This window comes from Kitasatospora sp. NBC_01250, from assembly GCF_036226465.1.
Taxonomy (GTDB): Bacteria; Actinomycetota; Actinomycetes; order Streptomycetales; family Streptomycetaceae; genus Kitasatospora.
This window is the reverse complement of sequence record NZ_CP108476.1, coordinates 7,604,492-8,527,237: the sequence shown is the minus strand read 5'-3', so window position 1 is coordinate 8,527,237 and position 922,746 is coordinate 7,604,492. Positions and strand designations below refer to the sequence as shown.

Annotated in this window: 719 protein-coding genes, 1 tRNA gene and 22 pseudogenes (1 of these 742 running past the window's edge); 356 read left to right on the top strand and 386 right to left on the bottom strand. The window is 73.4% G+C overall.

Annotated elements, in window-relative coordinates; translation table 11 throughout:
- Positions 1–159: 159 nt before the first annotated feature.
- The gene (locus tag OG500_RS35960) at positions 160–1,497 is read left to right on the top strand and encodes a chloride channel protein (RefSeq protein WP_329586595.1); all 1,338 of its coding nucleotides are present in this window, start codon (positions 160–162) and stop codon (positions 1,495–1,497) included.
- Positions 1,498–1,513: 16 nt separating this feature from the next.
- Here OG500_RS35960 and OG500_RS35955 read toward each other — a convergent pair whose 3' ends face one another.
- From OG500_RS35955 to OG500_RS35945, 3 genes are all read right to left on the bottom strand, one after another.
- A complete protein-coding gene (locus OG500_RS35955) occupies positions 1,514–1,867 on the bottom strand; it encodes a hypothetical protein (protein WP_327071045.1) in 354 nt (117 codons plus the stop codon).
- Between the two features lie 119 nt (positions 1,868–1,986).
- A complete protein-coding gene (locus OG500_RS35950) occupies positions 1,987–3,141 on the bottom strand; it encodes an inorganic phosphate transporter (protein ID WP_327071044.1) in 1,155 nt (384 codons plus the stop codon).
- 162 nt (positions 3,142–3,303) lie between these two features.
- Complete coding sequence (locus tag OG500_RS35945) at positions 3,304–4,137, bottom strand: PIG-L family deacetylase (protein ID WP_327071043.1); 834 nt, start codon at positions 4,135–4,137, stop codon at positions 3,304–3,306.
- A gap of 228 nt (positions 4,138–4,365) precedes the next feature.
- Here OG500_RS35945 and OG500_RS35940 point away from each other — a divergent pair, with 228 nt between their 5' ends.
- On the top strand, positions 4,366–4,647 hold the full coding sequence (locus OG500_RS35940; RefSeq protein WP_327071042.1) for a hypothetical protein: 282 nt from the start codon (positions 4,366–4,368) through the stop codon (positions 4,645–4,647).
- Positions 4,648–4,682: 35 nt separating this feature from the next.
- Here the strand turns inward: OG500_RS35940 and OG500_RS35935 are convergent, their stop codons facing one another.
- From OG500_RS35935 to OG500_RS35900, 8 genes are all read right to left on the bottom strand, one after another.
- Positions 4,683–5,054 carry a PRC-barrel domain containing protein gene (locus OG500_RS35935; protein WP_327071041.1) on the bottom strand — a complete coding sequence of 124 codons (372 nt, stop codon included), beginning with the start codon at positions 5,052–5,054 and terminating at the stop codon, positions 4,683–4,685.
- 97 nt (positions 5,055–5,151) lie between these two features.
- A complete protein-coding gene (locus OG500_RS35930) occupies positions 5,152–5,703 on the bottom strand; it encodes a hemerythrin domain-containing protein (protein WP_329586588.1) in 552 nt (183 codons plus the stop codon).
- Between the two features lie 56 nt (positions 5,704–5,759).
- Entirely contained in the window at positions 5,760–6,848 is a 1,089-nt protein-coding gene (locus OG500_RS35925; RefSeq protein ID WP_329586586.1) for a MerR family transcriptional regulator, read from the bottom strand.
- Positions 6,849–6,858: 10 nt separating this feature from the next.
- Complete coding sequence (gene sigK / locus OG500_RS35920) at positions 6,859–7,494, bottom strand: ECF RNA polymerase sigma factor SigK (RefSeq protein WP_329586583.1); 636 nt, start codon at positions 7,492–7,494, stop codon at positions 6,859–6,861.
- Positions 7,495–7,604: 110 nt separating this feature from the next.
- The gene (gene crcB, locus OG500_RS35915; RefSeq protein WP_329586580.1) at positions 7,605–7,973 is read right to left on the bottom strand and encodes a fluoride efflux transporter CrcB; all 369 of its coding nucleotides are present in this window, start codon (positions 7,971–7,973) and stop codon (positions 7,605–7,607) included.
- On the bottom strand, positions 7,973–8,335 hold the full coding sequence (locus OG500_RS35910; RefSeq protein ID WP_327071802.1) for a DUF190 domain-containing protein: 363 nt from the start codon (positions 8,333–8,335) through the stop codon (positions 7,973–7,975). Before OG500_RS35910 ends, crcB begins: the two co-directional genes overlap by 1 nt.
- 86 nt (positions 8,336–8,421) lie before the next feature.
- The gene (locus OG500_RS35905; RefSeq protein ID WP_329586577.1) at positions 8,422–9,168 is read right to left on the bottom strand and encodes a fluoride efflux transporter FluC; all 747 of its coding nucleotides are present in this window, start codon (positions 9,166–9,168) and stop codon (positions 8,422–8,424) included.
- A 171-nt stretch (positions 9,169–9,339) separates the two neighbouring features.
- On the bottom strand, positions 9,340–10,965 hold the full coding sequence (locus OG500_RS35900) for an ADP-ribosyltransferase domain-containing protein (RefSeq protein ID WP_329586572.1): 1,626 nt from the start codon (positions 10,963–10,965) through the stop codon (positions 9,340–9,342).
- 191 nt (positions 10,966–11,156) lie between these two features.
- Here OG500_RS35900 and OG500_RS35895 point away from each other — a divergent pair, with 191 nt between their 5' ends.
- A complete protein-coding gene (locus OG500_RS35895; RefSeq protein WP_329586569.1) occupies positions 11,157–11,819 on the top strand; it encodes a macro domain-containing protein in 663 nt (220 codons plus the stop codon).
- A 33-nt stretch (positions 11,820–11,852) separates the two neighbouring features.
- Here OG500_RS35895 and OG500_RS35890 read toward each other — a convergent pair whose 3' ends face one another.
- Complete coding sequence (locus OG500_RS35890; protein ID WP_327071034.1) at positions 11,853–13,121, bottom strand: geranylgeranyl reductase family protein; 1,269 nt, start codon at positions 13,119–13,121, stop codon at positions 11,853–11,855.
- A 134-nt stretch (positions 13,122–13,255) separates the two neighbouring features.
- On the bottom strand, positions 13,256–13,657 hold the full coding sequence (locus OG500_RS35885) for a DUF488 domain-containing protein (RefSeq protein WP_329586565.1): 402 nt from the start codon (positions 13,655–13,657) through the stop codon (positions 13,256–13,258).
- Positions 13,658–13,760: 103 nt separating this feature from the next.
- Between OG500_RS35885 and OG500_RS35880 the strand changes: the two genes are divergently transcribed.
- Entirely contained in the window at positions 13,761–14,564 is an 804-nt protein-coding gene (locus tag OG500_RS35880) for a uracil-DNA glycosylase (protein WP_329586562.1), read from the top strand.
- On the opposite strand, the gene OG500_RS35875 is transcribed toward OG500_RS35880, so the two are convergent.
- Positions 14,547–14,837 (bottom strand): hypothetical protein, encoded by a 291-nt coding sequence (locus OG500_RS35875; RefSeq protein WP_327071031.1) that lies wholly within the window; start codon positions 14,835–14,837, stop codon positions 14,547–14,549. The two genes, OG500_RS35880 and OG500_RS35875, sit on opposite strands and share 18 nt — an antisense overlap.
- A gap of 156 nt (positions 14,838–14,993) precedes the next feature.
- On the opposite strand from OG500_RS35875, the gene OG500_RS35870 reads away from it, so the two are divergent.
- Positions 14,994–15,167 (top strand): CsbD family protein, encoded by a 174-nt coding sequence (locus tag OG500_RS35870; RefSeq protein WP_327071030.1) that lies wholly within the window; start codon positions 14,994–14,996, stop codon positions 15,165–15,167.
- Between the two features lie 123 nt (positions 15,168–15,290).
- The gene (locus OG500_RS35865; RefSeq protein WP_327071029.1) at positions 15,291–16,091 is read left to right on the top strand and encodes an aminoglycoside 3'-phosphotransferase; all 801 of its coding nucleotides are present in this window, start codon (positions 15,291–15,293) and stop codon (positions 16,089–16,091) included.
- Here OG500_RS35865 and OG500_RS35860 read toward each other — a convergent pair.
- Positions 16,054–17,256: a hypothetical protein gene (locus tag OG500_RS35860; RefSeq protein WP_329586556.1), complete on the bottom strand. Its 1,203-nt coding sequence runs from the start codon at positions 17,254–17,256 to the stop codon at positions 16,054–16,056. The genes OG500_RS35865 and OG500_RS35860 overlap by 38 nt on opposite strands.
- A gap of 267 nt (positions 17,257–17,523) precedes the next feature.
- Here OG500_RS35860 and OG500_RS35855 point away from each other — a divergent pair, with 267 nt between their 5' ends.
- The 3 genes from OG500_RS35855 to OG500_RS35845 are packed head-to-tail and all read left to right on the top strand — an operon-like array spanning position 17,524 to position 19,888.
- Entirely contained in the window at positions 17,524–17,766 is a 243-nt protein-coding gene (locus OG500_RS35855; RefSeq protein WP_329586553.1) for an acyl carrier protein, read from the top strand.
- Entirely contained in the window at positions 17,763–18,998 is a 1,236-nt protein-coding gene (locus tag OG500_RS35850; protein WP_329586550.1) for a beta-ketoacyl-[acyl-carrier-protein] synthase family protein, read from the top strand. The genes OG500_RS35855 and OG500_RS35850 overlap by 4 nt, the downstream gene beginning before the upstream one ends.
- Positions 18,995–19,888: an ACP S-malonyltransferase gene (locus tag OG500_RS35845; RefSeq protein WP_329586547.1), complete on the top strand. Its 894-nt coding sequence runs from the start codon at positions 18,995–18,997 to the stop codon at positions 19,886–19,888. The genes OG500_RS35850 and OG500_RS35845 overlap by 4 nt, the downstream gene beginning before the upstream one ends.
- Before the next feature lie 33 nt (positions 19,889–19,921).
- Here the strand turns inward: OG500_RS35845 and OG500_RS35840 are convergent.
- From OG500_RS35840 to OG500_RS35820, 5 genes and pseudogenes are all read right to left on the bottom strand, one after another.
- Positions 19,922–20,092: pseudogene (locus OG500_RS35840) on the bottom strand (DUF5959 family protein); the annotation flags it as partial.
- 256 nt (positions 20,093–20,348) lie between these two features.
- Positions 20,349–21,206, bottom strand: a complete 858-nt coding sequence (locus tag OG500_RS35835) for an SDR family NAD(P)-dependent oxidoreductase (protein WP_329586544.1) — start codon at positions 21,204–21,206, stop codon at positions 20,349–20,351.
- The gene (locus tag OG500_RS35830) at positions 21,203–22,348 is read right to left on the bottom strand and encodes a 3-oxoacyl-ACP synthase III family protein (protein ID WP_329586541.1); all 1,146 of its coding nucleotides are present in this window, start codon (positions 22,346–22,348) and stop codon (positions 21,203–21,205) included. Before OG500_RS35830 ends, OG500_RS35835 begins: the two co-directional genes overlap by 4 nt.
- Positions 22,345–24,231: an acyl-CoA dehydrogenase family protein gene (locus OG500_RS35825; RefSeq protein WP_329586538.1), complete on the bottom strand. Its 1,887-nt coding sequence runs from the start codon at positions 24,229–24,231 to the stop codon at positions 22,345–22,347. The genes OG500_RS35830 and OG500_RS35825 overlap by 4 nt, the downstream gene beginning before the upstream one ends.
- Positions 24,228–25,211, bottom strand: a complete 984-nt coding sequence (locus OG500_RS35820) for an acyltransferase domain-containing protein (protein ID WP_329586535.1) — start codon at positions 25,209–25,211, stop codon at positions 24,228–24,230. The genes OG500_RS35825 and OG500_RS35820 overlap by 4 nt, the downstream gene beginning before the upstream one ends.
- 485 nt (positions 25,212–25,696) lie before the next feature.
- Here OG500_RS35820 and OG500_RS35815 point away from each other — a divergent pair, with 485 nt between their 5' ends.
- Entirely contained in the window at positions 25,697–27,106 is a 1,410-nt protein-coding gene (locus OG500_RS35815) for a hypothetical protein (protein WP_329586532.1), read from the top strand.
- Between the two features lie 31 nt (positions 27,107–27,137).
- On the opposite strand, the gene OG500_RS35810 is transcribed toward OG500_RS35815, so the two are convergent.
- The 4 genes from OG500_RS35810 to OG500_RS35795 form a co-directional block, all read right to left on the bottom strand.
- Positions 27,138–27,611 carry a carboxymuconolactone decarboxylase family protein gene (locus tag OG500_RS35810; protein WP_327071019.1) on the bottom strand — a complete coding sequence of 158 codons (474 nt, stop codon included), beginning with the start codon at positions 27,609–27,611 and terminating at the stop codon, positions 27,138–27,140.
- 126 nt (positions 27,612–27,737) lie between these two features.
- On the bottom strand, positions 27,738–28,133 hold the full coding sequence (locus OG500_RS35805) for a hypothetical protein (RefSeq protein ID WP_329586529.1): 396 nt from the start codon (positions 28,131–28,133) through the stop codon (positions 27,738–27,740).
- A 99-nt stretch (positions 28,134–28,232) separates the two neighbouring features.
- Positions 28,233–28,598 carry a VOC family protein gene (locus tag OG500_RS35800; RefSeq protein WP_327071801.1) on the bottom strand — a complete coding sequence of 122 codons (366 nt, stop codon included), beginning with the start codon at positions 28,596–28,598 and terminating at the stop codon, positions 28,233–28,235.
- A gap of 97 nt (positions 28,599–28,695) precedes the next feature.
- Entirely contained in the window at positions 28,696–28,857 is a 162-nt protein-coding gene (locus OG500_RS35795; protein WP_327071017.1) for a YqaE/Pmp3 family membrane protein, read from the bottom strand.
- 251 nt (positions 28,858–29,108) lie between these two features.
- Between OG500_RS35795 and OG500_RS35790 the strand changes: the two genes are divergently transcribed.
- The 5 genes from OG500_RS35790 (at position 29,109) to OG500_RS35770 (ending at position 33,815) form a co-directional block, all read left to right on the top strand.
- Positions 29,109–30,194, top strand: coding sequence for an AI-2E family transporter (locus OG500_RS35790; protein WP_329586527.1), 1,086 nt, complete (start codon positions 29,109–29,111; stop codon positions 30,192–30,194).
- A 219-nt stretch (positions 30,195–30,413) separates the two neighbouring features.
- On the top strand, positions 30,414–31,775 hold the full coding sequence (locus OG500_RS35785) for a S1C family serine protease (RefSeq protein ID WP_329586524.1): 1,362 nt from the start codon (positions 30,414–30,416) through the stop codon (positions 31,773–31,775).
- Positions 31,776–31,867: 92 nt separating this feature from the next.
- Positions 31,868–32,533 (top strand): class I SAM-dependent methyltransferase, encoded by a 666-nt coding sequence (locus OG500_RS35780; protein WP_329586521.1) that lies wholly within the window; start codon positions 31,868–31,870, stop codon positions 32,531–32,533.
- Between the two features lie 60 nt (positions 32,534–32,593).
- Positions 32,594–33,124 (top strand): DinB family protein, encoded by a 531-nt coding sequence (locus OG500_RS35775; RefSeq protein ID WP_327071013.1) that lies wholly within the window; start codon positions 32,594–32,596, stop codon positions 33,122–33,124.
- Between the two features lie 127 nt (positions 33,125–33,251).
- A complete protein-coding gene (locus OG500_RS35770; RefSeq protein WP_329586517.1) occupies positions 33,252–33,815 on the top strand; it encodes a hypothetical protein in 564 nt (187 codons plus the stop codon).
- On the opposite strand, the gene OG500_RS35765 is transcribed toward OG500_RS35770, so the two are convergent.
- Positions 33,794–35,374, bottom strand: coding sequence for an MFS transporter (locus OG500_RS35765; RefSeq protein ID WP_329586514.1), 1,581 nt, complete (start codon positions 35,372–35,374; stop codon positions 33,794–33,796). The two genes, OG500_RS35770 and OG500_RS35765, sit on opposite strands and share 22 nt — an antisense overlap.
- A 91-nt stretch (positions 35,375–35,465) precedes the next feature.
- Here OG500_RS35765 and OG500_RS35760 point away from each other — a divergent pair, with 91 nt between their 5' ends.
- The 3 genes from OG500_RS35760 to OG500_RS35750 all read left to right on the top strand — a co-directional run bounded on the left by OG500_RS35760 (position 35,466) and on the right by OG500_RS35750 (position 37,544).
- Positions 35,466–36,392 (top strand): LysR family transcriptional regulator, encoded by a 927-nt coding sequence (locus OG500_RS35760; protein WP_329586511.1) that lies wholly within the window; start codon positions 35,466–35,468, stop codon positions 36,390–36,392.
- A gap of 65 nt (positions 36,393–36,457) precedes the next feature.
- A complete protein-coding gene (locus OG500_RS35755) occupies positions 36,458–36,781 on the top strand; it encodes a putative quinol monooxygenase (RefSeq protein WP_327071009.1) in 324 nt (107 codons plus the stop codon).
- A gap of 232 nt (positions 36,782–37,013) precedes the next feature.
- A complete protein-coding gene (locus OG500_RS35750) occupies positions 37,014–37,544 on the top strand; it encodes a hypothetical protein (protein WP_329586507.1) in 531 nt (176 codons plus the stop codon).
- Positions 37,545–37,609: 65 nt separating this feature from the next.
- Here the strand turns inward: OG500_RS35750 and OG500_RS35745 are convergent, their stop codons facing one another.
- A complete protein-coding gene (locus tag OG500_RS35745) occupies positions 37,610–38,827 on the bottom strand; it encodes an MFS transporter (protein ID WP_329586504.1) in 1,218 nt (405 codons plus the stop codon).
- A 140-nt stretch (positions 38,828–38,967) separates the two neighbouring features.
- The gene (locus OG500_RS35740; protein WP_329586502.1) at positions 38,968–39,354 is read right to left on the bottom strand and encodes a hypothetical protein; all 387 of its coding nucleotides are present in this window, start codon (positions 39,352–39,354) and stop codon (positions 38,968–38,970) included.
- 150 nt (positions 39,355–39,504) lie between these two features.
- Between OG500_RS35740 and OG500_RS35735 the strand changes: the two genes are divergently transcribed.
- Positions 39,505–41,289, top strand: coding sequence for a serine/threonine-protein kinase (locus OG500_RS35735; protein WP_329586497.1), 1,785 nt, complete (start codon positions 39,505–39,507; stop codon positions 41,287–41,289).
- Between the two features lie 7 nt (positions 41,290–41,296).
- On the opposite strand, the gene OG500_RS35730 is transcribed toward OG500_RS35735, so the two are convergent.
- Positions 41,297–41,458 (bottom strand): hypothetical protein, encoded by a 162-nt coding sequence (locus tag OG500_RS35730; protein WP_327071004.1) that lies wholly within the window; start codon positions 41,456–41,458, stop codon positions 41,297–41,299.
- 128 nt (positions 41,459–41,586) lie between these two features.
- Here OG500_RS35730 and OG500_RS35725 point away from each other — a divergent pair, with 128 nt between their 5' ends.
- Complete coding sequence (locus OG500_RS35725) at positions 41,587–42,213, top strand: glyoxalase (RefSeq protein ID WP_329586492.1); 627 nt, start codon at positions 41,587–41,589, stop codon at positions 42,211–42,213.
- Positions 42,214–42,358: 145 nt separating this feature from the next.
- On the opposite strand, the gene OG500_RS35720 is transcribed toward OG500_RS35725, so the two are convergent.
- Positions 42,359–42,748, bottom strand: coding sequence for a lytic transglycosylase domain-containing protein (locus OG500_RS35720; RefSeq protein ID WP_327064448.1), 390 nt, complete (start codon positions 42,746–42,748; stop codon positions 42,359–42,361).
- Between the two features lie 755 nt (positions 42,749–43,503).
- Between OG500_RS35720 and OG500_RS35715 the strand changes: the two genes are divergently transcribed.
- Complete coding sequence (locus tag OG500_RS35715; RefSeq protein WP_327071002.1) at positions 43,504–44,826, top strand: ricin-type beta-trefoil lectin domain protein; 1,323 nt, start codon at positions 43,504–43,506, stop codon at positions 44,824–44,826.
- A 59-nt stretch (positions 44,827–44,885) separates the two neighbouring features.
- On the opposite strand, the gene OG500_RS35710 is transcribed toward OG500_RS35715, so the two are convergent.
- On the bottom strand, positions 44,886–45,752 hold the full coding sequence (locus tag OG500_RS35710) for a class I SAM-dependent methyltransferase (protein WP_329586489.1): 867 nt from the start codon (positions 45,750–45,752) through the stop codon (positions 44,886–44,888).
- Between the two features lie 341 nt (positions 45,753–46,093).
- On the opposite strand from OG500_RS35710, the pseudogene OG500_RS35705 reads away from it, so the two are divergent.
- Positions 46,094–46,444: pseudogene (locus OG500_RS35705) on the top strand (D-alanyl-D-alanine carboxypeptidase); the annotation flags it as partial.
- 11 nt (positions 46,445–46,455) lie between these two features.
- A complete protein-coding gene (locus OG500_RS35700) occupies positions 46,456–46,893 on the top strand; it encodes a sensor histidine kinase (protein WP_442907108.1) in 438 nt (145 codons plus the stop codon).
- Between the two features lie 30 nt (positions 46,894–46,923).
- Here the strand turns inward: OG500_RS35700 and OG500_RS35695 are convergent, their stop codons facing one another.
- The 5 genes from OG500_RS35695 to OG500_RS35675 all read right to left on the bottom strand — a co-directional run bounded on the left by OG500_RS35695 (position 46,924) and on the right by OG500_RS35675 (position 51,283).
- Positions 46,924–47,082 carry a hypothetical protein gene (locus OG500_RS35695; protein WP_329586486.1) on the bottom strand — a complete coding sequence of 53 codons (159 nt, stop codon included), beginning with the start codon at positions 47,080–47,082 and terminating at the stop codon, positions 46,924–46,926.
- A 171-nt stretch (positions 47,083–47,253) separates the two neighbouring features.
- On the bottom strand, positions 47,254–47,898 hold the full coding sequence (locus OG500_RS35690) for a dihydrofolate reductase family protein (RefSeq protein WP_327070999.1): 645 nt from the start codon (positions 47,896–47,898) through the stop codon (positions 47,254–47,256).
- An 85-nt stretch (positions 47,899–47,983) separates the two neighbouring features.
- Positions 47,984–48,982: a type I glyceraldehyde-3-phosphate dehydrogenase gene (gap, locus tag OG500_RS35685; RefSeq protein ID WP_327071800.1), complete on the bottom strand. Its 999-nt coding sequence runs from the start codon at positions 48,980–48,982 to the stop codon at positions 47,984–47,986.
- A 100-nt stretch (positions 48,983–49,082) separates the two neighbouring features.
- Positions 49,083–50,039: a GlxA family transcriptional regulator gene (locus tag OG500_RS35680; RefSeq protein WP_327070998.1), complete on the bottom strand. Its 957-nt coding sequence runs from the start codon at positions 50,037–50,039 to the stop codon at positions 49,083–49,085.
- Between the two features lie 44 nt (positions 50,040–50,083).
- Complete coding sequence (locus OG500_RS35675; protein ID WP_329586482.1) at positions 50,084–51,283, bottom strand: DUF418 domain-containing protein; 1,200 nt, start codon at positions 51,281–51,283, stop codon at positions 50,084–50,086.
- A gap of 115 nt (positions 51,284–51,398) precedes the next feature.
- Between OG500_RS35675 and OG500_RS35670 the strand changes: the two genes are divergently transcribed.
- A complete protein-coding gene (locus OG500_RS35670) occupies positions 51,399–52,226 on the top strand; it encodes a class I SAM-dependent methyltransferase (protein ID WP_327070996.1) in 828 nt (275 codons plus the stop codon).
- Positions 52,227–52,652: 426 nt separating this feature from the next.
- Complete coding sequence (locus OG500_RS35665) at positions 52,653–52,931, top strand: hypothetical protein (RefSeq protein WP_327070995.1); 279 nt, start codon at positions 52,653–52,655, stop codon at positions 52,929–52,931.
- A gap of 39 nt (positions 52,932–52,970) precedes the next feature.
- Here OG500_RS35665 and OG500_RS35660 read toward each other — a convergent pair whose 3' ends face one another.
- The 15 genes from OG500_RS35660 to OG500_RS35590 form a co-directional block, all read right to left on the bottom strand.
- Positions 52,971–53,618, bottom strand: coding sequence for a DUF998 domain-containing protein (locus OG500_RS35660; RefSeq protein WP_327070994.1), 648 nt, complete (start codon positions 53,616–53,618; stop codon positions 52,971–52,973).
- A gap of 146 nt (positions 53,619–53,764) precedes the next feature.
- A complete protein-coding gene (locus OG500_RS35655; RefSeq protein WP_327070993.1) occupies positions 53,765–55,435 on the bottom strand; it encodes a phospholipase in 1,671 nt (556 codons plus the stop codon).
- Positions 55,436–55,574: 139 nt separating this feature from the next.
- Positions 55,575–55,847 (bottom strand): hypothetical protein, encoded by a 273-nt coding sequence (locus OG500_RS35650; RefSeq protein WP_329586477.1) that lies wholly within the window; start codon positions 55,845–55,847, stop codon positions 55,575–55,577.
- Between the two features lie 50 nt (positions 55,848–55,897).
- Positions 55,898–56,905 (bottom strand): 3-oxoacyl-ACP synthase III family protein, encoded by a 1,008-nt coding sequence (locus OG500_RS35645; protein WP_329586474.1) that lies wholly within the window; start codon positions 56,903–56,905, stop codon positions 55,898–55,900.
- The gene (locus OG500_RS35640; protein ID WP_327070990.1) at positions 56,902–57,570 is read right to left on the bottom strand and encodes an SRPBCC family protein; all 669 of its coding nucleotides are present in this window, start codon (positions 57,568–57,570) and stop codon (positions 56,902–56,904) included. Before OG500_RS35640 ends, OG500_RS35645 begins: the two co-directional genes overlap by 4 nt.
- A complete protein-coding gene (locus tag OG500_RS35635; protein ID WP_329586471.1) occupies positions 57,542–59,287 on the bottom strand; it encodes a thiamine pyrophosphate-binding protein in 1,746 nt (581 codons plus the stop codon). Before OG500_RS35635 ends, OG500_RS35640 begins: the two co-directional genes overlap by 29 nt.
- On the bottom strand, positions 59,284–60,309 hold the full coding sequence (locus OG500_RS35630) for a GlxA family transcriptional regulator (RefSeq protein ID WP_327070988.1): 1,026 nt from the start codon (positions 60,307–60,309) through the stop codon (positions 59,284–59,286). The genes OG500_RS35635 and OG500_RS35630 overlap by 4 nt, the downstream gene beginning before the upstream one ends.
- Before the next feature lie 149 nt (positions 60,310–60,458).
- Complete coding sequence (locus OG500_RS35625) at positions 60,459–61,541, bottom strand: hypothetical protein (protein WP_329586468.1); 1,083 nt, start codon at positions 61,539–61,541, stop codon at positions 60,459–60,461.
- A 28-nt stretch (positions 61,542–61,569) separates the two neighbouring features.
- Entirely contained in the window at positions 61,570–62,457 is an 888-nt protein-coding gene (locus OG500_RS35620; RefSeq protein ID WP_329586466.1) for an ATP-grasp domain-containing protein, read from the bottom strand.
- A 73-nt stretch (positions 62,458–62,530) separates the two neighbouring features.
- Positions 62,531–63,277: an SDR family oxidoreductase gene (locus tag OG500_RS35615; protein ID WP_327070985.1), complete on the bottom strand. Its 747-nt coding sequence runs from the start codon at positions 63,275–63,277 to the stop codon at positions 62,531–62,533.
- An 89-nt stretch (positions 63,278–63,366) separates the two neighbouring features.
- The gene (gene metX / locus OG500_RS35610) at positions 63,367–64,545 is read right to left on the bottom strand and encodes a homoserine O-acetyltransferase MetX (protein ID WP_327070984.1); all 1,179 of its coding nucleotides are present in this window, start codon (positions 64,543–64,545) and stop codon (positions 63,367–63,369) included.
- A gap of 30 nt (positions 64,546–64,575) precedes the next feature.
- A complete protein-coding gene (cysK, locus tag OG500_RS35605) occupies positions 64,576–65,553 on the bottom strand; it encodes a cysteine synthase A (RefSeq protein ID WP_327070983.1) in 978 nt (325 codons plus the stop codon).
- Between the two features lie 56 nt (positions 65,554–65,609).
- The gene (locus OG500_RS35600) at positions 65,610–66,434 is read right to left on the bottom strand and encodes an arginase family protein (RefSeq protein ID WP_329586462.1); all 825 of its coding nucleotides are present in this window, start codon (positions 66,432–66,434) and stop codon (positions 65,610–65,612) included.
- A gap of 85 nt (positions 66,435–66,519) precedes the next feature.
- Positions 66,520–67,269: a YqcI/YcgG family protein gene (locus OG500_RS35595; RefSeq protein ID WP_327070981.1), complete on the bottom strand. Its 750-nt coding sequence runs from the start codon at positions 67,267–67,269 to the stop codon at positions 66,520–66,522.
- A 603-nt stretch (positions 67,270–67,872) separates the two neighbouring features.
- On the bottom strand, positions 67,873–69,309 hold the full coding sequence (locus tag OG500_RS35590) for an aminotransferase-like domain-containing protein (protein WP_329586459.1): 1,437 nt from the start codon (positions 69,307–69,309) through the stop codon (positions 67,873–67,875).
- Here OG500_RS35590 and OG500_RS35585 point away from each other — a divergent pair.
- The gene (locus tag OG500_RS35585) at positions 69,308–70,231 is read left to right on the top strand and encodes a DMT family transporter (protein ID WP_442907107.1); all 924 of its coding nucleotides are present in this window, start codon (positions 69,308–69,310) and stop codon (positions 70,229–70,231) included. The two genes, OG500_RS35590 and OG500_RS35585, sit on opposite strands and share 2 nt — an antisense overlap.
- 211 nt (positions 70,232–70,442) lie before the next feature.
- On the opposite strand, the gene OG500_RS35580 is transcribed toward OG500_RS35585, so the two are convergent.
- Positions 70,443–71,939: a sugar porter family MFS transporter gene (locus OG500_RS35580; protein ID WP_329586454.1), complete on the bottom strand. Its 1,497-nt coding sequence runs from the start codon at positions 71,937–71,939 to the stop codon at positions 70,443–70,445.
- A gap of 245 nt (positions 71,940–72,184) precedes the next feature.
- Complete coding sequence (locus OG500_RS35575) at positions 72,185–73,120, bottom strand: RICIN domain-containing protein (RefSeq protein ID WP_329586452.1); 936 nt, start codon at positions 73,118–73,120, stop codon at positions 72,185–72,187.
- A gap of 222 nt (positions 73,121–73,342) precedes the next feature.
- Here OG500_RS35575 and OG500_RS35570 point away from each other — a divergent pair, with 222 nt between their 5' ends.
- A complete protein-coding gene (locus OG500_RS35570; protein ID WP_329586449.1) occupies positions 73,343–74,041 on the top strand; it encodes a hypothetical protein in 699 nt (232 codons plus the stop codon).
- A gap of 39 nt (positions 74,042–74,080) precedes the next feature.
- Here the strand turns inward: OG500_RS35570 and OG500_RS35565 are convergent, their stop codons facing one another.
- The 4 genes from OG500_RS35565 to OG500_RS35550 all read right to left on the bottom strand — a co-directional run bounded on the left by OG500_RS35565 (position 74,081) and on the right by OG500_RS35550 (position 78,276).
- A complete protein-coding gene (locus OG500_RS35565) occupies positions 74,081–74,818 on the bottom strand; it encodes a DUF3592 domain-containing protein (RefSeq protein WP_329586447.1) in 738 nt (245 codons plus the stop codon).
- A gap of 68 nt (positions 74,819–74,886) precedes the next feature.
- Positions 74,887–75,450, bottom strand: a complete 564-nt coding sequence (locus OG500_RS35560; protein ID WP_329586445.1) for a GNAT family N-acetyltransferase — start codon at positions 75,448–75,450, stop codon at positions 74,887–74,889.
- A gap of 134 nt (positions 75,451–75,584) precedes the next feature.
- Positions 75,585–77,570: an acetate--CoA ligase gene (gene acs / locus OG500_RS35555; protein ID WP_329586442.1), complete on the bottom strand. Its 1,986-nt coding sequence runs from the start codon at positions 77,568–77,570 to the stop codon at positions 75,585–75,587.
- A 16-nt stretch (positions 77,571–77,586) separates the two neighbouring features.
- Positions 77,587–78,276 (bottom strand): acetate uptake transporter, encoded by a 690-nt coding sequence (locus tag OG500_RS35550; RefSeq protein ID WP_327070972.1) that lies wholly within the window; start codon positions 78,274–78,276, stop codon positions 77,587–77,589.
- Between the two features lie 677 nt (positions 78,277–78,953).
- Here OG500_RS35550 and OG500_RS35545 point away from each other — a divergent pair.
- On the top strand, positions 78,954–79,244 hold the full coding sequence (locus OG500_RS35545; RefSeq protein ID WP_327070971.1) for a YciI family protein: 291 nt from the start codon (positions 78,954–78,956) through the stop codon (positions 79,242–79,244).
- Between the two features lie 21 nt (positions 79,245–79,265).
- Here the strand turns inward: OG500_RS35545 and OG500_RS35540 are convergent, their stop codons facing one another.
- Positions 79,266–79,658 carry a PPOX class F420-dependent oxidoreductase gene (locus OG500_RS35540; RefSeq protein WP_327070970.1) on the bottom strand — a complete coding sequence of 131 codons (393 nt, stop codon included), beginning with the start codon at positions 79,656–79,658 and terminating at the stop codon, positions 79,266–79,268.
- Positions 79,659–79,907: 249 nt separating this feature from the next.
- On the opposite strand from OG500_RS35540, the gene OG500_RS35535 reads away from it, so the two are divergent.
- The 4 genes and pseudogenes from OG500_RS35535 (at position 79,908) to OG500_RS35520 (ending at position 83,008) form a co-directional block, all read left to right on the top strand.
- Entirely contained in the window at positions 79,908–80,327 is a 420-nt protein-coding gene (locus tag OG500_RS35535) for a GDSL-type esterase/lipase family protein (RefSeq protein WP_329586436.1), read from the top strand.
- A 286-nt stretch (positions 80,328–80,613) separates the two neighbouring features.
- Positions 80,614–80,838, top strand: a pseudogene (locus OG500_RS35530) (alpha-hydroxy-acid oxidizing protein); the annotation flags it as partial.
- Between the two features lie 171 nt (positions 80,839–81,009).
- Positions 81,010–81,741: a FadR/GntR family transcriptional regulator gene (locus OG500_RS35525; protein ID WP_329586433.1), complete on the top strand. Its 732-nt coding sequence runs from the start codon at positions 81,010–81,012 to the stop codon at positions 81,739–81,741.
- A complete protein-coding gene (locus OG500_RS35520; protein ID WP_329586430.1) occupies positions 81,734–83,008 on the top strand; it encodes a CynX/NimT family MFS transporter in 1,275 nt (424 codons plus the stop codon). Before OG500_RS35525 ends, OG500_RS35520 begins: the two co-directional genes overlap by 8 nt.
- A gap of 54 nt (positions 83,009–83,062) precedes the next feature.
- Here OG500_RS35520 and OG500_RS35515 read toward each other — a convergent pair whose 3' ends face one another.
- A complete protein-coding gene (locus tag OG500_RS35515; protein ID WP_329586427.1) occupies positions 83,063–84,409 on the bottom strand; it encodes a lanthionine synthetase LanC family protein in 1,347 nt (448 codons plus the stop codon).
- Positions 84,406–87,807 carry a lantibiotic dehydratase gene (locus tag OG500_RS35510; RefSeq protein WP_329586424.1) on the bottom strand — a complete coding sequence of 1,134 codons (3,402 nt, stop codon included), beginning with the start codon at positions 87,805–87,807 and terminating at the stop codon, positions 84,406–84,408. The genes OG500_RS35515 and OG500_RS35510 overlap by 4 nt, the downstream gene beginning before the upstream one ends.
- A gap of 262 nt (positions 87,808–88,069) precedes the next feature.
- Here OG500_RS35510 and OG500_RS35505 point away from each other — a divergent pair, with 262 nt between their 5' ends.
- Positions 88,070–88,201: a hypothetical protein gene (locus OG500_RS35505; RefSeq protein ID WP_327070964.1), complete on the top strand. Its 132-nt coding sequence runs from the start codon at positions 88,070–88,072 to the stop codon at positions 88,199–88,201.
- An 89-nt stretch (positions 88,202–88,290) separates the two neighbouring features.
- Here OG500_RS35505 and OG500_RS35500 read toward each other — a convergent pair whose 3' ends face one another.
- Positions 88,291–89,205, bottom strand: a complete 915-nt coding sequence (locus OG500_RS35500; protein ID WP_327070963.1) for a JmjC domain-containing protein — start codon at positions 89,203–89,205, stop codon at positions 88,291–88,293.
- Between the two features lie 218 nt (positions 89,206–89,423).
- Positions 89,424–90,170, bottom strand: coding sequence for an SOS response-associated peptidase (locus OG500_RS35495; RefSeq protein WP_329586420.1), 747 nt, complete (start codon positions 90,168–90,170; stop codon positions 89,424–89,426).
- Between the two features lie 275 nt (positions 90,171–90,445).
- On the opposite strand from OG500_RS35495, the gene OG500_RS35490 reads away from it, so the two are divergent.
- A complete protein-coding gene (locus tag OG500_RS35490; protein WP_327070961.1) occupies positions 90,446–91,015 on the top strand; it encodes a hypothetical protein in 570 nt (189 codons plus the stop codon).
- Positions 91,016–91,095: 80 nt separating this feature from the next.
- Here OG500_RS35490 and OG500_RS35485 read toward each other — a convergent pair whose 3' ends face one another.
- Positions 91,096–91,839: a DJ-1/PfpI family protein gene (locus OG500_RS35485; protein ID WP_329586417.1), complete on the bottom strand. Its 744-nt coding sequence runs from the start codon at positions 91,837–91,839 to the stop codon at positions 91,096–91,098.
- A gap of 411 nt (positions 91,840–92,250) precedes the next feature.
- Here OG500_RS35485 and OG500_RS35480 point away from each other — a divergent pair, with 411 nt between their 5' ends.
- Complete coding sequence (locus tag OG500_RS35480; protein ID WP_329586414.1) at positions 92,251–95,265, top strand: AfsR/SARP family transcriptional regulator; 3,015 nt, start codon at positions 92,251–92,253, stop codon at positions 95,263–95,265.
- A 70-nt stretch (positions 95,266–95,335) separates the two neighbouring features.
- Here OG500_RS35480 and OG500_RS35475 read toward each other — a convergent pair whose 3' ends face one another.
- The 20 genes from OG500_RS35475 to OG500_RS35380 form a co-directional block, all read right to left on the bottom strand.
- The gene (locus OG500_RS35475; RefSeq protein ID WP_327070958.1) at positions 95,336–96,565 is read right to left on the bottom strand and encodes an ATP-grasp domain-containing protein; all 1,230 of its coding nucleotides are present in this window, start codon (positions 96,563–96,565) and stop codon (positions 95,336–95,338) included.
- Positions 96,562–97,197, bottom strand: coding sequence for a pyridoxamine 5'-phosphate oxidase family protein (locus OG500_RS35470; RefSeq protein ID WP_327070957.1), 636 nt, complete (start codon positions 97,195–97,197; stop codon positions 96,562–96,564). Before OG500_RS35470 ends, OG500_RS35475 begins: the two co-directional genes overlap by 4 nt.
- Before the next feature lie 71 nt (positions 97,198–97,268).
- Positions 97,269–98,504 carry an ATP-grasp domain-containing protein gene (locus OG500_RS35465; RefSeq protein ID WP_327070956.1) on the bottom strand — a complete coding sequence of 412 codons (1,236 nt, stop codon included), beginning with the start codon at positions 98,502–98,504 and terminating at the stop codon, positions 97,269–97,271.
- A 2-nt stretch (positions 98,505–98,506) separates the two neighbouring features.
- Positions 98,507–99,007, bottom strand: a complete 501-nt coding sequence (locus OG500_RS35460) for a flavin reductase family protein (RefSeq protein ID WP_327070955.1) — start codon at positions 99,005–99,007, stop codon at positions 98,507–98,509.
- Positions 99,004–100,356 (bottom strand): LLM class flavin-dependent oxidoreductase, encoded by a 1,353-nt coding sequence (locus OG500_RS35455; RefSeq protein WP_327070954.1) that lies wholly within the window; start codon positions 100,354–100,356, stop codon positions 99,004–99,006. Before OG500_RS35455 ends, OG500_RS35460 begins: the two co-directional genes overlap by 4 nt.
- Before the next feature lie 42 nt (positions 100,357–100,398).
- Positions 100,399–101,355 carry a D-2-hydroxyacid dehydrogenase family protein gene (locus OG500_RS35450; RefSeq protein ID WP_327070953.1) on the bottom strand — a complete coding sequence of 319 codons (957 nt, stop codon included), beginning with the start codon at positions 101,353–101,355 and terminating at the stop codon, positions 100,399–100,401.
- A gap of 2 nt (positions 101,356–101,357) precedes the next feature.
- On the bottom strand, positions 101,358–102,386 hold the full coding sequence (locus tag OG500_RS35445) for a mandelate racemase/muconate lactonizing enzyme family protein (protein WP_327070952.1): 1,029 nt from the start codon (positions 102,384–102,386) through the stop codon (positions 101,358–101,360).
- Entirely contained in the window at positions 102,383–103,762 is a 1,380-nt protein-coding gene (locus OG500_RS35440; RefSeq protein WP_327070951.1) for a DUF6025 family protein, read from the bottom strand. Before OG500_RS35440 ends, OG500_RS35445 begins: the two co-directional genes overlap by 4 nt.
- Positions 103,759–106,302, bottom strand: coding sequence for an aconitate hydratase AcnA (gene acnA / locus OG500_RS35435; protein ID WP_327070950.1), 2,544 nt, complete (start codon positions 106,300–106,302; stop codon positions 103,759–103,761). The genes OG500_RS35440 and acnA overlap by 4 nt, the downstream gene beginning before the upstream one ends.
- The gene (locus tag OG500_RS35430) at positions 106,299–107,711 is read right to left on the bottom strand and encodes a citrate/2-methylcitrate synthase (protein ID WP_327070949.1); all 1,413 of its coding nucleotides are present in this window, start codon (positions 107,709–107,711) and stop codon (positions 106,299–106,301) included. Before OG500_RS35430 ends, acnA begins: the two co-directional genes overlap by 4 nt.
- The gene (locus OG500_RS35425; RefSeq protein ID WP_327070948.1) at positions 107,698–109,281 is read right to left on the bottom strand and encodes an amino acid adenylation domain-containing protein; all 1,584 of its coding nucleotides are present in this window, start codon (positions 109,279–109,281) and stop codon (positions 107,698–107,700) included. The genes OG500_RS35430 and OG500_RS35425 overlap by 14 nt, the downstream gene beginning before the upstream one ends.
- An 8-nt stretch (positions 109,282–109,289) precedes the next feature.
- Positions 109,290–110,606: an ATP-grasp domain-containing protein gene (locus OG500_RS35420; RefSeq protein WP_329586401.1), complete on the bottom strand. Its 1,317-nt coding sequence runs from the start codon at positions 110,604–110,606 to the stop codon at positions 109,290–109,292.
- A complete protein-coding gene (locus OG500_RS35415) occupies positions 110,603–111,475 on the bottom strand; it encodes an NAD(P)-dependent oxidoreductase (protein ID WP_327070946.1) in 873 nt (290 codons plus the stop codon). Before OG500_RS35415 ends, OG500_RS35420 begins: the two co-directional genes overlap by 4 nt.
- Before the next feature lie 26 nt (positions 111,476–111,501).
- Entirely contained in the window at positions 111,502–112,722 is a 1,221-nt protein-coding gene (locus tag OG500_RS35410; protein ID WP_329586397.1) for an MFS transporter, read from the bottom strand.
- A gap of 17 nt (positions 112,723–112,739) precedes the next feature.
- A complete protein-coding gene (locus OG500_RS35405) occupies positions 112,740–113,741 on the bottom strand; it encodes a diiron oxygenase (protein ID WP_327070944.1) in 1,002 nt (333 codons plus the stop codon).
- A complete protein-coding gene (gene ectB, locus OG500_RS35400; protein ID WP_327070943.1) occupies positions 113,738–115,021 on the bottom strand; it encodes a diaminobutyrate--2-oxoglutarate transaminase in 1,284 nt (427 codons plus the stop codon). Before ectB ends, OG500_RS35405 begins: the two co-directional genes overlap by 4 nt.
- Positions 115,018–115,983 carry a 3-methyl-2-oxobutanoate hydroxymethyltransferase gene (locus OG500_RS35395; RefSeq protein WP_327070942.1) on the bottom strand — a complete coding sequence of 322 codons (966 nt, stop codon included), beginning with the start codon at positions 115,981–115,983 and terminating at the stop codon, positions 115,018–115,020. The genes ectB and OG500_RS35395 overlap by 4 nt, the downstream gene beginning before the upstream one ends.
- Entirely contained in the window at positions 115,973–117,142 is a 1,170-nt protein-coding gene (locus tag OG500_RS35390; RefSeq protein WP_327070941.1) for a pyridoxal phosphate-dependent aminotransferase, read from the bottom strand. Before OG500_RS35390 ends, OG500_RS35395 begins: the two co-directional genes overlap by 11 nt.
- Positions 117,143–117,219: 77 nt before the next feature.
- Positions 117,220–118,593, bottom strand: coding sequence for an LLM class flavin-dependent oxidoreductase (locus tag OG500_RS35385; protein ID WP_329586392.1), 1,374 nt, complete (start codon positions 118,591–118,593; stop codon positions 117,220–117,222).
- Between the two features lie 164 nt (positions 118,594–118,757).
- Positions 118,758–119,234, bottom strand: coding sequence for a hypothetical protein (locus OG500_RS35380; protein WP_327070939.1), 477 nt, complete (start codon positions 119,232–119,234; stop codon positions 118,758–118,760).
- Positions 119,235–119,448: 214 nt separating this feature from the next.
- On the opposite strand from OG500_RS35380, the gene OG500_RS35375 reads away from it, so the two are divergent.
- The 4 genes from OG500_RS35375 to OG500_RS35360 all read left to right on the top strand — a co-directional run bounded on the left by OG500_RS35375 (position 119,449) and on the right by OG500_RS35360 (position 125,449).
- Positions 119,449–122,133: a WD40/YVTN/BNR-like repeat-containing protein gene (locus OG500_RS35375; RefSeq protein WP_327070938.1), complete on the top strand. Its 2,685-nt coding sequence runs from the start codon at positions 119,449–119,451 to the stop codon at positions 122,131–122,133.
- Positions 122,134–122,180: 47 nt separating this feature from the next.
- Complete coding sequence (locus OG500_RS35370; protein ID WP_327070937.1) at positions 122,181–122,795, top strand: RraA family protein; 615 nt, start codon at positions 122,181–122,183, stop codon at positions 122,793–122,795.
- A gap of 69 nt (positions 122,796–122,864) precedes the next feature.
- A complete protein-coding gene (locus OG500_RS35365; protein WP_327070936.1) occupies positions 122,865–124,127 on the top strand; it encodes an ATP-grasp domain-containing protein in 1,263 nt (420 codons plus the stop codon).
- A complete protein-coding gene (locus OG500_RS35360; protein ID WP_327070935.1) occupies positions 124,127–125,449 on the top strand; it encodes an MFS transporter in 1,323 nt (440 codons plus the stop codon). The genes OG500_RS35365 and OG500_RS35360 overlap by 1 nt, the downstream gene beginning before the upstream one ends.
- Before the next feature lie 176 nt (positions 125,450–125,625).
- On the opposite strand, the gene pepN is transcribed toward OG500_RS35360, so the two are convergent.
- Positions 125,626–128,115 carry an aminopeptidase N gene (gene pepN / locus OG500_RS35355; protein ID WP_327070934.1) on the bottom strand — a complete coding sequence of 830 codons (2,490 nt, stop codon included), beginning with the start codon at positions 128,113–128,115 and terminating at the stop codon, positions 125,626–125,628.
- Between the two features lie 366 nt (positions 128,116–128,481).
- Between pepN and OG500_RS35350 the strand changes: the two genes are divergently transcribed.
- Together OG500_RS35350 and OG500_RS35345 are read left to right on the top strand one after the other, a co-directional pair.
- Entirely contained in the window at positions 128,482–129,318 is an 837-nt protein-coding gene (locus OG500_RS35350) for a hypothetical protein (RefSeq protein WP_329586387.1), read from the top strand.
- On the top strand, positions 129,315–130,790 hold the full coding sequence (locus tag OG500_RS35345) for an NADH-ubiquinone oxidoreductase-F iron-sulfur binding region domain-containing protein (protein WP_329586385.1): 1,476 nt from the start codon (positions 129,315–129,317) through the stop codon (positions 130,788–130,790). Before OG500_RS35350 ends, OG500_RS35345 begins: the two co-directional genes overlap by 4 nt.
- A gap of 49 nt (positions 130,791–130,839) precedes the next feature.
- Here the strand turns inward: OG500_RS35345 and OG500_RS35340 are convergent, their stop codons facing one another.
- Entirely contained in the window at positions 130,840–131,553 is a 714-nt protein-coding gene (locus tag OG500_RS35340; protein ID WP_329586382.1) for an HAD family hydrolase, read from the bottom strand.
- Positions 131,554–131,555: 2 nt separating this feature from the next.
- Complete coding sequence (locus OG500_RS35335) at positions 131,556–132,998, bottom strand: helix-turn-helix domain-containing protein (protein ID WP_329586379.1); 1,443 nt, start codon at positions 132,996–132,998, stop codon at positions 131,556–131,558.
- 322 nt (positions 132,999–133,320) lie between these two features.
- On the opposite strand from OG500_RS35335, the gene OG500_RS35330 reads away from it, so the two are divergent.
- The gene (locus OG500_RS35330) at positions 133,321–133,779 is read left to right on the top strand and encodes an ATP-binding protein (protein WP_327070929.1); all 459 of its coding nucleotides are present in this window, start codon (positions 133,321–133,323) and stop codon (positions 133,777–133,779) included.
- A gap of 2 nt (positions 133,780–133,781) precedes the next feature.
- Here OG500_RS35330 and OG500_RS35325 read toward each other — a convergent pair whose 3' ends face one another.
- On the bottom strand, positions 133,782–134,111 hold the full coding sequence (locus tag OG500_RS35325; protein ID WP_327070928.1) for a hypothetical protein: 330 nt from the start codon (positions 134,109–134,111) through the stop codon (positions 133,782–133,784).
- On the opposite strand from OG500_RS35325, the gene OG500_RS38295 reads away from it, so the two are divergent.
- The 6 genes from OG500_RS38295 to OG500_RS35300 all read left to right on the top strand — a co-directional run bounded on the left by OG500_RS38295 (position 134,013) and on the right by OG500_RS35300 (position 142,210).
- The gene (locus tag OG500_RS38295; protein WP_442789387.1) at positions 134,013–134,273 is read left to right on the top strand and encodes a TauD/TfdA family dioxygenase; all 261 of its coding nucleotides are present in this window, start codon (positions 134,013–134,015) and stop codon (positions 134,271–134,273) included. The genes OG500_RS35325 and OG500_RS38295 overlap by 99 nt on opposite strands.
- A 109-nt stretch (positions 134,274–134,382) precedes the next feature.
- Entirely contained in the window at positions 134,383–134,541 is a 159-nt protein-coding gene (locus OG500_RS35320; RefSeq protein WP_327070927.1) for an FxLD family lanthipeptide, read from the top strand.
- Between the two features lie 123 nt (positions 134,542–134,664).
- Positions 134,665–137,721: a lantibiotic dehydratase gene (locus OG500_RS35315; RefSeq protein ID WP_329586374.1), complete on the top strand. Its 3,057-nt coding sequence runs from the start codon at positions 134,665–134,667 to the stop codon at positions 137,719–137,721.
- Positions 137,718–138,974 (top strand): lanthionine synthetase C family protein, encoded by a 1,257-nt coding sequence (locus OG500_RS35310; protein WP_327070925.1) that lies wholly within the window; start codon positions 137,718–137,720, stop codon positions 138,972–138,974. Before OG500_RS35315 ends, OG500_RS35310 begins: the two co-directional genes overlap by 4 nt.
- 30 nt (positions 138,975–139,004) lie before the next feature.
- Complete coding sequence (fxlM, locus tag OG500_RS35305; RefSeq protein ID WP_329586369.1) at positions 139,005–141,092, top strand: methyltransferase, FxLD system; 2,088 nt, start codon at positions 139,005–139,007, stop codon at positions 141,090–141,092.
- Positions 141,093–141,097: 5 nt separating this feature from the next.
- Positions 141,098–142,210: a hypothetical protein gene (locus OG500_RS35300; protein WP_327070923.1), complete on the top strand. Its 1,113-nt coding sequence runs from the start codon at positions 141,098–141,100 to the stop codon at positions 142,208–142,210.
- Positions 142,211–142,234: 24 nt separating this feature from the next.
- On the opposite strand, the gene OG500_RS35295 is transcribed toward OG500_RS35300, so the two are convergent.
- Positions 142,235–142,903, bottom strand: coding sequence for a Crp/Fnr family transcriptional regulator (locus OG500_RS35295; protein ID WP_329586365.1), 669 nt, complete (start codon positions 142,901–142,903; stop codon positions 142,235–142,237).
- Positions 142,904–143,054: 151 nt separating this feature from the next.
- On the opposite strand from OG500_RS35295, the gene OG500_RS35290 reads away from it, so the two are divergent.
- The 5 genes from OG500_RS35290 (at position 143,055) to OG500_RS35270 (ending at position 148,521) form a co-directional block, all read left to right on the top strand.
- On the top strand, positions 143,055–143,639 hold the full coding sequence (locus OG500_RS35290; protein WP_327070921.1) for a Pycsar system effector family protein: 585 nt from the start codon (positions 143,055–143,057) through the stop codon (positions 143,637–143,639).
- Between the two features lie 389 nt (positions 143,640–144,028).
- On the top strand, positions 144,029–144,613 hold the full coding sequence (locus tag OG500_RS35285) for a Crp/Fnr family transcriptional regulator (RefSeq protein WP_329586362.1): 585 nt from the start codon (positions 144,029–144,031) through the stop codon (positions 144,611–144,613).
- A gap of 113 nt (positions 144,614–144,726) precedes the next feature.
- Positions 144,727–145,518 carry a hypothetical protein gene (locus OG500_RS35280; protein WP_327070919.1) on the top strand — a complete coding sequence of 264 codons (792 nt, stop codon included), beginning with the start codon at positions 144,727–144,729 and terminating at the stop codon, positions 145,516–145,518.
- Between the two features lie 8 nt (positions 145,519–145,526).
- The gene (locus OG500_RS35275) at positions 145,527–147,809 is read left to right on the top strand and encodes a hypothetical protein (RefSeq protein ID WP_329586358.1); all 2,283 of its coding nucleotides are present in this window, start codon (positions 145,527–145,529) and stop codon (positions 147,807–147,809) included.
- Positions 147,787–148,521, top strand: coding sequence for a hypothetical protein (locus OG500_RS35270; protein ID WP_327070917.1), 735 nt, complete (start codon positions 147,787–147,789; stop codon positions 148,519–148,521). The genes OG500_RS35275 and OG500_RS35270 overlap by 23 nt, the downstream gene beginning before the upstream one ends.
- Positions 148,522–148,653: 132 nt before the next feature.
- Here OG500_RS35270 and OG500_RS35265 read toward each other — a convergent pair whose 3' ends face one another.
- Positions 148,654–149,556 (bottom strand): NAD(P)-dependent oxidoreductase, encoded by a 903-nt coding sequence (locus tag OG500_RS35265; RefSeq protein WP_327070916.1) that lies wholly within the window; start codon positions 149,554–149,556, stop codon positions 148,654–148,656.
- Positions 149,557–149,813: 257 nt separating this feature from the next.
- Between OG500_RS35265 and OG500_RS35260 the strand changes: the two genes are divergently transcribed.
- On the top strand, positions 149,814–150,134 hold the full coding sequence (locus OG500_RS35260) for a carboxymuconolactone decarboxylase family protein (protein WP_327070915.1): 321 nt from the start codon (positions 149,814–149,816) through the stop codon (positions 150,132–150,134).
- A gap of 45 nt (positions 150,135–150,179) precedes the next feature.
- Here OG500_RS35260 and OG500_RS35255 read toward each other — a convergent pair whose 3' ends face one another.
- On the bottom strand, positions 150,180–151,520 hold the full coding sequence (locus OG500_RS35255) for a DUF2252 domain-containing protein (protein WP_329586353.1): 1,341 nt from the start codon (positions 151,518–151,520) through the stop codon (positions 150,180–150,182).
- 212 nt (positions 151,521–151,732) lie between these two features.
- Between OG500_RS35255 and OG500_RS35250 the strand changes: the two genes are divergently transcribed.
- From OG500_RS35250 to OG500_RS35240, 3 genes are all read left to right on the top strand, one after another.
- Positions 151,733–153,349, top strand: coding sequence for an MFS transporter (locus OG500_RS35250; RefSeq protein ID WP_327070913.1), 1,617 nt, complete (start codon positions 151,733–151,735; stop codon positions 153,347–153,349).
- 176 nt (positions 153,350–153,525) lie between these two features.
- On the top strand, positions 153,526–153,957 hold the full coding sequence (locus OG500_RS35245) for a DUF7144 family membrane protein (protein WP_327070912.1): 432 nt from the start codon (positions 153,526–153,528) through the stop codon (positions 153,955–153,957).
- A 145-nt stretch (positions 153,958–154,102) separates the two neighbouring features.
- Complete coding sequence (locus OG500_RS35240) at positions 154,103–154,624, top strand: hypothetical protein (protein WP_329586350.1); 522 nt, start codon at positions 154,103–154,105, stop codon at positions 154,622–154,624.
- A 66-nt stretch (positions 154,625–154,690) separates the two neighbouring features.
- Here OG500_RS35240 and OG500_RS35235 read toward each other — a convergent pair whose 3' ends face one another.
- The 14 genes from OG500_RS35235 to OG500_RS35170 all read right to left on the bottom strand — a co-directional run bounded on the left by OG500_RS35235 (position 154,691) and on the right by OG500_RS35170 (position 168,702).
- Positions 154,691–155,992, bottom strand: coding sequence for a hypothetical protein (locus OG500_RS35235; RefSeq protein WP_329586347.1), 1,302 nt, complete (start codon positions 155,990–155,992; stop codon positions 154,691–154,693).
- A gap of 206 nt (positions 155,993–156,198) precedes the next feature.
- Positions 156,199–157,569 carry a hypothetical protein gene (locus OG500_RS35230; protein WP_329586343.1) on the bottom strand — a complete coding sequence of 457 codons (1,371 nt, stop codon included), beginning with the start codon at positions 157,567–157,569 and terminating at the stop codon, positions 156,199–156,201.
- A gap of 200 nt (positions 157,570–157,769) precedes the next feature.
- Positions 157,770–158,351 carry an MOSC domain-containing protein gene (locus OG500_RS35225; protein ID WP_327070908.1) on the bottom strand — a complete coding sequence of 194 codons (582 nt, stop codon included), beginning with the start codon at positions 158,349–158,351 and terminating at the stop codon, positions 157,770–157,772.
- A 7-nt stretch (positions 158,352–158,358) separates the two neighbouring features.
- The gene (locus OG500_RS35220) at positions 158,359–158,592 is read right to left on the bottom strand and encodes an acyl carrier protein (protein ID WP_327070907.1); all 234 of its coding nucleotides are present in this window, start codon (positions 158,590–158,592) and stop codon (positions 158,359–158,361) included.
- Positions 158,593–158,645: 53 nt separating this feature from the next.
- Positions 158,646–159,641, bottom strand: coding sequence for an NAD(P)H-dependent flavin oxidoreductase (locus OG500_RS35215; RefSeq protein ID WP_327070906.1), 996 nt, complete (start codon positions 159,639–159,641; stop codon positions 158,646–158,648).
- The gene (locus OG500_RS35210; RefSeq protein ID WP_327070905.1) at positions 159,638–160,504 is read right to left on the bottom strand and encodes a hypothetical protein; all 867 of its coding nucleotides are present in this window, start codon (positions 160,502–160,504) and stop codon (positions 159,638–159,640) included. The genes OG500_RS35215 and OG500_RS35210 overlap by 4 nt, the downstream gene beginning before the upstream one ends.
- A complete protein-coding gene (locus tag OG500_RS35205) occupies positions 160,491–161,441 on the bottom strand; it encodes a diiron oxygenase (RefSeq protein ID WP_329586337.1) in 951 nt (316 codons plus the stop codon). Before OG500_RS35205 ends, OG500_RS35210 begins: the two co-directional genes overlap by 14 nt.
- Positions 161,442–161,446: 5 nt before the next feature.
- Positions 161,447–162,403 carry an inositol monophosphatase family protein gene (locus tag OG500_RS35200; protein ID WP_329586334.1) on the bottom strand — a complete coding sequence of 319 codons (957 nt, stop codon included), beginning with the start codon at positions 162,401–162,403 and terminating at the stop codon, positions 161,447–161,449.
- Positions 162,400–163,758, bottom strand: coding sequence for an aspartate aminotransferase family protein (locus OG500_RS35195; protein ID WP_329586331.1), 1,359 nt, complete (start codon positions 163,756–163,758; stop codon positions 162,400–162,402). Before OG500_RS35195 ends, OG500_RS35200 begins: the two co-directional genes overlap by 4 nt.
- A 103-nt stretch (positions 163,759–163,861) precedes the next feature.
- Positions 163,862–164,389, bottom strand: a complete 528-nt coding sequence (locus OG500_RS35190; RefSeq protein ID WP_327070901.1) for a dioxygenase family protein — start codon at positions 164,387–164,389, stop codon at positions 163,862–163,864.
- Positions 164,390–164,655: 266 nt separating this feature from the next.
- Positions 164,656–165,657 (bottom strand): phosphotransferase family protein, encoded by a 1,002-nt coding sequence (locus OG500_RS35185; protein ID WP_329586326.1) that lies wholly within the window; start codon positions 165,655–165,657, stop codon positions 164,656–164,658.
- Positions 165,658–165,688: 31 nt separating this feature from the next.
- On the bottom strand, positions 165,689–166,642 hold the full coding sequence (locus OG500_RS35180) for an ROK family protein (RefSeq protein WP_329586323.1): 954 nt from the start codon (positions 166,640–166,642) through the stop codon (positions 165,689–165,691).
- A complete protein-coding gene (locus tag OG500_RS35175; RefSeq protein ID WP_329586321.1) occupies positions 166,639–167,859 on the bottom strand; it encodes a zinc-dependent alcohol dehydrogenase in 1,221 nt (406 codons plus the stop codon). Before OG500_RS35175 ends, OG500_RS35180 begins: the two co-directional genes overlap by 4 nt.
- Before the next feature lie 444 nt (positions 167,860–168,303).
- Positions 168,304–168,702 (bottom strand): NUDIX hydrolase, encoded by a 399-nt coding sequence (locus tag OG500_RS35170; RefSeq protein WP_329586318.1) that lies wholly within the window; start codon positions 168,700–168,702, stop codon positions 168,304–168,306.
- Between the two features lie 33 nt (positions 168,703–168,735).
- Between OG500_RS35170 and OG500_RS35165 the strand changes: the two genes are divergently transcribed.
- A complete protein-coding gene (locus OG500_RS35165) occupies positions 168,736–169,410 on the top strand; it encodes a Type 1 glutamine amidotransferase-like domain-containing protein (protein ID WP_329587911.1) in 675 nt (224 codons plus the stop codon).
- 265 nt (positions 169,411–169,675) lie between these two features.
- Here OG500_RS35165 and OG500_RS35160 read toward each other — a convergent pair.
- The 8 genes and pseudogenes from OG500_RS35160 to OG500_RS35125 form a co-directional block, all read right to left on the bottom strand.
- A pseudogene (locus OG500_RS35160) lies at positions 169,676–169,912 on the bottom strand (helix-turn-helix domain-containing protein); the annotation flags it as partial.
- A 13-nt stretch (positions 169,913–169,925) separates the two neighbouring features.
- A complete protein-coding gene (locus OG500_RS35155) occupies positions 169,926–170,240 on the bottom strand; it encodes a hypothetical protein (RefSeq protein ID WP_329586315.1) in 315 nt (104 codons plus the stop codon).
- 574 nt (positions 170,241–170,814) lie between these two features.
- A complete protein-coding gene (locus tag OG500_RS35150) occupies positions 170,815–172,452 on the bottom strand; it encodes a hypothetical protein (protein WP_329586312.1) in 1,638 nt (545 codons plus the stop codon).
- A gap of 13 nt (positions 172,453–172,465) precedes the next feature.
- Positions 172,466–174,502 carry a TOMM precursor leader peptide-binding protein gene (locus OG500_RS35145; RefSeq protein ID WP_329586309.1) on the bottom strand — a complete coding sequence of 679 codons (2,037 nt, stop codon included), beginning with the start codon at positions 174,500–174,502 and terminating at the stop codon, positions 172,466–172,468.
- Entirely contained in the window at positions 174,499–176,349 is a 1,851-nt protein-coding gene (locus OG500_RS35140; RefSeq protein WP_329586306.1) for a hypothetical protein, read from the bottom strand. Before OG500_RS35140 ends, OG500_RS35145 begins: the two co-directional genes overlap by 4 nt.
- Entirely contained in the window at positions 176,346–178,913 is a 2,568-nt protein-coding gene (locus OG500_RS35135; protein ID WP_329586303.1) for a hypothetical protein, read from the bottom strand. Before OG500_RS35135 ends, OG500_RS35140 begins: the two co-directional genes overlap by 4 nt.
- 221 nt (positions 178,914–179,134) lie before the next feature.
- The gene (locus tag OG500_RS35130) at positions 179,135–179,317 is read right to left on the bottom strand and encodes a hypothetical protein (RefSeq protein WP_329586300.1); all 183 of its coding nucleotides are present in this window, start codon (positions 179,315–179,317) and stop codon (positions 179,135–179,137) included.
- 538 nt (positions 179,318–179,855) lie between these two features.
- A pseudogene (locus OG500_RS35125) lies at positions 179,856–180,758 on the bottom strand (integrase core domain-containing protein).
- Between OG500_RS35125 and OG500_RS35120 the strand changes: the two are divergent.
- From OG500_RS35120 to OG500_RS35105, 4 genes are all read left to right on the top strand, one after another.
- Positions 180,684–180,977, top strand: coding sequence for a hypothetical protein (locus tag OG500_RS35120; protein ID WP_329586297.1), 294 nt, complete (start codon positions 180,684–180,686; stop codon positions 180,975–180,977). The pseudogene OG500_RS35125 and the gene OG500_RS35120 overlap by 75 nt on opposite strands.
- A gap of 221 nt (positions 180,978–181,198) precedes the next feature.
- Complete coding sequence (locus tag OG500_RS35115; protein WP_329586294.1) at positions 181,199–181,930, top strand: WXG100-like domain-containing protein; 732 nt, start codon at positions 181,199–181,201, stop codon at positions 181,928–181,930.
- On the top strand, positions 181,927–185,820 hold the full coding sequence (locus OG500_RS35110) for an RHS repeat-associated core domain-containing protein (protein WP_329586290.1): 3,894 nt from the start codon (positions 181,927–181,929) through the stop codon (positions 185,818–185,820). The genes OG500_RS35115 and OG500_RS35110 overlap by 4 nt, the downstream gene beginning before the upstream one ends.
- 5 nt (positions 185,821–185,825) lie before the next feature.
- Complete coding sequence (locus OG500_RS35105; RefSeq protein ID WP_327070888.1) at positions 185,826–186,305, top strand: hypothetical protein; 480 nt, start codon at positions 185,826–185,828, stop codon at positions 186,303–186,305.
- 710 nt (positions 186,306–187,015) lie between these two features.
- Here OG500_RS35105 and OG500_RS35100 read toward each other — a convergent pair.
- The 6 genes from OG500_RS35100 to OG500_RS35075 form a co-directional block, all read right to left on the bottom strand.
- Positions 187,016–187,156: a hypothetical protein gene (locus tag OG500_RS35100; protein ID WP_329586287.1), complete on the bottom strand. Its 141-nt coding sequence runs from the start codon at positions 187,154–187,156 to the stop codon at positions 187,016–187,018.
- A 78-nt stretch (positions 187,157–187,234) separates the two neighbouring features.
- Positions 187,235–187,648, bottom strand: coding sequence for a hypothetical protein (locus tag OG500_RS35095; protein WP_329586285.1), 414 nt, complete (start codon positions 187,646–187,648; stop codon positions 187,235–187,237).
- Between the two features lie 3 nt (positions 187,649–187,651).
- Positions 187,652–192,373, bottom strand: a complete 4,722-nt coding sequence (locus OG500_RS35090) for a putative T7SS-secreted protein (protein ID WP_329586282.1) — start codon at positions 192,371–192,373, stop codon at positions 187,652–187,654.
- Positions 192,373–192,942 (bottom strand): hypothetical protein, encoded by a 570-nt coding sequence (locus OG500_RS35085; RefSeq protein ID WP_329586278.1) that lies wholly within the window; start codon positions 192,940–192,942, stop codon positions 192,373–192,375. Before OG500_RS35085 ends, OG500_RS35090 begins: the two co-directional genes overlap by 1 nt.
- A complete protein-coding gene (locus tag OG500_RS35080; RefSeq protein WP_329586275.1) occupies positions 192,935–193,330 on the bottom strand; it encodes an SseB family protein in 396 nt (131 codons plus the stop codon). Before OG500_RS35080 ends, OG500_RS35085 begins: the two co-directional genes overlap by 8 nt.
- 328 nt (positions 193,331–193,658) lie before the next feature.
- Complete coding sequence (locus tag OG500_RS35075) at positions 193,659–194,516, bottom strand: carbon-nitrogen hydrolase family protein (protein ID WP_329586273.1); 858 nt, start codon at positions 194,514–194,516, stop codon at positions 193,659–193,661.
- Positions 194,517–194,715: 199 nt separating this feature from the next.
- Between OG500_RS35075 and OG500_RS35070 the strand changes: the two genes are divergently transcribed.
- Complete coding sequence (locus OG500_RS35070) at positions 194,716–196,452, top strand: FAD-dependent oxidoreductase (protein ID WP_329586271.1); 1,737 nt, start codon at positions 194,716–194,718, stop codon at positions 196,450–196,452.
- A gap of 84 nt (positions 196,453–196,536) precedes the next feature.
- On the opposite strand, the gene OG500_RS35065 is transcribed toward OG500_RS35070, so the two are convergent.
- Positions 196,537–197,586: a saccharopine dehydrogenase family protein gene (locus OG500_RS35065; RefSeq protein ID WP_329586269.1), complete on the bottom strand. Its 1,050-nt coding sequence runs from the start codon at positions 197,584–197,586 to the stop codon at positions 196,537–196,539.
- A 110-nt stretch (positions 197,587–197,696) separates the two neighbouring features.
- Here OG500_RS35065 and OG500_RS35060 point away from each other — a divergent pair, with 110 nt between their 5' ends.
- On the top strand, positions 197,697–198,662 hold the full coding sequence (locus tag OG500_RS35060) for a helix-turn-helix domain-containing protein (protein ID WP_327070878.1): 966 nt from the start codon (positions 197,697–197,699) through the stop codon (positions 198,660–198,662).
- Between the two features lie 12 nt (positions 198,663–198,674).
- Here OG500_RS35060 and OG500_RS35055 read toward each other — a convergent pair whose 3' ends face one another.
- On the bottom strand, positions 198,675–199,679 hold the full coding sequence (locus OG500_RS35055) for an alpha/beta hydrolase family protein (RefSeq protein ID WP_327070877.1): 1,005 nt from the start codon (positions 199,677–199,679) through the stop codon (positions 198,675–198,677).
- On the bottom strand, positions 199,676–200,596 hold the full coding sequence (locus OG500_RS35050) for a zinc-binding dehydrogenase (protein ID WP_329586266.1): 921 nt from the start codon (positions 200,594–200,596) through the stop codon (positions 199,676–199,678). The genes OG500_RS35055 and OG500_RS35050 overlap by 4 nt, the downstream gene beginning before the upstream one ends.
- An 89-nt stretch (positions 200,597–200,685) precedes the next feature.
- On the opposite strand from OG500_RS35050, the gene OG500_RS35045 reads away from it, so the two are divergent.
- Positions 200,686–201,609, top strand: a complete 924-nt coding sequence (locus OG500_RS35045) for a LysR family transcriptional regulator (protein ID WP_327070875.1) — start codon at positions 200,686–200,688, stop codon at positions 201,607–201,609.
- A 7-nt stretch (positions 201,610–201,616) separates the two neighbouring features.
- Here the strand turns inward: OG500_RS35045 and OG500_RS35040 are convergent, their stop codons facing one another.
- The 10 genes and pseudogenes from OG500_RS35040 to OG500_RS34995 form a co-directional block, all read right to left on the bottom strand.
- On the bottom strand, positions 201,617–202,630 hold the full coding sequence (locus OG500_RS35040) for a phosphotransferase family protein (RefSeq protein WP_329586263.1): 1,014 nt from the start codon (positions 202,628–202,630) through the stop codon (positions 201,617–201,619).
- Positions 202,627–203,262 carry a maleylpyruvate isomerase N-terminal domain-containing protein gene (locus OG500_RS35035; RefSeq protein WP_327070873.1) on the bottom strand — a complete coding sequence of 212 codons (636 nt, stop codon included), beginning with the start codon at positions 203,260–203,262 and terminating at the stop codon, positions 202,627–202,629. Before OG500_RS35035 ends, OG500_RS35040 begins: the two co-directional genes overlap by 4 nt.
- A gap of 295 nt (positions 203,263–203,557) precedes the next feature.
- A complete protein-coding gene (locus OG500_RS35030) occupies positions 203,558–204,358 on the bottom strand; it encodes an aldose epimerase family protein (RefSeq protein WP_327070872.1) in 801 nt (266 codons plus the stop codon).
- A 169-nt stretch (positions 204,359–204,527) separates the two neighbouring features.
- Positions 204,528–205,481 carry an SGNH/GDSL hydrolase family protein gene (locus OG500_RS35025; RefSeq protein WP_327070871.1) on the bottom strand — a complete coding sequence of 318 codons (954 nt, stop codon included), beginning with the start codon at positions 205,479–205,481 and terminating at the stop codon, positions 204,528–204,530.
- Between the two features lie 272 nt (positions 205,482–205,753).
- A pseudogene (locus OG500_RS35020) lies at positions 205,754–206,788 on the bottom strand (alanine racemase); the annotation flags it as partial.
- A 161-nt stretch (positions 206,789–206,949) separates the two neighbouring features.
- Entirely contained in the window at positions 206,950–208,062 is a 1,113-nt protein-coding gene (locus OG500_RS35015) for a lipid II:glycine glycyltransferase FemX (protein ID WP_329587908.1), read from the bottom strand.
- A gap of 83 nt (positions 208,063–208,145) precedes the next feature.
- The gene (locus tag OG500_RS35010; RefSeq protein WP_329586258.1) at positions 208,146–209,390 is read right to left on the bottom strand and encodes a L,D-transpeptidase; all 1,245 of its coding nucleotides are present in this window, start codon (positions 209,388–209,390) and stop codon (positions 208,146–208,148) included.
- Positions 209,391–209,703: 313 nt separating this feature from the next.
- Entirely contained in the window at positions 209,704–210,126 is a 423-nt protein-coding gene (locus OG500_RS35005) for a protease pro-enzyme activation domain-containing protein (protein WP_329586255.1), read from the bottom strand.
- 6 nt (positions 210,127–210,132) lie between these two features.
- Complete coding sequence (locus OG500_RS35000) at positions 210,133–211,356, bottom strand: MFS transporter (protein ID WP_329586253.1); 1,224 nt, start codon at positions 211,354–211,356, stop codon at positions 210,133–210,135.
- Positions 211,357–211,365: 9 nt separating this feature from the next.
- Positions 211,366–212,001, bottom strand: coding sequence for a helix-turn-helix domain-containing protein (locus OG500_RS34995; RefSeq protein ID WP_329586250.1), 636 nt, complete (start codon positions 211,999–212,001; stop codon positions 211,366–211,368).
- A gap of 121 nt (positions 212,002–212,122) precedes the next feature.
- Between OG500_RS34995 and OG500_RS34990 the strand changes: the two genes are divergently transcribed.
- The 3 genes from OG500_RS34990 to OG500_RS34980 all read left to right on the top strand — a co-directional run bounded on the left by OG500_RS34990 (position 212,123) and on the right by OG500_RS34980 (position 213,428).
- Positions 212,123–212,563, top strand: a complete 441-nt coding sequence (locus OG500_RS34990) for a helix-turn-helix transcriptional regulator (protein ID WP_327070865.1) — start codon at positions 212,123–212,125, stop codon at positions 212,561–212,563.
- Between the two features lie 82 nt (positions 212,564–212,645).
- Complete coding sequence (locus OG500_RS34985) at positions 212,646–213,065, top strand: VOC family protein (RefSeq protein WP_327070864.1); 420 nt, start codon at positions 212,646–212,648, stop codon at positions 213,063–213,065.
- A gap of 159 nt (positions 213,066–213,224) precedes the next feature.
- A complete protein-coding gene (locus OG500_RS34980; RefSeq protein ID WP_327070863.1) occupies positions 213,225–213,428 on the top strand; it encodes a cold-shock protein in 204 nt (67 codons plus the stop codon).
- A gap of 40 nt (positions 213,429–213,468) precedes the next feature.
- Here the strand turns inward: OG500_RS34980 and OG500_RS34975 are convergent, their stop codons facing one another.
- Positions 213,469–215,031, bottom strand: coding sequence for a PTS transporter subunit EIIC (locus tag OG500_RS34975; RefSeq protein WP_329586243.1), 1,563 nt, complete (start codon positions 215,029–215,031; stop codon positions 213,469–213,471).
- Positions 215,032–215,304: 273 nt separating this feature from the next.
- Entirely contained in the window at positions 215,305–216,129 is an 825-nt protein-coding gene (locus OG500_RS34970; RefSeq protein ID WP_327070861.1) for an SAM-dependent methyltransferase, read from the bottom strand.
- 248 nt (positions 216,130–216,377) lie between these two features.
- On the opposite strand from OG500_RS34970, the gene OG500_RS34965 reads away from it, so the two are divergent.
- Positions 216,378–217,841: a hypothetical protein gene (locus OG500_RS34965; protein WP_327070860.1), complete on the top strand. Its 1,464-nt coding sequence runs from the start codon at positions 216,378–216,380 to the stop codon at positions 217,839–217,841.
- An 80-nt stretch (positions 217,842–217,921) separates the two neighbouring features.
- Here the strand turns inward: OG500_RS34965 and OG500_RS34960 are convergent, their stop codons facing one another.
- Entirely contained in the window at positions 217,922–219,883 is a 1,962-nt protein-coding gene (locus OG500_RS34960) for an AMP-binding protein (protein WP_329586239.1), read from the bottom strand.
- A gap of 173 nt (positions 219,884–220,056) precedes the next feature.
- On the bottom strand, positions 220,057–220,563 hold the full coding sequence (locus OG500_RS34955) for a GNAT family N-acetyltransferase (protein ID WP_329586237.1): 507 nt from the start codon (positions 220,561–220,563) through the stop codon (positions 220,057–220,059).
- Between the two features lie 483 nt (positions 220,564–221,046).
- Between OG500_RS34955 and OG500_RS34950 the strand changes: the two genes are divergently transcribed.
- Positions 221,047–221,355 carry a DUF4193 domain-containing protein gene (locus tag OG500_RS34950; protein ID WP_327070857.1) on the top strand — a complete coding sequence of 103 codons (309 nt, stop codon included), beginning with the start codon at positions 221,047–221,049 and terminating at the stop codon, positions 221,353–221,355.
- Between the two features lie 197 nt (positions 221,356–221,552).
- On the opposite strand, the gene OG500_RS34945 is transcribed toward OG500_RS34950, so the two are convergent.
- On the bottom strand, positions 221,553–221,990 hold the full coding sequence (locus OG500_RS34945; RefSeq protein WP_327070856.1) for a VOC family protein: 438 nt from the start codon (positions 221,988–221,990) through the stop codon (positions 221,553–221,555).
- Between the two features lie 314 nt (positions 221,991–222,304).
- On the opposite strand from OG500_RS34945, the gene OG500_RS34940 reads away from it, so the two are divergent.
- Both OG500_RS34940 and OG500_RS34935 read left to right on the top strand, forming a co-directional pair.
- The gene (locus OG500_RS34940; protein ID WP_327070855.1) at positions 222,305–222,676 is read left to right on the top strand and encodes a YciI family protein; all 372 of its coding nucleotides are present in this window, start codon (positions 222,305–222,307) and stop codon (positions 222,674–222,676) included.
- Positions 222,673–223,884: an RNA polymerase sigma factor gene (locus OG500_RS34935; RefSeq protein ID WP_327070854.1), complete on the top strand. Its 1,212-nt coding sequence runs from the start codon at positions 222,673–222,675 to the stop codon at positions 223,882–223,884. The genes OG500_RS34940 and OG500_RS34935 overlap by 4 nt, the downstream gene beginning before the upstream one ends.
- Positions 223,885–223,992: 108 nt before the next feature.
- On the opposite strand, the gene OG500_RS34930 is transcribed toward OG500_RS34935, so the two are convergent.
- Both OG500_RS34930 and OG500_RS34925 read right to left on the bottom strand, forming a co-directional pair.
- The gene (locus OG500_RS34930) at positions 223,993–224,568 is read right to left on the bottom strand and encodes a hypothetical protein (RefSeq protein WP_327070853.1); all 576 of its coding nucleotides are present in this window, start codon (positions 224,566–224,568) and stop codon (positions 223,993–223,995) included.
- 288 nt (positions 224,569–224,856) lie between these two features.
- Positions 224,857–225,135: pseudogene (locus OG500_RS34925) on the bottom strand (hypothetical protein); the annotation flags it as partial.
- A gap of 272 nt (positions 225,136–225,407) precedes the next feature.
- On the opposite strand from OG500_RS34925, the gene OG500_RS34920 reads away from it, so the two are divergent.
- The gene (locus OG500_RS34920) at positions 225,408–229,547 is read left to right on the top strand and encodes a molybdopterin-dependent oxidoreductase (RefSeq protein WP_442907162.1); all 4,140 of its coding nucleotides are present in this window, start codon (positions 225,408–225,410) and stop codon (positions 229,545–229,547) included.
- A 31-nt stretch (positions 229,548–229,578) separates the two neighbouring features.
- Here the strand turns inward: OG500_RS34920 and OG500_RS34915 are convergent, their stop codons facing one another.
- A complete protein-coding gene (locus tag OG500_RS34915) occupies positions 229,579–230,364 on the bottom strand; it encodes an AraC family transcriptional regulator (RefSeq protein ID WP_327070850.1) in 786 nt (261 codons plus the stop codon).
- 106 nt (positions 230,365–230,470) lie between these two features.
- Here OG500_RS34915 and OG500_RS34910 point away from each other — a divergent pair, with 106 nt between their 5' ends.
- Positions 230,471–232,189: an MFS transporter gene (locus OG500_RS34910; protein WP_329586227.1), complete on the top strand. Its 1,719-nt coding sequence runs from the start codon at positions 230,471–230,473 to the stop codon at positions 232,187–232,189.
- A 40-nt stretch (positions 232,190–232,229) separates the two neighbouring features.
- On the opposite strand, the gene OG500_RS34905 is transcribed toward OG500_RS34910, so the two are convergent.
- Entirely contained in the window at positions 232,230–232,511 is a 282-nt protein-coding gene (locus OG500_RS34905; protein WP_329586224.1) for a hypothetical protein, read from the bottom strand.
- Between the two features lie 99 nt (positions 232,512–232,610).
- Positions 232,611–233,927 (bottom strand): helix-turn-helix transcriptional regulator, encoded by a 1,317-nt coding sequence (locus tag OG500_RS34900; protein ID WP_329586221.1) that lies wholly within the window; start codon positions 233,925–233,927, stop codon positions 232,611–232,613.
- A 155-nt stretch (positions 233,928–234,082) separates the two neighbouring features.
- On the opposite strand from OG500_RS34900, the gene OG500_RS34895 reads away from it, so the two are divergent.
- The 5 genes from OG500_RS34895 (at position 234,083) to OG500_RS34875 (ending at position 237,897) form a co-directional block, all read left to right on the top strand.
- A complete protein-coding gene (locus tag OG500_RS34895; RefSeq protein WP_329586217.1) occupies positions 234,083–235,075 on the top strand; it encodes a Gfo/Idh/MocA family protein in 993 nt (330 codons plus the stop codon).
- The gene (locus tag OG500_RS34890; protein ID WP_327070845.1) at positions 235,072–236,325 is read left to right on the top strand and encodes a DegT/DnrJ/EryC1/StrS family aminotransferase; all 1,254 of its coding nucleotides are present in this window, start codon (positions 235,072–235,074) and stop codon (positions 236,323–236,325) included. The genes OG500_RS34895 and OG500_RS34890 overlap by 4 nt, the downstream gene beginning before the upstream one ends.
- Positions 236,322–236,762: an NUDIX domain-containing protein gene (locus tag OG500_RS34885; protein ID WP_327070844.1), complete on the top strand. Its 441-nt coding sequence runs from the start codon at positions 236,322–236,324 to the stop codon at positions 236,760–236,762. Before OG500_RS34890 ends, OG500_RS34885 begins: the two co-directional genes overlap by 4 nt.
- 104 nt (positions 236,763–236,866) lie before the next feature.
- Entirely contained in the window at positions 236,867–237,337 is a 471-nt protein-coding gene (locus OG500_RS34880; protein ID WP_327070843.1) for an NUDIX domain-containing protein, read from the top strand.
- A gap of 74 nt (positions 237,338–237,411) precedes the next feature.
- On the top strand, positions 237,412–237,897 hold the full coding sequence (locus OG500_RS34875; RefSeq protein WP_327070842.1) for a glutathione peroxidase: 486 nt from the start codon (positions 237,412–237,414) through the stop codon (positions 237,895–237,897).
- A gap of 75 nt (positions 237,898–237,972) precedes the next feature.
- On the opposite strand, the gene OG500_RS34870 is transcribed toward OG500_RS34875, so the two are convergent.
- Positions 237,973–238,584 carry an RICIN domain-containing protein gene (locus tag OG500_RS34870; RefSeq protein WP_329586213.1) on the bottom strand — a complete coding sequence of 204 codons (612 nt, stop codon included), beginning with the start codon at positions 238,582–238,584 and terminating at the stop codon, positions 237,973–237,975.
- Positions 238,585–238,938: 354 nt separating this feature from the next.
- Between OG500_RS34870 and OG500_RS34865 the strand changes: the two genes are divergently transcribed.
- The 4 genes from OG500_RS34865 (at position 238,939) to OG500_RS34850 (ending at position 242,602) form a co-directional block, all read left to right on the top strand.
- The gene (locus OG500_RS34865; protein ID WP_327070839.1) at positions 238,939–239,667 is read left to right on the top strand and encodes an ABC transporter ATP-binding protein; all 729 of its coding nucleotides are present in this window, start codon (positions 238,939–238,941) and stop codon (positions 239,665–239,667) included.
- A gap of 17 nt (positions 239,668–239,684) precedes the next feature.
- A complete protein-coding gene (locus OG500_RS34860; protein WP_329586211.1) occupies positions 239,685–241,457 on the top strand; it encodes a hypothetical protein in 1,773 nt (590 codons plus the stop codon).
- 132 nt (positions 241,458–241,589) lie between these two features.
- Complete coding sequence (locus OG500_RS34855; protein WP_329586209.1) at positions 241,590–242,333, top strand: dienelactone hydrolase family protein; 744 nt, start codon at positions 241,590–241,592, stop codon at positions 242,331–242,333.
- A 2-nt stretch (positions 242,334–242,335) separates the two neighbouring features.
- The gene (locus OG500_RS34850) at positions 242,336–242,602 is read left to right on the top strand and encodes a DUF6295 family protein (protein WP_327070836.1); all 267 of its coding nucleotides are present in this window, start codon (positions 242,336–242,338) and stop codon (positions 242,600–242,602) included.
- A 66-nt stretch (positions 242,603–242,668) separates the two neighbouring features.
- Here the strand turns inward: OG500_RS34850 and OG500_RS34845 are convergent, their stop codons facing one another.
- The 6 genes from OG500_RS34845 to OG500_RS34820 all read right to left on the bottom strand — a co-directional run bounded on the left by OG500_RS34845 (position 242,669) and on the right by OG500_RS34820 (position 249,637).
- Positions 242,669–243,994 carry a S53 family peptidase gene (locus OG500_RS34845; RefSeq protein WP_327070835.1) on the bottom strand — a complete coding sequence of 442 codons (1,326 nt, stop codon included), beginning with the start codon at positions 243,992–243,994 and terminating at the stop codon, positions 242,669–242,671.
- Between the two features lie 429 nt (positions 243,995–244,423).
- Positions 244,424–244,816, bottom strand: coding sequence for a transglycosylase family protein (locus tag OG500_RS34840; protein WP_329586204.1), 393 nt, complete (start codon positions 244,814–244,816; stop codon positions 244,424–244,426).
- A 373-nt stretch (positions 244,817–245,189) separates the two neighbouring features.
- Entirely contained in the window at positions 245,190–246,362 is a 1,173-nt protein-coding gene (locus OG500_RS34835; RefSeq protein WP_329586201.1) for an FAD-dependent oxidoreductase, read from the bottom strand.
- The gene (locus OG500_RS34830) at positions 246,359–247,105 is read right to left on the bottom strand and encodes a TetR/AcrR family transcriptional regulator (protein WP_442907104.1); all 747 of its coding nucleotides are present in this window, start codon (positions 247,103–247,105) and stop codon (positions 246,359–246,361) included. The genes OG500_RS34835 and OG500_RS34830 overlap by 4 nt, the downstream gene beginning before the upstream one ends.
- Positions 247,106–247,202: 97 nt before the next feature.
- The gene (locus tag OG500_RS34825) at positions 247,203–247,925 is read right to left on the bottom strand and encodes a response regulator (RefSeq protein WP_329586195.1); all 723 of its coding nucleotides are present in this window, start codon (positions 247,923–247,925) and stop codon (positions 247,203–247,205) included.
- Positions 247,922–249,637: a sensor histidine kinase gene (locus OG500_RS34820; RefSeq protein ID WP_327070830.1), complete on the bottom strand. Its 1,716-nt coding sequence runs from the start codon at positions 249,635–249,637 to the stop codon at positions 247,922–247,924. The genes OG500_RS34825 and OG500_RS34820 overlap by 4 nt, the downstream gene beginning before the upstream one ends.
- A 208-nt stretch (positions 249,638–249,845) precedes the next feature.
- On the opposite strand from OG500_RS34820, the gene OG500_RS34815 reads away from it, so the two are divergent.
- Together OG500_RS34815 and OG500_RS34810 are read left to right on the top strand one after the other, a co-directional pair.
- Complete coding sequence (locus OG500_RS34815; protein WP_327070829.1) at positions 249,846–251,228, top strand: cation:dicarboxylate symporter family transporter; 1,383 nt, start codon at positions 249,846–249,848, stop codon at positions 251,226–251,228.
- A gap of 129 nt (positions 251,229–251,357) precedes the next feature.
- Complete coding sequence (locus OG500_RS34810) at positions 251,358–251,951, top strand: dihydrofolate reductase family protein (protein WP_329586189.1); 594 nt, start codon at positions 251,358–251,360, stop codon at positions 251,949–251,951.
- 114 nt (positions 251,952–252,065) lie between these two features.
- On the opposite strand, the gene OG500_RS34805 is transcribed toward OG500_RS34810, so the two are convergent.
- The gene (locus tag OG500_RS34805; RefSeq protein ID WP_329586186.1) at positions 252,066–254,066 is read right to left on the bottom strand and encodes a translation factor GTPase family protein; all 2,001 of its coding nucleotides are present in this window, start codon (positions 254,064–254,066) and stop codon (positions 252,066–252,068) included.
- Positions 254,067–254,250: 184 nt separating this feature from the next.
- Between OG500_RS34805 and OG500_RS34800 the strand changes: the two genes are divergently transcribed.
- The gene (locus tag OG500_RS34800) at positions 254,251–254,700 is read left to right on the top strand and encodes a hypothetical protein (protein ID WP_329586183.1); all 450 of its coding nucleotides are present in this window, start codon (positions 254,251–254,253) and stop codon (positions 254,698–254,700) included.
- A gap of 19 nt (positions 254,701–254,719) precedes the next feature.
- Here the strand turns inward: OG500_RS34800 and OG500_RS34795 are convergent, their stop codons facing one another.
- The gene (locus tag OG500_RS34795) at positions 254,720–255,679 is read right to left on the bottom strand and encodes a helix-turn-helix transcriptional regulator (protein WP_329586180.1); all 960 of its coding nucleotides are present in this window, start codon (positions 255,677–255,679) and stop codon (positions 254,720–254,722) included.
- Between the two features lie 103 nt (positions 255,680–255,782).
- Between OG500_RS34795 and OG500_RS34790 the strand changes: the two genes are divergently transcribed.
- Entirely contained in the window at positions 255,783–256,490 is a 708-nt protein-coding gene (locus tag OG500_RS34790) for an SDR family oxidoreductase (RefSeq protein WP_327070824.1), read from the top strand.
- Between the two features lie 12 nt (positions 256,491–256,502).
- Here OG500_RS34790 and OG500_RS34785 read toward each other — a convergent pair whose 3' ends face one another.
- Entirely contained in the window at positions 256,503–257,483 is a 981-nt protein-coding gene (locus OG500_RS34785) for an MBL fold metallo-hydrolase (protein WP_329586176.1), read from the bottom strand.
- A 222-nt stretch (positions 257,484–257,705) separates the two neighbouring features.
- Between OG500_RS34785 and OG500_RS34780 the strand changes: the two genes are divergently transcribed.
- Positions 257,706–258,209: an SHOCT domain-containing protein gene (locus OG500_RS34780; RefSeq protein ID WP_329586173.1), complete on the top strand. Its 504-nt coding sequence runs from the start codon at positions 257,706–257,708 to the stop codon at positions 258,207–258,209.
- A 49-nt stretch (positions 258,210–258,258) separates the two neighbouring features.
- On the opposite strand, the pseudogene OG500_RS34775 reads toward OG500_RS34780, so the two are convergent.
- Positions 258,259–258,663, bottom strand: a pseudogene (locus tag OG500_RS34775) (DUF4345 domain-containing protein).
- 76 nt (positions 258,664–258,739) lie between these two features.
- On the opposite strand from OG500_RS34775, the gene OG500_RS34770 reads away from it, so the two are divergent.
- A complete protein-coding gene (locus OG500_RS34770; RefSeq protein WP_329586170.1) occupies positions 258,740–259,354 on the top strand; it encodes a TetR/AcrR family transcriptional regulator in 615 nt (204 codons plus the stop codon).
- A gap of 30 nt (positions 259,355–259,384) precedes the next feature.
- On the opposite strand, the gene OG500_RS34765 is transcribed toward OG500_RS34770, so the two are convergent.
- The 7 genes from OG500_RS34765 to OG500_RS34735 all read right to left on the bottom strand — a co-directional run bounded on the left by OG500_RS34765 (position 259,385) and on the right by OG500_RS34735 (position 305,209).
- Entirely contained in the window at positions 259,385–261,148 is a 1,764-nt protein-coding gene (locus tag OG500_RS34765; RefSeq protein ID WP_329586166.1) for a cation:proton antiporter, read from the bottom strand.
- 276 nt (positions 261,149–261,424) lie between these two features.
- The gene (gene fabD / locus OG500_RS34760) at positions 261,425–264,685 is read right to left on the bottom strand and encodes an ACP S-malonyltransferase (protein ID WP_442907161.1); all 3,261 of its coding nucleotides are present in this window, start codon (positions 264,683–264,685) and stop codon (positions 261,425–261,427) included.
- Positions 264,686–264,786: 101 nt separating this feature from the next.
- Positions 264,787–282,837, bottom strand: a complete 18,051-nt coding sequence (locus tag OG500_RS34755) for a non-ribosomal peptide synthetase (protein ID WP_329586161.1) — start codon at positions 282,835–282,837, stop codon at positions 264,787–264,789.
- 145 nt (positions 282,838–282,982) lie between these two features.
- Entirely contained in the window at positions 282,983–285,607 is a 2,625-nt protein-coding gene (locus tag OG500_RS34750; protein ID WP_329586157.1) for a type I polyketide synthase, read from the bottom strand.
- A 20-nt stretch (positions 285,608–285,627) separates the two neighbouring features.
- On the bottom strand, positions 285,628–286,761 hold the full coding sequence (locus tag OG500_RS34745; RefSeq protein WP_327070810.1) for an OzmP: 1,134 nt from the start codon (positions 286,759–286,761) through the stop codon (positions 285,628–285,630).
- 77 nt (positions 286,762–286,838) lie between these two features.
- The gene (locus tag OG500_RS34740; protein ID WP_329586154.1) at positions 286,839–290,336 is read right to left on the bottom strand and encodes an amino acid adenylation domain-containing protein; all 3,498 of its coding nucleotides are present in this window, start codon (positions 290,334–290,336) and stop codon (positions 286,839–286,841) included.
- Entirely contained in the window at positions 290,333–305,209 is a 14,877-nt protein-coding gene (locus tag OG500_RS34735; protein ID WP_329586151.1) for an SDR family NAD(P)-dependent oxidoreductase, read from the bottom strand. The genes OG500_RS34740 and OG500_RS34735 overlap by 4 nt, the downstream gene beginning before the upstream one ends.
- Before the next feature lie 1,098 nt (positions 305,210–306,307).
- Between OG500_RS34735 and OG500_RS34730 the strand changes: the two genes are divergently transcribed.
- The 5 genes from OG500_RS34730 to OG500_RS34710 all read left to right on the top strand — a co-directional run bounded on the left by OG500_RS34730 (position 306,308) and on the right by OG500_RS34710 (position 311,371).
- The gene (locus OG500_RS34730) at positions 306,308–306,775 is read left to right on the top strand and encodes a VOC family protein (protein ID WP_329586148.1); all 468 of its coding nucleotides are present in this window, start codon (positions 306,308–306,310) and stop codon (positions 306,773–306,775) included.
- Complete coding sequence (locus OG500_RS34725) at positions 306,772–307,725, top strand: hypothetical protein (RefSeq protein WP_329586146.1); 954 nt, start codon at positions 306,772–306,774, stop codon at positions 307,723–307,725. Before OG500_RS34730 ends, OG500_RS34725 begins: the two co-directional genes overlap by 4 nt.
- A gap of 40 nt (positions 307,726–307,765) precedes the next feature.
- Positions 307,766–308,809, top strand: a complete 1,044-nt coding sequence (locus OG500_RS34720) for a zinc-dependent alcohol dehydrogenase family protein (protein ID WP_327070805.1) — start codon at positions 307,766–307,768, stop codon at positions 308,807–308,809.
- A gap of 80 nt (positions 308,810–308,889) precedes the next feature.
- Positions 308,890–310,452: an acetolactate synthase large subunit gene (locus OG500_RS34715; protein WP_329586140.1), complete on the top strand. Its 1,563-nt coding sequence runs from the start codon at positions 308,890–308,892 to the stop codon at positions 310,450–310,452.
- Positions 310,453–310,483: 31 nt separating this feature from the next.
- On the top strand, positions 310,484–311,371 hold the full coding sequence (locus OG500_RS34710) for an NAD(P)-dependent oxidoreductase (RefSeq protein ID WP_329586137.1): 888 nt from the start codon (positions 310,484–310,486) through the stop codon (positions 311,369–311,371).
- Between the two features lie 70 nt (positions 311,372–311,441).
- Here OG500_RS34710 and OG500_RS34705 read toward each other — a convergent pair whose 3' ends face one another.
- Entirely contained in the window at positions 311,442–312,674 is a 1,233-nt protein-coding gene (locus OG500_RS34705; protein WP_327070802.1) for a cytochrome P450 family protein, read from the bottom strand.
- Between the two features lie 543 nt (positions 312,675–313,217).
- Here OG500_RS34705 and OG500_RS34700 point away from each other — a divergent pair.
- From OG500_RS34700 to OG500_RS34690, 3 genes are all read left to right on the top strand, one after another.
- Complete coding sequence (locus tag OG500_RS34700; RefSeq protein ID WP_327070801.1) at positions 313,218–314,792, top strand: class I adenylate-forming enzyme family protein; 1,575 nt, start codon at positions 313,218–313,220, stop codon at positions 314,790–314,792.
- 72 nt (positions 314,793–314,864) lie between these two features.
- Entirely contained in the window at positions 314,865–316,091 is a 1,227-nt protein-coding gene (gene hemA, locus OG500_RS34695; RefSeq protein ID WP_329586134.1) for a 5-aminolevulinate synthase, read from the top strand.
- A gap of 55 nt (positions 316,092–316,146) precedes the next feature.
- The gene (locus tag OG500_RS34690; RefSeq protein WP_329586131.1) at positions 316,147–317,682 is read left to right on the top strand and encodes a long-chain-fatty-acid--CoA ligase; all 1,536 of its coding nucleotides are present in this window, start codon (positions 316,147–316,149) and stop codon (positions 317,680–317,682) included.
- A gap of 6 nt (positions 317,683–317,688) precedes the next feature.
- Here the strand turns inward: OG500_RS34690 and OG500_RS34685 are convergent, their stop codons facing one another.
- From OG500_RS34685 to OG500_RS34665, 5 genes are all read right to left on the bottom strand, one after another.
- Positions 317,689–318,366 carry a response regulator transcription factor gene (locus tag OG500_RS34685; protein WP_327070798.1) on the bottom strand — a complete coding sequence of 226 codons (678 nt, stop codon included), beginning with the start codon at positions 318,364–318,366 and terminating at the stop codon, positions 317,689–317,691.
- A gap of 164 nt (positions 318,367–318,530) precedes the next feature.
- Entirely contained in the window at positions 318,531–326,597 is an 8,067-nt protein-coding gene (locus OG500_RS34680; protein WP_329586125.1) for a non-ribosomal peptide synthetase, read from the bottom strand.
- A 15-nt stretch (positions 326,598–326,612) separates the two neighbouring features.
- Positions 326,613–335,507: an SDR family NAD(P)-dependent oxidoreductase gene (locus OG500_RS34675; protein WP_329586122.1), complete on the bottom strand. Its 8,895-nt coding sequence runs from the start codon at positions 335,505–335,507 to the stop codon at positions 326,613–326,615.
- A gap of 1,126 nt (positions 335,508–336,633) precedes the next feature.
- Positions 336,634–337,740, bottom strand: coding sequence for a DUF5954 family protein (locus OG500_RS34670; protein ID WP_329586119.1), 1,107 nt, complete (start codon positions 337,738–337,740; stop codon positions 336,634–336,636).
- 166 nt (positions 337,741–337,906) lie between these two features.
- Positions 337,907–338,353, bottom strand: coding sequence for a nuclear transport factor 2 family protein (locus tag OG500_RS34665; protein WP_329586117.1), 447 nt, complete (start codon positions 338,351–338,353; stop codon positions 337,907–337,909).
- A gap of 164 nt (positions 338,354–338,517) precedes the next feature.
- Between OG500_RS34665 and OG500_RS34660 the strand changes: the two genes are divergently transcribed.
- Positions 338,518–339,147 carry a TetR/AcrR family transcriptional regulator gene (locus OG500_RS34660; protein WP_329586114.1) on the top strand — a complete coding sequence of 210 codons (630 nt, stop codon included), beginning with the start codon at positions 338,518–338,520 and terminating at the stop codon, positions 339,145–339,147.
- 329 nt (positions 339,148–339,476) lie between these two features.
- Positions 339,477–339,956: a hypothetical protein gene (locus OG500_RS34655; RefSeq protein ID WP_329586111.1), complete on the top strand. Its 480-nt coding sequence runs from the start codon at positions 339,477–339,479 to the stop codon at positions 339,954–339,956.
- Positions 339,957–339,992: 36 nt separating this feature from the next.
- Here the strand turns inward: OG500_RS34655 and OG500_RS34650 are convergent, their stop codons facing one another.
- Positions 339,993–340,802, bottom strand: a complete 810-nt coding sequence (locus OG500_RS34650) for a LysR family substrate-binding domain-containing protein (RefSeq protein WP_329586108.1) — start codon at positions 340,800–340,802, stop codon at positions 339,993–339,995.
- 57 nt (positions 340,803–340,859) lie between these two features.
- Here OG500_RS34650 and OG500_RS34645 point away from each other — a divergent pair, with 57 nt between their 5' ends.
- On the top strand, positions 340,860–341,261 hold the full coding sequence (locus tag OG500_RS34645; protein ID WP_327070790.1) for a DUF5997 family protein: 402 nt from the start codon (positions 340,860–340,862) through the stop codon (positions 341,259–341,261).
- 156 nt (positions 341,262–341,417) lie between these two features.
- On the opposite strand, the gene OG500_RS34640 is transcribed toward OG500_RS34645, so the two are convergent.
- Positions 341,418–341,990: a TetR/AcrR family transcriptional regulator gene (locus tag OG500_RS34640; protein ID WP_329586105.1), complete on the bottom strand. Its 573-nt coding sequence runs from the start codon at positions 341,988–341,990 to the stop codon at positions 341,418–341,420.
- Positions 341,991–342,082: 92 nt separating this feature from the next.
- On the opposite strand from OG500_RS34640, the gene OG500_RS34635 reads away from it, so the two are divergent.
- The 5 genes and pseudogenes from OG500_RS34635 to OG500_RS34615 all read left to right on the top strand — a co-directional run.
- The gene (locus tag OG500_RS34635; RefSeq protein ID WP_329586102.1) at positions 342,083–342,961 is read left to right on the top strand and encodes an SDR family NAD(P)-dependent oxidoreductase; all 879 of its coding nucleotides are present in this window, start codon (positions 342,083–342,085) and stop codon (positions 342,959–342,961) included.
- A 190-nt stretch (positions 342,962–343,151) separates the two neighbouring features.
- A complete protein-coding gene (locus tag OG500_RS34630) occupies positions 343,152–343,589 on the top strand; it encodes a winged helix-turn-helix transcriptional regulator (protein WP_329586098.1) in 438 nt (145 codons plus the stop codon).
- Between the two features lie 196 nt (positions 343,590–343,785).
- Positions 343,786–344,472, top strand: a pseudogene (locus tag OG500_RS34625) (IS481 family transposase); the annotation flags it as partial.
- A gap of 55 nt (positions 344,473–344,527) precedes the next feature.
- Positions 344,528–345,765 (top strand): IS3 family transposase gene (locus tag OG500_RS34620; protein ID WP_327065281.1). Its coding sequence is split into 2 segments (ribosomal slippage): positions 344,528–344,801 and positions 344,801–345,765, totalling 1,239 coding nucleotides; the frame shifts between segments, so codons are not numbered across the junction.
- A gap of 47 nt (positions 345,766–345,812) precedes the next feature.
- A pseudogene (locus tag OG500_RS34615) lies at positions 345,813–346,061 on the top strand (integrase core domain-containing protein); the annotation flags it as partial.
- Here the strand turns inward: OG500_RS34615 and OG500_RS34610 are convergent.
- The 4 genes and pseudogenes from OG500_RS34610 to OG500_RS34595 all read right to left on the bottom strand — a co-directional run.
- On the bottom strand, positions 346,058–346,501 hold the full coding sequence (locus OG500_RS34610) for a GlcG/HbpS family heme-binding protein (protein ID WP_329586094.1): 444 nt from the start codon (positions 346,499–346,501) through the stop codon (positions 346,058–346,060). The pseudogene OG500_RS34615 and the gene OG500_RS34610 overlap by 4 nt on opposite strands.
- A 60-nt stretch (positions 346,502–346,561) precedes the next feature.
- Positions 346,562–346,882 (bottom strand): NIPSNAP family protein, encoded by a 321-nt coding sequence (locus OG500_RS34605; RefSeq protein ID WP_329586091.1) that lies wholly within the window; start codon positions 346,880–346,882, stop codon positions 346,562–346,564.
- Positions 346,883–346,932: 50 nt separating this feature from the next.
- Positions 346,933–347,898 carry an NADP-dependent oxidoreductase gene (locus tag OG500_RS34600; RefSeq protein WP_329586088.1) on the bottom strand — a complete coding sequence of 322 codons (966 nt, stop codon included), beginning with the start codon at positions 347,896–347,898 and terminating at the stop codon, positions 346,933–346,935.
- A gap of 261 nt (positions 347,899–348,159) precedes the next feature.
- Positions 348,160–348,936, bottom strand: a pseudogene (locus tag OG500_RS34595) (FAD-dependent monooxygenase); the annotation flags it as partial.
- Between OG500_RS34595 and OG500_RS34590 the strand changes: the two are divergent.
- Positions 348,933–349,244 (top strand): hypothetical protein, encoded by a 312-nt coding sequence (locus OG500_RS34590; protein ID WP_329587966.1) that lies wholly within the window; start codon positions 348,933–348,935, stop codon positions 349,242–349,244. The pseudogene OG500_RS34595 and the gene OG500_RS34590 sit on opposite strands and share 4 nt — an antisense overlap.
- Positions 349,245–349,333: 89 nt before the next feature.
- Here the strand turns inward: OG500_RS34590 and OG500_RS34585 are convergent, their stop codons facing one another.
- Entirely contained in the window at positions 349,334–350,227 is an 894-nt protein-coding gene (locus tag OG500_RS34585) for an oxygenase MpaB family protein (RefSeq protein ID WP_329586085.1), read from the bottom strand.
- 93 nt (positions 350,228–350,320) lie between these two features.
- On the opposite strand from OG500_RS34585, the pseudogene OG500_RS34580 reads away from it, so the two are divergent.
- Positions 350,321–351,318 (top strand): annotated as a pseudogene (locus tag OG500_RS34580) (IS5 family transposase).
- Positions 351,319–351,337: 19 nt separating this feature from the next.
- Here the strand turns inward: OG500_RS34580 and OG500_RS34575 are convergent.
- Both OG500_RS34575 and OG500_RS34570 read right to left on the bottom strand, forming a co-directional pair.
- Positions 351,338–354,271, bottom strand: a complete 2,934-nt coding sequence (locus OG500_RS34575) for a carbohydrate-binding protein (protein WP_329586082.1) — start codon at positions 354,269–354,271, stop codon at positions 351,338–351,340.
- A 259-nt stretch (positions 354,272–354,530) separates the two neighbouring features.
- The gene (locus OG500_RS34570) at positions 354,531–355,544 is read right to left on the bottom strand and encodes a LacI family DNA-binding transcriptional regulator (RefSeq protein WP_329586079.1); all 1,014 of its coding nucleotides are present in this window, start codon (positions 355,542–355,544) and stop codon (positions 354,531–354,533) included.
- A 292-nt stretch (positions 355,545–355,836) separates the two neighbouring features.
- Between OG500_RS34570 and OG500_RS34565 the strand changes: the two genes are divergently transcribed.
- Genes OG500_RS34565 through OG500_RS34550 form a run of 4 tightly spaced genes read left to right on the top strand, consistent with a single transcriptional unit; the run spans position 355,837 to position 360,749 of the window.
- Positions 355,837–357,219, top strand: coding sequence for an extracellular solute-binding protein (locus tag OG500_RS34565; RefSeq protein WP_329586076.1), 1,383 nt, complete (start codon positions 355,837–355,839; stop codon positions 357,217–357,219).
- 15 nt (positions 357,220–357,234) lie between these two features.
- Positions 357,235–358,185 carry a carbohydrate ABC transporter permease gene (locus tag OG500_RS34560; RefSeq protein ID WP_329586073.1) on the top strand — a complete coding sequence of 317 codons (951 nt, stop codon included), beginning with the start codon at positions 357,235–357,237 and terminating at the stop codon, positions 358,183–358,185.
- 5 nt (positions 358,186–358,190) lie between these two features.
- Entirely contained in the window at positions 358,191–359,084 is an 894-nt protein-coding gene (locus OG500_RS34555; protein WP_329586070.1) for a carbohydrate ABC transporter permease, read from the top strand.
- Between the two features lie 33 nt (positions 359,085–359,117).
- Positions 359,118–360,749, top strand: a complete 1,632-nt coding sequence (locus OG500_RS34550) for a glycoside hydrolase family 13 protein (RefSeq protein ID WP_329586067.1) — start codon at positions 359,118–359,120, stop codon at positions 360,747–360,749.
- A 300-nt stretch (positions 360,750–361,049) separates the two neighbouring features.
- Here OG500_RS34550 and OG500_RS34545 read toward each other — a convergent pair whose 3' ends face one another.
- Together OG500_RS34545 and OG500_RS34540 are read right to left on the bottom strand one after the other, a co-directional pair.
- A complete protein-coding gene (locus OG500_RS34545) occupies positions 361,050–362,015 on the bottom strand; it encodes an alpha/beta fold hydrolase (protein WP_329586064.1) in 966 nt (321 codons plus the stop codon).
- Between the two features lie 112 nt (positions 362,016–362,127).
- On the bottom strand, positions 362,128–363,009 hold the full coding sequence (locus OG500_RS34540; protein ID WP_329586062.1) for an SDR family oxidoreductase: 882 nt from the start codon (positions 363,007–363,009) through the stop codon (positions 362,128–362,130).
- 84 nt (positions 363,010–363,093) lie between these two features.
- Here OG500_RS34540 and OG500_RS34535 point away from each other — a divergent pair, with 84 nt between their 5' ends.
- Entirely contained in the window at positions 363,094–363,675 is a 582-nt protein-coding gene (locus OG500_RS34535) for a TetR/AcrR family transcriptional regulator (RefSeq protein WP_327070787.1), read from the top strand.
- 197 nt (positions 363,676–363,872) lie between these two features.
- Positions 363,873–365,093 carry an FAD-dependent oxidoreductase gene (locus tag OG500_RS34530; RefSeq protein ID WP_329586058.1) on the top strand — a complete coding sequence of 407 codons (1,221 nt, stop codon included), beginning with the start codon at positions 363,873–363,875 and terminating at the stop codon, positions 365,091–365,093.
- An 81-nt stretch (positions 365,094–365,174) separates the two neighbouring features.
- Here the strand turns inward: OG500_RS34530 and OG500_RS34525 are convergent, their stop codons facing one another.
- The 3 genes from OG500_RS34525 to OG500_RS34515 all read right to left on the bottom strand — a co-directional run bounded on the left by OG500_RS34525 (position 365,175) and on the right by OG500_RS34515 (position 366,800).
- Positions 365,175–365,360: an RICIN domain-containing protein gene (locus tag OG500_RS34525; protein WP_329587905.1), complete on the bottom strand. Its 186-nt coding sequence runs from the start codon at positions 365,358–365,360 to the stop codon at positions 365,175–365,177.
- 230 nt (positions 365,361–365,590) lie between these two features.
- Entirely contained in the window at positions 365,591–365,737 is a 147-nt protein-coding gene (locus tag OG500_RS34520) for a hypothetical protein (protein ID WP_329586056.1), read from the bottom strand.
- 97 nt (positions 365,738–365,834) lie between these two features.
- On the bottom strand, positions 365,835–366,800 hold the full coding sequence (locus OG500_RS34515) for an alpha/beta hydrolase (RefSeq protein ID WP_329586053.1): 966 nt from the start codon (positions 366,798–366,800) through the stop codon (positions 365,835–365,837).
- A gap of 125 nt (positions 366,801–366,925) precedes the next feature.
- On the opposite strand from OG500_RS34515, the gene OG500_RS34510 reads away from it, so the two are divergent.
- The gene (locus tag OG500_RS34510) at positions 366,926–367,429 is read left to right on the top strand and encodes a MarR family winged helix-turn-helix transcriptional regulator (RefSeq protein ID WP_442907160.1); all 504 of its coding nucleotides are present in this window, start codon (positions 366,926–366,928) and stop codon (positions 367,427–367,429) included.
- 160 nt (positions 367,430–367,589) lie between these two features.
- On the opposite strand, the gene OG500_RS34505 is transcribed toward OG500_RS34510, so the two are convergent.
- Positions 367,590–367,952 (bottom strand): hypothetical protein, encoded by a 363-nt coding sequence (locus tag OG500_RS34505; protein WP_329586049.1) that lies wholly within the window; start codon positions 367,950–367,952, stop codon positions 367,590–367,592.
- 225 nt (positions 367,953–368,177) lie between these two features.
- Entirely contained in the window at positions 368,178–369,026 is an 849-nt protein-coding gene (locus tag OG500_RS34500) for a patatin-like phospholipase family protein (RefSeq protein ID WP_329586046.1), read from the bottom strand.
- Between the two features lie 92 nt (positions 369,027–369,118).
- On the opposite strand from OG500_RS34500, the gene OG500_RS34495 reads away from it, so the two are divergent.
- Positions 369,119–369,679, top strand: coding sequence for a TetR/AcrR family transcriptional regulator (locus tag OG500_RS34495; protein WP_329586043.1), 561 nt, complete (start codon positions 369,119–369,121; stop codon positions 369,677–369,679).
- 94 nt (positions 369,680–369,773) lie between these two features.
- Here OG500_RS34495 and OG500_RS34490 read toward each other — a convergent pair whose 3' ends face one another.
- The 3 genes and pseudogenes from OG500_RS34490 to deoC form a co-directional block, all read right to left on the bottom strand.
- Complete coding sequence (locus OG500_RS34490) at positions 369,774–370,550, bottom strand: alpha/beta fold hydrolase (protein WP_329586040.1); 777 nt, start codon at positions 370,548–370,550, stop codon at positions 369,774–369,776.
- Positions 370,551–370,686: 136 nt separating this feature from the next.
- Positions 370,687–370,836: pseudogene (locus tag OG500_RS34485) on the bottom strand (transcriptional regulator); the annotation flags it as partial.
- A 525-nt stretch (positions 370,837–371,361) separates the two neighbouring features.
- The gene (gene deoC / locus OG500_RS34480) at positions 371,362–372,051 is read right to left on the bottom strand and encodes a deoxyribose-phosphate aldolase (protein WP_327070775.1); all 690 of its coding nucleotides are present in this window, start codon (positions 372,049–372,051) and stop codon (positions 371,362–371,364) included.
- A 313-nt stretch (positions 372,052–372,364) separates the two neighbouring features.
- Here deoC and OG500_RS38290 point away from each other — a divergent pair.
- The 6 genes and pseudogenes from OG500_RS38290 to OG500_RS34455 all read left to right on the top strand — a co-directional run.
- Positions 372,365–372,586, top strand: a pseudogene (locus OG500_RS38290) (GntR family transcriptional regulator); the annotation flags it as partial.
- Positions 372,587–372,670: 84 nt separating this feature from the next.
- Entirely contained in the window at positions 372,671–373,114 is a 444-nt protein-coding gene (locus tag OG500_RS34475) for a GntR family transcriptional regulator (RefSeq protein ID WP_327070774.1), read from the top strand.
- Between the two features lie 151 nt (positions 373,115–373,265).
- Positions 373,266–374,411, top strand: a complete 1,146-nt coding sequence (locus OG500_RS34470; protein ID WP_327070773.1) for a zinc-dependent alcohol dehydrogenase — start codon at positions 373,266–373,268, stop codon at positions 374,409–374,411.
- Positions 374,408–375,586, top strand: a complete 1,179-nt coding sequence (locus OG500_RS34465; RefSeq protein WP_327070772.1) for an MFS transporter — start codon at positions 374,408–374,410, stop codon at positions 375,584–375,586. The genes OG500_RS34470 and OG500_RS34465 overlap by 4 nt, the downstream gene beginning before the upstream one ends.
- A gap of 36 nt (positions 375,587–375,622) precedes the next feature.
- Positions 375,623–376,906 (top strand): MGH1-like glycoside hydrolase domain-containing protein, encoded by a 1,284-nt coding sequence (locus tag OG500_RS34460; RefSeq protein ID WP_327070771.1) that lies wholly within the window; start codon positions 375,623–375,625, stop codon positions 376,904–376,906.
- Between the two features lie 9 nt (positions 376,907–376,915).
- A complete protein-coding gene (locus tag OG500_RS34455) occupies positions 376,916–377,869 on the top strand; it encodes a Gfo/Idh/MocA family protein (protein ID WP_327070770.1) in 954 nt (317 codons plus the stop codon).
- A gap of 229 nt (positions 377,870–378,098) precedes the next feature.
- Here OG500_RS34455 and OG500_RS34450 read toward each other — a convergent pair whose 3' ends face one another.
- A complete protein-coding gene (locus OG500_RS34450; protein WP_329586033.1) occupies positions 378,099–378,947 on the bottom strand; it encodes a helix-turn-helix domain-containing protein in 849 nt (282 codons plus the stop codon).
- 312 nt (positions 378,948–379,259) lie between these two features.
- On the opposite strand from OG500_RS34450, the gene OG500_RS34445 reads away from it, so the two are divergent.
- The 3 genes from OG500_RS34445 (at position 379,260) to OG500_RS34435 (ending at position 381,633) form a co-directional block, all read left to right on the top strand.
- The gene (locus OG500_RS34445) at positions 379,260–380,705 is read left to right on the top strand and encodes an aldehyde dehydrogenase family protein (protein WP_329586030.1); all 1,446 of its coding nucleotides are present in this window, start codon (positions 379,260–379,262) and stop codon (positions 380,703–380,705) included.
- A gap of 39 nt (positions 380,706–380,744) precedes the next feature.
- Complete coding sequence (locus OG500_RS34440) at positions 380,745–381,101, top strand: nuclear transport factor 2 family protein (protein WP_329586027.1); 357 nt, start codon at positions 380,745–380,747, stop codon at positions 381,099–381,101.
- A gap of 73 nt (positions 381,102–381,174) precedes the next feature.
- Positions 381,175–381,633 carry a nuclear transport factor 2 family protein gene (locus OG500_RS34435; RefSeq protein ID WP_329586025.1) on the top strand — a complete coding sequence of 153 codons (459 nt, stop codon included), beginning with the start codon at positions 381,175–381,177 and terminating at the stop codon, positions 381,631–381,633.
- A 51-nt stretch (positions 381,634–381,684) separates the two neighbouring features.
- Here the strand turns inward: OG500_RS34435 and OG500_RS34430 are convergent, their stop codons facing one another.
- Positions 381,685–382,461, bottom strand: a complete 777-nt coding sequence (locus OG500_RS34430; RefSeq protein ID WP_329586022.1) for an SDR family NAD(P)-dependent oxidoreductase — start codon at positions 382,459–382,461, stop codon at positions 381,685–381,687.
- A 270-nt stretch (positions 382,462–382,731) separates the two neighbouring features.
- Between OG500_RS34430 and OG500_RS34425 the strand changes: the two genes are divergently transcribed.
- The 3 genes from OG500_RS34425 to OG500_RS34415 are packed head-to-tail and all read left to right on the top strand — an operon-like array spanning position 382,732 to position 386,014.
- On the top strand, positions 382,732–384,222 hold the full coding sequence (locus OG500_RS34425) for an FAD-dependent monooxygenase (protein ID WP_329586019.1): 1,491 nt from the start codon (positions 382,732–382,734) through the stop codon (positions 384,220–384,222).
- A gap of 26 nt (positions 384,223–384,248) precedes the next feature.
- Entirely contained in the window at positions 384,249–385,526 is a 1,278-nt protein-coding gene (locus tag OG500_RS34420) for an amidohydrolase family protein (RefSeq protein ID WP_329586016.1), read from the top strand.
- A 2-nt stretch (positions 385,527–385,528) separates the two neighbouring features.
- Positions 385,529–386,014 (top strand): VOC family protein, encoded by a 486-nt coding sequence (locus OG500_RS34415; protein WP_329586013.1) that lies wholly within the window; start codon positions 385,529–385,531, stop codon positions 386,012–386,014.
- A gap of 299 nt (positions 386,015–386,313) precedes the next feature.
- Here the strand turns inward: OG500_RS34415 and OG500_RS34410 are convergent, their stop codons facing one another.
- From OG500_RS34410 to OG500_RS34400, 3 genes are all read right to left on the bottom strand, one after another.
- The gene (locus OG500_RS34410; protein WP_327070761.1) at positions 386,314–386,940 is read right to left on the bottom strand and encodes a TetR/AcrR family transcriptional regulator; all 627 of its coding nucleotides are present in this window, start codon (positions 386,938–386,940) and stop codon (positions 386,314–386,316) included.
- A 339-nt stretch (positions 386,941–387,279) separates the two neighbouring features.
- Entirely contained in the window at positions 387,280–388,194 is a 915-nt protein-coding gene (locus OG500_RS34405; RefSeq protein ID WP_327070760.1) for a glutaminase, read from the bottom strand.
- Positions 388,195–388,516: 322 nt separating this feature from the next.
- Positions 388,517–389,029 (bottom strand): MarR family winged helix-turn-helix transcriptional regulator, encoded by a 513-nt coding sequence (locus OG500_RS34400; protein ID WP_327070759.1) that lies wholly within the window; start codon positions 389,027–389,029, stop codon positions 388,517–388,519.
- 274 nt (positions 389,030–389,303) lie between these two features.
- Here OG500_RS34400 and OG500_RS34395 point away from each other — a divergent pair, with 274 nt between their 5' ends.
- On the top strand, positions 389,304–391,010 hold the full coding sequence (locus tag OG500_RS34395; protein ID WP_329587900.1) for a chloride channel protein: 1,707 nt from the start codon (positions 389,304–389,306) through the stop codon (positions 391,008–391,010).
- Between the two features lie 171 nt (positions 391,011–391,181).
- On the opposite strand, the gene OG500_RS34390 is transcribed toward OG500_RS34395, so the two are convergent.
- Complete coding sequence (locus tag OG500_RS34390) at positions 391,182–393,047, bottom strand: PucR family transcriptional regulator (protein WP_329586009.1); 1,866 nt, start codon at positions 393,045–393,047, stop codon at positions 391,182–391,184.
- A 246-nt stretch (positions 393,048–393,293) separates the two neighbouring features.
- Between OG500_RS34390 and dnaK the strand changes: the two genes are divergently transcribed.
- The 8 genes from dnaK to OG500_RS34350 all read left to right on the top strand — a co-directional run bounded on the left by dnaK (position 393,294) and on the right by OG500_RS34350 (position 402,552).
- Complete coding sequence (gene dnaK, locus OG500_RS34385; RefSeq protein ID WP_329586005.1) at positions 393,294–395,192, top strand: molecular chaperone DnaK; 1,899 nt, start codon at positions 393,294–393,296, stop codon at positions 395,190–395,192.
- 10 nt (positions 395,193–395,202) lie between these two features.
- Positions 395,203–395,769 (top strand): nucleotide exchange factor GrpE, encoded by a 567-nt coding sequence (locus OG500_RS34380; protein ID WP_327070757.1) that lies wholly within the window; start codon positions 395,203–395,205, stop codon positions 395,767–395,769.
- A gap of 7 nt (positions 395,770–395,776) precedes the next feature.
- Positions 395,777–396,754, top strand: coding sequence for a J domain-containing protein (locus OG500_RS34375; protein ID WP_329586003.1), 978 nt, complete (start codon positions 395,777–395,779; stop codon positions 396,752–396,754).
- Complete coding sequence (locus OG500_RS34370; protein ID WP_327070755.1) at positions 396,751–397,140, top strand: chaperone modulator CbpM; 390 nt, start codon at positions 396,751–396,753, stop codon at positions 397,138–397,140. Before OG500_RS34375 ends, OG500_RS34370 begins: the two co-directional genes overlap by 4 nt.
- The gene (gene clpB / locus OG500_RS34365) at positions 397,131–399,755 is read left to right on the top strand and encodes an ATP-dependent chaperone ClpB (RefSeq protein ID WP_329586001.1); all 2,625 of its coding nucleotides are present in this window, start codon (positions 397,131–397,133) and stop codon (positions 399,753–399,755) included. The genes OG500_RS34370 and clpB overlap by 10 nt, the downstream gene beginning before the upstream one ends.
- Positions 399,755–400,285 (top strand): thioredoxin, encoded by a 531-nt coding sequence (trxA, locus tag OG500_RS34360; protein WP_327070753.1) that lies wholly within the window; start codon positions 399,755–399,757, stop codon positions 400,283–400,285. The genes clpB and trxA overlap by 1 nt, the downstream gene beginning before the upstream one ends.
- A gap of 109 nt (positions 400,286–400,394) precedes the next feature.
- On the top strand, positions 400,395–402,065 hold the full coding sequence (locus OG500_RS34355) for an FAD-dependent oxidoreductase (RefSeq protein ID WP_442907102.1): 1,671 nt from the start codon (positions 400,395–400,397) through the stop codon (positions 402,063–402,065).
- Between the two features lie 46 nt (positions 402,066–402,111).
- Positions 402,112–402,552: a DUF1931 family protein gene (locus OG500_RS34350; protein ID WP_327070752.1), complete on the top strand. Its 441-nt coding sequence runs from the start codon at positions 402,112–402,114 to the stop codon at positions 402,550–402,552.
- Positions 402,553–402,837: 285 nt separating this feature from the next.
- Here OG500_RS34350 and OG500_RS34345 read toward each other — a convergent pair whose 3' ends face one another.
- A complete protein-coding gene (locus OG500_RS34345; RefSeq protein ID WP_327070751.1) occupies positions 402,838–403,320 on the bottom strand; it encodes a DoxX family membrane protein in 483 nt (160 codons plus the stop codon).
- Between the two features lie 36 nt (positions 403,321–403,356).
- Entirely contained in the window at positions 403,357–404,019 is a 663-nt protein-coding gene (locus OG500_RS34340) for a hydrolase (RefSeq protein WP_329587897.1), read from the bottom strand.
- 351 nt (positions 404,020–404,370) lie between these two features.
- On the opposite strand from OG500_RS34340, the gene OG500_RS34335 reads away from it, so the two are divergent.
- From OG500_RS34335 to OG500_RS34310, 6 genes are all read left to right on the top strand, one after another.
- The gene (locus tag OG500_RS34335) at positions 404,371–405,204 is read left to right on the top strand and encodes an alpha/beta fold hydrolase (protein WP_327070750.1); all 834 of its coding nucleotides are present in this window, start codon (positions 404,371–404,373) and stop codon (positions 405,202–405,204) included.
- A 28-nt stretch (positions 405,205–405,232) separates the two neighbouring features.
- On the top strand, positions 405,233–407,122 hold the full coding sequence (locus tag OG500_RS34330) for an amidohydrolase (RefSeq protein WP_327070749.1): 1,890 nt from the start codon (positions 405,233–405,235) through the stop codon (positions 407,120–407,122).
- Between the two features lie 96 nt (positions 407,123–407,218).
- Positions 407,219–407,914: a YoaK family protein gene (locus OG500_RS34325; protein WP_442907101.1), complete on the top strand. Its 696-nt coding sequence runs from the start codon at positions 407,219–407,221 to the stop codon at positions 407,912–407,914.
- 165 nt (positions 407,915–408,079) lie between these two features.
- Positions 408,080–409,000 (top strand): glyoxalase, encoded by a 921-nt coding sequence (locus OG500_RS34320; RefSeq protein WP_327070748.1) that lies wholly within the window; start codon positions 408,080–408,082, stop codon positions 408,998–409,000.
- Positions 409,001–409,161: 161 nt separating this feature from the next.
- Positions 409,162–410,259: an LLM class flavin-dependent oxidoreductase gene (locus OG500_RS34315; RefSeq protein WP_327070747.1), complete on the top strand. Its 1,098-nt coding sequence runs from the start codon at positions 409,162–409,164 to the stop codon at positions 410,257–410,259.
- Positions 410,256–410,891 (top strand): FMN reductase, encoded by a 636-nt coding sequence (locus OG500_RS34310; RefSeq protein WP_329585996.1) that lies wholly within the window; start codon positions 410,256–410,258, stop codon positions 410,889–410,891. Before OG500_RS34315 ends, OG500_RS34310 begins: the two co-directional genes overlap by 4 nt.
- Before the next feature lie 376 nt (positions 410,892–411,267).
- Here OG500_RS34310 and OG500_RS34305 read toward each other — a convergent pair whose 3' ends face one another.
- On the bottom strand, positions 411,268–412,239 hold the full coding sequence (locus OG500_RS34305) for an alpha/beta hydrolase (protein ID WP_327070745.1): 972 nt from the start codon (positions 412,237–412,239) through the stop codon (positions 411,268–411,270).
- Between the two features lie 437 nt (positions 412,240–412,676).
- Between OG500_RS34305 and OG500_RS34300 the strand changes: the two genes are divergently transcribed.
- The 11 genes and pseudogenes from OG500_RS34300 to OG500_RS34250 form a co-directional block, all read left to right on the top strand.
- Complete coding sequence (locus OG500_RS34300) at positions 412,677–413,657, top strand: helix-turn-helix domain-containing protein (protein WP_329585992.1); 981 nt, start codon at positions 412,677–412,679, stop codon at positions 413,655–413,657.
- Positions 413,658–413,778: 121 nt separating this feature from the next.
- Complete coding sequence (locus OG500_RS34295; RefSeq protein ID WP_327070743.1) at positions 413,779–414,372, top strand: Dps family protein; 594 nt, start codon at positions 413,779–413,781, stop codon at positions 414,370–414,372.
- Between the two features lie 49 nt (positions 414,373–414,421).
- Positions 414,422–415,744, top strand: a complete 1,323-nt coding sequence (locus OG500_RS34290; RefSeq protein WP_327070742.1) for a cytochrome ubiquinol oxidase subunit I — start codon at positions 414,422–414,424, stop codon at positions 415,742–415,744.
- A complete protein-coding gene (locus tag OG500_RS34285) occupies positions 415,737–417,026 on the top strand; it encodes a cytochrome d ubiquinol oxidase subunit II (protein ID WP_329585989.1) in 1,290 nt (429 codons plus the stop codon). Before OG500_RS34290 ends, OG500_RS34285 begins: the two co-directional genes overlap by 8 nt.
- Positions 417,023–418,789 (top strand): ATP-binding cassette domain-containing protein, encoded by a 1,767-nt coding sequence (locus OG500_RS34280; protein ID WP_327070740.1) that lies wholly within the window; start codon positions 417,023–417,025, stop codon positions 418,787–418,789. Before OG500_RS34285 ends, OG500_RS34280 begins: the two co-directional genes overlap by 4 nt.
- On the top strand, positions 418,786–420,438 hold the full coding sequence (locus OG500_RS34275; protein ID WP_329585986.1) for an ATP-binding cassette domain-containing protein: 1,653 nt from the start codon (positions 418,786–418,788) through the stop codon (positions 420,436–420,438). Before OG500_RS34280 ends, OG500_RS34275 begins: the two co-directional genes overlap by 4 nt.
- A gap of 47 nt (positions 420,439–420,485) precedes the next feature.
- Positions 420,486–421,952 carry a dihydrolipoyl dehydrogenase family protein gene (locus OG500_RS34270; protein ID WP_329585983.1) on the top strand — a complete coding sequence of 489 codons (1,467 nt, stop codon included), beginning with the start codon at positions 420,486–420,488 and terminating at the stop codon, positions 421,950–421,952.
- 93 nt (positions 421,953–422,045) lie between these two features.
- A complete protein-coding gene (locus OG500_RS34265; RefSeq protein WP_329585981.1) occupies positions 422,046–424,268 on the top strand; it encodes a helix-turn-helix transcriptional regulator in 2,223 nt (740 codons plus the stop codon).
- 67 nt (positions 424,269–424,335) lie between these two features.
- Positions 424,336–427,143 (top strand): AfsR/SARP family transcriptional regulator, encoded by a 2,808-nt coding sequence (locus tag OG500_RS34260; RefSeq protein ID WP_329585978.1) that lies wholly within the window; start codon positions 424,336–424,338, stop codon positions 427,141–427,143.
- 122 nt (positions 427,144–427,265) lie between these two features.
- On the top strand, positions 427,266–429,986 hold the full coding sequence (locus tag OG500_RS34255; RefSeq protein WP_329585975.1) for a BREX system ATP-binding domain-containing protein: 2,721 nt from the start codon (positions 427,266–427,268) through the stop codon (positions 429,984–429,986).
- A 162-nt stretch (positions 429,987–430,148) separates the two neighbouring features.
- A pseudogene (locus OG500_RS34250) lies at positions 430,149–431,111 on the top strand (helix-turn-helix domain-containing protein); the annotation flags it as partial.
- An 86-nt stretch (positions 431,112–431,197) separates the two neighbouring features.
- Here the strand turns inward: OG500_RS34250 and OG500_RS34245 are convergent.
- From OG500_RS34245 to OG500_RS34235, 3 genes are all read right to left on the bottom strand, one after another.
- Positions 431,198–431,848 carry a flavin reductase family protein gene (locus tag OG500_RS34245; RefSeq protein WP_329585972.1) on the bottom strand — a complete coding sequence of 217 codons (651 nt, stop codon included), beginning with the start codon at positions 431,846–431,848 and terminating at the stop codon, positions 431,198–431,200.
- 173 nt (positions 431,849–432,021) lie between these two features.
- A complete protein-coding gene (locus OG500_RS34240; protein ID WP_329585967.1) occupies positions 432,022–432,960 on the bottom strand; it encodes a peptidase in 939 nt (312 codons plus the stop codon).
- Positions 432,961–432,962: 2 nt separating this feature from the next.
- Positions 432,963–434,324 carry a VWA domain-containing protein gene (locus OG500_RS34235; RefSeq protein WP_442907100.1) on the bottom strand — a complete coding sequence of 454 codons (1,362 nt, stop codon included), beginning with the start codon at positions 434,322–434,324 and terminating at the stop codon, positions 432,963–432,965.
- A 117-nt stretch (positions 434,325–434,441) separates the two neighbouring features.
- On the opposite strand from OG500_RS34235, the gene OG500_RS34230 reads away from it, so the two are divergent.
- On the top strand, positions 434,442–435,416 hold the full coding sequence (locus tag OG500_RS34230; protein WP_327070731.1) for a magnesium transporter CorA family protein: 975 nt from the start codon (positions 434,442–434,444) through the stop codon (positions 435,414–435,416).
- A 117-nt stretch (positions 435,417–435,533) separates the two neighbouring features.
- Here OG500_RS34230 and htpG read toward each other — a convergent pair whose 3' ends face one another.
- Positions 435,534–437,513 carry a molecular chaperone HtpG gene (gene htpG, locus OG500_RS34225; protein ID WP_329585959.1) on the bottom strand — a complete coding sequence of 660 codons (1,980 nt, stop codon included), beginning with the start codon at positions 437,511–437,513 and terminating at the stop codon, positions 435,534–435,536.
- Positions 437,514–437,682: 169 nt separating this feature from the next.
- Positions 437,683–439,647 carry a phosphocholine-specific phospholipase C gene (locus OG500_RS34220; protein WP_329585957.1) on the bottom strand — a complete coding sequence of 655 codons (1,965 nt, stop codon included), beginning with the start codon at positions 439,645–439,647 and terminating at the stop codon, positions 437,683–437,685.
- Positions 439,648–439,840: 193 nt separating this feature from the next.
- Here OG500_RS34220 and OG500_RS34215 point away from each other — a divergent pair, with 193 nt between their 5' ends.
- A complete protein-coding gene (locus OG500_RS34215) occupies positions 439,841–440,686 on the top strand; it encodes an SAM-dependent methyltransferase (RefSeq protein ID WP_329585952.1) in 846 nt (281 codons plus the stop codon).
- Positions 440,687–440,720: 34 nt separating this feature from the next.
- Here the strand turns inward: OG500_RS34215 and OG500_RS34210 are convergent, their stop codons facing one another.
- The 3 genes from OG500_RS34210 to OG500_RS34200 all read right to left on the bottom strand — a co-directional run bounded on the left by OG500_RS34210 (position 440,721) and on the right by OG500_RS34200 (position 443,867).
- On the bottom strand, positions 440,721–442,004 hold the full coding sequence (locus tag OG500_RS34210) for an FUSC family protein (protein ID WP_327070727.1): 1,284 nt from the start codon (positions 442,002–442,004) through the stop codon (positions 440,721–440,723).
- A 98-nt stretch (positions 442,005–442,102) separates the two neighbouring features.
- The gene (locus OG500_RS34205; RefSeq protein ID WP_329585947.1) at positions 442,103–443,350 is read right to left on the bottom strand and encodes a DUF6745 domain-containing protein; all 1,248 of its coding nucleotides are present in this window, start codon (positions 443,348–443,350) and stop codon (positions 442,103–442,105) included.
- 157 nt (positions 443,351–443,507) lie between these two features.
- Positions 443,508–443,867 carry a hypothetical protein gene (locus OG500_RS34200; protein WP_329585945.1) on the bottom strand — a complete coding sequence of 120 codons (360 nt, stop codon included), beginning with the start codon at positions 443,865–443,867 and terminating at the stop codon, positions 443,508–443,510.
- Positions 443,868–444,068: 201 nt separating this feature from the next.
- Here OG500_RS34200 and OG500_RS34195 point away from each other — a divergent pair, with 201 nt between their 5' ends.
- The 6 genes from OG500_RS34195 to OG500_RS34170 all read left to right on the top strand — a co-directional run bounded on the left by OG500_RS34195 (position 444,069) and on the right by OG500_RS34170 (position 450,382).
- Positions 444,069–445,055, top strand: a complete 987-nt coding sequence (locus tag OG500_RS34195; RefSeq protein ID WP_329585942.1) for an STM4015 family protein — start codon at positions 444,069–444,071, stop codon at positions 445,053–445,055.
- An 11-nt stretch (positions 445,056–445,066) separates the two neighbouring features.
- The gene (locus OG500_RS34190) at positions 445,067–446,164 is read left to right on the top strand and encodes an STM4014 family protein (RefSeq protein WP_329585939.1); all 1,098 of its coding nucleotides are present in this window, start codon (positions 445,067–445,069) and stop codon (positions 446,162–446,164) included.
- Positions 446,165–446,215: 51 nt separating this feature from the next.
- Positions 446,216–447,061: an STM4013/SEN3800 family hydrolase gene (locus OG500_RS34185; RefSeq protein WP_442789282.1), complete on the top strand. Its 846-nt coding sequence runs from the start codon at positions 446,216–446,218 to the stop codon at positions 447,059–447,061.
- Entirely contained in the window at positions 447,058–448,422 is a 1,365-nt protein-coding gene (locus OG500_RS34180; protein ID WP_329585936.1) for an STM4012 family radical SAM protein, read from the top strand. Before OG500_RS34185 ends, OG500_RS34180 begins: the two co-directional genes overlap by 4 nt.
- A 56-nt stretch (positions 448,423–448,478) precedes the next feature.
- Positions 448,479–449,342 carry an STM4011 family radical SAM protein gene (locus tag OG500_RS34175; protein WP_327071791.1) on the top strand — a complete coding sequence of 288 codons (864 nt, stop codon included), beginning with the start codon at positions 448,479–448,481 and terminating at the stop codon, positions 449,340–449,342.
- 80 nt (positions 449,343–449,422) lie between these two features.
- Positions 449,423–450,382 carry a quinone oxidoreductase family protein gene (locus OG500_RS34170; protein WP_329585934.1) on the top strand — a complete coding sequence of 320 codons (960 nt, stop codon included), beginning with the start codon at positions 449,423–449,425 and terminating at the stop codon, positions 450,380–450,382.
- A 47-nt stretch (positions 450,383–450,429) separates the two neighbouring features.
- Here OG500_RS34170 and OG500_RS34165 read toward each other — a convergent pair whose 3' ends face one another.
- Complete coding sequence (locus OG500_RS34165; RefSeq protein ID WP_329585931.1) at positions 450,430–451,434, bottom strand: helix-turn-helix transcriptional regulator; 1,005 nt, start codon at positions 451,432–451,434, stop codon at positions 450,430–450,432.
- 104 nt (positions 451,435–451,538) lie between these two features.
- On the opposite strand from OG500_RS34165, the gene OG500_RS34160 reads away from it, so the two are divergent.
- Positions 451,539–451,946, top strand: coding sequence for a VOC family protein (locus OG500_RS34160; RefSeq protein ID WP_329585928.1), 408 nt, complete (start codon positions 451,539–451,541; stop codon positions 451,944–451,946).
- Between the two features lie 17 nt (positions 451,947–451,963).
- Here OG500_RS34160 and OG500_RS34155 read toward each other — a convergent pair whose 3' ends face one another.
- Positions 451,964–452,572, bottom strand: a complete 609-nt coding sequence (locus tag OG500_RS34155) for a YceI family protein (RefSeq protein ID WP_329585925.1) — start codon at positions 452,570–452,572, stop codon at positions 451,964–451,966.
- A 193-nt stretch (positions 452,573–452,765) separates the two neighbouring features.
- On the opposite strand from OG500_RS34155, the gene OG500_RS34150 reads away from it, so the two are divergent.
- A complete protein-coding gene (locus OG500_RS34150) occupies positions 452,766–453,119 on the top strand; it encodes a UBP-type zinc finger domain-containing protein (RefSeq protein WP_327070717.1) in 354 nt (117 codons plus the stop codon).
- Between the two features lie 53 nt (positions 453,120–453,172).
- On the opposite strand, the gene OG500_RS34145 is transcribed toward OG500_RS34150, so the two are convergent.
- Entirely contained in the window at positions 453,173–454,759 is a 1,587-nt protein-coding gene (locus OG500_RS34145; RefSeq protein ID WP_329585921.1) for a glutamate synthase subunit beta, read from the bottom strand.
- Between the two features lie 407 nt (positions 454,760–455,166).
- The gene (locus OG500_RS34140; RefSeq protein ID WP_327070715.1) at positions 455,167–455,814 is read right to left on the bottom strand and encodes a phosphatase PAP2 family protein; all 648 of its coding nucleotides are present in this window, start codon (positions 455,812–455,814) and stop codon (positions 455,167–455,169) included.
- Positions 455,815–455,957: 143 nt separating this feature from the next.
- On the opposite strand from OG500_RS34140, the gene OG500_RS34135 reads away from it, so the two are divergent.
- The 3 genes from OG500_RS34135 to OG500_RS34125 all read left to right on the top strand — a co-directional run bounded on the left by OG500_RS34135 (position 455,958) and on the right by OG500_RS34125 (position 457,177).
- Positions 455,958–456,353, top strand: coding sequence for a BlaI/MecI/CopY family transcriptional regulator (locus tag OG500_RS34135; protein ID WP_327070714.1), 396 nt, complete (start codon positions 455,958–455,960; stop codon positions 456,351–456,353).
- A 144-nt stretch (positions 456,354–456,497) separates the two neighbouring features.
- A complete protein-coding gene (locus OG500_RS34130) occupies positions 456,498–456,806 on the top strand; it encodes a muconolactone Delta-isomerase family protein (protein ID WP_327070713.1) in 309 nt (102 codons plus the stop codon).
- Positions 456,803–457,177: a YybH family protein gene (locus tag OG500_RS34125; RefSeq protein WP_327070712.1), complete on the top strand. Its 375-nt coding sequence runs from the start codon at positions 456,803–456,805 to the stop codon at positions 457,175–457,177. Before OG500_RS34130 ends, OG500_RS34125 begins: the two co-directional genes overlap by 4 nt.
- Before the next feature lie 26 nt (positions 457,178–457,203).
- Here the strand turns inward: OG500_RS34125 and OG500_RS34120 are convergent, their stop codons facing one another.
- Entirely contained in the window at positions 457,204–458,025 is an 822-nt protein-coding gene (locus tag OG500_RS34120) for an alpha/beta hydrolase (RefSeq protein ID WP_329585916.1), read from the bottom strand.
- A gap of 80 nt (positions 458,026–458,105) precedes the next feature.
- Positions 458,106–458,528: a hypothetical protein gene (locus tag OG500_RS34115; RefSeq protein WP_327070710.1), complete on the bottom strand. Its 423-nt coding sequence runs from the start codon at positions 458,526–458,528 to the stop codon at positions 458,106–458,108.
- Between the two features lie 92 nt (positions 458,529–458,620).
- Between OG500_RS34115 and OG500_RS34110 the strand changes: the two genes are divergently transcribed.
- Complete coding sequence (locus OG500_RS34110; protein WP_329585913.1) at positions 458,621–460,672, top strand: glycoside hydrolase; 2,052 nt, start codon at positions 458,621–458,623, stop codon at positions 460,670–460,672.
- Between the two features lie 81 nt (positions 460,673–460,753).
- Here OG500_RS34110 and OG500_RS34105 read toward each other — a convergent pair whose 3' ends face one another.
- A complete protein-coding gene (locus tag OG500_RS34105; RefSeq protein ID WP_442907099.1) occupies positions 460,754–461,470 on the bottom strand; it encodes a response regulator transcription factor in 717 nt (238 codons plus the stop codon).
- A gap of 243 nt (positions 461,471–461,713) precedes the next feature.
- Between OG500_RS34105 and OG500_RS34100 the strand changes: the two genes are divergently transcribed.
- The 7 genes from OG500_RS34100 to sigJ all read left to right on the top strand — a co-directional run bounded on the left by OG500_RS34100 (position 461,714) and on the right by sigJ (position 470,123).
- Positions 461,714–463,861 (top strand): phosphocholine-specific phospholipase C, encoded by a 2,148-nt coding sequence (locus OG500_RS34100; RefSeq protein ID WP_329585910.1) that lies wholly within the window; start codon positions 461,714–461,716, stop codon positions 463,859–463,861.
- A 128-nt stretch (positions 463,862–463,989) separates the two neighbouring features.
- Positions 463,990–465,477 carry an MFS transporter gene (locus OG500_RS34095; RefSeq protein ID WP_327070707.1) on the top strand — a complete coding sequence of 496 codons (1,488 nt, stop codon included), beginning with the start codon at positions 463,990–463,992 and terminating at the stop codon, positions 465,475–465,477.
- On the top strand, positions 465,474–466,169 hold the full coding sequence (locus OG500_RS34090; RefSeq protein ID WP_327070706.1) for a TetR/AcrR family transcriptional regulator: 696 nt from the start codon (positions 465,474–465,476) through the stop codon (positions 466,167–466,169). Before OG500_RS34095 ends, OG500_RS34090 begins: the two co-directional genes overlap by 4 nt.
- A gap of 114 nt (positions 466,170–466,283) precedes the next feature.
- Positions 466,284–467,174, top strand: coding sequence for a hypothetical protein (locus OG500_RS34085; protein WP_327070705.1), 891 nt, complete (start codon positions 466,284–466,286; stop codon positions 467,172–467,174).
- 173 nt (positions 467,175–467,347) lie between these two features.
- The gene (locus tag OG500_RS34080) at positions 467,348–468,667 is read left to right on the top strand and encodes a TolB family protein (protein ID WP_329585904.1); all 1,320 of its coding nucleotides are present in this window, start codon (positions 467,348–467,350) and stop codon (positions 468,665–468,667) included.
- A 119-nt stretch (positions 468,668–468,786) separates the two neighbouring features.
- Positions 468,787–469,233 carry a carboxymuconolactone decarboxylase family protein gene (locus OG500_RS34075; RefSeq protein WP_329585901.1) on the top strand — a complete coding sequence of 149 codons (447 nt, stop codon included), beginning with the start codon at positions 468,787–468,789 and terminating at the stop codon, positions 469,231–469,233.
- Positions 469,182–470,123, top strand: a complete 942-nt coding sequence (gene sigJ / locus OG500_RS34070; RefSeq protein ID WP_329585898.1) for an RNA polymerase sigma factor SigJ — start codon at positions 469,182–469,184, stop codon at positions 470,121–470,123. The genes OG500_RS34075 and sigJ overlap by 52 nt, the downstream gene beginning before the upstream one ends.
- Before the next feature lie 33 nt (positions 470,124–470,156).
- On the opposite strand, the gene OG500_RS34065 is transcribed toward sigJ, so the two are convergent.
- The 3 genes from OG500_RS34065 to OG500_RS34055 form a co-directional block, all read right to left on the bottom strand.
- A complete protein-coding gene (locus OG500_RS34065) occupies positions 470,157–470,702 on the bottom strand; it encodes a hypothetical protein (protein WP_327070701.1) in 546 nt (181 codons plus the stop codon).
- Positions 470,699–471,829: a fatty acid desaturase family protein gene (locus tag OG500_RS34060; protein WP_329585894.1), complete on the bottom strand. Its 1,131-nt coding sequence runs from the start codon at positions 471,827–471,829 to the stop codon at positions 470,699–470,701. Before OG500_RS34060 ends, OG500_RS34065 begins: the two co-directional genes overlap by 4 nt.
- Before the next feature lie 266 nt (positions 471,830–472,095).
- Entirely contained in the window at positions 472,096–474,441 is a 2,346-nt protein-coding gene (locus OG500_RS34055) for an amino acid permease (protein ID WP_442789383.1), read from the bottom strand.
- Positions 474,442–474,742: 301 nt separating this feature from the next.
- On the opposite strand from OG500_RS34055, the gene OG500_RS34050 reads away from it, so the two are divergent.
- Complete coding sequence (locus OG500_RS34050) at positions 474,743–475,420, top strand: ArsR/SmtB family transcription factor (RefSeq protein WP_329585891.1); 678 nt, start codon at positions 474,743–474,745, stop codon at positions 475,418–475,420.
- Positions 475,421–475,562: 142 nt separating this feature from the next.
- Here OG500_RS34050 and OG500_RS34045 read toward each other — a convergent pair whose 3' ends face one another.
- Entirely contained in the window at positions 475,563–476,015 is a 453-nt protein-coding gene (locus OG500_RS34045; protein WP_329585888.1) for an SSI family serine proteinase inhibitor, read from the bottom strand.
- A gap of 418 nt (positions 476,016–476,433) precedes the next feature.
- On the opposite strand from OG500_RS34045, the gene OG500_RS34040 reads away from it, so the two are divergent.
- The 4 genes from OG500_RS34040 (at position 476,434) to OG500_RS34025 (ending at position 483,049) form a co-directional block, all read left to right on the top strand.
- Positions 476,434–477,369 carry a hypothetical protein gene (locus OG500_RS34040; RefSeq protein WP_329585885.1) on the top strand — a complete coding sequence of 312 codons (936 nt, stop codon included), beginning with the start codon at positions 476,434–476,436 and terminating at the stop codon, positions 477,367–477,369.
- Positions 477,370–477,718: 349 nt separating this feature from the next.
- Positions 477,719–480,709: an AfsR/SARP family transcriptional regulator gene (locus tag OG500_RS34035; protein ID WP_329585882.1), complete on the top strand. Its 2,991-nt coding sequence runs from the start codon at positions 477,719–477,721 to the stop codon at positions 480,707–480,709.
- Between the two features lie 112 nt (positions 480,710–480,821).
- Positions 480,822–481,271 (top strand): MarR family winged helix-turn-helix transcriptional regulator, encoded by a 450-nt coding sequence (locus OG500_RS34030; RefSeq protein WP_327070694.1) that lies wholly within the window; start codon positions 480,822–480,824, stop codon positions 481,269–481,271.
- 119 nt (positions 481,272–481,390) lie between these two features.
- The gene (locus OG500_RS34025; protein WP_327071789.1) at positions 481,391–483,049 is read left to right on the top strand and encodes an MFS transporter; all 1,659 of its coding nucleotides are present in this window, start codon (positions 481,391–481,393) and stop codon (positions 483,047–483,049) included.
- A 51-nt stretch (positions 483,050–483,100) separates the two neighbouring features.
- Here OG500_RS34025 and OG500_RS34020 read toward each other — a convergent pair whose 3' ends face one another.
- Positions 483,101–483,793: a TetR/AcrR family transcriptional regulator gene (locus tag OG500_RS34020; RefSeq protein WP_329585878.1), complete on the bottom strand. Its 693-nt coding sequence runs from the start codon at positions 483,791–483,793 to the stop codon at positions 483,101–483,103.
- Positions 483,794–483,911: 118 nt separating this feature from the next.
- Here OG500_RS34020 and OG500_RS34015 point away from each other — a divergent pair, with 118 nt between their 5' ends.
- The 3 genes from OG500_RS34015 to OG500_RS34005 all read left to right on the top strand — a co-directional run bounded on the left by OG500_RS34015 (position 483,912) and on the right by OG500_RS34005 (position 485,969).
- The gene (locus OG500_RS34015; RefSeq protein WP_329585875.1) at positions 483,912–484,640 is read left to right on the top strand and encodes an MBL fold metallo-hydrolase; all 729 of its coding nucleotides are present in this window, start codon (positions 483,912–483,914) and stop codon (positions 484,638–484,640) included.
- A gap of 104 nt (positions 484,641–484,744) precedes the next feature.
- The gene (gene pth / locus OG500_RS34010; RefSeq protein WP_327070691.1) at positions 484,745–485,329 is read left to right on the top strand and encodes an aminoacyl-tRNA hydrolase; all 585 of its coding nucleotides are present in this window, start codon (positions 484,745–484,747) and stop codon (positions 485,327–485,329) included.
- A 94-nt stretch (positions 485,330–485,423) separates the two neighbouring features.
- Positions 485,424–485,969 carry a gamma carbonic anhydrase family protein gene (locus OG500_RS34005; RefSeq protein WP_329585871.1) on the top strand — a complete coding sequence of 182 codons (546 nt, stop codon included), beginning with the start codon at positions 485,424–485,426 and terminating at the stop codon, positions 485,967–485,969.
- A gap of 33 nt (positions 485,970–486,002) precedes the next feature.
- On the opposite strand, the gene OG500_RS34000 is transcribed toward OG500_RS34005, so the two are convergent.
- Positions 486,003–486,359, bottom strand: coding sequence for a hypothetical protein (locus OG500_RS34000; protein ID WP_329585868.1), 357 nt, complete (start codon positions 486,357–486,359; stop codon positions 486,003–486,005).
- A 175-nt stretch (positions 486,360–486,534) separates the two neighbouring features.
- Here OG500_RS34000 and OG500_RS33995 point away from each other — a divergent pair, with 175 nt between their 5' ends.
- Positions 486,535–488,145, top strand: a complete 1,611-nt coding sequence (locus OG500_RS33995; RefSeq protein ID WP_329585865.1) for a sensor histidine kinase — start codon at positions 486,535–486,537, stop codon at positions 488,143–488,145.
- Here OG500_RS33995 and OG500_RS33990 read toward each other — a convergent pair.
- Positions 488,142–489,392: an MFS transporter gene (locus tag OG500_RS33990; protein WP_329585862.1), complete on the bottom strand. Its 1,251-nt coding sequence runs from the start codon at positions 489,390–489,392 to the stop codon at positions 488,142–488,144. The genes OG500_RS33995 and OG500_RS33990 overlap by 4 nt on opposite strands.
- Before the next feature lie 222 nt (positions 489,393–489,614).
- Between OG500_RS33990 and OG500_RS33985 the strand changes: the two genes are divergently transcribed.
- From OG500_RS33985 to OG500_RS33920, 14 genes are all read left to right on the top strand, one after another.
- The gene (locus OG500_RS33985; RefSeq protein WP_329585859.1) at positions 489,615–490,070 is read left to right on the top strand and encodes a MarR family winged helix-turn-helix transcriptional regulator; all 456 of its coding nucleotides are present in this window, start codon (positions 489,615–489,617) and stop codon (positions 490,068–490,070) included.
- A 17-nt stretch (positions 490,071–490,087) separates the two neighbouring features.
- The gene (locus OG500_RS33980) at positions 490,088–490,879 is read left to right on the top strand and encodes a phosphotransferase enzyme family protein (protein ID WP_329585856.1); all 792 of its coding nucleotides are present in this window, start codon (positions 490,088–490,090) and stop codon (positions 490,877–490,879) included.
- 154 nt (positions 490,880–491,033) lie between these two features.
- Positions 491,034–491,303, top strand: coding sequence for a GlsB/YeaQ/YmgE family stress response membrane protein (locus OG500_RS33975; RefSeq protein WP_327070684.1), 270 nt, complete (start codon positions 491,034–491,036; stop codon positions 491,301–491,303).
- 238 nt (positions 491,304–491,541) lie between these two features.
- Positions 491,542–492,315 (top strand): class I SAM-dependent methyltransferase, encoded by a 774-nt coding sequence (locus tag OG500_RS33970; protein ID WP_329585852.1) that lies wholly within the window; start codon positions 491,542–491,544, stop codon positions 492,313–492,315.
- A 186-nt stretch (positions 492,316–492,501) separates the two neighbouring features.
- Entirely contained in the window at positions 492,502–493,773 is a 1,272-nt protein-coding gene (locus OG500_RS33965) for an AfsR/SARP family transcriptional regulator (RefSeq protein WP_329585849.1), read from the top strand.
- 12 nt (positions 493,774–493,785) lie between these two features.
- Entirely contained in the window at positions 493,786–496,044 is a 2,259-nt protein-coding gene (locus OG500_RS33960) for a TOMM precursor leader peptide-binding protein (RefSeq protein ID WP_329585847.1), read from the top strand.
- A gap of 100 nt (positions 496,045–496,144) precedes the next feature.
- Positions 496,145–498,073 carry a TOMM precursor leader peptide-binding protein gene (locus tag OG500_RS33955; protein ID WP_442907159.1) on the top strand — a complete coding sequence of 643 codons (1,929 nt, stop codon included), beginning with the start codon at positions 496,145–496,147 and terminating at the stop codon, positions 498,071–498,073.
- Between the two features lie 91 nt (positions 498,074–498,164).
- Positions 498,165–499,811 (top strand): nitroreductase family protein, encoded by a 1,647-nt coding sequence (locus OG500_RS33950; RefSeq protein ID WP_329585844.1) that lies wholly within the window; start codon positions 498,165–498,167, stop codon positions 499,809–499,811.
- Between the two features lie 67 nt (positions 499,812–499,878).
- Positions 499,879–502,605 carry a lantibiotic dehydratase gene (locus OG500_RS33945; RefSeq protein WP_442907158.1) on the top strand — a complete coding sequence of 909 codons (2,727 nt, stop codon included), beginning with the start codon at positions 499,879–499,881 and terminating at the stop codon, positions 502,603–502,605.
- Positions 502,598–503,650 carry a lantibiotic dehydratase C-terminal domain-containing protein gene (locus tag OG500_RS33940; RefSeq protein ID WP_327070678.1) on the top strand — a complete coding sequence of 351 codons (1,053 nt, stop codon included), beginning with the start codon at positions 502,598–502,600 and terminating at the stop codon, positions 503,648–503,650. Before OG500_RS33945 ends, OG500_RS33940 begins: the two co-directional genes overlap by 8 nt.
- The gene (locus OG500_RS33935) at positions 503,647–504,876 is read left to right on the top strand and encodes a M50 family metallopeptidase (protein ID WP_327070677.1); all 1,230 of its coding nucleotides are present in this window, start codon (positions 503,647–503,649) and stop codon (positions 504,874–504,876) included. The genes OG500_RS33940 and OG500_RS33935 overlap by 4 nt, the downstream gene beginning before the upstream one ends.
- A gap of 101 nt (positions 504,877–504,977) precedes the next feature.
- Positions 504,978–505,901, top strand: a complete 924-nt coding sequence (locus OG500_RS33930) for an ABC transporter ATP-binding protein (RefSeq protein ID WP_327070676.1) — start codon at positions 504,978–504,980, stop codon at positions 505,899–505,901.
- Positions 505,898–506,647 carry an ABC transporter permease gene (locus OG500_RS33925; protein WP_327070675.1) on the top strand — a complete coding sequence of 250 codons (750 nt, stop codon included), beginning with the start codon at positions 505,898–505,900 and terminating at the stop codon, positions 506,645–506,647. The genes OG500_RS33930 and OG500_RS33925 overlap by 4 nt, the downstream gene beginning before the upstream one ends.
- Positions 506,644–508,584 (top strand): TOMM precursor leader peptide-binding protein, encoded by a 1,941-nt coding sequence (locus OG500_RS33920; protein ID WP_329585838.1) that lies wholly within the window; start codon positions 506,644–506,646, stop codon positions 508,582–508,584. Before OG500_RS33925 ends, OG500_RS33920 begins: the two co-directional genes overlap by 4 nt.
- Before the next feature lie 75 nt (positions 508,585–508,659).
- Here the strand turns inward: OG500_RS33920 and OG500_RS33915 are convergent, their stop codons facing one another.
- Complete coding sequence (locus OG500_RS33915; protein ID WP_329585835.1) at positions 508,660–508,842, bottom strand: thiazolylpeptide-type bacteriocin; 183 nt, start codon at positions 508,840–508,842, stop codon at positions 508,660–508,662.
- A gap of 177 nt (positions 508,843–509,019) precedes the next feature.
- Between OG500_RS33915 and OG500_RS33910 the strand changes: the two genes are divergently transcribed.
- Positions 509,020–510,285, top strand: a complete 1,266-nt coding sequence (locus OG500_RS33910; RefSeq protein WP_329585833.1) for an amidohydrolase — start codon at positions 509,020–509,022, stop codon at positions 510,283–510,285.
- 18 nt (positions 510,286–510,303) lie between these two features.
- Here OG500_RS33910 and OG500_RS33905 read toward each other — a convergent pair whose 3' ends face one another.
- Complete coding sequence (locus OG500_RS33905) at positions 510,304–510,933, bottom strand: DUF1707 SHOCT-like domain-containing protein (protein WP_327070671.1); 630 nt, start codon at positions 510,931–510,933, stop codon at positions 510,304–510,306.
- 154 nt (positions 510,934–511,087) lie between these two features.
- On the opposite strand from OG500_RS33905, the gene OG500_RS33900 reads away from it, so the two are divergent.
- Both OG500_RS33900 and OG500_RS33895 read left to right on the top strand, forming a co-directional pair.
- The gene (locus OG500_RS33900) at positions 511,088–513,433 is read left to right on the top strand and encodes a molybdopterin cofactor-binding domain-containing protein (protein WP_329585831.1); all 2,346 of its coding nucleotides are present in this window, start codon (positions 511,088–511,090) and stop codon (positions 513,431–513,433) included.
- Between the two features lie 42 nt (positions 513,434–513,475).
- Positions 513,476–513,952 (top strand): (2Fe-2S)-binding protein, encoded by a 477-nt coding sequence (locus tag OG500_RS33895; RefSeq protein WP_329585828.1) that lies wholly within the window; start codon positions 513,476–513,478, stop codon positions 513,950–513,952.
- Between the two features lie 107 nt (positions 513,953–514,059).
- On the opposite strand, the gene OG500_RS33890 is transcribed toward OG500_RS33895, so the two are convergent.
- Entirely contained in the window at positions 514,060–514,527 is a 468-nt protein-coding gene (locus tag OG500_RS33890) for a hypothetical protein (protein WP_329585826.1), read from the bottom strand.
- A gap of 244 nt (positions 514,528–514,771) precedes the next feature.
- Positions 514,772–515,230 carry a hypothetical protein gene (locus tag OG500_RS33885; protein ID WP_329585823.1) on the bottom strand — a complete coding sequence of 153 codons (459 nt, stop codon included), beginning with the start codon at positions 515,228–515,230 and terminating at the stop codon, positions 514,772–514,774.
- Positions 515,231–515,503: 273 nt separating this feature from the next.
- On the opposite strand from OG500_RS33885, the gene OG500_RS33880 reads away from it, so the two are divergent.
- A complete protein-coding gene (locus tag OG500_RS33880) occupies positions 515,504–517,117 on the top strand; it encodes a peptide chain release factor 3 (protein WP_327070666.1) in 1,614 nt (537 codons plus the stop codon).
- A gap of 129 nt (positions 517,118–517,246) precedes the next feature.
- Positions 517,247–518,029, top strand: a complete 783-nt coding sequence (locus tag OG500_RS33875; protein ID WP_327070665.1) for a COG4705 family protein — start codon at positions 517,247–517,249, stop codon at positions 518,027–518,029.
- Between the two features lie 71 nt (positions 518,030–518,100).
- On the opposite strand, the gene OG500_RS33870 is transcribed toward OG500_RS33875, so the two are convergent.
- Positions 518,101–520,164 carry a hypothetical protein gene (locus tag OG500_RS33870; protein ID WP_329585819.1) on the bottom strand — a complete coding sequence of 688 codons (2,064 nt, stop codon included), beginning with the start codon at positions 520,162–520,164 and terminating at the stop codon, positions 518,101–518,103.
- Between the two features lie 225 nt (positions 520,165–520,389).
- Here OG500_RS33870 and OG500_RS33865 point away from each other — a divergent pair, with 225 nt between their 5' ends.
- Positions 520,390–521,022 carry a GNAT family N-acetyltransferase gene (locus OG500_RS33865; protein WP_327070663.1) on the top strand — a complete coding sequence of 211 codons (633 nt, stop codon included), beginning with the start codon at positions 520,390–520,392 and terminating at the stop codon, positions 521,020–521,022.
- A 33-nt stretch (positions 521,023–521,055) separates the two neighbouring features.
- Here the strand turns inward: OG500_RS33865 and OG500_RS33860 are convergent, their stop codons facing one another.
- The gene (locus tag OG500_RS33860; RefSeq protein WP_327070662.1) at positions 521,056–521,640 is read right to left on the bottom strand and encodes a TetR/AcrR family transcriptional regulator; all 585 of its coding nucleotides are present in this window, start codon (positions 521,638–521,640) and stop codon (positions 521,056–521,058) included.
- 152 nt (positions 521,641–521,792) lie between these two features.
- Here OG500_RS33860 and OG500_RS33855 point away from each other — a divergent pair, with 152 nt between their 5' ends.
- The gene (locus tag OG500_RS33855; protein ID WP_329585813.1) at positions 521,793–522,632 is read left to right on the top strand and encodes a carboxymuconolactone decarboxylase family protein; all 840 of its coding nucleotides are present in this window, start codon (positions 521,793–521,795) and stop codon (positions 522,630–522,632) included.
- Between the two features lie 28 nt (positions 522,633–522,660).
- Here OG500_RS33855 and OG500_RS33850 read toward each other — a convergent pair whose 3' ends face one another.
- Together OG500_RS33850 and OG500_RS33845 are read right to left on the bottom strand one after the other, a co-directional pair.
- The gene (locus OG500_RS33850) at positions 522,661–523,377 is read right to left on the bottom strand and encodes a rhomboid-like protein (protein ID WP_329585811.1); all 717 of its coding nucleotides are present in this window, start codon (positions 523,375–523,377) and stop codon (positions 522,661–522,663) included.
- Complete coding sequence (locus OG500_RS33845) at positions 523,374–523,904, bottom strand: helix-turn-helix domain-containing protein (RefSeq protein WP_329585808.1); 531 nt, start codon at positions 523,902–523,904, stop codon at positions 523,374–523,376. The genes OG500_RS33850 and OG500_RS33845 overlap by 4 nt, the downstream gene beginning before the upstream one ends.
- A 73-nt stretch (positions 523,905–523,977) precedes the next feature.
- Here OG500_RS33845 and OG500_RS33840 point away from each other — a divergent pair, with 73 nt between their 5' ends.
- Positions 523,978–524,211 (top strand): hypothetical protein, encoded by a 234-nt coding sequence (locus OG500_RS33840; RefSeq protein WP_329585806.1) that lies wholly within the window; start codon positions 523,978–523,980, stop codon positions 524,209–524,211.
- A gap of 130 nt (positions 524,212–524,341) precedes the next feature.
- On the opposite strand, the gene OG500_RS33835 is transcribed toward OG500_RS33840, so the two are convergent.
- Both OG500_RS33835 and OG500_RS33830 read right to left on the bottom strand, forming a co-directional pair.
- The gene (locus tag OG500_RS33835) at positions 524,342–525,871 is read right to left on the bottom strand and encodes an SDR family oxidoreductase (RefSeq protein WP_329585804.1); all 1,530 of its coding nucleotides are present in this window, start codon (positions 525,869–525,871) and stop codon (positions 524,342–524,344) included.
- 217 nt (positions 525,872–526,088) lie between these two features.
- Complete coding sequence (locus OG500_RS33830) at positions 526,089–526,691, bottom strand: acetate uptake transporter (protein ID WP_327070656.1); 603 nt, start codon at positions 526,689–526,691, stop codon at positions 526,089–526,091.
- Positions 526,692–527,108: 417 nt separating this feature from the next.
- Here OG500_RS33830 and OG500_RS33825 point away from each other — a divergent pair, with 417 nt between their 5' ends.
- Both OG500_RS33825 and OG500_RS33820 read left to right on the top strand, forming a co-directional pair.
- Entirely contained in the window at positions 527,109–528,857 is a 1,749-nt protein-coding gene (locus OG500_RS33825) for a TIGR03767 family metallophosphoesterase (protein ID WP_329585800.1), read from the top strand.
- 70 nt (positions 528,858–528,927) lie between these two features.
- Positions 528,928–529,389, top strand: a complete 462-nt coding sequence (locus OG500_RS33820; protein ID WP_327070654.1) for an ASCH domain-containing protein — start codon at positions 528,928–528,930, stop codon at positions 529,387–529,389.
- On the opposite strand, the gene pdxR is transcribed toward OG500_RS33820, so the two are convergent.
- Entirely contained in the window at positions 529,364–530,827 is a 1,464-nt protein-coding gene (gene pdxR / locus OG500_RS33815) for a MocR-like pyridoxine biosynthesis transcription factor PdxR (RefSeq protein WP_329585796.1), read from the bottom strand. The genes OG500_RS33820 and pdxR overlap by 26 nt on opposite strands.
- Before the next feature lie 74 nt (positions 530,828–530,901).
- Here pdxR and OG500_RS33810 point away from each other — a divergent pair, with 74 nt between their 5' ends.
- Entirely contained in the window at positions 530,902–531,657 is a 756-nt protein-coding gene (locus tag OG500_RS33810) for a metallophosphoesterase (protein ID WP_329585793.1), read from the top strand.
- Positions 531,658–531,755: 98 nt separating this feature from the next.
- Positions 531,756–532,028 carry a DUF2087 domain-containing protein gene (locus tag OG500_RS33805; RefSeq protein WP_327070651.1) on the top strand — a complete coding sequence of 91 codons (273 nt, stop codon included), beginning with the start codon at positions 531,756–531,758 and terminating at the stop codon, positions 532,026–532,028.
- A gap of 69 nt (positions 532,029–532,097) precedes the next feature.
- Here the strand turns inward: OG500_RS33805 and OG500_RS33800 are convergent, their stop codons facing one another.
- The 3 genes from OG500_RS33800 to OG500_RS33790 all read right to left on the bottom strand — a co-directional run bounded on the left by OG500_RS33800 (position 532,098) and on the right by OG500_RS33790 (position 534,795).
- On the bottom strand, positions 532,098–533,294 hold the full coding sequence (locus OG500_RS33800; RefSeq protein WP_327070650.1) for an NAD(P)/FAD-dependent oxidoreductase: 1,197 nt from the start codon (positions 533,292–533,294) through the stop codon (positions 532,098–532,100).
- The gene (locus OG500_RS33795; RefSeq protein WP_327070649.1) at positions 533,291–533,488 is read right to left on the bottom strand and encodes a ferredoxin; all 198 of its coding nucleotides are present in this window, start codon (positions 533,486–533,488) and stop codon (positions 533,291–533,293) included. The genes OG500_RS33800 and OG500_RS33795 overlap by 4 nt, the downstream gene beginning before the upstream one ends.
- Before the next feature lie 107 nt (positions 533,489–533,595).
- On the bottom strand, positions 533,596–534,795 hold the full coding sequence (locus OG500_RS33790; protein ID WP_327070648.1) for a cytochrome P450: 1,200 nt from the start codon (positions 534,793–534,795) through the stop codon (positions 533,596–533,598).
- Between the two features lie 185 nt (positions 534,796–534,980).
- Between OG500_RS33790 and OG500_RS33785 the strand changes: the two genes are divergently transcribed.
- Complete coding sequence (locus tag OG500_RS33785) at positions 534,981–535,547, top strand: isochorismatase family protein (RefSeq protein WP_327070647.1); 567 nt, start codon at positions 534,981–534,983, stop codon at positions 535,545–535,547.
- Between the two features lie 68 nt (positions 535,548–535,615).
- Positions 535,616–536,134: a MarR family winged helix-turn-helix transcriptional regulator gene (locus OG500_RS33780; RefSeq protein WP_329585787.1), complete on the top strand. Its 519-nt coding sequence runs from the start codon at positions 535,616–535,618 to the stop codon at positions 536,132–536,134.
- A 65-nt stretch (positions 536,135–536,199) separates the two neighbouring features.
- Here OG500_RS33780 and OG500_RS33775 read toward each other — a convergent pair whose 3' ends face one another.
- The 3 genes from OG500_RS33775 to OG500_RS33765 all read right to left on the bottom strand — a co-directional run bounded on the left by OG500_RS33775 (position 536,200) and on the right by OG500_RS33765 (position 539,351).
- A complete protein-coding gene (locus tag OG500_RS33775; protein ID WP_329585784.1) occupies positions 536,200–537,642 on the bottom strand; it encodes an alkaline phosphatase family protein in 1,443 nt (480 codons plus the stop codon).
- Between the two features lie 325 nt (positions 537,643–537,967).
- Positions 537,968–538,207, bottom strand: a complete 240-nt coding sequence (locus tag OG500_RS33770) for a hypothetical protein (RefSeq protein WP_327070644.1) — start codon at positions 538,205–538,207, stop codon at positions 537,968–537,970.
- 232 nt (positions 538,208–538,439) lie between these two features.
- Positions 538,440–539,351 (bottom strand): sigma-70 family RNA polymerase sigma factor, encoded by a 912-nt coding sequence (locus tag OG500_RS33765; protein WP_329585780.1) that lies wholly within the window; start codon positions 539,349–539,351, stop codon positions 538,440–538,442.
- A 74-nt stretch (positions 539,352–539,425) separates the two neighbouring features.
- On the opposite strand from OG500_RS33765, the gene OG500_RS33760 reads away from it, so the two are divergent.
- Positions 539,426–540,151: an FMN-dependent NADH-azoreductase gene (locus OG500_RS33760; RefSeq protein WP_327070642.1), complete on the top strand. Its 726-nt coding sequence runs from the start codon at positions 539,426–539,428 to the stop codon at positions 540,149–540,151.
- Between the two features lie 110 nt (positions 540,152–540,261).
- On the opposite strand, the gene OG500_RS33755 is transcribed toward OG500_RS33760, so the two are convergent.
- Complete coding sequence (locus OG500_RS33755; protein WP_329585777.1) at positions 540,262–540,909, bottom strand: LysE family translocator; 648 nt, start codon at positions 540,907–540,909, stop codon at positions 540,262–540,264.
- Between the two features lie 339 nt (positions 540,910–541,248).
- On the opposite strand from OG500_RS33755, the gene OG500_RS33750 reads away from it, so the two are divergent.
- Positions 541,249–543,639, top strand: coding sequence for an alpha-N-acetylglucosaminidase (locus OG500_RS33750; RefSeq protein ID WP_329585774.1), 2,391 nt, complete (start codon positions 541,249–541,251; stop codon positions 543,637–543,639).
- Here OG500_RS33750 and OG500_RS33745 read toward each other — a convergent pair.
- A complete protein-coding gene (locus OG500_RS33745) occupies positions 543,560–544,435 on the bottom strand; it encodes a hypothetical protein (protein WP_327070639.1) in 876 nt (291 codons plus the stop codon). The genes OG500_RS33750 and OG500_RS33745 overlap by 80 nt on opposite strands.
- 152 nt (positions 544,436–544,587) lie before the next feature.
- Positions 544,588–545,304 carry a TetR/AcrR family transcriptional regulator gene (locus tag OG500_RS33740; protein ID WP_327070638.1) on the bottom strand — a complete coding sequence of 239 codons (717 nt, stop codon included), beginning with the start codon at positions 545,302–545,304 and terminating at the stop codon, positions 544,588–544,590.
- A 97-nt stretch (positions 545,305–545,401) separates the two neighbouring features.
- Here OG500_RS33740 and OG500_RS33735 point away from each other — a divergent pair, with 97 nt between their 5' ends.
- Positions 545,402–546,949 carry an MFS transporter gene (locus OG500_RS33735; protein WP_329585770.1) on the top strand — a complete coding sequence of 516 codons (1,548 nt, stop codon included), beginning with the start codon at positions 545,402–545,404 and terminating at the stop codon, positions 546,947–546,949.
- A gap of 88 nt (positions 546,950–547,037) precedes the next feature.
- Here the strand turns inward: OG500_RS33735 and OG500_RS33730 are convergent, their stop codons facing one another.
- The 3 genes from OG500_RS33730 to OG500_RS33720 all read right to left on the bottom strand — a co-directional run bounded on the left by OG500_RS33730 (position 547,038) and on the right by OG500_RS33720 (position 549,364).
- Positions 547,038–547,553, bottom strand: coding sequence for an NUDIX hydrolase (locus OG500_RS33730; protein ID WP_327070636.1), 516 nt, complete (start codon positions 547,551–547,553; stop codon positions 547,038–547,040).
- 147 nt (positions 547,554–547,700) lie between these two features.
- Entirely contained in the window at positions 547,701–548,354 is a 654-nt protein-coding gene (locus tag OG500_RS33725; protein ID WP_327070635.1) for a GNAT family N-acetyltransferase, read from the bottom strand.
- Between the two features lie 41 nt (positions 548,355–548,395).
- Positions 548,396–549,364 carry an MBL fold metallo-hydrolase gene (locus OG500_RS33720; RefSeq protein WP_329585767.1) on the bottom strand — a complete coding sequence of 323 codons (969 nt, stop codon included), beginning with the start codon at positions 549,362–549,364 and terminating at the stop codon, positions 548,396–548,398.
- 99 nt (positions 549,365–549,463) lie between these two features.
- On the opposite strand from OG500_RS33720, the gene OG500_RS33715 reads away from it, so the two are divergent.
- The 3 genes from OG500_RS33715 (at position 549,464) to OG500_RS33705 (ending at position 551,142) form a co-directional block, all read left to right on the top strand.
- A complete protein-coding gene (locus OG500_RS33715; RefSeq protein WP_329585764.1) occupies positions 549,464–550,141 on the top strand; it encodes a hypothetical protein in 678 nt (225 codons plus the stop codon).
- A complete protein-coding gene (locus OG500_RS33710; RefSeq protein WP_327070632.1) occupies positions 550,138–550,431 on the top strand; it encodes a transcriptional regulator in 294 nt (97 codons plus the stop codon). The genes OG500_RS33715 and OG500_RS33710 overlap by 4 nt, the downstream gene beginning before the upstream one ends.
- A gap of 81 nt (positions 550,432–550,512) precedes the next feature.
- Positions 550,513–551,142, top strand: coding sequence for a hypothetical protein (locus OG500_RS33705; RefSeq protein WP_329585761.1), 630 nt, complete (start codon positions 550,513–550,515; stop codon positions 551,140–551,142).
- Positions 551,143–551,263: 121 nt separating this feature from the next.
- On the opposite strand, the gene OG500_RS33700 is transcribed toward OG500_RS33705, so the two are convergent.
- Together OG500_RS33700 and OG500_RS33695 are read right to left on the bottom strand one after the other, a co-directional pair.
- Positions 551,264–551,710 (bottom strand): hypothetical protein, encoded by a 447-nt coding sequence (locus OG500_RS33700; RefSeq protein ID WP_327070630.1) that lies wholly within the window; start codon positions 551,708–551,710, stop codon positions 551,264–551,266.
- A 125-nt stretch (positions 551,711–551,835) separates the two neighbouring features.
- Positions 551,836–553,386 carry a CYTH and CHAD domain-containing protein gene (locus tag OG500_RS33695; protein WP_329585756.1) on the bottom strand — a complete coding sequence of 517 codons (1,551 nt, stop codon included), beginning with the start codon at positions 553,384–553,386 and terminating at the stop codon, positions 551,836–551,838.
- A 157-nt stretch (positions 553,387–553,543) separates the two neighbouring features.
- Here OG500_RS33695 and OG500_RS33690 point away from each other — a divergent pair, with 157 nt between their 5' ends.
- Positions 553,544–554,113 (top strand): chloramphenicol phosphotransferase CPT family protein, encoded by a 570-nt coding sequence (locus tag OG500_RS33690; protein ID WP_327070628.1) that lies wholly within the window; start codon positions 553,544–553,546, stop codon positions 554,111–554,113.
- A gap of 64 nt (positions 554,114–554,177) precedes the next feature.
- Positions 554,178–554,819, top strand: a complete 642-nt coding sequence (locus OG500_RS33685) for a nucleotidyltransferase domain-containing protein (protein ID WP_329585752.1) — start codon at positions 554,178–554,180, stop codon at positions 554,817–554,819.
- 18 nt (positions 554,820–554,837) lie between these two features.
- Here OG500_RS33685 and OG500_RS33680 read toward each other — a convergent pair whose 3' ends face one another.
- Positions 554,838–555,623, bottom strand: coding sequence for a phosphotransferase (locus tag OG500_RS33680; RefSeq protein ID WP_329585749.1), 786 nt, complete (start codon positions 555,621–555,623; stop codon positions 554,838–554,840).
- Positions 555,624–555,700: 77 nt separating this feature from the next.
- On the opposite strand from OG500_RS33680, the gene OG500_RS33675 reads away from it, so the two are divergent.
- Entirely contained in the window at positions 555,701–556,357 is a 657-nt protein-coding gene (locus OG500_RS33675; RefSeq protein WP_329585746.1) for an HAD family hydrolase, read from the top strand.
- Here OG500_RS33675 and OG500_RS33670 read toward each other — a convergent pair.
- From OG500_RS33670 to OG500_RS33655, 4 genes are all read right to left on the bottom strand, one after another.
- Positions 556,243–557,292, bottom strand: coding sequence for an alpha/beta fold hydrolase (locus tag OG500_RS33670; RefSeq protein WP_329585743.1), 1,050 nt, complete (start codon positions 557,290–557,292; stop codon positions 556,243–556,245). The genes OG500_RS33675 and OG500_RS33670 overlap by 115 nt on opposite strands.
- A 152-nt stretch (positions 557,293–557,444) precedes the next feature.
- On the bottom strand, positions 557,445–560,516 hold the full coding sequence (locus tag OG500_RS33665) for a helix-turn-helix transcriptional regulator (RefSeq protein ID WP_329585740.1): 3,072 nt from the start codon (positions 560,514–560,516) through the stop codon (positions 557,445–557,447).
- Positions 560,517–560,648: 132 nt separating this feature from the next.
- Positions 560,649–560,861, bottom strand: coding sequence for a hypothetical protein (locus OG500_RS33660; RefSeq protein WP_327070622.1), 213 nt, complete (start codon positions 560,859–560,861; stop codon positions 560,649–560,651).
- A 195-nt stretch (positions 560,862–561,056) separates the two neighbouring features.
- Positions 561,057–564,377 (bottom strand): type 2 lanthipeptide synthetase LanM family protein, encoded by a 3,321-nt coding sequence (locus OG500_RS33655; protein WP_329585737.1) that lies wholly within the window; start codon positions 564,375–564,377, stop codon positions 561,057–561,059.
- Positions 564,378–564,713: 336 nt separating this feature from the next.
- Between OG500_RS33655 and OG500_RS33650 the strand changes: the two genes are divergently transcribed.
- Complete coding sequence (locus tag OG500_RS33650) at positions 564,714–566,219, top strand: FAD/NAD(P)-binding protein (protein ID WP_327070620.1); 1,506 nt, start codon at positions 564,714–564,716, stop codon at positions 566,217–566,219.
- A 92-nt stretch (positions 566,220–566,311) separates the two neighbouring features.
- Here OG500_RS33650 and OG500_RS33645 read toward each other — a convergent pair whose 3' ends face one another.
- Both OG500_RS33645 and OG500_RS33640 read right to left on the bottom strand, forming a co-directional pair.
- Positions 566,312–566,989 (bottom strand): response regulator transcription factor, encoded by a 678-nt coding sequence (locus tag OG500_RS33645; protein ID WP_327070619.1) that lies wholly within the window; start codon positions 566,987–566,989, stop codon positions 566,312–566,314.
- 107 nt (positions 566,990–567,096) lie between these two features.
- Complete coding sequence (locus tag OG500_RS33640; protein ID WP_327070618.1) at positions 567,097–567,366, bottom strand: hypothetical protein; 270 nt, start codon at positions 567,364–567,366, stop codon at positions 567,097–567,099.
- Between the two features lie 212 nt (positions 567,367–567,578).
- On the opposite strand from OG500_RS33640, the gene OG500_RS33635 reads away from it, so the two are divergent.
- Both OG500_RS33635 and OG500_RS33630 read left to right on the top strand, forming a co-directional pair.
- A complete protein-coding gene (locus OG500_RS33635; RefSeq protein ID WP_329585731.1) occupies positions 567,579–568,160 on the top strand; it encodes a TetR/AcrR family transcriptional regulator in 582 nt (193 codons plus the stop codon).
- 102 nt (positions 568,161–568,262) lie between these two features.
- Positions 568,263–569,036 carry an SDR family NAD(P)-dependent oxidoreductase gene (locus tag OG500_RS33630; RefSeq protein ID WP_329585728.1) on the top strand — a complete coding sequence of 258 codons (774 nt, stop codon included), beginning with the start codon at positions 568,263–568,265 and terminating at the stop codon, positions 569,034–569,036.
- A 22-nt stretch (positions 569,037–569,058) separates the two neighbouring features.
- On the opposite strand, the gene OG500_RS33625 is transcribed toward OG500_RS33630, so the two are convergent.
- The 4 genes from OG500_RS33625 to OG500_RS33610 all read right to left on the bottom strand — a co-directional run bounded on the left by OG500_RS33625 (position 569,059) and on the right by OG500_RS33610 (position 573,357).
- Positions 569,059–569,955: a carbohydrate ABC transporter permease gene (locus tag OG500_RS33625; protein ID WP_327070615.1), complete on the bottom strand. Its 897-nt coding sequence runs from the start codon at positions 569,953–569,955 to the stop codon at positions 569,059–569,061.
- Positions 569,952–571,019, bottom strand: a complete 1,068-nt coding sequence (locus tag OG500_RS33620) for a carbohydrate ABC transporter permease (protein WP_327070614.1) — start codon at positions 571,017–571,019, stop codon at positions 569,952–569,954. Before OG500_RS33620 ends, OG500_RS33625 begins: the two co-directional genes overlap by 4 nt.
- Positions 571,016–572,263, bottom strand: coding sequence for a sugar ABC transporter substrate-binding protein (locus OG500_RS33615; RefSeq protein ID WP_329585724.1), 1,248 nt, complete (start codon positions 572,261–572,263; stop codon positions 571,016–571,018). Before OG500_RS33615 ends, OG500_RS33620 begins: the two co-directional genes overlap by 4 nt.
- A 74-nt stretch (positions 572,264–572,337) precedes the next feature.
- A complete protein-coding gene (locus OG500_RS33610) occupies positions 572,338–573,357 on the bottom strand; it encodes a LacI family DNA-binding transcriptional regulator (RefSeq protein ID WP_327070612.1) in 1,020 nt (339 codons plus the stop codon).
- Between the two features lie 218 nt (positions 573,358–573,575).
- On the opposite strand from OG500_RS33610, the gene OG500_RS33605 reads away from it, so the two are divergent.
- Entirely contained in the window at positions 573,576–575,756 is a 2,181-nt protein-coding gene (locus tag OG500_RS33605; protein ID WP_329585721.1) for an amylo-alpha-1,6-glucosidase, read from the top strand.
- Between the two features lie 48 nt (positions 575,757–575,804).
- On the opposite strand, the gene OG500_RS33600 is transcribed toward OG500_RS33605, so the two are convergent.
- Positions 575,805–576,740, bottom strand: coding sequence for a terpene synthase family protein (locus OG500_RS33600; RefSeq protein WP_329585718.1), 936 nt, complete (start codon positions 576,738–576,740; stop codon positions 575,805–575,807).
- Positions 576,737–576,916, bottom strand: coding sequence for a hypothetical protein (locus tag OG500_RS33595; RefSeq protein ID WP_327070609.1), 180 nt, complete (start codon positions 576,914–576,916; stop codon positions 576,737–576,739). Before OG500_RS33595 ends, OG500_RS33600 begins: the two co-directional genes overlap by 4 nt.
- 140 nt (positions 576,917–577,056) lie before the next feature.
- Here OG500_RS33595 and OG500_RS33590 point away from each other — a divergent pair, with 140 nt between their 5' ends.
- From OG500_RS33590 to OG500_RS33560, 7 genes are all read left to right on the top strand, one after another.
- Positions 577,057–578,226, top strand: coding sequence for a helix-turn-helix domain-containing protein (locus OG500_RS33590; protein ID WP_329585715.1), 1,170 nt, complete (start codon positions 577,057–577,059; stop codon positions 578,224–578,226).
- A gap of 10 nt (positions 578,227–578,236) precedes the next feature.
- Positions 578,237–578,722, top strand: a complete 486-nt coding sequence (locus OG500_RS33585) for a GNAT family N-acetyltransferase (RefSeq protein WP_327070607.1) — start codon at positions 578,237–578,239, stop codon at positions 578,720–578,722.
- 95 nt (positions 578,723–578,817) lie between these two features.
- On the top strand, positions 578,818–579,333 hold the full coding sequence (locus OG500_RS33580) for a hypothetical protein (RefSeq protein ID WP_329585712.1): 516 nt from the start codon (positions 578,818–578,820) through the stop codon (positions 579,331–579,333).
- Positions 579,334–579,544: 211 nt separating this feature from the next.
- Positions 579,545–581,239, top strand: a complete 1,695-nt coding sequence (locus OG500_RS33575; protein ID WP_329585709.1) for a sodium:solute symporter family protein — start codon at positions 579,545–579,547, stop codon at positions 581,237–581,239.
- A gap of 31 nt (positions 581,240–581,270) precedes the next feature.
- On the top strand, positions 581,271–581,618 hold the full coding sequence (locus tag OG500_RS33570; RefSeq protein ID WP_327070604.1) for a hypothetical protein: 348 nt from the start codon (positions 581,271–581,273) through the stop codon (positions 581,616–581,618).
- Positions 581,619–581,770: 152 nt separating this feature from the next.
- Positions 581,771–582,262 (top strand): MarR family winged helix-turn-helix transcriptional regulator, encoded by a 492-nt coding sequence (locus OG500_RS33565; protein ID WP_327071787.1) that lies wholly within the window; start codon positions 581,771–581,773, stop codon positions 582,260–582,262.
- An 88-nt stretch (positions 582,263–582,350) separates the two neighbouring features.
- Positions 582,351–583,073: a maleylpyruvate isomerase family mycothiol-dependent enzyme gene (locus OG500_RS33560; RefSeq protein ID WP_327070603.1), complete on the top strand. Its 723-nt coding sequence runs from the start codon at positions 582,351–582,353 to the stop codon at positions 583,071–583,073.
- Positions 583,074–583,181: 108 nt separating this feature from the next.
- Here OG500_RS33560 and mdlC read toward each other — a convergent pair whose 3' ends face one another.
- The 8 genes from mdlC to OG500_RS33520 all read right to left on the bottom strand — a co-directional run bounded on the left by mdlC (position 583,182) and on the right by OG500_RS33520 (position 590,905).
- Positions 583,182–584,825: a benzoylformate decarboxylase gene (gene mdlC, locus OG500_RS33555; RefSeq protein WP_327070602.1), complete on the bottom strand. Its 1,644-nt coding sequence runs from the start codon at positions 584,823–584,825 to the stop codon at positions 583,182–583,184.
- A gap of 51 nt (positions 584,826–584,876) precedes the next feature.
- Positions 584,877–585,173 (bottom strand): hypothetical protein, encoded by a 297-nt coding sequence (locus OG500_RS33550; RefSeq protein WP_327070601.1) that lies wholly within the window; start codon positions 585,171–585,173, stop codon positions 584,877–584,879.
- 92 nt (positions 585,174–585,265) lie between these two features.
- Positions 585,266–585,895, bottom strand: coding sequence for an NADPH-dependent F420 reductase (locus OG500_RS33545; RefSeq protein ID WP_327070600.1), 630 nt, complete (start codon positions 585,893–585,895; stop codon positions 585,266–585,268).
- 39 nt (positions 585,896–585,934) lie between these two features.
- On the bottom strand, positions 585,935–586,327 hold the full coding sequence (locus OG500_RS33540) for a cupin domain-containing protein (protein ID WP_327070599.1): 393 nt from the start codon (positions 586,325–586,327) through the stop codon (positions 585,935–585,937).
- A gap of 76 nt (positions 586,328–586,403) precedes the next feature.
- Positions 586,404–587,684 carry an MFS transporter gene (locus tag OG500_RS33535; RefSeq protein ID WP_329585703.1) on the bottom strand — a complete coding sequence of 427 codons (1,281 nt, stop codon included), beginning with the start codon at positions 587,682–587,684 and terminating at the stop codon, positions 586,404–586,406.
- A 297-nt stretch (positions 587,685–587,981) separates the two neighbouring features.
- Positions 587,982–589,259 (bottom strand): cytochrome P450, encoded by a 1,278-nt coding sequence (locus OG500_RS33530; protein WP_327070597.1) that lies wholly within the window; start codon positions 589,257–589,259, stop codon positions 587,982–587,984.
- A 119-nt stretch (positions 589,260–589,378) separates the two neighbouring features.
- On the bottom strand, positions 589,379–590,224 hold the full coding sequence (locus tag OG500_RS33525; RefSeq protein WP_329585699.1) for a lysozyme: 846 nt from the start codon (positions 590,222–590,224) through the stop codon (positions 589,379–589,381).
- 225 nt (positions 590,225–590,449) lie between these two features.
- Entirely contained in the window at positions 590,450–590,905 is a 456-nt protein-coding gene (locus OG500_RS33520; RefSeq protein ID WP_327070595.1) for a MarR family winged helix-turn-helix transcriptional regulator, read from the bottom strand.
- A gap of 118 nt (positions 590,906–591,023) precedes the next feature.
- Between OG500_RS33520 and OG500_RS33515 the strand changes: the two genes are divergently transcribed.
- Positions 591,024–591,695, top strand: a complete 672-nt coding sequence (locus OG500_RS33515) for a GTP cyclohydrolase II (RefSeq protein ID WP_329585696.1) — start codon at positions 591,024–591,026, stop codon at positions 591,693–591,695.
- 56 nt (positions 591,696–591,751) lie between these two features.
- Complete coding sequence (locus tag OG500_RS33510) at positions 591,752–592,249, top strand: VOC family protein (RefSeq protein ID WP_327070593.1); 498 nt, start codon at positions 591,752–591,754, stop codon at positions 592,247–592,249.
- A gap of 108 nt (positions 592,250–592,357) precedes the next feature.
- Here OG500_RS33510 and OG500_RS33505 read toward each other — a convergent pair whose 3' ends face one another.
- Positions 592,358–593,167 carry a DNA-formamidopyrimidine glycosylase family protein gene (locus tag OG500_RS33505; RefSeq protein ID WP_329587882.1) on the bottom strand — a complete coding sequence of 270 codons (810 nt, stop codon included), beginning with the start codon at positions 593,165–593,167 and terminating at the stop codon, positions 592,358–592,360.
- 166 nt (positions 593,168–593,333) lie between these two features.
- Here OG500_RS33505 and OG500_RS33500 point away from each other — a divergent pair, with 166 nt between their 5' ends.
- Positions 593,334–594,731: an NADP-dependent succinic semialdehyde dehydrogenase gene (locus OG500_RS33500; protein WP_327070592.1), complete on the top strand. Its 1,398-nt coding sequence runs from the start codon at positions 593,334–593,336 to the stop codon at positions 594,729–594,731.
- A gap of 34 nt (positions 594,732–594,765) precedes the next feature.
- Here OG500_RS33500 and OG500_RS33495 read toward each other — a convergent pair whose 3' ends face one another.
- Positions 594,766–594,909, bottom strand: coding sequence for a hypothetical protein (locus tag OG500_RS33495; protein ID WP_327070591.1), 144 nt, complete (start codon positions 594,907–594,909; stop codon positions 594,766–594,768).
- Positions 594,910–595,045: 136 nt separating this feature from the next.
- Here OG500_RS33495 and OG500_RS33490 point away from each other — a divergent pair, with 136 nt between their 5' ends.
- Entirely contained in the window at positions 595,046–595,252 is a 207-nt protein-coding gene (locus OG500_RS33490; protein WP_329585690.1) for a hypothetical protein, read from the top strand.
- A gap of 76 nt (positions 595,253–595,328) precedes the next feature.
- Here OG500_RS33490 and OG500_RS33485 read toward each other — a convergent pair whose 3' ends face one another.
- From OG500_RS33485 to OG500_RS33470, 4 genes are all read right to left on the bottom strand, one after another.
- Positions 595,329–596,135, bottom strand: coding sequence for a VOC family protein (locus tag OG500_RS33485; protein ID WP_327070589.1), 807 nt, complete (start codon positions 596,133–596,135; stop codon positions 595,329–595,331).
- 150 nt (positions 596,136–596,285) lie between these two features.
- Positions 596,286–597,731: a class II fumarate hydratase gene (locus OG500_RS33480; RefSeq protein ID WP_327070588.1), complete on the bottom strand. Its 1,446-nt coding sequence runs from the start codon at positions 597,729–597,731 to the stop codon at positions 596,286–596,288.
- A gap of 74 nt (positions 597,732–597,805) precedes the next feature.
- Positions 597,806–598,324 carry a VOC family protein gene (locus OG500_RS33475; RefSeq protein ID WP_329585686.1) on the bottom strand — a complete coding sequence of 173 codons (519 nt, stop codon included), beginning with the start codon at positions 598,322–598,324 and terminating at the stop codon, positions 597,806–597,808.
- 34 nt (positions 598,325–598,358) lie between these two features.
- Positions 598,359–599,333: an AraC family transcriptional regulator gene (locus tag OG500_RS33470; RefSeq protein WP_329585681.1), complete on the bottom strand. Its 975-nt coding sequence runs from the start codon at positions 599,331–599,333 to the stop codon at positions 598,359–598,361.
- Positions 599,334–599,853: 520 nt separating this feature from the next.
- On the opposite strand from OG500_RS33470, the gene OG500_RS33465 reads away from it, so the two are divergent.
- A complete protein-coding gene (locus tag OG500_RS33465; RefSeq protein ID WP_329585678.1) occupies positions 599,854–600,573 on the top strand; it encodes a hypothetical protein in 720 nt (239 codons plus the stop codon).
- 57 nt (positions 600,574–600,630) lie between these two features.
- A complete protein-coding gene (locus tag OG500_RS33460; RefSeq protein WP_329585674.1) occupies positions 600,631–601,311 on the top strand; it encodes a hypothetical protein in 681 nt (226 codons plus the stop codon).
- Positions 601,312–601,390: 79 nt separating this feature from the next.
- Here OG500_RS33460 and OG500_RS33455 read toward each other — a convergent pair whose 3' ends face one another.
- From OG500_RS33455 to OG500_RS33440, 4 genes are all read right to left on the bottom strand, one after another.
- Positions 601,391–602,281: a hypothetical protein gene (locus OG500_RS33455; protein WP_329585669.1), complete on the bottom strand. Its 891-nt coding sequence runs from the start codon at positions 602,279–602,281 to the stop codon at positions 601,391–601,393.
- A gap of 78 nt (positions 602,282–602,359) precedes the next feature.
- Positions 602,360–604,267, bottom strand: a complete 1,908-nt coding sequence (locus tag OG500_RS33450; protein WP_329585666.1) for a cholesterol oxidase substrate-binding domain-containing protein — start codon at positions 604,265–604,267, stop codon at positions 602,360–602,362.
- 144 nt (positions 604,268–604,411) lie between these two features.
- Positions 604,412–605,584: a sensor histidine kinase gene (locus OG500_RS33445; RefSeq protein WP_327070581.1), complete on the bottom strand. Its 1,173-nt coding sequence runs from the start codon at positions 605,582–605,584 to the stop codon at positions 604,412–604,414.
- Positions 605,581–606,336 carry a response regulator transcription factor gene (locus tag OG500_RS33440; RefSeq protein ID WP_329585662.1) on the bottom strand — a complete coding sequence of 252 codons (756 nt, stop codon included), beginning with the start codon at positions 606,334–606,336 and terminating at the stop codon, positions 605,581–605,583. The genes OG500_RS33445 and OG500_RS33440 overlap by 4 nt, the downstream gene beginning before the upstream one ends.
- Positions 606,337–606,520: 184 nt before the next feature.
- Between OG500_RS33440 and OG500_RS33435 the strand changes: the two genes are divergently transcribed.
- The gene (locus tag OG500_RS33435; RefSeq protein ID WP_327070579.1) at positions 606,521–606,739 is read left to right on the top strand and encodes a dodecin; all 219 of its coding nucleotides are present in this window, start codon (positions 606,521–606,523) and stop codon (positions 606,737–606,739) included.
- A 72-nt stretch (positions 606,740–606,811) separates the two neighbouring features.
- On the opposite strand, the gene OG500_RS33430 is transcribed toward OG500_RS33435, so the two are convergent.
- Positions 606,812–607,354, bottom strand: coding sequence for a DUF4383 domain-containing protein (locus OG500_RS33430; protein ID WP_327070578.1), 543 nt, complete (start codon positions 607,352–607,354; stop codon positions 606,812–606,814).
- Between the two features lie 352 nt (positions 607,355–607,706).
- Here OG500_RS33430 and asnB point away from each other — a divergent pair, with 352 nt between their 5' ends.
- Entirely contained in the window at positions 607,707–609,563 is a 1,857-nt protein-coding gene (gene asnB / locus OG500_RS33425; RefSeq protein WP_329585659.1) for an asparagine synthase (glutamine-hydrolyzing), read from the top strand.
- A gap of 16 nt (positions 609,564–609,579) precedes the next feature.
- On the opposite strand, the gene OG500_RS33420 is transcribed toward asnB, so the two are convergent.
- A complete protein-coding gene (locus tag OG500_RS33420; RefSeq protein ID WP_327070577.1) occupies positions 609,580–609,759 on the bottom strand; it encodes a hypothetical protein in 180 nt (59 codons plus the stop codon).
- Between the two features lie 460 nt (positions 609,760–610,219).
- On the opposite strand from OG500_RS33420, the gene OG500_RS33415 reads away from it, so the two are divergent.
- Positions 610,220–613,717 (top strand): AfsR/SARP family transcriptional regulator, encoded by a 3,498-nt coding sequence (locus OG500_RS33415; protein WP_327070576.1) that lies wholly within the window; start codon positions 610,220–610,222, stop codon positions 613,715–613,717.
- A 119-nt stretch (positions 613,718–613,836) separates the two neighbouring features.
- Entirely contained in the window at positions 613,837–614,232 is a 396-nt protein-coding gene (locus OG500_RS33410) for an RDD family protein (RefSeq protein ID WP_327070575.1), read from the top strand.
- A 21-nt stretch (positions 614,233–614,253) separates the two neighbouring features.
- On the opposite strand, the gene OG500_RS33405 is transcribed toward OG500_RS33410, so the two are convergent.
- Positions 614,254–614,415, bottom strand: a complete 162-nt coding sequence (locus OG500_RS33405; RefSeq protein ID WP_329585655.1) for a hypothetical protein — start codon at positions 614,413–614,415, stop codon at positions 614,254–614,256.
- 194 nt (positions 614,416–614,609) lie between these two features.
- Between OG500_RS33405 and OG500_RS33400 the strand changes: the two genes are divergently transcribed.
- A complete protein-coding gene (locus tag OG500_RS33400) occupies positions 614,610–615,503 on the top strand; it encodes an alkaline phosphatase family protein (RefSeq protein WP_327070573.1) in 894 nt (297 codons plus the stop codon).
- A gap of 9 nt (positions 615,504–615,512) precedes the next feature.
- Here the strand turns inward: OG500_RS33400 and OG500_RS33395 are convergent, their stop codons facing one another.
- On the bottom strand, positions 615,513–616,052 hold the full coding sequence (locus OG500_RS33395; protein WP_327070572.1) for a GNAT family N-acetyltransferase: 540 nt from the start codon (positions 616,050–616,052) through the stop codon (positions 615,513–615,515).
- Between the two features lie 141 nt (positions 616,053–616,193).
- On the opposite strand from OG500_RS33395, the gene OG500_RS33390 reads away from it, so the two are divergent.
- From OG500_RS33390 to OG500_RS33375, 4 genes are all read left to right on the top strand, one after another.
- A complete protein-coding gene (locus tag OG500_RS33390; protein ID WP_329585651.1) occupies positions 616,194–617,303 on the top strand; it encodes a hypothetical protein in 1,110 nt (369 codons plus the stop codon).
- A 67-nt stretch (positions 617,304–617,370) separates the two neighbouring features.
- The gene (locus OG500_RS33385; RefSeq protein ID WP_329585648.1) at positions 617,371–618,822 is read left to right on the top strand and encodes a pyridoxal phosphate-dependent decarboxylase family protein; all 1,452 of its coding nucleotides are present in this window, start codon (positions 617,371–617,373) and stop codon (positions 618,820–618,822) included.
- Between the two features lie 152 nt (positions 618,823–618,974).
- Entirely contained in the window at positions 618,975–620,399 is a 1,425-nt protein-coding gene (locus tag OG500_RS33380) for a GNAT family N-acetyltransferase (protein WP_329585645.1), read from the top strand.
- Positions 620,400–620,658: 259 nt separating this feature from the next.
- Positions 620,659–621,930 carry a MurT ligase domain-containing protein gene (locus OG500_RS33375; protein ID WP_327070568.1) on the top strand — a complete coding sequence of 424 codons (1,272 nt, stop codon included), beginning with the start codon at positions 620,659–620,661 and terminating at the stop codon, positions 621,928–621,930.
- On the opposite strand, the gene OG500_RS33370 is transcribed toward OG500_RS33375, so the two are convergent.
- Positions 621,885–622,403, bottom strand: a complete 519-nt coding sequence (locus OG500_RS33370; RefSeq protein WP_329585642.1) for a hypothetical protein — start codon at positions 622,401–622,403, stop codon at positions 621,885–621,887. The two genes, OG500_RS33375 and OG500_RS33370, sit on opposite strands and share 46 nt — an antisense overlap.
- Before the next feature lie 15 nt (positions 622,404–622,418).
- Here OG500_RS33370 and OG500_RS33365 point away from each other — a divergent pair, with 15 nt between their 5' ends.
- From OG500_RS33365 to OG500_RS33295, 15 genes and pseudogenes are all read left to right on the top strand, one after another.
- On the top strand, positions 622,419–623,147 hold the full coding sequence (locus tag OG500_RS33365) for a type 1 glutamine amidotransferase (RefSeq protein WP_327070566.1): 729 nt from the start codon (positions 622,419–622,421) through the stop codon (positions 623,145–623,147).
- A gap of 382 nt (positions 623,148–623,529) precedes the next feature.
- On the top strand, positions 623,530–624,555 hold the full coding sequence (locus OG500_RS33360) for a 6-phosphofructokinase (RefSeq protein WP_327070565.1): 1,026 nt from the start codon (positions 623,530–623,532) through the stop codon (positions 624,553–624,555).
- Positions 624,556–624,649: 94 nt separating this feature from the next.
- Positions 624,650–624,811, top strand: a pseudogene (locus OG500_RS33355) (2-hydroxyacid dehydrogenase); the annotation flags it as partial.
- 44 nt (positions 624,812–624,855) lie between these two features.
- The gene (locus OG500_RS33350) at positions 624,856–624,981 is read left to right on the top strand and encodes a hypothetical protein (RefSeq protein ID WP_442907097.1); all 126 of its coding nucleotides are present in this window, start codon (positions 624,856–624,858) and stop codon (positions 624,979–624,981) included.
- 67 nt (positions 624,982–625,048) lie between these two features.
- Positions 625,049–625,717 (top strand): TetR/AcrR family transcriptional regulator, encoded by a 669-nt coding sequence (locus tag OG500_RS33345; protein WP_329585638.1) that lies wholly within the window; start codon positions 625,049–625,051, stop codon positions 625,715–625,717.
- A gap of 142 nt (positions 625,718–625,859) precedes the next feature.
- Positions 625,860–626,825: a cytochrome c oxidase assembly protein gene (locus OG500_RS33340; RefSeq protein ID WP_442907157.1), complete on the top strand. Its 966-nt coding sequence runs from the start codon at positions 625,860–625,862 to the stop codon at positions 626,823–626,825.
- 124 nt (positions 626,826–626,949) lie between these two features.
- Positions 626,950–627,627, top strand: a complete 678-nt coding sequence (locus OG500_RS33335) for a phosphoribosyltransferase (protein ID WP_327070561.1) — start codon at positions 626,950–626,952, stop codon at positions 627,625–627,627.
- Between the two features lie 158 nt (positions 627,628–627,785).
- Positions 627,786–629,240, top strand: a complete 1,455-nt coding sequence (locus tag OG500_RS33330; protein WP_327070560.1) for a catalase — start codon at positions 627,786–627,788, stop codon at positions 629,238–629,240.
- A gap of 177 nt (positions 629,241–629,417) precedes the next feature.
- Complete coding sequence (locus tag OG500_RS33325; protein ID WP_327070559.1) at positions 629,418–630,002, top strand: sigma-70 family RNA polymerase sigma factor; 585 nt, start codon at positions 629,418–629,420, stop codon at positions 630,000–630,002.
- Positions 629,999–630,745, top strand: a complete 747-nt coding sequence (locus OG500_RS33320) for an anti-sigma factor (RefSeq protein WP_327070558.1) — start codon at positions 629,999–630,001, stop codon at positions 630,743–630,745. Before OG500_RS33325 ends, OG500_RS33320 begins: the two co-directional genes overlap by 4 nt.
- Positions 630,746–631,114: 369 nt before the next feature.
- Positions 631,115–632,443 carry an NAD(P)/FAD-dependent oxidoreductase gene (locus OG500_RS33315; RefSeq protein WP_327070557.1) on the top strand — a complete coding sequence of 443 codons (1,329 nt, stop codon included), beginning with the start codon at positions 631,115–631,117 and terminating at the stop codon, positions 632,441–632,443.
- Complete coding sequence (locus OG500_RS33310; protein WP_327070556.1) at positions 632,440–633,276, top strand: DUF1365 domain-containing protein; 837 nt, start codon at positions 632,440–632,442, stop codon at positions 633,274–633,276. The genes OG500_RS33315 and OG500_RS33310 overlap by 4 nt, the downstream gene beginning before the upstream one ends.
- Positions 633,277–633,302: 26 nt before the next feature.
- The gene (locus OG500_RS33305; protein ID WP_327071785.1) at positions 633,303–634,598 is read left to right on the top strand and encodes a cyclopropane-fatty-acyl-phospholipid synthase family protein; all 1,296 of its coding nucleotides are present in this window, start codon (positions 633,303–633,305) and stop codon (positions 634,596–634,598) included.
- Between the two features lie 97 nt (positions 634,599–634,695).
- Positions 634,696–635,430 (top strand): DUF1295 domain-containing protein, encoded by a 735-nt coding sequence (locus tag OG500_RS33300; protein WP_327071784.1) that lies wholly within the window; start codon positions 634,696–634,698, stop codon positions 635,428–635,430.
- A 209-nt stretch (positions 635,431–635,639) separates the two neighbouring features.
- Positions 635,640–636,056, top strand: a complete 417-nt coding sequence (locus OG500_RS33295) for a TetR-like C-terminal domain-containing protein (protein WP_327070555.1) — start codon at positions 635,640–635,642, stop codon at positions 636,054–636,056.
- A gap of 17 nt (positions 636,057–636,073) precedes the next feature.
- Here OG500_RS33295 and OG500_RS33290 read toward each other — a convergent pair whose 3' ends face one another.
- The 4 genes from OG500_RS33290 to OG500_RS33275 all read right to left on the bottom strand — a co-directional run bounded on the left by OG500_RS33290 (position 636,074) and on the right by OG500_RS33275 (position 639,254).
- Positions 636,074–636,724 (bottom strand): TMEM175 family protein, encoded by a 651-nt coding sequence (locus OG500_RS33290; RefSeq protein WP_327070554.1) that lies wholly within the window; start codon positions 636,722–636,724, stop codon positions 636,074–636,076.
- 118 nt (positions 636,725–636,842) lie between these two features.
- On the bottom strand, positions 636,843–637,274 hold the full coding sequence (locus OG500_RS33285; protein ID WP_327070553.1) for a hypothetical protein: 432 nt from the start codon (positions 637,272–637,274) through the stop codon (positions 636,843–636,845).
- An 80-nt stretch (positions 637,275–637,354) separates the two neighbouring features.
- Entirely contained in the window at positions 637,355–638,185 is an 831-nt protein-coding gene (locus OG500_RS33280) for a heavy metal-binding domain-containing protein (protein WP_327070552.1), read from the bottom strand.
- 109 nt (positions 638,186–638,294) lie between these two features.
- Positions 638,295–639,254: a heavy metal-binding domain-containing protein gene (locus OG500_RS33275; RefSeq protein ID WP_327070551.1), complete on the bottom strand. Its 960-nt coding sequence runs from the start codon at positions 639,252–639,254 to the stop codon at positions 638,295–638,297.
- A gap of 355 nt (positions 639,255–639,609) precedes the next feature.
- Here OG500_RS33275 and OG500_RS33270 point away from each other — a divergent pair, with 355 nt between their 5' ends.
- Positions 639,610–640,428, top strand: a complete 819-nt coding sequence (locus OG500_RS33270; protein ID WP_327070550.1) for an amidase domain-containing protein — start codon at positions 639,610–639,612, stop codon at positions 640,426–640,428.
- 93 nt (positions 640,429–640,521) lie between these two features.
- Here OG500_RS33270 and OG500_RS33265 read toward each other — a convergent pair whose 3' ends face one another.
- The 9 genes and pseudogenes from OG500_RS33265 to OG500_RS33225 all read right to left on the bottom strand — a co-directional run bounded on the left by OG500_RS33265 (position 640,522) and on the right by OG500_RS33225 (position 659,559).
- On the bottom strand, positions 640,522–641,631 hold the full coding sequence (locus OG500_RS33265) for a class I SAM-dependent methyltransferase (protein ID WP_442789279.1): 1,110 nt from the start codon (positions 641,629–641,631) through the stop codon (positions 640,522–640,524).
- 16 nt (positions 641,632–641,647) lie between these two features.
- Positions 641,648–642,946 carry a glycosyltransferase gene (locus OG500_RS33260; protein WP_327070549.1) on the bottom strand — a complete coding sequence of 433 codons (1,299 nt, stop codon included), beginning with the start codon at positions 642,944–642,946 and terminating at the stop codon, positions 641,648–641,650.
- The gene (locus tag OG500_RS33255) at positions 642,943–643,992 is read right to left on the bottom strand and encodes an alpha/beta fold hydrolase (RefSeq protein WP_327070548.1); all 1,050 of its coding nucleotides are present in this window, start codon (positions 643,990–643,992) and stop codon (positions 642,943–642,945) included. Before OG500_RS33255 ends, OG500_RS33260 begins: the two co-directional genes overlap by 4 nt.
- Position 643,993: 1 nt before the next feature.
- Positions 643,994–644,248 carry an acyl carrier protein gene (locus OG500_RS33250; protein WP_327071782.1) on the bottom strand — a complete coding sequence of 85 codons (255 nt, stop codon included), beginning with the start codon at positions 644,246–644,248 and terminating at the stop codon, positions 643,994–643,996.
- A 74-nt stretch (positions 644,249–644,322) separates the two neighbouring features.
- Positions 644,323–649,191, bottom strand: a complete 4,869-nt coding sequence (locus OG500_RS33245) for a polyketide synthase (protein WP_329587877.1) — start codon at positions 649,189–649,191, stop codon at positions 644,323–644,325.
- A 71-nt stretch (positions 649,192–649,262) separates the two neighbouring features.
- On the bottom strand, positions 649,263–656,276 hold the full coding sequence (locus tag OG500_RS33240) for an SDR family NAD(P)-dependent oxidoreductase (protein ID WP_329585623.1): 7,014 nt from the start codon (positions 656,274–656,276) through the stop codon (positions 649,263–649,265).
- Between the two features lie 327 nt (positions 656,277–656,603).
- Positions 656,604–657,140: pseudogene (locus OG500_RS33235) on the bottom strand (hypothetical protein).
- A 510-nt stretch (positions 657,141–657,650) separates the two neighbouring features.
- Entirely contained in the window at positions 657,651–659,042 is a 1,392-nt protein-coding gene (locus tag OG500_RS33230; RefSeq protein WP_329585620.1) for a C39 family peptidase, read from the bottom strand.
- A gap of 61 nt (positions 659,043–659,103) precedes the next feature.
- Positions 659,104–659,559 carry a MarR family winged helix-turn-helix transcriptional regulator gene (locus OG500_RS33225; RefSeq protein WP_327070544.1) on the bottom strand — a complete coding sequence of 152 codons (456 nt, stop codon included), beginning with the start codon at positions 659,557–659,559 and terminating at the stop codon, positions 659,104–659,106.
- Positions 659,560–659,710: 151 nt separating this feature from the next.
- On the opposite strand from OG500_RS33225, the gene OG500_RS33220 reads away from it, so the two are divergent.
- The 4 genes and pseudogenes from OG500_RS33220 (at position 659,711) to OG500_RS33205 (ending at position 664,303) form a co-directional block, all read left to right on the top strand.
- Positions 659,711–661,207 (top strand): MFS transporter, encoded by a 1,497-nt coding sequence (locus OG500_RS33220; RefSeq protein WP_329585616.1) that lies wholly within the window; start codon positions 659,711–659,713, stop codon positions 661,205–661,207.
- 62 nt (positions 661,208–661,269) lie between these two features.
- A pseudogene (locus OG500_RS33215) lies at positions 661,270–661,968 on the top strand (type 1 glutamine amidotransferase domain-containing protein); the annotation flags it as partial.
- A complete protein-coding gene (locus tag OG500_RS33210; RefSeq protein ID WP_329587874.1) occupies positions 661,963–663,282 on the top strand; it encodes an aldehyde dehydrogenase family protein in 1,320 nt (439 codons plus the stop codon). The pseudogene OG500_RS33215 and the gene OG500_RS33210, both read left to right, overlap by 6 nt.
- Positions 663,283–663,511: 229 nt before the next feature.
- On the top strand, positions 663,512–664,303 hold the full coding sequence (locus OG500_RS33205; RefSeq protein ID WP_329585613.1) for a maleylpyruvate isomerase family mycothiol-dependent enzyme: 792 nt from the start codon (positions 663,512–663,514) through the stop codon (positions 664,301–664,303).
- A 77-nt stretch (positions 664,304–664,380) separates the two neighbouring features.
- Here OG500_RS33205 and OG500_RS33200 read toward each other — a convergent pair whose 3' ends face one another.
- Together OG500_RS33200 and OG500_RS33195 are read right to left on the bottom strand one after the other, a co-directional pair.
- The gene (locus OG500_RS33200) at positions 664,381–665,175 is read right to left on the bottom strand and encodes a hypothetical protein (protein ID WP_329585610.1); all 795 of its coding nucleotides are present in this window, start codon (positions 665,173–665,175) and stop codon (positions 664,381–664,383) included.
- A gap of 97 nt (positions 665,176–665,272) precedes the next feature.
- Positions 665,273–666,517 (bottom strand): glycosyltransferase, encoded by a 1,245-nt coding sequence (locus OG500_RS33195; protein ID WP_329585607.1) that lies wholly within the window; start codon positions 666,515–666,517, stop codon positions 665,273–665,275.
- 224 nt (positions 666,518–666,741) lie between these two features.
- On the opposite strand from OG500_RS33195, the gene OG500_RS33190 reads away from it, so the two are divergent.
- Positions 666,742–669,165 carry an immune inhibitor A domain-containing protein gene (locus OG500_RS33190; protein ID WP_442907095.1) on the top strand — a complete coding sequence of 808 codons (2,424 nt, stop codon included), beginning with the start codon at positions 666,742–666,744 and terminating at the stop codon, positions 669,163–669,165.
- Positions 669,166–669,233: 68 nt separating this feature from the next.
- On the top strand, positions 669,234–670,322 hold the full coding sequence (locus OG500_RS33185) for an MsnO8 family LLM class oxidoreductase (protein ID WP_442907156.1): 1,089 nt from the start codon (positions 669,234–669,236) through the stop codon (positions 670,320–670,322).
- 12 nt (positions 670,323–670,334) lie between these two features.
- Here the strand turns inward: OG500_RS33185 and OG500_RS33180 are convergent, their stop codons facing one another.
- From OG500_RS33180 to OG500_RS33170, 3 genes are read right to left on the bottom strand one after another with little or no spacing between them, the layout of a single operon-like run.
- Positions 670,335–671,228 (bottom strand): fructosamine kinase family protein, encoded by an 894-nt coding sequence (locus OG500_RS33180; RefSeq protein WP_327070537.1) that lies wholly within the window; start codon positions 671,226–671,228, stop codon positions 670,335–670,337.
- The gene (locus OG500_RS33175; RefSeq protein WP_327070536.1) at positions 671,225–671,482 is read right to left on the bottom strand and encodes a phosphopantetheine-binding protein; all 258 of its coding nucleotides are present in this window, start codon (positions 671,480–671,482) and stop codon (positions 671,225–671,227) included. The genes OG500_RS33180 and OG500_RS33175 overlap by 4 nt, the downstream gene beginning before the upstream one ends.
- 56 nt (positions 671,483–671,538) lie before the next feature.
- Positions 671,539–672,654, bottom strand: a complete 1,116-nt coding sequence (locus tag OG500_RS33170; RefSeq protein WP_327070535.1) for an S-adenosylmethionine:tRNA ribosyltransferase-isomerase — start codon at positions 672,652–672,654, stop codon at positions 671,539–671,541.
- 202 nt (positions 672,655–672,856) lie between these two features.
- Between OG500_RS33170 and OG500_RS33165 the strand changes: the two genes are divergently transcribed.
- The 4 genes from OG500_RS33165 to OG500_RS33150 are packed head-to-tail and all read left to right on the top strand — an operon-like array spanning position 672,857 to position 680,418.
- Positions 672,857–674,857 (top strand): condensation domain-containing protein, encoded by a 2,001-nt coding sequence (locus OG500_RS33165; protein WP_327070534.1) that lies wholly within the window; start codon positions 672,857–672,859, stop codon positions 674,855–674,857.
- Positions 674,854–676,797, top strand: a complete 1,944-nt coding sequence (locus tag OG500_RS33160; protein ID WP_327070533.1) for an ABC transporter ATP-binding protein — start codon at positions 674,854–674,856, stop codon at positions 676,795–676,797. Before OG500_RS33165 ends, OG500_RS33160 begins: the two co-directional genes overlap by 4 nt.
- Positions 676,794–678,659, top strand: coding sequence for an ABC transporter ATP-binding protein (locus OG500_RS33155; RefSeq protein WP_327070532.1), 1,866 nt, complete (start codon positions 676,794–676,796; stop codon positions 678,657–678,659). Before OG500_RS33160 ends, OG500_RS33155 begins: the two co-directional genes overlap by 4 nt.
- The gene (locus tag OG500_RS33150) at positions 678,637–680,418 is read left to right on the top strand and encodes an amino acid adenylation domain-containing protein (RefSeq protein WP_327070531.1); all 1,782 of its coding nucleotides are present in this window, start codon (positions 678,637–678,639) and stop codon (positions 680,416–680,418) included. Before OG500_RS33155 ends, OG500_RS33150 begins: the two co-directional genes overlap by 23 nt.
- Here OG500_RS33150 and lepB read toward each other — a convergent pair.
- Positions 680,415–681,332 (bottom strand): signal peptidase I, encoded by a 918-nt coding sequence (gene lepB / locus OG500_RS33145; RefSeq protein WP_329585597.1) that lies wholly within the window; start codon positions 681,330–681,332, stop codon positions 680,415–680,417. The two genes, OG500_RS33150 and lepB, sit on opposite strands and share 4 nt — an antisense overlap.
- Positions 681,333–681,506: 174 nt before the next feature.
- Here lepB and OG500_RS33140 point away from each other — a divergent pair, with 174 nt between their 5' ends.
- Positions 681,507–681,908, top strand: coding sequence for a hypothetical protein (locus OG500_RS33140; RefSeq protein WP_327070529.1), 402 nt, complete (start codon positions 681,507–681,509; stop codon positions 681,906–681,908).
- A gap of 156 nt (positions 681,909–682,064) precedes the next feature.
- Complete coding sequence (locus OG500_RS33135; RefSeq protein WP_327070528.1) at positions 682,065–682,232, top strand: hypothetical protein; 168 nt, start codon at positions 682,065–682,067, stop codon at positions 682,230–682,232.
- 81 nt (positions 682,233–682,313) lie between these two features.
- Here OG500_RS33135 and OG500_RS33130 read toward each other — a convergent pair whose 3' ends face one another.
- Positions 682,314–685,376 carry an AfsR/SARP family transcriptional regulator gene (locus OG500_RS33130; RefSeq protein WP_329585592.1) on the bottom strand — a complete coding sequence of 1,021 codons (3,063 nt, stop codon included), beginning with the start codon at positions 685,374–685,376 and terminating at the stop codon, positions 682,314–682,316.
- A gap of 368 nt (positions 685,377–685,744) precedes the next feature.
- Between OG500_RS33130 and OG500_RS33125 the strand changes: the two genes are divergently transcribed.
- On the top strand, positions 685,745–687,349 hold the full coding sequence (locus OG500_RS33125; protein WP_329585589.1) for a helix-turn-helix domain-containing protein: 1,605 nt from the start codon (positions 685,745–685,747) through the stop codon (positions 687,347–687,349).
- Between the two features lie 108 nt (positions 687,350–687,457).
- Here OG500_RS33125 and ddaH read toward each other — a convergent pair whose 3' ends face one another.
- The 11 genes from ddaH to OG500_RS33070 all read right to left on the bottom strand — a co-directional run bounded on the left by ddaH (position 687,458) and on the right by OG500_RS33070 (position 709,003).
- On the bottom strand, positions 687,458–688,306 hold the full coding sequence (gene ddaH, locus OG500_RS33120) for a dimethylargininase (protein ID WP_329587870.1): 849 nt from the start codon (positions 688,304–688,306) through the stop codon (positions 687,458–687,460).
- Between the two features lie 41 nt (positions 688,307–688,347).
- Positions 688,348–689,730 (bottom strand): MFS transporter, encoded by a 1,383-nt coding sequence (locus OG500_RS33115; protein WP_329585586.1) that lies wholly within the window; start codon positions 689,728–689,730, stop codon positions 688,348–688,350.
- A complete protein-coding gene (locus OG500_RS33110; protein WP_329585582.1) occupies positions 689,724–691,388 on the bottom strand; it encodes an amino acid adenylation domain-containing protein in 1,665 nt (554 codons plus the stop codon). The genes OG500_RS33115 and OG500_RS33110 overlap by 7 nt, the downstream gene beginning before the upstream one ends.
- A complete protein-coding gene (locus OG500_RS33105; RefSeq protein WP_327070523.1) occupies positions 691,381–692,133 on the bottom strand; it encodes a thioesterase II family protein in 753 nt (250 codons plus the stop codon). Before OG500_RS33105 ends, OG500_RS33110 begins: the two co-directional genes overlap by 8 nt.
- Complete coding sequence (locus OG500_RS33100; protein ID WP_329585577.1) at positions 692,130–693,674, bottom strand: condensation domain-containing protein; 1,545 nt, start codon at positions 693,672–693,674, stop codon at positions 692,130–692,132. The genes OG500_RS33105 and OG500_RS33100 overlap by 4 nt, the downstream gene beginning before the upstream one ends.
- 44 nt (positions 693,675–693,718) lie before the next feature.
- Entirely contained in the window at positions 693,719–695,758 is a 2,040-nt protein-coding gene (locus tag OG500_RS33095; RefSeq protein ID WP_329585574.1) for a cytochrome P450, read from the bottom strand.
- Positions 695,755–697,374, bottom strand: coding sequence for a condensation domain-containing protein (locus OG500_RS33090; RefSeq protein WP_329585571.1), 1,620 nt, complete (start codon positions 697,372–697,374; stop codon positions 695,755–695,757). The genes OG500_RS33095 and OG500_RS33090 overlap by 4 nt, the downstream gene beginning before the upstream one ends.
- Positions 697,371–699,269, bottom strand: a complete 1,899-nt coding sequence (locus tag OG500_RS33085) for a non-ribosomal peptide synthetase (RefSeq protein WP_329585569.1) — start codon at positions 699,267–699,269, stop codon at positions 697,371–697,373. The genes OG500_RS33090 and OG500_RS33085 overlap by 4 nt, the downstream gene beginning before the upstream one ends.
- Entirely contained in the window at positions 699,266–699,484 is a 219-nt protein-coding gene (locus tag OG500_RS33080; protein WP_329585567.1) for an MbtH family protein, read from the bottom strand. Before OG500_RS33080 ends, OG500_RS33085 begins: the two co-directional genes overlap by 4 nt.
- Before the next feature lie 61 nt (positions 699,485–699,545).
- A complete protein-coding gene (locus OG500_RS33075) occupies positions 699,546–704,090 on the bottom strand; it encodes a non-ribosomal peptide synthetase (RefSeq protein WP_329585565.1) in 4,545 nt (1,514 codons plus the stop codon).
- Positions 704,091–704,116: 26 nt separating this feature from the next.
- The gene (locus tag OG500_RS33070) at positions 704,117–709,003 is read right to left on the bottom strand and encodes a non-ribosomal peptide synthetase (RefSeq protein WP_329585562.1); all 4,887 of its coding nucleotides are present in this window, start codon (positions 709,001–709,003) and stop codon (positions 704,117–704,119) included.
- A 205-nt stretch (positions 709,004–709,208) separates the two neighbouring features.
- On the opposite strand from OG500_RS33070, the gene OG500_RS33065 reads away from it, so the two are divergent.
- Positions 709,209–709,472 (top strand): CopG family transcriptional regulator, encoded by a 264-nt coding sequence (locus OG500_RS33065; protein WP_327070515.1) that lies wholly within the window; start codon positions 709,209–709,211, stop codon positions 709,470–709,472.
- The gene (locus OG500_RS33060; RefSeq protein ID WP_327070514.1) at positions 709,469–709,882 is read left to right on the top strand and encodes a DNA-binding protein; all 414 of its coding nucleotides are present in this window, start codon (positions 709,469–709,471) and stop codon (positions 709,880–709,882) included. Before OG500_RS33065 ends, OG500_RS33060 begins: the two co-directional genes overlap by 4 nt.
- A gap of 98 nt (positions 709,883–709,980) precedes the next feature.
- Here the strand turns inward: OG500_RS33060 and OG500_RS33055 are convergent, their stop codons facing one another.
- From OG500_RS33055 to OG500_RS33030, 6 genes are all read right to left on the bottom strand, one after another.
- Positions 709,981–711,315: a hypothetical protein gene (locus OG500_RS33055; RefSeq protein ID WP_329585559.1), complete on the bottom strand. Its 1,335-nt coding sequence runs from the start codon at positions 711,313–711,315 to the stop codon at positions 709,981–709,983.
- A gap of 208 nt (positions 711,316–711,523) precedes the next feature.
- Positions 711,524–712,483, bottom strand: coding sequence for an alpha/beta hydrolase (locus OG500_RS33050; RefSeq protein WP_329585557.1), 960 nt, complete (start codon positions 712,481–712,483; stop codon positions 711,524–711,526).
- Positions 712,476–712,880 carry a hypothetical protein gene (locus tag OG500_RS33045; protein ID WP_329585556.1) on the bottom strand — a complete coding sequence of 135 codons (405 nt, stop codon included), beginning with the start codon at positions 712,878–712,880 and terminating at the stop codon, positions 712,476–712,478. The genes OG500_RS33050 and OG500_RS33045 overlap by 8 nt, the downstream gene beginning before the upstream one ends.
- Before the next feature lie 10 nt (positions 712,881–712,890).
- Entirely contained in the window at positions 712,891–714,240 is a 1,350-nt protein-coding gene (locus OG500_RS33040; protein ID WP_329585554.1) for an amidase domain-containing protein, read from the bottom strand.
- Between the two features lies 1 nt (position 714,241).
- A complete protein-coding gene (locus OG500_RS33035; RefSeq protein ID WP_329585551.1) occupies positions 714,242–714,568 on the bottom strand; it encodes a WXG100 family type VII secretion target in 327 nt (108 codons plus the stop codon).
- Between the two features lie 59 nt (positions 714,569–714,627).
- Positions 714,628–716,487, bottom strand: a complete 1,860-nt coding sequence (locus tag OG500_RS33030; RefSeq protein ID WP_329585548.1) for a hydroxysqualene dehydroxylase — start codon at positions 716,485–716,487, stop codon at positions 714,628–714,630.
- Positions 716,488–716,838: 351 nt separating this feature from the next.
- Here OG500_RS33030 and OG500_RS33025 point away from each other — a divergent pair, with 351 nt between their 5' ends.
- The 4 genes from OG500_RS33025 to OG500_RS33010 all read left to right on the top strand — a co-directional run bounded on the left by OG500_RS33025 (position 716,839) and on the right by OG500_RS33010 (position 721,205).
- Positions 716,839–718,332 (top strand): purine-cytosine permease family protein, encoded by a 1,494-nt coding sequence (locus tag OG500_RS33025; protein WP_329585545.1) that lies wholly within the window; start codon positions 716,839–716,841, stop codon positions 718,330–718,332.
- Positions 718,333–718,486: 154 nt separating this feature from the next.
- Complete coding sequence (locus OG500_RS33020; protein ID WP_329585543.1) at positions 718,487–719,200, top strand: spermidine synthase; 714 nt, start codon at positions 718,487–718,489, stop codon at positions 719,198–719,200.
- A 53-nt stretch (positions 719,201–719,253) separates the two neighbouring features.
- Positions 719,254–720,663 (top strand): PLP-dependent cysteine synthase family protein, encoded by a 1,410-nt coding sequence (locus tag OG500_RS33015; RefSeq protein WP_329585540.1) that lies wholly within the window; start codon positions 719,254–719,256, stop codon positions 720,661–720,663.
- Positions 720,664–720,860: 197 nt separating this feature from the next.
- Entirely contained in the window at positions 720,861–721,205 is a 345-nt protein-coding gene (locus tag OG500_RS33010) for a hypothetical protein (protein ID WP_327070503.1), read from the top strand.
- A gap of 19 nt (positions 721,206–721,224) precedes the next feature.
- On the opposite strand, the gene OG500_RS33005 is transcribed toward OG500_RS33010, so the two are convergent.
- Positions 721,225–722,184, bottom strand: coding sequence for an aminodeoxychorismate lyase (locus OG500_RS33005; protein WP_329585538.1), 960 nt, complete (start codon positions 722,182–722,184; stop codon positions 721,225–721,227).
- 210 nt (positions 722,185–722,394) lie between these two features.
- Here OG500_RS33005 and OG500_RS33000 point away from each other — a divergent pair, with 210 nt between their 5' ends.
- From OG500_RS33000 to OG500_RS32965, 8 genes are all read left to right on the top strand, one after another.
- The gene (locus tag OG500_RS33000; protein WP_329585536.1) at positions 722,395–723,129 is read left to right on the top strand and encodes an alpha/beta fold hydrolase; all 735 of its coding nucleotides are present in this window, start codon (positions 722,395–722,397) and stop codon (positions 723,127–723,129) included.
- A gap of 248 nt (positions 723,130–723,377) precedes the next feature.
- Positions 723,378–724,439, top strand: a complete 1,062-nt coding sequence (locus OG500_RS32995) for a 3-oxoacyl-ACP synthase III family protein (protein ID WP_329585534.1) — start codon at positions 723,378–723,380, stop codon at positions 724,437–724,439.
- 5 nt (positions 724,440–724,444) lie between these two features.
- Positions 724,445–725,368: a hypothetical protein gene (locus OG500_RS32990; protein ID WP_329585531.1), complete on the top strand. Its 924-nt coding sequence runs from the start codon at positions 724,445–724,447 to the stop codon at positions 725,366–725,368.
- Positions 725,365–727,428 (top strand): fatty acid CoA ligase family protein, encoded by a 2,064-nt coding sequence (locus OG500_RS32985; RefSeq protein WP_329585527.1) that lies wholly within the window; start codon positions 725,365–725,367, stop codon positions 727,426–727,428. Before OG500_RS32990 ends, OG500_RS32985 begins: the two co-directional genes overlap by 4 nt.
- Positions 727,425–728,468, top strand: a complete 1,044-nt coding sequence (locus tag OG500_RS32980) for an NAD-dependent epimerase/dehydratase family protein (protein ID WP_329585524.1) — start codon at positions 727,425–727,427, stop codon at positions 728,466–728,468. The genes OG500_RS32985 and OG500_RS32980 overlap by 4 nt, the downstream gene beginning before the upstream one ends.
- Positions 728,469–728,569: 101 nt before the next feature.
- Positions 728,570–731,815: a non-ribosomal peptide synthetase gene (locus tag OG500_RS32975; protein WP_329585521.1), complete on the top strand. Its 3,246-nt coding sequence runs from the start codon at positions 728,570–728,572 to the stop codon at positions 731,813–731,815.
- Positions 731,812–732,498 (top strand): formyltransferase family protein, encoded by a 687-nt coding sequence (locus OG500_RS32970; protein ID WP_329585518.1) that lies wholly within the window; start codon positions 731,812–731,814, stop codon positions 732,496–732,498. The genes OG500_RS32975 and OG500_RS32970 overlap by 4 nt, the downstream gene beginning before the upstream one ends.
- A 138-nt stretch (positions 732,499–732,636) precedes the next feature.
- Positions 732,637–733,014 carry a nuclear transport factor 2 family protein gene (locus tag OG500_RS32965; protein WP_327070494.1) on the top strand — a complete coding sequence of 126 codons (378 nt, stop codon included), beginning with the start codon at positions 732,637–732,639 and terminating at the stop codon, positions 733,012–733,014.
- An 81-nt stretch (positions 733,015–733,095) separates the two neighbouring features.
- Here OG500_RS32965 and OG500_RS32960 read toward each other — a convergent pair whose 3' ends face one another.
- Positions 733,096–733,401 carry a hypothetical protein gene (locus OG500_RS32960; RefSeq protein WP_329585516.1) on the bottom strand — a complete coding sequence of 102 codons (306 nt, stop codon included), beginning with the start codon at positions 733,399–733,401 and terminating at the stop codon, positions 733,096–733,098.
- 97 nt (positions 733,402–733,498) lie between these two features.
- Here OG500_RS32960 and OG500_RS32955 point away from each other — a divergent pair, with 97 nt between their 5' ends.
- From OG500_RS32955 to OG500_RS32945, 3 genes are all read left to right on the top strand, one after another.
- Positions 733,499–733,897, top strand: coding sequence for a hypothetical protein (locus OG500_RS32955; protein ID WP_329585513.1), 399 nt, complete (start codon positions 733,499–733,501; stop codon positions 733,895–733,897).
- A gap of 95 nt (positions 733,898–733,992) precedes the next feature.
- Complete coding sequence (locus OG500_RS32950; protein WP_329585512.1) at positions 733,993–734,829, top strand: isocitrate lyase/PEP mutase family protein; 837 nt, start codon at positions 733,993–733,995, stop codon at positions 734,827–734,829.
- A 232-nt stretch (positions 734,830–735,061) separates the two neighbouring features.
- Positions 735,062–735,676, top strand: a complete 615-nt coding sequence (locus OG500_RS32945) for a helix-turn-helix domain-containing protein (RefSeq protein WP_329585510.1) — start codon at positions 735,062–735,064, stop codon at positions 735,674–735,676.
- Positions 735,677–735,855: 179 nt separating this feature from the next.
- Here OG500_RS32945 and OG500_RS32940 read toward each other — a convergent pair whose 3' ends face one another.
- The 6 genes from OG500_RS32940 to OG500_RS32915 form a co-directional block, all read right to left on the bottom strand.
- Positions 735,856–738,090 carry a tetratricopeptide repeat protein gene (locus OG500_RS32940; RefSeq protein ID WP_329585508.1) on the bottom strand — a complete coding sequence of 745 codons (2,235 nt, stop codon included), beginning with the start codon at positions 738,088–738,090 and terminating at the stop codon, positions 735,856–735,858.
- 17 nt (positions 738,091–738,107) lie between these two features.
- Entirely contained in the window at positions 738,108–739,367 is a 1,260-nt protein-coding gene (locus tag OG500_RS32935; protein WP_327070489.1) for a hypothetical protein, read from the bottom strand.
- Between the two features lie 423 nt (positions 739,368–739,790).
- Positions 739,791–739,898: a DUF397 domain-containing protein gene (locus OG500_RS32930; protein ID WP_329585504.1), complete on the bottom strand. Its 108-nt coding sequence runs from the start codon at positions 739,896–739,898 to the stop codon at positions 739,791–739,793.
- 218 nt (positions 739,899–740,116) lie between these two features.
- Positions 740,117–741,367 carry a tetratricopeptide repeat protein gene (locus OG500_RS32925; protein WP_329585502.1) on the bottom strand — a complete coding sequence of 417 codons (1,251 nt, stop codon included), beginning with the start codon at positions 741,365–741,367 and terminating at the stop codon, positions 740,117–740,119.
- A 36-nt stretch (positions 741,368–741,403) separates the two neighbouring features.
- The gene (locus tag OG500_RS32920) at positions 741,404–742,330 is read right to left on the bottom strand and encodes a hypothetical protein (protein WP_329585498.1); all 927 of its coding nucleotides are present in this window, start codon (positions 742,328–742,330) and stop codon (positions 741,404–741,406) included.
- Between the two features lie 115 nt (positions 742,331–742,445).
- A complete protein-coding gene (locus OG500_RS32915; protein WP_329585495.1) occupies positions 742,446–742,619 on the bottom strand; it encodes a hypothetical protein in 174 nt (57 codons plus the stop codon).
- Between the two features lie 366 nt (positions 742,620–742,985).
- Between OG500_RS32915 and OG500_RS32910 the strand changes: the two genes are divergently transcribed.
- Positions 742,986–744,098 (top strand): helix-turn-helix domain-containing protein, encoded by a 1,113-nt coding sequence (locus OG500_RS32910; RefSeq protein ID WP_329585492.1) that lies wholly within the window; start codon positions 742,986–742,988, stop codon positions 744,096–744,098.
- Positions 744,095–744,670: an HD domain-containing protein gene (locus OG500_RS32905; RefSeq protein WP_329585490.1), complete on the top strand. Its 576-nt coding sequence runs from the start codon at positions 744,095–744,097 to the stop codon at positions 744,668–744,670. The genes OG500_RS32910 and OG500_RS32905 overlap by 4 nt, the downstream gene beginning before the upstream one ends.
- A 374-nt stretch (positions 744,671–745,044) precedes the next feature.
- Here the strand turns inward: OG500_RS32905 and OG500_RS32900 are convergent, their stop codons facing one another.
- A complete protein-coding gene (locus tag OG500_RS32900; protein ID WP_329585487.1) occupies positions 745,045–745,257 on the bottom strand; it encodes a DUF397 domain-containing protein in 213 nt (70 codons plus the stop codon).
- Entirely contained in the window at positions 745,244–746,131 is an 888-nt protein-coding gene (locus OG500_RS32895) for a helix-turn-helix domain-containing protein (protein ID WP_327070486.1), read from the bottom strand. Before OG500_RS32895 ends, OG500_RS32900 begins: the two co-directional genes overlap by 14 nt.
- A 298-nt stretch (positions 746,132–746,429) precedes the next feature.
- Here OG500_RS32895 and OG500_RS32890 point away from each other — a divergent pair, with 298 nt between their 5' ends.
- The 4 genes and pseudogenes from OG500_RS32890 to OG500_RS32880 all read left to right on the top strand — a co-directional run bounded on the left by OG500_RS32890 (position 746,430) and on the right by OG500_RS32880 (position 748,558).
- Positions 746,430–746,849, top strand: coding sequence for an ATP-binding protein (locus OG500_RS32890; protein WP_329585484.1), 420 nt, complete (start codon positions 746,430–746,432; stop codon positions 746,847–746,849).
- A 9-nt stretch (positions 746,850–746,858) separates the two neighbouring features.
- Positions 746,859–747,288 (top strand): annotated as a pseudogene (locus tag OG500_RS38285) (transposase); the annotation flags it as partial.
- Positions 747,289–747,443: 155 nt separating this feature from the next.
- Positions 747,444–747,628: pseudogene (locus OG500_RS38280) on the top strand (transposase); the annotation flags it as partial.
- A gap of 351 nt (positions 747,629–747,979) precedes the next feature.
- The gene (locus OG500_RS32880) at positions 747,980–748,558 is read left to right on the top strand and encodes a hypothetical protein (protein WP_329585481.1); all 579 of its coding nucleotides are present in this window, start codon (positions 747,980–747,982) and stop codon (positions 748,556–748,558) included.
- 149 nt (positions 748,559–748,707) lie between these two features.
- Here the strand turns inward: OG500_RS32880 and OG500_RS32875 are convergent, their stop codons facing one another.
- On the bottom strand, positions 748,708–749,058 hold the full coding sequence (locus OG500_RS32875; protein WP_329585478.1) for a hypothetical protein: 351 nt from the start codon (positions 749,056–749,058) through the stop codon (positions 748,708–748,710).
- Positions 749,059–749,158: 100 nt separating this feature from the next.
- Positions 749,159–749,542 (bottom strand): bleomycin resistance protein, encoded by a 384-nt coding sequence (locus OG500_RS32870; protein ID WP_327070481.1) that lies wholly within the window; start codon positions 749,540–749,542, stop codon positions 749,159–749,161.
- A 146-nt stretch (positions 749,543–749,688) separates the two neighbouring features.
- On the opposite strand from OG500_RS32870, the gene OG500_RS32865 reads away from it, so the two are divergent.
- Positions 749,689–750,945, top strand: coding sequence for a GNAT family N-acetyltransferase (locus OG500_RS32865; RefSeq protein WP_329585475.1), 1,257 nt, complete (start codon positions 749,689–749,691; stop codon positions 750,943–750,945).
- 176 nt (positions 750,946–751,121) lie between these two features.
- Here the strand turns inward: OG500_RS32865 and OG500_RS32860 are convergent, their stop codons facing one another.
- A complete protein-coding gene (locus OG500_RS32860; RefSeq protein ID WP_329585472.1) occupies positions 751,122–752,123 on the bottom strand; it encodes an ArsR/SmtB family transcription factor in 1,002 nt (333 codons plus the stop codon).
- Between the two features lie 186 nt (positions 752,124–752,309).
- Between OG500_RS32860 and OG500_RS32855 the strand changes: the two genes are divergently transcribed.
- On the top strand, positions 752,310–753,233 hold the full coding sequence (locus OG500_RS32855) for an aldo/keto reductase (protein WP_329585469.1): 924 nt from the start codon (positions 752,310–752,312) through the stop codon (positions 753,231–753,233).
- Positions 753,234–753,254: 21 nt separating this feature from the next.
- On the opposite strand, the gene OG500_RS32850 is transcribed toward OG500_RS32855, so the two are convergent.
- The 3 genes from OG500_RS32850 to OG500_RS32840 form a co-directional block, all read right to left on the bottom strand.
- Entirely contained in the window at positions 753,255–753,896 is a 642-nt protein-coding gene (locus tag OG500_RS32850; RefSeq protein WP_327070476.1) for a DUF2461 domain-containing protein, read from the bottom strand.
- A 101-nt stretch (positions 753,897–753,997) separates the two neighbouring features.
- Positions 753,998–754,645: a hypothetical protein gene (locus OG500_RS32845; RefSeq protein WP_329585466.1), complete on the bottom strand. Its 648-nt coding sequence runs from the start codon at positions 754,643–754,645 to the stop codon at positions 753,998–754,000.
- A 130-nt stretch (positions 754,646–754,775) separates the two neighbouring features.
- Entirely contained in the window at positions 754,776–755,411 is a 636-nt protein-coding gene (locus OG500_RS32840; RefSeq protein WP_327070474.1) for a hypothetical protein, read from the bottom strand.
- Positions 755,412–755,731: 320 nt separating this feature from the next.
- On the opposite strand from OG500_RS32840, the gene OG500_RS32835 reads away from it, so the two are divergent.
- The 5 genes from OG500_RS32835 (at position 755,732) to OG500_RS32815 (ending at position 760,943) form a co-directional block, all read left to right on the top strand.
- Positions 755,732–757,612 carry a gamma-glutamyltransferase family protein gene (locus OG500_RS32835; RefSeq protein ID WP_329585463.1) on the top strand — a complete coding sequence of 627 codons (1,881 nt, stop codon included), beginning with the start codon at positions 755,732–755,734 and terminating at the stop codon, positions 757,610–757,612.
- Between the two features lie 176 nt (positions 757,613–757,788).
- Positions 757,789–758,631 carry a siderophore-interacting protein gene (locus tag OG500_RS32830; RefSeq protein WP_327070472.1) on the top strand — a complete coding sequence of 281 codons (843 nt, stop codon included), beginning with the start codon at positions 757,789–757,791 and terminating at the stop codon, positions 758,629–758,631.
- A gap of 191 nt (positions 758,632–758,822) precedes the next feature.
- The gene (locus OG500_RS32825; RefSeq protein ID WP_329585460.1) at positions 758,823–760,136 is read left to right on the top strand and encodes a DUF3533 domain-containing protein; all 1,314 of its coding nucleotides are present in this window, start codon (positions 758,823–758,825) and stop codon (positions 760,134–760,136) included.
- Between the two features lie 76 nt (positions 760,137–760,212).
- Entirely contained in the window at positions 760,213–760,353 is a 141-nt protein-coding gene (locus tag OG500_RS32820; RefSeq protein ID WP_327070470.1) for a hypothetical protein, read from the top strand.
- The gene (locus tag OG500_RS32815) at positions 760,350–760,943 is read left to right on the top strand and encodes a hypothetical protein (RefSeq protein WP_327070469.1); all 594 of its coding nucleotides are present in this window, start codon (positions 760,350–760,352) and stop codon (positions 760,941–760,943) included. The genes OG500_RS32820 and OG500_RS32815 overlap by 4 nt, the downstream gene beginning before the upstream one ends.
- Before the next feature lie 38 nt (positions 760,944–760,981).
- Here the strand turns inward: OG500_RS32815 and OG500_RS32810 are convergent, their stop codons facing one another.
- From OG500_RS32810 to OG500_RS32760, 11 genes and pseudogenes are all read right to left on the bottom strand, one after another.
- Positions 760,982–762,226, bottom strand: a complete 1,245-nt coding sequence (locus OG500_RS32810; protein ID WP_327070468.1) for an MFS transporter — start codon at positions 762,224–762,226, stop codon at positions 760,982–760,984.
- Between the two features lie 158 nt (positions 762,227–762,384).
- Positions 762,385–763,182, bottom strand: a complete 798-nt coding sequence (locus tag OG500_RS32805) for an HAD hydrolase family protein (RefSeq protein ID WP_327070467.1) — start codon at positions 763,180–763,182, stop codon at positions 762,385–762,387.
- 42 nt (positions 763,183–763,224) lie between these two features.
- Entirely contained in the window at positions 763,225–763,926 is a 702-nt protein-coding gene (locus OG500_RS32800; RefSeq protein WP_327071776.1) for a phosphoribosylaminoimidazolesuccinocarboxamide synthase, read from the bottom strand.
- 21 nt (positions 763,927–763,947) lie between these two features.
- Positions 763,948–765,054, bottom strand: a pseudogene (locus OG500_RS32795) (adenosine deaminase); the annotation flags it as partial.
- Positions 765,055–765,211: 157 nt separating this feature from the next.
- On the bottom strand, positions 765,212–765,649 hold the full coding sequence (locus OG500_RS32790; protein WP_327070466.1) for a hypothetical protein: 438 nt from the start codon (positions 765,647–765,649) through the stop codon (positions 765,212–765,214).
- Positions 765,643–766,161: an AAA family ATPase gene (locus tag OG500_RS32785; protein WP_327070465.1), complete on the bottom strand. Its 519-nt coding sequence runs from the start codon at positions 766,159–766,161 to the stop codon at positions 765,643–765,645. The genes OG500_RS32790 and OG500_RS32785 overlap by 7 nt, the downstream gene beginning before the upstream one ends.
- A 46-nt stretch (positions 766,162–766,207) precedes the next feature.
- Positions 766,208–766,906, bottom strand: a complete 699-nt coding sequence (locus OG500_RS32780) for an SDR family oxidoreductase (protein WP_327070464.1) — start codon at positions 766,904–766,906, stop codon at positions 766,208–766,210.
- Positions 766,903–767,409: a CYTH domain-containing protein gene (locus OG500_RS32775; RefSeq protein ID WP_327070463.1), complete on the bottom strand. Its 507-nt coding sequence runs from the start codon at positions 767,407–767,409 to the stop codon at positions 766,903–766,905. Before OG500_RS32775 ends, OG500_RS32780 begins: the two co-directional genes overlap by 4 nt.
- Before the next feature lies 1 nt (position 767,410).
- Positions 767,411–768,649 (bottom strand): MFS transporter, encoded by a 1,239-nt coding sequence (locus tag OG500_RS32770; protein WP_327070462.1) that lies wholly within the window; start codon positions 768,647–768,649, stop codon positions 767,411–767,413.
- 9 nt (positions 768,650–768,658) lie between these two features.
- On the bottom strand, positions 768,659–769,693 hold the full coding sequence (locus tag OG500_RS32765; RefSeq protein ID WP_327070461.1) for a hypothetical protein: 1,035 nt from the start codon (positions 769,691–769,693) through the stop codon (positions 768,659–768,661).
- Positions 769,694–770,037: 344 nt separating this feature from the next.
- Positions 770,038–770,958 (bottom strand): ParB/RepB/Spo0J family partition protein, encoded by a 921-nt coding sequence (locus OG500_RS32760; protein WP_327070460.1) that lies wholly within the window; start codon positions 770,956–770,958, stop codon positions 770,038–770,040.
- Positions 770,959–771,591: 633 nt separating this feature from the next.
- Here OG500_RS32760 and OG500_RS32755 point away from each other — a divergent pair.
- Both OG500_RS32755 and OG500_RS32750 read left to right on the top strand, forming a co-directional pair.
- Positions 771,592–772,356 (top strand): SAM-dependent methyltransferase, encoded by a 765-nt coding sequence (locus OG500_RS32755; protein ID WP_327070459.1) that lies wholly within the window; start codon positions 771,592–771,594, stop codon positions 772,354–772,356.
- Positions 772,357–772,670: 314 nt separating this feature from the next.
- On the top strand, positions 772,671–773,801 hold the full coding sequence (locus OG500_RS32750; RefSeq protein ID WP_327070458.1) for a serine hydrolase domain-containing protein: 1,131 nt from the start codon (positions 772,671–772,673) through the stop codon (positions 773,799–773,801).
- Between the two features lie 79 nt (positions 773,802–773,880).
- Here OG500_RS32750 and OG500_RS32745 read toward each other — a convergent pair whose 3' ends face one another.
- From OG500_RS32745 to OG500_RS32735, 3 genes are all read right to left on the bottom strand, one after another.
- Positions 773,881–774,495, bottom strand: coding sequence for a DJ-1/PfpI family protein (locus OG500_RS32745; protein ID WP_327070457.1), 615 nt, complete (start codon positions 774,493–774,495; stop codon positions 773,881–773,883).
- The gene (locus tag OG500_RS32740) at positions 774,492–775,535 is read right to left on the bottom strand and encodes a GlxA family transcriptional regulator (RefSeq protein ID WP_327070456.1); all 1,044 of its coding nucleotides are present in this window, start codon (positions 775,533–775,535) and stop codon (positions 774,492–774,494) included. The genes OG500_RS32745 and OG500_RS32740 overlap by 4 nt, the downstream gene beginning before the upstream one ends.
- Before the next feature lie 112 nt (positions 775,536–775,647).
- Complete coding sequence (locus tag OG500_RS32735; RefSeq protein WP_329585446.1) at positions 775,648–776,811, bottom strand: ADP-ribosylglycohydrolase family protein; 1,164 nt, start codon at positions 776,809–776,811, stop codon at positions 775,648–775,650.
- Positions 776,812–777,005: 194 nt separating this feature from the next.
- Here OG500_RS32735 and OG500_RS32730 point away from each other — a divergent pair, with 194 nt between their 5' ends.
- From OG500_RS32730 to OG500_RS32710, 5 genes are all read left to right on the top strand, one after another.
- Positions 777,006–777,926 carry a YhjD/YihY/BrkB family envelope integrity protein gene (locus tag OG500_RS32730; RefSeq protein ID WP_329585443.1) on the top strand — a complete coding sequence of 307 codons (921 nt, stop codon included), beginning with the start codon at positions 777,006–777,008 and terminating at the stop codon, positions 777,924–777,926.
- Between the two features lie 36 nt (positions 777,927–777,962).
- Positions 777,963–779,267 carry a hypothetical protein gene (locus OG500_RS32725; protein WP_329585440.1) on the top strand — a complete coding sequence of 435 codons (1,305 nt, stop codon included), beginning with the start codon at positions 777,963–777,965 and terminating at the stop codon, positions 779,265–779,267.
- A gap of 137 nt (positions 779,268–779,404) precedes the next feature.
- Positions 779,405–780,037, top strand: coding sequence for an FxLYD domain-containing protein (locus OG500_RS32720; protein WP_329585437.1), 633 nt, complete (start codon positions 779,405–779,407; stop codon positions 780,035–780,037).
- A 327-nt stretch (positions 780,038–780,364) separates the two neighbouring features.
- Positions 780,365–781,597 carry a sensor histidine kinase gene (locus OG500_RS32715; protein ID WP_329585434.1) on the top strand — a complete coding sequence of 411 codons (1,233 nt, stop codon included), beginning with the start codon at positions 780,365–780,367 and terminating at the stop codon, positions 781,595–781,597.
- Entirely contained in the window at positions 781,594–782,280 is a 687-nt protein-coding gene (locus OG500_RS32710) for a response regulator transcription factor (protein ID WP_329585432.1), read from the top strand. Before OG500_RS32715 ends, OG500_RS32710 begins: the two co-directional genes overlap by 4 nt.
- A gap of 10 nt (positions 782,281–782,290) precedes the next feature.
- On the opposite strand, the gene OG500_RS32705 is transcribed toward OG500_RS32710, so the two are convergent.
- A complete protein-coding gene (locus tag OG500_RS32705; RefSeq protein WP_329585429.1) occupies positions 782,291–782,932 on the bottom strand; it encodes a helix-turn-helix transcriptional regulator in 642 nt (213 codons plus the stop codon).
- 669 nt (positions 782,933–783,601) lie between these two features.
- On the opposite strand from OG500_RS32705, the gene OG500_RS32700 reads away from it, so the two are divergent.
- The 15 genes from OG500_RS32700 (at position 783,602) to OG500_RS32630 (ending at position 804,706) form a co-directional block, all read left to right on the top strand.
- Positions 783,602–783,925 carry a phosphopantetheine-binding protein gene (locus tag OG500_RS32700; protein ID WP_327070448.1) on the top strand — a complete coding sequence of 108 codons (324 nt, stop codon included), beginning with the start codon at positions 783,602–783,604 and terminating at the stop codon, positions 783,923–783,925.
- Positions 783,915–787,277 (top strand): non-ribosomal peptide synthetase, encoded by a 3,363-nt coding sequence (locus OG500_RS32695; protein ID WP_329585426.1) that lies wholly within the window; start codon positions 783,915–783,917, stop codon positions 787,275–787,277. The genes OG500_RS32700 and OG500_RS32695 overlap by 11 nt, the downstream gene beginning before the upstream one ends.
- Entirely contained in the window at positions 787,277–789,466 is a 2,190-nt protein-coding gene (locus OG500_RS32690) for a beta-ketoacyl synthase N-terminal-like domain-containing protein (RefSeq protein ID WP_329585423.1), read from the top strand. Before OG500_RS32695 ends, OG500_RS32690 begins: the two co-directional genes overlap by 1 nt.
- Positions 789,463–792,669 carry an amino acid adenylation domain-containing protein gene (locus tag OG500_RS32685; RefSeq protein WP_329585420.1) on the top strand — a complete coding sequence of 1,069 codons (3,207 nt, stop codon included), beginning with the start codon at positions 789,463–789,465 and terminating at the stop codon, positions 792,667–792,669. Before OG500_RS32690 ends, OG500_RS32685 begins: the two co-directional genes overlap by 4 nt.
- The gene (locus OG500_RS32680; RefSeq protein ID WP_329585418.1) at positions 792,666–793,412 is read left to right on the top strand and encodes a thioesterase II family protein; all 747 of its coding nucleotides are present in this window, start codon (positions 792,666–792,668) and stop codon (positions 793,410–793,412) included. Before OG500_RS32685 ends, OG500_RS32680 begins: the two co-directional genes overlap by 4 nt.
- 44 nt (positions 793,413–793,456) lie before the next feature.
- Complete coding sequence (locus tag OG500_RS32675) at positions 793,457–793,645, top strand: MbtH family protein (RefSeq protein WP_327070443.1); 189 nt, start codon at positions 793,457–793,459, stop codon at positions 793,643–793,645.
- A gap of 51 nt (positions 793,646–793,696) precedes the next feature.
- Entirely contained in the window at positions 793,697–795,286 is a 1,590-nt protein-coding gene (locus OG500_RS32670) for an amino acid adenylation domain-containing protein (protein WP_329585415.1), read from the top strand.
- 23 nt (positions 795,287–795,309) lie between these two features.
- Positions 795,310–798,471: a condensation domain-containing protein gene (locus tag OG500_RS32665; RefSeq protein WP_329585412.1), complete on the top strand. Its 3,162-nt coding sequence runs from the start codon at positions 795,310–795,312 to the stop codon at positions 798,469–798,471.
- 7 nt (positions 798,472–798,478) lie between these two features.
- The gene (locus tag OG500_RS32660; protein WP_327070440.1) at positions 798,479–799,366 is read left to right on the top strand and encodes a TIGR03621 family F420-dependent LLM class oxidoreductase; all 888 of its coding nucleotides are present in this window, start codon (positions 798,479–798,481) and stop codon (positions 799,364–799,366) included.
- 179 nt (positions 799,367–799,545) lie between these two features.
- Positions 799,546–800,019, top strand: coding sequence for a DUF5709 domain-containing protein (locus tag OG500_RS32655; protein WP_327070439.1), 474 nt, complete (start codon positions 799,546–799,548; stop codon positions 800,017–800,019).
- Between the two features lie 213 nt (positions 800,020–800,232).
- A complete protein-coding gene (locus OG500_RS32650; protein ID WP_329585407.1) occupies positions 800,233–800,967 on the top strand; it encodes a (Fe-S)-binding protein in 735 nt (244 codons plus the stop codon).
- Positions 800,964–802,418: a LutB/LldF family L-lactate oxidation iron-sulfur protein gene (locus OG500_RS32645; RefSeq protein WP_329585404.1), complete on the top strand. Its 1,455-nt coding sequence runs from the start codon at positions 800,964–800,966 to the stop codon at positions 802,416–802,418. The genes OG500_RS32650 and OG500_RS32645 overlap by 4 nt, the downstream gene beginning before the upstream one ends.
- Positions 802,415–803,053: a LutC/YkgG family protein gene (locus OG500_RS32640; RefSeq protein ID WP_329585400.1), complete on the top strand. Its 639-nt coding sequence runs from the start codon at positions 802,415–802,417 to the stop codon at positions 803,051–803,053. The genes OG500_RS32645 and OG500_RS32640 overlap by 4 nt, the downstream gene beginning before the upstream one ends.
- Positions 803,054–803,280: 227 nt before the next feature.
- Positions 803,281–804,054, top strand: a complete 774-nt coding sequence (locus OG500_RS32635; protein WP_329585398.1) for a GNAT family N-acetyltransferase — start codon at positions 803,281–803,283, stop codon at positions 804,052–804,054.
- 196 nt (positions 804,055–804,250) lie between these two features.
- A complete protein-coding gene (locus tag OG500_RS32630) occupies positions 804,251–804,706 on the top strand; it encodes a VOC family protein (protein ID WP_327070434.1) in 456 nt (151 codons plus the stop codon).
- Positions 804,707–804,746: 40 nt separating this feature from the next.
- Here OG500_RS32630 and OG500_RS32625 read toward each other — a convergent pair whose 3' ends face one another.
- Positions 804,747–805,325, bottom strand: a complete 579-nt coding sequence (locus OG500_RS32625; protein WP_329585393.1) for a 3'-5' exonuclease — start codon at positions 805,323–805,325, stop codon at positions 804,747–804,749.
- Between the two features lie 424 nt (positions 805,326–805,749).
- Between OG500_RS32625 and OG500_RS32620 the strand changes: the two genes are divergently transcribed.
- Complete coding sequence (locus OG500_RS32620) at positions 805,750–807,321, top strand: MOSC and FAD-binding oxidoreductase domain-containing protein (RefSeq protein WP_329587867.1); 1,572 nt, start codon at positions 805,750–805,752, stop codon at positions 807,319–807,321.
- A 33-nt stretch (positions 807,322–807,354) separates the two neighbouring features.
- Here OG500_RS32620 and OG500_RS32615 read toward each other — a convergent pair whose 3' ends face one another.
- Entirely contained in the window at positions 807,355–808,095 is a 741-nt protein-coding gene (locus OG500_RS32615; RefSeq protein WP_329585390.1) for a class I SAM-dependent methyltransferase, read from the bottom strand.
- Between the two features lie 626 nt (positions 808,096–808,721).
- On the opposite strand from OG500_RS32615, the gene OG500_RS32610 reads away from it, so the two are divergent.
- The 7 genes from OG500_RS32610 to OG500_RS32580 all read left to right on the top strand — a co-directional run bounded on the left by OG500_RS32610 (position 808,722) and on the right by OG500_RS32580 (position 823,439).
- Positions 808,722–811,007 (top strand): WD40 repeat domain-containing protein, encoded by a 2,286-nt coding sequence (locus OG500_RS32610; protein WP_329585387.1) that lies wholly within the window; start codon positions 808,722–808,724, stop codon positions 811,005–811,007.
- 102 nt (positions 811,008–811,109) lie between these two features.
- Positions 811,110–811,682: a hypothetical protein gene (locus tag OG500_RS32605; protein WP_327070429.1), complete on the top strand. Its 573-nt coding sequence runs from the start codon at positions 811,110–811,112 to the stop codon at positions 811,680–811,682.
- A gap of 133 nt (positions 811,683–811,815) precedes the next feature.
- Positions 811,816–814,173 (top strand): WXG100-like domain-containing protein, encoded by a 2,358-nt coding sequence (locus OG500_RS32600; protein ID WP_329585379.1) that lies wholly within the window; start codon positions 811,816–811,818, stop codon positions 814,171–814,173.
- A gap of 91 nt (positions 814,174–814,264) precedes the next feature.
- On the top strand, positions 814,265–815,407 hold the full coding sequence (locus OG500_RS32595; protein ID WP_329585376.1) for a hypothetical protein: 1,143 nt from the start codon (positions 814,265–814,267) through the stop codon (positions 815,405–815,407).
- Between the two features lie 5 nt (positions 815,408–815,412).
- The gene (locus OG500_RS32590; protein ID WP_329585373.1) at positions 815,413–822,084 is read left to right on the top strand and encodes a WXG100-like domain-containing protein; all 6,672 of its coding nucleotides are present in this window, start codon (positions 815,413–815,415) and stop codon (positions 822,082–822,084) included.
- 5 nt (positions 822,085–822,089) lie between these two features.
- Positions 822,090–822,662 (top strand): GNAT family N-acetyltransferase, encoded by a 573-nt coding sequence (locus OG500_RS32585; protein ID WP_327071774.1) that lies wholly within the window; start codon positions 822,090–822,092, stop codon positions 822,660–822,662.
- A gap of 300 nt (positions 822,663–822,962) precedes the next feature.
- Positions 822,963–823,439: a DoxX family protein gene (locus OG500_RS32580; protein WP_329585370.1), complete on the top strand. Its 477-nt coding sequence runs from the start codon at positions 822,963–822,965 to the stop codon at positions 823,437–823,439.
- A 145-nt stretch (positions 823,440–823,584) separates the two neighbouring features.
- Here OG500_RS32580 and OG500_RS32575 read toward each other — a convergent pair whose 3' ends face one another.
- The 6 genes from OG500_RS32575 to OG500_RS32550 form a co-directional block, all read right to left on the bottom strand.
- Positions 823,585–824,853, bottom strand: coding sequence for a S53 family peptidase (locus OG500_RS32575; RefSeq protein WP_327070424.1), 1,269 nt, complete (start codon positions 824,851–824,853; stop codon positions 823,585–823,587).
- A gap of 455 nt (positions 824,854–825,308) precedes the next feature.
- Positions 825,309–826,034: a class I SAM-dependent methyltransferase gene (locus tag OG500_RS32570; protein WP_329585366.1), complete on the bottom strand. Its 726-nt coding sequence runs from the start codon at positions 826,032–826,034 to the stop codon at positions 825,309–825,311.
- A gap of 115 nt (positions 826,035–826,149) precedes the next feature.
- Positions 826,150–826,935 (bottom strand): DUF7158 domain-containing protein, encoded by a 786-nt coding sequence (locus OG500_RS32565; RefSeq protein WP_329585363.1) that lies wholly within the window; start codon positions 826,933–826,935, stop codon positions 826,150–826,152.
- Positions 826,932–831,170, bottom strand: coding sequence for an NEW3 domain-containing protein (locus OG500_RS32560; protein WP_329585360.1), 4,239 nt, complete (start codon positions 831,168–831,170; stop codon positions 826,932–826,934). Before OG500_RS32560 ends, OG500_RS32565 begins: the two co-directional genes overlap by 4 nt.
- 76 nt (positions 831,171–831,246) lie before the next feature.
- Positions 831,247–832,203, bottom strand: a complete 957-nt coding sequence (locus tag OG500_RS32555) for a glycosyl hydrolase family 18 protein (protein WP_327070420.1) — start codon at positions 832,201–832,203, stop codon at positions 831,247–831,249.
- A gap of 220 nt (positions 832,204–832,423) precedes the next feature.
- Complete coding sequence (locus OG500_RS32550) at positions 832,424–833,443, bottom strand: LacI family DNA-binding transcriptional regulator (protein WP_327070419.1); 1,020 nt, start codon at positions 833,441–833,443, stop codon at positions 832,424–832,426.
- A gap of 163 nt (positions 833,444–833,606) precedes the next feature.
- Between OG500_RS32550 and OG500_RS32545 the strand changes: the two genes are divergently transcribed.
- The 9 genes from OG500_RS32545 to OG500_RS32505 all read left to right on the top strand — a co-directional run bounded on the left by OG500_RS32545 (position 833,607) and on the right by OG500_RS32505 (position 843,888).
- A complete protein-coding gene (locus OG500_RS32545; RefSeq protein WP_329585355.1) occupies positions 833,607–834,911 on the top strand; it encodes an ABC transporter substrate-binding protein in 1,305 nt (434 codons plus the stop codon).
- A 33-nt stretch (positions 834,912–834,944) separates the two neighbouring features.
- Positions 834,945–835,817 (top strand): carbohydrate ABC transporter permease, encoded by an 873-nt coding sequence (locus OG500_RS32540; protein ID WP_184933890.1) that lies wholly within the window; start codon positions 834,945–834,947, stop codon positions 835,815–835,817.
- Positions 835,817–836,740: a carbohydrate ABC transporter permease gene (locus OG500_RS32535; RefSeq protein ID WP_327070417.1), complete on the top strand. Its 924-nt coding sequence runs from the start codon at positions 835,817–835,819 to the stop codon at positions 836,738–836,740. Before OG500_RS32540 ends, OG500_RS32535 begins: the two co-directional genes overlap by 1 nt.
- A 37-nt stretch (positions 836,741–836,777) precedes the next feature.
- A complete protein-coding gene (locus OG500_RS32530; protein WP_327070416.1) occupies positions 836,778–838,037 on the top strand; it encodes a glycoside hydrolase 5 family protein in 1,260 nt (419 codons plus the stop codon).
- Between the two features lie 58 nt (positions 838,038–838,095).
- The gene (locus OG500_RS32525; protein WP_329585348.1) at positions 838,096–841,140 is read left to right on the top strand and encodes an alpha-mannosidase; all 3,045 of its coding nucleotides are present in this window, start codon (positions 838,096–838,098) and stop codon (positions 841,138–841,140) included.
- A 57-nt stretch (positions 841,141–841,197) separates the two neighbouring features.
- The gene (locus tag OG500_RS32520; RefSeq protein WP_327070414.1) at positions 841,198–842,235 is read left to right on the top strand and encodes an ROK family protein; all 1,038 of its coding nucleotides are present in this window, start codon (positions 841,198–841,200) and stop codon (positions 842,233–842,235) included.
- A 63-nt stretch (positions 842,236–842,298) separates the two neighbouring features.
- Positions 842,299–842,372, top strand: a tRNA-Met gene (locus tag OG500_RS32515).
- Between the two features lie 90 nt (positions 842,373–842,462).
- The gene (locus tag OG500_RS32510) at positions 842,463–842,765 is read left to right on the top strand and encodes a hypothetical protein (RefSeq protein ID WP_329585344.1); all 303 of its coding nucleotides are present in this window, start codon (positions 842,463–842,465) and stop codon (positions 842,763–842,765) included.
- A 106-nt stretch (positions 842,766–842,871) separates the two neighbouring features.
- Positions 842,872–843,888 carry an aldo/keto reductase family protein gene (locus tag OG500_RS32505; protein WP_329585341.1) on the top strand — a complete coding sequence of 339 codons (1,017 nt, stop codon included), beginning with the start codon at positions 842,872–842,874 and terminating at the stop codon, positions 843,886–843,888.
- A 62-nt stretch (positions 843,889–843,950) separates the two neighbouring features.
- On the opposite strand, the gene OG500_RS32500 is transcribed toward OG500_RS32505, so the two are convergent.
- From OG500_RS32500 to OG500_RS32490, 3 genes and pseudogenes are all read right to left on the bottom strand, one after another.
- Positions 843,951–845,189, bottom strand: a complete 1,239-nt coding sequence (locus OG500_RS32500; RefSeq protein ID WP_327070411.1) for a cytochrome P450 — start codon at positions 845,187–845,189, stop codon at positions 843,951–843,953.
- On the bottom strand, positions 845,186–845,416 hold the full coding sequence (locus OG500_RS32495) for an MbtH family protein (RefSeq protein WP_327070410.1): 231 nt from the start codon (positions 845,414–845,416) through the stop codon (positions 845,186–845,188). Before OG500_RS32495 ends, OG500_RS32500 begins: the two co-directional genes overlap by 4 nt.
- A gap of 86 nt (positions 845,417–845,502) precedes the next feature.
- Positions 845,503–852,954 (bottom strand): annotated as a pseudogene (locus OG500_RS32490) (amino acid adenylation domain-containing protein); the annotation flags it as partial.
- Between the two features lie 588 nt (positions 852,955–853,542).
- Here OG500_RS32490 and OG500_RS32485 point away from each other — a divergent pair.
- Positions 853,543–854,724, top strand: a complete 1,182-nt coding sequence (locus tag OG500_RS32485; protein WP_329585334.1) for a tryptophan dimethylallyltransferase family protein — start codon at positions 853,543–853,545, stop codon at positions 854,722–854,724.
- 47 nt (positions 854,725–854,771) lie between these two features.
- On the opposite strand, the gene OG500_RS32480 is transcribed toward OG500_RS32485, so the two are convergent.
- The 3 genes from OG500_RS32480 to cpt all read right to left on the bottom strand — a co-directional run bounded on the left by OG500_RS32480 (position 854,772) and on the right by cpt (position 856,624).
- Positions 854,772–855,401: a helix-turn-helix transcriptional regulator gene (locus OG500_RS32480; RefSeq protein ID WP_329585331.1), complete on the bottom strand. Its 630-nt coding sequence runs from the start codon at positions 855,399–855,401 to the stop codon at positions 854,772–854,774.
- A 152-nt stretch (positions 855,402–855,553) separates the two neighbouring features.
- The gene (locus OG500_RS32475; protein WP_329585328.1) at positions 855,554–855,994 is read right to left on the bottom strand and encodes a hypothetical protein; all 441 of its coding nucleotides are present in this window, start codon (positions 855,992–855,994) and stop codon (positions 855,554–855,556) included.
- 96 nt (positions 855,995–856,090) lie between these two features.
- Positions 856,091–856,624, bottom strand: coding sequence for a chloramphenicol phosphotransferase CPT (gene cpt, locus OG500_RS32470; RefSeq protein ID WP_329585325.1), 534 nt, complete (start codon positions 856,622–856,624; stop codon positions 856,091–856,093).
- Between the two features lie 104 nt (positions 856,625–856,728).
- On the opposite strand from cpt, the gene OG500_RS32465 reads away from it, so the two are divergent.
- The 3 genes from OG500_RS32465 to OG500_RS32455 are packed head-to-tail and all read left to right on the top strand — an operon-like array spanning position 856,729 to position 860,677.
- Positions 856,729–858,363, top strand: a complete 1,635-nt coding sequence (locus OG500_RS32465; protein WP_329585322.1) for an alpha/beta fold hydrolase — start codon at positions 856,729–856,731, stop codon at positions 858,361–858,363.
- Positions 858,360–859,241 (top strand): AAA family ATPase, encoded by an 882-nt coding sequence (locus OG500_RS32460; protein ID WP_329585320.1) that lies wholly within the window; start codon positions 858,360–858,362, stop codon positions 859,239–859,241. The genes OG500_RS32465 and OG500_RS32460 overlap by 4 nt, the downstream gene beginning before the upstream one ends.
- Positions 859,238–860,677 (top strand): vWA domain-containing protein, encoded by a 1,440-nt coding sequence (locus OG500_RS32455; RefSeq protein ID WP_327070402.1) that lies wholly within the window; start codon positions 859,238–859,240, stop codon positions 860,675–860,677. The genes OG500_RS32460 and OG500_RS32455 overlap by 4 nt, the downstream gene beginning before the upstream one ends.
- Here the strand turns inward: OG500_RS32455 and OG500_RS32450 are convergent.
- Positions 860,655–861,563: a LysR family transcriptional regulator gene (locus OG500_RS32450; RefSeq protein WP_329585317.1), complete on the bottom strand. Its 909-nt coding sequence runs from the start codon at positions 861,561–861,563 to the stop codon at positions 860,655–860,657. The two genes, OG500_RS32455 and OG500_RS32450, sit on opposite strands and share 23 nt — an antisense overlap.
- A gap of 116 nt (positions 861,564–861,679) precedes the next feature.
- On the opposite strand from OG500_RS32450, the gene OG500_RS32445 reads away from it, so the two are divergent.
- The gene (locus tag OG500_RS32445) at positions 861,680–862,087 is read left to right on the top strand and encodes a nuclear transport factor 2 family protein (protein WP_327070400.1); all 408 of its coding nucleotides are present in this window, start codon (positions 861,680–861,682) and stop codon (positions 862,085–862,087) included.
- Here the strand turns inward: OG500_RS32445 and OG500_RS32440 are convergent.
- Positions 862,045–862,587, bottom strand: a complete 543-nt coding sequence (locus OG500_RS32440; RefSeq protein WP_329585314.1) for a helix-turn-helix domain-containing protein — start codon at positions 862,585–862,587, stop codon at positions 862,045–862,047. The two genes, OG500_RS32445 and OG500_RS32440, sit on opposite strands and share 43 nt — an antisense overlap.
- Positions 862,588–862,842: 255 nt before the next feature.
- Here OG500_RS32440 and OG500_RS32435 point away from each other — a divergent pair, with 255 nt between their 5' ends.
- On the top strand, positions 862,843–865,257 hold the full coding sequence (locus tag OG500_RS32435) for an ATP-binding protein (protein WP_329585311.1): 2,415 nt from the start codon (positions 862,843–862,845) through the stop codon (positions 865,255–865,257).
- A gap of 23 nt (positions 865,258–865,280) precedes the next feature.
- Here OG500_RS32435 and OG500_RS32430 read toward each other — a convergent pair whose 3' ends face one another.
- The 12 genes from OG500_RS32430 to OG500_RS32375 form a co-directional block, all read right to left on the bottom strand.
- Positions 865,281–865,649: a hypothetical protein gene (locus OG500_RS32430; RefSeq protein ID WP_327070397.1), complete on the bottom strand. Its 369-nt coding sequence runs from the start codon at positions 865,647–865,649 to the stop codon at positions 865,281–865,283.
- Between the two features lie 182 nt (positions 865,650–865,831).
- Positions 865,832–867,148, bottom strand: coding sequence for an MFS transporter (locus OG500_RS32425; protein WP_327070396.1), 1,317 nt, complete (start codon positions 867,146–867,148; stop codon positions 865,832–865,834).
- Entirely contained in the window at positions 867,138–883,796 is a 16,659-nt protein-coding gene (locus OG500_RS32420) for a non-ribosomal peptide synthetase (RefSeq protein WP_329585306.1), read from the bottom strand. Before OG500_RS32420 ends, OG500_RS32425 begins: the two co-directional genes overlap by 11 nt.
- Positions 883,793–887,068 carry an amino acid adenylation domain-containing protein gene (locus OG500_RS32415; protein WP_329585304.1) on the bottom strand — a complete coding sequence of 1,092 codons (3,276 nt, stop codon included), beginning with the start codon at positions 887,066–887,068 and terminating at the stop codon, positions 883,793–883,795. The genes OG500_RS32420 and OG500_RS32415 overlap by 4 nt, the downstream gene beginning before the upstream one ends.
- Positions 887,065–891,819 (bottom strand): non-ribosomal peptide synthetase, encoded by a 4,755-nt coding sequence (locus tag OG500_RS32410; RefSeq protein ID WP_329585302.1) that lies wholly within the window; start codon positions 891,817–891,819, stop codon positions 887,065–887,067. The genes OG500_RS32415 and OG500_RS32410 overlap by 4 nt, the downstream gene beginning before the upstream one ends.
- A gap of 53 nt (positions 891,820–891,872) precedes the next feature.
- Complete coding sequence (locus tag OG500_RS32405; RefSeq protein ID WP_327070392.1) at positions 891,873–892,088, bottom strand: MbtH family protein; 216 nt, start codon at positions 892,086–892,088, stop codon at positions 891,873–891,875.
- 633 nt (positions 892,089–892,721) lie between these two features.
- Complete coding sequence (locus OG500_RS32400) at positions 892,722–893,990, bottom strand: sugar ABC transporter permease (RefSeq protein WP_329587864.1); 1,269 nt, start codon at positions 893,988–893,990, stop codon at positions 892,722–892,724.
- A 101-nt stretch (positions 893,991–894,091) separates the two neighbouring features.
- Entirely contained in the window at positions 894,092–894,877 is a 786-nt protein-coding gene (locus tag OG500_RS32395; RefSeq protein ID WP_327070391.1) for an ATP-binding cassette domain-containing protein, read from the bottom strand.
- Positions 894,878–894,974: 97 nt separating this feature from the next.
- Positions 894,975–896,075 (bottom strand): sugar ABC transporter substrate-binding protein, encoded by a 1,101-nt coding sequence (locus tag OG500_RS32390; RefSeq protein ID WP_327070390.1) that lies wholly within the window; start codon positions 896,073–896,075, stop codon positions 894,975–894,977.
- A gap of 195 nt (positions 896,076–896,270) precedes the next feature.
- Positions 896,271–896,897 carry a transglycosylase SLT domain-containing protein gene (locus tag OG500_RS32385; RefSeq protein ID WP_442789379.1) on the bottom strand — a complete coding sequence of 209 codons (627 nt, stop codon included), beginning with the start codon at positions 896,895–896,897 and terminating at the stop codon, positions 896,271–896,273.
- Between the two features lie 96 nt (positions 896,898–896,993).
- Positions 896,994–897,416 (bottom strand): ester cyclase, encoded by a 423-nt coding sequence (locus OG500_RS32380; RefSeq protein ID WP_329585297.1) that lies wholly within the window; start codon positions 897,414–897,416, stop codon positions 896,994–896,996.
- Between the two features lie 264 nt (positions 897,417–897,680).
- Positions 897,681–899,024, bottom strand: coding sequence for a serine hydrolase domain-containing protein (locus tag OG500_RS32375; protein WP_329585294.1), 1,344 nt, complete (start codon positions 899,022–899,024; stop codon positions 897,681–897,683).
- Positions 899,025–899,608: 584 nt separating this feature from the next.
- On the opposite strand from OG500_RS32375, the gene OG500_RS32370 reads away from it, so the two are divergent.
- Positions 899,609–900,163 (top strand): YceI family protein, encoded by a 555-nt coding sequence (locus tag OG500_RS32370; RefSeq protein WP_327070385.1) that lies wholly within the window; start codon positions 899,609–899,611, stop codon positions 900,161–900,163.
- Positions 900,164–900,309: 146 nt separating this feature from the next.
- Positions 900,310–900,867 (top strand): DUF3515 domain-containing protein, encoded by a 558-nt coding sequence (locus tag OG500_RS32365; RefSeq protein WP_327070384.1) that lies wholly within the window; start codon positions 900,310–900,312, stop codon positions 900,865–900,867.
- A gap of 43 nt (positions 900,868–900,910) precedes the next feature.
- Here the strand turns inward: OG500_RS32365 and OG500_RS32360 are convergent, their stop codons facing one another.
- Complete coding sequence (locus tag OG500_RS32360; protein ID WP_329585289.1) at positions 900,911–901,981, bottom strand: LacI family DNA-binding transcriptional regulator; 1,071 nt, start codon at positions 901,979–901,981, stop codon at positions 900,911–900,913.
- Positions 901,982–902,371: 390 nt separating this feature from the next.
- On the opposite strand from OG500_RS32360, the gene OG500_RS32355 reads away from it, so the two are divergent.
- Positions 902,372–903,835 carry a glycoside hydrolase family 1 protein gene (locus OG500_RS32355; RefSeq protein WP_329585286.1) on the top strand — a complete coding sequence of 488 codons (1,464 nt, stop codon included), beginning with the start codon at positions 902,372–902,374 and terminating at the stop codon, positions 903,833–903,835.
- Between the two features lie 241 nt (positions 903,836–904,076).
- On the opposite strand, the gene OG500_RS32350 is transcribed toward OG500_RS32355, so the two are convergent.
- From OG500_RS32350 to OG500_RS32340, 3 genes are all read right to left on the bottom strand, one after another.
- Complete coding sequence (locus OG500_RS32350; protein WP_327070381.1) at positions 904,077–905,015, bottom strand: SDR family oxidoreductase; 939 nt, start codon at positions 905,013–905,015, stop codon at positions 904,077–904,079.
- A 127-nt stretch (positions 905,016–905,142) separates the two neighbouring features.
- Positions 905,143–905,739, bottom strand: coding sequence for a TetR/AcrR family transcriptional regulator (locus tag OG500_RS32345; RefSeq protein WP_327070380.1), 597 nt, complete (start codon positions 905,737–905,739; stop codon positions 905,143–905,145).
- Between the two features lie 106 nt (positions 905,740–905,845).
- Complete coding sequence (locus OG500_RS32340) at positions 905,846–906,247, bottom strand: winged helix-turn-helix transcriptional regulator (protein WP_329585281.1); 402 nt, start codon at positions 906,245–906,247, stop codon at positions 905,846–905,848.
- A 90-nt stretch (positions 906,248–906,337) separates the two neighbouring features.
- On the opposite strand from OG500_RS32340, the gene OG500_RS32335 reads away from it, so the two are divergent.
- Positions 906,338–907,087, top strand: a complete 750-nt coding sequence (locus OG500_RS32335) for an SDR family oxidoreductase (RefSeq protein ID WP_329585278.1) — start codon at positions 906,338–906,340, stop codon at positions 907,085–907,087.
- Between the two features lie 71 nt (positions 907,088–907,158).
- Here OG500_RS32335 and OG500_RS32330 read toward each other — a convergent pair whose 3' ends face one another.
- From OG500_RS32330 to OG500_RS32320, 3 genes are all read right to left on the bottom strand, one after another.
- Positions 907,159–907,686 carry a PadR family transcriptional regulator gene (locus OG500_RS32330; protein WP_327070377.1) on the bottom strand — a complete coding sequence of 176 codons (528 nt, stop codon included), beginning with the start codon at positions 907,684–907,686 and terminating at the stop codon, positions 907,159–907,161.
- A gap of 135 nt (positions 907,687–907,821) precedes the next feature.
- On the bottom strand, positions 907,822–909,843 hold the full coding sequence (locus tag OG500_RS32325) for an NADPH-dependent 2,4-dienoyl-CoA reductase (RefSeq protein WP_329585274.1): 2,022 nt from the start codon (positions 909,841–909,843) through the stop codon (positions 907,822–907,824).
- Positions 909,844–909,935: 92 nt separating this feature from the next.
- Positions 909,936–910,364, bottom strand: coding sequence for a winged helix-turn-helix transcriptional regulator (locus OG500_RS32320; RefSeq protein WP_329585271.1), 429 nt, complete (start codon positions 910,362–910,364; stop codon positions 909,936–909,938).
- Positions 910,365–910,474: 110 nt separating this feature from the next.
- On the opposite strand from OG500_RS32320, the gene OG500_RS32315 reads away from it, so the two are divergent.
- Positions 910,475–911,065, top strand: coding sequence for a flavodoxin family protein (locus tag OG500_RS32315; RefSeq protein WP_329585268.1), 591 nt, complete (start codon positions 910,475–910,477; stop codon positions 911,063–911,065).
- Between the two features lie 112 nt (positions 911,066–911,177).
- Here the strand turns inward: OG500_RS32315 and OG500_RS32310 are convergent, their stop codons facing one another.
- From OG500_RS32310 to OG500_RS32275, 8 genes are all read right to left on the bottom strand, one after another.
- Positions 911,178–913,439, bottom strand: a complete 2,262-nt coding sequence (locus OG500_RS32310; protein ID WP_329585266.1) for a serine/threonine-protein kinase — start codon at positions 913,437–913,439, stop codon at positions 911,178–911,180.
- A gap of 212 nt (positions 913,440–913,651) precedes the next feature.
- Positions 913,652–914,731, bottom strand: coding sequence for a Zn-dependent alcohol dehydrogenase (locus OG500_RS32305; RefSeq protein WP_329585264.1), 1,080 nt, complete (start codon positions 914,729–914,731; stop codon positions 913,652–913,654).
- 104 nt (positions 914,732–914,835) lie between these two features.
- Positions 914,836–916,254, bottom strand: coding sequence for an aldehyde dehydrogenase family protein (locus OG500_RS32300; RefSeq protein WP_329585262.1), 1,419 nt, complete (start codon positions 916,252–916,254; stop codon positions 914,836–914,838).
- 156 nt (positions 916,255–916,410) lie between these two features.
- Positions 916,411–917,178 (bottom strand): 3-oxoacyl-ACP reductase, encoded by a 768-nt coding sequence (locus OG500_RS32295; RefSeq protein ID WP_327070370.1) that lies wholly within the window; start codon positions 917,176–917,178, stop codon positions 916,411–916,413.
- 4 nt (positions 917,179–917,182) lie between these two features.
- The gene (locus tag OG500_RS32290) at positions 917,183–918,490 is read right to left on the bottom strand and encodes an aldehyde dehydrogenase family protein (RefSeq protein ID WP_442789378.1); all 1,308 of its coding nucleotides are present in this window, start codon (positions 918,488–918,490) and stop codon (positions 917,183–917,185) included.
- Positions 918,491–918,561: 71 nt separating this feature from the next.
- Positions 918,562–919,320, bottom strand: coding sequence for a gamma-glutamyl-gamma-aminobutyrate hydrolase family protein (locus OG500_RS32285; RefSeq protein ID WP_329585257.1), 759 nt, complete (start codon positions 919,318–919,320; stop codon positions 918,562–918,564).
- Complete coding sequence (locus tag OG500_RS32280) at positions 919,317–920,678, bottom strand: glutamine synthetase family protein (protein ID WP_329585254.1); 1,362 nt, start codon at positions 920,676–920,678, stop codon at positions 919,317–919,319. The genes OG500_RS32285 and OG500_RS32280 overlap by 4 nt, the downstream gene beginning before the upstream one ends.
- Positions 920,675–922,324 (bottom strand): amino acid permease, encoded by a 1,650-nt coding sequence (locus OG500_RS32275; RefSeq protein WP_329585251.1) that lies wholly within the window; start codon positions 922,322–922,324, stop codon positions 920,675–920,677. Before OG500_RS32275 ends, OG500_RS32280 begins: the two co-directional genes overlap by 4 nt.
- Before the next feature lie 249 nt (positions 922,325–922,573).
- On the opposite strand from OG500_RS32275, the gene OG500_RS32270 reads away from it, so the two are divergent.
- On the top strand, positions 922,574–922,746 hold the start of the coding sequence (locus OG500_RS32270; RefSeq protein WP_442789377.1) for a FadR/GntR family transcriptional regulator. The gene runs 544 nt beyond the window's last position; only the first 173 of its 717 coding nucleotides appear in the window; its start codon is at positions 922,574–922,576; its stop codon lies off the right edge, out of view.

Sequence of the window (922,746 nt, the reverse complement as noted above, 5' to 3'; positions counted from 1 at the left end):
TACTGAGCGTGACCCGGCGACCGCGGGCGCGACGTGGCCCGGCCCGCGAACGTGACCGGCCGGCGGCCTGGCGCTCACCCGTCCGGCGGTCGGCGGCGGCCACCCGGCCGGGCGGCGGTCAGACTGGCAGGCACAGGCGGCTGCCAAGGAGGGTCCACGATGGCGCAGGCCCGGCCCAGCGCCGAGACGGAGCAGCTGCAGGCGCTGCTGCGTGGGCGGGACTTCCGCAGGCTGCTGCTCGTCTCCGCGCTGGTCGGCGTGCCCGTGTCGCTGGTCGCCTTCGGGTTCGTCAGCCTTGAGCACTGGCTGCAGCACGGGGTGTGGCAGTGGCTCCCGCAGCAGCTGGGCTGGTCCGGTCCGCCGTGGTGGTGGCCGCTGCCCGCGCTGCTGCTGGCCGGGATCCTGGTGGCGCTCGTGGTCACCTTCCTGCCCGGGAACGGCGGGCACGTCCCGGCCCACGGCCTGGGCATGACGGCGACCGCCCCCGCGGCGCTGCCCGGGATCTTCCTGGCCGCGATCGCGGGCCTGCCGCTGGGCGCGGTCCTCGGTCCGGAGGCGCCGCTGATGGCACTCGGCAGCGGGCTGGCCCTGCTGGGTGTCGAGCGGGTGCGCCCGGACCTTCCCCCGCAGGCACGGAACGTGCTCGGGGCCTCCGGTGCCGCGGCGGCGATCTCCGTCATCTTCGGCAATCCGCTGGTCGCGGGGGTGCTGCTGATCGAGGCCGCGGGCGTCGGCGGCCCGCAGCTGTCCCTGCTCCTGCTGCCCTGCCTGCTGGCCAGCGGCGTCGGCGCACTGGTCTTCACCGGCTTCGACCACTGGTCCGGCTTCGGGATCGGGGCGCTGAACCTGCCGACCGTGCCGCCGGACCACACGCCCAGCGCGGGCGACTTCCTGTGGGGCGTGCCGCTCGCCGTCCTGATCGCGTGCTGCATGGTGCCGTCCGTGCGACTGAGCGGGCGCCTGGCCGGGCTGGTCGAGCGGCGGACCGTCCTGCTGACCGTCGCCTGCGCGACGGCGGTCGGCGGCTGCGCCGCGGTGTACGCACTGGCCACCGGCCGGTCGTCGCAGGAGGCCGTGCTGTCCGGCCAGGCCACGCTCGCCCAGCTGGCCGCGACGCCGCACGCGTGGTCGGTCGCCGCACTGCTGGCGCTGGTGGTGCTCAAGGGAGTGGGATGGATCCTCTCCATGGGCAGCCTGCGGGGCGGCCCGATCTTCCCCTCGCTCTTCCTCGGCTCGGCCCTGGCCACCCTCCTGGTGGGGGTACCGGGCTTCGGGCCCGCCCCGGCGCTGGCGGTGGGCCTGGCGGCCGGGAGCGCGGCCGTGCTGCGGCTGCCGCTCACCGCCGTCGTGCTGGCCACCCTGCTGCTCGGCAAGGACGCCCCGGACGAGTTGCCGCTGGTGATCGTCTCTGCCGTGGTCTCCTTCGTCACCGGCGAGCTGCTGCGCGCGGCGCCCTCGGCGCGTGCGCTGCTGGCCCGGCGCTCCTCGCACCGGTAGGGCCTCCCCCAGCGGCTCAGCGCCGCCAGCGCCGCTGCTCCGCGATGCGGCGCCGGATGACGAACAGGTCGATCACCGCGATGACGGTGAACACCGCGCACAGCACGGCCAGCCCGGTGTAGAACGCGCGATCCGCGCTGGGCGCGGGCAGCGCGTTCGCCGCGAGCAGCGCGAAAACGACGGTACCGAGCAGGAAGAGCGGCGCGAAGATCCGGTTCAGCACCCGCCGGGCCGCCAGGTCGCTGCTCGCCGAGCGCGGCTCCTCGCCGGTACGCCGCCACCGCCGGGCGGCGGCGCGGGCGCGGCGGTCGGCCGCCACGGCCCGCCAGTACTCGCCGACGTGCTTGTGTTCGCGGTGCGGCTGGGACACCTGGTCCTTCGTTCTCGGTGCGGGGTGGTCGTCACCGGTCCCCTACCCCGTGGCCGCGGAGGAACGCGAGCGCCGGCGGATTCGTCGTCCGATCGATCCAGGAGTGTCGATCCAGGGGTTCACGGGGCCACCTCGTCCGTGGCGGCTGCCGGGACGACCGTGCCGGTCCAGGTCGCGTTGACGTTCTTCGCCGTCACGGCGGCGCGGCGGGAGGTGGCGTAGAAGGCGGTCGCGGCGAGGAGCAGCACCACGAAGATCACCACGACACCCGCGGTGCCGCCGATCCCGTGCGCGGCCCAGTAGGCCACCGCGCCGACCAGCGCCGCCGCCGGCAGGGTGAACAGCCAGGCGACCGCCATCCGGCGGGCGACGTGCCAGCGCACCACCGCGTCCTTCCTGGCGACCCCGGCGCCCAGGATCGAGCCGGTCGCCACGTGGGTGGTGGAGAGCGAGTAGCCGAAGTCGGTGGAGGAGAGGATCACCGCGGCGGAGGCCGACTCACTGGCCAGCCCCTGCTGGGGCTCGATCTCCACCAGCCCCTTGCCCAAGGTCCGGATGACCCGCCAGCCGCCGATGTAGGTGCCCAGCGCGATCGCCGCCGCGCAGGAGGCGATCACCCAGTCCGGGGCCTTGGCCCCGCTGCCCAGGGTTCCGTTGGCGATCAGTGCCAGGGTGATGACGCCCATCGTCTTCTGCGCGTCGTTGGTGCCGTGGGCGAGCGAGACCATCGAGGCCGAGCCGACCTGGCCGATCCGGAAGCCGTGCGCGCGCGGACGCTCGGCGACCTGCCGGGTCAGCCGGTAGACCAGCCAGGTGCCGAGGGCGGCGATCGCGCCCGCGATGAAGGGCGACAGCGCGGCGGGCACGATCACCTTGGAGACCAGGCCCTGCCACTTGACGGCTGAGCCGCCCGCCGCCGCCATCGTGGCCCCGATGACGCCGCCGATCAGCGCGTGCGAGGAACTGGAGGGGATCCCGAGGAACCAGGTGGCCAGGTTCCACAGGATGCTGCCGGTCAGACCGGCGAAGACCACGGTCAGTGTCACGTCGTGCGTGTCGACCAGGCCGTTGGCGATGGTCGCCGCCACGGCCGTCGACAGGAACGCGCCGACCAGGTTGAGCACGGCCGAGATGGCGACGGCGATGCGCGGGGGGAGGGCTCCGGTGACGATGGAGGTCGCCATGGCGTTGCCGGTGTCGTGGAATCCGTTGGTGAAGTCGAAGCCCAGCGCGGTGACGACCACCAGCGCCAGGACCGCGTCGTTGCCGGTCACGCAGACGAACCTAACCTGTCGCCCGGGCCGCCCGGGTCCGCGACACCCGCTCTTCGGGGGCGCCCTGCCCGGGCCCCGGCCGCACTCGCTCCCCGGCCCCGCAGCCGTGCGGCGGCACGACTGCGGGGCCGGGCACCGAGCGGAACGGGGCCTGCCGCGGGCTCAGCGCAGGCCGGCGAAGAGGTCGTTCTCGGGCAGCGCCGCGCCGGTGGTGTCCTGGACCCGTACGAAGGTCTCCACCCCCATCAGCTCGGTGAACCTCTCCTTGCCCATCCGCAGGAAGAAGATGTTCTCGCTCTGGCTGGCGTGGGCGAGCAGCGCGTCGAACTTCTGGCCGCCGAACGCGGTGGTGTCCACCCAGGTGGTGATCTCCTCGTCGGGCAGCCCGATCTCGGGCATCGCGGCGGCCTCCGCCGGGTCCGGCTCCTCCCAGTCGGCACCGAACTCGCGCATGACCTCCCCGAAGCGCGCCATCATCGAGCGCGGGGCCGTCGTCCAGTACACCTTCGACGCGAGGCCGGTGCGCTCCAGCGCGGCCATCGTGACCCGGTTCGCCTGGATGTGATCGGGGTGGCCGTAGAACCCGTTCTCGTCGTAGGTCACCACCACATCGGGCTGGTGGCGCAGCATCAACTCGCCCAGGCGGGCGGCGGCCTCCTCCACCGGCGTGCTCCAGAACGATCCGGGCGCGTCATTGGCCGGCCAGCCCATCATGCCCGAGTCGGCGTACCCGAGCAGCTCCAGGTGGGTGACCTTCAGGACGTCGCAGCTCGCTTCGAGTTCGGTGCGGCGCATCGCGGCGACGGCCGCCGGGTCGTGCCCGGGGTCGCCCGGCTTGGCTCCCCCCGGGCCGTCACCGCAGCCGCCGTCGGTACAGGTGACCAGGACCGTGCGAAAGCCCTCGGCCGCATAGCGCGCGAGAACTCCCCCCGTTCCGGTGGCCTCGTCGTCGGGGTGGGCGTGCACTGCCATCAGCGTCAAGGGCCGGTCGGCCATGAGAACCATCCTCCAGTAGGTCGGGTTACCGGGCCCCAGTCTGCGGCACCGCCGACGGTGCCCGCCCGCATATACCCGGAGGACGGGGTTTGCGGCGAGCGGGCCGAGCACTGATGAAGCGCCCCTCCCGTCCGGGCTCTGCGGGAAGCGGCTCACGTACCATGCGGGTCGGGATCCCACGAACCGTCAGGACCGGTTCGGGGTACGAAGGTACGAGCAGGGGGCGGGATGCGCGCGGGTCGGCCGAGTCGGCAGCAGTTGCGGACGAACTTCCACCAGGAGGTGGAGAACGCGCTGGCCGGTGCAGGACTGCGGTCCTGCACCGGGCTCGACGACGACACCGAGCAGGCGCTGTGGGAGATCGCCGCCGCCGAACCGGCCGACCGCGAGGGCCTGGCGGCGGCGGCCTACCGCGCCTTCGCCGGGCAGCTGGACGGCAGCAACGCGGCCCGCTGGCACGCGGACCTGCAGCGCCGGACCGCCGGAGCCGAGCCGCGGCCCGAGGAGTGACAACGGCGGTGCCCCGGCCGCGGAACCGAGGGCGGTCAGATGCCGAAGCCGCCGTAGAAGGGCCCGTAGTAGAGCAGGTAGGGATCGCGGAAGTCGGCGTCCTCCGGTTCGGTGGCTCCCGCGTCGATCCCGGGGCCGTTCTTGATCTCGTCCCTGGAGCGGTCGACATACACCTTGCGCTCCCCGATCTCGATGCGGGAGACCGTACCGGCGGGCAGCAGCACCCGCCTGCCGAAGATCCAGGGGCCGGTGTCCACCACCAGGTGCTGGCTGTCGACCTCTTCGGAGAGCTTGTCCACCTTGCCGATCGGGCCGTCGGTGGCCTCGACGTGAAAGTCGATGAGGTCGGTGCCGGCGCTGTGGCCGGAGGCGGTGCGGAACTCCCAGATGTTGACGTTCCCGGTCATGCCGTGTCCTCTCTCCGCCGTGTCAGGCCGCGCCCCTGCGGACCGGCCTGTGGTAAGGGCTCGGCTGCCCCGGCTCGCGGCGTTCATGCCCGGTTCCTCAGGACGGGCGGCCGCGGCCGGCGAGGAAGTCCCGCGCGCGGTCGACCAGGCTGGTGCCCGCGGCCAGGAGCTTCCAGTCGGGGGCACCGGGATGCGGACGGGTGGGCGCGAGCGCCTTCGCGGTGCGGACCAGGTCGCCGAGTTCGTCGAGCCGTTCGGCCGAGCAGGCGTCGACCAGGGCGGGCAGCAGGTTCCGCTCGGTGTCCTCGATGTGCGCCGTGAGCTCGGCGGCGAGCACACCGATCAGCTCCTCGAACCGGGCCTCGGCCGGGTCCGCCTCCTCCAGTTCCTTGAGCAGCTGCTCGATCCGCTCATGGTCGGCGACTCCCCGGTCCGCCAGCGCGTCGCCCCCTGACACGTGCTCGCGCAGCGCCGGGTAGAGGAACTGCTCCTCGGCCACCGAGTGGCGGACCAGCTCGATGGTGAACTCGTCCGCCGCCTCGCGCCGTCGCCCGTCACCGGGGTCCAGGCCCCGGAGCGTCTCGAACAGCTGGCGAGCCGCCAGGTGGTCGGCCGTCAGTTCCTCGACCACGTCGGCCTCGTGTTCCATGGGGACTCCTGTTTCCTCGGTCGGCCGGGTCGGTCGTCGTGTCGTCCGACCTCGTCTCACCGCTCCCGGGCTTTCCATGCCACGCCCAACTGGTCGAGGGCGCTCGGCAGATCACGGGGGCGCAGGGTGCCCGGGGGTCGGCGGGGGCCGCCCCAGCCCGGCCCGGCGACCAGCACGACGGGGCGGCCGCGGGCGCCGTGCAGGCCCCAGCTGGTCCGGGCGACGCGCTGCACCAGGGCGCGGTCCGCGGTTCGCGCCAGCTGGGACCAGAGCAGCACGGCCGGCGGCCCGGTGCGGCGCACCGCCGCCAGCAGGGCCTCGGGCGGCAGCGCGGGGCCGAACATCCGGTACGGCAGGCCGCGTTCGGCCAGCCCCGCCGCCAGCGCCTCCAGCGGCAGCGCGTGCAGTTCGGTGGGCATCCCGGCGAGCAGCAGGGCCGGGCCGGGCAGCGGTTCGCAGCGCGCGGTGCTGCGGTGCAGGGCCCGGGAGATGTGCCAGGAGAGCAGGTGTTCCACCTCGACGTACGGTTCGCCCTCGGTGACCCACGCGCGGCCGACCGCGCGCAGCGCGGGCACCATCAGCTGGGTCCAGGCCGCGACGAGGCCGAGCCGGTCGAGCCCGCGGTCCAGGATCCGGGCCACCTCGCAGGCGTCGAGCCGGGTGGCGGCGCGGGCCAGGCCCCGGCACTCGCGCCGGGCGGCGGCGGCCGGCACCGCCCGGTCGCCGCCCTGTCGCGGTACGGCGGCGGGTGCCCCGGGCTCGGACGGTTCCCGGCGGGCGGGCTGCTCGGGGGCGGCGACAGGATGCGGGGCACCGAGGTGTTCGGGTCCGGCCAGGCGTTCGGGTCCGGCCAGGCGTTCGGGCTGGGGCTCCGCGGCAGCCAGGCGGGCGGCCTCCGCCGGCATGACGCCCCGGGCGGTGAGGCGGCACATCGTCTCCAGCACCGCGACGTCCCGCGGGCTCCACCGGCGGTGGCGACCGGGGGTCCGCTGGGCCGGGCCGATGCCGTAACGGCGTTCCCACGACCGGATGGTGGCCGGGGAGACGCCGAGCGCCCGGGCGAGGTCACCGGTGGTCAGACCCGCCTGGGCGGACACCGGCCGGTCGGGTGCGGGCGCTTGCACAGGCGTGAGCGGTGTGGGCACAGAGGTGAGCCTACGGCGTGCGGCCCGTCCCGAGCCGCGGCCCGGCCGGTCCCGTGGCGGAGGAGTCGACGAGCAGGTCGCGCAGCCGCTGCAGGGCGTTGCGGACGCGGGTCTTGACGGTGCCCAGCGGCACGCCGAGGGCGGCGGCGGCCTGCGCGTGGGTACGGCCGCCGAAGTAGACCAGCAGCAGGCTCTCCCGCTGGACCTCGCTCAGTATGCCGAGCGCGCGGCGCACCCGGGCGCACTGCGACAGGCGTTCCAGCTCCCGCTCGACCTGGTCGGCGACCTCGTCGAAGGCCGGGGTGCGGTCCCGCCGGGCGGCGGCCCGGTCGCGGTCCGTGGCGGCCTGCTCGGAGCGGACCCGGTCCACGGCGCGCCGGTGGGCGATGGTGAGCATCCACGCCAGCACCTCGCCGCGCTCGCTCCGGTACCGCGGCGCCTCCCGCCACACCTGCAGAAACACTTCCTGGGTCACCTCCTCCGCGCGGGGGCGGTCGCGCAGCAGGCTCAGCACCAGGCCGTGCACACGGCCGGCGGTGGCGACGTACAGCTCCTCGAAGGCCCACTCGTCGCCACCGGCGACGCGGGCTGCCAGGGCACGTAACGCGGCCGGGCTCTCCGCCGGCCGCTCGATCGGTCTCTGCACCCCTCGACCCTTGTGGAGTCGTGCACCATCCGGCCAGTCGCAGCGTTCGCGCATCGTTTGACCGCGGTCGGGCGCGGTGCCCGACCGCGGTCGACGCCGCAGCGGTCCGGTCAGAGCCAGGTCAGCAGCGCGTAGCCGGCCGCCGCGGCGGGCAGGCCGACGGCCAGGCTGCCCACGACGTTGAGGCCGGCCTCGGCCAGCGAGCCCTCCTCCAGCAGCCGGACGGTCTCGAAGGTGAAGGTGCTGAACGTGGTGAGCGCCCCGCAGACGCCGGTGCCCAGCAGCAGCACGGCGTCACCGGGCAGGCCGTGGGCGTGGCCGGCGCCGGTGACGGCACCGAGCACGAAGGCGCCGGAGACGTTGATGAGGAAGGTCCCCCACGGAAAGACACTGTCGTGGCGGGACTGGACGGCCTTGTCGATGAGGTAGCGCAGCGGTGCGCCGAGGATGCCGCCGAGGAACACCATCAGCACGGCCATCAGTTCTCGCCTTCCTGGTCGATCGGGGTGACGCCGTCGGCCGCGTCGACCCGGTGGGTGACGACACGGTGGGTGACGACCTCGACGGGGTCGAGGGTGATCAGGCCCTGGGCGAGGACCTCCTCGGCCTGCGGCAGGAAGGCGCGGATGCGCCGTTCCTCGTCGATGATCACGACGGCGACGGGGAGGTCCTCGGCGAGGTCGAGCAGGCGGGTGGTGTGGATCAGCGAGGTACCGCCGAAGCCCTCGATGCCGCGGAACACGCTGGCGCCGGCCAGACCAGCGCGGTGGGCCCGGTGGACGATCTCGGTGTACACGGGGTGGTGCCGGTACTGGTCGCTCTCACCGAGGTAGACGGTCATCCGCAGCACCGGGCCGCTCAGCGGCGGGCGTGCCTCGCGGGCCGGAGCGGGTTCCGGCTGCGCGTGGTGGCGGTGGATCAACGGGCTCATCGCGGGCCTCCCTCGCTGCTGGCGGCCATCTCGCCCGCGCCGCCCGGACCGGTCTTCGGCTCGGGGCGGGCGGTCGCGGTGGCGGTGTGACCGGCCTGGGAGCGGCGGCGCGGACCGCGCCGCACCGGCAGCCGCCCGAGACGACGGGCGAGGGCGATCCCCGTCCACACCGCGGCCAGTCCCGCCACCAGGCTGGTGAGCGCGTAGGCGTCGGCGACGGCGAAGTGGCCGGTGGCGAGCAGGCCGCGCAGCTCGACGGTGTAGGTCGAGAAGGTGGTGTAGCCGCCGAGGATGCCGACGCCCAGGAACGGGCGGGCGAAGCGGTTGGGCGGCCAGATCTCCAGGACGAAGACCATCAGGACGCCGAGCAGCAGGCTGCCGGTGACGTTGATGGTGAAGGTGGCCCAGGGGAAGGTGCCCGCCGCGGTGGGCCAGGCCTGGGCGAGTTCGTAGCGGGCCACGCTGCCGAGCCCGCCGCCCAGGGCGATCACCGCGAGGACGTCCCACTGGCGGGGGCGCGGTGGGCGCTCCGGCCCGGCGGGCAGGGGGGCCGCGCTGTCCGGGTCGACGGGCAGGTCCTCGGCGGGCCGCGGCCCGCTCGTGCTGGGCGGGCGCTCGCCGCGCATGCCAACTCCTAGGAGTGTGTCGGGAAGGTGCCGGCCCGCACCGGCGCGCACCCGGGCGGCACCGCCGGCCGGTGGACGGCCGGGCGCACCGGGCGGGGTGGTGGTGTGTCGGGGCATGGCTCTCCTACCTGGGATGCGCCCGCGGGTCTCGCGGACATCAGGTAGGGACCGTTGGCGACCGGTACCGGTCGCGGTTGCGGCGAGCCCCTCCGCCGTCGTTCCGCTCCAGGATATCCCGTGTCCGGCGGGCCGCCGCCACCGGACCCGCTGCCCGCCGGGGGCCGGCCCTCAGGAGACCAGGGTCTGCTCGGGCAGTTCGGTGAGCGTCACGGTGGACAGCCCGCCGCGTTCGGCCCGCACGTCCGTCACCTCCAGCTGCGTGCCCGGCAGGAGGATGAACTCCTCCTCGCCGGTGAACGCGGAGAAGTCCTGGATGCCGGCGGCCCGCAGCGGATGCACCTCGAAGAGCGTGCGCTTGCCGCGGCTGCCGAGGAAGGAGCGCGCCACGGCGGGCTTGGAGGTGCACGAGGAGACGCCCCACCAGGTCACCGTCCGGCCCAGCGGGTACTGCGCCCGCAGGTCCAGCGGCACCCCGCGCCACAGCGGCCGGGTGCGGGCCGGGAGCTCGGCGACGGCCGCGAACAGCAGCCGCAGGTACGGCAGGTACGGCAGGTACGGCACGAGCCTGCCGCGGTCCGGGGAGCGCAGGATCGCGTTGATCTCCCGGTAGAACGCGGACTCGCAGGTGTAGAGGTACAGCGCCGCGATCGCGTCGGCGGACAGCCCGCCGGCCCCCTCGTCGGTGCGCCGTCTGCCGAACGCGTGCGACAGCTCGACGTACCGGTCCAGCCCGGACAGCAGCCCCGCGACCGGGGACACGGCGTCACGGAAGTCCATCAGCGGGGTGTCGAACACCCCGGTGACGGCGGGCAGGACGAGGCCCTCGTCCTTCACCCCGGCGAGGCGGTCGAGGTAGAGCTGGTGCAGCTCCATGGTGGAGGCGATGAAGGCGCCCATCCGCTGCGCGGTGTCGCCGCCGGTGCCGCCCGGCCCCGCCACGGCCGTGTTCCAGCCGCTGCTGGGCAGCCAGTCGATCTCCTCGGTACCCAGCGAGGCGAGGACGGTGTTCACCGTCGCGAAGTGGTCGCCGTCGCAGAAGATGTCGCCCTGCGCCGCGGGGTTGGGGTGGTCGATGTGCCGGACCTCGACCCCGGGGTACTTCTTCTGCATCCGCAGGACGACCCGCTTGAGGCTGCGGGCGTGCGCCCCCCACCAGGCGAAGACCACACCGCGGTCCTCCTCGGCGGCGTGCTGCTTGGCCCGGAGGATCTCCTCGACGATCCGTTCGGCGACCGGCCGCCAGAACGCGGTGTGCTGCTCCGGTCCCATCGCCCCGTCGCCGCTGGCGGTGAGCGCCGCGTTCAGCAGCAGCACGCCCTGCGTCAGCATCGCCTGGAACCACTCCGGCGGCTGGACGGTGTCCTGCTCCTTCAACAGCGCGCGTATGTCGGCGATCGGGGTCTTCTTCGGGATGCCGTGCTTCCACATCGCCGCCGCCTTGATGATGCAGCGGATGCTGACGACCCTGCCGAACTGGCTGTCCGTCCAGTCGTGGAAGGTGTTGTCGAACATGGCGATGCCCGTGGCGCTCTCCGGCCGCGGGTACGGGTTCTGACCGAAGACCACCACCCGCCACTTCTCCGGCGCGTGCGGCTTGAGCGCCTGGAAGGTCAGTTCGCGCACCGGGACGACCTCCGGGCCGCGCGCCGGACCGATGAAGGCCGCGGCGCCCGGCTGCGCCTCGATCACCGGCTTCAGCAGCGGGAGCCACGGTTCGCCGCCGCCCTGGAAGAGGTCCGCGAGCGCCAGCGGGTCGTTCGGTTCGGGCTGGGCGGGGGTGGCGGCATCGGTCATGGCGGTGGGACTCCGAATCGTCGCATTCGTGCTGATGGCGGGCTGATCGTCGGGCTTCCACAGTGGTAGCAACCGGGTGTGACAGCACCGGCGGACCGTCAGAACCGCTGTCAGTGGGGAGCCGTAGCGTCGTGAGTGCCAGGAGTTGGGCGAGTGCCTTCGATGGGAGCAGAGAATTGACCGTGAACCGCGTGCCGTCGCCGCTCAGGGTGGTCCTGACCGACATCAACGCCCCGGTGGTGGCGGCCTGGCGAGCGGCGTTCGCCGACACCCCGGGGGTCGAGATCCGCAGCGGATCGATCCTCGACGAGCAGGTCGACGCCTGGGTCAGCCCCACCAACTCCCGTGGCCGGATGGACGGTGGGGTCGACGCCGCCATCAAGCGGCACCTCGGCGCGGGCATCCAGCTGCGGGTGCAGCGCGCGATCCGCGACCACTTCGCGGGCCGGCTCCCGGTGGGCAGCGCGGTGTGCGTGCCGTCCGGAGCGAGCAACCCGAGGTTCCTGATCTCGGCGCCGACCATGGCGCAGTCCGCGCAGAACGTGAGCGAGACGCTGAACGTCGCACTCGCCTGCGCCGCCGCGTTCCAGGCGATCCACCTGCAGAACCAGAAGGCGCCCGGCAGCATCGGGTCGGTGGCCCTGGTCGGCATGGGCGCCCGGACGGGTGGGGTGCCGGCCCGGGTGTGCGCGAACCTCATGTGGACGGGCCACACGCTCTTCAACGACCACTGCTTCGAGGACTACGACGAGCTGCGCGGCACGATCACCGCGCAGCTCGACGACATCGAGCGGGCCCCCGCCACCGAGCGGGTCCGCATCACGCCGCCCACCGGCCGCACCGCACGCCGCTGACCGGTCGCGCGGGACGGGCTCGCCGGACAGGCTCTAGCGGCGCAGCTTCGGTACCAGGCGCAGCGCGGTGTTGAGCACCGAGTCGATGCCGTCCTGCGCCGGGGCGGTGGTGGCCTGGCTGAGCAGGCGGACGACCAGGCCGATCGCGGTGGGGCTGGTCATGATGCGGCGGCTGAGCAGGGGGCGGTAGCCGACCCGGCTGAAGACCTGGGCGGCGACGGCGTTGCCGAGCCGGTAGTAGCGGCCCCAGCGGTGGTCCACCTCGGCCGGGTAGTGCTGCAGCGCCTGTTCGCGGCGCAGGCCCGGCGGCCGGGTCAGGGCGAGGGCGACCGTGTCGGCCGCCACCTCGGCGGCCTCCATGGCCTGGGCGATGCCCTCACCGCTCCAGGGGCTGATCATGCCCGCGCTGTCGCCGAGCACCAGCAGACCCCGCCGGTACTGGGGGCGCCGGTTGAGGCCCATCGGCAGCGCGGCGCTGCGCGGCGGGTCCTCCGCGTGCTGCTCGTCCAGCTCCCAGTGGGCGGGCAGCTGGTCGACCCACTCGCGCAGGGTGGCCCGCAGGTCGGTGGCGCCGTGGCGGCGGTGCGGCAGGCCGCCGAGGCCGATGTTCACCCGGCCGTCGGCGAGCGGGAAGGCCCAGCCGTAGCCGGGCAGGTCGTGCCCGCTACCGGCGCAGCGCACGTCGGCCCAGAGCTGCAGATACTCGTCCTCCGCCAGGGCCCGGCTGCGGTAGTAGCGGCGAACGGCGGTCGCCATCGGGCTGCGCTGGTCGCGCTGCCAGCCCAGGGCGAGCGCGGTGCGGGCGGAGGCGCCGTCGGCGGCGATGACCAGCGGCGCGCGGAACTCGGCGGTGCCGCCCCCGGGGGTCACGGCGGTGACGCCCGTGAGGCGCCCGGCGGCGTCGGTGAGCGGGGCGGTGACCTTGGTCCCGGTGTGCAGCCGGGCACCGGCGCCCTGGGCGTGCTGGGCGAGCAGGTGGTCGAAGTCGTGGCGGGTCCGGGTGAGCCCGAAGTCGGGGTAGCCGCCGAGCGCCGGCCAGTCGACGTCGACGCGACGGCCCGAGCAGTGCAGGCGCATGCCGCGCGAGCGCCGCCAGCCCGGGGCGCCGACATCGATCCCCAGCCGCAGCAACTGGTGCACACCGCGCGGGGTCAGGCCGTCGCCGCAGACCTTGTCCCGGGGGAAGACGTCCTTCTCCAGCAGCAGGACGTCGACCCCCGCCCGGGCCAGGTGGGCCGCCGCGGCGGAGCCCGCGGGGCCGGCTCCGATCACGACGACCTGCGCGTCCTGTCGGTCGGCCATCGCCACTCCTCCCGGGGTTCGCCGGACATGTTCCCTACCGCCTACCCCGGCGCGCCGCGGACGACGCACGCGGCACCGGCTGTCCACCGGCTGGGCGAGGCGCGCACACCGCGGTGCGCCGTCCGTCGGCGCCGTCAGCGGGCGCCGTCCGTGGGCACCGTCCATGGAGGCCGTCGGCGGGAGAGCCGGTCGGCCAGCACGGCGGCCTGGCTGTGGTCGACGTCGCAGGTGGCGGTGAGCAGGGTGACCCGCCCGTGGCGGGCCAGCTCGCCGAGTTCGTGCAGCGCCTCCCGGTGGTCGCAGTCGCGCAGTTCCGCGAGGTAGCGCCGGCGGAACTCCTGGAAACGCTCCGGGTCATGGCCGTACCACTGCCGCAGCTCGGTCGACGGGGCGACGTCGCGCAGCCACGCGTCGAGGTGGGCGTCGTCCTTGCGCAGCCCGCGCGGCCAGAGCCGGTCCACCAGCACCCGGGTGCCGTCCTCGGGCGAGGTTTCCTCGTAGACGCGGTGACATCTGATGTCCTTGGTGCTGGCCATGGCTGCCCTCCGTGGCAGATCGTGGTGCGGATCGTGCCGTTCGTCCGCCGCGTCGCGGCCGACGGCCTCACCGGTGCGGCTACCCCGGAGGAGCTGGTGGACCATGTCCGAGGCCGACTTTCCCGTCCGCTCGGCCGCCCGGGCCCGCACGCTGGTCGAACTGGACGGGCAGGTGGTCCGTTGCCGGGCCTGCCCGCGCCTGGTGGCCTGGTGGGAGGAGGCCGCCCGTATCAAGCGTCCCGCATTCCGTGACTGGGAGTACTGGGGGCGCCCGGTGCCCGGGTTCGGGCCCGTGGACGCCGCCCTGGCGGTCATCGGCCTGGCGCCCGCGGCACACGGCGCGAACCGGACCGGCCGGATGTTCACCGGTGACCGGGCCGGTGACCTGCTGTACGCGACGCTGCACGGGCTCGGGCTGGCCTCCCAGCCGACCGCGACCCGGCAGGACGACGGCCTGGCACTGTCCGGCGTCCGGGTCACCGCCCCCGTGCGCTGCGCGCCGCCGCAGAACCGTCCCACGCCGGGCGAGCGGGACACCTGCCGCCCGTGGCTGGCCCGCGAGCTGGAGCTGCTGCGGCCGACCGTGCGCTGCGTCGTCGTGCTGGGCGCCTTCGGCTGGCAGGCCGTGCTGCCGGCCCTGGAGTCGGCCGGCTGGCAGGTGCCCCGGCCGCGACCGCGGTTCGGCCACGGGGTGCGGACGACCCTGGTGGCCGCCGACGACGGGGCGGGCGCACCGGTGACGCTGTTCGGCTGCTACCACGTGAGCCAGCGCAACGTCTTCACCGGCCGGCTCACCCCGGCGATGCTGCGCGAGGTGCTCGCCACGGCGGCGCACACGGCCGGCCTGGCGGTGGACCGACCCGGCGCGGTGGAGCCCCCGCCGCCCGGCTCAGCGGGACAGCCGTAGCCGCAGGTCGTCGAGGTAGCCGTCGTAGGCCGCGGCGACGTCCGCCAGATCGATCATCGGCGGGAGGTCGACCAAGGGCTGGTGGTCGAGCAGGAACGCGGCGCTCTCCCGGACGACGCGCTGCTCGGCCTCGTCACCGGCACCCAGTTCCGCCATCACGTCGGGGGTGGCGCGGAACCGGGACTCGGCCCTCTGTTCGCCGCCGACGACCGCGACGAGGTACTCGTGGTCACCCAGCGGCTCGACCCGCAACTCCACCGGCATATCAGACATACCCGGCACTGTACGCGGCCCGTGGCGGACCACGGTTCTGGCCACGCCGCCGGACCGGGAGCCCGGGGTCTGTCCGCATGAACCCGCCCGATCGGGGCAGGCGCCCGGCACGCAGCGCTGGACCGACCAGCCTTGGGCAGCATCGAGGAGGACGCCATGAGCGGCGAGGACAAGGCCAAGAACATCGCGGAGAAGGCGAAGGGGAAGGCGAAGGAGGCGGCCGGCAAGGCCGTCGGCAACGAGCGCCTGACCGCGGAGGGGAAGGCCGACCAGGTCAGCGGCGACGTCAAGCAGGCGGGCGAGAAGGTCAAGGACGCCTTCAAGGACTGACCGGTGGCACGCGCGCCGCAGGGCCGGGCGTAGGGCCTGTCCGGCGGATGTTGCCGGGCGCGCGGGGCCGGGCTTCCCGCAAACGGGTGGCCCGGCCCCGGTCGCCCGGGCCAGAATGGCCCGATGATTGCGATGGCGCCCCAGGGGCCGGTCGAGGTGCCGCAGATCGTCACCGAGTTCGCCGCCGGACGGCCCGTGCGGGCCGTGTGGCAGAACGGAGTTGGCGGCCTGACCTTCCAGGTCGGCCTGGCAGCACGGCAGTTCGTGAAATGGACGCCCGGCGCCGGCGGAATCGACCTCTCGGCCGAGGTGCTGCGCCTGCGGTGGGCGGCGAGGTTCACCGTGGTGCCCCGGGTGCTCGACGAGGGCGCGGACGAGGCGGGGTCCTGGATCGTCACCGACGGCCTGCCCGGACGCATGGCGGTCGACGACCACTGGAAGCGTGATCCGGGCACCGCGGTGCGCGCGATCGGTGCCGGGCTGCGTGCCCTGCACACCGCGCTGCCCGTCCCGGACTGCCCGTTCGACTGGTCGGCCGAACGGCGGCTGGCGGCGGTGCACGCGCGGGCGGCAGCAGGCCGGATCGACCCGGCGGACTGGCATGAGGACCTGCGGCACGTCGGCACCGCCGAGCGCGCGCTCGACCTGCTCGCCGACATCCCGCCGGTCGACGAGCTCGTCGTCTGCCACGGCGACGCCTGCGCCCCCAACACCCTGATCGGCGACGACGGCACGTGCACCGGGCACGTCGACCTCGGCGACCTCGGCGTCGCCGACCGGTGGGCCGACCTCGCCATCGCCACCTGGAGCACGCGGTGGAACTACGGTCCGGGCTGGGAGGAGACGCTGCTGGAGGCCTACGGGGTCGCGCCGGACGCCGAGCGGATCAGGTACTACCGGCTGCTGTGGGACCTGTCGGACTGAGCGCGGGCCCCCGTGTGGTGTGCGCGACGCCGCAGGTGGTCTCGCTGACCATCCGGCGCCGCACCACGCTGAGCGGGCCCAGTCCGGAGAGCGCCTCGATCACCACGGCCTGCCCCGGCGAGCTCGCCGGGTACCCGGAGGGTGGCAGCAGCGTCAGGGTCGCGGCCGGGGCCAGGAGTTCGGGAGCGAGGTCACCGAGTTCGCGCAGGTGCAGCCGCCGACCGGGCGGGTACCAGTCGCTGCCCGGGGACCAGTCGGACCTTGGGGACCGGTCGGACCCGCCGGGAGCGCCGGGCGGGAGCACCAGCGTCAGATCGCTCTCGGCCACGGCCGCGCGCACCGCGGCGCGGGTGTCGGTGACGGCGTAGCACCACTGGTCCGGGTGCTGGCCGCGCAGCCGCGGGAACCGGGCCCGCAGGACGGCCAGGATGGCGGCGACCTCCTCGGTCGCCGAGCAGGGCCACTGGACGAAGGAGAGCCGGTCCGGGTCGGGCACCGTGACGTGGTGGGCCGCCGCCGCGGTGCGCACGGCCAGCAGCAGGCCGGCCGCGCCGAGGGGCGGCGGCGGGCCGCTGTCCGTTCCGTCGGCGCCCGCCCCGAGCAGCAGGACGGTGTCGCCCCGGGCGAGGAACCCGTACACCGTCCGCCAGGTCGCGGCGGCGTGCGCGCAGCCGGGGCCGGGTTCAACGGCGCCCGGGCGTGCGGCGGTGGACTGCGTGGGCCATCCGGGGCTGGGGCGCTCGGCGCCGGGACCGCCGGTGCAGGCGCCACCGGACACCGGCACGAACAGGCGCCGGGTGCGCAGCGCCGCGGACCAGGCGCCCATGGCCGACGCCCCGAGCTCCAGCAGCCCCGGCGCGGCGTGCACGGCGATGCCCACAGCCCGCCCGGGCCGCCCGGCGTGGTCGCTCCCGTCGAGGTAGCTGAGGGTGAACACCCTTCCACAGTCGCCCGGTTGGCCCGCGGCGCCGGTGCTCCCGAGGTCCGGGGCGCGCCCGGTGAGCCGCACGCCCGAGGAGCGGCGCCGCAGCCAGGCGGCCAGCAGCGGCGCCGCGGGGCAGACCACCGGGCCGCGCCGGGGGTGCCGGAAAGCGGTGAGCACGGCGAGGCCGCCCGCCAGGGGTGGCCGCACCGCGAACTCCTCCGTCAGGCGGGTCTTGTTCATGGCGGCCAACCTAGGGCGGCATCCCGGGTCGGCGATGGCCGACGCGCGGTTGGGAACGATCATGATCAGCCGCCCGGCCGGTGCCGTTCGCCGCTGGGCCGCTGGGCCGACCGGACTGCTGTGCCGGGCTCTTCCGGGCAACGTCTTTGACGGTTCAACAGGTTCGAAGCCGGAACACGTTCCGCGGGCGGCCCCCGGTGCGGCGCAATGGAGCCGGGCCCGGCCGCGTCGGCGGCCCGGGAAACGACTCCCCCGGAGAGAACCGCCATGAGCAGCCACGTCCATCCCGACCTCGCCGAGATCCTGGTCACCGCCTTCCAGGTCCCCACCGAGGAGGTGCGGCCCACGGCGACCCTGGAGGAGCTGGGGCTGGACTCGCTGGCCGTCATCGAGCTGGCCGACATCCTCGCCGAACGGCTCGCCGTCCAGGTCACCGAGGGCGAGCTGGCGGCCGGCAGTTCGCTGGCCGCCGTGTCCGCGCTGCTCGGCGACCGGACCGGTGCGCGATGAGGTCCGGCAGCGGCACGGCGGGCGCGGCCGTCGCGGTCACCGGCGTGGGCGCGGTCAGCGCGGCCGGTCTGGGCGCGGAGGCCTGCTGGGCCCGGGTCTGCGCGGGGCACTCGACCGCCCGCGCCGATCCGCTCCTTGCGGGCTCGGGCGCCCGGGTCTCCTGCCGGGTGCCGGAGTTCGACGCGACCGCCCTGCTCGGCGCGGGTCTCGCGCGGCGCACCGGCCCGTTCATCCAGTACGCGCTGGTGGCGGCGGGCGAGGCTATCCGCCAGGCCGGGCTGGACCCGGCCGACTGGGACGGCGCGCGGGTCGCCGTCGTCACCGGCTCGGCCTTCGGCGGCGCCCCGTCCTGGGGCGAGCAGGCGCTGCGACTGGCGGCCGGCGGCCGGGTCGCCCCGCTGGCCGTGCCGCTGTTCATGACCAACATGGCCGCCGGCCAGCTCTCGCTGGCCCTGAACGCGCGTGGCCCGAGCCTCGCGGTCGGCACCGCCTGCGCCTCCGGTGCCAGTGCCATCGGGCTGGCCGCCGGCCTGCTGCGCGAGGGCAGCTGTGACCTGGCGCTGGCCGGCGGCAGCGAGGCCGCCGTCGACCGCCTCACCGCGGCCGCGTTCGCCCGGATCGACGCGCTGGCCGCCGGGACCGGCGACCCGGCCGCCAGCTGCCGCCCCTTCGACCGGGCGCGGGACGGCTTCGTCCTCGCCGAGGGCGCGGCGATGCTGGTGCTGGAGCGGGTCGCCGACGCCCGGGCCCGCGGCGCCCGGGTGCTGGCCGAACTCGCGGGCTACGCCGCCTCGGCGGACGCCCACCACCCCACCACGCCCGACCCCGCGGGCCGGGGCCTGGAGGCGGCACTGCGCGGGGCGCTGGCCGCTGCCGGGGCCGGGCCCGGGGAGGTGGACCACGTCAACGCGCACGCGACCGGGACGCGGCTCGGCGATCTGGCCGAGGCCCGCACGCTGCACCGGCTCTTCGGCCCGGACCTTCCGGTCACCGCCGCCAAGGGCGCGCTCGGTCACACCCTCGGTGCGGCGGGCGCGCTGGAGGCCGTGCTGACCGTGCTGTCGATCGATCGCGCGCTCGTGCCGCCCACCGCCAACCTGACCGAGCCGGACCCCGCCATCGGCCTCCGGGTGGTGCGCGAGGTGCCACTGCGGCACCCGATCACCCTGGCGCTGTCCACCTCGGCGGGCTTCGGCGGGCAGAACGCGGTGCTCGCCTTCGCCGCACCATGACCGGCGGCGAGCGCCGCAGGGTGCTGCTCTTCCCCGGGATCGGCGCGGTCGTCCCCGGCAGCCTGGGCGACTGCGCCGACCCGCGGGCGGCCCGTGCCCTGCTGGAACGGGCCGCCGCACCGCTGCCGCCCGCCACCGCCGACGCCTTGGCACAGCTGCTGCTGGCCGGTCGTGTCTCGCCCGCGCAGGACGGGCTGATCGACCAACTCGCCTGCTACGTCCAGGCACTGGCCTGGCACCAGGTCACCCCGTGCCCGCCGGGCACGCTGCTGCTGGGCCACAGCCTGGGCGAGCTGGCCGCCTTCGCCGCGGCCGGCGTGTTCGAGCCGGCCGACGGCGTGCGGCTGCTCCTCGCCTGCGACCGGGCGCGGCGGGAGACCGGCGTGGGGCAGGGCCGGCTGCTGGTGCTGCGGCTGGCGGCCGATCGGGCCGCCGGGCTGCTCGCCGCCAGCCGGCTGCCGGGGCTGGCCGTGGCCTGCGACAACGCGCCCGAGCAGACCGTGGTCAGCGGTCCGCCGGCGAGCATCGAGGCGCTGGGCGCACGAGCCGCCGCAGCCGGTGTGCGCGCGACCCGGCTGCCCACCCGTACGCTGTTCCACAACCCCGCGCTGCGGCCGGCCGCGCACCGGGTCGCGGAGCTGACCGCCCACCTCGCCTACCGTCCCGCCCGGCGGCCGGTGCTGTGCATGCTGACGGGCCGTCGCTACCGCTCGGCCGCCGGCTTCCGGGCCGGGGCGACCCACCACCTGACCGAGCCGGTGCCCTTCCGGCGCCGGATCGAACAGCTGCGGGCCGCGGGGGTGGTGGAGCTGACGGAGCTGGGCCCACGGACGCTGCTGAGCCGGGCCGCCGCGCTCACCGCGCTGACAGGTGGGCGTCCCAAGGAGTGAGTACCGTCTCCAGCAGCCGGCGGTGGGTCGCGATCAGTCGGCGGGCAGGTCGACGGGGACCCGGACGGTCGCCATCGAGACGAGACCGTCCTCGACCACCACCTCCGGGCAGTCCCGCTCGCCCGCGAGGTGGATGGACACGGACGGTCCGCGCTCGCCCCGCAGCCACGCGATGTCCTCGCCCGCCTGGAGCCGGTCCAGCGCCTGCGCCCAGGAGCCGGAGCCGGGAGTGCCACAGCGAGAGCGCCAACCGCCCGGTCACGAACGGCGTGTCGACGACGATCTCGGCTGCGAGCCCGCCAAGGACACCCTCCAGCGGGCCGAGCACGGTGATGCGGACGGGGTTCCCCCTCGTCGTCGCAGAAGAGGGCCAGGTCCGACTGCCCACCGGTCCGCATCGCGCCTCCCCGCCTCGTCCGGGCGAGCTTGGCGCATCCGGGTCCGGCCCGCCGGCGAACTCTCAGTCCTCCCCCACCGGTGGTTCGCCGAACGGGGGCGGTGGCTTGGGGATGCCCGCCAGGCCGCCGTCCGCGACGGACAGGCCGCCGTCGAGCAGCAGGGCGTGACCGGTGAGGTAGCCGGCGGCGGGCGAGAGCAGGAAGAGTGCCGCGGCGGCCACCTCGGCGGGCTCGGCCCAACGGCCGAGCGGCACATGGGCGAGCAGCCAGTCGTTGAGCGGGCCCTCGGCGTGCGCGAAGGAGGTCAGGTCGGTGCGGGTCCAGCCGGGGCAGAGCGCGTTGACCCGGATGCCCTGGCGGGCCCAGCCGGTGGCCATACTGCGGGCGAGCGAGATCTGCGCCGCCTTGGTCGCGGCGTAGGCCTCCAGCAGGGGTGCGCCGATCACCCCGGCGACCGAGGACATCAGCAGCAGGCTGCCGCCGCCGGCCGCCGACAGGTGGCGGTGCGCCTGCCGGCACACCGCGGCGGTGGCGTTCAGATTGACCGCGACCACCTCCTGCCAGGCCGCTTCGGGCAGCAGCTGCAGCGGGAGCAGCAGCGGTGTGCCGTCGGGCGCGGTGGGCAGGATGCCCGCGTTGTGCACCACGCCGTCCAGGCCGCCGAGCAGTGCCGCGGCCGTGTCGACCACCTCGGCGGCGCGTCCGGGCTCGGCCAGGTCGCCGGGGGCGAGCACGGGCGCGGGCCCGAGCCCGCCGATCCGGTCGGCGCTCTCCTTCAGGGCCTCGGCGGTGCGCGCGCCCAACGCGAGCCGTGCGCCGGCCTCGGCCAGCGCGAACGCGACCGCGCGGCCGATGCCCCGGGAGGCGCCGGTCACCAGGATCCGGGCGCCGTCGAGACGGAAGCTGTCGAGGGTCGTCATGTGCTGCTCCTCGGGTCGGGGTCGAACTGGACGTCGGGGTCGGGCCGGCGAGCGAGGTCGGACTGGCGGGCCAGGCCGGACTGGCGGGCGAAGTCGGGCCCGAGGGCCAGGGGATCGGGCCGGTCGGCGCGGGCCGGTGCGCCGGTCCAGGTGAGCAGCGAGCTGCCCCAGGTCAGGCCGGCGCCGAAGACGCAGAGCAGGACCAGCGAGCCGGTCCGCAGCCGGTGCTCGGCGGCGGCCGTGGCCAGGGCGAACGGCGCGCTGGCGGCACCGATGTTGCCGGTGCGGTCGCCGGTGACGATCAGCCGGTCGGGCGGGATGCCGATCTTCTCCCCCAGCCGCCGCAGCAGGACGGGGTTGGGCTGGTGGGCCACCACCGCGTCGATCCGGTCGATCGTCAGGTGGTGGCGGGTCAGCTCGTCCTCGACCAGTGCCGGGAAGACCGCGGTGATGAAGTCGCGCACCGCCCGCCCGTCCATGTGGATCCGGTGGCCGCCGTCGGCCAGGCTCGCGGCGTCGGCGGGGCGCCGGCTGCCGCCCGCCGGGATCAGCACGTGGTGCGCGCCGGTGCCGTCCGAGCCCAGCCGGAAGCCGTGGAAGCCGCCGCCCGGCGGCACCGGGCCGAGGATCGCCGCTGCGGCACCGTCGGCGAACAGGACGGCGGTGCCCCGGTCGGCCGGATCGACGAACTTCGAGTACGCCTCCACCCCCACCACGGCCGCGTACCTGCTGCCGGAGTCGCCGCGCAGCCAGTCGTGGGCCACCCTGGCGGCGAACAGCCAGCCCGAGCAGGCCGCACCGACATCCAGCGCGCAGGCACGGGCGGCGCCGATCCGGGCCTGCACCCGGCAGGCGGTGGCCGGACCGAGTTCGTCGGGGGTGGAACCGGCGCACACCAGCAGGTCCAGCTCGGCCGGGTCGATCCCGGCGGCGTCGCAGGCGGCGCGCACCGCCTCGGCGGCCAGGTCGGAGGCCGCCTGGTCGGCCGCGGCCGCGTGGCGTCGCAGCACTCCGGTGCGTTCCTGGATCCAGGCCGCGGTGACCCCGGCGGCCCGGGCCACCTGCTCGTTGGTGCGCACCCGTGGGGGCAGGTGGGTGCCCATGCCGAGGATGCCGACGGCCCGGTCGGCGCCCGCGGTCATCGCCGCTCCCCGGTGACGGGCCAGGTGAGCGCCGCGGCGAGCCCGGCGGCGTAGTCGGGATCGGCCAGCGGGCTGGCGGAGTTGGCGAGCTCCGGGTCCAGCTGCTCGACCAGGAGCGGCAGTTGGGGAGCGAGGACTTCGACGAGGTGGTCCTCGGCCGCGGCCAGGGCGCGGGCACGGCCGGGGTCGAGCAGCCCGACGGCGAGCAGGGCCTCGGCCGAGCGGCGGGCCAGGCGCACGCCGTACAGGGCGGCCACCGTGGCGTGCAGCGCCGGGTCGAGAGCGGGCGCCGACGTCGGTCCCACCTGGCCGACCGGTCCCGTAGAGCCGGCGACGGACCGGGCGGCCAGCTGCAGGGCGGCGGCCCAGCCCAGCGCCTGGGCCCGGTCCAGCAGCGGGTTCCACAGCGCGAGGTCGCGGCGGCCCGCCTCCCGGCCGGCCGCCAGGTCGCGCTGCAGGTGCTCGGCCAGGCGGTACCGCAGGGCGGCAACGGTGCCGGGCCACCAGGCGGGGTCGAGCGGATCGGCCGGCACGGCGGGCGGGGGTGCCTGCGGCGGCCCCTCGGCCAGCGCCCGGCCGGTGTCCAGCAGGATCAACGTGTTGTCGCCACCGGCGTGTTCGAAGGAGCGGGCCAGTCCGAGGTAGCCGGCCAGCAGATTGCGGTCCATGAACCCTGCGAGACCGCAACGATGTTGACAGTTCATCAGGATGTCTGCCGCACCTCGGGTCGCGAGCACCTTGTGCAGCGCGAGGGTCTGGTCGACGGCCGCCCAGGGCGCGAAGGCCGGGCCAGCGCCGTCGGCGGCAGCGGTGGCGGCGGTGGCGGTGGCGGTGGCAGCAGCGGTGGCGTGGCCGAGCGCCGGTGCGACCGCGCAGCGCAGGGCGAAGGCCTCAGCGAGGGCACCGGCCACCGCGCGCAGCTGGGGCCGGTGCCCGAGCACCGGCTGCCCGCCCGCGAATGCACCGTGCGAGCGGCGATGGGCGCTGAACTGCCAGGTAAGGGCGGCCGATCGGGTGGCGACGGCGGCCATCGCGGCCGGCAGGGTGGCCCACAGCAGCCGGCCCACTTCGAGGGTGCGGCGCAGCCGGGCACCCGGCGAGCCGAGCGGGTCGCGCAGCACGCCGTCCGGACCGATGACGGCGCCATCGGCCAGCCAGCGCGCCGCGTCCAGCCGCGGGCCGGTGAACCGCACCGCGGCGTACGGCAGTGGCAGCGCGCCGACCGCGAGCGGGCTGGAGACCAGGACCCCGGGAGCCGGGCGCCCCTGTGCGTCGGTGATGTCGACCAGGAACGAGAAGACCCCGCAGTCCCGGCCGCCGGCCATCAGCCGGGCACAGACGACCGCCTTCTGCGGCAGGCCGCCGGCGGCCACGCTGGAGAACTTGGCCGCCCGTTCGTCGGGGGTCTCCAGTCGGAAGGTCCCGGTCGCCGGGTCGTGAACGGCAGTGGTACGGATGTTCAAGTGGCTTCCGGCGTCGCCGAGTTCGGTGACCATGAAGGAGCCCTTGGCCCAGGCGTGGGCCAGCTCCCCCGCGGGATCGGCATCCGGCGTGCCCAGTCGGGCCACCGAACCGGCGCACAGGATGTAGTGCGACAGGAAGGTCTGGTACAGCGGGGGGTCGGCCAGCGCGGTCACCGCACTGACGGTGGCGAGCAGTTCGGGGTCGCGCGCGGCCTCCAGGGCCGGTGGGAGCACCGCGGCGAGCCGGCGCAGTCCCAGGTGGGCGGAGGTGTCGAGGGCCAGCGGGTCGGCGCCGGTCCCGGTGCCCGGCCCGGCGGGGCGGACGGCCGCGGCCAGCAGGCTCTCCCACCGTTCGGCGGGCAGGCGGACGGCTGTGACGGAACGGCGGCGGGTGTGTGCCGGGGTCGGCGGCTGGATCATCCGTGCTCCTCGTGGGGGCGGCCCGCAGGCACGGGCAGGTCGGGCCGGCGGGCAGCGTCGCCGACCGGGGTCAGGGCGCGGGCCGCCGGCTCGGTGCGCAGCACGGCCCGTGCCAACGCCTGTCCGGTGCCCATCTCCACCACCAGGTCGCCCGGCCGGACGGCGGCGCGCACCACGGGCGGCAGGACGGCAGGGCGCACCAGGCAGTCGGCCAGCCCACGCGGGAGTTCGGCCGCACCGCGGTAGGCCCGCCCGGCGACCGCCGAGTGGACCGGGAGCACCGGCGGCCGGTGCGGCAGGCTCATGGCGAACCGCTCGAAGGTGTCGGCCTGTCGCCACAGCGCGGGATGGTGCGCGATGAACGGCAGTTGGAGCCGGGCGGCCGGCAGACCGGCGGCTCGGGCCGCGGCCTCGAAGGCGGCGAGCGGGCCCGGTGGTGCGGAAACCACCGTCTCCTCGGCATGGTTGACACAGGCGACCACCACCTCTGGTGCCTGGCACAGCAGTTCGGCGAGCCTGTCGGCCGAGGCCGCGAGCATCGTCAGCCCGCCGGGCGCGGTGTGCAGCAGCATCCCGAGCCGGGCCGCCAACCGGGCGCCGTCGGGCAGCGAGAAGCCGCCGGCGGCGGTCAGTGCGGGGATCTCGCCGAAGCTGACGGCGAGCAGCAGCGCGGGCCGCACACCCCCGGCCAGCCGGGCCCGGTGCACGGCGAGGCTGATCCCGAACAGGGCCAGCTGGGCGGTGCCGGGGGCCTGGCCGGCCAGCCAGTGGGCGGGCGGCGGCTCGGCGCCGAGCAGCCTGGTGCGCAGCGGTGGCAGGCCCAGTTCGCGCGCCACCGGATCGACGCGGGTGAACACCTCCGCCAACGCGTCGCGCAGCCCGGGCAGCCGGTCGGCCGCCCGCCACGCCGCGGACAGTGACAGGTCGCCCTGTCCGCCGAAGGCGTGCACGATCCATGGGGGTGCGAGTGACTGGTTCACCGTGGGTGCCCTTTCCGTGCCGCGTGCTGCGGGCCGCCGGCCGACCGGTGCCTTCCATGGAACGCGGTCCGGCTCTCCGGCGGCAGCCGCCCGGGCATCGACTGTGTTGAGCACCGCGCGGCGTTGCACGGGCCGGCCGCACGCGGAACGGAGCGCCTGAGGTGACGTGGCGTCAGGTGCGGTGCTGGTGTGGCGGCTTGGCGCGGCGCACGGGTGGGCTCCGCTGCGACCCGCGCTCCGGCGCGCCCCTTCGCCACGCGGCTGAGCCGGGAGGAGGCGAGCCCGCGGGCCGTCCCGGCACCGCTACGATGCGCTCGCCGGATCAGGCCGCGCGCCCACCGGGCCCCGCCCCCACGACCGCAAGCAATCAGGCCCGTCGACGCCGCCCGCTGCGCACTGCGCACTGTTTTGCCCCCGCCCTCCAGCGCCTGCCACCTGCCACCTGCTGCCACCCATGTTCGCCGCCGCCGCGAGGAGGAAGAGACATGACCGCCACCGCACGCACCCCCAACCCGCACCTGCGGGCCCTGCTCCAGGAGGCCGGCTGGAGCGGCGAACGCCTGGCCCGGGCGGTCAACCGGGCCGGCCTGGTCGACGGCCATCGGTACACCTACGACCGCACGGCGGTGGCCCACTGGCTCCAAGGGTCACGCCCGGCGCCGCCCGTGCCCCAGCTCGTCGCCGAGGTGCTCTCCCGGGCACTCGGGCGCCCGGTCCCGGTCGAGCAGACCGGGCTCGGGCGGGACGGCGCACCACCTGCGCCGGCCGAGCCCGACGGACCGGGAGCGGCGGCGCTCGTCACGCTGGCCCGCTGCGAGACCGACCCCGCGGCCTTGGTCTACACCTTGACGTACCGTCAGTTCGTGCCGGCCGAGGAGCCTGCGGGGATCAGCGAGCCCGGGACCGGGGAGCCCCCTGCCGACGCGCCCGGCACGAGCGCCGCCGCGCCGGCCCGGATCGGCACCGCACACCTGCGCGCGGCCCAGGATCTGCTGCGATCCGCGCTGGCCGGCGAGCAGTCCGCCGGTGCGGCGTTCTACCGCCGCACCGTGGCCGGTTTCCTGGCCACCGCGATGGCCGACTGGCTGCGCGCCTCCTCCCCACCCGGCATTCGCCGCGAACTTCTCTGCTGTGCATCGGAGTTGTCCTACCTCACCGGCTTCGCCTACTTCGACGCCCAGCGCCAGGGCGCCGCCCAGGGCTACTACCGGGCCGCCGCCTCGCTCGCGGCGCAGGCCGCCGACCCGCGCCGGCACAGTCTGGCGCTGCGGGCCCTGAGCGTGCAGGCGCACTACCTGGGACACCGGCGCCACGCCCGCGACCTGGCCGAGGCAGCAGCCGCGCAGCTGGACCGGCTGCCCGACCGGCAGGCCGCCTTCGTCCTCGGCCAGCAGGCGCTCGGCGCCGCCGGCTGCCGGGACCGGGCCGCGGCCTTCGCCCTGCTGACCCGGGCGCACCGGCTGCTGGAGCACGCCGACGAGCCGGAGCCGGGCATCGGCGGCTACCACTGGGCCTCCTACGCGCACCAGGAGGCGGAGGCGCTCGCCGCCCTGGGCGACGGCGAGGGGGCACTGCGGGCGCTCGCGCTCTCGGCACGCGAGCGCCCGGCCGGGGAACACCTGGCCAGGGCGGTCACCACGGTGCGAGCGGCCCAACTCCATCTCGCCCACGGCCACCTGGAACGGGCCTGCGCCGTGCTCTCCCGACTCCTCGACCAGCAGCCGTTGGTGGCCTCGGAGCGACTGGCCGGCACGCTGGCCACCGTGTGCGCGGCGCTGCGCCGCCACACGGGCAGCACCGGGGTGCGGGCCCTGCTGGCCCGGCTCGACCCGCCGGCCACGGCGGGCCCCGCCCACCCCGGACGCACCGCCGTCCCGGCGCCGGCCTGGCGTTGACCCCGGGCCGGCGCCGCCCGTGGCGGGCCTGTCAGGCGAACTGGCCCGGCTGGTAGGCGCCGGCGGGCTGCTGGATCATGACGTTCCCGCGGTTGAAGGCGTTGATCAGGGTGATGGTGCACACCAGGGCCGCGAGCTGGTCCTCGTCGTAGTACTTGGCGGCGTTCGCCCAGGCCTCGTCCGTGACTCCGCCGGCCGCATCGGCGATCCGGGTGCCCTGCTCCGCGAGCTCCAGGGCGGCACGCTCGGCGTCGGTGAACACCGTCGCCTCCCGCCAGGCCGCGACCAGGCTCAGGCGCGTCCAGCTCTCCCCCGCGTGCGCGGCGTCCTTGGTGTGCATGTCGACGCAGAAGCCGCAGCCGTTGATCTGGCTGGCACGCAGCTTCACCAACTCCTGCGTCGCGGCCGGCAGCGTGGAATCGGCGAGCACCCTGCCCGCCGCCACGAGGTGCTTCCCGAACTTGACCGCGACCTGGTTCTCGAAGACGTTCAGCCGAGCATTCATCGTGCGCTCCCGTGTCGTTGTTGCTGATGCCCTCTGGGACAGAGCAGCGCGACCGACTGTGACACGCACGGATGTGACGCCCGCCTCACCGGGCGATCACCGAGGCCGCCGCAGGACGGGGCCTCCTCAGGACCCGGCGGGGGCGTCCTCGATGTCCGAGATGAGCTTGGTGCTCAGGTCGCTCTGCACCGCCAGCCGGGTCTTCCCGGCGTCCGGGCCGGTGCCCCAGGTGAGGGTGACCGTGGTGAACAGGTGGCCGGCGCCCGAGTCCTGGTAGCTCACCTCCCAGGCGGTGGGGACGTCCTGGGCGCGCAGGACACCGTCGGCGTGGTTGGCCTCCTCCCAGGCGGCCAGGCGCTGCCGGAGGTCCTGCGTGAGGTAGTGGGCGCGGAGCTGGTCCGACAGGTCGTCGGTGCCGTCGGAGACGGCGTCGATGTACGCACCGTAGAAGTCGGCCACCCGGTCGACCGCGGAGTCCGGGCTTCCGCTGCGGGTCACGGTGGTCGCCTGCGTGTCCGTCATGGCTCTCTCCTTCTGCCGGGATGATCACATGTCCACGGCCGGACGGAGCCGACCACGACGGTCAACGAGCCCGGGCCCTCCAGGTAACGGCCTCCGTGCTCAAGGCTCCTGACGCTGCACCAGACAGAACGGGTGCCCCGCCGGGTCGGTGAGGACCCGCCACCGCTCGCCGCCGGGCTGGTGCTCCGGCTTGCCCGCACCGAGCGCCATGAGGCGCGCCTCGGCCTCATCCAGGTCCGCGACCGCGAAGTCGAGGTGGGACTGCTGGGGAACGGACTGGTCGGGCCAGCGCGGCGCCCGGTAGTCGTCGATGCGTTGAAAACCGATGAAGAGCCCGTGCTCGCCGTTCACACCCGCGAAGTCGGCGTCGGACTTCGGGTGGGGCTCGAGGCCGGTGGCCTGCTGGTAGAATGCCATCAGCGCCAGCGGATCGGCGCAGTCGAGCGTGATCGCGGTCAACGTCATCGTCGGGGTCACGGCTTCTCCAGGCAGGCGCTGATCATTCGATCATGCTGCCTGGCCCACGTGGTGCCTTCAACCCCCGACCGCCCGGCGCCGGTGCTCAGTCCTTCACGACCTGGTAGATGCCGTAGACGACTCCCGGGATGTGGCCCAGCAGCTGGAGCAGGAAGGCCCAGAGCACCTTCAGGCTCGGGCCGTCCTTGATCAGCACCGCGAGCCACGGCAGGACGAAGCAGAGTAGGACGAGAAGGACTTTGATCATGATCGTCCTCGTTTCGAGGCGTTCCGGTCGTGACACCGCAGGGCTTCCTTCATCGTCCCACCGCAGGTCGCCGGGTTCATCCCCCATCTGGCGTATGGAGCCGCTCTTCCCTCGTGATCGGCCCTAGTGTGCGAGAGGTGGACAGGGAGGCGGACGGTCGGCACCACCGCGAGGGACCTCGCCGTCGCTCCCGGGCGCGCAGGGCAGGGCGTACACCGGCGCGTGCGCCGGGGCGGCCGGCCTCCCGCACCATGCGCCCGTCGCCCGGGGCGCGGCTCCGGTCGGCCGCGACGGTCCCGCGCGGCCTGGCCGTGGCGGCCGGGTACGCGTGGCGGGTGCTGCTGCTGGGGGCGCTGGGCTACGCCGTCTTCGTCGTCCTGCAGCGGGTCGAGTTCGTGGCGGCGGCGGTCTTCGTCGCGCTGGTCCTCACCGCCGTGCTGCGCCCGCTGACGAACCTGCTGGCCCGCGGACTGCCGCGGGTGCTGGCCCTGGTGCTGACGGTGGTGGCCGCGGCGGCCGTCCTCGCCGGGCTGCTCGCGCTGGCGGTCGCACTGGAGACGAGCCACTCGGCGGAGCTCGGCACCGAGTTCCACGGCGGCCTGAACCGCATCGAACGCTGGGCACAGGGTCCACCGCTGCACCTGCCCGCGCACACGGTCGCCGACCTGCCGAGCAAGGTCGGCAAGTTCCTCTCGGCCCACCGTTCGGCCCTGGTCAGCACGGCGCTGAGCAACGCGGGCCGGATCTTCGAGGTGGTCACCGGGACCGCCCTGGCACTGTTCTGCGCGATCTTCTTCATCTACTCCGGCGACCGGATGTGGGACTGGTTCGTGGCGCAGCTGCCCACGGGGGGACGTCCGCGCTGCGACCGGGTGGGCCGCGTCGCGTGGCGGACCTTCGCCGGCTACACCCGCGGCATCATGATCGTGTCCGCCAGCAACGCGCTGCTGGTCGCGGTCGCGCTGCTCGTGCTGCAGGTACCGCTGGTGCTGCCGTTGACCATGCTGGAGTTCCTGGCCAGTTTCGTCCCGCTGGTCGGCTCGCCGGTCGCCCTCGCGGTCGCCTCCACCGTCGCGCTGGCCACCCGGGGGCCGTGGACGGCGTTGCTGGTACTGGCCCTGATCGTGGTGATCGGCCAGATCGAGGGGCATGTGCTGCAGCCGCTGGTGATGAGCTGGGCGGCGCGGATCCACCCCGTCGCCGTCGCGCTCTCGGTCGCCGCGGGCGGCCTGGTGGTGGGCGTGGTGGGGGCGGTGGTGGCGGTGCCGGTGGTGTCGGTCGCCTGGGCGGTGTTCGGCGAACTGCGCAAGGGGTCAGGCGGCGGGGCCGAGCGGTGACGGTGGGGCCGGGCTACGCCCGCCGGGCGGAAGGCCGCCGGGCGGAAGGCCGCCGGGTGTGACGGTTTCAAGGCGTAGCTCATCAACCGTTTACGGTGCTCGTACCGTCCGCCTCGCATCATGGAGGAGAGGCAGGCCCCGCTCGGCATCCGGCAGACGGGCCGTCCAGAGGCCGCCGCCAGAGATGTCATCGGCACGGATGTCACAGGTGGGGCTGTCATGAACGAACAGCAGCAAGCAGGGGCACCGGACGGATTCGGCAACGCGCAGACCGGCGGCCACACCGGCCCGCCGCCCGGCGGCTGGGGCCCTCCGCCACGGCCCGACACCGCGGTCCCCGGGCCGCCCCCGCAGCACGCGGCGCCGCCGCCGCCGAACTACCCGCCGGGCCCGCTGCCGGGCTGGGGCTACTACCCGCCGCCACCGCCGCCCCGGCGGCGGCACCCGGGCCGCCGGGCGGTCGCCCTGGCAGCCGCCCTGGTGCTCGCGGTGGGCGCCGGTATCGGCATCGACCAGGCGCTGCGGTCCGGGAACAGCTCCAACGGCACGTCGTCCTCCACCTCGCAGGTGACGCCGACCGCGCTCACCCCGGCCGACGCGGTCAGCAAGGCCGAGGCCGGCCTGGTGATCATCAACACCACGGTCGGCTACCAGGACGCGAGGGCCGCCGGCACCGGCATCGTGCTCAGTGCGAACGGCGAGATCCTCACCAACAACCACGTGATCGACGGCGCCACCGCGATCCAGGCGACCGACGTCGGCAACGGCCGCACCTACACCGCGACCGTGACCGGCTACGAGCGCAACGGCGACCTCGCCGTCCTCCAGCTCAAGAGCGCCTCCGGCCTGACCACCGCCAAGCTGGGCGACTCCGCCAAGGTGGCGGTGGGCGACGCGGTGACCGCGATCGGCAATGCCGGCGGCACCGGCACCCCCTCCGCCGCCGTCGGTAACGTGACCGCGCTGGACCAGTCGCTCACCGCGAGCGACGAGGCGACCGGCTCCAGCGAGCAGCTCAGCGGCATGATCCAGGTCAACGCGGACGTCGAGCCCGGCGACTCCGGCGGCGCGCTGGTCGACTCCACCGGCGCGGTGGTCGGCATCGACACGGCCGGCTCCCAGTCGCAGGGCGGCGCACAGCAGGGCCCGCAGCAGGGCTTCGCGATCCCGATCGACACCGCGCTCCCGATCGCCCACCAGATCACCGCGAGCAAGTCGAGCACCGCGGTGCACATCGGCCCGACCGCCTTCCTCGGCCTGGAGGTCTCCTCCGGCTCGGCGAACGGCCGCGGCGGCGGGAACGGCGCTGGGAACAACGGCGGGAACGGCAGCGCGAACGGCTCGGACAACGGCGCCGTCATGGTCGCCGGGGTGATCGCGGGCTCGCCGGCGGCACAGGCCGGCATCACCCAGGGCGACGAGGTCACCGCGGTCGACGGCCACACCCTGTCCGGCCCGGACTCGCTCACCGACCTGATGGTCGGCCAGACCCCGGGCAAGCAGGTGAGCGTCCAGTGGCTCGACACCGACGGCACCCAGCACAGCACCACCCTCACCCTGGCCACCGGCCCGGCCGACTGACCGACCGCCTGAACGCCTGCCAGCTGACCGAAGCCGGCCCGCCCGCAACCCGCGGCCGGGCCGGCTTCGGCCGTGCACTACCGTGACCGCCCATGAGTACCGACGGCTGGCTGGCCGACACCCGGACGTCCTACGACACCGTCGCCGCCTGCTACACCGACCAGGTGCGCGACCTGCTCGACCGGACGCCTTACGAGCGCGCCGTCCTGACGCTCTTCGCCGAGTTGGTGGGGGCCACCGGCGGTGGGCCGGTCGCGGACGTGGGATGCGGGTCGGGGAGGATCACGGCGCATCTGCACGGGCTGGGCGTGGACGCGTTCGGGATCGACCTCTCGCCCGCGATGATCGAGCTGGCCCGCCGGGACCACCCGGGGCTGCGGTTCGAGGTCGGTTCCATGACGGATCTCGACCTGCCCGACGCCTCGGTGGCCGGCCTGGTCGCCTGGTACTCGCTGATCCACCTCCCCGACGAGGAGGTCGGCCCGGTCCTCGCCCACTTCCGGCGGGTGGTGCGCCCCGGCGGCCCCCTGCTGCTCGCCTTCCACGTCGGCGACGGATCACGACTGAAGACGCAGGGCTACGGCGGGCATCCGATGAAGGTCCACATCCATCTGCGCCGCCCCGGCCGGCTGGCCGAATGGCTCGAGGGTGCCGGTTTCGCGGTCGAGGCGCAGCTGACGCTCCGCTCGGCCGAGAGCGCGCTCGGCGGAATTCTCTTTGCCCGGTGTCCGACTGACGCCAATGAGGACAGGATCTGACCTCATTGGCCCCTAGCGTTGTCGTCAGCAAGGGAACGAGAACGACGGAAGGCTGGGACCATGAACGACGACACGTTGGCGACCACTGGCGAGCGGGCGGACCTGCTGGCGGTGCTGGCCAAGCACCGGCACTTCCTGCGGTTCACCACCCGTGACCTCACCGACGAGCAGGCGGGCCTGCGGACCACGGCCAGCGAGCTGTGTCTGGGTGGGCTGATCAAGCACGTCGCCTCGACCGAGCGGGGCTGGGCGGAGTTCATCGTGAAGGGCCCCTCGGCGATGGGCGACTTCAGTGCCATGACCGAGGAGGACTTCGCGAACTGGGGCGACGGCTTCCGGATGCTGCCGGGCGAGACGCTGGCCGGGGTGCTGGAGGAGTACGCCGAGGTGGCCCGCCGGACCGACGAGTTGGTGGCCTCGCTGCCCGACCTCGAGGTCACGCATCCGCTGCCGAAGGCTCCGTGGTTCGAGCCCGGCGCGCAGTGGTCGGCTCGGCGGGTGCTGCTGCACGTCATCGCCGAGACCGCGCAGCACGCCGGTCACGCGGACATCATCCGGGAGTCGCTGGACGGTGCCAAGAGCATGGGGTGACCGGTGCCGCCGGTTGCTCGGCGCGGGGGCGGTGGTCCGCCCCCGCGCCGAGCGACCGGGTGGGGCTGTGCTCGCGTCCGACGGGCTGTCATAGTCGGTCGGAACGAGGGGCAAGGGGGGCTCTGCGATGTCCAGGGGGAACGACGGGCGGACGGGGATCGGGACGGGTGTGCTGATCGTGGCCGCGTTGGCGGCGCTGATCGGGGTGCTGTTCCTGACCGACGACCACCCGGACGCGTCGGGCACCGGGCACGACCCGGTGGCGATCAACCTGCCGAAGACCGTCGAGCACCAGCGCGAACTGGGCTCGTCCAGCAACGTCCTGACCGATTCGGGCGACATGACGTCCGGGCTCACCTCCTCCGGTCTCTCCGCCTCCGGACTGACCGAGCTGAACCAGGGCGTCTACGGCGACTCCCCGGGCGCCGCCGGCAACTGGGCGGTGACGACGTCGCGCAACAGCGGCCAGGCGGGCCCCTGGCTCGCCGCCCATGCCCCGTCCGGCCAGGGCGTCGCCGTCACCCACCCGCGGCTGTCGATCGCCGGCGCCACGGCGTGCTACCAGCAGCGGGACGGCCGGAGCATGTGCACCTGGTACGACGAGAACTACTTCCTGATGGTCACCGGCCCCGCCGGCCCGCAGGCCCTCCAGCAGGTGCTGCTCCGGGTCTACGACGGCAGCGAGGTCTGAGCAGCCGTTGACGGCTCAGCCGGGGACGGCGCGAGCGGGGCCGCCGACCGTGTCCGGGCGCTGGTGCGGGTGCGGTAGCCCACGGCGACGACGAGGCTGCCGGCCAGCACGGTCACCGCGACGGCGCGCAGGCCCAGGTCCATGCCGGCGGTGAAGCGGGCGACCTCCTGCGGCGTGCCGGGGACCCCGGTGGAGCGGGAGGCGAGCAGCGAGCCGACCACCGCGACGCCCAGCGCCGCGCCGACCTCGCGCGCGGCGGTGTTCAGTCCCGCACCCAGACCCGCCTGGGCGGGCGGGAGTTCACCGACGACGGTGGCGGTGAGGGCGGGTGCGCACAGGCCCAGGCCGATCGACAGCAGGAGCAGCCAGGCGGCGTAGACCGGGTAGGCGGTGTGCGCGTCGCAGGTGGAGACCAGCAGCAGCCCGGCGCCGATGAGCGCCAGCCCACCGGCCGCCAGCGGACCCGGGCCGCGGTTCGGGGCGAAGCGCGCGACGAGCCTGGGGACGAGGATCATGCCCAGGGTGACGGGCGCCACGGCCACCCCGGTCAGTGCCGGCGAGTAGCCCTTGGCGTACTGCAGGAACTGCGCGTTGACGAAGAACAGCGCGAACAGCCCGAAGAAGCTCAGCCCGGTGCCCAGCACCGCCGCGCGCAGCCGGGCGGAGCGGAAGAGCCGGGGGTCGAACAGCGGCTGCGCCGCACGCCAGGCGTGGCCCGTGAAGCAGGCCGCCAGCAGGGCCGCGACCGCGAAGGCGCCCAGCACCCGCGGGGAGGTCCAGCCCTGGTGCGGTCCCTCGACGATCGCGTCGACCAGGACGAGCACGGCCGCGGTGAGCAGCACCGAACCCACCGGGTCCACCACGGCCTTCGGGTTGCGGGCCGTCTGCGGCACCCGGACGGTGACGAGACGGCCCAGCAGCACGGCGAGCACCGGCATGACCGCGAACAGCGCGCGCCAGCCGAGGAACTGGCAGGCCAGACCGCCCGCCAGGTTCCCCGCCAGGCCGCCGAGCCCGACCGACAGCGTCCAGGCGGCCAGTGCCCGGCCGCGCTCGGCCGGCCCGGACAGCTGCACGACCAGCGACAGCGTGGCGGGCATCAGCAGGGCCGCTCCGGCCCCGCAGACCGCCCGGCCGGCGATCAGCCAGTCCATGCCGGGCGCAGCCGCGCTCGCTCCGGTGCCCAGGCCGAAGAGCAGCAGCCCCGCCAGCAGCGCGCGCTTGCGCCCGTACCGGTCGCCGAGGGCGCCGGCGGGGATCAGCAGGCCGGCGAAGACGACCACGTACGCGTCGACCGCCCACAGGAGCTGGCCCGGCGTCGGATGCAGGGCGCCGGCGGCGAGTCGGGGGATCAGCAGGTTCACCGCCGCGACCATGCTCTGCGCCAGCGCCACGCAGGCGCAGAGCACCAGGAGCAGCGAGCGGGGCAGGGCCGGTGCGGCAGCGGCTGCTTGTGCGGGTACGGCAGCGGGTGCTTGTGCGGCTGCGGCAGGCGGGGTCGGCGGGGTCGGGCCGGGCGGAGCGGAGTGGACGGGGCGCGGCGGGGCAGGGCGAGGCACGGTGGCTCCCGGGAGCAGGGTGATGGTGGGGTCGGGAACACCGTAGAGTCGTCCGGGACCTGTCGACCAGTGCAACTTTTGCAAGGAGACATTGCGTGTGACGCAATCCAACCTGGACCTCAATCTGCTGCTCGCGCTGGACGTCCTGATCGAGGAGTCCAGCGTCCGCGGCGCCGCCGCCCGGCTGCACCTGTCCGAACCGGCCATGAGCCGCACGCTGGGCCGGATCCGCGCCGCGCTCGGCGACCCGGTCCTGGTGCGGGCCGGGCGCGGGATGGTCCCGACCCCGGGCGCTCTGGCCATCCACGCCGACGTGCGCGAACTGGTGGAACGCGCCCGCGCGCTGTTCCTGTCCACCGGGCACACCGACGTGCGCACCGCCCTGCGGACCTTCACCGCGATCGCCTACGACGGGCTGCCCGCGATGCTGCTCCCCGCGCTGCTCGCCCGGGTCCGCGCCGAGGCGCCCGGGGTGCGGCTGCGCTTCCTGACCGAGGGCCACCAGGACGACCCCGTGCTGCGCGAGGGGGTGGCGGACCTCGAAATCGGCGTCATCGACAACCAGTTGCCCGAGGTGCGGGTCGAACACCTCTACGACGAGCGGATGGTCGGCGTCGTCCGCGCCGGACACCCGCTGCTGGCGGCGGCCGTGACACCCGAGCGGTTCGCCGCCGCCGAGCACCTGATCGTCTCCCGCCGCGCCCGGATGCAGGGGCCCGTCGACCGGGCCCTGCGCGATCTCGGCCTCACCCGAACCGTGTGTGCGACGGTCGGATCGCTCAGCTCCTCGCTGTTCGTCCTGCGCGAGACCGATCTGGTGGGCCTGATCCCGGGCCAGAACCGGGCCCTGGCCCAGGCGCTGGACCTGACCACCTTCCCTCTGCCGCTGCCACTGCCGCCGCTGCCCTTCGGCATGGCCTGGCACCCCCGCCACGATGCCGACACCACCCACCGCTGGCTGCGCACCGCCGTCCGGGAGCTGCTGCTCGACCGGTTCGAGGACCCGGGGCCTGCCTGACAAGCCCGCGACCCTCCCCCGCGCTGATCCGACGCGATCCTCCGGACACGTCGTAAACTCGCTGAATGATCTTCATCGTCGTGAAATTCCCGGTCAAGCCGGAGTACACCGACTCCTGGCTCTCCCATGTCGAGGCCTTCACCCGGGCGACCCGCGCCGAGCCCGGCAACCTGTGGTTCGAGTGGTCGCGCAGCGCGGAGGAGCCCGACACCTACGTGCTGGTCGAGGCGTTCCAGGACGGCGCGGGCGAGGCCCACGTCAACTCGGACCACTTCCGGGCCGGGCTGGAGACCATGCGCCCGCTGGTCCAGCGGGCGCCGCAGATCGTCAGCACCGTCATCGAGGGTGCCACCGGCTGGAGCAGGATGGGCGAGCTCGGGATCGACTGAGGCACCGTCCGGAGCTCCTGCTGAATCGCTGGTTCCGCTCGGGACCGAAGGGTGGAGGCGAAGGGGCAGAAGCGCGGAGGATTCGGAATCGAAATCCGCCAATGATCCCCATCATTCCGTCGCATTCGCGCCAACCTCCCCGCCACAACCGCCGATCCGGGCCGGGGACCCCATGCTGGGGTCCCCGGCCAGCAGGCCGCCCCGGCCCGGCATCAAGGAGGCACCCGTGTCCGTGTCCCGCCCGAAAACCCACACCCTGCTGTCCCTGGCGGCCACCGCCGCCCTCGGCCTCGGCGGGATGATCGGCACCGCCGGCACCGCCACGGCCGCCGCCACCGCCGGCGGGACCAGCACGACGGTCACCCTCCCCGCCGGGGTCACCACGGCGCAGGTGTCGAGCGGCGCGGCGCACGCCACCATCACCAGGACGCCGCGGACCGCGCAGACCAACCTGACCTGCACGCTGACCTCCAGCATCCCCATCCACACCAGCAGCATCGTCTACGGCTCGGCGAGCATCTCCTGCACCGCCCCCGTGGCCCAGCTGACCATGACCGCCAGCCTCTACAAGAACGGCGCGCTGCTCATCACCGGCGACCTGATGGAGACCTGGTCGGCCAAGATGCTCTCGGCGAACGCCTACACCGCCTACGCCCCGGGGAAGTACCAGACCGGTTCCCAGGGAACGGTCACCTACCCCAGCGGCTACAACCCGCCCACCGGCGGTTGGGGCACCACCTACAGCCCCACGGCGACCCTGTGACCCGCTGAGCCGCCGAGCCGCTGCCGGCCCCGGTGCCACCGGGCGTGCGGCGGGTGGCACCGGGGTCACGCTGCGCCCCGGCCCTCCCGCGGCAGGCTCGCGAGGACGCCGAGGACCAGCACCGCCACCGCGCCGGCGAAGACCGCCCCGGCCGTGCGCAGCCCGGTGACCGTGATCAGCACGCCCACACCGATCGCGGGCAGCGCCAGCATCGCGTAGAGCACGGCGAAGAGCGCCGAGAACGCCTGGCCGCGGACCCGGGCGGCGACCTGGCCGGTGATCAGCGCGATGCCGTCGCCGAGTGCCAGGCCGGTGGCCAGGCCGACGGTCACCGCCGCGGCGATCAGCGGGGCCAGGGCCGCGGTCAGCATCGCGGTGGCGATCAGCGCCGCGGCGACCAGCAGGCCCAGGCAGGCGGCGGGCAGCACCGGCCGGGGCGTCAGCACCCGGGCCAGCAGCTGGCCGAGACCGGTGCAGACGAAGGCGATCGAGACGGTGGCCCCGGAGAGCACCGGGGTGCTCAGCTTCAGCACCTCGCCGAAGAAGAGGCCGGTGGTCGCGGTGAGGACGCCCAGGACCGCGAACCCCGCGCCCGCGCCCAGCGCGCAGCGCAGGAAGGGCCCGCGGACCTCGGCGGGAACCCTGGGCAGCGAGAGCGCCAGCAGGCGGCCGTCCGGGCGTCGGATCACGGTCTCCGGCACGCCCGCCAGCGACAGCAGGGCCACCAGGACGAGGACGGCGTCGACGATCCACACCAGCCGCAGCGGGTTGCCCGCCCACTGGGCCAGCGCCCCGGCGAGCAGCGGTCCGCCGGCCAGGCCGCCCATGTTCGCGGCCAGGGCGATCCGGCCGGCCCGCACCTGCCGCTCAGGGGGCGCGAGTTCGGTCAGATGGGCGGTCGCCGCCCCGGTCACCAGAGCGGCGGACAGGCCCGAGAGCACCCGTCCGAACAGGAGCAGCCCCAGACCGTCCGCGGCCAGGAAGACCCCCGCGGCGGCGCCGGCCAGCAGCAGCGCGGCGGCGGTCACCGGGCGGCGGCCCAGGCGGTCGGAGAGGGAGCCGAAGCAGAGCAGCCCGGCCACCACGCCCAGCGCGTAGACCGCGAAGGCGACCGTGACCATCAGTGAGGAGAAGTGGAAGGCCGCCTCGTAGCGCGGGTAGAGCGGGGTGGGGATGGTGGTGCCCATCATGGTGACCCAGAAGGCGGCGGCGACGATCGCGGTGGCCGGGCCGGACCGGGCGTGGCGGCTGCGAGCGGCGCTGGGGTCGTCGGTCGTGGTCATCGGTTCTCCGGCGGAGGGTGCCGAGCGGGGGCGAAGGGCCGTGGGCCGGCCCGCCTTCGCGGTGTCCGGGCCCGCCGACGGCACGCTCGGATCGAGCCTACCGGCGCCCGGCCCGCGCAGCCCCTCCAGCGGCGGACGGCTCACTGCGGGGGCGGGCTGTCCCAGGAGTAGGAGTCGGGCCGGTTGTGGGTACCGCCGGAGTTCTGGTTGTGGATGGTGGCGTCGGCGGTGTACGAGGTCCTGTCGTCGAAGACGACCAGGCAGCGCAGGTGCGCCGTCTCCTCGCGGGCGGTGTCGTGGACGTGCGGGGTGCACGACACCGAGGCGACCGGCCGGTGGTCCTGGGTGGTGATGTGGGACTTCATCGCGTTCTGCAGGGCCACGTAGGCGTCGGTGTTCGGCCCGCAGCCGGCCGCCGCGCACGCCACGGCGGCGGCCACCGCCAGGGCCCGCGCTCCCCGCAGCCGCAGCCGTATCCGCATCCGCATCCGGGCCCGGGAACGCCCGGGCAGCGGGTCTACTCGCACCGGCGAACTCCTGATCACTGGTCGAAAGGCCCCGATGCTAGCCGAAACGGCTGAAGCCGCCGGCCCGGCCCCAGGTCGCGGTGGGCTGCGGGCCGGTGGCGGGCGGCTGGCTATCATGACGGCCGGAGCGAGCAGGGACGGGGATTCGTGGTGGCATCGGTTCAGGGCGACGCGGCCGGCGCGGAGGCGCACGAGGGACTGCTCGTCGGCGGTCGGTACCGGTTGGTGCGCCGGCTGGGGGCGGGCGGCTTCGGCCGGGTGTGGCAGGCCACCGACGAGGCGCTCGGCGTCGAGGTCGCGGTCAAGGAGGTCTGGCTCGCACCGGCGATGACCCAGGCCGAGCGCGGCGAGCGCCTGGAGCGCGCGCAGCGCGAGGCCCGCAGCGCCGCCCGGCTGCGCGATCACCCCAACGTCGTCGCGGTCCACGACGTCCTGGTCGAGAACGGCGCGCCGTGGATCGTGATGCAGCTGATCCAGGGCCGGTCGCTGGCCGACCTGCTGCGCGAGGTCGAGTCGCTCCCGCCGGAGCAGGTCGCCCGGATCGGCCGGGCCATGCTCGCGGCGCTGGGCGCCGCCCACGCGGCGGGCGTGGTGCACCGCGACGTGAAGCCGGCCAACATCATGCTGACCGACGACGGCCGCGTCCTGCTCACCGACTTCGGCATCGCGCAGCAGGCCGAGGACACCGCGCTCACCGCGACCGGCGCCATCATCGGCTCCGTGGAGTACATGGCTCCCGAGCGGATCCAGGGTCAGGACAACGGTGCCGCCGGCGACCTGTTCTCCCTCGGCGTCGCGCTCTACCAGGCGGCCGAGGGCCTGTCGCCGTTCCGCCGGACCACTCCGACCGCCGGGCTGCTCGCGGTGATCTGCGACCCGGCCCCGCCACCGCGCCGCGCAGCGGGCCTCGCGCCGCTGATCGAGGGCCTGCTGGCGAAGGACCCGGCCCAGCGGCTCACCGTCACCGGGGCCACCGCGCTGCTCGACGCGGCCGACCAGGGCGCGGGCCAGGGCGCGAGTCCGAGCGCGGGTCCGAGCGCGAGTCCGGGCCAGGGCGCGAGTCCGGTGGCGGCACCCGCCCGGGAGCTCCCTGCACCGGCGGCGCAGGCTCCGACTCCCATACCCGCCATGCCGGTTGCACCACCGGCCGCACCGTTCGCGGCACCGGTCACCGTACCGGTCACTTCGCCGGTCAAGCGCCGCGCCTCGCGCGGGGCGATCGCGGCGGCCGTCGGTGCCGGGGTCCTGGTCTGCGGGGTGGTCACCGCCCTGGTCGTCCGGGGTGCCACCGGCGAGGTGCCCGGCGGCTCGGCCCTCGGCCTGGGCGGCTCGTCGCTGAAGTCGAAGCTGCTGCAGGCCGGTGACCTGCCGACCGGATTCCAGAGCGACTGGGGCGCCGGCGACATGGGCTATCTGCGTCCCGTCGGCGGCAGTTGGCCCTCGGCCTGCGACGCCAGGAACCAGGAGGCCCGCTGGGACCGCACCTCCGACAACACCGTCGAGTACACCGCCGTGGCCGGCGGCGCCTCCCCGGCGGCCTCCAGCGGCGGCTCGTACGGCGAGTCGGTGCAGAAGGTCTCCGCCGACCAGGCCGCCGAGTACGTCCAGGCCGCCAAGGAGGTGTCCGACTGCCCCGCCTACACCGTCGACCTGGCGGACTCCGGCGGCGCGAAGCAGCGGTGCACGGTGACCACGACGGCGCTGCAGGCGCCCACGATCGCCGGGGCCACCGGGGAGGTGGTCGCCCGCCGCGAGACCTACAGCTGCGCGGACGCCGCCGACGCCACCTCCTACGCACCGGTCGTCCTGGAGAAGCTCACCACCAGTCGGGACGACTACCTGGTCGAGTTCTTCCTGCAGCCCAGCGAGAACGGTGCGGACGGCGCGCTGGACCCGCAGCCGATGCTGGACAAGGCGCTGGCCAAGCTCTCCTGACGCCGGATCAGCCGATCACGGCGATCCCGACGAGCGCGAGGGCGAACGACACCACGCAGAGGCTCCGCTGCCGGCGGTCCCAACGCGCCCACCCGCCCCGGCCCCTGCTCGCCGCGGCGACCCCGGCCAGGCCGGCGGTGAAGATCGCGAACCCCACCACGAAGCGCACTGTGCTCCTCCTCCCCCGAGCAGCCGAGCGCTCCCCCTGAGCGCCGGTGTCCCGAATCGTAGCGGCGGCGCCGGACCGGTCAGGAATCGAGAAGCACCGGTCGTGGGCCCGCAACTAGCGTGAAGGACATGACTTCCATCGAATACCTCACCCTCGACGTGGCCGACACCGCGGCCGCGCACGACTTCTACACCGACGCCTTCGGACTGGCGGGCCAGGTGCGCCTGCGGGAGTCGCAGGAGGCCACGACGGGCTTCCGCGGGTTCACGCTCTCGCTCACGGCGGCCCAGCCCGCCGACGTCAACGCCCTCGTCGACGCCGCCCTCGCCGCCGGTGCCGCACCGCTGAAGCCCGTCACGAAGTCGCTCTGGGGCTACGGCGGCGTCGTCCGGGCCCCGGACGGGGCGATCTGGAAGGTCGCGACCTCGGCGAAGAAGGACACCGGCCCGGCCACCCGGCGGTTCGACCAGCTGGTGCTGCTGCTGGGGGTCGCGGACGTGGCCGCCAGCAAGCAGTTCTACGTGGCGCACGGGCTGACCGTGGCGAAGAGCTTCGGCCGGATGTACGTGGAGTTCGCGGGCGGGTCGAGCCCGGTGAAGCTGGGCCTGTACCGGCACCGTGCCCTGGCCAAGGATGCCGGTGTCTCCCCCGAGGGCACCGGCTCGCACCGGCTCGCGATCGGCGGCACGTCCGGCCCCTTCACCGACCCGGACGGCTTCGCCTGGCAGGCCGCCTCGCCTGTCCTCGCCTCGTGAGGCACCACGGGTGCGACAAGGCGCACGCCGAAGGGCCCCAGTGCGCGGCATCCCCCGCATCCCGCACGCCGAAGGGACCCGGTGCGCGGGATGCGCGCACCGGGTCCCTCGGGGGTGACCCGCTGGGGGTCGCTGATCGGGGTGATCAGTAGTTGTGGTGGACCTGCCAGTAGGCCCAGGCCTGGTTCGGGCTGCCGTAGCGGCTGTTCATGTAGTCGTACGTCCACTTGATCTGGGTGGACGCGTTGGTCTGCCAGTCGGCGCCGGCGGAGGCCATCTTGTTGCCCGGCAGGGCCTGGCCCAGGCCGTAGGCGCCCGAGGACGGGTTGGTCGCGGTGACGTTCCAGCCGCTCTCGTGGGAGACGATCTGGTCGAAGGAGGCCAGCTGGTCGGCGGGGACGATGCTCGCGGCGATCTGCTGCGGGGTGGCGGCAGAGGCGGCGGTGGGGGCCACGGCGGCGCCGATGGCGACGATGCCGGCGGCGGAGGCGAGCAGGGCGGCGGACTTGCGCATGCGGGTGGAGATCACGGGCATGTGGAGTTCGACCTCACATCAGTTGGGCGCCTTGCCCAGGAGGGTCCGCAGGCTCGACGACGCGGCCTTGCGGTCATGGGTTCGGCACCGGGGCGGTCTCGCTGTGGAGAGACCACCGTTCGGGAGCTGCGGCGGTGGACGGGCCTCCGCCGCATCTGGCGACTTCGCCATTGTTAGCGGGGCCGGGGGCGCGATCCAAGGGGTGCCGATACGACGGTGCGTCGTAGCCGGCGGTGGCCACGGATGCCGTCCGAGCCGCTCCGTTACCCCTGCCTCCAGGGCTCAAACCTCGTCCTCAACGGCCCGACGACCTGCGCGACCACCGCGCTGACCTGCACAGACTCCGATCGACTGGTCCGCGGCCGAAATCCGTCGCGCCGCCGGCCCGCGCGGCGGGGAGCGTCGTGCGCCGAAGCCGCGGACGCGCTACTAGGAAGGGTCGTAGTCCTCGGGGCCGCGTGAGGACCATCACGGGACGGCAGGCCCCACGAGCGCTTTTCGTCACCGATGGTGACCGCCGGTCCCAGGCCGCGTTCAGGTCCTGATGCCAGGGATTGACTACCCAGCGTCTTGACGCGTTGACAGGTACAGGAGTTGAATACGGCGCAGTTCAGTCCGTGTTGGTATGACTCCACTGCTCCGCATGCGCGGGACCGGGCCCCCACCTTGTCCGCCGTTCCCGCGCCCCTCCTGCCTGGGAGCCGCAGATGAGCCACGAACTGCCGCGTCGGCGCACCTTCCGACGCGTTCGCTTCTTGACCCGTTCCCGAAGCCACCGAACAGAGCGCACCAAGGGCCACGCCGGCCGCAGGCTGGCGGTGCTCGCCACCCTGAGCCTGCTGCTGGCGCTCGTCGCCCGGGCGCCCGAGGCCGGCGCGGTGCCGGTACCCGCCCCGCCGGCGGGGTGGACGACCGTGTTCAGCGACGACTTCTCCGGCGCGGCCGGCGCGCCGCCCTCCGCGGCGAACTGGACCTACGACACCGGACCGGGCTCGAACTTCGGCACCGGTGAGATCGAGACCATGACCGACTCGACCGCCAACGTCCACCTCGACGGCAACGGCCACCTCGACATCACCGCCCTGAACAACGGCGGCAGCTGGACCTCGGGCCGGATCCGCACGCCCGGCGCCGTCGTCGGCGCACCGGCCGGCGGCAAGCTGGAGGTCACGGCATCGATCATGCAGCCGAACCCGGGCAGCGGACTCGGGTACTGGCCCGCGTTCTGGATGCTGGGCCCCGGGCAGTGGCCCGAGAACGGCGAGATCGACATCATGGAGGACGTCAACGCCCTCTCGCAGGTCGCCGGCACCATCCACTGCGGCACCGCCCCGGGCGGGGTCTGCAACGAGAACAACGGCATCGGCAGCGGCCTGCGCGCCTGTCCGGGCTGCCAGAACGACTACCACACGTACGCGATGATCCTGGACCGCACCAACACGGCCGCGGAGTCGATCACCTGGTACCTCGACGGCACCGCCTACTTCAGCGTGTCCGAGAGCCAGGTCGGCACCGCCACCTGGCAGCAGGCCTTCGACCACAACCTGTCCATCATCTTCGACCTGGCGATGGGGGGCGGCTTCCCCAACGGCGTCTGCGGCTGCACCACGCCGACCGCCGCCACCACCTCCGGGGCGACGATGAGCATCGCCTCCGTCGCGGCCTACACCACCACCGGCGGTGGCGGGGGCGGCGGTTCGGCGATCACCGGCTACGGCGGCCTGTGCCTGGACGACCGCTCGGCGTCGACCGCCGACTACAACCCCGTACAGGTCTACACCTGCAACGGAACCGCCGCCCAGCAATGGACGGTCGTCCAGGCCGGCAGCACCCTGCACGTCCTGGGCAAGTGCCTGGACGTGGACGCCGCCGGCACCGCCAACGGCACCCTGGTCGACCTCTACGACTGCAACAACACCGGTTCGCAGGTGTGGATACCGCAGTCCGACGGCTCGCTGTACAACCCGCAGTCCAACAAGTGCCTGGACGACACCGGCTGGTCCACCACGCCGGGCACCCAGACCGAGATCTGGGACTGCACCGGCGGCGCCAACCAGAAGTGGAACCTGCCGAGCTGAGCGCGGTCCGCTCCCCCGGGGCAGGCCGGTCGGTGACCCCGACCGGCCTGCCCGTCGGCTCAGCCAGCCGGTGACGGCTGCGCCGGGTCCCGCCACCAGAGGTGCGCCTCGGTGCCGGGCTGCCGCTCGGAGAAGCGGCCCACGGCGGAGGCCTGCCGCAGCAGCGCGCGCAGGTCCGCCTCGAAGCCGTCGCGCTCGGCGCCGAACAGGTGCGGGGCCGAGGCCGACATCGAGAACACCCCCGCGACCACGTCGTCGCAGTCGCGCTCCAGCGGTTGCCCGCCGGGGACGACCAGGCGCCGCGGACCGGCGAACCCCGCGCGGGCGAACACCGCCGCCTCGCCCCCGGGCGTCCCGTGCGGCAGCACCCCTTGGCCGGCCCGCCGCTGCGGGCCCAGGTAGCGCCGGACCAGCTCGTCGATCGCCGCACGGGGCACCGCCGGGTGCGGCAGGCCCGCGACGTCCCGGACCTCCCCCTTGAGGTCCGAGACGTGCACCAGCGCCCCGCCCGACCGCAGCATGCTCCGCACGGCCGTCGCCACCCGGTCCTGGTCCATCCAGTGGAAGGACTGCCCGAAGACCGCGACGGAGAAGGTGCCGAGCGCCGGTCCGGCGGGCAGCTCCTCGGCCCGGGCCCGGACCCAGCGCGCCTTGCCCGCCAGCGCCTCCTCGGCGGCCACCCGCCCGGCCTCGGCGATCATCCCGCCGTCCGGGTCCACCCCGACGACCTCGTCGAACAGGTGCGCCAGCGCCAGGGCGAGGGTGCCCGGACCGCATCCCACGTCCAGCAGGCGCCCGCGCCCGTCGAGCCGCAGCGCACCGGCGAGCGCGTCCGCCAGCCCGGGGGCGTAGGGCAGCCTCCCCCGCCGGTAGTAGGCGGCCGAACCCGCGAACAGCGTCTCGTCCCACTCCCAGCCGCCGACCACGCCCTGTCCCCTCTGTCTGTTGGACCGCCGCTCTCCCCGGCCCCCACGCTACGCGGGCGGGCTGCTGCGGGTGGCTGATGCGCAATCGATACAGGCCCAAGCGGCAGCGGATGCACACCCATCGCGGAGCCGACACCTCCCGAAGCCACCGTGGTGGCGACACGCAGACCGGCGTGTCCAGCACCCGGAGGTGGCCGTTCATGAGCGCAGTCCGTACCCGAGGAGGCCGGCTGTGGCCGGTGGGCGGGGTCGCCCTCGCCGCCGGGGCCGTCCTCGCCTGCACCCTCGCCCCCGGCGCCGGGCACCGGGCCCCCGCCCCGGTCCAGGCACTGCCCGCCTGGACCGGCCTGCCCTGGCCGGTCCAGGGCCAGACGAGTGTGACGGTGGAGGGGGTGGGCCGGATCGGCTCGCGCGGGGAGCAGCGCCCCGTGCCGATCGCCAGCGTGACCAAGGCGATGACGGCCTACGTCGTCCTCCAGGACCACCCGCTCAAGGGCCCCGACAGCGAGGGTCCCACCATCACCGTCGACCAGCAGGCCGCCGACGAGTCCTACTCCAGGGACGAGTCCACCGCCCCGGTGCGGGCCGGCCAGCAGTTCACCGAGCGGCAGCTGCTGCAGCTGATGATGCTCCCCTCGGGCAACAACATCGCCCGGCTGCTGGCCCGTTGGGACGGACGCCTTCGTGACGCGGCCACGACGGCGTGATCGGGCTGAAGACCGGCTCCAGCACGGCCGAGCTGTTCCCCGTGCCGCTGCCCGACGTCGTCCGGGAGACCGTCGAACACACCGGCCTGGAAGCCGAAATGACGGTCCGTCAGGCGGCTATGGTGACCACCGACCCGCGCCGCCTGGACCGCATCCTGGCCAACCTGCTGACCAACGCCCATCGCCACGGCCACGCCCCGGTACGGATCACCCTGGACGGAAGCACCATCACCGTCCGCGACCACGGCCCCGGCTTCCCGCCCGAGCTGCTCACCCACGGCCCGCGCCGCTTCCACACCGGAGCCCCCGAACGCGGCCGGGGCCACGGCCTGGGCCTGACCATCGCCCTCGGCCAGGCCGCCGTCCTGGGCGCCCGGCTCGACCTCGCCAACGCCCCCGACGGCGGCGCCACGGCCACCCTGCACCTGGGCTAGAGCCTGGGGCCTGGTGGTCCGGGGGCAGGGTCAGGCCTGGGCCGAGCGGCGGCGGACCAGTTCGGCGGTGCAGCGGCCGGCCACGCTGCGGTCGGCGTCGATCTCGTGGGCGAGGGCGGCCCGGTCACGGAGGGCCTGGGCCCGCTCGTGGTGGCCCTGGCTCGCCAGGATGCGGGCGTGGTAGTCCATCGCGTAGGGGTCGCCGAGGTCCGCCGCGCGTTCGAAGGCCCCGATCGCCCGTTCCTCGTGGCCGTGGTCGCGGTAGGCGACACCGAGGGCGGTGATCGGGAGGGTGACGTCCTGGCCGGAGCGCCGAGTGCGCAGTTCAGGGGCCTGCCGGGCTGCCTGGGGGCGGCTCGGTCACGAGTCGCTTGCGGCACCTCGGTCCGGTGCGCCCATGTCGCCCGTCGCGGGGGTGCCCTCGGCGCGCGCGTAGCGCAGGTACACGGTGCCCTTCGAGCTGGCCACCGGGGGTGCGAGGAGCGTGACGTTGGTGGGCGCTGCGCCGTCGTCGAACACCTTCTTGCCGACGCCGAGCACGATCGGGTGCAGCCAGAGGTCGAGACGGTCGAAGAGCTTCTCGCGCAGGAGGGTCTGCACGAGGTTCAGGCTCCCGACGACCTTCACGTGCTCGTGCCGGTCACGGATCTCCCGCACCGCCCTGGCGAGGTCCGGGCCGAGCAGGGTGGACCCGGCCCACGGGAGGTCGGGCGTGCCGCGGGAGGCCACGTACTTGGGGATGCGGTTGAAGAGCGCGGCGAACGCGTTCTCCTCGCCGCCCTGCTGGTGGGGCCAGTAGGCGGCGAAGATGTCATACGTCCGCCGGCCGAGCAGCAGGGCGTCCGTGCCCTCGTAGGCGGCAAGGATCTGCGACCCGGCGACCTCGTCCACCAGGGGCGCCTGCCAACCGCCGAACGGGAACCCCTCCGGGTCCTCGTCGGGGCCGCCGGGCGCCTGCCCGACGAGGTCGAGGGTCGCGAACATCGCGATGTGGACGAGGCCCATGGCTCACTCCCGATGAGTCGGTTGCTTCCGCTTCACCCAGCCTGGCGGAACGAGCCCGGAACCGCATCGCCCGTGCGCGGTGAGGTCACCTGGTGGCGAGGAGTTCCAGCGTGTCGATCACGCGGTTCGAGAAGCCCCACTCGTTGTCGTACCAGGCGACCACCTTGACGTGGCGGCCATCGACACGGGTGAGGGCCGAGTCGAAGATCGCCGAGGCGGGATTGCCGGTGATGTCGGACGACACGAGCGGGTCGTCCGAGTACTCGAGCACGCCGGCGAGCGGTCCCTGCGCGGCAGCGCGGTAGGCCGCCAGCACGTCCTCACGCGTCACGTCGCGAGCGACGGTCGTGTTGAGTTCGACGATCGATCCCACCGGAACCGGCACCCGGATCGAGTCGCCCGACAGCTTGCCGTCGAGCTGCGGCAGCACCAGGCCGATCGCCTTGGCAGCGCCCGTCGTGGTCGGCACGATGTTGACGGCGGCGGCGCGGGCGCGGCGGGCGTCGCGGTGCGGCCCGTCCTGCAGGTTCTGCTCCTGCGTGTAGGCGTGCACCGTCGTCATGAAGCCGTGCTCGATGCCGGCGAGATCGTCGAGCACCTTGGCCAGCGGGGCGAGCGCGTTGGTCGTGCACGAGGCGTTCGAGACGATCGTGTGCACGTCCGGGTCGTAGGCGTCCGTGTTGACCCCGAACGCCAGCGTGACATCGGCACCGTCCGACGGCGCACTGACCAGCACCCGCTTCGCGCCGGCGTCGAGGTGGGCGCGAGCGTCCTTGGCCGACGTGAAGCGGCCGGTCGCCTCGAGCACGAGGTCCACGCGGAGTTCGGCCCACGGCAGCTGCGCCGGTTCGCGCTCGGCGAGCACCGCGATGCGACGGCCGTCGACGACCAGGGCGTCCCCGTCGACGGTCACCGGGCGGCCGAGCCGGCCGCCGGTGGTGTCGTAGGCGAGCAGCCGCGCGAGGGTGGCGGGCTCCGTGAGGTCGTTGACCGCGACGATCTCCAGGTCGCTGTCACGTTCCAGCAGTGCCCGCAGCACGTTGCGTCCGATGCGGCCGAATCCGTTGATGGCGATGCGCGTCATGAGTGGTGTCCCTTCGGTTCCCCACCAATGTCGCGCGCGGCATCCGCCGGTGACAGCGGCGCGATCGCCAAGGTTCAAAAGGATCGCGCCAGGCGGCGGGCTACTCGCCCTGGGTGAAGGTGCGCCGGTACTCGCTCGGTGTCGTGCCGAGGACCCGGTGGAAGTGCAACCGCAGATTGGCACCGGTGCCCAGACCGGTGTCGGCGGCGATCTGCTCGACGTGCCGCTGCGAACGCTCGAGCAGCTCACGGGCCAGGTCGATGCGGGCGCGCATGACCCACTCCATCGGCGTGTATCCCGTGTCCTCGACGAAGCGCCGCGAGAAGGTGCGCGGCGACACCGCGGCATGCCGGGCGAGCAGTTCGAGGGTGAGGGTCTCGCCCAGCCGGTGCAGCGCCCACTCGCGGGTGGCGGCGAACCGCTCGCCCAGTGGCTCGGGCACGCTGCGCGGCACGTACTGCGCCTGGCCACCGCTGCGGTAGGGGGCCGCGACCAGGCGCCGGGCCGCGTGGTTCGACGCGGCCACTCCGAGGTCGCCGCGCAGGATGTGCAGGCACAGGTCGATGCCCGATGCCGCGCCGGCCGACGTCAGCACGCTGCCCTCGTCGACGAACAGGACGTTCTCGTCGACCCGGACGAGCGGATGCTTGGCCGCGAGGGCCCGCGCGTAGTGCCAGTGCGTCGTGGCGCGCCTGCCGTCGAGCAGGCCCGTGGCGGCGAGTGCGAAGGCGCCCGTCGAGATGGCGGCGAGCCGCGCGCCCCGGTCGTGGGCGGCGATCAGCGCGTCGACGACGGCCTGCGGCGGGTCGTCGCGGCCCGGGAACCGGTAACCGGGGACGAAGACGATGTCGGCCCACGCGAGCGCGTCGAGCCCGTGGGCGACGTGGTACGACAGGCCGTCACCGCCGGTCACCAGACCCGGCGCCGCCCCGCACACCCGCACCTCGTACGGCATGCTCGCGCGGGTCGTGAACACCTGTGCGGGGATGCCGACATCGAGCGGCTTCGCACCTTCGAGCACGAGGACGGCAACGTGTTGCCGGGGTGAGGCTGGCATGGGGACGAGGGTACGCAGCGGAGCCGCGTGTCCGAGCGGCGCGGTCACGCGGCTTCGACCCGCCCGGGTCGCGGGATCCGGCGCACCACCGTGTGCAGCACCCATTCCAGCGGGCCCCGGCGGAGCGGGGAGTCGCGCCACAGGTGCTGCCAGGCCGCGGCACCGAGCACGGCGGCGGCGGTGAAGCCCGCGAGGAGGCTCCAACTGCCGCCCTGGTCCTCCAGGTCGAACGCCAGCGCGAGGACCAGGCCGTGCGCGACGTACAGGGTCAGGGCCATCGTCCCGACGTCGGCGAGCGGGCGCAGCAGCCGCGCCGCGGCGGGGAGGCGGGCGACGGCGACGGCCAGGGCGATCAGGGCGCAGCCGGTGCCGGCGTTGCCGAGGATCTCCAGCGGGGTCTGGCTGTAGGGCTCGGCGATGAGCAGCCAGTGCCAGGAGGTGGTGGGGATGGCGCCCTCCTGGGCCGCGAGGACGGTGTGGACGGGGTCGGGGGTGGGCAGGGCCCAGGGCTGGTGGACGGCGATCGAGGCCAGCAGCCGTTGCCGCCCGCCGCACCGCTCGATGGCCAGCCAGGCTCCCGCGTACCCGGCGGTCGCCGCCGCGATGCCCGCGCATGCCACCGGCAGCCAGTGCGCCGCCGGGCGCTGGGGGTGGGCGAGGCGGGCCAGCAGGAGGCCGACCAGCAGGTAGGGCAGGTAGGTGAGGGCGGGATAGCCACCGGTCAGCAGGAGTTGGTCGAGCGCGGTGCCCAGGCCGGTGGGGCTGGCGAGGTCGGCCAGGGTCGGGACTTCGCCGTGGGCCGCGGTGTCGAAGCCCACGACCGGACCGAGCAGGTAGGACAGGACGGGCCCGAGCACCACGCTCGCGGCGGCGACCGCGGCCAGCTGCGGGGTGCGCAGGCGCAGGAGGGGCTCGGCGGCGAGGAAGTAGACGGCGTAGAAGGACAGGATGACGAGGAAGCCCGGCCGCAGCGAGGCCAGGCCCAGCCCCAGGAGCAGCAGGCAGGCGCAGCGCAGCAGGGTGCGACGCCACAGGAGGGCCGGCGAAAGGGTGGTGCGGGCGCGGGAGAGCGCGAGCGAGAAGCCGGCGATGAGGACGAACAGGGCCGAGGAACGCGCCTCGGCCGCGACGAGGAGATAGCCCGCGCCGCTGCGGTAGGGGTCCGGGCCGACGTGCACGGCGAACATCCCCAGGACGGCCAGACCGCGCGCCGCGTCCAGCCCCAACAGCCTTTTGTCACCCATGCCCTGCTAACGCCCCGGGGATGCGATCGGAAATCGAACCGGCGTCACTTCCGGGACGTCCGTGGCGGGACTTCGGTGAGCCACGCCGGACACTTCCTGAGGCAGGATGGGCGGCATGACAGCTGACAACGCATATCTGCTGGACAACCGGCAGCGCGAGGCCGGGCGACGCTTCGAGGCGTTCGCCGAGCTCTTCGACCCGTGGACGCTCGCGCACCTGGAGCGGCTGGGGCCGATGACGGGCCTGCGCTGCTGGGAGGTCGGGGCCGGCGGTCCCTCGGTGCCGGCCGCACTGGCCGCCCGGCTCGGGCCGACCGGGCAGGTGCTGGTGACCGACCTCGACACCACCTGGCTGACGGAGCCGGCCGAGGGCGGGCCCGGCGACGCGCCGGTGCGTGTGCTGCGCCACGACGTGGTCAACGAGGAACCGCCCGGCGGGGACTTCGACCTGGTGCACGCCCGGCTGGTGCTCGTCCACCTGCCCGAGCGCGCCCGGGTGCTGCGCACCCTGGCGGCGGCGGTGCGGCCGGGCGGCTGGCTGGTCATCGAGGATGCCGATCCCTCGCTGCAGCCGCTGGCCTGTCCCGACGAACGCGGCCCGGCCGAGGAGTTGGCCAACCGGATCCGGCGCGGTTTCCGGGCCCTGCTCGCCGAACGCGGCGTCGACCTCGGCTTCGGCCGCACCCTGCCGGCCCTGCTGCGCGGCGCCGGGCTGCGCGAGGTGGCGGCCGAGGCGTACTTCCCGGTCACCTCGCCGGCCTGCCGCGAGCTGGAGGCCGCCACCGTCCGCCAGTTGCGCGAACAGCTCGTGGCGGCCGGGCTGGCCGCGCCCGAGGAGATCGAGCAGCACCTGGCGAACCTGCGCCACGAGGACGACGGTGCGGAACTGGACGTCACCACCGCGCCGTTGATCACCTGCTGGGGCCGCCGCGCGCTGCGGTGACACGCTTACCGCCGGGTTCTGGGCCGAGGCCGGTGCGCTGCTGCGGGACTTCCCCGGAACGCTGCCCGAGCTGCTGGCCTGCGAACCCGGGCCGGGCCCGCCGGTCGGCCCGGGTTCGCAGGCCAGGCGGGCGGCAGGCGGTCGGGGCCGCCTTGTGCAACCTTGGAGGAGGGGTGATCAGCCGCTTTTTGCGAGAGGAGTGGGCCATGTCATCGAAGCGACGCCGCAAGAAGAAGGGCCGCTGCAAGCACAAGGCCAATCACGGTCGCCGGCCACAGTGCTGAAGGCCCTGGGCCCGGTACTCGCTGTCACCGGGCCCTCGGCGGCAGCGACGTCGCCGGGCCCTCGGCGGCACCGACCGCGCGGACGCGCGTCGGCGACGGGCCGCGCGGGCGGATAGGGTCGCTCAGGACGGGAGGTTCGATCATGCTGGCGGGTCCAGGATTCTGGGATACGGAGATCGCGCGGGCGGGCTGGTCACGGGTGACGGCGCCGGACGTCCGGGCGTTTCCCGAGACGGCGGCGCGCGGCAGCGTGTGGGGCAGGAACTTCTACCTGCGCGGTTCCGAGCGGCTGGTCATCGAGTGGTCCGACCCGGTGATGCTCACCGCGGTGCTGCTCAACGGCCAGCAGCGCACGGTCACGACGGCCGAGGAGCTGGCGGCCTTGATCCGGCCGGGCGGCGGGCGGCGCGAGCTGGGCTGAGGCGGAGGGCGGATCCGGTGGACCCGCCCGGTGACGGGGTCAGGGCCGCTGCCCGCCGGGGCTGGATTCGGTCCGCGCGTCGCGCGTCGCGCCGGACGGCGCCGTACGGGCGGCGTAGCGCAGGCAGGACGCCACGACGACCAGCGGCCACAGCGTCTGGAATCCCGTCAGGACGCGTTCGGCCAGGCCCGCGGTGCCGTGGCCGCGCAGCGCGTAGAGGAACCACAGCGCGATGACCAGCGTCATCGCCATCGCCGCGTTCGAGACCAGCGGCCGGAGCACCCGCGGGCCCGGGCGCCCGTACTGGGCTGCCAGGCCCGGCCACACGCCCATGGCCACCACGCCGAAGGCCGCGGACGCGCTGTGCCGGGCGGACGGGCCGGCCGCCGACTCCGGGGCGAGGGCGACCAGCACCGAGGCCAGTCCCCCGCAGGCCAGTGCCACCCTGCCGGGTGTCGAGACCACCCGCAGTCCGTACGCGGTGGCCCAGTGGCAGAGCCCCAGGGCGAAGAGCACGCCGGTCATGATCCAGCTGTAGGCGGCGGTGGTGCCGGCCAGCGCGCTGATCGTGTCGGAGACCGGGTCGTAGCCGGGGCTCTGCAGCGCACCCGCCGCCAGCCACCCGCCGACCAGCAGAACGGGGGCGACTCCCGACGAGATCACGGTCCAGCGGGGCACGCTTCGCATGCGCCCACCCTAGGGAGGAAAGCGCCGATATCCACCCGTACACGCAGATCTCGGGCGGAGGAGGTCACCGGCCCCGCGGTGCGGATACGCCGGCCGGGTGAGGGCCCGGGTGGGCCGGCCGGACGGGCCGGCCCACCGTGGCGGGGTCAGTTCGGGCAGATGCCGCGGGTGTAGTCGACCGTGGCGGCGGCCTGCGAGTACTGCCACTCGGGGGCCAGCAGGTTCGTGTCCAGCTGGGCAGCCGCGCTCGGGCTCTCCACCAGGTAGCCGAAGTCCTGCAGCCAGGCGGGGTACAGGTTCTTCGAGCCGACGAAGAACGCCGAGCCGTCGACCGTGACCACCTTGTGGTGCAGCGCGAACGGGTGGCCGTCGGCCCAGTTCGCGGTCGGGGCGGCGCGGAACGAGGCGAGCTGGAGGTTCTGGCACATGGTGGCCTTCGCGCCCGCCGCGTTGCCGCTCTGCGCCGCGATCCGGGCCTGGAGCTCGTCGCTGATCTCCGACAGGGACTTGATCTGCGAGTACCCACCGCTGCCGACCGCGCCGCGGTTGGCCGGGTCGCTCACCACGATCCGCACCTTCACGCCGGCGGCCAGCTTGGCGGCGAGCAGGTCGTACAGGCGCAGGTCGTAGCGCGGCATCGGCGGGCAGGTGCCGTTGAGGTCCTGCTGGGAGATCTCGATGTGGCTGGTCGCACCGGCCACCAGGGCGCGCAGCGCGCTCTCCTCGGGGTTGACCGTCTCGTAGTCGCGGTCGCCGTTGGTGTTGTCGTGCAGCGCGACCGGGCCGCACTTGGCGTCGGCGGTGGCCGGCAGGTCAGGCTGGTAGGTGGAGGCCTGGTCCGCGCCCTGGATGCCGACGCCCAGGCCGCCGATCGCGATCACCGGCAGGTCGCCGGTGGCCGGGACGGGCCCGGGGTTGGCGTCCTTCTCCAGGTTCGGCAGGCAGGACGCGCCGTTGCTGGCGGCGAACCAGGCGCTCGACAGGACGCCGGTGTTCTTGCAGGTCCAGCCCCACAGGGTGTCGAGGTAGGCACCGGCCGAGGCGGCGGCGGGACCGGTCAGCGCGAGGTCGACGTCGGACACCGGGTGGGTGGTGTCGATGTAGTCGTCCTTCCAGTCGTTGATGCCACCGGTGATCACGCTGCGGCCGTCCACCACCAGCAGCTTGGAGTGGTTCCAGGACAGGGCGGTCCTGGAGGTGGTCATCGACGCGACGTTCAGCGTGACGCCGGCGGCGGCCGGGCCGAGCCTGGCCAGCAGGTCGTTGCGGTAACTGGTGGGCAGTGCGGTGATGTTGTAAAGGGGGGCGGCCCCGACCAGGACCCGCACGGTGAGCTTGTTGCCCGCCGCCACCGAGGCCTTCAGGCCCGCCACGATCGCGTCCTGGAACTCGCCGTTGGGGAACGGGGCGAGGGTGGAGATGTCGACCGTGCGGGTGGCGGCGGCGATGTTCGCCGTCATCTTGGCCAGCAGCTTGTCGGTGCCGACCCGGTCGGCGCAGGTCGGGTCGCCCCAGCAGTTCGGGGTCTGCAGCAGCCAGCCGGCCGGGTCGTCGGCGGGGGCGTCCAGGTTGTTGCCGCTGGTGCGCTGCCAGACCGTTCCCTCCAGGCCGGGCGAGACCTGACGCAGCATCTGCTCGACGGCGTCCAGGTGCGGGGTGCCGGCGGGCGCGGGCGTCCCCGCGGCGGCTATCGGCGCGTCGGCGAAGGCGGGAGCGGCGGGCAGCGCGGCCAGCGCCGCGCCGAGGGTCAGGGCGGCGCTGGCGGCCAGCGTGGCGCGGGTGGCGCGGCCGAGGCGGTGGGACGGGCGACGGAGCACAGGCAGTCCTTCAAGAAGTGGCAATGTTCACCTGAGAGGCTCCTTAAAAATACCTGACAGTAACCTGAGCTGGTGTCAGAGGGCCGTCAGGATCCGTCCACTGGTGCGTGACAGCCCGTCAGGGGCGCCGGAAGCCCCGTCAGGGGGCGTCGCCCTGCCAGTCCCAGCGGCGCGGATCCGCGGGGCGCGGGCCGTAGAGGGCGTGACCACCACCGCCGTACGCGCCGATCTCGGTCGCCAGGGCGGCGCCGGCGGCGAGCCGGTCCGCGCTCCAGCCGGTGACGTCGAGCAGCAGCCCGTCCAGCGGACCCGCCACCAGCTCCCGGTACACCCGCCCGGGGCGCGGGCCGGGGTCGGGATCGTCGTGATCCGCCCCGTAGACCCGGCCCCGCATCAGCGCCTCGTCGTCCATACCCGCCAGGGTTCCAGCCGCCACCGACAACCGCCCTGGTCCCGAGCGGGTCAGCCGCCCCAGCGGATCGCGGCGGCGCCCGCGAAGTCGCCCGCGTGGGCGAAGCCGCCCAGCACGACCAGGTCGCCGCCCTTGACCTGGCCGGAGCGGACGGCGCGGTCCAGGGTGATGGGGATCCCCGCGCCGAACAGGTTCCCGCAGCTGTCGAAGGTGTCGGGGTGCCGCTCCTTGGGCAGGCCGAGCGCCTTTCGCCAGTTGCTGAGGAAGGCGCGGTTGGGCTGGTTGGTCACCAGCGTGTCGATCGCGCCGGTCGGCAGCCCGAGCCGGTCGCACAGCTCGGTGACCACCTCCGGCACCAGGCGGTTGCCGCGCTCCATGACCGTGGCGACGGCCTCCTCGGTGAAGCCGATCCGCAGCTGCGACTCGCCGGGCTCCCAGTACTTGCGGCCGTCCTCCAGGACCGCGGTCATGTCGCCGCCGTAGTCGCCGATGTGACGGGTCACCACGCCCAGCACCGGGGCCGCGGCGGAGGTGGTCAGGTAGCCGACCCCGCAGCCGTCGCCGGGGATGGCGGCCTGGGCCAGCCTGCGCACGTCGGGCTGGGTGAACAGCTGCCCGGCCGCGCTCTGGGCGTTGCAGATCAGCGCGCTGGTGGCGTCCGTGCTGGTGAGGATGGTGCGGGCCAGCTCGATCATCTGGACGAAGGAGGCGCAGCCCGCGTTGGCCACGTCGAGCAGCCACCGGGGCTTGAGCCCCAGGCGGCGCGCGACCTCGGTGCCGGCGCCCACGAACGGGATGTCGGGCAGCTGGCTGTGCATCAGCAGCACGTCCACGGAGCGGATCTCGTTGCGGCCGTGGCGCTCGATGAGCGGCTGCACCGCGCGCTCCACCAGGTCCGCGTTGCTCTCACCGGCCACGTGGTGCCGCAGCGGGGGGACGCGGAACATCGGGTTGTCGCGGAGCTTGTCCTCCGCGCCGGGGTACTCGGTGTAGAACTCGGCCGGGACGGGCTCGCCGGGCAGATGGCCGGCGACGTCCATGAGGCTGACGGTGGTCATCGCACCACCGCGCGCGGCGCGCTGCCGATCGGCAGGCCGCCCTGGTGGCGGTGCTCCAGGATGGCCTTGAGGTTGGCCAGCTCCACCGTGTGGCCGGCGTAGAAGAGGTCCCAGTAGTCGCCCACCCACGGCCGGTCCGGGCGCGGTGCCAGTTCCGGGCGGGGGTTGCGGTCGTAGTGGGGGTGCCGGCAGTTGGTCCAGGTGATCACCGAGCCGGGGCGGCCCAGCACCAGCTGGGCGGGCACCACCCGCATCAGGTAGATCATCCAGAGCTCCTCGCCCTGGTCCCAGGCGCAGTGGAAGTCCACCGTCATGGCCTCGGCGTTGGCCGCCACCTTGCAGTAGATCCGGGTGTCCTGCTCGAGCAGGTCGTCGCCGATCCAGAGGCCGGGGGTCTGCGTGGGTGCGAAGTTGCGCAGGCTGAAGGTCCACTCCTCCAGGTGGTGGCCCTGCCGCAGGTACTCGTAGGCCTGCTCGGGCGGGCAGTCGACGTGGGTCTCGATGGTGCAGTAGCGCCCGTAGACCTGCTGGTGCGAGTACTCCGGCCGGGTGAGCTCCGCGCAGCGGGCCACCAGCTGCTGCTGGTCGGTGTTCTCCACCCGGGTCAGGCCCGGGATGCCTGCCAACTCGGGCGTGTCAGCCGACATGGACGGGTCCGAACTCATCTGCGGTCTCCTCGTGCTGGGCCGGCTCGGTGCCGGCGGATATCGGGGTCGGTGGTGTGGCGGTTGTCGCCGGGGTCAGGAAGGGCAGGAAGGGCGGCGTCTCGGCGGGGTCGACGTCGAGCGTCACGAACGCGGGGCCGCCGCGGGTGTTGGCGTGCAGCAGCGCCCGGCGCAGCCGCGGGCCGTCCTCGGCCCGGGTCACCGCGAGGCCCGGGAACATCGCGGCCGCGCCTGCCGCGAGGTCGGCGGGGCGGAAGCGGCTGCTCGGGTGCGGTGCGCCGAGGAAGATCCGCTCACGGGTGGCGCACATGGCGTGGCCGTTGTTGTTGAGGATCACGAAGGTGACGGGAGCCTGGTACTCGACGGCGGTGTGCACCTCCATGCCGTGCATGAAGAACGACCCGTCACCGGCGATCACATAGGTCCGCCGTCCGGTGGCGAGCGCCGCGCCGATGCCCGCACCGAAGGTGTATCCCATGCCGCCCATCCCCACGGCCACCACGAAGCGGCCCTCGGCCGGGGCGGGCAGCAGGTGGATCACACTGGCACCGGCGTTGCCCGCGTCGACGAAGACGTGCGCCTCGGGCGGCAGCGCCGCCTCGATGGCGGCGACCGCCGCCCGGCAGGAGGTGCCGCCACGGCCGTGCTCGGGTGCCGGGCGCGGCACCGGGCCGGCGTGGTCGGGTGCCGGGCGCGGGTGGACGGGCAGGGCCTCGGCGAGCTCGCGCAGGGTCGCCCGGACCTCGCCCGGCACCGCCGTCCCCGGCACGAACGGCGGCTCGGGGTCGATGCAGACCACCGGGGTCCCGGACAGGGCGGCGTCGAGTCCGGCGCGTGCCACGTCCGGCAGCCGGGTGCCGACCAGCAGGCAGAGGTCGGCCCGCCGCAGGCAGTCCACCACGTTCTGATGGCCCATCACCCCGGCCACCCCGGCGAAGCGCGGGTCGTCGTTGCGGAACACGTCCTTGGCGTCCGGGGTGACCGCCACCCAGGCGCCGAGCCGGCCCGCCAGCTCGGCCAGTTCGGTGCGGGCGCCGGCCGCCGCCACGCCCTCGCCGGCGATGACGAGCACGGTCCGCGCGCCGCGCAGCAGCTCGGCGGCCCGGCGCCGGGCCGCCGCGGCGGCAGGCGCGGGCGCGGGTGGGGCGGGGAAGGTGGCGGGAGCCGGCCGCCGGGGGCGGACCAGGGCCTGCTGGACGTCCTTGGGGAGCAGCAGCACCGCCGGGCCGCGTGGGGCGCGCTCGGCGGCGGCGAGCGCCTGCTGGAGCAGCTCCGGTACCGCCTCCGGGTCGTCGGCCCAGGCGCAGAACCGGCTGACCGGCGCGAACAGCTCCCGCATGTCGAAGGAGCCCGCCCTGCCGCTGGCGTCCTGGAAGGCCCCGCGCCCCCGCGAGGTGGTCGGCGGCTGCCCGACCAGGGCCAGCACCGGCACCCGTGAGGCGTACGCCTCGGCCAGCCCCGACACCAGGTTCGTCGCGCCGCCGCCCGAGGTGACCGCCACGACCCCGATCCGCCCGGTGGCCCGGGCCTGGCCGTCGGCCATGGTGGCGGCGGCGAACTCGTGCTTGGCGACCACGGTGCGGATCACGCCGCCGGTGCCGAGGAAGGCGTCGTAGAGGTCCTCGATGTTCGCGCCGCCGACGCCGAACACCTGCCGCACACCGTGGGCGGCCAACTCGCCCGCCAGCTGGTCGACGAGTCGGATCCTGGCCGTCATACGGGGCTCCTGTCCTGGTGGTCCGCCGACGCTGGGGAGACGACCAGGCCGGCCGGCGACAGCGCCTGGAAGCGGTGGCGGTACTCGTTCGGGGTGACCTCCAGCGCCCGGCCGAAGGAGCGGAAGAACGTCTCCTGGGCCGGGAACCCGCAGCAGTGCGCGATCCGGCCGACCGGCAGGTCGGTGGTCTCCAGCAGCTTGCGGGCGCGGGCGATCCGCATCTGCTCGATGTACTGGCCCGGGGGGACGCCCACCTCGCGGCGGAACACCCGGGCGAAGTTGCGCACGCTCATGTGCGCCCGCTCGGCGATCGTCGGTACGTGCAGCGGCCGTTCGAGGTTCTGCAGGATCCACTCCTGCGCGGCGCGGATCGGCGCCCGGTCGGCGAGCTGTGCCTCCAGCACCGAACTGAACTGCGACTGACCGCCGTTGCGCTTGAAGAAGAGCACCAGGTACCGGGCGATCTCCAGCGCGGCGCTCGCGCCGTGGTCGGCCTCCACCAGCGCGAGCGCCATGTCGATGCCGGTGGCCACGCCGGCCGAGGTCACGAACCGGCCGTCCCATACGAAGATCGGTTCCGGATCGACCGTCACCTCGGGGTAGCGGCGGGTCAGGTCCGCGCAGTACGCCCAGTGCGTGGTGGCGCGCCGGCCGTGCAGCAGACCCGCCTCGGCGAGCAGGAACGCCCCACCGCACACGGAGGCGACCCGGCGCGATCTGCCGGCCGCCTCGCGGATCCAGGCGACCAGCTCCCGGTCCTCCAGCGCCTCCTTGAGGCTCCAGCCGCCGGGCACGAGCAGGGTGTCGATGGGGCCGTCGGCCGCCGCCAGCGGCTGGGCCGCGATCACCATGCCCGAGGAGGTCCGCACCAGCGGCGCGTCCGCGGAGACGAACTCGATCCGGTAATCGGCACCCAGCTCCGGCAGTTGCCGGTTCACGGTGTCGAACACCTCGATCGGCCCCGCGACGTCGAGCGCCTGCGCACCGGAGTAGAGCACCACCACAACACGTCGTTGAGACACCGTCACAGCCTGCAGCCATGACGGGGTGGCGGCAATGACGGCTTACTGACGAATTCGGCCAGCCGGCCGGCCATGGCGCGGCCGGGGTGCGCGTATTTCCCTTCAGCGCAGTGGAGTTGAGAGGACGTCAGGAGAGGGCGTGAGGTATGTCATGTCCGCGAAGCCCTGGTCGCGGCTCTTCCCCGGGCGAGGTCGAAGGCCGCGGCGGGGTCGCGCTCCCTGGTCCACGGCTCCGCGCCGCACCAGGGGCCGATCAGCCTGAACTGCTCCAAGGCGGCGTCATGGCTGCCCGCCTGGAGCAGGAAGGAGGCCAGCAGGTGGCGCAGTCGGGGCAGTTGCCGGTCGCCCTCGCGGGCCTGGCCCAGCGAGCGGGCGACCTGCGCCAGCAGTTCCCTGGCCGCGGCCGAGGAGGGCAGCGCCGAGCGGCCCGCGCGCTGGGCCAGCTCGTTCAGCGCATCCAGGTAGATCCCGGCCAGCGGGCTGCCGGCCGGTGCCCGGCGCACCGCGTCCTCGGCGAACGCCATCATGAGCCGGTGCGAGCCCGCCCACTTGGCGCACCAGTACTCCAGCGCCTGCCGGTGGCCCAGGTAGTGGTGCGGGGCCCGCAGGACGAGCTGGTCCCAGAGCGGGACGAACTCCTCGTGGCCGTGGCGCAGCGCGCGGGCGGCGGTGACCATGACCACCCAGGGCCCCGGATCCTCCGGTGCCAGCGGAGCCGCCTGCTGCGCGGTCTCCAGCGCGGCCTTCGCCAGCACCAGGAACCGCGCCATCCGGTTGGCGGGCACGCTCTGCCCCGAGCCGTCGCCGCGGGCCTCCCAGGCGCGGTGCAGGAGCAGTTGGGCCTGCACGGTGGTGGCGGTACAGCTGTCCGGTCGAGCGCGCAGCCAGTCCTCCAGCCAGGCGTCACGGTGGGCGGCTATCTCCTGCAGCAGCTCGATCCGCGCCCAGCGCTCGTCCCAGTCCTCGCCCGCGGCCGCCACGAAGGCGGCCGCCGAGCGCCAGTCGCCCTGCAGCGCGTCGTGCGCGATGGCCTCGATCTCCTTGGCCCGGTGGACGGGCAGCTGCGGCCCGGCCCGCCGCGCGTCGAGCGCCTCGCGCGGCGGCAGCCCGTGGGCGACGGGGTCGAACCGCGCGCGGATCCAGCGCGCGCGGACGGTGCGGTTCAGGGCCGGGGCGATCCGCCAGCCGAGCGGGACCGCGACGGAGAGGACGAGCAGGATGAGGAGGGTCACGACCAAGATCTTCCCGGTCGTTGATCACCTATGACAACACCAGCCGCTCGGCCAGGGCCCGGGCGAAGCGCAGCGCGCCGCCGTCGGCGAACGCCAGACTCAGGCTGGGCTCGCACAGCTCCAGTTCCAGCACCACCGGCCTGCCGTCGTCGCCGCGGATCAGGTCGACGCGTCCGTAGAGCAGCGGCTGCGCCAGGCCCAGGTGTGCCGCCGCCGCCTCGAGTGCGGCCAGCGCGACGGCGCGTTCGTCCTGGTCGGCCTCCCGTGCCCGGCGGACGTCCTGGGTCGGCGCGTTGACCGTGCCGTCCGCCAGGAGCAGGGCGCTCTTGCGGATGGCGTGGCTGTAGGCGCCGTCGAAGTAGATCATGTCGGTCTCGCCGTCACGGTCGATCGACGCCAGGTAGGGCTGCACGATGACCTGGCAGCCCTTGTCGAGCAGCCGGCCGATGTACTGGCCCGCCTCGGCCGCCAGCGCTCTGGTGAAGCGCTGGACGTCCTTGGAGTAGGCGCCGACGGTCGGCTTGACCACCAGCTCGCCGGCGCCGGGGTGCGCCGCCAGGAACTCCCCGAGGGCCGCCAGCGGATCCGTGCCGGGCTCGACGAAGGTGCTCGGCACCACCGGCACGCCGCGTGCGGCGAGATCGGCCAGGTAGTGCTTGTCCAGGCTCCACCGCACCACCGGCAGCGGATTGAACAGCGGCGCCAGCTCGGTGACGCGCTCGCACCAGGCCAGGAACTGCGGCAGGCGCTCCACGTAGCTCCAGGGCGAGCGCAGCAGGACGGCGTCGAACCGCGACCAGTCGACGGCCGGATCGTCCCAGGCGCACACCTCGACGGGCAGGCCGGTCGCCCGGCAGGCGTCGAGCAGCAGCGGCATGTCGAAATCGAGCGGAAGGCTCTCTGCATCGGTGACCATGACAAGGGTGCCCACAGTGCGAATCCAATACTGGGTGGGGGTGGATGGCTTCCGGTGGCGGGGCCGTGCAGGGCTACCAGGGCAGGACCTCGCCCTGGTGGACGTAGCTGCCGGTGGGACCGTCGGCGTCGAGCAGGGCCATCCGGACGCTGGTCCGGGCGCCCTCGGGGATGTCGAGGTCGCCGGCGCCGTCGTTCATGTCCGTCCTGGTGTAGCCCGGGTGCACCGAGTTCACCTTGACCGGCGTGTCGCGCAGTTCGTAGGCCAGGTGCACGGTCCAGGAGTTCACCGCGCTCTTGGAGGCGCTGTAGGCCGGCAGCGATTTGAACATGTCGCTGTAGGCGTAGGAGCCGGGATCGCTGTGCGTGCCGAGCGACCCCAGCAGGCTGGAGACGTTGACGATGCGTCCGGCCGCGGCCCTGCGGATCATCGGCAGGAAGGCCGTGGTCACCTCGACCACGCCGAACAGGTTGGTGTCGAAGGTCTCGCGCCACTGGTGCAGCGGCTGTTCGGAGGGCTGCCGGCCGTACTCCTCGATCCGGATGCCGGCGTTGTTGACCAGGATGTCGAGCCGGCCGTACCGGCTCTCGACCGCCGCCGCGGCGGCCCGGATGCTGTCGGTGTCCGTCACGTCGAGGACGACCGGCTCCACGGCCAGGCCCTCGCCGCGCAGCCGCAGCGCCGCTTCGCCGACCGCCTCGGCGTTGCGGCCGGCGAGCAGGACCTGCACGCCCTGCTCGGCCAGTTGGCGGGCGATCTCGAAGCCGATGCCGCGGTTGGCGCCGGTGACGAGGGCTGTCTTGGCTGGCTGCCCGGACACGTGGGACTCCTTCACTGAGGGGGTGCTTCACTGAGGGGGTGCGGAAAGCGGTGGCCGCCTGCGGCCGGCGGCCGGCGAGCCCGGCCCGGTCAGAGCGCCGACAGGAACTTCGCCACCGGCGGCCCGAAGCGGCCGGTGTCGACGAGGAAGGCGTCGTGCCCCTCGCGCGACTCCAGCGGCAGGAACTGGACGTCCGCGCCGCCGGCGCTCAGGCCCTCGGCGATCTGCCGCTGCTGCTGCACCGGGAAGAGGATGTCGGTCTGCACGCCCATCACCAGCGCCTGTTCGACGCGCAGCCGGGACAGCGCCTCGTCGGCCGTGCCGCCGCAGGACTCGCCGAGGTCGAACCGGTCGATGCAGCGGCTCAGGTAGAGGTAGCTGTTGGGATCGAAGCGGTGCGCGAAGCGGTCGGCCTGGCACGCCAGATAGCCCTCGACCTCGAACTCAGGGCCGAACTCAGGACCCGAGTCCGGGCCGGACTCAGGGCTGGACTCGGGCCCCGGCCCCTGCCCCACGCGGTCCTGCGGTTCGCCGCGGCGCTCGGCGCTCAGGCGGGCCCGGCCGAAGCGGCTGTCCCACTCCTGCGGCGAGCGGTAGGTCATCATGCCCAGCTTGCGTGCCGTGCGCATGCCGCGCTGCGGGTAGTGCTCCTCGTCGTAACTGCCCTGGTGCCACTGCGGATCGAAGCGGATCGCCTCGCGCTGCAGCGACCGGATCGCGATCGCGAACGGCAGCGCGTGGACGGCTCCGGAGATGCTGATGTGACTGCCCGTCAGGCCGGGGTGGCGGGCCAGCAGGGAGAGCGCGCTCATCGCACCCATGGAGGTGCCGATCACGCAGGCCAGCCGCTCGATGCCGAGCGCGCGCACCGCGAAGGCCGCCGTGTCGGCGATGTCCTCCATCGAGAGCTCCGGAAACGTCAACCGGTAGGGCTCGCCGGTGCCCGGGTCGATGGACGGCGGCCCGGTCGAACCCTTGCAGCTGCCGAGGGAGTTGACGCAGATCACGTGCCAGCGATCGGTGTCGACGGGCCGGCCCGGCCCCAGCATGGCCTCCCACCAGCCGGGGCTCGGGTCGTCGGGGTGGGAAGCGGCGTGTGCATCGGGCGAGAGGCCGGTGAGGAGCAGGACCGCGTTGTCGCGTTCCGCGTTCAGCCGCCCGAAGGACTCGTACGCGATGCGCGCACCGTGCAGTGCACCGCCGCGCTTCATCGCGAAGCCGTCGGGCAGGTCGATGAAGCGGGTTGCCGGGGGGATGAATTCTCTCATGCACCTAGTCCCTCGTCCCAAGCCCCAGGTTCAGGCGCCGCCGGAACCGCTGTCCAGCGCCGCCAGCCATTCGTCGTCCGAGCCCTCGTTCATCCCTTCGAGCAGGAAGGTGGACAGGTAGCGCTCGCCGGTGTCCGGCAGCATCGCGAGCAGCACCGAGCCCTGCGGCGCGCCCTCGGCCACGCGCAGCGCCGTCGCCAGGGTGGCGCCGGCCGAGATGCCGGCGAAGATGCCCTCCTCGGCGGCCAGGCGGCGCGCGGTGTCGCGCCCGAGCACCTCGTCGACGGTCAGCAGCTCGTCGATGACGCTCTGGTCGAGCACGCTGGGCACGAAGTCGGGGGCCCAGCCCTGGATCCGGTGCACGTTCCACCCCTGGCCGGAGAGCACCGCGGCGTTGTCCGGCTCGGCGGCGATCACCCGCACCTCGGGACGCGCGCGCTTGAGCATCTGGCCGACGCCGGTCAGGGTGCCGCTGGTGCCGAAGCCGGTGACGAAGTAGTCCAGCCGCTTGCCGGCGAAGTCGCTGAGGATCTCCGCCGCCGTGGTCTCGCGGTGGTAGGCGGGGTTGGCCGGGTTGTCGAACTGCCGGGCCCGGAACCAGCCGTGTCGCTCCGCGAGCTCGTCGGCGATCTTGTTGCCGCCACTGCTGCCCAGCGCGCCGGGGAACAGGATGACCTTGCCGCCGTAGGCGCGGATCAGCTTGCGCCGCTCCATCGAGTAGGTGTCCGACATCACCGCGACGAACTTGTAGCCGCGGGCCGCCGCCACCATCGCCAGCGCGATGCCGACGTTGCCGGAGGTGCACTCGGCGATCGTGTCACCGGGCTTCAGCAGGCCCTTCGCCTCGGCGTCCAGGATGACGGCCAGCGCCAGGCGGTCCTTGACCGAGCCGCCGGGGTTGAAGGACTCCACCTTCACGTAGACCGTGGTGTGCGCGGGGGCGAGCCGGTGCAGTCTGACGATGGGCGTGCGGCCGATCGTGTCGGTGATGCTGTCGTAGAGCGGCATGCGGTGACTCTCCTTCAGGGAACCTCGGAGACGGGTGGGTTGACGGGGACGGGTAACTAGCCGGCCTGCGCGGTCGCGGTCTCGAAGACCGGGGCGATCATGTCGAGGATGACGGAGACCGCGTGGGCGCTGATGTCGTCGTCCTGCGGGGCGTTGAACTCCGCCACCTCCACGCCGACGAGCTGCGCCGGCGGGATCGCCTCGAACAGGGCCCGGATCTGGGTGGGCAGCATCCCGTCCGGGACCTTGTAGTCGGCCGGCACGTAGCCCGGCTCCAGCACGTCCCAGTCGATGTGCACCCATACCGGCGCACCGCCCACGGCGGCCAGGATGTTCTGCGCCGACGCCTCCTTGGGCGGGATGACCCGCACGCCGTGCTTCCGCAGCAGCTCGCGCTCGGGCTCGTCGATGTCGCGGGCGCCGACCAGGACGGCCTGCTCGGTGCGCAGTCCGGCGCCGTGACCGCTGTCCCAGAGCCCGCACGCGCCGGAGAGCACCATGCCGCCGAGGTAGCCCGTGTCGGTCGTCTCCGGCGTGTTGAAGTCGCCGTGCCCGTCGATGTACAGCACCACGGCCTCCGGCCGCTCCCGCGCCACCACCGGCAGGGTGGCCAGGCTCGCCGAGCAGGTGTTGGAGACCAGGACCGGGAGCCGGCCGCCGGTCAGGCTCTCGGTGACCGCCTGCCCGAGCCCCACCAGGGTCTCCCTGGCCTGGGGCAGGCTGACGGTCCAGTCGTCGGCGGCGGCCGGCGCGGGCTCGCCGATGGCACGGCCGGTGACCGGATAGCGCTGTTCCAGGGCCCGCGCGACGCGGGCCGCGCCCTCGATCAGTCGGGCTTCCCGGTCCGCGACCCGGCCCTGCGTGACGATGAGGTCAATCATTGATCAGTGTCCTCTTCCGAGTTTTTCGTGGAATTCCGCCCGGCGGAATTCTGTGGTCCGTGGTGCACCCGGCCCGGGCCGTGCTTCAGGGCTCGCGGGACAGGAAAGGGCATTTGTCGGTCCGCTCGGCGTTCTCCTCGATCAGACCGTACTGGAGCCATTCGACGCCGCCGGCGCCGTAGGAGCCCAGTTGCCAGGAGTGCGCGGCGCCGTCGTAGCGGGCGATTCTCCTGCGGATGTTCGAGCGGACCTTGCGGCCGCTCGGGGTGTCGCCCGCGAAGATGTCGAACCGTTCGCGCGGGTTGATGACGAGAATGAAGTGGTCACCCAGATTCCGGCTGCGGCGCACCTGGTGCGCGGGGCTGCTCATGTTGCAGAACAGCGGCATGCCGTTGAAACACATCGACCAGGAGTCGGAATGCGGATCCGTGCCGACTTCGGCCGGCCAGGGTGCGGGGTCGATCTCGTGCAGCTCCTGGAGGACCCGCCAGCCGAAGGCGTGGTACTCCTCGACGGACCGGGCCGCCACGGCGTCCGGCAAGAATGCGGCGATCAGTGGATATGAGGTGTCCAGGCTGCCGTCCCAGGCTCTGGACAGTTCGACGTACTCCGCGAGGCCGTCCGCCAGGTGCTGGAGGCCGCCTCGGGCGGTGTTCTCCACGAAGACGAATCTCAGCAACTGTTTTCGGAATGCGTTCCGCGAGAAGACGCAGGGAAAACCGGGATCGGCCAGCCTGGATTCGACGTCGCGCAGGACTTCGCGGTGCCAGTCGGCACCGACGGCGCCGACCTGTGCTTGAGGGATGATGATCGAGTGCTTCTCTGACTTCTCCAACTAAGGCGTCCGTTCCTCACTGGAGGGCCCGCACTTTCGTCAGCGGGTGCTTCGTCAGCCGCGCGGGCTGATATGAGCGCAGCTCAGCGTCGCGAGGGAACAGGACAGCCGGCGACCGATGATGTCTTCCGAGCCAGCAGGCGGTGAAATGTATCGAGTGAGGTTCCCCGTTGCCACATTCGATCTCCGCTCCTTAACCAGCTTATTGCGGCCATTGGGCGTAACGAGACGCTACCCTGTCACGCCCCTAGATCACCAGTCAAGACTTGTCCGGTCGCCGAGACGGAGATGATCTCCGTGCGATGTTCTTCGTGGCACATACAGAACAGGGGGCGGGAACGTTGTGCCAAATGGCTTGTTTTGGTTACGAATCAGGGCCGCGCCGTCCTATTGATATGTCCGGTTTTTCACCTGCTGGCCGGAACGTGGAGTTGTAAGGAACGGTGAGCGCTATCGCATGATGTCGGGTATCGCTACTGGTCAGCCGGGCGGCGCCGAGTACGGGCCACCCAGCCGGCGGGCAAACCCGCGAGCACATCGAACAGCCCGTCGAAAGAACCGGTCAGGCCACCTTGACAGGAGTCACCCCGCGTGGCGGTGCGGTCACTGCTCCGCGACGACGGCGGCGAGGCGGCGCACGGCGTCGTCGACGTCGGCGGCCGAAGGCGCCGCCACGTAGCTGATCCGCACGTGTGGCGCACTGCTGTCCGTGGGGTAGTAGTTGTCCCCCGGGGTGAGGGAGACGCCGCAGGCCAGTGCCGCCGCCGCCAGCTGCCCGCCGTCCAGGTGGCCCGGCAGCGCCACCCAGAGGTGATAGCCGCCGTGCGGAACAACGGCGAGGGACTGCGGGCCGAACGTCGCCGAAACCGCTTCGACTGCAACCTTTCGCCGGTGTTCCAGGGCCGATCCGAGCGTGGCCAGCGCGCGTTTCCACCCGGGCGCGGTCACCACGTCGAGCGCGGTGTACTGCAGTGGTGCGGGGACGAACATGGTGTCGATGACATGGGCGGAGCGCAGCCTGGCCATCACCGGGCCGCGGGCCGCCAGCGCACCGACCCGCAGGTTCGGCGAGGTCACCTTGGTCAGCGAGCGGATGTGCACGACCGTGCCGTCCGGGTCGTCGGCGATCATCGGCAGCGGGGGCGGCCCGGCGTCCGCGTGCGCCATGTGGCGGGCGAAGTCGTCCTCGACGACGAAGACCCCGTGCCGGCGCGCGATGGCGCGGATCTCCTGCTGCCGGCCCACCGAGAGGCTCGCGCCGGTCGGGTTCTGGAACAGCGGCTGGACGATGACCAGACGCGCCCGGGTGCGGGTGAGCGCCTCGTCGAGGTAGTCGGGCCGGATCCCCTCGTGGTCGAGCGGGACCGGGATCGTGCGCAGTCCCGCGGCGTGCGCCGCCGCGATCGTGCCCGGGTAGGTCGGCGACTCGATGACGACCGGGTCGCCCGGCTGGCCGAGCGCGCGCAGGGTGGTCGCCAGCGCGCTCTGTCCCGCGCCGCACACCAGGACGTCGTGGCGGCCGAGCCCGCCGCCGATGTCGGCGGCGAACCAGTCGCGCAGCTCGGTCACCCCTGCCATGGGCGGGCGGTCCCACGCCTCCGAGCGGCGCGCGGTGCGCGACAGCGCGGTACCGAGGGTGGCGAGCGGCTGGAGCTGGGGGTGCAGGTAGCCGCCGTTGAGATCGACGACGTCCGGCCCCGAGGTCGAGAGCGTCCCGAGCAGCGCGGGCGTCTTGAAGCCGCGCGGGGTGCCGGCCGAGGAGTCGATGCGGTTGGTCAGCTCCAGGGCCGCCTCCTGCCAGGAGGTGTCCCCGACCCGGGTCACCGGACGCGACTCGGTGCGGTAGGTGCCGGCGCCCGGACGGGAGACGATCAGCCCGCGCCGGGTCAGCAGGGCCAGCGCCTGGGAAACCGTAGTAGCGCTCACCCCGAACCGGCGCACCAGCTCGCGGTGCGTCGAGATGCGGGTCCCGGCCGGTAGCCCCTCGATCTCGCGGGCGAGGATGCCGGCCAGCTCCTGCGAACTGCTACTGTCATTCATGAAGACAGATCGTAGCGCTATCGCCCCGGCCGCAGTATCGCCACTGCCGCAGACCGTGTCGCCGCTGTCGAAGGGCACAGTGTTCGCCCTGCTCGGCGTGCTGAGCTTCTCCTTCAGCTTTCCCGGCACGGTGTGGGCACTGGACGGGTTCGGCCCCTGGAGCGCCGCCGGTGTCCGTGGCGTGCTGGCCGCCGTCATCGCGATCTCCGCACTCGTCGCCACCCGGGCACCGATCCCGGCGCGCGCCGACTGGCCCGCCCTCGCGGTGGTCGGCGGCGGCTGCGCGATCGGATTCCCGCTGCTCACCACGCTCGCCCTGCAGACCTCCTCCACCGCGGACTCGGCGGTCGTCATCGGCGCGCTGCCGATGGCCACCGCGACCATCGCGGCGCTGCGCACCCGGCGCTATCCCTCGAAGAAGTTCTGGATAGCGGCCGGCGTCGGTGCGGTCACCGTCATCGCCTTCGCCCTCTCGCAGAACCACGGCGAGCCGACGGTCGCGGACCTCTACCTCTTCGCCGCGCTGCTGGTCTGCGCGGCCGGCTACGCCGAGGGCGGGCGGCTCTCGGCCCGCATGGGGGGCTGGCGCGTGATCGCCTGGGGCGTGGTGGCCGCCGCTCCCGTCAACCTCGTGGTGGCCGCCTGGGCGCTGCCGCACGAGCCGGTGCACCTGACGGCGAAGGCGATCGCCGGCATGGCCTACATCGCCGGCATCTCGCAGTTCGGCGGATTCGTCGTCTGGTACCAGGGCATGGGCCTGATCGGCGTCGCCCGGGCCAGCCAACTCCAGCTGGCGCAGCCGCTGTTGACGCTGGTCTGGGCCGTGCTGCTGCTCGGCGAGCATGTCAGCCCGGCCGTGCCGCTGACCGCGGTGGTCGTGCTCACCTGCATCGTGGTCACCCAACGCGCCCGGGCGTCCTAGGCCGTGTCTCACAATTCGCGTCGGATCAGCGCGCGGCTCCCCCAGCCTTCGGCCGGGAGGTACCCCCACCACCCAGCCTGGCGGCTGGGTGGCGCCCGGCTGGGCGTGCCGGCGAAGCGTCCTCGTACTGGGTCGTACTTGGATGATTCGCCGGTGCGTCCAGGCGGGATGCCCGGCGTCGCGCGCCTGGCGGGAATTGTGAAGACACGGCCTAGGAGTTGCCCGGTCGCTGGCGGGGTGCCCGCCAGGGCTCCCCCGACTCCCCCACCGACTCTTCCAGTTCCTCCAGCCTGCGGCCCCTCGTCTCCTTGAGGAACCTGACCGCGAAGGGGACGGAGAGCGCGGCGAAGGCGGCGTAGACGATGTAGGACGCCGTCAGGTTCCACTGCGCCATCAACGGGAAGCTCACGGTGACGGCCCAGTTGGCCAGCCACTGGAACAGCACCGCCACGGCCAGGGCCAGGGCGCGGAGCCGGTTGGGGAACAGTTCGCCGAGCAGGACCCATAGCACCGCGCCCCAGGAGAAGGCGAAGCACAGCACGAACGCGTGGGCGGCCACCAGCGCCACCGTGCCCTGCAGCGCCGGCAGGGCCAGGTGGCCACCCGATCCGCTGCCGCCGCTGAACGCCCAGGCGACCGCGGCGAGCGAGACGGTCATGCCGACCGAGCCCGCGACGATCAGCGGCTTGCGGCCGACCCGGTCGACCAACGCGACGGCGATCAGGGTGCCCACGATGTTGGTGACGGACGTCGACAGGCTGATCAGCAGGGAGTCGCTCTGACTGATGCCGGTCGACTGCCACAGCACCGAGGCGTAGTAGACGATCACATTGATGCCGACGAACTGCGAGAGCACCGACAGCCCGATCCCCAGCCACACCAGCGGCAGCAGGCCGAAGCGCCCGCCGCACAGGTCGCGCAGCCGCGGGCGGGTGGCAGCGGAGCGGCGGAGCGAGGCGCGGATGTCCTCGATCCGGTCCACCGCCTGCTCGCCGCCCTCCAGCCGGGCCAGCACGGCCGCAGCCTCCGCCACCCGACCGCGGGCCGCCAGCCACCGGGGGGACTCCGGGATCCGCAGCGTCAGGACGAGGTAGGCCAGCGCCGGCACGGCGCAGATGCCCAGCATCCACCGCCAGGCCGGCAGGCCGCCCAGCCCGCCGGTGGTGTCGCCGCCGGCCGCGCAGGTCAGGGCGTAGTCGACCAGCTGGGAGCAGCAGATGCCCAGCACGATCGCCAACTGCTGGAAGGAGCCGTAGCGTCCGCGTCGGTCGGGCGGGGCGATCTCGGTGATGTAGGTCGGGGCGATCACCGAGGCGATGCCGATCGCGATCCCGCCCAGCACCCGCCACAGGGCCAGGTCCCACAGGGCGAAGGGGAACAGCGAACCGGCGGCGCTGATCACGAACAGCACCGCCGCGATCTGCATGACCCGCAGGCGCCCCAGCCGGTCCGCCAGCGCCCCGCCCGTCCAGGCGCCCGCCGCCGCGCCGAGCAGGGCGGCGGAGACCGTCAGGCCGATCGCGGCGGTCCCGGCGTGGAAGTGGCGTTGGATCGCGGTGATCGCGCCGTTGACGACCGCGCTGTCGTATCCGAAGAGGAAACCCGCCATCGCGGCCGCACCGCAGACCAGCGAGACCCGCTGCCTCCGGACCCCCGGGGCGCCGTGGGCACCGTGGGCACCGGAACGGATGTCGGCCGAGGTCGTCATCGGTGCTCGTCCTCCTGGTTCGCGGGCTGCACGGGTGTGCCCCCGGACCGGGCCCGCCGCCGTTCACGCGGCGCGGTTCCCGACCCGGGGGCAACCGACGGGTCACTCTCGCCATGACCCTCACCCCACCGTACGAACGCCCTCGCGCTGCGGCGGTCAGCCGATCGGTGGACCGCAGGGAGGAGGCGCGGCGCCGAGCACACCGGCACCGGAGCCGGAGCAGCGCGGACCCGGCCTGCGGGGCTTCACCGTCGGGCCGGCGACTTCGCCGTCGGGACGGTCCACCGGGCGGGCGTTCCCGAGCAACTGCCGGCGGTCAGCGTGGCGCCGGAGGCGCGGAAGCACTTCTTGCCGGTCTGGATGTCCGAGATGGTCCCGCTGGGATTGGCCGACCACTGCTGGGTCGGTCCGCCGGTGCAGGGCTTGAGCAGCAGGCTGCCGCCGGACATGTCGGCGCACAGCCCGTTGCGCTGCAGGAAGGTGCCGTCGAAGCTGAACTGCTGCTCGGCTGCGCCGGAGCAGGGGGCCATCCCCAGCCGCACGCCGCTGCTCGCGCTGTTGTGCGGGTCGTCGATGCAGGTGGCCGTCGAGGCGTTCTTGTACGGGCCCACGGTGACGGTCGGTTTGGCGCCGCCGTAGCAGCCGCCGGTCGCGGTGTTGAAGATCGGGGCGGAGTCGTACGGCTCGCCCGAGGGCGGATCAATGACCACCGGCTCCATCGACGGGGTGTTGTCCGCGGTGTAGTCGGTCAGCGCGTTCTCGCACTCGATGGCCTTCATCGGACTTCCGCCCTTGCCGCCGAGCCAGAGGTCGAAGTGGGCGAGCTTCGGCCCGCCGTTGGGGCCCTTGCCGCTCCAGTCGGCGCTGCACTCCTCGCAGCCGTCCTCCATGACGAAGTACTTCCCGACCCGCGGGACCCAGATCCTGGTGCCCGGCGCGATCTCGGCCTTGTCGCTGGCGAAGGTGATCGGGTCGGCGTAGGTGCCGGTGCCGCCGGCGGTGCTGTGCAGCGTGGGGTAGGAGATGGCGCCGCCCGGCGGCGTGTTGTCCCACCAGCCGTAGAAGGTCAGGAAGGTCTGCTGGGTCGTGGCGTGCGTCGTGGCGTGCGTCGTGGCGTGACCGGCGGCGCCGGTGCGGGCCGCGGCGATCGGCGCTCCGGCCAGCAGAGCTGCGAGGGTCATGACCAGGGCGGTACAGGCCGTAGTGACGATCATCGTCAGCGTGCCTCTGCGCATGGGTGGGCCTCCAGGCCGTCGGGTGTCCAGGCTGGCCAACTTCCTTGACGTAGCAGCGTCGTCGTCCTGTGGGGTACGCGTCAATAGTTGTTAGGAAGTTTTCCTAACTGATCTCTCACGGGCGCGATGCCGACCGGCGTCCGCCGGACAGGCCCTAGGCTCGGGCGCATGGGTGTCGAGGAGCGGGAGAGCGTCGACGGGGTCCGGGTGCCGGTGCCGCCGTTCGACTCGTACGCGGAAGCACAACGCTTCCACCGGCTGCTGCTGCTCTTCCTGCGGGATCTGAAGGAGGCGGGCGAGCCGATCAGCAGGCAGCAGTACCTGCTCGCCGGGGTGGTGGACCTGCACGGGCCCGCCGCGGCCTCGACCGACCGGGCACCACAGGCGCAGGCACCGGCGCAGCAGCCGTGCTGTGCGCTCTGCGGCACGCCCTACCCGTGCCGGACCGTGCTCGCGGTGGCCGTCGGGGCCGGGCTGCCCATCGCGTGGTCCGCTCCCGCCGAGGTCGTGCCCGTGCTGCGGGACGCGGGTCTGCCGCCCGGGCCCGGGGGCGAGGTCACGGCGGAGAGCGTCGCCTGGGAGCGGGGCTGGGGCGCGCGGCGCGAGGCCGGCGGCGGCTGGGAGATCGGGATCACGATCGACCGGGGCGAGGTGGCGACCGTGAACGTGCCGGACGACGCCGCGATGGCCCGTTACCTCGCCGACCGGGCGGGCCCGGCGAGCCCGTTCCCGTACGGCTGGGTCGAGGACCCGGCGCAGGTCGCCGCGGTGCGCCCGGCGGCCTACGCGCAGGCGGCGCAGTGGCGCGAGCAGGCCGGACTGCCGTACCTGACGGAGCACCAGGCGTTCGGGGCCCCGCCCGCATGAGGCGGCCCGGGGCAGGCCGCGGACGGTCGGGGGCGGGCGTCAGTCGTCCATGGCACCCTCCACGACCCACCACAGGACGCAGGCCAGCGGGCCGCCGACCGCGCCCATGACCACCGCGATCCACAGCATCCCGTAGGCCCCATCGGTCACGGGCGACCGCTGCGGGTGAACGGGATCGATCCGCACGTTCACCCGGTGGCCGTCGGGCCACTGGTCGGAGGCCCCCTCCCGGGTGCTGTAGTCCCGCCCGTCCACCGACCAGTGGTAGCGGCAGTCGAACCCGCTGTCGGGGCCGCTGGTGCAGTCGGTGACGGTGGCCGGCACCCGCAACGTGGCCCGCCGGTCGCGGTCGTGCTCGTGGAGCCAGCCGCTGAGGCCGAAGGCGAACAGGCCGCAGAAGACGGCGAGCAGCAGGGCCATCAGCGCGTGGGTGAGCAGCGGGCCGGCGATCCGGCCGGAGCCCCCGCCCTCGCGCAGGAACGGGCGCACCGCCGCGGTCACCGCCATGACCGCCGCTGCGAAGCCGGCGCCGACCCAGCCGGCGTACCAGGTCTCCGACCCCCACGGTGTGAACGCCGTCAGCAGGGTGCCGGCCAACACGGCGGCGCCGGCCAGGCGTTGGAGCGTGCGCACGGCGCCGCGCGTCCACCGGCGCGCCCGGTCGGCCGGGTGCGGCTGGTCGGCCTGGTGCGGCTGGTCGGCCAGGGCCCCGGCAGCCGTACCGGTGGGCCGCCGGTCCTCGGGAGTGGCGGGTCGCTCGTCCTCAGTCGTGGTCACGGGCTCAGGCTGACAGAGCGCCGCGGCGGGCAACAGAAAGCAGCGCTAACCCCGGCTTTCGCCGATGCTTACGGCTGCGGAGTCGGCGGCTGCGGGGTCCAGTCCTCGCCGAGCAGGCCGAAGAGCAGATCGTCGGTCCATTCACCCTTGATCCAGGTGTGGCCCGGACGCAGCCCCTCGCGACGGAGGCCGACCCGCTCCAGCAGCCGGGCCGAGCCGAGGTTGCGGGCGTCGCACTCGGCCGAGACCCGGTGCAGGCCGCGCCGTTCGAACAGGTCCGACAGCACCGCGCGGACCGCCTCGGTGGCGTAGCCGTGCCCCTGGTGCCCGGCGGCGAAGGTGACGCCGAGCTCGGCCTGGCGCAGGTTCTCCGCCAGGCACACCCCCAGGTCGCCGACGAGCTCCCCGGTGGCCCGCAGCTCCACGGCGTACTGGAACCAGCCGGCCCGATCGGGGTCTCCCTCGGCGAACGTGCGGACCAGCTCGGCCGCGGTCGCCGGGTCGACGGGCGCGCTCCAGCCCTGGTAGCGGGCGATCTCCGGGTCGGACCGGTAGGCGGCCAGCGCGGGGGCATCCGCGGCGTCGAAGCGGCGCAGCCGGAGGCGGGGCGTCCCGATCAGCTCGATCAACATGGCAGCAGCCTCTCACCCCCGTCACCGGGGCTGTGCAGCAGGGCGGTTGGGAGCCCGGCCCCGGTGACCTCCGGCGCTACTCCCCCGCCTCTGCCGGCGCCCCCACCGGGCGGGTGCTGACGGCCGGTCAGCTGCTACTCCCCCGCCTCTGCCGGCGCCCCGTCGCCGCTGCGACCGGCGGTGGGCAACTGGTCCTTGATCAGCTGCATGACCGAGCTGTCGGTGAGCGTGGTGACGTCCCCGAGGCTGCGGTGTTCGGCGACGTCGCGCAGCAGTCGGCGCATGATCTTCCCGGAGCGGGTCTTCGGCAGCTCGGGGACCACGAGGATCTCGCGGGGCCGGGCGATCGGGCCGATCTCGGTGGTGACGTGCGCGCGCAGGTCGTCGGCCAGGCCCTGGCCGCCGTCCCCCGCATCGGCCCGCAGGATGACGAAGGCGACGATGCCCTGCCCGGTCGTCGCGTCCGTCGCGCCGACCACCGCCGCCTCGGCCACCTTCGGGTGCGAGACCAGCGCCGACTCGACCTCGGTGGTGGAGATCCGGTGGCCGGACACGTTCATCACGTCGTCCACCCGGCCGAGCAGCCAGATGTCGCCGTCCTCGTCCTTCTTCGCGCCGTCGCCCGCGAAGTACAGCCCGGGGAACTGCGACCAGTAGGTGTCGAGGTAGCGCTGCCGGTCGCCCCAGACGGTGCGCAGCATCGCCGGCCACGGCTCGGTGAGCACCAGGTAGCCGCCCGCGCCGTTGGGCACCGGGGTGCCCTGCCCGTCGACCACCTCGGCGCCGATGCCGGGCAGCGGGCCCAGCGCCGAGCCGGGCTTGCAGGTGCTCAGTCCCGGCAGCGGGCTGATCATCTGGGCGCCGGTCTCGGTCTGCCACCAGGTGTCCACCACGGGGCACCGGTCGCCGCCGATGTTGTGCCGGTACCAGATCCAGGCCTCCGGGTTGATCGGCTCACCGACCGAGCCGATGATCCGCAGGCTGGTCAGGTCGAAGCGCTCCGGCACCTGCCCGCCCCACTTCATGAAGGTGCGGATCGCGGTCGGGGCGCAGTAGAGGATGCTGACCCGGTACTTCTCGACGATCTCCCACCAGCGGCCCTGGTGCGGGGTGTCGGGCGTGCCCTCGTACATCACCGAGGTGGCGCCGTTCGCCAGCGGGCCATAGACGATGTACGAGTGGCCGGTCACCCAGCCGATGTCGGCGGCCGTCCAGAAGACGTCCTGCTCGGGCTTGAGGTCGAAGACGGCCCAGTGCGTCCAGGCCACCTGGGTCAGGTAGCCGCCGCTGGTGTGCAGGATGCCCTTGGGCTTCGCGGTGGTCCCCGAGGTGTACATGATGTACAGCGGGTGCTCGGCGTCGAACGGCTGCGCCTCGTGCCGCGGCGACTGCCGGTCCACCAGCTCGTGCCACCACAGGTCCCGGCCCGGCGTGAACGGCACGTCCTGGCCGGTGCGCCGGACCACGACCACGTTGCGCACCTGCGGGCAGTCGGCCACGGCCTGGTCGACGGCGGGCTTGAGCGCGGCGGCGGTGCCCTTGCGGTAGCCGCCGTCGGCGGTGATCACGACCCGGGCGTCGCAGTCCAGGATGCGTCCCTTGAGCGCGTCGGCCGAGAAGCCGCCGAAGACGACCGTGTGCGGCGCCCCGATCCGGGCGCAGGCGAGCATCGCGACGGCGGTCTCGGGGATCATCGGCATGTAGATGGCGACCCGGTCGCCGGCCTGCACGCCCAGCTCGGTCAGCGCGTTCGCCGCCCGGCAGACCAGGTCCTGGAGGTCCGCGTAGGTGATCGTCCGGGTGTCGCCCGGCTCGCCCTCCCAGTAGAAGGCGACCTTGTCGCCGTGTCCGGCCTCGACGTGCCGGTCCACGCAGTTGTGGGCGACGTTGAGGCGGCCGCCGACGAACCAGCGGGCGAACGGCGCCTGCGACCAGTCCAGCACCTGGGTCCAGGGCTCGGCCCAGCTCAGCCGGCCCGCCTGGGCGGCCCAGAACGCGAGCCGGTCCTGCCGCGCCGCGCGCACCGTCCCAGCCGTGGCGTTGGCCGTCGCGGCGATCTCCGCCGGCGGGGGGAAGCGGCGCTCCTCGCGCGACAGGTTGGACAGGGTCTGGTCATTCATCGCCACTCCTCAGGTGCTACCGGGGCCCCGGAGCCGGGCTGCCCTCGTGCCCGCCGAGCGGCACCACCGGCAGGACGGTCCGTTTGAAGGTGCTGTTGGTGACGATGGCGAAGGAGGCGTACCAGGCGACCGCGGCGGTCACCAGCCCGGCCCAGCCGCCGACCTTCGTCCAGGTGTCGGACTGCCCGAAGGCGCCGATGGTCAGGAACAGGAAGGTCAGGTCCAGCGTGACGAAGACCGCGAGCACCGCGGCGGTCGTGCGCGCGGCGGCCACCGCCATGTAGGCGGTGAAGATGGTCCAGGCGAGCAGGAAGAGGCCGGTCGCCTGGTAGAGCTGGTGGACCCGGAGCAGATGCGGGACCACGGTGCGCACGAATCCCCAGTAGGCCAGCCAGAAGGCCCCGAAGGAGGCGAAGGCCGTGGCGGCGAAGGTGTTGCCCCGCCGGAACTCCCACATGCCGGCGAGGATCTGGACGAGGCCTCCGTAGAAGAAGGCCAGCGGGAGCACGACGGTGATGACGGACTGGCTGACCAGGCCGGCGTTGAAGCAGCTGAGCACGAAGGTGGTCATCGCGAAAGCCGCGAGACCCAGGGCACCCGGATCGGCGATCGTCACCGCCGCCGGCGGCGGAACGGGTGCGGCCGGTGGACCCGGCGGGACTGGAGGAACCGCGGATTCCGCATCCGTGCGGCCAACGTCTGCCACGATGACTCCTCTCCCGCGGCGTGCCGGTCACCCGCTCCGCCGGTCGGGCTGTTCCGCTCCGGCGGCGGACGCGGCGCCGGTGGACGACGCAGCGGTTCTTTCCGGCGCCCACCGGGTGGGCGGGCGTCACGCATCGAGTGCTGCCGGACCACGGGTACGCGGCGCGGCACCTTCCATTCTCCATCCGATATGACCGGTGCCACATCCGCTGTGGACGGCGTTCGCTGCGGACGGCGCTGCGCACGCGCGCGGCCACCCGCCGGGGTCCGACAGGTGCTCCCCCGCGTGCAGGTCCCGTGCCCGGTCGACGCCACCGCGGCTGGAGTGCCGGATCGCCGCGCTCACCCGGTACCGGCCGGCCAGCAGCACCGGATCGCTGCGCCGGCGCCCGTGGCCGTGGCCGCCAGGCGCGGGTGTGGGTGTGGGTGTGGGTGTGGGCGCGGGGAACGGGCTGGGCGCCCAGGACGGCGGCGCGAACCACGGGTTGCGCCGGTCGACGGTTGACGTACCGTCAGGTGCGAACACCCGTCCCTCGTAGAACCCTTCGTCGTTCAGCTCGCGCGGCCGGGCGAAGCAGCCTCGCGCCAAGTCGCCGTCCGGTACGTGTGCCTGACTCACCGTAGGGGGTTTTCCGGTTCTGCCGCGATCGGGGCGGAGCAGGGCCTACCCTGGCTGTCATGTTCATCCTGGAGCTGACCTACATCGCACCCCTCGAGCGCGTCGACGCCGCCCTCGCGGAGCACAACGACTGGCTGGACGCCCACTACGCCTCGGGCACCTTCCTCGCCTCCGGCCGGAAGGTGCCGGCCGACGGCGGCGTGATCATCGCTGTCGGCGACGACCGGGCGAGGATGGAGGAGATCGCGAAGAGCGATCCGTTCACGGTGGCCGGTGTCGCCGAGTACGCGATCACGGAGTTCGGTGCGTCGAAGACCGCTCCGGCACTGGAGGCGTACCGCCAGGGCTGACACGCGGCGGTCGTTCGGCCACTACCCCATGCTGCTGATCCTCTCCGGCTTGATCACGAAGATCACCCGGACCTGGTCCCGGCCGCCGTACCACGGGTACGCCGTACCCAGGTACTTCTGCGCGAGCGCCTCGATGTGCTCGACCGCGCCCTCGGTGGTGACCTCGACCACCCGGCCGCGCACCTGGAAGTAGCGCGAGGGGTTGTCCGGGTGGGAGATCGCGACGGCCACCCGGGCGTCGCGGGCGATGTTCCTGGTCTTCAGGTGCGTCTGCACGCTGTTGATCAGCACGTGCTCGCCATCGGTGTCCACCCAGGTCTGGGTCAGCTGCGGCGAGCCGTCGGCCATCGAGGTGGCGAGGTAGCAGGTGCTGGGTGCCTTCAGCAGGTCGAGCAGTTCTTCGGGCAGGTTCACGGTGGCCTCCTGGAGGTCTGACGCTGCGCGGGCCCGGTGGCCTGCCCAGTTCGGTCGACGCGCAGCATACGAGCCGACGTCCGCGCGCGGAAACCCGGATGACCGCAGCCGTCCTCGTCCTCGACAATGGCGCGTGCTGATCGACCACTGGCCCCTTCTGGGCCTGCGTCTGACCACCCCCCGCCTGGAGCTCCGGCTGCCCGGCGAGGACGAGCTCGCCGCGCCGGCCACGAGCGGCGGGGAGCAGGGATGAGCGCCAGGGACGTTCGCGTGTGCTTCATCGGTGACTCCTTCGTCCAGGGCGTCGGCGACCCGGAGTACCGGGGCTGGGTCGGGCGGGTGCTCCAGGCCGGCCGCGGTGACCTCACGGCCTTCAACCTCGGCATCAGACGTAACACGTCCGAGGACGTGCTGCGTCGCTGCTGGCCGGAGGTCACCGGCCGGACGGTGCCCGGCGCCGACAACCGGCTGGTCGTCTCGGTCGGCAGCAACGACACGGTCGAGGAGGACGGCAGCGTGCGCGTCGAGACGGCCCGCTGCCTGGAGAACCTGGCGGCGCTCCTCGACGGGAGCCGGCGCCGGACGATCGCCGCGCTGGTGGTGGGTCCCCCGCCGGTCGTCGACGCGGGCCCGTGGCAAGCCTGGCTCGCCGACCCGCCGCGGCACTGACACGACAGTGGGAGGGGGTGCGGAGCCGGGATGCCGGGGTCGGACCAGAGGTCGGCCGGTACGACGCCCACGGATCTGCCGCACGGATCGAGGAGGTGGCCCAGCAGCTTGTCCTGGCGGAGCATCACCGCCCGGTCGACGAACTCCAGGCCGGGGTGCCGGGTGGCCAGCTGCGTCTCGAAGCGCAGGACATCGGAGAGGGAGTGCAGGCTCGCTTCCACGAGGAGGTTGTACGGCCCGCTGACCGCGGCGCAGTTGCGGGTCTCGGGGCAGCGGACGAGCGCGTGACTCCGGTATCCGCAGCGGCACCGACGCGGTGAAGGCCCTCGCGCTGGGCGCCCGTGCCGTGGGCATCGGCCGCCCGTACGCCTACGGGCTCGCGCTGGGCGGCACCGCGGGCATCGTGCACGTGCTGCGCTCGATCCTGGCCGAGGCCGACCTGACCACGGCGGTCGACGGCTACCGCGACCTCGCCGCCCTCACGCCGGAGGCGCTGCGCCGCACCCGGTAGCCCCAACGCCGGGCGCACCCCCGCTCCGCCCGGCGCCGCTTGACACTGCAAACATGGGATGTTCCCATGTTCCCATGTTTGCAGTGCCGTGGAGGCTGGCAGCCCCGCGAGCAGATCTGCGGACGGACCTGTGCAACAGACCTGTTCCAACAGACCTGGGGAGGGCCCTCGATGCCACTGCGGAACGCCGCTCGCGCCAGCCTCGTCGATCTGGTGATCGAGCAGTTGGAGCGCCTGATCAGCGAGGGCGAGTGGCCGGTCGGCAGCAAGATCCCGGCCGAGCCGCTGCTGGTCGAACAGCTCGACGTCGGCCGCAACACCGTCCGCGAGGCGGTGCGCGCCCTGGTGCACACCGGTCTGCTCGAAGCCCGCCAGGGGGACGGGACGTACGTCCGCGCCAGCAGTGACTTCGGTGCGGCCGTGCAGCGGCGCCTGCGCCGCGCCGCCGATCTGGAGATGTACGAGGTCCGGGCGGCCCTGGAGCGCGACGCCGCCCGGTACGCCGCCCAGCGCCGCACCGAGGACGACCTGCGGGCGCTGCGGGCGGCGCTGGCGCGGCGCGACGACGCCTGGCGCGCCGGCGACGTGGCCGCCTTCGTGGACGCCGACGTCTCCTTCCACCGCGCGGTGGCCGCCGCCGCGCACAACGCCGTGCTGGCCGAGCTGTACGAGCACCTCAGCGACGCGCTGCGCTCGGCGCTGCGCGCGGTGGTCGACCAGCCGCTGCCCGACCCGGTGCGCCACCAGTTCGACGCCCACGCGGCCATCGTCGACGCCATCGAGGCCCGCGACGCCGACACCGCGGAGCGCCATGCGCTGGCCCACCTGGCCGAGGCCATGGCCGCGCTGCGCGGGACGGACACCGACCAGCCGATCGACTCGACCGAGGAGCACCGTGCCTGACGACACAGCGGCCACGGCCGACGCACCCGCGAACACCGAAGCCACCACCACCGCCACCACCGCCACCACACAGCTGGGGGCGGGGCGGGGCCTGCTCTTCCTGGGCGTCGGCGTGGTCCTGCTCGCGCTCAACCTGCGCCCCGCGCTCGTCGCCGTCTCCCCGCTGACCGACACCATCCGGGCCGACAGCGGCATGTCGGCCACCGCGACCAGCCTGCTGACCGCGCTGCCGCTGCTCTGCTTCGGCCTGCTCGCCCCGCTCGCGCCCAGGATCGGGCGCCGGCTGGGGGTGGAGCGCGCGCTGCTCGCGACCATGGCGCTGGTCGGCGTGGGCACCGCGCTGCGGCTGCTGGACTCCGTCGTCGCGCTGTTCGCCGGCACGGTGGTCATCGGCGCCGGGATCGCGGTGGCCAACGTGCTGCTGCCCGGCCTGATCAAGCGCGACTTCCCGGGCCGGGCGGGCCTGATGACCGGCCTGTACTCCATGTCGCTGTTCGCCGGTGCCGCGCTCGCGGCGGGGGTCACCGTGCCCGTCCAGCACGCCGCCGGACTCTCCTGGCGCACCACGCTGGCCTGCTGGGGCGCACTCGCCCTGGTCGCCGCCGTGGTGTGGCTGCCGCAGGCCCGCCGCCGCACCGCCGTCCCGGCCGCGGCGGCCGGGCAGGGGGCCCGGCCGGTGCGCGGTCTGTGGCGCTCGCCGCTGGCCTGGCAGGTCACCGCGTTCATGGGACTGCAGTCGCTCAACTACTACGCGGCGGCGGCCTGGCTGCCGAGCCTGCTCAAGGACGCGGGCCTGAGCGAGGGCGATGCCGGGTGGATGCTCTCCTTCTCCTCGCTGCTCGGCATCCTGGGGTCGTTCGTGGCCCCCGTCATCGTCGGCAGGCGGCTGCCCGCCGGGGTGCTGGCAGCCGTCGGCGCCCTCGGCTGCGCGCTGGGCTTCGTCGGGCTCCTGACGGCACCGGCCGGCGGCGCCTACCTCTGGATGGTCCTGCTCGGCCTCGGCCAGGGCGTGAGCATCAGCCTCGCGCTGCTGTTCATCGTGCAGCGCTCCCCCGACATCCGGCACACCGCCCAACTGTCCAGCATGGCGCAGTGCTTCGGCTACATCCTGGCGGCCAGCGGGCCGGCCGTGCTGGGTGCGCTGCACGACGCCTCGGGCAACTGGACGCTGCCGCTGACGGTCCTGCTCCTGCTGCTGGTCCCACAGGTCGCGGTCGGCTTCGGCGCGAGCCGGGACCGGCACGTGGCAGGGACGCCTTCCTGCTGATCAGCGGGTCAGCAGGAAGGCGTCTGCAGGTCAGCCGATCAGCAGGTCAGCCGATCAGCTGATCAACAGGAAGGCGTCCCACTCCTCGGGGTCGCTCGCGGGCGGCCCGGTGCGGGTGTAGGCGTGCAGGGCGAGGGCTGCGCCTGCCGTCCCCTCCAGCAGGCCGGGCGGATCGCCGGCGCCGAGTGCCGCGTCGAGCTGCTCCGCGACGGTGGCGGCGAGCGCGGGGAGGTGGGCCGCCAGCTCGGCGGAGGCGGACTCCTGCGCCATCCGCTGGGTGATCCGCAGCAGGCCGCCGGTGCCGTGGCAGAGCCCGGGGCCCTGGAGGTTCCAGCCGGACGGGTCGTGCAGCGTGTCCGCCAGGGCCGCGACGGCGGTGGTGCGCCAGTCGGCGCGGCTGCGGGCCGCGCCCGCCAGGAAGAGTGCGCGCGCCGCGCCGGGGGTTCCGTAGCACCAGGCCGCCCGGGTCGGCAGGTCGACCGGCAGGCGGCCGGCCTCCTCGTCCTCGACCCGCACGGTCATCGGCCAGGAACCGCCGATGCCGAGCCGCCTCCTGGCGGTGTCCCGGTCGGCGGCGGTGTCCAGGTCAGTGGCGGTGTCCGGCTCGGTGGCGGCGAATGCCGTCGGCGCGGTCGGGCCAGGTGTGCCAGGGACCCGCCGGGCGCTGAGCCAGCTCGCCAGCGCCTCGATCGCCTCGTCCTGGCCGGGCACCCGCACGCCGCGCAGCCGGGCCAGGGCCAGCAGGGCGAGCGGGCCCGGGATCCCGTGCGCCAGGCCCAGGTTGAGGTGCCCGCGGGGGTGGTCGGGATCAGGCCCTGGCCGCCCCGGTCCGCCGGCAGTCCACCAGCGGGGCAGCGCGCCGCCGGTCGGCTCGGTGAGGGCGACCAGCGCGGCGAGCAGCTCGGCCAGCACCGGCCCGTCCGGCTCCAGGGCGAGCAGCAGGCGGCCCAGGCCCGCCGCGCCGGAGACGGTGTCGAAGGTGTGCGAGCGCAGGCCCGTACCGGCGGCCAGGTCGGCACGGAGGTCGGCGACCCGCCCGGCCGCGGCCTGGCGGACCCGGGGGGCCAGCCCGTCCAGCAAGGTGCGGTACTCGCCGGGGCGCCGCGCCATGGTGCGGGCGGCGAAGGCGATCGCGGCGGCGCCGGAGTAGAGCCCGCCGCTTCGCATCGCCCCGGGCGACTTCGCGGCGGCCACCAGGTGCCCGTGCGCGGCACGGCGCAGCGCGGCGTCGTCCTCGCGGTCGGCCAGCACGGCCAGCGCGAGTGCGGTGCCGCTGTGGCCGGCCCCGAGCGAGTGGGCCGCGGCGGGTGGCGTGCCGTCGCCCTCGGCGGCCGGCCGGTCGGGCGCTCCGGGGCTGCTGAGCAGGTCGGCGACTGCGCGCAGCGGATCCGTGGGGTTCATCGCCGCTCCCGCGGGTTGGTGTGGCGCGAGCGGTGGGCCTCGACGGCGCCTCGGGCCAGGGCATAGGCGCGGCGTTCGGACTCGCGGTCGATCCCGACCAGCCGATTGTGGCCCATGTGCAGCAGCGAGGCCAGCGCCGGGTCGGCCGACCTCTGGTCCAATCGGGCTGCGTACCGGGCGAGTTCGGTGGCTCGCCGCTGCCAGGCCTCGGTCAGCGCGGGGTCGGCGGGCAGCAGGCCGCCCGCCGGGCCGGACGGTCCGTCGGGGCCGATCGCCCGCAGCGCTGCCGCGCGCTGGGACCGGAACGCCTGGTGGTGCTGTTCCGACTTCGGATACATCGCCGCCAGCCATGCGCCGACCGCGGGCGCCTCGCCGGCTCCGGCGCGGCCGACCAGGAAGGCCTGCGCGGTGCCGACGGCGTTCACCGCGGCCAGCAGGTCCCGGGAGAGCGCGCGCTCGGCCCGGGCCAGTCGCAGGGCCGCGAGCGCGACCAGGCTGTCGGCGTGGAAGACCCGTTCGGCGTCGGCGAGCACCTCGGCGCCGCCGTAGCGGTCGGTCTCCGGCGCGTAGCTCTCCAGGCGCAGGTCCGTGCCGAGCCCGGCCCGGCGCAGCTGCAGCACCCAGTCGTGCAGGCGGGGCAGCAACTCGGCGGCCAGCGCCGGTGGCGTGCCGTGGAAGCGCAGCCGCAGGTGCGGCGCCGAGTCCTGGTAGCGGATGAAGAACCAGCGGTCCACCTCGGCCGGCAGTGCGTCGACCAGGCGGGGCAGGTGCTCGACCAGGACCTCCTCGTGCCGTGCCTCGGCCACCGCGAGCCGGGCGAACAGCCAGGAGCTGCCGGGCAGTTCGACGATCCGCTCGCGCCGGGCCGGCAGCGGGCGGCGGGGGCGGGCCACCGCCGGGCCTCTCGGGGTCCGGCGCAGCGGGACCACCAGCTCGGCGGTCCGGGCACCGTCCGGTCCGCACAGCCAGCCGCCGTCGCCGGCGGGGGCGAGTTCCTCCTGGAGCACGGTGTGCTCGGCGGAACGCGCCTGGCTGTGCAACAGCCTCCGGTGCCACGGGAGATCGAGGTCCAGGCTGATCCGCTGGTCGCCGCTGATCAGCCGGACGGCGGCCGGCACGCCCCAGCGCCGGCGCCAGCGGACCAGCCCCTCCTCCCACTGCTCGAACGGGGCCGAGGCCGCCGGGACGGGCGCGGTCAGCCGCCAGGTGGCCGGTGCCAGCACCACCCGGCCCCGGCGGACCCGCGGCAGCACCGGCGCGCTGCTCGCCGCGCCCCAGTCCCAGGACTGCCAGGGCCGCTGCCCGGTCAGTGCCACCTCCTGCAGGAAGCGGGCCGCGTTGGGCGCGCCGCTGCGCAGGTTGAGCACGTGGTGGGCGGCGGCGCGGACCTCCCGGCCGAGGCTGCGGGAGTACACCGCGAGCCGCTCGGGATCGGCCAGCACGACCAGGTCGTCCAGGGGCAGCACGCACGGGCCGCCCGGGTCGGCGAAGGCGCTGACCACCACGCGGTGGTCGAGCCAGCGCGGGGTCAGGGCGATGTTGGCGTGGCGCGAGCGGTAGGGGGTGAACTCCAGGTGCGCTTCGAGGGCGTCGGTGCCGTCGGGAGCGGCAGGTCCGGCGGCCTCGGCCAGCAGGGCCCCGCCGCTCGCCCCCTCGCCCGCGCCGGTCGCGTCCGCACCCGCACCGACACCGGCACCCGCGCCCGCGCCCGCACCGGCACCCGCGAGGAGGGTGGCGAAGCGGCCGAAGGTGGCTCCGGCGCGGTCGCTGCCGACGACCGGGGAGAGCACCAGGCGGAAGTCCCCGGCGTCCAGCGCCGCCAGGGAGTCCGCCGCCAGTTCGGCGTACAGCTCCAGGGAGGCGGGCGGGGTGTCGGCGGCGCCGCCCGGCTCCTCGCGCGGCGCGACCAGCTGGGCCACCAGGGCGTCGTCCAGCAGCACTTCGGGCAGCAGGCCGCCCGGCTCCCGGTCGGCGAGGGCGCCCGCCGCCAGCTCGGCGAGCACCCGGTCACGGGCCGCGTCGGCGTCGCCGCGGCTCCGGGACGGCTGGGGGTTGGCGGCGCCGCGGGGGCCGGCCGGGCGCCGGTAGCCGGCCGGCGGCCCCAGACCGGTGTCCGGGTCGAGCAGTTCGGCCAGCCCGACCGGGCTGTCCACGCCGTACCGCTCGACGAACTCCGCGTGGTAGGAGCGCAGATGCTCGGGTGCGGTGGCCGGCGGCGACATCCGCCAGAGCAGCGCGGCGGTCTGCTCCAGTTCGGTGCGGACGCCGTCCGGCAGGACCACCTCGACGTCCAGCGCCAGGTCCGCGTGGAGCGGGCGGTCGGCCGGGGCGAGCCGGGTCATCCGGGCGCGGAGCTCGCGCAGCAGGTCGGTGGCCTGCCCGCGCGGCAGGGCCGCCGCGTGCGCCAACGCGCCGCGGATGGCCGCGAGTTCGGCGTGCACCGGGTGGCCGTCGGGTATCCGCTCCAGGACGTGGCCGAGCAGGTCGGTGCTGTCCGGCGGGGGCGTCAGGTCGGTGAGCAGGAACCCCTGTCCGACCAGCGAGCGGATGAGCGAGGCGACCGCCTCGGCCGGGGCCGTCGGGAATTCGGCGGTCAGCGCGGCGAACAGCTCGGTGTACCCGACCGGCTCGGCGGCGGTCCGGACGGCGGCGCGGACCACGGCGGTGGCCCGGACGGTGCGTTCGGTGAGCGGCTGCGCCTCGTCACCGGCGCCGGACCGGCGCTCGGACGAACGGCCGGGCAGGCGCTCGGGCAGGTACGGCAGGACCAGGCGGCCACCGCGCAGCCGGGCCTGCTGGTCCACGGCCAGCCGCAGCCCGGGCAGCACCGCGGGATCGGTGCGCAGCCGGTCGAGCAGCGGGAGCAGCCAGCCGAGATCGGGCCGCAGGGCGCGGCGCTCGGCGGCGGGAGCGGCTTCGACACCGGCACCGGCTTCGGCCCCGGGCCAGCGCACCTTGGCCGACGGGCCGAAGCGCGCCGCCGCCACCGCTGCCATCAGCCCGAACGGGGTGGGCCGGGTGGCCATCCGCAGCCGGTAGCGGGTGACCGCCTCGGCCGCCCGGCGCAGCGCGGCCGGGCGGGGCGTGCTGCCCGCGGCGACCTGATCGAGCAGGTCGGACAGCGAGGGGCTGGACAGCTCGATGGCCTCGCGCAGGGCCGGATCGGCGGCCGCCTCGGCCAGGTGCGCGAGGAGGGCGTCGGCGTCCGGCCCCGAGGGTCCCGACGGCGCCGACGGCCCCGGGTGCACGGGGTCCGCCGGGTGCGCGGGGTCCGCCGGGTGCGCGGGGCCGGCCGGGGCCGGGTGGCGGCGTGAGCGCGGCAGGGCCGGCGTCCGCAGCAGGACCGGGCCGGTCGCGCTGAAGAGTCCGTCCTGCCGCGCTCCGTGCGTCTCGACCACTGTGCTCCTCGTGCCTCGTGCCTCGTACGTCGTGCCGCTGTCGGCAGCGGTGCCGTGTCGTCAGCGCGGGTCGCCTGCTGACGGCGGGTCGGGTCGTGTCTACCTCGGCGATCGAAAACTGTCCACTGTCGATCGAATGGTTTCGACTTTGGCTGAACTCGTCGATTCATTCGCGCAAAACCATTGCTGGGGCCATTCAGGACGCCTAACGTCCGCTGCAGCTCGCGGCACTCAGCCGCAGCACCGACGAAGGGAGGCCCCCATGGCCGACGACATGCTGGAGCTGTTCGACCTCGACGTGCAGGACGTGGTTTCGACCGAGCTGGCCGAGCAGGAGGAGTCCTTCATCAGCTTCTCGTGCGACGGTTCCTGCACCCGTCCGTGGTGCATCTGATCCATTAGCAGTACCGCACCACAGGGCGTGGTTGCCCAGGCCGTCCGTTCGGCCGGGGCAACCACGCCCTTGGCATGCCCTCGTCCGGCTCAGTCCCCCGCGGCCAGCGGTCCGTGGCCCGGCGCCGCGCCGTCGCCCCCTGCCGCCGGCAGCGGTCCCCGGGCGAGCCGCAGCAGCTGCTCCGGGGTCAGTTCGGCCAGCCGCGCACGGCCGAGCCGGAGCACCTCGGCGGCCGTGGCCAGCAGTTCTTCCGGCGTCGCCGGGCGCTCCGGCAACCCCTCCGCCCAACCGCCGCGGGCCAGCCAGCCGCCGACGGCACTGCGCAGCTGCCCCGTGCCCGCCTCCCGGATCGTGAAGGAGAGGTGCACCGCCAGGCCTTGATGGCCCGTCGCGGCGTGCGGGGCACCGCGCGGCACGTACAGGACCTCGCCCGGCCGCAGCACCGAGTTGTGCGCCACCGCGCCGGGCTCGGGGGCCGGCCCCGGGCGCCAGCGCCCGTCGGCCGGAGCCTCGTACACCGTCCACTCCTTCTCCCCCGCGAGCTGCACGACCAGCACGTCCGCGTCGTCCCGGTGCACGTCCAGCCCGCGTCGGCCCGCGCCCGTCGCGAAGCAGAACGCCTCGGTCCGGCGGCCCAGTTCGACCGCGATGTCGGCGGCCAGCGCGCGCACCGGCGCGTACCACTGGTCCAGCTGCGGCAGCAGCAGGGTGGCACCCTCGGCCAGCAGGGCGGCGATCCGGTCCGGATCGGCGAAGCCCTCCTCCCGGCGCCCCGCGACCAGCCGGGCCGTGCAGAACTCCGCAGGTGGGACGACCTCACCCGCCCGGACCATCTCGACGTAGGGCACCCGCAGCAGTCCGCCGCGCAGCACGGCATCGAGCTCGCTCGGCCGGGGCAGCCCCGCCGGCCACCCGGCGGTGCGGAACACCCTTGGCCGGCGCTCCCCCAGCACCTTCGCGAAGGCCTCGGTGTCCCCCACCAGTTCGGTCAGCACTCGTCCCATCGCCCATCCTTCCGTCCAGCAGCCCACCACCGGTCGACCGTCGCACAACTGACGGGTGAACGACTGGACCCGGTTCATCGCAAATCAGCCACCGGTCGGGAATCAGCCAGCTTCGCGCCGGAATGCGACGGGCGGACCGGCCGGCCGGCGGGACAGATCGGGCAGATATGACACAGGTCACAGGCCGGCGCCGGCCGGATGTGCCCCTGGGTGCCCGGTCAGAGCAGCGGTGGTGCGTCGGGGGCCTCGTCCAGCAGGTGCGGCCCGTTGTTGCGGACGCTGTTGACGGTGGTGGGGACCGGCCGGACGGTGAGGTGGCCGCCGGCGGGGGTGTGCAGGAGCGGGCGGAGCCGGGCGGGCTCGGTGCGGTCGGGATCGAGCCAGGCGTCGAAGTCGTCCTGGTGGACCGTCAGCGGCATCCGGTCGTGGACGCGCCCGGCGTCGTCCGTGGCCCGGGTGGTGATGATCGTGGTGGTGGTCAGCCAGGCGAGCGGGTCGCCGTCGGGGCGGGTGGGGTCGCGCCAGAACTCGTAGAGCCCGGCCATCGCGAGCAGGGTGCCGTCGGCCGGCGCGATGAAGTAGGGCTGCTTGTAGGCCTTCCGGCCGTCGGCGGCCGGGACCGGGGCCCACTCGTAGTAGCCGTCGGCGGGCAGCAGGCAGCGCCGGGCGGCGAAGGCCTTGCGGAAGGCGGGCTTCTCGTGGACGGTCTCGGAGCGGGCGTTGATCATCCGCGCGCCCACCGCGGGGTCCTTCGCCCAGGACGGCACCAGTCCCCAGCGCAGCGGGCGCAGTTGGCGGGCGAGCTCGCCGGTGTCGCGGTCCAGGCGTTCGAGCACGGCCCAGACCGGGTCGGTGGGCGCGGTGTTCCAGCTGGGCGCCAGCGCCTCGGCCGGGTCCCAGCGGCTCACGCCGAACAGGGAGACGAGGTCCTGGGGGCTCGTGGTGGAGACGAAGCGACCGCACATGGCTCCAGCCTGCCACGCCCGCTGCTGCCGGGCGTCCCACCGCCCGGCGTGGCCGAAAAGGCCGTCTACCCCACCGACCCGGGGCGGAGAACCATGAGGCCCCACGCACGGCACCGGCGCCGTGCGCCACCGGAGGCCGGTCGTTTCCGGGCCGCTGCATCCGGTGCAGGAACAGGAGGAATGCGATGCCGTCGTACAGGCTCACGCTGACAGCGAGGCCGGGCCGGCCCTACCCGGACCTGGGGACGGGCACGGTCCCCGGTGGTCCGAGGCCGGTGCCCCTGACCCTCCACCACATCGTTCCGTTCAGCCTCTCGAAGGGCCTGGCCGCCCTGTGGAACGCCGTCGCCGCCGACGGCGCACTCTCCGCCGCGCAACCGCTGCTGAGCGCGATCGCCCTCAACGTCGACCGCTACGGCACGAACCTGGGTTCCGCCGACCGGGAGCGGGTCAAGACGATCGCCAACGGCATCAAGAACGGCACGATCACCCACAGCTCCACCGCCACCACCACGCCCGACGGTTGGGACAACTTCGCCCAGGTGTACGCCTGGCTCCCCGGCAACCTCTTCTGCGGGCCGACGGACCGGGCCGACGCACCGGCCAACGACGACTTCGACGCCCCGGCCCGGCTCATCATCGGCACCGGCGCGCAGTACACGACGCTCCAGACGGCCGACAGCAGGATCCGGCAGTACCTCGCGGACCGGAAGGTGGGCTATGCCGAGCAGGCCTACGACAGCCTCGGCACCGTCGCCCGGAGCAACCTCGCCTTCACGCCCTTCACCTCCACCCAGTGGACCTGGGACTCCGGCAGGAACCTGCCCAAGGTGAAGGGCTCCTGACCCGGGGCCCGAGCGCGAGGCACGAGGACGAACAGCAGTACCAGCGGGGCGGGCGCGACGAGTTCCGCGTCCCGCCCCGCTCAGTCCGCCAGGCGGGCGAGCAGCTCCGGGTGGCCGGCCAGGGCACCGGTGAGCACCTGGCGGGCGAGCGGCCGGTAGCGCCCGGTGTCCGTGCCGGCCCAGTCGATCGGACCGAACGGCGGCTGCGGGTCGTACTCGATGAGCAGCTGGATCTCGCGCGCCACCTCCTCGCCGGCCACCCGGGCGACCAGGTGGAGGGCCATGTCGATGCCGGCCGAGACGCCGGCGGCGGTGACGTAGCGGCCGTCCTCGACCCAGCGCTCGGCCACCGGGGTCGCCCCGAAGCGGGTCAGCAGGTCGCGGTACCACCAGTGGGTGGTGGCCCGGCGGCCCTCCAGCAGTCCGGCGGCGCCCAGCAGCAGCGAGCCGGTGCAGACCGAGCCCACCAGGTGGGCCCCGCTCGCGGCCTGACGCAGGCGCTCCAGCAGCTGCTCGTCGGCGAGCGCGGCGAGGGTCGGGGCCAGGCCGCCGGGAACCACCAGCGCGAACGGCTCGGGGACCTCGTCGAAGGTGTGGCTCGGCACGACCGCGAGCGGGGTGTCGGTCCCCATCGGCTCGATCCGCTCGCCGACCACCACGGTGCGGAAGCCGGGCGACAGGTCCCGCAGCGCCGAGCAGACCTGCAGCGGGCCCACCAGGTCGAGCACCGTGATGCCCGGGTAGGCGACGAAGGCGATGGTCCGGAGAGCGGTCCCGGGGTCCGCGGTCGCTCCGGTCTGGGTCTGGGTCTGGGTCTGGGACATGAGTTCGGCTCCTGGTGTGCTGCGTCGGCTCGTCCGGGGCCGGACGGCTGGTCCGGCCCCCGTCTCACCGTCGCCCACACCGCGCGCCGGCCGGGCCGAGCCGGGGCGTCGTGTCCGGAATCCTGTGATCCCTGTCCGTCGGACCTGCCCGTGAGCGCGCGCGAGCGGAATCGGGCCGGTGCAGTGCGTGCCGGTTCGATGCGTACCGGTTCGATGCGATGCAGTGCGGTTCGGTGTAGTTCGGTACAGGGCGGCAGATCAGCGGAAATGAACGCGGTGTGCCCGAAAGGACATCGCTACCCCTGATGACAATGTGACCTGCGGTTCAAGTTTGACCTGCAGTTGTAGAGTCAGCTGACGACCCTGGTACATGCCAGGTTCTGCACGCGCATCGCTTGATGGGGAGGATGCATGGCGCTCAAGCTGCTGGGCCCAGTCGAACTGGACCATGAAGGACGCTCGCTCGATCTCGGCGGACCACGGCAGCGCGTGGTCCTGGCGATGCTGGGACTGAACGTCAACCAGACCACCTCCACCGAGCAGCTGATCGACGCCGTGTGGGGCGACTCGCCTCCGGTCACCGCACGGGGTCAGATTCAAGTGGCCATCTCGACACTGCGCAAGCGGTTCGCCGAATCCGGCCGGCCGCAGGCCATCGGCACCCGCTACCCCGGCTACGTGCTCGAACTGGACCCGGCCAGTGTGGACAGCCTGGAGTTCGACCGCCTGGTCGCCGTCGCCCGCGAGGAGAGCGCGGCGGGCGGCACCCTGCAGGCCGCGGCCACCCTGCGCACCGCCCTCGGACTCTGGCGCGGCCCGGCCCTGGACGGCGTGCCCAGCGACCTGGCGCAGCGCGGCGCCATCCGGCTCAACGACCGCCGGCTGACCGTCCTGGAGGAGCGGATCCGGCTGGACCTGATGCTCGGCCGGCACGGCGACCTCAGCGCCGAGCTGACCGCGCTGACCTGCCAACACCCGTTGCGCGAGCGGCTGTACGAGCTGCTGATGCTGGCGCTCTACCGCTCGGGGCGTCAGGCCGATGCGCTGGAGGTGTTCCAGCGGGCGCGCCGGGCGCTGACCGAGGAGATGGGCATCGAGCCCAGTCAGGAGCTGCGCGTCCTGGAGCAGGCGATCCTGAACCAGTCCCCCGCACTCGACCTTCCCTCGACCGCCACCTCCTCGGCCACGCGCGTCCCTGCGCCCAGGTCGGCTGCACCCGAACCGGCGAAGGAGGCGGCTTTTCGTCTGACACCCCGTCAACTTCCGGCCAGCATAAGTGATTTCATCGGCCGTCGCAGTCAACTCGACGACATCAAGAAACTGATCGTACCGAACGCCCAGGAGGGATCTGCGGGCTACGCGGTGCCGATCGTGAACATCTGCGGTCCGGGGGGTGTCGGCAAGTCGGCGCTGGCCGTGCGCGCCGCACACGAGCTGGGTACGCACTTTCCGGACGGCCACCTCTACGCCGACCTGCGCAACCCGTCCGGGGACGGCCGGACCGAGACGCTGCTGGCGCGGTTCCTGCGGGCCGTCGGGGTACCGGCCAAGGCGGTGCCCGAGGACCTCCAGGAGCGGGCCGAGATGTACCGCAGCAGGCTGGCCGACAGCCGGGTCCTGGTCGTGCTCGACGGGGTGACCGACGCCGCGCAGGTGACGCCGCTCCTGCCGGGCAGCGCCAGCTGCGCGGTGATCGTCACCAGCCGGGTCCGGCTGGCGAGCGTGCCGGGCATCCACCAGGTGGACGTCGACGTCTTCGACATGTCCAACGCGCTCGACCTGCTCTCCGGGATCATCGGCCGCCCGCGCGTGGAGGCCGAACTCGACACCGCCGTCGAGCTGGTGAACCTGTGCGACGGCCTGCCGCTGGCGCTGCGGATCGCCGGGGCCCGGCTGGCCGCACACACGCACTGGCCGATCGAGCGGCTGGTGCGGCGGCTGCGCAACGAGCGCCGGCGGCTGGACGAGCTCAGCCACGGCGGCCTGGAGCTGCGCCCCACGATCAGCCTGACCTACCGGGCGCTGCCGCCGTTCGCGCAGCGGCTGTTCCGGTTGTTCGCCCTGGTGCAGGTGCCCGACTCGCCGGCCTGGATCGCGGCCGCGCTGCTGGACACCGACGCCACCACCGCCGAGGACACCCTCGACACGCTGGTCGAGGCCCAGGTGATGGACATCGTCCAGTACCCGAACTCACCGTGGCCGCGCTACCGGTTCCACGACCTGGTCCGCGCCTACGCGTGGGAGGAGTTGCTCATCAGGGAGCCGCGCGAGGAGCAGGAGGCCGCGCTGGCCCGCATGCTGGGCGGCTGGCTGGCCCTGGCCGAGGACGCCCACCGCAAGGAGTACGGCGGCGACTACACCATCATCCACGGCAGCGCGCAGCGCTGGCGGCTGCCCGAGTTCGCGACGGCCGGTCCGTCCGCCGGTCCGATGGACTGGTGGAGCACCGAACGGCGCGCGCTGGTGACGGCCGTCCGGCAGGCGGCCGACGCAGGGCTCGACGAGCTGTGCTGGGACCTGGCGCTCAGCTCGGTCACGCTCTTCGAGTCCAAGGGGTACTTCGACGACTGGGAGGAGACCGCCCGGCTGGCCCACGAGGCCGCGCTGCGCGCCGGCAACCCGGTCGGGCAGGGGGCGATGCTCTACTCGCTGGGGACCCTGCACATGTTCCAGGCCCACATCGAGCAGGCGCAGGACTACTTCGGCCGGGCCCAGGTCCTGTTCGAGACGGCTGGGCACGACCACGGGCGTGCCCTGGTACTGCGCAACTCCGCCTACCTGGACGGGCTGCGCGGCGAGCACGTGGCGATGCGCGAGAAGTACGACGAGGCGCTGACCGTGATGCGGCTGGTCTGCGACCGGATCGGCGAGGCGCACATCCTGCGCAGCCTGGCGGGCTGGTGGATGACCGCCGGCAGCATCGACCGGGCCCGCGGCATGCTGGAGCAGGCCCTGGTGATCTCCCAGGAGGAGAAGTGCCTGCGGGTGGAGGCCCAGGTGCTGCAGCGCTTCGCCGAGCTGTACCTGGCCACCGACCAGGTGCCGCAGGCCATCGAGGCGCTGCGGGAGGTGCTGCGGATCGTGCGGGACATGGGGGACCGGATCGGCGAGTCGTACGCACTGTACGGCCTGGGCACCGTGCGCCAGCGCGAGGGGCGGCTGGAGAGCGCGGTCGAGACGCTCACCCGGGCGCTGAACCTCTCGCGGCAGGTCGGCGAGCGGGCGATCGAGGCCCGGTCGCGCTACGCGCTCGGCGAGATCGCGCTGCAGCGGGCCGACTACGCGCTGACCACCACGCACCTGGAGGCGTCCCGGGCGCTGTTCGCCGAACTGGGCGCGCAGTCCTGGCTGGAGCGGGCCGAGGACCTGCTGGCCGAGGTCGGGCCGCCGGCGGTGCTGTGCTCCGCCCAGCCGGAAGCCTGCTGAGGCGGCAGGTGCCCCAGGAGCGCCGCGTGCCCGGCCGAGACCGCCGGGCTCGCGGCGCTCGCGCGCCCACTCAGCTCTCCCAGCGGATCCGGTCCGCGTACCAGGCGGCCAACTCGTCGGCGTGCTGCGCCACTTCGGCGGCGTCCCGACCGGTGATCACATAGCCGCAGAGGAACTTGCCGGACTTCTGACCGCCCTGGTAGGACTCGCCGACCGTCCCGTGCAGGCGCTGTTCGACCACGAAGTCCGGCGGGTCCCCCGGCAGCGCGGCGAGCCGGCCGTGTTCGGGGTAGAAGACGACCCAGCCCGCCGCCCGGCCCGGTTCGGCCCCGCGCACCGCCTCGCGCACGGCCTCGCCGGGGGCGGCCGGGCCGCCGAGCTGGGCGGCGAACCACCGCTCGTCCAGGTCGAAGCCGTTGCAGGCGCGGATCGCCGCTCCGGTGAGCGCGCCGCCGGTGCGGCTGGCGACCTCGCACAGCACCAGGCGGTCGTCCGGGGTCAGGAAGACCTCCAGGTGGAAGGTGGTGCACTCAGGGGTCGGCAGGGCGGCCAGCACCTGCTCGGCGTACCGGGTCAGCCGCGGCACCAGTGGGTCGTCCCCGGTGAGCTGGGCCGCCCCCAGGTAGTCCCCGGAGCGGAACGACAGGCAGTCGTTGAGGTAGTGCGAGACGTAGGCGGCGGCCAGGCGGCCGTGCGTGAGCAGGCCGTCGACGATGTACATCCGCCCTTCGACGAAGGTCTCCACCTCGGCGTGCTCCGGCAGGCCCGCCCGCAGCAGCGCGCCGAGGTCGGCCTCCTCGTGCAGGATGTGGGTGCCGGTGGAACCGGACCCGTAGGCCGGCTTCACCACGACCGGGTACCCGTGCTCCCGGATGAACCCGAACAGGTCGAAGGCGACCCGCACCGGCGCGAACTGCGGCACCGCGATGCCGCGTTCGCGCAGGATCGTCTTCATCAGCACCTTGTCGCGGAACGCCTGGGCGCTGTCCCAGTGCTGGCCGGGCACGTCGAGCAGTTCGCGCAGCCGGGCCGCGCGCAGCACGTCCCCCTCGCCGCGGGCGAGCACCGCGGACGGGCGCTGCCCGCCGGCCGACTCCAGTGCGGCCAGCTCCAGTTCGCCGCCCTCGTGGTAGCCCGTGATGGGCCGGGCCTCGGGCAGGTGGGCGTACTGCGGGTACTTCTCGGCGGAGACCAGCAGGGTCAGCCGGGCGCCGGCCCCGGCCGCCCAGGCGTCGTAGGGGGTGTCGGCGTGGTCGCTGTCGACGAAGGCGAGCGCGTGGGGCGCCGTGCCGGCGGTCACCGGTGCTCCTCCTCGCCGACCGAACCGACCGAACCGGTAGTGCCGGCCGTGCCGGCCGTGCCGACGGCGCCGACCAGGTGGTCGCGGGCCGGCCGGGCCGGCAGGCCGTCGATACTGCTGCTGTTCTTGGTCAGCATGTACTCCTCCAGCTGTTGTCGGGTCTTTCGCTCACCCCACTTGTCCTGCAGGTCGCGTTCCCGCACCAGGTCCATCTCGGGCACGGTGAACCCGCAGGAGTCGGTGATCCGGTGGATGTGCGCGACGATGATCGAGCGCGGGATCGGGTGGCTGCCGAAGCGGCCGATCAGGTCGTCCCAGCGCGGATCGTCGGGGAAGACGCACTCCCCCCGGCCGTACAGGCGCAGGATCTTCGGCTGCCGGGAGAACGAGCAGAGCATCAGCGTGATCCGCTCGTTCTCCCGCAGGTGTGCGATGGTCTCGGCGCCCGAGCCGATGAGGTCGAGGTAGGCGACCGTGGTGCCGTCCAGCACCGTGATGGTGTCCATGCCCCCTTTGGGCGAGACGTTGACGTGTCCGTCGCGGTTCAGCGGGGCGGTGGCCACGAAGAACATCGGCGCCTGGGCGATGAACTCCACCAGTCGGGGGGTCAGTTCCTGGTACTGCTGTCCCATCTGCCGTTCTCCTCAGGTCGGGAGCGGGTGTCAGGTCGGGAGCGGGCGTCAGCTCAGGAGCAGGTCCCGGCTCAGGCCCAGCGGGCGCTCTGCCGCCACCACCGCACCGCCTGGTCGATCCGCTCCGCCACCTCGGCGGGGTCGGCGCCGCGGACCAGGGCCGTGGCCGCGCCCTCGGCCGCGTGCGCCACCCCCTGGCACACCGTCCCCGCCTCCAGCTGGAGGCTGAGCTCGACCCCGGGGACGGGGCACGGCCCGGCCGGGGGCGTGAAGGTGCCGTGCCCCGGGGGAATGACCAGCCAGCCGTAGTAGCCCCCCTCGGGCTGCTCGGGCTGGTGGCGCAGGGTGAGCTCGGAACCGCACTGCGCGCGAAGCCCCTCGCGGGCCAGCTGCACCCCGAACGCGCGCTCGTAGACCTGGGCGATCCCGGCGCCGCCGGCCCGGCTGGCGATCTCGCAGAGCACCGGCTTGCCGTCGGCGCGGATCCACGCCTCCAGGTGGAAGGCCATCGGGCCGTCCGCGACGGGCAGCGCGGCTATCAGGTCGGCCGTGAGCTTCATCAGCACGGCGTGGCGCGGGTCCTCGGCCGCGATCAGCACGCTGGACAGGCTGGAGTCGTGCTCCAGGTGCTCGGCGACCCCGCTGTTGTACTGCGAGGGCCAGCCGTGCACGATCCGGCCCTCGGACATGATGCCGTCCACGTGGCAGAAGTCGCCCTCGACGAAGAACTCGGCCATCCAGTGGCCGGGCAGGTAGGGCAGCGTCGACTCCTGCTCGCGGGCCAGGAACGCGTCCACGCCCTGCTGGTCGCGCAGCACGTGCACGCCCTCGGCGCCGTAGCCGGAGCGCGGCTTGACCACCACGGGGTAGCCGACCGTGTCGATGAACTCCATCAGGTCCATCGCGCTGTCCACCGCGGTGAACGCCGGTACCGGCAGGCCGGCCTGGCGGGCCAGCTGCTTCATCAGCACCTTGTCGCGGTAGGCGATCGCCGAGGCCGGGCTCTGGCCGGGCAGGCCGAGCCGGGCGCGCAGCCGGGCCGCGCGCAGCACGTCCTGCTCGCTGGTGGAGGCGATCCGGTCCACCGAGAACTCGCGGGCGGCCTGCTCGGCGGCCAGGTCGGAGGACCACGCGTGGTAGTCGGCCACCAGCCGGTGGCGGGGGAAGTACTTGGCGAGCTCCTCCGGCGTGTCCGCAACCGCCTTCTCGGTGGTGAACAGGACGACGGTGTCCGGGGTGTCGTCCAGCCACTCCTGCAGCGGACGGGAGGAGAGCGGCTGGCGGGAGAGAATGAGCGTGGTGGTCATGATCAGCTCCTGACGAGGGCGGGGTGGGGGACGGGCTGCATGGCGCCGTGCAGGTGGACCAGGCTGTCGCCCGGCGCGCCCTGCCGGGCGTGCTCGACGGCGGCGACGACGACGTGGTGGTCGCCGATCCTCAGGGTGTCCTGCCGGGAGCAGACCAACCAGCTGAGGCAGTCGTCCAGCAGCGGGACGCCGTGCGGGCCGAGCCGCCAGCGGGTGGCGGGGCCGAAGCGGTCGGCGCCCTTGCTGGCGAACAGCTGGGCCAGGTCCCGCTGTTCGGCGCTGAGGATCTGGATGCCGAACCACTCGCTGTCGCGGACCTGCTGCCAGGTGGAGGAGGTCTCGGCCAGCGCGAAGGAGACCAGGGCGGGCTCGGCGCTGATCGAGGTGAAGGAGGTGATGGTGACGCCGACCGGGCCGGGCGCGGTGAGCACCACGATGCCGGCGGCGTGCGAGCGCAGTACCGAGCGCAACTGACTGGCGTCGACGTCCGTCCGCGTGGTCACTTGACGGCTCCCGTCGCGCGGTGGGCCGGGCGGGCCAGGCCGAGGTTCTCGCGCAGCGTCGTGCCCTCGTACGCGGTGCGCATCAGGCCGCGCTTCTGCAGCTCGGGCACCAGCAGCGTGACGATCTGGTCCAGGCCGTCGGGCAGGCAGTCGGGCATGATGTTGAAGCCGTCGGCGCCGTCGTTGACGAACCACTCCTCCAGCACGTCGGCGATCGACTCGGCGGTGCCGACCAGCCGGTGGTGGCCGCGGCCGGCCGAGACCGTCTGGTAGACCTGACGGATCGTCAGCCCCTGGCTGCGGGCCTGCTGGTAGATCAGCTGCTGCTTGCTGATGCTGCCGCCGGTCTCCGGGAGCTCGGGCAGCGGGCCGTCCAGGTCGTAGCCGGACAGGTCGACGTCGCCGAGCTGCGCGGTGAGCAGGCTCATCCCGAGCACCGGGTCGACCAGGCTCTGGAGTTCGTCGAACCGGTCCTCGGCCTCGGACTGGGTGCGGCCGAGGATCAGGAACGCGCCGGGCATCACCTTGAGGCTGTCGGGGTCGCGGCCGTGGTCGGCGACCTGCTTGCGCAGTCCGAGGCGGTAGGTCCGGGCCTGGTCCAGGGTCTGCTGGACGGTGAAGACGACCTCCGCCCACTGCGCGGCGAAGTCCTGGCCGTCCGCCGAGGAGCCGGCCTGGACGATGACCGGGTGGCCCTGCGGCGGGCGCGAGACGTTGAGCGGGCCGCGGACCGAGAAGTGCTCGCCCTTGTGGCCGAGGATGTGCAGCTTGGCGGGGTCGAAGTAGCGCCCGGACTCCTTGTCGTAGAGGAAGGCGTCGTCCTCCCAGCTGTCCCACAGGCCGGTGACCACCTCCATGAACTCCCGGGCGCGGTGGTACCGGGCGCTGTGGTCGGGCTGCTGCTCCAGGTTGAAGTTGCGCGCCTCGGCGTCGGTGGCCGAGGTGACCACGTTCCAGCCGGAGCGCCCGTTGCTGAGGTGGTCGAGCGAGGCGAACTTGCGGGCGATGTGGAAGGGCTCGTTGTAGGTCGTGGAGGCGGTCGCGGTCAGGCCGATGTTGGTGGTGTGCACGGCGAGCGCGGAGAGCAGGGTCAGCGGCTCGAAGTGGACCATGCGGCCCTGGCGGCTGAGCTCGTCGGCGTCCTTGTAGTGGGTGCGTACACCGGCGCCGTCGGACAGGAAGACCATGTCGAACAGGCCGCGCTCGGCGGTCTGCACCAGCGAGCGGTAGTAGTCGAACTCCAGGCTGCCCTGCGGACGCGAGCGGGGGTGGCGCCAGGCGGCGACGTGGTGGCCGGGGGCCGGCAGGAAGGCGCCGAGCTTCATGGTGCGGCGCGGGGTGGTGGTCACGGCTGATCGCTCCGATCGGGACGTTCGGTGAAGAGGTTCGGGTCAGGAGAGGCGGCGGACGGGCGAGCCGGCCAGGAAGGCCTGGATGTCCTCGACCGCGTGGCCGTAGTAGGTCCGGTAGTTGTCACCGGTGACGTAGCCCAGGTGCGGGGTGGCCAGCAGGCGCGGGGCGGTGCGCATGGGGTGGTCGGCGGGCAGCGGTTCGAGGTCGAAGACATCGATGCCCGCACCGGCGATGGTGCCCTCCCGCAGCGCGTCCAGCAGGGCGTCCTGGTCGACGATGGCCGCCCGGGAGGTGTTGACCAGGTAGGCGGTCGGCTTCATCAGGCCCAGCTCCCGCGCGCCGAGCAGGCCCCGGCTGCGCTCGCCGAGCTTCAGGTGGACCGACACGAAGTCGGCACCGGCCAGCAGTTCCTCCTTGGAGCCGGCGAGCTCCACGCCGGCCTCCGCGGCCCGCTCGGCGGTGAGGTTCGGGCTCCAGGCCACCACCCGCATGCCGAAGGCGAGGGCGATCCGGGCCACCCGGGTGCCGATCTGGCCGAGGCCGAGCAGGCCCAGGCAGGCGCCGTTCAGGTCGGTGCCGACCGTGTTCTGCCAGCCCCCGGTGCGCACCGCCGTGTTCTCGGCGACCAACTGCCGGGCCAGGCCGAGCAGCAGCGCGAAGGTCAGTTCGACCGGCGGCACCGAGGAGCTGGCCGTACCGCACACGGTGACGCCGTGCCGCTCGGCGGCGGCCTGGTCGATCACCGAGTTGCGCATGCCGGAGGCGACCAGCAGGCGCAGCTTCGGCAGTCGGGCGAAGAGCGAGGCGGGGAAGGCCACCCGCTCCCGCAGCGTGACGATGATATCGAAGTCCGCCAGGGCGGAGGCAAGTTCGTCCTCGTTCGGGAAGTGTTCGGGGAACCGGACGAGCTCCACCTGGTCGGCGATCGGCGACCAGTCGGCGTGGGTGAGGGCGGCGTCCTGGAAGTCGTCGAGGAGGGCGCAGCGCAGACGCATGATCAGTTCTCTTTCGTACGTGTGGTGGTGCTGTCGGCGGTACCGGCGCCGGCAGTGGTGACACCGAGGCCGGGGCCGTCCGGCAGCGTGAGGGCGCCGCGGTCGATGCCGAGGCCCCGGAACGGGTCGTCACGCAGGTTGAGCGGTCCGTCCAGATCCAGGTGGTCGGCCAGCGAGGCGAGTTGGGCCATCGCCGTGACACCGAGGGTGCTCTCATTCTTGCACCCGAGCATGATCCGCAGACCGGCGGCGCGCGCCAGGACGATCATGTCGAGTGCGGCGCGCAGTCCCCCGCACTTGGTCAGTTTGATGTTGACGCCCGAGACGGCGCCGCGCAGCCGCTGGATGTCGGCCGGGCCGGCGCAGTCCTCGTCGGCGAAGACCGGGATCGGGGAGCGCTGGTGGACGTGGCGCAGCCCGTCCGCGTCGCCCGCGGGCACCGGCTGCTCCAGCAGCTCGACGCCGTGCCGGTCGAGCTCGGCGACGACCCGCAGCGCGCGCTCGGGCTCCCAGGAGCCGTTGCCGTCGACCCAGATCCGCCCCGGGTAGGTGCGGCGCAGGTGGCCGACCCGGGTGCCGTCGTCGTCCGCAGTGAGCTTCAGCTTGAGGATCGGCCAGTCGCGGTACGCGGCCCCACGTTCGGCCAGTTCCTCGTTGGAGCAGGCGCCCAGGGAGAGCGCGGTGGGCGCGATCGGGGCGCCGGCCAGGCCGAGCAGCTCGTGCAGCGGCCGTCCCGTCGCCTTGCCGAGCAGGTCGTGCAGGGCCAGGTCGACGCCGGCCAGCATCGCCGGGCGGATGCCGGCGGCGGCGAGCCGGTCCAGGGTGTGCCGCAGGGTGAACGGGGAGGCGTCCGCGAGCAGCTCGGCGCAGGCCTCGGGTTCGCCCGGCTCGACGGCCAGCGCCGCGCCGTACCCGGTCAGACCCTGCCAGGAGAGGCGGACCACGCTCTGGCGCACCTCGGTGGTGACCCCCCGGTTGCTGGTGAAGGGGTGCGTGAGGGGGATCGCCACGCGCTCGTGGGTCATCCTCATCCGCCGCACACCTCCTCGAAGGCCGAGACCAACGAGGAGGCCTGGCGGAACGTCAGCTCACGGAAGCCCTCCGGCTCGGTGGACAGGTCGGCCTCCCGCGCCGCGCCGTCCCGCGGCACCCCGGCCTCGGGCCGGAAGCGACCGCGCAGGTAGTCGGAGAAGTCCTCCTCCCGGGAGGCCACTTCGCGCAGTGCGACGTCGTGGACCTGCTCCGGATCGGCGGCGCGCACCGCCTTGATCACGCCGGCCAGCTGGTCCAGGTCGCCGAAGGAGGAGCCGGGCGGGCAGAGCATGAAGACCTGGGCCGGCAGCAGGACGAAACAGATCGGCTTGGCCTCGGGGAAGTGGCGCACCAGGGTGCGCAGGATCTTGCGCATCGGACTCAGCCGGGTCTTGCGCGCGAAGTAGCCGTTGCGGCGCGGCGGGCAGCCCGCCATGGCGCGGGCGCCCCAGTGCAGGTGGGTGATGAACGGCCCCTCGTCGGGGATGCCGGTCTCCTCGGGCCGGTGCTCGCCGAACAGTGCGAACAGCACGTTGGCCAGCAGCAGCGAGGGCACCGGCAGGACGGTGGGCAGGGCGGCGATGTTCGCGAAGAACCAGGTCGGCTCGGTCAGTGCGCGCAGCGTGAGCAGGGTGCCCTCGGCCAACGCGCGCACGGAGTCGTAGCGGTGGCCGTCCAGCAGGAACCCGGCGCCGTCGCGCACCGGCCCGCAGCGGCCCACCTGGCCGTCCAGGTGGACGGCGTGGCTGAGCAGCTCCGACAGGGTCCGCTCCGGGCTGCTGTCCGCGACCGCCTCCGTGATCAGCACGCAGAGCATGTCCAGCAGCAGCGCCTCGTTGTCCATCAGCGACTGCGCCCAGCTCTTGAAGCGGTAGCCGGGGATGCCCAGCATGCGCTCCCAGTGCACGGTGATCAGCGCGGCCAGTTCGCCCTCGCGCTCGGTCTGCACCAGCGGGCAGAAGAGCGGTCGGCCGCGGTCGCGCAGCGCGAACTGCCGACCGTCCCAGGTGTACAGCGGCAGGGCCCGGGCGCCGCCCCGCTCGACCAGCGAGCCGGGCAGGTAGACGTCGTCACCGCCCTCGGTGTCCGCCTCGGTGCGGGTGAATCCGTAGATCAGCGGGTAGCCGTGGCCGGCGCCGCAGATGGCGCCGTTGAAGTCCATCGCCCCGGCCCGGCCCTGGGCGATGTCCGCCCAGTTGCCGAGGTGTCCGGTGCGCGGCGGCAGCAGATCGTCGTGCCGGTGGATCACGTCGAGGACGGTGCCGATCGGCACGTCCCGGGTGCCGAGGTGGACCGGGGTGAGGGTCCGGGTGCCGTCGGCGAGCCCTTCGGCGTCCGCGCCCAGGCCGAGTTCACCAAGGATCTGCAGGCTCATCGGGCCTCCTCCGCGCGCAGCCGCTCCAGCAGGTAGGGCAGCGTGCCGCCGGATCCCAGGACCTCCCACTCGCCGGCCGAGCGGACGTCCGCCCGGGCGGTGAGGACCACCTCGCCGGCGGCCACCCGCACCCGTCCGGTGGCGGCGACCTCGCCCAGGTCGAGCTCGAACTCCTCCGCCCCGGTGAGGCCGAGGTCGGCCCAGGTCTGCCCCTCGGGCAGCAGCAGCGGCAGGATGCCCATCGCGCACAGGTTGCCCCGGTGGATGCGCTCGTAGCTCTCGGCGAGCACTGCCCGCACGCCGAGCAGCCGCGGCCCCTTGGCCGCCCAGTCCCGGGAGGATCCGGTGCCGTAGTTCTTGCCGGCCAGTACGATCAGCGGAGTACCGGCCAGGGCGTAGCGCTCGGCGGCCTCGAAGACCGGCAGCCGCTCGCCGGTGGGCAGGTGGGTGGTGGTGCCGCCGCCCGCTCCCTCGACCAGGTGGTTGCGCAGTCGCGGGTTGCTGAACGTGGCCCGGGCCATCACCTCGTGGTTGCCCCGGCGTGAGCCGTAGGAGTTGAGCTCGGCCGTCGCGCGCTCGTGCAGGTAGCGTCCGGCCGGGGAGTGCTCGGGGATCGAGCCGACCGGCGAGATGTGGTCGGTGCTGACGTTGTCGCCGAGCGCCACGAGCACCCGGGCGCCGCGCAGCTCGGTGGGCAGCGCCGTGGCCGGGCCGACGTACGCCGGCGGCCGGATGTAGGTGGACTCCTCGTCCCAGGCGAAGACCTCGCCGCCCGGTACCGTCAGGTCGGCCCAGCCGGCGTCCGGGGCCTGGCCCGCGCCGTAGACCTCGGTGGTCACGAACTCCTTCTCCAGCGCGAGCAGTTCCTCGGTGCTCGGCCACAGGTCCGCGAGCCGGACCGGTGCCCCGTCGGCGTCGGTGCCCAGCGGCTCGCTGCTCAGGTCGATCCGGACGTGGCCGACCAGCGCGAGGGCGACGACCAGGGCCGGGGAGCCGAGGTAGGCCGCGCGGACCTGGGCGTGCACCCGGGCCTCGAAGTTGCGGTTGCCGCTGAGCACCGCGCAGGCCGTCACGCCGTCGCGCTCGACGGCCTCGGCCATCTCGGGGTGCAGCCCGCCGCTGCCGCCGTTGCAGGTCATGCAGCCGTAGCCGGCGACGTGGAAGCCGAGTTGCTCCAGATCGGCGAGCAGGCCGGCCTTCTCCAGGTAGCGGGTGACCGCCTGGGAGCCGGGCGACAGGCTCGTCTTGACGTGCGGCGGCACCCTCAGGCCGCGGGCCACGGCCCGCCGGGCCAGCAGGCCGGCCGCGAGCATGGCCTGCGGGTTGGAGGTGTGGGTGCAGGAGGTGATGGCGGCGATCGCCAGGTCGCCGTCGCGGTGCGGGCCGGTCTGCCGGGACTCGCCGGTGAGCACGCTCGCGAGCGAGCCGGGCAGCTCGGCCAGCGTGAGGTGCTGGTCGGGCCGGCTGGGGCCGGCCAGGCTCGGACGGACCGAGCCGAGGTCGAACTCGACGATCCGGCCGAAGGCGGGCTCGGTGGCCGACCGCAGCAGCTGCTGCCGGCCGCAGTACTCCTCGACCTGCCGGACGTGCGCCGCCGGGCGGCCGGTCTCCCGCAGGTAGGCCAGGGTCTGGGCGTCGACCGGGAAGAACGCGGTCATCGCGCCGTACTCGGGCGCCATGTTGGCGATCGTGCAGCGGTCGGCGACCGACAGGCCCTCGATGCCGGGGCCGGTGAACTCCAGCATCAGACCGCGGACGTTCTCCTGGCGCAGCAGCCGGGTCAGGGTGAGCGCGAGGTCCGCCGCGGTGGTGCCGGCCGGGACCGCGCCGGTCAGCCGCACGCCCACCACCGCGGGGATCCGGATCGGGTGGGCCAGCCCGAGCATCAGGGCCTCCGCCTCCAGCCCGCCGACGCCCCAGCCCAGCACGCCCATGCCGTTGACCATGGTGGTGTGGCTGTCGGTGCCGATGACGGTGTCGGGCACGAGCCGGCCGTCCTGGTCGGTGGCGACCACGGTGGCCAGCTGTTCGAGGTTGACCTGGTGCACGATGCCCTGGCCCGGCGGGATCACCCGCAGCCCGTCGAAGGCCTCCTCGGCCCAGCGCAGGAACCCGTACCGCTCCCGGTTGCGGGTCATCTCCCGCGCCTCGTTGCGGGCCTGGGCGTCGGGCCGGCCCGTCCAGTCGGCCTGCACCGAGTGGTCGACGACGACGTCGACAGGCAGGCCCAGGTTCACCCGGCGCGGCTCGCGCACCTGGTCGCGCAGGGCGGCGAGGTCCACCAGCAGCGGGATGCCGGTGTAGTCCTGCACCAGGATCCGGGCGGGGCGGAAGGCCATCTCCAGGGCCGGGTCCCGGCCCTCGGCCAGGCGCTCCAGCAGCTGCCCGGCCTGCTCCTCGGCCCCCTCGCGCAGCAGCGACTCGGCGAGCACCCGCCCGCAGTACGGGACGGCGGCGAGGTCCAGGCCCGCCCGCTCGGCGAAGGCCGGCAGGTCGGTGGCCGGCGCGGGCCGCTGGTCGATCAGCGTGTCGGCGGTCATACGGCGGCTCCGGGGAACGGGCGCGAGGCGGGGCCCTGGTAGTCGAGCAGCGGGCGGATCAGCACGTTGTTCGCCTGCTGCTCCAGCGCCTGGGCCACCCAGCCGGCGGTGCGGCCGATCGCGAACAGCACGATGGCCAGGTCGTCCGGCAGGCCCAGCAGGCGGTAGGCCAGGCCCGCGTACAGGTCGACGTTGGGCGCCAGGCCGTGGCGACCGTAGGGCTCCATCGCGGCGGCCACCGCGTCGAGGATCGCCAGGCCGCTCTCGTCGCCCCGCTCGCGGCTCAACTCGACGACGGTCTCCCGCAGATGACGCACCCGCGGGTCCTCGGTGCGGTAGACGCGGTGACCGAAGCCCATCACCGGCTCGCTGCTGCCGAAGCGCTCCGCCACGTAGCGCGGGGCGTTCTCGGGCGAGCCGACCGCGTCGACCAGCTTGACGGCGCGTTCGGCCGCCCCGCCGTGCACCGAGCCGGCGAAGACCGCCAGCGCCGCGGTGATCGCGGCGTTCATCCCGGCGCGGCTGCCGACGGCGACCCGGGCGGCCACCGTGGAGGCGTTGGAGCTGTGGTCGGCGTGGACGATGAAGCCCTTGTTGATGAACCGCACCGCGGCCGGCGTCGGGGCCTGGCCCAGCAGCGCCGTCAGGAACGCCTCCGCGTAGGGGAGGTCCTCCTGCGGCACCAGCGGCTCGCGGCCGTTGCGCACGGCGTGGTGGGCCGCGACGATCATGGGGATCCGGGCCAGCAGCGTCAGCCCGGCCTCGCGGGACTCGGCCGGCGTCTCGTCCCGGCTGCGGTCGCCCGGGGTGAGCGCGCCCAGGGCGGAGACGCAGGTGCGCAGCGCGTCCGTGGGGTGGGCCTCGGCCAGCGACCGGATCAGGTCGAGGACCGGTGCGGGCAGCTCGCGGCGGGCGCTCAGCTCCTTGCGGAAGACCTCCAGCGCGCCCTGGTCCGGCAGCTCGCCGTTCACCAGCAGGTGGGCGACCTCCTCGAAGCTCGCGTTGCGGGCCAGGTCGTGGATGCTGTAGCCGCGGTACTCCAGGATTCCCTCGGTCCCGTCGATCCGGGTGATCGCGGAGTGGTCGAGCACCACGCCCTCCAGCCCGCGGTGCACGGTGACCGCCGCGGCGGCGGGTGCGGCGGCTGCGGGTGCGGCGGCGGGGCCGGGGGCCGGTGCCGGTGCGGCGGCGGGGCCGTCGGCCAGGAACTCGCGGATCGCCGCCACCGAACGCAGGGCGAGGGTCAGCTCGTCGTCGATGCGCACCCCGTGCGCCTTCTCGATGGCCACCATCAGCGAGACGTGGCCCAGCGAGTCCCACTCGCGGACGGACTGGTACTCCAGGTCGTCGGTGATCAGGTCGGCCTGAATGCCGAGGGTCTGGGCGATGAGCTGGTCAGCGCTGTGCATCGTTGCCTCCGTTGAAGCTGAACTGGTCGGTCACGTTCTTGGCGCGGTCGTCGAGCCAGCAGCGCAGTGCGTTGCGGTCGACCTTGCCGTTGCCGTTCACCGGCATCTCGTCGATGACGTGGACGGACTTGGGCACCATGTAGGCGGGCAGTCGGTCGGCCGCCGTCTCGGCGAGCCGGCCGGGGTTGGCGGCGCCGGAGACGACGGCGGTGATCGTCCCCGGGTCGGGCCAGGTGAGGCAGACGGCCTCGGCGCAGCCGTTGCGGCGCAGGACCGCCTCGATCTCGCCGAGCTCGACGCGGTAACCGCCGACCTTCACCTGCTGGTCGTTGCGGCCGATGTAGACGAAGCCGGCCTCCTGCCGGCGCACCAGGTCGCCGGTGCGGTAGTAGGTCCGGCCCTCGTGCTCGAAGTAGCGCTCGGCGGTCAGCTCCGGCGCCTGCCAGTAGCCCGGGGTGGTCTGCGCGCCGGCGACGCACAGCTCCCCCGTCCCGCCGTCGGGCACCGGCGCCAGGTCCTCGTCGACGACGAGCGGGTGCAGCCCCGGGAACACCTCGCCGATCGGCACGTTGTCGTGCACGCACAGCTCCGGGCTGGTGGCCGGGTCCCAGCGGTGCACCGAGCAGGCGATGGTCAGCTCGGTGGGCCCGTAGAGGTTCTCCACCGTCGAGTTCGGCGCGGCCGCCTGCCAGGCCTCGGCGAGCTGGCGGGGCAGCGCCTCGCCGCAGAACAGGCTCCAGCGCAGCGTGGGCATCCGGCCCGGGGTCAGCGCGTCGCGCTTGTTCAGCACCGCGGCCACCGAGGGCACCGAGAACCAGACGGTGATGCCGTTGCGCTCCAGGTAGCCGAAGGGCGCGAGGAGTTCGAGGGAGTCCATGGCGCAGACCCGGGCGCCGTGCTCCCAGGCCATGAACAGGTCGAAGACGGACAGGTCGAAGGTCTGGTCGAAGGTCTGGCTCAGCCGGTCCTGCGGCGTCAGGCGGTAGCGCTGCTGGGCGGCGTCCAGGAAGGCACGCGCATTGCCGTGGGTGACCGGCACCCCCTTGGGCGTGCCGGTGCTGCCCGAGGTGAACAGCAGGTAGGCGAGGTCGTCCGGGGCCGCCTGCGGCAGCTCGGCCAGCGGCTCGGCGCCGGCCAGGTCGGCCTCGGTCAGCACCACCGGCGGCTGCGCCAGGTCGGCGATCAGCTCGTCGAGCTGGGCCTTCGAGGCGGCGTCCACGATGACCGCGTCGAGCTCGGCGCGGGCCAGCATGGAGGCGGTCCGCGCCTGCGGGAACCGGCGGTTGAGCGGGACGAACGCGGCGCCGGCGGCCAGGGCGGCCAGCACGCCGAGGTAGGAGGCCTCGTTGCGGTAGGCGAAGACGCCCACCCGGCGGGGCTGGTGGCCGACCGCCTGGTGCAGTCGGGCGGCCCAGCCGCGGGCGCTGCGGTCGAGTTCCGCGTAGCTGTAGTGGCGCCGGCCGATGGTCAGCGCGATGTCGTCGGGGCAGGCGGCGGCATGGGCGAAGAAGCCCGAACCGAGGCCGCGCGAGAGGGCGGTGAGAATCCGGTTGGAATCGGTGACGGTCATGGTGGGGATCACCTGTCGTGGCTGGGTATCGGTGCCGTCCCGACGAGCCGGTCGGGACGCGGGGCGATGGTGGCTAGGGTCCGCTCGGGCGGCCGGTGTTCGGCCGGCCGGGTGCGGATGGAGATCCGGGCGGCGAGCGCGCTCGCCCGGATCGCCGCGTCCGGTCCGTCCGCACCGCGGCTGAGGACCAGGCCGCAGCGGTCGTAGGACCAGGCGACGGGGACGACGGTGTCGCCCGGGGCAACGGTGATCTGGGCGTCGACCACGTCGGGGTGGGCGAGCACCTCGGCCAGCCCCTCGACGCTCTCGACGACGCCGGGTTCGGCGGTCAGGAAGCGGATCGCGGCGCCGCACCTCGGCTCGCCCGGTTCGACCGGGGCGGTGCGCCCGGCGTACCAGAGGAAGGCCAGCGCGTCGGTGTCGATGCCGTAGACCTCCTGGACCAGGTCGGCGATCCGGTCGCCGCCGCGCCGGCTGTGCGACTCGACCAGCCGCGGCCCGTCGTCGGTGAGGATCACCTCGGTGTGGGCGGGGCCGTCGGCCAGGCCGACCGCGTCGAGCGTGCGGGAGACCAGGTCCTCGACCTGACGGGCCGTCCTGGGGTCCAGCCCGGCCGGCTGGGTGTGGCCGATCTCGACGAACGAGGCGAGCTTCTCCTTGGCCGTGAAGGCGAGCACGACGTGCCGGCCGGCGTAGCTGAAGGTCTCCACGCTGAGCTCGGTGCCGGACAGGTACTGCTCCATCAGGAACGAGTGGAGTCCGAACCCGGCCGCCCACTCCCCCGTCTCGTCGGCGGACCCGGCGTCCTCGACCAGGCGCACGCCCAGGCTCCCGGAGCCGAACCGCGGCTTGATCACGGCCGGGCCGTGCTCGTCGACGAAGGAGCGGATGTCCTCGGCGGTGTGCCCGATCCGTGCCGCCACGGACTCGATGCCGCGCTCGGCGAGCAGCGTCCGGAAGGCCAGCTTGTCCTGGAGCACGCGCACGGTCTCCAGGCCGTTGCCCGGCAGGCCGAGCGCGGTGGTCGCGGCGGCGGCCGACTCCAGGCCGTCCTCGATCATCGAGACCACCCGCACCAGCGGACGCAGCCGGTGCACCGCGGTGAGCAGCCCGGTGACGGCGTCAGGGGTGCGGTAGTCCGTCAGGTGGGCCTCGGCGACGTGTGCGAGGCCGGCGGTGTCCAGCTCCTGCGGCCCGTGGATCCAGACCACCTCGAAGCCGGCCGCGCGCACCTTGCGCAGCGTGGCGGGGGTGCCGCCGATGACCGCGATCCGCGGGGCGGCCGCCGGGTCCCCGTCCGGGGCGGTCAGGTTCTGCTCGGTCATGCCCGCAGCTCCCGTCCGGCCTCGGACTCCAGCCAGCGGACCACCTCGACGTTGTCGGCGCCGTCCGGCAGCTGCGCGTGGGCCTGCTCCCAGATCCCGCGGCAGGCGCGGCTCAGCTCCGCCGGGCCGCCGACCTCGGCCATCAGCCGGTCGGCGATCCGGATGTCCTTGAGCATCAGGCGCTGGGCGAAGCCCGAGTCGAAGGTGCCGGTCAGCACGTGGGCGGGCAGCTTGGTCTCGGAGGCGTGGTTGCGGCCGGTGGAGGCGTTGACCACCTCCAGCATCACGTCCGGTGCCAGGCCGAACGCCTTTCCGGCCAGGAGGACTTCGGCGGTCGCCGCCAGGCTGACCGAGGAGAGCAGGTTGTTCAGCGCCTTCAGCGCGTGCCCGGCGCCGGACGGGCCGACCCGGTACACCCGGCCCAGCGCGGCGAGCACCGGCTCGGCCAGGTCGAGGGCCTCGGTGTCGCCGGCCGCCATCAGGGTCAGCTCGCCGGAGCGGGCCGCCGCAGGGCTGCCCGAGACGGGGGCGTCCACCACGTGCACGCCGTGCCGCGCGGCCAGTTCGCGCAGTTCGCGGGTGTCGCGGGGGTCGCTGGAGCCGGTGTCGACGAGCAGCGAGCCCGGCGTCATCGCCTCCAGCAGTTGCTCGGCGACCGCCCGCACGGCGGCCCCGTCCGGCAGCATGGTGATCACGACGGGCGCGGCCAGGTCGGCGGCCCGCGCGGCGGCGGTGATGCCGCTCTGTCCGGCCAGCCGCTCGGCGGCCGCGGTGTCCAGGTCGAAGACCGTCACCGCGAAGCCCGCCTCGGCCAGGCGCCGGCTCATGCCGCCGCCCATGGTCCCGAGTCCGGCGAATCCGATTCGCATGGTTGAGTTCACTCCGTTCACGTGCATCAGGGCGTCCCCTCGCCCACCAGGGCGGGGATCTGGGCTCCACCGGCCAGCGCGACCCGCTCGGCCACCGCGCCGGTCAGCGCGAAGACCACGGCCGCACCGGCCCAGCCGACGGCCCCCGAGCCGAGCAGCAGCCCGGTGACCACCACCGGGCCGAAGACCCGCTCGGTGGCCAGGCCCAGGCCGAAGATCGAGAGGTAGCGACCGCGCGCCTCGGCCGGGGCGAGCGCGATCGACAGGTTCCAGGTCGCCGAGGTGGTGACCACCTCGCCGAGCGACAGCGCGAGGATCGCCGCGACCAGCAGCAGCACGGCCGACCGGCCGTGGGCCGCCCCCGCGGCCGCGAAGCACAGGCTGCTGGCGGCCAGCGCAGCCCCGCCCCACAGCAGCATCCGGCTGCTGCGCCGCAGCCCGTCGGCCAGCCGGCTCACCGGGAGCTGGGCGACCACCACGAGGACGGTGTTGAGCGCGTACAGCACCGAGACCGTCGCCCGGGGCGCGGAGGTGTGCTGCAGCACCCAGACCGGCATCGCGACCAGCAGCAGCACGTCGAAGAAGGAGAGCAGGAAGTTCAGACCGGTCAGGGTCAGGTAGTGGCGGCCCGGCAGGGCCCGGGCGCGCCCGCCCTCGCCGGCCGGCGCGGCGGTGGGGCGCGGCGTCGCGGGCAGCCGCCGCACCAGCAGCGCACCGCCCAGGAAGGCCGCGGTGATCAGCAGCATGGTGATCCGGTAGGCCCGCGTCGTGTCCAGGGTCAGCGTCACGCCCCCGGCCATCGCGCCGAGCCCCAGGCCGATGTTGCGCACCACGTTGACCACCGCGAGCAGCCGGCCCCGGTCGCGCTGTTCGGGCAGGGCCGCGGCGACCAGCGCCTGGAGCACCGGCGGGCCCGCCCGGTCGAAGGCCACCGACAGGAGCGTGACCACCAGGTACTCCCAGAGGTTGGTCACGAAGGCGAAGGCGAGGAAGCACAGGCCGCGCCCGGCGTAGACCACCGCGAGGATCCGGCGGGCACCGTGCCGGTCGGCCAGCACTCCGGCGAGCAGCGAGGCCGCCAGGGCGGCGGCGCCGGCCACCGCCAGACCGGTCGCCACCTGGTTGGCGGTCAGACCGACGTGGCGGGTGAACCAGGCGATCGAGCTGGCCGTGAAGAGGCCGATGCCCAGCGACTGCACCAGGGCGGCCAGGGCCAGCCGGCGTCCGTCGGCGGTCAGCTCGTGCACGCCGCCCGGCAGCCTCATCACTCGGCCCCGAGGTCGAAGTCGACGAGGTCTTCCAGCTCCATCTCCCGCACGATCCGCCGGATCCCGGAGAAGTCGCGCACCAGCAGGCCGCCGCCCGCCGCGTTGCGGCAGTCCGCGACGATCTCCTCCGCGTCCGCGATCCCGGCGTGCCGCAGGATGCCGGGCCAGACCGCGAAGTCCTGGGCGACGAAGGCGTGCAGGGCCTTGGGCAGGGCCGCCACGAAGGTCCGGCGCTGCTCGGCGTTCAGGTGCGTGTACAGGCCCTTGGCCACCTCGACCATGACGGAGGAGTGGGCCGACTCGTCGCGGGCGTGCAGCCGCGGGACGAGCGCGTGCAGCGGCTGGACCGTCTCGTCGCGCGAGAGCAGCTCCAGGTAGGCGTTGACGCTGATCTCCGAGACGGTCGTCCAGACCAGCTTGAGCAGGTCCCGCTCCCACCGCTCGGAGACGTTCGCCTCCGCCTCCAGCAGCCGGCGGTACGTCACCGTGTGCGGGTAGACGGGCTCGTCGGTCACCTGGCGCAGTTCGCGGGTGCGCTGCATGGCGACCATGTGCATGTAGGTGTGCCACACCTCGTCGACGTGGGTCTGCTGGACCGCGCGCTTGGTGTGCACGCCGTCGGCGCCGGGGAACACGCCGTGCATGATCATCGCGAAGGTGGGGTTCGCGACGTACTCCTCGGCGGCGATGACCCGCTCGTTGTAGACCAGCCAGGCCAGCGTCTGCACCCCTTGGCGGGCCTGCGGGCTGGCGGCCAGGTACTTCGGGTGCTCGGCGAACGGCAGCAGCCGCTCGGGGTAGTCGGGCAGCGCGGCGTCGTACTCGCCCGGGTCGGTGACCTTGTCGAGGTCGGTGCGGATGGTGGCGCGCCGCGGCCAGGAGTCCGCGATCCGGCGCAGCACCGACTCGTCGATGCCGTGCGCGTGCTCGTGCCCGTCCTCGGTGGTGGTGTCGTCGACGGTGTCGAAGGCGTCGATGTCGGTCAGCAGGGTGCTCAACGGTTCTCCTCCTTGCGGGCCACCGCGTCGATGACGTCGGCGAGGAGGGCGACGCCGCGCGCCAGCTCGTCCTCGTCCAGCACGATCGGCGGCATGATCTTGAGTACCTGGCCGCGGGCGCCCGAGGTCTCCACCAGCAGGCCCGCCTCGAACGCGGCCCGCGAGACGCGGTCCGCCAGCTGCGGGTCGGTGAAGGCGAGACCGCGGATCAGGCCACGGCCCCTGGGCGTGCAGCCGAGCTCGGCGAAGCGCAGCGCCAGGCCGTCCAGCAGGCCGTCCAGCGCGCGGACCCGCTCGGCGAGGCGCTGGACGAAGGCCGGGTCGGCCCAGTGGTCCAGGACGGCGGTCGCGGAGACGAAGGCCAGGTTGTTGCCGCGGAACGTGCCGCTGTGCTCGCCGGGGCCGAGCTGGTCGAGCTCCGGCTTGACCAGCACCAGCGCCATCGGCAGCCCGTAGCCGCTGATCGACTTGGACAGGCACACCAGGTCGGGGGTGATCCCGGCCTCCTCGAAGCTGAAGAAGGCGCCGGTCCGGCCGCAGCCGGCCTGGATGTCGTCGACGATCAGCAGGATGCCGCGCTCGCGCGCCACCTCGGCCAGCCGGCGCAGCCACGCCGGGCTCGCCGCGGCCAGCCCGCCCTCGCCCTGCACCGTCTCCACCACGAACGCGGCCGGCTTGCCGATGCCGCTGCCCGGGTCGTCCAGCAGCCGGGTCAGGTAGTCGATCGTGTCCACGTTCTCGCCGGCGAAGCCCTCGTAGGGCATCCGCAGCACGTTGCCCAGCGGCACCCCGGCGGCGTCGCGCTTGAACGCGGTGGCCGAGGCGGCCAGCGCGCCGAGCGAGAGCCCGTGGAAGCCGCCGGTGAAGGCGACGATGTCGGTGCGTCCGGTGACGCGGCGGGCCACCTTGAACGCGGACTCGATCGCGTTGGTGCCGGTCGGACCGGTGAACTGCACCCGGTAGTCGAGGCCGCGCGGGCCGAGCACGACCTCCTGGAAGCGCTCCAGGAACCGGCGCTTGGCACCGGTGTGCAGGTCGAGCCCGTGCACCGGCCCGTCGGCGAGCAGGTAGTCCACCAGCGCCTGGCGTACCGCGGACGGGTTGTGACCGTAGTTCAGCGCGCCCGCGCCGGAGAGGAAGTCCAGGAACTCGCGGCCTTCCTCGTCCCACATCCGGTGCCCGACGGCGCGGGTGAAGACCGCGGGGAAGCGCCGGCAGTAGGTACGGATCTCGGACTCGAGCTCGTCGAAGACCGCCGTACCGGGCAGGGTCGTCGTCATCGGGCACTCCAGGGGCTCATGGTGGAGATCTGCTCGATCTCCTCGGGGGTCAGGGCGGTGCGCGGCGAGAGCGGGAAGCGTCCGTCGAGGGTGAGCCTGATCAGCTCGCCCATCCGGTCCGCGATCAGGTCGGGGGTGTAGGCCACCGGGACCTCGGCGGCGTCGATCACCGCGGTGGGGGGGAAGAACCGGCTGCCGCGCGCCGGGCGGACCACCGCGTCCCAGATGTTGAGGCTCTGGCCACCGAACTCGGCCCGGCCGCTGAACACCGAGTACAGCGGGATGCCGTCGGCGGTGGGAAGGCTGAGCGCCTGGTTGACCGGCTCGCTGACCATCTCGACGATCAGGCCGGCCGCGCCCGCGTCCCGCACCCGGCGGGCCTGGGCGAACATCTGCCGGGCGCCGTCGAGGGTGTCGCCGTGCCGGCTCAGCGCACCGCTCTGCGGCGTGTAGCCGAGGTGTCCGAGTGCGGTGCACCCGCTCACCGCGAGCGCCTGCAGGCAGTCCAGGTCGCGGTCGCCGGCGAGCTCCAGCTTCACCGCGTCGGCGCCCGCCGCACGGAAGCGCTCGCCGGCGGCCAGCGCGAGGGGGACCTCGCCGGTGGCGCCGTCCGGCAGGTCGGCCAGCAGGAACGGCCTGCGGTGCGCGGGGAAGAACGCGTCGAGCGCCTCCCGCACCTCCGCCACCAGGGCGACCAGCGTGCTCATCGCCCACTCCCGCTCCTCGGGGCCGGACAGCACGGTGCTGCTGCGCCCGAGGTGGGTCATGAAGTAGGAGTCGCCGACCATCACGCACTCCAGTGGGCAGTCGGCCAGGTCCGGCGCCGCCAGGGCCCGTGCCAGCCCCTCCACCTCGTAGCCCCGGTAGGCGTTGACCTTGAGGCCGACCCGGGCGGGTGCCTCGTACCGGTGCAGGAACGGAGTGATGCCGGAGCGCTCAAGGACGATCGTGTCAGTGCTCATCGAGGCCCTCCTCGTAGATCTTGTTGATGCGGTCGATCGCCTCGGACACCTGCGGCGGCGGCGCGGCGGTGAAGCACAGGCGGGCCCAGTTGCCGCAGTGGGCCCCGAACACCCGGCCGGGGGCGAGACCGACCCCGTGGTCGGCGCAGGCGCGGACGAAAGCCTCGCCGTCGCCGTAGGCGGACAGGTCGAGGAACGTGTACAGGCCGCCGGTCACCGCGGTGTGCGGCACCTTCAGCGCCGAGTCGGCCAGCCACCAGGCCGCGGCGGCGCGGTCGCGACGCCGGGCCAGTTCCTCGCGCGGCGTGCGCAGCGCCTCGCGGGCGGCGAACTGCGCCGCGGTGGAGACGGAGTAGAGCGTGTGCAGCGACCACTTGGTCAACTGCCCGGTCAGGCCGGACGGCGAGACCAGACAGCCCACCCGGGCCCCCGGCATCGCGTAGGTCTTGCTGCAGCTGTACACCGAGAAGGTGCGCTCGCCCGCCGCGCCGACGGTGGCGAAGTCGGTGAACCCGACCCGGGTGAAGTCGTAGTTCTCGTAGGCGTTGTCGGCGATCAGCCACAGGTCGTGCCGCTCGGCCAGCGCCGCGAGGGCGCCGAGCTGGCGCTCGTCCAGCCGGTAACCGGTCGGGTTGTTGGGGTTGTTGAAGTAGATCGCGCGGGTCCGCGGGGTCACCGCCCGCTCGATCGCCGCGACGAAGTCGAAGTCGGGGTCGGCGCCGAGCTCCAGGAAGACCGGCACCTCGCGCGGCACGCCGCCGGCCGCCCACACCAGCCCGGTGGCGAACAGCCACTGCGGCGACAGCACCAGCACCTCGTCACCCGGGCGCAGGATCGCGTGCAGCACCACGGCGATGGCGTGCGTGGCGCCGTTGGTCACCAGCACCTGTTCCGGCTGCACCGGGGCGCCGCGCCGGGCGGTCAGCGCCTCGGCGAAGGCCGTGCGCAGCTCCGGAACGCCGGCGGGCGGCGCGTGCTGGTGCGGCGCGATCGCGAACTCCTCGCTGCTCCAGACCCGGGGGCGGGCACACGGGTCGAAGACCGTCTTGCCCTGGTGCAGGCCGATCGGAGCCGCGTCCCCGCTGCGGCGCAGCAGTTCCTCCACCTGGACCAGCGGTGAGGGCGGGATCTCGCTGAGGTCGTTGGCGAGTGACGGCATGGTGGAGTGCTCCTCGATTCCTCGGATGGCCGTGGCGGGGACTGTCGTGGCAGGGACGGACGGGCGGGCCGCCCGGGTCACCTGGGGCTGAGCCGGGCGGCGGCGCTCAGCCGGGCGGCGGCACCGTGGGCCGGCCGGTCCAGCCCGAGGTTGTCGCGCAGGGTCGGCCCCTCGTACTCGGTGCGGAACAGGCCGCGGCGCTGGAGCTCGGGCACCACGAGCTCGGCGAAGTCCGTCAGGCCGTCGGGCAGCACGGGCGGCATCACGTTGAAGCCGTCGGCCGCGCCACCGGTGAACCACTCCTCCAGGGCGTCCGCGATCTCCTGCGGGGTGCCGATCACCACCCGGTGGCCGCGGCCTCCGGAGACCGACTGGTAGAGCTGCTTGATGCTCAGCCCCTCGCGGCGCGCCTTGTCGTAGACGAGCTGCTGGCGGCTGGTGCTGCCCTGGGTCGGCGGCAGTTCGGGCAGCGGGCCGTCCACGTCGCTGCCGGAGATGTCCACGTCGCCCAGCAGCTGGGTCAGCAGGCCGTACCCGACGACCGGGTCCACCAGCTCCTGCAGGGCGGCGTACTTGTCCTCCGCCTCCGCCCTGGTGCGGCCGACCACCGGGAGCACCCCGGGCATGACCTTCACCTGGTCGGGGTCGCGGCCGTGGTCGGCGACCTGCTCGCGGATGGCCCGGTAGAAGGCGCGGCCCTCGTCCAGCGTCTGGCTGGCGGTGAAGACCACCTCGGCCCAGCGGGCGGCGAAGTCCTGGCCGTCCACCGAGGCGCCGGCCTGGATGAGCACCGGGTAACCCTGGGGCGGGCGGGCCACGTTGAGCGGGCCACGCACCGCGAAGTGCTCGCCGCGGTGGCCCAGCACGTGGAGCTTCTCCGGGTGGAAGAAGCGCCCGCCGTCCTTGTCGTAGACGAAGGCGTCGTCCTCCCAGCTGTCCCACAGCCCGGTGACCACCTCCATGAACTCCCGGGCCCGGTGGTAGCGGTCGCCGTGGTCGGGCTGGGCGTCGCGGTTGAAGTTGCGGGCCTCGGCGTCGGTCACCGAGGTGACGACGTTCCAGGCGGCCCGGCCCGCGCTCAGGTGGTCGATCGAGGCGAACTTGCGGGCCAGGTGGAAGGGTTCGTTGTAGGTCGTCGAGGCGGTGGCGGCCAGGCCGATCCGCTCGGTCGACACGGCGAGGGCGGAGAGCAGGGCGACCGGGTCGAACTGCAGGAACCGGCCCCAACGGCTCAGCTCCTCGGCGTCGTTGTACGGCGTGCGGATGCCGACGCCGTCGGCCACGAAGAACATGTCGAACTTGGCGCGCTCGGCCGTGCGGACCAGGTCGCGGTAGTGGCCGAAGTCCAGGCCGCCGTCCGCCCGCGCTCCCGGGTGCCGCCAGGAGGCGACGTGGTAGCCCGGGACCAGCAGGAAGGCCCCCAGCTTCATCATCCGACGATTCCCACCCATGACCGTTCGCTCCCATGTCCGTTGACGAGCTGGCTGTTGACGAGCCGCCTGGTGCCGTGTCGGCGACCTGTCCGGCGTGGCCGGTGTTTCCGGCGTTTCTGGCGTGGCCGGTGTTTCTGGCGTGGCCGGTATGGCCGGTATGGCCGGTGTGACCGGTGTGGCTGTCAGACGCTCAGTGCGTCGGCCTGGATCGCGCCCCAGTGGGTGTCGCCGGGGCCCGGGTCGGCGGCCGGCGTGACCGCGCCCCAGTGCGTGTCGTCCACGGGCTGCACCACGACCGGCGCCGTGCTGCCCCAGTGGGTGTCCGCCGGGACCACCACCGGCGGCGTGCTGCCCCAGTGGGTGTCCGCCGGGACCACGACCGGCTGCGTACCGCCCCAGTGGGTGTCGGCCGGGACCATGACCGGCGCCGTGCGGCCCCAGTGGGTGTCCGCCTGGACGACGCTCGGCTGCGTGCTGCCCCAGTGGGTGTCCCCGGGAGCCGGGTCGGCTGCGGCCACCACGCTCGGGCCGGCCGGGTGGGCGTTGCCCGGAGTCCCGTCGGCGCCCAGCTGCGCGGCCGGCAGGACCGCCGCCAGCACCGCCGCCGCCCCCGCGGCCAGGCCGAGCACCGAGCGGGTCAGGATCCGGTTCTTCGTCATCACGTTCTCCCCATGGGCAGGTCTTCGGTCGTCCGCCGGGCTTCCCCGAGCTGAGAACAGTTCAACGCCCGCCCCTTTCGAACCTCCTTTCGCCAGCCCTTCGTGCACCGGCTTCTTCGAGAAGCCGTTCAGAAGAAGTCGAGAAGGATCCCTCGCGAGGCTTACGGGTGCACACCGGTCAGCCGTTTGTCAGGCGTTACGGAGAGGCTTCGAGATGACGAGTTGCGGCATCACCCCGCGCAGCGTCAACATGCAGGGCGTCCACCTGCTGGACACGCTCACGGCCTGGGCCGTCGGGGACGGCGGAATGATCCTCGCCACCGCGGACGGCGGCGCGCACTGGGTCGCCCAGGGGCACACCGAGAAGGACCTGCGGGCGGTCTGCTTCGCGGACCCGGAGCGCGGCTGGATCGCCGGCCGGGACGGCACGGTGCTGCGCACCGTCGACGGCGGCCGCAGCTGGCTCACCGCCGACTCGGGGACCTCCCACAACCTCTACGGCGTCTCCTTCGCCCCGTCCGGCCTGGTCGGCTGGGCGGTCGGCGACAACGGCACGATCATCGGCTCCGTCGACGGCGGCCGCAGCTGGCAGCCGCAGACCGCGCCGGACCGCGTCCATCTGACGCGCTGTCACGCGGTCGACGAGCAGGTGGCCTGGGCCGTCGGCAAGCACGGGCGGATCCTGGTGACCACCGACGGCGGGGCCACCTGGTCCGTCCGGGACGGCGACAGCACGGTGGACCTGCGGGGGGTCTTCGCCGTCTCCGCCGAGGTCGGCTGGGCGGTCGGCCGGACCGGCACCATCCTCGCCACCCGGGACGGCGGCCGCAGCTGGAGCGCCCGGCCCAGCGGGACCGAGCTCGACATCTACGGGCTCTGGGCCTCGCCGGACGGCACCGTCCTGCGGGCCTCCGGCGACAACGGGCTGCTCATCGGCTCCGAGGACGGCGGGGCCGGCTGGGCGGCGCTGTCGAGCGGCACCGGAAAGGACGTCGTCTCGCTGGTCTTCACGCCCGACCTGCGCAGCGGCTGGGCGGTCGGCGACGACGGCCTGATCCTGAACTCGCTGGACGGCGGCCGCAGCTGGCAGCCGCAGCTCGACGGCATGTTCCAGGACCTGCTGGGGATCCACGGCGCCGGCAGCTCCCGGTGGGCCGTCGGGGCCCGCGGCACCCTCGCGGTCAGCCGCGACGCGGGCGCCGGCTGGCAGGCCCGGGAGACGGGCGTGCGCGAGATCCTCTGGGACGTCCGCCTGCTCGACGACGAGCGGCACGGCTGGGCCGTCGGCGCCCGCGGCACCGTCCTCAGCACCGAGGACGGCGGCACCACCTGGACCCCGCAGCAGGCCCCCACCCAACACGACCTGTTCGCCGTACACTTCAGCACCACGGAAGCCGGCCGCCGCGCCTGGGCCGTCGGCGCCCGCGGCACCGTCCTCACCACCGAGGACGACGGCACCACCTGGACCCCGCAGCAGGCCCCCACCCAACACGACCTGTTCGCCGTACACTTCACCGGAGCCGACACCGCCACCGGCAGCGGCCGGCGCGGCTGGGCCGTCGGCGCCCGCGGCACCATCCTCACCACCGAGGACGACGGCACCACCTGGACTTCTCAACCAGCCCCCACCCAGGACGACCTGACGGACATTCACCCCATCGACGGCACCCGGGCCTTCGCCGTCGGGCACGGCGGTACGCTGCTGGCGACCCGGGACGGCGGCGCCGGCTGGTCCCGCTGCGCGAGCGGCACCGAGGCCGCGCTGTGGGCGGTCGCCTTCACCGGGACCGGCGAACGCGGCTGGGCGGTCGGCGACAGCGGCACCATCGTGGCCACCGAGGACGGCGGTCTGCACTGGTCCGCCCAGGAGAGCCCGGTCGGGGTGGACCTCAAGCAGCTGTGGGCCGACCCGGCCGGCGGCGAGGCGTGCGCCGTCGGCGACGGCGGCCTCATCCTCACCACCGAGCAGGACGGGAAGTCCTGGACCGTGCGGGTGGCTCCCACCGGCAAGAACCTCTACGGGCTCCTGATGTCCGAGGACGGCTCCGAGGGCTGGGCCGTCGGCGACGGCGGCACCGTCCTGGTCACCCGGGACGGCGGCCCCTGGCACCGGCGCTCCGGCGAGAGCACGGCGAACCTCTACACGATCGCCGCGCCGGACGCCGACCGGGCCTGGGCGGTCGGCCGCGGCGGCACCATCGTCGCCACCGCCGACGCGGGCGCCTCCTGGTCCGTGCAGCCCAGCGGCACGGAGCGCGACCTCATGTCGGTCGACGTCCTCCCGGACGGGCGCAACGGCTGGGCCGTCGGCGACCAGGCCACCATCCTGGCCACCCGCGACGGCGGCGCCCACTGGCTGGCGCAGCAGATGCCGGCCGCCGGCCCGCCGCTGTGGGCGGTGCGCTTCGCGGATGCGCAGACCGGCTGGGCGGTCGGCGCCGGCGGCACCGTCCTGGCCACCGTGGACGGCGGCCTGACCTGGCTGCCGCAGCACTCCGGCACCGACGACGACCTGCTCGGCCTGCACGTGGTCGACGCGCGGACCTGCTGGGCGGCCGGCGACAACGGCACCGTGCTCAGCACCCGTGACGGCGGCCGCAGTTGGCAGCGCCACGACACCGGCAGCACGCTGAACCTCGCCGCCGTGCACTTCTCCGCCGACGCCCTGGTGGGATGCGCCGTGGGCCGCAGCGACATCGTCGTGACCACCACCGACGGCGGCCGGACCTGGCAGGTCGGCAGCACCGGGACCGGCATGACGCTGTGGGACGTGCGCGTGCTCTCCGCCCGGCAGGTGTGGATCGTGGGCGACGAGGGCGCCGTGCTGTCCCGCCCGGAGGGCTCCACCGCCTGGCCGTGGCACCGCCACAGTCCGCGCAAGACCACTGCCCGCCCCTGACGACCACCTGACCGAGCATCAACTCACCACCGAAGGAAAGCAGAACCATGACCGAGAACCCCGCCGTCCCCACCACCGCGCTCGCCGACTTCCTCGGCCGCGAGCAGATCATGGACATCGGCATCCGTCCGCTGTGGACGCCCGTCCCGCGAGTGGCCGGACCGGCCTTCACCGTGCAGTGCCCGCCCGGCGACAACCTGATGCTGCACGCGGCGATCCACCGCGCCGAGCCCGGCTCCGTCATCGTCGTGGAGTCCGGCGACCTCGACTACGCGCTCGCCGGCGGCAACGTCTGCGCCGTCGCCCAGCGCCGCGGCATCGCCGCCTTCGTCCTCGACGGCCTGATCCGCGACCTCGGCGAGGTGCGCGAGATGGGCTTCCCGGTCTTCGCCCGCGGGATCATCCCGATCCCCGGCGGCAAGAAGGTCGTCACTCCGCTGAACGGCGCGGTGCGCTGCGGCGGTGTGCAGGTGCACGCCGGCGACCTCGTGGTGGCCGACGAGGAGGGCGTCGTGGTGGTCCCGGGCGCGCGCCAGGAGGAGGTGCTGCGCGACGCCCGCGCCAAGCGCGCGAAGGAGGACGCGCAGTCCCTGGACGACTGGGAGGCGGCCCACCGCGCCCGGATCGACAAGAGCCTGGCCGAGCACGGCTTCCAGGGCTAGGGCCGGTCCCAACCCCCACCCCGGGGTCCGGAACCGGCCCTCGCCCCCCACACCGTGAGGAGAACCACTGTGCCCGAGCACGTCCTGGTCATGGGTACCGGGCGGGAGTACCCCGCCCTCGTCCGCGCGGCCAGCCCCGGCGCCGACACCACTGTGCTGTGCCGTGTCGAGTACGTCCACAAGCTGCGCCTGGCGCACGAGAACGCCCGGGTCGTCGCGGTGCGCGAACAGGCCCCGGACGAGGAGTGGATCGCGCTCGCCGCCGCGGTCCACGCGTACCACCCGTTCACCCGGATCGCCACGGTCGGCGAGCGCGACCAGGACCGCTGCGCGGCGGTCGGCGCGGCCCTGGGCCTGCCCACGCACCGGCCGGAGACGGTCGCGATGGTCCACGACAAGAACCTGATGCGCAACCGGCTCGACGAGGCCGGCGTCGACACCACGGCGCACACGCTGGCCACCAGTGAGCAGGACGTGCGGGCCTTCCTGCGCGCCCACGGCGGGCCGGTCGTGGTGAAGCCGGTCGCGGGTGCCGGCAGTGCCGGCGTCGCCCTGGTGCACTCCGAGGAGGAGGTCGCCGCGGCCTGGCAACGGGCCACCGGCGACGACGCCTGGATCGGCTCCACGGAGAGCGGCGTCGTCGTCGAGGAGTTCCTCAGCGGCGAGCAGTACAGCGTCGAGGCGTTCTCCGAGGCGGGCGAGCACCTGGTGGTGTCGATCACCCGCAAGTACTCCGACCCGGTGAGCTTCGTCGAGCTCGGTCACGTCGCACCGGCGCCGCTGACCGAGGTCGCGGCCAAGGAGGTCGAGGGGTACGTCACCCGGGTGCTCGACGCGCTCGGCGTCGAGTTCGGCGCCACCCACACCGAGGTCGTGCTCGGGCCGGACGGCCCGCGGGTGATCGAGACGCACCTGCGGGCCGGCGGCGACGAGATCCCGGAGCTGACCCTCGACGTCACCGGGGTCGACCTGGCCGACTGCGTGGTGCGCCAGACGCTCGGCGAGTCCGTGCTGCCCGGCATCCGCGCCACGCTGGCCGAGCCGCGCGAGCCGATCGCCTCCGCGATCTGGTTCGCGGCGCTCGACGGCGCCGGTGTCCTGGCCGAGGTGTCCGGGTCCGAGGCGGCCGAGGCGGTGGCCGGCGTCAGCGAGGTGCAGTTGCTCGCCCGGCCGGGCGCCGTGATCGCGGGCCTGGCCTCCTCGGAGTCCCGGGTCGCCCAGGTGCGCGCCACGGCGGCCACCGCGGACGCGGCCGTGGCGGCCGCGCAGGAGGGCGTCGGGCGGCTGGAGTTCCTGTTGCAGTCCCACGCACGAAAGAGCGAGACCGTCTGATGGCCGTAAGAAACCGCTTCCTCACCACGCTGGACCGCATCCTCCTCCCCCCGGGCCCCGGACGGCTCATCGCGCTGATCACGGGCGTGATGTCACTGGGCCAGGGCATCTGGGTGGCGCTCAACGCGATCTACGCCATCACGGTGCTGCACCTGTCGACCGATCAGTTCGGCCTGTGCCTGAGCGTGTCCGCGGTCATCGTGCTGCTGTGCAGCACCCCGCTCGGCCACCTCGCGGACCGGGTCGGCCCGCGGACCGTGCAGTTCTGGTCGTTCCTGGCGATGACGCTGCTGACGGCGGGGATGCTGCTGGTCCACGGCTTCTGGCCGTACCTGGTGGTCGCCTCCGGCCAGAACCTGGCCTACCGCGCCGGGCGCAGCGCCCGCAAGGCCATGATCGCGGGGCTCATCCCGCCCAAGGAGCGGATCCAGGTCCTCGCGTACGCGCGCTCCTCGAGCAACCTCGGCGTCTCGGTCGGTGCCTGCCTGGCCGGTCTGACGCTCGCCATCGGGTCGCGCTCCGCCTACCAGGCGGCGATGGCCCTCGCCGCGTGCGCGTTCCTGACCACCGCCCTGCTCACCTTCAAGGAGCACGCCGTCCCGCCGGTCCCGGCCACGGCCGGGCCGGCCCTCGGGGTGCTGCGCGACTGGTCGTTCCTCAGCTTCACCGTGCTGGACGGGCTGTTGAGCGCGCAGGGCGTCCTGCTGGACGTGGTGCTCCCGCTCTGGGTGGTGCAGCACACCAGCGCGCCGCGGTGGATGAGCGCGACGCTCCTGGTGGTCAACACGGCCTTCGTGGTCGTCGCGCAGACCAAGGCGGCCAAGGGCACCGACACGCCCACCCGCGCGGCGGCGGCCAGCTTCCAGGGGGCCGGCGCGGTGTCGGCCGCGTGCCTGCTGTTCGCGGTCACCGGTTCGACCTCGCTGCTGCCCGCCTGCGCCCTGCTGGTGCTCGGCGCGCTCACCCACGCCTTCGGCGAGGTGCGGCAGTCGGCGGGCAGTTGGAGCCTCGCCTACGCGCTGGCCCCGGACCACGCGCAGGGCCAGTACCAGGGCACCCACGCGATGGGCCAGGACCTCGGGCGGATGTTCGCGCCCGCGCTCTTCACCTGGCTGGTGATCGGCCACGGCGGCCCCGGGTGGATCGTGCTCGCGCTCGGGTTCGCCCTGCTCGGCGCGACCATGCCCGCCCTGGTCGCCCGCAACCCCCGCCTGCAGGCGCTGGCCGACGAGACCGCGGCCGACGACGCCGGCACCGCGGCCGACGAGGCCACGGCTGACGGAGCGCCGACCGCCAAGGCCACGGAGCCGGCCACGGCTTGAGACCACGTCGGGCGGGCCCGCAGTCCTCGTCCAGGTATGCCGATGACCTGACCAGTGAACTGGTCAGGTCATCGGCATACCTGGCGACGGCGGATGCGAGGCCGTCGGGCTCCGGTGGGCGCGGGGACGGCTCCCCGCGCCCACCGACGGTCAGGTCGACCCGTCAGGCCGACCCGTCAGGAGCGGTGCGCCGCCGCCCGGCGCAGGTCGTCGAGGCTGTCCGCCAGGAAGCGGCGCAGGTGATGGGCGAGGTCGGTGCGGGCCAGGCACTCCTCGCCCGCGCGGATCGTGGCGGCATCGGCCGCGCCCACCGGGAACAGCGCGAGCCCCATGCCCTTGGCGATCGCACCGCCGCGCTCGCCCGCGCTCGGCACCTGCTCGAAGTACCGCTGCACGTAGGCCTGCTGGGTGGCCGGCGAACCGGAGCGCCAGAAGCCCTCGGCGGTGGCCACCAGTTGGCGGTTGGAGAGCAGGCCGGGGGTGAACAGCCGCTCCCAGGCGCGCTCCTTGGCCGCGTCGTCCGGGAGCGCGGCCAGCGCCCGCGCCGCCCCCTGCTCGCCGGTGTTGGTGGGGTCGGCGGCCAGCTCGGCCGCGATCCGCTCCTCGTCCGCCAGGCCGGCCGCGGCCAGCCGGGCGAGTGCGGTCCACCGCTGGTCGGCGTCGAACGCCACGCCCGGCGGCAGGTCGCGCCCGGCCAGCCAGCCGTTCAGCTCGGCGAGCTGCTCGTCCCCGGTGGCGGTGGCGATCACCGTGCGCAGCGAGGCGGTCCGCAGGCCCCGGCTCGCGTCGGGCCGGGCGAGCAGGAGCCGCGCCGTGTCGCCGATCAGGACCAGCGCGGCGGGCCGCTCGGCCGGGGCGAGGTAGCGGGCGACGACGTGGTCGACGGCGAAGGTCAGCACCCCTTCCACGATGCTGTCGGTGCTCTCGGCCGGCAGGTGGGCGGCGACCAGCCGCAGGTAGTCGTCGGCCGGCAGCTCGGCGCTGCGGGCCCGGTCGCGGGCGTTCTCCCAGAGCACCGCGCGCGCCAACTCGTCCGGCACGGCCGACAACGAGACCGCGACAGTGGCCGCCGAGTGCTCGTCCAGCCGGATCCGCGCCCAGCTGAGGTCGCCGTCGTTGGGCAGCAGCAGGGCCGGTCGGGCGGTGCCCGCCAGCTCGGGCAGCGGGGTGCGGGCACCCGGGCCGACCTCGGCGTCCAGCTGCTGCCGCACCACGAGCGCCTCCCCCTGCCGCTCGTAGACGCCGATCCGCACCCGGTGCGGTCGGCTGCCCTCGTTGACCAGGGTGGCGCCGACGAGCACGCCGTCCTGCGCCTCGACGTCGATCCGCAGCGTGTCCACGCCGGTGGTGCGCAGCCACTGGTCGGCCCAGCCGGGCACGTCCGGCCCGTCGGCGCTGGTCAGCGCGGAGAGGAAGTCGTCGAGCCGCGCGTTGCCCCAGCGGTGCTCGGCGAAGTAGTCGTTGATGCCGGCGAAGAACCGCTCGTCGCCCAGCCAGTGCACCAGCTGGCGCAGCGCCGCGGCGCCCTTGGCGTACGAGATGCCGTCGAAGCTGGCCAGCGCCTCGGCGGCGGAGTCGGCCCCGGCGGCGGCGATCGGGTGGGTGCTGGGGCGCTGGTCGGCGTCGTATCCCCAGCCCTTGCGGCGGCTGGCGAACAGCGTCCAGGCGCCGGTGTACTCGGTGGCCTCGGCCGCGACCCGGTGGCCGAGCATCTCGGCGAACGACTCGTTCAGCCACACGTCGTCCCACCAGGCCAGGGTGACCAGGTTGCCGAACCACATGTGGGCCATCTCGTGGCAGACCACCATGGCGCGCATCATGCGCTGGGCGTCGGTGGGCTCGGAGCGGAACAGCAGCTCGTCCCGCAGCACCACGCAGCCCGGGTTCTCCATCGCGCCCCAGTTGAACTCGGGCACGAACACCTGGTCGTAGCCGCCGAACGGGTAGCGCTCGGTGAAGAGTTCGTGCAGCCGGTCGAACGAGGCCCGGGTGACCTCCAACAGCTCCTCGGCCTCGCGCTCCAGCTCGGCGGCGAGCGAGCGGCGGGCGTACAGGCCCAGCGGGATGCCGTCGTGCTCGGTGCGCACCGCGTGCAGCGGACCGCCGACGACGGTGACCAGGTACGGGGAGATCGGACCGACCGGCGAGATCTCCCAGCGGCCGTCGGTGAGCCGGCCCGCCGCACCGTTGCCGATCACCGTCCAGTCCTCGGGCGCGGTGACGGTGAAGGTGAACGGCGCCTTCAGGTCCGGCTGGTCGAAGCAGGCGAAGACCTTCGGGGCGAGGTCGGGGCCGCACGAGGCGTACACATAGGCCGCCCCGTCGGCCGGGTCGGTGAAGCGGTGCAGGCCCTCGCCCGTGCGCGAGTAGGCCATGTCGGCCTCCACCAGCAGCTCGTTCTCGGCCGCCAGCCCGGGCAGCGGCAGCCGGCCGCCCTCGACGAGGGTGGCCGGGTCCAGCGGGCGGCCGTTCAGCTCGGCGCGCAGCAGCGCCTCGGGCTCGACCTCCACGAAGGACAGCGCGCCGGGCTCCGCGCAGCCGAACCGGATCACGGCGGTGCTGCGGAAGGTCCGATCGCCCCGGGTGAGGTCCAGGTCGACGCGGTAGGAGTGCACATCGAGCAGGCGGGCGCGGGCGGTGGCTTCGGTACGAAGAAGTGTCGGCATTACGGCATGCTTTCGCACGTCACGCACTCCGGACAAGGGCCCTTGGGGCAAGCTGCGCGCCGGTCGGCGGCCATCTCGTCGGCCACCTCGTCGGCCACCTCGTCGGCCAGGCTCCGATCCGCGGCCGGCGGGCCGTCGGAACGTGAGCCCGGTTACGTCGCTCCGGGCGTCTACTACGGTCGCCCGTAGGCCCCGCCGCCCTGCTCGGACTTCGGATGAGCACGTGCGAGGGGCGGCCTGCTACTGCCCGGTGTCGTACTGGGGGATCTTTGTCGGCCCTTCGCGGGCCGCTAAGAATGGGCCGGGTCGAGCCGGGCCGCCCGCCTCACTGCCGGTTGCCCGAAACCCACGGAAGAAGGTGTCCAGATGTCCGGATCGGCCCTGTTCGCAGGTGCCGCGCTCGGCGGCGCGCCGGTCGGTGCGGCCGGCCGCGTGATGGCTTTCCTGGACTACTTCGCCGGGGTCTTCACCCTGCTCTCGCTGACCGCGGTGGTCGTGTGCGGGCTGGCTGCCACCGACCGCCTGGTCCTGACGCCCCGGCTGCGGGTGGCCGTCCAGTCGGTGCACCGGGCAACTGCCGTCGCGGCGCTGGGATTTCTGGCGGTCCACATCGCGGTCAAGGTCGCCGAGCACCACGCCGCCCCGCAGAGCGCGGTGCTGCCGTTCACCGGCAGCACCGCCGTCGCGGTCGCCCTGGGCACCGTCGCGGCCGACCTGCTCGTGCTCGTCGCGGCGACGGGCGCACTGCGCGGGCGGTTCGCCGGCAGCCGGCACGCCTGGCTCTGGCGTGTGCTGCACGCGGGCGCGTACGTCTGCTGGCCGGTCGCGCTGGCCCACGGGCTGACCGCCGGACGCGCGGCGCACGCCTGGGTCCTGTGGGGCTACGGCCTGTGTGCGGCGCTGATCGCCCTCGCCCTGCTGGTGCGCGCCCTCTCCTGGCTGGGGCACCGCCGCACGCTCAGCCGGCACCGGCACCGCTCCAAGGCGCACCGGCCCGGCGCACCGCGCCCGGCCCCGCCGACGGGCCGCTCCGCGCCGCCCAGCGCCGGCGGCCGGCCGGCCGCCTGGAGCGACCCGGCCCCGGCGCGGGCCTTCGGTCCGCTCATCGGCCCGCTCAGGGGCCAGGTGCCCCAGCAGCCGCGGCACGCCGCACCACCCGTCCCCGGACCCCTGGGGCTGGCCCGGCCCGGTGGTGGCCGGTGAGCGCCCGACGCGAACCGCCGCAGGTGCGCGGGCTGGGGACGGCCCGGCTGATCGCCGGGCTGGACCGCTTCCAGCGGCTCGACCTGGCCGCGCACACCCGCGTCCACCCCCCGCTCCCCCGGCCCGCCCGGGACGCCCTGCTGGACCTGGCCGAGCGCATCGATCTGCGCGGGCGCGGCGGCGCGGGCTTCCCCTTCGCCCGCAAGGCCCGCGCCACGGTCGCCGCCGCCGAGCGGACCGGCACGCGGCCGGTCATCGTGGTGAACGGCGCGGAGGGCGAGCCGCCGAGCGCCAAGGACCGGATGCTGCTGGCCCGCACTCCGCACCTCGTCCTGGACGGCGCCTGCCTCGCCGCCGCCGCCTTCGGGGCCGAGGAGATCGTGATCGGCGTCGCCGCCGGCAGCCCCGGCGAGCACTCCGTCCCCGCCGCCCTCGACGAGCGCGACCTGCCGTGCCCGGCCCGGACCGTGTGCCTGCCCGAACGCTTCGTCTCCGGCGAGTCCGGCGCACTGATCCGTGGCATCAACGGGCTTGCGGTGCTGCCCCCCGCGGTGAAGGCCCGCGGAGCCGAGGGCGGGCCGGCCGGCGTTGGCCGACGCCCCACGCTGCTGTCCAACGCCGAGACCTGGGCGCAGCTCGCCGTGGCCGCCCGGCTCGGTCCCGCGGCGTACGCCGCGGTCGGCACCGGCGCAGAGCCGGGCACCGTCCTGCTCACCGTCAACCGTCCCGGGGCGGAGCCGCTGGTGGTGGAGGCCCCCAGCGGCACGAGGCTGGGAGAGGTGCTGGAGGTGTCCGGGCTGCCGCCGGGGGCCGGCGTACTGGTGGGCGGCTACCACGGCGGCTGGCTGGACCCGGCGGCCGCCGTCGGCGCACCGCTCTCCCGCGCGGGTCTCGCCGAGCGCGGCGGCACCCTCGGCGCCGGCGCGATCGTCGCGCTCCCCGCCGCCACCTGCCCGCTCGGCGAGATCACCCGGGTCGCGGCCTGGCTGGCGAGCGAGTCGGCCGGGCAGTGCGGACCGTGCAAGCGCGGCCTGCCCGACGCCGCCGAGGCCCTCGCCGCGCTGGCCGCGGGCACCGGCGGGCCCGCGGTGCTGGAGGACCTGCGGCGTGCCCTCGGCGGCGCACGGGGCGGCGGCGCCTGCTCGCACCCCGACGGCACGGCCCGCTTCGTGCTGAGCGCGCTCGACGTCTTCGCCCGGGACGTCGAGGCCCACGTCGCCGGCCCCGGCTGCGGACGCCCGGTCCTCGGCCTGCTGCCGCTCCCCCGCGACGAAGGCGCCAGCCTGGAAGTCGACTGGTCCCGCTGCGCCGGCCACGGACTGTGCGGCGTGCTGGCCCCCGGCCTCGTCCGGCTCGGCCCGCACGGCTTCCCGGTGTCGACCACCATCCCCGTCGCCCCCTGGCAGGACCACGACGCCCGCCGCGCCGTGAACCAGTGCCCCGCCCTCGCCCTGCACCTGCGCCGCCCTTAGGCCCGTCCGGCGGGGGCCCGGTCGAGGAGTGCCTGAACGGTTCCGGGTATCAGTCGACCAACCGCGCGATGGTGGCGAGCAGAAGCTGTGTGTCCGTCAGATCCGTCAAGACCGCGTCAGCCCCCGCGTCTTCGAGTTCCTGCACACCAGTGGTCCCGGAGGCGACACCGATCACCCGCGCCCCACCCTGAAGGCCGGTTCGCGTGTCCTCCAGGGAATCGCCGATGATCACCGTATTGGCACGGGTGAACGCCGTCCGGTGCTTCAGCCCCGCACGTCGCTGGGCCACGGCGACGAGCGCCGGCCGGTGGGAATCGTCCGAGGCGAACGCACCGATCGAGCTGTCCAGGTACGAACTCAGCGCGAACGCCCGGAGCTTGATCGCGGCGTTGGCCCGCAGGTTCCCCGTCAGCACCGTCGGGACCAGCCCGGCACTCCGGTGCACTGCTTGCAGAGCGGCGACCGCCCCGTCCATGAGCCGGCCCTCCTCGCGCATCTCCGCCCCGCGGTCGGCCAGCAGCTCCGGCAGCAGCCGAATGACATGCTCGGCCAAGGTTTCGACCTCCGCCTCGGGCACACCGTTCTCGCGCAGCAGTTGCCGCACGGCCAGCGGCATCGTCACCCCGGTGCCCCGGGCGGGCAGCCGTTCGACAGGGCGGCCGACGACCCGCGCGAACGCCTCGCGGTAGACCCGCCGGTCGGTCTCGCCGACGTAGAGCAGTGTCCGGTCGATGTCCCAGAGGACGAGCGCTCCGGCAGGCATGGTCAGCTCCCTTGAGTCAGCAGGAGGTCGGCGCGTTCGATCAACTCACGCGCAGTCGACCCGTCGCCGAAGGATCGCAGGTCGTCGGCCGTACGGCCGAGGTGATCGTGCAGGCGGGGCGACTGCACGCCGACCGCCAGCTCCAGCACGCTCTCGACAGCCGCGAATCCCGCCTCACTCTCGCCGCTCCGCAGGTGGGCCGAGGCCGCTCGCGCTTCGAACAGGGCCCGGGTCCGGCGATCCGCCGGGTTCAGGGAAGCGTGGGCCGCTTCGAACTTCACCGCAGCCTCTCGCGGCTCGCCCAGGTCGAGGTGGCAGCTGCCGGCCTGACCCGCGATCTCCCCGCTGTTGATCCAGTACAGCCAGCCGGGGTCCTCCTCCGACGGGCCCTCCGCAGCGAACTCGGCGGCCGCACCCAACGCCCGCAGACACGCCTCCCGCTCGCTCAGCCTGGCGTGGCCGCGTGCCTGTCTGGTGAGGAGCATCGCCTTCAGCGAAGGCGAGTTGACGGCCCGGACCTTCTCCCGCGCCGCCTGCATCGCGCCGACCGCGTCGCGGGGATCACCGTCGGAGTAGCTCTGGATCGCCAGGTAGGAGAGCGCTCCGGCGCCGAGCCGCGGATCGCCGGAGGCGTGGGCCGCACGCAGCGCGCCGAGGAGGGCCTGTTGGGCGGCGGCGTGACGGCCGGCGTCGAAGTGGAACCACCCCAGCTGGGTGGCAGTGTCGGCGGCGATGGCGGCAAGTGAGCGGCCGGTCGCTTCGTCGTAGCTCGCGTGGCGCAACATGCCTTCGACGAGAGAGAGATGGGCACGGGCAAGATCCGCGAGGCTCCCGCTGCCGGTGCTGGCATCCATGTGCCGCAGCTGGTCGACGGTGCCCCCGAGGTGCGCAATCAGCTCGCCGGTGATCCGGCCGCCCTTCTCGGCCCGGTTCAGCGGCTCCGGGTCGGCGATGCCCCAGTGGTGGATGTGTACGGTCAGCGCCGTACCTGACAGGGTGAGAAATCGGCGGCGGTCCATGGACTCCCCTAACACCGCGTTGTGCAGTGCGGCCACCATACGACCCGCGGTCCAGGGCAAGCCGAGGTCCAGGAGGACCGCACTGCCCGATTCGCCGGTGTCCTGGCTCGGGACCGGCGTGGGCTGGGGAGTTGTCGCGAGCCGACGGGGAAGGCTGATCAGGTCCGCCGGAACCCCGAGGCCGACGAGGAAGTCGAGCGCCTTGTCGATGTTGGTCAGGCGGCGACTGCCGGCCTCCAACATCGACAGGTAACCCTGGCTGACGCCGGTGAGCGCGGCCACGTCCTCCTGCCGCAGCGAGGCTGACTCCCTTACAGACTTGCTGAGTTGACCGAAGTCCCAGCGCGCGAGGGAGTTCCGGACCGCCGGGTCCAGCCAGACCCGCGCCGGGATCTCCTGCCGGACGGGCGAGGGCACCGCGGCCACACGCGCGCATGGGCCGCAGAGAGCACCCTCGGTGTTGTAGCGGCTGAGCCAGCACCCGCACCTGCCGCACAGTTCATCTGCCAAGGCCGTCCCCATCCGCTCGGCAAGGTCTGGTCCACAGCGCCCATCGTGACGGCGATCCGGATATCACAGCCGTGATATCCGGGCCGCGATGTGCGCCCAGCACCGCTTTCGGAGCACCCTACTGCTGTCAGCGACGCCTTGGGGGCGGAACGTGACGACCCCGCTACCTGTCCGCGCCAGAGGAGCCGGCGGCCAGGTCAGGCACCGCGCAACCCCCTTCCACAGAGGAGGTGTAGCCATGTCGTCACCCCGAACCACCTGGAGTCTGGGCAGTGTCCCCGACCTCACTCCGATCCCGACGCCGGACCAGAGCAGCAATGTGCTGCGCTGCGACCTGCCGGTCACGAACGAGGCCGGCCAGGCCGCCCGAGAGCAGTTGAAGCGGCACTTCGCCACCTGGCTGACGGAGACCGGTCGCGACAACGCCGAACTGGTCCTCACCGAACTCATCGCCAATGCCGTCGCCGCCTCCATCGGGGCGGAGGCCATTCTGCTGACCGCCCGGGTCACGGCGGGCCAACTGCTCATCGAGGTCTTCGACGAATCCCCCGGGGTGCCGTGCCCCCGGCTGACGGACGACTTCGCCGAGGACGCGCGCGGCCTCCTGCTGGTCGACGCGCTCAGCACCGCGTGGGGCTGGCACCCGGCCCCGGGCGGCAAGGTCGTCTGGGCGCTCCCGAAGGCCGGTGCCGCGTGAACTCACGCCGCCATCTCGACCTCAAGGTCACGCAGCGCGGCGGAGGCCTGGTCGTGCAGATCCGGCAGGGACCTGCTGGCTCGAAGTACCCGCTGGAGCTGGTGCGGCAGGTGGTGGGCAGCGGCGCCGACGAGACCTGCGGACAGCCGCTCCCGCGCCGCGGCCGAGTCACCATGGCGCAGCCGGACCTGCCCGACGGTGATGTGCTCGATGATGCGCCACTGGGCCGTCGTGTGCACGCTCGGCTGCGGAGCGCGGTCGAGCGGCATAGTCGGCGGCTCCAGCTTCAACGCGGCGAGGCGTTCCTGCTCGACAACCACCGCCGGCTGCATGCCCGGAGCGCCTTCAGCGGTCCACGACAGCTACACCGTGCGCTCGGCGATCCGCTCGCCAAGTGGAACTGGCTCCCCGGCCTCCCCACGCACCAGCACGGCGCTCGGGTGCTGACCACCGCACCCCGCTCGGCGCTGACGACCGCCCCGCGAATCCCGTAGCCCAAAGGCCGACCGGCGGCGCCCCCCACCATCTCCTGGTGATGCAGGCGCACTCCCGCGTCCCGACGCCAGGTCCCGCAAGGGAATTCCTACGCACGAGGAGCCACACATGGTCCAGCGGATCAGCATCGAGACCCCGATTGCCGTCGCCGACGAGTTCGACCTCGACGTGAGCACCATCGAGACGGCCGACGCTGCCAGCCTCCAGGTGCTCACCGACGACGGCTGCGGCAGCACCTGCGGCGCGTGCACCACAGGCGTTCACTGACCCACCCGGTCGGTGCCGCCGGCCGACGGCCAACGCGGCGGCACCGACCGCTCTCTTCCGCTTCTACTACCGAGGTCCACCATGTGCCCATCCGCACCGACGGCTTCCTACCGCGCCGCAGGCGTGGCGCTCGTGCGCGCCGTCGCCCGCCCTGACCTCCCGGCAACGGCCTGGCCGGACCTCACGGCCGCCGGTGCAGAACTGGCTCACGAGCAGGCGGCTTGGCTGCGCGCGGTCTGGGCCGACGAAGACCTCGCCGAGGCACTGAGTCTCGCCAGCCCGACCCTCTCCCGCCGCGTCGAGCAGTTGCTCACCGCCGAGCGACCGACGCCGCGGGACGTGCGGCACGCCGCCCTGTCCACCGCACGGTACCTGCTGCGCGCCGGCGGGCGCCCGACTCCGTTCGGGCGCTTCGCCGGAGTCCAGGCCGCCGACTTCGGCCCAGCCGCCAGCCTGCGCTGGGGCGGCGAACACCACGTGGTGGCCCAGGCTTCGGCGGCTTGGATCTCCCAAGCGATCGAGCGGTTGGAAAACTGCTCCGCTCTGCTCGCGCGACTCGACGTGACCGCGAACAACACCGTCCACGTGCGTGGCGGATACCTCGTGATTCCCCATCAGCCCCTCACCCGATCCGGGCGCGGCACCGTGGCGGCCGAAACGACCCTGCGCCACACCCGCCCCGTCGCCTTCGCTCTCTCTGCTGCCCGCCACCCGATCCGGTTCAAGGAGTTGGCGGACAAGCTCGCCGCCGAGTTCCCCGCCGCGCCCGGCCAGCGGATCACCGGCATGCTGGCCGAGCTCGTCGCCTGGCGGGCCCTGATCACCAGCCTCCACGCCCCGGCGACCGAACCCGACTCCCTCGGCCACCTCGTCGCAGCCCTGCGGCACGCGGACGCCGGCCAGGTTCCCGACACCGGTGCGCTGCTCGCCGAGGTTCGCGCGGTCCACGCCAACCTCGCTGTCCACGACCAGGCTCCGAGCCCCGCTGCCCGTGCGCGGATCCAAGCGGCGCTCACCACCACCGGCCGACTCCGTGCAGCGGATCGTCCGATGCTGGCCGTCGACCTTCGCCTGGACGCCGACCTCATGCTCCCGCGGGCGGTGGCCGACGAGGCCAGCCGTGCAGCCGACCTGCTCGCACGGGTCAGCGCCTTTCCGTACGGCGTCGCCGCCTGGCGGACCTACCACCAGAGGTTCTACGAGCGCTACGGACGAGGCGCGCTGGTGCCGCTGCTGGACGTGGTGGCTGACAGCGGGATCGGCTGGCCCGACGGCTATCCCAGCGCCCGGCCGGCCGAGGGCCCGCGCTTCGACCAGCGCGACGAGGTCCTGGCAGCCCTCGCGCAACGGGCGGCGCTCGACGGCGAGCGCGAGGTCATCCTCGACCATGCACTGCTGACCGCGCTCGACCTCGGCCCCACCGAACTCCGCCTGCCCCCGCACCTGGAGATCGTCGCTCGGCTGCATGCCCGTGACCAGCAGGCTCTGGACACTGGCGAGTTCCGGCTGGAGGTGGTCTCGGCCTCCCGGGCCGTCGGAGTTTCGGTCGGACGCTTCCTGCACCTGCTCCGGCCTGAGCACCGCACCGCCTTCTGCGAGGTACTGACCTGCCTGCCGGCCATGGACCAGGAGGCCGTCACCGCCCAACTCTCCTTCCCTCCGCTGGATCCGACGACCGCACACGTGGCCCGCAGCTCGCCGACCGGCCGGCTGGTCATCAGCCTCGCCGAGCACCGGCCGTGCAGCGACGGCGTGCTGCGCCCGCAGGACCTGGCTGTGGGTTGCGACGGTCGCCGGATGTACCTGGCCGCTCCGATGCTCGGTGTGCGGATCGAGGCTGCCGCCACGCACGCGCTGAACCTGCGAGTCCACACACCGCCGTTGGCTCGGCTGATCGCCGAACTGTCCAGAGCCCAGTGCGCGCAGGTCACCCGGTTCTCGTGGGGATCGCTCGGCTCGCTGCCGTTCCGGCCCCGGCTCAGGCACGGTCGAGTCATCCTCTCCCCCGCTGCCTGGCAGCTGTCCGCTACCGAACTCCCTTCCTCGAACGCCCAGTCGGAGCGATGGGACGAGGCCCTGCGCGACCTGCTGCGCCAGCGGCGGGCACCCCGGTTCGTGGAGCTGTCCGCCAACAGCCAGGGGCTGCCGCTCGACCTCGACCGCCCCGGCCACCGCGCTCTGTTGCGCGCCCACCTGGGCTCCGCCCCGCACGCCGTCCTCGTCGAAGCTCCCGAACCTGCCGACCTCGGCTGGGCCGGCGGTCGGGCCCACGAGATCGTGGTCCCGGTCACCGTGACCCGGGCCTCGGCCTGGCCACGCCTGCCCAAGCCGACCACCGCGCGGCTCCTGCGTCGCGGCCACGGCGACGCTCCCGGAACCTCCCGGGTGCTGCTCGCCTCGCTGTACGGCGACGTGGAACGCCAGGACGCCGTCCTCACCCGGCACCTCCCCGACCTGCTCGGTCGACTCGGTCATCCGGGGTGGTGGTTCGTGCGGTTCCGCGATCCGCGCCATCACCTCCGGCTGCGCATCGCACTGCCCGACCCGGCCGACTTCGGCTCCGCCGCCACCGTCGTCAGCACCTGGGCCTCCGAGCTGCACCAGGCCGGCCTGCTCGCCGAAGTCGCCTACCCCACCTCGTACACGGAGACCGGCCGATGGGGCGACGGACCGGCGTGGGAGACCGCAGAGCAGGTCTTCCGTGCCGACTCCGCTGCCGTCCTCGCCCACCTGTCCCAGCCCGTCCGCCCGGGCCGGCACGCGCTGCTGGCCGCTCACACCGTGGCCATCGCCGTCGGCTTCACCGGCTCGACCACGGCCGGGCTGCGCTGGCTCATCGAGAACGTCCCCGCCAGGGCCCCATCGTCTGTCGCCCGCCCGGTGTTCAGCGAAGCCGTGCGTCTATCCGACCCCGCCGCCGACTGGGCCGCGCTGCGTGGCGAGGCGGGCGGAGCCGCGATCGTAGAGGCCTGGGCCGAACGCCACCAAGCTCTCGGCGACTACCGGCGCCGCTTCCCCAGCCTGGACACCCAGGGCGTCGATCCGGACGACGTGCTCGCCTCCCTGCTGCACTGCAGCTATGTCCGCGCCCACCGCATCGACTTCGGCGTCGAGGCGGAGGTCCTGTACCTGGCCCGGGCCGCCGCCGTCGCCCGGCTTTCCCGGGACAGTGACCTGTGACGCCGCACCCCGCGTTTCAACTGTCCTTCCGGATCGCCGAGTTGCTCGCCGACCCCGGCAGCGTGCCGAGCAGTTGGACGAGCCGTCCCCAGTGGCGCCAGTCGCTGGCCCACGGCGTACCCGGCGTCGCCCTCCTTCACATCGAACGCGCCGCCGCGGATCTCGCGCCCTGGGAGCCCGCCCGCGCCTGGCTCAGGGTGGCTGCCGACGCGCCGGTCACCTCCGGGCCGGACAGCTACCTCTACTACGGCGCTCCTGCCGTCGCGCACGCCCTGGCTTGCGCTGCTCAAGCCCGGCCCGGCTCCTACCAGCGCGCCCTCGACTGCCTCGACCGGATCGTGGCTGCCGATGCCGTGCGCCGGTGCGAGGAGGCCCAGACTCGGATCAAGCGCGGTGGCCTGGCCTCCCTCGCCGAGTTCGACACCATCCGTGGCCTGTCCGGCATCGGCTCCCTTCTCGTGCACCGGGATCCGCGTGGAGCGGCGATCCGGCAGGTCCTCGCCTACCTGGTCCGGCTCACCGAGCAGGTCGAGCACAACGGCCGGCTGCTGCCGGGCTGGTGGACGGCGGGCGGACCGTCCGGACAGGCTGACGCTCGGTTCCCCGACGGCCATGCCAACACCGGTCTCGCGCACGGGATCGCCGGACCGCTCGCCCTGCTCGCCCTGGCGCTGCGCCAAGGCGTGGAGGTGGAAGGCCAGCGGCCGGCCATCGGCACGATCCTGGAGTGGCTCGCGCGGTGGCGCGACGAGCACGCCTGGCCGTACTGGATCACCCACGCACAGCTGACCGGCGCCGGCCGGCTGCCGCTGCTACCGCAGCGGCCGAGCTGGTGCTACGGCTCAGCCGGGGTGGCCCGCGCCCAGCAGCTCGCCGCCCTCGCCCTCGGCGACCACCGCCTGCGCCACGAAGCCGAACACTCCCTGGCAGCCGCGCTCCTGGACCCGCCATCGCTCGCCGCGACCACCGACCTGTCCGCCTGCCACGGCTTCGCCGGACTGGCCCACATCGCTCACCGCGCCGCCGACGACGCGTCCCCGCGCAACGCCGCCCGGCTGCGCTCCGCCGCCAGCCTGCTTCTCGACATCGCCCAACCACCCGGCACCGCCCCCGACGAACAGGCCCGCCGCCTCCTCACGACCGCCGGGCCCGCCTTCCTGGAAGGCGCCACCGGCACCGCCCTCGCCCTGCTCGCCCCTGCACTCGGGGCAAGCCCAACAACCCCCTGGGACACCTGCCTCCTGACCGCCTGACCGCCTGACCGCCTGACCGAGGACCGATCGATGACCGCTGACTGGATCCAGCACGACCTCACCCTCGCCGACCGCGCCACCGCCGAGCGTCTCGCGGCTCATCGCCTCGCACCTGCCCTCACCGACGCCCAGAACTCGGGCGAGCTGAGGGACTGGTGGTACATGCGCAAGGCCCCCTTCCGGCTCCGCTACCGCGCTCGGCTCCCCGCTCCGACGGTCGTCATGCTCCTGGACGCCCTCGTTCAGGAACAGTCGGTCGAGCGATGGAGTCTTGGGATCTACGAGCCGGAGACCGAGGCGTTCGGCGGCCCGGAGGCGATGGAGGTCGCGCACCGGCTGTTCCACAGCGACAGTCGCCATCTCCTGGCCCGTGCGGCCGGTCGGGCGACGTCGACGCTCGGGCCGGCCGAGACCGTCGTGGTGCTGGCCGGAGCCATGCTCCGCGCTGCCGGTCTCGACTGGTACGAACAGGGCGATGTCTGGGCGCAGTTCGCCGCACTGCGCCCTGCGCCGCCCTCCATCGACTCCGAGTGCGCCGCAACGCTGAGCGCTGCGGCGCACCGCCTGATGAGCGTGGACACCCGTCGGCTGACCCAGGACGGCGGCCCGCTGACCTATCACGCCGCATGGGTCGGTGCCTTCGAGGAGGCCGGGCAGGACCTCGTACGACTCGCCCGGGACGGTCGCCTCACCCGTGGACTCCGCGCTGTCCTCGCCCACCAGCTCCTCTTCCACGCCAACCGCGCTGGTCTGCCGACCAGTCACCAAGCCGCCATGGCCGCAAGCATGTTGAACGCCGTCTTTTACTCCGGCGAGAGCCCCGCACTCTCGCAGCCCACCATCCGCACAACCACTAGGGTCGCCCACGTGACTACTCTCAGCGACAGCGCTGCCGTCCCGACCTCCGCGCAGCTGCGCGACAGCCTCACCGACCGGCTGATCGCCCAGCAGTCCATCAGCAGCACCGCGGTGGAGAACGCCTTCCGGGCCGTGCCGCGGGAGCGGTTCCTGCCAGGCTTCCCCTTGGAGGCCGCGTACGCGGACAACCCCAACTACACCAAGGCAGACGGCTCCGGCACGCAGATCAGCGCCGCCTCCCAGCCGGGGATCGTCGCCCTGATGCTCGAACAGCTCGCCGCCCGCCCCGGCGAGCGGATCTTCGAGGCCGGAGCCGGAACCGGCGTCAACGCCGCCTACCTCGCCACCCTGGTCGGGCCCCAGGGCCACGTGGTGACCGTGGACGTGGACGACGACCTCGTCGACGGTGCCCGTAAGCACCTCGCCGACGCCGGTATCACCAACGTCGAGGTCGTGCGCGGCGACGGCGCCTTGGGCCACCCGGACGGCGCTCCGTATGACCGCGTGATCGCGACCGTGAGCACCAGCGAGATGCCAACCACCTGGCTCCAACAGGTCCGACCCACCGGCCGGATCGTCCTGCCGTTGCGCCTTCGCGGCACCGCCTCCCGAACGATCGGCTTCGAGCGCCGGGGCGACGGTTGGGCCTCCGTCGACGACCAGCTCGCGGTCTTCATGCCGCTGCGCGGCAGCATGGACGACGCGCGGCGCACCGTCGCCCTCACCGGCGAGGGCGACGTGACGCTCCAGGTCCACAAGGACCAGGCCGACGTGGTCGACGGCACCGCGCTGCTCGGCGTCCTCGACCACGACCGCCACGAGCACTGGACCGGCGTGACCATCCCGGCCGGCACCACCTACGAGTACCAGGACCTGTGGCTGGCCTGCACACTGCCCAACTCCCTGATGCGGATGAGCGTGACCGACATGGCTCACCAGCGGGGCGTGGCCCGCATGTTCGGCTGGGGCTCCATGGCCACCGTGCACGACGGCTCCCTCGCCTACCTCACCCTCCGGCCCGGTGAGCCGAGCGAGGACGGCCGCAAGACGTACGAGACCGGCGTCATCGGCCACGGCCCCGACGGCGAGGCGCTCGCCGACCTCGTCGTCCAGGAGATCCGCACCTGGGACAGGGGCTTCCGCGACCGCGCGCCGCGCTTCGAACTCCCCGACAACCCGGCTGGCGTGGCCTCCGACCTGGCTGTCGGCCGCTTCATCCTGGACCGCCCCCACCGCCCGATCACCGTCATCTGGGAGTAGCTCGCGTGCACCCGACCGGACCCGTCGCCCAGCGCTTCCCGCTGATCCCCCGGATCCGGCCCGCGTGTCTGCCCCTCGACGCCCGTGTCGGCCGGCTCTGCGAGCTGGCCGACACGGGCTCCCAGCGGCAGGACCCGAGCCTGGCATCCACCGTCTTCAACCAAACCGCGCTGCTCGCCTCCGACCTCGGCCTGCCCGACTACGCCCGCGCGCTGTGCCACCGCCACGCCGGCCTCTACCTCACCCTCGGCCCGCTTCCCGCAATGAGCGCGATCCGCGGCCTCGAACCCCTCGTCAACCTCGCCCGCCTCCACCTGCGCGCCGGCCGCCACGACCAGGGCCACCGCCTCCTGCTCGACCTCTACCACGCCGTCACCGCCGGCACCGCGACCGTGCTCGACGGCATCACCGTCCCCGCCGACCTCACCGAGACCGACCAGCAGCGCACCGAAGTCCGCACATGGCTGTGGCGCGTCGTTCTCGCCGACGGCACCCGAGCCCTCACCGCCGCGGGCCGTTGGACCGAAGCGCTGCGCCACATCGAGAACCACCGCGGCATCGGCCAGCGCATCCTCGACGGCCGCCAAGTCGCCGTCCTCGCCCGCGCCACCACCGGCGACACCGCAGGCGCCCTCTCCCTGCTGGAGACCACCGAGCCGGGCGACCCCTGGGAGGGTGCGGTCACCGCGGTGCTCACCGCCCTCCTCCACCCAGAGCACCAACCGACCACCACCACCGCCATCGACCACGTTCTCGCCCTGGAACCAGGCAAGGGCCTGGCCGTGTTCACCACCCGCCTCACCCTGTCCGCCATCGACGCGGCCGACCAGGGCACAAGCACAGCCGCACGCGACCTGGCCGCAGCCCTGATCAGCCGGACGCTGGATCCACCGGACGGCTACGCCGCACGGGAGCTGCTCGCCCATCCCGCCTGTCGCACCCTGCTCACCGCTACCCAGGGCCGCGGTCTCAGCGATGCGCTCACGGCGTGCGGGCTCGGAGATCGGCGCCTACCAACCACGACCAGAACGCGACTGAGGCAGGCCCTCGCACTCGCCACGGACGTGCTCAGGAAGACCCCGCTCGACCAGGAACCTCAACCGGCAGGTCGCAGCTGAATCCCTGCCGGCCGCGAGCTTCTGTCAGGGCTCGGCCCCGGGCCAGCGAGCAAGGAGCGCCGGGTCGCTCACCACGACCTGTCCGCGTGAAACAGCGATGAGGCGGTGCTCAGTCAGTACACGCAAGACCCGCACCACCGACTCCCGGGAGGCGCCTACCGCGCCGGCGAGTTCCTGCTGATTGATGGTCAGCCGGCGGGCCACTCCGTCAGCGGCGTCCGGTACCGGGGTCCCATAGCTCCGGGAAAGCCTCGCGAGGACCAGTGCCGTACGTGCGACGGTCGGCAACGCGCCGAGGTCGGCCCTGCCGACGTCGGACTCCCGGAGCCGGACGGCCACGCTCCTCAGCACGGCGAGTGCGAGTCCACCGTGTGTTTCCATGAGGGCGGTGAATCTCGGTGCCGGTACGGCCACCCCCGCCACCTCCCCCATGGCTGTCGCCGTCGCGAACCGGGGCCCACCATCCAAGCTGGACAGCTCACCAAGCAGCTCGCCTGGTCCGCGCAGGGCCAGGAGGCTGGTAAAGCCGGTCGCGGACACCGCGGTGACCTTCACCAACCCTTGTTGGAGGAGAAGCACGCGATCCGCGGTCTCACCCTCGCGTAGCAGAAGCTCACCGCGCCGCCAGAACAACTCCTGGCCCGCAGACTTGATCAGGCCTCTCCACTCTGCGGACAGCGCGGATCCGACCACCGTGCACCCCCTTCGAACTCCACCGTAGCCCGTCTCCTTCTCCCTCTGCGCCGTTTGACGCAGACGTTCCCCGCCGCTTCAGGTACCAAGATGAGCAGCCGGTCGTCTCAGCGCACCGGCCGCGGAATTCCGTTGACACTGGGAGACCCACATGAGTGCCTCGACCATTGGTACCAGCGACCCCTCGTTCCCAGAACCTTCGAGCGCCACCACCATCGCTACCGGTACCGCAGGTGGACTCGACGCGGCCTGGCGGATCCACGGCTCGCTGTGCGACTGGATCGGCCGGGTGGACGTCAAGGCATCGTTCGCTCTGAGTCTCGAAACAGCCGCTCTGGTGGCGATTACCACCCTCCTCCAGACCGCGCAGAGCTCTGGGACGTACTCCCAGAGGCGTCAGACAACCACCGTCGTAGACCTCTGGTTCAGCGCGGTACTCATCGCCGCTGGTCTCGTGTTCGCCATCGCGGCAGTCGCTCCCCGCATCGGTTCCCGCAGCGATACGGACGACTGGCGGCACAACGCCATCTACTTCGGCCATCTGAGGCGCTGGAACGCCGACGAGCTGGCCAACGAGCTCGCAGACCAGGATCTGCTTCCAGCGCTCAGCAGGCAGCTGGTGACGCTCTCCCGAATCGCCTGGGCGAAACACGTACGGGTGCGCGCCTCCCTGGTCCTGGGCGGAATCGGGGTCACGCTCGCCGCCATGCCGGCGATAACGAACCTCATGGCGTAGAAACGCGTTGGCGAAAGTCAGGTATGCCAACCGAAGCAACACGAGCGGCCATCCTGCCGCGTCTGCCAGGCAACCCGTGAGCTGTATATATGACATTCTCGCAGGTGCAGTGCCACCTTTCGGCCAATGAAGTGCTCTATGCGGACAGTTGCCCGACGGTCGACCTCTCGCGCCTGGTCCAGGGTAGAAATCGGATGCCGCGCCATTCCGCGCGACTGCTGATCATCGGTCTGGCGGGGGAATGCTGGCGCTGCTGAGCGGGAGCGTTTCCCTGCTGATCCAGTAGCCGGTCGATTCGAGCCGTTGGGGGATTTGTGTACCAGTGTCATCGGGCGCTGCTCGGCGAGCGCCTGTGGAGCAAGATCTGCCGCTTGGCCCCGGGAAAGGAGGTGCCCGCGAAAAAGGTGCTCCTGGAGCAGGGGAGGCGCGGGGTCCAGGTGCTGGTGCTGACCGCCGGTTCCGCGGCCATCGTCCGTGAGGACGATCGCGGCCGGCGCACCCTCCTCGCCGTTCGCGGCCCGGGCGAACTGCTCGGTGAGCAGTCGGTGCTGGGCGGCGGCGAGCGCAGCGCCAACGTCATCGCGGTCGAACCGTCGGTGCTCCACACCGTGCCTGCCCATGCGTTCCACGCGTTCGTCGAGGAGAACGACCTGCTGCCACTGTTCCTGCGGCACGCGTTCAGCAGAGTGAGACAGGGTGACGAGATCCAGCAGGAGCTGGCGGCCGCCGAGGTCCCGGTCCGGCTGGCCGCAGCACTGCTGCGCCTGGCCGCGCCGGCTGCCGAGGACGTGCCGGTGCCCGTGACCGTGCGGCTGAGCCAGGACGAACTGGCGCAGCTGATCGGCGTCCACCGGAACACCGTGGTGCAGAACCTGGCCCCGTGGCGCAACGCCGGCTGGGTGCGGTCCGCCCCCGGCGGCGGTCTGGTGCTGCACGACCTCAGGGCACTGCGGCAGATCCTCGCCTTCTCCTGAGACCCGCGTCACACGGCACTGCCCAATTCTGGGCAGCGGCCGCTCCCGGTCGGGGACATCCTGATGCCCGCCGCCCCGACCGGGGCGCAGAACGGCAGGAGAGGAAGACCGGCGTGGAAGAGTTGCAGGCCGAGGACCCCAGGGACGTCCCGGACTACGAGGCGGTCCTTGCCCTCGACATGAGGGGCTACAGCAAGGCCGCGTCCCACCTGATGTCACCGATGCGCACGAACCTGGACGCCATGGTCGCAGCGGCCATGGCCGAGAGCGGCTTGGCCGAGGAGTGGCAGCAGCGCAAGTACTGGGGCGACCGAGGCGACGGCTTCCTGCTGGCGATGCCGGTGCGGCGGCTCTGGCGCCTGGTCGACCCGCTGCCGGAGAAGCTGGAGGCGGCGCTTGCCGCCTACGACGCGCAGCGCCGGGCCGCCGACCCGGAGATCCGGGTGCGGATGAGCGTCCACGTCGGCCCGCTGCCCTCGGACTACCACGGTGACCCGATGAACGACGCCTGCCGGTTGCTGGACAGTGGTGCCGCGAGGTCGGCCCTGGAGCAGGCGAAGAAGCTCGACTCGTTCCTGACGCTGATCATCTCGGACGCCGTGTTCCACGCGGTGGTCCGGGCGAAGCGGACGCTTCGGCTGACGGCAAGCGACTTCCTGCGGGTACGCGCGGAGGTCGACGACAAGTTCGCCGAGCTGGCCTGGGTGCACGTCCCGCGGCGCAGCCCGAACGACCTCGCCGGGCTGGAGACTCCGGCGCCGGTCGAGCCGGTGGCCGAGCCGTCGGCCGAGGCCGTGGTGCCGACCGTCCAGCCGGCATCCAAGTACCACTTCGGGCAGACGGGCAGCGTCACGACCGAGCCCTCCGGAACGGTCAACGTCTACCAGGACGGCCAGCGGCCCTGAGGAGGATCGTGTACACGGAATACGAACCCGCGCCCGGCGGAGGGTTCCGGGTCGCCGCCCCGGAGCCGGTGGAACCGAAGGGCGTGGAGCTGGAGTTCGAACCACCGCTGGCACCTGAGCCCGCCCACGCCGAGATCGCCGATGTGCTGAACGAACCGTGGCTGCAGGACGAGGAGGAGCTGCAGGCCATGGAGCGGCCCCCGGCCGTGGAGCCGGAGGTGCCCGAGCGCGAGCAGCCCGCCACCTCCGTCCACATCGATGCGCTGGGGGTCTTTCTCGCCGAACCCAGCGGTACCGTCAACATCCAGCGGCGGGTGCTGGACCAGTTGGAGTCCCACCTCGTCGATCGGGAGGCGATCCGCTCGGACGTCTCCTACTGCGAGGCCCCGGAGTGGACCGCCGCGGAGCTCCGGATGGAACAGATCCTCCACACCTCGGCGCTGATGCTGGTGGTGGCGCCGCGTGGTTCCGGGGCCACCACGTTCTGCAAGCGGCAGCTGGCCCTGCACACCCCGCGGGACGTCGAGATCAAGGTGACCGAGGTCGACTGGAACCGACCGACCATCGGAAAGCTCCCGACCGGGAAGAAGCGCGCCTACCTGCTCGACCTCCAGGACCAGGAGTGCGACCGGATCGAACAACCCTTCCTGACCGGCTTGCAGAAGTACGGCGAGGACTTGGCCGAGATCGGCTCCTTCCTGGTCATGACGATCACCCCGGAGCTGTGGGCCGATCTGACGGGCTATCGACTCGGCACGCTGGAGGTGGTCCGACTCACCGGCCTGCCGGACGCGGTTGCGGTGCTGAGGCAGCACCTGAGAGCCCGGCAGCAAGACAGGCTGATCCGGTACACCGAGGGCGCCGCGATCCAGGAAGCGCTCCAAACGGCTCTGCCGGTCCGTGCGGTCCGGCTGGCCACCGAACTGATCGAGCTGGCGGACCGCCTGCAGCAGCGGGCGCTGGAGGAGGGCCTCGACGAGGGCACCGTCACGGCTCGGACCGAGGCCGAGTTCAGGCAGCTGGCCATTGGCTGGGAGGCGGAGCTGGACCAGCGGTTCGGCGATCCGCTGCCGTCGGGCTCCGCCATTGGCCAAAAGGTCGCAGCGGTGCCGTTCAAACCGGAGGAACGCTACCTCGCCATGGCGCTGGCGCTGCGGGGCTCGGCGCCGGCCTCGCAGGTGCAGGGCGATGCCGACCGCCTGGCGGCGGCGATCGGCGGCGAGTCGGAGGAGGGGCGCGGGACCAAGCGCTCGCCCGACCTCCGGCAGGTCTTCGCCCGAGCGGGACTGCGCTCGCAGCTCGCGGCCATCGGCGCGCGGGTCGAGCTCACCGGCCGGGCGGAGTTCACCAGCCCCGGCTACGGGGAGGCCATGCTCCCGCACGTCTGGGGGCAGTACGACGACCGGATCCGCAAGTGCCTGATCCGCTGGATGGTCTCCTGTGTGGGAACGCGCGGCGAGGCGGCCGACGATCCGGTGGTCCGCACCATGATCCGACTGATCGCCTCGTTCCAGGACGCCTCGAAGCTGCAGGACGTCCAGGAACGCGGGATGGCGGTGGGGCGCCCAGACGTCGTGGTGGCGGTGATGGTGGCCGCCGCCCGGGACGAGAGCCTCCGGAAGCGGGCCCGGCGACTTCTCTATGACTGGGCCACGACGGCGGACAACAAACTCCTGGTCGTCGACGTCTGCCGAGAGTTGGTCAAGGATCAGCCGGGACCGGCGCTCACCCGGCTGCGCCGGGTCGCCGACAGCGGTAACGCCGAGGTGCTGACGAAGGTCCTCGAAGTCTTCCAGGAGATCGCTGAGGACCCGGAGCTCACCGACTGGCTGGCCCGGGCGGCGCAGAGCTGGCCCCGACAGGCCGATGGTGCTGCGACACCCTCCGCCAACCTGGCGACGCTCGCCCTCCTGGGCGTGGTGCGGGACGGCGCGCCCTGGGCCTCGGCGGAGTCCCGCTCGGATACTGAACTGGCCAAAGCGCTCCGAGACCTGCTCGCGGACTTCGAGCGCTACCCGAAGGTGGCGCAGACGATCCGCAGGTGGGTCTTGCAGAGCCCGCGAGGCGAAGTCCGGGATCGCGCGCTGAACGCCTTGCGCGCCGCCTTCCGGGGCCACAGCGGCCTCAATGCCCTCTTCGCACTGCTGATGATGCTGGGCGACATCCGTGATCCGGACGGCGGCAGCCCGGCGGACCGGCTGCGTGCAGCCGTGATCGAGGACGAACCCGAACTGGCGTCTCTCATCTCACCGTTGGAGGTGTCGGCGGATGAGGTTCCGGTTTCGCCGTGAGCCCGCGCGACTGCACTGGGACTACCCGGAGCGCCGACGGCTGCCGAGCAACCTTCCAGCCGTGACGTTCATGGCGCTCTTCTCGGCCTCCTGGCAGCCCGGCGGTTCCGCGGCACCGCACGAGGGGCAGAAGGCGGCGATCGCGCTCGGCCTCCGGGAGATCGCGAGAGCCGCCACCGAGCAGTGGGACCCGGAGGACGTGCTGGCTGCCCAGGACGCTGCCAACGCGGCGCTGGGCGCACCCGTGGACCAGCCGGAGCTGGGTGTCCTCGGGCTGACCGGCACGGTGCAGCTCTGGCTCACCGAGGAAGCCGCGGCGACGGCGCGGCAGCACCGGACGGACCATGCGCGGGTCGCCCGGCTGCGCTTCCTCAAGGCGCACCTGTACAACGACCCGGAGCTGCTGCTGTTGGACCACCTCGAGCGGCGCCCGCAGGACATGCGGGACTCCGGCATCGTCAAGGAGTTCCAGAAGGTCGCACGGAGCATCAGGGTCGGCGGGGAGGTCTGGTACCCACTACTGGAGGCACTGGAGGAGATGTCGACCAAGGGGGCGATCGCGGATGCGGACGTCTATGCGATGCGGGTCGTGCTCAAGGTGCTTCGGGAGGCGATGCCCGAACTGATCGACCGGCATGGCCTGAGGACACAGGCAGAGCTACTGCTCGACGGTTTCGGCGAGGAGCCGAACGGGTCGGGGCCGGCGCGGTAGGTGGCCTTGGATCGGGGGCGGAGAGGGGCGTCACCCGGTGGGCAAGTGACCGGAGACGAGGAACTGATGGCGGATCGGACGATCCGCCATCAGCTACCTGCTCCTGGGTCCGCACGCGTTCAGCCCCTGCGGCTACCGCACGGGCTGGTCGTCGACTGTCCGGCCGCGGGCCTCGATGGCCTTGACGACGGCGGACATGTCGGAGTCCGCGTAGCCGAGTTGACCGGTCTCGGCGAAGAGGGCCCGGCAGACGTCGAGCAGCGGGGCCGCGATGCCCGCCGCGGCGGCGGTGTCGGTGATCAACCGGGCGACCTTCTGGGAGTCGGTGATCGACGCCTGGACCGAGAAGTCCTCGCCGGCCAGCTTGGGTGCCTTCAGCCGCATGGTCGTGCTCGCCAGTGGCCCGGCGCCGAGTACCGCTACCAGCTGGTCGAGGTCGAGCCCTTGGCGCCGCGCGAACTGGAACGACTCGGCCAGCCCGGTCACCTGGGTGATCAGGAAGGTGTTGACCGCCAGCTTCATCAACAGCCCGTTGGGCACCGGCCCGCAGAACGTGAGCTCACGGCAGAGCGGTTCGAGCAGCGGGCGCACCGCCGCCACGTCCTCCGGCTCCCCGGCCATCAGCCCGACCAGCTCGCCGGCGGCGGCCTGGGTGCTCGATCCGGAGACCGGCGACTCGACATAGCGGCCGCCCGCAGCGCGGATCTCCGCTGCCAGCTCCTGCGAGTAAGTCGGCTCGAACGTCCCCATGTTGACGATCGTGCGGCCGGCGACACGCTCGGCGAAGGCCGGCGTGCCACGGCCGAGGACGGCGTCCACGCCCGGGTCGTCGAGCAGCATCAGGATGACGACCTCGCTGCGGGCGAACACACTCGCCGCATCGGGGGCCACTTCGGCTCCGGCAGCCGCCGGCCTGCGGGCCTTGGCGGTGGTGCGGTTCCAGACCAGCAGCGGGGTACCGGCCTTCACCAGGTTGAGCGCCATCGGCTCGCCCATGACGCCCAGCCCGATAAAACCCACGGAGAGTAAGCTCATGGGGCAGAGCTTGGCATACTGACGGATCACCCGGCCAGGCACAACGGGTACTTGTCCGCTCGGAAAGCCATCGCCGCTGGTCATGCCCCCTACCGGTACTCGTTCATGGTCAGGACGTGGCCCAGGGCACGTTCCGGTACCGGGTGCAGGCGGGCCCGAAGGCTCCTAGGTTTGAGACAGAGGGATCCGACACACAAGGAGCCCTGCCTCCCTGGACCGATCGTGTCGGCTCCCGATCCCTCAGGAGATGACACCGCATGACGACGTCAGCCGAAACCCCGGTCCTCGACACCCTGGCCGCCATGACCCTCGACTCGATCGAACGGTGCGGGTTCCCGACGGACACCCTGCTGCTCACCCGCATCGCCGCGCTCGTCGCCATGGACGCACCGCCGATGTCCTACCTCACCCACCTCGGCGCCGCCGACGAGTCCAACCTGACACCCGAGCAGATACAGGACGTCCTGGTCGCCATCGCACCGATCGTGGGCACCGCCCGCGTGATGTCGGCGGCCACCCACATCGCCCAGGCCCTCGGACTCGCCATCGCGGTGGCCGACTCCGAGGCCGGAGCGTAGCCGTTCGGACGCGCCCGGTTGCCCCGTCGGGCACGCCTGGTTGCCTCAGGCGTGCTCGGTCGCCGGGATGTCTCCCGCGGAGACTGCCGTCCTGAGTGCGCCGTGGTCCCGGGTGTTCTGGTCGGCGTAGTGGAGCGCGAACTCGGCAACAGCGCGGTCGAAGGTGTCGGAGCTGCCGAGATAGGCGGCGACGGCGATGCGGTCGCCGGTCCGGGCGTGCGCACGGGCCAGGGCCGCACCGCACAGTTCGGCGTACTGGCGCAGCAGCCCCGGGTCCATCGTTTCGACGTCGGCCGATCCCTTCATGTCACGCAGCTGCCGGCAGTAGAAGTGCCGGCCCGCCGGTCCGGTCATCCAGCCGAGGAAGATGTCGCCCGCGGCCTGCATCAGCCGCTGGCCCGCGACGACCCGGTGCCCTTGGTGTGCCTGGTCCGCGGCCGGCAGGTAGTCCTGCAGGACGGACGGTCCGGCTTCCTTGATCTGCAGGAAGAGCGGGTCCTGCTCGTCGCGGCCGGTGAGCAGCAGGACGAAGCAGCGGGTCCCCACGCTTCCGACGCCGACGACCTTGCGCGCCGCATCGACGAACCGGTACCGGTCCAGCAGGAGGCGGCGCTCCTCGGGGAGCGTGCCGCGGTACTCGGCGAAGATCTTGCCGACGGCCCGCAGCTCGGGCGGGCCGACCGGTTCCAGCAGCGGCGGGTCGTCGACGATGCACCGGTGGCCGTCCCGGACCTCGGTGAGCTTGCCCAGTGCCTGCAGGCTCGTGCGACCACGCGCGCGCCCCAGGTTCGCCTCGACCCGCTTCCTGCGACCGGGTTCGCTGACGAGCGGGAGGATCGCGGCGGCGTCGAGTCGCTCGTACCAGACGGCGAGTTCACCCATCCCGGCCAGTCGTCGCATGGCGAGCCGGTACGCCTGGACCGCCGCACGGGCTGCCCGCCGCGCGTGCTGGTCACTGTGGCCGTTCTGCCTGGCGGCGACCGCGAGGCTGGCGGCCAGCCGTTTGACGTCCCATTCGAACGGGCCGGGCAGCGTCTCGTCGAAGTCGTTCACATCGAAGACCAGGGCGCGTTCGGGCGAGGCGAAGACGCCGAAGTTCAGCAGGTGGGCGTCGCCGCAGAGCTGGACGGTCAACCCGGTGTCCGCGACGGCGGCGAGGTCTGCGGCCATGACCGCCGCCGCGCCCCGGAAGAACGCGAACGGGGACGCCACCATGCGTCCGTAGCGGATCGGTAGGAGGCCCACCACCCGGTCGGCGGCCTCCTGCTGCAGCACACCGAGGGGATCGGGCCGGTTGGCCGCGGCGGTCCATCGTCCGTGCGAGCCGCGTGCCACGCGCTGGCGCACGGCCCGGCCGTGGCGGGCACGTTCGGTCGGACTGTTCACGATGTCCTCCTCTCCACCCCCTTCAAGCCTGGGCGCGCCAGCAGCGGCGCGCACGTCCTCGGGCCTCGCGGGCGGGCCCGCGGGCGGCTCCCGTGCGGTCGTCACGGCCGTCAGCGTGCCCAGCGGGCCCCTTCCCGTCCGGTTTGCCCCAACCGGTCGAGCCCCGGGCGGGTCTGGCGGCATCGAACGGGAGCGGCTGGCAGGATGCGCCCATGCCATCGGAAGCCGCGAGAAGCCCGGCCACGTCGGGCTCCGTCCTGCTGACTCTTGCCGCCGGGCAGTTCCTGATGGCGCTGGACAGCTCCGTCATGAACGTCTCGATCGCGTCGGTGGCCAAGGACGTCGGTACCACCGTGACCGGGATCCAGGGTGCGATCACCGCCTACACGCTCGTCATGGCGATGTTCATGATTCCCGGCGGCAAGGTCGGCGTGCTCATCGGCCGCAAGCGCGCGTTCATGATCGGCTGCTGCATCTACGGCTGCGGCTCCTTCACCACCGCGCTCGCCCCCAACCTCACCGTGCTGCTGATCGGCTGGTCCCTTCTCGAGGGCATCGGAGCGGCGCTGATCCTGCCGGCGATCGTCGCGCTGGTGGCCGGCAACTTCGCGTCCGAGCGCCGGCCCGCCGCCTACGGGCTGGTCGCCGCCGCGAGTGCCGTCGCGATCGCCGTCGGCCCGATCATCGGCGGCATCGCCACCACCTACTTCTCCTGGCGCTGGGTGTTCGCCGGCGAGGTCGTCGGCGTGCTCGCCGTCCTCGCCTTCGCCCGCCGCCTCGCCGACGCTCCCACCGAGACCGGTCACCACATCGACCTCGTCGGTGCCGTGCTGTCCGCCGCCGGCCTCGGGAGCTTCGTCTACGGCGTCCTGCGGTCCAGTGAATGGGGCTGGTTCCTGCCCAAGCCCGGCGCACCCGCCTGGCTCGGCGTCTCGCTCGTGGTCTGGCTCATGCTGGCCGGCCTGCTCCTCGTCCGGGTCTTCCTGTCCTGGGAGGACCGCCTGGTGCAGCGGCACCAGGAGCCGATCCTGGATCCCGCCCTGCTGCGCAACCGGCAGCTCACCGGCGGGCTGACGATGTTCTTCTTCCAGTACCTCGTCCAGATGGGCGTCTTCTTCCTGGTCCCGCTCTACCTGTCCATCGCCCTGGGCCTGTCCGCTCTGGCGACCGGCGCCCGGCTGCTGCCGCTCTCGCTGACCCTGCTGGCCGCCGCGATCCTGATCCCCCGGCTGCGCCCGAAGGCCTCACCGCGCCGGGTCGTCCGCCTGGGCATCCTGGCCCTGTTCGCCGGAGCCGTGGTCCTCCTGGCGGCGCTCGACTCCGGAGCGGGAGCGGACGTCGTCACCGTGCCGCTCCTGCTGATCGGCCTCGGTGTGGGGGCACTGGCCTCCCAGCTCGGCGCGGTCACCGTCTCCGCCGTACCGGACGAGAAGAGCGCGGAGGTCGGCGGCGTGCAGAACGCCGTCACCAACCTCGGTGCCTCCATCGGAACAGCACTGGCCGGCTCGATCCTCATCGCCACCCTGAGCGCCTCGTTCCAGACCAGCATCGAGCAGAACCAGAGCCTGCCTCCCGAGGTCGTGAGCAGCGCCACCGTCAAGCTCGAGAGCGGCATCCCGTTCCTGTCCGACCCCCAGCTCCGCAGCGCCCTCGACAAGGCCGGCACCAGTCCGGAGGTGGCGCAGGCCGCGATCGACGCGAACAGCGAGGCAAGGATCGCCGGCCTGCGTGCGGCGCTCGGCGTCCTCGCCCTCACCGCTCTGCTCGCCCTGTTCTTCACCAGGCGGATCCCGGCCTCCCAGACGGGCTCGGCCTCCCCCACGGCCTGACCCGGGCCGCTTCGGCCCTCCCGTCCACCGGCGGCGGAGGCGTTCGCGAGGGACGGCCGCGCCTGCGAGCCCGGCGCCGACCGGTCGACGCGCTGGCCCGATCCCGCTGTGCAAGCCTGGAAGAGGAGTGCTCCACCTGCCGCCGACCGGCAGCAGACCCTCCGAAGGAGCTAGACATGGCCAGCAACACGAGTGGGGCGCCGAGAGGCGCCGTGACAACCCGGCGGCCGTTCGCGACCGGCTGGACCTTCTTCGCCGCGGCGATGATGGTCTTCGGTGGCGCGATGTCGGTGTTCGAAGGGATCGCCGCCATCGCCAAGGACGACCTGGTCGTCGTCACGCGCCACTACTCGTACAGCTTCAACACCACGGGCTGGGGCTGGGTGCACCTGATCCTGGGTGTCCTCGTCGTCATCGCGGGCGTGGCCCTCTTCAGCGGCGCCGTGTGGGCACGCGTCGTGGGTGTCCTCCTCGCCGGTCTCGCCATGGTCGCCAACTTCCTGTGGCTGCCCTACTACCCGTTCTGGGCGATCGTGCTGATCGCCATCGACATCTTCGTCATCTGGGCGCTCTGCGCCGGCATGGTCGACGGGGACCGCGAGGTCTGAGCCTCCGGCCGCTCATCGGGGCGCAACGGTCGCCCCGATGGCCGGACGGGCGGCCTCGTCGGAGCACGTACGGGCGCTCCCTGAGCCGGTGCCCGGCAGGCGTGGCGCACCCGGCCGACCGCCCGGGCGTCTGTACGGTGAGCCGGTGACGCACATCATCCCGTGGCTGCGCAGAGCCCGCCGGGGCGACCGTGCGGTCTCCCGCACCGACTACGCGGGCGCCGTCTACGGATCCCTGCTGGCCGCGTCCGTGATCGCCGCGTCGAGCACGGCCGGCAAGTTCCCCCGCTTCGAGACCGTCGTGCTGCTGCTCGTCACCGGGCTCGTCTTCTGGGTCGCCCACGTCTATGCGCGCCTGGCGGGTGAGCGGTCGGTGGGCCGTCGCATCGACTGGCCGCAGGTGCGTGACGTCGGACGGGTCGAGTGGTCGATCACCGAGGCGGCCGTGCTGCCGGCGGCCGTGGTGGCCGTCAGTCCGCTCCTGGGCCTGGGCCTCACCGCCACCGGCTGGCTCGCCCTGGCGGTCGCCGTGGCGCAGCAGGTCGCCTGGGCCTACCTCGGCGCCCTGCACGCCAGTGCGTCACGTCGCAGCGCTGCCCTGGAGGCCGCGGTCAACCTGGTGCTCGGGCTGGTGATCGTGGCGGCCAAGGCCGGGTTGAGCCACTGACGGAGCCGCCCCGGCACCACTGCAGGCGACCCGACTGCCGCAGCACAGCCCCGGCTCGACCACCGGCTATGCCGAGGCGCGCGGGGCGAGGAACTCACGGACGGCGAAGGCAGCCAGCACCACCACCGCGAACCAGAAGACGACCATGGCCGTCGGATGGGCCCAGAACACGAAGACGACGGCGGCGACGAGCAGGATCGCGACCCCGATCCACCGCTTCCACCTGTGCACGAACGGCTCCACCGGCCCGGCACGGAAACCCACGGAGTCCGCCGCCGAACGCGCACCGGCCATGCCGCTGCCGGCGATGCGGCGCGTGGCCGCTGCGACACGGGAGGGACCCGAGAGGAAGGCCCCGAGCGCGACCAGGACAGCGAGCACGCCCACCGCGCGCACCGCCTGGCGCAGGAACACCACCAAGGCGTCGAAGACCGCCCCGGCCGCCGCGGGTGAGGCGTCCGACGGCAGATGGTCGAGGAAGTAGGAGCGGAAGACGGCCAGTGCGATGCCGAGCAGCAGCATCGCCGCCGCGATCCCGAGGGCCGCCCCGATCAGCGCCCGGCGCCGACCGACCGCGGTGAGCACCCCCGCCGCGGCGAGGAGCACCGCGATGACGGGCAGCCAGTTGCCCAGGATCTCCAGGAGCCGGAAGGCGCTCCTGATCTTGGCGAGGTCGGGAGAGGAGAAGATCACGAAGTCGGTGTGGACGTCCGGGATCCTGGCGGCCGGTGCGAAGCCGGCATCGACCAGTTGGGCCTTCACCTGCTGCACGGCCGGTGCGATGTCGAGGGTCACCTCGTCGTTCGTCAGCTGCACCGCGGCGCCGCCCTGCCCCGTCAGCGCCTTGTCCATCGTGGCGTGGCCGGTGCGCAGCGCCTGCTCCCACACGGTCGCGAAAGCGTCGCTGGTCACCACCCGCTCGGCGGCGCCGTGGACGAGGTCGGTCAGCGCGCTGGTGAGCGGGCCGCTCAGGCCGTTGACCAGCTGGGCCAGTTGCGGCGGCACCCCCTGGGCGGCGGCGGCCGAGGAGAGCTGGTTCACCACCCCGGAGACGTCGATCTGCTGCACCACGCCGTTGGTGATGCGGTCGGCCGCCGCGCCCTGCACATCGGGGTTGTGGGCCAGCGGCGCGAGGGCGGCCACGAACCGGTCCGTGTCGCTGACCACGTCGTGCGTCCACACCGCGATCACCGCGAGCAGTGACAGCACGGACGCGACGACGATCAACACGGTCGAGCCGGCCGTCCGCAGCCGGTGGTGCTGCTCGCGGGGCCCGGCCGCAGCCTCCAACTGGGCGATGCGGCGGCGCATCTCACCCAGTTCCCCCTCGCTCGGCTGGTCGGGCGGCCCCGAGTCGGTCGACGACATGGGCGGTGGCTCTCTTCCAGCGGGAGGGGCGGCAGTTCAACCGTCGGGACCCGGGCGTCGGACCCCTCCACCGCAGCAGACCCGAGTCACCCCCCTCGCACGACCGGAGAGCCCCCACCCGGGTGGCCGACTACGCCGGACGGGTGCCACCCACGGCATGGCCGGCGTCCCGGTCACCCGGTCTGACCCCGAGCGCGCGCACCGTCTCAGTCGGCGGCGGAGCCCGGGTCGTCGAGGTCGTGCAGCCCGGCCGGGTCCTCGTCGGTCAGCACCTGCCCGGCCGCGGTGACGAACCGCTGGGCGTGGCCGCGGTGGACGCACAGGAGTTGGTCGTGGGTGCCGGTGCGGTTGCGGTGCACGGCCAGGGCCGGACCGTACTTGCTGTTGTGCCCCGGCATCTCGGTGTCCCTGCTCCACGCCGCGCCGTCGAAGGCCGACCACCAGAGCTGCTGGCGGGCGGGGTCGCGGTGGACGCACATCAGTTTGCCGTCGAAGACGGCGAGGCCGATGTTGCTGCGGGTCCGGTGTCCGGGCAGCGCGCCCTCGGGTGTCCAGGTGGTGTCGCGCAGCCGGCTCCAGTGGATCGCGCCGTCCTTGGGGTTGCCGTGCAGCAGGTGGAGGGCGCCGTCGTACACGGCGAGCGCCGGGGACCTCGTGGTGGCGCAGCCGGGGACGGGTTCGGGGGCGGTCCAGCTGCGGCCGTCCCGGCTGGTGGTGACCATGATCCGCTGGGCGGCGTCGGCGTAGGCGAGGTGGAGAGCGTCGCGGAAGACGGCCAGCGCCGGGCCGTAGACGCTCTCGGCGTGCGGGACCGGCTGGTCCGGCTCCCAGGTACGACCGTCGTACGAGGTCAGCGCGATGCTCCAGTCGCCCGAGCCGCGGCGGTGCGCGCAGTACAGCCGGTCCTGGAACACGGCCAGGGCCGGGCTGCCCAGGGTGTGGTGGGCGGGGAACGGCTGGTCCTCGGACCAGCTGCCGTCTGCGCGGTGCGCGCTCCACCACAGGTCGGGGTCATCGCCCCGGCCCTGGTAGACGCAGTACAGGTCATCGCGGAAGACGGCCAGGGCGGGGGTTTCGGAGGCGTAGCGGGCCGTGAACGGCGCCTCGGGTCCCCAGCCCGCGCCCGGTTCGAAGACGCTGAACCACAGGCCCGTCCGGTGCGGCGGCGCGTCGAGGGCCATGGGGGCGAGGAGGGTGGGCGCGGCCCACGGCGAGAGCAGTTCGCACCCGGCGCCCCGGGCGGCCGACCGGATCCGTTCGGCGCGTCCGAGGAGTTCCGCGCCGACGGCTTCGGCCATGGCTTCGGGCAGGGATCCGGCGAGCACCTCGGACAGCAGGCCGTGGAAGCCGCTGACGGGCCCGGTGCCGTCCAAGGGGGCGAGGCGGTCGGTGGCCCGCTGGTCGAGGCGGAGGGCGAAGCCCCACTCCAGCAGGCGGAGCGAGACGGGAGTCCCCGCCGCGGCGAGCTCCTCGCCCGCCCGTTCCGCGCGCTCCACGGCTTTGGCCGACGGGGCGTCCGGGCCGAACTCCGGTGCCGTGCTGCGCTCCCGCCCGGGGGCGGTGCCTTCGATCGCCATGCTGTCTTCCTGCCTGCAGGGCCGCGGTCCGGACAGCCCGCGCGGCGCGCGGGCGAACCGTCCGGATCCACGGACATGGACGCTTGCGGACTGTTCCCGGCAGCTGTGCGCCGGGCTGCGGGCTCCCCCACGGTTCACCGGGAGACCGGTGCGGACGAGCAGCCTTTCGGCCGCCTGCCTTCGGCGAACGCGCCTCCGGGTCATGGAGGCGTGGTGCGGAGACGGACGGGATGAGGACGGTCGGCCGGAGCGGGTGGCGGGATCGGCCGCGCGTCGTGCGGCAACCGGAGGATCGGGTCGCCGACCCGGATCGTCCCACCGCGGACCACCTCGGCCCGCAGCCCGCCGCGGTGCAGCAGGCCGCGGATCAGGCCGGGGCGGACCAACTGTTCGAGCCGGGCGCAGGGTTCGCTGAGTCTGAGGCCGCGCAGGGTCACCCCGCCGACCTGGAACTCCTGGTCCACCAGCGGGTTGAGCCGGATGCCGCGACAGACGAGGTTGCGGCGGCACTCGGCGGAGGTGAGCGTGATGCCGTGTTCACGGGCCAGGGCGTCGAGGGCCTCCGCCTCGATGAGGGTGACGTCGCAGACCCCGGATGCCCGGCCGGTCCCCCGGCGCCGGGGCCGGGGGCCCTCGCCCGCCCAGTAGTTGCGGTCCCCTGCCAGGCCGCGGCCGGTCACTGCACGGGCCTGCGCGACGCGGACGGTGGGCTCGCCGGGGCGCGCGGCGAGGTGCAGGGAGGTGACCCGGCCGGGTCCGGGCGGCGGCGGAGCCTGCGCCATGGGCTGCTCACCCCTTCAGGAAGTGGTCCGTGAGGGAACGCAGGGTGCGGAACTGGTCCACGTCGATCTGATCGAGCCGCAGTTCCCGGCCGATCAGGTCCTCCAGCAGCAGGACGAACTCCATGAAGCCGAGCGAGTCGATCAGCCGGTTCTCGATCAGGTCGAGGTCCTCCGGGATCTCCTCGACGGTGGGGTTGCGTTCGAGCAGCCAGTCCACGACCGGTTTGACGGCGTCGTCCATGGTCACCTCTCCTGGATCCGGTGCAGCTCTTCGGTCGTGCTCGTGCGCACACCTCAGGTGGCATTCGGGGGGCCTGCGCCGGTCTGCCGCACGCTCTCGTACTCCTGGCGGACCCGGGCGACGGTGGCGGCGGCCGGGTGCAGGGCGGTGACGCGGGTGCAGGACCGGCCGCAGTACATGGCCATCTCCTCGATGCGGCCGGTGGTGCCGTCCCCCGGAGCCGCCGCGCTGTAGCGCGGTACCGGGTAGTCCCGCCCGCCCACCCGGGTGGTGGCGATGAAGGTGGCCGGGGCGCGGTCCTCGGTGTCGGTGAGGGAGTTGCGCAGGACGCGGTGCGGGCGGTGCGGCCAGCCGATGTCGAAGAGGGAGGTGATGACGGTGTCATCGGCTCCGGCCTCGACCACCCGCCGTTTGAACTCCGGGTGCGCGGTGGATTCCGCGGCCGGAACGAACAGGGTCCCGGCCATGGCCCCGTCTGCGCCGCGCGCCACGGCGTCCGCGAGATCCCTCCCCGTGGCGATCCCGCCCGCGACGGCGAGGACGGCGTGCGGGTGGCGGGTGCGGACGCCGGCCAGCAGGGCGTCCACGGGCAGCCGGCCGAGCAGGTGGCCGCCGGCGTCGGTGCCTTGGAGGACGAGGACGGCCGCGCCCAGTGCGAGGGCCGTGCCGGCGTCCTCGAGGGTGCCGACCTGGACGACCAGCGGGTGTCCGGCGCTCCGCACGGCCCGGGCCGCGTCGGCATCGGGCAGCCCGAAGGAGGTGACGAAGCCGCCCCGGGGCAGTTCGGGCATGACCGCCCGGAGCTGGCCCAGGCAGCCGGCCGGGCCGGTGACCTCGGGAACCACGTTCACCCCGAACGGGCGGGAGGTGGCGGCCGCCACCTCCCGGACCAGCCGGGCGGCCCGCGCGGGCGGTTCCTTGTACAGCGCGAGAGTGCCGCCCGCTCCGGCCCGCGACACCGCGGCGCACAGCGCGGGCCCGGCTATGGCGCCCATCCCGGCCTGCAGCAGGGGCAGTTCGAGGCCCAGCCGAGCCGCCAGCCGGGTCACGAGCGCTCTCCCGCCTGCCGTACCGCGCGGTGCGCAGCCGCCAGGTCCCCCTCGAAGCGGTCGCCGAGGGCGTGCACCCAGCGCTCCAGGCCGAAGGCGACGCAGCCGGTGAAGGCCGGGCGGCCCGCGTGGCGGATGGCGCGGCGCTCGCCGAAGAAGTTGCGGTGGTTGTTGGTGGAGGCGACGGCGGTGCCGTCGGTGTGCAGGTACTCGTCCTTGACCGGGGCGAGCAGCTGCATGACGGTGCGGGCGCCGTCCTTCTCGAAGAAGGGGTCGGTGGCGGGCTGCCGGTCCAGGGGCAGGCCGAGGGCCGCGCCGAAGGCGGCGATCCGCTCCTGGTGCCGGGCGAGGTGGGCCCGTACGGCTTCGGCTGAGCCGACGCACACGATCTCGCGCATGGTGAACCCCCAGAGCCTGCGCAGCCCGTCGTGGTGCTCCTCGTTGCGGAAGCACTGCGCGACGGTGGTGATCAGGACGGGGGTGTCCGCGCTGGTGCCGGTGAGGTGCAGGAGGCAGCCGTAGCAGGCCGCGGAGGGCAGCAGGTGGGTGGCGTCGGCCAGGTCGACCGCCGGCAGGGCGGTGGCCCCGGGCGGGTCCGCGGCGAGGGCGGCCAGCCGGTCGGGGCGGATCCGGGTGACCGGGCTGCCCAGGTGCGGGAAGTTGCGGAAGTAGTCGAGGGTGCGCAGGTCCTCGGCCCTGAGCAGCGGCGGGTAGCTCTGCTGCCGGGCTCCGGCCTCGGCGCCCCAGCGGGTGAACACCGCGTCGAGTGCGTCCTTCAGCAGGACGGCGGGTTCGTCGAGGGTGGCCAGTCCGTCCCGGACCCACCAGGTGTTCCCGGTGGCCGTGGGGTCACTGACGGGCATCGAACACCCCGATCCGGTGGAGGAAGTCGGTGGTCTTGTGCAGGACCTTGGCGTGTGCGGCCTGCCGGGCGGGGTGGGCGAGCAGCCGCCGGCGCAGCGCATAGCCGTCGGTGAGGCCCGCGTCCCGGTAGACGGCCGGGTTGTAGAAGGACTCCATGCTGGTGGTGAGGTAGCGGCCGAGGTAGCTGCGCAGGTCGAGCCGGGCCTGCTCGGCCAGGTCGCTGTCGAGGAGCCGCTGCCACAGCAGGTGCACCAACCGGCAGCCGAAGGCGATGTGGCGGGACTCGTCCTGGTGGTGCAGCCGGTTGATGTGCCGGACGGTCGGGTGCAGGCGGCGGTCGGCGGCCAGTTGGACGTTGTAGTGGTCCACGATCTGCTCGAAAATCAGGATCCTGGCGAAGACCAGGAAGTTCTCGACGTGCGGGTCGCGCGGAGCCTCGGGCAGCTTGACCGACTTGTCGGGGTAGATCTTGTCGGCGTACTTGAGGCAGAAGGTGGCGAAGAACCACATGTGGTCGTTCTCCTCACCGATGAAGTGGTGGAAGAACTCGGAGGGGAGCTCGAAGCCGGGCGTGTGGATGCGCCGGGTGACCTCGATGAGCAGTTCGCGGATGCCGTGCACGTTGAGGCTGTAGAAGTTGACGCTCTCCCACCGACTCAGGGCCTGGAGCTGGGCCGGGCTCAGCTCGTCGAACAGCTCGGTGCCGTGGACGGAGAGCAGTTCGGGGGACATCCAGAGCCCGTCGGTGGGGATCGCGGGCGGCCAGTCGAAGGTGGTGAACGGGTTGTAGTAGTCCGCGGTGGCCTTGTCGGAGAGCCGGTCGAGCAGGGCCCGGAACTCGGCATCGTCCGCTGTCGCGGGGCCGGACGCCGTCGCGGGGCCGGCCGCCGTCGCGGGGCCGGCCGCTGCGGTGGGCGGGGGGTTCTGGGGGCGCACGGTCGTCACTCCTTCCATCGGACGGCCGCCAGCAGGGCCCGGTGGAGTTCGGGGGTGGCCGCCGCCACGCAGGACTGCTGGTTGCTGACGGTCAGATCGGTCAGGACCGTGCCGCCGAGCGGCTGTCCGTAGCCGTCGGTGATGACCGCCCCGGCCCGCTCGGCGAGGAAGACGGCCGCGGCGATGTCGTACGGGAACAGGTGCAGGACCCGGCCGTTGCCGACGCGTTCGAACTCGGGCAGCAGCGCCGGGTCGTCGCGGAGCAGCCGGTTGCCGATGTCCACGTAGGCGTCGAGCTGGCCGGTGAGCAGCCGGGAGATGGACCAGGTGGCGCTGTTGAAGACGAAGACCCCGCCGGTGTTGGCCGAGCGGTCGATGAGGTGGCCGTATGCCTCGGTCATCAGGCGGGCCGGGTGGCCGTTGAACTCCAGCGACCAGAACATCCGCGCGGGGTCGGTGGTGCGGGTCAGCGCCGGGACCGGGTGGTCGTAACCGTGCGCGGTGATGCCGGGCGTCGCCAGGTCCCCGTAGAGGTAGGCGCCCGTGCGCAGTTCCATCAGCAGCGCGTGTTCGACGTCGGCGATGCGCGGGCGGTGCGACATGCGGGCGACGGCGACCGAGACGGTGGCCGACTCCAGGCCGGCGACAGCGGGCCGGGTGCCGTCGATCGGGTCGACGACCAGCAGGTGGGGCGGGTCCGTGCCGTGGCACTTCAGGCCCCGGTCCTCGGAGTAGACGGCGACCGGCAGATCGTGGTCGACGACGTACTGCCAGACGGCCGCCTCCGCGACCTCGTCGAGGCCGAACTGGGCGTCGCCGCCCGGTGAGTGGCCTCGGACCGCTCGGCTGCCGGCCCGGTGCCGGGCGGCCAGAACGGCCTCGCGGACGGCACGGGCGAGGCCGATCACGTACTGCCGCACAGCCGCGGCCCCCGGGGGGCTGTCGCGCTCGGGACCGGTCATGCGGCGGCCTCGGCGGCGAAGAGGGCTTCGAGCCGGTCGCAGAGCAGATCGGCCTCGGCGCGGGTCAGGATCAGCGGCGGGCGGATCTTGATCACGTTGCCCCGGCCGTAGCGGGAGGTGCGCAGGATCAGGCCATGGTCCATGCCGCGCCGGGCCAGGGCCTGGGCCCGTTCGCTGTGCGGGTTGCCCCGGTCGTCGCCGATCTCGATCCCGATCATCAGGCCGAGGCCGCGCACGTCCACGACGGCGGGGTGCAGGGCGGCCAGCGCGCGCAGCCGCTCCATGACGTGGGCGCCGACCTCCCGGACGTTCTCCAGGAAGCCGGGGCGGCCGATCACGTCGAGGGTGGTGGCCGCCGCGGCGGCGGCGAGGACGTTGCCGCCGTAGGTGAAGGAATGGTGGTCGGCGCTGAGTCCGGCCATCCGCTCGTCGGCGACGATGGCCGCGATCTGGGCGCCGGAGCCGCCGAGGCCCTTGGCGGTCGTCAGGATGTCGGGCCGCACCCCGTAGTGTTCTGCGGCGAACATCCGGCCGACCCGGCCGATGCCGGTCTGGATCTCGTCGAAGATGAGGACGATGCCCCGTTCGTCGCACAGGGCGCGCAGCGCGGACAAGTAGCCGTCGGGGGGCACGATGTTGCCCCCGCTCCCGGAGACCGGTTCGACGACCACGCAGGCGACGCTGCCGGAACTGGCGTGGTCCAGGAAGTCGTTGATCCGCTCGACGCACAACATGCCACAACTGTCCGGTCCCGCCTGGCGGTAGAAGCAGCGCAGGCAGTAGGGGTCGGGGACCTGGAGAACGCCGGGCATCAGGTGCGGGAAGGGAGCCTTGCGGAACGACTCGCCCGACATGGTGGTCGTCATCATGGTCTGGCCGTGGTGGCTGCGGAACAGGGTGACGACGTCGCGGCGGCCGGTGGCGATCTGCGCCATCTTGACCGCGCCCTCGTTGGCGGTGGAGCCGCCCGACACCTTGAGGTGCACCTTGGTCAGGTTCGGCGGGGTGACCTCGACCAGCCGCCGGACCAGCTCGTTGACGGGGGCGGTCTGGAAGGTCGAGGTGGTGTGCACCAGCCGTTCCACCTGGTCGCGCATGGCCTTGACCACTTCGGGATGCCCGTAGCCGAGGCTCAGGTTGAAGGTGCCGGACGCGCAGTCGAGGTACTCGTTGCCGTCGGTGTCGTACAGGTGGATGCCCTCGCCGTGGTCCATGTCGTACGTACTGACCGGGTAGTACAGGTGTTTCTGGGCATAGCTCAGGGCGTCGCTGCGGACGTCGCTGCGAGCATCGCTTCGCGCGTCACTTTGGGCATCGCTCTTCGTATCGGGCTGATCGCGCATGAGGTCGGCCATGTGACTCCTGTCGATTTCCGTCCCCCGGACACGACGGACGGCGGATACCGATATCTCCGAGCATCGGTATGGCAGGCTCCCCGGGATTACGGGCAGCGGGGGTTCACACATCCAGGACGAAGGTGAACTCGGCGTCCCAACCCTCGGCGGTCTCCCGCACATCCATCAGACATTCCGGCCGGAAATACTTGTCGAGGTGGTTTCGGCGTTCGCCGGGGAAATACAGCATCGTGGTCAGCACGGATCCGCCGGGCGGCTGCACCTTCACGTGTACGTGCCGCGTCCGCCCCGGGTACACCGCGGGCAGCACCGTCTCCAGCCGCCACCGCCCCTGGTCGTCCGCGAACTGGTGGCCGCGCAGCCGAAAACCGTCGTCGTCGTAGACGCCGGCATCCCCGACCTGCCAGAAGTCGAGCAGGGCGCCCGCTACCGGCTCGCCCTCGCGGGTGCGCACGGTGCCGTGCAGCACCATCGGGACGCCGCTCTCCTCATCGCCCCGGAAGCTGGTCCTGAAAGGGGTGTCGGGTTTGTAGTACGGCCCTTCACGCAGGGCGGGCGTGGGGGGCGTCCCGTTGCAGCGAACGGTCGGCGTAAGCGTCGTCAGGACGTTCTTCGAACCTTCGTTCTCCACGGCGGAATCCTCCCCAGGTCAAGGATCTTTCGCTTCGGCCCAGGCAGACTAACCGGTTTTCCTGGTGCTGAGAAGACGGCCGTATGCCACCTCTCCGCCATTGACTCGACACTTATGGCCAGACTTCCGCGATCCGCACGGACAGCAGTTGTCTCCTGGGAATTACGCGGCGCACGGGCCTGATGGGAAGAGGGAGGACCAGTGGCGTGCGCTCGTCCGGCCGCGGTCCGGTGGACGGTGGCCGCGGTCGGTATCGGTGGGCGCGGTCAGTACCGGTGGACGGTGGACCGGTGCAGCACGGCGCGGGCGCGGGCGAAGTAGGCGGGATCGGGCGGAGCGGTGAGGATGTCCGCGAGCGCGAACAGGTCCAGCGTCCGGCTGAGCCGCAGCCAGTCCCCGGGCAGCCGGCCGTTCCCGCCCCGGAAGCCGTCGACGAAGCCCGCGGCGAAGGCGGGCGGGTACTCGTGGGCGAAGCGCAGCATGTTCCCGACGTCGAAGAGCGGAGAGCCGCTGAATGCCAGCTCCCAGTCGAGCACGGCGGCCACCGCCCACTGCCCGGCCCGTCGTCGGACCAGGACGTTCTTCGGGTTGAAGTCGCCGTGCACCAGGCTCCGTTCACCCGCCACGGCGGCCAGCGCCCGGGGCCCGCCGCGGGCCAGGTCGCGCAGTACGGCGGAGTCCGTCGCGCTCAACGGTCCGTCCGAGGTCGCCGTGACCAGGCAGCGCTCGACGAACCCGGGCAGGTCGTCCAGCGGGCCCGCGCCGTCCGGGGCCGGTTCCAGCGAGGAGTCACCGAAGACACCCGGGCGGGGCAGCTCGGCCCGGCCGATCCGCGCCAGCACCGCACCGACGGCCCGGCCCAGGGCCCGCGCCTCGCCGCTCACCAGGCCGTCCGCGAGCACCCGGCTGAGCGGGGTCCCGTCCACGAACCGGTAGAGCAGGGTGGGGCGGCCGGTGGCCCGGCCGTGCGGATCGGCTGCGACCACCTCGGTCACCGGGACGGTACGGGCCGCCGCCCGCCCGAGGACGGCGATCTCCACCGCACAGGTGTTGCGCGGGACCCTGCTGCCGCTGGGCCGGTAGCGGCGCAGCACGTAGCGCTCCGCGCCCGGCGCGTCGGGGGGCTGGGCGGTGAGCAGGACCATGTCGTTGGTGAACCCGCCGGGCAGCGGGTCCGTCTCGTGCACCAGGGCGCCGGGCAGGGCGTGCCGGGTCAGCCAGGCGTGGGTGGCCGGGTCCAGGAGACCCACCGGATCGGGACGCGTCACACCGGCCAGCCTGCCCGGCCCGGGGCCGCCCTCATGCATCCGGTCCCCCCGATGGCCCAGCGCCGGGCCGCGGCCGTGCGGCGGTGGCCGCCCCGGCCGCCCCCGCCGCCAGGACCAGCCCGCCGGCCGGTCCGGCGAGCCGGCCGAGCCGGGCCGGGACCACGAAGTCCTCGGCTGTGTGCTCGGGCAGCCCGGGGTATCCGCCCAGTGCCGCGGTCAGTTCAGCGCGGAGCAGCGGGAAGAGCCCGGGGAGTTCCGCGACGCCGCCACCGATCACGATCCGCTGGGGTGCGGTCGTGTAGACGATGTTGCGCAGCCCCGCGGCCAGGTAGCCCGCCTCCAGCCGCAGCGCCTTGCGCAGTGCGTCGCCGGTCAGTTCTTCGGCCGGGGTTCCCCAGCGGGCGCCCATCGCCTCGCCCCCCGCCAGCCCCTCCCAGCAGTCGCCGTGGAAGGGGCAGGAGCCGGGAAAGGCGTCGCCCGCGATCCGGGGCACCGCGAGGTGGCCCATCTCCGTGTGGACCAGGCCACTGACCACCTTGCCGCCGATCACCGCGCCGCCGCCGATCCCGGTGCCGACGGTGAGGTAGACGTAGGTGTCCAAGCCCTGTGCAGCGCCCCAGCGGCCCTCGCCGAGGGCCGCACCGTTGACGTCGGTCTCGATGCCCACCGGTACTCCGAGCGCGGCAGCGATCGGTCCTGCGACGTCCACGCCGGACCAGCCGGGTTTGGGGGTGGCGGCGAGGTGGCCGAACTTGGCATGGCCCGGCCGCAGTTCGAGGGGCCCGAAGGAGGCGATGCCGATCGCGTCCAGCGGTCCGGTCCTCGCGGTGGTCTCCCGGAAGAAGGCGATGGCCCGGGCCAGGGTGGGGCCCGGTTCGCCGGTCGGGAACCGGGTCTCGGCCTCGATGCGGTCGGGGGCCGAGCCGACCAGGCAGACGAACTTGGTCCCGCCGGACTCGATCGAGCCGAGGCGCGGCGCGCTCACCCCTCCACCGGCCAGCCGTCGGCGCCGACCGGGCCGGAGTGCGAGCGGATGACGACCTTGAGCGCGTCGTAGCACGGCGGCGGTTCGCTGCCCTCGCCCCCGGTGGCCCGGTCGCCCCCGGTGAGGCCGCCGAGCGCGGTGAACGCCTGCGCGTACCGCTCGAGCGGGAACTCGTGCGTCACCAGGCGCTCCAGGATCGAGCCGGAGCTGGTGCCGGAGCTGGCGCTGGTGCTGATGCTGGTGCTGGTGGCGGCGCCAGGGCCGGGGCCAAGGCCGCCGCCGGTGCCGCTGCCGGTGTCGGGTCGCTGAGGGGCGCCGAGTTCGGCGGCCAGGTCCACGGCGACCGGGAAGATGTCGGCCCGGTAGTCCCCCGCACCGATCAGCCGGATGCCCCGGTTGGTGAGCTGGAGCGGGCGCAGCGGCACGGTGTAGGTGTCGTCGAAGCCCATCACCACCACCCGGCCGCCGTCGTCGATCAGCCGCAGCGCCGCGTCCAGGCCGGTGCCCGTGGTGTCGAAGACGACGGAGGGACGCTCGCCGCCCGACGTCTTCAGCACGGCTTCGGCCGGGTCCGTTCCGGCCACGTCCACCACGTGCGCGAAGTGCTCGCGGGCCAGCTCCAGCCGGTAGCCGTCCGGCTCGGCGACGGTGACCCGGCGCGCCCGGCGGGCGGCCACCAGTGCGGTCAGCATGCCGATCGGGCCCGCGCCGAGCACCACCACGGTGTCGTCGAAGGTGAGGGAGGCGGCCTGGACGTTGCTCAGGACGCAGGCGAGCGGCTCGATCAGCACCGCGCTGCGGAAGGGCAGCCCGGCGGGAACCCGTTCGACGAAACGTTCCGGCAGGGTCACGGCCTCCGCGTACGTGCCGTCCCGATCGACGCCGACCTCGGTCCCGGCCTTGTGACGGCAGAAGTTGGTCGCCCCGCGGCGGCACGGGACACACCAGCCGCAGTACAGCGTCGGGTTGACCACCACCCGGTCCCCCACCGCGACCGAGCGCACCTTCGCCCCGGTCCCCCGCACCACGCCCACCGACTCGTGCCCCAGCACCACGCCCGGCCGGGCCGGGAACCGCCCGAGCAGGATCTTGCGGTCCGTTCCGCAGACCCCCGTACCGACGATCTCCACCACGACGTCATCATCGTGCGCGACCCGTGCGGCGGGCCTGTCCTGCAGTTCGGCGGAGCCTGGACCCAGATAGACGAGAGCGCGCACGAGACCTCCCCATCGGTGTTCGGAAAGGCGACGCTAACGCAGCCGAAATACGACCAGGTAGACACCTCTGAGCCATTTCGCGGCTGCTGTCGCTGAGGAGAGACGGCGGTTGACGTGCGCGGTGTGGGTCAGGTGCCGTGTCATGGGACGGGTGACGTGTTGTGGGTCGGACGGCCGCCGCGAGTCAGGCCGGCGGCGCCGCGGCACGGCTGGCCGATACCGCACCGCCGCCAGACCGCGGCGGCGCCGGGGCGGCGGGGCGGCGCCGACTGGGTACGTCGGATCACGTTCCTGGTCGCGACAGTCGGTCCGGCGATCCGCCCTGAAGATCTCGCCGAGCCGGCGCCGCTCCAGTACCTGCTCGGCCTCCGGGGCGGCCCAGCGCCAGAGTGTCGCGGCGCTCGCCGACGCAGGCGCGGTGTCGGTGGGCGCTGCCGTGTCGGATCAGCCGAGACCGAGGTGCGCGTACCAGCGGGCCACAGAGTCCTTGTAGCCCTGCGGCATCACCAGGTCGGCCACCTTGTCCTTCCGGAAGAGCCCGATCTCCTTGTGCTCGGCGCTGACCACCGGCGCGCAGTCCTCGCCGAGCCGTTGGCAGCCGTAGGCCACGATGAAGACGTGGCGGTCGGGGATCGGCCGGTACATCCACACATCGAGCAGCGGACCGGCCTCGACCTCCCAACCGCTCTCCTCCTGCACCTCGCGGGCGGCACAGTCCGGCGGCTCCTCGCCGAGTTCCAGCTTCCCGCCCGGCAGCTCCCACTCTACGCGAACTCCGCCCGCGCTCTCCTGGAAACCAGCGCCGAATCGTTGAACGCCGTGACAGCATTGGTGGATGATCAATGCTGAGGATCTGAACCCGGGAGTGGGGGCGTGATGAAATTTCTCCTTACCGACTCCGGCGTCAGGAACGCAAGCGTGCTGGCGGCGCTGGTCGATCTTCTGGGCAAACCGATCGCCGAGGCCAGCGCCCTCTGCATCCCCACCGCAGGGTACGGGGGGCCGTACGGGGATCCGGGTGGGCCATGGCGTTTCATCAGCGGACAGTCCCCCAGTCCCATGACCGAGTTGGGGTGGAAGTCGGTGGGCGTGCTGGAGCTCACCGCACTGCCCAGCATCGACAAGGAACGCTGGGTCTCCTGGGTCCGAGAAGCAGACGCCCTGCTGGTGAACGGCGGCGACGCGCTCTACCTGTGCCACTGGATGCGGGAGTCCGGACTGGCCGACCTCTTCCCCTCGCTGCGCGACACGGTCTACGTAGGGCTCAGCGCCGGGAGCATGGTGCTGACTCCCCGCATCGGGGAGGAGTTCGTCGGTTGGAAGCCACCCACCGGGGACGACACCACGCTGGGACTCGTCGATTTCTCCATCTTCCCGCACCTCGACAGCCCGGATTGTCCGGAGAACACGATGGCCGCGGCGGAACGCTGGGCCGCCAAGATCAAGGGTCCGGCGTACGCCATCGACGCTCAGACCGCCATCAAGGTGACCGACGGCGACGTCGAGGTCGTCTCCGAGGGCCACTGGAAGCTGCTCAATCCGGCATCATGAACGTCGACCCGCCCTCGTCGAGCCGGCCGCAAGCCAGAACCACACGAGCCGGCATCGCCAAATCCTGAGCCGACTTCCGCCGACTCACCCGCCGTTCCAGCTCAGCCCGTTCCGCAGCGGTGAGGTTCAACGGCGCGACGACGCCCACAAACCAGGACGCCTCGCCGTGAGTCGGAGACAACTCACGGGTCGATCCCTGCAGAGCACAGCATCCAACCCGCGGGTTCCCGCTGAAGAGCCTTCAGTTTCCCTGAACTCGCGGAGGTCCGAGGGTCCAGAGCGGCCAGGCCGATCTCGTTGAACCGGTGGATCACCTCACGCACCGTGTCCTCGTCCGCCTGGACCAGCCGGGCGATGACCGGAACCCTGTTGCCGCCGGCCGAGGCCAGCAGCATCACGCCCGCCGGTAGCGCACCGAGTTCGTACTGCCCCGGCGCACGATCCGCTGCAACTGCTGGCCCTCTTGGTCCGTGAGTCTGCGGACCTTAACCGGCTCTGCCACTGGCCTCCCTCCTTCAGCCGTCGAGGCTGTCGAGCGCGGTTTCGGCGTAGTGGGGCCAGGCATGGGCGTGGGCGACGGGGATGGCGACCCAGTCTTTGAATGGGCGGTGCTTGCCGGAGGGATCGAAAAGTTCGGCTCCGGGCAGGGCAAGGGCCTCGGCGTGGCCGGGGGTGCCGTCACCCAGCCGGAGAGCCAGCAGGTCGCCCTTGAGGCAGGCGAATGCCTTGCCGCGGGCCTTGAGACCGCGCTTGCCGAACATCGTTCCGGCGGTGGCACCGCGTACGGCGAGGTCGGTGGCGATCTCGTCAAACAGGTCGTCAGAGGTCATGTGTCGGGTCCTCGCTCCATCGAGTTGAAACGTCTCGCGACATCCAACCGGCACGCCGCCCGCCAGCGCCAGCCCGGTGGACCTTCTCGGTCACCGCACTGGGGATGTCATCTCCCAACTCGCACGGCCGCCCTTCGCGCCGGCAACGGCTGGCATCCCGGAGCCGTCAGGGCTTGCGAGGTAGTGATGTTCAGCTGTCGGAAGGCGTCGATGACGCACTGGGGCCAGGGTGCGGCGCCGCCGTGGGAGTCGACGTTGGACCACAAGTGCTGGCCGCTGGCGACGCAGCAGGGCCCGAGGCCGGTCCCGGGGCCGGCCGGACTCCGGTGAGCCCGGCCGGCCCCGGAGGCTTTCACGTGTCGCGATCCACCAGGTTGCCGTGGCTGAGGAGCACGACCCGGGCCCTCGCCACCGCTGTCCTGCTCGGGGAGGCGGGCACCGTTGACGTTCACGTACGGCACAGCCGATGCCATGGTCCTTCGGTTCGCGCCGGTGCCGGTGCTGGTGCGGGAACGGGTGGGCGTGCGCGTGCGCGTGCAATGAACCCGACCAGCCGGCTGTAGGCGGCGGCGCGTCAGACCCTCAGGTCGAGCACCGGTTCGCTGAACCGGGAGCGGCCGCAGATGACGGTGAAGACCGGAAACGTCGAGCGAGGCAGGTCGAGCGTCCGTTGCAGCCAGAACTCGCCGAAGGATCGGGCCGGGCGGGCGAACAGGCCGTGCGCGGCGGCGGCGGTGGTCAGCCCGTGGGTGGCCCAGCCGCACCAGAGTTGGAGCAGTGACCAGCCGGCCGGCCCGAACTCCGCCAGGATCCCGTCAAGGTCGGCGGCGAAGACCCACACGGCGTTCGCGTGGCGCAGCCCGCAGTCGACGGCGGGCGTCAGCGGGTAGCCGAAGGCGTCCGCGAACCGCCGCATCAGGTCGGAGTCCTGCTGCTCGCACTCCACGTGGCCGCGCGCCACCGCGTAGCGGCCGGTGGGGAGCCCGGCCGTTCGCTGCAGTGCGACGCGGGTCAGCACCCGGCGGCCCACCTCGGGGAGCAGCGGGCCCGGCGCCGGCCGGTCGAGCCAGGCGAGCGTGTCGCGCAGGAACTCCGCACCGAGCACGGCGGGTCGGGCGGAGAACCCCAGCAGGCCGGCCCGGGTCCGCCCGGCGGACCGGTTCCACAGGGTCCGGGCCCAGTCGGGCCGCGCGGGGCCGGCATCCTGGCCCGCCGGCTCACGCTCCGCAGGGCGGTGCTCCGCCGGCTCACGCCCCGCCAGGTCCGGTACGCTGCGCACGGGTTCGCCCGCGCCGCACGAGAGCGCGGCGAGCGGTGCGGTCACCGCGTCCGCCTCCCGGACCAACTCCTGGCCGGACTGCTCGCGCAGCAGCCCGCACTCCCACGCGTGTTGCTCCGCGTCCCCGAACCCGTCCGTGCCCGGCAGCGGGCGGCTGGACGGCAGCGGGCCGGCGCCTTCGAGGGTGACGACCAGCGGCGGGGACCAGGCCCCGGGACCGCCGTGTTCCAGCAGCCGGCCGGCGGCGCGGGTGAGTGCGGCGTCCGAGCGCAACCGGACCGGGACGCCCAGCAGGTCGGCAGCGGTGTGCAGGGCGCGCAGGTTGATGCCCAGCTCCAGCAGGCTCAGCGTGCAGCGCAGGCGCCCGTAGTCGACTGGCAGGTCGGTGTAGCGCGCGGCCAGCACCACGGTGAGGTCGCCCGGGGCGGGGAGCAGCTCCGCGAGGTCGCCCCGGTCGTCCGCGTTGTCCGAACCATCTGAGTTGTCCGCGTTGTCCGAGCCGTCCGCGTCGTCCTGCAGGTCGATCAGGGCGTGCCGGTAGATGTCCAGGTAGGCGCGGGATCCGTCGGGTGCCAGGACGAAGGCGTGCACGGGGAACTTGCTGCGCACCGAGGCGATCGCCCGGTGGTCGTTGAAGTGGTGCGAGGGCTCGCGTCGTTGCAGGCCGAGGGCGCAGACCAGCAGGTGGCCCGCCAGGTCCCCGGGGCCCAGCGTGGCGAGGGCGTCGGCCGGCAGTGGTTGCGGGTACGGTGCGTCGGCCAGCAGCCGGTGGGTGCCGGTCGGCAGGGGCCGCCCACGGCTGCCGCGGGCCCGGGCCGGGGGCAGGGCCGAGGTGGTGGAGTCGGTGTCGCTGCCCGGGGTCAGCTCGGCCAGTGCGGTCCGCAACGGGCCCTGGCGGTAGGCGAAGAGCCGGACATCGGTGGTCGTCGTCATCGGAGGCGCCGTCTCAGGGGAAGGGGTGGGGGTCGAAGGGGAAGTCCTCCTCGCGTGGCGGCGTGCCGGTGGCCTCCGCGACGGCGGAGGCCAGCCGGGGGATCCCGGCGAGCCGCTGTTGTGCCTGCCCGAAGCACATCGGCAGGATGCCGGGGACCACGGACTTGACGACGGACAGTCCGGCGGCGGTGTGTTCGGGGGTGGACTGGTCGACCACCACGATGCGCTCCAGCCCGGCCTGCCGGAACAGCTCCGCGACGAAGCGCAGGGCCTGGGTGACGTCCCCGTCGGCGGCGTTGGTGAAGACGTCCGGCCAGCCGGGAAACGCCTGCGCCGGGCTGACCACCGGCCCGCCCAGCAACTCGCGCATCCGGGGCAGCAGTTCGGGGTAGGCGTAGCGCTTGTGGTGGTCGGACATCTGGGCGACGAGCCAGGGGTCGGTGGCGAGCGGGCGGGCCGCCTCGATGTCCCAGTCCGCTCCGGAGCTGACCATCTGGGACAGCTCCCACAGGCCCGCCCGGGCGGCGGCCACCGGGTCCACGCCGGAGCCGGCGGAGCTGAGGGTGGCCGGCATCCGGCCGTCCTCACGCAGCGCCATGACCCAGACCACCGGGATCGCGAGGTCGATCGTGGCGACCAGCAGGTGGACCTGGTAGCCCTGCTCCTCGATCTGCCGGATCAGCAGCCGGCACTCGCGGTCGGTGATCTCCTGCGCTGCGATCCGGGGCAGCGGCCGGCGCCGGTGCCAGGAGAGCAGGAAGGCGTCGCGCTCGGCCAGCTCCAGCAGGGAGTGCAGGGCGGCCTCCTCGTAGCTGCCGCCGAGTGCGCAGCCGCTGGAGGAGTCGTGGAAGTGGCGCGTGCGGCCGGCGTGTTCGGGCGCGTCGGAGAGGGCGGGGTAGCTGTACTGGTAGAAGCCGACCTCGGCCGGGACGAGCAGCGGCCGGCCGCCGTCCAGCGGGTGGCCCCACACCCAGTCCATCGGGGTGTCCTCGTCGAAGGGCCGCAGGCTGCTGAGCGGCGAGTCCAGCTGCCGCGCGGTGTGGTGGCCCAGCCCGGCGAGCCCGATCGCCTGCTCGCCCAGCTCGCGCGCCGTGGCGCCGCGCACGAGCGGGGCTACGTGCGGATATCCGGCGCTGCGCTCGTACGCCTCCAGGCAGCCCACGGGCTCGGCGCGCCGGAAGGTGGAGCCGCGGCCGTAGCCCGGGAACGTGGCCCCGAGCAGGCGGGTCTCGGTCATCGCCATGGCGACCGGGCGCAACCGCTGGGTCCCGAGCACCGGTCCGAACCGGGGATCGGTCAGCGCCGCGCGCATCCGCTCGGGGTCCAGACCGAAGGGCGGCTCGCCGCGGTCGGGCGGTTGGGCGCTGGTGGGGCGCGGGAGCAGGGGACGCGGCGGGGGCGGGTCGCAGGAGCGGGCGACCCGCGGGCCCGGATCGCTCGCGCACACGGGGCAGCGGTGGCTGGGCGTCACCCGGTGCCGGCGCAGCCGGCCTTCGTGGGTGAGCGCGAGCAGGTCGCCCGGGGCGAGCAGCGGCCGGGCATCCCGGAGCAGTTCGGCCAGGAGCTGCCCGAGGGCGGGTGCCAGGACCGGCGCGCCAGCGGCCCGCCGTCGCGGCGCCGGTGGCGCCGCCGGGGCGGTGGTCGGCTCGTGGGCCTGGCCCGGCGCGTCGTGGTCGGTGTCGCGGACCTGCGCGCAGCCGGCGCAGGCCGACGTGTCGTCAGGGGTCCAGAGCGGCCCGAGCAGGACCTCCGCCGGGGTCGCCCGCACCGACAGCAGCGGGCGGCCCTGCTCACGGGCCAGCGCCAGTGCCTCGCTCTCCCACGCAGCGTCGTAGCCCGCGCAGACCGCGATCAGCGGCGGGTCGGGTTCATCCGTCAGCTCGTGCCAGGGGAGCGCCAGCAGGTCGGCCGGCGCGCCGGGCCCCGGCAGGATCCGTCCGCCGGTGACCTGTGTGCCGGTGACCTCTGAGCTGGTGACCTGTGTGCCGGTGACCTGTGTGCCGGTGACCTGTGTGCTGGTGGTCCGCGGGCTCGTGATCCGTGCGCTCATGCCAGGGCCACCCAGCCACAGGCCAGCGCCAGCTCGCCGACGGTCGCGTCGCGGACCAGCCGCTGCGCGCGCGGTTGCAGCCCCAGGGCCCGGGCACGCGCGAGCAGTTGGCGCAGGCAGTCGTCCACCTGGGCCGGCGGGGCGACCTCCAGTGACCACGTTCCGACCGGGTCCGGCGGCAGGACGGGTGCCTGCGGTGCGCTCCGCGTGGCCGCCTGGAACTGAGCGCGGGCGGTGGCGGCGAACAGGGCCGCGTAGGCGGCGGAGGCCGGGCGCGGGCCCCACTGCGTGGCCAGGACCTCGCCGGTGGCCTCGTCCACCACGCTGACCAGGTGCCAGTCCAGGCCGTTCACGGTGTGCCGGTGCAGCTCGGCGGGGATGTCGAAGAATTCCCTCAGCAGGCCCCAGAGCGTCCGGGCCGTGATGCCCTCGACCTCCTCCCAGGCCAGCGGGGCACCGACGGACCGGGCCAGGGCCTCCTGTCCGGCCTGCCGGAGCAGGCCGTCGACCAGGAGGTGGGCCTCGGTGAGCCCGGCCGCGGGCACCAGCCCCGCATTGCCCCCAGCCCGGCTCAGGTCCTCGGTCCACTCCTCACCGGCGCGGTGGCGCAGCACGGCGAGCCCGGCCGTATGGCCGGCGGCTGCGCGGTTCCGGCCCCACCCCAGGACGTGCGGACCGACTGTCCCACCGACGAGGGCGGTGGACGGTCCGGGGCCGGGCACCACCTGGGCGGTGACCAGGCTGAGGGGCAGTTGCAGGAGGTCCAGGTCCCGGCCCCAGCGGGCCAGGCCGGTCCACCGGGCGGTCAGCGCGGCGTCGAGCTGAACCTCCCCCGCCGGGGCCGGGACGACGGCTTCGGAGCCGGGCTCCCGGCCGGGCTTCGCGTCGAGCTCCCGGCCGGGCTCCACACCGGGCTCGCGCCCGGGGACGGTGCGCTGCGCCGGCTCCAGCGGGCGCCAGACCGGTCCGGTCCCGGCCCGCGGCACCGGGACGGCGGTGGTCCGCACCGCGTGGCCGTGCACCACCCCTGCGGTGCACGGACCGTGCGCGGTGCCGGCCAGGTGGGCCAGCACGCCCTGGGCGGCCAGCGACCCGGCCAGCACCGCGCTGATCGGGCGCGGTGCTGCGGAGTCCACCCCGGTCAGCTGCCAGTCGGTGGCCCGGGCCCGCACGGCCAGGAACGCCCGCACCTCGGCCGGGTCGGAGCAGACCGGCCCGACCAGCGCGACGGCGGGCCCGGCGGCCACCGGCACCACGGGTGTGCCCGGCGCCAGCCGCGCGACGGCGGCGAGCAGGTCGAGCGGGGCCTCGCAGTCGTCGATCAGCACCACCACGGTCGCGCGGGCGGCGCGTTCCGACAGCGCGGAGTGGTCGATCCCGGTAACCTCTCCGATGCCGTTGGCGACCTCTCCGATGCCGTTGGCGGCCAGCCCGCGCCGCACGGCCTCGGCCCCGGGGCCGCCGCCGCCGACCACCACCCGGGCGGCGCGCACCGCGGCGAACGCCCGGTAGGGCTCGGCGCAATGCGCCTCGAGGTAGCACAGCAGCGCGGCGTGCTCCTCGGCGCTGCGCCGGTCCGGCAGCGGGCCGTCCACCGCGTCCAGATCGATCAGCACGTCCTGGGCGACGAGCGTGCGCACGATGTGGTCCAGGACGGGCCGGGCCCGCTCGTCCCCGGTGGCCGCCACCATCTCGTCCAGGCTCGTCCCGTTGAGCAGCGCGTCGAGCTGGTCGTCGACGATGGTGAAGAGGGCGGGCGGACCGGACAGGACGAACGAGCGGTCCCCCCGGCTCCAGTGGATCCCTTGCGGCACCGGGGCGTAGTGCGCGTCCGGACGGAGCTTCACTCGCATGACGTCCTCAGCTGGAATCGGGCCCCGGCGGGGCGGTCGAACTCGATGACCCACTCGAAGGCGTGGCGCCCGCGGTGGACCCCCGGCAGCGCCTCCTCCAGGTAGCTGCCCGGGGAGCGGCGCTCCAGGAACCAGGGCAGCGCCCGCACCGCCAGCGCGCTGGCCAGGTCGGCGTACTGCGGCTTCTCCGGCCGCCACTGCGCCGGTCGGCCGCCGCCCGCCGGTATGCGGGCCGGGGCCGCCCGGTCGGAACCGGTCTTGATCACGACCTCGTCCGGGACCGCGTGCACCGCCCGCCAGGCCGTGAGGTCGACCAGGTGCTGCGCCGCCTCGGTGGGGCCCGGCGCGGACGGGAAGTCGGCCCCGGGATACCAGCGGCGCCGCTGCAGGACCACCTGGCCCACTGTCAATCGCGGTGAGGCCACCGTGCGGCGCGGCGCGTCGGTCGCGAGGGGCCGCTCCCAGCCGAAGGCGTCGACTGCCACCGGACTGGTGTCGGCCAGCAGCGTGGCGATGCGCAGCGGGGCCGGGTGCAGCTCCTGCCAGCGCATGCCCAGCGTGACCGGACGCACCCGGGCGCCGTCGGCGTCCAACAGCACCAGCTCGTCGCGGTCGGGGTCGTGCGCGAGCCGGACCCCGAGCCACTCCCCGGGGGTGATGGTCCGCTCCAGGAGCGGGATGCGGTGGTTGATGTTGAACCCGTGCAGGCCGCGGTCCTCGCACGGCTCGACGCCGTCCGCCGAGAAGACCGCGGTGGCGCGCCGGGCGATCGACTCGCCCGCCCGGCCGCCCAGCTCGCGGTCCGCGCCGAGGAAGCGCATGCCGAGCAGGCCGTGGCCCGGGAAGCAGCCGTTCAGCACCAGCCGCCCGGCCACCGGCTGGACCGTCAGCCCGTAGGAGGCCGCCGGGCGCCGGAACCGCTCGGGCAGCGCGGCGGCCAACTCGGCCAGCAGGCCGGGCTCCAGCGCCAGTTCCTCGGCCTGCGGCTGCTCGGCCCGGTGGCGGGCGATCCGCTCGCCGATCGTTCGCACGGCGGCGGCGCGCGCCTTCAGCAGCCGGGCCAGCGAACCGTCACGCGGGCCGAGGTTCCCGTCCGGCCCGCTGAGGCGAGTCCCGGCACCGCGCAGAGCCTCGACCAGAGCGGTGGCGTGGTCGACCAGCGGGACCGAGGCTCCAGCACCGAAGCGCTCGACGAACAGGGCGCACGCCAGCGCCCGCAGCTCGTGGTGGCGCTCGAAGAGCGCGGCGAATTCCGCGACCTCGGCCAGGTCGTCGAGCGCCGGCCGGTAGCCGTCGGCCGAGACCGTGAACGGGTCGAGCACGTAGTCCTCGTTGACCTGCAGCCGCCCCGGCCGGGTGCCGTGCTCGGTCAGCCGTTGCTGCACCGAGTCCAGCCGGTTCAGCAGGGCCACCCGTTCCGTCACGGTGGCGCGCGGGAGCCGGTCGAGCGCGGAGGCCGCCTCGGCCAGGGCGGTGGCCGCAGCCGGGTCGTGCCCGCGCAGCAGCTCCAGGGCGGCCGGCAGGGGGTCTGCCGCCTGCTCGTCCAGGACCGGCCCGGGCAGCAGGATCTGTGCCTCGCACGCGGCCAGGACCAGCTGCGCGGCCTGCTCCCCGGAGCATCCCAGACGGTCCGCCAGTGCCCGGCCCAGCTCGGCGGGCGAGACCGGTCCCAGCGTGAGGAGGTCCAGCAGGGTGGTGAGTTGCGGGGTGAGCGGGGTGGAGAGCACCCGGATCTGCGCACCGTCGCGCCGGCGGAACCGTACGGCGTCCTGGGTGGTGCGCAGCGAGGAGTTGCGCCGCACGGTGGCCGCCGGCGCCGCTTCGCCGCCCGCCTCGCCGCCCGCCTCGCCGCCCGCCTCGCCGCCTGCTTCGCCGCCCACCTCGCCGCCTGCCGGCAGCAGGCCGTCGACGAGAGTGGCGAACAGGGCCCGGTCCACCGAGACGAGCGGGTGCGTCCGGCGGCGCTGGAAGGTGACCCGGTCGAGCGCCGTGCCCTGGTCGGCCCAGGAAGCGAAGCCGACCGCGGTGAACCGGGCCAGCGGCGAGGTGCGCACCATGGCCCGTGCCAGGTGCTGCAGGATGCCCCGCTCCGACTTCCGGTCCTGCTTGGAGGGGCGGCCGGCGCTGCGCGCGTAGCGGCGCACGGCCGCGAGCACCCCGGGCGAGGTGAGCGCCAGAGACACCTGGAACGGCTCGGCCGCGACCGCCTGCGCAAGGGCGGCCCGCTCCTCGGCCAGGCAGTTCTCGTAGCCCGTGGTCAGCACGCTCCGCGCGAGGTCGCCGCGCTGCCGGGCGGCCAGCCACGCGCTGGTCGCTTCGGGCCAGCTGCGGTTCGTGGCGGACGGTTTGGGGGTGCGCTGGTTGTGGACCGCGCGCTTGAGCTCCAGAACGGTCCGCAGCTCGTGGCCGCCGGCGCCCGTGGCGAGGTCGAACAGCTCGGCGCGGGCGGCGTCGACCAGGGCAGCGCACTGCCGCTCGGCCTCGGCCAGCGCGGTGATCGCCGCGGTCAGGGCGGCGGAGCCCAGACGGCGCCCGGGCAACGGGTTGACGCGCACCATGGCGGTGTCGGCGAGACCGGCCGGTCCCGGTGCGTGACCGGCCGTCCGTTCTTGTGGGTGGGGGGCCTGACCTGGTCCGGATCGATTGATGGTGACTCCAGGTGGGACGCGCTGCCCTGCCTCCGGTGAGCTGGGGCAGGGACACGCAGGGGGCCTGCCCGGTGCTGCTGGGCGAGGGGGACGCCGGCCTCAGAGCCAGGGGCGTCGGGGGTGGGGCAGGGTCACTCGGTGGAGGCGTTGATGACGACGCAGGAGCAACACATCGGCTCCGTGACCTCCATGCCCGGCTTGCCGAGCAGGTCCTCCAGGTCGATGGGGAGGAGCGGGGTGTGGGCACCCTGCGGGGCGTCGGCGTCCAGGACGGCCAGCTCTGTCAGATCGAAGGTGGCGAAGTCAATGCTCATGGTTCATCGGTCCTTTCTGGGACTCGCTCGGGGGACGCGGGAACTCCAGGCCCTCGAGGCGCCGAATGCCGCCCGGACCTGGAGCACTTGCCATCCTCCAGCCGCAACTCGCCGTGCGGCAAGGAGATCCGGTTGCAGCAACCTGCACCGCCCGGACCGGCGGAATTCGCGCAGGAAGTGGCAACTTGCTGCCGCGCGGGGACGGCGCGAGCGCGGCGCCGTACGGGTGCCGCACACCGTCCAGGGCCTTTCGCCGTTGCCGAATCCGCTGGTGACGCCGCATCGTTGGGTCACGGGACCAGCACAGGACCACCGCGAGGCCGACACCTGCACACATCACTGACACCCGCCTGACGCGATCGGGTCGTGCATGGCGGTCGGAGGTGTCCAGTGCTACGGTCCGCCTGATGGACCAGCACGTTCGCGCCGCGCCGACCCCGCTGCGGCACCTGCGGGCCGACGTGCCGCACGAACTCGAGGAGCTGGTCCTGCACCGGCTCCGCAGGACTACGCCTGCCGAAAACCTCATCCGCCCAGGTCAAGCGGCATGCCGGTACTCGTGGACCACTCCGCCGAGCCGATCGTGTCGGCGTATCTCCAGGCGGGCGATCCGTCCGGGATCAGTGATCGGCTCGGGCACCACGCGCAGTGGTGCGGCCTGGTTCATGGCCTGATGGGGCCGGTGCGCGTGGTGATGCCGCTCGAACTCGCGCAAGGCACGGCATAGGTGGCGCTCGTTCCAGATCAAGGTCCGATCCAGGAGCTCGTGGCGGCAGGTCTGCACCCAGCGCTCCACGATGGAGTTCATCCGCGGCATGCGGATGCCGGAGAGCACGACCTTGATTCAGGCGTCGCCCAGGATCTGGTCGAAGAGCGCCGGGAACTTCGCATCCCGGTCGCGCATCAGGTAGCTGACAGCGGCTCCGGCATCCTCAAGGTCCCTGACGAGATTCCGGGCGGCTTGGCCGACCCAGTGGGCAGCTGGATGCGCGGTAGCGCCCAGGACGCGGACACGGCGGAAGGCGTGTTCGATGACCGCGAGAATGTACTGCCGTTGGCCGGTCAGGGTGACGGTCTCGATGAAGTCGCACGCAAGAAGCGCTCCGGCCTGGGATCGCAGGAAGTCGGTCCAGGTGGTGGCGCTGCAGTCGGGCGCGGGGTCGATGCCCTCGGCCTTGAGGACCTCCCCTACGGTGGAGGCAGCGACATTGATGCCGAGGGCGGCGAGTTCACCGTGCACGCGCCTGTACCCCCACGGCGGGTTCTCCCGCACCAGGCGCAGGATCAGAACGCGGATCGAACGAACAGTCGGCGGCCGCTCCGGTCGCTTCGGTCGCTCCGGTCGCTTCGGCCAGCAGGCGCGGGCGTGACGCTGCTTCATCAGGTCGCGATGCCAGCGCAGCACGGTGTCCGGTCGGATCAACAGCCGCAGGCGGCGCAGGACTCAGCGCGACAGCGGAGCAAGACGCGCAGCAAGGAGAGCCCGGTCCGCTGGAGCGAACCTCACCCGGTCCTCACCGAGCTACCGCTCAAGGACGACAAGCTGATGACGCAGGGCGAGGATCTCCACATCCTTCTCACGGTCGCTCAACGGCAGCAGCCTCAGGGCGGCGAACGCATTGGTGACAGTCGGGTGTACCAGGCGAAGCAACACGAGTGATCATCCTGCCGCAACCGCCGAGCAAGTCCTTGAGTTGCGCGAATGACATTCTCGGCAGGCGCAGTGGTGCCGCGACACACCTCGGGCTCTGCAGTGCCCCTCAGTCAGCTCGCGTCTTACTCATGGGCTCAACTGCCATTTGTTGCGACGATACGATTAGCTGCTAGCCCGCGTACCTGTCGCCATCCGGTGCGCGCCGACAAGCTGAGCGAGGGGGCGTCATGGCGATCGAACTGCCAGGCGAGGTGGTCTCGTTCCTCCAGTTCATCGGCGTCAACTGGCCGAACGTCAACGAGGACAAGGTCCGCGAGATGGCCTCGCACGTGCGTGACTTCGCCACCAAGGTCGACAGTACGCATCAGGCCTCCACCACTACCGTCCAGCAACTGGGTGCCTCCTACCAAGGGGCCTCCTACGAGGCGTTGATCGCCACTTGGGCGCACCTGTCATCCAGTCACATGGCGGACTTGGTGGACGCCTGTCACACCGTGGCCACAGCACTGGACGCGGCAGCGGATGTGATCGTGGGCATGAAAGGCCAAGCGATCGCGGAGCTGGTGGCGCTGGCGGCCTCGTTCGTGGCGGATCAGGCCGCAGCGTTGGTCACCTTCGGCCTGGCCGAGGCAGCCGAAGTACTCATCGTCGAAGCGGCCGAGAAGCTGATGGACTTTCTGGAGCAGCAGCTGGAGCAGTACGTCATCGGCCAGGTGATCGAGGCGGCAATCCAACCGCTGATCGAGGTGGTCGCGAAGGCGGTCGACGGGCTTGCCTACCAGGGTGCCGAACAGATTCTCGGCGTGTCAGGTGCAGGCGGCGGGCCGAGCGGGACCGGCTTCCTGATCGATCCGCAGGCCCTGATGGACCACGCCCAGACCATGCGTGACCACGCCGAGGCAGTGGCCTCCCACGCCGCGGATCTGCAAGCCAAGCTCACGGGGGTGGACTTCACATGACCAACCAGATCGTCAAGGCCCTGGAGGACGGGGCGAGGAAGCTGCTCAAGACGCTCGGGCACGATGCCGGCAAGACGGTGAAGGACTTCTACCACTCCACAGGCAAGAACCTGGAAACGGTGGCGAAGAACACCACGGAGGCCGACGCCAAGCACGCCGACGAACTGCAGAAGATCCTCAAGGGCGGAGAGAAGGATCTTCCGCACGACCCACACCTTCCGACCGGCCGTCCAGGCGATGACGAGCCCACTCTGGGAGGGCACGGTCGGGCTGGCCAACCCTCCGAGGGCAACGGGCGATGCCAGACCGCCGGCGACCCGGTGGACGTCGTCTCCGGACAGATGATCACGTCCGCGGTCGATCTGACCCTCGCCGGTGTCCTTCCGCTGATCCTGCGCCGCGCGTACGCCTCCGGCTACCGGGGCGGGCGGCTGCACGGCCCGGGATGGTCGTCCACGGTCGACCAGCGCGTGGAGATCGACCCATGGGGGATCCACTTCGCCGGGGACGACGCGCAGATCCTGCATTACCCGCGGCCCGGTTTCGAAGGCCAGGCCGTCCTGCCGAGTTCCGGCGCCCGCTGGCCACTGACCTGGAATCAGGACACCGGTGTCATCAGCATCGAGGATCCCGACCGCGGCTGGACCCGGCACTTCGCGCCCACCACCGGCAATCCGCTGGCGACACGCGAGATCCGCCCGATCACCAGCCTCAACGACCGCAACGACCACCGCGTCTCCTTCCTCCGCGATGCCGCCGGCACCCCCACGGAACTGCGTCACAGCGGCGACTACCGCGTCGCGGTCGACACCCTCCACACAGCCGCGGGCATCCGGGTCGAGGGCCTGCGACTGCTGGACGGGACCGGGCACCACGAGGGCTCCACCATCGTCGAATACCAGTACTACCCGGACGGCCGCCTGGCCGGCGTCGTCAACTCCTCCGGCCTGCCCTACGTCTACGAATACGACGACGCGAACCGCATCACCGCGTGGATCGACCGCAACGGCGACAGCTACGAGTACATATACGACGACCACGGCCGAGTGGAACGCGGCATCGGCCAGGACGGCATCCTCTCGGCCACCTTCCGCTACGACACCACCCGCCGGCTGACAGCGGTCACCGACAGCCTCGGACACACCACCGAGTACCACTACGACGAACGAAACCGTGTCACCGCGATCGTCGACCCGCTCGGCCACACCACGCGTACCGTCTACGACGAGCACGGAACCCTGCTGTCCCGAACCGACGAGATCGGGCGCACCACACACTTCGAGGTGAACGGGCACGGCGACCCGGTCCGGATCACCGAGCCCGACGGCAGCAGCATCGAACTCGACTACACCGCCCTGCGCCAGCTGGCCTGCGTCCGGCACGGCGGTACGGTGACCGCCACGTTCGACTACGATCCGAACGGCAACCTGCTGACCAGCACCGACGCACTCGGCGCAGTCACCACCCGTGAGTACGACGAGCAGGGCCGGTTGCGCTCGGTGACCGATCCGCTCGGGCAGGTGCGGCAGTTGCGCACCAACCCGGCCGGACTGATCACCGCGATCACCGATCCAGTCGGGCGTACCGCCCACGTGGCCTATGACGCCTACGGCCGCGTCAGCCAGTTCACCGACCCCCTCGGCGCCGCCACCCGACTGATCCGGCGGCCGGAGGGTGAGATCACCGAGCGCGTCCACCCGGACGGCACCCGGGAGACCTGGGTCTACGACCCGGAAGGCAACTGCACCGAACAGCGCGACCAAGCCGGTGCCGTCACCCGGTTCGTCGTCGGCACCTTCGGGCAACTCACCCGTCGCATCCTGGCGGACGGCGAGGAACAGCTCTTCAGTTACGACACCGAACTACAACTGCTCTCCGTCGCAACCGGCGACGCGGTCTGGAACTACCACTACGACGCCGCCGGACATCTCGTCAGCGAGCACGACTTCAACGGCCGCACGCTCAAGTACTGCCTCGACGGTGCTGACCAGCTGTTGTCGGTCACCGACGCCACCGGCCGCACCACGAGCTTCAGCTACGACCTCCTCGGCCAGCTACTGGAACGCCGCAACCACGACGGCTCTGTGGTGACCCTCGGCTACGACGAGCGCGGTTGCCTGGCTCACGTCAGCGGCAATGGCAACGTCCTGACATACACCCACGATGCCGTCGGCCGCATCCTGAGCGAGAGCGTCAACGGGCGTGCCACCCAGCACACCTACGACCTCCTGGGCCGGCGAACCAGCCGCACCACGCCCACCGGCCTCGTCTCCACCTGGAGCTACGACGCCAACCACCAGCCCGTCGCCCTGGCCAGCCGACTCGGCACCTTGGCGTTCGGCTATGACGACTCCGGTCGGGAGACCACCCGCTATCTGGGCCAAGGCGCAGCCCTCACCCAGACATGGGATGCGTGCAACCGGCTCAGCGCCCAGTCGATCTGGTCGCGGGACACCACCACGCAGGCCGGCGACGCCTACACCAACCTGCGCGAGCGCACCTATGCATACCGCACAGACGGGCTTCCCAGCACCGTGACGGACAGCCTGCGAGGCCGACGCGACTTCGAACTCACCCCCGCGGGCCGAGTCACCCGGGTCAGCGCCCGCTCCTGGAACGAGACCTACGCCTACGACCCGCTCGGCAACATCACCCGCGCCCACGACACCCGCGTACCCGACAGCGCGACCGCCGGTGAGCGATCGTTCGACGGATCCCTGCTGCGGACCGCCGGCCGGGCCTCCTACGACTACGACGACCTGGGCCGCCTGGTCCGCATGCGCGTGCGAACCCTGTCCGGGCAACGCCGCGAATGGCGCTACTCCTGGGACGCGGAGGACCAACTGATCGGGGTCGACACCCCGGACCAGGGCTCTTGGCGCTACGAGTACGACCCGCTGGGCCGACGCATCGCCAAGCGCAGGCTTGCCGAGGGCGACACGCAGAACGTCACCACGGAGGAGACCCTCTTCGCCTGGGACGGTGACCAACTGATCGAGCAGTACGACCACACCTCGGTCGGCTGCCGCAGGACCGTCAGCTGGGACTGGGAGCCGAGCAGTTGGCGAGCCGTGGCACAGACCGAGCGGGTCTGGCACCCCGGCGCCGAACTTGACCAGCCCGCAGCCGACGAGCACTTCCTCGCCATCGTCACCGATCTGGTAGATGCCCCGAGCGACCTGGTCACCCTGGACGGCCAAGTCGTCTGGTCCGCCGACACGGACCTCTGGGGCCGCCGCCTGAACGGCGATCCGGCTCACGCACCGACGTGCCCGCTGGGCCGCCCGGGCCAGTACCACGACGCGGAAACCGGCCTTGAATACAACCATTTCCGCTACTACGACCCAGCCACCGGCCGCTACCTCAGCACCGACCCCCTCGGGCTGAGTGCCGGCCCGAACCCGCACGCCTACGTCCCCAACCCGCTCTTCTGGATCGACCCCTACGGACTGGCCAAGAAACAGCCGAAGGGCTGGGGCGGGTGGTACGGCAAGCTGAAGCCGGCGAACTGGACCGACGGCAGCGACACCAACAGCTACGAGATCAACCACATACCCGCCCAGGACACGTGGCTGGACCTCGGCCTGCCCACCGACCTCAAGGAGTCCACCGGCCCCGCGATCCGGATGGACTACGACGACCACCGCAACTTCATCAGCACCGGATCCTCACGTGCCTCCAAGGCCTGGCGGGCGAAGCAGCGAAGCCTCATCCTGCAAGGCAAGTTCGATGTGGCGATGAAGATGGACATCGGCAAGATCCGCAAGGACTACGGAACCAAGTACGACGCCGCCATCAAGGAAATGGTCGACTCCCTGCCGAACAACCGGAAGTTCCAGAAGTACCTGAAGGACAACGGCTGGAAGATCCGCGACTGCCTCCTACAATGACCCCCATGGACATCGAGCTGACTCCCCCGAACGGCATCACCGGCTTCCCTCTGGGCGCCTCGGCTCAGGATGTCAAGACGGCAGCAGCTGCGCTGGGCCGAGTGACGGTGAAGAACGACGGATCCGCCAACCAGTTCGGCTACATGACGGTCACGGCCCTGCACCCCCAGTTCGAAATCGTCTGCCATCTCGAGGACGGCAAGACACTCAGCGCCGCAGAGATGTGGATTCCCCGCCCCGGTCCCGAAGAGATCACGGTCCGGTTCCGCGATCTCGACGTGTTTCGCACCCCAGCCCTCCGGCTTCTGGAGCAGTTGGAGGCGCTGGGCCTGCCTGTCGTGCACGACGAACCCAACTACTGGACCGTGCCCAACCTCTCGCTCGGCTTCGGCCGAGTGGCTGGTCACGAGGTCCCACTCGACACCGACGGCGGACCACTGTACTTCCAGAGTGTGCTGACCGGCCCAGCCGACTACTACAGCTGAGGCCATGGGGCGGTTCAGCGCAGACAGCTCACACCACATCCGGATCCAGGACGATAGAAGCCCACTCCACGTTGGCGGATGGTGCAAGTCCCCCCTCGGACACATATCATCAGATGACCTGATCAGCTTGCTGATCAGGTCATCTGCATTTTGTGCGCCCAGTGCTCCTGCATCCAGCTGGAGCCCTGCCGGCCGGGGGATCCGGACCCCAGGTAGGGGCGCCGCCTGGCTCGGCCTTATGGCGCCGGTGCGCGTTCTTCGCGCCGCGCGTGAGCACACGGCCTCAGCCAGAGCCACAGCGACAGACAGTGGCCGGTTATCCTGCGAGGCTCGGAAAGTCATCGCTGCTGGGGGTCAGGCTATGTACTGGCGATCGTTGACCACACTGCCAAGGACGCGGGTGCGCAGGAGACTTCGGCCTCCGGGGTCGTGTGCAGCGGATGCCCTCGGCCTGGTTCATGAGCAACTCGCGCCAGGTCGGTCCGGTGCAGCGCGGTAACGGGATCGATGCCCGCCACGGGGAGGATCTCTCCCACCGCGGAGGCGGCGATCGGGTTCTTGAGGCGGGCTGCCCCGCCCTGGATCCGTCGGTGTCCGCCTCGCGCTCTCACGAGCGAGCGGGAGGGTCCGTTTCTTGATCACCGTTCGGTCGGTGGTCACCCGGTCCGGGTTCGCCGCGCGTTGTGATCCTCCGGCTCATAGCGGACCGGTCAGGCGATCTGATGGCACAGCACCGCATTCTCGTGTCGGAGCACGAGCAGCTCGGCGCTGTTCGCTGCGTCGCGGCGCAGAAGCACCCCGAGAACGAACAGCAGCCGGCGAACCACCCTGTACACCGGCATGGCGATCACCGGGTCCTGGTGCCAGCCGAGGTCGGGCCGCCGCTGCCACCTGCGGCAACGATATTCCAAGCCTCACAACATCCGGGTTCAGTCGAGGACCTCTGAATTTTTCTCAATCGCCAGAAGGAGACTCTTCAGTTCGGAGTTCGATCGAAAACAGAAATTTTGATCCAGGGACATCAGCTCGTCAAGTGCGTCGACCAATGGGAGCTGCGGTGGCCCCTCGAGGACCTCCGCCAGCTTCATGGGCATCAATGTCCAGTTCTTGCCACTGGAATCAAATCTCCACTCAAACCTACTGGCCATTTCCGCGACCGCGGCACGAAGAATTTCCGCCATTCTGGCAGAGGGCTCCCGGTACCGCCAGACGATCGAGCTCGGGAACATCCTTGAATCCGCGGGGTTCAAACCGATGGCGTAGCGCCCCCATTCGAGTTCGCCAAGCAGGCGGAGGGTGCGCTTCACCGCTGACACCTCGGTCACGCCTTGAGGGTCGACCATGCTTCAGTCCCTCGGCCTTCTGCTGGTAAAACGGGTGGACAGGAATCCCGGACTCCCATTATCGCGTGGATTGAGTCCGCGAAGTGCGCGCTCATAGTCACCCAGAGGGATCGGCATCGAACTGAGGTCCGGGTCATACACATAGCGCCCATCGGAAAAGACCTCATGGTAATCGTACCGCTCCAGCACGCTGCCCCCCTTCTCGGGGATCACGATTTCATCGAACTTGGAGACCGGCGTGAAGCGAATAATCTGGCCCGCACCGCCTGCGGATTCCTTGATCTGCTGGGCGATCTCGGAACAGTCCAGGCTGGAATGGCGGGGCCCGCCGGCCATCTTTTGCAACTCGGCCAGCGCATCCGAATTCGGTGGATAGTCCGGGTTTGGTGAACGGAAATCGAAGAGTCCACGACCGCAGTCATCCGGCGCCAGGCCCAGCGGGTCTGCCCAGATCGTCGGATTGGGAACGTAGCTCTTGGCGTTGGGGGCAGCCCGCAAGCCCAGTGGGTCGACCGTGAGGTACCGAGCACTCTCCGGGTCGTAGTAGCGGTGGAGGTTGTAGTGCAGTCGGGTTTCAGCGTCGTAGTACTGGCCGGGGAAGCGGAGGGGGGTCGTAGTGCTGACGGCCTTGGGGTGGGTGGTGGTACCCCACAGGGTCGTGCGGGCTTGCCAGGCGGCGGTGCCGTCGTCGGGGTTGAGGAGGTGGGTGGGAGTACCGATGAGGTCGGTGACGATGGCGAAGAAGCGGCGGTCGACGTCGTCTTGAGTGTCGAGGTGCTCGGTCTGGGTGAGGGGGTGAAGGCCGTCGTGGTCCCAGGTGAGGGTGTAGGGGCCGGGGAGACTGGGGCCCTGGGCGGTCTGCTCGGCAAGGGTGGTGCCGTCCCAGGTGAAGAGGGTCCACTCGGCGGTGGCGGGGCACTGCTTGGCGATGCGGCGACCGAACGGGTCGTAATGGTAGAGCCACTGGGTGCCGTCGGGGGTGGTGACGGCGATGAGGCGGTCCTCGGAGTCCCAGGTGTAGTGCCAGGTGTCGGTGCGGCCAGAGAGGGTTCGGCGGCGGCGGGTGGTGACGCGGCCCTGGTCATCGTGGGTGTAGTGGGTGCGGCCGGCGATGGTGATCCGGGTGCCGGTGTAGGCACGGGGGCCGTCGGCGCTGTCGTCACGGGCGGGCCAGGTGGCGTGTGTGAGGTTTCCGGCGTCGTCGTAGGCGTAACGCTCGGTCCAGTCCGTGGCATGGACGGCGGTGACGCGACCGGCGGGGTCAAGTTCGAAGCGGCGGGTGCCGGTGTGCTGGTCGTCGATGCCGGTGAGGTTGCCGTCAGCACGGTAGCGGTAAGCCCGCTGCTGGAGCGCATGGCGGGAGTCCCCTGCAACGAGAGCCTGGCCGGTCAGGCGGTGGGTGTTGTCCCAGGTGCTGGTGAGAGCGAGGTCGTTGGTGAGGTGGCGGGTTGTCTCACGGCCAGCGGCGTCACGGTCGAAGGCGAGGGTGCGCCCGCCGGTGTTGAGAGTGAGCGGGTTGCCGGCCGGATCGTAGGTCCAGGTGCTGAGCGTGCCGCTCGGGGTGGTACGGGAGACACGGCGGCCGACGACGTCGTAGGTGTTGGCGAGGGTGCGGCCGTTGACGGTCTCAGTGAGGAGGCGGCCCAGCGGGTCGAGGGTGCGGACCAGTGCGACGGCGGGGCCCGCGATGGTGAGCAGGCGGCCCAGCGGGTCGTGGGTGTAGGTGGTCAGGTCACCTTCGACATCCTTGGCAGTGAGGTTGCCCAGGAGGTCGTAGGTGTAGCCAATGGTTTCGCCGAGGCCGTTGGTGCGGGCGGTGAGTTGACCGGCCGCGTCGTGGGTGTAGCCGAGGGTGCGGCCGTCGAAGTCGGTCTCCGCGGTGAGCCGGCCTGCCCGGTCGTGCTGGTAGGTCCAGGTCAGGCCCTGGGGGTTGGTGACCTCGACCAGGCGCAGCTCGGTGTCATGGGCGAAGGTGTGCCGGACGCCGTCGGGGGTGGTGCGGGCGGTGAGAAGGTCGAAGTCGGTGTACTCGAAGGTGGTGGTGGCGCCGAGCTGGTCGGTGTGGGTGAGGGTGTTACCCTCGCCGTCGTACGTCCACCGCTCCGTGGAGCCGTCAGGGGCGGTGCGGGAGGTGAGCAGGCCCTCGGGGTTCCAGACCAAGAGGGTAGTGCCGCCCACAGGGTCGGTGACGGCTACAGGACGGCCCAGGCTGTCACGCCGGTAGGCAACGGTACCGCCAAGCGGGTCGACGGCGGCGAGTACCAGACCCGCCGGGTCGCACTGTACGCGTGCGGTATGGCCCAGCGCGTCGGTGCTGGCGGCGAGGTGACCCGCAGCGTCGTAGGCGAAGCGCGTGGTGGCGCCGGCGGGGTCGGTGATCGAGGTGCGGTTGCCGAGCTCGTCGTACGTCTGACGCCAGGTCGAGCCGTCCGGGGTGATCACCGTGAGCGGGAGATTGAGAGTGCTGTAGGTGACAAAGGAGCGTGCACCATCGGGGCGAGTGACCATGACAACGTTGCCCGCCGCGTCGTACTCGAAAGCATTGGTGCGCCCGAGCGGATCGGTCACTGACAGCAAGCGGTGGAAGGCGTCGCGGGCGAAGCGGGTGGTGTGGCCAAGCGGATCAGTGTGCGCGGTGATCTGATGGCTTCGGTTGACCTCGAAGCGGCTTACCGCGCCCAGTGAGTCGGTGGCGAACGTCTGGCCAGGGCGGTACTCGTAACTCCACCGAAGGTGGCCGTTCGCACCGCCCTGGGCTATGCAGCGGTCCTGATCGTCGTAGACGAAGTGGTAGCGCGAGCCGTTGCGGTCGATCCAGGCCGTCATCCGCCCCGCCGCGTCGTACTCGAAACGCATCGGCAGACCCGAGGAGTTCAGTACCTCAGTGAGGTGGCCGTCCGTGTAGCCGTAGCGGACGAGCTCCACCCCGCCCGCGCGCAACGCCGTGATGCGAAAGTCGGCGACGTCGACTTCCAAGTGATAACCAGCTGAGTGCCGGATGCCCATAGGGGCTCCGTCGTGGTCGTACTCGAATACCAGTTGGTGGCCGACCCGGTCGGTGATCGAGTCGAGCGGGGCGAGCACCGGGTTGGTCGGGTCGGGTCGGAAGACCCGCACCTGCCCCGTGGCGGGGTTGGTAACCGTGTACCGGCCCTCGGCGTCCACGGCCAGCGGCCAACGCGCGCCGGTGCTCGGCAGCGTCGATAGGCCCGGTGCCGGGTGGGGGTAGGCCAGGGCGATGCTGTCGGCACGGAGCAGAACCACGCCTTCGGCGTCGATCTCCAGGCGCTCGTCCAGCGTGCACGCCCAAGTCGGGCCCAGCCAGCGCCCGGCGCGGTAGTGGGAGTCGTGGGTGCGGGTAAACAGCAGTGGCAGAACGCCCGCGAGGTTGGCGTCGGTTTGACTCAGGGTCATGTAGCCGGTGGCCATGTCGATCGGGTCACCGCCGCGGCACCGATCACCCGGCTGGCGACCGTTGACGTCAGGGTCCTTGACCGCGTCACGTCCCGAGCCGCCGGCCGCGTCCTGGGCGGCGTCCTTGGTGGCGTTCTTGGCCGCGTTCTCGGCGGTGTCCTTGGCGGCGGCCGCGGCGGCGTCGGTTTCGGGGCCGGCGCCGTCGGTCAGGGCGCCGAAGGCGATGTTGGTGATGAGCTTGCCGCCCGCTTCGAAGGGGTCGGAGCCCCAGCCGGAGCCGACCAGGGACTTGACCACGTCGGTGGGGTGCATGTCGGCGTGCACCAGGCCGGCGGCGACCTGGTTGACGTGGTCGAGGTAGGTGGCCGGGTGGGTGACGTTGTAGACGTCCATCGGGTTCAGACCACGCCCGAAGTTGACGATGTCGGCGCCGCCCTTGAGGATCCCGCCATACAAGTGCGCGTCGCCCATCATGCCGCCCTCGGCCAGGTCCATCGAGTCCAGCTTCATCCGCTGGGTGAAGCTGGGCGTGGTCGGCGCGGTGGCGGTGGCCGCCTTCAGGGCGCTCGCCGCGTTGTCGGCCGCCGTGTCGCGTCCGGCGCGGGCGGCGCGCAGCAGGTCCTGGGCGTGGGTGAGTTGGTCGGTGCTGGGGTCGTGGAATTCGCCCGGGTCAGTGGGCAGGGGGCCGGGGTTGGGGTTGGGTTGGGCGGCGGCCTTGTTCCAGGTTTTGACGGCGGTGTTGTAGCTGGTGACGCTCGCGTTGTAGGCGTCCTGGGCCTGTTGGTGGGCCTTCTTGGCGGCGTTGTAGGCGTCGATGGCCTGCTGGGCCTGGCCTTGTGCCCAGGTGACGGTCTGGGCGAAGGCGTCCAGTGCGGTGGCGGCGGCCGCGCAGGCGTCGGCGGCGGTCAGCCACAGCGCGGGGTGCGGGGCGAAGCGGGCGCGGAAGGCGTCGGCGGCCTGGCCCTGCCAGTGGGAGGAGTCCAGCGCCTGCAGGCCGCTGCCGGTCTCCTGGAACGCGTCGTGGAACCTGCGCAGGTGCGCGGCCGTGTCGGTGAGCACCTTGGCGTCGCCGTGGACCAGGTCCTTGGGGTCCTCGGACTGCCCGAGCTGCTTCTCCCCGATCTGTGCGCCGAGGTCGTCGGCGACGCTGTCGCCCCAGCCGTCCACCGTCTTCGCCGCGCCGTGCAGGCCGACGAAGTCCAGCATCCCGCCCACTTCGTGGGCCTTGTGGTCGATGGCCTTGCCGACCTGCTTCTTGCCGTCCTTGTACAGCCCCTCCAGGCCGTCCCCGACGTCGTCCAGGAACCCCATCAGCCCTTACCCCCCAGGTTCGGGGCCGGTATGAAGACCCCCGGGAGGCCGGGCACCGGAACATGGCCCTCGACGTCCTTGCCCTCCGCGGCCCACGTCTTGCGGGTGTCGGCGGCCGCCTGGTCGAACGAGGCCTTCGAGTAGTCGGGATCGGTGACCTGCGTGTAGGGGTTGTTGTCCCAGGTCTGGCCCCAGGACTGCTTCTCCACCTGGTCCTGCGTCAGATCCGGATTGCCGATCGCGGCGTTGACCACGTCCTTCAGCACACCGGAGGCGTACTGCTCCTGGTCGTAGTACCGGCCCGCCGACAGACCCAGCCGATCCGCGATCTCGGTACCGTCATGGACCAGGGTGCGAACCCCCCAGCCCCACCGGTCGCAGAAGCCGTCCAAGGCCGACTGCAGACCCGGGTTACCGACCTGCATCCCCGTCAGCGACAGACCGGAGAAACCCCGGCCCACCTCGGCACTCTCATCGATCCCCAGCGTCTTCAGCTCGGCGACCGCGTCATTGATGCCCTTCGCCGTGTTCTTCAGCGCGTTCGGATCGACCTGGTACGAGTCACCCACCGGACACCGCCGAGACGGGCAGCAGGAACGACGCCGGGCCGGCCACATCCAGCGCCACACCAGCCCGAGCGCCCAGTGCCGTCACCGCCACCTCCAGCACGCGGGACCCACGCACCGTCAGATACTCGACCTCGCCGCCGATGCCGCGCGCGGACGCGAACCGGGCGAGCGTCGACTCGCTGGTGAACGCGTACAACCAGCGCACACCCTCCGCCTCCCCCGCCAACGGCTCACCACACCGGGTCGGCAGCAGGACGAGCGCCTCGCGCAGCTCCCCGACCAGCGCCGGGCCGTCCACCTGCCCGTCGTGCAGCGCCGCCAGACGCTCGGCCAGCCCCACCCCTGACATCAGCCCCCCGTAACGCTCGGCAATCAGTTCGACACGCATCTCAGCGTAGCCGACCGGAGTGACAGCGCTACCACCCTCCCCCAGCTGCCCAGCGTCCCGGTAGAACATCTGACGTGACCACGAGGTCGTGCAGCCGGACGAGGCCAACCCATGCCGTGTCGGTCGGCCCGGTTGCGACAGCGGAAGGCGATCCACTTGCCGCTGGAGCTCACAGACCATCCAGATCCAGCACCACGCAGGCCCACTCCGGGTTGGCGAATGGTTCAAGTCCCCCCTCGGACATGAACCCCCACGGGTGATGTCGCCGTGGTGGCGGACTGCCCTCAGGCGCGCAGGTGTCAGGGGGTAGGCGTCGTGAGAGGGAGGCTCAGGCCAACGGGGCCGTGCGGCGGGGGCCGGGTGGGGTGGTGAGGGACGGGTCTAGCAGGACGGGCTCGGCGGTGCGGGCGGCGGCGAGGGGGTGGGGGTCGAGGCGGGCGACGGCGATGGCGGGGTCGGCGGGGCCCGCGTCGGTGAGGAGGGTGCCGTCGGGGTTCCAGACGGCGCTGCCGCCGCAGCCGTGGAAGGGGCCGCTGGGGGCGCAGTGGTTGGCGAGCAGGGTGTAGCTGGTGTTGTCCAGGGCGCGGGCCGGGAAGACGACGGCGCGCTGGTGGATGCCGGCGCCGAGGCCGAACATGGCGCCGACCAGGTAGGCGTGGCAGCCGTCGAGTGCGGCGGCGCGGGCGTGTTCGGGGAAGCCGGAGTCCCAGCAGATGCCCAGGCCCAGGCGCCAGCCGTCGAGGGTGAGGGTGCAGCCGTGGGTGCCGGAGCTGAAGCCGGCGGCGCGCTCGCTCGGGGTGGAGTGCTGCTTGTCGTACTGGACGGCGAAGCGGCCCTCGCGGTCGAGGACCAGGGCGGAGATGTGCAGCCGCCCGGTGTCGGGGTCGCGGGTCGGGGCTCCGGCCACCACGGCGGTGCGCGTCTCGGCGCAGGCCGCGGCGAGGGGGTCCAGCCGGGGGTCGGCCGCGTTCAGGGTGTGGCGGTCGGGATCGGCCGCGATGCCCGCGGGCTCGTAGCCGGTGAGGAAGAGCTCCGGCAGGACCAGCAGCTCGGCTCCCCGGTCGGCGGCGCGACGGACTAGGTCGGCGGCTGCGGCGACGTTCGCGGGGATGTCCAGCGCGACGCAGGCGGCCTGGCCGGCCGCGACCGTGAGGGGGGTGGTGGGCAGGGGGTGAAGATCATCCATGGATGGCCAGGATAGCCCGGCCCGCGGGAGCCGGCCGCTCGGGGGGGGTCGCGCGAGGGCAGCATCCGGCCGGGGCGGTCACGGAATTGATGGATCATCAATCATCGGGCGCGGCACGGTGATTAGGCAGCAGTGCGCGTGTAGCGTTCGCGGGCGGGCGAGGACACGGGGCCTTGCCACGGGCGGACGGGAGAACGTGATGGACCGATCGACGGACGAGCGGCTGGGACGCCGCCAACTGCTCACCCGCGCCGGTGCGGTGGCGGTCGGCGGCGCGGTGGTGGGGCTGGCCGGGGGCACCGCCGAGGCGGCAGGGACAGCGAGTGGGAGTCCGGGTGCGGGCACCGGAGCCGCCACGGCCGACCGTGGCGGCGCGCCGCAGGCGACACCGTTCGGGCCGGTGACGGTGCGGCCGGGCGACACCCGGTACGACAGCCTGCTGCGCGGCGACAACTGGCGATTCGTCGGGCAGCCGGAGGAGATCCGCGTGGTCGGCTCCACCGAGCAGGTGGTGCAGGCGGTGGGCGACGCCGTCCGCTCCGGGCGGCGGATCGCGGTGCGCAGCGGCGGCCACTGCTTCGAGAACTTCACCGCCGATCCCGCGGTGCGGATCCTGCTGGACCTCTCCCCGATGGACGCCGTCGGCTTCGACCCCGTGATGGGCGCCTTCGCGGTGCAGCCGGGGGCGACGCTCGGGCACGTGTACCGGACCCTGTTCAAGGTCTGGGGCGTGACGATCCCGGCGGGCGGCTGCCCGGAGGTGGGCGCCGGCGGGCACCTGGTCGGCGGCGGGTACGGGCCGCTGTCCCGCCGGTACGGCTCGGTGGTGGACCATCTGCACGCCGTGGAGGTGGTGGTCGTCGACCGGGACGGCAGCGCCCGCGCGGTGGTCGCCACCCGCGACTCCGACGACCCGAACCACGACCTGTGGTGGGCGCACGCCGGTGGCGGTGGCGGCAACTTCGGCGTCGTCACCCGCTACTGGCTGCGCTCGCCCGACGCCACCGGCAGCGGCAACGGCAACGGCAGCAACACCGTCACCGGCGCCACCACCGACCCGACGAAGCTGCTGCCGCCCGCGCCGGGCGAGCTGCTGGAGTGCCTGGTCGTCTGGGCCTGGGACGCGAAAATGAATGAACAGGCATTTACCACCATCCTGCGCAATTTCGGGACCTGGCACGAGGACAACAGCACACCCGGCTCCCCCGCGGCGGGCCTGTACGCCGTCCTCGAACCCGCGCACTGCAGCGCCGGCAGCTTCCAGCTGGTCGTGCAGATCGACGCGGGCATCCCGGGTGCCGACGCCCTCGTCACCGACTTCGTCACCGCTCTGACCGCCGGCACGGACGTCACCGAAGTCCTCAACGGCCGGCGCACCATGCCCTGGCTGCACCCCATGACCTGGCCCGGCAACGGCGAACCCGGCGACATGATCACCCGCCGCTACAAGGAGAAGGCCGGCTACCTGCGCCGCCGCCTGACCGACGACCAGCTCTCCACCATCTACCGCCACCTGACGAACAGCACCGGCGGCACGACCAGCGGCATGCTCCTGGTCGGCTACGGCGGCCAGGTCAACACCGTCGCGCCGCAGGCCACCGCCGTCGCCCAGCGCGACTCGATCATGAAGGCCGTCTACCACGCCACCTGGGCCGACGAGTCGGACGACGCCGGCAACCTGGCCTGGGTCCGCGAGCTGTACCGCGACGTGTACCGCGACACCGGGGGCGTCCCCGTCCCCGGCGAGGTCAGCGACGGCTCCTACATCAACTACCCCGACGTGGACCTCGCCGACCCCGCGTGGAACACCTCCGGGACCCCCTGGCACGCCCTCTACTACAAGGACAACTACCCGCGCCTGCAGCAGGTCAAGGCCCGCTGGGACCCGTGCGACGTCTTCCGCCACGCCCTCGGGATCGAAGCGCCCTCCGCCTGACCGTGCCCGACCCGCACGACCCGCACGAGCGTGCCCGACCTCAAAGCGTGCCCGAGCGTGCCCGCTCTCAGAGCGCGCCCGACCTCAGGCGGGAGCCACCCCGAGCTCCACGGTGATGTGCGGTGACAGCGCACGGAGGAAGTCCCGCGCGTCGAAGACCTCGCCGGCGGAGGCGACGCCCGTCGTCGCCGTCCGCCCGGAGAGGACCCGGTCCACGGCCTCCACCACCAAGGGGGCCGTGACGGCGTAGATGTCCTGCCCCTTGGCGACCGCGCGCCGTCGCTCCCCGCCGCTGTGCACGACGACGTCGACGAGGAAGGTCTGGTCGGACCGCCCGTGCGCGTCGACCGCGGTCGGCGCCGGGGTGTCCGGGTCCGCGATGTCCCGCGCCGCCTCGGTGGTCATGTAGGTGCGCACCTCGGGGATGGCCAGGTGGCTCGGGACGGTCACCACATCGGCCATGGTGAACTCCCCGATGACGGCCCGCGGTCCCATCGGGGCGGGGAAGGCCCACTCCAGGGCCGGCGGGTCGTCATGGCGGCGCTCCAGCCGCCCGTTGGCGTACACGACGCGCCCGCCGCCCCGTCGCTCCCGGGAGACCGCGCCCGCTGTCCGGGTCCCCGCGGTGGGCTGCCAGCCGCTCAGCCCGTACGCGACGTGCGCCTCGTCGGCCGCCGTCCAGTCGCCCATCGCGGCGGTGACCAGCAGGTCGCCGAGGCCGCCGTAGAAGGCCATCGCCGGGACGACCAGCACACCCGCGGCGCGGGCACGGTCGGCGAACTGCGCGAAGGTGTCGGCGTTGGCCTCGATCTCGGCCGCCACATCCAGGTACGGGACCCGGGCGCGCAGCGCCGCCTCGATCACCGGGGCGGCCGTGGTGGCGAACGGCCCGGCGCAGTTGAGGACGGCCGCCGCGCCGGCCAGGGCGCGGTCGAGCGAGTCCGGGTCGTCGACCGACGCGGGGCGGACCGAGGCCGGGCCGTCGAGTCCGAACTCACCTGCCAGTGCGTGCAGTCGGTCGGCGTCGCGGCCGGCCAGGACGGGGACGAAGCCGCGCTCCAGCAGCTCCGCCACCACGAAGCGTCCGGTGTGCCCGTACGCGCCGAACACCGTCACCGTGTGTGCTGATCCCATGGGTTGTCCCCCGTGCTCGAATGATCTCTGCGCTCTGTCACGGACATCCTGGCGGTTGTGCGCACCCCAGGACGAGTGTCCGGAACGCCATCACCCGTACAATTCCGGACGTGGGAACTGTCGCACTGGCCGTCACCGACGGAATGCTGCACTTCGAGCTGGCCCTGGCCTGCGAGGTCTTCGGCGCCAACCCGATCGGCCTGGCGGACCCCTGGTACCGCCTCTCCCTCTGCGGGCCGGGCGCCGTGCGGGCCGGCCGGTTCCGGCTGGAGCCCGACCGCGGGCTCGACGGGCTCGCGGACGCGGACACCGTGATCGTCCCGGGCTGGGCCGACGTCGACCAGGATCCACCTGCCGACCTGGTCGACGCGGTGCGCACGGCCCATCGCGCGGGCGCCCGGGTGGCCTCGCTCTGCACGGGCGCGTTCGTGCTGGCCGCCGCCGGGCTGCTGGACGGGCGGAGCGCCACCACCCACTGGGCGCACACCCGGGCCCTGGCCGCCCGCCATCCCCGGGTGACGGTGGACCCGGACGTGCTCTACGTGGACAACGGCAGCGTGCTCACCTCCGCCGGCAAGGCCGCCGCGATGGACCTGTGCCTGCACCTGGTGCGCCTGGACCACGGCTCCTCGGTCGCCAACACCCTCGCCCGCCGCCTGGTCGTGCCCCCGCACCGTGACGGCGGCCAGGCCCAGTTCGTGACCACCCCCGTGCCCGCCCCCGACAACCACCCCCTGGCCGACCTGCTGCCCTGGGCCGTCGAACGACTGGACCAGCCGCTCACCGTCCAGGACCTGGCCCGCCGCGCCAACATGAGCTCGCGCAACCTGGGCCGGCACTTCAGGACGGTGACCGGCACCACCCCGCTGCAGTGGCTGCTGGTCCAACGGATCCGCCACGCTCAGGAGTTGCTGGAGACCACCGACGACAGCATCGAGGCCGTCGCGACGGCCACCGGCATGGGCACCGCCACCACGCTGCGCCGGCACTTCAACCGCACGGTCGGCGTGCCGCCGGACACCTACCGCCGCACCTTCCGCGCGCGCTCGATGCCCGCCGCGCGGAACCGGCCGTGACGGTGCGGCGGTTCAGCCGCCGGCCCCCGTCAGCGCCTGCGCCATCCGGTCCGCCACCCGGGGCAGCCAGTCGGGCCGCGCGTTGCCGAGCAGGTGATCGCCGTGCGGGACGGACAGGTAGCTGCCGTGCGGCGCCAGACGGGCCAGCGGCTCGCCGTTCGTCACGCCGGGAATGACGTCCTGCGCCCCGTCGACGACCAGCAGCGGAGCCGCGATGCGCGGTGCCAGCGCGGCCAGGTCGACCTGGCGGGCGAACTCCCGGGCCGCAGCCGCCCCGCCGGCCCGCGTGGCCATGATCTCCCTTACCGGAACGGGCAGTTCGTCCCAGTCGAGCCGGAAGGGCCCGCTGACGGTCGCGACCGTCGCCACCCGCGGCTCCAACGCCGCGGTCCGGGCGGCGAAGTAGCCGCCCAGGCTGAGGCCGACGAGCCCGATGCGCGCGACCCCCAGGGCATCGACGACCCGGCCGACCACCTGCTCGTACGCCGGCTGCAGGGTCGTGGTGGCCGCGAGCACGCCCTGCCCGGGGCCGTCCATCGCGAACACGGCCAGCCCCCGGTCCAGCAGCGCGGACGCCAGATCGAGGAACTCCTCCTTGGCCGAGTCCAGCCCGGGGACGACGACCACCGTCCCGGGCGCATCGGCCGGGCCGCGCAGCCAGCCGGTGAACCCCTCCCCGCTCACCCGCCGCGCACCGGGCTCCAGCAGGGCGAGCGCCTCCCCCAGGGCGCGGTCCGCCTGGGCGGCGGCCTCGCTCGCCGCCCAGGACGGTGCCAGGGTGGCGAGATGGAACCAGCGGGCCGCCGTCAGCCGGTACTCCCCCGCCGAGCGGGACGATCCCGCCTCCTGTGCGCGCTGGAGGTAGGCGTGTCCCGTGCGCGCGAAGGCCGGTCCGCAGTCGGCGACGGAGCCGAGGCCGTCGGTGACGCGCCGGTACTCGTGCGGGTCGACGCCCACACCGGTGGCGCGCGTCCACAGCGCGGCGGCGAACTCGGCGGCGAGATCCCGGGCGCTCATCGTGCTCCTCCCGTCAGCAGCACGGCCTTGCCGCGGATGCGGCGCTCGCGCAGGTCGACCAGCGTGTCGGCGGTCTGCGCCCAGTCGGCGGTCCGGCCGATCTCCGGGTGCAGCCGGCCCTGGTCCACCAGGCTCACCAGGGACTTGAGGTCGGCGTCGTACGGCGCACCGGCATAGTGGAAGTGCTGGATCCTCACGCGCTCGGGCCCGCCCAGGAGTTGGAAGAAGTCGAGGGTCACCGGGGTGCGGCTCGCCTGGCCGAACCAGACGAGCAGGCCGCCCGGGCGGACCTTGGAGAGGGCGACCGGCAGATCCGGCCCGCCCGTGGACTCCAGCACGATGTCGAACGGTCCCTGCGCCGCCGCGACGTCGTGCACGACCGTGGCGCCCAGCTCCGCGAGCCGCTCGCCACGCTCCGGTGTGGCCGTCACCGCAGTCAGTTCGGCGCCGGCCCCGACGGCCAGTTCGGTGACGTAGTGCCCGACGCCTCCCGAAGCTCCGGTCAGCAGCACCCTCCGACCGGCCGGTGAGCCGGCCGTGCGCAGCAGCCGCAGGGCGGTGATTCCGGCCAGCGGCAGGGCCGCCGCCCGTACGCTGTCGATGCCGTCCGGGAGCGCCGCGAGCGAGTGCGTGGGCACCGCGGCGTACTCGGCCCAGCCACCCTGGGCCGGATGCCCGACCACGCGGGTGCCGATGCCGGGGCCCGTGCCGTCCGCTGCGGCCTGCACGACGAGCCCCGCGATGTCCTTGCCGGGAAGCACCCCCGGCCAGGGGCGTTCGAGGAGGAAGGTCTCGCCGCGGTTCGGCGCGAACGCCTCGACCTTGACCAGGGCCTCACCGGGCCCCGGGACGGGTTGGGGGGCCTCGGCGAAGGCGACCGGACGCGCCTGCTGGCCCGTGGGAATCAGTCTCTGCATGCCGATGATGCAACCGCTCGGGCCGACCCGGGGTCCAACAACAACCGGGGGAATCCGACAACCCCTGGTTGTCACCTAAGGTGGGCGCCATGGATCTCGACGTGGCGCAGGTACGTGCCTTCGTGCGCACCGCCGAGGAGCTGCACTTCGGCCGGGCCGCCGCGGCCCTCGGCATCAGCCAGCAGGCGCTGTCCAAGCGGGTCGCGCGGCTGGAGTCCCTGCTCGGCACCAGGCTGCTCGAACGCGGCGCCACCGGGGTGCGCCTCACCGAGGCCGGGGCGCGGTTCCTGCCGCCGGCCCGGCAGACCCTGGCCGCCGCCGATGCCGCGGTCGCGGCGGTGGTGGGGCCGGACCGCCCGCTGCACGTGGACGTCTGGGGGCACCTCTACGCGCCGATGCGGACGCTGGCCCAGGTCGCCGGCCGGGCCGGTGAGCTGGTGCTGGGACACGGGCGCGATCTGCCGTCGGTGACGACCGCGCTGCTGCACGGCGACATCGACGCGGCCTTCGGCCGGGTCCACCCGCCGCTGCCCGCCGCGCTCACGCACCGGCTGGTCCGCCTCGAACCGGTGGACGCCGTGCTGAGCGCGGACCATCGGCTCGCGACCGAACCGGCCCTGCGGCCCGAGCAGTTGCGCGACAGTCTGCTGTGGGCACCCGGCCCGCTGGAGCGGCTCGACTTCCTGCACCAGTTCGCCGAGCGCTTCGGCATCCGGCACCGGAGCGCGAGCGTCAACCTGGGCCTCCCCCACTTCCTCGCCGAGGTCGCCGAAGAGCCGCACCGCTTCTCGCTGCTGCCCGCCGACCTGTCCCTGCCGCAGGTCCCGGGCCTTCGCACCGTCCCGCTGGTCGACCCCACCCCGCTGTACGCCTGGTCGCTGCTCTGGCCCGCCGGCGGCGGGCACCCCGGCCTGGCCGGCCTCGTCGCGGCCTGCACCGCGCAGGCGGCGCAGCACCGTTGGCTGGAGTACGACCCGAGGAACGACTGGCTCCCCGAGCCACCGGCGCGGTGACCGGCCCTCACCCGTCCCGCAGGAACGCCAGCGCCTGCTGCAGGTTGTGCTCCGCGATCCCCCGCATGAAGTCGCGGTCGGGGAAGTCGCCGTCCAGCAGCCGCAGCGGACCGGCGACCAGGGACAGGCGCATCGCCAACAGGTAGCACTCCAGGCGCTGTTCGTCCAGGCCGCCGGGGTCGAGCCGCTGGTGGTGGGAGCCGAAGCGGATCCGCAGGAAGGCGTGCTCCCATTCGGCGTCGAAGAACATCAGGCCCTCGATGTCGATCAGGACCGGCTGCCCGAATCGGTCCACCAGCACGTGGTCCGGGCCGAGTTCACCGTGGACGAGGGCGTACTCCGCGCGCGGGCGCACCCGGGCGGCCAGGATGCGAAGCCTCTCCTCCAGCCGGGCGCGGGCATCCGCGAGGCGTGGATCGCGCGAGGCGGCTTCGGCGAGGTCGTCGAGCGCCCGATCGAGGACGATCCCCTCGCACGACTCCCCGCGGGAGTGACCGCCGCCGTCGATCAGCGCGACCTTGCCGAAGTGCGGCGCGGTCGAACTCCTCAACACGTTGAGCAGCGCGGCTAGTTGCTCCAGCGTGGCGGCTGCCCGGCGAGGATCGCGGTCCAGCAGCGTCTCCAGGTTCTCGCCGGGCACGTCCTCGACCACCGCGAGGTCCGCCGGGTAGTGGGCTCCGCTGCGGTCGGCCCAGTGGAGGCGGGGCGTGCGGATCCCCAGGGCCGCCAGGCGCCGGTGTGCTGCCTGGAAGAGGTCGAGCCCCGAGGCGGCCGAGAAAGGGTCGGCGTGGTCCTGGGCGGCGTCGGCGGGCGCGGTGGGCCAGTAGTTCTCGGCCTCGTGCCAGCTGTAGAGGATCGCGGTCGAGTCGTCATCAAAGGTCAGCCGGTACACGCCCTTCTTGGTGCCGCCGCGCAGCCGTGCCACGCCGACGAGGCGGCGGCGGGCACCCAGGGCCGCGCGGGCGACGCCCGCGAGCTGCTCCGGCGTCGGCACACCGCGGATCTGCTCGCGGCCGCTCACAGGGCGTTGACCGCCGCGGGTGCGCGTTCGGCGCGGGCCAGGGCTCGGAGCAGGGCGGGCTGGCCGTGGCGGCGGGCGGCGAGGCGGGCCAGCAGGGTCAGGACGGGGTCGAAGGCGGCGTCGGGGAGTTGAGGTGCGGCGGTTCCCACGCTGACGGCGAGGTCGTCGAGGTGGACGGCCAGCTCCAGCAGCCGTGTGGTGAGGAAGTCGTCCAGCCGCAGCGACCACCCGGTCGGCGACAGGAAGACGGCCTGCTCGCCGGAACGCCCGGCGAGCAGCGCCCGCTGCCCGGTGAGGGAGCCGCGGGCCCGCTCGGCCAGCGCGCGGGCGCCCTCGGCCGCGATGTCCGCGCCCTTCGCCCGGATTCCGGTGTTGGCCTCGCCGTCGAGCGGCGCGTCGATCCAGGCGGCGCGCGCGTAGTGCTCCAGCAGCGGGATGGGCTCCTGCTGCGGCTCGGGCTCCGCCAACGAGGTGTCGACGCTGAAGATCTGGTACGCGAGATGGCCGGCCAGGCTGCCGACCGTCATCCTGGCGAGCGCGCTGGGTTGCTCCCACGCTGCGTCAACTTCGGTGCTCGCCAGCAGTTCCACTGCCAGACTCGCGGCGGCCAGGTAGCCGTCCTTGACACTCATGCAACCCCCCGGGATCCGAGCCCCGAGACTACCGTGGGTCCGACGGCCGGACAGGCCGTAGGCCGTGTCTCACCATTCCCGCCAGGCGCGCGACGCCGGCCCGCAGCGTCAGCTGCTGATGTCGCTGCCCGCCTGGACGCACCGGCGAATCATCCACGTACGACCCAGTACGAGGACGCTTCGCCGGCACGCCCAGCCGGGCGCCACCCAGCCGCCAGGCTGGGTGGTGGGGGTACCTCCCGGCCGAAGGCTGGGGGAGCCGCGCGCTGATCCGACGCGAATGGTGAGACACGGCCTAGCCGAGGGTCCGCCACGTCCAGGTGGTGGAGATCTCCAGCGGGTCGATGGGGGTGACCAGGCGCGGGAGGGTGTTGAGGCCGTTCGGCGGGCCGCTCTGCGGCTCGACGGCGATGGCCTCGGCCTGTTCGTCGTAGACGACCACCCACTCCGCGTGGCTGGTGACCTTCAGCTCCAGGGCGCCGGGCCAGGTGAGGGTGACGTCCACGCCGTCGGGCATGCCGAAGCAGTCGTCCCAGGGGCTGGGCAGCGGCTCGATCCGCCGGCCGGTCGGCAGGTGGTCCTCGCCGCGCTCCTCCTGCCAGGCGGGGTCGAAGGCCAGCTGGAGCGGGCCGCCGGTGCCGAGGTCGCGCAGGAACCAGGGGTGCCAGCCCGCCTGCGCGGGGAAGCTGTCCTGGTAGGTCTCGACGCCCATCGTCAAGGTGAGCCGGTCCTCGGCGAGTTCGACGACCTGGGTGACGCGGCCGGGGTAGGGCCAGGGCTCGGCGAGGTCGTAGAAGAAGGCGGCGGAGTTCTCGTCGGCGCGGGCGGTGCGCCAGGCGGTGTCGCGGCCGGTGCCGTGGATGGCGTGCGGTGCCGCGTTGACGGGCAGCTGCACGAGCTCACCGCCGTTGCGGAACCGGCCGAGTTCGGTGCGCCCGCACCACGGCACCATCGGGAAGCAGCCGAACCTGGCGCCCTGCCGCAGCAGTTCGACGCCACCGACGCGCAGCCCGGTGATCCGGCAGCCGTTGTGCGGATCGACGGTCAGCTCGGCATCGGCAGCCTTGAGCAGGACGGTGGTGTCGTTGTCGGCCATGGGTGTCCCTCCCTCGTGAACGCGAGGCTATCGGAACAAGGCCGGTGCCACCGGGAAACAGCTCCGGCCGCCACGAGAATTCTCGTGACGGCCGGAGCGACGGGGCGCCGTGACGACCGCAGTCACGGCCGGAGCGGACGGCGTCGCGTCGTGTGCGCCGTTGCTCCAGCTACTTCAGCGCCGCGAGGACCGCGCCGGCCATCACCTGCTCGCCGGTGGCGTTGGGGTGGAACGGGACGGCCGGCGAGCCGGGCAGCGCGCCCTCGATCCAGCGGTCGTCGGAGCAGACGTCGTGGCCCGCGGTGGGCGTGGCGGTGTCCACGAAGGTGGCGCCGTTGGCCGCCGCCGTGCTCGCCAGCATGCCGTTCAGCTGGTCGAGGATCCCGCGCAGGTAGGCGACGTCGCCGACGGTGACGGGCTGGCGGCCCGCGCAGCTCGCGGCGTCCGCGGGCAGGACGGACGGGTAGCCGACCAGCATCACCTTGGCGCCGGGGGCCTTGGCGTGGATCTGCTGGAGGGCCGTGGCGAGCGCGGGCGCGGCACTGTTGATCCGGTCCACCAGCGTGTCGTCACCGTACTGCCAGCTCCAGCTGAACGTGCCCCAGTTGAACGCCCAGTGGCCGTGGGCGTAGACGTCGTGGCAGGGCGTGCCGAGCGGGTTGACCACGGCGCCCGCGATGCAGGTGGCGATCACGTCCCCGATCCCGAGGTCGGAGGTGCCGAGCTCGTTGCCGCCGATGCCGAGGGTGACCAGTTGGGTCTTGGCGGAGATGGCGTTGATCTGCGGGTCGTTGACCTTGATGCCCAGGTCCGTCTGGGCGCCGGTGATGTCCTTCACCTTGGCGGCGGCACAGGTGACATCCGTGTACGAGCCGACATTCAGCGCGGCGGCCACCAGATGACCGTAGTTGTGGTCCGAACGAAGGCAGAGCCCGGCCGACTGGTCGAGGACTCCGGCTCCGGCCGCATAGGAGTCGCCGAGTGCGACATAGGAGTTGTAGCTCGCTCCGGTGCGCGGCGCGGTGGTGGCACTGGCCGAGGGCGCGGTGGCCGCGACCAGCGAAGTGGCCAGGGCGAGGCCGCCGCAGAGGGTGGCGGCAAGCTTTCGGGCAGGGCTCGGCACGGTTTCTCCTGGGGGCGCGGAAGAACAACGGGTGGGGGGCGCGTGGGAGGTGCGGGGGCGTGCGTGGGGGGGCTGCCTGACGCAGCTACTACTGGCAGGTAAGTTACCGTCAGGTTTCGTGGTCGTCCACAGAATCGCGGCTAATTTTTCCCCGGCTGCCCGACAGGGAAATTCCGAATTTCGCTCCACTGTGGAGTGGAATGAATTTCGATCCGCTCCGGAGCGGAATATGGCACGCGCCCGCGCACCGGACCACCCGCGCCGATTCGGGCCACCCGGTCGAAATGCGTGGTGGTGGAGCGGATCCGCAGCGGCAGTTCGTCGCCGATCGCCGGGGGCCTGGCGGTGCCGGTCACCCGGGCGGCGGGCAGGAAGACGATGCTGACCTGCATGTGCGGCGGTTCGGCGAACCAGAGTTGACGGCCCTGCCAGTGATAGGGCGACAGGGTGCGGTTCACGGTGGCCAGGCCCGCGCGGACGAGGCCCTTGATCCGGGGCATCAGCCCGCGCACGTACCTGGGCGCCTCCAGCCCGATGCCGTGCGCGGTGCCGCCGGAGACCACCAGCAGGTGGCCGTCGGCGGGTGCCTTGTGCTGGCGGTAGCCGTACCGGGCGCCCTTGGCGACGGGAACGGTGTCCAGCACGGTGGCGCGGGCCGCCATGCCGCCCTCGTCGCCCAGCCACAGCCGGGTGCCGATCCGGCAGTGGAAGCGCGTGTCCGGGTGGCGTTCGGCCAGCCTGGCGAGCTCGGCGGCGCTCACGTGGCTGAGGTGGAAGGTGTGGGTGGGCAGCCCGGCGGCGGCCACCGCCCGGACCCAGCCACTCACCTCCTCGACCGGGTCGGAGCGGTCGGGCCGGTCCAACGGCAGGTGCAGCGCGAAGCCTTCCAGGCAGACGCTCGCGGCGAGGCCGGCGAGTTGGGCGAGGTCGGTGCCGGCGATGCCGTGGCGGCTCATGCTGGTCATGCACTCCACCACCACCTTGCCGCCGGCCAGCGCCCGCACCGCCTCCAGACCGGCGACCGTGCGGATCACCTGCCGCAGCAGCGGTACCGGCTCCTCCCCCGGCCGGTACGGGGTGAGCACCAGCACCTCGCCGTCGTACCAGCAGACCGCCTCGGCCGCCTCGGCCGGCGTGCCCACCGCCAGCAGCGGCACCCCCAGCCTGGCGGCCTCCTCGGCGAGCAGGCGGTTGCCCAGGCCGTAGCCGTTGCCCTTGGCGACCGGGACCAGGGTGGGGAACTCGGCGAGCACCGCGCGCTGATGGGCCCGCCAGCGGTCGGTGTCCAGGTAGAGCGAAAGGGGCATCGGGCTCTCCCAGGGTGATTCGTAGGTACGGACTGTCCGGGCGACCGGCCTGCGCGCGGGCACGACGGATCGCCGGGCCGACGCCACGGCGAGCGCCAGTCCGCGGGATTCAGGGGTTCAGGGGGTACGGCAGGCTCAGCGGGTCCGCCGGGCTCAGCGGCTCATCGGCGGCGCTTCAGGTAGCGGCCGAGCGCCTCGTGCAGCAGCCTGTTGAGCGGGAAGTCCCACTCGCCGAGGTGTTCGACGGCCTGGCCGCCGGTGCCGACCTTGAACCGGAGCAGGCCGGCGAGGTGGTCACCGGGCACCAGAGTGTCGCTGATGCCGCGCAGGTCGTACACGCTCGCGCCGAGCGCGTACGCGTCGCGCATCATCCGCCACTGGATCGCGTTGGAGGGCTTGACCTCGCGCTTGTGGTCGGCCGAGGCGCCGTAGGAGTACCAGACGTGCTCGCCGACGGCGAGCATCGTGGTGGCGGCCAGCGGTTCGCCGTCCAGGTAGGCGATGTACAGCCGCATCCGGTTGGGGTCCTCGGCGGTCAGCGCCGTCCACATCCGCTGGAAGTAGGCCAGCGGGCGCGGGGTGAAGCGGTCGCGTTCGGCGGTGACCTCGTAGAGCCGGTGGAAGACCGCGAGGTCCTCGTAGCCGCCCTGGACCACCTCGACGCCGCTCCTCTCGGCCTTCTTGATGTTGCGCCGCCACAGCTGGTTGAAGCCGCGCTGGATGTCGTCCAACGACCTTCCCGCCAGCGGCACTTGGAAGGTGTAGCGGGGCTGCACGTCGCCGAAGCCGGTCTCCCCCTCCTCGCTCCGCAGCCAGCCGGCCCGGCGCAGCCCGTCCACCAGCTCGAAGCGCTGCGGCTCGTGCCAGTCGGCCTCGACGTCCCGCAGGCGTCGGGCCGTTCCGCCCGCGATCGCGTCCTTGACGGTCGCCGCCTCCCAGCGCCGCAGCACCACCTGCGGGCCCATCTTCACCGAGAAGGCACCCTGCGCCTTCAGGTGCGCCAGCATCGGGCGCAGCCAGCGCCGGTCCAGCTCCGGATCGAACCAGTCGATCACCGGACCCTCCGGCAGGTAGGCCAGGTACCGCTTCAGCAGAGGCAGTTGGCGGTAGAGCACCAGCCCGGCGCCCACCACCGCACCGCTCTCGTCGATCCAGCCGATCGACTCACTGCGCCACTGCGACTTCAGCTCGCCCCAGGAGGGCAGTTGCATGGGGCTGGCGGAGCGGCGGCCGGCCACGAAGGCCAGGTGTTCGGCACGGCTGATCGTCCGCACGGTCGGTCCGGTGGCCGGGTTCCGCTCCTGGTGCGAGGGATACGAGGGAGGTGTCGGGCTGCCCGCAAGCAGCCCGGCGACCGTCACCAGGTGCTCCACGGCATGTTCCAGCCGCTCAGGCCGTTGTCCGGCGCCACCTGGCCGCCCTTGGAGTTGACGACCTTGACCACGTCGCCGACCAGCGAGTCCGCGTAGAACGTGCCTGCCACCGAGGTGTCGCTGCCGCCCTTGACGTCCTCGAGGCCGACGCAGCCGTGGCTGTTGTTGGAGTGCCCGTAGGCGCCCGCGGACCAGTAGTTGCCGTGCACGTAGGTGCCCGAGTCGGTCAACCGCATCGAGTGCGGGACCACCAGGTCGTAGTCCCCCGCCTTGAGGCCCGGCACGGTGGCGGAGTTCATCTCCACCGTGCCTTCCTTGGCACTGATCACCATGGTGCCGTTCCAGGAGGCGTGGTCGTCCGAGCCGGCGGTGATCGGGATCCGGCGCAGCTCCTGGCCGTCGCGCTGGACGTCCATGGTGTGCGCCGCAGCGTCGACGGTGCTGATCTGTGAGCGCCCGATGGTGAACTGCTCGTCACGGTCGCGACCGCCGTACACGCCGGGCGCCACCTCCACGTTGGAGAGCCGGACGTGCACCTTCACCGTGGTGCCCGGCTTCCAGAAGTTCTCCGGGCGCAGCTCCAGCCAGTTGTCGTCGTCGAACCAGTGGCCCTTGACCTGGGTGCCGTCGGACGCCTCGACGGTGATGCCGTTCGCCACCGCCGCCTTGTTCGTCACGGCGCGCTGGAAGTCGACCTTGATGATCATGCCGACGCCGTAGGTCCGACCGGTGTCGATGTTGTCGCCGGACCGGCTGGTCCTGGCCGGGGTCAGCGTGGTGAACGTGCTGTCGGCGCCGGCCACCACGCCCTGGGCGTCCACGGCCCGAGCGCTGACCCGGTACTGCGAGGAGACCGAAAGACCGGCCGCCGGGACCCAGTTGGTCCCGTCGGCGGCCATCGTCCCGGCCACCGCCTTGCCGTCCTTGTCGGTCACCGCGACCTGGGTCAGCTTGCCGTTCGCCACGGCTATCTTCAGCGCGTCCGGCGCCACCCCCTGCGCGCCGTCCTTCGGCTCGACGTCCAGCACGGCCGCCGAGGTCTTCGGCGACGGCGGGGCGGCCGGTGCGGACGGCGAGGCGGGCGGGCTGCCCGGGGCCGCCGCCCGGTCCGAGCTGCCCGCGCCGGCCGCGTGACTGCCGCCGCCACCGCCCGCATGACCGCCGCCATCACAGGCCGTCACCAGGAGCAGCACGCTGCCCACGGCCAGTCCCATGCGTATCGCCTTCATGCCACATCCCTTGCTCCGGTGTTCCTCGCTCCCTCCTTCAAACGGCCCAAGGGGCGGTTCAGGTCGCAGCTGACTTTCAGATTTTTTTCATCGCCCCTCGTCAGGCGCTCCTTCCGGAGGCCGCCGGGGGCTTGTCGACGGGTGCAGGAGTGCGGGTCGGGGTGGCCGGCGCCCGTGCCCGAGGTGTCGGATCCCGGGCCCGGGCCGGCCGGCCGAGCCGTGCCGGAGCGGTGGTGCAGCCGCGCTGAGTCCGGGATGGATCCACCGCGCGGCCACCGTCAGTGACGGGCGAAGAAGCGCGCGAAGTCCGCGGTCACCGCGCCGACGCCGATGACGTCGTCGTGGCCGGAGCGGTGGCGGCACTCTGCGGCACAGCGGCCTGGGGCATTGCCGTCCGGGACGCCGCGGGACGGGGCGCTGCGGGACGGGGCGCTGCGGGACGGGGTGCTGCCGCCTGCGGCACCGTGGTCCGCGGCGCCACCGTGCCGGCGGCGTCCGGTACGTAGGGGTTGTCGGAGTCGAGGCCGAGCACCGTGCTGATGTCGTGGCCGAGCGCGGTCGGCATCGAGACACCGGTCACCGGGCGCAGGAACACGGGATCCTGCCCCGCTCCCCAGGCGTAGCCGTGCACCGAGGTGGCGAACGCCGTCCGCGCCTGGTCCACGGTCGCGGTGACCGCCAGGTCGTGGGCGTTGGCTCGGCGGACCGGACCACCGGGGGACGCCCGGCGCGTCACGACCGCTCAGCCGGAAGGGACGGGTTGGGGCGAGCATTCGGTCGCCCCCGATCCCTGCCGCTGTTCGGGCCGGGTGGCGAGGTAGAGGGTGGCGAGGGCGAGCACGCCCGCGGCGACGTAGCACAGGTCCCGGTAGTACAGCGCGGAGACGAGCGCGGCGCCGGTGGCGATGCCCAGCGACTGCCCGCCGACCACGAGGAAGTTGTCGGCGCCGACCACCCGGCCCAGCAACTCGCCCGGGGTGTTCAGCTGGATCGCGGTCATGGCGCCGACGATGGCGAACGGCAGCCCCAGCCCGAGCAGCAGCGCGCCGCCGACCACGACCGCGTCCTCGGGCACGGCCAGCACCAGGGCGGACGCGCCGGTGACCGCGAGTCCCAGCGCCGCCAGCCGACCGGGGCCGAGCCGGCGGGCGAGGGCTCCGGCCCAGAGCCCGCCGAGGATCCCGGTGACGCCGACCGCCGTGGCCAGGACGCCGGTCCAGGCCGGGGAGTGGTGCAGGCCCGTGGTGACGATCGCGATGTCGAGCGTCTCGAAGAAGCCCATGACGAAGACCCCCGCGGTCATCGCGACCGTCAGCTGACGCAGCGCGGGCCGGCGGACCAGGAACGCGAAGCCCGCGGCGGCCTCGTGGCGCCACCGCGCGCCGGACGGCTGCGGTTTCTCCTCCTCGACCCGGACGAACGCCCAGCAGAGCACGCCGGCCGCGAAGCTGGCCGCGTCCAGCACGGCCACCGCGCCGCCGCCGTGCAGTTCGAGCAGGCCCACGCCGAGCGCCGGGGTGATCAGGCGCTGGCCCTGCGTCAGGGCCTGGGCGAACCCGTTCGCGGAGCCCACCAGTTCCTCGGGGACCAGCCCGGGCAGCAGCGCGGAGGTCGCCGTGCTGCTGATCGAACCGGCCAGTCCGTAGAGGACCATGACGCCGTAGACCAGCCAGACCTGGTCCGCGCCGTGCACCTGCGTGAGCACCAGCACCAGCAGGCCGGTGGCCGTGTTGGTGACCATGATCAGCGGCTTGCGGCGGACCCGGTCGACGAGCAGGCCGGTCAGCGGTGAGAGCAGGGTGCCCAGGGTGAGGCAGAGGAAGCACAGGCCCGCCTTCGCGGTCGAGCCGGTCAGCTCCCTGACCCAGATGCCGGCGGCCAGCCAGAGCGCGTAGTCACCCATCTCGCTGAGGCTGTTGCCGAGGAAGTACAGGCGTATCCGGGGTAACGCGAGGAGCTTGCCCATGACACGGGGTCACCTTTCCGGTTCGGTGGGGAGGAGGACCTCGAAGGGGTGGGTGGCCGTCAGCACCTCGAAGGGCACGGAGCCCTCCGGGCGGGCGGCCGGATCGTCGATGCGGTCCGTGAACCGCATCAGGACGCTCGCGATCTCGCGCTGCGCCTGCTCGACCTCCGCCGTGGTGGCGAAGAGCACGAACTGGCTCCGTCCGCTGACCGACCGCACCGCCTGCGGGTACTGCTCGCGGTGGCTGTCGTAGTGGCGCACCCGGGCCCACCAGCGGTCCAGCACGACATCACCCAGCGCCCGGGCCGCGTGACCGACGGTCAGATCGGGGTTCTCGGAGTCGATGCGCAGGCTGACCGCGCCGAGCTTCCACGGCCGTTCCCGCCCGGTGCCGCCGCCCGCCTCGACGACGTACTCGTACTTCGCCAGCGTGCGCAGGTGGTACGAGACGTTGGGGACGGTGCCGCCCACGATCCCCGCCGCCTCGGTCGCGGTGAGCGGGCCGCCCACCGCGAGTGCCTCCAGCAGCGCGATGCGTGTCGGGTGCGCGAGCGCGCGCAGCGCTCGTGGATCCGTCTCGTTGCGCATCGCGGCGTACGGGTCGTCACCGGCCGGCGGGGTGCTGTCGCGCTCTGGAGTGCTCACACCGAGGAGCATAGGCTCGCAAGAACCCTTTCGAAAGAGTTCTTGCGAAAGAGTTCCTGCGAGGTCGGCCGAGCCCTCCAGCGGCGGCCCGATGTCACACCTGCTGCCTACGCTGGGTTCCGTGACCGCACATCCCCCCGCCCGACATCTGATGCGCGCCAAGGACCTCGCCGACGCGCGGTACGCCGATCCGCTCACGGTCGCCGAGCTCGCGGCGGCCGCCGGGCTGTCCCCCGCGCACTTCAGCCGCGCGTTCCGACGTGCCTTCGGGGAGTCACCGCACGTGTACCTGCTGACCCGGCGGCTGGAGCGCGCGGCCGCGCTGCTGCGCACCACCGACCGGCCGATCGCCACCGTCTGCCTGGACGTCGGGCTCAACAGCCTGGGGTCGTTCACCACCAGCTTCACCCGGATGTTCGGCCGCACCCCGGCGGCCTACCGGGCCGCGTTCCCGCCGGCCGCCGCGCACGCGATCGTGCCCGGCTGCGTGCAGCGCGCCTACGGCCGGCCGCAACACCGCACGTTTCGAGAAGACGGCCCGCAGGGTCCCGCCCTAGCGTGACGGTATGGCCCGCGCACCGCGGCCGACCTGTCCACACGTGCGCGCAACACACTGACAACCAGCCGATATCAGGAGGCTCACCATGATCAAGATCGCCACCGCGCAGCTCTGGGTGCACGACCAGGAGGAGGCCCTCGCCTTCTACACCAAGAAGGTGGGCCTGGAGGTCCGGTCCGATGTCACCCTCCCCGAGATGGGGGACTTCCGCTGGCTCGCCGTCGGTCCGGCCGGGCAGGAGGACGTGTCCATCGTGCTGATGGCCATCCCCGGCCCGCCGGTCCTCGATGCCGAGACCCAGTCCCAGGTGCGCGAGCTGACCGCCAAGGGCGCGGCCGGCACCGTCTTCCTCACCACGGACGACTGCGACGCCACCTACCAGGAACTCTCCGCCCGGGGCGTGGAGTTCAACGAGGAGCCGACCGACCGACCCTACGGCCGCGACTGCGGGTTCCGTGACCCCTCCGGCAACAACATCCGGCTCACCCAGCTCGCGGAGCTGTGACCGCACCCGCCACCCCATCCGGATGATCCCCCGACGACACCGGCGAATCAGCCGACCGGACACCGGCCGGGGTGACAGGGTGCAGGGGCCGGGGCCCGCGACGGACCCCGGTCGGTGCCGGTGAACTGGCGCCGTGACGTGGGCCGAAGGACGGAACAGATGGCAACTGGCAAGGTGAAGTGGTTCAACGCCGAGAAGGGCTTCGGCTTCATCGAGCAGGATGACGGCGGCCCGGACGTGTTCGTCCACTTCTCCGCCATCCAGAGCCAGGGATTCCGCTCCCTGGAGGAGAACATGGAGGTCGACTACGACGTGGTGCAGGGGCCCAAGGGGCCCCAGGCCGAGAACGTCGTACCGCAGTAGCGACCCGGGTACCGAGGGCGGCCTGCCGGGCAGGCCGCCCTCACCCCGTTCTCCCGGTCAGCGCGGTGGCCACGGGATCGCCGTCCGGGCCGGCCTCGCCCGGCTCTTCGGCGTTGAGCTCGGCCAGCATCGCCTTGGTGAAGCCGAAGCAGTAGGTGGCCAGGAACCCGGCCAGATAGCCGACGAACAGCCCGCCGGCGTAGACCAGCAGCGTGCTCCCCAGGCCGTGGTTGCCCTTCAGCAGGGGGAACAGGGCCCACCCCGAGGGGCCGATCGCCGTCGAACCGACCTCGGTGCCCAGCATGCTGCACAGGCCGATGAAGGCACCGCCGGCCGCCCCGCCGAGACAGGCGGTGACGAAGGGCCGGCCGAGCGGCAGCGAGACCCCGTAGATCAGCGGCTCGCCGACGCCCAGCAGCCCGGTGGGCAGCGCGGACCTGATGGTGGCCCGGATCGACGGATTGTGGCGCAGCCGCAGGTAGACGGCGAGGGCGCAGCCGACCTGCCCGGCGCCCGCCATCGCGAGGATCGGCAGCAGGACGGTGTAACCGTGCTGCTCGATGAGCGTGGTGTGGATCGGGATCAGCGCCTGGTGCAGGCCCAGCATCACCAGCGGCAGGAAGAGTCCGCCGAGCAGCAGCCCGGCGAACGCGCCGCCGCGGGCCATCAGCCAGCCGGCCGCCGTACCGACCGCGGCGGCGACGTGCCCGGCCACGAACATCAGCCCGAACAGCGTGACCAGGCCGGTGACCAGCAGGGTCAGCGTGGGTGTGACGAGGACGTCGAGCGCCGCGGGCACCCGGCGCCGGCAGCCGCGCTCCACCCGGCTCGCCAGCGCCGCCGCGCCCAGCGCGCCCAGCACACCGCCCTGACCGGCGGTCAGCTGCTGGCCGAACGCCGAGACGTGGGAGACCCCCGGGAAGACGATCACCGCCGCGGCGGCGCCGCCCAGCATCGGTGTGCCGCCGCACACCCTGGCCGTGTGGTAGCCGACGAACACCGCGATGAGGGCCAGGAAGCCGCCGCTGATCGCGTTCAGCGCCGGGACCAGCGCGGGCAGCCAGTGCAGGGTGGTGAACAGGCCGGCCACGCCCGCGATGACGCCCGACCCGATCAGGGCCGGGATCAGCGGGACGAAGATGTCGGCGATCCGCCGCAGCACCTCCTTGGCGGGTGTCGCGTTGCGCTGCCGCGCGGCGCCGCGCAGGGCCGCCCCGCGCTCGGCCAGCTGCTCGGCGGTCGCGGGGTGAACGGCGGTCGCCTCCACGGTCGCCGCAGGCTCGGAGCCCACCAGCCCCTGCGCCGGCGCCGGTGTCTGTGCCTGCGCCGGTGCCTGTGACTGTGCGCGCTGCCGTGCGAGCAGCTCCTCGAACGCCCGGGCGACCCGCGCCACGCCGGGGCCCAGCACGATCTGGTACGTCGCGCCGTCGACCACCCCCAGCACGGCCGGCAGCGCGGTGAGCGCGGCCTCATCCACCAGCGCCCCGTCCCGCAGGCCCAGGCGCAGCCGGGTCATGCAGTGGGCGACGCCGGTGATGTTGCCGGCTCCGCCGAGCAGCGGAAGCAGGGCTGCGGCGACTGCCTGGTCCTGGTCGGCGGACATGGTGCTGGCCTCCGCTGCGGTGCCGGTGGGCGGGGGCGCCGGCCCCTCGCGCTCGGCGCCCGGTCGCCCGGGGCGGCGGTGCCACCGCGCGCGCCCCGCGCCGAACCGTACCGGCCCGGGCCCGCGGCGGGGCGCCGCCACGAGCCGGGTGGGCGAGGAACGCGTCGATCGGCGCAGTGCGGCGGACCTGGCGCCGGCGGCGCGGCGGGGTACCGGCGGCGCGGCGGGGTACCGGCCGCCACGTGCCGGCGGTCGGGCCGTCGGCCGCCCGCGCTACGGCTTGCGGCCGAGCCCCGCGTAGGCCATCACCTGGTTGTCCGCCAGGGCCGGGCCGTCGTCCAGCTCCGGGTACCAGCGGTTGATCAGCACCACGCCGGGATCGTCCAGCTCCAGCCCGTCGAAGAAGCGCGCCACGCCCGCCTGGCTGCGCAGGTGGTTCTCGATGCCCGCCTCCCGGTAGCGCCGGGAGGCCACCTCGGCGCGCTCCGGGATGGAGTCCGCGGTGCCGGCGGTCAGGGCGAGGAAGCTTCCGGCGGGCAGCGCCTCCAGCAGCTGCGCGACCAGCGGCAGGGCGACCTCGTCGGAGAGGAAGTGCACGATGTTGATCAGGGTCAGCGCCACCGGCTGGGTCAGGTCCAGGGTCGCGCCGAGCAGCGCCGGGTCGGCGAGCAGCTTCTCGGGGTCGCGCAGGTCGCAGTCGACGTAGGCGGTGCGGCCCTCACGGGTGCTGCTGAGCAGGGCGCGCGCGTGGGCGAGCACGATCGGGTCGTTGTCCACGTAGACGACCCGGGTGGCCGGGTCGATGGACTGGGCGACCTCGTGCAGATTGGGCGCGGTGGGGATGCCGGTGCCGATGTCCAGGAACTGCCGGACGCCGTGCACCGTGGCCAGTCGGCGGGTCATCCGGTGCATCACGGCACGGGCCGCGCGGGTGGAGACGCGGGCGCCGGGCCACTCGGTGAGGATCGTGTCACCGGCGGCGCGATCGGCGGCGAAGTTGGTCTTGCCGCCGAGGAGGTAGTCGTAGACCCGGGCGGGGTGCGCCCGCTCGGTCTGCAGGTCGACCTCCGGTATCCAGTCGTCCTGATCCTGCGTCATCCAGGAGACACCCTCGAAACTCGCCACCCGTCATCCCTCCACGTTCGATGTCGAGGGCAACTGAACCACAGCAGGTGAGGGCGCGTCAGCCCGGCTCCCTGCTGAAATCGGTGAACCTCGGTCATCGCCGGTCCGGGATGGTCACAGCGGTGTGCCCGTTCCCCATCCTTCGAACGACATGTTCATGAATTCCCCTCATATTTTCCGATCCTCGGACCAGCGATCGGGTCGGCCTCTAGGCTCGGCCCGTGGCACGAGCGGAGCGAGCGGATCGGGTGGAGCCGGCGGACCCGGGGGCAACACCAGCGGTGGACCCGGCGGGGTGGGAGCAGGCCTGGACCGGCGGCCGACGGTGCGTCCACCTCGGCAACGTGGCCGACTTCAACGCCCAGTTCCTCGACCCCGGCTTCTTCGCCGACCCACTGCCCGGCAGCGCGCCGACCACCACCGCACGCGGCGGGCACCAGGTGCTGCTCGACTGGCCGAGCCAGGGCCACCGGTACGCCGCGCTCACGCCGTTCTACAGCCCGCACCCCGCCGCCGTCGTCCTCCCCCGGCACCTCGAACCGGCCTGGCTCGACGTCCTGACCCGACAGTTGGAGTGGGACCCGGTCGAGGTGCACAGCGGCATCGCCGAGCAGGACTGGTTCTGGCCCGCGCTGACGGCCCGTCCGGTGCTGCTCGGGCGGCTGCGCGAGCGCGGGCTGCCGTTCGTCCCGTGGGGCAGGTCGCCCGGCGAGGCCCTGCCGGAGGGCCCGGGGGGCAGCGAAGTCAGGGCACTGGTCCGGCGCTTCGAGTCGAAGCGGGCCGCCCTCGAACTCTTCCGGGCGACCGCCGCCGACGGCCACCCCCAGGTGCCGGTGCGTCAGGCCCAGTGGCTGGACACTCCCCGCGCACTCACCCGGGCCATCGGCCGGGCGACGGCCCGCGGCCGGAGCGTGGTCCTCAAGGCGGAGTACGGCGTCGCCGGTCTCGGCACCGCCGTGGTGACCCCCGGGCAGGTGGCGGCGGCCGGCGGCGCACGGGCGCTGCTGGACGCGCTGACGGCCCTGGACCCGCTGATCCGCGACCGCGGCGGCATGCTCCTGGAGCCCTACGTCGCGGGCGCCACCGAGCTGCGGGACCTGACCTTCGACGCGGTGGTGGCCCGGGACGGAGGCGTCCATCCGGTCGGCGTGGCGGTGATGCACGTGGCCGGCACCGGCTACCAGGGTGCGACCGTGGGGCCGGATGTGGTGCCGCCCGAACTCGCCGAGCGGGCCACCCGGTTCGGCCTGGACGTCGGGCGCAGGCTGGCCGGGCTGGGCTACCGGGGCTGGTACGACATCGACTTCGTCGCCGGCCCGGACCGCACGCTCGCCCCGATGGAGACCAATCTGCGGCTGACCGGCCCCGCCATCGCCTTCATGATCAAGGCCCGGCTCGACCGGGTCCGCGGCCCCGGTCACCTCGTCCGGGTCCTGGACGAGCTCCCGCTGGGCGCGCGGCTGGCCCAGGAGCACCTCTTCGACCACCTGCAGCGGCTCGCCCGCCGCTGCGAGCGCCACGGCGCCCTGCTGCTGCCGACGCTGCCCGACACCGCCTTCGACCCGATCCCCTCGGTCGGGGTGGCCATCGCGGCGCGGTCGCGCTCCGCACTGGACACCGCCGAGGCTCTGGTCCGCGCCGCCAACGCGGACCTCGGCCTGCTCTTCGCCGGCCTGGTCCGCTGAGCACCGCCAGCGGACTCGCCTGCTGCTGAGCGCCACGCCGGTGAGCAGGGCTACAGGGTGCGGCGCTATCGGGTGCGGGGCTACGGGGTGCGGGGCGGGCGGTCCGCAGGCGGCGGGCCGGGTCGTCGCCGGGCCGGCCACCAGCGCAGCGGCCACCACCGCGCCCGCCTTTGCGGAGCCGGGCGCGCCAGTGCTCCGGCCGGCCCGGCTCCCACGGCCCGGCCCTTGAGCGCGGACGCCCGGGTCTTGCCGAGCGGCACCCCCGCCTTGCCCCCAGCAGCCGCCTTGCGTCCCGCACCCACCGGAACCGCCCCGGCCCCCTTGGCACTCCCGGCAGCCACGGCGCCCGCGGCTTCGAGCTGCTGGGCGGCCGGCAGCGGCAGGCCAGCGCGATCCACCTTGCCGGCCCGGGTGCGGGGCAGCACCGGCAGCGGCACCACCACCTCCGGTCCCCGGCCGCCGGGCAGCCGCTCGACCGCGTGGGCCCGCACCTGCTCGGCGTCGAACGGCGCCTCGGGGTCGACCGGCACCACGTACCCCACGCGCACCAGCGGGCGCTGCGCCGCACCGGCCTCGGCCGACTCGACCGGGATCAGCTCGATGTCGGCCGCCCAGCTCTCGGCCACCAGCGGATGGGAGCGCAACACGCCGTCGAGTTCGGCCAGTTCGGCCACCGCCTCGACCCCGCCGTTGGTGTCGAGCCGGCCGAGGTACTCCACCAGGCCGTCCTCGCGCAGCCGCCCGGCGTCCCCCGTCCGGTAGCAGAGCGGGCTGCCGGGGCGGAGGTCGACGGGGTGGAACCGCGCCGCGGTCAGCGCCGGCTCGCCGAGGTAGCCGCGGCCGACCACCGCGCCGGCGAGCTGGATCTCCCCCACCACCCCGGGGCCGACGGGCCGGCCGGCCGCGTCGACCACCATGACCTCCGTCCCCGGATAAGGCCGGCCGATCAGCGACACCCGCTCGGGGTGGGTCACCGGGCCCGGCAGATCGGCCGGTTCGAAGTGCAGGTTGTCGATCCCGGCCTCGGCCGTCCCGTAGCTGTTGACCACTCTGACCTGCTCACCCAGGTACTGCTGCACCTCCAACTGCCGGTCCAGGTACCACTTCTCGGCTCCCACCAGAAGCAGCCGCACCGACCCCAGCCACAGCCCGAACCGGCCGACGTGGGCGTAGAGCCGCTGGAACGTCCGGGCGCTGATGCCGACGACGGTGACCTGCTGGGTCGTCAGGAGCTGGTGGAGCGCGCCCAGGTCGGGCGTGCGGTCCAGGGTGACGTTGGGCTCGAACATGATCAGCGAGCCGCCGGAGCAGAGGGCGCGCAGCCAGTCGGCGGTGAACACGTCGAACTCGAAGGTGGTGCTCTGCAGATGGCGGTCGGCCGGGGTCAGCCCGAGCTCCCGCTGCCAGCCGTGGAAGGCGCTCAGCAGGTTGCGGTGCTCCAGCAGCGCACCCTTTGGCAGGCCGGTGGAGCCCGAGGTGAAGAAGACACAGGCCAGGTCGGCGGCGTCGACTGCGGCGTCGATCACGGCGGCGGCTGCTGCGGCGCTCGCGGGCGTGGCGGCGCGCGGGCCGGGCAGCGCTTGCGCCTGGGCCTCGCGGTCCAGGAGGCGCAGCGGGCGGTCAGTGGCGTCGGCCAGCCGGACCCGGTGCGCCTCCTCGGTCAGCACGACGAACGGCTCGGCCCTGGCCAGCACGTGGCGCAGCAGCCGGTCGGGCGCGGTCGGCTCCACCGGGACGTAGGCGCCGCCGGCCTTCAGCACCCCGAGCATCGCGACCAGGACCAACGGCGAGCGCCCCAGCGACACCACCACCAAGCCACCGCGCGGCAGTCCGAGGTGCCGCAGCTCGGCGGCCAACCGGTCGGCCCTGCGGTCGAGTTCGCCGTAGCTGAGCTGCTCGGTGCCGCACCGCACCGCCACGGCGTGCGGGTCCCGGCGCGCCTGCGCCTCGAAGGCGGCGTGCACGGTCGCGGGGCGCGGCGCCTCCCGGCTGCCGCGTTCGGTGGCCGGGTCCATGTCCTCGCGTGGTTCGTCCTGTGGCATCCGCCCTGCCCCCAGATCCCTTGGATCGCAGTCTGCTCGGTGACCTCAACCGCCAGTCTATGGAGGAGTGTTCACCCAGGAGCGGGTCTCGGCGAAAGTAGGGTCTCCGGAGCCGGCTGCCGCCGCCCCGTGCCCCGTGCTCGGGGCTCGGGTCGCGGACCCGGGCAGCGGGCTCAGACCGTGGCGACGGGCACCTCGAAGCGCAGGCGGGACTTCGCGAGCGGCACGGCCGGCGGATGCTGCTCCTCGTGGCGCACGGCGCCGTCGGCGACCGCCGCGGCCAGCGCCGGCCACAGGCGGGCGGCTGCCGTGTTGTGGTGGAGGTAGGCGAGGGTCCAGGGTCCCGGGTGCCGCTGGAACAGCAGGCGCGCGGCGGTGGCGGCCACGCCCTGGCGGCGGTACCGGCGCACCACGAAGAACTCGCTGACGTTCCACGCCCCCTCGTCCCCCGCCACGTCGCAACGGACCAGCGCGAAGCCCGCCGGCCGACCGGCCACCCGGATCAGGTACGGTTCGCGGGCCGGGCTGGTGAAGTAGGCGTCGAACCACGGGTAGCCGAAGGTCCCGTCCGCGGAGAGCTCCCGGTTGTCCAGCTCCGAGAAGTCGTGCAGATAGAGCTGCATCAGGTTCGCCAATACCTGCCTGCCCTCGGCGGTGACCGGAACGAGTTCGATGTCCATGCGGCCACGGTGCCCGTCCGCAGCCGCGACCGCCACCGATTTCCGCCCGCGCGGCTTCCGGCCGTGCGGTTTCCGGCCGTGCGGTTTCCGGCCGCGGGCTTCCGGCCGCAGAGTTTCCGGCGCGGGATTTCCGGATGGCGCGCTTCCGGATGGGACGGCGCCGATGGCCGACGGGACGGCGGAGCGCTCGGTCGGACGCCGCGCCGAGTGCCGCGCGTCACCCTTGGGCCCAGCCGCCCTGAGCAGATTTCCCGCCGCCTCGCCCGGGCACGGCAGACCGTCGATCGGAGCGTCACGGCCCAACAGGGCGGCGCCCAGGCCGTGGTGACGATTCGGCGGCGGGACGGTGACGGCGCGATGACGGGCCAGGGCCGGGCCGTCACCCGAACAGCGCCCCGGCTACCGTGCCGGTGCGCCGCTGACAGGGCAGGCTGGCACGTATCATCTCTCCGGATCCCGCCCACCTGACGAGAAGGCACCGCTTTGGCTACCGACTACGACGCCCCGCGCACCAGCAGCGACGACTCGAACGACGAAAGCATCGAGGAGCTGAAGGGCCGGCGCGACAACAAGTCCAGCGCCTCGGTCGACATCGACGAGACCGATGCCGCCGAGGGCATGGAACTGCCCGGCGCCGACCTGTCCGGTGAGGAACTCACCGTCCGGGTCATCCCGCTGCAGCAGGACGAGTTCACCTGCATGACCTGCTTCCTGGTCCACCACCGCACCCAGCTCGCCGGGGAGGACAAGAACGGTCACCCCATCTGCCGGGACTGCGCCTCCAGCTCCTGAGGCACGCCAGGGCCTGTCCGACCATGCACGTCGGACAGGCCCTGGGGCCGGGCGCCGGCCTCGCCGCGCCCGGCCGGGAGCACCACCCGCGGCCCGCTCGCTCCGCTGGCGGCCCGCCACCGGTGTGATTCTCGTCGCGCCGGGCCCGCTCTGACCCGCTGTCAGCCGAAGGCCGGCCACCGGGGCGGCCGGTTCGGTCAGCGCCGGCTGTAGGGCCGGGTGATGATCTCCATGTTGTGGCCGTCCGGGTCGGCGAAGTAGGCGCCGCGTCCGCCGAAGAGCCGGTTGATCCGGCCGGGCTCGGTGTGGCTCGGGTCGGCGTAGTAGGTGACGCGCAGCGATTCCAGGCGGGCGATCATGGTGTCGAACTGCGCCTCGGGCACCAGGAACGCATAGTGCTGCGACTGAATCGGCTCGTCGCTCTTCTGGTAGTAGTCCAGCGTGACGCCGTTGCCCAGGTCCACCGGGAGGAACGGCCCGAACGGGGCGCCGACCGCGAGGCCGAGGATCACGGCGAGGAACTCGGCCGACAGCTGCCGGTCCTTGGCGAAGACGACGGTGTGGTTGAGCTGGACGGTGTCGGTGACCGGCTCGGCGGCCGGGGACGGGTGCTGGTCGTGCTGGTCGTGGGACATCTGTGCTCTCTCCGGATCGTGGGTTCCACGGGAACGAACATCGCCGCGCGCGGGCGCGGAGCAGGATTCGTGGAGAGGGTGCGGCGGGGCCCTGGCCCGCCCCGGGCTCACCCCGAGGCCGGGCGCCTCACTCGTGCGTGGCCCATGGCCGACCCGGCAGTCACCCGACCGACCCTAGCCTCCCACCGCGTGGCGCGGCAACGGCGAAAGAATTCCTGCGAAAGTCCTGCCTGCGGACGTCAAGAAGCCGGCGGCGGCTCCGACCAAGCGGCAGAAGGGCCCGGAGCGGGCTCGCGAGACCACCGGAGGACGAGATGAAGTTCCTGATCAGTCTGCACATCAATCCCGCAGTGCTGGCCGCGCTGACCGACGAGGAGAAGGCGGCGGTCGGCGCCGGCCACGGCGCGTTCATCGAGGCGCTCAAGGAGTCCGGCGAGCTGATCACCACGCAGGCGCTGGTCGACCCGTCGCAGGCCGCCGTGGTGACCGTGCGCAACGGCCAGCCGGTGGTGACCGACGGCCCCTTCCTGGAGGCGAAGGAGTACCTGGGCGGCTTCTACCTGATCGACTGCGAGGACAAGGAGCGGGCGATCGAGCTGGCGGCGCGGATCCCGGACAGCGCGATCGAGGGGCTGGGGGTCGAGGTGCGACAGGTGATGTTCTGCGACGGACCATTGGAGGCATGACACCACTGGGCTTCGAGGACCTGCTGCGTGAGCTCGCGCCGCAGGTCCTCGGCACGCTGGTACGCCGGTACGACCGCTTCGAGGGGTGCGAGGACGCCGTGCAGGAGGCCGTCCTCGCCGCCGCCCTGCAGTGGCCGGCCGAGGGGGTGCCGGACAACCCGCGCGGCTGGCTGGTGACCGTCGCCTCCCGGCGGCTGATCGACCAGCTGCGCAGCGACCACGCCCGCCGCGAGCGGGAGTCGGCGACGGCCGCCGAGGTCCTGCCCGAGGAGGTGCCGGACACCGACGACACGCTCGTCCTGCTGTTCCTGTGCTGCCATCCGACGCTGACCGCCGCCTCCCAGACCGCCCTGACGCTGCGGGCGGTCGGCGGCCTGACCACGGCCGAGATCGCCCGCGCCTTCCTGGTGCCGGAGGCCACCATGGCGGCCCGGATCAGCCGGGCCAAGCAGCGCATCAAGGCGTCCGGCAGCACCTTCGCCCTGCCGGACGGCGCGGAGCGCGAGGAGCGGCTGCGGGTCGTCCTGCAGGTGCTCTACCTGATCTTCAACGAGGGCTACACGGCGTCCTCGGGCAACGCGCTGCACCGCGCCGACCTCGCGCGCGAGGCGATCCGGCTGACCCGGATGGTGCACGCGCAGCTGCCCGGGGACGACGAGGTGACCGGACTGCTCGCGCTGATGCTGCTCACCCACGCCCGCCGGGAGGCGCGCACGACGGCGGCCGGCGACCTGGTGCCGCTGGACGAGCAGGACCGGACGGCCTGGGACCGCGCGCTGATCGAGGAGGGCACCGAGCTGGTCCGGGCCGCGCTGGCCGGCCCCTCGCTCGGGCCGTACCAGTTGCAGGCCGCCATCGCCGCCACGCACGCCGACGCGGCCACCGCCGAGGAGACCGACTGGCCGCAGGTGCACGCCCTCTACCTGATCCTGGAGCGGATCGCCCCCAACCCGATGGTCACCCTCAACCGGGCGATCGCCCTCGCCGAGACCGAGGGCCCGCAGGCCGGGCTGGCCCTGCTGGCCGCCCTGGACGGCGACGCCCGGATGGCCGGGCACCACCGGCTGCTGTCCGTCCGGGCACACCTGCTGGAGAAGACCGGCGACCGGGCCGGCGCCTACGAGCACTACCGGCGCGCCGCGAGAGCGACCGCCAGCATCGCCGAGCAGCGCTACCTGGACTCCCGGGCCGCCCGCCTGCGGCCGTGACCGGAGGCGGACACGAGGAGGCCGTGACCGGAGGCGGACCCGGGGAGGCCGTCGGCGGCCCCGGACCCTCCGGGGCCGCCGACGGCGTCAGTCGGCTCGGCTACCGGGTCAGCAGTTCTTGATGAACCAGACCGGCGCCCAGTTGCCGTGCGGGTCGCCGGAGGCGGCCGGCGGGGTGGTGTAGACCCAGTTCATCGACTTCCCGTACATCACCGCCCGGACGCCGGGCGTCTGGTTGTTGTACCAGGAGCCGCCACTGCCCCACCCGCTGCCGGGCAGCTCCCAGGTCTGACACTTCCACATCGTGAATTCGTAACCGGAGTAGTTGGCGCCCTTGTACGCGCAGAAGTTGCCCGCCGCGCAGTTGCCCGGTCCGTACTTGACCGACGGGCCGTTGCTCAGGTCCCGGACCCGGCTCTCCCCGGGCACCGTGAGCACCACGGCGGCGCCGTCGCCCAGGGCGACCTTGTCGAGCGCGACCTGGGTGCCGCCGGAGCTCGCGATGAAGGACTTCACCTCCTGCTGCAGTCCGTTGATCTGACTGCTGGTCAGCCCGGCAGCGCGCCCCTGGGCCAGGAAGGGGCTCTGCGGGGCGGCGGAGGCGGTGCCGGCGCCGGCGACCGCGCCGGCCAGGCCCAACACCGTCGCGGCCAGGGCAAGGCTGGTCCTGCGGATGGTTCGCATGGTCAGGTTCCTCCAGATCGGAGTGCTGTGTGCGATCTGTCAGGAACACTACGAGCCGCCCCCGCACGAGCGCATGGAGCGCCGGGATGAGTTCGCCGTCCCCCGACCGGAGGGGCGCGCGGTCAACCTCCGCACTACCCCGGCGCTTTCGTCCACCCAGCGCAGTAGTCCCCCGCCCCGAACAGCACTCCGGCCCGCCCCTCACGCGGTGGGCCGTCAGCGGGTGGTGGCGCCCGGGTAGCCGATCTCGGCGATGTCCTCGGCCAGGTCCGCGAGGGTCGCCTCGGCCCCCGGCCACCCGCCGTCCGCCGCGTACGGGCTCATCGGCGACTCGTGGTCGAAGCCGCGGATGTACACACCGGCCGGGGCGAAGACGATGGAGTACTCGTCCCCGGAGCCGTTGCGCATCGACGCCAGTTGCTCGGTCGGCGACCAGCGGGAGTCGAAGGAGTAATGGCGGGCCTCCCAGTCGGGGCTCAGAATGGCATCCAGCACGGCGAGCGCGCGGCAGTGGTCGCGCAGCGCGTCGGGCTCGGGCAGCAGGCGGGCGACGTCGTCGACGGTCATGCCCGGCAGTCAGACCGACCCCACTGACAGTCCCGCCCCACAACCGTGCGGGGTGCCGGTGCGGCGGGTGCGACCATGGCACGGCGGTGTTCGTCGTCCGAGCGCAACAGGGGGTTCGCAGGTTGACCGGGGAGGGGCGGGAGCTGTCGGTGCCCCGCGGTGGAGGGAGTGCGGCTGTGACCCGGGCAACGGCGGCGACCGGGGCGGCTCCCGCGACCGCGGCGGTCGAGCGGGTGCGGACGGTCTGCTCATACTGCGGGGTCGGCTGCGGGATGGTGCTGGACCTCGCCCGGGACGCCGAGGGACGGCGGACGGTGGCCAGGGCCGCCGGCGACCGGGCGCACCCGGCCAACCGCGGCCGGCTGTGCACCAAGGGCGCCACGCACGCCGACCTGCTGGCCGCCCCCGGACGGCTGACCACCGCGCTGGTCCGCGAGCGCCGCGGTGACGAGCCCGTGGCGCTGGACGTGCACCGGGCGGTCGCCGAGGCCGCCCGGCGGCTGCGGCGGATCCTCGACGAGCACGGACCGGACGCGGTCGCCCTCTACGTCTCGGGGCAGATGTCGCTGGAGGCGCAGTACCTGGCCAACAAGCTGGCCAAGGGGTTCCTCGGGACCAACCAGATCGAGTCCAACTCCCGCCTCTGCATGGCCAGTGCGGGCAGCGGCTACAAGCTGTCGCTGGGCGCCGACGGGCCGCCGGGCTCGTACGGGGACTTCGACCACGCCGAGGCGTTCCTGGTGATCGGCTCCAACATGGCCGACTGCCACCCGATCCTGTTCCTGCGCATGATGGACCGCGTCAAGGCCGCCGGCGCCAAGCTGATCGTGGTCGACCCGCGCCGCACCGCGACGGCCGACAAGGCCGACCTGTTCCTGCAGATCCGGCCCGGCACCGACCTCGCCCTGCTCAACGGGCTGCTCCACCTGCTGGTCGAAGGCGGCTGGACCGACCCGGAGTTCATCGCCGCGTACACCGACGGCTGGGAGCAGCTGCCGGACTTCCTGGCCGGCTACCCGCCCGCCGCGGTCGCCGCGATCACCGGCCTGCCGGAGGCGGACATCCGCCGGGCGGCGCAGTGGATCGGCGAGGCGGGCGAGTGGATGAGCTGCTGGACGATGGGCCTCAACCAGTCCACCCACGGCACCTGGAACACCAACGCCCTGGTCAACCTGCACCTGGCCACCGGTGCGATCTGCCGCCCCGGCAGCGGCCCGTTCTCGCTGACCGGCCAGCCCAACGCGATGGGCGGCCGTGAGATGGGCTACATGGGCCCCGGCCTGCCCGGGCAGCGCTCGGTGCTGGTGGACGAGGAGCGGCGGTTCACCGAGGAGCTGTGGGGCATCCCCGAGGGCACGCTGCGCACCGAGGCCGGCCGGGGCACGGTCGAGCTGTTCGAGCGGATGGCGGCCGGCGGGATCAAGGCCTGCTGGATCATCTGCACCAATCCGGTGGCCTCGGTCGCCAACCGCCGCACCGTGGTCCAGGCGCTGAAGAGCGCCGAACTGGTCATCACCCAGGACGTGTTCGCCGAGACCGAGACCAACGCGTACGCCGACATCGCGCTGCCCGCCACCCTCTGGGCGGAGGCCGAGGGCGTCATGGTCAACTCCGAGCGCACCCTGACCCTCGTCCCCGGTGCCGTCACACCGCCCGGCCAGGCCCTGCCGGACTGGCAGCTGATCGCCGCCGTCGCCTGCGAGCTCGGGTTCGCCCAGGCCTTCACGTACGCGAGCGCGGAGGAGGTGTTCGAGGAGCTCAAGCGGGCCTGGAACCCGAAGACCGGCTGGGACCTGCGCGGCGTCGACTACCCGCGGCTGCGCGAAAGCCCGGTGCAGTGGCCGGCCGCGCGGGTGGACGGACCGGACCGCAACCCGATCCGCTACCTCAACGACGGCGTCAGCCGGCCGCTGGTCGAGCGGCCGGACGGCAGCCGGCCCCGGCTGGTCTTCCCGACCGCCTCCGGACGCGCCGCCTTCTTCGCCCGGCCGCACCTGCCCGCCGCCGAACTCCCGGACGACGACTACCCGTTCGTCCTCAACACCGGGCGACTGCAGCACCAGTGGCACACCCTGACCAAGACCGGGAAGGTGGCCAGGCTCAACCGGCTCAACCCCGGACCGTTCGTCGAACTCCACCCCGAGGACGCGGGCGCGCTCGGCATCGCGGAGGGGGACGAGGTGGAGGTGGCCTCCCGGCGCGGGCGGGCGGTGCTGCCCGCCGTGGTCACCGACCGGGTCGGACCGGGGAACTGCTTCGCGCCGTTCCACTGGAACGACCTGTTCGGCGAGTACCTGAGCGTCAATGCGGTGACCAACGACGCCGTGGATCCGATCTCCTTCCAGCCGGAGTTCAAGGCGTGCGCGGTGGCGCTCGGCCGGGTCGGCGCGCGGGAGGTGGCTTCGGCGGCTGTTGATGACGGGGTGACCGGCGAGGCGGCCGGCGGGGTTGTGGGGCCGGCGGATGGGCCGGTGGAGGTGCCGGCGGACGGGCTGAGCCTGGCGGAGGTGCTGGGCGTGGCAGGAGCGGCGCCACCGGTGCTCGCCGACCACGAGCGGCGCTACCTGGCCGGCTTCCTCGCCGGACTCGCCGCCGCTCCGCCCGGGCCCGGCGGCGGGGTGCCGGTGCTCCCGGCCACCGCCCCGCTCGACCCCGCGCACGCGCTGTGGGTGGACGGCCTGCTGGCGGGCCGCTACTCGCGCTCGGCGGCGGTGCCCGGGCCAGCGGTTCCGGCGCAGGCGGTTCCGGCGCTGGTGGCGGGGGCGCAGGCGGGGGCCGGGGCGGACTCCTCGGCGGCGCCTTCGCGGGCCCGCCAGGTCGTGGTCCTGTGGGCCTCGCAGACCGGCACCGCCGAGGAGTTCGCCGCCACCGTCGGCGGGCGGCTGGCCGAGGCCGGGCACCCCACCACCGTCCGCGCCATGGCGGACTGCGCGCCGGACGCCGTGCCGGCCGGCGCCGACCTGCTGGTGATCAGCTCCACCTTCGGCGACGGCGACGCACCGGACAACGGCGCCGGCTTCTGGCAGGCCCTCAGCGCCGCGGACGCCGCCCGCTTCGCGGACCTGCGCTACGCGGTGCTCGCCTTCGGCGACTCCAGCTACACGGCGTTCTGCGCCCACGGCCGCCGGCTCGACCAGCGGCTCGCCGAACTCGGCGCCGTGCGGATGCTGCCGCGCGTCGACTGCGAGCCGGACTACGAGGCGGCGGCCGGCGGGTGGCTGGAGCAGGTGGTCACCGCCCTGGCCGTCCCAGCGGCACCGGCTGCCCCTGCCGTTCCCGCCCCTGCGGCCCGCCCCAGCAAGGCCGAGCCGTACCTCGCCCGGCTCAGCGGCAACCGGCTGCTCAGCCTGCCCGGCGCGGCCAAGGAGGTCCGCCAGTTCACCTTCGACCTCGGCGGCGGCACCCTCGCCTACGAGGCGGGCGACGCGCTCGGCGTCTGGCCCGTCAACTGCCCCTCCCTGGTGGCGGAGTGGCTGTCGGTCACCGGTCTGGACGGGGATGCCGAGGTCCTGCTGCCGGGCCTTTCGCCCATGCCGTTCGCCCAGGCGCTGCATCAGCGGCTCGACATCACCCGGCTCACCCCCGAGCTGCTGCGGCTGGCCGCCGAGCGCACCGGCGACCGCGAACTCAAGCAGCTGCTCCGCCCGGACAACAAGGGTGGCCTGGCGCAATGGGCCTGGGGCCGGCAGGCCGTCGACCTGCTCACCGCGTACCCGGTGCGGCTCGGCGCCCAGGAGTGGGCGGAACGGCTCGAGCGGCTGCAACCACGGCGGTACTCCATCGCCTCCAGCCCGCTGAGCAATCCGGACGAGGTCCGACTGACCGTCTCGGTGGTGCGCTACGAGGGGCCAGGCGGACGGCAGCGCAAGGGAGTTGCCTCGACCTTCCTCGCGGACGGCGAACTCGGCAGCCCCGTGCCGCTGTTCGTCCAGCACTCGCCCAACTTCCGCCCGCCGGAGGACTCCCGGACACCCGCGGTCATGGTCGGCCCCGGCACCGGCGTCGCCCCGTTCCTGGGCTTCCTGGAGCAGCGCCGGATCCTCGGCCACCAGGGCGGCAACTGGCTCTTCTTCGGCGAGCAGCGCCGGGCCACCGACTTCTACTACCGCGAGGAGCTGGCGGAACTCCACCGGCACGGCACCCTGACCCGCCTGGACCTGGCCTTCTCACGCGACCAGCGCGCCAAGGTCTACGTCCAGGACCGGATGCGCGAGCACGGCGCCCAGCTGTGGTCCTGGCTCCAGGACGGCGCCCACCTCTACGTCTGCGGCGACGCCCGCCGGATGGCCCAGGACGTCGACCTGGCGCTGCGCGACATCGCCTGCACCCACGGCGGGCTGAGCGAGCAGGAGGCCGGCGCCTACCTCAAGCGGCTCACCGGCGAGCGGCGCTACAGCCGGGACGTCTACTGAGCCGCGCCGGGAGCTGTTCGCCGTGCCGGACCTATTCGCCGGGCACGGCGAAGTAGCTGCTCGGGGCCACCCCGAGGGCCCGGCGGAACATGGCCGTGAAGGCGCTCGGCGTCGCGTAGCCGAGCCGGGCGGCCACCGCGGTGACCGGCACATCGCCGGCCAGCAGCGTCACGGCGTGCAGCAGGCGGGACTGCTGCACCCAGTGGGCGAGCGTCATCCCGGTCGCGGACCCGAACCTGCGGTGCAGGGTGCGTGGACTCAGGTGCGCATGCGCGGCGGCCGTCGCCGTCGTCCAGCGCCGGCCCGGCTCGGCGTGGATCGCGGCACAGAGCCGGGCGAGCTGCTCGTCGCCGGCCGCGGACGGCAGGTGCAGGGCGGGCACCGGGCGCGGTTCGAGTTCGCGCAGCAGCAGGTCCATGACCGCGCCGTCGCGCCCGCCGACCTCGTACTCGACGGGGATCCGGGTCGCCGCCTCGATGAGCTCGCGCAGCAGTGGGGAGACGGCCACCACGGTCGGCACCGCCGGCAGCCGCGGCGCCGCCGCGGGCCGGATGTAGAGGGTGCGCATCCGGACCGCGCCGATGCAGCTCATCGCATGGGTGACGCCGGCCGGCACCCAGACCCCGCGGGTGGCGGGCACCACCCAGGTGCCGTGGGCCGTGTCGACGGCGATCGCCCCGGTGGTGCCGTAGATCAGCTGGGCGCGGCGGTGGTGGTGGTCGGGGATGTGGTGCCGGTCGGGCAGGTCACGCGCCATCGCCGCCAGTGGCCGCGGCACCCGCTGGTAGTCGTCCCGGTTCTCGCTCTTCTCGAACAACGCTCTCCCCGCCTCTCCGCCTCTCCGGTGGAATGGCGCACTCTCGACAGTGGACGTCACAACCGCGAAAGCATGCCACAGCGCGTGCTCCCTAGCGTGGTCCCACGTGACAGCGCTCTCCTCCGACCACCGCCCCCGCCCTCGTCCCCGCACTCGCACTCGCACTCGCACCGCGCTGCTGGCCGCCACCAGCGCGGTCACCGCCGCCAACGTCTACCTCAACCAGCCGCTGCTGACCGCCGCCGCCCACGACTTCCACCGCGCGCCCGCGCTGCTGGGCGCGGTGCCGACGGCCACCCAGCTCGGCTACGCGCTCGGCATCGCGCTGCTGGTCCCGGCCGGGGACAGCCGGGACCGGCGCCGACTGATCCTGCTGCTCGGCACGGCCGCCACGCTCGCGCTCACCGCCTGCGCGCTGGCACCGGGCGTGCCCTGGCTGGTCGCGGCGAGCCTGGCGCTCGGCCTGTGCTCCCCCGTCCCGCAGCTGGTGGCGCCGCTGGCCGTCGCGCTCGCGGGCGGGCGGCAGCCAGGACGGGTACTGGGCACGATCCAGGGCGGCCTGCTGGTGGGGGTACTGGCCGCTCGCGCGTACTCCGGCTGGCTGGCGCAGCTGTGCGGCTGGCGGGCCGTCTACGGGTGTTCGGCCGCCCTCACCCTGCTGCTGACCGCCCTCCTGTGGCGCGCACTGCCCACCTCTGTGCCCACGGGCGCCCTCGCCTACCGGGCCGCGCTGGCCTCGCTGCCGCGCCTGTTCACCGGGCACGCCGTGGTCCGCCGGGTGACGCTCTCGGGGGCACTGGTCGGCGCCTCCTTCGGGGCGTTCTGGACCGCGCTGACCTTCCTGCTCGCCCAGCACTACCGCTACGACTCCACCGAGGTCGGCCTGTTCGGCCTGGTCGCCGCCGCCAGCGCGCTCGCCTCCCCGCCCATCGGCCGCCTCGCCGACCGTCTCGGCCGACGCGGCGCGCTCACCGCCCTGATCGCCGTGGTGCTGGCGGGCTGGGCGCTGCTGCTGCCGGGCGGCGGCTCGCTCGGCTGGCTGCTGGCGGGGGTGGTGGTGCTCGACGTCGGGACGTGGGGGAACCAAGTGGTCTGCCAGAGCGCGCTGTTCGCCGCCTTCCCGGTCGGCCAGCACAGCCGGCTGAACACCTGCTACTTCACGCTGCGCTTCCTCGGCATCGCCGTCGGCTCACTGGCGGGTTCACTGGCCTGGCCACACGGCGGCTGGCCGGCGGTGACGGTGGTGGGAGCGGCTGCGGCGGGCGCGGCGCTCGCCGTCGCGGCCGGGGTCGGGGGCGGGCAGGCGGGGGCGTGCGAAGGCCCCGCCGGTGGCGACCGGCGGGGCCCGCACAGCATGCGGTGGCTACGAGAAGACGACCGAGCGGAGCTTGAGGCGGTCACCGAGCTTCGTGCCGGGGTTCATCACGCGGTACACGTCACCCTCGCAGTCGAAGTCCAGATAGACCGTGGCGGTGGACCGGGTGAAATTCTCCGGGGCGAAGGCCGGGTCGATGTCGGTGGCCCCGAACAGGTTGATGCATTGGCCGCTCTCGGGATCGGCGAGTCCCGCAGGGACGCCCGGCCCGACCTTGTAGAGGAACTCTCCGGTGGCGGCGTGGGCCGAGCTGGGGACGGCAATGAGGAGCGTGAGGGCGCCGAGAGCGGCGACAGCGGTCTGACGGAATCGCATGACGGACTTTCCTTGTTCGAACGGTCTCGCGCCCAGCGGACTCGCAGAGCGCAGCACACGAACGATGCCCCAGGTCATGCCTGGCTAGACACGATGTCCCTCGTGCGGCGTCATGGATGGTGGCATTGGAACTGACGATCCATCACCGGTCGGCAGTCGGCGGTTCGGGGGCCGCTCAGAACACGTAGTAGCTCCCGCCGAACGCCGTCACGCTCTGATCGGGACCCACCTCCGCAGTCACCGGCCCCTGGCAATCCGCCGCCGCATGCACCAGGACCGTCGAATCCGTGAAGTTCTTGACGGAGACCGGAGACGACGCCGGATAGCACCCCCGCCCCGGGTTCTCATGGGCAACCCCGTTCACCACCAGAAGCCCTGTCGCCGCCTGAGCGGGAGACGTGCAGACCAAGACGAGGGCGGCCGCGAGGACGGCGACCAAGGCATGACGAAGACGCATGACAGCTCCCTGAGTTGAGGCGGTGGGACGACCTGAATCCCAACGGAATCCCACCGCAGGAAGCGGTCACGGGCCACGATTCACCCGTTCGCGGGCATGTCACGCCGCCCGCAGGCGTTCCATCAGTTCGGGCACGCCGTCGATGCCGTGGTACCGCTTGAAGGTCGGGGCGAGTTCGCGGACCAGGGTGATGCACCGTCCGGCGCCGATACGCTCGGCGAGGTCCAGCGACTCGGTGGTGACGGCGAGGGCCTGCTCGATCTCGCAGGCGCGCAGCAGGCTGCGGGCTTCGTAGGTCAGGAAAATCCCTCGCGTCTTGTCACGTGAGCGAGGCAATAGACGCATGCCTTCGTCGATGCGGGCATGAGCCTCCTCTGTGCGGCCAAGGTCGAGCAGGCATTGGCCGGAGTCGACGGCGAGATCCGCAGTGCTCATCCACGAGCACCAGCGAGGCGCCGGGTCGACCGCGTCGGTCAACAGCTCGGTCTCGGCGGCAGAGAGGTCGCGGTGGCAAGCGGCGCGCTCACCGAGCGCGGCATGCGCGCGGGCCCGGCGAAGGAACAGCAGGGACCGAGCAGTGGGGTGACGGGTGTGGATCAGTGCCTGGCTGAGTGGTTCGACGGCTGCCTTCGGGTCTCCGAGCCAGATGGACTGGTACGCGAAGTCGGACAGCACGCCGGCGCCGAGGTCACGGTCACCGGCGGCATGCGCGCTGGTCAACGCGGCGTTCCAGTGCTTGCCCGCCGCATAGTGCCGACCTTGGTCGAAACGGTGCCAGCCACAGATGCCCGCCAGTGACGCGGCCAGCAGGTGCAGCCGCCTGCCGGTGGCCTCAGTGTAGTTGCCGGGTTCGATGAGGTCGGTGACAGTGGCCAGGTGGGCGTCCATCAGCTTCGCCGTGTGCTGGCGCTGTTCGGTCGGTAGGGAGGTCAGCTTTGCGGTGGTCTCCTCCAGCCAGTCGACCAGTTCCAGATCGACGCGCCTGCCATCGAGGACGGTACTGATCCTCTCGGGTTCGATCGCGGCCCACTGCGCCGAGAGGCCGGCCAGCGCGACAGCGCCGAAGGTCATGAAGTTACGGCGGTCCATCGCGGTTCTCTGGGCCTCTCGAAGTGCTTGGACGGTGTACGCGGAGCCCAAGGGCAGCGGGGAGTCACAACCCGGGAGCCAGTAGGGCCAACCCAGTAGTTCGACGTCCGCGATCGGGACGTCGAGGGCTTCGGCGATCAGGAGTTGGGAGTCCGAGTTGGGCTCCTTGATCCAGTTCTCCCACTTGCTGATGGCCTGCTTGTCCGCGCCGGAGCGAAGCCCGCGCCGACGGGCGGCCTGGTCCATGCGAACGGCCAGCCCTGTCTGCGAGAGGTTGCCGCACAGTTGACGGGCGTAGGCGAGGGGGTGCCGGATCGGGTCGCTCACAGGGCCAATTCCATCATTCACAGTGACCGGAAGCCTACTGCGCGCACCGGCGGGACCACCCCGGGACTACAGACAATGCCTATCCGACCACGGGCAGTTGGGCTGTACTCGACACGCATCGACAAGTTCCCGCACGGAGCGGAAGGAGTCTGCCCATGAAGCGACGCTCAGCAGTCATCGGCCTCGGCCACCAGACACTCGAAGACCACCTGCCGGGCCTGCTCGGCTCCACCAGGGCCGAGCTGGTCGCGGTCTGTGACATCGACCCGAACGCTCTTCGTGCCCAGCAGGAAGCCCACCGGGTCCCGGGCTTTGCCAAGGCCACCGACCTGCTGGACGCTGTCAAGCCGGACTTCGTGATCGTCGCGGTCCCGCACCACGCGGGTCGGGCCGTGATCGAAGAGTGCGCGTCCCGGGGCGTGCACGTCCTCAAGGAGAAGCCGTTCGCAACCTCCCCGCAGGAAGCCCGCGAGCTCGCGGCGATCTGCGAGGCGGGCGGGGCAGAGCTGATGGTCACTCTCCAGAGGCGCTTCAACCCGATCTACATCTCCGTGGTGCAGTTCCTCGACCAGATCGGCACTCCGTTCTTGATCGACGGTCAGTACACGTTCCACACCGACGACCCCGGGGCCGGCTGGCGCGGGGACGTGAAGCAGGCCGGCGGCGGCTGCATCATCGACATGGGCTACCACCTGGTCGACCTCCTGCTGTGGTACTTCGGGATGCCCAACCGCGTCATGGCCGATTTCTCCACGGCCGCGCTGCCCGGGGGTGGCTACGACGCCGAGGACACTGCCGTCATCCAGGTCGGCTACGACTCCGACCTCTACGGCACGGTACTGCTGTCGCGGTGGATGGCGCCGAAGACCGAGAGACTGCACGTCGTCGGCACACAAGGCTCCGTGCTGCTGACGAAGGGCAGGGTCCAGCGGCTCGCTCTGGACGGCTCAGTGGTCGAGGAGCTGACCCGCCCGCAGGCGCCGGCGAGTGCGGCTACAGCCCAGATCGACTACTTCTGCCGGGTGCTGGATGGCGAGCGCCCCAACACCTCCGGTCCCCGGCAGCACCTGGCCCACGCCGCCTTCATCGCCTCCTGCTACCGGTCCAAGACGACCGGGCATTACATCAACCCCGAGGAGATGCTGTGACCAACACTCTCGCCCTGCTCGGCGGCGACGCCGTAGTGACCGCCAACGGCCCGCACTTCCAGTGGCCGCCGATCGACGACACCACCCGCGCGAAGGTCGCTGCCCAGCTCGACACCGCGATCTCTGTTCCCGGCCGGAGCGGCATCGTGGCCGAGCTGGAGGATGCCCTGCAGGAGTACTTCGGCGTCCGCCACGCGGTCACCACCAGCTGCGGCACTGCCGCCCTGCACGCTACCTACTCGGCTGCGCGGATCAAGGCCGGCGATGAGGTGATCGTCCCGGCCTGGACCTTCCACGCCACCGCCTCTCCCCTGTTCCATCTCCGCGCGGTGCCAGTGCTCTGCGAGACCGGCCCGGACGGCAACATCGACCCAACCAGGATCGAGGAGCTGATCACCCCGCGCACCCGGGCCCTCATGGTCACCCACCTGTGGGGCAGGCCGGCCGCCATGATCGCCCTGCGGTCCATCGCCAAGGCGCACAACCTGGCCCTGCTGGAGGACGGCTCACACGCCCACGGAGCCTCCCAGGGCGGCAAGAAGGTCGGCACCTTCGGACTTGCCGGAGCCTTCTCCCTCAACGGCCCCAAGCCGCTGTCCGGGGGCGAGGGCGGGTTCGTCCTCACCGACGACGACGACACGTACTACCAGTTGGTGACCTTCGCCCACTACAACAAGCGGGCCAAGTCCGAGATCCCGGACGGACACCCGCTGGCCAAGTACGCGGTCACCGGGTCCGGCCTCAAACTCCGCATCCACCCGCTGGCCGCGGCCCTCGCGCACGACCAGCTCACCCGCCTCGACGGCTACCTCGCCGGCCGGGCCGAGATCGCCGCCTACCTCACCACGGAGTTCGCGCGCATCCCCGGTTTCGAGGTCGTGCCGATGCCCGATGGAGTGATCCCGTCCTGGTACGGGCTGACGCTCACCTACCACCCCGGCGAGCTCGACGGCCTGAGCATCGAACGTTTCCACCAGGCCCTCATCGCCGAGGGAGCAACCGAGTTCGACCGGCCCGGCTCCACCTGCCCACTGAACCAGCTCCCGCTCTACCAGCATCCAGCGCAGTTGTTCCCCGGCCACCCGCGCTCCCACCGCCCTTACAAGGAAGGGGACTTCCCGATCGCCGAGCACGCCCACGCGCATACGATCAAGCTCCCGGTCTGGCATCGTGAGCAGGATCGTCCATTGGCCGAGAGTTACGTCCGCGCGGCCATTAAGGTGAGCAACCACCACAAGGAGCTGCTGTGATCTCCCCCTTCGCCGATCCTGCCTTCACTCCGGGCCTGCTCTTCGACGCCCAGGAGACCGGGATCACCCGATTCGTCGTCGCCACGGTCATCACCGAGGGCGACCGCGTCCTCCTCCTGCGCCGGCCCGCCGACGACTTCATGCCGGGCCTGTGGGAGCTGCCTTCCGGGAAGGTCGAGCCGGGCGAGGACTTCGAGAAGGCCCTGCGGCGGGAGACCAGAGAGGAGACCGGCCTCACCATCGACCAGGTCACCGCCTACCTCGGCCGGTTCGACTATGCCTCCAAGAGCGGCGCCCTCACCCGCCAGCTCACCTTCGAGGCCACCGTCGAGAATGCCGCCCCGATCACCCTCACCGAGCACGACGACCACACCTGGGCCGACCGCGGCGAACTGCCCGGTGTCAGCGAAGCAGTAAGGAAACTGATCACTCGCTGAGGGGCATCCCCCACCTCGGTCAGGGCGGTGCTGATTCGATACCAATGCCGCGAGCTTCGACGCAGTGTGGGACACCGCTCGACCGGTTGAGGAGAACTGATCACGTGGCACGAACCGAGTACTACAACGATCCCAACGCCCCCAAGCCGAACCGGGTCGTCGTCGCGGCGTCCGCCGTCGTGACCGATGACGCGGGCCGCATTCTGCTGCAACGGCGAACCGACAACGGGCTGTACCCGCTGCCCGGCGGGACGATGGATCTCGGCGAGTCGCTGCCGCACACGGCCGTGCGCGAGGTCCGGGAGGAGACGGGCCTGAACATCGAGATCACCGGGCTGGTCGGCACGTACACCGACCCCCGGCACATCATCGCCTACTCGGACGGCGAGGTCCGCCAGCAGTTCAACGTCTGCTTCACCGCTCGCATCACGGGAGGAGAGCTACGGATCTCCAGCGAATCCACCGATCTCCGGTTCGTCGCCCCGGAGGACGTCGAAGCCCTTCCCATGCACCACACCCAGCGGCTCCGGCTCCAGCACTTCCTGGAGCACCGGGAGGCTCCCCACCTAGGCTGAACGAACAGGAGCCCGACGGGCCCTGGTACAAAGGAACCGCACGGCAGCACCCACCTCCCGGAGGGACCCACCCCATGAGCCTGACCGACATCCCCCTGCAGACCCTGGCCGGCGAGCCGACGAGCCTGGCCGACTTCGCGGGCAAGGCCGTCCTCGTGGTCAACGTGGCCTCGAAGTGCGGGCTGACTCCGCAGTACACCGGGCTGGAGGAGTTGCAGCAGCGGTACGCGGAGCGCGGGTTCACCGTGCTCGGGGTGCCGTGCAACCAGTTCGGTGGGCAGGAGCCGGGCAGCGCAGCGGAGATCCAGAGCTTCTGCCAGACCAACTACAACGTCTCGTTCCCGCTGCTGTCGAAGATCGAGGTGAACGGCGAAGGCCGCCACCCCCTCTACCAGGAGCTGACCGCCCTCGCCGACGAGACCGGGGCGGCCGGGGACGTGCAGTGGAACTTCGAGAAGTTCCTGATCTCCCCCGCCGGCGCTGCCGTCGGCCGGTTCCGGCCCCGGACCGAGCCGTCGGACGCCGAACTGGTCGCGGCCATCGAGGCCCAGCTGCCGTAGCGAGCGCGGCTGCCGGTGGCCGGCTCCCCGCCCTGGGGAACCGGCCACTGGTGGACCTGCCTTCGCTCACGCAGGTCAGACGTTGTGCAGGGTCCAGTTCTGGTTGGACCAGCCGTTGCAGGCCCAGAGCTGCACCTTGGCGCCGTTGTTCGGGATGGTGTTGGTGTCACCGTCCAGGCACTCGCCCTTGTCGGCGTTCACCAGCGTGGCGCCGCCCCAGGCCCAGGTCTGGTTGGACCAGCCGTTGCAGCCCCAGAGCTGCACCTTCGCCCCGTTGTTCGGGATGGTGTTGGTGTCACCGTCCAGGCACTCGCCCCGGTCGTTGTTCTGGATGCTGTAGTAGCCGGCCGGGTAGCCGGCGGCCGGGGCCCAGTCCCAGGTCTGGTTCGACCAGCCGTTGCAGCCCCAGAGCTGCACCTTCGCCCCGTTGTTCGGGATGGTGTTGGTGTCACCGTCGAGACACTGGCCCCGGTCGTTGTTGGTCATCGTCACCTGGTAGATGGCGTTCGGCACGACCTTGGCGTGGTTGCTCACGGTCGGGATCTGCGAGACCGACGCCACCTTGATGATCCGCGGCCCGGCGGCGCTGTCCGCGCTGCTGTGGGCACTGGCCTGGGCCACCCCCGCGACCCCCAGGCAGACCGTCACCGAGACGGCCAGCACGGCTGAACGTGCACGACTGCGCATTGTTGCTCCCCCCATGTCCCGGGACGGCCGCCCCGGGCGTGCAATTCGCCGCACTGTGCGGCGAGTTGAGGAAACCCTAGGACGGGCGACAGCGGGCTGTCAGCGTCTCGACAGAAGTAGCGGGCCACCTTCCGGGTCAGGGTCGGAATGTGACCGCGCCCAGGCGTGCGCGCCCGGGAGTGCGGGTCGCTGAACCGCTGGGCCGTGCGGCCCGGCACGCGACGATCACTCGATCGAGCGGAGGTGCCGGGAAGAGCCCGGCGGGTGGACTGCGGCGAGGTATAAGGCGACCCCGTCGTCCCACAGGTTGGGTCGCTAGGGTGGGCGGACATCACCTCTGGAGGCACCGTCCGCATGGCCAAGAAATCCGCCGCAGCACGCACCCCCGCGCGTCCGGCGCTGCTGAAACTGACCGGGGTGAGCCGCTCCTACGGCGACCGTGAGGTGCTGCACCCCGTGGACCTCGCGGTGGCCGCCGGCGAGTGCGTCGCGCTGCTGGGGCACAACGGGTCCGGCAAGTCCACCCTGCTTCGGGTGGCGGCCGGGCGCGACCTGCCGACGAAGGGGACGGTCCGCTTCGACGGGCTGCCGATGGACGAGAACGACCCGCGGATCCGGGCCCGGGTCGCGGTGGTCGGCGACACCGTCGCGCACTACCCCGACCTCACGGTGCGCGAGCACCTGCTGCTGGTCGCGGTCGCGCACGGGGTGGCCGACGCCCGGGACTGGGTCGAGCAGGTGCTCGCGGACCGGGCGCTCACCGAGCGGGCCGACGCGCTGCCCTCCGCGCTCTCCTCCGGGCAGCTCCAGGCGCTGCTGCTGGCCTGTGCGCTGGTGCGCCCGCGCGATCTGCTGCTGCTCGACGAGCCGGAGCAGCGGCTGGACCCGGAGGCCCGCAAGCGGCTCGCGGAGCTGCTGCGCGGTGAGCTGGCGGACGGCGTGGCGGTCCTGCTGGTCACCCACCACACCGACCTGGCACGGGAGTTGGCGGACCGGGTGGTGGTGCTGGAGGACGGCCGGATCGTGGCCCAGGGGGCACCGGGCAAGGTCCTGGACGGCGGCGGCGCGGTGGGTGCCCGATGACGGCCGAGGCGGAAGAGGTGGCGGAGACGGAAGAGGAGCCGGGCGAGGAAGCGGGCGAGGGGACGGACGAGGGGACGGACGAGGTGGCGGAGGCAGCCGAGGTGGCGGAAACCGCCGAGGCGGTCGAGCCCGAGGCCTGGAGCGAGGACGAGGACTGGACCGACGAGACGCTCGCCCTGCTGCGCGCGCTGCGGGCCCCGTACCGGCTGAACCGGGCCAAGCAGCTCGGCTTCGCGCTCTACTGCGTGCTGCTCGTGCTGATCATCTGGGGCGGGGTGCCGAGCCTGGGGCTCTTCCTGCAGGCCTCGATGGGCGCCGACTACACCGCGCACGGCGGCGACCTGCTCGCCGCCATGCCCAGCGGCATCGCCGCCGTCGGGCTGGCCTTCGTGCTGCTCGCGGTCCGCGACGGGCTGTGGCGCGGCCCGGTGGTGCCGCCCCGGGCGGCCACCGATTGGCTGCTCGCCCACCCGGTGCGCCCGCGCCCGGTGCTGCGGCCGTGGTTCTGGCTCTCCTGCGCGCTGGCGGTCTTCCCCGGCCTGGTGACGGCGGTGGGCGGGATGGTCGCGCTCGGGCTGCTGCTGCGGGTCGGCCTGCCGGCGGCGCTCGGCTGGTGCCTGCTCGGCGGGGCCTGCCTGCCGCTGCTGGCCACCTGTGCCGGGCTGCTGGTGGAGCGCAGCGACGCCGCCGCCCGCTGGGTGCGCCGGCTCACGCCGGCCGCGACCGTGCTGGTGCTGCTGTTCGCGGCGCAGAGCGCGCTGGCGGTGGCCGGGCACCGGGTGCACTGGCTGGAGCTGGTCGAGCTGTGGTCGGGGCCGTGGGGCTGGGCCGGGATCGCCGCGCTGTCGCCCACCCGGGGCGCGGTGCCCGGCGGCTGGGTGGCCGCCGCGCTGCTGCTCGTCGGCACCGCGGGCGCCCTGGTGCTCGCCGACCGGGCAGCCGGCACGGTGCCGCTGGGCCGGCTGCGCGAGCGGGCCCGGACGGCGGCGGGGGTGTTCGCCGCGCTGCGCACCGTGGAGCTGCGGGCCGCGCGGCTGGCGGTGAGCGGCGCGGCCGGGAGCGCGCGGGTGCGCCGGGTGCGGCTGCCGATGCCGCGCCGGGCCTGGCTGGTGGTGCCCTGGCGGGACGCGACGGCGCTGCTGCGCTCCCCCGCCCGGCTCGGCCGCGCCGTGCTGCTGAGCGTGCCGGCGCTGCTCTGCGCGGCGCTGGCGCACGGGATCGGCAGCAAGCCGTCGGTGCCGACGACGGCGGTCGCGCTGGTCTTCGGCTACCTGGCGGTGGCCCAGCTGCTGGAGCCGGCCCGGATCGAGACGGACGACGTGCGGCGGGCGGCCTGGTCGCCCTATCCGTTCGCCGAGCTCATGCTGCGCCACGCGATCGTGCCCACCGTGGCCGGGGTGCTGATCGGGCTGGCCGGGGCCGGGGCGGCGGCGCTGTCCGGGGCGGGCCCGTCGGTCTGGCTCGCGCCGGCCGTGGTGCCGGCGCTGGTGGGGGCCGGGCTGGTGAACACCTGCCGCGGCGCCGTGCGGCGCGACCTGATGTACAAGTCGCCCACCTCGGGCGGCCTTGGCCTGTTCCTCTTCGCCGCCTGGTACGCGGCCGGTCCGGGGGCGGCCGTCCTCGCGCTGACCCTGCCGTTCGCCCAGGCGCTGCGCGCGGACACGGCGGCCGGCTGCGGCAACGCCGCCGTGGTGGGCCTGGTGGCGGCAGCCGTGCTGCTCTGGTGGGCGCGGACCAGGGCCTCGGAGCTGACCGGACTCTCCCGGCCGGCGGGGCGGCAGGACCAGTAGCGCAGGCCCCGGCCCGCGAGGGGCGGCCCGGGAGCGGGTGCGGCTCCGGTGGCGCGCGGCCGACCTCCGGTCGCGCGCCACGCGCCGCCCCCGGGCCGCTCCGCACCCCAACGGTTTGATATAGCTGACCGCATGAATGGTTCTCTCACCGCGACCACCATCCACTTCGCCGGGCACGAGGGTGATGACGTCGAGGCCTACCTGGCCCGCCCGGAAGGCGACGCCCGACGCGGCGGCGTCGTAGTGATCCACCACATGCCCGGCTACGACCGGTCCACCAAGGAGATCACCCGCCGCTTCGCCGAGCTCGGCTACGACGCGATCTGCCCGAACCTCTACACCCGCGAGGCGCCGGGCGCCTCCCCCGACGACGCCGCCGCGGTGGCCCGCGCCAACGGCGGTGCACCGGACGCGCGCGTGGTCGGTGACCTCGCCGGGGCCGCCGCCCATCTGCGGTCGCTGCCGACCTCCAACGGCAAGGTGGGCATCATCGGTTACTGCTCGGGCGGGCGGCAGAGCGTGCTGGCCGCCTGCAAGCTCGACCTGGACGCCGCGGTGGACTGCTACGGCGCCTTCGTCACCGGCACCCCGCCGGAGGGCTTCCCGCTGCGGGTCACCAACCTGGTCGACCAGCTCCCCGAGCTGGGCGCCCCGCTGCTGGGCCTGTTCGGCGCGGAGGACAAGTTCCCCGGCCCCGAGCAGGTCGGCGAGCTGGAGCAGATCCTCACCGCCAACGGCAAGGACTTCGAGTTCCACACCTACCCGGAAGCCGGGCACGGGTTCTTCTCGACCGACCGGCCCGCCTACAACGTGCCTGCCGCCAACGACGGTTGGGAGCGGATCACCGCCTTCTACGCCAAGCACCTGGGAGCCTGAGCATGTGCACCTACGCGACCGTCAAGGAGAGCATCAACGGCAGCGCCAAGGGCCCGAACGGCACCTGGTTCCACGTCTCGACCGCCACGGTGTACTTCGACCACCCGGTCCACGCGATGGCCGAGCACACCCTGAACATCGACTTCGCCGACCCGGAGCGGGACCCCGCCGCCCGGGTCGCGGTGGAGCTGACCGCGGAGTCCGCGCGGCGCCTGGTCGCCGCGATCCAGGAGGCCCTGGCGGCGGCTCCGGCCGAACTCACCGTCTGAACAGCCGTGCACGGCGCGGGCACCGGTGCGATCGCGCACCGGTGCCCGCGCCGTGCCATGCGATCCCTAGAAGCCGGACAGGCCGTTCGGCGTCCCCAGGCCGGTCGGGCCGTCCCAGCCGCGGCCCGCGGTGCAGACGACCGTGCAGCCGGCGTTCGCGGGCGCGTTCTGACCCATCGTCACATCGTTGAACGCCGAGGACGGGGCGGCGTAGAGGGTGTTGGGGCCCTCGACGTACGCCACGTGGCCGCCGCGGGCGTAGACACCGGCGATGAATGGGCTGGACTCACTGGTACCGCCCACCACCAGCCAGGACTGCTGCGAGCCGGTGAACGGGGTGTAGTCGTCGTAGACGGCCGCGCCGGTGGTCGGGTCGGCGTCCGCGGAGATGTCCGAAGCGGCGCGGTGGCCACCGCAGTTGGCCGCGACGCTGGTGGGCTGGCCGAGCGCGGGCGGCAGTTCGGCGGCGCAGCCGCTGCCGGAGCCGTCCCAGGCGACCTCGGAGTAGCCGTTGTGGCCGGCACCGGGGGTGCGGTAGAGCGCGGTGCCGCCGACCGAGGTGACGGTGGGCAGGTTCTGCGGCCAGCCGGAGGGCGTGCCCTCGTAGCCGCCGTCGCCCGAGGAGGCGGTGATCGCCATGCCGGGGTGGTAGAAGTCGCGGGCCGCCTGCCCCAGGTCGAGGGTCGCGTCCGGGTCGAACTGGTAGCTGACGCTGGCCGACGAGGCGCCGAGCGCGGCGGCGGTGTTCATCGCGACGCCGAAGTCCTCGGCCGCCTGGTCCTCACTGCTGGTCATGTCCCGGTTGACGGTGATCTCCAGGATGTGACAGGTCGGGCAGGCGGCGGTGGCCATGTCGACGTCCAGCGTGGTCTCGACGCCGACCTGCTCGTCGAAGTTCTTCTCGTCGTCGGTCGTGCCCGGGGCCAGCGGCGCCCCGCCGTGCTCGTCGACCTGCTTGAAGCAGCCGCTGGCCGCGGTGCAGGCGGCCAGGCCGTACTGCGCGCGGTAGGCGTTGAGGTTGGCTTCGAGGGTCGGGAAGGCGCCCTCGTCCAGGATCGCGATGGTGTTGGCCGGGCCGGAGGTGACGGCCGGCAGGTGGTACGCGGCGGCGAAGTCGGCCGGCCCGTACCCGGCCGGGGTGCTGGTCGCGAGCTTCTTGGTCGAGCCGGCGGCCACGGTGACGACCTGCGCCATGCAGCGGTTGTGCGCGATGCCGGCGCAGACCTGGGCGGTGCCCCGGCTGGCCAGCTCGGGGTTGGGCAGGGTCGCGGCCGAGCCGAGGTGCGGGCTCGCGGTGCCCTGCGCCTGCGCCGCACCGGCCGGCAGCATGGTCGGGGCGACGGCCAGTGCGCCGACCGCCAGGGCCGCCAGGGTGGCCTTGCGGAGGTTCATCAAAGGGGGCTTCCTCTCACCGGGCGCGAGCTCGCACCAGATGACGTGGGCACGTCAAGATTGGGCTCGCGAGACTCGCGCGATCAGAACCGTGCTGATACCTGGTGCGTTCATCGACGGCGCGGCCGAGCGGCCGTCAACCGCCCGACGGACAGTCGGCGCGGGCCCGTGCCACGGCTGCGCGCGGCGCACGGACCTTGCCCGAGGTGTCCATTGAAGAGTGCCGGTGCAACAGTCACATCGCGGGACCGGCTACGTCAATAGGCGCTACTGCGCCCACAGCGCCGCGTGCGAGCTGCCCTTGACGGTCCGTCAGGCAGCGCACAGCGCCGCAGCGCGGGCCGGGGTGATCCCGGCCCGCGCTGCGGCGCTGTGCGCTGTGCTGCTGTTTCTGCCGTTGCTGCCGTAGCTGCTGTTGTTGCCCCGGTGTCAGGCGAGGCCGGCCTTGGTGGAGCAGATCGGCCAGGCACCGGGGCCCTGCGCGGCGAGGACCTTCTCGCCGATCTCGATCTGCTGCGCCTTGGTCGCCTGGTTCGCCTGCCCCGCATACGCGGTGCCACCGAACGCCGCCCACGTCGACGGCGTGAACTGCAGACCGCCGTAGAAACCGTTGCCGGAGTCGATGCCCCAGTTCCCCGTCGCCTCGCACTGCGCCACCTTGTCCCAGGCCGACGCCGGAGCAGCCGAAGAAGCCGTCGCCGTCACAAGACCGGCCACCGGCAGCACCGCCAGAGCGCCACCCAGCACGGCCATCCGCCGCCGGTTGCGCCGACGGGCAGCAGTGCTGACGGTGGCCACAGTGGTCTCGTTACGGAAAGTCATATAAATCCTCTCGACAAGCCAAAAAGACAAGGCGGAACCAGACCCCGAAGGGCCAACTCGCCTGTGCAGGAAGAAGCGCGGCCCGCCCGGGACACCCGGGACTCGCCGCGCCGACACCAACGAAGCTACGGGCCCGCCCCGGCCGCCATCAAGCAATCACCACAGAACCCCAGGCCAGACCCGCAATACCACCGGTAACCCGCCCCTGAAACCCTTGAAAACACCGGCCCGGCCACCACCCCGCACCCCCCGATGTGGCCGCCATCACCGCCCACCGCCCGTGAGCCCGACCACAAACTCCACCCACCGTCACCCCGCCCCCACGCCCCGCACCCGCCACCAAGATCCACCACCCCCGCCCCGATGGCCCAGCTCACACCGCCGGGGCGGGGGCGTCCGCGGCCGGGTCGCCGCCACCGGTGAAGAGGGCGACCAACCCGCGGGGCGCGTCCTCGGCGAAGCAGAGCACGAGGTTGGCGGCGGACTCGGCGGCGGCCGACTCGCTGCGCGGGAACATCGCCTTCTCATAGGCGTCGAGCGCGACCTCGGTGTCGCCGGGGTGGTCGGCCAGGGCCAGGCCGAGCTCGGCGCCGTCCTGCATGGCGAGGTTGGCGCCCTCGCCGGCGAACGGCGACATCAGGTGGGCCGCGTCGCCCAGCAGGGTCACCCCGGGCACCCGCTCCCAGCGGTGGCCGACCGGCAGCGCGTGGATCGGGCGCGGCACCAGCGGGTGCCGGCTGTCGCCGATCAGCGCCGTCAGGCTCTCGTCCCAGCCGTCGAAGTGCGCCAGCACGGCCTGGGCGGCAGCCCCTCGGTCGGTGAAGTCGATGCCGGCCGCCCAGTCCTCGGGCGCCAGGAAGGCGGCGTAGACGTGCACGCTGCCGTCGGACTCGCGGTGCGCCAGGAAGCCCCGGCCGGCTCCGAGCGCGAAGAGCATGCCGCCACCGACCACGGCCGCGCTGCGGGGATGGCGGACGTCGGCGTCCGGCAGGTCCGTCTCGACGAAGGACAGGCCGCTGTAGGCGGGGCGCGCCGCGGAGAGCAGCGTGCGGACCTTCGACCAGGCGCCGTCCGCCCCGATCAGCAGGTCGGCGGTGACGGTACCGCCGTCGGCGAGGGTGAGCTCGTGCCGGCCGTCGGCCAGGGTGCGCACGGCGGTGGTCCTGGCGCCCCAGCGGACGGCCTGGGCGGGCAGCGCGTCGAGCAGCAGGTCGCGCAGCCGGCCGCGGTCGACCTCGGGACGGGTGCCGGTGCCGTCGTCGTCCTCCGCCAGGTGGACGGTGGCGTGCCGGTCGAGCACCCGGGTCGCCTCGCCGCCGGGCAGCACCAGCCGGCGGAAGTCCTCGTACAGGCCGGCCGCGCGCAGCGCGGCCTGGCCGGACTCCTCGTGGATGTCGAGCATGCCGCCCTGGACCCGGGCGTGCCGGGAGGCGTCGAGCTCGAGGACGGTGGCCGCGATGCCGTGCAGGTGCAGGACGCGGGCCAGGGTGAGGCCGCCGAGGCCGGCCCCCACGATGGCGATCGGGGTGTGGGTGTGGGTGGTCATCTGCTGTCTCCTGGTGTGGGCTCGGGGCGTGGTGGGGGGCCGTGGTGGGCGGGGGCGACCGGGGTGGGGGTGTGCAGGATGCCGTTGAGCAGCACGTGGAAGCCCCAGGCGAGGCGCTGTTCCGGGGCGCCGGAGATCAGCGGGGCCGCCAGGGCGGCGATCTGCGGGTGGGTGTCCGGGGAGGCGCCGTGCAGCGCCCGGGTGAGGGCGTCCCAGTCGGCCCCGGCCCGGCCCGACTGGCCGCGGGTGGCGTGTTCGGCCGCGGTGGCGGTGGCGAACTGCAGCAGTACGTCCACGCCCCAGGCCGCCTGCCCGGGCGGTACCGCGCCCTCGTCCAGCAGGGCGAGCAGCGCCTCGATCAGGTTCAGGTAGTGCGGTCCGCCGGGTCGCGCGGAGAGCGCGGAGCGGGCCAGGCCCGGCAGCTCGAAGAGCATCGCGGTGTAGTCGGTGAGGATCCGCTCCAGCCGGCCGCGCCAGTCCCCGTGCCCCTCGGCCGGGCCCAGGTCGATGCCGCCGAGCAACTCGTCGAGGATCGCGGCGTGCAGCTCGGCGGTGTTGCGCACGTAGACGTAGAGCGAGGCGGGGCCCGTGTCGAGCTCCTGCGCCAGGCGGCGCATGGTCACCTTCTCCAGGCCCTCGGCACGCATGATCGCAACCGCGGCCCCGATGATGCCCGCCCTGCTCAGGGGCGGCTTCGCCGGGCGTTCGCGGCGGCTTCTGGGGGGCTGAGGGGTTGTGGTCACTCCTGAAGCGTAACGAACATGTTCGTAGCGAACAAGTACGTGACGAACATGTTCGCCCGAGGGTGCACGCAAGAGGCCGGCCCCCGGCTCGGACCCGTCAGCCCCGGTCGGGCCTTCGGGCGCGGTAGCAGAGCTCCGGGCGGCCGACCTGCCCGTAGCGCGGCTCGCGCACGGCCAGGCCCACGTCCACCAGGTGCTCCAGGTAGCGGCGGGCGGTGATCCGCGAGACGCCGGCCGCCACACCCGCGGTGGCGGCCGAGATGCTGCCGTCGGCCGCGCGCAGCACCGCCGCCACGGTCTCCAGGGTCGGGGCGCTCAGGCCCTTGGGCAGGCTGCTGCGCTCGGCGGTGCGCAGCACGGCGAAGGCCTGGTCCACCTCATCCTGCCCGGTGGCCTCGCCGCTGCGGGCCAGGCTCTGGCGGTAGCGGGCGTAGCGGTCCAGGCGCTCGTGCAGGGCGGCGGCGCTGAACGGCTTGAGCAGGTACTGCACCACGCCCGCGGAGACCGCCTGGCGGACGGTGGCCAGCTCCCGGGCCGAGGTGACCGCGATGATGTCGGTCTCGTGCCCGGCGGCGCGCAGCGCACGGCAGAGCCGCAGGCCGTGGCCGTCGGGCAGGTGCAGGTCGAGCAGGACCAGGTCGACGGGGGTGCCGGCGACCCGGGTCCGCTCCAGGAAGCGCAGCGCGGCGGCCAGTGTGTGCGCGGTGCCGGCCGCCCGGAAGCCGGGGGTGCGGCCGACGTAGCGGGTGTGCGCGTCGGCGGCCACCGGGTCGTCCTCGACCACCAGCACCTCGATCGGGCCCGATCGCCAGGGGCTCACGGCGCCCCCACCCGGCCCGCGGGGCGCGCGGCGCCGGTGGTCAGCGGGAGCCGGACGGTGAGCACCGCGCCGCGTTCGCGTCCCACCTCCACCGTGCCGCCGTTGCGCCGCGCGGCCTGCGCCACCAGGGCCAGGCCCAGCCCGTGGCCGCCGCCCTCCTTGGTGGACCAGCCGCGCCGGAAGACCGACTCGACCGCATCGGGGTCGATCCCGGGGCCGGTGTCGGCGACCCGCAGCAGCAGCTGGCCGGCGTCAGTGCGCGCGGTGACCGTCACCTCGGGGGCCGCCGCGTGGTCGCCGGCGCCCAGGATCGCGGCGTCCAGGGCGTTGTCGATCAGGTTGCCGAGCATGGTCACCAGGTCGCGGGCGGGCAGGTCGGGCGGCAGCACGCCGTCGTCGATCCGGCTGTCCTCGCTGAGCACGAACTCGACGCCGGACTCGGCGGCCTGGGCCGCCTTGCCCAACAGGAGCGCGGCCAGCACCGGTTCACCGACCGCGCCGACCACCCGGTCGGTGAGCCGCTGGGCGAGCGCGAGTTCGGCGGTGGCGAACTCCACCGCCTCCTGGTAGCGGCCGAGTTCGACCAGCGAGACGACCGCGTGCAGCCGGTTGGCGGCCTCGTGCGCCTGCGCGCCCAGCGCCTCGGTGAAGCCGCGCACCGAGTCCAGTTCGCCGTTCAGCGACTGGAGTTCGGTGTGGTCGCGCAGGGTCAGCACGGTGCCCATCGGGCGGCCCGGCACCCGGGCGGGGCCGGCCGGGCCGGTGCCGATCGCCGAGGTGTTGAGCACCACCACCCGCTCGGCGGTCAGGTGCACCTCGTCGAGCACCGGGCCCTCGGCCAGCACCGCCCGGGTCAGCGCCCGGGGCAGTTCGAGGTCGGCGAACGGCCGGCCCTCGACGTCCTCGTCCAGGTCCAGCAGCTCGCGCGCCGCGTCGTTGCAGAGCACCACCCGCCCGGCCGGGTCGAGCAGCACCAGGCCCTCGCGCACCGCGTGCAGGGTCGCCTGGTGGTACTCGTACAGGTGGCTCAGCTCGGCGGCGCCCATGCCGTGGGTGTGCCGGCGCAGCCGGGCGTTGGCCAGGTAGGTGCCCAGGCCGCCGAGGGCGAGCGCGGCCAGCGCGACGCCGACCAGGGCCAGCAGCGGTCCGCGCAGCTGCTCGCTGATCGACTGCAGCGTGATGCCGGAGCTGACCAGCCCGATCACCTGTCCGCTGTCGTCCCGCACGGGGGTGATCACCCGCAGCGAGGGGCCGAGCGTGCCGGTGTAGGTCTCGGTGAAGGTCTCCCCCGCCAGCGCCTGCCCGATGTGCCCGAGGTACGGCTTGCCGATCTGCGCCGGGTCGCGGTGCGCGAGCCGGATCCCGTGGGTGTCCAGCACGGTCACGAAGTCCACCCCGCTGTCCGCCCTGACCTGCTCGGCGTACGGCTGGAGCACCGCCGTCGGGTCGGGGCCGACGATCGCCGCCCGCACCGACGGCGAGTCCGCCACCGCCCGCGCGGCGGCGGTCACCTGGCGGCGCGCGCTCTGCTCGGCCCGCTCCCCGGCGCCCAGGTACGCCAGCACCGCGCATCCGGCCACCACGGCGGCCACGATCACGATCTGCACGGAGAACAGCTGGCCCGCCAGGCTGCGCGGCAGCCGGCGGCGGCGCCGGCCGGCGGCGGGCGGGGCGCTGCCGGGTGGTCGGGTGGGACGGGGTGGGCGCGGCATGGCGGACAGTCTGCCTTAGCGCCTCCCTCACGAGAGGCCCTGGTCCGGGCGGCCTCGGACCGACGGGCCGCTGCTCGGGCGCCGATCGGGGCCGGTCCGGCCCTCGTGAACTCTATGAACGCAAACGTGACCGTCGTCACGCCCGCCGCCGATAGTCGGAGCGGCCCGTCCCCCCGTGGGCCGCAGCGAGGCAAAGGAGCCGACAGCCATGGCGATCATCAGTACGGACCGGAGCGACCGGACCAGACGGGCGACCGACCGCACCCAGTACCTCTATCTCGCGGTGCTGGCCGCGGTCCTCGCGGGCATCCTGGTCGGGTTGCTGGCGCCGGGGTTCGCGGTCGGCCTCAAGCCGGTCGGCACCGGATTCGTGAACCTGATCAAGATGATGATCAGCCCGGTGATCTTCTGCACGATCGTGCTGGGCGTCGGTTCGGTGAGCAAGGCCGCCAGCGTCGGCCGGGTCGGCGGCCTGGCCCTGGGCTACTTCCTGGTGACCTCCACCATCGCGCTGGGCCTCGGCCTGGTCGTCGGCAACCTGCTGGAACCCGGCTCCGGACTGCACCTCACCGCGGCGCTCGCCAAGGCGGGCCATGCCCAGGCGGCGGCCGGCCAGGCGACCGGCGCCAGTGACTTCCTGCTCGGGATCATCCCGAACACCCTGGTCTCCGCGCTCACCCAGGGCCAGGTCCTGCAGACCCTGCTGGTCGCCCTGCTGGCCGGCTTCGCGCTGCAGGCGATGGGCGCGGCCGGCGCACCGGTGCTGCGCGGCATCGAGCACCTGCAGCGGCTGGTCTTCCGGATCATGTCGATGATCATGTGGGTCGCCCCGATCGGCGCCTTCGGCGCGATGGCCGCCGTGGTCGGCGCCACCGGCACCGCCGCGCTGAAGAGCCTGGCCGTCATCATGATCGGCTTCTACCTGACCTGCGTGCTCTTCGTGGTGGTCGTCCTCGGGCTGCTGCTGCGCCTGGTGGCCGGGGTCAACGTGCTCGCCCTGCTGCGCTACCTGGGCCGGGAGTTCCTGCTGATCCTCTCCACCTCCTCCTCGGAGAGCGCGCTGCCGCGCCTGATCGCCAAGCTGGAGCACCTCGGGGTCAGCCGCCCGGTGGTGGGCATCACGGTGCCGACCGGCTACTCGTTCAACCTGGACGGCACCGCGATCTACCTGACGATGTCCTCGATCTTCATCTCGCAGGCGATGGACAGGCCGATGTCGCTCGGTCAGCAGCTCTCGCTGCTCGTCTTCATGGTGATCGCCAGCAAGGGCGCCGCCGGGGTCACCGGTGCGGGCCTGGCCACGCTGGCCGGCGGTCTGCAGTCGCACCGGCCCGAACTGGTCGACGGCGTCGGGCTGATCGTGGGCATCGACCGCTTCATGTCGGAGGCCCGCGCGCTGACCAACTTCGCCGGCAACGCGGTGGCCGCCGTGCTGATCGGGCACTGGACCAAGGAGCTGGACCACGGTCAGCTGCACCGGGTGCTGTCCGGCCAGGCGCCGTTCGACGAGCTGCTCCTGGCGGACGCGGCCGACGCACCGGTGGCCGCGCCCCGCGCGGACCCGGCCGACCCCCAGCCGGCGGGGGTCTGAGCGTCACGGCTGCGAGCGGCGCGGCTGCGAGCGTCACGGCTGCGGTTCGGTGTGTTGTCCCACCGGTTGTCACACCTGTGCGGCAGTCTGCTGTGCCGTCACCCCGGAACGAGGACGAGGAGCAACCCCATGCGCATCGTGGTCAGCGAGTTCATGAGCCTGGACGGCGTGGTGCAGGCGCCGGGCGGCGCCGAGGAGGACACCGACGGCGGCTTCGCGCACGGCGGCTGGTCGCACCCGTTCTTCGACCCGGAGGTGGTGGGCGGCGCCTTCTCCGAGGCGCTGGCCACGGCCGAGGCGCTGCTCTTCGGGCGCCGCACCTGGCAGACGATGGCCGCCGCCTGGCCCGAGCGGGCCGGCGATCCCTTCGCCGACCGGATGAACGCCATCCCCAAGTACGTCGTCTCCAGCACCCTCGGTGACGAGCCGGGCTGGCGCAACTCCACCCGCATCCCCGGCCAGGACGCGGTGGCCCGGATCGAACAGCTGCGCCGGAGCGAGGGCGGCGACCTGCTGGTGATGGGCAGCCCCACCCTGGTCCGCGCGCTGCTGGGCGAAGGGCTGGTCGACGAGCTGCGGCTGATGGTCATGCCGGTGCTGCTCGGCGGCGGGAAGTCGATCTTCCCCGAGGACGGGGCGCTGCGCACGCTCGAACTCGTCTCCACGGTCACCGGCAGCACGGGCGTCAACGTGTGCACCTACCGGACCGCCGGCAAGGGGTAGCCGGATCGACCGGGGCCGCCCGCGTGAACGGGCGGCCCCGGCTGGGGTGTTCGGCCGCGCCAGGCTCAGCGCCCGTGGACCGGGACGCAGGTGCGGCTCCCGGCGGCGTTGCGGTCAGACCCGGCGCTGGACGTGCAGCAGGTACTCCTTGCGGTCCAGCGGGTTGTGGTCCGTGCGCGCCCGCTCCGGGGTCGCCCCGCGGACCGGGCGGTAGCGCTCGAAGGCGTACTCCAGGACGGCCTCGCCGCGGGTCAGCCCCGGCAGGCGCTGCTCCAGCCGGTGGACCGCGGCGGCGGGGATCTCGCCCTCCAGCAGGCAGCCGGCGCCGTGCGGCACCGGGGCGTGCGGGAGGGCCCCGAGCCGGGTCAGCAGCGGCAGCACCGGGCCGTACGCATCGTTCGGCAGCTCCAGCCGGAACCGGTGCACGGGCTCGTGGACCGTGGTGCCGGCCTGCCGCAGCGCCGCCATCAGCACCAGCGGCGTGAGGTGGCGGAAGTCCCCGGCAGTGCTGGACATGCTGGCGTCGAAGGTGCCGTGGGCGTGGCTCTGGCGGGCCCAGTAGCCGCTGTGCGTCATGGTCACCGTGCAGTCCAGCACCTGCCAGCCGTGCAGCCCCTGGGTCAGGGTCCGGCTGACGCTCTCCTCCACCGTCTTGATGAACGCCAGTGGCAGCGAGCCGAGTTCGACCGCCAGTTCGAACCGCACCCCGGAGTCGGGCGGGCCCGGCTCGACGCGCAGCCCGACGGTGGCCAGGAACGGGTTCGGCGGCTTGGCGATGACCTCCACGGCCGAGCCGGCGCCGCACAGGCGCTCGACGCAGATGGTGGTGGTCTCGCGGAAGTCGACCGCGACCCCGTACTCGTCGGCGAGGGTGGCCTGGATGACCTCCTTCTGGACCTCCCCGTACAGCGAGACCGACACCTCGCCGCGCAGGTCGTCCTGGCGCAGGTTGATCAGCGGGTCCTGTTCGGCGAGTTGGGCCAGCGCGAGATGGACCGCGGCCCGGCCGGCGCCGTCCCGGGGGACGACGACGGTCTCCAGGGTCGGCGGCGCGAAGTGGCGCTGCTCCCCCGCCGGGCCGGGGTGCGCGCCGAGCGGATCGCCGACCCGCACCTCGCCCAGGCCCCGGAGCCGCCCGATCCGGCCCGCGGCGAGAGCGTCGGCCCGCACGCAGGAGCCGTCCTCGAACAGCTCGACGGCGGTGACCTTGCCGGCCCGCCGGTCGTCGCCCGCGCCGAAGCCCACCTGGTCGCGGGTGCGGACCGTCCCGGCGAACATCCGGACGTAGGCGATCTTCTCCCCCGCCGGTCCGCGCTCCACCTTGAAGACCGTGCCGCTGGGCTCGCCCTCGGCGTCAACGCCCGCGGCGGGCAGCAGCGTGGCGATGCCGGTCAGCAGGGCGTCGATGCCCGCGCCGGTGATCGCCGAGCCGAACAGCACCGGGTGGAGCAGCCCGCGCGAGGTCAGCGCCGCGAGCCGACGGCGCAGTTGCCCGCCGGCCGAGGCCTTCGCCTCGTCCGCGAGGTAGGCGGCCAGGAACTCGTCGTCCTGCTCGGCGAGCCGGTCGACGAGCGCGGCGGTGAAGGCGGGGTCGGAGTCGGCGTAAGGGGCGTAGGCCGCCGCGCGCGTCCCGCTCCCGGTGACCGATCCGAGGGGCACCAGGGCCGGGGTCAGTCGCTCGGCGATCTCGCGCAGCACCCGGTCGCGGTCGGCGCCGCGACGGTCGATCTTGTTCACGAAGAGCAGGGTCGGGATGCGCAGCCGCTCCAGCGTGCGCATCAGCACGCGGGTCTGCGCCTGGACGCCTTCGACGGCCGAGACGACCAGCACGGCGCCGTCGAGCACGCCGAGCACCCGTTCCACCTCGGCGATGAAGTCCGGGTGGCCGGGGGTGTCGATGAGGTTGACCGTCGCTCCCCGGACGGCGAACGACACGACCGCCGCCTTGATGGTGATCCCGCGCTGCCGTTCCAGCGCCAGCGAGTCGGTCCGGGTACTGCCGTCGTCGACGCTGCCCAACTCGTCGACGACTCCGGCGGCGTGCAGCAGCCGCTCGGTCAGACTGGTCTTACCGGCGTCGATGTGCGCCAGGATGCCCAGGTTCAGCATGTGCACGGTGCGTCAGGTCCTTCGATTCGGCGATGGTTTCGGCGGCGAGGGACGCAGACAGTGGACGCATGGGTGTGCTCCTTGGTCGATGGGGGCGCTGGGGCGTTGCGGCGCCGCCGGGCAGTGGATCAGCCGGCCGCCCGCGGTGGCAACCGATTTACGGCTCGCCGACCGGTGCGAAGATGGCCGGGTGGACCTGAATGAGCTGCTGGTCGGCCACTGGAGCAGTGTGCCGTTCTCCTATGGCGTGATGGAGGCCTCCGAGCTGGGGCTGCTCGGCGACGGGCGGGGGTGGAGCGCCTGGTTCAACGCGGACTCGCTCTGCGTGACCCGGCTGCGCTGGCACTGCCCGGAGCCCGGGGTGCTGGAACTGCGCGAACAGTGGACCGTCGCCGGGGAACTGGGCGGGACGGCGGGCCCCTTGGCCTTCGCCGGCACCGAACCGCCGGTGTGGGCAGGCGAGGTGACGCGGCACCGGTACACGATCGGCTCCGCCGTGCCGATGCCGGACGCCGATCCGCTGCCGGCGATCACCTTCGAGGAGGCGGTCGAGTTCTGTCACACCTTCGCCCGGGGCCCGCGGGAGATCACCCCCGAGGAGGACCCGAGCCACCGGGTCCCGCCGCCGGCCGGCCGCTGAGGGTCCGGGTGCTCGGGCTTCACACGTCGACGTTCCGGGTGCCGAGGCTCTGGGTGCCCCGGTTCTCGGTGCTGAGGTTCTCGGTGCTGAGGTTCTGGGTGCTCAGGTTTTCGGTGCTGAGGTCCTGGGTGCCCAGGTTCTCGGTGCCCAGGTTCTGGGTGCCCAGGGTCACGACCAGCGCCAGCCGGTCGGCGTCCGGTGTGCCGGGCTCGGCGGTGTAGACCATGATGCGCAGGTCGCTGCCGGCCACGGTGAGCGTGTCGCAGTCCAGCGTGAGCGGGCCGACCTGCGGGTGGTCGATGGTCTTGCGCGCGGCCTCGTGCCGGTCGACCGCGCCGGAGTCCCACAGTTCGGCGAACCGCTCGCTCTTCGCGCGCAGCTCGGCGACGAGCCCGCGCAGCCGCTGGTCGGCCGGGTAGCGGGCGGCGGCCTCGCGCAGGTCGGCGACGAGCGCACTCTGGAAGCGCGGCCGCTCCTGCTCGGTGTGCCGCACCCGGCCGCCCGGTCCGAGCAGGTTGCGCCACACGCCGTTGCGCTCGTTGCCGCGCCGGCCCGACGGGTCGCCCATCAGGGCCGCGTAGGGCGGGTTGGCCAGCAGCAGCGTCCAGCTCGCGTCGAAGACGGCGACGGGGGTGCCGGTCAGCCGGTCCAGCAGCCGCTGGACGCTCGCGGTGATGTGGGTGGGCACCGTCAGCGGGCCCGGCGGTGCCAGCCCGGCCAACAGGTACAGGTGGGCGCGCTCGGCGGCCGACAGTCGCAGCGCCCTGGCCAGGGCCTCGACGACCTGCGCCGACGGATTGGCGGCGCGCCCCTGTTCGAGCCGGGTGACGTAGTCGACGGAGATCCCGGCCAGCAGGGCCAGTTCCTCGCGGCGCAGGCCGGCCGCGCGCCGGTGCCCGCCGCCGGGCAGCCCGGCGTCCACCGGCGCGACCCGGTCGCGCCAGCGGCGCAGTGCCGGTCCGAACTCCCCTGTGGTCATGCGGACCAGTGTGCCTCGGCGGCCGGGGAACTGCCTGGTACCACCAGTCCCAGGAAGAGCGGGCAGCTGGCTGGACCCGGTGGCCGGGGGGCAGGCTCGGGGCATGACGACAACACTGATCACCGGCGCCAACAAGGGTCTCGGCTTCGAGACCGCCCGACGGCTCGTCGCCGCCGGCCACACCGTCCACCTCGGCAGCCGGGACGAGGAGCGCGGGCGCCGGGCCGCCGAGGCGCTGGGGGCCCGACTGGTCCTGCTCGACGTCACCGACGACGCCTCCGTCGCCGCGGCGGTGCGGACCGTCGAGGCCGCGGGCGGTCTGGACGTCCTGGTCAACAACGCCGGCGTGGAGCAGCACGGGCCGGACAACTCGACCATCGGCGCCGCCGAGCTGACCGCCGACACGATGCGCTCGGTGTTCGAGACGAACGTCTTCGGGGTGGTCCGGGTGACGCACGCGTTCCTGCCGCTGCTGCGGCGCTCCGCGGCCCCGGTCGTGGTCAACGTCAGCAGCGGCCTGGCCTCGCTGACCCGGGTCAGCGACCCGCAGGACGTGGCGCATGGGTTCCCGGGCGTCGCCTACCCCGCGTCCAAGACCGCGCTCAACATGGTCACCGTGCAGTACGCGAAGGCGTTCCCGGACATCCGGATCAACGCGGTGGAGCCGGGCTACACCGCGACGGACCTGAACGGGCGCGCGGGCCACCAGACCGTCGAGGAGGGCGCCGAGATCATCGTCAGGATGGCGCTGCTGGGGCCGGACGGACCGACCGGCGGATTCTTCGCCGCCGGTGGTCCGCTGCCCTGGTAGGCACCGCGTCGGTCAGGCGGACTCCTCCAGCTCCCAGGCCAGCTGAGCCATCTGGCCGGCGACGGCGAGCGGGTTCGGGGTCTCGGTGCTGCCGTCCAGGTACCGGTACTCGCTGCTGAGGGTGACCAGCAGGCGTTCCACCAGGCCGAGTTCCGGGTAGCGGCGCTCGGTCGCCAGCTGCCGGGCCGCCTCGTAGGGGGTGAACCCGGCGCTGTGCAGGGCCCCGGCCCGCTCGGCGAGGTACTCCAGGTAGGAGATGTGGGAACGCACCCCGGCCCGGTCCAGCAGCGGGCCGTGACCGGGGACGATGGTCTGCGCCCCGGTGTCCAGGATGTCCTGGCAGGCCCGGATGATGCCGGACAGCGGGCCGGCCCAGTGCACGACGTGGTCGCCCGGCTGCTCGTCGGTGCTCGCGAAGATGACGTCGCCGGCGAAGACGACCTGCTGCTCGGGCAGGTGGACGATCAGGTCGCCGCTGGTGTGCGCGGGGCCGACCGTGCGCAACCGGACGGGGATCCGGCCGACCTGCAGGTCGAGTTCGCCGGTGAAGGTCCGGGTGGGCAGCACCGGCACGCAGTCCGACCAGTCGAACCCGCCGAAGTGCCGCAGCAGGTAGCGGGTGACCGGGTCGGTGGCGCCGCTGTGCACCAGCGCACGCATAGTGGCCGGGTCGGGGTCGAACTCGATGTGGTGGACCGTCTCCTCGGTGGCGATGATCTCCGCCTCCGGCAGCACCGAGGCGCCCCACAGGTGGTCGCCGTTGCCGTGGGTGACGAAGACGGACTCGACGGTGCCGCCGGGCGCGAGCAGCGGGGCGCTCGCGACGCGGAACTCCTCCGCCAGACGCCGGTCATAGGGGGCGTCGACCCAGGCGGCCGGGCCGCTGGGGCAGGCGATGAGCCCGCCGTTGGAGAGCCCCCAGCCGGCACTCGGCGTGGTCAGGCGGGCATAGACACCGTCAGCAATCGGAAGAACATCCTGGTTGATCATCATAGTTGAACAGTCTGTCGTCGCTCGGTGTCACTGGGAACAGAAACCAGTGGTGGATTTCGCGGATCCGGCCCGCCGCGGGTCGGCCTTTGCGTGGTCTTTGCCCGCCCAGAGGGTTGGGCACCGTGATTCCGGCACGGCTGCGCCACCGGTCGCAGGCCTGCCACCTGGCTGATATGCCTGAATGGTCCGCTCGGGGCAGGCCCAGCCACACCAGGAGCCGACATGACCGATTACCCCCTGCTCAACCTCTTCTGGACCATGCTGGAGTTCTTCCTCTGGATCCTCTGGCTGTTCCTCCTCTTCAAGGTCATCTCCGACATCTTCCGCAGCCATGACATGGGCGGCCTGGCCAAGGCCGGCTGGATCGTCCTGGTCATCCTGCTGCCCTTCCTCGGCATCCTGCTCTACGTGATCGTGCGCGGAAAGTCGATGGCCGAACGCGATCGCGAGCAGGCCCGGCAGACGGACGCGGCCGTCAAGCAGTACATCCGTGACGCGGCCGGGGCGCCGGGAGACGGCGGATCCGGATCCCACGTCGATCAGCTGGCCAGACTCGCCGACCTCAAGGCCAGCGGCGCCCTGACCGAGCACGAGTACCAGGCGGCCAAGGGCCGGCTCCTGGGCACGGGCACCGGCGTGGCACCCGCGGGCAGCACGGGCAGCACCGGCACGGGCACCAGCACGGGGACGGGCACGGGCACGGGGACGGGCAGCGGAGTCGGCTGACCGGGACCGATACCTGACGCTTCACCGGCCGCCGGTGCGCCGAGCCCCCTCAGCGCACCGGCGCCGCGTGCGCCGACGCCACCCGCTCCTCCGCGTCGGCCAGCAGGAAGCAGACGGGCGGCAGGACGAGTTCGATCACGGTCAGGGCGATCTGGAACCACTGCGGCCAGCCGTACCGGGCCAGCGAGAGCAGCCGGCCCGCCGCGCCGAGCAGGAGGACGCCGGCCAGCACCCGCACCGCCGCCGCCGGGATCGGGCGCTACCGAGCGGCCCAGAGCCACGCCAGCCCGTACCCGGCGAAGCCCGCCCCCATGAAGCGGCCCCAGCTGTCGACCGTCACCCCGGCGCCGCCCGCGCCGGGGATCGCGGCGTTGCCGAGCAGCACGTGGAACAGCCCGATCGCCACGCACGCCCAGCCCATCAGTTGCACGAGCACCCGGAGGGTCCTGGCCATGATTTCCACCCCGCCTTAGTAGACATGTGTCCACTAAGGTAGACCCTGGTAGACATGTGTCAAGTAAGATTCCGCCATGCCTCCCCGCCAGCGCCTCACCCCCGCCGACCGCCGGGACCAGCTCCTGGCCGTCGGCGCCCGGCTGTTCGCCGCCCACCCCTACGACGACGTGCAGATGGAGCAGGTGGCCGAAGCGGCGGGTGTCTCCCGGGCGCTGCTCTACCGCCACTTCCCGAACAAGCACGCGCTCTTCGCGGCGGTGTACCGGCAGGCCTCGGACCGGCTGCTCGCCGAGACCCGGATCGATCCCGCCGAGTCCCTGGTGGACCAGCTCGTCCAGGGCATGGACGTGCACCTGGACTACTTCGTCGCGAACCGCAACGCCGTCCTCGCCGCCAACCGGGTGCTCGCCGGCGACCCGGTGATCGGGACCATCATGACCAACGAACTGGACGCCCTGCGTGCCCGGCTGCTCACCGTGCTGCCGCTCGCCGACGCGTCCGCCCGCGAAGCGGTCTCCGGCGTGCTGAAGAGCTGGCTGGTCTTCGTCCAGATCCTCTGCGTCGACTGGCTCACCGAGGAGACCTGCACCCGCACCCAACTGCGCGACATCTGCGTCGGCGCCGCCCTCGGAGCACTGCAGCCACTCCTGCCGGCCGACTCGGCCGCGGCAGCGGACCGGCCGCAGTGAGCGGTCGGGCAGGGGCCGGGGCCGGTCCGGTCACCGGTGCCCGGCCGCCGGGCCGAGCAGGATCTGCACCGCGGCGGTGCCCGGCTTCCCGGCGGGGCCGGGGCCGCCCGGGAGCAGGCGGCCGTCCGGGGCCACGGTGAAGAGCAGGTCGTGGCCGGGCGGGAGGCCGGTGGTGGCGGGACGGGTGGTGAGCCGGGCGCCGTGGGCGAAGCGGTCGGCCAGGTCGGCGCCGGTCAGCCCGGCGCCGAACAGCACGGCACCGCTGGGACCGGCCTCGGCGCCGTGCTGCATCGGCTCGGCCGGGGCCAGCCGGTAGACCTCCCGGTCCTCGTCCTGTGCCAGCAGCACGGCCACCAGGGCGTTGAACTCGTCGTCTCCGGTGAGCAGGTAGACGGCGGTGATGCTCTCGGTCTCGGCGCCCTCCCCGCTGGCGCAGTCCAGCAGGTCGCCCTCGGCCAGGTCCAGACCGGCCGCGGCGATCCGCTCGCGCTGCGTGGTGCGCCCGGCCCACAGGAGTGCCTCCAGCCCGGCCGCGCGCAGCAGTCGGCCGAGCTCCAGCACCCACGGGTCGCCGCCCACCAGCAGCGGCCGGGTGCGGGCCGGGCGCACCACGCCCAGCAGTCGGGCCACCGGGGTGGCGGTGAACCCGTAGAGGGTGACGGTCGCGACGATCACCAGGAAGGTGGCGGGCAGGATCTTCGCGGCCCCGCCGATCCCGGCCGACGCCAGCCCGGCGGAGAAGGTGGCCGCGGTGGCTGCCGCGACGATGCCGCGCGGCGCCATCCAGCCCAGGAAGGCCCGTTCGCCCTCGGACAGCTCGGTGCCGATCGTGCAGAGGGAGGCGAGCAGCGGGCGGGCGACCACCACCAGCACGGCCACCAGGCCCAGCGCGGGCAGCACGACCGGCCGCAGCGAGTCCCAGGTCACGGTGGCGGAGATCGAGATGAACAGCACGCCGACCACCAGCGAGACCAGTGCCTCGAAGAACGGCCGGCGGATCGCGAAGTGGAAGTCGGGCAGGGTCGCCACCGCCACCCCCGTCGCGATCGCCGCGATCAGTCCGGTGTCGTCGCGGATCGCGTCGCAGCCGGCGGCGACCCCGATCACGACCGCCAGTTGGACGGTCGTGCCCAGGATCTCGCCCAGCCGCAGGCGCACCAGCAGCCACCAGAGCAGCGCGATGCCGACTGCACCGCCGAGCAGCCCGATGCCGATGCTGGCCAGGAACTGCCCGCTGCCGCCGCCCAGGCCGTGCCGGCGGTCGTTGAGCAGCGCGTGGAAGACCAGCGCGCCGGCGATGCCGCCGACCGCGTCGATCAGCGAGCCCTCCCAGAGCAGGATCCGCTGCAGCCGCACCTCCGGGCGGACGAAGGTCAGCAGCGGTCCGACCACGGTGGGGCCGGAGACCACCAGGATCACCCCGAGCATGGCGGCGGCCTGGGCGGAGAGCCCCAGCAGCGGGGCCGCGGTGACCCCCGCGATCACGGTGGTCAGCACCAGGCCGCCCCAGACCAGGCGGTTGACCACCCGCCGGGTGTCGCCGCGCAGGTGCCGCAGGTCCAGCCCGAGGCCCGCGTCGTAGAGGATCACCGCGACGGCCAGCGAGACGAGCGGGGCGAAGGCGGGGCCGAGGATGCGGTCCGGGTGGACGTCGTCGGTGATCGCGCCCGCGGCGAAGCCGAGAGGCAGCAGCACGATGATCGCCGGGATCCGCAGCCGGGCCGCCAGCACCTGCCCGCCCACGGCGAGCACCACGATCAGGCCGGCCCCGATGAAGATCTGCTGCGACGTCATCCGCGCCCTTCCCTCGCCCGTCCGGGTCTGCCCGCAATCAGAGGCCGCCCAGGTCAGGGGCGGCGCGACGGGGTCGAGCATCTCACCGAAGGGGCCGTGCGGCGGGGATCCCGGGGCGGGCGCGGAGGTGGTGGCGCGGAGGTCGTGGCGCGGAGGTCGTGGCGCGGAGGTGCTGGCGCGGAGGTGCTGGCGCGGAGGTCGTGGCGCGGAGGTGGTGGCGCAGCCGTGGCCCGGCCCCCGGGGCAGGGGCCGGGTCCGCGGTCGCGCTGGCGCGGGTCAGCCGAAGGCGCGCAGGCGGGTGGTGATGTGGGCCGCCGCGCCCTCCATCAGGACGTCGGCGACGGCCGCGACCGTGCGGGCCTGCCAGGGGTGCAGCCCGGTGCCGGCCACCACCTGGTTGAAGGCGCCCATCGAGGGGCCGCAGTGGACGAGGTAGTCGACCCTGGCGCGCTGGTCGCCCGTCACCGCGAGGCGGAAACCGCGCTCGAAGTAGCCCCGGCACAGCGCGGTCAGCTCCGCCTTCGGGTCCCCGCCAGGCGCCGCGGCCGACGGCAGCTCGCCGCCGAGGTAGCGGTCGAGGACCTGGGTGCGGGTGTCGCTGTCGAGGTCGGCGAGTGAGGTGTGGCGGCGCCACAGGTCGTGCAGCTTCGCGGCCCGGGCGGGGAAGAAGAGGCCGCGCTTCAGGTAGCGGGCGCGGACGCCGAGTTCGAACATCTCGCCCCAGGGCGCGGTGTCGACGTCGTATTCGCGTGCCTCCTGGAGGAGGTCCTTGACCTGGGTGCTGGTGGCCGCCTCCACCGTGCACTGGTTGACCGAGCCGGTCAGCACGAACTCGGCGCCGAGCAGGAACGCCGCCGCGGCCGCCTCCGGCGTGCCGATGCCGCCCGCGCAGCCGACGTGCACCCGGTGGCCGCCGGGCCGGGCGGCCCCGTCGCGCAGCCGGAGCACCGAGGGCAGCAGGGTCAGCAGGTCGGCCGTGCTGCTCAGCCAGCCGCCGTCCGCCTCCACGCACAGGTCGTCGGCCATCGGACGCGCGGCGGCGGCGCGGGCCTCCTCCTCGGTCACCTCGCCGGCCGCGAGCAGCCGGGTGACCAGGTGCTGCGGCGGCGGCGCGAGGAACTCGGCGGCGACGTCGGTCCTGGAGACCTTGGCGATGATCCGCCCGCCCTTGAGGCGGAAGCGGACCAGCGCCGGGGTGATCAGCGGGAAGCCGGAGGCTTCGATCAGATCGACGCCGTGGCGCAGCAGTTGGTCGACCAGGGCGGACTCCTGCTCCGGTGCGCCGTGGCGGTAGAGCAGGTTGACGCCGAAGGCGCCGCCGAGGCCCAGCTCGCCGGTCAGCGCGCGCAGCTGCCGCTCCACCTCGGCCGGCGCGAGGCCGCCGGTGCCGAGGAAGCCGAGCAGCCCGGCCTTGGCCGAGGCGCGCAGCAGGTCGGGGCCGGAGACGCCGCCGTAGAGCGAGCCGACCAGGTAGGCGCGGCGCAGCCCGTAGCGCTCACGGAAGCCGCGGGCGCCCAGGTCGTCGGGGCTGAGCGCGGCGGGGGCAGCGTGAGCAACACGGGCGGCGGGGGCAGCGCTGGGGACGGCGGGGACGGACGCGACGGGGACGGTCTGCGGCTCAGGCGCGGGCGCGGGCGGCAGGGTCGGGGCGGGCAGCGGCTCGGCGGCGGCCCGGATCTTGGTGACCAACTTGCCGAGCACCCGCCCCGGTCCCAGCTCGACGAAGTCGAAGTCGCCGAGCCCCATCAGCCGGCGCACCGTCTCGGTCCAGCGGACCGGGGAGGCGATCTGCGCCGTCAGGGTCTGCTTCAGCGCGCCCGGCGCGTACGGCTGGGCGTCCACGTTGGCGAGCACCGGGACGGTCGGCGGGTGCAGCGTGAAGCCGTCCAGGTAGGCGGCGAACTCTGCGGCCGTGTCGCGCATGTAGCGGGAGTGGAAGGGGGCGCTGACGTTGAGCCGCACCGCGCGGGCGCCGGCGGCCTCGAAAGCGGTGCAGGCCGCGTCGATCTGCTCGCCCGGCCCGGAGATCACGAACTGGTCGAGCGCGTTGTGGTTGGCGAGGTCCAGGCCGTCGAGCCCGGACTCGGCGAGCACCCGGGTCACCGTGGCCTCGTCGGTGCCGACCACCGCGGCCATCGAGCCGCCGCCGGCGGCGGCCATCAGCTCCCCGCGCCGGCGCACCAGGTGCAGCCCGGTCTCGAAGTCGAAGACCCCGGCGGCGAAGAGTGCGACGTACTCACCGAGGCTGTGGCCGATCAGGAAGTCGGCGGGCTCGGGGTCCTGGGCCAGCCGGTCCAGGTAGCTCAGGGCGCTCACCACGTAGAGCGCGGGCTGGGTGAACTCGGTGCGGCCGAGCTTGCGTTCGGGGTCGAGGACGCAGAGCTCCTGGATCGGGTAGCCGAGCACCCGGTCGGCGATCGCGGTCTGTTCGGGGAACCGCTCGAACAGCTCCCTGCCCATCCCCCGCTGCTGCGACCCCTGACCTGGGAAACCGTAGACCTTCATGCCGCGTGCCTTCCTTGCCGTCTTCGGGGCTGCTGTCGTCGGGGCCGGTGTCTTCGGGGCTGCTGTCGTCGGGGCCGGGGACACCGGTGCCGGTGCCGGTGGCTTCGGGGCGGCGAGCCGGCGGGCCCTGGCCGTCACCTCCCGGTCGTGGCCGAACGGGCTGAGCAGCGGCAGCGACCTGGACCGCGCCCCCGCCGGCAGGTTGTTGCGCACGAAGTTGTGCAGCGTGCCGGAGGGGCCGAGGTCCAGGTAGAGGAAGTCGCCGCGGCCCAGCATCCCGGCCATGGTCCGCTCGAACTCGATGGGCAGGCGCGCCACCCGCCAGAAGTGCTCCGCGGTGGCCCGCCCGACCAGGCGGCCGTCCACGCAGGAGACCCACGGAATCCGCGGCGGGGCGAACTCCACGCCGTCCAGGGCTCCCCGGCACTCGTCGAGCACCCGGTCCATCAGGCCGGAGTGGTAGGCGTACTCGACCGGCACCCGCTGGTGCAGCACGTCGGCCGCGCGCAGCGCCGCCTCGGCCCGGGCCAGCGCCTGCTCGGTGCCCGCCACCACGAAGTGGCCCGGGTAGTTGCGGGCGGCCACCTCGCACTCGTGCAGTTCCGGCACCCGGTCCAGCGCCTCGGGCCGGGCGATCACGGCGAGCATGCCGCCGCGCGGGCCGGCCCGCAGGCCGTCGGCCTGCCGGACCAGGACCCGCAGGCACTCCAGCGGGTCGATGCTGCCCGACACGGCCGCCGCCGCGTACTCGCCGAGGCTGGAGCCGAGCAGGTAGTCGGGCTCGATCCCGGCCGCCCGCAGGCTCTCGGCCAGCGCGAGTTCGATCATGACGATCGCCGGGTGGGTGATCCGGGTGTCGGTGAAGGGGTCGTTCTTGCGCTTGGCCGGGTCGAAGAGCCGGGCGAGCACGGACTCGCCCAGGGCCTCGGCGACCACGGCGTCGTAGCGCTGCAGGGCGGTGCGGAACACCTCGTCCTCGTCGAAGAGTTCCTCGCCCATCCGGTAGTACTGGGAGCCCTGCCCGGAGAACATGAGGACCACGGGCAGGGACCCGGTGGGCGGCCCGGCGACGTGGGCCGGACCGACGTGCGCCGGCGGGGTGCGGACCGGCTCGGCGCGCAGCGTCGGCGCGGTCACCGGTAGCTGTCCCAGAACAGGCCCGTGGCGGCGGGCGCCACGGGTTCGCCGGTGCCCCGCACGATCACCCGGCGGTTGAGCTCGGGCTGCGGCAGCGGCGGGCGGGCGCCGCGGTGGCCGGCCGGCGCGGGGCCGAGCAGCAGGTGGGCGTTGGTGCCGCCGTCGGCGAAGCAGTTGATGGCGGCCAGCTCGGCCGTGGCCGGCCAGGGCTGCGCCTGCCTGGGGAAGTACAGCGGGGAGGCGGCCAGGTCGAAGTGCTTCAGCGGTTCCTGACCGGAGCCGAACGGCACCTGCTCGCGGTGCTGCAGCATCAGCACCACCTTGACGAAGGCGGCGATGCCCTCGGCGGCCAGCGGGTGGCCGATGTTGGGCTTGATCGAGCCGAGCGCCACGGGCTGCGCGGACCCGCTGCGGTAGACGCCCTCCACCGCCTTGAGTTCGAGCAGGTCGGTGACGGTCGAGCCGGAGCCGTTGGCCTCCACCCAGCCGACGTCCTGCGGCTGGTGGCCGCTGCGGGTCAGTGCCGTCACCATCACCTCCTTCTGCGCCTGGAGGTTGGGCGTGGCCGGGCCCGCGGTGCGGCCGTCGTTGTTGATCGCGATGCCCTTGAGCACCGCGAGCACCCGGTCGCCGTCGGCCTGCGCGGCGGCCAGCGGCTTGAGCAGGACGACGCCGACGCCCTCGCCGAGCACCAGGCCCGCCGCCCGGCTGTCGAAGACGTGGAACTCGGCGCCCGGGTTGAGCAGTCCGCGGCGGCCGAAGACCTGGTGGGCCCGGTCGTCCGCGAGCAGGCTCACCCCCGCGACCACGGCCGACTCGATGTCGCCCGCGCGCAGCGCCTGCACGGCCATGTCCATCGCCACCAGGGCGGAGGAGCAGGCGGTGTCGACCACCAGGCTGGGACCCTGGAAGTCGAAGAACTGCGAGATGTTGGCGGCCAGGTAGTTCTGCCCGGTGACCACCACCGGGTTCTTGGCCTGCTCCAGCAGCGCGCCGTCCGGGGTGTGGGTGGCCCGGCCGCCGACGTAGACGCCGATCCGGCGGCCCTTCAGCTCGGCCGGACGGTAGCCGGCCTGGTGCACGGCGCGGTGCACCTCCTCCATCAGCAGCAGTGCCTGCGGGTCCATCGCCGCGACGTCCGCCTCGGAGAGCAGGAAGGCCTCCGGGTCGAAGCGCAGTTCCTCGGGCAGCAGGCCGGCGTGGTAGCCGAGCGGGCGGCCGAACCGCCGCTCGGGGATCGGGCGCAGCGCCGAACGGCCCTGGCGCAGCAGCTCCCAGTACGCCTCGGCCGAACCGGCCTCGGGGAACCGGCAGGACAGGCCCACCACCGCGATGTCGCCGGTGGCGCGGGGCTGCTCGGCGGCGGGGCGCGCGGGGGGCTGGGGTGCGGGTGCGGGCGCGGGGGCTGCGACAACGGGGGTGCCCACGCTGCCCGGGGTGCCCGCGGTACTCGGGGTGCTCGTGCCGAAGGCGGCGAGCAGCTCCACCGGGTGCTCCTCGGCGAGGTAGGCCGCGAAGCCGTCGACCGTGGGGTACTCCAGCAGCGCCGAGGGGTCGACCGAGACGTCGAGCCGCTTGGCGACGGTCTGGACCAGCTGGGAGACCATGATCGAGTCGATGCCGAAGTCCTGCACCGGCACGTCACCGGTCAGCCTCGCCCGGTCGAACCGGAGGTCCGCCGCGAGGCGGTCCAGCAGCCAGCCGGCCACCGCCGCGATCGCCCCCTGAGCCTCCTTGCCAGCGGCGGGTGTTGCCGCTGCCGGTGCGGCGGCGGGGGTCGGCGCGAGCGCAGCCGCCGCGGCGGGCGCCGAAGCAGCCGGAGCAGCCGGTACCGCCTCCAGCCGACGGGCCGTCAGCCGCTCGGGGCGCCAGTCGGCACCTGCCCTGGCCACCGCGGGCAGCACCACCCGGGCACCGCTCGCAAGCGCCCGGTCCAGCAGGCCGAGCCCCTGCTCGTCCGTCAGGGCGGCCAGGCCCGAGGCCTGGTAGGCGGCGCTGCGCGCCTCCCCCATGCCGGTCTCCTTCCAGCTCGGCCACTGCACGCTGACCAGCGGCAGACCGTACGGGCGGGCCTCGGCGACCGCGTCCAGGTAGGCGTTGGCCATCGCGTAGTCGCTCTGGCCGACCGCGAGCGCGGGCAGCACGGCGGCGACCGAGGAGTACAGCACGAACAGGCTCAGCGGCTCGTCGCGGAAGCACTCCACCAGTGCGTCGACGCCGAGGATCTTCGGGCCGATCACCCGGGCGATGCCGGTCTGCGTCTTGCGCACGAAGGCGGGGTTCTCGAAGTCGGTGAAGCCGGCGCTGTGGACCACCCCGCCCACCGGACCCATCCGGCGCCGGACCTCCGCCAGGGTCTTGGCCAGTGCCTCCGGCTCCTCCAGCGGGACGGCCAGGGCCTCCAGTTCGACGCCCTGCGCGACCAGCTCGGCCAGCGGGCGCAGCTTGCGGCCGAGCGGGCCGTCGGCGGCGATGTGACCGGCCCACTCGGCCCGGGGCGGCAGCGCCTCGCGGCCGGTGAGGACGAGCTTGCGCACGCCGTGCCGGGCGACGAAGTGCCGGGCGGTCAGCAGCCCCAGGCCGCGGGTGCCGCCGGTCACCCAGAGCACGTAACCGGCCGGGAAGCGCGGCTCGCGCTGCCCGCCGTGGCCGCCCTGGGGGAGTTCGCGCAGCTCGGACCGGTGCCGGATGCCGTCCCGGTAGGCGATCTCGGGCAGGTCGCCCTCGGTGGCCAGCTCCTCGGCCACCCAGTGGCACAGCTGCTCGTCCGTGGTCCGCCGCCCGAGGTCCAGGTGGCGCGAGCGCAGGTGGCGGTACTCGCTCTGGAGCATCCGGTACAGGCCCACCCGGGCCGCGCCGCCGAGGCCCACCGGGCCGGCCTGGCCGCTCTCGCCGCCCTCGTCGCTCCCGGTTGCGCGGGAGACCAGCAGCACGGACAGCTCGCGCCGCCCCTGGTCGACCTGGTGTTGGAGCCAGCCGAGCCAGCTCGGCAGCAGGGAGTGGGCGGGCGGCAGCGCCGGGTCGGCGCAGCCGGCCAGGTCGACCACGGCGTCGAACCGGTCCCAGCGGGTGGCGGGGTCGGCGAGTTCCGCGGTGAGCCGTTCGCCGGTCAGCACCTCGGCGGCGGGCAGCAGAGCCGCCAGCCGGGCAGCCAGCGCCTCGGTGCCCGGCACGGCCAGCACGGCGGTGCATCCGGGAAGCGCGGTGCGGGCGGCGGCCGGGGCGGGGACCCACTGCCGGGTCAGCAGCAGCCCCTGGGGGGCGGGTTCGCCCGTGCCCTGGGGGGTCGGCACGGCGCTGGTGGGCCGGGCGGTGGTCGGCGCGACGGTCCTCAGCGCGGCGAGTTCGGCGTCGGCGGCGGCCAGCCAGACCCGGTCGCCCTCGAAGGGGTAGCCGGGCAGCGGCACCCGCCTCGGCCGGGTGCCGGGGTGCAGGGCCGACCAGTCCACCGAGCGGCCCGCGGTCCAGGCCTCGGCGCAGGCGGCGGGCTCGGCGGCCGGTGCCTCGCCCGCGGCCGGGCGGCGCGGGTCGACCACGCCGGTCCAGCTCCCGGCCGGCTGGCCGCCGGCCGCCGACTCCTCCAGTCGGGCGGCGAGTTCCGGCAGGTCGTGGAAGAGCACCGCGAGCCGGTGGGCCATCGCCTCGCGCCCGCTCTGCAGCGTCCAGGCGACCTCGGCGGGTGCGGCCTGGGCCCCCTCGGCGCGCAGGTGGGCCGCCAGGCGGCGGGCCTGCGCGGTCAGGTGGCGGGCGTCCTTGGCGGAGAGCACGGCCAGCTGCGGGCCGGGGGCCGGGACGGACGGTGGCGCCTGCTCGCCGAGGTACTCCTGCAGGATGATGTGGGCGTTGGTGCCGCCCGCGCCGAACGAGCTCACCCCCGCCGTCCTGGGCCGCACCGTGCCGTCCGCGAGCACCCGGCGCGGCCACGGCGCGCCCTCGCGCTGGACCCGGAACGGTGTGGTGGCGAAGTCGATGTTCGGGTTGAGCCGGTCCGCGTGCAGCGAGGGCGCCAGCTCGCCGTGGCGCAGTTGGAGCAGCACCTTGGTGATCGCGGCGATCCCGGCGGCCGACTCGGCGTGCCCGATGTTGGACTTCACCGAGCCGATCGGCAGCTGCTCGGGCAGCTCCTTGCCGAAGGCCCGCAGCATGCCGTTGACCTCCACCGGGTCACCGAGGGCGGTGCCGGTGCCGTGCGCCTCCAGGTAGTCCAGGTCGGCGGCGCTCAGCCGGGCCCGGTCGAGCGCGGCGCGCACCAGGTCGCCCTGCGCCTTGGGGTTGGGCACGCTGTAACCCGCGCCCGCGCCACCGTGGTTGACGCTGGAGGCCTTGACCACCGCGAGGATCCGGTCGCCGTCGGCGAGGGCCGCGTCCAGCCGCTTGAGCAGCACCGCACCGGAGCCCTCGGCCGGCACGTAGCCGGTGCCGCCCTCGCCGAAGCTGCGGCAGCGGCCGTCCTCGGCGAGGAAGCCGCGCTGGGCGAGCTGGAGGAACTTCACCGGGTGGCTGGAGATGTTGACGCCACCGGCCACCGCCACCTCGCAGTCGCCATTGCGGATCGCCAGGCAGGCCTGGTGGATGGTGACCAGCGAGGAGGAGCACATGGTGTCCAGCGCGACGCTGGGCCCGGCGAAGTCGAAGAAGTACGAGACCCGGTTGGCCACCGAGGCGTAGGACGAGGAGGTGGCGAAGCCCGTGCCGCGCAGCGCCTCCTGCACGCCGTAGAGCTGGTAGTGGCCGTACATCATGCCGACGAAGACGCCGGTGCGGGTGCCGCGCAGCTGCTCGCGGGTGTAGCCGGCGTCCTCCAGCAGGTGCCAGACGGTCTCCAGGAAGACCCGCTCCTGCGGGTCGGTGTGCTCGGCCTCGATCTGCGACATCCGGAAGAAGAGCGGGTCGAAGCGGTCGGCGCCGCGTACGAAGCCGCCCCACTTGCCGTAGGTCTTGCCGAAGACGGACTTGTCCGGGCTGTAGAAGCCGTCGTGGTCCCACCGCTCGCCCGGGATCTCCTCCACGCTGTCCCGGCCGGCGCGCAGGTTGCGCCAGAACTCGTCGACGTCGTCGGCCTGCGGGTAGCGTCCGGCGACGCCGATGATGGCGATCTCCTCGCTCCCGGCGGCGGGGCGCAGCGGAGCGGCGAGGGGCGCGGGCGCAGGCTCGGCCACGGGGGCGGCCACGGACGGCGCGACGGGCGCGGGTGCGGCCACGGGCGCTGCGACGGCTTCGGCCACGGGCGCAGGCGCGGGTGCGGCGGCCGGGACGGCGGGCGCGGCGAGCGCCTGCGGGTGCTCGGCCGCCAGGTGGCCGGCCAGCTCACGGACCGTCACGTACTCGAAGAGCAGGGTCTTGGAGAGCGGCCCGAAGTGTTCCTCCAGCCGGCGCACCAGGCTCATGGTGATCAGCGAGTCCACGCCGTACTGGTCGAAGGACTCCGTGACGGTGATCTCCGTCTCGGGGAGCTTCAACTCCTCGGCCAGCAGCCGCAGCAGCAGCTGCTCGGCCTGTGCCTGCGCGTCGCCCGAGGCCTGCGGCGCGGCGGCCGGGCCCGCCGTCGGCCGGGCCTGGCCGCCCTCCAGGGCGGCCAGGATCCGCGCCGGGTCGCCCGGGGCGAGCAGCAGGTGCGACGCGCCGCCGGCCAGCGCGCGCTCCAGCGCCGCCAGGCCGGGAGCGGTGCGCAGCGGGCGCATGCCGAGCACCCGGGTCATGTACTCCTCGGCGGCGGCGTCGATCCGCATGCCGCCGTCCGCCCAGACCGGCCAGGCCGCGGAGAGGGTGCGGCCCCGCCGGGCGCCACTGTGGCGCTGCCGCTCGCGCTCGGCGGCGAAGTGGTCCAGGAAGGCGTTGGCGAAGGCGTAGTCGCTCTGGCCGATGTTGCCGAACGCGGCGGCTGCGGAGGAGAAGAGCACGAAGTGCGCCAGCGGCTCGTCCTTGGTCGCCTCGTCGAGCAGCACCGTGCCCTGCACCTTGGCGGCCAGGACGGCATCCGCGTCCGCCCGCTCCTTGCGCTGGAGCAGGCCGTCGCGCAGCACTCCGGCGGCGTGCAGGACGCCGCCGACCGCGCCGTGGTCGCGGCGGGCCCCGGCGACCAGCGCGCGCACCTGGGCGGCGTCGGCGAGGTCGGCCTGCACGAAGGTGGCGCCGATGGCCGCGATCCGCTCCCGCGTCCGCGCGTCGGGCGTGCGGCGGGCAGCGAGCACGATCGCGTCGGCGGGCAGCCCGGCGGCGCGCCGCACGCCGGCCAGGTGCTCGGCGAGCAGCAGCCCGAGTGCACCGGTGCCGCCGGTGATCAGCTGGGCGCCGGGGCCGGTGAACGCCGCGCCGGTGGCGGCGGGCAGCTCGACCTGTCGCCAGGCGCGCCGGGTCCGGCCCAGCTCGCCGATCCGTACCTCGGGCTCGCCCTCGGCGCCGAGTTCGGCCACCACCGCCTCGGCGAGGGAGCCGGTCGCGACCGCCAGCACGCCGAAGTCGACGGCCGGGTGCTCCAGCCGCACCGAGCGGGCGAAGGCGGCCATCGCCGGGTGGACCGGCGAGGCGGCGGGGTCGCGGTGGACGTAGAGGTGGCGCAGCGCGCCGCGCCGCTCGCGCTGCCAAGCCTGGAGGAAGGCCAGCGCGGCGTGGAAGCCGGTCTCCAGCGCGCTGCCGGGCTCGCGCTGCTCGCCGGCCAGCTGCACCACGTGGACCGGGCCGTGCTGCCCGGCCCGCACCGCGGCCGCGGCGTCGAAGCCGGCGCCCAGCTCGATCCGGTGGGTGGTCACCCCCAGCTCGGCCAGCGCGGCGCCGACCGCGATGCCCTGGGAGCCGGCGTCCAGCAGCAGCACGGTGCCGGTGAGCTCGCGCCGGGCGGCCTCGGCGGGCTGCCAGTGGGGCTCGAAGGCGGCCACCGCGTCCACCGGCGGCCGCACGGGCACCGCGCGCAGCGTGAAGTCCTCGATCGCGGCGACCACCTGGCCGCTCATGTCGAGCAGCGTCACGTCGAAGCCGAGCGTGCCGGGCGGCACCGGGCGCCGGGCGCGGGTGGCGTGGGCGTGCACCTGTTCCGGCAGCCGGCCGTACAGGCGCACCGAGCCCAGCGAGTACGGCAGGTAGGGCACCGGGACGGCGGGGTCGCCGGCGCCGGGGGCCAGCCGGCCCGCGGTCTGCAGGGCCGCGTCGAGCAGCGAGGGGTGGAAGACGTAGGCGTCCGCGTCCGCGCGGCGCTCCGCGGGCAGTCGCAGCGTCGCCAGCACCTCGTGCTCGCCCTCGGCGAGTTCCTCGATCACCTGGAAGCTCGGGCCGTAGGCGAAGCCGAGCCGGGTGAAGGCCTGGTAGCACTCCGCGCCGGGGTGCACCCGGGTGCAGCGGGCGCGCACGCCCGCCAGGTCGACCGGGGCGGGGCGCTCGGCGGGCCCGGGCTCGCCGAGCAGCAGGGTGCCGCGCGCGTGCACCGGGGCACCGTCGCCGGCACCGGCCACCTCGAAGGCCGTCCCGGTGAGCCTGACCTCCAGCCGGTGCTCGCCACCGGCGGGGAGGCGGACCGGGCTGGCCCACACCAGGCCGTCGACACCGCGCACCGGCCGTTGTCCGGCGGCCAGTTCGCCCGCCAGGCGGGCCATCTCCAGGTAGGCCACGCCGGGCAGCACCAGCTCGCCGCCGACCACGTGGTCGCGCAGGTAGAACTCCTCGCCGGTGAGCGTCTTGGCGTACACCTGCTGCCCGGCGGTGGAGCGGTCGGCGTCCAGCAGGGTCGGGTGCAGCCGGGCGGGCGCCCCGTCGGGGGCCTGCGCCGGGGTGACCCAGTGCCGGGTGCGGGCGAACGGGTAGGCGGGCAGGTGCACCCGGCGGCGCGCGGCGCCCTGGTGCAGGGCGGCCCAGTTAACCTCGGCGCCCGCCAGCCAGGCGTCCACGAGGCTGCTCAGATCGCCCGGGTCCCCGGTCGCGGCGGCCGGGACGTCGGCGGCGGCGCGCTCGGCCCGTCCTGTGCGCACCGAGGACGGGCGCCCGGCCAGGTGCTCGGCCAGCTCGGTGCGGAGCGCGGCGGTGCCGTGGGCGACCACGGCGAGCCGGTGGGCCATCGGCTCGCGGCCCAGCTGCAGGGTGTGGGCGAGGTCGGCCGGGTGGACCTGCTGCCCGGCCAGGTGGTCGGCGAGCCGCTGGGCGGTCAGCCGCAGCGCCTGCGGGTCACGGGCGGAGAGCACGAACAGCTGCTCCGCGGCCTGCTCCGCACGGATGTCCGGCACGGTCGGTTCCTCCAGGACGAGGTGCGCGTTGGCCCCGCCGAAGCCGAAGGAGCTGACCCCGCCGCGGCGCGGCAGCTCTCCTCCGGCCTCGTCGCGCGGGCGCGGCCAGGGTCGGGCGGTGGCGGCGACCTCGAACGGGCCGCCGTCCAGCTCCAGGTAGGGGTTCTGCTCCTGGAAGTGCAGGCTGGCCGGGATCGTGCCGTGCCGCAGCGCGAGCGCGACCTTGAACAGCCCGGCGATGCCCGCGGCGGCCTCCAGGTGACCGATGTTGGTCTTGACCGAGCCGATGGCGCAGCCGGCCGCCGGGGCCGGGCCGCGCTCGGCGCGCAGCCGGCGGAAGGCGGTGCTCAGCCCGGTGGTCTCGATCGGGTCGCCCAGCGCGGTGCCGGTGCCGTGCGCCTCGATGTAGCCGACGGTCGCGAGCGGCACGCCGGCGGCCCGGTAGGCCTCGACCAGCAGGTCGGCCTGGGCGTCGGGGTTGGGGGCGGTGAGCGAGGTGCTGCGCCCGCCGTGGCCCAGCGCGACCGCCTTGATCACCGCGTGCACCGCATCGCCGTCGCGCCGGGCCCGGTCGTTCGCCTTGAGCAGCACCACGCCGGCGCCCTCGCCGCGCACGTAGCCGTCGGCCCGGGCGTCGAAGGCCTTGCACCGGCCGTCGGGGCTGAGCATCTCGCCCTGGCTGAGCGCCTCGTAGACGCCCGGCGCCAGGATCAGGCTCACTCCGCCGGCGATCGCCAGGTCGCAACTGCCCTCGCGCAGTGCGGCGCAGGCCTGGTGGACGGCGGTCAGCGAGCCGGAGCAGGCCGTGTCCACGGCGATGCTCGGGCCGCGCAGGTCCAGCAGGTAGGAGACCCGGTTGGGGATGATGGAGAGCGCGGCGCCGGTGAGGGTGTGGCCCTCGGTGCCGCGCCCGGCGGCCCGCTGCACCTCCAGGTAGTCGGAGTTGGTGACCGCGACGAACACGCCCACCCGCTTGCCGGCCAGTTCGGAGGGGCGGTAGCCCGCGTCCTCGATCGCCGACCAGACCACCTCCAGCATCAGGCGCTGCTGGGGGTCCATCAACTCGGCCTCGCGCGGGGAGATCCCGAAGAACGCGGCGTCGAAGCGGTCGACGTCGGGGGCGAAGCCGCCCCAGCGGGAGCGGGAGCGCGGCTGGTCGCGCCAGTCCCAGCGGTCGGCGGGGATCTCGCCGACCAGGTCGTCGCCGGCGGCCAGGTGCTGCCAGAACTCCTCGAGGTCGGCGGAGCCCGGCAGGCGCCCGGCCATGCCGATCACCGCGATGTCCTCGGGGCGGCCCGGCTGCGCGGGTTCGCGGACGGGCTCGGGGGCGGCGACCGTCGCCCCGGCCGGAGCGGGCGCGCTGCCGAACCGGGCGGCCAGCTCGGCCCGGTGGTGCTCCCACAGGTGCTCGGCCAGCGCGAGCAGGGTGCCGCGGCGGTAGAAGAGCGTGGGGTAGACCTCGATGCCGTACGCCTTGCGCAGCTCGGCGCTGAGCGCGGTGAAGGTCACCGAGTTCATGCCCACCTCGCCGAGCGGGGTGCGCGCGCCGATCTCCTCCGGGCGCGCCTGGACCAGACCGGCGACCAGCCGGGCCAGGTCGGCCACCAGTGCCTGCAGCCGCTCGCCGGGGCCGCCGACGGCCTCGGCGGCGGGGTGCGGCTCGCCGGCGCCCGCGGCGCCGAAGGCGGCCCGCAGCTCGGCGGGCGACAGGCCCGCGAGCCGCACCCGGTCCACCTTCTCGTTGAGGGTGCGGGGGAAGCCGGTGACCCGGATCAGCGCGTCGGGCAGCATGTGCTCCGGCAGCCAGGCCGCCAGCTGCTCGCGGGTCGGCTCGGCGGCGCCGTCGGCGAGCAGGTAGGCGGCCAGCAGCGCGTGGTTGCCGCCGCCCAGGTCACGGGCGACCACCACGGCCTCGCGCACGCCGGGCAGGCGGCGCAGGGTCGCCTCGATCTCCTCCAGCTCCACCCGGAAGCCGCGCACCTTGACCTGGGAGTCGATCCGGCCCAGGTACTCGATCCGGCCGTCGGGCAGCCGGCGCACCAGGTCGCCGGTGCGGTACATCCGCGCGTCCGGGTCGCCCGCCCACGGGTCGGGCAGGAAGCGCTCGGTGGTCAGCTCGGGGCGGCCGAGGTAGCCGTCGGCCACCCCGTGGCCGCCGATGTGGAGCTCGCCGGCCACCCCGGTCGGCACCCGGCGGCGTGCGCTGTCCAGCACGTGCAGCACGGTGTTGGCGATCGGGGTGCCGATGGTCACCCGCTCGCCCGCCGCCAGCCGGCTCGCCGCCGACCAGATGGTGGTCTCGGTGGGCCCGTAGAGGTTCCACACCGCGCGGTTGCCGGCCAGCAGCGCCTGGGCGGTGTCGCCGGAGAGCGCCTCGCCGCCGCACAGCACGGTGAGGTCGGCGCTGCCCTGCCAGCCGGCGGCCAGCAGCATGCTCCAGGTCGCCGGGGTGGCCTGGACGACGGTGGCGGCGGAGCGCTCGACGGCCGCCCGCAGCCGCAGGCCGTCCCGGGCGGTCTCGGTGGCCACCAGCTCCACCGTGCCGCCGCTGATCAGCGGCAGGTAGAGCTCCAGGCCCGAGATGTCGAAGCAGACCGTGGTCAGCGCCAGCAGCGTGTCCGCCGGGCCGAAGCCGGGCTCCCGCGCCATCGACCAGAGGAAGTTGGTGAGCGCCCGGTGCGGGACCCGCACGCCCTTGGGCCGGCCGGTCGAGCCGGAGGTGTAGATGACGTAGGCGGTGTCCGCGGGCCCGGCGGGGCCGGGCGAGGGGGCGGCGGGCGGCTGCACGTCCGCCTGGTCCACCAGCAGCCGGGGCACCGCGCCGTGGTCGCCCTGGACGGTGGAGTGGGTGAGCATCAGGTGCAGCCCGGCGTCCTCGGCCATGTAGGCCAGGCGCTGCGCCGGGTAGGCGGGATCGAGCGGGACGTAGGCGCCACCGGCGGCCTGCACGGCGAGCAGCGCCACCGGCAGGTCGGCGTCGCGCGGCAGCAGGACGCCCACGGTACGGCCGCGGCCGACCCCGGCGGCCGTCAGGCGCTCCGCCAATGCCACTGTCCTGTCCGCCAGCTGACGGTACGTCAGTTCGGTGTCCTGGTAGCGGACGGCCACCGCGCCGGGGCGGGCCTCGGCCTGGCGCCGCACCAGCTCCCAGACCAGGGTGTCGGCCGGGTAGTCGGCGGCGGCAGGCGGGGCCAGCTGCTCGCGCTCGGCCGCGGTGAGCAGCTCCAGCTCGCCGACGGTGGTCCCGGGCGCCCGCACCGCGTCGGCGAGCAGGGTGGCGAAGTGCTCGCCGATCCGCTCGACGGTGGCGGCGTCGAACAGCTCGGGGTCGTACTTGAGCGAGTAGCGGCAGCCCTCGGCCTGCTCGACCACCTCCAGGGTCAGGTCGAACTCGCCCTCCTGGTGGACGCCTTCCACCGGGCCGAGCACCAGGGCCCGGCCCGGGTCGGCGGCCTGCGCGCCGCGGGTCCAGTTCTGGAAGTAGAAGGCCACGTTGAACGGCGCGCCCGAGGCGAGGTCCGCCCGCCGCAGCTCCTCGGCAAGGGTGATCAGCGGGTAGGCGCTGTGCTCCAGCGCGCCCAGGGTGGTCCGGTGGACCCGGCGGACCAGGGCCCGGAAGGGCTCCTCGCCCTCGATCCGCTCGGCCAGCACCACCATGTTCATGAAGTAGCCGAGCACGTCCTCGTAGCCACCGGCCGGACGGCCCGCGGTGGGCGTGCCGACCGCGATGTCGCCCTGGTCGCTGTAGCGGTGCAGCAGCGCGAACCAGCCCGCCAGCAGGACGCCGAAGAGCGAGACCTGCTCGGCCGCGGCCAGCGCGCGGGCCTGCTCGGCCAGTGCCGCGGGCAGGTGGCCGTCCACACTGGCGCCCCGGAAGCCGGGCACCGGCGGGCGCGGGCGGTCCAGTGGCAGCGGCACGGTGGTCTGCCGGCCGCGCAGCCGCTCCACCCAGTACTCCCGCAGGCGCTGCCCCTCAGCGCTCGCCAGCAACTCGCGCTGCCAGGCCGCGAAGTCGGCATAGCTGCGGGCGGGCCGGTCGGCGGGCAGCAGGCGGCCCGCGCGGACCGTGCGGTAGCCCTGCTCCAGCTCGGCCAGCAGCAGGGCGATGGAGACCCCGTCGAAGACCAGGTGGTGGAAGGCGAGCAGCAGCGCCTGTCGGCCGTCGCCGAGGGTGTAGAGGGTGGCGCGCAGCAGCGGGCCCTCGGCGAGGTCGAAGGTGCGGCGCAGCTCGGTGCGCATCCGGGCCAGCACCTCCTGCTCGGCCACCGAGGTCAGGAAGACCTGCTGGAAGGGCAGTTCGGGCTCGGCGGCGATCCGGACGAACGGCCCGTCGGGGCCGGTGCGCACGCTCGCCCGCAACTCCTCGTGGCGGTCGAGCAGGTCCTGCAGGACCACCCGCAGGGCGAGCACGTCGAGGTCGCGGTCGAGCCAGAGGGCGAGCGGCAGGTTGTAGGCGTAGTTGCCGGGGGCGATCTGCTCGATCACCCACAGTGCGCGCTGTCCCTCGGAGAGTTGATGGACCGTCAGATCGAGGTCCTGGCGCTCCCGGCGCGGGCGCAGCACGAGCTCGGCGGCCACGGCGGCGGGGGCGGCCATCGGGGCCGCAGCGGGTGCGGGGACGGCGGGCGTGGCGGCGGGTGCGGCCTCGGCAGTGGCGGGCGCGGGGGCGGGCGCGGCCTCGGGCGTGGTGGCCGGGACGGCGTCGGCCAGCCAGCCGGCCGCCAGATGGGCGGCCAGCTCGCGCAGCGTCGGGCGCTCGAAGAAGTCGCCGAGCGGCACGCTGACCCCGAAGGCGTCGTCCACGGCGGAGACGATCTTCATGCCGCTGAGCGAGTCGAACCCGTAGTCGGCGAGCGGGCGGTCGGGGTCGATCCGCTCCTCCAGCTTGAGGACCCGCTCCACCAGCTCCCGCAGCCGCTCGCCGACGGTGTCGGCGGCAGCGGCAGCGGCAGTAGCGGGGGTCGTGCCGGCCGGGGCGTCGGCGGTCTCGCCCGGCGCGGCAGCGGCGACGGTCGGCACCGCGCCCAGCACCACCCCGTCGCTCTCGGCGACCAGCACGGTCTGGCCCAGCTCGGCGCGGTCCGCGCCCAGCGCCCGGACCTGGGTGTAGCCCTCCTCGTGCAGCAGACGGGCCCAGCCCTGCGGCGAGGCCAGCGGCGAGTCGGGCATCCGCAGCTCGCCGTCGTCGAAGACCCACCAGCCCTCCAGCACGCCGCCGCCGATGGTCAGCAGCGGGCGCACCGAGGTCAGCTCGTTGAGCACCAGCCAGCCGCCGGGGCGCAGCAGCGCCTTGGCCCGGCGCAGGGTGGCCCGCAGGTTCCTGGTGGCGTGCACCACGTTGGTGGCCAGCACGATGTCCGCCGAGGCCGGCTCGAAGCCCTGCTCGGCGAGCTCCCGGTCCAGGTTGAGCACCTGGAAGCGGGTGAACGGGTAGCGCTCGGCGAAGCGTTCGCGGCCGAACTCCAGGAAGCGCGGCGAGATGTCGGTGAAGGTGTAGCCGACCCGGCCCGGGTGCTCGGCCAGCGCCGGCAGCACCCGCTCGCTGGTGGCGCCGGTGCCGGCGCCCAGCTCGACCACCTGGATCGTCGCCGCGGCCGGCAGCTGCGGCAGCCGCAGGTCGAGGAAGCAGCGGACCGTCTCGCGCACCAGCAGGTTGAAGGAGTCGGTGAGCGGGTTGCCCTTGTAGAAGTTCTGCACCAGCTTCATCGAGGAGCCGGGGAACATGATCTCGGTGGCGCCCACCTCGCCGCGCAGGATCTGCGGATAGGCCTCCAGGAAGAGCCGGTTGAGGGTGACCGTCGGCTCGATGTCCGGGTAGGCGGTGGCCAGTCGGTCGAACTCGGCCGTCCAGCCGGCCGCCGCCGTGGCCTGGTCGACCGCGTCGACGGCGGCCGTGGTGGTGACCTGTTCGCCGTCCCGGGCCAGGAAGCCGGCCCCGGCCAGGATGTTGAGCAGCGCCTCGTGCAGCCGCTGGAACCGGCCCTGGATGCCGAGGGCGCCGCGCAGGTGCTCGCTGTGGTGCCGCTCGCCGGAGCGCCGGAAGACGCCCATCCGCTGGTAGACGCCGAGCAGCATGGGGGCGGAGACCGCCTCCAGCTCCTGGTAGCCGGCGATCACCCGGGCGGCGGCGGGGTCGGTGGCGGTGCCCGCGCCCAGTCGGGCGGCGGCACCGGCGAGGGCGGCCGGGTGGCCGCCGCCGTACGACTCGCCGTCGAGCGCCGGGTCGTGGCCCATCGCCTCCAGGGCACGGCGGTTGGCCCGGATCGGCATCGCCTGCGGCAGGCCGCTGCCCAGGATCCGCCGCACGGCGGCGATCCCCTCGGCGGCGCTGAAGCCGCTGATGCCCAGGCCCGCGAAGATCTCCGCGAGGCCGGGCTGGGCCCCGGAGCCGACCTGGCCCCAGTACCCCTGGTTGATCACGGTGACCGGGAAGTCCAGGCGCTCGCGCAGGAAGAGCGCGTAGGCGTCCTCGGTGGCCGAGGCGCAGATGTAGGCGCCGTTGCCCGCGAAGCTGCCGAAGGAGCCGGCCGAGGAGAAGTAGGCCAGGAAGTCGGGCGACTGCCCGGCGAGGGCGGCGGCGAGCACCGCCGCGCCCTCGGTCTTCACCTTGGTCGCGGCGGTGAAGGAAGCCTCGTCGAGGTCGGCCAGGGTGTGGTTGTCGAAGACCATCGCCGCGTGCACCACCCCGTGCAGGGCGCCGAAGCGGCGGTGCGCCTCGGCGACTGCCGCCGTCAGGTCGGCGGCCGAGCAGGCGTCGCCGCGCAGGTGCGCGACCTGCCCACCGGCGGCCTGGATCGCGGCCACCGCGGCCTGCTGCTCGGCCGTCAGCGCGCCGCGGCTGAACCAGAGCAGCTTGGCGCGGTGGCGCCGGGCCAGGTGCAGGCTCAGCTCCTGGGCGATGCCGCCGGTGCCGCCGATCAGCAGATAGACGCCGCCGTCCCGGAAGACCGGTCCGCTCTCGGGCAGTTCGACCTTGCCCAGGCGGCGCAGGTAGCGCACCCCGCCGCGCAGGGCCGCCGTGCGGCCGGTGCCGTCCAGGGGCTCGGCCAGGATCGCGTCCAGCAGCGGGCGGAGGGCCTCGGACGCCGTCCGGCCGTTGAACTCCTCGGAGGCGAAGTCGAGTCCGGCCACCCGCAGTTCGGGGCACTCCTTCGGGGCGACCTGCAGCAGACCGTGCAGACCGGCGCCGAAGGGGTTGCGCACCGGGCTGCCCGCCACCGGGTGCACGTCGCTGGTGACCGCCACCACCCGGTCGACCGCCGCGGCCCGCAGCAGGTGGAAGAGGGCGTGGGAGCCGTACCGCAGCTGCTCGGCCGCCTGCTCGGCGCCGAGCCCGTCGGTCACCCCGGCGCCGGCCGCACCGAGGTGGAGCACCAGGTCGGCGCGGGCGGCCGCGGCCAGCCAGACCTGCGTGGGCTGCTCGTCCAGCCGGACCAACTCCACCCGGGCGTCCGGCTGGTGGGCCGCGAGGGCCTCGCCCAGCCAGCGCGAGGCGGCGGTCACCAGGGCGACGATCCGCTGCCCAGGACGCGCGGGCTCGGCGGCGGGCGCCTGGGCCCGCACCCAGAGCGGGCGGTAGAAGTCGGGCAGCTCCTCGGCCACCGGCTCGGCTGCCGGCTCGGCCACGGCGTCGGCGACGGCGGGGAGTTGGGGGATCCAGTAGCGCCGCCGGGCGAACGGGTAGCCGGGCAGCTCGATCCGGCGGGCCGCCGCGGGCGTGATCCGCGCCCAGTCGACCCCGGCGCCGGTCACCCAGCGCTCGGCCACCGCGGCCAGGTCGCGCCGGGCCACCGCCTGCTCCAGCGCGGCGGCTTCGGGCCCGGCGAGCTCGATCCGGGCGCGGGCGGCCCGGCCGGTGCTGACCCGGCCCTGCTGTGTTCCGGTCCCGGCGGCGTAGCCGGCCAGCACCTCGGCGGCCTCGGCCGCCGAGCGGGCGACCAGGGCCAGGCGGAACTCGTACGGGGTGCGGCCCGCCTGCAGGGTGTGGGCGACATCGGCCAGCCGCAGGTCCGCGTCCTCGGCCGCCGGCCCGGCGTCGGCGTCGGCGTCGGCGTCGGCGTCGGCCGAGGAGGCGGCCAGTGCCGCGGCCAGCGCGCCGATGGTGTCCGCACTCGTCGCGGCGGCCGTCAGCTCGGTGCCCGACTCGGCGGCCAGCAGCGCGTGGTAGCGGGCGAGCTCGGCCACGCCGAAGCCGCAGTCGGCCAGTTCGGTGCCGAGGTCCAGGAACTCCACGGCCACGCCCACGGTTTCGGCGGCCAGCCGCAGGCAGAGCCGCTGGGCGCGGGCAAGCCCTCGGTGCTCCGGGTCCTGGGCCGGCCGGCCCGGCACGGTGGCCCGGCCCAGGAAGGCCGCCAGGTCCGCCGCGCTCGCCCGCAGCCGGTCCTCGCTCTTGGCGGAGAGCACCAGCAGTTGCTCCGACCCGGCCGCCACCGGCTCGGGCGCGCCGACCGGCAGGTACTCCTCCACGACCACACAGGCGTTGGCGCCGCCGCCGCCGAAGGAGCTGACCACGGCGCGCAGCGGCAGGCGCTCGGTGGCGCCGTCCGCGTCCGGGCGCTCAAGGTGCACCCAGGGCTGCAGGGTCTGCTGCACCTCGAAGGGGGTGCGGGCGAAGTCGATCTCCGGGTTGCGGCGCGCCGAGTGCAGCGAGGGCACCAGCAGCCGGTGCCGGAACTGCAGCAGCACCTTGGTCAGGCCCGCGATGCCCGCCGCCGACTCCAGGTGGCCGATGTTGGACTTGACCGAGCCGACCGCGACGGCGGGCCGCTCCCGGTCGGACGCGGGGTCGATCCGCCCGCCGAAGGCCTCCAGCAGCCCGGCGATCTCGATCGGGTCCCCCAGCGGGGTACCGGTGCCGTGCGCCTCCACGTAGCCGACGGTCTCGGCGGCCACCTGGGCGCGCTCCAGCGCCGCGCGGATCACCGCGGTCTGCGCAGCCGCACTCGGCACGGTGTAACCGCCGGTCTTGCCACCGGAGTTGATGCTTGATCCACGGATCACCCCGAGCACCCGGTCGCCGTCGGCCAGCGCCTTGGCCAGCGGCTTGAGCAGCACCGCGCCCACGCCCTCACCGTCGACGAAGCCGTCCGCGTCCGCGCCGAAGCTCTTCAGCCGGTCGTCGTGCGCGATCATCCCGCGCTGCGCCAGGGTGCGCAGGTGCATGGGATGCAGGATCAGGTTGACGCCGCCCGCGATCGCCGCCGCGCACTCGCCGGTGCGCAGGCTCTCGCAGGCCAGGTGGATCGCGGTCAGCGAGGCGGAGCAGGCGGTGTCCACCGCGAGGCTGGGGCCGGTGAAGTCGAAGGTGTAGGAGACCCGGTTGGCGATCGACCAGTGGTTGGAGTGCGCGTCGCTCGGCACGCCCAGCGCGTTCGCCTCGCCGCCCATCCACTCGTAGTTGCTGTTCATCACGCCGACGAAGACGCCCACCCGGCCCTGGGCCGCGAGGGTGGCGGCGGGGTAGCCGGCGTCGTCCAGGGTGGCCGCCGCGGTCTGCAGGAACAGCCGCTCCTGCGGGTCCATCGCCTCGGCGTCGGCGGGCGAGATCTGGAAGAAGAGCGGGTCGAACTTGTCGACGTCGTCGATGAATCCGGCCCATTTGCTGTAACTGCCGCGCACGCCGCTGGGATCGAAGTGCGCGTCGGCGTCCCAGCGGTCGGCGGGCACCTCCCGGATGCAGTGCCGGCCGGCGAGCAGGTTGTCCCACAGCTCGCCGACCGTCCCGGCCAGCGGGTAGCGGCCGGCGACACCGACGATCGCCACGCCCTCGCTCGCCGGGGCCGGGGTACCGGCACCCCGGGCCAGCAGGCTCAGCAGCAGCTTCCGCTTGTCGTCCACAGTTCTCTCTCTCACAGGGTCATCGGGCGCGGGGTCAGCGGGCCCGGTGTCTACCGCCGCTGGGACGACGGGTGGGGAAGCCGGAGGGGCGGGGGCAGAGTGTGTCTCATCATTCGCGCGCCCGGCGGGAATGATGAGACACGGCCTAGTCCTGCCGGGCCGCGGCCCGCTGGGCCCGCCGGGAGGTGCGGGTGGCGGGGGCCGCCGCCCCGGGCTGCGGGCCGGGGGCGAAGCCCATCAGCTCGGCGAGGTTGTCCACGAAGCTGCGGATGGTCGGGAACTCGACGAAGGAGGTGGCCGGGACGGCGAAGTCCAGCTCCTCGCCGAGCCGGGCGACCACCTCGATCAGCACCAGCGAGTCCAGGCCCAGGTCGAAGAGGTTGGTGTCCAGGGCCGCCAGGTGGCGCCCGCCGAGCACCTTGCCGATCCCCTCGACCAGGTAGTCGGTGACCAGCTCCACGTTCTGCTGCCGGTCCTCGGGATCGAACCTGGCGATCAGCCGCTCGGCGTCCGCGGGCGCGGCGGCGGTGGTGTGGGCGCCGGGCTCGACCCAGTGCCGGCGCCGCTCGAAGCGGTGGGTGGGCAGCGGCACCCGGCGGATCTCGCTGCCCTCGTGCACGGCCGCGAAGTCGAGCTCGGCGCCGAGCACCCACTGCTGCCCGGCCAGGGCCAACAGGTGTGCCAGACCGCCCGGTTCACCGGCCGCGGGGGTCAGCGCGACGGGGTGCCGACCGGCCTCGGCGAGCAGCTCGGCGAGGCCCTCGGTCACCCGTCCGGCGGCGGTCCAGCTGCCGGGCAGCAGGCTCTCCTCCTCGGTCAGCCAGCGACCGGTGCCCGGCGCGAGCACCGGCAGCCGCGGCGCCTGCGGCCGCAGCGGCGCGCCGCCCTCGGCCAGGGCCAGCGCCTCGGCGAGCGGCAGCGCCTGGGAGAGCGCCGCCGCCACGGCCAGGCCGGTGCCGCCGGGGGCCAGCCCGGCGGGCTCCACGCCCCAGGCCAGCAGGGTCCGGGCGAGCGCGTACTCGTGGACGAAGCCGGCCCGCGGGCCGCCCTCGCCCAGCAGCGCCTCGGCCGCACCGGGCCGGCCCAGCGCGCCGGCGCAGGCGTCGACCGCCGCCCGGTACTGCGGCACCGCCTGGTACAGCTCGGCGCTGTCCGCGGGCTCGGCCGCGGCGCCGGTCAGCACCAGCACGGGGGCGGTCGGCTCGCGGCCCACCACGCCCTGGCGCAGCTGCTCCTCGTCGCCCAGTGCCAGCGCCATGGCGGCCTGCCGGGTGCCGCGGGCCACCAGCGCGAGCCGGTGCGGGTGGCTGCGCCGGCCCAGGCCCAGGGTCTGCGCCACCGCGCCCAGGTCCAGCTCGCGGTGCTGCTTGAGGTGGCGGCCCAGCGCCGCGGCGGCCTGCTGCAGGGCGGCCTCGGAGCGGGCGGAGAGGACCAGCAGCTCGCAGTCGCGCCCGCGCGGGGCGGCGGTCCTGGCGGGGGGCTCCTGCAGCACCACGTGGGCGTTGGTGCCGCCGATCCCGAAGGAGCTGACCCCGGCCAGCCGCGGCCCGTCGGCGGCCGGCCAGGCGGTGGCCTCGGTGTTGACGAAGAACGGGCTCGCGGCGAAGTCGATGTCGGGGTTGGGCGCGGTGTAGTGCAGGCTCGGCACCAGGGTGCCGTGCTCCAGCATCAGCGCGGTCTTGATCAGGCCGGCCAGGCCGGCGGCGGTGTCCAGGTGGCCGATGTTGGTCTTCACCGAGCCGAGCGCGCAGAAGCCGGTCCGGTCGGTGCCCTGGCGGAAGGCCTCGGTGAGCGCGGCCACCTCGATCGGGTCGCCGAGCGGGGTGCCGGTGCCGTGCGCCTCCACGTAGCCGATGCCGTCCGGCTCGACGCCGGCCACCTCCTGGGCGTCGGCGATCACCTCGGCCTGCCCGGCGATGCTCGGCGCGGTGTAGCCGGTCTTGTGCGAGCCGTCGTTGTTGACCGCCGAGCCCTTGATGACCGCGTGGATCCAGTCGCCGTCGGCCAGCGCCTCCTTGAGGCGCTTGAGCACCACCACGCCGGCGCCGCTGCCGATCACCGTGCCCTGGGCGTTCGCGTCGAACGCCCGGCAGTGGCCGTCCGGCGAGAAGATCATGCCCTCCTGGTACTGGTAGCCCTGCTGCGAGCCCAGGTGCACCGCGCCGACCAGGGCCAGCTCGCACTCGCCGCTGAGCAGCGCCAGGCAGGCGGTGTGCACGGCGACCAGCGAGGTGGAGCAGGCGGTGTTGACGTTGATGCTGGGGCCGCGCAGGTCGAGCTTGTAGGAGACCCGGGTGGCCAGGAAGTCCTTGTCGTTGGCCAGCATCAGCCGGTAGTGGTCGATGGAGTTGGCGGTCCGGTAGCGCTCGCCGAGGTTGTGCAGCAGGTAGGTGTTCATGCCCGCACCCGCGTAGACGCCGATGTGGCCCTCGGTGTGCTCCGGGTCGTAGCCGGCCCGCTCCAGGGCCTGCAGCGCGCACTCCAGGAAGATCCGGTGCTGCGGGTCGAGGATCTCGGCCTCGTCGTGGGTGAACTGGAACAGCTCGGAGTCGAACAGGTCGACGTCGGGGATGGTCTGACCGGCCTTCACGTAGCGCGGGTCGGCCAGTCGCTCGGCGGGCACGCCCGCGGCGAGCAGTTCCTCGTCGGTGTAGCGGGTCAGCGTCTCGCGGCCCTCGCGCAGTACGTCCCAGAAGCGCTCGACCGAGTCGGCGCCGGGGAAGCGGCAGACCATGCCGATGATCGCGACATCGGAGTCGGAAACAGTCATGACGGGATTCCCTTCGCTTCTCAGCTGAGCGTGATGCCGAGGTCGGCGGCGACCGAACGCATGTCGAGGAAGCTCTGGGCCACGAAGCGGGCGGCGTCCTCGGAGGCGTCCATCCGCTGGAACACCTCCACCAGCGTGGCCTCGTGGTCCGCCCGGCTGCCCTCGCCGGCGGCGATCGCCCGCACCACCTCGCCCAGCTTCGACTCCACGTCGGCGAGGTCGAGCGAGCGGGGGAACTTGATGCTGAAGGTGTTGCGGTCGTAGTCGGCGTTGCGCTTGACCGAGCGCACATGGCTGGCCGCGTTGAGCTTGTAGAACATGCAGTCGAAATTCTTGAACGAGTAGTAGTTCAGCAGCGGGAACAGCGTGCAGTGGGTCTCCAGCGGCGAGGACTGGTAGAGCCCCTTGGCGCGCAGCTCCTCGACGATCCGGTCCGGGTCGTACTCGTGGCGCATCGCGATGAACGGGAAGACGATCTTCGGCAGGTTCTCGTCCTCGTCGAAGAGCAGCTCCTCCAGCTCGCCGCCGAACAGGGTGTCGGTCAGCCGCTCGCCGAAGGTCTTGTAGAAGCCGCGCACCACCTCGCGGACGTTGGACTCCATGGTGAGGATCTGCTGCGGGTCGGCGCAGAGCGCGATGTACGGGATCTTCTGGCGGTAGGCCATCAGGATCGCGCGCAGCACGAAGAAGGTCCGGCAGGAGACGCAGGGCAGCTTCTCGTCCAGGTACTTGCCCGGCTTCTTGGGCGCCGGACGGTTGAACACCTCGCGCATCATCAGCTTGATGTTGTCGTCGTCGGCGTCCAGCACGAAGGTGGCCGGGATCTTCTCCCGGGCGAGCGCGATGTTCTGCGCGGCGTGCACGCTCTCGAACGGCACGTCGAAGGTGAAGGCCAGCACCCGCTTGCCGTACTCGTTGACGAACTTGTCCAGCATGTAGGTGCTGTCCTTGCCGCCGCTGTACATGAACAGGCAGTCGTACTCCCCGCCGGACGGCGGCGCCTGCTGGAACTCGGTGAACACCTCATTGGTGTAGCGGTAGTTGGTGAGCAGGTCCTCGGCGAAGTCCAGGTTGCAGAGATTGCACACCTGCTGGTCGTCGAGTACCACGCCGGGGTGGTCGGCCTTGAGCGAGCAGACCTTGCAACTGGACACGGAACTCCCTGTGGTACCCGTCTCGGATCGGATTGCTGAGGTGCTGGCGGGGTCTGCGGTGGGTGGGGCGCTCCCGGTCACGGCCGCCCCCGCCGTCGGCCGCGCCGCTGTTCCAGTGCGGCGGTGTCCCGGCCGCGGCGCGGCTGGGCGGCTTTCGCCGGTCCGGCGCCCTCGTCCTCGCCGGCGGCCAGGTGGGCCGCCATCGCCCGGACGCTCGGGTGGCCGAACATGTCCAGCCGGGTGACCGGTCGCCCGAGCCGCTCGCGCAGCACCGCCGCCACCGAGGTCAGCTTGAGCGAATCCCCGCCCAGGTCGAAGAAGTTGTCCTCGGCGCCGACCCAGTCCAGGCCCAGTGCCTCGCACCAGACCTCGGCGATCCGGCGCTCCAGGCCGGTGCGCACCGCCGCCGCGCCGCCCGCGATCCGGGCCACGCCGGGCCTGGGCAGCGCCTTGCGGTCGATCTTGCCGTTCGGCGTGAGCGGCAGCTGCGGCAGCACCACGACGGCGGCCGGGACCATGTAGCCGGGCAGGCCCTCGCGCAGCGCCTCGCGCAGCCCGGCGGGCGGGGCGAGCGCGGCCGTGCCGGTCGCGTAGGCCACCAGGCGGCGCTCGCCGGGCTGGTCCTCGCGGACCAGCGCCACCGCGGCGGTCACCTCGGGCAGCCGGCGCAGCGCGGACTCCACCTCGCCCAGCTCGATCCGGAAGCCGTTCAGCTTGATCTGGCCGTCGATCCGCTCCAGGTACTCCAGCCGGCCGTCCGGCAGGTGGCGCACCAGGTCGCCGGTGCGGTAGGCCCGGCCGGTGCCGCCGGGGGCGGTCACGAAGCGCTCGGCGGTCAGCTCCGGCCGGCCGAGGTAGCCGTCGGCGACGCCGTCCCCCGCGATGTACAGCTCCCCCGGGATGCCGGGCGGCACGGGCAGGCCGCGCTCGTCCAGCACGTGGCAGCGGGTGTTGCCGATCGGACGGCCGACGGTGACCGGCGCACCGGGGTGCACCCGCTCGACGGTCGACCAGATGGTGGTCTCGGTCGGGCCGTACATGTTGTACAACTCGCCGACTCTGGTAACGAGTTGCTCGGCCAGTGCGGTCGGCAGCGGCTCGCCGCCGCAGAGCGCGCGCAAGCGTGGGTCGCCGGGCCAGCCGGCCGCGAGCAGCATCTGCCAGGTGGTGGGGGTGGCCTGCAGCACGGTGGGGGCCGAGCGCTCGACCACCTCGCGCAGCGCGAAGCCGTCGGCCGCCACCGCGGCGGGCAGCACCTCGACGGTCCCGCCGCGCACCAGCGGCAGGTAGAGCTCCAGGCCGGCGATGTCGAAGCAGACGGTGGTGAGCGCCAGCAGCGAGTCCTGGGAGCCGAAGCCGGGCCGCCGGGCCATCGTCCACAGGAAGTTGACCAGCGCCCGGTGCCCCACCTGGACGCCCTTGGGCACGCCGGTGGAGCCCGAGGTGTAGATGACGTAGGCCGGTGCCTCGGGCACCGAGCGGTCCACGGGCTCGACGGGCGCCTGCTCCGGTGCGCTCCGGGGGGCGGCGAGCACCGGGGTGACCGGGAAGGCCGCGAGCGTCGCGCTCAGCGCCTCGTCGGTGAGCACCAGCCGGGCGCCGGAGTCCGCCAGCATGTGGCCGATCCGGGCCGGCGGGTAGATCGGGTCGATCGGCACGTAGGCAGCGCCGGTCTTCAGCACCGCCAGCAGGCTGATCAGCAGCTCCGGGGAGCGCTCCAGGTAGACGCCGACCAGGGAGCCGGGGCCGGCGCCCAGGTCGATCAACCGCCTGGCCAACTGGTCGGCGCTCTGGTCCAGTTCGCCGTAGCTCAGCTCGCGGTCCGCGAACCGGAGGGCAGGGGCGGCCGGGGCGGCGCAGGCGAGGTCGGCGACGAGTCCGGTCACCGTGCGCCCGCTCGGGTACTCCTCGGCGGTGTCGTTCCAGGCATCCAGCAGCAGCGCGCGCTCGGCGGCGGTCAGCAGCGGCAGGCGGCCCAGCGGCTGTGCCGGTTCGGCCGCCGCGGCGGCGAGCAGGAGCGCGAAGTGTGCACCGAGCCAGCTCTGTTGCGCGTCCGTCAGTTCGCTTCCCTGGAAAAACACTTCGCCGGTCGAGTCGATCCTGATGACCAGCGCCCTGTCGGTGGAGGCGAGTTCGCTGCCGGGCAGCAGGACCGCGACCGGCAGCGCGGCGCGGGCGGCCCCGGCCAGCTGCGGGTGGCGCAGCAGCAGGTCGCGCCGGTAGGGCGGGCGGGACCGCAGCGCGGCGAGCTCGGCGCCGAGCTGCTCGGCCAGCTCAGGGAGGGTGCGCTCCAGCAGCTCCTCCGGGGCCCGCAGCGGCAGCTCGGCCGCCAGCAGTCCCCCGGGCGCACCGCCGGGCACCGGCAGCGCGACGTCGCGCTCGCCGCCGCGGCAGAGCCGGGCCAGGAAGGCGAGCACGGCGGCCAGCGCGAGGGGCGCGGGGTCGGCAGCGGCGGCGCGCAGTGGCTGCAGCACGACCGGGCCCACCGGCCGCTCGTCCTGGCCGAGTTCGCCGAGTCGGCCGAATCGCGGCGGCAGCACGGGCTCCAGCTGCGCGAGGACGCGCAGCCAGCGGCCCTCCGCGCGGTGCGCCGCGCGGCCGTCCGCCGCCAGCCGGGCCACCTCGTCCTCGGTGAGCCCGGTGAAGCGGCCGGCGTGCCGGGTGGCGAGGGTCCCGGCGAGGGCGACCAGGTCGACCCGCTCCCCCGTGAGCCACGCCAGCGCGGTGAGCCGCACGTCCCGGTCGACGGTCGCCACGGTGATCGCCTGCGGCGTGGCGTCGACCACGGTGCCCGGCTCGGCGGTGGAGAGCCGGTCGGTGACCTCCACGCCCTGGACGGCCACCAGGGCCTGTCCGGTCCCTGGGTCGTCGCCGAGGGCGAGCAGCGCGGTGCCGAAGTCGTTGCGCCGGCGGCCGAACGCGGTGGCGCGCACCAGGGCGTCCAGCTCCGCGGCCGGGCGCTGCCAGTCGAAGAGCCCGGCGCGCGGCAGTCCGTCGTACTTGCCGTGGTAGCTGCGCAGTCCAAGGTCCTGCGGGGTGCGGGTCGCGGTACCGGCCGCCAGCTCGTCGACCAGCTCGGCGAAGGACTCGATGCCCGCCTCGAAGCAGGCCACGTCCAGGTCGTGCACGGTGGCCGCCGGGCCGACGGGGACGGCGCGCTGCTTGAGCACGTCGCCGGTGTCGGCCTCGCTGGTCATCACGTGCCAGGTGACGCCGTGCTGCTTGTCGCCGTCCAGGATGGCCCAGCTGGTGGCGAAGAGACCGGCGTGCCGGGGCAGTGGGCCGTCGTGGAAGTTGACCGGCAATCGGGCGGGCAGCGCCAGCACCTCGTCCGGCAGGATCCGCAGGTTGGCGATGCTGAACAGGTAGTCGAAGCGCAGCGGCGCCAGCCGCTCGGCCAGGTCGGGCCCGAACGGCACGGCCGCCAGCCCCTCGGCCCGGGCCCAGCCGAGCAGGTCGTCCGACGGGGAGACCACGGCCGTGACCGTGTGCCCGCGCGCCAGCAGCAGCCTGGTGCACTCGACCAGCAGGGCCTCCTCGCCCACCACCACACAGCTGAACGGCTCCGCGCTCATCGTGCGCCTCCTTCGGTCTCGCCGCGCTGGGCGAGCAGTTCGGCCAACAGCTCGTCGACGGCCGCGTCCGACAGGCCCGCCACCAGGCTCTCGACCTCGCCGGCCGGGGCGGGTTCGGGCGCCTGCTCCGGTGCTGGGGCGTTCGCCGGGATCGGGGCCCGGGGCGGGGTCTGGGCCGGGATCGGGGCCCGGGGCGGGGTCTGGGCCGATGCCGGGGCCGGGGTCCGGTTCGGGGCCGGTGGTGCTTCGGCGCGGAAGTGGTCGGCGAGGCGGCGGATGGTGATCCGCTCGAACAGCAGCGTCGCCGACTGCGGGCCGTAGACCGCCTCCAGCGCGCGGGTGAGCTCCAGCGTCACCAGCGAGTCCACCCCGTAGTTCTCGAAGGTGAGGTCGGGGTCCAGCTGCTCCGGGGCCATCTCCAGCACCTTGGCGAAGACCGCCGTCACCCGCTCCAGCGCGTCGTCCCGACCGGTTGGAGCCGGGGTCACGGGCTGGAGCTGCGGCTGGAGTCGGGCGTGGTCCGCGATCGGCGCGGCGGCCGGCACCAGGCCGTCGCTGACCGCGGCGATCACACTCTGGAAGGCCGGGCCCGCCTCCGTGGTGGGCGAGGCCGCGTCCAGGTGGCGGAACCCGCAGGCCGCCAGCGCGTCCCGCCACTGCCGCTCGCTCGCCAGCGGGGAGCCGGGCAGCCGCTGCTCGGGGTCGGCGAAGAGCCACCAGCCGGTGGTCAGGCCGAAGATCAGCGCCAGCTGGTGCTGGGCCCGGGTGCCCTCGACGAGCAGCAGCACGCCGCCGGCCCGCAGCAGCCGCTTGGTCTGCGCCAGGGTGTGGCCCAGCCGGCCGGTGGCGTGGAAGACGTTGGTGCCGAAGACCACGTCGTGCTCGCCGAGCACCACCGGCCCGCCGGACAGCTCCGCCTCGATGTCCAGCACCTCGAACCGTGCGAAGGGGTGCTCCGCGCCGAAGCGCTGGCGCCCCTTGCGGACGAAGGCCGGGGAGACGTCGGTGAAGAGGTAGTCGACCGAGTCGGCGTACGGCGCAAGGGCGGCGAGCACCGCCGCACTGGTCCCGCCGGTCCCGGCACCGACCTCCAGCACCCGCACCGTGCTGCCGGGGGCGGCGGCCAGCCGGGCCTCGACCTGCTCGACGATCAGCCGGCCCACCTCCGCGTTGCAGCGGTCGGTGACCGGGTCGCCCCGGTAGACGGCGGCCACCCGCTCCGGCGAGCCGTCGGGGAAGAGCACCTCCATGGCACCGATCCGCCCGGTGAGCACCTCGGGCAGCACCGCCAGGCAGTCCCGCAGCAGCTCGGCCACCGGGGCCACGCTCTTCTGACGGTCCATCAGCTCGTCGAGCTCGCGGACCACGTCGGCCTCCCGCTCGACCGCCCGGCCCGCAGCGCTCAACCGATCGCCCTCGATCCGCAGGTACCCGGCGGCGGCCAGCATGTCGAGCTGCGCCTGGAAGAGCGCGGCGTGCTCGGCCACCACGCCCAGCCGGGCGGCCGTTTCGGCGCGCGATTCGCCGCGCCCGGCCGGCCCTTCGAACAGCCCGGCCCGGTGCAGCGCCGCCGCCAGCAGGCGGTGGGAGATATCCTCCAGCTCCGCCACTGCGAGCTGATGATCCATCAACTCACCGTCGGGCAGGCCGGTGTGACGGGAGCGGACGACGGGCAGCGCGGCCGGGGCGCTGCCGGGCAGCACGGTCAGGGTGCGGTCCGGTGCGACACCCAGGTTGTCCAGGATCCGCTGGTCGGCGTCGAGCGCCAGCAGTTGGGGCAGTTCGCCGCCCAGTAGCCGCTCGACCACGGCCATGCCGTGCTCCGCCGTCATCGGCCGGATGCCGGCCGCCGCGAAGCGGCGCAGCACCCGCTCGCGCGCCTCGTCGCCGCCCGCGTGCCAGTAGCCCAGGTTGAGCACCTGCACCGGGAAGGGCAGGGTGCGGGCGGCGTGCAGCGCGTAGGCGTCGGCGAAGGTGCAGCCCGCCGCGTAGCCCGCCTGGCCGTGGTTGCCCTCGAAGGCGACGCCGGAGGAGTAGAAGAGCACGAAGTCCAGCTGCTCCTGGCGGCTTGCCCGCAGCACGCTCCAGGTGGCGTCCGTCTTGGACTGCAGCGCCGCGCGCAGGTCGGCCTCGGGCAGTTCCCGCACCACCTGGTTGACCAGCACCATCGCGGCGTTGACCACACCGTGCAGGGCGCCGAACTCCCGCTTGGCGAAGGCGATCGCCTCGCCCAGCGCGACCGGGTCGGTGGCGTCCAGCGCGAGGTGGCGCACCTCGGCCCCGGCCGCCGTCAGCTCGGCGATCGTCCCGCGCCGCTGGTCGTCCAGCGGGGAGCGGCCGACCACGACCAGCTTGGCGCCGTAGGCGCGGGCCAGGTACCGGCAGGTGTCCCGCCCCACGGCACCCAGGCCGCCGATGATCAGATAGACCCCACCGCGCCGCAACCTGCTGCTCTCCAGTGGGAGTTCGACGCGCTCCAGCTCCCGCACCCGCCGCACTCCGCCGCGCACCGAGACCGGCACCGGCCTGGCCGCGAACGGCTCGGCCACCACCTGGGCCACCGCGGTGGCGATCTCGGCCGCGCGCAGGTCCAGCAGCGCGACCCGCAGGTTCGGGAACTCCTTGCCGACCACCATCGCCAGCCCGGCCAGCCCGGCGGCCCAGGGCCGCGAGTCGTCGCCCGGCTCCAGCGGGTGGACGCCGGTGGTGACGACCTTCAGGCCCACCTCGCGCTCCAGCAAGCGGTGCCGGTCCAGTGCGCGCACCAGGCGGTAGAGCGAGACCGCGCTCTCGTCCAGTGCCGCGCGCACGCCCGCACGGTCGGCGGGCTCCCGGTCCGGCTCGGCGCCGAGGAAGTAGATCAGCTCGGGGCCGCCCGCCTCGGTCAGCGCCCGGTCCAGCTGTGCCTCGGTGAGGCCGCCGGGGCCGATCGGCAGCCGCACCAGCCGCGCGCCCCGGTGGGCCTCGGCGAGGCCCGCGGCCAGCGCCCCGTCCGGCCCCGCGGCGTCCAGCCGGGCGCCGACCAGCAGCACCCGGTCGACGGGCGCCGCAGCGCCTGCGGCGGCCCGAGGCGTCCAGGTGGGCCGGTAGCCGACCTGGAGGGGCGGCTTCGCCTCACGGTAGGTCAGGCCGGTGAAGCGCACCCGCACCGCACCCGCCTCGTCCAGCACCAGCACGTCGCAGCGGTCGGGCCCGGTCTCCCGGACGTGCGACCAGCCGGTCGGCGGCACCGGGCCGAAGACCTCCACCCGGTCCACCGCGAAGGGCAGCATCGGCCGGGCCTGCCCGCCCCGGCGCCGTACCAGCAGCGCCGCGACAGTGTGCAGCGCGGCGTCCAGCACGCCGGGGTGCAGCGGGTGGACCGCCTCCTCGGTGGCCGCGCCGATCCGGCCGAGCACCTGGTCCGGTCCGGTCCACACCTGCTCGACCCGGCGGAAGAACGGCCCGTACGGCAGCCCCTGGCCCGCGAGCAGCCGGTAGAAGGCGTCCCGCTCGGGGCCGGCGGCCAGGCCCGCCCGCAGCACGGCGATGTCCACCGCCTCGGGCGCGGGCGGCGCGGCCACCAGCCGGCCGCGCGAGCGGACGGCGCCGTCGGCGCCCAGCACCTCGTAGCGCTCGCCGTGCTGCTCGTGCTGCTCGTCCTCGAAGCGGACGGTGACCTGCTCCTCGGCCCCGGCCACGGCCAGCGGGGCCAGCCAGCGCACGTCCGCCAGGGCCTGGCCGGTCAGTCCGCCGCGGGCCTCGGCGACCAGGTCGAGGTGCCCGACGCCGGGCAGGATCGGGCGCCCGCCGACCACGTGGTCGCGCAGCACCGGTGCGCCGGCCGGGAGGAGCCGCCGCCAGGTCCGGGCAGTCCGGTCAACTGCCTTACTGGGTACAGCGGTTACCGGTGCGGTGAGGTCCAGCCAGTGCCGGACCCGCTCGAACGGGTAGCTCGGCAGCGGCACCCGGCGCCGGGCGGCCGGGCGCAGCCGGTGCACCAGGTCCCAGTCCAGGGTGATGCCGGAGACCCAGAGCCGGCCCAGCAGGTCGTCCTCGCCCGCCCGCACCTGGGCCGCCAGGAACTCCTCGCCGCCACTGCCCTCGGTGAACAGGCCTTCCAGCGGCGGATGTTGCTTCACCTGCCCGTGGTGCAGCCACTGGCCGCCCTCGCCGCGTGCGACGGCGGCGAACCGCTCGGCCGCCTCGGCGAGGTCGGCGGCGACGAAGGCCAGCCGCTCGCCCATCGGCTCCCGGCCCACCCGCAGGGTGAAGGCGAGGTCGGCGAGCCGCACCGGCTGCGCCGGGGCGCTCAGTGCGCGCCCCAACTCGGCCGCGTAGGCCCGCAGTCGGTCCTCGGTGCGGGCCGAGAGCACGATCAGCTCGGGCAGCGGAGGCTGTACAGGCTGCGGAAGCTGCGAGGGCTGCGAGGACTGCGGGGCGAGGTACTCCTCCAGGATCACGTGCGCGTTGGTCCCGCCCGCCCCGAAGGAGCTGACGGCGGCCCGGCGCGGCAGCACCCGGCCGTCGGCGTCGCGCGGCTGCGGCCAGGGCGCGGTCTCCCGCTGCACGGTGAACGGCGAACGGCCGAAGTCGATGACGGGGTTGGGCTCTTCGGCGTGCAGCGTGGGCAGCAGCGTGCCGTGCCGCAGCTGGAGCACCGCCTTGGTGACACCCGCAATCCCGGCCGCGCCCTCCAGGTGGCCGATCGCGGACTTCACCGAACCCAGCGCGCAGAACCCGGTGTCGGTGGTGTGCCGGGCGAACGCCTGCGCCAGCGCGGTGTGTTCGATCGGGTCGCCGAGCGCGGTGCCGGTGCCGTGTGCCTCCAGGCAGCCGATCGACCGGGCGCTGATGCCCGCGGCGGCCAACGCCTGCTCGACCAGGGCCTGCTGGGCGTGCGGGTTGGGGACGGTGAAGCCGCTGGTGCGCCCGCCGTGGTTGACGGCGGTGGAGCGGATCACGGCGTGGATCGTGTCGCCGTCCGCGACCGCCCGCGAGAGCGGCTTGAGCAGCACCGCGCCGACGCCCTCGCCCGGCACGTACCCGCTGCCGCCCGCGCCGAAGGCCCGGCAGCGGCCGTCGGCGGAGAGCATCGTCTTGCGGCTGAGGTGCACGTACTTGTCCGGGTGCACGGCCACGTTGACGCCACCGGCGATGGCGTAGGAGCACTCGCCGCGGCGGATGCTCTCGCAGGCCTGGTGCAGCGCCACCAGCGAGGCCGAGCAGGCGGTGTCCACCACCACGCTGGGCCCGCGGAAGTCGCCGAAGTAGGAGACCTGGTTGGCGATCGCGGACCGGTTGGCGAGGACCACCTGGTGGTTGCCGCGTGCCGACTCGGCGGCGGCGAGGATGGCGTAGTCGTCCCACATGACGCCGACGAAGACGCCGACGTCGTGCCCCTGGCCACCGAACCGGGGTGCGGGGATGCGCGAGGGCGGGTAGCCCGCGTTCTCCAGCGCCGACCAGGCCGTCTCCAGGAAGAGGCGCTCCTGCGGGTCCATCGAGCGGGCCTGCATCGGCGAGATCTGGAAGAAGAGCGAGTCGAAGGAGTCCACGTCGGACAGGAAGCCGCCCCAGCGGCTGTAACTGCGGCCCGGCGCCGCGGGATCGGCGTCGAACAGCGCCTCGGCGTCCCAGCGGTCGGCGGGGACCTCGGTCACGCAGTCGCGGCCGGCCGCGAGGTTGCGCCAGAACTCGTCCAGGTCGCGGGCCTGCGGGTAGCGCCCGCTGATCCCGATGATCGCGATCGGCTCCTCGGTGGCCGACTGCGGGCGCACCGGGGTGCTCACGGCGGGGACGGGGGCGGCAACCGGCTCCGTCCGGTGGTGGGTCGGTGCGGGGGCAGCGGTTTCGGGGAACCTGCGGGCCACCGCCTCCGGGTGCTCGGCGAGCAGGTGGTCGGCCAGCTCCTCCACGGTGCGGCACTCGAAGAAGACGGTGCCGCGCAGCCCCGGGAAGTCCTTGCCGAGCAGGGTGTTGGACTCCATGACCAGCACCGAGTCCAGACCGTAGTCGTCGAGCGCGACGCGGCTGTCCAACCGCCCCGCGGGCAGCTTGAGCACCCCGGACAGCACCGTGCGCAGGTGCTCGACCACGGCGGCCCGGGTGCGCCGGCCCTCGCTCGCCGGAGCGGTCACCGGCGCGGGGGTGGAGACGGGCGCGGGGGTGGCGAGCGGCGCGGGCCGCGGCGGCTCGCCCAGCAGCGCAGCATCCAGTGCCGCCGCCTCGCCCCAGGCGGGCAGCAGCCAGGGCGCGTCGCCGGCCGTCAGCGCGTACTCGAAGGCGCCCAGCCCCTGTTCGGCGGTGAGCGCGGGCATGCCGCTGCGCCGGGTGTAGGCGGTCAGCTCCTCCTCGCGCACCAGGGCATCGACCCCGCCGACCGACCAGAGCGGCCAGTCCAGCGCGAGGCTGCGCCCGCTGCGGGCGCCCTCGCGCACCCAGGCCTGGCGGCGCGCGGTGTAGAGGTCGGCGAAGCGGTTCGCCGTGGCGTAGCTCGCCGCGCCGAAGTCGCCGACCAGCGAGGAGACCGAGGAGAAGACCGCGAAGAGGTCGAGGGCGTCCGCGCGGGTCAGCTGGTCCAGCTGGACCAGGCCGCGGGTCTTGGCCGCCAGCACCCGAGCGAAGCGCTCCCGGCCGCCGTCGGTGGCCCGGCCGTCGTCGGCCACCCCGGCCAGGTGGAACACCCCGTGCAGCGCACCGAAGCGCTCCCTGGCCATGGCCAGCGCGGCGGCCAGCTCCTCGGCCCGGGCCACGTCGGCGCGCAGCGCGAGCACCTCGGCGCCGCGCTCGGCCAGCGACTGCTGCCAGCGCGCCGCCTCGGCGTCCGGCGCGGAGCGGCCGATCAGCACCAGGCGGGCCCGGCAACTGCGCGCCAGGTGCTCGGCCAGCAGGCGGCCGATCGCGCCGCTGCCGCCGGTGATCACGTAGACGCCCTGCTCGCGCAGCGGCGAGTCGGCAGCGGCGCCGTCCGGCAGCGGTTGCAGCGCGCGCAGCTCGCGGTCGCCGGCCGGGGTGCGGCGCACCTCCAGCCCGGCGGCGCGCGGCGCGGCGCGCAGCTCGACGGCCAGCGCGGCGGCCAGTTCGGCGGCGGGGGCGCTGGCGGGCAGGCCCAGGGTGAGCAGTTCGAAGCGCGGGGCGATCGCGCCGGTGGAGCGGGCGAACCCGGCCAGCGCGGCGCGGCCCGGGCGGTCCTGCCCGTCGTCCTGCAGGTGGGCGAGCAGGCAGCGCACCCGGCCCCGGAGCGCGCCCGACTCGGCGGCGCGCAGCACCTCCAGCACGGCGAAGCAGGCCTGGTCCAGCTCGGCGTCCAGCGCCAGGGCGTCGGTGGAGTCCTGCCCGAGGGCGGGCGCGTCGGCCAGGCCCGCGACGAACGCCACGTCCAGGCCCGGCAGTTCACCGAGTTCGGGGAGCAACGCGCCGATCCGGTCGGGGTCTTCGGCGATGGTGACGATCCGCTGCCAAGCTCCGGTCGCGGCCAGGGCGGGCTCCAGGCCCGGCAGTTCGCCGACCAGCAGCAGGGTGCCGGCCGTCGCACCGGGCTCCGGCTCGGCGGCGGCATGCCAGTAGGGCTGGTAGGCGCGCGGTGAACCGCTCCCGGGGCTCGGGGCGTTCGGCATCCGGCCGGCGAAGTCCCGCAGCTCGGCGAGCACCTGGCCCTGCTCGTCGTGGACGGTGAGGTCGAAGCGGCGCACCCCGGCGGTCTCCGAGACCAGCCGGGCGTGCGCGTAGACGACGGCGGGCAGCGGGGCGAACAGCTCGACGGCGCCGAGGCTGAACGGCACGGCGAGTTCGCCGGCGCGGGGCGCGGTGCTCCGCCCGGCCCAGTGGCAGGCCCGCAGCGCGCCGTCGAGCAGCGCCGGCGCCGGCTCCACGCCCGCCGCCGCCTCGGGGCCGGACAGCTTCAGCAGCGCCTCGGCCGGGCCGCTGCGGATCTCGTCGATGACCTGGAAGGAGGGGCCGTAGCCGAAACCCGCGGCCCGGTAGTCGGCGTAGGCGCCGGCCCGGTCGCGCACGGGGGCGAGCCGGGCGCGCAGCGCCGCCAGGTCGGTGGCGGCGGGCGCGGCGGCCGGTCCGGGGACGGCGCGGCCCCGGGCATGGGTGACCCGGCCCTGCGCGCCCTCGCTGTACACCTCGAAGTCCAGCGCCTGCGGGCCGGGCCGGAAGGCCGCGTAGAGCGCCAGCTCGCCGGCCGGCAGCTCGATCGCGCGGCCCCAGACCACCTCGTGCAGCGCGTGCCGCACGCCCGGCTCGACCAGCGCGGCGGCGGCCCGGACGAACTCCAGGGTGGCCGCGCCGGCGAGCAGCGCCCGGCCCTCGATCACGTGGTCGCGCAGCAGCGGATCGCCCGCGCGCAGCGTCTTGCGCAGCCGCAGCTCCGACACGGTGGACTCGTTGGCGTCCACCAGCGGGTGCAGCGCCTGGGCGCCGGGCGCGGGCGGGGTCAGCTCGATCCAGTAGCGCTCGGCGGCGAACGGGTAGCGCGGCGCGCGCACCCGGCGCGGTGCCGGGCCGGGGCGGTCGGTGTGCTGGGCGGCCCAGTCCACCTCGGCGCCGGCGAGCCAGCGCCTGGCCGGCTCGGCTATCGGCGGGACAGGCCCTGGCTCGAACGCCGCGCCGCCGTCGGTGAGTTCGGGCAGTGGGCCACCGGCGGCGAAGTCGCGCAGCGCGGCGAGGATGCTGGCGCCGTCGGTGGCGAGCACGGCCAGCCGGGCCGCCATGGCCTCGCGGCCCACCTGGGTGGTCCAGCACAGGTCGGCCAGCTCGACGTGCTCGGTGGCCAGGAAGTGCGCCGCCTGTTCCGCGTAGGCGCGCAACCGCTCCTCGTCACGCGCCGAGAGCAGGAAGAGGACGGGCTCGGCGGTGCGCTGCTCGCCGGCCGGGCGGTCGGCGCGCGGGTCGAGGCGCGGCGACTCGGCCAGCACCAGGTGCGCGTTGGCGCCGCCCGCGCCGAAGGAGCTGAGTCCGGCCCGGCGCGGCTGGTCGCCCGCGGGCCAGTCGGCCGCCTCGCGCTGCACCCGGAACGGCGAGCGGTCGAAGTCGATGTTCGGGTTGAGCTCGGCCGAGTGCAGCGAGGGCACCAGGGTGTGGTGGGCGAACTGGAGCAGCACCTTGGTCAGGCCGGCCATGCCGGCCGCGGACTCCAGGTGCCCGACGTTGGACTTGACCGAACCGATCGGCCAGCGACCCGGCTCGGCACCGGCCGAGCGGTAGGCGTTGGTCAGGCCGGTCAGCTCGATCGGGTCGCCCAGCGAGGTGCCGGTGCCATGGGCCTCGATGTAGCCGATCTGCTCCGGGCCGAGGCCCGCCTGCGCCATCGCGGCGCTCACCGCGCGCTGCTGGGCGTGCGGGCTGGGCACCGTGTAGCCGTTGGTCCGGCCGCCGTGGTTGATCGCGCTGCCCAGGACGACGCCGTGGATCCGGTCGCCGTCGGCCAGCGCCTGCCGGTAGGGCTTCAGCAGGACGGCGCCGACCCCCTCGCCCGGCACGTAGCCGTCGCCGCCCTCGCCGAAGGCGCGGCAGCGGCCGTCGGAGGAGAGGAAGCGGCCCTGGCTGAGGAAGGCGTACTTGTAGGGGTGGACCGAGACGTTGACGCCGCCGGCGATCGCCAGCTCGCTCTCGCCCCGGCGCAGGCTCTCGCAGGCCAGGTGGATCGCGGTCAGCGAGGAGGAGCACATGGTGTCGAGCGCCAGGCTGGGGCCGGACAGGCCGAGGGTGTAGGAGACCCGGTTGGCGATGGTCGCGAACGAGGAGCCGGTCAGCGGGCCGCCGGTGCCCAGCACGTCCAGCGCGCCGTGGAACTGGTACTCGCCGTACATCACGCCGACGTACACGCCCACCGGGCGGCCGGACAGCTCGGCGCGCCGGTAGCCGGCGTCCTCCAGCACGTGCCAGGCGCTCTGCAGGAAGAGCCGCTCCTGGGGGTCCATCAGCTCGGCCTGGCGGGGCGAGATGCCGAAGAAGAGCGGGTCGAAGCGGTCCACGTCGCGCAGGAAGCCGCCCCAGCGGGTGTGGGCGCGGCCGGGTGCGGCCGGGTCGGGGTCGTACCAGCGGTCGCGGTCCCAGCGGTCCTCGGGGATCTCGCTGATGCAGTCGCGGCCCTGGAGCAGGTTGGTCCAGAACTCGTCGAGGTCGTCGGCCATCGGGTAGCGGCCGGCCAGGCCGATGATCGCGATCGCGTCGTTCTCGGGGGCGGGCTCGTTCTCGGGGACGGGCTCGGGCTCGGGCTCGGGGGCGATGCCGCGGCGGGTGCGGGCGGTCCGGGCCTGCCGCGGCGCGGCGGCGAGCGCCGGGAGCGCGGTGGTGGACGGGGTTGGCCGGTCGGAGGAGGCGCCGCGCAGGTCGGCGGCGTGCTGCTCGGCGAAGTAGTCGGCCAGCTCGCCCAGGGTCGCGTACTCGAAGAAGAGGGTCTTGGACAGGCCCGCGAAGCGGCGGTCCAGCTGACGGTTGAGCTTGGTGATCATCAGCGAGTCGATGCCGTAGCGGTCGAACGGCGCGTCGGCGGCGAGCTCCGCCGGGTCCAGGCCGGTCTCGGCGGCGATCAGCTCGCGCAGCAGGCGCAGGGCGTCGGCCCGCGGGTCCGCACCGCCGTCCGCACCGGTCTGCGCGGCGCGCTCGGCCGGGGTGGGGGAGGCAGCGGTGGGCGAAGCGGCAGCGGGCGAGGCGGCCGGGGCGAGCGCCGCGGCGATCCGCCCGGTGTCGCCGTAGGCCGCCAGCAGCGCACCGCGGGCGCCGAGGGCCTGCTCCAGCAGGGCCAGCCCGGTGGCGGTGGGCAGCACCCCGAAGCCCGTCCGCCCGGCGATCTCCGCCGCCGCCTCCGCGCTCTGCCGCATCCCGCCCTCGGCCCACATCGGCCAGGCGATCGCGGTCACCCGCGGGCTGCGCTCGGCGTAGGCCTCCAGGAAGGCGTTGGCGTAGGCGTAGTCGCTCTGCCCGGCGCTGCCGATGTGGGCGGCGATCGAGGAGAAGGCGAGGAAGAAGTCGAGCGGATCGTCCGCCGTGACCTCGTCCAGCGCGCGCAGGCCGGCCACCTTGGGGGCCAGCACGGCGGCGAAGTCGGCGTCGGTCTTGGTGAGGGCGAAGCCGTCGCGCAGCACGCCCGCGGCGTGCACGACTCCGTTGATCGGGCCGAACTCCTCGCGAATCTCGGCCAGTTGCTCGGCGAGCGCGGCGGGGTCGGTGACGTCGACGCGGCGGTGGACGGCCCGCGGGTCGAGCTCCGCGCCGGACAGCTCGCTGCGGCCCAGCAGCACCACCCGGGCATCGGCCCGGCCCAGCAGGAAGCCGGCCACGGCCCGGCCGAGGCCGCCTGCGCCACCGGTGATCAGGTAGAGGCCGCCGTCGCGGACGGCGACCGGCTCGGTGTGCGCCGCCGGGAGATGGTGCGGCAGCTCGCGCCCGGCGGCGGTGTACCGCAGTTCGGCTTCGTGCCCCGGGCCGGCCAGCTCCGCGCGGAGCGCCGCCGCCCCGTCCACACCCTCGGCCAGGCCGACCACCTGGAGCGCGAGCAGCGGGTTCTCCGCCCGCACGGCGCGGGCGAAGCCGGCCAGCGCGGCATACTCCGGCCGCGCGCCAGCGGCATCATGACGGTGCGTCAGCACTACCCGGACCGGCGCCTTCGGGCGGCCGCGGAGCAACTGCCGCACCAGGGCCAGCGCCTGGCCGGGCTCGGGCTCATCGGCCAGGACGGTGTCCGGGGCCGCGGCGAGCTGCGCGCCGGGGGCGAGCGCGGTGACCTGCTCGGCCCCCAAGGAGCGCAGCAGCTCGGCGAGTTCGGTGCGACGGTCCGCCTCGGCGGCGACCACCACCGCTCTGCCGATCCGCCGCCCGGGGGCCGTGACCGGCTCGGCCGAGGCCTGCGCCGCGGCCAAGGTCCATCGGCGCTCCAGCAGCGCCGAGTTGTGCGAGCCGGCCAGGACACGGACCGTCAGATCGCGCAGCTCGGCCAGCACCTGCCCGCGCGAGTCCAGCACGGTCAGCTCGGCGTGTGCGGTGCGCTCGCCGAGCCGCCCGAGCGCCACCCGCACCCAGCAGGGCCCGTCGACGGGTGCATGCACGCTCAACTCGCCGAGTGCCAGCGGCAGGAAGCCCTCGGCCGCCGATCCGTAGCAGCGGGCGAGCAGCACCACCAGGGCGTGCAGCGCGCCGTCCAGCAGTGCCGGGTTGAGCAGCGCGCCGGCCAACTCGGCCCCGGCGGGCGGTTCGAGCAGGGCGAGTGCCTCGCCCTCGCCGAGCGCCACCTCCGCCAGCGCCCGCATCCGGGGGCCGTACTCCAGTCCGTGGGACCGCAGTTCGGCGTAGCAGTCCTGGTGCGGGACCACCTCGGTGCACCGTGCGCTCAGCGCGTCGAGGTCGACCGCGACGGGCGGTTCGACGGCGCCGGTGCGGATCTCCCCCGCCGCGTACACCTCGTCCTGCTCGGTGATCTCGAAGCCGACCGCATCGCGCACCCGCCAGAGCGAGACCAGCGCGGTACGCGGTCCCCGGGCGTAGGAGAGGAGTTGGTCGAAGGAGACGCCGCGCAGCTGGACCGGGCCGCCGCTCTGGAGCTCGCCCGCCGCCCGGGCCAGCTCCAGGTAGCCGACCGCCGGCATCACCGGCTCGCCGCCGACGACGTGGTCGGCCAGGTAGAACTCGCTGCCCGAGCGGGTGCTGCGGTAGGCCAAGGCGTCCAGGGTGGAGACGTTCTCGTCCAGCATGGGGTGCGGGCCCTGACCGGAGACGGTCGCGGCGGGGGCCTTTGGGCCGGTCATCCAGCAGCGCCGACCCTCGAAGGGGTAGGTCGGCAGCGGCACCCGGCCGCGCTGCTGCCCCGCGAACCAGGCCTGCCAGTCGATGCCCGCCCCGGCCTCCCAGGCCCGGGCCACGGCCTCCCGCGGCCCGCCCGCGCGCACCGAGTCGACGCTCAGCACCAGGCCGCGCACCTCCTCCAGCGCCCCGCGCAGCGCGATCCGCGTTCCCTTGGCGGCAGTTGACGCCGCAGTGCTCAGTGCCGCGGCGGTCCCGGCCGCTGCGGCGGCGCCGTCGGCCAGGTCGAGCGCCCCGATCACGCAGGCGGCGGCGCGGGCCGCGAGGCCGTCGCCGTGCACCGCGACCGGGCGCAGGCCCCAGCCGAGCCAGAGCCGGCCGAGCGCGTACTGCAGCGCGAACGCCGCCCCCCGCTCGCCGTGCTCGCCCGCACCGGCCGCGAGGGCGGCCCGGTAGTGCTCGGCGAAGACCGGTTCGGTGGCGCACCACTGCTCGGCGAGGTCGCCGGCGCCGGTCACCTGCTCGGTGAGGACGAAGGAGAGCTCACCGCCCGCCGGCTCCGCCGGGATCGTGGACTCCCGCAGCGCACGGGCGAGTTCGGCGCGGTCGGTGCCGCAGACGGCGAGCCGGTACTCGTGCGCGCGGCGGCCCACCGCCAGGGTGTAGCCGATGTCGGCGAGGGTGGCCGCCGGTCCGCCGTCCGGCCGGTCGGCCAGGCTGTCGTCCAGGTGGTCGGCCAGGTGGTGGGCGGCCGTGCGCAGGGCGCTCGACGTCCGCGCGGAGAGCACCAGCACCTGTCGGCCGACCGCCTCCTCGGCGACCGGCGCCGGCGGCGCCTCCTCCAGGACGGCGTGGGCGTTGGTGCCGCCGATGCCGAAGGAGCTGACCCCGGCGCGCAGCGGGCCCTCCGCCCGCCAGGGCGCGGTGGTGGTGCTGACCGTGAAGGGGCCGGCGGCGAAGTCGATCGCGGGGTTGGGGGTGCGGTAGTTGAGGGTCGGCACCAGCGTGCGGTGCTTCATCATCAGCGCGGTCTTGATCACGCCGGCGACTCCCGCCGCGGCGTCCAGGTGGCCGAGGTTGGACTTCACCGAGCCGATCGCGCAGAATCCGGTCTCCTCGGTCTGTGCCCGGAAGGCCTTGGTGAGCGCGGAGACCTCGACCGGATCGCCGAGCCGGGTGGCGGTGCCGTGCGCCTCCAGATGGCTGATCGAGCGCGGGTCCACCCCGGAGACCGCGTGCGCCTCGCGGATCACGGCGGCCTGGCCGGCGGCGCCGGGCGCGGCGAAACTCACCTTGCCGGAGCCGTCGTTGTTGGTCGCCGTGCCCTTGATGACGGCGTGGACGGTGTCCCGGTCGGCGATGGCGTCGCTGAGCAGCTTGAGCACCAGGACGCCCACGCCGTTGCCGAGCACGGTGCCGCTGGCCTCGGCGTCGAAGGTGCGCACATGCCCGTCCTCGGACAGGATGGCGCCCTCCTCGTAGAGGTAGCCCTTGGTCTGCGGCAGCTTGACGGTGACGCCGCCGGCCAGTGCCATGTCGCACTCGCCGTTGATCAGCCCCTGGCACGCCAGGTGGATGGCGACCAGCGAGGTGGAGCAGGCCGTCTGCACCGTGTAGCTGGGGCCCTTGAGGTCGAGCTTGTAGGAGAGCCGGGTGGCCAGGAAGTCCTTGTCGTTGCCGACCATCACCGCGAAGTGGTTGGAGGTGGTGGTCTGGTCGACGTTGGGCAGCACCTGCTGCTGCAGGTAGGTGTTGATGGCGGCGCCGGCCCAGACGCTGATCAGCCCGTCGTAGCGGGCCGGGTCGTAGCCGGCGTGCTCCAGCGCGGCGTGCCCGGCCGTCAGCAGGATGCGGTGCTGTGGATCGGTGAACTCGGCTTCCGCCGGGGTGAATTCGAAGTACCCGGTGTCGAAGAGGTCCACGTCCGGGAGCACCCCGTGGGCCGGCACGTAGCCCGGGTCGTCCAGCAGCCGGGCGGGCACGCCGGCCGCGGCCAGCTCCTCGCGGCTGAACCGGGTGATGCCCTCGCGCCCCTCGCTCAGCAGTCGCCAGAAGGAGTCCAGGTCGTCCGCGCCGGGAAAGCGCCCGGACATGCCGATGATCGCCACATCCGTCTCGGCCGCGATAGGAACCTCGGGGCTGCTCACTGGCCCAACTCTCCTTCGTCCTGGTCCGTGCGCCCGACCGCACGGGGGCAGCCGGAATCACCCGCGGTGTCCCGGGTGCGAGAATGCGCGACAAAGTGTGCTGATCCCGGCAAGCGGGAGCGGGCACGGAAAAATGCGGCAGGACGAAATACCCGTGGGAGACGCTCCGGCACGCTGCCGGAATACGTGTCCTGCCGACCCCTGCAGGGCATGCCTCGAAATCACCTGGCCGACCGGGTCGGCGGCGTTCGAAGTGTGCCCAGGAAACCGGTGGCACCGGCAAGAGACCGCAGTGCCACCCACCCCAGCGGACTGGGCAGATCCCGCTACGACGTCCGGAACTTCATCGTGGCCCCCCTGTCAACTTCCGCCCGACAGAACAAGCGCCTGCTGGCCCCGCGGCCCCATCCCCGAGCCGCCGCACCGCAGTCAAATCCTTACAAGCTCCCCGTCTAAAGCGAGCCTAGCCCGAGCACCTGGCCAGATGCAATGAAAACTGGTGACGTGTGATCAACATGATGACGATACTTGCCAGTCGGGCACATGGTCGGGCACATGACAGTAACCCGGCGCCCGTCGCACCCCGCGAGGAGCCGACCTCGTACCCGCCAACTCCCCTTCGTACACGCCTTGATGAGTGATGCGACCCGCACTCCCCAGGTGGGACGCACCGACTCCCGGCCGCCGACCGCCCTGGTGGGCAAGCCCGCGCAAGGGAATGCTTGCGACGAGCGGGCAACCCGACAATGATGGCCGCGGGGGATCCCGATGACCCGCCATGCGTGTGCCCGGACCCGTGGCCGCCATCCCGAGTCGTCGATCTGTCGATCCGTCAGATGCGGTACATACCAATCACTTCGGCGCTGTCATCGGCGACCACCACGATGGCGTCGCCGACTGGACCAGCGTCCGCCGGGAAAGCGACTTCGATATTGCCGGCGCGGGCCCGTGGGGTTGCCCGGCGCTTACGGCCGGGCAACCGCCGAGACTGCCACACCCGCGGACCGAGCAGTCCAACGGCTTACCAGACGGGACCCGCCATGCCATCAACGACCGGCCCCGGCCAGTCGCGCTGACACCCGGAAGGAAGACTCTGCCATGAATCAGCTGGTCACCCCGCGCATCCACCACCTGGGTGTGCAGACCGCGGACCTCGACAACTGCCTTGCCTGGTACCTGGAGTTCTTCGACGCCGAGCAGAAGTGGGAGCTGGACACGTTCTCCGAGCTCACCCTCAGCCGGCTGCCCGGGATCCGCCGTCTGATCGAGGTCGCCGCCGGTGACCTCCGCTTCCACCTCTTCGACCGCGCGGACCACGACGGCGTGCTGCCCGACGAGCGCGGCTTCCAGTTCCAGCACGCCTGCCTGCAGGTCGCCGAGCCGCAGGACCTCGAAACGGCGCGCCGGCGCTGGATCGAGCTGTACGAGTCGGGCCGCTACACCTTCGCCCGGCCCGACCTGCCCACCGAGATCGTCGTCGACTCCGACGGGGTCCACAGCCTCTACGTCTTCGACGTGAACGGCCTGGAGTACGAATTCACCTTCGTGCCGGAGGGCGACCGGTGAGCGGCTCGGGCGATTCCCTGCTCGCCGAGCAGACCGGGATCGGTGACTGGGACTTCGGCGACTTCCCCTACGGGCTGGAGCCGCTGGCGATGCCGGCGGCGGGCCACTCGCGGGCCACCGGCGCCACCCCGCCCGCGACCCTGTCCTGCGACCGCGACCTGACCCTGCTGCAGCTGCGCTTCCTGGCGGACGGCCGCCCGCTGGACCTGCCGGAGTCCACCCAGGAGCGCTCCGCCGACCAGCTCTTCTGGTTCCGCTGGATCACCGGCCACCAGGTCACCTTCCTCATCTGGCACCTGATGGGCCGTCTGATCGAGCAGGCCGGCCCGCAGCAGGAGCCGGAGCCGGCCGCGTTCGCCCGGCTGGAGGCCTACGCCTACGGCTACTGCGCGATGCTGCTCTACACCGGATCCTGCCCGCTCGACCTCTACCAGGACCTGATCAGGCCGCGGATGTTCCTCCAGCACCGCAGCTTCAGCGGCGCCTGGGCCTCCGACTACGCCCCGGTGCGCGGCCTGTTCCGGGGCCGCGGCCTGGCCCGGGGCAGCACCCCGCAGGCGGCCCGGCTGGCCCGGGCCGTGGAGACCAACAAGGTGATCCACGACGGCATCGCCGCCCGGCTGGTGCCCGGCGGCAAGTCGCTGCTGCAGCAGGCCATGCTGGGCCCGGCCGTGCGCCCCTCGGAGCGCACCGCACTGCTCTACGACAACTTCTTCATGACGCTGCGCGCCCCGGTGGACGAGGACGCCATCACCAGTCAACTGCTCCGCAGACTGCGGGCGGTGGCCCTCGACGTCGCCGCCAACGGCCTCTACCCGCTCGGCCTCGGCGGCGGGGAGCTGCCCGAGGAGCTGCGCCGCGCGGAGGTGACCGCCTGCGAGGAGCGGGTCGGCCTGACCCTGCACGAGGTAGGCGCGGCCTGCGTCGCCGACCCGCTCCCCTACCCGTGACCCGTGACACCTACGAGCAGCCGAGGAGAGGAGCGTCCGGATGCGCGCCGCCGTCTTCCAGGCCCCGCACGACATCCGCGTCGAGGAGGTGCCGGACCCGGCGGTCCGGCGGCCGGGTGACGCGGTGGTGCGGGTCCTGCTGTCCTGCATCTGCGGCACCGACCTGTGGGCCTACCGCGGCGTGGCCGACCGGCAGGCGGGCCAGCGGATCGGCCACGAGTTCCTCGGGGTGGTCGAGGAGATCGGCCCCGAGGTGACGGCCCTGGCCGTCGGCGACCTGGTGGTGGCACCCTTCGTCTGGCTGGACGGGGTGTGCGACTACTGCGCCGAAGGCCTGAGCACCTCGTGCGAGCAGGGCGGCTACTGGGGGGCACCGGGCGCCGACGGCGGGCAGGGCGAGGCGGTGCGGGTGCCGTACGCCGAGCGGACGCTGGTGCGCCTCCCGGCCGAGGCGGCCACCGACCGGCGGCTGCTCACCGCGCTGCTCACCCTGTCCGACGTGCTGGGCACCGGCCACCACGCCGCGCTCGGCGCCGGGGTGCGCCCCGGCTCGACGGTGGCGGTGGTCGGCGACGGCGCGGTCGGCCTGTGCGGCGTGCTCGCCGCCAAGCGACTGGGCGCCGAGCAGATCATCATGCTGGGCCGCCACCAGCAGCGCACCGACATCGCCCGCCGCTTCGGCGCCACCGACGTGGTCCCCGAGCGCGGCGAGGCCGCCGTCGAGGCGGTGCGCGAACTGACCCGCGGCCAGGGCGCCTGCGCCGTGCTGGAGGCCGTGGGCAGCGAGCAGTCCATGGCCACGGCGGTGCACATCGCCCGGGCCGGCGGCTCGATCGGCTACGTGGGCGTGCCGCACGGCAGCACCGCGGGCCTGGACCTGGAGCTGCTCTTCGACCGGAACATCGCGCTGCGCGGCGGCGTCGCCCCGGTGCGGACCTACATCCCGCAGCTGCTGCCGGACGTCCTCGCCGGAACGATCGACCCCTCGCCGGTCTTCGACCTCACGGTCGGCCTGGCGCAGCTGCCGCAGGGCTACCGGGCGATGGACGAGCGCACCGCCCTGAAGGTCCTGATCGAGCGCTGAGCCCTCGACGAACGGCGCTGGGAGCAGCGCACCGAACGCACCGAACGCACCGAACGCACCGAACGGAAACGAACGTGACAATGAGCGGCACCACCGGCGCGCACGCCGTCCTGCGGACCCTCGTGGACGGCGGCATCGACGTCTGCTTCAGCAATCCGGGCACCTCCGAGATGCACCTGGTGGCCGAGATGGTGGCCACACCCGAGATGCGCCTCGTGCTCTGCCTCTTCGAGGGGGTGGCGACCGGCGCGGCCGACGGCTACGGCCGGATGGCCGAGAAGCCCGCGGCCACGCTGCTGCACCTCGGCCCCGGGCTCGGCAACGGGGTGGCCAACCTGCACAACGCCCGCCGCGCCGGCACCGCGCTGGTGAACATCGTGGGCGATCACGCCACCTACCACCGGGCCTTCGACGCCCCGCTGAACTCCGACATCGCGGCGCTGGCCGGCGCGGTGTCGAAGTGGGTGGGCCGCCCGGAGAGCGCGGCGCGCGCCGGCGCCGACACCGCCGAGGCGATCGCCGCCGCCACCTCGGCCGTCGGCCACCTGCCGGGCGGGGTCGCCACGCTGATCCTGCCCTCCGACGTCTGCTGGTCGACGGGCGGGGCAGCCGCCCCCGTGCCCGCCCCCGCGCCCGCCCCGCTCGACGAGCAGGCCGTGGAGCGGGTCGCCAAGCTGCTGCTCGACACCGAGGGCTGCGTGCTGCTGGTGGGCGGTGCGAACATGCGCCGCGCCGGGCTGAACGCGGCCGGCCGGATCGCCGCCGCCACCGGGGCCGACCTGCTGGCCGAGAAGTCCCCGGCCCGCCACGAGCGCGGCGCGGGCATCCCGCGGCTCGACCGCCTGCCCTACCCGAGGGACCTGGCCGCGGCCCGGCTGGCCGGCGCCCGGCACCTGGTGCTGGCCGGCGCGCGCTCCCCCGTGGCGTTCTTCGCCTACCCCGGCCAGCCGAGCACCCTGCTGCCGGACGGCTGTGAGGTGCACGACCTGGGCAGCGACCCCGCCGCGCTGGCCCGGCTGGCCGAGCTGGTCGCCCCCCGCACCGCCCCGGTGGTGGCCGAGGCCGAGCGCCCCGGCCTGCCCAGCGGTGAGCTGACCGCCGAGAAGGCCGCCGCCGTGCTCGGGGCGCTGATGCCGGAGGGCGCGATCGTGGTGGACGAGGCGATCACCTCCGACCAGTGGCTGCCCGAGTACACCGCGGGCGCGCCGGTGCACGACTGGCTGAACATCACCGGCGGCTCGATCGGCATGGGGCTGCCGGTCGCCACCGGCGCGGCCGTCGCCTGCCCCGGCCGGCCGGTGATCAGCCTGGAGGCGGACGGCAGCGCGATGTACACCCCGCAGGCCCTGTGGACCCAGTCCCGCGAGGCGCTGGACGTCACCACCGTCATCTTCGACAACGCCTCCTACGCGATCCTGGACGGCGAACTGCGGCGCCTGGGCGCCTTCCAGGGCGCCGACGCCCAGCGCAGCAGGTCGCTGATCGACATCCCCGGGCTCGACTTCGTCGCGCTCGCGAGCGGCATGGGCGTGCCGGCCACCCGGGCCCGCACCGCCGAGGAGTTCACCGCCCAGCTCCGCCGGGCGCTGGCCGAACCCGGGCCGCACCTGATCGACGCCGTGGTGCCCCCGGTCTCCTCGTGACCGGCGGCACCCTTCCCCCCGAGGAGGCAGCATGACGCAGCGCCCCACCTTCCGTCAGATCTCCGTCCTGCCCGGCGTCTGGCCCTCGGCCGACCTGCTCGCGGCGCTCGAACCGCTGAGCCAGGCACCGCCGCTGGCGCTGGCCGAGTGGCCGCCGGCCGGGCCGGCGGAGCAGGCGTTCCACCGCACGGACGCCCTGCTGGCGGGCTGGAAGGACGTCCTGGACGCCGAGCTCCTCGGCCGGCTGCCCGCGCTGCGCTACCTCGGCCTGCGCGCCACCACCACCGGCCGGGTCGACCTGGCGTACACCGAGCGGCACGGCATCACGGTGGCGCCGATCTACGGCTACGGCGACGCCGGCACGGTGGAGTTCGTCGTCGAGCAGTTGCTCGCGCACGCCCGGCACGGCCTGAAGGGCCCGCACCCCGGCGAGCTGACGGGCAAGCGGCTGGGGCTGGTCGGTTACGGCCCGGTGGCCCGCAGCGTGGGCCGGGTCGGCCTGGCGCTGGGCATGGAGGTGGCCTTCCACACGCCCACCCCCCGCAGCACGGGCGCGGCGGAGCCCCGCTGGGCGCCGCTGGCCGAGGTGCTGGGCGGCTCGGACTTCCTGTCCTTCCACTCCCCCGCCTACCGGCACGTGGTCACCCCCGCGGAGCTGGCGCTGGTGCCCGCCACCGCCCTGGTGGTCGTCACCACGCTGGGCCTGCCGATGGCCGAACCCGCGCTGCGGCAGTGGCAGTCGCAGCGGGCCGGGCGCATCGTGCTGGACCTCTGCGCGGCCCACGCAGCGGCCGAGGAGACACTGCGGCTGCCCGGGGTCGAGGTGCACGACCTCTACGCGGCCCGCACCACCGAGTCGATCAAGCGGGCCGAGGCCCAGCTGGTGGAGAACCTCACCGCCGCGCTCCCCCGGCCGTAGCAGCCTGTGCAACGCCGTCGGCGGCACACCCCTCGGGGTGTGCCGCCGTCTGCGTGTTCCTGACGCCAGGTCAGCTCTCGGCCGGGCGCAGGATCACCGGCAGGGTCCGGTGCCCGTTGGTGATGAACGAGGCCAGCGGGATCAACTCCTCGTCGGCCAGCGCCATCTGCGGGAACCGCTCGAAGAGCGCGGGCAGCGCCACCGTGGCCTCCAGGCGGGCCAGCGCCGCGCCCAGGCAGAACTTCACGCCGTAACCGAAGGACACGTGCTCCTTGTTGGCCCGGGTGACGTCGAACTGCGCGGCGCTCTCGCCGTGCACCGTCGCATCGCGCCCGGCGGCCGCGTAGCCGACCAGGATCGCCTCGCCCTTGCGGATCAGCACGTCGCCGGCCTGGATGTCCTCCACCGCGAAGCGCAGCGGGATGTTCGCCACCGGGGCCTGGAGCCGCAGCGACTCCTCGACGACGTCGCTCCAGGTGGCCTGTCCGGAGCGGACCAGCGCCAGCTGCTCGGGGTGGCTCAGGAGCAGGTGGATGGAGTTGTCCAGCAGGTTGACGGTGGTCTCCAGGCCCGCGCTGATCAGCGCCATCAGGGTCTCCACCACCTCCTCCTGGCTGAGCGCGCTGCCGTCCTCCTCGTCGCGGACCGCGATCAGCGCGCTGGTCAGGTCGTCGCCCGGCTCCTTGAACTTGAGCGTGGCCAGCTCGACCAGGAGCCCGTAGAACCGCTCGCCGTTGGCCTGCGCGGCCTCCGGCGTGACGGTGGTGTCGAAGATCGTCTTCACGCAGACCCGCAGGTCGGGCATCCGCTCCTCGGGAACGCCGAGCAGGCTGCCGATCACCTGGATCGGGATCGCATAGGCGTAGCCCTCGCGCATGTTGGTGGCGGCACCGGCCGGGTTGGCCGCCAGCCCGTCCAGCAGCTCGGTGATGATGCCCTCGACCCGCGGGCGCAACGACTCGATCCGGCGGGCGGTGAAGGCGCCGGAGGCCAGCCGCCGCAGCCGGCGGTGGTCGGGGCCGTAGGCGGTGAACATGTTCTCGGCCGCCACCCAGACCATCAGCGACCAGTCCAGCGGGATCTCGCCGTTCTTGAAGGCGTCCCAGTGCTGCCGGGCGCTGCGGGAGACCAGCGGGTCGCCGAGCAGTTGCTTGACCAGTTGCTGGCTGCCCACCGCCCAGGCCTCCACGCCGCCGGGCAGCTCGACCTTGGCGACCGGCCCCTCCTTGAAGACGAGGCTGTTCTCGCCGTGGATGTCCTGACCACTGGGGTCCAACCGGTAGGGGCAGCGCGCTGTTTCCATCTTCGGTCTCCTGATGCGTTGTTCGAGTACAGCGGGAACGGTGATCTCGGGGCGCCGACGGCCGGGGTGGACCGGTCGGCAGCCTGATCGGCGCGCAGCTGGGGACGGGCCCGGATGCCGGGCCGACCTGCTTGCCCGGACGGGTGGTCGGCCGGCCGAGGGAGTGCCCGGCAGCCGGTCGCCGGGCCGCGGTGCGCGCGGGAGCCGGATGGCAGAGCGCCGCCGCGACGGGAAGGTGGCGGCAGGACAGGGGAGTTACGCGCGAATCATCTAAGCAGAATGCCGCCGGGAAGTCAGCGGTCCCCGATCGGGGTAGCCGATCGGGGCACCGGGGGGTGGCCGATCGGGTCCGCCGGTCGAGGCAGGGCTCCGACCTTCGGCTACGTCGTTCGCCCCTCCCGCCGGAGCCGGGTCCGCGGGAGGCTGAGGAAGATCGGCGTTCCGGCAAGGGCCCTGCGCCGATGGCGACTTCGGTGTGACCCCGGCACGACCTCGGCACCACGACGGCACCACGACGACGACGGCACGACGATGGAGACCCAGATGACAGAGACGGGCAGCGCAGCGCAGCAGCCGTCGGCGGCCGACTGCTACGCCTTGGACATCCTGTCCGCGCTCGGCGCCGCCCCCGAGCGGGTGGCCGTGCACTGGCGCGGCCGGGAGGTCCGGGCCGGCGCGCTCGCCCGCTCCGTGGTCGACACGGTGCAGACGCTGCGCAAGCTGGGCATCGGCCCCGGCACCACGGTGGCCGTCCTGGTGGCGCCGAACAGCCCGCTGATGCTCACCGTGCGCTGGGCCACCCATCTGCTGGGCGGCGCGGTGATGTACGTGCGCGGCACCAATCCCGGCTCCACCGCCTACGTGCTCTCCGCCGACGAGCAGCTGCGGATCCTGTTCGACGCCACCGCGCAGGTGCTGTTCACCGACGGGGAGAACGCCGACCGGGCGGCCGAGCTGGCGCAGCGCGCTCCGGGCCGCTTCACGGTGGCCGAGGGCGACAGCGCGCTGACGGACGAGGGCGGCGTCGCCTCGGCCGCCGAGCTGGTCGCGGAGCTCGGCGAGCTGCCGGTGCGCGACCCGCGGCAGTACGCGCTGGTCTCGTTCAGCAGCGGCAGCACCGGCAAGCCCAAGGGCGTCTGCATCACCACGGCGGTCAACGACGCCCGGGCCCGCGCCCTGCCGGCCGAGCCGGGCACCCGCCTGCTGGTCGCCACCCCGCTGGCCTTCGTGGTCGGCGGGATCGCGGACGCGGTGCTGCTGGCCGACGGAGTCGTCGTGCTGCACGAGGGCTTCGAGGCGGTTGCGGTGGCGCGGGCCATCGCGGAGCACGGCATCACCCTGACCTTCATGGCCACCCCGCACGTCTACCAGACCATGGCGGCCGTGCAGGCCGAGGGCACCGACCTGGCCTCGCTCAAGGCGCTGATCTACACCGGCGTCGCGGCGGCGCCCGCGAAGCTGGCGGAGGCGGTCCAGGTCTTCGGCCCGGTGCTGGTGCAGATGTACGGCAGCACCGAGGCGGGCGCGGTCAGCATCCTGCTGCCCGACGGCCACTACGACCCGCGGCTGCGGGCCACCGTGGGGCGCCCGCTGCCCGGTGTGGAGATCAGCGTCCGTGACGCGGAGTCGGGCGCGGAGCTGCCGGCCGGGGAGACCGGCGAGCTGTGGGTGCGCTCCGGCAGCCTGCTGGACGCCTACCTGGGCGACCCGGCGCTCACCGCGCGGACGCTGCGCGACGGCTGGTTCCTGACCGGCGACATCGGACGGCTCGACGAGGAGGGCCTGCTCTCGCTCGCCGACCGGATCGCCGACGTGGTGAAGATCGACGGCGTCAAGATCTACCCGGCCGCGGTGGAGCGCGAGATCGCCACCCTGGCGGGCGTCGCGAACGTGGCCGTCTACGGGGTCCGGGACCTGGACAACCTGGAGCACGTGCACGCCGCGGTGGCCCTGAAGCCGCAGGCGCGGCTGAGCCACGAGGAGATCCGCGCGCACGTCGGCGCCGCGCTCTCCGCCGCCCACGCCCCCGAGGAGACCCGCTTCCTCGACGAACTTCCGCTCGGCGTCTCCGGCAAGCCGGACAAGCGACTGCTGCGTGAGCTCTACCCGATCGTCTGAGCCGGCCCCTATGGGCGGCCCCTCTGAACGACACCCCCTTCGCGAGCACCCGGCAGAGAGCGAGTTGAGAACATGACCCAGCATCTGGACTTCTTCGCCGACGAGTTGGACAAGCTCGGTGACAACCGCCGGTCCTTCCTGGAGATCGGCCGGCGCGCCGGCCAGTTCCCCAGCGCAATGGCCCGCACCGGATCGCTCGGCCCCGGCCAGGAGGTCAGCGTCTGGTGCAGCAACGACTACCTCGGCATGGGGCAGAACCCCTCGGTACTGGAGGCCATCAAGGGCGCGGTCGACGCCTTCGGCGCCGGCTCCGGCGGTTCGCGCAACATCGGCGGGACCAACCACTACCACGTCCTGCTGGAGCAGGAGTTGGCCGAGCTGCACCGCAAGGAGGCGGCGCTGCTGTTCAGTTCGGGCTACTCGGCGAACGACGGCGCGCTGACCGTGCTGGCCGGCCGGATGCCCGGCACCCTGGTCTTCTCGGACGAGCTGAACCACGCCTCGATCATCGACGGCCTGCGGCACAGCGGCGCCGAGAAGCGGATCTTCCGGCACAACGACACCGCCCACCTGGCGGAGCTGCTGGCCGCCGCCGACCCCGAGCGGCCCAAGCTGGTGGTCACCGAGTCGGTCTACTCGATGTCCGGCGACATCGCCCCGCTGGCCGAGATCGCCGAGCTGGCCGCCCGCTACGGGGCGACCTCGTTCCTGGACGAGGTGCACGCGGTGGGCATGTACGGGCCCGAGGGCGCCGGCATCGCCGCCCGGGAGGGCATCGCGGACCGCTTCAACGTCATCATGGGCACCGTGGCCAAGGGCTACGGCACCGCGGGCGGCTACATCGCCGGCAACGCCGTGCTGGTGGAGGCGGTCCGCAGCTTCTCGCGGCCCTTCATCTTCACCACCTCGCTGGCTCCGGCACTGGCCGCCGGTGCGCTCGCCGCGGTCAAGCACCTGCGCGCGAGCGAGGTCGAGCGCGATCGGCTGCGGGAGAACGCGCTGCTGCTGCACCGGCTGCTGAACGAGCGGGGCATCCCGTTCGTCTCGCCGGACACCCACATCGTCTCGGTGCTGGTCCGCGAGGACCTGCTCTGCCAGCAGGCCTCCGCCCTGCTGCTGGAGCGGCACGGCATCTACGTCCAGTCGATCAACGCGCCCAGCGTGCGGACCGGTGAGGAGATCCTGCGGGTCACCCCGTCGGCCACCCACACCACCACCGACGTGGAGAAGTTCGCCGAGGCGCTGGACAGCATCTGGGACGAGCTGGCGCTGCCGCGCGAGGCGGTCACCGCCCGCTGACGGGCCGGCCGGCCCGCGGGTCGGCCGGCGCCCTCACCCACCGAAGGAGAGGCGCATGTCCCTGTCCCTGGCGGCCGTGCTGGCCGAGGCCGCGGCGCGGCGTCCGGAGCACCCCGCGCTCGTCTGCGGCGACCGGACGTACGACTACCGCACGCTCTGGCACCGGGCGCGGCAGTACGCCGCGGCGCTGGCCGCCGAGGGCGTGCGGCCCGGGGACCGGGTGGCGCTGCTGATCGGCAACCAGGTCGAGTTCCCGCTCGCCTACTTCGGCGCGCTCGCCCTCGGCGCCGTGGTGGTGCCGGTGAACGCGCTGCTGAAGGCGCGCGAGATCGAGTACGTGCTGCGCGACGCCGGCTGCCTCGCGCTGGTCTGCGCCGGTCCGCTGCTGCCCGAGGGGCGGGCGGCGGCCGCGGCGGCCGGGGTGCGCCTGCTGACCGTGGACGCCGCCCCGGAGCCCGGCGCGAGCAGCCTCGCGGAGCTCGCCGAGCGCTGCGAGCCCGTCGAGCGCCTGGTGCCCCGCGAGCCGGGGGACCTCGCGCTGGTGCTGTACACCTCCGGCACCACCGGGCACCCCAAGGGCGCGATGCTGACGCACCTGAACGTCACGCTGAACGTGACCATCGGGATGGAGTCCCCCTTCGACCTGCGGGCCGGGGACGTGCTGCTGGGCTGCCTGCCGCTGTTCCACACCTTCGGCCAGATCTGCGGCATGGCCACCTGCTTCCGGGCCGGCGCCACCCTGGTGCTGATGGAGCGCTTCGAGGCGCCGCGCGCCCTGGCGCTCATGGCGGAGCACGGCTGCACCGTGCTGATGGGCGTGCCCACGATGCTGCTGGGCCTGCTCGACGCGGCGGAGCAGGACGCCCGCCGCCCGCCGCTGGACCGCGTCTTCAGCGGCGGCTCGGCGCTGCCCGTGCCGGTCCTGGAGCGGTTCGAGGAGGTCTTCGGCTGCCGGATCTACGAGGGCTACGGCCTGACCGAGACCTCGCCCGTGGTCGCCTACAACCAGCCCGCCTGGCCACGGCGGGCCGGCACGGTGGGGCGGCCGATCTGGGGGGTCGAGGTGGAGATCGCCCGGGCCGGGCTGGAGGGCCGGATCGAGCTGCTGCCCACGGGCGAGGTGGGCGAGATCGTGGTGCGCGGCCACAACGTGATGGCCGGCTACCTGGGCCGGCCCGAGGCCACCGCCGAGGTGCTGGTGGACGGCTGGTTCCGCTCCGGCGACCTGGGCGTGAAGGACAAGGACGGCTGCCTGTCGGTCGTCGACCGCAAGAAGGACATGGTGCTGCGCGGCGGGTACAACGTCTACCCGCGCGAGGTCGAGGAGGTGCTGGTGCGCCACCCCGCCGTCGCCGAGGTGGCGGTGATCGGGGTGCCGCACGAGCGGCACGGCGAGGAGGTCTGCGCGGTGGTGCGCACCCGGCCCGGCGCCGAGCCCGGACCCGGGCTCGGCGCGGAGCTCATCGCCTGGAGCAAGGAGCGGCTGGCCGCCTACAAGTACCCCCGGCTGGTCGAGTTCGTGGACGCCTTCCCGCTCGGTCCCAGCGGCAAGATCCTCAAGCGGGAGCTGCGGACGGCTCTGCTCGGCTGAACGGGTTCACACCGGCAGCAGCCCCACGTCCCTGGCCCGGACCGCGGCGAGCGTGCGGTTGGGGCAGTTCAGCTTGGCCAGGATGTTGCCCACCAGCCGCTTCACCCCGTGCTCGGAGATCAGCAGCCGCCGGGAGACCTGCTTGTTGCTCAGGCCGTCCGCGACCAGCCGCAGCACCTGCAGCTCCCGGGGCGTCAGCGCGGCCCCGGCCGGGACCGGCTGCGGCGGGCCGGCCTGCGGCACCCGCGCCGCCCGCATGACCAGCCGCTGGGCCAGGCTCGCCGACACGTAGAACTTGCCCGCCATGACGTCGCCGACCGCGTCCGCGAGGGTCCGCGGCTCCAGCTCCGACCAGTCCAGGAAGCCCTGCGCGCCGCAGGCCGCCATCCACGGCGCGTCCAGCGCGTCCGGCCCGTCGACCAGCAGCAGCAGGCCGGGTCCGTCCTCGCAGAGCCCGCGCACCGCGTCGCGGGTGTGCTCGGGCTCCAGGTCGGCCGCCGCCGCGAGCAGGAGGTCCAGCCGCTCCCCCTCGCACCCGTGGATGGAGTCGCCGCCGAAGCCCAGATGGCGCACCGAGGCGGTGCGGACGGTCGAGCGGAGCATGCCCTCGATGCCGTAGCGGTGAATCGTCTTCTTGATGACCAGGGCGATGCGCTCCCCGGCATCGATCGCCTGACTCGCCAATGTGAGGCTCCTTCGGGTGGTTCTGGGTGGTTCGCTGATCCGAGTGGATCGCTGCTCGGTGGATCGTGGGTCGTGACGGTGGTCGTGACGGTCGTGGTGTCCGTGACGGTGGTGCTGCGGCCGGCCGCGGTCCCGGTGCGGCCCGGGACCGCGGCCGGGTCGGGCTACCCGGCCTGCTGCGACAGCAGGGCCACCTCGGAGTCCGGGGTGGCCACGACCTCCCGCAGCAGCCGCTCGTAGGCCCGTGCCAGGCGCTCGGCCGTGCCGGGCGCGAAGAGGTCGGTGCTGTACTCCAGGTAGCCGTGCAGGCCCTCCTCCCCCTCCTGGGCCACCAGGTTGAGGTCGTAGCGCGTGGTGCCGGAGTCGAAGGCCAGCGGGTGGACCGCGAGTGCACCCGGCCCGCCGGCGCCGCCGGTGGCCGCCGCGGTGCCCGGCAGCAGGTTGAACACCACCTGGCAGAGCGGTGGGTGGGCCGGGTCGGGTGCCGGTGCCAACTCCCGGACCAGGTCGGCGAAGGGCAGGTCCTTGTGCTCGTGGGCCTCGGCCGTCACCTGCCTGACCTGCGCCAGCAGCTCGGTGAAGGTGCGGTGCCCGGCCGGGTCCAGCCGCAGCACCAGGGTGTTGACGAAGTAGCCCACCAGCTGGTCCAGTTCGGCCCTCGGCCGGTTGGTGACCGCGGTGCCGATCGCCAGCTCGCTGCCCCGGCCCGGCTCGGTGTGCGCGCCGAGCAGCACGGCGAAGGCCGAGAGCAGCAGCTGGTACAGCGTGGCGCCGTGCTCCTTGGCCAGCTGCCGGAGCCCGCCGAGCAGGTCGAGCGGCACCCCGAAGGCGACCGAGGCGCCCTGGTAGGACTTCACCTCGGGGCGCGGGTAGTCGGTGCGCAGTGCCAGGCAGCCCGGCAGTCCGGCCAACTGCCGCCGCCAGTAGTCCTGCTGGCGGTCGAGCTCGGCCGCGTCCAGGACGCCGCGCTGCCAGCGGGCGAAGTCGGTGTACTGCAGCGGCAGCGGTGCCAGGCCCGGCTCCTCGCCCTGGCTGAACGCCTGGTAGAGGCTGAGCAGTTCGCTCAGCACCAGGTTGACCGACCAGCCGTCGAAGACACCCCAGGGCCGGCTGAGCACGGCGATGTGCTCCTCCTCGCCCAGCGCCAGCAGGTGGGCCCGGAGCTGGTGGTGGCCCTGCGGGGCGAAGGGGCGGGCCCGCTCGGCCCGCAGCCACGGCTGCACGGCCGCCGGCTCGACCGGCAGGACGTCGACCGTGAAACCGTCGACCGGGTGCACGCGTTGGGTGACGCCCGACGCGCGCACCAGGTAGCCGGTGCGCAGCACGGCGTGGCGTTCGACCAGGGCCCGCACGGCGCGCGCGTAGGCCTCGCGGTCCAGTCGGCCCTCGATCCGGAAGGCCATCTGCACGTTGTCGTGCGCGGCACCCAGGTGGGCGGGCCGGTTCAGGAACCACAGGTCGCTCTGCTGCAGGGCCAGCGGCGCCTCCTCGTCCGCCTGTCCGGCGGCGGGCAGCAGTGGCACGCTCTCCCGCTCGGCGGGCGCCGCCTGCTCCAGCGCCCGGGCCATCCGCTCCACCGTGGCCCCGGTGAGGACCAGTTGGAGCGGCAGCTCCGCGCCGGTCTCCTGCCGGGCCCGCAGGGTGAGCCTGGTGGCCAGCAGCGAGTGCCCGCCGAGGTCGAGGAAGCTGTCGCGCACCCCGACCCGGCTCAGCCCGAGCAGCTCCGCGATGATCCGGCACAGGGTGCGCTCGGCCACGGTGCGCGGGGCGAGGTAGACCTGCTGGGCCAGGTCGCTCTCGGCCGGTGCGGGCAGCGCCCGCTTGTCGATCTTGCCGTTGGGCGTGACCGGCAGCTCGTCCAGCACCACGAGGACGCCGGGGACCATGTAGTGCGGCAGCCGCCCGGCCAGGTACTCCTTGAGCCGCCGGGCCAGTTCCGGGCCGCCCGCGGCGCCTTCGCCGCCCGCGCTGCCTTCGCCGTCCTCGCTGTGCTTGCCGTCCTCGCCGTCCTCGCCGTCCTGCTCCGCGAGCCACTGCGGCGCGGGGCTCAGGTAGCCGACCAGCGAGACGGCCTCCGCCGACCCGCGCGGCACCACCACGGCCGCGCCCACCGCGGGGTGGCCGAGCAGCGCGCTCGCGATCTCGTCCGGCTCGACGCGGAAGCCGCGCACCTTGACCTGGTCGTCCGCGCGGCCGAGGTAGTCGAGCACGCCGTCGGAGCGCCACCTGACCAGGTCGCCGGTGCGGTACATTCGCGCGCCGGGGGTGAAGGGGTCGGCCACGAAGCGCTCGGCGGTCAGCTCCGGGCGGTCGAGGTAGCCGCGGGCCAGGCCCTCGCCCGCGATGTACAGCTCGCCGGCCGCGCCCGTCGGCGCCAACCGCAGCGCCGGATCCAGCACGTACACCCGGGTGTTGTCGACCACCGAGCCGATCGGCACGCCGGTGGCCTCCGGCTCCGCGCGGTACTGCCAGGCGGTGACGGCGCCGGCCTCGGTGGGCCCGTAGCCGTTGAACAGCTCCACCGCGGGCAGGGCCCGCGCGAGCCGTTCGGCCAGCTCCACGGGCAGCGCCTCGCCCACGGCCTCCACCCGGCGCAGCTCGGTGCAGTGGGCCGCGTCCGGCTCGGCGAGGAAGGCGGCGAGCATGGACGGCGCGAAGTAGACGTCGGTGACCCGCTGTTCACGGATCAGCCGGGCCAGGTAGGCCGGGTCCCGGTGGCCGTCCGGACGGGCGATCACCAGCGCGCCACCGACCTGGAGCGGCCAGAACAGCTCCGGCACCGAGATGTCGAAGCCGACCGAGGTCTTCAGCAGCAGTCGCCCCTGTTCGCCCAGGCGGTAGCGGCGCTGGTTCCAGGCCAGCCAGTTCGTCCCGGACCGGTGCGGGACCATCACGCCCTTGGGCCGGCCGGTGGAGCCGGAGGTGTAGAGCACGTACGCGGTGTGCTCGCCGGTCACCGCGACACCGGGGTCGGTGCCGGGCCGCCCGGCGGTGTCCGGCAGCTCCTGGTCCAGCACGAGCAGCGGCTTGCAGTCGGCGAAGATGCCGTCCACCCGCTCCTGCGGCAGGTCGGGCTCGATCGGCAGGTACGCAGCCCCCGTCTTGAGCACCGCGTAGACGGCGGTCACCAGCTCGACGGAGCGCGGCAGCCTTATCGCCACCAGCTGCTCGGGGCCGGCGCCCTGCTCGATCAGCCAGTGCGCGAGCCGGTTGGCGCGCGCGTTGAACTCCGCGTAGCTGAGCTCCTGGTCCTCGAAGACCAGCGCGGTCCGCTCCGGGGTGCGCGCCACCTGCGCCTCGAAGGCGGCCGTCAGGGTCGGCTCGGCCGCCCGGTGCGCGGCGCCCCGCCACTCGGTCAGCAGCCGGTGGCGCTCGGCGGCGGGCAGCACGTCGATGTCCAGCGCCGCGGTGCGGTCGCCGTCGCCCTCGGCCAGCGCGGCGACGATCCCGGCGAGCGCGCGCTCGACGTGGTCGGCGAGCGCCTCGGGGAGCACCGCGCCGTCCACCTGGACCTCCAGCGACAGTTCGCTGCCGAAGTCGTCGAGCGAGACGGTGACCGGGTAGTTGATCGCGTCCCCGGCCGCCAGGAAGCGCACCCCGGCGTCGTTGATGGTGGGCGCGGGCTCGGCACCGCCGCCGGGCTCGAAGTGCCGGAAGTTGACCACCGCGCTGAACAGCGGCGCGTCGCCCGCCATCCCGCTGCAGCGCTGCGCCAGGCTCAGCGGGCTCTGCTCGTGGACGATCAGGTCGCGCAGCCCGGCGTCCACCTCGGCGATCAGCTCGTGCACCGTGCGGCCGGCCAGCCTGGCCCGCAGCGGCAGCGTGTTGATGAAGTTGCCGAGCATCCGCTCCACCCCGGGCACGCCCTGCAGGCGGCCGGAGAGCACGGCGCCGAAGACCACGTCGTCGCGCCCCGCGGCGGCGGCCACCACGCACGCCCAGGCGGCGTGGAAGAGGCAGGCCGGGCTCAGCCGCAGGCGCCGGCCCTGCGCGCGCAGCTCCTCGGTGAGCGGGGCGGGCAGCGTGCGGCGCAGCTGGCGCACCCGGCTGCCGTTGCCGCGCACGTCGGTCAGGCCGAACGGCGTGGTCGGCTCGGTGAGGTCGCCGAGCACGCCGCGGAAGTACTCCGTGACCGCCTCGGGCTCCTGGTGCCGCAGGGTGTGCGCGACGAAGTCGCGGTAGGGCGCGGGCGGTGCCAGCAGCCCGGTGCGGCCCGCCAGGTGCAGGCCGAGCTCTTCGAGGGTGAGCCGCAGCGAGGTGGCGTCCTCGATCAGGTGGTGGGCGTTGAGCAGCAGGTAGCGGCGCGGCGATCCCGGGTCCTCGGCGACCAGCAGCCGCAGCAGCGGGGCGCGCTCCAGCGGCATCCGGCCGAAGGCGTTCAGCAGGGCGCGGGCCTGCTGCTCGGCGTCCTCGCCGGGCTCCAGCAGCACGCGCTGCACGGGCAGTTCGGCGGTGCGGTGCACCACCTGCACGGGCGCGGGCAGGCCGCTGGTGAGCACGGCGGTGCGCATCACGTCGTGCCGGTCGATCACCGCCTGCAGCGCCCGGGTGAACGCGGTGCAGGCGGCCTCGTCCTCGGCGACGTAGAGGGTGGAGACCAGGTACGGGTCCTGGTCCGGGTCCATCAGGTGGTGGAAGAGGATGCCCTCCTGGGTGGAGACCAGCGGGTAGACGTCCTGGATGTTCGGCGCGCCGCCGGGCACCGCGGCCACGATCGCGTCGAGCTGCTGCCGGCTCAGGTCGATCAGCGGGAGCAGCTCGGGGGTGAGCTCCTCGCACCCCGGCGGGATCAGGTTCGGCGGGGCGGTGTACTGCGCCACGGCCTCGTCCTGGTCGATCCGGGCCGCCAGCTCCGCGAGCGTGCCGGCGCCGAACACGGCGCGCACGGTGGTCCGCCGGCCGAGCTCGCCGAGCCTGGCCAGCAGCACGGTGATCAGCAGCGAGTGGCCGCCCAGGGCGAAGAAGTTGTCCTCGGCGCCGATCCGGGCCTCGTCGAAGCCCAGCAGCTCGGCCCAGAGACCGGCCAGCAGCCGCTCGGTCGGGGTGCTCGGGGCGGTGTAGGCACGCTGGGCGAAGGCGTCGATGCCGGGGGCGGGCAGCGCCTTGCGGTCGAGCTTGCCGTGCGCGGTGACGGGCAGCTCGGGCAGCGTCACGAAGGCGCTGGGCACCATGTACTCGGGCAGCGCGCGCTCCAGGTGGCGCACCAGCTCGGCCCGGAGTCCGGCGGCGGCGGAATCGGAAGCGGCCGGCTCGGCGGCGCCCTGGTCGGTCAGCACGGTGTACGCCACCAGCCGGCGGTTGCCCGGCTGGTCCTCCCGCACCAGCACCGCGCACGAGGCCACCGCCGGGTGCTCGGCCAACCGGTGCTCGATCTCGCCCAGTTCGATCCGGAAGCCGCGCAGCTTGACCTGGTCGTCGGCCCGGCCGAGGTACTCCAGGGTGCCGTCCGGCAGCCACCGTGCCAGGTCGCCGGTGCGGTACATCCGCGCGTCCGGGCCCTCGCCGAAGGGGTCGGGCACGAACCGCTCGCGGGTCAGCTCCGGCTGGTGCAGGTAGCCGCGGGCCAGGCCGGCGCCCGCGATGTACAACTGTCCGACGCACCCGATGCCCTGCGGCTCCAGCGCCTCGTTCAGCACGTGCAGCCGGATGTTCTGGATCGGCCGCCCGATCGGGACCAGGCGCGGCTGCGGCCCGGCCGGCACCGGCCAGTAACTGACGTCCACGGCAGCCTCGGTGGGGCCGTAGAGGTTGTGCAGCGGCGCGCTGTGGCGCTCGTGGTGCCGGGCGCAGAGATCCGGCGGCAGCGCCTCGCCGCTGCAGAACACCTGCCGCACCGAGGTGCACCGGGACCAGCCGGGCTCGGCCACCATCGAGCGCAGCATCGAGGGCACGAAGTGCAGCGTGGTGACGCCGAACCGCTGGACGGCCTCCACCAGGTAGCCGGGGTCCTGGTGGCCGCCCGGCTCGGCGACGGCCAGCCGGGCGCCGGACAGCAGCGGCCAGAAGAACTCCCAGACCGAGACGTCGAAGCTGAACGGCGTCTTCTGCAGCACGACGTCGTGCTCGGTCAGGCGGTACTCGTGCTGCATCCACTCGATCCGGTTGACCGCCGCCCGGTGCTCGATCATCACGCCCTTGGGGCGCCCGGTGGAGCCGGAGGTGTGGATGACGTACGCCAGGTGCTCCGAGGTCAGGCCCAGCTCCGCCGCCGGGAGGTTCTCCTCGCGGCCTGCGGCGGGAGACGGACCGTCACCGTCGGCGCCCAGGATCCGGCCGTCGGGGTGCAGGACGACCAGCGAGGCCGCCGCCAGCGGCTCGGTGTCCAGCCCCGGCTGGGTGAGCACCACCCGGGTGCCCGAGTCGGCGATCAGCTCGGCGATCCGGGCGGCCGGGTGGGCGGGGTCGATCGGCAGATAGGCGCCGCCGGCCTTGAGGCTGCCCAGGATGCCGGCCACCATCTCGGCCGAGCGCCGCGCGCACAGGCCGACCAGCCCGTCCGGCCCGATCCCGCGGTCGCGCAGCGCGTGGGCGATCCGGTTGGCCCAGGCGTTGAGTTCGGCGTAGCTCCAGGAGCGGTCGTCCTCGACCAGCGCGATGCGCTCCGGGTGGCGCGCCACCGCGTCCTCGAAGAGCTGGTGCAGGCAGCGGTCGGCCGAGAACGGGCGCGCGGTGTCGTTCCAGGTCTCCAGGACCTGGCGCCGCTCGGCCGCCCCGATCATGCCGAGCCGGGACAGCCGCGCCGTCGGGTCGGCCGCGATGGCGGCCAGCAGCTCGGTGTAGTGGCCGATGAAGCGGGTGATGGTGGACCGGTCGAACAGGTCGGTGTTGTACTCGACGGTGCCCACCAGGCCGTCGGGTGTCTCCCGCAGGTCGAGCGTGAGGTCGAACTTGGTGACGCCGGCGTCCGACTCGATCGCGGACAGCTCCAGCCCGCCCAGCCGGGCCACCCGCTCGGTCTGCGCCTGCTGGAGCACGAACATGGTCTGGAAGACGGGCGAGTGGCTGAGGCTGCGCTCCAGCTGGAGCGCGTCCACCACGGCCTCGAACGGCACGTCCTGGTGCTCGTAGGCGGCCAGCGCCGTCCGCTTCACCTGGGCGAGCAACTCGGGGAAGGCCGGGTCGCCGGAGAGGTCGGCGCACATCACCAGGGTGTTGGCGAAGAAGCCGATCAGCCCCTCCAGCTCCAGCCGGTTGCGGCCCGCCACCACGGTGCCGACCGCCACCTCGGGCTGGTCGGTGTAGCGGTGCAGCACGATGCTGTAGGCCGCCAGCAGCGTCATGTACAGGGTGGCATCGTGCTCCTCGGCGACCCGGCGCAGCCGCTGCAGCAGCTCGGCCGGGCACTGCAGGCTCTCGCGCGCCCCCCGGTAGGTCTTGACCGCCGGGCGCTCCCGGTCGGCGGTCAGCGACAGCCGCGGCTCGACGCCCGCCAACTGCTGCTTCCAGTAGGTGACCTGGCGCTCCTGCAGACCCTCGGCCAGCCGCCCGCGCTGCCAGTGGGCGAAGTCCGCGTACTGGACGGGCAGCGGGGCGAGCGGGTCGGGCAGCCCCGCGTGGAACGCGCCGTACAGGGCGGTGACGTCCCGGATCAGCACGCCCACCGACCAGCCGTCCGAGACGCCGTGGTGCATCGTCACCAGCAGCACGTGGTCCTGCTCGGCCAGTCGCAGCAGCCGGATCCGGATCAGCGGGTCGTGCTCCAGGTCGAACGGCGCGGCGGCCTCCTGCCGGCAGAGCTCCGTCAGCTCGGCCGGGTCGGCCAGCTCCTCCTCGGCGACCGTGATCCCGCCGCCGTCGCCGATCCGCTGGTACGGCACGCCGTCGCGCTCCACGAAGCGGGTGCGCAGCGCCTCGTGCCGCTGCACCACGGCCGCCAGCGCGCGCAGCAGCGCCGGGCGGTCCAGGCTGCCGCGCAGCCGCACCGCCATCGGGATGTTGTAGGCGGCGCTGGAGCCGTCCAGCTGTGCCAGGAACCAGAGCCGCTGCTGGGTGAAGGAGAGCCGCACCGGCTCCTCGGCGGAGCGGGGCAGCCGCGGGATGGTGTCCAGCGCGTCGAGCACGTCCAACGGGCCGGGCCGCTCGGGCGCGTCGAGGCCGTCGAGCCGGTCGAGCGCCGCGAGGTCGACGCCCTGCTGCCGGAGCAGCGCCACCAGCGCGCGCCGGCGCTTGGCGGGCAGCGAGCGGATCCGCTGGACCAGGTCCGGCCCGGTGGACTGACTGGTGGTGCTCATCGTGGTCCCCTCCGCCTAGTTCTCGACGCTCTCGACGCCCAGGGCGTCGAGCTCCTCGTCGGTCATGCTCTCGATCAGGCCGATGCTCGCCAGGATCCGGTCCACCTCGGGCACGCCGAGCGCCCCGCCCGACGGCAACCGGCGCTCCAACTCGCCTGCCATCGCCGCGAGTTTGGGCGCGTCGAAGACGGCCTGGACGGGCAGCTGCACGCCGGTGCGGCGGGCCAGCAGGTTGATCAGGCGGGTCGCGAGCAGTGAATTGCCGCCGAGCGAGAAGAAGTTGCTCCTCGCGCCGAGCCGGTCGGCATCGATCCCCAGCAGCTCCGACCAGGCCCCGGTCATGGTCCGCAGCGCGTCACCGGCGGCCGCCGCCTGCGGCGCGGCGCCAGGGCCGGCGTCGATGTCGGGGTCGGCGTCGCCGTCGGGTCGTACCGTGACGGGCCCGGCGGGGCGGCGGCCGAGCCAGTAGGCGCCCGCCTCGAAGGCGGTCGCCGGCAGCGGCACCAGCCGGCGCGGGCCCTGGTGGAGACCGGCCCACGGCACCCGGGCGCCGCGCACCCACAGCTCCGCCAGGTGCTCCAGATCGCCGTCCGCAACCAGACCGGCCAGGAAGGCCTCGCCCCGGGCACCGGTCAGCACGCTGCCCAGCGGACCGGCGTCCTCCTCCGCGTTGCCGAGCACGACCGCCCCGGCCCCGGTGGCGCCCGGGCCCGCGGTCAGGTGCTCCGCGAGCGCCCTGGTCAGCTCCTCCCTGCTGCCCGCCACCACGGCGAGCCGCTCGGGCAGCGCCTCCCGGCCCAGCTGCGCGGTGTAGGCGAGGTCCGCGAGGCCCACCTCGTCCGCGCCGCCGCCCAGGGACGCCAGGAAGTCGTGCAGTCGCTGGGCCGCCGTGCGCAGCCGCTCCGGGGTGCGGGCGGAGAGCACCACCAGCTGGCGCCCGGCCTCCCCCGGGTCCGCCGGGGCGGCCTGGGCGGCCTGGACCCGCGGCGGGGCCTCCACCACCAGCGTCACGTGACTGCCGCCGGCCGCCACCGAGTTGATCAGCGCACGGCGGGGCGCGGGGCGGCCCTGCGCGTCCTTCGCGCCGCGCGGCTCCCAGGGGGTCAGCCGCTCGCAGAGCCGCAGCGGCGAACCGTCGAGATCCAGGTTGGGGTTGGCGGTGCCGACCTCCACCAGCGGCGCGAGCTCCTGGTGCCGCAGCTGCAGGACCACCTTGGCGAGCTGCGCGATGCCGGAGGCCGCCTCGGGGTGCCCGAGGTTCGACTTCACCGTGCCGACCGCCACCGGCTCGGTCACCGCGCCGAACACCTCGCGCAGCGCCCGCAGTTCGACCTCGTCGGAGAAGGCCGTGCCGCTGGCCGCGGCCTCCACGTAGCCGATCGAGTCCGGGGTGGCGCCCGAGCGCTCCAGCGCCTGGCGCAGTACCTTCACCTGGGTGCGGTGGCTGGGCGTCATGAAGCCGTTGGACCGCCCGGCGTGCATCGAGGCGGTGCCCTTGATGACGGCGTGCACGGTGTCGCCGTCGCGCAGCGCCGCCGCCAGCGGCTTGAGCAGCACCGCGCCGACCACCTCGGCGGGCAGGTAGCCGTCGCCGTCCCGGAAGCTGCGGCTGCCCGAGTGGCTGCCGAGCAGCTGCATCTCGGCCAGCGCCGTGTACTTGTCCGGGTGGACGGTGAGGTTCACGCCACCGGCGACGGCCAGCTCGCTCTCGCCGCGCAGCAGGTCGGCGCAGGCGAGGTGGATGGCCATGGTGGAGGAGGTGCACATGCTGTCCACCGCCAGGCTCGGGCCCTCCAGGCCGAAGAAGTGCGAGACCCGGTTGGCGATCAGGTTGAACGAGGCCGCCGCGGTGAGCGCCGCCAGCGTCGGGTCCGACTCGTCGGCCCGGTACATCTGGTAGGCCGACCCGACGTAGACGCCGACCCGCCGCCGGTAGCGCTGCTCGATGACCTCCTGCGTCACCCCGCTCTGCTCCAGCAGGTGCCAGACGGTCTCCAGGAAGAGCCGTTGCTGCGGATCCATCGCCACCGCCTCGCGCGGCGAGATGCCGAAGTGCAGCGGGTCGAACCGGTCGACGCCGTCCAGGAACGCGCCCCACCACCCGCGGCCGGCGCCGGGGGCGTCCGGGTCGGCGTCGGGCTGCTCGTCGAAGCGGCCGGCCGGGACCTCGGTGACGCAGTCCTTGCCGCTGCGCAGGATGTCCCAGAACGCGTCCAGGTCCTCGGCCTGCGGGAAGCGCCCGCCGATGCCGATGACGGCGATGGCGTCCTCGGCCGGCCGCGACCGGGAGGCGTGCGCGCCGTCGGCCGGGCGCGGGGCCGGCGCGGCGGCCTGCGGCTGCGGTGCAGCGGCCTGTGGCTGCGGTGCGACGGGGGCGGGAGTTGGGGCGGGGGTGCGGGGTGCTTGCGGTGCCACGGCGGGTGCGCCCACCAGCGTCCGCAGCTCCTGCGGGTGGTCCGCCGCGAAGTACCGGGCCAGCCCGCGCACCGACTGCACCTCGAAGAGCAGCGTGCGCGACAGCGGACCGAAGGTCTCCTCCAGCCGGGAGACCAGGTTCACCGCGAGGACGGAGTCCATGCCGTAGCGCTCCAGCGGCGCGTCCGGGTCCAGGCGCTCGGGGCCGAGCCCCAGGGCCGTCGCCAGCAGGCGCCGCAGGTGGCCCACGGCCCGGTCCGCCAGGGCCCGGTCCTGCGGGGCCGGGTCCGCGCCGGGAGCCGTCGCCGGCTCGGGGCGCGGTGTCTCGGCCACCGGTCCGCCCTGCCCCGGGAGCCAGGGCAGCTCGGCGCCCCGCCGGTGCGCGACGACCAGCAGCCTGCCGTCGTCCAGCCCGTTCTCCCGCCCGGCCAGCGCGCAGCGCAGCGCCGCCAGCCCCCGGGCGGTGTCCAGCGGTGCCAGGCCCGCGCCGCTCAGCAGCTCGCGGGCGGCGGCGTCGCCCATGCCGCCCTCGGCCCACAGCGGCCAGCCGACGGAGACCGTCGCCCCGCTGCGCAGCCCTGCCGCCACCAGGCGGTTGCGGTAGCCCGCGTAGGCGTCCAGGAAGGCGTTGGCCGCCGCGTAGTCGCCCTGCCCGGGGTTGCCGAACGCCCCGCTGAGCGAGGAGAAGCAGACGAAGAGGGCGAGCGGCTGGTCCTGGCTCAGCTCGTCCAGGTTGACCAGTCCGGCGACCTTGGGCGCCAGCACCCGGGCCAGCTCCTCGGGGGTCTTGCGGACCAGGTAGCCGTCCTCGATCACCCCGGCGCTGTGCAGGATGCCGGTCAGCGGCCCGTGGTTGTCGGCCACCTGGGCCAGCAGCCGGGCCACCTGCGCCCGGTCGCCGACATCGGCGCGCTGGTAGTCCACCGTCAGCCCCGCCGCCCGCAGGGCGGCCAGCTCGCCGCGCCGCGCCGCGTCCAGCGGCGAGCGCCCGGCGAGCACCACGGTGGCGTGCCCGACCGAGGCGGCGATCTCGCGCGCCACGATCAGGCCCAGCCCCCCGGCGCCCCCGGTGATGAGGTAGACGCCGTCCTGCTGCCAGGGCGCGGCGGCGGGCCGGGCACCGGTCAGCTCGGCCAGCCCGGCGACGTGCCGCCGGCCGTCGCGGTGGCGCACCTCCGGGTCGGGGCGGCCGGCCGCCTCGGCGAGCAGGCGGGCGGCGAGGGCGGCCGCCGAGGGGGCGTCCAGGCACTCCAGGTACTGGGTGTGCAGCAGCGGGTGCTCCAGCTGGGCGGTCTTCAGCAGGCCTGCCAGCGCGCCGAAACAGGCCAGCCGGTCGAGCTCGGCCGGTCCCTGCGCGGCGCCCACCAGGGCGACCTGGAGCAGCACCGGCTGCCGTACGCCCGCTTCGAGGATCCCGCGGGTCAGCGCGAAGAGCCGCTGCACCGCCTCGGTGTACTGGCGGTCGAGCGGGCCGTCCGCGAGCTCCACGAACTGCGGATCGGTGCCGGCGGGCAGCGCGGCCCGCAGGGTCTCGCGCTCACCGGCCGTGAACCGGCCGAGCAGCACCACGTGGTGCGCCGCGAAGGCCGGCCCCGGCCGGTCGGCGGGCCCGGCCTCGCGCACCGACCAGACCGGGCGCAGCAGCACCTCGTCGACCTCGTGCGGGATCACCGGCGCGGCGGGAGTGGAGGCGGTCGCGGCGGGCGTGGAGGCGGGCGCGGACGCGGCGGGGCCGGCCGCGGGCACGGCGGCCGCGCCGCTCGCGAGCGGGGCGGCCAGCGCCGGACCGGCCTCGGGGTCCACCCAGTGCCGCTCGCGGGCGAACGGGTAGCCGGGCAGGCTGATCCGCCGGGCGGGCGGGCCGGCCGGGCGCAGCGCCGCCCAGTCCACGGCGGCCCCCTCCACCCACAGCGCCAGCAGCCGCTGGTGCGCGGCGCGGTCGGACCAGTCGGCGAGCGCCGCGCGCAGCGCCTCGCCGCCCGGCGCGCGCTCGGTGCGGGCCGTGCCGCGCGCCCAGGCGCCGGGCCGCTGCGGGTCCGCGGCGAACGCCGCCAGCTGCGCCCGGGCCTCGGCCGGCGAGGTCGCGGCGAAGGCGAGCCGCTCGGGCAGCGCGAGCCGTCCGGTCTGCAGCGTCCAGGCCACGTCCGGCAGGTCGGCGTCGCCCAGCTCGGCCAGCCGCTCGCTCAGCCGCCGTGCCTGCTCGACGAGTTGGCCCTCGCTCTGGGCGGAGAGCAGCAGCAGCGCCGGTCGCCCGTCGGCGGCGGTCGCGCGGCGTCCGGCGGGCTCCTGGTACTCGGCGATGACGACGTGGGCGTTCGAACCGCCGCCGCCGAAGCTGGACACGCCGGCGAGCCGCGGCACGGTGCGCTGCTCGCCGTCGATCAGCAGCACCGGCCGCTGCCAGGGTTCCAGGCGCTGCTGGACCCGGAACGGCGTGCGGGCGAAGTCGATGTGCGGGTTGAGCGCAGCGGAGTGCAGGCTCGGCACCAGCTCCCCGTGCTTCAGCTGGAGGAGCACCTTGGTGACGGCGGCGATGCCGGCCGCGCTCTCGGCGTGCCCGATGTTCGACTTCACCGAGCCGATCGCGCACTGCTGCGGCCCGCCGCCCAGGTGGCCGAAGGCCTTGGTCAGGCCGTCGATCTCGATCGGGTCGCCCAGCGAGGTCCCGGTGCCGTGCGCCTCCAGGTAGCTGAGCGCGCGCGGGTCGACGCCCGCCTCGGTGAGCGCCCGGGCGATGACCTGCCCCTGCGCCACCGGGGTCGGCACCGAGTACCCCGTGGTCCGGCCGCCGTGGTTGAGCGCGGTGCCCTTGATCACGCCGTAGACGTGGTCACCGTCGGCGACGGCCCGCTCCAGCGGCTTGAGCAGCACGGCGCCGACGCCCTCGCTGGGCACGTAGCCGTCGCCGCCCTCGCCGAAGCTGCGGCAGCGTCCGTCGCTGGACAGGAACCGGCGCTGGCCGAGCATCAGGTACTTGTTCGGGTGCGGGCTGAGGTTCACCCCGCCCGCGAGCGCCGCGTCGCACTGGCCGCTCCGGATGGCCTCGCAGGCCAGGTGAATGGCGGTCAGCGAGGACGAGCACATGGTGTCCACCGCCATGCTCGGCCCATGGAAGTCGTAGACGTACGACACCCGGTTGGCGATGGTCGAGGCGCTGCCCCACAGCGCGGTCGCGCGGCCGCGCTCCTGCGCCTGCGCGCCGAGCAGCTGGTACTCCAGGTACATCACGCCGACGAAGACGCCCACCCGGTTCGGCGGGGCGCCGACGGCCGCGTCCCCGGCGGGCTCGGCGGCCGACCGGGCCAGGCTCTCGCCGGTGTAGCCGGCGTCCTCCAGCGCGTGGTGGGCGCACTGCAGGAAGAGGCGCTCCTGCGGATCGAGGTAGTCGGCCTCGAACGGCGAGATCTGGAAGAAGAGCGGGTCGAACTGGTCGATGTCGTCCAGGAATCCGCCCCAGCGGCTGGTGTTCGCGCCGTTCGGGTCGGCGTAGCGGCGGTGGTCCCAGCGCTCCGCCGGGACCTCGCGCACGCAGTCCCGGCCGGCGCGCAGGTTCTGCCAGAACTCGTCCAGGTCGGCCGCCTGCGGGTAGCGGCCGCTGACACCGACGATCGCGATGTCGGCGCCGGGGCGCGGGGGCAGCGGGCGGGCGGGCCGGGGGGCGGTGGACGGGACGGGGGGCGCCACGTGCGGGGCGACGGCCTGCGGGGCGACGGCCTGAAGGGCGGCTGTCGCCGGGGTGGCGGCCTGCGGCAGGTCCGGCAGGGCACGGGTGCTCAGTCCGGTCAGCTCCACGCAGACCCGGCCGTGCTCGTCGAGGACCGTGACGTCCAGCCGGGCCGCGGCGGCCTCGGTGCTGCTCCCCGGCTGGTGCCGGATCCAGGCGTAGGAACGCGCGGGTGTGGCGCCCGGCGTCTCGACCCGCTGCACGGCGAACGGCAGGGCGAGCGCGGCCGGGCGGCCGTCGGCGCCCGCCTCCGCCAGCCACAGGCCGATGGTGGCCTGCAGCGCACCGTCCAGGACGGCCGGGTTCAGCCGGCACTCCGCCGCGAGCTTCGCCGCCGCCGGCAGGCTCAGCTCCGCCAGCACCTGGCGCCGCCCCGCGCCGTCCGTGCCCACCCGCAGCTCCACCAGGGTGCGCTGGGCGGGCCCGTAGTCCATGCCCATGCGCTCGTACTGGCCGTAGACGTGCGCGGCGCCGTACACCGCCTCGGCGCAGGCCGCGCGCAGTTCGTGCAGGGACGGCGCGCCGGGGCCCGCGGGGCCCGCCAGGCTCGCCCGGCCCTGGCTGCACAGGGTGACCGTGCCGTCCTCGTCCACGCTGTCGATCGTGAAGTCGCAGCCGCCGCCGGGCAGCGTGCGCACGCCCACCCGCAGCTCCAGCCCGCGCGGTCCGCAGACCGCCGGCCGCAGCCACACCACGCCGTCCAGCCGCACGGCCTCCGGCCGGACCCCGTCGGGCCGCTCGGCGCCCAGCGCCAGCGCGACCGCGGCACGCGCCATCTCCAGGTGCGCGACACCGGGCAGCACGCGACCGCCGCGCACCCGGTGGTCGCTCAGGTACGGCTCGCTGCCGTCGAAGTGCGCGTGGCAGGTGATGCCCCCGGCGTCCGGCACGGCCCGGTGCAGCATCGGATGCGGGCGCACCGGGGCCGCCGGGACGGCCTCGGGGGCTGCCACGGCGGCCGCCGGGGCCGGGGATGCCGGGGCGGAGGATTCCAGGGCCGCGAACCGGTCCGGTCCGGCGTCGACCAGCTGGGCCGCGACGGCCTGCACGGTGCGGTGCTCGGCGAAGACGGCGGAGGTGAGCTGCGTGCCGTAGCGGGAGTTGAGGCGGTCGGCGAGCTGGGCCAGGCCGGCCCAGTCGAACCCGAACTCGGCCAGCTCGGTGCCCGGGTCCACCTCCCCCACCGGCACCTCCAGCAGCGCGGCCACCTCGTCGAGCAGCGCGGCCCGGACGGTGGCGAGCCGGTCGGGCTGCACCACCGGCACGGCGGGCGCCACCGGCACGGCAACCACCGGCGCGGCGGGCGCCGCCTGGACGTTCGTCTCCTCGGGCAGCTGCGTCTCCAGCCACTGCGCCAGATCGGCAACCGTCTTGTACTCGAACATCACCGTCGGCGACAACGACAACCCCAGCCGACCCTCCAAATCAGCCACCACCGACAACAAATCAGCCGAACCCAACCCCAACTCGTAGTACCCACTCCCCACATCAACCCCCGACACCGGCTCCCCCAACCGAGCCGCCACCAACTCCCGCACCAGACCCACCACATCACGCCCACCCGACACCACCACCGGCACAGCAGGCACCGGCACGGCGGGCGCCGCCTGGACGTTCGTCTCCTCGGGCAGCTGCGTCTCCAGCCACTCCGCCAGATCGGCAACCGTCTTGTACTCGAACATCACCGTCGGCGACAACGACAACCCCAGCCGACCCTCCAAATCAGCCACCACCGACAACAAATCAGCCGAACCCAACCCCAACTCGTAATACCCACTCCCCACATCAACCCCCGACACCGGCTCCCCCAACCGAGCCGCCACCAACTCCCGCACCAGACCCACCACATCACGCCCACCCGACACCACCACCGGCACAGCAGGCACCGGCACGGCGGGCGCCGGAGCGGCGTCGCCGCGCACGTCCAGGGCCGCCGCGGCACGCACCCGCTTGGCCACGAACTGACTCACCTCGGCCACCTTCTGGCCCTCGGCGTCGTAGAACTCCACGGCCAGCCTGATGAGTTCGTCGTCCCGGCGCACCGAATCGACCGGTACCCGAACGAAGCAGCGCCTGCCCAGCGGAGCCGCCGCCCGGAACGACTCGAAGACCAACGGCAGATAGAGCTCCGGACCGGCCGGCCCCTGGTGCAGCATGCTGGTACCGACGCCGCCACCGAGCAACCCGGCCTCGAACAGGGCAGGATGGAAGAGGAAGGCGTCCGCGGTGCCCTGGTGCTCCGGGGCGAGTTCGAGCTCGGCTATCCAGTCGCCGGGGCGGTGGTGCACCGCGCCGCCGATCTTCATCAGCCCCGAGTGGAACAGCTCGTACTGCCGGCACCAGGCGTAGATCTCGGTGAGAGGCGTGAGCTTCTGCACACCGTCCAACGGCAGCGCCAACCGCTCCTGGTAAGGGGCCGCCGGGCGGTGGAGCGCGGTCACCACCGCGTGCAGGACGTCGGAGGTGTCCTGCTGCCGCCGGCTGCGGACCTCGATCCGCCAGCCGCCCGCCGGCGCGGGCCGTCCCGCCACGGTGGTCAGCACCCGTTCACCCGGCGCGGCCACCAGGGGCGCGAGGATGGTCAGGTTGCGCAACTCGACGTTGGGCATCGCCATTCCGTGCCGGGCGAGGACCTGCAGCACCATGTCCACATAGCCGACACCGGGCAGCAGCGTGCGCCCGTAGACGACATGACCCGCCAGCAGGGGGTTGTCCGCGGTGACGGTCAGAGTCTCGGTGAACGTCTCGGTGAACATGGACGAATCGGTCATCGGTTTCCATCCCAGAACAGCGTCGAACCGGCGGCGGCCCGCCATGGGCGACACCGGAGGAAACTTCCAGAGCACACGAGGAGAACTGCGGTCAAGAAATAGCCGGGACCAGCGGTGAACAGACCCGGGAGCTGTGTCGGCAATCCCTATTCAGGGCATGCGTGAATTCCACCGGTTCGACGAGTGTCGACGGCGTCAGGCCTGCTCGGACGCACCCCAGTGCCCTGGCGGCACCGCAAACGCATCCAGGAACAATGCGCCCGGCAACGCCGCCGCGGCGAAGGATTGGAAGCAACCCCCCGCTAGGCCGTGTCTCACAATTCCCGCCAGGCGCGCGACGCCGGGCATCCCGCCTGGACGCACCGGCGAATCATCCAAGTACGACCCAGTACGAGGACGCTTCGCCGGCACGCCCAGCCGGGCGCCCAACGCCGCGCGCTGATCCGACGCGAATTGTGAGACACGGCCTAGAACGTGTAGAACCTCATAGCGATCCCCCTCGCAAGCTCGCCCGCCCAGCACTCGCATCGACATCGCGCCGTAACCCCGGATCCCCACGATGCGGAACCGCTTCACATCGCCCAGGTAGTCGGCTTCTTGGAGCCTAACGGGAGTCACCGGCGCGGCGCAATGAAAAGATTTGTGGGCCCGCGACATCTGCCGACGATGGCATGGACTGTCCCGGAGCGTGCCTGACAGGCACAGATCACCGCGTCGACCACGTCGGCAACCCGCCGCTCGCGAAGCTCTGATGACGGTTCGTCATCGACCTGACGAGGCCCCCGACCGAACAACCGGACCCGGTCTTGACAGCACCGATCTGACACCGCATCAGGACCATTGCAGCATCGGGCAACCTTCGCCCGGGAGCGCGGCCTTCGCCCCGTCGCGCAGAGGTCGCCCGACGCAGCGCTAGGCCGTGTCTCACAATTCCCGCCAGGCGCGCGACGCCGGGCATCCCGCCTGGACGCACCGGCGAATCATCCACGTACGACCCAGTACGAGGACGCTTCGCCGGCACGCCCAGCCGGGCGCCACCCAGCCGCCAGGCTGGGTGGTGGGGGTACCTCCCGGCCGAAGGCTGGGGGAGCCGCGCGCTGATCCGACGCGAATTGTGAGACACGGCCTAGCGCTTGCGGCGCTGCCGGCGGCGCTCCTGCTCGTGCCGGAAAGCGCGCAGCATCTCCTCCTGCGTCTCGTCGAGCTCGATCGGCGCGTCGTCCTCGTCGGGCAGCTCGCCCGCCTCGCGCAGGATGCGGTCGTGCTCCAGGACGGGCAGTTCGGGATCGTGGTCGCTGGGGCGCGACATCTCCGGGCCGTCCGGGCCGAACCGGACCAGGCGTTCGACCCGCACGATCCGCCAGTGGCGCCCCGCCAGCTTCAGGTCCGACGCCCGCTCCTCCTCGAACCGGTCGGCGGCCCGGGTGTAGGCGGCACGCTCCTTGGGGCCGAGCCGGTGCATGATCGGCGCCATCACCCGCAGGTGGACCGCCAGCACCTCCCGGGCACCCTGCGGGCTGGTCGAGTCGGCGCCGGAGAACGGTGCCCAGCGCCCGGCGGTCCGCTCGGCGCTCATGAAGGTGGCGGGCAGCAGCACCCCGCCGGGGTGCGTGCGGGCGGCCACCCGCGAGTCGTCCCGGACCTCCGCCGGCACGGTGCCCTCGGCCCGGACCAGCGCCAGGAGTTCGGCCTTCAGAATCCCCTCGGACATCCCGGTGGGGGTCACCGGATCGATCACCAGCCCGTCGCCGGGATCCGGCGCCTCGCTGCCCTCGCCGAGCCCGGCCGGGTCCGGGTCGCTGGGCCGCGGGGGCTCGGGGCCGTCGGGGCCGGTGCGGATGAACCGCTCGGCGCGCACCACCCGGTAGCGGGTGCCGAGCACGGTCATCTCGTCGATCTTCTCCCAGTCGAGCCTGACCGCCGCCGCCATGCACTCCTCGTGGTCGGCGGTGCGCCCCTCCCGCTCCGCGGCCTGGGCGAGCTTCCGGAACGTCACGGACATGCTCTCGCGGGCGCCCTGGGGCGTGTCGTTGCAGAAGAACCGGTGCAGCCGCCAGCCACCCGCCTCCAGCTCACGGGCCACCCCGAAGACCGGCCCGCCACCGGACACCAGGTCGGGATAGGCGTCCCTCGCCTGCCAGGCCTCCACATCGGCCAGCACCGCAACCGGAGCCTCCAGCGCGGTCATCCGGATCGTCCGGTAACCGGGGACATCCTCACCAAGGTCAGCCATACCGGCAGGATGCCCCCGCCCGGCTCCGCTGCGCAGCCGGACCCCCACCCGCGACCCGATCGAGCGACCCGGCCGCGCCGCACCCGGGCCGCCCCCGGCCCCTGCCCTACAGTGAACTGTTTACGCCCGGCCCGGCGAGCCGGCCCGCGCAGGAGCTCGCCGACGGTCAGCTGTCGAGCGGGGTGGGAAGCGCGGCGGCCAGCACCTCGCTCTCCAGCGGGTTGCCGTAGTCGCGCGAGGACACGATGAGTCCGTCGACCACGCGGACGACGTTGATGTAGCCGAGCGTGAACGGCTCCCGGTTCGCGGTCAGCCGCCCGTGGACGCGGAACTCAACGACGACGACCTCCGGGTCGGCGGTCTCGTGCAGGGTGACGCCGTCCACGGAGTCGTACGTCCACAGCGCCTCGACGGCCTCGGCCCGTGCCCGCATCGCCCCGTTGCCTTCGGTCCGGGACGGGAAGCCCGGCCGGACGAAGGGCATCTCGATGACGACATCCGGGGCGTAGAGGTCGGCGAGGTCGCTCCGCGAGCCCTCGACCACGGTGCGCAGTAACAGTTCTACGGTCTCGCGTGGGGTGCGGGTGCCGGGAGAGGAGACGGGAGCGGGCATCAGGAGTCCTTCGGATCGGCGTGACGGCAGGCTCGGCGGCACGGCGCCGACGAGGAGGAGGCCGGCGCCGATACAATCGGAACGCTCGCCCCGCTTCGAATATACGGAACGCCCGCCCCGGTTGTCCATGGCGAGCGCCCCCGCCCCCGGTACCGAGGAGTTCCATGCCCGCGATGAGTGAACGGCCCCCTGCGGCGCAGCCCGCGAGCGAAGGCCGGCCCCTGCGTGCCGACGCACGCCGCAACCGCGCCCGGGTCCTGGAGGCCGCACGCGAGGTCTTCGCCGCCGAGGGCCTGGCGGTCCCCCTCGACGAGATCGCCCGTCGCGCCGGGGTCGGCGCGGGGACGGTCTACCGTCACTTCCCCACCAAGGAAGCGCTGTTCGAGGCGGTGGTCACCGACCGCATCAAGGCCCTGACGAAGGCCGGGCACGAGGCGCTGGCGCGGATCGACGCCGGCGCGGACCCGGGCGAGGCGTTCTTCGGCCAGCTGGCCGTGGTGGTGGCCGACGCGGGATCGAAGATGGACCTGGCCGACGCACTCGTCGGCGCCGGGGTCGACCTCCAGCGAGCCACCCTCGACGCGGCCGGCGACCTGCGCGCCACCCTCGGCGAGCTGCTGACCCGCGCCCAGTCCGCCGACGCGGTCCGGACCGACATCGACGTCGCCGACCTGCACGCCCTCGTCGCCGGCGCAGTCGCAGCCGAACGCGCCCGCGCAACCGACACCCGCCCGGGCCGGCTCACGCAGATCATCAGCGACGGCCTGCGCCCCGCGCGGAGCACAACCGGCTAACGCCCGCCGCTGCCACCGCACCCGGTGCGCCGGGCATCCCCGGCGACGGGGCTGCGCCAGGCGAACTCGTACACATGGGTGTCGGTTGGCAATCGATTCCGACCGTAAATGATCGATCTCGATTGATCCGCACCGCCCCTGGCCGCTTGGAATCCGACGCGGCCCGTCCGGGAACGTCCGGGAACGTCCGGGAACGTCCGGGAAACCGGCTGACCGTTGCCCACCGTCCGTACCCGGTGCGAGGGTCGTCGCGGCAACGCCCCGGCGCGTCAGAGACCGGATGCCGCAAGGGCGTTGCCGCACCGGCCGCGCATGACCGTTGCCAGCCCGTGAGGCTGGACGAGACCCAGGGGGACACCGTGCTCAAGCTCTTGAAGACACCCAGGCTCCGCCGCACCATGGCCGCGGCCGCCGCCACGCTGACCATCGCCGGCGGCGCCACCCTCACCACCGCCGGCACGGCCAACGCGACCAGCAGCGAGCAGTGCGGTCCCGTCCAGGGCCCCTGGTACGGCTGGAGCCTGCAGCCCTGCGTCGACGAGGTCGCCCCCGGCGTGTACTACAGCAGGGTCCACATGACGGGTGGTGACACCGACGTGCGCATCTACACCGGCGTCTACGACAAGTGCAACGGCGTCACGTACGGCATTCCAGGCGACTCGCCCGCCAACGACATCTTCCCGGGCTCGGCCTGGTTCTACAGCTACCAGAGCAACATCAGCTGCTCCCAAGGCGTGTGGGGCATCGCACGGGTCGCCGACGACGGGGTCGGAGCCCCTTGGGCCTGGTCACAGCCGATCTACGGCTGAGCCGCCGGCGACCCCGCCGCATGCCGCCCGGCGGTCTCAGGAGCGGCGGCGCGGCTTGCCCTTCTTCGCCGTGCCGCCCGAGCCGGACCCGCCCGGGCGCGGGCGGGCGCCGCGTGCCCCGGGGGCGGCGGGCTTCTTCTTCGGCTGCTCCGTCCGCTTGGCCGACTTGGCCTGCTGGCCGGTCCGGGCCGGCTCCCGCCCCGCGCCGCCCTTGCGGTCCGACTGCCCCGTCTGGGCGGAGCCTCGCGAACTGTTCACCGTGCGTCCGCGGACGATGCCGATGAACTCCTCCACCAGGTCGGTGGTCCTCGCCTCCGGCCAGCAGAGCGCGACCTGGGACTGCGGCGCATCGGGCATCGGGCGGAAGGTGAGGTCGCGGCGGTGGTGCAGCCGGGCCAGCGACTGCGGGAGGACCAGCAGGCCGACGCCCGCCGCCACCACCTCGATGGCGTCCGCCGTGCTGGCGGGCCGCTCCAGGCCGGGCAGCCCGGGGCGGGTCGGCCACTCGATGGTCTCGTCCTGCGGGTGCCAGATCACCTCGTCGGCCAGGTCGTCGACCAGGACCTCGTCGGCGGCGGTGAGCAGGTGCTCCTTGGGCAGCACGACGACCGTGGTCTCGGTGTAGAGCGGGATGGCGCTGAGCACCGTGCGGTCCACCGGCAGCCGGATCAGTCCGGCATCGGCAGCACCGTCCTTGAGCAGCTGCCCGCCCTCGGGCGCAGCGACCGGGACCAGGCTGATCGGCACCTGCGGCAGCCGCTCCTCCCAGACCCGGATCCACTTGCCGGGCGTGACTCCCGGTACGTACGCCAGTCGGAAGCCGTCGGTCACCTGGTTCTCTGTCACGGGCCCAGGCTACCGTCCGTGACCGGAGCAAGGAGAATCTCGCTTATTCTGGTGACCATGACATCGCTCAAGCCGAAGACGACCCAGACCATGAAGCCCGCCACCGCGGCGAAGAAGCTCGGCGTGTACCTTTCCGCCACGCCCGCCGAGTTCCAGGAGGGCGTCGTCTCCCGCGAGGAGCTCAACAAGCTGCAGGCCGAGCCGCCGGCCTGGCTGGTGGACCTGCGTCGCAACGGCCCCCACCCGCGTCCGGTGATCGCCGCCAAGCTCGGCATCTCCGTCTCCGGCCTCGCCCGCGGCGGGGTCACCGAGGCGCTGACGACCGCCGAGATCGACGAGCTGAAGACCGCCAACCCCGACTGGCTGCAGCGCGAGCGCACCACCCAGGCGGAGGTCCGCAAGGAAGCCGTGCGGATCAAGGAGAAGCAGGAGCAGCAGGAGAAGAAGGCGGCCCAGTAGCCTCTCCATCACCCTGTGTGAAGGCGGCTGAGCGACGGCGCCCCCCGATGGGGGCGGCCCCGGCTCAGCCCGCCTGCCCCCTCCCCCGGCCTGCCGCGCGGACCCGGTGCCGACCTCCCGGACCTCCGCCGCAGGCCCTGCACAACCGGCGCGCCGCTACGCGGGTGTGCGCAGACCCTCCAGGAGCGCCGTCAGATAGCGCCGGGCCGTGTCGGTGCGGGCAGCGCCGACACCGCCGTGGACGGTTGCGGCGTAGGCGATTCCGCACATCAGCGGGACCAGATCGGCGGAGACCAGGTCGGCCCGCACGACCCCGGCGCCACGGGCACGGTCGAGCAGCCGACCACCGAGCGACCACAGCGTCCGTTTCAGTTCGGTGGTGGATGCCAGCGCATCCGTGGGCGCCGCGGTGACGGTGGACAGCGAGGCGTCGGTGACCTGCAGCTCGATGGTGCGGGTCAGGAAGCCCGCGAGGGCGCGCCAAGGGTCGTCGTTGTCCAGCGCCTGCTCGCCATGGGCGACGAGCGCCTCCAGGCTACGGGCGGCAACGGTCTCCAGGAGCGCCTCGGCGGTCGGGAAGTGCCGGTAGACGGTGCCGACACCCAGGCCGACACGGCGGGCGACGTCGTTGAGCTGCAGCGCTACACCTTCGTCCACGAGCCCCCGGGCCACGGCGACGATCTGCTCCCGGTTGCGGGCGGCGTCCTTGCGCAGCGGTGGGGTCGTCATCGCAACAGTCTAACTGGATAGCCCATCCGCATCTGCTAGGGTCCCGTCCACGAAGCGGATAACTCATCCGTATATGCCGGAGGGGATGTGCGATGAAGCAGACAGCGCTGGTCACGGCGGGGACGGCCGGGATCGGCTGGGAGACGGCCCTGGGACTGGCCACGGCCGGCCTCGCGGTCACCGTGGTCGGGCGCAACGCCGAACGCGGCGCCCGCGCGGTCGAACGGATCAATGCCACGGCACCGGCACATCCCGCCCGGTTCACGGCCGCCGACCTCGCCTCGCTCGACGCGGTCCGCGCCCTCGCCGACCGGGTCCTCGCCGAAGGCCCGCTGAGCGTCCTGGTCAACAACGTCGGGGCGATGTTCGCGGACCGGCAGGACTCGGCCGACGGGATCGAGGCGAGCTTCGCCGTCAACCACCTCTCGCCGTACCTGCTGACCGAACTGCTGCTGCCCTCACTGCGGGCGGCAGCACCGAGCCGGATCGTGAACGTGACCTCCGGCGCGGTGGGGCTCGCCAAGCGGAGCTTCGACGCCGTCGAGCCGCCCGGCGGCTACTACGGCTTCCACTGGTACGGCCGCGCCAAGCTCGCCAACCTCGCCTACACCCTGGCCTTGGCCGGCCGACTCGACGGCACGGGCGTCTCGGTCTTCGCCGCGGACCCCGGCGGCGCCGCGACCGACATGACCAACGGCACCCTGCGCGACCCGAGGATCGTCTCCCCCGGACTGCGCCTGCTCTGGCCGCTCGTCCGGCGGAAGTTCGAACGCTCGACCTCGGGCCCGGCCTCCGTGGCGGCCAAGCCGTCGATCTTCGCCGCGACCGACGACTCGCTGACAGGCTGGACCGGCGTCGTCATCGGACCCCAGGCGCACCCGGTCCCGCCCTTCCGCGCCGCAACCGATCCCCGCCTCGCCGAAGCCGTCCACCGCCTGAGCCGGCACCTCGCACCGCTCACGGCCACCTGACCGAGCAGCGGCCGCCGCGCTCGGGGTCGCGGCGCGGGGTCCCGGCACGCACCGGCCGAGATGGCCCAGGGAGACGGGAAGGTCGCGCATCTGCCCCCGTCGCCCTGGGATTGACGGTGCGTCCGGAGCGGTTGCTACCATCAACGGAATCAACTTCCCGTTGGGAAGTACCCTGGTGAGGAGCTTTTCCATGGCCACCAACTGCCTGACCGGGCAGCACGCGCACCACGACGTCTACGCGGCCCAGTGTCCTTGCCGCGCGATGCTGGACCTGCTGGCGAACAAGTGGTCGGCCCTGGCCATCGGGGCCCTGGAAGAGGGCCCGCTGCGCTTCGGTGCCCTGCAGCGACTCCTGCAGGGCGTCAGCCCCAAGGTCCTCACCCAGACCCTCCGGCGCTTGGAGGACGTGGGGCTCGTCGACCGCACGGTCTACCCCGCGGTGCCGCTGCACGTGGAGTACGCCCTGACCGGCCTCGGCCTCAGCGCGGCCGTGCCGCTGCGGCTGCTGCGGACCTGGGTCGAGGAGAACATCGACGACGTCACGAGCGTGCCGAGCAGCCAGGGGACGGAACCGTCGATGGCGAGTGAGCCACCGGTCGGACCGGCGCCGAGGACGTTGTCGAGGTAGACCGCCGCCGGGCCGACCCCTAGGCCGTGTCTCAACAATTCCCGCCAGGCGCGCGACGCGAATTGTGAGACACGGCCTAGGTGTACTGACCACGGAGGTTGGTGACAGAGCTCACGGCTGGGTGATCTTGAAATGAGTGAGGGCCTTCTGGCTCGGTGTGGATTGCGACATCTGCACCGACTTCAGAAAGGCCCTCATGCCACACCGTAACGCACCCCTGACCGAGACCGGACGCCTGCGCCTGGCCCGCTGCGTGGTCGAGGACGGCTGGCCCCTGCGTCGGGCCGTCGAGCGCTTCCAGGTCTCGCCGACCACGGCCAAGCGCTGGGCCGACCGCTACCGTGCGCTCGGCGAGGCCGGGATGGTCGACCTCTCCAGCCGGCCCCACCACAGCCCCCGCCGGACCCCGACCCGCACCGAGCGGCGGATCATCAAGGTCCGCGTCCTGCGGCGCTGGGGCCCGGCCCGCATCGCCTACCTCCTGCGACTCAACCCGGCCACCGTGCACCGGGTCCTGACCCGCTACCGCCTCGCCCGCCTGGCCCACCTCGACCGCGCCACAAGTCGGCCGATCCGACGCTACGAACACAGCGCGCCGGGCGAGTTGGTCCACGTCGACATCAAGAAGCTCGGCAACATCCCCGACGGCGGCGGCCACAAAACCCTGGGCCGCCAGGCCGGCCGCAAGAACCGCTCCGCAGCCGGATACAGCTACCTCCACAACGCCGTCGACGACCACTCCCGCCTGGCCTACAGCGAGATCCTGCCCGACGAACGCAAGGACACCGCCGCAGCGTTCTGGACCCGGGCGAACGAGTTCTTCGCCCGGGCCGGGATCACCGTGAAGCGCGTGCTGACCGACAACGGCTCCTGCTACAAGTCCCTGAATCGCTGCGGGTTTGACCGAGACTCCTTCTCTTGGAAGGATCGATTCCGTTATGAGGAAGCCATACCCCAGTGAGGTCCGGGAGCGGGCGGTACGCCTGGTGCTGGAGACCCGCGATCAGTACGAGACCGAGTACCAGTGCATCCGGTCGATCGGCGCCAAGCTCGACGTGGGCCCGGAAAGCCTGCGCAAGTGGGTCCGCCAGGCCCAGACCGACGCCGGCGCCCGGCCGGGCACGACGACGGAGGAATCCGCGGCGATGAAGGCGCTCAAGCGGGAGAACGCCGAGCTGAAGCGCGCCAACGAGATCCTCAAGGCCGCGGCGTCTTTCTTCGCGGCCGAGCTCGACCGGCCACACACACGCTCGTAGCGTTCATCGACGAGCACCGGGACCGCTTCGGCGGAGTCGAGCCGATCTGCAGGACGCTCACCGCGAACGACTGCGGCATCCACCCCAGCACCTACTACGCCCACAAGAGCGGCACCACCTCCGCCCGCGCCCGCCGCGACGCCGAAATCGTCCCGATCATCAAGGAGATCCACGAGAGCAACTACGGCGTCTACGGCTACCGCAAGGTCTGGGCCGAACTCAACCGGCGCGGCCACACGGTCGCCCAGTGCACGGTCTCCCGCCTGATGAAGGCAGAAGGGCTGTCAGGAGCGGTGCGCGGCAAGAAGATCGTCACCACCGTCTCGGACAAGAGCGTCGACCGGGCGCCCGACCTGCTCCAGCGCAACTTCGTCGCGAGCGCACCGAACCGCGTCTGGGTGGCGGACTTCACGCACGTGGCGGCGTGGGCCGGCACCGTCTACGTCGCCTTCGTCGTCGACACCTTCTCACGGCGGATCGTCGGCTGGTCGGCGGCCACTAACAAGCAGACCCCACTGATCCTCTCAGCCCTCGAGATGGGCCTGTGGCAGCGGGACCGCTCCGGATTCCCGGTAATGCCAAGGGAGTTGATACACCACTCCGATGCCGGCTCGCAGTACACGTCGTTCCGCCTGGCAACCCACCTGGCCAAGGAGAAGATCGCCGCGTCCATCGGATCGGTCGGAGACGCCCTGGACAACGCCCTGATGGAATCGACCATCGGGCTGTACAAAACCGAGCTCATCAAGCGTCAGGGACCCTGGCGCACCCTTGCCGACGTTGAGATCGCCACCGCAGAGTATGTCGACTGGTTCAACTCCACCCGGCTCCATAGTGAACTCGGCCACACCCCACCCGCCGAATACGAAGCCAAGTACTACAGCCAACAGCCAAACCTGCAGGTCACAGCCACAATCTAGAGCCTCTGAAGAACCCGCAGCGATTCACCCACCCCTGGCGCGACGTCCTCGCGGCGGCCGGGATCACCCACAAGCGCACCCGGCCCTACCGCCCGCAGACCAACGGCAAGGTCGAACGCTTCAACCGCACCCTGCTCGACGAGTGGGCCTACGCAAGGCCCTACCGCACCGAGCAGGAACGACGCGACGCCTACCCCGCCTGGCTCCACACCTACAATCACCACCGCGGACACACCGCACTCGCAGGCAAGCCACCCGCCAGCCGCGTCCCCAACCTCACGGGTCAGAACACCTAGGCGGGGAGTTGGAAGCCGAGTGCCTCGAGGGCGGCTTCGGCGGCCTGCTGGTCCTGCTCGGCGCTGCCGCCGGAGATGCCGAGGCCGCCGATGAGCTTGCCGTCCTCGAGGATCGGGTAGCCGCCGCCGACGGCCATCAGGCGGGGATGGCCGGCGAGCGGCGCGATCTTGGGGTCGCCCACGTAGGCGTTCCACGTGTGGGTGGCGTAGCCGAAGGACGCCGACGTCCAGGCCTTGTCGACCGCGACCTCGCTGGCGAGGAACGGCGTGGCATCGGGTCGCTGGAAGGCCCGGAGGTGGCCGCCGGCGTCGGTGACGGCGACGGAGGCCTCGAATCCGATCTCCTGGGCGGCGGTGTGCACGGCCTCGATGAGGGCGTTGGCGGCCGCGAGGGTGATGGAGGCGGCGGAGGTGGACCTGGTGAGGGTTGCGTTGGTCATGACTGCCTTCTCTTTACCGGACTGGGGCGGGCGTGATGGTCGGCCAGGGGGGAAGCATCGTCAGCGCAGGGCCGAGACAGGGGTCGGGACAGCGCGGGTGACCACCGTCGCTTCGGGGATCAGCAACTCCATGACGGCCGGGCGGATCTCGTCGCGCCAGCGGTCACTCTCGTAGACGGCCGCGTACAGCTCCTCGCGCTGGGCCTCGTCCTCGAAGCGGCGGATCCAGATGTAGCCGTCCGGGTCCTCCTCGTCGATGAAGGAGGCGGTGATGTCCATTCCGCCCGCGGCCTGGAACGGGATGACGACGTCCTCCATGTAGCGGACCCACTCCTCGCGACGTCCGGGCCGGGCCTGGTAGCGGCGCATCTCGTAGAACACGGCAGGAACCCTTTCTTGAGCGGCAGTTCGGTAGGTCAGGTGATCGGCGGTCAGGCGATGACGCGCAGGACGAGCTTTCCGCGGGTGCGGCCGGTCTCGCCCCGGGTGTGGGCCGCGGCGGCCTGCTCCAGCGGGAAGACCTCCTCGACCTCCACACGCACCCGGCCCGCGTCGATGAGTTCCGCGATCCGGGTCAGTGCCGGGCCCTCCGGCTCGACCAGGAACGTGGTCGAGCGCACCCCCTTGGCCAGGGCCGCCTCGGCCAGCTCGGGGCCGGCGCCGGGGATGGCGACGAGCAGGCCGCCGGGGCGCAGCAGGTCGAGCGAGCGGGTGCTGGTGTTGTCGTGCGCGTCGCCGACGAGGTCGATGACCACGTCGACGTCCTGGACGGCGTCCTCGAAGCGGACGGCGGTGTAGTCGACGACCTCGTCGGCGCCCAGTGCGGTGAGCCACTCGTGGCGGGCGCTGCTGGCGGTGCCGATGACGTAGGCGCCCAGGTGCTTGGCGAACTGGACGGCCAGGTGTCCGACACCACCGGCGGCGGCGTGGATCAGCACGCGCTGGCCGGGGCGGACGTCGGCGGCGTCGACCAGGGCCTGCCAGGCGGTGAGGGCGGCCAGCGGTACGGCGGCGGCCTGCTCGTGGCTGACGGTCGCGGGCTTGCGGGCGAACTGCCGGGCCGGCGCGGTCACGTACTCGGCATAGCCGCCGGCCGCGCGGGGGAACCACGGCATGCCGTAGACCTCGTCACCGACCTTGAGGGTGGTCACGCCGAAGCCGACCTCCGCCACGACGCCGGAGACGTCCCAGCCCAGGGTGAACGGCGGCTCGCCGAGCACACCGGCCATGCCCGAGCCATCGCGGGTCTTCCAATCGACCGGATTGATCCCGGCGGCGTGCACCCGCACCAGGACCTCGGTCGGCAACGGCACCGGACGGGCCACCTCCGCCACCCGGAGCACCTCGGGACCACCGAAGCCGTGCTGCACCACCGCGCGCATCGAGGATGTGGACATGCGTCATCTCCCTGTGTGAACTGATCGGATGGAATGGGCGACGCGAGGCCGGGGGACCTGATCCGCGGGGCTCGTCCCGTCGCGGTTGCGACCGTAGACCCGAGGACGCGGTTACCCGCAAGGGCAGCTACTTCCTTATGGGAAGTAGCTGCCCTTGCGGGTAACCGCTCGACCGTGGCGGGCCACGGTCTCGATCGCGGCCTCATCTGCCGGCGAGGATCGACGCCCAAGACCAGTGACCGTGTGACGAGTTCTTCGGACTCACCTCGTCGGAGTGCCGAACCACCGGCCGGCGGCCCGCTCGAACGCTTCCCGACCAGAGTCACGATCACCTGCTGCCCAGGCGACCACACCGTCGGGTCGGACCAGCACGGCATCCAGCCCGAGGTCGTTTCCCGCCGGCCCGGCCGCGTACCGGATCCGGCTCTCCCAGCCCGTCGCCGAACCGTGCAGGCGTCGGTCGGCGCTGAAGTCGAGCGCGAGGCCTCGTCCGTCCCGCAGCAGGTGACCGAGGCGAGTGCCGTCCTCGAGACGAAGGTCGGGGGCGTTGCGGCCGACCAGCGGGTGCCCGGTGCCGAGGTCGTAGCGGATCGACGATCCCGAGAGCTTCCCGAACACGTAGGTCGTTCCGTCACGGGTCCCGAGCAGGTCGCGGATCAGTCCTTGGACGGCCTGGGCATGCGGGTCCGGCCTCATGACCGCCACCTGGGCGCGCGACCAGTCCAGCACCCGGGCGCCGATCGGGTGACGCTCGCCGGTGTAGCTGTCGAGCAGCCCGTCCGGCGCGTGGCCGTGCACGGTCGCCGCGAGCTTCCAGCCCAGGTTCATGGCGTCGCCGATGCCGGTGTTGAGCCCCTGTCCACCGAGCGGGGAGTGGATGTGCGCGGCGTCGCCCGCGAGCAGGACCCGTCCCCGCCGGTAGGTCGTCGTCTGCATCGCCCGATCGGTGAAGCTCGAAGCGAGACGGACGTCGCCCAGCGTCACGTCGGTGCCGGACACCCGGCGCAGCACCGCCTGGAGATGGTCGCGAGTCGGTGGACATGCCGCTCCTGGCGACGGTGACCGTGACCGTGGCCGGCCTCGCCGCACTGCACGGGCGCTACCGTGACGTGGCCGTCCTGCTCGGCGCGGCAGCCCGTCTGCGGGGCGCCCACGACCGTACCGATCCGCAGGTCCGCACGCTGAGCAGCCACGGCCGGGCCGCGCTCGGCGCCGAGCACTTCGCCCAGGCGTACGAGAGCGGCCGACAGCTCGAGATGCCGGCGGCCCTGACCCGGGCCGATCCGGCGCGGCTGCGCCGTGCGCCGCTGCCCGCGACGGACAGCGCCGCACCTCCCGAACCGTGAGGATCCCGGCTTCGCCGACGCCCAACCGCCGTTGGTCACCGGCCGGCCCGACGCGATCGCCTCCTCGATCACCGACACCTGCGGGATAGTCATTTCTGATCAGCACCGAGGGCCGGCGAGGCAGGAGCAGCGGACCGGCTGAGGCTGCGCAGCTGCCTGCCGGAGGGGACGCCGGCCCGGCCGAGCCGTGCGATGGCACGGCTCAGGTGGGGGGCGGGAAAGTTGAGACGCCTCTGCTGCGGGATCAGAAGCGCTGCGGAGCGGGCCGCGCGCAAGGCCGCGGTCGCCATCGGCGCAGGGATTCCGGGTCGCTGGTAGAGGGCCTGGGCCTCGGGAGGGATGATCGAGTATCCCAACCGGGAGGCGGCGGTCCATGCTGGGCGCAGTGCTCTGTGCGGTCCGTGGAGCGGCGGCCGGGACAGAAAGCGGTGGATCACCATTGCTTCCTCCGAAGCTGCCAGTGCCCCGTACATCCCGGTCAGGTAGTCATCCAGGTCGGCGGCGGTTCCGGGGGTGTCGGTCGGGTCCAGTCCGACGAGGGCAGCGATCCTCCGTTGCTCGTGGACGTAGTCGTCCGCCTGCCAGGGGGTGAGCTTCAGGCCCCCGCGCCGCACGGCGTGCAGGTTGGACCTGGTGAGGGCGCAGTGCACCCAGAGCAGGAGGCCCGGGGAGTCCAGGCGGTGGATCTTGCCGGTGCCCGGTTCGTGGATCCGCATCCGCGCGTGGACGGCACGGACCCGGGCTCCGGCCTGCTCCGCCTCTGCTCGCGTGCCCCAGGTGGTCTGCACGATGAAGGAGCCGGTACTCACGAGTCGGCCGAAGGGGTCCTCCTCGAAGGATGAGTTCTGCACGATGCCCATGGCTGCCAGGGGGTGCAGCGCCTGGAGGTGCAGGGCGCTGATGCCCCCGATCCACATCGCCGGGTCGGCGTGCAGATGCCAGGTCACGGATGTGGGGCCGAAGAGGCCGGAGTCAACGCTCATGTGCGGCTGCCGAACTAGGGACTGTTCTGAATTCGGATCATGAGTTCGTGGATCCGGGTGCTTCGGCGGTGCTGCTGCTGGTAGAAGAAGGCCATGACACGCGGAGATCTGACGGACGGTGAGTGGGAGCTGGTCGAGCCGTTTCTGCCGATGGCGGCGACAGGGCCGATCCCGGACCTGCGGCGGCAGTTCGATGCGATCATGTGGCGGTTCCGGGTGGGCAGTCCCTGGCGGGACGTCCCCGAGCGGTACGGCAACTGGTCCACGATCTACGGCCAGTTCCACTCCTGGGCGCTCAAGGGCGTCTTCCAGGCCCTGATGGACGGGATGATCGCTGAGGCCGCCGCGCGCGGCCAGGTCGACTTGTCGCTGGTCAGCGTGGACTCCACCGTCGCCCGAGCGCACCACCACGCGGCCGGGATGGTCGTGGACGCCGAGTTGCTGGAGGAGTTGGAGAAGGCAGTCGCTGAGGAAAAGGGGATCCTGCGAAGGGACAAACCGGGCCGGTAGCCGACCAGGGCAGTGCTGCGGACGAGGCCGCGCGGGAAGGAAAGCGCCGCATGCGTCGGCGCCGCCGGGCGCGGCTCAAGGCAGCCGCGCTGGGGCGTTCGCGGGGCGGGCTGACCACGAAGACCCATCTGGCGGCCGAGCGGCGCTGCCGTCCGCTGTCCTTCGTGGTCACGCCGGGCCAGAGCGCGGACAATCCGCAGTTCGCCGCCGTCATGGACAAGATCAAGGTCCGCGGCCCGGTCGGCCGGCCCCGCACCCGCCCCGACGCGGTCTCCGCCGACAAGGCGTACTCCGCCCGCGGTACCCGCACCTACCTGCGCAGACGCCGCATCAAGGCGGTGATCCCGGAGAAGGACGACCAGGCCGCCAACCGCAAGAAGAAGGGCAGTAGCGGCGGACGGCCCGTCAGCCACGACGCGGACCTCTACCGCGACCGCAACACCGTCGAGCGCGCCATCAACAAGATCAAGAACTGGCGGGGCCTAGCGACCCGCTACGACAAGACCCCGGCCAGCTACGAAGCCGGCCTGCACCTGTGCGGTGCCGTCATCTGGCTCCGCAGCCTGAGACCCGCATCATGATCCGAACTCAGAACACTCCCTAGAAGCCGCTGTCGCCCGGGCCGCGGTCGATGGTGTAGCCGCCGGGGTTGTCGAGGCCGCCGGAGGCGGCGCCGGTGACGGTGACGTAGTTCGCGGTCAGGCTGCCGGTCACATCGGAGATGTCGATGCCGTACGTTCCGGCGCCGCTGACGGCCAGGTGGTCCAGGGTCAGGTTGCTGATCTGCTTGGCGTAGCTGAGCAGCACGCCCTGGTAGCTGGCGTTGCTGATGGTGTTGTTCTGCACGGTGATCGGCTGGGTGATGTCGTCCTGGTCGGCGTAGATCCACAGGGCGCCGAGCGAGGAGTTCCAGTTGGTGTTGTACGAGCCCGCCCGGACCAGGGCGTTGCCGCTGACGGTGGTCGGCCCGGAGAAGCCGGCGCCGAAGGCGGTGCTCAGGGTGATGCCGGAGCCGAAGGCGACGGTGTCGGAGACGAGGTTGTTCTCGACCGTGTTGTTCGCGCCGCCGTAGATCCCGATGCCGTTGGCCTGGATCGGGCTGCTCACCGTGTTGTTGGCGAGCACGCAGCCGGTGACGTTGCCGTTCTGGGTGGTGAGGGCGAGTTCGTCGTCACCGGTGTTGCGCACCACCGACTGGTCGGCGCGGGAGTTGAAGGTGCCGCCGTTGTAGTGCAGGCCGTCGGCGAAGACGTCGCGGATCCGGGCCCCGACCGTGTACAGGCCGTTGGCGGAGTCGGTCCAGATGCCGACCTTGGCGTGTTCGATCCACACGTCGTAGATCAGGGATCCGGAGCCGAAGTTGCCCTCGATACCGGCGGCGCCGGAGTCGTTGTTGCGGAAGGTCTGGTCACCGGCGATGGTCAGGTCGGCGATCTGGTTGGTGCCGCCGGTGGCCATCAGGCCGCCCGAGCCGTTGGGTGCGGTGGACCGGATCGTGGTGTACCACTGCCCCGCGCCGCGCATCGCGACGTTGTCCAGGCTGAGCCGGCCGGAGATCAGGTACGTGCCCGTCGGGAACCAGAGGCCCTGGCCGGTGCCGGAGACGGCGGCCAGCGCGCTGTTGATCGCCGAGGTCTGGTCGGCTCCGCTGTCCGGGGTGACGCCGTAGTTGGTGACGGGGACGTAGCCGCTGGGCATGGTGTACGCCGGGTCGACCTGCTCGGTGTCGAGCACATCGATGGTGTAGGAGGCGGCGGTGTCGGCCGCGTCCTTCTGCAGCTTCAGCACGGTCCCGGCGGGCCAGTTGCCGATCAGCGCGCGGGTCTCGTCGAAGAAGTGGTGGGCGGGACCGCTGCTGGGCGAGTGGGTGTCGTAGTAGCCGGCGCCGTAGAGCCAGGAGTACTGGGTGGTCAGGCTCAGGTCCTGGATCTTGCTGCCGTCCGCGTAGAGCGCGAGTGGGGCGGTGACGGTGGAGCCGTCGGAGTTGTCGGGGATCGAGTAGCGCAGCACGATCGAGTTGGCCGGCCGGGTGAGAGTGACCTGTACGTACTGGCCGGTGGTGGTGAGTTGGACGGCCTGTCGGCCGGTCGCCTCGGCCTGCAGGCTCGGGTAGCTGGTGCTGTACGGCAGCACGGTGGCGTTGGTCTGCGCGGTGGCGGCCTGGTACTCGGTGTAGGGCACGGTTGCGCCCTGCGCGGCGAGCGGGCTCCCGCCGTTGACCGCGACGGTGTCGATGGCGAGGTCGCCGGTGTCACCGGGGTCGCTCTGGTAGCCGATCAGGTTGACGCCCGAGCGCAGCGTGAGGTTCTGGGTGGCGGTCAGCCAGCCGTTGCCGGCGGGCAGGCTGAGCTGCCCGCTCCTGACCCCGTTCAGGTGGAGCGAGATCGTCTGCGTGCTGCCGCTGGTGTTGGCGTAGGTCAGGGTGACGGGGTAGCTGCCGGCTGACGGGACGTCGACGGTGATGTCGACGAGCGCGCCCTGGGCGGTGAAGCCGGTCAGGTAGCCGCTGCCGGTGTAGCCGGGAATCGAGGTGGCCACGGACGGTCCGCCGGTGTAGAAGGCGGTGGCGGCCTGGTACTGCTGCCCGCCGGAGCCGCCCCCGGTGGAGCTGCCCGAGGAGGTGACGGTGATGTTGTCGAGGTTGACGTTGCCACTGTCGGTGACGTCGAACTTGTAGCCGATGGTGTTGCTGCCCGCGATCAGGGTGAGGTTGTCGGTGACGGTGGTCCAGGTGTTCCAGTCGGCGGTGGCCGGGAGTTGGTCCTGCTGGATCTTCGTGCCGTTGACGTAGACGGAGAGCGTCATGGTCGCGGTGGTGCCGTTGGCGTAGCGCAGCGCCACCGGGGTCGGGCCGGCGTTCGCGGCATCGATGGTGAAGACGGTGTCGGCAGTGCCCTTGTTGCCGTCGGTGTACCCGGCCACGAACCCGCTGCCGGTGTAGCCGCTGTGGTCGCTCGCGACCACCGCGCCACCGGACAGCGCGGCGCTCTCGGCCTCGTACTGGCCCGGTGGGGGCGGCGGGACGGGGGCCAGCGTGACGTTGTCGAGGTTGACGTTGCCACTGTCGGTCGTGTCGAACTTGTAGCCGATGGTGTTGCTGCCCGCGTCCAGCTGAACCGTGGCCGGCACGGTGGCCCAGGTGTTCCAGTCGGCCGTGGCCTGCAGTGAGAGCTGGGTGGTCCTGATGCCGTTGACGTAGAGCGAGAGCGTCATGGTGGCGGTGGTGCCGTTGGCGTAGCGCAGCGAAGCGGTGTAGGCCCCGGTGCCGGCGGCGTTGACGGTGAAGACCGTGTCGGCAGTGCCCTTGTTGCCGTCGGTGTACCCGGCCACGAACCCGGTACCGGTGTAGCCGCTGTGGTCGCTCGCGACCACAGCGCCACCGGACAGCGCGGCGTTCTCGGCCTCGTAGACGGTGCTGGAGGCCGAGGCCGAGGTGACCGACCAGGTGGCGAGCGCGAGCAGCAGGGCCAGGAGGGTGAGCAGGACGGCGGGAACCGGTGTGCGGCGTGACCTGCCGGTGGGCGAGACGGACATGACGCTCCTGGGAGGTGGGAGAAGCGCAGCGGACTCACCGGCACCGTAGACCCGCCGACAAATATCCGCAATATTCCGCGGAGAAGAAGAAAAGAGTCGACCGCATCAGTATTTGACGGTCCGTCAGTGATCGCAGCGACGCGGAGAGATCGTGCCTTTCGTCCTGTCACCATGCCACTGACCTGCGCGGCTGCGGTCCGCGTGCGCCTGGCCGGGCCCTGGACACCCGGACCCTCGGAATCCGGGGCGAAAAGAGCCGCTATCCGCGATTCGGTTCTTGCTCGGCCCGGACCCGCGCCGGAGCGGTGGATCCCCGGACCACGAGTTCGGGGGCGTGCAGGAGCTCCTTCGGCGTGGGCGGCCCGCCCTGCACCTGGTTGACGAGCAGGGCGACAGCGGCCTTGGCCATCGCGTCGATGGGCTGGCGCAGGGTGGTCAGCGGCGGATCGGTGTAGTTCATGAAGGCGGAGTCGTCGTAGCCGATCACCGAGACGTCGCCGGGGACGTCGAGTCCGGCCCGCCGGGCAGCGCGGATCGCGCCGAGCGCCAGGATGTCGCTACCGCAGATCAGGGCGGTCGCACCGGCCTTGAGCAACTCGCCGGCGGTGGCCTGGCCGCCCTCGAAGGAGAACAGCGCATGGCCGATCCGCCCGGCCGCCTCCAGGCCCGTGCGGTCGGCCAGCGCGGTGAAGGCGGCGATCTTGCGCTGCGAGGGGATGTGCTCCTGCGCTCCGACCATCAGGGCGATCCGGCGGTGACCGAGCGCACGCAGGTGCGCGAAGGCCTGCTCGACGGCCGAGCCGTCGTCGGTGGAGACCTGGGGGAAGCCGACGTGGTCGACGGCCGCGTTGAGCAGCACCACCGGCACGCCCCGGTCCAGCAGTTGCCGGTGCTCCTCCGCGCTCAGGCCGCCGCAGAACACCACGCCGGAGACCTGCTGGTCGAGCAGCATGGTCACGTACTCGGCCTCGGTCAGCCCGCCCGCGGAGCGGGTGCAGAGCACCGGGGTGTAGCCGAGCTGGACCAGCGCGCCGCCGACCACCTCGGCCAGCGCCGGGAAGATCGGATTCTGCAGCTCGGGCAGCACCAGGCCGACCAACCGCGCCCGAACGCCCCGAAGTTGGCTGGGCCGCTCGTACCCGAGCACATCGAGCGCGGTCAGCACAGCCTGCCTGGTCGCGTCGGAGACGCCCGGCCGGCCGTTCAGCACACGGCTCACCGTGGCCTCGCTCACTCCCACCCTGCTGGCGACTTCCGCGAGTCTACGAGTCACAGGACAAGACTATGTCACGCATCTGCGCCGCCTTGCGTAGATGCCTGCAACAAGACCGCTGCCCTGTCTGGTTCTTGCGCAAATGCGTCTCCCCATTGCAGCCAGGTGTCCAGAGCCGTAACTTGGCAGCACGCCGGACCGATTCGCCGCCCGCACCACGGCCGCGAGGGAGCCCGGGATCCAGGCCGCCGGCCCTGTGGCGTTGCCCTGTGCTCCGGCCTGCCGTCAGACAGGCCTCAAGAACGGGCAGTTGGCGGCCTACGCAGCGAACCTCAGCACCAGGGGAGCTCAGATGACCGGTACGTCGACGGGCCGCAGAGCCCGGATCACCCTCGCCATCGCCTTCGCGGCGGGCTTGACCCTGACCGCCGGCGCGTGCGGCAGTTCGGGCAGCGGCTCCGCCGCCGGCAGCGACGGCGGCAAGGTCACCATCAGCGTCGGCTGCGAACCGCCCACCTCGCAGACCCAGCCGCGGGCCAACTGGCTGGCCGACGTGGCCGCCTTCGAGAAGCTGAACCCGGACATCACCGTGAACGGCGACGACACCAACCCGTGCGACGACCCGACGACCTTCAACGCCAAACTCGCCAGCGGCAAGACCGACAACGTCTTCTACACCTACTTCACCGACGGTGCCAACGTGGTGAGTTCGGGCCAGGCCGCCGACATCCAGCAGTACGCCGCCCAGATCCACGGGCTGTCCGACATCCAGTCCTCGCTGCTGGACATCTACCGCAAGGACGGCTCCGGCGACCTCTACGGCATCCCCAAGGGCAACTACAGCCTCGGCCTGGTCTACAACAAGACGCTCTTCCAACAGGCCGGGCTCGACCCCGACACACCACCCACCACCTGGGACCAGGTCGAGACCGACGCCGTCGCGATCGCCAAGCTGGGCGGCGGCACCGTCGGGTACGCCGACTACAGCGCCGCCAACACCGGCGGCTGGCACTTCGCCGCCGAGCTCTACTCGCGCGGCGGCACCATGGTCACCCCCGACGGCAGGTCCGCCGCCTTCGACGACGCCGACGGTCTGGCCGTGCTGCAGTTCCTGCACAAGCTGCGCTTCACCGACAACGCGATGGGCACCAAGCAGGGCCTGCAGTACAACGATCTGCTGCAGATGATGGCCGCCGGCAAGCTCGGCATGTACGTCGGCGACCCGGTCACCCTGACCACCATGCACGACCAGTACGGCACCGCCTACGACGGACTGGCGGTGGGCCCGATGCCCGGCAAGGCCGCGACCCTGGTCGGCGGCGACGGCTACATGTTCAACAAGAAGGACACCCCCGCCCAGATCCAGGCCGGCATCAAGTTCCTCAACTACGAGTTCCTGACCTCCGGTACGGGCCAGTTCGACTACGCGCGCAAGGCGTCCGAGAAGGAGCCGGTCGGCCTGCCCGAGCCGGACCTGTGGAGCGGCGCCACGGCCGCCGCCGACGCGGCGACCATGGCCAAGTACGCCAACCTGCCCACCCAGAACTTCGCCTCCTACGTCGCCGCGCTGCCGTCGATGAAGCTACTGGTCGAGCCGCCGCAGGCGCAGGCCGTCTACGCCCAGGGCGACAAGGCGATGAACGCCGCGCTGACCGACCCCGACGCCAACCTCCAGCAACTGCTGGACACCTTCAAGGCACAGACCGACTCGATCCTGAGCAACGCCCAGCAGTAGGGACACGACCCCGCCATGGCGACGCTCAACCTGACCCGTGCCGCGGCCGCCGATGCCGCGCGGGCCGCCCGTTCGGCCCGGCCGCGCGGCCCCCTCGGCCGCGAACTGCGCCGCAACACCACCGCCTACCTCTTCCTGGCCGGAGCGATCGTCTGCTTCGCCCTCTTCTCCTGGTACCCCATGATCCGTGAGGTGGTCATGAGCTTCCAGAAGACCAACTTCGCCGGCCGGACCTCCTGGGTGGGGCTGCGCAACTACCGGCACATCCTGGCCGACCCCGACTTCTGGAGTGCTTGGCGAACCACCGGCCTGTTCACCCTCTTCGCCCTCGTCCTCGGCTATGCGGTGCCGTTCCTCACCGCGATCGCCATCAACGAACTGCGGCACGCCCGCTCCTACTTCCGGCTGCTTGTCTACCTGCCGGTCATGATGCCGCCGGTCGCAGCGGCCTTCCTCTGGCGCTGGTTCTACACCCCGGACAGCAGCGGCCTGTTCAATGCCCTGCTGCACGCGCTGCACCTGCCCGCCGTGCAGTGGCTGCAGTCCTCGCACGCGCTCGCGGTGCTCTGCCTGGTGATGTTCTCCACCTGGACCAACATGGGCGCCACCGTGCTGATCTACCTCGCCGCGCTGCAGGGCATCCCCGGTGAGCTGTACGAGGCGGCCGAGATCGACGGTGCCGGCCTGCTGCGCCGGATCTGGCACGTGACGGTGCCGCAGACCCGCCTGGTGCTCTCCCTGATGCTGCTGCTGCAGATCATCGGCACCGCGCAGGTCTTCATGGAGCCGTACGTGATCACCGGCGCGGCGAACAACACCACCTCGGTGGTCTACCTGATCTACCAGTACGCCTTCGCCTACAACAACTACGGCAGCGCCTGCGCGCTGGGCGTGCTGCTCCTGTTGGTCCTGGCCGGATTCGCGGGCGGCTACCTCTGGCTCAGCCGCCGCACGGGTGAGGAGTGAGAGCCATGGCACGAACACCGGACACCGCCACCCGCACGCTCCTCTCCCCCGCGCAGCTGGCCCGCCCGCTCGGGCGCACCGCGTACTGGAGCGTCTTCTGGATCCTGGCCGTGCTCTTCGCGCTGGTCTTCCTCTTCCCGCTCTACTGGATGATCAGCGGCGGCCTGAAATCCCCGCAGGAGATCATCCGCACCCCGCCGACGCTGGTACCCGCCGCACCGGCACCGCACAACTTCGTGGCCGCCTGGCACGACGCCGACCTGGGCCGCCTGATCGGCAACACGGCCCTCTACGCACTCGGCGCACTCGGGTTCCAGCTGGTGTTCGACGTGGCCGCAGCGTACGCGTTCTCCAAGCTGCGGCCGGTCTTCGGCAACGTGGTGCTCTTCGCGATGCTGGCGACCCTGATGATCCCCACCACCGTGATCGCGCTGCCCGAGTACCTGACCGCGAACGACCTCCCCTTCCTGCACATCAGCCTGCTCAACACCCCGTGGGCGATCTGGTTGCCGTCGGTCACCAACGCCTTCAACATCTTCCTGCTGAAGCGCTTCTTCGACTCGATCCCCACCGACCTGCTGGCCGCCGCCGCCATCGACGGCGCGGGTCCGCTGCGCACCCTCTGGTCGGTGGTGCTGCCGATCTCCCGGCCGATCCTCGGCGTGGTCTCGATCTTCGCCGTGGTCGGAGTCTGGAAGGACTTCCTGTGGCCGCTGCTGGTGCTCACCGACACCTCCACGCAGACCGTCAACATCGGCCTGCGCCAGCTCAGTTCGGGGCTTCCGCAGAACGTGCTGATCGCCGCGCTGGCCATCGCCTCGGTCCCGACGGTCGTCTTCTTCCTGATCTTCCAACGCAACATCATGTCCGGACTGACCGCCGGCGCCACCAAGGGCTGAGACAGGCCCGGCTCTGACAAAGGAGTACTCCGCATGGCCACTGCGTGGTGGCGCGACGCCGTCATCTACCAGGTCTATCCGCGCTCGTTCGCCGACGCGAACGGGGACGGGATCGGCGACCTGGCCGGCATCCGCGCCAAGCTGCCGTACCTGGCCGAACTCGGCGTCGACGCACTCTGGTTCACCCCCTGGTACGCCTCCCCGCTGGCGGACGGCGGATACGACGTGGCGGACTACCGCCGGATCGACCCCGCCTTCGGCACCCTCGCCGAGGCCGAGGCGCTGATCGCCGAGGCACACCGGACGGGCCTGCGGATCATCGTCGACATCGTCCCCAACCACGTCTCCGACCAGCACGTCTGGTTCCAGGAGGCGCTCGCCGCCGCACCCGGCTCGGAGGCCCGCAACCTCTTCTGGTTCCGCCCCGGGCGCGGCAGCGGCGGCGAACTGCCGCCCAACAACTGGACGTCCGAGTTCGGCGGCCCCGCCTGGACCCGGGTCCCCGACCCCGACGGCACACCCGGCGAGTGGTACCTGCACCTCTTCGCCGCCGAGCAGCCCGACCTGAACTGGAACAACCCCAAGGTCGCCGAGGAGCACGAATCGGTGCTCCGCTTCTGGTTCGACCGCGGCGTGGACGGCGTGCGGATCGACTCCGCCACCATGCCGGCCAAGGACCCCGAGCTGCCCGACCTCGACCGCCGCCACCCGCCGACCCCTCACCCGTACGTGGACCGCGACGCCGTCCACGCCATCTACCGCGGCTGGCGGGCAGTGGCCGACGGCTACGCCGAGCCGCGCGCCCTGATCGGCGAGGTCTGGCTCGACAGACCCGACCGGCTGGCCGCCTACCTGCGGCCCGACGAGCTGCACACCGCGTTCAACTTCGACTACCTGAACTGCCCCTGGGACGCGGCGCGGCTGCGCGCCGTCATCGACAGGACCCTGGACAGCCACCGCGCGGTCGGCGCCGCCGCCACCTGGGTCCTGTCCAACCACGACGTCACCCGGCACGCCACCCGCTACGGCCGCGCCGACACCGCCATGGGACGCAACCCCGCCCAGCACCGCGCACCGGTCGACCAGGCGCTCGGCACCCGCCGGGCCCGGGCCGCGATCCTGCTCAACCTGGCCCTGCCCGGCTCCACCTACCTCTACCAGGGCGAGGAGCTCGGCCTGCCGGAGGTCCAGGACATCCCCGACGCCTTCCGCCAGGACCCCATCTTCTTCCGGACCCACGGCGCGGACATCGGCCGCGACGGCTGCCGGGTGCCACTGCCATGGAGCGGCACCGCGCCGCCCTTCGGTTTCAGCCCGCCGAACGCGACCACCGCGCCCTGGCTGCCGCAGCCCGCCCGTTGGTCCGAGTACACGCCGCAGGCGCTCGGCCGCGACCCGGATTCCATCCACTCGCTCTACCGCACCGCTCTGCGCCTGCGCCGCGCCGATGCGGACCTGCACACCGACCTCTTCCGATGGCTCAGCGAGCCCGACGGCCGAACGCTGCACTTCCGACGCGGCAGGTCCTTCCACTGCCTCGCCAACCTCGCCGACGAACCGATGGCGCTGCCGGAGCACAGCGAGGTCCTGCTGGCCAGCACCCCGCTCGGCACACGGGACCCGGCACTGCCACCCGACACCACCGTCTGGCTGCGGACCACCTGACACCGCGTCGAGGCCGGCCGGATCACCGCAGTTCGAGCAGCCTGCGCGGCACTCACCTACCGCCGCCCGGGACACCGGCTGGTGGCCCTGCGGACAGGGACGGCGGCTGGAAAGAGAGCGGCCGTGATCCTGCTCTTCAGGCAGGCCACGGGGATCTCCGTGCCGTCCCGTCCGAGCACGATTCCGTTGCGAAGGGTGGCCGGTCACTCTCGGCCGCGCTCGGTCGGCCCGTCGGCCGGCTGGTCGCCGTGCGCCAGGGGCCACCCGGTGTCGTCGCGGCGCCCGGTCGTCCATCCGGTGTCAGGTGTGGAGTGTGCGGCTCCACTCGCGCAGGGTCCGGCTGTAGAGCTGCGGATCGCTGCCGTGCATGACGTGGCCGGCCTTCGGGAACGTCCTGTAGTCGAACCGCTGGCCGGCACCGGTGATCAGCTCGCGTGCGTGCCGGACCTGCAGGTCCGAGATGGCGCCCTGGAGTCGGCCCGACTCCTCGTCGACGTGGTGGAAGTGGTGGGTGAAGAGCACCGGGACCTTCACGGCCGCGAGCATCCGGGCATGGTCGACCGAGGCGCTGGCCGAGCCGCTGGCGAAGGCGCCGGCCCACTCGGGGTCGTACTCCTTGAACGTCTGGGGTGGTTCGTCCCCGCCCAGGAAGTCGCCCATCGCCGCCAGGCCTCGCGCGAGTGCCGGCGGCAGGTCGGTGGCCATGGCTCGTTTCAGGCCCGGCCAGTCGCCGACCGACCACTGATCGCCGAGGTACTTGTGCATCAGCTCGAACCAGGGGCCGATGACCTGGTTCATGCCCTGGCCGCAGGCGGGCGCGATCTCCGAGGAGAACAGCGGCGCGTCCTCGTAGTACGCGCCGCGCAGCATGCCGGGCGGCGCGTAGGCGGAGAGCCATGCGGCGATGACGCCGCCGGAGGACAGGCCGCAGGCGATGACGGGGCGTGCGATGCGTCCGGAGACGAACCGGACCAGGTCGTTGCCCATGTTGTCGAGGGTGTAGCGGCCGGGGGTGCGGGTGGAGCGGCCCTGGCCGCGCAGGTCGACGGCGAAGACCTCGAAGTCGTCTTCGAGCAGCTTCATCGCCGCCTCGTAGCCCCACCAGGACTCGCCCTGCGCGGGGATGAGCAGCAGGGCGGGGTTGTCGGGCGATCCGGTCGTGGCGTAGTTGAGGCTGACCTCACCGGTGTCGAAGGCGTGCTCGGGGTAGTCGTGAGCGACGTAGGTCGCCTCCGGGTTGTGCGGTCCGTAGGTTCCGCCAGTCATGGGAACGTGTTCCTCTCACAGGGGGCTGGGCACGGTTCCTGCCCGGCGCGCGGGCTCCGGGCCCGGCGCCGGCCGTCGGCGCAGGCCAGGCGTCAGGGCCGTCCGGGCACGTCTAGGGTTCGATGTTCTCCAGGTCGGCGAGCAGGCTCGGGTGGGTCGGCTGCCAGCCGAGGGTGGCGCGGGTGCGGGCGCTGGACGCGGGCTGGTCGGTGGCGAAGATCGGGCCGAGGGGACCGAAGTTCTCCTGCGGTACCGACTCGACGGGCAGGGCGAGCCGTCGGCCGATGACCGCGGCGATGTCGCGGACCGCGTCGCCCTCGTCGGCGACGGCGTGCCAGGAGCTTCCGGCCGGGGCCTGCTCCAGGGCGAGCCGGAACAGCACGGCGGCGTCGAGCGCGTGGACGGCCGGCCAGCGCTGCGCGCCGTCGCCGGGGTAGCCGGCGACGCCGGTACGGCGGGCGATGTCGGTGAGCAGCCCGGCGAACCCGCCCCGGCCCTCGTTGTGGACCGTGCGCGGAAGCCGTACCGCCGAGCTGCGCACGCCGCGGGAGGCGAGTTCGAGCGCGCGGGTCACCGACCGGCTGCGGCCGGCGACCGGCCCCTCGGTCGGCAGGGCGTCGTCCTCGGTGGAGGCGCGCCCCGGCTGGTGGGGCGTGCCGGCCACGGTGACGAGCGGGCGGTCCGTGCCGACGAGGGCGTCGCCGAGCGTCGCGAGCGCGGCGGCCTCCTCGGCGATGCCCCGGGCCAGGGCCTCGGGCGAGCTGAAGTCGTTGCTGAAGGCGAGGTGGATGACGCCGTCGGCCTGCTCGGCGCGGGCTCGCAGCACGGCGAGGTCGGCGAGTGCGCCGCGGAGCACCGCGGCGCCGGCGGCCTCGGCCTGCGCCGCGGAGGCGTCGGAGCGGGCGAGGGCGGTGACCGAGTGTCCCGCGGAGAGCAGTTCGGCGACGACGGCCGAGCCGATGAGGCCGGTTCCGCCGGTGATGAAGACGCGCATGACGAGCTCCAAGCAGTGATGCGACTGATGTCCCATCACCGTAGCGCATGATGCGACATGTGTCCCGTCGTCTAGGATGGCGACATGCCGAGATGGAAACCGGACGCGCGTCAGCGCCTGGTCGTGGCGGCGCTCGGGCTGTTCGCCGAGCAGGGCTACGACGAGACGACGGTCGCGCAGATCGCCGAGCGCGCCGAACTGACCCGCAGCACGTTCTTTCGCCACTTCGCGGACAAGCGCGAGATCCTCACCGCGGGGCAGCAGGCCCTGAGCCGACTGCTGGCAGAGGGCATCGACGCCGCTCCCGAGGAGGCGACGCCGATGACGGCCGTCGCGGCCGGCCTGGAGCGCGCGTCGGGGGAGATGACGGCGTTCAACCGCTCGCTCGGCCCACTGCTGCACGCGGCGATCGAGGCGAACGAGGAACTGCGCAGTCGCGAGGCACTGAAGAGCGTCGGCATGGCCGCGGCGATGGTCGACGCGCTGAAGCGGCGCGGCGTTGCGGAACCCACCGCCCAGGTGGCCGCCGAACTGGGCGTGCTCGCGTTCAGGCTGGGATACGCACGGTGGGCGGACCCGGCCCGCGACGAGGACCCCGGCGAACTGGCAGCCCTCACGCGAACGGCGTTCGACGAACTCCGCGCGGCGGTCGCAGACCTCGGCTAGTGCCGCTCACTTCCCGCGGGCGACGGGGGTGTCGGCGCACCCCTGGGGCTCGCCGGGAACCTGTGCTAGCGTCTTTGACGGACGTACAGAAGTCACGGTCCGGTAGGTAGTCCGGATGGCGAACACTCGCTCGTACAGTGCCCGTTGAGGCACGTCCGGTGCGTCCCTTTTCGATTCGACCGAGAAGGGACACGACTGTGTCGGATCTGCACGTCATCATCGCAGGGGGCGGCCTGGGCGGCCTGGCCCTCGCGCAAGGACTTCAGCGGGCGGGCATCGGCGTCGCCGTCCACGAGAAGGATCCCACCGCGGGCTTCCGCAACCAGGGCTACCGCATCCGCATCAACTCCGACGGCATCACCGCACTCAAGGCGGTGCTGACCGCGCGGGCGTACGAGGTGTTCGCCGCCACCGCCGGGACCCCCGGGCCGCGCATGGACACCTTCGACCACCAGCTGAACCTGCTGCACGCCCAGGAACTCCCGCCCGTCCCGAACCTGCCCGGCGGCGGGAACCTGGCAGTCAACCGCATGACACTGCGTCAGATCCTGCTGGCCGGCCTGGACGAGGTCGTGCACTACGGCGCCCGGCTCACCCACTACGAGACCAACCCGTCGGGCTCGGTGACCGCGCACTTCGCGGACGGCACCAGCGCGACCGGTGACGTGCTGATCGGTGCCGACGGGGTCAACTCGGCGGTCCGCAAGCAGTACCTGCCCGAAGCGCAGGTCGTCGACGCCGGCCTGCGGCTGCTGTACGGAAAGGTCCCCCTCGCCGGGGACGAGGCCCGGGCCCTGGTCCCGCCCGAGCTGCTCGGACTGTGGACCACCGTCGTCGGCTCGCAGCGCCGCTTCGTCGGACTCGCCCCCGTGCAGTACCGCGAGGCGGTGCACGAGGTGACGGCCCGCCTGGCCCCCGGGCTCGAGCTCAGCGACGACAGCGACTACCTCGCGTGCGTCTTCGGCGCCCGTCGCGAGCAGTTCCCCTGCACCGACAGCGAGTTGTTCGCCATGAACGGCGCGCAACTGCTAGCGCTGACACTGTCCCTGGTCGAAGGGTGGCACCCCCGGCTGGTCCGGATCGTGGCCCGTCAGCACCCCGCCTCGATCTTCCCGGTCACGGTCCGCACCAGCGTGCCGATCAGCCCGTGGGAGACCACCGCGGTCACCCTGCTCGGCGATGCCATCCACGCCATGAGCCCCGCCATCGGCGTCGGCGCCAACACCGCACTGCGCGACGCCCGGACCCTGGCCGACCACCTCGCCCAGGCCGCCGGCGGCCGGCCGCTCACCGAGGCCCTGCGCGCCTACGAGCAGGAGATGACCGGCTACGGCTTCGACGCCGTCCGCGACTCGGCCGACCGCGGCCACCGGCTGGCGGGCCAAGACCCGCTGCCCTCCTGGTCGGTGCAGTCGTAGGCAGGCCCGGCGCTGTCGATCTTCCTGGAGGCCGGTGCGGTGCCGTGCGCGGTGGGGATCGGTTCGGGGACCGGGGTCGGTTCAGTTGGACGCGTACCCGATGACGTCCCAGTTCTGGTTCGAGCCACCGTTGCAGGACCAGGTCTCCAGGAAGGTGCCCTGGCCGCCGAAGGCGGTGTCGTCCAGGCACTCATTGGTCGCGGGGTTGTAGAGCGTCTGGTTGATGATGCGCCACACCTGCCGGGCGCCCCCGTCATAGGTGTTGATGACGACCGCGTTCGGGAAGTTGGGCTCGCCGATGCCGGAGCCCTGCAGGGCCGGTCAGGCAGAACTGCCCGACCGGCCCTGCCTGGATACCGGAGCGGATGCTGTTGCCGCTGATGTTGTAGGTGAGGGCGCGGTCCGCGTCGTCCAGCATCGCGGCGCAGCCCTGGACGACGTGCGGCACTTCCGGCCGGACCTGAAGCTCGACGGGTACGTCGTGGTCGGCGGACCGGTCAACGCGGCGGGCCCAGGATGACGTTGCCGTACTTGTCGGCGATGGCGGGGTCGGGCGTGACCTGGAAGCCCGGCGGACGCGGGGTGGACCTGTCGCGGCCGGTCTCCCGGAACATCCCCTCGATGCCGGCCGGTGTGTTGATCACCAGCCCGCCCCACCGAACAGACGATCACCGACACCGCCGCCTTTCCCGTGCGGCGGTCACGACCGCACGCGCAGGGTCGAATGCCCTCGGGAACTGATCAGCCGGCGTGCAGCGCCTGGCGCAGCGCAGCTGTGGCGAGGTTGATGGCGGACTCCGCGGCGTGGGTCCCGCGCAGGGCGTTGAGCATCACGAAGTCGTGGATGATGCCCTGGTAGCGCACCGCCGTGACCGGGACACCGGCGGTGCGGAGGTGGTTGGCGTAGGCTTCGCCCTCGTCGCGCAGGACGTCGGCCTCGCCGGTGATCACCAGGGCCGGGGGCAGGCCGGTGAGCTGGGCGGTGGTGGCGCGCAGCGGGGAGGCGGTGATCTCGGCGCGCTGGGCGGGGTCGGTGGTGTACTGGTCCCAGAACCACTGCATGGCGTCGCGGCGCAGGAAGTAGCCCTCGGCGAACTGGCGGTAGGACGGCGTGTCGAAGCCGGCTTCGGTGACCGGGTAGAAGAGCACCTGCTGGACGAAGGCGACGTCGCCGCGCTCCTTGGCCATCAGCGTCAGGGCGGCGCTCATGTTGCCGCCGACGGAGTCGCCGGCCACGGCGAGGCGGGCGCCGTCCAGGCCGTTGGTGCTGCCGTGCGCGGTGACCCACTGGGCGACCGCGTAGCCCTGCTCGATGGCGACGGGGTAGCGGGCCTCCGGGGAGAGGTCGTAGTCGGGGAAGACCACGGCGGCGCCGGCGCCGACGGCCAGTTCGCGCACCAGGCGGTCGTGGGTGTGGGCGTTGCCGAAGACCCAGCCCGCACCGTGGATGTAGAGGATGACGGGTAGGACGCCGGTGGCGCCGACGGGCCTGACGATGCGGGTCCGGACGCCGCCGGTCGGGCCGCCGGGAACGGTGATCCACTCCTCGTCGACGACGGGCTCGGTGATCTCGCCGCTCTGGACGTCGTCCACGGCCTTGCGGCCCTCGGCGGGCGGCAGTTGGAAGAGGTACGGCGGCTGGGCGGTGGCCTCGGCGAACGCGGCGGCCGCAGGCTCCAGCACGGGCGCGGGGGTGTGCTCGGACATCGTTTCTCCTCCGGATGGGGATCAGGTCCAGCTCGATGGCGATGAACCTAGCGGGCGATTTACTTGTGCACAAGTTAAATGGGCACGTGGACATCGCCCGCGTGCCGGGTTAGGCTCGTCCGGTGATCAGCCTCGACCCCGATGAGCAGGCGGAGCGGGGGTTCTCCCTCCTCCTAGACGACCAGATGTGCTTCGCCCTGTACGCCGCCTCCCGCGCGGTCACCGGCCTCTACCGGCCGATGCTGGAGGAGCTGGGCCTGACGTATCCCCAGTACCTCGTCCTGCTCGTGCTCTGGGATCGCGGCGAGGCCTCCGTCAAGGAGCTCGGCGCCGCCCTCCATCTCGACTACGGCACCCTGACACCGCTGCTCAAGCGCCTGGAGTCGAACGGCCTGCTGCGCCGCGAGCGCCGCCCCGACGACGAGCGCACCGTGCGGATCACCCTCACCGACGAAGGCCGCACCCTGCGCGAGCGCGCCCGCGGCATCCCCGCCGCGATCGGCGACGCCATGGGCCTGGACCCCGAGGAGTTCGACCGCACCCGCGCCAGCCTGCGCCGCCTGACCGACAACGTCGCCGGCCGCCATCCCGACACCACCCCGCGCGAGCGGCTCGACGACGCCCGGTGAGCTGGTCCTGGGATCCGCGGTCGCCGCGCTGCTCGCTCACGGAGCTGCTGTCCGGCACGACCGCCAACGCCCTTGTCGCACAGATCGCTCCGCAGGCCGGGGGGTGCGCAGCTTCGGTCGCCGCGCCCGAGCGTCGTCGCGTGGCGCGGTCGGCTATCGGCTATCGGGGAGCCGTGAGGGCGGCATCGCTCACCAGGACGCGGTCCCCGAGGTGGTCACTCTGGTAGCCGGCCTCCGCCAGGGTCGTCGCGAGGCGCAGCGCGAGCAGGAAGCCCTCGGAGCGGACGGCCGCACTGCCGTGGACCCGAATGCGCCCGGTGGTCGCCCCGCCCCGCACTCCCGGGCCCGGTTGGCCCCCTCGTGCGCCGGCCTTCCAGGACACCGTCACGCCGTGCTTCCCGCAGGCGACGGCCACACCTTCACCGACGTCGCCGCTCCCGGCAAACGGGTAGCCGGCGGCCCGCAGGGTGTCGATCACGGAATGGTGCAGGACGGAGTGCGTGGCGTGATCCTGGCTGGGCATGACAGCCAGACTACAGGCGAACATCGGATTAACTGATGATGAAGCTGACATGGCGTCAGTCGGCAGCCTCGGACGCGGCGAAGGAGCACCACCGCCCTCGACACCTTCACCACCTCGCGTAGATGATCCAGCTGCCGCAGGTTGTGGTCCGGCCACCCGCCGCCGCGCCCCGCCTGGCCGCTCAACTGTCCCGGGTCCAGGCCACCGGCCCGACCTGATCGGCGGTCAGCCCGCGTCGGCTGCTGTCCTCCAGGTGGAGCGGAGCTGTGCGCCGACCTCGCCGGCCTGGCGAAGACCCGCCCGGTAGGCCGGTTCCCAGGCTGCCAGGTCGCCCGGGTCCGAGCCGAAAGCGCGCACCGAGGCGGGATCGGGGCCGATGGTCACCACGGTGTCCGCTGCCACGGCCGCCAACTGCCGGTCGAGCGGCTCACGGGGAAACAGGTGCGCCATCGGCTCGACCACGACCAGCGTGCGGGCGCCGGCCGCGAGGTCGGCGTTGGTGCCCGACCGCAGCGCACCGTCCATGTACCGCCGGCCGTCGATGGCAACCGGCGGCGCGGCCCCGGGGAAGGCGCTGCTCGCCGCCACCGCGGACACCAGTGGCACGCCGCTGTCGCGGTCCCACACCACGGGCTCACCGGTGGTCGCGTCCACGGCGGTGAGCACGAGTCGCCGCTCCGGCCACGCGTCCGCACCGATCAGGGCGGCGCGCCCCGCGATCAGCGCCTCCTCGGCCCGGGGGTCGGCGCCGTCGAGCGCCAGCCGGCCGACCCGACGCCTGGCCTCGCCGGGTTCCAGGCTGCGGTCGCCCAGCACGGCGAACACCTCGCCCATCCGCGCGGGGTCCGCCTTGAGCCGGTGGGCGTCCGGGCGAGCCGACGTCGCGAGCCGCCCCGGGTTCTGCCCGGTGGCGAGCAGTGCTCCGACGATCGCGCCGGCCGACGTGCCGACGATCAGGTCGGCTTCGCCCAGATCCACGCCGTCGCGGCGCAACCCGTAGGCCAGCCCGGCCGTCCAGGCCGTGCCGACGTGACTGCCCGGACCCAGGACGAGCACTCGGTCGTAGGTGTGCACAGTGGTCTCCCCTCGTTGTTGAAACAGTCGTACCATATACTCGACACTCGCTGACGCTGTTCCAATTCCGAGCCACCGAGAGGAGATCCACCGTGGGGCGACCGGCAGATCCCGCCCGGCGCGAGCGCACGCTGGCGCGGGCGACCGACTACGTGCTGGCGCACGGGTTGGCCGGGCTGAGCCTGCGGCCGCTGGCCGCGGCCCTCGACACCAGCCCGCGGATGCTGCTCTACGACTTCGGCAGCAAGCAGGAGTTGGTCGCCGCGGTCCTGGCCGAGGCCCGTCGCCGAGGTGCGGTGCGCCTGGCCGGGCACCGTCCGGCGGCGACGGGCTCCGTGCAGGAGCGGCTGCGCGACATCTGGGCGTGGCTCAGCGCGGACGAACGTGCGCCGTTCGTCCGGCTCTTCTTCGAGGTGCACGCCGACGGCCTGGTCCACCCCGAGAACTACCCCGATCAGGGCGAGGCGATCACCGACTGGTTCGACACCCTCGGTGCCACCTTCCGCGACGTCTCCACCGGCCCCGAGGACACCGTCACGCCCACGTTGGTCATGGCCGTCGTCCGGGGTCTGCTGTTCGATCTCACCACCACCGGCGACCGCCACCGCACCGATCGCGCGCTGGACCGCTTCGCCGAACTCCTGGGGCAGTGAAGGCACGAGAGGCGTGGGGCGGCGCCGGGTGGCTGTGACTGAGCGCTTGAGCCGGCGGACGAGCCTTCGGGTTGGCGAGGTGCGGAGTTCAGCGCTACTGCTCCGGGAGACGGCGGATGAAGTCCAGTAGCAGGGTGCAGAACGCCGTGGGCCGTTCCAGCGGTGCGAGGTGTCCTGCGGCGGGGATGACCACGGCCTGGCCTGCGTCGAGGTCGCGGGCCAGTGCCTGGCCGCCCTTGTAGAAGTCGGGCATGTCGTGTTCGCCGACGCCGACCAGGGTGGGAGCGGTCAGGGTGCGCAGTGCTGCTGTTCCTTGGCCGAGCGGGTCGGGCGCCAGGAACGGTTCGCCGTGGGCGAGTTGTTCGGCCAGTTGGCTACGGAGCATACGGGTCGCGTGCGCGCGTACGTCGTCGGTCGCGGCGGGCGAGGTCCACGCCCGGACGCCGGCTGTCACCGCTGTGTCCAGGTCGCCGGCGGCGAGCGCCGTCCTTTCGGCGTCCCAGGCGGCTTGGAGTCGTGGGGAGGCCGGTTGGTCGTGGGGCCGGTATCCGACGAGCACCAGGCCCTGGACCCGCTCGGGTGCGGTAACGGCGGTCTGGAGCGCGACCAGGGCGCCGAGGGAGTTCCCGGCCAGGACGAAGCGGTCGGCCCCGAGGTGGTCGAGGGTGTCCAGGACATCCGCCCAGGGGGCCACCTCGCGGTCGTCGGGCAGGCGTGCGTCGCCGTGGCCGGGCAGGTCCAGGGCGATGGCCCGCACGCCCGCGGCGGCGAGCAGGGGAAGGTGGGCGCCCCACATGGTGCGGTCGGTGGGGCGGGCGTGCAGCAGGACGACGGGGCGGCCCCGGCCCATCTCATCGCAGGGCAGCAGCATGGCAGCATCATTTCGTCGGTGGGATCAGGGTGTGGGAGACGCAGGGAGGAGGACGGCCGGCTCACGGTACGAAGGGGCGGGGCCTGCGTTCCTGGGGGCGGCTGTCACGCGGCGGCGGTCAGTTCGCCGGTTTCTGGTCCGTGCTCATCCCGGCCAGGAACGCCACTTCATCACGCCGCAGCCCCGGCACCCGCCGGGCCCCGTCATCGGGCAGGCCGACGTCCGCCGGTGCAAGTGCCGCGCGACGGGCGCGCAGGTAGTCACCGAGTTCGTTGTCGCTTTCCATGACAGCCACGCTATTCACGGACGGACGCCGGGGCGTGGGTGCGCTGCACCCACCCAGGGAGGGGCAACTCGACGGAAACGCGTCAACCACAGCGCTCAAATTCGCCAGCCCAAGCGCTGAGCCGCCAACTGAAGCGCTCAGTCACAGTGGCACCGCCCGGGGCAAGGACGGAAGCCGGTTCGGTGCCGGGACCGGGCCACGTCCGGTCCCGGCGGGACCCCGGGGAGGTCAGCACTGCGGCATCGACCAGCGCCTCCAGGATCCGCTCGGCCTGCGCCTCGGGCAGACCCGCACCGCCGCGGCAGCCGGGAGGCTCCAGTTCCGCGACCGCGTCACCGCCAGCGCGTGCAGCGCCCGCGCCTGCGAACCGGTGAGCCGACCGGAAACCTGGTCGGACGCCTCCATCAATCCCGCGCCGCCCGCCTCCAACTCCCCCAGCAGGGACGCTTCGTCCGACAACCGTTCTGCAACGCGGTCCGTACCAGCCGGTGCCGACTGTCAGGTACGGCACCGGCTGATACGGAGTCAGGGGGCCAGGCGGGAGGCGAGGTCGTCCAGCATGGCGGCGGTGGTGGTGGCGCCGAACCGCACGGCTCCGGCGTCGATCATGTCGAACAGTACGTCGAGGGTGCGCACTCCCCCGGCGGCCTTGACCTTGACCCGCTCGGAGACCGAGGAGCGCATCAGTCGCACGTCCTCCAGCGTGGCACCGCCCGGGGCGAAGCCGGTGGAGGTCTTGACGTAGTCGGCACCGGCGCTCTCGGCGAGACGGCAGGCGCGAACCTTCGCCTCGTCGGTGAGGTAGGCGTTCTCGAGGATCACCTTCACCAGGGCTCCACCGGCGTGGGCGACCTCGACGACGGCGCGGATGTCGTCCGCCACCGCCTGGTCCTCGCCGCTCAGCAGTCGGCCGATGTTGAGGACCATGTCCAGCTCGCGCGCACCGTCCTCCAGTGCGGCCCGGGCCTCCGCGGCCTTGACCGCGATCACCGAGGCGCCGTGCGGGAAGCCGACCACGGTGCCGACGAGGACGGACGTGCCGCCCAGCTCCTCGGCGGCCAGCCTCACGTCGGCCGGCTTCACGCAGACCGAGGCGACGTTGTAGCGAGCGGCCAGTGCGCAGCCGTCATGCACGTCCCGCACGGTCAGTTCGGGGCGCAGCAGCGAGTGGTCGATCATCTTGGCGACCCGGGCGACGGTGAGGGTGGTGGTCACGGGCCTTCGTCCCTCCGTGGTGATGGGCGATCGGGGCTGTGTGCGGGCCTTCGGGCCCCCTCGGGGCCGCTGCGGCAGCCGGCCTGACGTCCGCAGTGGTGGGCGGCCCGGCGGGGCATGATCGGGTTCAGTGCATCCCTGGCACCATAGAGCAGGCGCACTCCAGCTGTCTATACAGCCAAGGAGTGTGGGAGTCGGCGCGGTGGCCATCCGCTGCGCCGGATGCCGCAGGTGTCACCATCACCGGCGGCCGCCTTGGGAGTCAATGTCCCGAAAAGTCCTGTTTCATCAGGTTGACTAGACAGCTAGACAGATGGTTCGATCCAGAAGGGAACGGCGCATGGCCGCGGACTTTGCCCCCAGGTACCACCAGATTGAGCAGATCCTTAGGGGGAGGATTGCACAGCAGCGAGCACATGACCCGTTGCCCTCGGAAAGCGATCTTTGCGCCGAGTTCGGAGTCAGTCGCATGACTGCCCGGGCGGCCCTTCAGGGCCTGGTCGCAGAAGGCTTGATCTACCGAGTGTCCGGCCGCGGTACTTTTGTTTCCGAGCCCCCCGCCCGACGGCGTGCGGAGAACTTGGTCCGCTTCAGCGAGGAAATGCGCCGAAGAGGGCGTGTGCCTTCTTCGAAGCTCATTTCGTCGGAATCCAGAAAGGCTCAGGACGATGAGATTCATCGCCTCCGCCTGACCGATCCCGCCCACGTCGTCGCCGTCACCCGGATCCGCCTTGCGGACGATGTTCCGGTGGCGCTGGAACGGGCGGTCTTCCCGGGAGAGCTTTCGGCCCTCCTGGAGGTGGACGCTGCCACGCACTCGATCCACGACGCGCTGGGCAGCCTCGGGAGATATCCCCAGCGGGGGTACTCGTCCATCGGGGCGGACATCTCCGGAGACCTCGAATCCCATCTGCTGGGCATTCCCACCGGATCCGCGCTGCTCATCGAGAAGCGCCTCATCCTGGACCAGGACGACCGGCCCATCGAACTGACCGAGTCCCGGTATGTCAGCAGTCGGTATGCGCTGGACGTCGCCTTCCAGGTGGATGCTTCGGGCGAGTAGCGCCTTGAGCCGTGTCTTGAGCCGTGTCTTGAGCCATGTCTTGAGCAGCGGCTGGACAAAGCACAGAAAACCTTGCAGGGCCCCCTCGCCAATCACCTTGGCGGGTGCACAGTTATGTCGATTTCGGGAAGATCTATCAACCTCTAGGGGCATGATGTATGCGTACCTGATGACCTCCCCCGGGCATATCGAACGTGCCACAGTACCGGATCCGGTGTGCCAGTCGGACGAGATCCTGCTGAGCACCGAGGCCGTGTCCATCTGCTCCACCGACGTGTCCTACTTCCGCGGGCACCTCTTTCCGGAATCATGGCCGATCATCCCCGGGCACGAGTATGTCGGCCGTGTTCTGGAGGTCGGACGCAAACTGCAGGGATCCGTGGCGGTGGGCGACCGGGTCTGCTACTGGGGACAGACCGACTTCGGCGGAATGGCCGAGTACCGGGCGCTGCGTCCGATCTTCCCAGGCGCCCGGAACATGGAGACGACCTGGTACACCGAACGCAATTTCTACGATGCGGACCAGGCCGCGGCCGTGGTCCTTCCCGAATCCGTGCCGTCCGATCTGGCCACCATCATCGAGCCCCTCACCTCGGTGCTCCGGTCCCTGCTCCTCAATCCGCCGAAGCCCGGCGACACCTGCGTCGTCCTCGGCGCCGGCCCCAGCGCGCTCCTCGCCGTCCAGGTCCTCACCCGGTACCTGGGGGTGGGCTCGGTCATGGTGCTCGACCAGAACCAGGCCCGGCTCGACCTGGCCCAGGCCTACGGTGCCGGGCCGGCCTTCAACACGGACACACAGCTCAGCGCGGTCGACGACTTCGTCCGCGACCACCACGACCAGTACGCCGACTACGTCTTCGACGCCCTGCCACACGTCGGGGCCGCGAAGCCGGGCGAGAAGGACATCCGCGAGCTGGCCATGGGGCTGCTGCGCCCGGGCGGTGAGTACGTCCTGTACGGCGCCACCGCGGTGCCCCAACAGATCAACACCTGGATGATCCTGGCCAAGGGGCTGAAGCTCCGCGCCACGCCCTTCGACGTCCGCCTGTTCCCCATGACCCGGTCGGCCAATGTCTGCGGCATCGCGCTGCGCCTCATCGAGACCGGCCTCGTGGACGCCCGTCCGCTGGTGACGGCCAGAGTCTCGATCCATGACGGGTCCGGCGTGCTGCGAGCGTTCAGCGAGTACGGACAGGGAGCGTCCATGAAGACCTCCATGCTCGCCCCGGAGATCCTGGTGGCCGCCGAATCGGCTTCCGCCCGCATCCGCGCGGAAGCGGTCGGGATCGGGATATGACGGTTACGGTGGCCCCGTTCGTCCGGGACGGGAAGACTCGCCTTGCCTACGGTGGACTCTCGGTCTACGCCTACGCGCTCTACGCGCTGGGTCCGCTGCTGCCCCTGCTGCGGCACGACTTCGGGCTGTCCTACTCGATGATGAGCGCGCATTCGACGGTTTTCGCCGCCGGGGCGATCCTCGCCAACGCGCTGATCGAACGGCTGACCGGAACGTTCGGGTACCGCAGAGTCTTCTGGACGTCCCTCGCCGCGCTGGTGCTCGGTGCGGTGCTGCTCGCCGTCGGCCCCAACGTGGCGGTCACGCTGAGTGCTACGGCTGTGATGGGCGTGAGCGGCGCGTTGGTGCAGACCACGGTGTTCGCCGTTCTGGCACAGCACCACGGCCCCCTGCGGGAGCGCGCCATCGTCGAGGCCAACGCGGGTGCCAGCGCGGCCGCACTGGTGGCGCCCCTGGTGATCGGAGCGTGCCAGGCCGCCGGTGTCGGCTGGGGCCCGAGCATGCTGCTGCCCCTGGTGATCGCCGGGGGCCTGTACCTGACGCTCGGGCACGAAACCCTGCGGCCCCGCCTTGCGTCGGCCGGCGAGGCCGCGCCGCCGGGACCGCTGTCGGCCGCCTACTGGCTGCTGGCGGCACTGGCCGGAGTCGTCGTCGGAGCCGAGTTCTGCCTGGTCTTCTACGGCTCCCCGCAGCTGACCAGCAGCATCGGCCTCACCGATGGACAGGCTGCCACGGCGATGAGCCTCTTCTACGGCGGCTCACTGATCGGGCGGCTCACCGGCAGCCGGCTGTCCGCGACGCGGGCCACCGCCACGCAACTCGTGCTCGCCTCACTCGGGGTCACCGTGGTGGGCTTCCTGCTGCTGTGGACCAGCAGCAGCACGGTGGTCTGCCTCCTGGCGCTGCTGGTGACCGGGCTCGGCATCGCGAACCTGTTCCCGCTGACGCTCTCGCTCGCGGTGGTGGCCGCACGGGGCAGGACCGACCAGGCCACCGCCCGGGTGCAGCTCATCGTCGCGGTGTCGATCATGCTGGCTCCGTTGATCCTCGGTGCGCTGTCCGACCACTTCGGGGTCGGCCGTTCCTTCGCTGTCGAGGGCGTCCTGCTCACGGCGGCCGTCGCGCTGCTGCTCCTGGGAACCGCCGCCCGGTCGCGGCCCTCCCGCACGGGCTGAACTCCAGCCGACGTCACAGAAATCCACAGGGGAGCAATGAAGAACAGCCAACACGTCTCCCGGGCCGCCGAGGCTGCCCGGGAGACACTGAAACGCAATCATCGGTCGGGATACTCCACCGGAGCCGGCCTTCCGTACGACTACACCTGCCCGTCCCCGGAGACCTATCCGTTCCAATGGGCCTGGGACAGCAGCTATCACGCCATCGCGCTGCTCCACCTGGACACCCACAGGTCCCGTACGGAGATCAGCTCACTCGTCTCGGCGACAACCCCTGCGGGTTTCCTTCCCCACATGGTGCTGTGGCAGGACGACTCGCGCGCGCAGGCGACAGCGGAGTTCCGGATCGACCTGTGGCAGGGCTGGCGGTCCGTCACCATCGCTCCTCCCGTGCTGGCCAGGGCAATCGAGCGGGTCTTCGAGGCGACCGGGGACGCCGACTGGCTCGCCGAGGTCCTGCCGCCGGCGCTCGCCTTCTTCTCCTGGCTCGCGGAGAACCGGACGAGCCCGCAGACGGGCCTGCTGGAGATCTACCAGCCCGACGAGTCCGGGCTGGACATGAGCCCCAAGTACGACCGGGCGCTGGGCATCCACGGGTCGGCGTCCGGCCGGATCGCAGACGACTGGCACCAGGCGATGCGTGGACTGATCGCCTCCTACGCGCATGAGCGGACGCCGGAGAGCCGCCTCGGGGAGCACCGCACGTTCGTGTGGAACGACGTCCTGGTCAACACCGTCTACGCCGACGGGCTCCTTTCGCTGTCACGCCTGGCGCTCGCCGCCCGGCTTCCCCGCGAGACCTCGGACGCCCTCTGCGCGCGGTCGAAGGGGATCGCCGAGTCCCTGCTGCGCCACTGCTGGGACGATGCGGCAGGAGCCTTCTTCGACCTGGATCTGGTGGCCGGAAAGCGGGTCGACGTCCTCACCGCCAGCGCCCTCTTCCCGCTCGTCCTGGATGCGGTTCCCGACTCCCACGCCGAGCGCCTCATCAAGGAACACCTGCTCAATAAACGGGAGTTCTGGCACCGGTACCCGGTCTCCAGTGTGGCCGCGACAGAACCCTCCTTCGACCCGGACTTCAGTACCCGGGCCATCTTCAGGGGTTCCAGCTGGCTGAACCTCAACTGGTACCTGTACTGGGGGCTGCGCGGCAGGGGCCACGAAGCCGCTGCGACCGCCCTGGCGGAGCAGACCGTCGAATTCGTGGCGAATGCCGGCATGCGCGAGTGCTACGGGCCGCACGACGCGGCCGGACACGGTGCCCGGTCCTTCGGCTGGAGCTCCCTGGTCCTCGACCTCATCCACGCCGAGAATCTCTGAGGGGCCGTCGTGATCAACTGGGGATTTCTGGGAGCGGGATCGATCGCCTCGTCGAGCCTGGCGCCGGCGGTGCACGCCACCGCGGACGCCTCGCTCCACTCCGTAGCGGCCAGGGACCCGGAGCGCGCCGCCGCGCTCGGGCCAGGGAGGACGTACGCCACGTATCAGGAGCTCCTCGGCGATCCCGAGGTGGAGGTCGTCTACATCGCGCTGCACAACAGCGCCCATCGCGAATGGGTCGAGGCAGCGCTTCGGGCCGGGAAGAACGTGGTCTGCGAGAAGCCGATCGCGCTCTCCACCGCGGAGATCGACTCGATGACCGCCGCGGCCGATGCCTCGGGGAAACTCCTGGTGGAGGCCGCGTGGAATCGCTGGCACCCGCGGACCCGCGCCATGGAGGCCCTGCTCGAACAGGGCGCCATCGGTGAGGTCAGGCGCGTCGCCGCGTACTTCGACGGAATCGCTCCCACGCCCGGCAACTACCGCCTCCACCCCGCCCGGGGCGGCGGAGCGCTGTACGACGTCGGCTATTACGCCGTCTCCGCCACGCTCGCCGCGTTCGGCTGGCAGCAGCCGGAGGTGCGCGAGGTGCGGCAGGAGCGGTGGAGTGCGCAATCCGCCGACCGCCTGACCTCTTTCGTGCTGGACTTCCCGGGCGGCGGTTCGGCGGAGGTCTTCAGCGGGCTCACCGGCGACTGGACCGAGACCCTTGAGATCGACGGGAGTACCGGTGCTGTCCGACTCACGGCCCCCGCGTTCACGGCCGGTTCCCTGCCGTCACGTCTTGAGATCTCCGGGGATTCCGCAGCTGGTTTCTCACGCTCCTACGCCGCAGTCGATCCCTACCAGCTGATGGTGGCCGACGTGACCCGTGTGCTTCAGGGCCTGGACGGCCACCTGGTCCCGCTCTCCCAGTCCCGGGCCATCGCCCAGGTCATCGACCAGGTACGCGCTGCGGCATGAGTCGCCCCCTCGTTTGAAGATCAAGTAAAGCAGTCGAAGAGCCACGGTCAGCGATCCTCCCCGAGAGCCGCCCACTCGCAAAGCCGCTGCACACCGCCCCGACCGCTCGGCGTGGATTGCCCCGAGTACCGGTGCTTCGACATCCGGGCCCGGGCGCCAACGAGTGCGTCGCCAGGTGGTCAGGCCGGCTGCGGCCGGGGATCGCGAAGGGGGCGGGTCCCGGTGCGGGTCAGTCGCTGGCGGGCCGTGCGCCGTCCCGCCGTCCTGCTGCCTGGAGGGAGCCGAGGAGTGCCAGGGAGTCGGCGTCGGTGCTGCCCGGCTCGGCGGTGCCGACCAGGAGGTACTGGCCGTCGGTGGCCTGCACGTCGAACGCCTGGTAGGTGAGGGTGATCCGGCCGACGTCGGGGTGGTTGAAGACCTTGGTCTTGCGGCCCAGGCCGCTGACGCTGTGGTCTCGCCACAGGGCGGCGAACTCCGGGCTTTCGGCAATCAGTTCGTGCACTATCGCGGCGAGCTCGGGGTCCTGGCGGTCGTGTCCGGCGGCCAGGCGCAGTGCTTCGACGGTGTCGCGGGCGACGCTGTGCCAGTCGGCGAAGAGTTCGCGGGCGGCCGGGTCGTGGAAGAGGGAGCGCACCATGCGGTGGGGGTCGGCCAGGGGTGAAAGCAGGGCGTCGGCGAGCGCGTTGGAGGCCAGGACGTCCAGGCGGCGGTTGATGACGTAGGCCACGGCGGTGGGGAAGGCGTCCATGAGCTGGAGGAGGGCGGGGTGCACCTGGTCGTGCGGGTGGGCGGGTGCTGACCTGGGGAGCAGGCCGGCCAGGCGGTAGGCGTGCCAGCGGGCGTCGATGCCAAGGCGCAGGGCGCCGGCGATGGCGTCGATCACTTGGCCGGAGGGGTTGGTCTCGCGGCCCTGTTCCAGGCGGGCGTAGTAGTCGGCGCTGACCCCGGCCAGGACGGCGACCTCCTCGCGTCGCAGTCCCGCGACCCGGCGGGAGCCGGAGGTGGGCAAACCCACGTCGGCGGGCGTCACCTGGGAGCGGCGTGCCCGCAGGAACGCGCCCAGCTCGTGGCCACTCATGCTCGCATCGTACGCCGCTGCCTGGGCTGCCAGCGGTGGTGCACGCGGGGCCCGGCGGCCGGTGCGCCTCTGGCCCCCGGGTCAGTTCCCCGTCGCCCGAGCCACCCGGTCCCCGGTCGCGGCTCGCACGGTCGTGGTGTGGTTCGGGCGGCTGTTCCTGGGTGTGGCACTCCTAGGCAGGCCGGGCCTTCCTGGCGGGCGGCCAGGTGCCGATAGTCGATGGTGTGCCGGCCCACGGCCTTGGGGGGCCGGACCGGACGTCCGCCCCGAAGGCGGGCACACACCACCGATCGTCGTGCCAGGAGAACCGCCATGGACACCAGTGCCGCCACCGACTTCACCATGACCATCGCCGGCCGGGCGGTGGCGGGTGCGTCGTCCTACGAGGTCCTCGACCCGGCCGACGAGACGGTAGCGGCCAGGGCGCCGGTCTGCTCGCCCGAGCAGCTCGACCAAGCGGTCGCCGCGGCCCGGGCAGCCCTGCCCGGCTGGTCCGCGACGCCGTTGGAGGAGCGGCGCAAGCTCGTCCTGGCGGTCGCCGACACCGTCGAGGCGCAGCTCGATGCGCTCAAGCGGCTCCTGACCCGGGAGCAGGGCAAGTCGTTGGACGACGCCGCCGCGGAGATCCTCGGGTTCGGGTACTGGCTGCGCGGGACGACGTCGCTGTCGCTGCCGGAGACGGTGAACGAGGACAGCGCGGAGCGGCTCTCGGTGACCCGCCGGGTGCCGCTGGGAGTGGTGGGCGCGATCGTGCCGTGGAACTACCCGCTGGGCAACGCGGGGTTCAAGCTCGCCCCGGCGCTGCTGGCGGGCAACACGGTGGTGTGGAAGCCGTCCCCGTTCACCCCGCTGGTCACGCTGAAGGTCGGCGAGCTGCTGCGCGAGGTCCTGCCGCCCGGTGTCCTGAACGTCGTCTCGGGCGGCGCCGAGCTGGGGCCGTGGATGACCGCGCACCCCGGCATCGACATGATCAGCTACACCGGCTCCACCCGGACCGGCCGCCAGGTGATGGCCGGCGCGGCGCCCACGCTGACCCGGGTGACCCTGGAGCTGGGCGGCAACGACGCGGCCATCGTCCTGCCGGACGTCGATGTGCCCGCCATCGCGGAGAAGTTGTTCTGGGGTGCCTTCGCCAACAGCGGCCAGGTCTGCCTGGCGATCAAGCGGCTGTACGTCCACCACGATGTCCACCAGCCGCTCCTGCGGGCGCTGGCCGCCTACGCCGCCACCGTGCGGGTCGGCCGCGGTACCGAGCCGGGCGTACGGCTCGGCCCGGTGCAGAACCGCCCGCAGTACGAGCGGGTCCTCGACCTCCTCCAGGACTCCCACACCCAGGGCCACCGTTTCGCCACCGGCGGCCGGGCCGGGGATGGGCCGGGCTACTTCGTGGAGCCGACGCTCCTGGACAACCCTCCGGAGTCCTCGCGGATCGTCCGGGAGGAGCAGTTCGGGCCGGTCCTGCCGGTGCTCCGCTTCGACGACGTCGAGGACGCCGTCGCCCGGGCGAACGCGAGCGAGTACGGGCTCGGCGCCTCCGTCTGGTCATCGGACCCGGAGGCGGCGCTGGCCGTCGGGCGGCGCCTGCGGGCCGGCACGGTGTGGATCAACGAGGTCCAGCACCTCACCCCGCTCGTCACCTTCGCGGGTCACAAGCAGTCCGGACTCGGCTCGGAGAGCGGCGCCGAGGGCCTGCTCGAATACACCACGCCCCAGACCGTCACGGTCCGCCGCACCGCCCCGCCCGCAGCCTCGGCCTGAGACCCGAGCGTGAATCGACGACACCGAAGGAGGCCGGCGATGCCGACCGAGCAGCAGGTCGACGAGTGGGTTCAGGCGTACGTGCGGGCCTGGCGCAGCAACGCGCCCGAGGACATCGCGGCCCTGTTCTGCGCCGGGGCGGAGTACCACGAGCGGCCGTACGAGACCGACTGGATCGGCCGCGAGGAGATCGTGAAGGGCTGGCGGTCCCGCCAGGCGTGGCAGCAGGGCGGCTGGGACTTCGAGTGGTCCGTCCTCATGATCAACGGGGACACGGCCGCGATCAAGGGCACCGGCGTCTACAAGGAGCTCGGCACCTTCGCCAACCTGTGGACGGTGACCTTCGACAACCAGGGCAGCTGCGCGATGTTCCGGATGTGGAACAACCAGGTCTGACGCGGCGCGGACAACAAGCGGCACGGCCGCCGACCGGTGGCCGCACCGGGAGTCGGAACACACGAGGAGAGCGATGATGGTCGACTACGCGCACTTCAAGGCCCTGGGCCCCTTCATGGAACTGGTCGAGGAGTCACTGGCCGGGCTGACCGACGGTGAGCACTACTTCGACCTGTTCGCGGACGACGTCGTCATGGAGTTCCTCTACGCGCCCCCGGGCACACCGCCCGCGCTGCACGGGCGCCAGGCGATCATCGACTCGTTCCGCGGGTACGGACGCATCATCACCCTGGAGCGCATGAGCGACTCCAAGGTCTACCCGACCACCACCCCGGGCGTGGTGGTCCTGGAGTACGCCGGCCACGGCACCGGGGTCGCCACCGGCAGGCCCTACCACCAGCGCTACGTCTCGATCGTGACGATCCGTGAGCGGCGGATCGTCCACTGGCGGGACTACTCCAACCCCTTGGTCGTCATCGACACGATCGGTGACGCGCAGGAGATGACGAAGGCCATGTTCTCCGACGCCTGACGGCCCCGGCGGGGCCCCGGCTGCCGTAGCGGCCGGGGCCCCGCCCCCGTCTCACTCCGGCGGAGCGTAGCGGCCGTCGGCGGCCGTCCACCCGCCGTCGACGGTGAGCACGCTGCCGGTCACGTAGCTCGCGGCGTCCGAGGCCAGGAACACCACCGCACCCGCCATCTCCTCGGGCTGCGCCCAGCGGCCCAGCACGGTCTTGGCCGCGTACGCGTCGTAGCGCACGGCGTCGGACTGCGCCCAGGTCGTCATCGGCGACTCGACCACGCCGGGGGCAAGCGCGTTGACCCGCACGCCGAGCGGGCCGAGTTCGGCGGCCGCCGTGTTCAGCAGGGCCACCAGTCCGGCCTTGGTCGCGGAGTAGATGCCCTGGGCCGGTTCCACTGCGACGGCTCGGATCGAGGAGACCCCGATGATCGAGCCGCGGCCGCGTTCGGCCATCGGGCGGCCGAAGGCGCGCAGCAGGTCGAACGGCGCGCGCAGGTTGAGGTCGACGATGCGGTCGAACTCCTCGTCGGCGTAGTCGACCAGCCGCCTGCGGATGTTCGTCGCCGGGGTGAAGACGAGCACGTCGACGTCGCCCAGTTCGGCGGGCGCGGCCCGCACGGCGGCGCGGTCCAGGACGTCCAGCAGGTACGGTTCGCCGCCGGTCGCGGTGGCGGTGGCGGCGGCCAGGTCACGGTCGGCGCAGACCACGTCCGCGCCGTGGTCGGCGAGGGCGCGCGCGCCCGCCGCGCCGATGCCGCTGCCCGCGCCGATCACCACCGCCCGCCGCCCGTCGAGCCGGAAGAGGTCCGCAGGTCGGGGTGTGGAGTTCGCTGTCATGGCTGTTTCCCTCGTCAAGGCGTCGAGCACGGTCGACTTGATCATGCGCACCCGCCGGGGGCCGGGGAAGGCCGTGCCTTCCTCGGTACACGACACCCAGGAACAGCAGCGCGGGCTGCGCGGATCTCCCAGCAAAGCGAAACGATCGTTTGCGCTATGGGGTCGAGGTTGCTACCGTCAAGGTGAAACGGAAACGTTCGTTTTCGCTGGTTGCGCGCTGCTGCGGGGAGCCCTCCGGCGGCCGCCCTCCTGTACGGCGAGGAGCGTGTCATGACCGCCTTACCGCTTGTCGAGCCTCTTCCCTGTCAGACCGCTGTGCTGATCGTCGGGGCCGGTCCCGCCGGCCTGGCGCTGGCGGTGAGCCTCCGTCAGCTGGGCGTGGACCACGTGCTGATCGACCGGGGTGCCGGGATCGGGCCCGGCAGCAGGGCGGCGGCCGTACAGCCTCGCACCCTGGAGTACCTGGACCGGATCGGGGTCGGCACCCCGCTCGTCCGGGCCGGGACGAAGGCGCGGGGGTTCAGCCTCCACGACCGCGACCGGACGCTCCTGCGGGCCTGCTTCGACCAGCTGGACACTCCCCATCCGTACCTGCTGCTCGCCTCCCAGCAGACCACCGAAGAGCAACTGCTGGCGCGGCTGGAGGAGTTGGGCGGAACCGTGCACCGCCAGCACCGCCTCCTCGGCATCACCCCCGACCACCCAGGCGTGATGGCGACGGTCGCCGGGCCGGACGGGGTGGTGCGTGCCGTGTCCGCCCGCTACCTGGTCGGCTGCGACGGCCTGCACAGTACGGTGCGCACGGCGGCGGGCATCGCCTTCCCCGGCACCGCGCGGGAGCAGCTGTTCGCGCTCGCCGACGTCCGTCTCACGGCCGGCACCCGGACCACGGCCTGCGAGGACCCCACGTTCTTCCTCTCCGGGGCGGGCATGCTGCTGCTCTCCCCGCTCGCCGGCGGCCTGCACCGGCTGGTCGCCCCCGCCGCGCCCGGATCGGTGGCCCCGTGCGCGGCGGACGTCGAGCGGCTGCTGTCCGAGCGCGGTCCCGCGCGGGAGGCAGCGCGGGTCTCCGAGGTGGTCGCCGCCTCGACGTACCGGGTGCAGGAACGGGTGGCCGAGTCGTTTCGCGCCGGGCCCGTCCTGCTGGCCGGCGACGCTGCCCACACCCACAGCCCGGCCGGCGGCCAGGGCATGAACACCGGCATCCAGGACGCCGGGAACCTGGCCTGGAAGCTGCAGGCCGTCCTGAACGGGATGGCACCGGACGCCCTGCTGGACAGCTACCACCGCGAGCGGCACCCCGTCGCCCGCGCACTCGTCTCCTTCACCGCCCGCTTCGCCGAGGCCGCCACCCTGACCGACCCGACCGCCTGCCAGCTGCGCAACGCCCTGCTGTCCGCCGCCGCCGGCACCCCGGGGATCACCGACTGGATCGCCGCCAAGCTCGCCCAGCTCGACATCGGCTACACCGACCAGCCCGACCTCGGCGCCCCGCGCCCCGGCACGCGGGTCAGCCCACGGCTCGTCCCTCCGGACGGCCTGCACTGGACCCTGGCCCTGCCCGGCACACCCGCCGAACCGACCGCCGGCCCGGACACGTCCGCAGTGCACGGCCTCCTGACGGTCCGGCACATCCCCGCGCTGGACAGCACCCTGCTGGTCCGCCCGGACGGCTACCTCGCCGCCCACGGCCTGCCGGCCACGCCCGGCGAGGTCCTCGACCGCCTGGCCGACCACCTGCCCCTTGAGCCCGCGGCCTGAACCGCACGTTCGAAGGAGTCACGGACATGACCACTGCCGCCTCCCGCCCCACCCTCATCCGCCGGGCCGCCGTCTTCGACGGCACCCGCCTCCACCCGGCCCGCGACGTCCTGATCGAGGGCCCGCTCATCACCGCCGTCGGCAACGCCCTGCCCCTGCCCGAGGGCGCACAGGTCGTCGACGCGACCGGCCGCACCCTGCTCCCCGGCCTGATCGACGCCCACACCCACGCCACCGACACCGGGCAGCTGCGCCAGTCCCTCCTGTTCGGCATCACCACCGAACTCGACATGGGCGGCGCACCCGCCACCGCCCGCCGACTGCGGGCTGCCGCAGGCGACCGGGACGACCTCGCCGACCTGCGCGTCGCCACCACCGGCGCCACCGCCCCCGGCGGACACCCCGGCCAGCTGGTCGAGTCCGGCCTGCTCGAACCCTTCCCCACCGTGGCCGGACCGCAGGACGCCGACGCCTTCGTCGCGGCCCGGGTCACCGAAGGCGCCGACCACCTCAAGATCTTCATCGAGGACGGCACGGCGATCGGCCACCCGATGCCGCTGATGTCTGCGCAGACCGTCACCGCCCTGGTGCACGCCGCCCACGAACACGGCCTGCGCACCGTCGCCCACACCCTCACCCGCACCGCCGCCCGCCAGGCGATCGACTGCGGCATCGACGGCCTCGCCCACTCCCCCGCCGACGGCCACAGCAGCGACGACCTGATCGAAGCCGCCGCCGCACACGGCGTCTTCGTCGTCCCCACCCTGACCGCACTCACCGGGATGACCCCCACCCCGGCCGAGTACGAACTCGCCGACGACCCCCGGCTGCGCCCCTATGCCGACCCGCGATGGCTCGACGAACTCGACCGGATCCGCACCACGAACCCCGCGGAGCGCGTCGGCCCGATCCGCATGGACCCGGCCCACGCCGCCGACGCCGCTCTGCGCATGTTCCGGCTCGGCGTCCCCCTGCTGGCCGGCACCGACGGCACCGGCGGGATGGGCCACCCCACCACCCACGGCATCAGCTACCACGGCGAACTCGCCCTGCTGGTGGCCGCCGGACTCACCCCCACCCAGGCGCTGACCGCCGCCACCGCCGCGCCCGCCGACGCCTTCGCCCTCACCGACCGGGGCCGCATCGCCCCGGGACTGCGCGCCGACCTGCTCCTCGTCGAAGGCGACCCCACCCACGACATCGCCGCCCTGCGCGCCATCACCCACCTGTGGCGCCGCGGCACCCCCGTCGACCGCCCCGCCCTCGCCACCACCGGCGCCAGCGCCGCCGAGATCCGGAGCTGACCATGAACCCCACCGCCACCCCGCCCCACGCGGGAATCCACCACCTCAAACTGCCCGTCACCGACCTGGAGCGCAGCGCCCGTTGGTACACCGCGGTCCTCGGCGCCCGCCGGGTCGAGGCGCTCGACCACCGCCGCCCCGACGGCACCCTGTTCGCGGTCATCCTCAATGTCCCCGGGCTGGGCACCCGGCTCGAACTGCGCCTCGACCCGGCGACCTGCACCGCCCTGAACGGCTACGACTTCCTCACCCTGGCCGTCGACGACCGCACCGCCCTCGACGGGTGGACCGTCCATCTCGACGCGCTCGGCGTCCCGCACTCGCCGCCGGTCGTCGCCATGGCGGGCTGGCTCCTCGTCGTCCCCGACCCCGACGGGCTGCGCCTGCGCCTCTACACCAACGCGCCCCACGGCCTGGGCCCCGAGCACATCGAGTACGACTCGCCCTGGCTCGCCCCCGCCCCGCCGGACACGGTTCCCGCCCCGTGAACCCGGTCCACCTCTCGTGCCCCGGTCGCACCTGCGGCCGGGGGCGAGCCGCCGGACGCTCGGGACCGCAGGCGGTGAGAGGACACCTGGGCGGAAGGCCGGGCTACGTTCCTTGGTGCTCGGCAACTCCCGGAAGAAGCCGGCGAGTTCGTCAGAATCGGTAGAGGGTGTGGCTGTCGCCGCCCGAGGTGGGCGCCTGCGGGTGCGGCACCCGGTAGTCCCGCCATCGGACCGGCGAACGGCCCGGGTCTCATCCCGGCCCGTGGGCGCGAACAGGAGTTGACGGTTCCGCAGAACTGCTACAGCCCGTCGCCGCCCTGCCCCGGAGGGAACGCCGAGGCGAGGGCCGACAGGCCCTCGACCATGCGATCCACCGAGACCGGGTCCACCAGGTAGCGCCCGACCAGCAGTCCCGGCATCAGGGACATCAGCACCGACGCCACCGCCTCCGGGTCCGCCTGCGGCCCGAGCCGGCCCTCCTCCCGCCACCGGCCGGCCAACTCGGCGAGACTGCCGCGCACGTCCAGGTAGAACGAGCGGGTGCGCTCCGCCAGCTCCGGCCTGCGCAGCGCTTCCCCCCACGCCTGGATGGCGATGCGTCGCAGGTCGTCACCCTGTCCCGGGTCGCAGTCGCGCAGCTCGGCCACCATCGCGGTCACGACCTGGGCCGGTGACGGGGTGGGGCGCTGCTCCAGGAGACCGCTGAACAGGTTGCGGACCAGGGCCAGGGATTCGTCCGCGGCGGCCAGGATGAGGTCGTCCTTGCTGCGGAAGTACCGGTACACCGCGCTGGAGGACATGCCGGTCGCGGTGATCACGTCATCCATCGACGTGGCGTGGAATCCGTCGCGGGAGAAGCAGCGCCAGGCGCTGGTGAGGATGTGGCGACGCCGCTCCTCCCGGGTCTCTTCACTCAGCCTGGGCATACCCCACACTCTAAACGTCGCCCGCCGTCGTGCTCGACACGCGCCGACGGGCGGAGAACTCCCATACACCCGCGGGTTGACCCCTGATCGTCACGCGGCGGTTCCGTCCGGGCCACCGGTCACGCAGGGCTTCGCCGGGGATCACTACCGGCTGCGACGCCGCAGGAGGCCATGGCCGAGCGCTCTCGACCGACGCGTACAAGAAGGCCCACGAGCTGTGCGAGCAGTACATGCGTGAGGCTTCCGTCGGCATCCACTCGGCACGCGTCGACGAGACCGTCACCTTCGTGTGGAACCGCGCAGCACCCGGCGGTCCGGGCCGGGTGTGTGCGCCGCCGGTCAGAAGATGGACCAGCCGGTGTGAGTGGTGAGGGTGTCGAGCGCGGTGATGCCCGCGATCGAGTTGCCGTGGCTGTCGAGAGCCGGCCCCCAGGTGCAGAGCGTCCCGCGCCCCGGGATGACGGCCAGGATGCCCCCGCCGACACCGCTCTTGGCGGGCAGGCCGACCCGGTGGGCGAACTCGCCCGCGGCGTCGTAGGTGCCGCCGATCAGCATGACGGCGTTGACGCGCTTGGCCTCGCTGCGGGTGAGCAGCCGGGTGCCGTCGGCCCGTAAGCCGTGCCGGGCGAGGAATCCTGCGGCGAGGGCGAGGTCGCGGCAGCTCATGGTGAGGGCGCACTGCCAGAAGTAGTGGTCGAGGACGTCCGGGACGGGGTTGTCGAGGCGGCCGTGGTCGGCCAGCAGGTGGCCGAGGGCGGCGTTGCGGTGTCCGTGGTGGCTCTCGCTCCAGGCGACCTGGGCGTCGAAGTCGATGTGCGGGTTGCCGCTCTCGGTGCGGAGGAACTCGCGCAGGGTGCCCCGGGAGTCGCCGGTGAGGGTGAGCAGCCGGTCGGTGATGACCAGGGCGCCGGCGTTGACGAAGGGGTTGCGCGGGATCGCGTTCTCACGTTCCAGCTGGGCCAGGGAGTTGAAGGGTGACCCGGAGGGCTCCTTGCCCACCCGGGCCCACAGCGAGTCGCCGTCGGCGGCCAGGACCAGGGCGAGGGTGAACACCTTGGAGATGGACTGGATGGAGAACGGGACCTGCCAGTCCCCGGTGCCGCGTGGTTTGCGGGTGCCGGTGTCCGCGATCGCGAGGCCGAACCGGTGGGGGTCGACGGCGGCGAGGGCCGGGATGTACTGGGCGACGGTTCCTTCGGCCAGGACGGGGTGGACCGCGCGGTTGATGCGTTCGAACAGGTTCTCGTAGTCCATGCCGGTCCCCCTCCGCGGGCAGGACGCCGTTGTCCGGCCCGGCATCAGCATGCGCCGGGGCGCTCGCGGGGGGAAGGGCGCCCGCAGCGGAGAGGAGAGGTCCGGTTTCCGGCTGTGGTGATGTTCGGGCACGTTGCATGACCGGAAAGTGACGGACGTCGGAATGGCGGATCGCCTCACCCGGACCCACAGCGCCCCCTCCCCGCGGTCGTCGGACCAGGAGAGCCCCCACAGCGGACATCGCGGCACTCCACGGAACCGTCATGAAGTGCACGGGCCGTACCTGCCAGGGAGGCGCCGGGACCAGGGGCACCAGCGGTGGTCACCAGCCGAGCAGGTCCAACTGCCTGAGTGGCGCCGCCGGTTCACCGCCGGCCTCGGCGAACGCCCGCAGCGCCGCGACCAGGCCGGAGCGCTGCTCCGGCGGCATCGCCGCGACCACCTGGGCGATCTCGGCCCGGCGCCGGTCGGTGGCATCCACCACCGTGCGAACCCCCTCCTCGGTGAGCACGATCCGCACCTCGCGCCGGTCCGGCAGACCCGTCTCGCGCACCACCATGCCGGCCGTGACCAGACGCTCGATCATCCGCATCGCCGTGGACGGGTTGACCGCCAGGAACTCCGCCAGCCGGGACAGGCTCATCGCACCACGGCTCTGCAGCACGACCAGCATCCGGAACTGAGGCAGCGTCAACGACTCCTCCACCTCGCCCAGCGACCTCGCGGAGATCGCGACCAGGACGCGCGAGGCGGTGAGAACCGCCGTGACGAGGTCCTCCTCCGCGCTGAGCGGGGACGGATCGGCGGCGGGCGGCTGGGCGCGGTCGTGCGACATGCCTCCTTTCTACCTCCCGCACGCCGTGGCGTGCGCCGCTCCGGGGGCGTACGCGCTCCGCAGGGCCCGCCGTGCCCCCGCCTGTCCCGCATCGCGGATCGGCCATCTCGAAACGAGAGACCCTTGCGCAGTGCAAAGATATTATTTGCATAATGCAAGAGTGACCGCAGCCGAAGCCATACCCCCAAGCCCCCAGCCCCTCGACTCCCGCACCCCCGTCGTACGACGCGGCCTGGCCGCCGCCCCCACCGCCCTGCGCGAATCCAAGGGCGGCCTGCTCGTCCTGGCCCTGCTGGTCGGCGCCGGAGCCGGCCTCGGGGCGATCGCCTTCCGCTGGCTGATCAAGACGTTCACCCTGGCGCTGTCCGGCCATCCCGACTACGCGGCCGCCGGGCACGCCGCCAACCCGCACGTCCCCTGGCTCGGCCGCTGGTTCGTCCTGCTCGCCCCGGTGGTGGCCGGACTCCTGTACGGCCCGCTGGTCCAGCGCTTCGCCCGCGAGGCCCGCGGCCACGGCGTACCCGAGGTCATGTACGCCGTCGCCCGGCGCGGCGGACGGATCGCCCCGCAGGTCGCCCTGGTCAAGTCCCTGGCCTCCGCGCTGACCATCGGCGGCGGCGGATCCGTGGGCCGCGAGGGCCCGATCGTCCAGATCGGCTCCGCGCTCGGCTCCACCCTGGGCCGCGTGGTCAGGGTGCCCGAGGACCGGATGAAGGTGCTGGTCGCCTGCGGCGCGGCGGGCGGCATCGCCGCCACCTTCAACGCCCCGCTGGCCGGGGTGTTCTTCGCGATGGAGCTGATCCTGCGCGACTTCACCGCCGAAGCCTTCGGCATGGTCGTGCTCTCCTCCGTGACCTCCTCGGTCATCGGCCGGGCCGCCTTCGGCAACACCCCGTTCCTCCAGTTGCCCGCCTTCGGTGTCCACCACCTCTCGCAGTACCTGCTCTTCGCGCTCCTGGGCGTGATCGCCGGGGCGGTCGGCGTCGGCTTCACCCGGATCCTGTACTGGATCGAGGACGCCTGCGACTATGTGTGGCGCGGTCCCGAATGGGCCCGCCCCGCCGTCGGCGGGCTCCTGCTCGGCCTGCTCCTGCTCGTCCTGCCGCAGATGTACGGCGTCGGCTACCCGGTACTGGAGAACGCCGTCAACGGCAAGTACGTCATCGCCTTCCTCCTCCTGCTCCTGGTGGGGAAGATCGCTGCAACCAGCCTCACCATCGGCATCGGCGGCTCCGGCGGCGTCTTCGCCCCCTCCCTCTTCATGGGCGCCATGCTCGGCGCCGCCTTCGGCGCCACCGCCCAGCACCTCGTCCCCGGCATCACCGGCCCGCTCGGCGCCTACGGCCTGATCGGCATGGGGGCCGTCTTCGCCGGCGCCGCCCGCGCCCCCATCACCGCCGTCATCATCCTGTTCGAACTCACCGGCGAATACACGATCATCCTGCCCCTGATGACCGCCATCGTGCTGGCCACCGGGGTCAGCCGCGCCCTGTCCCGCGACACCATCTACAGCCTCAAACTGCGCCGCCGCGGCATCGACCTCGACGAGAAACCGACCATCTCACCCTTCTCCGGCCTCACCGCCGCCGAAGTGATGGAGCCGCTGCCCGAGGCTCTCAGCGAGACGATGCCGCTGACCACGGCCGCCGACATCCTCGCTGCATCCCGGCACGGCGTCCTGCCCGTCCTGGCCACCGATGGCAGCTACCTCGGCACCGCCACCGCCCGCGCCGCCACCGAAACCCTCGCCGACGGCACCCACGGCACCACCACCCTCGCCGCCATCACCCACCGGCCGCACCAGGTCGCCGCCGACACCGATCTGGCCCAGGCCCTCGACGCCCTCGCGACCACCGAAGGAGCCGGACTGCCCGTCCTCGACCCCACCCGCACCCGCCTCGCCGGGTGGCTCACCCACCGATCCGTCCTCGCAGCCCTCCACCGCAGGCCGGACCAGGAGAACTCCAACTCCACCGCATGACCCAGCTGGAGTGTCCTGATACTCCCGGACGTCCACGGTTCGCGGACCGGCTCGGGGTAGTCCAGGCGTTCTACGGTCCCCCCGTCGGCGTCGCACTGACCGGTGCCGCCTACGTCCAGGGACAGGGCAAAGATCGTCACCCACAGTGACCGCCACGGGCTCGTCCGCGACTCAACGCGGTGGGTCGAGCACGTTGCGGATGTGGGTGGCAATGTGCAGATTGAGGCGCGTCTCGGCGACGCCCAGGTCGTGGCCGGTGATCTCGCCGATGCGCTGGAGGCGGTAGCGGACGGTGCTGCGGTGGATGAGGAGCATCTCGGAGGTCGCGTCGTAGCTGCAGCCGCTCTCCAGGTAGCGCGAGAGTGTCATCACCAGCTCGGTGTGGTGGTGGGCGTCGTAGTCCAGCAGCCGTCCCAGCCATACCCGGACGAAGCGGTCGGCTTCCCGCTCGCCTTCGCCGGTGCCGATCATGCGGCACAGGCCCAGCTCGTCGAAGCCGGTGCTGCCGTACGGGTCCTGGGAACGGCGGCGGACGGCGAGGGCACGGACGGCCTCGCCGTAGGAGTGCGGCAGATCGGCGAGGACGTCGCACTGGCCGCCGACCCCGATCGCGCCGGCGCCGGTACCGAGTTCGTCCGAGACGGCCCTGTACAGCTCGTCGCCCGGATCACGCCGGTCCTCACCGGCCACCAGGACGACCGTGCTCGCGCCACGCGAGCCGACGAGCACGTCCCGGCGCAGCCGCTCGGCCGCCCGCGCCACCGCGTCGCCGAGCGCGGCGCCCTCGGCCGCCCCGAGCCACTCCAGCACGGCGACTCTGTGCTGCCGGTGCAGGTCGTGACCCAGGGCTGCTGCCTGGGTGAAGGCGTCCTCGGTCCACTCACCCGAGACCAGCCGGTCGACCAGGTCGCGGCGCAGCCGGGGCTCCAGCTCGGCCAGCCTGCGCTCGTGGGAGAGCAGGGGAGCCAGCACCAGAGCGGCCTGTTCGAGCGCCGAGGTGTCCGCTTCCGCCGCCCGCTGGTCCGGATCAACCAGCGCGACGACACCGAGCAGATCTCCCGCCATCGCTACGGGCATGACCAGCCGGTCCCGGTCCCGGACGGCGCCGGGCCGGCGCCGCGCGCGGTGCATCAGGGCGTCCCGGCGCCGGTTCTCCGGCTCGGGGCGCATTCCGCTGCCGGCTCCGCTCCGGGGGTCGCCCCCTCGGGGACCCGCCCATGCCCGCGGGTTGCCGAAGCGGTCCTCGGTGAGGGCCGCGAATCCCGTGTGTTCGTGCAGGGTCTGGAGGATTCCCGCCTCGCCCCTGCCGGAGACGGCGGCGCGGGAGAGCGCGTCGTGGGTGGCGAGCCGCGAGGCCAGGGCGGCGGCGGTTCTGTCGCCGAGGCCGGCGGTGGGTGAGCCGTCCTCGGGCTCCGGCAGGTTCCCGGTGTCGGACAGGTCCCCGGTCCCCGGCACGTCCTGCGACCCGCCGGCCGGTGGGCCCCGGCGTCCGGTGAGGCGCGCGAGGACCATCCCGGTCTGCTGCGCGAGCAGATCGGTCAGGGCGGTCTCCTCGGCCGAGGGTGTGGTCAGGGATCGGACGACGAGATAGCCGAGGCAGATTTCCCGGTACCGCAGCGCGATGGCCCGTGCCCACGGCCCGCCCGGCTCGTGAAGGTTCTGGCTGCGGCCGTCCAGAGCGCCGATCCGCCGGTCGAGCCGCTCGGCGTCCACGGCTTCGGCCGCTGCTTCAGCGGGAGCCTTGCCGTCGGGATCCACCGCCGGCTCCCGCGCCGCCGCGCTCCCGGGCCTGGCGACGGTGGAGGCCGTCGCCGGGCGCGGTGGGCAGCGCCGCGCCAGACCGTGGTGCACGGCATACGCCGCCTCGGCGGTGAACGGGCCCACGGCGGCGATCGCCGCCATGGCCCCCCACAGCACCTCGCGCTCGTCGTCGCCGTCGAGCATGACCGTCACCAGCCGTAGCAGTGCGTGCCGCGCGGCCCCCAGGTGCGGATTGGAGTGGAGGGGCCGGGCGGTCGGAAACGGAACAGCGTCCATCGCGGGTCCATTCGCGGCTCGACAGCGGCTTCGCACTGTCGACGCTACGCCGCTCGGCACGGGGGCTCACCTGCGAGCTGTGCCGGATCCCCGTCCTCGCGGACTGAAAGGACGGCGCAGTTTGGTCACGCCAGGGCCAGGAAGCGCGCCGCGTACCGCGCGAGGCTGCACAAGGGTGCGGTGGGCGCGGCGTCGTATGCCTGGCAGCCCGCCGATCGGTCCCGTGTCCCGGCGGAGGAGATTCCCATGGCGAAGGCAGTAGGCATCGATCTCGGTACCACCAACTCGGTCATCGCGGTCTGGGAGGGCGGTGAGCCCTCTGTCGTCCCGAATGCCGAGGGGGCCAGGACGACCCCGTCGGTGGTCGGCTTCTCCGATGACGGCGAGCGGCTGGTGGGACAGCTCGCGCGCCGACAGTCGATCCTCAACCCCAAAGGCACCATCACCTCGGCGAAGCGGTTCATCGGGCGCCGCTACGACGAGATCTCCGACGAGGCCAAGGCGGTCTCCTTCGACGTGGTCGAGGGGCCCGGCGGGGTGGCCCGCTTCGAGGTGAGAGGCAAGCAGTACGCGCCGGAGGAGATCAGTGCGCAGGTGCTGCGGAAGCTGGCCGACGACGCCGGCAAGTCCCTCGGCGAGAAGGTGACCGAGGCGGTCATCACCGTACCGGCGTACTTCAACGACGCCCAGCGCCAGGCCACCAAGGACGCCGGAAGGATAGCCGGTCTCGAAGTCCTGCGGATCATCAACGAGCCGACCGCCGCGGCGCTGGCCTACGGGCTGGACAAGAAGGGCCACGAGACGGTCATGGTCTTCGACCTCGGCGGCGGCACCTTCGACGTCAGCCTGCTGGACGTCGGCGACGGAGTGGTGGAGGTCCGCGCCACGGCAGGCGACTCCCACCTGGGCGGCGACGACTTCGACCGCCGGCTGGTGGACCACCTGGCGGACGGCTTCCAGCAGGCCGAGGGCATCGACCTGCGCAAGGACCCGCAGGCGCTGCAACGCCTGTTCGAGGCGGCCGAGAAGGCGAAGACCGAGCTGAGCTCGGTCAGCCAGACCCAGGTGAGCCTGCCGTTCATCACGGCGGACGCCTCCGGGCCGAAGCACCTCACCGAGACGGTCCGCCGCTCCACCTTCGAGCAGATCACCTCGGACCTGGTGGAGCGCTGCCTGGAACCGGTCCGGACGGCGATGAGCGACGCCAAGGTCACCGACAACGACATCGACGAGGTCATCCTCGTCGGCGGCTCGACCCGTATGCCGGCCGTGCAGAACCTGGTCCGTCGGCTGACCGGCGGCAAGGACCCGAACATGAGCGTGAACCCCGACGAGGTCGTGGCGCTGGGCGCCGCCGTCCAGGCCGGAGTGCTCAAGGGCGAGGTCAAGGACGTCCTGCTGCTGGACGTCACCCCGCTCTCGCTGGGCGTCGAGACGGCCGGCGGCGTGATGACCAAGATCATCGAACGGAACACCACCATCCCCGCCCGCCGCTCCGAGACCTTCTCCACGGCTGAGGACAACCAGCCGGCCGTGGACATCGTCGTGCTCCAGGGCGAGCGCGAACTGGCCGCCGACAACCGGGTGCTGGGCCGCTTCCGGCTGGAGAACCTGCGGCCGGCCCGGCGCGGGGAGACCCAGATCGAGGTCACCTTCGACATCGACGCCAACGGCATCCTCAAGGTCAGCGCCAAGGACCGGGACACCGGCGCCGAGCAGTCGATCACCATCAGCGAAGGCTCCAACCTCGACCCGTCCGAGGTCGAGCGGATGATCAACGAGGCCGAGAGCAACCGCACCAGCGACTTGGCCCTGCGCGAGGCCATCGACGCCCGCAACGAGCTCGACACCTCCGCGTACCAGGTGGAGCGCCGGCTGGACGACCTCGGCGACGCCGCACCGGAGCACGAACGGGCCCGCGCGCGACTGCTGATCGACGAGGCGCGTACCGCCGTCAAGGAGGAGGCCCCGGCGGACCGGGCCCGGAGCCTGACCTCGGAACTCCAGCAGATCCACGCGGCGCTGGCCGCCCACCCCACCGGACCGGCGGGCGCCCAGCCCGGCGCGGCGCCCGGCCAGGGCGCCCAGAGCCGATCCGCGGGGGGCGACGACGACGTCATCGACGCCGATTTCGACAAGAGCTGAAGGCGGCGACATGTCGGATCAGGAACAGATGCGTCCCGCCGAGGACCGCCCCCCGCCCGAGCAGACCTCGCCCGAGCGGACGCCCCCACTGCAGACGCCCCCGCCTGCCCCCGAAGCCGGGGAACAGGCGCCGGGACCCCGCAGCCCGGAGGTAGCGGAGCTGGAGGATCGGTGGCGGCGAGCCCTCGCCGACCTCGACAACCTCCGCAAGCGCTACGCCCGTGAGCTCCCCCGGGAACGGGAGGCCGAGCGGGCCAGGGTGGCCGCGGCCTTCCTCCCGGTCGTCGACAACCTCGAACTGGCCCTCGCCCACGCGGGCGCCGACGACCACGGCGCGATCGTCAGCGGGGTGCGGGCGGTCCGCGACCAGGCCGTCGAGGTGCTGCGAAGCCTCGGCTACCCCCGCTACGAGGAGACCGGCGTCCCCTTCCAGCCCGAGCAGCACGAGGTGGTCTCCGTGGTGGATGCACCGGACACCGCTGCGGGCACCGTCGTCCAGGTGCTGCGGCCCGGCTACGGCGAACCCGGCCGCCAGCTGCGGCCGGCCGCGGTAGTGGTCACCCGCAAGCAGGATTGAGGCCGCCATGGCACGCGACTACTACGAGCTGCTGGGCGTCCCGCGCACCGCCGACGCGGCCGAGATCCAGCAGGCGTTCCGCACCTTGGCCCGCCGCTACCACCCGGACATCAACCGCGATCCGGCTGCCGAGGAGCGCTTCAAACAGATCAACGAGGCGTACAGCGTGCTGTCCGACCCCGACACCCGGTCGCGCTACGACCGCTTCGGCCCGGACTTCCGGCAGATTCCGGAGGACTTCGACGAGCGTGTCGCGGCCGGCCAGGGCTTCGGCGGCGGAGCCGGCGCGTACCGCGGCAGTCCCTTCGGGCGGGGCCGAGGCGCCGACCGGGCGCGCGCACGGACCTGGACGGAGACCGACTTCGACACCTCCGGCGTGGACTTCGAGGACCTCTTCGGAGGCGTGTTCGGCGGCCGAGCCGGCCGCGCCGGGCGGGGCGGCCCGATCCCCGGCGCGGACCAAGAAGCCGAACTCGCCCTCAGCGTCGAAGACGCATACCGCGGCGGCCGGCGGAAGATCACCCTCGGCGGGCCCGGAGGGGAGCGCACCTACGACGTCACCGTTCCGGCCGGCGTCGTCGACGGACAGCGCATCCGACTCGCGGGGGAGGGCGGCCAGGGCCGCGGCCCGGGTTCCGCCGGGGACCTCTACCTGGTGGTCCGTATCGCTCCGCATCCCCGCTACCGGCTCGTCGGGCGCGACATCCACGTCGATCTGCCGGTCACCGCCTGGGAGGCCGCACTGGGTGCGATGGTGCCGGTCTCCGGTCCGGGCGGGACGGCCAAGGTGCACGTGCCGCCCGGGACCTCCACCGGCCGCCGGCTGCGGCTGCGCGGCGAGGGGATGCCGCATCCCAGGGGTTCCCCCGGTGACCTGTATGCCGAGATCAAGGTCATGGTGCCGCCCTCGCCCGGCCCGCGTGAGCGCGAGCTGTTCGAGGAACTGGCCGCAGTCTCCTCCTTCGACCCGAGGAAGCAGACATGAGAGCCGAACGCCGTTCTCCCGCCGCAGGCGCCGGACAGGCCGGCGCCAGGGCTGCCTATCCCCTGGTGCGGGTCTACCGGACCAGCCCCAGCCCCTATCGGCTCCCCATGGCCGACGTGGCCTCCCGCAGCGGCCTGCCGCCCGAACTCGTCAGCCGCTTCGTCGCCCTCGGCCTGGTGGACGCCGAGCGTGACGCCCGGGGCCGGATGTGGTTCCGGGGCGGCGCGCCATCGGCCATCGCCCGCGTTCAGCGGCTGCGGGCCGGACTGCACCTCAACTACGCGGCCATCGGCGTCGTCCTGGACCTGCTCGACCGCATCGAACGTCTGGAGACCGCACTGCGGCGCAGCGAACGAGCCGCCAAGGAGTCGACGACATGGACATGAACCGCCTCACCCAGAAGTCCCAGGAGGCACTGCAGGAAGCGCAGAGCGTCGCGGTACGGATGGGACAGGCCGAGGTCGACGGGGAGCACCTGCTGCTGGCCCTGCTCGATCAGCAGGACGGCCTGACGACCCGTCTACTGGCCGATTCCGGCGCCGACCCGGCCGCCCTGCGCGCCGCCGTCGAGGCCGATCTCGCCAAGCGCCCGCGCACGACCGGTCCGGGCGCCACCCCGGGCCAGGTGATGGTGACCCAGCGGCTGGCCCGGCTGCTGGACAGCGCGGAACAGGAGGCGAAGCGACTCAAGGACGAGTACGTCTCCACCGAGCACCTGGTGCTGGCCCTGGTGGACGAGGGACCGACCACCGCGGCCGGCCGTCGGCTCGGCGAACAGCGCGTGAGCAAGGACTCCTTCCTCGCCGCCCTCACCACGGTGCGCGGGAACCAGCGGGTCACCTCCGCCAATCCCGAGGAAGCGTACGAGGCCCTGGAGAAGTACGGCCGCGACCTGGTGGTGGAGGCGCGCGCCGGCCGCCTGGACCCGGTGATCGGCCGGGACGCGGAGATCCGCCGGGTCATCCAGATCCTCAGCCGCAAGACCAAGAACAACCCGGTGCTGATCGGCGAACCGGGCGTCGGCAAGACCGCCATCGTGGAGGGCCTGGCCCAGCGGATCGTGCGCGGCGACGTGCCCGAAGGGCTTCGGGACAAGACGGTGTTCTCGCTCGACATGGGATCGCTGGTGGCCGGAGCCAAATACCGCGGCGAGTTCGAGGAGCGCCTCAAGGCCGTTCTGTCCGAGGTCAAGGGCGCCGAGGGCCGCATCCTGCTGTTCGTGGACGAGCTGCACACCGTCGTCGGAGCCGGCGCGGCCGAGGGTGCCATGGACGCGGGCAACATGCTCAAACCGATGCTGGCCCGCGGTGAGCTGCACATGATCGGCGCCACCACCCTGGACGAGTACCGCAAGCACATCGAGTCCGACGCCGCGCTGGAGCGCCGCTTCCAGACCGTGCTGGTGGACGAGCCGACCGTCGAGGACGCGATCTCCATCCTGCGCGGCATCCGCGAGCGGCTGGAGGTCTTCCACGGCGTCAAGATCCAGGACGGCGCGCTGGTAGCCGCGGCCACCCTCAGCCACCGCTACATCAGCGACCGCTTCCTCCCGGACAAGGCCATCGACCTGGTCGACGAGGCCTGCGCGCGACTGCGCACCGAGATCGACTCCATGCCCGCCGAACTCGACGAACTCACCCGCCGGGCCACCCGGCTGGAGATCGAGGAGGCCGCGCTGGACCAGGAGACCGACCCGGCCAGCCGAGCCCGCCTGGAGGACCTGAGGCGTGAACTGGCCGACCTGCGGGGCGAGGTGGACGCCAAGCACGCCCAGTGGGAGGCCGAGCGCCAGGCCATCCGCAAGGTCCAGGAACTGCGCCAGGAACTGGAGCGCGCCCGGCAGGAAGCCGAACAGGCCGAACGTGCCTACGACCTCAACCGGGCCGCCCAACTACGCTACGGAACCATCAGCGAACTGGAGCGCCGCCTGGCCGCCGAGGAGGAGCAGCTCGCCGCCAAGCAGGGCGAGACCCGGTTGCTGCGCGAGGTGGTCACCGCCGAGGAGATCGCCGAGATCGTCTCCGCGTGGACCGGCATCCCCGTCACCCGGCTCCAGGAGGGCGAGCGGCAGAAGCTGCTCAAGCTGGACGAGATCCTGCGCGAGCGGGTGGTCGGGCAGGACGAGGCGGTCCAGCTCGTCGCCGACGCGGTGATCCGGGCCCGCTCCGGCGTGCGCGACCCGCGCCGGCCGATCGGCTCGTTCATCTTCCTCGGCCCCACCGGCGTCGGGAAGACCGAGCTGGCCAAGACGCTGGCCGCCGCACTGTTCGACAGCGAGACCAACATGATCCGGCTCGACATGAGCGAGTACCAGGAGCGGCACACCGTCAGCCGCCTGGTCGGCGCGCCCCCCGGCTACGTCGGCTACGAGGAAGGCGGCCAGCTCACCGAGGCGGTACGCCGCAAGCCGTACTCGGTCGTCCTGTTCGACGAGATCGAGAAGGCGCACGCCGACATCTTCAACACGCTGCTCCAGGTGCTGGACGACGGCCGGATCACCGATGCACAGGGTCGTACCGTCGACTTCCGCAACACCGTCGTCATCATGACCTCGAACCTCGGCTCCCAGTACCTGCTCCAGGACGCCACCCAGGCCGGCGAGATCAAGCCCGAGGTGCGGGCGCTGGTGATGACCGAACTCAGCAGCCATTTCCGCCCCGAATTCCTCAACCGGGTCGACGACATCGTCCTCTTCCACCCGCTCGGCGTCGCACAGATCGAGCGCATCGTCGATCTGCTCCTCGCCGAGCTGCGCGACCGCCTCGCCGAGCAGCGCATCACGCTCGTCCTCACCGAGCCGGGCCGCCGGCTGATCGCGAGCGAGGGCTACGACCCGGTCTACGGGGCCAGGCCGCTACGCCGCTTCATCTCCCACGAGGTCGAGACCAGGATCGGCCGCGCGTTGCTCAGCGGAGAGGCACGCGACGGCGTGACCATCCTGGTCGACGCCAGGGACGACGAACTGACCGTCACCCTCCAGGACGAGCCGCAGGATCCGTGATGAGCGCTTCTCCCCAAGGCCGCCCCGACCGCGACGGCCGTGACGACACCGCCGACGGCGCCGAGACCTCGGTGCGGACGGTCGCCTGCCCCAGCTGCGGCCGGACCAATCGCGTACCCGCCGCGGCGCAGGGCAGCCCGCGCTGCGGGAACTGCCGGGCTGCGCTGCCGTGGATCGCCGAAGCGGGCGACGCCGACTTCGGGGAGGTCGCCGAGCAGGCGAGCCTGCCGGTGCTCGTCGACCTCTGGGCCACCTGGTGCGGTCCCTGCCGCATGGTGAGCCCGGCCCTCGAACAGGTCGCCAAGGACCTGGCCGGCCGGATCAAGCTGGTGAAGGTCGACATCGACACGTCGCCCGCCCTGGCCCGTCGGTTCGAGGTCCAAGCCGTACCCACCCTGCTGATCCTCGACCACGGCAGGCCCATCGCCCGCCAGACCGGCGCCGCGCCCGCGAACGCGCTGCGCCGATGGGTGGACGAGTCGCTGTCGACGTCGCACGGACCGGCCGATCCCGCCTCCCGGAGGCCGTGATGACCACGCTTCCTCCAGCCTGCCGCTTCCGCACATGCTTCCGCTGCTGTCCTCCACCGCTGCTTTCCACCTCGGCCGCTGTTTCCGACGAAGGGAGTGAACCGTGTCGATGCCGACTCCGACGGCCGACGTCCACGGCGCCTACCCGCAGCTGACGGACGACCAGATAGCGATCCTGAGACCGTGCGGACAGGTACGGCAAGTCCGCGAGGGGGAACAGCTCTTCCGGGCGGGCGAACCCAGCGAGGAGTTCTTCGTCGTCCTCAGCGGCACGGTGGCCGTGGTCGAAGGCCAGGACGACCCACAGCACGTCATCCAGTTGCACGGTCCGCACAGTTTCCTCGGCGAACTCGGCGTACTGGAGGGCCAGACCGCCTTCGTCAGCGCAGTGGTGAACAGACCCGGCGAGGTGCTGACGGTGGGTTCGGCCGCTCTGCGCGACCTGCTCAGCCGCGAACCCGCGCTCGGCGACGTGATCCTGCGGGCGTACCTGCTGCGCCGCACGATGCTGGCCGGCACGGGGACGGGCTTCCGTATCATCGGCTCCGCCTTCTCCCCCGACACCCGGCGGCTGCTGGAGTTCGCCGCCCGCAACCGCCTCCCTCACCGCTGGGCGGATGTGGAGAAGGACACCCACGCCGAGGCGCTGCTGACGCGTCTTGGGATCGCTCCGGAGGAGACCCCGATCGTTGTGTGGCACGACTACCGGGTGCTGCGCAACCCCTCCAACGTCGAACTCGCCCAGGTGATCGGGCTGCGGACCGGAACCGCCGCGAAGGCCGTCTGCGACCTGCTCGTGGTCGGCGCCGGCCCTGGGGGCCTGGCCGCCGCGGTGTACGGCGCCTCCGAGGGGCTCTCCACCGTCGTCCTGGACGCGGTGGCGACCGGCGGCCAGGCCGGTACGTCCTCCCGGATCGAGAACTACCTCGGTTTCCCTGCCGGGATCTCCGGCATGGAGCTCGCCGAACGCGCCGTCGTACAGGCCACCCGGTTCGGCGCCCGGATCGACGTCCCCGCCGAGGCCGCCGGACTCGAACAGCGCGACGGGGCCAACGTGGTGCGGCTCACCGAGGGCGGCACGGTCGCCGCCCACAGCGTGGTGGTGGCCACCGGCGCTCGCTACCGGCGACTGACCGTCCCCGGCGTCGAACGGTTCGAGGGGCTCGGGGTCCACTACGCCGCCACCCTGTGGGAGGCACGGACCTGCCGCCTTGACGCGGTGGCCGTTGTCGGCGGCGGCAACTCCGCCGGCCAGGCAGCCCTGTTCATGGCGCGCGAGTCGCCCGCTGTCCATCTGCTGGTCCGCGGCGAAGACCTGGGCCACAGCATGTCCCGCTATCTGATCGACCGGATCGAGCGGCACCCCCGGATCCATGTCCGACTGCATACCGAGGTCCAAGAAGTCACCGGCGAGGACCGGGTCGAAGCCCTCGTCGTCCAGGACAACCGCACCCGCGAGCAGCAGGTGCTGGCGGCCCGCGCCCTGTTCGTCTTCATCGGCGCGCGCCCCGCCACCGCCTGGCTCGCAGCCGCCGTCACCCTGGACAGGCGCGGCTTCATTCCGACCGGGCAGCATGTGGACCAGGTGGCAGCGGACCTCTGGAAGCCCCTGGCCCGCGCCCCACTCGCCCTGGAGACCGGCCTGCCGGGGGTCTTCGCCGTCGGCGACGTCCGCAGCGGCTCGGTCAAGCGGGTGGCCTCCGCAGTCGGCGAGGGCGCCATGGCCGTCCGCCTGGCGCACGAGCACCTCGGGGAGGTGAGACCACCCGCCACTCCATGACCTCAGCCCGTCCATCGACGCGAGAAGGTGAAATGCCATGCCCGTCATGGGTGTTTCCAAGTTCGAGCGCTTCTTCCGCGCTGCCGCCGGCCTCGACGTCAACAAGAACGACCTCAAGCGCTACAACGACTTCCTGGACGCCAAGCTCTACGACCTCTTCCTCATCGGCACGGCCAACGCCAAGGCCAACGAGCGGGACATCATCGAGCCGCAGGACCTCCCCGTCACCAAAGGCCTGCAGGAGAGCATCCACGCCTTCAGGAAGCTGGAGGAGGGCATAGAACTGCGCCCGCTGCTCGACCAGCTCGCAGCCCGCCCCGCCCTCGGCATGGAGGCCGCCGAGGACACCCAGCAGCGGCTGCCCGACCTGGCCGGCGGCCTCAGCGTCGCCCTCGCCCGCGCCCTCAAAACCATCGCCCGCGACACCCGCCGCCCCTCCACGGACCAGTGGGACGAGGCCTTCGAGCTCTTCGACCTGCTGATCTGAGCGGGACATCCACCGGGCCGGAAGTTCCGCCGGTTCGGCCGGGGTCGATCTTTCGGGGTCGATCGTCCGGGGGCGGTGTCCGGTAACAGCAGTACGCCGCGCCCTCGACTGTCGGCGATCGGCGCCCGGGTGAGGTCGAGCGCGGGAACTGGGCCGGGGCATCCGGTTCGTGCCGATCATCGCCTGATCGGCGAACCGTGAGCCCACTCCTGATCGCCTCGATCAGGAGTGGGCCGTCGGCGTCTGCGCCGCCGTCACGGCAGGGCCACTACCCGGCAGTGGGTCTCAACGCCGGTGCAGGGCAAGGCGGGTGGCCAGGCCGCCGCCGACGCCGGCCAGGATGGCCAGCGGCAGCCACCACGCGGGCCAGGGCAGTAGACCCAGCGGGGCGTCGAGCGACCAGTCGCCGGGCCCCGTTGCGGACAGCGCGGCACCGATCGCGACCAGCACGAGCGGGTACTCGTAGCCGTCGTTCTGCACCCATAGCCCGTGCGGGCGCTTGACGGTCAGCGCGACCGTCATCACACCCATCGCCCCCGCGGCGGCCAGCGGCGTGAGCAGGCCGGCCGCGAGCAGCAGACCGGCCCCGATCTGGCTGCCCCCAGCGGTGAGCGCCGTGAACACCCCGCCACGGAAGCCGTCCTGACGGAACTCCGCGGTGCCGCCGGCCAGCCCCCGACCGCCCAGGTGGAAGCTGACCTTCTGCACACCATGACCCGCGACCAGCAGACCGGCGACCAGTCGGAGCAGGAGGAGACCTGTGTTCACCGGTGAACTCTCTTTCTCGGGTGCCTGGTTGCCGGTTCAGCCGGCCGCATGCTCGTTGATCATGGTCTGCGCGTAGACGACGCCCAGGCCGTAGGCCCCGGCGTGCTCCTTGACCACGTCCATGACCGGCAGGTACGTCTCGGTGCGGGCCCAGTCGCGCTGCAGTTCCAGCAGCACCTGCACCCAGGTCACCGGCACCGCACCGGCCGCCGTCATCCGCTGCACGGCGTGCTCGTGGGCCAGCGGGCTGACCCCGCCCGAGGCGTCCGAGACCACGTACACCTCGTAGCCCTGGTCCAGCGCCGACAGGGCAGGCAGCACCAGGCAGACCTCGGTCCACAGGCCGGAAAGGATGATCTTGCTGCGCCCGGTGGCCTTGACCGCCTCGACCAGGGCCGCGTCCTCCCAGGCGTTCATCGAGGTCCGGTCGACCACCTCGTGGTCGGGGAAGACCGCCTTCAGCTGCGGCAGGATCGGGCCGGAGAAGGACTCGGCGGCCACCGTGGACAGCACCACCGGGACGTCGAAGACGCGTGCGGCCTTGGCCAGGCCGACGGTGGCGTTGATGATCGCCGAGCGGTCGCCGCTGCCGGTGCCGAAGAACATCTGCGGCTGGTGATCGACGAAGAGCATCATCGAGTTGTCCGGCGTCAGCAGGTCCGAGCTGGGGGCGGCGTGCACGTAGTCGAAGTCGACCATGGCTGTACTCACTTTCGGATGGGGGTATGGCGCAGGGACGTCGGCGCGGACGTCGCAGGGCTTGGGAGGCTCGGAACCCGAGCGGTGCCGCGGACACGACGGCACAGCCACGACGCTATCCGCGACGCTCGAACATCTCTTCTCCCACTGTGCCCAAGGCTGTTCCCGCACTGCACTCGGCTCCCCTGCACCACCGGTCCCAGCGCTGCTCGCGGTGTCACTGCCCGCACAGGTCAGAGCCGGTGCGTGCAGAGAGAAGTCGCAGCTCGACGCCTCCCTAGATTGAGTCGTGCCAGAGCTCAACGAGCTGTGCGGCTTGCGCTGTTCAGCCTGAACGACAAGGACTGCCCCATGCCCTTCCTCACGGTCGGCGAAGAGAACTCCCACCCCGTCAACCTGTATTTCGAGGATCACGGCTCCGGTCGGCCCGTCGTGCTCATCCACGGCTGGCCGCTGAACGGGGCGTCCTGGGAGAAGCAGGTGGCCGCGCTGCTCGCCGCCGGCAACCGGGTGATCACCTACGACCGCCGCGGGTTCGGTGCCTCCGACAAGCCGGCCTCCGGCTACGACTACGACACCTTCGCGGGTGATCTCGATGCCGTACTGACCCACCTCGACCTGCGGGACGTCGTCCTGGTCGGCTTCTCCATGGGCACCGGAGAGGTCACCCGCTACCTCGGCGCCTACGGATCCGAGCGCGTCGCCAAGGCGGTCATGCTGGGCGTCGTCCCGCCGTTCCTGCTGAAGACCGACGACAACCCCGACGGCGTGGACGGCATCGTCTTCGAGGAGATCCAGGGCGCCATCCGCGCCGACCGCCCGGCCTTCCTCGCGGGCTTCCTCGCCGACTTCTACAACGTGGACGTGCTCGGCGGCGAGCGGGTGAGCGACCAGGTGGTGCAGTACAGCTGGAACGTCGGCGTCGCCGCGTCCGCCAAGGCCACCCTGGACTGCGTCCCGGCCTGGCTCACCGACTTCCGCGCCGACCTGCCCAGGATCGACGTCCCCGTACTGATCATCCACGGCGACGCGGACCGCACCCTGCCGCTGCGCTCGACCGCGATCCCGCTCTCCCGGAGCATCGCGGGCGCCCGCCTGGTGGTACTGGAGGGCGCCCCCCACGGGCTGATCTGGACACACGCCGACGAGGTCAACAAGGAACTCCTCGCCTTCATCGGCGACTGACCGGTCGGCCATTCGAGAGCGAGAACCCATGTCGAGCATGCCTGTGGCCGGGCTCCGCCCCGGCCACCCCGACCACGCCGCCGACCTGGTGGTACGCAACGCCAAGGTGTACACCGGCGACCCGCTGCGCCCACGGGCGAGCGCGGTCGCGATCCGCGCCGGTCTGATCACCGCCGTCGGGAACGACGCCGACGTCATACCCCGGATCGGCCCCGGGACCCGGGTGGTCGACGCGCTCGGGCGACGCGCCGTCCCCGGCCTCAACGACTCGCACCTGCACGTCATCCGGGGCGGTCTCAACTACGTGCTGGAGCTGCGCTGGGACGGCGTGCCGACGCTGCGGCAGGCGCTGGCCATGCTCCGGTCCCAGGCCGAGCGCACCCCGCCGGGCCAGTGGGTGCGGGTGGTCGGCGGCTGGTCCGCCGACCAGTTCGCCGAGCGCCGACTGCCCACCCTGGCCGAGCTGAACGCCGCCGCACCCGACACCCCGGTCTTCGTCCTGCACCTGTACCAGTCGGCGCTGATGAACCGGGCGGCACTGCGGGCCGCCGGGTTCGACCGCAACACCCCCGACCCGGCGGGCGGCCAGATCGTCCGCGGCCACGACGGGCGGCCGACCGGCATGCTGCTCGCCGCCCCCGGCGCCCTGCTGCTGTACTCCACACTGGCCAAGGCGCCGACCTTGGACGAGGCCGAGAAGGCCGCGTCCACCCGGCACTTCCTGCGTGAGCTCAACCGCTTCGGGCTCACCTCGGCGATCGACGCGGCCGGCGGCTTCCAGAGCTTCCCGGAGAACTACGGCACCGTCATGCAGCTTGCGCAGCAGGGCGAGTTGACGCTGCGGATCGCCTACCACCTCTTCCCGCAGACCGCCGGACAGGAGCTGGACGACCTGGCCCGCTGGGTGGCCACCGTCCGCCCCGGCGACGGGGACGCATGGCTGCGCCTCAACGGCGCCGGGGAGAACCTCACCTGGGCGGCGGCGGACTTCGAGAACTTCACCGAGCCGCGCCCCGAACTCGGCCCGTACGAGGCCGGGTTCGAGCAGGCCGTGCGGCTGCTGATGGAGCACGGCTGGGGATTTCGACTGCACGCCAGCTACGACGAGACGATCCGCCGCGACCTGGCGGTCTTCGAGAAGCTCGCCGCCGAGGGCCTCTTCCCGGACGGGAACCGGTGGCTCTTCGACCATGCCGAGACGGTCTCCCCCGCGAGCCTGGACCGGATCGCCGCGCTCGGCGGCGCCGTCTCGGTGCAGAACCGGATGTCCTTCCAGGGCGAGGCGTTCGTGCGCCGCTACGGCGCCGCGGCGGCGGCCGAGGCGCCGCCGGTGCGGGCGATGCTGGAACGCGGGCTCACGGTCGGCGCGGGCACCGACGCGACTCGGGTCTCCTCCTACAACCCGTGGGTGGCGCTGCACTGGCTGGTCTCCGGGCGCGCCGTCAGCGGACGCACGCTGCGACCGGCGGCCGGCCGGCTCAGCCGCGAGGAGGCGCTGGAGCTCTACACCCTGGGCGGCGCCCGCCTCACCGGCGAGCAGAACGTCAAGGGCCGTCTGCGGGTCGGCTGTTACGCCGACCTCGCAGTGCTCAGCGCCGACTACCTGACGGTGGAGGAGGCCGACATCGCGCACATCGAGTCCGTCCTCACCGTGGTCGGTGGCCGCATCGTGCACAGCGCGCAGGAGCACGAGGGCATCGCCCCCGAGCTGCCGGCCGTGGTCCCGCTGTGGAGCCCGGTGGCGCGCTTCGGCGGCTACCAGGCCACCCCCGCGCCCAGCCTGACCGGCGTCCGGCAGGCCGGGCTGGTGGTCGAGGCGGCGGCCGCCTCCGACGAGCAGCGCGACTGGCGGCAGGCGCGCGGGCAACTGCTTCCAGGGCGGAGCGGGCCGGCTCTCGACGATCCGTGCTTCTTCTGAGCCGCCCTCGAATCCGCCGTGCGCCGCCGGGCACTGTGCCCGGCGGCGCACGGCGCCATCAGCCGTCACCGCCGACCACCTTGAAGGGAAGCTTTGTTGACCCCCACCCAGGCAGAGAGCACCATGAGCACCGCCCAGATCCGCGACCGCCATCCGCTGGCCCTGGCCCTGTTCGCGCTGACCGCGGTGAGCGGCCTGATCGATGCCGTGAGCTACCTGGGTCTCGGCCACGTGTTCACCGCGAACATGACCGGGAACGTGGTGGTGATCGCGTTCGCCCTGGTGGGCACGCCCGGCTTCTCCGTCGCGGGCTCGCTGACCTCGCTCGCGGCCTTCCTGCTGGGCTCGGTGCTGGCCGGCCGCCTGGCGCTCAGGCACCCCGACGCCCGCCGGGTGCGCTGGCTGCGCGCCGCGCTGCTGGCCGAGACGGCGCTGCAAGGCGCGGCGACCGCCGTCGCGTTCACCTCCAGCGGCGGGCGGGCGCGCGAGGAGGCGCTGATCGCGCTGCTGGCCGTCGCCATGGGCCTGCGCAACGGCACCGTCCGCAAGTTGGGTGTGCCGGACCTGACGACGACGGTGCTCACCCTCACCCTGACCGGCCTGGCCGCGGACTCCTCACTGGCCGGCGGCGACAACCCCCGGCTGGGCCGACGCCTCTACGCCGTCCTGGCGATGCTCGCAGGCGCCGCGCCGGGCGCCGCGCTCGTCATCCACGGACACCTCGCGTGGACCCTGCTGGCCAGCACGGTCCTGGTCGCCGCGATCACGGTCGGCTACCGCGAGCGCGACTGAGCTGTGTGTTCCGTGCGTGCACACCGTCCTGCCGATGCAGGACCGCACCCGGGCTGTTCACTGTCGACACCAGGCCGTGCACGGTCGGTCAACACGCGCCCGCCCGCTGGTCCTACCGTTCGGTGACGGACTCGACCGTCCCCCAGCCCCAGGAGGAACCTCCCCATGCCCGTCCGCCTGTCCCTGCGCCTGCTGACCGCGGTCACCGCCGTGACCGCGCTGGCCTTCGCCACCGCACCGTCAGCCCCTGCGGCGTCCGCCACGGGACGCCCCGGCATCGCCGTCGGCCCCCAGTACGACTCGACACACGTCTATGTGGCACCCGGCACGATGGACTCGTTCATCAGCAGCTGGGAGTCGACCTTCGGCGGCACCAACACCACGCAGGTCCTCGCCGACGTCACCCCGACACCGAGCCTGACCAAGTCCGAACTCGTCCTCTCCCCGGTCGGCACGCTGTCCGTCTTCGACTACCAGACGCCCGTCCCCTACCCGTTCGGCGTCGAGCGCACCGGCTGGCTCGTCACGGACCTGGACCGCGGTGTCCACAAGGCCGAGGCGGACGGGGCGGTCACGGTCGTCACGCCGTTCGCCGACCCGATCGGCCGCGACGCGATCGTGCAGTTCCCCGGCGGCATCGACGCACAGCTGTACTGGCACACCAAGGCGCCCTCGTATCCGGCGCTGGCGTCCGTCCCGGAGAACCGGCTGTACCTGCCGAGCGGCGCGGCGGCCTCCTTCCTGCACAGCTATCTGGCCTTCACCGGCGGCACGGTGGTCTCCGACGACCGGCACGCACCCGGCGCCGAACTCGGCCTGCCCGGCACCACCTACCGACGGATCCGGATCAGCTCGCCGTTCGGCGACACCTCGGTCGCGGTCACCGACGGGCACCTGCCCTACCCCTTCGGACGCGAGAGCACCGGCTACGCCGTGAACGACCTCACCGCGACCCTCGCCAAGGCCCGGTCCGCCGGCGCGACCGTGCTGTGGGGGCCGTCCGCCTCCGCCGGGCGCGACAGCGCGATGGTGCAGTTCCCCGGTGGCTACATCGCCGAGATCCACGACGCCGGCCCCCGGTCGTGACCGGTTCGGGACGGCGCGCCCAGCCACCGGCGAGCAGGGCGTTCACGGACCGGAAAGGGTGCACGACCAGGCACGACGACAGCCCGGGCCGGCCCTGCAGGCGGCGACAAGCCCTCGAAGAGCCAGGGCACGCAGACACACAGCACAGAGGGTGATAGCAAGTGCAGTTCGGAATATTCAGCGTCGGGGACGTGACCACGGACCCCACAACCGGGCGGATGCCGACCGAGCACGAGCGGATCAAGGCCATCGTCGCCATCGCGCTCAAAGCCGAGGAGGTGGGCCTGGACGTCTTCGCAACCGGCGAGCACCACAACCCACCGTTCGTCCCGTCCTCGCCGACCACCATGCTCGGCTACATCGCGGCCCGCACCGAGCGCCTGGTCCTCTCGACCTCGACCACGCTGATCACCACCAACGACCCGGTGAAGATCGCCGAGGACTTCGCGATGCTCCAGCACCTGGCCGACGGCCGGGTCGACCTGATGCTCGGCCGGGGCAACACCGGGCCGGTGTACCCGTGGTTCGGTCAGGACATCCGCCAGGGCATCCCGCTCGCCATCGAGAATTATGCGCTGCTGCACGAGCTCTGGCGCGAGGGGACGGTGGACTGGTCGGGCCGCTTCCGCAGCCCGCTGCAGTCCTTCACCGCCACCCCGCGCCCGCTGGACGACACGCCGCCGTTCGTCTGGCACGGCTCGATCCGCAGCCCCGAAATCGCCGAGCAGGCCGCCTTCTACGGAGACGGCTTCTTCGCCAACCACATCTTCTGGCCCAAGGAACACTTCCAGAAGCTGATCAACCTCTACCGCGAGCGCTACGCCCACTACGGCCACGGCACCCCCGAGCAGGCGATCGTCGGCCTCGGCGGGCAGGTGTTCATGCGCCGCAACTCCCAGGACGCCGTGCGGGAGTTCAGGCCGTACTTCGACAACGCGCCGGTGTACGGGCACGGGCCCTCGCTGGAGGAGTTCACCGAGCAGACCCCGCTGACCGTGGGCAGCCCGCAGGAGGTCATCGAGAAGACGCTGACCTTCCGGGAGACCTTCGGCGACTACCAGCGACAGCTCTTCCTGATGGACCACGCCGGCCTGCCGCTGAAGACCGTCCTGGAGCAGCTCGACCTGCTGGGCGAGGAGGTCGTCCCGGTGCTGCGCAAGGAGTTCGCCGCGGGCCGGCCCGCCACCGTCCCCGACGGTCCCACCCACGCCGCCCGGGTCACCGCGGCGGGCACCGAGACCCTGGAGGCCGCCAAGTGAGCGACAGCGCCCTGCGTCTCGTCGTGGTCGCAGCGGGGCTCTCCGTCCCGTCGTCCACCAGGCTGCTGGCCGATCGGGCCACCGACGCCACCGTTCGGCAACTGCGCCACAGCGGACGGGAGGTGGATCTGCGGATCATCGAACTGCGGGACCTGGCCAGGGAGATCGCCGACAACCTGGTCACCGGCTTCCCCGCGGCCGAGCTGCGCGAGGCGGTCGAGGCGGTCACCGCAGCGGACGGACTGATCACCGTGACGCCGATCTTCAGTGCCTCGTACAGCGGGCTGTTCAAGTCCTTCATGGACGTGATCGACAAGGACGCGCTCACCGGCTGCCCGGTGCTCATCGCCGCCACCGGCGGGACGGCCCGGCACTCCTTGGCCCTGGAGCACGCCATGCGGCCGCTCTTCGCCCATCTGCGGGCCGTGGTGGCGCCCACCGCCGTCTTCGCGGCCACCGAGGACTGGGGCTCGACCGGGGACGCGAGCGGCGGCCTGGCCATCCGGATCGCCCGTGCGGCAGGCGAGTTGGCCGATCTCATGACCAGTCGGCCCGTGCCCGAGCGCGCCGCGGCCGACACGGTCGTCCCGTTCGAGGAGCAACTGGCGGCGCTCGGTATCGGCCGCCGGTGAGCGTGCCGGCGCTTCCTTGAGCAGCCGGCTCGTCGATGGACACCTGACGCGGGCGGCGGGCCGATCAGCCGGAACGACAGCCGGGCCGCCATCGTGCAGCTCGCGACCGTGGGCAACCCCGACGCGGGCGACCGCCAGAACACCGCGCGGTCACCGAGCCTGATGATCCAGATGCTCTCCGAGGCCGCCCCCACAGCAACTGCCGCCGGCCCCACCGCATCAGCGGTGGGGCCGGCGGCGCGAACGCACCGTGGATGAACACGAAGGTGGGCTCAGGATGCTCGCGCCCCCAGCCGGCCTGTTCGGCTTGTGCCAGCGCCCCGCTGCCGTCGGCCCGAGGACCGACGGCAGCGGGGCGCAGCGGGTGGCGGCCCGGTCAGGCGGTGTGCAGCGCGTCGCGCAGGGTCTGGATCGCCAGGGTGATCGCGGCCTGGGCCGCATGCGTCTCGCGCAGGGCGTTGAGCATCACGAAGTCGTGGATGACGCCCTGGTAGCGGACGGCGGTGACGGGGACGCCGGCCGCACGCAGCTTGCTCGCGTACGCCTCGCCCTCGTCGCGCAGCACGTCGGCCTCACCGGTGACGACCAGGGCGGCGGGCAGGCCGGCGAGCTGCTCGGCGGTGGCGCGCAGCGGGGAGGCGGTGATCTCCGCACGCTGGGCCGGGTCGGTCGTGTACTGGTCCCAGAACCACTGCATGCCGTCGCGGCGCAGGAAGTAGCCCGTCGCGAACTGGTGGTAGGAGTCGGTGTCGAACGAGGCGTCGGTGACCGGGTAGAAGAGCACCTGCTGGACGAGCGCGACATCGCCGCGCTCCTTGGCCATCAGCGTCAGCGCGGCGCTCATGTTGCCGCCGACCGAGTCGCCCGCGACGGCCAGCCGCGTACCGTCCAGCGCCTTGGTGGCGCCCTCCCGCACGATCCACTGGGCGACGGCGTAGTTCTGCTCGATGGCGACCGGGTAGCGGGCCTCGGGCGACAGGGCGTACTCGGGGAAGACCACCGCCACGCCCGCCCCGACCGCCAGCTCCCGCACCAGGCGGTCGTGGGTGTGTGCGTTGCCGAACACCCAGCCCGCCCCGTGGATGTAGAGGGTCACCGGCAGGGTCGCGGTGGAGCCCGCCGGGCGCACGATCCGGGCCCGGACGCTGCCGGTCGGTCCGCCCGGGACGGTGATCCACTCCTCGTCGACCGCCGGCAGCTCGACCTCGCCCGACTGGACCTCGTCGACCGCCTTGCGGCCCTCCGCGGGGAGCAGGTCGAACAGGTACGGGGGCTCGGCGGTGGCCTGCGCGAACGCTGCTGCCGCCGTCTCCAGTACGGGCCGGACCGGCTGGAAGTCATGCGTCATGTCGTCTCCTCAAGAGTGCGCGTGGTCTGGCCCCGGCGGGGCCGGCCGATGTCCCCAGGCCGACCCCGGCGTTCCGAGGCACGAGCGTCACCGTAGGACCGCTCGCCGGAGACGCGTTGCCCGACGACGCCTCTCCTCTGCTCTCTGCGCGCACTCACGGCCCCGCTCGCAACGGCGCGGGCGTCCTCGCTCCGGCCGGCGCGTACCGCCGCCGCGGCGAGGTCGGCGATGTCCACCCCTGCCCGACGTTGTCCAACGCTGTTCCACGCACGGGACCGGTCATCTGACAGAAGCGCGATCAGCCGGGCCGAGCTCAAGATAGTCCCAGGTCAGCAGGGGTGAATCCAGGCCGGCCGATGACCGGCCGTGCCCCCGCTCCGATGCGGGCACGGCAGCACGTTCGAGAACAGACCTCGCCGCGGGCGAAGGGAACCCTTGTGTCGACCACACTGTCCACCGAATCGCTCTCCCCTGCCGAACGTGCCGAGTGCTGGCACGAGGCCGTCTCCCATGCCTTCATACCGCTTCAGGTCGGCTTCCTGGAGGAGAGCCCCTCCGCCGGAGTCATCAGCAGTGACCAGTTGGGAGCCGTGCAGATCTCCAGGGTGGAAGCCGGACCGCAGGTGGTCACCCGCACCAGGCGCGCGATCGCGGCCGACGGCGAGGGATGGATCACGCTCGCGATGCAGCACCGGGGCTGCGCATGGCTCACCCAGGACGGGCGGGAGGTCGTCTTCGGCCCGGGCGAGTTCGCGATCTCCGACTCCGGTCGCCCCTTCGCCAAGGAACTGCCCACCGCGTTCGACTTCACGGCGTTCCACCTGCCGCGGAGTGCCCTGCACGTGCGCGACGAGGATCTCAGGACGGCCACCGCCACCGTGTTCGAGCCCGACTCCGGATCAGTCGGACTCGTCAGCACCTACCTGCGGAAGCTGGCCTCGGGAGCCGCGGACCTCGACCCCGGCACGGGCCGAAGGCTCGCCGACACGGCCATCGATCTGCTCGCCCTGGTCATCCAGGAGCACAGCGGCACCCTGAACCCGGCGGCGCCGCAGACCGCGCCGGCCATGCTCGCGCGGATCAAGGACTACGCGATGTGCCACCTCGGCGACTCGTCGCTCTCCCCCGAGCAGCTCGCCACCGCGCACCACGTCTCCGTCCGGTACCTCCACAAGCTCTTCCAGGGCGAGGAGACCACGGTGGCCCGCTGGATCCAGCGCCGCCGACTGGAGATGTGTGCGCACGACCTGTCCCGGCGTGCCTTCGCCGTGCCGACCGTGTCATCCGTGGCCCGCCGCTGGGGATTCGTCAGTCCGACCCACTTCAGCCGCGTCTTCCGCGCCGCCTACGGCGTCACTCCCCGCGAATGGCGCGCCCGCGCGGGCGGCAACGAGGTCCCGGCCACGCCGGCTCGGTGACGGCGCGCGCCCTGGCCGGGCGCGCACGGGCAACGGTCAGTGCGCTCGGGAACAAACCCGTACTCCGCGCGCCCATAGCTTGGGTCGAGCCAGTGGACCGCGAAGACCCCAGGGAGTACCCATGAGCCGTTCCGACCACGCCGACCACCCCAGCGTCAGCGCCAGCAGCCAGCCACTGCTGCATCAACACGGAAAGGAGATACAGGAGTTCGGAACCGTCAACCAGGTTCCCCTCGGCCTCTCCCACGATGCGCGGCTCTACTCCTGCCAGCGCCTCAACCAGGTCCTCGCGGACACCCGGATCCTCTACACGCTCTACAAGAAGCACCACTGGCTGATGCGCGGGGCGACCTTCTACCAGCTGCACCTCATGCTGGACAAGCACGCGGACGAGCTCCTGGCGCTGGTCGACGTCCTCGCCGAGCGGGTCCAGGCCCTTGGCGGAGTCGCCGTCGGCGACCCGCGGCACGTCGCGGAGATCACCTCGATCCCGCGTCCGCCGGACGGCGTCGAGGAGGTGCCGGCGATGCTGTCGCGCCTCCTGTCCGCGCACGAGGCGATCCTCATCGCCGCCCGCGACGCCGCGTCCCGGGCGGCGGCCCTCGGCGACGACGGCACCAACGACCTGCTGGTCTCCCAGGTCGTGCGGACCGGCGAGGCGCAGGTGTGGTTCCTGGCCGAGCACCTGGTGGACACCCCGCTGGTGCGGCTGTGACCCACCTGCGCCACCCGCACCCCGTCCGCCGGCACTGACAGGAGTCGCCATGGCATCGCCCGCGACGGTGGAGCTGTCCCGCTGGCAGTTCGCCATCACCGCCGTCTTCCACATGACCTTTCCCGCCCTGACCGTCGGGCTGTCGATCCTGCTCGCCGTCGTGTACACGGCCTACCTGCGCACCCGCAATCCGCTCTACCTGCAGATGTTCCGCTTCTGGCGGAAGATCTTCGCGGTCGGGTTCGGCCTCGGCGTGGTCGCCGGAACAGTGATGACCTTCGAGTTCGGCCTGAACTGGGGCAGTTACGCGCACGCGGTGGGCCCCATCCTCGGTGTCACCATCGGCATGGAGGTGATCACCGCCTTCTTCCTGGAGGCCGGCTTCATCGGCATCATGCTCTACGGCGAGGGACGGGTGCGGCCCCGCACCATGGCCTTCGCCTCGTGGATGGTCGCCTTCGGCACCCTGCTCTCCACCACCTGGATCCTCTCCGCCAACAGCTGGATGCAGGACCCGGCCGGCTACACCGAGGTCGCGGGCCAGTTCCAGGCCCGCGACTGGTGGCAGGTGCTGTTCAACCCGGCGTTCTCCTACCGGTTCCCGCACATGCTGCTGGCGGTGCTGATCAGCGCCGCCTGGTTCGTCGGCGCCATCGCCGCCTGGTACCTGGTCAGGCAGCGCTCGCTCCCGTTCGCCCGCCGCACGCTCTCCCTCGCACTCGGGGTCCTGGCCGTCCTGATGCCCGTTCAGCTGTACGCGGGGGACGAGACGGCGGGGTTCATGGGGCAGCACCAGCCCGCCAAGCTGGAGGCGTTCGAGGGCAACTGGAAGACGGACAACAACGGCTACAACCTGGTCGTCGTCCCCGATCCCGGCAAGGGCAAGGACAACCTGCGCATCGAGATCCCGCACCTGGGCGCGGTGATCGGCAAGGACCTGACCGGCCAGGCGCACGTGCCCGGCCTGCTCCGAACCCCGCCGGACCAGCGTCCGAACATGTGGAGCGCCTTCTACGGTTTCCGGGCGATGTACTTCACCGCGCTCACGATGTTCGCGATGGCCTTCGCCGGACTGGTCCTTCGCCTGCGCGGGCGGCTGTTCACCGCCCGGCGCTTCCACCGGCTGATGGTGTGGATGGCCCCCGCCGGCCTGGTCGCGATCACCGGGGGCTGGATCACCGCGGAGACCGGACGCCAGCCCTGGGTGGTCTACGGCCGGATCCGCACCTCCGACGCCGTCTCCCACCTGTCCACGGCCGAGGCCGCACTGAGCCTGGCCGGCTTCGTCACGGTCTACGCCGTGCTGGTGGCGGTCTGGGTCCGCTACATCGTCCGAACCGTCAAGGCAGGGCCGGAGGCCATCCATGGCTGACTACGCTTCCTACACGCTGATCCTGTTCGCACTCGGCGCGTACCTCGTGCTGGACGGCTACGACCTCGGGATCGGGATCCTCGGCCTCTTCGACCGCAGCGACCAGCGGCGCAAGGAGTACACCGAGCTGGTCGCGACGGCCTGGGACGCCAACGAGAGCTGGATCATCCTCGCCGGGGTGACCCTCTGGGCGGCGCTGCCCGGCGTCTACGCCACCGTGCTCCCCGGGGTCTACCTCCCGCTGGTCGTGATGCTGCTGGCCTTCGTGCTGCGCGGGCTGGGACTGGAGATGCAGAGCTCCGCACCGGACTACCGACCCGGTTGGGGGCGGCTGTTCGGCGTCTCCTCGCTGGTGGTGACGCTCTGCCAGGGCCTGGTGGTCGGCACCGTCCTCAGCGGCCTGCCGCAGCACGGGGGCGTCTTCGACGGCAGCGCGCTGCGCTGGCTCACTCCCTACAGCGTGCTGTGCGCGCTCGGGGTGACCGCGCTCTACCTGCTGGCCGGCGCCGCCTGGCTGCAGGCCAAGACGCGGGGCGACGCACGCCGTCGGGCCGCGCGGCTCGGGCGCCCGCTGCTCGCCGTGACGGTCGTGGCCGCCCTGGTGCTGGGCCTGGGCCTGGAGGTGGCCGACCCGCAGCACTTCCGCTTCGACCAGCCGCTGCGCGCCGTCCTGTTCGGCCTCGCGGTGACCGTCGCCGCCGTCTGCGGCGTGGTCTCCTGGTACGGCTTCGGCCGAACGCCCGACGCCCGCCCGTTCGTCGCCGTGGTCTGCGCCCAGGTGGCCGGACTGCTGGCGCTGGTGACGGCGACCGCCCCGGTCGTCGTGCCGCCCGGCTTGAGCGTGCACGCGGCCGCCAGCCCCTTCGGGTCGCAGGTGTTCCTGCTGATCGGCGTCGGCTGCTGCATGCCCGTCGTGCTCGCCTACAACGTCTACGCCTGGTGGGTGTTCCGCGGGAAGTACCGGCCACCGACACCGACCGCACTTGCGCTCCCCGCCGAACCGGAGCGGCCGGCGGAGAACGTCGTCGACACCGGCACCGATCCGACAGGCGCTGATGTCGCCCCGGACGGAGTCGTCGGGACCGTGGTCCGTCGGATCGGTTCCACCGTGCTCGGCCTCGGGGTGGGCGCGGTCGCGCAGGACGTGTTCGGCGGTCATGGCGAATGGATCGCCCCCCTCGCGCTCATCCTCTTCGCCGCCGTCGCGCTCACCGCCTGGCTGGTCGGTGACCGGCGGGCCGCCGCCGGCGAGTTCGACCTCGACCAGGCGGCGCAGCGGTGAGCGACACCGCAGCCCTGCTGGCGCGCCTGGCCGACGACGACGCACAGCAGGACCAGAAGCTGGCGCTGGAACGCCTGCACGCATGGGCGCACGCGCAGGCGCCCGCCTTCCGGCGGGCCGGAACGCTGCGCGGGCTCGCAGCCGTCGGCAGTGTCGGGTGGGCGGCCGGGCTCGGCTGGACCGCCCGGCTGGCGCTGCACGGCCAGCGGGCGACGGTCACCCCGGTGTCGGTGCTGCCGGCGGCCTGCCTGGTCGCGGCCGGGCTCGTGCTGCGGGCCTGGCTGCTCGCGGCCGGCGACCGGGCCGCGGACGAGGGGGCCGCCGCGGTCCGGGAGACACTGCGCGCCCGGCTGCTGGAGGCCGCCCTGCCCGCCTGGCGGCGGGCGGCCCCCGCGGATGAGCCGGCGGTGGCCGACACCGCCTTCGTCCAGGCGCTCGACGAGGAGGTGGACCGCCTCACCGACTGGCTGACCGGCTATGTCCCGGCGCGCCGGGCCATGCTGATCGCGAGCGGCGTCGTGCTGGCGGCGATCGCGGCGGGAAACTGGCTGGTGGCCCTGCTGCTGGTGCTGGCGACTCCGCTGCTGCCGGCCAATCTCAAGGTCATCGGCATGGGCACCCGCACCGCCGTCCAGGCACAGCTGACCGCCGCCCGGACCCTCAGCGCCCGGCTGCTGGACCAGTTGCGCGGACTGCCGACACTGGTCGGCCTGGGCGCGGACGAGCGCGCCGCCCTCGCCGTGGAGCGGGACGACCGTGAACTGGCCCACCGCACCCAGGCGGTGCTGCGCGTGGCGTTCCTCTCCACCGCCTGGGTGGAACTGCTGGTCACCGGAACCCTTGCCGTGGTCGCCACCTACTGCGGACTGGTCCTGCTCGACTACCTGCACCTGCCCGGCGTCCCCTCGTCGATGGGCCTGGGCACAGCGCTCTTCGTCCTGGTCCTCACGCCCGCCTACTTCGCGCCGGTGCGGGAACTGGCGCGCGGCTACCACGCCCGTGCCGAGGCGTCGGCCGCCGCCGAGCTCGTCAACGGCCTGCTGTCCGTGACCCCAGCAGGGCGGACGACGCCAAGACCCGCCGACGCTCCGCGCAGCGTGCACCTGTGCGCGGTCGGCGTCGCCTTCCCCGATCGCGACCGGCCCGCCCTCCACGACGTCACCCTGACCGTGCGCCCGGGGCAGGTGCTCGCCCTCACCGGCGCCAGCGGAGCGGGGAAGTCCACCTTGCTGGCGGTCGCCGCCGGGCTGCTCGCACCCGACTCCGGATCGAGCACGCACGAGAGCGGCGGTGCGCGGCAGCCCGCCGACCCCCGGGCGGTGTCCTGGATCGGCCAGCCCTGCCACCTCCTGCCGGGCACCGTGCGGGAGAACCTGCTGCTGGCCCGCCCGGACGCGGACGACCCGGCGCTCGACGCGGCCTTCGCGACGCTCGGCTTCGCGGGCCTGCGGGCGGCGCTGCCGCACGGCCTGGACACCGTCATCGGCGAACGCGGCAGTGGGCTCTCCTCGGGCCAGATCCAGCAACTGGTCTTCGTCCGCGCCCTGTTGCGGGACGCACCCGTGCTCTGCCTGGACGAGCCGACCGCCCACCTGGACCCCGACGCTGAGGAACGCGTCATGGCCGCCGTGCGCACCCTGGCCCGGGACAGGACCGTCCTGCTCGCCACCCACAGTCCCGAACTCCTCAAGATCGCTGACGCCGTGGTCGACATCGACCGGGGCCGCGTCCTCGGAGCGACGTCATGCGGGGTGGCTTCATGAGGGCCCTCACCCTGCTGTGGACCTCGGCCGACCGCCGCGCCCGGCGCGACCTGCTGCTCGGCGCACTGCTCGCCGTCGGCGCCGAGGTGGCCGCCGCCGGCCTGCTCGGTGTGTCCGGCTGGTTCCTCACCTCCTGTGCCCTGGTCACGCTTCGCGCGAACACCACCTGGTCCTGGATGTACCCCTCGGGGACCGTACGGGTCTTGGCCCTCGGCCGCACCGGCCTGCGCTACACCGAACGGCTCACCAGCCACCGTGCCCTGCTCGGCGCGACCGTCGCGCTCAGGGCCCGGATGGTGCGCACCGCCGGCGCGCTCCCGTCGCGGCAGTTGCGGGAGCGGCGCGACGGCGCGCTGCTGGCCGAGCTCACCGACGACGTCGCCGCCGTGGGCGCGGCACCCGCCCGGACCGCCGCGCCGCTGACCGGTGTCGGGGCGACCGCCGTGGTCGTGGTGGCGCTGATCTGCGTGGCGAACCCGACGGCCGGGGCCGTGGAGGCACTGCTGCTCGCGCTGGCCCTGGCCGTCGCCGTGCACATGAACGCCCGGGCCGGCGCCCACCGCGCCGAGGCCACCGCCGAGCGGGCCGCCGCCCGGTCCACCCTGCTCAGCGCCCGGTCCGCGCTCCCCGAACTGCGTTGCCTGGACGCCGTGGAGCACGCCCGCGACCAGGTCGCCCAGCGGGTGGAGCGGGCCCGGCGAGCTGACGCCGCGTCACTGGCGGCCCTGCGCAACAGCCGTCTCCTGCTGCGTCTGCTCGCCGTGCTCGGACAGGTCGCGGTCCTGCTGCTCGCCCTCTCCAGCCGCTCGACGATGCAGCCGGTCGCCGACGCCATCGGCGAGGCGCTGCTGGTCGCCGCCGGCTACGAACTGGTCGAGACCCTGCCGCAGCTGCTGCGCGACCGCGGCTCGGCCGCACATGCCGCCGTACGGCTGACCGACGTGCTCGCCCGCGCCCGCGCCCTTCCTTCCGGGCCGGCCCTCCTCTCCCCCACCGACCCGCCACTGGTCGTGCGCGATCTCCCGGCGGGCCTCGGAGCTGCCCGGACCCGCTGGTCGAGCACCCTCACCGCCGGCAGCGCCACCCTGGTCACCGGGCCGAACGGAAGCGGCAAGAGCACCCTGCTCAACATCCTCGCGGGACGGATCGACAGCCGGCCGCCCGGTGTCGTCCTCCTCGGTGGCTCCGCGCTGCCCACACTCTCCGCGGCGTCGGTGGCCACCATGGCCACCCTCGTCGAGGCCGAGGACTGGCTCGCGGACAGCACCATCGCCGACAACCTGCGCCAAGCCGCCCCCGACGCCGACGACGAGGCGCTGCACGCCGCGCTCACCGCCGCGGCGCTGGCCGACCTCGACCTCGACACACCCACCGGCCCCTTGGGCGGCAAGCTCTCGCAGGGACAGCGGCGCCGCCTCTCCATCGCCCGCGCCGTACTGCGCGACCCCGCCGTGCTCCTCCTCGACGAGCCCACCGCCGGGCTCGACCGGCCCACAGCCGTGCGGCTGCTGGGCGAGATCCGGGCGGCGCTGCCCCGCTGCGCGCTCGTCATCGCGCTGCCGGACCAGCACCACGACCTGGTGCCCTTCCCCGTGGAGAACACGCTGCACCTGGGCCGTCCGGTCGTCCGCGCTGCCACGTCCGTCTGACCGCCTCCCCCGCACCCAGTGATCCGCCGACACGGAACAGAGGAACCATGCAGAACCCAACGGGCCCGGCGCACGGGCCGAACCTGCCGGCAGCGGCCGAGTACGACGTCATCGTGATCGGTGCCGGTCCCACCGGTGAGAACGTCGCCGACCGCGTGGTCAAGGCCGGTCTGAGCGCAGTGGTCGTCGAGAGCGAGCGGGTGGGCGGTGAGTGCTCGTACTTCGCCTGCATTCCGAGCAAGGCCCTGCTGCGCCCGGCCGCGGCGCTGGCGGAGGCTCGCGCGGTGGCCGGTGCGCGCGAGGCGGTGACCGGACTGCTGGACGTCCCGGCCGTCCTGGCCCGGCGGGAGGCGTTCGTCTCCGACCTGCGCGACGACGGCCAGGTGGCCTGGTTGAAGTCGGCCGGCATCGACCTGGTGCGTGGCTGGGGTCGGCTGGTGGGAGAGCGGCGAGTGGAGGTGGACGGCGACGACGGAGCCACGGTGCTGGCGGCCCGTCACGCCGTGGTGCTGTGCACCGGGTCGAGCGCTGTCATGCCGACCGTGCCGGGCCTGGCCGGCATCGGAGCCTGGACCAGCCGGGAGGCGACCACGGCGGGCGCCGCTCCGGCCCGGCTCACGGTCCTCGGGGGCGGCGTGGTGGGGTGCGAAATGGCCGCCGCTTGGAGCGCGTTGGGTTCCCAGGTGACCATGCTGGTGCGCGGCGAGGGGCTGCTGCCCTCCTGGGAGCCGTTCGCCGCAGCGCAGGTCGCCGACGGGCTGCGCCGCGACGGCGTCGGGATACGCACCGGGGTCGAGGTCGAGCGCGTGGTACGGGAGAACTCGACCGGCGTGGTCATGGCCTACCTGGCCGACGGCTCCACGGTGGAGTCCGCGGAGCTCCTCGTCGCGACCGGCCGCAGTCCGCGCACCGCCGGGCTCGGCCTGGAGACGGCCGGTCTGGAGCCCGGCGGCCGGCTGCCCGTGGACGACAGCTGCCGGGTCACCACGGTCCCCGACGGCTGGCTCTACGCGGCCGGCGACGTCAACCAGCGCTCGCCGCTGACCCATATGGGCAAGTACCAGGCACGGGCCTGCGCGGCCGCGATCGTCGCCCGCGCCGACGGCCACCCGGCGCGACCCGTCCCCTGGGCCCCCTGGTCGGCAACCGCCGACCACCACGCCGTACCGCAGGTGATCTTCACCCGTCCGGAGGCCGCTGCCGTCGGCCTGACCGAGGAGCAGGCCCGCCGGGCCGGCCTCCCGGTCCGGGCGGTGGAGTACCCGATCGGCGACGTCGCCGGAGCCTCGCTCTTCGCCGACGGCTACCAGGGGCACGCCAAACTGGTCGTGGACGAGCAGCGCTCCGTCGTGGTCGGCTGCACCCTGGTCGGCCCGGGGGTCGGCGAACTGATCCACGCGGCGACCGTCGCCGTCGTGGGCGAAGTCCCGCTGGAGCGCCTGTGGCACGCCGTCCCGGCGTTCCCCGCCATGAGTGAGATCTGGCTCCGCCTGCTGGAGCAGTACGGGCTCTGACGCCCCCGGGTCAGGTGCTGCCGGCGACGGTCACTCAGAAGTCACCGAGGGCCTCCTAGACTCCCCTTTTCGGGGAAGAACTAGGAGGTCACCGTGGGTGCAGCCGTCGGCCAGGACAGCGTGTCGGACGCCATCACCGCGGTCCTGGCAGTGGAGTCGAGCCCGCCGCCCATCGGCGACGCGCAAGCCGACACCCTGCTGCACGACGCGGGCGTCCGCAGCGCCGCCCTGCGCCTGCGGATCATCCGCGACGCGGCCGGCAGTCCGCTCGCCCTGCGGGAACTCGCGATCTCCTGGCGCACAGCGGAGTTCCCCGGCAGCGATCTGCTGCTCCGCTGCCCACCGCTGACGGAACGCCTGGTCCGCTCGGTCGCGCCGGGTCTGGAGCACCTGCCGGCGGACACCGGCACTGTCGTGCTGCTCGCCGCGGTGCACCTGGGCGAGTGCGTCGGCGACGTTCTCGCGTCGGCGGCCCTCCTGACCGGCCGCCAGATCACCGTGGACGCCTTGGAGCCGGCCCTCACCCACGGCCTGCTCACACTCGACCAGGGACGGATCCGCTTCCGCTCCGTCCTGGTACGCGCCGCCGTCCAGCAGTACGCGAGCGAGCCCGAGCTGCTCGCCGCGCATGCCGCACTCGCGCGCGCCATCGAGGATCCGTACCGCTCGATCTGGCACGCCGCGCAGGGAGCGGTCCACCGGGACGAGCAGGTGGCCGACCGGCTGGAGTCCTCGGCCAGCGAGGCGGAGCGCCGCCGCGACCCCGTCGAGGCGCTGCGCCGGTGGGAGAGTGCGGCCCACCTGACGCCGGCCGCCGGCGAGCGGGCCCGCCGCCTGGTGCGGGCCGGCCGCGGGGCGTTCGAGCTCGGCCGTCCCGATCTCGCCGAGCACCTCCTCGACCAGGCCGAACAGCTGGGCCTCGACGAGGAGCAGCAGGCCCTCAGCGCCATCGCATGGTGCCGGTTCACCGCCCGGCCCGAGCGCGGCTCCCCGTCCGTCACCGAGCGCTGCCTGCTGTCCTCGCGCCTGGCCCGGGCCGGCCGTCGCTCGGCCGCGCTGGACATCCTGGTGGGCGCGGCCGAGGCGGCGACCTGGACCGACCCCGACCCGCAGGCCCGCGCGGCGCTGGCCGACTGCCTCACCGAACTGGCCGACGCGCGCAGCGATCCGCGCTGGGTGCTCGTCCAGGCGACGGTGTCGCCGCAGGCGGCGCAACCGGTGATCGCCCGCACGGACGCCACCGAGGCCGAGGAGCTCTGGCTGCTCGGCACCGCCGCTCTGGCCGTCGGCGAACCGGGCCGAGCGGGCGACCTGCTGGCACGCGCCGCCCGACTGCTACGGTCCGACGGCCGGGTCGGCCTGCTCGCCCAGGTACAGGCCCTGCACGCGCAGGCCGGGGTGCTCGTCGGGGACTGGGACCTCGCCCAGGCGGCGAACGAGGAGGCGCTCGGCCTGGCGGACGCCGGCGGCCAGGAGTTGTGGTCCATCCGGGCCCGGGCCACCCGCGCGCTGCTCCGCGCGTTCCGCGGCGACCTGGCCGGCTCGGCCGCGGACATCGCCTCGGTGGAGCGGAACGCCGCCGGCCGTCGAAGCGGCCCGGTGCATGCCGCGCTGCGCCTGGCCCGCAGCGTGGCACTGTTCTGCTCGGACGACCCGAGCGCCGCCTACCAGACCCTGCGCCCGCTCTTCGCGCCCGGCGCGCTGCCCCACCACCGCGGGGCCCAGGTCCGCACCCTCACCCTCCTGGCCGAAACGGCGCTGCGCGCCGGCGAGGTCGAGGACGCGAGGCAGCTGATCGCGGGATTCGGCGACGGCGACTGGCTCCCACTGCTGACCGCCGTCAACCTCGCCCACGCCAGGGCGCTGCTGGCGGACGGCCCCGACGCCGAGCAGCACTTCGCCCAGGCCCTGGCCCTCACTCCGCGGCAGTGGCCGTGGCCGCGCGCCCGGACAGAGCTGGCGTACGGCATGTGGCTGCGCCGCGACCGCCGCCCGGGCCTGGCGCGGGTGCCGCTGCGGGAGGCGCTGCACACCTTCGAGCTGCTCGGGGCCACGGCCTGGGCGGAGATCACCAACCGGGAGCTGCGGGCTGCGGGGGTCGACCGGGGCACCGCGAGCGGTCACCTGGTCGAGCAGCTGTCGGCCCAGGAACTGACGATCGCCCGGCTGGCCGCCACCGGGCTGACCAACCGTGAGATCGGCGAACGGCTGGTGCTCTCGCCACGCACCGTCGGCTGGCACCTCCACCGCGTGTTCCCCAAGCTCGAGGTCACCTCCCGGGCGCAGCTCGCCTCACTGATGGCGACCGCGGCCTGACGGGCCGCGAGCCGGCCGACGCCGGCGCCTTTGGCCCCGGGCGGACCCGCCGGATAGCCTACGTCCGATGGATGGGCAGGTACGGCTTCAGATCTTCGGGGGGCTTCGACTCTGGCGGGACGGCACGGAGGTGACCGTGGGCCCGCCGCACCGGCACACGGTGCTGGCGGCCCTCGTGGTGGCCCGGGGCGGCACCCTCAGCACGTCCGCGCTGGTCGACGCCGTGTGGGGGGAACACCCGCCGTCCACCGCCGTGAACCAGCTGCACCGCCACATCGGCAACCTGCGCCGGCTCCTGGAGCCTGCCCTGGCCCCGCGCACAGCGGGAAGCCGGCTGCTGGCCGCTCCCTCCGGCTACCGGCTCGACACCTCGGCCGCCGAAAGCGAGGCCGCGTTCTTCGACGACCTCCTGGCGCGCGGCCGGGCCGGCGGGCCGCAGGCGCCCGCCTGTTGGCGCGAGCTCGCGGAGTTGGTCCGGCGGCCGCTGCTGGCCGGGTTGGATCCGGCGGCGTTGACGCGACCCCCTTTCGCGGCCATGGAGCGGGCCCGGATCGCCGCCGCGGCGGAGGCGATGGCCGCGGCCACCGAGGCGGGTGACGCCGCGTCGGTGCTGGCCGCCGTCCGCGAGGTCGCGGCGGACGCCCCCTGGGACGAGCCCCTGCACGCGGCGCTGGTCCGGGGACTGGTCGCGGCGGGGCGCCGGGCCGAGGCGCTCACCCTCTTCGAGGAGATCCGCGTCCGACTGGCCGAGGAACTGGGCGTCGACCCCTCCGAGGTGCTCCGGGCCGCGTACGAGCGGGCGCTGCGCGAGCCAGCCTTGTCCGCGCCCCGCACCGGGCCCGCCGGTCCGCCACCCCCTGCGCCGGGCCATGGACCCGACACCCTGCCGCTACCGGTCGCCGGCTTCACCGAACGCCCCGAACTGACCGACGCGTTGGAGCAGGCCATGGCCGACGTCGGCCCCGGCACGACGGTGGTGCTCACGGCCCTGGCCGGGATGGGCGGTGTGGGCAAGACCGCGCTGGCCGTGCACTGGGCGCGCCGGGTGGCCCGGCAGTTCCCGGACGGGCGCCTCTACCTGAACCTGCGCGGCTTCGATCCGGGCGCTCGGCCCGTGGATCCCGGCGAAGCGCTGGCGATGCTGCTGGTCGCGCTCGGAGAACCCGCCGAGGAGTCGGCGGAGGATCTCCCCCTGCGGGCCGCCCGGTTCCGCGCCGCGGTGGCCGGGCGGCGACTGCTGCTGGTGCTGGACAACGCCCGCGACGCGGAGCAGGTCCGGTGGCTTCTTCCGGGCGCCCCCGGCTGCCTGGTGCTGGTGACCAGCCGCAACCGGCTGAGCTCGCTGGTGGTGCGCGAAGGCGCCCGGGTGGTCTCCGTGGACCGGCTGGCACCGGCTCAGGCCCGCGAGCTGCTGGCCAACCGCCTCGGCCCGCAGCGGCTGGCGGCCGAACCCGAGGCGGTGGAATCCGTCCTGGCGACCTGCGGCGGTCTGCCCCTGGCGCTGTCGATAGCCGCGGCCCGACTGGCCATCAGCCCGGGGCTGACGCTGGCCGACGTGGCCGGCGACCTCGCGGGCCGACAGCTGGCCGCGCTGGAACTGGGCGACCCGGACACCGACCTGCGGTCGGTCTTCGCCTGGTCCTACCGGGCGCTGAGCCCCTCGTCGGCCCGGCTCTTCCGGCTGCTCGCCGTCCATCCGGGCCCGGAGATCTCGCTCGCCTCCGCCGCCAGCGTGGCGGGCCTTCCGGTGGCCCGGACACGCACGTTGGCCCAGGAGCTCTGCGAGGCCAACATGCTGAGCGAGCACGCCCGCGACTGCTACACCCTGCACGACCTGCTGCGCGCCTACGCCGCCGGGCTGCCCGCCGAGCCCGACGACGACCGCCCCTCGGCGCTGGGACGGCTGCTCGACCACTTCGGACACTGCGCGGTCGCCGCAGGCAGCGCGATCTCCACCCGCCCGGAGCTCAGGGAGCTTCAGGCCGCACTCCCGGGCGCCGTGGTGCTCGAGTTCGCGGACCGGCCGACCGGCATGGCCTGGTACGCGGCCGAGTACCGCACCATCCTGACGCTGCTCCGCTCGGTCCACGACGAGGGTCAGCTGCGCCGGATCTGGAGCCTGGCGTACGCCAGCTACCTCTACACCTACCAGCAGGGCTGGTCGCAGGACGAGATCGAGATCCTGCGGATCGCTCTCGGCGCACCCGCCACCGTGAGCCCGGTCCGCGAGGTCCTCGAGGGGCGGCTCGGCCTGGCCCGCGCCTACGCCCAGACCGGCCGCTTCGCCCAGGCCGACGAGCTGCTGATCCCGCTCCTGGCCGAGGTACCCGCCCTTCCGGCGACACCGCGGGCCACCGTCCTGCGCAGCGCCGGCTGGGTGCGGGGCCGTCAGGGACGCCACCGGGAAGCCCTGGAGTATGCCCAGCAGGCGCTGGCCGTCTACCGGGTCCTGGGCAGCGACAACCACATCGCCCGGGAGCTCAACGCCGTCGGCTGGTACCACGCACTGCTCGGCGAGTACGAGCAGGCCATCCAGAGCTGCGAGCAGGCCCTGCCACTCCTCCAGGCGACCGCCAACCACCGCGCCGAGGCCGCCACCTGGGACAGCATCGGCTACGCGCACCACCACCTCGGCCACTTCCCGCGGGCCGTCGAATGCTTCGAGCACGCACTCGACGGCTACCGCGAGGCGAGCGACCAGGTGAACGAGGCCGAAGTACTCGACCATCTCGCCGACACCCGGCTCGCCCTCGGCGACCCGGCCGGCGCCCGAGCCGCCTGGCAGCGCGCCGCGGACCTGCTGACCGGCCTCGGCCACCCCGAAGCCACCACCCTGCGGGCCAAGGCGGCGGCGCACGGTCCCGGCGGACGCTAACCTACGTGGTGCCCGGTGACGGGCGATTGCTGGGCGAACGAGCTCCGACGAGCACCGTGTGACAGCGTCCGGAGAGCGGGTGCGGACCGCTTCCGGGAAGGTGGCTGACCCGGAGGACGAGGATGCAGCGCGAGACGCAGGGGTCGGCCCTGCTCGGGCGGCAGCGGGAGACAGATCTGCTGGAGGCGGCCATCGAGCGGGCCGCCGACGGCGGGGGCGGCTCGGCCATCCTGTTGCGCGGCGAGGCCGGCATCGGCAAGAGCGCCCTGCTGGAGTGGGCCGGGCACCGGGCGCGCGAGCACGGCTTCGCCGTGCTGCGGGCGGTCGGCGCCGAAGCGGAGACGGAGTTCGCCTTCGGCGCCCTGCACCAGGCCCTCTGGCCGCTGCTGCAACGTTCCACAGCCCTGACCTCCCACCAGCGGGACGCGCTGGAGAGCGCTTTCGGCGGCCGCGCCGGAGCCCCGCCGAGCGGATTCGCCGTCGGGGCGGCCTCGCTCGCGCTGCTCGCCGAGGCCGCGCGCACCAGCCCGCTGCTGCTCGTCCTGGACGATCTGCACTGGATCGACTCGTCGAGCGCAACCGTGTTCGCCTTCCTCCGACGGCGCTGCGCGGAGCTGCCGCTGGTGATCATCGGCGCGAGTCGTCCGGAGGGTGCGGCGGCAGAGGCGTGGCCGACGGAGCCTGTCGAGCTACAGGCACTGTCCCGCCCGGACGCGGCGGCACTGTTGCTGCACCGCTTCCCGGAGCTGGCCACCACGGCAGCGGAGCGGCTCCTCGACGAGGCGGCGGGCAACCCGCTGGCACTCGTGGAACTGCCGCGCCAGCTGCCCGGTGAGCAGCAGCGGGGCATCGTCCCGCTGCCCGATCGGCTTCCGCTGGGGCGGCGGTTGGAGCGGATGTTCGCCGAACGACTGGAATCACTGACTCCCGCCGCCAGTCGCCTCCTCCTTCTGGCGGCGCTCGCCACGGGCACCGACGGCGGCAGCGGGGCATGGCTGTGCGAAGCGGTCGGCGATGGGGCGGAGGAGGCCCTGGACAGGATCGAGGCCGACGGCCTCGCCCGGCTGGACCCGGCCGGACGGCTGGTCTTCCGGCACCCGCTGGTTCGCACAGCCGTGATCTCGTGCGCGTCGGAGTCCGCGCGGCGTGAGGCCCACCGCGTGCTGGCCGGGTTCCTCGCACCGGACGACGCTCGTCGCCTGGTCCATGAGGCATCGGCCGCGCTGCTGCTGGACGAGGCGCTCGCGGGCCGCTTGCAGGAGGCCGGCAGCCGGCTCGCCCGGCGTGGCGGCGACGCGGAAGGAGCGCTCCTGCTCGACCGGGCCGCCGCGCTCAGCGCCGACCCCGCCGAGCGGGCCCGCAGGCTCACCTGGGCCGCCGTGATGGCGGCCCGCGGCGGCCAACTGCGCCACACCGCGGCCTTGGTGGAGGAGCTGAAGAGCTCCCCGGTGCCGCCGGACATCACCCCGCTGTTCGCGTACGCGGTGGTGTACGTCGACCAGAGCCACCGGATCGGCTTCGAGTCCTCGGCCACGCTGCTGCCGGCGGCCCTCGACGCCCTGACAGCGCCCGGCGCCCCGTCCTTCGGCGGACTGGCCGAGCAGGTCTACTTCAAACTCCTGCTCGCCGCCACCTACACCGACGACCCCCGTGCGTGGGCGGCCCTGGAGCGGCACCGGGAGCACACGTCCGACGCCGGTCGGCTCTGCTACCGGGCCTGGACCGATCCGGCCGCCGGCCTGGCCGAGGAGCTGCGCGCCGTGGTCGACGGGATGAACGAGGAGCAGGAGGCGGGAGCTGCCTGGCTCCTGCTGTGGACCACCTCGGCGATCGACAGTGCCGACGACGACCTGTGGCGACGCTTCACCGGGCTGCACGGCTATGCCACCCAGGGCTCGGTGGCGAAGGCGAAGTGCCATCAGGACTTCCTCCGCGGCCGCTGGGACCTGGCATCCGTCTGCCTGCGGGAGGCCGAGACCGCGGAGGACCTCGGCTACCACTGCAACGCGCTGGTCTTCCGCCACTACTACGCCCACTTCCTGGCCGGCCGCGGCGACGAGGCGCGGTTCCGCGAGATCGAGCGGCTCATCAGGCCGGTGGCCGCGCAGGCCCGGATGCGGTTCGTGCTGGAGCGGCTGACCCATCTGCGGGGCCTGATCGCCCTGGCCCACGGGCACCACGAGCAGGCATACGCGCACTTCGCCGACATCACACCACCCGGCCGTCCGCCCAAGGGCCTTCCCTGGCTCCACACCCTGGTCTTCGACCTGGCCGAGGCCGCCGTGCACACGGGTCGGTGCCGGGAGGCTCGGGCGCACGTCGCCGCCGTACGGGCCGAAGGGTCCGCGGAGATATCCGGCCGCCACGCCTTCCTGCTGGCCGCGGCCGCCGCCCTGACCGCCGACGAGGACGAGGCCGATGCCGCCTACCGCGCGGCGTACGCCGTGCCGGGCGCCGAGCGGTGGGTCTTCGAACTCGCGCGCCTGCGGCTGGCCCACGGCTCGTGGCTCCGCCGCCGGCATCGCGCCGAAGCCCGGGACCTCCTGCGTGCGGCGCACCACGCCTTCCGCGGGCTCCAGGCCGACCCCTGGGCGCAGCGCGCCGAGGAGGAACTGCGGGCCGCGGGAAACCCGGTGGCCCCGGCACCGCGCAGTTCGCCCGCGGAGCTGACCGCCCAGGAGCTGCGCATCGCCAGGCTCGCCGCCACCGGCCTGAGCAACAAGGAGATCGGCCAAGCCCTCCGCCTGTCGCCGCGCACCGTCGCGGCGCACCTCTACAAGATCTTCCCCAAGCTCGGCATCACCTCGCGGGCTGCTGTCGCCCACGCCCTCGGCGCCTGCTGAAACCGAAGGCGGCCGGCGATTCCTGTCCTGCCCGTGCACTGCGTCCGGTCCGACAGCGCACACCGCCCTCATCCTGCCGACCGACAGTCAGATGACTTAGAGCGCCGGACGACCCGCAGACCAGGCTGACTCCGCAGGGGTACAGCCGAGAGGGGCAGTCAGGTGAGCTTGCTGGTAACGACCGATGCGGTCCCGGATGCGGAAAAGGCGGGGTTCTGGGGAGCGGCGGTGTCGCGGACGCTGGTACCGGTGGAGGTGGTGCCGCTGGCCGATCGGCCGTTCGAGGGCCGCCTGGTGTCGCACCGGCTGGGATACCTGCGGGTGTCCACGCTGGAAGCGGACGCGACCCGGGTGAGCCGCAGCGCCTCGTTGATCGCACGGTCCCCGCAGGCCGAGGCGCAGGTCGGGGTGGCGGTACAGGTGTCCGGCCGCGCCGTACTGGCGCAGGAAGGGCGCCGGGCGCCGGTACCGGCGGGCAGTCTCGTGCTGTACGACACCACTCGGCCGTACGCCTTCGACTACCCGGAGCGCTTCAGCACCCACCTGCTCCAAGTACCGCGCAGGCTGCTGGGGGTGGCGGAGCAGGACATCCGGCAGGTGGCGGGGACGGCCGTCACCTCCGCCGAGGGGCTCGGAGCCGTCCTGCTGCCCTTCCTCGACACCCTCGCCGCCTGCGCGCACTCCTACCCGGCCTCCGTCGGCGATCGGCTGGCCGGCAGCGTCACCGACCTGCTCGGCACGCTCGTCGCCCAGCTCACCGGGGCGGCCACCGACCCGCACACCCGGGACGGCCATCTCGTCCAACGGGTACAGGAGCACATCGACCACCACCTGGGCGACCCGGAACTCTCACCGGAGACCATCGCCGGCGCCCATCACATCTCGGTGCGCTACCTGCACCGCCTCTTCGAAGGCGAGAGCACCACGGTGAGCCGGCTCATCCAGCAACGCCGCTTGGAGGCCTGCGCCCGCGACCTGGCCCGGCGCAGCCGCACCGCACCGACGGTGTCAGCGGTCGCCCAGCGCTGGGGGTTCGTCAACCCGGCCCACTTCAGCCGCGCCTTCCGCGCCGCCTACGGGGTGCCCCCGCGGGCGTGGCGCGCGCTCCGAACAGCCGAAGGAGCTGACGACCCGCCGGCCCGATGGTCCAGGCCTCCACCCATCCAGGTCAACTCACCCGTCCGCCTGATCCGACCGTGCCGGCAGGATCCCTACACCCGGATGTGTCCAGCACGCTCCCCCAGCTGGTGCGGCATCTGCCAGCCCTGCGCCAGGCGCGAGGGGCGCAGGTTCGCTCCGCCGCCGAAGAACTCGCAGAACTTCATGATGAGCGGGTCCCAGCCCACCGGATCCACGTACTGCGTGCCCGGGATCACCAACTCCTCCTCGACGTGGGCGCGCAGGACCTCCACCTGGAACGCGGAGACGTTCGGCCCGACCTCGCCGAAGGGGTGCACGGCCACGACGCGGCACTCCAGTTGGATCGGGCACTGCGCCACCCGTGGCGCCCGTACCAGCTCCGCCACCTGCTCGGTCAGGCCTGCCAGTGCGAACTTGTCGCGCACGTGGCGGTAGCCCTGCTGCACCCGGTACTCCTCCACCACCGGGTTCCCCGTGGTGAGCGCGATCCGGTCGACCGCGTCGACCATCGAAGCGGACGGCAGGTTGAGCACGCACTCGCGCTCGCGCAGCAGATTCGCCACCGTCTGGCTCCCGTTGCCCATCCCGATCATGCCGGACTGCCCCAGCCAGAACGCGGACGAGATCGGCGCGAGGTTCGCCGACCCGTCCTCGTTGCGGGTACCGACCAGCACCACGGGAGTCCCGAAGTACAGCACCTTCAGTCCTGGGACCACATGCATGTCTCTTGCCTTCCACCGGAGATGATCCAACGACCCCACTCTCCGCGAACCGCCACCCCCGGCGCTGGCGGCAATCGGACACCGCGTTCCCCGCTCTGGGCCGCTCTGGGGCACGAAAGACCCCGGGCCCGGTGCGCCGTGGCGCGCCGGGCCCGGGGTGGGGGTGGGGCGGGTCAGGAGAGGTCGCCGTGGGGGTGGGGCGGGCGCGGGGGCCAGGGGCGGCGGCCGCGGGGGTGGCGGGTGAGGGTGTAGCCGCCGACGCCGGCCAGGGAGGCGAGGGCGGCGCCGCCCAGGGTCCAGAACCAGCGGGTGTTCCAGCCGGAGAAGAGGCCGGAGTACCAGTGGCTCTTCGGCGCGGTCGGTGCCGCGACCAGGGCGCCGCCGGGCGTGGCGGCGGCGGTGGCCGCCGGGGTCGGGCTCGGGGCGCTCGTGGCGCCCGGGGCGGCGGTCGCACCGGGGTTGACCGGGGGCACCAGCGGTGCCTTCAGGTCGCCGCCCTCCGGCTGGGCGTCGTCCGCCCCGCCTTCCGAGCCGACCTGGAGGTTCACCTGGGCGGCCAGCCCGAGGTCCGGCTGCTGCACGTCGGAGACGGAGAGCCGGACGTAGTAGGTGCCGGGCAGCGGATCACCGGACCAGGGCTCGGCCCAGGAGCGGATCTGCCGCAGGGTGCAACTCATCGAGACCGAGCCGGTGTTCTGGTCGGCGGTGCCGTTCTGCGGTCCGGCGGTGCAGGCCTGGCGACGGCGCAGGCCGTCGAAGAGGTCCACCGTCCAGGTCTGCGAGCCGTGCCGCTGGGCGGACGGCGGCAGGGTGACGTCGACCTTGACGGTGTCGGTCTGGCCGGCCGAGGCGGCGAACGCCCAGTACAGGTAGTCGCCGGTGGAGGCGGTGACCTGGGCCGACTGGCCCGCGGCCAGCGTGGTGGCGGTCAGGAAGGAGGTGCCGGAGCTGGTCACCGGCGCCGCACCGCTCGCCGAGGAGGAGGGCTGCGCCGAGGGCGAGGCCGCCCGGGCCGCGGGCGCGCCGAGTGCCAGGGCGGCGACAGCGGCCACCGCGGTACCCCGCGCAACGACCCGAGCAGCGGACAGGGTGGTCAAGTAGGTGCCACGCATCGTCAGTTCTCCCGCCAGACAGAGATCCGCCACCGGGCGATCCAGCCCCAGAGCAGGCCGGTGACCAGCCCCGCCCCGGTGAGCACCAGCAGCATGATCCAGCCGCGGCCCAGGCCCAGTGCCGGGCCGGCCGGCGCGGGCGAGGCCTTCACGACGTCCACCGTCAGCTCCAGCGGCAGACCGGGGTCGGTCTGCACGCCGGGCTGCGCGGCGAAGGAGTTGCTCACGGTCAGGCAGACGATCTGACCGGCGCTCGCGTCGGCCGTGCTCCCCGTGCTCCCCGTGGAGCCGCCGGTCGGCGTGGCGGTGGCGCTGGGCGAGTCACTGGCGGACCAGCGCACCCCGGTGGAGGCGACGTCGGTGCGCCCGCTGCCCGCGTCCGAACCGCGCACGAGTTCCTGGCCGGAGGCGTCGCTGGCCTGCAGCAGTACGCCGTAGTCGCGGGCCACCGCGCGGTCGGGGGTGACGCTCACCGAGGCGCGCAGCTCCTGGCCGGGCTTGACCGAGACGCGGTAGTAGCGGTGCTCGGAGAACTTCTCCCGGTCGGCGTAGACGCCGGGGGTGAGCAGCGGGGCGCCGGCGCAGCTGTCGGAGCCCGAGACGTTGGCGGGTGTCGCCCGGTAACTGGTGTCCGACTTCTGGACCAGTTGCTGGACCCGCTGGGTGAGCTGCTGCTGGGTGCGCACGTCGGTGTAGGTGCCGCCGGTGGCGTTGGCGATGCAGAGCAACTGCTGGCGGACCTGGTCGTCGTGGGCCAGGCCCAGCGTGTCCACCACCAGGTGGGTGCCCTGGGCGGCCAGCTGGCGGGCCACGTCGCACGGGTCCGGCGGGGCGCAGTCGTCCTCGCCGTCGGTGATCAGCACCACGCGGCGGGTGGCCTGCCCGGTGCCCAGGTCCTGTGCCGCGCCCTGCAGGGCCAGGCCGATCGGGGTCCAGCCGGTGGGGCGCAGGGTGGCGACGGCGGTCTTGGCCTCGACCTTGTCGGTCCTGCCGACCGGGTAGAGGACCTTGGTGTCCTTGCAGCCGTCCGTCTTGTCGCTCACCGGGTAGGTCGCGCCCAGCGTCCGGATGCCGAACTCGGCCTCGGGCGGCAGCGCGTCGATCACCTCGTCGATGGACTGCTGGGCCACCGAGATCCGGCTCCGGCCCTCGATGTCGGCGGTCCCCATGGAGCCGCTGACGTCGAGGATGAGGTCGACCTTGGGCGCTTCGGTGGTGGTCGGCGCACTGGCGGTGGGCGTCGGGGCGTCGGCCTGGGCGGGCAGGCCGCCGCCCAGGACCGAGAAGGCCACCGTCAGCAGGGCTGCCGACAGGGCGGCCGGACGGGCCGGCCATCGTCGTTTGGTGATCGTCACAGGGCGCATCTTATGGATCATCAGTTTTTAATACGAATCGCCCCCGGTGTCCCGAGATCCCGGGCGGCCACGGTGCCCCACCGGGCCGGTGCGAGCGGTGTTGGCAGCACGGCTAGGGTGTCCGCCATGATGCGCACCCGGCTGTACCGCAACGGCACCCTGAAACTGGAGGGCTTCCCCGCCGAGGAGATCTCCGACTACATAGGGGACCCCGAATCCACGGTCTGGCTGGACGTGCACGACCCGGAGTCCGCCGACTTCGAGACGATCATCGAGGAGTTCGGCCTGCACGCCCTCGCCGTCGAGGACGCCCGCAACGACCACCAGCGCCCCAAGCTCGACCGCTACCGCACGCACCTCTTCCTCTCCGCCTACGCGGTCTGCCTTGACCCCGACACCGCCGCCTTCAGCGTCGGCGAGGTCGCCGCCTTCATCACGCCCAACGCCCTGATCACCATCCGCAAGGGTCGGCACTGCGACATGGACCACGTCGTCGAGCGCTGGGACAACACCCCGGAGCTGGCCGAACACGGCGTGGGCTTCCTGGTGCACGGGCTGCTGGACTACCTGGTCGACAGCCACTTCAAGGCCGTCCAGGTGCTGGACGAGCGGATCGAGAACCTGGAGGACCTGCTCTTCGAGGACAGCCCCGAGCAGATCCAGGAGGTCCAGCGCACCTCCTACGAGCTGCGCAAGAGCCTGGTCAAGCTGCGCCGCGTGGTGCTGCCGATGCGCGAGGTGGTCAACTCCCTGCTGCGGCGCGACGTCCACGTGGTCAACGAGCCGATGATGCCGTACTACCAGGACGTCTACGACCACGTGCTGCGCGCCACCGAGTGGACCGAGTCCCTGCGCGACCTGGTCACCACGGTGATGGAGACCAACCTGACGGTCCAGGGCAACCGGATGAACATGATCATGAAGAAGGTCACCAGCTGGGCCGCGATCATCGCCGTGCCCACCGCCGTCACCGGCTTCTACGGCCAGAACGTCCCCTATCCGGGCTTCGGCACCCAGGCCGGCTTCTGGGCCTCCACCGTCATCATGATCGTGCTCTCGGTGGTGCTCTACGTGACCTTCAAGCGCCGCGACTGGGTCTGACGGCGCAGGGCGACAGCGCAGGGCGACGGCGCGGAAGGACGGCGCGGAAGGACGGCGCCGCAACGCGCGTGGGCCACGACCGCGCGATCGCGACCGTGGCCCACGCCGGCCGCCGGCCTAGAGCGTACGCTCCAGGCGGTCGGCCATCAGCTTGACGAACCGCGACGGGTCGCTCAGCTCGCCGCCCTCGGCCAGCAGGGCCATGCCGTAGACGAGTTCGGCCGCCTCGGCGAGCGAAGCCTCCTCGGTGCCCTCCGCGCGACCGGCGTGCGCCCGGTTGAGGCCGCTGACCAGCGCGTGCGTCGGGTTGAGTTCGAGGATCCGCTTGCTCTCGGGGATCGGCTGCCCCATCGCGCGGTACATGTTCGCCAGCGCCGGGGTGACGTCGCCCGCGTCCGAGACGATGCAGGCCGGCGAGACGGTCAGGCGCGAGGAGAGGCGCACCTCCTTGACCGTGTCGCCCAGTTGCTGCGACATCCAGGAGAGCAGACCCGCGTACTCCTCCTGCTGCTTGCCGCGCTCGGTCTCGGCCTCCTTCTTCTCCTCCTCGGTGCCGAGGTCGACCTCGCCCTTGGCCACCGAGCGGAACTCCTTGCCGTCGAACGCCGGCACCGCCTCGACCCACACCTCGTCGACCGGGTCGGTGAGCAGCAGCACCTCGATGCCCTTGGCCCGGAACGCCTCCATGTGCGGGGAGTTCTCGATGGCCTGCCGGGACTCGCCGGTGAGGTAGAAGATGTGCTCCTGGCCCTCCTTCATCCGCTCGACGTACTGGGCCAGCGTGGTGGGCTGCTCCTTGCCGTCCTCGCCGTCGGCGACGTGCGTCGTGGCGAAGGAGGAGACGCCGAGGATCGCGTCGCGGTTGTCGAAGTCGCTGAGCAGGCCCTCCTTGACGACCCGGCCGAACTCCTGCCAGAAGGTGGCGTAGCGCTCCGGGTGGGCGGACATCAGGTCCTTGACCGTGGAGAGCACCTTCTTGGCCAGGCGGCGGTGCATCAGCTGGATCTGCCGGTCCTGCTGCAGGATCTCGCGCGAGACGTTGAGCGACAGGTCCTGCGCGTCCACCACACCCTTGACGAAGCGCAGGTAGGGCGGCATCAGCGCCTCGCAGTCGTCCATGATGAAGACGCGCTTCACATAGAGCTGGATGCCGCGCTGGTAGCCCTGCATGAACAGGTCCTGCGGCGCGTGCGCCGGGATGAACAGCAGCGCCTGGTACTCGAAGGTGCCCTCGGCCTGGAGCCGGATGACCTCCAGCGGGTCGTTCCAGTCGTGGCTGATGTGCTTGTACAGCTCGTGGTACTCGTCGTCGGTGACCTCGTCGCGCGAGCGCGCCCACAGCGCCTTCATCGAGTTCAGCGTCTCGGGCTCGGCCGGGGCCTGCGCCTGGTCGGCCGACGCCTCGCCGTCCTCGCCCTGCGCGTCGGCGGCGGGCGCCGCCGGCTGCTCCACGGCCATCCGGATCGGCCAGGTGATGAAGTCCGAGTAGCGCTTGACGAGTTCCCGGATCTTCCAGGGCGAGGTGTAGTCGTAGAGCTTGTCCTCGGTGTCCTCCGGCTTGAGCCGCAGGGTAACCGAGGTGCCCTGCGGGGCGTCCTCGACGGTCTCGACGGTGTAGGTGCCCTCGCCGGTCGACGACCAGCGGGTGCCCTGGCCCTCGCCCGCGCGCCGGGTCACCAGCGTGACCTCGTCGGCCACCATGAAGCTGGAGTAGAAGCCGACGCCGAACTGCCCGATCAGGCCCTCGGCGGTGGCGGCGTTCTCGGCCTCCTTGAGCTCCTTGAGGAACTTCGCGGTACCGGAGTTGGCGATCGTGCCGATGAGCTGGACCACCTCATCGTGCGACATGCCGATGCCGTTGTCCCGCACGGTCAGCGTCCGGTCCTGCTTGTCGGCCTCGATCTCGATGTGCAGATCGGACACGTCCGCGTCGAGCGAGCCGTCCCGCAGGGCCTCCAGCCGCAGCTTGTCGAGCGCGTCGGAGGAGTTGGAGACGAGTTCACGCAGGAACACGTCCTTGTTCGAGTAGATCGAGTGGATCATCATCTGCAGAAGCTGGCGCGCTTCCACCTGAAACTCGAACGTCTCAGTCGGCATATCCGTTATTCCTTCTCAGGTCACCTGGTGTCGGGATCTGACCTGAGTACTTTAGACGAACGGGTTGTCGGGCAAACCCCTCTTCAGCAGGGAAGACGGGCAGACCGCGAGCCGACCGGGCGCGAAGTCCCGGTCGGCTCACAGCCGGTGATGGACCGCCGGGCGGCGACTACTGCGCGTACAGCCGGCCGGCGAAGCGGCGGGCGAAGCCGTCGCCGGTGTTGGCGGTGACCGTGTAGTCGTAACGGCCCGCCGCGGTGGCGGACAGCGTGCGGGTCACCGAGCCGCCCGCCGCGACGGTCACCTGCGTCGCCGAGCCGGAGCCGGCCAGGTAGGCGGCGTTGGCGTTGACGGTGAAGACGGCGGCGACGGAGCCCGCGTTGGTCAGCGTCAGGGTCAGCGTGGCGCCGTCCCGCCCGTCCACCACGGCCGCCTCGAGGTGCGCCTTGGCACTGTTCGACCAGGTCAGCACATTGCCCTGGAAGCCGCGCAGGTAGCCGTCGGGGCCGTGCAGGTCGATGTCGTAGGGGCCGCCGCCGTAGGTCTTGGCGGAGAAGTAGTCGGAGATCGAGCCGCCGGCCGCGCAGGTGTAGGGCCAGGCGGCGTAGGTCCGGTCGTTGACGGTGTAGGCCGTGAAGGCGCCGCCCAGCGGACCGCCGGAGACGGTCTTGAACCAGATCCGGCCGGTCGAGGTGTCGGTCCAGGAAGTGGTGTCGAAGACGTAGCCGAGCGCCTGCGCGGGCCGGTCGCCGGACTCCTGGCCGGGCAGCGCGCCCGCGCTGGGCACCTTGGGCGCGGGCAGGCTCTCCTCGTTGTTCGCGGCGGTGACCAGCGCGGCGGTGTTCGGCAGGTTGGTGGGAAACGCGACCGGGCTCGCCCCGAAGCTGAACGCGCTGGTCAGGTCGCCGCTCACGGAGCGCCGCCAGGCGGAGATGTTGCTGCAGGTCACACCCGTGACCAGCTCGGCGAAGCGCAGCGGCGAGGTGTGGTCGAAGGTCTGCGAGCAGACCCGTCCGCCGGTGGACCAGGGCGAGATCACCGTCATCGGCACCCGCGGGCCCATGCCGATCGGCAGGCCGCTGATGTACTCGTCGGCGGTGCCGGAGGGCGCGGTGGGCGGGGCGACGTGGTCGAAGAAGCCGTCGTTCTCGTCGAAGTTGTAGAAGACGACGGTGGAGTCCCAGGTGGCCTGGTCGCCCGCGATGGCCGACAGCACGCCGTTGACGAAGTCCGCGCCGTCGGCCGGGCGGTTGGCCGGGTGCTCGCACTGCGCGGTCGGCGCCACCACCCACGAGACGGTCGGGAAGGTGCCGGCCGCGATGTCCGCACTGATCGCCGAGGCGATGTTCGCCACCCGGGCCATGCCGTTGACGTACAGCGGGTCGTTGGTCGCGGCGTTCTTGAACTGGGTGAACCAGGCGAGCGGGTTGTCGTCGTAGTTGTCGGCCTCCTGGTAGACCCGCCAGGAGACGCCGGCGTCCTGCAGCATCTCGGGGTAGGTGGTCCAGGAGTAGCCGGCCTCGCTGTTGTCGGTGACCGGCCCGCCGCCGGTGCCGTTCGGGTCGACCATGCCGGTCCACTGGTAGAGCCGGTTCGGGTTGGTCGGGCCCTGGACCGAGCAGAAGTACTGGTCGCAGATGGTGAAGGCGTCGGCCAGCGCGTAGTGGTACGGCAGGTCGGTGCGGGTGTAGTAGCCCATGGTGTACCCGGTCTTCTCCGGGATCCAGTTGTTGTTCAGACCGCCGTTCCAGGCACCGTGGGTGCCGCTCCACGAGTGGTCGAGGTCCTCCACCTGCTGGGCGTCCGTCAGTGCGGTGTTCAGGTGCCAGGGCAGCAGGATGCTGCCGCCGCCGGCCGAGCCCTTGGTGTTCTGGCTCCAGACGTTGGAGCCCTTCGGGAAGCGCAGCAGCGAGGTGTCGGCGTAGCCGCGCACCCCCGACAGGGTGCCGTAGTAGTGGTCGAAGGAGCGGTTCTCCTGCATCAGGATCACGACGTGCTTGACCGAGGAGAGCGAACCGCTCCCGGTGCTCGCGGCCATGGCTCGGCGCACCGACCCTGGGAGCACGCCGAGCGCGCTGCCCGCACCGATGGCGGCGGCTGAACCGAGCAGGGCGCGGCGGGAGATCGGGGACATCCGGGGACCTTTCTTCGCGGTGGAGGACTACCGAGAAAGGTCGTGCAGCGGCAGGGAACTTGGCTGGACAACTTCCCTGTACGGCAGATGAATCGGAGGCGACGAACCACCATGACGATCTTTCATCTTCAGGCCGCGGCAGGCCGGAACGGCCGTTACTCTGTCCCGACACGACCACGAGATGAGGCCGAGGATGTCGGACACGGACTGGATGAGGCACAAGCCGGAGGATGACGACCGACCGGCCGTCGATCTGCGGATGGAGGTCCCGCATTCGGCCCGGGTCTACGACTACCTCATCGGCGGCAAGACCAACTTCGAGGCGGACCGGGTGGCCGCCCACGCCTCGGTCGAGGCCTGGCCGGCCCTGCCCGTCTCGATGCGGACCACCCGCACCTTCATGCAGCGCGCCGTGCGCCACCTGACCGAGCAGTACGGGGTCCGCCAGTTCCTGGACATCGGCACCGGCATCCCCACCTCGCCCAACGTGCACGAGATCGCCCAGGCCATCGCCCCCGAGACGCGGGTCGCCTACGTCGACAACGACCCGATCGTGCTGACCCACGCGCGGGCCCTGATGTCGAGCACCCCGCAGGGCCGCACCTGCTACCTGGACGCCGACCTGCGCGACGTCGACTCGATCATCGGCTCGGCGCAGCTGCGCGAGGTGCTGGACCTGAGCCGCCCGGTGGCACTGTCACTGATCGCGATCGTGCACTTCGTGCTCGACCGGGACGACCCGCAGGGCATCGTGCGCCGGCTCATGGACCAGCTCGCCCCGGGCAGCTTCCTCGCCCTGACCGTCTTCACCGGCGACACCGACCCGGTGGGCGTGGGCGGGGTCAGCCGCGAGTACAACGCGCGCGGCATCCCGCTCCAGGTCCGGGACAAGGCGGAGGCGACCGCCTTCTTCGACGGCTACGAGCTGCTCGACCCCGGGGTGGCCCTGGTCCACCAGTGGCGGCCGGACCCGGGCGCGGCCCCGGTGCGCGACCAGGACATCGCGATGTACGGCGGCGTGGCCGTCAAACGCGGCTGACGTCAAACACGGCTGACGTCAAACGCGGCTGACGTCAAACGCGGCTGACCTGCTCGTCACCGGAGCGCTTCGCCTTCTCACGACGGCGCCGCGCACGCCCGTCCCGGCCCACCCGCTCGCCGCGGATCAGCCGACGCAGCCGGCCGAACCGGGAGAACCGCTCCCGGTCGGCCGCCGAGGCCCGGTCCAGCTCCTCCATCAGGCGCCGCGAGCGGTGGTCCAGGTCAAGCTCGTCGAGGATCCGGTCGACCTCGGCCAGCAGCGAGCCGTGCAGCTGCCAGGCCTTGGGGTGCTCCTGGACGCGCCGCAGCAGCAGCTGGGCGACCCGGTCCCGGCTGGCCCAGGCCGCGGTCAGCTCCTCGGCCAGCCGGTTCTCGGCCTGCTGCGCGTCACTGCTGACCTGCGTGGTCACCAGGACCGCGAAGCTGACCAGAGCGTTGCCGATGTGCTCCAGCAGCTCCTCCAGCTCCACGGCGACCTCGGGCGGGAAGAGGCGTTCGCCCACCTCGCGCCGCTTGGCCAGGTCGGTCAGCGAGCGGGCCAGCACCCGGACCACGACCACGCAGATCTCCAGGGTGTCCAGCCCGGTGCGCAGCACTATCCGCGAGAGCCGGCCCTCGGTGATCCGCGGGTTCAGCCGCAGGCTGTCCTCGGCCTGGCGCAGCGCCGCGTCCACGTCCGCGATCGCCTGGTCGAGCCGGCGGGCCTCGTGCAGCCGCTCAGCGGCGCGCGCGACCGGGATCGGCTCGCCGAGTTCCTCACCGATCCGCAGCAGCAGGTGGCGGGCGCGGCGGGCCAGGTCCTCGATCGACTCGCCGGCCGTGTCCACCCACACCGGCGGGGCGAACACCAGGTTGAAGAGCAGCCCGACCACCGCCCCGACCAGCGTCTCCAGCACCCGGTCCCAGGCCTGGGAGGCCAGCCTGGTCACCCCGAGCACCAGCATCGCGCTGATCGCGACCTCGTTGACGAACTCGTCCACCCGCACGAAACGCCCGATGGTCAGCGCGGCCAGGATGATCAGCCCCAGGCTCCACCAGCTCAGCCCCATCACCGAGCTGAACCCGATGGCGATCACCACGCCCACCACCACCGAGTTCACCCGGCGGACGCCGGTGGTGAGGGTGGCGTACAGGGTGACCTGCACGACGAGCAGGGCGGTGAGCGGCGCGGTCAGCGGTGCCGGCTCGCTGCTCACCTGCAGCGCGACGACATAGGCGAGGGTCGCCGCCACCGTCGCACGCACCGTCTGCACCACCGCCGGATCGCGCAGCCCGCGCCGGACGATCCCTGTCACTTCCTCACTCACACCGGGCATCCCCTCCTTCTTCCACCGGGAAGCGACGCCGACACCGGCGAAAACCGCAGGTGCCACCATTGGGGGGCGCGGGCGGGTGTACCGGGGAGCCCCGGGCGTCACGTCTCGCGCAGCGGCCGGTACTCCTCCTCCGTCACCCCGAAGGTCCAGGCCACCCCGGCACGCGCCGTGCGGATGCGCGGCGGCACCCGCAGCCAGTAGGTCCGGCTGCTGCCATCGGGCTCGGGCGTCGAATTGACCACCTCCACCATCACCACCGGCTCGTCGCCCGGCAGTTGGATCCGCCAGAGCACCCCGGTCCCGTCCCGGTGCAGCGGCTCGGCGCCGGTCTCGGCCAGGTAGCGGTCATAGCCGTAGTGCTCCAGCATCACGCGGCGCAGCTCGGCGTTCTCCTCGGCCTGGATCCGGGCGAGGGTCAGCCCGCCGAGCCCGGCCAGGAAGTCGGCGGGCACCGGCATGCCCCGCCAGACGTGCAGGGCGAAGCCGTCCGGATAGGCGAGCGCGGGGCCGTCCGCGCGGTCCAGCCGCCCGGCCTCGTCGCGGTGCAGCTCGCTGGGGCGCTCGGTGAGCAGCACCACCTGGGCGTAGGGCCACCACCAGCCGGCGGCCCGGGCCACCCCAGCCAGCGCGGACAGGGCGCCGTCACGCTCGCCGTCGAGCTGGCCGGCCGCCTCCTGGGCGGCCAGCCAGGCCGCGTCGTGCTGGCCGAGGACCGCGTCGAGCAGCGCGAGCCGGACGGCCGCCACGGCCGCCGGGACCCGCTCGCGCAGCAGCTCGGCGGCGTCGTGCTCCCCCGCCGCGCGCAGCGCCTCGTCCTCGGCCTCCTGCGCGCTGGATCCGTCCAGCAGGTCGGCCACCGCGCCCTTGATCCGTGCGGTCAACGCCTGCTTCTGCGGCCAGAGTTCAGCACCGGTCAGCGACCAGAGCGAGGCCCAGCCCGGACCGCCGAGCCGCTCGTGCGTCCGGGCCCGGCCGCGCTCCCACGGCCGGGTGCGCACCGCCTCCCGCACGCTCTCCCCCGCGCCGCCCGCTTCGGGAGGCACGCCGGCCGCCGCGAGCCGCGCCGCGACCGGGGCGAGAAGAGCCTCGGCCCGGTCCTCGCCCAGCCGGGCCTGCACCGCCGCGCTGCCGCCGGTGAGCAGCAGGGCGGCCGCGGTGGCCTGGAGCGGCGAGTCGAACCACAGCAGGGCCCGCGGGGCGGCCAGGCCCGCCGCCCGGTAGGCGGCCAGCACCCCCCGCTCGGCCGCCGCCCGGTCGGCCGGCCCGGTGCGGGCGGCCACCTCGCGCCAGCCGGCCGTCAGCACGGCCGGATCGGTCTCGGCAGTGCGCTGCTGAACCGTCGTCATCGCTCTTCTCCCTGGTCGGTCTCCGGCCGGTCGCCGGATCGGTGCCTGGCCATTCGCCGGACCGGTCTCCGGCCGGTCACCGGGTCGGCCGCCGGACCCGCGTCCGGCCGGTCATTGGTCGCCGGTCGCCGGTCGCTCTGGTCGGGCTGCCGCGGTGTCAGTCCGCCACCACGCGGACGGCCCCCGGCGCGTACTCGCGCTGGCGCACCACCCGGTACCAGCCCCTGGGCAGGGCGATCGCCGCGTGCTCCTCGTGCACCACCCGGCCGCCCTCGGGCAGGTGCAGCCACGCGGCCCCGAACGCCCCCGGGTCGCGCAGCAGCTCGCCCGGGCCGACCACCGCGTGCGCGTGGCCGGTCACCTCGCCGAGCGCGAGCACCAGCCGGCCGCGCGCGTCCCGCTGCTGCTTCGTCAGCCCCGCCCGGCCGGCCCGCTCCACCTGCTCCACCAGCCCGGCTTCGGCCGATGCCGCGCTCGGGTCCACCGGCACGAGCAGCACATCACCCTGTCGGTACATGTCACGCCTCCCCGGCCGGCCGTACGGACGCCACTCGCCCGCCGTCGCACCGACCGCACCGACGCTACGGCGGGGGTCCGACAACCGGGCTGTCCTGGGCTGCTGATAGGAATGCCCTCGATCACGACGACGGACGCGCAGGGCCCTGTCCGGCACCCCACCGTCGCCCTGGTACCTCAACCACCCGACAGGAGAAGTGCCTTGTCCACGATCAGCGGCCACCTCACCGCCTTCCACGGCCTGCCCGTCTTCGACCACACCGCGACCCTGTCCGAGGAGTCCGAGGCGGCCGAGCTGCCCGCCGCCGCGGACGCGGCCTGGAAGATCGGGCTCGACTACGACTCCGAGCTGTCCTTCGAGGAGGCCTGGCAGGCCTTCCTGGACAGCGTCGACACCACCGGGGTGCGGGCCGTCGTGATCGGCAACTGGTGGGGCGACGACTACGACCCGCTCACCCGCCCGCTCGCCGCCATCGTGGCCGCCGCCGGTCAACTGCCCGCGCTCCAGGCGCTGTTCATCGGCGACGTGGTCGGCGAGGAGTGCGAGCTGTCCTGGCTGCAGATGACCGACATCACGCCCGTGCTGGAGTCCTTCGCGCAGCTGGAGGAGCTGGTGGTGCGCGGCGCCTCGGCCGGCTACGGCCCCTCGGACCCGCCGCTGTCGCTGCGCCCACTGCGGCACGAACGACTGCGCGCGCTGCGCTTCGAGGCCGGCGGCCTGCCCGGCTCGGTGGTCCGCTCCGTGACCGCCTGCGAGTTCCCCGCCCTGGAGCGGCTCGAACTCTGGCTCGGCGTCGAAGAGTACGGCGGCGACGCGACCATCACCGACCTCGCACCGCTGCTGGCCGGCGCCGGGCTACCCGCGCTGCGCCATCTCGGCCTGGAGAACAGCGAGTTGCAGGACGAGATCGCCGCCGCCGTGGCCGGCGCACCGGTGGTCGCCCAACTCGACGGGCTGAGCCTGGCGATGGGCACGCTCACCGACGAAGGTGCCACCGCCCTGCTCGAGGGCCAGCCGCTCACCCACCTGAGCACCCTCGACCTGCACCACCACTTCCTGACGGACGCGATGGTCGAGCGGCTGCGCACCGAGCTGGAGCCGGCCGGGGTGACCGTCGACCTCTCCGAGCAGGAGACGCCGGACGAGTACAACGGCGAGACCTGGCGCTACACCGCCAACGCCGAGTAACGGAAGCGACCATGGCACCCCCGCACCTGACCGTCCTGGGCGTCCCCGGCCACCGGCGCGTCGAGTTGTTCCGCACCGCCGCCCTGGCCACCGGCCTGCCCGAGCCCGCCGTGCTGCCCTGGGCGGACGTGCTGCGCGGCGAGTTCCGGATCACCCCAGGCACGCTGCTGCGCATCGACTCGCCCGGCGAGGACGAGGCCGTCGACCGGCTGCTGCGCGGCCCGGCGCTCGGCCCCGGCTTCGCCGCCACCCGGGTGGAGGGCACCGCGGCCTGGTACCGGGGGTTCACCGCCGCACTGGAGCGGGTGGCACTGGCCGTCCGACAGACGCCCGGCGCCGCCCTGCTGGGCGATCCGGACGAGATCGCCACGATGTTCGACAAGCGCCGCACGCACCGGCTGCTGGAAGCGCACGGGGTGCCGGTCCCCGCCGCGCTGGACCAGTCGGCGGGCCCCCTGCAGGGCTGGGCGGACCTCAAGGAGCGGCTGGCGGCGGCCGGGCTGCGCCGGGTGTTCGTCAAACCCGCGCACGCCTCCTCGGCCTCCGGGGTGCTCGCCCTGGAGTTCGGCCCGCGCGGGCGGTTGCAGGCCACCACCTCCGTGCAGCTCGCCGACGGCGAGTTGCACAACTCGCTGCGGGTGCGCCGCTACACCGCCGAGCGGGAGATCTCCGCCGTCGTCGACCTGCTGGCCCCCGACGGGCTGCAGGTCGAGCGGTGGATCCCCAAGGCGACCCAGCGGGGCCGGGCGGCGGACCTGCGGGTGGTGGTGGTCGCCGGGCGGGCCACCCACGCCGTGGTCCGCACCAGCGGCAGTCCGATGACCAACCTCCACCTCGGCGGCGCCCGCGGCGACCTGCCGGAGGCCCGCGCGGCGGCCGGCCGCCGCTGGCCGGAGCTGCTGGCGGTCTGCGAGCGCGCCGCCGCCTGCTTCCCGCACGCCCCCATGGTCGGTGTCGACCTGCTGCCCGCCACCGGCTGGCAGCGCCACTTCGTCGGCGAGGTCAACGCCTTCGGCGACCTGCTGCCGCGGCTGACCGGCCTGGCCGAGGGACCCGCCGCGGGGCTCGACACCTACGGCGCCCAGGTCGCCGCGCTGCTCGCCCGCTGACCCCCTGCCTGTCCTCCCCTTCCATCGAACGCCCCGGCCCCGGAGCTCCCCATGCACCATCAGATACCCGACATGAACGCCGTCCTGCCCGGTCATGACCTGCTCCTGGTCACCCTGGACACCCTGCGCTTCGACGTGGCGCAGGAGTTGGCCGCCGCGGGCCGGATCCCCAATCTCGCCGCCGTGCTGCCCGGTGGCCGGTGGGAACAGCGACACTCCCCCGGCAGCTTCACCTACGCGTCCCACCAGGCCATCCTGGCCGGCTTCCTGCCCACCCCGGCGTCGCCCGACGGCCCGCATCCGCGCCTGTTCGCCGCCCGGTTCGCCGGCTCGGAGACCACCGAGTCGCGCACCTGGGTCTTCGACGCGCCCGACCTGCCCGCCGCACTGGCCGGGGCCGGCTACCGCACGGTCTGCATCGGCGGGGTCGGCTTCTTCAACCGGCAGGGGCCGCTCGGCTCGGTGCTGCCGAACCTGTTCCAGGAGGCCTACTGGGAGCCGGAGTTCGGCGTTCCGTCGGCCACCTCCTTCGAGGCCCAGGTCGCCTGCGCCGAGCGGGTCTGCGCCGAACAGCCCTCCGGGCAGCCGCTCTTCCTCTTCCTCAACGTCTCGGCCCTGCACCAGCCCAACTGGTTCCACCTGCCCGGCGCCACCCGCGAGCACGGCGACAGCCGGGCCAGCCACGCGGCTGCGCTGGAGTACGTCGACCGGCACATCGGGCGGCTGTTCGCGGCGATGAGCCGGCAGCGGCCGTGCTTCGCGATCGTCTGCTCCGACCACGGCACCGCCTACGGCGAGGACGGCTACACCGGCCACCGGATCGGCCACGAGGTGGTCTGGACCGTCCCCTACGCGCACTTCACCCTCCCCGCCGCCCAGGAGGCCACAGCCCGATGACCACACCGCTCACCCTCCTCCCGCCAAGTACTCCTGACGTTCCGTCAGCCGATTCCCCCTACCAGTCCTACGTCTACGCCTACCCGCACAAGACCGCCTACCGGAAGCTGGACCCGCGCCCGGCGCTGCGCGAGCTCTGGGCCGGCGAACCGCAGCACGCGCTCTCGCTCTACCTGCACATCCCGTTCTGCGAGGTGCGCTGCGGCTTCTGCAACCTGTTCACCCGGATCGGCAGCCCGGACGGCCTGACCACCGCCTACCTGGACGCGCTGGACCGGCAGGCCGCCACCGTGCGCGAAGCACTGGACGCCGACGCGAACTTCGCACTGGCCGCCTTCGGCGGCGGCACGCCCACCTATCTCACCGCTGCCGAGCTGGAGCGCCTCTTCGACCTCACCGAGCGGCGGATGGGCGTGGACCTGCGCGCGGTGCCGCTCTCGGTCGAGGCCTCGCCGGACACCGCGACCGCCGACCGCCTCGACGTGCTGGCCGCGCGCGGCACCACCCGGCTCAGCCTGGGCGTGCAGTCGTTCCTGGACGAGGAGGCGAAGTCCGCCGTCCGCCCGCAGAAGCGGGCCGCCGTGGAGGCGGCACTGGAGCGGATCCGCGCGGCGGGCTTCCCGGTGCTGAACATCGACCTGATCTACGGCATCGACGGTCAGACGACGGCCAGTTGGCTGCGCTCGCTGGATGCCGCGCTGGCCTGGCAGCCGGAGGAGCTCTACCTCTACCCCCTCTACGTGCGCCCGCTGACCGGCCTGGGACGGCGCGCCGCCGAGGCCGCCACCTCGGCCGGCTGGGACGCCCAGCGGCTCGCGCTCTACCGGGCCGGCCGCGACCATCTGCTCGCCTACGGCTACCAGCAGGTCTCGATGCGGATGTTCCGCCGACTGGACTCGCCCGACGCGGGCAGCAGCGAGTACAGCTGCCAGACCGACGGCATGGTGGGCCTGGGCTGCGGCGCCCGCTCCTACACCTCGAAGCTGCACTACTCCTTCGACTACGCGGTGGGGGCGAGCGAAGTCCGCGGCATCATCGACGACTTCGTGTCGACCACCGACTTCGCGCACGCCGAGGTAGGCCGGCCCATGACCCTCGCCGAGTCCCGGCGCCGCCATCTGATCCAGTCGCTGCTGCAGGCCCAGGGCATGGAGATCGCCGACTACCGGCGCCGGTTCGGCAGCACTCCGGCCGAGGATTTCGCCGCCGAGCTGGCCGCCCTGGACGGACACGGACACCTTGCCGACGTGCCGGGGTGGTTGCGGCTGACCCCCGAGGGCCTGGCACACTCCGACGCGATCGGCCCCGCGCTCTTCTCGGCCGAGGTGCGCGCCGACATGGCCTCGTACCAGGCGAAGTGATGGGCCGTCAGCCGATTGACCTCGGCCTGCCCCGGCGCCCCGGGGCCGTCGAGCCCCTGGACCTGACCATCCTCTACCGCGGCCCGCTCGCCTCCTGCGACTACGACTGCCCGTACTGCCCGTTCGCCAAGCGGCGCGACACCCCCGAGCAGCTGCGCGCCGACCGGGCGGCCCTGGCGCGCTTCGCCGGCTGGGCAGCCGCGGCCGGGCAGCAGGGCGACACCCTCGCCCTGCTCTTCACCCCCTGGGGCGAGGGCCTGGTGCGCTCCTGGTACCGCGACACGCTCGCCCGGCTGAGCCGGCTGCCGCACATCCGGCGGGTGGCCATCCAGACCAACCTGAGCTGCCGCACCGACTGGCTGGCCGAGGCCGACCTGGACACCCTGGCACTGTGGACCACCTACCACCCGGGGCAGGTCGACCACGACCGCTTCCTGACCAAGTGCCGGGAGCTGACCGCGCGCGGCGTGCGGTACAGCGTGGGCGTGGTCGGCGAGCCCGAACACCTCGCGGCGGCCCGGCGGTTGCGCACCGAGCTGCCGGGCGGGGTCTACCTGTGGATCAACGCCGCCGAGGGCCGCACCTACACCGACGCCGAGGCCGGGCAGTGGACGGAGCTGGACCCGCTGTTCGGCTACAGCCGCGAGCCGCACGCCAGCGCCGGCCTGCCCTGCCGCACCGGCGCCTCGGTGGTCTCGGTGGACGGTGACGGCACGGTGCGGCGCTGCCACTTCGTCCGCGAGGAGCTGGGCAACCTCTACGACGGCTCCTACCGCACCGCGCTGCGGCCCCGCCCCTGCCCGCTGGCGGTCTGCGACTGCCACATCGGCTATGTGCACCTGGAGTCGCTGCCGCTGTACGACGTCTTCGCGGGCGGCGTGCTGGAGCGGATCCCGGCCCGGGAGGAGCATGGTGAATAAGCGCTTGCTTAGCTCTGGACAAGCGGCCCGCGGCGGTGTTGGCTGAGCGGCGAGGAGCTACCCGCGAGTAAGGAGTGCGAGTGCGCGCGATCCAGATCACCGAGTTCGGCGGCCCGGAGGTCCTGCAGGTCGTCGACCTGCCGGATCCCGGGGCACAGCCGGGGCACCTGCTGCTCGACGTCTCGGCGGCCGGGGTGAACTACGCGGACACGCACGCCGTCGAGGACTCCTACCTGTCCCGGAGCACGCTGCCGATGGTGCCCGGCGCCGAGGTGGTGGGGCGCACCGCCGAGGGGCGGCGGGTGGTCGCGCTCGCCGACGGCGGCGGGTACGCGCAGCGGGCGCTGGTGGCGAAGGCGATGGCGCACGACGTGCCCGAGGAGGTCACCGACGGGCAGGCGCTGGCGCTGGTGGTGCAGGGACTCACCGCCTGGCACCTGCTGCGGACCAGTGCCCGGATCGCGCCGGGCGAGTCGGTGGTGGTGCACGCCGCCGCCGGCGGCACCGGGTCGCTGGCCGTCCAGCTCGCCAAGGAGTTCGGTGCGGGGCGGGTGATCGCCACCGCCTCGTCCAAGGAGAAGCGGGAGCTGGCGCTGGAGTTGGGCGCCGACGTGGCGATCGAGGCCCCCTCCGACGGAGCGAGCCTCAAGGAGGCGCTGATCGAGGCGAACGGCGGCGCCAAGGTCGACATCGTCCTCGAAATGACCGGCGGCCCGGTCTTCGACGCCTCGCTCGCCGCGCTCGCCCCGTTCGGCCGACTGGTCAGCTACGGCATGGCCTCGCGGGTGGCGCCCACCCCGGTGACGGCGGCGGCGCTGATGGGCCGCTCCCGGGCGGTGGTCGGCTTCTGGCTGATGCACTGTGTCGGGCGCCCCGGCATGTTCCGCGAGCCGATGGCCGAGCTGTTCGCGATGACCGCCGACGGCCGCCTCAAGCCGCAGGTCGGCGGCGTCTACCCGCTGACCGAGGCAGCCCGCGCCCACACCGACCTGCGGGCCCGCCGCACGTTCGGCAAGCTCCTGCTGGACCCGAGCCGCTAGCCGCCGGCCGCTGCCGTTTCACGGCCCCCGCCCTACTGCCCCCCGCCTCACGGCCCGCCGTCGGCCGCGTACTCGTCGAGGCGGCGGGCCAGGGCGCGGACCAGATCGCGCAGGGCGGCGGGGTGTTCGACGACGAACGGGCGGTCCAGGGCGGCGAGCAGCGGTGGGATCCAGTCCAGCCGCTCGGCCCGCAGCCGGACCCGGACCCAACCGGCGTCCCCATCACTGCCACCGTCCCCGTCACCGCCGCCATCAGCGAGCGGCGTCACGGTGGCGAGGCCGGCCGGCAGCCGGGTGCGCAGGTGGGCGAGGTCGGCGCGGACCCGCAGCGACACCTCGTGGGTCCAGGGCGTCCGTGCGAGGCCCTCCAGCACGGTGGCCACCGGGTCGAACCCGGCCGGGACGACGAACGCACCCGGCTGCACGGTCAGAGCGGTGATCCGGTCCAGCCGGAAGGTGCGCACCTCGCCGCTCACCGAGTCGGCGCCGGTCAGGTACCACCGTCCGGCGTGCGCGACCAAGCCGTACGGCCGGACCGTGCGGTCACCGGCCCGCCCCTGCCGATCGGTGTAGCCGATCGCCACCGGCCGCTGATCGCGTGCCGCCTCGGCCAGTTCGAGCAGCACCCGCGCCTCGGGAGCGGTGCGGGTGTCCGGCCGCGCCGTGAAGTCGACCGTCTCCAGCAGCGCGTCCAGCCGCCGCGCCAGGGGCTTGGGCAGGACCCGGCGCAGCTTCGCCGCGGCGCTCTCGCCCGCCGCGGCGGACCCGACCGACGACCCCCGGCCGCCGGCCAGCAGCCCGAGCAGCACGGCCAGCGCCTCCTCGTCGGTGAGCATCAGCGGGGGCATCCGGTAGCCGGCGGCGAGCCGGTAGCCCCCGTGCCGACCGCGCACCGAGTCGACGGGCACGCCGAGGTCCAGCAGGTGGCCGACGTAGCGGCGCACGGTGCGTTCGTCCACGCCCAGGCGCGCGGCCAGGTCGGGGACGGTGCGCAGGCCGCCGCCCTGCAGGATCTCCAGCAGGGCGAGCACCCGGGCGGTCGAGGTGGTCACTCGGGAAAGTCTGCCGCAGATACCGGGCGGATCCTGTCCGGTATTGCTCCTAGCGTGGGGAAGGCGCCGACATCCGGCGTGCGTCCCGCGACAGGAAGCCCGTCATGAACTTCGTCTCGATCCGCATCATCACCCACGACGTCGCCCGCCTGGTCGGGTTCTACGAGCAGGTCACCGCCGTCCCGGCGCGCTGGTCGACCCCCGACTTCGCGGAACTCGTCACGCCGGCCTGCACCCTGGCGATCGCGAGCAACCGCACGGTGGCCCTGTTCGGCGCCGGCTCCGCCGAGCCCGCCGCCAACCGCACGGTGATCACCGAGTTCCGCGTCGCCGACGTCGACGCGCAGTACGAACGCCTGGTGCGCCTGGACTGCGCGTTCGTCCAGCAGCCGACCACGATGCCCTGGGGCAACCGTTCGCTGCTCTTCCGGGACCCCGACGGGAACCTGATCAACTTCTTCACGCCCGTCACCGCCGAGGCCGTGCAGCGCCAGGAGCGACCGGAGCGATAGGGCGCCCGGTGGCTCCGTCAGTCGGACGTGCCACCGGTGTCGGGGACCGGGTCGGGGACCGGGTCGGGGACGGTCTCCAGGACCGCCTCGACATCGACCTCGACGTCGACCAGGTTGCTCACCACCACCCCGCCCCGGTCCACCACGTCGTTCCAACTCACGCCGAAGTCCTGGCGGTTGATCCGGGTGGTGGCCGCGAATCCGGCGCGCCGCCGGGGGCCGAGGTCGCGCCCGTCCTCCCACCACGGGGTGTCCCACTGCCCCAGGTAGGCCACGTCGAAGGTGACCGGACGCGTCACCCCGCGGATGGTGAGCTCGCCCGTGACCTCGAACCCGCTCGCGCTCACCTGGTGGACCCGCGAGCCGACGAAGGTCCAGGTCGGGAAGTGCTCGACGTCGAAGAAGTCGGCGCTGCGCAGATGCGCATCCCGCTCGGGCGCGCCGGTGTACACCTGGGTGGCGTCGATCGTCGCCTCGATCCGCGCCTGCTCCGGATCGTCCGGGTCGACCTCCAGGAAACCCCGTACGTTCTTCAGCTGGCCGCGTACGTAGGTGACCATCATGTGTCTGGCGCGGAACTCCGCACCGGTGTGGCTGGGCTCGAAGAACCAGGTCGTGGTGGCCATGGCAGCTCCCTGAACAGCGGTGCCGGTGTCCCCCTCAGCCAGCCTAGGACGAAGCCGGCGCGCGGTCGTCCGCACGGGCCGTCGCCCACCCGGCAGAGTCCGTGAAACGGGCCGTGGCCGCCCGCCGGACTGGCAGCACCGCCACGGCCGGGCCAGGCTGGTGGGGACAGGCCGCAGAGCCGAGGAGGCAGCCATGACCGGCGCATCGATCCCGGGAATCGACCCCACCGCCGTGCCCAGCGGCGACGGCTGCGCGGAGTGCCTGGCCGGTGGCGGCTGGTGGTTCCACCTGCGGCGGTGCGCGGCCTGCGGCCACATCGGCTGCTGCGACTCCTCGCCCGCCCAGCACGCGACGAAGCACGCGCGCCAGGCCGGCCACCCGTTCCTGGCCAGCTTCGAACCCGGGGAGGAGTGGTTCTGGAACCTGGAGACCAACGAGTACTACGAGGGCCCGGCACTCGCCTCCCCCACCGCCCACCCGGCCACCCAGCCGACCCCGGGCCCGGCCGGCAAGGTCCCCGCCAACTGGCAGGAACTCCTGCACTAGAGCTGCACCAGAGCATCACCGGCGCACTGCGCACGGGTGACGGACTTCGGCCCTCACACCACCAGCGGCCGGTCCGCCGGCGTGATCGGCGCCGGCAGGGCGGTGGCACCGGTCAGGTAGCGGTCCACGGCGGCTGCCGCCGCGCGGCCCTCGGCGATCGCCCAGACGATCAGCGACTGTCCGCGCCCCGCGTCACCGGCCACGAAGACGCCGTCCACCTGGGTGGCGAACCCGTGGTCCCGGGCGAAGGTCCCCTCGGGGGTGAGGTCCAGCGCCAGTTCGCCGAGCAGCGGGCTGTCCGGCTCCGGGCCGCAGAAGCCGAGCGCGATCAGCACCAGGTCGGCCGGGATCGCCTGGTGGGTGCCGGGGCGCGGCCGGCGGTCGGCCGGTTCGGCCTCGGCCAGGTGCAGTGCGGCGACGTGGCCCTGCGGGTCGCCCGACAGGCGCAGCGTGGCGGCGGAGAAGATCCGCGCATCCGCCCCCGCCACCGGCGAGGCTCCGGGCGCGTCGGCCACCGGTGCGTCCCAGGCCTGCCGGGAGCCGTCGCGGGAGCTGTCACGAGGACCGTCGGAGCCGTCGCAGCCGCAGGTCAGGGCCTGGGCCTCCTCGTGCGAGGCGGTCAGCCGGTAGGTCTTGGGGTGGACGGGCCAGGGCTGCTCGGCGGTGCGCCGCTCGCCCGGGCGCGGGTTGATGTCGAGCTGGGTGACCCCGGCGGCGCCCTGGCGCAGCGCGGTGCCCAGGCAGTCGGCGGCGGTGTCGCCGCCGCCGACGATCACGACCCGCTTGTCCCGGGCGCTGATCGCGGGGGCGGCGAAGTCGCCCTCCAACACCCGGTTGGCCAGCGGCAGATACTCCATCGCCTGGTGGACGCCGCGCAACTCGCGCCCAGGCACCGCCAGTTCGCGCCAGCAGGTAGCACCGACCGCGACCACCAGAGCGTCGTGGCGGGCCCGCAGCTCGGCGGCCGAGAGGTCGGCGCCGACCGTGACGCCGGGGTGGAACTCGGTTCCCTCCAGGCACATTTGGTGCAGCCGCCGGTCCAGCAGTCGCTTCTCCAGCCGGAAGCCGGGGATGCCGTAGCGCAGCAGTCCGCCGATCCGGTCGGCCCGCTCGTACACCGCCACCCGGTGTCCGGCCCGGGTCAGCTGCTGGGCGCAGGCGAGGCCGGCCGGCCCGGAGCCGACGATCGCCACACTGCGGCCGGAGGGCCCGGGCGGGGCCAGCGGTCGCTCGCAACCCAGCTGCCAGGCCTGCTCGGCGATGGCGGCCTCGATGCTCTTGATGGTGACCGGCTCGGAGTCGATGGCCAGCACGCAGGCGCTCTCGCAGGGCGCCGGACACAGGCGCCCGGTGAACTCCGGGAAGTTGTTGGTCGCGAGCAGCCGTTCCGCCGCGGCCTGCCAGTTGTCGCGGTAGACCAGGTCGTTCCAGTCCGGAATGAGGTTGCCCAGCGGGCAGGCGTCGTGACAGAAGGGGATGCCGCAGTCCATGCAGCGTCCGGCCTGGCGGCCGACGAGCGGCAGCAGGCGCTGACCCGCGTAGACCTCGTTGACCTCGTTCCAGTCGGCGACCCGCTCGGCGGCCGAACGACGGGGCCAGGTCTGGCGCGGGGTGGTCAGGAAGCCCTTCGGATCGGCCATCGGCCGCCTCCGTCACATCCGCCGCATCGGTCGCGCCCGGCATCGGCGCGCGCCCTCGTCTGGCCACTTTATGCCCGTTTCGCCGGATGTAAAAGCGACAGCAGAACCGCGTGCACCCCCGTCCAGCGGCGCGCTGCACGCGCTGCAGGCGCTTGACGAACGCGGGTGGCGCGATGGCCTTCTCCTCCGCTCTACGCTCCGCCTCGCACGACCGTGGGCCCGCCGGTGCGACAGCACCGACGGGCCCACCACGTCGTGTCAGCCGACGCGCAGGGTCAGCGCCGCTGTGTGCAATTTGCCCGGCGGTCCCGATCGGTGCTCGCCGCGAGGATACCCCTGCGGGGTTCCGGTATCCCGTCGGGCAAACGCGCGCCGTCGCCGAGGCCTGCCGACGACGGAGCCCGCCGTCAGCGAGCCGCGTGCGCGGGCCGGGCCGCGGTCAGCACCGGCGCCAGCGCCCCGTCACGCAGCCGCCCCACCAGCGGAACGGCGACGCGCCCCAGGAACCAGCTCGCCAGGAAGGCCACCGGCAGGGCGAGCAGGGCCGCGCCGATGACATCGTGCGGGTAGTGGTCGCCGAGGTAGACCCGGGTGAAGCCCTCGAAGAAGGCGAAGCCGGTGGCGATCGCCGCGAGCCGCCGGTCGAGCAGCCACAGGGCCGCGACGGTGGCGAAGGCGGTGGTGCTGTGGCCGCTGGGGAAGGCGTAGTCGGTGCGCACCGGGCAGGAGTCGACGAAGTAGGCGTGCGGCAGCGAGTAGCACGGCCGCACCTCGGCGACCAGCTTCTTGGCCACCTCGGCCACCGCGAAGGCGAAGCCGACCGCGATCGGCGCGGCCAGGGCGAGGGTCATGGTGCGGTCGTCCCGGCGGCGGGCGTTCCACCAGCCCAGCAGCATCAGGACGGCGAACACTGCCAGGCCCGCGTTGGTCCACAGGTCGAGCGGGGTGTTGAGCCACTTGGTGTCGCGCGCGAAGCCGGTGACGGAGGTGAACAGCGAGCCGTCGATACCGGAGCCGTCGAAGGCGAGGTGGGCCGCGGGGTGGACTGTCGTCAAGGTGGGGCTCTCTCCGGGTCGGTGCGGCGCGCCGTCGGATTCGCCGAGCCCGCTGGCCTGGCAGACTCGGCAGCGAGCCTCCTTCTACACTGCCGTAGAAGTACTACAGGACTGTAGACACTATACGAGAAGGTGACCACCGGGTGAACTCCAGGCAAGCGGCGGGGGCTTCGGGCGAGCGAAGACCGGTGGGCGCCCTGGAGGCCGAGGTCCTGGCCCAGCTCCAGTCGGCCGGTGCGCCGCTCACCGCGGGCGAGGTCCTGACCCGCCTCGGCAGCGCCCTGGCGTACTCCACCGTGGTCACCGTGCTGACCAGGATGCGCGACAAGGGGCTGCTCACCCGCACCAAGCAGGGCCGCGCCTACGCCTACGCCCCCGTCACCGACACCCACGGCCTCACCGCCCGCCGGATGCGCCGGGCCATGGAGTCCGACCCCGACCGCAAGGCCGTGCTCAGCCGCTTCGTCGACGACCTGTCACCGGACGACGAGGCACTGCTGCGCCGGCTCCTCGGCGTCGAAGAGCCGCCCGGGCAATGAGCCCGGCGCCCGGCCCCGCGCGCTGATCCGACACGAACCGCCGGCCAGGGCCTACCGTGGTCCGGTGCCGGCCGGACGCGCTCTCTGACGTGCCGACGTTCCGACGTGCACCGACGTGCTGACGTACCGAGGAGAGGGCCGCCCATGGAGTTCCTGGTCGACATGGTCACCACCGTCCCCGCGGGGACGTCCGAGGAGACGGTGACCCGGATCCGGGCCGAGGAGTCCGCCCGGTCAGAAGAACTCGCCGCCCAGGGCAGCCTGTTGCGGCTGTGGCGGCCACCGCTCGCCCCCGGCGAGTGGCGCACCTGGGGCCTGTTCAGCGCGCCGGACGAGGAGCGGCTGGAGGAGCTGCTCGCCTCGATGCCGCTGCGGGTGTGGCGCCAGGACACCGTGACGCCGCTCTCCCCGCACCCGAGCGACCCGGCCGCCTCCTACGGGAGCCCCCGATGACCACCACCCCCGCCGCCGAGGCGGTCCTGCGCGGCGTGCTCGACCGCTGGAAGGCAGCCGTCGACGCGCACGAACCGCACCAGGTCGCCGCCCTCTTCACCCCGGACGCGGTCTTCCAGGGCCTGCACCCCTACAGCGTCGGTCCACAGGGCGTCGCCGAGTACTACGCCTCCCAGCCCCTGGGCATGACGGCCGCCTACCGGATCCTGGAGACCAGGCAGCTCACCGAGGACCTCGTACTCGGCTACCTGAGCGTCGACTTCGCCTTCACCGACCGCCCCACCCTGGGCATCTGGCTCAGCGTGCTGGCCCAGCGCGCCGAGGACGGCACCTGGCGCCTGGCCCACTACCAGGTCTCCCGGCTCGACTGAGCCACCCGGCCGCGCCTTCCGGCGCATCACCCCAGCTGCTCCCGCAGGCCGTCCAGGGCCGCGAGCAGGGCGGGCCAGGCGGGGGTGTGCGGGTCGATCAGGGTGAAGTGGCCGGCGCCGGGCAGCTCGACCAGGGTCGGTGCCGGGCCGGCCGCCCGGGCGCGCTCGGCGAAGATCCGGCTCAGCTCGACCGGGACCCGCTCGTCGGCGGCGCCGTGGAGCAGGGTGGTCGGGACGGTGAGCGGGAGCAGCCGCGCGGGGTCGGCGAGGGCGTAGCGGCCGGGCAGTTCGGCCGCCCGGCCGCCCATCATCGCGGTGGTGGCGTCCTCGCCCAGCTTCCATGCGTCGCACTCGGTCAGGCAGGAGCAGGCGGCCAGTGCCAGGACGGCGTCCGGGGTGCGGTCGGTGTGCCACGGGGAATCGGCGGGCAGGTGCGGGCGGGCGGCGGTCCACAGCGCGAAGTGGCCGCCGGCCGAGTGGCCGACCAGGACGACGGGCAGGCCCGCCCACTCCGGCTGCGCCGGCTCGCCCGCGCCGGTGGCCAGCAGGTCGATGGCGGCGGCGATGTCGTCGAAGATCTCCGGGAACCCGGCGCGCCGGTACTCGGGCACCGCCACCAGGTACCCGGCTGCGGCCAGCGCGGCGGCCAGCGGGGCCGCGTGGGCGCGGTCGATCGCGGGGCGCCAGAAGCCGCCGTGCAGCAGCACCAGCAGGGCGCGGGGCCGGCCGGGCGGGCGGCGCAGGTCGATCACCTGGTCGGGATGCGGGCCGTAGCAGAGGGTCCGGTCGGGCTGCGGCGCGTCGTCGCCGGTCGGCAGCGCGGCGAGCACGGTGGGGTCGACGGACATCGGGTCACCTCCGGGTCGATCACACGGTATCCGGTCGGGCCCGGCCCGAACAGGGGCCGGTCGGAGCGCCCGCCAACCGGTCAGCTGCCGCCCAGCACGCCGGCCCGCAGTGCCGCGAGCAGGCGCAGCACGTCCTCCTCGCCGGCCGCGGTGAAGGTGTGCACGGCGTCCACCACCGCGCGGGCCACGTCGCCCGAGGCGCTGTCGGGGGCGGTGGCGGCCCAGCTCTTGAGCGTCCGGCCGAGCGCCGCGCACATCCGCACGGTCACGTCGGCCTCCTTGCGCTCCATCGCGGCGTCGAACTCCGCCTCGTCCATCCCGCCGTGGATGCCGCAGGCCAGCGAGAGCATGGAATCGAGGACCAGGTCGCCGTAGTCGGCGACCAGGACCGGCAGCCGCGTCTCGCCCGGCCCGCACTCCGCCAGCGCCTCCAGGGCGCGGCTGTCCTGCCGCCAGGCGGCCTCCAGGGCGGCCAACGCACGCAGCGTATCGTCCGGTGTCACCCCGTCACCGTACCGCTCCCACGCCGCCCACCGTGCCGCCCACAGATGTTCCTAAGAGCAGCTCTTATGACCAGTCAGCATCCTTTCTCCGCATGACAACCACGATCCCCCGCCGACCGGCCACCCGCACCCGACGCCGGGCGGCGCTGGCGGCGCTCGCCCTGGTGAGCGCCTGCACCCTGACCGGCACCACCTGGTCCACCGCCTACGGCGCGAGTGCCCGGCCCACGGGCGCGGCACACGGCGACGCCGCGATCCGCCTGCACGGCACCCTGCTGGAGATCCCGGTCAACGGCGGTCTCGCGCAGTTGCGGACCGACACGCTCGCGCTGACCGCGCGCGGCCGTGACGGGCGCACCCTGACGCTCTCGGCCCCCGCGGCGCAGCCGCTGGGGCAGCCCGGCCGGGTCACCGTACGGGGCGGCAGCGCGAGTTGGACGCTGCCGGAGCACGGCCTGAGCGTCACCGCCGCCGCGGTGCGCGGCCGGCTGCAGGTGACCGTCCACAACGAGCGGGACGGCGCCACCCTGCCCTGGCCGGTCACCGGCACCGATCCGGCCGCCACCCAGCTGCAGTTGCCGAGCGGCGAGGGGCTGGGCCTGCCGGTCGGCGACCCGTTCTGGAACTCCACCGACACCGGGGTGGCCGGAAAGAGCTACGACCTCGAAGCCGACCTCAGCATGCCGCTGTGGGGCTACACGCTGGGCGGCCAGGGCGTCAGCTACCTGGTCCCGCAGCCGATCGGCACCTCGCTCGGCCTCGCCTCGCAGGACGGCCGGCTGCGCGGCACCGCCGTGCACACCTTCTCCCGGCGCGCGGGCACCCAGGACTACACCGTCACCTTCGCCCTCACCAACCCCTCCCCCGTCGCCCCCGCGCAGGACTACCGCCGCTGGCTGGACGAGCACGGCCAACTGGTCACCCTGCAGAGCAAGATCGCCGCCAACCCGGAGGTCGGCAAGCTGCTCGGCGCCTTCCACGCCTACACCTGGGGCAGCGCCCGCACCGCGCAGGGCGTGCAGCAGATGCAGGCGCTGGGCCTGTCCCGGCTCTGGCTCGGCTACGACGCCGACGACCAGCCGATGGACGCCGCCGCGGTGGCCGCTGCCAAGCAGGCGGGCTATCTGGTCGGCCCCTACGACTCGTTCGCCAACGGGCAGGACCCGAGCACCGCCGACGCGCCCACCTCCGTCTGGCCGACCCCGGTCTACCCGGACTACTGCGTGCACCAGCAGGACGGCTCGGTGCTCGCGGGCTTCCACGACCGCGGCTGCTACCTCAGCTCGCAGGCCTTCGCGCAGCACGGTGACGTCCTCGCCCAGCGCACCGCGCAGATGACCGCCAACGGGTCGAACAGCTACTTCCTGGACGTCGATGCGGCGGGCGAGCTGTACGACGACTACAGCGCCGACCACCCGATGAACCAGCAGCAGGACGAGGCCAACCGGATCGCCCGGATGCGCCAACTGTCCGGCCCGGACAAGCTGGTGCTCGGCTCGGAGGCCGCGCACAGCTGGGCGAGCCCGGTCATCGCCTTCAGCCACGGCTCGCTGACCCCGCCGGCGGACGGGCTGTGGCCGCTGGAGAAGAACAAGGACGTCTGGGGCGGCTACGCACCGGCCGGCGGGCCGGGCATCTTCTTCAAGCCGGCCGACCTGCCGGCCGACCTGGCCAAGGAGATGTTCGACCCCGCCTACCGGATCCCGCTGCTGGAGACCGCGCTGCACGACGTCCAGGTCAACCTGGACCGCTGGGAGCTGTCCTACACCAAGCTCCCCGCCCTGGAGACCACCCGGGCGCTCCAGGCGGTCCTGCAGAACACCCCGCTCAACCTGGTCCTCAACGGCCCGACGCTGAACACCGACGGCAAGCAACTGGCCGCACTGCAGCAGTACTTCGCACCACTGCACGAAGCCGCCGGAACGCAGCCGATGACCGGCTTCCGCTACCTGAGCGCCGACCACCAGGTGCAGCAGACCGCCTTCGGCGACGGCGTGCTCCAGGTCACCGCCAACTTCGGTACCAGCGCGTACGGTTCGGGCGCGGACGCGCTGCCGGGCGGCTGCGTGGACGCCAAGCTCAAGGGCGACCGGCAGCCGCGCCGGCTCTGCCCGACCACGCTGCCGCAGGCACCGCTGAAGTAGCGCGGCGCCGGGACGGACGGCGGCGGACGGACGGCGGCGGCCCGAGGGGCCCCCGCGGCAGCGGACTCCGGCGGCACGGGCTCAGCGCACGTCCAGCCGGTACCCCACCCCGTGCACGGTGTGCACCAGGCGCGGCTCGCCCCCCGCCTCCAGCTTGCGGCGCAGGTAACCGATGTACACCGCCAGCGAGTTGGAGGCGGGGCCGAAGTCGGTGCCCCAGACCCGCTCCATGATCGTCTCCCGGGCGAGCACCTGCCCGGGGTGGCGCAGCAACAGCTCCAGCAGGGCGAACTCGGTGCGCGAGAAGGACAGCGGGCGCCCGCGGCGGCTGCCGGTGCGGGCGACGGGGTCCACCGTCAGGTCCTCGAAGCCCCCGCCGTCCCGGCCGTGCCGCCCCTCGCGCTCCCCTGCGTCGGGCGCGGTGCGGCGCAGCACCGCGCGCAGCCGGGCGGTGAGTTCGTCCAGTGCGAACGGCTTGACCAGGTAGTCGTCGGCCCCCGCGTCCAGCCCGTCCACCCGGTCGCTGACCGAGTCCCGCGCGGTGAGCACGATGATCGGCAGCTGGTCCCCGAGCCCGCGCAGCCGGCGGCAGACCGCCAGCCCGTCCAGTACCGGCATCATCACGTCCAGCACCAGCGCGTCCGGCTGCCAGGCGGCGACCTCGGTCAGCGCGGTCAGCCCGTCGGCGGCGCCGCGCACCTGGTAGCCCTCGACCGCGAGGCCGGTCTCCACCGCCTCGCGCACCTCGGGATCGTCGTCGACGACCAGCACCCGCAGCCCGCCACTCACACCGTCCACCCTCTCCACCCGGGAACGCGGCCACCGACCGGGCAACCAGCGGACAAGGACGCCGGAAGCAGCACCTCCGGTTCCATCGGCCGGCACTACACGACAGCCACCGTGCCCGAAAGGGAAGCGCCGTGCACGAAGTCAAAGTTGTACCGATGCTCACGTGGCCGCCCCCTGCCCGCCCCCTCCTGGTCCCCCGTCAACTGAAGGGTTTTAGTTGTCCAGCCAAGTCCGCTCAGAAATGGCAGATCCATGGGTTCCTCCGAGACCTCCCCCCAGCTCGGCCGTCGCAGGTTCCTCCAGCTCGGCGGCGCGGGTGCCGCCGCGGCCGGCCTGTCGATGTTCCCGCCGGCCATCGCCAAGGCGATGGCGCTGCCCGCCATCTCCCGCACCAGGTCCATCAAGGACGTCCAGCACGTGGTGATCCTGATGCAGGAGAACCGCTCCTTCGACCACTACTTCGGCACCCTGCGCGGCGTGCGCGGCTTCGCCGACCCGCGGCCGGCGCTGCTGCCCAACGGCAAGCCGGTCTTCCACCAGCCGGTCAGCACCATCAGGACCGCCCGCTACCAGGGCCGCAACCTGCCGGCGAGCGAGAGCGAGGTGCTGCCCTGGTACATCGACCCGCGCAGCACCACCGAGCACACCGCGGGCACCGACCACGGCTGGCCCAGCGGCCACCAGGCCTGGAACGAGGGGCGCTGGGACTCCTGGGTCACCCAGAAGCAGGACGTCCTGACGATGGGCCACCTCAAGCGGCAGGACCTGCTCTACCACTACGCGCTGGCCGAGGCGTTCACCATCGGCGACGCCTATCACTGCTCCGTGCACGCCGACACCGCGCCCAACCGGATCTACCTGTGGACCGGCACGATGGACCCGCGCAACGTCTACGGCAAGACCAAGCTCAACGGCCCGGCCACCGGCGAGCGGGACGACACCAACGGCTACACCTGGACCACCTACCCCGAGCTGCTGGAGCAGGCGGGCGTCAGCTGGAAGCTGTACCAGGGCGGCAGCGGGATCCCCGGCCAGCCCACGGACAACTTCACCGACAACTCGCTGATGTTCTTCCACAACTTCCAGCCCGCCGACGGCGCCGATCCCAACAGCCCGCTGGTCCAGAAGGGCGCCAGCGACCACACGCTGGTCGAGTTCGCCCAGGACGTGAAGAACGGCACGCTCCCCCAGGTGACCTGGATCGTCCCGCCGGCCCAGTACTCCGAGCACCCGTCCTCCTCGCCCACGGACGGCGCCTACTACATCAACCTGGTGATGGAGGCGCTGACCGCCGACCCGGAGGTGTGGGGCAGCACCGTGCTGCTGCTCGACTACGACGAGAACGACGGCCTCTTCGACCACGTGCTGCCCCCGGTGCCGCCGCTGCACAGCGCGCCCGGCGGCGAGGGCATGGTCTCCGAGAGCCTGGCGGCCAGTCTGCAGGACGAGTTCCTGGACATGACGAGCCGTCCGTGGACCAGCCCGGCCGGCACCGTGGGCCCCACCGGGCTGCAGCCCATCGGCCTCGGCCCGCGGGTGCCGATGATCGCCATCTCGCCCTGGTCGCGCGGTGGTTACGTCTGCTCGGAGACCTTCGACCACACCTCGGTGCTGCGCTTCCTGGAGCAGCGCTTCGGCATCGCCTCGCCGTACATCAGCGACTGGCGCCGGGCCGTCTGCGGCGACCTCACCTCGATGTTCGACTTCAAGGGCAAGGCCGACCCGACCCCGGTGCACTTCCAGGTGCCGGCGCCGATCGCGGGCCAGGGCAAGCCCTACAGCGTGGCGGTGCCGCAGACGATGCCCGCCCAGGAGCCCGGCACCCGCCCGGCCCGCCCGCTGGGCTACCGGGCGCTGGTCAACGAGGGCCCGCGGGAGAGCGGCAAGGTCCAGCTCAAGCTGCGCAACCACGGCAGGATCGGCGCCGCCTTCCAGGTCCAGGACCGGCAGCACCCCACCGCGGCGCCGCGGCGCTACACCGTCGCCGCGCACGACACGCTGCAGGACTTCTGGACGGTGTCCGCCGGCGAGCCCTACCAGCTGGCCGCCCACGGACCCAACGGCAGCCTCTTCGAGTTCCAGGGCCAGGGCGGCGAGGACCTGTCGGTGACGTTCTCGGAGAGCGGCCGGGACGAGGTCCGGGTGCGCATCCGCAACCACGGCAAGGACCGGCGCACGGTACGGGTGGCCAACTCCTACCAGCGCGACGGCAAGGCACAGGTCACCCGGGTGCTGAAGGCGCACGACACCCTGGAGTACAGCTGGCACACCGGCGGCCAGGGCAACTGGTACGACGTGCAGGTGAGCGCGGTGGACGGCGCGCTCTTCGAGCGCCGCTACGCCGGTCACCTGGAGAACGGTGACCACAGCACCAGCGACCCGGGGCCGGCAGCCGGCTGAGTCGGCGGGCCGAGCCGCCACACGGTGTGGGCCCCGATGCGGAGTCCTCTCTCCGGTTCTGCTAGCTTCCTTGAGCCTGCTTATCCGGAGTTGAATCTCCGCTTCCTACCCACCTGGGGCCCACACCTATGGCTCGGACTTCCACGGCGGCCACGGCTCAGACCAAGGCCCGCCCGCACTACAACGTCACCTTCGCCGTGCTGCTCCTCGGGGTCGCGGCCTACTCGCTGCTGCAGTCGCTGATCATCCCGGTGCTCGCGACCCTGATGCAGCACCTGCACACCAGCCAGGACACCGCCACCTGGCTGATGACCGGCTATCTGCTGTCGGCCTCCGTCGCCACGCCGATCCTGGGCAGGATCGGCGACAAGGCCGGCAAGGAGCGGATGCTCGTGGTCACGCTGGTGGCGCTGACCGCGGGCTCCGCGCTGGCCGGCCTGTCGAACTCGATCGGCCTGATGATCGTCGCCCGGGTCATCCAGGGCCTGGGCGGCGGCGTGCTGCCGCTGGCCTTCGGCATCATCCGCGACGAGTTCCCGGCTGCCCGGGTGCGCGGTGCGGTGGGCGTCACCGCCGCGCTCACCGCGGTGGGCGGCGGCCTGGGCCTGCTGCTGGCCGGTCCGATCGTCGACCACCTGGACTACCACTGGCTCTTCTGGTTCCCGATGATCATGACGGCCATCGCCACCGTCGCCACCCTGCTGTTCGTCCCCGAGTCCCCGGTGCGCACCCCCGGGCGGATCAGCTGGGGCGCGGCACTGCTGCTCTCCGTGTGGCTGGTCGCCCTGCTGCTCGCGGTCAGCGAGGGTCCGAGCTGGGGCTGGGGATCGGGCCGGATCCTCGGCCTGTTCGCCGCCGCCGTGGTCTTCGCCGCGCTCTGGATCGTGGTCGAGCTGCGCTCCGAGGCACCGCTGATCGACATGCGGATGATGCGGATACCCGCCGTCTGGACCGCGAACCTGGTCGCGCTGCTGTTCGGCGTCGTGATGTACACCGCGATGACCTTCCTGCCGCAGCTGGTGCAGACCCCCGCCAAGCTGGCCGGCTACGGCTTCAGCGCGAGCATCACCCAGTCGGGCGTCTACATGCTGCCGATGACCATCGGCATGTTCGTGCTCGGCGTGCTGACCGGGCCGCTGGCCGCGCGGTTCGGCTCCAAGCTGGTGCTGGTCGTCGGCGGCACGTTCACCATCCTGCCGTTCGCGCTGCTCTCGCTGGCCCATGACCGGGGCTGGCAGATCTACCTGGCCTCCAGCCTGATGGGCATCGGCATGGGGCTGGCCTTCTCCTCGATGTCCTCGATCGTGGTCGAGGCGGTGCCGCCGGCGCAGACCGGCGTGGCCAGCGGCATGAACGCCAACATCCGCACCATCGGTGGCGCGATCGGCAGCAGCGTGGCGGCCAGTATCCTGGCCTCCGGGGTGACCGCCACCCACCCGTTCCCCCCGGACTCGGGATACACCGGCACGTTCTGGTTCCTCACCGGGGCCGCGGTGCTCGCGGCGGTCGCCGCGCTGCTCATCCCGACCCGGCGCACGGGCACGGCGGACGCCGGGCCGGAGCTCCGGGCCGTACCGAACCAGGCACCCGGACCCGAGGAATCGACCGTCGCATGACCACCAGCCCCCCAGGCGGACCCGCCGCAGCCGGACCCGCACCGGCCGGCACCACACCGACCGGCGCCAAGGCGCTGCGCCGTGACGCGGCGCAGAACCGGGAGCGGCTGCTGCGGGCCGCCTGGGAGGTCTTCGCCGAACTCGGCCCCGACGCCGGGGTCGAGGAGATCGCCCGGCGGGCCGGGGTCGGCATGGGCACCCTCTACCGGCGCTTCCCCACCAAAGACGCGCTGATCACCGCGCTGAACGACGAGTTCCTCGACCACCTGCTCGACAGCACCCGCCAGGTGCTGGCCGAGGAACCGCCCGGCCAGGCCCTGGAGGCCGCGCTGTGGAACATGGGCCGGGCGATGGCCGCACACTGCGGCTGCCTCTCACGCCTGTGGCAGATCGCCCCGCCGGCCGCCGACACCCGCCGCACCGAGCTGTGGGCGGCGGCCGACGCGCTGCTGAAGCAGGCTCAGCAGGCCGGCACCGTCCGCACCGACCTGACCCTGACCGACGTCTACCTCTGCGTGCTGTCGATGCGCAGCCTGATCGAGGACACCGTCGGCCAGGCCCCCGACGCCTGGCGCCGCTACCTCGCCGTGCACCTGGCCGGCTTCCGCCCCGCCGACCAGGCGCTGCCGTACCGGCCCGCGGACGACTCTCTGGTCGCCACCGGTGTGCCGCTGCGCCCGGCGCGCCGCTGAGCCGGCGATCCGCTGAACCGATAGTCCGAACGGTCGCCTTCTGGCGCCACGGGTGGTCTGCCGAGCGCCGCGGGGGATGCTTCGCGCCGGTGACAACCCGTCGGAAGGATCTTCATGTCGGAGTACGTGTTCACAAGGCTGGCCCGGGCGGCGACGGTCTCGGCCCTCGCCCTGACGGCCAGCCTCGGCGCGAGCGGGGTGGCCGGCGCCGCCTCCCCCGAGGACCACCCCATCGAGGTGAGCATCGGCGCCTCGGGCCTGCAGGCGCCGGACAGCGCCAAGGGCGGCCTGGTCAGCTTCCGGGTCAAGACGGACGACCCGAACGGCCGGCAGCTCCAGCTGCTGCGCCCGCACGACGGCGTGACGCCCGAACAGGTCTACCAGGACCTCGCCAAGGCCGTCAGCTCCGCACCGCACACCGCGGCCCAGGGCATCCGGGCCGTGAACCAGGAGGCGGACCTGCTGGGCGGAGCGCTGGTCACCCCGCAGGTGCACGAGCAGTTCACCGAGGAGATCGCACCCGGCCCGGTCTACCTGCTCGACCTCACCGCGCTGCGCGACGACCCGGCGCACCCGGTCGCCAAGCTGCTGACCCTGGCCGGCACCAACGGGCAGAGCGCCAACCAGGCCCGCTTCGACGACGGCATCGTGATCGAGCACGATCAGCGCTTCCAGACCGAGGACGTCGACCACGCCCACCTGGCCTACCTGGTGCACGACGCGTCCGACCAGATCCACGAGATGGAGCTGCGGCCGATCGGCGCGGACACCACCGAGGAGCAGATCGGGCAGTACCTGCGGAACGTGCAGCTCGGCCGCCCGGCCCAGTCGCCGTTCACCGGGCCGGCCACCGGACTCGGCGCCCTGTCCAGCGACCACACCGCCTCGGTGCAGGCGCACGGCCTGCAGCCCGGGCGCTACGTGCTGCTCTGCATGGTGCCCGACGAGCGCACCGGCGTCCCGCACGCGGTGCTGGGGATGCACACGATCGTCACCCTGCAGTGACCTGACCTCCCGGCCAGCGGCCGAACTCCGCTGCCGCAGCGGATGACTGACTCTCTGTCAAGCCATTGGCGGAGTAAGGACATTGTCCCCCCGACCGGTTGACTGGGCAGGCCGACAGCGATTGGCTGATCCGGTCACCGGCCGCGGGGACGGCCGCTTCGGGAGGGGACCCCATGCTCGGACTGCGTCGTGCCGGAATCCTGACCGCCGCGGGCGCCTGCGGCGCCGCGGCCGTCCTCGTGGCCGGCGGCGCCGCGCCCGCCGCCGCCGCCGCGCCGCCCGCCCCCACCCAGGTCTGCCTGGCACCCGGGGGCGCCCAGCCCGACCAGCGCGTCGACCCGGACGCACTGAGCGCGGACGGCCGCTACGCGCTGGTCGACTCGCTCGCCGGCAACCTCACGCCCCTGGGCGGCAACGGCAACCAGGGCGTCTTCGTCTGCGACCTGCGCAGCGGGCGGGTCGAGGAGGTCGACCTGAGCAGCTCGGGCGGCCTGCCCGACTCCTACGGGAGCGGCGGGGGGATCAGCGCCGACGGGCGCTACGCCGTCTTCAGCTCGACGGCCGACAACCTGGCCCCGGGGGCCACCAAGGGCGTCGCCAACGTCTACCTGCGCGACCTGCGCACCCACCGCACCACGCTGGTCAGTACGGGCGACGGCCGGCTTCCGCAGGCCGGCGACAGCGACCAGCCGACCATCAGCGCGGACGGGCGCTACATCGCCTACCGCTCGACCCGCACCGACCTGGTGCCCGGCGACACCGACAACGCCGTCGACGTCTTCGTCTTCGACCGCCGGACCGGCGGCACCGTGCGGGTCTCCGTGCACAGCGACGGAAGCCAGGCGGGCAACGGCTCGGTCGAACCGTCGATCAGCGCGGACGGCTCCCGGGTGTCGTTCATCTCGCTGGACCCGACCCTGGCCGACCCCGCCGGCGGGGCCCTGGTGCCGCACCGCGCCCGGTTCTACCCGCTCTACGTGCACGACCTGCGCACCGGACGCACCAGCGTGGCCAGCGTGGAGCCCGACGGCAGCACCGCCGCCGTCGGCCAGGGAGCGATCAGCGCCGACGGCCGCTACGCGGTGTTCACCTCGCTCGACAACGACTACCTCGCGCCGAGCCAGGTGATGGTGCGCGACCTGGACCACGGCACCACCACCGTGGTCAGCACGGCCCCGGGCGGCGCCCAGGGCGACCGGAACTCCGCCATGCTCGGGATGAGCGCGGACGACCGCCGCGTCCTCTTCACCTCCACCGCGGACAACCTGCTGCCCGGCGCCGCGCCGGGAAGCTACGGCTACTACCGCTACGACCTGCGCACCCACGCCACCGAGCGCCTGCTGCAGGTCTCCGACTCGTCGGGCCTGCCCGAGGGCCTGCCCGCGGCCACCGACGCCTGCGGGAGCACCCTGCTCTTCGGTGCGGACGGCAGCACGCTGCTGCCGGGCGACACCAACCAGACGCCCGAGGCCTTCACGCTGCGCCTGCCCTAGGACGGGCCCGCGCTGTCGGGCCGACCGGCGCCCTGTGACCGGCATCACTCCCCCGCCCGTCACATCCGGCGGCGCCACCTCGTCGAGTTGGCATCGGACACGACGAAGGGATCACCACGATGACTCGGCGACTCGCCTGGGCCCAGCTCGAACCGGCCGCCTACCAGGCCATGGTCGAACTCGACAGGTTCTCCGCCACCCGGCTCGACCCCCTGCTCTTCGAGCTCGTGAAGATGCGCGCCAGCTACCTCAACAACTGCGCGTTCTGCCTCGACATGCACGTCCACGACGCCCTCAAGCTGGGCGAGAGCACCCAGCGCCTGGTGGTCGTCGCGGCCTGGCAGGAGGCCCCGCACCTGTTCACCGAGCGCGAGCAGGCCGCGCTCGCGCTCACCGACGCCGCCACCCGGCTCGGCGAGCACGGCGTCCCGGACGAGGTGTGGGCGCGGGCCGCCGAGCAGTACGAGGAGAAGGAGCTGATCCACCTGCTGATGGCGATCGTTACGATCAACGCGTGGAACCGGATCGCCGTCTCCACCCGCGCGGTCGTGGCCCCGCGCGGGTGAGCACCGCCGCACCCGCGGCCCCGCCGGTGCGTGAGGAGAGCTTCCTCGCGCACCGGCCGATGCTGCTGTCCCTCGCCTACCGACTGCTGGGCTCGGTGCACGACGCCGAGGACACCGTGCAGGACGCCTATCTGCGCTGGACCGCGACCGACCGCGCGGACGTCGACAACCCGGCGGCCTTCCTGACCACCACGGTCACCCGTCTCGCCCTGGACCGGTTGCGCTCGGCCGCCGTGCGCCGCGAGAGCTACGTCGGCGCCTGGCTGCCCGAGCCGCTGCCCACCTTCGGCCCGCAGGACCCGGCGGAGACGGCGGCGCTGCGCGACTCGGCCTCGATGGCGGTGCTGGTGCTGCTGGAGAAGCTCAGCCCGGCCGAGCGCGCCGTCTTCGTGCTGCGCGAGGCCTTCGCGCTGCCCTACGACGAGATCGCCGCGATCCTGGAGCGCCCGGCCGCCTCCTGCCGCCAGCTGCACCGCCGCGCCCTGCTGCACGTGGCCGCCGCCCCGCGCCCGGCACCGCCCCCGGACCCGGCCCGGGGGCGGGAGTTGGTGCTGTCCTTCCTGTCCGCCGCGCAGAGCGGTGACCTGGAGCGGCTGAAGGCGGTGCTGCGCGAGGACGTGGTGCTGACCACCGACGGCGGCGGCAAGGTGAGCGCCGGGTTGCGGCCGGTGCTGGGCGCCGTGAAGTCCGCCCGGGTGTTCGCCGCGGTCTTCGCCCGCCGCTACCAGGGGGCCGACTTCCGCGCCGTCCGGTTCAACCACGCGCCCGCGCTGCTGATCGAGCTCGGACACCGCAGGGTGCTCTACGTCTTCGATGTCGCCGCCGACGGGCTGATCAGCCACGTCTACGGCATCGTCAACCCGGACAAGCTCGCGCATCTGGCCAGCTGATCCCCTGGCGATCCCCCGGCGGTGCGCCACCGGTCAGAACGCGACGGTGCCCGCCCCGATCGCGGACTTCACGAACCCCGGCGCCCCGACGCCGAAGGCCGCGGCCAGCAGGTAGCCGAGGGCCGCCTCCAGCGGGGCGATCTGCGACTCGACGTCCCAGTCCGCACCGGCCACCGCGTCGGGCGACAGGACGAACTCGCCGATCCGGTGGTCGTCGCGGAGCAGCGTGCTGCGGTCGTCCGCGGTCGGGGTGAGCCGGTAGTGCCGGCCGTCGTGGCGGACGTCGACGCGGCGCGAGCGCCGGCTGACGAAGCCGAGGCCGGGGTCGACCGCCACCACCGTGCCGTCGATCTCGAGCTCCAGCAGCGCGGGGGCCCGGGTGCCGATCGGGGAGCGGCGGTCGGAGTCGGTCCCGGGGCTGCGCCGCAGGGCGACCGGCGGGAGCTTCGGGCCGGTCACCGTGATGTGGCCCGCCTCGGGGTCCACGGTCAGTTCGACGATCCCGAAGCGGATGTCGTCGATGCGGCTCTCCTGGCTGACGCGGCTCTCGGGGCTGCCGGCGCGGTGCTCATCGTTCATGCCGCCAGTCTGCCAGCCGCCGGCGGCCGCGATCCGCGCAGGTCAGTGCCACGCAGGTCAGGCCCGCCACGCAGCGGGGCGCCGACCCCGTGCATGTGGCGGAACGCCTGGCGGTAGGAGTCGACGAGCGAGGTCTCGGTGTAGGCGATGCCCACCGCCGCGCAGTGCGCGCGCACCAGCGGCTGGGCCCGTCGCAGGTGGGGGCGCGGCATGTTGGGGAACAGGTGGTGCTCGATCTGGTAGTTCAGCCCGCCGAGGATCCAGTCGGTGAGCAGGCCGCCGCGCACGTTGCGCGAGGTGAGCACCTGGCGGCGCAGATGGCCCCAGCCCTCGTCCTGCCCGTCGGGCATCTCCATCCCCTTGTGGTTGGGGGCGAAGGCCAGGCCGAGGTGCAGGCCGAACAGGGCGTGATGGAGCAGCGCGAAGGCCAGCGCCCGGCCCGGGGAGAAGACGGTCAGCAGCAGGCCCGCGTAGCCGGCCAGGTGGAGCAGCAGGAGCAGGCCCTCGGCGGCGCGCTCACGCGGTGCCTGGCGCTTGAGGTCCTGCAGGCCCGAGACCTTGAGCGCGATCCCCTCCAGCGTCAGCATGGGCAGGAAGAGCCAGGCCTGGTTGCGGGTCAGCCAGCGGGCCAGGCCCACCCGCTGCTCGGCCTGGCGCTGGGTCCAGACCATGGCGCCGACGCCGACGTCCGGATCCTTGTCGAGGTGGTTGGGATTGGCGTGGTGGCGGTTGTGCTTGTCGTTCCACCATCCGTAGCTCATGCCGAGCAGCAGGTTGGCGTGCACCAGGCCGAGCACCCGCCCCGACCGCCGGCCACTGGTGATCTGGGCATGGCCCGCGTCGTGCCCGAGGAAGGCGGTGCGGGCCCAGACGAGCGAGAGCGGCAGCGCCAGCAGCAGCCCCCACCAGCTGTTCCCGACCAGCAGCAGGCCGGTGAGGGTGGCGGCCAGCGTGAGCGCGTTGACGGCGATGCAGCGCGCGTACCAGCCGGTCCGGCGCTCCAGCAGCCCCGCGCCCCGGACCGCCCGCAGCAGCGGCGCGAACTCGCTGCCGGCGCGCGGCGGCGCGGTCGCCGTGGCCGTGGCCGTGGCCGTGGCGCCGCTGAGGGTGGTGCTGATCGGTGGCATGGCGTCTCCCCTGGGTCGTCGACGGGACCCACGGCCCTGCGCTGGATCGCCGGTGAGCCCCCGCCCCCGCAGTGACCTGCGCTGACACCATGAAACGTACGGATCCGCCACCCACCGCGGCCATGCGGCCACCACCCGAAGCCGCAGGGGGGTTACCGCGCTCGCAGGGTGGGGTTAACCACCCCCCGGGAGTGGAGGGAAGGCCCCGCGCACACGACTGCGGCGGCACCGGGGAGACCTCGGTACCGCCGCAGTCGTCACGCTGCTCAGCTCTCGGCCGGGACTTCGGCCTTGGGGAGCAGGGTGTAGGTGGGGTTGGCGATGGTCAGCCGGCCGTCCGTGTTGCCCACCATGCCTTCGGCGCGCAGCCGCACACCGGGGCTGATGCCCGGCACGTCGCGGCGGCCGTAGAAGATCAGGGTGATGCCGCCGGTCTCGTCGTAGAGCCGGCACTCCAGGCGCGGCACGCCCGAGACCGGGGTGAGGTTGACCGAGCGCACCTGGCCCTCGACGCCGGCCCGCTCGCGCCAGACCAGGTCGCGCATGTGGGTGAGGCCGTCGGTGCGCGGCGCGGGCACGGTGGCCGGGTCGGGCGAGGAGCACTCGGCGGGCGCCTGGACGCCCTTGCCGGTGCGCGGTGCGGCGGAGCCCTGGGCCGGCACCGCGGAGCCCTCCCGGGTCACGGTGCCCATGTCGTCGATGGCCTGGCTGACGTCGAACGGCACGATGGTGGCGGCCACGTTGGGCAGGCGGCTGGCCGCGCCGGCGATCCGGTCGCCGACCCGGGCGTGCAGCAGCCGGCCTATGAAGGTGCCGTAGGCGCGGCGCGGGATCACCAGGGTGACCCGGGTGCGGCCGTCGGCGGTGGCCCGGGCCGCCAGTTCGGCGGTGGAGCGGCGCAGCCGGCGGTCCGGGCAGTCGACGATCTCCAGCGGGACGTCCGCGGCCCGGCTCTGCTCCCACTCGGTGCGCAGCCGCTCGGCGTGCCGGTCGTCGACCATGAAGTGCACCGCACGCAGCTCGGTGGGCCGCAGGCTGCGGCCGTGGTGCAGCGCCCGGATCGCGGCCAGGTCGAGCCGGTCGACGAGCACGAAGACCGCGCTGCGGTCGCGGTTGGGCAGGCTGGCGGAGGCCGGTGCGGCGGCCAGCGCGGAGCTCTCGGCGCGGTAGCGGGAGTTGGTGCGGATCAGCGCCCACACGCCGATCGGGAAGATCACCACGACCGTCCAGGCGCCCTCGGTGAACTTGGTGACCGCGAAGATCACCACGACCGCGGCGGAGGCCACCGCCGCGGCGGCGTTGACCGCGACCTTCGCCGTGCGGCCCTTCTCCTGGCGGGTCCAGTGGTACTTCACCAGGCCGCTCGCGGCCATCACGAAGCCGGTGAAGACGCCGATCGCGTAGAGCGAGACCAGCCGGCTGAGGTCGCCGTCGGTGACCAGCAGCAGGATCAGCGACACACCGGTGAGCACGATGATGCCGTTGGAGAAGGCGAGGCGGTGGCCGCGGATGGTCAGCTGCCGGGGCAGGAAGGAGTCCTCGGCGACGAAGCTGGCCAGGAACGGGAAGCCGTTGAACGAGGTGTTGCCGCCGGTGTAGAGGATCAGCGCGGTGGCCACCTGGACGAAGGCGAACATCACCGAGCCGAAGCCGCTCTGCCCGAACACCAGGTGCGCCTCCTGGGCGAGCACGGTCGGGCTCCCCGAGCTGAACGGCACGGCGTGGGTCTTCCAGGCCAGCACGGAGACGCCGAGCACCAGGGCGCCGAGCGTGGCGCTCATGATCACCAGGGTGCGGCGGGCGTTGTTGCCCTGCGGCTCGCGGAAGGCGCTGACGCCGTTGGAGATGGCCTCCAGACCGGTCAGCGAGGAGCCGCCGTTGGCGAAGGCGCGCGCCAGGACGAACATCGAGGCGAAGGTCATCAGGCTGCCGGAGGAGTGGCCGATGTCGATCACGCCGGGGGCGTGCAGGTCGGCGTCGCTCAGGTGCGGCAGGGTGCCGGTGAACAGCCGGAAGAGGCCGAAGACCACGGTCAGGCCGGTGGCCAGGATGAACAGGTAGGTGGGCAGCGAGAACGCCTTGCCCGCCTCGCGGATGCCGCGCAGGTTGCCGTAGCAGAGCAGGCAGACCACGCCGAGGGTGATGTAGAGCTTCTCGCCGTTGATGTCCGTGTGGAACAGCAGCTGGAGCAGCGAGGCCACCGCGTCGGTGCCGGCCGCCGTCTGCACGGCGACCGTGACGATGTAGTCGATCAGCAGCGCCACCGCGGCGACCTGCGCCACCCGCGGGCCGAAGTTCTCCCGGGCCACCACGTAGGAGCCGCCGGCCCGGGTGTACGTCATGACGACGTCGCGGTAGGAGAGCGTGAGCAGGAGCAGCAGCGCGAGGATGACGCCGGTCACCGGCATCACCAGCGCGAAGCCCAGCACGCCGAAGGTGGGCACCAGCACGGTGAGCATCTGCTCGGTGCCGTAGGCGCTGGAGCTGATGCAGTCCGGGGCCAGCACACCGAGCGCGATCGGCTTCGAGAGCTTCTCGTTGTGCAGCTCCGAGGTCACCAGGGGCGGCCCCAGCAGGACCTTCTTCACCCGGTAGCCAAGGGTCTCGGGCAGGTCGACCTCGGGAGGCAGGACCTCGGGTCCAGCCGCCACGCCGACAGGGCGCTGCGGCGCCGCGGTAGTGACATCGTCAATTTGCACCTGAACTGCTTAGCGCCTTCTTGACGGCCGTGGCGAACTCTGGAGCGCTCTCAGCCCGTTCTTGACGAGTTCTTATCGGGTTCTTGTCGCCTGTGCGGACCGGCACCGCCCTGCGCCCCCTACGGGCGGCGCCGGGGCCACGATGGCGACCTCTTTGATTGCACAGAGTTATGAAGCTTGACTCTCACAATTCCTGAGAGGATGCTCTCAGATTATGGAAGACGGCAGGCCCACGAACCACCTGGGCGACCTCGAGATCACCGATCCGCAGACCATGCGAGCGCTGGCACACCCCGTGCGCCTGGCGATCCTGGAGCGCCTGCAGCGCCACGGCCCGGCGACCGCGACCCAGCTGGCCCCCGAGGTGGGCGCGACCCCGACGGTGACCAGCTGGCACCTGCGCCACCTGGCGGGCTTCGGCCTGGTCCGCGACGCCGAGCCCGGTCCCGACCGCAGGCAGCGGCGCTGGCAGGCGGTGGCGCGCGGCTTCCGCTTCGAGGTGGGCGGAGACGGCGAGGGGACGGCGGCGGCCCGCGCGCTGTCCCGGCAGATGTTCCTGCGCTCCGGCGACCTGCCGAACCGCTGGCTCGCCGAGGTCGAGCCCGGGCTCGACCCCGAGTGGCGCAAGCACGCCGGCCTGGCCAACACCCGCGTGGTGCTCAGCACCGAGGAGCTCGCCGAGCTCTGGGACGGGATCGAGCAGCTGCTCGCGCCGTACGTGATGCGCGAGCCCGCCGACCGGCCGGCGGGCAGTCGCGGGGTGCGGTTGATGCGGTACGCCCTGCCGGAGGCCACGGACGAGCGGGTGCGGGGCGCGGGCGAGCAGGTGCGGGGCTCGGACGAGCCCGGTGCGGCCGCGGGCGAGCGGGCGGACGGCGGTGACGCTTCGTGAGCAGCGCCACCCGCCCCGCACCGCCCGCGGCCGCCCGGCGCGGGGTCGCCGGAAGCGACGGACGGCCCGGGTCCGACTCGTTCGGCGAGTCGGCCACGGGCCGTCGGATCTCTGTGTGTGGTGCGGCAGTTGGTCTCGGCCGTCAGAAGTTGAATATCTGGCCGGTGGCTCGGATCAGGTCGCACTGGTTGGTGAACGTCTGCTGGTAGGAGAGCGGTTGGCCGTTCCAGAAGCCCTGGGCGGCGGCCGTGACCGGCAGGAAGAGGTCCGGGCACGCCATGTGGGCGACCGGGAGGGCGGCGAAGTCGCCCTGGACGCCGGCCAGTCCGGCACAGGCCGCGGCGGCGTCGGGGTGGTCGCCACCGGTGGTCGGCTGACAGCTGAGCATCACGGTGCGCTCCCATTGGGCCACGTTCTGCCCATTGGCACCCGTCAGGGTGAGCACCAGGGCATCGGGGGCGGGGGTGGCGACGTCGGGCGACGTCGCCTGGGTGCGAACAGCGGGGGCCGCGGTCGCGGGGGCGGCGGTCGCCGCACCCAGCACGAGGGCGGCGGTGGCCGCGAGGGCGGCGGCGAGGACGTTCTTGGTACGCATGTCGAACTCCCTTGGTCGACTGAACGGACAGTGACCGCAGTATCACCACATGGAGTTGACATGCCCATAATCGATCATGCCGAGGCAGCCAGTGGCCGCCTCACCAGATCGACCGAAACTCGTCGCCACAGCCGCCACGGCCGACTCGTCGAGCCCCCTCCGACACCGGCCCCTGCGGTGCGGTCGGCCGCACGCGCACCGTCACCCCCCGAACCAAAGCCACCCCCGAACGGCCGAGACGGCCCCCTTGCGGGGCCGAAATGCGGTGATCAAGGACCGGACATCACGGGTGGCAACGAGACGGAAACCCAGCGTTCACCTCGCGACCGGCGCCACGGCGGTCGCCGGCCCCCTGCCCCGGGACGCCCTCGGGGCTCCCCGGTTGCGTGGCGCGGGCCGGGACGGGTACGCGTGGGACATGGGCATTCTTCGCAGGAACCACCGCCACGGTCCGCACGCCGGCCGCACCGAGGGTGCCGCGGACCGGCTCGCCGAGAGCTCCACGGGCAGCCCCGCGCACAGCCCGACCCACGGCCCCACCAGCGGCCCCACCGGCGCCGGCGCCGGCGACGGCGCCGAGGCCGAGCGGCGGCTCGCCGAACTGACCGCCGAGCTGGCGGAACTGGACACGGCCACCGCGCCGCAGGCTCCCGACCGCACGGCGCGGGCCCGGGTCGCACTGGGCCGGATCAGCCGTTCCCTAACCGGCCGCACCACCGCGGCCTCCCGCCGGGCCAACGCCGGCCGGCGGTCACTGGCCGGCCACCTGCTCGCCACCGCCCCGCGGATCCCGGTCCGCGACCTGGCCACCCTGCGCCGCCAGTACCCGCGGGCCGACAGCCCCGAGGAACTGGCCGACCGGTTGGCCACCGGCGCCTGCCGTGCCACCACCGCGATCGGGGCGGGCGTCGGCGCGGCAGCCGTGGTGCCGACCGTCGCGGTCACCGCCGAGCTGGCGGCGGAGCTGCTGGCGGTGGCAGCCGTGGAGGTCAAGCTGATCGCCGAACTGCACGAGGCCTACGGGCAGCCGGCCGTCGGCAGCCGCACCGAGCGGGCCACCGCCTACCTCGGCGCCTGGGCCGACCGGCGCGGCATCGACAGCATCCGCCTGTTGCAGCCGAGCGGGCTGCTGGCCATGGGCGCTGGTGCCCGAGTGCGCAGACAGGTCAGCCGCCGGCTGACCCGCGGTTCGCTGCGCAAGCTGCCCTCGCTCACGCCGCTGCTGATCGGCTCCGCGCTCGGCGCGCAGCTGAACCGCCGCGACACCCGACGCCTGGCCGAGCAGGTCCGGGCCGACCTGCGCGGCCGGGCACCACGCGCGCCGGGATACTGGGAGGCCGCCGGCGCACCCTGACCCGACCCGCGCGCCGACCGTGCCGCAACCGCGCCCCGGACCGCGTCCCGACCGGTGCGGACGCTGTCCTGGCCCGGCCCTGACCAGCGCGGATATCGGACGGACACGGAGGATATGACAGAGATCACAGCGATCCGTTGAACCCTCCGGGGCGGGCGGCGGAGATCGCCGAGTGCCCGATGGGGCACAACAGTTCCTGATCACAGCCATTCAGCATCGATCAGAGTGCGTAACAAGACATCAACAAGACGAGCAAGCACGGTCTTTTTCCTTCTCCGGCCATGGTTAGACTGCTCGCCCGGTTGGCAACTCCAACCGTTGCGCGTGCGGGTCGGAGCTAAGGGGACTCATGGGGATTCGGCTGCTGGGCCCGGTGGAACTGCGCGCCGAGGACGGCAGGCTCCTGGAGGTGGCCGGCTCCCAGCGGCGGGCGGTTCTGGCCCTGCTCGCGCTGCAGTTGGGCCGTCCGGTGGCAGTCGAGCGCTTCTTCGAACTGCTCTGGGGCGACCACCCGCCCGCCCACGCCCGGGCCGCACTGCAGGGACACATCGCGGCGCTGCGCAAGGTGCTGGTGGACAGCACCTTCACGCTGCACACCCGGACGCCCGGCTACCTGCTGACCGGCGCGCCGGAGCAGGTGGACCTCGGAGGCTTCGACGATCTGGTCGCCCGCGCCGAAGCAGCACCGGCCTCCGGGGACCCCGTCCCCGACACCGAGGCCGCCACGCTGCTCCAGCAGGCGCTGGACCTGTGGCACGGCGCCCCGCTGGCCGACCTGCCCGACACCGAGCTGCGCCGGGCACTGGCCGGGCGGCTCCAGGAGTCCTGGACCCAGGTGCTGATCAGCTGGTCCGAACTGCAGCTGCGCCTCGGCACCGGGGCCGCCGCCGTCCCCGCACTGGAACAGAGCGTGCGCGCGGACGGCCTGCGCGAACCGGTGGCCGCCCTGCTGATCCGCTGCCTCCACCAGGCGGGCCGGACCGCGGACGCGCTGAGCGCCTACCACCAGGCCCGCGAGCGCCTGGACAGCCAGCTGGGCGTCGCCCCCGGCCCCGTGCTCCGGGCCGCCTTCGCCGCCGCCCTGAGCGACGAGGCGCTGCCGGCCCCGGAGAGCCACCGCACCCCCCGCCCGCCGCACCGGCCCGCCACCGAGCAGCCCGTGACGGAGCAGCCCGCCACCGGCGAGCAGCCGACCGTGAGCGGGCCGCCGACCGCGGGCGCCGTCACCGGGCCGCCCATGCCCCGGCGTGACGCCAACGCCCCCGCCGAGGCCGGCCCCGTCGCCGGGCTCCCGGCCGAACCCGCCGCCCCCGGGGCCACACCGCCCACCACCATCAGCAGGCAACTGCCGCGCCAGATCGCCGGGTTCGTCGGGCGCAGCCTGGAGTCGCACTGGCTGGACCGCGAGTGCGGCGCGGACCGGGTCGGCGACGGGCTGGCCGTGGTGGTCGGCCCGGCCGGCGTCGGCAAGAGCGCCACCGTCATCCGCTGGGCCCACAGCGCCGCCGAGGCCTTCCCGGACGGCCAGCTCTTCGTGGACCTGCGCGGCTTCGATCCGGCCGGCCCGGTCGCCCAGAGCGAGGTGCTCGGGCAGTTCCTGATCGCGCTGGGCGTGGCCGAGGGCGACATTCCCGAGGGTGCCGCCGCCCGCGGCGCCCTCTACCGGTCCCGGACCGAGCGGCGCCGGCTGCTCGTGGTGCTCGACAACGCCCGCAGCGCGGCCGACGTGGTGGGCCTGCTGCCGATCGGCCCGGCCTGCGCGACGGTGGTCACCAGCCGCAACTCGCTGGAGGACCTGGTGGTCACCGAGGGCGCCGCGCTGCTGCGGCTGGAGGCACTGCCCGACGACGACGCGCTGGGGCTGCTGGAGCGGGTGCTCACCCCCCTGCGGGTCCAGGCCGAACCGCAGGCCGCGCAGCGCCTGATCGCCCTGTGCGACCGCCTTCCGCTGGCGCTGCGGATCGCCGCCTCCCGGCTGGCCTCCCGGCCGAGCTGGGCGATCGGCGATGTGGTCGCCGAACTCACCGACGAACGCACCCGGTTGAACACCCTGGACACCCAGGGCGCCACCAGCGTGCGGGCCGCACTGACCCTGACCTACCGTCACCTCTCGTCCACCGCAGCCAGATTGGTGACCCTGCTGGCGGCCCACCCGGGGCGCGAGGTGGACGGCTACGCGGCGGCGGCGCTGCTCGGCTGCCAACTGCACGACGCGCGCCGCACCCTGGGCGAGCTGGCCGCCTACCACCTGCTCACCGAGAACATCCCCGGCCGCTACACCCGGCACGACCTGATCCGCCTGTTCAGCATGGAGCTGTACGCGGAGCAGCCGGCCGAGGAGCGCAGGCTCAGCTCCGACCGCCTGCTCGACTACTACCTGACGGCCCTGCGACTGGCCTCCGACCACCTGGACCCGGGCATCGAGAGCTACGGCGAGCGCAGCCACCCGCCGCTGTCGTGTCCGCAGCCGGCCGACGCCCGCGCCGCGCTGGCCTGGTTCCGCCCGGAGGAGCCGACCATCCGCGCCCTGGTCACCGCCGCGAGCACCGACGGCCGCCACGAGCACGCCTGGCGGATGGCCCGCATCTCGGAGAGCCTCTACTACGGGACGGGCCGCCTCACCGACGAGCTGGTCTGCCTGCGCGCGGGCCTGCGGGCCGCCGAACGCACCGGGTCGCCCCAGGCCGTGGCCGTCCTCGAAGGCGCCCTGGCCAACGCACTGTTCGGCGTCTCCTTCCAGGCCGAGGCGCTGGGCCTGGCCGAGCAGGCGGTGGCGCGCACCGTGCCCGCGGACGGGAACACCCATCTGCGCGCGGTCTACTCGCTGGGGCTGATCAGCACCGAGTGCGGCGACCTGACCCGGGGCCGGGAGCTGGCCGACCGCGCGGTCGAGCTGAGCCGCTCCGCCGAGGTCGGCGCGCTGCCCGAGCACCAGGGCGCCGCGGAGGGCTACGCCGCCACGATCAAGCTGATGACGGGCGACCCCGTCGCCGCCCTGACCCACGCCCGCGAGGCCCGCCGGCTGCTCACCGACTACCCGGCCGCCACCCTCAACCTGCTGGCCACCCTGAACGAGGCGCAGATCCTGCACCTGCTGGGCGACTCGGCCGCCACCGAACCCCTGTGGGCCACCATCCTGTCCACCACCCGGGAGTCCGGCTTCCTGCACCTGCAGGCCGTGGCGGAGAAGTGGTACGCCTCCTTCCTGGTGGACCTGGGCCGCCTGGACGAGGCCGCCGAGCACCTGCGCATGGCGATCAACCTGCACCAACTGCACGGCCACGTCGCCACCGCACTCACCGAACAGCTGGCCGGCATCGAGGCGACCCTGACGCATTGAACCCGGCGCACTGAACGCGACGCACTGAAACCGGCGCACCGGCCGGAGAGCTCCGCCCAGCAGTTCACCAGCAGGGGTAGTTACATCTGATTGATTAATCTATTGTTACTACATGGACGAGACGACACCCCCCTCGAACGAGGCGGTCGAGACCGGAGCCGCTCTGCGGCTCGTCGTGGGCCGCATCGCGCGCCGCGTGCGGCAGGCCCACACCGTGGGCGACCTCACCCACTCCGAGGTCTCGGTGCTGAACCGGCTGGACCGGGACGGCGCGGACTCCCCCGGCTCGCTCGCCGAGCTGGAGCGGGTGCGCCCGCAGGCCATGGCGACCACGCTGGCCGGGCTGGAGGAGCGCGGCCTGGTGCTGCGCCGCCCCGACGCCGGTGACGGGCGCCGCTCGGTGCTGAGCGTCACCGAGGCGGGCCGGGAGCTGCTGACCGACCGGCGCTCGGAGTCCGTCCAGCTGCTGGCCGGCGCCATCGAGCGGGAGTTCGACCCCGCCGAGCGGCAGGAGCTGCTGCGCCTGCTGCCGCTGCTCGACCGCCTCGCGGAGCGGTTGTGAAGGGCCCCGCCGGCCGCGCGGCCGGAGCCGGGAGCGGGGCCGCGCAGGGCAGCACCGCCAGCGGCGCGGGGCGGGAGGCGGGCGAGCGGTACAAGTGGGTGGCGCTCTCCAACACCACCATGGGCGTGATGATCGCGACCATCGACAGCTCGATCGTGATCATCTCGCTGCCCGCGATCTTCCGCGGCATCGGCCTGGACCCGCTGGCCCCCGCCAACATCGGCTACCTGCTCTGGATGATCCTCGGCTACACGCTGGTCTCCGCCGTGCTGGTGGTCGTGCTCGGCCGGCTCGGCGACATGTTCGGCCGGGTCCGGATGTACAACCTCGGCTTCGCCATCTTCGCCTGCGCCTCGCTCGCCCTCTCGCTCGACCCGTTCCGGGGCGGCCCGGGCGCGCTGTGGCTGATCGGGTTCCGGGTGGTGCAGGCCGTCGGCGGGTCGATGCTGACCGCCAACTCGGCCGCCATCCTCACCGACGCCTTCCCGGCCCGCCAGCGCGGGATGGCGCTGGGCATCAACCAGATCACCGCGCTGGCGGGCATGTTCCTCGGCCTGCTCGTGGGCGGCGTGCTGGCCACCATCGACTGGCGCGCGGTGTTCTGGGTCAGCGTGCCGATCGGCGTGATCGGCACCTTCTGGTCCTACCGCAGCCTGCGCGAGACCGGCACCCGCAGGCCCGGGCGGATCGACTGGGTCGGCAACCTCACCTTCACCGCCGGCGCCGGCACCCTGCTGGCCGCCGTCACCTACGGCATCCAGCCCTACGGCGGCAACTCCACCGGCTGGACCAACCCCTGGGTGATCGGCGGGCTGAGCACCGGCGTGCTGCTGCTCCTCACGTTCTGCGTGGCGGAGACCCGGATCGCCGAACCGATGTTCCAGCTGCGCCTGTTCCGGATCCGCGCCTTCGCCGCCGGGAACCTGGCCGCGCTGCTGATCGCGATCGCCCGCGGCGGCATGCAGTTCATGCTGATCATCTGGCTGCAGGGCATCTGGCTCCCGCTGCACGGCTACGACTTCGAGCGCACCCCGCTGTGGGCGGGCATCTTCATGCTGCCGCTGACCGTCGGGTTCCTGATCGGCGGCCCGGCCTCCGGCTACCTCTCGGACCGCTTCGGCGCGCGCTTCTTCGCCACCACCGGGCTGCTGCTGGTGGCGGCCTCGTTCCTCGGCCTGCTCGCCCTGCCGGTGAACTTCTCCTACCCCGCCTTCGCCGCCCTGCTGCTGCTCAGCGGGCTCGGCCAGGGCATGTTCTCGGCGCCGAACACCTCCGCGATCATGGGCAGCGTGCCGGCCGAGCAGCGCGGGGTGGCCTCCGGCATGCGCTCGACCTTCCAGAACTCCGGGACGGCGCTGTCGATCGGGCTCTTCTTCTCGCTCATGGTGGTGGGCCTGGCCGGCACGCTGCCGCACACGCTGAGCGCCGGCCTGCAGGCCCAGCAGGTCCCCGCGGCCACCGCACAGCAGGTGGCCGCACTGCCGCCGGTGAGCACGCTGTTCGCCACCTTCCTGGGCAACAACCCGGTGGGCCATCTGCTCGGCCCCAGCGGCGTGCTGCACACGCTGCCGGCGCAGAACGCACACGTGCTGACCGGTACGCGGTTCTTCCCCGAGCTGGTCTCCGGGCCGTTCCACCACGGGCTCGTCACGGTCTTCGGGGCGGCGGCGGTGATGGCGCTGATCGGCGCGCTCGCCTCGGCGCTGCGCGGGCGCTCCGGGGGCACCGGGCAGGCCGCGGCGAGCGAGGCCAAGCAGCCGGCGCGGTCGTCGGCCTGACGCTGCGTCAGGGCTGACAAGCCCCGGTCGGCCGACTTCGGCCGGCCGACCCTAGCAGGCCGGCCCCGCCGCCAGGATGCCGCTGAGCACGCGGGCGAGGATGTCGTCCGCCGTGTCGTCGGCACCTGGCGGCGCCGGGGCCAGCCGGCCCAACAGCTCGGCCAGGTGCGGGTGTTCGCCCTGCTGCGCCAGGTGCCACAGGTAGCCGGCCTGGCGGCGCCGGGCCTCCTCGCCGCCGCCGAGCTCGTGCTGCACCAGCGCGGTGGTGACGGCGTTGAGCATGGCGAACGCCTCCAGCTTGATGGCCGCCGCGGCCGGGTGGTCGGCGAGCACCGCGAGGACGTGCTCCAGCAGTGCGGCGCCGTTGGGCCCCAGCGTCGGCCGGGTGGCCACCAGGGCGGGCAGCCAGGGGTGGCGCCGCATGATGGCGCGCGCCTGCCGTCCGACCGCCACGAGGTCGGCGAGCCAGTCACCGCTGGGCGGGGCCAGGGCGTACTCGGCGCCGGTGGCGTCGGTCATCAGGTCGAGCAGGTCGTCACGGGTGGCGAGGTAGCGGTAGAGCGAGGCCGCGCCGGTGCCCAGCTCCCCCGCCAGGCGGCGCATCGAGACGGCGTCCAGGCCCTCCCGGTCCGCCAGCGCGACGGCGGCGGCGGTGATCTCGGCACGGCTGCGCTCGGCGGGCCGGCCGACCGACGCCTGCTCGGGGCGCAGCCAGATGACGTCCTCGGTCCGCCCGGTCGACATCCGTACCTCCGTGCTCAAGCCCTGCTGACGCGTGTTTGCGAACAGTGTACGCGAGGCGTTACCGTTATTCGCGTACACCGTTCGCAAATACGCGTCAGCCGTCCCCGAGGAGCTCCCGATGATGACCCAGCTCGCCCCCGGCGTGACCCGTGTCGCCACCACGAAGCGCGACAACGCCTTCCTCGTCGCCGGCGACGACGGCCTCACCCTGGTCGACGTCGGCTGGGAGAGCGCGGCCGGCGCGCTGCTCGCGGCCGTCGCCGAGCTCGGCCACAAGCCCGGCGACGTCAAGCGCGTGGTCCTCACCCACGCCCACCCCGACCACGTCCAGGGCGCCGCCACACTGCGCCGCCTGACCGGCGCCCAGTTGCTCATCCACCGGGCCGACCAGCCCTGGCTGGCGGCCGGACGGGTCCCGGCGGCCGGACGCTCCGGCGCGTTCGGGCGCCTGATCGACCGCCTGCCCAAGCTCCACTGGACCCCGACCGATGCGGATGCGACGCTCGACGACGGCGAACTCGTGGAGAACTCCGGCGGTCTGCGCGTCCTCCACACGCCCGGCCACACCCCCGGCCACGTCGTCCTGCTGCACGAGCCCACGCACACCGTGCTGCTCGGCGACGCGGCCTTCAACCGCGGCCGGCCCGCGCTCGGGCCCGCCGCCCTGGCCGCCGACCCCGCCCTGCGCGCGGGCAGCCTGGCGCGGATCCCCGAGGACGTGCGAGCCGTCGGCTTCGCCCACGGCGCCCCGCTCGCCGGGCGCGAGGCCGAGACCTTCCACGCCTTCCTCTCGCGGCAGCGGGCGGTGGTGGCGCGGAACCGCGGCCCACTGAGTCCGCAGGTCTGACGCCGCGCCAGGGGCGCCCAGCTACGCCGGCGAACCGGCGGGTAGCCTTCCACTCCGGCCGTCCCCTCCTTGCGGACGGCCCACCGAGCGGAGGCTGCACACCGATGACGTCCGATGAGCGCTGGCTGGTGGTCGGCCTGGGCAACCCGGGGCCGTGGTTCCGCGCCACCCGGCACAACGCCGGCTTCCTGGCCGTCGACCGGCTGGCCGAGCGGCACGGCGCGCGGTTCCGGCTCCGCAAGGGCCGCTGCCGGGTCGCCGAGATCGAGATCGACGGCCGGTGCGTGGTGCTGGCGAAGCCGCAGTGGTTCATCAACCTGTCCGGCAATCCCGTCGCCACGGTCATGCGCGGCTACGGCGTCCCGGTGGAGCGGCTGGTGGTCCTCCAGGACGAGCTGGACTTCCCGTTCGGCGTCATCCGGCTGAAGCGCGGCGGCAGCCCCGGCGGGCACAACGGGCCGCGCTCGGTGAACAAGTCGCTGAACACCAGCGACTACGTCCGGCTGCGCTTCGGCCTCGGCCGCCCGCCGAAAGGGCAGTCGATCGGCTCGTTCGTGATGGGCGCGTTCTCGCCCACCGAGCAGGCCGAGCTGCCCGCGCTGCTGGACCGCTGCGCGGACTCCGTCGAGACCCTCGTCACCCGCGGCCTGAACGCGGCACAGAACGAACTGCACACCGCCAACGCCTGACCGGGCCTGTGCCAGGCTGTCGTCGGTCGACCCGATCGTGGACTGCCAAGAGATCGTGGACTACCAAGGTGGACTACCAAGAGGGAGAGAGCTCATGGCGCAGCGCGCACTGATTGCGGCGGTGGGGGGCCAACGGCCGGTGGTGGACGAGGAGTGCTTCGTCGCGCCGATGGCGGTGGTGGTCGGCGAGGTGACGCTGCACCCCGGGGCGAGCGTCTGGTACGGGGCGGTGCTGCGGGCCGACTGCGGGCCGATCGTGGTCGGCGCGGGCAGCAACGTGCAGGACAACTGCTCGGTCCACGTCGACTTCGGGTTCCCGATGACGATCGGCGAGCGGGTCTCGATCGGGCACAACGCCGTGCTGCACGGCTGCACCATCGAGGACGGCAGCCTGGTCGGCATGGGCGCCACCGTGCTCAACGGCGCGGTGATCGGCGCCGGTTCGATCGTCGCGGCGCAGGCCCTGGTGCCGCAGGGCATGCAGGTCCCACCGGGCTCCCTGGTCGCCGGAGTGCCCGCCAAGGTCAAGCGCCCGCTCAGCGACGAGGAGCGCGAGGCGATCAGCGTCAACGCCGTGCTCTACGTCGACCTCGCCAAGGCCCACCGGGCAGCCCTCGCCGAGCAGCAGGACGAAGGCTGAATCCAGGCCCGCGCCGGGCGAGCGGGCGGGCGGTCAGCGGCTGGTGAGCTCCGCGAAGAGCGGCCAGCCGTCGATCTCCCGCGAGGCGCGTGTCGCCAGGTCCGCCAGCGCGCCGCGGGCCGCCGCGGCGTCCAGCAGGCCCCGGACCACGCCCGGCTGGTGCAGGTTGAGCACGGCGCCGGTGTCGCTGCTGCCGACGGCACCCGTCTGCCACAGGGCGTCGGAGAAGAGCTGGCCCGGACCCGCCCGGAAGACGATGCGCAAGGTCCCCCCGGCCGCCTCCCGGTGCAGGGTCAGCACCTCGCCGCCGCCACCGCGCCGATGGTGCACCGACCAGCGCCAGGCCACCGCACCGACCACGAGCCGGCGCAGCCGGCGCGGGTTGCCCATGCCCTCTCCCCCTCTTGTCCGATCCGATTCTGTTCGCGCTCTCAGAATGCACTCAGTCTTCCCTCAGGAAAGTCCCTGAGGTTGACTCCAGGTCAGCACGCGCGACCGACCGGGGAGCAGTCGGGCCATGGCGGATGCCGATCAGGTCCGAGTCTGCAGGATGACGGGGAGTGGCATGGTCGATCAAGGGGCAGACGTCCAGCCGGCACAGGGGCCGGCGACGAACGACCAGGAGCGGGCGACGGACGGCCGCGGGCAGGCGACGGACCGCCGGGAGCGAGCGGCTGACCGCCGGGCGGCCGGGCGCCGGCTCGCCCGGGTGTCGCTGCGCGGGCGGCTGGTGCTGCTGACGGTGGTGGCGATCTCGCTGGCCGTGGTGGTCTGTTCGACGGCGAGCTGGTTCCTCGCCCGCGACCGCATGACCAGTCAGGTCGACGAGACGCTGCGGCAGTCCGTCGGGCCGGTCAGCAAGACCGCGGTGCACCACCTGGCCGGTCTGTGCAGCGGCACCGAGCAGTACGACACCGGGCTCGCCATCCCCACCGTGGTCTTCGCCGACGGCCACGCCTGCCCGCCGGACGGCGGCAAGACGGTCGTCGTGACCCCGGGTGACGTGGCCATCGCCGCCAGCCGGACCTCGGGGGCCCACGCGGACAGCCGGATCCGGACCGGCCGCACCAAGGGCGGCACCTCGGTGCGGGTCTACGTGATCAGCATGCCGGTGAACCAGCCCGGCGGCGCCACCCTGCCGATGGCGGTGCTCGTCTCCCAGCCGCTCGCCCCGGTCCAGCAGGCACTGCGCGACCTCGCCCTCTTCCTGGCCGCGTTGGCCGCCGTGGTGATCACCGGCACCGCCCTGGGCGCCCGGTGGATCGCCCGCACCGCGCTGCGGCCGGTGAACCAGCTCACCGAGGCCGTCGAGCAGATCGCCCGCACCCAGGAGCCCGGCACCACCATCACCGTCTTCGGCCACGACGAAATCGCCCGGCTGAGCGGGTCGTTCAACGCGATGAGCACCGCGCTGGCCCACTCCCGGGAGCGCCAGTCGCAGCTGATCGCCGACGCCGGGCACGAGTTGCGCACCCCGCTGACCTCGCTGCGCACCAACGTCGACCTGCTCGTGCGCAGCCAGGAGACCGGCCGGGCACTGCCGGAACCGACCCGCACCCGCATGGTCGCCGCCATGAAGGCACAGCTGGTGGAGCTGTCCACGCTCATCAACGACCTGCTGGAACTCTCCCGCCCCACCCATGCCGCGGGCACCAAGCCACTGGACGTGGTGCCGCTGCACGAGGTCGCGGCGCGCGCCCTGGACCGGGCCCGGCTGCGCGGCCCCGGGCTGACCTTCACCGTGGAGCTCGACCCCTGGTACGTCCGGGCGGACGCGCACACCATGGAGCGGGCCGTGATCAACCTGCTGGACAACGCGGTGAAGTTCAGCCCGCCCGGGGGCGCGATCGAGGTGCGGCTGCGGGCCGGGACACTGACCGTCCGCGACCACGGTCCCGGGATACCGGCCGAGGACCTGCCGCACGTCTTCGACCGCTTCTGGCGCTCCCCCTCGGCACGGCAGATGCCGGGCTCGGGCCTGGGGCTGGCGATCGTGGCGCAGGCGATCCGGGAGGCGGGCGGCGAGGTGTCGCTGGGTCCCGCGGAAGGGGCCACGGCCGGGGCGGGCGACGGGGCGGTCGCGACGATCCGGCTGCCCGGAGCGCCGGCCGCACCCGCTGGACCGGCTGGACCCGCCGCCCGGCCGGACCGGCCGGCCCAGCCGGACCGGCGCTAGCCGAGCTGGACCGGGGCGGGGACGGAGCCGCTCACCGGCTGCTCCGTCGCCCCGGGCGCCACTGCCTCGTGCGCCGCTGCCCCGGGCGCCACTGCCCGTGCGGTGCGGCGCTCCAGCGCGGCCGAGAGCACCGCCAGCAGCAGGGCGGAGCCGGTCAGCAGCGCGCCGACCCAGTTGGGCGCGGTGTAGCCGAGGCCCGCCGAGATGACCAGCCCGCCGAGCCACGCGGCCAGCGCGTTGCCGAGGTTGAAGGCGCCGATGTTGACGGCGGAGGCCAGCGTCGGGGCCTGCGCGGTCTGGTCCAGCACCCGCTTCTGCAGCGGCGGCACCGTGGCGAAGCCGAACGCGCCGAGCAGCGGCACCGTGATCGCGGCGGCCAGCTGGTGGTGGGCGGTGACCGTGAAGAGGGCCAGCGTCACCGCCAGCGCGCCGAGCGAGACGTAGAGCATCGGCATCAGCGCGCGGTCGGCGTACCGTCCGCCGACCAGGTTGCCGATCACCATGCCCACGCCGAAGAGCGCCAGCAGCCAGCCGACGGCGGACTGCGGGAATCCGGCCGGGCCGGTCATCATCGGCGTGATGTAGGTGATCGCGGCGAACACGCCGCCGAAGCCGAGCACGGTCATCGCCATCGCCAGCACCACCTGGACGTTGCGGAAGGCCGCCAGCTCGCGCCGCAGCCCGCCGCCACCGGCCGGTCGCGGCAGCTGCGGGACCAGCGCGGCGACTCCGGCCAGGCCCACCAGGCCGATCACCGTGACCACCGCGAAGGTCGCCCGCCAGCCGTAGTGCTGGCCGATCAGGGTGCCGAGCGGCACGCCCACCACGTTGGCCACGGTCAGGCCGGTGAACATCAATGCGATCGCCCCGGCCCGGCGCCGGGGCTCGACCAGGCCGGCCGCGACCACCGAGCCGATGCCGAAGAAGGCACCGTGCGCGAGGGAGGCGACGACCCGGCCGACCAGCAGCAGCGTGAAGTCCGGCGCGACGGCGCTCAGCGCGTTGCCCAGCACGAAGACGCCCATCAGCAGCATCAGCATCTGCTTGCGCGGGATCCGGGTGCCCAGCGCGGTCAGCAGCGGGGCGCCCAGCACCACCCCGAGCGCATAGCCGGTGACCAGGAAGCCCGCGGTGGGGATCGAGAGGCCGAAGTCCGCGGCCACCTGGGGCAGCAGCCCTGCCGCGACGAATTCGGTGGTGCCGATGCCGAAGGCGCCGATCGCCAGGGCCAGCAGTGCGAGGGGCATGGGAAGCCACCCTCCATGGTTGTTGCGTTCGAGCATTACAAGCTTCGACAATAATTGCAGACGCCGGATACTTGCAAGCACGGGCTATTTCGATCTGGAGCTATCCTGGTGCACGGCGTGACATAGGACGGCACGGCATCGCATGGCGCAGCAGGGCAAGGCGTGGCAGGGCAAGGCGTGGCAGGGCAAGGCGTGGCGGGGCATGGCGCGGAGGAGCGGAACGTGAGTGAGCAGGTCGGACAGGGCCTCGCACAGGGCTGGTGTGCGCTCTCCGCCCTGCACAGCCGGATCGAGGCCCACATCGAGCGGGCCCTGCAGGCCGGCCACGAGCTGAGCGTGCGCGAGTACTCCCTGCTGAACGTGCTGAGCGGCCAGCACTCCGGCGAGGGCGGCCACCTGCGGATGAGCCAGGTCGCCGAGTCGGTGCTGCTCAGCCAGAGCGCCACCACCCGCCTGGTCTCCCGGCTGGAGGACCGCGGCCTGCTCTCCCGCTACCTCTGCCCCGACGACCGGCGCGGCATCTACACCGAGGTCACCGACGCGGGCCGGGCCCTGCTCGCCGAAGCCCGTCCGACCAACGACACCGCCCTCGCCGAGGCCCTCACCGACGCCGCCGCCCGCCCCGAACTCGCCCCCCTGGTGGCCGCCGTCCGTGCCCTGCCGGCTCGGACGGCCTGAGGACGGGGGCGGGCAACGTGCCGGACGACCACCCGTCGACCGAGCAGCTCCTCACCGGTGGCGGCGTCAACCACGTGGTCCGCAGCGGCTCGACCGTCCGGCGGCCCACCGGCGACTGGACACCCACCGTCCACGCGCTGCTGGATCACCTGCGGGCGGCCGGCTTCACCGGCTCGCCCCGCGCCCACGGCCTCGACGCCGAGGGCCGGGAGATCCTCGACTTCCTCCCCGGCCAGGTGCCCGGGTACCCGCTGCCGGCCCACGCCCGCTCGGACGCCACCCTGCGGGCCGTGGGCAGGCTGCTGCGCGAGTACCACGACGCGACGGCCGGGTTCGCCCCGCCCGCCGACGCCCGCTGGTACCGGCCGGCGAGCGAGCCGGCCGAGGTGGTCTGCCACGGGGACATCGCCCCGTACAACTGCGTCTTCCGTGACGGCGAGCCGGTGGCGTTCATCGACTTCGACGCCGCACACCCCGGCCCCCGGATCCACGACGTCGGCTACGCCGCCTACCGCTTCGTCCCGCTGACCGCCCCGGACAACCCCGACTTCACCCTGTCGGTCGGCGAACAGGCCCGCCGGCTGCGCCTGTTCGCCGATGCCTACCGCCTGGCCGCCGGCGACCGCGCAGCCCTGGTCCGCACCGCCGCCGAGCGCCTGGACCAGCTCGTGCGGCACCTCCACCAGCAGGCCGCCCAGGGCAACGCCGCCTTCGCCGGCCACCTGGCCGCCGGCCACGACTCCCTGTACCGCCGCGACGCGGCGCACCTGCGCCGCCACGCGGCCCGCTTGACGGCGGCGCTCGCCTGAGGCGGCGGGCGGCCCGCCCCGGACCCAGCGGATGCCGGGCCGGTGGGTGACGGCTTAGCCTTTGAGAGGCGTTCCCGCACGGCGGCGACCGCCGTCCGGGCGCGGCCCGAGCGCCCGCGCTCCACCAGGGGCCTGCTGTTCCACCGGAGGCGTCATGTTCCAGATCGTGTGGATCCTCATCATCGGTCTCGTCCTCGGCCTGCTGGCCCGGCTGCTGCTGCGCGGCCCGCAGGCCATCCCGCTCTGGCTCACCGTCGTACTCGGCGCCGTGGGCGCCCTGCTCGGCAACGCCGTGGCCGGCTGGATCGGCGTGCGGCACACCTCCGGGATCGACTGGATCCGGCACCTGCTGCAGATCGGCTTCGCGGTCGTGCTGGTCGGCCTGGTCAGCCCGGCCTGGAGCAGACGCAAGGTGAGCCGCTAGGAGCCTGTCGGGCTGGCCGGAGAAGAATTTTAGAAACCTGCCTGGGCGAAGCCCTGAACGTGCCCTTCACGGCCTTCGGGCCGGGGCTGGCCGGTCCGCCCCGGGCGGGTGCGGGTGAGGGGCCCGGCGAGGTCGGGGCGGCGGCCCGGTCATGGCTCCGGCCACGTCGGGCACCTGCGCCGAGCTGGGCATCTGCGGGTTCCGGTCCTAGCATCTCCCCCTCAGGGAAGGGGATTTGATGGACCGGAACATCCGCACCGTGGACGATGTGCTGAAACTGCTCGACGGGCTGTTCGCGCCGGGGGCCGACCGCTGGACGGGCGGGGCGGCCGACTGGTGGGACCGCTTCTACGCCGACCGCGACCGGGCGGTGCCGTTCTTCGTGGCGAAGCCGGACGAGACGCTGGTCGACTACCTGGAGCGCGGACTGCTCACCCCCGGGCGGGCGCTGGAGCTGGGGTGCGGTCCGGGGCGCAACGCGCTGCACCTGGCCGCGCTGGGGTTCCGGGTGGACGCCGTGGACCTCTCACCGACAGCGATCGCCTGGGCCGAGGAACGCGCCCGCGCGACGCCCGGCGGGGAGCGCGTCCGGTTCGTCCAAGGCGACGCGTTCGCGCTGCCCGAGGGCGAGTTGCCCGGCCCGTACGACCTGGTCTACGACTCGGGCTGCTTCCACCACCTGCCGCCGCACCGCCGGATCAGCTACCTCGCGCTGATCGATCGCGTCCTGGCCCCCGGCGGCCGGCTGGCGCTCACCTGCTTTGCGGCGGGGGCGATGGGCTCCGAGCTGCCGGATGCCGCCCTGTACCACGAAGCCGGCCTGCAGGGCGGGCTCGGTTACACCCCGCAGGCGCTGCGCTGGATCTTCGCCGGCCTGACGGAAGTCTCGCTGCGCCGGATGCGCGACGAGCCGGCCGAGTCCGCCTGCTTCGGCGAACCGTTCCTCTGGGCAGCCCTGTTCCGCCGCCCGGTGGAATCGCCGTTCACCGACTGCACGGCGCCCGGCCGCTGAGCTGCCCCTTCGCCGGCGTCGGCGCAGGTCCAGACCTGGGGGCATGCCTGAGCATTGGCAGGAAGTTCACTCAAATGCCTGTCGAAGTCGTTGACTTGATCGACTTTCGGCCAGTAGCTTCCGGCGGACGGAAACGGGCAGAACTGGCACCGGCCGGTCGACGACCGTGACCACAGGGGGTGAGCCGTGAGCGGGAGCACAGGAACGCAGCAGGACGGCGACGGAGCCACCCGGTTCACCGTGCTCGGCCTGCTGGCCATCGCGGACCGGCGGGAGACCGCCGTGCTCCAGCCCTCCAAACCCGCCACCCTGCTGGCCGCGTTGCTGGTCCGCCCGAACGCGGTGGTCTCCGTCGAGTGGCTGCAACGGGCGATCTGGGGCGAGGAGACCCCGGCCACCGCCAAGGCCGCCCTGCACTCCTGCGTGCTGCGCCTGCGTCGGCTGTTCGCCAAGTACGGCATCGCCGGACACGCCATCGAGGCGCTGCCCGGCGGCTACCGGATGGCCGTCGACACCGGCACCCTCGACCTGCTCGAATTTCGCGAGTTACTCCGGCGGGCCGACCAAGCAGCCGATCAGAAAGCCGAGTTGGGCCTGTTACGGGAGGCGCTGGCACTGTGGCAACTACCGGTGCTGGGCAATGTGCCGTCCGACGCGCTGCACCGCGAGGAGGTCCCCCGGCTCACCGAGGAGTGGCTGCGGACCGCCGAACGGGCCTATGACATCGAACTCGCCCTCGGACGATGTCGCGAGGTGCTCGCTGAACTCTGGTCGGCGGCGAGATCGCACCCGGTGCACGAGCGGTTCTGGGAGCAGCTGATCGAGGCGCTCTACCGCACCGGCCGCCGCGCGGACGCACTCGCCGAGTACCGCCGGGTCCGCGACCACCTCCTGGAGGAGCTCGGCGTCGATCCGGGGCCGGCCCTGCGGCGCCTCGAACTCTCCATCCTGCGCGGCGAGTCGGTGACCACTACGACCACCGCCGCGACCACCGCCACGGCCACCGGCGCGGCCACTACCGCGACCACGGCCCCAGCGGGCGCACCTGACGGGCCCCATGGACCGGACGAGCGGGCGCTCTCCGCCCCGGCGACCGCCCGCACCGCGATACCCGCGACACCCGCAGCACCCGCCGCCGCGACCGGCCCGGATCCACAGCCCGGTCCGGATCCACAGCCCGGTCCGGCGGACCGGGCAGGCGTCCTGGCCACGCCGAGCGGCCCGGTCAGCGGCGAACTCGTCCTGGCCGGGCTGGTGCAGGCCGGACTGCTGCGCGAAGGCCCGCCCGGCCGCTACCAGGTCCACGACCTCCTGTTGGCCTTCACCCGTGCCGCCACCGGGAGTTGGACCCACGCACCGGCCACCGGACCGCCCGCCGACGGCGTGGGGCGCACCGAGCGCGCCACCGAGCACCCCCGACCCACGCGGCTTCCGGCCGCCCCGCTGCGCAGAACCTGAAGGGTGAGGGACATGGCCCGGTACGAGGAGATCGCCGACACGCGCCCGCGGATCCGGCGCGACGTGCTGTACACCCGCACGCCCACCGGTGTGCTCTTCCACAACGCACACGGCGGCTTCAGCCTCACCACGAAGAACGCCTACCGCTTCGCCTCGCTGCTCGTCCCGCACCTGGACGGCGGGCACAGCGTGGCCGACCTCTGCAGCGGGCTCGGCGACCAGCAGCGCGCCATGATCACCCAGCTGGTGGCCGCACTGTACGGCCGCGGCTTCGCCCGCGACGCCGGCCCGGCCCCGGAGGCGGACGCGGAGGCCGTCTCCCCCGAGGTCGCCGCCCGCTTCGGCGCCCAGCTGGAGTACATCGACCACTACGTGGGCGGCGCCGCCGAGCGGTTCGCCCGCTACCGGCGTACCAGGGTCGCCGTCCTGGGCGACAACGAGCTCGCGCGCTGGTGTGCGCTGAGCCTGATCCGCAACGGCTGCGCGACCCTTGGCCTGCTGCCCGGCGTCCTGGCGGACGAGACCGGTGCGCTGGCCGCCGAGACGGCCGCTCTCGCCGAGGCGGGCTGTGAACTGACGCTCCATCAGATAGCCGACGACAAAGGCCCGGTGGACTGGGATGCGCTCGACGGCTACGACCTCGTCGTGGTCACCGCCGGAGCCCGGCAGACCGCGCGGCTGCTGGAGGCGGGCATCCCCCCGGGGCGGCGGCTGCTGCCGGCCTGGACGATCGGCGACCGCGCGGTGCTCGGGCCGGTGATGGCCGAGGGCCGCCCCGGTTGCTGGGTGTGCGCCGCTCTGCGCCTGGGCGCGGGCGCCGACCCCGCCGACAGCGCCGAGTTGTGGAGCCGCGTGGCGCCGCTCGCGCCGCTCTCGGCCGGGGACCGGCAGCCGAGCGGGCCGCTGGCCGCGATGCTCGGCAACCTGCTCGGCTACGAGGTGTTCCGGCTCACCACCGAGGCGCTGCCGGCCGAGACCGACGGGCAGCTCGTCGTGCAGCACCTGGACTCGCTGGACGTGGCCGCCGAACCACTGCTGCCGCATCCGCGCTGCCCGCGCTGCGCCACGCTCGACGAGCAGGCGGCGGGCCGGCCCGAGGGCCAGTGGCCGAGCACCGGCGAGCTGGACGCGGCGGACCGGCCGCGCACCGAGCCGGCCGACGGTGCGGCCGAGGAGGCCGCGGCCCAGCAGGCGCTGGCCGAACTCGACGCGCGGGCCGTGCTGGTGCGAGCGCACGCCGGGCTCTGCACCGAGTTCGCCGACGACAGCTGGCAGCAGACGCCGCTCAAGGTCGGCACGGTGCGCCTGAACCTGGCCCCCGGAGCGCGCCGGAAGATCTCCGCCTTCGACGTGCACCACGTGGCGGGCGCCCGGCTGCGCGCCCTCTACCGCGCGGCCGAGGTCTACGCGGACCGGGTGATCCCGGCGGCGGACCCGCACGGCCGGGCGGCGACGGAAGACTGCGCGCGCATCGAGCCGGCCGGGCTGGCGACCGCCAGCGGCGTGCTGCGCACCGGCGAGCGGCCCTGGCGTCCGGCCCGCTCGCTGCTCACCGGCGAGCGGCTGCTGGTGCCGGCCGCCGCCCTGCGTCCGCTGGCGGCCGACAACGCCGGCCACGTCTTCGAGGCCACCAGCGCGGGCACCGGCGCGGGCGGCACGCTCGCCGGGGCGATCACCCGGGCGCTGCGCTCGGCGCTGGCGTACGACGCGCTGCGGCGGGCGCTGCGCGGCGCTGCCACGGTCCGGACCCTCCCACTGGACCTGCTGGAAGCCGATGTCGAGCTCACCTTCCTGGCCCGCTCGGCCACGAACCTCGGCCTGGAGCTGGAGCTGCTGCGTCTGGGCGGCGACCCGGGTGAACCGCTGCCGGTGGTGCTGGCCCGGGCCACCGAACCGGGGGCGGAGCGCGGGCGCTGGGCGCTGGGCGGCGCCCTGAGCCTGCGGGAGGCGGTGCTGGCGGCGGCCCGGGACCTGCTCGGCCTGGTCCAGCTCGGACGCGACCTGGGTGCGCCCGGCTCCGGCGACGCCGGAGACCCGCTGGTGCGGGACCTCGATCCGGCCGTGCTGGTCGCCGGTGCCGACGCGACCGGTGCCGGCCCGGGGGCGCCGGCCGACCGGCTCGACTGGGCGCAGGTCCTGGAGCGGCTGCGGGAGGCCGGACGCGACGTGCTGGTCGCACCGGCGGGCGCACCCGATCTGCGGGCCGGCCGGATCGAGGTGGTCAAGGTGCTTCTCACCCACGGGACCGACGGGACTTCGGGTGCGCACTGAGGCCGCCGGGGTCGTCGAGCGACCGCGCGGCGAGGCTGCGGATGCACGGTGCGAGCGGGCGGACGGCTGCTGGGCGCGCACCCGCGAGGCGCTGGCCGAGCTGCTGACGCAAGCCCTCGGCGCACCGCAGAGACCCCCGCGACTGCTGGGCGTGCAGGACGAGTTGGGCATCGCCGAGGCCGCCTCGGACGCCGGACCGGCCGATCCCGTGCACCTGTACGGCCACCACGCGATCGTCGGGCCCGGCCCCTCCCCCGCCGGTTCGCCCTGTCCGCGCTGCCTGGCCCGGCGCTGGCAGGCCGTGCGCTCCGGGCCACTGCGCGAGGCGCTCGAACGCGGCGGCGACACCGTGGCGGTGGGCGACCCGCCGTGGGCGGTGCCGTTCCTCGCCGACGCGCTGGCCGCACTGCTGGCGGCCCGCCGCGAGCGGCCCCAGGCCGCTCCGGTGCACCTGCTGGACCTGGAGACGCTGCGGGTCAGCGGCTTCCCGCTGCTCCCCGACGCCGAGTGCCCGCACTGTGACCCGCGCACCGAGGACCGCGCCGAGCAGGCCCGCATCACGCTGACCAGCCGGCCGAAGTCGGCACCGGACGACTTCCGGCTGCGCGGGATCGAGGAGTACCGGCTGTCGCTGCCCGCCCTGGTGAACCCGGTGGCCGGGATGCTCGGCCCCTCGGTGATTCCCGACCTGGTGTCGGCCACCACCTCCTCGACCGTCGGCTGCTTCACCATGCGCTCCGGCAGCTACCTGCGCGAGTCGTTCTGGGGCGGCCACACCGCCGCCTACCGCACCAGCACCCAGGTCGGCCTGTTGGAAGGCCTGGAGCGGTTCGCCGGGATGCGCCCGCGCGGCCGGCGCGGCACCGTGCTGGCGGCCCTCGACGAGCTGGGCGAACAGGCGCTCGATCCCAGGGAGTGCGGCCTCTACAGCCCCGAGTTCCACCAACTCAAGCCGGACGTCCTGCCGTTCTCGCCGAGCCGGGCGATCCCCTGGGTCTGGGGCTGGTCGCTGCGCGAGGACCGGGCGGTGCTGGTTCCCGAGGTGCTGACCTACTACCACGCGCCGGGCGGGCTGCGGAACCGCTTCGTCCAGGAGAGCTCCAACGGCTGCGCCTCCGGCGGTTGCCTGGAGGAGGCGGTCTACTTCGGGCTGATGGAGGTGGTGGAGCGCGACGCCTTCCTGCTCAGCTGGTACGGCGGGATCGCACTGCCCGAACTCGATCCGCAGCGGAGCACCCGGGCCGAAACCCGGGCGATGGTGGACCGGTTGGCGATGTACGGCTACCGGGCGCGCTTCTTCGACACCCGGATGGGCTTCCCGATCCCGGTGGTGACCGCGGTCGCCGAACGGATCGACGGCGGGCTCGGCCGGCTCGCCTTCGGGGCGGGCGCGAGCCTCGATCCGGAGGCGGCGCTCTGGGCCGGTCTGTGCGAGATCGCCACCGACGCGGTCAACCTGCGCCGCCGCACGGTGCGCGAGGAGCACCGACTGCGGGCGATGGCCGCCGACTTCGACCAGGTCCGGGTGCTGCACGACCATCCGCTGCTCTACGGGCTGCCCGAGATGGCCCGGCACGCCGACTTCCTGCTCAGATCTGACGGAGCGTCACCACGGGCTTCGTCACCACCGACTACGTCACCACGGGCTTCGTCGCCACCGACTACGTCACCACCGGCTTCGTCACCACGGGCTTCGTCGCCGCTGGCCGACCCCGCTTCGCTGGCCCGCGGTCCGGGCGCGATCCGGCCGGGCGACGACCTGCGGGAGGACCTGGAGCAGTGCGTGGCGGCGGTGACCGGAGCGGGCTTCGACGTCATCGTGGTCGACCAGACCATGCCCGAGCAGCGCGCGTTGGGCCTGTGCACCGCGAGCGTGCTGGTCCCCGGCCTGCTGCCGATCGACTTCGGCTGGCGCCGGCAACGGGCCCTGACCATGCCCCGGCTGCGCACCGCGCCGCTCAGGGCCGGCCTGCGCGACCGCGAACTGTCGGACGCCGACCTCAACTGGGCACCCCACCCCTTCCCTTGAGCCGACAGCCGGCCAGCAGCACGGACCCCGGGCCCCGGGCGCCGACGAAGCAGCGAGAGACGAAGCAGCGAGACCTGAGAGAGGAGTCAGCATGGGCTACGCCCACGAGTACGCCGCCGCGGTGATGCGGCGCGGCCGGGTGCCGATGGAGCCGGCCGACTTCGTGCCCGACTGGGCCGACCGGCCGCGCAAGGGCAAGTACTACCCCGGCGCCGAGCGCCTGCCGCTGCCGGACGGGCCGGCGGCACCGGGCGCCAGCGTCCAGCGCGGCCTGTTCGGGCCGCGCGGGCAGGGCGGGTTCACCCTGCCGCTGCTCGGCGGGATGCTCCGCGACTCCTACGGCCTGACCGGGCGGCGGCTGGCCGTGCAGGCCAACTCGGACCTGGGCTCGCTGCCGTTCGCCACCCACGCCAACTTCTCCCGCGGCACCGCCTCCGGCGGCGGGCTGTACCCGATCGGCATCCACTGGGTCTGCGGGCCCAGCGGCCCGTTCACGCCCGGCGTCTACCACTACGCCACCGGCCACCATGCGATGGAGCGCCTGCTGACCGGCGACGTCTCGGGCGAGGTGCGCGCGGCGCTGGGCCGGGCGCCGAGCCAGGAGGGGGACGGCTGGGAGACCGACCAGTTCCTCGTGCTCGGGGTCAAGTTCTGGCAGAACGCCTTCAAGTACAACAGCTTCTCGTACCACGTGGTCGCCATGGACATCGGTGCGCTGCTGGAGACCTGGCGGATCTGGGCCCGCGCGCACGGCCTGCACATCGGTGCCGCACTCTGGTTCGACGAGCCGAGGCTGACCCGGCTGCTCGGCATGGCGCCCGAGGAGGAGGGCGTCTTCGCCGTCGTCCCGCTGCGCTGGCAGCACGGCCGGCCGGCCGCCGCGGCCCGTGCCGGGGCCGTCCCCGCCGAGGTGCGGGTGCACGCCGTGGACCAGGAACGCTCGCGCACGGTCCTGGACTTCGAGACCGTGCGGCGCGTGCACGCCGCCACCCTGGCGGGTGCGAGCGACCGACCGGCTCCCGGCGTGCTCGCGCAGGGACTGGGCCGTGTCCCACCATTCCCACCGGACGCGGCAGCGGGTAGCGCCGACCTCCGGCTGCCCGCCCCGCAGCCGCTCACCGCCGGGGTGCGCACCGCCCTGCGGGCCCGGCGCAGCAGCTTCGGCCGGTTCACCGCCGAGCCGCCGATGAGCGCGGCCCAGCTGGCCACCGCACTGGCCGCCGCCGCGACCGCCGCCCGCCTGGACACCGATGCGGAGGCCGGCACGCCCCAGGGCCCCGACGGACCGCCGCTGACCCGGCTCTACGTCTTCGTCAATCACGTCACCGGCATCGCGCCGGGCGCCTACGCCTACCTCCCGGGCGGCGACCGTGCCGCGCTGCGACAGGTCGGGAGCGGGGCACCGGGCGCGTTCCTGCAGCGCACCTACTTCCTGGCCAACTACAACCTGGAGCAGGCCGCTGCGGTGATCGCGGTGGCGGCACCGGCCGGCGCCGTGCTGGACGCGGTGGGCGACCGGGGTCTGCGGCTGGTCAACGCGGCCGTCGGCGCCTGCTCCCAGGCGCTCTACACCGCCACCGCCGCGGCCCGGCTGGCCTGCGGCGTGGCGCTGGGCTTCGACTGCGTCTCCTACGCCGAGGAGTTGGGGCTGACGGAGCGCGGCGAGGTGCCGATGCTGATCATGATGGTCGGCCAGGAGCACCGCAGCCCCGCCGACTTCGACCACCGGATCGCCTGATGTGCGGGGGGACGAGTTGACCACCGAAACGCCGGACCCGGCTCCCGAGAGCCTGGGACACCACTTCATGCTGCGGGTCGGCGGACTTCCCGTCGAGACGGTGCACGCCCTGCGCGCACCCGAATCCCTCGACTGGGCCGAGCGGTTGCTGGCCGAGGAGGAGCGACTGGCCGACCTGGGTGCCCGGCTCAGCGAACCGCTCTCCGCGCTGGTGCGGACGGCCGGGGACGCCGGCCGGCGACGCGAACTGCTGGCGGTGCGGCGGCAGGTGTTCAACAACCGGCTGCCCGACCGGCCGGCCGAACTCGGCGCGCTGGCGGCCGAACTCGGCGGCAGCACCGGCGAGCTGCTGGCCCAGTGGCTGCGCGCCCGCCACCACCTGGCGCGGCTCGCCGAGCGCGGCGAACCGCTGCTCGCCGCCGAACTCCTCTCCACTCGTGACGAGTTGCGCCGGATCGCCGGGAGCGAGGAGCTGCGCCTGGGCCTGCTGCTCGCCTCCCCCTCCCTGGTGGACGGCCTGGACCGCCGGCAACGCGCCGATCCCGCCGCCCCCTTGGACAAGCGCGCCCGCAAGCTGGAACGGTCGCTGCTCTCCTACCTGTACCGGACCGCCTGCAAGACCAGCCCGTTCAGCACCTTCACCGCGGTCGCCGCGGGCACCTTCAGCCCCGCCGCGACGGGCACCGCTGCGGAACAGACCGGCACCACTCCCGAGCAGGCGGAGCTGCAACTCGGCCCCGGGCGGACCAGCCACCCCCGACTGAACGTGGTCGTCCTCGCCCGGCTGGCCGAGCTGATCGCCGCCGACCCCGGGCGCCGTCGCGACCTGCCCCTGACGCCCGCCTCCGGCTGGGAGCTGACCGAGGACCGGGTCCGCTACGTGCGCCGCTCGGTCACCGCCGGGGACACCGCCGCGGCGGTGAGCTTCGACGCCGCCCACGACCGGCTCTTCTTCCTGCGGCTGAGCGGAGTACTGGAGCACCTGCTGGAGTTCTTCGGCGAGCGCCCGCTGATCCGCTTCGGCGAGCTGGCCGCGCTGCTGAGTGCCCGCACCGGCGGCAGCACCGTGGACGCCGAGCGCTACCTGACCGCGCTGCTCGACGTCGGCATGCTCCAACTGCCCGCGCTCGGCACCGATGTGCACGCCGCCGACCCGCTGCGCGCCTTCCAGGCGGCGCTGCACTCGCTGGACCGGCCGTGGGCCGAGGCCGCCGCGGCACGCCTGGCGGGCCCGGCCGCCGTGATCGACCGCTACCCGGCGGCGGACCCGCCGACCCGACGCGCCCTGCTCACCGAACTGCGCCGGGAACTCACCGCCCTGCAGAGCGAGCTGGCGGGCGGAGAGGCGCCCGCGCTCCCCCAGACCCTGCTCTACGAGGACGTGGCGGCGGGCGAGGTGGCCGCGGACCGCGCCGAGTGGCGCGAGCCCGCCGCCCGCCTGCGCGAACTCGCCCGGATCCTGCCCGTCTTCGACCTGGGCCTGGCCCGCCGGCTCACCCTGAAGGGCTTCTTCCTGGCCCGCTTCGGCCACGGCGGCAGCTGCCCGGACCTGCTCCAGCTGGTGCACGACTTCCACGAGGACATCTTCAACCAGTACCTGCAGTTCACCGCGCTCAAGCCGGAGCAGGGCGAGGACGGCGGCTACCTGCCCGAGGAGAACTGGCTGGGCCGCCCCGAGCTCACCGCCCTCGACCGGGCCCGCACCGAACTCTCCCGGCGGATGGCCGAGTTGTTCGCCAAGCTGCCCGACGGCAGCGAGGAGCTGCTGTTGGAGGACGCCGACCTGTCCGCCGTCGCCGCCGAACTCGCACCGCTCGGCGAGGAGTTCGCGCCGCACAGCCACTTCGTCCAGCTGGCCCGCCGCGCACGCGGGCCGCTGGCCGTGCTCAACCACTCGTACGGCGGCCTGGCCTTCCCCTTCACCCGCTTCACCCACTGCTTCGACCAGCCGGACGGCGCCGGCCTGCCCGCCCGACTGCGCGAGGCACTGCTGGCCGCCCAGCCCGAGGGCGCGGTGTTCGCCGAGGTGACCGCGGGATCGGCCACCACCAACCTCAACCTGCACGCCCGGCTGACGGAGTACGAGATCGTCTGCCCCGGGGAGCGCAGCACCGCCCCGGAGGCCGCCCAACTGCGGCTCGACGACCTGTCCGTGGCGCACGACCCGGTCGCCGACCGGCTGCACCTGCGCTCGCGCCGGCTGGGCCGGGAGGTGATCCCGCTCTATCTGGGCTACCTGGTGCCGATGGTGCTGCCCGAGGTGCCGCGCAGCCTGCTGCTCTTCTCGCCCACCTCACGGGTCACCCCGCAGCTGTGGCGCGGGGTGCCCGCCGGCCCGGCCACCGACGGGGTGACCCGGCGCCCCCGGGTGCGGTACGGCAACCTGGTTCTCCAGCGCCTTAGTTGGACGGTGGCAGCACAGGGGCTGCCGGTCGCCCGGACGGGCGGCGGCGAGGCCGGGCGGTTCCTTGCCTGGCAGCGCTGGCGCCGCCGGCTCGGGCTCCCCCTGCAGCTCTTCGTCCAGGTGCATCCACAGGGCGGCGCCGGCCCGCGGCTGGGCTCCGTCAAGCCGCAGTACCTGGACTTCGCCAGCCCGCTCTCGCTGCTCGCCCTGGAGGGCCTGCTCACCGGCGGCCCGGCCGAGCTGGTCCTGACCGAGATGCTGCCCGGCGAACAGGAGCTGCACGTGCGCTCCGCCCGGGGCCGGCACGTCGCCGAACTGGCCCTGGAGATCGTCCCCCGCACCACGGCCGCCGCCACCGGGCAGCGGGAAGGAGAGCCCAGCCATGGCTGACCACCCCGCCGGAGGCGCCCCCGGCGACTGGCAGGCCTTCCACATCTTCTACGCCGCCAGCCCGCGCCCGCTGCTGCTCCAGTGCGTGCGCCCGCTGGTCGAGGAGCTGACCGAACAGGGCCTGCTCGCCGGGTACTTCTTCATCAACTACTGGCTGGAGGGTCCGCACCTGCGGCTGCGGCTGCGCCCTGCCACCCCCGCGGCGGCCGGCGAGGTGACCGAGCGCGCCGAGGCGGCGATCGCGGCCTTCCTGCGCCGCCGCCCCGCCCTCTACGAGGTGAAGGACAGCTTCTTCGCCGAGCTCTACAACACCCTCTTCGAGCTGGAGTACCGCGAGGAGGACCGCGAACGCCTGCTCGGTCCGGACGGGCGGATGCGGCTGCGCGAGAACAACACCTTCAGCGCCGAACCGTACGAGCCGGAGTACGGCAAGTACGGCGGCCCGGCCGGAGTGGCGCTCGCCGAGTGGCACTTCCAGCGCTCCAGCGACCTGGTCATCGAGGCCGCCCGCACCATGAACCTGCACCTGCGCACCGTGGTGCTGGGGCTGGCCGCGCAGCTGATGATGACCATGTCGGCCTGCTTCCTGCCCGACCAGGAGCAGCTGCTGGCCTTCCTGGACCGCTACCACGCCTTCTGGAACGGGGCGTTCGAGGGCACCAACTTCACCGCGCAGCAGGGCTACGACCGCGCCTACGGCAGCACCGGCGAGGCGCTGGCGGACCGGTTCCACACCATCCGCGCGGCCATCGGCGCCGGCGTGCCCGAGCGCCTGCCCACCCTGCTGCGCGACTGGGCGGAGCACTGCCTCCAACTGCGCGCCCGGGCCGCGGCCCTGGCCGAGCGCGGCGAGCTGGTCTTCCGCTCCTGGGACGGCACCCGCGACCTGCCGGTGACCGATCTCGCCCAGGCGCTGCCGATGCTGCTCTCCCCCTACGCCCACATGACCAACAACCGGCTCTCGGTGACCGTGCGCGACGAGGCCTACCTCTCCTACGTGCTGGCCCGCGCGCTGCGCGAACCGCGGGCCGCGGTGAGTTCATGACGGAGCGTCAACTGCTCGACCTGCGACCGCGGATCCGCCCGGAGATCCGGATCAGCCGCCCGCTGCTGCGCGGCACCACGCCGGTGCACCTGCTCAAGGACCCGGTCAGCGGCCGTCGTCTGACGGTCGGCACCAAGGAGCACTTCATCATCAGCCGGCTGGACGGCAGCCGGTCGCTGGCCGAGGTCGGCGAGGAGTACGCGCGGCAGTTCCGGGCGCGGCTCGGCGAGCCGCAGTGGCAGCAGCTGCTGGGCCTGCTGCACAGCCGCGGCCTGCTCGGCACCGCCCCGGCGCCGGGCCCCGAGGCCGCCGGGCGGCCGTCCGAGCCGGCCCGCTCCACCGTGCTGGCGGGCCGGGTGCGGATGGTCGCCGACGCGCCTGCGCTGCTCGACCGGCTGCACGCGGCCACCGGCCTGCTGCGCCGGCGCTGGTTCCTAACCGCCCTGTTCACCCTGGTGGCCGCGCTGCTGACCGGCCTGGCCGCACAGTCCGGCGCGCTGCTGCGGGACACCGGGCAGCTGTTCCACCAGCCGGTGGCGCTGTTCGCCGTCGGCACCCTGCTCTGGGTGAGCCTGGCCCTGCACGAGCTCGGGCACGGCCTGGTCGGCCGGGCGTTCGGCGGCCGGATCACCGAGATCGGCCTGCGCTGGCGGCTGCCGGCGACCTACCTGTACTGCGAGGTGGAGGACGTCCAGTTCTTCGCCCGGCGCCGCCAGCAGATCGCCACCGCCTGCGCCGGCGCGCTGGTCAACCTGGTCTTCCTGCTGCCCTGGTACCTCGCCTGGAACCTGCTGCCCGCGCACGCCCAGGCCCGGCCGTTCATCGGCGGCCTGCTGCTGCTCGGCGCGGTGCTGGCCTTCGCCAACCTGGTCCCGCTGCCGCCGCTGGACGGCTACCAGGCCCTCGGCTACGCCCTGGACTGCCTCCAACTCGCCACCGAGAGCCGCCGGTTCGTCGCCCTGCTGGCCCGCTCGGCGGTGCGCCGCGGTCCGGGGACCAGCGGCTACCCCCGGCGCCTGCGACTGGTCTACGGCGGCTACGCGCTCGGCTGCGCCGCGCTGGCGGCCACCGCGCTCGCCGCGCTGGGGCCACTGGCCCGCCGGCTGCTGCCGGCCGGCTGGGCGCCGGTGGCCGGCCTCGCACCGCTGCTGGTGGTGGCCCTCGCGCTGGCGCTGTGGGCCGGCGGCCTGGTCCTGCGCACCCACCGCAAGCGGCAGGCGACCTGATGCCGGCGGACGAGCAAGCACGACAGCGAGCGACAGCACGACGGCAAGCGACAGCACGACAGCGAGCAGCAGCACCACGGCGAGCAACAGAGAGAGTGACGATGAGTCCAGCCGCAAGCCCCTCGGCCCCCGCCGTCGAACTGGCCGGGGTGACCAAACGGTACGGCAGCGTGCAGGCGCTCGACGGGGTCTCGCTGACCGTGGCGCGCGGCGAGTTCTTCGGTCTGCTCGGCCCCAACGGCGCCGGCAAGACCACCCTGGTGGAGATCGTGGAGGGCCTGCGCACCCCGGACGCGGGCCGGGTGGCGGTGCTCGGCGAGCAGCCCTGGCCGCGCAACACCGCGCTGCTGCGCCGCCTCGGCATCCAGACCCAGAGCTCGGCCTTCTTCACCCGGCTCACCGCGCGCGAGCACCTGGAGACCGTCGCGGCGCTCTACCGCCTGGACCGGGGCGCCGCGCTGCGCGCTCTCGACCTGGTCGACCTGCGGGAGAAGGCCGACAGCCGGGTCCACGAGCTCTCCGGTGGCCAGCGCCAGCGCCTGGCGCTGGCCACCGCGCTGGTCCACGAGCCCGAGCTGATCTTCCTGGACGAGCCGACCGCCGCGCTCGACCCGGCCGCCCGGCGCTCGCTCTGGGAGGTGCTGGGCACGCTGCGCGGAGCCGGTCGGACCATCGTCTGCACCACCCACCACCTGGACGAGGCGCAGGCGCTGTGCGACCGGGTGGCGATCATCGCGCACGGCTCGATCCTGGCCCAGGACACCCCCGGCAACCTGATCCGCTCGCTCGCCGCCCCCACCCGGCTCAGCCTGCCGCTGCACCGGCTGACCGCCGCCGAGGCCGAGCGCCTGCCCGGGGTGGAGCGGGTCGCCGTCGAGGGCGGCGAGCTGGTGATCTGGACCAGGTCGGCCAACCGGGTGCTGGTCGCGCTCGGCGAACTGGTCGACCTGGAGGAGATCCAGACCCGCAGCGCGACCCTGGAGGACGCCTACCTGGAGCTGACCGGATCGGAGCACCGCGCGTGAACGCCTACCTCGCCGTCACCCGGGCCAGCTACCTGGCCTACCTGCGGGACCGCACCTCGGTGATCTTCACCTTCGCCTTCCCGCTGCTCTTCCTGGTCGTCTTCGGGCTGATCTTCCACGGGCAGTCGGTCAACGGCGGCCTGTCGTACATCAACTACATCGCGCCCGGGGTGCTCTCCTGGGGGATCGGCAACGCCGCCCTGTTCGGCGTCGCCTTCACCCTGATGCACTGGCGGCGCGACGACCTGCTGCGCCTGATCTGGCGCACCCCCACCCCGCTGGGCTCGGTGCTCGGCGCCCGCTACCTGGTGGCGGTGGGCACCGGGCTGATCCAGGCGGCCCTGTTCGCGGCCGTCGCGCTGGCCGCCTTCGGCCTGCGCGTCACCGGCCACTGGCCGCTGGCGCTGCCGGTGCTGCTCTTCGGCATCACGGCCTTCGCCGCGCTCGGCCTGGTGGTGGGCACCCTCGCCAGCACGCCGGAGGCGGTGGCCGCGGTCGCCAACTGCGTGATGGTGCCGATGGCGTTCCTGTCCGGCGCGTTCTACCCGATCGACCTGATGCCGAGCTGGCTGCGCACGCTCTCCCGGGCGCTGCCGCTGCGCTACTTCGACGAGGGCGTCACCGACGCCTTCGCCGGGCGCGGCGGGTCGGGCGTCCCGGCGCTGGACTGCCTGGCGCTGCTGGGCTTCGCGCTGCTCTTCGCGCTGGCGGCCGGGCGCTTCTTCCGCTGGAGCAACCAGTCATGACCATCCATCAGCCTCACGACGGCCTGCCCTTCGAGGCTGCCCGCGCCCTGCTGGAGCGCCGGCTGGCCGAGCGGGCCGCGGCCGAGGACCGGCCCGCCCCGCGGGTGGCCGCGCTGGGCGGCGTCGACCTGCTGCGCCCCGAGCCGGGCGAGGCGGCCCGGCACCGGGCCGGCGCCACCGTGCACCTGGGCTCGGGGGCCGTGCTGATCGGGCCCTGGGGCGGCTCGCCCGCGGCACCGAGCGCCTGCGGCTGCTGCCTGGCGATGCGCTGGCAGCGGCTGCGCAGCCGCACCGAGCGGGAGGCGCTGGAGAGCGGATCGGCGCTCACCGTGGTGGACCCCGGCTGGCCGCGGCTGACCGAGTACGCGCTGGACGCCGTCTGGGCGCTCCACCGGCTCACGGACGGCGCACGGCCACCGGGCACCGGTCCGGACGGCGAGCTGCCGCAGGTCAGCCGGCTCGACCTGGAGACCCTGCGGGTGCAGACGGTGCCGCTGCTGGCCGAACCGCTCTGCCCGGCCTGCGCGGCCACCGGCGCCGGGCAGGCCGGGGAGGGGCCGGTGCTGCCGCTGGTCGCGCGTCCCAAGCCGGCGCAGCAGGAGTACCGGCTGCGCCCGGCGGGCGGCTACCCGCTGCCCGCCCTGGCGCTGGCCAACCCGGTCTGCGGCGTGCTCGGCGCGGGCACCTGGTCCGACGTCACCTCGCCGACCACCGCGCCGGTGGCGGGCAGCGTCTTCATGCGCGGCTACGCCGGGCTCACCGACGTCACCTGGAGCGGCCAGGCCAACTCCTTCGCCGCCAGCCGCGACCTCGCCTTCCTGGAGGGCCTGGAGCGGTACGCGGGCACCCATCGCCGCCGCACCGCGCCGCCGCTGACCGAGGCCTACCGCAACCTGGTGGGCGCCGCGCTCGACCCGCGCGACTGCGGGCTCTACGCCGAGCGGACCTACCGGGACGACCCGATGCTCAGCCCCTTCGACCCCGACCGGCCGATCCCCTGGGTCCAGGGCTATTCACTGCGCGACGAGCGCCCGATCCTGGTCCCGGCCCGGCTCTGCTACTACAGCGCCGGGGTGGCCGCCGACAACTTCGTCTTCGAGTGCTCCAACGGCTGCGCGATCGGCAGCTGCCTGGAGGAGGCGATCCTCTTCGGCCTGCTCGAACTCGTCGAGCGGGACGCCTTCCTGCTCGGCTGGTACGGCAACGCCGCGCTGCCCGAGATCGACCTGGACCGGCACCCGGGCGCGGCGCTGCGGGCGATGGTGGACCGGGCCGCGCTGCAGGGCTACCGGGTGCGCGCCTTCGACAACCGGGTGGACCTGAGCGTCCCGGTGGTCACCGCACTCGCGGTCCGCGAGGACGGCGGCCACGGCACGCTGGCGTTCGCGGCCTCGGCCGGGTTCGACCCGGCGGCCACCGTGGAGTCCGCCGTCTGCGAGATCCTCACCTACATCCCGCACCTGCCGGGCCAGGTGAGCGCGCGGCCGGCGGAACTCGCCGCGATGGCCGAGGACTTCGAGCTGGTGCGTCGACTGCCCGACCACGCCGCCCTGTTCGGGCTGCCCGAGATGGCCGAGCACGCCGGGAGCTACCTGCGCCCCAGCGCGCTGCTCGACCCGGAACAGACCTACCAGGGCTGGCTGAAGCAGCGCCCGGACTCCGGTGATCTGCTGGACGACCTGCTGCACTGCCGCGACGAACTGGTCCGGGCCGGCTTCGACGTGATCGCGGTCGACCAGACCACGCCCGAGCAGCGGCGGCTGGGCCTGCGCACCGTCTGCACCCTGGTGCCCGGCCTGCTGCCGATCGACTTCGGCTGGTCGCGCCAGCGCGCCCTGCGGCTGCCCCGGCTGCGCACCGCGCTGCGGCGCGGCGGGCTGCGGGAGCGGGACCTCACCGAGGACGAACTGCGCCTGGTGCCGCACCCGTTCCCATGACGAGCGGGTGCGCGGACGCCGACGGCCCCCCGGCCGCTGCTCGTACCGGGGGGCCGCCGGGGCGGTGGCGCTGGATCAGGCGGTGCAGCTGGTGGTGCTGGTGGTGCTGGAGCAGGTGCTGGTGCTGGAGCAGCTGGTCGACGAGCCGAGCATGACCTCGCTGGTGTCCGAGTAGTCGCTGATCTCGAAGGTCTCCGACTCCAGGTTCAGGATCTCCTCGGCCAGGGAGGCGAGGGAGTTGTTCTGCGGGGCAGCCATGGGGACTCCTTCGTACGGCAGTGGGGACGGGCCGGGATCGCGGTCCCCTCGAACAGGTACCCACCATCCCGCACCACCCTTTCTACGCCGCGCCGCTGGCACCTCCGGCTGCCATCCGCTGGCACTCCACTGACCACCCACCGCCGACCCGTTCACCCCGAGGACAGGAGAGACCCCATGACGACGACCAGCGCCCTCACCCGGGCCGCCGAGCTCTACCTCGAACTGCACCGCGATCCCGAGCTGTCCGGCGCCGAGCAGCGCACCGCCGCCCGGTTCGCCGACTGGCTGACCGGCACCGGCTACCAGGTCGTCCAGGGGGTCGGCGGCCACGGCGTGGTCGCCGCCCTGCGCAACGGCCCCGGCCCGGTGGTGCTGCTGCGCGCCGAACTCGACGCGCTGCCCGTCGAGGAGCGCACCGGCCTGCCGTACGCCAGCACCGCCACCGCCCGCACCGCCGACGGGCGCACGGTCCCGGTGATGCACGCCTGCGGCCATGACGTGCACCTCGCCTGCGCGGCCGGTGCGGCAGCCGCGCTGGCCCGGGCCCGCGACCGGTGGCGCGGCACCGTCCTGGTGGTCGGCCAGCCGGCCGAGGAGACCCTGCGGGGCGCGGCGGCAATGCTGGGCGACGGCCTCTACCAGCGCTTCGAGCCGCCCCAGGTGGTCCTCGCCCAGCACACCGCCCCGCTGCCGGCCGGCCTGGTGGCCCACGCGTTCGGCCCGGTCACGGCGGGCAGCCGGACCCTGCGGCTGGTGATCCACGGCCGGGGCGGCCACGCGGCCGCCCCGCACCTGGCGGTGGACCCGGTGGTCGCGGCAGCCGCCGTGGTGCTGCGGCTGCAGGCCGTCGTGGCGCAGGAGACCAGCCCCGCGGAGCAGGTGGTGGTGACGGTCGGCTCGCTGGAGGCGGGCAGCGGGGGCAACGTGATCCCCGACCGGGCCACCCTGACGGTGACCGTGCGGGGCTTCTCCGAGCAGGTGCTGGACCGGGTCGGCGCGGCCGTGGTCCGGGTGGCGCGCGGCGAGGCGGCGGCCTCCGGCTGCCCGCGCGAGCCCAGCGTCGAGGAGCTCTCCCGCTCCGGGGTCAACCTGCCCGACCCCGCCCTGACCGAGGCGGTGCGGGCCGCGCACCAGAATGCCTTCGGCACCGCCCGGGTGGCCCAGTGGCCGCCGGCGCTGGCCACCGAGGACTTCCCGCTCTTCGGCGAGGCCGGCGTCGACCTGCACGGGGTGCGCGGCATCCGGACCGCCTACTGGATGCTCGGCATGGTCGGCGCGCGCCAGTGGGCCCAAGCCCCGGGCAGCGGCCCGGCGGAGAAGATGGCCGCCCTGCCGCCCAACCACTCCCCCGAGTTCCGCCCCAGCGTCCGGCTCACCCTGCAGACCGGCATCACCGCCCTGGTCAGCGCGGCCACCGCCGCGCTGGGGCCGGGCGACTGAGCGGTAGCTGACGCTGCGTCAGCGCGCGGTCGTGCCGGGGTGCGGGCGGCGCAGCAGCCAGGCCCAGAAGCCGCGGCGCGCCGGCCGCGCCACGATGTGGCCGCTGCGCACCGACCCGGAGATCTCCACCCGCAGGGTGGTGGGCCCCTGGTCGCCCGGGGCGCGCTTGACCTGGACGGCGCCGCTGGCCACGCTCACCTCGTCGACGTCCACCATCATCCCGGGCCGGGTGATGATGACCAGCGACCCGCTGCGCACCTCGGCCTCGATCCGCAGCACCGGCTGGGTGATCACCGCCTCGGTGAAGTCCAGCTTCACGCTGCCGCTGGCCACCGTGACGTCGAAGGCCCGCGGCACCACCCAGCGGCCGACCCGCTCGGTGTGGCCGCTGTCGCAGTCGATCCGCACCAGGTCCTTGACCTCCGGCGCCGTCGAACCCACCACCACGGGCAGGTCGTCGACCAGCACCGCGAGCTCGCTGCCGGTACGCGCGGTCAGCGCGCGCTCCAGTCGCTCGTCCAGCTCCGCGGCCGTCAGCCGACCGTCCCCGGCAGCGACCCGCAGCAGCTCCGCCACCCGGTCGCGCTCCTCGTACGACACCCGCAGTTCCGGCCGGCGCTGCCCGCCCGGCGACATCTCACCCGTCATGGCAGGTACCTTATGCGCTCGCCTCGGAGGCGGTGTACTACCAGCGGGTAGCCGATCGGCACCCCGGCGCGGCAGCCCCACCCGCGGGCCCCTAGGCTTGGCGCGATCATGCCCCGCCCGCCGGTCGGCAGCAGCCACGTCAGAAGGAGAGTTGATGCACGCTCAGGGCTCGCAGCCCCCGCAGGCCGACGCCGACCGGGACGCCGAGGGCGGGCTGCGCCGCCGGCGCTTCCTCGGCTACGTGGTCGCGGCGCCGACGCTGCTGGTGGCCGCGCCGCTGGAGGAGGCGGTGCTGGCGCCGACGCCGGCCGCCGCGGCCGTCCCCTCGCTGCCCGAGCCGGCCGACATCCTCGACCTCACCGACCTGCTCACCACCGCGGCGCTGCCGACCTCCGGCCTGATCGGCATCCAGCTGAACGCCGACGGCACCGCGACCTTCGCCCTGCCCCGCGCCGAGGTCGGCCAGGGCATCACCACCTCCACCGCGATGCTGATCGCCGAGGAGCTGGACATCCCGCTCTCCCAGGTGCGGATCACCCTCGCCGACGCCCGCCCCGAGCTGCTCTTCAACCAGCTCACCGGGGCCTCGAACACCACCGTCTCCACCTACACCCCGGTCCGGGTGGCCGCGGCGATCGCCCGCCAGCGGCTGCTGGCCGCCGCCGCCGACCGGTTCGGCGTCCCCGCCACGACGCTGACCACGGCCGCCGGCGTGGTCAGCTCGCCGAGCGGGCAGCGCGCCGACTACGGCTCGCTGGCGGTGCAGGCGGCCAGCGAGGTCACCGTCCAGGTCGGCGTCCCGCTCAAGCAGCGCTCGGACTTCACGGTGATCGGCACCGATCAGCAGCGGATCGACGCGCTGGACATCGTCACCGGCCGCAAGCAGTTCGCCATGGACCTCGCGGTGCCGGGCGCGCTGCCGACCATGGTCTGCCGGCCGCCGACGGTCAACGGCACCCCGCTCTCGGTGCAGAACCTGGCGGCGGTGAAGGCGATGCCGGGCGTCACCGACGTGGTCGTCGTCCCGACCGGCGTGGCGGTGCGCGCCACGACCTTCGGGCAGTGCATCGACGCGGTCCGCGCCCTGCAGGTGACCTGGGGCCCGGGCACCGAGGACGACTCCTCCGACAGCACCGTGCTCCAGGAGCTCCGAGCGGCCGAACTGCCCTTCGCCGTCCCGCCGGTGAACCTGCTGGCGAAGACCATCGAGGCCGAGTTCACCTTCGCCTTCGCGAGCAACTCGGCACTGGAGCCCAACTGCGCGATCGCCGACGTGCGCCCGGGGCGGGCGGAGGTGTGGGGCTCGCTGAAGTCGCCGATCGTGGCGCAGGGCGCGATCGCCGCCAAGCTGGGGCTGCTGCCGAGCGCCGTCACCGTCCACGTCACCCAGGGCGGCGGCTCCTTCGGCCGCAAGCTGTTCTTCGACGCGGCCCTGGAGGCCGCCGAGATCTCGCAGCTGATGGGCAAGCCGGTGAAGCTGATGTGGCACCGTACCGACGAGTTCCGCCAGGGCCGCACCCACCCGATGTCCGTCTCCCGGGTGCGGGCGGTGCACGCGCTGGGCCAGGTGCTCAGCTTCGAGCAGCGGCACACCTCGGTGGCCACCGACTTCAGCCACGGCCTCGGCGAGATCATCACCGCACTGGTGGCCAAACTGCCGGTCGGCGATATCGGCTTCTCCGAGACCATCTTCGAGCTGAGCCAGGAGACGCCCTACAACTTCGGCCTCACCACCCAGCTGCTCAGCGAGGTGGACAAGGGCTTCAACACCGGCAGCATGCGCGGCATCTACTCCCCCAATGTGCGCTGTGCGCAGGAGTTGATGGTCGATCAGCTGGCCGCCGCGCTGGGGCAGGACCCGTACCAGTTCCGCCGCCAGTCGCTGAAGGACGAGCGGGCCGTCGCGGTGCTCGACCAGGTCGCCCAACTCGGCTCCTGGGGCCGCACGATGGCGCCCGGCACGGCCCAGGGCATCGCGCTGCACCCCGAGTACCACAGTGTCGCCGCCGTCCTGGTCGAGATCGACTGCACGCCGCAGACCACCGGGCGCCGGATCCCGGACGCCTGGACCGGGCCGCGGGTCACCAAGGTGGTCTGCGCGGTGGACGCCGGGATCGCGGTCAACCCGCTGGGGCTCAAGGCGCAGATGATGGGCGGCATCATGGACGGCATCGCGCTCGCCCTCTCCTCCGGCCTGCACCTGGAGAACGGCGTGTTCCAGGAAGGCAGTTGGGACAACTACTTCTACACCAGGCAGTGGAACACCCCGCCGGACCTGGAGATCGTGGTGATGCCGCCGAGCAGCGACACCCCCGGCGGGGCCGGCGAACTGGCGGTCGGCTCGGCGATGGCCGCGGTCGCCTGCGCCTACGCCCGCGCCACCGGGACCATGCCGACCAGCTTCCCGATCAACCACGCGGCACCGCTCGCCTTCGATCCGCTGCCGACCTCGCCGCCCGTCCCGCAGTCCCCCGTCGACGGCCTGACCCGCGCCTACTGAGCCACGCGTACCGTCCCGCGCCTACTAGGAGTTTCGAGAACCGTGCCCCAACACACCTTCATCCTCAACGGCGCGCCGGTCACGGTGGACGTGGAGGACGACGTCCGGCTGCTCTGGGTGCTGCGCGACGTCCTCGGCGTCACCGGCCCCAAGTACGGCTGCGGGCTGGGCGTGTGCCAGGCCTGCACCAGCCACATCAACGGCAAGGCGTTCAACCCGTGCTCGGTGCCGGTCAGCGCGGTGCAGCCGACCGACCGGATCACCACCATCGAGGGCCTGCCCGCCACCGTCGGCAAGGACCTGCACCCCATACAGGAGGCCTGGCTGGAGTTCGACGTGGCGCAGTGCGGCTACTGCCAGCCCGGACAGATCATGGCCGCCGTGGCCAAGGTCCAGCAGGCCAGGGCGGCCGGCCGCGAGATCGGTGACGCCGACTTCGACGAGATCCGCAACATCTGCCGCTGCGGCACCTACGTGCGGATCCGCGAGGCGATCGCGGCCGGTGCGAAGAACTTCTAGGCCGGGTCCCGGAAGAAAGCCACCATGCCCGCCCGGCCGGCTCCCGGCCCGCGGACATGCCCGCCGGGCCGGCCCGGCGGGCATGTCACGCGAAAACCGCGGTATTCCTAGTACCAGCGCTGATTCTGGTTGTTGTAGTCGGTGCCGTTCACGTAGACGCTGCCCAGGCTGTACGCGCCGGTCCAGTCCAGGAAACCGCCGCTCTGGACGTTCTGCAGCTTGAATCCGGAGCCGGTGTAGATCTCCCGCCAGCGCTCGTAGGAGTTCGTGCCGTCCCGGCCCGAGTTGCAGTTCTCCGTGTACGCCTGGCTCCCGTAGCCCGTCAGGCAGCGCCCGAACCGGTCGACCTCGTTCCAGGTGCCGTCACTGTTCTGGACGTCGTGCCACTCCCAGCCCACGGTGCTGGCGCCCACGGCACCGCCACCGGGCTGCGAGCCGAGGAAACAGCACTGATCGTTCGTGCCGTTCTTCCAGGTGATGGTCCCGTCCGCGTGGGCGGCGCCGGTGAAGCCGATCAGCAGGGCGGGAACGGCAGCAGCCGTCGCGAGTGCCTTTGCGGCATGCTTCTTGAACATAGTGATTCCCCCTGGAAAAGTCGATTCATTTTGTCGGCTCGAAAAGAATGGGTACACCGTCTTCAAGGTGCACCTTGAGCGAACTTGCCGAACGCTAGCACAGCTCCATATCTGTCAATATCCGACTGTTCGCACATTGACTGGGTTTGCCCCCCGCTCCGCATACCGGACGCGCACCGCCGCCGGACATGCGAAAACCAGCCATTCACACGGCTGGTCTGCGCACACCAAAACACCGGGCGGATCAGCCCACCACGACGGTGACCTTCCAGCGGACCACGACGTGTGAGCAGACGACGCCCGGGGTGGGCACGCAGCGGCGCTCGGCGGTGATCTGGCCGCTGCCGCCACCCTGCGCGGTGAACGCGGCCCAGGCGCTGCCGTCCGGTGCGGTGCCGCCCGCGGTGCGCTGCAGCACGGCGCTGTCACCGGCGGTCGGCTCGGTCCAGGCCAGGGTGGCCTCGCCCGCGGTGGAGCCGGTGAGCCGGACGTCGATCCGGTCCCCGACCGCCACCCGCACGGTCTGACCGTTGCTGTCATTGGTGAGCACGACCTCGTCGGTCACGCCCTGCGGCGCGGCGTGCAGCGCGCCGGGAACGGCGGCGGGGGCGGCGACCGCGGCGGGGGCGACCGCGCTCAGCGCCAGCGCTGCGCCGAGGGTCACCGCGGCGAGCGGGGTGGTCAGGTACTTCGTGGCGTTCATCGGGCGCTCCGGGTACGGGGAGAGGGGACGGGGCACGGGCAGCACGGACGGCTGCCATCCGTATACCGGCCCCGACCCCGGCCCGGCCCGCCGCGCCCGCCGGTTCACCGGATCGCGTGAACGACCGCGTGAGAGACGAAGCCGACCGGAAGAGCCCGCTCCACCATTGGGTCTAATAGACTCGCCCCTTGGGCCTGCGGACCAGACGTCGGGCTCACAGGTGCGGGGAGGCTTCCGCCGGGCCTGCTGCCTATCCGCGTCCGAGGGAACACGTTGAGCAACGAACAGTCCATCTCCGTCCGTCAGGTCCTGGACGAGGCCGGCCGCCGCCGGACCTTCGCCGTGATCAGTCACCCGGACGCGGGCAAGTCCACCCTCACCGAGGCGCTGGCCCTGCACGCGCGGGCGATCACCTCGGCCGGCGCCGTGCACGCCAAGGGCGGCCGGCGCGGCGTGACCAGTGACTGGATGGAACTGGAGCGCGAGCGCGGCATCTCGGTGACCTCGGCGGCGCTCCAGTTCGAGCACCGCGGCCACATGATGAACCTGGTCGACACCCCCGGCCACGCCGACTTCTCCGAGGACACCTACCGGGTGCTCTCCGCCGTCGACTGCGCGATCATGCTGGTCGACGCGGCCAAGGGCCTGGAGGAGCAGACCCGCAAGCTGTTCGCGGTCTGCCGCCACCGCGGTGTCCCGGTCATCACCTTCATCAACAAGTGGGACCGCCGCGGTCGCAACGCGCTCACCCTCCTCGAGGACATCGAGACCGTCCTGGGCATCACCCCGGTGCCGGTGGTCTGGCCGGTCGGCGACGCGGGCAACCTGCGCGGCCTGGTCGAGGCCGGCAACACCGACGAGATGCTGCGCTACACCAAGGTGCCGGCCGGCACCCACGCCGCCCTGGAGGAGACGCTCAGCGCCGAGCAGGCGATGGCGGAGGAGGGCGAGGACTGGACGAACGCCCTGGAGGAGCTGGAGCTGGTGCTCTCCTCCGGTCCCGGCTACGACCAGGAGGCCTTCGAGAGCGGCAAGATCAGCCCGGTCTTCTTCGGCGCCGCGCTGACCAACATCGGCGTCAAGCTGCTGCTGGACGCCGTGGTCGACCTGGCCCCGGCGCCGGGCCCGCGCCCGATGGTCAACGGCAGCGCGCGCGAGGTGGCCGAGGACTTCTCCGGCGTGGTCTTCAAGATCCAGGCCAACATGGACCCGGCGCACCGCGACCGGATCGCCTTCGTCCGGGTCTGCTCCGGTGTCTTCGAGCGCGGCATGAACGTCACCCGCGCGGCCAGCGGCCGCTCGCTGACCACCAAGTACGCGCACACCGTCTTCGGCGCCGAGCGCACCGTGGTCGACACCGCCTTCCCCGGTGACGTGGTGGGCCTGATCAACGCGGCCGCGCTGCGCGTCGGCGACACCCTCTACGTCGGCAAGAAGGCGGAGTTCCCGCCGCTGCCGGCCTTCGCTCCCGAGTACTTCGCGGTGGCCCGGCCCAAGGACATCAGCCGCTCCAAGCAGTTCCGCCGCGGCGTCTCGCAGCTGGACGAGGAGGGCGTGGTCCAGGTGCTGGTCTCGGACCGCCGTGGTGACCAGGCGCCGGTGATGGCCGCCGTCGGCCCGATGCAGTTCGACGTGGTGCTGCACCGGATGGAGCACGAGTTCTCCTCGCCCATCACGCTGGACCACCTCAGCTACCGGCTGGCCCGGGTCACCGACCCGGCCGGCGCCGCCGAGGTGGGCAAGTCCCGGCTGACCGACGCCGAGGTGCTCACCCGCCGCTCGGACAACGTGCTGCTCGCGCTGTTCGGCGACAAGTGGCACCTGAACGCCTTCCAGCGGGCCAAGCCGGACGTGCTGCTGGAGCCGCTGATCGCCACCGCGGACTGACCTGCCCGCACAACGCCCTGCCCCGGTCCGGTGAGCGCCCGCCCACCCGGCCGGGGCATCGTCGCACTCGCGTCCACACAATGTCTACAAACTTGTAGACGCTCACCTTGGTGTGCCATCCTGCCGCCCATGACGACCACCCATCCGCACGTCAGCACCCCGGCCGGGGCGGGCCTGCGTGTGATGAACAAGGTGCCAGAGGCGACCGCGACCTTCTGGACCATCAAGGTGCTGACCACGGGCATGGGCGAGACCGCCTCCGACTTCCTGGCCCACCTGCTGAACCCGATCATCGCCGTCGGCATCGGCGGCCTCGGCCTGCTGATCTGCCTGGCGCTGCAGTTCACCGTGCGGCGCTACATCGCCGCGGTGTACTGGGCCGCCGTCGTCATGGTCAGCGTCTTCGGCACCATGGCGGCCGACACCCTGCACGTCGCGCTGCACGTGCCGTACGCCGCCTCGGCACCGGCCTTCCTGATCGCCCTGGTGGCCGTCTTCGCCACCTGGTACCGCACCGAGGGCACGCTCTCCATCCGCAGCATCCGCACCCGGCGGCAGGAGACCTTCTACTGGGCCACCGTGCTGGCCACCTTCGCGCTCGGCACCGCCGTCGGCGACCTGACCGCCACCACCTTCGGCTGGGGCTACCTCACCTCGGGCATCGCCTTCGCCGTGCTGATCGCGCTGCCGGCGCTGGCGCACCGGCTGGTGGGCCTGGGCGCCGTGCCGGCCTTCTGGATCGCCTACGTGCTGACCCGACCGCTGGGCGCCTCGTTCGCGGACTGGATGGCGGTCTCGCACGACCGCGGCGGCCTGGACCTGGGCCTCGGCCCGGTGACGCTGGGCTGGACGGTGGCGATCCTCGCCCTGGTCCCGTTCGTCGCCGGCCGCCGCGGCGAGGCCCGCCGCTGAGCTGCCGAACCCCTCGTGACACCGCGTGCGGTGCGGGCGCCGACCGGGCCCGCACCGCACGCGGTGGCGTTTCAGGAGCGGTGCGGGCGCAGGGTGACGCTGAGGATGGTGCGGTACTCCGCGGGCGCCGCGGCCGCGACGGTGTAGCGGGCCGCCGGATCGGTGCCGTAGACGCTGCCGGTGGTGGGCAGCGGCTTGGGGGTGGAGTAGCCGGCGAAGACCATGGTCAGGCTCCCGTTGTCGTTCTGCACCACGGTCGGGTCGTAGACCCGGCCCGCGTAGTAGCCGGCCACGTCCAGGGCACCGCCGGTCGCCGCCTGCCGGGCCAGCGGGGCGAAGGTGTAGTCGGTGCCGAGCAGCTTCTGCGGCGCGGACCAGTTCTTCCCGTCCTTGGAGGAGGAGTAGAAGATCTGGTTGAACGCGTCGCTGTCGCCGTCCGAGGCGTAGGCACCGGACAGGAAGAGGCCGTAGCTGCCGTCCGGGTTGGTGACCACGGTGCCGCGCGAGCCGATCCAGCGCAGCACGCTGTCGCTGGTGCTGGTCGGGTCGCCCAGGCCGGCGACCTGGCCGAGGTCGGTGAAGTGCAGGCCGTCGGTGGTCCAGGCGGCGCGCACCACGGTGTAGTCCTCGTTGTTGCCGAAGAGCGACTTGGGCTTGTCCTTGCCCTCGCCGATCGCAGCGAGCTGCGCGTAGGGCACGGTCGCCGCGCCGGGGGCCCCGACGCTGCTGCCCTTGGCCACCGCGCCGCTGCCGCCGGTGCAGCCGGTCAGCGCGGTGGGCGCGGTGCCGGTGCAGGTGACCTGGACGATGCCGGCGGCGGTGCCCAGGCTCACGGTGACCGACCCGCCGGCGGGCTTCAACTGCGAGCTGTCGGCGACCGGGATGCTGGCGGCGGGCAGCGTGACGGCGGCCGTGGTGGTGGTCGGCGTGAAGTAGTCGACGATCTTCTCGGTGTACAGCACCGCCACGCTGCCCTTGGGCGCGCCCGGGTAGTGCGGCAAGGTGCTGATGATGCCGTCGGGGGCGATCAGGCCCGAGGTCTGCTGCGCGGTCGCCGGGATCACCGCGTCGGCCTTGACCGCGTCACCGGCGGCGATGCGCACGCCGCCCGGGGTGCGGGTGGTGCAGCCGGTGAAGGCGGTGGCGGTGGCCGCGTTGTCGTTGCAGTCGACCGTGACCCCGTCCACCGAGAAGTGACCCGGCTGCTCGAAGTCCGCGGTGCTGCCGACGTCGATCGTCACACCGTCGCCGCCGGGGCCGGCCGGCACGCTGACGGCCGCCGTGGCGCTGGTGGCGCCGCCCATGCCGACCGGCTCCGCGGCGGGCAGGCCGGCCAGCGGGTCGCCGTCCTTCGGCGTGAGGTGGTGGACGATCAGGTTGGTGCCCAGGGTGTCGCCCGAGGGGCGGGAGAGCGTGTACAGCACCTGGCCGCGGTGGCCGGTGCCGGCGTAGTCCGGCACGTTCAGCACGAAGGCGTGGCCCTGGCCGTCGTCGTTGGTGTTGCCGTCGGGGCACAGCCCGGCGTTCTGCTCCAGCGCCTCGCCGGCGTACTTCCAGGTCTTGCCGTGGTCGGTGGAGGTGGCGGCGACCACCGCCTCGTCACCGTCCTTGGGGCGGTAGTCGAACAGGCCGTCGAGGGTGCGGCCGCCGTCCTGGCTGGTGACGAAGGGGAAGTAGTACGGCTGCATCGGCAGCGTGCTGCCCTGGGGCTGGCGCAGCACCGCGCCGGTCTCGGGGGCCGGTCCGCCGCTCGCGCAGTAGCCGGTCAGCGGGCCGGGGCTGCCGGTCACACCGCTGGCGGCCGGCACCGCGCCGGAGCCGGCCGGGTCGACGGCCAGGTTGGGGTAGCTCACCCCGCCCGCGGTCACCGTGCCGGTGCCGCCGCCGGAGTAGACCGGCAGGCTGTTGCTGTACGAGGCGCCGAGCGTGAGGTCGCCCTGGGCGAGCGTCCAGGGGCCGCCCTTGACCCGGTCGACCGACGGCGCGCCGACGGTGTAGCTCACCGGACCCCGGTGGTGGCCGCCCCACCAGCCGTCGTCCGGGCCGGCGGCCAGGGCGGGGCTGGTGGTGGCGGCGAGTGCGGCAATGGCGGTCGCGCCGACGGCGATGGCCGTCCTGGCCTGGCGACGAGGCATCGGTGTTCCTCCCGGTTGCGCCCGTGCCGGGCCCGGGGGTGGGCAAGCCGTACGGGGTCAGCCGTGATCCTGGCCGCTCGCGGCGCCGGGTGGCAGGGGATGGCGGCAATGTTCACCAGGCGTTCGCCGCAGGGCCCATGACCGGTCGTCGGGCCCACAGCCGACATCCAGCGGGCCCGGAAAATCCGGCTACCCGGCGGCACCTTGATCGGGTAGAACGTCACGATGACCACTCAACCGACCTCCGCCGCACCGGCCTCCCCCGCTCCCGCGCCGCGGGCCCTGACCCCCCGCACCCTGACGGCGGGTGAGCTGCTGCTGCGGCCCCTTGCCGAGGGCGACGAGCCCGCCGTGGCCGAGGCGCTGCGGGATGCGGAGATCCTGCGCTGGGCCGCGGGCCGGGCCGTCACCGGGGCGCCGCAGGCCGAGCGGGGCCGGCGCTGGCTGGAGCCGCGGCTGGCGGGGTGGGCGTCGGGCAACGCGTGGTTCGCCGTCACCGAGGCCGAACAGGGCCTGCTGCTCGGCGCGTTGAGCGTTCGCGAGGTGGACCGGCTGCCCGACCAGGCGGTGGTCACCTACTGGGTGGCACCCTCGGCCCGCGGACGCGGCATCGCCGCCAAGGCGCTGGAGGCGGCGGCCGGTTGGGCGTTCACCGGGGTGGCGCAGGGCGGGCTCGGGCTGCACCGGATCACCCTGGACCACGCGCTGCTCAACACCGCCTCGTGCGCCGTCGCCACCCGCGCCGGGTTCCGCACCGAGGGCACCATGCGGGACTACTACGTGGACACCACCGGCCTGCGGCACGACTCGCACCTGCACGCCCGGCTCGCCACCGACGCGCTCACCCCCGCTGCCTGAGCCGCCACTTGACCCGCTCGACGGCCCCGGCGGTCAGACCCTGGGGCGCAGCCCCTCCAGGACGCGCTCGACCGTGGCGCGGGCGTCGAAGCCGTCGAGCGGCTCGGTGCCGAGCAGGAAGCGGTAGTAGACCGGCGCGTAGAGCTGCTCGACCACCAACCGGGTGGGGACGTCCGCGCGCAACTGCCCGGCCGCCACGGCCCGCTCCAGGCGGGCCTGGCACTGGCGGGTGCGCGGCTCGGTGATGGTCTCGCGCACGGCCGCAGCGACCCGCGGGTCCCCCTGGGCCTCGGCGATCACCCCGCGGTAGACGGCGCCGACGTCGCTGCCGAAGAGCCGCACCACGTTCTCGATCTGACCGGCCAGGTCGGCCACGATGTCGCCGGTGTCGGGGAAGTCGGTGGCGGCGCCCATCCGCTCGTTGATGCTCTCCAGCGCCACCGCGCCCTTGGACGGCCACCAGCGGTAGATGGTCGGCTTGCCGACACCCGCGGCAGCGGCGATGGCCTCGATGGTGAGCTTCGGATAGCCGTTGCGGACGGCCAGTTCGAAGGTCGCGTCGAGGATCGCGCGGTGCGAGCGGGCGCTGCGGCGGGCGGGGCTGGGCTGTGGAGTCATGGCCTCACTCTACCCCCACAACGTGACGATACGTTTCGTTCCAAAAAGCCTTGCAGGACGGCTTGAACTGGTTGTACGTTACGGAACGTTCCGTCACTCGGGGAGTCGCGCCGGAAGCCGCTCCTCCCCCGTCGCCTGGAGGGTCGACCACCATGTCCGCCACCGCCACCACCTCGCGCTACGACCGCGGCCTCGCCCTGCTCCAGGAGGTCAGCGGCACCCCCGTGCCCGGCGTGCTCAGCAGCCTTGCCGACATCGCCCCCGACCTGGCCCGCTACACCATCGAGTTCGGCTACGGCGACATCTACCACCGCCCCGGACTGACCATCCGGCAGCGGCAGTTGATCAACATCGCCGCTCTCACGGCGCTCGGCACCGCCGCCCCGCAGCTGCGCTTCCACATCGACGGCGCGCTCAACGTCGGCGTCACGCACCGCGAGATCGTCGAGACGATCATCCACATGCTGGTCTACGCGGGCCTGCCCGCCGCGCTCAACGGCCTGACCGTCGCCCGCCAGGCCTTCGCCGACCGGCCCGACCCCGAGCAGGCCGGACTCGGCGACCCCGCACAGAGCCGGATCCGCCCGACGGAGACCTCCGAGGAGCGCTACCAGCGCGGCCTCGCGGCCCTCAAGGAGATCGACGGCCACGCGGGCGAGCAGGTGGTGGCCGCCCTTGAGCACATCGCACCCGATCTGGGCCGCTACACCGTCGAGTTCTGCTTCGGCGACATCTACAGCCGCAGCGGACTCACCCTCAAGGAGCGCGAGTTGGCGTCGGTGGCGGCCTGCACCGCGCTCGGCACCGCGGCCCCGCAGCTGCGCGTCCACCTGCACGGGCTGCTCAACGTCGGGGGCAGCCGGGAGGAGGCGGTCGAGACGATCACGCAGCTGGCCGGCTACGCGGGCTTCCCGGCCGCGCTCAACGGCATCACCGCGGCCCGCGAGGTCTTCACCGAGCGCGACGCCGACCCGCGGACCGCCGGGCGCTGACGGATCACCCGGCCCCGGCAGCCCGGCCTCAACGCCGTTGGCGCCGACGGCCGATGGCGGTGCCGACGACGGCCACGGCCAGGCCGATCAGTGCGGCCGAGACATGGCCGATGGCGACGAAGTCCGGCAGCCGCCCGTACCAGTCGGCCGAGCTGAGCGGATACAGCACCGCAGCCGCCGCCCACCACGGCCGGGCCCAGCGCGGCAGCAGCACGGTGGCCGCACCGACGGCGGCGATCGACACGTAGCTGACGCCGTAGTCCAGGGTGTGCCGCACCTCCTGCGGATACGTCCCGTTGCGCGTCGCCACGGTGATGACGGCCGTGGTGACCAGGGTGGCGCCCACGTGGCCCGCCAGCACCGTGCCGACCGCACGCAGCGAGCCGAACCGGCGCTCCAGCAGGGCCAGGCAGCCGGCCAGGCCGACGCCGATGATCAGCAGGTAGTCCAGCCAGCTGCCGTCGTCGACCACCAGCATGCTGCCGAGCAGCGAACCCACCGGGTGCCGGCCCATGTTGTCCACATTGGTGCTGATCGCGAGCAGCACCTTGTCGGCGGTCGCGGCCGACAGCAGCTGCTTGACCACCAGCGTGTCCACCAGGAGCAGGACGAGGTAGCCGAAGGTCGCCGGACTGCGGCGCGGACAGCCGGCCAGGGCACGCCCGAGCCGCCGCGGACAGCCGGCCAGGGCGCGCCCGGGCCGGCCCGGGCGGCCGGCGGACCGCCCGTCGGTGGCGTTGCTCATGCGGGACCCTCGGCGGGGAAGAGGACCGGGCTGATCAGGTGCCGGGTGCGCCCGGGCGTCGGCCCGTTCGCCATCCGGGACACGATCGCCCGGCGCACGTCGTCGATCAGTTCGGCGCGTTCGTCCTCGCTGAGCCAGATCGCATGCTGGCGGTAGCCCACCTGGTCGGTGCCGGGGTCGGCTCCCTCGCGGTCCAGGTAGGCGTTGAACTCGGCCAGCAGCGCGGCCATCGCCGCCGCGAACGCGCGGCGGTGCAGGTCCGGCGAGTCCGCGGCGGCGTCCGCGTCGATCACCGCCCGCGCCCGTTGCAGCCGGTAGCACCGCTCGACGGCGCCGCGCACCCGCTGCTCGCTCGCCACGTCGAGCAGCCCGCCCTCGGCGAGCAGACCCACGTGCCGGTACACGGTCGCCTTCGACACATCCGGCAGCAGGGCGCAGAGCTGAGAGGTGGTCAGCGCCCGTCCGCCCGACATGGCGTGCACGATGCGCAGCCGCACGGGGTGCAGCAGCAGGCCGACGGTGTCCATGGACAAAAGGTCTCACATCCCATACCTTTCTCAAAGCTGAGAACGTTTCGTCGCACCGCCGAGGGAGCGCACCGTGCCACACCGGTCACCCGCCGGACTGAACACCAACGCCTTCCCGAACCCCCCGCCGCGGGGACGCCACTTCACGGCCGGGGGCCGGCAGCTGCTGCACCGCTCCGGCAGCGGCGGCCCCGCCGTGGTCTTCCTCGCCGGGTCCGGGGCCGTGAGCCTCGACCACCTCAACCTGCACGACCGGGTCGCCGAGTCGAGCGGCGGCGGGCTTCGCCGCTGCCCGGCATCCCGCTGATCGTGCTGACCGCGATGGCCCTCCGCCCCACCCAGGTCCACCTCTGGTCCGCGGAGACCGCCCGCGAGATCAACGAGGGCAAGCGCCTCCTGCACACCGAACCGGCCGCCGAGCCGGACGCCGGGACCGCTCAACCCGCCGCGAGCGCCCGCTCGGTGATGTTGCGCGCCATCCCGCCGAACACCGTCGCGTGGAAGGGCGCCACCGCCCACCAGTACGCGTGTCCGGCCAGGCCGTGCGGCTGGAACAGGGCCCGCTGGCGGTAGCAGGCGCCGCCGCGGCCGTCCGCGCGGACCGACAGCTCCAGCCAGGCCAGCCCCGGCAGGCGCATCTCGGCGCGCAGGCGCAGCAGCCGGCCCGGCTCGATCTCCTCCACCCGCCAGAAGTCGAGCGAGTCGCCGATCCGCAGCCGCGCCGGATCGCGGCGGCCCCGGCGCAGCCCCACCCCGCCCGCCAGCCGGTCCAGCCAGCCGCGCACCGCCCAGGCGAGCGGGAAGGAGTACCAGCCGTTCTCCCCGCCGATCCCCTCCACCACCCGCCACACGGCCTCCGGCGTGGCGGCCACGTCCCGCTCCTTGACGTCCTGGTAGAGGCTGCCGCCGCTCCACTGCGGATCGGTGGGCAGCGGGTCGCTGGGCGCACCGGGCAGCGAGGCGGAGGACCAGCGGGTGCTGACCTCCGCGTCGCGGGTGCGCCGCAGGGCGAGCCGGACGGCCTCGTCGAAGCCGATCAGTCCGGCGCCCGCGGCCCGCGACCCCCCGGCCGAGAGCGCGGGCGGGTCCGGCAGGTAACGGGCGATGTCGTGCTCGCCGCAGACCACCTCGTGGCGCAGCGAGGCCACCAGCGGCCGGGCGATGGAGCCGGGCACCGGTGTGACCAGCCCGACCCAGTGGCTGGACAGCCGGGGCGTGAGCACCGGCACCGGGACGATCAGCCGGTGCGGCAGTCCGGCCACCCGGGCGTAGCGCTGCATCATCTGACGGTACGTCAGGATCTCGGGGCCACCGATGTCGAAGGTCCGGTTGAGCCCGGGCGGCAGGGTCGCGGCGCCGATCAGGTAGCGCAGCACGTCGCGGACGGCGATCGGCTGGATCCGCACGCCCACCCAGTTGGGAGTGACCATCACGGGCAGGCGCTCGGTGAGGTAGCGGAGCATCTCGAAGGAGGCCGAGCCGGAGCCGAGGATCACGGCGGCGCGCAGTTCGATCGTCGGGACGCCGCTCTCGCGCAGGACGCGCCCCACCTCGGCGCGCGAGCGCAGGTGCGCGGAGAGCCGGTCGTCGGGCACCCCGGCCGGGATCAGCCCGCCGAGGTAGACGATCCGCCGCACCCCCGCCCGGGCCGCCGCGGCGCCGAAGTTGCGGGCCGCCGCGCGGTCGCGCTCCTCGAAGCCGGCTCCGGTGCCGAGCGCGTGCACCAGGTAGTAGGCGACCTCGATACCGTCGAAGGCGTCGGTCAGCGACTCGGCCCTGGTGACGTCCCCGCGGACGATCTCGACCCGCTCGCGCCACGGGTGGTCGCGCAGCCGCCCGGGGTCGCGGACCAGGCAGCGGACCGGGTAGCCGGCGGCCAGCAGCTCGGGCACCAGCCGGCCGCCGAGGTAGCCGGTGGCCCCGGTCACCAGACAGCGCGGTGCGGTGGGCGGCGGCTGCTCGGACATCACGGCTCCTCTCGACGCCCCGGTCGGGCCGCGACGGCGGCCTCCCCTCCACCGTACGAGCCGCGCGGCCCGTCGGCCCGGCACACCCCCCGGCGCGGCGCGGCCCCGAGCAGCCCGGAGCCGCCGCGGCGCAGCGCGGCGCCAGGGCCGCCCGACGCGTCCGGGCCGGGCACCGCCCCACGGTGCCCGACCCGGACCGGTCGTCAGTCCCGCGCGCTCAGCGGGCCGGCCAGGTGGGCAGGACCGGCCGCTTGAAGGCATAGGCCGTCACGCCGGCGAACGAGGCGTACCAGGCCAGCACCGCGGTGAGCAGGCCCAGCCAGCCGCCGGCCTTGGTGACGCTCTCGTACGGCCCGAAGGCACCGGCCGTGAGCAGCGCGAAGGTGATGGTCAGCGAGACGAAGACGGCCAGCACGGCCCCGTTGACCCGCAGCGCCGCCACCGTCATGTAGGCGGTGAAGATCGTCCAGCCGAGCAGGAAGAGCCCGACCCCTTGGTGCGTATGCGGATTGCTGTCGAGCCCCGGCAGGACGTCCTTCGCCAGGAAGTAGTAGGAGAGCCAGAACGCGCCGAAGGAGCTGAACGCGGTGGCACCGAAGGTGTTCCCCTTGCGGAACTCCCACATCCCGGCCAGCAGCTGGGCCAGGCCGCCGTAGGCGAGGGCGAGCGGCAGCACCACGGCGCCCACCTTCGCGTCCAGCAGGTTGGCGTTGAAGCAGCTCAGGACGAAGGTCGTCATGGCGAAGCCGGCCAGACCCAGCGGAGCGGGGTCGGCGATCTCGGCTGGGGCGGGGGACGCGGCGGACTGCTCGGTTGCCACGGGCGTCTTCCTTTCGGAGCATGGGACGAATGCGCGACAGGACAAGTATGTTGACGTGAATAGACGTTTTGAAACAACCGGCGCGCGGGGTTTTTCTGAGTCCGATGAACCGTTACCTGAAGATCTGGTCATCGCGTTACTCAAGAGGCCCATGTGACAGGCGAGAAAAGGATTAACCGCTCTTCCGTCGGCGCCTCCGTGCGCAATCAATCGAACAGGAAGGGCGGATGGGAACATCTGCACGCATCCGCCGGCTCACCCGAAACGCCCGCCACCCCCCGGGCGCCACCTCCACCGAGCCGTCTCCCACTGTTGGCATCCCGTTCGGGCACAGGCCTACGCAGGTCACGCTACCTGCGAGTAGCATCCGCTCGCGGTCGCCGCCAGGAGGCTGCCGCACCGTCAGGAGGGGTTCTCATGTCACCGTTCAGTCGACGCCGGTTCATCAGCGGTGCCGGTGCCGCCACCGCCGGAGCCGCGCTCTCGCTGGCCGGCGGAACCTTCGCCTCGGCAGCCGAGGTGGACCGCGCACTGGCGAGCACCGCGGCCCGTGCCGTCACCGTGGCCGGCACCACCCTGGAGCAGGTGGCCACGCCCGACGGCAGCACCGGCTACCGGCGCCTGCAGGCCGGCCCCGGCTGGCCGCTGGCCGTGCGCGCCGACCTCGCCGCCGCCCAGAGCGGGCGCGACGACCGGAGAACTCCGCTGGCCAGCTTCGTCCAGTTCACCGACCTGCACGTGGCGGACACCGAGTCCCCGATGCGGTTCGAGTACCTGGCCCGCTGGAACGACGCCGCCTACCGGCCGCAGGAGGCACTCACCGTGCGCGGCGCCTCCTCGCTGGTCGAGCGGGTCAACTCGCTCGGCACGGGCCCGTACACCGGCCTGCCGTTCAGCCTGGTGATGGCCACCGGTGACAACACGGACAACCACGAGCAGATCGAACTCGACTGGTACCTCTCGGTCATGAGCGGCGGCCAGGTGACCCCCAACAGCGGTGACCCGACCCGCTATGAAGGCGTGCAGAACTCCGGCAGCAGCATCTACTGGAACCCCGAACTCTCCTACCGGGACTCCTACAAGACGGCCGGCTTCCCCGAGGTCCCCGGCTTCCTCGGTGCGGCGGGCCGGCCGTTCTCGGCACCCGGCCTGAAGGCCCCGTGGTACACCACGGTCGGCAACCACGACGACAGCATCGAGGGCACGCTGCCCGACCTCGGCCTGCTCAACTCCCTCTACACCGGCGACCGCAAGATCGAGGGCTGCAACGACGCGGACGCCGCCAAGCTGGCCGGCCTGCTCCAGCACGACCCGGCCCAGGCCGTCCTGCTGCTGGGCCGCCTGCTGACGGACGCCGACGCGGTGCGCGAGATCACCCCGGACAGCCGTCGGAAGCCCTTCAGCACCAAGGAGTTCGCGCAGGCGCACCTCAACCCCGCCTACACCGGCGCCGGTCCGGTCGGCCACGGCTTCACCGCGGCAGCCGCCGCCAGCGGCAACCTCTACTACACCTGCCGGATCGCCGACGGCGTGGTCGGCATCAGCCTGGACACCACCAACGCCGCCGGCTTCGCCGACGGCTCCATCGGCACCGCGCAGTTGAGCTGGCTCGAGCAGCAGCTGCAGGCGCACAGCGACCACTGGTACAACACCGACGGCAGCACGGTGCGCGGCGGCCACGGCAACGACCTGGTCGTGGTCTTCAGCCACCACACCAGCACCACCATGGGCAACCTGCTGCCCGACCCCCGCCACCTCTTCGAGAAGCGGCACAACGGCGACGAGCTGGTCGCGCTGCTCCAGCGCTACCCGAACGTGGTGGCCTGGGTGAACGGCCACAGCCACGAGAACCGGATCACCGCCCACGGCCACGCCGTGCCCGAGCGCGCGTTCTGGGAGGTCAACACCGCCTCGCACATCGACTACCCGCAGCAGGCCCGGATCATCGAGCTCACCGACAACGGCGACGGCACCATCTCGCTCTTCACCACGCTGATCGAGTCGGCCGCCCGCTACGACACCGACTTCTCGGACACCTCCGACGAGGGCCTCGCCGCGCTCTACCGCGAGCTGGCCTTCAACGACCCCTACGCCACGCCCTCGGTCAAGCTCGGCACCTCGCTGGACCACAACACCGAGCTGCTGCTGGCCAAGCCGGGCCACTGATCCCGGGCGCCCGCCGCCGAGCGCGCGGTGCGGCACCCGCCCGGGGTACCGCACCGCCTAGGCTCACTCCATGACCGACGACCCCACCGCCGCTCCCGCTCCCGCCCACGAGGGCCTGCCCACGGCCGAGTTCGCCTTCCCCGGACCGCTGCGCGACCAGCTCGTCGCCGCGATCCTCGACGGCTCCAAGACCTCCACCACCGGCCTGGTCGCCGACTTCGAGCACGAGAACGAGGCGCTGCCGCAGGTCGGCGAGCGCTCCGTGGTGATCGACTCCGCCGCGCGCCCGGTCGCCGTCATCGAGCTGACGGAGGTGCGCGTGGTGCCGCTGCGCGAGGTGGACCTGGCGCACGCGCTGGACGAGGGCGAGGGCTGCCGCACGGTGGCCGAATGGCGGGCGGTCCACGAGGAGTTCTGGCACGGCGCGGAGGTCCGCGAGGCGCTCGGTGACCCGCACTTCACCGTGGCCGACGACACCCTGGTGGTGCTCCAGCGCTTCCGCCTGCTCACCCGGCTGCCCGCGTCCTGCTAGGCCGTGTCTCACAATTCCCGCCAGGCGCGGGCCTGTCCTGGAAGCTGTTCGAGGACAGGACCGCGAGCAGGGTGTCGAGGGCGGCCGGGTAGGCGCGTTCGGACGGGGCGGCGAAGCCGACCAGCAGGCCCTGCGGGCGGCCGGTGGGGTCGTGGTGGAGTTCGGTGAGGCCGCGCAGGGCGAGGCCGTGCTCGGCACACCCGGCCAGCAGCCGGCGCTCGGTGGGGCCCTCGGGCGGCAGGGTGAGCAGCGTGTGCAGGCCGGCCGGGACACCGTGGGCGTCGAGCCCGGGGACGGCGGCGATCCGATCGAGCAGCAGCTCGCGGCGACGGCGGTAGCGCAGGCGGGCGGCGCGGATGTGGCGGTCGTAGGCGTGCGTGGTGATCAGCTCGGCGAGGACGAGCTGGCCCAGGGTCTCGGTGTACAGGTCGGCGTCCTGCTTGGCCCGCACCACCGGTCGCACCAGGTGCTGCGGCAGCGCCATCCAGGCCAGGCGCAGCGCGGGGCCGAGCGTCTTGGAGGCGGTGCCGCAGTAGACGGTCCGGTCGGGAGCGATGCCCTGGAGGGCACCGACGGGTTGGCGGTCGTAGCGGTACTCGCCGTCGTAGTCGTCCTCGACGATCAGGCCGCCCGTGGCGCGTGCCCACCCGCGCAGTGTCCGGCGGCGGCCGGGATGCAGCGGGACGCCGGTCGGGTACTGGTGCGAGGGGGTGAGGAACACGGCTCCCGTCTCCCGGCTCAGGGCCTCCACCCGCGCGCCGAGGGCGTCGACGGGCAGGGCGACGGTGGTGAGTCCGGCGCGCTGGACCACCGCGCGGAAGACGTTGTGCCCCGGGTCCTCCACGGCTGCCCGGCCGGTGCCGGCCGCGGCCAGCACGCCGCTGAGCAGGCCCAGGCCCTGGTAGTAGCCGGAGGTGATCACGATGCGGTCCGGGGTCGTGAGCACGCCCCGGGTACGCCCCAGGTAGTCGGCGAGCGCGCTGCGCAGCTCGATCCGGCCCTGCGGGTCCCCGGCGCCGAAGACCTCGGGGCGGGCGCGGTCCAGGACCCTGCGCGTGGCGGCGAGCCAGGCCCGGGAGGGGAAGGCGCTGACGTCGGGGAGCCCGGGGCGCAGGTCGTGGCGGGGAGCCGGCGGCGCGGGTGCGGGGCGGGCGGGGACCGGGGCGGGCTGCGGCACCTCGGCCACGGTGGTGCCCGATCCCGGCCGGGTGGTCAGGTGCCCCTCCTCGACAAGTTGGTCGTAGGCGGCGGTGACCGTGCCGCGCGAGAGTCCGAGGTCCCGGGCCAGCCCGCGGGTGGACGGCAGGAGCGTTCCGGCCGGCAGGCGTCCCTCGCGGATCGCCGCCCGGAGCGCGGCTTCCAGGCCGGCGCGCCGCCCGCCCGCGGCGTCGAGGTCGATGTGCAGGTCGACCCGGGAACCGGACCAATCATTCGGCATGCGACTGGATCTTATCCCTGGTCCGGTGGGCCCCTAGGTTCGAGGTCGAAACCGCAACGGAAGGGACCCCGGCCGTGATCGTGATCGCCCACCTCAGCGACCTCCACATCGACAGCGGGCAGCGCAGCACCGAGCGCGCCAAGGCCGTCATGGACCACCTCGAAGGCCTCCCCTACGACCTGGACGCGGTCCTGGTCACCGGGGACATCGCCGACCACGCGCTGCCCGCCGAGTACGAGCGGGCCCGCCGGCTGCTCACCTCCCGGCACCCGGTCATGGTCTGCCCCGGCAACCACGACGAGCGCACCGCCTTCCGGCAGCACCTGCTCGGCCTGCCGGGTTCGACGGCACCGGTCAACCAGGTCCGCCACACCGCCGGCGCCGTCATCGCGCTGTGCGACTCCTCGGTGCCGGGCAAGGACGAGGGTCACCTGGAGGACGGGACGCTGGCCTGGCTGGAGTCCGTCCTGGCCCAGGCCCCGCCCGGGGTGCCCGTCCTGGTCGGCTTCCACCACCCGCCGGCCGCGCTGAACACCCCCTTCGTCGACGGCATCCGCCAGTTCGGCACGGAACGGCTCGGCGCACTGGTGGAGCGCCACCCCGACCTCACGGCCTTCCTGTGCGGACACGCCCACACCCCCGCGGCCACCACCTTCGCCGGTCGCCCGCTGCTGGTGGCACCGGGCGTGGTGTCCACCCTCCGGCTCCCCTGGGAGCACCGGGCCCACGCCGAGGACCACGTCCACCTCGACCAGCCGCCCGCGCTCGCCTTCCACGTCCTGGACGACGGGGGACGGCTGACCACCCATTACCGGTGGATCGACGCCTGACCGGCTCGCGGTGGAAAACCGGATGCCCCGGGGCACTGCGCTCTGGCAGCCTCACCGGGAGACCGCCGAACGGCACCGTCCTGTGCAGGGAGAGACCGATGTACGAACCGCCCGCGAGCCTGGCCCCCCTCTTCCAGCACGGCCGGCTGACGACGATCCCGCGCAAGGCGGCCCGCCGCGACGCGCTGCTCGACCACCTCGCCGGCACCTTCTTCGACCCGTCGCGCGAGTACAGCGAGCCCGAGGTCAACGAGGCGCTGCGCACCGTGCACGACGACTGCTCGGCGCTGCGCCGCTACCTGGTGGAGAGCGGCCGGCTCACCCGCACCCGGGACGGCCGCAGCTACCGGCGCCCGGCCGCCGGCGGGTGAGCGTGGGGCAGGACGGTACCCGCACCGTCCTGCCGCACGCTCATGACGCCCGGCCGCGCACCCGGCGCCTCACTGCTCCGCCGGCCACGGGCTCCCGGCGGCCACCTGCGCGCGCAGGGTGCGCAGCGCCCGCGCGGCACCGATCCCGACCGCCCCGCGGACCAGCCCGTCCCGCACGCAGGCGGCGGCGAACTTCCGTTCCGCCAGGCTGCCGTCGACCACCGCGAAGCTGTCGGCGCCGGCCGGCCTGCCGAAGGCCTGCACCCGCAGGCCGTACTGGTCGGTCCACAGGTACGGGACCGGCTCGTACGGCCGGCGGTCACCGTCGGGGCCTGCCAGCAGGTTGTGGACGGCGGCAACGGCCTGTTCGGTGGCGTTGGTGCGCTGCTCGACCCGCCGGCGCCGGCCGCTGCCCGGATCGGGCCAGGCGGCGGCGTCGCCGGCCGCCCAGACGCCGGGACCGGCGGCGCAGTACGCGTCGCAGGCCACACCGTCCTCCAGCGGCACGCCGCTGCCCGCCAGCCAGCCGGTCTCCGGTTCCGAGCCGATCGCCATCAGCACGACGTCGGCCGCCAGTTCGCAGCCGTCGGCCAGGCGCACCCCGGTGGCCCGGTCCTGCTGCCGGGTGACCTGCTCGGCGACCCCCTGGCGGATCCGCACCCCGTGTTCGCGGTGCAGATCGGCCAGCAGCGCGGCCGTCTCGGTGCCCAGCACGCCGGCCAGCGGCGTGGCGGTGGAGACCAGCCAGGTCACCTCCGCGCCGAGGCCGACCGCGGTGGCCGCCGCCTCGGCCCCGAGCAGTCCGCCGCCGACCACCAGCAGCCGTACCCCCGGCCGCAGTTCCTCGCGCAGCGCGAGCGCGTCGGCGAGGGTGCGCAGCACGTGGGCGCCGGCCAGCGGCCCGGTGGCGCCGGGCAGGCGCCGCGCCCTGACCCCGGTGGCCAGGATGACGGCCTCGGCGCGCACCCGCCCGCCGTCCGCCAGGTGCACGGTGCGCTCGTGCCGGTCCAGGCGTTCGGCACGTGCCCCGAGGCGCAGGTCGAGGTCGAGCTCGCTCAGTGCCTCCGGGCCGCGCAGTGCCAGCCGGTCCGGCTGCCAGGCGCCGCTCAGCAGGTGCTTGGAGAGCGGCGGGCGGTCGTAGGGCGCCTCGGGCTCGGCGCCGATCAGGGTGAGGCGGCCGTCGTAGCCGGCCCGGCGCAGCTCCTCGGCGGCGTGCAGCCCCGCCGCGCCGGCGCCGACCACGGCCACCTCGCGCAGTGCGGTCACACCAGTTCCAGGCGGATCGCGGCGGCGGGGCAGACACCGGCGGCCTCGCGGACGGCCTGGTGGAGTTCGGCCGGCGGCTCGGCGTCGAGCAGGACGACGATGCCGTCCTCGTCCCGCTGGTCGAAGACCTCCGGCGCCGCGAGCACGCAGTGTCCGGCTCCGCAGCACTTGTCCTGGTCGATGTGGACGCGCATGGCTTTCCCTTCGGAACGTGACGTTGTTCGTAACTTGACTGTTTCGGCTGGTACTTGATGATGCTACTGAGGCGGCCCCGGGAAGATCCAGAGCTGTTGACGGCCCGTCACCAGGCGAGCGGCAGCTCGTGCAGGCCGTAGACGAGCATCTCGTGGCGGAACCGCAGCTCCTCGAAGGGCACCGCCAGCCGCAGTTCGGGCAGCCGGCGCAGGATGCTGGTGAGCGCGACCTGCAGCTCCAGCCGGGCCAGCGGCTGGCCCAGGCACTGGTGGACGCCGAAGCCGAACGCCACGTGCCGGCGGGCGTCGCGGGTCAGGTCCAGGTCGTCGCCCGCCGGGAACTCCTGCTCGTCCCGGTTCGCCGTGTTCAGCAGCAGGAGCACGCCCTCGCCGGCCCGCATCTCGACGCCGCCGAGCGTCAGGTCCTCGGCGACCACCCGGCTCAGCCCGGAGTGCACGATGGTCAGGTAGCGCAGCAGCTCCTCGATCGCGTGCGGGGCCTGCTCCGGGTGGTCGCGCAGCAGGGCCAGCTGCTCGGGGTTGCGCAGCAGGGCCAGCACCGAGAGCGCGGTCATGTTCGCCGTGGTCTCGTGCCCGGCGATCAGCAACAGGCGTGCGGTGGTGGCGATCTCGTCGACCGTCAGCTCGCCGCGGGCGAGCAGGCGGCTGAGGATGCCGTCGTCGGGCGCGGTGCGCTTGGTCTCGGTGAGCTTGGTCAGGTAGTCGGCCAGCTCGTCCTGGGCGGTGCGCACCAGCCCGGGGTCCGAGTCGCGGCGCAGCAGGATCCGGCTGCGCTGCTGGAAGAAGTCGTGGTCCTCGTAGGGGACGCCGAGCAGCAGGCAGATGACCAGGGACGGCAGCGGCAGCGCGAACTCGGCCACCAGGTCGGCGGTCGACTGGTCGGCGGTCATCCGGTCGAGCAGGTCGTCGGTGATCCGCTGGATCTCGGGACGGAGCGTCTCGACCTTCTTGATCATGAAGTCGCCGGTGAGCATCCGGCGCAGCCGGGAGTGCTCCGGGTCGTCCATCCGGATCAGGGTGGGCCGGCCGGTGCTCAGTTCCTTCGCGCCGGCGCTGAGGAACGGGAAGCCGGGGCGGGTGGCGTCGGCGCTGAAGCGGGTGTCGCCGAGCGCCGTCCTGATGTCCTCGTGGCGGGTGACCAGCCAGGGGGTGGAGCCGTCCCAGAGCGAGATGCGGCTGATCGGCTCCTCGCGGTGGGCCTGCTGGTAGGCGGGCGGCGGGGCGAAGGGACAGGCTCCCCGGGGTTCGGGGGCGGTGAGGTGGGGGGTGGAGGCGGCGGTGGCCATCGTGGGCTCCCTTCTCGGAGCGGATAACGCCCAGGACAGTTACATGCCCTAAGCAACTAACCCACCGTCACGCTAACTCGCGGTCCGTGGTGGCGAAAGAGCCATTCGAGTGCGACCGGAATCTGTCCGAAAACCGGTCAAGAGCTAGGCTGGTTCGGACCGTACGAACCGCATCTGGGGGAAGCATGAGCACGCTCACCGACCGACCGAACAGCGCCGTGATCGTCATCGACGTGCAGAACGGCGTCGTGGACCAGGCGCACGACCGCGACCGCGTCATCGGCAACATCGCCGCACTGGTCGACAAGGCCCGCGCGGCCGGTGTCGACGTCGTCTGGGTCCAGCACACCAGCGACGAGCTGCCGACGGGCAGTGAGACCTGGCAGTACGTGCCCGAGCTGGTGCGACTCGACACCGAGGCGCTGGTGCAGAAGGCCTACGGCGACTCCTTCGAGGAGACCGACCTGGAGGCGGTGCTCGCTGCCCGCGGCATCGGCCGGCTCTTCGTCTCGGGGGCGCAGACCGACGCGTGCATCCGCTCGACGCTGCACGGCGCGATCACCCGCGGCTACGACGCGACGCTGGTCGGCGACGCCCACACCACCGAGGACCTGACACGGTTCGGCGCACCCTCCCCCGACCAGGTCATCGCCCACACCAACCTGTACTGGCAGTACCACGCGGCCCCCGGCCGGACCGCGGGCACCGTCAACACCGCCGACGTCGACTTCACCGCCGGCTCCCCCGCCTGAGCCCCCACGCCGGGCCGGAACCCGGCCAGTGGCGACCGGGCACGGGGCGGGCTCGCTAAAGTTCCCCCATGCCGGACGCGACAGACAATCAGGCCGCCACCTCGGAACTGGAGGCGGTGCTGGCCTCGATGGCCTACCTGCTGACCCGTTCGCAGACGCACGAGCACCAGACCGCGCGGGCCGGCATCACCGCCGCCCGCTCGGACATCTACCTGCTGCGCGCGCTCGCCGAGGCCACCGAGGCCAGCCGGGTGGGTGACCTGGCCGCCTGGATGATGGTCGAGCCCTCCCACGTCACCCGCCAGATCGACCGGCTGCAGGCCCAGCGGCTGGTGGAGCGCACACCCGACGCGCTCGACCGCCGGGCCCGCCAGGTGGCCCTCACGGACGAGGGGCAGGACATGCTCGACCGTCTGAAACAGGCCAACATCACCAGCCTGGTGAACGCACTCGACGGCATCCCCGCGCCGGACGTGGCCACCACGGTGACCGTGCTGCGGCACCTGGTGGAGCGCTACGCACGCAAGTGGCGCAGCGAACTGCTGCCCGGGACGGCGCCCCCCGACGCCGCCTCGCCCGGCGCCTGAGCGCCGGTGAGGTGCGGTGGCCGCCCCGGCACGATGCCGGGCGGCCACGCTGCCGGGGATCGGGATCAGCCGCGCTGCGGCGGCACGTGGTGGCGGTGACCGGGCTCCTGGCGCGGGAACTGCTGGGCGGCACCGGGCAGCGTCGGCTTCGGGTTGGTGGCCACCTCCTGCTCGGCCAGCGCGAGCTGGGCGGCGGTGCCGGGCAGCTTGGGCGCCCGCGAGGTGCCGGTACGGAACTGGAAGGCGGAGGTGAGGTCGCCGAAGGTCTGCCGCCGCCAGTCGGTGACGTTGGCCGCGGTGACCCCGGTGAACCGCTCCAGGAACTGCAGCACCGAGGTGTGGTCGAAGGCCTCCGAGGCGACCCAGCCGCCCACCGTCCACGGCGAGACGATGATGCACGGGACCCGGAAACCGCCGCCGATCGGCAGCCCCTGGATGAACTCGCCCTCGGTGTCCGGGTCGTCCGGCACCGGCGGGGCCACATGGTCGAACAGGCCGTCGTTCTCGTCGTAGTTGAGGATGAAGACGGTCTTCGCCCAGAGCTCCGGGTTGCTGGCGATCGCCTCGATCTTCGAGGCGACGAAGTCGGCGCCGGCGGCGGGCAGGTAGTCCGGGTGCTCGGACTGGTAACTGGTCGGCAGGATCCAGGAGACCGCCGGCAGCCGGCCGTTGCGGGCGTCGTCCTCGAAGGTCCCGGTCGGCTGCGCCGTCATGCCCTTGTCGTACAGCGGGTCGCCCGGCTTGGCGTTCTGGAAGCTGGCGAACAGCGAGAGCACGTCAGTGCCGTAGTTGTCGGCCTCCTGGTAGACCTTCCAGCTCACCCCCGCCGCCTCCAGTTGCTCGGCGTAGGTGGTCCAGGTCAGCGGCGTGGGCGCGGCGTTCTGGATGATCGGGCCGCCGCCGGTGCCGTCCGGGTCGATCGAACCCGTCATCCAGTACAGGCGGTTGGGCCAGGTCGGGCCCTGCACCGAGCAGAAGTAGTGGTCGCAGATAGTGAAGGACTCCGCCAGCGCGAACTGGAACGGGATGTCGTCGCGGGTGTAATAGCCCATCACGTAGGGCCCGTTGACGCCGTCCGCGGCCCGGTGGGCCGGCAGCCACTGGTCCATCCTGCCGCCGTTCCAGGCCTGGTGCTGCACCGCCCAGGCGTGGCTGGTGGACGGGATCGCCTGGGCACTGGTGGTGCGGGTGTCCAGGTGGAACGGCAGCAGGTAGCCGTCCGGGTTGACGCTGTCCGGCTGGTAGAAGACCGAGCGGCCGTTGTCCAGGCGCAGCGCGTTCCGGTCGTTGAAGCCGCGGACACCGGACAGGGTGCCGAAGTAGTGGTCGAACGAACGGTTCTCCTGCATCAGCAGGACCACGTGCTCCACGTCGCGCAGTGAGCCGCGCCGGGGCACCCCGGCCGCCACCGCCTGCTGCACACTCGGCGGCAGCAGCGTCATCGCCGCCGCGCCCCCGGCCACACCGGCCGCCGCACCGAGCAGCCTGCGTCGGGTCAATCCGGACATGGGGTTCCTGCCTCTCCGTCAGTTCCTCGCTGTGCCACGGAAGATGGTTCGACCGGTCCGGGACGACTCTGCCGCACATGTCAGGCGTTGCGTCGCCGGCATACGGTGAACAGGCTGCGAACGTCCGGTGCCCGGCCGGACAGGAACGGTACGGAGTGTTCCGGACAGCGTGCTCCGGGGAGAGTGCTCCGGACAGCGTCTTCCGGACAGCACGACGGTGGGCCGCGGGGCCCGGGCGTTCCTCGTGAAACGCCCGGGCCCACGCGGCCCACCGTCGGCCGGGTCAGCCCCTCACTCTCAGTGACCTACTCCCGGCCTCCTGTTCTCAGTGCGCCATGCGACGCGGCCCGTGGTGGCTCCCCCGCTCCACCAGACTGCGGGCCACCAGGAGCAGGATCGCCAGCACCGTCACACCCCAGAACACGGAGAAGAGCGCCAGCAGCCACGGGGTGGTCACCTGCGCGCCGACCAGGCCCAGTCCCATCGAGAAACCCACCAGGATCCAGACCGTCATCGGGCGCATCTCGTACAGCCCGTGCAGCAGATCACGTATCGGATGCACCACGGCCGAGGATCCCGACGCCCTCGGCGACTCACCAGTGCCCGCTGCCACCGCAACCACCTCCGTGCCTGTTGGAACCAGGCCGCCGGCCGGACGGCCTCGTTCCATCGTGCCTCCGGCCGCACCGAACCGCCGCTCCGGCCGTCCGCCGCCTCCCGCTTCCCGCCCCTCGCCTCCCGTCCCTCGCCTCCTGTCTCCCGCCTCCCGCCTCCCGCCTCCCGCCTCCCGCCAGCCATCAGTCCCCGAGCACGGCCAGCTCGAGCCGGGCCAGCCGCGCCGGGTCCGCGATCACCTCGTAGGCCGCGATCCGCTCCCCCACGACCGTGACGGCGAGGGCGAGCACCAGCCGGCCGCCCGGCGCGACCACCACGCCCACCGCCCCGTCGACCAGGGCCGGCGCGGCCCACCGGGCCCGGCGCCCGAAGACCAGCGTCTCGGCGGCCACCGCCCGCGCCCCGCGCGACTGCAGCGCCACTCCCGCCGGCAGGGCGGCCGGGTCCGCCCGGCGCACCACATCGGGGGCCAGCACCGCGAGCAGCCCCGCCAGGTCGCCGCCGCGCGAGGCGGCCAGGAACGCCTCGACCACCCGCCGGTGCCCGGCCAGCTCCCCGGCGGGCCGCACGGGCACGCCGTGCACCCGGTGGCGCGCCCGGCTGGCCAGCTTCTTGGTGGCGACCGGGGTGCGCTCCACGATCGGCGCGATCTGCTCGAACGGGACGGCGAACATGTCGTGCAGCACGAAGGCGACCCGCTCGGCCGGGCCCAGCCGGTCCAGCACCACGAGCAGGGCGCGGCCCACCGACTCCACCAGCAGCGTCTCCTGCTCCGGGTCCGCGCCCTGCCCGGCACCGTCCTCCCAGGGCTGGTCCGGCGGCTGCTGCCCGACCAGCTCCTCGCGGCGCGCCACGCGCGAGCGCAGCAGGTCCAGGCAGATCCGCGAGACCACCGTCCGCAGCCAGGCAGGCAGGTTCTCCACCTGGGACCCGTCCACCCGGCCCAGCCGCAGCCAGGCCTCCTGGACGGCGTCCTCCGCCTCGCTCGCCGACCCCAGCAGCCGGTGGGCGACCGCACGCAGCCGGTCGCGCTGCTCCTCGAACCGCCTGGCCAGCTCCTCGTGCTCGCCGTACCCGCCACGCGTGCCGTGCATCGGTCACCTTTCCTCGGCCCACTCCGTCTACCCGTATGACGTGCGCTATCGCGCCGAAGTGACAGGAGAGAGCCATGAACCACACCCCGTCCCTGCTGCACCTGGACGCAACCGCCGGCCCCAACGGCCCCTCGGTCAGCCGACAGCTGACCTCGTTGTTCGCGGACACCTGGCGCGAGCAGCACGGCACGGCCGGCTACCGCTACCGCGACCTGGCCGCGGACCCCGTGCCGCTGCTGGGCCCCGGCTTCGTCACCCTCGGCCGGCGCCTGGCCGAGCAGGGCACCGTGCCGCCGGCCGAGGTGGCGGCGCAGGCCCAGGACGCCTCGGAGCAGCAGGAGTGGGCCCTGACCCTGCCGCTCGTCGAGGAGGTGCTGGCCGCGGACACCCTGCTGCTCGGCGTCCCGATGTACAACTTCACGGTGCCCGCCGCCCTCAAGGCCTGGATCGAACGGATCTCCTTCCCCGGCGCCTACACCGCCCCCCGGACCGGCGAACACCTGCTGCGCGACACCCGCGTGGTCATCGCCACCGCCCGCGGCGGCGGCTACGGCCCCGGCACCCCCCGCGAGCCCTTCGACCACCAGGCGCCCTACCTGCGGATGTACTTCGGCGACCTCGGCATCCGCGAGGAGAACCTGTACTTCGTCCACGCCGAACTCACCCGCGCCGCAGCCATGCCCGACCTCGCCCGGTTCACCGACCTCGCGACAGACTCCCTGACCGCCGCCCGCGACCAACTCCTGTCCCTCGCCACCGCCACCGCCACCCCACGCCGGCCGGCGACAGCGCTCGCCTGACCGACCGGCACGACCCGCACGAGGCCCTATGGCGTCGGCCGTCCTTCGCCAGGATCTGCTCCGCTCCTATCCAGGCGAAGGCCGGCCACCCTCCGGCTGGACATCCAGGGTCAGTCCCCGATGGCCAGCTTCACGCCGAAGCCAATGACGACCGTGCCGGTGAGCCGGTCGAGGACCCGCTGCGCCACCGGCCGCCTCAACCAGCTGCGGAGCACATGGGCGAAGGCCACCAGGACTGACGACCAGATCAGCCCCTCTGCGACGTGCACGCAGGTCAGGGCCACGCCCATGGCCAGGTGCGGCGCGCCGGCCGGGATGAACTGCGGCAGGACGGCGACGTAGAACACGCCCATCTTGGGGTTGAGCACGTTTGTCAGTGCCCCGCGCCGCCAGCCCGACAGCAGCCCGGCAGCCGGGCCCGCCGGCTTCTCCTCGGCGGGGTCGGGCTCGACCGCGCCATGGCGTCGGCGCAGGCTGTTCCACAGCATCAGCGCGCCCATCCACAGCAGGTACGCGGCACCGGCCAGGCGTACGGCGTCGTAGGCGGTGCGCGAGGCCGCGAGCAGGGCCGTGACGCCGAGGGAACTCAAGGTTCCCCAAGCCAGGGTTCCCGTCTGGATACCGAGCACGACTCCCCATGCCTCACGGCGTCGCCCCAGCGCGGCTGTGCGGAGGATCAGCGCGGTATCGAGACCGGGAGTCAGGGTCAGCAGACCCACGACCACGGCGAAGGACCAGAAAGTTGTCACGGTTCCCATGTGCGGTCAGCGTAGATCAACGGATGCGGGGGTTACGAGGGCGGGTGTCCCAGCGGTAGCCGAACCAGGCCCCCGGTGAGCAGCGACCTGCCGTGGCCGTCACTCAACTACGAGCATTACGAGGCGAGTTCATCCAGGTCACGGGACTCGTACTGGCGCACTCTCCGCCGCACGGAGACCTGGCGAGGCAGCCGTCGGCGGCAGGCGAGCGCAGCGAAGCAGGCGTGGTGGCCGCGTCCCGGTCGGTTGCGTCCCGCTGTGCCTGCGCCGGGCGGAGCGTGCGCAGTGTCATGATCGCCATCACGTTCGGTGACTGATCCACGACACGAGGTGCGTGCAATGCGACGTCGGGCCACCGCCCTGCTGGCAGCGGCGCTGCTGGGCTGCTGCCTCCCCCCGGCGGCCGGCGCCGCGCCGCCGGCCGCCGCAGTCACCGCCGGGCCCGCAGCCGTCGTGCCCTTCGACGCCGCGCCCGCCCAGGCGAGTCTGCGACGCCTGCTGCCCGGCCGGGCCGACCGGTTCCGGCTGGTGCCCGTGGCCAGGGGAACCGCGGGCGACTCCTTCGCGGTCAGCGGCGGCGGCCCGGAGCCCGTCGAGGTCCGGGGTACCTCGGGGGCGACCCTGCTGAGCGGCGTCGGGTGGTACCTGGAACAGGTCGCCAAGGTGGACCTCGGCTGGCCCGGTGACAGTCTCGGCCGGCTGCCCGCCACGCTGCCCGCCGTGGGCGGCACCGTCAGCCGGGCGGCGACGGTGCCGCACCGGTACGCGCTCAATGACACCGACGCCGGCTATTCGGGCCCGTATCGCGACTTCGCCGCCTACCAGCACGAGATCGACCTGCTGGCCCTGCACGGGGTCAACGAGGTGTTCGTGCAGACCGGCGCGGAGTGGGCCTACCACCGGGCGCTGCAGCAGTTCGGTTACGGCGAGGAGGAGTTGCGCGCCTGGATCCCGGCGCCCGCGCACCAGAGCTGGTGGCTGTTGCAGAACATGGCGGCCTTCGGCGGTCCGGAGTCGGCCCGGCTGCTCGACGCCCGAGCCGCGCTTGGCCGCGAAATCGCGGACCAGTTGCGGGCGTTGGGCATGACGCCGGTGCTGCCCGGTTTCTTCGGCACCGTGCCGCCGGGCTTCGCCGAGCGCAATCCGGGGGCGCGGGTGGTACCGCAGGGCTCGTGGGTGGGGTTCGCGCGCCCCGACTGGCTCGACCCGACCGGCCCGGTCTTCGACCGGCTCGCCGCGGCCTACTACCGCGCCCAGCGCGAGCGGTTCGGCGACAGCACGATGTACAAGATGGACCTGCTGCACGAGGGCGGCGTGCTCGGCCCGGTCGACGCGAGCCGGGCCGCCGGCGCGGTGCAGGACGCCCTGCGGGCGGCGCACCCGGGCGCGACCTGGGTGATCCTCGGCTGGCAGGACAACCCGAGTGCCGCCCTGCTGGACGGCGTCGACCGGAGCGGTCTGCTGATCCTGGACGGTCTGGCCGACCGCTACCCGCAGGGGCAGCTCGACCGCGACCGGCAGTGGCGCGGCACACCGTACGCCTTCGGAACGATCGACAACTTCGGCGGCCACACCAGCATCGGCGCCAACACCGCCGCCTGGGTGAGCCGGTTCCAGCAGCAGCTGACCGCTGCCGGCAGCGCCCTGCGCGGCATCGCCTACCTGCCCGAGGCCACCGGCGGCGATCCGGCCGCCTTCGAGCTCTTCACCGAACTGGCCTGGCAGCAGGGGCCGATCGACCAGCGCGCCTGGTTCGCCGACTACGCCGCCCGGCGCTACGGCGGTCCGGATCCGCATGCCGCGGCGGCCTGGGAGCTGCTGCGCCAGGGTCCGTACAGCATGCCCGCCGACGGTTGGAGCGAGCCGCAGGACGGCCTGTTCGCCGCCCGCCCGAGCCTGACGGCCGCCACCGCCGCGACCTGGAGCCCCACCGCGATGCGCTACCCCGCCGACTCGGTGCGCGCGGCGCTGGACCAGCTGCTCCAGGTCGCGCCCGCCCAACAGGGCTGCGACGCCTACCGGTTCGACCTGGTGAACGTCGCCCGCCAGGCGCTCGGCAACCAGGCCAGGGAGCTGCTGCCGCGGATCGCCGCGGCGTACGCGACCGGGGACCGGGCCGCCTTCGGGGCGCTGACCGGGCGGTGGCACGACGACGAGCTCCTGCTGGACCGACTCCTCGCCAGTGATGCCCGCTTCCTGCTCGGGCGCTGGCTGGCCGAGGCCCGCTCCTGGGGCGCCGACGCCAGCGAGCGCGGGCAACTGGAGTACGACGCCCGGTCGATCCTCACCACCTGGGGCGACCACGGCCCGAGCGAGGACGGCCAGTTGCACGACTACGCCAACCGCGAGTGGTCCGGACTGCTCACGGGCCTCTACGCGCAGCGCTGGAGCGCCTACTTCGCCTCCCTGGACGCCGCGTTGGCGAACGGCGGCGAGCCGGCAGCGCTCGACTGGTACGCGCTCGACGACGCCTGGGCGCACCGGAGCACGGACGACGCCACCGCCACCGCCACCATCGGCACCGGCACCGGCACCGGCACCGGCACCACCGAGCCGACCGAGCCGACCGCCACCGAGCCGACCGGCGACCCGGTCGCGCTCGCCCGGACGGTGGCCGCGACTCTGGCCGACTCCGCCGCAGCGGAGCGGATCAGCCGTCCCGGCGCGACCCCGGCTCCGGGCGCGGTGCCGCGGCCTGGCGCAGCAGGCCGTGGGCCCAGCGCTCGTTGAGCCCGGCCAGGAAACCGATGCCGCCCCAGTAGAACCAGGCCTTGATCAGCGCGTCGTGCCCGGCCGCCGAGAGCGGTCCGGGGGCGCACAGGTCGACCGGGGCGGCGGGCGGGGTCAGGATGCTGAGGATGCCGCCGTTGATCAGCAGGAAGAGCGAGGTGGCCAGGAACCAGCCCACCACCACCCGGTACCAGCCCTCCTGACGCAGCGTCCGGGACCACTGCACCGGATCGGCCAGCAGATCGCCGTGCCCGGGCCGGCGCCGGCTCAGGTGGGCGGAGTCGCGCAGCCGGATGATCACGCTGAAGACGGCGCCCATCGCCCCGCCCGCGAAGCAGACCAGCGCGTGCAGCAGCGCCTGCTGCTCGGGGCAGCCGAGGGTGGCGCCGAAGAGCCGGGGCGCCCACCGGCCGAGGAGCAGCACCACCAGCAGCACCACCGGGCTGATCATGAACCCGCAGGCCACCCCGGTGTTCAGGCCCCGCGCCCCGGCGATCGCGCTGTCGACCGCGAGACGGGCGTCGGCCGAGGCCGCCGCCGCGTCCAGCCGGTCGGTGCCCGCCCCGCCGGCGACGGCGGCCAGCGCGCGCAGCAGGTCCTCGGCGACGGCCTCGCGGGTGCGGCGCTCGAAGGCGCGCTGCGCGGCGACGTAGAGCTGCTCGACGCTGAGCATCAACGCGGGTTCGGTGTACCGCAGTTCCTGGAGCCGTTCGGGCTCGATCCCGGGTGCCTGGTCGAGCGCCCGCACCTCCTGGTCGGCCGCGCCGAGCAACCACTCACGAAACCCCCGCCACATCCGCGGGCCCTCCCCCGTACGCGTCCGCCCCAACTCCCCCACCACCAGAGCCTACCGGCTGACCGAGGCCGGTCTCAGGGGTTCGGCTCAGCAGTCCGGTTCAGGGTTCCGGTTCAGCGGTCCGGCAAAGCGAATCGGCTCAGCGGTCAGGCTCAGACGGGCACTTCGGGGACGGCCTCGCTCGGGCGCGCCTGGGCGAGCAGGGCGGCCAGTCCGTCGATGAGGCGTTCCAGGCCGAAGGCGAAGCGCTCGTCCATGTTCGGGGTGGTGAGGTCGTCGGCGAGGGCGACCAGGTTGGGGAAGGTCTCCTCGGGCAGGCCGCGCAACTGTGCGCTGACGGCGGTGGCGACCTCGGCGCGACTGGTGCCCATGGCCTCGGAGGCGGAGATCGGGGTCTGCTCCTGGAGGACGAAGCCCTGGACGTAGGCGCCCAGCAGGTAGGTGCAGAGCGCCGCGTCGGCATCGGCGAAGCCGGCGGCCCGCAGCCGGTCCAGCTGGTCCTCCATCAGGCCCAGCAGGTGCGGCCCCAGGGCGAAGCGGCCGGCCACGACCTTGGCGGCGTCGCGCCGGGAGAGCAGCAGCCGGCGGTGGCGCAGGCAGTACTCGCGCAGCTGCTCGCGCCAGTCGCCCTGGCGCAGCGGCGGCTCGGCGTCGGCCATCAGCGCGTCGGTGAGCAGGTCGAGCAGCTCCTCCTTGTTGCGGACGTGCCAGTAGAGGGAGGCCGCCTTGACCCCCAGCTCGGTGGCGACCTTGCGCATGGACAGCCCGTTGATGCCCTCGCGCTCCAGGACGCACAGGGCCGCCTGGGCCAGCGCATCCCGGGTCAGCCCCGGCTGCGGGGGGTGTTCGTCTGTTCTTTCGCCCGCCACCAGCAACCTCCGTCGGAAAAGGTTCTTGCAATCTAACACCGTTAGGGGCATTCTGGCCCACAGCAACGCCCCGTCTAACACTGTTAGGGATGCCATGATGGACCCGGCTGCCCGGCGTAAGAAGCTCGCCCTTGGCACGCTGTGCATCACCATGTTCATGTCGATGCTCGACAACGTCATCGTCAACAACGCGTTGCCCCGCATCGGGGAGCAACTGCACACCGGCGTCAGCGGCCTGCAATGGGTGGTCGAGGGCTACAGCCTCATCTACGCCGGCCTGCTGCTCACCGGCGGTTCGCTCGGCGACCGCTACGGCCGTACCCGGGTCTTCAAGATCGGCCTGGCCCTGTTCACGCTCGGCTCGGCGGCGGCCGCGCTCTCCAACTCGATCGGCCTGCTGGTCGCGGCCCGGATGCTGCAGGGCGTCGGCGCCGCGCTCCTCGCGCCGGGCAGCCTGTCGATCCTGCGGCACGTCTTCACCGACGACACCGAGCGGGCCAAGGCGATCGGCACCTGGTCCGCCTTCTCCTCGCTGGGCCTGGCCGTCGGCCCGGTCCTCGGCGGGCCGATGGTCCAGCACCTCGGCTGGGCCAGCGTCTTCTGGATCAACGTGCCGATCGGCGTGCTGGGCCTGGTGATGGCCTCCCGGGTGCTGCCCGAGCTCGCGACCTGGGCCAAGCGCCTGGACCTGCCCGGTCAGGCCCTCTCCGCGGTGGGGCTCGGCGCCCTGGTCTACACGCTGGTCGAAGGCCCCGCCCGCGGCTGGACCGACGGCGTCGTGCTGGGCTGCGCGGCCGGCGCGGTGGTGGCCCTGACGGCCTTCGTCGTGGTCGAGCTGCGCACCACCGACCCGATGCTCGACCTGCACTTCTTCAAGGACCGGGTGCTCACCGGCGCGGTGGTCAGTGGCTTCATGATCAGCTTCGGCGTCTTCGGCACCTCGTTCTTCCTGCCGCTGCTCATGCAGGGCATCATGGGCTGGACCCCGTCGAGCGCTGGGCTGGCGGGCCTGCCGATGACCGCGATGCTGATCGTCGCCGCACCGCTGTCGGGCCGGATGACGGCCCGCAAGGGCCCCCGGATCCCCATCGTGGTCGGGCTCGCACTGTGCGCGGTGGCGCTCGGCGGCCTGTCGCTCTACGACGGCCACGCCCACTACGTCGCGTACCTGTGGGTGCTGTTCGTGCTGGGCTTCGGGATGGGCATGACCTTCACGCCGGTCTCCATCGCGGTCATGATGCGCGTCCCCCCGACCAAGGCGGGCATGGCCTCCGCGACCGTCAACACGCTGCGCGAACTCGGCGGCGTGGTCGGCGTCGCAGTGCTGGGCGCCATCCTCACCAGCCGCCTCAGCGCGGTGCTGGCCGCACCGCTGGGCCGGCTCGGGGTGCCCTCCGGCGCCCGGCACGACATCGCCAACGCGGTCACCAACTCCGGTGCGGGCCAGGCCTCCGCCCTGCCGCCGGCGATCCACACGGTGGTCGACAACGGATTCGTGGAGGCGCTCCACCTCTCGCTGCGCTGCGGCGCCGCCGGGCTGGCGGTCGCGACCCTGGTGGTCGCCTACCTGCTGCGCCCGGCGCCGTTCCCCGCCGCGCCCCCGGCCGCCGAGCCGACGCAACAGGACGCCCCGGCGCACACCTGACGTCGACTCGGCTCCGCGCCGCGGTCGTTGCCGACTCGGACCGGCAACGGCCGCGGCGCCCCCTTGCTCCGGGCAGGCCGTCAGGGCGCTACGCCGTGGGCTGCTGCCCGTCGTTGAGGAAGAGCACCGCGCCACGGGTGCGGGCGCGCCAGACGGCGGCGAACCAGGGCCGCTGCTCGGGCTGGAGACAGGGCTGCCACTGCTCGAACTCGCGCCAGGCGAAGTCGTCGTGCTCGGCGCTCAGTTCGACGGCCGGGACCGCTGTCTCGCCCGCGCCCACGGTTCCGCCGTCGAAGCAGAAGTCCACCACCGCGGGCCAACCATCCGCCGGTGCACGGTAGTCGACGGCGAGCAGCGGCAACGTGCCCGGCAGCAGGAGGCCCGTCTCCTCGTACGTCTCGCGGACCGCCGTCACGTTGGGCTGCTCGCCCGCGTCGGCCAGGCCGCCCGGGATCTGCCACCACGCCGGATGCCCCGGGTAGGCGTGGGCCTGATGGAGCATCAGGATCCGGCCGGCCGGATCGGTGAGCAGCACCCCGGCGGACACCACGTGCCGGGGCAGGGTGGCGGCGAACTCCTCGGGCCGTATGGCCATGGTCGTCATACTCGCTCCTCTCCTCCTGGCCGGAGCCGGCAATGCCGTCCGGCGCCGGTCCGAGCGCGCTCGTGTTGATCAACGAACGGGCGGCCGGACGGGCACGGTGCCAGGCCGAACGATCGGCACGACCGGCCACGACCGGCCGCACCCGGCTCAACCGGCGGCGGCCGGCGGTGCGAAGCAGAGGCTCGCCATCGGGGCGCGGGTGGTCCAGCCGAGGGTGGTGTAGAGCGCCCGGCCCGCCGAGCTGGCGACCAGGACGCCGGTCTCAGCACCGGCCTGGTGGGCGGCGTGCTGGAGGGTGCGCATCACCACGGCGCCCAGCCCCCTGCGCCGATGGGCGGGCGCGGTCTCGATCTGGTCCGGCACGCCGACCCGGCCCGCCACGGCGAGTTGGCCGCGGGCGGCGAGCTGCCCGTCGGTGGTGCGGATCAGCACCCGGACGACATCCCCGCGCGTCCAGCTGGTGCGGACGTAGCCGGCCGGCAACCGGACCCGCTCGGCGCCGAGCGGACAGCTCATCAGGAAGGCCGGGGCGTCCAGCCGCCAGTCCGGGGTGACCCAGGGCCGGACGGTGTCGTCGTCGGCGAAGAGCTTGAGCCAGGTGCCGGGGGCACTGGTCACGGCCACGAGCTCGCCGACCTGGGCCGCGGTCGGCTCCGGCAGCACGTGCCGCGCGACGTGCCCGGTCAGCCCGACGTCGATGGTCCAGCCCCAGGGCTCGACGGCCGGATCCGAGGCGCCGCGCGAGACCACCCAGCCGTCGATCCACATCCGCACGAGCCCACTGACGCCGACGGCCGTCATGCTTCCCCCAGAGAGTAATAGGCAAAGTGCCTCTGGGCATCTTACCTGGTACCGCTCGGCACCCCCCGGAGCGTCCGCACCCGGTTGCGCAGCCGATCCCCCAGGAGCCTGGCCAGTTGCCGGTACTGCGCGCTCGCCGGCGAACCGTGCCAGAGGACGAAGTCGTCCCGACGGTGCGTGCCCGGGCGGTCGGCGACCTCGTGCGCGGCGTCCCGGATCGCCGACAACTGGGCCATGGTGAACGCCAGCGGCGGCTCGTCGGGCTGGTACCGGCAGCCGGTCGGGTAGTCCCGGCCCGGTCGCCGGGTCATCTCGATGTGGCAGCCGAGCACCCGGGTCACCGGCCGCTGCCGGCCGAACTCGACGAGCCGGTCGAGGCTGGCGAGGAACGCGGGGAAGTCCTGCACGTACAGCCGCCCCGGGTAGACCGTGTCACCGGTGAGCAGGAACCCGCTCCACGGGTCGTAGACCGCGATCGAGGACGGATGGTGCCCCGGACAGCCGGTGACCTCCAACACCCGTCCGCCCAGGTCGAATTCGACCACCTGCTCGGGCCAGGCGGAGAAGCCGAAGAAGGCCCGCACCTCGTCGGCCCCGGTACCCGCCACGGTGGTGTGCGGCCGGTCCGCGAACTGCGGATCACCGGCCGTGTGGTCGCCGTGGGCGTGCGTGTGGGCGACCACCAACGCGTAGTCCGCGCGCGGATTTTCGGCCAGCCAGTCGGCCAACAGGGCGTCCACCGTGGCGCGCAGCGGGAACCTGGCGGCATCGGCGGTCGCCCCGGTGTCGAGCAGCAGCGCCCGTTCGTTGCCCAGGAAGAGGTAGAGGAACGGCGCCTCGTAGTGCACGGCCTTGTTCTGCCGGAGCAGATAGGTGTGCCGGTCGTGGGCGTGGACCTGGATCGGCGGGTCGGTGTTGCGACGCACGGAGGGCGAGCCGTGGATCCACGCCGGTTCCGGGGCCCCTGCGACCGGAGCGCCGAGGGTGAAGTCGAGCCACGAGGAAGCCATCGGCCCAGGCTACCGAGCGTCCCGCTACTTGTCGCTGCCAAGAGGTTTGCGATACAAAGTTCTTGCCGAGCTCAGCCGGGCTCAACGGGGGAGGGCCAGATGAACGGGCAACAGGACGACCCGGCAAGCGGTCGGACGACCGATCAGCCGACCGATCAACTGCTGGACGTCAACCAGGCGCTCTCCCTGATCGCCGCGGAACACGAGCACGTCCGGCGCCGGGTGCGCAACAACCCCGTGCTGCTCTTCACGGTGTGGGGCGGCGCCTGGCTGGTCGGCTTCGGCACCACCTACCTGGCCTACGGCCCCGACCGGGTGCTCCCCGGCTGGCTCGGTGCCGCAGTACCCACCGTGCTGATCGTCACCGCACTGATCTGGTCGATCGGCTACTCGCTGCGCACCGGCCGCGGGGTCAGCGGCCCCTCGCGCACCGTGGCCGCCCTCTACGGGTGGAGCTGGTCCCTGGGGTTCGGCTGCCTGTCGCTGGTCAACACGGCGCTGATCCGCCGCGGCCTGAGCTCCGACACCGCGGCGATGCTCTGGTCCTCCTCCTCGCTGCTGCTCACCGGAGTGCTCTACCTGGCCGGGGGCATGATCGACCAGGACAAGGTCCGCTACAGCCTGGGGGCGTGGACCATGCTGTGCGCGGCGGGCGCGGTGCTCGCCGGCGTCCCGGGCAACTTCCTGGTCCAGTCGCTGGCCGGCGGGGGCGGCTTCCTCGCGCTGGCCGGGTACCACGGGTACCAGCGGGCCGCGGCGCGGCGGTCGCGGCCGTGATCCCCGAGCTGGATCCGGTCATCCACGCCCAGGCCCGCCTGCGCGTCACGGTCGCGCTGGCCGCGCTCGCACCCGACGACCGGATCACCTTCCCGCGGCTGCAACAACTCCTGGCCATGACCGCGGGCAACCTCTCCACCCACCTGCGCAAGCTCGAAGACGCCGGATACGTCGAGATCACCAAGACCCACGCCCGCCGCACCCCGGTCACCCAGGTCGCCCTGACCGCCACCGGTCGCACGGCCTTCGAGACCTACACCGCGACGCTGCGCTCGCTGCTCGGCCCCTGAGCCGGCCGGCGCCGCCGATCCGCGGACCGGCGGCGAGCACGCCGCCCACCAGCCTTCCATCCCTCGCCTGGAGCGCCAGTCATGAGCAGCACCGCCAGCGGATCCCCGCTCCCCCACCCGGCCGGTCCCGCCCCGAGCGGCACCCGGGCCGGCGGTCTCAACCGCGCCGAACTGCGCGGCCGCGCCATCGGCAGCAGCGTCCTCGCCTTCTTCGCCTTCGGCTGGACCGTCTGCGGCACCTCCGACCTGCACTCCTCCCCCCTCACCGCCGCGCTGCTCACCGTCGCGGCCCTCGCCTCGCTCGCCGTGTTCGGGTTCGCCGTCCAGGCCGGCCGGCAGGCGGCGCACGCTCCCGCGGGCGGGGACCGGGCCCGCGGAAAGGCCGCCGGGCGCCGGTTCGGACTGATCGTCACCGCCGAGTGGATCGGGATCTTCGCCGCCGTCCGCGCCCTGGACGCCACCGGTCACCCGCACCTGATCACCGCCGTGATCGCGCTCGGGGTCGGCATCCACTTCTTCCCGCTGGCCCGCCTGTTCAGCGTCCCGGTCTACGACGTCACCGGCGCCGTGCTGTGCCTGATCGCCCTGGCCACCCTGCTGCTGGCGCCGCTGACCGGCTCCGACGTGCTGTGGACCCTGCTGCCCGGCCTCGGCAGCGCGCTCGGGCTCTACGCCACCTGCGCCCACGTGCTGCGCGGCGTGCTCCGCTGACCACCGCTCAGCGGGCCGGTCGGCGGTGGGCCGCGCACGCGGAACGGACCGTGCTCCACGGGGGTGGGCACAGTCCGTTCCGCGTATCCGGCCCCAGCCAGGGACCGGAACCGGAGAGGCCCTAGCCTCGCTTGTCGGCGCCGGCCTTCTCCGCCGCCGCCGCGTCGCCGTCCGCGTTCCCGGCGTCGGCCTGGTCGGCCCCGGCCTTCTCCGCGGCCGGCTTCCCGGCATCCGCCGGCTTGCCGTCCGTCGCGGTGTTCTCGGCCGACGCCGCCTGCGCGGGGACCGTCTCGGGGTCCGCCGCCGGGGCCTCCTGGCCGGCCGCCTCGAACGCGGCCACGTGCGTGCGCACCTCCTTGAGGGTCAGGTCCAGCAGATTGGCCGTGATGTCCAGGCCGCCGAAGGCCTCCACCGCCCCGGCCACGGCCCGGCTCAGCCCGGCCTGGGCCAGGGCCATCTGCTCCAGGGAGTGGTTGTAGGCGTCCAGGGCGGCGAGCTGGAGCCGGTGACGTTCTTGTACCTCGTTGCGCCGACGGAGCGCTTCCGTCTGTGGTTCTGCGATGCTCATACCCCCATAATCTCAGCCCGCCGAGCCGTGCCGCAGCCAAAGGCCGCCACCCCTGAAACCAGGTCACCTGAAGCCCGGTCATCTGGTACGAGGTCAGCTCTTCCCGTACGCACCCGGCACCCGGGTCAGCCGCGCCCGACGCTCGCCCAGGCGCGGCCCGCCGCCGCCAGGTCCGCCTCGGCGTGGTCGCGCTGGGCGCCGTACAGCACGCCGTAGCCGAAGGTGTCCTGGCCCAGCCGCCGGGCCTCGGCCGCGACCAGCAGGATCGTCTGCTCCGCGACCACCGCGTCCTGGTAGCGCCCCAGCGGCTGCTGGATCGCCTTCAGGTCGTCCGCCAGCCGCCGTCCACGAGCCCCGAGCGCGGGATAGAGGCACTCGGCGGCGTACCGGGCCCGCTTGGCCGCCTTGCGGGCCTGGTGCACGGCCTCGTCCCGCCGGTCGCCGGGCGACTGGGCGAAGGCGGTGCGCAGCCGGCGTCCGGTGCGCCGGCACTCGCGGCGCAGCGTCCGCCGGGCCACCGAACGCCCGGTCGCCGCTTGCTCGCGCAGCGGGGGCCGCTCGGCGAAGCGCTCCAGGCTGTCCAGCAAGCGGCGGTAACGCGGGCCGTCCAGCACCGCGAGCACCTCCGTGTGCGCCTGACGGTAGCGGTGGCTGAACCAGCGTTCCAGCAGGGCGCGCAGCTCCTGGTCGTCCGCCGGCGCGGTCAACTCCGCGGCCTGAGCTGCCAGTCGGGCACCGGTGACCTCTGCGTCCCGGGCCCGGCCGAGCAGGCCGCCGAGCCAGCGCAGCTCTTCGCCCAGCCGGTCGGTGCGCCGCCTGCGCAGCAGTCCGCGGTGGGCGGTCAGGGCGCTGCGCAGCCGCCGCTGGCTGATCCGCATCTGGTGCACGGCATCCGGCTCGTCGAGCCGGACGGCCAGATCGAGGGCAACCAGCCGCTCGGTGTGCCGGCGCAGGTACGCCGCCAGCGCCGCGGCGGTCGCCCCACCGCCCCCGCCCCCGCCCTCGCCACCGCTCTCCGCCCGCAACAGCCGGGCGAGTTCGGCGAGCCCGGCGCGTTCGGCACCCCCAGCGCCCCCAGCCCCCTCAGCGCCCTCGGCACCGGTCGCGGCGGGCCGCAGGCCCTGCCCGCGCAACACCCGCGCGACCGCCGCCCGCAGCTCGTCGCCCCCGGCCACCAGCGTGAGCCCGGTCCGGGCCCAGGTCCGCCTGCCCCCGGCCAGCCGCCCCTTGGGCAGGGCCTTGGCCGACACCCGCTCCCCGAGCAGTTCGGCCAGCGTGCGGCCACGGCGGTCGAGCAGCAGCACCCGGCTGCGGACGGTCCGCAGCCGGGCCACCGCGACCAGCTCCCGCCCCCGGGTGCGGGCCCGCACCAGCACCGCCAGCCGGGCGGGCACGGCGCCCGGCGCGCCCGCGTCCAGCGGCACCGTGATCTCCCGGGGCTCGCCGTCCGCGCCCGGCACCGTCAGCCGCCACCCCGGCTCGCCGCCGCTGGTGCGACAGCGCAGCGTGCCGCCCCGGCGCAGCAGGCGCAGGTCGGCGGTGTCGTAGTAGACGTCGACCAGGTGCTGCGGCGGCGCGGCCTCGACGGCGGCGACGCCGGGCAGCCCGCGCGACCTCAGCCGGCGACCGGCCGCGCCCTCGAAGAAGGACTGGTCCTCTCGGTGCACAGTGGCCATACGCCTACGATGCGCCTGCCGACCGCCGGACCGCATCACCCCGGGCCACCCGTCACGTTCGGTAGCCGCCACCGTTGCTCCGGGGGCGACCGAACGGGCGGACGGCCGCTGGTGCACCATGATCATGCAGCGAGAACCGACCAGGCGGGGGAGAGACGTGGCGGCCACGCAGACCGGCGGACTGATCATCTTCTTGAACGGAACGTCGAGTTCCGGCAAGTCGAGCATCGCGAAGGAACTGCTCACGGTCCTGGACGAAACGTTCTTCCACTTCCCCGTGGACGCCTTCCACGCGATGCGCGCCCGCAAGGAGTGGACCCCCGACGAGCTGAGCACCGTCCTCCGGCACACCTGGACGGGCTTCCACCGCGCGGTGGCCGGGATGGCCGCGGGGGGCAACAACGTCGTGGTGGACCACCTCCTCAGCGAGCCCTGGCGGCTCGACGACTGTCTCGACGTCTTCGATCCCGCGAATGTCGTCCTGGTCGGCGTGCACTGCCCGCTGGAGGAGCTGGAACGCCGCGAGCGGGCCCGCGGCGACCGGCCGTCCGGGCTGGCCGCCCGCCAGATCGGCCCGGTCCACGCCCACGGCAGCTACGACGTCGAGTGCGACACCAGGATCAGCAGCCCCCGCGACTGCGCCGAGCAGATCAAGGCCTTCCTGCCGCACCGCCCCACCCCCACCACCTTCGAACGGCTGCGCTCGGCCCGGCTCCAGGCACGCTGAGATCGGGCGGGTCCACCGGCCGGATCCGGTCACGGGGCCGCAGGCCCGCTGGTAGCTTCGTGCCGTGAGCGAGCAACTGCCCGGCGGCGCCATCGAGCTGACGGCCGAGGAGATCGATGCCCTGGACGCCAGGTGGGCATCCTGCTGGGGCCCGAGCGAGGTCGCCCGGCGGCTGGCCGGGATCGGCACGCCCTGGTACGTGGCCGGGGGCTGGGCGCTGGACCTGTTCCACGGCAGGCAGACCCGCGCGCACGGCGACACCGAGATCGGGATTCCGGCCGCGGGCTTCGCCGAGGTCCGGGAGCGGTTCCCCGGTCACGTCTTCGACGCGGTGGGCAGCGGCCGGATCTGGGAGGGCGCCCCGCCACAGGCGCTGGCCGCCGTCCATCAGACCTGGCTGCGCGATCCGGCCACCGGCGACTACCTGCTCGACGTGTTCCGCGAGCCCCACGACGGCGACACCTGGATCTGCCGACGCGACGAGACGATCCGGCTCCCCTACCGCGACGTCATCCGCCGCACCCCGGACGGCGTCCCGTACCTGGCCCCCGAGCTGGTCCTGCTGTTCAAGGCCAAGGGCGACCGCCCGCAGGACCAGGCGGACTTCGAGGCGGCCGTCCCACAGCTGACCCCGGCCCAGCGCGCGACCCTGGCCGACCTGCTCGCCCGCGTGCACCCGGGCCACCGCTGGCTCGCGCAGCTGTAGGGTCCTGGGCCGGGCGGCCTACTCCTCGCCCAGCAGCTCGGCCCGGCGGGCCAGCGCCCAGCTGCGCTCCGCCTCGATGTCCGGGACGAACTCCCGCTCCAGGAAGGTCGACCAGGGCTCCACTCCGAGCGGGCCAAGCCTGGCGATCCGCTCGGTCTCCCAACGCTGCAGCCGGACCAGCGCGTCCAGCACCTCGGCCGGGTCGACCCCGCCGTAGGCGGCGCAGAGCAGGCGCAGCCGACGGGCCAGCGGCGCGCCGTCCGGGCCGTAGCCGGCCCTGCGCTGGCGCTCGGGCGAGCGCAGCGGCACGCTGTACCAGGCGAGTTGGGCCAGGTCGTCGATGGGCTCACCGGGGACGGCGAGGTCCCAGTCGATGACGCCGACCAGCCCGTCCGGCATCCAGACCGAGTTCCAGGTGCCGAGATCGCCATGACGCATGATCAGACCCGGTCGCCACGGCACGTCGCCGCCGGCCCACAGCGCCTGCGGCGAGGGGCGGAAGTCGCGGACGGCCTCGTGGTAGTCGCGCAGCCAGCGGCCCAGCGCGACCACGCCCTCGTCGGCGAGCAACGCCGGCGGCCACGGCGAGCCGCCGACCTCACCGTGCAGCAGCGAGAGCACCTCCTCGCCCTCCTGCGGGCCCCCGCCCAGCACCCGGGGCGCGCCGGTGAAGCCGACCCGTTCCAGGTGCCGCAGCAGTTCCCCCACCGCGGCGCTCCAGGAACGCCACGGCCGCCGGATGGACTCCCCCTCGCGTCGCACCAGCGACAACCCGCCCTGGACCGACTCGCCGTCTTCGATCATGGGCGCAGCCTAGTGCGGTCCCTCCGCCGCCCCCACCGGTTTTCCGGCCCGCGCACGGCCGCCGATAGGGTGATCCCATGATCGAACTGGTGATCTTCGACTGTGACGGTGTCCTCATCGACAGCGAGCGGCTGGCGGTCCGGGTGGACGCGGTGGTGCTCGCCGCACTGGGCTGGCCGATGAGCGAGGAGGAGATCGTCGAGCGCTTCGTCGGCCGCTCGCACTCCTCGATGACCGCCGACATCGAGGCACACCTGGGCCGGACCCTGCCGCCCGACTGGGACGCGGAGTTCAAGCCGCTCTACGACGAGGCCTTCGAGCGCGAGCTGACGCCGGTGACCGGCATCGTCGAGGCACTGGACGCCATCGACCTGCCTACCTGCGTGGCCTCCAGCAGCAGCCACGCCCGCCTGCGCCGCACCCTGGGCCTGACCGGCCTCCACGAGCGCTTCGCCGGCCGGATCTTCAGTGCCGAGGAGGTGACCCACGGCAAGCCCGCCCCCGACCTCTTCCTCCACGCGGCCCGCCGGATGGGCGTGGACCCGAGCGCCTGCGTCGTGGTCGAGGACAGCCGCTTCGGCCTCGCCGCCGCCCGCGCCGCCGGCATGCGCTCCTTCGGCTACTGCGGCGGCCTGAGCCGCGCGGACCGCCTGGCCGGGCCGGGCACCGTGGTCTTCGATGACATGCGCAAACTCCCGGAGTTGCTGACCGCGGCGACGCAGGCGCTGGGGTAGCACCCGCCGCGCGAGGCAGCCGGGCGCGCCAGGTCGGCGCGGCTGGCGAGGGTGCGGATGGCGGCGGCATAGGCGGGCCAGCTGTCGGGGGGCAGGAAGTGGCCGACGGTGGGGAAGGTGGTCAGGCGGGCGCCGGGGATGGCGGCGGCGAGGGCGCGGGCTGCCGCGACCCGGACCAGGGGGTCGAGGCCGCCGTGCAGGATCAGGGCGGGGGCGGTGATGTCGGCGAGCCGGCCGCCGTGCCAGGTGGCGCCGATCTGGCGGCTCTGCGCCTTCGGGTCACGGAAGCTGACCACCCCGTGGGCCGCCTCCCGGGCGGCCAGCTCGCGGAAGACGGCCGCCTGCTCGGGCCCGAAGGCCTGGCCGGCCGGAGCCATGGTGCGGCCGATCAGCTCGGCGAAGGCGAGGTCGGCGTCCGGCCCCTCGGGGAGGCGTAGCCGGGCGAACCGGGCCACCGTGCCCAGGCGCAGGTAGCGCAGCACGGCGAGGCCGCTGACGTCGCTGGGCACCGCGGAGGAGGAGGTGAGGCTGCGGACCCGGTCGGGGTGGCGGATCGCGGTCCGCTGGGCCAGCAGGCCGCCCATCGAGTGGCCGAACAGGTGGGCACTGGACCAGCCGACGGCGTCCAGCACCGCGATCGCGTCGTCCGCCAGGTCCTCGCCGGTGTAGGCCGGCGCCCGCCGCCGCAGCAGGGCGCCGATCGGGCGCCTGCCCGACCCGTCGGCCCGGTCGGGCAGATGCGTGGACTGGCCCGCGTCGCGCTGGTCGTAGGCCACCACGTGGAAGCCCTGGCCCAGCAGCTCGTCCACCAGGCCCTGCGGCCACCAGAAGCGCGAGGCCGCCAGGCCCATCACCAGCAGCAGCGGGTCGCCACCCGCGCCGCCGAGGTCCTGGTAGGCGATCTCGATGTCACCGTGGCGCGTGAAGCAGGTCATGGCTCGTCCCCTTTCGCAAGCGGCATCCGCAGGCACCATGCGCAAACCGCATTCGCATACGGTGTTCGCAAACAGCATTCGCGAACACTGTATGCGAAAGTGAGGGCGCCGGCCACCACCCGGGACAGGAGAGCCGAAGCCGAAGGGACGCCCTACCGCGCCAGCGGCTCGTCCGACGAGTCGGCGTCCACCGGGCCGAACCGCGCCGCGTAGTCGCACAGCGCCGCGCGGTGGGACTGACCGGTCTTGGTCAGCAGGCTCGCGACGTGCTTCTCCACCGTCCGCGGCGAGATGTACAGCCGCCCGGCGATCTCCTGGTTGCCCAGGCGCGGCCCGAGCAGCAGCAGCACCTCGTACTCACGGGCCGTCAGGCCCTGGCGGCGCAGCTCCGGCGGTACCCGGTCGGAGCCCGAGCGGCGCTGCGGGACGGTCGCGCCGGCGCGGCGCAGCAGGTCGCGGCAGGCGCTGGCGACGGCGGGGACGCCCGCGCCGTGGAAGTACTCCTCCGCCGTGCGCAGCCAGGGCACCGGATCGCCCCAGCCGTCGGCCAGCGCGGCCTCCGCGACCAGCCGCAGGCCCAGGTGGCGGGCCATCAGGAAGGGCGCGGAGGCCTCGCGGGCCTGGGCGACCGCCCGCTCGGCCTCCTCGGTCCGGCCCGCCCGGCCCTGGTGCACGGCGTAGGCCAGCCGCTCGAACTGCCGGTTCCAGAGCAGCCCGGCGCCCGGGTCGAGGCGCACCAGCTCGTGCTCGGCCTCGGTGGCCCGCCCGGTCAGCACCCGCAGCAGCGGGCGCAGTCCGTAGCGGCCGTTGAAGTAGAAGACGGTCGGGTTCTCGTCCTCCCAGGCGCGGGCGTTGTCCAGCTCGGTCAGCGCCTGCTCGCGGTCCTCCTCCAGCAGCGAGCACATCGCGCGGCAGTTGCCGAAGACCAGCGGCATCTTGAGCGAGCGGTCGCCGTCCCAGCGGTGGAACTCGGCCAGTTGCTGCTCCATCTCGCGGCGCCGGCCCTGGTGTGCGGCCAGGGCGGCCCGGGTGAGCAGCAGGTACTGGTGGTTGTCGACGTGGCCCAGCCGGGCGGTGGCCTCGGCACAGCGGTCGGTCAGCGCCCGGGCGGTGGCGTACTCGCCGCGGAAGACGGCCTGGCTGGCCATGGTGGCCTCGGCGGTGTGCCCGAGCACGATCGCGCCGAGCTCGACCGCCGCGCGGTGGGCGCGGGCCAGTTGCTCGCTGGTGCCGTTGCGCATGAACTCGTTGGCACCCAGCCGCAGCAGCGCGTCCAGCCGCCAGGTGGTCAGGCCGTGCCGGGTGGCCAGCGCGAGCAGCCGCTCCAGGCAGGCGTCCGCGCGGTCGAAGCCGTGCCGTCGCTCCAGCAGCGCGAGGAACTGCAGGGCCTGGCAGGCCACTTCCGGCAGCCCGGCCCGTTCGGCGTCGTCGGCCGAGCGGCGGGCCAGCCGTTCGGCCTGGCTGGTCCGGTGCTCCCCGGCCTCCCCGGCTGCCGCACCCGCACCCGCCGTCCCGACAGCGCTGCCCGTCCCGTCAGCAGCACTCACACCACCCGCACCACCCGCCCTGCTCGCCTCACCGAAGCCGGCGAGGACCAGGTTGGCCTCCACCACGTCCAGCGCCGGGGTGATCGAGCCGCTGTCGAACCGGCCGAGCAGGCGCCGCACCAGCGCGACCCGGGCGGCGGCCTCCTCGTGGCGCAGCGCCGAGACCGCGCCCCAGGCGAGGCGGGTGTGCAGCGCGGCGGCACGGGCGTCGTCCAGCGCGCCGGGGCCGGTCAGCGGAAGGGTGTCGGCCAGTTCCAGGGCCCGGTCCAGGCGGCCGGTCTCCACCAGGGTGTAGATCAGGGCCTCCAGGACCGTGCCGGCCTCGTCGCTCGGCCCGGAACCGGAGATCAGCGCGTGGGCGTGCTCCAGCAGCGAGACCGCCGAGGTCACCGCGCCGTCGCGGAGCGCTGCCTGGCCGGCCTGGGCGAAGAGCAGGGCGGCGCCGCGGGTGTCACCGGCGGTCAGTCGCAGTACGGCGACCTGCTGGCACCAGTCGCCCGGCAGGCCGGGGTAGGCCTGCTCCACCGCGGCGGCGGCGCGCACCGCGATGTCGGCGCGCTCGCCCGGCAGCAGGTCGGCCAGCAGGGCCTCGGTGGTCAGGGCGTGCCGGAACTCGTACCAGTCGGCCACCGGACCGCTGGGCGAGATCAGCTGGGCGTCGATGCCGGCCCGCAGGTGGACCAGCAGGCTGCGGTCGTCCAGGCCGGTCACCAGTTTGAGCACCGGCAGGGCGAAGCGCCGGCCCAGCACGGCCGCGGAGTGCAGCAGTTCGCGGCCGACCGGGCTGAGCCGGCCCACCCGCTGGGCCACGCTGTGCACCACGGTGGCCGGCACGTCGATGGACAGGTCGCCGCTGACCCGCCAGCCGTCCGCGCCACCGAGCAGCACATTGGCCGCCACCATGCCGCTGAGCAGCTCCTCGACCACGAAGGGATTGCCCTCGGAGTCCTGGACCAGCTTGTCGGTCAGCGGCTGCGGGAGCTGTCCCGCCCCGGCGCCCAGGCAGGACTCGGCCACCAGCCGCACCTGGTCGGGCGTCAGCGCTCGCAGCTCGGCCAGCACGGCGCTGCGCCGCCGGCCGGCCGCGCGGGCCAGGTCGTCGGCCGCCCCGGCCCCCGGGCGCAGCGTGACCAGCAGGAAGACCGGCAGCCCGGCGAGGTTGTCGACCAGGTACTCGATCACCGAGAGGGTCTCGGCGTCCGCGTCGTGCAGGTCCTCGATCACCAGCAGGCAGCCCGGTTCCTGACCCGAGCTCGGATCGCGGCCGACCGCGGCGAGCAGGCGCAGCACCGCCTCGGCCGTCTCGACCAGCGAGGTGGTCCCGTCCGGCGGGTTGGCGCCGCGCCACTCGGGCACCAGGCCGCCCAGCGCCGAGCGGTAGGGGGCCAGTTCGGGGTCCTGCGGCGGGCCGCCGATCCGGAACAGGGAGAGCAGGGCCTCGGCGATCGGGCGGAACGGCATGGCGGCACCGGTGGCACTGCTGCGCCCGCGCAGCACCGCCAGACCGCTCGCCACCGCGCGGAACGCACTCTCGGAGGCGAGCCGCGACTTGCCTATTCCCGCGTCGCCGAGCAGGAAGACAGCGCGGCCCGCCCCCTGCCGGGCGGCCTGCAGGGAGGCTTCGACGAGCGCGAGTTCCTCGTCCCGCCCGACCAGCACGGGCGATGTGGTCAGCATGGCCGGAGGCTATCGCCCGCCTCTGTCATCCGCCATGGTGGGTGTCCCGGCCACCCCGACAGCTGAGGTGGAGAGTGCACCTCGGCTGCCGGGTGGCGGATGCTCAGCAGGGGACGGTCGCCGACAGGACGGTCAGCAGGGACTGGAGACGCTGGTTCCGTTCGGCATCAGGGTGGTGCTGCCACGGCCGAGCGCCGCCGAAGCGGTCAGGCCCGCCAGCACGGCGGCCCGCCGGCCGGTACCGGGGCGGTCCTCCAAGGTGATCTCGCCGGCCGGGTGGACGTGGGCGGCGCCCGTCCGGGCATCCGGGTCCTTCCAGTACCGGACCAGTTCTTCGACGTTCATGGCTTTCCTTCCCGTGGGCAGCCGCGCGGCGGGGTCGAGCCGCGCTGGTGGCCGTACGACGTGGTGGTGGTGACGCACGGCCGGTTCAGGTGTGGTGGCGGTCGGGTAGGCGGACGGGGGGACAACGGGACAACGGCCGCACCGGTGGTGACGGTTCACCGCGAAGGTGCGCGGCGGCCGGGCGCGGCAGCGGGTTCACCGTGGTGGTGACTGGAGCAGGAGCACCGAGGGTATCCGGGTGCCGAAGCCGAGGCGAAGCAGCCCGTGGCCGATTCCGGCCAGTCCGTTGAGCAGCCCGGGGCTGCTGACCCGGTTGGGCGTGCCGCACTGCGGACCGAGCCGGTCCAGCGAGGTCAGCAGCGCCCCGGCCCGGGCGACGGCGGGACCGGCCATGGTGCGGCCGTCCGGTCCCGCCGTCAGCAGCAGTTCGAGCGAGCCCAGTTCGCCGTGGCACAGGCTGTGGTTGGGCAGCGGTCCCTGGTCCGCGAGCGCGGCGACGGTGCGCTCGACGAAGGCGGCCAGGCCCGGCGGCGGGGCGACGGCCCGGCTGTCGGCCACGGCCAGGGCAAGGCCCGCCACACCGCCGCACCAGCCGGCGACCGCCGGTCCCCCCGGCTCCTCGCCCCGGTCCCGGGTGCCCGCGCCACGCCCCGGTGCCGACGGGCCGGTGTGCGGGCGCCCCGCGGGTGCCCGGCCGGACGGCGGGTGCGAGGTCCGGCCGGCCGCCGCGTGGCCGGCCACCGAGTGGGCCGCGATCGCCCGCTCCAACTGCCGCTGGCCCAGCTCCGCGTACTCCTGGCCGCCGCCGGCCGCCGCGAACCGCAGCAGCGACCAGCCCACGCCGGCCCGGCCGCTCGCGAAGCCGCTCGGGGCGCAGCCGGCGGCCGGCAGCCCGGCCAGCTGCCAGGCGCAGCGCTCCGCGGTGTCGAGCGCCAGCCCCACCCCGCTGGTGCGGTGCACCGCGACCATCGCCGCCAGGCAGCCCGCCAGCCCGGTCAGCACGCCGTACTCGTCGCCGTGCCAGGCCCCCTCCCCCGTGTGCTCCCGGCACTCCCCGGGCCGGCCGCCGAGGTCGGCGGCAACGGCCGCCACCGAACGGGCCGTCAGCAGCACCGCCTGCTCGGTCCAGCCGGCGATCTCGGGGTCGTCCAGCAGACCGGACAGCTGGCTGAGGGCGTAGGAGATGCCGCCCAGCCCCTCGAAGCCGCCGCAGCCGACCGCCGCCAGCTGCTCCGGGTCGGCGGCCAGCGCGGCCAGCACCTCGGGCACCGGGCGCAGCGCCCGCCGGGCGACGGCGGCGTACCGCTCGATCCCGGTCAGGTCGGCGAGCTGGGCCAGGAAGAGCGCCGTGCCGCAGTAGCCGTTGGCCAGGCCCGCGCCCTGCGGCATCACCGCCCAGTGGCGGTCCTCGATCGGCTCCAGCGTCAGCCAGTTGACCCGGCTGCCGTCGTCGTGCGCCCCGGTCAGGATCTGGTCGGCGATGCCGCACGCGGCGGCCAGCAGCCGCTCGGGGTCGGGGACGGTGCCCTCCTGGCGGCCGGTCAGCGGCGTGCCCACCTGGTGGGCGTCGCCCTCCCAGCGGGTGGCGAGCGAGGCGCGGATGATCCACTCCTGGTCGTAGCGGTCGGTCCGGCTCATCGCGTGCAGCTGGTCGGTCACCCGGTCCAGGCCGCTCTCGGCGAACGCGGCGGCGGTGGTGGCCCCGCCGATCGCGGGCCGCGCCGCGGTGGGGCGGCAGGTCAGCAGCGGGATGTCGCCCGCCCACAGCTCGGCCAGCTCGGCGCCGACCAGCGGCCAGCGGGCCTGGTCCCCGGCCGACTCCCGCCACAGCAGGTCGAGCAGCCGGTCCCGGTCCAGCGCGTCGCGCAGCACGTCGGGGTGGGTCGACTCGTCGAGCAGGGTGGCGTAGCGCTGGGTGTCGCGGACCACCACCCGGGTGCGGTCCTCGGCGAAGCGCGCCAGCAGGCCGCTGGGGCCGGTCAGTTCGCCGCGGTGGGCGCTGATCGTCTCGTAGCCGGCCCGGAACCCGGCCAGCAGCGGCTCGGTGAAGGTGCCGGGGTCGGCGTCGGTGCCGTTCCAGCTGGGCCGGTTGTCGGCGCCGCGGAACACCGACGGGGCCCGGACCAGCAGCATCTCGTCGGTGCCGGGCGCCTGCCAGCCCACCGCGTCGCCGGGCAGCGGGCGGCCCTTGTCGCCGCCGAGCCCGGAGACGTCCAGCGAGCCGCGTTCGCCCACCCGCAGGTGCGGCAGCAGCGCGATCCGGTAGACCGAGCGGTGCAGGGCGTGCAGCGCCGGGTCGCCGCCGGTGGCGCCGGGCGGGGTCAGCGCGGGGTGGAAGAGCGTCTCCAGGTCGACCAGCACCGGCTGGTCCGCGCAGGCGATCAGGTTCTCGTAGTGGACGTCGGTGCCGCCCAGCGCGTGCAGCAGCGCGAGCAGCGCGCCGGTGCGGTAGTAGAAGCTGTCCAGCTGGGCGGCCCAGGTGCACGGCGCGGCGGCGGCGTACTCCAGCCAGCCGTAGCCGGGCCGCTCCAGCAGCCGCAGCACCCGCAGATCGACGTTGGGCAGCCGGGTGTTGAGCCAGCGCAGCGCGGAGTTGAAGTGCCCGTGCACGGCCTGCGGCCGGGGCTTGTAGACCAGTCGGTCGCCGGAGGCGAAGCGCAGCAGCGCCACCGCCCGGCCCCCGTCGTGGCTGTCGCCGGCGCTCAGGTCGATCTCGGTCAGCGCACCGGGGTTGCGACCGCCGAGCAGGGTGGCCACCAGCTCGGCGCGGTCGGCCCGGAACCGCTCCAGCAGCTCGCGCCAGGCCGCGACGGCGTGTCCGGCGCGCTGCGCCAGCAGGCGGGCCAGCACCGGGTACTCGGTGAGCAGTGCGGCCAGCCCGGCGCGCTCGCCGGTGCGGTGCACGAAGTCGGCGAAGCGGCGCTCCGGGGTCTCGCCGACCAGGCGCTCACTGACCCGCAGCACGTTGAGCTCCAGCACCAGGGTGCGCCGGGCCAGGTGGACCAGCCGACTGCTCAGCTGGCCGCGGAAGCAGTCCCCCAGGGCCCGCAGATCGGCGACCGACGCGAGGCCCGCCGCGCGGGCGGCGGCGAGCAGCTGATCGGTGGCGTCCTCGGTGAAGGGGGCGAGGATCGCGCTGAAACCCTCGTCCCAGGTGAACGCGCGGCCGCCGGCGGGCAGTCGGGGCGGGGCCGCGGCGAGCACCCGTTCCACCGTCTCGGCCCAGTCGGGGCGCTCCAGACGGGCGGCCAGGGTCTCGGGGGCCTCGGCGAGCAGGGTGCGAAGTCCCTCCTCGTCGAGGCCCACCTCGCCCAGCCGGGCGGCGAACAGGCCCGGTTGGGCGAAGTCCGCACGCCACCGGCTCAGCCGCCGGTTCGCCCGTTCCGCCGGGTCGGGCGACCCGCCGTGCTGCCCGGACGGCGGCCCGCAGCGCAGCCGTTCGGTGAGAGCCACACCCCGCACCCACCAGGGTGTCTCCTGTTGCGCCGTGCTGTCGGCCGTCCCCGCCTCGGTCATGCCACCGAGCATGCCATTGCACCGGTGGGGCGACATGGGGGGTCGGCCCCCATATTTGCGGCGGCCCTGATGGCGACGGGCCGACTGCGGCGGGCTGACTGCGGAGAGCCTGCTCGCGGTGGGCCTGCTCGCGACGTGCCAGCTCGCGACGTGCCTGATGGCGGCGGCCGCCGGCGGGGCGCGGCACCCGGCCGGGTGGGGATGGCACATTCCGCTGATTTTGCCCGGTGACACGAGCATGATGAGTGCGGGCACCCGTCTGCCAGTCGCGGACCGAACGTTCGGTGGGTGCCCCGCAGTTGTCGGACGGTCCGCTTCCGAAAGGGGCTCCCTCCCATGAACGCCAGCACGTCGCAGCAGGTCGCCGACCCCGTGGCCGGCCCCGCGCCCGATCCCGCGCCGCCCTCGGCCCCGCGGCCGGGCCCGGCCGTTCGCCGGGTCGCGGTGGTGGGTGCCGGCGCGGCGGGCACGCTGACCGCCGCGCAGCTGCTCCTCGGCGCGACCGAGCGCCAACTTCCGCTGGAGGTCTGGCTGATCGACCCCGCCGAGACCACCGGCCCCGGCGTCGCCTACGGCACCGAGGACCTGCGCCACCTGTTGAACGTCCCCGCCTGCGGGATGAGCGCCTTCCCCGACGACCCCGACCACTTCCTGCGCTGGCTGGCCGCCTGGGAGCCCTGTCCGGCTTCGGCCGACGGCTACCAGCCGTACGACTTCCTGCCCCGGCACACCTACGGCCGCTACCTCACCCACGTGCTGCACCAGGCCCTCGCGGCGGCCGGCGGCTACGGCCGGCTGCACCACGTGCGCCGGCGGGTGGTGGACGCCGCCGCGCTGCCGGAGGGCGTCGAGCTGACGCTGGCCGACGGGGAGCGGGTGAGCGTGCAGGCCGCCGTGCTGGCACTCGGCCTGCGCCCGCCGGGCCGGCACTGGGCACCGGCGGCGCTGCGCGAACACCCCGCCTTCGTCGCCGATCCCTGGGCACCGGGGGCGCTCGCGGCGGTGCCGGCGGACGGCGAGGTACTGCTGGTCGGCACCGGGCTGACCATGGCCGACACCGCCGTCTCCCTGGCCCGCCCCGGCCGGGTGGTGCACGCGGTGTCCCGCCACGGTCTGGCCCCGCACGGCCACCATGCCACCCCCGCACCGGCGTTGAGCGCTCCGGACGGCCTCGCGACGGCGGCCGGCCTGACCGGGCTGCGCCGCGTGATCCGCCACCACCTGGCCCGCGCCCGCCGCGACCACGGCGACTGGCGCCCCGGCATCGACGGCCTGCGCCCGCACACCAGCGCCCTGTGGCAGCGCCTGTCCGAGGCCGACCGCCGCCGGTTCCTGCGCGAGGACCTGCGCCAGTGGGAGGTGCACCGCCACCGCCTGGCCCCCGCCACCGCCGCCGCCCTCGCGGAGCTGCTCGACCAGGGCCGGCTGACCATCGCCGCCGCCGAGGTCGCGGACGCCGAACCCGCCGAGGGAGGGGCGGTGCGGGTGCGGTTGAGCGACGGACGGCAGCTCACGGCCCGCGCCGTGGTCAACTGCACCGGCGCACCGGCCGAGTTGACCAGCAGTGACGACGCGCTGCACCGCGCCCTGTTCCAGCGCGGCCTGGCCACCGAGGGGCCCATCGGCCTGGGGCTGGCCACCGCGGCGGACGGGCGGCTGCGACCGGCCGCGCCGCAGGCACCGGCGCCGCTGTGGACGCTGGGGCTGCTGCGCCGGGGCGAGTTGCTGGAGTCCACCGCGATGCCGGAGATCCGCGGCCAGGCCGCCGAGGTGGCCGACGCCGTGCTGACCACGCTGACCGCCGCCGAGCCGCCGGCGTCGCTGGCCCCGGCCACGCGCTGAACCCTGCCACGCGCTGAACCGGGCCGCACGCTGAGCCGGGCTGCGTGCTGAACCGGGCCGCTCGCTGAGCCCCGCCGCGAGTGGAGTCCTGCTCAGCCCGCCACGGCCACCAGCCGGTAGCCGTGGCCCCGGACGGTCTCGATCAGGCAGTGCGCGCCCGCCTCGTCCAGCTTGCGGCGCAGCGCGGCGACGTAGACCTCGACGATGTTGACGTCACCGCGGAAGGCGCTGTCCCAGACGCTGTCCAGGATCTCGGTCTTGGACAGCGCCTGGCCCGGGCGCCGGATCAGGCACTCCAGGACGCCGAACTCCTTGGGCGTCAGCCGCAGCACCTCCCCGTTCACCGTGCAGGCGCGGGCGGCCGGGTCGACCCGCAGACCGCCCACCTCCAGCACGGCCGGGCGGGCGCCGGCGCCGCGCCGCAGCAGCGCCCGCAGCCGGGCGGTCAGCACCACGTAGGAGAACGGCTTGCTGAGGAAGTCGTCGGCCCCGCAGTCCAGCGCCTCCGCCTCGTCGTACTCGCCGTTCTTCGCGGTGAGCATCAGGATCGGCACCGGGTTCTCGTCCCGGCGCAGCTCCTGGCAGATCCGGAAGCCGTTCATCCCGGGCAGCATCAGGTCGAGCACGATCGCCGCGTACTGCCCGCCGCGGGCCTGTTCGAGCCCGCTCAGACCGTCGCCGACGACGTCCACCACATAGCCCTCGGCTCGCAGTCCCCGGCTGAGCGACTGCGCGAGCCGTTCCTCGTCCTCGACCATCAGTAGGCGCACGGCCTCAGCATAGGCGAGCGGTGCAGCGGCCCCGGAGCCCGCCCGAGAGCGCCCGGGGCGGTGGGCCCGGCGGTCGCCGGAAGCCGGCGGTCAGCGGAAGCAAGCGGTCAGTGGAAGAAGGTCGCGATCGCGAAGACGACCAGGATGGCCGCGATGCCGATCAGCAGGCCGACCCCGCTCGGCACCCGACCGCCGCGCCCACCGCGCCCGCCGGAGCCCCACCGGCTCACCGGCACCAGGGGCTGCGAGACGTCCCCGTCGTGGTGCCGGTGATGGTGTCCGCCCCCGTGGTGGTGCCCGCCGTGGTGGTGCCCACCGCCGAAATGTCCCCCGTGGTGTCCGCCGCCGAAGTCGCCACCACCGCTGTGACCGTCCATCAGAACCTCCGTAGCAAAGGCCTCTTGCCCCCAGAGTCGCACCGCCGGGGCCCGGGAAGCCTCAAGGGAAGCTCTGAGCCGCGGCGCCGCGGCGCCGCAGCGCCGCCGCCCCCGGGCCGGGCAGCTCCGGACCAGGCAACCCCAGGACCGCGTGACGCCGCCCCTACCACCCTTTCTTGACCGTACGTTCTTGATTGATCTACGCTCCCGACATGGCCAGGACCAAGGAGTTCGATCCCGCCGCCGCGCTGCAGTCCGCCCTGGAGCTGTTCTGGGAGCGCGGCTACGAGGCCACCTCGATGGCCGACCTGGTGGAGCGCCTCGGGGTCGGCCGGGCGAGCCTGTACGCCACCTTCGGCAGCAAGCACGACCTCTACCTCGCGGCGCTCGACCGGTACGAGGAGCTGGTCGGCCCACGCCTGCTGGCCGAGCTCTCGCAGCCGGGCCCGGCACTGCCGGCGGTGCGCGCGCTGCTGCGGCGCTTCGCCCTGGAGGCGGTCGGCGAGCAGCGCGAACGCGGCTGCTTCGTCGTCAACACGGCGGCCGAACTCGCCTCCCACGACAGCGAGTCGGCGCGCCGGGTGCTGGCCAGCTGGGACCAGCTGGAGACCCTGCTGGCCTCGGCGCTGACCCGGGCCAGGGCCCAGGGCGAGCTGGGGGCGGGCAAGGATCCGCGAGCCCTGGCAAGGCTGCTGCTGGTCCTGCTGCAGGGCGTGCGGGTGATCGGCAAGGCCACCGGCGACGACGGCCGGGTCAGGGACGCGATCGCCCAGGCGGAGTCGCTGCTCGGCTGAGCCCGGCGGTTCGCGCCTGCCCGCCCCGGCGCATGCACTCATTCAGGAACGATCATTCCAGATAGCTCATCCCGTCAGACCCACAGAAACGGAACCACCACCATGAGCACGACCAGCACCGCCCGCTTCACCGACCGGACCGTCCTCGTCACCGGTGGCGGTTCCGGCCTCGGCCGGGCCATCGCGCTCGCCTTCGCCGCCGAGGGCGCCAAGGTCGCCGTCGCCGGCCGCACCGCGCACAGCCTGGACGAGACGGTCGGGCTGATCGAGGCCGCGGGCGGCCGGGGCCTGGCGGTGGTGGCCGACACCACGCGTCCCGCCGAGGTCGAGGCGCTGGTGCGGCGGACGGTCGAGGCGTTCGGCGGACTCGACGTGGCCGTCAACAACGCCGGGATCCTGCGCGGCGTCGGCCCGGTGGCCGAGGTCGCGCACGCGGACTGGCAGGAGCTGCTGGAGACCAACGTCACCGGCGTCTGGCTGGCCATGAAGCACGAGATCGCCCACATGAAGGCGCACGGCGGCGGCGCGATCGTCAACATCGCCTCCAACCTCGGCGCCCACCGGCGGATCCCCAACGTAGTCGCCTACGCGACCAGCAAGGCCGCCGTCTCGGCGCTGACCAGGGGCGCCGCGCTCGACCACATCGGCGACGGCGTGCGGATCAACGCCGTCAGCCCCGGTGCGTCCGCTACCAGCATGTCGCTGCGCCCGGGCGAGAGCGAGGCGCAGCGGGCGGACCGGATGAAGGCCGAGACGCCGCTGGGCCGGGTCGCGCAGGTGGCCGAGGTGGCGGCGGCCGTCCTCTACCTGGCCTCGGACGCGGCCGGTGCGGTCGTCGGCACCGACCTGGTGATCGACAGCGGCTCGGCGGCCTGACCGGTCCCTGCGGTGCGGCGCCTCACTCCTTGACCGCCCCCGAACTGCCGCCCCGCACGAAGTGGCGCTGGAAGACGAAGAAGACGACCGCCACCGGAATGGTGGCCAGCAGCGCGGCGGTCAGCTTGAGCGGGTACTGGGTGCCCGAGCCCAGGCCGCCGGAGACGAACTGCACCAGGCCGGTGGTCAGGGTGGCGTGGCCGGCCGACTGGGTGGTGACCACGAAGTGGGTGAACTCGTTCCAGGAGCCCTGGAACGACAGGACGGTGAGGGTGATCAGCGCGGGCCTGGCCATCGGCAGGATCACCGACCAGTAGGTGCGCCAGACGCCCGCACCGTCCACCCGGGCGGCCTCCTCGATCTCGCGCGGGACCGACTCGAAGAACTGCTTCATGATGAAGACGCCGACCGCGTCCACCAGCAGCGGCACGATCATCGCGGTGTAGCTGTCGTAGATCCCGAGGTACTGCACCACCAGGAACTTGGGGATCATCAGCACCACGCCCGGCACGGCCATCACCGAGATCAGCGCCACCGTCAGCAGGCCCCGGCCCGGGAAGCGCAGCCGGGCCAGCGCGTAGCCGGCCAGCGAGTCGAGGAACACCCGCCCGAGCGTGACCACCGTGGTGACCAGCACCGAGTTGCCCAGCCAGGTGGTGAACGGGACGGCGTCCGAGCCGCCACCGCCGAACAGCTGCTTGTAGCTGGCCAGCGTGAACGGGTGCGGGATCAGGCTCAGCGGCGCGGAGGCGGCCTGCGGGTCGGTCTTGAAGGTGGTGGCCAGCTGGAGCACGAAGGGCAGCAGGAAGACCAGCGCCAGCAGCGACAGCAGGAGTGTGCCGAGCAGCGGCGGCGTGCCGGAGCGGGTGCGCCGGGGCGGGCCGGCCGGTGTGCCCCGCCGGTCGGTCGGCGCGCTCATCGGCCTGCCCTCCGGACCCGGCTCCTGCCGGTGCCGCGCCCGTCGCGTTCGCGCAACACCAGGCGTTGCAGCCCGGTCATCAGCAGGATGATCGCCAGCAGCACGAAGGAGATCGCCGCGCCCGTGCCGTACTGCGCGTCCTTGAAGCTCACGCTGTAGGAGAGGTAGGCCGGGGTCAGCGTGGTGTTGGCGGGTGCGCCCTGGCTCATCACGTACACCTGGTCGAAGACCTGCCAAGTCCCGATCAGGCCAAGGGTGACGACCAGGAAGAGGACCGGTCGCAGGGCCGGCACGATGACATGGCGCAGCACCTGGCGCCGGTTGGCGCCATCCAGCCTGGCCGACTCCAACTGCGCCTCGGGGATGTCCTGCAGGGCCGCGAGGAACATCAGCATGAAGGTGCCCGAGGTGGTCCAGACGACCAGGAAGATGATGGTGCACATCGCGATCGACGGCCCGGAGAGCCAGTCCCACCAGGAGAGTCCGAGCATGCCGTGGTCGGCCAGCGCGGCGGGCGGGGCGGCCGGGTCGACCACGCCGAGGCCGCCGAGCACCACCCAGACCAGGCCGCGCGCGTCGGTGAACCAGTTCGGCCCCTTGATGCCGACCCACTTGAGCAGGCTGTTGACCGCACCGCTGCTCTGGAAGAGGAAGAGGAACACGGTGGAGACCGCGATCGAGCTGGTCACCGACGGGAAGTAGAACGCGGTGCGGAACAGGCCCTTGCCGCGCAGCCGCCGCTGGTTGACGGCCAGCGCCAGCAGGAGGGCGAGGCCGGTCTGCAGCGGGACGACCAGCAGCACGTAGTAGAGGTTGTTGCGCAGCGAGGTCATGAAGAGCGTGCGGGTCAGGCCGTCGTGCGTGAAGAGGTCCTGGTAGTTGCGCAGGCCCACGAAGTCGGCGGCGCCGGAGAACGGGTTGGACTGGCCGTCCCAGTTCAACAGGCTGACCCAGAGCGCCATCACGACGGGCAGCACCAGGAAGAGTCCGAGGATCACCACCATCGGGCTGACGAAGAGCCAGCCCCACGGGCCCTGGCCGCGGGTGGCGGCAGGCGCTCTCACCGGGCGCTTCCGCTCAGCGCGCTCTCGCCGTTCTTCTGCAGGTCGGCCAGCAGCTTGGCCGGGTCGCTGGTCGCCAACTGCGCGAGCGAGGAGTTGAACTGGGCCATCACCTGGCGCATATTGGGTGCGTTCACCGGGAGTTGGGCGTAGGAGGTGCCGTCGGCCCAGGCGGTGGACTTCGGGTCCTGCTGCTTGAAGGTGGTCAGCAGCGTCTGCTTGGAGGGCATCACGCCGACCGTCCTGGCAAAGGTCAACTGGTTGCTGTCGCTGGTGAGTTCGTTGATCAGTGCGACCGCCGCCGCCTGGTGCCGGCTCTTGGCGGCCACGCCCCAGCAGTCGGTGAAGTCCATCGTGCCCTTGCCGGCCGGCCCCTCGGGCAGCGGGACGAGCGTGTACGGGGTGTTCGGGTAGTCCTTGGCCATCGCGCCGGCAAGCCAGTTGCCCTCGATGGTCATCGCGGCCCTGCCCTTGCCGAAGGCCTCGCCGCCCCAGCCCGCGTCCAGGTCCTTGGGGAACTTCAGCACCCCGTCGGTCAGCAACTTCTTGACGTAGCCCAGGGCCTGGACGTTGCTCTGGTCGCTCGCCGTCATCTTGGTCTGGTCGGCGTTGGTCAGCCAGCCGCCCGCCTGCTTGAAGAAGCCGCCGAGCTCGTTGTAGTCGGCGTTCACCGACAGGCCCGTGACACCGTTGCCGGTGAGCTTGCCGGCCACCGCCGCCAACTGGTCCCAGGTCTTGGGGTAGTCGGCGTCGGTCAGCCCGGCCTTGTGCCACAGGTCGGTGTTGATCGCCAGCGCGAGCGTCGACTGGTCCTTGGGCGCGCAGTAGAGCTTGCCGCCGTAGCTGAACGCGCCGAGCAGGGTGGGGCTGAAGGAGTCGCGGTCCTTGAGCTGGTCGCCGTAGGCGTAGAGGGCACCGCGCTCGGCGTAGGTGGAGAACTGGTCGGAGGAGACGTAGAAGACGTCGGGCGGGTTGTCGCCGGCGAAGGCCTGGCCCAGCTGCTGGTCCATGTTCTGCGCGACGTCCACCGTGACACCGTTGCCGGTCGACTTCGCCCAGGCGGCGGTGGCCGCCTTCACCGCGTCGGTCTCCGCGGCGCCGGAGGTGGCGATCAGCACGGTGAGCTGCTGTTTGCCCGAACTCTGCTGACTGGCAGCGGTCTTGCCGAAGCCCGAGGAGCAGGCCGTGGCGAGCATGGTGAGCGTCAGTCCGCCGACCGCGAGGGGAAGAAGGGCTATGCGGCGCATGGTCGTCCTCCGAGCGTCAGATCCGGTGGTGCGAGGGATGGGGGCGGTGCTCCGGACGGGCCCGCGGGGAAGGTCTAGCGGAGGATGCCACCCGGCCGGGCACCCGGCCGTGAGCTCTGCCGCACGATCAGACGGGGTGCCAGGAGCAGTTGCTCGCTCTCCCGTCCAGGGTCGGCCAGCCGGGCCAGCAGCAGCCGCACGCAGTCCTGGGCGACCTGCTCCAGTGGCTGCTCCACCGAGCTGAGGGCCGGGTCGAGCAGGGCCGCGATCGGCGAGTCGTCGAACCCGGTGACGGCCACGTCCTGCCCGGGACGCAACCCCCGTTCGCGCAGCACGTCGTAGCAGCCGAGCGCCAGCGTGTCGCTGAGCGCCACGATCGCGGTCACCTCGCGCTCCAGCAGCACCCGGGCGGCGCGGCGGGCGTCCTCGGCGGAGTTCACCGCGGCGGCCCGCAGCCCGGTGAGCGACAGGCCGCGCCGCTCCAGCGCCCGGCGCCAGCCCTCGGCCCGGTCCTCGCCCGCGTCGCTGTCCTGCGGCCAGCCGAGCAGGCCGATCAACTCGTGCCCGGCGGCTGCCAGATGCTCGGCGGCGGCCTCGGTGCCCGCCGCACCGTCCACGTCCACCCAGTCGCCGAATCCCTCCTTGCCCCAGGAGCGGCCGAAGGCGACGAACGGCACGCCGTTGTCGTGCAGCCAGCGGTGCCGGGGGTCGGCAGTGCGGGTGCGGTCCAGCACGAACGCGTCCACCGCCTGCTCGCGCAGGAGTTGGTCGTAGCGCTCGATCTCCTGCTCGGCGTCGGCGGCCGGGAAGACCAGCAGCCGGTGGCCCACCGCGTCGGCCGCCTCGGTCAGCGCGTGCAGGAAGCGGTCGTGCACCGCGTTGGAGCGGCCCGCGATGCTGGGCTCCAACGCGTAGCCCAGGGTGCGCGACTCGCGGCGGCGCAGCGAGCGGGCGGCGGCGTGCGGCCGGTAGCCCAGCTCGTCGATCGCCGCCCGGACCCGGGCGAGGGTCTCGGGGCGCAGCAGCTCGGGGCTGTTGATCGCGTTCGAGACCGTCTGCCGGCCGACCTGCGCGTGGGCCGCGACCTCGGCCATGGTCGCGGGACGGGACCGGGGTTGCGGCGCGGTCCGTGACCGGGAGGCCGACGGGGACTGGGAAACCCCGTGCGAGGGAACGTCTTTGTCCATCTCCTGCGCCATCCGATGTTTCGGGTACGGTGTTGGTCGGATCGATTGGATCGTTCCAACTCTCCGATCGACGCTGACTGTACACGCCGCTCCCGGGAAATCAAGAAGGTCGAGGTCCTCAGAAGATGACGCACGACAGCTCTCGCCCCACCCCGCCGGCCGCTGAGCACCTCACCGCCCAATCCTCCTCCGCTGCCACGTCGCAGACGGAAGGTCAGCCGTTCGTCCACGACGCCAGGATCGTCCTGTGGGCGCCCTCCTTCGTGGCCTCGCGGTCCGACGGCGACCTCGAGTCGGCCGTCGACGGCTTCTACCACGGTGACCGGCGCTACCTGCGCTCGCTGCACGTCACCGTCGACGGGGTGCGGCTCGCGGCGACCAACGCGGTGACCGAGGCGGCCGATCGCGCCCTCTTCGAGGCAGTGCTGCGCCAGGTCGGGCAGAGCACGGCCGACCCCGCCGTCACGCTGCGCCGGGAGCGCTCGGTGGCGCCGGCCCGCTTCACCGAGCTGATCGAGGTGACCAACCACGGCTCCCAGCAGGTGGCGTGCACGCTGCGGGTCACCGCGCGGGCGGACTTCGCCGCGATGGACGCCGTCAAGGCGGGCGCGCGACCCGCCACGGTTCCGGCCGCCTGCGAGGGGTCGGGGCTGGCCTGGACGGCGGGCGGCGACCGGCTCACCCTGACCGCTGGCGATGCCACCGCCGACGGCGCCACGAGCGACGATGCGACCATCGGTGCCGACGGCGACGAGGGCACCCTGCTCTTCCCGCTCTCCCTGGCCCCCGGCCAGACCTGGCGCCGGGTGCTCACCGCCCGTGCCGAGAGCGGCACCCCCACCCCCTTCGCCCCCGTCGCGGCCACCGAGCGCCCCTGGGACACGCTCGAAGTCAGCTGCGCCGACGCCGACTTCGCCCGCCTGCTGAGCCAGTCCGAGCAGGACCTGAGCCGCCTGCTGCTGGCCGACCCCGAGGCTCCCGGCGACCTGTTCGCAGCGGCCGGCGCCCCCTGGTTCCTCACCCTGTTCGGCCGCGACTCGCTGTGGACGGCCCGGATGCTGCTCCCCCTCGGCACCGGCCTCGCCGCGGGCACCCTGCGCACCCTGGCCCGCCGCCAGGGCCGGGCCACCGTCGCCGCCACCGAGGAGCAGCCCGGCAAGATCCTGCACGAAGTCCGCGCCGAGCAGCAGGCGTTGGCAGGCGGCACCCGGCTGCCCCCGCGCTACTTCGGCACCATCGACGCCACCCCGCTGTGGATCTCGCTGCTGCACGACGCCTGGCGCTGGGGCCTGCCGGACGCCGAGGTCGCCGCACTGCTGCCGAACCTCGAAGCCGCCCTCAGCTGGCTGACGGAGTACGGCGATCCGGACGGCGACGGCCTGCTGGAGTACATCGACGCCACCGGCACCGGCCTGGCCAACCAGGGCTGGAAGGACTCCGGCGACTCGATCCGCTTCCGCGACGGCTCCCAGGCCAAGGCCCCCATCGCACTCTGCGAGGTCCAGGCCTACGCCCACCAGGCGGCACTCGCCGGCGCCGACCTGCTGGACGCCTTCGGCCGCCCCGGCGCCCCCCGCTACCGCGACTGGGCCGCCCACCTCCAGCAGGCGTTCCGCCGCAGCTTCTGGGTGGCCGACGAGCACGGCCGCTACCCCGCCATCGCACTCGACGCCGACAAGCGCCCGGTGGACTCGGTCACTTCGGGCATGGGCCACCTGCTGGGCACCGGCCTGCTCGACGCCGCCGAGAGCCGCCTGGTCGCCGACCGCCTGCTGCACCCGGGCCTGGCGGACGGCTACGGCCTGCGCACCTACGCCACCGGAAACGGCGGCTACAACCCGCTCGGCTACCACGTCGGCAGCATCTGGCCGCACGACACCGCGATCGCCGTGCACGGCCTGGCCCGGGCCGGTTTCTCCGACCACGCCCGCCGACTGGCCGAGTCCCTGATCGCCGCCGCACCCGCCTTCGACTCCCGACTGCCCGAACTCTTCGCCGGCACCCCCCGCCACGCCTCCCGCCGCCCCGCCCCCTACCCCGCCTCCTGCCGCCCCCAGGCCTGGTCGGCAGCCGCCGCCGTCGCCCTCCTCCAAGCCTTGCTCGGCCTGGAGGCGGACGTCCCCGCCGGGCGCCTCACCCTCCGCCCCGCCACCGGCACCACCCTGCTCCCCCTCACCGTCACAGGCCTGCGGGTGGCCGGCGCACCCCTCACCGTCCACGCCACCCCCGACGGCACAGTGCGGGCCCACACCCCGGCAGCGGTGACGGTGGACGTGCAGCGGGCAGCACCGGTCCGCGCAAGCTGACCGGCCCCCACGCTTGGCAACCGCGGCCCGGTGGCGCAGGGCGGCCGGTCACGGAAGCAAGGGGGTTGCCATGCATGACTGCTCCTCAGTGCGACGGGATGTCTTCGACCCTGCCATCACGTAGCGGGCGCTGGCGGCGGTCCACTCCGTCAGCGCCCGACGGAACCGGTCCAGACTCAGCGCGAAACGACTTGTCGCTGCGTCGAGGTCGTCATCCCGGACCGCCGTGTACAGCCACCAGAACCGGCACTCCTCGGCGTCCAGAAGCACCCGCACCTGCTCCTGCGCCTCAGAGCGGGACAGCCCTTGACCAACCATCAGGGCACTCGTCGCAGTGAAGCTGTCCGCCATGTCGGCAGCGAGGTCGTTGGTCAGGAACCCGACCGTGGAGAAGCTGCGGAGGAGTGACTGCACCAGGGCGTCATCCCAGTCGGGAGTGATGCACTGCTCGGCCAGCTCGCACCACATCGCGGCGAGCAGCATCGCACCGTCCGCAGGCCGGAGCGTCAGGTACTCGCGCAGCGTCGGGGTCCGCACCGGCTGTACGAAGTCGGTCAGCTTGGCGGAGGCCGCGTGCACCCAGCCTTCCAAGTGGGCGACGTAGCGTTGCCACCAGCCGGTCGGCATCAGCTCCCGGGTAGTCCCGAGCAGCTCCGCCAGCGCGTGCACCGTGGGATGGTCGACCGGCGAGGGCCGTGCACTCCCACCGGCAACCAGCAGGAGGGAGAGGGTAAACTCGCCCACGGTCTGGGGCGATTCGCCGACCAACTCGCTGTCGAACACGTCATCCACCGCCCAGGTCCACAGCGCCCACCTCGTCGCCAGGTCCAACTCCGCGCCACTCGCGGTCGGCCACGCGGCGAGGCAGAGGTCCACGTAGCCGTGCGCCAGGTAGCCGGCGGGGTCCGGGTGCAGGCGGTACTGGGTGAGGAACGTCGCGGCACTGATGTAGAGGTCGGCGTGCCTACGGTCGGTGATGGTCACCGGTGCACCCCACCGGCATGGTCGGCACGCGTGACCACGGCCGGGGCCAGCGGCCCGTCTGCATCGCCGCAGATGACGCATGCCCGCTCGTGCAACTGGTCATAGGCCAGAGCGCGCGTCGCGACCGGTCGCGACATCTCCATGGCGACCTTCGCCTTCACCTGAGTGATCGTCATATTGCCTTGCTTTCAGCTGGACCAGCACCCCATTTCGGGCTACAGGAGTAGTCTCGACGCAGACACACTCCGTGACGATGAACAGAGTGTCCGCACCTGTCCGCATCTCTGCGGACACTGCGGACCCTGCGGGGGCACCGATGGCCGAGACCTTCGCCGAAGCGCTGCGGCGCCTGCGTGGAACCCGATCCGTGCGCGACGTTGCACGGATCGCCGCCTGCGGGAAGACAGTCGTGAGCGACCTGGAGACGGGGCGCCGACAGCCCACGACTTCGATGGCACAGGCATTGGACGCTGCGCTCGACGCCGGCGGCCTGCTGATCTCACTCGCTGCCGGTCCTCCTGGCATGCCGGGCGCTGCCCGCGCCGCCCGGGTTCAAGCCGGCTTCGCCGAGCTACTCGCCGCCGACGACATCACGACAGTCAGCCTTGAGGAGTGGGAGTTCACCATCGCACGGCACGGCCGAGCCACCAGATACCGGCCCGAAGGCGAGCTGCTGGACGATCTCCTGACCGCCTTCGTGGACCTTCGAGCGCTCCTCGCGCACCGCCATCCGCCGCAGATCCGTCGGCGCCTGCTCGCCGCGTGTGCGTCCCTGTCCGGCCTGCTCGCGCTCACCCTGCTCCGACTCGGCGACCCCGGCGCCCGGGACTGGTGGCGAACGGGTCGCGCCGCAGCCACCCAGGCCGAGGACCGGCAGGTGCTCGCCTGGATCTACGCCCAGGAGTCCTACCAGCTCTACTACAGCAGTGATTTCGCAGGAGCAATCGAGCTTGCGGTCCGGGCTCAGCAGTTAGCCGGTGGCCTGCCCTGTGTCGCTGATGCGTTGGCCGCACCACTGGAGGCACGCGTGCACGCGCGCGCTGGCCGCCATGACGAGACCGATGACGCGCTGCGCCGGGCCGAGCGAGCACTCTCCCGGCTCGCCCCCGAGGATCAGCAGTCAAGTGCCCTCGGCTACGACGCTGCCCAACTCGCCTCCCACAGTGGCAGTGCATGGACACTGTTGCACGACACGGCACGGGCCTGGGAACAGCAGCAGCGCGCGCTGGAGCTGTATCCGGTGGAGCAGCGACTCGACCGGGTGCTGGTAGCACTCGACCGCGCCCAATGCCTCTCTCACGACGGACGACTTGCCGAAGGGGCAAGCCTGGCCGTCGAGACGATCGAGGCCGTGCCCGTGGAGCACCGGTCCGCTCTGCTGCTCTACCGCGCCCGGGATCTTGCGGATAGCGTGCCGACGACCGACCGACGACTGCCGGAGGTGCGGGCGCTGCGCGATCTGCTGGCGCTCCCCTCCGCCGAATGAGAGGCAGCCCATGGGACTCGACATCGCACAGGCGACCGCCGCCGACGCCGAGGTGATCGCCACCATCCTCGGCGAAGTGGAGGAGTACTACGGTGGTGAGCTCATCGCTCCTCCGGTCGCCGACGTGGCAGCCGCACTCTTCGGAGGGCAGCCCGCCGCCCGGGTACTGCTCGCACGCCAGGGCGACCAGGTCGTCGGACTCGCCGCAGTCTGCCGACTGTGGCCGGCAGCCGGCGCGGACACCAGCCTGTACCTCAAGGAACTCTTCGTCCGCTCGGCGGCACGTCGCCGAGGAGTGGCCAGGGCGCTGATGACAGCCGTGCGCGATGAGGCCCGCGCCGCGGGCTGTGCGCGCGTCGAGTGGACCGCCGACCGTGATAATCCGCCCGCGCTGGAGCTGTACGCCGCGCTGGGCGTCGAGCCGGAACAGAGCAAGGTGTTCTACCGCACGACCGTTGGCTCCGCCCCGGTGGAGGCGGACAGGCCCGCTGAGTAGCTCCCCTGTCGCGCCGCCGGGTGAGCCGGCCGGCTCAGTCGGGAGCGGCGCCCCGGAGCTTGGGGGCGCTGCCGGGGGGGGTGACAATTCCAGGTATGCCCGAACCGACCACTCCTGCCGTCCCCCGCACCTGGCCGCGCGTCCAACTGGCCGACCAGCCACCCGGGGTGACCGCCCTGTCCTTGCCCTTGCTCGGCACCAGCTGGGTCCGGCGCGGCCTGCGGTACTGGTGGCGCCGGGTCTGGGCGCTGGCGCTCTTCGCCGTGGTGCCCGCCTTCCAGGTCGGCCTCTGGCGGGGCCTCCTGGAGGACGACCACCGAGGTGGGCACCTCGACGGCTCGGCATGGCTGCTCGTGGCGTTCGGTGTGCTGGGCACGTTCGAGGGTGTGCGAATATACCTGTTCAAGGAGGGAATCCCGTTCTTCCGGCTGTGGGCCGACCCGCGTCCGGCCGTCCGCGTCCCCTACAGACTGGCGGTGGCGGCCTACCTGCTGGTGGTGGCCGCCATGACGCCCGGGATCTATCTCTCCCTCATGATCGAGTGGCTGCACCCCGTCATCCCCTTCGAGCGTGCCGCCCGCGCTGACCTGGACGCCCAGCTCCGAGCGTGACCGGCGCAACCGCGCCGTACCGCGCACCGGCCAGCCATCACGCGGCCAGGCGCCCCACCCGGCCCAGCGACGCGCCCACCAACGGGTGACCGGCGCGCCCGCGTGGCCCGGGCGTTGCTAGAACGGGACGGCCCTGTCCGGCGCCGAGGGGGAGGATCCCGATGACCCTGAGCACGCTGCTGCCGATCACGAGCAGCACCGGCCGCACCGCATGACCACGCTGGCCACCGCCGTGCTGCGGCTGAACGCCAGGCCGATCGACTACGCGCTGCTCGCCGTCTACTTCGCGGTGGTGCTCGGTATCGGCGCGCTGGCCCGGCGATCGGTCGCCTCCAGCCTCGACTTCTTCCTCTCCGGGCGTTCGCTGCCCGCCTGGGTGACGGGGCTGGCGTTCATCTCCGCCAACCTGGGCGCGGTCGAGATCTTCGGGATGACCGCCAACGGCGCGCAGTTCGGCATCCCGACCGTGCACTACTACTGGATCGGCGCGGTGCCGGCGATGGTGGTGCTCGGCCTGGTGATGATGCCGTTCTACTACGGTTCGCAGGTGCGCAGCGTGCCCGAGTTCCTGCTGCGCCGCTTCGGCTCGTTCGCCCACCTGGTGAACGGGCTCAGCTTCGCGATCGCGCAGGTGCTGATCGCCGGGGTCAACCTCTACGCGCTGGCCACGGTGGTCAACCTGCTGCTGGGCTGGCCGATCTGGGTGTCCATCATCATCGCCGCGGTGATCGTGCTCGCCTACACCACGCTGGGCGGGCTGTCCGCCGCGGTCTACAACGAGGTGATGCAGTTCTTCGTGATCGTGGCGATGCTGGTGCCGCTCACCCTGGTCGGGCTGCACAAGGTGGGCGGCTGGCACGGGCTGACCGACCGGATCAAGGCGGCGAACAGCGACTCCGCCGCCCAGTTGCACGCCTGGCCGGGCAGCAACCTGACCGGGATCTCCAACGCCACGCTCTCCGTGATCGGCATCGTCTTCGGCCTCGGCTTCGTGCTCTCCTTCGGCTACTGGACCACCAACTTCGCCGAGGTGCAGCGGGCGTTGGCCGCTCGCGACATGTCCGCCGCCCGCCGCACCCCGCTGATCGGCGCCTATCCGAAGGCGCTGCTCGCCCTGGTGATCGTGATCCCCGGGATGCTCGCGGCCGTGCTCTCCCCCGAGTTGGCGCGGTACAAGGCGAGCGGCGGCACGCTCGACAACGGGGTCACCTACAACAACGCGATCGAGCTGCTGATCCGCGACCTGCTGCCGTCCGGGATGCTGGGTGTGGCGATCACCGGACTGCTGGCCGCGTTCATGGCGGGGATGGCGGCGAACGTCAGCTCGTTCAACACGGTCTTCACGTACGACCTCTGGCAGGCCTACGTGGTGAAGGACCGGCCGGACGCGTACTACCTGCGGGTGGGGCGCACGGTGACCGTGCTGGGCTGCGCCATCGCGATCGGCACGGCCTTCATCGCCCGTGGCTACAACAACATCATGGACTACCTGCAGACGCTCTTCTCCTTCTTCAACGCCCCGCTCTTCGCCACCTTCGTGCTCGGCATGTTCTGGAAGCGGACCACCCCGGTGGCCGGCGGGGTCGGCCTGATCGTAGGCACCGCCTCGGCGCTGACGATCGACCAGCTGAACCGGCACCACGTGCTGCACATGTCGGGGCAGGGGCCGAGCTTCGTGGCGGCGAGCGCCGCCTTCGTCATGGACATCCTGGTGAGCGTGGCCGTCACACTGGTCACCACACCCAAGCCGGACAGCGAACTGGTCGGCCTGGTCTGGGCGTTGACACCGCGCGACGAGCTGAAGAAGCGGACCTCGCCGCAGGACGCGGGCTGGTACCGCAGCCCGGCCCTCCTCGGCGCCGGCGCCCTGCTGCTCGCCACCGTTCTCAACATCATCTTCTGGTGACACCCGAGCTTCCACCAAGGGGCAGCACGCGATGACTTCGCCCGACGGCCACGATCACGGCCATGGCCACGGCCTCCCGCCACAGGCCACCACCACCGGCAGCACCGGCAGGGCGGGCCTGCTCGACCTGCGCTGGATCCTCGCGGCGCTCTTCACCTGCTACGGCGCGGTGCTGACCGTGCTGGGCGCCGCGTTCACCTCCGCGGCGGACCGGGCGCTGGCGGGCGGGGTGAACGTCAACCTCTGGGTGGGCATCGGCATGCTGGTGATGGCCGCGGCCTTCGCCGGCTGGGCCCGCTGGCGCCCGATCAGCCTGCCGGAGCCGGACCTGCGACCGGGGCCCGGCGACGAAGCGGAACCCGGCCATGCACCAAACTGATTCGCTCAACGAACTATCAGCTCGGTCCCAGCACACCCCCAGGATCGACCGGCCCCGAACCACCAAAACCGCTGCCAGGACCCCACCGCCTGCCGTACGCTGACCGTGTGGGAAAGGCCGCGAGCGAGCAGAGCGAGCACGTGAATGAACGACTGGGAGTCGTCACCGCACTGGTGCGTTCCTCCTTCCTGGTGAACTCGGCCTACGCCGAGTCGAGCCGGGCCTATGGGCTGACGCCGCAGCAGGGGCAACTGCTCTGCGTGCTGATGGCGCATCCGTACGGCATGAGCGAGTTGGGCACGGTGCTCGGGCTGGCGAAGTCGAGCCTCACCGGCCTGGTGGACCGCACCGCCCAGCGTGGCCTGGTCCAGCGGGTGCCCGACCCACGGGACGGCCGCGCCGTCTGGGTCGCGCTCACTCCGGCGGGCGGCAGACTCGCCGAGGAGTTCTACGCCGAGACCTGCCGCCGGGTCGACCAGCTGCCGACCAGTCTCGGCGAGGACGAACGGGCCCTGCTCGCCGACCTGCTCAGCCGCGTCCTGCGGGACAACCAGGTGCCGGTGGTCTTCATGGACCTGGACGAGGGCCGCACCACAGCCGCTCCCCCGCGGCAGAAGTCCGCCCGCTCCTTGCAAAAACTTTAATCAGCACGGAACGCGCCGGTGACAACCCCCTGATAGCCCCGAAGAACCGGCATCGACGACGCCAGACAGCCTGTACTACGGTACAAAAATGATCACGATCATCGAGGAACTCGACCGCTCCGGCGCCCGACTCGCCACCGGCCTCGCCGCCCTGACCGATGCCGAGGTGCGCGGGCCGTCCGCGCTGCCGGGGTGGAGCCGGGGCCACGTGATCAGCCACCTGTCCCGCAGTATCGACGCCTACCGCTGGATGCTGGCGGTGGCACACACCGGAACCGAGCCCGGTCCGCGTCCCGGCAGCGCCGAACTCGCCCACGCCACCGAGGCCGGCGCCGGGCGCCCGGCCGCCGAGCTGGCCGCGGAACTGCGCGAGCAGCTCGCCCGGCTGACCGCCGACGCCGCCGCGCTGCCGGCCGACCGGTGGGAGGTGCTGGTCAGCGCACTGGCCGGCTGGCGGCACCCGGCCTGGTACACCCTCAACCGCTGCTGGCGCGAACTCGAGACCCACCACGTCGACCTGGACCTCGGCTACCGGCCCGCCGACTGGCCCGCCGCGTACGTGGCCTGGGCACTGGACGACACCGCCACCGCGCTCGCCGCCCGCGCCTTCCCGCTCGCCCGGATCGAGGCCACGGACCTGGACCGCTCCTGGAACATCGCCGCAGTCGGCCCCACCGCGACCGGCCCGGGCCACACCCTGCTCGGCTGGCTCAGCGGTCGCGCCACCCCTGACGCCGCAGCGCTCGGCGTCGACGGCGCCCCGCTGCCCGCCCCGCCCGCCTGGCCACTGCCCGCGGTCACCTGGAGCTAGAGCCGGACAGGCCCTGAGCCCCGGCCCGGGGCTGAAGCCGCCACGACGGGCACGGCGCGGCGCCGCCCCGGGAAACCCCGGGACGGCGCCGGCCCCGCCACGCGCCGCTCAGAGCCGGAAGAGCCCCGGGTCGGCCACCACGACGTCCAGCAGCACCGGGCCGTCCACCGTGAACGCCGACTTCAGCGCCTCGCGCAGCTGCTCCGGCGTCTCGATCCGCTCCGAGGGGACCCCGAAGCCGCGCGCCAGCGCCGCCATGTCCAGGTCCGGCAGGTCCCAGCCCACCCGCCAGGACTCCTGCTCCTGCAGGTAGTACTTCAGCGACAGGTAGCCGGAGTTGTTCGGGATGATGTAGGTCACCGGCAGCCGGTGCTGCGCCGCCGTCCAGAGCGCGTGCAGCGTGTACTGCGCCGATCCCTCGCCCATCACCGCGACCGCGCGCCGCTCGGGACGGGCCAGCGCGTAGCCCACCGCGCCCGCGAACGGGAAGCCGAGCGCGCCCGAGGCGGTGGCGAAGTAGCCGTTGTCCGCGCCCAGCGGGATCTGCTCGTGGAAGTCCGCGCGGGCGATCGGCAGCTCTTCGAAGAGCACCGCGTCCTCGGGGAGTTCCTGCGCCACCAGGTGGAACAGGTAGGCCTGGGTGAGCGGTTCGGAGGGCTGCGGCACCGGGATCGGCTCGCGGGTGGGCGGCAGCGCGACCTTGGGCCGCTCCTGCACCAGCGGGATCAGGCCGGTGACCGCCGGGCCGGGGGGCAGCACGTAGCTGGTGCCGGCCATCGACCAGGCCGCCGCCTCCGGGTTGTCGGTCAGGTGGTAGAACTCGGTGCCCGCCGGCAGCCGGGGCTGGTCCGAGAGGTCCGGCCCGGCGGGCTCGGTGGAGAACAGGTCCGCACAGGTGAAGAGCGTGAAGGTGGGCGAACCGAGCACCACCACCACGTCGTGCTGCTCCAGCTTGGCGGAGATCAGCTCGGGGATCGGCGGCAGCACACCGCCGAAGAGCGGGTGGTTCTCCGGGAAGCTGGAGCGCGGCCAGACCGGCGCGCCCCAGACCCGCGCGTTGAGCTTCTCGGCCAGCGCGATCAGGTCGCCCCGGGCGCCCTGCGCGTCGATCGTCGGGCCCGCCACCAGGCCGGGCCGCTCGGCGCGGTTCAGCACGTCCGCCAGCTCGCGCAGCGCGGCCGGGTCGGGCACCACGGCGCTCCTGACCACCTTGGGCAGCGGGTCGGGCGAGGCCGGGCGCACCCAGTCGTCCTCCGGCACCGCGACGAAGACCGGACCCTGGGGCGCCTGGTTGGCGATGTGGAACGCCTTGACCAGCAGCGCCGGAACGTCCTGCGGGCGGGCCGGCTCACCGGCCCACTTGATGTACGGCTGCGGCAGCTGGGTGGCGTGCCGCGCGTTGAGGAAGGGCTCGCCGGCCACCATCTTGCGGGCCTGCTGGCCGCCCAGGATCACCATCGGCGTGTGGGCGGTGGCCGCCGTGTAGACCGACCCCATCGCGTTGCCCAGCCCCGGCCCGCCGTTGATGATCACCAGCGAGGCCTGCCCGGTGGCCTGGGCGTAGCCGTCCGCCATACCGACGACGGACGCCTCCTGCAGGCCCATCACGAACCGGAAGTCGTCCGGCCAGTCCTCGAAGAGCTTCATCTCGGTGTGGCTCGGGTTGCTGAAGATCGTCGTCAGCCCCAGCTGCCGGAGTATCTCCAGCGTTGCCTCGCGTACGGTGCGGAAGTCATGCGCGTTCTCACTCACCGGTTGTCCACTTCCTTCCAGCCCAGGCCTCGGCGGCCTGCCGATCCGACATCAGTCCTCGACCAGCTCGTAGTGCCCCGACGACACCGTGGACGGATCGACCACGGCCAGGAACTCCTGTGTCTGGGGCGCCTTCAGGAACTCGTTGATGGTCGCCTCGGCCTCCGCGACGCTGTTCCAGCGCACCACCACCAGCCACTCGCCGGTGGCCGACTTCGAGGTCCAACGGGCTGAGAAGCCCGGGCGCTTGGCCATGTACTCGCGCTCCACCGTCTGGTTGCGTCCCAGGAAGTCCTCGTCCGAGACGCCCTCGCGCAGGTGGAACCTGATCGTCTCCAGCACGCTCATGTCATCCACTCCCCATGCCAGTTGATCCTGTCGTCCGTCATCGCCCGGGCCCCGGGGGCACTGCTCGCCCCCGGGACCGGACCGTTGTGGGCCTACCAGCCCTCGCGCCGCACCTGGTCCACCAGCAGCGGCACGTTGAAGACCGCGGAGCCGGTGCCCTGCCGGGCGTCGCCCTCGCGCAGCGAACCGGTGGCCACGGCCGCGAAGCCGATCTCCTCGACCAGGCGGGCGACCAGCGCGTTCGCCTCCGCGTCGTCACCGGCCACGAAGAAGGCGGTGCGCTCGGCCCGCGGAGCGCCGGGCCTGGCCCGCTCCAGCATCGTGCGGTAGTAGAGCGTGTTCAGCGACTTCACCAGTCGGGTGCCGGGCAGGTGACCGGCGATCAGCTCACTCGAGGTCACCGAGCCCGAGGCCAGTTCGCCGATCCGCCCGTCCCGCGCGGGGGTGTAGTTCGTGGTGTCCACCGCGATCCTGCCCGCCAGCTCGGCGGCGGGCAGGTCCTGGTAGCGGCCGAACGGAATCGCCAGCACCACCACGGGGTCACCGAAGGCGATGGCCTGCGGGATGCTGGCGGCGGTCGCCAACGGACCGAGCTCACTGACGAGTTGCTCCAGCGACTCGGGGCCCCGCGAGTTCGCGATCGCCACCTTGTGGCCCGCGTCCACCAGCAGCCGGCCGACCGCCGAGCCGATCATCCCGCTGCCCAGAATGCCGATGTCCATCAAGGCGACCTTTCGAAGAGTGCACGGCCTGACGAAGCGTCAGTTCTCGTGGGCGTACTCGTAGCTGTCGTTGTGGCCGTGCGCGTCGGTGGTGAAGTTGGTCACCGCCCGCTCGGCCGCGTGGATGTTCACCATCCGGGCCGGGCCCGGGCCCAGGTTGTAGAAGGTGTGCGGGACCTCCGCCTCCACCACCACGATGGAGTCCGGGGTCCCGTCGATCGTCTCGTCGCCGGCCTGGATTCTGACCCGGCCCTCGACGATCACGAACACCTCGTCGTACGGGTGGGTGTGCCGGTCCGGACCCACCTCACCGCTCACGTCCACGATGAACGCCGAGACGGTGGTCCCCGCCGCGACCCCCTGGAAGATGTGCGCGGCGGTCTCCCCGTTGATCACGATGCTGGGCAGGCCGGCCTTCGATATGACCTTCATGGACATCCCCTCTCTCAAACGGGCGGCACCGCCGAGCGGCGGTGCCGCGTCAGTCCGCTACGGGTTGCTTCAGGGGTCAGTCGGCCTGGAGCACCGCGGAGTCGGCGGCCAACCCGGCCGCGCCCTCGTCCGCCGCCGCGACCGTCACACCGGACGAGGACCCGGCGAGCGGCTCCGCGGCGGGCGGGGTCAGGAACCGCGAGGCCCAGGTGACCGGCAGACCGACCGCGCAGATGATCGCGCCGGTCACCACCACGGCGCCCGCGCCGTGGCTGCCCTCGGCCCAGCCGCCGACGGCCGCGCCCACCGCGATACCGGCGTTGACCGCCGAGGCGCCCAGGGTCGCCGCCAGGCCGCCACCAGGGCCGGCCAGACCGATCACCCGCAGTTGGAAGGCCGGCGTCAGGCCGAAGCCGACCAGGCCCCACAGGGCCAGCACGATGATCACCGGGATGGGACTGGCGCCGACCAGCTTGAGCAGCACCAGCGCCACCACCAGGCCGACGTTGCAGACCAGCAGCGTGTTGGAGGCATTGCGGTCGGCGAACCGGCCACCGACAATGGCACCCACCGCACTTGCGACGCCGAAGGCGAGCACGAAGCCACTGACCGCACCACCGGAGACCTTGGTCACGTCCTGCAGGAAGCTCGAAATGTAGGTGAAGGCCGCGAACTCGCCGCCCAGCAGCAGCAGACCGACCGACAGCATCCCCAACACCCTTGGGGCGAAGGCGAATTTCGCCTGCGCTCGAAGGCCCGAATCGGTGGCCGCAGGCACCGGGGGCACCAGCATCACCACCGCCACCAGGGCGATCGCCGCCAGGATCACGATCCCCACGAACGCCGCCTGCCAGCTGATGGACTGTCCGATCAGGGTGCCCAGCGGCACACCCACCACGGTCGAGACCGCGATGCCGCCGAAGACCATCGCCACCGCCTGGCCGCGCCGCTCCGGCGGCACCAGGCTGGAGGCGACCATCGAGGCCACCCCGACGAAGAGCCCGTGCACCGACCCGGTGAGCACCCGGGCCGCCACGAGCATGCCGAAGTTGACCGCACTCAGCGCCAGCACGTTCCCGACGATGAAGGCGGCCAGGGTGATCCCGAGCAGGACCCGGCGGCCGAGCCGCACGGTCAGCACCGTCAGCAGCGGACCGCCGATGCAGATGCCCAGCGCGTACGCGGTCACCAGCAGGCCGGCCGTACCGACCGAGACCTTCAGATCCTTCGCCACCAGGTCCAGGATCCCGACGATCACCAGTTCGGCCGTACCGACCACGAAAGCGCCAAGCCCGAGTGCTCCCAGCGCAAGGTTGCCACGGGTCCCGTCCCGTCCCGATTGCACGGTCGTACTCATATGCACCAGCCTTAGTTGCCGAAGAGGAAGCAGGCCAGCTGGAGCGAAGCAAGTCACAAGCCCGGTACGGAAATTCCCTGGCACTCCACTGACCACGAACCACGCTAGCGACTGGTGAGGCCCTGATCAGAGCCCCGAGCGGGCGGGCGGGGCACTGTCCGCAGTCCCTCCCGGGACTGCGTCAGGTTTGCCGCATAAGTACGGGGACGTCCTGCTTTTCCTGGTTCGTGACCAGGTTCCCGATTCGTCGGCAGGCTCCCGTTTCGCGGCCGGGCTCCCGTGGCGCGAGCGGCCGGCTCAGCCGAGGGTGAAGGCCAGCGAGCGCACCCGGTGGTCGAAGCTGGAGGGGATCAACTCCGGCGCTGCGACCGAGCGGACCTCCGGCAGCCGGGTGAACAGCTCCCGGTACAGCGCCTTCATCTCCTGCCGGGCCAGGTGGGCGCCGAGGCAGTAGTGCGGCCCACCGCCCCCGAAGGCCAGGTGCGGGTTGGGGTCGCGGGTGATGTCGAAGGCGTCGGGGTCGGCGAAGACCGCCTCGTCGCGCCCGGCCGAGCCGTAGAAGAGCACCACCTTCTCGCCCCGGGCCAGCCTGGTGCCGTTCAGCTCCTGGTCGACGGCCACGGTCCGGCGGAACTGGATGATCGGCGTGGCGTGGCGCAGGATCTCCTCCACCGCGCCGTCCAGGTGCCGCTCCGGGTCGGCCAGCAGCAGGGCCCGCTGCTCGGGGTGGGTGCTGAGCAGGTGCAGCCCGTGGGCGAGCGCATTGCGGGTGGTCTCCACCCCCGCGACGAGCAACAGCGAGAAGAACGCGCCCAGTTCACGGCCGGTCAGGCCGCGGCCGTCCAGGTCGGCGCCGACCAGCGCGGAGATCAGGTCCTCGGTGGGGTTCCGACGCCGCTCCCGGCCCACCTCGGCCACCACCCGCTGCAGCCGCGCCAGCGCCCGCAGCCCCTGCCCGGGGACCCGGATCCGCTCCCGCAGCGGCCGGCGCACCCCGGTGTGCTCGGTGGCCTGGTCGATCTGACGCAGGATCAGCGGCCAGTGCTCCTCGGGGATGCCCATCATGCGGCAGATGACCTGGAACGGCAGCTGGGCGGCGACGGCCGGGACGAAGTCGGTGGGCCGCTCGGCGATCACCTCGTCGACGATCCGGGTGGCGATCGCGCCGATCTCCGCCTCCACCCGGCCGAGCAGCCGCGGGGTGAAGGCGCGCGCGACGATCCGGCGCAGCTGCGCGTGCTGCGGGTCGTCCAGATTGACCATCGAGTCGCCGAAGAGCAGCCGCACCCAGCGGGCCGGCTCCGGCGTGGTGACGCCGGGCGCGCTGCGGAACGCCTCGGGGCGGCGGCTGGCCGCGACCACGTCGGCGTGCCGCACCAGCGCGTGGAAGCCGCGCTCACGGCGCAGCAGACCACCGGGCCGCTCGACGAACCAGACCGGCCCGCCGAGTGAGCGCAGCCGGCGGAAGGCGGCGGCCTGCTGCTCGGCGGGCAGCCGCCAGAAGGCCGGGTCCGCGAGGTCGAAGGCCGCGTCCGCCACGGGCGGCAGCGCCTGCGTGCGCAGTTGGTCCGACACTCGACCACTCCTCAGCCCGTTCCGCAGACCTGACGCACCGTCAAACGCCGCAGCGCCGGGCCGGGAAACTGGCACGCCCCCGGACTCACCCGCACGAGCGATGCCCGGGGGCAGGCTTGTCAGCCGGTGGCCAGCGCCTGCAGGCGGCTGTAGGCGCCGTTGAAGGTGTCCTGGTCGCCCGGGAAGGTGCCGGAGTCCGCGTACTGCCAGAAGGTCTGGTACGCCCAGCCGTTCGGCAGCGTGCCGGGTGAGCTGGAGTAACGCGCGATCCAGAGCGGGTTGGTGGCGCCGAAGCCGCCGTAGTTGCCGGTGCAGGAACTCCACCAGTCGGTTGTGGTGTAAATGGTGGGATACCGGCCGGTCAGGCTGTCGACGGTGTTGCTGAAGTCCCGGATCCAGCTCACCATGGCGCTCTGGCCGAGGCCGTAGCAGCTGGCGCCGTAGGGGTTGTACTCGATGTCCAGCGCGGGCGGCAGGGTCAGGCCGTCGGCGGACCAGCCGCCGCCGTGGCCGACGAACCAACTGGCCTGCGCCGAACCGCTGGAGGCGTTCGGCAGCGCGAAGTGGTAGGCGCCGCGGATCAGTCCGGCCTGGTACGAGCCGTCGTACTGCTGGGCGAAGTACGGATTGGTGTAGCCGGTGCCCTCGGTGGCCTTGACGTAGGCGAAGCCTGCGCCGTTGGCGGCGGCCGTGCTCCAGTCGACGGTGCCCTGGTAGCTGGCGACGTCCATGCCGCCGGTCTGGGTGACCAGCGGTCGCGCACCGCCGGTGCCCACACCCTCGTGGGCCGCGATGGTGGAGCCGGCGTGGTCCTGGTCCGGGTGGCTGGGCTGGAAGCCGCGCCCGGCGGTGTCGGCCTGCGCCGGGGCGGCGAGGCCGAGGCCGGCGGCGACCAGCAGGGCGGCGAGCACGGACCCGAGACGGGCGGATCTGGGCAGGCGGGAGTAGCGGGCAGTGCGGGACATGGTCGCTCCTGATGGGCTGGTGGGAGAGGTGCCACAGTTGCGAGAACGCGAGTGCCGCTGCACACATACCAATGATTGGCATGGCTGCGCCCGGCGAGCGTAGCGGCCAATCCGTGCGCCCCGCCAGACAACTGAGGCCACCTCAGTAGGAAGAAGCCCACCAGGACCCGCGTAGACCCGATCCCGCCACCGGGCGTTCATCCGCACCCGGGCCGGAGGCCACCCTCACTCCCGCAGCCGCCGCGCGACCTCGCCCAGCGCCTCGGCCACCGCCACCAGCTGCTCCCGGTCCAGCACGTCGATCAGCGCCGCCCGCACCGCGGCCACGTGCCCGGGCGCCGCCGCCCGCAGCGCCTCATGGCCCTCCTCGGTCAGGAACGCGACCACCCCGCGCACGTCGCTGGCACAGGAGCGCCGCCGGACCAGCCCCGCCTTCTCCAGCTGGGCGACCTGGTAGGTCAGCCCGCTCTTGGAGGTGATCAGGCGCTCGGCCAGCTCGGTCATCCGCAGCGCCCCCTCGGGCATGGCGGAGAGGTGGACCAGGATCTCGTACTGGGTGTGCGACAGCCCGGCCTCGTCCTTCAACTGCTGCTCCAGCCGGCGCGCCACCAGATTGCTCGCCGCGAGGAATCCTCGCCACGCCGCCATCTCCTGCTCGTCCAGCCACCGGGTCTCTGCCATGGGAAGAGCCTAGCGCTGTTGTTCAAATTTGAAGATCGGTGTACTGTCGACCTCAGCTTCAAATTTGAACAACTTTTCCGACCATCCCGGAACATCCCCGGACCCGACCGGAGACCCCATGACCAGCGCCGTCCCGTCCGCCGTTCCGCCGCAGCTGCCGCCCGCCCGGGTGCGCACCAGGGTGCGGGTGCCGCTGCACTTCGGCGACGGCTTCCAGGTCGACGCCGAGATGACGACCTTCCACGGGCTCGCCGACGGCCAGGAACACCTCGCACTCGGTCTCGGCACCCCGCACGCGACCGGCACCCCGCTGGTCCGGCTGCACTCCGAGTGCCTGACCGGTGACGTCTTCGGCTCCGCGCGCTGCGACTGCGGCCCGCAGCTGCGCGAGTCCGTCGAGCGGATCGCCGAGCAGGGCGGCTACCTGCTCTACCTGTGCCAGGAGGGCCGCGGCATCGGGCTGTACAACAAGCTCGACGCCTACGCCCTGCAGCAGGACGGCGGACTCGACACCTACGCCGCCAACGCCGCCCTCGGTCTGCCGGAGGACGCCCGCGACTACACCGCGGCCGCCCAGATGCTGCACACCCTGCGGGCACCGAGGATCGAACTGTTGAGCAACAACCCCGCCAAGGCCGCCCAGCTCGGCGCGCTCGGGGTGACCGTCACCCGCCGGGTGCCGACCGGCGTCCACGCCTCCCCCAGCAACCTGCACTACCTGCGCACCAAGGCGCAGGGCACGGCAATAACCCTCGGCCACGGCATCCGCCTCCAGCCGCAGGGCAGTTGAGCCCCCCATCCGCCCCTGACCGACAGCCCCCACCCGTCGAAAGGCAGGAACCCACCATGCCCGTCCGCCGTCTCAACCACGCGGTGCTCTACATCCGCGACGTGGCCCGCTCCGTCGCCTTCTACACCGAGGTGCTCGGCTTCAAGGTGGACGTCGAGATCCCTGGACGCGCCGCCTTCCTCAGTGCCAAGGAGACCCTGAACGACCACGACCTCGGCCTGTTCGCCATCGGCGCCGAGGCCCCGGGCCCGCAGCCGGGCCGGGTCGGGCTCTACCACCTGGCCTGGGAGGTCGGCACACTCGGCGAGCTGGCCGAGACCGGGCAGCTGCTGCGCGAGCGCGGCGCCCTGGTCGGCGCCACCGACCACCTGGTCTCCAAGTCCTTCTACGCCAAGGACCCCGACGGCAACGAGTTCGAGGTGATGTGGCGGGTGCCGCGCGCGGACTGGCCGACCGGCGACGAGCACGGCATGCGGGCGCTGGACCTGCAGGCCGCCATCGACCGCTGGGGCGCCGACCTGGCCACCGGCGCCGCCGCCGGCTCCGCGACCTGAGTCGCCTGAGCCACGTGAGTCACCTGAGCCACCGCACGCGCCGGTCCTGAAGCGGACGGGCCGGAGCCCGGCGGCGCGGCGGCAGGCTCGCCGGCCGAGGCCGCCCGCTCACCCCGGCGGCACCGGCCCCCGCTGACAGACCGGGCACCAGAAGGCCACCCGCTCGTTCGGCGCGGTGCCCTGCGTCGCGCCGCGCACCGGGGTGCCGCAGCGGCGGCAGGGCCGGCCCGTGCGGCGGTAGACCCAGTGGCTGCGGTCGGGCCTCGTCTCGCCGGTCGTCGGGTGCCCCGGGCGCAGCCGGTTGGCCCGGAGCAGCCGGTGGGCCAACGCGACCAGCCGCTCGGGCGCGGGCAGCTCGCCGAACGGGGTCCACGGCGTGACCCCGGCCAGGAAGCACAGCTCGTTGGCGTAGACATTGCCGATCCCGGCCAGGTTGCGCTGGTCGAGCAGCGCCTCGCCGGTGGGCCGCCCGGGCGCGGCGGCCAGGCGGCGCAGCGCCTCCTCGGCCCCGCCCGCCGGCCAGTCGGGGCCCAGCAGGTCCGGGCCGAGGTGGCCGACCGCCTGTGCCTCGTCGGCCGTCCGCAGCAGTTGCACCACCGGCAGCCGGTAGCCGACGGCGGTCTGCTCGGCGGTCCCGAGGACGGCCCGGATCTGGTGCCCAGGCCCGCCCGTCCAGCGCTCCCCCGCCCGGTAGAGCTGCCAGCGGCCGTCCATCCGCAGATGGGTGTGCAGGGTCAGGCCGCCCTCCAGCCGGGCGAGCAGGTGCTTGCCGCGCGGTGCCACCTCCAGGACCTGGAGCCCCGTCAACGCGGCGGTGGCGTGCGCGGGGACCCGCAGCTCGGCGGTGGTCAGGCGCTGCCCGGCCAGCGCCCGGTGCAACTGGGCGGCGGTGCGGAAGACGGTGTCACCCTCGGGCATGCCTCCAGCATCCCCCATGCCGCGCCTCCCTCTCTCGCAGCACGGTCCGTGACTAGGCTCGTCCGCACGTGGGTAGGCGTGCCCGCGTCACGCGTCGACGGGCCGCCGTGCCCACGCGCCGGCGCGTCCGGAGATCCAGCCCGAGATCCAGCCAAGGAGACCAGCGATGGCGATCGCGACCGTGAACCCGGCGACCGGACAGACCCTGCGGACCTTCGAGCCCTACCCGGCCGCCGCCGTCGAGCAGCGCCTGGCACGGGCCGAGGCGACCTTCGCCGAGTACCGGTTGACCGACTTCGCGCACCGGGCGCGACTGATGCACCGGGCCGCCGAGCTGCTCGACGCCGATCAGGAGACCATCGCCGCGCTGATGACCGCCGAGATGGGCAAGCCGCTGGCCGCCGCCCGCGCCGAGGCCGCCAAGTGCGCGAAGGCGATGCGCTGGTACGCCGACCGGGCGCCGGGCCTGCTGGCGGACGAGCACCCGGCGCCCGAGGACGTGACGGACTCCGGCGCCGCCCGGGCCTGGGTGCGCTACCGCCCGCTCGGGGTGGTGCTGGCCGTGATGCCCTGGAACTTCCCGCTCTGGCAGGTGATCCGGTTCGCCGCCCCCGCGCTGATGGCGGGCAACGTCGGGCTGCTCAAGCACGCCTCCAACGTCCCGCAGACCGCGCTCTACCTGGAGGACCTGTTCCGCGGCGCCGGCTTCCCCGAGGGCTGCTTCCAGACGCTGCTGATCGACTCGCGCGCGGTCGAAGGCGTGCTGCGCGACCCCCGGGTGGCCGCGGCCACCCTGACCGGCAGCGAGGGCGCCGGGCGCTCGGTGGCCTCGGTGGCGGGCGACGAGGTGAAGAAGACCGTGCTGGAGCTGGGCGGCAGCGACCCCTTCGTGGTCATGCCCTCGGCGGACGTCGCGGCAGCGGCGGCCAAGGCGGTCACCGCCCGGGTGCAGAACAACGGGCAGTCCTGTATCGCGGCCAAGCGGTTCATCGTGCACACCGCCGTCTACGAGGAGTTCACGGCCGCCTTCAGCGCGCGGATGGCTGCGCTGCGGGTCGGCGACCCGATGGCGGAGGCGACCGAGGTCGGGCCGCTGGCCACCCGGCAGGGCCGCGACGAACTGGCCGAGCTGGTCGAGGACGCGCTGGCGCAGGGGGCGCGGGTGGAGGCCCAGGCGAAGGTGCCGGCGGAGCTGGGCGAGGGGTGGTACTACCCGCCGACCGTGCTCAGCGGCATCACCGAGCGGATGCGGATCCACCACGAGGAGGCGTTCGGCCCGGTCGCCACGCTCTACCGGGCCGAGGACCTGGCGGAGGCCGTGCGCCTGGCCAACGACACGCCCTTCGGGCTCAGCTCCAACGTCTGGACCACCGACCCCGCCGAGCAGGAGCGCTTCGTGCGCGACATCCAGGCCGGCGGGGTCTTCTTCAACGGCATGACCGCCTCGCACCCGGCGCTGCCGTTCGGCGGTGTGCGGCGCTCCGGCTACGGACGCGAGCTGTCCGGGCACGGGATCCGGGAGTTCTGCAACACGACCACGGTGTGGGTCGCCGCCGAGGCGTAGCGTCCCTCGTACGACCGAGGGCGTCGGGTGGTGGTCAGTCCTCGCCGAGGACCGCGTACCACTCGACGTCGCCGCGGTCGTACGGGTCGGTGGCCTCCACTTCCTCGACGACCGCCCGCTGTGCCAGCTGCTCCGCCCGGGCGCTCGGGTCTGCCGGGCTGGTGGGCTCGCGTTCCATGCTGCTCCTCCGCTCGATGATCTTCGGGATATTGAGCCGAGCGGTACCCGAACTGATCGCAAGCAAACGACACGCCGGGGCGGTTCACTCGGACGGACGCGATCGTAGGCCCGCAGCTCGCGCCGACGATGGAGGAATGGTGGAGCAGACGGCAACCTCAGAACCCGCGCAGCCCGAGCCGCCGCAGCCCGAGCCGATGCCGACCGAGCCGCCGCAGGACGAGCCGGCCGGTGGCGAGAGCGCCTGTCTGCTGGCGCTGGTCTGCACCGACTGCGGCGCGCTCGCGGACCGGCCGCCGCCGACCGCCTGTTGGCGGTGCGGCACCGTCATCGAACGGCAGTGAGCGCCGCGGTGAGCCTCCCGGGCGGCACTAGGCCGTGTCTCACAATGCGCGCCTGGCGGGAATTGTGAGACACGGCCTAGCGGGCCGGTGACGGGCCGATCAGCGAGAACCGGCCGCCCTGCGGGTCACGCAGGTGCCCCACCCGGCCGTACGGGGTCTCCAGCACCTCGCCCAGCACGTCGGCGCCGAGCCGCTCGGCCACCAGCACCCGCTCGTCCGCGTCGTCGACCGCGAAGTACACGTTCCAACTCGGCCTGGCCTCCGGGTCGGTGGCCACCGCGAGCGCGGCCACGCTGCGCCCGGCCGTGCGCAGCACCACCCGGTCGTTCTCCCAGCGGACCGCGAGCTGCTCGGGGTCGCGGCCGTCCCAGGTGAAGACCTCGCCGTAGAAGAGCGCGGCGGCGAAGGCGTCGGTGGTGCGCAGCTCGATCCAGACCGGCGCACCGGGGATCATGCTCAGCACCCGGCCGGTGTCGGGGCCGCCCTCCCAGACGCCGAACGGGGCACCCGCCGGGTCGGAGGAGATCGCCATCCGCCCCGCGTCGAAACCCAGCGGGCCCACGGCGACCGTGCCGCCGCGGGCCCTGATCCGCTCGGCGACCACGTCGGCGTCCTCGGTCCCGAAGAAGGTGGTCCAGGCGACCGGCAGTTGGAGGGCGCCCAGGGTGCCGAGACCGGCCACCGCGACGCCGTCCACCATCGCGGTCACGTAGGGGCCCCAGCGGTCGGGCCTGCTGCGGAACGACCAGCCGAGCAGCTCACCGTAGAAGGCCTGCGCGGCGTCCAGGTCGGTGGCCGTCAGGCTCACCCAGCTCGGCAGCGCGGGCGCACACCGCACCGACGCCCCCCTTGCCGCCGTTTCGGTCGCCGCTGGCTCGGTCATCGCTGCGCCTCCTCGCTGTCCCGACCGTGCCGGCCCGGCCGGTCTGGGTCCGACCGTACCCGCACCACGCGCGCCAGGCACGGACCTTGGATCCGGCGCGGCAGCGCACCACACGGCCGCCGCCCCGGCGTCGGGGGCCTGCGGGCCGGCCTACGGGCGCGTCATCCGCAGCACGTCCAGGGCCTGGTCGAGCTGCTCCTCGGTGAGCAGGCCGCGCTCCACGTAGCCCCGCTCCAGCACCACCTGACGGATCGTCTTGGACTCGGCGAGCGACTGCTTGGCCACCTTGGCGGCCTCCTCGTAGCCGATGTAGCGGTTGAGCGGGGTGACCACCGAGGGCGAGGACTCGGCGTACCGGCGGGCCCGCTCGACATTGGCGGTGATGCCGGCCACGGTGCGGTCGGCCAGCAGCCGGGCGGCACTGGACAGCAGCGCGATCGACTCCAGCAGGTTGCGGGCGATCACCGGCAGCATCACGTTGAGCTCGAAGGCGCCGCTGGCGCCGGCCATCGCCACCGTGGCGTCGTTGCCGACCACCTGGGCGGCGACCATCGCCACCACCTCGGGGATCACCGGGTTGACCTTGCCCGGCATGATCGAGGAACCCGGCTGGAGGTCGGGCAGGTTGATCTCGGCCAGCCCGGTGCGCGGCCCCGAGGACATCCAGCGCAGGTCGTTGACGATCTTGGTCAGCCCGACCGCGATGGTCCGCAGCTGCCCGCTGAGCTCGACCAGGGCGTCCCGGGCGCCCTGCGCCTCGAAGTGGTTGCGGGCCTCGGTCAGCGGCAGACCGGTCGTGCGCGCCAGCTCGGCGATCACGGCGGCGGCGAAGCCGGGCGGGGTGTTGATGCCGGTGCCCACCGCGGTGCCGCCCAGCGGCAGCTCGGCGACCCGGGGCAGGGTGGCGCGCAGCCGCTCCTGGCCGTAGCGGACCTGGGCCGCGTAGCCGCCGAACTCCTGACCCAGGGTCACCGGGGTGGCGTCCATCAGGTGGGTGCGCCCGGCCTTGACCACCGTCTCGAACTCCGCCGCCTTGGCCTCCAGCGCACCGGCCAGGTGGCCCAGCGCCGGCAGCAGCTCGTCGCTGACGGCCGCGGTGGCGGCGATGTGGATCGAGGACGGGAACACGTCGTTGGACGACTGGCTGGCGTTCACCTGGTCGTTCGGGTGCACCGGGCTGCCCAGGCGCTCACCCGCCAGGGTGGCCAGCACCTCGTTGGTGTTCATGTTGGAGGAGGTGCCCGAGCCGGTCTGGAAGACGTCGATCGGGAACTGCGCGTCCCACCGGCCCTCGGCCACCTCGGCGGCGGCCTGCACGATCGCCTCGGCCACCGGCGCCGCCACGATCCCCAGCTCGGCGTTGACCTTGGCGGCGGCAGCCTTGATCCGGGCCAGCGCGGCGATGTGGGCGCGGCCCAGGCGCTGGCCGGAGACCGGGAAGTTCTCCACCGCGCGCTGGGTCTGCGCCTGCCACTTGGCCCGGGCCGGGACCTTGACCTCCCCCATCGAGTCGTGCTCGATCCGGTACTCGGCGGCCTCGCCGCCCTGGCCGCCGTCCGGCGCAGTGGCATCGCTTCCGATCTGCTGTGCGCTCATCGCACTCCCACCTCCATCGGGTTCCACGGTGCACAGCTCTCCCGGACGGCGCGGTATTTCCGGTCGGCCCCGATTCACCCCTGGGAGTGAGGCGGCTCGCCCCGGTAGGTGCCGAAGGACCAGCGGTTGCCCTCCGGGTCCTGGACCGCGAAGTCGCGCGAGCCGTAGTCGGTGACGTGCAGCGGGCTGACGACGTCCGCGCCGGCGGCGACGGCCCGTGCGTGCAGCGCGTCCGGGTCGTCGGTCACCACGTAGGCGCTGAACGAACCCGGTGCCCCCTGGCAGGGTGCGCCCTCGCGGACCGAGCCGAGCATCACACCGCCGCCCAGCGGCCAGGCCAGCTCGGCGTGCTCGACCACCTCGCCCTCGCCGTAGACGACGACCTCCTCGAAGCCGAACGCCTCGGTCAGGAAGCGGATCAGGCCCCGCGCGTCACCGGCCCGAAGGGTGGGCCAGACCTGCGGGGCGGGGGCGCCGGGCGCGGGCGGCGCGATGCCGGGCGCCGGCGGGGTGGCCGCGGGGGCGGCAGCGCCCGCGGTGTCAGCAGTGCGCGCGGTGTCGGACGTGTCGGACGTGTCGGTGCGATCGGCCATGGTGACCGGACCTCCTCGGTGGCGGGGCCCCCGGTCATCCCGGGGTGGCTCCAGCCTGCACCGGCCGCCCCGGCCCCGCCTTGGACGTTTCGGAACCCAGCGCGACCCGCTCCTCGGCCACCCGCTTCGCCGCCGTCCCCGTCTCCTCGGCCACCCAGCGGCTCGGCGCGCAGCCGGCCAGCGCGCGGAACTCGCGGGCCAGGTGCGCCTGGTCGAAGTAGCCGCAGTGGGCCGCCAGGGCGGCCAGGCCCAGACCGTCACCCGCACGCGGCTGCCCCGCACGGGCGCTGAGCAGGCGCCGGGCGCGGTCGAACCGGATCACCCGGGCCGCCGCCTTGGGGGTGAGGCCGATCTCGGTACGGAACCGGTCCGCCAGGTGGCGCCCGCTCCAGCCGATCCGGTCCGCCAACGCGGCGGCCGACGGCTGCCCGCCGCCCGCCAGCAGCAGCTGCCAGGCCTGCGCCACCTCGGGCGCGGGCTCGACCGCCCGCTGATCCGACCGCTGCCCCAGGCGCCTGCCCAGCCACTGGTCGACGGCGGCGAACCGACCCGGCCAGTCGGTCGCGGACAGCAGGCGCTCCCGGCCCTCCACCGCCCAGCCGCCCAGCACCTCCTCCGCCGTGAAGTCCAGCTCCGCCAGCTCGCCCGCCGGCAGCCCGAGCAGGACCCGCGCGCCCAGCGGACTGAGGGCGATCTGCACGCCGGACTGCCGCCCGGCATGGGTGATCAGCGCCGGGCCGGTGTGCAGCCCGCCGAGCAGCGTGCGATAGCTGCCGGGCGGCTGGCGCGGGTCCGGGTGGGCGGCCAGCGTGAGCGGCTCGTCCAGGGTGAGGATCAGCGTCAGGTACGGCGAGGGCAGTCCGCGGTGCACCATCGGCGCGACGCCGCGCTGGCGGTAGCCCGAGTACCAGGCCGCATAAGGGCGCAACGCCGGCGCCGGGCGGGCCCGGAGCGCCTCGTCCACCGGGACGGGTGCCGGCTCCGGCAGGGGCATCGCGGCGCTGGTCACCCGTCCATTCTCCCGCGCGCAGGCCCGTCGGGGCGCCCGCACGGCAGTCGTCACGACAGCCGTCACGACGAGGCGTCGCGACAGGCGTCACGACAGGCGTCCGGCCATCGTCACGGCAGGCGTGCGACGGCACCGCGAGCGGGGATTCCCGCGGCGGCGAAGAGCCAAACTACCCTCATTCGAGCCCGGCTCGGCCGTGTTCCTGAACACACCCGGGCTGGTGCGCCGCGACATTGACAGTACTCGAACGATCGGGCAAGAATCCGGGCACCCGGCGGCGCTCCCCCCAGTGGCCGACCCCGGGAGTGACGGCCAGGACCGCCCGTGCGGCCGGTGCCGTCCACTGCTCACCGCTCGCCGTCCCAGCCAAGCGCTGAGTGCCCTCGCCGACCCGTTCCCGCGGCTCCGCCGCGCCATGGCCGGCGCCGCTCCGCCCTGCTTCACACCGCTTTGCCCTGCCTTGCCGTGCTCCGCCCTGCCCGTCCTGCCCTGCCCTGCCGACCTTGCTAGGGAGCCCCCGATGCCTGGCCACAGACGTCCCTCGCGGCTTGCCAGAGCCGTCCTGCGCCGCCGCACGGCGGCCCTCGCCACCGTGGGTGCACTGGCCGTGCTGGCCGCGGTCGGCGCGTGCGGCGGCTCCACGCAGCACTCCGTCGCCGTCGCACCGCCGCCCGCAGCGGGGGCGGTGGTCCCCGCGGTGGGCACCCGGCTCTCCGCGGACCAGCTCCCCGCCGACGCCGCCGAGCACTGGCAGCCGCTGGCCGCGCCGCGCACCCAGCAGGTGACCAGTGCCGTCCGGCTCAACGAGTGCGCCTCGGTCAGCGGCGCCCTCGCCTGGCAGCAGCAGGCGTACGTCAGCAGCTACCGGACGCCGGCCGAGCAGGACCTGTTCAGCTTCCAGGACGGCCCATCCGCCCGCTCCGCCTACCAGAACCTGCTGACCCAGATGGGCAGTTGCCAGTCCCAGTCACGCGCCCTGCAGACGAAGGAGCTCGGCTCCAGCGACGCGCTGGTGACCCGGACCGCCACGACCGGCCAGGGCACCGCCTGGTCGCGCCAGTGGACCGGTGTGGAGGGGATCTCCGCCGCCGGTCCGCAGACGGACCACCTCTACGCCGTCCAGCAGGGCAGCACCCTGGCCGTCGTCCACTTCGACGAATGGGCCGGCACCCACGCCGCCCCCTACAGCACCCGGGCCGACGGCGACCTGCTCACCTCGGTCGCCCTCAAGCTCGGCTGAGCCACACCCCGTTCTCCCCCCTCTCCCCAGCCCTCTCCCCTCTCCCTGGAGACAGCCATGCCTTCGCACCGCCTCACTCGCTGGTCCGCCGGGCTCCTCGGCGCCGGCGCCGCCTCGCTCCTGCTCGTCACCCCCGCGCACGCCGCCTCGTCGGTCGACGGCAGCATCTCGCGCGACGAGGTCATCCAGCGGGCCCAGAGCTGGGTGAGTGAGGGAGTGCCCTACAACCAGGGCGCCAACTACTCCGACAGCAACGGCAGTTACCGCGAGGACTGCTCCGGCTACGTGTCGATGGCCTGGCACCTGTCGGACAGCCTGGTCACCCAGACCCTGCCCAGCGTGTCCACCCAGATCAGCAGCTCCGACCTGCAGCCCGGCGACGCGCTCGACTACACCGACGAGCACGTCATCCTCTTCGGCAACTGGATCGACCAGTCCGCGGGGACCTTCAACTACTACTCGGAGCAGAACTCGCGGGTCCTCACCAACGAGTACCAGGGCGACCTCAACGCCAGCTCGCTGGCGGGCTGGCCGACCAGCTACTACACCCCGCTGCGCTACAACCAGATCACCGGAACCGCCACCACCACGCCCGCCCCGGCCCCCGCGCCCACTCCGGCTCCGGCTCCGGCCCCCACGCCGACCCCCGCCCCCGCCCCGACCACCGGCGGCACCGGCGGCACCGGCCAGCAGCCGTCCCACCACGGCCACGGCTGGTCCTGGTCGCGCTGGTGGTGAACTCCCCCGGCACGGTGAGCTGACCAGACGGCCCCCGGACGCTCTCGGCGTCCGGGGGCCGTCAGCGGCAACACCCTCCTCACTGCAGGATGTTGACCGCGCGGGCGACCACCAGCAGCACGGTCAGCAGCGAGACCGCCGACTGCAGCATCATCAGCAGCTTGGCCCAGAGCGAGAGCGGCATGGTGTCGGTCGGGCTGAAGGCGGTGGCGTTGGTGTAGGCCACGTAGAGGTAGTCCAGGAAGCCCGGCTCCCACTCCTCGGGCGCCAGCCCCTGCTGCTGCATCTGCGGGAAGAGGAAGTCCGGATAGTCGGCGGTGCCGCGGGCCCGGGCGGCCGGTCCGCCGCGGTCCCACTCCCAGTACCAGAGCGCGAAGGCGATCACGTTGGTCGCCCAGACCGCACCGCCGGTCCCGAGCAGCGGCAGCGCGCTGGAGGCGCCGCTGCCGTGCACCAGGTCGCGCACCAGCTTCACCGCCGCCCACCCGTTGGCCAGGCTGATCGCCGCGACCAGCGCCAGGCTCAGCGCACGCAGCGCCCGGCTGCTGGTGCCCAGGCGCGGGTGCGGATTGAGCACCACCAGCGCGACCAGCAGGCCGAGTTCCAGGGCCGGCAGCATCCAGCGCGGGTGGATGCTGAGCCGGTCGGGCATCGCCAGCTGCAGCGCGACCGCGATGAGGATCACCGCGGTCACCGTCCAGCGCTGCTCCGCCTCGGTCTCGGTGCGCCAGACCGGCTTGGCCGCGGCCGACGGCTCCGCCGCGCCGCCGCCCCCGCCGGGCCCACCGCGCCCGGCGGGCTCGGTGAGGAGCCGCTCGATCCGGTCGAGCCGGTGGTGCAGCAGCTCGGTCGGCTCGTGCGGCACCGCACCGGGCTCGGAGGCTCCCGGCTCCGGCACGGACGGGAGCGGGCCGCCGGGCGGGGCGCCGTCGTTCGGCGGCGGATCACTGGGGTGCTGGTCTGCGCTCATGGCGGCCATTCTGCTGGGTGCGCCGCCGGGTGCGCCGCGGCGGACCCCAGGGCCTGTCCGGCGGACCTCGCCGGAGCCTCAGCGCAGCAGCCGGTCCAGGAACGGGTTGCCGAAGACCCGGTCGGGGTCGTAGCGGTCGAGCACCGCCACCGCCTCGTCCCAGCCCGGGCCGCCGCCCGCCCGGTAGCTGTCCGGGATCACCCGGTCCAGCACGTCCGGGTCGGCCCAGGCGGCATCCGCGGTGTAGGCCCAGCCCTTGGACCACTCGACGCGCAGCGCCGCCCGGGTGCCGTCGAAGGCGGCCAGCAGGAGCTGTTCGAGGTCGCGTCCGAACTGGTACATCCCCGGGGTGCCGGGCAGGGTCAGCACGTCGAACCAGACCGCGACGTCCCACTCGGGGTGGTCCGGGCGGGCCCGGATCGCGGAGAGCAACGGCGGCCGGGCCCCCGGGACGCCGCTGGCCGCCGGGTCCTCCAGGCCGGTGACCCGGATCTCCACGGCGCCGTTGACCGGGAACTGCCCGCGCGCCTGGTACTGGGTCAGCAGGCGCTGGTAGCCGCTGGTGACCTGGTTGACCACCCACTGCACGTCCGCCCGGCGGGCCAGCACCGCGTAGCCGTTGGCGGCCATCCGCAGGGTGGTGGGGCGCACGTACTGCAGCAGCGTCCGGGAGGGGCCCCACAGATCGGAGCGCAGGCCGCCGGCCAGCAGGTGGGTGACCACGTCCAGGCTGAGCAGGTCCTCCAGCAGGGTGCCGGAGAGCAGGACGTCGGTGAGGTCGCCGGTCAGGCCGATCGCGGCGATCAGGTACTGCAGCTGGCCGAAGGTCGGCGCCAGCGCCCAGGAGCCGCTGACCAGTCTGCCGGCCAGGTCGGCCACCGGCGTCGGGATGTTGTCGGAGAACGGGTAGTTGTAGGGCTGGCTGACGGCGCGGGACGAGAAGGGCCGCTCGGGGGCGACGCTCCAGGACTTGAGCCAGGGGAACTCGGTGAAGGCGAACCAGATCGCCTCCACCCGGCCGCTCTGCTCCAGGAAGTCGGCCAGGCTGCGGCCGTTGCCGCCGCCCGGCGCGGCGAAGAGCTCGCTCGCGGGGACGTCGATCCGGCTGAGGCAGCGCATGTTCCGGTCGGCGCCGGCCCGCAGCACGGCCTCGGTGACGAAGGACCGGCCGAGGTTGACCAGGAAGGCGGCGGTGTCGGCCTCGGCCCGGTCGAAGGTGCGCAGCACGTACCGGCCGGCGCCCTGGTCCCAGACCACGGCGGTGAGTTGGGTGACCAGGTTGCTGATCGAACCGAACCCGTGGCCGGGCCCGCTGCTCTCGCCCGCGGTCGGGACCGCGGTGCCGTGCCCGCCGATCGCGAGCACCCCGCCCAGGGTGATGTCCCCCGGGGCCGGGCAGTGGGTGACCCCGAGGCCGCGCCCGGCCAGGTGGGCCAGCAGGGTCTCCATGTCCGTGCCCGCCTGGGCCCGCACCGCGGGCGCGGCCGCGGTGCCGGCGGCGCTGATCGCGGTCAGGTGGCGGGTGGTGTCCACCAGCAGCACCGCGGTGGCGGCCGGGGTGCCGTTGGCCACGGTGAGCGGGGCCCAGGTGTGCCGGTGTCCCTGGGCGCGCAGCCGCCAGCCCTGGGCGTGGGCCCAGTTGGCCAGGGTGACCACGTCCTCGGGGGTGTGCGGGGTGCAGGTCCACAGCTGGTCGGCGTGGATCTCGCCGGCCCAGTTCTCGTAGGTCTGCCGGTAGAGCTCGATGCCGGCGGGGAACGCGGGCGGCACCGGCAGTGCGGGTGTCCCGGCGGGAGCGGCCTCGGCATCGTCGGGGGTGATGATGCCGCGCAGCAGCCAGGCCGCGGAGCCCAGCGCGGCGGAGCCGGCCAGCAGGCGGCGCCGGGTCAGGCCGGCCGGTCCGCGGCCGGGAGCACGGTCGTCGGCTGCGTCAGGTGCGTCGGATGCGCCGGGTGCGTCAGGTGCGTCAGGTGCGTCAGGTGCCATGGGAGCCCTCCCCTGTCGGTTCGATGAGCAGGGCCGACCCTAGGAGAAAACGGAGCGCACCCGTCCGAACGCCTCTGGCCAATCACTAGTTCGAGTGAACCCATCGCCTCCGGGAACTTTCCGGGCACCCGCCCTGCCTGTCACTCAGGACAGCGGTGCGGGCGCGGCGGGCAGCGCGATCTCGAAGCAGCACCCGCCCTGGACGTTGCGCACCGAGGCCCGCCCCGCGTGCGCCTCCACGATGCCGCGCACGATCGCCAGCCCGAGCCCCGCGCCGGTGTCCCCATGGTGCTGCACCGCACCGCCCTCGGCCGCCGCCCCGCGCACCTGGCGCGGGGTACGGGCGCTGCCGCCGCGCCAGCCGGTCTCGAAGACCCGGGCCAGGTCCGCCTCCGGGATACCGCCGCACCCGTCGGTCACCGAGAGCACCACCTCGCCCTCCCGTTGCCGGGCGGCCACCGCCACCACGCCCTCGGCCGGGGTCGAGCGGATCGCGTTGACCAGCAGGTTGCCGAGCACCCGGGTGATCTCCCGTCCGTCCACCTGCACCGGGGCCGGCTCGATCCGCTCCCCGCGCAGCTGCACACCGCGCTCGTGGGCCAGCGGGTAGGCGCCCGCTATCGCATCGCCGACCAGGTCGTAGGCCGAGACCCGGGCCAGCGACAGGGTCAGCGCACCGGCCTGGATCCGGGACAGCTCGAAGAGGTCGTCCACCATGCCGGTCAGCCGGTCCACCTCGGTGCGGATCTGCCGGTGGTAGCGGGTCGGCTCCTCGGCCACGCCGTCCTCCAGTGCCTCGGCCATCGCCCGCAGGCCGGCCAGCGGGGTGCGCAGGTCGTGCGAGATCCAGGCGATCAGCTCGCGCCGGGAGGCCTCCAGTGCCTGCTCGCGCTGCCGGGACTCGGCCAGACGCGCGCTGGTGGCGGCCAACTCGGCACTCAGATCGGCCAGTTCGGAGCCGAGCGGCTCGGCGGGGGCGGTGAATCCGGCGGCACTGCCCACCGTGCGGGCGGCCAGCGCCAGGGCCCGGCTGCCGGCCACCACCTGGCGTCCCAGCAGCGCGGCGGTCACCAGCGAGACCACCGCGGCCATGCAGGTCACGGTGATGACCACACCGAGGTCGTGGTGCGAGAGGAACATCGCCTGGGCCACCGCCAGGGTGCCGGCGGTCATCGCCAGCACGGTGACCACGGCGACGGCGAAGAGCGAGAGCGCCACCGAGCGGCGGCGCAGCAGCCGCACCGCCGGCCAGCCCAGCAGTCCGGCCACGCCCGCCCCGAGCGCGGCGAACAGGGCGATCAGCAGCAGGTCCTTCACGCCGCACCGCCCTCGGCCGCACCGGCCGCCACCGGGTCGAACCGGTAGCCGACGCCCCACACCGTGCTGATCAGCGCCGGTGCCGCCGGGTCGTCCTCGACCTTCTCGCGCAGCCGGCGCACGTGCACCGTGACGGTGGACAGGTCGCCGAACTCCCACCCCCAGACCCGGTGCATCAGCTCCTCGCGCCCGAACGCCGTCCCCGGGTGCCGGACGAAGAACGTCAGCAGGTCGAACTCGCGCTGGGTGAGTGCCAGTTCGCGCTCCCCGCGAAAGGCCCGGCGGGCCTGCTGGTCGAGCCGCAGGTCGCCGGCCCGCAGCGGCTCCCGGCTCGCCGCCCCGAGCGGGACGGCCTGCCGGCGCAGCACGGCCTGCACCCGCAGCACCAGTTCGCGCGGACTGAACGGCTTGGTGACGTAGTCGTCGGCCCCCAGCTCCAGGCCCAGGATCCGCTCGGACTCCTCGCCCCGTGCGGTGAGCATCACCACCGCCGGCCGGTCGGCGCCGTCCGCGCGCAGCCGGCGGCAGACCTCCAGGCCGTCGAGCTCGGGCAGCATCAGGTCGAGCACCACCAGCTCGGGACGGAACAGCGCGGCCTGGGCCAGCGCGGCGCGCCCGTCGGCGGCCCGCACGACCGTGCAGCCGGCCCGCCGCAGATAGCCGGTGACCACCTCGGCGACGGTCGGGTCGTCGTCGACCACCAGGATCCGGGGCGAGGGGGCCGATGCGGCGGGCGGGGGCGTCACTGTCACCCCACCGAGGATAGGGACCGCCCGGCCGCCGCGGCTCGCGCCCGCCACCGCCGTACGACTTCCGTAACATCCGCCGCCTCACCCCTGGGGCGGCCCACCGCGCGCGCCGCCGCCCGATGCGCCACGGTGGAAGGAAACCTGCCCCAGCTCACCGCCGAGCCCGACCACGCCCCTGGAGGCCGTGATGTCCGAGCACATCTACCGCGTGACCGAAATCGTCGGCTCCTCGCACGAGGGGACCGACGCCGCGATCCGCAACGCGCTGACCCGCGCGTCACAGACCCTGCGCAACATCGACTGGTTCGAGGTGGTGCAGGTGCGCGGTCACGTCGCGGAGGACCGGATCCAGCACTACCAGGTCACCGTCAAGATCGGCTTCCGGCTGGAGGAGCCCGCCGCCTGACCCCGGACGACGTGCAGGGTGCCGGCGAGCGATCCGCTCGCCGGCACCCTGCACGTCGGGGGCTTGCGCCGGTCAGTGGTGCACGGTGGGCCGCAGCACCTGCTTGAAGGCGGGCACGTGCCAGCGCCCGGCCACGTCCTCCTCGGGTTCCCGCTCGCCGCTGTGGCGCTGCTGCCAGTACGGGTTGTCGTGCGGCAGGTGGCCGCTGACCCTGCCGTACATGCCGAAGGTCGCGATCACGAAGCCGAAGACGAAGCTGAACAGCACGTTGGCCATCCGGAAGGCCAGGTGGTTCCAGCTGCTGTCGAGCGCCATCAGCCCGACGAAGCCGGCGATGACGAAGATCGCGCCGACGATCATGTTGAGCCAGGAGGCGAAGTTGCCGCCGACCACGGCACCGATCATCAGGATCGCGCCGAACACGATCGAGAGCACACCGAGCGCGCCGTTGCTGGACATGCCAGCGACGTTCGTGCCGTGGGTGGAGAGGTAACCGGGGTCACCGGCCAACCCGAAGCAGCCCCAGATCAACAGGAGCAGACCGCAGAGGCCCGCACCGTAGCGGTAGACCTGGGCGAGCCGGTGGTCGGTGGGGAGTTCGTCCTTCAGTCTCATGGCAACCTCCACGTGGGAGCGGAGCGGACGAGAGGGCCCGTCGTGCACGACCGGTCCGTTGTGCACTACCGGTCCACGGTACGCCCACCGGGGCCACCCCCGCCCGTCCGCACTCCGGAGCCCGGCCGCACCCCCGACACCCGACGCAGCACGGGCCCTTCCTGGCATGCTTCGGCCAATTCCGCTCCGCAGCAGCGCCATCGGCGCCAGGTAGGCGTAGCGTCACCAACTGCACACGGAACGACGCGGCGCACCACCCTGCCCGTCCTCGTACCCGGCAGAGCGCCGCCTGGCTCCCGCTCCGGCCGCCGCAGCCCGGCCGCCGGGGTCCGACGACTGGAGGGCACTGCATATGTGCGGCATAGCCGGCTGGGTGGCATTCGACCAGGACCTGACGGAGCAGCGCGAGGTGCTGGCGGCGATGACCGGGACGATGGCCTGCCGCGGCCCCGACGCGGGCGGGGTGCAGCTGACCGCGCACGCCGCGCTCGGCCACCGCCGGCTCGCGGTGATCGACATCGAGGGCGGCGCGCAGCCGATGACGGTGGAGCGGGAGGGGCGGCTGCTGGCCTCCCTCACCTACAGCGGCGAGGTCTACAACCACGTGGAACTGCGCGCCGAGCTGGAGTCGCACGGCCACCGGTTCCGCACCCGCAGCGACACCGAGGTGGTGCTGCAGGCCTACCTGCGCTGGGGGCCCGGCTTCGTCGAGCGGCTCAACGGCATGTTCGCCTTCGCGCTCTGGGACGCCCGCACCGAGGAGCTGCTGCTGGTCCGCGACCGGATGGGCGTCAAGCCGCTCTACTACTACCGCACCGACGACGGCGTGCTGTTCGGCTCCGAGCCGAAGGCGATCCTGGCCCACCCGTGGGTGGAACCGGTGGTCGGCCTGGACGGGCTGCGCGAGGTGCTCGCCATGGTCAAGACGCCGGGGCAGGCGATCTACCGGGGCATGGCCGAGGTGCGCCCCGGCCACGTCCTGCGGATCCGCCGCGAGGGCCTGAGCGACCGTCAGTACTGGGCGCTGGAGGCCCGGGAGCACACCGACGACCTGCCCACCACCATCGCCACCGTGCGCGACCTGCTGGACGACATCGTGCGCCGCCAGCTGATCTCGGACGTGCCGCTCTGCTCGCTGCTCTCCGGCGGCCTGGACTCCAGCACCATCACGGCGCTGGCCGCGCGCGGCCTGGCGGACACCGGTGCGGGGCCGGTGCGCTCGTTCTCGGTGGACTTCACGGGGCAGGCGGAGAACTTCCTGCCGGACGACCTGCGGGCCACCCCCGACACCCCCTTCGCGCACCTGCTGGCCCGGCACGTGCAGGCCGACCACAGTGACATCGTGCTGGACGCCGCCGCGCTGATCGACCCCGCGCACCGGGCCGCGGTGCTGCGCGCGAGCGACCTGCCGACCGGCTTCGGCGACATGGACACCTCGCTCTACCTGCTCTTCCGGGCGATCCGCCGGCACTCCACGGTGGCGCTGTCCGGTGAGTCTGCGGACGAGGTGTTCGGCGGCTACCCGTGGTTCCACGAGCGGGAGGCGGTGTACGGCGACACCTTCCCCTGGCACGCGGCCGGGGTGGCCCGCCGGCTCGGCGGGCGCGGCACCGCCGCGCGCGAGAGCCTGCTCGACCCGGACCTGATCGCCCGGCTGGACCTGGCGGCCTACGTGGCCGACAGCTACGCGACCGCGCTCGCCGAGGTGCCGCACCTGCCCGCGGCCGATCCGCACGAGCGACGGATGCGCGAGGTCTGCCACCTGCACCTGACCCGGTTCGTGCGGATCCTGCTGGACCGCAAGGACCGGATGAGCATGGCCAGCGGCCTGGAGGTGCGGGTGCCGTTCTGCGACCACCGCCTGGTGAGCTACGTCTTCAACACCCCGTGGGCGATGAAGACCTTCGACGGCCGGGAGAAGAGCCTGCTGCGGGCGGCCGCCCGGGACGTGCTGCCGAAGGAGATCGTGGACCGGGTGAAGAGCCCCTACCCGAGCACCCAGGACCCGAACTACCCGCTGGCGCTGCGGGCGGCGCTGACCGAGCTGGCCGGTGACCCCAAGGCGCCGGGACAGGCGCTGGCCGATCCGGCGGCGGTGGCGGCGGCGCTCTCCCCGGAGCGCGATCCGCAGGCGGCCCGGCCGGCCACCGAGGTACTGCTGACGCTGGACGGGTGGCTGCGCGCCTACCCGGTCTCGCTGCGGCTGTGAGCCGGTGCGCCCCCGCTCAGCGGGGGTACTCGTCCTCGTCGACCGGGACGGGGCGGCGCTGCTCGACGGCGTCGCCCTCGTCGGCGGCGGCGTTCAGCGGCAGCTCGGCGGGCGAGGGCAGCTCCTCGTCGGTCTCGGACTCCGGGTCCTCCGGGTCCAGCGACTCGACGGCGAATTCGGCGGCGTTGTCGGTCATGACCTCACCCCTTGCTGCTGCGGGGCGCCGGCGGCCCCTGCTGTCTCCAACACTTACCCGACCGGCGGCCTCCCACTCGGCACCCGCCGCACGGGTCGGCGTGTTGCGGGACCGGCCCCCCGAGCCGGTCCCGCACCTTCCTCGGCCCGCCTCCGGCGAGGTCGGCCGAGGCGCCGGGTGACCGGGAGCGGCGCCGGTCACCCGGCGCTGCTCCCGAGCGGCTACCGGATCCAGGTGGTGTCACGACCGTGCAAGGCGAGCCCCGCGGCGGTGGAGCGATCGGTGGACGGCGTGGCGGAGGACGGCTGGGTGGCCATCGGCGGTTCCTTCCCTGGTACGGCGGGCGTACGCCCGCGCAGACCGGCTGGGCTGGTGCCCTCCCCTGTCAGGCACCAGCCCGGCCGGGCTCGGTTGTCCTGAGCCTGCCGGAGGCCGCTCACGGCCGGGTAATATCCGGATAATGGACCATCAACAAGGGACCCTCGACGGCCGTGCGCCCGTTCCGGCACAGCCGGGATCCCGCCTGCGGTTCGGCCTGCTGGGGCCGCTGATGATCCAGGACGCGGCGGGCAGCGCGCTGCCGCTCAGCTCCCCCAAGGCCCGGGCACTGCTGGCGATGCTGCTGCTGGAGCCGAACCAGGCCGTCTCCCGCGACCGGCTGACGGCCGCGCTGTGGGGCGAACACCCGCCGGCCACCGCGCCCACCTCGCTCAACAACCACGTGGTCCAGCTGCGCCGGCTGCTCGGCACCGGCGGCCAGGGCAGGCTGCGCACCGTTGCCCCCGGCTACCTGCTCCAGGTCGACTGCGAGGAGCTGGACAGCGAGCTGTTCACCGCCCACCTGGAGGCGGCCAGGGCCGCCCACCAAGGCGGTGACTGGCAGAGCGTCAGCTACCGCGCCGGTGCCGCGCTCGCGCTGTGGCGCGGCGCTCCGCTGACCGACCTGCCGAATCTGGCCGAGGAGGTCCTCCCCTATACCCAGCGGCTCCAGGAGCTGCGGCTCCAGGGGCTGGAGTGGTTCATGGACGCCGAGTTGGAGCTCGGCCACCCGCACGGGCTGATCCCGGAGCTGAACCGGCTGACCGCCGGCCACCCGCTGCGCGAGTCCTTCCACCGTCAGCTGATGCTGGCGCTGCACCGCACCGACCAGCGCGCCGAGGCCCTGGCGGTGTACCGGCGGCTGCGCCGCACCCTGATCGAGGAGCTGGGCATCGAGCCGGGGCCCAGTGTGCGGGCCGCGCACCAGGAGGTGCTGCGGGCCGAGACCGGCGCACAGCACCGCGTGCACCGGCCGCCGGCCCCGGGCGGCACGGCGCCGGGCGGCGAGGCCGCCGCGGCGGACACTCCCGACGCACCGCCGACGGTGGCCGCCGGCGCGGGCCTGCCGCGCGACGTGGCCGGCTTCACCGGGCGCGCCGAGGAGCTGGAGCGGCTGCTCGACGCCTGCCGGGCGGGCAACGCGGACGGCCAGGTGGTCGGCATCCACGCGGTGGACGGGATGCCGGGGGTGGGCAAGAGCGCGCTGGCGATCCACGCCGCGCACCGGCTGGCCGCCGACTTCCCCGACGGGCAGATCTTCCTGCCGCTGCACGCCCACACCCCCGGCACCCCCGCCGTGGAGCCCGCCGACGCGCTAGCCGCGCTGCTGCTCACCATCGGCGTCTCGCCCCAGCAGATCCCGCCGGCCCTGGACGCCCGGGCCAACCTGTGGCGCAGCCGGCTGGCCGGGCGGCGGATGCTGCTGCTGCTGGACGACGCCCGCAGCAGCGAGCAGATCCGCCCGCTGATGCCCGGCACCCCGGGCAGCCTGGTGCTGGTCACCAGCCGGCGCCGGCTGCCCGCGCTCGGCGACGCGGTGCCGGTGACCCTGAACGTGCTCTCACCGCGGGAGGCCGCCGCGCTCTTCACCGCCACCGCGGGGCGGGCCGACCTGGCCCCGGACCAGCCGGCGGTGATCGAGCTGGTCCGGCTCTGCGGCTACCTGCCGCTGGCCATCCACCTGACCGCCGCCCGGCTGCGCCACCGCCCCGCCTGGTCGGTGGACGACCTGGTGCCGGACCTGGCCGCGGCGGCCGGGCGACTGGGCGCGCTGAGCGCCGAGGACGTCTCGGTGGCCGCCGCCTTCGACCTCTCCTACCGCGACCTGACGCACCGCCAGCGCCGGCTCTTCCGCCGGCTCGGCCTCTACCCGGGCGACGACTTCGACGCCCGGGCCGCCGCCGCGCTCGACGACAGCGACCCGCCCACCACCCGCCGCCTGCTGGAGGAGCTGGAGGACCACCACCTGGTGGACGAGCCGGTGCGCGGCCGGTACCGGATGCACGACCTGATCCGCGAGCACGCCAGGGCGCTGAGCGCCGAGGACGACGCGGCGGTGCGGCACGCCGCGGTGGCCCGGCTGCTGGACTCCTACCTGGCGATCGCCACCGCGGCCGCGCGGCACCCGGCGGTCCGCCACCTGGCCGGCCCCGGCGGCGTCGAGCCGGCCACCGAGGAGGAGGCCCGCGCCTGGCTGCGCAACGAGCGCGGCAACCTGGGGGCCGCGGTCGAGTACGCGGCGGCCCACGGCCACCCGCAGCACGCAGTGCAGCTGCCGGCCGCGCTGCACGACTTCCTGCGCTCGCAGGGCCAGTGGAGCCAGGCCCGGGTGCTGCACCGGATCGCGCTGGAGGCCGCGCGGCGCACCGGCGACCGGCTCGGCGAGGCCGCGGCCCTGACCCACCTGGGCACCTTCCAGCGGCTGACCGGCGAGCACGAGGCGGGCGCCGAGCACCTGCGCCAGGCGCTGGAGCTGTACCGGGCGCTCGGTGCGCCGAGCGGGCAGGCCGCCGCCCTGATCCAGCTGGGCGCGATGGAGCGCACCTTCGGCGACAACCTCCGCGCCCGGGAGTACTTCGCCCAGGCGCTGGCGCTGGCCCAGGGGGTGGGCGACCGGCCCGGTGAGGCGGAGGCGCTCAGCCAGCTGGGCATCCTGGGCCGGATCACCGGCGGGTACGCCGAGGCCACCGAGCAGGCGAGCCGGGCACTGGCGCTCTTCCGCGAGCTGGGCAACCGCACCGGGCAGACCGCCGCGCTCAGCGAGCTGAGCCTGATCCAGCAGCTGACCGGCGACCTGGCCGCCGCCGAGGACAGCCTGCGCGAGGCGCTGGAGCTGTGCCGGGCCCGCGACGACCGGCCCGGTGAGGCCTACGCGCTGGCCAGCCTGGGCTCGCTGCAGCAGCTGACCGGCCGCTACCAGGAGGCCGAGCGGACCCACCGGCAGGCGCTGACCCTCTACCAGGGCCTGGGCAACCGGATCGGGCACGCCAACGCGCTGATGGCGCTGGGCGCGGTGCGGCTGGTGACCGGCCAGTACCAGGCGGCCGAGCAGGACCTCCAGCGGGCCAGCCTGATGTACCACGAGCTGGACGAGGCACGCGGGCGGATGAACACCATCGCCTACCTCGGCGTCCTGCAGCAGGCCACCGGCCGGCACGAGGCGGCCGCGGTGAACCTGCGCCGGGCGCTCGGGCTCTACCAGGACCAGGGCGACCTGCTGGGCGAGTCCCGGGTGCTCGCCTACCTGGGCGACGCGCTGCTCTCCACCGGCGACCCGGTGGCCGCGGCCCAGCACCTGCGCCGGGCGCTGGCGCTGTGCCAGGAGCGCGGCGACCAGGCCGGCCAGGCGGAGGTGCACAACCTGCTCGGCCGCCTGCTGACCTGGACCGGCGAGGACGACCAGGCGCAGGGCGAGTTCGCCACCGCGCTGCCGCTGGCACGCAGCGCCGGCTCCCCGCTGGAGGAGACCCGCGCGCTGACCGGCCTGGGCAGCGGCGACCTGCGGGCCGGGCGGACCACCGAGGGGCTGGCCCGGCTCTGCCAGGCGCTGACGCTGGCCCGCCGCCTGGGCGTGCCGGAGGCGGCCGGGATCGAGGCGGCCCTGGCCGACAGCCGCCCGGCCAGCGCGGCGGCCAGCTGACCGGCTAACGAGAGCGGCCTGCGAGCCGCGACGCCCCCTCAGCCCGCTGGCGCAGCAGCGCTTGCGGGCCCTGCGGTGGCTGGCAGGCTGGAGGTCCGGTCGGCGGCGAGGAGAACGCGGTGAGCTACGCCCACTGGTCGATGCGAGTGGTGGCCTTCCTGATCGACGTCCTGGCCTGCGGGGCGCCGAACATCATCGCCGGGGTGTTCGACCCCGGCCATGCCGGCCTCCAGATCGGGCTCGGTGTGCTCTCGCTGCTGCTGTTCGCCTACGACCGCTGGTACCTGGCCGGGCGCACCGGCCAGAGCTGGGGCAAGCGCCTGATGGACCTGCGGCTGATCCGGCTGGACGGCACCGAGCCGGTCGGCGTGCTGCGCGCCTTCCTGCGCGACCTGGCGCACCTGCTGGACTCGATCCCCTGCTACCTGGGCTGGTTCTGGCCGCTCTGGGACCGCCGGCGCCAGACCTTCGCCGACAAGCTCGCCGCCACCGGGGTCCTCGCCGCCGAGGAGTAGGCCCGGCCGGCGGCACCGGGATCAGCCCAGCACCCTGACGCTGATCCCGGGCGTCCACTCGACGTACTCCACCTCGCTGCCGTCCGCGTGGCGGACGAAGAGGTAGCGGCCGGTGACGCTGGTCAGCTCGACGGCGCCGTGGCTCGCCAGGGTGGCCCGCACCGCCGCCAGGTCGTCCACCATCACGGCAGCCGCGACAGCCGGGCCCGGCGCGGGCCCGGCACGGGCCGACCGTGACCCGGCGGCGAACTCTCGGCGAACATCCGATGGCGCCGTGCTTGGGCCGCCTGGACCATGGCAGGCCGCGGGTGCCGGGGGCGGTGCGGGGGCGCATAAGGTGCGGGCTAATCGCACGCTGATCGAACGGAGTCCCCCACGTGTCCAGCCTCTGGCCCGCCGGCCCGCGCCGCGTCCTGGTCGTCGGCATCGACGGCGTCCGCCTCGACCTGCTGCCGGAGCTGCACACCCCGCACCTGGACGCGGTCGCGGCGGCCGGGTTCCTGGCCCCCGTCGAGGTCGACGAGGCCACGCCCACGATGTCCGGGCCGTGCTGGGCGACCATCGCCACCGGCGTCACGGTGGCCAAGCACGGTGTGTTCGGCAACCACCTCGGCGGCAACCGGCTGGACGTCTTCCCGGACTTCACCACCCGGCTGGCCGCCGTGCACCGGCGCCGGACCTTCGCGGTGGGCGGCTGGGAGCCGCTCTTCCTGGCCCGGCAGGGCGGTCCGCTGTTCGCCGCCCCGGGCCGGCTCGCCTACATCGCTCCGCTGGCCGACACCCCCGAGGACTGGGAGGTCTGCGACGAGCGGGCCACCGCCGAGGCCGTCACCGTGCTGACCGGCGACGACGACCCGCAGGCGAGCTTCGTCTACCTGGGCGCGGTGGACGAGACCGCGCACTTCCTGGGCTGCGGCGAGGAGTACCGGCGCTCGATCGAGACCGCCGACGCCCGGCTCGGCCGGCTGCTGGCCGCGCTGCGGGCCCGGCCCGGCCACGCCGAGGAGGAGTGGACCGTGATCGTGGTCACCGACCACGGCCACGTCGAGCAGGGCGGCCACGGCGGGCGCAGCACGCTGGAGCGCACCGCCTGGGTGGCCGCCTGCGGTCCGGGCCTGGCGCCCGGCGGTGAGGTGCTGCCGGTGCGCCACGTGGACGTGGCCGCGCACGTCTACGCGGCGCTCTCGATCGTCCCCGACCCGCACTGGACGCTGGACGGCCGGCCGTTCACCCCGGTCGGCGTTCCGCAGCCGGCCGCCGCCTCCTCCTGAGGGCGTGGCTCAGAGCGCCTTGACCAGCCGCTCGAAGGCGAGGTCGGGGCGCTTGGGCACCCCGAAGCGCTCCTCGCCGTAGGGGAACGGCGAGAGTTCGCCGGTGCGGGTGTAGCCCCGCCGCTCGTACCAGGCGATCAGGTCGGCGCGCTGCACGATCACCGTCATCTCCAGCTCGCCCGCACCCCACTCCTCGCGCGCGAACCGCTCGGCCTCGGCCAGCACCGCCCGGCCCACGCCGCCGCCCTGCCGGGCCGGGCGGACCGAGAACATGCCGAAGTAGGCGCCGCCCGGCCGGCGCTCGACCGTGCAGCAGGCGAGCAGCTCGCCGTCGCCGGAGCGCTCGGCCAGCAGCACCCGGGTGCCGGGGCGGGCCAGCGTCTCGGCGACCGCCGCCTCGTCGGTGCGCCGCCCGTCCAGCAGGTCCGCCTCGGTGGTCCAGCCGGACCGGCTGGCCTCGCCCCGGTAGGCGGACTCCACCAGCTCGACCAGCGCGGAGATGTCCCGCTCGGTCGCGGTGCGGAAGACCAGCTCGGCAGCAGTGGACACATCTACTCCAAACGGCAGAGGGGCGTCCTGGCATGGTGCCACGACGACACCCCGGACGGGCCAGTGGAGCACCTGGTTCGGTCGACCAGGGGTGAGGATGAGACGGTCCGTGTCCCTCCGGTCACCTGGAGCGCTGAACGTATGCACGCACGCGTCTTCGCCATCGTCACCGCGTTCCTGCTCGGGGCGCTGGGCCTCGGCGCCCTGGCCGTGACGGACTGGGTGCCCGGCGCCGCCACGGCCGGCGGCCGGGTCGCGCCCGCGGTGGCCGGTGCGGTGGTGGCCGGCCGGGCGGGCGCCTCGGCCTCCCCCACCGGCGACCCGGCCGTGTGGACCCGCAGCACACTGCGCAACAAGCTGATGACCGAGATGGCCGCCACCGATCCTGGCGTGGCACTGACCGACCTGGACAAGATCACCAAGGCGAAGCCCTACACCGTCCGGTTCTGCCACCCGATCGCGCACGAGCTGGGCCACACGGCCGTCAAGCGGTACAACTACGACTTCGCCAAGGTGCTCTCGTTCCCGCACGACACCTGCGCCTCCGGATACCTGCACGGCGCGGTCGAGGAGATGCTGGCGGCCTCCAGCGATCCGGGCACCGACCTGCTCAAGCTCTGCCAGCCGCAGATGAGCGGGCCGTGCGTGCACGGCACCGGCCACGGCACGATGTTCGTGACCAAGCAGAACGTGGCCGCCGCCCGCGACCTGTGCAGCAAGTACGCCTCGCAGAGCCGGATCATCACCTGCTCCGAGGGCCTGTTCATGCAGCTCTTCGGCCCCGACGAGGAGGACGAGAACGCCAAGGCCAACCTGCCCGCCGACAAGCTGGCCAGTGAGCCGCTCTACCCCTGCCCCGAGCAGCCGGCGCTCTTCCAGTCGGCCTGCTACTTCTACGCGCCGACCTACTTCCTCTCCTCGCACGACTACCCCGACCACCCCGAGGTCTACGCCCAAGCGCTCAAGTGGTGCCTGAACGCGCAGGCCACCGGCGGGGCCGGCGACTGCAGCCGGGGCGTCGGCTCGCGGACCATGAAGTACAACCTGGACCGCGAGGACTGGGTCGGCCAGCAGTGCGCGAGCGCGGCCGACGCCTGGCAGCGCAAGTCCTGCGTGGACGGCATGGTCAGCTACTACACGGTCAACTACACCGACGCCGGGGCGGCGGGCCGGCTCTGCGCCAAGCTGACCAACGAGGAGATCGCCCGGGACTGCCGCTCCTCGGCCCGGCTCTCCGGCTCGCTGGACTGAGCCCCGGCTCCCTCTCCCTGCGGCCCCCCGAGCCAGCTGCCCGGGGGGCCGCCGTAGCATCGGCACCATGTCCGAGCTGCCCTTTCGCGAAGCCGCCCGCGCCACCGCCGACCTGGTCGCCGACTACCTGGCCGCGGTGCCGCAGGGCCCGGTCTGGCAGCCGATGGACCCCGCCGCCCGGGCCCGCCTGCTGGACGCCCCGCTGCCGCGCACCGGGCGCCCGCTGGAGGAGCTGCTGGCGGCCGTCGCCACCGAGGTGATGCCGGCGCCGATGGGCAACGGGCATCCGCGCTTCTTCGGCTGGGTCAACTCCGCGCCGGCCCCGGCCGGGGTGCTGGCCGCCCTGGCGGCCGCCGCGATGAACCCGAGCTCGGCCGGGGGCGACCACGCGGACGTGCACCTGGAGCGCGCGGTGGTGCGCTGGACAGCCGAGCTGGTGGGCTTCCCGCACACCCCCGGCGCCGGTCTGCTCACCTCCGGCACCTCGATGGCCACCATCGTCTGCCTGGCCGCCGCGCGCGGCCGGGCCGCCGCCAGGATCGGCCACGACGTGCGGGCCGAGGGACTGTCCGGCCTGCCGCCGCTGGTCGGCTACGTCAGCGGCGAGACGCACTCCTGCGTGCGCAAGGCCGCCGAGCTGCTGGGACTGGGCAGCCGACAGCTGCGGGTGGTGGCCTCGGACGCCGAGGGCCGGCTGGACGTGACGGCGCTGCGCGCGGCCGTGGCGGAGGACCGGGCCGCCGGGCGGCTGCCGTTCCTGGTGGCGGCCTCCTGCGGAACGGTCAACACCGGCGCCGTCGACCGCTTCGAGCCGATCGCCGACCTCTGCGCGGAGCAGGACCTGTGGCTGCACATCGACGGCGCGTACGGGGCCTTCGGGGTGCTCGACCCGGCGATCGCGCACCGCTTCGCCGGACTGGACCGGGCCGACTCGCTCGCCCTGGACCCGCACAAGTGGCTGGGCGTGCCGGTGGACTGCGGCTGCGCGCTGGTGCGCGACGCCGGCCAGCTGCGCGAGACCTTCAGCCTGGTGCCCTCCTACCTGCGCGACGAGGAGGCCGGCGGGCTCGGCTGGTTCTCCGAGTACGGCACCGAGCAGACCCGACCGTTCCGCTCGCTCAAGGTCTGGGCCACCATCGCGCACCGCGGCCGGGACGGTCTGGCCGCCGACATCGCGCACTGCACCCGGCTGGCCCGCCGGCTGGGCGAGCTCATCGAGGCGGACCCGGGCCTGGAGCTGCTCGCGCCGGTGGAGACCTCGATCGTGGCCTTCCGGGCCCGTCCCGCCGGCCTGTCGCCGAGCGGGCTGAACGCGCTCAACCAGGCGCTGCCGCTCGCGGTGCAGCGCGGCGGGCGGGCCTTCGTCACCGGCACCGTGCTGGGCGGCCGGGAGGCGCTGCGCGCGTGCCTGCTGAACGCCACGACGACGGAGGCGGACCTCGCGGTGCTGCTGGACGAAGTCCGCACGGCGGTGGGCGAGCTGACGGGTCAACAGCTGTCGGATTCGGCGACGAGCTGACGATATGACGGCCGGATGTGACAAGAACCCGTCGCGAAACGGCCCACTACCCGGCGGTAACCGGGCGGTTGTCGGAGCGACCCGGTAGACATTTACCGCGCGGTCATAACAGATTCGTGATCGCGAAACACCAGCCCGTCATGGTGGGGAACATGACTCAATCGCCGATTCCTGCCCAGCCCGACCAGACCGCCGCGGTGCGGCTCTCGCGACGCCGGCGCCGCCGGGCCGGTGCCGAGCGCTGGCGCCGCCAGACCGTGGAGCTCGCGGCGGTCTTCGTCGCGGTGGCCACCGCCGACCTGGTCGCCAACGTGGTGGTGCACGGCCACGACGGCCCGGTGCTGCTGGCCGCCTCGGCCGCGGCACTGCTGGCCACGGCTGTGTTCCACAGCTGGTGGGCACAGCGCCATCCGCACGGGCCACCGGGCCCGGGGTCGCCCGGTACCGACCCGCTCGCCGCCCCGTCGCCCGACGCGGGCGCGCCGGACGAGCGGGCGGCGGGGGCGACCACGCTGTGGCGGCTGCGCACCACCGTCTCGGAGGCGCCGGGCACCCTGGCCACCCTCTGCGCGGCGCTGGCCGAGCTGCGGATCAGCATCATCTCGCTGCAGACCCACCCGCTGCCGGAGGCGACCGTGGACGAGTTCCTGCTGCGCGCCCCGCGCTCGCTGCCGCGCCCGGTGCTGACCGAGGCGGTGGCCCGCGCCGGCGGCCGGGAGATCTGGACCGAGCCGGCCGACGCCCACGACCTGGTGGACCTGCCGACCCAGATGCTGGCGCTGGCCACCAGGACGGCGCTGGACACCGCCGAGCTGCCGGTCGCGCTGCGCCAGCTGTTCGGGCAGATCACCATCCGGCAGACCCCGGCCAAGGGCGGCGAACCGGCCGCGCCGAGCCTGACGGGCCCGCTGATGCGGCTGGCCACGCCCAGCGGCGGACTGATCGAGCTCTCCCGCCCGCACCTGCCGTTCACGCCCACCGAGTTCGCCAGGGCCAAGGCGCTGGTCGAACTGGACACCAGGCTCGGCCCCCGGGTGCCCAAGGTCGAGGACCACCTCAGCCCCTCGGCCGGCCCCGAGCTGACGGTGCGTCGCGCCACCCCCGACGACAAGGCCGCGGCCCTCGCCCTGCACCGGCGCTGCTCGCCGGCCACCCTGCGCCAGCGGTACCACGGCCCGGTGAGCGACGCCGACCGCTACCTCAACCACCTGCTCGACCCGCGGCACGGCCAGATGCTGACCGTGCAGGCCCCGGACGGCAGCCTGGTGGCGCTCGCCCACCTGATGTGGGACGACGACAGCGCGGAGCTGGCCGTGCTGGTGGAGGACCAGTGGCAGCGCCGCGGCCTGGGCCTGGACCTGCTGCGCCGGATGGCGGCGCTGGCCGCCGAGGCCGGGGTGGCCACCGTCTACGCGGTCGCCCAGGCCGGCAACACCGCGCTGATCGGCGCGATGCAGCGGCTCGCACTCCCGCTCGACTACCAGGTCTCGGAGGGCACCCTGGTGATCACCGCCCACCTGGCGGGGGCGGCGCAGCGGCTGCCGAGCCCGTGGCCCGCGGCGCCGGGCGGGCACTGACCAGCCGGAACCGGCCCTCCGCCGGGCCCGGCGGAGGAACCGCGGGAGCGTTCCAGGAGGGGCGCGAGGTCCCACCGGGCTGGCGGGGGCGGCGTTTACGCCGGTCGAGGGCCCGTCAGGAGCCGGACCTCGCACGTCTTGATGGGCCCCGTGGCTGGGTCCGCTCCCGGGGAGCCGTTAGGCTGACTCCGTCCCCACCGCCCTGGGGCCCGTACGAGGTCAGAGGGGGGTCGTCAGCCAAGAGGAGGAACCCCTGAGCATGTCAGGCACCGGATCGGAGGCCGCGGCCACCGGCGCGCGCGACTCCTCACTGCCCGCCCGCTCCAAGTTCGCCGTCACCGCGGGCAAGATGGCGGGCGCCGTCTCCCGCGCGGCCGGCCGCGGCAGCGGTTCGGTGATCGGCGGCAAGGTCGCCCTCAAGCTGGACCCTGACCTGCTGGCCCGGCTCGCGGACCACCTGGACGTGGTACTGGTCTCCGCCACCAACGGCAAGACCACCACGACCCGGCTGATCGCCGAGGCGCTGCGCGCCGCGGGCCCGGTGGTCTCCAACGCGCTGGGCGCCAACATGCCCGCCGGCATCACCGCCGCGCTGGCCGGCGGCTCCGACGCCCGCTACGGCGTGATCGAGGTCGACGAGAAGTACCTGGCGGGCGTCGCCAGGGACACCAGCCCCAAGGCCATAGCGCTGCTGAACCTCTCGCGCGACCAGCTGGACCGCGCCGCGGAGACCCGCATGCTGGCCGAGAAGTGGCGCGAGGGCCTGCAGGGCACCGAGGCCGTGATCATCGCCAACGCGGACGACCCGCTGGTGACCTGGGCCGCCTCCTCCTGCCAGCGGGTGGTCTGGGTGGCCGCCGGGCAGGCCTGGAAGGAGGACGCCTGGTCCTGCCCGTCCTGCGGTGGCGTGATGCAGCGCCCCGGCGACGACTGGTACTGCCAGGAGTGCGGCTTCCGCCGCCCGCAGCCGCACTGGGCGCTGCAGGGCAGCCACGTGATCGACCCGAACGGTGCCGCCTGGCCGATCCAGCTGCAGCTGCCCGGACGCGCGAACCTGGCCAACGCCACCAGCTCGGCGGCGGTGGCCGCGGTCTTCGGCGTCCCGCCGCAGACCGCGCTGGAGCGGATGCAGTCGGTGGCCGCCGTGGCGGGCCGCTACGACGTGGTCAACTACCAGGGCCGCGACGTGCGCCTGCTGCTCGCCAAGAACCCGGCGGGCTGGCTGGAGACCTTCTCGCTGATCGACGGCCCGCCCGCGCCGGTGATCCTCTCGGTGAACGCGATGGACGCGGACGGCACCGACACCTCCTGGCTGTGGGACGTGGACTACGAGCGGCTGCACGGCCACCCGGTCTTCGTGATGGGCCAGCGCCGGCTCGACCTCGCCGTCCGCCTGGAGGTGGCCGGCCTGCAGTTCCACGTGGTGGAGTCGCTGGAGGAGGCGGTCCGGATGGCGCCGCCCGGCCGGATCGAGGCGATCGCCAACTACACGGCGTTCCAGCAGCTGCGCAAGGTGGTGGCCGGCTCGTGAGCACCCCGCCGCAGTACCCCGGACAGCAGCCCTACCCCGGGCAGCCGCAGCACCCGGGCCAGCCGCAGCACCCCGGCTACCCGGGACAGCCGGGGCCGGGGCAGGCACCGCAGCCCGGCTACCCGCCGGTGCAGCCGCAGCACCCCGGGCAGCCGCAGCACCCGGGCCAGCCGCAGCACCCCGGCTACCCGGGACAGCCGGGGCCGGGGCAGGCACCGCAGCCCGGCTACCCGGGGCAGGGGCAGCAGCCCGCGCCCGGCTACCCGCCGGCCGGCCCGCCGCAGCACCCGGGGCAGCCGCAGCACCCCGGGTACCCGCAGCCCGGTGGCCACCAGCAGGCCGGTCACCAGCCGCCGCCCGGGTACCCCGCCCAGCAGCAGCCGGGCCGGCCCGCGCCGCAGGCCGGGCAGCCGACCGGACAGCCGCAGCACCCCGGGCAGCCCGGGCAGCAGCGGCCCGACCAGCAGCACCATGGAAGGCCTTCGAGGATGAGCGACAGCAGCCTGCGGCTGGTCTGGGTCTACCCGGACCTGCTCAGCACCTACGGCGACCGCGGCAACGCGCTCGTCGTCGAGCGCCGGGCCCGCCAGCGCGGGCTGAACGTCGAGCGCATCGACGTCCGCTCCGACCAGCCGATCCCGACCAGCGGGGACATCTACCTGCTGGGCGGCGGCGAGGACCGCCCGCAGCGGCTCGCGGCCGAGCGGCTGCGCCAGGACTCGGGGCTGCCGCGCGCGGTGGACAACGGTGCGATCGTCTTCGCGGTCTGCGCGGGCTACCAGATCATCGGCCACGAGTTCATCAACGACCTGGGCCAGCGCGAGCCGGGCCTGGGCCTGCTGGACATCTGGTCCACCCGTGGCGAGGGCGCCCGCAGCGTCGGCGACGTGCTCGCCGAGCCGGACCAGCGGCTGGGCCTGCCCACCCTGACCGGATTCGAGAACCACCAGGGCGTCACGCACCTGGGCCAGGGCGTCAGCCCGCTCGCCCAGGTCACCGCCGGCGGTGGCAACGGCGACGGGAACGGCACCGAGGGCGCCTGGCGGGACACCGTCTTCGGCACCTACCTGCACGGTCCCGTGATGGCCCGCAACCCCGCGGTCGCGGACATGCTGATCAAGCTGGCGCTGGACGTCAACGCCCTCCCGCCGGCCGACACCACCTGGTACGACGCGCTGCGGGCCGAGCGGATCGCCGCCGCCCGCCAGCCCGCCTGACCACCGCCGCGCAGCACCGGTCCTCGCCCCACTGACGACGAGTCAGCGGGGCGGGGCCTCTCGCAGGAGAGGCCCCAGGTGAACGTTTCCGGGCCGCCGGGTGTCCAGCATCCGGCGAACCGAGCTTCCGCGTCGCGAAATTGCGACAATAAGCATTGTCGGATGCAACCCTCCTCGGCAACCGGCTGCACACCTGCGCGGGCGCGCCGACGACGCCGCCCCCGTGCCTGCTCCCGCCCGGCCGGAGGTGGGGGCCGCTATGATCAGTTTCAGGGCATAATGTCCGATTCTGACCCCGCCCTTTCCACAAGGTGGTAGTCCGGCCGCCCGGTTCTTCCCCCAGCCTCGCGGCTGGGGGGTGCCCCCAGGAGTTGCGAAAGACATGCGTATTGGTGTGCTGACCAGCGGCGGCGACTGCCCCGGCCTGAACGCGGTGATCCGCTCCGTGGTCCACCGGGGGGTGGTCGACCACGGCGACGAGATCATCGGCTTCCAGGACGGGTGGCGCGGCCTCCTCGAAGGCGTCCACCGCCCGCTGACGCTGGACTCGGTCGGCGGCATCCTCGCCCAGGGCGGCACGATCCTGGGGTCCTCCCGGGTCCAGCCCAGTCATCTGCGCGACGGCGTGGAGCGGGCCAAGCGCTACTGCGCGGACCTCGGGATCGACGCGGTGATCCCGATCGGCGGTGAGGGCACGCTCAAGGCGGCCAAGCTGATGAGCGACGCCGGGCTGCCGGTGATCGGCGTCCCGAAGACCATCGACAACGACATCGCCTGCACCGACGTCACCTTCGGCTTCGACACCGCCGTCTCGGTGGCCACCGAGGCGCTGGACCGGCTGAAGACCACCGCCGAGTCGCACCAACGCGTGATGGTGGTCGAGGTGATGGGCCGGCACACCGGCTGGATCGCGCTCAACGCGGGCATGGCGGCCGGCGCGCACGCCATCGTGGTGCCGGAGCGCCCGTTCCACATCGACAAGCTCACCGAGGTGGTGCGCGAACGCTTCGAGCGGGGCAAGAAGTTCGCCATCGTGGTCTGCGCCGAGGGCGCCAAGCCCGAGCCCGGCACCATGCACTGGGAAGAGGGCAGCAAGGACATCTACGGCCACGAGCGCTTCACCGGCATCGCCACCCAGCTCTCCGGCGAGCTGGAGCACCGGCTGGGCAAGGAGGCCCGACCGGTGATCCTCGGCCACACCCAGCGCGGCGGCACCCCCACCGCGTACGACCGGGTGCTCGCCACCCGGTTCGGCTGGCACGCGGTGGAGGCCGCGCACAAGGGCGCCTTCGGCCACATCACCGCGCTGCACGGCACCCAGATCAACCTGGTGCCGCTGGCCGAGGCGGTCGCGGACCTGAAGACCGTGCCGGCCGAGCGCTACGTCGAGGCCGAGATGGTCATCTGACGAGCCATCGGCTCTGTGCACCACCCCCGTTGATGCCCCGCCCACCCGGCGGGGCATCAACGTTTCGCGGCTTTCGCCCGATTACGGTGGCCGGATGGAGATCATCGCCTACGGCGTGCAGGCCGACGAGCAACCGCTGCTGCGGGCGGCCTTCGACGACCGGCACGAACTGCGCACCCTGGCCGTCTTCCTCGACCACGACACCGCGCCGCTGGCCGCCGGCTACCCCGTGGTGTGCAGCAGCGTCAACGCCGAGCGGGCCGGCTCGCCGGGGTCGGGCTGGACTTCCCGCAGGTGCTGGTGACCTCCCACCAGGCGTACTTCACGCACACCGCGGCCGGCCAGATCATCGAGGCCACCCTGCGCAACGTGGACGACTTCGCGGCGGGGCGGACCAACGAGAACACGCTCGTCCCACGGCCCTAGCGAGGCAGTGTCCGGTACGGCGCGGTGTCCGGTACGGCGAGGGAACACGTGAGGGAGAGGAGCTCCGGTGCCGGCGAACGAGGGTGAGCGTCCCGAGGCCCGGCCGTCCGAGCTGCGGGTCGACGCACGGCGCAACCAGCAGCGGATCCTGCTCGCGGCGGCGCGGCTGCTGGCCGACGACCCCGCGGCGAGCATCCAGCGGATCGCCGACGAGGCCCGGGTGGCCCGCCCCACGGTGTACCGGCGCTACCCGACCCGGGAGGCCCTGGTGGAGGCGATCCGGAGCGAGGCCGTCGCCGAGTTCGGCCGCTCGATGGAGCAGGCGACCCTGCGGCTCGGCAACGCCGCCGAGGCCATCGGACTGCTGGTTCACTCGCTGGCCGAGATCGGCGCCAAGTACCCGATCCTGTTCCAGGACGCCGACACCGCGCACCGGGCGGCCGGGCACCCGGGTGCGCAGGCCTCCGACGGGTCCGCGGCGGGAGCCGGACCCGGGCGCCCCGACACCACCGCCATCGTCGAGCAGTTCAACGCCCTGATCCTGCGCGGCCGGCGCGAGGGCACGGTGCGCGCCGACCTCGCCCCGGAGATCCTGCGGCACTCGCTGCTGGGTGCCCTCGCCGCCGGCCTGAAGCTGACCCGCACCAGTCCGCCCGGCACCCGGCTGACCGCCGCGCAGGTCGGCGCCCAGGTCGCCGCCATGCTCGTGGAGGGCCTGCGCCCGCGGGGGCGGTGAGAAGGTCCGAACCAGGGGGCGGTCGCAGTCCGCGGGCGGGGCGCCCGTAGGGTGGACCCGACGAAAATACGGACGAACCGGACCTGAGGCGGCGCCAGCCGTCCGCGGGGCACGAAGGAAAGCGGGACCGCCGATGGACGGTATGACAGGGATGCACCACCACATGGAGCTCGGGCCGTTCTCGCTCCACGCGGTGCTCACCTGGTCCCCGGACTGGCCGTTCCTGCTCGGCAGCCTGCTGGCGTTCGGCCTGTACCTGACCGGGGTGGTCCGGCTGCTGCGGCGCGGCGACCGGTGGCCGATCGGGCGGCTGGTGGCCTTCACCTTCGGCGTGCTGACCATCGTCGCGATCACCTGCTCTGGGCTGAACGACTACGGCATGGTGCTGTTCAGCGCACACATGATCCAGCACATGGTGCTCAGCATGCTGTCGCCGATCCTGCTGCTGCTCGGCGCGCCGATCACGCTCGCGCTGCGCTCGCTGCGCCCGGCGGGCAAGGGGCGACCGCGCGGGGCGCGCGAGCTGCTGGTGGCGCTGCTGCACAGCCGGTACGTCCGGGTGGTCTCGCACCCGGCCTTCACCATCCCGCTCTTCATCGCGAGCCTGTACGGGCTCTACTTCACCCCGCTGTTCGACACCCTGATGCAGTCGCGGATCGGGCACCTGGGGATGATGGTCCACTTCCTCGGGGTCGGCCTGCTCTTCTTCTGGCCGATCATGGGCGTGGACCCGGGCCCGCACCGGCCCGGCCATGTGATGCGGATCATCGAGCTGTTCATGGGGATGCCGTTCCACGCCTTCTTCGGCGTCGCCGTGATGATGGCCACCACCTCGCTGGTGACCACCTTCAGCGCGGGCATGGCACCGCCCGGCACCGACCTGATGGCGGACCAGAAGCTGGCCGGCGGGATCACCTGGGCCTTCGGCGAGATCCCCACCGCCGTGGTGCTGATCGCGCTGGTGTTCCAGTGGGCCAAGTCCGAGCAGCGCCAGGCCACCCGCAAGGACCGGGCCGCCGAGCGGGACGGCGACGCCGAGCTGGTGGCCTACAACGCCTACCTGGCCTCGCTCGACAAGCGCGGCAACCGGCCGGCCCAGGCGGGCTGACCGCCCCCCACCAGGACCCGGGAGCCCCGTCCGCCGCCGTGGCGGACGGGGCTCCGTGCTCCCCCGGGCCCGCTGCCGCGCTTGGTGGCACGCTGGAAGGGGCTTGGGCAGGTGGTGATCGCAGATGACGGTCTTCTACGGCAGCAGGCAGCACGGGCGGACCTTCCGGGACCGGGCCGAGGCCGGGCGGCTGCTCGGCGAGCGGGTGCGGGCCTGGGGGGCGGACGACCCGATCGTGGTCGGGCTGCCCCGGGGCGGGGTGCCGGTCGCCCACCAGGTGGCCAAGGCACTCGGCGCGCCGCTCGACATCCTGGTGGTCCGCAAGATCGGCGCGCCCGGACAGCCGGAACTGGCGCTGGGCGCGGTCGGCGAGGGCGGCATCCGGCTCTTCAACCACGACATCGTCGCGGCGCTGGGGATCGGCCCCGCCCGCCTGGAGCAGCTGGCCGGGGCGACCGCCGCCGAGGTCGCCGAGCGCACCGAGCGGCTGCGCGGGCCGCTGCCGCCGCTGGACCCGGCCGGGCGGGCGGTCGTGGTGGTGGACGACGGGATCGCCACCGGCGCCACGGTGCGCGCCGCGCTCGCGGTGCTGCGCCGCCGGGAGGTGAGCGAGCTGCTGCTGGCCGTGCCGGTGACCGCGCCCGAGGCCTTGCGACTGCTCGGGCCGCTGGTGGACGACCTGGTCTGCCTGACCGCGCCGCCCTCGTTCCAGGCGGTCGGCCAGTACTACCTCGACTTCGACCAGACCAGCGACGAGGAGGTGCGCCGGCTGCTGGAGCAGGCCGCCGGTGACGCTGGGTAGCGACACCGGTGAGGCCAGCGGTTGTGGAGCGCCCGCACCGGTGTTTGAGTCTAGACGGCCGCGGTAGGCGGCCCTACGCGCGGGCCACAGGGCCACGCGCGGTTCGCGCGGGTACCGCGGAGCGCTGGTAACCGCGCACGGCAAGGAGGTCGTTTTCCATGTCCGAGTCAGCGGTCCCACCCACCACGAACAACGCGGGCGTCCCGGTCGAGAGCGACGCCGACTCCCTCACCGCGGGCCCGGTGGGCCCGATCCTGCTGCACGACCACTACCTGATCGAGAAGATGGCCCAGTTCAACCGCGAACGGGTGCCCGAGCGGGTGGTGCACGCCAAGGGCGGCGGCGCCTACGGCGTCTTCCAGGTGACCAACGACGTCAGCCGGTACACCAAGGCCGACCTGTTCCAGCCCGGCAAGAAGACCGAGCTGCTGATCCGGTTCTCCACCGTCGCCGGTGAACTCGGGACCCCCGACACCTGGCGCGACCCGCGCGGCTTCGCGGTGAAGTTCTACACCGAACAGGGGAACTACGACCTGGTCGGGAACAACACGCCGATCTTCTTCGTCCGCGACCCGATGAAGTTCCAGGACTTCATCCGCTCGCAGAAGCGCCGCCCGGACACCCACCTGCGCGACAACGACATGCAGTGGGACTTCTGGACGCTGAGCCCCGAGTCCGCACACATGGTCACCTGGCTGATGGGCGACCGGGGCATCCCGAAGACCTGGCGGAACATGAACGGCTACGGCTCGCACACCTTCCTGTGGGCCAACGCGGGCGGCGAGAAGTTCTGGATCAAGTACCACTTCAAGACCGACCAGGGCGTCGACTTCCTCACCCAGGAGGACGCCGACCTGCTGGCCGGGAAGGACCCGGACGCGCACCTGCGCGACCTGTACGGCGCGATCGAGCGCGGTGAGTTCCCGTCCTGGACGCTGCACGTCCAGGTGATGCCGTTCGACGAGGCGTGGAACTACCGCTTCAACCCCTTCGACCTGACCAAGGTGTGGCCGCACGGCGACTACCCGCTGATCGAGGTCGGGCGGATGACGCTCAACCGCAACCCGGAGAACTACCACGTCCACATCGAGCAGGCCGCGTTCGAGCCGTCCAACCTGGTGCCGGGCATCGGCGTCTCGCCGGACAAGATGCTGCTCGGGCGGATCTTCTCCTACCCCGACACCCACCGGTACCGGATCGGCCCGAACTACGCGCAGCTGCCGCCGAACCGGGCGCACGTGCCGGTGCACTCCTACGCCAAGGACGGGCCGATGCGCTTCGACGCCTCGCGCGCCGAGACGCCGTACGCGCCCAACTCCTACGGCGGGCCGGCCGCGGACCCCTCGATCTGGGGCGATCCGCTGGGCTGGGAGGTGGCCGGCAAGATGATCCGGGAGGCGTACCCGCCGCACGCGGAGGACGACGACTGGGGCCAGGCGGGCACCATGGTGCGCCACGTGCTGGACGACGCGGCGCGTGAGCGGCTGGTGTCGAACGTGGCCGGGCACCTGCTGAACGGGGTCTCGGAGCCGGTGCTGGAGCGGGCGTTCCAGTACTGGCGGCACATCGACAAGTCGATCGGCGACCGGATCGCGGCGGCGGTGCGCAGGTAGCGACGGCGCCCGGTGGCGCCCGTCCCGGCCGGCCGGTCGGGGCGGGCGCCGCTGCGCTGCCCGGGCTCCACCGCCGGTTCGCCGGTTCGGCGGCTTTCCTGGGCCGGCGGGCAATCCGCGGGGCGCGCGGCTCCGAAGTGGGGGCGTGAGGGGAATCGCATCCGGAAAGGTGGCGGGGTGAACAGGGTCGTCCAGCTCTCCAACCCGCAGCGCCGGGGGCCGGATCTGCCGGAGCTGGTGGCCAGGGTCGCCTTCGGTGACCAGGACGCCTTCGGGCGCCTGTACGACGCGGTGGCCGGGCCGGTGTTCGGGCTGGTCCGGCAGGTGCTGCGGGATCCGGCGCAGTCGGAGGAGGTGACGCAGGAGGTGATGCTGGAGGTCTGGCGCACCGCCGCGCGCTACCGGCCGGAGCGCGGCGAGGTGATGCCCTGGGTGCTGACCATGGCGCACCGGCGCGCGGTGGACCGGGTGCGCTCGGCGCAGGCGGCCAGCGACCGCGAGCAGCGGGTGGCCGCCCGGTCGCACACCCCGGTCTTCGACGAGGTCGCCGAACAGGTGGAGGGCCGGCTGGAGCGCGAGCAGGTGCGGCGCTGCCTGCGGTCGCTGACCGAGCTGCAGCGCGAGTCGGTCACCCTGGCCTACTACCGCGGCTACTCCTACCGGGAGGTGGCCGACATGCTCGGCGCGCCGCTGGGCACCATCAAGACCCGGATGCGCGACGGGCTGATCCGGCTGCGGGACTGCCTGGGGGTGGAGTCATGACGATCGCGGCGGACCTGCACACGCTGACCGGTGCCTACGCGGCCCACGCGCTGGACGAGGCAGAGCGCGATGCCTTCGAGCGGCACCTGGCCCAGTGCGAGCCGTGCGCGCTGGAGGTGCGGGAGTTCCGCACCACGCTGGCCCGGTTCGGCCTGGCCGAGGCCGTCCCGCCGCCGCCGGAGCTGCGGGCGCGGGTGCTGGCGGCCACCGCCGCCGTCCGCCAGTTGGCGCCGCTGACCTCGGCGCCCGGTGCGGGATCGGCCCGGCGCGGCCGGCTGGCGCGGCAGTGGGCCAAGCTCGCCCTCGCGGCCTCGCTGGCCGGGACGGCGGCACTGGGCGGCATCGCGTTCCAGCAGCACCAGGACGCGCGGCAGGCCGCGGTGCGGGCGGATGCGCTGCAGGAGCAGCAGGCCCGGCTGGCCGGGCTGCTCACCGCGCCGGATGCGCGCACCGCGACCGCGCACACGGGCTCCGGCGCGGGCACCGTGGTGTGGTCGCAGCAGCTGGACCAGGCGGGCTTCCTCGCCCAGGGGCTGCCGGCGCTGGTGCACGGCACGACCTACGAACTGTGGTTCGACGACGCCGGAACCATGCGCCCGGCGGGCCTGCTGGCGGCCTCCTCCGGCTCGCTGCTGCTCAGTGGGCCGGTCGGGCACGCGGCGGGGGTCGGCGTGACGGTCGAGCCGGCCGGCGGGTCGGCGCACCCCAGCGGGCAGCCGGTGCTGTTGTTGGCGTTCGGCTGACGCGACTCCCGTTCGGCTGCCGCCGCCGGTCACCCTCCCCCGATCGCGGGCCGGGTCCCTCCCCTCGCCGGGACGCGGCCCGTTCCGCTGTGCCGGGCTGTTTTCGGGCGCCTCGCTCTTCTCGGGCGCCGCGCTGTCCTCGGGCGCCGGACTGTCCTCGGGCGCTGCGCGGTCCTCGGCCGCCGCGCTGTTCTCGGCCGCCGGACCGGCGTCGGGTGCTGGACCGGCGGTCGGCTGCCGGGGCGGCCGCGGGTGCCCCGTTCGGAGCAATCCGTCCGGTGCGCCGCTCCGAAGAGAAGGTGAGCGCCGCCAGGGCGGGTCCGGGTCGTCGGACCGGCCCGCGCGAGGAGTGAAGGAGCACCCGTGACCGTGTCCGCAGCAGCGTGGGAGGCACCGGCGGAGCCCGTCCGCCGACCGGCCGGCGGGCCTCGCCGGGTGGCCGTGGTGGGCTCGGGCGTGGCCGGTCTGACCGCCGCCTTCCGGCTGCAGCGCGCGGGGGTGGCCGTGGACCTGTTCGAGGGCGAGGACCGGCTCGGCGGCCATGCCCACACCCAACGGGCGGTCGGGGCCGACGGCCGGGCGGTCGCCCTGGACACCGGGTTCCTGGTGCACAACGAGCGCACCTACCCGCACCTGGTCGCCCTCTTCGGTGAGCTCGGCGTGGCGACCAGGCCCAGCGACATGAGCATGTCGGTGCGGTGCGAGGGGTGCGGGCTGGAGTACGCGGGCGCGCGCGGAGCGGCGGGCCTGCTCGCCCGGCCGAGCGCCCTGCTGCGCGGGCGCTACCTGTGGCTGCTCGGCGAGGTGCCGCGGTTCCACCGCCGGGCCCGGCGGCTGCTGGCGGATCCCAGGTCCGGCGATCCGACGCTGCGCGAGTTCCTGGCGGCCGGCGGCTTCTCCCGCTACTTCGCCGGCCACTTCGTCAACCCGCTGGTCGCCGCGGTGTGGTCGTGCGCGCCGGATCTGGCCGGGGACTACCCGGCCCGCTACCTCTTCGCCTTCCTGCACAACCACGGCCTGCTGAGCGTGACCGGCTCGCCGCCCTGGCGGACCGTGGTGGGCGGCTCACGGACCTACGTGGAGCGGATCGCCGAGCGGCTGAGCGCCGTCCACCGTGGGGCGCCGGTGCGGTCGGTGCGGCGGCACGCCGACGCGGTGGCGCTGACCACCGCGGACGGCCGGCGGCACCAGGCCGACGGCGTGGTGATCGCCACCCACGCGGACCAGGCGCTGCGCCTGCTGGCCGACCCCGGCCGCGCCGAGCGCGAAGTCCTGGGCGCCTTCCGCTACTCGCGCAACCCGACCGTGCTGCACCGCGACACCTCCCAACTGCCCAGCGCCCCAAGGGCCCGGGCCTCCTGGAACTACCGGATGGCGCACTGTGCGGACGGCGCCGAGCAGGTGCGGGTCAGCTACCACCTCAACCGGCTGCTCGGGCTGGACACCGCCGAGGACTACCTGGTCACCCTGAACGAGGACCCGCGGCACCCCGTCCCGGCCGAGCACGTCGTCTCCCGCACCGTCTACGAGCACCCGATCTACACCCGGCAGAGCGTGGCCGCCCAGCGCCGGCTGCCCGAACTGACCACCGGGCGCACCGCGTTCGCGGGCGCCTACCACGGCTGGGGCTTCCACGAGGACGGCTGCCGGGCCGGCCTGGCGGCCGCGCACGCACTGCTCGGGGTGAGCGCGCCATGACGCCGGAACCGGCTCGGCCCGGACTCGCCCCGCCCGAACCCGTCCAGGCCGAACCTGCCTGGCCCGAATTCACCCAGCCCACAAGCGCGTTGCCCGGCCCCTGGGGTGCGGCGCTCTACGACTGCCGGACCACCCATGTGCGGCGCAGCCCGCTGCGGCACGCGTTCCGGTACCGGACCTACCTGTGGCTGGTGGACCTGGACCGGCTGCCGCCGGTGCCGTGGCCGCTGCGCCCGCTGGCCCGCTTCCGCGCCACGGACCACCCGGGCCCGGCCGGGCTGACACTGCGTCAGAACCTGGACCGGTACCTGGCCGCGCAGGGCGTCGAGCCGCCCGACGGGCGGGTCCTGATGCTGGCCCAGGCGCGCTCGCTCGGCCACGTCTTCAATCCGCTCACCGTCTACTGGTGCCACGATCGCGCGGGCCGCCCGGTCTGCACGGTCGCCGAGGTCCACAACACCTACGGCTGCCACCACCGCTACCTGCTGCGCCCCGACGAGCACGGATTCGCCCGCGCCGCCAAGGAGTTCTACGTCTCGCCGTTCTTCGCGGTGGACGGCCGCTACCTGATGGCGCTGCCCGAGCCCGGCAGCCGACTCGCGCTGACCATCCACCTGGAACAGGCGGGCGTGCGGGTGTTCACCGCAACGCTGCGCGGCACCCGGCTGCCGGCGAGCACGACCGGGCTGCTGCGGGAGGCGGTCCGGCATCCGTTCTCGACCCTGGCCGTCAGCGTGCGCATCCGGCTGCAGGGCGTCCGGCTGTGGCTGCGCGGCCTGCCCGTCCACCCCCGTCCACCGCGGCCCTCCTCGCAGAAAGCCCCAGCACCGTGACTCTGCCCGCCGATCTGCCCGCTCACCTGTCCGTCGAACCGCCGGCGGGTCCACCGGCCCCGCCGGTCGACCCGCCGGTCGACCCGCTGCGCTGGCCCGACGTGGCCCGGCAGCCCAACGCCCCGGCCCGTGCGGCGGTGGCCCGGCGGCTGCTGGGCCGGATCGCCGGACAGCGCGGGCTGCGCGTCGAACTGCCCGACGGGCGGGCGCTGGTACCCGCTCCGGCCGGCGCGCCGGTGCTGCGGCTGCGCCGGCCGCAGGCCTTCTTCCACCGGATCGGCGCCGGGGGGCTGATCGGCTTCGGCGAGTCCTACCAGGCCGGCGACTGGGACTCCCCCGACCTCGTCGCACTGCTCGCCACGCTGGCCGCCGACCCCGAGGCCCTGGTGCCCACCGGCACGCACTGGCTGCGCCGCCTGTGCCTACGGCGGACGCCCGCCGCCGAGTTGAGCACCGCCGAGAACGCGCGCGGCAACATCCGCCGCCACTACGACCTGTCCAACGAGCTGTTCGCGCTCTTCCTCGACCCCACGATGACCTACTCCGCGGCGGTCTTCCCCACCGACCGCGCGCACGCGCCGCTCGCCGGCCCGGCGAACCTGGCCGAGGCCCAGCGGCGCAAGATCGACCGGCTGCTCGACCTGGCCCACGTCGGCCCCGGCAGCCGGGTGCTGGAGATCGGCACCGGCTGGGGCGAACTCGCCCTGCGCGCCGCGGCGCGCGGCGCACGGGTGGTCAGCCTGACCCTGTCCGAGGAGCAGTTGCTGCTGGCCCGCCACCGGATCCGGGCCGCCGGGCAGGCGGACCGCGCCGAGGTGCGGCTGTGCGACTACCGTGCGGCCGAGGGTGAGTTCGACGCGGTGGTCAGCGTGGAGATGATCGAGGCGGTCGGCCGGCCGTTCTGGCCCGCGTACCTGCGCACCATCGACCGGGTACTGGGGCCCGGCGGGCGGGTGGCGCTGCAGGCGATCACCATGCCGCACCAGCGGATGCTGGCCAGCAGCGGCACCTACACCTGGATCCTCAAGTACGTCTTCCCCGGCGGTCAGATCCCCTCCGTCCAGGCCATCGAGGAGACCGCGGCCCGCGCCACCCGGCTGCGCGTCACGGCCCGCTGCGGCTACGGGGCGCACTACGCCGAGACCCTGCGGCTGTGGCGCGAGCGCTTCACCGAGCGGGCCGCCGAGGTGGCCGAACTCGGCTTCGACCAGGCCTTCCGGCGCATGTGGGAGTTCTATCTGGCCTACTCCGAGGCCGGGTTCCGCACCGGCTACCTCGACGTCCAGCAATTCCTGCTCACCCGGGAGGGGTTGGCCCGATGACCGCCACCGACACCATGGCCCTGCCGCTGGAGGGGCGGTGAACGCCGCCGCCTTCGGGGTGTGCCTGGCCGCCACGCTGGGCACGGCGCTCGTGGTGATGCTGCTCGCGTTCGCGGTCGGGGTGCGCTCGGGCCGGCACCGGGGTGTCGACGTCGCCTGGGGGCTCGGGTTCACCGCCGTCGCGCTGACCGGCTACGGCCTGTCGGCGGGGTACGGCGATCCGGGCCGGCGGCTGCTGGCCACCGTCCTGGTGACGGTGTGGGGGCTGCGGCTGGCCGGGCACATCTGGTGGCGCTCGCGCGGCCGGGCCGAGGACCCGCGCTACGCCCGGATGCTGGCCCGGGCGCCGGCAGGACACCGCACCGGCTACGCGCTGCGCCGGGTCTACCTGGCGCAGGCCGCGCTCCTCTGGTTCGTCTCGCTGCCGGTGCAGGCGGCGCAGTTCCTGCCCGGACCGCTCGGGCCACTGCGCTGGGCGGCGCTGGGCCTGTGGGCGGTCGGCCTCTCCTTCGAGGCGGTCGGCGACCGGCAGTTGGCCCGGTTCCGGGCCGACCCGGCCAACCACGGCCGGGTCCTGGACCGCGGTCTGTGGCGCTACACCCGCCACCCCAACTACTTCGGCGACGCCTGCCTGTGGTGGGGCCTGTTCCTGCTGGCCGCCGACGCGCCGATCGGCTGGGCCTTCGTGGCCAGCCCGCTGCTGATGACCTACCTGCTGGCCTTCGGCAGCGGCAAACCGCTGCTGGAGCGCCAACTCGGTTCCACCAAGGCCGGCTGGGACGCCTATGTGACGCGCACCAGCGGCTTCCTGCCGCGCCGGCCACGGCGCTGAGCGCCACCCGTCCGGTGCTGTCCGGCGGCAGACGCAGGCCGCTGGGCCCGGGGCGGGTCGGAGGTCGATGCTGACCACATTGTCGGGAGAACCCGGCGCGGCGGGCCCGGGCACGCCCGACCTGGCCGCGTCCGGCCCGACGCGGCCGGGCAGGAAGGCGAGCGTGAGCTGCCCAAGAAACGCAACGCTGGCCCAACCGGGCCGCCCTGGTGCTGGAGGCGACGAGCAAGGGCCGGCCCGCGGGCGGCACCCCGCCGGACACCGGCAGCGTGCGCGGCGACCTGCTCGCCCTGCTCCATCGACTCGCCCGGCGCTTCGACGGCGTGGACGGCGAAGTACTGCGCGGGCTGCTGGGCGAGACGCCCCGCGACCCCGAACTCGCCGCGCTGGCCTGGCAGCAGCTGGAGGAGATCGCCCCGCAGTCCGGCCTGACCACGGTGCTGGAGCGCGCGGCCGAACGCGGCGAGGTGGACCCGCGCCGGCTGACCCGCCGCGCCCTGCGACTGCCGCTGGACCTGCTGCGCAACGAGGTGCTGGTCAACGGAACGCCGGTGCCCGGGGCGGTGATCGACGAGATCGTCGACGAGGTCGTGCTGCCCCTGGTGTGCCGCCCGGACGGGCCCTGACCGTCGGGCAGCGGCGGTCAGGCGGCGTGGGACCCTTCGGCCACCGTCGGGATCGGGGTCTGGTTGAACGCGTAGTAGACCGCCAGCAGGCCGTGGACGGCCAGCGCCAGCGGGGCCGAGACGAAGGCGAGCGCCACGGTCAGCGGATAGATCACCAGGCCCAGGCTGAAGCGGGCCCGCGTCGCACGGGCCGCCACCCGGTCGACCCGGTCGTCGAAGCAGTGGCCGTCACGGGTGACGTGGAACCAGAACAGCACGAAGGCGACGGCGTGCGCGGCCATCGTGGCCCCGTAGACCGCGACCGCCAGGTGGGCGGAGGGCGCGGTGCGCAGGTTCTCCGCGACCAGTGCGGTGGGGAAGGGGAGCGCGGCAACCACCAGCAACAGCAGCAGGTTGAGGAAGACCAGGGTGCGGTCGACCCGCGCGATGTAGCTGAACACGGTGTGATGGTTGACCCACATCACCCCGATCACCAGGAAGCTGACCACGTAGGCGCAGTACGAGGGCCACTCGGCACCGAGCGCGTGCCACAACGCGTGCCCGGTGCGCGCCTGCGGCACCTGGATCTCCAGGACCAGCAGGGTGATCGCGATGGCGAACACCCCGTCGCTGAACGCCTCCACCCGCCCCGAGTCGGTCATGCCCGCAACCGCCTGCCCGCTCGCCATCCGCCGAGGATCGCAGCCCGCGCTCCCCGGCGGCTCGGGCACACGCTGGACGCCCGGCGCGCCGTCCCACGTTCGGGCGAGCGGAGCGATCACCGAAAGCGATCACCCGCAGCACGCCTCACTCGCCCATGAGCAGCCGTTCCAGGGCCGCGCGGGCGCGGGCGTCCGACTTGGCGCGGGCGGTCACGGCCGCCGCGAGTTCGCGGGCCCACTCGTCCAGCGGGACCGGGCGCCGGGAGAGCACCACGCCGCGGACCACCCGGCACACCTCGCCGGCCGGGCGGCCCTGGGCCACGGTGAGGATCAGCCGCTGGTCCTCCATGGAGACCTCGACCCGCTCGATCCGGCCGGGGCGTCCGGACATCCGGTCGCCCATGCTGCGCTTGCGCTCGACCACCACCGCGTCGGCCGGCAGTGCGTCCGCGAGCGCACCGGTGAGCACCTGGGTGTACACCTCCAGGTCGGCCGCGTCCCGGCGCAGGGCGGCGGCGAGCAGGTCGATCGAACCCGCGCCCTCCGCGGCCGGTTCGATCTCGCCGTGGTCGGTCATGTCGCTCCTCGATGCGATCACGTGATGGTTGTTCAGACAGTGCTGGGGCCGGACAGGCCCCAGAGCTGGCAGCCTACGGGTCAGCCGTCCAGGCTCAGCACCATGGTCGGCCGCTCGATCTCGTGGTCGGGGCGCAGCGGGCGCACCGCGGTGCCGATCGCGAAGAACTCGGTGGTGTGCCCGCCCCAGCGGTGGTTGTGGGCGTTCAGCTGGACGCCGACGATGCCCTCCGCCTGCAGCTCCTCCGCCTCCGCCTGCATGCGGGCCATCGCCAGCTCGCGCGCGTCGTAGAGCGCCTGGGTGTACTGCTCGATCTCCACGTTCTTGCCGATGTTGGAGAAGACCGAGCCGAGCTTCTGGTGCGCGATGTGGTAGACGCAGGTGCCCATGGTCATGCCGAGCGGCGCGTAGCCGGCCCGGATCAGCGTCCAGAAGTCCTGGCCCGAGAGGTCGGAGGTGAACGGCTGGCCCTTGTTGTTGCGCCAGCTGCCGCTGCCGGGCGCGGGGTGGTCCGCCTTGACGGCGGTGCCGATCGCGATGAACTCGGCGACGTCGGTGCCGAACTCGCGGGCCTCCACGGTCAGCCGGACCCCGACGATGCCGTCGGCGCCCAGCGCTGCGGCCTCGGCCTCCATCCGGGTCATCGCCAGCTCGCGCGCGTGGTACATCGCCTGGCTGAGCGTCTCCAGCTCCTGGTTCTTGCCCCAGCGCCCGAGCTGGATCCCGACGTGGTAGATCGAGCTGCCCAGGACCAGGCCGATCGGCTGGAACCCGGCCTCACGGACCAGCAGGAACTCGTTGACCGAGAGGTCACTGGTGAAGATGGAGCCGGGCTTGCCGGGCTCCAGCTCGGCCAGCCGTCGCATCGCGTCGGCGGGCACACCCTGCGCGGTGGGATCGAAGGTGCTCATGTGGGTCGTTCTCCCCTGAGTGTCGTGAGGGCTGAGAGCTGCGTGCTGGGTGGTGGGTGGTGCCGTGCAGGGCCTGCTGCCGTGCGAGGCGTGCGAGGCGTGCGGAGGGTCAGCCGCGGGCGCCGGGACGCGCGGCCTGGGCCAGGCGCCTGCGCAGCCGGTCACCGCCGCTGTTGAGCGGCAGGACCGTCAGGGTGCGCGGCGCGGACGGCTTGGCGGCGAAGCGGGCGATCGCGGTGCCGATGAGGGTGCTCTCCGCGATGTGGTCGGTCTGCTCGCTGTTCTGGGAGCTGCCCATGCAGCGCTCCTCCCAGACCCTGAGGTCGCCGTCGGCCAGGATCACCCCGTCGCCGCCCTGCCCCGCCCCCTGGCGGTGCAGCTGCGTGCGGGCGTCGGCCCGGACCAGGTGGACCAGGGCGGTCCAGCCCTCCATCTCCTGGTTGTTCCAGGAGTACCGCTGCTGCCCGGTCCGGAAGTCGTCGTGGCGCACCCCGATCGACATCCCGACCAGCAGCTCCACCGGCACCCAGCCGGCGGTGATCAGCTTGGCGAAGCCCTGCCCGTCCAGGTGCGAGGTGAACGGGCGGCGCGGGCGCACCGGGCCGGTGGCCCGCACGGCGGTGCCGATCACCTTGAACTCCAGGCAGTCCGGCGCCGCCGGGAAGGGCGCCATGGTCAGCTGCGCCGCCACCACCCCGTCGCCGCCCAGGGCCGTGCACTCCGCGGTCATCCGGCCCAGCGCGGCGCCCCGCGCCGAGTCCATCACCCGCACCAGCGCCTCGGAGGGCCCGCCGTTGCCGGACAGGATGACGCCGGCCGGTCCGTACACGCTGCGCGCCCAGCCCCGGCCGACGTAGCCGCAGGCGTGGTAGCCCCAGTACTGGCCGCTGCGGCCGACGTGGTAGACCGCCGATCCCATCACCTGGCCGACCGGCTCGAACCCGACCGACCTGATCGCGGCGAACTCGCCGGTCGACAGCGCCGACGACCACGTGCCGCCGGCCCGTTCCCTGGCGACCCGCGCCGCGGCGGTGGGCGGCAGACCCGACCCGCTCCACGACTCCGTCATGCGTTCACACCCGTTCTGTCCAGCCGGTCCGGCCGTTGCGGTCGGAGGCCCCCGGCGAGGTCCGACAAGGCACCTTATGCGGAACTCCGGACCGGACCACAGAGAGGTCGCCCGAGTCGATTCCGAACGGGTGAGCGGTCAGCCACACGGGCGGGTGGCGGGACGGGCGGGCCGGCGGTCTCCGCCTGATCCCCCTCTTCGTCAACGGGGCGGTCCGGCCCGGCGGTTCAGCCCGCAGGCGACTGGACAGAACGGTCGATCAGATGATCATCTACACCTCGATCACACATTCAGATCACTTCTTCGACCGTGCTGACCCGCAGGTCACTCGGCACGTTTTAACGGGAGCTTGACAGTGCAGCATGCAATCCGTCGACGCATCGCCGGCGCGGCCCTGATCATGGGCCTGGTCGGCGCCGGGGCCCCCGCCCTGGCCGGGCCCGCCTTCGCCGACGCGCCCGCCACGGGCACCACCGCCACGGCCCCCGCCGCACTGCCCTCGTTCAGCGACCTGCTGCGCGGCATCACGGTCGACTACGCCGAGGCCCACTGGAACTGGACGGCCTGGAACGACAGCACCCCGGTCGCCTTCGGCGCCGACCAGGACAACTACCAGTGCGCGGAGTTCGTCGCCCGCTCCCTCGCGGCGGCCGGCCTGGTCCCGGGCCTGGGCCCGGACGACCCGCAGGACGACTACTTCCACTACACCGCGCCGAACGGCAAGACCTACGACCTGCTGCTGATCACCGACCTGCCGCAGTACCACAACCTGTACGACTACCTGATGGACAGCGGCATGGGCACCGACGTGGGCGACCACCCCGAGCTGGCCCGCCCGGGCGACGTCGTGGTCACCTACGCCGGCCCGAACGGCGCCAAGACCCACACCGGCCTGGTCGCGACCGCCGCCGACGGCACCACGGAGGCCACCGTGGACGCGCACAACCGTGCCCGCAACCACTACGGCTACCACTTCTACGCGCCGTCGCACCTGATCCGGATCGAGCCGCTCGGGCTGCTGACCGGCTTCGGCGCCACCGCCGACCCGAGCCTCAACGCCGCCGCGGCCGCGCCGCGGTCCCTGATGGTGGCCCCGAAGGCCGCGCCCAAGGCCGCGCCGAAGTCCACTGCCCCGCTGCTCACCCGCCACGACCCGGCGGGCCCGCAGGTCTGATCCAGCTCCTCGTGGCCCGGTACGCCCCGGTGCGCCCGCTCCGTTCGACGGAGCCGGCGCACCGGGGCGTGCCGGTCAGTCTGGGCGCCCGCGTCAGTCGTCCCGGCGGGCGAGCAGGCGGTAGGCGTTGGACAGGCCCGCCCGGCCGGCGAAGCGGGCGATCAGCCGGTCCAGCACCGTCGCTCCCAGCAGCACCGGCGCGCCCGCGACGAAGAGCGCCCCGCGCAGCGCCCGCCACAGCCGTCCCGGCGGGTCGCCCGGCGCCCACGGCAGGTCCTCGCGCGGCGCGAGGGCGTCCAGCAGCAGCCAGCAGGCGGCCAGCAGGTCGACCGGATCGTGCGGCTCACCGTGCTGCTCCAGCACCACGCTGAAGCCCAACTCGCCGAGCCGGCCGCGCAGATTGGCCGCCGGCATCAGGTGCAGGTGCTGCGGCTGCAGCCAGGGCAGCCACCAGCGCCCCAACAGCCGGGCGAGGCGGGAGCCCGGGTCGGGGACCTCGATCAGCAGCAGCCCGCCGGGGCGCAGCGCCTGGCGGGCGGCGGTCAGCTCCCGGTTCGGCTCGGTGCTGTGCTCCAGGTAGTGGAACATGCTCACCACGTCGTACTGCCCGGCCAGCCGGGGCGCGAGTTCGGGGAACGAGCCGCGCAGGCCGCGGTCGAGCCGGCCGTGCCGCTCGGCCAGCTCGACGCCCTCGCTGAGGTCCAGACCGTCGAACGAGGTCTGCGGGAAGAGCTCGCGGGCGCTCGCACAGAAGTGGCCGTGCCCGGTACCGACGTCCAGCCAGCGGCCCGGCGCCTCGGCGAACGGGACCACCGAGCGCGCGCGGCCGCGGTAGACCGCGCTGCGGGTGCCGAAGACGCCGCCGAGGCGCTCCTCCCCCAGGCCGTCGTAGAAGTCGCGGTAGTAGAACTCCAGCCCCGGACCGGTCAGTCGGGGGTTCTGGAAGACGTGCGCGCAGTCCTGGCACTCGTCCAGGGTGAACGTCCCGGGCTTGTGCTGGAGCAGGTCGCTGGTGCGCAGCCGCAGGCGCAGGCGCGCGGAGCCGCACCACGGGCAGTCGGTGCGGCGCGGTTCGAAGAACCGGTCGGTGCCGTCGGCCAGGTCGGCGAGGTAGCCGGGCCGCAGGGCGGCGACCCGGCGGGTGCGGACGGGGCCGCGGGTGGTCGTCTCCCGGTCGGCCGCGCCGGTTTCGGTGGTGGTCAACGCGCACTCCCCTGGGTCAGCTCTTCTGGGTCAGCTCTTCGAGGTGGCTCGCCGCACGGGCAGCGCCGCCCGCCGTCCGGAAGGAGACGCCCACCCGCCGGGCCCCGGCCTGGTGGGCGGGGTCGTCCAGCAGCGCGTCCAGTGCCTGACCGAGGCGGTCCGCGCTGGTCCGCCCGAACCGCACCCGCAGACCGGCGCCGGCGGCCACCACCTGGGCGGCCACCACCGGCTGGTCGTCCCGGATCGGGGCGACGACCAGCGGCACGCCGTGCCACAGCGCCTCGCAGACCGTGTTGTGGCCGGCGTGGCAGATCACCGCGCTGGCCCGTTCGAGCAGGTGCAGCTGCGGGACGCTCGGCAGCACCAGGACGTCCGGGTCGGCGCCCGGGGCGGTGAATGGGGCGGTGAGCGGGTCGGCGCCCGGGGCGGTGAGCGGGTCAGCGCCTGGGGCGGTGCCCCGGACGGCGCCCGGAGTGCCCTCGGAGGTGCCCCCGGAGGGCCCCAGCACGCCGCCGGGGTCGGCCAGTACCGCCTGCACCCGCGATGCCCGCGCCCGCAGCGCCTGCTGGCAGACGGTCAGAAAGCCCTTGCCCGCATCACCGTTGGCGGTGCCGAGGGTGACCAGCACCAGGGCGCGCGCCGGGTCCAGCCACTCCCACGGGAACGGCGGTTCGGCCGGGCGGCTCGCCAGCGCCGGGCCGACGAAGCGGATCGGCCCGGTCGGCTCGGCGACCGGCCCGGCCAGCTCGGGGGTGGTGAAGGCGAGGATCAGGTGCGGCGAGAAGCGCGGGTCGGCGCGGCCCGCCGGATCGCCGATGCTCTTGCGCAGCTCGGCGAGCAGGCCGGCGATCCAGCCCTCCACCAGCGGCATGCCCTCCAGCGCACCGGTGAACTCCGCCGAGGTGGTCGCGGAGGTGGCCCAGGGCAGGCCCAGCTGCTCGGCGACCAGCGCCCCGGCCACCGCCTGCTGGTCCACCACCAGGACGTCGGGGGCGAAGCGCTCCACCGCCGCGTGCACGCCGGGGGCCATCGCCTCGGCGAGCGGGACCAGGAAGTCGGCCCAGAGGAACCTCAGCGCCGCCGGTCCGCGCAGCTCCGGTGGCCGCCGCACCGTCCCGCCCGAGCCCGGCCCCGCGCTGGGGACGGCACACGGGAAGACCTCGGCATCTGGGCCCGCGAGGTGGCCGATCAGCTCCGGCACGCCCGCCCAGGCGACCGCGTGCCCGCGCGCGGCCAGCTCGGCGGCGACACCGACGGCCGGGTTCACATGGCCGACCAGCGGCGGGACGACGAACAGGAACCGGGCCCCGGTCACCGCGGGCTCCGTCCGGCGTGTGCGGGCAGCACCTCGCCGACCAGCACCGTCCCGCGCGCACCAGGACCGCGCGAGCCGCCGCCGCGCGGGGTGGCGGGTCCGTGCGGGGTGGCGTGCGGGGTCGCGGGGCCGTGCGGGGTGGCGTGCGGGGTCGCGGGGCCGTGCGGGGGTGGGTGCGGGGTTGCGTGCGGCGTGGCGGGGCTGTGCGGGGTGGCGGGGCTCTGCGGGGCGGCGGACCGCACGCCCGGTCCGCGCAGCTCGGCGCCCTGGTCGTGCAGCCAGCCGAGGGCGAGTTCCCGCACCACATCCGGTGCCTCGACCAGGACGGAGTGCTCCTGCCCGGGGACGAAGACGCTGCGGCAGTCGGCCAGCAGCGCGTCCAGCTGCGCCGCCTGGGGAGCCAGGTCCGACTCGGTGCCGTAGACCGTCAGCACCGGGCAGCGGATCGCGCGCAGCTGGGCCCCGGTGGGCAGCCGGCTGACCGGGATGTCCCGGGCCAGCGAGGTGGCGGCCAGCAGCCGGCCGGCCGAGCGGGCCAGCCGCGCGGTGTGCGCGCCGCGCTGCCGGGCGACCCAGGCCAGCGTCTCCTCCTCGGCCAGGTGGTGCTCGGCCTGCCGCAGGATCCCGTCCAGCTTGACGGCCCAGGCCGGGGAGGCCGGTTCGGACTCGATGGCCAGGATGCCGGCGACCTGCTCCGGCCGTCTGGCGGCGAAGCCGAAGGCCACCGTGCCGCCGAAGGAGTTGCCGAGCAGCTGGACCGGGGCGGTCGGCGCCAGCCGGTCGAGCAGCAGCTCCAGGTCGTCGACGAAGTGCTCCAGGCGGTAGTCGGTCGGCGGCCGTGCGGTGCGGCCGTGGCCGCGCTGGTCGTACATCACCACCTCCACCCCGGCGGCGGCGAGCGCGGGGGCCAGGGTGAAGTAGTAGCTGGCGAGGCTGTCGGTGAGCAGCCCGTGCAGCAGCACGGCGGTCGCCGCGGGCGGGCGGCCGTCCTGCGGCCCGAGCCGCTGCACGTGGCAGCGCAGCCCGTCGAGTTCGAGGAAGGCCATGTCAGCCCCGCTCCGCGGAGTGCAGCCGCTCCACCACGTGGCGGACCAGTCGGCCGACCGTCAGGCCGATGATCTCGTCCAGCTCCATGCCCGCGAGGAACTCGGCGAAGTTGATCCGGTCGCCCCAGCGCTCCTGGAGCTGCCCGGCCAGGGTGACCAGGTCGATGCTCTCCAGTTCGAGGTCCTCGGTGAACCGGGACTCCATGGTGACCTCGGCATCGTCCAGGCCGAACTCCGCCAGCACGGTGGCCAGCATCGCGGTGATCTCGGTGAGGACCTCCTGCTCGGTGGCGGTGGGCGGGTGCAGGTGCGCGGTCGGCTCGCTGATGGTCACTTCGCCGTCGTCCTCTCGGTGCTCTGGTCGCTCGGGTTGCTGACGTGGTTCGGGTGGTCGTCGTCGTTCGGGTTGCTGCCGCTCGGGGCGGCGGTGTTCGGGCTGCCGGTGTTCGGGTCGGCGGCGTTCGGGTCGGCGGTGTCGGCCTCTCCGGTGGTCCAGGCCACGACGTACGCGCGCTCCGGCAGGTCGGGCGGACTGCTCAGTCCGGCGCAGCACACCTGGTGGGCCCGGGACGGGTCCGCCGCTCCCGGGCCGGCGACCACCACCGTCAGGGCGGACGGTTCGGCGGCCGTCACCATGAAGTCGTGGGGCCGGCCCCGCAGGCCGGTGCCCTCGCTCTTGGCCGCCGCCTCCTTCGCGGCCCAGAACCGGGTGAACCAGAGCGCCTCGGAACCGCCGTACGCCCGCCGGCAGTTCGCCAGCAGGACCAGTTCCCCCGGGCCGAGCGCGACCGGCAGGGTCCCGGCCGGACGCTCCACGATCTCCTCCAGGTCGATGCCGACCCCGGTAGCGGCGCCCGGGCGGGACGGCCGGACCAGGGCCACCGCCACCTCGGCCCGGTGCGCGATCGACACCTCCAGCTCCGGGAGCACCCGGCCGTGCACGCCGAACACCCGTGGCCGGCCCGAGGGTTCGTTGCGGACTCCGATCTCGGCCGGGAACACCCCGGCCTCGCCCTGTGTCCGGAGCCACTGCCGCACCGCGTCCTTCAGCGCGATCCGGCCCAGCAACCAGGCCCGGCGGGCACGCGGGGACTGCTGCTCGTACTGCGCCCGTTCGGCGGCACCCAGGTGGTTGCGCATGATCAGGTCGCGCGAGGCGAGATCGGGCCAGCGCTCGTGCAGCAGGACCCAACCACCGGGCTGTGGCACCGAGATGGTGTGGCGCTCGACGAAGTGTTCGACGGGCCGGGTGTCCGGGTGGCTGTCGAAGCGGCGGTCCTGCCAGCCGCGCGCCTCGGCCCACACCGCGCCGTCGACGAGCAGTTGCGCATCGGCTTCGAGCGTGGTGTCGGTCAGGGCGGTGATCCGGATGTGGCAGTGAAGTTCGGTCCCCGGTGGCACCGGCGGCCCGTAGAAGCGCAACTGCCGGATGCCGACCGGGAAGACGACGCTGCGCTCGGTGCGGGTCGCCATGATCCAGTAGCCGAGCAGCTGGCCGACGTTGTCCAGCAGCGCACCGGGCGCGGCCGGGGCGGTGATCACGCCACGGACGTGCGTCGCGCCGAGGGCGGTCAGCTCGGTCAGCCCCTGGAACGCCGGACCGTGGAACATCCACCGCTCGGCGTAGAGCCCGGCGGCCGTCAGCTCCGGCCGCCGCTCCGCCGACGGGTCCGGCGACCAGGGAGCGGGTGGCGTTCCATGACGCTCCGTCAGTTCGACCACACCGCGGGCGAATCCGCCGAAGTCAGCGACCAGCCGACCGGGCTCCGTCTCCCGGAGGCCGATCTCGACGTCCAGCGGTGTCGCGGCCGGCACCCACTGCCCGAACCGCAGATCACTGACCCCGCAGGCCAGTTGGCCGGGGTTGGCCCGTTCGGCGGCGTCCATCAAGTGCTGCACGATGGTGGTGGCCGGCACGACCGGCCAGCGGTCCACCGGGTCGGGCCAGCCCGCGCGCTGGCGGAAGAAGCAGTGGTCGAGCAGGTAGGGCATGGCGTCCAGCGAGATGTGCAGTCCGCTGCCGGGGGGCGCGGGACGGGCGGCAGCGGGGGCATCGGCAGGTGCGCCCGCGCGGGTTCGCGGATGGGGGTACTGCGGCGGCGCCGTGCGCATGGCCGACGGCCGGGCCGCGCCGATCAGTTCGGTCGCCGCCCGCTCGGTGTCGCGCAGCAGAGCGTCCAGTTCGGCGGCGAGCGGGAACCGGTCGGCGAGCGAGGCGAGGCCGGGTGCGACCGGCGCGGTCGGCGTGCTGGTGGGCGTGCTGGTGGGCGCGGGCGGCTGCGGCAGGGATGCCGCCACGGCCTCGGCCAGGTCCGCGCGGAGCGTGGCGAGCGCGGCCGGGTCCAGCGAGACGAGCGCGCCGCCGAGGTCCAACGGGACGGCGGGGTGCGGACGTTCCGGCCGGGACTGGGCGACGGCGGCGGGGCGCAGGGCGGTCGGGTCCAGGTCGGCGCCGTCCACCCAGAGCGCGGCGGCCACCCGGCGCAGCTGCGCCAGCCCGTCGCGCTGCGGGGAGTTCGCCGCGATCGCCAGATGCTCCCGGTCCCCCAGCGTGTCGCCCACCAGCGAGGCCAGTTGCCCGGTGCCGACCTGGACGAACGCCCGGAACCCCGCCGCGTACAGGGCCTCCACCAGCGGCCGGAACCGCACCGGCTCCAGCAGGTGCCGGATGAACAGCGCGCGCACCGCCGCCTCGTCCTGCGGGAACGGCGCGGCGGTCGTCCCGGACCAGAGCGGCACGGCCGGCCGGTGCAGCTCGAAGCGCTCGGCCGCCTGCCGGATCGGCCCCAGGTAGGGGGCCAGCATCGGGGTGTGGAAGCCGGACTGGAACGGCAGCAGCTGGCCGAGCACACCCTGGGCGCGGAACCACTGCACCAGCTCCGTGACCGGCCGGCGCGGACCGCAGACGATCGACTGCTGCGGCGCGTTGTCGTGGGAGAGGACGACTTCGGACATCCCCTCGACCGTGGCCAGCGCGTCGAGCACGCGGTCGGCGGCGGCGCCGAGCGCGGCGAAGGCCAGCCCCGGGACGCGCAGCGCATCCGGGTCGAAGGACTCCAGGAAGGCGTCCACCGAGGCGCCCGCGTACACGCCGCTGGCGATCATGGCGGTCCACTCGCCGACGCTGTGTCCGGCCATGGCATCCGGGTGCACGCCCATCCGGCGCAGCGCCGTCTCCAGCAGCCGCCCGACGGCGACCACACCCACGCCGTGCCGTCCGATGTCGCCCACCCGGGCGGCCTGGGGATCCTGCGCCGTCCCGGGGTCGGCCGAGGCCGACGGGCGCGGCAGGCCGAGGTGGTCGGCGACATCGTCCACCCGAGGGGCGAACTCGCTCTCCAGCCCCGGGAAGAGGAAGGCGATCCGGCCGGCGGCGGGGTCGGCCCGGTCCGCGCCCAGCAGCGGGCGCGGCGCGAACCACACGTCGCTGCGCCCGCGCCAGGCCCGGCCGCGGGCCACCGCCCGGCGCGCCAGCGCCAGCCGCTTCGCGGTCGGGTCGGCGATCGCCACCCGGCAGGGCGGCGCGGCGGTGGCGGGCGCGGCAGTGGCGAGCGCGCCGATGCTGTCCGCCGCGGCGGCGGACAGCAGGTCGCGGTCGTCGGCGGCCAGCAGCTCGGCCAGTTGCTCGGGGCTGTCGGCGGCCAGCCGGAGTACGCGCTCGGGCTCGGTGACGGTGGCGGTCGCGGTCGCGGTCGCGGTGGACGTCGCGGTCGCGGTGGACGTCGCGGTCGCGGTTGCGGTTGCGGTCGCGGTTGCGGTCCGAGTCGCGGTTGCGGTTGCGGTCGCTCCCGGCCGCCGTGCCGGTGCCCGGGAGTCGGGCGCCTCTTCGAGCAGCACGTGGGCGTTGATGCCGCCGAACCCGAAGGCGTTCACGCCCGCCCGGCGCGGCGCCCCGCCGGGGTCCGTCTCCCAGGGCCGGGCGGCGTCGATGGTGCGGAACCGGGTGGCGGCCAGCGCCGGGTGCGGCTCCTCGCAGTGCAGCGTGGGCAGCAGCACACCGTGGTGCACGGCCAGCGCCGCCTTGACCAGCCCGGCCACACCCGCGGCCGGCATGGTGTGGCCGATCATCGACTTCACCGAGCCCAGCACCGGGGCCGCCTCTTCGCCGGTCGACGGCCCGAACACCGCGGCCAGGGTGGCGAGTTCGGCGGCATCACCAGCCGGGGTCGCGGTGCCGTGAGCCTCCAGCAGGCCGAGCGCGCCGGGCGCCGCCGGGTCCAGCCCGGCCGTCCGCCAGGCGGCCCGCACCGCTCGGCTCTGGCCGCCCGGGTCGGGATTGGCCAACCCCGCCGTGCGGCCGTCGCTGGCCACCCCGGTGCCACGGATCACGGCATACACCCGGTCGCCGTCACGCTGCGCGTCGGCGAGGCGCTTGAGCACCACCACGCCGGTGCCCTCGCCGACCAACAGGCCGTCCGCTCCCCGGTGGAACGGGCGGATCCGCTGGCTCGGCGAGAGCGCCCGCAGTTGCGCGAACACGCTCCACAGGGTGACGTCGTGGCAGTGGTGCACCCCGCCGGCGAGCACCACGTCGCAGCGCCCGGTCGCCAGCTCGCCCACCGCCTGGTCGACGGCGACCAGCGAGGAGGCGCAGGCGGCGTCCACCGTGTAGGCCGGGCCGCGCAGGTCCAGCCGGTTGGCCAGCCGCGAGGCGGCCAGGTTGGGCACCAGGCCGATCGCCGACTCCGGCCGGTCCTCGCCGAGCTGCTCGGCGAACGCCGCCTTCACGGTCGCGAGCTGATGTGACGTCAGATCAGGGACCAGCTCACCCAGAGTGCGCACCAGCTGCTGGGCGCCGCGCACCCGCTGGTCCAGCCGGACCAGCCCCGGCGTCAGGTAGCCGCCCCGGCCCAGCACCACGCCCACCCGGTCGCGGTCCGGCAGCCGCTCGACGCCACCCGCGTCGGCGAGGGCCGCGGCGGCCACCTGGAGCGCGATCAGCTGGTCGGGCTCGGTGCCGGGTACCGAGTTCGGCATCAGTCCGAACCGGGTCGGCTGCACCTGCGCCAGGCCGTCCACGAAGCCGCCGCGTCGGCAGTAGAGCCGGTCCGGCACGGCCGGTCCGCCACCGGCCGCCGCCGGGTCGTAGTAGTCCGCGTCCCAGCGGCCCGCCGGGACCTCGGTGATCGCATCCACGCCGGTGCGCAGGTTCTCCCAGTAGGCCGCCAGGTCCGGGGCGCCGGGCAGCAGCACCGCCATACCCACGATGGCCACCGGTGTCTGACGGCTCGTCAGGCCGTGCTCGTCCGCTCGATCCGCCACCGGCGCGGTCACCAGCCCGAGGCGGTGTAGACGACGGAGCGCACCGACGGCTCGCCCCAGGCCAGTTCGCGCAGCAGCGCGAGCGTGCCGGCGGTCGGGTCGATGAGCCGGACCCCGCGCCGGGCGTACTCCCGGGCCAACTCGGCGGAGACCATGCCACCGTGGGTCTCGGAGGGCGCCCACGGCCCCCAGTGCACGGTCAGCGCCCGGCGCCCGGTGCGCACCGACCAGCGGGCACCCAGCTCCTCCAGCGCGTCGTTGGCCGCCGCGTAGTCGGCCTGGCCGCGGTTGCCCAGCGCGGCGGCGATGCTGCCGAACAGGACGGTGAAGCGGGGACCGGCGGGCAGTTCGGCCAGCGCGTCGAGCAGCGCCCTGGCTCCGTCGGCCTTGGTCGCGAAGACCCGCCGGAAGGACTCCGGGTCCTTCTCGGCCAACACCTTGTCCTCGATCACACCGGCCGCGTAGACGACGCCGTCCAGCCGGCCGTACTCGGCGTACGCCTCCTTGACCGCCTGCCGCAGCGCCGCCGGATCGGCCGCGTCCACCGTCCGGTAGCGGGCCGGCGAGCCGAGCGCCGCCAGCTCGCCGAGCGTCGCGGCGACCTCGCGCCCGGCCAGCAGCCGGGCCGCCGTCGCGTCGACCTCGGGCAGCGGCACACCGTGCCGGGCGAGCACCGCACGCAGCGCGGACCGGTCGCGCGCAGCGGCCGTCAGCGGGTCCTCGGGGCCCTCGGGCTGCGGGGTGCGGCCGAGCAGCTCCAGGCGGCAGCGGCTCGCCGCGGCGAGGGCCGCCGCGAACCGCGCGGTGATCCCGCGCGCCCCGCCGACCAGCAGCACCACGGCGTCCTGGTCGAGCCCGAGCGCGGCCGCCTCGGCCACCCCGTCACCGGCGGGCCCCGCCCCCGTGCTGCCCAGCAGCCCGAGGCCGCGTTCGACCAGCGCCAGGCCGTGCCGTCCGGCCGCGCCGCGCAGCACCACGGGCTCACGGTCGGCGGCCAGCAGCTCGCCGAGCAGCGCATCAGCGGCACGTGTCGGGTCGTCGGCGTTGGTCGAGTCGGCGGCGCGTGTCGGGTCGGCGGCGGCCGTCGGGTCGCTCGGGTGCGGCGCGTCCAGTTCGACCAGGCGGGCGGTGGTGTCCGGGTACTCGCGGGCCAGGGTGCGGAACAGGCCGCGCAGACCGTCCGCCCGGCCGGCCGCCTCCTCCTTCGCGCCGTCGGTGGTGCCTCCCGTGATCCGGGCGGCGAGCAGCTGGCGCGGCGAGCAGGCCAGGGCGGCCTGCAGCGCCGGGACGCAGCCCGGCAGCACCGGTGCGCCGTGCTTGGCGAGCGGGTCGAGCAGCAGCACGCCGTCCACCGGGCCGTCGGCGGGCGTGAGTTCATGCGTCGCGGCCAGGGCGAGCGCCTGCGCACCCGCTGCGGTGAGCCGCGCGGCCAACGCCTCGGCGAGGCCGTGGCCGTCGCTCCCCAGCAGGGCGAAGCGCCGGCCGGCCAGTGCCTCGGGCGCGGCGAAGGCCGCGGCGAGCGGGACGGGCGCGAACTCCAGGCGCGCGGGCTCGGCACCGGTGACGGGCTCCTCCGGCGCTTGGGGCACCGCCGGCTCCGTCGCGGGCAGGGGCGCAGACACGGGCGTGGGTACGGGCTCGCGCACGGGCGTTGACTCGCGCGTCGGCGTCGACTCGGGCCTGGCCGTTGACTCGGGCTCGGGCCCGCCGAGCCGGGCGGCCAGCCAGGCGGTGATGGCGGCGGTGGTACGGGCCCGGGAGAGCTCCTCCACCTGCTCGTCGGCCAGGCCGCCGAGCTGGTCCGCGCCGCCGAGGCGGCGGGCGAGTTGGCCGATGATCTCGGTGCGCTTGATCGAGTCGATGCTGAGGTCGGCTTCGAGGTCCAGCTCGGGTTCGATCATGTCGGCCGGGTAGCCGGTGCGCTCGCTGATCACCTCCACCACCACGCGCTGCAGCTCCTCCTCGCCGAACTCCGTTGCCGGCGCAGGTGCTTCGGCGACGGCCGGCAGAGCCGCGCGCGGCGCGGGTACCGCTGCCGACGCTGCGGCCGGTAGTGCCGCCGTGAGCGCCGCCGTGGCCGCCGCCGGGGCGGACGCCACCGCCGGGGGCGCCACCGGTGCCGGCAGCTCGCCCGTCCCACCGAGGTAGGTCATCAGCACGTCGCGCTGCGCGGCGATCAACTCCCGGCTGCTGCGCAGGAACTCCGCGATCAGCGCATCGCCGTTCGTCTCTGGTCTGTGCGTCGTCATCAGCGCCTCCGGTACGGGTCGGGCCGGTGCGAGCGCACCGGGCAGCAGTTCTCCGGCAGCGGTGCGCACCAGCTGCCCGTCCACCGTCCAGCCGGGCCTGCGCGCAGCCCGCGCCCGGCCCGCGTCCACCGCATCGCGCCCGCGCAGCAGCCGGTCGGTGCGCACCGGCACGCCCGCGACGGCCAGTTCGGCCAGCGCGTCGAGGAATCCGGGCAGGCCGCGGCGGCGCCCCTCGACCGGCACCACGCGGTGCGGCCGCTCGCCCAGGATCGACGAGACCAGCCGGCACAGCACCGACCCCGGACCGGCCTCGACGAACACCCGGGCACCTGCCGCGTACATGGCCTCGATCTGCTCGGCGAACCGCACCGGCGCGCCGATCTGCGCCGCGAGTTCGGCCCGGACCCCGGCCGGGTCGGCGGGGTAGCCGGCCGCCGTCCGGTTCGCGAAGACCGGGAACTCCGGGGCCCGCACGGTGCGCTCGGCCAGCGCCCGGGCGAAGCGCTCGCCCGCGCCCGCCAGCAGCGGGCTGTGGAAGGCACAGGCCACGCGCAGCCTGGTCACCCCGTGCCCGGCTTCGCGCAGCAGTCGGCCGGCCGTGGCCACCTCGGGCGTCGGACCCGAAATGACCGTCTGCTTGGGTCCGTTGTGGTTGGCCGCGACCACCTTTCCGGCCAGCCCAGCCGCCGTCAGCACCTCGTCGACCGCCGCGACCCCGGCGGTCACCGCCGCCATCGACCCGGGGTCCGCGCCCTCGCCGACCGCCTCCAGCATGGCCCGCGCCCGCTCGGTGCCGAGCCCCGGCAGCTCCTCGGCCGACAGTGCCCCCGCCGCGCACAGCGCGACCAACTCACCGTAGCTGTGCCCGCCGGCCAGCTGTGGCCGCACCCCGGCCAGCGCCAGCAGCTCGTACGCCACCAGCCCCGCCATCCCCAGCGCGGGCTGCGCCACGCGGGTGTCGGTCACCGCGTCGCGCTGTGCCGCGCGCGCCTCGGGGGTGAAGGCCAGCGGCGGGTAGAGCACTTCCGCACAGGCCCCGCCGAGCCGCAAGTGCCGCTGCACACCGGGGAAGGCGGCGAACAGCTCCGCGAACATCCCCGGCCGCTGGCTGCCCTGCCCGGGGAAGAGGAACGCGACCGCGCCGGTGCCGCTCCCCTCCGGCGTGCCACTGCCCTGCGGCGCGTGGCCGCGTTGCGCCATGTAGAGGCCGTGGTCCGGGCTGTGCTCGCCGTTCGCCGCTCGCCGCAGCAGCGCCGTGAGTTCGGCCAGGTCCGAGGCCACCACCGCGACCTGCACCGGCCCGTGTCCCGCCTCCGCGCGTCGCGAGGCTGCCAGCGCCAGGTCCCGCAGCCGCCAGGGCGCGCCGTCCGCCTCGGCCAGCCGCAGCAGCTCCGCCGCGCCGCGCAGCGCCCGCTCCCGGTCGGTGCCACGGAAGGTGAACAGTTCGGCGGGCCACTCCTGCAGGCCGTGCACGGGCGTCGGACCGTCGTAACCACGCAGCACCGCGTGGAAGTTGGTGCCGCCGAAGCCGAAGGCGCTCACCCCCGCCACCCGTTCGGCCGGTGCCGCCGCCCACGGCCGGGCCTCGGCGTGGAAGGCGAACGGGCTGCTGTCCTTCTGCCAGGCCGGGTTCGGCTTCTCCAGGTGCAGGGTGGGCGGTTTGACCCCGGTGTGCAGCGCGAGCGAGACCTTGATCAGGCCCGCCAGGCCCGCCGCGCACTTGGTGTGGCCGATCTGGGACTTCACCGACCCGAGCGCGCAACTCCCGGGCGCCGCGCCGTCCTGCGCGAACACCTTGCCCAGGACGGCGAGTTCGGTCCGGTCGCCGACCACCGTCCCGGTCCCGTGCGCCTCCAGCAGCCCGACCTGCGCCGGCGCGACCCCCGCCCCGCGGTAGGCCCGTTCCAGCGCCAGCCGCTGCCCCTCGGGCCGGGGCGCGGTCAGACCCAGCGAACGCCCGTCGCTCGCGCTCCCGATGCCCTGGACCACCGCGTACACCCGGTCGCCGTCCCGCTCCGCGTCCGCCAGGCGCTTCAGCACCAGGCAGCCGACGCCTTCGCCGAGCGCGATGCCGTCCGCCGAGGCGTCGAAGGGACGGGAGCGGCCGGTCGGCGAGAGCGCGTGCACCGAGGCGAAGAGCAGGAAGTCGTTGATCCCGTTGTGCAGGTCCGCACCGCCGCAGAGCGCCAAGTCGGCGGTGCCCGCCGCCAGTTCCTTGCAGGCCACGTCCAGCGCCGCCAGCGAGGAGGCACAGGCCGCGTCCACCGTGAAGTTGGCGCCGCCCAGGTCCAGCCGGTTGGCGATTCGACCCGCGATGACATTGGAGAGCATGCCGGGGAAGGAGTCCTCGGTGAGCGCGGGCAGTTGCTCGGCGATCGCCGGCGGGACCTCGCCCAGGTAGGCCGGCAGCACCGCGCCCAGCACGCCCGCGTTCGACAGGTCGCTGCCCGCCTCGGCGCCGAACACCACGCTGGTGCGGGACCGGTCGAAGCTCCGCCCGCTGCTGCCCTGGCGCTCCCCGCCCGCGTCGTACCCCGCGTCCACCAGCGCGCGCCGCGCCGCCTCCAGGGCCAGCAACTGCACCGGCTCGATGCTGCCCAGCGCGGCGGGCGGGATGCCGTAGCTCAGCGGGTCGAAGGGGATCGGCGGCAGAAAACCGCCCCACTTGGACGGCGTCCTGCCCACGTCGCCGTCCGCCGAGTAGTAGAGCGCCGGGTCCCACCGCTCGACCGGCACCTCGGTGACCGCGTCCACGCCTGCCACGATGTTGGCCCAGAAGGCGGGCAGGTCGGGCGCCTGCGGGAACATGCCGGCCATGCCGATCACGGCGATGTCCAGCGGCTCCACCGCCGCTTCCTGTTCTTGAGCCTCCGTCAGTTCGTCTGTCCTGCCCGCCAGGAACTCCGCCGCGCCGGTCGTCACCGCGGCATGCAGCCCGGCGAGCGTCGTGGTCGCCGAGCGCAGCACGGCGACCTGCCCCGCCATGAACATCCCGCGCGCCAACTGCCCCTGCTCGTCGACCTCGACCAGCTCGCCCGACACCCGGTCGACGCCCTTGCTGGCGATCCGCAGCCGCCCGACGTTCAGCCGCTCCAGGTGCTCCCAGGCCTCCCGGTCCGGCACGCCCTCGGCCCGCAGCCGCTCCCTGGCCTGCCCGAACTCCACCGTGAACGGGCTCGGCAGGCAGCGCGTGGCGTGCCCGGGTGCCGTCTGCAGCAGCTCCGTCGCCCGCGCGGCCAGCACCTGGCGCTGGAACTGTTCCTGCACCGCGCCGTGCGCCACCGCCTCCTCGGTGCAGAGATAGGCCGTTCCCATCAGCACGCCCGCCGCCACGCCCCGCTCCGCCAGCGGTGCGGCCATCGCCGCCACCATCGCCGCCGAGCGCTCGTCATGCACGCCGCCCGCGAACAGCACCTCCAGCTGCGTGCCTTGAGCCTCCTTCGCCTCGTCCAGGAAGTCCTCCAGCACCGCCAGCTGCGCCTCCCAGAGCGGGAAGCTGCACCGGGGCCCGACGTGCCCGCCGCACTCCGACCCCTCGAAGACGAACCGGCGCGCCCCGTCGTCCAGGAACTGCCGCAGCAGCCCCGGCGAGGGCACATGCAGGAAGGTCCGGATACCCGCCGTCTCCAACACTCGCGCCTGCGCGGGACGTCCGCCGGCGATCACCGCATGGGTCGGCCGCGCCGCCAGCACCTCGGCCAGCTGCGCGCCCCTCACCTCCTCCGACGCGAACCCCAACACGCCCACGCCCCAGGGGCGTCCCTCCAGGGCCACCGCCGTCCGCCCCAACAGCTCGCGGCTCTGCTCCGCACCCGCCAACGCGAGCGCCACGAACGGCAGCGCGCCCGCCTCGGCGACCGCCGCCGCGAACCCGGGCTGGTCACTGACCCTGGTCATCGGCCCCTGCGCCACCGGGAGTTCGGTACCGAACGCCACGCTCAGCGGTGCCCCGGGCCGCAACAGCGCGGCGCCTGCCTCGGCCCCCCGGACGGCTTCGCCGATGGCCCGCAATGCCCGCCGGACCGTCCCCCACCGCTCCGCGAACACCTTCGCCAGGAAACCGTCCTGACCAACCATCAACTCTTTTCTTCTCCGCAGCACCCGCCGACCGTCGACGACCAGCGTCTCGGAGCCGTCCATGCCGCGCACCGCCGCCGCATCCTCGGGCGACACCCCTGACTCGTCCAGCAGCGCGAGCTGGCTGTCCAGCACCACCCCGGCCGCCCCGCCGGCCACCGCCGCCACCGCCGTTCGCAGGCCGATCCCGCCGCAGGCCCACACCGGCACGTCCACCTCGGGTGCCGCCAGCAGCTGCTGCAGCAGGACGAAGGTGCTCAACTCGCTGACCCGGCCGCCGCTTTCACTGCCCCGAGCGATCAGCCCCCGGGCTCCCGCCCGCACCGCGGCCACCGCCTGCCCGAGCTCGGTCACCTCGACCAGCAGCCGGAACTGGCCCGCGACGTCCGCCGCCTCCCAGCCGGGCACCTCCCCGGCGAGCACCACCGTCTCCGGTCTCGCCCCGCCGGACACCCCCAACTCCTCCGGCAGGAGCCCGCATCCGGGCCCGACCCGCACCCCGAACCCGCCGCCCAACCGCTCCCTGAGCGCGGCCACCGCCTCCCGTGCCCGCCGGTCCCCCGTCCCCAGGTCCAACACCCCGAGCCCGCCGGCCCGGCAGACGGCCTCGGCGAGCCCGACATCCGGCTGACAGAAGGGGGTGATCCCGATGACGAGGTCGTGCGGAAGTCCTGTGCGCGGGGGCGCGGGCCTCATGGGCTCTCCGAAAGTGTGAGTCTTGCGGCGCGGTGCGGGCACGTGCGGGCGACTCCGACCGGCACAGCACGTCGCGAAGCACCCCGACCCACAAGCCAGGGCACCCTCGCGCGATTCCGCTGTCCGGTTGTAGATTGACGCTACCGGCGGGTAGTGCCAGCCAGGTTAAGCCCACATTGCGCGCTCATGTCAATACGCTGCGCACATGCCCGACCCGCCGGTGCACGAACGGTAGCGCTCCCCAACCACCGGGCGCCGTTGCCGACTTGTACGACCAGTGCCACACTGCCCAGATGCCCCTCCGCCCCGCTCCCCCCACCCCCTCGGTCACCCCCGGCCCCGCACACCCCAACCGCCGCCACCCGCCCCCAGCGACCGCGCGAACCCCGCGAGCCCGGCGAAGTCCGCCTCCCGCAGCCCGGCCCGCGGGTTGACGTGATGCAGCAGCGCCCGCCCGCCGTGCTCGGCTGCCACACAGGCGTGATCCGCCGCCCCCTGCTCGTCGTCCACCCAGGCAAACGGCCGGCCGGCGGCATACCGCACCAGCGGCTCACACTTCCAGTGCACCCGTCCGGCCGCTCCCGGAACAACGCCTCCCCGAAGTCGACGAACGGCAGCTCCGGCAACCCCAGCACCGGCCCGATCCACCGATTGGCCTCCGCCATCCACGAAGTGGCCCAGCCCCAGCAACGCGGCCCCGTCCCCAGGCCTGAGCCACACCTGCAACGGCCGCACCCGCCGTCCCCACTCGCCCCCCGCCTCCGGCACCCCGACCGTCACGTACCCCTCCGGACGCGTTCCCCCCGGCGCCGCATAGGGGTTCAACGGCCCGTCAACATCCAGAAACAGCAACGGCCGGCTCATCCCGCCCCCTCCTTCGCCACACCCTGCCGCCCCGGCTGTCCGCGACTCGCGCGGGCAACGGGCAGCCCCGCTTCGCGGGCGACGACCCGCTCGCACATCGGCTGGCGGGTCACCACTGGCTCACCCTGGGCCGTGCAGAGGCAGACGACAGCGGTGGGCTTCGCGGGCAGTCTGGCGACGGTGCGGGGTCAGGCTTGTAAGGTGCCGCGCCAGAGGTTGGCGCCGGAGGCCGAGGGTCGGCTGAGCCGTCCCTCGCCGACGGGTATCAGCGGCTGGAACTCGCGGAAGAGGGCGCTGCAGAACTCCCACTCCGGCGCGTGCTGCGGTCATGGCCGACGATCATGGCAGAGGGACAGACACGGTGCACCCGCATTTCCCGGCCGGGCACGCGGTCCGGGGCGGTGAGGAGCTGCCGCGCGGGTACCGGAGGAGGTGCAGGGGCTTCGTGGGGTGAGCGGCAACGTCGCGGCAACGCAGCATCGCTGATCAAGCGTCAGCTCGGCTCGGGGCTCAGCGCACTCCGCAGGAGGCGAGGGCCTGGGTCTGGGTCGGGTCGGGGTCGGTCGGGAAGTAGAGGTAGCAGATGCCGCCGCTGCCGTCCGCCACGGTGCCTGCCGCGTTCGTCCATTTGGTGCGCAGCCAGACGTTCTCGAACTGGCGCCGCTGGTAGACGCGTCGAACGGCGTCGTCGGAGGGTGAGGCGGGGTCGTTGGCGATCACGTCGCCCTGGGCGGTGAAGCCGACGAGCACCATCAGGTGGCCTGCGGTGTCGTAGCCCGCGCCGTCCAGTTCGCCGCTGCGGAACGAGACGGAGGTGATCACCGGGATGCCCGCCTGGATCAGCTGCTCGGCGTCGGTCAGCGAGCGCAGCCGGGTGACGACGGCCTGCAGGCCGGGGTAGGTCGCCGCGTAGGCGGCGTTGAACGGCCAGTTGCCGCAGCCCTGGTACTGGTAGTCGTAGGTGCCGCGGGCGGCCTGGCAGACCTGGGGGTCGGCGTAGTCGGGGCTGACCCAGGCGAGGTCGGCGGGGGTCGGCGCCTGGCCCCAGTAGGCGATGACCATCTGCGAGGAGGTGGGGCTGCACCAGGCCTCGCCGCCGCTGTCGTACTGCGGGTACTGGCTCCGGTGGATCTCCTGCGAGTAGCGCGGCACGGGCAGTTCGCGGGCGGCGGGCAGGCCGGGCGCGGCGGGCGGCACCTCGGTGCGTTCGGGCAGGTCGGAGGCGAGCAGGCCCAGGCGCCGGACGGTGGGGGTGAGGGCGGTGCCGGGCGTGCGGTAGAGGGTGAGCCGCAGCTCGCAGCCGGCCAGGCGCAGCCCGCTCGCGGGGGTGTCGATGGCGAAGGTGTCGGTGCGGATGCTGCTGCGCCCGTCCTGCTGGGCGTCGACGCTGGTGCGGCGGATGTCCTGGTCGCCCGCGGCCCAGTGGCCCATCACGTACCAGGGCGTGCTCGTGCCGTCGGTGTAGCTGCCGCGCAGCTCGACGGCGAGCCACGTGCCGGCGGGGGTGTGGGCGTTCCAGGAGACCACGGCCTGCGCAGCCGGGACGGCGAGCGGCTGCGCAGGCGAGGTCCAGCTCGCCCACTCCCAGCTCGCGGTCGCGCCGGTGTGCGGGTCGGTGAGGTCGACAGTGCCGGCGGCCGTCTCGATCCGCAGGCCCTGGGGGCCGTCGCCCGAGCCGCCCGGGAGGTCCTCGACCGCGGTGCCCTGGGCGGCGCCGGCGCCCCAGTCGGCGGCGGTGGTCCAGGCCCGGAACTCGACGGCGGGGGTCACCTCGGCGGGGCCGGCGTCCGGCGCCGGACGGCTCGGGGCGGTCGCGGCCGACGCGCGGGGCGAGACGGCGGCTGCGGTGACGGCGACGGAGGCGGCGGCCAGCAGGGAGCGGCGGGAGGTGTGGTTGGGCACACCCCCTCAACGCGGGGCGACCCGCCGGGGTCACGGACCGGTGGGCCGGACAGGGTCCGGATCACCCGGGGAAGACCAGTCCCAGCAGGCGCTGGAGGGCGTGCCGGTCCGCCTCGTCGAGCTGCTCCAGGCCGGTGAGGCCGGACACCAGCTCGGCGCGGATCTCGCGGACGGCCTGCTCGCCCTCCTCGGTGAGCAGCACGTTCTTGATCCGCCGGTCGGCGGGATCGACCTCGCGGCGGACCAGTCCGCGCGCCTCCAGGCGGTCGACGATGCCGGTGACGTTGGAGGCGTCGCAGGCCAGCAGGTCGGCCAGGGTGCGCATCGGGCGGGGCTCGCGGAGCAGGCTGAGCGTCTTGCCCTGCATGAGGGTGAGGCCCCGGTCGGCCGCGAGCGTGGCGAAGTGCCGGTAGTAGGCAGCCGCGGCCCGGGCGACCTGGTCCATCAGCTCGACCGGGGTGGGCGCGGCGACGGCAGCCGCGGGGGCGGCGGCGGGCGGGGTGGCGGACTGCGTCATGGGTCGAGTGTAGGCGAGATTGGTTGACATCCTCAATCTTTCAGGTCTACCGTCATCTCATTGGTTGAGGACATCAACCTTTCAAACGGCAATGGTCCAGGTTCCCCCCGACCGCCACCGTTCGCCGTGCACCGTTCGCAGAGGACCCCCCATGAGCCACGCCATCGCCGCCACCAGACAGCGCGGCAGCACCCCCCTGATCCTGGCCCTCGGCCTGGCCGCGATGGTCGTGGCCATGGCGCAGACCCAGGTCGTCCCGATCCTCGCCCTGCTGCAGAAGCAACTGCACACCGGCGCCGCCGGCGTCAGCTGGGTGACCACTGCCGCGCTGCTCTCGGCCGCCGTCTTCACCCCGCTGCTGGGCCGGGTCGGCGACCAGTACGGCAAGAAGCGCACGCTGCTCGCCGTGCTCGCGGTGATGGTGGTCGGCTCGGTGATCGCCGCGACCACCACCTCGCTGACCCTGCTGATCGTCGGCCGGGTGCTCCAGGGCTCCGCCACCGCGATCTTCCCGCTCGCCCTCTCGGTGATCCGCGACGAGGTGCCGCAGGAGAAGCTGCACGGGGCGATGGCGCTGGTCAGCGGCACGCTGGCGTTCGGCAGCGGGCTCTCGCTGGTGGCCACCGGGCTGCTCACCCAGGGCGCGCACCCCAACTACCACCTGGTCTTCTGGTTCTCCACCGCGCTGACCGTGCTCGCACTGGCCGCCGTCGCCGCCGTCGTCCCGCACGGCGGCTCGCCCACCGGGGGCCGGATCGACGTGCTGGGCGCGCTGAGCCTGGCCGTCTTCCTGGTCCTGCTGCTGCTCGGCATCTCGCAGGGCCACGAGTGGGGCTGGTCCTCGGCCCGCACGCTCGGCTCGCTGGCCGGCTCCGTGGTGGTCGCCGCGCTCTGGGTGCTGATCGAACGGCGGGTGCGCGAGCCGCTGGTGGACATGCGGATGTTCGTCCACCGCCAGGTGCTCTTCACCAACCTGGCCGGGCTCTTCGTCGGCTTCGCCTCGTTCGCCCAGTTCATCGGCATCTCCTACCTGGTGCAGATGCCGGGCCGGCTGACCGGCTACGGCTTCACCGCCTCGGTGCTGCGCGCCTCCGTCGAGTACCTGCTGCCCAGCGCGCTGATCGCGCTGGCCGCGGCGCCGGTCGGCGGCCGGCTGGTGCGGCGGATCGGCGCCCGGCACACCCTCGCGGTGGGCGCGCTGATCGGCGTGGCGGGCTTCGCCTGGCTGGCCTTCGGCCACGGCGCCGAGGGCTCGGTGATCGTGGCGGGCATGCTCACCGGCATCGCGATCTCCTTCGGCTACGCCGCGATGCCCGCCCTGATCGCGGCCAGCGTGCCGCTGCAGCAGACTGGCATCGCCAACGGCATCAACTCCATCTCGCGGTCGGTCGGCAGCTCGATCGCCAGCGCGGTGGTGACCTCGCTGCTCGCCTCCAAGACGGTGAGCTACGCCGCGCTCGGCGGGGCCGCGCTGCCCGCGGAGAGCCAGTTCACGCTCAGCTTCGTGATCGCCGCCGGGGCGCTGCTGCTGGCCGTCGTGGTCGCGCTGGCGGGGCTCAGCAAGCACCACCGGCCGCACCTCGCCCTGGTGGCGGACGACGAGCGGCGCGAGCAGCCCACCCCTGCTCCCGCCACCGCCACCTCCTGACCCCCCACAACCGCTCGCACCGCAATCCCGCACTTCAGCAACTTCCGCACTGGAGCAGCACCATGACTTCCGCCCTCTTCGTCGTCACCGGCGCCACCGCGTGGACGCTGGCCGACGGCACCCCGCACCCCACCGGCTTCTGGGCCGAGGAGCTCGCCGAGCCGCACCGGATCTTCACCGAGGCGGGCTTCGAGATCACCATCGCCACCCCCGGCGGGGTCCCCGCCACCGCCGACCCGGGCAGCCTGAGCGCCGAGGCCAACGGCGGCGCCGCGGGCGGCGGCCGGGAGAAGGCCGCGTGGCTCGCCACCTACCTCGACGCCATCGGGGCGCAGCTGGCGCACCCCGCCGAGCTCGCCGAGGTCGACCCGGACGCCTACGACCTGGTCTTCTACCCCGGCGGCCACGGCCCGATGGAGGACCTCGCGGTGGACGAGGCCTCCGGGCGGCTGCTGACCCGGGCGCTCGACTCGGGCAAACCGCTGGGCGTGGTCTGCCACGCGCCGGCCGCGCTGCTCGCCGCCCGCCGCGAGGACGGCAGCTGGCCCTTCGCCGGCTACCGGATGACCGCCTTCAGCAACGCCGAGGAGACGGTGGTGGGCCTGGCCGACCGCGCCCCGTGGCTGGTCCAGGACCGCCTGGTCGAGCTGGGCGCCGAGTTCGTCGAGGCCGCGCCGTTCACCCCGCACACGGTGACCGACCGCAACCTCTACACCGGCCAGAACCCGGGCTCCTCCGCCGGGCTGGCCCACACCCTGGTCGCCGCCGTCTCCACCGACCCGGCCACCGTGGTGGCGCGACTGCGCGGCGCCTTCACCACCGGGCGGACCAGGCCGATCGACTGGCGGCTCGCCCAGCTGCGCGCGCTGCGCGCCCTGCTCACCGAGCAGTCCGAGGCCTTCCTGGCCGCGCTCAAGGCCGACCTCGGCAAGAGCGCGACCGAGGCCCACCGCAGCGAGATCGGCTTCACGCTGAACGAACTCGACCACACGGTCGAGCACTTGGCCGACTGGCTGCGCCCGCGGCCGGCCGCCGTCCCGGACGGCTTCCGGCCCGCCGGAGCCCAGGTGGTGCGCGACCCGCTCGGCGTGGTGCTGATCATCGCGCCGTGGAACTACCCGCTGCAGCTGGCCCTCGCCCCGCTGGTGGGCGCCCTGGCGGCGGGCAACACCGCCGTGGTCAAGCCCAGCGAGCTGACCCCGGCCACCTCCGCGGCGCTGGCCAGGCTGCTGCCGCGCTACCTGGACCGGGAGGCGGTGGCCGTGCTGGAGGGCGGCGTGCCGGAGACCACGGCCCTGCTGGAGCAGCGCTTCGACCACATCTTCTACACCGGCAACGGCCAGGTCGGCCGGATCGTCATGACGGCCGCCGCCAAGCACCTGACCCCGGTCACCCTGGAACTCGGCGGCAAGAGCCCCGTGGTGGTCGAGCCCGGCGCCGACCTCGCGGTCACCGCCCAGCGGGTGGCGCGCGGCAAGTTCCAGAACGCCGGGCAGACCTGCGTGGCCCCGGACTACGTGCTCGCCATCGGCGAGACCGCGGGTGCCCTGGAGGCGCACCTGCGCGAGGCCGTGCAGGCGCTGTACGGGGCGGACCCGGCCGGCAACCCGGAGTACGGACGGATCGTCAACGAGCGCCACCACGACCGGCTCACCGCACTGCTCGCCGAGGGCCGGATCGTCACCGGCGGCGGCCACGACCGCGCCACGCGCTACCTCGCGCCGACCGTGCTGGCCGACGTCTCCCCCGAGGCGCCCGTGATGCAGGGCGAGATCTTCGGCCCGATCCTGCCGGTCATCGCCGTGCCCGACCTGGACGCCGCGATCGCCTTCATCAACGAGCGCGACAAGCCGCTCGCGCTCTACGCCTTCACCGACTCGGAGCAGACCAAGCAGCGGCTGGCGGCGGAGACCTCCTCCGGCGGGCTGGTCTTCGGCCTGACCGTCTCCCACCTCGCGGTGCCCGAGCTGCCGTTCGGCGGCGTGGGCGAGAGCGGCATGGGGCGCTACCACGGCGAGTACTCGATCGACACGTTCAGCCACGCGAAGGCCGTGCTGGACAAGCCGCTCGGCTGAGCCACCCGGCCGACCCGCTCGGCCGATCCGCCCGGCCGACCCGGCCTGCTGATCCACCCGGCCGACTCGGCCGACCGACCCGCTCGGCTGAGCCACCCGGCCGACCCGCTCGGCCGATCCGCCCGGCCGGCCACGGCTGCGCACCGGCCGCCGCAGCGGCTGCGAGAAGATACCGGTCCCCGGTCGAGCGATCGGCCGGGGACCACCACCCTCCTGTAAGGACAAGCAGATGAGCACTCCGCACGGCTCGGACCGCACGCCGGCCGCCGTCGACCACCGCGCGGCCGTCGCCGCGCAGACCGCCCGCTTCGTCGAGGCGGTCAAGGGCGCCGACCTGACGACCCCCGTCCCGTCCTGCCCCGGCTGGACGCTGGCCGACCTGCTCCAGCACGCGGGCAGCGTGCAGCGCTGGTTCGCCGTGCTGCTGAACGGGCGGATCCAGGAGCGGCCCACCAGCCGGGAGGTGGACCTGCGCCTGCCGGCGGGGCCGCAGGGCCTGGCCGACTGGCTGTCCGCGAGCGCGCAGGTGGCCGCGGAGGCCTTCGCCGCCACCCCCGCCGACCTGCCGATGTGGGCGTGGGGCGCCGACCAGCACGCCCGGTTCTGGGCCCGCCGGATGCTCTTCGAGACCCTCGTGCACCGGGTCGACGCCGAGGTGGCGTTGGGGATCCCGTCGGCGATCGACACCGAACTCGCGGTGGACGGCGTGGACGAGTTCCTCGTCAACCTGCCCTTCGCGAGCTTCTTCGCGCCCGGGACGGCCAAGCTGCGCGGCGAGGACAGGTCCATCCGGTTCAGCTGCACCGACGCGGACCGCGACTGGCTGGTCCGGCTGCGCCCCGACGGCTTCGGCCTCGACGGCACCGGCGCCACGGACGCGCCCGCCGACGCCACCGTGCGCGGGAGCGCCGCGGACCTGCTGCTGCTCGCCTACGGCCGGCTGGACCGGGCGGACGAGCGGTTCGAGGTCCAGGGGGACGAGGAGCTGCTGGCGCACTGGTTCGCCAACTCCGCGTTCTGAGCCTGCCGAGCCGCAGTGGCGCCCGCCGTGCGGCGGCCCGGGGAGCAGCGGTCCTCCGCTCCCCGGGCCGCCCCGGCTCAGCTCTCGCCCGCCAGCAGGCGCTGCTCCAGCATCTGCCACTGCGCACTCATGTCGTGCACCAGGTAGAGGTCCCGCCGGCGGGTCCAGGCCTGGCCGGACTGCGCGTCGTAGGTGCCGGGCATGGTGACGCCGACGGGCGCCGCGGCGGTGGTCATGCCCGCGAGGCGGGTGGTCTCGACGCAGCGCTTGACGTGGTCGCGGAACCCGACCACGCCCGCGGTACCGATGCCGCCGGGCAGCTTCCCGCGGTCGGCCAGCACCTGGGCCGCGACACCGTAGGTGCTCAGGTAGGTGATGGTGCCGTCCGCCGCGATCACCGGCTCGATCGAGGTGACGCCGCTCAGCCGGTACTTCGTCGTCAGGAAGTGGGCGATCTCCCACTGCGCGTACACCGGCACCGACCGCTTGGCACGGATCCGGGCGACGGTGTCGGCCAGCGCCTCGTTCACCGGTCCCGGCTCGTACAGCACCTTCGCCGGATCCCCACCGCCGGCGGGGGCGCGGTTGCCGAAGCTGTAGGCGACCAGGAAGTCGATGCTGGCCAGGGGCACGGTCGGCGGCTCCCAGGTGAAGCCGATGTCATAGATGGACGGCACCACCGCGCGCGCCGCGTCCGCGTCGTCCAGCGCGGCGGACAGGTCGGCGCGCATCTCGCGCTGCAGCCGGGCGGCGCCACGGTCGGCGTGGCCGGGACCGCTGCTCGTGACGTCCTTGGCCTCGGCGGGGGCCGCCGAGGCCAGCACGGGGGCCAGGGCGGCCACCGCGGTGGCGGCGAAGGTGCGTCGGTCCATGGGGGATCCAACCTCTCTCGACGTACGTGGACGAAGGGCTGATCCCAGCTCATCCAGCGTTCCCCACAGCGGACCTGCTCCCACCGGCAGGTGAACATCAGACGGACCCTCGGCCACGGCACGTGCCCCCGCCTACCCCCGCCTCCGTCGCCGTCCGCTCGATCAGCTCGACCGCGCGCCCTGCCCCGTCCTCCGCCGCCAACCGCCCGGCCAATGCGGTGGCCCGGGTCCGGTGGACGGGGTCGCCGGTGGCACGGGTGATCGCGGCGGCGAGGCGGTCGGCGGTCAGCGACTTGAAGGGGATCGGGTCGGTGCCGGCGCCCAGCCGGGCGAGCAGGTTGGCCCAGAAGGGCTGGTCGCCGAGGACCGGGACCGGCACCGCGGGGACGCCCGCGCGCAGCGCCGCCGCCGTGGTGCCCGCGCCCGCGTGGTGGACCACGGCGGCCATCCGGGGGAAGAGCGCCGCGTGCGGGAGCTCGCCGACGGTGATGACGTCCTCGCCCGTGCCGGACAGGCCCGCCCAGCCCGCCTGGACGACGCCGCGCACCCTGGCCCGGCGCAGCGCCCGCACGGCCAGCTCGCTCAGCCGTTCGCCCTCGCCGCCGCCCATGCTGCCGAAGCCGATGAACACCGGCGGCGGGCCGGCCTGCAGGAAGTCCGCCAGTTCGGCCAGCAGTTGATGATCCGTCAGTTGTGTATCGAAGGGCCACCAGTTGCCCACCACGTCGAGCCCCGAGCGCCAGTCCGCGGGCCGGGGCAGCACGCTCGGGCTGTAGCCGTACAGGACCGGCCAGCCGGCTGCCTCCTGGCGCCGCCGGGTGGCTCCGGCGGTCATCGGCGGCAGGCCGAGCCCGGCCCGCAGCCTGGTGACCGTCGGGCCGTAGACCCGGTCCACCAGGCGCAGCGAGACGTGCCCGGCGGCGCGGTTGCCCCACCGGCCCAGCGAGCGTCCGGCGCCGACGGCCGGGGCGAACTCCGCTGTGGGATGGACCGGTTGCAGGTACACGCCGATACTCTGGATGCCGTGGGCCTCGGCGAGCGACCAGCCGAGCGGCGCGGTGGTGGGGGCGAGCAGCAGCAGGTCGTCGCCGGGTGCGACGGTGGCGGCCACGCCCTCCCCCAGCTGCCGGACGAAGTCGGTGGCCTGCCGCAGCGGCGACAGCTCCCGCCGCAGTTCGCCGGGCAGCGCCCGGAACTCCAGGCCGCCGGCACCCACCAGCTCGGCGAAGCGCGGCTGGGTGGCGATCGCCACCTCGTGTCCGGCCTGACGCAGCCGCACCCCGAGGCCGGTGAAGGGCGCCACGTCGCCCTGTGATCCGCCCGCCAGGAACAGGATCTTCATCGGACTCCTCGCCGGGTGCGGCAGCTGAGCCCGACTCAGCCACCGGGAGATCGGACGGCATTCACCGTACGCCCGGGGACACCGCGGCAGCCGCAGGGGTCCGGTCGCCCGGCGAGCCCACGCACTGTAGCGCCCTGCCATGCCCGGATCAAGGGCTTTCATTTTTGCCATTCCTTGGGTGAAATATGTCCTCAACTTGGCAGTTTCAGTTCACCGGTCGGCTCATGGCCAGGCCCGGCAAGGGGAGGACGTCAACCACGTTGAAGCCGCACAGGACCTTGAAGTCGCATCCGACCAGGCGGACAGCCGCCGCGGTCACCAGTACCGCGCTGCTGGCCACCCTCGGCCTGAGCCTGCTGCCGGCCACCGCGGCAGCGGCTCCCGCCGCTCCGGTCGCCGTCACCGACCCCGCCGACGCCGCCCAGGCCGCCCGGGTCGAGCACGACCTGCCGGGACCGTTCACCGAGAAGGTGGCGGCCGAACAGAAGGCCGCCACCGAGCAGTTGCTCGCCGGCACCGCGAAGGTCGAGCAGCACGGCGGCAGCAGCAGCGTGAAGCTGGGCCGTGACAAGTACGTCGAGCTGGCCCGCGAGCGCACCGACAAGATCTTCACCATCCTGGTGGACTTCGGCGACCAGGTGGACAGCACCACCAAGCTGCCCGACGGCAGCGCCAAGTACGGCGGCACCCCGGGGCCCGCGCACAACAAGATCCAGCAGCCCGACCGCGCCGTCAACAACTCCACGGCCTGGCAGGCCGACTACAACCAGCAGCACTACCAGGACCTGTACTTCGCCAAGGACAAGCCCTCGCTGAAGACCTACTACGAGAAGCAGTCCTCGGGCCGCTACTCGGTGGACGGCCAGGTCAGCGACTGGGTCCGGGTGCCCTGGAACGAGGCCAGGTACGGCTCCAACTTCTGCGGCGCGCACATCTGCAGCAACGCCCAGGACCTGATCGTCGACGCGCTGAACGCCTGGGTCGCCGACCAGAAGGCCAAGGGCCGCAGCGACGCCGACATCAAGGCCAACCTCGCCGAGTACGACCAGTGGGACCGCTACGGCTCCCACCACGACGGCAACTTCAACCAGCCCGACGGCTACATCGACCACTTCCAGATCGTGCACGCCGGCGAGGACGAGTCGGCCGGCGGCGGCGCGCAGGGCGCCGACGCGCTGTGGGCGCACCGCAGTTACGTGCACGGCTCGGAGAACGGTCAGACCGGCCCGGCGGGCAACAAGCTCGGCGGCGTGCAGATCGGCGACAGCGGCTACTGGGTGGGCGACTACACCATGCAGCCGGAGAACGGCGGGCTGGGCGTCTTCGCCCACGAGTACGGGCACGACCTCGGTCTGCCCGACCTCTACGACACGGTGGGCCCGGGTGACAACTCGGTCGGCTTCTGGTCGCTGATGTCGTCGGGCTCCTGGCTCGGCGAGGGCAAGGACAACATCGGCGACAAGCCGGACGACCTCGACGTCTGGAGCAAGCTGAAGCTCGGCTGGCTGCGCTACGACAAGGCCGCCGCGGGCAAGGAGTCCACCCACCACATAGGCCCGGTGGAGTACAACAACAGGCTCCCGCAGGCCCTGGTGGTCGACCTGCCGAAGAAGAGCGTCACCACGACGATCAACACCCCGTACGCGGGCAAGAGCGAGTGGTGGAGCGGCAGCGCCGACAACCTGGACGTCGCGCTGACCCGCGACCTCGACCTGACCGGCCGCACCTCGGCCACCCTGACGGCCCAGGCCTGGTGGGAGCTGGAGCAGGACTTCGACTACGGCTACGCCGAGGTCTCCACCGACGGCGGCGCCAACTGGCAGGTGCTGGCGGGCACCTTCAACGGCACCGCGCTGCCGAAGAACGCCGCCGGCAAGGCCGCGCTGACCGGCAGCACGAACAACGCCTGGGGCCGGCTGTCCTTCCCGCTCGACGCGTACGCCGGCAGGGCGGTGAAGATCCGCTTCCACAACACCACCGACGGCGGCCTGCACCTGCGGGGCCTGGCGCTGGACGACATCGCCGTGACGGCGGACGGCGCGACCGTCTTCACCGACGGCGCGGAGAACGGGGACGCCGGCTGGACGGCCAACGGCTTCTCCCGGATCGGCGGCACCTTCGTCAAGGACTACGACCAGTACTACCTGGCCGAGAACCGCCAGTACGTCTCCTACGACGAGACCCTGCGCACCGGCCCGTACAACTTCGGCTCCGCCGCCAAGCCCGGCTGGGTGGAGCACTACGCCTACCAGCCCGGACTGCTGATCTGGCTCTGGGACACCTCGCAGAGCGACAACAACGTCAGCAGCCACCCGGGCCACGGCCTGATCCTGCCGATCGACGCGCACCCCGCCCCGCTCAAGTGGGCCGACGGCACCCTGATGCGCCCGCGCATGCAGGGCTACGACTCCACCTTCGGCTCGCGGCGCACCGACGGCCTCAAGCTGCACAAGGCCGACGCGCTCACCACGGTCCCGCGCTCGCGCGGGGTGGACGAGTTCAACGACCACGAGCGGACGTACTGGGACGCCTCCGACCCGAACAGCAGCGTGATCGTGCCGGACACCGGCACCAGCATCGAGATCGAGAACGAGAACGAGAGCGCCAACTACCTGGAGACCTGGATCCGGGTGCGCCCGGTCGACTGACCGCAAGCACCGCCCGCGCCGGGGCCCGCCGCAGCCGCGGTGGGCCCCTGGCCGTGTCCGGCGCGGGAATGCGGTCGGCGGCCTGCGGTGTTCACCCCACCGTGACGACAGCGACCTCGGGGAGCACGGCGGCGACCTCCGGGAGCGGCCCCGCCCCGGGCTACCGGCTCTCGGTGCTGGATCGCTCCCGGATCCGGCAGGGGCAGCCGCCGGCCCAGGCGCTGCGCGACACGGTGGCCTTCGCCCAGCAGGCGGAGCGCTTCGGCTACCACCGCTTCTGGGTCTCCGAGCACCACGGCGTGCCGGGGGTGGCGGGCTCGGCACCGACCGTGCTGGCCGCGGCGGTCGCGGCGGCGACCAGCCGGATCCGGGTCGGCACCGGGGGCGTGATGCTGCCCAACCACCGGCCGATGGTCGTCGCCGAGCAGTTCGGGGTGCTCGCCTCGCTCTTCCCCGGCCGGATCGACATGGGGCTCGGCCGCTCGGTGGGCTTCACCGACGGGGTGCGCCGGGCGCTGGGCCAGGGCAAGGACGCCGCCGACCACTTCGCCGAGCAACTCACCGAGCTGCTCGGCTACTTCGACGCCACCCGGAGCGCCCCCGAGGTGCACGCCCGGCCCGCCGAGGGTCTGGCGGTGCCGGCCTTCGTGCTGGCCACCGGCGCGGGCGCGGACATCGCCGCCGAGGCCGGCCTGCCGCTGGTCATCGGCGGTGTGCGCGGTGAGGAGGCGATGCTGGCCGCCGTCGACCGCTACCGCGAGCGGTTCCGCCCCTCGGCGCGGGCGGCGGCACCGTACGTGGTCGTCTCCGGCACGGTGGCGGTGGCCGGGACGGCAGTGGCGGCGCGGGAGCTGCTCGTCCCCGAGGCCTGGTCGAGCGCCTGGTCGCGCACCCACGGGGAGTTCCCGCCGCTGGCCCCGGCGGCGGAGATCCTGGCGCGCACGATGAGCCCGCGCGAGCGCACCGCCTACGAGCAGGCGCTCGACGGGCACATCGCCGGGACCCCGCCCGAGGCCGCGGCCCGGCTCGCCGCCCTGATGGAGCGCACCGGGGCCGACGAGTTCCTGGTCACCACCAGCACCTACGACCGCACCGCGCTCCTCGACTCCTACCGGCTGCTGGCCGCGGAGCTGGGCCTGGCAGGCCGTCCGACGTGACGTCGGACGGGTTCACCCCGCGAACCGGCGCACGGTGCGGCGGATCTGCGTCACGTGGTACTCGTTCGGGCCGAAGTGCGCCAGCACGCTGAGGTGTTCGCGCAGATGGTAGAGCGGCATCCGGTCCTGCCAGCCGTCGGACAACGGCTGCAGCTCCTGGTAGGCGGCGAAGAAGCCTTCCGGGATCCCGCCCACGCAGTACGCCATGCTCAGCTCGGACTCGGCCCACAGCCAGCAGACCGCGGGGTCGATGAAGACCGGCTCGCCCTGCGCGGTCGCGAGCAGGTTGCCGTGCCACAGGTCGCCGTGGTTCAGCACGGCGGGGGCGGGCGGGACCAGGTCGGGCAGCCGCTCGCAGAGCCGGGTCAGACCCGCCCGGTCGGCGGGGTCCAGCGCGCGCTCGGCCTCCGGCTCGGCGAGGTAGCGCAGGATGCGCTGTTCGGCGAAGAACGCGCAGCCGTCCTCGGACCAGTCGTTGCGCTGCCGCAGCAGGCCGAGCCAGCCGTTGCGGTGCCAGCCGAACCGGGTGCCGGAGATCGCGTGCAGGCGGGCCAGCGCCCGGCCCGCCTCCTCCCAGACGGCGGGGGCGTGCGGGGCGGTCGGCGCCACCTCCTCCAGCAGCAGGTGGCGCGGGCCCACCTCGATCACGTCCGGGGTGCGCAGCCCGCCCTGCTCGCGCAGCGCGGCCAGGCCCTCGGCCTCGATCGGGAACATGTCGGGCGGCACCCGGTCCGAGGCCTTGACGACGAGCCGGGTGCCGTCCTTCAGGGTCACCCGCCGCACGTCGTGGGCGGCGCCGCCGCTCAGCGGCTCCGCGTGCACCACGTCGCCGAGGTAGGCGCTGTCGTAGCCGGACCAGCGCTCGCCCTCCGCCACCGGCTCCTCGCCGCCGGGCCGCCCGGTCATGCGGGGCCCGCCCCGGTGAGGATCTCCGCCAGGGCCTGCCAGAGGGTCTCGGCCGAGTAGAAGTTCGGCCGCAGCAGCGCGGTGTCCGGGATCACCGCGTCGAAGCCCAGCTCGAGGTCCAGGACGAGGTTCACCGACCCGAGCGAGTCGAGTCCGAAGTCGGTCAGCGGCGCGTCGAACGGCAGCTCGGTGGTGCCGGGCACGCCGAGGCTGGCCCTGATGACCGCCTCGAAGGTGCTGTTCGGGAAACCCATGGGTCCCTCTCGTCTGCTTCGGTGTCGTCGTTGTTCCGGCCGTTCCCCGCTGCTTGTCAGGCAATCAGCATGGAGTCCCCGAACTCGTTGAAGAGGTAGCCGTTCGGGACGACCTCGTCGCGGTAGAGGTCGAGCAGCTCCTGGCGGCCGGTGAAGGCCGAGGTCAGCCGGAGCTCCGAGCTGCGGGGCATGTGCAGGTTGGTCAGGAAGGCGTCGCAGGCCTTGAAGCGGTGGCCCGGGCCGAGGATCAGGTTGGTCCAGCCCGTCCCCGGCCAGACGCGTCCGCTGCGCTGGTCCGCCACGGTCTCCAGCGCGCGCAGCGCCGAGGTGCCGCAGACCACGATCCGCCCGCCGGCCCGGCGCCGGTCGTTGATCTCGTCGGCGGCGGCGGTGGACACCTCGTAGCGCTCGGGGCGCGGGAAGGGCAGGCTGGGACCGCTCGCACCGGCCGGCACCTCGACGTCCGCCCCCTCGGCCCAGGCGACGTCGGCGCCGAACCAGTCGCGCAGGTAGCCGTGCTGCCAGCGGGCCGCGATGTGGTGGGTGACCTCGACCACCGCGGTGCCCCGCCCCTTGAGCGCCTCGATCAGCTCAGGGGTGAAGTGGCGTGCGGCAGAGGGGAAGAGGGTCGCACCGGGCCGGCTGGCGAACGAGGTCTGGTAGTGCGCGGGGTCGATCGGGCGCTCCACCAGGTAGTCGGGGTAGGCGATCTCGCCGATCTCGTCCAGCACCTCGGTGCCGCCGGGCTCGAAGGCGATCCGCCAGACTCCGGCGCCCTCGTCGCGCAGCAGGGTGCCGACCACCTCGCGCTCCTCGCCGAAGCGCAGCGCGGCGCCCACCTCGGCAGTCGAGGCGGGCAGCACCAGGCAGTGCCAACTGCCGTCGTCCATCGGGGAGAAGACATTGACCACGACGGGCGAGCCGTGCGCGTCCCGGCCGCGCAGCAGCGAGGGGACCACCCGCGCGTTGTTGACCACCAGCACGTCGTCCGGCGAGAGGAACTCGCCCAGCTCGTCGAAGCGCCGGTGGTGCACCTTGCCCGCAGCGCGCTCCAGGACCAGCAGTTTCGCGGCGCTGCGCGCACCGCCGCGCACCTCGGCGGGCTGCTGCGCGATGAGCCGGCTGCTGAAGTCGAAGTCGTACTGGTTGGCCGTGTCGGGCAGGTCCTTCATGGGCGCACTCCCTGGCGGTCCGCGAGGTCGGAGCCTTCATGTCAGCACTAAAGCGGTTAAGCGGTCAAGGGTGTTGACACGAGTGATTCTCCGTACCTGATGCACCGTCAGCACCAGGTGCAATTCCCTTGACAGCTAAACCGCTCAAGTGGTTCAGTCGGTCCGGCCGATCCGCCGCAGCTCAGCGCAGATGGAGAGTCGCATGAGTGCCGAAGCCGAGCCGCCGCCCGGCGCACCGCCGGCCCCACCGGCACCGCTGATGTGGTCCCAGGAGATGTACTGGTACATCTACCGGATGCCGCTGCCCGAGGTCGACAGCGTGAAGACCGCGCTGTGCGTCCCGGCCCCGCACCCCGGGGTCTCGCAGGCCACGGCGCTCGCGGCGGTCCGGTCCCTGATGCTGCGGCACGAGGCGCTGCGCACGCTCTGCCCGACGGACGCACACGGGATCCCGTTCCAGTCGGTGCGCACCGAGTTCGAGGTGCCCGTGCCCCTCCGGCGCCAGGGCGACGACCCCGCCGACATCCGCGCGGTCATCGACGAGCTGGCCGGGCCGCGCCTGGACCAGGCGGTGGACCTCCCGCTGCGGGTCGGCCTCACCCTGCACGGCGACCAAGTCGCGACCGTCGTCCTGCTGTTGAACCACATAGCGGTGGACAAGGCCAGCGCCCCGATCCTCACCGAAGACCTGACACGGCTGCTGGACGCCCCCGCGACCTGCGCCGAGGCCGCGGTTCGCCCGGCGCCCTGCCCGGCCGAGGCGCCGCGCGGGCTGCAGCCGGCCGAGCAGGCCAGGCGCCAGGCGCTGGGCAGCCAAACCGTTCTGGGCGCACGGGCGTTGCGGTACTGGGAGGAGGTGCTGCGCGAGCTGCCGGCCGCACCGTTCCCCTGGTCCGCCCCGGCCGCCGGCGCAGAGCACTACCACCAGGCCGTGCTGCGCTCGCGCCCGTTGCTCACCGCCCTGCACCGGCTGGGCCGACGCGAGCGCAGCAGCGCCTGCGACCTGCTCGCCACGGCCTTCTGCCTGGCCCTGTCCGCGCTCTCGGGCAACAGCCGGGTGGCGTTCAAGATGAACTTCTCCAACCGGTTCCCCGAGGTCAGGCAGTCCGTCGGCTGCTTCTTCCAGGAGGCGCTGGTGCACGTCGAGGCGCCGGGCCGGGCCACCGTCGGCGAGTTGGCGGCGCGCACCCAGCAACGGCTGCTGGCGGGCAGCCGCCACGCCCGGTACTCCTACCTGGACTGCCGGGACACCAGGGCGCGGGTGGAGGCCGCCCGTGGGCTCTCGTTCCGCCTGGCCACCTCCTTCGACTGCGCCGACGGCTGGGACCAGCGGCCCGCGACGGTCGACGGCATCGCCAACCCAGCTTCCGAGGAGGAGAGTTCGCTCAGCCGGCGGACCTGCGAGTGGCAGGACGACTACAACGACCTCTTCTTCCGCAGCTACCCCCAGGACGACGCGGCGGTACTGGATCTCGTCGTCCACACCTCGGTCGCCGGGCGGGCGGAGACCGGTCGGCTGCTGCACGGGATGGAGCGGTTCCTGATCGCCTGGGCCGAGGACCCGCGGCTGGCGGCGGCAACCGTCACCGAGGCCGTCGAGCGCTTCGCGCTGCCCGTCACCCGGTACGGCGACGGCTGGGTCCTGGTCGACCACTGCTGGGTCGACGCCGCCGCGCTGGCACGACTGCTCTGCGCGGTCGACGGGGTCACGGCCGCCGCGCTGGTGGTCCGGGAACGGCCGGGGCACGCGCCGGTCCTGGTCGCCCAGGTGACCGGTCCGGGCGCGCGCCGCCCGGAGCTGCGGCCGGACCTCCGGGCGGCGCTGCTGACCGCCCTGCGGAGGCGGCGGGACGTCGTCTGCCCCCACGAGTTCGTCTGGTGCGAGCGGCTCCCGCAGTCCCCCGCGCCCATCGCCACCGCCCACCGCCCGGCAACCGACAACGCCCGGCCCCTCGTCAACGCCCCTTCGGGCGAGCCCGGTTCGCCCGAGCAGCGGTTCGTCACCGCGCTCGCCGCCGCGCTCGGCCCCGGCCCGGTCGACCTGGACGCCTGCTACGCCGAGCAGGGCGGCCGGGCCGTCCTGGCGGCGGCGGTGATCGAGCGGCTGGAGCAGCTGGGGTGCGCCGGCCCCACCCCGGACGATCTGCTCGGCCCGTGGCCGCTGCGCTCGCTCGCCGCCCTCTGCACCCCGCACCCGGAGTGACCGCCATCGAGAGCCTCGCCGACCGCCTGCGCAGCCGCCTGCGCACCAGATACGCCGCCCTGCCGCTGCTGCGCCTGCTGCCCACACCCGTGCTGGTCACGCTGGTCGCGGTGTCCGCGGGGATCAGCGCACTGCCGGCGGCCTCCAGCGTGGTCTCCCGGGAGCTGGTCCTGCGGCTTCAGCACAGCGGCACCCGGTGGAGTGCGGCGGTGGCGGCGCTGGTGCTGTTCTGCGTGCTGCTGCTCGCCCAGCAGGCGGTGATCCTGCTGCTGGAGCCGCTGCGGATGCACGCGGCCCGCCTCATCGACGGCCGGTTCCGGCGCTGCATCGGCGAGTTGGCGCTGGCCCCGAGCGGCACCGCCCACCTGGACGACGCCGACACGGCCGGGCGGCTGACCATGGCCAGCACCGAGCTGCAGATCTTCACCGCCGGCTGGGCGGCCGTGGGCCATGTCGCGCAGTTCTGCCAGACCCTGGGCGGGGCGGTCTGCCTGGCGCTGGTCGCGCTCTCGGCGCCCTGGTTCGCGCTGGGCTGCCTGGTGGCGCTGGTTTTGTGCCGGTGGACCACCACCCGGATCTACGTGGGGATCAACTGGATGTGGGTGCGCACGGCCGGGCTGAGCAAGCGCACGCAGTACTGGGCGCAGTTCGGCCGCAGCGTGCAGAACGCGAAGGAGATCCGCGTCTACGGCCTGACCGGCTGGCTGGTGGCGCACTTCCACGCGGCGGCCATGGCGCAGGAAGGACCGATCCTGCAGGCGCGGTGGCGGGCGCTGGGCTCCACCTGGCAGCCGCTGCTGGCCGCGGCCGCCGCGCTGTTCCTCGGGCTCGCGGGCATCGTCTCCAGCAGCGGGCAGCAGGCGGGGGTCATCGCGCAGAACGTGACCGCGCTGATCGCGGCGCTCGCGCTGGGCCAGATCGGCACCGGCGGCTTCTCCGTCGAGCACGGCCGGCCGATCGTGCAGACCGCCGCCGAACTCCGCCGCGAGCTCGCCCCCGGCCCCCGGGCGGCACGCCCCGACCGCGGCCCCGACCACGACCCCGGGCCCCGGCCACCGCTGCCACCCTCGCCGCTGCTCCGCTTCGAGCAGCTGGGCTTCGGCTACCCGAACGCCGCCCGGCCCGTGCTCCAAGGCCTCAGCCTGGAGGTGCGCTCCGGGGAGGTGCTGGCGGTCGTCGGACTGAACGGCGCCGGCAAGACCACGCTGACCAGGCTGCTCGCCCGCTCGCTGGAACCGGATGCCGGGCGGATCACCGCCGACGGGACGGACATCACCCACTGGCCGGTCGACCAGTGGCGCCGCTCGCTCGCCCTGGTGAGCCAGGCGTTCCTGCGGCTGGACCTGTCGGTCCGGGAGAACGTCGAGATCGGCGCGCCGGAGCGGCGCGGCGACGACGCCTTCTTCGCCGCCGTGGCGGGCGAGCTCGACCTGGACGACATCGTGGCCGCGCTGCCGGACGGCTGGCGCACCCCGCTGTCCCGCTCCCGCACCGGGGGCACCGACCTGTCCGGCGGCCAGTGGCAGCGGATAGCCCTGGCACGCGCGATCTTCGCGCTGCGCGCGGGCCGCGGCGTCCTGATGCTGGACGAGCCGACCGCGCACCTGGACGCACAGGCCGAGTTCGAGGTCTTCGAGCGCCTGATCACCGCGGCCCGCGGCGCGACGGTCATCCTCATCTCGCACCGGCTGTCCACCGTGCGGCTGGCCGACCGGATCGCCGTGCTGAGCGATGGCCGGATCACCGAACTGGGCACCCACGACGAGCTGGTGGCCGAGGGAGGCGACTACGCGCAGCTGTTCGCCCTGCAGGGCCAGCAGTTCACCGACGCCGCACTGCCCGGAGACGACACGCCGCCGCCGGGAGCCGACCCGCAGCTGCCCGCAGACGACACGCCGCCGCCGGGAGCCGACGCGCCGACGCCGGGGGTCCCCCGGTGAGCGCGCGACCGGGTGTTCCCGCCCGCCTCGCCCGGCTCTGCTGGCAGGTCAGCCGGGCCCGCTGCTGCCTGATCCTGCTCACGGTGCTGATCGGCGCGGCCGGCCAGCCGGTGGTGGGCCTGCTGCTGCGCGAGGTCACCGAGGACGTGCTCGCCGGGCACCGCCGCTCCGCGCTGCTGGCCGCCGCCCTGACCGCGGTCGTCTGGGCCCTGGCCAACCAGGTCCAGGACGTGCGCAACCTGCTGCTCAACGACGTGCGCGCGCTGGCGGGGCTGCGGATCGACGAGGAGGTGCTGCGCCTCACCTCGGACATCCCCGGCATCGGGCACCTGGAGGACGCGCAGAGCCTGGACCGGATCGGCGTCATCAAGGGCGTCGTGGTGGTGGACGCGCTGGCCGCGGCGGTGGAGACGGCCGGCTCGGTGCTCGGGATCGGTGCCACCCTGGCCGCGCTGGCCACCGTGTCGCCGCTGCTGCTCGCCACCCTGCCGCTGGCGCTGCCCACCCTGTGGTTCAACCGCCTCGGCCAGGCCAGGCTGCGCCGGGCCGCCGACCGGGCCGCCGAACCGCAGCGCACCGCCGACCAGTTGCTCGCCACGCTGCTCGATCCCGCCACGGCGACCGAGGTCCGGGTCACCGGCGCCGGGGAGCTGCTGCTCGACGTCTACCAGGAGCGCTGGGAGCAGTCCAGCCGGATCCGGGTGCGGGCCCGCGCCCAGGCCGCCGTGCTGCTGCTGGTCGGGCACCTGGTCTTCGTCCTCGGCACCGCCGCCGCGCTGGGCTACCTGGCCTGGCGGATGAGCCGTGGCCAGGCCGGCGTCGGCGACCTGGTGCTGTTGCTCGCGGTGACCAGCCAGCAGCAGGGCCTGGTGCAGGCGACCGTCGCCGGCTTCACCCGGACGGCCGACGGCCTGCACGCGGCCCGGGCGGAGCGCTGGCTGCGGGACCGGGCCGCGGCCACCGGGCCCGCGCCTGTGCCTGCTCCTGCCCCTGCGCCTGCGCGACCCACGGCCGCCGAACCCACGCTCGCCGTCCCCGCGCGCCTGGCGAGCGGCATCACCCTCGACGCGGTGAGCTTCCGCTACCCGGGCACCGAGCGCACCGTGCTGCACGAGGTCAGCGCCGCCTTCCCGCCCGGGTCGGTGGTCGCCCTGGTCGGGGCGCACGGCTCGGGGAAGACCTCCGTCGTCAAGCTGCTCACCGCGATGTACCGGCCGCAGTCCGGCGTCATCAGGCTCGACGGGCAGCCGCTGGACCGGCATGACCACCAGGCCTGGCGGTCCCGGATCGCCTGCGGCTTCCAGGACTTCGTCCGGTTCCAGACGCCGGCCCGGGAGGCCGTGGGCACCGGCGACCTGCCGCGGATCGACGACCTCGGCGAGGTGTCCCGGGCCGTCCGGCAGGGCGGCGCGCAGGCCGTGGTCGAGCGGCTGGAGCAGGGCCTCGACACCCGGCTCGGCACCCTCTTCGACGGCGTGGAACTCTCCGGCGGCCAGTGGCAGAAGCTCGCCCTCGCCCGCACCTGCATGCGGCAGGACCCGCTGCTGGTGGTGCTGGACGAGCCGACCGCCGCGCTGGACCCGCGCAGCGAGTACGAGGTCTTCCGGCAGCAGATCCGGCTGGCCCGCGAACTGGCCGGGCGCAGCGGCACGGTGACGCTGATCATCTCGCACCGGTTCTCCACGGTGCGGGCCGCCGACACCATCCTCGTGCTGGCCGAGGGCGCCGTGGTGGAGCAGGGCAGCCACGAGCAGCTGATCACCGCGGGCGGCGAGTACGCCCGGATGTACGGCCTCCAGCAGGCGGCCTACCGTGCGCGACCCGAAGGAGGTCCCGACGATGCCGAACCGGGTGCCGGCTGACCCGACACCGCACCGGCCCGCGGCCAGGTGGCTGCCGGTCGCCAACGACCGCGGCCAGCGCTCGATCTGGCGCACCGGCCGGGCGCTGCCGCCGGGCTGGCACCCCTGCGGCCCACCGGGCGACCGCGCGGCGGCGCTCGACGTGGCGGCGCTCGATGTGGCGGCGGCCGACGTCCCGGCACCCGATGCGGGGGCCCGCGACGCGACTGCCGCCGGGCCCCGGTCGACGATCGACCGCCGGTTCGCCGCCACCGCCCGGCGCCACCCGGAGCGGTCCGCGGTCACCCACGGCGCCGCGCAGCTGAGCTACCGGGGCCTGGCGGCGCGCGCGGCCGGGGTGGGCGCGGGCCTGACCCGGCTGGGCATCGGCCGCGGCACCGCCGTCGGGGTCTGCCTGGACCGCGGCGTCGACCTGATCGCCGTCGTCCTCGGCGTGCTGGGCACCGGGGCCGCCTACGTCCCGCTCGACGGGCGCTACCCCGCGGCGCGGCTGGCGTTCATGGCCGAGGACGCCCAGGTGACCTGCGTGGTGGCCGATCCGGCGTACAACGAGGCGCTCTGCGAACTCGCGGTGCCGGTCATCGGCCCGGCCGACCTGACCGACCGGACCGAGCCGGCCGACCGGACCGACCTGACCGGCACGGACACCGCCGGCCAGGAGAGCGCGAGCCAACCCGACGACCTCGCCTATGTGCTCTACACCTCCGGCTCGACCGGCCGTCCCAAGGCCGTCGAGGTCACGCACCGCAACTTCCTCCACTTCCTGGACGGGATCGGCACGTTGCTGCCCGCGGGCGCCGCCGAGCGCGTGCTGTTCAGCAGCCGGCTCTCCTTCGACGTCGCGGGACTGGAGCTGTTCCTGCCGCTGACCCGCGGCGGGCGCTGCGTGATCGCACCCGACCTGTGGCTGCCCCGGCCGCGCGCGCTCGCCGCCCTCGTCAACGGGGTCCGGCCCTCCCTGGTCCAGGCGACGCCGGTCGGCTGGCGGCTGCTGCTGGACGCCGGCGCCCGGTTCGACGCGGAGCAGACCCTGCTGTGCGGGGGCGACGTGCTGCCGACCACCCTGGCAGCGCGGCTGGCGGCACTGCCCGCGACCGCGTTCAACGTCTACGGGCCCACCGAGTCGACCGTCTGGGCGACCGCCGGGCCGATCGACGCCGAGGCGCCTGCCGGGGCACCTGCCGGGGCACCGGGGGCCAGCATCGGCCGGGCGCTGCCGCACGCCCGGGTGTACGTCCTGGACGGCGACCTCGAACCGGTGGCGCCCGGCGCCCTGGGCGAGGCCTTCGTCGCCGGCCCCTGCGTCAGCGCCGGCTACCGCGGCAAGCCCCGGCTCACCAGCGAGCGGTTCCTGCCCGATCCGTGGAGCCCCGAGCCAGGCGCCCGGATGTACGCCACCGGGGACATCGTGCGTCTGGTCGCGGGCTCGCTGGAGTTCTCGCACCGCAAGGACACCCAGGTGAAGATCAACGGCATCCGGGTCGAGCTGGGTGAGGTGGAGTCGGTGGCGACCGCCGTCCCCGGCGTCGCGGCGGCGGTGGCCCTGGTGATCGACACCGCCGCGGGCAACGCCCTGCACCTGATCGCCGAGGCCCCGCCGGGGGCAACCGGGCTGGCGCAGGCACTCCGTGCCGAGCTGGAGCTGCGGCTGCCCGCGGCGATGGTCCCCAAGTGGATCTCCCTGCTCGACGCGCTGCCCTTCACCCCCAACGGCAAGGTCGACCGTGCGGCACTCCGAGCAGGAATTCCGTCTGACTAGTCTCCCTGCTCCGCGCCCTGGCGCCGACGCCGGCGGACCAGGGCGATCGGCAGTACGCCCACGGCGGCGAGCACGGGCGGCGCGGCGTCGGCCGCGGCGGTGGTGAACGTCTGGTGATAGGTGGCCGGGACGGGGAGGGTGGCCCAGCGGCCGACCGGCCAGGCCACCACGAACGCCCGGCCCACCACCTGGTTCACCCCGACGGTGCCCCCGTCGACGTTCTGGTTGTAGCGCGAGTCGCCGGAGTCCTGACGGTGGTCGCCCATCACCCAGAGCCGACCCTTGGGCACCTTGATGGGACCAAACGGCATGTCGTCGCAGGGCGTGTTCCCGGCATAGATGTAGTTGTCGTCCAGTGGCTTGCCGTTGACCAGCACCGGCCCGCCCGCGTGGCACTCGACGGTGTCCCCGCCGACCGCGATGACCCGCTTGACCAGGTCCTTCTCGTCCCCCGAGGGCATCAGCCCGACGAAGCTGAGCGCCTGCTGCACGACGTTCTGCTTCTTGGCCTTCTCGTTGCGCAACCAGCCGCCCGGATCGTGGAAGACCACCACCTCGCCGCGCTGCGGCTCGGCGCCGAACCAGGGCGTCAGCTTGTCCACCAGGATCCGGTCCCCCGGCTGCAGGGTGTTCTGCATCGACTCCGAGGGGATGGAGAACGCCTGCACGAAGAAGGTCTTGATCACCAGCGCCAGCACCAGGGCGATGCCCACCAGGAGCGGCAACTCCTGCCAGAACGGGCGCGACGTGCGACGCTTCGCCGCCGGCGCCGCTTCGACCACCGGCTCCGGCTCCGGCTCCGGCTCCGGCTCCGACTCAGGCTCCGTCCCCGGTTCAGGCTCCAAGTCCGCTTCCGGCGGCGGCGTCCGGTCCTCCTGCGCCGAGGCTCCCCCGCTGCCCGTCGTCTCCCCCACCTGTACTCCTCCGCTCGTACCAGTGAACGAATCTGACCGTGCGCCATCACCTCAACCCGCCGCACCGACCGAGAGTTCCCCCGGCACACGATCGTGCGGGAACGGACGGGGAGGCGATCGGGATCGGGCGGTGGGACGGTCAGGCTGACCGGTTCCCTGCCGTAGGAGGCTGCAGTGACAGATCCCCCCGACCAGCCCGGCGCGGCCCGACTGCACGCCGCGCTCGACGAGCTGGCCGCCGTGGAGGAGTGGGCCCGGCGGGTGCGGGACGGTGGCGGTGCGGTGCGCGAGGAGCCGGCGGGACTGGTGAGATCTGTGGGACCAGTGGGATCAGTGGGATCGGTGGTGCGGGTGGAGACGACGACCGGGGGCGGGATGCACCGGGTGGTCGCGATCAGCCCCGCGGCGCAGCGCGGCGAGGAGCAGCTCGCCGCGGTGCGCTCGGTGGTGCGGGCGCTGCTCGATCTGGCGGGCCATCAGGAGGGGTCCGCCTGTACCGAGGTCGCGCTCACCGCGGACGGCCCACGGATCGTGGCCTGCCGGCTCGGCGGGTCCGCCGGGCCGCACACGCCCTAGCGTGTCTCACAATTCCCGCCAGGCGCGCGACGCGAATTGTGAGACACGGCCCAGGGTCCCCGGTGTCCGGGCGGTAACCCGGTGGGAACGGTTCGGGAAGTGCCGTGGCCACCATGGGTGGTGTCAGGAGCGCAGCACCTCATCAAGGGACGTGACATGGGACGCAAGCTGGCCGCACTGTTCGGGATCGTCGTCGCCTCGCTGGCCCTCGGCCTCGGCACCGCCGCCGGAACGCTCCACCCGCACCAGGCGGGCGGGCAACGGGTGGTGGCCGAGGACAAGGGCCCGACGAGCATCACCCCGAACGCCCCGCTCATGCCCTGAGCGCCCCCGGCCCCACCCGCACCACCCGCACCACCCGCCACCCCGCCTCACCCCGCCCCGACCCGCCGCCCCCGCGGCGCGTCACTCGCGCCGGCGCTCCGCCGGCACCCCCAGCGCCGCGAACAGCCGCTCGGCCTGCGCCTGGTGGCCGGCCGCGCCCGACCGGCCCAGCGCCTCGGCCGCCCGGGCCAGGCCGGCCAGCGCGTAGGCCTCCTCGGTGCGGTAGTCGATGGCCGCGGCGAGGCGGTACGCCCGGGTGTGCAGGTCCAGCGCCGCGGCGTGCTCGCCACGGCGGTGCAGCAGCCGCCCCGCCGTGTTCGCCACCTTGGCCCGGCGCAGCGGCGAGGAGCTCGACTCCACCAGCACCAACGCCTGCGCGAGGTGGTCCGCGGCCCGTTCCGGCCGCCCGAGCCGGTGCGCGACGTCGGCCGACAGGGCCAGCGCCAGCGCGACCTGGCCGGGCTCCTTGGTCTCGTCGCACAGGTCCCGGGCCTGGCGCAGGTGCTGCTCGGCCTCCTCGTCGGCCCGCAGGCCCAGCAGCGCGGCGGCCAGATCGGTCAGCGCCACCAGCTCGTTCTCGTGGCGGTCCAGCCGCCGGCCCAGTTCGACCGCGCGGCGGGCCGCCTCGGCGGACTCCTCGTAGCGCCCCCACTGCTCGTACAGCGCGCTGAGCAGCGTCAGGCTCTCGGCCTCGGCCCGCACCGATCCCAACTCCCGTTCGTGGGCGATCGCCTGGGTCAGGTGGGCGAGCGCCTCGGGGAACCGGCCGAGCAGGCTCTTGTAGAGGCCGAGGGTGCTCTCGCTGTGCGCCTCGGTCTGCCGGTCGCCGAGTCTGGCGGCCACGTCGCGGGCCTCCTGGGCGACCTCGACGCCCTCGGCGAAGTGCCCCAGCTTCCAGCAGGCGACGCCGAGGTTGGCCAGGCTCACCCCGAGCAGCGCCAGATCGCCGAGCCGGCGCGCGGCGGTGACCGCGATCCGGCCCAGCGCCTGGAACTCGTCCAGGTGGCCGCGGGCGTGCAGTTGGAACATCACGTTGCGGGCCAGGCAGACGGTGTGCCGGTCGTGGCCGTGCCGCTCGGCCAGCGCGACGGCCGAGCGCAGCGCGGTGTGCTCCCGGGTGAACCAGGCCTGGGCCCGGGCGGTGTCGGCCAGGTCCGGCAGTTCGGCGCCGGCCCGGGGCATCCCGGACAGGCTGCTGCGCCGACCGGGGAACAGTTGCTCGCAGGCCGCCTCGGTGGCCGTCAGGTAGTAGTCGAGCAGCCGCTCCACCGCGTCCGCGTCCGCCGCCCCGGTCGGGGCGCCGCGCAGGCTCTGGGCGAAGCTGCGCACCAGGTCGTGGAAGGTGTAGAGGTCGACCTCCGGCTGCTGCAGCAGGTGGACGTCGAGCAGCAGCTCCAGCACCGACTCGGCCGCCCGGGTCCCGGTGCCCAGCAGCGCGGCGGCCGAGTAGACGTCGATCTCGCCGCCGGGGTGCAGGGCGAGCAGCCGGAACGCCGCGCGACTCTGCTCGTCCAGGGTCTGGTAGGACAGCCGCAGCGTGGCGGCCACGCTGCGTTCGCCGGAGCTGAGTTCGTCCAGTCGCCGGGTCTCGTCGCGCAGCCGGTCGGCCAGGTAGCGCAGGGTCCAGCGCGGGCGGTTGCGCAGCCGGGCGGTGGCGATCCGCAGGGCCAGCGGGAGGTGGCCGCAGAGCCGGGCCAGTTCGGCGGCGGCCTGCGGCTCGGCGGCGATCCGGGCCGCGCCGAGGATCTCGGTGACCAGGCTCGCGCTCTCCTCGGGCGCCAGCACGTCGATGGAGATCCACCGCGCGCCGTCCAGGTCCACCAGGCGGGCCCGGCTGGTGACCAGCACCAGGCAGCCGGGCGAGGTGGGCAGCAGCGGGCGCACCGCGGCGGCGTCGACGGCGTTGTCGAGCAGCAGGAGCAGCCGCCGGCCGACCAGGGTGGCCCGCCACAGCGCGGTGCGCCCGGCCACGTCGTCCGGGATCCGGTCGCCGGGCAGACCGAGCGCCCGCAGCAGGGTGTGCAGCGCGGTGCCGGCGCCGACCGGCGGCTCGCCGGGGGCGTGGCCGCGCAGGTCGATGTGGAGCTGACCGTCCGGATAGGCGGCGGCCAGCCGGTGCGCGGCCCGCACGGCCAGCGAGGTCTTGCCGCTGCCGCCCATGCCGTCGATGGCCACGATCGGGGTGCGCGGCCCGCCCTCCTGCCGGGCGCAGGCGACCAGTTCGGCGAGTTCGCGCTCGCGGCCGGTGAAGTCGGCGAGGTCATAGGGCAGGGTGCTGGGCGAGTCGGGGCCGGGCGGGAGCAGCGGGGCCGCCGGGGCCGGGTGGGCCGCTGCTGACGGTGCTTCGGCCGGCGCCGGGGGCGGCGGCGGAGTGAGGGCCTGCGGTTCGGGGCTGTCGCGCAGGATGCCCTGGTGGATCCGGGCCAGGCCGGGCCCGGGGTCGATGCCGAGCTCCTCGACCAGCAGTTCGCGCACCCGGCTGTACTCCTCCAGCGCCTCGGCCTGCCGCCCCGAGCGGTAGAGCGCGAGCATCAGTTGGCCGCGCAGGGTCTCGCGCAGCGGGTGCTGGTGGACGAGCTGGCGCAGGTCGACCACCAGCTCGGCGCTCTCGCCCAGGCCCAGCCGCAGCTCGAAGAGCTGCTCGGCGGCGGCCAGTCGGCGCTCCTCCAGCGCGGTGGCCGCGGCCTGGATCACCGGGCCGCCGGCGCCCGAGAGGACGGGTCCGCGCCAGAGCGCGAGCGCGCCGCGCAGCGCCTCGACCGCCTCGGTGGGCCGACCCGCCGCCGCGGCCTGCCGGGCGGTGCGGACCAGGGCGGCGAACTCGGTCAGGTCCAGCTGCCCGTCGGCGATCTGGGCCCGGTAGCCGGGGCCCTCGGTGACCAGGATCTCGCCCCCGTCCAGCATGCTCCGGCGCAGCTCGGCGACGGCCTTGCGGACCTGGTGGGAGGCGGTGGCGGGCGGGTCCTCGGACCAGACCGCGGCCACCAGCCGGGAGACCGGCAGCACCTTGCCGGGCTCCAGCAGCAGGGTGACCAGCACCCGCTCCCGGATCGTCCCGCCGAGCCGGAGCCTGCGTCCGTCCTCCCAGCCCTCCAGCGGGCCCAGGATGTTGAAGCGCAGCCCGCTCCGAGCGCCCGCAGGCATAGTTCCCCCTACCCCTTCTCACCCCGCAAAGATCGCCGCAGTCGAATATCGCCGCGGCCCAACATCCGATCATCGAACTGAACTGGCCCCCGCTGGATGATAAGCCGCGCACTGATCACGCGGTACTGGCTGGGGATGCCGAGGGTGCCGGGAAGGGCCGAGCGGCGCCCGCGGATGCCAGGGAATGCCCGGGGAGGCCACGGGATGCCAACGGGTGCCAAGGGATGCCAGTGGGAAGCCGCAGCGGACGGCGGTACCGCACCGGGAAAAGATCGGGAAGCGCCTCACCGAAGCTGCTGCCATCGGACGCCCCGCCCGGACCGGGCCCGGACCGGCCCCAGGATCTCACCAACCACGGAGGTCATCTGATGCACGCTCAGGCTCCCGCCCAGGCCCAGGCTCCGGCCCCGGCCTCGGCTCAAGCTCCGGCTACGGCCGCTCCGGCCGCTCTCGGTGCTCTGCTGCGCAGCGCACGCCGCGGCGCCGGCCTCACCCAGGAGCAGCTGGCCGGCCTCTCGACGGTCAGCGTCCGGGCCATCCGGGACCTCGAACAGGGCCGGGTCCAGCATCCGCGCAAGGACACCATCCGGCTGCTCGCCGACACCATGCGGCTCAGCGGGCCCCGCCGGGCCGCCCTCCAGCTCGCGGCCGCGAGCGCCTCGGCCGGCAGCACCCTGGGCGGGCTCTACGGCGTCGAGCCGGCCCCGCCGCCCGCCCCGCTGCGTCCGCTGGCCGGGCGCGGGGCGGAGCTGCGGGCGCTGACCGGACTGCTCGGCGCCGAGCACGAGCGGCTGCTCACCGTGGTGGGCCTGCCCGGTGTCGGCAAGTCACGGCTGGCGCAGGAGGCGGCGCTGTGCTTCCACGCCCAGGCCCAGGCACCGGTGCTGTGGGTGCCGATGGACCGCACCGCCGAGGAGCCGGCCACGCCGCGGCGGCCGCAGTCGGCGCTCGTCGGCCGGGTCAGAACGCTCCTCGGACAGGGCGGGCACGGCGGCAGCCTGGACGAACTGGCGGACGTGATCCGGGACCGGCCGACCCTGCTGGTGCTGGACGGCTGTGACGCGGCGCCGGGCGGCCGGGGCACCGAGGTCCGCGGTGGCGACGTCGGGGGCGTCGACGTCGGGGGTGTCGACGCGTGGGGTGTCGACGCGTGGGGTGTCGACGCGTGGGGGCCCGGGCTGCTGGGCCTGCTGAACTCCTGCGAGCGGCTGAAGGTGCTGATCACCACCCGCCGCCCGGAGCGGGCGCTGGACGGCCGGGTGCTGCCGCTGGCCCCGCTGCCGCTGCCGGCCGGGCCGCCGGATCCGGCGCACCCCGGCCGGCCCGGAGCGGCCTCCCCCGCCGGGCCGGGTGGGCCGGCCGTGGAGCTGATGCTCTCGTACGTCGGCCACCTGCGCCCGGACCTGCTGCCGACCGAGTCGGTGGTCGCCACCGTGGCCCGGATCTGCCACGCGCTGGACGGACTGCCGCAGGCCCTGGAGGCGGCCGGCTCCTGGCTGCTGCTGTACTCCCCCGAGCAGTTGCTGGAGATCGTCCGCAGCACACCGCTGGCACTCATCGACGGCGCCGCCCCGGCGGTGCCCGGCGGGGGCCCCGGGCTGAGCGGGCTGCTGGCCGACACGCTGCGCGGACTGAGCCCGCGGCTGGCGGCGCTGCTGCGCGCGGTGGCACCGCTGTCCTGCCCGTGGACGGTGGAGGCCGCCGCCCGGGCGCTCGGCAGCACGCCGACGGCGGTGGCCAGGGACGTGCACGCACTGCTGCTGCACGGCCTGCTGCGGCAGCTGCCGGCCGTGCCGGGCGGGCCGGCCCGGTTCAGTGTGCTCAACCTGGTCCGGCAGTTGGGCGCGGCGCAGCCGACGGCGCCCGGCACACCGTCGGCGTCCTGCACGCCGTCGGCGCGGGCGGCCGTGGCGACGGCGGTGGCGACGGCCGTCGTCGAGCCGTCGCCGGCGCTGGCCGGGGTGCCCGGGTAACGCTGATGAGGCCGTGACGGGGGTGAGGCGGGTAAGGCAGGTGAGGCGGCTGAGGCGGCTGAGGCGGCTGAGGCGGCTGAGGCGGCTGCAGCCTCCCGCGGCAGCCGGTCACCGAGCGGCATCGGCGGGCCGCAGCTCCAGCGTGCAGCACTTGACGCTGCCGCCGCCCTTGAGCAGTTCGCTCAGGTCCACGCCGATCGGGTGGAAGCCGCGCTCCGCCAGCTGCCGGGCGACCCCGCGGGCCGCCTGCGGCAGCACCACGTTGTACCCGTCGCTCATCGCGTTGAGCCCGAACGCCTCGGCGTCCGCCCGCTCGACCAGCACGGCATCGGGGAACAGGCGCCGGAGCAGGGCGCGGCTGTGCGGCGCGAACGCCTCGGGGTGGTACATGATCTCCTTTCCGTCCAGCACCGCGAGCGCCGTGTCGAGGTGGTAGAAGCGGGGGTCCACCAGCTCCAGGCCGATCACCGGGCGGCCGAACACCTCCTCGGCCTCGCGGTGCGCCTCGGGCGCGGTGCGGAAGCCGTAACCGGCCAGGATGGAGTCGCCGCAGGTCAGCAGGTCGCCTTCGCCCTCGTTGATGTGGCGCGGCCGGTGGATCTCGGTGAAACCGCGCTCCCGGAACCAGTCCAGGTAGGCCTCGCCCTCGGCGGCCCGCTCGGCGTTGCGGAACCGGGCGCCGAGCACCTTGCCGTCCACCACCGTGGCCCCGTTGGCCGCGTACACCATGTCGGGCAGCCCCGGGCGCGCCTCGATCAGCTCGACGCTGTGCCCGAGGGCGAGGTAGAGCCGGTACAGCTGCTCCCACTGGGCGGTGGCCCGTGCGGCGTCCACCGGCACGCTCGGGTCCATCCACGGGTTGATCGCGTAGCTGACCTCGAAGGTGGTCGGGCGGCACATCAGCAGCCGGCGGGGACGGGCTCGGCGCACCGGCGGCGCACCGTCGGCGGCGGGCATGGGGGCGGGCACGGGGGCCGTGGCGGGCGTGAGCAGGGAGACTAGCCGGGACATGGGGTTCCTTCCGGGACGGCGCAATCAGCAGGGGTGACAACGGAGTCGAGCGCGCTCCGGCGGCGCAGCGGCGAGCAGCCGAGCAGCAGGGCGGGCAGCAGGGCGGCGGTCATGACGCACCACAGGGCGCCGCGCGGACCGAGCAGCGAGCCGAGTGTGCCGCCGGCCAGGGCACCCAGCGGGATCGCCCCGAAGACCAGGAAGCGCATGGTCGCCGAGATCCGGCCGAGCAGGCGGCGCGGTGTGTGCCGCTGACGGAAGCTGCTGACCACCACGTTGTAGACGACCAGCCCCGCCATCGGCACGATGGCGCCGGGCAGGAAGTACGCGGTGGCCGGGCCGGATCCGGTGAGCGGCAGCAGCAGGCCGAACGGGGCGGTGGCGGTCAGGCTGTAGACGATGGCGCGCGGCTCGCCCAGCCGCCGGGCCAGCGGGGCGGCGGCGAAGGCGCCGGCGATCCCGCCGACACCGGTGGCGGCCATCAGCAGCCCCACGGCGGCGGGCGCCAGGTGGACGGTGCGGACCAGGAAGACCACCAGGATCGCCTCGTAGGCGGTCATGGCCAGGTTGGCCAGCGCGGCGACGACCGTCAGCAGCCGCAGCACGCGGTCCCGCCGCACGAAGCCCAGCCCCTCGCCGATCTCCCGCCAGACCGAGGCGGCCGGACCGCTGCGGGTGCCCGCTGCGGGCTCCGGGGCGAGCAGCAGGCAGACGGTGGAGGCCACGAACGAGCCGGCGTTGACCAGCGGCCCGACGGCGGCGCCGAGCAGTTGGGCCAGGGCGCCGCCCAGGCCCGGCCCGGCGATCTGCGCCGAGGACTCACTGCCCTGCAGCCTGCTGTTCGCGGCCACCAGGTCCTCGGGCGGCACGATGAGCGGCAGATAGACCAGGTAGGCGGTGCTGAAGAAGACGTTGGCCAGGCCCAGCACCACGGCTGTCGCGAAGATCTGACTGATCGTCAGCACATGGGCGACCGAGGCGAGCGGGATGCTCAGCAGGGCGGCGGCGGAGGCGGCGTTGCAGCAGATCATCAGCCGCCTGGGGCTGTACCGGTCGACCCAGACCCCGGCGGGCAGGCCGACCAGCAACCAGGGCACCCACTGGACGGCGGTGATCAGCCCGACCTGGAAGGCGGTGGCGTGCAGCGTGACGGTGGCCAGCAGCGGGAGGGCCACGCTGGTGATCGCGGTGCCGAACTTGCCGGCGGACTCGCCGATCCAGAGCAACCGGAAGCTGCGGTTGGCCGCCAGGCCGCCACGCCGCGCGGGGACGGGGGCGGGGACTTGGGCGGGGGCGGGTGCGGGGGCAGCAGCGGCGGCCGGGGCGATTTCAGCGGCACCCCGCCCCCGGCCCGACCGGGCGGTCAGCACCGCGCGCCGATCCCGGCGGCCTCGCGCCGCTCGGCGACCGGCTCCGGGCTCAGCGTGCGCAGCAGTGCGGGGCGGTCGATCTTGCCGTTGGCGTTCAGCGGCAGCGCGGCCAGGTGGACGAAGCGGCGCGGCACCATGTGGGCCGGGATCCGCTGCCGCAGCCAGGCCTTGACCCCGGCGCGGGGCAGCGGCTCGCCGGTGTGGCAGGCCACCAGCTCGGGGCCGCCCGCCGCGGGCACGGCCAGCACCACGGCCTCGGCCACGCCGGGGTGACGGCGCAACGCGGTCTCGATCTCGCCCAGTTCGACCCGGTAGCCACGGACCTTCACCTGGTTGTCGAGCCGCCCGAGGTGGACCAGGGTGCCGTGCTCCCAGCGCACCCGGTCGCCGGTGCGGTAGTAGCGGTCGGCGGCGGGCTCGTCGGCGTCATCGGCGGGGCCGTCGGCAGGTGCCGCGGCGGTTGCGGTGGTGGTGGCAGTTGCGGTTGGGGTGGCGGTTGCCGCGGCGGGGCCGGCCCCGCTCAGGAACCGGCCGCGATTGTCGGCCGGGTCGAGGTAGCCGTCGAAGCGCTGGCTGCCGCGCACGCACAGCTCGCCCTCGGCCGCCTCGCGCCCCTGCTCGTCCAGCACCAGGTGGTCCAGGTGCGCGTGCACCGGCCCGATGGGCACCGAGTCGTTGGAGGTCTGCGGCCAGCGCTCCCGCTCGGCGGGGAGGCGGTACTCGGTGACGGTGACGGTCAGTTCGGTCGGCCCGTAGATGTTGGCGATCACGCTGCCGGGTGCCACCGCGTGCCAGGCCTCGGCCTGACGGTACGTCAGCTGCTCGCCGGCGAAGATGCTGTAGCGCAGCGCGTGCACCAGCCCGGTCGGCAGATTGCCGAGCGCCGCACTGACCGAGACCAGTGAGGGGACCGAGAACCAGTGGGTGATGCCGCGCTCGACCAGATAGGTCACCGGGGTGAGCAGGTCGCTGCGCTGCGGGACGACCAGGGTGGCGCCCGCGCCCCAGGTGACGAAGAGGTCGAAGAGCGAGGGGTCGAAGGTGAGGTCGAAGGTCTGGGAGGCCCGGTCCCCGGGGGCGAGTTCGAAGCGGGCGATGTTGTGGGCGATGTAGGGGGCGATGTTGCGGTGCCGGATCGGCACGCCCTTGGGCCGGCCGGTCGACCCGGAGGTGAAGAGCACATAGGCCAGGTCGTCCCCGGTCGTCCGGTACGGCGGCAGTGCGGCCACCGGCTCGCCGGTCAACTCCTCGTCGCCGAGCGCCAGGAGCGGTGGTCCCGGTTCCGCGTCCGCCGACTGCCAGCGCTCGGCGCCCGCCCGGTCCGCGATCAGCAGCTGCGTCCCGGCCAGGGCGCAGACCGCCCGGTTGCGCACGGCGGGGTGCTCGGGGTTGAGCGGGGTGACGGCGGCCCCCAGGCGCTGCGCGGCCAGGTAGCCGGCGTAGGCGACCAGGCTGCGCGAGGCGAGCAGCGCGACCCGCTGCGGCGGGCCGCCGTGCCGTGCCAGGATCCGCCCGGCCAGCTGGTCGGTGATCCGGCTCAACTCCTGGTAGCTGTAGGCGCTCCCGCCCACCTCCAGGGCCGGCGCGTGCGGCTGGCGGGCGACGGTGCGGGCGAACCACTCGTAGAGGGTGGCGGCGGGTGCGGACGGGTCAGGCATGGAGCACCTCGGCTCGGGGAGCGGCCAGCCACCGCAGCCGGGCGGCGGCGGACTCGGCGCAGGTGAACAGGAAGTCGTGGCCGCCCTCGAACACCGCGAAGGCGGTCGGGGCGCTGGTGTACTCGCGCCAGGCGCGCAGCGCGGTGCCGCCCGGCGCGGCCGGGTCCCCGCTCGCGTGCCACACGTGCAGCGGGACGGCGAGCGGGGCCTGCGGGCGGGCGGTCCCGGCGGCCGTGTAGGCGTCGATGGCCTGGTAGTCGCCGCGCCACTGGTCGACCAGGCGGCGCAGCAACTCGGGTTCGGCGGCCAGCCCTTCGGGCAGCGCACCGCCGGTCACCTTGCGCAGCAGCGTCTCGTCGGCGAAGCCGTCGTCGGCGTGGCACGGCTGGCGGTGCGGCGGCAACTGCCCGGCCACCACCAGCGCGCGGACCACCCCGGGCCGCAACGGCGCCAGCTCGCGGACGAGTTCGAGTGCGATGTAGGCGCCCAGACTGTGCCCGACCACCACCAGTCCCTCGGGACACGGCCCTTCGGCCAGCTGCCGGGCCAGTGCCCGGGCCCGGTCCGGGATCGCGGGCGCCTGCCCGCTCTCCCCGGCGGCGCCCGGGCGGCGCAGCGCCACCGAGACCGGGAACCCGCAGAGCGCCTGGGTCAGCGGCCGGGCGCTGCGGGCCGTGGCGCCGATGCCCGGGATCAGCAGCACCGCCGGGCCGCCGGCGGGCGGCAGGGGCTGGAGGCGGATCACCGGGCCGCCCCGTCCAGTGCGGCGGCCAGCCCCGTCAGCAGCGCGGCGTAGCCGGTGGCCAGCGCCTGGGCACCGGCGGCTGCCGGGGCCGTCCCGGCGCAGCTGAGGACGGTCACCAGGTGGGCGCCGTCGACGGCGGCGTTCACCTCGACCGGGTGGGAGAGCAGGTTGTCCGGGTGACGGTCGGCCCCGATCGCCTCGCCGGCCTCGCCGAACAGCTCCTCGGCCCGCTCGGTGAACCGGCCCAGGTAGTTGACCAGCACGGCGGCCTCCGCCGACGGATCGAACTCGGCTGCCCTACCGTGCAGTTCCTGGTCGGCGGACTTGACCAGGGTGTGCGGCGCGGCGCCGTCCGGGGTGAGCCGGATGGTCTGCAGGCGGGTGAACCAGCCGGTGGTCCGGCTGAGGTCGAGCCGCGCTGCGGGGCCGGCGTCCCGGCCGTGCCGCTCGATGTCGACGGCCACCTGCTCGATGCCGTGGGCCTGGGCGACCGCCTGCGCCACGGCCGCCACCACCACCGCGTCCAGGCCCACCCCCAGCTCGGAGCGGGCACGGCGCAGCAGGGTCTCGGTCGTCCGTGCGTCGGTGCGCACGGTGGCGGTGGTGGCCCGGGAGGCTGATGCGCCCGAGAGTTGATGATGCGTCAGTTCCGACTCCGGGAGCGCGGTGAGCTGCCGGGCCCAGGCTCCGTACGGGCTGGTGGCGGCCGGCAGGTCGAGCGGCTCGCCCCGCTCCAGGCGGCGCACGCTCCTGGCGAGGTCGCCGCGCAGGATCCGCCAGGAGGCGCTGTCCACCGCCAGGTGGTGCGCCGTGACGAAGAGCCGCTGCCCGGCGGCCCCCAGGTCGAAGAACGCGGCCCGCACCAGCGGCCCGGTCACCGGGTCGAGGGAGCGCTGCAGCCGGGTGGTCGTCGCCAGGAGCGCCGCAGCCCGCCGGTCCTCCGGCTCGGCGGACAGGTCGTGCCGCTCCAGGGCGAGGCCCACGCTGCCGGCCAGGCGCAGCCGGCTGCCCTCCGGGGTGCGGTGCAGGCGCAGCCGGAAGGAGTCGTGGTGGTCCAGCACGGCGGTCAGCGCGGTGTCGAGCAGCGCGGGGTCCAGGCCGTCGGCGCGCCACAGGACCGACTGGGTGACGTACTGCGGGTGCGGCTGGGCCAGGCAGAACCGCACCTGGGCGGCGGTGAGCGGAAACTCGGCGGGAGAGGCCGGCGGGGCGGCCGCCGTGGCGGCGACGGCGGTCCGGCCCCGGTCCGCGATGCGCGCCGCCAGTTCGGTGACCGTCTGGTACTCGATCAGCTCCAGCGGGGTGAACTCCAGCCCCTCCTCGCGGGCCAGCGCCACCGCCTCGATGATCAGCAGCGAGTCGCCGCCCAGGTCGAAGAAGTTGTCCGACGGCCCGACCGGCACGCCGTCCAGCACCTCCGACCAGACGGCCGCCAGCAGCTCCGCCGCCGCGCCGGCGTCCGCATCCGTGCCCGTGCCCGTTCCGGTGTCCATGCCCGCGTCCATGCCCGCACCCGCGTCCGTGTTCATGCCCGTCCTCATGGCTTCTCCTTCCGTTGTTCCCGGGCCCACCCGGGTGACGCCGGTCATCGGGCAACCAGCCGCACCGGCAGCTCATCCAGGCCGAAATTGATGATCGACTTGTTGTGCCGGGGGCGGCCGATCAGCTCCACCTCGCGCACCTGGTCCCGCAGGGCCGTGAAGATCGCGGCGAGTTCGGCCTTCGCCAGGGCCGCGCCGAGGCAGAAGTGCGGGCCCCAGCCCAGGCCCAGGTGCCGGTTGGCCGCCCGGTCCAGCAGCAGGTCCTCGGGCCGGTCGAACTGGGCCGGGTCGTGGTTGGCCGCCCAGGTCCACACCACCACCTTCTCCCCCGCCTTGATCTCGGCCGCACCGAGGCGCACGTCCCGGGCCGCGGTGCGCAGCACGTGCAGCCCCGAGGAGGTCCAGCGCAGCAACTCGTCCACCGCGTCGGCCGGTTCGACCTCCCCCTCCCACAGTGCCCGGAGCTGGCGGGGGTTGCGCAGCAGCGCCAGCATGCCCATCGCGGCGGTGTGCCGCACCGTCTGGACGCCACCGACCAGGATGTTGTCCAGATTCAGCACCACGTCCTCGATCGGCAGCAGGCCGCCGTCCACCCGGTGCGTGGCCAGCACGCTGACCAGGTCGTCGGCCGGGCGGGCCCGGTGGGCGATGGTGTGCATGAACAGGTAGCGGATCAGGTCCTGGTGGCCGGAGCGGCGCTTCTGGGGCGTGTCGCCGAGGAAGGCGCGGTCGGAGAGCGCGACCACCTTGGCGCGGTCGGCCTCCGGGATGTCCAGCAGGTCGCACATCACCGCCAGCGGCACCGGGGCGATCGTGTCGACGAAGTTGACCTCGCCCCGGGCCAGCCCCGCGCGGACCGCCTGCCCGGCGATCTCGGCCAGCCGCGGCGCGTAGCCGGCGGTGTTGCGTGCGTTGAAGAACGGTGTCAGCGGGTTGCGGATGGTGCGGTGCACCGGCGGATCGGTGAACGCCATCATCGTGCCGGAGCCGGCCGGCGGCGTGCCGGCCGGGGAGGTGCCCAGCAGCGAGCCACCGAGCGAGCTGAAGTTCTCGGCGTCACCGAGCACTTGGGCCGCGTGCTGGTAGGAGAGGACCGCCCAGGTGGGCCCGTCCCCCGCGACCGTCATCCGCCGCACCGGGCCCGCCGCGCGCAGCGCGTCGATCCGGGCCGCCACGTCGGGGCCCGCCCAGAAGGTGGTGTCGGTCAGGTCCAGGTCCCGATCCGGGTCCAGATCCGGGTCCAGATCCGGGTCCGGGTCCGGTGCCTGCTCCGGGCGGGTGGGGACGGAGGCGGTCCGCACCGGGTGCGCCGGCTCGGCGTTCGCCGCATCGGCGACCGAGCGCAGCAGTGCGACCGGCCCCGGTTCGGTGGGCACCGCGAGCAGGTGGCCGCCGGCCACCACCGTGGTCGCCACCGGGCGCTCGCTCACCGCGCCCCAGGCCGCCAGGTCCGGTCCCGCCACCAGCGGATCGCCGGCCCCGACCACCGCGTGCAGCCGCACCTCGGGCGGCAGTTGGCCGGGGCGGTACCGGTAGCCGCGGCACAGCGCCAGATCGGCGCCGGTGACGGCCAGGGTGAGCGCCTTGAGTTCGGCGTTCTGCTCGATCACCCGGTCGGCGTCGGTGGCGGACAACAGGGCGGCGGCGTCGACCTGCTCGGGCAGCTCGGCGGCCCAGCGCTGCGGGGCGTGGGCGGAGGCCGGGACGAAGAACCGGGGCCGGTGCCCCGGCGGCAGCGCCCTGGCCACCTCGTAGCCGAGCAGGGCGCCGAAGCTCTGCCCGTAGAGCCCGAAGGCGATGCCCGGGTGGGTGTGCGGCAGCAGTGCGCCCACCACCTGGCGGACCAGCTCGTCGAAGTCGGCGGGCAGCGGGTCGCGCAGCCGGGCACCCCGGCCCGGCAGCCGCAGCCCCCAGACCTCGATCCCCGGGGCCAGCTCGCGGGCCAGCGGGGCGAAGGCGGTGGCGTCGCCGCCCGCGTGCGGCAGGCAGAAGAGCCGGGTGCGGGCCGCCGAGGCCGGGGCCGGCAGCAGGAACCAGTCGTCGACCACCTGGGGCCGGTCCGTCGGGCTCAGCACGGTGGTCATCGCGTTGCCTTCCTCTCCGATGCGTCGTCACGCACGTCGTCACGCACGTCGTGACGTTCCGCGTCACACACGTCGTCATGTACTGCGGCAGGTACGTCATCAGGGACGTCGTCAAGGCCGGGCAGCGGCGTCGCGCCGTCCAGCAGCGGGCCGAGCACGGTGTCGGGGTGGCGGCCGAGCAGGCCCAGCAGCGCGGCGTACTCGTCACGGATCCGCTCGGCGCGCGCCTCGCCGTAGCGGCGGGCGTCGACGGTCAGGCAGCCCTGGATCCGGTCGGACCCCTCCTCGCGCAGGTCGAGTTCGAGATCGAAGCGGGCCTCGTCGTCGTGCAGGATCCGGACCTCCGTGACGGCCAGTCCGTGCCAGTCGTCGGCGTCGCCGCCCACGCTGCGGTCACCGACCAGCTGGCACATCACCTGGGCCAGCGGCTGCACGCCGGGGCGCCGGGGCACACCGAGCGCGCCGACGATCCGGTCGAACGGCAGCAGGTCGTGGTCGAGCGCCGCCGCGACCCCGGCGTGGGCCGCGCGCACCGTCTCGGCGAAGGTCGCCTCGGCCCGCAGCCGACTGCGCAGCGGCAGCAGGTTGACGAAGTAGCCGACCACGTCGTCGAGTTCCGGAAACGGACGACCGCAGCTGGGCACGCCGGTGACCAGGTCGGTGCGCCCGGTGGCCCGAGCCAGCCAGAGGGTGAACGCCGCGTGGCAGACGGCGAACGGGGTGCTGGCCTCGCGGGCGGCCAGGGCCCGTACGCCGCGCACGGTGGCGGCCGGCAGGTCGAAGTGGAGCGAGCGGCCGGTGCGCCGGCCGCTGCGGTCCACCGCCTGGTCGGCTGCTTGGCCGGCTGCCCGGTCCGGAGGTGGGGTCGACTCCTGCGGCGCCTGCGCCAGGGTGCGCCGCCAGTGGTCGAGCGCGTCGGCGTAACGCGCCGACGAACTCAGCCCGTCCTGCTGCCAGGCGGCGAAGTCGGTGTACTGGTGGTGGAGTTCCGGGAGTCCGGCGGGCCGGCCGCCGACCCTGGCCGAGTAGTGTGCGGCCAGATCCCGCAGCACGATCCGCATCGACCAGCCGTCGACCACGAGGTGGTGGAAGGTCAGCACCAGCGCGTGGTCCTCCCGTGCGAACCGGAGCAGCCGGGCCCGGATCAGCGGGCCGGTGGCGAGGTCGAACGGCACCGCCAACTCGGCCCGCGCCGCCTGCTGGACCTGCGCCTCGCGCTCCTCGGGCGTGCGGCCGGGCAGCTCCTGCGCCGCCAGGACGGCCGTGGCACCTCCGGGCGGGTGCAGCACGCCCTGGGGGCGCCCGCGCCGCCCGGTGCGGATGGTCGTGCGCAACGCCGGGTGGCGGGCCACCAGGTCCGCCAGCGCCTGCTCCAGCGCCGGGGCGTGCAGCGCGCCGCGCAGCCGCAGCGCGGTGCACACGTGGTAGGTGGTGGCGTCGGGCCACAGCTGCTGGAGGAACCAGAGCTGCCGCTGCCCCTCGGTGAGCGGGACTTCGCCGTCCTGCCCGGTGCCCCGCGGCAGCGGGCTGGTGGGCGCGGCGTCCGGGTCGAGCAGGGCGGCCAGCAGCTCGCGCATCACGTCGTCCGGGCCGGCCTGCAGCGGGGTCGCGCTCATGACGCCAGCCTGGCGAGCAGCTTGGGCAGGTCGGGTTCGGCGCCCGCGCGGTCGAGTTCGGCCCGCACGCCGGCCGTGAACTCCGCCAGGTCGGCGGCGGCGAGCAGGCTGCCGAGGGTGACCTCCACCCCCAGGGCCGCGCGCAGCACGTGCACCAGCCGCACCGCGAGCAGGGAATGCCCGCCCAGGGTGAGGAAGTTGTCGCTTCCCGTCACCTGTCCGACGCCCAGCAGCCGGGACCAGGCGAGGCCGATGAGCCGCTGCAGCGGGTCCTCGTCCGGCTGCTGGCGCTCCAGCGCCGCCGGTGTGTCCGTGCCGGGGTCCGGCGCCGGCAGTGCCCGGCGGTCGATCTTCCCGTTGACGGTCATCGGCAGCGCGGGCAGCACCGCGACGGTGGCCGGCACCAGGTACTCGGGCAGCTTCGCCCGCAGCTGCTCCCGGATGCCCTCGGGGTCGGGCGCGCTGCCCTCGGCGGCCGTGAGGTAGGCGGCCAGCCGCTTGTCCCCCGGCGTGGGCTCGTGCACGGTGACCGCGCAGGTGGCCACCGCCGGGAGCGCGGCGAGCACGGTCTCGATCTCGCCCAGCTCGATCCGGTAGCCCCGGATCTTCACCTGGCCGTCCCGCCGTCCGACGAACTCCAGCCTGCCGTCCGGCAGTCGGCGCACCAGGTCGCCGGTGCGGTACATCCGCGCGCCGGGTTCGGCACTGAACGGGTCGGGCAGGAACCTGCTGGCCGTCAGAGTGGGGCGGTTGAGGTAGCCGTGGCCCAACGCCCGTCCTGCGACGTACAGTTCGCCCGTCTCGCCGTCCGGGGTGGGCCGCAGCCGCTCGTCCAGCAGGTGGACGGTCCGGTCGCCGACCGGCCGCCCGATCGGCAGCGACTCCCCGGCCAGGTCGGCGGGACCGAGCGGCTGCACGGTGGTGAAGACGGTGGCCTCGGAGGGGCCGTAGCAGTGCACCAGGTGGGTGTCCGGGTAGCGGCGCGCGATCTGCCGGGTGTACTCGACGCTGGCGCTCTCGCCGCCGAACAGCAGGTGCCGCGGGGCGGTGGCCGGGCCGCCCTGGGTGAGGGCGAGCAGGTTGAAGGCGGCGGTGGTGAGGAAGAGCACGCTGGCGCCGTGCTCGGCCGCGGTGTGGGCGGTGGCGATGGGGTCGGAGTTGCCGTGGCCGGGGATCAGCACCCGGCCGCCGGAGAGCAGCGCCGGGTAGAGGTCCAGGATGTGGCCGTCCCAGGAGAGCGCCGCGTGCAGCACCGCCGTCGCCCCGGGGCCCCAGTAGGCGTACCGCTCGCCGGCGAAGAAGCCCGGCACCGCGCGGTGCGGCACCAGCGTGCCCTTCGGCAGGCCGGTGGAGCCCGAGGTGTACGGCACGTACACCACGTCCTCGGCGGAGAGCTCCAGCCCCAGGTCCCGGGTGTCCTGCCCGGCCAGCTCCGGGTCCGCCAGGTCCAGCACCCGCACACCCAGCCGGGGCGCCGCCGCCGGATCCGCGCTCACCAGCACCACCGGCGCCGCGTCCCGCACGAAGTGCGCCAGCCGCTCGAACGGCACCCCCGGCTCCAGCGGCACGTACGCCGCACCGGCCTTCAGCACCCCCAGCATCGCCGCCACGCACTCCAGCGACCGCGCCACGTGCAACCCCACCCGGTCACCCACGCCGACCCCGTGACCACGCAACCACCAGGCCACCTGGTTCGCCCGCGCGTTCAGCTCCCCGTACGACCACTCACCCGCACCCGGCGCACTCAGCGCCACCGCCTGCGGGCACGCCCGCACCTGCTCCTCGAAGAGCCCCACGACCGTGCCCGTGGTGCCCGGACCCGCCCCCGTGGTGGCCAGACCCGTCCCCGTGGTGCCCAGGCCCGCGCCGGGCCCGATCTCCAGTCCGATGGTCATCGCACGGACTCCTCGGCCCGGCGCCGCTCGATGGAGTCCCGCAGGCTCTTGGGACGGATGTCCGACCACACCTGCTCGACCCGGGCCAGGCAGTCGGCCTCGCTGCCGCTGGTCCCCTCGGCCCGCCAGCCGAGCGGGAGCTCCAGCTCGATCGGCCAGAGGGAGTACTGCTCCTCCTCGTTGACCACGACGTTGAACTCGGTGAAAGCGTCCATGACGGCTACTCCTCTGCTGATGGTTCGTCAGGTGTGGTGAGCACTCGTGGGTCCGGCGGGTTCACCGGCCCGCGGCGATGGCGTCCAGCGCCGCCAGGTAGGCGGCCGCGTACTCGGCCGCCGCCCGCTCGGGCAGCCTGGCCCGGTCGTGGTCGACCAGCAGCAGGCCGTCGTCCGAGGTCGGGTCCAGCACCACCGCCGCGCTGAGCGCGAAGTTGGTCGGCTCGTGCCGCATGGTCGGCTCGAAGCGCAGGCTGTCGCTGACGATCTGGGCGCTGCCCTCGGCGAGCCGGCCCAGCGCGTGGAAGCGCAGGAAGCCGAAGTTGCTGTCCAGCGCGGTGCCGGCCATCAACCGGGCCAGGGTCGCGAACGGCATCCGCCGGTACGGCAGCATCGCCGTCTCCTGCTCGTGCAGCAGCCGGGCCAGCGCGCCGGGGTCGCCGTCCACCGCCGCGCTCACCGGCACGGTGTTGAGGAAGAGACCGAGCGCCTCGGTGCCGCCGTCCTTGGCCAGCCGGCCGTTGACCGAGAGACCGCTGGTCACCCGCGGTGCGCCGGTGATCCGGCCCAGTGCCACCAGGTGGGCGGCGAACGCGGCGCTCTTGGGCGTCCCACCGCTGGTCGCCGCGGCCAGCCGCAGCACCGCGCCGATCCCGGGCAGCAGCCGCTCGGTGCTGCGCACGCCCAACTCCCCGGCCACCGGGGCGAGATCGGCGCGCGGGCGCAGGGTTCCGTCGACGCCCGCCAGCCGGTCGCGCCAGAACTCCAGCGCGGCCCGGTCATCCGCCGCCGCGCGCTCGGTGGCGACGAACTCCCCGAAACCGGACTTCGGCGCGGCCAGCGGCGGACGGTCCGGGTCGGCCAGCAACTCGGCGTGGCGGCGCAGCAGTTCCGACAGCAGCGAGGTGAAGCTCCAGCCGTCCAGGATCGCGTGGTGCTCGGCGATGGTCAGCTGGAAGGCGTCCTCGGCGAGCAGGTGCACGCTGGCCGCGAAGAGCGGGGCCTCGGCGAGCGCGAAGCCGGTGCTCCGCAGCCGCTCGAACTCCTCGCGCACCGCCGCCTGCCGCTGCTGCTGCGGCAGCTGCCGCAGATCGGCGACCCGGACCGGGGCCGGGAGCGTGCCGTGCACCAGTTGGAGCGGTTCGCCGAAGGACATCAGGTCGATCGAGGTGCGCAGCACCGGGTGGCGCTCCATCGCCTCGGTGACGGCCTGCTCGAAGAGCGCCCGGTCGAAGGCGCCGGTCACCAGGTAGCTGTTGACGTTGTGGTAGCTGTCGGTGCCCCCGGACAGCTCCATGTGGTAGGCCATGGCCAGCTGCATGGTCGCGGTCGGGTAGGCGTCCACCACGCCGTCCGGCAGGGCGGCCCGGTCGGCCACCGTGATCAGTGCGAACGGCGGTTGCTCCAGCGGTTCTTCACCGCTCGCCAGGTCCGGGGTGGCCGCCGCCGCGAGGGCGGCGACCGTCGGCCCCGCGAAGAAGTCCTGCAGCCGCACGCTCCAGCCCGCCGCCCGCAGCGCGCTCGCCACCCGCACCGCGCGCAGCGAATCCCCGCCCAGGTGGAAGAAGTTGTCGTGGGCGCCCAGCTCCGCCGCGGCCACGTCCAGCACCTGGGACCAGATCTTGGCCACCAGCACCTCCAGTTCACCGCTCGGCGCCACCCGCTCGCCCTCGGCGTGGACCACCAGGGCGCCCGAGGGCTCCGGCAGCGCGGCCCGGTCGATCTTGCCGTTGGTGGTCAGCGGCAGCACGGGCAGCACGGTGAAGCTGGCCGGGACCATGTACTCGGGCAGCGTGGTGCGCAGGTGGCGCCGCAGCTCGGCGAGGTCCGGTCCGCCCTCGGCTGCGCTGGTCAGGTAGGCGGCCAGCCTGCGGTCCCCCGGCGCGGGTTCGTGCACGGTGACCGCACAGCTGGCCACGGACGGGTGGGCGGCGAGCGCGCTCTCGATCTCGCCCAGCTCGATCCGGTAGCCCCGGACCTTCACCTGGCCGTCCCGCCGGCCCAGGTACTCGAGGCCGCCGCCGGGCAGCCGGCGCACCAGGTCGCCGGTGCGGTACATCCGCGCGCCTGGCACCGGACTGAACGGGTCGACCAGGAAGCGCTGCGCGGTGAGGCCCGGCCTGTTGAGGTAGCCGTGCGCCAACGCCTCGCCGCCGATGAAGAGTTCACCCGGCACCCCGAGCGGCACCGGTCGCAGCCGGTCGTCGAGCACCGCCTGGGTCAGGTGCCCGAGCACCGAACCGACCTGGCTGCGGTCGAAGGCCTGCGCCGTGTCCGCGCCGATGTCGAAGGCGGTGGCGTGCACCGTGGTCTCCGTCGTCCCGTACAGGTTGCACAGCACCGCGGGCGGCGGCTGCGGCAGGCCGAACCAGCGGCGCACCGCGGGCGGGTCCAGCGCCTCGCCGGCCAGCAGGACCCGGCGCAGCCGGGGCAGCGGACGTGGGCGCTCCTCCAGCGCGGTGGTCAACTGCCGGAAGGCGGAGGGGGTCTGGGAGAGCAGGGTGACCTGCTCACGGGCCAGCAGCGCGGCGAACTCCTGCGGCTCGCGGCAGGTCAGGTAGGGGACGACGACCAGGGTGCCGCCGTGCAGCAGCGCGCTCCAGATCTCCCACACGGAGACGTCGAAGGCGTAGGAGTGGAAGAGCGTGGCCACGTCGGTGGCGCCGATCTCCAGCCGCCGCGCGGTGTCGGCCATCAGCTCGCCGACGCTGCGGTGGGCGATCTGCACCCCCTTGGGCCGGCCGGTGGAGCCGGAGGTGAAGATGAGGTAGGCGACGTCGTCGGCGGTGGCCCCCGCCTCGGGCCGGTGCGCGGGGCGCCGGGCGATCGCCTCGGCCTCCCGCTGCAGGTGCACGGTGCGCCAGGGGCCGTCGGCCGCGCCGTCCGGCTGGTCGGTCACCACCACCCGCACCCGGGCGTCGGCGAACGCGAAGGCCCGCCGCTCGCTCGGCGCGGTGAGGTCGACCGGGACGTAGGCCGCGCCGGTCTTGAGCACGGCGAGGATCGCCACCACCGCCTGCGCGGTGCGGTCCAGGTAGAGGCCCACCCGGTCGCCGCGCCGCACCCCCGCCGCGTGCAGGTGGTGGGCCAGCCGGTTGGCCTCCTGGTCCAGCTCGGCGTAACTGAGCGAGCGGGCGGCGTCGGTGAGCGCCGGGGCGGCGGGTGCGCGGTCGACCCGTCGCTCGAAGCCGCGGTGCAGCGGGAGGTCGGCGCCGGCCGGCTCGGCGGGCCGGGGTAGCAGGGCCGGGAGTCCGGCCGGCGGCACCAGGCCGAGCACGCCGAGCGGGGTGTCCGGTGCGCCGATCGCCTGGTCGAGCAACTCCCGCCAGGCTTCGGCCAGTCGGGCGATGGTGGCCCGGTCGAACAGCTCGGTGGCGAACTCCACCTCGCCGTGCAGCTCGCCGTCGTCGTAGGTGGACCAGATCAGGTCGAACTTGGTGGTGCCGTTGGGCTGCGACCGGCCGCGGCCGGTGGCGGAGCCGAGCCGCAGCCCGGCCGGGTCCTGGGTGTGCGCGCCGAACAGCAGCTGCACCAGCGGAGGTTGGCTGCCCGACCGGTCCACCGCCACCTCGTTGACGATGCTGTCGAACGGGGTGTCCAGGTGACCGTAGGCGTCGAACGCGGTGTCCCGGGCCTGCTCGACCAGCTCGCGGAAGGTGGTCTGCCCCCCGGCCCGCAGGCGCAGCGGCAGCACGTTGACGAAGTAGCCCATCAGGTGGTCGAGTTCGGGACGATTTCGGGTGGACACCGGGGTGCCGATCACCAGGTCCTGCTCCCGGGTGTACCGGTGGACGAGGGTGGCGAAGGCGGCCAGCAGCACGGTGAACGGGGTGGCCCCCGACTCGCGGGCCAGCTCGCCCACCCGGGCGGCGGTGCCGGGCGTCAACGGGTAGTGGTAGGTGTCGCCGCGTGCGCTGGCCCGGGCCGGGCGGGGGCGGTCCGCGGGCAGCGTGGTGACGGCCGGGGCACCGTCCAGCTGCTGCCGCCAGTAGGCCAGATCCCGCTCGCGCGGAGTGGACCGCTCCCAGGCGCTGTAGTCGCCGTACTGCACGGGCAGTTCGGGCAGCTGCGGGGTGCGGCCGGTCAGCGCGGCGTCGTAGGCCTCGGTCAGCTCCCGCTCGAACAGGCCCATCGACCACTCGTCCCAGACGATGTGGTGGAAGACCGCGACGACGGTGCTCCGCTCGCCGTCCGCGGCGCCGTGCCGGATCAGCCGGACGCGCAGCAGCGGGCCCTCGGCGAGGCTGAACGGCTCCCCGGCGTCCTGCGCCACGGCCGCCGCAGCCGCCGCCGTGCGCCGCTCGGCGGGCAGCGCAGTCAGATCGGTCAGCGCGATCCGCACCGGCAGTTCGGCGTGGACCAGCTGGCACGGCTCGTCCCGGTCGGTGGCGAAGGTGGTGCGCAGCGCTTCGTGCCGCGCGAGGATGGTGTCCAGCGCCTGCTGCAGGATGGCGAGTTCGACCGGCCCGTCGAGGTCGAGCACCCAGGGGATGTTGTAGGCGGGGCTGCCCGGGGTGAGCTGGTCGAGGAACCACAGCCCGCGCTGCAGGCCGGACACCGGTGCCCGGTCGGCGTTCCGCCGGGTCAGGGCATGGTAGTTGCCCATGATCACTCCAATTCTGTGGGCCGGCCTCAGGCCAGCTGGGCGGCGAGGGCCGAGACGGTCTTGCAGCTGAAGACCAGCCGGGGCGGAACCTCCCGGTCCAGCGTCTCGGCCAGCAGCACCGCGACCCGCACCGCGCGCAGCGAATCCCCGCCGAGCTGGAAGAAGTTGTCGTCGACGCCGACCTCCGGCAGGCCCAGCACCTCGGACCAGGCCTCGGCGATGCACCGCTCCAGCTCGCCAGCGGGCGCCCGGCGGCCGGCGGCCGGGTCCACCGGTGGCCCGGCGGCGGGATCGGGCGCGGGGAGCGCCTTGCGGTCGATCTTCCCGTGGGCGGTCAGCGGGAGTTCGGGCAGCAGGGTGAAGCCGGCGGGCACCATGTACTCCGGCAGCCGCGCCAGCAGGTGGCCGCGCAGCTCGGCGGCCTGCGGCAGCGCGCCCGGCTCGGCCGTGACGTACGCCGCCAGCCGCTTCTCGCCCGGTGCCGGCTCGTACACGGTCACCGCGCAGGTGGCGACCTGCGGGTGGGCGGCGAGCGCGCTCTCGATCTCGCCCAGCTCGATCCGGTAGCCGCGCACCTTAACCTGACCGTCCCGGCGGCCGATGAACTCCAGGGTTCCGTCCGGCAGTCGGCGCACCAGGTCACCGGTCCGGTAGAGCCGCGCGCCCGGTTCGGCGTCGAACGGGTCGGGCAGGAAGCTGCGGGCCGTCAGCGCGGTTCGGTTCAGGTAGCCGTGACCCAAAGCCGGTCCGGCGATGTAGAGTTCGCCCTCCTCGCCGGTCGCACTCGGCCGCAGCCGCTCGTCCAGCACATGGACGCTCCGGTCGCCCAGCGCACGGCCGATCGGCACCGCCGGCCGCTCCAGATCCGCCGGCCGCACCTGGTGCATGGTGGCGGCCACCGTCGCCTCGGACGGACCGTAGAGGTGCACCACATTGACGTCGGGCAGCTCGGTGAGCATCCGGCGGAAGTGGTCGGCGGGAATCCGGTCGCCGCCGAGCAGCAGGTCCCGCAGGTTCTTCAGCAGGCCAGGATCGGCCGTGACCACGGCGCCGAAGGCCGCCGCGCTGAGCAGCAGGACGGTGGCACCGTGCTCGGCCGCGAACTGCGCGACGCCGATCGGGTCGCTGGTGTCGCCCGCCTGCGGGATCAGCACCCGGCCGCCGGAGAGCAGCGCCGGGTACAGGTCCAGCACATGGCCGTCCCAGCTCAGCGCCGAGTGCAGCACCGCCGTCGACCCCGGCCCCCAGGAGGCGTACCCCTGCCCCGCGAAGAACCCCGGCACCGCCCGGTGCGGCACCAGCGTGCCCTTGGGGACCCCGGTGGAGCCGGAGGTGTACGGCACGTAGAACGCGTCCTCGGGCGACAGCTCGACCACGGGATTGCCGCGCTGCTGGGCAGCCAGCTCCCGGTCCGCGAGGTCCAGCACCCGCACCCCGAAGCCCGCCGCCGCCACCGGGTCGGCGCTCACCACCAGCACCGGCGCCGCGTCCCGCACGAAGTGCGCCAGCCGCTCGAACGGCACCCCCGGCTCCAGCGGCACGTACGCCGCACCGGCCTTCAGCACCCCCAGCATCGCCGCCACGCACTCCGACGACCGCGCCACGTGCAACCCCACCCGGTCACCCACACCCACCCCGTGACCACGCAACCACCACGCCACCTGGTTCGCCCGCGCATTCAACTCCCCGTACGACCACTCACCCGCACCCGGCCCACTCAGCGCCACCGCCTGCGGACACGCCCGCACCCGCTCCTCGAAGCGCGCGACCACCGTCGCGGCACCGGCCACCGGCTCGCCGACCGGCGCCGCTGGGTCCGCGGCGTAGCGGGCGAGCGAGTCGATCCACTCGCGGCAGAATGCCGCGACGGTCGCCCGGTCGTACAGCCGGGCGTCGAACTCGATCCAGCCGCGCAGTGCCGTGCCGGGGTCCTCGATCATCCAGACCTGCTCGAACTTGGCCACCTGGTGCGCGTGCAGCCGCCTGGTCCCGGTCAACTCGCCCAGCCGGACGGCCGATCCACTGGCGGGGTGCAGCTCGAAGGCGGTCTGGAAGAGCGGGCTGACGTCGAGCCGGCGGTCGTCCAGCACCGCGTTGACGATGCTGTCCAGCGGCGTGTCCCGGTGCGCGTGGGCGTCGAACGAGGTGTCGCGGACGTGCCGGACCAGGTCACGGAAGCCGAGGTCCGCGCCGACGCGCACCCGCAGCGGCAGCATGGTGACGAAGTAGCCGATCAGCGCGTCGAGTTCGGGACGGCTGCGGGTGGTGACCGGGGTGCCGACCACCAGGTCCTCGTCCCGGGTGTGCCGGTGCACCAGGGCGGCGAAGGCGGCCAGCAGCACGGTGAACGGCGTGGCGTCCTCGGCGCGGGCCAGTTCGCGGATCCGCCTCGCGGTCCCGGCCGGGATCTCGAAGCGCAGGCTGTCCCCGCGCGGAGCGTCCTGCTCGGTGCGCGGCCGGTCGGCGGGCAGCACGGTGACCGCCGGGGCGCCGCGCAACTGCTCGGCCCAGTAGTCGAGATGCCGCTGCTGCGGGGTCTCCTGCTGCCAGCTGCTGTAGTCGGCGTACTGCACGGGAAGTTCGGCCAGCTGCGGTTCGCCGCCGCGCACCGCGGCGGCGTACAGCTCGCCCAGCTCGCGCTCGAAGACGCCCAGCGAGGCCTCGTCCCAGATGATGTGGTGGAAGACCGCGACCAGGGTGCTGCGTTCGGCTCCGTGCCGGATCAGCCGCACCCGGAAGAGCGGTCCCTCGGCCAGGTTGAAGGGCGCCCGCGCGTCCTGCTCGATCGCCGTCATCGTGGCGGCCTCGCGCTCCTCCTCCGCGGCGCCCGTCAGGTCGCTGACGGCGATCGGCACCGGCCGCTCGGCGTGGATCACCTGGCGCGGCTCGCCGCGCTCGGTGGCGAAGGTGGTGCGCAGCGCCTCGTGCCGCGCCACCAGCCCCTCCAGCGCCACCTGCAGCGCCCTCGGGTCCACCGGTCCGGCCAGCTCGAACACCCACGGGATGTTGTAGGCCGTCGAGTCCGGGTTGAACTGCGCGTGCGTCCACAGGCCGCGCTGCAGGCCGGACAGCGGCGCGGTCGCGGCCCTGCGCCGGGTCAGCTCCGGCCCGGCCGCGGGCGCACCGGCCGCGGCCATCGCCGCCGCCAGCTCGCGGACGGTCTGCGCCTCGAAGACGGTGACGTGGGAGACGTCCGCGTACGGGGTCTCCAGCATCCTGCCCGCGACCCGCAGTGCGGTCAGCGAGTCCCCGCCGAGGTTGAAGAAGTTCTCGTCCAGGCCGATGCCCTGCACGCCGAGGATCTCGGACCAGACACCGGCGATCAGCCGCTCCAGCTCGCTGCCCGGCTCCTCGTGCGCTGCCTGCCCCGCGTGCCCCGTGTGCCCTCGATCCTCCGCCGGAGCGGGCAGCGCACGGCGGTCGATCTTGCCGTTCGCGGTGAGCGGGAGCGCGGGCAGCACCGTGATCGTGGCCGGGACCATGTACGCGGGCAGCGTCGCCCGCAGGTGCTCCTGCAGCTCGTCCGCCCGCGGGAGGCCGTTCCCCTCGGCCGTGACGTACCCCGCGAGGCGCCGGTCCCCCGGCGCCGGCTCGTACACGCTCACCGCGCAGGTCGCCACCTGCGGGTGCGCGGCCAGCGCGCGCTCGATCTCGCCCAGCTCGATCCGGTAGCCGCGCACCTTCACCTGGTCGTCCCGGCGCCCACCGAACTCCACGGTGCCGTCGGCCAGTCGGCGCACCAGGTCACCGGTGCGGTACATCCGCGCACCCGGCACCGGGCTGAACGGGTCGGGCACGAAACGCTGAGCGGTGAGGCCGGGCCGGTTCAGGTAGCCGAGCGCCAGCGCCGTGCCGCCGATGCACAGCTCGCCGGCCGCTGCTTCGTGCATCTCCTCGTCCAGCACGTACAGTTCACGCTGGCCGATGGCCCGTCCGATCGGCACGGAACGGCCCGCCCCGGCCTCGCGCACCTCATGCACCAGGCTGGTGATCACCGCCTCGGTCGGCCCGTAGGCGTTGAGCAGCGGGATCCCGGTCTCGCGCAGCCACCGCTCGGCCGAGGCCGCGGGCATCGTGTCGCTGCCGCAGACCATCAGCCGCAGGCTCGCCAAGTCGCCCGCGCAGTGGTCGAGCAGCGCGGTGAACTCCTGCCAGTACCCGGCCGGAAGGTTCGCCACCGTGACGCCCTCGCGCCGGATCAACGCTGCCAGCTCCGCCGGCGCGGTCACCCGCGCCCCGGTCATCGCCAGGCAGGCCCCGGCGGTCAGCGCGGTGAGCACCTGCTCGACCCAGACGTCCACGTACGGCGCGCTGAACTGCAGCACCACGTCGTCCGCCGTGATCCCGAACCGCTCCCGCACGGTGGCGAGGTGCCCGTCCAGCGCCGCCCGGGCGACGGCCACGCCCTTGGGCGTCCCGGTCGTCCCGGAGGTGTAGATGATGTAGGCGGTCTCCCCCGGCCCCGCGACCGTCCGGGCCGCGTCACCACCGCGCTCGTCGTCCGGCGCCAGCAGCACCGCCCCGCTGTCCGCGAGGATCGCCGCCACCCGCGCCTGCGGCGCCTCGGGGTCCAGCGGCAGGAACGCGACGCCGGCCTTCAGCGCGGCCAGCAGCGCGACGACGTAATCCACCCGGTCCGCCGCCCGCACCCCGACCACCCCACCGGACCCGGGCACCGACCGCGCCAGCCGCCCGGCCAGCGCCGCACTGCGCCCCTCCAGCTCGGCGTAGTCGACGACCCGACCCCCCACTCGGATCGCAGCCCGCGAGGGCGCATGCCGGGCAACGGCAGCGATCAGCTCCAGACACCCGGGCGCCCCGGCGACGGGCCCCGGCAGCAACGGTGGACTCACTGGGCTCGCTGAACTCAGCGGACTCACTGGACTCGGCGGCGAACTCTTCAACTCGGCCATGCCCCAAGCCAACCGCCCGGAGCCTGCCGCCAAGGGCAGTGCACGAGGCAGAAGAGCGGCAGTTCGACCTCCGCACAACTGCCGCTATGGACGGCAGTCGCTCTCGTCTCGCGCAAACAGGCCCGTCCGCCGAAGGCCCCATGAGAGCACCTGTCGGCTGAGCGAACCCCGACAGCGGAGTAGCATGCGAGGTAGCATAAGGAGCATGAGCGAGCCTACCCAGAAGTACTCGATCACCATGCCCCGCGACATCGCCGAAGCCGCCCGCGTCCGCAGCGGCCCCTCCGGCCTGTCCGCCTATGTCGCCGCGGCGGTCGCCCGGCAGATCGAGCGGGACAACCTCAACGAACTGATCGCCGTTGCCGAGGCCGAACACGGCCCCATCACCGCCGAGGAGATCCAGCAGAAGCGCGACCTGCTGCGGCGCGCCCGCGAGGAGCAGCACGGCGACGCGGCGAGCGCGGCATGACGCGCGAGGCCGCTGTGCCCGCGGGCACCCTCGTCCTGGACAGCGAAGGGCTCGCCAAGGCCGTACTGCGGGATCGCGAGGTCACCGGCTGGCTCGCGCTGGCCCGGGCGGACGACATGCGCGTGATCACCAGCGCCGCCACTCTGGTGGAGGTCGTCCACCCCCGGATCAACCGTCCGGCCCTGGAGTGGACGCTCTCCCGCCTGGTGGTCGAGCCGGTGACGGAGGCGATCGCCCGCCACGCGGCAGCCCTCCTCGCCGACGCCGCGTTGCACGGCCACAAGTACGCCATCGACGCGATACTGACCGCTACGGCACTCGCCGCTCCGGGACCGGTGACGGTTCTCACCTCCGACCCGGATGACTTGAGCACGCTGTGCGGCAAGCGCCTCACGGTCATCAAGGTCTGACTGGCCGCATGGACCCCGGCCCGCCGGGGTCCACTCCCGAGTCCGTACACACACCTCGACACCGGCCCGAGTGGGCTGCTCGGATCAGAACGTGCCGTTCAGAACCTGCCGAGGCCGTGCGGTGAGCCGAGGCCGGTGGGGCCGTCCCAGCCGGGGCCGGACTGGCAGATCTTCTCGCCCCAGCCGAGCCGCTGGCAGATGGCCGGCGATCCGCCGTCGGTGGTGACGTCGTGGAAGACCGAGGCCGGGGCCCGGTAGAGCGCGCTGGGGCCGACGGTGCCGGTCGAGTGCCCGCTGCTGCGGACGTACCAGGCGGCGACGAACGGCGAGGAGGCGCTGGTGCCGCCGCTGACGAGCCAGTTGTTCGGCTTCCCGGTGGAGGGCGCGTAGGTGTCGTAGACAGCGGGGCCGCTCGCCGGGTCGGCGACGGCGGACAGGTCGGTGGCGGCCCGGTGGCCACCGCAGTTGGCGGCGACCGAGGCGGGCTGACCGGCCGCGGGGGGCAGGGTCAGGGCGCAGCCACCGGTCAGGTCGTGCCACGCCGTCTCGGTGAACTGCGTCCGGGAGGCGTCGACGGGCTTCAGCGAGGTACCCCCGACCGCGACCGCCCAGGGCAGCTCCGCCGGCCAGGTGTAGCTCGTGTCGACGACGGTCCCGGCCTTGGCGGCCGCGTCGGAGCCGGCGGCGGTCGTGCCGGGACTGCTGATGTCGCCGCTGGAGGCGAACAGCGGCACCCCGGGATGGCGCACGGCCTTGCTGTAGTCCGCGTCCGCCGTCGAGGCGTCGAGGAACTCGACGTCGCTGAGGCTGACCGCGTTGGCGCCCAACCGGACCGCGGTCTGGTAGGCGACGGCGTAGTCGGCCGCCTTCTCCGCGGGCAGCAGCTCACCGGTCGCGTCGATGTCGGGCGTCTGCACCACCATGATGTGGCAGTCCGGGCAGGCCGCCGAGGCCATGTCGACGTCCAGCGAGGTCTCGACGGCCGCTTCCTCCTCGGCCGCCTTGAACTCCGTGGTCGTCCCGGGCACAACCGGAGGCCCGCCGTGGAAGTCGGTGACGGTGAGACACCCGCTGGCCGTGGTGCACGCGGGCAGCCCGTACTGCTTGCGGTAGGTGGCGAGATCGGACTCCAGGTGCGTGTTCGCGCCGGTGCTGATGAGCGCGATGGTGCCCTTGTGCCCGACCGAGGCCCGCGGCAGCGAGTACGCCTTGGCGAGGTCCGTCGCACCGAGCCCGACCGGGGTGTCGGTCGACAGCACGGTGTCCGAACCCGGGCTCGTGGTCACGACGTCCGCGTGACAGCCCGACGCGCACATCGTCCGCACCCCGTGGCTGCTGAGCAACGTGCCCTCGTGGAGCTGGAGTTGCAGGCTGGCGACGTCCGACGAGGCCTGGGCCGACGTGGCCTGGGCCACCCCGGTCGTCAACGCCATCGTCGCCACGACCGGCAGCGCACAGGCCAGCACGAGACCACGTGAGCGCCTGAGTGTTCCCCGGTGAGAACGCAATTCTCCTCCTCGGCAGGTCGGCAGCACCACCGCTGCCGCTGACGCCGCATCCTGACCGACGGATGTTGGGAACTTGTTCGGAACCCATGGTGATCCGGTCAGGCGGGACCGGTTGCGGCGACCTGACGCGGCACTAGCTTCCGGCCAGCGTGTGCCCCAGCAGCGACACCGCGTCGGGCAGCACCCGTCGCCAGAAGCCGTCCGTGTGCTCGCCGTCCGGGAACCCCGCCTGGCGCGCTCGCGCCTGCCGTGCGACGTCGCGGGCGGCGGGGCAGAACGGGTCCTCCTGGCCGCACCACACGCCGAGGGTGCCGACCCGCATCCGGTCGAGGCGCAGGAGCGGCTCGTGCGCTCGCCAGTCCGCCTCGTCGGCGTACCCGCCGATCGGGCGGGCATCCGCCCAGCTGCGGAAGACGGCCGGGCTGAGCAGCGCCACGGCGTCCAGGTCGTGGCCGCTGCGGGTGCGCCCGATGGCGTACTGCAGGGAGCCGGAGCCGCCCATCGAGATCCCCATCGCGGCGCGCGGCGCGGAGAGTCCGCGGGCCTGCAGCCAGCCGGGGAGCTCCTCGCTGAGCATCGCCTGCGGGTCGTCGCCGTCACCGGGGCTGCGCTGGTGCCAGTACGTCGCGTCCCCGCCGTCCAGCGCGACGACGGCGAACGGCGGCACCCCGCCCTTGACCGCTGCCGCCAGGAACTGCGGCGTCCCCAGCGCCACCATGCCGCGCGCGTCGTTCCCGCGCCCGTGCAGCATCACGCAGACCGGCAGACCCGGGCCCGCCGCACTGCCCGGCGGCAGCATCGTGACCAGCGTGACCTCCCGGCTGCGCGCCGCCGAACGCACCTGCTCGACGTGGACGGCCCCGGGCGCCACGTCCGGCACCGTGCCGTCCGTCCCGGTCATCCTCAGGGCCTTCTTCAGCTCCACCCCGCCGGGCAGCCACCCGGCGAGCATCCCGCCCCCGGCGGCGCACCCGAGCAGCGCGCCGCCGCCCACCACGCCGGCCCCGATCCGCAGCGCGCGCCGCCGCGACACCGCGCGCGCAGGGCCCGGCCTTCCACCGTCCGGTTCGTACGCGCTGTCGCGGTCAGCCACCGCACAGGTCCGAGCCCGCGAACATGCCCGCGTTCATGCGGTGCATGTAGCTGATGTCGGCCCAGCCGGGCGCGACCCCGCCGACCACGGCGACGACCCAGAGCAGCACGGCCGCCGGCAGTGCTCCATGGCGCGGTCGCACGGTGCGCCACGGACGGCGCGCGGCGATCCACACCAGCGGCAGCAGGCCAGCCAGCACCAAGCCGGCCGCGAGCCAGGTGTACAGGGTGAGGCCCGACGGCAGCGCGAGCGGGGTGCAGTGGACGTTCCGCTCGTAGTCCGGCCGGTGTGACTCGTAGCTGAGGTGCGCGAGCAGCCCGGTGCCCAGGCCGGCCAGGCTGAGCACCGCCGAGGCGAGGACGACCGAGGCGGCGCGGCGTGCGGTGGGACTCGACATGTTCACTGCTTCACCAGTTGGGTTGGACGCGGACGACGACGACGTTCTGCTGGCCCTCTTCCTGCAGCTCCGACGGCAGCCGGGTGTTGAGGCTGGCGTTGAGGTAGCTGTTGGTGTGCTGGGTGTAGTGGATGTCGCCGTCGGGTGTGATCGACGTGATGATGCAGGCGTGGTGGATGTCCCCGACCGCGGCGTTGGGGCCAGGGCCTGCCTGCTGGAGGAAGATGATGTCGCCGGGGCGGGCCTGCGAGAGCGGCACCGTGGTGCTGCCGTTGTTGAGCAGGAAGTCGTGCAGCCCTCCCGCGAGTGCCCAGCTCCTGGAGTGGCTGTGGTCGTGCGCGTCGATCCAGTTGGTGACCGGCCCTCCCCAGCTGCCGACCTGGGCGCCCTTGAACCAGTTGTTGTCGCCGAAGGAGCCGTCGCCGTCGTTCTTGTAGGCGAGTCCGGCGGCGTGCAGCGCATCGGAGGTGAAGTTGGTGCAGTTGTTGTCGAAGGTGTCGAGGTCGGTGTTGTCCCAGTTGTCCATCGCCCACTGGATGAACTTCGAGCGGTCGAACTTGCCGTCCGTGCCGATGAGCTGCTGCTGGACGCTGGTGGGGATGCCGTCGAGGTGGGCGAGCGAGGCCGGGACGGCGAGCTGGAGCTGCTGCTGCTGATCCGGGGTGAGGCCGTTCCACCAGGCGGCGACGAGGGTGGGGTCGGTGCCGGCCGGGGGCACGGTGCCGGCGATCAGGCTCACCTCCAGCGGCGCCGCGTCCTTCTGGACGTTGTCGAGGGCGGTGCTCGGATCCGTGACGTTCACCTGGCCGGCCAGCCGGGTCAGCGCCGCAGCCGCCGTGGCGTCCGCCTTACGGGCGTCGGTGAGCGCCTGCTGGATCAGCCAGGAGGTCTGGTCGACCTGCTGGTCGATCTGCTGAACGTCACTGGGGTCCAGCAGGTTGTGGGCGTGCGGCATCGTCAGCGCCGTACTGGTGACCGTGCCGTCGGCTGCGACGGTCATGCCGTTCTGGTCGGCGTAGGACAGCGCCGAGCCGAGCGAGCGCTGGGCGACCTCGAAGGCCTCGGCCGCACCGTCCAGCACCGCGACCACGCCGCGCATCTCGTCGTACGCCGACTCCAGCGCGTCCGCCTGGGCCGACATCTTCGCCTGAGCGAGGTTGCCTGCAGTGCTGGACCAGACGGGAGCGATCCTCTGGGTGGCCTGGTGGCGCAGCTCGACGGAGGCGTCCCAGCAGTGCTTGGCCATGGCGGCCCAGTCGTTGGCGGCGGTGGACCAGAGTGCGGGCTTGGCGTTCTTGAGCTGGTCGAGCGTGATCGCCGAGCTCGCGGAGCCGCCGTCGGAACCGGATGCGTCCGTCATCTCAGCTCGCCCCCTGGCCCTGCAGGAGCTGGTCGGCGTCGTGGTGGAAGTTGCCGGCGAGCGCGGCCTCGGTCTGGACGTAGTTGTCCGCCGTCTGACCGAGTGCGTCGGCGGTGGCGTTCAGGCCGGCGGCGAGCTGCTGCAGGTGTGCCTGCCAGGAGGCGGCACAGGCGTCGAGTGCGCCGGCGGTCTCGAAGCCCGGGTTTCCGGTGGCGGCGGTGGCACTGGACTGCATGCCGTTCTGCGTCGCCTGGTTGACACCGTCCGCCGTCGAACCGACCTGGGTGGCCGCCTCGTTGAGAGTCGGTGGATGGACCGATATCGACATGTCTCCCCCTGGATCAACCGGCCTGCTCAAGCAGAGCATGATCGTAGTGGATGACCGGTTCAGCCCAGGTCGAAGGTGTTCGGCAGGCCGAGCCGGTAGCGGGTCTCGTCGACCAGCTTGAGCGGCTCCAGCTCCGGGGGACGGAAGAGCAGCCAGATCGGGCAGCGCTCGGCGGTGGAGCGGTCGGCGTCCAGGAGGGCGTTGACGGCGCGGCGGGCGGACTCGTTGGCGCCCTCCATGGTGGCGAGGTCGACGTCGGTGCGGACGTAGTCGCCGGCCAGGAAGAAGTTGCCGACCGCGGTCGCGGCGGAGGGTCGGTTGTAGAGCGTTCCCGCGGGGTGGATCAGCAGTTGCTCGCGGTTGGCCGGGGCGGGGCCGCCGAGGCCCGTGACGGCCGGGTCCATGAACCACGAGTGCACGTCGGCGTCCACCAGCCACGTGGCGCCCGGCCGGTTGAAGGCCCGCTTGGCCTGGGCCCAGACCTCCTGGACCACCTCCTCGCGGGTGCACTCCTTGGCGGTCCTGCCGTACAGGATCCCGGGCTCGTCCCACTCCGAGACGCAGACCGACAGGCAGTCGGTGACCGCTCCGTCGCCGTAGGCGGCCGGGAGGTTCCGGTCCCAGAACTGCGCCTGGTTGACGGTGGTCAGGGACCACGGGGAGTCGAGGCAGGCGGCGTGTCCGTGCACCAGCCGCACGGGCCGGCGCAGGTAGTACTGGACGCCCGTCATCCAGTCCGTCCGGATCGCGTCGCAGCGTGCGAGCTGGGGGTCGGCGGCGCGCAACTGCGGGCCCCAGGTGAGGCGGGCGTGCTCCACCGGCAGGGCGGAGAGGTAGTAGTCGGCGGTCACCGTCCAGGGCGTGCCGCCGCCCGTCGGCGCGACGCGCACCCCGGTGATCCGCCCGTCGGCGCAGAGGACCTCCTGGACCTCCGTCCCGGTGCGGAACTCGACGCCGAGCGAGGCCAGGTGGGCCGTCCACGGATCGATCCAGGCTTCGCTGGTCGGGGCGTTGAGCACCCGGTCGGGCTGCCCGTCGACGCCGCGCCCGAGCAGCCCGTTCAGCAGGAAGGCCTCGATGATCGTGCGGGCCACGGTGCGGGTGCTGGCCTGCTCGGCCTTGGTCGCGACCAGGTCGCGGGTCAGCCCCACCCCGAGCAGGCGCTGGTAGTCGTGGGACATCCGGCCGGCCTTGATGAAGTCCCACCAGGGCACCCGCTCCCACTGCTGCTCGCGGCGCAGGTCGCAGCTGGTCAGCTGGACCAGGACCCGGTCGACGAAGTAGGCGAGCTCGTCGGCGGGCAGGTGCAGCACCTCGTCGAGCACGCCGGTCAGCGTGCGGCGCAGCGCGTCCGGGGCGAGATCGCGCGGGTCGAGCGGGCGGGTGAGGGTCTGGAACGGGAGCAGCAGGCCGGGGCGCGGGGCGTCGTAGGCGAGCAGCGTCTGGGTGCCGTCGCGCAGGTTGTCGTGGACGCCACCGGGGTTGCCGGGGTACGGGATGCGGCGCAGGGTGTCGGGGAGGTTGCGGTAGAAGCCGGGGAAGAAACGGAACCCGTGTTCGCCGGGCAGCGGCCGTCGGCCACCGGCCGCGCTGCCGGGCACGTCCATGCTCCGGGCCTTGCCCCCGAGCGCGGCGTAGTACTCGTACACGGTCACCCGGTAGCCGCGCTCGGCGAGTTCGTGCGCGGCGCTCAGTCCGGAGACCCCGCCGCCGAGCACGGCCACGCTGCGCCCCGAGCGGCCGGCCCCACCGCCGCCCGGCACCGCACCGGCCGCCACGGCGGGCGACGGCGCGGCGACCGACGGCGCGAGGGCCAGCGCGCCACCCACCGCAGCCGCCCGGTGGAGGAACTGGCGCCTGGTCCGGCCGCTGGTCGCGGCGGTCTCCGGGTTCTCCGCGGCCCGGTTCTCGGCCCCCATGGCACGCACCCCTTGGCTACTGTGAGCGACTGGTCGGCCTCAGTATGCACAGGTCGCGATCCGCGGTCGGGCTCCGTCACCGGTTCGGGGCGCATGGGACATTCGTTCGTCAATCCACCGGCGACTGTGACCACGGTCACAACAGGACGAAATGGCCAAGCCCCGCCGCCCCCGCCCGCCCCAAAGGCGGCGCTTTTCGTATCTTCCGGTACCCCCAGGGAGTAACGGCATCAATCGGGTGACATCTGGAACAAAGTACGATGGCTTAACTCGCGTGCTACGCGCGAAGAGTTCCATAAATGTTCCACTTGTCCGTTTTACTCCCCGCTTCACACGCACGGAGCCACCCTCATGGACAACCTGTCCACCGCCGACACCGTTGACGGCGCGATAGAGACCCGCGGTATCGAACCCGTCCCGGACCACGAGCGTCACGGCAGAGTCCGCGAGCTCTTCCCCACCTGGGTCGCGGCGAACATCAGCGTTCTGCTTCTCACCATGGGTGCGGCCCTGGTGGTGTTCAACCAGCTGAACTTCTGGCAGGTGCTGATCGTCGCGGCCTGCGCCGCGGCCATCTCCTTCGGCATGGTCGGCGTCATCTCGGTCTCCGGTAAGTGGGGCGGGGCCCCGGGTGCCACGCTCTCGCGGGCCACCTTCGGGGTGCGCGGCAACCTCTTCCCGGGCGCGATCCTGTGGATCGCCCGGTTCGGCTGGGAGACGATCAACGCGGTCACCGGCGCCTACGCCGTGCTGACCGTGCTCGACCTGCTCTTCGGCATCAAGAGCAACACCGCGCTGATCGTCGTCACGCTGTTCCTCTTCGTCGCCTGCACGTTCCTCGTCTCCGGCATGGGCCGCAAGGCGCTGAACGTCTGCAACACCTGGTCGACGTACCTCTTCGGGATCTTCAGCGTCCTGGTGCTGGGCTACCTGATCGTGCACATCCACTGGAGCGAGGTCTTCTCCAAGCACGCGGGCACCACCGCGATGATGATCGCCGGTGTCGGGACGATCGCCGCCGGCGGCATCAGCTGGGTGCCCACCGGCCCGGACTTCGCCCGCTACCTGCCGCACGCCACCTCCGGCAAGAAGATCGCCGGTGTGACGGTCTCCGGTGCCGGCCTGGTGATGGTGCCGATGGTGCTGATGGGCGCCGTGATGGCGGTGGCCTCCCCTGGTCTGGCCCAGGCCTCGGACCCGGTCTCCTTCCTCGGTGACCTGCTGCCGACCTGGCTGGCCGTGCCGTACCTGCTGACCGCGATCGTCGGCATGCTGCTGATCAACAGTCTCTCGATGTACTCGGCCGGCTTCACCGCCCAGACGATGGGCGTCAAGCTGCCGCGTGCCATGGCCGTGAGCATCAACGCCGTGATCTCGCTGGTCGGCGGTCTGATGCTGATGCTGGTCGCGAAGAGCTTCCTCGGCTCCTTCATCACCTTCCTGATCCTGCTGGCCGTCTCCTTCTCGGCCTGGATCGGCGTCTACGCCGTGGACATGTTCCGGCGCCGGACGCGGACGGTGCGCTACGACGCCGCCGCGCTGATGGACACCACCCGCACCAGCCGCTACTGGTACAAGGGCGGTTACTGCTGGCAGGCCATGGTCTCCTGGGTGCTCGCGCTGGCCCTCGGGCTCGCCTTCACCAAGTGCGACTGGTTCGCCGGCCCGTTCTCCAGCACCCCGATCGGCAAGTACGGGCTGGCCTGGGCGGCGACCATCGTGATCTCCGCCGCGATCATGGCCGTGCTCCCGGCGCCGCGCGAGAACACCTCGGGCACCGCCGAGGTGAGCGCCGACGCGAAGGCCGAGCAGGCCGAGAGCACCGAGCAGCCGGTCACCGTCTGACGCCCTGCGGCGCGGACACCGGACGCCGAACGCCCCGACCGGCTGGTCGGGGCGTTCGGCGTTCCCGATACGGGGGTGCTGCCCGCCCCCGGGCGCGGCTAGAGTCGGCCGGAGCGACGACACCGACCACCCGCACGCACCCGAGGTACCACGCATGTCTCTGCTGCCCGACGTCTCCGACCTGCCCGACCGCGACCAGCAGCAGCCCCCGGTCACGCTCGACCGGCGCGAGGGCCCCTACGGCGAGGTGGTGCTCCGCCGGCGGGGCGGGGACCTGGAGATCATCGCCAACGGCTGCTTCCTGATGGACACCGCCGACGGCCGCTCCGAGCGCCTGCTGATCCAGGCCGCGCTGGACCGGCTCACGGCGGAGCGCCCCGCCGTCCTGATCGGCGGCCTCGGCGTCGGCTTCTCGCTCGCCCACGCCGCCGCCGAGCCGCGCTGGGGGCGCATCGCCGTGGTGGAGCGCGAGGAGGCGATCATCGACTGGCACCGCACCGGGCCGCTGGGCGCCTTCTCCGCCGGGGCGCTGGACGACCCGCGGGTGGCGGTGCTGCACACCGACCTGCTGGCCTACCTGGACGGTCCCGGGACGGACACCGCGACCTACGACGCGCTCTGCCTCGACATCGACAACGGCCCGGACTGGACGGTCACCGAGTCCAACTCCGGCCTCTACCGGCCGGACGGGCTGGCCGCGATCCAGCGCCGGCTCAACCCGGGCGGTGTGCTGGCCGTCTGGAGCGCCCAGCCCTCCGCCGCCTTCGAGCAGGCGCTGCGCGCGGCCGGCTTCGCCGAGGTGCACACCCTGGAGGTCACCGTGGCACGCGGCGTGCCGGACGTGGTGCACCTGGCACGCCGGGTCTGAGCACCGGTTGTCCCTCCGTCGGCCGCCGTGGGTCTGCGGATAGTCTGCGCGCCATGGACACCCACGAATCGCTGCTCGAACTGATCGGCAACACACCACTGGTGCGCCTGCGCACGCCCGACACCGGCGCCGCGGTCTACGCCAAGCTGGAGTACCTGAGCGCGGGCGGCAGCGTCAAGGACCGGATCGGCCTGCGGATGATCGAGGAGGCCGAGCGGTCCGGGGCGCTGCGCCCGGGCGGCACGGTGGTGGAGGCCAGTTCGGGCAACACGGGTGCGGGGCTCGCCATGGTGGCGGCGGCCAAGGGCTACCGGGCGATCGTGGTCCTGCCGGACAAGACGAGCGGCGAGAAGATCGCCACCCTGCGGGCCTACGGCGCCGAGGTGGTGGTCCGGCCCGGCGGGCTGCCGCTGCAGGATCCCGAGCACATCCTGAACGTGGCCACCAGGATCGCCGAGCAGACGCCGGGCGGCTGGTTCGCCGGACAGTACGGCAATCCGGCCAACCCGGAGGCCCACTACCGGACCACCGGGCCGGAGATCTGGCGGCAGACCGACGGACGGATCACCCACCTGGTCTCCTGCGTGGGCACCGGCGGCACCATCAGCGGCACCGGGCGCTTCCTCAAGGAGGCCAGCGGCGGCACGGTGCGGGTGATCGGCGCCGACCCGGCCTCCTCGGTCTACTCCGGCGGCGACGGGCGGCCGTACTTCGTCGAGGCCGCCGGGCGGTTCCGCCACCCCGAGACGACCGAGGACCTCTGGCCGGACTCCTACCACCAGGAGGTGGTGGACGAGATCCTGCCGGTCCCGGACCGCGACTCGCTGCTGACGATCCGCCGGCTCGCCCGCGAGGAGGGGCTGCTGGTCGGCGGCTCGGCCGGCACGGCGGTCACGGCCGCGCTGCGGGTGGCGGCCGGTCTCGGGCCGCAGGAGCTGGTGGTGGTGATCCTGCCGGACTCCGGACGGCAGTACCTGTCCAAGTACTTCAACGACGAGTGGATGCTGCGCCAGGGCTTCCTGGACGGCGACCCGACCGCCCCGCGGGTCGGCGACGCGGTGCCGCAGGCGCTGCGCGAGCACCCGCTGCCGTACCTGCACCACCACAGCACGGTCGGCCAGGCGCTGGAGGTGCTGCGGGCCCGCCAGGACGCGGGGGCCGAGCCGGTGCTGCCGGCCGGCCCGGCGCCGGTCGCCCCCGGCCGCCAGCCCACCACCGCCGAGCTGGCGGGCGCAGTGTCGTTGGAGCAGCTCGCGGCGGCCCTGGCCGAGGGCAGCGCCGCGGCGGGCGATCCGATCAGCGGCCATCTCGGGGCGGCGCTGCCGCTGTTCGGCACCGGTGAGAGCGCGGCGGCGGCGCTCACGGCGCTCGCCGAGCGGGGCGCGGGACCGGCCGTCGTGGTGCACGACGGACACGGGGTCGGGCTGATCGGACCGGCCGAACTGCGGGCGCTGCTGGGGTGACAGCTGCTCGTTGCGATGCCGGAACATCCGACGGGTCTGGTAATGCGACGAGATGTCCACCGTGATTTTCGGACACCGTGGAGTCGCGGGCGCCCGGGACTGTTGCCCGGCGGTGCGCGGCCGGATGCTTGTCCTCGACACGGGCGCCACCGGACGCTCGTCCGGCGGGAACTGTCGGACAAGTCCTAGGAGCATTGATGACGGAGGAACTGACCCTGCTGGCGGAGGCGGGCGCCGCGGCACTGGTCACCGCGATGGCCACCGACCTGTGGCAGGGCACCAGAGAGGCCGCGCTCGGGCTCTTCCACCGGTCCGAGCGCGGGCAGCGCTGTGCGTTCGAGGACCGGCTGGACCGCAACGCCGCGCTGGTCCGGGCCGCCGCCAGCCCGGACACGGTGCGGCGGGCGCTGTTCGGCTTCTGGGCCCAGGAGCTCGCGGCGCTGCTGCGCCAGACCCCGTCCTGTCGCGAGCCGCTGGCCCAGCTGGCCGGCCGGGTCAGCGCGGCCCTGACGGCCGACCAGGTGGAGACCGCCTTCGAGTGACGGCGGGACGAGCGCCCGGTCAGCCGGCGGCGGCCGGTGCCACCACCGCCCGCACCAGGTCCGCGATCTGCGCCTCGTGCGGGCTCGGCGGGCACGGCACGCCGTCGAGACTGCGCACCCGGGCCGCGAGGCGGACGCTGGAGAGCAGCCAGACGCCCTCGGCCGCGCGCAACTCCCCGGCGGACAGCCGCGCGTACTCGCACGCCCAGCCCGCCGCGGCGGCCGCCGCGAAGAAGGCCTGGAGCGTGATGCTGGGCAGGATGCCGAGTTCGGGCGCGGGGCTGACCAGCCGGCCGCCGCTGACCAGCAGGACGGCGGCGGTCGGTGCCTCCAGCACCGTGCCGTCCTCGGCGAGGAAGATCGCGTCGTCCGCCTCGTGCTCGCGGGCCCAGCGCTGGGCGGCCATGTTGACCGCGTAGGAGAGCGTCTTGGCGCCGTTCAGCAGCCAGGGCGCCTGGCCGGGCGGGGCGACCACCGTCCCGCGGGTGAGGGTCAGTGCCCGGACGCCGTCGCGGCGCGCGCGCAGGGTGCTGTCCGGGACGGGATCGACGAGCACGTACGCGGTCTCCCGGTCGGTGCCCTCCGGGCCCCGGGTCAGCACCAGCCGGGCGTAGGACTCGCCGGCCGTGCCGTGGTGGGCGGTGCCGACGGCCAACGCGCGCCGCCAGTCGGCCCGGTCGGGTGCGCGCAGGCCGAGCGCGGCGGCCGACCGGGCCAGCCGGTCGAGGTGCGCGTCGAGGTGGACGGGGCGGCCGTCGGCGACCAGCAGCGCCTCGAACACGCCGTCGCCGCGCAGCGCGGCCAAGTCGTCGGCGCGCAGGGCGGGTCGGGTGCGGTCCGCGATGGTGCCGTCCAGCCGCACGAGGGTGCCGGCGGACGGACGGACGTCGGTGCCGGGTACCGCGGCGCCGTGCTGGTCGTCCGGGTGCGGGCACTGGTCGAGGGCCACGGGGGCCGCGGCGCGGGCGTTGTTCTCCATACCGGGCATCCTGCCCGCCGGCCGCGCCGGCCGCCATCGCGGCGAGCCGTGACCGCTGCCGCCGTTCACCCCGCCGGCCCCGCCGCACCGGACCCGCCGGGCACCGGCCGGCCCCGACGTGTCACCCGCCCGCTGTCGGTGGCGCCGAGTACGGTGGCAGTCGACCACGCAGATACCGGGCAGGTGCCGCGCAGGGCCACGGAGGCGACGATGACCAGCTACGTTCTCGTGCCGGGTGCCGACGGCCGGGCCTGGTACTGGCACCGGCTGGTGCCCGAACTGCGCGCGCGGGGGCACCAGGTGGTCACCCTCGACCTGCCCGCCGACCCCGCCGCCGACCTCGACACCTTCGCCGACGCGATCACCGCGGCGATCCACCGGTCGCGAGGAGAGCAGAGCTGTGACCCGCTGGTCCTGGTGGCCCAGTCGCTCGCCGGCTTCTCCGCGCCGCTGGTCTGCGAGCGGCTCCCCGTCGCCGAGTTGGTCCTGCTGAACGCCATGGTCCCGGCGCCGGGCGAGACGGCGGGGCAGTGGTGGGAGCGGACCGGCCAGCCGCAGGCCAGGGCCGCCTACGCCACCGCCACCGGCCGGGATCCGCAGGCGGAGTTCGACCTGCGGGTCGACTTCTTCCACGACGTGCCGGACGAGCTGACCGAGTACGCCCTGGCGCAGGAGGTCGGCGGGCCCCCGGCCGCGCTGTTCGCCCAGCCCTGGCCGCTGGACGGCTGGCCCGAGGTGCCCACCCGCGTGCTCCAGGGCCGGGAGGACCGCTTCCTGCCCCTGGCGTTCCAACGCCGGGTGGCGCGCGAACGGCTGGGCCTGACCGTCGAGGAGATCCCCGGCGGCCACCTGGCCGCGCTCAGCCGGCCCCGCGAGCTCGCGGCCCACCTGCTCCGGACTGACGACGCATCAGACGATGCAGCAGGGGCAGTCGACCATCACTGACGCCGCCTCATGTGCACGATGGGGCATGTGAGTCGCGCGAGTCACGTGAGGTGCGTCACTTCGGTGAAGGATTAGCGCTTTCCTTGTCCACGTCTGGGTAGCTTGATGGTCGCGCCGAGTGATCGACTGTCGGGGGGCCGCCCTCGGCGTGCCATGAGCCGGGATGCGCGGGGGCCGGCCAGCGAACGGGACCGGCATGCGGACCGGCCCGATCACCAGACGAGCCCGGACAACAGACGGAGGGGACCATGACGTCCGACGCGGGGTACAGCCGGTTCGAAGCGCTTGGCGCGTACCTGCCACCGACGATCCAGTCCACACCCGAGCTGGTCGCCACCGTGGTGAACGTCCCCGACGTGCCGCTGGAGCGGATCACCGGTGTGCGCGAGCGGCGGGTGTACGACCCCCGCCCGGAGGCGGGCGAGGACTCCTACGGGCTGGCGCTCAAGGCGGCGCGCAACGCGCTGACCAACTCCCGCTACGACGGGGCCGATCTGGACGTGGTGATCTCGGTCTCGATCACCCGTTTCAAGGACGGCGACGACTTCTACTTCGAGCCCTCCTTCGCCGGGCTGCTGGCCAAGGAGCTGGGCGCCCGGCGGGCGATCCACTTCGACCTGTCCAACGCCTGCGCCGGCATGATGTCCGGCGTCTACCTGCTGGACCGGATGATCCGGGCCGGGATGGTGCGCACCGGCCTGGTGGTCAGCGGCGAGCAGTGCACCCGGGTCGCCCAGACCGCCGCCCGCGAGATGGCCGACTCCTACGACGCGCAGTTCGCCTCGCTGTCGGTCGGCGACTCGGCGGTCGCCGTGGTGCTCGACCGCTCGGTGGACGAGGCCGACCGGATCCACTACGTGGACCTGACGACCTCCTCCGAGTTCTCCCACCTGTGCCTGGGCATGCCCAGCGACCGGAGCGAGGGCATCGCCCTCTACACCGACAACAAGAAGATGCACAAGGAGGACCGGCTGCGCCTGTGGCCGTCCTTCCACGGGGACCAACTCGCCAAGCAGAGCCGTACGTTCGCCGACGAGGCGTTCGACTACGTGATCCAGCACCAGGTCGGCACCCGCTTCGTGGAGTTCATGAACGCCACCGGGGCCAAGGAGTTCGGCACCGACACCCCCGAATCCCTCACCGGCTGCGAGGTGTTCGGCAACACCGCCACCACCTCGCACTTCCTGGTCCTGCACAAGCACCTGACCGAGGGCACCGCCCGCCAGGGGGCCAAGTTCCTGATGGTCCCGGCCGCCTCCGGAATCGTCGTCGGCGCCCTGTCCGCAACCATCACCAACCTGGGGGTGTGACCCGTATGACCACCGTCATCAAGGCCGCCACGACCACCACCGCACCGGCCGACGAGGCCGCCTCCGCGGTGCTCCTGGCCGGGCGCGCCGCCCAGGACTGCCTGACCGAGGCCCAGTTGTCCCCCGACACGGTGGGCGTGCTGATCAACGTCGGCGTGTACCGCGAGAACAACACCTTCGAACCCGCCATCGCCGCCCTGGTGCAGAAGGAGGTGGGCATGAACCTGGACTACCTGGCCCACCGGGTGCCGGGAGCCGCCGCCTTCTCCTTCGACCTGATGAACGGCGCCTGCGGCGTGCTCAACGCGATCCAGGTCGCCCAGGCGCTGCTCAGCACCGGCAGCACCGAGCGGGTCCTGGTGACCGCCGCCGACGTGCACCCCGGCGGGCGCGCCGCGCTGGACGCCGACTACCCGTACGCCGACCTCGGCGCCGCGCTGCTGCTGGAGCGCTCGGCGCAGGCCGAGGGCGGCTTCGGACGGGTCCAGCTCGCCGGCTCCGAGCAGCCGTCGGCCATCGCCGGCTACCTGCCGACCGCCGGCATGGGCAGCACCGGGCGCGGCCGGATAGCCGTCCGGCGCGACGAGGGCTTCGCCGACCAGCTGCTCGACCTGGCCGCCGAGACCGCGACCGACTACGCGCGGGCCGAGGGGATCGACCTGCACCGCACCCTGGTGGTCGCCTCCCGGCCCACCGCGGACTTCGGCGCCCGGCTCGCCGAACGGCTGGGCCTGCCCGCCACGCTGGTGCTGACCCCCGAGCTGCCGCAGGGCACCACCGGCCTGCCGCACACCGCCGCCCCGATCCTGGGCTACCTGCAGGCCGTCGAGCAGGGGCTGCCGGCCGGCGTGGACCAGTTCCTGTTCCTGGCCGCGGGCGCCGGACCGAGCGTCGCCTGCGTCAGCTACCGCCCGCAGGACGCCAGTTGAGCACCACCCAGGAGTCGGTCAGCGCCGACCTCGGCCTCGCCGAGCAACTGGCGCGCAACGCCCGGGCGTTCCCCGAGAAGACCGCGATCAGCTACCCGGACGGCCGCGAGTCCGACGGCAGCGTCCGCTACCGCCATCTGACCTACCGTCAGCTGCAGTCCGACGTCGAGCGCTTGTCGGCCGCCTTCACCGCGCTCGGGATCGAGCACGGCACCAAGACGGTGCTGATGGCCCAGCCCGGCCCGGACCTGTTCGCGCTGCTCTTCGCACTGCTGCGCAACGGCGCGGTGCCGGTCGTGGTGGACCCCGGCATGGGCATCCGGCGGATGCTGCACTGCTACCGGGCGGTGGGCGCCGAGGCGTTCATCGGGCCGCCGCTGGCCCACGCGGTGCGGGTGCTGGGCCGGCGCGCCTTCGCCCAGGTCCGCACCAACGTCACGCTGGGCCGCCGGTGGGGCTGGGGCGGCCGCACCCTGACCGAACTGCGCACCGGCGGCCGACGGCTCACGAGCCGCTCCGCGACTCCCGCCGCGGCTCCCGCGGTGCACGGCGAGGACCTGATGATGATCGGGTTCACCACCGGCAGCACCGGGCCCGCCAAGGGCGTGGAGTACACCCACGAGATGATGGCGGCGATGGCCCGCGCGGTGCAGAGCGCGCACGGGCGCCACCGCGAGGAGGTCTCGTTCGTCACGCTGCCGCTCTACGGCGTCCTCGACCTGCTCTTCGGCTCCACCCTGGTGCTGGCGCCGGTGGCGCCGGCCAAGGTCGGCAAGGCCGACCCGGCCCTGCTGGTGGCGGCGATGACCGAGCACCGCACCTCCACCATGTTCGCCTCGCCCGCCCTGCTGCGGCTGCTCGGCGGCTATCTGATGAAGCGTCAGCAGCCGGGTGGCGCAACGGAACTGCCCGACCTGCGCAGCGTGGTCTCCGGCGGCGCCCCGGTGCCGCCGCAGGTGGTCGCCGAACTGCGGCAGGTGCTCGACGAGAAGAGCGCGATCCACGTGACCTACGGCGCCACCGAGGCGCTGCCGATCACCTCGATCGAGTCCGCCGAGATCCTGGGCGAGACCGCCGCCCGGGCCCAGCTCGGCGCCGGGACCTGCGTGGGGCGCCCGGTGCCCGGGACCGAGGTGCGGATCGTCCGGGTATCGGACGAACCGCTGCCGGAGTGGCACGCGGAGCTCGAGGTCGCGGACGGGACGGTCGGCGAGATCGTGGTGGCCGGCGCCTCCGTCAGCGCCGGCTACCACGCGGCCCCGAAGGCGGACGCCTCGCACAAGATCCGCGACGAGGCCACCGGCCTGGTCTGGCACCGCACCGGCGACCTCGGCCACCTGGACGACGAGGGCCGCCTGTGGTTCGGCGGGCGCAAGGCCCAGCGGGTCCGCACCGCCACCGGCGACCTGCACACCGTGCGCTGCGAGGGCGTGTTCAACGCCCATCCACTGGTGCGGCGCACCGCGCTGGTCGGCGTCGGCGAGCCGGGCGCGCAGCGGCCGGTGGTCTGCGTGGAGACCGAGGACGGCGTCACCGACGACCAGTGGATCGCGCTGGTACCGGAGTTGCGCTCGCTGGCCGAGGGCGTGCCGCAGACGGCCGCGCTGGACGTCTTCCTGCGCCACCCCGGCTTCCCGGTGGACATCCGGCACAACGCCAAGATCGGGCGCGAGCAGCTGGCCCGCTGGGCCGGACGGCAGTTGCACCCCGACCGCGCCCGGATCTGGGCCCTGCGGGCCGTCCCGCTGGCCGGCTGGGCCTACCTGGCGGCCGGGGTGGTCCACCCGGTCGACCGGACGGCCCTGAAGGCCCTGTGGTGGACCGACGCCTTCCTGAGCGTGGTGGTGCACGCCGCCCAGATCCCGCCGGCGCTGCCCAAGGGACGGGCGGCCGGATACGGGCCATGGGCCACCGGGGCGCTCACCATGCTCTACGGCGCCACCTGGTGGAAGCAGCTGCCGGCACCGGGCACCCCGCGCCAGGGCCGACGCGGCCGGTCGCCCGCGACGCCCGGCGGCACGCCCGCGACGCCCGGCGGCACGAGGGAGGCGGCCCGATGAAGGTCCTGGTGACCGGTGCCTCCGGCTTCCTCGGCGGCCACCTGGTCGACGGCGCGCTGCGGGCCGGGCACGAGGTGCGTGCCCTGGTCCGCCCGACCAGCGACCTCTCCTACCTCGCCACCCTGCCCGACGTGGAACTCGCCTACGGCGACCTGGGCGACGCCGACTCGCTGCGCGAGGCGGTCAAGGGCGTGGACGTGGTGCACCACAGTGCCGCGCGGGTGGAGGAGCACGGCACCCGGGCCCAGTTCACCGAGGAGAACATCGGCGGCACCACCCGGCTGCTGACGGCGGCCCGGCAGGCCGGCGCGCAGCGGTTCGTCTTCATCAGCAGCCCCAGCGCACTGATGGGACGCTCCGACGGGGACCGGCTGGACATCGACGAGTCCACCCCCTACCCCGACCGCTGGCACAACCTCTACTCGGAGACCAAGGCCATCGCCGAGCGGCGGGTGCTGGCCGCCGACCGGCCCGGCTTCACCACCCTCTCGCTGCGCCCGCGTGGCATCTGGGGTCCGCGCGACCACTCCGGCTTCGTGCCGCGGATGGTGGGCAAGATGCTCACCGGCAACCTGCCCGACCTGTCCGGCGGCAAGCGGGTGCTGGTGTCGCTGTGCCACTGCGACAACGCGGTCGAGGCCGCGCTGCGGGCCGCCGAGGCCCCGGCCGAACGGGTCGGCGGACGGGCGTACTTCATCGCCGACCAGGAGCAGACCGACCTGTGGGCCTTCCTGGCCACACTGGCCGGCCTGTTCGGCGGCCGGCCGCCGACCCGGCGGATCCCGCCGCTGGTCCGCGACGCCCTGGTGGAGGCGATCGAACTGCTCTGGCTGATCCCGCCGTTGGCGGCGAGCCGGCAGCGTCCGCTGAGCCGCTACACGGTGGCGCTGCTCACCCGCTCCACCACCTACCGCACGGCGGCGGCCGAACGGGACTTCGGCTACGTTCCCGTGACGGACCAGGAGACCGGTCTGGCCCGGCTGCTGGAGTGGGTCCAATCGATCGGCGGCGCCGAGGAGTTCGCCCGGCCGGGCCACTGAGCGGCTGAGCGGCTGAGCGGCTGAAACTCCCGCAACACCCGGAACACCCGGTGGCACCGCACGACATCCCGTGGCCGGCGAGAACGGCCGGAAAGGCTCTGATGGCTTCCAACGACACGACACCGAGCGGCCGTTCGCAGCGGGAGGCGGTCTTCCGGCGTCCGGTGTCGCCGCCCGAGTGGTTCTACCTCGCCGCCCAGCGGCTGGGTCGGGCCATGGTGCAGCAGTTGGTCGTCGAGGGAGACCCCGGAAGCGAGCCGACCCCGCAGGCACTGCGTGCGGCGGTGGCGCAGGCCGCCGTGGCCTGCCCCGGCTCGCGGCTGGTGCGCCGGGGCCGCCACTGGGTCGACTCCGGCCGCCCGCCGCAGGTCCTGGTGGCCGCGCCCGGCAGCGCGCCGGATGCCGAACTGCGCACCGGCACCGCGGTCCTGGCCGAGCCGCTGGACGCGGAGGCAGGGGTCGGCTGCGAGGTCGTGCTGCTGCCCGGCGCGGCGGATCGGCCCAGTGCGCTGCTCTTCCGGGTCAGCCATGCCGTGATGGATGGGCACGGCGCGCAGCTGTGGGTGCAGGAGGTGTTCCGGGCGCTGCGCGGCGAGCAGCCCAGGCCCGCCCGCTCGCCGCTGACCGACCAGCGGCTGCTCGCGGAGGTCGGCGCCACCGGGCGGCGCCCCGCCCTGCTGCTCGACCAGCCCTCGCCGCTGGGGCCCCTCCAGGGGGCCGCCGCCGGGCGCCCCGGCGCGGTGTGGCGGCGGCGCACGCTGCCCGGCCGGCACCGCTCGCTCACCGCCCGGCTGGCCCAGGCGTTCGCCGATGCCACGGGCGCGCCCCGGGCCCGGCTGATGGTGCCGGTCGACCTGCGCCGCCACATCGCCACCGGAGCCGCGGCCACCGGCAACCTGAGCCTGCCCGTCTTCCTGGACCTGCCCCGCGGCGGTGACTGGCGCACCGCCCACGCGGAGCTGCTCGGCGCCCTCGCCGAGCACCGCGAGCTGTCCGGCGGCTTCGAGAGCGGCCTGGCCCGGCTGCCGTTGCCGGTGGCCACCGAATTGCTGCGCGCGGGCCAGGCGGTGGCGTCGCGCCGGGACCGGCACATGGCCTCGGCGATCGTCTCCCACCTGGGCCGGGCCGAGCTGTCGCACTACTCGGGCGGCGGCTTCACCGCGCGCTCGCTCTACCTGCTGCCGGTGCACGCGCCACTGGTGCCGGTCTCCTGCGCGGCGGTCGAGCTGGCGGACCGCACCGAAGTCACCGTGAGCTGCCAGGGGCCCGACCGCGACCTCGCCGAGCGCGCCGACGAGCTGATGGACCGGCTGGCCGCGACGATCACCGGGTCGGCGCCCGCCGCGGCCGCCCGCCGCACCGCTCCCGACGCCACCGCACCTGAAGCCGCCACGCCCGCAGCCAGGACCGCCACTCCCCCCGCCGCCGCACCCGACGCCACCGTGGTCGAGCTGTTCCGCGCGCAGGCGGCCCGGACGCCGCAGGCCGTCGCGCTCGACGGCCCCGCCGGCCCGGTCAGCTACGCCGAGCTGGACCGCCGCTCGGACGCGGTGGCCGCGGAGCTGCTGCGCCGCGGCACCGCGCGGGCGGCCGTGGTCGGGCTGCTCGTCGAGCGCTCCCCGGCCGGCCTGGCCGCACTCTGGGGCATCCTCAAGGCCGGGGCCTGCTACCTCCCGCTGGACCCGCGACACCCGGACGCCCGGATCGCCGACGTGCTCCAGGAGGCGGGTGCGGTCGCCTGCCTGACGGAGCGTCATCTTGAGCACCGGCTCACCGCCGCCACCGACACACACGTCCTGGCCGTCGAGTCCATCCTGACGGCCGCGACCGAGGCCGCTGCCCCCACCACCGCCCCCGCGATCGATCCGGCGCAGCTCGCCTACGTGATCTACACCTCGGGCTCCACCGGTCGCCCCAAGGGCGTCCAGATCGAGCACCGCAGTCTGGCCGCCTTCGCCCAGTGGGCCACCGAGCTGTGCGGGATCGACGCGGACACCCGGTTCGCCTTCCTCGGCTCGTACTCCTTCGACGTCTCCGCCTTCCCGATCTTCCTGCCGCTGCTGCACGGCGGCACGATCGTGCTCGTCCCCGACGAGCCGAGCCGCCCCGCGCTGCACGAGCTGGTGACCCGGCACCGGCCCGACACGTTCGCGATCACCCCCTCCCACCTGGAGCTGATCGAGCACTACGACCTCGAACTCACCGGTGTGCGCACCCTGATGGCCGTCGGCGAGCAGTTCACCCGGGCCGCCGCCGACCGGGCCCGGCGCCGGGTCGGACCCGACACCCGGATCATCAACGGGTACGGCCCCACCGAGGCGACGGTGATCTGCCTGGCCCACGTCCTCGACGGCAGCGAGAGCGGACCGGTCGTGCCGATCGGGCTCCCCGGCCCGTTCGCGCAGGTCGAGCTCGTCGAGCTGGTCGACGGCGAGGAGCAGCCGATCGGCCCCGAGCGCACCGGCGCGGTGGGCGAGATCCTGGTCTCCGGGCTCCAGTTGGCGCGCGGCTACCTCGGCCGTCCGGACCTGGACGCCGAGCGGTTCCCGGTCGGCGCCGACCAGCTGCGCCGCTACCGCACGGGCGACCTGGCCCGCCGACTGCCGGGCGGCGCACTGGAGTTCATCGGCCGCAACGACGACCAGGTGAAGATCGCCGGCCACCGGATCGAACCCGCCGAGGTCCAGGCCGTCCTGGAGCGCCACCCGGCCGTGCGCCGGGCCGGCGTGGTGGCCCGCACCCGCTCCGGTGGCTCGGTGGCACTGTGCGCGTACGTACTGCCCGCCACGGACCAGAGCGAGGCCCACAGCGAGGCCGAACTCCCCGCCATCCTGCGCGAGTTCACCGCCGAGCTGCTGCCCGCCCACCTGGTGCCCGCGGTCGTGCTGGTGGTCGCCGAACTCCCCAGCACGGTCAGCGGGAAGACGGACTTCGCCGCCCTGCCGGATCCGTTCGCCGGGGAGGCCGATCCGTCCGCCGACGCCTCCGCCGACGAGCCCTCCGACTCAACCCCGCCCACCGCCGAAGCCGCCGGGCCCGCCGAGGCCGCCGAACCGGAGCAGTCGGACGTCACGGACCGGTTGACCGCACTGTGGTCCCGGATGCTCGGCACCGACCGGGCCCGGCTCGGCCCCGACTCCGACTTCCAGGAGCTGGGCGGCGATTCGCTCGCGGTCCTGGAGATGCTCTCCACCATCGCCGACGAGCTGCTCACCGCCCCGCAGGCGAGCCTGTTCACCACCGACCTGCGCGACCACCTCGCCGAGTTGACCATCCAGCGGGTCGGTGATGCGATCCACCGCGCCCGGCGGACCGCCCCGCGCCAGGCCACCGGAGCGTCGGCGTGATCCTCGTCGGAAGCGGCGCGCTGCTCAAGCGGGCCACCACCCATGCGCTGGCCACCGGCCACCGGGTCGACCTGGTGGTCACCAACGACCCGGCCGACGCCCCCGCGGGCGGGGTCCCCCACCTGGTGACCACCGACGTCAACACCGAAGCGGAGCAACTGACCGCCCGCTGCACCGACGGCGTGGTCTGGTCGATCAACAACTGGATGATCTTCCGCGCGCCCGTGCTCGACTCCGGCCTGCGGATCTACAACATCCACAACGGCCTGCTCCCGCAGCACCGCGGCCTGCCCTCGGCCGCCATCGCCTACGCCCTGCTGCAGGGCCACGCCGAGTACGGCGCCACCCTCCACCAGGTCGACGCGGGCATCGACACCGGCCAGGTACTGGCCGAGCAGCCCTTCCCGATCGCCCCCGATGCCCGCTACCACCAGGTCCTGCTCCGCGGCATCCAGGCCTGCCACCAGCTCTTCCAGCGCACCCTGCCCGCCATCGCCGCCGGCCACCCGCCCGAGCCGCCGCTGCCCCGCACCCCCCTCCCCGGCGCCTACTACGGCCGCAGGTCCCTGCGCGAACTCCCCGCCCACGCCGCCCATCCCGCCTACCCCCGTGCCACCGACGTCGGCGTCGCCGCCCCCTTCGTCCCCGAACTCGTCACGGCCCTGAGCGCCCCGAGCCCCTGACCCCCTGCCCCCTGCGTCGTGGCGTTCCGGCAGATCGGCACCGACGGCGGACTGCTGGTGCTGTGACCGGGATGGTCCACCGTGATCGGAAGGCGGCCCGCGGGACGAGCGCACGCGAAACGGCTGTTACGCTGGGGCATGCAGGAAGAGACCGCTCGCTCCGCGATCGACACGTTCATCTCCGCGTTCAACGCCTCGGACGACAGCTATGTGACTGCCCTGCTCTCCCAGGCCCTGACCTCGGACGTGGTCTTCTGGGGGCCGTTGGGCCGCAGCGAAGGCATCGCGGCGGTCGAGCGGTTCGTGCTGGACATCCGGCACCACCCGGCGGGGACCGGCAGGATGGTGCGCTGCTCAGAGGTGGACATGCCTGACGAGTGGGCCCGGTACCGGTGGGTCTTCACCATGCCGGATGGAGGCCCCCGCCTGGCGGGAACGGATGTCGTCCATCTGCGGCGGAGCCTCATCGACCAGGTCATCGTCTTTGCGGGCGAGATCGAGCCGTTCGCCTCCTGAGTCGTCCTCCTGTCGCTGTCCTTCTCCTGAACTTCCCGTTCGACCCCACCGAGGGTCCGGGCCAGGTCTGGCCCAGCCACATCATCGACCACGAGGGCAACGAGATGATGCGCCCGTACGCGCCGACCTTCTGACGCCCGGCCGTGCCGCCCTGAGGCCCGCACCGATTCGACGGTCGGGCCTCAGGGCCTGTCCGGGGGCGTCCGGTGGGCCGGCGGACAGACCGCCCAGCGCGCCGCCGCCGAACAGCAGGGTCCGGAACGCCGCCGTCATCCGTCCCATCATCGACTGCGGCGTCACGGCCTGGCGCAGGCTGACGATGACGACCCCGGCCACGCCGATGCCCAGGTAGGTGGTGAAGAAGGACAGCACGAAGATCCCGGTCATCACCGGTCGTGGCCCGGTGGCGGCGGGGATCAGGGCGGGGCCGAGCAGCAGGGCGGCCTGGGCGACCAGGTAGACCCGCCTGAGCGGGAACCGCGCGATGACCTTCCGCGAGATCAGCGCGCCGATCAGGCCGCCGACGGAAGCGGTCGCGAAGACGGCGCCGAGGGTCGCCACCGCGCTGCAGCACCGCTGCACCGTCCTGGCCGACGCCCTGGCCCGCGAGCTGCCCGACTGGACGCTCCTGCGCCTGCCCGAGGGCGGCCTGCACCTGTGGCTGCGCCTTCCGCCGGGCCTCACGGAGGCGGAGGTCGCGGACGCGGCGCCGGCGCACCGGATCACCGTCAACCCCGGCCACCAGTACTTCCCGGCCGAGCCACCCGCCGCGCATCTGCGCCTCGGCTTCGCCGCCGCGGCCGAACCCGCCGACCTCACCGAAGCCGCCGCCCGGCTGGCCGCCGCCGTGGGCGGGTGGGCGGGTGGGCGGGTGGGCGGGTAGGTGAGTAGGCGGGTCAGCGCAGCGCCCCCGCACATCACACGGTCGGGTCGGAAAACCGCCGGACAGCCTCCGCCCCGACCTGCTGAACTGGCGTCATGACAAACCTGCACGACAAGGCCGTCCTCTTCCGCTCCCTGCACGCCGGTGACCAGGTGCTGGCCCTCGCCAACGTCTGGGACGCGGCCAGCGCCCGGCTGGTCGAAGCCGCCGGAGCCCGCGCGATCGCCACCACCAGCGCCGGGGTCTGCTGGGGGCTGGGCGCCGCCGACGGCGGCCGGCTCGGCCGCGACCAGGCCCTCGACCTGATCGCCCGGGTCACGTCCGCGGTCCGGGTCCCGGTGACGGCCGACATCGAGAACGGCTACGCGGACACCGCGGACGGCGTGGCCGAGACCGTCGCCGGCGTACTGGCCGCCGGGGCCGTGGGCGTCAACCTGGAGGACGCCCACCACTTCGGCGACAGCCCGCTGCGCGCCGTCGCCGACCAGTGCGAGCGGATCGCCGCCGCCCGGGCCGCCGCCGACGCGGCCGGGATCCCGCTCTTCGTCAACGCGCGCGTCGACACCTACCTGTGCGCCGTCGGCGACCCCGCCACCCGGCTGCGCGAGACCCTGGACCGGGCCACGGCCTATGTCGCGGCGGGCGCCGACGGCGTCTTCGTTCCCGGCGTCACCGACCCGCGGACCGTCACGGCCCTGGCCGGCGGCCTGGCGGTCCCGCTCAACGTGCTGGCCGGCCCGGGAGCCCCCACCGTCGCCGAGCTCGGCCGGCTCGGCGCGGCCCGGGTCAGCCTCGGCTCCTCGGTCGCCGAGGCCGCCTACGCGGTCGCCCGCCGCGCCGCCGAGGAGCTGTTCGGCGCGGGCACCTACACCGCGCTCGCCGAGCCGATCGCCTACCAGGATCTCAACTCCCTCATGCACGCCCCCCGGTAGCGCCGACGGCTCCAGCCACCCGAACGGCCGTCCGGCGGCCCGGCACGGGCTCGTGCGTTCGCGAGCGGCGAGAAGGACCGGCAGCGATGCGGGCAATCATGGCGAACTCATCGTCCAAGAGGTGTTCCGCTGCCGGTTGTTGGCCCATCATGAGCTACCCCTGCACACAGCGTGCGGGACCGGGCCGCAAGGAGTGATCGACTCGATGGCGTGGAACCCGAGGAACACCCGAGTGGATGGTGCGCTCGCCTGGACGGACGGCGCGGTGGCCGTGCGGACGAACCACCGGCCGGCGCCGGAGACGGTCGACCGGGCCGGCTCGTGCAGCGTGCAGGCGATCACGGAACTGACCGACGCGGAGCGTGAGTTGGGTCTGGCACTGTACCGGTTACGGGCGGAGGGCGGACTGTCCCTCAGAGCCCTGGCGAAGCTGATGGGGTACAGCGCGCACAGCGTGTTCGCCGACGTCGAGAAGGCCCGGCGGTTTCCCTCCGAGTCGCTGATCCGCTGCTACGAGGAGCACTTCGACGTGCCGCCGGACTCCTTGATGGCCCTGCGCCGGCGGGCGCTGCGCGAGCGGGCCGTGCGGCTCACCGCGCGGTTCGCCGCCGCCAGCTCGGCCGGGCCCTCGCCGACGCCATCGCCGTCGCCGTCGCCGTCGGCCTCACCGTCGCCGTCACCGGCGCTGGCAGTGGCGCCGGTGGTGGCGCCTGCGCGGCCGTTGCCGACCGGCGGCACTCGCTTCGGCGACGCCGTCCACGGCCTGCTCCCGTACCTGAGAAGAACCGGGCGATGTCTGGCGCGCACCCTGCGCGCGGGCCGGTCCTGGCCGCGCCGCCCCCGCTGACCTCGCCGGACGTCCCCGCGGGTCGCTGCAGGTCCCGCACGTCCCCGCACGTCCCCGCACGTTCCTGTACGTCCCCGCACGTCCCCGGGGACCGTTGGCCCGTGCGGCCGGGCCCGGCAGAGCCCGGCCGCACGGTGGCGTCGGCGGCACCGGAGCATCGCTCCCGCGCCGCCGACGGGTCATCGTCCGGCCGCGGCCTCGGCCCGGCACTCCTCGCGGGCCGCGAGCACGTCCGGATCGTCGGGCAGCAGTTCGGCGGCGATGTCCAGCTCGGCGAGCGCGGCGTCCCAGCGGCCGGCGCTGCGCAGCGCGAACGCGTGGTTGTAACGCACGCCGGGATCGTCCGGCGCCAGCTCCACCGCGTGCCGCAGATCGGCGAGCGCGGTGTCGGCGTCACCCAGCTGGTGTGCCACGGCGGCCCGGCCGCAGAGCGCCGCGACCAGGTCGGGGTCGGCCGCGAGCGCCCGGTCGAACGCCTCCCGGGCCGCCGTGTGCTCCTCGCGGGCGGCGTGCACGTGACCGAGCACGGCCCGCAGGTACGCGTTGCCCGGCTCGCGCTTCAGGCCCGCCAGCGCGTCGCGCTCGGCACCGTCCACGTCCTCCAGGTCCAACCGGATACCGGCCCGGTTGACGTAGGCGTCCACGAAGCCGGGGTCCAGTTCGAGGACGTAGCCGAAGTCGGCGAGGGCGCCCTCGACATCCCCCGCGGCGTTCCTGACGTCACCGCGGTTGTAGAAGACCTCCGGGAACGGCGGCCCCAGCCGCAGCGCCCGTTCGTAGGCCTCCAGCGCCTCCTGCTCCCGGCCCATCCGGCGCAGCAGGTTGCCCAGGTCGAAGTGGTACTCCGGGTAGGACGGATCGACGGCGAGCACCGCCCGGTACTCCTCCAGCGCCTCGTCCAGCCGGCCCAGCCCGGTCAGCACCTGCGCCCGGTTGTGCCGCAGCACGGAGCGGTGCAAGTGGTGCTCGTCGGGGCCGAGTTCGCGGTCCAGCTCGGCCAGGCCCGCCGTGACGAGCTCCAGCGCGGCGTGCGGCCGGCCCCGGTGGCCCTCGATCAGCGCGAGCCCGTTGTGGTGGAAGACCGTGTTGAAGGCGCGCAGCCTGGGGTCGGGCAGCAGCGAGGCCATCGCGATGGCCTCGTTGATCCAGGCCAGGGCACGCTGGTGGTCGCGTCGGGTGGGCTCGCGGTGCCGGGTGTAGAGCATCGAGGTCGCGTAGGCGCACTGGATGTGGATCACCGGCTTGGTGGTCTGCGCACGGGCCTCGTCGCAGATCGCCTCGGCCTCCTCGGCGCGCCCCAGCGCGGACAGCGAGGTGGGCATCTTGCTGGTGAACTGCCACCACAGGTCCGGGCGTTGCTCCCAGTCGACGAGCGCGCGACCGCGCTCGCAGAAGTCGATGGTGGCGTCGTAGAAGCCGAGGAGCATGCAGGTGTCCATGGCGTGCGCCAGCGCCGGTGCGCCGGTTCCGACCGGGTCGCTCCCGTGCTCGCGGTGGTACGGGATCGCGCCGAGCGCCAGCGACGGCTCGGCGGCGGCGACCAGCTCGTCGGCGCGCTGGTCGTGCAGGCGTCGGCGCTCGTCCAGCGGGAGGCGCTGGTAGGCGTCGAGTGCGCCGGGGTCGTCGTCGGTCGCGTCCCCGGTCACGTAGCGTGCGGCACGGGCTCGCAGCGCCGCAGCGTCCGCCGCTGCCTCGTCCGGCACCGCCTCGTCCGGCACCGCCTCGCTCGACGCCGGCCCGCCCGGCACCGCCTCGCTCGACGCCGGCTCCGTCGGCACCGCCTCGACGCGCCGGCAGCCGCGCAGCAGCGCGGGCAGGTCCTCGCCCGCAGGCGTGCCCGGCTCCACCCACGGGTCGCGGGGCACCGGTTCGAGCAGCCGGGCCGTGCTCTGCACCACCACGGTCAGCACCGCGGGATCCATCCGCCGCAGCAGGACGGCCATGAACTCCTGGTCGGTGGGGTCGGCACGGTCCAGGTCGTCGACGACGAGCGTGCGGGGACCGAACCCGTCGACGGCCAGCAGGTCGCGCAGGAACTCCATGAGCCCGTGCGCGATCCGCAGGGTCCGCCAGCGCGAGTAGAACCGGGTGCGCTCCTCGGGCACGGCCAGCGAGGTCAGCGTCTCGCGCGTGGCGGGGACCAGGTCGCGCAGTTCCGGTGCGACGGTGAGGAGTTCGACCTCGTGCGCGGCGACCAGCTCCGGGTGGCGCTCCAGCGCGTCGGGGACGACGGCCCGCAGCAGGGTGCCGGCCACCGTGTAGGGGCCGCGCAGCCTGCGGTGCGCCGCGATCACGGGCAGCAGCAGCGGCGGCAGCGCGAGGGCGGCGCGGCACGCCTCACGGTCGCGTCGCCGTGCTCCGACCAGGGCCAGGTGTCGATCGGCGTCCGGTGCGGCGGGCCGAGTGGCGGACATGTTCTCCTCCAGGAGCGTCAGGACGGGGACGAGGCGGTGGCCGCGGCCGAAGCAGCTCGCCGACTCCGCCGTTCGCGCAGGAACAGGCCGCCTGCCACCACGACTTCGCCGACGCTCAGCAGCAGGAACAGCACGCTGTCGGTCAGCCCGGCGGCGCTGTGCGAGCCGTGCGCGGAGAGCCGGGCCAGCACCGTGGCGAACACCCGGACGGCGCTGGGCAGCAGGCCGAACGCCAGGGTGCCCAGGCAGAAGGCGTAACCGGCCACCATCAGCACCGAGTACCAGCGGGCCACCGACCGGTCGCGCGGGTGCCAGACCTCCGGGTCGAAGCGGGCGGGGCGCCCGAGCAGCGCGCACCAGCGGTTGGCGAGCAGCTGCTTGGCGGTCGTCTGCAGGTCGACGCAGCCGAGGACGGTGACCACCAGGTAGTACACGTCGGTCTGCAGGAAGAACCAGCACTGCCAGAGCAGCCGCAGCACCGTCAGGTAGGCCAGGGCGAGCGCGAAGGCGCCCACGAGCGGGAACGAACCGTCGCCGCGCCGGGTCACGGCGGCCAGCAGGGTGAGCCCGGCGAGGACGGCGATGTCGGTGAGGATGCCCGCCAGGATGGGCAGGAAGCGCTTGCGGCGCGGCACCCCCACCAGGCCGTCCAGTGCGGTCAGGAACACGAGGTAGTACAGCCGCCGCCCCACCGAGAGCCGGGAGCGCAGCCCCAGCCTGCGGCCGGCCAGCGCGTGCGCGGCCTCGTGCAGCAGCACCAGCGGCATCTGGCTGAGGTACATCGTCACCATCAGCACCGACATGTAGTGGGTGAAGAAGAGGTGGTGGTAGCTCGGCACGAGTGCGGGCGTGCGCACCATGGCGGCCAGCCAGCCCGCGATCAGGGCCAGGTAGACGACCGCGCCGACCGGGGAGAAGACCGCCCGGCCCAGCCGGCTCCAGCGCACCGGCGCGGGCGGCGGGGCGACGGGCTCGTCCGCCCCGCGCAGGAAGCCCAACTCGCCGAGATCCGCGACGAAGTCCGCGATGTCGACCGACTCCCCGTAGGTCTCCTGGTACCACTGGGCGGCCTGCGAGCAGGTCTGCCCGTCGACCAGCCGGCGCAGCAGCGCGGCGCCGTCGGCCGGCAGCACGACGAACTCCCCCTCGTCCGGCCGCCCGACGGTCACGTCGTCGCCCTCGGGCAGGAAGGTGAGCGGGTGGAAGGCGAGCGGCCGCTCCGGCGCTCCCGGTCCCCGGACCTCGCCGGGGTCCACCGCCGCAGGCCTGTCTGGCATGGCTCCTCCGCGCGGAAGAAGGACAGTGGGCCACCGGCGACGGGTCCGCACAGAGCGCGGACCCGTCGCCGGCACAGATAGCTGACGAACTATCAGGCAGGACAGCCGCAGCCGCCGTACAGCGCGCCAACCGCGCTGGTGAGACGCACGGATCCGGCCTTCCGGATGGCGATCTTCTTCATCTGGTCCACCTCCCTCGACTTGGAATGACCCGGCACTCCTCCCGCGACGCCGCTCGACCACCCGACCGGCAGCGGGAACCGGGGCGAGGCCAATTTCTAGCACCCGATCCAGCCCAATCCGGTGATCCAGAACAGACTGAGAACAGACCGCGAGCAAGCCGAGAACTCCGTTCCGGGCCGGACACCACGATGGCTCCTCGGCCCGAACGGGCCGAGGAGCCATCGGTGTTCACGGAACGGCTCAGCAGTCGCCGGAGAGCCCCCCACCGTGCAGCGCCGTCACGAACGTCCGCCAGGCCGCGGGCCCGAAGACCAACGCGGGCCCCTGTGGATCGACTTGAACCACCATGCCGGCGTCGGATCAACCTTGTTCACAGCCCCCTTGTACTGCCCGATGACGACCGGCCGCGCGGCCCGAACAGGCTTCTTGATCAAGGCTTCACGCTCAGGCCCGCTGCTCGCCCACACGGGCGCCTCCCATTCAGCGAGGGCTCCGGCCCCGCTCCGTCCAGCGCCTCCCCGGCGGAGTCCAGGGACAGGGTCTCAGATCGGCTGAACACACCGGCACTACCCAGGGACCGGTGGGAGGTGCGTGATCGTGCGCGGAGCCTGGGCACGCGCGCGGAAACCGAAGCTGATGAGGGTGACGCTCTCTCCGGCGCTGAGGGACGTCCGGCCGTGCGGCGTGAGCGCGCCATCGAATACGACGCAGTCACCTGCGGCGAGATCGCATTCGAGGTAGCCGTCGGCGTTGATGAAGACGGTGGTGCTGACCCTGGGCGCACCGGTGGGGCGCCCGTGCTTGAGGCACAGGATCAGGTTGGCCTCGCCGAAGCCGAACTCGTCAACGTGGAAGTCGAGAAACTGCCCTTCCTCCAGGTACGCGATGTAGACGGCAGTGTGCGGCTGCTCGACCTCCAGACCGGGGGACCGCGCTACGACAGCGGCGAGATCGACTTGTCCGGCGAAGCGGTTCGCGGCGTTCCCAACGGCCGCGTTCCACTTGCCGTTGTGGAGGTATCCGTCGGCGGCTACGGCCTTCTCGGCCTCCTCCGCCATAGCGGCGATCAGCTCAGCGGGGAACGACTGATCGCGCAGGTGGCGCGGGTGCACGCGCTGGTGTGCGGTGAGCCCGCTCACAGCGTCCCGGAGAGTGGGGAACTCCTTTGCCCACCGGGCCGGTGTCCGGGCCGTGGTGCGCGACTGGAGCCATGAGGTCCACCGACCACTCCACTGGCCCGGTGTCGCACCGTCTCCTGCTGATGCCTTGGCGTTGGCCTGGTCGATCAGCAGCGCGACACGGTCGAGTGCGGCCTTGGTGGAGTCGATCAGCTCTGGCTCACCTTTGGCGAGCCGCAGGCGCAGCGCTTCTTCCAGGTGGGCCCGGGCCGGAGCGAGGTTGCCCTGCTCCGTGAGGTGCTTGCCGAAGTGCTGGAGGGCGAAGTCCACGAGTTCTGGGTGCTGGCCTCGCGCGGTGTCCAGCGCGCGGCGGTAGAGCGCGTCCGCAGCATGAATGTCGCCGGCATACCGGTGTGCATCGCCGAGATTGAGCCCGGTGGCGACGACGGCCCGGGTGTTGCCGATGGCTGCGGCCAGATCGAGCGACTGCCGGAGGAACGTGCGGGCTTCGCCGTGGTTGCCCAGGCTCATCTCGCCGATGCCGATCCACCTGGTCAGGACCCGAGTCCGGGCGAGATCGGCCCCTTCGGGCAAGGCCCGCAGCTCCTCGTGGAGTTGGTCGACCGCGGTGGTCAACTCGTCCCGGTCGGTGGGAACCATCCGCAGGCCGGTGTCTTGTGTGATGAGGTGCTGGAGCACTGGACCCTCCCTCGCTCGGTTCCGCTCGGCTTGGCACTACAGCTGGTCGGTCTGGTGGCGCAAGTCAGCCAGCAGATCCACCCCATGCGGGGAGAATTGCCCACTCAGGAGTTCGAGTTCGCGCATGAGGTAGCGGACAGCCGGCAGCCCCTCGCCGTAGGCGGCCTGAAAGCACTCACGCTCGTTGGCGGTCAGGTCGTCGCGGTCGAGTTCGATCCGGCGAAACCGCAGCAACTGGTTGTACACGCAGGTCGCGTGGAAGGCCCGGTCCACTTCCCAGAACTGGTTGCGCACGACGCCCTGCCCGGCCCGCCACTTGATCTCGATCTTGGGGGACGTCTTGGAGGAGTACCCGTCGGCGAATGTCTGGTGCTGGAGGACGTGGAAGCTGACCGACTGGTGGGTGCCCTCGTGCAGGATGTTCTCCGCCAGGAAGAGGTGGGACGGCTGCTCGCTGACGGTATTCGGCGGGATGTGGTGCCGGGCTTTCTCGGAGAACACGATGACGTAGGGCAGCGCCGGATCGCTGCTGCTGGTCAGCGAGGAGGTGCGGACGTCGGGCTTGAGGCCCACCCACAGCAGCCCACGAACGAACTCGCGCACACGGGCGAATCCCTCGGGGTGGACCAGCGACAGGCGGTCCAGGGCCTGGGTCAGCGCCGCGCGGCGCTCGTCGGTGTGCTGGACGATCTCGTAGTCCGTCAGGTTGATCTCGTCGGCGATCTCGCCGGGAAGCTCGGCGTCGAACCAGTCGAAGTTTGCCCCAGCCACGGTCACGTTGTCACTGCGCAGGGAGCGGGCGTGCTCCGCGTAGCGGGTGCCCGACTTCACCAGGCGCTCCATCAGGGCGAACGGCAGAGCGCTCTCCGCGCCCGCTTCGCGCAGCCGGATCAGGTCCGGGTCCTTCCGGTCGAGGTCGAAGAAGGAGCCGGTGGGGACGCGGGGGGCGATGGCGGTCTTCAATGCGGACTCTCCTTGATTGGGGTGTGTGCGTCGCCACGCGACGGGTCGGCTCGGGTTAACATCCGAGCCGACCCGCCTATGCCGTCAACTAACCGGCATCAGTTCGGAACTGCGGTCAGACTTCGGCATCCGCCGGGGCGAAGTCGCCGTCCGGGACCGAGTGATCCAGGCGACGGGTCAGGGACTCGACGGACGCCGCCGGGGCGAAGTCGCCGTCCGGGACCGAGTGATCCAGGCGGCGCGTCAGGTTGGTGACCTCCTGGTCACCGGGCTTGATGGTGGTGCTCATGTGCCTCTCCAATCGGGGTGACTCTGCTCGCCCAGGTGCGGGTGAGCAGTCTTGCGGGGTGGTGCGGCCCGGCCCGGCGATGACCCTTTCCACCGGACTGGGGGCTCTGCGCCCTCGCACCGGCCGGCCGGTGCGAGGGTTCCGGCCATCGTCGCGGGGAGCCGAGGTGGTACTAAGCTCCCGCTGTCACCGCTGATTCCGTAGTCAGTAAGTTACGACCAGTGAATCCACGGTTCGACGGACTGCCAGTACGAGTTATCCGGACGATCGAGGCCAAGGGGGCCCGGAATGACCGCTCGGACACCGCCGAGGCGTGGTGAAGCACTGACTGGCAGTCATCCCGGGCCCGATCGAGTCCCCGATGGTGTGATCTCCGGGTTTCTGTTCAAGGTCATCCGCGAGCAGATCCCTCGGACTCAGGACGAGTTGGCCGTCGACCTGGGCATTGACAAGAGCACCGTGCAGGGCTGGGAGTCCGGCCGTCGGCCGCTCTCCTCCACCCGGGCGGGCAACCTCGTGGCGCTCCGCAGAAAGCTGATCCTGCTCGGGGCGCCGGTTGGGCTCGTGGACCTGATGAGCATCGCCATGGACGCAGACTTCGTACTCGGCGAGATACTGCGGTCGCGGTCGAACCGACGCGAGACTCTGGAGCATCCACTGGCTGGCTGGGTACTCACCCGCGACACCACGCACATGATCGGTTGGGCCGTCAGCGGGGATCTTCCCGGCGCGGTCGCCGCCGAGTTGAGCGTTCCTGCTGCCCGGCGCGGGCCGGTGTACGCAGCGCCGCTCCTCGGCCAGGAGGAGCGCGGGCGGTTCTTCGACAACCTCCGGCACGCCGCCGAACTGGTAGAGGCCGAGGGCGAGAAGACCGCGTTACTCCGGAGACAGGTCTGGTACCTCTCCTCCTATGACCGGAACCGAGACGTAGTCGAGTGGTTCGGCGGGATGCAGCGCCGAGGCCGGATTCCCTCGGCCGGCTCGGGATGGTCGCCACGGTGGGCCGAGGCACGGTCGGTCGCGGCGGCGCTGGCCCGGCAGGGCGATCCAGAACTGCTGCGTGATTTTATCGCCCGCTCGATCACCGACAACGACGACTTCGAGACCGCGAACCTGAACTACTGGGCACACTGGCTTGGAGTCGACTCGCACCCCAAAGTCAGCGACGACTTCATGGCCGAGCGGGAGCACCCTGCGTGGGACGCCTCCGCGTTGCTGCGGCAGTTCACCATCCGACTGGACCGGGCTGGCGAGTACACCGACCTGTACGTCCATTCGATCTGGGCACTCATGCTCACCCGGCGCAGTCTCGCCGACGCCGACCCGTTCACCGCCCGCGATCTGGCGGCACGGGTGCGCGTGTTGCTCGATGGTGACGGCCTTTCGCAACAGTCCCGCCACGAGCTGGAGTCTTTGCACTACGGTCTGCGAGTGGGGGGTTTCCACGACAACCGATCCAACGGCAAAGGACGGCCATGACGGACGACAGGCAGGCGAAGGGCACTGCGGGTTACCTGTTCGAGGCGGGCATGCTCAAGCGGGCGAAGCGCTCCGGCTGGTGGATCGCTGGAGTCAAGGACCCCGAGACGATCGCCGAGCACTCGTTCCGGACCGGCGTCGTGGGCGCGGTGCTCGCGATGATGGAGGGTGTCGACCCGGCCAAGGTGGCGCTGCTGTGCCTCTTCCACGACACCCAGGAGACGCGGATCAGCGATATCCCGCACATCGGCCGGCGCTACCTTTCTGCTGCCTCCAACGAGCGGGTAACGGCCGACCAGGTGAGCGCCGCTCACCCTGCCGTGACCGCCGGTGTGCAGGCCATCGTGGAGGAGTACGAGAACTCCGAGAGCCCGGAAGTCACGGTCGCCCACGACGCGGACAAGCTGGAGTGTCTGATCCAGGCCGTGGAGTACCGTGAGCAGGGATACCAGAATGTCCAGCCGTGGATCGACAGTAGTTTGGGCAGCCTCAAGACCGAGTCGGCGCGCACCCTCGCCGAGGCCGCGCTGACGATGACATCACTGGAGTGGCAGAAGGTCTACCTCGGTTGACCTCGCAGACACCCGCCTTCGGAACCATCAGCGCCCAGGCGTTGGTGGAGATCGCACCGCTGTACGAGCAGGTATTCGCGGAGCGGCCGTAAATAGAGCGACCCCGCGACGGCTACAAGTCGTTCTGGACCACGGCTTCCGCCTTGCTCACTTGGAAAGGCCCAGCACTCGGCCCGCAAAGGCCGGTCAAGCGGCCGACAGCGGGGACGGGAACCGGGGCGAGACCCAATTTCTAGCAGCCGATCCGGGACTCGATGATTCAGAACAGACCGAGAACAGATCGCGAGCAAGCCGAGAACTCCGTTATGGACGCCAAAAGATGATGGCTCCTCGGCCCGAACGGGCCGAGGAGCCATCGGTGTTCACGGAACGGCTCAGCAGGCGCCCGAGAGCCCCTCGCCGTGCAGCGCCGTCACGAACGTCCGCCAGGCCGCGGGCCCGAAGACCAACGCGGGCCCCTGCGGATCCTTGCTGTCCCGCACAGGCACCGCACCGGGGAGGCCTGCGGCGACCTCGACGCAAGCGGACTGCGCGTTACTGCGGCTGGACTTGAACCACCGTGTCGGCGTCAGATCAATCCTGTCCATAACTCCCTGCCACTTCGGAGATCAGGTGCCGTGACGCCTGCTCATCGAGCGCTGCTGCTCGAATGCTCTTGAAGGCGGCGTCATAGCGTTCGACTTCATGAGGCTTGTCCAAGTACAGGTCACCAGTAAAGCCATCCGCATAGACGGTCGGAGGCTCGGTCTCAGCCCCGTTTCCATCGAGCGGGAAGCGCAGGACTCCGAACGACCCCGACAGCACGCCGAGGTGAAAACCCGCACTGAAGGGGACAACCTTGATCGTCACGTTGGGCAACTCACTGACGATCAGGAGGCGTTCGAGTTGGCCGGACATGACGGACGGACCACCGATCGGGCGCCGCAGTACAGCCTCATTGATCACCGCATCGAAGGTCAGCGGCTCGGTGACCCTGGTGAGCAGCACCTGACGTGCCGTCCGCAAGCGAACGCGCCGCTCCACCTCTTCGTCGTCCTCGTCCGGCTTCCCGGCCCGGATGACGGTCCGCGCGTACTCCTCGGTCTGGAGCAGGCCGGGAACCAACTCGCTTTCGTACCAGTCGATCCGTGACGCAGCCTCCTCCAGTCCGATGAACAGGTCGAACCCCTCGGGGATCACGTCGCCATAGGCGTGCCACCACCCGCGGGCCTTCGTCTCCTTCGCGAGGGCCATCAGAGCCTCGGTCAACTGGCCCGGGGCGCCGTAGACCTTGCACATCGCTTCGACGTCGAGGCTGCGCAGCGAGGTCTGGCCGGTCTCGATCCGCCACATCTTCGCCTCGGACCACTCCAGCCGGCGTGCGGCCGCCCGCACCGTCATCCGCGCCTGGTTGCGGAGGTCGCGCAGATTCCGCCCGAGCTGCCTGCGCGGCACCGTCGAACCGGTGGGGCCGTTGTCCATGACTGTTCCCTTCCCTGTTGCCAGTTGAGGCACTCCTGGCATCCGAAATGAAAGCATTGGTGGACCCGATTCGCAACGAGCGTCATTTGTTCGAATAGGTCAATTCGAAGACCCCGAATGAAGTCTTGCAGATTGCCACCATCGGAGAGCATGCTACTCACAGTGGAGGACATCACGACACAAAGTGATCATGACGGTTCATCACCGGGCATCCCCGTGCTCGCGTCCGACCGTCGTCGGGGCACCCTCCGTTCACCCCTGACCGCACAACAGGCGTACTACACAAGGGGAATCCGCCATGCACGAACCGATCGACCGGGCGCCGCTGCCGATCGCCCGCGACCACCGCTGGCTGCAGAAGAGCCACCACTCCCCGGCCGGCGCCCGCCAGCTGCTCCGCGACTTCCTGTCCCGCGTCGACGGAGGCGAACGGTTCGTCGACAACGGCGAGTTGTTGGTGACCGAACTGGTGACCAATGCCGTGCTCCACGGCACCAGGCCGGGGCAGCGGGTCCACCTCGAACTGGAAGTGGACCCGGACCGCCTGTGGATCGCGGTGGAGGACGCCTCCAGCACGCACCCGGTCCTACAGGAGTCGCCCGACGGCTGCTCGGGCCGCGGACTGCTGCTCGTCGAGACGCTCTCCGAGAAGTGGGGATGGGGACCGCGCGAAGGGGTCGGCAAACGCGTGTGGTGCAGTTGTCCCCCTGACTGCTGATCAAGGTCCGACGCCCGGGAGATCGTGAACTCGATCCTCTATCAGGGCAGGACCGGTTGCCAGTGGGCCCACCTCCCGCACGATCTGCCGCCGTGGAGCGCGACTACTACTTCGCCGCCTGGCGCGACGACGGGACCGATCAGGTCATCCACGAGCTCCTGCGCTGCCAGGTCCGCGAGCCGGCCCGGCGATCAGAGGACCCGGCCCTGGTGGTACTGAACACGCAGAGCGGCCGCGCGGCCTCCGGGGCCCCGCCACCACGACCGGCCGAGATCCGGCGAAACGGGCTCCCGGTCGCAAACGGGCCCCGGCCGTCGACGTGCTGGGCCTGGTCATCGCCGTCATCGTCCTGGCCGCGAACACGCACGACAACGCCGCGGGCATCGCCCTGCTGGACCGAGTCGCCGAACACGCAGGCGGCACCGTCCGAGCCTCACTTTGAAACGGACATCAACGCTCGAACCGCCATCTGACAACTGCGTTGCAGGCATTGACCGTTAACAGTCGGCTGCCCGCGCAGCTTCTGATTCCGGGCGCGAGCGCGAGCACGAGCGCGAGCACGGTCGGCCTGCTGGGCGATGCAGCCGCCCGTCCGCCCGAACCCGGCTCGTCGGCCCGGTCGTCCTCGTGTGGGACGACGTCCGCCTCCACCTGGCCAAGCCACTGCGGGAGTTCATCGAGGCGAACGCCGACCGGCCGGCCGTGTTCCAGCTGCCCACCTGTGTGCTCCGGACCTGAACCCGCAGGAGGGCATCCGGTCGCCGGTCGCGCATTCAATTTCAGTAGCGCACCCGCGTAGTTCTACCGATGCCGCTGACCGCCCGCCGCGCCACGATCGTGGAGGAGGCCGTGCGCGAGTCCGGACGCGAAACGTCATGACCTGACCGGACATGACGTGACGTTCGATGATCGGCCGCCAGGAAGCCATCGAGTTCGATACCCACATGCGGTGCCCTACCCTGTGCAGCGCGACGAAATGGAACGCCGGTTCGCCCAGCGTCGCGCCTGCGTGGTCACGAGCCGCCCGCCCATCGCGGGGCACGGCGAAGCCGCAGACCTGACCATCGGCGGAGCGGTACACCCGGCCTCCCCCGACCGGTCGGCACTACTCACCACTGGAGAACGCTCACATGCCCCGCCGTTCCGCCATCGCCACGCTCACGCTCTCCCTCGCCGTCACCGTGACGCTCACCGGCTGCTCGGCCATCGGCGCCGCGACGAAGCCGGGGCCCGCCGCGAGCATCGCAGCCACGGCGGACCTGTTCGCCGCACCGGCCATGGACCAGGCCGTCCAGGCGATAGCCAAAAAGGTGGGCGCATCGCCGATGAAGGTCCTCGAGCTCGACGTGTACTCGGACTACGTGCAGGTCGATGCCGTCGACCCCGCAAAGCCCACCGAGGTCAACAGGTTCACCTACCGCGACGGGCAGGTCCAGGACCCACGGCCCGTCGACATCAGCGACAGCGCCCCCGGCGCCCTCGAGCAGAACATCTTCGACAGCACCTCGATCAAGCCCGAGGTACTCGCCAAGCTGCTCGCCGACTCACCGGCCGCGGCGAACATCGAGGGCGCCAAGGCCTCCAGCGCCGCCGTCAAGCGCATGCTGCCGTTCTCGAGCGACATCCAGATCATCGTCGACGTCCAGGGCACTCGCGCCACCAAGCAGGTCAAGGCGACGGTCGACGGCAAGGTCATCGGGATCGACTGACGTCCCGTCGGATCCTCGACTCCGGTACGGGAAGCGCCCCTCAGTCGTCGGTCACGGCTGGGGGCTGCCCCGCCGGCGCGTTGCAGCGCCAGGTCGGCCTGCAGCTCGCGGCCACCCGGGCCTCCGGCTCCTGACCTCCTGGACGCCTCTCAGGACCGGCCGGTCAGTCCCAGCTCGGCAGCCTGGAGCCAGGCCGCCCCCGCGGAGTGGACATGCAGGTCGACGACGACCTCATCGCCCTCCCAGCGGCCCTCGTCCGAGATCGCAAGGCCGATCAGTGCCAGATCACCGGCCTGGGTACGCAGCGCGTACTGCTCGTGGGTCTCCTCGTCGAAGTCACCGTCCGGATCGTCACGCTCCCAAGCGGCCACCGCGGCCTCGGCCACCGCCCTGGGCAGTCGCACCGTGACACTGCCGACCTGGGCGTCGACGTGCGCGCCGATCGCTGCCAGCAACTTCGACTCTTCCCGATACAGGGCGTACCGCTCTTGATCCACCATAGGGCGAGGCTACTCGGCCTTCTCGACCTGCCCCGACCGGATCAGTCCGGCTCCGGTGACGACGACCACCCTGACGGCCTGCGCTGCAAGGCTCCCGGTCTCAGGGGCGAGGACGCACCGGGCTGCCGACGCGCAGCAGGTTGCCGCTGCGGTCGACGAGGGCGAACTCGCGCATCCGGTAAGCGGTGTCGGTGGGCGGCTCCAGACGGCTCCCGGTGGCCCGGTCGCTGGGCACCCCGATCTCGGCCCAACTGCGGTGGAGCGTATCCGCATCCCTGACCTGCAGGTAGCAACTGCCCGCCGTGGCCAGCGGATCCACCTCGGGGTGGTGCCAGAAGTGCAGCTCCACGGTGCCGCGCACCAGGATCAGGTAGTCGTCCTGCTCGGTTGACACCCCGCGCTGCTCAAAGCCCAGCCGGGCATAGAAGGTGAGCGTCTCGCCCAGGTCGCGGCTGGGCAGGATCGGCACCGCGTACTCGTCCATGCGTCCACCCTAGAGCTTGCCCGTCCTGGGCGGCCAGGTCCGTCGGATCCGCGAAATTGACTTGACCCGGCCGCAGGTCGACGCTGCACTGTGGGCCGGACACCAGCAGCCGTGGTGCCCGAATCCCAGGGGAGGCAGCAGCACCGATGGACATCCGTCCCACGACCGACCAGGACCTCGACGTCTTCGTCAGCACACTCCACACCGCGTTCGGGCTCCACCCGGACACCCCGAACGACGATGGCGGCGGCGTCTGGTGGTCGGCGTTCGAGATGGACCGCGGGCTGCTGGCCCTGACCGCGGACGGGCGGCCCGTCGGGACCGCCGCCGCGTACTCGTTCGAACTCACCCTGCCCGGCGGGACCATCGCCCCGGCCGCCGGAGTCACCGCCGTCGGCGTCCTGCCCTCGCACCGGCGCCGGGGCGTGCTCACCGCGATGATGCGGCACCAGCTCACCGAGCTGCGGGCACGCGGGGAGTTCCTCTCCGTCCTGCTGGCCGCGGAGGCCCCGATCTACGGCAGGTTCGGCTACGGACCGGCGACCTACACGGGACGGCTCACGGTGGCACGCCACCAGGGCGCCCTCGCCCCGCTGCGGGCGCACGGACGGGCAGACGCCCCGGCCACCGACCCGGCCACCGACCCGGCTGCCGGCTCCACCAGCGGCTCGGTCGAGGTGATGCGGCGTACCGAGTGCGGCGCGATCCTCGAAGAGGTCTACGACCGGTACCGCCGCGCCCAGCCCGGCGCCCTGTCCCGGCCGCACCGCTGGTGGACCCGCGGCGCGGGGCAGCCCCCGATCGCTCCGGCGCCGCGCTACGTCGCCGTCCACCGCGACACCGACGGCGTCCCGGACGGGTACGCCAGCTATGTGCTCAGCGAAGGCACTCTGACGGTCGACGAGACCATCGCCGCCGACGACGCCGTCTGCACCGCCCTGATCGAGTTCCTGCTCGGCCACGACCTCGTCACCCAGGTCGCGTTCAAGCACTTCCCGCCCGGGCACCCGCTGCGCTGGCAGCTGGCGGACTTCCGTGCCGCCCAGGTGAGCAACGACTCCGACTGGCTCTGGGTACGGCTCCTGGACATACCGCAGGCGTTGACCGCACGCGGCTGGTTCACGGACGGCGAGCTCGTCCTCGACGTCGACGACCCGTTCCTCGGCGAGCACCACCGCTACCTGCTGACCGTCCGGGACGGCAAGGCCGACTGCGTCCCCACGGATCGGGACCCCGACCTCTCCCTGAACGTGAACGACCTCGGCTCGATCTACCTCGGCGGCACCGCGCCCAGCACACTCGTCCGCGCCGGACACATCCGCGCCCACCGCCCGGACGCGGCCACCCGCGCCGACATCCTCTTCCACGCCGAGCGGCACCCGCACTGCCTGCACTGGTTCTGACCCCACGCCATGGGAGCGTGGCGGTACTGGCACGCCAACGGCCGGCTCTCGGAGCTGGTCGTCCTGGACGAGGAAGGCCGGGAGACGACCCGAAAAGGGCTGGAACCCCGCCGGCGACCTGACCTTGGACGTCAAGACCCGCTGAACGGCGACGGGGGTCGACCGTGGTCCACCACTTACCCGGCCCCTCGCGCGGCCGTCGCGGCGAGCACGGACTCGGCCACCGCGGTGCGGGCGTAGAGCACCGAGCGGCCCGCGCGGTGGGCGCTGGTCAGGCCCGCGTCGCGCAGGGCGGTGAGGTGTTGGGAGACGGCCGGGGCGGAGAGGCCGGTACGGCGGGCCAGTTCGGTGGTGGAGGCCGGCGTGTCGAGTTCGGTGAGCAGCAGGGCCTTGGAGCGGCCGAGCACGGCGGCGATCGCGGCGCTGCCGGTGACCGGCCGCGCCTCCCAGAGAGAGCCCACACCCCTTGCGGGGTAGGCGAGTTGGGGTGGCTCCGGCGGCGTGACCCGGGTGAGCGGGACCGATCCGGTGAAGGCCGAGGGGATCAGCAGCAGCCCGGCACCGGCCGTCGTCCGTGAGATCGGGTTGCTGCGACGACTCAGGCGCAGCACGTTGTCGTCCCAACCCACCGAGGTGTGCAGGTCGTTGAGGAGATGGACCGCACCGTGCTCGGCGACCTGCCGGGCCCGTTGGAAGACCTCCGCATCCAGCACGGCCCGGATCCGCGCCCAGTAGGGCGCCAGCGCGAGCTCCCAGTAGGTCTCGATCTCCTCGGCGAGCCTGCGGAGGTGGGCGGACGGCTCGGCGCGCAGGGAGCGCAGGCGCGGGCCGAGCGGGCCCTGCTCCTGCCGCAGGCGGTCGAGGTCCTGGCGGACCCGCTCGGCGGGGGCGGCAAGGATCGCGGTGAGCTCGGCGGCCAGGGTCGGCGCCGGTCCCGCCGGTGCCGGGTTGAGGAAGTCGGGGACGTACGCGTCGGGCCGGATCAGTTCGGCGAGCCACCCCCGGTCCAGCCCGGCGGCCACCGCCCGGGGCCGCACCTGGTCGATCCAGCGTTGGTGCACGGGGTGCGCGGCCCCCGAGTTCAGCAGCTTGAAGCTGGTCCCGAGCTCCCACATGGGCGAGACGGCGAAGCGCATCTGCGCCAGGTCGTTCGCCGAGAACGTCAGCTCCGCGGGCACGACGATCACTCCTCAGGAGACGTGAGAGCAGCGGGCAGCGGACAGGGACCGGCGATCGAGAAACAGCGATCAGCCATCAGGGAACAGGGAACAGGGAACAGGGAACAGGGAACAGCTGACAGATTCTGGATTCTGTCATTGCTTAATCAATAGCTGTCCACCCTACCCCCCGCACATCATCCGATCATGACCCCACAGACCACCACCACCATCACCATCACCGCAGCATCGGCAGGCACGTGGCAGCTCGGCGACCGCTCCGTCAACCGGATCGGCTTCGGCGCCATGCGCCTGACGCAGTACGGCGAGGCCCTCGCCGAGGATGCCGTGCCGAGCGATCGCGGCCGAGCGATCCGGGTGCTGCGCCGCGCGGTCGAGCTCGGCGTGAACCACATCGACACGGCGTCCTTCTACTTCTCGCCGCTGCGCTCCGCCAACGAGTTGATCAACCGGGCGCTGGCGCCCTACCCCGATGACCTCGTCATCGCCACGAAGGTCGGGCCGAGCCGGAGCCCTTCGGGCGAGTTCCTCCCGCACGCGACCCCCGACCGGTTGCGCGGCCAGGTGGAGGAGAACCTGCGCCAACTCGGCCGCGACCACCTCGATCTGGTGAACCTGCGGATCGTCGGCACCGACTCGGTCGCCGAGCGCTTCGGGGCACTGGCCGAGCTGCGCACGGCCGGGCTGATCCGCCATCTCGGGCTCTCCAACATCCACCCGCACCAGCTCGCCGAGGCCCGGGCCATCGCGCCCGTGGTCTGCGTACAGAACCGGTACGGACTGGGCATCCGGCCCGACCACGACGCGTTCCTGCGCGACTGCGGCCGACAGGGCATCGCCTTCGTGCCGTTCTACTCGATCGCCGGCACCGGCGGCCAGGCGGGCGCGCGGGGCGAAGCCGACGAGGAGGTGCTGGCCATCGCCCGGGAGCGCGGGGTCAGTGCGGCGCAGCTCCGGCTCGCGTGGACGCTGCACCGCGGCCCGCACGTGCTGGCCATCCCCGGCACCGGCGACCCGGACCACCTGGCCGCCAACGTGGCCACCGGGGCGCTGCGCCTCGACGGAGCGGAACTGGCCGCCCTGGAGACTGTGCACCAGGGCGGCGCGTGACCGCCCGGCGGGCCGGAAGGCTCAGCGCGGCGGGAGTTCGCTGGGCCCGACGTGGCCGTCCAGCCAGTCCTTCAGCGGCTGCGAGGCGCGCAGGAAGGCGGTGACCCGACGGTAGGCCTCGGGAGTGCCGAGCCAGTCGGCGGGCTCCCACTCCTGCCAGGCGATCAGGCCCTTGTTGCGCAGCAGCGCGATCCGCGGGTGGTCCTTGGGGTAGCCGCGGGGCGCGGTCTTCAACGGGTCGCGTCCGGTGACCACGGGGCCGGCCTTGGTGACCCGGGCGATCACCCGCTCCAGCTCCGCGCCGGTCACGTCCTCGGCCACCGCGGCGCGGTAGCGCTCCAGTTGGTCGGTGGCCAGATGGTACATCCCGTTGCCGCAGGCCAGTCCGTCGGCGGAGAGCTGGATGTAGCCGCCGACCTCCAGGAAGGCGCCGATGTGCGTCTTGTACGGGGTCTTGTCGGCGCTGAACCGGATGTCCCGGTTGGGGCGGAAGATCTTGCCGGGGCCGAACTCCGGCTCCAGCCGGTCGAGCAGCTCCGCCATCGGTTGGCGCACCGCGCGCTCGTAGACCTCCCGGTGCTCCGCCCAGAAGGTCTTCGAGTTGTCGGTCTCCAGGCGCTCGTAGAACTCCAGCGCCTCGTCCTGCCAGCCTTCGAAAGTCACCGCCCCAGGCTATCCAACAGGAGGTCGCAGCAGTCCGAGGCCCTCGGTGAAATCGGCGGCGGGTCTCACCGCCGCCCGTGGGAATCAGGCGACGGCAGCCGTCAGTGGCCGCCCCGCGGCATCGAGCAGCCGGTACCGTCCGGGTAGCCGCCGTGCGCCACGGTCCGGACCTCGGTCAGGCTCATCGTCCCCTCCAGGCAGACCGGCGCGAGGTCGACGGTGTAGCCGACCCCGGTCGAGCCGTTCTGGTAGACGCGGAGCTTTGCCGGGGCGTAGCCGAGCCCGGCGAGTCGTCCCTGGACGTCACCGGGGACGAAGTCCCGTCCGGTGCGCAGCGGTTCGAGCGCCGCCGCGATCCGCTTGACCTCGGCCACGCCCTTGCAGCGGTCCTGGCCGAGCAGCGGGAAGGCGTCCTGGTAGGCGTGGTTGTCCGCATAGTCGGGCGGCGCGTCCTGGCCCGGCCGGTCGGCCGCGCCCGTGGCCGAGCCCGTGGCCGCGGCGGAGGGCGACGGCGTCTCGCCGGGGCACCGCACATCGGCCGGCCCACCTGACGCGGACGCCTTCGCCGATGCCGTGGACGCACCGCTCACAGCGGACGCAGCGGGCGTGTCCGTGCCCGCCGTCGTGGTCACCCGCGTCGTCCCGCAGCCCGCCAGCACGAGCGCGGTGAGCGCGGTGAGGGAGGTGAGCGCGGTCAGCATCAACGGCCGCGCCGCACTGGCCGATCGGCGGGTGTCAGGAGTCAGCATGGCGTCGATCCTGCCAGATGGGACACGATCGACCGCTGCGGGGCCTGCCGCCGAGCCGTCACCACCTGACGACGGGTCAGTGCTCCACGACGGGTCAGTGCTCCATGACGGGTCAATGATCCACGACCGGTCAGTGCTTGACGACCGGCTCCAGGTAGAGCGTGTCCGTGCCGCCGGCGTCCGCACCTGCGGCGAGCTCATCGCCCGGCCAGTTCATCTTGACCGAGTGGGTCTCCCCGGGCGGGGTGATCGTCATGGTGGTCACCTTGGTGCCGGAGTGGCCCTTGGGGCTGGGGCGGTACGAGATGGTGAACATGCCGCCCTCCCCCTTGGCGAGGGTGACGGTGCCCGGCGTCTTGAAGCCGCGCGGCACCTGGGTGGTCTCGTTGGGGAGGGTCAGGTCGACCCCGGCGAAGCCGTACAGGGAGCAGGTGTCGCCCTTGTTCACGAGCGAGACGGTGACCGTCAGGTTGCCGTCCGCCCCCGGCGTGGGGCTGCCCGCCGAGACGTCGGGGATCAGGTTGCTCGTGGTGCAGGCGGCGTCCTTGGCGGCCGCGCCGCCCGTGGCCGGAGTCTTGGCGCCGGCGCCGCCCGAGGACGAGCCCGTGGTGCCGGTGCCGCCCGACGCCTTGCCCGTGCTCGCCGCCGACGCCGTCTGCCCGCCGTTCGTACTGGCGGAGACGGTCACGTCGTCCTGACAGGCCGTCATGCCGAGCCCCGCCACGACCACGACCGCACTTGCCGCCAGGGCACGCTGAACACGCATCTGAAGATCTCCCGTGAGTGGTGGACCGCAGCTCCCCGCCGCGAACAAGAAGAAGACTTCCACGCGCCGTCAGAGACCGTCCAGCCGCGAACGGCCCCCGGGACAGAGCCGTGACGGTGTCCCGGTTCTGTCCCAAAGCACCAGGTCACGCACCCTCGGCGGCCCCGCTGCCGCTTCCCGCCCCGCCGTCGCTCGGCCCACCGCCCCCGCACCACGCTCAACGCCCGCACCGGACGGCAGGTTCCCGCACGCGCAGGGCGGCGCGCCGCTGGGTAGTCATCTCCGGACACGGGGGCCGGAACCGACCACGAGGAGTCGCAGTGTTCACCACCCGACCCACCCTGCAGGGCACCTTCGGCATGGCGGCCTCGTCCCACTGGCTCGCCACGGCCACGGCGATGGCGGTGCTGGAGGATGGCGGCAACGCCTTCGACGCCGCCGTGGCCGCGGGCTTCACCCTCCAGGTGGTCGAACCTCACCTGAACGGCCCGGCCGGCGAGGTGCCGATCATCCTCGCCCCGGCCGGGGGACGCCCGCAGGTGCTGTGCGGGCAGGGCGGGGCTCCGGCCGGGGCCACCATCGAGCACTACGCCTCGCTCGGGCTCGCCGAGGTGCCCGGCACCGGGCCACTGGCCGCCGCCGTCCCCGGCGCGGTCGACGCCTGGCTGCTGCTGCTCCGCGACCACGGGACCAAGCGCCTGTCCGAGGTGCTGCGGTACGCCATCGGGTACGCGGCGGACGGGCATCCGGCGGTGCCGGCCGTCGGGGCGGCGGTCGCGGCGGTGCGCGAGCAGTTCGAGACGCACTGGCCCAGCTCCGCCGCGCTCTACCTGCCGCACGGCCGCCCGCCCGCGCCCGGGGCGCTGCTGCGCAACCCCGCGCTCGCCGCCACCTGGCGGCGGCTGCTGGCCGAGGCGGAGGCTGCCGGCGCCGGGCGCGAGCAGCAGATCGACGCGGCCCGGCGGGTCTGGGGGCAGGGGTTCATCGCGGCGGCGCTGGCCGAGTTCGCCGCACGGCCGGCGATGGACACCTCCGGCGAACCTCATGCGGGTGTGCTCACCGGCGCCGACCTCGCCGCCTTCGAGGCGACGTACGAGGAGCCGGTCTGCCACTCGTGGCGCAACTGGACGGTCTGCAAGCCGGGGCTGTGGAGCCAGGGGCCGGTCTTCCTCCAGCAACTCGCGCTGCTGCCCGAGGACTTCGGCCAGGGCGCCACGGCCTACGGCACCCCCGCGTACCTGCACACCCTGATCGAGGGCGGCAAGCTGGCGATGGCCGACCGGGAGGCCTGGTACGGCGACAACACCGAGCACGCCGAGGTGACGGTGGCCGACCTGCTCGACCCCGCCTACAGCGTCGAACGCCGGTCACTGGTCGGCGAGTTCGCCTCGGCCGAGCTGCGCCCGGGCCGCCCCGGCGGCCGGCTGCCCCGGCTCGGCCGGCGAGCCCTCGACGCACCCCGCCTCGGCGCGACGACAGCGCCCGGCCTCGGTGAACCGACCCTCGCCGAACCGAACACCGCCGAACCGACCCTCCCCGAACGGAACACCGCCGAACCGACCCTCGCCGAACCGGGCATCACCCCCGACGGCGCCACCAAGGGCGACACCTGCCACCTGGACGTGGTCGACCGCTGGGGCAACCTGGTCTCCGCCACGCCCAGCGGCGGCTGGCTGCAGTCGAGCCCGGTCGTCCCGCGGCTCGGCTTCCCGCTCGGGACCCGCCTGCAGATGGCCCAGCTCGAACCGGGACTGCCCAACTCCCTCGCCCCCGGCCGCCGTCCGCGCACCACGCTGTCGCCCTCGCTGGCCCTGCGCGACGGCGAGCCGGTGCTGGCGTTCGGCACCCCGGGGGGCGACGCCCAGGACCAGTGGAGCCTGCACTTCTTCCTCGCCGTCGCCCTGTGCGCCCCGGTGCGCGGCGGGCTCGACCTGCAGGGCGCGATCGACGCCCCGAACTGGCACCAGGAGAGCTTCCCGTCCTCCTTCCACCCGCACGCCATGCACCCCGCCCAGGTCACCGTCGAGGCCCGGGTCGGCGACGACGTCCTCGCCGAGCTGCGCCGCCGCCGGCACCGGGTCCGGGTCGCCGGGGCGTGGAGCGAGGGCCGGCTCTGCGCGGTGGCCCGCGATCCGCGGACCGGGATCCTGTCCGCCGCCGCGAACCCGCGCGGCATGCAGGGCTACGCGGCGGGGCGGTAGCCCGCACACCCAACCTCCCGCGCACCCAACCTCCCGCGCACTCCCCACTCGCGCACGCCCCACTCGCGCGCTCCATCACCCACGCACTCCACCACTCGCGCACTCCCCCCGGCGAAGTGCTAACTTAGGCATACCTAACTACTTGCAGACCTGCACGATTTCCCTGGGGGGACCCCATGACAGAGCAGCCGACCCGCAGAGCGCCGAGGGCCCGCGAGGCACAGGTCCTGCGCAACGAGAGGATCACGCCGCACATGGTGCGCCTGGTCCTCGGCGGTGCGGGACTGGACGACTTCGACGCCTCGGAGTTCACCGACCACTACATCAAGGTGCTCTTCGCGCCCGCCGGCGTCAGCTACCCCGAGCCCTTCGACCTGGCGCGGATCCGCGAGGAGTTCGCGCGCGAGCAGTGGCCGGTCACCCGGACCTACACGGTGCGGGCCTGGGACCCGGCGCTGCGCGAGCTGACCGTGGACTTCGTGGTGCACGGTGACGAGGGCCTGGCCGGCCCGTGGGCGGCCGGCGCGCAGCCCGGCGAGACGGTGCGGTTCCAGGGCCCCGGCGGCGGCTACGCGCCGGAGGCCGACGCCGACTGGCACCTGCTCGCGGGCGACGAGAGCGCCCTGCCCGCGATCGCGGCGGCACTGGAGCGGATGCCGGCCGGCGCCGTGGTGCACGCCTTCGTCGAGGTCCCGGACGCGGCGGAGGAGCAGAAGATCGTCTCGCCGGCAGCGGTCGAGCTCACCTGGCTGCACCGCGGCCGGCGCCCGGTGGGCGAGGCGCTCGTCGAGGCCGTGCGCGCGCTGGAGTTCCCGGCCGGCACGGTGTCGGCCTTCGTGCACGGCGAGGCCGGCTTCGTGAAGGAGCTGCGACGCCAACTGCGGGTGGAGCACGGCGTCCCGCGCGAGCGGCTGTCGATCTCCGGCTACTGGCGGTACGGCCAGAGCGACGAGGCCTGGCGTGCGGCCAAGCGGGAGTGGAACGCCCAGGTGGAGGCGGAGCAGGAGCAGACCGGCTGACCCGGCGCCCGCCAAGGCCCCCGGCACCGCAACACCCTGCAGCCCGCTGCCCGCCCGCCACCGCAACACCCCGGCCCCGCGCTCAGCCACCCGGGGCACCGCGACCGGCCGGCGGGCGGGTCACGGGGCGGCGGGCGCCGGGGGCGGCTAGCTTGCCGGTGGATCGCACCGATGCCACCGGGAGCAGCGCCATGACCACTCCGCCCCACCCCGCACCGGCGCAGGTGCGCGCCGGACAGGTCCTGCGCAACCCGAAGGCGTGGTACTTCCCCGGCGGCATCGTCGCCCTGCTGGCGCTGCTGCTGTCGCTGCTCTACCTGGGCGGTGTGGCGGACCCGAACGGCAACCTGCACCGGCTGCCGATCGGCCTGGTCAACGCCGACCGCGGCGCCACCGTGGCCGGCCGCCCGGCGAACCTCGGTGCCCGGATCACCGCCGGGATCGCCGGCGCCCCCGACCCGAAGGAGCAGGTCTCCTGGCGGGTGCTGGACCCGGCCGGCGCCCAGGACCAGCTGGCCTCGGGACGGCTGGACGGTGTCCTGGAGGTCCCCGACGGCTTCACCGCGGCGGTCGAAGGGCTCGGCGCCACCGGCCCCCAGCCGCCCGCGCACCCCACCGTGAACGTGCTGACCAACCCCGGGGTGGGCAGCCTGGCCTCCTCGCTGGCCAGCTCGATCGCCCAGACGGCCGCCCACCAGGCCTCGCTGCAGCTCGGCGGGTCGCTGACCTCCGCCGCGGCCGCCTCGCCGCAGAGCGGCGCACCGGGCGGAACGCAGAGCGGCGCGGCCCGCCTGCTGCTCGCCGACCCGATCGCCGTCTCGGTCCAGGTCGGCCATCCGATCGGCTCCCACAGCGGGCTGGGGCTGACCGCGTTCTACTACACCCTGCTGCTGGTGCTCTCCGGCTTCCTGGGTGCCAACATCATCAGCAACGGCGTCGACGTCGGCCTCGGCTACGCCGACAGCGAGATCGGCCCCTGGCACACCCGCCGTCCCGTGGTGCCGATCAACCGCACCCAGACGCTGCTCGCCAAGTGGGGCATGTCGGTGGGGCTCGCCGTGGTGACCACCTCGCTGGTGATGGTCGGCGGCATCGCGATCATCGGCATCGACGCCTCGCACATCCCGCTGCTCTGGGTCTTCTCGTTCTGCGCGACCTCGGCGGTGGGCCTCGGCGTGCAGGCCATCAACGCGGCGTTCGGCGGCATCGGACAGCTCGTCAGCATGTTCGTCTTCGTCGCGGTCGCGCTGCCCTCCTCGGGGGCGACGATCCCGCTGCAGGCGCTGCCCACCTTCTACCGCTGGCTGGCCGTCTTCGAGCCGATGCGCCAGCTCAGCGACGGCACCCGGGCGATCCTCTACTTCGACGCCCGGGCCGATGCCGGACTCGTCCGTGCCTGGGTGATGATCGCCATCGCCGTGGTGCTGGCGCTGGCCTTCGGGCTGGCCGTCACCCGCTACTACGACCGCAAGGGCCTGCACCGGATGGTCCCCACGATCGTCTGAGCGCTTTTCGCATGATCATCCCGCCCCTCTAAGCTGCCCCTGACAGTGGCGGCGCAGCGGACCGAGGAGTGAAGCGGTGGGTCGGTGGAAGCGCTCGCGCCCTGGCGTGTGCGCCGACGCCGCGAGCCTCGACGTGTGCGCCGACGCCGCGAGCCTTCTCGACACCGCCTACCACTCCCCCGCCGCCGCAGCCTTCGCCCAGGAGTACGCCGCATGACCAGCACGCCCGTCCAGGCCGCCCCCGACTACGCCCGGCTCGTCACCGACCGGTTGGAGCCGAAGAACTGGATCATCCTGGTCACCCTGCTCGTGGGCTGGCACGCCGACCGCCTCGCCGGGATCGGCTGGGGCCTGGTCGCCGCGCTGTTCAGCGCCGTGATACCGATCCTGTTCATCAAGTGGGGCGAGCGGAAGGGCCACTGGGGCGACCGCCACGTGCGCCGCCGCCAGGACCGCCTCTACGTCATCCCCGGGATCCTGGTCTCCGTCGCGGTCGGCCTGACCCTCACGTCCTGCCTCGGCGGGCCCAGGGAGCTGACGGCGCTCGTCGTCGCGATGCTCGTCTCGCTCGTCGCCGTCCTCGCCATCACGGTGTGGTGGAAGGTCTCCGTGCACACCGCGGTGTCCGCCGGGGCCACCGCCATCCTCGTCCTGGCCTACGGACCCTGGGCCGTGCTGCTGTGCCCGCTGATCCCCGTCGTCGGCTGGTCGCGCGTGAAGCTGCGCGACCACACCCTCGCCCAGGTCGTGGTCGGCACCTTCGTCGGGGCGATCGTGGGCGGCGGCGCCTTCCAGCTGCTCCGCTAGACCCGCTGGATCCGCTGACCCGCTGACCCGCCGATCCGCTAGGACCTGCCCGTCGAGCCGGCGTCGGCCTCCGCCAGTGGCGCCGCCGCCGGCGGGTCGACCGGTGCCGGCACCGCCAGGCGGCCCCTGGCGACCGCGAGCACGGCCGCGCCCAGGGTCGCCCCGGCGGCGCCGCAGGCCGCCGCGGAGCGCAGTGTCCCGTCGGCCAGGGCCACCCCGCCCACGGCCGCGCCCAGCGCGATGCCGACGCCGATGAAGGTGACCAGCCAGGCGAAGGCCTCGGTGGCGGTTCCCGCCGGTGCCAGCTCGCCGACCAGGCCGAAGGAGACGGTCAGCAGGGGTGCGAAGAACACACCGGTGAGCACCGCGATCAGGCCGGCGCCGGCCGGCCCGGGGACCAGCGCCACCAGCCAGTACGCCCCGGCCATGCCGGTGGCGAGCAGCACCGCCTTGGCCGGGGCCGGCGCCGTCCAGCGGGCCGTGCCCAGCGCGCCGTAGCCGAGCGCCCCGACGAGCGCCCCGAGCGCCGACAGCGCCAGCAGGGTGCCCGCGCCGCCGGCCGGTCGGTACCGCTCCGCGTAGGCCACCGCGAAGACGTTGAACGTGCCGACCGCCACGCCGGACCCGCCGAGCGCGACCAGCAGGAGCAGCAGGCCCTTGCTGCGCAGCGGGCCGAGCCAGTGCGGTGCGGCGGGCAGCGCGGCCGGCGCCCAGTTCCGCGAGGGGGCCGCGGTGGCCATCCCCGCGGAGCCGAGCAGTCCGAGCAGCGCCGCGGCCCACAGGGTGAACCTGGCCGGGGCGCACGCGGCCATCCCCGCCACGACCAACGGACCGGCGATGAAGAGGAGTTCCTGCGCGCCGGCGTCGACCGCGTAGGCCGACTCGACCTCCTCGGCCTCGACCAGGGCCGGCCACAGGGTCCGCAGGCACGGCTCCAGCGGCGGTGCGGCGGCGCCGGCCACCGCCGCACCGGCCACGGCCGCCCAGGGCGTGCCGGGGACGGCGGCCAGCAGGGCGAAGCCCGCCGCCGCCAGGCAGGCGGATGCCAGCAAGGTCCTGGGCTGGCCGGTGCGGTCCACCAGCCGCCCCAGGACCGGCCCGCCGACCGCGCCCGCCGCCGCGAACACGCCCGTGGTCAACCCCACCAGCTGGTAGCCGTAGCCCTCGTGGCGCAGCGTCAGCGCGATGCCGAGGGCGGCCATCGCCCCGGGCAGCCGCCCGACCAGGGAACTGGCCAGCAGCCTCACGACGTGCGGCCTTCGCAGCAGGGCCAGGTACGGCATGCACTCTCCTTCGGTGTGCCCACGGGGCACGGTGGGTTCGGGGGGCCGACCCGCGGATCGGCCCGTCGGTCCGGCGGGCCCGAGCAGCCCGGCAGTCAGGCGGTCAGGCAGCCCAGCGGTCAGGCGGTCAGGCGGTCAGGCGGCACCGGCCCACCGGGTCAGTCCAGCAGCTGGTGGATCAGGTCGGCGACTCCGTCGTGGTCGTTGCTCGGCAGCATGATCCGCGCGGCCTGCCGCACCCGCGGGTCCGCGTTGGCCACGGCGGCGGCCAGGCCCGCCGCGCGCAGCATCGGGAGGTCGTTCGGCATGTCGCCGACCGCCGCGGTCCGCGCGGTGGCCACCGACAGGTGCCGGCCGAGCCAGTGCAGGGCCCGGCCCTTGTCCACCCCCCGTGCGGAGAGCTCCACGAAGCGACCGGTCGAGCGGGTGACCTCCAGGCGGTCGCCGACCAGATCCGCGACCTGCTGTTCGAGCGCGCCCGTCGTCAGATCGGCGTGGATCGCCAGGATCTTGACCACCGGGTCGTCCGGGCGGATCGCGGTCCGCACCGTGCGGACCGGGCGGTGCGGCCAGCAGTCCGGGACGAGCCGCTCGAACCCCTCCTCCAGCACCAGCCCGCCGATCGACTCCAGGCCCAGCACCAGGCCGGGGACCGCGGTCTGCAGCGCGCGGACCACCTCGGTGCACTCCGCCGCCCCGAAGCCCCGGCACAGCAGCAGGGCCCCGCTCTGCGCGTCCACGGTCACCGCGCCGTTGCTGCACACCAGCGGTCCGGTCAGCCCGTGGCGGCGGGTGAACCCCAGCGCGTCGCGCACCGGTCGCCCGGTGACGCAGACCACCGCGAGCCCCGCCTGCCGGGCGTCGGCGAGGGCCGCGAGACTCCCGGGGCTCAGCTGCCCCCGGGAGTCGAGCAGCGTGCCGTCCAGATCCGTGCAGAGGAGTTCAACCCGGTCCACGCGCGGTCTCCACGCCGTGGGGCGGCCGGTCGGCTGCTGCGGTCACCCGGTGATCCTGCGCACCAGGTCGGTCCAGGCCGCCACGATCTCCTCGGCGGCGGCGCCCTGCCGGAACAGGTCCTTGTCCAACGGGCGGCCCTGCGGGTCGCGCAGCCGCATGCAGTCGGGGGAGATCTCGGAGTTGATGACCGGCTGCCCGTCCGGGCCGTCGCCGATGACCAGGCAGAAGTCCCACAGGTCGAGCGGGGCGAGCCAGTCGCGCAGCGCGGCGTTGCAGGCCAGCGCCGTGCGGCGGTACGCCTCGGTGTCGACCCCGGCGGCCCGCAGGTAGTCCTCGCCGATGGGCTGGTCCTCCGGGTCGATGCGGAAGTCGAACTTCACCACCGGCGGCTCGAAGCGGTGCCCCTCGGGGAACAGGCCGGGGTACTTGACGGTGGTGGAGCCCGTCGCGAGGTTCTTGACGATGACCTCGAACGGCGGACCGGGCACGAAGTCGGCGCGGTAGGAGGTGTCGCTCAGGCGCTCCCGGAAGACCGTCCGGATCCCCCGCTCGGCGAGCCGGGCGGCGGCGGCCTGGTAGAAGTCCAGGCGCAGCTTGGCGGTGGCCGGGATGAGCTCGTCGCGGTCGTAGGTGTAGCTGCGCAGGCTGGGGATGATCTCGATGTCGCAGGTGCCGTCCGCCCTGCGCCACAGCCGCTTGCTGCGCCCGACGATGTCCGGGGCGCCCTCGCCGTCGGCGGGCACGGGCGGCTCCTGCACCGGCGGCTCCGCCTTCAGTGCGGCGAATCCCGGCTTGATCACGTCGTTGATCAGGGCCAGCCGCTCGGTGAAGGGCAGGAACGCGGACTTCATCGCGTTGACGGTGAACCACTGCACGTCGTCGAGGGTGTAGCCGAAGGCGGCGCTCAGCTCCTCGAACTCACGGCTCAGGCTGGTCCCGCTCATCAGCCGGTTGTCGGTGTTGACCGTCACCCGGAAGCCGAGCTCGCGCAGCTTCCCGACGGGGTGCTCGCCGTACGAGGCGGCGGCGCCGGTCTGCAGGTTCGAGGTGGGGCACAGCTCCAGCGGGATCCGCCGGTCGCGGACGTAGGAGGCGAGTTCGCCGAGCGCCGCGGTGCCGTCCTCGGCCACCTTGACGTCGTCGATGATGCGCACGCCGTGGCCGAGCCGCTCGGCGCCGCACCACTGCAGGGCCTCCCAGATCGAGGGCAGGCCGAACGCCTCGCCGGCGTGGATGGTGAAGTGGGCGTTCTCCCGCTTCAGGTAGTCGAACGCGGCCTGGTGGCGGGTGGGCGGGAAGCCGGCCTCGGCGCCCGCGATGTCGAACCCGACCACGCCCTCGTGACGGTAACGCACCGTCAGTTCGGCGATCTCCTGCGAGCGGGCCGCATGGCGCATCGCGGTGAGCAGGGCCCCGACCCTGATCGGGTGTCCGGCCTCGGCGGCCCGGCGCTCGCCCTCCCGGAATCCCCCGAGCACCGCCTCCACCACCTGCGCGGGCTCGAGGCCGGCCTCGACGTGCAGCTCGGGGGCGAACTTGACCTCGGCGTAGACGACGCCGTCGGCCGCCAGGTCCTCGGCGCACTCCATCGCGACGCGGAACAGGGCGTCCCGGCTCTGGGTGACGCCGACGGTGTGCCGGAAGGTCTCCAGGTAGCGCTCCAGCGAACCGGAGTCCGCCGCGGCCCGGAACCAGGAACCCAGTTCCTCGGGGTCGGTCGTCGGCAGGTGGCCGTACCCCGACTGCTTCGCCAGCTCGACCACGGTCAGCGGGCGCAGGCCGCCGTCCAGGTGGTCGTGCAGCAGCACCTTCGGTGCGCGGCGCAGCTGCGACGAAAGCGACCGGCTGACACGCGAGTTCGTAAGTGACATGACGAGAGCCTAGGTTCGACGCGCGTAGACATCAAGGGTGGTCCGCGGATCAACGGCACACCGCACGAAGGCGGTTGACGCAGGTCACGACAGCCCTCGGGGCCCGCGGGCGTCGATCCCGCGGGCCCCGGGGGCCTGCCCTCTCGTGCTGCGGCCGTCAGCCGCCCGTGGCAGCGCTGTCGTCGAGCACCAGGCGCAGCGCCAGCACGACGCCGTCCCGCAGCCACACCGACACCTGGGCCGTGCCGACCAGCCGGCGGTGGGCCATGCCCGGCCTGAGCCGGATCCAGACCCACCCGCTGTCGGCGTCCAGCAGCCAGGAGCCCGCGCCCTCGCTCTCCGTGCTGTTCCAGGAGTAGCGCGGCCGGGCGGCCCGCGGGACGACCACGGCCAGTGCGTCGGGCACGTCGTGGAGGTCGACCGCCATGACCCCTCCGTCGCTGTCCAGGGTCAGCCAGGCGAGCCCGCTGAAGGCCAGCAGGTCGACGCCGTCGGCCTGTTCGTCGCCGACCTCCCCCACCGAGAGGGACGACCGCGCGGCGTCCCAGCGCACCGGCGCGGTCACGGCGCCCCGGGCGCCGCCGCCCCCTACCATGACAGGAACTCCACGATGTCCGTCACGCACGCCTCGAACGGCCGCTCGCTCGTGTCGAGGAGGAGCGTGTCGGGCGACAGGGCCGCGTGGGACCGGTACAGCCGCTGGTAGTACTCGTGCTCCTCGAAGTCGCCCGGGTCCTCGCCGCGCTCGGCGAGACGGTCCATGACGACCTTGGTGTCCGCGTGGCACAGCACGGTCGGGCACAGCGGGTACCAGGCCTGCCAGTAGCTCTCGGGCAGCACCGTGAACATCGTGCTCCAGCACCGGTCGAACAGGACCGGGCGCGCCGGGTCGGACTTCTCCAGCACGCGCTCGATGCTCGACCTGGCGAGCGCGTCGGCCTCCGCGAACCGCTCGCCTCCCCACAGCCAGGCGATGTGGTCGCCGAGGCTGTCCGGATAGGGCTTGAGGACCTGCGCTCCGACGCGTTCGGCGACAGCCTGCGCCAGGGTCGACTTCCCGCAGCCGTCGTGGCCGTCCAGGGCGGCGTAGCGGCGTCCCGTGATCATGTCTCTTCTCCTTCGTGTCAACGCCGGCCGTTCGGGTGAAGGTCGGTCAAACGCGCTGCAGCCGCGCCAGTCCGCTCTCCGGCCCCTGCTCCAGCACGGCGGGGCGCACCTCGATCTCGCCCACCGCGAGGTCCGCCGGCATCCGGTCGACCAGGTCGACCACGAGCGAGCCGAACGAGGCGGTGGAGATCTTGCTCGGCGAGGCGTCCCAGTCCCGGTTGGCGATGGCTCCCGGCGAGACGAGCACCGCGCGCACGCCGTTCGCCCGCTCCTCCAGCAGCAGCACCTCGACCAGCGCCTTGAGCGCCGCCTTGGTCGAGCAGTATGCCGCCCCGCCCTCGAAGTACCGGGTCCCGGCGTGGCTGCCGATGAAGACGTACCTGCCGCCCGAGCGGCGCAGCAGGGGCAGCGTGGCCCGGGTCAGCAGCGCGGGGGCGAGGAGGTTGGTGGCCACGCTCGCCGACCAGGACTCCTCGTCGAGGTCCGCGACGGCCCCGAGCCGGCGGACCGCCGCGTTCCAGACGCAGACGTCGAGCCGGTCGGTGCGCCGGTGCACCTCGGCGACGGCCTCGGCCAGCGCCGCCGGGTCCGACAGGTCGCAGGCGACCTCCTCGACCTCCGGGGCGTCACCGGGCGTGCGGTTCAAGGCGATGACGCGGTACCCGGCCGCGTGCAGCGCGAGCGCGATGCCGCGCCCCGCGCCGCGGTTGGCGCCGGTGACCAGGGCGACGCGCTGCCCGCTCACGACCGGCTCCCGCGGGTCGGCTCCGGTGCGCCCGCGGCGCCCGGCACGGCCCCGGCGGCCAGCACGGCGTTGGAGTAGCGGTCGTCGTCGGTGACCTCGGTGCCGAGCCAGCCGGGGAGCACGGCGTCGGTGACCCCCTCGTCGTACTCGACCTCGGCGAGGAGCAGGCCCTGGTGGACACCGCCGAACTCGTCGACCGTCAGCTGGTAGCCGTCCGCTCCGCAGACGTGCCGCACCTTGTCGATCCGGCCCGGCAGGCACATCCGGTCGAGCATCTCGATCGCGTCGGCCACCGGGATGGGGTACTCGTACTCCGGGCGGCTGATGCCGCTGCGGGCCCCCTTGACCGTCAGGTACCCGGCGCGGTCGTCGACCACCCGGATCCGGACGACCCGTTCGAGGTCCCTCGACAGGAAGCCCTGGCGGATCCGGTGGGCCGACACGGCTTCGGCCCGCCAGTCCTCCCCGGTCACCAGGAACTTCCGCTCCCGCTCTGTTCCCATGTCAGTTCCTTTCCGGCCGACCGGCGGTGTGTGAGCGCAGCATCAGGCAGAGGAGCAGCGCGCAGGTTCCCCCGGCCGCCAGGACTCCCCAACTTCCCTCGGGCCCGGCCCTGGCGACCGCTGCGGCACCCATCGCCGGTCCGGCCAGGGTGCCCAGGCTCCAGGCGGAGCCCGAGGTCCCGGTGGCCCGGGCGGCCGCCCCCTGGGCGACCAGCCCGACGATCATGGGGGTCAGGGCGGAGGCGGCCACCACCTCCCCCGCGGCGAAGACCACCGCGAAGCAGACCAGCACGGCCTTGCCGAGCAGCGGCCGACCGTCACCGAGGCCGGCCGCTGCCAGGCCCAGCGCGTAGGCGGCCGTCCAGCACCCGGCCCCCGCGGCGACCGCACCGGCGTCGCTGAACCGGTCCACCCGCGACCGCAGCACGCGCTGCAGCACGACGACGGCGACGGCGTTCACCACGGTCACCGTCGTGACCATGGACAGGCTCTGCCCGGCGAGCCGCCGCAGGACGAGCGGAACGGTGGACTCCAGTTGCACCGCGCCGAAGGCCGACATCAGGAAGGTCACGACCAGCGCGATGCCGAAGGCGCGCGACCACACGCGCGGCCGCCCCGCGCCGGCGCCGCCGTTCTCGGGGTGCTGCTCCCGGGTCCCGCCGCCGTTGCGCCGGACCCAGAGGATCAGCGGGAGGTAGCTCGCGGAGTTGGCCAGGAAGAGGACGGCGGGCGCCACGCGCACGACGAGGAGCCCGGACAGCGCCGCCCCGGCGGCGATCCCGAGGTTGAGCACGGTGTACCGGAAGCCGAAGGTCCGCTTCCGCCGCTCCTCCGGGATGCCCGCCACGATCGTGCCGAACAGGGCGGGGAAGAAGAGCGATCCGCCCACACCGCACAGCACCGCCACCACCATGACCTGCGCCACGGAGGAGGCGAACGCCATCGCCGCCCAGCCCGCGATCTGGCACGAGCCACCGGCGAGCGCCGTCACCGGCGCGCCGAAGCGGGCGGTCAGCGCGCCCCCGACCGGGCCGCAGGCACTGGCGGCCACCGCCAGCGTGCCGTAGAAGAGTGCCACCGCCGGGACCCCGAGCCGCAGGTCCGTGGCGATGTGGATCGCGGTGACCGGGTAGACCAGGCCCGTGCCCGCCGCGGACGCGAAGGTCGCGATCCACAGGGCCCGCAGGGCCACCCGCCGCTCCTGCGACGGCGGGGCGACGGGGGAAGCCGTCCGTGTCATGGCGGGCGCCTAGCGCCTGACCGTGAGCAGGCCGGCCGCGACGAAGTCGTCGAGGTACTCGGCCGCTTCGGCCTCGGTGACCTGTCCGCCGCCCGCGCGCAGGTGCTCCAGGGTCAGCCGCACGGCCTCCTCGCGGGTGCGACCGTGGGCCAGCCCGAGGAGCAGGAGACCCTCCCGGCTGATCTCGGCCGCGTCGCCGCCGCGCAGGTAGACGAGCACGGAGTCGCGCAGCGGGACCGCGCAGGCCGTCGCCTCACGGCCCAGCTCGCCGGCGGCCACCCCCCGCCGCAGCGGATACGTCCGCCCGGTGATCGCCTGGATCAGCAGGTCCTGGCAGACCGCGACCGCGTCCCCGAAGGCCACCGGGTCGGCGGTCGCCGCCGCCGGCGACGGCAGCGCGAGGTCCGCACCGAAGGTCCGCGCCCAGCGGGCCCAGACCCACTTCTGCCCGAGGTAGAGGTCCCCGTGCGCGGCGAGGAGCGCCTCGGCCGCGGAGAGGAAGGCGAGTTGACCGGCCCAGGAGGCGGCTTCGAGGTCGCCGACCGCGTGGAACCCGTGCGCGTCCTCCAGGGCGTTGTGGACCTCGAAGGACATCACCCCGACGACGGTCCGCACCAACTCCGGGAGCGACTGCCGGGCCAGGGACGCGAGCGCCGCGATCGAGCCGTCGTCCAGGACCACCTCGCCCAGCAGGAAGCGCACCAGCGGCGCCAGCGACTTGCGCCCCATCGTGTTCAGGACGCCGAGGTCGTCGCGGTCCGCGCGGTAGTGGGAGGTCTCGGCGATGAGGGCCCGCAGCGATCCGACGCTCTGGTACGCGACGTCGAAGCGCCGTCCGTCGACGAACAACTGCCTGGCGGCGGAGGGCGTACCGTCCGCGACGACGAAGTAGACGTCCACATCCGACATCGGGGTACCCAGTCCGGCGGCGAGGGCACCGCCGATGTAGGCGGCTTCGACACCCTCCGCCCGGGCCAGGGAGAGAACGGCCTCGCGGGCCCGGTCCAGCTCCTCGGGATATCGGGGGAGGAATTCCTTCAGCATCTTCGCCGTCCTTGTCCTGGCGGTTCCTTCGGATTCTGCACATCGTGCACAGAATTCTTCGCACGGCCTTCTTGGGACACTCGGCATCCCGGTGGCCACCGCGCGCGCGTCGATCGGTGCGGGTGCGGTGGCCAGCCACCGCACCCGCACCGGTTCATATCGTCAGGACACGCCGTGAGCGGCCTGAGCCTTGACCATCGCAAGCTTGATACCCATGTCACCTCACCTCTTTCCCTCTCCAGAAGGCGGGCCGGAGTTGTCCCCTTCCGGGATTTTCCGATCGCCCGCCGGGCCGGTTCGAATAAGTTATCCGGATCCGCAGGGGAGCAACAGGTGTTCCGGTGTCAGGCGCCCATGGCCGGACGCTTTTCGGCACTCCGCAGGCTCTTGGCGAACTGATTCCAGGCGCGGCCGTAATCCGCGGCGATTTCCGCCACCAGGTCGACGCAGTGCGGCGGAACCGCCGCGAGCAGTTCCTCCCACTCGGCCGGTTCGATGGCGTTCGCGGTCAGCCGCCGGAGCAGTCCCCGGCCGGCCTCGGAGAACCTCAGCGACGGATCGTTCGCCAGCGCCTGGACGATGGTCCGCCCGTCCCGCTGCGTCGACGCCACCCGCTCCTGCCCCGCGGAGCCGCCGGCGGCCAGCTCCTGGCGCACCCGACGGGCCGTCCCCATCGAGACACCGGTGCGGCGGGCGACCTCCCGCAGGGAGGTCTCCGGATGGCTCGCGATGAGTTCGGCGGCCACCCGCCGCGGCTCGACCGAGCGCAGCGGGCGACTGCGCCCGTCCTGGCCGATCCGCGTGTGCAACTGTGGAATCTCCTCGGCTGCACGCCGCCTGACCACACCGGCCGTCTTCGGCGAGAGGCCCACGGTCTTGGCGACCATGCGGTCCGACCACTCCGGGTGCACCGCCAGGATCCGGGCCGCAGCGGCCTTGCGGTCGCTCAGCGACAACGGCAGGCCGTGCGCGATGTTCTCCTCGACGGCCCGCACGAAGATCTCGTCGTCCGGGCCGTCGACGTAGCTCACCTCGATCCGGGTGTCGCCCCGCAACTCGGCCGCACGCAACCGGTGCATGCCGTCCACGACCACCAGGGTGCTCCGCTGGACGAGGATCGGGGGCAACCGGGCCCCGCACTCCGCGAGCATGCGGACGTGGGCCTCGTCCTCCCCGGCGAGCCGGGGCGAGAGTCCCGGCCGGAGCGCCCCGACGGGCAGGTACTCCGTGCTTCGTACTGTGACGATGTGAGCGACGCTGCTCACATCGTGCGCCGTTTCCTGGGTGATGGGGTCACCTCTTCAGTGCGTAGCGGGCGTCCACGATCTTCCTGGAGCCGGGGGCACCGCTTCAGTCCGATCAGGAGCCGTCAAGACGATCAGGAAAATCTGGGTCGATGGTGGACGAACCCGCACAGCAGGCGAGTTGACGCCGCATCGGACCTGGGCGGTCCCGCCGCGGGCCGCTGCGGTGCGTGCCGCCGCCGCACCGCCTTCCCCCTGCCCCGACCGGGCTCCGCCTGCCCTCGGCCGGGTCGCGCGCGCTCCCCGCACGGCGAGGGAGGGCGGATCGGAGCTGCCCACCCGGACGGTCGGCGCAAACGGTCTGACATGTCCAGAGACTAAGTTCCACGCGCGTAGAGTTCAAGACCGGATATTCACCCCAACGACCCCTGCCATGCCTTGTATTCGAGCGGACGACCCACCCTCGAAGTCGACTCCCCACTCCCCGCGCCGGCGATTGTTACCAAAGAGCGTGAACCGATCTGACGATCCATCCGTTCGCGAGGGCGAAACCTGCGAACTGCGGAACCCCCGACGGCGACCCGGTGCGAGGAACGGGCCTGAACGGCCCTAAATCGGTGCCCGTCCGGCCCGCGCCGGTCTACCGTGCGCGTCATGGACGACACCGACCTTCCGCCGCGGCTGACCCGGCTCACCTTCCACGGCCCGCTCTCCGAGGCCCGCGCCGCCCGGCTGACCGGCAGGCTCAGCCGGGCCACGCCCACCACCGTGCTGGACATCGGCTGCGGCTGGGGCGAACTGATGCTCCGTGTCCTCGAAGCGACCCCCGGTGCCACCGGCCTCGGCGTCGATCTCAACGCCGTGGACCTCGCCCGGGGACGCGACAACGCCCGGGCCCGCGGGCTGGCCGACCGCGTCGAGTTCGCCGAGGAGTCGGCGATCGGCACCGCGCGCGAGCCCGCCGACCTGGTGCTCTGCCTGGGCGCGAGCCAGGCGCTCAGCGACGCCGAAGCGCCGCACCACACCGTCGCGGCGCTGCACGCACTGCGCCGGCTGGTCAGGCCGGGCGGGCGGGTGGTGCTCGGCGAGGGCTTCTGGCAGCGCCCGCCGACCGAGGCCGAACTCGCCGCCATGTGGCCGGGCGCCGCAGCTTCCGAGCACCACGACCTGGCCGGCCTGGTCGACCTCGCCGTCGCCGCCGGGTTCCGGCCCTCGTGGATCGAGACGGCCGATGCCGATGAGTGGGAGGAGTTCGAGTCGGGCTACCAGTGCGACGTGGAGGAGTGGCTGGCCGGCCGCACCGGCCACCCGCTCGCCGCCGAGACCCGGGAGCGGCTGGACCGTCACCGGGCGAGCTGGCTGCGCGGCTACCGAGGAGTGCTGGGCCTGGCCTACCTCACCCTGGTCCCCGTGCTCTGACCGGCCGCGCGACAGGTGACCGCAGCGCTCCCGGCGGGCGTGCACAGCGGGTTGCGCAGTCGGGCTCGCCGGCACCGGTGTGCACCTGGTGGGCAGCGGCTGGCGTTCGTGATGCGGCAGACGGGCTTCCCGGCGCTGCGCGCCCGGCAGGATCCGTCAGAGGGGCCCTGGGCCACCGGTCACGGATGGCCGGTGGCATGACCGGCCGGATGGCCTGTTCGGACTTCCCGCCCGGGCAGCAGCATCGGAGGTGTCCGGTCCACCGTCGCGCGCCGCGGCGGTGGACCACATCCGTCCGTCCATCAGGGAGTCCCATGAGGTCCGTACGTCTGATCGCCGCCGCCGCGAGCCTGACCCTGGCCGCGCTGGCCGGCATCGGCCCGGCGAGCGCCGACGTGCCGAGCGCGGTCGCCATCCTGCAGGCCGGCGCCAAGCAGGGCGTCCTCGACGGGTACCCCGGCGAGATCGGTCTGGTCCGCCAGGGCGACAGCACCACCTACATCCACGAGGGCAACGGCACGGTCACCGGCAGCGTCCCCGCCGACCCGCAGGCACTGTTCCGGATCGGCAGCAACACCAAGGCGTTCGTCTCGACCGTGCTGCTCCAGCTGGAGGCCGAGGGCCGGCTGTCGCTGGACGACTCCGTCGCCAAGTGGCTGCCGAACGCGGTCACTGCCAACGGCTACGACGGTTCGAAGATCACCGTCCGGGAGCTGCTCAACCACACCTCCGGGCTGCCCGACTACCTGCCGCTGGTCGCCCTCACCTGGCGTGCCAATCTCAACCCGAACCAGTCCTTCGCGCCGCAGGACCTGGTGAACCTCGCCCTGAACTCCCGCAAGCCGACCACGGCACCGGGCCAGCAGTGGGCCTACTCCAACACCGGCTACCTGCTCGCGGGCATGGTGATCACCGCCGTCACCGGGAACAGCCCGGCCGACGAGATCCAGAACCGGATCATCACGCCGCTCGACCTCACCCACACCTCGTTCCCCAGCGGCCCGGGCATGTCCGGCACCTACCTGCACGGCTACCAGTACGTCTCGGACTTCCTCCTCCTCGATTCCACGGTCTCCGACGTGCAGATCACCGGCACGGCCGGGGCGATGGTGTCCAACATGGACGACCTGGCCGCCTTCAGCCGGGCGCTGCTCACCGGCAAGCTGCTGCCGCCCGCCCAGGAGGCCGAGCTCAAGACCGGGGTGCCCACCGACAACACCGGCACCTCCTACTACGGCCTCGGCATCGTCCACAGCCAGATGCCCTGCGGCACATGGGCCTGGTCGCACAACGGCTCCGTCCTCGGCTACTTCAGTACCTGGGCCAGCAACGACGACGGCACCAAGCAGGTGGTGCTCGTCAACAACGAGTACCACCTGGCCCAGGGCACCACCGGCCAGCGCGACACCGGCACGGCCCTGATGAACGCCTACTGCGCGCTCTGAGGCGCGGCAGCCCCACGCCGACCCCACGCGCTTCGGCGCCCGGCCACGACAGACCCGCGGCCGGGCGCCGAGGCGCGTGTCAGTCCGCCAGCGGCTCGTCGGCCAGGTACGGCGGGGCCGGCTCGTACTGGATGTAGCGGCGCACGGCGCGGGCGTGGTCGCGGCCGTGCAGGCGGCCGATCAGCCACAGCGCGAGGTCGATGCCCGCCGAGACGCCCTGGCTGGTGGCGAGCCGACCGTCGATCACGTACCGGGCGTCGCGCACCACCGTGATGTCGCCGCGCGCCTGGAGGGTGTCCTCGAAGGCGTGGTGGGTGGCCACCCGGCGGCCCCGGGCCGGGCCGGCCTCGTGCAGCAGCAGCGCGCCGGTGCAGACGCCGGCGGTCCAGGCGGCCTGGGCGTCGGCCTTGCGGATCCACTCGAGGAGCACCGGGTTGGCCACCTCGGTGCGGGTGCCCTGGCCGCCGGGGACCAGCAGCAGGTCCAGCGGCGGGTGGTCGTCGAAGGTGTGGTCGGGCAGTACCCGCATGCCCTTGCTGCAGCGCACCGGGCCGGGGCGCTCGGCGATCAGCACGGCCCGGTCGGTGTGCCCGGCCTCGGCGCGGAGCATGGCGGAGGCGGTGAACACCTCCCAGGGGCCGACGAAGTCGAGCTCCTCGGCACGGTCGAACAGCAGCAGTCCATAGGTCGTCATGTCGCGCTCCCTCGAAGCTCGGGGACGGGGGCTGGATCGGGGACGGGCACCGGGCCGGGGACGGGCACGGGGTCGGGGTTGATGGTGCGGAAGCGGTCGCGGTAGTCGGAGGGCGTCACGCCGACCTGCCGGTGGAAGGAGCGGCGCAGCGTCTCCGCGGTGCCGAAGCCGTACCGGCGGGCGATCGCCTCCAGCGGGTCGTCGCCCTCGGCGAGCGCCCGGCGGGCCGCCTCCACCCGCACCCGCTCCACGTAGCCGGCCGGCGGGGCGCCGAGCTCGGCGGTGAAGCGGCGCTGCAGGTGACGGGGGCTCAGCCCGGCCTGGGCGGCCAGGTCGGCGACGGCGTGCCGGGCGCCGGGGTCGGCGTGGATCGCGGCCACCGCGGTGCGGATCGGATCGCTGGACGGCTGACGGGACCAGAGCGGCACGCTGAACTGCGACTGGCTGCCGGGGCGGCGCAGGAAGAGCACCAGCTCCTGGGCGACGGCGTGGGCCACCGCCCGGCCGAGGTCGTCCTCCACCAGGGCGAGCGCCAGGTCCATCCCGGCGGTCACCCCGGCCGAGGTCCACACCCGCCCGTCCCGCACGAAGATCGGATCGCAGTCCACCTGCAACCCGGGGTGCTCGCGGGCGAGTTGCTCACCGCGCGACCAGTGCGTGGTGACCCGGCAGCCGTCGTCGACCAGGCCGGCGGCGGCCAGCAGGAAGACCCCGCTGCAGACGGACGTCACCCGGCGGGCGTCCGCGCCGGCGGCGGCGACCCAGTCGACCAGCGCCCGCTGGTGCCGGGCCCGGTCGACGCCCGCGCCGCCCACCGCCACCAGGGTGTCGGTGCCCCGCGGATCGAGGTCCGCCACGCCGTACTCGGCGTGCACCGGCAGGCCGCCGGCCGAGCGCACCGGCCCGGCGGCGGGCGCCACCACCTGGCACTCGAAGCCGCCCGACTGGCGGCCCGCGTGCTGGAACACCTCGTACGGACCGACCAGGTCGAGCGGCTGGAAGCCGTCGAAGATCACGAAGACGATGCGGGATTTGGCCACACCCTCAGCCTGCGCCCGCGCCGATCGTGGCGTCAACGACACGCATCCCACGAATCGCGCCATCCACCCGGAGGGGCGCACGGCACGGCGCCGGGCCGGGGCCGGCGGGGTGTCAGTAGATCCAGCTGCGCTGCTCGCCCGGAGCCACCTCGGCGGCGATGTCGTCCGCGAGCACGGCGATCGCCCGCCGGCCCTCGATCCGGCGCAGCCAGTCCGGCGGCAGGCACACGTCGCCGTACTGGGCGCCGAGCAGGTTGCCGCAGATCGAGCCGGTGGAGTCGCTGTCGCCCGAGTGGTTGACCGAGAGCAGGAAGGCCGCCTCGATCGGGGTGCGCGGCGGGCTCGGGTGGCAGTGGGGGCCCTGCTGGTCGACGTAGAAGGTCTGATGCCGGGTCGGCGCGAGCGCGGCGTAGACCGCGATGGCCAGGGCCTCCTCGGCGACCCAGCCGGCGCCCAGCGTCTGCAGCTTCTCCGCGGTCGCCTCGCCGCCCTCGGTGGCCAGCTCGTAGGCCGCGCGCAGGGCGGCGGTGGTCTCCTGGTGGCCGGGATAGCGGGCGAGCAGGTCCAGGGCGAGCAGCACGGCGGCGGCCAGCGGCACACCGTCGAGCAGGTGGTGGATCAGGGCGGCGAAGGCGCCGGCGGCGTAGTAGCCGGTGGGGTGGCCGTGGGTGATCTGGGCGCAGTGCGCCGCGGCTTCGAAGGCGGCCTTGGCGTCCCGGTCGGTGAAGCCGAAGGGGGCGGAGCGCATGACCGTGCCGCAGCCCTTGGAGTGCGGGTTCACCGGTCCGGGCCGCCCGTCGAGCGGATCGCCCAGGCGGGGGACGTGGGTCTGCCGCAGGCCGGACAGGCAGGCGTTGCCGGGCGCCCGACGGGCGTACAGCCACTGCTCCTCGCGCAGCCATCCGGTGCGGTGGCGCAGCCCCTGGTGCGGCGGCGGCGACGGCTCGGTCTGGGTCTCCAGCCAGCACAGGTAGGCGTCGCGCAGGATCGTCGTCTCCGCGCCGCCGATGCCCTTCGCCTTGGCGCGGGCGTAGCCGCTCAGCCAGCCGGAGGCGGTGAAGAGCGTCATCTGGGTGTCGTCGGTGACCCGGCCGATCACCCCCTCGCCGTCGGCGACCGGACCGGTGACGCCGTGCTCGCCGTACTTGGCCCGGATCTCCGGCAGGGACAGGAACTCGATCGGGTTGCCCAGGGCGTCCCCGATCGCGCCGCCGAGCAGGCAGCCGCGCAGCCGCGCACGGTAGGCGGTCAGTTCGTTCCACGAGCGCTGCTTCACGCTGACAGATCCCCCTCGGGTCGTTCTCCGGCATTCCCGGCGCAGTGCAGCATTCCAGCACACTCCTCGAACGGACGGACGTGCTGCTCCGTCCGGCTGGTCGCCCGCCCGTCGCGGTACCCGGGCCGCGCTGCGGGGGAACACCTGGCGAGTTCCCCCGCAGCCGCCCGCAGCCCGAAGGAGCAGCCCCCTCGATGGCGCCCGATCGGCACGGTGTGCGCGCGCGGGTCTCCTCCTGGTCACGGTCGACGCGTGACTACTGCGGGCGCACGATCAGCGATGCCGAACGGCGGATGCCGGTGCTGACCACCCTGACGGGGCGTCTGATCGCCGCCCGCATCATGGAGTCCGGCACCCGGCTGGCCGCGCAGATCTTCCTGACCGCCGTCCCGCTGCTCTTCGTCGTCGCCGCCACGGCGCCCAACACCGTGCGCACCAACCTGATGCACTCCGTGCGCACCGTCTTCGGCCTCACCGGCGCGGGCGCCGAACAGCTCCAGGCGCTCTACGCGACCGAGGGCGGCAACCTGCGCGAGACCACCAGCGTGATCGGCACCATCATGGTGCTGCTCTCCGCGACCGGCTCCAGCCGCGCGCTGGCGCGGATCTGCCAGCGTGCCTGGGACCTGGGGCCGTCGCCCACCCGGGTCGCGATCTGGCGGTGGTTCGCCTGGATCATCACCTGGCTCGTGGTCCTGGTCCTGCAGGGTCCGGTGCGCAACGGCTTCGGGGCCGGGCTCTGGGTGGGGGTGCCGCTGAGCTTCCTGAGCAGCGTGTGCCTCTGGTGGTGGACCCAGCGCCTGCTGCTGGCCGGCCGGGTGCCCTGGCTGCCCCTGCTGCCCGCGGCGGTGCTCACCGCGGCGGCGACCGCCGCGCTGTCGATCACCGCCCACCTCTACATCCCGCGCGCGCTCAACCGGAGCCTGGCCGCGTACGGGGCGCTCGGGTCGATCTTCACCCTGCTGTCCTGGCTGGTCGCCGTCTGCGCCGTGCTCACGGGCGCGCTGACCATCGGCGCCACCCTCGCCAAGGAGACCTTCCTGGCGCGCTACCTCGGCACCCCCGAGGACGACCCGCGGGAGCGGCCACCGCCGGTGGACCCGGCGGACGAGTAGCCGGCCCACCCGAGGGGGGAGGAACGGAGACCTGAGATGGCGACAGCCGATCCCACCGACGGCAATCCCCCCGGGGGCGAGCCCGCCGACGGCGAGCGCACCGACGCCGAGCGGGCCGGGCCGGCGGCGCGGCGCACCCGGGCGGCCTTCGCCGGGCTGCTGCTGGTGCTCGCGGCGCTGCTGACCCCGCTGAGCGTGGTCGCGGTCTGGGCCGCGAGCCTGGCCGAGGACACCGACCGCTACGTGGCCACCGTCGCCCCGCTGGCCGGCGACCCGGCGGTGCAGAACGCGGTGGCCGACCGGATCGCCACCGCCGTCACCCAGAACCTGAGCGTCAACTCGCTGATCCAGCAGGTGGCGCCCTCCGACCAGTCCGTGCTGGGCGGGCTGCTCGGGCAGCTGAGCGGCTCGATCGACAGCGCGCTGCAGAGCCTGGTGCGCGGCGCGGCCCAGAACGTGGTCTCCAGCCCCGCCTTCGCGAGCTTCTGGGTGCAGGCCAACCGCACGGTGCACGACCAGTTCACCAAGGCGCTCACCGGCCAGGGCGGCGGCGCGGTGCAGCTGACCGACAACGCGGTGACCATCGACCTGGCCCCGCTCATCGGCCAGCTCAAGCAGCAGCTGGTGGACTCCGGGGCGAGCGTGGCGAACGCGATCCCCACCATCCACGTCCAGTACACCGTGCTCGACTCCTCCCAGGTCGGGTCGGTCCGCACCGGGATCCGCCTGCTGGAGCTGGCGGGCACCTGGCTGCCGGTGGCCGCGGTGCTGTTCGCCGTCGTCGGCCTGCTGCTCGCCCGGCACCGGCGCACGGCGCTGATCGCCCTCGCGCTCGGCGCCACCGCGGCCACCGTCGCGCTCGGGATCGGCCTGAGCGTCTTCCGGGTGCTCTACCTGGACGCGCTGCCCGCCTCCGTCTCCCAGCCCGCGGCGGGCGCGGTCTACGACGCGCTGGTGCGACTGCTGCGGGTGAGCGTACGGACGTACGTGGTGCTCGGGCTCGCGGTGGCCCTCGGGGCCTGGCTGAGCGGCCCGAACCGCCGGGCCCGGCAGCTGCGCGAGATCTGGCGGGCCGGTCCGCACGCGGCACGCGCGGCGGCCGGGCGGGCCGGGCTGCACACCGGGCCGGTCGGGCCCTGGGTGCACCGGTCCAAGCGGGTGCTGGAGTGGGCGGTGGTCGGCGCGGCCGGGCTCACCCTGGTGCTCTGGCCCTACCCCACCGGCTGGGTCGTGGTGGTGCTGGGGCTCGCGGTGGTCTTCGTGCTCACCCTGATCGAGCTGCTGGACGTGGTCGAGGAGGAGCCGACCCGACCGGCCGGACCGCCGGCCGCCGGCCCCTGAGCGCCGACCGGACGCCGACGCCCGGGTCCGGCCGGGCGCCGGTTGGAGCAGCGCGGGTGGCCGCCTGCTCGGGCCACGGGTGACGGTGGGTCATGACGGCGCGGGAGCGGTTCCCGGCCAGTGAGTAGGGCGGAACCTTGAACAGAAGCCACGCAGGGAACTCCACACGCCACACGACGGCCGGCCGCCTGACGGCCGCGACGGCGCTGGTGCTGACGGCCGGCGCCGTCGCCGGGCTGGCGGCGTGCAGCAGCTCCTCCAAGACCTCCTCCGGCGGCGCCACCAGCGCCACCCCGTTCTCCCCGGCGACGGCCTCCTTCTCCGGCTCGGTGCCCTCCGGGGTCTCCTCGCTCGCCTCCTCCGCACAGGCCGCGGTCTCCTCGGCGGCCTCCTCGGTCTCGGCCGCCGCCGCCTCCTTCGAGGCCTCGGTCTCCGCGGCCGGGGCCAAGGCGCAGGCCTCGGCCTCGGCCGCGCTCGCCGACGTCACGGGCACCGGCAACGCGGTGGGCGACGTGACCCTGACGGGGGTGCCCAAGGCCACCTCGGGCGGGCTGAACGCGGTGGTCGTGACCATCACCAACAGCACCTCCAGCGCGGCGAACTACGCCGTGCGGATCGACTTCCTGGACGCCTCGGGCGCCAAGGTGGACAGCACCGTGGTGGGCGTCCAGCACCTGGCCGCCGGTCAGAAGGCGCAGCCGGTGGCGTTCAGCACCAAGGACACGGACGTCGCGCTGAGCGCGAAGGTCGCGACGGCGCAGCGCTACTGAGGGCGGGTACCCCGCGGGTCCGGCCCCACCGCGACGAGCGGTGGGGCCCGACCCGTGTCACGCGGTCCTCCGGCAGTGGTGCAGGTGCCGGGGGCTCCCGGCTGATCTCCAGACCATCACGGCCCGACCCCCCGCCGCCTCGGGGCGCAGGAGGAGAACGCCACCGGGACCGGGGGCCGGGGAAGGGCCCGTGACCAGGACCCTGGTCCTGGTCACGGTCACCGCGGGGGCCCGGGGCAGGCTCCGCCCGCGGTGCGAGAATGGGCGCCGAACAGCTGTCATGGCGTACCGGTGAAGTCCCGGGTGCCGCTGCGGGAGGGACACCACATGGCCACGCGCCGGGCGCCGAGCGCGCTGGGCACACGGGTGCGGCAGGCGTTGCAGGCCGACACCCTGCTCTGGACCCGCAACGACGCGCTGCTGTGCGCCGGAGCGGCCTGTCTGGACCTGCTCGGCTACACGCTCGGCGGTTCGGCGGACGGCCGACCGGTCCAGGCGGCCGGCCTGGTGCTGACCGTGCTCGCCGTCCTGCCGCTGCTCGCCCGGCGCCGCTGGCCGCTGGCCGCGCCGGCGGCGGTGCTGGCCGTCAACCTCCTGCTCAATCAGGGCGTCTCGGCGGCGCCGCACCACTTCGGTGCCTCCCTCGCGCTGGCGCTGTTCTTCGTCGCGCGGGCCGGACGCATCGCGGTGACCCTGGCGGCCGCCCCGGCCACGGCCGCCGTGACGCTGATCGGCCGGGGGCAGCCGTTCCCGCCCACCCTCGGGGACGCGTCGAGCGCCGTGGTCGCCGCCGCGCTGGTCGTCGGCACGGCCGCCGTGGTCAACTACGTCCAGCGCGAGCAGGCCACCAAGCGCAAGCTGCTGGCCGACCGTGCGGTGGCCCGGGAACGCCGCCGCATCGCCCGGGAGTTGCACGACATCGTGGCGCACCACATCACCACCATGCAGCTGATGGCCGGCGGCGCGCGGGCCAACCTCGGGGGCGACACCGAGGTGGTGCGCGAGGCACTGGTCACCCTGGAGGGCTCGGGGCGCCTGGCGCTGCGCGAGATGCGCCAGCTGCTCGACGTGCTGCGGGCCGGTGACGAGGCCGAGGAGGCGCCGAACGCGCCGCAGCCGGGCACCGGGGACCTGGAGCGGATCGTCCAGGAGTCCCGACTCGGGGGCCTGCCCGTGGAGTTCACGGTGCGCGGCGAGCAGCGCGCGCTGGCGCCGACCCTGGGCCTGACCGTCTTCCGGATCGTCCAGGAGGCGCTGACCAACGCCCGCAAGCACGCCGGCGGCCAGGCGCAGGCCTATGTCCAGCTGACCTACCGCCAGGACCGGATCACCGTGGAGGTGCGCGACACCGGCCCCGGGGTGCCGACCGGGGTCGGGGCAGGCCGCGCCGGGGCGGCGGGCCCGGGGCCGGGGCGCAGCGGGTACGGTCTGATCGGAATGCAGGAACGCGTCGCCCTGCAGGGCGGCACCATGGTGGCCGGACCGCTGGAGCACGGCGGCTTCCGGGTGGCGGCCAGCCTGCCGGTGGCGCCGGGCGAGCGAGAGGAGCTGCTGGGATGAGTGAATCGCCGCAGCGGATCAGGGTGTTGATCGCGGACGACCAGCCGCTGGTGCGGCGCGGGCTGGCGCTGATCCTGGCCCCCGACCCGGCCGTCGCGGTGGTGGCGGAGGCCGAGAACGGTGAGCAGGCGGTCGAGCTCGCCCGGCTGCACCGGCCCGACGTGGTGGTGATGGACATCCGGATGCCGGTGCTGGACGGGGTCCAGGCCACCGAGCGGCTTGTCCGGGAGCTGCCCGAGTGCCGGGTGCTGGCCCTGAGCACCTTCGACATGGACGAGTACGTGGTGGCCGCACTGCGTGCGGGCGCCTCCGGGTTCCTGCCCAAGGACGTCTCGCCGGAGGAGCTGCTCGCGGCGCTGCGCACCGTGCACGGCGGCGAGGCCGCGGTGGCACCGCGCCTGCTCACCCGGCTGATCTCCACCTTCGTCACCACGCCCCGGCGCCCGCAGCCGCCCGCACCGGCGCCGGAGCTGGGCGAGCTGACGCCGCGTGAGGTCGAGGTGTGGCGGCTGATGGCCAGCGGTCTGGACAACGCCGCCATCGCGGGCGAGCTGGAGATCAGCGTCTCCACCGTGAAGAACCACATCACCAGCATCTTCGGCAAGCTCGATGTGCGCGACCGCGCGCAGGCGGTGATCGCGGCCTACGAGAGCGGACTGGTGACGGCCGGCTCCGCCGGCTGATGCCGGGGCGTCAGATGATCCCGGTGCGCAGCGCGTAGACCACGGCGTGGGTGCGGTTGCGCAGGTTGAGCCGGGTGACCACGCCGTGCACGATGCTCTTCACGGTGCGCTCCGAGTAGCTGAGCTTCGCTGAGATCTGCTTGGTGCTCAGGCCCTCGGCCAGGAACCGCAGCACCTCGACCTCGCGGTCGGCCAGACCCGCGAGGTTGAGGCCGGCCGGCGCCAGCGCCGTGTCCCGCAGCGCCCGGATGTGGCCGATCAGCGCCTGCTGCACCGAGGGGTCGCGGCCGCCGGCGGCGGCCTCGTGGACGGCCCGCTTGATGTCGTCGAAGCCGCTCTCCTGCCGGTGCAGATAGCTCACCAGACCGAGGTCGATGGCCCGCAGCATGTGGTGCTCGGGAAACTCCTGGGCCACCAGCACCATCGGCAGGACGCTGTCCGGTGTCTCGTGCTGGACCCGCTCCACCCGCGCGAGGGTGTCCGCGGTGACCTCGGTGGCCAGCACCAGCAGGACGTCGGCCGGATGGCGCCAGGTCCAGTAGCTGGCGGTGATCTCCTTGCAGGAGGAGAGCCACCAGACCGCCCCCTCGCCCGTCACCGGGTCGTTGGCCAGAACAGCCACCGTGACGGATTTCACGGATTTTTCACTCATGATTAGCCCCCCGGCTACGCGTTGGACCGAATTCCCTGGGCGGGTATTCCGCAAGGGCCTGCCGAGGTGCACCACAGGTACTCGCGAGCCTCGTCGGACCGCCCGGCCCTGCGCTGACAAAGCGGCCCCGGACGACCGGAAGAGGCTAGATCGATCACGGTTGTCGGTGCAAGTTCAACCCGCTTCGGCGACTTGAACCCCGTCATTATGCGCCGTTCTCGGAACTCCCCGGATTCCTGGGCACAGAACCGGACAGTCCGGACAGGAGCGGCCCTATCGCCCCCACCGAGCAGCATCGCACCCCTGCCCGAGTGGCTGGAACTCGGCCCTGTCGGGCGTCCGCGAACCGCTCGACCGTGCAAGCGCCCGGCTGCACCATGAGGCGCACCCGAACTGCCCGAAGGGGCATCTCGCACAGCCCGGCCGCCCATCGGGCCACGACCACCGAAACCTTCCCGTGATCACCGGCCGGGAAAAACGGAATTTGGACTTCCGTTGCCCCTAAGTGCGACCGTCCTCGCCCCAAGGGGTAGGACGGGTTGCATTCCCTCTGCCCGGCCGGGAATCTTTGGATCAGTGCCAGGCCCCGCAACCTGTGTGAAGGTCTTTGCAGCAGGCCCGAATTGACCCCTTCCCACAACGCTTCGGACAGAGAGGAAGCCTGCGGCCATGACCCTCCACGGGCAATCGACGGACAGCACCGCACAGCAGGTGCCGGAATCACCGGCCAGCGTTGGTTCGCTGGACGAACTGCAGAACGCGCTCACCCTCATCTGGCAGGACGTGCTGCGCCTCGACGACCTGACCGCCGACGACAACTTCTTCGAGCTGGGCGGCCATTCGCTCACCGCCTCGCAGGTGATCTCCCGGGCCCGCCGGACGCTCGGGGTGGAGATACCGCTGGCGGCCTTCTTCGACCACCCCACGCTTGCCGAACTCGCCGGCTACACGGCACCCCTGCTCGCCGGAGAGGTGGCCACCGGTGAGCGGTGACGCGCACCAGCCGCTCTCGCCGCTCTCCTCGGCCCAGCAGCGGCTCTGGTTCTTCTGGCAACTGCGCCCGGACAGCAGCGAGTACAACGTGCCGCAGGCCACCCGGCTGCGCGGCCCGCTCGACCTGCCCGCCATGACCCGGGCGGTGGCCCGGCTGGCCGAGCGGCACAGCCTGCTGCGCGCCACCATCCCCTTGGTGGACGGCGTGCCGATGATGCGGATCGCGCCGCGGCTGACCGTGGAGCTGCCCGTCACCGACCTCACCGACCTGCCCGCGCCCGCCCGCGAGCGGGCACTGGGCGAGGCGGTGGACCGCCTCGCCCTGAGCACCTTCGACCTGGTGGGCGGCCCGCTCTTCCGGGCCGGGCTGATCAGGCTCGCGGCCGAGGAGCACGTGCTGGTGCTCGCCTTCCACCACATCGTGGTCGACGGCTGGTCGATCGGCCTCCTGCAGCGCGACCTGAACGAGGAGTACGCCGCCGCGCTCGACGGCGCCCCCGAACAGGGCGCCGAACCGGCTGTCGAGGCGTACGACTACCGGGACTACGCCGCCGCCGAGCGCCAGATGCTGGCCGGACCGCGCCGCGCCGAGGCCATGGCCTACTGGCGGGAGCAGTTGGCCGGTGCGCCCGAGCAGTTCTCGCTGCCGACCGACTGGCCGCACCCGGCGGTGCCGAGCGGCGCCGGGGCCTCCCGGCCCTTCCAGTTCTCCCCGCAACTCGCCCAGCAGCTGGGGACCCTGGCCACCCGGTACCGGGTCACCAAGTTCACCGTGCTGCTCAGCGCGTACGCCGTGCTGCTGGCCCGGCTGGCCGGCACCGCGGAGGTGGTGATCGGCGTGCCGGTCAGCGGCCGCACCAGGCTGGAGACCGAAAGGATCGTCGGGCTCTTCGTCAACGTGCTGCCGCTGCGGGTGCGGCTGCGCCCGGGGATGACCTTCGCCGAGCTGCTGCCGCAGGTCCGCGACACCTTCCTGGCCGGGCACGAGTACCAGGACCTGCCCTTCCAGCAGGTGGTGGAGGAGCTCCAGCCCGAGCGGACCACCTCGCGGCACCCGATCTTCCAGCACGCCTTCAGCTACGAGAGCGCCACCACGGCGGTAACCGGTCCGCGCGGCCTGACCGCGAGCCCGGTGCCGATCCGGATCAGCACCGCCAAGTTCGAGCTGACCCTGCAGGTGGCCCTCGGACCGGAGCAGTCCGGCGGCTACGTGAGCTACCAGAGCGACGTGTACGAGGCGGGCACCGCAGGACTGCTCGGCGAGCGGTTCCAGCGACTGCTGACCGCGGCGCTGGCCGCACCGGAGGCGCCGCTGGCCCGGCTGCCGCTGCTCGGCGTCCAGGAGGAGCGCACCGTGCTGGCCGGTGCCGAGGCGCCGCCGGCGCCCGGCGCCGAGTGCGTGGACACGCTGGTCGAGCGGCAGGCCCGCGAACGGCCCGAGGCCATCGCGGTGCGCACCGCCGACCGGTCGCTGAGCTACGCCGAACTCGACCGCCGGGCCGAGCTGGTGGCGGCCCGGCTGCGTGCGGCGGGCGCCCGGCCCGGCGCCCTGGTGGCGACCTGCCTGCCGCGCGGACCGGAGCTGGTCGTCGCCGTGCTCGGCGTGCTGAAGAGCGGTGCCGCCTACCTGCCGCTGGACCCGGCCAACCCGCCGGGCCGGCTGGCCGCAGTGCTCTCCGAGGCGCGCCCGCTGCTGGTCCTGACGGACCATCAGGACATCGCACTGCCGCACACCGTGACGGTGCTGACGCTCGCCCAGGCGCTGGCCGCCGAGGCTCCGGCCGCCGAGGCGGTGCCGCGCGCCCGGCTCACCGACCTCGCCTACGTGATCTACACCTCGGGCTCGACCGGCCTGCCCAAGGGCGTGATGATCGAGCACCGGGCGCTGGCCAACCTGGTCGCCTGGCACCACCGCACCTTCGGCCTGACCGCGGGCGACCGCAGCACGCTGATCGCCGCTCCGGGCTTCGACGCCTCGGTCTGGGAGATCTGGCCAACGCTGGCCGCCGGTGCCACCCTCGAAGTGCCGGACGCCGCAACCGTGCTGTCCCCGGGCGAGCTGACCGACTGGCTGGTCGACCGCGAGGTGACCAGCTGCTTCGTGCCCACTCCGCTGGTCGAGCGGATCGCCGCCGCGCCCTGGCCGGCCGGCGGCGCCCCGCGCTCGGTGCTGACCGGCGGCGACCGGCTGCGCGGCATCGGGTCCCGGGAGCTTCCGTTCCAGCTGGTCAACAACTACGGTCCGACCGAGGGCACGGTGGTCGCCACCTCCGGCCCGGTGGCGCCCGACACGCACGGCCGCGGCGCCCTGCCGGACATCGGCCGGCCGATCGCGGGCGTCGAGGCCCTCGTGCTGGACCAGGAGCTGAACCCGGTGCCGATCGGGCTGCCGGGCGAGCTGTACCTGGGCGGAGTGGCGCTGGCCCGCGGCTACCTGGGCCGGCCCGAGCTGACCGCCGACCGCTTCGTCCCGCACCCCTTCAGCAGTACCCCCGGCGCCCGGCTCTACCGCACCGGCGACCTGGTGCGCCGGCGGCCCGAGGGGACTCTCGACTTCCTGGGCCGCAACGACCAGCAGTTGAAGATCCGCGGCTTCCGGATCGAGGCCGGCGAGATCGAGAACATCCTGCGCGCCCACCCCGGCGTGCGGGACGCCATCGTCGCGCTGGTCGCAGCGGATCCGGCCGGGCCCGACGGGACGGCCGAACCGGTCCTCACCGCCTACCTGGTGCTCGCCGACCCCGCGAGCCCGCCCGACCGGGCCGAGCTGCACGAGCAGGTCGGCCGCCAACTCCCGGGCTACATGCGCCCGCACGACTACCAGGTGCTGGACGCGCTGCCGCTGACCGCCAACGGCAAGGTCGACCGCGACGCGCTGGCCGGACAGGCGGTGCCACTGGCCGGCCGGACCGTGCCGCAGGGCGCCGCGCGCACCCCGCTGGAGCAGCGGATCGCCGCCGTGTGGGCGAAGGCGCTGGGGCACGAGAACTTCGGCACCCAGGACAACTTCTTCGACATCGGCGGCCACTCGCTGCTGCTGGCCACCGTCCGCGAGGCGCTGGCCGCGGAGTTGGACCAGGAGCTGAGCATCCTCACCGTCTTCGAGCACCCCACCATCGCCGCCCTGGCCCGCCGGCTCGACGCCCAGCCCGCCGTACCCGCCGCCACACCCGCCGCCGCGACCGGCGATGCCGCCCCGACGGCCGCCGACCCCGCCCCCGCCGCCGACCGCCTGCGGCGCGGCAGCAGCCGACTGAAGTCGCTGCGCGCCCAGAACCGGCGCCCCACCCCTGCCCGTACCCCCGACGAGACCTCACAGCTCGCCGACAGCACACCGAAGGACACGATCTGATGACCGGCGAGGACTACGGCAGCGACGACTACGCCGCCGAGAACGACACGCACATCGCCATCGTGGGCATGGCGTGCCGGTTCCCCGGCGCCGCGACGCCCGAGGAGTACTGGGCGAACCTGACGGCCGGGGTGGACTCGGTGCGCGCCTTCTCCGCCGAGGAGCTGCGCGCCTGGGGCCACGACCCGGCGGCGCTGGAGGACCCGCGCTACGTGCCGATGCACGGCATCGTGGACGGCGTGGGCGAGTTCGACGCGGACTTCTTCCAGTTCTCCTCCCGCGACGCCACCCTGCTCAACCCGCAGCACCAGATGTTCCTGGAGTGCGCCTGGGAGGCCCTGGAGCGGGCGGGCTACGACCCGCGCACCACGCCCGGCACGGTGGGCGTCTACGCCGGCACCGGCCGCAACGGCTACGCCGCGCTGACCCAGGCCCAGGCCGAGCGGTTCCCCGGCGTCGACGCCCTGACGCTGACCATCTCCAACGAGCCCGAGCACCTGGCCACCCGCATCTCCTACAAGCTCGGCCTGACCGGGCCCAGCATGGCGGTGCTGACGGCCTGTTCGTCCTCGCTGGTCGCCGTCCACGAGGCCGGCCGGGCACTGCTGGCCGGCGACTGCGACATGGCGCTGGCCGGCGGGATCACGCTGCGGCTGCCGCGCTCGGGCTACCGCTACGTGGAGGGCGGCACGATGTCGCCCGACGGCCGCTGCCGCACCTTCTCCGCGGGCGCCAAGGGCATCGTGGGCGGCGACGGCGCGGGCGTGGTGGTGCTGCGCCGGCTGCAGGACGCGCTGGACGACGGCGACCACGTGCACGCCGTGATCCGCGGCTCCGCGGTCAACAACGACGGGCACGAGCGGGCCGGCTTCACCGCGCCCGGGGTGCAGGGCCAGAGCGAGGTGATCCGGCTCGCGCACGCGGCGGCCGAGGTGAGCGCCGCCTCGATCTCCTACGTCGAGGCGCACGGCACCGGGACCCCGGTCGGCGACCCGATCGAGGTCTCCGCGCTGACCCAGGCCTTCCGCGCCGAGGAGGAGGTGCCGGCCGGTTCCGTGCTGCTCGGCTCGGCCAAGACCAACATCGGGCACACCGACACCGCCGCCGGCGTGGCCGGGCTGATCAAGACCGCGCTGGCGCTGGAGCACCGGGCGATCCCCGCCACCCTGCACTTCGACCGTCCCAACCCCGTGATCGACTTCGCCAAGACCCCCTTCACGGTGAACACCGAGCACCGCGCCTGGGATTCGGCCGGGCCGCGCCGGGCCGGCGTCAGCTCCTTCGGCATCGGCGGCACCAATGCGCACGTGGTGCTGGAGGAGGCGCCGCGCGCGGCCGAGCGGGCCGCGCGGGACGAGGGCGCCCAGCTGCTGGTGCTCTCCGCCCGGACCCCGGCCGCGCTGGCCGCGATGGCCGAGCGGCTGGCCCGGCACCTGGAGCAGCACCCCGAGCAGCCGCTGGCGGATGTCGCCTGGACGCTGCAGAGCGGCCGGCGCGCCTTCGCGCACCGCCGCCACGTGGTCTGCGCCGACCGCGCCGAGGCGATCGCGGCGCTGTCGGCCACCGCGACGGCGCCGGTCTCCCAGGCCCCCGGGAGCGCCACGCCGGGCGAGCTGCTCGACCGGCTGGCGCTGGAGCTTCCCACGGCTGAACGCGCCGCCCTGCTGGGCGCGTTGGGACGGATCTGGCAGGACGGCAGCCCGGTCGACTGGGCCCGCCTGCACGAGGGCGCGCTCCCCCACCGGGTGCCGCTGCCCAGCTACCCGTTCGAGCGCCGGCACCACCTGATCCGGCCCGAGCCGTTCACCGCACCGGACACGGACGCGTCGGCCGTCACCGCCGTCACCGCCACCGTTGCTGCTGCCGACGCCGTCACCGGCGCCCCGGCGGAGCAGCCGGCCGGGGGTGCGCAGGACAGCGCGTCCATCGAGGAGCGGCTCGCGGTGCTCTTCGCCAAGGTGCTGGGCGAGACCGAGGACCTGGCGGAGCGCGACTTCTTCGAGCTGGGCGGCGACTCGCTCACCGCCGTGCAGCTGTTCTCGCTGGTCGAGGACGACTTCGGGGTCGCGCCGCCGCTGGAGGCGATCTTCGACGCACCCACTGTCACCGAATTCGCGGTCGTGATCCAGGAGTTGCTCACCACCCTGCAGGCCTCCGAGGCCGCCGACGACACCCGGGGGACCTCGTGACCGACACCGACCCGACCGGCGGCCTGCCGGGCGCCGGACGGTCGCCGGCCAGGACCGCGCCGGCCTCCTTCGCCCAGCGGCGGCTCTGGTTCCTGGACCACTTCACCGGCGGCAACGCCGCCTACAACCTGGTCTCGGCCCTGCGCCTGCGCGGCCCGCTGGACACCGCCGCGCTGCACCGCTCGCTCCAGCACCTGGTGGACCGGCACGAGATCCTGCGCACCACCTTCGCGGCCGAGTCCGGCGAGCCGCACCAGCTGATCGCCGCCGAGCTGCGACTCCCCCTGCCCGTCATCGACCTGACCGGCGTCCCGGCCGCCGAGCAGACCGAGCGGGCCAGCATCCTGGTGGCCGAGGAGGCCCTGCGCGAGTTCGACCTCGCCACCGGCCCGCTGATCCGCACCAGCCTGCTGCGGCTGGGCGCCGAGGACCACGGGCTGGCGGTGATCTGCCACCACGCGATCGGCGACGCCTGGTCGATGGCCCGCTTCCACCTGGAGCTGTCCACCCTCTACGCGGCCTACCGGGCCGGTGAGACGCCCCGGCTCGACCCGTTGCCGATGCAGTTCGCCGACTACGCGGAGCTGGAGCGGACGGAGCTGCTCGGCGAACCGGCCCAGCAGGCGCTGGCGCGGCTCTGCGAGCGGCTGGCCGGGGCGCCGGCCGTGCTCGAACTCCCCACCACCTACACCCGCCCGGCCGTCCAGGGCTACGAGGGCGCCGTCCACGCGTTCACCCTGGAGCCCGAGTTGTGGCAGCGCGTGCTGCTCACCTCGCGCCGGCACCGGGTCACCCCGTTCATGACCCTGCTGACCGCCTACGCCCTGCTGCTCTCCCGGCTCTCCGGCGCGCAGGACCTGGTGATCGGCAGTCCCTCGGCCGGGCGCACGAGCTCCGCGGCCCAGTCGCTGATCGGCATGTTCGTCAACACCCTGCCGCTGCGGATGGACCTGACCGGCGACCCGCGCTTCGCCGAACTGCTGCAGCGCGCCCGGCGCACCACGCTGGCCGCGATCGGCGACCAGGGCGTGCCGCTGGAGCAGCTGGTGACCGCGCTGCGGCTGGACCGCACGGCCAGCCACGACCCGCTGTTCCAGCACATGTTCGCGCTCCAGCAGCCGAACTCGTTCCCGGAGCTGGCCGGGGTCGAGGTGGACGTGCTGCCGGCGCGGCCGGCCACCACCTTCAGCGACCTCTGGCTGGAGATCACCCCGCGCGGGGACGGCGCGCTGGCGGTCATCCGGTACCGGACCGAGCTGTTCGACGCGCCGAGCGTGGCACGGATGGCCGAGCAGTACCGCAACCTGCTGGACGACGCGCTGGAGCGGCCGGAGGCGAAGGCCGCCGAACTCTCGCTGCTCAGCCCGGCGCAGGCCGAGCAGATCCTGCGGGAGTGGAGCCGCAGCGCCGAACCGCACGCCTGGGACCTGCCGGTGCACCAGCTGATCGAGCGCCAGGCCGAGGCCACGCCCGAGCGCGGCGCGGTGGCCTTCGAGGGCACCGGGCTGAGCTATGCCGAACTGACCGAGCGGGCCCGGCTGATCGCCGCCTGCCTGGCCGAGCAGGGCGCGCGCCCGGGCCAGGTGGTGGCGCTCTGCCTGCCGCGCGGGCTGGAGCTGGTGCCCGCGATCCTGGCCGTGCTGCGCGGCGGCGGCGCCTACCTGCCGCTGTCCACCGAGGACCCGGCCGGGCGGCTGGCCAAGCTGGTGCGCCTGTCGGGCGCCGCCCAGGTGCTGACCACGGCCGAGCTGGCCGACTCCTTCGCCGGGGCGGGGGTGCCGGTGCTGGCGGTCGACACCCTCACCGGGCCCGCCACGGCGCCCGCGGCGGCCCGCGTCGACCCGGACGACCTGGCCTACGTCATCTACACCTCCGGCTCCACCGGCGAGCCCAAGGGGGTGGGCGTGCCGCACCGGGGGCTGGCCAACCGGATCCACGCCCTGCAGGACTCCCAGCGCCTGACCCCGGCGGACCGGGTGATGCAGAAGACCCCGTACACCTTCGACGTGTCGGTCCAGGAGCTGCTCTGGCCGCTGACCGCCGGCGCGACGCTGGTGATGGCGGCGCCGGACGGGCACCGCGACCCCGGCTACCTGGTCGACCTGATCGAGCGCGAGGCCGTCACCACGGTGCACTTCGTGCCGCCGATGCTGGAGGCCTTCCTGGAGGAGCCGGACCTGGAGCGGTGCAAGTCGCTGCAGCGGGTCTTCTGCAGCGGGCAGGCGCTGCCGGCCCAGCTGACGCAGCGCTGCCTGGACCGGCTGCCGGTGCGGCTGACCAACTTCTACGGGCCCACCGAGGCCTCCATCGAGGTCACCGAGTGGCAGTGCCCGCCGCCACCGGCCGGCTCCGGTGCCCTGCGCGAGGCCCGGGTGCCGATCGGACGGCCCATCGCGGGCGTCGAAGTGTACGTGCTGGACGGGCAGTTGCGGCCCGTTCCGGTCGGCGTTCCCGGCGAGCTGTTCCTCGGCGGGGTGGCGCTGGCCCGCGGCTACCTGGGCCGGCCCGAGCTGACCGCCGACCGCTTCGTGCCGCACCCCTACGGCGACACCCCCGGTGCCCGGCTCTACCGCACCGGCGACCTGGTGCGCTGGCGGGCGGACGCCACCATCGAGTTCCTGAGCCGCAACGACCACCAGCTGAAGGTCCGCGGCTTCCGGATCGAGCCCGGCGAGATCGAGAACGTGCTGCGCGACCAGGCCGAGGTGCAGGACGCGCTGGTCACCACCACCCCCGCCGCCACCCCCGGCGGCGAACCGGCGCTCACCGCCTACCTGGTGCTCACCGCCGGTGCCGGGACGGCCGACGGGTTCACGGCGGTCCTGCGCGAACGGCTGCGCGACCAGCTGCCGCGCTACATGGTCCCCGGCCACCTGGTCGTGCTGCCCCGCTTCCCGCTCAACTCCAGCGGCAAGGTGGACCGCGCGGCGCTGCCGCTGCCCGACCGGCACCGCTGCGGCGAACCGACGGGGCCGCGCGACGAGCTGGAGCGCACCCTGGCGGAGATCTGGGCGGAGGTGCTGGGGCGCCCGCAGACCGGCGTGGACGAGGACTTCTTCGAGATCGGCGGCGACTCGCTGAAGAGCATCCGGGTGGTCCACCGCGCCCGCGAGGCCGGGCTGGCCATCAGCGTCAGCCAGCTCTTCCACCACCCCACCATCGGGGAGCTGGCCGATCGGCTGCGACAGGGGGGAACGCCGTGAGGAACCGCTGGCTGCTGCGCTTCCCGCCGCGCCCCGGGGCCCGGATCCGCCTGCTCTGCCTGCCCGGGGCCGGTGCCGCCGCCGCGATGTACCGCTCCTGGGGCGAGCTGCTGCCGAGCGAGGTGGAGGTCTGCGCCGTCCAACTGCCCGGCCGCGGCGGCCGGCTGCGGGAGCCGCTGTACACCCTGATGGACCCGCTGGCCGAGGACCTGGCCGAGGCGGTGCTGGCCGAGCCCGCGCTGCCCACGGTGATCTTCGGGCACAGTCTCGGCTCGGTGATCGGCTTCGAACTGGCCGACCGACTGCGGGACTCGGCCGGCCACGCGCCGCTCGCCCTGGTGGCGGCCGGCCACCGGGCACCCCGGCTCGGCAGCGCCGCGCTGCCCTACCACCGGCTGGGTGACCGGGAGTTGGCCGAGATCATGGTCGCGCTCGGCGGCACGCCCGAGGAGGTGCTGGCCCGCCCCGAGGTGTTGCGCCTGGCACTGCCCTCGATCCGGGCCGACTTCGAGCTCGACTTCACCTACCGCTACCGGGAGCGCCCGGCGCTGTCGATCCCGATCAGCGTCTACGGCGGCCTGGCCGACACCACGGTCGCGGAGTCCGAGCTCGACGCCTGGCGCAGCCACACCAGTGGCGCGTTCAGCCTGCGGATGCTCCCGGGCGACCACTTCTTCCCCACCGGTCCGAGCGGCCCCGAGCTGCTCGGCCTGCTGACGGCGGACCTGCTCCAGCAGGTCTGACCGGACCCGACCGTTCACCGACCCCGTACAGGTAAGGACTCGAGATGTTCGAGGATGGCGACGACCGCCAGTACCTCGTGGTGCGCAACCACGAGGAGCAGTACTCCCTCTGGCCCGAGGGCCGGGAGCTGCCGGCCGGCTGGCAGGGCGTCGGCGTGACGGGCGACAAGGCCGCGTGCCTGGCCCGCATCAAGGAGATCTGGACCGATCTGCGTCCGCTCAGCCTGCGCTGAGCCCCGGCCGGTCCGACGCTGTCAGCCCCGACGAGGAGTGGGAAAAGTTCCATGCAGTCAGAACTCTGCCTTCACCAGATATTCGCCCAGCAGGCCGCGCTGCGGCCGGGCGCCCCGGCGGTCTGCGACACCGCCGAGGAGTTGACGTACCGTCAGCTCGACGAGCGGGCCGCCAGGCTGGCGGCGGTGATCCTGCGCGAGGTGGCCGGCCCCGGCGCCCGGGTCGGCCTGCACCTGGCCCGCGGCAACGCGGTGGTGGTCGCGATCCTGGCCACCTTGAAGGCGGGCTGCGCCTATGTGCCGCTCGACCCGGCCTACCCGGCCGAGCGGGTGCAGTACATGGCCGACGACGCCTCGGTCGACCTGGTGCTGACCGACGCGGACCCCGCCGCCGGCGGCAGCACCGTCCCGGCGGCGAAGCGGGTCGTCACGATCGACCCGGGCCTCTGGGCGGACGACGCACCGCGGGCCGACGAGGTCGAGGTGTCCCCGCAGGCCCCGGCCTACGTCATCTACACCTCGGGTTCCAGCGGCACCCCCAAGGGCGTCGAGGTCTCGCACGCCAACGTGACCGCCCTGCTGGCCGCCTTCGACCAGCTGCTGGAGACCGACAGCAGCGACGTGTGGACGCTCTTCCACTCCTACTGCTTCGACTTCTCCGTCGGGGAGTTGTGGGGCGCTCTTGCCCACGGCGCCAAGCTCGTGGTGGTCCCCGCCCAGGCGGCCCGCTCCCCCGAGGCGATGCTGGACCTGCTCGCCGCCGAGCAGGTGACCGTGCTCAACCAGGTCACCTCGGCCTTCCGCTACCTCTCCCGGGCGGCCACCGCCGCGGGCTCGACCGCCGGTGCCAAGGCGGCCCAGGCGCTGCGCTACGTGATCTTCGGCGGCGAGGTCGCGGATATCGACGCCGTCCGTGAGTGGCGCCAGGTCCTGGGCACGAACACCGCGTTCGTCAACGTGTACGGGATCACCGAGACCACCGTCTTCGCCACCGGCCGTCAGCTGCTGCCCGCCGAGATCGACGTGCCGATCGGCTCCCCCGCCCCCGCGGGATCCGCCGACCCCGCACTCAACATCGGTCCGCCGCTGGACGGCTTCGAGCTGGCCGTGCTGACACCCGAAGGCGATCTCACCGAGCCCGGCGAGATCGGCGAAATCTACCTGGCAGGACCGCAGTTGGCGATCGGCTACCTGAACCGGCCGGAGCTCGACGCCGAGCGCTACCCGGTCCTCGCACTGCCGGGCCAGGAGCCCCGGCGCTACTACCGCAGCGGCGACCTGGTCATGCTCCGCGCCGACGGCGCCTTGGAGTACGCCGGCCGCGCGGACGACCAGGTGAAGATCAACGGCTACCGGATCGAGATCGGCGAGGTCGAGACGGCGCTGCGCGCCACCCCCGGCATCGGCGACCTGGTCGTGGTGCCGACCACCAGCCGGGTCGGCGAGAAGATGCTGGTGGCCTTCTACACCGCCCCCGACGGCGGCGCGCCGGATGCCGGCCTGGCCGAGCGGCTGACCGGCCACGCCCGGGCCGCGCTGCCCGCCTTCATGGTGCCCGGACGGTTCGTCCACGTGCCCGAGCTGCCGCTGAGCCCCGCCGGCAAGACCGACAAGCGCGCGCTCGCCGCGCGGCTGCGCTAACCCACGGCCCCCAGGAGGATCCGATGGACCAGTCCGTGCCGACCCCGGCGATCCCTGCGACCCAGCTCCCGCTGTCGGTCAACCAGGAGGCGATGTGGGTGACCTGGCAGCTAGCCCCCGCCCGCTGGGAGCACACCGTCTCGCTCGCCCTGGTGGTCGACGGCGAGTTGGAGCTGCCCCGCCTGCGCCGGGCCGTCGCCCAACTGATGCGACGCCACCCCGAGTTGCGGTCCCGGGTGGCGCGCGGTGCCGAAGGGATGATGTGCCTGGACTGGTCCGGCACCACCGAGGAGACCGTGCCGGTCACCGTGCGCGAGGTGGACACCACGCGCACGGCGGCCCTGGCAGCGGCCCGCGTCCCGTTCGACCTGGCCGCCGGCCCGCTGTCCCGGGTCGAGCTGCTGACCGGGCCCGACTGGACGGTGCTGCTGATCGCGGTGCACCACATCACCGTGGACGGCACCTCGGTCACCGTCCTGCTGGACGAGCTGCGCCGGGCCTACGCGGGCGAGCAGTTGGCGCCGCCGGACGACCTCACGCCGCTGATCGAGCACGCCCGGCGCTCCCGGGCCGCGGCCGACGGGGCGAGCGGCGAGCCGCTGCGGTCGTACTGGCGCGAGGCGCTGGCCGAGCTGTCGGCGCCCCGGCTGCTGCCGGATGCGACGGACCCGGCGGATGCGGCGGACGCGATGGACGCGGCGGACGGCGCGGCGGACGGCGCGGAGGAGGCCAGCAAGTGGCCCGTCCCCGTCGAACCGGAGTTGGCCGAGCGGGTGCGTGAACTGGCCGTGGAGCTGGGCGTCTCCACCTTCACCGTGCTGCTCGGCGCCTTCTTCGTGACCCTGCACCACCACACCGGCAGCGCCGACCTGATCGTCTCCACGCCCTACCACGGCCGTCCGGACGCGGAGTTGAAGGGGCGGGTCGGCTACTTCGTCAACACGCTGCCGCTCCGGCAGCGCATCCGCCCCGAGGACAGCTATGCGGACCTGCTGCGCGAGCTGCGCGCGACCATCCGCGCGGGCCTGCGCCACGGAGCGCTGCCGCTGCCCGCCATCCTGCGCAGCGCGAACCTGCTCGGTCCGGCCCGCCGGGAGCAGAACCGGCAGGTCGTCTTCCGGCACTGGAACACCCTCGCCGAGGACGGATTCGACGTCAGCGCCTTCGAACTCGTGGGTGACGGGACCCGCTGCTCGGTGTCGATGCTCGACCCGACGACGGTGACCAACTTCCGTCTCACCGTGCTGATGACCGAGGGCAGCGGCGGCCTCCGGATGCACTGGATGAACTCGGACGGCTCGGTCGACCGCACCACCACCGACACGCTGGCCCGCGACTACCTGACCGTGATCGCCGACCTGGTGGCCGCACCGAACCGCACGCTGGCCGAGGCGCTGGCCCTGCTGCCCGCCGTCAGCCACACGGGCGTCGCCCCGGCCCTCGCCGCACCGGCCGATCCGGAGCAGCTCGCGACGGTCACCGTCGCGGCGGCGACCATTGCGGAGGTCGGCGCGATCTGGACCGAGGTGCTGCGGGTGCCGGACCTGCTGCCCGCGGACTCGTTCTTCGAGCTGGGCGGCCACTCGCTGATCGCCGCCACCCTGCTGGCCCGGATCAACGAGCGCCTGGGCGTGGAGATCTCGATCCGCGACCTGTTCAGCCACCCCAGGCTCGTCGACATCGCCGGACTCGTCGACCGGCAGCGCGGCGCCGCGCCCTTGGTCACCGTGGTGGAACCCACGCAGGGCGAGGACGAGAGCGGGAGCGAAGGCGAGGAGTGGGGCGAGGTGTTCCCGGCCGCCGGCTTCCAGGAGGGCATCTGGCTGGCCCAGCGGCTGGACCCGAAGCACGCGCGCTACCACATCCCGCTCACCTGGCGCGTGGACGGCGAGTTGGACCCGGAGCGGCTGCGTGCCGCCCTCGCCCTGCTGGTCACCCGGCACGAGATCCTGCGCACCCGCTTCGTCGACCATGACGGCCGCCTCTTCCAGGAGGTCGGCCCGGCCTGGGAACCCGAGGTGGAGGAGGTGGAGTCGAGCACGACGACCGCGGCCGAGCAGCGGAAGTGGCTGCGCGGGTGGTGCGACGGCGCCGCCGACCGCTTCGATGCGGCCGCCGGACGGCTGCTCGCGGCGGGCCTGTTCACGCTGCCCTCCGGCGAGCGGCTGCTCGCCCTGTGCGTCCACCATCTGGTGCTCGACGGCGAATCGGTCCCGCTGCTGCTGCGCGAACTTACCAGCTGCTACCAGCAGGTGGGCGAGGACCGGGCGCAGCCCGCCGAGCCCGTGCAGCGGCGCCAGTACCGGGAGTTGGTCCGCGCCCAGCAGGTCGGCGCGGGACGGGTGCAGGCGACGGCGGACCTGGTGTACTGGGCCGACCAGTTGGCAGGCGCCCCCAGCACGCTCGGGCTGAACGGGGCCGCCACCCTCGCTCCGGGCAGCACCGCCCTGCCGCTCGCGAGCGACCTGGCACAGCGGCTGCTCCCGGTGCAACAGCAGTGGCGGGCATCGCAGTTCATGGTCAAGGCGACCGCGCTGGCCGCCGCCCTGCACCGCTGGTCGGGGCAGCACGACCTCACCTTCGGCGTGCCGGTGGCCAACCGCGCGGGCGGTGCCTTCGACGAGGTGCTCGGCCCGTGCCTCAACACCGTCGTCCTGCGCTCGCGTTGCACCCCCGGCACCACCCTCGCCGAGCTGCTGCGGGCCACCCGCGAGAGCGCGATCGAGGCCTTCGAGCACCAGAGCGCGCCCTTCGACGAGGTGGTCCGCCGGCTGCGCCCCGCCCGCTCCGCCGGCCGCACCCCGTACGTCGACTGCATGCTCAACAACGTCAGCATCGCCGACTGGTCCGGCACGCTCGGGGCGGCCCGGCTGACCTCGCTCGATCACGACCTGCAGGACGAGACGACCAACAAGTTCGGGCTGACCGTGACCTTCAACGCACGCGAGGAGGGGCGGCTGCTGGGCACCCTCGCCTACCGCAGCGGCATCCTCGCGGCCGGGGCCGCGGGGCAGCTGGCCGCAGAGGTGGCCGGCCTGCTGAACCACTTCCAGCAGCTCGCCGACCAACCGGTCCTCTCCCTCGACCCGACCGCGAACACCGGCCCGAGCAGGAGCACCGGCCCGACCGGGAGCACCGACCCGACCGGGAACTCCGGCCCGACCAAGACCACCGAAACGAGCTGAATCCCCCATGCGAAACTTCCGCTTCGGCGTCAACCTGGTCCCCTCGGGCGGGGCCGGCCAGTGGTCGGAGAGCTGCCGCACCGCCGAGCGCCTCGGCTACGACGTGATCGCCGTCCCCGACCACCTCGGCGTGCAGTCCCCGTTCCTCGCCATGGTGGCGGCGGCCGCGGCCACCGAGCGGGTACGGCTGACCACCTTCGTGCTCAACAGCGCCTTCTGGAACCCGGTGCTGCTGGCCCGCGACCTGCTGACCGCGCACGAGCTGACCGGGGGCCGGGTGGAGGCCGGGCTCGGCACCGGCTACGTGAAGGCCGAGTTCGAGCTGGCCGGCCTGGACTGGGGCACCGCGGGCAGCCGCGTCGGGCAGCTGGCCGAGACCGCCGCCGCACTGCGCGGCCTGCTGGCGGAGCCGCGCGCGATCGGCTTCGCCCGGCCCGCCCAGGCGCCGCCACTGCTGATCGGCGGCAACGGCGACCGGGTGCTGCGGCTGGCCGCCCGGCAGGCGGACATCGTCTCGTTCAGCGGCGCCGTGCTGGCCACCGGTTCGAACCGCGGCACCCTGCAGATGATCGACGCCGAGGCGATGGACGAGCGGGTGGCGTTCTTCGCCGCGGCTGCCGGTCCGCGCGACGCGCAGGTGGAGCGCAACGTCTTCGTCCAGACCGTCCTGGTGACCGACGACCGCCGCGCCGCCGCGACGACTGCCCGCCGCCGCCTGCCGTACCTCGGCACCGAGCAGATCCTGCGGGCCCCCACGCTGCTGATCGGCACCGCGGAGGAGATCGCGGCCGACCTGCTGGCCCGCCGCGAGCGCTACGGCTTCTCCTACGTCAGCGTGCAGGAGCGCGACATGGCCGCCTTCGCGCCGGTCATCGCGCTGCTGGCAGGACGCTGACGGTCGCCCCCGGCGACCGGTTGCGCACAGTCCGTGACGTTTCGCCGCACGGACCCCGGTATTTTGCCCGCTGCCCCGCCCGTCCCGGCTCTCGGCGTGCCGGGACGGGTCAGGTGTTCCAGCCTGGAACAGGCAGGCAGAACAGGAATCCGGCCGACGCCGGAGGGAGTGGTGCACAGATGGGACGCGAGGACGACCGCGCCATGGGCGATGACGTGTACCAGCCCGATGGCAGCGAGGTGACCGACGACACGGGCATTCTCGACCCCGAGGACACCCTCAGTGCCCGCGAGGCCGATCCGTACGACGAGGGCTGGTCGCCGCCCGAGCGGCCCCTGGCCGTCGAGCAGATCGGCACCACGGCCCAGGAACAGGTGGACGGCGAGTCACTGGACCAGCGCCTGGCCAAGGAGCTGCCCGACCCGGCCCTGCAGCCGCCCGGCGAGGAGACGGACGGCATCGGTGACGCCTCCGACACCGACGGTGAGCCGGTGGACGGCGAAGTCGGCGACCTGCGGGCCGGGCGGCTGGTCACGTCGGAGCTGGGCGTGAACCACCTGCTCGCCCAGGACGTGGGGATCGACGGGGCGGCGGCCTCGGCGGAGGAGGCCGCGATGCACGTCATCGCGGAGGAGAGCGACAGCGTGCTGTAGGGCCCGCCCGCGCAGCACCGCAGGGCCCCTCCCAAGGACGCCGTCACTCGGGCTCCCGAGGACGCCCGTCACCCGGCTCCCGAGGACGCCTGTCACCCGTTCGGCCTGCCGCCGCCCGCGCGCTGTGGAAGGATCTGCGCTGCGCGCCACGGGCCCACCGCCCCCGGGCCGCACCCGTCCCGGGAACGGAGAGCCCATGCGGTTGGAGGGTCCATGCGGGTAGCCCTGTTCATCACCTGCTTCAACGACACGCTCTTCCCCGAGACCGGCAAGGCCGTGCTGCGGCTGCTGGAGCGGCTCGGCCACCAGGTGGACTTCCCGCTCGGCCAGACCTGTTGCGGGCAGCCGCAGTTCAACACCGGCTACCGCGCCGAGGCACGACCGCTGGTCCGCCGCTTCGCCGAGGCCTTCGCCGGCTACGAGGCCGTGGTCACGCCGTCCGGCTCCTGCGCCGCGATGGTGCGCGAGCACCACCCGCTGCTCGCCGCCGACGACCCGGGCCTGCGCCGGGCGGTGGCACAGGTGGCGCCGAAGGTCTACGAGCTGTCGGAGTTCCTGGTGGACGTGCTCGGCGTCACCGACGTCGGCGCCTCCTACCCGCACCGGGTCACCTACCACCCCACCTGCCACTCGCTGCGGCTGCTGCGGGTCGGCGAGCGTCCGCTGCGGCTGCTGCGCGCGGTCAAGGGCATCGAGCTGGTGGAACTGCCCGCCGCCACGGAGTGCTGCGGTTTCGGCGGCACCTTCGCGGTGAAGAACCCCGACGTCTCCGCCGCGATGCTGGCCGACAAGATGCGTCACGTGCTGGACACCCGGGCCGAGGTGCTGACCGCCGGCGACAACTCCTGCCTGCTGCACATCGGCGGCGGCCTGGGCCGGCTGCGCACGGGCGTGCGCACCGTGCACCTGGCCGAGATCCTGGCCGCCACCGAGGAGGATCCGCGATGAGCGGGGGATCAGGACTGGTCTGGCTCGGCACCCCCGCCTTCCCCCGGGCGGCCCGGACGGCGCTCGCCGACACCCGGATGCGGCGCAACCTGCGCAAGGCCACCGGCACCATCCGCGACAAGCGCCTGCGGATGGCCGCCGAACTCGACGACTGGGAGCAGCTGCGGGACAGCGCCGCCGCGCTCAAGCTCCGCACGCTGCGCCATCTCCCCCGCTACCTCGAACAGTTGGAGGCATCGGTCAGCGCCGCCGGCGGCACCGTGCACTGGGCGGCCGACGCCGCCGAGGCCAACCGGATCGTCACCGAACTGGTCCTGGCCACCGGCGAGCGCGAGGTGGTCAAGGTCAAGTCGATGGCCACGCAGGAGATCGGCCTCAACGAGGCGCTCGCCGCCCGGGGCATCACCGCGCACGAGACCGATCTCGCCGAGCTGATCGTCCAGTTGGCCGACGACCGGCCCTCGCACATCCTGGTGCCCGCGATCCACCTGGGCCGCGCCGAGATCCGCGAGGTCTTCCGCACCAGGATGCCGGACGCACCCGCCGACCTGACCGACGACCCCCGCGCGCTCGCCGAAGCCGCCCGCCGGCACCTGCGCGAACGGTTCCTGCGCGCCAAGGTCGCCGTCTCGGGCGCCAACTTCGCGGTGGCCGAGACCGGCACGGTGCTGGTGGTGGAGTCCGAGGGCAACGGACGGATGTGCCTGACGCTGCCCGAGACGCTGATCACCGTGATGGGCATCGAGAAGGTGGTGCCCGCCTTCGGCGACCTGGAGGTCTTCCTCCAGCTGCTGCCCCGCTCCGCGACCGGCGAGCGGATGAACCCCTACACCTCGGCCTGGACCGGCGTGCACGAGGGTGACGGACCGTCGGCGTTCCACCTGGTGCTGCTGGACAACGGCCGCACCGCCACGCTGGCCGACCAGGTGGGCCGCCAGGCGCTCGGCTGCATCCGCTGCTCGGCCTGCCTCAACGTCTGCCCGGTCTACGAGCGCACCGGCGGCCACGCCTACGGCTCGGTCTACCCCGGGCCGATCGGCGCCATCCTGACCCCGCAGCTGGCCGGCCCCGGCCACGCGGACTCGCTGCCCTTCGCCTCCACCCTGTGCGGCGCCTGCTACGACGCCTGCCCCGTGAAGATCGACATCCCCGAGGTGCTGGTCCACCTGCGGGCCAGGGCGGTGGACGCCGAACGCGGGCGGACGGTGCCGACCATGGAGTCGCTGCTGATGCGCGCGGCCACCGAGGTGCTCTCCTCCCCCGAACGCCTGAGCCTGGCCCAGAAGGCCGGTGCGGCGGGCGGACGGCTGCTCGGGCGGCGGGGCCGGATCGGCCGCCTGCCCGGACCGCTGCACGCCTGGTCCGACACCCGCGACCTGCCGGTGCCGCCGGCCGAGTCCTTCCGCGCCTGGTGGCAGCGGACCCGACCGGAGGAGGAGAGCGCTCAGTGAGCAGCCGAGAGACCGTCCTGGCCCGGATCCGCGCCGCCCTCGCGGACGTACCCGCCGAGGAGCGGCCCGAGGACGTCCCCGTCCCGCGCGAGTACCGGCGCAGCCACGCCGGAGCGGATGTGGTCGGCCGGTTCGCCGAGCGGGTGGCCGACTACCGGGCGACGGTGCGGCGGGTGGACACCGAGCGCGAGGTACCGGCCGCGCTGGCCGAGGTGCTGACCGCCCGGGGCGCGGCAACCGTGGTGATTCCGGCGGGCTTCCCGGCGCACTGGCGGCCGGCCGGTGCGTTCACCGTGCTCTTCGACCCGCCCGAGCTGACGCTCCGTCTACTCGATGCCGCCGACGCCGTCCTCTCCACCGCGGCCGTCGGCATCGCGGAGACCGGCACCCTGGTCCTGGACGGCGGCCCCGGCCAGGGCCGGCGCGCGCTGACCCTGGTGCCCGACTACCACCTGTGCGTGCTGCGCGCCGACCAGATCGCCGGCGACCTGCCCGAGGCACTCGAACGGCTGGACCCCGGGCGCCCGTTGACCTTCGTCTCCGGCCCCTCGGCCACCAGCGACATCGAACTCGACCGCGTGGAGGGCGTCCACGGCCCCCGCACCCTGGAGGTGCTGCTGGTCGGCGGGGCGTAAATAGCGTTGCACGCCGCTCGAAGCCGCTGGTAGAACAGGCGACCTGCATCCCCCACCCGAGGAGGGTTCCCGTTCCCCAGGACCTGATCCTGCGCCCGATCGCCGGGCCGCAGGAGGTCGAGCTGTTCAACCGGCTCCCCTATGTCTTCAACCACGAGATCGCCCAGGACCTCGCCGACGGCCACCGCCGCCGTGAATGGCTGTGGGTCGCCCTGCGGGGCGGGCAGGTGCTCGCCCGCATCGGCTGGTGGTGCCGCGGCAGCCAGGACGACGCGCCGTTCCTGCTCGACATCCTCGACTACGCCGAAGGCGAGCAGGACACCGGCCGGCTGCTGTTCGAGACCGCCCGGGCCGCCGTCCTCCCCGACGGCACCGCCCAGGTCAACTACACCCGCTTCGCCCCCGCCGACTGGCGCACCGACCCGGTGGCCCGACGCGTGGTCGAGGGCCGGACGGCGATCGTGGCGGGCGGCGGCGCGAGGCCCTTCGTCGAGCGGCTGCGCTTCGAGTGGCGTCCCGGCACACCGGTGCCCGCCCCCAGTGGGCGGCTGTCCTTCCGTCCGTTCGAGGACACCGAGGAACTCCTCACGGTGATGACCGAGGTGCTGGCGGGCACCCTGGACGCGTACAGCCTGCTGGACCTGAGGACCATGACACCCCGCCAGGCGGCCGAGGCCCACTACGAGGACGAGCTGGCCCGGTACACCAGCCCGCGCGAGTGGTGGCGCCTGGCCACGCTCGCGGACGGCGAGCCCGTCGGCTTCGTGCTCCCCTCCCAGGGCGGCTACCACCCGATCATCGCCTACGTCGGCGTCCGCCCCGCCCACCGCGGCCGCGGCTGCATCGACGAGCTGCTGGCCGAGGGCACCCGCGTCCTGGCCGCCGCCGACGCTCCCCGCATCCGGGCCACCACGGACGTCGGCAACCAGCCGATGGCCGAGGCCTTCCTGCGCGCCGGGTACGCCGACTACGAGCGCGAGATCCATCTGACCTGGGACTGACAGACAAAGGATGCAGTCCGACGGCAACTTCGTCGTCCACAGCCAGGGCCGCAACGACCCGGCCGGCGCGCTGTGGAGCTCCAACACCTACGGCACGGGCTGGCAGTAACAGCCGCGCGGGGCGCAGCGGCGGTACCCACCGCCGCTGCGCCCCGTCGTCGTCGGCAGTGTCAGTGCCGGCCGGTACAACTGCCGCATGGCACTCCACTGGAAGCTGGTCATCGACACTCAGAACGCCCCGGCGCTCGCGGACTTCTGGGCCGCCGCCCTGGAATACACCGTGGAGGACCCGAGCCCGCTCGTCGAGCGCCTGCTCGCCGCCGGGCAGATCGGCGACGACGCGGTCGCCGAGCACCACGGCCGCCGCATCTTCCGCGGCCATGCCGCCATCCGCCACCCCGCGGACCCGTTCGACGACCTGAGCGGCACCGGCCACGGCCGTCGCCTGCTCTTCCAGGACGTCCCCGAGCCCAAGCCCGGCAAGAACCGCCTCCACCTCGACATCCACGCCGGCCCCGGCGGCCTGGAGCCCCTGGCGGCCCGCCTGGAGTCCCTCGGCGCCACCCGCCTCCGCGAGGTCGACCGGGGCCCGGCCGGCCACTGGTGGATCATGCTCGACCCGGAGGGCAACGAGTTCTGCGCCGCGGGGTGATGGCGAGCTCGACCCCGCACCAGGAGCAGGCCCCGGCGCGTCAGGACGCGGCGGACCGCGGCCAGGCTCCCCGTTCGGAGAGGTGGAGCACGAGGGCGGCGATGTTCCAGGCGTCGTCCTCGCCGCGGTGGTGGCGGCCTTCGAGGCGCAGCCCCGCGAGGTTCAGGGCGTGCGCCATGCCGGGGCGCTTGCGCAGGCCGTGTGCCTCGGTGAAGGCGGCCTTGGCGTTGGTGTGGTGCCGACCGAAGGGATAGGGCGTGCCGGTGGACTCGCACTGCCGGGTGAACTGGTGGCGGTCGTAGTCGCCCCAACTGGCCCACGGGCAGGCCCCGGCATGGTGATCGGCCGCCAGCAGGCGGCACGCCTCGGCGAAGGCGACCCCGCTGTCGACCTCGTGCTGGGTGAGGCCGGTCAGCTCCGTGCAGAACTCGCTGACCGTGGACCGGGCGGGACGCACCAGGATCCGGTGGCGGGCGAGGCGCTCGCCGGCGTCCAGGTCGACGACGGTCAGCCCGATCTCGATGATCTCGCTGACCGCGCCCGGCGGTTGGTCGCCGTCCCAGCAGGTCGCTTCGACGTCCACGACGTTCAGGAGGCGCGCGGCGCCGATGCTGTCCATGGCGGGAAGCGTAGGAGGAGCGGCGCACCGGGGCACCTGGTTTTGCCGGCCGGACGCACCCGCACGGGCGGACCTGGTCGCCGGCCCGGCCGCACCGCGTCGGGCCATCGGCCCGTCGGTCCACGGTGCGCGGCGCACGGACTGACAGACTCGGTGCCGCACGCACAGGTCCGGGCGGGCGCGCCGCCGGTGCGCGGGCCCCGGGGAAGGAGGCCGTGGACGATGGCCCAGTTGCTCTCCGTCAACGTCGGCATGCCGAAGGACGTCTCCTGGCGTGACCGGACCGTGCACACCGGCATCTGGAAGACCCCGGTCGACGGACCGGTGACGGCCCGCCGGCTCAACCTCGACGGCGACGGCCAGGGCGACCTCGCCGGTCACGGGGGCGAACAGCGCGCCGTGCTGGTCTACCAGGCCGAATCCCATCGCGTACTGGCGCGAGCAGCTGGGCAGCGACGGATCGGGGGCGGGCGGTGCGGCCCAGGACTTCGGCCTCGGTGTCTTCGGCGAGAACTTCACCGTCGACGGCCTCCCCGACGACGAGGTCTGCATCGGCGACCGGTACCGCATCGGCCAGGCCGAGTTCGAGGTCACCCAGCCCCGGGTGACCTGTTACCGGCTCGGTCTGCGCCTCGACGCCCCGACCCTGCCCGCCCTGCTCGTCGAGCACGGCCGGCCCGGGTTCTACCTGCGCGTGATCACCGAGGGGCAGGTGCGGGCGGGGGACGCGATCACCCGCACCCGGCGCGGCCCGCACGCGTTGACCGTCGCCCGGATCGACGCGCTGCTGTACCTGCCGAACCGCGACCGCCGCCTGCTCGAAGCGGCCGTGGACATCCCGGCGCTCAGCCCCGGCTGGCGCCAGTCGTTCCAGGACCTGCTGGCGGGGAGCACCGGCACAACCGGGGCGACCGGGGCCGCGCCGGCCTGGAGCGGCTTCCGCCCGCTGTGCGTGGCGGCCGTGGTTCCCGAGAGCTCGACCATCACCTCCCTCCACCTCGCGGCGCCCGACCAGGCGGCGCTGCCGCCCGCGTTGCCCGGCCAGTACCTCACCGTGCGCGTCCCCGGGCCGGACGGTGTGCCGGCGGTCCGCAGCTACTCGCTCTCCTCGGCGCCCGGCAGCGACCGGTACCGCATCAGCGTCAAGCGCGAGGGCGCGGTCAGCGCCTTTCTGAGCACCCGGGTACGCGCGGGCATGAGCATCGAAGTCGCCGCACCACGCGGCGAGTTCGTGCTCGCGCCCGGCACGGGGCCGGTGCTGCTGATCTCCGCGGGCGTCGGCGTCACACCGGTGCTCGCGATGCTCCACCAGCTCGCCGCCGAACACGGCGGCGGCGGATCCGGCGGGCGCGAGGTCTGGTGGCTGCACACCGCACGTGACGCGGCGCAGCAGGCGTTCGCGCGCGAGGCGCACGCGCTGCTGAACGGGATGCCGGCTGCGCGCGAACTCGTCTTCCACACCGCACCGGCGGACCCGGCCGAGCCCTCACCGGTCCCGGTCAGCCACGCCCGCCTCACCGCGCGGGTCCTCGCGGAGCTCGGCCTGCCGAGCGGGGCCTCGGCCTACCTCTGCGGGCCCGAGCGGTTCATGGCCGACACCACCAAGGCGCTGGTCGACCTCGGTCTCGACGCGCGCCGCGTGCACACCGAGCTGTTCGGCACGCTCGCTCCCGTCAACCCGGGCATGCGTCCGGCCGCGCAGGTCCCGCCGCACCCGCCGGCCGGCGAGCCCGGCACCGGGCCGCTGGTCACCTTCGCCCGCAGCGGCCTGAGCGCGCGGTGGAACCCGGCCACGACGACCTCCCTGCTCGAACTCGCGGAGGCGTGCGACGTGCCGACCCGCTGGTCCTGCCGCACCGGTGTCTGCCACACCTGCGTCACCGAGGTGCTGTCCGGGCGGAGCGCCTACCGGCCCGAGCCGCTGGAGCCCCCGGCCACCGGCACCCTGCTCATCTGCTGTTCGCGTCCCGCCTCGGACCTGGTGCTGGACCTGTGACCGGACCGGCAGGTGTGACGGACCGGCCGCGCATCACCCCCGGCGGGCCAGGGTGATGATCTCGCGGCTGGCTGCGTCGATCGGCCCGCCCTCCCAGTCCCCGTACTGCGCCTCGATCGCGAAGCCGGCCTCGGCCAGGAACCCGCCCAGCGCCGCGACGTCGAGGAACCGCAGGCTCTCGTGCAGTTCGCGCAGCACCGTGCCGTCCGGTTCGGCCACCGTTCCGTGGAAGGCGACCACGTCGCCGGTCACCGAGTCGACGTCGTGCCAGTAGCGCAGGTGCCGGCCGCTCTCGGTGACGACGTCGGCGATGTCCTCCGGGTTTGCCGAGGTCCAGCCCTCCCAGGCCCGGGCCTGCGGGTGCCGGGTCTCGAAGGCGAAGCAGCCGTCAGGGCGCAGGGCGGCGTGGATCGCGGCGAGCGAGGTGCGCAGCTCGTCGTCGGTGAGCAGGTTCTGGAAGGCGTGGCCGGTCATCACGGCGAGGTCGAAACCGGTGCCGCTGCTCGCCTCGGCCGCGGTGCCCTCGACCCACTCGATGTCGCCGCGGCGGCGGGCGCGGTCCAGCGCGGCGCGGTCCGGGTCGAGGCCGACGAGGCGGCCGCGGTGGCCGTGGTCGCGGGCGACGTGCAGCATCGCGCCGGTGCCGCAGCCGACGTCCAGGACCGAGTCCGCGGCCATGATCAGCGGGAAGTAGAAGCGGTCCCCGGGCCGCCGGTCCGGATCCCAGGGGTTCAACAGGTCGTACAGCGCGGCGACTTCGGCATCCGAGAACATGGCGACAGTGTCCGCCGCCGACTGCGTGACAGCAACCGGTTCAGGGCGGACGGCAGGTGTCGCGGATCGCATCGACCCGGTGTCGCGACGGACGGGAGCCCCTCCCCCCGCACGTGCCCTTTCGGGCACTCCTCATACTCGTCAAATTTGAACAACCACCAACAACGTGATCTGATAACCCCGCCAGGCGCCACGAGGGGGATTCGATGAGCCTGTCCGCATCGTCTCCAGTCGTGCCGCCAACCGTGGCCGTGGGGGAAACGGACATCCTGCGCAGGTGCGCGGATCGGGCCGGGGGCGCTGCTCAGAGCGCGAACTCCACACCCTCGGAGGTCACGGGCCTTGACGTCCAGCCAGCTGCGGGAGCCGCCCCGCCACTCCCGCCTTTGTCTTGAATTTCGTGGGGAACCGCTCGCGGGTCGTCGTCGTCCTACCGCCAGAATGCTTGACGTGACGTCAGGTCTACGCCCGTAGGTCCCGCCCGGTGCGGGAGACGACGACGCAGCCCTGACCCCGTGGCGCCGGCGGCGTCGGCCCACCCCGGCCCACGCACGTCGCGCCCCGACCCCGAAGGCCCCGCTGACCGCTGGTCAGCCCAACCAGGTGAGTGACAGGAGAGGATCCGCATGTCGGAGATCGACGGATCAGCCAGCACCGGCACAGCCGACGCCGGATCGGTCGGCACCGGAGCGGTCGGCACGGTCGATGCCGGCCTTCGGCTGACCGGCGCAGGCGCCGACCACCTGCCGGGTGGCGCCACCGAGGTGTTCCTCGGCCTGGACGGCGCGTTCCGCGTGACCGCCGGGGCCCTGGTCCGCACGGGCACCACCGACACCGCGTTCCTGCGCCGGGTCGCCACCGAGCTGCGCGCCGCACCCGCCGGCGCACCGGCGGGTGCGGCCCCGGCCGGTGCCGCGGCACGCGGCCTGACCACCACCGGCATCCCCGGGAACGCCGACGCGGTGTGGCGCGACGGCACCGCCCACCCGGTGCCCGCGTTCGCCGCGCTGCTCGACGCGCTGGCCGCCCGGGTGCTGCGGCCGGCCGACCCGGCGGCGCTGCCCGCCGCCCTGCTGCGCCTCGACCCGGTCGGGGCGTCGGCCGACGCCGGCCGGGCGGTGGCCGCGATCGGCGTCGTGCGCGGTCGCGCGGCCTACGCGCTGGCCGAGCAGGACGGTTCGTTCGGCCTCACCGCCCTGGACGACGCCCAGCCGCTGGGCGGCTCGGGCCCGGATGCGGGGCTGCTGCCGACCGCGGTGGCGCTCGGTGCCACGGCCGGCCGCGAGCTGTTCGCGGTCGGCGGTGCGGACGGCGCGGTGCAGGTCTGGGACGCCGTCTCGGGCGCGGTGCTGCACGGGACTTCGGGCGGCGAGGGCGCGCAGGCCGTGGCGGTGGGCCTGGTCCAGGACGTGCCGCTGGCCTTCTCCGGCGGCGCCGACGGGGGTGACGTGCGGGCGATGCGCGCCGACGCCGGCCAGGCGCTCGGCACCCTCTCGGTCAACGGGAACGGCGCCGACGTGCTGTGCGCCGCCCGCTGCGCCGACCTCGACCTGCTGGCGGCGGCGGGCCAGGACGGCGTGATCCGGGTCTGGAACGTGGCCTCCGGGACGCAACTGCACCTGCTGGTCGGACACGTCGGACCGGTGGCCGCGCTCGCGGTGCTGAGCCTGGGCGACCAGGCGGTGCTGGCCTCGGGCGGGGCGGACCGGCGGATCCGGCTCTGGGACCTGGCGACCGGCGAGCCGGTGGCCGAGCTCGACGGCCACACCGCGACCGTCACCGGGCTCGCCTTCACCGAGCTGGCGGACCGTCCGGTGCTGGCCTCCTGCGCGCTGGACGGCACGGTCCGCACCTGGGACGTGCGCCGGGCCGAAGCCCTGCACGGCTGGCCGGTGGGCGAGGAGTGGCTGACCGGCATCGTCGCCGTCGCCTCGGGCGCCGGCCCGGTGCTGGTGGTCGGGCAGCAGAACGGCCGGCTCTCGCGCTGGGTCGCGGCGACCGGCTCGACGCTGGGCGAGTTCACCGTCCCGGGCGCGGCGGCCCACCCGGTCACCGCGCTGGCGGGTGGTGAGCTGACCGGCCGTCCGGTGCTGGCGGTGGGGTACGGCGACGGCACGCTGCGGCTGTGGGAGGCGGGGATCGGCGTGGAGCTCTACGCGCTCGCCCCGGACGGCGGCCCGATCACCTCGCTGGCGATCGGTCAGGGCGGCCCCGACGGAGCGGTGCTGGTCTGCGGCACGGCCGCCGGCGCCGTCCGCAGCCACGCGCTGACCAACGGCGCACCGCTCCCCGTGCCCGCGCCGCACGCGGGCCCCGTCACCGGGCTCGCCTTCCGCACCGGCGGCGGCGAAGCCACGGCGCTGGTCTCGGCGGGCGCCGACGGCACCCTGCGGGTCCGGTCGGCGCTCGACGGGACGCCACTGCTCCAGGTGGCCACCGGCCAGGACGGCATCACCGCGCTGGCCGCCGGAGAGGCCGACGGCCACCTGCTGCTGGCGACCGCGGGCCGGGACCGGACGGTGCGGCTCTGGCACGGCGTCAGCGGGCAGGCGGGCCCGGTCTGCGAGGGCCTGGGCGCAGCCGCCGAGACCGTCACATTCGGGGTCTTCGGCGGGCGTCCGGTGGTGATCGCGGGCGGTGCCGACGGGTCGGTGCTGGTCTGGGCGGTGCACGACGGGAGCCGGATCGCCTCGCTCACCGGCGGTGCGTCCTCGGTGCGCACGCTGGTCGCGCAGGACCTCGACGGTGAGACGCTGCTGGCGGCCGGCGACGAGCAGGGCACGCTGCGGCTCTGGCACCTGCCGAGCGGCACCCTGCTCAACGAGGCGGGCCTGGCCCAGGCCGCGCTCGCCATCAGCTTCGCGGACACCGGTCTCACGGTGGTCGGCCCGGGCGGGGTCACCACGCTCTGACCTCCGGGCCGGCGCGGCGCGTCGGCCCACGGAGGTCCGCTCCGTCATCTCTGTCGTCCCGGCTGTCCGCAGCCGACTCTAGGAAAACCCGCGGGGGAATCGATGGCTGGTACCGGCGTACAGATCGACCTGGACACGGTCGAGGCGACCGCGAAGAAGATCCACGGCCTGCTGGACGAGCTGACCACGGCCACGGCGAAGCTGAATGCGGTGATCCAGCAGGTCCAGCCGTCGGTGTACGGCACCGACGCGCTCGGCAAGGCACTGACCGGCGGCAGTTCCTCGGTCGGCGGCCTCGCCGACCACCAGAAGCAGGTGCTGGCCGGTATCCAGGACTACCTGACGAACTCCACCTCGATGGCGCAGAACCTCACCCTGATGTGCCAGCGCCACCGCACGAACGACGGCGAGCAGGCCGCCAACCTGAAGGGCATCGGCACCAACGGCGACACCACCTCGCCCACGCTGCCGGACCGGGGTCCGGACACGACCGACCCGACGCCGACCCCCACGGACGACCCGTCCCAGGGCACGGCCTACCAGGACGACCCGACCAAGGATCCGACGTACAAGGATCCGACCGCGCCGACCCTGCCCGACGACAGCACGACGAAGAAGTACCCCGTCAACAACGTCGGCGCCCACCCTGGTGCCGGCGGGCACCAGCTGATCTGAGCAGGACCACCAGCCGAGCCGGGCGTGCCCCGGCCCGGTGCCACCGTGGCTCGCCGCCGCACGCCCGTTCACCCGTCCTGGCTTTCACCCGTCCTGCCAAGCCCGACCGTCCCGTCGAGGAGAGTGCGTCGCCGTGATCGAACTGCCCGATGATCTCGCCGAGGTCCTGAAGACCGTCCAGAGCAACAAGGACGGTTCGAGCATCGTCTTCCCGGACGCGGACGAGGACCTGATCGGCCAGCTCGCGCAGGCCTGGGACACCTGGAAGTCCGTGGCCGAGAGCCACATCCCGGCCATCGTCAGCAGCGCCGCGCAGGCCTCCTCGGCGATGTCGGGCGAGGCGGCGGACACCTTCCAGGACTACCTGCGCAAGTACGGCAGCGGCGAGGACTCGCACGCGGCGACCACCCTGGCGGCCGGCCGGGCGATCGGCGACTCGCTGCACTCGGCGAGCACCGCCGTCGCGCACACCAAGACCGAGATGATCCGCGAACTCCAGTACACCAAGGAGTGGATCGCCAACAACCCGGCCGGGAAGCACGACGACATCGCGCAGTCGGACGGCGTCAAGAAGGCTGCCGACCTCTACAACTCCTACATCGGCCAGGTCGGCACCAACGTCAACACGATGCTGCGTCAGAACAGCGGCTTCGTGGAGGCGATGACCGGTGCGGGCGCGGTCTGCAAGCTGCCCGGCGGCAGCGGCACCTCCGGCGGTTCGGGGATCAACCCCGTCACCGGCCTGCCGGACGGGACGACCTCGGGCCCGCCGCTGCCCACCGGCGTCGACGCGCTGGGGCCCGACGGCCAGTTGCTGCCCACCCAGGTCGACGCGCTGAAGCTGCCGGACGGCACGTCCCCCGGCGGCCCGGACGGCACGGGGGGCACAGGGGTCACTCCGTTCAGTCTCCCCACCGGCGGTCCGGGCGGCAGCGGCACCTCCGGCGGCCCCGGCTCGACGCAGGCGCCGCTGCCGTTCCAGATGCCCGACGCCACGATGCCGTCCCTGCAGTCGAAGGACGGCACCTCACCGTCGTTCAGCCTGCCGGGCACCGGACAGCTGAAGCCGTTCATGACGGACACCAGCACCGCCCCCACCTCGCCCATGAGCAAGGACGGCATGCCGGTCTTCCAGCCGCTGTCGACCAGTGCCCCGAAGCTGGACCTGGCCGGGCTGGACGGATCGCCGTGCACCACCCCCAAGATCTACTCCACCGGAAGCACCGGCACCTCGGGGCTGAGCCCCTGGCAGGGCGGGTCGCCCACGCTGCCCTCGTTCACCGGGCGCGACGCCGCCAACACCGGTAACTCCGGCTCCACCGGCGGGCCGTTGACCGGTCTCGACTTCCCCGCGCCGATCAGCACGACCGGCGGTCCCGACGGTGTCAGCGGGACGAAGATCCCCTTCAGCCTCCCCACGCCCGACGGCACCGACAAGCTCGGCTCACTCTCGCTCGCCGGACTGGGCGACGGCACGGGCAGCGGGGGCGGCGGGGGCGGTTTCGGCAGCGGTGGCGGGGGCGGCGCAGGCGGCGGGGTCGGCAGCCTGGGGCTCGGCGGTTCGGGCCTCGGTGGGAGTGGCGGCAGTGGCAGTGGCAGCGGCCTGAACCTGGGCGACGTGAGTGGCAGCGGCGTGGGCGGGGCCAACCTCGCGGGGGCGGCCGGCAGCGCGGCCCTGGGCAGCTCCGTCGCGAGTGAGCTCGGCACGGCCGAGTCCACCGCCGCCTCCCTCGGCTCACAGGCGGCACGGGCCGCCGGCGGGGTCGGCGGGGCCGGCAGCACCAGCCGCAGCGCGACGCCCGTCGCGGGCGGGGCCGGCGCGCTCGGGGGCCGTGGCGGCGGCGGCGCGGGCAGGGCGGAGCGCAAGGGCAAGTCCAAGTACGTCCGACCGACCCGCTTCGGTGCCGAGATCGCGGACGAGGAGGACGAGGCAGCGCTGACCGACCGGGGCATCGTCGGGGTGGCCGGCGAGGGGCGGCAGGGCGACCGTTCCTGGCAGCGCCTGCGCCGCAACTGGCTCGACGGCGCCCGCACCGAAGGCGGTGCGACGGTCGAGGACGGCGCCGTGGAGCCGACCGCCGGGCCGCAGACCAGCGAGGAAAAGCACACCCTGGCCACGCAGTTGACCAGCGCGATCCTGGGCACCGACCCCGACGCGGCCCCGGTGGGCGGGGACGGTGCGGCCCTGGTGGGCGGCGCGGCGCCGGCCCACGAGGCGTCGGCACACGAGGCGCGGGTCCACGAGGAGGCGGCGGATCGGCCGGCGGCCGAGGCGGCACCCTCGGAGCCGGACTCCTACCTCGACCGGGCCAAGAGTGCCGCCGCCCGTCGCGGCCACCCGGACGCTCCCGAGTCCGCCGCGCCGGCCGCAGCCCCCAAGAAGGCCCCGCTGCTGGAGGAGGGCGGCTACCAGGTGCCCAGCCCCTTCCTGCGGGCGGCGCTCGCCAAGCTCGCCGACGCCGGGGCGCTCGAAGGCGCCGGAGCGGCTTAGGTGCCTGCGAGCCCCGCCCGCTTCATGGTGCGGGGCTCGCGGGCACCGGACGGACCCACCGACCACGTTGACCAAATGATTCGGAAGCCCCATGGATGACGACTCCCGCACCGTCGCGGACACCATGACGCCGTACTCCGCCGACGCATCCGGCGGTGGGACCAGCACGACGCCGTACCTGACCGAGACACCCCGCAACCTCACCACCGAGGTGCCCCTTTCGCCGGTCGACGCCACCCCTCGTGACCTCACCATCGGGAGGCCCCTCTCGCCCGACGACGCCACCCCCCGCGACCTCACCATCGGGAGGCCCCTCTCGCCCGACGACGCCACCCCCCGCGACCTCACCATCGGGAGGCCCCTCTCGCCCGACGACGCCACCCCCCGCGACCTCACCATCGGGAGGCCCCTCTCGCCCGACGACGCCACCCCCCGCAACCTCACCACCGAGACACCCCTCTCCGCCGTCGACGCCACCCCCCGCGACCTCACCATCGGGAGGCCCCTCTCGCCCGACGACGCCACCCCGACCAGCGTCACCCCCTTCCTGACCGACGCCACCCCCCGCAACCTCACCACCGAGACACCCCTCTCCGCCGTCGACGCCACCCCCCGCAACCTCACCACCGAGACACCCCTCTCCGCCGTCGACGCCACCCCCCGCAACCTCACCATCGGGGTGCCCCTCTCCGCCGTCGACGCGACCCCCCGCCTCGCCAGCACGACGCCCTACTCCAGCACTGCGACCAGCGGCCCGACCGGTGGCACATCCGGTGGAGCGGCCGGCAGCGGCTTCGCGGTCGACCCGTCGCGCTACCGCGCCGCGGTCTCGCCCCTGCTCGCCGCTGTCGAACAACTCACCGAGCTCAGCACCGGCATGACCGCCTTCCTCTCCACCATGGAGGGCCAGGCGCCGTGGGGCAACGACGAGTCGGGCAAGAAGTTCGCCGAGGGCGACAAGGGCTACCTGAAGTACAGCGCCGACACCATGAAGACCCTCAACGGCATGCCGGACGGCCTGAAGTACGTCGCCGACGGCCTCAAGGCGATGGCCGACGGCTACGAGGGGGCCGACGGCTCCGTCCAGGGCGACCTGAACAACGCGGACACTCCGGCGCAGCAGAGCGCGCCGCTGCAGCCGATGGAGACGACGGTCAGCCCGATCCTGCCCCGTGAGCCGATGTACCGGGGCGCACCCGCCCAGGACCGCACCCCCGTGAACGGGAAGGGCTGAGAACCATGGCAGTCGAGTTGCCCGAACCCCTGCAGTGGGTCCTGATGCTGCTCGCCGGCACCCGTTGGCCCGAGGCCGACGAGGACGCGCTGCGGGAGATGGCGGACCGCTGGCGCAAGACGGCGAAGAGCGTGGAGGACGCCGGACACGCCGCCGACAACGCCGTCAAGCAGGCGCTGGACGGGCAACAGGGCTCCGCGGCCGAGTCGTTGAACACCTTCTGGGCGCAGTACACGGTCGGCAAGGGCACCGCGGACCAGCCCGGCTACTTCCCCGGGCTGGTCGACTCCTGCAACAGCATGGGCGACATGCTGGAGGAGATGGCCAACTCCGCCGAGACCGCCAAGATCCAGATCATCGCGTCACTCGCCATCCTGGCCTTCGACATCGCGACGGCGGAGGCCGAGGCACCCGAGACCCTGGGCATCTCGCTCGCGCAGATCCCGATCGCCATCGCGGCCGGCCGTGCGGCCGTGCAGGCGCTGCTGAAGGCCTTCCTGAAGGAGGTCGTCACGATGGCGGCCAAGCAGGCGGCCCAGATGGCGGCCATCAACCTGATGGCTCAGGGCATCGAGGTGGCCCAGGGCCACCGCAAGAGCATCGACTTCAAGGAGGTCGGGCAGGCCGCGGAGGGCGGAGCGGTCGCCGGTGCGGCCGGGCACCTGATCGGCAAGGGCGTCGGCGAGGGCGGGGCCGCACTCGGTCTCAGGGGCGCGATGGGGACCGTCCCCGGCAAGATGGCCACCGGAGCCGCGGTCGGCGTCGCCACCGACGCGACCACGCAGGCGATCACCACCGGGCACGTCGACGGCAGCACCCTGCTCGGCTCGGGGCTCGGCGGTGCCGGGGCCGCCGGTGCGCACGCGGCCGCCGGTGCGTTCCGGGGTCACTCCGGGCCGCCGTCACCGGAGATCCCGCACCACGACCTGCCCCCGGGGCAGACGCACCTCGACTCGACCGGCAACCCCGTCTTCACCAAGAGCGGCAACCCGAACCTCGGCGACGACGCAGGAGCCGGGCTCGACGGCACGGGCTCGGGCTCCGGCTCGACGTTCCGCGGCGTCAAGGACACGTCGTCGCAGGACGACGGCGGTACCGCTCCGCACGGCCTGTCACCCTTCACCCTGGATCGCGACACCACCTCGCCGACCGGCAGCGGCGCCGACCGCAGCGGCTCGAACGAACCGATCGGGTCGACCGGCTCGACCGGGTCGACCGGCGGGCGGACGACGGGATCCTCGCGCGTCGAGCCCGAGGCCGAGCCGCAGCCCGCTGCTCCCGTGCAGTTGAACGCGGACCGCTCGCCCACGCCGACGGACCTGCCGGCCGAGAACCGGTCGGCCGTGCACGAGCCCGAGCCCGTGGCGCCCACCGTCGAGACCCCGCGGGAGGCCCCTGCCCCGACGCCGGTCGAGACGACCCAGATCCGGCCCGAAGCCCGAACCCCCGTCGAGAGCACCCAGATCCGGCCCGAGGCCCCAACCCCCGTCGAGAGCACCCAGATCCGTACCGACGCCCCGGCGCCGGAGGAGGCTGTCCGCCCGACGCCCACCGTCGAGACCCCGCGGGAGGCCCCTGCCCCGACGCCGGTGGAGACGACGCAGATCCGCACCGACGCGCCAACCCCGGTGGAGACCAACCAGATCCGGCCCGAGGCTCCGACCCCGGTCGAGACGACCCAGATCCGCACCGACGCGCCAACCCCGGTGGAAACCACCCAGATCCGGCCCGAGGCCCCGGCCCCCGTCGAGATGACGCAGATCCGCACCGAGGCTCCGGCCCCGGTCGAGATGACGCAGATCCGCACCGACGCCCCGGCCCCGGTCGAGACCACCCCGATCCGCACCGAAGCCCCGACCCGGGTGGAGGCTCCGGCCTTCCAGTCGTCCGACGTCCCGCACCCGGTCCTGTCCGGCGTGCACCTCGACGACACGAGCATGCCCGCGCCCGTCCACAGTGCGGTCGCCGTCGACCCGTCCTCCATGCGGTTCGGCGACCACGTGCCGTCCCCGTCGGCCGCGCCCGCCTCCTCGCACGGCGGCGGCGACCACGAGGCCCAGCAGCAGCCGGTCATGGCCGGCGCGCCGCCCGTGAGCGTTCCGGCGGGCGCGGGGGCGGGCGGTGGTGGCCGGGCCGAGGGCCCCGCCTTCGCCACACCCACACCCACCCCCGTGCCCCGTCACGACACATCGGACGTCGCTCCGCCGCCACCGGCGCCCGGCGCCCCCCGCCCGACCACCTCGCTCGGGGGGCTGCGTCCGGCTCCGGAGCGCCCGGCCGGGCCGCGACCCGACTCGGACCGGCCCGCGCCGCCACCCGGCACCAGCAGCGGCACCGGCACCGGCCGGTCGGCCGGGGGCGGTACGCGGCAGGCGAACACCAAGCCCGTGGACAACCGGCCGCCCGTGCTGACCTCCCACACCAAGTGGATGGCGGAGGGTCACAGCCGCGACGTCTTCCGCACGACGGACATCGATCACGCCACCGAACTCGTCGACAAGCTGCCGGGGATGACACCGGCCGACCGGGCCAAGGCCATCGGCAGCCTGGACGCGAACGGGCGGCACTGGCTCGCCCGGAACCCGGAGCTGGTCGACCGCCTGCGCGACGAGCTGCCGCCGGACGAGTTCGCGCGTACCGCCGCACACTTCATGGTGAACGTCGACCCGCGCAGCGAGCAGCCGGTCTCGGCCCGCGAGGCCGCGCAGGCCCAGGTCGCGCGGATGCTCCAGGACCCGCACGTGGCAGCCGAGTTGCTCAAGCGCGGCGCCGCCGTGACGGTGGTGCCCAAGGGCGTCAAAATGACCGACGTGCCCGCGTTCCAGCGCCTGGCCGGCGCCCAGGCGGGCGGGGCCTCCGGCGGCGGCCGCGGGTGGGACACCATCCGCGGTTCGGGTGGACTGCACACGGCCTTCGCCGAGGAGAACCTGCTCGGTGGGCACACCACCGTGCCGGGTGCCGGGGACTACGCGGACGGCTACTCCACCTCCACGCACGAGTTCGCCCACAACATCCACCAGTACGGCCTGTCGCCCGACGACCGACGGACCATCACCGAGGCGTACCAGGGCAAGATCAACACCGACGACATGACCAGGATGTTCGGCGAGGAGACGCCGATCACCTGGTCCGACGGTGCCCGGAACCTGCACGACACCGACAACGACAACTACGCCTCGCGCGACGAGCTGGAGTACTTCGCCCAGGTCAGCAACGCCTACCTCGGCACCAACCACGGCACCGACCTCTACACCGGCGAGGCGCGCAACAACGGCCCCGAGTGGGTGAAGGAGAACGAGCCGGACCTGCTCCCGCTGATGGAGCGGCTGTACGGCAAGGACCCGCAGGCGATCCACCCGGAGCCCGCCAACCCGGTCAACGCGGTGCAGGAGGACCACGACCTGCACGAGGCCGTCCGCAACCTGCTCGGCGACGGCACGCTCCCGCCCGCGCCGGTGGGGCACGCACCCGTGCCCCCGCAGCACCAGCCGCCGGCCGTACCGGGACAGCACGTGCCACCGCAGCGCCAGGCCCCCGCCGTGCCCGGGCAGCACGTGCCACCCGCCGCACCCACGCAGCACCACGAGCCGGCGCCCACCGTGCTGGAGCACCACGACCCCACCACCGTCCAGGAACAGCACCACCCGGCGGGCACCGGCGCGGACCACCAGCAGCCCGAGGCCACCGTGCCCCTGCAGCACGAGCCCCCCGCCGTGCCCGGACAGCACGTGCCCCCCGCCGCACCCACGCAGCACCACGAGCCGGCGACCACCGTGCTGGAGCACCACGACCCCACCACCGTCCAGGAACAGCACCAGCCGGCGGGCACCGGCGCGGAGCAGCACCAGCCGGCGGGCACCGGCGCGGACCACCAGCAGCCCGAGGCCACCGTGCCCCTCCAGCACGAGCCCCCGCTCGCGCCGCCGCCCCCGCCCCTGCCGAAGCAGCAGGAGCCCGCGGCCCGTCCCGGCTCCTCGGTGCGCCACGACCCGCCGCCGGCACCGCCGGTGGCGCCGTTGAAGCGCGACGGCTCCGACGTCTCCATGGGTTCCGGGTCCGAGCGCGAGAGCGACGACGACGCGTCGATGGGCCGGGTGTCCGACACGTCCATGGGCCGGGACTCCGATGCCTCCATGGGCCGGCACTCCGAAACCGAGTCCGAGAGCGACTCCGACGAGTCGATGCGCAGTGGCTCGCAGGATTCCCGGACCGGCCCGCCGCGCCCGCCGGTCGAGCAGCGCCGCCCGCTGCCGGTGGGGGTGCACCTGGACGTACCGGAGGGCCGGACGGACAAGCTCGCCGGCCACGAGGTGAAGGTGAGCGAGATCTCCATCTCCGCCGACCGCCCGATGACCCGCTACGGAGGCAAGCAGCGCTCGCACACGGTGCCCTGGACGCTGACCCGCCGCGCGGTCGGCGGACTGGCGGGGCGCAATGCCCACGAGCTGTGGACCGAGCTCAAGACCGAGGTCAAGGAGCTGCGGGAGTACAAGCCGCGCGGCACCGGGGCCGAGGCCAAGGACGCGGCGAAGGTGGCGACCCGCTGGGACGACATCCTCGACCGGCTCGACCGCCTCCCGGACACCCCGCCGCACGACCAGCAGCTGCACGAGTGGCACGAGCAGTTGGGCGACCTGCTCTCGGGTTACGTCGAGCTGTCGCAGCTGACCAGCTTCGCCTCGTTCGCCGACGGCCGGGCCGTCGGCCGCGGTGAGCACTCCACCATGAAGGGGCTCGACCAGGCCGAGCAGAACGCGGCGAAGAAGCCGAAGCCCCAGGAGGACGAGGGCACGGGTGACGAGAGCGACGAGGAGCCGGTGGGGGAGAACACCATCGGGGACGTCGTCCGCAACAAGCTGCTCGACCTCAAGGAGAACAAGTCGCTGACGCCGGAGGACGTGGTCGCCGCGAAGCGGCACCTGGCCCGTGGCCTGCTGCGCTCCTTCCCCAAGCTGATGGAAGGCAAGGAGGGCCCGGCGATCCTCAAGGAACTCGGCTTCGACAAGACCAACCCACCGCCGGAGACCTACGGCTCCGGGAAGCTTCCGAAGCAGGGCTTCCTCGCGGACGTCTCGGTCAAGCCGGGCGGAGCGGACGGGCCCCGGGTCGGCCGCATCATGCTGAGCGAAAAGGACCGTCCCCCCACGCAGTTCGGCGGTGGCGGACAGCTCTCCCACACGGGGTCGTGGTCGCTGCTGCGCGGAACGCTGCTCTCCTTCGAGGGGCGGGGCACCAGGGAGCTGGGCAACTGGCTCGGCGACCGGTTCAGCGGTATGGAGACCGTCGTCCGCGACATGCCGGGCCACGCCGACGACCTCAAGGCCATCAAGGAGGCCCAGAAGCAGCTCGGCACACTGGACTCCGCGAGCGACCACGAAGCGTCCCGGAAGCTGGGCGGCCTCCTGGAGACCTTCGTGACGGTCCACCAGAAGATGCCGTTCGCGAGCTTCCCCGACCACCTGCAGGGCGGCACCGCCAGCAGCAGCGGCGAGATCGATCTGCCGGTCACCAAGGGCGGGCACGACGGGGCCCCCGTCGGGCCCAGGGCGCTGGCGAGCCACTTCGACGGGGCGGCGCCGTTCGGCATGGGGCTGAAGGACCTGGCGCACTCGTACCAGGACTGGAAGGCGCACGCCGAGGTCCTGGGGCCGGTCGACCAGGAGGCGATCAACCAACTCGCAGGCCGCACGTTCACCCCGAAGAACCTCGAGGGCCTGAAGGCCAGTTCCGCTGCCAAGACCGCACTCGGGGCCGAGCAGTACCTGAAGGGCCTGGGGAACTGGGACCGCGGCATGTCACTCGCCTTCGGGAAGGAGGGCGAGCAGGCGGTGAAGGGAGCATGGGCCGAGCACCGCGGCGAGTTCGGGCTGAAGGCCCTCGGTACGTTCTCGGCGCCGCCGGATCACATCACGCAGCTCGGCAAGTGGCTGGGCGCGGTCACCAGCGCCGACCGGCCGACGGACCGGCCGCAGGAGTTGGCGGCGCTGACCCGGTACTACCACGGCCTCGTGAACGCGCCGTCCACCCGGTCACAGGCGAAGGCGGCCGAGCTGGAAGCCTTCGCGGAGGCGGAGAAGACGTTCAAGGAGACCCCCGCGACCACCCCGCCGAGCCATGACGAGATCTCGCTCCGACTCGGAACCGCGATGCTCGGCAACACCATCCCGCGTGACGGCGACTGCCTCTACCACGCCGTCGGCGTGGCCCTGACCGGCGCCCCGCCCTCCCATCACGCCGCGCTCGACCTCCGCAGCCGGGTCACCGACTGGGTGCTCCAGGACGGGAACCTGGAGACGGTCCGGCAGCACGCAACCCAGTACGGGGTGGGCATGGACGACCTCATCGAGACACTGTCGACCAGCGGCAACTGGGCGGGGAACGCCGGCGACCTCGCTCCCCAGATCGTCGCCACCGCGCTCGGCGCGTCGATCCGCGTCCACCTGCCGGACGGCACCGAGCATCTCCTCGCACCGCTGACGGTCCAACCCGGCCCGACCAGGATCATCGAGCTGGACCTGGAGGACGGCCACTACGAGGTCCACGGTCCTGGTCTCGGCGGGAAGCGCCAGGACTGGGAGGAGAGCGAAGACGAGAGCAGCGGCGACGAGGGCGACATCGGGAGCTCGGACGACAGCGACGGCGAGATCGTCCAGGCCCAGAAGAAGTTCAAGCCGTGACCGCGATGCGACCGCTCAGTTCGCTGCCCGGCGTGCCGACCCTGGTCGACGGTGACGTCCTGCTCCGGCCGCCCAGTGCCGAGCAGGACGCCGACACCGTGCTGGCCGGCACCCGGGACCCGATCGTGCGCGAGTTTCTGCAGGGCGTCGTCCCGCACCGGGACCGGTCGGCCGCCGCCGAGTGGCTCGACCGGGTCCCGCCGCGGCTGTGGGCCGAGGACCGGGCCGCCTACTTCGTGGTGGCCCTCGGCGCGGGGCCGGCGGTGGGGTGGGCCGAACTCGTCGACTTCCGGGCCGGGACGCAGAGTGCCGAGGTCGTCGTGTGGCTGCTGCCGGAAGCCCGCAGCCTGCGCACGGCGACCAGGGCGCTGCGCCTGATCTGCCGGTTCGGCTTCGAGCAGCTGGGTCTGGCACGGATCGACGCCTATGCGGCGGCCGACAACATGCCGAGCCAGGTGATGGGCGCCTGGATCGGCTTCCGTCGCGCGGGCTACCGGCCGGCGCTGTTCCGCAGCTCGAGCAGCCACCGCCTGCACGACGCGGTGCACGCCACGCTGGTCCCCGAGGACCTGAGCTGAACCGGGTGGCAGTGGACCGGTGTTGGGGGCGCGGGGCCTCCCCTGGTGTTTCAGCGGTGTTGCAGCGGTTCTGCAGCAGCCGTACAGAAAATTCTCAGAGCGCTGAGGGGTGGCCAGGAGAGCCGACGGACCGTCAGACTTGACGCAATCGCGTCAATGATGATCATCGGCGCGCGGTCGGTCCGGCCGGTCCTCGGCATGCCGCGGCCCTCCCGCCGCGGTCGGGCGGCGGGGTCCTGGGCAGCGGACTCCGCGCGCCACGCGGCGGCCTGTCCCCACGTCACCCAAGGAGCCCCTTCGATGGCAGCCACTCCCCGCCCGCTGACCGAGCAGGCGACGCCCCACGTGTTAGGGCTGTTCCGGATCGTCACCGCCCTGCTCTTCGCCTGCCACGGCGCCTCCTCGATATTCGGCATCCTCGGCGCCCACGGCGGCCACAGCCTGCCGGTCGGGCAGTGGCCCGGCTGGTGGGCCGCGCTCATCCAACTGGTGGGCGGCGCCCTGGTCCTGCTGGGCCTGGGCACCCGGCCGGCCGCGCTGCTCTGCTCCGGCTCGATGGCCTACGCGTACTTCACGGTCCATCAGGAGCACGCGCTGTGGCCGATCCAGAACGGCGGCGAGCTCTCGGTGCTGTTCTGCTGGATCTTCCTGACCGTCGCCACGGTCGGCCCCGGCAGCTTCGCGATCGACTCGCTGGTGCGCCGCGCCGCCGCCGGTGACCGGGTCGCGCCCCAGGCCCGGCCGACCGCGAAGTCGCCCGCGAAGTCGGCTGCGTAGTACGCACGTCGGGCCGGCACGTCAGGCCCGCACGTCAGGCCCGCACGGCGCGTCGGGCCCGGACAGCCCGCTGCCGCGGAGCGCCAGGCAGGGCGCTTCGCGGCAGCGGTTTCAACTGGGTCGACGGTCAGTCGGCCGGCCGGACTCAGCCGGTGAAGGCCGCCAGGCCGTTCGGGGTGCCGAGGCCGGTGGGGCCGTCGTAACCGGCGCCCGCGGTGCACAGGTACGAGCCGCCGCAGTCACCGTTGGTGCCGCTGGTGACGTCGTTCAGCGCCGAGGTGTTGGCGTAGGCGTCGGCCGCCGGGACCGCCGCGCTCGGGTTGCCGGCCAGCGCGTACACCGAGGCGATGATCGGCGAGGAAGCGCTGGTGCCGCCGTAGACGTTCCAGCCGGTGGCGCCGTAGGTGTCGTAGACCGCGACACCGGTGGCCGGGTCGGCGACCGCGGAGACGTCGGCGACGGTGCGGTTGGCGCAGTCGCTGTCGGTCTGCCAGCTCGGCTTGGCCTCGTACGCGGAGCAGCCGGAGCCGGTGCCCTCGCCGCCGGCGCTGGTGCCCCAGACCGACTCGCTCCAGCCGCGGGAGCTCGAGTCCGCGGTCAGCGAGGTGCCGCCCACCGCGGTGACGTACGGGGAGGCGGCCGGGTACTCGACGCCGTAGCCGCTGTCACCGGCGGAGGCGGTGATGGCGACACCCGGGTGGTTGTAGTACTGGTCGGCCGAGGACGCCTCGTCCGAGGTCTCCGAACCGCCGTAGCTGTTGGAGACGAACTTGGCGCCCATGGAGACCGCCTGGTTCACCGCGGTGCCCAGGTCCTGGGTGCTGGCCGAGGCGGCCTCCACCAGCAGGATGTTGCAGTTCGGGCAGGTGGCGCTGACCATGTCCAGGTCCAGCGAGATCTCGCCGGCCCAGCCCTGGTCCGGCGACGGGTAGTTGGTGCCGCCGTTCTCGTCGACCTTGGTGAAGCAGCCGCCGGCCGAGGTGCAGGCGGGCAGGCCGAACTGGCTGCGGTAGGCGGCCAGGTCGGACTCGGCGTTCGGGTCGTCCTGGGCGTCGACGATCGCGACCGTCTCGCCCGCGCCGTTGGAGGCGGCGGCCGAGGTGAGGTTGTACGCGCTCTGGATGTCGGTGGGGCCGAAGCCGGAGACCGAGCCGTCGGCCTTGGCGGACCGGGCGTTGGCGTGCAGGCCCTTGGCGTGCGCCTTGACGGTGCCGCCGGTGACGCGCAGCGCGTTACAGGCCAGGAAACCGGGCAGCGGGTCGGCACAGGACCGCGCGAAGCTCACCCCTTGGGGAGCGGTGCTCGCCGGTGCGGCCGACGCGGGTATCGCGGCGAAACCGGAGACGGCGAGGCCGGCGGCGGCGGTGACCGCGAGGACGGCGCGCCGGACGGCGGGCGTGACGGAGGTACGCAAGGTAACGTGCTCCTCTGTTCTGGTGAACCGGAATGTGGGGGTCGGCCCTGGGCGTGGGGTGCCGAGAGCTCCGGCCGCACGCGAACACTGACGGTGGTTCATCCCGCCGTGACGCGCCTTGGTTGCGGCTGGGGATGACCTTAGATTTGCATGAACTCGTCAGACAACGGGTGCGGCAGGGTCGGCACACGATCCCCTCGCCAGGCCCGCCGTCTCCATCATCTCCGCGCAGTCGTCACCATCGCTTGGGCTGACGATGGGCTGTGCCGCGAAACATGCCTGACGGGAGGTCAGTCCCCTGGCCTGACGGACTTTTGGTGGTCGGCCGGGCCGCATCCACGCGCTGACCCCGCTCTCATCCGGGCACCTGCCCCGGCCTTTCAGCCGACTCCCAGGGGGGCCGTCACTCTCGGTACGCCCCGGTGCCGCCTCGGCAGGCCGGTGACAGCGCCGGTTCAGTCCAGCGGCCGGCCCAGCACCAGGAGCAGGAAGACCGGCGTCCGGTACACGGCGTCGAAGGCCGCGCCGTACGCCTCGCGGTGCGCGGGGTCGGGACGCGGCTCGATCAGGTCGAGCAGCACCAGGCCCGCCTGTCGCGCGCTGTCCAGCGAGGCGCTCAGCGGGCGGCGGAAGAAGTGGACGGCGAGCGGCGGGCCCTCCTCGGTGGGCCACTCGTCGTGCACCTCCTCCACGGCGTGGTAGTCGCCGCTGGGCGACAGGCGCTGCTCGGCCATCGGGTGGCCGGTGGAGACCAGCACGACCCCGCCCGGCGCCAGCACCCGGCGCAGCTCGGTCAACGCCGGTACCCAGTCCCGCAGATAGTGCAGGCAGAGCGAGACCACCACCACGTCGAAGGAGGCGTCCCTCGCGAAGTCGAGCGGCTCGCGCAGGTCGTGGACGACCAGGCGTGCCGCGCCGCCGACCCGCTGCCGGGCGAGGTCGACCATGGCGGCACTGGCGTCGAAGCCGACCACCGAGGCGCCCCGCGCCAGCAGCAGTTCGGTCAACCGGCCGCCCGCGCAGCCCACTTCGAGGACTCTGCGGCCGGCCAGCGGCGGACAGGCGGCCAGCATGGCCGGCCGCTCCAGCAACGTGTTGTACGGGCTGACCGCACTGTGCCGGTCATAGCGCCGCGCTATCGCGTCGTACTGCGCCCGCTGCGCCGTCTCCTCGGATGTCATACCGTCAGGACCTCCTGATCAAGGGATTCGACCTTGCCCCACGCTAACCGGCTCGGGCTTCCTTGATCAGGAGGTTCCGACGACTTTTCGATGCACAGAACCGGGCGGGGCCCGGTCAGTGCCGGTGGTGGTTGTCCGGCTGAGCCGGGTCGCCCGGGTGCTCCAGCCCCGGGACCAGAGTGAGGCGTTCGGCGCGGGCCCGGTCGAGCCAGCGGACGAAGGCGATCCGCCGCGCGCAGTCGCGCAGTTGCTCGGCCGCCTGGTCACTCGCCCGGTCGGCCGCCCGGGCGCTCGCCCCAGCGGCCGCCTGCTCCGTCGCCTGCTCGGCCGTCCGGCCGGTCAGGGCCGCCGTCCAGGCTCCCACGGTGACCGTCTCCCCCGCCGGGGCGCTGCGCAGGGCGGCGACCAGGCCGACCGGCAGGCTCGCCGGGTCGGCCTCGAAGTCGCCATCAGGGGTGGCGAGTTGCCAGCGCTCGGCGACCGGGGCGCGGCTGCCCGCGACAACGGCGCGGTAGGCGGCGACCTCGGCCGGCGTGGCGTCGACGTCGGCGGTCACGGCGGCGAAGACCGCGCGGACGGCGGCGCTGCCCTCGTAGGCCGCCGCCGCGATCGAGCCCAGCTCGACCGCGGCCCGCTGGTCCAGGCGCACCGGCTCGGTGGCGGAGCAGTCCAGGCCGCGCGCGAGGGCCTCGGCCCGGCAGAGCTGCTCGGTGAGCACCACCTGGGCCACCCAGCGGGTCAGTTGCCGGTCCTCGGCGCTGCCGGGTGCGGGCAGCGCCGAAGCACGCGGGCCCTCGCGCAACGCGGAAAGCCGGCGGTCGAGTTCGGTGCGCGGCAGCGGACGTCCGTCCAACAGGCCGATCAGGTCGACCGGTTCGGCCAGCACCGGCACGGCCGTCACGGCGCCACCACCAGGGCGACGGTGGGCGCGTACTGGCAGCGGCCGAACCACATCACCTTGGTGACCGCCCAGTAGGAGCCCGGGTCCATGTCCAGCGGCGGCGCGACCTCGAAGCCGAAGGTCTGCCGCTCCCCCGGTGCCAGGCTGAAGCCGGCCACCGGCGCGCCGAGCGCCGTCCAGGTGCCCCACGGCGAGACGGTCTGCAGCTCGCCGCGGATCTCACCCCGGGTGCGGTTGGTGAGGACCACCTCCAGCCAGCCCCGCCCGCCGGGCGCCACCCGCAGCTCGGTGGCGGCGGACTCCACCAGCAGCCCGGTGTCGCGCCCGATCTCCGAACCGGTGCCCTGCGCCTTGCCCCAGTCGTCCAGCGGCTCGCCGGGCGCCGGCAGCAGCTCGGGCAGGTCGCCGACCGCGACGGTGGCCACGTCCTCGATCCGCTGGCCCGCGTGCTCGGTGCGCACCGCGACGAAGTACAGGCCGGCCGGCGTGCCGGCGGGCGGGGTCACGGTGACCGGGAAGCGCAGGTGCCCGGCGGCGTCCAGGCGGTAGGGGCGGCGGCGCAGGTCGACCTGCCAGCCGTCCGGCGCGATCACCTCCGCGGTGCCCTCCACCGCCGCGTCCCGCAGGTGCGAGGCGAGCACCACGGAGAGCTCCAGCGCCTCGCCCGCGGCCTCGCCGCAGGTCAGCAGGCCGGGGCTGACGCCCACCGAGACCGGCAGGTAGCCCATCGGGGCCGGGCCGCGGTTGTGCAGCCAGTAGCGGGCGTGCACGGGCTGGGCGATCTCACCGACCGGGCCGAGCGGTTCACCGCAGGCCGCGCCACCCGCCGGGCCACCCGCCGCACCGCCCACCGGGCCGAGCGGGCGGGCGGTGAGGGTGGCGACCTGCGCCCCGGTCAGCTCCAGCTCGCCCGTCACCGGTGCCTGCGGGCGCTCCAGCAGGTCCGCCCGGTGCAGGCCGTCGAACTCCAGCGCGCCGCTGAGGCGCGCGGTGCGGCCCAGGCCGGTGGACTCGACCAGCCGCAGGGTGATCCCGGCGGCCGGGTCGAGCACGGCGGCCGACCCGGCGGCGATCGGGTCGCCGGTGGGCTTGAGGGTGCTCAGCCGCACCTCGCGGGCCGGCTCGACCCGCAGCCAGGACCGGGTCGCGGGCAGCGCCCCGTCCTTGGCCGGCACCACCCGGGCGAGCAGGTCGTGGTTGAACTCCTGGCCCTGCGCGGGCAGCGTCAGCTCCCGCCAGTCGCCCGCGCCGGAGACCAGCGAATAGCTGAAGTCATGCGTCCAGTGCTGGAGTTGGAAGGAGGAGCCGTCCGGCACGGTGCGCCGCGGCGGGTCGATCCAGACCCCGGAGGGCCAGCCGGTGCAGGAGCGCAGCAGCGACAGGTGCAGCGCGCCGGTGGGGTCGACCGCGAAGCCGGGCAGGCCGTAGGTGAGCAGTGCCGCCGTGTGGTCGGTGAGCTGCTCGGTGGCGGGCAGCTCACCGGGGCAGACCGCCTCGATCCGGGCGTCGGCCAGGTCGGCGGCCAGCGGCCCGGGGTCGAGGACCACCAGGGCGGGCAGCGCGCGCAGGTCGCGCAGGTCGGCGCCCGGCTGCCAGACCTCGGTCAGCGGCTTGTCGGCGGGCACCCAGACCCGGCCGTGCTCGGCCAGCACGGCCGCGTGGTCGGCGCCGGCCCGCTCCAGCAACTCGGCCGCGGCGGCGTTGGTCTCGGGGCCGCCGAGGACGATCCGGAAGTCCGGCAGGTTGGAGTCGACGTCCAGCCAGCCGTACCTGGACCAGTCGGCGCTCGCGGTGGTCGCGGTGACCCCGGCCGCGGCGAGCGCGACCACCAGGTCGCGGGCGTCGGCGGCGGCCGCCAGCTCGGGGACGATCACCTCCGCGACGCCCAGCGCGCGCTCGCCCAGCGCTTCGCCGCCCGGGCCGGTGAGCCTGACGCGGGCGGTGGCGCTGAGGCCGAACCAGGTGTTGGCCGGGTTGTCGAGCGTCCAGGGCGCCTCGGCCACGTCCACGTCGGGCAGCGCGAAGCCACGTCCGACCACGGCGTCGGCCACCTCGCTGACCGGCAGGGTGCCCGGCAGGTCGAGCGGGAAGCGCAGTCGCAGCAGGCGGTCGGCGCTGGTGTGGTCGATCACCCGGGTGCGGCAGTCGACCCGCGGCACGCCCTGCCACAGCGTGACGGTCTGCTCGTAGGCCAGGCCGTCGACGGTGCCGGTGACCACCAGCCGCTCGCCGAGCGGGCCGGTCTCGCGCCGCACCTCGGCAGCGCCGGCCCGCGAGCCCACCACCGGACCCTTGGGGACCAGGTGCCAGGGGCCCTCGCCGAAGTCCGGGTGCTGCGGGTACTCCTCGTACATCCGCAGTTCGTTGCCGATCTGCTCGGGGCTGATCAACTCCCGCCCGTGCACCTTGTCGTGGACGCTGCTCAGCCCGCCGCCGCGCTCGGGGTCGGCGGTGACCCGGTAGCGCGCGTTCTCGACGGTCAGGCCGTCGGCGGCCTGCCACAGGGCGTCCGACGGTCCGTCGACCAGGCGCCAGGTGCGCCAGCCGAGCGCGGGCACCAGGCCGGCGTGGAAGTACAGGGTGCCCCGGTCGACGGCGCAGGCCACCGGCGCGCCGCTGTCGTCCAGCACCCGCACCTGGGTCAGGCCCGCGGGCAGCTGAACCGCGACGGTGCCCGAGCGGTCGAAGGAGAGCGTGTTGGTGACCACCACGGCGTGCCGGCCCTCGCCGGCGGTGTCGATCCGGGCGACCAGCGCGTCGAGCGCGGTGTCCCGCACCTGGGCGGCCAGGTCGTGCGCCTCGCGCCAGCCGCCGAGCAGGTCGAGGTAGACCTGGTCGGACTCCGAGCCGGTGATCGCGTCGTGGTGCGCGCCGTAGGCCAGGTGGCGCCAGACCTTGTCGAGCGCGGCCTGCGGGTAGCCGCCCAGCCCCTGCAGCGCCGCCAGGGTGGCGAGCTTCTCGGCGTCCAACGCCGCCACCTCACCGGCCCGCTGGGCCTGCTTGGTGTCGATGTAGGAGACGTCCTTGCCGGTGTAGACCGGGTTCATGTCGCGGGTCTGCGGGCTGGGCCGGCGCCCGGTCGCGGCGAGCTCCTCGCGCACCGCGGTGAGGAAGTCGCGCGGGGTCGCGCAGACGAACCGCGGCCAGAGGTACTTCTGGGCCCAGGAGCGGTGGATCTCGGTGACCCACTTGTTCGGCGGGGTGTAGTCGGTGCCGACCGGCAGCAGCAGGTTCTTCGTCGCCCCGACCGGCTTGAGCTTGCGGTACAGCTCGTAGACGGCCGCCTCGGCGGTGGCCAGGTCGGCGGAGGAGTCCATCCACCAGCCGGCCGAGTAGTGGTTGGGCATGTAGTGGGTGAGCACGCCGCGCCCCGAGGGCGAGAGCCACTCGAACTCGCTGGGGAACTGCATCACGGTGGCGTCGTCCTTGGCCACCTGGAAGTTCTTCTGGATCGGGCCCCACTGGTGGAAGGGACCGCGGGCCCAGGCGCTGCCGGTCAGGCCCGCGTCGGCCAGGTAGCCGGGGAACTGCGGATCGTGGCCGAAGACGTCCAGCTGCCAGGCGGTCTGCGGGTCGCCGCCCAGGATCTCGCGCTGGTAGCCGATGCCGTAGACCAGGTTGCGGATGGTGGTCTCGGCACCGGTCAGATTGGTGTTGGGCTCGTTGTAGGTGCCGCCGACCAGCTCCACCTGGCCGCGCTCCAGCAGCCGGCGCAGATCGGCGCGGCGCTCCGGGTGCTGGTCGAAGTAGGGCTTGAGGTAGTCGACTTCGGCGAGCACGAACTTGTAGACCGGGTCCCGCAGCGCCAGCTCCAGGTGGGCGTCCACCAGGGCGAAGCCGTTGCGCTCCCACAGCGGGCGGGTGGTGGCGTCGCCGGAGAGCAGCTCCCACGGGGAGGTGTAGGCGGCCTGGGTGTTCCACCACACCGGGTCGTAGTGGAAGTGCGAGACCAGGTACATGGTCCAGCCCGGCTCGGCGACCGTGACCACGGCCTCGGCGCTCGCCTCCCCCGCCGTGACGGTGACCGGGAGTTCGGCGCCCGGGGCGGCGTCCGCGGGCAGGTCGAGCGGGATCTCGACCGTGCCCGTGCCGGTCGCTGCGCCCCGCACACCCGGTCCGTGGACCGCGATCGGGGTGGGCGGGCCTTCGATGGTCACCCGCAGCACCTGGTGGGGTGCCTGTGCGGTGCCGACGAACAGGTCGGTGCATTCGACGGCGGTGATGGCGACCGGCACGGGTCGATCCTCTCTGCTGAACAGTCAGACGGTGGAACGGCTATGCGGTGTGACTACCAAGCGAGTTGGGCGGCCTTCAGCCCATCGCGCGCTTGGCCGCGGCGTACCAGGAGGCCGGGCCGGTGCCGTTGACCGGAACGGCGTTGAAGTACTCCCAGCCCGCCACGCCACCGAAGTTGGCGTACTCACCGACCAGCGAGCCCAGCGTGCCGGCCAGCTGGCCCGGGTCTATGTAGCCCGAGCAGTTGGCGGAGTTGGTCACCGTGCCGGCGACCACCCGGGAGGGGTCGAAGCCGTTCTGGATCACGGCGTCGTAGGCGGAGGTGTCGCCCAGGTCGCCCCAGCCGCAGTAGAACTGGGCGTTGTACCAGGAGATCTTGCTGCCCATGTCCTGGTCGAGCTGGCTGTAGCTGAAGCCGCCGGAGAAGTTCGAGCCGCCGGACAGGTCGCTGGCCACCGGCGCGAGGTTGATGATGAAGCCGCTGCCGAAGTCGGTCCGCAGCTGGTTGATCAGGTGCTCGGTGTCGGCCAGCGAGAAGGTCTCCTCCATGTCGAGGTCGACCCCGTCGAAGTGGTAGGTGCGCAGCGTGTCGCGCAGCTGCGGGTAGTAGGTGTTGAAGTCGTTGTGCAGGTCGGCGTAGCTGCCCTGGGCGGCGCCGCCGAGCATCGCCTCCACGTGCGCGCCGGACTGCTGCAGGGTGGCGAGGTCCTGCCACATCCGGGTGTACTTCGACGAGGACGGCGGGTCGTCGTTGAGCGTGATGCTCTTGCCCGCGTTGAGGTGGAAGGCGGCCACGTCGATGTCGGTGGCGGTGTTCTTCAGCGGCAGCGGCGAGACGTAACTCCCGTTGCTGTACTGGGTCTGGTAGTAGGCGACGACGTGGTGGGCGGGGGTGCCGCGGTGGTGCAGCGCGGTGGCGTTGTGCTGGGTACCGCTGTCGGCGGGCGCGTGGGCACTGGCCTGGCCTGCGGTGAGCGCGAGGGCGCCGACCGCGAGCAGGGCCGTGCAGGCACGAGCGAGGCGACCCGACATGGTTACCTCCCGGTGTGGGGGTGGATGAGGGTGGTCGCGGAGCGTCCGCCGATCGTCGGACGCTCCGCCCCGGGACGCTAAAGCGATTTAGCTCACCCGTCAATGCCATCGACTGTTCTCGACGGCGCCTGCGGTGTCTTCGGCCGGTTTCGCTGCCCTTTCGGCCACCGCCGGCGCCCTCGGCGCACCGCCCGAGCCCTCGGTGCCGCGGCCCGCGCCCTCAGCGCCGCGGCATCGCCGTGCTCTCGCGCACCGTCAGCCGCGGGGTGGGCGTCTTGAGGTCGGCCGCCGACTCCGGGTCGTCGATCACCGCGAGCAGCGTCCTGGCCACCTGCTCGCCGAGCGTGAAGGTGTCCCGGGAGAGCGCCGTCAGCGGCGGGTGCACGATCCTGGCCAGCACCGAGTCGTCGAAGGAGACGACGGAGAGCTCGGCGGGCACCGCCACACCCATCTCGGTGGCCACCCCGAGCCCCGCCACCGCCATCACGTCGCTGTCGTAGATGATCGCCGTCGGCCGCTCCCGGCGGGCCAGCAGGGTCCGGGTGGCGGCGGCCCCCTCGGCGTCGCTGAAGTCGGTGGGCAGCGAGAGCGCCTCGGTCAGGCCCAGCCGCTTGGCCGCGTCGCGCAGCGCGCGGATCCGGCGCTGGGTGTGCTGGAAGGCGGGCAGGCCGGCCAGGTGGGCGATCCTGCGGTGCCCGAGCGCGGCCAGGTACTCCACGATCGAGAGCATCGCCTCCCGGTCGTCGGCCCAGACGCTGGGCAGCCTCCCGTGCTTGCCGGGGCCGCCCAGCACCACGGTGGGCATGCCGAGCTCCTCCAGCACCTCGATCCGCGGGTCGCGCACCTGCAGGTCGACCAGGACGAAGCCGTCCACCCGGTGCTCGGACGCCCAGCGCCGGTACACCTCGATCTCGGCGGCGGTGTCCTCGACCACCAGCAGCTGCAGCGCGGTGGAGTGCACCGAGAGTCCGGCCTGCAGGCCGGAGAGCAGCTGGGCGAAAAACGGTTCGAGCCCCAGCGTGCGCGCCGGGCGCGCCAGCACCAGGCCGACCGCGCCGGCGCGCGCCCCGCCGAGCGCCCTGGCCGCGCTGTGCGGGCGCCACTTCATCTCCTCCGCGACGCGCAGGATCCGGGTGCGGGTCTCCTCGCTCACCCCTGGGCGTCCGTTGAGAGCGAACGACACCGCGCCCTTGGACACCCCCGCCTGTCGGGCGATGTCGGCGATCGTCGGTCTGCCCATCGTGTTCTGTTTCCTCTCTTGACACCTTTGCCGTGCTGGAGCATAGTCCACCATCAACTGGACCGGTTTAGTAAATCGCTTCAGCACCCACTCAGCCCCCGCTTTCCCCCCGCACCCACCCTCGAACCTCCCTCACCTCGTCGGGCAGGACCAGGAGTTATCGATGCGAAGAATCCAGGCCGGCATCACCCTCGCAGCCCTCGCGGCCCTCACCGCAGCCACCCTCACGGGCTGCGGCGTCGGCAGCAGCAGCGACTCGGGCGCCGCCAAGCAGACCGTCGCGGCGGACGCCCCGATCAAGGGCGAGATCACCTTCCAGACCTGGTCGCTGAAGAACGACAAGTTCACTCCCTACTTCAACGGCCTGATCAAGGACTTCGAGAGCCAGCACCCGGGCACCACGATCACCTGGGTCGACCAGCCCGGTGACGGCTACGCCGACAAGGTGACCAGCCAGGTGACCAGCAACAGCCTGCCAGACGTGATCAACCTTCCGCCGGACATCGCGCACTCGGTCGCCAAGGTGGGCGCACTGCTCGACCTCAGCAAGAACGTGCCGACCCTGTCGCAGGACTACGTGCACAGCGGCCTGGCCGCCTACACCTACTCCGACATCGGCCCCGACGGCTTCGGCCTGCCCTGGTACCTGGGCACCGACGTCAGCTACTGGAACAAGGGGATGCTCCAGCGCGACGGCCTGGACCCGAACAACCTGCCGAAGACCTTCGACGAGCTGGTCGCCCAGGCCAAGATCATGCACGACAAGTCGGGTGGCAAGGACTACCTGATGAGCCGCCCGCCCGGCCTGTCGGACATCGTGAACTCCGGCACCCCGCTGATGAGCCCGGACGGCAAGAAGTTCACCTTCAACACCGACGGCGCAGCCGCCATGCTGGACAAGTACACCGCCGCCTACGCGGCCGGCTACCTGCCCTCCAACGTGCTCACCAGCACCTACGAGGGCAACTCCGCGCTGTTCAACAAGCAGCAGGTGGGCTGGACGGTGGCCGGCGGCAACTTCATCACCAGCGTCGGACAGAGCAACCCGAGCCTGGCCCCGCAGATCGTCCCCTCCCCCGCGCTGGACACCGCCCCGCTCTACGTCCAGGGCCTGTCGGTCTCCGCCAAGAGCAAGAACCTGCCGCTCGCGCTGGCCTTCGGCAAGTTCGTCACCGACAACGAGAACCAGGTCGCCTTCGTCAAGCTGGCCCCCGGCTACCTGCCCGGCAGCGCCGCCTCGGCCAACGACCCGGCCTACAGCAAGAGCGACGGCACCCCGCAGGGCGACGCCTCGGTGATCGCCTACCAGGACATGCAGAAGGCGGTGAACTTCACCCCGCCGCAGTGGACCGACGCCATGGACACCTACCTCAACCAGCAGGTCGCCCTGGCGATGACCGGGAAGGAGTCGGCCAAGCAGGCCCTGGACAACGCCGCCAACCGGGCGAACCAGCTGCTCGGTCAGTGAGCCAGTGATCCGCCACGCTTCCTGGAGGACCCGATGAAGGCCCACCGCTGGTACACCCCCTGGCTGTTGATCGCCCCCGCGCTGATCTGGCTCGCCGTCTTCAGCCTCTGGCCGGCGATCAACACCGGTGTGCTCTCGTTCACCAACGTGCACACCCTCAGCGGCGGGCAGTTCATCGGCGTGCACAACTACGCCCTGATGTGGCACGACCCGCTGCTGCGCGACGCGATCCTCAACACGCTGATCTTCATGGCGGTCTGCGTCCCGCTGCTGACCTTCCTGCCGCTGCTGCTGGCCATGCTGGTCCAGCGCACCCTGCCGTTCATGGGCTTCTTCCGGACCGTCTTCTACTTCCCGGTGATCGCCTCCGCCGTGGTGGTGGCGCTGATCTGGCAGTGGCTGCTGGACGACCGGGGCCTGGTCAACGGGCTCGGCAAGCAGATGGGCCTGATCCACTCGACCGTGCCCTTCCTGACCGACCGGTGGCTGCTGCTCTTCAGCGCCATCACGCTCACCGTCTGGAAGGGCCTGGGCTACTACATGGTGCTCTACCTCTCGGCGCTCGGGAACGTGCGCCGAGAGCTGCACGAGGCCGCCGCAGTGGACGGCGCCGGCACGGTGCGCCGCTTCTGGGCGGTGACGGTGCCCGGTGTGCGCGGCACCATGGCGCTGGTCTCGGTGCTGATCGCGGTCAACGCCATGCGCACCTTCTCCGAGCTGTACATCCTCGGCGGACGCACCGGCGGCATCGGCGGCCAGGACGTCTCGCTGGTGATGCTGATCCAGCAGGCCGCCTCGGGCAGCGACGGCCGGCTCGGCTACGCCTCCGCGCTCAGCGTGCTGCTCTTCGTGCTGACCATCGGCCCGCTGCTGCTGCTGGCCCGCTGGAACCGGAGGACCGACTGATGACCGCCCTGTCCGACCGGGTCGACGCCCCGCCCGCCCCCGCACCGGCCCCCGCCGCCAGGCGCGGGCCCGGGCGGCGCCGCTCCCCCGTCTTCGACGCGGTGACCCCGCTGGGCCTGACCGCCCGCTACCTCACCCTGCTGGTGATCCTGGCCGTCACGGTCGGGCCAATGCTCTGGGAGCTCTCCACCTCGCTGAAGAGCGCCTTCGAGGACGTCTACACCGCCACCCCGCAACTGCTGCCGCACCACCCGACCTTCGCCAACTACGGCAAGGTGGCGCGGGCCGTGCCGATCGGGCACTTCGCGCTCAACTCGATCATCGTGGCGGCGCTCTGCGTGGGCGGCAACCTGCTCGGCGCCACCGCCGCCGGCTACGCGCTGGCCCGGCTGAGGTTCCGCGGCCAACGGCTGGTGCTGGGCCTGTTCCTGTCCACCCTGGTGCTGCCCGGCGAGGTGACCATCATCTCGCAGTACCAGACGGTGACCAAGCTCGGCTTCGGCAACTCGCTGATCGGCGTGGCGCTGCCCGCCATGATCGGGGCGCTGAACGTGCTGCTGATGCGCAACGCCTTCCTGGCCCTGCCCGCCGACGTGGAGGAGGCCGCGGTGATCGACGGGGCCACCGTCTGGCAGCGCATCCGCTACATCGCGCTGCCCAGCGTCAAGGGCACGCTGAGCGTGGTCGCCATCCTGACCTTCATCGGCGCCTGGGACGACTTCCTGTGGCCGCTGCTGGTCCTGCAGAGCCCCGACAAGCTCACCCTCACCGTCGGCCTCTCCTACCTGCAGAACGTCTTCTCGGCCGATCCGCGCACCCTGGCGGCCGGCGCGATGATCGCCCTGCTGCCGATCCTGGCGCTCTTCGTGGCACTGCAGCGGTTCTTCTTCCGCGGCGTCGGCGAGGGCGCGGTGAAGGGCTGATGACCAGCCGACACGTACCGGAGAACTGAGACTACTCATGAGTGACGCGATCGACGCGCCGAGGTTCGGCGTCAACTACACCCCGGCCAAGGGATGGTTCCACCACTGGCTCGACTTCGACCTCGACGCGGTGCGCACCGACCTGGACTCGATCGCCGGGCTGGGCCTGGACCACCTGCGGGTCTTCCCGCTCTGGCCGCTCTTCCAGCCCAACCGCACGCTGATCCGCCCGCGCGCCGTCGAGCAGTTGGTCGCGCTGGTGGACGCGGCGGGCGAACGCGGCCTGGACGTCGCGGTGGACGGCCTGCAGGGCCACCTGTCCAGCTTCGACTTCCTGCCCTCGTGGACGGCCACCTGGCACCGGCGCAACATCTTCACCGACCCCGAGGTGGTCGAGGGGCAGGAGGACTACCTGCGCACCCTGGCCGGCGCGCTGGCCGAGCGGCCCAACTTCCTGGGCCTGACGATCGGCAACGAGATCAACCAGTTCTCCGGCGATCCGCACCCCGACCCGGACCGGATCACCCCGGAGCAGGCCGCCGCCTGGCTGCGCCGGGTGCTGGCCGCCTGCGAGCAGGGCGCGCCGGGCCGGCTGCACCTGCACGCGGAGTACGACGCGGCCTGGTACCAGGACGACCACCCGTTCACCCCGGCACAGGCCGCCCGGATCGGCGCCGCCACCGCCGTGCACTCCTGGGTCTTCAACGGCACCGCGCAGCGCTACGGCGCCGACTCCACCGCCTGCGACCAGCACGCCGCGTACATGGTCGAGCTGTCCAAGGCCTGGGCCGAGGACCCGCACCGCCCGGTCTGGCTGCAGGAGGTCGGCGCACCGGCCCCGCACATCGCCCCCGAGGCGGCGGGCCGCTTCACCGCCACCACGGTGGCCGCCGCGCTGGACTGCCCCGACCTGTGGGGCGTCACCTGGTGGTGCTCGCACGACGTGGACCGCTCGCTCGCCGACTTCCCCGAACTCGAGTACAGCCTGGGCCTGCTCACCAACGACCAGCAGGTCAAGCCGGCCGGGCGCGCGCTGGCCGAGGCGGTCGCCGAGGCCCGCGCGAACGGCCGCAGGCCGCTGCCGCGCACCACCGCGCTAGTGCTCGACCTGCCTCTCGACGCGCCCAAGCGCTCCACCTGCGCCCCCGGCGGCGCCTTCTTCGAGGCCTTCATGCGGCTGGCCGCCGACGGCGCGCGGCCCACCGCGCTGCTCGCCGAACACGCCGCCGACCAGGCGCACCTGACGGCCCGCGGCATCACCGAGGTCGTCACGGTCGAGGACGTCGACCGCACCTGACCTACCCTCGAGTCATCCGACCCGGCACACCCCACCCTCGCCCTCTCCTGGAGCCCACATGCACGACGACCGCAGCCTGGTCGAGTCCCGTCTCAAGCGCGTACTCGACGAGCGCATCCGCCCCGCGGTCTATCCGGAGTCCGTCCCGCTGGAGGTCGGCATCTGGACCGCCCCCGACGAGCCGGTCCCGGTCGCCGAGGGCCTGGCCGCCCCCCGCAGGCCGATCGCGGTCGGCGACGCGTGGGGCGCGCCCTGGGGCACCAGCTGGCTGACCGTCTCGGGGACGGTGCCCGAGGCCTGGGCCGGGCGGACCGTGGAGGCCCTGATCGACCTGGGCTTCGACAAGAACATGCCCGGCTTCCAGTGCGAGGGCCTGGTCTACCGCCCCGACGGCACGCCGGTGAAGGGCCTGAACCCGTGCAACCAGTGGGTGCGGGTGGCCGCACCGGCAGCCGGCGGCGAGCAGGTGCTGCTGCACGTGGAGGCTGCCTCCAACCCGGTCATCCTGGACTACCACCCCTTCCTGCCCACCGAGTTGGGCGACAAGGAGACCGCCGGCGACCAGCCGCAGTACACGCTGGCCCGGATGGACCTGGCGGTCTTCGACGAGACCGTCTGGCACCTGGTGGCGGACCTGGAGGTCCTGGGCGAGCTGATGGCCGAGCTGCCGGTGGACGGCCCGCGCCGCTGGGAGATCCTGCGCGCCGTGGAGCGGGCGCTGGACGCCGTCGACCTGCAGGACGTGGGAGCGACGGCCGCCGCCGCCCGCGCCGAGCTGGCCGGGGTGCTGGCCGCCCCCGCCGTGCCGTCCGCGCACAGGCTCAGCGCGGTGGGCCACGCGCACATCGACTCCGCCTGGCTGTGGCCGCTGCGCGAGACGGTCCGCAAGGTGGCCAGGACCACCGCCAACATGACGGCTCTGCTGGAGGACGAGCCGGACTTCGTCTACACCATGTCCCAGGCCCAGCAGTACGCCTGGATCAAGGAGCACCGGCCGGAGGTGTACGACCGGGTCAAGCAGGCGGTGGCCGAGGGCCGCTTCGTGCCGGCCGGCGGGATGTGGGTGGAGTCGGACACCAACATGCCGGGCTCGGAGGCGATGGCCCGTCAGTTCGTGCACGGGAAGCGGTTCTTCCTGGAGGAGTTCGGCGTCGAGAACCAGGAGGCCTGGCTGCCCGACACCTTCGGCTTCACCGGCGGCCTGCCGCAGATCATCAAGGCGGCCGGCTCCAAGTGGCTGCTGACCCAGAAGATCTCCTGGAGCCAGGTCAACAGCTTCCCGCACCACACCTTCTGGTGGGAGGGCATCGACGGGACCCGGATCTTCACCCACTTCCCGCCGATCGACACCTACAACTGCTCCATGAAGGGCAGTGAAATCGCCCACGCGGCAAGGAACTTCAAGGACAAGGGCCGGGCCAGCCACTCGCTGGCGCCCACCGGCTGGGGCGACGGCGGCGGCGGGACCACCCGCGAGATGATCGCCAAGGCGGCCCGGATGCGGAACCTGGAGGGCTCGGCCACCGTCACCTGGGAGAAGCCCGCCGACTTCTTCGCCAAGGCGCAGGCCGAGTACCCCGAACCGCCGGTCTGGGTCGGCGAGCTCTACCTCGAACTGCACCGCGCCACCCTGACCAGCCAGGCGAAGACCAAGCAGGGCAACCGGGCCAGCGAGAACCTGCTGCGCGAGGCCGAGCTGTGGGCGGCCACTGCCGCCGTTCAGGCCGGACTCCCCTACCCCTACCAGGAGTTGGACCGGATCTGGAAGACCGTACTGCTGCACCAGTTCCACGACATCCTGCCCGGCTCCTCGATCGCCTGGGTGCACCGCGAGGCGGAGCGGACGTACGCCGCCGTCGCCGAGGAGCTGACCGGGATCATCGCGGGCGCCCAGCAGGCACTGGCCGGTGACGCCACGTCAGGAACCGAGGTGGTCTTCAACGCGACACCGCACGAGCGGGGCGGGGTACCGGCCGCCGGCGGGCGCCCGACGACCCCGGGCCGGCGCGGCAGTTGCTCGCTCCAGCAGCGCCCCGAGGGCGGCTACCTGCTGGACAACGGCCTGCTGCGGGTCGCGGTGGACGGGCGCGGCCTGGTCGTCTCGGTCTACGACCTGGCCCAGGAGCGCGAGACCATCGCCCCCGGCACCGCCGCCAACCTGCTGCAGATCCACCCGGACTTCCCCAACATGTGGGACGCCTGGGACGTCGACCAGTTCTACCGCAACACCGTCACCGACCTGACCGGCCTGGACGAGCTGACGGTGGCCGCCGAGCAGCCGGAGGCGGTCGCGGTGCGGGTGACCCGCTCCTTCGGCGCCTCGAAGGTGGTGCAGACCCTGACCCTGACGGCCGGCACCAAGCGGCTCGACATGGACACCGAGGTGGACTGGCACGAGACGGAGAAGTTCCTCAAGGCCGCCTTCCCACTGGACCTGCACACCGAGCGCTACGCCTCCGAGACCCAGTTCGGCCACCAGCACCGCGCCACCCACACCAACACCAGCTGGGAGTCGGCCAAGTTCGAGGCCTGCAACCACCGCTTCGTGCACTTCGCCGAGCCCGACTGGGGCGTGGCCCTGGTCACCGCCTCCACCTACGGCCACGACGTGACCCGCACGGTGCGCCCCGAGGACCACGGCACCACCACCACGGTGCGCGTCTCGCTGCTGCGCGCCCCGCGCTTCCCCGACCCGCACACCGACCAGGGCCTGCACCGCTTCCGGCACGCGCTGGTGGCCGGCGCCACGATCGGTGACGCGGTGCGCGAGGGCTACCGGATCAACCTGCCCGAGCGGCGGGTGCCCGGCGACGCCGAGGTCGCCCCACTGGTGCACGTGGACAACGACGCAGTGGTGGTCAGCGCCGTCAAGCTGGCCGACGACGAGAGCGGCGACGTGGTGGTGCGGCTCTACGAGGCGCACGGCGGCCGGGCCAGGGCCACGCTGCACACCTCCTTCGAGCACACCGCGGTGCAGGTCTGCGATCTGCTGGAGCGCCCGCTCGGCACCGAGGCACAGGTGCGCGAGGATGGGATCGCGCTGCACCTGCGCCCGTTCGAGCTGGTCACGCTGCGCCTGACCCGCACCGGGGCCACCGCGTAGCGCCGCGCTCCACCCGTCCCGTCGTCCACCGGCTCCCGCCAGTTCCCGAGGCCCACGATGTCCACCGAAGAGTCCATCGCCCAGCCCGCCGTGCAGCCCGCCGCCCCGCACCCGGCACAGCAACCCACCGGCCTGATCGCCGCCCTCGACATCGGGGGCACCAAGATCGCCGGTGCGCTGGTCGACCAGCAGGGCACCCTGCTGCACCGTGCCCAGCGGCCCACCTACGCCCACGACCCGGGCGAGGCGGTCATGCTGACGGTCCACCGGATCCTCGGCGAGCTGGCCGAGGACCCGCGCTGGTCCGAGGTCCGGGCGGTGGGGATCGGCTGCGCGGGACCGGTGGACATCACCCGCGGCACGGTCAGCCCCGTCAACATCGCCGGCTGGCGCGACTTCCCGCTGGTCGCACGGGTCGCCGCCGACCCCGCGGTGCTGAAGCTGGCCAGGGCGACCGGGCCGGGGACGGAGCAGGGCGTGCCGGTGCGGCTGGCCGGGGACGGCGTCGCGATGGCGGCCGGCGAGCACTGGCGCGGGGCCGCCCGGGACAGCGCCGACGCGCTCTGCCTGGTGGTCTCCACCGGGGTCGGCGCCGGGCTGGTGCTCGACGGCGCCGTGCGGCCCGGCCCCAGCGGCAACGCCGGGCACCTGGGCCACCTGAGCGTGGACCTGAACGGCGAGGTCTGCCCGTGCGGCTCGCGCGGCTGCGTCGAGGTGCTGGCCAGCGGCACCGCCATCGCCCGCCACGCGCTGCGCTCCGGCTGGCGCCCGGCGGCCCGGGACGCCGCCACCGACGCCGCGGCCGTCGCCGAGTCCGCGCGCCAGGGCGACCCGCTCGCGCTGGCCGCCTACGAACGCGCGGGCCAGGCGCTGGCCGCGGGCATCGCTGCCACCGCCACCCTGCTGGACCTGCGGCTGGCCGTCATCGGCGGCGGCGTGGCCGGGGCGGGCGACCTGCTGCTCGCCCCGCTCCGCCGCCACCTGGACACCTACGCCGCCCTCTCCTTCGTCCGCCCCTTCGAGGTGCGGCTCACCGAACTCGGCCCCGACGCAGGCCTGATCGGCGCCGCGGCCCTCACCCTGGTCAGACCGTGAGGCGCGGCCCGGCGAAACCGATTTCCCCTCACCGCCGCCATGCCGTAGAGTCATGTTCACCGACGCGGGGTGGAGCAGCTCGGTAGCTCGCTGGGCTCATAACCCAGAGGTCGCAGGTTCAAATCCTGTCCCCGCTACTCAGTAGCACGCAGTGGCCCGGCACACCCAGTGTGCCGGGCCACTGTGCTTTCCCTTCCCGCGCCACTCCTGCGCCACCGGAGGCAACCGTGACCGACCCCGCCACCGAGATCCCGCTCGACCGGCTGCGCGAGGTGCTCGACCTGCTGGTGCGCCATGTCTCGACCCAGGCGCCCGGTGGCCGACTGGCGCTCCCCGCCGACGCGTTCTGGTCGATCCCGACCGCGTCGCTGACCGACATCTGCGCCGAGCCGCCCGAGCCGACGATCGGCATGGTGTCGGAGTCGTGGCACGGCCTCGAAGCGATGCTCACGGACGAGGGCCGGGTCATCGGCCACGGCTTCGTCTGGCTCGCCGACGTCCTGCGCGCCATCGGCGCCGAGGCCGTCTGACGGCAGGGCTCGACGACGGCCGGGCCGTCGATCCCCGTGCCCGTGGCGGCGGTTCCGATTTCCACATTCCTCTCCGGGGGAGGAACTCGGTTGCTAGCGTGGTGATATGAATTTCCGTCACCTTGGACGCAGTGGCCTGATTGTCAGTCGGCTCGCTTACGGCAACTGGCTGACCCGGAGTTCTTCGAGGAGTGAGGAAACCGAGCTGGCCTGTGTGCGGGCCGCACTCGACGCCGGAATCACCACCTTCGACACCGCCGATGTGTATGCCGGCTCGCAGGCCGAGGAATCCCTCGGCCGGGCGCTGAAGGGCGAGCGCCGGGAGGGCCTGGAGATCCTCACCAAGGTCTTCGCGCCCACCGGTCCCGGGCGCAACGACATGGGCCTTTCCCGCAAGCACATCCGGGAATCCATCGACAACTCGCTGCGCCGCCTGGGCATGGACCACGTGGACGTCTACCAGGCGCACCGGTTCGACCCCTCCACCCCGCTGGAGGAGACCATGGCGGCGCTGGCCGACGTGGTGCACGCGGGCAAGGCGCACTACATCGGGGTCTCCGAGTGGACCGCCGAGCAGATCCGGCGCGGCCATGCCCTCGCGGGTGAGCTGCGGATCCCGTTCGTCTCCAACCAGCCGCAGTACAGCGCCCTGTGGCGGGTGCCCGAGGTCGAGGTGATGCCGCTCTGCGAGGAGCTGGGGATGGGGCAGATCGTCTGGTCACCGCTGGCCCAGGGCGTGCTGACCGGCAAGTACCTGCCGGGCGGGCAGTGGCCCGAGGGCTCCCGGGCCACCGACTCCAACGACGGGTCGGAGGTGCTGGCGCCCTGGCTGACCGACGAGGTCCTGCACCGGGTCCAGCGGCTGCACCCGATCGCCGCCGACCTCGGGCTGACCCTGGCCCAGCTCTCGCTGGCCTGGGTGCTCCAGCACCCCAATGTCTCGGCCGCCGTGATCGGCGCCTCCCGGCCCGAGCAGATCACCGACAACGCCAAGGCGGCCGGCGTCACGCTCGACGCCGAGGTGCTCAGCGCGATCGACGCGGTGCTCGACCCGGTGGTCAGCCGCGACCCGGCCGCGACCACCGACAGCAGCCCCACCGATCCCGCCTGGCGGGTGGGCTGACCAACAGCCGCGAGGGCCTTTCCGGGGAAACCGATCGTTTCCCCGGAAAGGCCCTCGCCTTGTCAGCCCGCCCAGTTCACCGGCAAATGCAGCAGGCTGCGCACCTGCATGCCGTCCTTCCATTCCAGCTCCGCCGCCGGGACCGCGCAGTGCAGTCCGGGCAGCCGGGCGAAGAGCGTTTCGAGTGCCACCTGCAACTCCAGCCGCGCGAGCGGCGCGCCCAGGCAGCGGTGGATTCCGTACCCGAATCCCAGGTGCGGATTGGGCGTGCGACGGACGTCGAACCGGTCCGCATTCTCGAAGACCGACTCGTCGCGGTTGGCCGAGGGAATCGCGGGCAGCACGGACTCCCCGGCCCGCACCAGCGTGCCGCTCAGCTCGACGTCCTCGGTGGCGTAGCGCGCGAAGGTGACGTGGGAGATGAGCGGCACGTAGCGCAGCAGCTCCTCCACCGCGCCCGGCAGCAGCTCCGGCTCCCGCCCGAGCGCCGCCAGCTGCTCGGGATGGCCGAACAGCACGTGCAGCGAGTCGATGAGCTGGGAGGAGACCGTCTCGTGGCCGGCGATCAGCAGCACGCTGGCCAGCTCCACCAGCTCCTTCTCGGAGAGCTTGTCCTCCTCGTCGCTGGCCTTGACCATGGCGCTGATCAGGTCGTCCTGCGGCTCCTCGCGCCGGCGCACCATCAGCTTGCCGATGTAGTCGTACAGCCGCTGGGTGTCCTCCTCGATCTCCTGCTCGGACATCACGGTCGTCGCGGAGAAGGCGTCCAGCCAGCCGCGGAACTGCTCGCGGTCCTCGAACGGCACGCCCAGCAGGTCGCAGACCACGGTGCCGGCGAACGGCACCGCGAAGCCCTCCATCAGGTCGCCCGGCGCGCCCGCGGCCACCAGCTCGTCGATCAGCCGGTGCGCCTCCTGCTCGATCCGCGGGCGCAGCAGCTCGACCCGGCGCATGGTGAACGTCTTGGAGAGCAGGCGGCGCAGCCGGGGGTGGTCGGGCGAGTCCATGCCCAGGATGCTGGTGTTGATCGGCAGCGGGGTCAGCCGCGACTCGTCGTGCTCGGCGGCCAGCGCGCGGCTGAAGCGGGGATCGCCGAGGATCGTCTTCATGTCCGCGTGCGTGGTCACCAGCCAGGCGTCCTCGCCGTAGGGGCAGGAGACCCGCGTCACGGGCTCCTCGGCGCGCAGCTTCTCGTACAGCGGGTCGAGGTCCAGCGCCACAGCCTCGCTGAAGGGGTAGGGACGCGGCGGGCGCTTGCCGGTCGTCGCGTCGTCCAGGTACTCGTTCACCATGTCGCTCATGCGGATCGGGCCTCCGAGAGATCAGTGGGGTGGTCGACAAGGCTCTTGGGCCGCATGTCGGTCCAGTTCTCCTCGACGTACGCCAGGCACTCGTCCCGGGTGACCGGTCCGCACACCGTGGTCCAGCCGGCCGGGACGGCGGTGAAGGCGGGCCACAGCGAGTGCTGGCCCTCGTCGTTGACCAGGACCAGGAAGGTGCCGGCGGTGTCGTCCCAGGGATCGCTCACTGTCTTTCCTCCGTGCAGGGTAAGGGAGTTGGTGGTGCGCCGGGGGTCTGTGGGGCGGCCGGGGCCTGTCCTACGGAAGGCAGGCCCTAGGCCGGCGGGGGCGGGAAGAAGCCCGAGGTGACGAAGTAGTCGGCGTAGGCGCGCAGCAGCGCGTCGTCCAGCCGGGGGAAGGCCAGCTCCGAACCGGCCAGCCCCGCCTGCGTGTTGGTCGCATCCAGGCGTACCTGGCCGAGTCGGCCCAGTGCGGGCAGGGTGTCGGCGAGCAGCACCGCGCCGTCCAGCGTGCCGGTCCCGGTGCGGGCGTCCGCCTCCGCGCGCTCGTGCAGGGTGCGCACCCAGGCGTCGGCCGCCATCGGCTCCAGCCGGTAGCCGTAGCGCCGCAGCCGGTCCAGGACCTCGGCCACCGGCAGCGGCTCGGGGCAGACCAGGTGGTGCGCCAGGCCGGTGGCGGCGGGGCGGCGGGAGAGCCGCACGATGGCGGCCGCGGTCCAGTCCACCGGCACCAGGTCGACCACCGGCGGCGCGTCCTGGCCGGCGGCGGGCAGCGGGGCGGCGCCGATCACCAGCATGGCGCGCACCAATTGCCAGAACACGTCCCGGTGCGAGCCCGCGCCGCTGACCGTGTGGCCGCTCACCCGACCACACCGGTAGACGCTGACCGGCAGGCCGCGCTCGCCGGCCGCCCAGACCAGCTCCTCGGCCACCCACTTGCTCTCCGGGTAGCCGCCCGCCATCACCTGGTGCGGGCCGAGCCGGCCCGACTCGGGCACGGTGGCGCGCCGCTCGTCCGCGGCCACGGCCACCGCGGCCGTGGAGATGTGGTGCACGGGCACCGGCTCGCCCAGCGCCGCCAGCCGCAGCGCTTCCTGAGTACCCGTCACATTGGCCTCGCGCAACCGGCGGTAGGGGTCGACCGCGCTGACCCGGGCGCCGTTGTGGTACACCGCGTCGACCAGGCGGGCCAGTTGCTCGAACCGCTCACGTCCGAGGCCGAGCAGCGGCTGCGTTAGATCACCGGGGACGGGCACGATCCGGCGACGGGAGAACTCGTTCCACAGCCCGTACTCGGTCAGGTTGCGCCGGATCCGCCGCAGGGCCGCCGCCTCGTCCTCGGCACGCACCAGGCAGTGGATGTCGGCGCCGGTGCGGTCGAGCAGTTCGCGCAGCAGGAAGGCGCCGAGGAAGCCGGTCGCGCCGGTCAGCAGCAGGTTCTCCCGCCCGCCGGCCGGCCGCCGGGCGGGCCCGTGCCGGCGCCCCTCGGCTGCGGCTGCGGCTGCGGCCGGGGGGCGCACGGTGATCGCGGGGTCGAGCACGGCGTCCGCGGCCAGCTGCGCCGGCGTCGGGCCGCCGGCGGGGCCGTCCTCGGCGGTACCGTCCACCGCCGCGAGCAGCGCGGCCACCGACTGCCGCTCGAAGAGCGTGCGCACCGCGAGCTCCACGCCCAGCCGGCGGCGGATCCCGCTGATCACCCGGGGCACCAGCAGCGAGTGCCCGCCCAGGGCGAAGAAGCTGTCGTCGATGGTGACCCGCGGCACCCCCAGCACCTCGGCGAACAGCTCGCACAGGATCCGCTCGCGCGGGTTGCGCGGCTCCCGGCCGGCCGAGAGCGCCGCGAAGTCGGGCACCGGCAGCGCGGCCCGGTCGACCTTGCCGGTGGCCGCCAGGGGCAGCGCGTCCAGCACCAGCACCACGGCCGGCACCAGGTAGTCGGGCAGCAGACCGGCCAGGTGGGCACGCAGCTCGCGGCCGTCCGGCGGCGCGGCGCCGTCCGACGGCGCCGTGTCGGCCAGCACCGCGTACGCCGTCAGGAAGGTGCCGCCGCGCTGGTCCGCGCGCGGCACCACCACCGCCTGCGCGACGCCCGGGTGGGTGCCCAGGGCGGCGGCCACCTCGCCGGGCTCGATCCGGAAGCCGCGGATCTTCACCTGCCCGTCGGCGCGGCCGACGAACTCGAGCTCGCCGCCCTCGTTCCAGCGCACCAGGTCGCCGGTGCGGTACATCCGGCTGCCCGGCGCGCCGAACGGATCGGCGACGAAGCGGTCGGCGGTCAGCGCGGGCCGGTGCAGGTAGCCGCGCGCCACCCCGGCCCCGGAGACGTGCAGCTCCCCCACCACACCGGGCGGCACCAGGGTCAGGTCCCGGTCCAGCACGTAGACCCGGGCGTTGACGGTGGCCCGGCCGATCGGCGGGGTGGCACCGCCCTCGAGCGGGGCGCTGAGCGTGGCGCACACGGTGGTCTCGGTGGGGCCGTAGCCGTTGAGGAACCGGCGCCCGGCCGACCAGCGGCGCACCGTCTCGCCCGAGGAGGCCTCACCGGAGACGATCATCGAGGTCAGCGAGGGCAGCTGCGCCGGTTCCAGCACGCTGAGCGCGGCCGGCGGCAGGGTCGCGTGGCTGATCCGGTGCCGCTCCACCAGCGCGGTCAGCGCCGGCCCGGGCGCCGCGACGTCGGCCGGCGCCATCACCAGCGTCGCCCCGGTCAGCAGCGCGCCGCACAGCTCCCAGACCGCGCCGTCGAAGCTGTGCGAGGCGAACTGCAGGATCCGGCTGGCGGTGGTCACCCCGAAGCGCCGCACCTGGGCCTCGGCCACCCCGGCGATCCCCGAGTGGGTCACCACCACGCCCTTGGGGCGGCCGGTGGAGCCCGAGGTGTAGACGACGTAGGCCGGGTGCCCGCAGCTCAGCGGCCGGATGCGGTCGGCGTCGGTGATCCGGGTCAGCGGCCGCTCGGCCACCGCCCGCCGGGTCCCGGGCGCGTCCAGCACCAGGCGCGGCACCCGCGCCAGGGCGGGCAGCGGCAGTTCGGTGGCCGAGTCGGTGAGCAGCACCGCGGGCCGGGCGTCCTCGGCCATGAAGGCCAGCCGCGCGGCCGGGTAGCCGGCGTCCAGCGGCAGGTAGGCACCGCCGGCCTTGAGCACCGCGAGGGTCGCCACCACCGCGTCGATGGTGCGCGGCAGCGCGATGCCCACGAACCGCTCCGGGCCCACCCCGTGGGCGATCAGGTGCCGGGCCAGCCGGTTGGAGCGCAGATCCAGCTCGCGGAAGCTGAGCGTGCGCACCTCGCCGGTGCCGTCGTCGTGGACCAGGGCGGTGGCCCGCGGGGTGCGCCGCACCTGCGCCTCGAACAGCTCGGGCAGGGTGCGCGGCGGCACGTCGTGGCTGCGGTCCCCGCTGTGCGCCAGCAGCTGCTCGCGTTCGGCGGGCAGCACCACGTCCAGGGTGCCCAGGCGGCGGGTGGGGTCGGCGGTGACCTCGGTCAGCAGCCGGGTGAAGCGGCGCAGCAGCAGCTCGATGCCGGCCCGCTCGAAGAGATCGGTGCTGAATTCCGCCACCCCGGTCATGCCCTGCGGCTGCCGGTCCTCCCCGTGCCGCTCCTGCAGGCTGATCGACAGGTCGAACCGGCAGGCCCCGGTGCCCGCCTCGCGCGGCGTCACGCCGAGCCCCGGCAGCCGCGGTGCGCCCTGCGGGGCGTTCTGCAGGGCCAGCAGCACCTGGAAGAGCGGGTGGTGGGCCAGGCCGCGGCTCGGGGCGAGGGTGTCCACCAGGCGCTCGAACGGCACGTCCTGGTGGGCGTAGGCGGCCAGGTCGCCCTCCCGGACCCGGGCCAGCAGGTCGCGGAAGGCGGGGTTGCCGCCGGTGTCGGTGCGCAGCACCAGCGTGTTGACGAAGAACCCGACGAGCGCGTCGAGCGCGTGGTCGGTGCGCCCGGCGACGGGGGTGCCGATCGCGATGTCGGTGCCCGCGCCGAGCTTGGTGAGCAGCGCCGCCAGCGCGGCGTGCAGCACCATGAACGGGCTGGCGCCGGCTGCTTCGGCCAGCTCGGTGATCCGCCGGTGCAGCTCGGCGTCGAGGGTGAACTGCACGGTGTCGCCCTGCTGGCTCGCCACCGGCGGCCGGGGCCGGTCGGCGGGCAGCTCGATGCACTCCGGCAGCTGGGCCAGGGCACCGCTCCAGTAGGCGAGCTGACGGCTCATCAGACTCTGTTCGTCGCCCTCCTCGCCCAGCAGCCGCTGCTGCCACAGGGTGTAGTCGGCGTACTGCACGGGCAGCGGCTCGGCGTCCGGCGCCCGGCCCGCGCGGCGCGCGGTGTAGGCGGCGGCCAGGTCGCGCCAGAGCGGCGCCAACGACCAGCCGTCGCAGGCGATGTGGTGGATCACCAGGACCAGCACGTGCCGGTCGGGCGCGGTGCGCAGCAGGCCGGCCCGCACCGGCAGCCGGCCCGCCAGGTCGAAGGGCTCCCGGACCACCGCGTCCACCGCCGCGTCCAGCTCGCCGGGCGCGACATCGGTGGTCGCCAGCCGGAGCCGGGCGGCGGCGCCCTCCAGCACCAGCTGGCGCGGCACCCCGGCGACGGCGGGGAAGACGGTGCGCAGGCTCTCGTGGCGGGTCAGCAGGTCGGCCAGCGCCGCGGCCAGCGCCGGCTCGTCCAGCTCGCCGTCCAGGTCGAGCACCAGCGGCACGTGGTAGGCGGCACCCTGGCCGTGCAACTGGTCGAGGAACCAGAGCCGGCGCTGGGCGTAGGAGAGCGGGACGGTCCCGGGCCGCGGCGCGGCGGTCAGCGCCGGCCGCTCGCCGGCCGAGGCCAGCTGCACCGCCTCGGCCAGGCCGGCCACGGTGGGGGTCTCGAAGACCGTGCGCACCGGCACCTCCAGGCCCAGCACCGAGCGCAGCCGGGCACTGAGCCGGGTGGCGGAGAGCGAGTGGCCGCCGAGCGCGAAGAAGCTGTCGTCGATGGTGACCCGGGAGACGCCCAGGATGTCGGCGAACAGCTCGCAGAGCAGCCGCTCCATCGGGTCGCGCGGCGCCCGCCCGCCGGGGGTGGATCCGGTGTCCGGCTCGGGCAGCCGGTGGCGGTCCACCTTGCCGTTGGGTGTCAGCGGCAGCGCCTCCAGCACCACGGTGGCCGCGGGCAGCAGGTAGGCGGGCAGCCGGTCGCGCAGGTAGGCGCGGATCGAGGAGAGCAGCGCGCCGGTGTCCCGGGCTGCTGCGGGGGCGTTGACCAGCGCGGTCAGCGGCACCCCGGCGGGCGGCGGCACCTGCGGGCCCGGTTCGCCCGGGCGGCGCGCGGTGAGCGTCACGTCCAGCGTGTGGGCGGCGGTGGCCGACCAGCTCACCGAGGCACGCAGGCCCAGGCGCTCGGCCACCTCGTGGAACTCCTCCAGGTCGGCGCTCTCGGCGTCGTCCGCGGCGCCCAGCAGCGGCAGCCGGTCGCCGGGGCGGGCCGCCTCCAGGGCCGCGAGGGCCCGGGCGACGGGCGCAAGCCTCGCGTCCGGCACCCCGGTCACCCGCAGCTCGCTGCCGCGCACGGTGGCCAACCGGGCGGCTTCGATGATGTCCTGACCCCACGTCAGTTCAACGGTCGGCGGCGCCGGTTCGACCGGTGCCGCGGCGGCCTTGCGCAGCACCGCGTCATAGCGGTAGCGGGTCAGCTCGTTGACGTACCGGCCGCGCTTGACCCGCACCTCGCTGCCCGCCACCTCGGGCAGGGTGCGCGCGAGTTCGGCGAAGAACGCCGGGTCGACCAGCAGCTCCTTCTCCCGCACCACGGCCTGCTCGACGGCGGCGCCAAGGGCCTCGGGGTCCTCGGGCAGCGGGTCCCGGCGCAGCCGCACGTCGGTGTGGAAGGCGCGCAACAGGCGCAACTGCCGTACGTCACCGACGAAGACGGCGCCGCCGGGGGCGAGCAGCGCCACCGCCTTGGTCAGCACCTCGGCGAGGTAGCGGCCGTCGGGGAAGTACTGGCTGACCGAGTTGATCACGACCGTGTCGAAGAAGCCGGCCGGCAGGCCCTCGGTGTCGTCGGCGGCCCGGGCCCGCAGCTCGACCCGCCCGGCCAGCGCCGGATCCGCCGCGACCAGCGAACCGAGCGCCCGGACCACCTGTCCGGACAGGTCGGTGCCCCAGTAGGACTCGCAGTGCGGGGCCAGCCGGGCGAGCAGCAGCCCGGTGCCCACGCCGATCTCCAGCACCCGGCGCGGCTGGAGCTCGCGGATCCGGGCCACCGTGGCGTCCCGCCATTCGCGCATCTGCTCGGCCGGGATCGGCAGGCCGTCGTAGCTGCTGTTCCAGCCGGAGAAGTCCTCGCCGAGGCGCGCCTCGGCGGCGCGCCGGTAGAGCGCGTCGTAGATCTCGCGCCACTCGGCCACCGAGTCCGCGCCGCCGTCCGGGTCCGCCCGGCCGGCCCCGGGCCCGCTCCGCTCGGCCGGCACCACATAGCCGACCAGCCGCTTCTGGCCGGCCGCGTCCGGGCGGACCACCACCGCGGCCTGGGCCACCTCGGGGTGCCCGCCGAGCACCGCCGCCACCTCGCCGGGCTCCACCCGGAAGCCGCGGATCTTCACCTGGTCGTCGCCGCGGCCGACGAACTCCAGCCTGCCCTGGACGTCCTGGCGCACCAGGTCGCCGGTGCGGAAGAGCCGCGCGCCGGGGCCGCCCTGCGGATCGGCGACGAAGCGCTCGGCGCTCAGGCCGGGGCTGCACCAGTAGCCGCGGGCCAACCCGGTGCCGCCCAAGTAGAGTTCGCCCACCTCACCGGGTGCGACCGGGCGCAGCCGTGGGTCCAGGACCAGGGTGCGCATGCCGGCCATCGCGGCGCCGATCGGTGTCACGGCGCCGAGCCCGGCGGCCCCGGTCACCCGGTGGCAGGTGGCGAAGGTGGTCGTCTCGGTGGGCCCGTAGCCGTTGACCACGGCGAGGCCGGGGCAGGCGGCCAGCACCCGGCGCACCGCGGCTGCCGGAACGGCGTCGCCGCCGGTCCACACCTCGCGCGCGCCGCGGAAGCACCCGGGGTCCTCCTCCGCCAGCACGGCGAAGAGCCCGGCCGTCACCCAGAGCGCGGTGACGCCCGCCGTGCCGACGGCGTCCGCGACCGCCCGCGCGTCCAGGGCGCCGGGCGGTGCGACCACCACCGTGCCGCCGGAGAGCAGCGGCACCCACAGCTCGTAGGTCGAGGCGTCGAAGGCGTGCGGCGAGTGCAGCAGGACGCGCTGCTGCGCGCCGCCGTGGAAGGCCGGGTCCTGGGCCAGCGCGACCACGTTGCGGTGGCTGACCGCGACGCCCTTGGGGGCGCCGGTGGAGCCGGAGGTGAACATCAGGTAGGCCAACTGGTCCGGCTCGACCGGCCCGAGGGCGGGGGCCGGCTCCCCCGGACCGCCCGCGGCGGGCGCCGCCGCGGCCACGGGGAGGACCCGCAGCCCCTCGCCGATCCGCGGCGGTGCGCTCCGGTCGGCGGTCAGCAGCAGCCGGGCGCCGCTCCGCGCCAGCATGCCGTCCAGCCGGGCGGCGGGCTGGCCGGGGTCCAGCGGCAGATAGCAGCCACCGGAGGCGGCGACCGCGAGCAGTGCCACCACGAGTTCGGCCGACCGGTCGGCCAGGACCGCGACGGGCTCCTCCGGCCCCACCCCCTCGGCCACCAGCCGCTGGGCCAACAGCCGGACACGGGCATTGAGCTGACGGTACGTCAACACCGTGTCGCCGCTGACCACCGCGGTCGCGGCGGGGGTGCGCTCGACCTGCCGGGCGAAGGCCGCCGGCAGTGAAAGGGACTGACAGGAGGGGCGCTGGACGGACACGTGTCACGAACTCCTCTGCGCGGGACCCCGGAACGCGACAACGGCGTCCGGTTCGAAGGCACACGGAAGGGCACCAGGCAGCCTGGTGCGGGCACTGTTCGACGTCGTGTAGCGATCATGCCAAACTCCGCCACGATGCGGAACGACATGTTCATGTTTTCGGCTCTTCTTGCGCACAGTCCGCCAACCGCACGTCACCGCGGGCAAACCCCGGGCGCATATGGCCGCGGCACGTCCGGCCAGGCAATCTCCACCGCACCCGGCGACCGCCGCCCGCCCCCGGAACGCGTAGCCGACCGGCTACGCATGGTCAGTCATATTGGCCGGAACAGATGCCCGTTCACGATCCGGAGCAGACAAGCTTGGGCAAAACGCGGACCCGAACCGCCACCCGATGAGACGATCGCGCTCGCTCCGGCCCGGCGCGCCACTCCCGTCCCGGCTCGTCCCAGGTCCGCCGGCACGCCCCGCAAGCACCGGACAGCACACACGCCTCGTTCACCCCACCCGCATCTCAGGCACGCCCCGGCCACCCCGGGGAGACAGGGAGACCCGATGGACGCCCACGCAACCGCCGCCGCCGGCCCGGAGGCCGGCTTCAGCCCGGACACCGGCGTCATCGCCGAGATGGTCGGACGCCCGCTGCGCTTCGACTCCACCCGCTACCTGCCGACGGACAGCTACGCCGAGGTCGCCACCGACCGCGTCTGGCGCGCCCACCAGAGCCTGGGGCTCACCGGCGAGACCCGCGCCTCGATCCTGGCCCTGCTCCAGGAGCTGACCGAGCCCTGGGGCCGGCTGCCGGTCGGCACACCCCCCGAGCGCGCCTGCTGGGTGGCCATCGACGGCATGCCCTTCGAGCCCTCGGTCGCCTGGGTGAACGGCACCGCCGGCGTGCGGCTCTCGCTGGAGCCCCCGGGCGACGGCACCGCGGTCTCCCGGATGCGCGCGGCGATGGCCCTGACCCGCCGGCTGGCCGGCCGGCCCGGCGTCTTCGTCGACCGCCTGCTGGAGATCGAGGACCTCTTCGTCGAGGACGATCCGCAGGGCTTCTTCACCATGGCCCACGCGGTCGCCTGGCGCCCCGGGGCCCACCCCGAGTACAAGATCTTCCTCAATCCTGCGGTGGCCGGCCGGGAGCAGTCCGCCGACCGCACCGAGCAGGCCATGCTCCGCCTCGGCCTGGAGCGCCCCTGGCGCGCCCTGGTCGAGCACCTCGGCGGCGCCTTCACCCCCGCCCACGAGCCCGTCGCCATCGCCGTGGACCTGGTCGGCGGGGACGACTTCCGGGCCCAGCTGTACCTGGCGCACTCCGGGGTGAGCGCCGCCGAGATCGACGCCAAGTCCGCCGTCGCCCACGACCACGTCCCCGGCCTGTTCGCCCGCGCGCTGCAGCAGATCAACGGCCCGCACGACGCGACCGCCTGGCAGCGCAAGCCCCCGGTCACCACCTTCACCCTGGACACCCGCCACGACCGGCCGAGCGCCACCCTCTACGTCCCGCTGATCCCGGTGCACGACAGCGACGCGGCGGCCCGCGACCGGGTGGCGGCCTTCCTGCGCGCCGAGGGCGCGCCGTCGGCCGACCCCTATGTCGCCCTGCTCGACGACCTCGCCGACCGCCCGCTGTCCCGCTCGCTCACCCAGAACTTCATGTCCTACCGGGGCGGCGACGCCGCACGGTTCTCCATCTACCTGGCCCCCGGCACCTACCGGGCGGCCGACGGACTCGGCTGACCCGGCGGCCCACCGCCGGCCGGCAGCCGGCAGTCGGCGGCCTCACCTCAGAGCAGCCCCCGGCGCATCGCGTACGCCAGTGCGTGCGTGCGGTTGCGCAGGTTCAGCCGGCTGGTGAGCCGGTGCAGGACGTTCTTCACCCAGCGCTCGGAGTACCCGAGCCTGGCGCCTATCTCCGCGGTGTCGCAGCCCTCGGCCACCAGTCGCAGGACCGCGATCTCCCGCTCCTCGAGCGGCTGCCCGCGCCTCGGCGCGCTCTCCGCGTTCTCCGCGCCCTGCTGCACCCTGCCGATCCGGTCGAGCAGTTGGTTCAGCAGGCCGGGCGGCAGCGAGCTGCTGCCGCTGTGCGCCCCGTGCACGGCGCGCAGCAGCCGCGCCGGGGTCACCTCGTGCCGCAGCAGGAGGTGCGAGATCCCGCTGGCCGCCACGTCGATCAGCTCGTCCTCGCGCAGCCGCTCGACGATCAGCACCAGCCGGATCCGCGGGTCGAGCACCAGTTCGCGGGCCTCGCGCAGCAGGTCGCGGCTGACCGCGTCGGCCAGCTGGACCACCGTGCAGCGCTGGTCGGCCGGCCGGTCCGCCACCAGGGTCACCCCCGGCACGGCCCGCAGATAACTGTCCAGTCCGGCACGGGAGATCGGATCGGGTGCCTTGGTCAGAACCGCTACGGCGGACACCGGCCACCTGCCTTCCTGGAGTCCTCGTCCAGCTCGGAGCGCACGGCTGGTTCAGCACGTACCACCCTTACTACGGGCCGACGGCCGACTCTGGTTGCCCATCCGCCACACCCGTCCCGGACTCCCGCCCGGCAACCCGGGCCGACGCCGGCTCAGGAGGCCCTGCGGTCGCCCTCCGCCCTGCGGTCGACCTCGGCCCTGCGGTCGCCCCCCGACCGGCGCTCGTTCCCCGACCGGCTCCCCGGCACCCCCGTCGGTGCGGACAGCGGCAACGACGCGGGCGGCGGCAGCGGGGCGGGCAGCGGCAGCGGCGCGGGCAGCGGCGCCGGTACCGGGGTGAGCTGGACCCGCGGAGTGTGCCCCGCGACCCAGACCGTGGGCCCGCTCGGCGGTGCCGCCCGATGGGCGGCGATGATCCAGCGGGTCAGGGCCTGGACGAAGTCCGGCCCCAGCGCCGCCGCGTCGTGCAGGCGCTCCAGGTCGCCCGCCCCGAACGGGACCCCGGCCTGCGAGATCGCGGTGAGGAGCGGGTGGAGCAGGGCCCAGGTGGTCCGGGTGGCCGGCAGCCGACCGGTATGTTCGCAGTCGTTCACGCCCACCCCAACCCCGCGCGGGCGCCCCGGGTCACGCCCGCCGCGCCGGAGTCAGCCCTTGGTGGGACCGACGTTCGGCGGATCCCCCCGGTCCGGTCAGCCGACCCGCGCCGCGACGAGCCGCGCGCACTCCAGCGACTCGCGCCGGGTGCTGTCCACCTCCAGGTCGTAGCGCACCCCCCGGTGCACCAGCTCCGCCTGCGCCCGGGCCATCCCCACCGTCCGGTCGCCGCGCGCCAGCTCGCGCCCCGCCGCCACCGCGCTCTCGCACCGCACCCCGACCCAGAGCACCTCGAGCCCCTGGAGCGCCCGCAGCCACCGCTGCTGGGACTGCGCGCCGCCGAGGAACACCTCGTCCACGATCACCCGGGCACCCGCGCGCGCCATCGCGGCGACCCCCTCGATCCACGCGGCCTCCAACTCCCGGAACACCGCGCCGACCTGCACCTCGCCGTCCGGGGCGAACTCGATCCCGGCCTGCGAGGAGCGCATGGCCGCGGGCAGCGAGTCGACGAAGGTGTCGACTCCGAGGGCCAGCCACGGATCCGGCAGCACCGCCTGCAGGCACCGGACGATGCCGGACTTGCCCGAGCTGGAGCCGCCGTTGAGGATGATCACGTCCGTCTTCACCGCGTCACCGTAGCGGAACCACCCCAGGGTGGAGAACGGAATAAACCCGCATCTCCACCCTGAGGATCAGGTGACGGACCGTCAACTCTCCTACCGTCGCGCCCATGACCTCTCCGTACCGTCCAGCGCGACCGCACTCCGCCCACCGGGCCGGCCGCGTGCCGGCCGGCGGCGCACTGCTGGCCGCCGCCCTGCTGCTCGGCGCCGCACTCGCCGAGCCCGCCGCCGCCACCGCCGGTCAGCCCGCCAGCGGGCTCAGCCGGTCCGCGCTCGACTGGGGCGCCTGCCCCGCGCCGACCCCGAACGCCAACGGCAGCTACTACCCGCGCGACCCCCGCGAGCAGTGCGCCACCCTGCGGGTCCCCCGCGACTACCGGCAGCCCGGCGCCGGCAGCATCACCCTGACCGTCTCCCGGATCCGCACCGCCGATCCCGCCCACCGGCTCGGCGACCTGGTCGTGGTGCCGGGCGGGCCCGGCGGCTCGGGCCTGGACTACCCCAGCCAGCTGCTCGGCATCCTGCCCGCCGCCGTGCCGGCCTCCTACGACCTGATCGGCTTCGACGAGCGCGGCGTGGGCAACAGCACCCCGGTCGCCTGCGGCCTGAGCGCCGCCGACCGGGCCGCCGAGCTCAACTACCCCTACCCGGCGCCCGACGGCGACATCTCCGGCAACCTGGCCTTCGCCAAGCGGGTCGCGGACACCTGCGCGGCAACCGCCGGCGACTACCTCGGCGACATCAGCACCGCCGACTCCGCCCGCGACCTGGACCGGATCCGCACCGCCCTGGGCGTGCCGAAGATCTCCTACCTGGGCAGCTCCTACGGCACCTACCTGGGCCAGATCTACGCCACGATGTTCGCCCCGCACACCGACAAGGTGGTGCTGGACAGCACGGTCGCCCCCGGCGGCGTGGAGCAGGGCATGAGCCTGTACGGGCTGGGCACCGAGCAGGCGTTCCCGGCGCTGGCGGCCTACCTGGCCCAGCAGGACGCCACCCTGCACCTGGGCGCCACCCAGGCGGCAGTCCGCGCCGGCTACTTCCGGCTGGCCGCCAAGCTGGACCGCACGCCGCTGCGGCTGGGCGACGGGCGGGTGCTGGACGGCAACGGGTTCCGGGCGCTGACCTTCTCGGTGCTGACCAACGCCGCCTACTACCCGCTGGCCGCCCGCGCCTGGCAGGCCGCCGACACCGGGGTGCTGCCGCCGCCCGGTCCGGGTGGCGGCAGCACGCTGCCGACGGTGATCCCGGACAACTTCGTCGCCGCCCAGGATGCCGTGATCTGCAACGACACGCCCTGGCCGCGCGATCCGGGCTACTACGCCGCCCGGACGGCCGCCGACCGGATCCGCTACCCGCTCAGCAACGGCATGCCGGGCAACGTCTGGCCGTGCGCCTACTGGCACTACGGCCCCACCGAACCGCCGGTGCGGGCCGACCCGATCGGGCCGCGCAACATCCTGATGCTGCAGAACCTCAAGGACCCGGACACCGCCTACGCCGGGGCCCGCCAGACGCTGAGCGCCTTCGGCCACCGGGCCGCCATGGTCACCCTGGAGGCCACCGGCCACGGCGTGGACTTCGCCGACCCGAAGGTGGCCGGTCCGTTCACCGCCTTCCTGCTCACCGGCCGGCTACCCACCGGTAACCGATCCTCGTGCACCGGCCCGCCCAGCCGCTACAGTGCGAGGACGAGGCGCCCGCGCGGCGCGCCACAGGCGGGAGTTCGACAGCAATGACCGGTGAACAGCACACGGGCTTCTTCGCCTCCGTCGAGGAGGTGTCGGCGCGGTTGGCCGAGGTGGGCTACCTGGCCTCCACAGCCGTCGCCACCACGGTCTTCCTCGCCGACCGGCTGGGCAAGCCGCTGCTGGTGGAGGGCCCGGCCGGGGTGGGCAAGACCGAACTGGCCAAGGCGGTGGCCGCCGTGGCCGGCGCCCGGCTGGTGCGGCTGCAGTGCTACGAGGGCGTGGACGAGTCCCGCGCGCTCTACGAGTGGAACCACGCCAAGCAGCTGCTGCGGATCACGGCCGGGCGCGAGGAGAGCTGGCAGGAGGCCAAGGCCGACATCTTCTCCGAGGAGTTCCTGCTGCCGCGCCCGCTGCTCACCGCGATCCGCGGCAGCGAGCCCACCGTGCTGCTCGTCGACGAGACCGACAAGGCCGACGTCGAGGTGGAGGGCCTGCTCCTGGAGGTGCTGAGCGACTTCCAGGTGACCGTCCCGGAGCTGGGCACCATCACGGCCGAGCGCCGCCCGTTCGTGGTGCTCACCTCCAACGCGACCCGCGAGCTCTCCGAGGCGCTGCGCCGCCGCTGCCTCTTCCTGCACCTCGACTTCCCGGACGAGGAGCTGGAGTGCCGGATCGTCAGGTCCCGGGTGCCGCAGCTGGACCAGGCGCTGGCCGAGTCGGTGGTCAAGGTGATCGGTGCGCTGCGGGCGATGGAGCTGCGCAAGGCGCCCTCGGTCGCCGAGACCATCGACTGGGCCCGGACCCTGCTGGCGCTGGGCGCCGACTCGCTGGACGACGCGGTGGTCCGCGACAGCCTGGGCGTGGTCCTCAAGCACCAGGAGGACCTGCGCCGGGCGGTCGAGAAGCTGACCCTGGCCTCGGCGTGACCGGGGCTGCGCAGCGCGCGCTGCCCGAGCGGCTGACCGGCTTCGTGCACGCGCTGCGCGGACACCACGTGCGGGTCGGACCCGGCGAGACGGTCGACGCCGCCGCGGTGCTGGCGGTGCTCGGGCTGGCCGACCGGGAGCGGCTGCGCGAGGGACTGGCGGCGGCACTGCTGCGCGGGCAGGGCCAGCGCCCGGTCTTCGACGCCACCTTCGACCTGTACTTCCCCCGCTCGGTCGGTGATCCGAGCACCGCCCGGCCGGCCGCGGCCGGCGCCGCCACCTCCGTCGAGGAGCTGCGGGAGCGGCTGGCCGAGGCGCTGGCCGCGGGCGACTCGGCGGCGATGGCGCGGCTGGCCGGCCTCGCGGTGCAGGCGCTGGGCCGGTTCGGCAGCGCACCGGGCGCGGGAGCCGGGGCTACGCCCAGTGCCACCCCCGGCTCGGGCGGCTGGTCGGCCCACCAGACGCTGGAGCGGCTGCGCCCGCAGATCCTGCTGGCCCGGGTGCTCGCCGCGCTGCGCGCCGGCCGCCCCGGCGCGCCCGCCGACGCACCCGACGCGCTCACCGACCGGATCGAGCCGGACGAGATCCGCCGCCGGATCGAGGCGTTCCGCGGCCTGGTGGCCACCGAGGCCCGCCGCCGCACCGCCGAGGAGCAGGGCACCGCGGAGATCGCCCGCCGGGCAGTTGCGCCCAGCGTCGACCAGATCGACTTCCTGTTCGCCGGGCGCGACCAACTGGCCGAGCTGCGCCGCTCGGTGCGCCCGCTCGCCCGCAAGCTCGCCACCCACCTGGCCGCCCGGCGCCGCCGCGCCGCCCGGGGCCGGATCGACCTGCGCCGCACCGTGCGCCGCTCGCTGGGCACCGGCGGCGTACCGCTGCGGCCCGCCTACCGGCAGCGCCGGCCGCAGCGTCCCGACCTGCTGCTGCTCTGCGACGTGTCCAGCTCGGTGGCCGGGTTCTCCGACTTCACCATGCTGCTGGTCCAGGCGCTGCGCGAGGAGTTCAGCCGGGTACGGGTGTTCGCCTTCGTCAACCGGGTGGACGAGGTGACCCAGCTGGTCACCACCGGGACCGCGGACCCGGGCGGGCTGGCCCGGCGGATCACGACCGAGGCCGCGGTGATCGGCCACCACCCCTACAGCGACTACGGTTCGGCGCTCGGCGAGTTCGCCGACCGCTACCAGGAGGCGGTGACCCCGCGCACCTCGGTGCTGATCCTGGGCGACGCCCGCAACAACCGCCGCGACCCCAACCTGCCCGCCCTCGCCCAGCTCGCCGGGCGGGCCCGCCGGGTGCACTGGCTCAACCCCGAACAGCCCGCCCTGTGGTCCACCGGCGACTCCGCGGCCCTCGACTACGCGGGCCTGGTGGCCATGCACCCCTGCCGGAACGCCCGCCAGCTGGGCGAGTTGATCACCCGTCTGCTGCCGGTCTGACCGGTCGGCCCGCCAGCTCCGCCGCGAAGGCCCGGAACCGCCGGCAGGGCGCCGTGGCCGGGCGGTCCTCGCGCCAGGCCAGCCCGATGCCGCGCCGGGCGTCCCGGTCGGCGAGCGGCACCACCCGCACCCCGGGCTGCGGCGCCGCGCGGCCGTCCCCGGCGGGCAGCACGGCCACCCCGAGCCCGGCGCCGACCATGCCGCGGATGGTGGCCACCTCACCGGCCTCCAGCACCACCGAGGGCGTCACGCCCGCCTCGTGGAAGATCCGGCAGGTGATCTGCCGCAGCCCGGCCTCGTCGCGCATGATGATGAACCGCTCGTCGTTCAGGTCGGTCAGCCGCACCGCGTCGCGGTCGGCCAGCCGGTGCCCCTCGGGCACCGAGAGCGCCAGCCGCTCCTCGCGCAGCGGCAGCCAGCCCCAGCCCGCGCCGGCGGGCCGCGGCGCGGTGACGGCCAGCTCCGCCGAGCCGTCCTGGACGAGTTCGAGCACCCCCGCCGCCGACTCCTGGTGCAGCGCGAACCCGGTGCCCGGCGACTCGCGCTGGTAGGCGCCGAGCAGTTCGGGCACCAGCCAGCCGCCGAGCGAGTGCACGAAGGCCAGCCGCAGCGTGTCCTCGGCCGGGCGCAGCAGCGCGGCGATCCGGTCCTCGGCCGCCTCCAGCTCCGCCAGCGCCCGCCGGGCGTGGCGCCGGTAGACCTTGCCGCAGTCGTTGAGCCGCAGCCGGTGCCGGTCACGGTCGAACAGCGGGGTGCCGAGCCCGCGTTCCAGCCGGGCGATCGCCCGCGACAGCGTCGGCTGCGAGGTGCCGACGAGCGCGGCGGCGTCGGTGACGTGCTCGGTCTCCGCGACGGCCAGGAACCAGCGCAGCTCTTCGATGGTCATCCCGGCATTATGCACACCGGGAATGATCCGCAGGTCAGGACGGTATTTCCGTTCGCCGCCCGCCCGGGGAAAGCTGACGGACAACACCGAGACCGACCGCTTCGGAGGGATCCGCCATGTCCGACCAGCCCACCACCCCCATGAGCGACGAGGCCAAGTTCCGCCTGGTCGAGGACTTCCGCCTCAGCCTGCAGACCGGCGACTGGGCGCGGCTGCGCTCGCTGCTGACCGAGGACGCCAGCTGGACGCTGCCCGGCGACAACACGATCTCCGGAACCGCCGAGGGCGTCGACGCCGTGGTCGAGCGGGTCCGGCTGATCGCGAGCTACGGGGTGAACTTCGAGTTCCTGCGCCCGTTGTACAGCCGCGACAACGTGGCGCTGTCGCTGCACAACACCGCCGAGCGGGACGGCCGGGTGCTGGACGAGTACCTGTCCACCGTCTGCTTCCTGCACGAGGGCCGGATCCGCTCGATCGAGACCTACCTCTCCGACGTGCCCGGGATGAACGCCTTCTTCGTCTGAAGAAGCGCCGAGTGGCCGATCAACCGCCAGGCGTGCAGGGGCAGGGCCAGGACGGCGGCGAGCAGGCCGCCGATCGCCCGCGCCTGCGGTGGTGCCCCGGGCGCGGCCGGGGCGAGGTCGGAGGCGGGCGGTGCGACGGCGGCGTGCGGAGCCGGCACGGGTGGTTCCGCCGCCTGCTGCCGCATCTCGATGCGCTGCCAGGCGCACCGCCAGCGGGCGAGCTCCTCGGCGGACGCGCCGAAGGCGGTGACCAGCGTCGACACCCGTTGCAGCGGCGGCAGGCGGTCCCGACGAGGGCTCAGGTCACCCGAGATCGTGCTCCGCGGAACGCCGGTGCGGCGCTCCAGCTCGCGCAGCGACGGGTTGCCCGACCACGCCTTGAGCGCCCGGAGCCGGCGGACCAGCTCCTGCGGGGTGGCGGCGTCGCCCGGATCGGGCCTCGCCGCCAGCGCCCGTTGCGGTGACCGGCTCGGATCCCCGTTCATGTTCCGCCCAGTCATGTACCCAGTCATGTATCCCCCCTTGGGCCCCGGCTCGATCGGTCGAGCACGGCGCATGTGGCCGGGACCAGTCTCTTCACTGCCGACTTTCCACTCCATGGCGTTTTCCTGGCGTTAGCATGATGCTTTGTTCTCGGGCGCCCGTCAGGGCCGCAGAGTCGGGGGGCCGCTGACGGTGGAACGGGGTCCGGGGCGCTGGGCCGTTCCCGCCGTCGTCGTTCCCGCAGGGTGCTCACCCTTCGGAGGCGATCGATCATGCTGGGGGATTTCGGAACGCTCCTGCGGCAGTACCGGCTGACGGCCGGGTGGACGCAGGAGGAGCTCGCGGAACGCTCGGGGGTCTCGACGCATGCGATCAGCGTGCTGGAGTCCGGGCGGCGGCGGCCGCGGCTGTCGTCGGTGGCCCGGCTGGCCACGGCCCTGGGCGTGGACTCCGCGAGCCGTGACCAGTTGCTCGCCGCGGCGCGCGGGGAGCCGGAGCCGCGGACCGGCCTGGCACCGGTCGAACACGTGGTGCCCCGTCTGCTGCCCTACGCCGTACCGGACTTCACCGGACGGCACAGCGAGGTGGAACGGCTGCTGGCGCTGGCCGGCGGCCCGGACGGCAGCCAGGGCCGTCCGCTGGTGATCTCGGCCATCGACGGCATGGCCGGTGTCGGCAAGACCGCCCTGGCCGTTCACACCGGGCACAGTCTCACCGGCCGCTATCCCGACGGTCAGCTCTTCGTGGACCTGCACGGTTTCACTCCGGGCCGGCGGCCGCTCGACCCGGGTGCGGCGCTGGAGAGCCTGCTCTGCGCGGTGGGTGTCAGCCGGACCGCACTGCCCTCGCGCACCGAGGAGCGCGCCCAGCTGTGGCGCAGCCGGGCCGCGGGCCGGCGGTACCTGATCGTGCTGGACAACGCCGTCGACGCCGAGCAGGTCCGCCCGCTGATCCCCGGCAGCCCGCGCTGCCTCACGCTGGTGACGTCCCGGCGGCGGATGCTCGCGCTGGACGGGGCGGTCAGCGTGCCGCTGGACGTGCTGAGCCATGACGAGGCCGTGGAGCTGTTCGCCCGGGTCGCCGGCCCGGAGCGGGTCGCGGGCCACGCCGCCACGGTGGAGGAGATCGTCGCGCTGTGCGGCAGGCTGCCGCTGGCGCTGCGGATCGCCGGCGCGAGGCTGGCCCACCATCCCACCTGGACACCCGTCCAGGTGCTGGAGCGGATCCGGCGCCCGCAGAAGTTATTGACCGAACTCTCCGACCGGGACCGGAGCGTCGCGGCCGCCTTCGTGGACTCCTACCACGCCCTCACCCCCGCCCAGCGGCGCGCGTTCCGGCTGGCCGCGCTCCACCCCGGCGAGGACTTCGCGCCGCCCGCCCTCGCCGCGCTGCTCGACGCACCGCCGGCCGAGACCGAGGAACTCCTGGAGTCGCTGCACGACCACCACCTGCTGATCGAGCACACGGCCCTCCGGTACACCTTCCACGACCTGCTGCGCACCTTCGCCGACGAGCTGCTCGCCCGCGAGGAACCCGAACCCGTCCGCCGCGCCGCGCTCGTCCGGCTCTTCGACCACTACCGTCACACCGCCGCCGCTGCGATGGACCAGCTGGCCCCGCTGGAACGCCACCACCGGCCGCAGGCTCCCGCGCCTGGAGGCACACCGGTGGTGTTCGCCGACCAGGCGGACGCGACCGACTGGCTGGCGCGGGAACAGGCCAACCTGCTGGTCCTCTCCCACCACGCCACCGACGCCGCGCTGCCCCGCTACGCGGCGGACCTGCCGGCCATCCTGTGGCGCCACCTCAAACGCCACATGCCGGCCCAGGAGGCGCTGGTGCTGGGTACCCGTGCCCTGCGAGCCACCCGGCAGCTGGGCGATCCGGCCGGTGAGGCCGCCGCGCTGCGGCACCTGGGGCTGGTCCAGTACCAGCTCGGCGACTTCCCGCAGGCACTCGACCTGCTCCATCAGGCCCTGACGATCCAGCGCGCGATCGGCAACCGCGCCGGTGAGGCCCACGTGCTGGCCAACCTGGGCCTCACCCAGACCCGGATGGGACGCCTGGAGGAGGCGCTCGACCACCTGCAGCAGGCGCTGCAGCTCAGCCGGGACCTTCCCGAGCCGGCCGTCGAGTCGATCGCCCTGACCAACCTGGGGCCCACGCTGACCAGGCTCGGACGGCTGCCGGAGGCCCTGGAGTACCACCGGGCGGCGCTGAAGTTCCACCGGCGCGGCGGCAACCGTCTCGGCCAGGCCATCGTGCTCAACCAGTTCGGCGAGTACCAGCAGCGGCTGCACCACCATCCACAGGCGCTCGACCTGTACCAGGAGGCGCTGGACCTGCACCGCGACCTCGGCGACACCTTCGGCCAGGCCGAGTCGCACACCCTGCTCGGCGACGCCCTGCTGGCCATGGACGCTCCGGCGAGCGCCCTCCAGCACTACCGGGCCGCGATCGACTTCCTCCCGCACACCGGCGAGCGGTACAACCTCGGGCGCATCCACGTCGGGCTGGCGCGCACGCACCAGCGTCTGGGAGACCTCGGCACCGCTCGGGCGCACGCCGAACAGGCCGTCGAGATCCACAGCTCGCTGAACATCCCCGAGGCGGACGAGGCCCGGGCCCTGCTCGACTCGCTCACCCAGGGACCGGCACCTCGTCCCGGAGCGTTCGGTGTCGGTTGACCCGGGCCGCCCACCGTGGCAGGTCAGTTGACCGGGCCGCACACCTCCGCGCTGCGCGGCCCCCAGGTACACGCCTGCAGGCTCGTGCCCGGGCCGTCGTAGTACCACCCCGACTCGCGGGGGTCGGTGGTCGGGCCGTAGATCCACTGGCCGGTGCCCACGTTCTGGATGCCGAACTCACAGCCGGTGGGGGCGGCTGTCGGATCGATCGCCATGTGGTCGTGGCCGCCCTGGAGTTCGACCAGCTCCAGGGCGACGCAGCCGCCACTGCGGATCTGCCAACTGCCCTCGGCGGCCTGGGCCGAGGTCGCGCTGCCCACCCCGATCACGCCCATCGCCACCACGGCGAGCGCGGCGGCCGAGGCACGCTTCCTGGTCCTGGTGAATCGCATGGAACCCTCCGGTACGTCGATTCCGCCCCCGAGCCGGTGCCGGGGCACACCCCGAAGCTCAGCGCCCGGTGGAACGGAAATCAACCGGTCGAGCAGGGTCCGGACACCCCCGGACACCCCCGGACGGGGATGGACGGGGCTGGACAGGGTTGGACGGCGCCGGACCCTGCACCACCGGCCTCTCACCGCCCGGGTCGCCGGCCCGCCTCGTGGGTGAAGAGGTAGCCGGCGGCTGCGGCCACCGTGAGCGCCATGGTCAGCAGCACCACCCGGAAGTCCACCACCGCGATGAGCGCGGCGCCCGCGGCCATCGCGATCAGCTGCGGCACCGTCATGACGACGGTGAACCCGGCGTAGACCCGCCCGACCAGCTCCGGCGGCGTGTGGCGGAATCCGATCGTGGTCAGCCCGATGGCGATCCACGGCATGCTGGCGCCGCAGAGCACCATCCCGGTCGCCACCACCGCCACCGAGGGCACGGTCTGCAGCAGCGCGCCGAGCCCGAAGGAGGCCATGCCGGCGGCGACCAGCAGGCCGTCCCCGATCCGCCGGGCGAGCCGGGCCGCGGTCAGCCCGGCCAGCACGGCGCCGATCCCCTGGCCGACCAGCAGCACGCCGAGGAAGGCCGGCGGGCGCCCCAGACCGTCACCGACCACGGCGAGCCCGACCGTCTCGGCCAGCCCCATCCCCACCATGGTCAGCGCGCAGCCGATGGTGAGCTGCCGCAGCACGACGGTGTTCGCCAGGTGCCGGAGGCCCTCGGTGATGTCGGTGCGCCACCCGCTGCCGCTGGACGACGGCGCGGCCTCGTCCAGCCGCACCGCCAGCAGGGTGGCCACGGCGACCAGGAAGGTGGCGGTGTCCACCAGCACCACGGCATGGGCCCCCACCGCGGCGAACAGCCCGGCCCCGGCCAGCGGCGAGACCAGCCGCAGCGACTGCTTGGCGGTCTGCAGCAGGCCGTTGACCTCGCCCACCTGCTCCTCGGGGACCAGCACCCGCAGCAGACCCGCCTGCGCCGGATCGAGGAAGCTGTTGGACAGGCCGTAGACCACCATCACCAGGTAGACCAGCCAGACCTGGCCGCCGCTGTGCACCAGCAGCAGCACCGGCAGCACGGCGGCGGTCGCCAGGTTGAGCACCAGGAGCAGCGGGCGCCGGCGGTAGCGGTCGGCGACCATGCCGCCGAGCGGGGCGCAGAGCGTGCCGACGATCACCAAGAAGAAGGTGAGCGCGGCCGCCGAGTTGCTCCCGGTCAGCTCCTTGACCCAGATCCCGGCCACCAGCCAGAGCATCGTGTCGCCGAGCACGGAGACGATCTGCCCCAGCAGGAACCAGCGGACGTTCCGGTCGGCCAGCAGCCGCCGCAGGCCCCGGCGGCCGTCGCCCCTGCCCTCGCCGGCCGCCGGGGCCGCGGGGTGCTGGTCCGCGGGGTGCTGGTCCGCGGGGTGCTGGTCCGTCACGTCGGCCCTGTCCTGCGCCGTCAGGTCATGCGTCATGGCCGAGCCTCTCGGTGAGAATGCGGCCGAGCTCGGCCAGGCCTTCCGGGCCGAGCAGTTCGGCGTGCCGGCAGTCGACGTGGTACTCGTGGACCTCGCCGGTCAGGTGCGGCTGCCAGGCAGCGCGCGCGGTCGGCGCGTCGGCGGCACGACCGCCGGTCGCGGTGACGAACACGAGATCGCCCTCCACCGTGCCGGGCACGTGGTCGAGCACCAGGCGGCTGCTGTGCACGGCCGTGTCCAGCAAGGCGGTCACCACCTCCTCGTCCACCTGCAGCCGTTGTGCGTGCTCCTCGCGCAGCAGGGCCAGGATCCGCTGCCGGTCGGCGCCCTGCGCCACCAGCTCGCGCACGGCGGGCCCCGCGCCGGGCAGCAGCGCGGAGAGCACCTCCTGCTCCGCCTCCGCATCGAGGACCGCCGGGTGCAGGGGCTGCGACTCCTGCGCGGCGGCGGCCGGGTAGGAGTCGAGCAGCGCCAGGAAGGCCACCTGCTCGCCGTCGCGCTGGAGCAGCTCGGCCATGGCGTGCGCGATCGTGCCGCCCAGCGACCAGCCGAGCAGGTGGTACGGCCCCGCGGGCTGCACCTCGCGGATCCGCGCGACGTACTCCCGCGCCATCGCCGTGATCGACGCCGGGCGGGCGTCCGGCCGGCGGATGCCGCTCGCCTGGAGCCCGTACAGCGGTCGCTGCGGGTCCAGCCGGCGCAGCAGGGCCGCGTAGCCCCAGCTCAGGCCCATCACCGGGTGCACGCAGAACAGCGGTGCCTCGCTGCCACGGGCGCGCAGCGGCAGCAGCACGTCGAGCGGATCGCCGGCAGACTGCGCGCCGGCGGACTGCTCGCCATCCGACTGCTCACCGAGCCGGGCGGCGAGGCCCGCCGCGGTCGGCGTCTCGAAGAGCGCGCGCAGGTCGAGCCGGGCACCGAAGGTCTCCTGGACGGCGCTCATCAGCCGCACCGCCAGCAGAGAGTGGCCGCCGAGCGCGAAGAAGTCGTCGTCCGGACCGACCTCCGGCAGGCCGAGCACGTCGGCGAAGAGGGCGCAGAGCACCACCTCCCGCGGGTCGCCCGGCACCCTGGCCGGGGCCGCCCGGTCGATGCCCGGGGCGGGCAGGGCCCGGGCGTCGAGCTTGCCGTTGCGGGTGACGGGCAGGGTCTCGAGCCGGACGAAGGCCGCGGGGAGCATGTAGCCGGGCAGCAGCGCGCCGGCGTGGGCCCGCAGCCGATCCGGGTCGAAGCTCTCGCCCGCGGGCACGACGTAGGCGACCAGCCGCTGATCCCCCTCGGCGGCCTCCCGCACCACGACGGCGACCCGAGCGACGTCCGCGTGTCCGGCCAGCACGTTCTCGATCTCGCCGAGTTCGATCCGGTAGCCGCGCACCTTCACCTGCTGATCGGCCCGGCCGACGAAGACCAACTGCCCGTCGGCGCCCCACCGCACCAGGTCGCCGGTGCGGTACATCCTCTCGCTCTTGCCGAACGGAGAGGCCACGAAGCGCTCCGCCGTCAGGCCGGGCCGGCCGAGGTACCCGCGCGCCAGAGCCTCGCCCGCCACGTAGAGCTCACCGACCACGCCCGGCGGCACCAGCCGCAGACCAGCATCCAGGACGTACAGGCCGGTGTTCCGGACCGGCCGGCCGATCGGCACCAACGGGCCCGCGCCGTCCCCGGCCGGCGTGCCGGCGGTGACCTGGATCGTCGTCTCGGTGGGCCCGTACAGGTTCACCGGTTCGACACCCCACACCGCCCGCACCCGCTCGGCCAGTTGGGCGCCGAACGCCTCGCCGCCCACGAACACCTGCCGCAGACCGGCCACCGCCCCGGCCCCCGGGGCTGCCACCAGCGCGGCCAGCAAGGTGGGCACGAACTGCGCCACCGTCACCCCGAGCACGGCCAACTCCCCTATCAGCAGCCCGGGATCCTTCGCCACCTCGTCGCCGACGACCGCCACCGCGGCCCCCGACAGCAGCGGGAGCCAGACCTCCCACACGCCCGCGTCGAACCCGGGCGAGGTACGGGCCAGCACCCGGTCCCCCACTGCGACGGAGAAGCGATCGCCCATCCAGAGCAGCTGGTTGACCACTGCACGCTGCGACACCACCACCCCCTTCGGCCGACCGGTCGAACCCGACGTGTAGATCACATACGCCGCCTCCGCACCGGGCACCGGGACCGGCAGCGACAGCGCCGGACCGGGTTCCGCCGACCGCGCCCCGGCCTCCTGGTCGAGCACCACGCACCGGGTGCCCGACGGCACCAGCCCGGCCGTCCCCCGCACCGCGAGGACCACCGCCGTGGCCGCCTCCTCCAGCACGCCCGCGATGCGCCCCGCGGGCAGCCCCGGGTCCAGCGGCAACCAGGCCGCCCCCGCCAGGGCCACGGCCACCTGAGCCACCACCCAGTCCACCGACCGCGGCAGCAGCAGGCCGACCAACGCCCCGGGCCGCACCCCCATCGCCGCCAGCCGGTCCGCCAACTCAGCGGCCAGGCTCATCAGTTCGCCGTAGGACAGCTCGGCGCCCGCAGCGACGACCGCCACCGCGGCCGGTGCCTGCGCCGCGCGGGCCGCGAACAGCGAGCCCAGCGACCCGCCGACCGGCAGCGCCAGCACCGCGCCCGCACCCTGTCGAAGCACCTCGGCCCGGCCGCGCTCCGACAGCAGCTCCACCGCACCGACCCGCAGGTCCGGCCCGGCCACCGCCGAGTCCAGGAACCGCACGAACGAGAGCGCCAGGAACTCCACCGACTCGCGCTCGAACAGGTCTGCCGCGTAGTCGAGTTCACCGTCGAGGCCGCGGAGGTCGCCCTCCTCGCCGAAGCGCTCGGCGAGGGTCAGCGACAGGTCGAACTTCGCCGCCGCGCCGGTCACCTCGACCGGCCGGGCCGTCAGGCCGTCGAGCTCGATCCGAGCCGACGCGGTGTTCTGCAGCGCGAGCATCACCTGGAAGAGCGGGTGCCGTGCCATGGCGCGCGGCGGGTTCAGCTCCTCCACCAGCCGCTCGAATGGGAGGTCCTGGTGCGCGAAGGCCGACAGGTCGGCCTCCCGCACCCGGCCGAGCAGCTCCCGGAAGGTCGGGTCGCCCGAGACGTCGGTGCGCAGCACCAGCGTGTTGACGAAGAACCCCACCAGGTCGTGGACCGCCTCGTCGGTGCGGCCGGCCACCGGGGTACCGATCGGGACGTCCTCGCCGCCGCCCAGCGCGCTGAGCCAACCGGCCATCGCGGCCTGCAGGACCATGAAGACGGTGGTGTGCGTCCGGCGGGCCAGGTCGGCGACCCGCGCGTGCAGTTCGGCCCCGATCCGCACCGGCACCGTGCCGCCCTCGCCGCTCGGGTACGCGGGGCGCGGGCGGTCCACCGGCAGCGGGAGCTCGTCCGGCAGGCCGTCGAGCTCCTGCTGCCAGTAAGCGAGTTGCTGTGCCAGCAGGCTCCCGGGAGCGGACTCGTCACCGAGCAGCTCGCGCTGCCACAGCGTGTAGTCCGCGTACTGCACGGGGAGTTCCTCCCACTGCGGGGCGGTCCCCGCGCGGCGGGCCGTGTAAGCGGTGGTGAGGTCGCGCACCAGCGGTGCGGTCGACCAGCCGTCGGAGACGATGTGGTGGGCCGCCAGGAGCAGCACGTGCTCATCGTCGGCGGTCCGGAACACCGTGGCGCGCAGGGGCAGTTCACTGGTGAGGTCGAAGGCGTACCCCGCTTCGGCGGCCAGGCGCGCGGCCAGCTCCTCCTCGGTGCACTCCCGCTCGTCCAGCGAGAGCACCACCTGATCCATCGGCACGATCCGCTGCTCCGGCTCACCGTCCCGCTCGGGGAAGACCGTGCGCAGACTCTCGTGCCGCCCCACCACGTCATGCAGCGCGGCAGCCAACGCCGCCGAGTCCAACACACCCGTCAGCCGCAGCACCAACGGCATGTTGTAAGCACCACTGCCCGGCTCCAACCGGTTCAGGAACCACAACCGCCGCTGAGCGAACGACACCGGCAACCGCTCCGGCCGCACCACCGGCCGCAACCCCGGCCGCACACCGACCTCCCCACCCTCCAGCACCGCCGCCAGCCCGGCCACCGTCGGCGCCTCGAACAACGTACGCAACGGCACCTCCACCCCGAGCACCGACCGCACCCGACTCGCCAACCGAGTCGCCAACAACGAATGCCCACCCAACTCGAAGAACCCCTCATCGACCCCCACCCGCTCAACACCCAACACCTCGGCGAACAACCCGCACAGAATCTCCTCCCGCGGCGACCGCGGACCCCGACCCACCCCCACCACCACGAACTCCGGCTCCGGCAACGCCCGCCGATCCACCTTCCCGTTCGGCATCAACGGCAACGCCTCCACCAACACGAACGCCGACGGCACCATGTAATCCGGCAGACACCGCCCCAACCCCACCCGCAACCCCACAACCGTCTGCGACCCACTCACCACATACGCCACCAGACGCCGCTCACCCCCCACACCCTCATGCAACACCACCACCGCCTGCGCCACCCCCGGCAACCCGTCAATCGCCGCCTCCACCTCCCCCAACTCAATCCGGAAACCACGCACCTTCACCTGACTGTCCGCCCGACCCAAAAACACCAACTGCCCATCCCCACCCCACCGCACCAAATCCCCCGTCCGATACATCCGCTCACCCACACCGAACGGACACGCCACAAAACGCTCCGCCGACAGACCAGCCCGCCCCAAATACCCACGCGCCAACCCCTCACCCGCCACATACAACTCACCCACCACACCCGGCGGCACCAACCGCAACCCCCCGTCCAACACAAACACCCGCTTGTTCCACACCGGCCGACCAATCGGCGGAACCGCCGCACCCGACATCGGATCACTCATACTCGCGCACACCGTCACCTCGGTCGGCCCATACGAATTGATCATCCGCCGACCCCGGAACCACCGCTCCACCAACCCCGGAGAACTCGCCTCACCACCAACAATCAACGTCCCACCCAACGGCAACGACCCCTCCGGCATCACCGCCAAACCCGCCGGCGGCAAATCAATATGCGTAATCCCCTGCTCCGCCACCAACTCCACCAACGGCTCACCCGGCATCATCCGCTCCAACGGAGCAACCACCAACCGACCACCCCCCAACAACGCCGACCACACCTCAGAAACATGACTGTCAAAACTCAACGACGAAAACTGCAACACCCGACTCTCCGACGTCGTCACATACCACTCCACCTTCGCATGCGCCAACCCCGGAATACCACGATGCGCAATCACCACACCCTTCGGACGCCCCGTCGAACCCGACGTATAAATCAGATACGCAGGATGATCAGGCAACAACGACGCATTCCGCTCGGCGTCCACGACATCGGTGGAGTTCTGCGCGGCCAGATCGGCCACGACATCGGCCCGGTCCAGTACCAGGACCGTCCGCCCGCCCGACGGCAACCGGTCCGCCACCGCCCCGACCGTCACCACCAACGCCGGCGCCGCATCCCCCAACATGTAGGCGATCCGGTCCGCCGGATACTCCGGATCCACCGGCAGATACGCCGCACCCGACTTCAACACCGCCAGCAACGCCACCACCATCAACTCACTACGCGGCAACGCCAACGCCACAAACCCCTCCGGCCCCGCACCACACGCGATCAACAACCGCGCCAACCGATTCGCCCGCGCATTCAACTCCGCATACGACAACTCCACCCCCTCACACGCCACAGCCACCGCACCCGGCGCCACACCAACCTGCCGCTCGAAATGCTCATGAATCAAACCCTCCGGCACCACCCGCGCCGTGTCGTTCCACCGCTCCAGCACCAACGCACGCTCATCCACCGACACCAACTCGACATGACCGATCCGGTGGTCGGGTTCGCTGCCGACGGCGGTGAGGAAGGCGGCCAGTCGACCGACGAAGGCCGTGACCGTCGCGTGGTCGTAGAGGTCGGTGGAGTAGTCGAGGACACCGTCGAGGCCGGCGGGGGCGCCGCCCTCGAAGCCTTCGGTGACGTCGAGCGAGAGGTCGAACTTCGCGGCGGCGCGGCCCAGCGGCTCCGCCGCCACCTGGAGGCCCGGCAGGCCGAGTTCGGGCAGTGCGGTGTTCTGGAACGCCAGCATCACCTGGAACAGCGGATGCCGCCCCATCGACCGCGGCGGGTTCAGCACCTCGACCAGCCGCTCGAACGGCACGTCCTGGTGCGCGAACGCCGCCAGGTCGGTCTCCCGTACCCGGGCCAGGAGTTCGCGGAAGGTCGGGTCGCCCGAGGCGTCGGTGCGCAGCACCAGGGTGTTGACGAAGAACCCGACCGCGTCCTCGAGCGCTTGGTCGGTGCGGCCCGCGATCGGGGAGCCGATCGGGATGTCCTCACCGGCGCCGAGCCGGGCCAGCAGGCCGGCCAGCGCCGCCTGCACCACCATGAAGACGCTCACCCCGCACTCCCGGGCCAGCCGCACCAGGTTCGCGTGTGCCGGGGCGGGCAGGGTGAACGGCACACTCGCACCGCCGCCCGCGGTGGCGGTGCGCAGACGGTCGCCGGGCAGGGTCACCTCTTCGGGCAGTCCGGCCAGGGCCTGGCGCCAGTAGTCGGTCTGGCGGGACAGCAGGCTGTCCGGATCGCTCTCGTCGCCCAGCAGCTCGCGCTGCCACAGGGCGTAGTCCGCGTACTGCACCGGCAACGGCTCCCAGTCCGGCACCTCGCCGGCCACCCGCGCCGCGTACGCCACCGACACGTCCCGCGCCAACGGCGCCAACGACCAGCCGTCACCCGCCACGTGGTGCAGCACCAGCAGCAGCACGTTGACGTCCGCCCCGAGGTCGAACAGATGCACTCGCAGCGGGAGTTCGGCCGCGAGGTCGAAGCCCTGGCGGACGGCTGCCTGCAGCGCGGCCGGCAGCTGGGCCGCACCGGTCTCCCGGACCTCCAGCGGGACGATGGCCGTGGCGGCGGTCCGGACCGCCTGCTCCGGCTCGCCGTCGTGCTCGGGGAAGACCGTGCGCAGGCTCTCGTGCCGCTCCACCACGTCCGCCAGCGCCGCGACGAGCGCGGCGCGGTCCAGCTCACCGGTCAGCCGCAGCGCCAGCGGCATGTTGTAGGCACCGCTCTCCGGGGCGAGCCGGTTGAGGAACCAGAGCCGGCGCTGGGCGAAGGAGACCGGCAGGTGTTCGGGACGCACGGCCGGCCGCAGGGCGGTCCGTGCACCGGCCTGCTCGCCCTCCAGGGCTGCGGCCAGGGCGGCGACGGTGGGCGCCTCGAAGAGCGCGCGCAGCGGCAGTTCGACCCCGAACACCGCGCGCACCCGGCTCACCAGACGGGTCGCCAGCAGCGAGTGCCCGCCCAGCTCGAAGAAGCTGTCGTCGATCCCGACCGAGTCCAGGCCGAGCACCTCGGCGAAGACCCCGCAGAGGATCTCCTGCTGCGCGGTGGCGGGAGCGCGCCCGCCACCGGCGGCGTAGTGCGGCACGGGGAGGGCCTTGCGGTCGAGCTTGCCGTTGTCGGTCAGCGGGAAGGCGGCCAGCGCGACGACGGCCGAGGGGACCATGTAGTCGGGCAGCATCCGCTGGACGTGCGCGCGCAGTTCGGCGGCGTCGGCCTCCGCGGTGCCGGTGACGTAGCCGACCAGTCGGGTGTCCCCGGGGCTGTCCTCGCGCAGCACGACGGTCGCCTGCGCGATGCTCGGGTGGCTGGTCAACGCGGCTTCGATGTCGCCGAGTTCGACGCGGAAGCCGCGGATCTTGATCTGGTGGTCGGTGCGTCCGAGGTAGTCGAGCGTGCCGTCCGCCCGCCAGCGGGCGAGGTCGCCGGTGCGGTACATGCGCTCGCCGGGTGCGCCGAAGGGGCAGGCGGTGAAGCGTTCGGCGGTGAGGGCGGGGCGGTTGAGGTAGCCGCGGGCCAGGCCGTCACCGGCGAGGTAGAGGTCGCCGGCGACACCGGCGGGGACGGGGTTGAGCGAGCCGTCCAGCACGTAGCCGCGGGTGTTGGCGATCGGGCGGCCGATCAGCGGATTGCCCGCGGCCGGCGGCCGGTCGAGCCGGTGGGCCGTGGACCAGATGGTGGTCTCGGTGGGGCCGTAGAGATTGGTGCTCTCGCCGATCGAACGCAGAGCGGTGGCCAGCGGGGTGGGCAGGGCCTCGCCGCCGACCAGGACGCGCAGGGCGGGAAGGCTGGTCGAGCCGGTGGCCGAGTGGGCGAGCAGCGCCTGCCAGAGCGAGGGGGTGGCCTGCATGATGGTGGCGCCGCAGTCGTGCAGCAGCGCGGTCAGCGCAGCGGGATCGAGCACGGTCGGGCGGTCGGCCAGGACGACGCGGGCCCCGCTGATCAGCGGCAGGTAGAGCTCCAGCGCGGCGATGTCGAACGCGATGGTGGTCACCGCCACCCAGCGGTCCTGCCCGGTGAGCGGGAACCGGGTGCCCATGTCGGTCAGGAAGTTCGCCAGGGCGTGGTGCGGCACGACAACGCCCTTGGGGCGACCGGTGGATCCCGAGGTGTAGATGACGTACGCGGGGTGCGTGGGCCGCAGCGCCGTGCCGAGGTCGTGCTCCGGCTGCGCGGCGACCTGCGGGTCGTCGACGGCCAGGGCCGGGGTGCCCGCCGGGAGGTCGCTCCGGCCGTCCGTGAGGACGAGGGCGGGTGCGGCGTCGCCGAGGGTGTACGCGATCCGCTCGGCCGGGTAGCCGGGGTCGATCGGCAGATACGCCCCGCCGGCCTTCAGCACGGCCAGCAGCGCGACCACCAGCTCGACGGACCGGTCCAGCACGACCGCGACCAGCGACTCCGGCCGCACGCCACGGTGCACCAGCACCCGCGCGAGCCGGTTGGCGCGGGCGTTGAGCTGATGGTACGTCAGTTCCGTCTCGCCGAAAGCCACGGCGACCGCGTCGGGGGTGCGGGCGGCCTGCGCCTGGAACAGCTCGGGCAGCGTGGCCCCGGGCAGCTCGCGGGCGGTCTCGTTCCACCTCGCCAGCAGCGTGCGGCGCTCGTCCTCGGTGAGGATGTCGGCGCGGGTGACCGGGCGGCCGGGGGCGCTGGTGAGGGTGTCCAGCAGGTCGGCGAAGCGTCGGGCGATCGCCTCGGCGGTCTCGGGGTCGAAGAGGTCACCGGCACAGGTGAGGGTGCCGGTGATCCCGGCGGGGCCGGTCCCGGGGTCGAACTGTTCCGAGAGGTCGAGGGCGAGGTCGAACTTGGCGGTCACGGTGCCGACGGCCTCGGGCCGGACCGTCAGCCCGGTGAGCTCCAGGCTCGGGGCGGTGGTGTTCTGCAGGGTGAGGAGGGTCTGGAAGAGCGGGTGGCGGGCCAGGGAGCGCGCGGGGTTGAGGGCTTCGACGAGGTGGTCGAAGGGGAGGTCCTGGTGACTGTAGGCGGTCAGCAGGCTGTCGCGGGTCCGCTGCAGCAGGTCGCCGAAGGTCGGGTCCCCGCTCAGGTCGGTGCGGGTCACCAGGGTGTTGACGAAGAACCCGACGAGGTCGTTGGTGGCCTCGTCGGTGCGTCCGGCGATAGGGGTGCCGATGGGGATGTCGGTACCGGCACCGAGCCGGGACAGCAGCGTGGCGAGCGCGGCGTTCAGCCCCATGAAGAGGGTGGCGCCGTGGGCGCCGGTGAGCCGGACCAGCCGCTGGTGGGTGGCGGCGGGGATGACGACCGGGACGGCAACGCCCCGATGGGTGGCGACCGCCGGACGGGGGCGGTCGGCGGGCAGCGTGAGCTCCTCCGGCAGGTCGCCCAACGCCTTCCGCCAGTAGGCCAGTTGCTCACCCAGGCGGCTCGCGGGGTCGGCGACGTCGCCGAGCACCGCGCCCTGCCACAGCGCGTAGTCCGCGTACTGGATCGGCAGTGGCTGCCAGGCCGGAGCCTCGCCGGCCACCCGTGCCGCATAGGCCCGCGACACGTCCTGCGCCAGCGGCACCATCGACCAGCCGTCACCGGCCACGTGGTGCAGCACCAGCAGCAGCACATGCGCCTCGGGTGCGATAGCGAACAGCACCGCCCGCAGCGGGAGTTGCGCCGTCAGGTCGAACGGCTGCCCCGCCACCGCGGCCAGTTCGCCGGCCAGCGACGCCTCGGCGCACTCGCGCAGCTCGGCCACCGGCCCCTGCAGGCCGTCCACCGGCAGGACCTGCTGCCACGGCTCGCCGTCCTGCTCGGGGAAGACGGTGCGCAGGCTCTCGTGCCGCTCCACCACATCGGCCAGCGCCGCGGTCAGCGCGGCACGGTCCAGCGCTCCGGTCAGGCGCAGCGCCAGCGGCATGTGGTAGGCGCTGCTGTCGGGGTCGAGGCGGTTCAGGAACCAGAGCCGCCGCTGTTCGAGCGAGAGCGGCACCCGGACGGGGCGCGGCGTCACCGGCTCGATGGCAGGCCGGGTCGCGGTGGCGCTGCGGGCCACCAGCGCCGCCAGGCCGGCCACCGTCGGCGCCTCGAAGACCGCGCGCAGCGGGAGTTCGGCCCCGAGCAGCGTGCGCGCCCGGGTGATCAGGCGGGTCGCCAGCAGCGAGTGCCCGCCCAGCGCGAAGAAGCTGTCGTCCACGCCCACGCTGTCGAGTCCGAGCAGGTCGGCGAAGACGCCGCAGAGGATCTCCTCCGTCGCGCCGGTGGGCGCCCGGTGCGGGGTTCCGGTCACCGGAACGGGGACGGGCAGCGCCGTGCGGTCCAGCTTGCCGCTGGGCGACAGCGGCACGGCGTCGATCGGCACGAGGACCGACGGCACCATGTACTCCGGCAGCGCGGCGGCCAGGTGCGCCCGGAGCTCCTCCTCACAGCAGCTGCCGTCGGAGACCAGGTACGCGGCGAGGAACTGGTCGCCCTCGGCGCGCTCGTGCACCAGCGCGGTCGCCCAGGAGACGCCGGGGGCGCCGGCGAGCACGGTCGCGATCTCGTCCAGCTCGATGCGCAGGCCGCGCAGCTTCACCTGGTGGTCGGCGCGGCCGAGGAAGACCAGGGTGCCGTCCCGGTTCCAGCGCACGATGTCGCCGGTGCGGTACATCCGGGTGCCGGGGGTGAACGGACAGGCGACGAACCGCTCGGCGGTCAACGCGGGCCGGCCGGCGTAGCCGCGCGCGAGCTGGTCGCCGGCCAGGTAGAGCTCGCCGGCCACGCCGGGCGGCAGCGGCCGGAGCTCGCGGTCCAGGACGAAGACCCGGGTGTTCCACACCGGCCGCCCGATCGGCACGGTGCTGCCGCTCTCGCGGTCCGCCGAGCGGTGGTAGGTGACGTCGACGGCCGCCTCGGTCGGACCGTAGAGGTTGTGGAGGTCGGCCGCCAGGACCTGGCGGTAGCGGGCCAGCAGGTCGGTGGAGAGCGCCTCGCCGCTGCACACCACGTGCCGCAGGCTGGTGCAGCCGGCGGCGGCGGGCTCGGCGACGAAGGCGTGCAGCATCGACGGCACGAAGTGGGTGACGGTGACGCCGTGGCGCCGGATCTCCGCGGCGAGCCGGGCCGGCTCGCGGTGGGCGCTGGGCGGGGCCACCACCAGGGCCGCGCCGGAGAGCAGCGGCAGGAAGAACTCCCAGACCGAGACGTCGAAGCTCGACGGGGTCTTCTGCAGCACCCGGTCGGCGGGGCCGATGCCGTACTGGTCGCGCATCCAGAGCAGCCGGTTGACGATCGCGGCGTGCGGGACGGCGACGCCCTTGGGGCGGCCGGTGGAGCCGGAGGTGTAGATCAGGTAGGCGGGGTGCGCGGGCAGCAGCGGCGCGGTCCGCTCCTGGTCGCCGAGGTGGTGGTCCTGGTGGTGCGCGGAGGCGGCGGCCTCGTCCGGATCGTCCAGCACCAGGGCGCGGGCGCCGGCCGGCAGCACGCCGGCCAGCTCGCGGCAGGTGAGGACGGCCACCGGCGCGGCGTCCTGGAGCATGTAGGCGATCCGGTCGGCCGGGTAGTCCGGGTCGACCGGCAGATAGGCCGCGCCCGACTTCAGCACCGCGAGCAGCGCGATCACCAGCTCGGGCGAGCGGGGCAGCGCGACGGCCACGACGCCCTCCGGACCGGCGCCGAGGCCGACCAGGCGGCGCGCCAGGCGGTTCGCCCGCGCGGCGAGCTCCCGGTGGCTGAGCACCGTGTCGCCGAACAGCAGGGCCGGCGCGTCGGGGGTGCGGTCGCCCTGGGCCTCGATGACGGAGGGCAGGGTGGCGGCCGGGACGGGGTGTGCGGTGTCGTTCCACGCGTGGCGGACGAGCCGGCGTTCGGCTTCGCCCGCGAGGTCGAACCGGCCGACGGTGTGGTCGGGTTCGGCCGTCACCGCGGCCAGGAAGGCGGCCAGCCGTTCGGCGAAGGCAGCCGCCGTCCGCGGGTCGTACAGGTCGTCGGTGTATTCGACGCAGCCCTCGATCCCCGCGGGCCTGCCGGCTTCGAAGCGCTCCGCCACGTCGACCGACAGGTCGAACTTCGCCGCCGAGCGCGCCATCGGCTCCTCGGCCACCCGCAGGTCCGCCAGGTCGAGTTCGGGCAGTGCGGTGTTCTGGAACGCCAGCATCACCTGGAACAGCGGGTGCCGGCCCATCGACCGCGGCGGGTTCAGCTCCTCGACCAGCCGCTCGAACGGCACGTCCTGGTGCGCGAACGCCGCCAGGTCGGCCTGCCGCACCCGGCCGAGCAGCTCCCGGAAGGTCGGGTCGCCCGACACATCGGTGCGCAGCACCAGCGTGTTGACGAAGAAACCGACCGCGTCCTCCAACGCCTCGTCGGTGCGCCCGGCCACCGGGGCGCCGATCGGCACGTCCTCGCCCGCACCGAGCCGGGCCAGCAGGCCGGCCAGCGCCGCCTGCACCACCATGAAGACGCTCACCCCGCACTCCCGGGCCAGCCGCACCACGGCCGCATGCACCTCGGCGGGAACCACGAACGGCACACTCCCGCCCGCTCCCCCGGCCACCGCAGGCCGCGACCGGTCCCCCGGCAACGACACCTCCTCCGGCAGACCAGCCAACGCACCACGCCAGAAGTCGATCTGACGTGCCATCAGGCTCTGTGCGTCGCTCTCCTCGCCCAGCAGCTCGCGCTGCCACAGCGTGTAGTCCGCGTACTGCACCGGCAGCGGCTGCCAGCCCGGGGCCGTGCCGTCCACCCGCGCCGCGTACGCCATCGACACGTCCCGCGCCAACGGCGCCAAGGACCAGCCGTCACCAGCCACGTGGTGCAGCACCAGCACCAGCACGTGCACCTCGGGGGCCAGTGCGAACAGCACCGGACGCAGGGGCAGTTCACTGGTGAGGTCGAAGGCGCACCCCGCTTCGGCGGCCAGGCGCGCGGCCAGCTCCTCCTCGGTGCACTCCCGCTCGTCCAGCGAGAGCACCACCTGATCCATCGGCACGATCCGCTGCTCCGGCTCGCCGTCCCGCTCGGGGAAGACCGTGCGCAGACTCTCGTGCCGCCCCACCACGTCATGCAGCGCGGCAGCCAACGCCGCCGAGTCCAACACACCCGTCAGCCGCAGCACCAACGGCATGTTGTAAGCACCACTGCCCGGCTCCAACCGGTTCAGGAACCACAACCGCCGCTGAGCGAACGACACCGGCAACCGCTCCGGCCGCACCACCGGCCGCAACCCCGGCCGCACACCGACCTCCCCACCCTCCAGCACCGCCGCCAGCCCGGCCACCGTCGGCGCCTCGAACAACGTACGCAACGGCACCTCCACCCCGAGCACCGACCGCACCCGACTCGCCAACCGAGTCGCCAACAACGAATGCCCACCCAACTCGAAGAACCCCTCATCGACCCCCACCCGCTCAACACCCAACACCTCGGCGAACAACCCGCACAGAATCTCCTCCCGCGGCGACCGCGGACCCCGACCCACCCCCACCACCACGAACTCCGGCTCCGGCAACGCCCGCCGATCCACCTTCCCGTTCGGCATCAACGGCAACGCCTCCACCAACACGAACGCCGACGGCACCATGTAATCCGGCAGACACCGCCCCAACCCCTCCCGCAACCCCACAACCGTCTGCGACCCACTCACCACATACGCCACCAGACGCCGCTCACCCCCCACACCCTCATGCAACACCACCACCGCCTGCGCCACCCCCGGCAACCCGTCAATCGCCGCCTCCACCTCCCCCAACTCAATCCGGAAACCACGCACCTTCACCTGACTGTCCGCCCGACCCAAAAACACCAACTGCCCATCCCCACCCCACCGCACCAAATCCCCCGTCCGATACATCCGCTCACCCACACCGAACGGACACGCCACAAAACGCTCCGCCGACAGACCAGCCCGCCCCAAATACCCACGCGCCAACCCCTCACCCGCCACATACAACTCACCCACCACACCCGGCGGCACCAACCGCAACCCCCCGTCCAACACAAACACCCGCTTGTTCCACACCGGCCGACCAATCGGCGGAACCGCCGCACCCGACATCGGATCACTCATACTCGCGCACACCGTCACCTCGGTCGGCCCATACGAATTGATCATCCGCCGACCCCGGAACCACCGCTCCACCAACCCCGGAGAACTCGCCTCACCACCAACAATCAACGTCCCACCCAACGGCAACGACCCCTCCGGCATCACCGCCAAACCCGCCGGCGGCAAATCAATATGCGTAATCCCCTGCTCCGCCACCAACTCCACCAACGGCTCACCCGGCATCATCCGCTCCAACGGAGCAACCACCAACCGACCACCCCCCAACAACGCCGACCACACCTCAGAAACATGACTGTCAAAACTCAACGACGAAAACTGCAACACCCGACTCTCCGACGTCGTCACATACCACTCCACCTTCGCATGCGCCAACCCCGGAATACCACGATGCGCAATCACCACACCCTTCGGACGCCCCGTCGAACCCGACGTATAAATCAGATACGCAGGATGATCAGGCAACAACGGCACAGCCCGCTCGATGTCCACGACATCGGAATCCGACCAGTGCGCCAACTCCGCCTCGACGCCCGCCTCATCCAGCACCAGAACCGTCCGCCCGCCCGACGGCAACCGGTCCGCCACCGCCCCGACCGTCACCACCAACGCCGGCGCCGCATCCTCCAACATGTAGGCGATCCGGTCCGCCGGATACTCCGGATCCACCGGCAGATACGCCGCACCCGACTTCAACACCGCCAGCAACGCCACCACCATCAACTCACTACGCGGCAACGCCAACGCCACAAACCGCTCCGGCCCCGCACCCCACGCGATCAACAACCGCGCCAACCGATTCGCCCGCGCATTCAACTCCGCATACGACAACTCCACCCCCTCACACGCCACAGCCACCGCACCCGGCGCCACACCAACCTGCCGCTCGAAATGCTCATGAATCAAACCCTCCGGCACCACCCGCGCCGTGTCGTTCCACCGCTCCAGCACCAACGCACGCTCATCCACCGACACCAACTCGACATGACCGATCCGGTCGTCCGGTCGGGCGGTCACCGCCGCCAGGAAGGCGGCCAGCCGACCGGCGAACGCAGCGGCCGTCTCCCGGTCGTACAGCTCACCGGCATAGTCGATGCCCCCCTCGATCCCGGCCGGCACGCCGGCCTCGAAGCGCTCCGCGACATCGACCGACAGGTCGAACTTCGCCGCCGAACGCTCCACCGGCTCGACGGCCACCCGCAGGTCCGCCAGGTCGAGTTCGGGCAGTGCGGTGTTCTGGAACGCCAGCATCACCTGGAACAGCGGATGCCGCCCCATCGACCGCGGCGGGTTCAACTCCTCCACCAGCCGCTCGAACGGCACGTCCTGGTGCGCGAACGCCGCCAGGTCGCCCTGCCGCACCCGGGCCACGAGTTCACGGAAGGTCGGGTCGCCCGAGACATCGGTGCGCAGCACCACCGTGTTGACGAAGAACCCGACCGCGTCCTCCAGCTCCTCCTCGCTGCGCCCCGCCAGCGGAGCACCGATCGGGATGTCGTCCCCCGCACCGAGCCGGGCCAGCAGACCGGCCAGTGCCGCCTGCACCACCATGAACACACTGGCCCCGCACTCCCGGGCCAGCCGCACCACGGCCGCATGCACCTCGGCGGGAACCACGAACGGCACACACCCGCCCGCACCGCCGGCCACCGCAGAGCGCAACCGGTCCCCCGGCAACGACACCTCCTCCGGCAGACCGGCCAACGCACCACGCCAGAAATCGATCTGACGTGCCATCAGGCTTTGCGGGTCGCCCTCGTCGCCCAGCAGCTCACGCTGCCACAGCGTGTAGTCCGCGTACTGCACCGGCAGCGGCTCCCAGGCGGGCTCCTCGCCCGCCACCCGCGCCGCGTACGCCACCGACACGTCCCGCGCCAACGGCGCCAACGACCAGCCGTCACCCGCCACGTGGTGCAGCACCAGCAGCAGCACGGAGACGTCCGCCGCGACCGAGAACAGCACGGGCCGCAGCGGCAGTTCACTGGTGAGGTCGAAGGAGTACGCCGCCTCGGCGGCCAGCCGTGCGGCCAACTCCGCCTCGGTGCACTCCTGCTCGTCCAGTGAGAGCGCCACCCGCGCCATCGGCACGATCCGCTGACGCGGCTCACCGTCCCGCTCGGGGAAGACCGTGCGCAGGCTCTCGTGCCGCTCCACCACGTCGTCCAGTGCCGCGACGAGCGCGGAGCGGTCCAGCTTTCCGGTCAGCCGCAGCGCCAACGGCATGTTGTAGTGCGCACCCCCGCCCTCCAGGCGGTTCAGGAACCAGAGCCGGCGCTGCCCGTACGAAAGCGGAATCACTCGTCCTCCTCGGGACGCGGCATCCGGCGCAGAACGGGGCGCTTCGGGATGCCGGACTGTGCGGCGGCGGCCTCGGCGAGGCGCGCCACGGTGGGGTGTTCGAACAGGGCGCTGAGCGGCAGGTCCACGTCCAGCGCGGTGCGGATGCGACTGATCACCCGGGCCGCGAGCAGGGAGTGCCCGCCCAGGTGGAAGAAGTCGTCGTCGATCCCGATCCGGTCGACGCCGAGCACCTCGGCGAACAGCCCGCAGAGCAGCTCCTCCTGCGGGTTGCGCGGCGCACGGCCGGCGGCGGATCCGGTGAACTCGGGGCGCGGCAGCGCCTTGCGGTCCAGCTTGCCGCTGGGCGTCAGCGGCCACTGCTCCAGCAGCACGAAGGCGGACGGCACCCAGCCGGCCGGCAGCTGTTCGGCGAGGTACCGGGTGAGCGCCGAACCAAGCGCCTCGGCGGACGCGACCGGCTCGGCGGGCTCGGCGGGCTCAGCCGGCTCAGCCGGCTCGGCGGGCTCAGCCGGCTCGGCCGACTCGTCCTGGCCCGCGGGCCTCGCGGGCCTCGCGGGCCGCGCGGGCCGTACGTACGCCGTCAGCCGGTCGTCCAGCGCGGTCACGGCCGCCTGGGCGACGTCGGGGTGGCGGCCCAGCACCACCTCGATCTCGCCCAGCTCGATCCGCTGCCCGCGGATCTTGACCTGGTGGTCGGTCCGGCCGGCGTAGCGCAGGCAGCCGTCCTGGTCCCAGGCGCCGAGGTCACCGGTGCGGTACATCCGGGTGCCGGGCGGGCCGTACGGGTCGGCGACGAAACGTTCCGCCGTGAGGCCGCGCCGCCCCAGGTAGCCGCGGGCGAGCTGGACGCCGGCCAGGTAGACCTCGCCGGTGACGCCCGGCGGCACCGGGCGCAGCGCCGCGTCCAGCACGTGGATCCGGGTGTTCCAGACCGGACGCCCGATCGGCACCGCCGCGGGCGTGCCCTGCGCGGGGCAGGTCCAGTGGGTGACGTCGACCGCCGCCTCGGTGGGCCCGTAGAGGTTGTGCAGCGGCGCCTCGCACACGGCGTGGAAGTCGCCGACCAGCTCGGCGGGCAGCGCCTCGCCGCTGCAGAAGACCCGGCGCAGGCTGGTGCAGGCCTTGGCGGCCGGCTCGTCCACGAAGGCGCGCAGCATCGAGGGCACGAAGTGCGCGGTGGTCACGCCGGTGTCCTGGATCAGCCGGGCCAGCCGGTCGGGCTCGCGGTGCACGCCCGGCGGGGCGACCACCACGGCCGCGCCGCTGATCAGCGGCCAGAAGAACTCCCACACCGACACGTCGAAGCCGGCCGGGGTCTTCTGGAGCACCCGGTCGGTGGCGTCCAGCCGGTAGCGGTCCTGCATCCACAGCAGCCGGTTCACGATCGCGCGGTGCTCGACCACGACGCCCTTGGGCCGGCCGGTGGAGCCGGAGGTGTAGATGACGTACGCCGGCGAGCCGCCGTGCCCCAGGCCCTGTCCGGCGCCGGGGTCGGTCGACGGCTGCGCCCGCAGCCGGGCCCGGACCTGCTCGTCGGTGAGGGCCAGCACCGGCAGCCGGGCGGGCACCGCGGCGGGCGTCGCCCCGCTGGTCAGCACGAGGTGCGGAGCCGCGTCGGCGAGGATGGCGGCGGTGCGCGCGGGCGGGTGGTCGGGGTCGAGCGGCAGGTAGGCCGCACCGCTCTTCAGCACGGCCAGCAGCGCGACCACGAGCTCCGGCGAGCGGGGCAGGGCGACACCGACCGTCGTCTGCGGCCCCGCGCCCAGCTCGGCCAGCAGGTGCGCCAACCGGTTGGCGTCGGCGTTGAGTTCCGCGTACGTCCGGCTGCCGTCCTGGCCCTCCAGGGCCGTGGCCTCGGGGGTGCGGGCGGCCTGTCGCTCGATCAGTGCGGGCAGCGTGGTGTCGGGCACCGGGTGCGCGGTGCCGTTCCAGGTCGTCAGCACCCGCTCGCGCTCGTCGGTCGTCAGCAGGTCCAGCCGGGCGACGGGGCGCTGCGGATCCGCCGCCATCGCGGGCAGCAGGCGGTGCAGGCGCTGCGCGATCCGCTCCACCGCCGGGCGGTCGAGCAGGTCGGGCCGGTGGTCGAGGGTGATCCGCAGCCGGGTCCCCGGCACCACGACCAGGCGCAGCGGGTAGTGGGCGGCGTCCCAGACCTGGACGTCGGCCACGGCCGGACCGCCGGGCAGGTCCATCGCCGCCAGGTCCACGGGGTAGTTCTCGAAGACCAGGAGGGTGTCGAAGAGGGCGCCCAGACCGGTGACGGCGTGCAGGTCGGTGAGGGCGGTGTGGTGGTACGGGGTCAGCGCCGCCTGCTCGGCCTGCACGGTGGCGAGCAGCTCGGCCACCGTCTCCCCCCGGTCCAGCCGCACCCGGACCGGGACGGTGTTGATCAGCAGCCCGACGATCTCCTCGGCCCCTGCGAGCTCCGCAGGGCGGCCGGAGACGGCGGTGCCGAAGAGCACGTCCGAGCGACCGGTGAGGGTGCCCAGCAGGATGCCCCAGGCGCCCTGCAGCAGCGAGTTGAGGGTCAGCCCGTGACTGCGGGCGGTGTCGAGCAGCGCCTGGGTCTGCCGCTCGGTGAACTCCAGTTCGACCCGCTCGGGCCGCTCGGCCACCGCGGCGTGCTGCTGCCCGGCCAGCAGGGTGGGCTCCTCGACCCCGGCGAGCGCCGAGCGCCAGGCGTCGAGCGCCTGCTGCCGGTCCTGCTCGCCGAGCCAGCGCAGGAAGTCCCGGTACGGGCGGACCGCGGGCAGCGCACCGCCCGCACCGCCGCCCGCGTAGCGGGTGAACAGCTCGCCCATCAGCTGCGCGGTGGACCAGCCGTCCAGCACCAGGTGGTGGTTCATCAGGACCAGCACGTGCCGCTCCTGCTCCAGCCGCAGCAGGCTGAACCGCACCAGCCGTGGCCGGCCGAGCTCGAAGCGGTGGGCGCGGTCCTCGGCCAGCAGGCGCTCCAGCCGCGCACCGCGCTCCGCCGCGGGCAGCGTGCTCAGGTCCAGCTCGCGCCAGAGCAGCGGCGCGTTCGCCGCCACCACCTGCACCCACTCGCCGTTGGCGCGCTGGCGGAACGCGCTGCGCAGCGCCGGGTGGCGGCGCAGCACGGTCTCGGCGGCGCTGCGCAGCACCGCGGCGTCCAACGGTCCGTGCAACTCGAAGACGAACTGCGCGGTGTAGACGTCCCTCGCGCCCTCGTCGTACAGCGCGTGGAAGAGCATCCCCTCCTGTACGGGTGTGACCGGCAGGATGTCCTCGATCGCGTTCGTGCTCACCGGCCGGTCCCCCATGCGTCCCCGTCCTCGTCCCCCTCGGCGGCGAAGTCCGCCTCGAAGCCTTCGATCTCCTCCTGCGCCATCTCGATCAGCGCCAGGTCGGACGGGGTGTGCCCGCCCGCCTGCGGCGACTGCCCGTGGCGCACCAGCACCTGGAGCGCCCGCTGCCAGGTGTCGGCCAGGTCCGCCACCTCGTGCTCGTCGAGCAGCCCGCTCGCCCAGCGCCAGCTCACGCTCAACTCATCGCCGTGCGGCCCCTGCTGGGCGACCGCGTCGATCTCCAGCAGGTGGCCGAGCGGCATCAGCGGATCACCGCCGCCGGCGAACGCGCCGTCCTCGACGGCCGGCGACCAGTCGGCCTCGGGCAGCCGGCCGTCCGGGCCCTCGGGCGTGCGGCCGAGACCGGCGGTGCGGCCGAGGTAGTTGAAGCAGATCTGCGGGGCCGGCACCGCGGCCAGCAGCGGCGCGGTCCGCGGGTTGAGGTGGCGCAGCAGGCCGTGGCCCAGTCCCTGTCCGGGCACCGCGCGCAGCTGCTCCTTGACCTGCTTGATCAGCGTGCCGGCCGCCGGGCCCGCCGCCCAGGCGTCGGCCGTCTGCGCGGCACCGGCGACCAGCTGCACCGGATGCACCGCCGTGAACCAGCCGACGGTACGGGTCAGGTCGGCGCCGAACCGCTCACCCGCACGGCCATGGCCTTCCAGATCCACCCGGACCGGACCGTCCGTCCGGTCCCGCCGCTCGCGCCAGTCGGTCACCGCCAGCGCCAGGCCGGCGAGCAGCACCTCGGTGGTGCCGGTGTAGAAGGCGGCCGGCACGGTGGTCAGCAGCGGCTCGACCAGCTCGGGCGCCAGGGTGCGGGTCAGCCGCGCCTCGGTGGCCACCACGTCGCGCGCCGGGTCGGGCCGGCCGCGGCCCAGCAGCGGCTCGTCACCGGCCTGCACCTGCTGCCAGTAGGCGAGTTCGGCCACCGTCTCGGACTCGTGGGCGGCGGCCACCAGTTGCTCGGCCCACTCCTTGAGCGGGGTGCCGACCGGGTCGGGGCGGGGCACGGCGCCGGTGCTCTCCGCGTGGTAGGCGGCGACGAGTTCGGGCACCAGGATCCGCCAGGAGACGCCGTCCACGCACAGGTGGTGCAGCACCAGCACCAGCCGGCCGGGCAGGTCGGGCCCGCGGTCCAGCCACACCACCCGCACCAACGTGCCTTCCTGCGGCGCCAGTTCGCGTGCGGCTGCCAGCCGGGCCTCGCGCACCAGAGCGGCCATCGCGACCTCACCGTGCTCGCTGTGCTCACCGGGCTCACCAGGCTCACCGGGCTCACCGCCACCGACGTGCTCGACGTCGATCCGGGTCACGCACGCCTTGCCGGACACCTCGCCGCGCGGGGCCACCGACAGCTGCCAGGAGCCGTCCCGGTCGGCCAGCCGCAGCCGCAGCGCGTCGTGCCGGTCCAGCAGGTGCTGCACCGCCCGGTGCAGCGTCGGCTCGTCCAGGCCGGCCGGGCTGCGCAGCACCACGGACTGGTGGTAGCCGTCGATCGGCCCGCCGAGGGCGCGCAGTCGGTGGACGATCGGGGTGGCCGGAACCGGGCCGACGCCGGCGTCCGGGTCCCGCTCCTGGGCCGGCTCCGCCTGCTCGGTGCGGCAGACCCGGGCCAGCGCGGCCGGCGTGCGGTGGTCGAAGACCTCCCGGGGCGTGAACACCAGGCCCGCCCGCCGGGCCCGCCCGGCCAGCTGGATCGCCATGATGCTGTCCCCGCCGAGCTCGAAGAAGCCGGCGTCCGCACCCACCGAGGCGAGGCCGAGGACCTCGGCGAACAGTGCGCACAGCGTCGCCTCGGTCGCGCCGGCCGGGGCCGCCTGTCCGGTCGCCCCGGGTGCGCCGAAGTCCGGTGCGGGCAGCGCCCGGCGGTCCACCTTCCCGTTGCCGGTCAGCGGCAGCGCGTCGAGCCGCACGAAGGCCGCGGGCACCATGTAGGAGGGCAGGGCGGCCGCCGCGTGGGCCCGCACCTGCGCGAGGTCCACCTCCGGTCCGGCCGTCTGCGCCACCAGGTAGGCGACGATGCGCTTGTCGCCGCGCGGCGCGGTGCGGATGTCCACCGCCACCTGGCCCACGCCGGGGCCCTTTGCCAGCGCGGACTCGATCTCGCCCGGCTCGATCCTGAAGCCGCGGATCTTCACCTGGTCGTCGCAGCGCCCGACGAACTCCAGCTCGCCGGCGCCGTTCCAGCGCACCAGGTCCCCGGTGCGGTACATCCGCGATCCGTCACCGGCGAACGGGTCCGCCACGAAGCGCTCGGCCGTCCGGCCCGGGTGGCGGACGTAGCCGCGCGCCAGTCCGATGCCGCCGGCGTACAACTCGCCGACGCTGCCCGCCGGGACCGGTCGCAGCCCCTCGTCCAGCACGTAGCAGCGCATCCCCTGGAACGGCCGGCCGATCGGTATCGGGTCGGGCACCGGGTCGGTCATGGCCGGCCGGTGGTAGGTGATGAAGGTGGTCGCCTCGGTCGGGCCGTAGCCGTCGACGATCACCAGCCCCGGGCAGGCCGCGCGCAGCCGGCGCACCGCCTGGGCGGGCACCACGTCGCCGCCCGCCCAGAGCTCCTTGAGCGAGGCCAGGCACCCCGGATCCTCCTCGGCGACCAGCCGCAGCAGCCCGGCGGTGAGCCAGAGCGCGGTCACCCGGTGCCGCGCGAGCACCGCCCCGAGGGTGGGGATGTCCAGTTCGCCGGGCGGCGCCACGACGACCTCGCCGCCGTTCAGCAGCGGCACCCACACCTCGTAGGTGGCCAGGTCGAAGGCCGCGGGCGAGTGGAACAGCACCCGCCGGTGCGCCTCGCCGTCCCAGACGTTGTCCAGCGCCAGGCCCAGGATGTCCTCGTGCGTGATGGCGACGCCCTTGGGCGTGCCGGTGGAGCCGGAGGTGTACATCACGTACGCCAGCTGCGCCGGCCGGCAGGTCACGGCCGTCGCGGTGACGGGCAGGTCCTGCCAGGTCCCCGGCGCGTCGACCGCGATCGCGGGCAGCTCCAGCTGCCCGGCGAGCTCCGAGGTGGCGGCGTCGCAGAGCACCAGCAGCGCACCGCTGTCGCTCGCCGTGGCCCGCAGCCGCTGCACCGGGTGCCGGGTGTCCAGCGGCAGGTAGACGCCGCCCGCCTTCACCACGGCCAGCATCGAGACCACCAGGTCCGGGGTGCGTTCCTGCAGCAGCACCACGGGTGTCTCGGTGAGCACCCCCGACGCGAGCAGCCGGTGCGCCAGTTGATCGGCCCGCCGGTCCAACTCCCGGTAGCTGTACCGCACCCCGTCCGCGCTCAGCGCGGTCGCCTGCGGCGTGCGCGCCACCTGGGCGGCGAACCGCTCGGTGAGCGTGGTCGCCGTCGGGTCCTCGCGGTGCGGGGTGGCCCTGCCCTGGACCAGCACCCAGCGGCGCTCGGCCTGGGTGAGCAACTCGGTGTGGCCGACCGTCCGTTCGGGGTCCGCCGCGGCCGTGCACAGGAAGGCGGAGAGCCGCTGCCGGTGCCCGGCCACCTCGTCGGCCGGGTAGCGCGACGCATCGGCCTCGACCTCCAGCATCAGTCCCTCGGTGCCGTGGTCCTGAAGCACCACGGACAGGTCGTCGACCGGCCCGGCCAGGTAGATCTGGGTACCGGTGGCGGCGCCGAAGCGCAGTCCGCTGCCGGCCGGCAGGAGGTTGACCTGGGTCGCGAACAGGCCCTCGGTGCGGCCCAGATCGGCGCGCATGTCCTGGTGGAGGTAGCGCTGGTGGCGCAGCGCCTGCTTCATCTCGGCCGCGGCCTGCTGCGCCAGGTCCGTCCAGCGCATCCGCGCGTCGACCTCCAGGCGCAGCGGCACGATGTTGGACACCATGCCGGGGATGCCGCGCAGCACCGCGTTGCTCCGCGCGGTCACCGGCAGGCCGAGCACCACACTCGACTCGCCGGTCATCCGCTGGGTGTAGGCGGCGACCGCGGCGACCGCGAGCACGGGCAGGGCGGTCCCGGCCCGGCGGGCCGCAGCGCGCACGGCGGCCGTCTGCGCCGCGCCGATCCGCCCCGTGCGCCGCGTCGCGCCGGCCGCCGCACCGGCGTGGATCGAGCCGGCCGGACGGCCGGAGAGCGTGGCGGGCCGGGGCAGGTCGCGCAGGTGCTCCTGCCAGTAGGCCCGGTCCTGCGCGAACCGCTCCGAGGCCCGGTAGGCGGCGTCCTGCTCCAGCAGTTGGGTGAGGGTGCCGAAGGAGTGGGCGGCGGGCTCCTCCTCGCGTTCCAGCGCGGTGTAGAGCTCCGCGATCCGGGCGCTCACCAGCGAGCCACTGAACCCGTCGGTGATGATGTGGTGGCCGCCCACGTAGAGGAAGTGCCAGTCGGGCGCGAGCCTGAGCACGGCGGTGCTGAACAGCGGTCCGGCCAGCAGGTCGACCGGCCGCTCGACCGCCTCGCGCATCCAGCGCTCGGCGGCCTCCCGCGGCAGCCGGTCACCGCTCAGGTCGACCACCTCCAGGGGCCGGCCCGGTCCGTTGGGCTGCAGCAGTTGCAGCGCGCTTGCCCCGTCCGGCCGTAGCCGCACGTGCGCGGTCTCCACCTCACCGACCAGTCGCCGCACCGCCCGGTCCAGCACCGGGAGCGCCAACGGCCCCCGGATGTCGGTGAACTGAGCCAGGTTGTAGGCGTTGCTCGTCGGATCCAGCTGTTGAGCCAGCCAGATTCCGTGCTGTGCTCGGGAAAGCGGCACCAGGGCCGACTCGTGCGCAGGCATGGCTTTTTTCTCTCACCCCATCGGTTCGGCGAATCGGCGACGACGCGCGTCCGTCAGGACGACGCGTCCATCTCGCGGACCAGGCTGAGCGGACGCATGTCGGTCCAGTGCTCCTCGACATGGGCGAGGCACGCCTCGCGCGCCGCCGGGCCGAACCGCGCCGTCCAGCCGGCCGGCACCTCGATCGCCACGGGCCAGAGCGAGTGCTGCCCCTCGTCGTTGACCAGGACCTGGTACTGGGCGTCGTCGTTCTCGAATGGATTGGCCATGCTTCACCTTCTCGATCTCTGCAGGCGGGAACGGAGCAGCGCGCACCGGCCGGCCCCTGTCGGGAGGACGGCGGCGCGGGCGCGTTCAGCCGTGTGTTCAGCCGCGCGTTCGGCGGCGGGAAGAGTGTGTGGAGCCGGACGGAGCCGGCCTGCGCGGTGCGCACGGCGCCGGCCTGTCGCACCCCCGTGGCATGCCCACGACCCAGCAGCGGTCCGGTATGTGACGCTGCATCAGGTGCCGTGCGGCGCTTTCAACCTAGGAGCTCGGTGACGGAGCTGTCAACGCGCGAAGGATCATGAAAAGAATCTGCCGCGGGCGACTCCGGGAGCACACCCGGACAGGCCCGCTCTCGACAACCGGACTGCGGGAAAAAGGCGTTCCGGATCTGAACCGCACGAGCGCGCCGCCCGTACGCCGGCTCGGGGCCGTCGGACAGGTCGGGAAGGGGCCTGCTGGGGCAAGGTCTCACACTCCGTCGCTGGGCGGGCCCGCCTCGCGAGGAGGCGGGCCGGCGGCTCTCGCGCCGCTCACACCTAAGAACGCGTCGGCACCGAGGTTTGGTTACACCGATCCGTGATCCTTCGGAAGCGGAACGGTTACCACCCGTCCGAAAGCCGGACCATGACGGGCGCTCAGGCGCGTCCCGCCGCCTTCTGGGTGCGCCGGGCCAGCGAGTCGATGACCACCGCGGCGAGCAGCACGGCACCGGTGATCATGAACTGGATGGCGTTGCTCAGCCCCTCGATGTTCATCCCCGACTGGATCGAGCCGATCACCAGCGCGCCCAGCAGCGCCGACCAGGTCGTGCCGCGCCCGCCGAAGAGGCTGGTGCCGCCGATGACGGCCGCCGCGATCGCGTTCATCAGCAGGTTGCCGCCGCCCGAGGTCTGGCTCGCGGACTGGATCTGCGCGGCCAGGAAGAGGCCGCCGACGGCCGCCATGGTCGAGCAGATGGTGAAGACCGAGATCCGGGTCCAGACCACGTTGATGCCCGCCCGGCGGGCACCCTCGATGTTGCCGCCGAGCGCGAAGACCTTGCGCCCGTAACCGGTGCGGCGCAGCACGAAGTCCAGCGCCACGATGAAGACCAGGAAGACCAGCAGCGCCAGCGGCAGGCCCTTGTACTGGTTCAGGGTGTAGGCGGCGAGGTAGCTGACCACGGCGAGCGCGACGGTGCGCAGCGCGATCTCGGCGACCGGCCGGGACGGCACGCCGGCCTTGCGGCGCCGGGCGGAGTCCAGCAGCGAGGCGGCCAGGAAGAGCACCACGCCGGCCGTGGCCAGCCCGTAGGCGGCGATCTGCTGCCCGTAGATGGTGCTGTAGAGCCGCGAGACGATGTCGCGGCCGGAGAGGTTGACCGTGCCGTTGGCGCCGAGCACCTGGAGCATCAGCCCGTTCCAGCCCAGGTTGCCGGCCAGGGTGACCACGAAGGCGGGCACCCCGATCCGGGCGAAGAAGGTGCCCTGGATGAAGCCGACCACCGCGCCGCCCGCGAGCGCCACGATGAGCGCCACCCACTGGTTCACCCCGTGGGTGACCTCCAGCACCGCGTAGATCGCCGCGCACAGGCCGCTGACCGAACCGACCGACAGGTCGATCTCGCCGAGCAGCAGCACGAAGACCACGCCGATCGCGATCATCCCCGTGCCGACGATCTGCTGGGAGAGGTTGGAGAGGTTCTGCGCGGACAGGAAGCTGCTGTTCAGGCTGCCGAACACGGCCCAGATCACGACCAGCGCCAGCACCACCGGCAGCGAACCGAGTTCACCGCTGCTGATCCGGCGGCGGAACTCACCGAGGTAGCCCTTGAGGCCCTCCTGGCGGACGATCAGCCGCGGGTCCACCGCCGGGATCGCCTCGGCGGCCACCGGGACCGGCGCGTTGACCCCGCCGGTGGGCATCGCGTCCTCGGGCAGCTGGTGGCGCCGCTCCTCGTGGCGGCCCTCCTCGAAACGGCCCTCCTCGAAGCGCCCGCCCTCGGGCGGGGTGCTGGGGTCGTCGCTCACTGGGTGCCCTCCGTCCCGCGGGCCTGGCGGCGGGTCACGGCGTTGTCCGTGGCGCCGGTGATGGCCGAGATGATCTGTTCCTGGCTGGTCGAGCGCCGGTCGAAGACCCCGTTGTTGCGGCCCAGCCGCAGGACCGCGACGCGGTCCGCGACGGCCATCACATCGGCCATGTTGTGACTGATCAGGATCACCCCGAGGCCCTGCTCGCGCAGCCGCTCGACCAGGTCCAGGACCTGCGCGGTCTGCTCGACGCCGAGCGCCGCGGTCGGCTCGTCCAGGATGACCACCTTGGGCGAACCGATCAGCGAGCGGGCGATCGCGACCACCTGGCGCTGACCGCCGGAGAGCGAGGCGATCGGGATCCGGACACTGGGGATCCGGATCGACAGGGTGTCCAGCAGCGCGCGCGAGCGCTGCTCCATCGCGACCTCGTCCAGCACCCCGAACCGCTTCAGCTCGCGCCCGAGGAAGAGGTTGCCGACCACGTCCAGGTTGTCGCAGAGCGCGAGGTCCTGGTAGACGGTGGCGATCCCCAGGTGCTGGGCGTCCTGCGGCCGGTGGACGGAGACCGGGCGGCCCTGCCACTCGATCACGCCCTCGTCCGGCTGGTTGACCCCGGCGATCGCCTTGACCAGGGTCGACTTGCCCGCGCCGTTGTCACCGACCAGCGCGAGCACTTCCCCCGTGCGTACCTCCAGCTCGATGTCGGTCAGTGCCTGCACCGCACCGAACCGCTTGGAGACCCCGCGCAGGGCCAGCACCGGTCGACCTTCGCCTGCCATCGCAGCCGCTCCCTTCCGCCCTCTGCCACCCGGCCCGCCGCCCTTGCCCCGAGCGGCCCACCAGGGAGCCGCCGGGTCGCCTCACCCGCGTGCGCGGCTACTGCAGCCCGGCCGCGGTGCAGTCGGCGGCGAAGTCGGGGGTGCAGATCTGCGGCACCGTGTAGAGGCCGTCGGCCACCACGGTGGTCTTGATGTTGTCCTTGGTCAGCACGGTCGGGGTGATCAGCTCGGACTTCACCTTGGTGCCGCTGCCGCTGGTCGCGGTGGTCGGGGCCACCGAGGCGGCGATCGCGGTGCCGGTGGCGAGGTCGACCGCCATGGTGCCGGCGGTGTCCGCCTCCGGCTTGTAGGGCTTGTAGATCGACATCGTCTGGGTGCCGGCCAGGATCCGCTGCACCGCGTCCAACTGGGCGTCCTGACCGGTCAGCGGCACGCTCAGGTTGGCGGCCTTGAGCGCGGTGGCGATACCCGCGGCCATGCCGTCGTTGGCGGAGTAGACGCCGACCACGTTCTGCGCGCCCAGCGCGGTGATCGCGGCGGCGGCCTCCTGGTTGGCGTTGTTCGGGTCCCAGTTCGGCGTGTCGTACTCCTTGCCGATCTTCAGCTTGCCGTCGATCGCGCTGTGCGCACCGGCCTTGAACTGCGCGGCGTTCGGGTCGGTGGGCGAGCCGTTGATCATGATGATCTCGCCGCTGCCCGACTTGCCGCCGACCGCGGCGACCAGCGCCTGCCCCTGGAGCTGGCCCACCTTGGTGTTGTCGAAGGAGACGTAGGCATCGACCGGCCCCTGCGCCAGCCGGTCGTAGGCGACCACCTTGACCCCCGCGTCGTGGGCCTTCTGCACCGAGGACTGGATCGCCTTGGCGTCCACCGCGTCCAGGATCAGCACCTGGTCGCCCTTGGTGAGGGCGGTGTCCACCTGGGTCTGCTGGACCGTGGCGTCCTGGTTGGCGTTGTAGTAGTCGACCGTCGCGTTCGGGGCCAGCTGCTTGATCCGGGCCTCGATCAGCGGCTTGTCGAACTGCTCGTAGCGGGTCGTCTTGGACTCCGGCAGCAGCAGCCCAATCTTCAGCGCGGCCGTCGAGCTGCTCGCACCCGCGCTGCTGGTGGACTTCTTGGCGCTGCCGCAGGCGCTCGCGCCGACGGCCAGACCGAGGATGGTGGTGGCAACGGCCGCCCGGCGCAGAACGATCTTCATCGGATGCCTCTCGTGGTCCCGGTCTCCCCCGTGACCGAGTCTGCGAACAGGGCACCGACGGCACGAGCCGGGCTGCGCCGAACGAGGAGCGGCATCCCTCCGATGATGGCAGGTCAGGTTCCACCGCCGGGGCCCGCCGGGGCCGGGGTGAGGAGGCCTCAGCGGTTCGGCCACCGCACCGGGCCGCCGGGCCGGCTACTGCTTGAGGGCCGCCGCCGCCTTGTCCCAGTTGGCGTGCAGCTGGTCCAGGTAGGTGCGGGCCGCCGGGCCGGGCGAGGTGCCGCGGGCGAAGGCCAGCATGTTGCCGGCCCCGGCGTTGTAGCCCAGCGCCAGCAGCTCGTCCCGGTCGAGCGAGGTGGCCGGGTGCGCGGGCAGCTGGGTGCCCAGGTCGTGCAGGAACCAGGCCGCCGCCTCGATCGCGAGGTCCGGGTCGTCGGGCAGCTGCTCCCACTGCCGGCCGGCGAAGTCCCGGCCGGCCTTGGTGTCGTCGAAGGCGGCCCGGTGCATGTTGGCGATCCCGAAGGCGGCGTCGGGCTTGAGCGCCTGCCAGGCGCGTTCCGCGGCCGGGTCGTGCGGCTTGTAGGACTCGTTGTAGAGGATCGCCATCAGCAGCTGCGGATCGATCCCGGCCTGCCCGGCCCGGGCCTTGACCTGGGCGGCGTACTGGGCGGGGTCGTAGCTGGAGGCGCTGGGCACGGGGACGGCGGTGCCCGCGCCCGCTGCGCTGCCGCCCGGCGCGGTGGAGGATCCCGGGGCGGGCGAGCCGGCGGCCGGGCCCGCGCCGGCGCTGCCGTGGTCACCGCCGCGCACGCCGTGGACCATGAACCCCAACGCCAGCACGGCGGCCACCCCCGCCACCGCTCGCCCGTACCTGCGCACCCGCGCCACCCCGCCTTCCGTCCGGTCCCTTCCCTTACGCTACTGCGTGAGCTGCTGGTGGATGCCCCACAGGTCCAACTGGGCCCACTGCCCGGTCACCCGGCCGCCGGCCACCCGCACGATCCGGATGACCTGGAAGGCGACCCGGCGCTCGGTCGCGGGGAGGCCGAGGAACTCGCCGACATGAGTGGCCTCCACCCGGAAGCGCACCGTGACGGCGTCGGCGCCCTCCACCACCTCCTCCTCCGTCATCGACAGGTCGGCCCAGGGCGTGACCATGTTCTTGACGTAGTGGCCCACGGCGACCTCGAAGTCGGTGAGCCACTCGGTCAGTCCGAGACACTTCTCCAACCAGTGCTCGGCGTCGATCAGTTCGGCGGCACCCTTGATGTCACCGGCCAGCAGGCGATCGTTCCAGGCGCGGTAGAGCTCCAGCGGGGTGGGGTCGGCGGTCAACTCCATGGCGGCCCACTTCCTTTGGTCGGGGGCCCTGACGCTAGACCGTCACAGCGCACCGCCACCAGCGTCGGCGGGCACTGCGCCATCAGCGGCGCGACGCATCCGCACGTTGGGCAACCGGCCCTTCCACAGCTCGCGTTCGCCGGCCGCCGGATTGGGACAGGCCGCCAACCAGGCCGCGAGCTGAACCCATCCGAGTTCGGCAGCGTCGCTCTCCCGCGCCGGTCTTATCTGATGCATCGTCACTTCCTCTGGCCACAGGCCGTTTCAGGAGTGCTCGACCAGCTCCACCGGGTGGGTCAGGTAGTTTCCGTACCAGCCCTCGCGGTCGCCGTCCTTGTACGTGCGCAGCACCCCGGTCAACCGCTCCTGCGCGGCCCGCAGTTCGAGCACCATCGCCGGGGTGTTCAACCGCGCGTCCGGCGTGGGCAGCTGGAGCGGAACGGCGGCCCGCAGCGCCCAGCTCCGCGAGGCCACCGCGGGCACCGTCGCCCGGCCGGCGCCGGGCAGCCCGACCTCGATCCGGCCGTCCGCCAGGATCCCCAGCTCCACCGGCAGCGCACCGCCGGGCACCGCGACCGTGCCCGCCCACCGGCCCGCGGGCAGTTCCATCGCCAGCACCGGCTCGGGCGTCATCGGCGCGATCAGCTCCGGCCGGTACCCCGGGACCAGCTCGCCCATCACATGGTCGATCACCTTGTCCCGCGCGGTCTTGTCGGTGCTGTTGCAGAGCACCGCCACCGAGAGCCCGAGCTCGGGCACCGCCAACAGCATCGCCGCCACCCCGGCACCTCCGCCGCCGTGGCTGTGGATCACCGGACCGGCCCCGCGCGCGAGGTTCCAGCCCAGCCCGTAGGCGACGTGCTCGTTGACCGGCTGCCCCGCGTGCATCGCGGCCAGCGTCCCGGGCCGCAGCAGCTCCGGGTAGCGCTGGGCGAGGAGCACCAGGTTCTCGGCCGTCCCCCAGCCGGCCGAGGCGACCGGCGTGCCGCTGCGGTACAGGGGGTAGGCGCGCCGGTCCGCGGTGTAGCGCTCGGCCCTGGGCCCCGGGCAGTCGACGCCGAGCCGCAGACCGGGCAGGCCGAGCGGCTCGAAGAGGCGCTCGCGCAGGAAGTCGGGCAGCGCCTGCCCGGTGACCGACTCCAGCAGGCGTCCCACCTGCAGGTAGCCGAGGTTGGAGTACTCGAAGCCGCTGCCGGGCTCGCGCAGCAGCGTCAGATAGCCGGCCGGGTCGATCAGCGGCCCGTCCGCGTACTCGAAGTTGTAGTAGCCGCCCAGGCCACCGCGGTGCTGGAGCAGCTGGCGCAGCGTCGGGTCCGGCCACGGCGCGGCCCAGGCGTACGGCCGGGCGTACGGGCCGGGCACCGGGGTGTCCAGGTCGAGCAGACCCGCGTCCGCCGCCAGGCAGCAGCCGATCGCGGTGAACGTCTTGGTGATGGAGTTGAGCGAATACGCGGTCTGCGGCGTGGCCGGGCGCCGGGCCGCGAGGTCCGCCCAGCCGTACGCCTCGGCCAGCACCGGCTCACCGTGCTCGGCCACCGCCACCGAGACCGACGGGCAGTCGTGTTCCGCCAGCACCTCGGTGCAGAAATCCGTCAAACCGTCCAGCATGGTCACCCTCCCGTTGCCCGACCGGCCGGCCTTGATCAACCGGCCGGGACGGACTCTAGTGGTCCGCCCGCGAAGCACCGCGGGCGGACCGGGGCCGGGGCCAGGGCCAGGGAACGCGGGCGCCCCAGGCGGGCCCAGGCGGCTGAGGTGATTGAGGCGGTCACGACCGGGTACGCGACCGACGAGGTGAGGATCATGTCCATCCCCTTCCCCTCGGATCCGGACGCCGCTCCCCCGTACGCGCCGGAGCCCCGGCCGCCGGCCCCGGCACCGCCCGCTCCCTGGCCACCGGTCCCCGGCCCCGAGCCCGGGCAGCCGGAGCCAGGAGGACCCGAGCCCCGGGAGCCGCAGCCCGGCGGTCCCCCGCCCGTGGAGCCGGAGCCCGGCGAGGCATGACCACTCACGTGAGCACCGGCGCGGCCTGAGCACCGGCGAGGCGTGACCAGCGGTGCCCCGGGTCCCGCGGGTCGCAGCCCCCGACGCGCCCGCCGCCGTGTCACGGTGGACACCAGGGCCGGGCCGCCCCCGCGATCGCCCCGCCCGCACTCCGGCCCCACCATGATTCGGACGTCTCTGGAGGACGCATGAGCAGCACCCCGCTCACCGAGCTGACCGGTGACTACCAGCTGGACCCGGCCCACACCAGGATCGGGTTCGTGGCCCGGCACGCGATGGTCACCAAGGTCCGCGGCCATTTCAAGGAGTTCGAGGGCAGCGCGCACCTGGACGGGTCGGACCCGGCCAAGTCGACTGCCACCGTGACGATCAAGACCGGCAGCATCGACACCGGCAACGAGCAGCGCGACGGCCACCTGCGCACCAACGACTTCCTGGACGCGCCGAACTTCCCCGAGATCGTCTTCGCCTCCACCGGCATCGAGGCACTCGACGGGGACCGCTACCGCCTGACCGGCAACCTGACGATCAAGGACGTCACCCGGCCCGTCAGCCTGGACGTGGAGTTCGACGGCAGCGCCCGCGACCCCTACGGCAACCTGCGGCTCGGCTTCGAGGGCTCCACCACGATCAGCCGCAAGGACTACGGCATCACCTGGAACGCCCCGCTGGAGGGCGGCGGGGTACTGGTCGGCGACAAGGTCGTGCTCGAGTTCGACGTCTCGGCGATCCGCCAGGGCTGACCACGCCTGCTGCCGCGCACCGGCCGGCCCCCGCGCCGACCGACCCGCACCGGCCGAGCCCCCGCGCCGACCGGGCGGACCGCAGGACGCGGACCGCAGGGCAGGGGCCCCGGCCGGCGCTCATGGAGGCCGGTTACGATCGATCGGTGTCTCGATTCCAGCGCCCGTTGCGCGCTCTGCAGGCCCTGCCCGCGCCGGTGCGCTGGCTGGCCGCTCCGGTGGTGCTGATCGGCTGCACCGGAGCGGTACTGATGAGCGGCGGCACCTACCAGCCGCCGCTCACCGCACCGACACCCGACGCCACGTCGGCCGGCTACTGCACCGCGCTGATGAAGGCACTGCCGAGCACGATGGTCGACCACCCGCGCGCCGACCCGGCGGGCTCCCGCTACGTGGCCGTCTGGCAGACCTCGCCCCGCACCGTGCTGCGCTGCGGGGTGCCCCGGCCGGCCTCGCTCAACATCCTGGCGAACCAGGAGTCGACCGGCCCGAACGTCGACGGCCTCCAGTGGTACCTGGAGAACGACGGCCACGGCGGCTACCGCTTCACCACCACGCTGCGCGCCACCTACGTCGAGGTGAGCGTGCCCGCCAAGGCCGTGACCTACCCGACGGACGCGCTCGGCGTGGTCTCCCCGGCCATCCTGAGCACCGTCCCGGACCTCAACGGGCAGTTCAGCACCGGGCAGGACACCGACCAGTAGGGCCCGCGGCGACCGGCCCCCTCCGGCATCGTCTGACGATTCGTCAGGCCGAGTCGCGGACCACCAGCTCGGTGGGCATCACCAGTTGACGGCCGGGTCGCCCGGGGTCGGCGATCTCGTCCAGCAGCAACCGGGTCATCGTGCGGCCCATCAGCTCGATCGGCTGCCGCACGCTGGTCAGCGCGGGGTCGGTGTGCCGGGCCACGATCGAGTCGTCGAAGCCGACAAGCGCCACGTCCTCCGGCACCCGGCGGCCGGCCGCCCGCAGCACCTGGAGCGCGCCGGCGGCGAGCACGTCCGAGGCGCAGAAGACGGCGTCCAGGTCCGGGACGCGGTCCAGCAGCTCGCGCATCGCCGCCCGGCCGCCCTGTTCGGTGAAGTCGCCGAGGCCCACCAGCTCCTCCCGGCAGTCCTGGCCGGCCTCCGCCAGGGCGTCGCGGTAGCCGGCGAGGCGGGCCCGGGCGGCATCCATGTCCAGCGGACCGGTGATGGTGGCGATCCGCTCCCGGCCCTGCGCCACCAGATGGCGCACCGCGCTCCGGGCACCGCCCGCGTTGTCGGCGGCGACGTAGCCGAGCGACTCCTGGTCCCCGCGCCGCCCGGCCAGCACGGTGGGGATCCGCAGGTCCTCCAGCACGGCCGGCAGCGGATCGTCGCAGTGCACGGCCACCAGCAGCACACCGTCCACCCGCTGGGCGCGCAGGTAGGCGGAGAGCCGTTCGCGCTCACGCTGGTTGCGCACCAGGACGAGCAGCAACTGCATGTCGGTCTCGGCGAGTTCCGCGCAGACTCCGCTGATGATGCCGGAGAAGTACGGCTCCGAGAAGAGCCGGGTCTCGGCCTCCGGGACCACCAGCGCGATCGCGTCGGTGCGCGAGGTGACCAGGGTGCGGGCCGCCCGGTTGGGCACGTAGCCGAGTTCGGCCACCGCCTGCTCGACCGCCGCCCTGGTCCGGTCGCTGACCCGGGGCGAGCCGTTGATCACGCGGGAGACGGTGCCGCGCCCGACCCCGGCCAGCGACGCCACCTCCTCCAGCGTGGGCCGCCGCAGCCCGCGCCCGCCCGCAGTGCCGGCCGAGGGCCCGGCGGGGCGCTGTGCGGTTGAGCTGCTCATCTGTCACCTCGTACGACGGTCTTGACCTGGGGCAAGGGGACATTGTGGCAGGCAATCCTGTGGGTTAGCCGTGGATTGTCGAGGGGACTGACAGATTTCATTATCTGTCAGCTGTTCTCTGTTCTCTGTCGGTCAGGCGCTGTCATCCGTTGACCGTCATCCGGCAACAGGACGCTGACAGCTGCCAGTTGACCTCTGCCATCGGCCACCCCGACCCCGATCCCCCGACCGTCCCCTTGACAGTCCACCTCGGCGGGCGGGAGTCTGCCGGAACGATTTCTGGGAGCGCTCCCACCTCCCCTTGCTCCCACCGCCCCAGGCCGCAGAACCCCAGCACCCAGCACCACCCCAGCCACCCGTCGGCCCTCCCACCCCCTGCGAGCGTGCGTCATGCCCCTGCTGCCGCCCACCGATGGACCCGCCGCCCAACTCGCCTTCCCGTCTGACTTCCTGTGGGGTGCGGCCACCTCGGCCTACCAGATCGAGGGCGCCGCCCAGGAGGACGGTCGGACACCGTCGATCTGGGACACCTTCTGCCGAACGCCCGGCAAGGTCCTGGGCGGTGAGAGCGGCGACCGCGCCGCCGACCACTATCACCGCTACCGCGAGGACGTCGCCCTGCTGTCCCGCCTCAACCTCGGCGCCTACCGGTTCTCCGTCTCCTGGCCCCGGGTCCAGCCCACCGGCCGGGGACCGGCCGCCCAGCGCGGACTGGACTTCTACCGTCGGCTGACCGACGAACTCCTCGCCGCCGGCATCCGGCCCGTGGTCAGCCTGTACCACTGGGACCTGCCCCAGGAGTTGGAGGACCAGGGCGGCTGGCCGGCGCGGGACACCGCCGAGCGCTTCGGCGAGTTCGCCGCACTCGTGGCCGGCGCCATCGGCGACCGGGCCGGTATCTGGGCCACCCTCAACGAGCCCTGGTGCGCCGCCTTCCTCGGCTACGGTTCGGGGGTCCACGCCCCGGGCCGCACCGACCCCGGCGACGCGCTGCGCGCCGCCCACCACCTCAACCTCGGCCACGGCCTGGCCCTGAGCGCACTGCGCGCCACGCTCCCCACCACCGCACAGGCCACCATCTGCCTGAATCTCCACCAGGTCCGCCCGCTCACCGACGCACCCGCCGACCTGGAGGCCGCACGGCGGATCGACGCCGTCGGCAACCGGATCTTCACCGGCCCTATTCTGCAAGGGCGTTACCCCGAAGACCTGCTGCTGGACACCGCTGCCCTGGTCGACTGGGACACCCTGGTCCGCCCCGGCGACGAGCGGACCATCGCCGGCTCGATCGACCTGCTCGGCCTCAACTACTACACGCCGACGCTGGTTTCGGGCGTCGTTCCCACCGAGCCGAACACCGGGGGCGACAGGGGTACCGACGGCCACGGCGGCGGCGAGCACTCGCCCTGGCCCGGCGCCGACCGGGTCCTCTTCCACCGTCCGCCCGGCGAGACGACGGAGATGGGCTGGGCCGTCGACCCCACCGGACTGCACGAGTTGATCACCGAGGTGTCGCGCGCCCACCCCGGCCTGCCCCTGCTGATCACCGAGAACGGCGCCGCCTACGACGACCGTCCCGCACCGACCGGCGCGGTCCACGACCCGCAGCGCATCGCCTACCTGCACGGACACCTGGCCGCCGTCCACCGCGCGATCGCCGACGGCGCGCCGGTGCGGGGCTACTTCGTCTGGTCACTGCTGGACAACTTCGAGTGGTCCTACGGCTACAGCAAGCGTTTCGGCCTGGTCCACGTCGACTACCCGACCCAGCGCCGGACCCCGAAGTCCAGCGCCGCCTGGTACGCCGATGCAGCTCGCCGCCATGCCATCGACGCACTGCCCGAGGGAAGTTGACGCCCCACCGCGACCTTGGGCCCGCACCTGGGGAGGTGGGCGATGCGCCGAGCTGGGATCTCGGCCTCTGCCTGCGGCGAGCTGGGCCTCGCCGTCCGAGGGCTTGTCAGACAAACCCTGGGCGAACCGGCCGGGCCGGCGGCGGTGGTGGCCCGGGCCCGGACGCTGGTTGGAGGAGACCCTCGCCTCGCTGGGCGGCCGGGCCCGGTGACGGCTCCACCGGGCCCGGCTGCTCAGCGCTTCAGAGCGGGTCGCCCAGCGGACCGTGCGCGGACTCCAGGCTCTCGGCCCAGTGCGCGGCCCAGTCCGGCGTGCTGCCGTCCGTGTCGGTGAAGCCGTACTCCCGGTACAGGCCCCATGTGGCGAGCGCACGACCGGACTTGGCCATGACCTCGGGGTCGGCGGCCAGCGCGACGACCGCCCGGCCCAGATAGGCCGGGGTCTCCGAGTAGGCGAAGTCCGGGTCCTTGGCCACGGCGTCCCGCCAGTTCCGCTCGGTGACGCCGAAGTGATCCAGCACCTCCTCCGAGCGCAGGAAGCCCGGCGTGAGCGCGAGGGCCGCGACACCGTGCGGCCTCAGCTCGGCGGCCTGCGCGACGGCCAGGCGGATCACCGAGGACTTCGCCAAGTCGTAGAAGACACTGCCCCGGTAGCGGGCGGTGTTGCCGTCGGTGACCTCCACCACCAGCCCGCGCCCGCGCGCGACCAGCAGCGGGAGGACATGGCGACTGGTGATCACATGGGTGTCCACCGCCTGCCGCAGCAGCCGGAAACCGACCTCCAAGTCCTGCTCCCAGAGCGGGTGTTCCCAGTCGGTCAGCGGGTCGCCGCCCCAGATCGAGTTGACCAGCAGGTCCAGCCGTCCGTCCTGCTCGGCCGCGATCCGCTCGGCCAGCGCCCGGACCTGCTCGGGTCGGCTGTGGTCGACCCGCACCGCGATGCCCAGCCCGCCGGCGGCGGTCACCCGCGCGGCCGTCTCCTCGATCGTCTCCGGCCGGTCCAGCTCGGAACGGCCCGCCGCGCTGCTGCGACCGGTGACGTAGACGGTCGCTCCGGCGGCGCCCAACTCGACCGCGATGCCGCGCCCACCGCCCCGGGTGGCACCGGCGACCAGCGCCACCTGCCCGGCGAGTGGGCGGGCGGGCTGGTCGGGCCGACGTACAACGGCCTGGTTTCCCATGAGTCCTCCAAGTCCCCCGGTGCTGTCGATGCTGTCGGCGAAGTGCTGTCAGCAGTGTCGGCGAAGTGCCGTCAGTGCGGTCGTGCTACCAGCGGGCGTGCCGCCCCGTTTCCGGCCCCGGGCCCACCTACCCCGGCACGGTCCGGACGTACGGGGCCAGCGCCCGGCCGACCTCGTGGCGCAGCCGCTGGTTCAGGGTGCCGTGCCGGTCGAGCGCCCAGGTCAGACCGGTACCGGCGACCACCGCCTGCAAGGATGCGGTCAGCGCGGCGAGGTCGGTGCCGGGTTTGAGCACGCCGTCGTCCAGCGCCTCGGCGAGCAGCGCGACCATGGCCCGGCCCTGCGCTTGGTGGACCAGCAGGGCCTGCTCGCGGAACTGCGCGTCCGCCAGGTCGATGCAGAGCGCGGCGAGGTGGTTGGCGTAGGTCTCGGGCGTGGACATCGGCGCCATGGACGTGACGATCAGTTCGGCCAGCGCGTCGAGCGGGGAGGCGTACCGTTCCCGCGCCCGGGCCGCGAGCCGCTCCGCGTCCACAGCGGACCGGGCGGCCATCGCGAGCAGCAGGCCGCGCTTCGAGCCGAAGCGCTGCACCAGGGTGCCGGGGACCATGCCGACCTCGCGCGCCACCGCCGCCAGGGTCAGTCCGGCGGGCCCCACCCGTCCGATCACCTCGGCCGCGGCCTGCAGGATCGCCGCGTCATCAATGGTTCTGGGACGGGCCACGCGGCGGCTCCCTCAGTCGATCCCCTTAGTAAATGGCTGTTCATTTATTAAAGCACCCAGCGTCACGCCTCGGCGAACTGCCCGCTCATCCCGACCCGCCTGCGGTTCAGCACACCTGCTGGCCGTCGTAGTGCTGCTGGGCCGCGAGGAGCTCGTCTCCGTGCTGGCCGAACCACCGGATGAGATCGGTCAGCGGTCCGGCCAGGCTGACGCCGAGTTCCGTCAGGCTGTACGTGACCTGGGGCGGGTTGGTGGGCGCGACATGCCGGGCGACAAGCCCGGCCCGGGCCAGTGCCTTGAGGTTCTGCGACAGCATCTTCTGGCTGATGCCACCCACTCGTGCGTGCAGCCGCGCGAAGCGGTGCGGGCCGGCGACGAGGGCCGAGATGATCAGAGTCGCCCAGCGGCTTGTCGTCTGATCCATGATCGGCCGTAGTGCGCACTTGTTGTCGAAGGTGTCATGGGTCAGCAGCCTGGCGGCTGTCGCGACCTGCTCCGTCTCCATCATGACAGCAGCTTACAAAAAAGTATGTACTTCCCAACAGTAAGCAGCTTTCCTACGGTGACTTCCACAAGCACTCATGTTCAAGGAGCCACTGTGAGCAGCAACAACGCACGTGCGGCGATCGTCACCGGCGCATCAAAGGGTCTGGGCGCGGGGATCGCCAAGGCTCTGGCCGAGACCGGCGCGGCCGTCGTGGTGAACTACCGGGGGGACGCGGAGGGCGCCGAGCGGGTCGTCGCGGGCATCGCCGCCAAGGGCGGCCGGGCGATCGCGGTCCAGGCGGACGTGGCCAGCCGCGACGACGTGCGCGCTCTCTTCGACCGGGCGCGCGAGGCGTTCGGCCCGGTCGACGTGCTCGTGAACAACGCGGCCGTCGCCACGTTCGCGCCGCTGTCGGGCATCACCGAGGACGAGTTCCAGCGCGAGATGACCACGAACCTCCTGGGCACGATCCTGACCACGCAGGCCCTGGCCGCGCAGGACGACATCGACGCCGCGTCGATCATCAACGTCTCGACGGCCGGTACGGTCAGCCACCCTCCCTACGCCTCGCTCTACGTCGCGTCCAAGAGCGCCGTCAACGCGTTCACCATCGTCGCGGCCAAGGAACTGGGCCCGCGCGGCATCCGCGTCAACGCGATCATGCCCGGCCCGTCGGACACCGAGGGCACCAGGGCCATGGGATACGCCGGGTCGGCCCAGGAAGCGCAGGCGATCGCCGCCACCCCGCTGGGCCGTACGGGCGTCCCCGACGACTACGGCCCGCTCGTGGCCTTCCTGGCTTCCGACGACGCACGCTGGATCACCGGGGACGTCATCCTCGCTTCCGGCGGCATGCGCTGACGCCCCCGCCGGCCCGTCAGCGGCGACGGCCTCGTGCAGGCAGGCCGCCGCACGCGACGGCCCCGGGGGACTCAACCCGCCGTGTCGGACAGCGCCTCGGTGAGCCACTGGATCCAGAAGGTCTCCAGGCCGATCCCCGCGCGGAGCACCAGGTGCTGCAGGCGGTTCTCGTCAGCCGCCTGCTCGGCCGGGAAGTCGTGCTGCTCGATCTCCAGGTACTCCGCCAACTGCCGCTCGTGCAGGTCGAGATGGCGTTCGAGCTCGCCCCGCAGGCCGGGCGCCCCGACCACCGCAGCCGCCCGCAGGCGCAGCAGCAGCGGCTCCCGGACCGCCTTGGGGTCCTGACTCTCGGCGACCCAGTCGACCAGCGCCGCCCGGCCCTCCGGCAGCACCTCGTAGGCCTTGCGCTGGCCCCGGCTGGGCGGCTGGGGCAGTGAGCGGATCAGTCCGGACTGCTCCAGCTTGCCCAGCTCCCGGTAGATCTGCTGGTGCGTGGCGGACCAGAAGAAGCCGATCGACTTGTCGAAACGTCGCGTCAACTCCAGCCCGGAGGAGGGCTTCTCCAGCAGGGCGGTGAGGATGGCGTGCGGAAGCGACATGGCGGACCGGCTCTCCTGGACTGCGCGACGGTACTGCGACAGCATCCTAGTTTCCAGGCGAGCCGGTCCGACCACGACCGATACGCGTGGCCCCGAGCGCTCTGGCCCGGCGCACTCGGGATCAGCGCACTCGGATCAGAGCGAGGCCGCGAGCCTGGTGCCCTGGTCGATGGCGCGCTTGGCGTCGAGCTCCGCCGCCACGTCCGCCCCGCCGATCAGGTGCGGCTCGATCCCCAGCTCCTGCAGCCGCTCCACCAGCTCGCGGCGCGGCTCCTGCCCGGCGCAGAGCACCACGGTGTCCACCGGGAGCAGCTGCGGCTGGCCGTCCACCGTCACGTGCAGCCCGGCGTCGTCGATCCGCTCGTAGCCGACGCCCGCCGCCATCACCACGCCGCGGTGCTTGAGTTCGGTGCGGTGGATCCAGCCGGTGGTCTTGCCGAGCCCGGCACCGACCTTGGTGGTCTTGCGCTGCAGCAGGTGCACCTGGCGCTTCACCTCGGGCCGGACCGCGGGCCGCAGGCCGCCGGCACCGCTGTGCTCGGTGTCCACACCCCACTGCGCGAAGAACGCGGCCGGGTCCTGGCTGGCCGAGGTGCCCGGGTCGGTGAGGTACTCGGCGACGTCGAAGCCGATCCCGCCCGCGCCGATGATCGCGACCCGGTCGCCGACCGGCGCCTTGTCGCGCAGCACGTCCAGGTAGCTGAGCACGCTCGGGTGGTCGCTGCCGGGGATCTCGGGCGTGCGCGGGGTGACGCCGGTGGCCAGCACGACCTCGTCGAAGCCCTCCGCCGCCAGCGTCTCGGCCGTGACCAACGCACCCAGCCGCAGCTCGACCTGATGCTGCATCAGCTGGTGGCGGTAGTAGCGCAGGGTCTCGTTGAACTCCTCCTTGCCGGGGATCTGGCGGGCGATGTTGAGCTGCCCGCCGATGGTCTCGGCGGCGTCGAAGAGCGTGACGGCGTGGCCGCGTTCGGCGGCGGAGACCGCGCAGGCGAGTCCGGCGGGGCCGGCGCCGACGATGCCGACACGCTTGCGCAGCTTGGTCGGCGAGAGCACCAGCTCGGTCTCGTGGCAGGCCCGCGGGTTGACCAGGCAGGAGGTGATCTTCATGCTGAAGGTGTGGTCCAGGCAGGCCTGGTTGCAGCCGATGCAGGTGTTGACCGCCTCGGGGGTGCCGGCCGCGGCCTTGGCGACGAAGTCCGGGTCGGCGAGCAGCGGGCGGGCCATCGAGACCAGGTCGGCGCAGCCGTCGGCGAGCAACTGCTCGGCCAGCTCAGGGGTGTTGATCCGGTTGGTGGTGACCAGCGGGATGCCCACCGAGCCCATCACCTTCTTGGTGACCCAGGCGAAGGCGCCGCGCGGCACCGAGGTGGCGATGGTGGGGATGCGCGCCTCGTGCCAGCCGATGCCGGTGTTGATGATGGTGGCGCCCGCCGCCTCCACCGCCTGGGCCAGCTCGATCACCTCGGCCAGCGTGGAGCCGCCGGGGATCAGGTCGAGCATGGAGAGCCGGTAGATCAGGATGAACTCGGGGCCGACCCGCTCGCGCACCCGGCGGACGATCTCCACCGGGAACCGCATCCGGTTCTGGTAGCTGCCACCCCAGGCGTCCTCGCGCTGGTTGGTGGGCGCGGCGATGAACTCGTTGATCAGGTAGCCCTCGGAGCCCATGATCTCCACGCCGTCGTAGCCGGCCTGCTGGGCCAGCTCGGCGGTGCGCGCGAAGTCCTCGATGGTCTGCTCGATCTGCTCCTCGGTGAGGGCGTTCGGCACGAAGGGGCTGATCGGGGCCTGGATCGCGCTCGGCGCCACCAGGTCCTCGTGGTAGGCGTAGCGGCCGAAGTGCAGGATCTGCATGGCGATCCGCCCACCGGCGGCGTGCACGGCCTCGGTCACCACGCGGTGCTCGGCCGCCTCCTCGGGGGTGCTGAGCTTGGCGCCGCCGCCCCACGGCCGACCGGCCTCGTTCGGCGCGATGCCGCCGGTGACGATCAGGCCGACCCCGCCGCGGGCCCGGGTGGCGTAGAACTCGGCCATCCGCTCGAAGCCGTCGGGCGCCTCCTCCAGGCCCACGTGCATCGAACCCATCAGCACCCGGTTGGGCAACGTGGTGAATCCCAGGTCGAGCGGGCGCAGCAGGTGGGGGTAGGCGGTCATCCGGACTCTCCTCGCGACTGTGGTTACTCCACGGTAGGGGCGAGGACGACCTCTATGCAACTAGTTTCATAAAGCCCGGGGAGCGGGGCTCGTCACAGCCCGGACGACTGTCGGTCACGACCTTCGTCGTACCGCTGCTGCGCCGCCGCCACCTCGGGCATCCGCGACTCGACCAGCGCGATCAGCGCGAGCAGCCGGTCCGCCACCTCGCGCCCCAGCTCCGTGAGTCCGTAGTCGACCCGCGGCGGATTGGTCAGCTGCGCATCGCGGTGCACCAGGCCGTCCCGCTCCAGCGCCTGCAGGGTCTGCGACAGCATCTTCTCGCTCACGCCGTCCACCCGGCGGCGCAGCTCGTTGAAGCGGAAGGTGCCGTCGGCCAGCGCGGCCAGCGTGAGGCTGCCCCAGGCGTGCGTGACGTCCTTCAGGACGTGCCGCGACGGGCAGGCGCGCCCGAACACGTTGTAGGGCAGCCCGTCCACACCATCGCCGGTCACGGTCCCGGCGGAGCTCTCAGTCGCCATAGCAGGAGTGTACGCGGGCACTGCGCTAACCCTGGGGTTGCGCTTTCTAAATCACAGTGCTTATCTTTCGTTAGCACTTGCGAATCCACACCAAAGCCAGGAGCACCGCTGTGACCAGCCCCGTCATCTCGATCGCCGTCCACTCCGGCTACGGCCACACCGCCGTCATCGCCGAGGCGGTCCGCGCCGGTGCCGCCGAGGCCGGCGCCACCGTCCACCTGATCAAGGTCGACGCGATCACCGAGGCCGAGTGGGAGCTGCTGGACGGCTCCGACGCCATCGTCTTCGGCTCGCCCACCTACATGGGCGGCGCCTCGGGCGCCTTCCACACCTTCGCCGAGGCCAGCGCCAAGCGCTGGTTCGCCTCCGCCTGGCGCGACAAGCTGGCGGCCGGCTTCACCAACTCCGCCTCGAAGAGCGGCGACAAGCTCGCCACCCTGCAGTTCCTGAGCATCTTCGCCGCCCAGCACGGCATGAGCTGGGTGAGCCTGGGCCTGCACCCGGGCTGGAACTCCAGCACCGCCTCGGAGAACGACCTCAACCGCCTGGGCTTCTTCCTCGGTGCCGCCGCCCAGTCCAACAACGACCAGGGCCCCGAGGGCGTGCACAAGGCGGACATCGCCACCGCCGAGCACCTGGGCCGCCGCGTCGCCGAGCAGACCAGGATCCAGCTGGCCGGCAAGGCCGCGCTGGCCGCCTGAGCCGCGCAGACGCCGAAGCGCCGGTGGCCGCGCCCCCAGGGGGGAGAGCCACCGGCGCCGCGCGCTCGGGTGACGGGACTCGGGTCAGGGGACTCGGGTCAGGGGACTCGGGTCAGGGGATCTGCCACTCCTGGGAGGCGTTGCCCGGCGTGCAGGTGCCCATGGTGAGCTGCTTGCCCGCGCCGTTGTCGGTCAGGCAGTTCTGCCCCAGGTAGTCCCTGATGTTCACGCCGGACGAAGCGGACACGATCCGCCAGGAGGCCATGCCGGCGGAGGCGGCGATGAGCTGAGTGCCGCTCCCGCCGTAGTACTGCATGCCCAGCAGACTGTCGTTCATGGTGCAGGCGCTGAAGGTGTCCCACTGGCCCGTCGTGTGGATCCAGCCGTAGCCGGTGTTGCCACCCATGATCACCGCGCCGCTCCCCGACGGGTTGCCGTCGGCCAGACCGACCTTGAGCCCGTCCCCCACATTGACGATCGCGCCCCAGTTCGCCCCGCCGCAACCCGAGGCCGGCGCGGCGGAGCTGGGCTGCGGGTTGGGGGCGGGCGGGTCGGGGGCGGGCGGGTTGTTGGACGCGGGCGGATTCGGCTGGCTGCCCGACGCCGAACCACCGCCGCCCGCGGTGCTGCCGCCGCCCGACGACCCGCCGCCGCTCTGCGCACCGCCACCGCCCGCGGACCCACCGGGCGCGCTCCCACCGCTCCCGGTGCCACCACCGCCCGTGGCGGCACCGCCGCCCGAGCCGCCGCTGCCCGCACCGCCACCGCTAGCCGAACCACCGCTACCGGAACCGCTGGTGCCCGAGCCGCCGCCGTTCGCCGCGCCACCGCCCTGCTGGCCGCCGCCTCCCCCGGTCCGCGCGCCCGCACCGGCACCCGTCCCGGGCTGCCCCGCGCCGGACGGCGTGCCGCCGGCCGCGGTCGGGGACGCCGAGCCGCTCGGCGACGCCGAACCCGAGGGCGAGGGTGAGGCCCCCGAGGCCGACGCGCTCGGCGAGGCGGAGCCGCCGGCGGACGTCGACGCGGACGCCGAGGCCGAGCCCGCGCCCGACGCCGAGGCGCTGCCCGACTGCCCGGCGGAGGCCGTCACGGCCGGGCGCGCGTCCGGCACCGCCGCGTCGGAGCTGAACGGCGTCCGGTCGATGAGCACCGCCGACCCCACCACCGCCGTGACACCGAACGGGATCAGCACCGGCAGCACCAAGCGGCGCCGGTACCACGGGGAGCGCGCGGCCACCACGGGCTGCGTCTGCTTCCCGGCGGTCGCGGTGTTCGACGTGGCCGCGGGGTCGGCGGCAGCGGCTGCACCGCCCGCCTCAACCTCGGCAGCAGGCCCGGCACCCTCCGCGACCCCGGCCGCCGGCCCGGCAGCACCTTCGACCGCGACCCCGGCCGCCGGCCCGGCAGCACCTTCGGCCACGACCGCAGCCGCCGGCTCGGCAGCACCCGCTGCCCCTTCCACTGCCTCCGCCGCCACCACGACCGCCCCCGGGCGGCCCTTGCCCCCCAGCGGCACCGTCCGCCCGACCACCTCCGCGACCGGCACCCCCTCGGCCGCACCGCGCGCCGCGGCCGCCATCACCGCGGCATCGGCGAACCGCTCCTCGGGCGTCTTGGCGAGCGCGATGGCCACCAGGTCCCGGACCGGCTGCGCGAACCCGCCGGGCAGTTCCGGGGCCGGCTCCCGCACGTGCTTGAGCACGATCTCCAGCGCCGTCTCGCCCGTGAACGGCGGTGTCCCGACCAGCATTTCGTAGCAGAGCACGCCCATCGAGTAGAGGTCGGAGGCCGGGTCGGACGACGCACCCTCCGCCCGCTCGGGGGCCACGTACAGCGCCGTGCCCAGCACCGCCTGCGTGGAGGTGATCCGGGTCCCCGCCATCGCGCTGGCGATGCCGAAGTCGGTCACCGCCACCCGGCCGTCGTCGCGCAGCATCAGGTTGGACGGCTTGATGTCCCGGTGCACGATGCCCCGCTTGTGCGCGGCGTGCAGCGCGTCCAGCGCCTGGGCGACGATGCCCAGCGCCCGCTCGGCCGGCATCGGACCGCTCTCGGCGAGCGCCTCGTCCAGCGGCCGGCCGGTGATCAGCTCCATGACGATGTACGCGACCGGGCTCCCGGCGCCGGCCTCGCTCTCGCCGTAGTCGTGGACCTCGACGATGCCCGGGTGGTTGATCGAGGCGAGCAGCCTGGCCTCGCGCCGGAACCGCTCCATGAACGTCGCGTCGGCCAGCAGGGCCGGCAGCAGGATCTTGACGGCGACCTGGCGTCCGAGGACACCGTCCTCCGCACACCAGACCTCGCCCATGGCCCCGCCGCCGAGCCGCTCGGCAAGCGTGTAACGCCCCCCGAGCTCGGTCCCCCGACCCCACATCCTGCGCTCCCCTGTCAGGCCCGGCGTGACAGTTCGTCAGCCGACAGCGACAGTGTGCCAGAGCCCTCGCCATGGTCCAAGATGGATCGTGCGCACCAGTTCGACTCGGCGCACCGCCCCGGGGGCACCGCCCCGGAAGCCTGCGCTCCGCTTCAGCGGACCACGCAGAAGGCCACTCGGAGAAGCGCTCAGAGGAGCACTCGGCGGACCGCTCAGAAGACCACCAACGACCGCCCGCCCTGCCCCGCCCGCATCCGCTCGAAGGCGGCCGGGATCTCGTCCAGCGTGATCCGGTCGGTGATCAGCGCCTCCAGGTCGAGGCGCCCGGCACGCACGTGCTCGGCGAGCAGCGGGACGTCCCGGGCCGGGTCGCTGTTGCCGTACACGCAGGCGCTCAGCGTGCGGGCGAAGTGGAACAGCTCCAGGGAGTTGAAGGAGACCAGGTCGTCCTTGCCACCGATGCCGACCACCGTGGTGCGCCCGCCGCGCCGGGTGGTGGACCAGGCGGCCCGCACGGCGCTGCCCCGGCCGGCGCACTCGAAGGCCTGGTCCGCGCCGTGACCATCCGTCAGTTTCCGTACACCGCGGGCGATCTGGTCGTCCGCGAGGAGGAAGTCGGTGGCCCCGTGGCGACGCGCCAGCTCCTCCTTCGCCGGGTTGACGTCGACGGCGATGATCACTCCCGCACCGGCGATCCGGGCCGCCTGCAGGACGGCCAAACCGACCCCGCCCAGCCCGAAGACCACCACCGACTCGCCCGCCCCGACCCGGGCGGCGTTGTGCACCGCCCCGTAGCCGGTGAGCACGGCGCAGCCGAGCAGCGCGGCCGAGGTGAGCGGCACACCGGCGGGCAGCGGCAGCAGAGCCCGCTCGCCGACCACCGTCTCCTCGGCGAAGGCGGCGACCCCGAGGCCCGGGTAGACGGCGGTGCCGTCCGCGAGCGCTCCGTAGGTCTGGCCGTAGGCATCACCCGCGCGCTCGCACAGCCACGGCTCGCCCAGTCCGCACAGGTGGCAGGTGCCGCAGGCCGGCGCCCAGTTGAGCACCACCGGGTCGCCCACCCGCACACTGGTGACGCCGTCGCCGACGGCGGCCACGGTGCCCGCACCCTCGTGGCCGAGCACCACGGGGGTGGGCGCGCGCAGCACACCGGTGGCGAGCGAGAGGTCGGAGTGGCAGACGCCCGCGGCGGCCAGCCTGACCCGGACCTGGCCCGGCCCGGGCTCGGGCAACTCGATCTCGGCCAGCTCCAGCGGAGCGCCTACGGCGGTGAGCAGGGCGGCACGAACCATGGTGTTCCTCTTCGGTAGTCGGACTCTCGGCAACGCCAGCTGCGGCAGAACCCCGAAGAACAACGGCCGGAGAACTGCAGCGGGCCTGAGGACTGCGGCAGGCCTCAGAACTGCAGCGACTTGGTCTGCAGGAACTCCTCCAGGCCGTACCGCCCGAGCTCCCGCCCCACACCCGAGGCCTTGTAGCCGCCGAACGGCGCGATCGGGTTGAACTGCCCACCGTTGATGTGCAGTTGCCCGGCATCCAGGCGGCGGGCGAAGGCCACGGCGCGCTCCTCGTCCGCCGCCCAGACCGCGCCGGACAGCCCGTACTCGGTACCGTTGGCGATCTCGACGGCGTGCTCCTCGTCGCGGTAGGCGAGGATCGACAGCACCGGGCCGAAGATCTCCTCCTGCGCCACCGTCATCGCGGGCGTGACGTCGGCCAGCACGGTCGGCTGCACGTAGTAGCCGGTCGGCAGGTCCGCGGGGGCCTCGGCGCCGCCCGCCACCAGTCGCGCGCCCTGCGCCAGGCCGGCCTCGATGTAGCCGCGCACCCGGTCGCGCTGCTCGGCGCTGACCACCGGGCCCATCCGGGTCCCGGGCGAGGCCGGGTCGCCGGGGCGGTACTTGGCGGCGGCCTTGGCAGCCAGCGCGACGGCCTCCTCGTACTGGTCCTGGTGGACCAGCAGCCTGGTCCACGCGGTGCAGGTCTGGCCGGAGTTGGCGAAGACGTTGGCGGCGCTGACGTTGACCGCACGCCCCAGGTCGGCGTCCGGCAGCACCACACTGGCCGACTTGCCGCCGAGCTCCAGGGCCACCCGCTTGATGCCGCCCCCGGCCACCTCGCCGATCGCCCGGCCCACCGCGGTGGAGCCGGTGAACGAGACCAGGTCCACCTCGGGGTGGGCCACCAGCGCCGCGCCCGCCACCGTGCCGACGCCGGTGACCAGGTTGAAGACCCCGGCCGGGAAGCCGGCCCCGTCGACGATCCCGGCGAAGAGCCGGGCCACCAGCGGGGTGTCCTCCGCGGGCTTGAGCACCACGGTGCAGCCGGCCGCGAGCGCCGGGACGACCTTGGCGACGATCTGGTGCAGCGGGTAGTTCCACGGCGTGATCGCGGCGACCACCCCGGCCGGCTCGGCGAACACGGTGGAGTTGCCCACCCGCTCCTCGAACGCGTACCCGGCCAGCAGCTCCAGGTAGGAGGAGGCCACCGCGAGCGGCAGTCCGGCCTGGACGGTGGTGGCGAAGCCGATCGGGCTGCCCTGCTCGGCCAGCACCGTCTCGGCGATCTCCTGCTGGCGGGCGGCCAGGCCGTCCCGCAGCCGGGTCAGCGGCGCCAGCCGCTCCTCGCGGCCGGTGGTGCCCCAGGCCCGGGCGGCGGCGCGGGCGGCGGCCACGGCGGCGTCGACGTCGGCGGCGGTACCGGCCGGGACGGTGGCGATCACCTGCTCGGTGGCGGGGTCGACCACCTCCAGCGGCGTGCCGCCGAGGCTGGGCCGCCACGCTCCGTCGATGTACTGGTCCGTGTACTGCTGCACAGCTGGTCCTCTCCTCACGCGGCCGGCCGTTCAACTGCCGGCGCTGCCTGACCGGCCCCAGTCAACGCCGTACCGCCCGCACCGCGCAAGCATGCCGCGGCGCCGTGCCGCACCCCGGACCAGGAGTGCGGCACGGCGCCGCGGGCCGGTGCGCGGCTACTGCGGGGTCACGTAGGCGCCGGAGATCCCGCCGTCCACGAGGAAGGTGTTCGCGGTCATGAACGAGGAGTCGTCACTGGCCAGGAAGGCCACCGCCGCCGCGATCTCGCTCGGCTCGGCGAACCGGCCCAGCGGGATGTGCACCAGGCGCCGCGCCGCCCGCTCCGGGTCCTTGGCGAACAGCTCCTGCAGCAGCGGGGTGTTGACCGGGCCGGGGCACAGCGCGTTGACCCGGATCCCCTCCCGGGCGAACTGCACGCCCAGTTCGCGCGACATCGACAGCACCCCGCCCTTGGAGGCGCTGTAGGAGATCTGCGAGGTGGCCGCGCCCATCACCGCGACGAAGGAGGCGGTGTTGATGATCGAGCCCTTGCCCTGGCGCTGCATGTGCGGGATCGCGTACTTGCAGCACAGGTAGACGCTGGTCAGGTTGACGTCCTGGACCCGCTTCCAGGCGTCCAGCCCGGTGGTGAGGATCGAGTCGTCCTCGGGCGGGGAGATGCCGGCGTTGTTGAAGGCGATGTCCAGGCGGCCGTACTCGGCCACCGCCGCCTCGTACATCGCCTTCACCGCCTCCTCGTCGGTGACGTCGGCCCGCACGAAGAGCCCGCCGACCTCCGCGGCGGCGGCCTTGCCGCTGTTCTCGTCGAGGTCGACGCAGACGACCTTCGCTCCCTCGCTCGCCAGGCGCCGGGCGCTGGCCAAGCCGATGCCGCTGCCGGCGCCGGTGATCACGGCCACGCGGCCGTCGAGACGGTTGGTCATCTGTTTACTCCTCCGTGGAGATGAAGACGTTCTTGGTTTCGGTGAAGGCGTTGAGCGCGTCGGGGCCGAGCTCACGGCCCAGGCCCGACTGCTTGAACCCGCCGAACGGGGTCGAGTAGCGCACCGAGGAGTGCGAGTTGACCGACAGGTTGCCGGCCTCCACCCCCTGGGCCACCCGCAGCGCCCGGCCCAGGTCGCGGGTCCAGATCGAGCCGGACAGGCCGTACTCGGTGGCGTTGGCGATCCGCAGCGCGTCCGCCTCGTCGGTGAACGGCAGTACGGCGACCACCGGGCCGAACACCTCCTCGGTGAAGACCCGGGAGCGCTCGTCCACCGGCGCCAGCACGGTGGGCGGGAACCAGAAGCCCTTGCCGTCGGGAACCGTGCCCTGCAAGTGAACTGACACATCGTCAGTCAGGTAGGAGGAGACCCTGGCGTGGTGCGCGGCCGAGATCAGCGGTCCCATCTCGGTCTCGGGCAACCGCGGGTCGCCCACCTTCACGCCGCGCACGGCCGGCTCCAGCAGCGCCAGGAACTCCTCCAGCACCTCGCGCTGGACCAGGATCCGGGAGCGCGCGCAGCAGTCCTGGCCCGCGTTGTCGAAGACGGCGTACGGCGCGCTGGCCGCCGCCTTGGCGAGGTCGGCGTCGGCGAAGACGATGTTGGCGCTCTTGCCGCCGAGTTCCAGCGTGACGGGCTTGACCTGCTCGGCGCAGCCGGCCGCGATCTCCTTGCCGACCCTGGTCGAGCCGGTGAAGACGACCTTGCGGACGTCGGGGTGGGTCACGAAGCGCCGGCCGACCACCGGGCCGTGCCCCGGCAGCACCTGGAACACGCCCTCGGGCAGGCCTGCGGCCAGCGCGAGTTCGGCCAGCCGCAGCGCGGTGAGCGGGGTCAGCTCGGCGGGCTTGAGCACCACCGTGTTGCCCGCCGCCAGCGCCGGGGCCAGCGCCCAGGCCGCGATGGGCATCGGGAAGTTCCACGGCACGATGACGCCGACCACGCCGAGCGGTTCCTGGAAGGTGACGTCGATGCCGCCGGCCACCGGGATCTGCCGGCCGAAGAGCCGTTCGGGCGCGGCGGCGTAGTACTCGATCACGTCACGGGCGTTGCCCGCCTCCCAGCGGGCGTTGCCGATGGTGTGACCGGCGTTGGCCACCTCCAGCTGGGCCAGGTTCTCGCGGTCGGCGTCCACGGCGGCGGCGAAGGCCCGCAGCAGCCGGGCCCGGTCCGCCGGGGCGACGCGGCGCCAGCTCTCGAAGGCGGCCTTGGCCCGGGCGATGGCGGCGTCCGTCTCGGGTACTCCGGCCATCGCCACCGTCTCGATCACCTCCTCGGTGGCCGGGTTGACCACCTCGAAGCGGTCGGCGAGCTGGGCAGTGGTCACGCGCTCTTCTCCTCAAGGGTGTTGGTTGACGTTCCGCGGAGCCTGGAGGTCCCGGTCAGGGTGTCGACGAAGGAGCGGAACAGCCGGGGGTCTGCCGGATCCGCCTCGGGATGCCACTGCACGCCCAACGCGAAGCGGGCGCCGGGCAGTTCGATGGCCTCCACGGTGCCGTCCGCACTCCAGGCCACCGGGCGCAGGTTCGCGCCGATCCGGTCGACCGCCTGGTGGTGGTAGCAGAGCACCTCGGTGCGCTCGCCGAGGATCGCGCCGAGCCGACTGCCCCGGGAGACCCGCACCGGGCGGCGGTTGAAGGTGGCGGGCGCCACCTGGTGGCCCTGCTCACCGATCCGGTCCGGCAGGTGCTGGACAAGGTCGCCGCCGAGCGCCACGTTGAGCACCTGCATGCCCCGGCAGACCCCGAGCACCGGCAGGTCCGCCGCCAGCGCGGCCCGCAGCAGCTCGAACTCCCAGGCGTCCCGCTCCCGGTGCGGCGCGCCGGTGTGCGGGTCGGGCTCGGCGTCGTAGCGGTCGGGCGCCACATCGGGGCCGCCCGCCAGGACCAGCCCGTCCAGCCGGTCGAGCAGGCCGCAGGCGAGGCCCCGCACGGGCTGCGGCGGCAGCAGCACCGGCACGGCACCGGCGGCGGTGACCGCGTCGACGTACAACTGCGGGATCAGCGCGGCCGGTTGCTGCCAGACACCCCAGGCGGCCTGCTCCAGGTAGCTGGTGATCCCCACCAGCGGCGCGCCGCTCACAGCCGCTCGAATCCGCGCCGGCGCTCCCAGTCGGTCACCGCCGACTCGAAGGCGGCCAGCTCCACCCGCCCGGCGTGCGTGTAGTGGCGCACCACGTCCTTGCCGAAGGCCAGCGCGGCGACCTCGCTGGCCTCGAAGGCGGCCACCGCCTCGCGCAGCGTGGCGGGCACCCTGGGCGCGTCGGAGACGTAGGCGTTTCCGGTGAACTCCGTCTCCAGTGCGAGCTGTTGCTCCACGCCGTGCAGGCCTGCCGCGATCAGTGCGGCGACCGCCAGATAGGGGTTGACGTCGCCGCCCGGCACCCGGTTCTCGAAGCGCAGCGAGGAGCCGTGGCCGACCACCCGCAGCGCGCAGGAGCGGTTGTCGCGCCCCCAGGCGATCGCGGTGGGCGCGAAGCTGCCGGGCACGTAGCGCTTGTAGGAGTTGACGGTCGGCGCGAGCAGCAGCGCGAAGTCCGCCAGACAGGCCAGTTGGCCGGCCAGGAAGTGCTCCATCAGCGGGGAGAAGCCGTGCGCCCCCTCCCCCGCCATCACCGGGGCACCCGCCTCGTCGCGCAGACTCAGGTGGATGTGGCAGGAGTTGCCCTCGCGCTCGTTGTACTTGGCCATGAAGGTCAGGCTCACCCCCTCCTGCGCGGCGATCTCCTTGGAGCCGGTCTTGTAGACCACGTGGTCGTCGCAGGTCCGCAGCGCGGCGTCGTACTTGAAGGCGATCTCGTGCTGCCCGAGGTTGCACTCGCCCTTGGCCGACTCCACCGTGAGCCCGGCGCCGGACATCTCCCGGCGCAGCCGGCGCAGCAGCGGCTCGATCCGCGCGGTGCCCAGGATCGAGTAGTCCACGTTGTACTGGTTGACCGGGGTGAGCTGCCGGTAGTCCTTGTCCCAGGCCTGCTCGTAGCTGTCCCGGAACACGATGAACTCCAACTCGGTTCCCACGTAGGCCTGCCAGCCGTACCCGGCGAGCCGGTCCAGCTGCCGCTGCAGGATCTGCCGGGGCGAGACGGAGACCGGGGTGCCGTCGTGCCGCGCCAGGTCGCACTGCACCATCGCAGTGCCCGGGTGCCAGGGGACCATCCGCAGCGTCCCGAGATCGGGCACCATGGTCAGGTCGCCGTAGCCGTCCTCCCAGGAGGAGACCTCGTAGCCGTCGACGGTGTTCATCTCGACGTCCACCGCGAGCAGGTAGCCGCAGCCCTCGGCGGCCTGCCCGAGCACGTCGGTGAGGAAGTACTCGGCGTCCAGCCGCTTGCCCTGCAGCCGGCCCTGCATGTCGGTGATGGCCAGCACGACGGTGTCGATGCTTCCGTCCGCGACGCGGGCCCGGAGCTGATCCAGCGTCAGCCTGGTGCTGCTCGTCATCCGGTCTCCTCCTGGGGAGTTGGGGTGGTGCTCGGGTCGGGAACCGCTTCGGTCGGGTCGCCGGGGGCGGGCGCGTCGTGGATGCGCGGACCGGTGAACCAGCGGCGCGCCGAGGCGAACCACCAGACGGCCGCGAACCCGAGCACCACCGCGATGGCGACGCTGGTGTAGTTGAAGTTCTTGACGGTGATCGGGCTGAGCGTGGGGAGCATGAAGAGCACGGTGATCAGCGCGGTCCAGCCGACCGCGGCGATCCCGATCGGCCGGCTCCAGCGGCCCAGGTGCCAGGGGCCGCGCTGGAACGCCTCGCCCTGGCGCAGCCGCAGGTAGACCGGGATCACATAGGCGAGGTAGAGCCCGATCACCGAGACCGAGGTGACGGCGGCGAAGGCGGTGGTGTTCCACAGCGCGGGCAGCCCGAGCAGGAAGGCGCCGCCGGTGCCCAGCCAGATCGCGTTGTTGGGGGTCTGGGTGCGCGGGTCGATCCGGTGCCAGAGCCGCGAGCCAGGCAGCGCACCGTCGCGCGAGAATGCGTACACCATACGGGAGTTGGCGGTGACCGAGGCCATCCCGCAGAAGAACTGGGCGCCGATCACGATCACCAGCAGGAACTCGGCCCCGTTGCGGCCGATGGCGTCCAGGAAGATCTGCGCGGGCGGCTCGCCGGTGGGGCTGTTCACCTCGCCGTTGTAGTCCTGGATCGCGAAGGTCAGGCCGATCAGCAGGATCCAGCCGGCCACCAGCGAGACCAGGATCGAGTTGACGATGCCGCGCGGCCCGGAGCGGGCCGCGTCCCTGGTCTCCTCGGTCATGTGCGCGGAGGCGTCGTAGCCGGTGAGCGTGTACTGGGCGAGCAGCAGGCCGAGCATGACCACGTAGAAGGAGCTCTGGAAGCCGGTCTGGTTGACGAAGTGCCCGAAGACGAAGGAGACCGAGGCGTGGTGCTGCGGCAGCAGCGCCAGCATGCCGACGATCAGCAGCACGCCCAGCAGGTGCCACCAGACGCTGACCGTGTTGAAGATCGCGACCAGCCGGACGCCGAAGCTGTTCAACAGCCCGTGCAGCAACAGGATCACCGCGAAGATCTCGATCGTGTGCTCCGGCGTGGCGCTGAGGCCGAACCGCAGGTCGAGCAGCGCGTTGGTGAAGGTGGCCGCGCCGTAGTCGACGCTCGCGGTGACCGCGACCTGGCCCATGAAGTTGCACCATCCGGTGAACCAGCTCGCCGCGGGCGCGTTGCCGCGCGCCAGTTTGGCCGCCCAGTAGTACAGGCCTCCGGCGGTCGGGTAGGCGGAGCAGATCTCGGCCATCGCCAGGCCCACGCAGAGCGTCATGGCACCGACCACCGGCCAGCCCCAGGTGATCAGCGCGGGGCCGCCGGTGACCATGCCGAAGCCGTAGAGGGTCAGGCAGCCGGACAGGATCGAGACGATCGAGAAGGAGACGGCGAAGTTCGAGAATCCGGAGAGCGAGCGGGCCAGCTCCTGGGTGTAGCCCAGCTCGCGCAGCCGTTGTTCGTCCTCGGAAATCGCGGCGCCGGAGGATTCGGCAGTGGCTTCGGTGGAAACGACGGTGGAAACATCGGAGGAAAGCGCGTGCAACACAGGTGGGGGAACCTGGTTGACGGGTGACTGCTCGGAGGTCATGCGCGCCCCTTGGGGGTTCGGTGGGGGATCCGAAACGTGCGCCCACGGCACTGTGGTCGTCAATGGCCCGGAACCAGACCATTGGCGTACCGCGCATGATTCCGACTCCGCCGTCACCGCGTCAAGAGGGACCGCCGCATTGTGGACCGCCACCCCCGCCGGGCAGCGGGCCTGGGCATCCGCCGATCATCACGGCTCGCACCTCGGTACGATTTCCGGGTGGAGCTTGCAGGCGACCGCGATCCGCGGATGGACTGGCAGGGCGGCGCGATCTTCCGCCCCGTCAGGACCGGCAACGCCTTCGAGGAGACCGTCGAGCGGATCCTGGAGGCGGTGAAGCTCGGCGTCTTCGGCTACGGCGACCGCCTGCCCGCCGAGCGCGAGCTGGCCGTGCGCCTCGGCATCAGCCGCGAGACGCTGCG

Excerpts from the sequence above, each read along its gene's own strand:
- OG500_RS35960 (WP_329586595.1), top strand. The coding sequence starts at position 160 with ATGGCGCAGGCCCGGCCCAGCGCCGAGACGGAGCAGCTGCAGGCGCTG.
- OG500_RS35945 (WP_327071043.1), bottom strand. The coding sequence starts at position 4,137 with ATGGCCGACCGGCCCTTGACGCTGATGGCAGTGCACGCCCACCCCGAC.
- OG500_RS35940 (WP_327071042.1), top strand. The coding sequence starts at position 4,366 with ATGCGCGCGGGTCGGCCGAGTCGGCAGCAGTTGCGGACGAACTTCCAC.
- OG500_RS35935 (WP_327071041.1), bottom strand. The coding sequence starts at position 5,054 with ATGACCGGGAACGTCAACATCTGGGAGTTCCGCACCGCCTCCGGCCAC.
- OG500_RS35930 (WP_329586588.1), bottom strand. The coding sequence starts at position 5,703 with ATGGAACACGAGGCCGACGTGGTCGAGGAACTGACGGCCGACCACCTG.
- crcB (WP_329586580.1), bottom strand. The coding sequence starts at position 7,973 with ATGGCCGTGCTGATGGTGTTCCTCGGCGGCATCCTCGGCGCACCGCTG.
- OG500_RS35910 (WP_327071802.1), bottom strand. The coding sequence starts at position 8,335 with ATGACCGTCTACCTCGGTGAGAGCGACCAGTACCGGCACCACCCCGTG.
- OG500_RS35905 (WP_329586577.1), bottom strand. The coding sequence starts at position 9,168 with ATGCCCCGACACACCACCACCCCGCCCGGTGCGCCCGGCCGTCCACCG.
- OG500_RS35900 (WP_329586572.1), bottom strand. The coding sequence starts at position 10,965 with ATGACCGATGCCGCCACCCCCGCCCAGCCCGAACCGAACGACCCGCTG.
- OG500_RS35890 (WP_327071034.1), bottom strand. The coding sequence starts at position 13,121 with ATGGCCGACCGACAGGACGCGCAGGTCGTCGTGATCGGAGCCGGCCCC.
- OG500_RS35885 (WP_329586565.1), bottom strand. The coding sequence starts at position 13,657 with ATGGCCAGCACCAAGGACATCAGATGTCACCGCGTCTACGAGGAAACC.
- OG500_RS35880 (WP_329586562.1), top strand. The coding sequence starts at position 13,761 with ATGTCCGAGGCCGACTTTCCCGTCCGCTCGGCCGCCCGGGCCCGCACG.
- OG500_RS35875 (WP_327071031.1), bottom strand. The coding sequence starts at position 14,837 with ATGTCTGATATGCCGGTGGAGTTGCGGGTCGAGCCGCTGGGTGACCAC.
- OG500_RS35870 (WP_327071030.1), top strand. The coding sequence starts at position 14,994 with ATGAGCGGCGAGGACAAGGCCAAGAACATCGCGGAGAAGGCGAAGGGG.
- OG500_RS35865 (WP_327071029.1), top strand. The coding sequence starts at position 15,291 with ATGATTGCGATGGCGCCCCAGGGGCCGGTCGAGGTGCCGCAGATCGTC.
- OG500_RS35860 (WP_329586556.1), bottom strand. The coding sequence starts at position 17,256 with ATGAACAAGACCCGCCTGACGGAGGAGTTCGCGGTGCGGCCACCCCTG.
- OG500_RS35855 (WP_329586553.1), top strand. The coding sequence starts at position 17,524 with ATGAGCAGCCACGTCCATCCCGACCTCGCCGAGATCCTGGTCACCGCC.
- OG500_RS35850 (WP_329586550.1), top strand. The coding sequence starts at position 17,763 with ATGAGGTCCGGCAGCGGCACGGCGGGCGCGGCCGTCGCGGTCACCGGC.
- OG500_RS35845 (WP_329586547.1), top strand. The coding sequence starts at position 18,995 with ATGACCGGCGGCGAGCGCCGCAGGGTGCTGCTCTTCCCCGGGATCGGC.
- OG500_RS35835 (WP_329586544.1), bottom strand. The coding sequence starts at position 21,206 with ATGACGACCCTCGACAGCTTCCGTCTCGACGGCGCCCGGATCCTGGTG.
- OG500_RS35830 (WP_329586541.1), bottom strand. The coding sequence starts at position 22,348 with ATGACCGCGGGCGCCGACCGGGCCGTCGGCATCCTCGGCATGGGCACC.
- OG500_RS35825 (WP_329586538.1), bottom strand. The coding sequence starts at position 24,231 with ATGATCCAGCCGCCGACCCCGGCACACACCCGCCGCCGTTCCGTCACA.
- OG500_RS35815 (WP_329586532.1), top strand. The coding sequence starts at position 25,697 with ATGACCGCCACCGCACGCACCCCCAACCCGCACCTGCGGGCCCTGCTC.
- OG500_RS35810 (WP_327071019.1), bottom strand. The coding sequence starts at position 27,611 with ATGAATGCTCGGCTGAACGTCTTCGAGAACCAGGTCGCGGTCAAGTTC.
- OG500_RS35805 (WP_329586529.1), bottom strand. The coding sequence starts at position 28,133 with ATGACGGACACGCAGGCGACCACCGTGACCCGCAGCGGAAGCCCGGAC.
- OG500_RS35800 (WP_327071801.1), bottom strand. The coding sequence starts at position 28,598 with ATGACGTTGACCGCGATCACGCTCGACTGCGCCGATCCGCTGGCGCTG.
- OG500_RS35795 (WP_327071017.1), bottom strand. The coding sequence starts at position 28,857 with ATGATCAAAGTCCTTCTCGTCCTACTCTGCTTCGTCCTGCCGTGGCTC.
- OG500_RS35790 (WP_329586527.1), top strand. The coding sequence starts at position 29,109 with ATGCGCCCGTCGCCCGGGGCGCGGCTCCGGTCGGCCGCGACGGTCCCG.
- OG500_RS35785 (WP_329586524.1), top strand. The coding sequence starts at position 30,414 with ATGAACGAACAGCAGCAAGCAGGGGCACCGGACGGATTCGGCAACGCG.
- OG500_RS35780 (WP_329586521.1), top strand. The coding sequence starts at position 31,868 with ATGAGTACCGACGGCTGGCTGGCCGACACCCGGACGTCCTACGACACC.
- OG500_RS35775 (WP_327071013.1), top strand. The coding sequence starts at position 32,594 with ATGAACGACGACACGTTGGCGACCACTGGCGAGCGGGCGGACCTGCTG.
- OG500_RS35770 (WP_329586517.1), top strand. The coding sequence starts at position 33,252 with ATGTCCAGGGGGAACGACGGGCGGACGGGGATCGGGACGGGTGTGCTG.
- OG500_RS35755 (WP_327071009.1), top strand. The coding sequence starts at position 36,458 with ATGATCTTCATCGTCGTGAAATTCCCGGTCAAGCCGGAGTACACCGAC.
- OG500_RS35745 (WP_329586504.1), bottom strand. The coding sequence starts at position 38,827 with ATGACCACGACCGACGACCCCAGCGCCGCTCGCAGCCGCCACGCCCGG.
- OG500_RS35725 (WP_329586492.1), top strand. The coding sequence starts at position 41,587 with ATGACTTCCATCGAATACCTCACCCTCGACGTGGCCGACACCGCGGCC.
- OG500_RS35720 (WP_327064448.1), bottom strand. The coding sequence starts at position 42,748 with ATGCCCGTGATCTCCACCCGCATGCGCAAGTCCGCCGCCCTGCTCGCC.
- OG500_RS35695 (WP_329586486.1), bottom strand. The coding sequence starts at position 47,082 with ATGGACTACCACGCCCGCATCCTGGCGAGCCAGGGCCACCACGAGCGG.
- OG500_RS35690 (WP_327070999.1), bottom strand. The coding sequence starts at position 47,898 with ATGGGCCTCGTCCACATCGCGATGTTCGCGACCCTCGACCTCGTCGGG.
- gap (WP_327071800.1), bottom strand. The coding sequence starts at position 48,982 with ATGACGCGCATCGCCATCAACGGATTCGGCCGCATCGGACGCAACGTG.
- OG500_RS35680 (WP_327070998.1), bottom strand. The coding sequence starts at position 50,039 with ATGCCAGCCTCACCCCGGCAACACGTTGCCGTCCTCGTGCTCGAAGGT.
- OG500_RS35675 (WP_329586482.1), bottom strand. The coding sequence starts at position 51,283 with ATGGGTGACAAAAGGCTGTTGGGGCTGGACGCGGCGCGCGGTCTGGCC.
- OG500_RS35670 (WP_327070996.1), top strand. The coding sequence starts at position 51,399 with ATGACAGCTGACAACGCATATCTGCTGGACAACCGGCAGCGCGAGGCC.
- OG500_RS35665 (WP_327070995.1), top strand. The coding sequence starts at position 52,653 with ATGCTGGCGGGTCCAGGATTCTGGGATACGGAGATCGCGCGGGCGGGC.
- OG500_RS35660 (WP_327070994.1), bottom strand. The coding sequence starts at position 53,618 with ATGCGAAGCGTGCCCCGCTGGACCGTGATCTCGTCGGGAGTCGCCCCC.
- OG500_RS35650 (WP_329586477.1), bottom strand. The coding sequence starts at position 55,847 with ATGGACGACGAGGCGCTGATGCGGGGCCGGGTCTACGGGGCGGATCAC.
- OG500_RS35645 (WP_329586474.1), bottom strand. The coding sequence starts at position 56,905 with ATGACCACCGTCAGCCTCATGGACGTCGCCGGCCATCTGCCCGGCGAG.
- OG500_RS35640 (WP_327070990.1), bottom strand. The coding sequence starts at position 57,570 with ATGAGTTCGGACCCGTCCATGTCGGCTGACACGCCCGAGTTGGCAGGC.
- OG500_RS35635 (WP_329586471.1), bottom strand. The coding sequence starts at position 59,287 with ATGACGGCCAGGATCCGACTCGTCGACCAGCTGGCGGGCGAGTTGGCC.
- OG500_RS35620 (WP_329586466.1), bottom strand. The coding sequence starts at position 62,457 with ATGGTCACCGATGCAGAGAGCCTTCCGCTCGATTTCGACATGCCGCTG.
- metX (WP_327070984.1), bottom strand. The coding sequence starts at position 64,545 with ATGAGAGAATTCATCCCCCCGGCAACCCGCTTCATCGACCTGCCCGAC.
- cysK (WP_327070983.1), bottom strand. The coding sequence starts at position 65,553 with ATGCCGCTCTACGACAGCATCACCGACACGATCGGCCGCACGCCCATC.
- OG500_RS35600 (WP_329586462.1), bottom strand. The coding sequence starts at position 66,434 with ATGATTGACCTCATCGTCACGCAGGGCCGGGTCGCGGACCGGGAAGCC.
- OG500_RS35585 (WP_442907107.1), top strand. The coding sequence starts at position 69,308 with ATGAAGACAGATCGTAGCGCTATCGCCCCGGCCGCAGTATCGCCACTG.
- OG500_RS35590 (WP_329586459.1), bottom strand. The coding sequence starts at position 69,309 with ATGAATGACAGTAGCAGTTCGCAGGAGCTGGCCGGCATCCTCGCCCGC.
- OG500_RS35580 (WP_329586454.1), bottom strand. The coding sequence starts at position 71,939 with ATGACGACCTCGGCCGACATCCGTTCCGGTGCCCACGGTGCCCACGGC.
- OG500_RS35575 (WP_329586452.1), bottom strand. The coding sequence starts at position 73,120 with ATGACCCTCGCAGCTCTGCTGGCCGGAGCGCCGATCGCCGCGGCCCGC.
- OG500_RS35570 (WP_329586449.1), top strand. The coding sequence starts at position 73,343 with ATGGGTGTCGAGGAGCGGGAGAGCGTCGACGGGGTCCGGGTGCCGGTG.
- OG500_RS35560 (WP_329586445.1), bottom strand. The coding sequence starts at position 75,450 with ATGTTGATCGAGCTGATCGGGACGCCCCGCCTCCGGCTGCGCCGCTTC.
- acs (WP_329586442.1), bottom strand. The coding sequence starts at position 77,570 with ATGAATGACCAGACCCTGTCCAACCTGTCGCGCGAGGAGCGCCGCTTC.
- OG500_RS35545 (WP_327070971.1), top strand. The coding sequence starts at position 78,954 with ATGTTCATCCTGGAGCTGACCTACATCGCACCCCTCGAGCGCGTCGAC.
- OG500_RS35535 (WP_329586436.1), top strand. The coding sequence starts at position 79,908 with ATGAGCGCCAGGGACGTTCGCGTGTGCTTCATCGGTGACTCCTTCGTC.
- OG500_RS35525 (WP_329586433.1), top strand. The coding sequence starts at position 81,010 with ATGCCACTGCGGAACGCCGCTCGCGCCAGCCTCGTCGATCTGGTGATC.
- OG500_RS35515 (WP_329586427.1), bottom strand. The coding sequence starts at position 84,409 with ATGAACCCCACGGATCCGCTGCGCGCAGTCGCCGACCTGCTCAGCAGC.
- OG500_RS35505 (WP_327070964.1), top strand. The coding sequence starts at position 88,070 with ATGGCCGACGACATGCTGGAGCTGTTCGACCTCGACGTGCAGGACGTG.
- OG500_RS35500 (WP_327070963.1), bottom strand. The coding sequence starts at position 89,205 with ATGGGACGAGTGCTGACCGAACTGGTGGGGGACACCGAGGCCTTCGCG.
- OG500_RS35495 (WP_329586420.1), bottom strand. The coding sequence starts at position 90,170 with ATGTGCGGTCGCTTCGTCTCCACCACGAGCCCCCAGGACCTCGTCTCC.
- OG500_RS35485 (WP_329586417.1), bottom strand. The coding sequence starts at position 91,839 with ATGTCCCAGACCCAGACCCAGACCCAGACCGGAGCGACCGCGGACCCC.
- OG500_RS35480 (WP_329586414.1), top strand. The coding sequence starts at position 92,251 with ATGGCGCTCAAGCTGCTGGGCCCAGTCGAACTGGACCATGAAGGACGC.
- OG500_RS35470 (WP_327070957.1), bottom strand. The coding sequence starts at position 97,197 with ATGGGACAGCAGTACCAGGAACTGACCCCCCGACTGGTGGAGTTCATC.
- OG500_RS35465 (WP_327070956.1), bottom strand. The coding sequence starts at position 98,504 with ATGACCACCACGCTCATTCTCTCCCGCCAGCCGCTCTCCTCCCGTCCG.
- OG500_RS35450 (WP_327070953.1), bottom strand. The coding sequence starts at position 101,355 with ATGCGTCTGCGCTGCGCCCTCCTCGACGACTTCCAGGACGCCGCCCTC.
- OG500_RS35445 (WP_327070952.1), bottom strand. The coding sequence starts at position 102,386 with ATGAGGATGACCCACGAGCGCGTGGCGATCCCCCTCACGCACCCCTTC.
- OG500_RS35440 (WP_327070951.1), bottom strand. The coding sequence starts at position 103,762 with ATGAGCCTGCAGATCCTTGGTGAACTCGGCCTGGGCGCGGACGCCGAA.
- acnA (WP_327070950.1), bottom strand. The coding sequence starts at position 106,302 with ATGACCGCCGACACGCTGATCGACCAGCGGCCCGCGCCGGCCACCGAC.
- OG500_RS35430 (WP_327070949.1), bottom strand. The coding sequence starts at position 107,711 with ATGCACAGCGCTGACCAGCTCATCGCCCAGACCCTCGGCATTCAGGCC.
- OG500_RS35425 (WP_327070948.1), bottom strand. The coding sequence starts at position 109,281 with ATGACCGTCACCGATTCCAACCGGATTCTCACCGCCCTCTCGCGCGGC.
- OG500_RS35420 (WP_329586401.1), bottom strand. The coding sequence starts at position 110,606 with ATGACCGAGCAGAACCTGACCGCCCCGGACGGGGACCCGGCGGCCGCC.
- OG500_RS35415 (WP_327070946.1), bottom strand. The coding sequence starts at position 111,475 with ATGCGAATCGGATTCGCCGGACTCGGGACCATGGGCGGCGGCATGAGC.
- ectB (WP_327070943.1), bottom strand. The coding sequence starts at position 115,021 with ATGACGACGACCCTGCCCGGTACGGCGGTCTTCGACGAGCTCGAGTCC.
- OG500_RS35395 (WP_327070942.1), bottom strand. The coding sequence starts at position 115,983 with ATGAGCACTGACACGATCGTCCTTGAGCGCTCCGGCATCACTCCGTTC.
- OG500_RS35390 (WP_327070941.1), bottom strand. The coding sequence starts at position 117,142 with ATGCCGTCACTCGCCAACGACCTCAGCGAGATCCCGCCCTCACCGCTG.
- OG500_RS35385 (WP_329586392.1), bottom strand. The coding sequence starts at position 118,593 with ATGGGTGGGAATCGTCGGATGATGAAGCTGGGGGCCTTCCTGCTGGTC.
- OG500_RS35380 (WP_327070939.1), bottom strand. The coding sequence starts at position 119,234 with ATGACGAAGAACCGGATCCTGACCCGCTCGGTGCTCGGCCTGGCCGCG.
- OG500_RS35375 (WP_327070938.1), top strand. The coding sequence starts at position 119,449 with ATGACGAGTTGCGGCATCACCCCGCGCAGCGTCAACATGCAGGGCGTC.
- OG500_RS35370 (WP_327070937.1), top strand. The coding sequence starts at position 122,181 with ATGACCGAGAACCCCGCCGTCCCCACCACCGCGCTCGCCGACTTCCTC.
- OG500_RS35360 (WP_327070935.1), top strand. The coding sequence starts at position 124,127 with ATGGCCGTAAGAAACCGCTTCCTCACCACGCTGGACCGCATCCTCCTC.
- pepN (WP_327070934.1), bottom strand. The coding sequence starts at position 128,115 with ATGCCGACACTTCTTCGTACCGAAGCCACCGCCCGCGCCCGCCTGCTC.
- OG500_RS35350 (WP_329586387.1), top strand. The coding sequence starts at position 128,482 with ATGTCCGGATCGGCCCTGTTCGCAGGTGCCGCGCTCGGCGGCGCGCCG.
- OG500_RS35340 (WP_329586382.1), bottom strand. The coding sequence starts at position 131,553 with ATGCCTGCCGGAGCGCTCGTCCTCTGGGACATCGACCGGACACTGCTC.
- OG500_RS35330 (WP_327070929.1), top strand. The coding sequence starts at position 133,321 with ATGTCGTCACCCCGAACCACCTGGAGTCTGGGCAGTGTCCCCGACCTC.
- OG500_RS35325 (WP_327070928.1), bottom strand. The coding sequence starts at position 134,111 with ATGCAGCCGGCGGTGGTTGTCGAGCAGGAACGCCTCGCCGCGTTGAAG.
- OG500_RS35320 (WP_327070927.1), top strand. The coding sequence starts at position 134,383 with ATGGTCCAGCGGATCAGCATCGAGACCCCGATTGCCGTCGCCGACGAG.
- fxlM (WP_329586369.1), top strand. The coding sequence starts at position 139,005 with ATGACCGCTGACTGGATCCAGCACGACCTCACCCTCGCCGACCGCGCC.
- OG500_RS35290 (WP_327070921.1), top strand. The coding sequence starts at position 143,055 with ATGAGTGCCTCGACCATTGGTACCAGCGACCCCTCGTTCCCAGAACCT.
- OG500_RS35270 (WP_327070917.1), top strand. The coding sequence starts at position 147,787 with ATGAGGTTCCGGTTTCGCCGTGAGCCCGCGCGACTGCACTGGGACTAC.
- OG500_RS35265 (WP_327070916.1), bottom strand. The coding sequence starts at position 149,556 with ATGAGCTTACTCTCCGTGGGTTTTATCGGGCTGGGCGTCATGGGCGAG.
- OG500_RS35260 (WP_327070915.1), top strand. The coding sequence starts at position 149,814 with ATGACGACGTCAGCCGAAACCCCGGTCCTCGACACCCTGGCCGCCATG.
- OG500_RS35250 (WP_327070913.1), top strand. The coding sequence starts at position 151,733 with ATGCCATCGGAAGCCGCGAGAAGCCCGGCCACGTCGGGCTCCGTCCTG.
- OG500_RS35245 (WP_327070912.1), top strand. The coding sequence starts at position 153,526 with ATGGCCAGCAACACGAGTGGGGCGCCGAGAGGCGCCGTGACAACCCGG.
- OG500_RS35235 (WP_329586347.1), bottom strand. The coding sequence starts at position 155,992 with ATGTCGTCGACCGACTCGGGGCCGCCCGACCAGCCGAGCGAGGGGGAA.
- OG500_RS35230 (WP_329586343.1), bottom strand. The coding sequence starts at position 157,569 with ATGGCGATCGAAGGCACCGCCCCCGGGCGGGAGCGCAGCACGGCACCG.
- OG500_RS35225 (WP_327070908.1), bottom strand. The coding sequence starts at position 158,351 with ATGGCGCAGGCTCCGCCGCCGCCCGGACCCGGCCGGGTCACCTCCCTG.
- OG500_RS35220 (WP_327070907.1), bottom strand. The coding sequence starts at position 158,592 with ATGGACGACGCCGTCAAACCGGTCGTGGACTGGCTGCTCGAACGCAAC.
- OG500_RS35210 (WP_327070905.1), bottom strand. The coding sequence starts at position 160,504 with ATGCCCGTCAGTGACCCCACGGCCACCGGGAACACCTGGTGGGTCCGG.
- OG500_RS35200 (WP_329586334.1), bottom strand. The coding sequence starts at position 162,403 with ATGACCGGTCCCGAGCGCGACAGCCCCCCGGGGGCCGCGGCTGTGCGG.
- OG500_RS35195 (WP_329586331.1), bottom strand. The coding sequence starts at position 163,758 with ATGGCCGACCTCATGCGCGATCAGCCCGATACGAAGAGCGATGCCCAA.
- OG500_RS35165 (WP_329587911.1), top strand. The coding sequence starts at position 168,736 with ATGAAATTTCTCCTTACCGACTCCGGCGTCAGGAACGCAAGCGTGCTG.
- OG500_RS35155 (WP_329586315.1), bottom strand. The coding sequence starts at position 170,240 with ATGACCTCTGACGACCTGTTTGACGAGATCGCCACCGACCTCGCCGTA.
- OG500_RS35150 (WP_329586312.1), bottom strand. The coding sequence starts at position 172,452 with ATGACGACGACCACCGATGTCCGGCTCTTCGCCTACCGCCAGGGCCCG.
- OG500_RS35145 (WP_329586309.1), bottom strand. The coding sequence starts at position 174,502 with ATGAGCGCACGGATCACGAGCCCGCGGACCACCAGCACACAGGTCACC.
- OG500_RS35135 (WP_329586303.1), bottom strand. The coding sequence starts at position 178,913 with ATGGTGCGCGTCAACCCGTTGCCCGGGCGCCGTCTGGGCTCCGCCGCC.
- OG500_RS35130 (WP_329586300.1), bottom strand. The coding sequence starts at position 179,317 with ATGAGCATTGACTTCGCCACCTTCGATCTGACAGAGCTGGCCGTCCTG.
- OG500_RS35115 (WP_329586294.1), top strand. The coding sequence starts at position 181,199 with ATGGCGATCGAACTGCCAGGCGAGGTGGTCTCGTTCCTCCAGTTCATC.
- OG500_RS35110 (WP_329586290.1), top strand. The coding sequence starts at position 181,927 with ATGACCAACCAGATCGTCAAGGCCCTGGAGGACGGGGCGAGGAAGCTG.
- OG500_RS35105 (WP_327070888.1), top strand. The coding sequence starts at position 185,826 with ATGGACATCGAGCTGACTCCCCCGAACGGCATCACCGGCTTCCCTCTG.
- OG500_RS35095 (WP_329586285.1), bottom strand. The coding sequence starts at position 187,648 with ATGGTCGACCCTCAAGGCGTGACCGAGGTGTCAGCGGTGAAGCGCACC.
- OG500_RS35090 (WP_329586282.1), bottom strand. The coding sequence starts at position 192,373 with ATGGGGTTCCTGGACGACGTCGGGGACGGCCTGGAGGGGCTGTACAAG.
- OG500_RS35080 (WP_329586275.1), bottom strand. The coding sequence starts at position 193,330 with ATGCGTGTCGAACTGATTGCCGAGCGTTACGGGGGGCTGATGTCAGGG.
- OG500_RS35075 (WP_329586273.1), bottom strand. The coding sequence starts at position 194,516 with ATGGATGATCTTCACCCCCTGCCCACCACCCCCCTCACGGTCGCGGCC.
- OG500_RS35070 (WP_329586271.1), top strand. The coding sequence starts at position 194,716 with ATGGACCGATCGACGGACGAGCGGCTGGGACGCCGCCAACTGCTCACC.
- OG500_RS35065 (WP_329586269.1), bottom strand. The coding sequence starts at position 197,586 with ATGGGATCAGCACACACGGTGACGGTGTTCGGCGCGTACGGGCACACC.
- OG500_RS35055 (WP_327070877.1), bottom strand. The coding sequence starts at position 199,679 with ATGAGCGCCCGGGATCTCGCCGCCGAGTTCGCCGCCGCGCTGTGGACG.
- OG500_RS35050 (WP_329586266.1), bottom strand. The coding sequence starts at position 200,596 with ATGCAGAGACTGATTCCCACGGGCCAGCAGGCGCGTCCGGTCGCCTTC.
- OG500_RS35045 (WP_327070875.1), top strand. The coding sequence starts at position 200,686 with ATGGATCTCGACGTGGCGCAGGTACGTGCCTTCGTGCGCACCGCCGAG.
- OG500_RS35035 (WP_327070873.1), bottom strand. The coding sequence starts at position 203,262 with ATGAGTGTCAAGGACGGCTACCTGGCCGCCGCGAGTCTGGCAGTGGAA.
- OG500_RS35030 (WP_327070872.1), bottom strand. The coding sequence starts at position 204,358 with ATGGCCGACAACGACACCACCGTCCTGCTCAAGGCTGCCGATGCCGAG.
- OG500_RS35010 (WP_329586258.1), bottom strand. The coding sequence starts at position 209,390 with ATGAAGGCGATACGCATGGGACTGGCCGTGGGCAGCGTGCTGCTCCTG.
- OG500_RS35000 (WP_329586253.1), bottom strand. The coding sequence starts at position 211,356 with ATGGGCAAGCTCCTCGCGTTACCCCGGATACGCCTGTACTTCCTCGGC.
- OG500_RS34985 (WP_327070864.1), top strand. The coding sequence starts at position 212,646 with ATGATCAAGATCGCCACCGCGCAGCTCTGGGTGCACGACCAGGAGGAG.
- OG500_RS34980 (WP_327070863.1), top strand. The coding sequence starts at position 213,225 with ATGGCAACTGGCAAGGTGAAGTGGTTCAACGCCGAGAAGGGCTTCGGC.
- OG500_RS34975 (WP_329586243.1), bottom strand. The coding sequence starts at position 215,031 with ATGTCCGCCGACCAGGACCAGGCAGTCGCCGCAGCCCTGCTTCCGCTG.
- OG500_RS34970 (WP_327070861.1), bottom strand. The coding sequence starts at position 216,129 with ATGACGCAGGATCAGGACGACTGGATACCGGAGGTCGACCTGCAGACC.
- OG500_RS34960 (WP_329586239.1), bottom strand. The coding sequence starts at position 219,883 with ATGCCACAGGACGAACCACGCGAGGACATGGACCCGGCCACCGAACGC.
- OG500_RS34955 (WP_329586237.1), bottom strand. The coding sequence starts at position 220,563 with ATGGACATCGAACTCGTTCCGGTCACCGCCGAGGGCAGGCAGGTATTG.
- OG500_RS34945 (WP_327070856.1), bottom strand. The coding sequence starts at position 221,990 with ATGTCCCACGACCAGCACGACCAGCACCCGTCCCCGGCCGCCGAGCCG.
- OG500_RS34940 (WP_327070855.1), top strand. The coding sequence starts at position 222,305 with ATGAAGTTCCTGATCAGTCTGCACATCAATCCCGCAGTGCTGGCCGCG.
- OG500_RS34935 (WP_327070854.1), top strand. The coding sequence starts at position 222,673 with ATGACACCACTGGGCTTCGAGGACCTGCTGCGTGAGCTCGCGCCGCAG.
- OG500_RS34930 (WP_327070853.1), bottom strand. The coding sequence starts at position 224,568 with ATGCGAACCATCCGCAGGACCAGCCTTGCCCTGGCCGCGACGGTGTTG.
- OG500_RS34920 (WP_442907162.1), top strand. The coding sequence starts at position 225,408 with ATGGTGCTGGACCTCGCCCGGGACGCCGAGGGACGGCGGACGGTGGCC.
- OG500_RS34905 (WP_329586224.1), bottom strand. The coding sequence starts at position 232,511 with ATGCGTCTTCGTCATGCCTTGGTCGCCGTCCTCGCGGCCGCCCTCGTC.
- OG500_RS34895 (WP_329586217.1), top strand. The coding sequence starts at position 234,083 with ATGAAGCGACGCTCAGCAGTCATCGGCCTCGGCCACCAGACACTCGAA.
- OG500_RS34875 (WP_327070842.1), top strand. The coding sequence starts at position 237,412 with ATGAGCCTGACCGACATCCCCCTGCAGACCCTGGCCGGCGAGCCGACG.
- OG500_RS34870 (WP_329586213.1), bottom strand. The coding sequence starts at position 238,584 with ATGCGCAGTCGTGCACGTTCAGCCGTGCTGGCCGTCTCGGTGACGGTC.
- OG500_RS34865 (WP_327070839.1), top strand. The coding sequence starts at position 238,939 with ATGGCCAAGAAATCCGCCGCAGCACGCACCCCCGCGCGTCCGGCGCTG.
- OG500_RS34855 (WP_329586209.1), top strand. The coding sequence starts at position 241,590 with ATGAATGGTTCTCTCACCGCGACCACCATCCACTTCGCCGGGCACGAG.
- OG500_RS34850 (WP_327070836.1), top strand. The coding sequence starts at position 242,336 with ATGTGCACCTACGCGACCGTCAAGGAGAGCATCAACGGCAGCGCCAAG.
- OG500_RS34845 (WP_327070835.1), bottom strand. The coding sequence starts at position 243,994 with ATGAACCTCCGCAAGGCCACCCTGGCGGCCCTGGCGGTCGGCGCACTG.
- OG500_RS34840 (WP_329586204.1), bottom strand. The coding sequence starts at position 244,816 with ATGACTTTCCGTAACGAGACCACTGTGGCCACCGTCAGCACTGCTGCC.
- OG500_RS34835 (WP_329586201.1), bottom strand. The coding sequence starts at position 246,362 with ATGACCACCCACACCCACACCCCGATCGCCATCGTGGGGGCCGGCCTC.
- OG500_RS34820 (WP_327070830.1), bottom strand. The coding sequence starts at position 249,637 with ATGCCGCGCCCACCCCGTCCCACCCGACCACCCGGCAGCGCCCCGCCC.
- OG500_RS34815 (WP_327070829.1), top strand. The coding sequence starts at position 249,846 with ATGGCGATCATCAGTACGGACCGGAGCGACCGGACCAGACGGGCGACC.
- OG500_RS34810 (WP_329586189.1), top strand. The coding sequence starts at position 251,358 with ATGCGCATCGTGGTCAGCGAGTTCATGAGCCTGGACGGCGTGGTGCAG.
- OG500_RS34795 (WP_329586180.1), bottom strand. The coding sequence starts at position 255,679 with ATGACCACAGGGGAGTTCGGACCGGCACTGCGCCGCTGGCGCGACCGG.
- OG500_RS34790 (WP_327070824.1), top strand. The coding sequence starts at position 255,783 with ATGACGACAACACTGATCACCGGCGCCAACAAGGGTCTCGGCTTCGAG.
- OG500_RS34785 (WP_329586176.1), bottom strand. The coding sequence starts at position 257,483 with ATGATGATCAACCAGGATGTTCTTCCGATTGCTGACGGTGTCTATGCC.
- OG500_RS34780 (WP_329586173.1), top strand. The coding sequence starts at position 257,706 with ATGACCGATTACCCCCTGCTCAACCTCTTCTGGACCATGCTGGAGTTC.
- OG500_RS34770 (WP_329586170.1), top strand. The coding sequence starts at position 258,740 with ATGCCTCCCCGCCAGCGCCTCACCCCCGCCGACCGCCGGGACCAGCTC.
- OG500_RS34765 (WP_329586166.1), bottom strand. The coding sequence starts at position 261,148 with ATGACGTCGCAGCAGATCTTCATCGGGGCCGGCCTGATCGTGGTGCTC.
- fabD (WP_442907161.1), bottom strand. The coding sequence starts at position 264,685 with ATGTTCTCCGGGCAGGGCTCCCAGTACTACCGGATGGGCGAGGAACTC.
- OG500_RS34750 (WP_329586157.1), bottom strand. The coding sequence starts at position 285,607 with ATGACTGTTTCCGACTCCGATGTCGCGATCATCGGCATGGTCTGCCGC.
- OG500_RS34740 (WP_329586154.1), bottom strand. The coding sequence starts at position 290,336 with ATGAGCGCGGAGCCGTTCAGCTGTGTGGTGGTGGGCGAGGAGGCCCTG.
- OG500_RS34730 (WP_329586148.1), top strand. The coding sequence starts at position 306,308 with ATGAATCAGCTGGTCACCCCGCGCATCCACCACCTGGGTGTGCAGACC.
- OG500_RS34720 (WP_327070805.1), top strand. The coding sequence starts at position 307,766 with ATGCGCGCCGCCGTCTTCCAGGCCCCGCACGACATCCGCGTCGAGGAG.
- OG500_RS34715 (WP_329586140.1), top strand. The coding sequence starts at position 308,890 with ATGAGCGGCACCACCGGCGCGCACGCCGTCCTGCGGACCCTCGTGGAC.
- OG500_RS34710 (WP_329586137.1), top strand. The coding sequence starts at position 310,484 with ATGACGCAGCGCCCCACCTTCCGTCAGATCTCCGTCCTGCCCGGCGTC.
- OG500_RS34705 (WP_327070802.1), bottom strand. The coding sequence starts at position 312,674 with ATGGAAACAGCGCGCTGCCCCTACCGGTTGGACCCCAGTGGTCAGGAC.
- OG500_RS34700 (WP_327070801.1), top strand. The coding sequence starts at position 313,218 with ATGACAGAGACGGGCAGCGCAGCGCAGCAGCCGTCGGCGGCCGACTGC.
- hemA (WP_329586134.1), top strand. The coding sequence starts at position 314,865 with ATGACCCAGCATCTGGACTTCTTCGCCGACGAGTTGGACAAGCTCGGT.
- OG500_RS34690 (WP_329586131.1), top strand. The coding sequence starts at position 316,147 with ATGTCCCTGTCCCTGGCGGCCGTGCTGGCCGAGGCCGCGGCGCGGCGT.
- OG500_RS34680 (WP_329586125.1), bottom strand. The coding sequence starts at position 326,597 with ATGAGCACCACCAGTCAGTCCACCGGGCCGGACCTGGTCCAGCGGATC.
- OG500_RS34675 (WP_329586122.1), bottom strand. The coding sequence starts at position 335,507 with ATGACCGATTCGTCCATGTTCACCGAGACGTTCACCGAGACTCTGACC.
- OG500_RS34670 (WP_329586119.1), bottom strand. The coding sequence starts at position 337,740 with ATGGCTGACCTTGGTGAGGATGTCCCCGGTTACCGGACGATCCGGATG.
- OG500_RS34665 (WP_329586117.1), bottom strand. The coding sequence starts at position 338,353 with ATGCCCGCTCCCGTCTCCTCTCCCGGCACCCGCACCCCACGCGAGACC.
- OG500_RS34660 (WP_329586114.1), top strand. The coding sequence starts at position 338,518 with ATGCCCGCGATGAGTGAACGGCCCCCTGCGGCGCAGCCCGCGAGCGAA.
- OG500_RS34645 (WP_327070790.1), top strand. The coding sequence starts at position 340,860 with ATGACATCGCTCAAGCCGAAGACGACCCAGACCATGAAGCCCGCCACC.
- OG500_RS34640 (WP_329586105.1), bottom strand. The coding sequence starts at position 341,990 with ATGACGACCCCACCGCTGCGCAAGGACGCCGCCCGCAACCGGGAGCAG.
- OG500_RS34635 (WP_329586102.1), top strand. The coding sequence starts at position 342,083 with ATGAAGCAGACAGCGCTGGTCACGGCGGGGACGGCCGGGATCGGCTGG.
- OG500_RS34630 (WP_329586098.1), top strand. The coding sequence starts at position 343,152 with ATGGCCACCAACTGCCTGACCGGGCAGCACGCGCACCACGACGTCTAC.
- OG500_RS34610 (WP_329586094.1), bottom strand. The coding sequence starts at position 346,501 with ATGACCAACGCAACCCTCACCAGGTCCACCTCCGCCGCCTCCATCACC.
- OG500_RS34600 (WP_329586088.1), bottom strand. The coding sequence starts at position 347,898 with ATGTCCACATCCTCGATGCGCGCGGTGGTGCAGCACGGCTTCGGTGGT.
- OG500_RS34585 (WP_329586085.1), bottom strand. The coding sequence starts at position 350,227 with ATGAGCGTTGACTCCGGCCTCTTCGGCCCCACATCCGTGACCTGGCAT.
- OG500_RS34575 (WP_329586082.1), bottom strand. The coding sequence starts at position 354,271 with ATGTCCGTCTCGCCCACCGGCAGGTCACGCCGCACACCGGTTCCCGCC.
- OG500_RS34565 (WP_329586076.1), top strand. The coding sequence starts at position 355,837 with ATGACCGGTACGTCGACGGGCCGCAGAGCCCGGATCACCCTCGCCATC.
- OG500_RS34560 (WP_329586073.1), top strand. The coding sequence starts at position 357,235 with ATGGCGACGCTCAACCTGACCCGTGCCGCGGCCGCCGATGCCGCGCGG.
- OG500_RS34555 (WP_329586070.1), top strand. The coding sequence starts at position 358,191 with ATGGCACGAACACCGGACACCGCCACCCGCACGCTCCTCTCCCCCGCG.
- OG500_RS34550 (WP_329586067.1), top strand. The coding sequence starts at position 359,118 with ATGGCCACTGCGTGGTGGCGCGACGCCGTCATCTACCAGGTCTATCCG.
- OG500_RS34545 (WP_329586064.1), bottom strand. The coding sequence starts at position 362,015 with ATGACTGGCGGAACCTACGGACCGCACAACCCGGAGGCGACCTACGTC.
- OG500_RS34540 (WP_329586062.1), bottom strand. The coding sequence starts at position 363,009 with ATGCGCGTCTTCATCACCGGCGGAACCGGCCTCATCGGCTCGGCCGTC.
- OG500_RS34535 (WP_327070787.1), top strand. The coding sequence starts at position 363,094 with ATGCCGAGATGGAAACCGGACGCGCGTCAGCGCCTGGTCGTGGCGGCG.
- OG500_RS34515 (WP_329586053.1), bottom strand. The coding sequence starts at position 366,800 with ATGTCCGAGCACACCCCCGCGCCCGTGCTGGAGCCTGCGGCCGCCGCG.
- OG500_RS34505 (WP_329586049.1), bottom strand. The coding sequence starts at position 367,952 with ATGCCCAGCCAGGATCACGCCACGCACTCCGTCCTGCACCATTCCGTG.
- OG500_RS34490 (WP_329586040.1), bottom strand. The coding sequence starts at position 370,550 with ATGCTGCTGCCCTGCGATGAGATGGGCCGGGGCCGCCCCGTCGTCCTG.
- OG500_RS34470 (WP_327070773.1), top strand. The coding sequence starts at position 373,266 with ATGATGTATGCGTACCTGATGACCTCCCCCGGGCATATCGAACGTGCC.
- OG500_RS34465 (WP_327070772.1), top strand. The coding sequence starts at position 374,408 with ATGACGGTTACGGTGGCCCCGTTCGTCCGGGACGGGAAGACTCGCCTT.
- OG500_RS34460 (WP_327070771.1), top strand. The coding sequence starts at position 375,623 with ATGAAGAACAGCCAACACGTCTCCCGGGCCGCCGAGGCTGCCCGGGAG.
- OG500_RS34450 (WP_329586033.1), bottom strand. The coding sequence starts at position 378,947 with ATGAGTGGCCACGAGCTGGGCGCGTTCCTGCGGGCACGCCGCTCCCAG.
- OG500_RS34445 (WP_329586030.1), top strand. The coding sequence starts at position 379,260 with ATGGACACCAGTGCCGCCACCGACTTCACCATGACCATCGCCGGCCGG.
- OG500_RS34440 (WP_329586027.1), top strand. The coding sequence starts at position 380,745 with ATGCCGACCGAGCAGCAGGTCGACGAGTGGGTTCAGGCGTACGTGCGG.
- OG500_RS34435 (WP_329586025.1), top strand. The coding sequence starts at position 381,175 with ATGATGGTCGACTACGCGCACTTCAAGGCCCTGGGCCCCTTCATGGAA.
- OG500_RS34430 (WP_329586022.1), bottom strand. The coding sequence starts at position 382,461 with ATGACAGCGAACTCCACACCCCGACCTGCGGACCTCTTCCGGCTCGAC.
- OG500_RS34425 (WP_329586019.1), top strand. The coding sequence starts at position 382,732 with ATGACCGCCTTACCGCTTGTCGAGCCTCTTCCCTGTCAGACCGCTGTG.
- OG500_RS34420 (WP_329586016.1), top strand. The coding sequence starts at position 384,249 with ATGACCACTGCCGCCTCCCGCCCCACCCTCATCCGCCGGGCCGCCGTC.
- OG500_RS34415 (WP_329586013.1), top strand. The coding sequence starts at position 385,529 with ATGAACCCCACCGCCACCCCGCCCCACGCGGGAATCCACCACCTCAAA.
- OG500_RS34410 (WP_327070761.1), bottom strand. The coding sequence starts at position 386,940 with ATGCCCAGGCTGAGTGAAGAGACCCGGGAGGAGCGGCGTCGCCACATC.
- OG500_RS34405 (WP_327070760.1), bottom strand. The coding sequence starts at position 388,194 with ATGGACTACGAGAACCTGTTCGAACGCATCAACCGCGCGGTCCACCCC.
- OG500_RS34400 (WP_327070759.1), bottom strand. The coding sequence starts at position 389,029 with ATGTCGCACGACCGCGCCCAGCCGCCCGCCGCCGATCCGTCCCCGCTC.
- OG500_RS34390 (WP_329586009.1), bottom strand. The coding sequence starts at position 393,047 with ATGGACGCTGTTCCGTTTCCGACCGCCCGGCCCCTCCACTCCAATCCG.
- dnaK (WP_329586005.1), top strand. The coding sequence starts at position 393,294 with ATGGCGAAGGCAGTAGGCATCGATCTCGGTACCACCAACTCGGTCATC.
- OG500_RS34380 (WP_327070757.1), top strand. The coding sequence starts at position 395,203 with ATGTCGGATCAGGAACAGATGCGTCCCGCCGAGGACCGCCCCCCGCCC.
- OG500_RS34375 (WP_329586003.1), top strand. The coding sequence starts at position 395,777 with ATGGCACGCGACTACTACGAGCTGCTGGGCGTCCCGCGCACCGCCGAC.
- OG500_RS34370 (WP_327070755.1), top strand. The coding sequence starts at position 396,751 with ATGAGAGCCGAACGCCGTTCTCCCGCCGCAGGCGCCGGACAGGCCGGC.
- clpB (WP_329586001.1), top strand. The coding sequence starts at position 397,131 with ATGGACATGAACCGCCTCACCCAGAAGTCCCAGGAGGCACTGCAGGAA.
- trxA (WP_327070753.1), top strand. The coding sequence starts at position 399,755 with ATGAGCGCTTCTCCCCAAGGCCGCCCCGACCGCGACGGCCGTGACGAC.
- OG500_RS34355 (WP_442907102.1), top strand. The coding sequence starts at position 400,395 with ATGCCGACTCCGACGGCCGACGTCCACGGCGCCTACCCGCAGCTGACG.
- OG500_RS34350 (WP_327070752.1), top strand. The coding sequence starts at position 402,112 with ATGGGTGTTTCCAAGTTCGAGCGCTTCTTCCGCGCTGCCGCCGGCCTC.
- OG500_RS34340 (WP_329587897.1), bottom strand. The coding sequence starts at position 404,019 with ATGGTCGACTTCGACTACGTGCACGCCGCCCCCAGCTCGGACCTGCTG.
- OG500_RS34335 (WP_327070750.1), top strand. The coding sequence starts at position 404,371 with ATGCCCTTCCTCACGGTCGGCGAAGAGAACTCCCACCCCGTCAACCTG.
- OG500_RS34330 (WP_327070749.1), top strand. The coding sequence starts at position 405,233 with ATGTCGAGCATGCCTGTGGCCGGGCTCCGCCCCGGCCACCCCGACCAC.
- OG500_RS34320 (WP_327070748.1), top strand. The coding sequence starts at position 408,080 with ATGCCCGTCCGCCTGTCCCTGCGCCTGCTGACCGCGGTCACCGCCGTG.
- OG500_RS34305 (WP_327070745.1), bottom strand. The coding sequence starts at position 412,239 with ATGACGCATGACTTCCAGCCGGTCCGGCCCGTACTGGAGACGGCGGCA.
- OG500_RS34295 (WP_327070743.1), top strand. The coding sequence starts at position 413,779 with ATGAGCCGTTCCGACCACGCCGACCACCCCAGCGTCAGCGCCAGCAGC.
- OG500_RS34290 (WP_327070742.1), top strand. The coding sequence starts at position 414,422 with ATGGCATCGCCCGCGACGGTGGAGCTGTCCCGCTGGCAGTTCGCCATC.
- OG500_RS34285 (WP_329585989.1), top strand. The coding sequence starts at position 415,737 with ATGGCTGACTACGCTTCCTACACGCTGATCCTGTTCGCACTCGGCGCG.
- OG500_RS34275 (WP_329585986.1), top strand. The coding sequence starts at position 418,786 with ATGAGGGCCCTCACCCTGCTGTGGACCTCGGCCGACCGCCGCGCCCGG.
- OG500_RS34270 (WP_329585983.1), top strand. The coding sequence starts at position 420,486 with ATGCAGAACCCAACGGGCCCGGCGCACGGGCCGAACCTGCCGGCAGCG.
- OG500_RS34260 (WP_329585978.1), top strand. The coding sequence starts at position 424,336 with ATGGATGGGCAGGTACGGCTTCAGATCTTCGGGGGGCTTCGACTCTGG.
- OG500_RS34255 (WP_329585975.1), top strand. The coding sequence starts at position 427,266 with ATGCAGCGCGAGACGCAGGGGTCGGCCCTGCTCGGGCGGCAGCGGGAG.
- OG500_RS34245 (WP_329585972.1), bottom strand. The coding sequence starts at position 431,848 with ATGCATGTGGTCCCAGGACTGAAGGTGCTGTACTTCGGGACTCCCGTG.
- OG500_RS34240 (WP_329585967.1), bottom strand. The coding sequence starts at position 432,960 with ATGCGTGGCACCTACTTGACCACCCTGTCCGCTGCTCGGGTCGTTGCG.
- OG500_RS34235 (WP_442907100.1), bottom strand. The coding sequence starts at position 434,324 with ATGCGCCCTGTGACGATCACCAAACGACGATGGCCGGCCCGTCCGGCC.
- OG500_RS34230 (WP_327070731.1), top strand. The coding sequence starts at position 434,442 with ATGATGCGCACCCGGCTGTACCGCAACGGCACCCTGAAACTGGAGGGC.
- htpG (WP_329585959.1), bottom strand. The coding sequence starts at position 437,513 with ATGCCGACTGAGACGTTCGAGTTTCAGGTGGAAGCGCGCCAGCTTCTG.
- OG500_RS34220 (WP_329585957.1), bottom strand. The coding sequence starts at position 439,647 with ATGTCCCCGATCTCCCGCCGCGCCCTGCTCGGTTCAGCCGCCGCCATC.
- OG500_RS34215 (WP_329585952.1), top strand. The coding sequence starts at position 439,841 with ATGTCGGACACGGACTGGATGAGGCACAAGCCGGAGGATGACGACCGA.
- OG500_RS34210 (WP_327070727.1), bottom strand. The coding sequence starts at position 442,004 with ATGCCCGGTGTGAGTGAGGAAGTGACAGGGATCGTCCGGCGCGGGCTG.
- OG500_RS34205 (WP_329585947.1), bottom strand. The coding sequence starts at position 443,350 with ATGACGACGGTTCAGCAGCGCACTGCCGAGACCGATCCGGCCGTGCTG.
- OG500_RS34200 (WP_329585945.1), bottom strand. The coding sequence starts at position 443,867 with ATGTACCGACAGGGTGATGTGCTGCTCGTGCCGGTGGACCCGAGCGCG.
- OG500_RS34190 (WP_329585939.1), top strand. The coding sequence starts at position 445,067 with ATGGCACCCCCGCACCTGACCGTCCTGGGCGTCCCCGGCCACCGGCGC.
- OG500_RS34185 (WP_442789282.1), top strand. The coding sequence starts at position 446,216 with ATGCACCATCAGATACCCGACATGAACGCCGTCCTGCCCGGTCATGAC.
- OG500_RS34180 (WP_329585936.1), top strand. The coding sequence starts at position 447,058 with ATGACCACACCGCTCACCCTCCTCCCGCCAAGTACTCCTGACGTTCCG.
- OG500_RS34160 (WP_329585928.1), top strand. The coding sequence starts at position 451,539 with ATGAACTTCGTCTCGATCCGCATCATCACCCACGACGTCGCCCGCCTG.
- OG500_RS34155 (WP_329585925.1), bottom strand. The coding sequence starts at position 452,572 with ATGGCCACCACGACCTGGTTCTTCGAGCCCAGCCACACCGGTGCGGAG.
- OG500_RS34150 (WP_327070717.1), top strand. The coding sequence starts at position 452,766 with ATGACCGGCGCATCGATCCCGGGAATCGACCCCACCGCCGTGCCCAGC.
- OG500_RS34145 (WP_329585921.1), bottom strand. The coding sequence starts at position 454,759 with ATGGCCGATCCGAAGGGCTTCCTGACCACCCCGCGCCAGACCTGGCCC.
- OG500_RS34130 (WP_327070713.1), top strand. The coding sequence starts at position 456,498 with ATGGAGTTCCTGGTCGACATGGTCACCACCGTCCCCGCGGGGACGTCC.
- OG500_RS34125 (WP_327070712.1), top strand. The coding sequence starts at position 456,803 with ATGACCACCACCCCCGCCGCCGAGGCGGTCCTGCGCGGCGTGCTCGAC.
- OG500_RS34120 (WP_329585916.1), bottom strand. The coding sequence starts at position 458,025 with ATGTCCGTCGACCCCACCGTGCTCGCCGCGCTGCCGACCGGCGACGAC.
- OG500_RS34110 (WP_329585913.1), top strand. The coding sequence starts at position 458,621 with ATGACAACCACGATCCCCCGCCGACCGGCCACCCGCACCCGACGCCGG.
- OG500_RS34100 (WP_329585910.1), top strand. The coding sequence starts at position 461,714 with ATGGGTTCCTCCGAGACCTCCCCCCAGCTCGGCCGTCGCAGGTTCCTC.
- OG500_RS34095 (WP_327070707.1), top strand. The coding sequence starts at position 463,990 with ATGGCTCGGACTTCCACGGCGGCCACGGCTCAGACCAAGGCCCGCCCG.
- OG500_RS34090 (WP_327070706.1), top strand. The coding sequence starts at position 465,474 with ATGACCACCAGCCCCCCAGGCGGACCCGCCGCAGCCGGACCCGCACCG.
- OG500_RS34085 (WP_327070705.1), top strand. The coding sequence starts at position 466,284 with ATGTCGGAGTACGTGTTCACAAGGCTGGCCCGGGCGGCGACGGTCTCG.
- OG500_RS34080 (WP_329585904.1), top strand. The coding sequence starts at position 467,348 with ATGCTCGGACTGCGTCGTGCCGGAATCCTGACCGCCGCGGGCGCCTGC.
- OG500_RS34075 (WP_329585901.1), top strand. The coding sequence starts at position 468,787 with ATGACTCGGCGACTCGCCTGGGCCCAGCTCGAACCGGCCGCCTACCAG.
- OG500_RS34065 (WP_327070701.1), bottom strand. The coding sequence starts at position 470,702 with ATGAACGATGAGCACCGCGCCGGCAGCCCCGAGAGCCGCGTCAGCCAG.
- OG500_RS34060 (WP_329585894.1), bottom strand. The coding sequence starts at position 471,829 with ATGCCACCGATCAGCACCACCCTCAGCGGCGCCACGGCCACGGCCACG.
- OG500_RS34050 (WP_329585891.1), top strand. The coding sequence starts at position 474,743 with ATGGAAGACGGCAGGCCCACGAACCACCTGGGCGACCTCGAGATCACC.
- OG500_RS34045 (WP_329585888.1), bottom strand. The coding sequence starts at position 476,015 with ATGCGTACCAAGAACGTCCTCGCCGCCGCCCTCGCGGCCACCGCCGCC.
- OG500_RS34040 (WP_329585885.1), top strand. The coding sequence starts at position 476,434 with ATGGGCATTCTTCGCAGGAACCACCGCCACGGTCCGCACGCCGGCCGC.
- OG500_RS34035 (WP_329585882.1), top strand. The coding sequence starts at position 477,719 with ATGGGGATTCGGCTGCTGGGCCCGGTGGAACTGCGCGCCGAGGACGGC.
- OG500_RS34030 (WP_327070694.1), top strand. The coding sequence starts at position 480,822 with ATGGACGAGACGACACCCCCCTCGAACGAGGCGGTCGAGACCGGAGCC.
- OG500_RS34025 (WP_327071789.1), top strand. The coding sequence starts at position 481,391 with ATGGGCGTGATGATCGCGACCATCGACAGCTCGATCGTGATCATCTCG.
- OG500_RS34020 (WP_329585878.1), bottom strand. The coding sequence starts at position 483,793 with ATGTCGACCGGGCGGACCGAGGACGTCATCTGGCTGCGCCCCGAGCAG.
- OG500_RS34015 (WP_329585875.1), top strand. The coding sequence starts at position 483,912 with ATGATGACCCAGCTCGCCCCCGGCGTGACCCGTGTCGCCACCACGAAG.
- pth (WP_327070691.1), top strand. The coding sequence starts at position 484,745 with ATGACGTCCGATGAGCGCTGGCTGGTGGTCGGCCTGGGCAACCCGGGG.
- OG500_RS34005 (WP_329585871.1), top strand. The coding sequence starts at position 485,424 with ATGGCGCAGCGCGCACTGATTGCGGCGGTGGGGGGCCAACGGCCGGTG.
- OG500_RS34000 (WP_329585868.1), bottom strand. The coding sequence starts at position 486,359 with ATGGGCAACCCGCGCCGGCTGCGCCGGCTCGTGGTCGGTGCGGTGGCC.
- OG500_RS33995 (WP_329585865.1), top strand. The coding sequence starts at position 486,535 with ATGGTCGATCAAGGGGCAGACGTCCAGCCGGCACAGGGGCCGGCGACG.
- OG500_RS33990 (WP_329585862.1), bottom strand. The coding sequence starts at position 489,392 with ATGCCCCTCGCACTGCTGGCCCTGGCGATCGGCGCCTTCGGCATCGGC.
- OG500_RS33975 (WP_327070684.1), top strand. The coding sequence starts at position 491,034 with ATGTTCCAGATCGTGTGGATCCTCATCATCGGTCTCGTCCTCGGCCTG.
- OG500_RS33970 (WP_329585852.1), top strand. The coding sequence starts at position 491,542 with ATGGACCGGAACATCCGCACCGTGGACGATGTGCTGAAACTGCTCGAC.
- OG500_RS33960 (WP_329585847.1), top strand. The coding sequence starts at position 493,786 with ATGGCCCGGTACGAGGAGATCGCCGACACGCGCCCGCGGATCCGGCGC.
- OG500_RS33950 (WP_329585844.1), top strand. The coding sequence starts at position 498,165 with ATGGGCTACGCCCACGAGTACGCCGCCGCGGTGATGCGGCGCGGCCGG.
- OG500_RS33945 (WP_442907158.1), top strand. The coding sequence starts at position 499,879 with ATGCTGCGGGTCGGCGGACTTCCCGTCGAGACGGTGCACGCCCTGCGC.
- OG500_RS33940 (WP_327070678.1), top strand. The coding sequence starts at position 502,598 with ATGGCTGACCACCCCGCCGGAGGCGCCCCCGGCGACTGGCAGGCCTTC.
- OG500_RS33935 (WP_327070677.1), top strand. The coding sequence starts at position 503,647 with ATGACGGAGCGTCAACTGCTCGACCTGCGACCGCGGATCCGCCCGGAG.
- OG500_RS33930 (WP_327070676.1), top strand. The coding sequence starts at position 504,978 with ATGAGTCCAGCCGCAAGCCCCTCGGCCCCCGCCGTCGAACTGGCCGGG.
- OG500_RS33920 (WP_329585838.1), top strand. The coding sequence starts at position 506,644 with ATGACCATCCATCAGCCTCACGACGGCCTGCCCTTCGAGGCTGCCCGC.
- OG500_RS33915 (WP_329585835.1), bottom strand. The coding sequence starts at position 508,842 with ATGGCTGCCCCGCAGAACAACTCCCTCGCCTCCCTGGCCGAGGAGATC.
- OG500_RS33910 (WP_329585833.1), top strand. The coding sequence starts at position 509,020 with ATGACGACGACCAGCGCCCTCACCCGGGCCGCCGAGCTCTACCTCGAA.
- OG500_RS33905 (WP_327070671.1), bottom strand. The coding sequence starts at position 510,933 with ATGACGGGTGAGATGTCGCCGGGCGGGCAGCGCCGGCCGGAACTGCGG.
- OG500_RS33900 (WP_329585831.1), top strand. The coding sequence starts at position 511,088 with ATGCACGCTCAGGGCTCGCAGCCCCCGCAGGCCGACGCCGACCGGGAC.
- OG500_RS33890 (WP_329585826.1), bottom strand. The coding sequence starts at position 514,527 with ATGTTCAAGAAGCATGCCGCAAAGGCACTCGCGACGGCTGCTGCCGTT.
- OG500_RS33885 (WP_329585823.1), bottom strand. The coding sequence starts at position 515,230 with ATGAACGCCACGAAGTACCTGACCACCCCGCTCGCCGCGGTGACCCTC.
- OG500_RS33875 (WP_327070665.1), top strand. The coding sequence starts at position 517,247 with ATGACGACCACCCATCCGCACGTCAGCACCCCGGCCGGGGCGGGCCTG.
- OG500_RS33870 (WP_329585819.1), bottom strand. The coding sequence starts at position 520,164 with ATGCCTCGTCGCCAGGCCAGGACGGCCATCGCCGTCGGCGCGACCGCC.
- OG500_RS33865 (WP_327070663.1), top strand. The coding sequence starts at position 520,390 with ATGACCACTCAACCGACCTCCGCCGCACCGGCCTCCCCCGCTCCCGCG.
- OG500_RS33860 (WP_327070662.1), bottom strand. The coding sequence starts at position 521,640 with ATGACTCCACAGCCCAGCCCCGCCCGCCGCAGCGCCCGCTCGCACCGC.
- OG500_RS33855 (WP_329585813.1), top strand. The coding sequence starts at position 521,793 with ATGTCCGCCACCGCCACCACCTCGCGCTACGACCGCGGCCTCGCCCTG.
- OG500_RS33850 (WP_329585811.1), bottom strand. The coding sequence starts at position 523,377 with ATGAGCAACGCCACCGACGGGCGGTCCGCCGGCCGCCCGGGCCGGCCC.
- OG500_RS33845 (WP_329585808.1), bottom strand. The coding sequence starts at position 523,904 with ATGGACACCGTCGGCCTGCTGCTGCACCCCGTGCGGCTGCGCATCGTG.
- OG500_RS33835 (WP_329585804.1), bottom strand. The coding sequence starts at position 525,871 with ATGTCCGAGCAGCCGCCGCCCACCGCACCGCGCTGTCTGGTGACCGGG.
- OG500_RS33825 (WP_329585800.1), top strand. The coding sequence starts at position 527,109 with ATGTCACCGTTCAGTCGACGCCGGTTCATCAGCGGTGCCGGTGCCGCC.
- OG500_RS33820 (WP_327070654.1), top strand. The coding sequence starts at position 528,928 with ATGACCGACGACCCCACCGCCGCTCCCGCTCCCGCCCACGAGGGCCTG.
- pdxR (WP_329585796.1), bottom strand. The coding sequence starts at position 530,827 with ATGCCGAATGATTGGTCCGGTTCCCGGGTCGACCTGCACATCGACCTC.
- OG500_RS33805 (WP_327070651.1), top strand. The coding sequence starts at position 531,756 with ATGTACGAACCGCCCGCGAGCCTGGCCCCCCTCTTCCAGCACGGCCGG.
- OG500_RS33795 (WP_327070649.1), bottom strand. The coding sequence starts at position 533,488 with ATGCGCGTCCACATCGACCAGGACAAGTGCTGCGGAGCCGGACACTGC.
- OG500_RS33790 (WP_327070648.1), bottom strand. The coding sequence starts at position 534,795 with ATGGCCACCGCCGCCTCCACCCCCCACCTCACCGCCCCCGAACCCCGG.
- OG500_RS33785 (WP_327070647.1), top strand. The coding sequence starts at position 534,981 with ATGAGCACGCTCACCGACCGACCGAACAGCGCCGTGATCGTCATCGAC.
- OG500_RS33780 (WP_329585787.1), top strand. The coding sequence starts at position 535,616 with ATGCCGGACGCGACAGACAATCAGGCCGCCACCTCGGAACTGGAGGCG.
- OG500_RS33775 (WP_329585784.1), bottom strand. The coding sequence starts at position 537,642 with ATGTCCGGATTGACCCGACGCAGGCTGCTCGGTGCGGCGGCCGGTGTG.
- OG500_RS33765 (WP_329585780.1), bottom strand. The coding sequence starts at position 539,351 with ATGCACGGCACGCGTGGCGGGTACGGCGAGCACGAGGAGCTGGCCAGG.
- OG500_RS33760 (WP_327070642.1), top strand. The coding sequence starts at position 539,426 with ATGAACCACACCCCGTCCCTGCTGCACCTGGACGCAACCGCCGGCCCC.
- OG500_RS33755 (WP_329585777.1), bottom strand. The coding sequence starts at position 540,909 with ATGGGAACCGTGACAACTTTCTGGTCCTTCGCCGTGGTCGTGGGTCTG.
- OG500_RS33750 (WP_329585774.1), top strand. The coding sequence starts at position 541,249 with ATGCGACGTCGGGCCACCGCCCTGCTGGCAGCGGCGCTGCTGGGCTGC.
- OG500_RS33745 (WP_327070639.1), bottom strand. The coding sequence starts at position 544,435 with ATGTGGCGGGGGTTTCGTGAGTGGTTGCTCGGCGCGGCCGACCAGGAG.
- OG500_RS33735 (WP_329585770.1), top strand. The coding sequence starts at position 545,402 with ATGGACCCGGCTGCCCGGCGTAAGAAGCTCGCCCTTGGCACGCTGTGC.
- OG500_RS33730 (WP_327070636.1), bottom strand. The coding sequence starts at position 547,553 with ATGACGACCATGGCCATACGGCCCGAGGAGTTCGCCGCCACCCTGCCC.
- OG500_RS33725 (WP_327070635.1), bottom strand. The coding sequence starts at position 548,354 with ATGACGGCCGTCGGCGTCAGTGGGCTCGTGCGGATGTGGATCGACGGC.
- OG500_RS33720 (WP_329585767.1), bottom strand. The coding sequence starts at position 549,364 with ATGGCTTCCTCGTGGCTCGACTTCACCCTCGGCGCTCCGGTCGCAGGG.
- OG500_RS33715 (WP_329585764.1), top strand. The coding sequence starts at position 549,464 with ATGAACGGGCAACAGGACGACCCGGCAAGCGGTCGGACGACCGATCAG.
- OG500_RS33705 (WP_329585761.1), top strand. The coding sequence starts at position 550,513 with ATGAGCAGCACCGCCAGCGGATCCCCGCTCCCCCACCCGGCCGGTCCC.
- OG500_RS33700 (WP_327070630.1), bottom strand. The coding sequence starts at position 551,710 with ATGAGCATCGCAGAACCACAGACGGAAGCGCTCCGTCGGCGCAACGAG.
- OG500_RS33695 (WP_329585756.1), bottom strand. The coding sequence starts at position 553,386 with ATGGCCACTGTGCACCGAGAGGACCAGTCCTTCTTCGAGGGCGCGGCC.
- OG500_RS33680 (WP_329585749.1), bottom strand. The coding sequence starts at position 555,623 with ATGATCGAAGACGGCGAGTCGGTCCAGGGCGGGTTGTCGCTGGTGCGA.
- OG500_RS33675 (WP_329585746.1), top strand. The coding sequence starts at position 555,701 with ATGATCGAACTGGTGATCTTCGACTGTGACGGTGTCCTCATCGACAGC.
- OG500_RS33670 (WP_329585743.1), bottom strand. The coding sequence starts at position 557,292 with ATGACCTGCTTCACGCGCCACGGTGACATCGAGATCGCCTACCAGGAC.
- OG500_RS33665 (WP_329585740.1), bottom strand. The coding sequence starts at position 560,516 with ATGCTGACCACATCGCCCGTGCTGGTCGGGCGGGACGAGGAACTCGCG.
- OG500_RS33660 (WP_327070622.1), bottom strand. The coding sequence starts at position 560,861 with ATGAACGTCGAAGAACTGGTCCGGTACTGGAAGGACCCGGATGCCCGG.
- OG500_RS33655 (WP_329585737.1), bottom strand. The coding sequence starts at position 564,377 with ATGACCGAGGCGGGGACGGCCGACAGCACGGCGCAACAGGAGACACCC.
- OG500_RS33650 (WP_327070620.1), top strand. The coding sequence starts at position 564,714 with ATGAACGCCAGCACGTCGCAGCAGGTCGCCGACCCCGTGGCCGGCCCC.
- OG500_RS33640 (WP_327070618.1), bottom strand. The coding sequence starts at position 567,366 with ATGGACGGTCACAGCGGTGGTGGCGACTTCGGCGGCGGACACCACGGG.
- OG500_RS33635 (WP_329585731.1), top strand. The coding sequence starts at position 567,579 with ATGGCCAGGACCAAGGAGTTCGATCCCGCCGCCGCGCTGCAGTCCGCC.
- OG500_RS33630 (WP_329585728.1), top strand. The coding sequence starts at position 568,263 with ATGAGCACGACCAGCACCGCCCGCTTCACCGACCGGACCGTCCTCGTC.
- OG500_RS33625 (WP_327070615.1), bottom strand. The coding sequence starts at position 569,955 with ATGAGCGCGCCGACCGACCGGCGGGGCACACCGGCCGGCCCGCCCCGG.
- OG500_RS33615 (WP_329585724.1), bottom strand. The coding sequence starts at position 572,263 with ATGCGCCGCATAGCCCTTCTTCCCCTCGCGGTCGGCGGACTGACGCTC.
- OG500_RS33610 (WP_327070612.1), bottom strand. The coding sequence starts at position 573,357 with ATGGCCGAGGTCGCGGCCCACGCGCAGGTCGGCCGGCAGACGGTCTCG.
- OG500_RS33605 (WP_329585721.1), top strand. The coding sequence starts at position 573,576 with ATGACGCACGACAGCTCTCGCCCCACCCCGCCGGCCGCTGAGCACCTC.
- OG500_RS33595 (WP_327070609.1), bottom strand. The coding sequence starts at position 576,916 with ATGACGATCACTCAGGTGAAGGCGAAGGTCGCCATGGAGATGTCGCGA.
- OG500_RS33590 (WP_329585715.1), top strand. The coding sequence starts at position 577,057 with ATGGCCGAGACCTTCGCCGAAGCGCTGCGGCGCCTGCGTGGAACCCGA.
- OG500_RS33585 (WP_327070607.1), top strand. The coding sequence starts at position 578,237 with ATGGGACTCGACATCGCACAGGCGACCGCCGCCGACGCCGAGGTGATC.
- OG500_RS33580 (WP_329585712.1), top strand. The coding sequence starts at position 578,818 with ATGCCCGAACCGACCACTCCTGCCGTCCCCCGCACCTGGCCGCGCGTC.
- OG500_RS33575 (WP_329585709.1), top strand. The coding sequence starts at position 579,545 with ATGACCACGCTGGCCACCGCCGTGCTGCGGCTGAACGCCAGGCCGATC.
- OG500_RS33570 (WP_327070604.1), top strand. The coding sequence starts at position 581,271 with ATGACTTCGCCCGACGGCCACGATCACGGCCATGGCCACGGCCTCCCG.
- OG500_RS33560 (WP_327070603.1), top strand. The coding sequence starts at position 582,351 with ATGATCACGATCATCGAGGAACTCGACCGCTCCGGCGCCCGACTCGCC.
- OG500_RS33550 (WP_327070601.1), bottom strand. The coding sequence starts at position 585,173 with ATGAGCGTGCTGGAGACGATCAGGTTCCACCTGCGCGAGGGCGTCTCG.
- OG500_RS33545 (WP_327070600.1), bottom strand. The coding sequence starts at position 585,895 with ATGGACATCGGCATTCTGGGCAGCGGGATGATCGGCTCGGCGGTCGGC.
- OG500_RS33540 (WP_327070599.1), bottom strand. The coding sequence starts at position 586,327 with ATGAAGGTCATATCGAAGGCCGGCCTGCCCAGCATCGTGATCAACGGG.
- OG500_RS33535 (WP_329585703.1), bottom strand. The coding sequence starts at position 587,684 with ATGAGTACGACCGTGCAATCGGGACGGGACGGGACCCGTGGCAACCTT.
- OG500_RS33525 (WP_329585699.1), bottom strand. The coding sequence starts at position 590,224 with ATGTCCCGCACTGCCCGCTACTCCCGCCTGCCCAGATCCGCCCGTCTC.
- OG500_RS33520 (WP_327070595.1), bottom strand. The coding sequence starts at position 590,905 with ATGGCAGAGACCCGGTGGCTGGACGAGCAGGAGATGGCGGCGTGGCGA.
- OG500_RS33515 (WP_329585696.1), top strand. The coding sequence starts at position 591,024 with ATGACCAGCGCCGTCCCGTCCGCCGTTCCGCCGCAGCTGCCGCCCGCC.
- OG500_RS33510 (WP_327070593.1), top strand. The coding sequence starts at position 591,752 with ATGCCCGTCCGCCGTCTCAACCACGCGGTGCTCTACATCCGCGACGTG.
- OG500_RS33505 (WP_329587882.1), bottom strand. The coding sequence starts at position 593,167 with ATGCCCGAGGGTGACACCGTCTTCCGCACCGCCGCCCAGTTGCACCGG.
- OG500_RS33500 (WP_327070592.1), top strand. The coding sequence starts at position 593,334 with ATGGCGATCGCGACCGTGAACCCGGCGACCGGACAGACCCTGCGGACC.
- OG500_RS33495 (WP_327070591.1), bottom strand. The coding sequence starts at position 594,909 with ATGGAACGCGAGCCCACCAGCCCGGCAGACCCGAGCGCCCGGGCGGAG.
- OG500_RS33490 (WP_329585690.1), top strand. The coding sequence starts at position 595,046 with ATGGTGGAGCAGACGGCAACCTCAGAACCCGCGCAGCCCGAGCCGCCG.
- OG500_RS33485 (WP_327070589.1), bottom strand. The coding sequence starts at position 596,135 with ATGACCGAGCCAGCGGCGACCGAAACGGCGGCAAGGGGGGCGTCGGTG.
- OG500_RS33480 (WP_327070588.1), bottom strand. The coding sequence starts at position 597,731 with ATGAGCGCACAGCAGATCGGAAGCGATGCCACTGCGCCGGACGGCGGC.
- OG500_RS33475 (WP_329585686.1), bottom strand. The coding sequence starts at position 598,324 with ATGGCCGATCGCACCGACACGTCCGACACGTCCGACACCGCGCGCACT.
- OG500_RS33465 (WP_329585678.1), top strand. The coding sequence starts at position 599,854 with ATGCCTGGCCACAGACGTCCCTCGCGGCTTGCCAGAGCCGTCCTGCGC.
- OG500_RS33460 (WP_329585674.1), top strand. The coding sequence starts at position 600,631 with ATGCCTTCGCACCGCCTCACTCGCTGGTCCGCCGGGCTCCTCGGCGCC.
- OG500_RS33455 (WP_329585669.1), bottom strand. The coding sequence starts at position 602,281 with ATGAGCGCAGACCAGCACCCCAGTGATCCGCCGCCGAACGACGGCGCC.
- OG500_RS33450 (WP_329585666.1), bottom strand. The coding sequence starts at position 604,267 with ATGGCACCTGACGCACCTGACGCACCTGACGCACCCGGCGCATCCGAC.
- OG500_RS33435 (WP_327070579.1), top strand. The coding sequence starts at position 606,521 with ATGTCCGAGCACATCTACCGCGTGACCGAAATCGTCGGCTCCTCGCAC.
- OG500_RS33430 (WP_327070578.1), bottom strand. The coding sequence starts at position 607,354 with ATGAGACTGAAGGACGAACTCCCCACCGACCACCGGCTCGCCCAGGTC.
- asnB (WP_329585659.1), top strand. The coding sequence starts at position 607,707 with ATGTGCGGCATAGCCGGCTGGGTGGCATTCGACCAGGACCTGACGGAG.
- OG500_RS33420 (WP_327070577.1), bottom strand. The coding sequence starts at position 609,759 with ATGACCGACAACGCCGCCGAATTCGCCGTCGAGTCGCTGGACCCGGAG.
- OG500_RS33415 (WP_327070576.1), top strand. The coding sequence starts at position 610,220 with ATGGACCATCAACAAGGGACCCTCGACGGCCGTGCGCCCGTTCCGGCA.
- OG500_RS33405 (WP_329585655.1), bottom strand. The coding sequence starts at position 614,415 with ATGGTGGACGACCTGGCGGCGGTGCGGGCCACCCTGGCGAGCCACGGC.
- OG500_RS33390 (WP_329585651.1), top strand. The coding sequence starts at position 616,194 with ATGCACGCACGCGTCTTCGCCATCGTCACCGCGTTCCTGCTCGGGGCG.
- OG500_RS33385 (WP_329585648.1), top strand. The coding sequence starts at position 617,371 with ATGTCCGAGCTGCCCTTTCGCGAAGCCGCCCGCGCCACCGCCGACCTG.
- OG500_RS33380 (WP_329585645.1), top strand. The coding sequence starts at position 618,975 with ATGACTCAATCGCCGATTCCTGCCCAGCCCGACCAGACCGCCGCGGTG.
- OG500_RS33375 (WP_327070568.1), top strand. The coding sequence starts at position 620,659 with ATGTCAGGCACCGGATCGGAGGCCGCGGCCACCGGCGCGCGCGACTCC.
- OG500_RS33370 (WP_329585642.1), bottom strand. The coding sequence starts at position 622,403 with ATGGTGCTGCTGGTCGGGCCGCTGCTGCCCGGGCTGCCCGGGGTGCTG.
- OG500_RS33365 (WP_327070566.1), top strand. The coding sequence starts at position 622,419 with ATGAGCGACAGCAGCCTGCGGCTGGTCTGGGTCTACCCGGACCTGCTC.
- OG500_RS33360 (WP_327070565.1), top strand. The coding sequence starts at position 623,530 with ATGCGTATTGGTGTGCTGACCAGCGGCGGCGACTGCCCCGGCCTGAAC.
- OG500_RS33340 (WP_442907157.1), top strand. The coding sequence starts at position 625,860 with ATGACAGGGATGCACCACCACATGGAGCTCGGGCCGTTCTCGCTCCAC.
- OG500_RS33335 (WP_327070561.1), top strand. The coding sequence starts at position 626,950 with ATGACGGTCTTCTACGGCAGCAGGCAGCACGGGCGGACCTTCCGGGAC.
- OG500_RS33330 (WP_327070560.1), top strand. The coding sequence starts at position 627,786 with ATGTCCGAGTCAGCGGTCCCACCCACCACGAACAACGCGGGCGTCCCG.
- OG500_RS33320 (WP_327070558.1), top strand. The coding sequence starts at position 629,999 with ATGACGATCGCGGCGGACCTGCACACGCTGACCGGTGCCTACGCGGCC.
- OG500_RS33310 (WP_327070556.1), top strand. The coding sequence starts at position 632,440 with ATGACGCCGGAACCGGCTCGGCCCGGACTCGCCCCGCCCGAACCCGTC.
- OG500_RS33300 (WP_327071784.1), top strand. The coding sequence starts at position 634,696 with ATGCTGCTCGCGTTCGCGGTCGGGGTGCGCTCGGGCCGGCACCGGGGT.
- OG500_RS33290 (WP_327070554.1), bottom strand. The coding sequence starts at position 636,724 with ATGGCGAGCGGGCAGGCGGTTGCGGGCATGACCGACTCGGGGCGGGTG.
- OG500_RS33285 (WP_327070553.1), bottom strand. The coding sequence starts at position 637,274 with ATGACCGACCACGGCGAGATCGAACCGGCCGCGGAGGGCGCGGGTTCG.
- OG500_RS33280 (WP_327070552.1), bottom strand. The coding sequence starts at position 638,185 with ATGAGCACCTTCGATCCCACCGCGCAGGGTGTGCCCGCCGACGCGATG.
- OG500_RS33275 (WP_327070551.1), bottom strand. The coding sequence starts at position 639,254 with ATGACGGAGTCGTGGAGCGGGTCGGGTCTGCCGCCCACCGCCGCGGCG.
- OG500_RS33255 (WP_327070548.1), bottom strand. The coding sequence starts at position 643,992 with ATGGCCTTCCTCGAACTCGACGGGCTGCGCTGCCACGTGCAGCGGCTC.
- OG500_RS33250 (WP_327071782.1), bottom strand. The coding sequence starts at position 644,248 with ATGCTGGCCACCGTGCTGGCGGAGTTCGGCCTGGACGATGCCGAGGTC.
- OG500_RS33245 (WP_329587877.1), bottom strand. The coding sequence starts at position 649,191 with ATGGCGGTGCTGCTGCCCGGCGCCCCGGACCTGGCGGCCTACTGGGAG.
- OG500_RS33240 (WP_329585623.1), bottom strand. The coding sequence starts at position 656,276 with ATGAGGCCCGCGCCCCCGCGCACAGGACTTCCGCACGACCTCGTCATC.
- OG500_RS33225 (WP_327070544.1), bottom strand. The coding sequence starts at position 659,559 with ATGACGCAGTCCGCCACCCCGCCCGCCGCCGCCCCCGCGGCTGCCGTC.
- OG500_RS33220 (WP_329585616.1), top strand. The coding sequence starts at position 659,711 with ATGAGCCACGCCATCGCCGCCACCAGACAGCGCGGCAGCACCCCCCTG.
- OG500_RS33205 (WP_329585613.1), top strand. The coding sequence starts at position 663,512 with ATGAGCACTCCGCACGGCTCGGACCGCACGCCGGCCGCCGTCGACCAC.
- OG500_RS33200 (WP_329585610.1), bottom strand. The coding sequence starts at position 665,175 with ATGGACCGACGCACCTTCGCCGCCACCGCGGTGGCCGCCCTGGCCCCC.
- OG500_RS33195 (WP_329585607.1), bottom strand. The coding sequence starts at position 666,517 with ATGAAGATCCTGTTCCTGGCGGGCGGATCACAGGGCGACGTGGCGCCC.
- OG500_RS33190 (WP_442907095.1), top strand. The coding sequence starts at position 666,742 with ATGGCCAGGCCCGGCAAGGGGAGGACGTCAACCACGTTGAAGCCGCAC.
- OG500_RS33185 (WP_442907156.1), top strand. The coding sequence starts at position 669,234 with ATGCGGTCGGCGGCCTGCGGTGTTCACCCCACCGTGACGACAGCGACC.
- OG500_RS33180 (WP_327070537.1), bottom strand. The coding sequence starts at position 671,228 with ATGACCGGGCGGCCCGGCGGCGAGGAGCCGGTGGCGGAGGGCGAGCGC.
- OG500_RS33175 (WP_327070536.1), bottom strand. The coding sequence starts at position 671,482 with ATGGGTTTCCCGAACAGCACCTTCGAGGCGGTCATCAGGGCCAGCCTC.
- OG500_RS33170 (WP_327070535.1), bottom strand. The coding sequence starts at position 672,654 with ATGAAGGACCTGCCCGACACGGCCAACCAGTACGACTTCGACTTCAGC.
- OG500_RS33165 (WP_327070534.1), top strand. The coding sequence starts at position 672,857 with ATGAGTGCCGAAGCCGAGCCGCCGCCCGGCGCACCGCCGGCCCCACCG.
- OG500_RS33150 (WP_327070531.1), top strand. The coding sequence starts at position 678,637 with ATGCCGAACCGGGTGCCGGCTGACCCGACACCGCACCGGCCCGCGGCC.
- OG500_RS33135 (WP_327070528.1), top strand. The coding sequence starts at position 682,065 with ATGGGACGCAAGCTGGCCGCACTGTTCGGGATCGTCGTCGCCTCGCTG.
- OG500_RS33130 (WP_329585592.1), bottom strand. The coding sequence starts at position 685,376 with ATGCCTGCGGGCGCTCGGAGCGGGCTGCGCTTCAACATCCTGGGCCCG.
- OG500_RS33125 (WP_329585589.1), top strand. The coding sequence starts at position 685,745 with ATGCACGCTCAGGCTCCCGCCCAGGCCCAGGCTCCGGCCCCGGCCTCG.
- ddaH (WP_329587870.1), bottom strand. The coding sequence starts at position 688,306 with ATGCCCGCCGCCGACGGTGCGCCGCCGGTGCGCCGAGCCCGTCCCCGC.
- OG500_RS33110 (WP_329585582.1), bottom strand. The coding sequence starts at position 691,388 with ATGCCTGACCCGTCCGCACCCGCCGCCACCCTCTACGAGTGGTTCGCC.
- OG500_RS33100 (WP_329585577.1), bottom strand. The coding sequence starts at position 693,674 with ATGAGGACGGGCATGAACACGGACGCGGGTGCGGGCATGGACGCGGGC.
- OG500_RS33095 (WP_329585574.1), bottom strand. The coding sequence starts at position 695,758 with ATGACCACCGTGCTGAGCCCGACGGACCGGCCCCAGGTGGTCGACGAC.
- OG500_RS33090 (WP_329585571.1), bottom strand. The coding sequence starts at position 697,374 with ATGAGCGCGACCCCGCTGCAGGCCGGCCCGGACGACGTGATGCGCGAG.
- OG500_RS33085 (WP_329585569.1), bottom strand. The coding sequence starts at position 699,269 with ATGACCATCGGACTGGAGATCGGGCCCGGCGCGGGCCTGGGCACCACG.
- OG500_RS33080 (WP_329585567.1), bottom strand. The coding sequence starts at position 699,484 with ATGGACGCTTTCACCGAGTTCAACGTCGTGGTCAACGAGGAGGAGCAG.
- OG500_RS33075 (WP_329585565.1), bottom strand. The coding sequence starts at position 704,090 with ATGGGCAACTACCATGCCCTGACCCGGCGGAACGCCGACCGGGCACCG.
- OG500_RS33070 (WP_329585562.1), bottom strand. The coding sequence starts at position 709,003 with ATGGCCGAGTTGAAGAGTTCGCCGCCGAGTCCAGTGAGTCCGCTGAGT.
- OG500_RS33065 (WP_327070515.1), top strand. The coding sequence starts at position 709,209 with ATGAGCGAGCCTACCCAGAAGTACTCGATCACCATGCCCCGCGACATC.
- OG500_RS33060 (WP_327070514.1), top strand. The coding sequence starts at position 709,469 with ATGACGCGCGAGGCCGCTGTGCCCGCGGGCACCCTCGTCCTGGACAGC.
- OG500_RS33055 (WP_329585559.1), bottom strand. The coding sequence starts at position 711,315 with ATGGCGTTGACGACCGGGGTGGCCCAGGCCACGTCGGCCCAGGCCTCG.
- OG500_RS33045 (WP_329585556.1), bottom strand. The coding sequence starts at position 712,880 with ATGTCGAGTCCCACCGCACGCCGCGCCGCCTCGGTCGTCCTCGCCTCG.
- OG500_RS33040 (WP_329585554.1), bottom strand. The coding sequence starts at position 714,240 with ATGACGGACGCATCCGGTTCCGACGGCGGCTCCGCGAGCTCGGCGATC.
- OG500_RS33035 (WP_329585551.1), bottom strand. The coding sequence starts at position 714,568 with ATGTCGATATCGGTCCATCCACCGACTCTCAACGAGGCGGCCACCCAG.
- OG500_RS33030 (WP_329585548.1), bottom strand. The coding sequence starts at position 716,487 with ATGGGGGCCGAGAACCGGGCCGCGGAGAACCCGGAGACCGCCGCGACC.
- OG500_RS33025 (WP_329585545.1), top strand. The coding sequence starts at position 716,839 with ATGGACAACCTGTCCACCGCCGACACCGTTGACGGCGCGATAGAGACC.
- OG500_RS33020 (WP_329585543.1), top strand. The coding sequence starts at position 718,487 with ATGTCTCTGCTGCCCGACGTCTCCGACCTGCCCGACCGCGACCAGCAG.
- OG500_RS33015 (WP_329585540.1), top strand. The coding sequence starts at position 719,254 with ATGGACACCCACGAATCGCTGCTCGAACTGATCGGCAACACACCACTG.
- OG500_RS33010 (WP_327070503.1), top strand. The coding sequence starts at position 720,861 with ATGACGGAGGAACTGACCCTGCTGGCGGAGGCGGGCGCCGCGGCACTG.
- OG500_RS33005 (WP_329585538.1), bottom strand. The coding sequence starts at position 722,184 with ATGGAGAACAACGCCCGCGCCGCGGCCCCCGTGGCCCTCGACCAGTGC.
- OG500_RS33000 (WP_329585536.1), top strand. The coding sequence starts at position 722,395 with ATGACCAGCTACGTTCTCGTGCCGGGTGCCGACGGCCGGGCCTGGTAC.
- OG500_RS32995 (WP_329585534.1), top strand. The coding sequence starts at position 723,378 with ATGACGTCCGACGCGGGGTACAGCCGGTTCGAAGCGCTTGGCGCGTAC.
- OG500_RS32990 (WP_329585531.1), top strand. The coding sequence starts at position 724,445 with ATGACCACCGTCATCAAGGCCGCCACGACCACCACCGCACCGGCCGAC.
- OG500_RS32980 (WP_329585524.1), top strand. The coding sequence starts at position 727,425 with ATGAAGGTCCTGGTGACCGGTGCCTCCGGCTTCCTCGGCGGCCACCTG.
- OG500_RS32975 (WP_329585521.1), top strand. The coding sequence starts at position 728,570 with ATGGCTTCCAACGACACGACACCGAGCGGCCGTTCGCAGCGGGAGGCG.
- OG500_RS32965 (WP_327070494.1), top strand. The coding sequence starts at position 732,637 with ATGCAGGAAGAGACCGCTCGCTCCGCGATCGACACGTTCATCTCCGCG.
- OG500_RS32960 (WP_329585516.1), bottom strand. The coding sequence starts at position 733,401 with ATGACCGGGATCTTCGTGCTGTCCTTCTTCACCACCTACCTGGGCATC.
- OG500_RS32955 (WP_329585513.1), top strand. The coding sequence starts at position 733,499 with ATGACCTTCCGCGAGATCAGCGCGCCGATCAGGCCGCCGACGGAAGCG.
- OG500_RS32950 (WP_329585512.1), top strand. The coding sequence starts at position 733,993 with ATGACAAACCTGCACGACAAGGCCGTCCTCTTCCGCTCCCTGCACGCC.
- OG500_RS32940 (WP_329585508.1), bottom strand. The coding sequence starts at position 738,090 with ATGTCCGCCACTCGGCCCGCCGCACCGGACGCCGATCGACACCTGGCC.
- OG500_RS32935 (WP_327070489.1), bottom strand. The coding sequence starts at position 739,367 with ATGCCAGACAGGCCTGCGGCGGTGGACCCCGGCGAGGTCCGGGGACCG.
- OG500_RS32930 (WP_329585504.1), bottom strand. The coding sequence starts at position 739,898 with ATGGTGGTTCAAGTCGATCCACAGGGGCCCGCGTTGGTCTTCGGGCCC.
- OG500_RS32915 (WP_329585495.1), bottom strand. The coding sequence starts at position 742,619 with ATGAGCACCACCATCAAGCCCGGTGACCAGGAGGTCACCAACCTGACG.
- OG500_RS32905 (WP_329585490.1), top strand. The coding sequence starts at position 744,095 with ATGACGGACGACAGGCAGGCGAAGGGCACTGCGGGTTACCTGTTCGAG.
- OG500_RS32900 (WP_329585487.1), bottom strand. The coding sequence starts at position 745,257 with ATGGACAGGATTGATCTGACGCCGACACGGTGGTTCAAGTCCAGCCGC.
- OG500_RS32895 (WP_327070486.1), bottom strand. The coding sequence starts at position 746,131 with ATGGACAACGGCCCCACCGGTTCGACGGTGCCGCGCAGGCAGCTCGGG.
- OG500_RS32890 (WP_329585484.1), top strand. The coding sequence starts at position 746,430 with ATGCACGAACCGATCGACCGGGCGCCGCTGCCGATCGCCCGCGACCAC.
- OG500_RS32880 (WP_329585481.1), top strand. The coding sequence starts at position 747,980 with ATGCCCCGCCGTTCCGCCATCGCCACGCTCACGCTCTCCCTCGCCGTC.
- OG500_RS32875 (WP_329585478.1), bottom strand. The coding sequence starts at position 749,058 with ATGGTGGATCAAGAGCGGTACGCCCTGTATCGGGAAGAGTCGAAGTTG.
- OG500_RS32870 (WP_327070481.1), bottom strand. The coding sequence starts at position 749,542 with ATGGACGAGTACGCGGTGCCGATCCTGCCCAGCCGCGACCTGGGCGAG.
- OG500_RS32865 (WP_329585475.1), top strand. The coding sequence starts at position 749,689 with ATGGACATCCGTCCCACGACCGACCAGGACCTCGACGTCTTCGTCAGC.
- OG500_RS32855 (WP_329585469.1), top strand. The coding sequence starts at position 752,310 with ATGACCCCACAGACCACCACCACCATCACCATCACCGCAGCATCGGCA.
- OG500_RS32845 (WP_329585466.1), bottom strand. The coding sequence starts at position 754,645 with ATGCTGACTCCTGACACCCGCCGATCGGCCAGTGCGGCGCGGCCGTTG.
- OG500_RS32840 (WP_327070474.1), bottom strand. The coding sequence starts at position 755,411 with ATGCGTGTTCAGCGTGCCCTGGCGGCAAGTGCGGTCGTGGTCGTGGCG.
- OG500_RS32830 (WP_327070472.1), top strand. The coding sequence starts at position 757,789 with ATGACAGAGCAGCCGACCCGCAGAGCGCCGAGGGCCCGCGAGGCACAG.
- OG500_RS32825 (WP_329585460.1), top strand. The coding sequence starts at position 758,823 with ATGACCACTCCGCCCCACCCCGCACCGGCGCAGGTGCGCGCCGGACAG.
- OG500_RS32815 (WP_327070469.1), top strand. The coding sequence starts at position 760,350 with ATGACCAGCACGCCCGTCCAGGCCGCCCCCGACTACGCCCGGCTCGTC.
- OG500_RS32810 (WP_327070468.1), bottom strand. The coding sequence starts at position 762,226 with ATGCCGTACCTGGCCCTGCTGCGAAGGCCGCACGTCGTGAGGCTGCTG.
- OG500_RS32790 (WP_327070466.1), bottom strand. The coding sequence starts at position 765,649 with ATGGTAGGGGGCGGCGGCGCCCGGGGCGCCGTGACCGCGCCGGTGCGC.
- OG500_RS32785 (WP_327070465.1), bottom strand. The coding sequence starts at position 766,161 with ATGATCACGGGACGCCGCTACGCCGCCCTGGACGGCCACGACGGCTGC.
- OG500_RS32775 (WP_327070463.1), bottom strand. The coding sequence starts at position 767,409 with ATGGGAACAGAGCGGGAGCGGAAGTTCCTGGTGACCGGGGAGGACTGG.
- OG500_RS32770 (WP_327070462.1), bottom strand. The coding sequence starts at position 768,649 with ATGACACGGACGGCTTCCCCCGTCGCCCCGCCGTCGCAGGAGCGGCGG.
- OG500_RS32765 (WP_327070461.1), bottom strand. The coding sequence starts at position 769,693 with ATGCTGAAGGAATTCCTCCCCCGATATCCCGAGGAGCTGGACCGGGCC.
- OG500_RS32755 (WP_327070459.1), top strand. The coding sequence starts at position 771,592 with ATGGACGACACCGACCTTCCGCCGCGGCTGACCCGGCTCACCTTCCAC.
- OG500_RS32750 (WP_327070458.1), top strand. The coding sequence starts at position 772,671 with ATGAGGTCCGTACGTCTGATCGCCGCCGCCGCGAGCCTGACCCTGGCC.
- OG500_RS32745 (WP_327070457.1), bottom strand. The coding sequence starts at position 774,495 with ATGACGACCTATGGACTGCTGCTGTTCGACCGTGCCGAGGAGCTCGAC.
- OG500_RS32730 (WP_329585443.1), top strand. The coding sequence starts at position 777,006 with ATGGCGCCCGATCGGCACGGTGTGCGCGCGCGGGTCTCCTCCTGGTCA.
- OG500_RS32725 (WP_329585440.1), top strand. The coding sequence starts at position 777,963 with ATGGCGACAGCCGATCCCACCGACGGCAATCCCCCCGGGGGCGAGCCC.
- OG500_RS32715 (WP_329585434.1), top strand. The coding sequence starts at position 780,365 with ATGGCCACGCGCCGGGCGCCGAGCGCGCTGGGCACACGGGTGCGGCAG.
- OG500_RS32710 (WP_329585432.1), top strand. The coding sequence starts at position 781,594 with ATGAGTGAATCGCCGCAGCGGATCAGGGTGTTGATCGCGGACGACCAG.
- OG500_RS32705 (WP_329585429.1), bottom strand. The coding sequence starts at position 782,932 with ATGAGTGAAAAATCCGTGAAATCCGTCACGGTGGCTGTTCTGGCCAAC.
- OG500_RS32700 (WP_327070448.1), top strand. The coding sequence starts at position 783,602 with ATGACCCTCCACGGGCAATCGACGGACAGCACCGCACAGCAGGTGCCG.
- OG500_RS32690 (WP_329585423.1), top strand. The coding sequence starts at position 787,277 with ATGACCGGCGAGGACTACGGCAGCGACGACTACGCCGCCGAGAACGAC.
- OG500_RS32675 (WP_327070443.1), top strand. The coding sequence starts at position 793,457 with ATGTTCGAGGATGGCGACGACCGCCAGTACCTCGTGGTGCGCAACCAC.
- OG500_RS32670 (WP_329585415.1), top strand. The coding sequence starts at position 793,697 with ATGCAGTCAGAACTCTGCCTTCACCAGATATTCGCCCAGCAGGCCGCG.
- OG500_RS32665 (WP_329585412.1), top strand. The coding sequence starts at position 795,310 with ATGGACCAGTCCGTGCCGACCCCGGCGATCCCTGCGACCCAGCTCCCG.
- OG500_RS32660 (WP_327070440.1), top strand. The coding sequence starts at position 798,479 with ATGCGAAACTTCCGCTTCGGCGTCAACCTGGTCCCCTCGGGCGGGGCC.
- OG500_RS32655 (WP_327070439.1), top strand. The coding sequence starts at position 799,546 with ATGGGACGCGAGGACGACCGCGCCATGGGCGATGACGTGTACCAGCCC.
- OG500_RS32650 (WP_329585407.1), top strand. The coding sequence starts at position 800,233 with ATGCGGGTAGCCCTGTTCATCACCTGCTTCAACGACACGCTCTTCCCC.
- OG500_RS32645 (WP_329585404.1), top strand. The coding sequence starts at position 800,964 with ATGAGCGGGGGATCAGGACTGGTCTGGCTCGGCACCCCCGCCTTCCCC.
- OG500_RS32630 (WP_327070434.1), top strand. The coding sequence starts at position 804,251 with ATGGCACTCCACTGGAAGCTGGTCATCGACACTCAGAACGCCCCGGCG.
- OG500_RS32625 (WP_329585393.1), bottom strand. The coding sequence starts at position 805,325 with ATGGACAGCATCGGCGCCGCGCGCCTCCTGAACGTCGTGGACGTCGAA.
- OG500_RS32615 (WP_329585390.1), bottom strand. The coding sequence starts at position 808,095 with ATGTTCTCGGATGCCGAAGTCGCCGCGCTGTACGACCTGTTGAACCCC.
- OG500_RS32610 (WP_329585387.1), top strand. The coding sequence starts at position 808,722 with ATGTCGGAGATCGACGGATCAGCCAGCACCGGCACAGCCGACGCCGGA.
- OG500_RS32605 (WP_327070429.1), top strand. The coding sequence starts at position 811,110 with ATGGCTGGTACCGGCGTACAGATCGACCTGGACACGGTCGAGGCGACC.
- OG500_RS32595 (WP_329585376.1), top strand. The coding sequence starts at position 814,265 with ATGGATGACGACTCCCGCACCGTCGCGGACACCATGACGCCGTACTCC.
- OG500_RS32590 (WP_329585373.1), top strand. The coding sequence starts at position 815,413 with ATGGCAGTCGAGTTGCCCGAACCCCTGCAGTGGGTCCTGATGCTGCTC.
- OG500_RS32585 (WP_327071774.1), top strand. The coding sequence starts at position 822,090 with ATGCGACCGCTCAGTTCGCTGCCCGGCGTGCCGACCCTGGTCGACGGT.
- OG500_RS32580 (WP_329585370.1), top strand. The coding sequence starts at position 822,963 with ATGGCAGCCACTCCCCGCCCGCTGACCGAGCAGGCGACGCCCCACGTG.
- OG500_RS32570 (WP_329585366.1), bottom strand. The coding sequence starts at position 826,034 with ATGACATCCGAGGAGACGGCGCAGCGGGCGCAGTACGACGCGATAGCG.
- OG500_RS32555 (WP_327070420.1), bottom strand. The coding sequence starts at position 832,203 with ATGTCGGGTCGCCTCGCTCGTGCCTGCACGGCCCTGCTCGCGGTCGGC.
- OG500_RS32550 (WP_327070419.1), bottom strand. The coding sequence starts at position 833,443 with ATGGGCAGACCGACGATCGCCGACATCGCCCGACAGGCGGGGGTGTCC.
- OG500_RS32545 (WP_329585355.1), top strand. The coding sequence starts at position 833,607 with ATGCGAAGAATCCAGGCCGGCATCACCCTCGCAGCCCTCGCGGCCCTC.
- OG500_RS32540 (WP_184933890.1), top strand. The coding sequence starts at position 834,945 with ATGAAGGCCCACCGCTGGTACACCCCCTGGCTGTTGATCGCCCCCGCG.
- OG500_RS32535 (WP_327070417.1), top strand. The coding sequence starts at position 835,817 with ATGACCGCCCTGTCCGACCGGGTCGACGCCCCGCCCGCCCCCGCACCG.
- OG500_RS32530 (WP_327070416.1), top strand. The coding sequence starts at position 836,778 with ATGAGTGACGCGATCGACGCGCCGAGGTTCGGCGTCAACTACACCCCG.
- OG500_RS32525 (WP_329585348.1), top strand. The coding sequence starts at position 838,096 with ATGCACGACGACCGCAGCCTGGTCGAGTCCCGTCTCAAGCGCGTACTC.
- OG500_RS32520 (WP_327070414.1), top strand. The coding sequence starts at position 841,198 with ATGTCCACCGAAGAGTCCATCGCCCAGCCCGCCGTGCAGCCCGCCGCC.
- OG500_RS32505 (WP_329585341.1), top strand. The coding sequence starts at position 842,872 with ATGAATTTCCGTCACCTTGGACGCAGTGGCCTGATTGTCAGTCGGCTC.
- OG500_RS32500 (WP_327070411.1), bottom strand. The coding sequence starts at position 845,189 with ATGAGCGACATGGTGAACGAGTACCTGGACGACGCGACGACCGGCAAG.
- OG500_RS32485 (WP_329585334.1), top strand. The coding sequence starts at position 853,543 with ATGGACGCCCACGCAACCGCCGCCGCCGGCCCGGAGGCCGGCTTCAGC.
- OG500_RS32465 (WP_329585322.1), top strand. The coding sequence starts at position 856,729 with ATGACCTCTCCGTACCGTCCAGCGCGACCGCACTCCGCCCACCGGGCC.
- OG500_RS32460 (WP_329585320.1), top strand. The coding sequence starts at position 858,360 with ATGACCGGTGAACAGCACACGGGCTTCTTCGCCTCCGTCGAGGAGGTG.
- OG500_RS32450 (WP_329585317.1), bottom strand. The coding sequence starts at position 861,563 with ATGACCATCGAAGAGCTGCGCTGGTTCCTGGCCGTCGCGGAGACCGAG.
- OG500_RS32445 (WP_327070400.1), top strand. The coding sequence starts at position 861,680 with ATGTCCGACCAGCCCACCACCCCCATGAGCGACGAGGCCAAGTTCCGC.
- OG500_RS32440 (WP_329585314.1), bottom strand. The coding sequence starts at position 862,587 with ATGACTGGGCGGAACATGAACGGGGATCCGAGCCGGTCACCGCAACGG.
- OG500_RS32435 (WP_329585311.1), top strand. The coding sequence starts at position 862,843 with ATGCTGGGGGATTTCGGAACGCTCCTGCGGCAGTACCGGCTGACGGCC.
- OG500_RS32430 (WP_327070397.1), bottom strand. The coding sequence starts at position 865,649 with ATGCGATTCACCAGGACCAGGAAGCGTGCCTCGGCCGCCGCGCTCGCC.
- OG500_RS32425 (WP_327070396.1), bottom strand. The coding sequence starts at position 867,148 with ATGACGCATGACCTGACGGCGCAGGACAGGGCCGACGTGACGGACCAG.
- OG500_RS32410 (WP_329585302.1), bottom strand. The coding sequence starts at position 891,819 with ATGCCTGCGCACGAGTCGGCCCTGGTGCCGCTTTCCCGAGCACAGCAC.
- OG500_RS32405 (WP_327070392.1), bottom strand. The coding sequence starts at position 892,088 with ATGGCCAATCCATTCGAGAACGACGACGCCCAGTACCAGGTCCTGGTC.
- OG500_RS32400 (WP_329587864.1), bottom strand. The coding sequence starts at position 893,990 with ATGCCCACCGGCGGGGTCAACGCGCCGGTCCCGGTGGCCGCCGAGGCG.
- OG500_RS32395 (WP_327070391.1), bottom strand. The coding sequence starts at position 894,877 with ATGGCAGGCGAAGGTCGACCGGTGCTGGCCCTGCGCGGGGTCTCCAAG.
- OG500_RS32390 (WP_327070390.1), bottom strand. The coding sequence starts at position 896,075 with ATGAAGATCGTTCTGCGCCGGGCGGCCGTTGCCACCACCATCCTCGGT.
- OG500_RS32385 (WP_442789379.1), bottom strand. The coding sequence starts at position 896,897 with ATGGTCCACGGCGTGCGCGGCGGTGACCACGGCAGCGCCGGCGCGGGC.
- OG500_RS32380 (WP_329585297.1), bottom strand. The coding sequence starts at position 897,416 with ATGGAGTTGACCGCCGACCCCACCCCGCTGGAGCTCTACCGCGCCTGG.
- OG500_RS32375 (WP_329585294.1), bottom strand. The coding sequence starts at position 899,024 with ATGCTGGACGGTTTGACGGATTTCTGCACCGAGGTGCTGGCGGAACAC.
- OG500_RS32370 (WP_327070385.1), top strand. The coding sequence starts at position 899,609 with ATGAGCAGCACCCCGCTCACCGAGCTGACCGGTGACTACCAGCTGGAC.
- OG500_RS32360 (WP_329585289.1), bottom strand. The coding sequence starts at position 901,981 with ATGAGCAGCTCAACCGCACAGCGCCCCGCCGGGCCCTCGGCCGGCACT.
- OG500_RS32355 (WP_329585286.1), top strand. The coding sequence starts at position 902,372 with ATGCCCCTGCTGCCGCCCACCGATGGACCCGCCGCCCAACTCGCCTTC.
- OG500_RS32350 (WP_327070381.1), bottom strand. The coding sequence starts at position 905,015 with ATGGGAAACCAGGCCGTTGTACGTCGGCCCGACCAGCCCGCCCGCCCA.
- OG500_RS32340 (WP_329585281.1), bottom strand. The coding sequence starts at position 906,247 with ATGATGGAGACGGAGCAGGTCGCGACAGCCGCCAGGCTGCTGACCCAT.
- OG500_RS32330 (WP_327070377.1), bottom strand. The coding sequence starts at position 907,686 with ATGTCGCTTCCGCACGCCATCCTCACCGCCCTGCTGGAGAAGCCCTCC.
- OG500_RS32325 (WP_329585274.1), bottom strand. The coding sequence starts at position 909,843 with ATGACCGCCTACCCCCACCTGCTGCGCCCGCTCGACCTGGGATTCACC.
- OG500_RS32320 (WP_329585271.1), bottom strand. The coding sequence starts at position 910,364 with ATGGCGACTGAGAGCTCCGCCGGGACCGTGACCGGCGATGGTGTGGAC.
- OG500_RS32310 (WP_329585266.1), bottom strand. The coding sequence starts at position 913,439 with ATGTGGGGTCGGGGGACCGAGCTCGGGGGGCGTTACACGCTTGCCGAG.
- OG500_RS32305 (WP_329585264.1), bottom strand. The coding sequence starts at position 914,731 with ATGGTTCGTGCCGCCCTGCTCACCGCCGTAGGCGCTCCGCTGGAGCTG.
- OG500_RS32295 (WP_327070370.1), bottom strand. The coding sequence starts at position 917,178 with ATGACCAACCGTCTCGACGGCCGCGTGGCCGTGATCACCGGCGCCGGC.
- OG500_RS32290 (WP_442789378.1), bottom strand. The coding sequence starts at position 918,490 with ATGGCCGGAGTACCCGAGACGGACGCCGCCATCGCCCGGGCCAAGGCC.
- OG500_RS32280 (WP_329585254.1), bottom strand. The coding sequence starts at position 920,678 with ATGACGAGCAGCACCAGGCTGACGCTGGATCAGCTCCGGGCCCGCGTC.
- OG500_RS32275 (WP_329585251.1), bottom strand. The coding sequence starts at position 922,324 with ATGACCTCCGAGCAGTCACCCGTCAACCAGGTTCCCCCACCTGTGTTG.